The sequence below is a fragment of the Streptomyces violaceus genome (assembly GCF_036014075.1).
GTDB lineage: Bacteria > Actinomycetota > Actinomycetes > Streptomycetales > Streptomycetaceae > Streptomyces > Streptomyces violaceus.
The window spans coordinates 7,845,828-8,761,107 of sequence record NZ_CP107911.1; the positions used below are offsets into that span (position 1 = coordinate 7,845,828).

Annotated in this window: 790 protein-coding genes and 44 pseudogenes (2 of these 834 only partly in view); 434 read left to right on the forward strand and 400 right to left on the reverse strand. The window is 71.1% G+C overall.

Translation table 11 applies throughout. The features are described from left to right. The 3 genes from OG542_RS35415 to OG542_RS35425 all read left to right on the forward strand — a co-directional run. Nucleotides 1-720 carry the 3' portion of a cytochrome P450 gene (locus tag OG542_RS35415; RefSeq protein ID WP_328416242.1) on the forward strand. 681 nt of this gene lie to the left of the window's left edge, so only the last 720 of its 1,401 coding nucleotides appear in the window; its start codon lies beyond the left edge, outside the window; it ends in the stop codon at nt 718-720. 87 nt (nt 721-807) lie between these two features. Next, nucleotides 808-948, forward strand: coding sequence for a hypothetical protein (locus OG542_RS35420; protein WP_311130045.1), 141 nt, complete (start codon nt 808-810; stop codon nt 946-948). A gap of 428 nt (nt 949-1,376) precedes the next feature. Continuing rightward, entirely contained in the window at nt 1,377-2,858 is a 1,482-nt protein-coding gene (locus OG542_RS35425) for an MFS transporter (protein WP_328418236.1), read from the forward strand. Between the two features lie 18 nt (nt 2,859-2,876). Here the strand turns inward: OG542_RS35425 and OG542_RS35430 are convergent, their stop codons facing one another. The 6 genes from OG542_RS35430 to OG542_RS35455 all read right to left on the reverse strand — a co-directional run bounded on the left by OG542_RS35430 (nt 2,877) and on the right by OG542_RS35455 (nt 12,088). After that, nucleotides 2,877-4,865: a GDSL-type esterase/lipase family protein gene (locus OG542_RS35430; RefSeq protein ID WP_328416244.1), complete on the reverse strand. Its 1,989-nt coding sequence runs from the start codon at nt 4,863-4,865 to the stop codon at nt 2,877-2,879. Nucleotides 4,866-5,212: 347 nt separating this feature from the next. Beyond that, entirely contained in the window at nt 5,213-8,122 is a 2,910-nt protein-coding gene (locus tag OG542_RS35435; protein WP_328416246.1) for an ATP-binding protein, read from the reverse strand. 207 nt (nt 8,123-8,329) lie between these two features. Further along, nucleotides 8,330-9,337 carry a (-)-alpha-amorphene synthase gene (locus OG542_RS35440; protein WP_328416248.1) on the reverse strand — a complete coding sequence of 336 codons (1,008 nt, stop codon included), beginning with the start codon at nt 9,335-9,337 and terminating at the stop codon, nt 8,330-8,332. Beyond that, complete coding sequence (locus tag OG542_RS35445) at nt 9,321-10,805, reverse strand: cytochrome P450 (protein ID WP_328416251.1); 1,485 nt, start codon at nt 10,803-10,805, stop codon at nt 9,321-9,323. Before OG542_RS35445 ends, OG542_RS35440 begins: the two co-directional genes overlap by 17 nt. A gap of 386 nt (nt 10,806-11,191) precedes the next feature. Next, nucleotides 11,192-11,665, reverse strand: coding sequence for an SRPBCC domain-containing protein (locus OG542_RS35450; protein WP_328416253.1), 474 nt, complete (start codon nt 11,663-11,665; stop codon nt 11,192-11,194). A 9-nt stretch (nt 11,666-11,674) separates the two neighbouring features. Then, nucleotides 11,675-12,088: a DUF779 domain-containing protein gene (locus tag OG542_RS35455; protein ID WP_328416255.1), complete on the reverse strand. Its 414-nt coding sequence runs from the start codon at nt 12,086-12,088 to the stop codon at nt 11,675-11,677. A gap of 83 nt (nt 12,089-12,171) precedes the next feature. On the opposite strand from OG542_RS35455, the gene OG542_RS35460 reads away from it, so the two are divergent. Then, nucleotides 12,172-12,927, forward strand: a complete 756-nt coding sequence (locus tag OG542_RS35460; protein WP_328416257.1) for a thioesterase II family protein — start codon at nt 12,172-12,174, stop codon at nt 12,925-12,927. Nucleotides 12,928-13,002: 75 nt separating this feature from the next. On the opposite strand, the gene OG542_RS35470 is transcribed toward OG542_RS35460, so the two are convergent. The 6 genes from OG542_RS35470 to OG542_RS35495 all read right to left on the reverse strand — a co-directional run bounded on the left by OG542_RS35470 (nt 13,003) and on the right by OG542_RS35495 (nt 18,590). Then, a complete protein-coding gene (locus OG542_RS35470; protein ID WP_328416259.1) occupies nt 13,003-13,893 on the reverse strand; it encodes an SDR family oxidoreductase in 891 nt (296 codons plus the stop codon). A gap of 57 nt (nt 13,894-13,950) precedes the next feature. Next, nucleotides 13,951-15,138, reverse strand: a complete 1,188-nt coding sequence (locus OG542_RS35475; RefSeq protein WP_328416261.1) for an NAD(P)/FAD-dependent oxidoreductase — start codon at nt 15,136-15,138, stop codon at nt 13,951-13,953. After that, nucleotides 15,135-15,332: a ferredoxin gene (locus OG542_RS35480; RefSeq protein ID WP_328416263.1), complete on the reverse strand. Its 198-nt coding sequence runs from the start codon at nt 15,330-15,332 to the stop codon at nt 15,135-15,137. Before OG542_RS35480 ends, OG542_RS35475 begins: the two co-directional genes overlap by 4 nt. A gap of 37 nt (nt 15,333-15,369) precedes the next feature. Next, nucleotides 15,370-16,611 (reverse strand): cytochrome P450, encoded by a 1,242-nt coding sequence (locus OG542_RS35485; protein WP_328416265.1) that lies wholly within the window; start codon nt 16,609-16,611, stop codon nt 15,370-15,372. Nucleotides 16,612-16,752: 141 nt separating this feature from the next. Continuing rightward, a complete protein-coding gene (locus OG542_RS35490; protein WP_328416267.1) occupies nt 16,753-17,106 on the reverse strand; it encodes a hypothetical protein in 354 nt (117 codons plus the stop codon). Next, nucleotides 17,106-18,590, reverse strand: coding sequence for an MFS transporter (locus tag OG542_RS35495; RefSeq protein WP_328416269.1), 1,485 nt, complete (start codon nt 18,588-18,590; stop codon nt 17,106-17,108). The genes OG542_RS35490 and OG542_RS35495 overlap by 1 nt, the downstream gene beginning before the upstream one ends. Before the next feature lie 94 nt (nt 18,591-18,684). Between OG542_RS35495 and OG542_RS35500 the strand changes: the two genes are divergently transcribed. Next, nucleotides 18,685-19,185 carry a MarR family winged helix-turn-helix transcriptional regulator gene (locus tag OG542_RS35500; protein ID WP_328416272.1) on the forward strand — a complete coding sequence of 167 codons (501 nt, stop codon included), beginning with the start codon at nt 18,685-18,687 and terminating at the stop codon, nt 19,183-19,185. A 10-nt stretch (nt 19,186-19,195) separates the two neighbouring features. On the opposite strand, the gene OG542_RS35505 is transcribed toward OG542_RS35500, so the two are convergent. The 4 genes and pseudogenes from OG542_RS35505 to OG542_RS35520 form a co-directional block, all read right to left on the reverse strand. Continuing rightward, nucleotides 19,196-21,241, reverse strand: a complete 2,046-nt coding sequence (locus tag OG542_RS35505) for a CocE/NonD family hydrolase (RefSeq protein WP_328416274.1) — start codon at nt 21,239-21,241, stop codon at nt 19,196-19,198. Between the two features lie 16 nt (nt 21,242-21,257). Beyond that, nucleotides 21,258-22,553 (reverse strand): ATP-grasp domain-containing protein, encoded by a 1,296-nt coding sequence (locus OG542_RS35510; RefSeq protein WP_328416276.1) that lies wholly within the window; start codon nt 22,551-22,553, stop codon nt 21,258-21,260. Between the two features lie 124 nt (nt 22,554-22,677). Beyond that, a pseudogene (locus OG542_RS35515) lies at nt 22,678-23,705 on the reverse strand (SpoIIE family protein phosphatase); the annotation flags it as partial. Continuing rightward, nucleotides 23,681-23,902, reverse strand: a complete 222-nt coding sequence (locus OG542_RS35520) for a hypothetical protein (protein WP_328418340.1) — start codon at nt 23,900-23,902, stop codon at nt 23,681-23,683. The gene OG542_RS35520 and the pseudogene OG542_RS35515, both read right to left, overlap by 25 nt. On the opposite strand from OG542_RS35520, the pseudogene OG542_RS35525 reads away from it, so the two are divergent. Continuing rightward, nucleotides 23,840-24,025 (forward strand): annotated as a pseudogene (locus OG542_RS35525) (formyltetrahydrofolate deformylase); the annotation flags it as partial. The gene OG542_RS35520 and the pseudogene OG542_RS35525 overlap by 63 nt on opposite strands. 21 nt (nt 24,026-24,046) lie before the next feature. Here the strand turns inward: OG542_RS35525 and OG542_RS35530 are convergent. Continuing rightward, nucleotides 24,047-24,685 (reverse strand): LysE family translocator, encoded by a 639-nt coding sequence (locus OG542_RS35530; RefSeq protein WP_328416278.1) that lies wholly within the window; start codon nt 24,683-24,685, stop codon nt 24,047-24,049. A gap of 111 nt (nt 24,686-24,796) precedes the next feature. On the opposite strand from OG542_RS35530, the gene OG542_RS35535 reads away from it, so the two are divergent. After that, nucleotides 24,797-25,249, forward strand: coding sequence for an Lrp/AsnC family transcriptional regulator (locus OG542_RS35535; RefSeq protein WP_328416280.1), 453 nt, complete (start codon nt 24,797-24,799; stop codon nt 25,247-25,249). An 18-nt stretch (nt 25,250-25,267) separates the two neighbouring features. Here OG542_RS35535 and OG542_RS35540 read toward each other — a convergent pair whose 3' ends face one another. Beyond that, nucleotides 25,268-26,218 (reverse strand): aminoglycoside phosphotransferase family protein, encoded by a 951-nt coding sequence (locus OG542_RS35540; protein WP_328416282.1) that lies wholly within the window; start codon nt 26,216-26,218, stop codon nt 25,268-25,270. Between the two features lie 384 nt (nt 26,219-26,602). Between OG542_RS35540 and OG542_RS35545 the strand changes: the two genes are divergently transcribed. From OG542_RS35545 to OG542_RS35560, 4 genes are all read left to right on the forward strand, one after another. Next, nucleotides 26,603-27,439, forward strand: coding sequence for an alpha/beta fold hydrolase (locus OG542_RS35545; protein ID WP_328416284.1), 837 nt, complete (start codon nt 26,603-26,605; stop codon nt 27,437-27,439). 140 nt (nt 27,440-27,579) lie between these two features. Continuing rightward, nucleotides 27,580-28,548, forward strand: coding sequence for an AraC-like ligand-binding domain-containing protein (locus tag OG542_RS35550; RefSeq protein ID WP_328416286.1), 969 nt, complete (start codon nt 27,580-27,582; stop codon nt 28,546-28,548). 66 nt (nt 28,549-28,614) lie between these two features. Continuing rightward, nucleotides 28,615-29,283: a DUF5701 family protein gene (locus OG542_RS35555; RefSeq protein WP_328416289.1), complete on the forward strand. Its 669-nt coding sequence runs from the start codon at nt 28,615-28,617 to the stop codon at nt 29,281-29,283. A gap of 176 nt (nt 29,284-29,459) precedes the next feature. Then, nucleotides 29,460-30,044: a hypothetical protein gene (locus OG542_RS35560; protein WP_328416291.1), complete on the forward strand. Its 585-nt coding sequence runs from the start codon at nt 29,460-29,462 to the stop codon at nt 30,042-30,044. Here OG542_RS35560 and OG542_RS40790 read toward each other — a convergent pair. The 9 genes and pseudogenes from OG542_RS40790 to OG542_RS35600 form a co-directional block, all read right to left on the reverse strand. After that, a pseudogene (locus OG542_RS40790) lies at nt 29,937-30,158 on the reverse strand (helix-turn-helix domain-containing protein); the annotation flags it as partial. The gene OG542_RS35560 and the pseudogene OG542_RS40790 overlap by 108 nt on opposite strands. Beyond that, nucleotides 30,158-30,827 (reverse strand): annotated as a pseudogene (locus tag OG542_RS35565) (hydrolase). The pseudogenes OG542_RS35565 and OG542_RS40790, both read right to left, overlap by 1 nt. 249 nt (nt 30,828-31,076) lie before the next feature. Then, complete coding sequence (locus OG542_RS35570; RefSeq protein WP_328416293.1) at nt 31,077-32,282, reverse strand: acyl-CoA dehydrogenase family protein; 1,206 nt, start codon at nt 32,280-32,282, stop codon at nt 31,077-31,079. Between the two features lies 1 nt (nt 32,283). After that, nucleotides 32,284-33,234: a 3-hydroxyacyl-CoA dehydrogenase NAD-binding domain-containing protein gene (locus OG542_RS35575; protein WP_328416295.1), complete on the reverse strand. Its 951-nt coding sequence runs from the start codon at nt 33,232-33,234 to the stop codon at nt 32,284-32,286. Continuing rightward, nucleotides 33,231-33,977: an acetoacetate decarboxylase gene (locus OG542_RS35580; RefSeq protein ID WP_328416297.1), complete on the reverse strand. Its 747-nt coding sequence runs from the start codon at nt 33,975-33,977 to the stop codon at nt 33,231-33,233. Before OG542_RS35580 ends, OG542_RS35575 begins: the two co-directional genes overlap by 4 nt. Before the next feature lie 6 nt (nt 33,978-33,983). Beyond that, on the reverse strand, nt 33,984-34,760 hold the full coding sequence (locus tag OG542_RS35585; protein ID WP_328416300.1) for a crotonase/enoyl-CoA hydratase family protein: 777 nt from the start codon (nt 34,758-34,760) through the stop codon (nt 33,984-33,986). Between the two features lie 73 nt (nt 34,761-34,833). Continuing rightward, nucleotides 34,834-36,000, reverse strand: a complete 1,167-nt coding sequence (locus OG542_RS35590) for a CaiB/BaiF CoA transferase family protein (protein ID WP_261682853.1) — start codon at nt 35,998-36,000, stop codon at nt 34,834-34,836. A 141-nt stretch (nt 36,001-36,141) separates the two neighbouring features. After that, nucleotides 36,142-37,053 carry a LysR family transcriptional regulator gene (locus tag OG542_RS35595; RefSeq protein ID WP_328416303.1) on the reverse strand — a complete coding sequence of 304 codons (912 nt, stop codon included), beginning with the start codon at nt 37,051-37,053 and terminating at the stop codon, nt 36,142-36,144. Nucleotides 37,054-37,154: 101 nt separating this feature from the next. After that, nucleotides 37,155-37,367, reverse strand: coding sequence for a hypothetical protein (locus tag OG542_RS35600; RefSeq protein ID WP_328416305.1), 213 nt, complete (start codon nt 37,365-37,367; stop codon nt 37,155-37,157). A 213-nt stretch (nt 37,368-37,580) separates the two neighbouring features. On the opposite strand from OG542_RS35600, the gene OG542_RS35605 reads away from it, so the two are divergent. The 3 genes from OG542_RS35605 (at nt 37,581) to OG542_RS35615 (ending at nt 43,902) form a co-directional block, all read left to right on the forward strand. After that, complete coding sequence (locus tag OG542_RS35605; RefSeq protein WP_311130521.1) at nt 37,581-38,648, forward strand: LacI family DNA-binding transcriptional regulator; 1,068 nt, start codon at nt 37,581-37,583, stop codon at nt 38,646-38,648. Nucleotides 38,649-38,780: 132 nt separating this feature from the next. Further along, complete coding sequence (locus OG542_RS35610) at nt 38,781-40,301, forward strand: glycoside hydrolase family 43 protein (RefSeq protein ID WP_328416307.1); 1,521 nt, start codon at nt 38,781-38,783, stop codon at nt 40,299-40,301. Nucleotides 40,302-40,539: 238 nt separating this feature from the next. Next, nucleotides 40,540-43,902 (forward strand): alpha-L-rhamnosidase-related protein, encoded by a 3,363-nt coding sequence (locus tag OG542_RS35615; RefSeq protein WP_328416309.1) that lies wholly within the window; start codon nt 40,540-40,542, stop codon nt 43,900-43,902. A 38-nt stretch (nt 43,903-43,940) separates the two neighbouring features. Here the strand turns inward: OG542_RS35615 and OG542_RS35620 are convergent, their stop codons facing one another. Beyond that, nucleotides 43,941-44,978 (reverse strand): LacI family DNA-binding transcriptional regulator, encoded by a 1,038-nt coding sequence (locus OG542_RS35620; protein WP_328416311.1) that lies wholly within the window; start codon nt 44,976-44,978, stop codon nt 43,941-43,943. Between the two features lie 216 nt (nt 44,979-45,194). On the opposite strand from OG542_RS35620, the gene OG542_RS35625 reads away from it, so the two are divergent. Together OG542_RS35625 and OG542_RS35630 are read left to right on the forward strand one after the other, a co-directional pair. After that, nucleotides 45,195-48,317 carry a family 78 glycoside hydrolase catalytic domain gene (locus OG542_RS35625; RefSeq protein WP_328416313.1) on the forward strand — a complete coding sequence of 1,041 codons (3,123 nt, stop codon included), beginning with the start codon at nt 45,195-45,197 and terminating at the stop codon, nt 48,315-48,317. A 170-nt stretch (nt 48,318-48,487) separates the two neighbouring features. Continuing rightward, nucleotides 48,488-49,171, forward strand: coding sequence for an SDR family NAD(P)-dependent oxidoreductase (locus OG542_RS35630; RefSeq protein WP_328416315.1), 684 nt, complete (start codon nt 48,488-48,490; stop codon nt 49,169-49,171). On the opposite strand, the gene OG542_RS35635 is transcribed toward OG542_RS35630, so the two are convergent. Then, nucleotides 49,168-49,791, reverse strand: coding sequence for a CGNR zinc finger domain-containing protein (locus OG542_RS35635; RefSeq protein WP_328416317.1), 624 nt, complete (start codon nt 49,789-49,791; stop codon nt 49,168-49,170). The two genes, OG542_RS35630 and OG542_RS35635, sit on opposite strands and share 4 nt — an antisense overlap. Nucleotides 49,792-49,881: 90 nt before the next feature. Here OG542_RS35635 and OG542_RS35640 point away from each other — a divergent pair, with 90 nt between their 5' ends. Together OG542_RS35640 and OG542_RS35645 are read left to right on the forward strand one after the other, a co-directional pair. Beyond that, nucleotides 49,882-50,673, forward strand: a complete 792-nt coding sequence (locus OG542_RS35640; protein WP_311130016.1) for an MBL fold metallo-hydrolase — start codon at nt 49,882-49,884, stop codon at nt 50,671-50,673. Nucleotides 50,674-50,815: 142 nt separating this feature from the next. Then, nucleotides 50,816-51,457, forward strand: a complete 642-nt coding sequence (locus tag OG542_RS35645) for a DNA alkylation repair protein (RefSeq protein WP_328418238.1) — start codon at nt 50,816-50,818, stop codon at nt 51,455-51,457. Nucleotides 51,458-51,486: 29 nt separating this feature from the next. Here OG542_RS35645 and OG542_RS35650 read toward each other — a convergent pair whose 3' ends face one another. Further along, nucleotides 51,487-51,765 (reverse strand): hypothetical protein, encoded by a 279-nt coding sequence (locus OG542_RS35650; protein ID WP_230529768.1) that lies wholly within the window; start codon nt 51,763-51,765, stop codon nt 51,487-51,489. Between the two features lie 505 nt (nt 51,766-52,270). Here OG542_RS35650 and OG542_RS35655 point away from each other — a divergent pair. The 3 genes from OG542_RS35655 to OG542_RS35665 are packed head-to-tail and all read left to right on the forward strand — an operon-like array spanning nt 52,271 to nt 54,388. Further along, nucleotides 52,271-52,501 (forward strand): hypothetical protein, encoded by a 231-nt coding sequence (locus OG542_RS35655; protein WP_184599102.1) that lies wholly within the window; start codon nt 52,271-52,273, stop codon nt 52,499-52,501. After that, the gene (locus OG542_RS35660; protein ID WP_311130014.1) at nt 52,498-53,391 is read left to right on the forward strand and encodes a helix-turn-helix domain-containing protein; all 894 of its coding nucleotides are present in this window, start codon (nt 52,498-52,500) and stop codon (nt 53,389-53,391) included. Before OG542_RS35655 ends, OG542_RS35660 begins: the two co-directional genes overlap by 4 nt. Next, complete coding sequence (locus tag OG542_RS35665; RefSeq protein WP_328416322.1) at nt 53,375-54,388, forward strand: DUF6207 family protein; 1,014 nt, start codon at nt 53,375-53,377, stop codon at nt 54,386-54,388. The genes OG542_RS35660 and OG542_RS35665 overlap by 17 nt, the downstream gene beginning before the upstream one ends. 13 nt (nt 54,389-54,401) lie before the next feature. Here the strand turns inward: OG542_RS35665 and OG542_RS35670 are convergent, their stop codons facing one another. Both OG542_RS35670 and OG542_RS35675 read right to left on the reverse strand, forming a co-directional pair. Further along, nucleotides 54,402-55,088: a DUF4397 domain-containing protein gene (locus OG542_RS35670; protein ID WP_408057815.1), complete on the reverse strand. Its 687-nt coding sequence runs from the start codon at nt 55,086-55,088 to the stop codon at nt 54,402-54,404. 115 nt (nt 55,089-55,203) lie between these two features. After that, complete coding sequence (locus tag OG542_RS35675) at nt 55,204-55,785, reverse strand: RNA polymerase sigma factor (protein ID WP_328416324.1); 582 nt, start codon at nt 55,783-55,785, stop codon at nt 55,204-55,206. Nucleotides 55,786-55,898: 113 nt separating this feature from the next. On the opposite strand from OG542_RS35675, the gene OG542_RS35680 reads away from it, so the two are divergent. Continuing rightward, a complete protein-coding gene (locus tag OG542_RS35680) occupies nt 55,899-56,900 on the forward strand; it encodes a MerR family transcriptional regulator (protein ID WP_328416326.1) in 1,002 nt (333 codons plus the stop codon). A 1-nt stretch (nt 56,901) separates the two neighbouring features. Here OG542_RS35680 and OG542_RS35685 read toward each other — a convergent pair whose 3' ends face one another. From OG542_RS35685 to OG542_RS35700, 4 genes are all read right to left on the reverse strand, one after another. Further along, a complete protein-coding gene (locus OG542_RS35685) occupies nt 56,902-58,395 on the reverse strand; it encodes a cryptochrome/photolyase family protein (RefSeq protein ID WP_328416328.1) in 1,494 nt (497 codons plus the stop codon). A 15-nt stretch (nt 58,396-58,410) separates the two neighbouring features. Then, the gene (locus tag OG542_RS35690) at nt 58,411-59,784 is read right to left on the reverse strand and encodes a cryptochrome/photolyase family protein (protein WP_328416330.1); all 1,374 of its coding nucleotides are present in this window, start codon (nt 59,782-59,784) and stop codon (nt 58,411-58,413) included. A gap of 31 nt (nt 59,785-59,815) precedes the next feature. Further along, nucleotides 59,816-61,387: an SDR family oxidoreductase gene (locus tag OG542_RS35695; protein WP_328416332.1), complete on the reverse strand. Its 1,572-nt coding sequence runs from the start codon at nt 61,385-61,387 to the stop codon at nt 59,816-59,818. 168 nt (nt 61,388-61,555) lie between these two features. Further along, nucleotides 61,556-62,452, reverse strand: a complete 897-nt coding sequence (locus OG542_RS35700) for an SDR family oxidoreductase (RefSeq protein WP_328416334.1) — start codon at nt 62,450-62,452, stop codon at nt 61,556-61,558. 144 nt (nt 62,453-62,596) lie between these two features. On the opposite strand from OG542_RS35700, the gene OG542_RS35705 reads away from it, so the two are divergent. Next, nucleotides 62,597-63,223 (forward strand): glyoxalase, encoded by a 627-nt coding sequence (locus tag OG542_RS35705; protein ID WP_328416336.1) that lies wholly within the window; start codon nt 62,597-62,599, stop codon nt 63,221-63,223. Between the two features lie 104 nt (nt 63,224-63,327). Continuing rightward, nucleotides 63,328-64,329, forward strand: a complete 1,002-nt coding sequence (locus tag OG542_RS35710) for an NAD-dependent epimerase/dehydratase family protein (RefSeq protein WP_328416338.1) — start codon at nt 63,328-63,330, stop codon at nt 64,327-64,329. 31 nt (nt 64,330-64,360) lie between these two features. Here OG542_RS35710 and OG542_RS35715 read toward each other — a convergent pair whose 3' ends face one another. Together OG542_RS35715 and OG542_RS35720 are read right to left on the reverse strand one after the other, a co-directional pair. Further along, the gene (locus OG542_RS35715; protein WP_328416340.1) at nt 64,361-65,473 is read right to left on the reverse strand and encodes a sensor histidine kinase; all 1,113 of its coding nucleotides are present in this window, start codon (nt 65,471-65,473) and stop codon (nt 64,361-64,363) included. Further along, complete coding sequence (locus OG542_RS35720) at nt 65,470-66,201, reverse strand: response regulator transcription factor (RefSeq protein ID WP_328416342.1); 732 nt, start codon at nt 66,199-66,201, stop codon at nt 65,470-65,472. Before OG542_RS35720 ends, OG542_RS35715 begins: the two co-directional genes overlap by 4 nt. A 122-nt stretch (nt 66,202-66,323) precedes the next feature. Between OG542_RS35720 and OG542_RS35725 the strand changes: the two genes are divergently transcribed. From OG542_RS35725 to OG542_RS35735, 3 genes are read left to right on the forward strand one after another with little or no spacing between them, the layout of a single operon-like run. Continuing rightward, entirely contained in the window at nt 66,324-67,028 is a 705-nt protein-coding gene (locus OG542_RS35725; protein WP_328416344.1) for a glycosyltransferase family 2 protein, read from the forward strand. Further along, nucleotides 67,025-67,642, forward strand: a complete 618-nt coding sequence (locus OG542_RS35730) for a TIGR04282 family arsenosugar biosynthesis glycosyltransferase (protein ID WP_328416346.1) — start codon at nt 67,025-67,027, stop codon at nt 67,640-67,642. The genes OG542_RS35725 and OG542_RS35730 overlap by 4 nt, the downstream gene beginning before the upstream one ends. After that, complete coding sequence (locus tag OG542_RS35735) at nt 67,639-68,403, forward strand: class I SAM-dependent methyltransferase (RefSeq protein ID WP_328416348.1); 765 nt, start codon at nt 67,639-67,641, stop codon at nt 68,401-68,403. The genes OG542_RS35730 and OG542_RS35735 overlap by 4 nt, the downstream gene beginning before the upstream one ends. Nucleotides 68,404-68,719: 316 nt before the next feature. On the opposite strand, the gene OG542_RS35740 is transcribed toward OG542_RS35735, so the two are convergent. Beyond that, nucleotides 68,720-69,952, reverse strand: coding sequence for a molybdopterin-dependent oxidoreductase (locus OG542_RS35740; protein ID WP_328416350.1), 1,233 nt, complete (start codon nt 69,950-69,952; stop codon nt 68,720-68,722). An 81-nt stretch (nt 69,953-70,033) separates the two neighbouring features. Here OG542_RS35740 and OG542_RS35745 point away from each other — a divergent pair, with 81 nt between their 5' ends. Beyond that, entirely contained in the window at nt 70,034-71,407 is a 1,374-nt protein-coding gene (locus OG542_RS35745) for a hypothetical protein (RefSeq protein ID WP_328416353.1), read from the forward strand. 37 nt (nt 71,408-71,444) lie between these two features. On the opposite strand, the gene OG542_RS35750 is transcribed toward OG542_RS35745, so the two are convergent. Continuing rightward, nucleotides 71,445-72,047 carry a peroxiredoxin-like family protein gene (locus tag OG542_RS35750; RefSeq protein WP_328416355.1) on the reverse strand — a complete coding sequence of 201 codons (603 nt, stop codon included), beginning with the start codon at nt 72,045-72,047 and terminating at the stop codon, nt 71,445-71,447. 70 nt (nt 72,048-72,117) lie between these two features. On the opposite strand from OG542_RS35750, the gene OG542_RS35755 reads away from it, so the two are divergent. Continuing rightward, entirely contained in the window at nt 72,118-72,732 is a 615-nt protein-coding gene (locus OG542_RS35755; RefSeq protein ID WP_328416356.1) for a TetR/AcrR family transcriptional regulator, read from the forward strand. Nucleotides 72,733-72,754: 22 nt separating this feature from the next. Here OG542_RS35755 and OG542_RS35760 read toward each other — a convergent pair whose 3' ends face one another. The 6 genes from OG542_RS35760 to OG542_RS35785 form a co-directional block, all read right to left on the reverse strand. Then, nucleotides 72,755-73,966 carry an NAD(P)/FAD-dependent oxidoreductase gene (locus tag OG542_RS35760; protein WP_328416357.1) on the reverse strand — a complete coding sequence of 404 codons (1,212 nt, stop codon included), beginning with the start codon at nt 73,964-73,966 and terminating at the stop codon, nt 72,755-72,757. 103 nt (nt 73,967-74,069) lie between these two features. Continuing rightward, nucleotides 74,070-75,014 (reverse strand): RNA polymerase sigma factor SigJ, encoded by a 945-nt coding sequence (gene sigJ, locus OG542_RS35765; RefSeq protein ID WP_328416358.1) that lies wholly within the window; start codon nt 75,012-75,014, stop codon nt 74,070-74,072. 55 nt (nt 75,015-75,069) lie between these two features. Then, nucleotides 75,070-76,074 carry a TAXI family TRAP transporter solute-binding subunit gene (locus OG542_RS35770; protein ID WP_328416360.1) on the reverse strand — a complete coding sequence of 335 codons (1,005 nt, stop codon included), beginning with the start codon at nt 76,072-76,074 and terminating at the stop codon, nt 75,070-75,072. Next, a complete protein-coding gene (locus OG542_RS35775) occupies nt 76,071-77,462 on the reverse strand; it encodes a sensor histidine kinase (RefSeq protein ID WP_328416362.1) in 1,392 nt (463 codons plus the stop codon). The genes OG542_RS35770 and OG542_RS35775 overlap by 4 nt, the downstream gene beginning before the upstream one ends. A 26-nt stretch (nt 77,463-77,488) precedes the next feature. Then, nucleotides 77,489-78,148 carry a response regulator transcription factor gene (locus OG542_RS35780; RefSeq protein WP_193483604.1) on the reverse strand — a complete coding sequence of 220 codons (660 nt, stop codon included), beginning with the start codon at nt 78,146-78,148 and terminating at the stop codon, nt 77,489-77,491. A gap of 22 nt (nt 78,149-78,170) precedes the next feature. Further along, a complete protein-coding gene (locus OG542_RS35785; protein ID WP_328416365.1) occupies nt 78,171-79,520 on the reverse strand; it encodes an MFS transporter in 1,350 nt (449 codons plus the stop codon). 249 nt (nt 79,521-79,769) lie between these two features. Between OG542_RS35785 and OG542_RS35790 the strand changes: the two genes are divergently transcribed. Further along, entirely contained in the window at nt 79,770-82,223 is a 2,454-nt protein-coding gene (locus OG542_RS35790; protein ID WP_328416367.1) for a SpoIIE family protein phosphatase, read from the forward strand. Nucleotides 82,224-82,350: 127 nt separating this feature from the next. Further along, the gene (locus tag OG542_RS35795) at nt 82,351-82,761 is read left to right on the forward strand and encodes an MmpS family transport accessory protein (RefSeq protein WP_328416369.1); all 411 of its coding nucleotides are present in this window, start codon (nt 82,351-82,353) and stop codon (nt 82,759-82,761) included. Nucleotides 82,762-82,858: 97 nt separating this feature from the next. On the opposite strand, the gene OG542_RS35800 is transcribed toward OG542_RS35795, so the two are convergent. Next, nucleotides 82,859-84,502, reverse strand: a complete 1,644-nt coding sequence (locus OG542_RS35800) for an alpha/beta hydrolase (protein WP_328416371.1) — start codon at nt 84,500-84,502, stop codon at nt 82,859-82,861. A 521-nt stretch (nt 84,503-85,023) separates the two neighbouring features. Here OG542_RS35800 and OG542_RS35805 point away from each other — a divergent pair. The 3 genes and pseudogenes from OG542_RS35805 (at nt 85,024) to infA (ending at nt 91,508) form a co-directional block, all read left to right on the forward strand. Next, the gene (locus tag OG542_RS35805; protein WP_328416373.1) at nt 85,024-90,249 is read left to right on the forward strand and encodes a family 43 glycosylhydrolase; all 5,226 of its coding nucleotides are present in this window, start codon (nt 85,024-85,026) and stop codon (nt 90,247-90,249) included. A gap of 245 nt (nt 90,250-90,494) precedes the next feature. Beyond that, nucleotides 90,495-91,287, forward strand: a pseudogene (locus OG542_RS35810) (GNAT family N-acetyltransferase). Beyond that, nucleotides 91,284-91,508 carry a translation initiation factor IF-1 gene (infA, locus tag OG542_RS35815; RefSeq protein WP_328416376.1) on the forward strand — a complete coding sequence of 75 codons (225 nt, stop codon included), beginning with the start codon at nt 91,284-91,286 and terminating at the stop codon, nt 91,506-91,508. The pseudogene OG542_RS35810 and the gene infA overlap by 4 nt, the downstream one beginning before the upstream one ends. Nucleotides 91,509-91,627: 119 nt before the next feature. On the opposite strand, the gene OG542_RS35820 is transcribed toward infA, so the two are convergent. Together OG542_RS35820 and OG542_RS35825 are read right to left on the reverse strand one after the other, a co-directional pair. Next, complete coding sequence (locus OG542_RS35820; RefSeq protein ID WP_328416378.1) at nt 91,628-92,848, reverse strand: metallophosphoesterase; 1,221 nt, start codon at nt 92,846-92,848, stop codon at nt 91,628-91,630. A gap of 450 nt (nt 92,849-93,298) precedes the next feature. Further along, on the reverse strand, nt 93,299-94,777 hold the full coding sequence (locus tag OG542_RS35825; protein WP_328416380.1) for a non-reducing end alpha-L-arabinofuranosidase family hydrolase: 1,479 nt from the start codon (nt 94,775-94,777) through the stop codon (nt 93,299-93,301). 773 nt (nt 94,778-95,550) lie between these two features. Here OG542_RS35825 and OG542_RS35830 point away from each other — a divergent pair. Next, nucleotides 95,551-96,981 (forward strand): endo-1,4-beta-xylanase, encoded by a 1,431-nt coding sequence (locus OG542_RS35830; protein ID WP_328416382.1) that lies wholly within the window; start codon nt 95,551-95,553, stop codon nt 96,979-96,981. A 100-nt stretch (nt 96,982-97,081) separates the two neighbouring features. After that, on the forward strand, nt 97,082-98,389 hold the full coding sequence (locus tag OG542_RS35835; protein WP_311130519.1) for an RICIN domain-containing protein: 1,308 nt from the start codon (nt 97,082-97,084) through the stop codon (nt 98,387-98,389). A 314-nt stretch (nt 98,390-98,703) separates the two neighbouring features. On the opposite strand, the gene OG542_RS35840 is transcribed toward OG542_RS35835, so the two are convergent. Beyond that, the gene (locus OG542_RS35840; RefSeq protein ID WP_324792417.1) at nt 98,704-99,726 is read right to left on the reverse strand and encodes a DNA-directed RNA polymerase subunit alpha; all 1,023 of its coding nucleotides are present in this window, start codon (nt 99,724-99,726) and stop codon (nt 98,704-98,706) included. A gap of 296 nt (nt 99,727-100,022) precedes the next feature. Here OG542_RS35840 and OG542_RS35845 point away from each other — a divergent pair. Continuing rightward, nucleotides 100,023-100,552 (forward strand): annotated as a pseudogene (locus OG542_RS35845) (recombinase RecQ); the annotation flags it as partial. A 132-nt stretch (nt 100,553-100,684) separates the two neighbouring features. Here OG542_RS35845 and adh read toward each other — a convergent pair. From adh to OG542_RS35860, 3 genes are all read right to left on the reverse strand, one after another. Further along, nucleotides 100,685-102,202, reverse strand: a complete 1,518-nt coding sequence (adh, locus tag OG542_RS35850; protein WP_328416389.1) for an aldehyde dehydrogenase — start codon at nt 102,200-102,202, stop codon at nt 100,685-100,687. 136 nt (nt 102,203-102,338) lie between these two features. Next, nucleotides 102,339-103,580, reverse strand: a complete 1,242-nt coding sequence (locus OG542_RS35855; protein ID WP_328416391.1) for a transcriptional regulator — start codon at nt 103,578-103,580, stop codon at nt 102,339-102,341. An 844-nt stretch (nt 103,581-104,424) separates the two neighbouring features. Then, entirely contained in the window at nt 104,425-104,913 is a 489-nt protein-coding gene (locus OG542_RS35860; RefSeq protein WP_328418240.1) for a hypothetical protein, read from the reverse strand. 708 nt (nt 104,914-105,621) lie between these two features. On the opposite strand from OG542_RS35860, the gene OG542_RS35865 reads away from it, so the two are divergent. The 20 genes from OG542_RS35865 to OG542_RS35960 all read left to right on the forward strand — a co-directional run bounded on the left by OG542_RS35865 (nt 105,622) and on the right by OG542_RS35960 (nt 135,865). Next, nucleotides 105,622-107,487 (forward strand): phage tail sheath subtilisin-like domain-containing protein, encoded by a 1,866-nt coding sequence (locus OG542_RS35865; protein ID WP_328416393.1) that lies wholly within the window; start codon nt 105,622-105,624, stop codon nt 107,485-107,487. Between the two features lie 33 nt (nt 107,488-107,520). Continuing rightward, nucleotides 107,521-108,045, forward strand: coding sequence for a phage tail protein (locus OG542_RS35870; protein WP_004003113.1), 525 nt, complete (start codon nt 107,521-107,523; stop codon nt 108,043-108,045). 106 nt (nt 108,046-108,151) lie between these two features. Further along, entirely contained in the window at nt 108,152-108,886 is a 735-nt protein-coding gene (locus OG542_RS35875) for a T4 family baseplate hub assembly chaperone (RefSeq protein ID WP_328416395.1), read from the forward strand. Next, nucleotides 108,879-109,631, forward strand: coding sequence for a hypothetical protein (locus tag OG542_RS35880; protein WP_328416397.1), 753 nt, complete (start codon nt 108,879-108,881; stop codon nt 109,629-109,631). Before OG542_RS35875 ends, OG542_RS35880 begins: the two co-directional genes overlap by 8 nt. Nucleotides 109,632-109,704: 73 nt before the next feature. After that, a complete protein-coding gene (locus tag OG542_RS35885; RefSeq protein WP_328416399.1) occupies nt 109,705-110,613 on the forward strand; it encodes a DUF4255 domain-containing protein in 909 nt (302 codons plus the stop codon). A gap of 32 nt (nt 110,614-110,645) precedes the next feature. Continuing rightward, nucleotides 110,646-112,778 carry an ATP-binding protein gene (locus OG542_RS35890; RefSeq protein ID WP_328416401.1) on the forward strand — a complete coding sequence of 711 codons (2,133 nt, stop codon included), beginning with the start codon at nt 110,646-110,648 and terminating at the stop codon, nt 112,776-112,778. After that, complete coding sequence (locus OG542_RS35895) at nt 112,769-113,095, forward strand: hypothetical protein (RefSeq protein WP_328416403.1); 327 nt, start codon at nt 112,769-112,771, stop codon at nt 113,093-113,095. The genes OG542_RS35890 and OG542_RS35895 overlap by 10 nt, the downstream gene beginning before the upstream one ends. After that, on the forward strand, nt 113,092-119,928 hold the full coding sequence (locus OG542_RS35900) for an eCIS core domain-containing protein (RefSeq protein ID WP_328416405.1): 6,837 nt from the start codon (nt 113,092-113,094) through the stop codon (nt 119,926-119,928). The genes OG542_RS35895 and OG542_RS35900 overlap by 4 nt, the downstream gene beginning before the upstream one ends. Nucleotides 119,929-119,967: 39 nt before the next feature. After that, nucleotides 119,968-120,657 carry a hypothetical protein gene (locus OG542_RS35905; RefSeq protein WP_328416407.1) on the forward strand — a complete coding sequence of 230 codons (690 nt, stop codon included), beginning with the start codon at nt 119,968-119,970 and terminating at the stop codon, nt 120,655-120,657. Beyond that, the gene (locus OG542_RS35910) at nt 120,654-121,355 is read left to right on the forward strand and encodes a hypothetical protein (RefSeq protein WP_328416409.1); all 702 of its coding nucleotides are present in this window, start codon (nt 120,654-120,656) and stop codon (nt 121,353-121,355) included. Before OG542_RS35905 ends, OG542_RS35910 begins: the two co-directional genes overlap by 4 nt. Nucleotides 121,356-121,363: 8 nt before the next feature. After that, nucleotides 121,364-121,738 (forward strand): hypothetical protein, encoded by a 375-nt coding sequence (locus OG542_RS35915; RefSeq protein WP_328416411.1) that lies wholly within the window; start codon nt 121,364-121,366, stop codon nt 121,736-121,738. Continuing rightward, complete coding sequence (locus OG542_RS35920) at nt 121,731-122,870, forward strand: hypothetical protein (RefSeq protein WP_328416413.1); 1,140 nt, start codon at nt 121,731-121,733, stop codon at nt 122,868-122,870. The genes OG542_RS35915 and OG542_RS35920 overlap by 8 nt, the downstream gene beginning before the upstream one ends. Nucleotides 122,871-122,909: 39 nt before the next feature. Further along, the gene (locus OG542_RS35925) at nt 122,910-123,446 is read left to right on the forward strand and encodes a phage baseplate assembly protein V (protein WP_193483451.1); all 537 of its coding nucleotides are present in this window, start codon (nt 122,910-122,912) and stop codon (nt 123,444-123,446) included. A gap of 19 nt (nt 123,447-123,465) precedes the next feature. Beyond that, nucleotides 123,466-123,810 carry a hypothetical protein gene (locus OG542_RS35930; protein WP_184595013.1) on the forward strand — a complete coding sequence of 115 codons (345 nt, stop codon included), beginning with the start codon at nt 123,466-123,468 and terminating at the stop codon, nt 123,808-123,810. A gap of 14 nt (nt 123,811-123,824) precedes the next feature. After that, complete coding sequence (locus OG542_RS35935) at nt 123,825-124,235, forward strand: GPW/gp25 family protein (RefSeq protein WP_311130518.1); 411 nt, start codon at nt 123,825-123,827, stop codon at nt 124,233-124,235. Continuing rightward, nucleotides 124,232-127,327: a putative baseplate assembly protein gene (locus OG542_RS35940; protein ID WP_328416415.1), complete on the forward strand. Its 3,096-nt coding sequence runs from the start codon at nt 124,232-124,234 to the stop codon at nt 127,325-127,327. Before OG542_RS35935 ends, OG542_RS35940 begins: the two co-directional genes overlap by 4 nt. Next, nucleotides 127,324-131,184, forward strand: coding sequence for a putative baseplate assembly protein (locus OG542_RS35945; protein ID WP_328416417.1), 3,861 nt, complete (start codon nt 127,324-127,326; stop codon nt 131,182-131,184). The genes OG542_RS35940 and OG542_RS35945 overlap by 4 nt, the downstream gene beginning before the upstream one ends. Continuing rightward, complete coding sequence (locus OG542_RS35950) at nt 131,184-133,367, forward strand: hypothetical protein (protein WP_328416419.1); 2,184 nt, start codon at nt 131,184-131,186, stop codon at nt 133,365-133,367. The genes OG542_RS35945 and OG542_RS35950 overlap by 1 nt, the downstream gene beginning before the upstream one ends. Before the next feature lie 57 nt (nt 133,368-133,424). Continuing rightward, nucleotides 133,425-134,969 (forward strand): DUF6519 domain-containing protein, encoded by a 1,545-nt coding sequence (locus OG542_RS35955; RefSeq protein ID WP_328416421.1) that lies wholly within the window; start codon nt 133,425-133,427, stop codon nt 134,967-134,969. Continuing rightward, complete coding sequence (locus OG542_RS35960) at nt 134,969-135,865, forward strand: peptidoglycan-binding protein (protein WP_328416423.1); 897 nt, start codon at nt 134,969-134,971, stop codon at nt 135,863-135,865. Before OG542_RS35955 ends, OG542_RS35960 begins: the two co-directional genes overlap by 1 nt. A gap of 37 nt (nt 135,866-135,902) precedes the next feature. On the opposite strand, the gene OG542_RS35965 is transcribed toward OG542_RS35960, so the two are convergent. The 6 genes from OG542_RS35965 to OG542_RS35990 all read right to left on the reverse strand — a co-directional run bounded on the left by OG542_RS35965 (nt 135,903) and on the right by OG542_RS35990 (nt 141,847). Further along, a complete protein-coding gene (locus OG542_RS35965) occupies nt 135,903-137,153 on the reverse strand; it encodes a glucarate dehydratase family protein (RefSeq protein ID WP_328416425.1) in 1,251 nt (416 codons plus the stop codon). After that, nucleotides 137,150-138,058 carry a 5-dehydro-4-deoxyglucarate dehydratase gene (locus tag OG542_RS35970; RefSeq protein WP_328416427.1) on the reverse strand — a complete coding sequence of 303 codons (909 nt, stop codon included), beginning with the start codon at nt 138,056-138,058 and terminating at the stop codon, nt 137,150-137,152. The genes OG542_RS35965 and OG542_RS35970 overlap by 4 nt, the downstream gene beginning before the upstream one ends. A 27-nt stretch (nt 138,059-138,085) precedes the next feature. After that, a complete protein-coding gene (locus OG542_RS35975; protein WP_328416429.1) occupies nt 138,086-139,030 on the reverse strand; it encodes a carbohydrate ABC transporter permease in 945 nt (314 codons plus the stop codon). Then, nucleotides 139,027-139,938 (reverse strand): carbohydrate ABC transporter permease, encoded by a 912-nt coding sequence (locus OG542_RS35980; RefSeq protein WP_311129962.1) that lies wholly within the window; start codon nt 139,936-139,938, stop codon nt 139,027-139,029. The genes OG542_RS35975 and OG542_RS35980 overlap by 4 nt, the downstream gene beginning before the upstream one ends. Then, complete coding sequence (locus OG542_RS35985; protein WP_328416433.1) at nt 139,935-141,260, reverse strand: ABC transporter substrate-binding protein; 1,326 nt, start codon at nt 141,258-141,260, stop codon at nt 139,935-139,937. Before OG542_RS35985 ends, OG542_RS35980 begins: the two co-directional genes overlap by 4 nt. A gap of 194 nt (nt 141,261-141,454) precedes the next feature. Then, complete coding sequence (locus tag OG542_RS35990) at nt 141,455-141,847, reverse strand: DUF5997 family protein (protein WP_193483440.1); 393 nt, start codon at nt 141,845-141,847, stop codon at nt 141,455-141,457. A gap of 234 nt (nt 141,848-142,081) precedes the next feature. Here OG542_RS35990 and OG542_RS35995 point away from each other — a divergent pair, with 234 nt between their 5' ends. Further along, a complete protein-coding gene (locus OG542_RS35995; protein ID WP_328416436.1) occupies nt 142,082-142,855 on the forward strand; it encodes a LysR family substrate-binding domain-containing protein in 774 nt (257 codons plus the stop codon). A gap of 45 nt (nt 142,856-142,900) precedes the next feature. Here OG542_RS35995 and OG542_RS36000 read toward each other — a convergent pair whose 3' ends face one another. The 4 genes from OG542_RS36000 to OG542_RS36015 all read right to left on the reverse strand — a co-directional run bounded on the left by OG542_RS36000 (nt 142,901) and on the right by OG542_RS36015 (nt 147,974). Further along, a complete protein-coding gene (locus OG542_RS36000) occupies nt 142,901-143,665 on the reverse strand; it encodes a DUF4142 domain-containing protein (protein WP_328416438.1) in 765 nt (254 codons plus the stop codon). 151 nt (nt 143,666-143,816) lie between these two features. Beyond that, nucleotides 143,817-146,630: a beta-L-arabinofuranosidase domain-containing protein gene (locus OG542_RS36005; RefSeq protein WP_328416440.1), complete on the reverse strand. Its 2,814-nt coding sequence runs from the start codon at nt 146,628-146,630 to the stop codon at nt 143,817-143,819. Between the two features lie 127 nt (nt 146,631-146,757). Next, on the reverse strand, nt 146,758-147,453 hold the full coding sequence (locus OG542_RS36010; protein ID WP_328416442.1) for an HAD family hydrolase: 696 nt from the start codon (nt 147,451-147,453) through the stop codon (nt 146,758-146,760). Between the two features lie 44 nt (nt 147,454-147,497). Continuing rightward, nucleotides 147,498-147,974, reverse strand: coding sequence for an Lrp/AsnC family transcriptional regulator (locus OG542_RS36015; protein ID WP_328336874.1), 477 nt, complete (start codon nt 147,972-147,974; stop codon nt 147,498-147,500). Nucleotides 147,975-148,164: 190 nt separating this feature from the next. Here OG542_RS36015 and OG542_RS36020 point away from each other — a divergent pair. Further along, nucleotides 148,165-148,518: pseudogene (locus OG542_RS36020) on the forward strand (FUSC family protein); the annotation flags it as partial. Nucleotides 148,519-149,103: 585 nt separating this feature from the next. After that, nucleotides 149,104-149,613 carry an aldehyde dehydrogenase family protein gene (locus tag OG542_RS36025; RefSeq protein WP_328416444.1) on the forward strand — a complete coding sequence of 170 codons (510 nt, stop codon included), beginning with the start codon at nt 149,104-149,106 and terminating at the stop codon, nt 149,611-149,613. Nucleotides 149,614-150,163: 550 nt separating this feature from the next. On the opposite strand, the gene OG542_RS36030 is transcribed toward OG542_RS36025, so the two are convergent. From OG542_RS36030 to OG542_RS36060, 7 genes are all read right to left on the reverse strand, one after another. Next, the gene (locus OG542_RS36030; RefSeq protein ID WP_311129933.1) at nt 150,164-151,645 is read right to left on the reverse strand and encodes a SulP family inorganic anion transporter; all 1,482 of its coding nucleotides are present in this window, start codon (nt 151,643-151,645) and stop codon (nt 150,164-150,166) included. Nucleotides 151,646-151,656: 11 nt separating this feature from the next. Next, nucleotides 151,657-152,007 carry a carbonic anhydrase gene (locus tag OG542_RS36035; RefSeq protein ID WP_328416448.1) on the reverse strand — a complete coding sequence of 117 codons (351 nt, stop codon included), beginning with the start codon at nt 152,005-152,007 and terminating at the stop codon, nt 151,657-151,659. Nucleotides 152,008-152,903: 896 nt separating this feature from the next. Continuing rightward, a complete protein-coding gene (locus OG542_RS36040; protein ID WP_328416450.1) occupies nt 152,904-154,106 on the reverse strand; it encodes an XdhC family protein in 1,203 nt (400 codons plus the stop codon). 166 nt (nt 154,107-154,272) lie between these two features. Next, on the reverse strand, nt 154,273-156,468 hold the full coding sequence (locus OG542_RS36045; protein WP_328416452.1) for a xanthine dehydrogenase family protein molybdopterin-binding subunit: 2,196 nt from the start codon (nt 156,466-156,468) through the stop codon (nt 154,273-154,275). Then, nucleotides 156,465-157,445 carry an FAD binding domain-containing protein gene (locus OG542_RS36050; protein WP_328416454.1) on the reverse strand — a complete coding sequence of 327 codons (981 nt, stop codon included), beginning with the start codon at nt 157,443-157,445 and terminating at the stop codon, nt 156,465-156,467. Before OG542_RS36050 ends, OG542_RS36045 begins: the two co-directional genes overlap by 4 nt. 6 nt (nt 157,446-157,451) lie before the next feature. Then, nucleotides 157,452-158,102 (reverse strand): (2Fe-2S)-binding protein, encoded by a 651-nt coding sequence (locus tag OG542_RS36055; protein ID WP_328418243.1) that lies wholly within the window; start codon nt 158,100-158,102, stop codon nt 157,452-157,454. 294 nt (nt 158,103-158,396) lie between these two features. After that, nucleotides 158,397-158,705 carry an alpha/beta fold hydrolase gene (locus tag OG542_RS36060; RefSeq protein ID WP_328416456.1) on the reverse strand — a complete coding sequence of 103 codons (309 nt, stop codon included), beginning with the start codon at nt 158,703-158,705 and terminating at the stop codon, nt 158,397-158,399. 661 nt (nt 158,706-159,366) lie between these two features. Between OG542_RS36060 and OG542_RS36065 the strand changes: the two genes are divergently transcribed. The 3 genes and pseudogenes from OG542_RS36065 to OG542_RS36075 all read left to right on the forward strand — a co-directional run bounded on the left by OG542_RS36065 (nt 159,367) and on the right by OG542_RS36075 (nt 162,370). After that, entirely contained in the window at nt 159,367-160,851 is a 1,485-nt protein-coding gene (locus OG542_RS36065; RefSeq protein ID WP_328416458.1) for an FUSC family protein, read from the forward strand. A gap of 37 nt (nt 160,852-160,888) precedes the next feature. Then, nucleotides 160,889-161,241 (forward strand): annotated as a pseudogene (locus tag OG542_RS36070) (FUSC family protein); the annotation flags it as partial. Between the two features lie 100 nt (nt 161,242-161,341). Next, a complete protein-coding gene (locus tag OG542_RS36075) occupies nt 161,342-162,370 on the forward strand; it encodes a lactonase family protein (RefSeq protein WP_328416460.1) in 1,029 nt (342 codons plus the stop codon). A 151-nt stretch (nt 162,371-162,521) separates the two neighbouring features. On the opposite strand, the gene OG542_RS36080 is transcribed toward OG542_RS36075, so the two are convergent. Both OG542_RS36080 and OG542_RS36085 read right to left on the reverse strand, forming a co-directional pair. Further along, entirely contained in the window at nt 162,522-163,445 is a 924-nt protein-coding gene (locus OG542_RS36080; protein ID WP_311129924.1) for a sirohydrochlorin chelatase, read from the reverse strand. Between the two features lie 125 nt (nt 163,446-163,570). Continuing rightward, entirely contained in the window at nt 163,571-164,557 is a 987-nt protein-coding gene (locus OG542_RS36085) for an N-acetylglucosamine kinase (protein ID WP_328416463.1), read from the reverse strand. Nucleotides 164,558-164,771: 214 nt separating this feature from the next. Here OG542_RS36085 and OG542_RS36090 point away from each other — a divergent pair, with 214 nt between their 5' ends. Further along, nucleotides 164,772-165,470 carry a uracil-DNA glycosylase gene (locus OG542_RS36090; protein WP_311129922.1) on the forward strand — a complete coding sequence of 233 codons (699 nt, stop codon included), beginning with the start codon at nt 164,772-164,774 and terminating at the stop codon, nt 165,468-165,470. Here the strand turns inward: OG542_RS36090 and OG542_RS36095 are convergent. Both OG542_RS36095 and OG542_RS36100 read right to left on the reverse strand, forming a co-directional pair. Continuing rightward, on the reverse strand, nt 165,467-166,915 hold the full coding sequence (locus tag OG542_RS36095) for an MFS transporter (protein WP_328416465.1): 1,449 nt from the start codon (nt 166,913-166,915) through the stop codon (nt 165,467-165,469). The two genes, OG542_RS36090 and OG542_RS36095, sit on opposite strands and share 4 nt — an antisense overlap. Then, a complete protein-coding gene (locus OG542_RS36100; RefSeq protein WP_328416467.1) occupies nt 166,912-168,081 on the reverse strand; it encodes an FAD-dependent monooxygenase in 1,170 nt (389 codons plus the stop codon). Before OG542_RS36100 ends, OG542_RS36095 begins: the two co-directional genes overlap by 4 nt. A gap of 158 nt (nt 168,082-168,239) precedes the next feature. On the opposite strand from OG542_RS36100, the gene OG542_RS36105 reads away from it, so the two are divergent. Continuing rightward, nucleotides 168,240-168,845 carry a TetR/AcrR family transcriptional regulator gene (locus tag OG542_RS36105; protein ID WP_311129919.1) on the forward strand — a complete coding sequence of 202 codons (606 nt, stop codon included), beginning with the start codon at nt 168,240-168,242 and terminating at the stop codon, nt 168,843-168,845. A 163-nt stretch (nt 168,846-169,008) separates the two neighbouring features. Here OG542_RS36105 and OG542_RS36110 read toward each other — a convergent pair whose 3' ends face one another. Beyond that, nucleotides 169,009-170,166 (reverse strand): WD40/YVTN/BNR-like repeat-containing protein, encoded by a 1,158-nt coding sequence (locus OG542_RS36110; protein ID WP_328416470.1) that lies wholly within the window; start codon nt 170,164-170,166, stop codon nt 169,009-169,011. A 212-nt stretch (nt 170,167-170,378) separates the two neighbouring features. On the opposite strand from OG542_RS36110, the gene OG542_RS36115 reads away from it, so the two are divergent. Continuing rightward, nucleotides 170,379-170,963, forward strand: coding sequence for an Rv1733c family protein (locus OG542_RS36115; RefSeq protein WP_328416472.1), 585 nt, complete (start codon nt 170,379-170,381; stop codon nt 170,961-170,963). A 29-nt stretch (nt 170,964-170,992) separates the two neighbouring features. Here the strand turns inward: OG542_RS36115 and OG542_RS36120 are convergent, their stop codons facing one another. Together OG542_RS36120 and OG542_RS36125 are read right to left on the reverse strand one after the other, a co-directional pair. Further along, nucleotides 170,993-173,020 (reverse strand): HEAT repeat domain-containing protein, encoded by a 2,028-nt coding sequence (locus OG542_RS36120; RefSeq protein WP_328416474.1) that lies wholly within the window; start codon nt 173,018-173,020, stop codon nt 170,993-170,995. A 140-nt stretch (nt 173,021-173,160) separates the two neighbouring features. Continuing rightward, on the reverse strand, nt 173,161-174,837 hold the full coding sequence (locus tag OG542_RS36125; protein WP_328416476.1) for an acyl-CoA dehydrogenase family protein: 1,677 nt from the start codon (nt 174,835-174,837) through the stop codon (nt 173,161-173,163). Between the two features lie 75 nt (nt 174,838-174,912). On the opposite strand from OG542_RS36125, the gene OG542_RS36130 reads away from it, so the two are divergent. Continuing rightward, nucleotides 174,913-175,671, forward strand: coding sequence for a PaaX family transcriptional regulator C-terminal domain-containing protein (locus OG542_RS36130; RefSeq protein ID WP_328416478.1), 759 nt, complete (start codon nt 174,913-174,915; stop codon nt 175,669-175,671). 63 nt (nt 175,672-175,734) lie between these two features. On the opposite strand, the gene OG542_RS36135 is transcribed toward OG542_RS36130, so the two are convergent. Next, the gene (locus OG542_RS36135) at nt 175,735-176,523 is read right to left on the reverse strand and encodes a pectate lyase (RefSeq protein ID WP_311129914.1); all 789 of its coding nucleotides are present in this window, start codon (nt 176,521-176,523) and stop codon (nt 175,735-175,737) included. Nucleotides 176,524-176,577: 54 nt separating this feature from the next. Beyond that, a complete protein-coding gene (locus OG542_RS36140) occupies nt 176,578-177,555 on the reverse strand; it encodes a pectate lyase family protein (RefSeq protein WP_328416480.1) in 978 nt (325 codons plus the stop codon). A gap of 380 nt (nt 177,556-177,935) precedes the next feature. Between OG542_RS36140 and OG542_RS36145 the strand changes: the two genes are divergently transcribed. Continuing rightward, a complete protein-coding gene (locus OG542_RS36145; RefSeq protein WP_328416482.1) occupies nt 177,936-179,018 on the forward strand; it encodes a non-reducing end alpha-L-arabinofuranosidase family hydrolase in 1,083 nt (360 codons plus the stop codon). 97 nt (nt 179,019-179,115) lie between these two features. Beyond that, a complete protein-coding gene (locus OG542_RS36150; RefSeq protein ID WP_408057881.1) occupies nt 179,116-180,423 on the forward strand; it encodes an extracellular catalytic domain type 1 short-chain-length polyhydroxyalkanoate depolymerase in 1,308 nt (435 codons plus the stop codon). A gap of 31 nt (nt 180,424-180,454) precedes the next feature. Here the strand turns inward: OG542_RS36150 and OG542_RS36155 are convergent, their stop codons facing one another. Continuing rightward, nucleotides 180,455-181,534 carry an NADH:flavin oxidoreductase/NADH oxidase gene (locus OG542_RS36155; RefSeq protein WP_328416484.1) on the reverse strand — a complete coding sequence of 360 codons (1,080 nt, stop codon included), beginning with the start codon at nt 181,532-181,534 and terminating at the stop codon, nt 180,455-180,457. A gap of 118 nt (nt 181,535-181,652) precedes the next feature. On the opposite strand from OG542_RS36155, the gene OG542_RS36160 reads away from it, so the two are divergent. Next, nucleotides 181,653-182,003: an ArsR/SmtB family transcription factor gene (locus OG542_RS36160; protein WP_328416486.1), complete on the forward strand. Its 351-nt coding sequence runs from the start codon at nt 181,653-181,655 to the stop codon at nt 182,001-182,003. Nucleotides 182,004-182,085: 82 nt separating this feature from the next. Here OG542_RS36160 and OG542_RS36165 read toward each other — a convergent pair whose 3' ends face one another. Then, nucleotides 182,086-183,429 carry an FAD-dependent oxidoreductase gene (locus OG542_RS36165; protein ID WP_328416488.1) on the reverse strand — a complete coding sequence of 448 codons (1,344 nt, stop codon included), beginning with the start codon at nt 183,427-183,429 and terminating at the stop codon, nt 182,086-182,088. A gap of 210 nt (nt 183,430-183,639) precedes the next feature. On the opposite strand from OG542_RS36165, the gene OG542_RS36170 reads away from it, so the two are divergent. Further along, on the forward strand, nt 183,640-184,104 hold the full coding sequence (locus OG542_RS36170; RefSeq protein ID WP_328416490.1) for a DUF6214 family protein: 465 nt from the start codon (nt 183,640-183,642) through the stop codon (nt 184,102-184,104). A gap of 39 nt (nt 184,105-184,143) precedes the next feature. Here the strand turns inward: OG542_RS36170 and OG542_RS36175 are convergent, their stop codons facing one another. After that, complete coding sequence (locus tag OG542_RS36175; RefSeq protein ID WP_328416492.1) at nt 184,144-184,797, reverse strand: DUF305 domain-containing protein; 654 nt, start codon at nt 184,795-184,797, stop codon at nt 184,144-184,146. 190 nt (nt 184,798-184,987) lie between these two features. Between OG542_RS36175 and OG542_RS36180 the strand changes: the two genes are divergently transcribed. Further along, entirely contained in the window at nt 184,988-186,490 is a 1,503-nt protein-coding gene (locus OG542_RS36180) for an LVIVD repeat-containing protein (protein ID WP_328416494.1), read from the forward strand. Here OG542_RS36180 and OG542_RS36185 read toward each other — a convergent pair. The 5 genes from OG542_RS36185 to OG542_RS36205 all read right to left on the reverse strand — a co-directional run bounded on the left by OG542_RS36185 (nt 186,478) and on the right by OG542_RS36205 (nt 190,447). Further along, on the reverse strand, nt 186,478-187,164 hold the full coding sequence (locus OG542_RS36185) for a TetR/AcrR family transcriptional regulator (protein ID WP_328416496.1): 687 nt from the start codon (nt 187,162-187,164) through the stop codon (nt 186,478-186,480). The two genes, OG542_RS36180 and OG542_RS36185, sit on opposite strands and share 13 nt — an antisense overlap. 175 nt (nt 187,165-187,339) lie before the next feature. Then, nucleotides 187,340-188,029: an HAD family hydrolase gene (locus tag OG542_RS36190; RefSeq protein ID WP_328416498.1), complete on the reverse strand. Its 690-nt coding sequence runs from the start codon at nt 188,027-188,029 to the stop codon at nt 187,340-187,342. Between the two features lie 40 nt (nt 188,030-188,069). Beyond that, nucleotides 188,070-188,738, reverse strand: coding sequence for a phosphatase PAP2 family protein (locus OG542_RS36195; protein WP_311129903.1), 669 nt, complete (start codon nt 188,736-188,738; stop codon nt 188,070-188,072). Between the two features lie 116 nt (nt 188,739-188,854). Continuing rightward, complete coding sequence (locus OG542_RS36200) at nt 188,855-189,790, reverse strand: M56 family metallopeptidase (protein ID WP_328416501.1); 936 nt, start codon at nt 189,788-189,790, stop codon at nt 188,855-188,857. Between the two features lie 123 nt (nt 189,791-189,913). Continuing rightward, a complete protein-coding gene (locus tag OG542_RS36205) occupies nt 189,914-190,447 on the reverse strand; it encodes a DUF5134 domain-containing protein (protein ID WP_328416503.1) in 534 nt (177 codons plus the stop codon). A gap of 161 nt (nt 190,448-190,608) precedes the next feature. Here OG542_RS36205 and OG542_RS36210 point away from each other — a divergent pair, with 161 nt between their 5' ends. From OG542_RS36210 to OG542_RS36220, 3 genes are all read left to right on the forward strand, one after another. Beyond that, a complete protein-coding gene (locus tag OG542_RS36210) occupies nt 190,609-192,273 on the forward strand; it encodes an FUSC family protein (protein WP_328416505.1) in 1,665 nt (554 codons plus the stop codon). A 305-nt stretch (nt 192,274-192,578) separates the two neighbouring features. Beyond that, a complete protein-coding gene (locus OG542_RS36215; RefSeq protein WP_311130514.1) occupies nt 192,579-193,040 on the forward strand; it encodes a MarR family winged helix-turn-helix transcriptional regulator in 462 nt (153 codons plus the stop codon). A 154-nt stretch (nt 193,041-193,194) separates the two neighbouring features. Next, nucleotides 193,195-194,109: a GNAT family N-acetyltransferase gene (locus OG542_RS36220; protein ID WP_328416507.1), complete on the forward strand. Its 915-nt coding sequence runs from the start codon at nt 193,195-193,197 to the stop codon at nt 194,107-194,109. 2 nt (nt 194,110-194,111) lie between these two features. Here OG542_RS36220 and OG542_RS36225 read toward each other — a convergent pair whose 3' ends face one another. Further along, a complete protein-coding gene (locus OG542_RS36225) occupies nt 194,112-194,504 on the reverse strand; it encodes a VOC family protein (protein WP_328416509.1) in 393 nt (130 codons plus the stop codon). A 137-nt stretch (nt 194,505-194,641) separates the two neighbouring features. Between OG542_RS36225 and OG542_RS36230 the strand changes: the two genes are divergently transcribed. Continuing rightward, nucleotides 194,642-195,181 carry a GNAT family N-acetyltransferase gene (locus OG542_RS36230; protein ID WP_328416512.1) on the forward strand — a complete coding sequence of 180 codons (540 nt, stop codon included), beginning with the start codon at nt 194,642-194,644 and terminating at the stop codon, nt 195,179-195,181. Nucleotides 195,182-195,201: 20 nt separating this feature from the next. Here the strand turns inward: OG542_RS36230 and OG542_RS36235 are convergent, their stop codons facing one another. Continuing rightward, nucleotides 195,202-195,885: a glycerophosphodiester phosphodiesterase gene (locus OG542_RS36235; protein WP_311129897.1), complete on the reverse strand. Its 684-nt coding sequence runs from the start codon at nt 195,883-195,885 to the stop codon at nt 195,202-195,204. Nucleotides 195,886-196,135: 250 nt separating this feature from the next. On the opposite strand from OG542_RS36235, the gene OG542_RS36240 reads away from it, so the two are divergent. From OG542_RS36240 to OG542_RS36250, 3 genes are read left to right on the forward strand one after another with little or no spacing between them, the layout of a single operon-like run. Beyond that, a complete protein-coding gene (locus OG542_RS36240) occupies nt 196,136-197,533 on the forward strand; it encodes a DUF6421 family protein (RefSeq protein ID WP_328416515.1) in 1,398 nt (465 codons plus the stop codon). Between the two features lie 41 nt (nt 197,534-197,574). Continuing rightward, nucleotides 197,575-198,324, forward strand: a complete 750-nt coding sequence (locus tag OG542_RS36245; protein ID WP_193479028.1) for an SDR family oxidoreductase — start codon at nt 197,575-197,577, stop codon at nt 198,322-198,324. Then, nucleotides 198,321-199,391: a threonine aldolase family protein gene (locus OG542_RS36250; RefSeq protein WP_193478533.1), complete on the forward strand. Its 1,071-nt coding sequence runs from the start codon at nt 198,321-198,323 to the stop codon at nt 199,389-199,391. The genes OG542_RS36245 and OG542_RS36250 overlap by 4 nt, the downstream gene beginning before the upstream one ends. Before the next feature lie 10 nt (nt 199,392-199,401). On the opposite strand, the gene OG542_RS36255 is transcribed toward OG542_RS36250, so the two are convergent. Beyond that, nucleotides 199,402-200,784 (reverse strand): COG1361 family protein, encoded by a 1,383-nt coding sequence (locus OG542_RS36255; RefSeq protein WP_328416519.1) that lies wholly within the window; start codon nt 200,782-200,784, stop codon nt 199,402-199,404. Nucleotides 200,785-200,972: 188 nt separating this feature from the next. Here OG542_RS36255 and OG542_RS36260 point away from each other — a divergent pair, with 188 nt between their 5' ends. Next, on the forward strand, nt 200,973-201,545 hold the full coding sequence (locus tag OG542_RS36260; RefSeq protein ID WP_328416521.1) for a transglutaminase domain-containing protein: 573 nt from the start codon (nt 200,973-200,975) through the stop codon (nt 201,543-201,545). A gap of 36 nt (nt 201,546-201,581) precedes the next feature. Here the strand turns inward: OG542_RS36260 and OG542_RS36265 are convergent, their stop codons facing one another. Beyond that, entirely contained in the window at nt 201,582-202,310 is a 729-nt protein-coding gene (locus OG542_RS36265) for a lysophospholipid acyltransferase family protein (RefSeq protein ID WP_193478536.1), read from the reverse strand. 187 nt (nt 202,311-202,497) lie between these two features. Next, nucleotides 202,498-202,914, reverse strand: coding sequence for a DUF4395 domain-containing protein (locus OG542_RS36270; RefSeq protein ID WP_328416523.1), 417 nt, complete (start codon nt 202,912-202,914; stop codon nt 202,498-202,500). 78 nt (nt 202,915-202,992) lie between these two features. Between OG542_RS36270 and OG542_RS36275 the strand changes: the two genes are divergently transcribed. The 4 genes from OG542_RS36275 to OG542_RS36290 all read left to right on the forward strand — a co-directional run bounded on the left by OG542_RS36275 (nt 202,993) and on the right by OG542_RS36290 (nt 206,019). Continuing rightward, a complete protein-coding gene (locus OG542_RS36275; RefSeq protein ID WP_328418248.1) occupies nt 202,993-203,406 on the forward strand; it encodes a thioredoxin family protein in 414 nt (137 codons plus the stop codon). Between the two features lie 95 nt (nt 203,407-203,501). Then, complete coding sequence (locus tag OG542_RS36280; RefSeq protein ID WP_328416525.1) at nt 203,502-203,993, forward strand: flavin reductase family protein; 492 nt, start codon at nt 203,502-203,504, stop codon at nt 203,991-203,993. Nucleotides 203,994-204,212: 219 nt separating this feature from the next. After that, entirely contained in the window at nt 204,213-205,001 is a 789-nt protein-coding gene (locus tag OG542_RS36285) for an electron transfer flavoprotein subunit beta/FixA family protein (protein ID WP_261680893.1), read from the forward strand. A gap of 55 nt (nt 205,002-205,056) precedes the next feature. Continuing rightward, nucleotides 205,057-206,019: an electron transfer flavoprotein subunit alpha/FixB family protein gene (locus tag OG542_RS36290; protein WP_328416528.1), complete on the forward strand. Its 963-nt coding sequence runs from the start codon at nt 205,057-205,059 to the stop codon at nt 206,017-206,019. Nucleotides 206,020-206,076: 57 nt separating this feature from the next. Here the strand turns inward: OG542_RS36290 and OG542_RS36295 are convergent, their stop codons facing one another. Next, nucleotides 206,077-206,982 carry an endonuclease/exonuclease/phosphatase family protein gene (locus OG542_RS36295; protein ID WP_328416530.1) on the reverse strand — a complete coding sequence of 302 codons (906 nt, stop codon included), beginning with the start codon at nt 206,980-206,982 and terminating at the stop codon, nt 206,077-206,079. 192 nt (nt 206,983-207,174) lie between these two features. On the opposite strand from OG542_RS36295, the gene OG542_RS36300 reads away from it, so the two are divergent. Together OG542_RS36300 and OG542_RS36305 are read left to right on the forward strand one after the other, a co-directional pair. Beyond that, the gene (locus tag OG542_RS36300; RefSeq protein WP_328416532.1) at nt 207,175-208,476 is read left to right on the forward strand and encodes a DUF6986 family protein; all 1,302 of its coding nucleotides are present in this window, start codon (nt 207,175-207,177) and stop codon (nt 208,474-208,476) included. Between the two features lie 146 nt (nt 208,477-208,622). Continuing rightward, on the forward strand, nt 208,623-210,485 hold the full coding sequence (locus OG542_RS36305) for a serine/threonine protein kinase (RefSeq protein WP_328416534.1): 1,863 nt from the start codon (nt 208,623-208,625) through the stop codon (nt 210,483-210,485). Here OG542_RS36305 and OG542_RS36310 read toward each other — a convergent pair. Both OG542_RS36310 and OG542_RS36315 read right to left on the reverse strand, forming a co-directional pair. Further along, complete coding sequence (locus OG542_RS36310; protein WP_328416536.1) at nt 210,431-211,249, reverse strand: hypothetical protein; 819 nt, start codon at nt 211,247-211,249, stop codon at nt 210,431-210,433. The two genes, OG542_RS36305 and OG542_RS36310, sit on opposite strands and share 55 nt — an antisense overlap. A 7-nt stretch (nt 211,250-211,256) precedes the next feature. Further along, a complete protein-coding gene (locus OG542_RS36315; RefSeq protein WP_328416538.1) occupies nt 211,257-212,321 on the reverse strand; it encodes a LacI family DNA-binding transcriptional regulator in 1,065 nt (354 codons plus the stop codon). A gap of 158 nt (nt 212,322-212,479) precedes the next feature. Here OG542_RS36315 and OG542_RS36320 point away from each other — a divergent pair, with 158 nt between their 5' ends. From OG542_RS36320 to OG542_RS36380, 13 genes are all read left to right on the forward strand, one after another. Continuing rightward, a complete protein-coding gene (locus tag OG542_RS36320) occupies nt 212,480-213,433 on the forward strand; it encodes an ROK family protein (RefSeq protein ID WP_328416540.1) in 954 nt (317 codons plus the stop codon). A gap of 105 nt (nt 213,434-213,538) precedes the next feature. Further along, the gene (locus OG542_RS36325; protein WP_230529340.1) at nt 213,539-214,006 is read left to right on the forward strand and encodes a hypothetical protein; all 468 of its coding nucleotides are present in this window, start codon (nt 213,539-213,541) and stop codon (nt 214,004-214,006) included. Between the two features lie 44 nt (nt 214,007-214,050). Beyond that, on the forward strand, nt 214,051-214,524 hold the full coding sequence (locus tag OG542_RS36330; RefSeq protein WP_385866950.1) for a helix-turn-helix transcriptional regulator: 474 nt from the start codon (nt 214,051-214,053) through the stop codon (nt 214,522-214,524). A gap of 10 nt (nt 214,525-214,534) precedes the next feature. Next, nucleotides 214,535-214,948 carry a VOC family protein gene (locus OG542_RS36335; protein ID WP_328416543.1) on the forward strand — a complete coding sequence of 138 codons (414 nt, stop codon included), beginning with the start codon at nt 214,535-214,537 and terminating at the stop codon, nt 214,946-214,948. A gap of 151 nt (nt 214,949-215,099) precedes the next feature. Then, nucleotides 215,100-217,526, forward strand: a complete 2,427-nt coding sequence (locus tag OG542_RS36340; RefSeq protein ID WP_328416544.1) for an excinuclease ABC subunit UvrA — start codon at nt 215,100-215,102, stop codon at nt 217,524-217,526. A 50-nt stretch (nt 217,527-217,576) separates the two neighbouring features. Continuing rightward, nucleotides 217,577-217,801: a hypothetical protein gene (locus tag OG542_RS36345; protein WP_189724105.1), complete on the forward strand. Its 225-nt coding sequence runs from the start codon at nt 217,577-217,579 to the stop codon at nt 217,799-217,801. Between the two features lie 66 nt (nt 217,802-217,867). Beyond that, nucleotides 217,868-218,098 (forward strand): hypothetical protein, encoded by a 231-nt coding sequence (locus OG542_RS36350; protein ID WP_184595163.1) that lies wholly within the window; start codon nt 217,868-217,870, stop codon nt 218,096-218,098. A gap of 147 nt (nt 218,099-218,245) precedes the next feature. Beyond that, a complete protein-coding gene (locus OG542_RS36355; protein WP_328416547.1) occupies nt 218,246-219,289 on the forward strand; it encodes an NUDIX hydrolase in 1,044 nt (347 codons plus the stop codon). 305 nt (nt 219,290-219,594) lie between these two features. After that, nucleotides 219,595-220,626 (forward strand): ABC transporter permease, encoded by a 1,032-nt coding sequence (locus OG542_RS36360; protein WP_311129883.1) that lies wholly within the window; start codon nt 219,595-219,597, stop codon nt 220,624-220,626. A gap of 76 nt (nt 220,627-220,702) precedes the next feature. Beyond that, nucleotides 220,703-222,379: an ABC transporter substrate-binding protein gene (locus tag OG542_RS36365; protein ID WP_328416550.1), complete on the forward strand. Its 1,677-nt coding sequence runs from the start codon at nt 220,703-220,705 to the stop codon at nt 222,377-222,379. Between the two features lie 74 nt (nt 222,380-222,453). Beyond that, on the forward strand, nt 222,454-223,446 hold the full coding sequence (locus tag OG542_RS36370; RefSeq protein WP_328416552.1) for an ABC transporter permease: 993 nt from the start codon (nt 222,454-222,456) through the stop codon (nt 223,444-223,446). 35 nt (nt 223,447-223,481) lie between these two features. Beyond that, complete coding sequence (locus OG542_RS36375; protein ID WP_328416554.1) at nt 223,482-224,582, forward strand: ABC transporter ATP-binding protein; 1,101 nt, start codon at nt 223,482-223,484, stop codon at nt 224,580-224,582. A 26-nt stretch (nt 224,583-224,608) separates the two neighbouring features. Then, the gene (locus OG542_RS36380) at nt 224,609-225,712 is read left to right on the forward strand and encodes an ABC transporter ATP-binding protein (protein ID WP_328416556.1); all 1,104 of its coding nucleotides are present in this window, start codon (nt 224,609-224,611) and stop codon (nt 225,710-225,712) included. Between the two features lie 4 nt (nt 225,713-225,716). Here OG542_RS36380 and OG542_RS36385 read toward each other — a convergent pair. Together OG542_RS36385 and OG542_RS36390 are read right to left on the reverse strand one after the other, a co-directional pair. After that, a pseudogene (locus OG542_RS36385) lies at nt 225,717-226,025 on the reverse strand (MBL fold metallo-hydrolase); the annotation flags it as partial. A gap of 132 nt (nt 226,026-226,157) precedes the next feature. Next, nucleotides 226,158-227,513 (reverse strand): dipeptidase, encoded by a 1,356-nt coding sequence (locus OG542_RS36390; protein WP_328416558.1) that lies wholly within the window; start codon nt 227,511-227,513, stop codon nt 226,158-226,160. A 133-nt stretch (nt 227,514-227,646) separates the two neighbouring features. Here OG542_RS36390 and OG542_RS36395 point away from each other — a divergent pair, with 133 nt between their 5' ends. After that, nucleotides 227,647-228,888: a geranylgeranyl reductase family protein gene (locus tag OG542_RS36395; protein ID WP_311129877.1), complete on the forward strand. Its 1,242-nt coding sequence runs from the start codon at nt 227,647-227,649 to the stop codon at nt 228,886-228,888. Here OG542_RS36395 and OG542_RS36400 read toward each other — a convergent pair. Continuing rightward, a complete protein-coding gene (locus OG542_RS36400) occupies nt 228,872-229,321 on the reverse strand; it encodes a nitroreductase family deazaflavin-dependent oxidoreductase (RefSeq protein WP_328416562.1) in 450 nt (149 codons plus the stop codon). The two genes, OG542_RS36395 and OG542_RS36400, sit on opposite strands and share 17 nt — an antisense overlap. A gap of 185 nt (nt 229,322-229,506) precedes the next feature. Between OG542_RS36400 and OG542_RS36405 the strand changes: the two genes are divergently transcribed. The 3 genes and pseudogenes from OG542_RS36405 to OG542_RS36415 all read left to right on the forward strand — a co-directional run bounded on the left by OG542_RS36405 (nt 229,507) and on the right by OG542_RS36415 (nt 232,263). Further along, nucleotides 229,507-230,217 (forward strand): TetR/AcrR family transcriptional regulator, encoded by a 711-nt coding sequence (locus OG542_RS36405; protein WP_328416564.1) that lies wholly within the window; start codon nt 229,507-229,509, stop codon nt 230,215-230,217. A 123-nt stretch (nt 230,218-230,340) separates the two neighbouring features. Next, nucleotides 230,341-231,560: pseudogene (locus OG542_RS36410) on the forward strand (sensor histidine kinase). Nucleotides 231,561-231,597: 37 nt separating this feature from the next. Then, nucleotides 231,598-232,263, forward strand: a complete 666-nt coding sequence (locus tag OG542_RS36415; protein ID WP_328416566.1) for a response regulator transcription factor — start codon at nt 231,598-231,600, stop codon at nt 232,261-232,263. On the opposite strand, the gene OG542_RS36420 is transcribed toward OG542_RS36415, so the two are convergent. Further along, nucleotides 232,224-232,508, reverse strand: coding sequence for a DUF6332 family protein (locus OG542_RS36420; protein ID WP_184595197.1), 285 nt, complete (start codon nt 232,506-232,508; stop codon nt 232,224-232,226). The two genes, OG542_RS36415 and OG542_RS36420, sit on opposite strands and share 40 nt — an antisense overlap. A gap of 95 nt (nt 232,509-232,603) precedes the next feature. Further along, nucleotides 232,604-233,521, reverse strand: a complete 918-nt coding sequence (locus OG542_RS36425) for a class I SAM-dependent methyltransferase (protein WP_328416568.1) — start codon at nt 233,519-233,521, stop codon at nt 232,604-232,606. 114 nt (nt 233,522-233,635) lie between these two features. Between OG542_RS36425 and OG542_RS36430 the strand changes: the two genes are divergently transcribed. The 4 genes from OG542_RS36430 to OG542_RS36445 are packed head-to-tail and all read left to right on the forward strand — an operon-like array spanning nt 233,636 to nt 237,257. After that, nucleotides 233,636-234,631, forward strand: coding sequence for a branched-chain amino acid ABC transporter permease (locus OG542_RS36430; protein ID WP_328416569.1), 996 nt, complete (start codon nt 233,636-233,638; stop codon nt 234,629-234,631). A gap of 10 nt (nt 234,632-234,641) precedes the next feature. After that, nucleotides 234,642-235,634 carry a branched-chain amino acid ABC transporter permease gene (locus OG542_RS36435; RefSeq protein WP_184595201.1) on the forward strand — a complete coding sequence of 331 codons (993 nt, stop codon included), beginning with the start codon at nt 234,642-234,644 and terminating at the stop codon, nt 235,632-235,634. Then, nucleotides 235,624-236,514 carry an ABC transporter ATP-binding protein gene (locus OG542_RS36440; protein ID WP_328416571.1) on the forward strand — a complete coding sequence of 297 codons (891 nt, stop codon included), beginning with the start codon at nt 235,624-235,626 and terminating at the stop codon, nt 236,512-236,514. The genes OG542_RS36435 and OG542_RS36440 overlap by 11 nt, the downstream gene beginning before the upstream one ends. Before the next feature lie 2 nt (nt 236,515-236,516). Further along, entirely contained in the window at nt 236,517-237,257 is a 741-nt protein-coding gene (locus tag OG542_RS36445; RefSeq protein WP_311129870.1) for an ABC transporter ATP-binding protein, read from the forward strand. A gap of 22 nt (nt 237,258-237,279) precedes the next feature. On the opposite strand, the gene OG542_RS36450 is transcribed toward OG542_RS36445, so the two are convergent. Further along, nucleotides 237,280-238,527, reverse strand: coding sequence for an ABC transporter substrate-binding protein (locus OG542_RS36450; RefSeq protein WP_328416575.1), 1,248 nt, complete (start codon nt 238,525-238,527; stop codon nt 237,280-237,282). 119 nt (nt 238,528-238,646) lie between these two features. Beyond that, a complete protein-coding gene (locus OG542_RS36455; RefSeq protein WP_328416577.1) occupies nt 238,647-240,128 on the reverse strand; it encodes an MFS transporter in 1,482 nt (493 codons plus the stop codon). Nucleotides 240,129-240,214: 86 nt separating this feature from the next. Between OG542_RS36455 and OG542_RS36460 the strand changes: the two genes are divergently transcribed. Next, complete coding sequence (locus OG542_RS36460; RefSeq protein ID WP_328416579.1) at nt 240,215-240,610, forward strand: MarR family winged helix-turn-helix transcriptional regulator; 396 nt, start codon at nt 240,215-240,217, stop codon at nt 240,608-240,610. Nucleotides 240,611-240,631: 21 nt separating this feature from the next. Here the strand turns inward: OG542_RS36460 and OG542_RS36465 are convergent, their stop codons facing one another. The 3 genes from OG542_RS36465 to OG542_RS36475 all read right to left on the reverse strand — a co-directional run bounded on the left by OG542_RS36465 (nt 240,632) and on the right by OG542_RS36475 (nt 243,639). Continuing rightward, entirely contained in the window at nt 240,632-241,360 is a 729-nt protein-coding gene (locus OG542_RS36465; protein WP_328416581.1) for a maleylpyruvate isomerase family mycothiol-dependent enzyme, read from the reverse strand. A gap of 89 nt (nt 241,361-241,449) precedes the next feature. Further along, a complete protein-coding gene (locus tag OG542_RS36470; protein WP_311129866.1) occupies nt 241,450-242,328 on the reverse strand; it encodes an SDR family oxidoreductase in 879 nt (292 codons plus the stop codon). A gap of 129 nt (nt 242,329-242,457) precedes the next feature. Beyond that, nucleotides 242,458-243,639 carry an MFS transporter gene (locus OG542_RS36475; protein ID WP_328416584.1) on the reverse strand — a complete coding sequence of 394 codons (1,182 nt, stop codon included), beginning with the start codon at nt 243,637-243,639 and terminating at the stop codon, nt 242,458-242,460. Between the two features lie 121 nt (nt 243,640-243,760). On the opposite strand from OG542_RS36475, the gene OG542_RS36480 reads away from it, so the two are divergent. Next, nucleotides 243,761-245,239 carry a glutamate--cysteine ligase gene (locus OG542_RS36480; RefSeq protein WP_311129864.1) on the forward strand — a complete coding sequence of 493 codons (1,479 nt, stop codon included), beginning with the start codon at nt 243,761-243,763 and terminating at the stop codon, nt 245,237-245,239. Between the two features lie 19 nt (nt 245,240-245,258). On the opposite strand, the gene OG542_RS36485 is transcribed toward OG542_RS36480, so the two are convergent. The 3 genes from OG542_RS36485 to OG542_RS36495 are packed head-to-tail and all read right to left on the reverse strand — an operon-like array spanning nt 245,259 to nt 247,972. Further along, entirely contained in the window at nt 245,259-246,380 is a 1,122-nt protein-coding gene (locus tag OG542_RS36485) for a Gfo/Idh/MocA family protein (RefSeq protein WP_328416586.1), read from the reverse strand. Next, the gene (locus OG542_RS36490) at nt 246,350-247,060 is read right to left on the reverse strand and encodes a ThuA domain-containing protein (protein WP_328416588.1); all 711 of its coding nucleotides are present in this window, start codon (nt 247,058-247,060) and stop codon (nt 246,350-246,352) included. The genes OG542_RS36485 and OG542_RS36490 overlap by 31 nt, the downstream gene beginning before the upstream one ends. Nucleotides 247,061-247,111: 51 nt before the next feature. After that, a complete protein-coding gene (locus tag OG542_RS36495) occupies nt 247,112-247,972 on the reverse strand; it encodes a class I SAM-dependent methyltransferase (protein WP_328416589.1) in 861 nt (286 codons plus the stop codon). Between the two features lie 97 nt (nt 247,973-248,069). Between OG542_RS36495 and OG542_RS36500 the strand changes: the two genes are divergently transcribed. Next, nucleotides 248,070-248,498, forward strand: coding sequence for a helix-turn-helix domain-containing protein (locus OG542_RS36500; RefSeq protein WP_328416590.1), 429 nt, complete (start codon nt 248,070-248,072; stop codon nt 248,496-248,498). 21 nt (nt 248,499-248,519) lie between these two features. On the opposite strand, the gene OG542_RS36505 is transcribed toward OG542_RS36500, so the two are convergent. From OG542_RS36505 to OG542_RS36515, 3 genes are all read right to left on the reverse strand, one after another. Next, complete coding sequence (locus tag OG542_RS36505) at nt 248,520-249,329, reverse strand: DeoR/GlpR family DNA-binding transcription regulator (RefSeq protein WP_193478578.1); 810 nt, start codon at nt 249,327-249,329, stop codon at nt 248,520-248,522. 67 nt (nt 249,330-249,396) lie between these two features. Further along, nucleotides 249,397-250,452 carry a 4-hydroxythreonine-4-phosphate dehydrogenase PdxA gene (pdxA, locus tag OG542_RS36510; protein WP_328416593.1) on the reverse strand — a complete coding sequence of 352 codons (1,056 nt, stop codon included), beginning with the start codon at nt 250,450-250,452 and terminating at the stop codon, nt 249,397-249,399. Beyond that, entirely contained in the window at nt 250,449-251,687 is a 1,239-nt protein-coding gene (locus tag OG542_RS36515) for a four-carbon acid sugar kinase family protein (protein ID WP_328416595.1), read from the reverse strand. The genes pdxA and OG542_RS36515 overlap by 4 nt, the downstream gene beginning before the upstream one ends. Before the next feature lie 219 nt (nt 251,688-251,906). Here OG542_RS36515 and OG542_RS36520 point away from each other — a divergent pair, with 219 nt between their 5' ends. From OG542_RS36520 to OG542_RS36565, 10 genes are all read left to right on the forward strand, one after another. Continuing rightward, entirely contained in the window at nt 251,907-253,520 is a 1,614-nt protein-coding gene (locus tag OG542_RS36520) for an ABC transporter substrate-binding protein (protein ID WP_328416597.1), read from the forward strand. A 3-nt stretch (nt 253,521-253,523) separates the two neighbouring features. Further along, nucleotides 253,524-254,453 carry an ABC transporter permease gene (locus tag OG542_RS36525; RefSeq protein ID WP_328416599.1) on the forward strand — a complete coding sequence of 310 codons (930 nt, stop codon included), beginning with the start codon at nt 253,524-253,526 and terminating at the stop codon, nt 254,451-254,453. Between the two features lie 3 nt (nt 254,454-254,456). Further along, nucleotides 254,457-255,371, forward strand: a complete 915-nt coding sequence (locus tag OG542_RS36530; protein ID WP_328416601.1) for an ABC transporter permease — start codon at nt 254,457-254,459, stop codon at nt 255,369-255,371. Then, entirely contained in the window at nt 255,368-256,207 is an 840-nt protein-coding gene (locus OG542_RS36535; RefSeq protein ID WP_328416603.1) for an ABC transporter ATP-binding protein, read from the forward strand. Before OG542_RS36530 ends, OG542_RS36535 begins: the two co-directional genes overlap by 4 nt. Further along, nucleotides 256,204-257,016: an ABC transporter ATP-binding protein gene (locus OG542_RS36540; RefSeq protein WP_328416605.1), complete on the forward strand. Its 813-nt coding sequence runs from the start codon at nt 256,204-256,206 to the stop codon at nt 257,014-257,016. Before OG542_RS36535 ends, OG542_RS36540 begins: the two co-directional genes overlap by 4 nt. After that, a complete protein-coding gene (locus OG542_RS36545) occupies nt 257,013-257,993 on the forward strand; it encodes an aldo/keto reductase (protein ID WP_328416607.1) in 981 nt (326 codons plus the stop codon). Before OG542_RS36540 ends, OG542_RS36545 begins: the two co-directional genes overlap by 4 nt. Before the next feature lie 37 nt (nt 257,994-258,030). Further along, the gene (locus OG542_RS36550) at nt 258,031-258,822 is read left to right on the forward strand and encodes an HpcH/HpaI aldolase family protein (RefSeq protein WP_328416609.1); all 792 of its coding nucleotides are present in this window, start codon (nt 258,031-258,033) and stop codon (nt 258,820-258,822) included. Next, complete coding sequence (locus OG542_RS36555) at nt 258,819-259,997, forward strand: sialidase family protein (RefSeq protein WP_328416611.1); 1,179 nt, start codon at nt 258,819-258,821, stop codon at nt 259,995-259,997. The genes OG542_RS36550 and OG542_RS36555 overlap by 4 nt, the downstream gene beginning before the upstream one ends. 149 nt (nt 259,998-260,146) lie before the next feature. Then, a complete protein-coding gene (locus OG542_RS36560; protein ID WP_328416613.1) occupies nt 260,147-260,920 on the forward strand; it encodes a carbonic anhydrase in 774 nt (257 codons plus the stop codon). Between the two features lie 126 nt (nt 260,921-261,046). Next, nucleotides 261,047-262,066, forward strand: a complete 1,020-nt coding sequence (locus OG542_RS36565) for a LacI family DNA-binding transcriptional regulator (protein WP_311129848.1) — start codon at nt 261,047-261,049, stop codon at nt 262,064-262,066. Here OG542_RS36565 and OG542_RS36570 read toward each other — a convergent pair. Beyond that, complete coding sequence (locus OG542_RS36570) at nt 262,063-266,040, reverse strand: glycosyl hydrolase (RefSeq protein ID WP_328416616.1); 3,978 nt, start codon at nt 266,038-266,040, stop codon at nt 262,063-262,065. The genes OG542_RS36565 and OG542_RS36570 overlap by 4 nt on opposite strands. Before the next feature lie 208 nt (nt 266,041-266,248). Between OG542_RS36570 and OG542_RS36575 the strand changes: the two genes are divergently transcribed. The 3 genes and pseudogenes from OG542_RS36575 to OG542_RS36585 all read left to right on the forward strand — a co-directional run bounded on the left by OG542_RS36575 (nt 266,249) and on the right by OG542_RS36585 (nt 270,526). Further along, nucleotides 266,249-267,508, forward strand: coding sequence for an MFS transporter (locus OG542_RS36575; RefSeq protein ID WP_311129846.1), 1,260 nt, complete (start codon nt 266,249-266,251; stop codon nt 267,506-267,508). Between the two features lie 32 nt (nt 267,509-267,540). Beyond that, entirely contained in the window at nt 267,541-269,022 is a 1,482-nt protein-coding gene (locus tag OG542_RS36580; protein WP_328416618.1) for an L-fucose/L-arabinose isomerase family protein, read from the forward strand. 243 nt (nt 269,023-269,265) lie between these two features. Further along, nucleotides 269,266-270,526 (forward strand): annotated as a pseudogene (locus tag OG542_RS36585) (cation:proton antiporter). A 25-nt stretch (nt 270,527-270,551) separates the two neighbouring features. Here the strand turns inward: OG542_RS36585 and OG542_RS36590 are convergent. Then, nucleotides 270,552-271,211, reverse strand: coding sequence for a response regulator transcription factor (locus OG542_RS36590; protein WP_328416620.1), 660 nt, complete (start codon nt 271,209-271,211; stop codon nt 270,552-270,554). Then, nucleotides 271,208-272,173, reverse strand: coding sequence for a HAMP domain-containing sensor histidine kinase (locus OG542_RS36595; protein ID WP_328416622.1), 966 nt, complete (start codon nt 272,171-272,173; stop codon nt 271,208-271,210). Before OG542_RS36595 ends, OG542_RS36590 begins: the two co-directional genes overlap by 4 nt. A gap of 337 nt (nt 272,174-272,510) precedes the next feature. Here OG542_RS36595 and OG542_RS36600 point away from each other — a divergent pair, with 337 nt between their 5' ends. Further along, on the forward strand, nt 272,511-272,798 hold the full coding sequence (locus tag OG542_RS36600) for a DUF3040 domain-containing protein (RefSeq protein WP_328416624.1): 288 nt from the start codon (nt 272,511-272,513) through the stop codon (nt 272,796-272,798). Nucleotides 272,799-272,957: 159 nt separating this feature from the next. Here OG542_RS36600 and OG542_RS36605 read toward each other — a convergent pair whose 3' ends face one another. Next, nucleotides 272,958-273,206: a hypothetical protein gene (locus OG542_RS36605; protein WP_328416626.1), complete on the reverse strand. Its 249-nt coding sequence runs from the start codon at nt 273,204-273,206 to the stop codon at nt 272,958-272,960. 152 nt (nt 273,207-273,358) lie between these two features. Between OG542_RS36605 and OG542_RS36610 the strand changes: the two genes are divergently transcribed. The 3 genes from OG542_RS36610 to htpG all read left to right on the forward strand — a co-directional run bounded on the left by OG542_RS36610 (nt 273,359) and on the right by htpG (nt 276,743). Next, the gene (locus OG542_RS36610; protein ID WP_328416628.1) at nt 273,359-273,922 is read left to right on the forward strand and encodes a hypothetical protein; all 564 of its coding nucleotides are present in this window, start codon (nt 273,359-273,361) and stop codon (nt 273,920-273,922) included. 134 nt (nt 273,923-274,056) lie between these two features. After that, the gene (locus tag OG542_RS36615) at nt 274,057-274,758 is read left to right on the forward strand and encodes a class F sortase (protein WP_328416630.1); all 702 of its coding nucleotides are present in this window, start codon (nt 274,057-274,059) and stop codon (nt 274,756-274,758) included. Nucleotides 274,759-274,844: 86 nt separating this feature from the next. Beyond that, complete coding sequence (gene htpG / locus OG542_RS36620) at nt 274,845-276,743, forward strand: molecular chaperone HtpG (RefSeq protein ID WP_328416632.1); 1,899 nt, start codon at nt 274,845-274,847, stop codon at nt 276,741-276,743. A 35-nt stretch (nt 276,744-276,778) separates the two neighbouring features. Here htpG and OG542_RS36625 read toward each other — a convergent pair whose 3' ends face one another. From OG542_RS36625 to OG542_RS36635, 3 genes are all read right to left on the reverse strand, one after another. Beyond that, on the reverse strand, nt 276,779-277,030 hold the full coding sequence (locus tag OG542_RS36625; RefSeq protein WP_311129836.1) for a twin-arginine translocase TatA/TatE family subunit: 252 nt from the start codon (nt 277,028-277,030) through the stop codon (nt 276,779-276,781). Beyond that, the gene (locus tag OG542_RS36630) at nt 277,018-277,683 is read right to left on the reverse strand and encodes a hypothetical protein (protein ID WP_328416636.1); all 666 of its coding nucleotides are present in this window, start codon (nt 277,681-277,683) and stop codon (nt 277,018-277,020) included. Before OG542_RS36630 ends, OG542_RS36625 begins: the two co-directional genes overlap by 13 nt. Before the next feature lie 79 nt (nt 277,684-277,762). Further along, nucleotides 277,763-278,338, reverse strand: coding sequence for a TerD family protein (locus tag OG542_RS36635; RefSeq protein ID WP_184595263.1), 576 nt, complete (start codon nt 278,336-278,338; stop codon nt 277,763-277,765). A 148-nt stretch (nt 278,339-278,486) separates the two neighbouring features. Here OG542_RS36635 and OG542_RS36640 point away from each other — a divergent pair, with 148 nt between their 5' ends. Further along, nucleotides 278,487-278,873 (forward strand): BlaI/MecI/CopY family transcriptional regulator, encoded by a 387-nt coding sequence (locus tag OG542_RS36640; protein WP_261684209.1) that lies wholly within the window; start codon nt 278,487-278,489, stop codon nt 278,871-278,873. A 6-nt stretch (nt 278,874-278,879) separates the two neighbouring features. Then, nucleotides 278,880-280,067 carry a M56 family metallopeptidase gene (locus OG542_RS36645; protein ID WP_328416641.1) on the forward strand — a complete coding sequence of 396 codons (1,188 nt, stop codon included), beginning with the start codon at nt 278,880-278,882 and terminating at the stop codon, nt 280,065-280,067. A 212-nt stretch (nt 280,068-280,279) separates the two neighbouring features. Here the strand turns inward: OG542_RS36645 and OG542_RS36650 are convergent, their stop codons facing one another. From OG542_RS36650 to OG542_RS36675, 6 genes are all read right to left on the reverse strand, one after another. Further along, entirely contained in the window at nt 280,280-281,281 is a 1,002-nt protein-coding gene (locus tag OG542_RS36650) for a sporulation protein (protein WP_328416643.1), read from the reverse strand. Nucleotides 281,282-281,448: 167 nt separating this feature from the next. Further along, on the reverse strand, nt 281,449-283,914 hold the full coding sequence (locus OG542_RS36655; RefSeq protein WP_328416645.1) for a carbohydrate-binding protein: 2,466 nt from the start codon (nt 283,912-283,914) through the stop codon (nt 281,449-281,451). 100 nt (nt 283,915-284,014) lie between these two features. After that, nucleotides 284,015-284,839: a carbohydrate ABC transporter permease gene (locus OG542_RS36660; protein WP_328416647.1), complete on the reverse strand. Its 825-nt coding sequence runs from the start codon at nt 284,837-284,839 to the stop codon at nt 284,015-284,017. Continuing rightward, nucleotides 284,836-285,756, reverse strand: a complete 921-nt coding sequence (locus OG542_RS36665) for a carbohydrate ABC transporter permease (RefSeq protein ID WP_311129829.1) — start codon at nt 285,754-285,756, stop codon at nt 284,836-284,838. The genes OG542_RS36660 and OG542_RS36665 overlap by 4 nt, the downstream gene beginning before the upstream one ends. A 2-nt stretch (nt 285,757-285,758) precedes the next feature. Then, nucleotides 285,759-287,090 carry an ABC transporter substrate-binding protein gene (locus tag OG542_RS36670; protein ID WP_328416650.1) on the reverse strand — a complete coding sequence of 444 codons (1,332 nt, stop codon included), beginning with the start codon at nt 287,088-287,090 and terminating at the stop codon, nt 285,759-285,761. Between the two features lie 73 nt (nt 287,091-287,163). Beyond that, nucleotides 287,164-288,201: a LacI family DNA-binding transcriptional regulator gene (locus tag OG542_RS36675; protein ID WP_328416653.1), complete on the reverse strand. Its 1,038-nt coding sequence runs from the start codon at nt 288,199-288,201 to the stop codon at nt 287,164-287,166. A 133-nt stretch (nt 288,202-288,334) separates the two neighbouring features. On the opposite strand from OG542_RS36675, the gene OG542_RS36680 reads away from it, so the two are divergent. Beyond that, nucleotides 288,335-290,446, forward strand: a complete 2,112-nt coding sequence (locus OG542_RS36680; RefSeq protein ID WP_328418250.1) for an alpha-galactosidase — start codon at nt 288,335-288,337, stop codon at nt 290,444-290,446. Nucleotides 290,447-290,563: 117 nt separating this feature from the next. Here the strand turns inward: OG542_RS36680 and OG542_RS36685 are convergent, their stop codons facing one another. The 3 genes from OG542_RS36685 to OG542_RS36695 form a co-directional block, all read right to left on the reverse strand. Beyond that, nucleotides 290,564-291,697 (reverse strand): acyltransferase family protein, encoded by a 1,134-nt coding sequence (locus OG542_RS36685; RefSeq protein WP_408057816.1) that lies wholly within the window; start codon nt 291,695-291,697, stop codon nt 290,564-290,566. Nucleotides 291,698-291,913: 216 nt separating this feature from the next. Further along, a complete protein-coding gene (locus tag OG542_RS36690; RefSeq protein ID WP_328416655.1) occupies nt 291,914-293,545 on the reverse strand; it encodes a cellulase family glycosylhydrolase in 1,632 nt (543 codons plus the stop codon). A 56-nt stretch (nt 293,546-293,601) separates the two neighbouring features. Beyond that, complete coding sequence (locus tag OG542_RS36695) at nt 293,602-294,711, reverse strand: GDSL-type esterase/lipase family protein (protein WP_328416657.1); 1,110 nt, start codon at nt 294,709-294,711, stop codon at nt 293,602-293,604. Between the two features lie 221 nt (nt 294,712-294,932). Here OG542_RS36695 and OG542_RS36700 point away from each other — a divergent pair, with 221 nt between their 5' ends. From OG542_RS36700 to OG542_RS36725, 6 genes are all read left to right on the forward strand, one after another. Next, nucleotides 294,933-295,205, forward strand: a complete 273-nt coding sequence (locus OG542_RS36700) for a hypothetical protein (RefSeq protein WP_328418342.1) — start codon at nt 294,933-294,935, stop codon at nt 295,203-295,205. A 222-nt stretch (nt 295,206-295,427) separates the two neighbouring features. Next, nucleotides 295,428-296,282 carry an ABC transporter permease gene (locus OG542_RS36705; protein WP_261680089.1) on the forward strand — a complete coding sequence of 285 codons (855 nt, stop codon included), beginning with the start codon at nt 295,428-295,430 and terminating at the stop codon, nt 296,280-296,282. Continuing rightward, on the forward strand, nt 296,279-297,166 hold the full coding sequence (locus OG542_RS36710; RefSeq protein WP_311129823.1) for a carbohydrate ABC transporter permease: 888 nt from the start codon (nt 296,279-296,281) through the stop codon (nt 297,164-297,166). The genes OG542_RS36705 and OG542_RS36710 overlap by 4 nt, the downstream gene beginning before the upstream one ends. Before the next feature lie 27 nt (nt 297,167-297,193). After that, entirely contained in the window at nt 297,194-298,843 is a 1,650-nt protein-coding gene (locus tag OG542_RS36715) for an extracellular solute-binding protein (protein WP_328416660.1), read from the forward strand. A 31-nt stretch (nt 298,844-298,874) separates the two neighbouring features. Further along, a complete protein-coding gene (locus tag OG542_RS36720) occupies nt 298,875-299,942 on the forward strand; it encodes a LacI family DNA-binding transcriptional regulator (protein WP_385866993.1) in 1,068 nt (355 codons plus the stop codon). Between the two features lie 22 nt (nt 299,943-299,964). Next, nucleotides 299,965-301,893, forward strand: a complete 1,929-nt coding sequence (locus tag OG542_RS36725) for a DUF2264 domain-containing protein (RefSeq protein ID WP_328416662.1) — start codon at nt 299,965-299,967, stop codon at nt 301,891-301,893. A gap of 55 nt (nt 301,894-301,948) precedes the next feature. On the opposite strand, the gene OG542_RS36730 is transcribed toward OG542_RS36725, so the two are convergent. The 3 genes from OG542_RS36730 to OG542_RS36740 are packed head-to-tail and all read right to left on the reverse strand — an operon-like array spanning nt 301,949 to nt 304,963. Beyond that, nucleotides 301,949-303,442: a tripartite tricarboxylate transporter permease gene (locus OG542_RS36730; protein ID WP_328416664.1), complete on the reverse strand. Its 1,494-nt coding sequence runs from the start codon at nt 303,440-303,442 to the stop codon at nt 301,949-301,951. A 1-nt stretch (nt 303,443) separates the two neighbouring features. Continuing rightward, nucleotides 303,444-303,983, reverse strand: coding sequence for a tripartite tricarboxylate transporter TctB family protein (locus OG542_RS36735; protein ID WP_328416666.1), 540 nt, complete (start codon nt 303,981-303,983; stop codon nt 303,444-303,446). After that, nucleotides 303,980-304,963 (reverse strand): Bug family tripartite tricarboxylate transporter substrate binding protein, encoded by a 984-nt coding sequence (locus tag OG542_RS36740; protein WP_328418255.1) that lies wholly within the window; start codon nt 304,961-304,963, stop codon nt 303,980-303,982. Before OG542_RS36740 ends, OG542_RS36735 begins: the two co-directional genes overlap by 4 nt. 250 nt (nt 304,964-305,213) lie before the next feature. Between OG542_RS36740 and OG542_RS36745 the strand changes: the two genes are divergently transcribed. Continuing rightward, on the forward strand, nt 305,214-305,963 hold the full coding sequence (locus tag OG542_RS36745; RefSeq protein ID WP_328416668.1) for a response regulator: 750 nt from the start codon (nt 305,214-305,216) through the stop codon (nt 305,961-305,963). A 274-nt stretch (nt 305,964-306,237) separates the two neighbouring features. Here the strand turns inward: OG542_RS36745 and OG542_RS36750 are convergent, their stop codons facing one another. Continuing rightward, nucleotides 306,238-307,764, reverse strand: a complete 1,527-nt coding sequence (locus tag OG542_RS36750) for an alpha/beta hydrolase (protein ID WP_328416670.1) — start codon at nt 307,762-307,764, stop codon at nt 306,238-306,240. Between the two features lie 368 nt (nt 307,765-308,132). Here OG542_RS36750 and OG542_RS36755 point away from each other — a divergent pair, with 368 nt between their 5' ends. From OG542_RS36755 to OG542_RS36790, 8 genes are all read left to right on the forward strand, one after another. After that, nucleotides 308,133-309,257 (forward strand): Gfo/Idh/MocA family protein, encoded by a 1,125-nt coding sequence (locus OG542_RS36755; protein WP_328416672.1) that lies wholly within the window; start codon nt 308,133-308,135, stop codon nt 309,255-309,257. Continuing rightward, the gene (locus OG542_RS36760) at nt 309,254-310,180 is read left to right on the forward strand and encodes a DUF6807 domain-containing protein (protein ID WP_328416674.1); all 927 of its coding nucleotides are present in this window, start codon (nt 309,254-309,256) and stop codon (nt 310,178-310,180) included. Before OG542_RS36755 ends, OG542_RS36760 begins: the two co-directional genes overlap by 4 nt. Further along, complete coding sequence (locus tag OG542_RS36765; RefSeq protein ID WP_328416676.1) at nt 310,174-310,935, forward strand: cupin domain-containing protein; 762 nt, start codon at nt 310,174-310,176, stop codon at nt 310,933-310,935. Before OG542_RS36760 ends, OG542_RS36765 begins: the two co-directional genes overlap by 7 nt. 78 nt (nt 310,936-311,013) lie before the next feature. Further along, nucleotides 311,014-312,297 carry an ABC transporter substrate-binding protein gene (locus OG542_RS36770; RefSeq protein WP_328416678.1) on the forward strand — a complete coding sequence of 428 codons (1,284 nt, stop codon included), beginning with the start codon at nt 311,014-311,016 and terminating at the stop codon, nt 312,295-312,297. After that, complete coding sequence (locus tag OG542_RS36775) at nt 312,294-313,232, forward strand: carbohydrate ABC transporter permease (protein ID WP_328416680.1); 939 nt, start codon at nt 312,294-312,296, stop codon at nt 313,230-313,232. Before OG542_RS36770 ends, OG542_RS36775 begins: the two co-directional genes overlap by 4 nt. Beyond that, a complete protein-coding gene (locus tag OG542_RS36780) occupies nt 313,229-314,089 on the forward strand; it encodes a carbohydrate ABC transporter permease (RefSeq protein ID WP_193478622.1) in 861 nt (286 codons plus the stop codon). The genes OG542_RS36775 and OG542_RS36780 overlap by 4 nt, the downstream gene beginning before the upstream one ends. 5 nt (nt 314,090-314,094) lie before the next feature. Continuing rightward, on the forward strand, nt 314,095-314,688 hold the full coding sequence (locus OG542_RS36785) for a hypothetical protein (protein WP_328416682.1): 594 nt from the start codon (nt 314,095-314,097) through the stop codon (nt 314,686-314,688). A gap of 116 nt (nt 314,689-314,804) precedes the next feature. Further along, nucleotides 314,805-315,257 (forward strand): phospholipase, encoded by a 453-nt coding sequence (locus OG542_RS36790; protein WP_328416684.1) that lies wholly within the window; start codon nt 314,805-314,807, stop codon nt 315,255-315,257. A gap of 105 nt (nt 315,258-315,362) precedes the next feature. On the opposite strand, the gene OG542_RS36795 is transcribed toward OG542_RS36790, so the two are convergent. After that, a complete protein-coding gene (locus tag OG542_RS36795; protein ID WP_311129811.1) occupies nt 315,363-316,061 on the reverse strand; it encodes a phosphatase PAP2 family protein in 699 nt (232 codons plus the stop codon). A gap of 132 nt (nt 316,062-316,193) precedes the next feature. Between OG542_RS36795 and OG542_RS36800 the strand changes: the two genes are divergently transcribed. Continuing rightward, nucleotides 316,194-316,850 carry a class I SAM-dependent methyltransferase gene (locus OG542_RS36800; RefSeq protein WP_311129810.1) on the forward strand — a complete coding sequence of 219 codons (657 nt, stop codon included), beginning with the start codon at nt 316,194-316,196 and terminating at the stop codon, nt 316,848-316,850. A gap of 12 nt (nt 316,851-316,862) precedes the next feature. On the opposite strand, the gene OG542_RS36805 is transcribed toward OG542_RS36800, so the two are convergent. Both OG542_RS36805 and OG542_RS36810 read right to left on the reverse strand, forming a co-directional pair. Continuing rightward, the gene (locus OG542_RS36805; protein WP_328416688.1) at nt 316,863-319,115 is read right to left on the reverse strand and encodes a heavy metal translocating P-type ATPase; all 2,253 of its coding nucleotides are present in this window, start codon (nt 319,113-319,115) and stop codon (nt 316,863-316,865) included. A 2-nt stretch (nt 319,116-319,117) separates the two neighbouring features. Continuing rightward, nucleotides 319,118-319,330 (reverse strand): heavy-metal-associated domain-containing protein, encoded by a 213-nt coding sequence (locus OG542_RS36810; RefSeq protein WP_311129808.1) that lies wholly within the window; start codon nt 319,328-319,330, stop codon nt 319,118-319,120. 191 nt (nt 319,331-319,521) lie between these two features. Between OG542_RS36810 and OG542_RS36815 the strand changes: the two genes are divergently transcribed. Beyond that, the gene (locus OG542_RS36815; RefSeq protein ID WP_328416692.1) at nt 319,522-320,484 is read left to right on the forward strand and encodes a hypothetical protein; all 963 of its coding nucleotides are present in this window, start codon (nt 319,522-319,524) and stop codon (nt 320,482-320,484) included. An 83-nt stretch (nt 320,485-320,567) separates the two neighbouring features. Here the strand turns inward: OG542_RS36815 and OG542_RS36820 are convergent, their stop codons facing one another. Both OG542_RS36820 and OG542_RS36825 read right to left on the reverse strand, forming a co-directional pair. Continuing rightward, a complete protein-coding gene (locus OG542_RS36820) occupies nt 320,568-322,385 on the reverse strand; it encodes a glycoside hydrolase family 15 protein (RefSeq protein WP_311129806.1) in 1,818 nt (605 codons plus the stop codon). A gap of 82 nt (nt 322,386-322,467) precedes the next feature. Continuing rightward, a pseudogene (locus tag OG542_RS36825) lies at nt 322,468-322,830 on the reverse strand (DeoR family transcriptional regulator); the annotation flags it as partial. Nucleotides 322,831-322,932: 102 nt separating this feature from the next. Here OG542_RS36825 and OG542_RS36830 point away from each other — a divergent pair. Together OG542_RS36830 and OG542_RS36835 are read left to right on the forward strand one after the other, a co-directional pair. After that, nucleotides 322,933-323,814 (forward strand): SIS domain-containing protein, encoded by an 882-nt coding sequence (locus tag OG542_RS36830; protein ID WP_328416694.1) that lies wholly within the window; start codon nt 322,933-322,935, stop codon nt 323,812-323,814. A 36-nt stretch (nt 323,815-323,850) separates the two neighbouring features. Then, nucleotides 323,851-324,705 carry a class II fructose-bisphosphate aldolase gene (locus OG542_RS36835; RefSeq protein ID WP_328416696.1) on the forward strand — a complete coding sequence of 285 codons (855 nt, stop codon included), beginning with the start codon at nt 323,851-323,853 and terminating at the stop codon, nt 324,703-324,705. A gap of 34 nt (nt 324,706-324,739) precedes the next feature. Here the strand turns inward: OG542_RS36835 and OG542_RS36840 are convergent, their stop codons facing one another. Then, nucleotides 324,740-325,873 (reverse strand): methyltransferase, encoded by a 1,134-nt coding sequence (locus OG542_RS36840; RefSeq protein WP_328418257.1) that lies wholly within the window; start codon nt 325,871-325,873, stop codon nt 324,740-324,742. Between the two features lie 68 nt (nt 325,874-325,941). Between OG542_RS36840 and OG542_RS36845 the strand changes: the two genes are divergently transcribed. The 4 genes from OG542_RS36845 (at nt 325,942) to OG542_RS36860 (ending at nt 329,301) form a co-directional block, all read left to right on the forward strand. Then, nucleotides 325,942-326,586, forward strand: a complete 645-nt coding sequence (locus OG542_RS36845; RefSeq protein WP_328416698.1) for an alpha-ketoglutarate-dependent dioxygenase AlkB family protein — start codon at nt 325,942-325,944, stop codon at nt 326,584-326,586. Between the two features lie 36 nt (nt 326,587-326,622). Beyond that, on the forward strand, nt 326,623-327,861 hold the full coding sequence (locus OG542_RS36850) for an ROK family protein (protein WP_328416700.1): 1,239 nt from the start codon (nt 326,623-326,625) through the stop codon (nt 327,859-327,861). 114 nt (nt 327,862-327,975) lie between these two features. Continuing rightward, entirely contained in the window at nt 327,976-328,866 is an 891-nt protein-coding gene (locus tag OG542_RS36855) for an NAD(P)-dependent oxidoreductase (RefSeq protein ID WP_328416702.1), read from the forward strand. 12 nt (nt 328,867-328,878) lie between these two features. Continuing rightward, complete coding sequence (locus OG542_RS36860; RefSeq protein ID WP_311129800.1) at nt 328,879-329,301, forward strand: PPOX class F420-dependent oxidoreductase; 423 nt, start codon at nt 328,879-328,881, stop codon at nt 329,299-329,301. 18 nt (nt 329,302-329,319) lie between these two features. Here the strand turns inward: OG542_RS36860 and OG542_RS36865 are convergent, their stop codons facing one another. From OG542_RS36865 to OG542_RS36875, 3 genes are read right to left on the reverse strand one after another with little or no spacing between them, the layout of a single operon-like run. Next, a complete protein-coding gene (locus tag OG542_RS36865; protein ID WP_328416704.1) occupies nt 329,320-330,228 on the reverse strand; it encodes a phosphotriesterase family protein in 909 nt (302 codons plus the stop codon). Next, nucleotides 330,225-330,803 (reverse strand): DUF4865 family protein, encoded by a 579-nt coding sequence (locus OG542_RS36870; protein WP_328416708.1) that lies wholly within the window; start codon nt 330,801-330,803, stop codon nt 330,225-330,227. The genes OG542_RS36865 and OG542_RS36870 overlap by 4 nt, the downstream gene beginning before the upstream one ends. A gap of 10 nt (nt 330,804-330,813) precedes the next feature. After that, complete coding sequence (locus tag OG542_RS36875) at nt 330,814-331,377, reverse strand: TetR/AcrR family transcriptional regulator (protein ID WP_328416710.1); 564 nt, start codon at nt 331,375-331,377, stop codon at nt 330,814-330,816. 185 nt (nt 331,378-331,562) lie between these two features. Here OG542_RS36875 and OG542_RS36880 point away from each other — a divergent pair, with 185 nt between their 5' ends. Then, complete coding sequence (locus tag OG542_RS36880) at nt 331,563-331,850, forward strand: SHOCT domain-containing protein (protein ID WP_328418259.1); 288 nt, start codon at nt 331,563-331,565, stop codon at nt 331,848-331,850. Then, nucleotides 331,843-332,139 carry a hypothetical protein gene (locus OG542_RS36885; protein ID WP_328416712.1) on the forward strand — a complete coding sequence of 99 codons (297 nt, stop codon included), beginning with the start codon at nt 331,843-331,845 and terminating at the stop codon, nt 332,137-332,139. The genes OG542_RS36880 and OG542_RS36885 overlap by 8 nt, the downstream gene beginning before the upstream one ends. 281 nt (nt 332,140-332,420) lie before the next feature. On the opposite strand, the gene OG542_RS36890 is transcribed toward OG542_RS36885, so the two are convergent. After that, nucleotides 332,421-332,957: an ATP-binding protein gene (locus OG542_RS36890; protein ID WP_344985267.1), complete on the reverse strand. Its 537-nt coding sequence runs from the start codon at nt 332,955-332,957 to the stop codon at nt 332,421-332,423. Between the two features lie 183 nt (nt 332,958-333,140). Further along, a complete protein-coding gene (locus OG542_RS36895) occupies nt 333,141-333,464 on the reverse strand; it encodes a hypothetical protein (protein ID WP_328416714.1) in 324 nt (107 codons plus the stop codon). 396 nt (nt 333,465-333,860) lie between these two features. Between OG542_RS36895 and OG542_RS36900 the strand changes: the two genes are divergently transcribed. Continuing rightward, nucleotides 333,861-334,985 carry a PLP-dependent cysteine synthase family protein gene (locus tag OG542_RS36900; protein ID WP_311129794.1) on the forward strand — a complete coding sequence of 375 codons (1,125 nt, stop codon included), beginning with the start codon at nt 333,861-333,863 and terminating at the stop codon, nt 334,983-334,985. A gap of 16 nt (nt 334,986-335,001) precedes the next feature. Here OG542_RS36900 and OG542_RS36905 read toward each other — a convergent pair whose 3' ends face one another. Both OG542_RS36905 and OG542_RS36910 read right to left on the reverse strand, forming a co-directional pair. Next, a complete protein-coding gene (locus tag OG542_RS36905; protein WP_328416716.1) occupies nt 335,002-335,469 on the reverse strand; it encodes an SRPBCC family protein in 468 nt (155 codons plus the stop codon). A gap of 62 nt (nt 335,470-335,531) precedes the next feature. Beyond that, a complete protein-coding gene (locus tag OG542_RS36910; protein WP_261682160.1) occupies nt 335,532-336,362 on the reverse strand; it encodes a DeoR/GlpR family DNA-binding transcription regulator in 831 nt (276 codons plus the stop codon). 292 nt (nt 336,363-336,654) lie between these two features. Between OG542_RS36910 and OG542_RS36915 the strand changes: the two genes are divergently transcribed. Continuing rightward, nucleotides 336,655-339,045, forward strand: a complete 2,391-nt coding sequence (locus OG542_RS36915) for a hypothetical protein (protein ID WP_328416718.1) — start codon at nt 336,655-336,657, stop codon at nt 339,043-339,045. On the opposite strand, the gene OG542_RS36920 is transcribed toward OG542_RS36915, so the two are convergent. From OG542_RS36920 to OG542_RS36935, 4 genes are all read right to left on the reverse strand, one after another. Next, nucleotides 339,015-341,450 carry a right-handed parallel beta-helix repeat-containing protein gene (locus OG542_RS36920; protein ID WP_328416720.1) on the reverse strand — a complete coding sequence of 812 codons (2,436 nt, stop codon included), beginning with the start codon at nt 341,448-341,450 and terminating at the stop codon, nt 339,015-339,017. The two genes, OG542_RS36915 and OG542_RS36920, sit on opposite strands and share 31 nt — an antisense overlap. Nucleotides 341,451-341,681: 231 nt before the next feature. Further along, nucleotides 341,682-342,287: an Rv1733c family protein gene (locus tag OG542_RS36925; protein WP_328416722.1), complete on the reverse strand. Its 606-nt coding sequence runs from the start codon at nt 342,285-342,287 to the stop codon at nt 341,682-341,684. A 107-nt stretch (nt 342,288-342,394) separates the two neighbouring features. Further along, nucleotides 342,395-343,288, reverse strand: coding sequence for an MOSC domain-containing protein (locus OG542_RS36930; RefSeq protein WP_328416724.1), 894 nt, complete (start codon nt 343,286-343,288; stop codon nt 342,395-342,397). 42 nt (nt 343,289-343,330) lie between these two features. Further along, nucleotides 343,331-343,762, reverse strand: a complete 432-nt coding sequence (locus OG542_RS36935; protein WP_184595360.1) for a DUF6643 family protein — start codon at nt 343,760-343,762, stop codon at nt 343,331-343,333. A 296-nt stretch (nt 343,763-344,058) separates the two neighbouring features. Here OG542_RS36935 and OG542_RS36940 point away from each other — a divergent pair, with 296 nt between their 5' ends. After that, the gene (locus tag OG542_RS36940) at nt 344,059-345,348 is read left to right on the forward strand and encodes a TerD family protein (RefSeq protein WP_328416727.1); all 1,290 of its coding nucleotides are present in this window, start codon (nt 344,059-344,061) and stop codon (nt 345,346-345,348) included. Nucleotides 345,349-345,370: 22 nt separating this feature from the next. Here the strand turns inward: OG542_RS36940 and OG542_RS36945 are convergent, their stop codons facing one another. Continuing rightward, nucleotides 345,371-346,564 carry a glycosyltransferase gene (locus OG542_RS36945; RefSeq protein ID WP_328416729.1) on the reverse strand — a complete coding sequence of 398 codons (1,194 nt, stop codon included), beginning with the start codon at nt 346,562-346,564 and terminating at the stop codon, nt 345,371-345,373. A gap of 39 nt (nt 346,565-346,603) precedes the next feature. Between OG542_RS36945 and OG542_RS36950 the strand changes: the two genes are divergently transcribed. Both OG542_RS36950 and OG542_RS36955 read left to right on the forward strand, forming a co-directional pair. Continuing rightward, the gene (locus tag OG542_RS36950) at nt 346,604-347,389 is read left to right on the forward strand and encodes a glutamate racemase (RefSeq protein ID WP_328416731.1); all 786 of its coding nucleotides are present in this window, start codon (nt 346,604-346,606) and stop codon (nt 347,387-347,389) included. Nucleotides 347,390-347,497: 108 nt separating this feature from the next. Then, nucleotides 347,498-348,049, forward strand: a complete 552-nt coding sequence (locus OG542_RS36955; protein ID WP_328416733.1) for a hypothetical protein — start codon at nt 347,498-347,500, stop codon at nt 348,047-348,049. Between the two features lie 39 nt (nt 348,050-348,088). Here the strand turns inward: OG542_RS36955 and OG542_RS36960 are convergent, their stop codons facing one another. Beyond that, nucleotides 348,089-349,099, reverse strand: coding sequence for an O-antigen ligase family protein (locus OG542_RS36960; RefSeq protein ID WP_328416735.1), 1,011 nt, complete (start codon nt 349,097-349,099; stop codon nt 348,089-348,091). Nucleotides 349,100-349,432: 333 nt separating this feature from the next. Between OG542_RS36960 and lnt the strand changes: the two genes are divergently transcribed. From lnt to OG542_RS36980, 4 genes are all read left to right on the forward strand, one after another. After that, complete coding sequence (gene lnt, locus OG542_RS36965; protein WP_328416737.1) at nt 349,433-351,040, forward strand: apolipoprotein N-acyltransferase; 1,608 nt, start codon at nt 349,433-349,435, stop codon at nt 351,038-351,040. 67 nt (nt 351,041-351,107) lie between these two features. After that, nucleotides 351,108-351,587 carry an NUDIX hydrolase gene (locus OG542_RS36970; RefSeq protein ID WP_311129782.1) on the forward strand — a complete coding sequence of 160 codons (480 nt, stop codon included), beginning with the start codon at nt 351,108-351,110 and terminating at the stop codon, nt 351,585-351,587. 54 nt (nt 351,588-351,641) lie between these two features. Continuing rightward, nucleotides 351,642-352,442 carry a 3-hydroxybutyrate dehydrogenase gene (locus OG542_RS36975; RefSeq protein WP_328416741.1) on the forward strand — a complete coding sequence of 267 codons (801 nt, stop codon included), beginning with the start codon at nt 351,642-351,644 and terminating at the stop codon, nt 352,440-352,442. 74 nt (nt 352,443-352,516) lie between these two features. Continuing rightward, a complete protein-coding gene (locus tag OG542_RS36980) occupies nt 352,517-354,463 on the forward strand; it encodes a helix-turn-helix domain-containing protein (RefSeq protein ID WP_328416743.1) in 1,947 nt (648 codons plus the stop codon). A gap of 119 nt (nt 354,464-354,582) precedes the next feature. Here the strand turns inward: OG542_RS36980 and OG542_RS36985 are convergent, their stop codons facing one another. Beyond that, nucleotides 354,583-355,971 carry an MFS transporter gene (locus tag OG542_RS36985; RefSeq protein ID WP_328416745.1) on the reverse strand — a complete coding sequence of 463 codons (1,389 nt, stop codon included), beginning with the start codon at nt 355,969-355,971 and terminating at the stop codon, nt 354,583-354,585. Nucleotides 355,972-356,192: 221 nt separating this feature from the next. On the opposite strand from OG542_RS36985, the pseudogene OG542_RS36990 reads away from it, so the two are divergent. The 10 genes and pseudogenes from OG542_RS36990 to OG542_RS37025 form a co-directional block, all read left to right on the forward strand. Further along, nucleotides 356,193-356,559: pseudogene (locus OG542_RS36990) on the forward strand (transposase family protein); the annotation flags it as partial. 389 nt (nt 356,560-356,948) lie between these two features. Further along, entirely contained in the window at nt 356,949-357,575 is a 627-nt protein-coding gene (locus tag OG542_RS36995) for a class I SAM-dependent methyltransferase (RefSeq protein ID WP_328416747.1), read from the forward strand. Between the two features lie 588 nt (nt 357,576-358,163). Then, nucleotides 358,164-358,496 carry a transposase gene (locus OG542_RS40795; protein ID WP_408057882.1) on the forward strand — a complete coding sequence of 111 codons (333 nt, stop codon included), beginning with the start codon at nt 358,164-358,166 and terminating at the stop codon, nt 358,494-358,496. A 945-nt stretch (nt 358,497-359,441) separates the two neighbouring features. Further along, nucleotides 359,442-362,621: an NACHT domain-containing protein gene (locus OG542_RS37000; RefSeq protein ID WP_328416749.1), complete on the forward strand. Its 3,180-nt coding sequence runs from the start codon at nt 359,442-359,444 to the stop codon at nt 362,619-362,621. Between the two features lie 287 nt (nt 362,622-362,908). Continuing rightward, nucleotides 362,909-363,808, forward strand: coding sequence for a NucA/NucB deoxyribonuclease domain-containing protein (locus OG542_RS37005; protein ID WP_328416751.1), 900 nt, complete (start codon nt 362,909-362,911; stop codon nt 363,806-363,808). Nucleotides 363,809-363,869: 61 nt separating this feature from the next. After that, nucleotides 363,870-364,340, forward strand: coding sequence for a hypothetical protein (locus tag OG542_RS37010; RefSeq protein WP_328416753.1), 471 nt, complete (start codon nt 363,870-363,872; stop codon nt 364,338-364,340). Nucleotides 364,341-364,781: 441 nt separating this feature from the next. Beyond that, the gene (locus OG542_RS40800; RefSeq protein ID WP_408057818.1) at nt 364,782-364,967 is read left to right on the forward strand and encodes an HNH endonuclease; all 186 of its coding nucleotides are present in this window, start codon (nt 364,782-364,784) and stop codon (nt 364,965-364,967) included. Nucleotides 364,968-365,213: 246 nt separating this feature from the next. After that, nucleotides 365,214-365,408 (forward strand): hypothetical protein, encoded by a 195-nt coding sequence (locus tag OG542_RS37015; RefSeq protein ID WP_328416755.1) that lies wholly within the window; start codon nt 365,214-365,216, stop codon nt 365,406-365,408. A 16-nt stretch (nt 365,409-365,424) separates the two neighbouring features. Then, a complete protein-coding gene (locus OG542_RS37020; protein WP_328416757.1) occupies nt 365,425-365,673 on the forward strand; it encodes a hypothetical protein in 249 nt (82 codons plus the stop codon). A gap of 1,423 nt (nt 365,674-367,096) precedes the next feature. After that, nucleotides 367,097-369,595 (forward strand): tetratricopeptide repeat protein, encoded by a 2,499-nt coding sequence (locus tag OG542_RS37025; protein WP_408057819.1) that lies wholly within the window; start codon nt 367,097-367,099, stop codon nt 369,593-369,595. A gap of 35 nt (nt 369,596-369,630) precedes the next feature. Here OG542_RS37025 and OG542_RS40805 read toward each other — a convergent pair whose 3' ends face one another. After that, nucleotides 369,631-371,565 carry an HEXXH motif domain-containing protein gene (locus tag OG542_RS40805; RefSeq protein WP_408057820.1) on the reverse strand — a complete coding sequence of 645 codons (1,935 nt, stop codon included), beginning with the start codon at nt 371,563-371,565 and terminating at the stop codon, nt 369,631-369,633. A gap of 895 nt (nt 371,566-372,460) precedes the next feature. Here OG542_RS40805 and OG542_RS37030 point away from each other — a divergent pair. Together OG542_RS37030 and OG542_RS37035 are read left to right on the forward strand one after the other, a co-directional pair. Next, a complete protein-coding gene (locus OG542_RS37030; protein ID WP_328416761.1) occupies nt 372,461-373,555 on the forward strand; it encodes an alanine racemase in 1,095 nt (364 codons plus the stop codon). 74 nt (nt 373,556-373,629) lie between these two features. Further along, entirely contained in the window at nt 373,630-374,769 is a 1,140-nt protein-coding gene (locus OG542_RS37035; protein WP_328416762.1) for a GDSL-type esterase/lipase family protein, read from the forward strand. Between the two features lie 280 nt (nt 374,770-375,049). Here OG542_RS37035 and OG542_RS40810 read toward each other — a convergent pair whose 3' ends face one another. From OG542_RS40810 to OG542_RS37045, 3 genes and pseudogenes are all read right to left on the reverse strand, one after another. Beyond that, entirely contained in the window at nt 375,050-375,496 is a 447-nt protein-coding gene (locus tag OG542_RS40810; protein WP_408057821.1) for a helicase associated domain-containing protein, read from the reverse strand. A gap of 160 nt (nt 375,497-375,656) precedes the next feature. Further along, nucleotides 375,657-376,043, reverse strand: a pseudogene (locus tag OG542_RS40815) (hypothetical protein); the annotation flags it as partial. Nucleotides 376,044-376,289: 246 nt separating this feature from the next. Next, a complete protein-coding gene (locus OG542_RS37045) occupies nt 376,290-377,009 on the reverse strand; it encodes an NAD(P)-dependent oxidoreductase (RefSeq protein ID WP_328416763.1) in 720 nt (239 codons plus the stop codon). 65 nt (nt 377,010-377,074) lie between these two features. Here OG542_RS37045 and OG542_RS37050 point away from each other — a divergent pair, with 65 nt between their 5' ends. Further along, complete coding sequence (locus OG542_RS37050; RefSeq protein ID WP_328416764.1) at nt 377,075-377,698, forward strand: TetR/AcrR family transcriptional regulator; 624 nt, start codon at nt 377,075-377,077, stop codon at nt 377,696-377,698. 83 nt (nt 377,699-377,781) lie between these two features. Beyond that, a complete protein-coding gene (locus OG542_RS37055; protein WP_328416765.1) occupies nt 377,782-378,666 on the forward strand; it encodes a COX15/CtaA family protein in 885 nt (294 codons plus the stop codon). A 218-nt stretch (nt 378,667-378,884) separates the two neighbouring features. Here OG542_RS37055 and OG542_RS37060 read toward each other — a convergent pair whose 3' ends face one another. Continuing rightward, complete coding sequence (locus OG542_RS37060; protein ID WP_328416766.1) at nt 378,885-379,118, reverse strand: hypothetical protein; 234 nt, start codon at nt 379,116-379,118, stop codon at nt 378,885-378,887. 162 nt (nt 379,119-379,280) lie between these two features. Here OG542_RS37060 and OG542_RS37065 point away from each other — a divergent pair, with 162 nt between their 5' ends. Then, complete coding sequence (locus OG542_RS37065) at nt 379,281-379,955, forward strand: HD domain-containing protein (protein ID WP_328416767.1); 675 nt, start codon at nt 379,281-379,283, stop codon at nt 379,953-379,955. Between the two features lie 1,023 nt (nt 379,956-380,978). Here OG542_RS37065 and OG542_RS37070 read toward each other — a convergent pair. After that, a pseudogene (locus OG542_RS37070) lies at nt 380,979-381,502 on the reverse strand (MarR family transcriptional regulator). On the opposite strand from OG542_RS37070, the gene OG542_RS37075 reads away from it, so the two are divergent. Beyond that, nucleotides 381,392-381,649, forward strand: a complete 258-nt coding sequence (locus OG542_RS37075) for a hypothetical protein (protein ID WP_328418344.1) — start codon at nt 381,392-381,394, stop codon at nt 381,647-381,649. The pseudogene OG542_RS37070 and the gene OG542_RS37075 overlap by 111 nt on opposite strands. A gap of 117 nt (nt 381,650-381,766) precedes the next feature. Here the strand turns inward: OG542_RS37075 and OG542_RS37080 are convergent, their stop codons facing one another. The 5 genes and pseudogenes from OG542_RS37080 to OG542_RS37100 all read right to left on the reverse strand — a co-directional run. Then, nucleotides 381,767-382,381: a hypothetical protein gene (locus OG542_RS37080; protein ID WP_328416768.1), complete on the reverse strand. Its 615-nt coding sequence runs from the start codon at nt 382,379-382,381 to the stop codon at nt 381,767-381,769. A gap of 243 nt (nt 382,382-382,624) precedes the next feature. Continuing rightward, nucleotides 382,625-382,996, reverse strand: a complete 372-nt coding sequence (locus OG542_RS37085) for a hypothetical protein (RefSeq protein WP_328416769.1) — start codon at nt 382,994-382,996, stop codon at nt 382,625-382,627. Between the two features lie 553 nt (nt 382,997-383,549). Continuing rightward, the gene (locus OG542_RS37090; protein ID WP_328416770.1) at nt 383,550-383,999 is read right to left on the reverse strand and encodes a VOC family protein; all 450 of its coding nucleotides are present in this window, start codon (nt 383,997-383,999) and stop codon (nt 383,550-383,552) included. Nucleotides 384,000-384,314: 315 nt separating this feature from the next. Then, nucleotides 384,315-384,512, reverse strand: a complete 198-nt coding sequence (locus tag OG542_RS37095) for a CGNR zinc finger domain-containing protein (protein ID WP_328416772.1) — start codon at nt 384,510-384,512, stop codon at nt 384,315-384,317. Nucleotides 384,513-384,720: 208 nt separating this feature from the next. Then, nucleotides 384,721-385,031 (reverse strand): annotated as a pseudogene (locus tag OG542_RS37100) (ATP-binding protein); the annotation flags it as partial. A 43-nt stretch (nt 385,032-385,074) separates the two neighbouring features. Here OG542_RS37100 and OG542_RS37105 point away from each other — a divergent pair. The 3 genes and pseudogenes from OG542_RS37105 to OG542_RS37115 all read left to right on the forward strand — a co-directional run. Then, a pseudogene (locus OG542_RS37105) lies at nt 385,075-385,440 on the forward strand (transposase); the annotation flags it as partial. Between the two features lie 32 nt (nt 385,441-385,472). Beyond that, entirely contained in the window at nt 385,473-385,694 is a 222-nt protein-coding gene (locus OG542_RS37110; RefSeq protein WP_328416774.1) for a molybdopterin cofactor-binding domain-containing protein, read from the forward strand. After that, nucleotides 385,649-385,912: a hypothetical protein gene (locus OG542_RS37115; RefSeq protein ID WP_328416776.1), complete on the forward strand. Its 264-nt coding sequence runs from the start codon at nt 385,649-385,651 to the stop codon at nt 385,910-385,912. The genes OG542_RS37110 and OG542_RS37115 overlap by 46 nt, the downstream gene beginning before the upstream one ends. A gap of 204 nt (nt 385,913-386,116) precedes the next feature. Here OG542_RS37115 and OG542_RS37120 read toward each other — a convergent pair whose 3' ends face one another. The 3 genes from OG542_RS37120 to OG542_RS37130 all read right to left on the reverse strand — a co-directional run bounded on the left by OG542_RS37120 (nt 386,117) and on the right by OG542_RS37130 (nt 390,156). Beyond that, nucleotides 386,117-388,183 (reverse strand): ATP-binding protein, encoded by a 2,067-nt coding sequence (locus tag OG542_RS37120; protein ID WP_328416778.1) that lies wholly within the window; start codon nt 388,181-388,183, stop codon nt 386,117-386,119. Nucleotides 388,184-388,430: 247 nt separating this feature from the next. Next, nucleotides 388,431-388,931 carry a cupin domain-containing protein gene (locus OG542_RS37125; protein WP_328416780.1) on the reverse strand — a complete coding sequence of 167 codons (501 nt, stop codon included), beginning with the start codon at nt 388,929-388,931 and terminating at the stop codon, nt 388,431-388,433. Between the two features lie 721 nt (nt 388,932-389,652). Then, on the reverse strand, nt 389,653-390,156 hold the full coding sequence (locus OG542_RS37130; RefSeq protein ID WP_279542818.1) for a MarR family winged helix-turn-helix transcriptional regulator: 504 nt from the start codon (nt 390,154-390,156) through the stop codon (nt 389,653-389,655). A gap of 218 nt (nt 390,157-390,374) precedes the next feature. Between OG542_RS37130 and OG542_RS37135 the strand changes: the two genes are divergently transcribed. From OG542_RS37135 to OG542_RS37180, 10 genes and pseudogenes are all read left to right on the forward strand, one after another. Beyond that, nucleotides 390,375-390,749 carry a cupin domain-containing protein gene (locus OG542_RS37135; protein WP_328416785.1) on the forward strand — a complete coding sequence of 125 codons (375 nt, stop codon included), beginning with the start codon at nt 390,375-390,377 and terminating at the stop codon, nt 390,747-390,749. Nucleotides 390,750-390,798: 49 nt separating this feature from the next. Then, nucleotides 390,799-391,374 carry an NAD(P)H-dependent oxidoreductase gene (locus OG542_RS37140; RefSeq protein ID WP_328416787.1) on the forward strand — a complete coding sequence of 192 codons (576 nt, stop codon included), beginning with the start codon at nt 390,799-390,801 and terminating at the stop codon, nt 391,372-391,374. Nucleotides 391,375-391,472: 98 nt separating this feature from the next. Then, nucleotides 391,473-392,417: an NADP-dependent oxidoreductase gene (locus tag OG542_RS37145; RefSeq protein WP_328416789.1), complete on the forward strand. Its 945-nt coding sequence runs from the start codon at nt 391,473-391,475 to the stop codon at nt 392,415-392,417. A 32-nt stretch (nt 392,418-392,449) separates the two neighbouring features. Beyond that, a complete protein-coding gene (locus OG542_RS37150) occupies nt 392,450-393,400 on the forward strand; it encodes an alpha/beta hydrolase (protein WP_328416791.1) in 951 nt (316 codons plus the stop codon). Nucleotides 393,401-393,680: 280 nt separating this feature from the next. Further along, nucleotides 393,681-394,556: an aldo/keto reductase family oxidoreductase gene (locus OG542_RS37155; protein WP_328416793.1), complete on the forward strand. Its 876-nt coding sequence runs from the start codon at nt 393,681-393,683 to the stop codon at nt 394,554-394,556. Between the two features lie 157 nt (nt 394,557-394,713). Further along, on the forward strand, nt 394,714-395,358 hold the full coding sequence (locus OG542_RS37160) for an isochorismatase family protein (protein WP_279542824.1): 645 nt from the start codon (nt 394,714-394,716) through the stop codon (nt 395,356-395,358). Nucleotides 395,359-395,682: 324 nt separating this feature from the next. Continuing rightward, nucleotides 395,683-396,561, forward strand: a complete 879-nt coding sequence (locus OG542_RS37165) for an LLM class flavin-dependent oxidoreductase (RefSeq protein WP_328416796.1) — start codon at nt 395,683-395,685, stop codon at nt 396,559-396,561. 314 nt (nt 396,562-396,875) lie between these two features. Then, on the forward strand, nt 396,876-397,775 hold the full coding sequence (locus tag OG542_RS37170; protein ID WP_328416798.1) for an alpha/beta fold hydrolase: 900 nt from the start codon (nt 396,876-396,878) through the stop codon (nt 397,773-397,775). A 212-nt stretch (nt 397,776-397,987) separates the two neighbouring features. After that, nucleotides 397,988-398,125, forward strand: a complete 138-nt coding sequence (locus tag OG542_RS37175) for a hypothetical protein (RefSeq protein ID WP_328416800.1) — start codon at nt 397,988-397,990, stop codon at nt 398,123-398,125. Nucleotides 398,126-398,610: 485 nt separating this feature from the next. Next, a pseudogene (locus OG542_RS37180) lies at nt 398,611-398,810 on the forward strand (IS5/IS1182 family transposase); the annotation flags it as partial. A gap of 346 nt (nt 398,811-399,156) precedes the next feature. Here OG542_RS37180 and OG542_RS37185 read toward each other — a convergent pair. The 6 genes and pseudogenes from OG542_RS37185 to OG542_RS37210 all read right to left on the reverse strand — a co-directional run bounded on the left by OG542_RS37185 (nt 399,157) and on the right by OG542_RS37210 (nt 403,466). Then, nucleotides 399,157-400,125 carry a helix-turn-helix domain-containing protein gene (locus tag OG542_RS37185; RefSeq protein ID WP_328416803.1) on the reverse strand — a complete coding sequence of 323 codons (969 nt, stop codon included), beginning with the start codon at nt 400,123-400,125 and terminating at the stop codon, nt 399,157-399,159. 191 nt (nt 400,126-400,316) lie between these two features. Further along, on the reverse strand, nt 400,317-400,454 hold the full coding sequence (locus tag OG542_RS37190; protein ID WP_328416805.1) for a hypothetical protein: 138 nt from the start codon (nt 400,452-400,454) through the stop codon (nt 400,317-400,319). 103 nt (nt 400,455-400,557) lie between these two features. After that, complete coding sequence (locus OG542_RS37195; protein ID WP_328418346.1) at nt 400,558-400,857, reverse strand: NAD(P)-binding domain-containing protein; 300 nt, start codon at nt 400,855-400,857, stop codon at nt 400,558-400,560. A 236-nt stretch (nt 400,858-401,093) separates the two neighbouring features. Next, nucleotides 401,094-401,240, reverse strand: a pseudogene (locus OG542_RS37200) (hypothetical protein); the annotation flags it as partial. A gap of 491 nt (nt 401,241-401,731) precedes the next feature. Beyond that, nucleotides 401,732-401,983 (reverse strand): annotated as a pseudogene (locus OG542_RS37205) (helix-turn-helix domain-containing protein); the annotation flags it as partial. Beyond that, nucleotides 401,949-403,466: a catalase gene (locus tag OG542_RS37210; protein ID WP_328416807.1), complete on the reverse strand. Its 1,518-nt coding sequence runs from the start codon at nt 403,464-403,466 to the stop codon at nt 401,949-401,951. The gene OG542_RS37210 and the pseudogene OG542_RS37205, both read right to left, overlap by 35 nt. Before the next feature lie 578 nt (nt 403,467-404,044). On the opposite strand from OG542_RS37210, the gene OG542_RS37215 reads away from it, so the two are divergent. Continuing rightward, nucleotides 404,045-405,292, forward strand: coding sequence for an FUSC family protein (locus OG542_RS37215; protein WP_328416809.1), 1,248 nt, complete (start codon nt 404,045-404,047; stop codon nt 405,290-405,292). Between the two features lie 86 nt (nt 405,293-405,378). On the opposite strand, the pseudogene OG542_RS37220 reads toward OG542_RS37215, so the two are convergent. Continuing rightward, nucleotides 405,379-405,474: pseudogene (locus tag OG542_RS37220) on the reverse strand (TauD/TfdA family dioxygenase); the annotation flags it as partial. A gap of 89 nt (nt 405,475-405,563) precedes the next feature. Here OG542_RS37220 and OG542_RS37225 point away from each other — a divergent pair. Further along, nucleotides 405,564-406,523, forward strand: coding sequence for an SDR family NAD(P)-dependent oxidoreductase (locus OG542_RS37225; RefSeq protein WP_328416811.1), 960 nt, complete (start codon nt 405,564-405,566; stop codon nt 406,521-406,523). A gap of 254 nt (nt 406,524-406,777) precedes the next feature. Here the strand turns inward: OG542_RS37225 and OG542_RS37230 are convergent, their stop codons facing one another. The 3 genes from OG542_RS37230 to OG542_RS37240 are packed head-to-tail and all read right to left on the reverse strand — an operon-like array spanning nt 406,778 to nt 410,333. Further along, nucleotides 406,778-409,123: an ABC transporter permease gene (locus OG542_RS37230; RefSeq protein ID WP_328416813.1), complete on the reverse strand. Its 2,346-nt coding sequence runs from the start codon at nt 409,121-409,123 to the stop codon at nt 406,778-406,780. Beyond that, nucleotides 409,120-409,812 (reverse strand): ABC transporter ATP-binding protein, encoded by a 693-nt coding sequence (locus tag OG542_RS37235; protein WP_311129773.1) that lies wholly within the window; start codon nt 409,810-409,812, stop codon nt 409,120-409,122. The genes OG542_RS37230 and OG542_RS37235 overlap by 4 nt, the downstream gene beginning before the upstream one ends. Further along, nucleotides 409,809-410,333 carry a PadR family transcriptional regulator gene (locus tag OG542_RS37240; protein WP_328416816.1) on the reverse strand — a complete coding sequence of 175 codons (525 nt, stop codon included), beginning with the start codon at nt 410,331-410,333 and terminating at the stop codon, nt 409,809-409,811. The genes OG542_RS37235 and OG542_RS37240 overlap by 4 nt, the downstream gene beginning before the upstream one ends. 383 nt (nt 410,334-410,716) lie before the next feature. Here OG542_RS37240 and OG542_RS37245 point away from each other — a divergent pair, with 383 nt between their 5' ends. Beyond that, the gene (locus OG542_RS37245) at nt 410,717-411,421 is read left to right on the forward strand and encodes a GNAT family N-acetyltransferase (protein WP_328418261.1); all 705 of its coding nucleotides are present in this window, start codon (nt 410,717-410,719) and stop codon (nt 411,419-411,421) included. Between the two features lie 49 nt (nt 411,422-411,470). Here OG542_RS37245 and OG542_RS37250 read toward each other — a convergent pair. The 4 genes and pseudogenes from OG542_RS37250 to OG542_RS37265 all read right to left on the reverse strand — a co-directional run. Then, nucleotides 411,471-413,338: pseudogene (locus OG542_RS37250) on the reverse strand (SpoIIE family protein phosphatase); the annotation flags it as partial. 94 nt (nt 413,339-413,432) lie between these two features. Continuing rightward, nucleotides 413,433-413,618 (reverse strand): hypothetical protein, encoded by a 186-nt coding sequence (locus tag OG542_RS37255; protein WP_328416818.1) that lies wholly within the window; start codon nt 413,616-413,618, stop codon nt 413,433-413,435. 143 nt (nt 413,619-413,761) lie between these two features. Continuing rightward, on the reverse strand, nt 413,762-414,520 hold the full coding sequence (locus OG542_RS37260) for an extracellular solute-binding protein (RefSeq protein WP_328416820.1): 759 nt from the start codon (nt 414,518-414,520) through the stop codon (nt 413,762-413,764). A 331-nt stretch (nt 414,521-414,851) separates the two neighbouring features. After that, nucleotides 414,852-415,736: a DUF3626 domain-containing protein gene (locus OG542_RS37265; RefSeq protein WP_328416822.1), complete on the reverse strand. Its 885-nt coding sequence runs from the start codon at nt 415,734-415,736 to the stop codon at nt 414,852-414,854. Nucleotides 415,737-415,943: 207 nt separating this feature from the next. Between OG542_RS37265 and OG542_RS37270 the strand changes: the two genes are divergently transcribed. Further along, a complete protein-coding gene (locus OG542_RS37270) occupies nt 415,944-416,843 on the forward strand; it encodes an endonuclease/exonuclease/phosphatase family protein (RefSeq protein WP_328416824.1) in 900 nt (299 codons plus the stop codon). Between the two features lie 51 nt (nt 416,844-416,894). Here OG542_RS37270 and OG542_RS37275 read toward each other — a convergent pair whose 3' ends face one another. The 5 genes from OG542_RS37275 to OG542_RS37295 all read right to left on the reverse strand — a co-directional run bounded on the left by OG542_RS37275 (nt 416,895) and on the right by OG542_RS37295 (nt 428,938). Further along, the gene (locus tag OG542_RS37275) at nt 416,895-418,007 is read right to left on the reverse strand and encodes an ABC transporter substrate-binding protein (protein WP_328416826.1); all 1,113 of its coding nucleotides are present in this window, start codon (nt 418,005-418,007) and stop codon (nt 416,895-416,897) included. Between the two features lie 115 nt (nt 418,008-418,122). Beyond that, the gene (locus OG542_RS37280; RefSeq protein ID WP_328416828.1) at nt 418,123-419,625 is read right to left on the reverse strand and encodes a tryptophan 7-halogenase; all 1,503 of its coding nucleotides are present in this window, start codon (nt 419,623-419,625) and stop codon (nt 418,123-418,125) included. Next, the gene (locus OG542_RS37285; protein WP_328416830.1) at nt 419,622-427,631 is read right to left on the reverse strand and encodes a type I polyketide synthase; all 8,010 of its coding nucleotides are present in this window, start codon (nt 427,629-427,631) and stop codon (nt 419,622-419,624) included. Before OG542_RS37285 ends, OG542_RS37280 begins: the two co-directional genes overlap by 4 nt. Before the next feature lie 82 nt (nt 427,632-427,713). Beyond that, nucleotides 427,714-428,223 (reverse strand): DinB family protein, encoded by a 510-nt coding sequence (locus OG542_RS37290; RefSeq protein WP_328416832.1) that lies wholly within the window; start codon nt 428,221-428,223, stop codon nt 427,714-427,716. 106 nt (nt 428,224-428,329) lie between these two features. Continuing rightward, on the reverse strand, nt 428,330-428,938 hold the full coding sequence (locus tag OG542_RS37295) for a DJ-1/PfpI family protein (protein ID WP_328416834.1): 609 nt from the start codon (nt 428,936-428,938) through the stop codon (nt 428,330-428,332). A 204-nt stretch (nt 428,939-429,142) separates the two neighbouring features. Here OG542_RS37295 and OG542_RS37300 point away from each other — a divergent pair. Continuing rightward, nucleotides 429,143-429,640: pseudogene (locus tag OG542_RS37300) on the forward strand (glutathione S-transferase C-terminal domain-containing protein); the annotation flags it as partial. A gap of 163 nt (nt 429,641-429,803) precedes the next feature. Continuing rightward, nucleotides 429,804-430,337: an AAA family ATPase gene (locus OG542_RS37305; protein ID WP_311130504.1), complete on the forward strand. Its 534-nt coding sequence runs from the start codon at nt 429,804-429,806 to the stop codon at nt 430,335-430,337. Here the strand turns inward: OG542_RS37305 and OG542_RS37310 are convergent. Beyond that, on the reverse strand, nt 430,291-431,250 hold the full coding sequence (locus OG542_RS37310) for a LysR family transcriptional regulator (RefSeq protein ID WP_328416836.1): 960 nt from the start codon (nt 431,248-431,250) through the stop codon (nt 430,291-430,293). The two genes, OG542_RS37305 and OG542_RS37310, sit on opposite strands and share 47 nt — an antisense overlap. An 86-nt stretch (nt 431,251-431,336) precedes the next feature. Between OG542_RS37310 and OG542_RS37315 the strand changes: the two genes are divergently transcribed. Beyond that, nucleotides 431,337-432,503, forward strand: a complete 1,167-nt coding sequence (locus OG542_RS37315) for a nuclear transport factor 2 family protein (protein ID WP_328416838.1) — start codon at nt 431,337-431,339, stop codon at nt 432,501-432,503. A gap of 73 nt (nt 432,504-432,576) precedes the next feature. After that, entirely contained in the window at nt 432,577-432,990 is a 414-nt protein-coding gene (locus OG542_RS37320; protein WP_311129761.1) for a cytidine/deoxycytidylate deaminase family protein, read from the forward strand. A 30-nt stretch (nt 432,991-433,020) separates the two neighbouring features. On the opposite strand, the gene OG542_RS37325 is transcribed toward OG542_RS37320, so the two are convergent. Continuing rightward, the gene (locus OG542_RS37325; RefSeq protein WP_328416841.1) at nt 433,021-435,207 is read right to left on the reverse strand and encodes an endonuclease; all 2,187 of its coding nucleotides are present in this window, start codon (nt 435,205-435,207) and stop codon (nt 433,021-433,023) included. Between the two features lie 129 nt (nt 435,208-435,336). Next, complete coding sequence (locus tag OG542_RS37330; protein WP_328416843.1) at nt 435,337-436,614, reverse strand: cellulase-like family protein; 1,278 nt, start codon at nt 436,612-436,614, stop codon at nt 435,337-435,339. 114 nt (nt 436,615-436,728) lie between these two features. Between OG542_RS37330 and OG542_RS37335 the strand changes: the two genes are divergently transcribed. Further along, a complete protein-coding gene (locus tag OG542_RS37335) occupies nt 436,729-438,750 on the forward strand; it encodes a glycoside hydrolase family 2 protein (protein ID WP_328416845.1) in 2,022 nt (673 codons plus the stop codon). Nucleotides 438,751-438,812: 62 nt separating this feature from the next. Here OG542_RS37335 and OG542_RS37340 read toward each other — a convergent pair whose 3' ends face one another. The 4 genes from OG542_RS37340 to OG542_RS37355 are packed head-to-tail and all read right to left on the reverse strand — an operon-like array spanning nt 438,813 to nt 444,123. Further along, nucleotides 438,813-439,745 carry a carbohydrate ABC transporter permease gene (locus tag OG542_RS37340; RefSeq protein WP_408057823.1) on the reverse strand — a complete coding sequence of 311 codons (933 nt, stop codon included), beginning with the start codon at nt 439,743-439,745 and terminating at the stop codon, nt 438,813-438,815. Then, nucleotides 439,742-440,686 carry a carbohydrate ABC transporter permease gene (locus tag OG542_RS37345; RefSeq protein WP_328416847.1) on the reverse strand — a complete coding sequence of 315 codons (945 nt, stop codon included), beginning with the start codon at nt 440,684-440,686 and terminating at the stop codon, nt 439,742-439,744. The genes OG542_RS37340 and OG542_RS37345 overlap by 4 nt, the downstream gene beginning before the upstream one ends. Beyond that, nucleotides 440,683-442,035 carry an ABC transporter substrate-binding protein gene (locus tag OG542_RS37350; RefSeq protein ID WP_328416849.1) on the reverse strand — a complete coding sequence of 451 codons (1,353 nt, stop codon included), beginning with the start codon at nt 442,033-442,035 and terminating at the stop codon, nt 440,683-440,685. The genes OG542_RS37345 and OG542_RS37350 overlap by 4 nt, the downstream gene beginning before the upstream one ends. Nucleotides 442,036-442,083: 48 nt before the next feature. Further along, a complete protein-coding gene (locus OG542_RS37355) occupies nt 442,084-444,123 on the reverse strand; it encodes a beta-galactosidase (RefSeq protein WP_328416851.1) in 2,040 nt (679 codons plus the stop codon). 153 nt (nt 444,124-444,276) lie between these two features. On the opposite strand from OG542_RS37355, the gene OG542_RS37360 reads away from it, so the two are divergent. Genes OG542_RS37360 through OG542_RS37385 form a run of 6 tightly spaced genes read left to right on the forward strand, consistent with a single transcriptional unit; the run spans nt 444,277 to nt 449,493 of the window. Further along, the gene (locus tag OG542_RS37360; protein ID WP_328418264.1) at nt 444,277-445,020 is read left to right on the forward strand and encodes an SDR family NAD(P)-dependent oxidoreductase; all 744 of its coding nucleotides are present in this window, start codon (nt 444,277-444,279) and stop codon (nt 445,018-445,020) included. 55 nt (nt 445,021-445,075) lie between these two features. Beyond that, nucleotides 445,076-445,822, forward strand: a complete 747-nt coding sequence (locus tag OG542_RS37365; protein ID WP_193478720.1) for a FadR/GntR family transcriptional regulator — start codon at nt 445,076-445,078, stop codon at nt 445,820-445,822. Next, nucleotides 445,819-446,964 (forward strand): galactonate dehydratase, encoded by a 1,146-nt coding sequence (dgoD, locus tag OG542_RS37370; RefSeq protein WP_328416853.1) that lies wholly within the window; start codon nt 445,819-445,821, stop codon nt 446,962-446,964. Before OG542_RS37365 ends, dgoD begins: the two co-directional genes overlap by 4 nt. Before the next feature lie 46 nt (nt 446,965-447,010). Next, on the forward strand, nt 447,011-447,631 hold the full coding sequence (locus OG542_RS37375; RefSeq protein ID WP_328416854.1) for a bifunctional 4-hydroxy-2-oxoglutarate aldolase/2-dehydro-3-deoxy-phosphogluconate aldolase: 621 nt from the start codon (nt 447,011-447,013) through the stop codon (nt 447,629-447,631). Between the two features lie 41 nt (nt 447,632-447,672). After that, complete coding sequence (locus tag OG542_RS37380; RefSeq protein ID WP_328418267.1) at nt 447,673-448,593, forward strand: sugar kinase; 921 nt, start codon at nt 447,673-447,675, stop codon at nt 448,591-448,593. 15 nt (nt 448,594-448,608) lie between these two features. Next, nucleotides 448,609-449,493, forward strand: a complete 885-nt coding sequence (locus OG542_RS37385; protein ID WP_328416855.1) for an SMP-30/gluconolactonase/LRE family protein — start codon at nt 448,609-448,611, stop codon at nt 449,491-449,493. Nucleotides 449,494-449,511: 18 nt separating this feature from the next. Here the strand turns inward: OG542_RS37385 and OG542_RS37390 are convergent, their stop codons facing one another. Genes OG542_RS37390 through OG542_RS37400 form a run of 3 tightly spaced genes read right to left on the reverse strand, consistent with a single transcriptional unit; the run spans nt 449,512 to nt 452,304 of the window. Then, nucleotides 449,512-450,198 (reverse strand): GntR family transcriptional regulator, encoded by a 687-nt coding sequence (locus OG542_RS37390; RefSeq protein WP_328416856.1) that lies wholly within the window; start codon nt 450,196-450,198, stop codon nt 449,512-449,514. A gap of 55 nt (nt 450,199-450,253) precedes the next feature. Continuing rightward, nucleotides 450,254-450,964, reverse strand: coding sequence for a cysteate racemase (gene cuyB / locus OG542_RS37395; RefSeq protein ID WP_328416857.1), 711 nt, complete (start codon nt 450,962-450,964; stop codon nt 450,254-450,256). Then, nucleotides 450,961-452,304 carry a dicarboxylate/amino acid:cation symporter gene (locus tag OG542_RS37400; RefSeq protein WP_328416859.1) on the reverse strand — a complete coding sequence of 448 codons (1,344 nt, stop codon included), beginning with the start codon at nt 452,302-452,304 and terminating at the stop codon, nt 450,961-450,963. The genes cuyB and OG542_RS37400 overlap by 4 nt, the downstream gene beginning before the upstream one ends. Nucleotides 452,305-452,410: 106 nt before the next feature. Here OG542_RS37400 and OG542_RS37405 point away from each other — a divergent pair, with 106 nt between their 5' ends. The 3 genes from OG542_RS37405 to OG542_RS37415 are packed head-to-tail and all read left to right on the forward strand — an operon-like array spanning nt 452,411 to nt 455,328. Continuing rightward, nucleotides 452,411-453,844: an aspartate ammonia-lyase gene (locus tag OG542_RS37405; RefSeq protein ID WP_328416861.1), complete on the forward strand. Its 1,434-nt coding sequence runs from the start codon at nt 452,411-452,413 to the stop codon at nt 453,842-453,844. Between the two features lie 27 nt (nt 453,845-453,871). Next, a complete protein-coding gene (locus OG542_RS37410; protein WP_328416863.1) occupies nt 453,872-454,570 on the forward strand; it encodes a TetR/AcrR family transcriptional regulator in 699 nt (232 codons plus the stop codon). 44 nt (nt 454,571-454,614) lie between these two features. Then, nucleotides 454,615-455,328, forward strand: a complete 714-nt coding sequence (locus OG542_RS37415) for an SDR family NAD(P)-dependent oxidoreductase (RefSeq protein ID WP_328416865.1) — start codon at nt 454,615-454,617, stop codon at nt 455,326-455,328. 9 nt (nt 455,329-455,337) lie between these two features. Here OG542_RS37415 and OG542_RS37420 read toward each other — a convergent pair whose 3' ends face one another. The 3 genes from OG542_RS37420 to OG542_RS37430 are packed head-to-tail and all read right to left on the reverse strand — an operon-like array spanning nt 455,338 to nt 459,328. Continuing rightward, nucleotides 455,338-456,579, reverse strand: coding sequence for an NAD(P)/FAD-dependent oxidoreductase (locus OG542_RS37420; RefSeq protein WP_261677978.1), 1,242 nt, complete (start codon nt 456,577-456,579; stop codon nt 455,338-455,340). Beyond that, nucleotides 456,576-458,024, reverse strand: coding sequence for an amidase (locus OG542_RS37425; protein ID WP_328416868.1), 1,449 nt, complete (start codon nt 458,022-458,024; stop codon nt 456,576-456,578). The genes OG542_RS37420 and OG542_RS37425 overlap by 4 nt, the downstream gene beginning before the upstream one ends. Then, entirely contained in the window at nt 458,021-459,328 is a 1,308-nt protein-coding gene (locus tag OG542_RS37430; protein WP_328416870.1) for an Nramp family divalent metal transporter, read from the reverse strand. Before OG542_RS37430 ends, OG542_RS37425 begins: the two co-directional genes overlap by 4 nt. Before the next feature lie 108 nt (nt 459,329-459,436). Here OG542_RS37430 and OG542_RS37435 point away from each other — a divergent pair, with 108 nt between their 5' ends. From OG542_RS37435 to OG542_RS37455, 4 genes and pseudogenes are all read left to right on the forward strand, one after another. Then, the gene (locus OG542_RS37435; RefSeq protein ID WP_328416872.1) at nt 459,437-460,435 is read left to right on the forward strand and encodes an Lrp/AsnC family transcriptional regulator; all 999 of its coding nucleotides are present in this window, start codon (nt 459,437-459,439) and stop codon (nt 460,433-460,435) included. Nucleotides 460,436-460,558: 123 nt separating this feature from the next. Then, nucleotides 460,559-462,881: pseudogene (locus OG542_RS37445) on the forward strand (glycosyl hydrolase family 95 catalytic domain-containing protein). A 24-nt stretch (nt 462,882-462,905) separates the two neighbouring features. Then, nucleotides 462,906-464,795, forward strand: coding sequence for a glycoside hydrolase family 97 protein (locus OG542_RS37450; protein WP_328416878.1), 1,890 nt, complete (start codon nt 462,906-462,908; stop codon nt 464,793-464,795). 18 nt (nt 464,796-464,813) lie between these two features. After that, on the forward strand, nt 464,814-466,040 hold the full coding sequence (locus tag OG542_RS37455; RefSeq protein WP_328416880.1) for a glycoside hydrolase family 88 protein: 1,227 nt from the start codon (nt 464,814-464,816) through the stop codon (nt 466,038-466,040). Nucleotides 466,041-466,125: 85 nt separating this feature from the next. Here the strand turns inward: OG542_RS37455 and OG542_RS37460 are convergent, their stop codons facing one another. Together OG542_RS37460 and OG542_RS37465 are read right to left on the reverse strand one after the other, a co-directional pair. Beyond that, a complete protein-coding gene (locus OG542_RS37460) occupies nt 466,126-466,404 on the reverse strand; it encodes a sigma factor (protein WP_408057824.1) in 279 nt (92 codons plus the stop codon). Between the two features lie 70 nt (nt 466,405-466,474). Then, nucleotides 466,475-468,154 (reverse strand): NAD-dependent malic enzyme, encoded by a 1,680-nt coding sequence (locus tag OG542_RS37465; RefSeq protein ID WP_328416882.1) that lies wholly within the window; start codon nt 468,152-468,154, stop codon nt 466,475-466,477. Nucleotides 468,155-468,273: 119 nt separating this feature from the next. Between OG542_RS37465 and OG542_RS37470 the strand changes: the two genes are divergently transcribed. The 8 genes from OG542_RS37470 to hypA all read left to right on the forward strand — a co-directional run bounded on the left by OG542_RS37470 (nt 468,274) and on the right by hypA (nt 474,753). Continuing rightward, nucleotides 468,274-469,806 (forward strand): hypothetical protein, encoded by a 1,533-nt coding sequence (locus OG542_RS37470; RefSeq protein ID WP_328416884.1) that lies wholly within the window; start codon nt 468,274-468,276, stop codon nt 469,804-469,806. A 1-nt stretch (nt 469,807) separates the two neighbouring features. Then, nucleotides 469,808-470,899: an NADH-quinone oxidoreductase subunit B family protein gene (locus OG542_RS37475; protein WP_189725116.1), complete on the forward strand. Its 1,092-nt coding sequence runs from the start codon at nt 469,808-469,810 to the stop codon at nt 470,897-470,899. Nucleotides 470,900-470,972: 73 nt separating this feature from the next. Next, nucleotides 470,973-472,766: a nickel-dependent hydrogenase large subunit gene (locus OG542_RS37480; protein ID WP_261677972.1), complete on the forward strand. Its 1,794-nt coding sequence runs from the start codon at nt 470,973-470,975 to the stop codon at nt 472,764-472,766. After that, entirely contained in the window at nt 472,759-473,316 is a 558-nt protein-coding gene (locus OG542_RS37485; protein WP_328416888.1) for a NifU family protein, read from the forward strand. The genes OG542_RS37480 and OG542_RS37485 overlap by 8 nt, the downstream gene beginning before the upstream one ends. After that, nucleotides 473,313-473,909, forward strand: a complete 597-nt coding sequence (locus OG542_RS37490) for a DUF5947 family protein (RefSeq protein ID WP_328416890.1) — start codon at nt 473,313-473,315, stop codon at nt 473,907-473,909. Before OG542_RS37485 ends, OG542_RS37490 begins: the two co-directional genes overlap by 4 nt. Nucleotides 473,910-473,951: 42 nt before the next feature. Next, nucleotides 473,952-474,158: a hypothetical protein gene (locus OG542_RS37495; RefSeq protein ID WP_311129733.1), complete on the forward strand. Its 207-nt coding sequence runs from the start codon at nt 473,952-473,954 to the stop codon at nt 474,156-474,158. A 34-nt stretch (nt 474,159-474,192) separates the two neighbouring features. Further along, a complete protein-coding gene (locus tag OG542_RS37500) occupies nt 474,193-474,390 on the forward strand; it encodes a hypothetical protein (RefSeq protein ID WP_311129732.1) in 198 nt (65 codons plus the stop codon). 6 nt (nt 474,391-474,396) lie between these two features. Continuing rightward, entirely contained in the window at nt 474,397-474,753 is a 357-nt protein-coding gene (gene hypA / locus OG542_RS37505) for a hydrogenase maturation nickel metallochaperone HypA (RefSeq protein ID WP_311129731.1), read from the forward strand. A gap of 48 nt (nt 474,754-474,801) precedes the next feature. Here the strand turns inward: hypA and hypE are convergent, their stop codons facing one another. The 10 genes from hypE to OG542_RS37555 form a co-directional block, all read right to left on the reverse strand. Then, a complete protein-coding gene (gene hypE, locus OG542_RS37510; RefSeq protein ID WP_308429182.1) occupies nt 474,802-475,872 on the reverse strand; it encodes a hydrogenase expression/formation protein HypE in 1,071 nt (356 codons plus the stop codon). Further along, nucleotides 475,865-476,998 (reverse strand): hydrogenase formation protein HypD, encoded by a 1,134-nt coding sequence (gene hypD / locus OG542_RS37515; protein ID WP_311129729.1) that lies wholly within the window; start codon nt 476,996-476,998, stop codon nt 475,865-475,867. The genes hypE and hypD overlap by 8 nt, the downstream gene beginning before the upstream one ends. Continuing rightward, the gene (locus OG542_RS37520; RefSeq protein ID WP_184595505.1) at nt 476,995-477,276 is read right to left on the reverse strand and encodes a HypC/HybG/HupF family hydrogenase formation chaperone; all 282 of its coding nucleotides are present in this window, start codon (nt 477,274-477,276) and stop codon (nt 476,995-476,997) included. Before OG542_RS37520 ends, hypD begins: the two co-directional genes overlap by 4 nt. A gap of 3 nt (nt 477,277-477,279) precedes the next feature. Continuing rightward, complete coding sequence (hypF, locus tag OG542_RS37525) at nt 477,280-479,604, reverse strand: carbamoyltransferase HypF (protein ID WP_328416893.1); 2,325 nt, start codon at nt 479,602-479,604, stop codon at nt 477,280-477,282. Next, nucleotides 479,601-480,344 (reverse strand): hydrogenase nickel incorporation protein HypB, encoded by a 744-nt coding sequence (gene hypB / locus OG542_RS37530; RefSeq protein WP_328416894.1) that lies wholly within the window; start codon nt 480,342-480,344, stop codon nt 479,601-479,603. Before hypB ends, hypF begins: the two co-directional genes overlap by 4 nt. A 48-nt stretch (nt 480,345-480,392) precedes the next feature. After that, a complete protein-coding gene (locus OG542_RS37535) occupies nt 480,393-480,980 on the reverse strand; it encodes a hydrogenase maturation protease (protein ID WP_328416896.1) in 588 nt (195 codons plus the stop codon). Next, complete coding sequence (locus OG542_RS37540; protein WP_328416898.1) at nt 480,977-482,713, reverse strand: hydrogenase maturation protein; 1,737 nt, start codon at nt 482,711-482,713, stop codon at nt 480,977-480,979. The genes OG542_RS37535 and OG542_RS37540 overlap by 4 nt, the downstream gene beginning before the upstream one ends. 80 nt (nt 482,714-482,793) lie before the next feature. Continuing rightward, the gene (locus OG542_RS37545; protein ID WP_328416900.1) at nt 482,794-484,281 is read right to left on the reverse strand and encodes a family 43 glycosylhydrolase; all 1,488 of its coding nucleotides are present in this window, start codon (nt 484,279-484,281) and stop codon (nt 482,794-482,796) included. Next, nucleotides 484,278-485,324, reverse strand: a complete 1,047-nt coding sequence (locus tag OG542_RS37550; protein ID WP_328416902.1) for a discoidin domain-containing protein — start codon at nt 485,322-485,324, stop codon at nt 484,278-484,280. The genes OG542_RS37545 and OG542_RS37550 overlap by 4 nt, the downstream gene beginning before the upstream one ends. Beyond that, nucleotides 485,321-487,537, reverse strand: a complete 2,217-nt coding sequence (locus OG542_RS37555; RefSeq protein ID WP_328416904.1) for an MGH1-like glycoside hydrolase domain-containing protein — start codon at nt 487,535-487,537, stop codon at nt 485,321-485,323. Before OG542_RS37555 ends, OG542_RS37550 begins: the two co-directional genes overlap by 4 nt. Nucleotides 487,538-487,672: 135 nt before the next feature. On the opposite strand from OG542_RS37555, the gene OG542_RS37560 reads away from it, so the two are divergent. After that, the gene (locus OG542_RS37560; protein ID WP_328416906.1) at nt 487,673-487,831 is read left to right on the forward strand and encodes a beta-xylosidase family glycoside hydrolase; all 159 of its coding nucleotides are present in this window, start codon (nt 487,673-487,675) and stop codon (nt 487,829-487,831) included. A 125-nt stretch (nt 487,832-487,956) separates the two neighbouring features. Continuing rightward, nucleotides 487,957-488,961, forward strand: coding sequence for a LacI family DNA-binding transcriptional regulator (locus OG542_RS37565; protein WP_328418269.1), 1,005 nt, complete (start codon nt 487,957-487,959; stop codon nt 488,959-488,961). On the opposite strand, the gene OG542_RS37570 is transcribed toward OG542_RS37565, so the two are convergent. The 6 genes from OG542_RS37570 to OG542_RS37595 are packed head-to-tail and all read right to left on the reverse strand — an operon-like array spanning nt 488,950 to nt 496,789. Then, nucleotides 488,950-489,648 (reverse strand): TetR/AcrR family transcriptional regulator, encoded by a 699-nt coding sequence (locus OG542_RS37570; protein ID WP_328416909.1) that lies wholly within the window; start codon nt 489,646-489,648, stop codon nt 488,950-488,952. The genes OG542_RS37565 and OG542_RS37570 overlap by 12 nt on opposite strands. After that, nucleotides 489,615-491,621 (reverse strand): CocE/NonD family hydrolase, encoded by a 2,007-nt coding sequence (locus tag OG542_RS37575; protein ID WP_328416911.1) that lies wholly within the window; start codon nt 491,619-491,621, stop codon nt 489,615-489,617. Before OG542_RS37575 ends, OG542_RS37570 begins: the two co-directional genes overlap by 34 nt. Then, nucleotides 491,618-493,366 (reverse strand): ABC transporter ATP-binding protein, encoded by a 1,749-nt coding sequence (locus OG542_RS37580; protein ID WP_328416913.1) that lies wholly within the window; start codon nt 493,364-493,366, stop codon nt 491,618-491,620. Before OG542_RS37580 ends, OG542_RS37575 begins: the two co-directional genes overlap by 4 nt. Beyond that, the gene (locus OG542_RS37585) at nt 493,366-494,250 is read right to left on the reverse strand and encodes an ABC transporter permease (protein WP_328416915.1); all 885 of its coding nucleotides are present in this window, start codon (nt 494,248-494,250) and stop codon (nt 493,366-493,368) included. Before OG542_RS37585 ends, OG542_RS37580 begins: the two co-directional genes overlap by 1 nt. After that, on the reverse strand, nt 494,247-495,203 hold the full coding sequence (locus OG542_RS37590; protein WP_328416917.1) for an ABC transporter permease: 957 nt from the start codon (nt 495,201-495,203) through the stop codon (nt 494,247-494,249). The genes OG542_RS37585 and OG542_RS37590 overlap by 4 nt, the downstream gene beginning before the upstream one ends. 2 nt (nt 495,204-495,205) lie before the next feature. After that, nucleotides 495,206-496,789 carry an ABC transporter substrate-binding protein gene (locus OG542_RS37595; protein WP_328416919.1) on the reverse strand — a complete coding sequence of 528 codons (1,584 nt, stop codon included), beginning with the start codon at nt 496,787-496,789 and terminating at the stop codon, nt 495,206-495,208. Between the two features lie 200 nt (nt 496,790-496,989). On the opposite strand from OG542_RS37595, the gene OG542_RS37600 reads away from it, so the two are divergent. Together OG542_RS37600 and OG542_RS37605 are read left to right on the forward strand one after the other, a co-directional pair. Then, entirely contained in the window at nt 496,990-497,748 is a 759-nt protein-coding gene (locus OG542_RS37600; RefSeq protein ID WP_328416924.1) for an IclR family transcriptional regulator, read from the forward strand. 115 nt (nt 497,749-497,863) lie between these two features. Next, nucleotides 497,864-499,078, forward strand: coding sequence for a PP2C family protein-serine/threonine phosphatase (locus OG542_RS37605; protein ID WP_328416926.1), 1,215 nt, complete (start codon nt 497,864-497,866; stop codon nt 499,076-499,078). Here OG542_RS37605 and OG542_RS37610 read toward each other — a convergent pair. After that, nucleotides 499,045-500,307 (reverse strand): acyltransferase family protein, encoded by a 1,263-nt coding sequence (locus tag OG542_RS37610; RefSeq protein WP_328416928.1) that lies wholly within the window; start codon nt 500,305-500,307, stop codon nt 499,045-499,047. The genes OG542_RS37605 and OG542_RS37610 overlap by 34 nt on opposite strands. A gap of 85 nt (nt 500,308-500,392) precedes the next feature. On the opposite strand from OG542_RS37610, the gene OG542_RS37615 reads away from it, so the two are divergent. Further along, a complete protein-coding gene (locus OG542_RS37615) occupies nt 500,393-504,115 on the forward strand; it encodes an nSTAND1 domain-containing NTPase (protein WP_328416930.1) in 3,723 nt (1,240 codons plus the stop codon). A 4-nt stretch (nt 504,116-504,119) separates the two neighbouring features. On the opposite strand, the gene paaK is transcribed toward OG542_RS37615, so the two are convergent. Together paaK and OG542_RS37625 are read right to left on the reverse strand one after the other, a co-directional pair. Next, the gene (gene paaK, locus OG542_RS37620) at nt 504,120-505,439 is read right to left on the reverse strand and encodes a phenylacetate--CoA ligase PaaK (protein WP_328416932.1); all 1,320 of its coding nucleotides are present in this window, start codon (nt 505,437-505,439) and stop codon (nt 504,120-504,122) included. Then, on the reverse strand, nt 505,436-505,612 hold the full coding sequence (locus OG542_RS37625) for a hypothetical protein (RefSeq protein WP_328416934.1): 177 nt from the start codon (nt 505,610-505,612) through the stop codon (nt 505,436-505,438). The genes paaK and OG542_RS37625 overlap by 4 nt, the downstream gene beginning before the upstream one ends. Nucleotides 505,613-505,771: 159 nt before the next feature. Here OG542_RS37625 and paaA point away from each other — a divergent pair, with 159 nt between their 5' ends. From paaA to paaE, 5 genes are read left to right on the forward strand one after another with little or no spacing between them, the layout of a single operon-like run. Next, nucleotides 505,772-506,758 carry a 1,2-phenylacetyl-CoA epoxidase subunit PaaA gene (gene paaA / locus OG542_RS37630; protein WP_328416936.1) on the forward strand — a complete coding sequence of 329 codons (987 nt, stop codon included), beginning with the start codon at nt 505,772-505,774 and terminating at the stop codon, nt 506,756-506,758. Then, nucleotides 506,755-507,072: a 1,2-phenylacetyl-CoA epoxidase subunit PaaB gene (gene paaB / locus OG542_RS37635; protein WP_328416939.1), complete on the forward strand. Its 318-nt coding sequence runs from the start codon at nt 506,755-506,757 to the stop codon at nt 507,070-507,072. The genes paaA and paaB overlap by 4 nt, the downstream gene beginning before the upstream one ends. A 10-nt stretch (nt 507,073-507,082) precedes the next feature. Beyond that, nucleotides 507,083-507,910, forward strand: a complete 828-nt coding sequence (paaC, locus tag OG542_RS37640; protein WP_328416941.1) for a 1,2-phenylacetyl-CoA epoxidase subunit PaaC — start codon at nt 507,083-507,085, stop codon at nt 507,908-507,910. Beyond that, on the forward strand, nt 507,904-508,419 hold the full coding sequence (gene paaD, locus OG542_RS37645) for a 1,2-phenylacetyl-CoA epoxidase subunit PaaD (protein WP_328416943.1): 516 nt from the start codon (nt 507,904-507,906) through the stop codon (nt 508,417-508,419). Before paaC ends, paaD begins: the two co-directional genes overlap by 7 nt. Then, nucleotides 508,419-509,534, forward strand: a complete 1,116-nt coding sequence (gene paaE / locus OG542_RS37650; protein ID WP_328416945.1) for a 1,2-phenylacetyl-CoA epoxidase subunit PaaE — start codon at nt 508,419-508,421, stop codon at nt 509,532-509,534. The genes paaD and paaE overlap by 1 nt, the downstream gene beginning before the upstream one ends. A 36-nt stretch (nt 509,535-509,570) precedes the next feature. Here paaE and OG542_RS37655 read toward each other — a convergent pair whose 3' ends face one another. Then, entirely contained in the window at nt 509,571-509,894 is a 324-nt protein-coding gene (locus OG542_RS37655; RefSeq protein ID WP_328416947.1) for a hypothetical protein, read from the reverse strand. A 210-nt stretch (nt 509,895-510,104) separates the two neighbouring features. On the opposite strand from OG542_RS37655, the gene OG542_RS37660 reads away from it, so the two are divergent. Next, nucleotides 510,105-511,844, forward strand: coding sequence for an RICIN domain-containing protein (locus tag OG542_RS37660; RefSeq protein ID WP_408057883.1), 1,740 nt, complete (start codon nt 510,105-510,107; stop codon nt 511,842-511,844). 7 nt (nt 511,845-511,851) lie between these two features. On the opposite strand, the gene OG542_RS37665 is transcribed toward OG542_RS37660, so the two are convergent. Next, nucleotides 511,852-513,450 carry a PucR family transcriptional regulator gene (locus OG542_RS37665; RefSeq protein WP_328416951.1) on the reverse strand — a complete coding sequence of 533 codons (1,599 nt, stop codon included), beginning with the start codon at nt 513,448-513,450 and terminating at the stop codon, nt 511,852-511,854. A gap of 237 nt (nt 513,451-513,687) precedes the next feature. Between OG542_RS37665 and OG542_RS37670 the strand changes: the two genes are divergently transcribed. From OG542_RS37670 to OG542_RS37685, 4 genes are all read left to right on the forward strand, one after another. After that, nucleotides 513,688-514,956 (forward strand): aspartate aminotransferase family protein, encoded by a 1,269-nt coding sequence (locus tag OG542_RS37670; protein WP_328416953.1) that lies wholly within the window; start codon nt 513,688-513,690, stop codon nt 514,954-514,956. Continuing rightward, nucleotides 514,953-517,820 carry an FAD-binding and (Fe-S)-binding domain-containing protein gene (locus OG542_RS37675; protein WP_328416955.1) on the forward strand — a complete coding sequence of 956 codons (2,868 nt, stop codon included), beginning with the start codon at nt 514,953-514,955 and terminating at the stop codon, nt 517,818-517,820. The genes OG542_RS37670 and OG542_RS37675 overlap by 4 nt, the downstream gene beginning before the upstream one ends. Next, complete coding sequence (locus OG542_RS37680; RefSeq protein WP_328416956.1) at nt 517,817-519,256, forward strand: NAD-dependent succinate-semialdehyde dehydrogenase; 1,440 nt, start codon at nt 517,817-517,819, stop codon at nt 519,254-519,256. The genes OG542_RS37675 and OG542_RS37680 overlap by 4 nt, the downstream gene beginning before the upstream one ends. A gap of 635 nt (nt 519,257-519,891) precedes the next feature. Then, on the forward strand, nt 519,892-520,170 hold the full coding sequence (locus tag OG542_RS37685; RefSeq protein WP_328416957.1) for an aminotransferase class V-fold PLP-dependent enzyme: 279 nt from the start codon (nt 519,892-519,894) through the stop codon (nt 520,168-520,170). Between the two features lie 67 nt (nt 520,171-520,237). Here the strand turns inward: OG542_RS37685 and OG542_RS37690 are convergent, their stop codons facing one another. Beyond that, complete coding sequence (locus OG542_RS37690; RefSeq protein WP_328418271.1) at nt 520,238-520,984, reverse strand: IclR family transcriptional regulator; 747 nt, start codon at nt 520,982-520,984, stop codon at nt 520,238-520,240. A 296-nt stretch (nt 520,985-521,280) separates the two neighbouring features. Continuing rightward, nucleotides 521,281-522,027, reverse strand: a complete 747-nt coding sequence (locus OG542_RS37695; protein WP_328418273.1) for an IclR family transcriptional regulator — start codon at nt 522,025-522,027, stop codon at nt 521,281-521,283. A gap of 282 nt (nt 522,028-522,309) precedes the next feature. Here OG542_RS37695 and solA (OG542_RS37700) point away from each other — a divergent pair, with 282 nt between their 5' ends. The 14 genes and pseudogenes from solA (OG542_RS37700) (at nt 522,310) to OG542_RS37765 (ending at nt 538,544) form a co-directional block, all read left to right on the forward strand. Then, nucleotides 522,310-523,446, forward strand: coding sequence for an N-methyl-L-tryptophan oxidase (gene solA, locus OG542_RS37700; RefSeq protein WP_328416958.1), 1,137 nt, complete (start codon nt 522,310-522,312; stop codon nt 523,444-523,446). A 61-nt stretch (nt 523,447-523,507) separates the two neighbouring features. Further along, nucleotides 523,508-524,643, forward strand: a pseudogene (gene solA, locus OG542_RS37705) (N-methyl-L-tryptophan oxidase). Nucleotides 524,644-524,655: 12 nt separating this feature from the next. Continuing rightward, nucleotides 524,656-525,627, forward strand: coding sequence for a succinylglutamate desuccinylase/aspartoacylase family protein (locus OG542_RS37710; RefSeq protein ID WP_328416960.1), 972 nt, complete (start codon nt 524,656-524,658; stop codon nt 525,625-525,627). A gap of 84 nt (nt 525,628-525,711) precedes the next feature. Further along, nucleotides 525,712-526,815, forward strand: coding sequence for an ABC transporter substrate-binding protein (locus OG542_RS37715; RefSeq protein WP_328416962.1), 1,104 nt, complete (start codon nt 525,712-525,714; stop codon nt 526,813-526,815). Then, entirely contained in the window at nt 526,808-527,947 is a 1,140-nt protein-coding gene (locus tag OG542_RS37720; protein ID WP_328416963.1) for an ABC transporter ATP-binding protein, read from the forward strand. Before OG542_RS37715 ends, OG542_RS37720 begins: the two co-directional genes overlap by 8 nt. Nucleotides 527,948-527,950: 3 nt before the next feature. Next, nucleotides 527,951-528,841: an ABC transporter permease gene (locus OG542_RS37725; RefSeq protein WP_328416964.1), complete on the forward strand. Its 891-nt coding sequence runs from the start codon at nt 527,951-527,953 to the stop codon at nt 528,839-528,841. Next, nucleotides 528,838-529,704 (forward strand): ABC transporter permease, encoded by an 867-nt coding sequence (locus OG542_RS37730; protein WP_328416965.1) that lies wholly within the window; start codon nt 528,838-528,840, stop codon nt 529,702-529,704. Before OG542_RS37725 ends, OG542_RS37730 begins: the two co-directional genes overlap by 4 nt. After that, entirely contained in the window at nt 529,701-531,056 is a 1,356-nt protein-coding gene (locus OG542_RS37735) for an aminotransferase class III-fold pyridoxal phosphate-dependent enzyme (protein ID WP_328416967.1), read from the forward strand. The genes OG542_RS37730 and OG542_RS37735 overlap by 4 nt, the downstream gene beginning before the upstream one ends. 33 nt (nt 531,057-531,089) lie before the next feature. Next, nucleotides 531,090-532,043: a succinylglutamate desuccinylase/aspartoacylase family protein gene (locus OG542_RS37740; protein WP_328416969.1), complete on the forward strand. Its 954-nt coding sequence runs from the start codon at nt 531,090-531,092 to the stop codon at nt 532,041-532,043. After that, complete coding sequence (locus OG542_RS37745; protein WP_328416971.1) at nt 532,040-533,503, forward strand: aldehyde dehydrogenase family protein; 1,464 nt, start codon at nt 532,040-532,042, stop codon at nt 533,501-533,503. The genes OG542_RS37740 and OG542_RS37745 overlap by 4 nt, the downstream gene beginning before the upstream one ends. Continuing rightward, complete coding sequence (locus OG542_RS37750) at nt 533,500-534,438, forward strand: aldo/keto reductase (RefSeq protein WP_328416973.1); 939 nt, start codon at nt 533,500-533,502, stop codon at nt 534,436-534,438. Before OG542_RS37745 ends, OG542_RS37750 begins: the two co-directional genes overlap by 4 nt. A gap of 45 nt (nt 534,439-534,483) precedes the next feature. Then, nucleotides 534,484-535,149, forward strand: a complete 666-nt coding sequence (locus OG542_RS37755) for a haloacid dehalogenase type II (RefSeq protein ID WP_328416975.1) — start codon at nt 534,484-534,486, stop codon at nt 535,147-535,149. 52 nt (nt 535,150-535,201) lie between these two features. Continuing rightward, the gene (locus tag OG542_RS37760; RefSeq protein ID WP_328416977.1) at nt 535,202-536,485 is read left to right on the forward strand and encodes an NAD(P)/FAD-dependent oxidoreductase; all 1,284 of its coding nucleotides are present in this window, start codon (nt 535,202-535,204) and stop codon (nt 536,483-536,485) included. Nucleotides 536,486-536,576: 91 nt separating this feature from the next. Then, nucleotides 536,577-538,544 carry a heavy metal translocating P-type ATPase gene (locus OG542_RS37765; protein ID WP_328416978.1) on the forward strand — a complete coding sequence of 656 codons (1,968 nt, stop codon included), beginning with the start codon at nt 536,577-536,579 and terminating at the stop codon, nt 538,542-538,544. Between the two features lie 5 nt (nt 538,545-538,549). Here the strand turns inward: OG542_RS37765 and OG542_RS37770 are convergent, their stop codons facing one another. From OG542_RS37770 to OG542_RS37785, 4 genes are all read right to left on the reverse strand, one after another. Then, on the reverse strand, nt 538,550-539,617 hold the full coding sequence (locus tag OG542_RS37770) for a LacI family DNA-binding transcriptional regulator (protein WP_328416979.1): 1,068 nt from the start codon (nt 539,615-539,617) through the stop codon (nt 538,550-538,552). Nucleotides 539,618-539,704: 87 nt separating this feature from the next. Next, nucleotides 539,705-542,092: a beta-galactosidase gene (locus OG542_RS37775; RefSeq protein WP_328418275.1), complete on the reverse strand. Its 2,388-nt coding sequence runs from the start codon at nt 542,090-542,092 to the stop codon at nt 539,705-539,707. A 2-nt stretch (nt 542,093-542,094) separates the two neighbouring features. Further along, complete coding sequence (locus OG542_RS37780; protein WP_328416981.1) at nt 542,095-543,858, reverse strand: beta-galactosidase; 1,764 nt, start codon at nt 543,856-543,858, stop codon at nt 542,095-542,097. A gap of 30 nt (nt 543,859-543,888) precedes the next feature. Beyond that, complete coding sequence (locus OG542_RS37785; protein ID WP_328416983.1) at nt 543,889-545,070, reverse strand: MFS transporter; 1,182 nt, start codon at nt 545,068-545,070, stop codon at nt 543,889-543,891. Nucleotides 545,071-545,224: 154 nt separating this feature from the next. Between OG542_RS37785 and OG542_RS37790 the strand changes: the two genes are divergently transcribed. The 4 genes and pseudogenes from OG542_RS37790 (at nt 545,225) to OG542_RS37805 (ending at nt 547,481) form a co-directional block, all read left to right on the forward strand. Next, complete coding sequence (locus OG542_RS37790; RefSeq protein ID WP_328416985.1) at nt 545,225-545,884, forward strand: maltokinase N-terminal cap-like domain-containing protein; 660 nt, start codon at nt 545,225-545,227, stop codon at nt 545,882-545,884. Nucleotides 545,885-545,946: 62 nt separating this feature from the next. Then, a pseudogene (locus tag OG542_RS40820) lies at nt 545,947-546,123 on the forward strand (transposase); the annotation flags it as partial. Between the two features lie 93 nt (nt 546,124-546,216). Then, nucleotides 546,217-546,609, forward strand: coding sequence for a VOC family protein (locus OG542_RS37800; protein WP_328416987.1), 393 nt, complete (start codon nt 546,217-546,219; stop codon nt 546,607-546,609). After that, nucleotides 546,606-547,481 carry a sigma-70 family RNA polymerase sigma factor gene (locus OG542_RS37805; RefSeq protein WP_328416989.1) on the forward strand — a complete coding sequence of 292 codons (876 nt, stop codon included), beginning with the start codon at nt 546,606-546,608 and terminating at the stop codon, nt 547,479-547,481. The genes OG542_RS37800 and OG542_RS37805 overlap by 4 nt, the downstream gene beginning before the upstream one ends. Nucleotides 547,482-547,597: 116 nt before the next feature. On the opposite strand, the gene OG542_RS37810 is transcribed toward OG542_RS37805, so the two are convergent. Next, nucleotides 547,598-547,720, reverse strand: a complete 123-nt coding sequence (locus OG542_RS37810) for a hypothetical protein (RefSeq protein WP_328416991.1) — start codon at nt 547,718-547,720, stop codon at nt 547,598-547,600. A gap of 494 nt (nt 547,721-548,214) precedes the next feature. On the opposite strand from OG542_RS37810, the gene OG542_RS37815 reads away from it, so the two are divergent. Beyond that, nucleotides 548,215-548,340, forward strand: coding sequence for a hypothetical protein (locus OG542_RS37815; RefSeq protein ID WP_328416993.1), 126 nt, complete (start codon nt 548,215-548,217; stop codon nt 548,338-548,340). A gap of 904 nt (nt 548,341-549,244) precedes the next feature. Here the strand turns inward: OG542_RS37815 and OG542_RS37820 are convergent. Next, the gene (locus OG542_RS37820) at nt 549,245-550,018 is read right to left on the reverse strand and encodes a glycosyltransferase family 2 protein (protein ID WP_311129690.1); all 774 of its coding nucleotides are present in this window, start codon (nt 550,016-550,018) and stop codon (nt 549,245-549,247) included. 66 nt (nt 550,019-550,084) lie between these two features. On the opposite strand from OG542_RS37820, the gene OG542_RS37825 reads away from it, so the two are divergent. The 7 genes and pseudogenes from OG542_RS37825 to OG542_RS37855 all read left to right on the forward strand — a co-directional run bounded on the left by OG542_RS37825 (nt 550,085) and on the right by OG542_RS37855 (nt 554,374). Next, nucleotides 550,085-550,333 (forward strand): hypothetical protein, encoded by a 249-nt coding sequence (locus OG542_RS37825; protein WP_328416996.1) that lies wholly within the window; start codon nt 550,085-550,087, stop codon nt 550,331-550,333. Between the two features lie 269 nt (nt 550,334-550,602). After that, nucleotides 550,603-551,511: a squalene/phytoene synthase family protein gene (locus OG542_RS37830; RefSeq protein WP_328418277.1), complete on the forward strand. Its 909-nt coding sequence runs from the start codon at nt 550,603-550,605 to the stop codon at nt 551,509-551,511. 183 nt (nt 551,512-551,694) lie between these two features. Next, nucleotides 551,695-552,351: a maleylpyruvate isomerase family mycothiol-dependent enzyme gene (locus OG542_RS37835; protein WP_328416998.1), complete on the forward strand. Its 657-nt coding sequence runs from the start codon at nt 551,695-551,697 to the stop codon at nt 552,349-552,351. 24 nt (nt 552,352-552,375) lie between these two features. After that, nucleotides 552,376-552,702, forward strand: coding sequence for an HAD family hydrolase (locus OG542_RS37840; RefSeq protein WP_328417000.1), 327 nt, complete (start codon nt 552,376-552,378; stop codon nt 552,700-552,702). A 182-nt stretch (nt 552,703-552,884) separates the two neighbouring features. Further along, nucleotides 552,885-553,473: pseudogene (locus tag OG542_RS37845) on the forward strand (IS5 family transposase); the annotation flags it as partial. Continuing rightward, nucleotides 553,382-553,825: pseudogene (locus OG542_RS37850) on the forward strand (Type 1 glutamine amidotransferase-like domain-containing protein); the annotation flags it as partial. The pseudogenes OG542_RS37845 and OG542_RS37850, both read left to right, overlap by 92 nt. Before the next feature lie 147 nt (nt 553,826-553,972). Next, a complete protein-coding gene (locus tag OG542_RS37855; protein WP_184595591.1) occupies nt 553,973-554,374 on the forward strand; it encodes an SseB family protein in 402 nt (133 codons plus the stop codon). Nucleotides 554,375-554,404: 30 nt separating this feature from the next. On the opposite strand, the gene OG542_RS37860 is transcribed toward OG542_RS37855, so the two are convergent. The 5 genes from OG542_RS37860 to OG542_RS37880 all read right to left on the reverse strand — a co-directional run bounded on the left by OG542_RS37860 (nt 554,405) and on the right by OG542_RS37880 (nt 559,054). Continuing rightward, nucleotides 554,405-554,794: a MarR family winged helix-turn-helix transcriptional regulator gene (locus tag OG542_RS37860; RefSeq protein WP_184595593.1), complete on the reverse strand. Its 390-nt coding sequence runs from the start codon at nt 554,792-554,794 to the stop codon at nt 554,405-554,407. Nucleotides 554,795-554,878: 84 nt separating this feature from the next. After that, on the reverse strand, nt 554,879-555,910 hold the full coding sequence (locus OG542_RS37865) for a LacI family DNA-binding transcriptional regulator (RefSeq protein ID WP_328417004.1): 1,032 nt from the start codon (nt 555,908-555,910) through the stop codon (nt 554,879-554,881). Then, complete coding sequence (locus tag OG542_RS37870) at nt 555,907-556,815, reverse strand: carbohydrate ABC transporter permease (RefSeq protein WP_328417006.1); 909 nt, start codon at nt 556,813-556,815, stop codon at nt 555,907-555,909. The genes OG542_RS37865 and OG542_RS37870 overlap by 4 nt, the downstream gene beginning before the upstream one ends. Beyond that, nucleotides 556,812-557,738, reverse strand: a complete 927-nt coding sequence (locus tag OG542_RS37875) for a carbohydrate ABC transporter permease (protein ID WP_328417008.1) — start codon at nt 557,736-557,738, stop codon at nt 556,812-556,814. Before OG542_RS37875 ends, OG542_RS37870 begins: the two co-directional genes overlap by 4 nt. Next, nucleotides 557,735-559,054, reverse strand: a complete 1,320-nt coding sequence (locus OG542_RS37880; protein ID WP_328417010.1) for an ABC transporter substrate-binding protein — start codon at nt 559,052-559,054, stop codon at nt 557,735-557,737. The genes OG542_RS37875 and OG542_RS37880 overlap by 4 nt, the downstream gene beginning before the upstream one ends. Nucleotides 559,055-559,238: 184 nt before the next feature. Between OG542_RS37880 and OG542_RS37885 the strand changes: the two genes are divergently transcribed. The 14 genes from OG542_RS37885 to OG542_RS37950 all read left to right on the forward strand — a co-directional run bounded on the left by OG542_RS37885 (nt 559,239) and on the right by OG542_RS37950 (nt 575,126). Beyond that, the gene (locus OG542_RS37885) at nt 559,239-561,260 is read left to right on the forward strand and encodes a beta-galactosidase (RefSeq protein ID WP_328417012.1); all 2,022 of its coding nucleotides are present in this window, start codon (nt 559,239-559,241) and stop codon (nt 561,258-561,260) included. Nucleotides 561,261-561,372: 112 nt separating this feature from the next. Further along, entirely contained in the window at nt 561,373-562,923 is a 1,551-nt protein-coding gene (locus tag OG542_RS37890; RefSeq protein ID WP_328417013.1) for a glycoside hydrolase family 53 protein, read from the forward strand. Between the two features lie 161 nt (nt 562,924-563,084). Next, nucleotides 563,085-563,342 (forward strand): ArsR/SmtB family transcription factor, encoded by a 258-nt coding sequence (locus tag OG542_RS37895; protein ID WP_328417015.1) that lies wholly within the window; start codon nt 563,085-563,087, stop codon nt 563,340-563,342. Between the two features lie 50 nt (nt 563,343-563,392). Beyond that, on the forward strand, nt 563,393-564,352 hold the full coding sequence (locus OG542_RS37900; RefSeq protein WP_328418279.1) for an SMP-30/gluconolactonase/LRE family protein: 960 nt from the start codon (nt 563,393-563,395) through the stop codon (nt 564,350-564,352). Between the two features lie 195 nt (nt 564,353-564,547). Then, nucleotides 564,548-565,021 (forward strand): fluoride efflux transporter CrcB, encoded by a 474-nt coding sequence (gene crcB / locus OG542_RS37905; protein ID WP_328417017.1) that lies wholly within the window; start codon nt 564,548-564,550, stop codon nt 565,019-565,021. Beyond that, entirely contained in the window at nt 565,018-565,365 is a 348-nt protein-coding gene (locus OG542_RS37910; protein WP_328417019.1) for a fluoride efflux transporter FluC, read from the forward strand. The genes crcB and OG542_RS37910 overlap by 4 nt, the downstream gene beginning before the upstream one ends. A 127-nt stretch (nt 565,366-565,492) precedes the next feature. Next, nucleotides 565,493-566,329 (forward strand): undecaprenyl-diphosphate phosphatase, encoded by an 837-nt coding sequence (locus tag OG542_RS37915; RefSeq protein ID WP_261680143.1) that lies wholly within the window; start codon nt 565,493-565,495, stop codon nt 566,327-566,329. 131 nt (nt 566,330-566,460) lie between these two features. Continuing rightward, complete coding sequence (locus OG542_RS37920; protein ID WP_328417022.1) at nt 566,461-567,198, forward strand: FadR/GntR family transcriptional regulator; 738 nt, start codon at nt 566,461-566,463, stop codon at nt 567,196-567,198. Then, a complete protein-coding gene (locus OG542_RS37925; protein WP_193478797.1) occupies nt 567,195-568,637 on the forward strand; it encodes an amino acid permease in 1,443 nt (480 codons plus the stop codon). Before OG542_RS37920 ends, OG542_RS37925 begins: the two co-directional genes overlap by 4 nt. 32 nt (nt 568,638-568,669) lie before the next feature. After that, complete coding sequence (locus OG542_RS37930) at nt 568,670-569,686, forward strand: asparaginase (RefSeq protein ID WP_328418281.1); 1,017 nt, start codon at nt 568,670-568,672, stop codon at nt 569,684-569,686. A 119-nt stretch (nt 569,687-569,805) separates the two neighbouring features. Further along, nucleotides 569,806-571,218: an aspartate ammonia-lyase gene (gene aspA / locus OG542_RS37935; RefSeq protein ID WP_328417025.1), complete on the forward strand. Its 1,413-nt coding sequence runs from the start codon at nt 569,806-569,808 to the stop codon at nt 571,216-571,218. Between the two features lie 35 nt (nt 571,219-571,253). After that, entirely contained in the window at nt 571,254-572,186 is a 933-nt protein-coding gene (locus OG542_RS37940; protein WP_328417027.1) for a glutaminase, read from the forward strand. Nucleotides 572,187-572,370: 184 nt separating this feature from the next. Next, nucleotides 572,371-573,765 carry a polyprenol phosphomannose-dependent alpha 1,6 mannosyltransferase MptB gene (gene mptB / locus OG542_RS37945; protein ID WP_328417029.1) on the forward strand — a complete coding sequence of 465 codons (1,395 nt, stop codon included), beginning with the start codon at nt 572,371-572,373 and terminating at the stop codon, nt 573,763-573,765. Continuing rightward, nucleotides 573,762-575,126: a glycosyltransferase 87 family protein gene (locus tag OG542_RS37950; RefSeq protein ID WP_328417031.1), complete on the forward strand. Its 1,365-nt coding sequence runs from the start codon at nt 573,762-573,764 to the stop codon at nt 575,124-575,126. Before mptB ends, OG542_RS37950 begins: the two co-directional genes overlap by 4 nt. 35 nt (nt 575,127-575,161) lie before the next feature. On the opposite strand, the pseudogene OG542_RS37955 reads toward OG542_RS37950, so the two are convergent. The 4 genes and pseudogenes from OG542_RS37955 to OG542_RS37970 all read right to left on the reverse strand — a co-directional run. Continuing rightward, nucleotides 575,162-576,157, reverse strand: a pseudogene (locus OG542_RS37955) (D-alanyl-D-alanine carboxypeptidase family protein); the annotation flags it as partial. Nucleotides 576,158-576,162: 5 nt separating this feature from the next. Beyond that, nucleotides 576,163-577,323 (reverse strand): transcription termination factor Rho, encoded by a 1,161-nt coding sequence (gene rho / locus OG542_RS37960; protein WP_328417033.1) that lies wholly within the window; start codon nt 577,321-577,323, stop codon nt 576,163-576,165. A gap of 276 nt (nt 577,324-577,599) precedes the next feature. After that, nucleotides 577,600-578,427 (reverse strand): class I SAM-dependent methyltransferase, encoded by an 828-nt coding sequence (locus OG542_RS37965; RefSeq protein ID WP_328417035.1) that lies wholly within the window; start codon nt 578,425-578,427, stop codon nt 577,600-577,602. Nucleotides 578,428-578,452: 25 nt separating this feature from the next. Further along, on the reverse strand, nt 578,453-578,851 hold the full coding sequence (locus tag OG542_RS37970; RefSeq protein ID WP_328417037.1) for a nuclear transport factor 2 family protein: 399 nt from the start codon (nt 578,849-578,851) through the stop codon (nt 578,453-578,455). Between the two features lie 69 nt (nt 578,852-578,920). Here OG542_RS37970 and OG542_RS37975 point away from each other — a divergent pair, with 69 nt between their 5' ends. Continuing rightward, nucleotides 578,921-579,484 (forward strand): PadR family transcriptional regulator, encoded by a 564-nt coding sequence (locus OG542_RS37975; RefSeq protein ID WP_328417039.1) that lies wholly within the window; start codon nt 578,921-578,923, stop codon nt 579,482-579,484. Nucleotides 579,485-579,488: 4 nt separating this feature from the next. Beyond that, nucleotides 579,489-580,214: a class I SAM-dependent methyltransferase gene (locus tag OG542_RS37980; protein ID WP_328417041.1), complete on the forward strand. Its 726-nt coding sequence runs from the start codon at nt 579,489-579,491 to the stop codon at nt 580,212-580,214. Here OG542_RS37980 and OG542_RS37985 read toward each other — a convergent pair. From OG542_RS37985 to OG542_RS38015, 7 genes are all read right to left on the reverse strand, one after another. Then, nucleotides 580,211-580,957, reverse strand: a complete 747-nt coding sequence (locus tag OG542_RS37985) for a GntR family transcriptional regulator (protein WP_328417043.1) — start codon at nt 580,955-580,957, stop codon at nt 580,211-580,213. The two genes, OG542_RS37980 and OG542_RS37985, sit on opposite strands and share 4 nt — an antisense overlap. 130 nt (nt 580,958-581,087) lie before the next feature. Continuing rightward, nucleotides 581,088-582,254, reverse strand: coding sequence for a serine hydrolase domain-containing protein (locus tag OG542_RS37990; RefSeq protein ID WP_328417045.1), 1,167 nt, complete (start codon nt 582,252-582,254; stop codon nt 581,088-581,090). Nucleotides 582,255-582,366: 112 nt separating this feature from the next. Continuing rightward, nucleotides 582,367-583,335, reverse strand: a complete 969-nt coding sequence (locus tag OG542_RS37995; RefSeq protein WP_328417047.1) for an acetylxylan esterase — start codon at nt 583,333-583,335, stop codon at nt 582,367-582,369. Nucleotides 583,336-583,427: 92 nt separating this feature from the next. Beyond that, the gene (locus OG542_RS38000) at nt 583,428-584,012 is read right to left on the reverse strand and encodes an Rv1733c family protein (protein WP_328417049.1); all 585 of its coding nucleotides are present in this window, start codon (nt 584,010-584,012) and stop codon (nt 583,428-583,430) included. A gap of 346 nt (nt 584,013-584,358) precedes the next feature. Further along, nucleotides 584,359-585,114, reverse strand: coding sequence for a ferredoxin reductase (locus tag OG542_RS38005; RefSeq protein WP_328417051.1), 756 nt, complete (start codon nt 585,112-585,114; stop codon nt 584,359-584,361). After that, nucleotides 585,107-585,712: a sulfite oxidase-like oxidoreductase gene (locus tag OG542_RS38010; protein ID WP_328417053.1), complete on the reverse strand. Its 606-nt coding sequence runs from the start codon at nt 585,710-585,712 to the stop codon at nt 585,107-585,109. The genes OG542_RS38005 and OG542_RS38010 overlap by 8 nt, the downstream gene beginning before the upstream one ends. Before the next feature lie 86 nt (nt 585,713-585,798). After that, on the reverse strand, nt 585,799-586,275 hold the full coding sequence (locus OG542_RS38015; protein ID WP_408057825.1) for a MarR family winged helix-turn-helix transcriptional regulator: 477 nt from the start codon (nt 586,273-586,275) through the stop codon (nt 585,799-585,801). 237 nt (nt 586,276-586,512) lie between these two features. Between OG542_RS38015 and OG542_RS38020 the strand changes: the two genes are divergently transcribed. Continuing rightward, a complete protein-coding gene (locus OG542_RS38020) occupies nt 586,513-587,316 on the forward strand; it encodes a putative protein N(5)-glutamine methyltransferase (protein ID WP_328417057.1) in 804 nt (267 codons plus the stop codon). Nucleotides 587,317-587,323: 7 nt separating this feature from the next. On the opposite strand, the gene OG542_RS38025 is transcribed toward OG542_RS38020, so the two are convergent. Further along, on the reverse strand, nt 587,324-589,402 hold the full coding sequence (locus tag OG542_RS38025; RefSeq protein WP_328417059.1) for a SpoIIE family protein phosphatase: 2,079 nt from the start codon (nt 589,400-589,402) through the stop codon (nt 587,324-587,326). A gap of 244 nt (nt 589,403-589,646) precedes the next feature. On the opposite strand from OG542_RS38025, the gene OG542_RS38030 reads away from it, so the two are divergent. The 3 genes from OG542_RS38030 (at nt 589,647) to OG542_RS38040 (ending at nt 592,768) form a co-directional block, all read left to right on the forward strand. Then, nucleotides 589,647-590,015 (forward strand): hypothetical protein, encoded by a 369-nt coding sequence (locus OG542_RS38030; RefSeq protein WP_328417061.1) that lies wholly within the window; start codon nt 589,647-589,649, stop codon nt 590,013-590,015. A gap of 144 nt (nt 590,016-590,159) precedes the next feature. Further along, nucleotides 590,160-592,175 (forward strand): NADPH-dependent 2,4-dienoyl-CoA reductase, encoded by a 2,016-nt coding sequence (locus tag OG542_RS38035; RefSeq protein ID WP_328417063.1) that lies wholly within the window; start codon nt 590,160-590,162, stop codon nt 592,173-592,175. A 32-nt stretch (nt 592,176-592,207) separates the two neighbouring features. Continuing rightward, complete coding sequence (locus OG542_RS38040; RefSeq protein WP_184595654.1) at nt 592,208-592,768, forward strand: PadR family transcriptional regulator; 561 nt, start codon at nt 592,208-592,210, stop codon at nt 592,766-592,768. A gap of 67 nt (nt 592,769-592,835) precedes the next feature. Here the strand turns inward: OG542_RS38040 and OG542_RS38045 are convergent, their stop codons facing one another. Both OG542_RS38045 and OG542_RS38050 read right to left on the reverse strand, forming a co-directional pair. Then, nucleotides 592,836-593,375, reverse strand: a complete 540-nt coding sequence (locus OG542_RS38045) for a hypothetical protein (protein ID WP_328336368.1) — start codon at nt 593,373-593,375, stop codon at nt 592,836-592,838. A gap of 208 nt (nt 593,376-593,583) precedes the next feature. Continuing rightward, entirely contained in the window at nt 593,584-594,582 is a 999-nt protein-coding gene (locus OG542_RS38050; RefSeq protein ID WP_328417066.1) for a fibronectin type III domain-containing protein, read from the reverse strand. 413 nt (nt 594,583-594,995) lie between these two features. Between OG542_RS38050 and OG542_RS38055 the strand changes: the two genes are divergently transcribed. Beyond that, nucleotides 594,996-595,706, forward strand: coding sequence for a glycoside hydrolase family 75 protein (locus OG542_RS38055; RefSeq protein WP_328417068.1), 711 nt, complete (start codon nt 594,996-594,998; stop codon nt 595,704-595,706). A 72-nt stretch (nt 595,707-595,778) separates the two neighbouring features. Here the strand turns inward: OG542_RS38055 and OG542_RS38060 are convergent, their stop codons facing one another. The 3 genes from OG542_RS38060 to dhaK are packed head-to-tail and all read right to left on the reverse strand — an operon-like array spanning nt 595,779 to nt 597,821. Continuing rightward, nucleotides 595,779-596,189: a PTS-dependent dihydroxyacetone kinase phosphotransferase subunit DhaM gene (locus OG542_RS38060; RefSeq protein ID WP_328417070.1), complete on the reverse strand. Its 411-nt coding sequence runs from the start codon at nt 596,187-596,189 to the stop codon at nt 595,779-595,781. Continuing rightward, entirely contained in the window at nt 596,182-596,781 is a 600-nt protein-coding gene (gene dhaL, locus OG542_RS38065; protein ID WP_261679779.1) for a dihydroxyacetone kinase subunit DhaL, read from the reverse strand. Before dhaL ends, OG542_RS38060 begins: the two co-directional genes overlap by 8 nt. Nucleotides 596,782-596,828: 47 nt before the next feature. Further along, nucleotides 596,829-597,821 carry a dihydroxyacetone kinase subunit DhaK gene (gene dhaK, locus OG542_RS38070; protein ID WP_328417073.1) on the reverse strand — a complete coding sequence of 331 codons (993 nt, stop codon included), beginning with the start codon at nt 597,819-597,821 and terminating at the stop codon, nt 596,829-596,831. 510 nt (nt 597,822-598,331) lie between these two features. Between dhaK and OG542_RS38075 the strand changes: the two genes are divergently transcribed. From OG542_RS38075 to OG542_RS38115, 9 genes and pseudogenes are all read left to right on the forward strand, one after another. Further along, nucleotides 598,332-599,567, forward strand: a complete 1,236-nt coding sequence (locus OG542_RS38075) for an ABC transporter substrate-binding protein (protein WP_328417075.1) — start codon at nt 598,332-598,334, stop codon at nt 599,565-599,567. 576 nt (nt 599,568-600,143) lie between these two features. Further along, nucleotides 600,144-601,355 (forward strand): BCCT family transporter, encoded by a 1,212-nt coding sequence (locus tag OG542_RS38080; protein WP_328417077.1) that lies wholly within the window; start codon nt 600,144-600,146, stop codon nt 601,353-601,355. Nucleotides 601,356-601,627: 272 nt separating this feature from the next. Then, nucleotides 601,628-602,713, forward strand: coding sequence for an S-(hydroxymethyl)mycothiol dehydrogenase (locus OG542_RS38085; RefSeq protein ID WP_328417079.1), 1,086 nt, complete (start codon nt 601,628-601,630; stop codon nt 602,711-602,713). Next, on the forward strand, nt 602,713-603,348 hold the full coding sequence (locus OG542_RS38090; protein ID WP_328417081.1) for an MBL fold metallo-hydrolase: 636 nt from the start codon (nt 602,713-602,715) through the stop codon (nt 603,346-603,348). Before OG542_RS38085 ends, OG542_RS38090 begins: the two co-directional genes overlap by 1 nt. Nucleotides 603,349-603,610: 262 nt before the next feature. Then, nucleotides 603,611-603,883 (forward strand): annotated as a pseudogene (locus OG542_RS38095) (chorismate-binding protein); the annotation flags it as partial. A 122-nt stretch (nt 603,884-604,005) separates the two neighbouring features. After that, nucleotides 604,006-604,917 carry a dihydropteroate synthase gene (folP, locus tag OG542_RS38100; protein WP_328417083.1) on the forward strand — a complete coding sequence of 304 codons (912 nt, stop codon included), beginning with the start codon at nt 604,006-604,008 and terminating at the stop codon, nt 604,915-604,917. A gap of 168 nt (nt 604,918-605,085) precedes the next feature. After that, nucleotides 605,086-605,448, forward strand: coding sequence for a bifunctional 3-phenylpropionate/cinnamic acid dioxygenase ferredoxin subunit (locus OG542_RS38105; RefSeq protein ID WP_328417085.1), 363 nt, complete (start codon nt 605,086-605,088; stop codon nt 605,446-605,448). After that, on the forward strand, nt 605,445-606,608 hold the full coding sequence (locus OG542_RS38110; protein ID WP_328417087.1) for an NAD(P)/FAD-dependent oxidoreductase: 1,164 nt from the start codon (nt 605,445-605,447) through the stop codon (nt 606,606-606,608). Before OG542_RS38105 ends, OG542_RS38110 begins: the two co-directional genes overlap by 4 nt. A gap of 132 nt (nt 606,609-606,740) precedes the next feature. Further along, on the forward strand, nt 606,741-607,871 hold the full coding sequence (locus tag OG542_RS38115; protein ID WP_328417089.1) for an aromatic ring-hydroxylating oxygenase subunit alpha: 1,131 nt from the start codon (nt 606,741-606,743) through the stop codon (nt 607,869-607,871). A 64-nt stretch (nt 607,872-607,935) separates the two neighbouring features. Here OG542_RS38115 and OG542_RS38120 read toward each other — a convergent pair whose 3' ends face one another. Continuing rightward, complete coding sequence (locus tag OG542_RS38120) at nt 607,936-608,682, reverse strand: IclR family transcriptional regulator (RefSeq protein WP_328418283.1); 747 nt, start codon at nt 608,680-608,682, stop codon at nt 607,936-607,938. A gap of 209 nt (nt 608,683-608,891) precedes the next feature. On the opposite strand from OG542_RS38120, the gene betA reads away from it, so the two are divergent. The 11 genes from betA to OG542_RS38175 all read left to right on the forward strand — a co-directional run bounded on the left by betA (nt 608,892) and on the right by OG542_RS38175 (nt 626,361). Beyond that, on the forward strand, nt 608,892-610,550 hold the full coding sequence (gene betA, locus OG542_RS38125; RefSeq protein WP_328417091.1) for a choline dehydrogenase: 1,659 nt from the start codon (nt 608,892-608,894) through the stop codon (nt 610,548-610,550). Nucleotides 610,551-610,745: 195 nt separating this feature from the next. Continuing rightward, a complete protein-coding gene (locus tag OG542_RS38130) occupies nt 610,746-612,215 on the forward strand; it encodes an aldehyde dehydrogenase family protein (protein WP_328417093.1) in 1,470 nt (489 codons plus the stop codon). Nucleotides 612,216-612,235: 20 nt separating this feature from the next. Beyond that, nucleotides 612,236-613,324 (forward strand): quaternary amine ABC transporter ATP-binding protein, encoded by a 1,089-nt coding sequence (locus OG542_RS38135; protein WP_328417095.1) that lies wholly within the window; start codon nt 612,236-612,238, stop codon nt 613,322-613,324. After that, a complete protein-coding gene (locus tag OG542_RS38140; protein WP_328417097.1) occupies nt 613,324-615,324 on the forward strand; it encodes an ABC transporter permease in 2,001 nt (666 codons plus the stop codon). Before OG542_RS38135 ends, OG542_RS38140 begins: the two co-directional genes overlap by 1 nt. Before the next feature lie 14 nt (nt 615,325-615,338). Continuing rightward, nucleotides 615,339-616,301: an ABC transporter substrate-binding protein gene (locus tag OG542_RS38145; protein WP_328417099.1), complete on the forward strand. Its 963-nt coding sequence runs from the start codon at nt 615,339-615,341 to the stop codon at nt 616,299-616,301. 227 nt (nt 616,302-616,528) lie between these two features. Then, nucleotides 616,529-618,967, forward strand: a complete 2,439-nt coding sequence (locus OG542_RS38150; RefSeq protein ID WP_328417101.1) for a GcvT family protein — start codon at nt 616,529-616,531, stop codon at nt 618,965-618,967. Nucleotides 618,968-619,061: 94 nt separating this feature from the next. Then, on the forward strand, nt 619,062-619,922 hold the full coding sequence (locus OG542_RS38155; protein ID WP_328417103.1) for a bifunctional methylenetetrahydrofolate dehydrogenase/methenyltetrahydrofolate cyclohydrolase: 861 nt from the start codon (nt 619,062-619,064) through the stop codon (nt 619,920-619,922). After that, the gene (gene glyA, locus OG542_RS38160) at nt 619,919-621,202 is read left to right on the forward strand and encodes a serine hydroxymethyltransferase (protein WP_328417105.1); all 1,284 of its coding nucleotides are present in this window, start codon (nt 619,919-619,921) and stop codon (nt 621,200-621,202) included. Before OG542_RS38155 ends, glyA begins: the two co-directional genes overlap by 4 nt. Then, nucleotides 621,199-622,431: a sarcosine oxidase subunit beta family protein gene (locus tag OG542_RS38165; protein WP_328417107.1), complete on the forward strand. Its 1,233-nt coding sequence runs from the start codon at nt 621,199-621,201 to the stop codon at nt 622,429-622,431. The genes glyA and OG542_RS38165 overlap by 4 nt, the downstream gene beginning before the upstream one ends. Nucleotides 622,432-622,451: 20 nt before the next feature. Beyond that, entirely contained in the window at nt 622,452-625,763 is a 3,312-nt protein-coding gene (locus OG542_RS38170) for a sarcosine oxidase subunit delta family protein (RefSeq protein ID WP_328417109.1), read from the forward strand. Beyond that, nucleotides 625,756-626,361, forward strand: a complete 606-nt coding sequence (locus OG542_RS38175) for a sarcosine oxidase subunit gamma (RefSeq protein ID WP_328417111.1) — start codon at nt 625,756-625,758, stop codon at nt 626,359-626,361. The genes OG542_RS38170 and OG542_RS38175 overlap by 8 nt, the downstream gene beginning before the upstream one ends. Nucleotides 626,362-626,490: 129 nt before the next feature. Here OG542_RS38175 and OG542_RS38180 read toward each other — a convergent pair whose 3' ends face one another. Together OG542_RS38180 and purU are read right to left on the reverse strand one after the other, a co-directional pair. Further along, entirely contained in the window at nt 626,491-627,282 is a 792-nt protein-coding gene (locus OG542_RS38180) for an IclR family transcriptional regulator (protein ID WP_328417113.1), read from the reverse strand. A gap of 55 nt (nt 627,283-627,337) precedes the next feature. Then, entirely contained in the window at nt 627,338-628,210 is an 873-nt protein-coding gene (gene purU / locus OG542_RS38185; protein ID WP_328417115.1) for a formyltetrahydrofolate deformylase, read from the reverse strand. 191 nt (nt 628,211-628,401) lie between these two features. Between purU and OG542_RS38190 the strand changes: the two genes are divergently transcribed. Beyond that, nucleotides 628,402-629,544 carry an aromatic ring-hydroxylating oxygenase subunit alpha gene (locus OG542_RS38190; protein ID WP_328417117.1) on the forward strand — a complete coding sequence of 381 codons (1,143 nt, stop codon included), beginning with the start codon at nt 628,402-628,404 and terminating at the stop codon, nt 629,542-629,544. 163 nt (nt 629,545-629,707) lie between these two features. Here the strand turns inward: OG542_RS38190 and OG542_RS38195 are convergent, their stop codons facing one another. Beyond that, a complete protein-coding gene (locus tag OG542_RS38195; protein WP_328417119.1) occupies nt 629,708-629,947 on the reverse strand; it encodes a hypothetical protein in 240 nt (79 codons plus the stop codon). Between the two features lie 76 nt (nt 629,948-630,023). Between OG542_RS38195 and OG542_RS38200 the strand changes: the two genes are divergently transcribed. From OG542_RS38200 to OG542_RS38215, 4 genes and pseudogenes are all read left to right on the forward strand, one after another. Continuing rightward, nucleotides 630,024-630,347, forward strand: a complete 324-nt coding sequence (locus OG542_RS38200; RefSeq protein ID WP_328418285.1) for an inositol monophosphatase family protein — start codon at nt 630,024-630,026, stop codon at nt 630,345-630,347. A gap of 78 nt (nt 630,348-630,425) precedes the next feature. Further along, nucleotides 630,426-630,989, forward strand: a complete 564-nt coding sequence (locus OG542_RS38205) for a DUF4158 domain-containing protein (RefSeq protein WP_328417121.1) — start codon at nt 630,426-630,428, stop codon at nt 630,987-630,989. Continuing rightward, the gene (locus OG542_RS38210; protein WP_328417123.1) at nt 630,901-631,614 is read left to right on the forward strand and encodes a hypothetical protein; all 714 of its coding nucleotides are present in this window, start codon (nt 630,901-630,903) and stop codon (nt 631,612-631,614) included. Before OG542_RS38205 ends, OG542_RS38210 begins: the two co-directional genes overlap by 89 nt. 44 nt (nt 631,615-631,658) lie before the next feature. After that, nucleotides 631,659-633,478, forward strand: a pseudogene (locus tag OG542_RS38215) (Tn3 family transposase). A gap of 291 nt (nt 633,479-633,769) precedes the next feature. Here the strand turns inward: OG542_RS38215 and leuE are convergent. Beyond that, nucleotides 633,770-634,420: a leucine efflux protein LeuE gene (leuE, locus tag OG542_RS38220; RefSeq protein WP_328417125.1), complete on the reverse strand. Its 651-nt coding sequence runs from the start codon at nt 634,418-634,420 to the stop codon at nt 633,770-633,772. A 50-nt stretch (nt 634,421-634,470) separates the two neighbouring features. After that, nucleotides 634,471-635,964, reverse strand: a complete 1,494-nt coding sequence (locus tag OG542_RS38225) for a B12-binding domain-containing radical SAM protein (protein ID WP_328417127.1) — start codon at nt 635,962-635,964, stop codon at nt 634,471-634,473. 477 nt (nt 635,965-636,441) lie between these two features. On the opposite strand from OG542_RS38225, the gene OG542_RS38230 reads away from it, so the two are divergent. Continuing rightward, nucleotides 636,442-636,693 (forward strand): hypothetical protein, encoded by a 252-nt coding sequence (locus tag OG542_RS38230; RefSeq protein WP_328417129.1) that lies wholly within the window; start codon nt 636,442-636,444, stop codon nt 636,691-636,693. A 175-nt stretch (nt 636,694-636,868) separates the two neighbouring features. On the opposite strand, the gene OG542_RS38235 is transcribed toward OG542_RS38230, so the two are convergent. After that, a complete protein-coding gene (locus OG542_RS38235; protein ID WP_328417131.1) occupies nt 636,869-637,936 on the reverse strand; it encodes a tyrosine-type recombinase/integrase in 1,068 nt (355 codons plus the stop codon). A 312-nt stretch (nt 637,937-638,248) separates the two neighbouring features. On the opposite strand from OG542_RS38235, the gene OG542_RS38240 reads away from it, so the two are divergent. Both OG542_RS38240 and OG542_RS38245 read left to right on the forward strand, forming a co-directional pair. Then, a complete protein-coding gene (locus tag OG542_RS38240; RefSeq protein WP_328417133.1) occupies nt 638,249-638,602 on the forward strand; it encodes an inositol monophosphatase family protein in 354 nt (117 codons plus the stop codon). A gap of 193 nt (nt 638,603-638,795) precedes the next feature. Next, complete coding sequence (locus OG542_RS38245) at nt 638,796-642,005, forward strand: glycosyl hydrolase family 95 catalytic domain-containing protein (RefSeq protein WP_328417135.1); 3,210 nt, start codon at nt 638,796-638,798, stop codon at nt 642,003-642,005. A gap of 128 nt (nt 642,006-642,133) precedes the next feature. Here the strand turns inward: OG542_RS38245 and OG542_RS38250 are convergent, their stop codons facing one another. Beyond that, complete coding sequence (locus OG542_RS38250) at nt 642,134-644,950, reverse strand: alpha/beta hydrolase family protein (RefSeq protein ID WP_328417137.1); 2,817 nt, start codon at nt 644,948-644,950, stop codon at nt 642,134-642,136. A gap of 211 nt (nt 644,951-645,161) precedes the next feature. After that, a complete protein-coding gene (gene rph, locus OG542_RS38255; protein ID WP_328417139.1) occupies nt 645,162-647,768 on the reverse strand; it encodes a rifamycin-inactivating phosphotransferase in 2,607 nt (868 codons plus the stop codon). A 382-nt stretch (nt 647,769-648,150) separates the two neighbouring features. On the opposite strand from rph, the gene OG542_RS38260 reads away from it, so the two are divergent. Continuing rightward, the gene (locus OG542_RS38260) at nt 648,151-648,690 is read left to right on the forward strand and encodes a phosphotransferase (protein ID WP_328417141.1); all 540 of its coding nucleotides are present in this window, start codon (nt 648,151-648,153) and stop codon (nt 648,688-648,690) included. A gap of 158 nt (nt 648,691-648,848) precedes the next feature. Next, a complete protein-coding gene (locus OG542_RS38265; RefSeq protein WP_328417143.1) occupies nt 648,849-649,412 on the forward strand; it encodes a snapalysin family zinc-dependent metalloprotease in 564 nt (187 codons plus the stop codon). Nucleotides 649,413-649,715: 303 nt separating this feature from the next. Here OG542_RS38265 and OG542_RS38270 read toward each other — a convergent pair. Both OG542_RS38270 and OG542_RS38275 read right to left on the reverse strand, forming a co-directional pair. Beyond that, nucleotides 649,716-649,898: pseudogene (locus OG542_RS38270) on the reverse strand (lasso peptide biosynthesis B2 protein); the annotation flags it as partial. Between the two features lie 152 nt (nt 649,899-650,050). After that, nucleotides 650,051-650,218 carry a lasso RiPP family leader peptide-containing protein gene (locus OG542_RS38275; RefSeq protein ID WP_328417147.1) on the reverse strand — a complete coding sequence of 56 codons (168 nt, stop codon included), beginning with the start codon at nt 650,216-650,218 and terminating at the stop codon, nt 650,051-650,053. 339 nt (nt 650,219-650,557) lie between these two features. Here OG542_RS38275 and OG542_RS38280 point away from each other — a divergent pair, with 339 nt between their 5' ends. Next, a complete protein-coding gene (locus tag OG542_RS38280; RefSeq protein ID WP_328417149.1) occupies nt 650,558-652,273 on the forward strand; it encodes an IlvD/Edd family dehydratase in 1,716 nt (571 codons plus the stop codon). 20 nt (nt 652,274-652,293) lie between these two features. Here OG542_RS38280 and OG542_RS38285 read toward each other — a convergent pair whose 3' ends face one another. After that, nucleotides 652,294-653,505 (reverse strand): cytochrome P450, encoded by a 1,212-nt coding sequence (locus tag OG542_RS38285; protein ID WP_328417151.1) that lies wholly within the window; start codon nt 653,503-653,505, stop codon nt 652,294-652,296. A gap of 125 nt (nt 653,506-653,630) precedes the next feature. Between OG542_RS38285 and OG542_RS38290 the strand changes: the two genes are divergently transcribed. Then, on the forward strand, nt 653,631-654,290 hold the full coding sequence (locus tag OG542_RS38290; protein WP_328417153.1) for a TetR/AcrR family transcriptional regulator: 660 nt from the start codon (nt 653,631-653,633) through the stop codon (nt 654,288-654,290). A 9-nt stretch (nt 654,291-654,299) separates the two neighbouring features. Here the strand turns inward: OG542_RS38290 and OG542_RS38295 are convergent, their stop codons facing one another. After that, nucleotides 654,300-654,695: a winged helix-turn-helix transcriptional regulator gene (locus OG542_RS38295; RefSeq protein WP_328417155.1), complete on the reverse strand. Its 396-nt coding sequence runs from the start codon at nt 654,693-654,695 to the stop codon at nt 654,300-654,302. A 122-nt stretch (nt 654,696-654,817) separates the two neighbouring features. On the opposite strand from OG542_RS38295, the gene OG542_RS38300 reads away from it, so the two are divergent. After that, nucleotides 654,818-655,663: an SDR family oxidoreductase gene (locus tag OG542_RS38300; protein WP_328417157.1), complete on the forward strand. Its 846-nt coding sequence runs from the start codon at nt 654,818-654,820 to the stop codon at nt 655,661-655,663. 498 nt (nt 655,664-656,161) lie between these two features. Here the strand turns inward: OG542_RS38300 and OG542_RS38305 are convergent, their stop codons facing one another. Both OG542_RS38305 and OG542_RS38310 read right to left on the reverse strand, forming a co-directional pair. After that, nucleotides 656,162-657,364, reverse strand: a complete 1,203-nt coding sequence (locus OG542_RS38305; RefSeq protein WP_328417159.1) for an acyl-CoA dehydrogenase family protein — start codon at nt 657,362-657,364, stop codon at nt 656,162-656,164. An 82-nt stretch (nt 657,365-657,446) separates the two neighbouring features. Next, nucleotides 657,447-658,164: pseudogene (locus OG542_RS38310) on the reverse strand (amino acid ABC transporter permease); the annotation flags it as partial. On the opposite strand from OG542_RS38310, the pseudogene OG542_RS38315 reads away from it, so the two are divergent. From OG542_RS38315 to OG542_RS38325, 3 genes and pseudogenes are all read left to right on the forward strand, one after another. Continuing rightward, a pseudogene (locus tag OG542_RS38315) lies at nt 658,165-658,374 on the forward strand (LLM class flavin-dependent oxidoreductase); the annotation flags it as partial. It abuts the pseudogene before it with no gap. A gap of 414 nt (nt 658,375-658,788) precedes the next feature. Continuing rightward, nucleotides 658,789-659,889 carry a winged helix DNA-binding domain-containing protein gene (locus tag OG542_RS38320; RefSeq protein ID WP_328417161.1) on the forward strand — a complete coding sequence of 367 codons (1,101 nt, stop codon included), beginning with the start codon at nt 658,789-658,791 and terminating at the stop codon, nt 659,887-659,889. Between the two features lie 76 nt (nt 659,890-659,965). Beyond that, nucleotides 659,966-660,547: an Rv1733c family protein gene (locus tag OG542_RS38325; RefSeq protein ID WP_328417163.1), complete on the forward strand. Its 582-nt coding sequence runs from the start codon at nt 659,966-659,968 to the stop codon at nt 660,545-660,547. Between the two features lie 183 nt (nt 660,548-660,730). On the opposite strand, the gene OG542_RS38330 is transcribed toward OG542_RS38325, so the two are convergent. The 9 genes from OG542_RS38330 to OG542_RS38370 all read right to left on the reverse strand — a co-directional run bounded on the left by OG542_RS38330 (nt 660,731) and on the right by OG542_RS38370 (nt 669,260). Continuing rightward, nucleotides 660,731-661,984 carry a cation:proton antiporter gene (locus OG542_RS38330; protein ID WP_328417165.1) on the reverse strand — a complete coding sequence of 418 codons (1,254 nt, stop codon included), beginning with the start codon at nt 661,982-661,984 and terminating at the stop codon, nt 660,731-660,733. Between the two features lie 6 nt (nt 661,985-661,990). Beyond that, nucleotides 661,991-662,476, reverse strand: a complete 486-nt coding sequence (locus OG542_RS38335; RefSeq protein WP_328417167.1) for a cation:proton antiporter regulatory subunit — start codon at nt 662,474-662,476, stop codon at nt 661,991-661,993. A gap of 131 nt (nt 662,477-662,607) precedes the next feature. After that, entirely contained in the window at nt 662,608-663,063 is a 456-nt protein-coding gene (locus OG542_RS38340; protein ID WP_328417169.1) for a hypothetical protein, read from the reverse strand. A gap of 147 nt (nt 663,064-663,210) precedes the next feature. Further along, complete coding sequence (locus OG542_RS38345) at nt 663,211-664,884, reverse strand: purine-cytosine permease family protein (protein WP_328417171.1); 1,674 nt, start codon at nt 664,882-664,884, stop codon at nt 663,211-663,213. A gap of 125 nt (nt 664,885-665,009) precedes the next feature. Then, complete coding sequence (locus tag OG542_RS38350) at nt 665,010-666,272, reverse strand: glycosyltransferase family 39 protein (protein WP_328417173.1); 1,263 nt, start codon at nt 666,270-666,272, stop codon at nt 665,010-665,012. After that, a complete protein-coding gene (locus OG542_RS38355; RefSeq protein ID WP_328417175.1) occupies nt 666,269-667,537 on the reverse strand; it encodes a glycosyltransferase in 1,269 nt (422 codons plus the stop codon). Before OG542_RS38355 ends, OG542_RS38350 begins: the two co-directional genes overlap by 4 nt. Before the next feature lie 137 nt (nt 667,538-667,674). Then, a complete protein-coding gene (locus OG542_RS38360) occupies nt 667,675-668,196 on the reverse strand; it encodes a cellulase (protein WP_328417177.1) in 522 nt (173 codons plus the stop codon). Between the two features lie 11 nt (nt 668,197-668,207). Further along, complete coding sequence (locus OG542_RS38365; protein WP_328417179.1) at nt 668,208-668,714, reverse strand: SigE family RNA polymerase sigma factor; 507 nt, start codon at nt 668,712-668,714, stop codon at nt 668,208-668,210. 180 nt (nt 668,715-668,894) lie between these two features. After that, complete coding sequence (locus OG542_RS38370; protein WP_184595764.1) at nt 668,895-669,260, reverse strand: DUF6479 family protein; 366 nt, start codon at nt 669,258-669,260, stop codon at nt 668,895-668,897. A gap of 104 nt (nt 669,261-669,364) precedes the next feature. Between OG542_RS38370 and OG542_RS38375 the strand changes: the two genes are divergently transcribed. Both OG542_RS38375 and OG542_RS38380 read left to right on the forward strand, forming a co-directional pair. Then, nucleotides 669,365-669,739 (forward strand): ferredoxin, encoded by a 375-nt coding sequence (locus tag OG542_RS38375; RefSeq protein WP_193478885.1) that lies wholly within the window; start codon nt 669,365-669,367, stop codon nt 669,737-669,739. Between the two features lie 124 nt (nt 669,740-669,863). Then, on the forward strand, nt 669,864-671,042 hold the full coding sequence (locus tag OG542_RS38380; RefSeq protein ID WP_328417182.1) for an acyl-CoA dehydrogenase family protein: 1,179 nt from the start codon (nt 669,864-669,866) through the stop codon (nt 671,040-671,042). Between the two features lie 643 nt (nt 671,043-671,685). On the opposite strand, the gene OG542_RS38385 is transcribed toward OG542_RS38380, so the two are convergent. Further along, nucleotides 671,686-672,162, reverse strand: coding sequence for a MarR family winged helix-turn-helix transcriptional regulator (locus OG542_RS38385; protein WP_328417184.1), 477 nt, complete (start codon nt 672,160-672,162; stop codon nt 671,686-671,688). Nucleotides 672,163-672,349: 187 nt separating this feature from the next. On the opposite strand from OG542_RS38385, the gene OG542_RS38390 reads away from it, so the two are divergent. The 3 genes from OG542_RS38390 (at nt 672,350) to OG542_RS38400 (ending at nt 675,686) form a co-directional block, all read left to right on the forward strand. Then, the gene (locus OG542_RS38390; protein WP_328417186.1) at nt 672,350-673,471 is read left to right on the forward strand and encodes an amidohydrolase family protein; all 1,122 of its coding nucleotides are present in this window, start codon (nt 672,350-672,352) and stop codon (nt 673,469-673,471) included. A gap of 1,338 nt (nt 673,472-674,809) precedes the next feature. Continuing rightward, nucleotides 674,810-675,250 (forward strand): VOC family protein, encoded by a 441-nt coding sequence (locus tag OG542_RS38395; RefSeq protein ID WP_328417187.1) that lies wholly within the window; start codon nt 674,810-674,812, stop codon nt 675,248-675,250. 91 nt (nt 675,251-675,341) lie between these two features. After that, nucleotides 675,342-675,686, forward strand: a complete 345-nt coding sequence (locus OG542_RS38400) for a hypothetical protein (RefSeq protein WP_328417188.1) — start codon at nt 675,342-675,344, stop codon at nt 675,684-675,686. A gap of 178 nt (nt 675,687-675,864) precedes the next feature. Here OG542_RS38400 and OG542_RS38405 read toward each other — a convergent pair whose 3' ends face one another. After that, the gene (locus OG542_RS38405) at nt 675,865-676,659 is read right to left on the reverse strand and encodes an alpha/beta fold hydrolase (protein ID WP_328417190.1); all 795 of its coding nucleotides are present in this window, start codon (nt 676,657-676,659) and stop codon (nt 675,865-675,867) included. 149 nt (nt 676,660-676,808) lie between these two features. Here OG542_RS38405 and OG542_RS38410 point away from each other — a divergent pair, with 149 nt between their 5' ends. The 6 genes from OG542_RS38410 to OG542_RS38435 all read left to right on the forward strand — a co-directional run bounded on the left by OG542_RS38410 (nt 676,809) and on the right by OG542_RS38435 (nt 682,692). Further along, nucleotides 676,809-677,408 carry a TetR/AcrR family transcriptional regulator gene (locus OG542_RS38410; RefSeq protein ID WP_328417192.1) on the forward strand — a complete coding sequence of 200 codons (600 nt, stop codon included), beginning with the start codon at nt 676,809-676,811 and terminating at the stop codon, nt 677,406-677,408. A gap of 563 nt (nt 677,409-677,971) precedes the next feature. Further along, a complete protein-coding gene (locus OG542_RS38415) occupies nt 677,972-679,060 on the forward strand; it encodes an amidohydrolase family protein (protein WP_328417194.1) in 1,089 nt (362 codons plus the stop codon). Between the two features lie 150 nt (nt 679,061-679,210). Then, nucleotides 679,211-679,387: a hypothetical protein gene (locus tag OG542_RS38420; protein ID WP_328417196.1), complete on the forward strand. Its 177-nt coding sequence runs from the start codon at nt 679,211-679,213 to the stop codon at nt 679,385-679,387. Next, the gene (locus tag OG542_RS38425; RefSeq protein WP_328417198.1) at nt 679,384-680,088 is read left to right on the forward strand and encodes a response regulator transcription factor; all 705 of its coding nucleotides are present in this window, start codon (nt 679,384-679,386) and stop codon (nt 680,086-680,088) included. Before OG542_RS38420 ends, OG542_RS38425 begins: the two co-directional genes overlap by 4 nt. Before the next feature lie 24 nt (nt 680,089-680,112). After that, nucleotides 680,113-681,243, forward strand: a complete 1,131-nt coding sequence (locus OG542_RS38430) for a sensor histidine kinase (protein WP_328417200.1) — start codon at nt 680,113-680,115, stop codon at nt 681,241-681,243. Nucleotides 681,244-681,627: 384 nt separating this feature from the next. Beyond that, a complete protein-coding gene (locus OG542_RS38435) occupies nt 681,628-682,692 on the forward strand; it encodes a quinone oxidoreductase family protein (RefSeq protein WP_328417202.1) in 1,065 nt (354 codons plus the stop codon). 108 nt (nt 682,693-682,800) lie between these two features. Here OG542_RS38435 and OG542_RS38440 read toward each other — a convergent pair whose 3' ends face one another. Further along, a complete protein-coding gene (locus OG542_RS38440) occupies nt 682,801-684,420 on the reverse strand; it encodes a PucR family transcriptional regulator (RefSeq protein ID WP_328417204.1) in 1,620 nt (539 codons plus the stop codon). A gap of 279 nt (nt 684,421-684,699) precedes the next feature. Between OG542_RS38440 and solA (OG542_RS38445) the strand changes: the two genes are divergently transcribed. From solA (OG542_RS38445) to OG542_RS38485, 9 genes are all read left to right on the forward strand, one after another. After that, complete coding sequence (solA, locus tag OG542_RS38445) at nt 684,700-685,836, forward strand: N-methyl-L-tryptophan oxidase (protein WP_328417206.1); 1,137 nt, start codon at nt 684,700-684,702, stop codon at nt 685,834-685,836. A gap of 112 nt (nt 685,837-685,948) precedes the next feature. After that, nucleotides 685,949-686,623 (forward strand): haloacid dehalogenase type II, encoded by a 675-nt coding sequence (locus OG542_RS38450; RefSeq protein ID WP_328417208.1) that lies wholly within the window; start codon nt 685,949-685,951, stop codon nt 686,621-686,623. Nucleotides 686,624-686,706: 83 nt separating this feature from the next. Continuing rightward, complete coding sequence (locus tag OG542_RS38455) at nt 686,707-687,804, forward strand: ABC transporter substrate-binding protein (protein ID WP_328417210.1); 1,098 nt, start codon at nt 686,707-686,709, stop codon at nt 687,802-687,804. Further along, on the forward strand, nt 687,797-688,933 hold the full coding sequence (locus OG542_RS38460) for an ABC transporter ATP-binding protein (protein WP_328417212.1): 1,137 nt from the start codon (nt 687,797-687,799) through the stop codon (nt 688,931-688,933). The genes OG542_RS38455 and OG542_RS38460 overlap by 8 nt, the downstream gene beginning before the upstream one ends. Nucleotides 688,934-688,936: 3 nt before the next feature. Next, the gene (locus OG542_RS38465; protein ID WP_328417214.1) at nt 688,937-689,839 is read left to right on the forward strand and encodes an ABC transporter permease; all 903 of its coding nucleotides are present in this window, start codon (nt 688,937-688,939) and stop codon (nt 689,837-689,839) included. Further along, entirely contained in the window at nt 689,836-690,675 is an 840-nt protein-coding gene (locus OG542_RS38470; RefSeq protein ID WP_328417216.1) for an ABC transporter permease, read from the forward strand. Before OG542_RS38465 ends, OG542_RS38470 begins: the two co-directional genes overlap by 4 nt. A 107-nt stretch (nt 690,676-690,782) precedes the next feature. After that, on the forward strand, nt 690,783-692,063 hold the full coding sequence (locus OG542_RS38475) for an NAD(P)/FAD-dependent oxidoreductase (protein WP_328417218.1): 1,281 nt from the start codon (nt 690,783-690,785) through the stop codon (nt 692,061-692,063). Nucleotides 692,064-692,103: 40 nt separating this feature from the next. After that, a complete protein-coding gene (locus OG542_RS38480) occupies nt 692,104-693,594 on the forward strand; it encodes an NAD-dependent succinate-semialdehyde dehydrogenase (protein ID WP_328417220.1) in 1,491 nt (496 codons plus the stop codon). 1 nt (nt 693,595) lies between these two features. Continuing rightward, nucleotides 693,596-694,579 (forward strand): D-2-hydroxyacid dehydrogenase, encoded by a 984-nt coding sequence (locus OG542_RS38485; RefSeq protein ID WP_328417222.1) that lies wholly within the window; start codon nt 693,596-693,598, stop codon nt 694,577-694,579. Nucleotides 694,580-694,632: 53 nt separating this feature from the next. Here the strand turns inward: OG542_RS38485 and OG542_RS38490 are convergent, their stop codons facing one another. Beyond that, entirely contained in the window at nt 694,633-696,387 is a 1,755-nt protein-coding gene (locus OG542_RS38490) for an ABC transporter permease subunit (RefSeq protein ID WP_328417224.1), read from the reverse strand. 5 nt (nt 696,388-696,392) lie between these two features. Beyond that, on the reverse strand, nt 696,393-697,910 hold the full coding sequence (locus OG542_RS38495; protein ID WP_328417226.1) for an ABC transporter substrate-binding protein: 1,518 nt from the start codon (nt 697,908-697,910) through the stop codon (nt 696,393-696,395). 206 nt (nt 697,911-698,116) lie between these two features. Here OG542_RS38495 and OG542_RS38500 point away from each other — a divergent pair, with 206 nt between their 5' ends. The 3 genes from OG542_RS38500 (at nt 698,117) to OG542_RS38510 (ending at nt 703,403) form a co-directional block, all read left to right on the forward strand. Beyond that, nucleotides 698,117-698,965 (forward strand): oxygenase MpaB family protein, encoded by an 849-nt coding sequence (locus OG542_RS38500; RefSeq protein WP_328417228.1) that lies wholly within the window; start codon nt 698,117-698,119, stop codon nt 698,963-698,965. Nucleotides 698,966-699,031: 66 nt separating this feature from the next. Then, a complete protein-coding gene (locus OG542_RS38505; protein ID WP_328417230.1) occupies nt 699,032-701,260 on the forward strand; it encodes a serine/threonine-protein kinase in 2,229 nt (742 codons plus the stop codon). Between the two features lie 565 nt (nt 701,261-701,825). Then, nucleotides 701,826-703,403 carry a phytoene desaturase family protein gene (locus OG542_RS38510; protein WP_328417232.1) on the forward strand — a complete coding sequence of 526 codons (1,578 nt, stop codon included), beginning with the start codon at nt 701,826-701,828 and terminating at the stop codon, nt 703,401-703,403. Nucleotides 703,404-703,407: 4 nt separating this feature from the next. Here the strand turns inward: OG542_RS38510 and OG542_RS38515 are convergent, their stop codons facing one another. After that, a complete protein-coding gene (locus tag OG542_RS38515) occupies nt 703,408-705,198 on the reverse strand; it encodes a serine hydrolase (RefSeq protein WP_328417234.1) in 1,791 nt (596 codons plus the stop codon). 138 nt (nt 705,199-705,336) lie between these two features. On the opposite strand from OG542_RS38515, the gene OG542_RS38520 reads away from it, so the two are divergent. The 3 genes from OG542_RS38520 (at nt 705,337) to OG542_RS38530 (ending at nt 709,367) form a co-directional block, all read left to right on the forward strand. Then, nucleotides 705,337-706,449, forward strand: coding sequence for an NAD(P)H-dependent flavin oxidoreductase (locus OG542_RS38520; RefSeq protein WP_328417236.1), 1,113 nt, complete (start codon nt 705,337-705,339; stop codon nt 706,447-706,449). Continuing rightward, on the forward strand, nt 706,446-707,996 hold the full coding sequence (locus tag OG542_RS38525; protein ID WP_328417238.1) for an acyl-CoA synthetase: 1,551 nt from the start codon (nt 706,446-706,448) through the stop codon (nt 707,994-707,996). The genes OG542_RS38520 and OG542_RS38525 overlap by 4 nt, the downstream gene beginning before the upstream one ends. Nucleotides 707,997-708,107: 111 nt before the next feature. After that, nucleotides 708,108-709,367, forward strand: a complete 1,260-nt coding sequence (locus OG542_RS38530; RefSeq protein WP_328417240.1) for a DUF418 domain-containing protein — start codon at nt 708,108-708,110, stop codon at nt 709,365-709,367. A 42-nt stretch (nt 709,368-709,409) separates the two neighbouring features. Here OG542_RS38530 and OG542_RS38535 read toward each other — a convergent pair whose 3' ends face one another. Further along, nucleotides 709,410-711,836 carry a penicillin acylase family protein gene (locus tag OG542_RS38535; RefSeq protein ID WP_328417242.1) on the reverse strand — a complete coding sequence of 809 codons (2,427 nt, stop codon included), beginning with the start codon at nt 711,834-711,836 and terminating at the stop codon, nt 709,410-709,412. Nucleotides 711,837-711,992: 156 nt separating this feature from the next. Between OG542_RS38535 and OG542_RS38540 the strand changes: the two genes are divergently transcribed. The 3 genes from OG542_RS38540 (at nt 711,993) to OG542_RS38550 (ending at nt 715,448) form a co-directional block, all read left to right on the forward strand. Beyond that, a complete protein-coding gene (locus OG542_RS38540) occupies nt 711,993-713,516 on the forward strand; it encodes an acyl-CoA synthetase (RefSeq protein WP_328417244.1) in 1,524 nt (507 codons plus the stop codon). 313 nt (nt 713,517-713,829) lie between these two features. Then, on the forward strand, nt 713,830-714,672 hold the full coding sequence (locus OG542_RS38545; protein ID WP_328417246.1) for an alpha/beta fold hydrolase: 843 nt from the start codon (nt 713,830-713,832) through the stop codon (nt 714,670-714,672). A 62-nt stretch (nt 714,673-714,734) separates the two neighbouring features. Beyond that, nucleotides 714,735-715,448: an alpha/beta fold hydrolase gene (locus OG542_RS38550; protein WP_328417248.1), complete on the forward strand. Its 714-nt coding sequence runs from the start codon at nt 714,735-714,737 to the stop codon at nt 715,446-715,448. On the opposite strand, the gene OG542_RS38555 is transcribed toward OG542_RS38550, so the two are convergent. Continuing rightward, nucleotides 715,420-716,985, reverse strand: a complete 1,566-nt coding sequence (locus OG542_RS38555) for an alkaline phosphatase family protein (protein WP_408057830.1) — start codon at nt 716,983-716,985, stop codon at nt 715,420-715,422. The two genes, OG542_RS38550 and OG542_RS38555, sit on opposite strands and share 29 nt — an antisense overlap. A 619-nt stretch (nt 716,986-717,604) precedes the next feature. Continuing rightward, nucleotides 717,605-719,224 (reverse strand): acyl-CoA synthetase, encoded by a 1,620-nt coding sequence (locus tag OG542_RS38560; RefSeq protein ID WP_328417252.1) that lies wholly within the window; start codon nt 719,222-719,224, stop codon nt 717,605-717,607. 175 nt (nt 719,225-719,399) lie between these two features. On the opposite strand from OG542_RS38560, the gene OG542_RS38565 reads away from it, so the two are divergent. The 8 genes from OG542_RS38565 (at nt 719,400) to OG542_RS38600 (ending at nt 725,997) form a co-directional block, all read left to right on the forward strand. Next, on the forward strand, nt 719,400-720,200 hold the full coding sequence (locus tag OG542_RS38565; RefSeq protein ID WP_328417254.1) for a crotonase/enoyl-CoA hydratase family protein: 801 nt from the start codon (nt 719,400-719,402) through the stop codon (nt 720,198-720,200). A gap of 18 nt (nt 720,201-720,218) precedes the next feature. Then, nucleotides 720,219-721,160 (forward strand): Zn-ribbon domain-containing OB-fold protein, encoded by a 942-nt coding sequence (locus tag OG542_RS38570; protein ID WP_328417256.1) that lies wholly within the window; start codon nt 720,219-720,221, stop codon nt 721,158-721,160. Then, on the forward strand, nt 721,157-722,221 hold the full coding sequence (locus OG542_RS38575) for a thiolase domain-containing protein (protein ID WP_328417258.1): 1,065 nt from the start codon (nt 721,157-721,159) through the stop codon (nt 722,219-722,221). Before OG542_RS38570 ends, OG542_RS38575 begins: the two co-directional genes overlap by 4 nt. After that, entirely contained in the window at nt 722,218-723,384 is a 1,167-nt protein-coding gene (locus OG542_RS38580) for a thiolase domain-containing protein (protein ID WP_328417260.1), read from the forward strand. The genes OG542_RS38575 and OG542_RS38580 overlap by 4 nt, the downstream gene beginning before the upstream one ends. A gap of 94 nt (nt 723,385-723,478) precedes the next feature. Continuing rightward, nucleotides 723,479-723,721, forward strand: a complete 243-nt coding sequence (locus OG542_RS38585; protein WP_184595880.1) for a DUF397 domain-containing protein — start codon at nt 723,479-723,481, stop codon at nt 723,719-723,721. Nucleotides 723,722-723,884: 163 nt separating this feature from the next. Then, entirely contained in the window at nt 723,885-724,787 is a 903-nt protein-coding gene (locus OG542_RS38590) for a universal stress protein (protein WP_328417262.1), read from the forward strand. Nucleotides 724,788-724,827: 40 nt separating this feature from the next. After that, nucleotides 724,828-725,427, forward strand: a complete 600-nt coding sequence (locus OG542_RS38595; RefSeq protein ID WP_311129704.1) for a CGNR zinc finger domain-containing protein — start codon at nt 724,828-724,830, stop codon at nt 725,425-725,427. 72 nt (nt 725,428-725,499) lie between these two features. After that, complete coding sequence (locus OG542_RS38600; RefSeq protein ID WP_261683344.1) at nt 725,500-725,997, forward strand: glycosyltransferase family protein; 498 nt, start codon at nt 725,500-725,502, stop codon at nt 725,995-725,997. Between the two features lie 74 nt (nt 725,998-726,071). On the opposite strand, the gene OG542_RS38605 is transcribed toward OG542_RS38600, so the two are convergent. Then, the gene (locus OG542_RS38605; protein ID WP_328417265.1) at nt 726,072-727,211 is read right to left on the reverse strand and encodes an aminoglycoside phosphotransferase family protein; all 1,140 of its coding nucleotides are present in this window, start codon (nt 727,209-727,211) and stop codon (nt 726,072-726,074) included. Between the two features lie 233 nt (nt 727,212-727,444). On the opposite strand from OG542_RS38605, the gene OG542_RS38610 reads away from it, so the two are divergent. After that, nucleotides 727,445-728,944, forward strand: a complete 1,500-nt coding sequence (locus OG542_RS38610) for a DNA-binding protein NsdB (protein WP_328417267.1) — start codon at nt 727,445-727,447, stop codon at nt 728,942-728,944. A gap of 5 nt (nt 728,945-728,949) precedes the next feature. Here the strand turns inward: OG542_RS38610 and OG542_RS38615 are convergent, their stop codons facing one another. Next, on the reverse strand, nt 728,950-730,359 hold the full coding sequence (locus OG542_RS38615; protein WP_328417269.1) for a PP2C family protein-serine/threonine phosphatase: 1,410 nt from the start codon (nt 730,357-730,359) through the stop codon (nt 728,950-728,952). A gap of 271 nt (nt 730,360-730,630) precedes the next feature. Next, a complete protein-coding gene (locus tag OG542_RS38620) occupies nt 730,631-731,725 on the reverse strand; it encodes a baeRF3 domain-containing protein (protein ID WP_328417271.1) in 1,095 nt (364 codons plus the stop codon). Between the two features lie 112 nt (nt 731,726-731,837). Here OG542_RS38620 and OG542_RS38625 point away from each other — a divergent pair, with 112 nt between their 5' ends. Continuing rightward, the gene (locus tag OG542_RS38625; protein ID WP_328417273.1) at nt 731,838-732,194 is read left to right on the forward strand and encodes a hypothetical protein; all 357 of its coding nucleotides are present in this window, start codon (nt 731,838-731,840) and stop codon (nt 732,192-732,194) included. A gap of 36 nt (nt 732,195-732,230) precedes the next feature. Here OG542_RS38625 and OG542_RS38630 read toward each other — a convergent pair whose 3' ends face one another. Beyond that, nucleotides 732,231-733,802, reverse strand: a complete 1,572-nt coding sequence (locus OG542_RS38630) for an alpha/beta hydrolase (protein WP_328417275.1) — start codon at nt 733,800-733,802, stop codon at nt 732,231-732,233. A 274-nt stretch (nt 733,803-734,076) separates the two neighbouring features. On the opposite strand from OG542_RS38630, the gene OG542_RS38635 reads away from it, so the two are divergent. After that, the gene (locus tag OG542_RS38635) at nt 734,077-734,748 is read left to right on the forward strand and encodes a chaplin (protein WP_311129709.1); all 672 of its coding nucleotides are present in this window, start codon (nt 734,077-734,079) and stop codon (nt 734,746-734,748) included. A 351-nt stretch (nt 734,749-735,099) separates the two neighbouring features. Here OG542_RS38635 and OG542_RS38640 read toward each other — a convergent pair whose 3' ends face one another. After that, nucleotides 735,100-735,834 (reverse strand): class I SAM-dependent methyltransferase, encoded by a 735-nt coding sequence (locus tag OG542_RS38640; RefSeq protein ID WP_328417278.1) that lies wholly within the window; start codon nt 735,832-735,834, stop codon nt 735,100-735,102. A 344-nt stretch (nt 735,835-736,178) separates the two neighbouring features. Next, on the reverse strand, nt 736,179-736,664 hold the full coding sequence (locus tag OG542_RS38645) for a nucleoside deaminase (protein ID WP_328417280.1): 486 nt from the start codon (nt 736,662-736,664) through the stop codon (nt 736,179-736,181). Nucleotides 736,665-736,839: 175 nt separating this feature from the next. On the opposite strand from OG542_RS38645, the gene OG542_RS38650 reads away from it, so the two are divergent. Beyond that, entirely contained in the window at nt 736,840-737,763 is a 924-nt protein-coding gene (locus OG542_RS38650) for an NAD-dependent epimerase/dehydratase family protein (protein ID WP_328418287.1), read from the forward strand. 123 nt (nt 737,764-737,886) lie between these two features. Here OG542_RS38650 and OG542_RS38655 read toward each other — a convergent pair whose 3' ends face one another. Then, complete coding sequence (locus OG542_RS38655; protein WP_184595905.1) at nt 737,887-738,150, reverse strand: GlsB/YeaQ/YmgE family stress response membrane protein; 264 nt, start codon at nt 738,148-738,150, stop codon at nt 737,887-737,889. Between the two features lie 160 nt (nt 738,151-738,310). Next, nucleotides 738,311-738,751, reverse strand: a complete 441-nt coding sequence (locus OG542_RS38660) for an SPW repeat protein (protein ID WP_193478937.1) — start codon at nt 738,749-738,751, stop codon at nt 738,311-738,313. Between the two features lie 229 nt (nt 738,752-738,980). Here OG542_RS38660 and OG542_RS38665 point away from each other — a divergent pair, with 229 nt between their 5' ends. The 3 genes and pseudogenes from OG542_RS38665 (at nt 738,981) to OG542_RS38675 (ending at nt 740,647) form a co-directional block, all read left to right on the forward strand. Continuing rightward, nucleotides 738,981-739,160, forward strand: coding sequence for a hypothetical protein (locus OG542_RS38665; protein WP_031511607.1), 180 nt, complete (start codon nt 738,981-738,983; stop codon nt 739,158-739,160). 16 nt (nt 739,161-739,176) lie between these two features. Then, a pseudogene (locus OG542_RS38670) lies at nt 739,177-739,350 on the forward strand (NAD(P)H-dependent oxidoreductase); the annotation flags it as partial. 85 nt (nt 739,351-739,435) lie between these two features. Further along, nucleotides 739,436-740,647, forward strand: coding sequence for a serine hydrolase domain-containing protein (locus OG542_RS38675; protein WP_328417284.1), 1,212 nt, complete (start codon nt 739,436-739,438; stop codon nt 740,645-740,647). Here the strand turns inward: OG542_RS38675 and OG542_RS38680 are convergent. Continuing rightward, nucleotides 740,644-741,693: an acyl-CoA dehydrogenase family protein gene (locus OG542_RS38680; RefSeq protein WP_328417286.1), complete on the reverse strand. Its 1,050-nt coding sequence runs from the start codon at nt 741,691-741,693 to the stop codon at nt 740,644-740,646. The two genes, OG542_RS38675 and OG542_RS38680, sit on opposite strands and share 4 nt — an antisense overlap. Before the next feature lie 121 nt (nt 741,694-741,814). Here OG542_RS38680 and OG542_RS38685 point away from each other — a divergent pair, with 121 nt between their 5' ends. Beyond that, nucleotides 741,815-742,165 (forward strand): YciI family protein, encoded by a 351-nt coding sequence (locus OG542_RS38685; RefSeq protein ID WP_311129714.1) that lies wholly within the window; start codon nt 741,815-741,817, stop codon nt 742,163-742,165. Next, nucleotides 742,165-743,355 (forward strand): RNA polymerase sigma factor, encoded by a 1,191-nt coding sequence (locus OG542_RS38690; protein WP_328417288.1) that lies wholly within the window; start codon nt 742,165-742,167, stop codon nt 743,353-743,355. The genes OG542_RS38685 and OG542_RS38690 overlap by 1 nt, the downstream gene beginning before the upstream one ends. 13 nt (nt 743,356-743,368) lie before the next feature. Here the strand turns inward: OG542_RS38690 and OG542_RS38695 are convergent, their stop codons facing one another. Beyond that, nucleotides 743,369-744,481, reverse strand: a complete 1,113-nt coding sequence (locus OG542_RS38695) for a substrate-binding domain-containing protein (RefSeq protein WP_328417290.1) — start codon at nt 744,479-744,481, stop codon at nt 743,369-743,371. Between the two features lie 77 nt (nt 744,482-744,558). Here OG542_RS38695 and OG542_RS38700 point away from each other — a divergent pair, with 77 nt between their 5' ends. The 4 genes and pseudogenes from OG542_RS38700 to OG542_RS38715 form a co-directional block, all read left to right on the forward strand. After that, entirely contained in the window at nt 744,559-744,996 is a 438-nt protein-coding gene (locus tag OG542_RS38700; RefSeq protein WP_328417292.1) for a MarR family winged helix-turn-helix transcriptional regulator, read from the forward strand. A gap of 194 nt (nt 744,997-745,190) precedes the next feature. Then, a complete protein-coding gene (locus OG542_RS38705) occupies nt 745,191-746,081 on the forward strand; it encodes a glycoside hydrolase family 19 protein (RefSeq protein ID WP_328417294.1) in 891 nt (296 codons plus the stop codon). Nucleotides 746,082-746,167: 86 nt separating this feature from the next. Next, nucleotides 746,168-747,532: a phospholipase gene (locus tag OG542_RS38710; protein ID WP_328418289.1), complete on the forward strand. Its 1,365-nt coding sequence runs from the start codon at nt 746,168-746,170 to the stop codon at nt 747,530-747,532. A gap of 24 nt (nt 747,533-747,556) precedes the next feature. Then, nucleotides 747,557-747,736 (forward strand): annotated as a pseudogene (locus OG542_RS38715) (aldo/keto reductase); the annotation flags it as partial. Between the two features lie 82 nt (nt 747,737-747,818). Here OG542_RS38715 and OG542_RS38720 read toward each other — a convergent pair. Together OG542_RS38720 and OG542_RS38725 are read right to left on the reverse strand one after the other, a co-directional pair. Then, nucleotides 747,819-748,277: a pyridoxamine 5'-phosphate oxidase family protein gene (locus tag OG542_RS38720; RefSeq protein ID WP_328417296.1), complete on the reverse strand. Its 459-nt coding sequence runs from the start codon at nt 748,275-748,277 to the stop codon at nt 747,819-747,821. Nucleotides 748,278-748,338: 61 nt separating this feature from the next. Beyond that, complete coding sequence (locus tag OG542_RS38725; RefSeq protein ID WP_328417298.1) at nt 748,339-748,734, reverse strand: tautomerase family protein; 396 nt, start codon at nt 748,732-748,734, stop codon at nt 748,339-748,341. 130 nt (nt 748,735-748,864) lie between these two features. Between OG542_RS38725 and OG542_RS38730 the strand changes: the two genes are divergently transcribed. After that, a complete protein-coding gene (locus OG542_RS38730) occupies nt 748,865-749,257 on the forward strand; it encodes a VOC family protein (protein ID WP_328417300.1) in 393 nt (130 codons plus the stop codon). Between the two features lie 49 nt (nt 749,258-749,306). Next, the gene (locus OG542_RS38735; RefSeq protein ID WP_328417302.1) at nt 749,307-750,386 is read left to right on the forward strand and encodes an adenosine deaminase; all 1,080 of its coding nucleotides are present in this window, start codon (nt 749,307-749,309) and stop codon (nt 750,384-750,386) included. Here the strand turns inward: OG542_RS38735 and OG542_RS38740 are convergent. The 3 genes from OG542_RS38740 to OG542_RS38750 all read right to left on the reverse strand — a co-directional run bounded on the left by OG542_RS38740 (nt 750,368) and on the right by OG542_RS38750 (nt 753,392). Beyond that, entirely contained in the window at nt 750,368-750,883 is a 516-nt protein-coding gene (locus OG542_RS38740) for a mycothiol transferase (RefSeq protein WP_193478950.1), read from the reverse strand. The two genes, OG542_RS38735 and OG542_RS38740, sit on opposite strands and share 19 nt — an antisense overlap. 27 nt (nt 750,884-750,910) lie before the next feature. After that, nucleotides 750,911-752,410, reverse strand: a complete 1,500-nt coding sequence (locus OG542_RS38745; RefSeq protein ID WP_328417306.1) for a carotenoid oxygenase family protein — start codon at nt 752,408-752,410, stop codon at nt 750,911-750,913. A 67-nt stretch (nt 752,411-752,477) separates the two neighbouring features. Further along, the gene (locus OG542_RS38750) at nt 752,478-753,392 is read right to left on the reverse strand and encodes a LysR family transcriptional regulator (RefSeq protein ID WP_184595925.1); all 915 of its coding nucleotides are present in this window, start codon (nt 753,390-753,392) and stop codon (nt 752,478-752,480) included. A 116-nt stretch (nt 753,393-753,508) separates the two neighbouring features. Between OG542_RS38750 and mgrA the strand changes: the two genes are divergently transcribed. Beyond that, nucleotides 753,509-754,501: an L-glyceraldehyde 3-phosphate reductase gene (mgrA, locus tag OG542_RS38755; RefSeq protein WP_328417309.1), complete on the forward strand. Its 993-nt coding sequence runs from the start codon at nt 753,509-753,511 to the stop codon at nt 754,499-754,501. A gap of 46 nt (nt 754,502-754,547) precedes the next feature. Here the strand turns inward: mgrA and OG542_RS38760 are convergent, their stop codons facing one another. Together OG542_RS38760 and OG542_RS38765 are read right to left on the reverse strand one after the other, a co-directional pair. Further along, nucleotides 754,548-754,835, reverse strand: a complete 288-nt coding sequence (locus tag OG542_RS38760; protein WP_328417311.1) for a DUF1905 domain-containing protein — start codon at nt 754,833-754,835, stop codon at nt 754,548-754,550. Between the two features lie 70 nt (nt 754,836-754,905). Continuing rightward, nucleotides 754,906-755,289 carry a nuclear transport factor 2 family protein gene (locus tag OG542_RS38765; protein WP_328417313.1) on the reverse strand — a complete coding sequence of 128 codons (384 nt, stop codon included), beginning with the start codon at nt 755,287-755,289 and terminating at the stop codon, nt 754,906-754,908. 329 nt (nt 755,290-755,618) lie between these two features. Here OG542_RS38765 and OG542_RS38770 point away from each other — a divergent pair, with 329 nt between their 5' ends. Continuing rightward, nucleotides 755,619-756,047, forward strand: a complete 429-nt coding sequence (locus OG542_RS38770; protein WP_328417315.1) for a hypothetical protein — start codon at nt 755,619-755,621, stop codon at nt 756,045-756,047. A gap of 181 nt (nt 756,048-756,228) precedes the next feature. Here the strand turns inward: OG542_RS38770 and OG542_RS38775 are convergent, their stop codons facing one another. Continuing rightward, a complete protein-coding gene (locus OG542_RS38775) occupies nt 756,229-757,527 on the reverse strand; it encodes a streptophobe family protein (protein ID WP_328417317.1) in 1,299 nt (432 codons plus the stop codon). A gap of 397 nt (nt 757,528-757,924) precedes the next feature. Between OG542_RS38775 and OG542_RS40825 the strand changes: the two are divergent. Next, nucleotides 757,925-758,526, forward strand: a pseudogene (locus OG542_RS40825) (DUF6777 domain-containing protein); the annotation flags it as partial. Nucleotides 758,527-758,841: 315 nt separating this feature from the next. Here the strand turns inward: OG542_RS40825 and OG542_RS38785 are convergent. The 3 genes from OG542_RS38785 to OG542_RS38795 are packed head-to-tail and all read right to left on the reverse strand — an operon-like array spanning nt 758,842 to nt 759,976. After that, nucleotides 758,842-759,258 (reverse strand): PRC-barrel domain-containing protein, encoded by a 417-nt coding sequence (locus tag OG542_RS38785; protein ID WP_193478961.1) that lies wholly within the window; start codon nt 759,256-759,258, stop codon nt 758,842-758,844. Then, a complete protein-coding gene (locus OG542_RS38790; protein WP_328417319.1) occupies nt 759,255-759,839 on the reverse strand; it encodes a PRC-barrel domain-containing protein in 585 nt (194 codons plus the stop codon). Before OG542_RS38790 ends, OG542_RS38785 begins: the two co-directional genes overlap by 4 nt. Beyond that, nucleotides 759,836-759,976, reverse strand: coding sequence for a hypothetical protein (locus OG542_RS38795; RefSeq protein ID WP_193478963.1), 141 nt, complete (start codon nt 759,974-759,976; stop codon nt 759,836-759,838). The genes OG542_RS38790 and OG542_RS38795 overlap by 4 nt, the downstream gene beginning before the upstream one ends. Nucleotides 759,977-760,165: 189 nt before the next feature. Between OG542_RS38795 and OG542_RS38800 the strand changes: the two genes are divergently transcribed. Then, complete coding sequence (locus OG542_RS38800; RefSeq protein WP_328417324.1) at nt 760,166-760,630, forward strand: ATP-binding protein; 465 nt, start codon at nt 760,166-760,168, stop codon at nt 760,628-760,630. Nucleotides 760,631-760,794: 164 nt separating this feature from the next. On the opposite strand, the gene OG542_RS38805 is transcribed toward OG542_RS38800, so the two are convergent. Next, entirely contained in the window at nt 760,795-761,679 is an 885-nt protein-coding gene (locus OG542_RS38805) for an RNA polymerase sigma factor SigF (protein ID WP_328336247.1), read from the reverse strand. Nucleotides 761,680-761,942: 263 nt separating this feature from the next. Here OG542_RS38805 and OG542_RS38810 point away from each other — a divergent pair, with 263 nt between their 5' ends. Continuing rightward, nucleotides 761,943-762,335, forward strand: a complete 393-nt coding sequence (locus OG542_RS38810; RefSeq protein WP_184595943.1) for a helix-turn-helix domain-containing protein — start codon at nt 761,943-761,945, stop codon at nt 762,333-762,335. Between the two features lie 25 nt (nt 762,336-762,360). Here OG542_RS38810 and OG542_RS38815 read toward each other — a convergent pair whose 3' ends face one another. The 3 genes from OG542_RS38815 to OG542_RS38825 all read right to left on the reverse strand — a co-directional run bounded on the left by OG542_RS38815 (nt 762,361) and on the right by OG542_RS38825 (nt 764,930). Then, entirely contained in the window at nt 762,361-762,963 is a 603-nt protein-coding gene (locus tag OG542_RS38815) for a ClpP family protease (protein ID WP_184595944.1), read from the reverse strand. Further along, a complete protein-coding gene (locus tag OG542_RS38820) occupies nt 762,963-763,604 on the reverse strand; it encodes an ATP-dependent Clp protease proteolytic subunit (protein ID WP_193478967.1) in 642 nt (213 codons plus the stop codon). The genes OG542_RS38815 and OG542_RS38820 overlap by 1 nt, the downstream gene beginning before the upstream one ends. 120 nt (nt 763,605-763,724) lie before the next feature. After that, nucleotides 763,725-764,930, reverse strand: coding sequence for an epoxide hydrolase family protein (locus OG542_RS38825; protein WP_328417329.1), 1,206 nt, complete (start codon nt 764,928-764,930; stop codon nt 763,725-763,727). 123 nt (nt 764,931-765,053) lie between these two features. Here OG542_RS38825 and OG542_RS38830 point away from each other — a divergent pair, with 123 nt between their 5' ends. Next, nucleotides 765,054-765,536 carry a VOC family protein gene (locus tag OG542_RS38830; RefSeq protein WP_328336243.1) on the forward strand — a complete coding sequence of 161 codons (483 nt, stop codon included), beginning with the start codon at nt 765,054-765,056 and terminating at the stop codon, nt 765,534-765,536. A gap of 39 nt (nt 765,537-765,575) precedes the next feature. On the opposite strand, the gene OG542_RS38835 is transcribed toward OG542_RS38830, so the two are convergent. The 6 genes from OG542_RS38835 to OG542_RS38860 all read right to left on the reverse strand — a co-directional run bounded on the left by OG542_RS38835 (nt 765,576) and on the right by OG542_RS38860 (nt 772,675). Continuing rightward, entirely contained in the window at nt 765,576-766,451 is an 876-nt protein-coding gene (locus tag OG542_RS38835) for an aminoglycoside phosphotransferase family protein (RefSeq protein WP_328417331.1), read from the reverse strand. 32 nt (nt 766,452-766,483) lie between these two features. Then, entirely contained in the window at nt 766,484-767,386 is a 903-nt protein-coding gene (locus tag OG542_RS38840; RefSeq protein ID WP_328417333.1) for an SGNH/GDSL hydrolase family protein, read from the reverse strand. A gap of 114 nt (nt 767,387-767,500) precedes the next feature. After that, the gene (locus OG542_RS38845) at nt 767,501-768,385 is read right to left on the reverse strand and encodes a geranyl diphosphate 2-C-methyltransferase (protein WP_408057832.1); all 885 of its coding nucleotides are present in this window, start codon (nt 768,383-768,385) and stop codon (nt 767,501-767,503) included. Nucleotides 768,386-768,429: 44 nt separating this feature from the next. Continuing rightward, nucleotides 768,430-769,524: a family 2 encapsulin nanocompartment cargo protein terpene cyclase gene (locus tag OG542_RS38850; protein WP_408057884.1), complete on the reverse strand. Its 1,095-nt coding sequence runs from the start codon at nt 769,522-769,524 to the stop codon at nt 768,430-768,432. Between the two features lie 850 nt (nt 769,525-770,374). After that, on the reverse strand, nt 770,375-771,832 hold the full coding sequence (locus OG542_RS38855) for a family 2B encapsulin nanocompartment shell protein (RefSeq protein ID WP_328417335.1): 1,458 nt from the start codon (nt 771,830-771,832) through the stop codon (nt 770,375-770,377). 546 nt (nt 771,833-772,378) lie between these two features. Continuing rightward, nucleotides 772,379-772,675: an alcohol dehydrogenase catalytic domain-containing protein gene (locus OG542_RS38860; RefSeq protein WP_328417337.1), complete on the reverse strand. Its 297-nt coding sequence runs from the start codon at nt 772,673-772,675 to the stop codon at nt 772,379-772,381. A gap of 127 nt (nt 772,676-772,802) precedes the next feature. On the opposite strand from OG542_RS38860, the gene OG542_RS38865 reads away from it, so the two are divergent. Then, nucleotides 772,803-773,603, forward strand: coding sequence for a VOC family protein (locus tag OG542_RS38865; RefSeq protein WP_311129722.1), 801 nt, complete (start codon nt 772,803-772,805; stop codon nt 773,601-773,603). Nucleotides 773,604-773,644: 41 nt separating this feature from the next. Continuing rightward, on the forward strand, nt 773,645-774,358 hold the full coding sequence (locus tag OG542_RS38870) for a ribonuclease H family protein (RefSeq protein ID WP_328417339.1): 714 nt from the start codon (nt 773,645-773,647) through the stop codon (nt 774,356-774,358). On the opposite strand, the gene melC2 is transcribed toward OG542_RS38870, so the two are convergent. The 3 genes from melC2 to OG542_RS38885 all read right to left on the reverse strand — a co-directional run bounded on the left by melC2 (nt 774,359) and on the right by OG542_RS38885 (nt 777,871). After that, nucleotides 774,359-775,180: a tyrosinase MelC2 gene (gene melC2 / locus OG542_RS38875; RefSeq protein WP_193478974.1), complete on the reverse strand. Its 822-nt coding sequence runs from the start codon at nt 775,178-775,180 to the stop codon at nt 774,359-774,361. Nucleotides 775,181-775,211: 31 nt separating this feature from the next. Continuing rightward, the gene (melC1, locus tag OG542_RS38880) at nt 775,212-775,580 is read right to left on the reverse strand and encodes an apotyrosinase chaperone MelC1 (RefSeq protein ID WP_311129719.1); all 369 of its coding nucleotides are present in this window, start codon (nt 775,578-775,580) and stop codon (nt 775,212-775,214) included. A 431-nt stretch (nt 775,581-776,011) separates the two neighbouring features. Next, nucleotides 776,012-777,871: a cholesterol oxidase substrate-binding domain-containing protein gene (locus OG542_RS38885; protein WP_328418296.1), complete on the reverse strand. Its 1,860-nt coding sequence runs from the start codon at nt 777,869-777,871 to the stop codon at nt 776,012-776,014. A gap of 155 nt (nt 777,872-778,026) precedes the next feature. Between OG542_RS38885 and OG542_RS38890 the strand changes: the two genes are divergently transcribed. Next, nucleotides 778,027-779,010, forward strand: a complete 984-nt coding sequence (locus tag OG542_RS38890) for an aldo/keto reductase (protein ID WP_328417341.1) — start codon at nt 778,027-778,029, stop codon at nt 779,008-779,010. A gap of 24 nt (nt 779,011-779,034) precedes the next feature. Here OG542_RS38890 and OG542_RS38895 read toward each other — a convergent pair whose 3' ends face one another. Further along, a complete protein-coding gene (locus OG542_RS38895; protein ID WP_328417343.1) occupies nt 779,035-779,379 on the reverse strand; it encodes a hypothetical protein in 345 nt (114 codons plus the stop codon). 149 nt (nt 779,380-779,528) lie between these two features. Between OG542_RS38895 and OG542_RS38900 the strand changes: the two genes are divergently transcribed. Then, nucleotides 779,529-780,026 carry a DUF6328 family protein gene (locus tag OG542_RS38900; RefSeq protein WP_328417345.1) on the forward strand — a complete coding sequence of 166 codons (498 nt, stop codon included), beginning with the start codon at nt 779,529-779,531 and terminating at the stop codon, nt 780,024-780,026. 39 nt (nt 780,027-780,065) lie between these two features. Here OG542_RS38900 and OG542_RS38905 read toward each other — a convergent pair whose 3' ends face one another. Both OG542_RS38905 and OG542_RS38910 read right to left on the reverse strand, forming a co-directional pair. Then, the gene (locus tag OG542_RS38905) at nt 780,066-780,491 is read right to left on the reverse strand and encodes an SsgA family sporulation/cell division regulator (RefSeq protein ID WP_328417347.1); all 426 of its coding nucleotides are present in this window, start codon (nt 780,489-780,491) and stop codon (nt 780,066-780,068) included. Between the two features lie 62 nt (nt 780,492-780,553). After that, nucleotides 780,554-781,585, reverse strand: a complete 1,032-nt coding sequence (locus OG542_RS38910) for a hypothetical protein (RefSeq protein ID WP_328417349.1) — start codon at nt 781,583-781,585, stop codon at nt 780,554-780,556. A gap of 130 nt (nt 781,586-781,715) precedes the next feature. Here OG542_RS38910 and OG542_RS38915 point away from each other — a divergent pair, with 130 nt between their 5' ends. After that, nucleotides 781,716-782,402, forward strand: coding sequence for a hypothetical protein (locus OG542_RS38915; RefSeq protein ID WP_328417351.1), 687 nt, complete (start codon nt 781,716-781,718; stop codon nt 782,400-782,402). Here the strand turns inward: OG542_RS38915 and OG542_RS38920 are convergent. After that, entirely contained in the window at nt 782,299-783,270 is a 972-nt protein-coding gene (locus OG542_RS38920; RefSeq protein ID WP_328417353.1) for an LLM class F420-dependent oxidoreductase, read from the reverse strand. The two genes, OG542_RS38915 and OG542_RS38920, sit on opposite strands and share 104 nt — an antisense overlap. Nucleotides 783,271-783,343: 73 nt before the next feature. Between OG542_RS38920 and OG542_RS38925 the strand changes: the two genes are divergently transcribed. Then, nucleotides 783,344-784,777 carry a serine hydrolase domain-containing protein gene (locus OG542_RS38925; protein ID WP_328417355.1) on the forward strand — a complete coding sequence of 478 codons (1,434 nt, stop codon included), beginning with the start codon at nt 783,344-783,346 and terminating at the stop codon, nt 784,775-784,777. Here the strand turns inward: OG542_RS38925 and OG542_RS38930 are convergent. The 6 genes from OG542_RS38930 to OG542_RS38955 all read right to left on the reverse strand — a co-directional run bounded on the left by OG542_RS38930 (nt 784,769) and on the right by OG542_RS38955 (nt 792,310). Further along, entirely contained in the window at nt 784,769-786,406 is a 1,638-nt protein-coding gene (locus OG542_RS38930; protein ID WP_328418298.1) for a serine/threonine protein kinase, read from the reverse strand. The two genes, OG542_RS38925 and OG542_RS38930, sit on opposite strands and share 9 nt — an antisense overlap. A 344-nt stretch (nt 786,407-786,750) precedes the next feature. Continuing rightward, nucleotides 786,751-787,710: a threonine/serine dehydratase gene (locus OG542_RS38935; protein WP_328417357.1), complete on the reverse strand. Its 960-nt coding sequence runs from the start codon at nt 787,708-787,710 to the stop codon at nt 786,751-786,753. Between the two features lie 99 nt (nt 787,711-787,809). Continuing rightward, entirely contained in the window at nt 787,810-788,880 is a 1,071-nt protein-coding gene (locus OG542_RS38940) for a polyprenyl synthetase family protein (RefSeq protein WP_408057833.1), read from the reverse strand. Continuing rightward, nucleotides 788,877-789,944 carry a tetratricopeptide repeat protein gene (locus OG542_RS38945; protein ID WP_328418302.1) on the reverse strand — a complete coding sequence of 356 codons (1,068 nt, stop codon included), beginning with the start codon at nt 789,942-789,944 and terminating at the stop codon, nt 788,877-788,879. The genes OG542_RS38940 and OG542_RS38945 overlap by 4 nt, the downstream gene beginning before the upstream one ends. Before the next feature lie 184 nt (nt 789,945-790,128). After that, nucleotides 790,129-790,806: an AIM24 family protein gene (locus OG542_RS38950; RefSeq protein ID WP_328417359.1), complete on the reverse strand. Its 678-nt coding sequence runs from the start codon at nt 790,804-790,806 to the stop codon at nt 790,129-790,131. A gap of 79 nt (nt 790,807-790,885) precedes the next feature. Continuing rightward, nucleotides 790,886-792,310: a CAP domain-containing protein gene (locus OG542_RS38955; protein WP_328418304.1), complete on the reverse strand. Its 1,425-nt coding sequence runs from the start codon at nt 792,308-792,310 to the stop codon at nt 790,886-790,888. Between the two features lie 71 nt (nt 792,311-792,381). Here OG542_RS38955 and OG542_RS38960 point away from each other — a divergent pair. After that, nucleotides 792,382-792,719: pseudogene (locus tag OG542_RS38960) on the forward strand (alpha-galactosidase D); the annotation flags it as partial. A gap of 182 nt (nt 792,720-792,901) precedes the next feature. Then, complete coding sequence (locus tag OG542_RS38965; RefSeq protein ID WP_328417361.1) at nt 792,902-794,146, forward strand: SGNH/GDSL hydrolase family protein; 1,245 nt, start codon at nt 792,902-792,904, stop codon at nt 794,144-794,146. A gap of 70 nt (nt 794,147-794,216) precedes the next feature. On the opposite strand, the gene OG542_RS38970 is transcribed toward OG542_RS38965, so the two are convergent. The 4 genes from OG542_RS38970 to OG542_RS38985 all read right to left on the reverse strand — a co-directional run bounded on the left by OG542_RS38970 (nt 794,217) and on the right by OG542_RS38985 (nt 800,722). Next, entirely contained in the window at nt 794,217-797,153 is a 2,937-nt protein-coding gene (locus OG542_RS38970; RefSeq protein ID WP_328417363.1) for a helix-turn-helix transcriptional regulator, read from the reverse strand. A gap of 91 nt (nt 797,154-797,244) precedes the next feature. Then, the gene (locus tag OG542_RS38975; protein ID WP_193478988.1) at nt 797,245-797,607 is read right to left on the reverse strand and encodes a UBP-type zinc finger domain-containing protein; all 363 of its coding nucleotides are present in this window, start codon (nt 797,605-797,607) and stop codon (nt 797,245-797,247) included. Continuing rightward, on the reverse strand, nt 797,604-799,049 hold the full coding sequence (locus OG542_RS38980; protein WP_328417367.1) for an ATP-binding protein: 1,446 nt from the start codon (nt 799,047-799,049) through the stop codon (nt 797,604-797,606). The genes OG542_RS38975 and OG542_RS38980 overlap by 4 nt, the downstream gene beginning before the upstream one ends. Further along, entirely contained in the window at nt 799,046-800,722 is a 1,677-nt protein-coding gene (locus tag OG542_RS38985) for an NAD(P)/FAD-dependent oxidoreductase (RefSeq protein WP_328417369.1), read from the reverse strand. Before OG542_RS38985 ends, OG542_RS38980 begins: the two co-directional genes overlap by 4 nt. Before the next feature lie 188 nt (nt 800,723-800,910). On the opposite strand from OG542_RS38985, the gene OG542_RS38990 reads away from it, so the two are divergent. Next, nucleotides 800,911-801,792, forward strand: coding sequence for a universal stress protein (locus OG542_RS38990; RefSeq protein WP_328417371.1), 882 nt, complete (start codon nt 800,911-800,913; stop codon nt 801,790-801,792). Between the two features lie 13 nt (nt 801,793-801,805). Here OG542_RS38990 and OG542_RS38995 read toward each other — a convergent pair whose 3' ends face one another. The 3 genes from OG542_RS38995 to OG542_RS39005 all read right to left on the reverse strand — a co-directional run bounded on the left by OG542_RS38995 (nt 801,806) and on the right by OG542_RS39005 (nt 804,566). Next, nucleotides 801,806-803,038, reverse strand: a complete 1,233-nt coding sequence (locus OG542_RS38995) for a DUF4032 domain-containing protein (RefSeq protein ID WP_328336219.1) — start codon at nt 803,036-803,038, stop codon at nt 801,806-801,808. Between the two features lie 41 nt (nt 803,039-803,079). Next, nucleotides 803,080-803,826: an MBL fold metallo-hydrolase gene (locus OG542_RS39000; protein ID WP_328417373.1), complete on the reverse strand. Its 747-nt coding sequence runs from the start codon at nt 803,824-803,826 to the stop codon at nt 803,080-803,082. A gap of 116 nt (nt 803,827-803,942) precedes the next feature. Next, nucleotides 803,943-804,566 carry an alpha-ketoglutarate-dependent dioxygenase AlkB family protein gene (locus OG542_RS39005; RefSeq protein WP_328417375.1) on the reverse strand — a complete coding sequence of 208 codons (624 nt, stop codon included), beginning with the start codon at nt 804,564-804,566 and terminating at the stop codon, nt 803,943-803,945. Between the two features lie 118 nt (nt 804,567-804,684). Between OG542_RS39005 and OG542_RS39010 the strand changes: the two genes are divergently transcribed. Beyond that, entirely contained in the window at nt 804,685-805,317 is a 633-nt protein-coding gene (locus OG542_RS39010) for a TetR/AcrR family transcriptional regulator (RefSeq protein ID WP_328417377.1), read from the forward strand. Nucleotides 805,318-805,334: 17 nt separating this feature from the next. Continuing rightward, nucleotides 805,335-807,008 (forward strand): FAD-binding dehydrogenase, encoded by a 1,674-nt coding sequence (locus tag OG542_RS39015; protein ID WP_328417379.1) that lies wholly within the window; start codon nt 805,335-805,337, stop codon nt 807,006-807,008. Between the two features lie 19 nt (nt 807,009-807,027). Here OG542_RS39015 and OG542_RS39020 read toward each other — a convergent pair whose 3' ends face one another. From OG542_RS39020 to OG542_RS39030, 3 genes are all read right to left on the reverse strand, one after another. Continuing rightward, nucleotides 807,028-807,378, reverse strand: coding sequence for a DUF488 domain-containing protein (locus OG542_RS39020; protein ID WP_328417381.1), 351 nt, complete (start codon nt 807,376-807,378; stop codon nt 807,028-807,030). A gap of 75 nt (nt 807,379-807,453) precedes the next feature. Further along, nucleotides 807,454-807,705 (reverse strand): WhiB family transcriptional regulator, encoded by a 252-nt coding sequence (locus OG542_RS39025; protein WP_193478998.1) that lies wholly within the window; start codon nt 807,703-807,705, stop codon nt 807,454-807,456. A gap of 102 nt (nt 807,706-807,807) precedes the next feature. Continuing rightward, nucleotides 807,808-809,025, reverse strand: a complete 1,218-nt coding sequence (locus OG542_RS39030; RefSeq protein WP_328417383.1) for a saccharopine dehydrogenase family protein — start codon at nt 809,023-809,025, stop codon at nt 807,808-807,810. A 103-nt stretch (nt 809,026-809,128) separates the two neighbouring features. Between OG542_RS39030 and OG542_RS39035 the strand changes: the two genes are divergently transcribed. Continuing rightward, nucleotides 809,129-809,836 carry a TetR/AcrR family transcriptional regulator gene (locus OG542_RS39035; protein ID WP_328417385.1) on the forward strand — a complete coding sequence of 236 codons (708 nt, stop codon included), beginning with the start codon at nt 809,129-809,131 and terminating at the stop codon, nt 809,834-809,836. Between the two features lie 11 nt (nt 809,837-809,847). Here the strand turns inward: OG542_RS39035 and OG542_RS39040 are convergent, their stop codons facing one another. Beyond that, nucleotides 809,848-810,744, reverse strand: a complete 897-nt coding sequence (locus tag OG542_RS39040) for a LysR family transcriptional regulator ArgP (RefSeq protein ID WP_328417387.1) — start codon at nt 810,742-810,744, stop codon at nt 809,848-809,850. An 81-nt stretch (nt 810,745-810,825) separates the two neighbouring features. Here OG542_RS39040 and OG542_RS39045 point away from each other — a divergent pair, with 81 nt between their 5' ends. Then, a complete protein-coding gene (locus tag OG542_RS39045; RefSeq protein ID WP_328417390.1) occupies nt 810,826-811,443 on the forward strand; it encodes a LysE/ArgO family amino acid transporter in 618 nt (205 codons plus the stop codon). A gap of 83 nt (nt 811,444-811,526) precedes the next feature. Continuing rightward, nucleotides 811,527-812,800, forward strand: a pseudogene (locus tag OG542_RS39050) (MFS transporter). Between the two features lie 4 nt (nt 812,801-812,804). Here the strand turns inward: OG542_RS39050 and OG542_RS39055 are convergent. From OG542_RS39055 to OG542_RS39065, 3 genes are all read right to left on the reverse strand, one after another. Next, nucleotides 812,805-813,260 carry a cyclic nucleotide-binding domain-containing protein gene (locus tag OG542_RS39055; protein WP_184586434.1) on the reverse strand — a complete coding sequence of 152 codons (456 nt, stop codon included), beginning with the start codon at nt 813,258-813,260 and terminating at the stop codon, nt 812,805-812,807. A gap of 272 nt (nt 813,261-813,532) precedes the next feature. Beyond that, entirely contained in the window at nt 813,533-815,011 is a 1,479-nt protein-coding gene (locus OG542_RS39060; RefSeq protein WP_328417393.1) for an aminotransferase class I/II-fold pyridoxal phosphate-dependent enzyme, read from the reverse strand. Between the two features lie 69 nt (nt 815,012-815,080). Beyond that, nucleotides 815,081-815,302 carry a hypothetical protein gene (locus OG542_RS39065; RefSeq protein WP_328417395.1) on the reverse strand — a complete coding sequence of 74 codons (222 nt, stop codon included), beginning with the start codon at nt 815,300-815,302 and terminating at the stop codon, nt 815,081-815,083. Nucleotides 815,303-815,574: 272 nt separating this feature from the next. Here OG542_RS39065 and OG542_RS39070 point away from each other — a divergent pair, with 272 nt between their 5' ends. From OG542_RS39070 to OG542_RS39090, 5 genes are all read left to right on the forward strand, one after another. Next, on the forward strand, nt 815,575-816,009 hold the full coding sequence (locus OG542_RS39070) for an ATP-binding protein (protein WP_193479007.1): 435 nt from the start codon (nt 815,575-815,577) through the stop codon (nt 816,007-816,009). Nucleotides 816,010-816,210: 201 nt separating this feature from the next. Next, nucleotides 816,211-817,074, forward strand: a complete 864-nt coding sequence (locus tag OG542_RS39075; protein WP_328417397.1) for a SigB/SigF/SigG family RNA polymerase sigma factor — start codon at nt 816,211-816,213, stop codon at nt 817,072-817,074. 29 nt (nt 817,075-817,103) lie between these two features. After that, entirely contained in the window at nt 817,104-817,340 is a 237-nt protein-coding gene (locus OG542_RS39080; RefSeq protein ID WP_261682946.1) for a DUF5133 domain-containing protein, read from the forward strand. A 166-nt stretch (nt 817,341-817,506) separates the two neighbouring features. Beyond that, on the forward strand, nt 817,507-818,346 hold the full coding sequence (locus OG542_RS39085; protein WP_328417401.1) for a DUF1206 domain-containing protein: 840 nt from the start codon (nt 817,507-817,509) through the stop codon (nt 818,344-818,346). Nucleotides 818,347-818,374: 28 nt separating this feature from the next. Further along, the gene (locus OG542_RS39090) at nt 818,375-818,809 is read left to right on the forward strand and encodes a hypothetical protein (protein WP_184586420.1); all 435 of its coding nucleotides are present in this window, start codon (nt 818,375-818,377) and stop codon (nt 818,807-818,809) included. A gap of 12 nt (nt 818,810-818,821) precedes the next feature. On the opposite strand, the gene OG542_RS39095 is transcribed toward OG542_RS39090, so the two are convergent. The 9 genes and pseudogenes from OG542_RS39095 to OG542_RS39135 all read right to left on the reverse strand — a co-directional run bounded on the left by OG542_RS39095 (nt 818,822) and on the right by OG542_RS39135 (nt 828,310). After that, nucleotides 818,822-821,065 (reverse strand): FUSC family protein, encoded by a 2,244-nt coding sequence (locus OG542_RS39095; RefSeq protein WP_328417403.1) that lies wholly within the window; start codon nt 821,063-821,065, stop codon nt 818,822-818,824. 83 nt (nt 821,066-821,148) lie between these two features. Next, nucleotides 821,149-822,522, reverse strand: coding sequence for an NAD(P)/FAD-dependent oxidoreductase (locus tag OG542_RS39100; RefSeq protein WP_328417405.1), 1,374 nt, complete (start codon nt 822,520-822,522; stop codon nt 821,149-821,151). A 231-nt stretch (nt 822,523-822,753) separates the two neighbouring features. Continuing rightward, complete coding sequence (locus tag OG542_RS39105; protein ID WP_328417407.1) at nt 822,754-824,484, reverse strand: PP2C family protein-serine/threonine phosphatase; 1,731 nt, start codon at nt 824,482-824,484, stop codon at nt 822,754-822,756. After that, a pseudogene (locus tag OG542_RS39110) lies at nt 824,481-825,092 on the reverse strand (SpoIIE family protein phosphatase); the annotation flags it as partial. The gene OG542_RS39105 and the pseudogene OG542_RS39110, both read right to left, overlap by 4 nt. A gap of 336 nt (nt 825,093-825,428) precedes the next feature. Further along, nucleotides 825,429-825,923: pseudogene (locus OG542_RS39115) on the reverse strand (anti-sigma regulatory factor); the annotation flags it as partial. Then, nucleotides 825,923-826,363 carry an anti-sigma regulatory factor gene (locus OG542_RS39120; protein ID WP_328418306.1) on the reverse strand — a complete coding sequence of 147 codons (441 nt, stop codon included), beginning with the start codon at nt 826,361-826,363 and terminating at the stop codon, nt 825,923-825,925. The pseudogene OG542_RS39115 and the gene OG542_RS39120, both read right to left, overlap by 1 nt. Further along, nucleotides 826,363-826,782 (reverse strand): STAS domain-containing protein, encoded by a 420-nt coding sequence (locus OG542_RS39125; RefSeq protein WP_193479014.1) that lies wholly within the window; start codon nt 826,780-826,782, stop codon nt 826,363-826,365. The genes OG542_RS39120 and OG542_RS39125 overlap by 1 nt, the downstream gene beginning before the upstream one ends. Next, entirely contained in the window at nt 826,779-827,666 is an 888-nt protein-coding gene (locus OG542_RS39130) for an STAS domain-containing protein (protein WP_328336200.1), read from the reverse strand. Before OG542_RS39130 ends, OG542_RS39125 begins: the two co-directional genes overlap by 4 nt. Before the next feature lie 242 nt (nt 827,667-827,908). After that, a complete protein-coding gene (locus tag OG542_RS39135) occupies nt 827,909-828,310 on the reverse strand; it encodes an STAS domain-containing protein (protein WP_328417409.1) in 402 nt (133 codons plus the stop codon). 344 nt (nt 828,311-828,654) lie between these two features. Between OG542_RS39135 and OG542_RS39140 the strand changes: the two genes are divergently transcribed. Continuing rightward, nucleotides 828,655-829,026 carry a PRC-barrel domain containing protein gene (locus OG542_RS39140; protein WP_193479017.1) on the forward strand — a complete coding sequence of 124 codons (372 nt, stop codon included), beginning with the start codon at nt 828,655-828,657 and terminating at the stop codon, nt 829,024-829,026. Nucleotides 829,027-829,064: 38 nt separating this feature from the next. Here OG542_RS39140 and OG542_RS39145 read toward each other — a convergent pair whose 3' ends face one another. Next, entirely contained in the window at nt 829,065-829,499 is a 435-nt protein-coding gene (locus OG542_RS39145; RefSeq protein WP_328417413.1) for an ATP-binding protein, read from the reverse strand. Nucleotides 829,500-829,613: 114 nt separating this feature from the next. Further along, complete coding sequence (locus tag OG542_RS39150) at nt 829,614-831,515, reverse strand: AMP-dependent synthetase/ligase (RefSeq protein WP_328417415.1); 1,902 nt, start codon at nt 831,513-831,515, stop codon at nt 829,614-829,616. Nucleotides 831,516-831,668: 153 nt separating this feature from the next. Here OG542_RS39150 and OG542_RS39155 point away from each other — a divergent pair, with 153 nt between their 5' ends. Continuing rightward, nucleotides 831,669-831,902: a DUF6480 family protein gene (locus OG542_RS39155; RefSeq protein ID WP_193479020.1), complete on the forward strand. Its 234-nt coding sequence runs from the start codon at nt 831,669-831,671 to the stop codon at nt 831,900-831,902. Between the two features lie 43 nt (nt 831,903-831,945). On the opposite strand, the gene OG542_RS39160 is transcribed toward OG542_RS39155, so the two are convergent. From OG542_RS39160 to OG542_RS39185, 6 genes are all read right to left on the reverse strand, one after another. Continuing rightward, complete coding sequence (locus OG542_RS39160) at nt 831,946-833,034, reverse strand: glutamate--cysteine ligase 2 (protein WP_328417418.1); 1,089 nt, start codon at nt 833,032-833,034, stop codon at nt 831,946-831,948. 115 nt (nt 833,035-833,149) lie between these two features. Beyond that, complete coding sequence (gene glgB / locus OG542_RS39165; RefSeq protein WP_328417420.1) at nt 833,150-835,357, reverse strand: 1,4-alpha-glucan branching enzyme; 2,208 nt, start codon at nt 835,355-835,357, stop codon at nt 833,150-833,152. A 3-nt stretch (nt 835,358-835,360) separates the two neighbouring features. Then, the gene (locus tag OG542_RS39170; RefSeq protein WP_328417422.1) at nt 835,361-836,731 is read right to left on the reverse strand and encodes a maltokinase N-terminal cap-like domain-containing protein; all 1,371 of its coding nucleotides are present in this window, start codon (nt 836,729-836,731) and stop codon (nt 835,361-835,363) included. A gap of 28 nt (nt 836,732-836,759) precedes the next feature. After that, complete coding sequence (treS, locus tag OG542_RS39175) at nt 836,760-838,478, reverse strand: maltose alpha-D-glucosyltransferase (protein ID WP_328417424.1); 1,719 nt, start codon at nt 838,476-838,478, stop codon at nt 836,760-836,762. After that, nucleotides 838,475-840,472, reverse strand: coding sequence for an alpha-1,4-glucan--maltose-1-phosphate maltosyltransferase (locus OG542_RS39180; RefSeq protein ID WP_328417426.1), 1,998 nt, complete (start codon nt 840,470-840,472; stop codon nt 838,475-838,477). The genes treS and OG542_RS39180 overlap by 4 nt, the downstream gene beginning before the upstream one ends. A gap of 75 nt (nt 840,473-840,547) precedes the next feature. After that, nucleotides 840,548-840,871: a DUF5133 domain-containing protein gene (locus OG542_RS39185; protein ID WP_328417428.1), complete on the reverse strand. Its 324-nt coding sequence runs from the start codon at nt 840,869-840,871 to the stop codon at nt 840,548-840,550. Between the two features lie 361 nt (nt 840,872-841,232). Between OG542_RS39185 and OG542_RS39190 the strand changes: the two genes are divergently transcribed. Further along, nucleotides 841,233-841,745, forward strand: coding sequence for a pep a2 (locus tag OG542_RS39190; RefSeq protein WP_193483720.1), 513 nt, complete (start codon nt 841,233-841,235; stop codon nt 841,743-841,745). Next, entirely contained in the window at nt 841,742-843,886 is a 2,145-nt protein-coding gene (gene glgX, locus OG542_RS39195) for a glycogen debranching protein GlgX (protein WP_328417432.1), read from the forward strand. The genes OG542_RS39190 and glgX overlap by 4 nt, the downstream gene beginning before the upstream one ends. Before the next feature lie 13 nt (nt 843,887-843,899). On the opposite strand, the gene OG542_RS39200 is transcribed toward glgX, so the two are convergent. Continuing rightward, a complete protein-coding gene (locus OG542_RS39200; RefSeq protein ID WP_328417434.1) occupies nt 843,900-844,703 on the reverse strand; it encodes a VOC family protein in 804 nt (267 codons plus the stop codon). Between the two features lie 250 nt (nt 844,704-844,953). Here OG542_RS39200 and OG542_RS39205 point away from each other — a divergent pair, with 250 nt between their 5' ends. Continuing rightward, a complete protein-coding gene (locus OG542_RS39205; RefSeq protein WP_193483717.1) occupies nt 844,954-845,274 on the forward strand; it encodes an ANTAR domain-containing protein in 321 nt (106 codons plus the stop codon). A gap of 20 nt (nt 845,275-845,294) precedes the next feature. Here OG542_RS39205 and OG542_RS39210 read toward each other — a convergent pair whose 3' ends face one another. Then, nucleotides 845,295-846,086, reverse strand: coding sequence for an RNA polymerase sigma factor SigF (locus OG542_RS39210; protein ID WP_328417436.1), 792 nt, complete (start codon nt 846,084-846,086; stop codon nt 845,295-845,297). Between the two features lie 221 nt (nt 846,087-846,307). Here OG542_RS39210 and OG542_RS39215 point away from each other — a divergent pair. Continuing rightward, a pseudogene (locus OG542_RS39215) lies at nt 846,308-846,475 on the forward strand (ABC transporter permease); the annotation flags it as partial. A 191-nt stretch (nt 846,476-846,666) separates the two neighbouring features. Further along, nucleotides 846,667-847,188 carry a hypothetical protein gene (locus OG542_RS39220; protein WP_215123975.1) on the forward strand — a complete coding sequence of 174 codons (522 nt, stop codon included), beginning with the start codon at nt 846,667-846,669 and terminating at the stop codon, nt 847,186-847,188. Between the two features lie 40 nt (nt 847,189-847,228). Here the strand turns inward: OG542_RS39220 and hemC are convergent, their stop codons facing one another. From hemC to ligD (OG542_RS39240), 4 genes are all read right to left on the reverse strand, one after another. Further along, nucleotides 847,229-848,164, reverse strand: coding sequence for a hydroxymethylbilane synthase (gene hemC / locus OG542_RS39225; RefSeq protein WP_328336185.1), 936 nt, complete (start codon nt 848,162-848,164; stop codon nt 847,229-847,231). Nucleotides 848,165-848,232: 68 nt separating this feature from the next. After that, complete coding sequence (locus tag OG542_RS39230; protein WP_328417440.1) at nt 848,233-849,255, reverse strand: questin oxidase family protein; 1,023 nt, start codon at nt 849,253-849,255, stop codon at nt 848,233-848,235. A gap of 98 nt (nt 849,256-849,353) precedes the next feature. Beyond that, entirely contained in the window at nt 849,354-850,127 is a 774-nt protein-coding gene (locus tag OG542_RS39235) for an NPP1 family protein (protein ID WP_328417442.1), read from the reverse strand. 144 nt (nt 850,128-850,271) lie between these two features. Next, nucleotides 850,272-851,252, reverse strand: coding sequence for a non-homologous end-joining DNA ligase (gene ligD / locus OG542_RS39240; RefSeq protein ID WP_328418308.1), 981 nt, complete (start codon nt 851,250-851,252; stop codon nt 850,272-850,274). A 133-nt stretch (nt 851,253-851,385) separates the two neighbouring features. Here ligD (OG542_RS39240) and OG542_RS39245 point away from each other — a divergent pair, with 133 nt between their 5' ends. From OG542_RS39245 to OG542_RS39255, 3 genes and pseudogenes are all read left to right on the forward strand, one after another. Next, a complete protein-coding gene (locus OG542_RS39245) occupies nt 851,386-851,874 on the forward strand; it encodes a response regulator transcription factor (RefSeq protein ID WP_328417444.1) in 489 nt (162 codons plus the stop codon). A gap of 77 nt (nt 851,875-851,951) precedes the next feature. Further along, a pseudogene (locus tag OG542_RS39250) lies at nt 851,952-852,094 on the forward strand (ferredoxin). A 39-nt stretch (nt 852,095-852,133) separates the two neighbouring features. After that, the gene (locus OG542_RS39255; protein WP_261682629.1) at nt 852,134-852,649 is read left to right on the forward strand and encodes a MarR family winged helix-turn-helix transcriptional regulator; all 516 of its coding nucleotides are present in this window, start codon (nt 852,134-852,136) and stop codon (nt 852,647-852,649) included. A gap of 162 nt (nt 852,650-852,811) precedes the next feature. On the opposite strand, the gene OG542_RS39260 is transcribed toward OG542_RS39255, so the two are convergent. Beyond that, on the reverse strand, nt 852,812-853,969 hold the full coding sequence (locus tag OG542_RS39260) for an MFS transporter (protein WP_328418310.1): 1,158 nt from the start codon (nt 853,967-853,969) through the stop codon (nt 852,812-852,814). 90 nt (nt 853,970-854,059) lie between these two features. On the opposite strand from OG542_RS39260, the gene OG542_RS39265 reads away from it, so the two are divergent. The 4 genes from OG542_RS39265 (at nt 854,060) to OG542_RS39280 (ending at nt 858,129) form a co-directional block, all read left to right on the forward strand. Beyond that, a complete protein-coding gene (locus OG542_RS39265) occupies nt 854,060-854,806 on the forward strand; it encodes an AraC family transcriptional regulator (protein WP_328417448.1) in 747 nt (248 codons plus the stop codon). Nucleotides 854,807-854,881: 75 nt separating this feature from the next. Further along, a complete protein-coding gene (locus tag OG542_RS39270; protein ID WP_328417450.1) occupies nt 854,882-855,262 on the forward strand; it encodes a DoxX family protein in 381 nt (126 codons plus the stop codon). After that, a complete protein-coding gene (locus tag OG542_RS39275) occupies nt 855,259-855,726 on the forward strand; it encodes a peroxiredoxin (RefSeq protein ID WP_328417452.1) in 468 nt (155 codons plus the stop codon). The genes OG542_RS39270 and OG542_RS39275 overlap by 4 nt, the downstream gene beginning before the upstream one ends. A gap of 60 nt (nt 855,727-855,786) precedes the next feature. Further along, a complete protein-coding gene (locus OG542_RS39280) occupies nt 855,787-858,129 on the forward strand; it encodes an ATP-binding SpoIIE family protein phosphatase (RefSeq protein ID WP_328417454.1) in 2,343 nt (780 codons plus the stop codon). 9 nt (nt 858,130-858,138) lie between these two features. On the opposite strand, the gene ligD (OG542_RS39285) is transcribed toward OG542_RS39280, so the two are convergent. From ligD (OG542_RS39285) to OG542_RS39295, 3 genes are all read right to left on the reverse strand, one after another. Beyond that, nucleotides 858,139-859,170 (reverse strand): non-homologous end-joining DNA ligase, encoded by a 1,032-nt coding sequence (gene ligD / locus OG542_RS39285; RefSeq protein WP_328417456.1) that lies wholly within the window; start codon nt 859,168-859,170, stop codon nt 858,139-858,141. A gap of 6 nt (nt 859,171-859,176) precedes the next feature. Further along, entirely contained in the window at nt 859,177-859,788 is a 612-nt protein-coding gene (locus OG542_RS39290) for a DNA polymerase ligase N-terminal domain-containing protein (protein ID WP_328417458.1), read from the reverse strand. 79 nt (nt 859,789-859,867) lie between these two features. Then, complete coding sequence (locus OG542_RS39295) at nt 859,868-860,698, reverse strand: aldo/keto reductase (RefSeq protein WP_328417460.1); 831 nt, start codon at nt 860,696-860,698, stop codon at nt 859,868-859,870. A 110-nt stretch (nt 860,699-860,808) separates the two neighbouring features. Between OG542_RS39295 and OG542_RS39300 the strand changes: the two genes are divergently transcribed. Further along, complete coding sequence (locus OG542_RS39300) at nt 860,809-861,873, forward strand: LacI family DNA-binding transcriptional regulator (protein WP_328418312.1); 1,065 nt, start codon at nt 860,809-860,811, stop codon at nt 861,871-861,873. Here the strand turns inward: OG542_RS39300 and OG542_RS39305 are convergent. Genes OG542_RS39305 through OG542_RS39320 form a run of 4 tightly spaced genes read right to left on the reverse strand, consistent with a single transcriptional unit; the run spans nt 861,836 to nt 866,449 of the window. Continuing rightward, nucleotides 861,836-863,218, reverse strand: coding sequence for a glycoside hydrolase family 32 protein (locus OG542_RS39305; protein WP_328417462.1), 1,383 nt, complete (start codon nt 863,216-863,218; stop codon nt 861,836-861,838). The two genes, OG542_RS39300 and OG542_RS39305, sit on opposite strands and share 38 nt — an antisense overlap. After that, nucleotides 863,215-864,069 (reverse strand): carbohydrate ABC transporter permease, encoded by an 855-nt coding sequence (locus OG542_RS39310; protein ID WP_328417464.1) that lies wholly within the window; start codon nt 864,067-864,069, stop codon nt 863,215-863,217. The genes OG542_RS39305 and OG542_RS39310 overlap by 4 nt, the downstream gene beginning before the upstream one ends. Nucleotides 864,070-864,086: 17 nt before the next feature. Continuing rightward, nucleotides 864,087-865,043, reverse strand: coding sequence for a carbohydrate ABC transporter permease (locus tag OG542_RS39315; protein WP_328417466.1), 957 nt, complete (start codon nt 865,041-865,043; stop codon nt 864,087-864,089). Continuing rightward, a complete protein-coding gene (locus tag OG542_RS39320; protein ID WP_328417468.1) occupies nt 865,040-866,449 on the reverse strand; it encodes an extracellular solute-binding protein in 1,410 nt (469 codons plus the stop codon). Before OG542_RS39320 ends, OG542_RS39315 begins: the two co-directional genes overlap by 4 nt. A gap of 158 nt (nt 866,450-866,607) precedes the next feature. Here OG542_RS39320 and OG542_RS39325 point away from each other — a divergent pair, with 158 nt between their 5' ends. Next, complete coding sequence (locus OG542_RS39325; RefSeq protein ID WP_328417470.1) at nt 866,608-868,152, forward strand: glycoside hydrolase family 32 protein; 1,545 nt, start codon at nt 866,608-866,610, stop codon at nt 868,150-868,152. Between the two features lie 88 nt (nt 868,153-868,240). Further along, a complete protein-coding gene (locus OG542_RS39330; RefSeq protein WP_328417472.1) occupies nt 868,241-869,215 on the forward strand; it encodes a TauD/TfdA dioxygenase family protein in 975 nt (324 codons plus the stop codon). A 23-nt stretch (nt 869,216-869,238) separates the two neighbouring features. On the opposite strand, the gene OG542_RS39335 is transcribed toward OG542_RS39330, so the two are convergent. Together OG542_RS39335 and OG542_RS39340 are read right to left on the reverse strand one after the other, a co-directional pair. Continuing rightward, on the reverse strand, nt 869,239-869,856 hold the full coding sequence (locus OG542_RS39335; protein ID WP_328417474.1) for an NUDIX hydrolase: 618 nt from the start codon (nt 869,854-869,856) through the stop codon (nt 869,239-869,241). A gap of 179 nt (nt 869,857-870,035) precedes the next feature. Further along, nucleotides 870,036-870,572, reverse strand: coding sequence for a GNAT family N-acetyltransferase (locus tag OG542_RS39340; protein WP_328417476.1), 537 nt, complete (start codon nt 870,570-870,572; stop codon nt 870,036-870,038). A 503-nt stretch (nt 870,573-871,075) separates the two neighbouring features. On the opposite strand from OG542_RS39340, the gene OG542_RS39345 reads away from it, so the two are divergent. Beyond that, nucleotides 871,076-871,501 carry a peptidoglycan-binding domain-containing protein gene (locus OG542_RS39345; RefSeq protein ID WP_328417478.1) on the forward strand — a complete coding sequence of 142 codons (426 nt, stop codon included), beginning with the start codon at nt 871,076-871,078 and terminating at the stop codon, nt 871,499-871,501. A 15-nt stretch (nt 871,502-871,516) separates the two neighbouring features. Here OG542_RS39345 and OG542_RS39350 read toward each other — a convergent pair whose 3' ends face one another. The 5 genes from OG542_RS39350 to OG542_RS39370 all read right to left on the reverse strand — a co-directional run bounded on the left by OG542_RS39350 (nt 871,517) and on the right by OG542_RS39370 (nt 876,685). Further along, complete coding sequence (locus OG542_RS39350) at nt 871,517-872,548, reverse strand: LLM class flavin-dependent oxidoreductase (protein WP_328417480.1); 1,032 nt, start codon at nt 872,546-872,548, stop codon at nt 871,517-871,519. Between the two features lie 79 nt (nt 872,549-872,627). Continuing rightward, nucleotides 872,628-874,133 (reverse strand): metallophosphoesterase family protein, encoded by a 1,506-nt coding sequence (locus tag OG542_RS39355; protein ID WP_328417482.1) that lies wholly within the window; start codon nt 874,131-874,133, stop codon nt 872,628-872,630. A gap of 46 nt (nt 874,134-874,179) precedes the next feature. Continuing rightward, the gene (locus OG542_RS39360) at nt 874,180-875,025 is read right to left on the reverse strand and encodes an MHYT domain-containing protein (RefSeq protein WP_328417484.1); all 846 of its coding nucleotides are present in this window, start codon (nt 875,023-875,025) and stop codon (nt 874,180-874,182) included. 122 nt (nt 875,026-875,147) lie between these two features. Continuing rightward, complete coding sequence (locus OG542_RS39365; RefSeq protein ID WP_328417486.1) at nt 875,148-875,903, reverse strand: dienelactone hydrolase family protein; 756 nt, start codon at nt 875,901-875,903, stop codon at nt 875,148-875,150. A gap of 161 nt (nt 875,904-876,064) precedes the next feature. Beyond that, nucleotides 876,065-876,685: an L-threonylcarbamoyladenylate synthase gene (locus tag OG542_RS39370; RefSeq protein ID WP_184598807.1), complete on the reverse strand. Its 621-nt coding sequence runs from the start codon at nt 876,683-876,685 to the stop codon at nt 876,065-876,067. Between the two features lie 136 nt (nt 876,686-876,821). Here OG542_RS39370 and OG542_RS39375 point away from each other — a divergent pair, with 136 nt between their 5' ends. Then, nucleotides 876,822-878,315 carry a helix-turn-helix domain-containing protein gene (locus OG542_RS39375; RefSeq protein ID WP_328417491.1) on the forward strand — a complete coding sequence of 498 codons (1,494 nt, stop codon included), beginning with the start codon at nt 876,822-876,824 and terminating at the stop codon, nt 878,313-878,315. Between the two features lie 214 nt (nt 878,316-878,529). On the opposite strand, the gene OG542_RS39380 is transcribed toward OG542_RS39375, so the two are convergent. From OG542_RS39380 to OG542_RS39405, 6 genes are read right to left on the reverse strand one after another with little or no spacing between them, the layout of a single operon-like run. Then, on the reverse strand, nt 878,530-879,750 hold the full coding sequence (locus tag OG542_RS39380; RefSeq protein ID WP_328417493.1) for a cytochrome P450 family protein: 1,221 nt from the start codon (nt 879,748-879,750) through the stop codon (nt 878,530-878,532). Further along, a complete protein-coding gene (locus tag OG542_RS39385; protein WP_328417495.1) occupies nt 879,747-880,985 on the reverse strand; it encodes a cytochrome P450 family protein in 1,239 nt (412 codons plus the stop codon). The genes OG542_RS39380 and OG542_RS39385 overlap by 4 nt, the downstream gene beginning before the upstream one ends. Next, nucleotides 880,982-881,608 (reverse strand): GTP-binding protein, encoded by a 627-nt coding sequence (locus OG542_RS39390; RefSeq protein ID WP_328417497.1) that lies wholly within the window; start codon nt 881,606-881,608, stop codon nt 880,982-880,984. The genes OG542_RS39385 and OG542_RS39390 overlap by 4 nt, the downstream gene beginning before the upstream one ends. Further along, complete coding sequence (locus OG542_RS39395) at nt 881,580-881,942, reverse strand: DUF742 domain-containing protein (RefSeq protein WP_328417500.1); 363 nt, start codon at nt 881,940-881,942, stop codon at nt 881,580-881,582. Before OG542_RS39395 ends, OG542_RS39390 begins: the two co-directional genes overlap by 29 nt. Beyond that, complete coding sequence (locus OG542_RS39400) at nt 881,939-882,361, reverse strand: roadblock/LC7 domain-containing protein (protein WP_328417502.1); 423 nt, start codon at nt 882,359-882,361, stop codon at nt 881,939-881,941. Before OG542_RS39400 ends, OG542_RS39395 begins: the two co-directional genes overlap by 4 nt. After that, entirely contained in the window at nt 882,358-884,058 is a 1,701-nt protein-coding gene (locus OG542_RS39405) for an ATP-binding protein (RefSeq protein WP_328417504.1), read from the reverse strand. The genes OG542_RS39400 and OG542_RS39405 overlap by 4 nt, the downstream gene beginning before the upstream one ends. A 341-nt stretch (nt 884,059-884,399) precedes the next feature. Here OG542_RS39405 and OG542_RS39410 point away from each other — a divergent pair, with 341 nt between their 5' ends. Next, nucleotides 884,400-884,636 carry a hypothetical protein gene (locus tag OG542_RS39410; protein ID WP_261683729.1) on the forward strand — a complete coding sequence of 79 codons (237 nt, stop codon included), beginning with the start codon at nt 884,400-884,402 and terminating at the stop codon, nt 884,634-884,636. 91 nt (nt 884,637-884,727) lie between these two features. Here OG542_RS39410 and OG542_RS39415 read toward each other — a convergent pair whose 3' ends face one another. Continuing rightward, nucleotides 884,728-885,339: a hypothetical protein gene (locus OG542_RS39415; RefSeq protein WP_328417508.1), complete on the reverse strand. Its 612-nt coding sequence runs from the start codon at nt 885,337-885,339 to the stop codon at nt 884,728-884,730. 95 nt (nt 885,340-885,434) lie between these two features. Between OG542_RS39415 and OG542_RS39420 the strand changes: the two genes are divergently transcribed. Next, nucleotides 885,435-886,814, forward strand: coding sequence for a hypothetical protein (locus OG542_RS39420; RefSeq protein ID WP_328417510.1), 1,380 nt, complete (start codon nt 885,435-885,437; stop codon nt 886,812-886,814). Nucleotides 886,815-886,872: 58 nt separating this feature from the next. Here OG542_RS39420 and OG542_RS39425 read toward each other — a convergent pair whose 3' ends face one another. After that, nucleotides 886,873-887,727, reverse strand: coding sequence for a fructosamine kinase family protein (locus tag OG542_RS39425; protein WP_328417512.1), 855 nt, complete (start codon nt 887,725-887,727; stop codon nt 886,873-886,875). A 384-nt stretch (nt 887,728-888,111) separates the two neighbouring features. Between OG542_RS39425 and OG542_RS39430 the strand changes: the two genes are divergently transcribed. Next, complete coding sequence (locus OG542_RS39430; protein WP_328417513.1) at nt 888,112-888,435, forward strand: hypothetical protein; 324 nt, start codon at nt 888,112-888,114, stop codon at nt 888,433-888,435. Nucleotides 888,436-888,465: 30 nt separating this feature from the next. Here OG542_RS39430 and OG542_RS39435 read toward each other — a convergent pair whose 3' ends face one another. After that, nucleotides 888,466-889,002, reverse strand: coding sequence for a hypothetical protein (locus OG542_RS39435; protein WP_328417514.1), 537 nt, complete (start codon nt 889,000-889,002; stop codon nt 888,466-888,468). Further along, nucleotides 888,999-889,631, reverse strand: coding sequence for a hypothetical protein (locus OG542_RS39440; protein WP_328418314.1), 633 nt, complete (start codon nt 889,629-889,631; stop codon nt 888,999-889,001). Before OG542_RS39440 ends, OG542_RS39435 begins: the two co-directional genes overlap by 4 nt. Before the next feature lie 252 nt (nt 889,632-889,883). Between OG542_RS39440 and OG542_RS39445 the strand changes: the two genes are divergently transcribed. Then, nucleotides 889,884-890,414, forward strand: a complete 531-nt coding sequence (locus OG542_RS39445; protein WP_328417516.1) for a hypothetical protein — start codon at nt 889,884-889,886, stop codon at nt 890,412-890,414. 128 nt (nt 890,415-890,542) lie between these two features. Then, complete coding sequence (locus OG542_RS39450; protein ID WP_328417518.1) at nt 890,543-891,508, forward strand: NAD-dependent epimerase/dehydratase family protein; 966 nt, start codon at nt 890,543-890,545, stop codon at nt 891,506-891,508. Nucleotides 891,509-891,520: 12 nt separating this feature from the next. On the opposite strand, the gene OG542_RS39455 is transcribed toward OG542_RS39450, so the two are convergent. Together OG542_RS39455 and OG542_RS39460 are read right to left on the reverse strand one after the other, a co-directional pair. Further along, the gene (locus OG542_RS39455) at nt 891,521-892,084 is read right to left on the reverse strand and encodes a hemerythrin domain-containing protein (RefSeq protein WP_328417520.1); all 564 of its coding nucleotides are present in this window, start codon (nt 892,082-892,084) and stop codon (nt 891,521-891,523) included. Between the two features lie 73 nt (nt 892,085-892,157). After that, nucleotides 892,158-892,691 (reverse strand): DoxX family protein, encoded by a 534-nt coding sequence (locus OG542_RS39460; protein ID WP_328417522.1) that lies wholly within the window; start codon nt 892,689-892,691, stop codon nt 892,158-892,160. 210 nt (nt 892,692-892,901) lie between these two features. On the opposite strand from OG542_RS39460, the gene OG542_RS39465 reads away from it, so the two are divergent. From OG542_RS39465 to OG542_RS39485, 5 genes are read left to right on the forward strand one after another with little or no spacing between them, the layout of a single operon-like run. Beyond that, nucleotides 892,902-893,090, forward strand: a complete 189-nt coding sequence (locus OG542_RS39465; RefSeq protein WP_328417524.1) for a hypothetical protein — start codon at nt 892,902-892,904, stop codon at nt 893,088-893,090. Between the two features lie 20 nt (nt 893,091-893,110). Then, entirely contained in the window at nt 893,111-893,806 is a 696-nt protein-coding gene (locus OG542_RS39470) for a hypothetical protein (protein WP_328417526.1), read from the forward strand. Continuing rightward, nucleotides 893,803-894,765 (forward strand): DUF6895 family protein, encoded by a 963-nt coding sequence (locus OG542_RS39475; protein ID WP_328417528.1) that lies wholly within the window; start codon nt 893,803-893,805, stop codon nt 894,763-894,765. Before OG542_RS39470 ends, OG542_RS39475 begins: the two co-directional genes overlap by 4 nt. Beyond that, nucleotides 894,762-895,679, forward strand: a complete 918-nt coding sequence (locus OG542_RS39480) for a DUF6895 family protein (protein WP_328417530.1) — start codon at nt 894,762-894,764, stop codon at nt 895,677-895,679. The genes OG542_RS39475 and OG542_RS39480 overlap by 4 nt, the downstream gene beginning before the upstream one ends. Further along, on the forward strand, nt 895,676-896,797 hold the full coding sequence (locus OG542_RS39485) for a serine hydrolase domain-containing protein (RefSeq protein ID WP_328417532.1): 1,122 nt from the start codon (nt 895,676-895,678) through the stop codon (nt 896,795-896,797). Before OG542_RS39480 ends, OG542_RS39485 begins: the two co-directional genes overlap by 4 nt. 61 nt (nt 896,798-896,858) lie before the next feature. Here the strand turns inward: OG542_RS39485 and OG542_RS39490 are convergent, their stop codons facing one another. The 6 genes from OG542_RS39490 to OG542_RS39515 all read right to left on the reverse strand — a co-directional run bounded on the left by OG542_RS39490 (nt 896,859) and on the right by OG542_RS39515 (nt 902,665). Beyond that, nucleotides 896,859-898,226, reverse strand: a complete 1,368-nt coding sequence (locus tag OG542_RS39490) for a carbohydrate-binding protein (RefSeq protein WP_328417534.1) — start codon at nt 898,224-898,226, stop codon at nt 896,859-896,861. Between the two features lie 144 nt (nt 898,227-898,370). Further along, complete coding sequence (locus OG542_RS39495) at nt 898,371-900,035, reverse strand: alkaline phosphatase D family protein (protein ID WP_328417536.1); 1,665 nt, start codon at nt 900,033-900,035, stop codon at nt 898,371-898,373. Between the two features lie 231 nt (nt 900,036-900,266). After that, a complete protein-coding gene (locus OG542_RS39500) occupies nt 900,267-901,031 on the reverse strand; it encodes a metallophosphoesterase family protein (protein ID WP_328417538.1) in 765 nt (254 codons plus the stop codon). Beyond that, entirely contained in the window at nt 901,028-901,315 is a 288-nt protein-coding gene (locus tag OG542_RS39505; protein ID WP_328417540.1) for a BON domain-containing protein, read from the reverse strand. Before OG542_RS39505 ends, OG542_RS39500 begins: the two co-directional genes overlap by 4 nt. A gap of 10 nt (nt 901,316-901,325) precedes the next feature. Then, complete coding sequence (locus tag OG542_RS39510; protein ID WP_193482865.1) at nt 901,326-902,003, reverse strand: nucleotidyltransferase family protein; 678 nt, start codon at nt 902,001-902,003, stop codon at nt 901,326-901,328. A gap of 476 nt (nt 902,004-902,479) precedes the next feature. Beyond that, complete coding sequence (locus OG542_RS39515) at nt 902,480-902,665, reverse strand: hypothetical protein (RefSeq protein ID WP_328417543.1); 186 nt, start codon at nt 902,663-902,665, stop codon at nt 902,480-902,482. A 438-nt stretch (nt 902,666-903,103) separates the two neighbouring features. On the opposite strand from OG542_RS39515, the gene OG542_RS39520 reads away from it, so the two are divergent. Continuing rightward, complete coding sequence (locus OG542_RS39520) at nt 903,104-903,688, forward strand: hypothetical protein (RefSeq protein ID WP_328417544.1); 585 nt, start codon at nt 903,104-903,106, stop codon at nt 903,686-903,688. A gap of 16 nt (nt 903,689-903,704) precedes the next feature. Further along, nucleotides 903,705-908,042, forward strand: coding sequence for a cation-translocating P-type ATPase (locus tag OG542_RS39525; RefSeq protein WP_328417546.1), 4,338 nt, complete (start codon nt 903,705-903,707; stop codon nt 908,040-908,042). Between the two features lie 70 nt (nt 908,043-908,112). Here OG542_RS39525 and OG542_RS39530 read toward each other — a convergent pair whose 3' ends face one another. Next, nucleotides 908,113-908,562 carry an SRPBCC family protein gene (locus tag OG542_RS39530; protein WP_328418316.1) on the reverse strand — a complete coding sequence of 150 codons (450 nt, stop codon included), beginning with the start codon at nt 908,560-908,562 and terminating at the stop codon, nt 908,113-908,115. Between the two features lie 95 nt (nt 908,563-908,657). Between OG542_RS39530 and OG542_RS39535 the strand changes: the two genes are divergently transcribed. From OG542_RS39535 to OG542_RS39555, 5 genes are all read left to right on the forward strand, one after another. Then, a complete protein-coding gene (locus OG542_RS39535; protein WP_184598862.1) occupies nt 908,658-909,110 on the forward strand; it encodes a flavodoxin family protein in 453 nt (150 codons plus the stop codon). A gap of 119 nt (nt 909,111-909,229) precedes the next feature. Further along, nucleotides 909,230-909,862, forward strand: a complete 633-nt coding sequence (locus OG542_RS39540) for a GNAT family N-acetyltransferase (protein ID WP_328417548.1) — start codon at nt 909,230-909,232, stop codon at nt 909,860-909,862. Nucleotides 909,863-910,040: 178 nt separating this feature from the next. Then, nucleotides 910,041-910,727, forward strand: coding sequence for a lytic polysaccharide monooxygenase auxiliary activity family 9 protein (locus OG542_RS39545; RefSeq protein ID WP_328417550.1), 687 nt, complete (start codon nt 910,041-910,043; stop codon nt 910,725-910,727). A 263-nt stretch (nt 910,728-910,990) separates the two neighbouring features. After that, nucleotides 910,991-912,955: a DUF1996 domain-containing protein gene (locus OG542_RS39550; RefSeq protein ID WP_328418318.1), complete on the forward strand. Its 1,965-nt coding sequence runs from the start codon at nt 910,991-910,993 to the stop codon at nt 912,953-912,955. Nucleotides 912,956-913,172: 217 nt separating this feature from the next. Further along, nucleotides 913,173-913,937, forward strand: a complete 765-nt coding sequence (locus tag OG542_RS39555; protein WP_328417552.1) for a sulfite exporter TauE/SafE family protein — start codon at nt 913,173-913,175, stop codon at nt 913,935-913,937. A gap of 101 nt (nt 913,938-914,038) precedes the next feature. Here OG542_RS39555 and OG542_RS39560 read toward each other — a convergent pair. Together OG542_RS39560 and OG542_RS39565 are read right to left on the reverse strand one after the other, a co-directional pair. Then, nucleotides 914,039-914,323: pseudogene (locus OG542_RS39560) on the reverse strand (PRC-barrel domain-containing protein); the annotation flags it as partial. A 270-nt stretch (nt 914,324-914,593) separates the two neighbouring features. Next, on the reverse strand, nt 914,594-915,280 hold the 3' portion of the coding sequence (locus tag OG542_RS39565; RefSeq protein ID WP_328417554.1) for an MMPL family transporter. It continues 1,575 nt past the right edge of the window; only the last 687 of its 2,262 coding nucleotides appear in the window; its start codon lies off the right edge, out of view; it ends in the stop codon at nt 914,594-914,596.

Consider the following 915,280-nt stretch of genomic DNA (forward strand, 5'->3'; position numbering starts at 1 on the left):
AAGAAACCCGGCGACGACTTCCCCTCGTACCTGCTGGCCGCGCACCCGGATCTCTCGCTCGACCATCTCGCCCGCGAGCTGTTCATGCTCCTGGGCATGACCTCCGACCACGTCGGCATCCTCATCTCCAACACCGTCGTCGAGGTCATCTCCGGGGAGAGCAGCGTGCGCGCCAGCCTGTCCGCCGGGATGGTCAGGGAGACCATGAACCGGGTGGTCATGCGCAAGCCGCCCCTGGTGAACTTCGTCCCTCGTTTCGCCGCCCAGGACACGCCGCTCGGCAACCACACGATCCGGGCCGGCGACCCGGTGTGGGTCTCCTCGGCCGCCGCACACGCCGACCCGCTCTTCGCCGACCACGTCGCCTCCGGCACCACCATCAGCACCCGGGCGCATCTGTCCTGGGGAGCAGGTCCGCGCCAGTGCCCGGCACGGGAGCTCGCCTCGACGGTCGCGGCGGCCGGTGTGGGGCGCCTGTTCGAGCGGTTCGACCACCTCGATCTCGCGCTGCCCGCCGATCAACTGCCCTGGCGTTCCTCCCCGTTCATGCGGGGCCTGCGCTCGCTGCCCGTGCGCTACGAACTCGCCTCGGCGCCCGCGCGGCCGGCGGCGGACGACCCCGCGCCGGGGGTGGCGGAGGAGGTCCTGCCGGACCCGTCCGCCCGGCAGCGCTCCTCGCTGTGGCGCTATCTGACCGGCCTGATCCGCGGCGGCCGCTGACCGCGGGGCCGGGCGGGCGTCCGGCCGGAACACCCGTCCCGTATCGCCGTTTCCCCCGGCTCGGGGTGACGGTCTCACGCCGCACGCGTGACAAGCGGTGGTGTCGCGCGGCGGCCCGCGGGGGCCGGGCAGGATCACCTCGACGACCTGCCCGGCTCGCACACCCAGTCCGACTCCACCAAGATCCGGATCGCGCCGAGCCATGAAGCCCGCCGGTCGTCCGGGTGATCGCCGTCAGATGGTTGGGCGGCGGGAGCGGCAGGGCGACACCCTCACGGTCACGGCGGCCGTCCCGCCCAACATCACCGCCCTGGTCGAACTGCCCGACGGCAAGCCGCCGTTCGAGGCCGGGTCGGGCAGCCACACCCTCACCGTGGAGGCCTCACGAGGCCGGCGTGGCCGCCGGTGCCGCTCCGGCACCCGTTCTCCTCGCCGGAGGAGGAGCCGGAGACGGGCTGACGGAGCGCGTCCCAGGAACAGCCGGTGTACGGGTGGGTCGGATCGGTGATCTGCCAGGTGGGGCGGCAGACGGTGATCGAGTGGTGAGGTCAGGGAGGCGGGCGTACCGTCGAACGGTGGACACCGCAGGCGGCGGCCCGCAGCCGGCTTCACCACAGGCGACCACCACCAGGGAACCCGGTGGTGGCGGAAACGCGATGGCGCTGTTCGTCATCGCCTCCTGCCAGCTGATGGTGGTCCTCGACATCACCATCGTGAACATCGCGCTGCCGCACATCCAGAGTTCGCTGGACTTCTCCACCACCAGCCTGTCCTGGGTGGTCAACGCCTACACCCTCACCTTCGGGGGCCTGCTGCTGCTCGGCGGCCGGGCCGGCGACATCCTGGGCCGGCGGCGCGTCTTCGTCTTCGGCGTGCTGCTCTTCGTGCTCGCCTCCCTGCTCGGCGGATTCGCCCAGAACTCCGGCCAACTCCTCGGCGCACGCGCCCTCCAGGGCGTCGGCGGCGCCATCGCCTCCCCGACGTCCCTCGCCCTGATCAGCACCACCTTCCGCGAAGGGCCCGAACGCAACCGCGCCTTCGGCGTCTTCGCCGCGGTCTCGGCCGGCGGCGGCGCGATCGGCCTGCTCGCCGGCGGCATGCTCGTGGAGTGGCTGAACTGGCGATGGGTGCTGTTCGTCAACGTGCCCATCGGCCTGCTCATCGTGCTCGCCACGCCCCGTTACATCAGGGAGTCCGAGCGCCACCCCGGACGCTTCGACATCGCCGGCGCGCTCACCTCCACCGCGGGCATGGTGCTGCTCGTCTACGGGTTCATCAGAGCCGCGCAGGAGGGCTGGCGCGACGCGCTCACGCTGGCCTCGTTCGCCGGTGCGGTCGTCGTCCTGGCGGCCTTCGTCCTGATCGAGCGGCGCTCCAGACAACCCATCACGCCGCTGCACATGTTCGCCGACCGCAACCGAGCGGGCACCTACGGCATCATGCTGTGCCTCGCCGCCGCGATCTTCGGCATGTTCTTCTTCCTGACGCTCTTCGTGCAGAACGTACTGGGCTTCAGCCCGCTGGCGGCCGGACTGGCCTTCCTGCCGGTCAGCGCGGTCATCGCCGTCGGCGCCGGACTGGCCTCGCGGTTCCTGCCCGTCTACGGGCCCAAGCCGTTCATGGTGGTGGGCGCGATCCTGGCGGCGGCCGGACTGGCCTGGCTCACCCTGACCGACGTGCACTCCACCTACGCGGGCAGCGTCCTCGGCCCGATGCTCGTCTTCAGCCTGGGCATGGGCATGGAGTTCGTGTCGCTGACCCTCATGGCGCTGTCCAACGTGTCCACCCCGGAGACCGGCGCGGCCTCCGGACTCCTCAACGCCACCCAGCAGGTGGGCGGCTCGCTCGGCCTGTCCATCCTGGTCACGATGTTCGGCACGGCCAGCACCAACGAGGCGGACAAACAGATCCCGGACTTTTTCCGGCAGGCGACCCCAAGCGAGCGCCTGCGGTTCGAACAGACCGGGCAGGTGCCGAAACCCTGGTCCGACGAGATCCTCACCGCCGGCGTCTCGGCCGCCTTCATCATGGCGGCGATCTTCACCGTCGTCGCCGCGCTGATCGCGCTCGTCGTCATCCAGGTCCGCCCCTCCGACCTGGAACGCCTCAAGGGCGGGCCGGGCCCCGGCCCGATGTGAGGCCCGCCCGCACGCCGTCTACGCCCCGATCCTCGCCGCGATGACCGGCGCCAGCCGGTCGGCGATGACCCGGTGCCCCCGGTCGTTGGGATGCACCGAGTCCGTCAGGTCGTCCGACCCCAGCCAGCCGGTCGTGTCGACGAACGAGACCCGGGCGTCACCACCGTCGACGGCGGCCCGCACGGCGGCCTCGGTCTGCGGGACGAACCGCCCGCGGAACGTCTCCAGCGCGAAGATCCACGCCTGCGGATACGCGGCCCGGACCTTGCGGAGCAGACTGCTGTACGCCGACTGGAACTGCGCGGAACTCACCCCGTGCCCGACGTCGTTGGTGCCGAGGTTGATGACGACCGCGTCGGCCCGGTAGCGGGAGAAGTTCCAGTCGGGCGTCGTGGCGTTCGGGTTGAGCTTGGTGAACTGCCGCTCCAGACCCACGCATCCGTCCGCCGCGGCCACCAGGCACGCCCCGCCCTGCGCGATCTGCGTGTGCTCCACGTCCAGCCGCTCCCCGATCAGCCAGCCGTACGCGGTACGGGCGTTCTGCGAGGACGTCGTACCCACGGTGATCGAGTCACCGACGAACTCGACCAGCTTGGCCGGGGCCGGGGGTGCGAAGGTCGTCGCGCCGCTGTCGAGGGCCAGCCCCTGGAAGACGGCGTCACCCCGGTAGGAGCCCGCGACCACCTGGTAGTTGACCTGGAGTGTGTGGTTGCCGGCGGAGAGAGCCGTCGGGGTCAGGTTCACCGTCCCCTTGACGTCGTCGTAGAACCTCACGGGCCCGTTGTCGATCCGTGCCCAGAAGTCGATCGTGCCCCGCTGCTTCAGCTTGACCGTCCTGCCGGTGAAGCCGACCCGGTAGTAGGCGCCGGCCCAGTACGGGGTGTAGGCGGTGGCGGAGCTGGTGGTGTCCCAGCGGCCGACGAACTTGATGTTCGGGTCGCCGGGCTGTCCGGGAGCCGCGGCCTTGGCCGTGGCGCCGCTGCCGAGCCGGGCGCGGACGAGCGGGGCCAGGCGCTCGGCGAACTTGGTGTGCCCCGCCTCGTTCGGATGCCCGCTGCCGTCCTCGTAGTCGGCGCCGTCGGTGAGCCAGCCCGTGGTGTCGACGTAGTGCACCCGGGTGTCACCAGCACTGGTGCGGGCACTGACGGCGGCCCTGGTCTCGGTGACGTAGCGCTTCTTCAGCGTCTGCAGCGCGAAGAGATGCGCCGTGGGGTACTTGGCGCGCACGTCCCGCAGGAACGCCGTGTACGCCGACTGGAAGGCGGCGCCGGACACGCCGTGACCGATGTCGTTGGTGCCGAGGTTGATGACGACCGCGTCGGCCCGGTACCGGGAGAAGTCCCAGTTCGCGCCACCGGTGCTGGCCGTCCTGAAGAACTGCCCGCTCAGACCGGTGCACCCCGACTGCGCGACGAGACAGTAGCCGGACCGGGCGATCTGGGTGTGCCGCATCCCCAGCCTTTCGCCGGTCTTCCAGGCGTACGAGTCCAGCGCCAGCCGGTCGGTCAGGGCCCCCGCGGTGATGGAGTCGCCGACGAACTCCACCAGCCCGGAGGGCGCACCGGCGGCGACGGTCCGCGCGCCGGAGTCCAGGACCAGGCCCTGGAAGACGGTGTCGCCGGAGCGGTAGGACACGCGCAGGGTGTGGGTGCCGGGGGACAGCGGTCTGGGCGTGAGGTTCACCGTGCCGCGCACGCCCGCGTGGAAGACGTCGGGACCGCCGTCGATGCTCGCGTAGAAGTTGACCGCGTTCCTGGCCCGGACCTTCACCGTGGTGCCGGTGAATCCGGTCTGCAGATAGGCGCCGGTCCAGTTCGGTACCGCCGCGGTGCCCGAGGAGGTGTCCCAGCGTCCGACGTACGCGATGTTCGGATCGGACACCGAGCCGTCACCGGGCGCTGCCTGGGCGGGCGAGCCACCCGCCCAGGACAGCAGACAGGCGAGGAGCACGGCCGTGAGGAGAGCGGGCAGGGCCCGTCCGGGGAAGGGGTGGGGGGAGGTCTGCACGGGGTTCCCTTTCACGTGGGTGTATGGGAGCGCTCCCATAAGCAGCCTTTCGAGGGAAGCAGGGGAACGGTGCAGCGTCAAGTGGTCTGTCATGGGTGGAAGTTGAAGAAGCGACGTCTGACTGCGATGGAGACGGCCGTGACGTCGTACGGCCGGGTGGCGGGTGCCCGGGCGCTTCCTCGGGTGAATCTGGGGGCCGCCCGCGCCCGAATCGCCGCCCGCGCGGAACCCGCACAGGGGGAGACCTGGCGGGTCCGCAAGGGCGGCGGGTACGTGACGCCGCTGGTGCCGGCGTTCCTGGGAGCCCTGCTCCTCGGGCGACTGGTGTGCGGCCGGGGCCCGGCCCGCTACCGTGCCGGCCGGGGGCAGTTCTCCAGGGCGTCGGCGAGGCCCGCCGTGTCGGTGCCGAGCTTGCGGTACACGGAGGACAGCAGATGCCGCACACCCTGCTCGGTGATCCGCAGCTCCTGCGCGACCACCGGCGCCGGGTGGCCCTGGGCCGTCTTCTCGGCGGCCCGGCGTTCCGGGCCCGTCAGCATGTCCGTCTGCGCGTAGCGCAGGGGCAGCGGGCGCAGTCCCGCGGCGGAGAGCTCCCGCCTGGCCCGGGCGGCCAGACCCTCGGCACCGCAGTGCACCGCCCCCTCCAGACCCTGGTACAGCCGGTCGGCTGCGTCGTGCAGGCGGCCGCTGCGGACCAGCGCGGCGCCATGGCCCACCAGGGCACGGGACAGTTCGTACGCCGCGGGCGACCGCTCCAGATGATCGACGGCCTGCGTGTGCAGCTCGAGCGCCGCCTGCCCGCCCGTCAGCTCTGCCTGGACACGCAGCGCCTGGCCGATCGCGGACGCCGCACCGAAGTCCCGGGCCCGCTTGGCGGCGTCCTGGGCGTGCAGCACCGCCTGGTCGGGAGCGGTACGGGCGAGTGCCGAGGCCAGCCCCAGCTGCCAGGGGCACCACGCGGGGTTGTGCCAGTCCCGCGACTCCAGCCAGTCCCCGACCCTGGACAACAGGCTCGCCGCCTCAGCGAATCGCCCCTCCGCCAGGAGCAGTTCGGCGTACACCGTGCGGGGATCGGGGAAGATGACGGCGTTGGGGACCACGTCGCCGTAGTGGTAGGTGTCGGCGAGCCGGCGCGCGTCGGTGGTCCGCCCGCGGGCCAGCAGGATCTGGATGAGGATGCCGATGGCGAACCACTGGGCGGGCACCGCTCCTTCGACGCGCTCGGCGGTGTGCAGCCCGGCCCGGACGAGTTCTTCGGCCTCGGGGAGGCAGCCACGGCGGTAGCGGATATAGCCCAGAAGCGTCTGGCCCTGCGCCAGATGGGAGCCGCGCCACCCCCTGTGCTCACACTCGGCCATCCCCGCGGCGAACAGGTCTTCGGCCCGTCGCGGCTGGTCGCAGTACATGAACAGCAGGGCGACCGCGACGGGCACTTCGAAGCCGCGGTTCTCGTCGGTCCAGCTCATACCTCCGCTCAGGGCCTCCTCGGCATACCCGAGGGCGCTCCGCCGCGGCTCGCCGCGCACGAGGGCGTCCCACGCCCGCAGACCGAGGATGTAGCGCTCCTCAAGGCTCCGGCCGGTCAGCTTGCCGGCCAGCCTCGCCAGCCGGCGCGAGCGTGCGGACGAGTCCGGCTCGTCGGCGCGAAAGGCGCTCCATACGAAGTGATCCGCCTGCATGCGCAGTCTGACCCGCGCGTTGGTGGCGCGCCGCGCCTCGTCGGCGGCCACGGTCGCGGCCTCGGTCAGCCGGTCGGTGTGGGCCAGCGCCTGCGTCAGCCGGTAGACGATGGAGGCGCGCAGGTCGGGGTCGATTCCGGGTTCCTTCAACGCCTCCCTGAGATGGCTCACCGTGGCCGTGGGCTCGATCAGGAAGGTCGAGCCGGCCAGCTCGTGGAGCAGGGCGGCGCGGTCCTCGGCAGGGGGTGGTTCCCGCAACGCCCGGGTCAGCACGCGCCGGGCGGCCTCCGGGGCCCCGGCGCGGAGGTACTCACGCGCGGCGGCGCGCAGGCACGCGACCGTCTCGGCCCGGCCGTCGCAAGGCACCTCCAGCAGGTGACGGGCGGCGGCGGTGGGGTCGGACTCGACCGTCTGGGCGGCGTTGGCGGCCGCGTCGTGCATTCCGACGCGCAGGCCCGAAGGGATGTCGCGGTAGACCGTCGTGGCGATCAGCGGATGGACGAACTCCAGGGCGCCCGCGGCCTCGTCGGCGTCCGTGAGGATGCGGCAGGCGCGCAGCTTCTCGGTCGCCTCGACGGCCTCCGCGCTGCCGACCACCGCGAGGTCGGCGGCAGACTCCGGTGAGAAAGGGCCGCCCAGGACGGCGCCGGCCCACGCGAAGCGGACCGTGCTCGGGCCGAGCCGCTTGAGGCGCTCGATCAGGCCGGGGCCCTTGACCGCCGCGGCGAGGTTCCGCATCACGGGCACCTCGTCCTGGGTTCCCCTCACCCGCCGCTCGCGGAGTCTGATGGCCAGTTCGACGGCCTCGAAGGGAATTCCGTTGGTGACCGTCCAGCACTCGCCGCAGAACTCGTCCTCGGCTTCCTCACCCACTTCCTCCCTGATGATCCGCGCCACACCGGCCTCGCCGAGCGGAGACAGGACGTGCGGGCGCTGCTCGTGGCGTTCCACGAGCGTGCGGAAAGAGGTCGCGTCGGAAGGGAGTTCGTCCGGCCGGTAGCCGACGACGATCAGGAGCGGGAGGTCCGCGACCCGGGGCGCGAAGGAGGCGAGCCAGTCGAGGGATTCGGTATCGGCCCAGTGCAGGTCGTCCAGGAGCAGAACTACGGGCGCGTTCAGCATCGTCAGGATCGTCATGACCCAGTCGAGGCCGTCGCGCACTCCGGTCGGGTCCGGCATCCGGGCGGGATCCGTCGCCTCGAGACCGAGCGCGGCGCCGACGATGTCGTACCAACTGCCCAGGAAATCCCGGCGCTCCGTCCCGCTCATTCCCGCCAGGACGGGCTGCATGACCTGGCGGACGACGCGGAACGCCAGCCCCTGCTCGTTCTCGCCGCCCTTGCCCGAGAACACCGTGAACCCCTGTGCGGCGGCGCGGGCCCGCGCCGCCGCGATCAGTGTCGTCTTGCCCAGCCCCGCTTCACCCGTGAAGGCGAGCAGCCCGCCGCGCGGTACCCGGGGCACGCCGTCGGCGGCGTCCCGGAGCCCCGCCAGCGCGCGGTCGATGGCGCGGAGCTCCTCGTCGCGTTCGAGGAGAGGCCGGTGTTCGGTGATCGGTTGCCGCAGCCCATGGGCCATGTGGTCTACCGCTTCCTGTAGTTGCTCCCCGCCGGACGGGGCGAGCGTACGCCTTCAAACAGGCCACTTGGCCGGGGCGTAACAGGAGGTAGACAGGGAGAGTGAATTCCCCGCGGGAGCGCTTTGAGTCCCAACCTTTCAGGATAGCCTGGTCCGTTTCCGCCCTTTTCGGGATCCCCGGGGGGAGGCGACCGGTCGTGCACACGGTCAGAGGCCTGCGGGTGCCGCCATCGTGTCGGCGTACCGCGGCACGGTACGGGACCAGAAGTAGCATCCGCGGATCCAGCCGGCCATGCCCTCCACGTAGCCGACGCCCGACGGGCTCAACTCCGGCCTGATCTCACCGTAGAGTTCCTCGAACTCGCGGATCGTGCGGTTGATGTGCCGCACGGCCAGCGTGACGGCCACCGGCAGGGAGCACCGGTGTGTGCGCTGGTAGGCGAGGGCCAGGTTGATCATGCCGCCCGCGCGCTGTTCCTTCACCGCGGAGAAGAGGTCGGGTATCCACACCGCCGCGTCGGCCGACAACCGGCTCAGGCGTCGCATGACGGGGTGATGGATCTCCTCCGGGGTCAGTTCGCACCGCTGCGCGGCCTCGCACAGCGGATAGAAGGGCTCGACGCCGGCGATGAGGGACCGTATGGACCGGCACAGCCCGCTGCCCACCTGGTCGGAATGGGCCTGGGCCACCGCTTCGTACAGGAGGCCGTGCACGTACTCACGGCTGTTCAAGGCCCATCGTGCGGCCTGATCGGGTGTGCACCGCTCCCGGACCTGTCGATGGAGGTCGGCCAGGGCCGCTCCGAGCGGGGTGGTGGGCGGTTGGCCGTCGCGCAGGATCTCGACGCTCTCGCACAGCATGGGCAGCAGCCGGCCGGGCGAGCGCCGGCCGACGTCCTCCGCCCGGTCGTCGAAGACGAACTGGTAGGCGATCTGGTTGGCCATGATCTGGAGGAGCCCGGAATCCATGGACGGACTGTTGCAGGCCGCGAGTTCGGCGGGACGCGTATAGGAGATCATGGCCGCCACTGCCGGGTCATCGGTCAGCCCCCAGGTACTCAGCCAGGTGTCGACGCCTGCCGACGCTTCGGACGCGTGGGGATTGCGCGCGTACGGGAATGGCATGTAGAGGTTCGCGTCGATCAGTTCCCGCAGATTGACCGCCCGCATTCCGTCCTGCGCGGCGAGCGTGATTTCCTCATGCGTCGTGGACATCGTTGCCACCTGCCGTTCGGGAGTTGTGGACGACGGGTACGACAGCTGTCCGGGGCGCGCGGGAAGCCGCCCCAGGCGGTGTGCCCACCGGCCTTCTGGCTCGCGGTTCGCAGGTCATCACCAGTTCCCTCGGCCCCAACGTCGCCGCGGGGCGCAGCCGTTCCTCGTAGCCGGGCAGATGGCGCAGTCGCCAGTGGCGGGTGATGAACGCGACGGCCACCATGGCCTCCGACATGGCGAGTGTCTCGCCGATGCATTTCCGGCGGCCCGCTCCGAACGGAATCATCGCTCCGGGGCGGACCGCGACGGCCTGCCCGGGCAGCCAGCGGTCGGGGAGGAAGCGGTCGGGGTCGGGGAACAGGGCAGGGTCGTGGTGCAGGAGGTACGGGCTGAACACGACCGTTGCGCCCGGCGGGAGCCGGTGCCCGGCGAGCTCCGTCTCCTTCGTGGCGACGCGGGTGAAGAGCCAGCCGGGCGGGCGGTGGCGAAGTGTCTCGGTGAGGACGCACCGCGTGCGGACGAGGCGCGGCAGTTCGTCGGGGCCGGGCGGCCGCCCTGAAGCGAGCACGGTGTCGACCTCGGAGTGCAGGCGGCGTTCCTCCTCGGGGTGCCGCGCCACGAGGTCCAAGGCCGAGGAGAGGCACAGGGCGGTGCTCTCGGCGCCGGCGAACATCAGCGTGATCACCTGGCCGTGGACTTCCCTGTCGGTGATCGCCGGCTCCACGCCGTCACCCCGCGCCGCCGCCAGCAAGGTCCCCAGCAGATCGTCCCGGTCGTCGCGGGCAGCGCCTCGCCGGCGCTCGGCGACAGCCGCGTCGACGATCGCACGCAGACGATCGGAAGCGTGCCGGTAGCGCCGGTTCGCCGGAATGGGAACCCGGAACAGGGCGTCGACCGGCATCACCGTCCGGACGAACATGCCGCGGACCACGGTGGCCAGACACCTGCGCATCTCGACGGCCGTCGCGGCGTCGAGCGAGTCGGAGAAGAGTACGCGGCTGATCACGCGTGCCGACAGGTCCATCATGGTCGCGCTGATGTCGACCGCCTGCCCGCCCCACCACGCGCGGCACACCGACTCCACTTCCTCGCCCATCAGTTGCACCTGGTCGGCGACGCGGGCCTTGCGGAATCCGGGTTGCAGCAGCCTGCGCTGGCGCCGGTGATCCTGATGGCGGCAGGTGCCGACGCCGTCCCCCAGCAGTGTCCGCAGCCGGTCGTAGAGCGGGCCGCCCTTGTCGAACGTCTCCGGGTCCGCGAGTACCTGATGGACCAGATCCGGGTGGCAGGCCATCCAGGCACGCTGCGGACCCAGGCGTATTTCGACCAGATCTCCGTGCGTGGGAAGAGATTCCAGAAAAGCCAGCGGCCGACGGGCCAAGTCGATACCGTGGCCCAGGAATGGGAATATGCCTGGAGCAGTGCCCACTGTCCAATTTCGGGCTGATCCGGGAACGGAGCCGCTCATCGAAAACCACCTGCCTCAGTCGGCACACGGGATTGCGGTGCGGTTGCACCGATTTGACGCTCGCCTCAGTCCTGCCCAGTGAAATCTGCCGACGGCTCGCCGAATCCTTTCTCCATAGGGGCGCACGGAAGCACGGAGGGGCGTCGAGTGAACCACGATTGCTGCATGCATTCAGGTTGTTAATGCTTTTCTGTGCACGGAGAAATCCGTGTTCCGTCTGTGCTCCTGAAGGCTATGACAGTCGTGTGGTGCGTCTGGCATGAACATGCTCCGGCGGGCCGAGCCGGTGGTGCGTCCGGGCCTCGACGGCGGCGAGCCCGGTGGCGAAGGGGCTGCGCATCATGGCGGGCCTGTTCTGGGACCTCGGCGAACGACGCCCCCGCGCCCTAGACGACGTCCGGTCCGGTTTCGACGAACCGGGCCAGATTCGCCAGGGCCATGCGCGTGCCCGTCTCGTTGTCCGCGGCGGGCACGACGTCGGGGATGCCCTCGTGGACCATGAGGACGTCGGTGCCACCGCCCTCGGCGTCGGTGAGCGTCGTCGTCATGGTCATCGTGCCGCCCAGGGCGGGGTCGGCTGACTCGAAGGCGAGCACCTCGACCACCTGCTCGTCGGGCACGAGCCGCGCGAAGTGGCCGCGGTACGTATCGGTGTGCGCGGCCGACTTCCCGGTGGCGTCCGGTGCGTCGTACGTCAGCGAGACACGGAACCGGCCGCCCTCGCGGGCGTCGAACTCGTGCACCTCGCTGCTCATCCCGGTCGGCGCCCGCCAGCGCGCGATCGCCTCCCCGCTCACCAGCGCCCGGTAGACGGCCGGACGCGGAGCATCGACGTGACCGGAGACGCGCGTCGTGTACATGGGCCAACCCTAGGCGACCTCGTCCGCCCCGGTCGGCAGCGGTGGCTCCGCCTCGATGTGCCGCAGCTCCTCGTCGGTGAACAGCCGGGAGCGGATCAGGAACCGGACGCCCTCCGGGGCCTCCAGGGAGAAGCCGCTGCCGCGGCCGGGGACGACGTCCACGGTGAGATGGGTGTGCGACCAGTACGTGTACTGGTCCGCGCTCATCCAGAACGGCGTGTCCCCGGCCACCTGCCCCAGCAGGACGTCCGAGCCACCGACCCGGAACTCGCCGCGCGGGTAGCACATCGGGGCGCTGCCGTCGCAGCAGCCGCCGGACTGGTGGAACATCACCGGCCCGTGCGCCCCGGTCAGCCGCCGCAGCAGTTCCTCGGCGGCCGGCGTCAGTTCGACACGTTCCGTGCGGGTGGGGTGGCTCGTCATGCGATCCCTCCTGGCCGGTCGGTCCGTCTATCTTGGCAACCGGTACGAGCATGTCGTTCCGAGCAGGAGAACAGGAAGGCCCCATGACCGCCACCGATCCGTGGATACGACGCTTCTTCCCGAGCCCCGAGGCCCCCGTGCAACTGGTCTGTCTGCCCCACGCGGGCGGTTCGGCGTCCTTCTTCCGGCCGGTGGCCCAGGCGTTGAACCCCCGGGTCGAGGTGCTCTCCGTCCAGTACCCGGGCCGCCAGGACCGGCACAACGAGCCCATGATCGACACCATCGACGGTCTCGCGGACCATGTCAGCCGGGCCGTGACGCGCACGGTGGATCGCCCCTTCGCCCTGTTCGGGCACAGCATGGGAGCGACACTGGCCTTCGAGGTCGCCGTACGGCTGGAGCGGGCCGGGCGATTCGCCGAGCGGGTCTTCGTCTCGGGGCGCCGCGCACCGTCGCGCCACCGCGACGAGCGGGTGCACCGGCGTGACGACGCCGGGATCATCGCCGAACTGCGCGGACTCAGCGGCACCGACCAGCGGATCTTCGGAGACGAGGAGCTGATGCGCATGATCCTGCCGGCCCTCCGCAACGACTACCGCGCGGTGGAGACCTACGTGTGGGCGTCGGACCACCTGCTCCGCAGCCCCCTCACCGCTCTGACCGGAGACGACGACCCCAAGGCGAGCCACGACGAGGTACGCGCCTGGAGCTCCCACACCGCGGGTGACTTCGAGATGAAGCGCTACCCCGGTGGGCACTTCTTCCTCATCGACCACGCGCCGGACGTGATCGGCGTCATCAACGAGCGTCTGGCCCGGCCCGCCGCGACACCACGCTGACTCACCGGCCGTTCAGATGCGCCGGCACGGCCGGCACTCTGCGGTGGCCGCTTTCGCTGGGCGGGAGGCCGAGTCTCAGGAACACGTTGCCGATGTGCTTGCTGACGGCGCGTTCGGTGACGACGAGAGTCTGCGCCGCATGTGCCGGCGGATCCAGGCCGCCTGCCCGCCGTCGACGAGCAGATCGGTGCCGGTGATGTACCGCGCCTCGGGGCCGGTGAGGAAGGCTACGGCGTCGGCGATCTCGCCGGGCGTGCCCGGCCGGCCCGCGCCGCACGCGTCGAGCATCTTGAGCATGTGCCCGTCGGCGTCCGAGTCGGCCTCCGCCTTCGCCATGGCGGTGGCGATGACTCCGGGGCTGAGGGTGTTGACGCGGGCGCCGAGCCGGTTCCAGGCGAGGGCGGCGGCCTGCACGCGGACGTGGTTGGCGCGTTTGGCGAGGATGTAGGCGGCCGTCGCGTCCTCGCCGAGGTCTGTGACGGCGTCCAGACCGAGCAACTCCTCGGCTGGAGCTGTCGCCAGCGCGGCCTCGTCCTCGGCACTGATCGAGGCCATGTGCCCGGCCAGACTGGCGACACAGATCAGCGAGGTCCCTCTGACGGCCACCTTCTCGAACGCCTCGATCACATACACCGTGCCGAGCAGGTCCACGTCGAGGATTCCGCGGACCGAGGCCGTCGCGGCGGCGACTCCGGCGGTGTGCACCACCGCGGTGATCCGCCCCTGCTCCGCCGAGAGCCGGGCGAGTTCCTCGATTGAGGCACGGTCGGAGACGTCGGTCGGCACGCCCCGCACCGCGTATCCCTCGGCGCTCAGCTCCGCCACGACCTGATCGAGCCGTTCGCGCGAGTGATCGGCGAGGATCAGCGTCCGCCCGCTGCCCAGGCGGCGCGCGACCGCCGTGCCCATCCCGCCCGCTCCGGTGACGACGACCACGTCGCGCGGGTCGTCCGTACGGTTCTGCATCTGCGCTCTCCTTGCCGAAAAAGGGCGGGAGCGGCATGAGCCCGCTCCCGCCCGGGGTCAGGCCGCCTCGGTGCCGGCGGCGGGTACGGCGTCGCTCCAGGCCGTCCCGCCCGCGATGGCCTGCCGCCAGGTGCGGACGGCCTTGGGCGGCATGCCGACCGCCAGGGCGCCGGTCAGCCGCTCGCCCGTGCGATAGGCGGCCACGAACCTGCGCTCGGCCAAGTCGCCGTCCACGACGATGACTTCGTCGTGCCCGCGCAGGTAGCCGTACGCCTGGATCTTCATGTCGTACTGGTCGGACCAGAAGTACGGCACCGGCGCGAACGGCCTGCGCCCGTCCGGCGCGGCGAGCAGGTTGCGGGCGGCGGCCATGCCCTGCTCGGCGGCGTTGGTACGGTGCTCGATCCGCATCGACATCCCGAACAGCGGGTTGTCCCAGCGGGCCACGTCACCGGCCGCGTACACGCCCGGCGCGGCCGCGCAGTACGCGTCGCAGAGCACCCCGTCGCCGACCGGCAGCCCACTGTCCGCCAGCCACTCGGTGTTGGGCAGCGAGCCGACGGCGACCAGGACCTCGTCGGCCTCGACCAGTTCGCCGTCCGCGAGCCGCACGCCCCCGTCGGTCACCTCGGTCACGGTGACGCCGGTGCGCAGTTCCACGCCGTGGTCGAGGTGGGCCCGGGAGAGCACCTGGCCGACCTCGGTGCCGACGGCGTGCGCCAGCGGCACGGGAGCCGGTTCCAGCAGGGTCACCCGGGCGCCAAGACCCCGGGCCACCGCGGCGGCCTCGGCACCGAGGAACCCGGCGCCCACCACGACCAGCCGGCAGCCCGGCTTCAGCCGCTCGCGCAGCGCGAGGGCGTCGTCCAGGGTGCGCAGCACGTGCGCGCCGCCGTCACCGGGCAGCCGCCGGGGACGCACCCCGGTGGCCACGATCAGTCCGTCGTAAGGCACTTGCTCCCCGTCGGCCAGACACACCGTACGGTCCGTCAGGTCCAGCCCGGTCGCCGCCGACCCCAGCCGCAGGTCGAGGCCGAGGGCGTCGAGGTCGGTCCGCGGGCGCAGCCGCAGGCGCTCGGTGCTCCACTCGCCGGAGAGGATCTGCTTGGACAGCGGGGGACGGTCGTAGGGGGCGCGCGGCTCGTCGCCGACGAGGGTGAGCGTGCCGTCGTAGCCCGCCCGGCGCAGTGTCTCCGCCGTCGCGAGCCCGGCGGCCGAGGCGCCGACGACCACGACGCGCCTCACGACTCCACCAGCCGGATCGCGGCGGCCGGGCAGATCGCCACGGCCTCCTCCACCGCGCCGCGCAGCTCCTCGCCGGGCCGCTCCTCCAGCAGGATCGCGACACCGTCGTCGTCCTGCTGGTCGAAGACGTCAGGAGCGGCCATCACGCACTGCCCCGACGCCACGCACTTCGGTACGTCCAGTTCCACACGCATCGTTGTCACCTCGGTTCTTTCTCAGTGGGGGGGAGGGTCACCAGGCCACGGGCAGGCTGTGCACGCCGTAGGTGGTCCCGGTGTGGTCGAACTCCAGGTCCTCGATCGCCGCGTCCAGCCGCAGGGTCGGGATGCGGCGGTAGAGGGTGCCGTAGACGACCTGGAGTTCCAGGCGGGCCAGGTTCTGGCCCAGGCACTGGTGGGGGCCGTAGCCGAACGCCTGGTGGATACGGGCCGGGCGGGTGATGTCCAGCCGCCCGGCCTCGGGGAAGACCTCCGGGTCCCAGTTCGCGGCGTGCAGGTCGAAGATGATGCCGTCGCCCTTGCGGATGACGACGTCCCCGATCTCGATGTCGTCCTTGGCGACCCTGCGCACGCCGGTCTGGACGATGGACAGGTAGCGCAGCACCTCGTCCACCGCGTTGGCGACGACTTTCGGGTCGTCGGTCTCGCGCAGCAGGGCGAGCTGGTCGGGGTGCTGTAGCAGGGCGAGGGTGCCGAGACTGATCATCGTCGCGGTGGTCTCGTGACCGGCGATCAGCATCGCGACGCCCATGGAGACGGCCTCGGCGTGCGTCATCTCACCGGCCTGGACCCGGCCCGCCATCTCCGACAGCACATCGTCCTCAGGGGCGGCCGTCTTCTGGGTGATCAGGTTGTCCAGATAGGCGGCCAGCTCACCGCTGACCCTCCTGGCCTCCTCCGCCGACACCGAACTGTCCAGCACCAGGCTGCTGCTGCGCTGGAAGAAGTCGTGGTCCGCGTACGGCACTCCGAGCAGTTCGGCGATGACCAGGGACGGCACAGGCAGCGCGAACGCCTCGAGCAGATCGGCCGGGTTGGGGCCGGAGAGCATCTGGTCGATCAGGTCGTCGACGATCTTCTGGACCGGCTCCCGCATCTGCTCGATCCGCTTGACCACGAACGGCCCGTTGACCGTCCGCCGCAGCCGCGTGTGCTCCGGGGCGTCCGTGTTCGTGATCAGCCGCGGTGAGAGCGGCGCGATCGACGCCCGGTGGGCGTTGACGTACGGAAAACCGGGGTCGAGGTCGTCGTCGCTGACGCGGGAATCGGGCAGCAGGGCCCGCTGGTCGGCGTGCCGGGTGACCAGCCAGGGCGTGGCGCCGTTCCAGATGCGCACCTTCGCGATCGGCTTCTCGTCCCGTAGCGCCTGTGCGACCGGGGCGGGAGCCAGCGGGCACTCCGTCGCCCGCGGCAGCGGGTACTCGGGCAAGGGGCCGGTGGCGCCGGTGACGGGGCAGGACAGGGCATCGGACATGACGTCTCCTCAGTGATGTGGGGTGAGGGAGGGGAAGAGTTCGGGCATCGGTATGGAAGCGGAGCGGGCTGACAGCTTCCGGTCAGCTCCCTGACCTCAAGCTGACGTGACTCACGTCACCCGCCGACAGGTCGCGGTGTCTCAGGCGTGGGCCGCAGCGCGGTAGTTGGCGACGATCCCGCCGGCCGCGCCGATCGAGACCAGCCCCATGGCGCCAGCGGCGGCCCTTCCCTTCACGCCGTCCAGGGCGAAGTACATCGCCACGGCCGCAACGCCGTTGAACAGGAACAGGAACCACAGTGTGCCCGGCTTGGACAGGAAGCCCTTGATCTTCGGCTTCTTCGCGAGCCGCATCCCGGTGATGAGCGCGACGGCGGACCCGGCGATGGTGGCCACGTACTTCTGGGTGCCGTCGAGGACGGCACCGGCGCCCAGGGCGGCGCCGAGACCGACGGTGAAGAAGCTCCAGAGCAGCAGGCTGGCGACGAACAGCACTAGGAGCGCGCTCCGGAGATCTCCGCCGGTTCGGCAGGAGCTTCGGCCGGCCCGGCCGGTGCGGCGGCGGCCTGCCGGCGCGGGAGGAACGAGGCGAGGAAGAAGGCCAGGAGGGCCGCGCCGGCACCGAGGGCCATGACCGTCTTGAAGCCGTTCTCGGAGGGCAGGGCGTGGCCGCCGAAGCCGGTGGTCATCTGCGCCAGGATGACGCCGGCGAGGGCACTGGCGAACGACGTGCCCATGGAGCGCATCAGGGTGTTGAGGCTGTTGGCCGCGGCCGTCTCGGAGGTGGGCACCGCGCCCATGATCAGGGCGGGCATGGCCCCGTAGGCGAAGCCGACGCCGCCGCCGATGACGCAGGCGACCAGGACGATGTGCCAGACCTCGGACATCAACGCGATGCTCAGTCCGTACCCGGCGGCCACGACGATCGCGCCGATCATGAGGGTCACCTTGGGGCCCTTCGCCTTGGTCAGGGCGGCGGACACGGCGGACATGGCCATCATCACCAGTCCCTGCGGGGCCAGGATCAGACCGACGGCCAGCATGGACTTGCCCAGCCCGTAGCCGGTCTGCTCGGGCAGCTGGAGGACCTGCGGCAGGACGAGCGACATGGCGAACATCGAGAAGCCGAGCGCGACCGAGGCGAGGTTGGTGAACAGCACCTGACGGCGGCCGGTGGTCCGCAGGTCCACCAGCGGCTGCGCGGTGCGCAGTTCGTACCGTCCCCACAGCAGGAAGACCAGGACCGCGGCGGCGAACAGCCCCAGCGTCGTACCGCTGGTCCAGCCCCAGTCGCCGCCCTTGGAGACGGCCAGCAGCAGGGACACCAGCGCGGCGGACAGGCCGAGGGAGCCGAGCAGGTCGAAGCTGCCGCCGGTGCGGACCTTCGACTCGGGCACGATCAGCACCAGGAGCGCCAGGGCCACGACGCCGAGGGCGGCGGAGATCCAGAACAGCATGTGCCAGTCGTAGTGGTCGGCGATGAAGGCGGCGGCGGGCAGGCCGAGGGCGCCGCCGACGCCCAGGGAGGCGCTCATCAGGGCGGTGGAGCCGGCGAGCCGCTCGGCGGGCAGGACGTCCCGCATGATGCTGATGCCGAGCGGGACGACGGCCGCCGCCAGGCCCTGGAGCGTCCGGCCGACGATCATCGGGACGAGCGAGTCGCTCAGGGCGCAGACGACCGAGCCGGCCACCAGCAGCACGACGCTGACGAGCAGCAGGCGGCGCTTCCCGAACATGTCACCGAGGCGGCCGACCACCGGAGTGGCGACGGCGGCGGCCAGCAGGGTGGCGGTGATCGCCCAGGCGGCGTCCGACGGCGAGGCGTCCAGGTATCTCGGCAGCTCGGGAACGATCGGGATGACCAGGGTCTGCATCAGCGAGACGACGATCCCGGCGAAGGCCAGTACCCCGACCACGGCGTTCGATCTGGGCGGAGCGGGTGATCCGGTCTTCGCGTGGTGGGCGACGGGGCGGGACATGGAAGCCTCCGTGAGTGACGGGGAAGCGCGATTGCTTAACTTAGGCAAGCAGATTCTTCTTGCCTAAGTCAAGCAACTTTTTTACGCTGGGTCCATGCCCACACCACATCCCGTGGCGGAGCCCGCCTCGACGGTCCTGGCCGAGATCGAGCAAGCCCTCACCCGCATCACGTACCTGGCCGGCCGGGCCCGGCAGCACGAGCGTCTGATGGCCGAGTCGGGACTCTCGCTGGACCGGGCCGCCGCGGCGATCCTGCGGCACATCGCCGAGAGCGAGCCGCTGCGGCCCGGGGTACTGGCGGCCCGGCTGTCGGTGGAGGCCTCCCACGTCACCCGGCAGCTGCGGCAACTGGAGCGGACCGGCTACGTCACCCGCGTCCCGGACCCGGACGACCGCCGCGCCCAGCGCGTCCGGCTCACCGAGGCCGGGCTGGGCGCGGTCGATCGCATGCGGCGGGTGCGCCGGCAGGGCATGGAGCTGGCCCTGGCGGCCTGGTCACCCGAGGAACTGCGGCAGCTGGCCGTGCTCTTCCACCGCCTCGTGGACGACTTCGTGACGCACGCCGAGAGCGAACTGCGCGTCCGCCCCTCGTAGCCGACGCGTTCTACAGGAGGTCCCGCGGGACCTTCTCGTTCCAGGTGCGGGAGAAGACGCGGCGGTCGGCCTCGTACGCGTCGAGGGTCGCGTCCACGAAGAAGTCCGTCTCGTCGCACCGGAGCTGGGTGTGCGTCACCACCCGTACGTCCCAGTCGTCCCGCTGGAACCGCATGGTCCACGTGGACTCGCCGGAGGCCGAGGTGAATTCGTCGGCGACCGCCGTGTAGCGCTCGCGGGCGCGGCGGCCGGCCTCGACGCCGATGTCGTCGAAGCGGACCGTGCCCCGGTCCTTCACGATGTCCAGCTCGGCGTGGTAGTCGACCAGGTCACGCTTGACCTCCCAGCGCTCCTCGGGGGGTGTGAGCTGGCTCGTGGTGAGCGGGGGAGTGCCCTCGGGTTCGCCGAAGGGGGACGACGGCACCTCGTCCGGTTCGTCCACCGGCCGCACCGGCAGGGTGAGCGTGCTGGAACGCTCATGGACGCTGAGCAGGGCCGGCTTCGGCGGGGGCCAGGCCAGCGGCCAGTAGGACGTGGAGAGCGACAGCCGGATGCGGTGGCCCGGCGGGAACGCCTGCGCCACACCGTTCAGCGGGATCGTGGCGCGGTACCGCCGCCCCGGTTCCAGCGGCTCCGGGGCCTCCGTGCTGTCGCGGCGGGTGAGATTCAGAATGCCGTACGAGACACGGGTCGCGGCGCCGTCGGGGCTCACGTCGGACAGCCGCGCGGCCACCATGGCGACCGGCTCGCTCACCGACAGGTCGAGTTCCACGCTCGGCGAGCCGAGGACCTCCACCTGCTCGGTCAGGGGCTCGGTGTCGAAGACGAGGGAGCCGCCGTCCTCCTCGCGCTGGTCGTACGGCAGGTCCGGCGGCGCGTTGTAGGAGGCCCACTTGCCTCCGAACTGGCCTACCGACAGCGGGGACTGCACGGTCAGCGCGTCGCCGTCGGGTGCCTTCCCCTCATCCGTCGTCGCCTCCTGCGGACGTCCGATCGTGTGCCGGGTGAGCGGATGAACGGCCGGCCGGATGTGTGGGGACGGCCAGTCCGGCTCGCCGACCCAGCGTCCCGGCCGTTCCTCGTACGAGGTGGAGGGCGGCACGCTGTCCTGCATCCACGCCTGGAGCATGGGGCCGTCCATGACGCCGTTGTCGACGCCCTTCAGCCAGTGATCCCACCACCGGACGAGCTCCTGGAGGTAGCCGATGGCCGGGCCGGGCTCCCCGAGGTGCGGGAACTTGTGCGACCAGGGACCGATCAGTCCCTTGCGGGGCACGTCCAGATTGCCGAGCAGCCGGGTCACCGCGTTGGAGTAGCCGTCCGCCCAGCCGCTGGAGGCCAGGACCGGGCAGCGCACGCTCGCGTAGTCCTCGCACACCGAGGCGTGCCGCCAGTAGTCGTCGCGGCGCTGGTGACGCAGCCATTCAAGAACCCACGGCTCGGTGTGCTCCAGCCGTTCGTGCCACATCTCGCGCCAGCGGTCGCCGACCACGGCAGGGTCGGGCGGACAGGTGGCGTAGGCGAACATGGTGCCCGCCTCGGCCAGGTTGTCCGACAGCAGGGCGCCGCCCATGTAGTGCATGTCGTCGGCGTGCCGGTCGTCGGTGAAGGAGGCGATGGCGATGGCCTTCAGGCCCGGCGGCCGGCGGGCCGCCACCTGGAGCGCCGCGAACGCGCCCCAGGAGATGCCCATCATGCCCGTGCCACCGTCGCACCAGGGCTGTTCCGCCAGCCAGGCCAGGACCTCCTCCGCGTCCGCCTGCTCCCGTTCCAGGTACTCGTCCCGCAGCACGCCTTCCGAGTCACCGGTGCCGCGCAGGTCGACGCGGACGCAGGCGTAGCCGTGTCCGGCGAGGTACGGGTGGTGGATGGAATCGCGTACGGCCGTCAGGTCGCGCTTGCGGTACGGGATGTACTCCAGCACCGCGGGCACCGGCTCATGGTCCGAGGAGGTCGGGCGCCAGATGTGCGCGGAGAGCCGGACCCCGTCGGACATCGGGATCGTGACGTGCTCGTCTTCCTTCGTCGCGTACGGCAGGTTGGTCACATAACGCATGAAACCCACGTGCTCCTTACTCTCGCGGGGCGTCCTCGAGGATGAGGCCCAAGGCGGCCACGCAGTGGTCGTACTTCGCCCGCATCTCCTCCTCGTCCGCCCCGCCGGTGAAGATGTGAGCCAACTCGTAGCTGTAGCTGTCCTGTCCGGGGAGTTCCGAGAGCCTGCTGCCCTCCTCGGGGACCACCTCGATGCGCACGCCCGGGGTCTCCCGCTCGATGCGGGCGATCTCCTCGGGCCCGGGCACCCGGCGCACCACTCCGTCGGTGAACCAGCGGTGGTACCACTTCGCCGCCATCGCGTACTCGCCCTCGCCCTGCGGCATGTGCGGGTCCTCGCCGAGGGCGAGGCTGACCATGCAGTGGTGGTTGGGCACGCCGTCGACGTACTGGAACAGCTCCGCGTGCGACTGGGAGTGCCGGGGGTTGATCTCCAGCAGGCTGATTCCCTGGGTCCGCGGGTCGTAGAAGTACTCGATGCTGAAGGTGGCCGAGTCCATGCCGATCTGCCGCATCACACGTTCGGAGACGTCGTGCAGCTCGGCGATGACCGGCTGGGGCAGTGTCGAGGGGTACTGGTGGCGCAGGAAGCAGGGGGAGTCCGGGTACTGGATGGAGTCCAGGACCCCGTAGACCGTCACCTCGCCCTGGTGGACGTAGCCCTCCACGGCGACCTGTACGCCCGACATCGACTCTTCCGCCAGGCAGACCCGGCCGCCCACGCCGTCCATCTCCGGCGGCAGGTCGATGCGTTCGAGGATGTGCTCGAAGGGGCGGCCGATGCGGGAGATGCCTTCGCGGATCTCGGCGACGGCCTTGCGGAACTCCTCTTCGTCATCGACTCCGAAGGCGAGCTCGGAGGAGTATGAGAGTGCGGGCTTGAGCCACATGGGGAAGGTCACCTTCTCCGGCGGCCGCGGCGGCTCGGCCGACAGGTCGACCCTGTCGAAGCGCGGGTGCCGGTCCGTGGCCTTCTCCTGCTCCAGCCGGCTCCAGTACTTGTGCTCGCATTTGACCACCGACTCCAGGCTCGTGCTGCGGGTGCCGTAGCGTTCGCTCAGCATCGGGACGAGGGTGCTGACCGGGAAGTCCCAGTAGCCCACGATCGCGTCGATGCTGCCGTCGAAGGCGTCGAGCACGCCCTGGGCCTTGTCGAGCAACGTGGGCAGGTGCACCTCCCCGACCTGGAGTTCCTCGACGGTCAGCAGCTGGTGAAAACGCAGCCGTTGAGCTCCCGGCACCTGCTGGAGTGTCGGCAGATTGGCCTCGTCGAGGCCGATCACGAATACGTTCCTCACCGTCTCATCAGACACGGTTCTCCTTCCGACGTCCGGCGCACGGCCGATCTTCCAAGATCGTCGGAGTACCCCTCACGCGTGCCGGCAATCCGTTTCCGACGTGCCCGTCTCCTGCCCCGGGCGCGTTCTGTCGGGAGGCTCAGAGGAACGGCACCGTGGGCAGCGGCGTTTCGGCCCAGATCGTCTTGCCCGTAGGGGTCTGGCGGGTGCCCCAGCGGTCGGAGAGCTGGGCGACGAGGAGCAGCCCGCGTCCGCCCTCGTCGAAGACGCGGGCCCGGCGCAGGTGGGGTGCGGTGTTGCTGCCGTCGGACACCTCGCAGATGAGGGCCGGTCGCGGATCAGCCGTAGCTCGATGGGGACGCCGCCGTGGCGCAGGGCGTTGGTGACCAGTTCGCTGACGATCAGTTCCGTGGTGAACGCCGCCTCCGTCAGTCCCCAGGCGGCCAGTTGTCCGCCCGCCAGCTTGCGGGCCCGGGCCACGGCGGCGGGGCCCGGTGGCAGCCGCCAGGTGTGTACCTGCCCGGCGCCGAGCGCGGCCGTCCGGGCCGGCATCAGCACGATGTCGTCGGCGGAACGGCCCGCAAGCACGGTGCGCAGCACCTGGTCACAGGTCTCCTCCAGCGCGTCGGCGGGGCTGCTCAGCGCCTGGCGCAGCAGGTCGAGCCCGACCTCGATGTCGTGGTCGGCGGCCTCGATCAGCCCGTCGGTGTAGAGGGCGAGCAGGCTGTTCTCCTCCAGCCGCACCTCGACCGCTTCGAACGGCAGGCCGCCCAGACCCAGCGGCGGCCCGGCCGGCAGGTCGAGAAATCGCACGCCGCCGTCGGGCGTGACCAGCGCGGGCTGCGGATGCCCGGCGCGGGCCATGGTGCAGTGGCGGGACACCGGGTCGTACACGGCGTACAGACAGGTCGCTCCGACCTGCCCCGACGCCTCCGCCGACAGTCCGCGCACCTCCGGGCCCTCTTCCCGGTCGAGCCGCAGGACGAGATCGTCCAGCTGGGTGAGCAGCTCGTCGGGGGCGAGGTCGACATCCGCGAGCGTCCGTACGGTGGTCCGCAGCCGGCCCATCGTGGCCGACGCCTGGATGCCGTGGCCCACCACGTCACCCACGACCAGGGCGACCCGGGCGCCGGACAGCGGGATCACGTCGAACCAGTCGCCGGCCCGACCAGCACACTCGCCTCGCCCCCCGGCCTCACGCTCAGCGAACTCGACCCGGACGTCGCCAGCGCCGTGAACGCCGCGCCGCACCGCCAGCAGTCCATCCTCGAGATGATCGCCTCGGAGAACCTCGCCCCGGCACCGCCGACCTCGACGAAGGCCCGATCATCGCCCAGGAGGTCATCGACGTCGACCACAGTCACACGCCCGAGGACCTGGCCGCCATCGGCCGGGACGCGGAGTCGGCGGTTCTGGGCCGGGCGGTCCGCTGGCACTGCGAGGGCCGGGTGTCCGTCCAGGGCAGACGCACGGTGATCCTCCGCTGACGCCCGGGTGCGCCGGGTTCGTCAGGCGGCGAGGCGTTCCAGCAGCAGGAACCCGCCGATGGCGATCATCAGCGCACCGGATGTCCGGGTGACCGCCAGGGCCGCGGACGGCCTGGTGCTCAGGACCGTACGGGCCAGGACGCCGACGGTGAGGTAGACGACGGCACAGACGGTCATGTGCAGCGTGCCGAACAGCCCGGTCTGCGTGGCGACCGGCCAGCCGCCCGCGGGGTCGATGAACTGCGGGAACAGCGAGAAGTACAGCAGCAGCGCCTTCGGGTTGAGGCCGCTGATCCCGGCTCCCTTGAGCACGATCCGCAAGCGGGAGGCGCCCGCCCCCGAGGCGGCGGAACCCACCTCTGCCCCGGCGGCCGTCAGCGCGGCAGGCTGCCGCAGCACGCCCCAGCCGAGCCACACCAGATAGCCGGCCCCGGCCACGGTCAGCGCGGTGAGCAGGGTCGCCGAACTCGCCACGATCACCACCAGACCCGCGACCGCGAGCAGCGTGTACCCCGCGTACCCGGCTATCAGCCCGGCGACCGCCGGCACGACCGACCGGTCCCGAAGACCCGCGGCGATCGCGTAGGCCCAGTCCGCGCCGGGCGTGAACACCAGCAGCAGATCCACGGCCAGAAATGCCGCCAGCGTCGTCGTGTCCATGGATCGGCCCCTCTCACGTGCAGTGTTGCGAGAGGAAGGCTAGGCCGCATCGGGCCGAAGGTGTTCCCTTCTTTACCCCTTGATCGCCCGATCTGGGGCAGAATCTTCTCCATGGATGCCCTGGATCGGAAAATTCTTACCGAGCTGCAGTTTGACGGCCGCCTCACGGTCACCGAGCTGGCCGCGCGGGTGAAGCTGAGCGTCTCTCCCTGCCACCGCCGCCTGCGCGACCTCGAACGCGAGGGTGCGATCCGGGGCTACCGCGCGGTCGTCGACCCGGTCGCCGTGGGCCTCAACTTCGAGGCCCTCGTCTTCGTCACCCTGCGCTGGGAGGACGCCGACACCGTCACCGCCTTCGAGGAGGGGGTGGCCGCCGTCCCTCACGTGCTCCAGGCCCAGCGCCTTTTCGGCGACCCCGACTACCTCCTGCGTGTCGCCACCACCGACCTGGCCGCCTTCCAGCAGCTCTACGACCAGCAGCTCGCCCGCCTCCCCGGCATCCAGCGGCTGACGTCCACCCTCGTCATGAAACACGTGGTCGACGACCGGCCCTTGCCGGAGTGAGCCGGGTCGTCTTGTCAGTCAGTCGGCCAGTCCGCCCGCGAACGGCATCGCCCGCCACTGCTCCACGGCCGGCTTCAGCGCCTCCACGAGCAGGGGCAGCTGCGGGGCGAGCGCGAGGCATGCCACCGCGCGGGACATGCCCACAGCGTTGACTACGCGCAGCACGCCCTCGTCCAGCTGCCGCAGACCCCGGCGTTCGGCGGCCGTGTTGTACGCGGCCTCGCACTCGGGGCCGAGAGCCGCCAGGTCCCACTCGACCGGGCCGAGCGTGGTCAGCTCGAAGTCGGAGTACAGCTCGCCGTCCGTGGCGGAGACGATGTTGGCGGCGGGGGCGTCCCCGTGGATCGGCTGGAACTCGATGCCGGGGAACGCCGCCTCGAATGCCGCGCGTGAGCTGACGACGGGCTCCAGGATCTCCCACTCGCGCCGCGCCCGGTCGAGGTCGGCCGGTTCCAGGAGGTCGGGCCGCCCTTCGAGCACGGCAAGCCCCTCGGAGACGAACCGCGGTTCGGCAGCGGACAGGAACGGCAGCTCGCCGGGGTACTCGCGCAGCGCGGCGTGCAGGTCGGCGACCAGAGCGGAGTTGTGCGCGTAATCCGGCTCGACGCTCTGGTCCAGTTCGACGAACTGCCAGAACGTCATCGAGAAACCGTCGCGCCGAACGGGCTCGCGCGGCACGAGCGGACTCGGCGGAATCACCGGGTGGCCCTGCTCCACGAGCCACGCCACGACGTCGAGCTCCAGTCGCTGCCGCGCGGACTGGAATCCGGGGTCGGAGTACGACGGCAGGACGGTCGGCACCCGCACCACCACCGGCGACGGAGCGAGGTGCACCACGACGGAGAACACGTCGTAGATCACCGTCGCGTCGGTCACCGTGAGCCCCAGGTCACGACCCGCGGCGACGGCGGCGGCGAAAGCGCGGGCCTTACGGGCGTCGATCTGATCAGATGTCAAAAATCCTTCCATGCCGCCGATGGTGCCACGCCCGGGACGGGCGGTGCGATGGAATTCACGATCAGTCAGGCGGGAGCAAGTCCCTTGTCCGAACCGGGAGTCCGGTCTCGAGAGAGCGGTTCGCCGCCAGGCCGGCGTCGAAGTCCTCGGCCGCGTAAGCCGGTACGCGAGGCAGCCCCGGTCGGGCGGGTCCGGGGCCGCGGGCGTCCAGGGCCAGTGCGTTCAGCCACATTTCCTGCGGAGTCGTGACGGCAAACCTTTCCGCCCCTGTTGCAGACTGACGGGAGTGCGCGCCCGGTCAAGGAGTCGTGCGCTGCACGGCAACCGCCCGTACGGCCTCCGGCCTAGCGTGGCCGCACCCCTTCCACCCGCTCTCCCGAAACGAGGAAACAGCGCATGCCGTACATCACCGTGGGCCAGGAGAACTCCACCTCCATCGACCTGTACTACGAGGACCACGGATCCGGGCAGCCGGTCGTCCTCATCCACGGCTTCCCGCTCGACGGGCACTCCTGGGAGCGGCAGAGCGCCGTACTGCTCGACGCCGGGTACCGCGTGATCACGTACGACCGGCGCGGCTTCGGGCAGTCCTCCCAGCCGACGACCGGCTACGACTACGACACCTTCGTGGCCGATCTGAACACCGTGATGGAGACCCTCGACCTGCAAGACGCCGTCCTCGTCGGGTTCTCGATGGGCACCGGCGAGGTCGCCCGCTACGTCTCCGCCCACGGCTCCGGGCGGGTCGCCAAGGTCGCCTTCCTCGCCTCCCTGGAGCCCTGCCTGCTCAAGTCGGACGACAACCCGGGCGGGGTCGCCCCGAAGGAGTTCTTCGACGAGATCGTCGCGGCCGTGAAGGCGGACCGGTACGCGTACTACACGAACTTCTACAACGACTTCTACAACCTCGACGAGAACCTCGGCACCAGGATCAGCGAGGAGGCCGTCCGTAACAGCTGGAACGTCGCCGCCGGCGGCGGCTTCTTCGCGGCGTCGGCCGCGCCCTCCACCTGGTACACCGACTTCCGGGCCGACATCCCGGCGATCGATGTACCGGCCCTGATCCTGCACGGAACCGGCGACCGCATCCTGCCGGTGGACGGGACGGCGAGGCAGTTCCACAAGGCTCTTCCGGCCGCGGACTACGTGGAGATCGAGGGCGCCCCGCACGGTCTGCTCTGGACCCACGCGGAGGAGGTCAACTCGGCGCTGCTCGCCTTCCTGCGGAAGTGATCGAACAGGAGTGATCGAATTCTGCCTCCGATTTCTTCCTCCGATTGTTCCTGGACGGCCCCCGGCCGGGGTGGTGACATCGTCAAGGCCGGCAGCGGATCCGAGCTGCCGGCCCTCGATGATGCCCAGGGGGGAACTGGATGGCCGTCGTCCTTTGCACCGCGTCACTGTCGGCGGCCGACCGGGAGGAGCGCTGGCACCACGCCGTGTCACGCACCTTCATCCCGCTCGATGTGCACCTCCTCGAGAAAGACCCGTCACCCGGAAGGATCGTCAGCAACGAGCTGGGTTCCTTACGCGTCTCCCACGTCCAGGCGGGCCCGCAGGTCGTGACGCGCAGCAGGCAGCTGATCGCCCGGGACGGGAAGGAGTTCCTCATCCTCACCCTTCAGCAGCGAGGCAGCTCCATCAAGGAGCAGGACGGGAGGGAGGCCCTGATAGGGCCGGGTGACTTCTCCCTCTCGGACTCCTCCCGTCTCTTCCGCAAGAAGGTGCAGGACAGGTTCAGTTTCACCTCCTTCCACTTCCCTCGCGAGGATCTGCGCGTGCGGGACGACGATCTGCGGGCGATGACCGCCACGGCGTTCTCCGGCCGGGAGGGCGGTGCCGCACTGGTGGCGACCTATTTCGCACGCCTGGCCCGCGAAGCTGCCGGTTTCGACGCCGTCGCCGGCCGTCAGTTCGCCGCCACCGCGCTCGATCTGCTGGCGCTGCTGATCAACGAGCGAAGCGGCCGCTTCACCTCCCAGGCTCCGGAGACCGCCGCGGCGACCCTCGTGCGCGTGCAGGACCACATCCTGCGCAACCTCTCCGACCCCGGCCTGTCACCACCGGGGATCGCCGCCGCGCACTTCATGTCGGTCCGCTACCTGCACAAGCTGTTCCAGTTGGAGGGCGTCACGGTGGGGGAGTGGATCCGGACGCAGCGCCTCGAGCGGTGCCGCAAGGATCTTCTGCGGCCCCCGGCCCTGGGGCACGGGGTCGCGACCGTCGCCCGGCGCTGGGGTTTCGTGAGCCCCAGTCACTTCAGCCGTGCCTTCCGGGCGGCCTACGGTGTGACGCCCCGCGAGTGGCAGCGAAGCGGCCTGTCCGGCCGATCCCGTGCCTGACCCCGGGAACGTCCCGGCGGTTCACCGCGTTGCCTCAATGTTCAAGCCGCCGACCCAGGGAGCATCGTGCCCGAGACCACGCCCGGTACCTCCGCCGTTCTGTCCGTACTCCCGGCCCTGAGCGCGCAGGCAGAGCGACTGATCGAGTCCGGGGTGCACGAGATCGCCGGGCTGCCGGCCGCCGAGATCCGTACGTACGCGGCGGACGCCGAGGCCCGGGCGGGCAGCGACGGCGCCCTGCTCGCCGTGCACCCGGACCGGGTCCCCGCCTCCGCCCTCGCGCCGCTGCTCCGCCGCGAGGGCAAGCCGGGCTTCGTCGTCGTCGACATGCCCGACGTCGATGAGTTCGCCCCCACCGCCATCGAGCTGCCCGAGGCCCCGCTCTACGTCCTCACCGGCCTCGACCGCGGTGACCACATGAGCAACTGGAGCCCGGACGAGGCATTGCCCGCCCTCACCAAGGAGGACCGCACCCCGCTGCTGCTCACCGAGGGCATCCACTGGGTGCTCCAGCAACCGGCGGCCCTGGAGCGCAACCTGTGCTTCATGACCATCGGCTCCCGGCTGCGCAAGCCGAACGGCACGTTCGACGCCCGCACCCCGGCGATCTGGATCAGCAACGGCACCGGGCGCGACGGCCGCGAGCGCCGCGACGCCCCGAAGGTCGGCTGGTGCTGGTGGAACAACCGCCACACCTGGCTGGGCTTCGCCTCCGCCACGGGCCGCAAGCCCTGAATCGTGTCCGGGGACACCGGCTCGGCTCGACGCGCCGCACCCCTTCCAGACCGGCGAGGGCACGGCGGCTCGTCACCACCACGAGCAGCCGCCCCGCGCGGCAGCAGCGGCCTGACCTGTGCCTCACTGCCCACGTTGTCCAGCACCAGGACCGCGCGGAGCCCGGCGGCGATCTCGTGGTAGTAGGTGAGCCGCTCCTCGGCGCTGAGCCGGGCCAGCTCCGCGTCCCCCACGCCCCACGCGCCCAGCAGTCCCGACAGGGCCTGCTCCGCGGGGAGCGGCCGCTCGTCCAGACCCCGCATGTCCACCAGGAACGCCCCGTCGGGGCAGGACGACGCCAGCTCCTCGGCCAGCCGGCCCGCCAGAGTCTTGCCGCTCCCGGGCGGGCCGGACACCACGGCCGCCGGCGGCACCAGCGGTCCCCGGCCCCGCGCCGGTTCGCTGCCGGCGGCCTCCTGCGCGAGGGCGCGCAGCGCGGCCAGTTCCGCCTGCCGCCCGACGAAGTCACGCACGCCCCTCGGCAGCGAGTGCGGCGAGGCCTTCGTGAACCCGGCGGGCTGGGCGCCGGGACGGGCGGCGCGAGCGGCGCCCAGGAGTTCCGCGTGTGCCGCGTCGTCCAGCTCCAGGCCCTGCGCGAGCGCGGTGACGGTGCCACGGTGCGGACGCCGGCTCTTGCCCCGCTCCATGTCACCGATGGCGCGCCCCGACACCCCGGAGGCCTCGGCCAGCTCCTCGATCGTCAGCCGACGGCTCTGCCGTAACGCGCGCAGCAGCCGTCCGAACGGCGCCGCGATCCCCACCCCGGTGTCCACCGCGCGATGATACGTGCGGCAGCCGGTGCACTCCCTCCGGCCGGGACACCGGCGGGCGGGCATCAGCCGGCGGCGTGGGCGCCGATGACCGCCTGCGCGTAGACGATGCCGAGACCGTAGGCGCCGCAGTGCGCCTTCACCACGTCCGTCACCGCGCCGTACGTCTCGGTACGGGCCCAGTCGCGCTGCAACTCCAGGAGCACCTGCACCCAGGTGACCGGGACGGCCCCGGCCTGGACCATGCGCTGGACCGCGTGCTCGTGGGCCTGCGGGCTGACGCCGCCGGACGCGTCGGTGACGACGTAGACCTCGTAGCCCTGGGCGAGCGCGGAGAGCGCGGGCAGGACGACGCACACCTCGGTCCACAGCCCCGCGATGACGAGCTTGCGCCGCCCGGTGGCCTTGACCGCCTCGACGAAGTCCAGGTCCTCCCAGGCGTTCATCGAGGTGCGGTCGACGGGCTTCTGCCCGGGGAAGACGTCCGCCAGTTGCGGCAGGAGCGGGGCCGGAGAAGGACTCGGCGGCCACGGTGCTCAGCACGACCGGTACGTCGAAGGTCCGGGCGGCTCTGGCCAGACCGACGGTGGCGTTGATGATGGCGGTGCGGTCGCCGCTGCCGGTGCCGGTGCCGAAGAACATCTGCGGCTGGTGGTCCACGAACAGCACCGCGCAGTTGTCCGGGGTGAGCAGGTCCGGGCCGGGGGTGGCGGTGACGTCGGCGATGCTGACCATGAGTGTCCTCCGGGGAGCGTGACTCCGGCTCGGATCCCGGCCGGTTCGCTCGTCACGCTAGGCACGCCGGACGAGCCTCGGAGAGGTCCGGGGAGGCCCGTGCACGGTGGGGACAGCAGGGGTGCGTACCGGGGCAACTTCCGTGCCGCGGCACCGATCCGGGCGGGCTCTCGGACCGTGGCGCCGGGGCGAGTTCGCGGGTAGAGAACCCCAGATCGAAGGACCTGGGGTTCACTGTTCCCGTGTGCGTCAGACGAAGGCACTCTGGCCGGTGATCGACTTGCCGACGATCAGGGTGTTCATCTCGCGGGTCCCCTCGAAGGAGTAGATGGCCTCGGCGTCGGCGAAGAACCGGGCGATGTCGTGCTCCAGGAGGATTCCGTTGCCGCCGAAGATCTCCCGGCTCCAGGCCACGACCTCCCGCATCCGGGAGGTGACGAACGCCTTGGCCAGGGCGGAGTGTTCGTCACGGAAGATCCCCGCGTCCTGCAGCCGGGCGAGCTGCACCAGCATGCCCCAGGACGCCGTGACGTTGCCCAGGCTCTTGACCAGCAGGTCCTGCACCAGCTGGAAGCCGCCGATCGGGCGGCCGAACTGGCGGCGCTCCCGGGCGTAGTCGAGGGCCAGTTCGTAGGCGCCGACCATCACGCCCAGCGCCTGCCAGGCCACCCCGCTGCGCGTGGCGCGCAGGATCTCGGCGACGTCCCGGAACGAGTTGATGTTCTGCAGACGGTTCGCCTCCGGTACGCGGACATCGGTCAGGGTGATCTCGGCGTTCTCCACGATCCGGAAGGCGATCTTGCCCTCGATCTTCACCGGGTCGAAGCCGGGCGTGCCCTTCTCGACGACGAAGCCCTTGACGTGGTTGTCGTCGACGTCCCGGGCCCAGACCACGACGTAGTCGGCGAAGGTCGCGTTGCCGATCCACTTCTTGGCGCCGTTCAGGACCCAGGTGTCGCCCTCGCGCCGGGCTGTGGTGCGCATGCCGCCCGCGACGTCGGAGCCGCCGAGCGGCTCGGTCATGGCGAACGCGCCGATCCTGTCCATCGCGGCCATCTCCGGGAGCCAGCGGTCGCGCTGCTCCTGGTCGCCGCCCGAGTGGATCGAGTACATCGCCAGGCCGTTGTGGACCCCGAAGAAGGTGGACACGGAGGCGTCGGTGCGGGTCATCTCCAGGGCGAGCATGCCGCTGAGGAGGTTGCTGACGGCGGGGCGGTGTTCGCCGTAGCCCTCGTAGGGGAGGCCGGCGAGGCCGCTGTCGCGGAACAGGGAGATGAGTTCCGTGGGGAACTCACCCTTGGCCCAGTTCTCGTTCACCAGCGGCTTGACCTCGTCCCGCATGAGGGCGCGGGCCTTGAGGAGGATCTTGCGCTCCTCGTCCGGCAGCAGGGCCTCGTAGGTGTAGAAGTCGGCGGTCAGCTGGTCCTCGAGCGGTTCGATGGTGGTGGTGGTCATCTCAGTTCTCCTCCTTGTCGGCGCTGTCCAGGGCGGACAGCACGGCGAGTTGCCTGCGGTCGCGCGTCTCGGTGAGTTCCGGGTACGTGGAGGAGCCGTAGGCCTTTTCCACGGCTTCGATGAGCCGTTCCTGTTCTTCCTCGTTCTGCGACGGGGTGCCGAGGCCCGCCCACATCTGCTTCATCGACGCGCCGATGTGCTCGGCCATGTGCCGGTAGCCGCCGGGTCCGCCGCCCAGGTGCGAGCCGAGGAACGGCCCGACCGTGGCCCAGCGCAGGCCCAGCGAGTTCGTCATCACCTTGTCGAGGTCCTCGGGGGTCACGACGCCCTGCTCGACGAGGTACACCGCCTCGCGGCTGAGCGCGTTCTGCAGCCGGTTCCCGACGAAGCCGGGGATCTCCTTGCGCTCGACGACCGGGGTGCGGCCGACCGAGGTGTAGAAGTCCACCGCGTCCTGCACGGCGTCCTCGCCGGTGCGCTCCCCGGGCACGACCTCGACGAGCGGGACCAGGTGCGGCGGGTTGAAGGGGTGGCCGATCAGGACCCGGGCGGCGGCCTCGTCCGGCAGCTCACGCGTGAACGCGCTGGACGGGATCGCCGACGAGGAGCTGAGCAGCAGCGCGTGGTCGGGTGCCTCCCGGACCAGCGTGGCGAACAGGTCCCGCTTGAACTCGACCCGCTCGGGGCCGTTCTCCTGGACGACGTCCGCGTCCCGGACCGCCTCGGCGGCATCGGCCGCGATGTGCACCCGGTCGGCGAGGCCGGTCACGTCCAGGCCCCGGGCGGCCAGCTGCGGGGCGTTCCGGTCCAGGGCCTCGGCGACGGCCTCGGCGAGGTCCGGCCGCGGGTCGGTCACCCGGACGGTCAGGCCGTGCGCGGCGAACAGCGTCGCCCAGGACAGTCCGATGGTCCCGGCGCCGATCACCGCGGCGGTGCGGAAGGCGCGGTTCATGACGCGGCTCCCTTCAGGTAGTCGTGGACCGGCTCGACGCCGGACAGCGTCAGGTCGGTGAGGATGTGGCTCGCGGAGACGACCTCCAGCACCGGCAGGTCGGCCAGCGGGGCGAGCACGTGCTGGAACAGCTGGAGCCGGGCGGGACCGGTCCAGGCACCCTTCACGGTGACGTCGGTGATGCGGGTGCGGACGAGTTCCTGCACGCGCGGCAGACCGTCGTAGCCGGGAACGGTCTTGAGCATGAAGGTCGGCACGGTGATCTGTGCCTCCGCCTCGGCCCGGTCCAGTTCGTGGTGCTTGTAGCCCATGGTCGCGGTGGCGACCCGCAACGTGCCGTGGTCGAGGGTGCCGACGAGCGCGCCGGTGTCGACGTGGAGCGCCGGGGAGCCCATGACCTTGGGGTAGGCGGAGACCTCGCGGCCGGAGGCGGTCGCCGGGAAGTTGTCGAGGTACATCGCGTGCAGGTACTCGCCCCGCTCGCCCTCGAGGCTGACGGGGATCGCCTGGCCGGCCTCCGTGTAGGGGCCGTAGCCGCTGACGTCGCCCATCTTCATGACCTCGAACCGGACCAGCGGCTCATCGATCCGCAGCGGTTCGGGGACCACGGCCCGCAGTGCGTCGGGGTCGGTGCGGTAGACGACGTTGAGGTACTCCCGGTCGGTGAACCGCGGGACGGTGGGCGCGAACGCCGGGCTGGTGAGCGGGGTGGTGACGTGCTGTCGTACGTCCTGTGCCTGCACGGCGCCTCACCGCCCCGTCCACTGCGCGGGGCGGCGCTCGGCGAAGGCGGTCATGCCCTCGCGGACGTCGGCCGAGGCCATCAGGGTCTTCATCTGTTCGCGCTGGAAGGCGAAGGCCTCGGCATCGGGCGCCCCGTCGGCGGCGCGGACGACGCGCTTGACGGTGGCGAGCGCGAGCGGGGCGTTCTCGGCGAGCCGCTCGGCCAGCCGGAGCGCTTCTGTGACGGCCTGGCCGGTGCCGGTGACCCGGTTGGCCAGGCCCAGTTCACCGGCGCGGCGGCCGTCGACGGGCTCGCCGGTCAGCAGGAGTTCCATGGCCAGGTGGTGCGGGATGCGCTTGGGCAGCCGGATCACGCCGCCGCCCGCGGCGATCAGCCCGCGCTTGACCTCGGGCAGACCGAACCGGGCGTCCTCGGCCGCGACGATCAGGTCGCAGGCCAGGGCCAGTTCGAAGCCGCCGCCCATGGCGAAGCCCTCCACGGCGGCGATCAGGGGCTTGGCCGGCTCGGACTCGGTCAGGCCGCCGAAGCCACGGCCCTCGACCTCGGGCGACTCGCCGCGCAGCGCCGCCTTGAGGTCCATGCCGGCGCTGAAGGTGCCGCCCTCACCGGTCAGGACACCGGCCCGCAGCGCCGGATCGGCCTCCAACTCGTCGAGCGCGCCGGCCAGTCCGGTGGCCACCGCCGCGTTCACGGCGTTGCGGGTCTCTGGCCGGTCGAGGGTGATCAGCAGGGCGGATCCGATGCGTTCGGTACGTACGACAGTGGTTTCTGAGGTGCTCATGGTTGTCCTTCTGTGACGGCCGTCGGGGGGCGCGGGCCGCTCCCCGACGGCGTGATGGCGGGAGGGGCGGCGCTCAGCGGGCGGCGTCGAGTTCGGCGAGGACGTCCTCGGTGTCCTGGCCCGCGACCGGCGCCAGCCGGCGGATCGAGCCGGGGGTCGCGGAGAAGCGCACCGGGATGCCGATGGTGCGGACGGTGCCCTCGGTCGGGTGCTCGGCGGTGTCGAGCAGGTGGCCGTCACGGACGTAGGGGTCCTCGTGGGCGTTCTCGAGCTCCAGCACGGGGGCCATCGGGATGCTGTGCTTGGCGCACACCTCCGCCCACTCCTCGGTGGTCAGCGCCGGGGCGCACACGCCGATCAGCTCGGCCAGGCCCTCGTGGTCGGCGCTGTCGATGGCGTCCCCGCCGACCCGCGGGTCCTCGGCGAGGTCCGGGCGTCCGGCGGCCGTGAAGAAGTCACGGTAGTTCTGCGGGTTGTACGGGATCACACAGGCCAGGCCGTCCTTGGTGCGCACCGCCTTGTGGCCCTTGAGCATCGACAGCGGGAAGCCCGTGGGGCTGCTCTCGGGCACGTGGGTGTGTCCCGCCAGGTGCTCGACGAGGTTGAAGGCGATCAGCGTGTCCGTCATCGGGATCTCGACCTGCTGGCCCCGCCCGGTCCTGTCCCGGTGCAGCAGTGCGGCGAGCACGCTGTAGGCGATGGTCAGGGAGGAGACCTTGTCGCCGATGATGGTCGGCAGGTAGACGGGCTCGCCCAGCGCGCGGTCGGCGATGTCGACCAGGCCGGACGCGGCCTGCACGGTCTCGTCGTAGGCGGCGTGGCCGGCGCGGTCCGAGTCGCCGCGGAACCCCTGGGCGTGCGCGTAGACGAGCCGCGGGTTGCGGGCGGCGATGTCGGCGTACGACAGACCCAGGCGGTGCAGCGCGCCGGGCCGCATGTTCGTGATCAGCACGTCCGCGGTGTCGACCAGGTCGAGCGCGCGCTCCCGGTCGGTCTCGTCCTTGAGGTTGAGGGTCACGCTCCGCTTGTTGCGGTTGACGTTGAGATTCAGCGGCGTCATGCCCGGCGTCGTGCGGTAGTGGCCCACGCGCACGGTGTCGGCGGGCGACTCGATCTTGATCACGTCGGCGCCCAGGTCACCGAGGATCTGGGCCGCGTACGGGCCCATCACCACGGTCGAGAGGTCGATCACGCGCACGCCTTCCAGAGGGCCGGCGGTGGTCTCCGTGATTTCCGTCATCGTTACCTTCACTCCTTGCTTCACCGCATGTGTGTATCTGGAAACTAAGTTAGCAAGGGCTGGTCTCGAACGGAATGACCAAATAGCGAAAGGCGGTATGACCGCAGTGGTCATACCGCCTTTTCGAGGCTTCTTCAGAATTCAGGCGTGAAGGGGATCGGCGAATACCTCGCGGGCTGCTGCGACGACTTCCTCCAGGTCACCGCCATCGGCTCGGTCTTTGCGCCAGAACAGACCGGTCACCAGCGTCGGGTGGAAATCGGAGAAGGGGAGGACAGTCACATTGTCAAGGCGGTAATTCTGCACAGGGCTTCTCGAATCCAGCATGGAAATAGAGAATGCCAGTCCGCTGGCCACTATCTCGGAAACTCCGTCGAAAGTCACGCTGCTCAGTTCGATCCGCTTCTTGATGCCGAGATCGGACAGCTGCTGGTCGAGTCCGCGGAAATACGCGTTGGTCACGGCCGTGGGGGAGCCCGCGTAGGCGAGTTCGGCCAGCTCCGCCAGCCCGACCGACTCCCGCCCCGGGAACCGGTCCCTGGGCACGACCGCGCCGAGCCGCTCCGACATCACCGGCAACTGTTCCAGGGCGGGGTCGCCGCCGACCGGCAGCCGGGCCAGCGTCAGCGCGAGCCGGCCGTCGCACACCGCGTCGACCAGCCGGTCAGTGCCCCCCGGCCAGCGTTTGATCTCGAACCGGTCGCCGACCCGCCCGGCGAGGGCGTCCATCCGTTCGCGCAGGTCCGGATGGATACCGCTGGGGACGCCGAGCAACAAGGTGGTCCGCTGCGGCCGGGCCGTCTCCTCCAGCCGCCAGCGGATGGAATCGACCTGCTCCAGAACACCGCGCGCGATTGGCAGCAGCGCGGTGCCGGCCGGGGTGAGCCTCACACGATGCGTGTCACGGTCGAACAGCCGGTGCCCGAGTTCGCTCTCGAGATCCTTGATCCGCCGGCTCAGCGGGGACGCCGCCATGTGCAGTTTGCGGGCCGCGGTGGAGAAGTTCAGTTCTTGGGCGACGGCGACGAAATAACGCAGGTGTAGGAGCTCCACACCACCCACCCTAGCCACCGCGCGCCGTGCTTCCCGCCCCCTGGTGCGGCCAGGTCACACCCGGTTGGCGCGCCGGGTGGTCAGTCCGCCTCCTGCCGGCGTTACAGCGCGCCCGTGGTCTTGCCGGGCTGGGTGGCAGCCCAACTCGCGAGGAGCCTGAGCCGGTCCTCGTCGTCGGTGCCCGGCTCGGCGGTGTAGAGGGGCAGATCGTGCACCGCCCGGTCGGCGACCGCCAGGAGGAGTGCCGCCAGTCTCCGCGGGGGGTGCGACGACCGGCGTCGTCGCCGCAGGAGTCGTGCGAGTCTCCTCGGCATCACGTGCACCTTCCGGTAGGGGACGTCATCAGGACGACCGGAACGCAGATCGGTGAAGGAAACTTTCGCTGTGCGCGGCGGAGAAATTAACAAGAAGAGGTGAGCGAGGCCATAGGTGCGACGGGGCGAGATGCCAGAATGGCCGGACACACCAACACGACGCTGTCCAACCGGCTTTCGGGCCCCGGCCGCGGCCCGGGCGCGAGCGGTTCGATGATCGGGAAGGCGACCTTGGCGGACCACGCAACCGACGGGCCGACGGAGCAGGACGACGAGCGCGAGGGCACGTCCCGGCCGGTCACCATCGCGTACATCGCCGAGTCGGCGGGAGTCTCCGTCCCGACCGTGTCCAAGGTCATCAACGGCAGGTCGGGGGTTTCGGCGGACACACGGGCGCGTGTCGAGGCCCTGGTCAATGAGTACGGCTACCGCAAGCCCACGGGCGCGGGCCGGAACAACGTCGTGGAGCTCGTGTTCCGCGAACTCAAGGACATGTGGGCGGTCGAGATCATCCGGGGCGTGGAACAAGTGGCCCGACAGCATCGCGTCGGTGTCATGGTGTCCGAGTTCGGACTGCACGACTCGGCAGCGCCCACCTGGGACGACACCGTCTCCCGGCGGCCGAACTGCGTGCTGTCCGTGGCCCAGCTCTCCGAGGCCGAGCGCGCGCGGCTGACGGCGAAGGGGATTCCGTTCGTCGTCTTCGACCCGACCACCGAACTGCCGGACGACGTCCCGTTCGTGGGTGCTACGAACTGGTCCGGCGGCCGGACCGCGACCCGCCATCTCACCCGGCTCGGGCACCGCCGCATCGCGATGATCAGCGGCCCAGAGGACGTGCTGTGCTGCTGCGCCCGGCTGGACGGATACCGCTCCGCGATGCAGGCCGCCGGCCTCCAGGCCGATCCCGGACTGGTCGTGCACGCGCCGCTCACCCAGGAGGACGGCTGTGCCGCGGCGCGTTCCCTGCTGGCCCTGCCCGACCGACCCACCGCGATCTTCACCGCCAACGACCTGCAGGCACTCGGCGTCTATCAGGCGGCGCGTGAGGCGGGCCTGCGCATCCCCGACGACCTCAGTGTCGTCGGTTTCGACGACCTGCCGGTCGTGGCCTGGGTGGATCCGCCCCTGACCACCGTCCACCAGCCCCTGACCGAGATGGCCGTGGCCGCTACCGAACTGGCACTCACGCTCGGTCGTGGTGAGGCGGCCCCGCAGGTCGGACTGGAGATCGCGACCACCCTGACGGTCCGGGCCAGCACGGCTCCACCCAAGAACTGACCTGCCGCAGCAGGCCGTTGGGCATTGACCCCGGGGAGAGCCGTCGTTAGCCTCCCACGGAAACAATCCATCAGTGAGAGGGAAAGTTTCGCTTCCGAGCCGGGTGTCTGGTCGAACCAGCGAAAGGACCTGATGAGGCCGCCGAACGCGCCCGCGACGGGCAACACCATCAGTAACCCCGTGATCCCCGGCTTCCACCCGGATCCGTCCGTCTGCCGGGCGGGCGAGGACTACTACCTCGCGTGCTCCAGCTTCGAGTACTTCCCCGGCGTACCGATCTTCCACAGCCGGGACCTGGTGCACTGGACCCAGATCGGCAACGTACTCGACCGCCCGAGCCAACTGCGCCTGCCGCTGGACTCGTTCTCGTCGGGAGGGATCTACGCGCCCACGCTGCGCTACCACGACGGCCGCTTCTGGCTGATCGTCACGAACGTGAGCGGCGACGGCAATCTGCTCTTCACGGCCGCCGACCCGGCGGGCCCCTGGTCCGATCCGCTCCCGCTGCCCGGGGTGCACGGCATCGACCCGGATCTCGCCTGGGACGACGACGGCACCTGCTGGTGCACCACGGCCGGAGTCGGGCAGGTCCGCATCGACCCCGGAACCGGGGAGGCCTTCGGCCCGCGGCGCCGGCTCTGGTCCGGAGCCCCCGGCGCCAAGGCCCCTGAAGCACCGCACCTCTACCGGATCGGCGACTACTGGTACCTGCTCATCGCCGAGGGCGGCACCGAGCGGTGCCACGGCGTCTCGATCGCCCGCGGCCGCACGCCCACGGGCCCGTTCGAGCCGTGCCCGGCCAACCCGATCCTGTCCCACCGGGGCACCGACCACCCCATCCAGAACACCGGGCACGCGGACCTCGTCCAGGCACCCGACGGCTCGTGGTGGATGGTGCTGCTCGGCGTACGGCCGGGTGGTGGCACGCCCGGCTGGCACGTACTCGGGCGGGAGACGTTCCTGGTGCCGGTCGACTGGGCCGACGGCTGGCCGGTCGTCGGCGAACTGGCGCCCGTCCTGCCCGCCCCCTCCTGGCCGCTGCGGCCCCCCACCGCCGAGCCGGACGTCCGGGACGACTTCGACACGAACGAGCTCGCCCCGCACTGGATCTCGCTGCGCCACCGTCCCCCGGAGGTCTGCACGACAGCGGAACGGTCCGGTCAACTGACCCTGCGGGCCCGCGGCGGGTCGCTCGACGAGCCGGACGTGACGTTCGTGGGCCGCAGGCAACAGCATCCGTCCTGCCGGGTGCGCGCCCTGGTCGACATGGCGGAGGGGCGCGGTGGTCTGGCCGTCCGCCTCGACGAGCAGCACCACTACGACATCGAGGCCTCGTCCCAAGAGGTGCGGGTGCGCGCCCGCATCGGTCCGTTGGACACCGTCGTGGCATCCCGGCCGACCGGCCCGGGACCTGTGGTGCTCCGCATCGAGGTGGCCGAAGAGCGGACGGTGAACGACGCACGCACCGGCCCCGACACCATCTCGATCGGCATCGAGGAACCGGACGGCGCCTTCGCCAGACTCGCCTCGCTGGACGGCCGGTATCTGTCCACGGAGGTCGCCGGCGGCTTCACCGGCCGGGTCATCGGAATGTTCGCCGCGGCCGGCTCCGTCCACTTCGACTGGTTCGACTACGAGCCGCTCGAAGACTGAGGCCGCCTCCCCTCAGCCGGCCTGCCTCCTCCTCGGCGTCCTCGACGCTGGAGGTGTCTGTGGAGGAATCGCAGCGTCGGCTACGGACCCCACCGCTTCTGCCCAACCCATTGACAAGCCCTTCCCAGAGGCTGAAGATCGCGCCTGCAGGAACAGGATTGAATCGATTCAAGCACTCGGTTCAGGTGTGTCTCCTCTCTTGCCTCTCCTCGACTGCACTCCCGGGAAGGTCCTCTCCATGCATAACGTTTCCCGTCGGGCTGCCCTGCGCTCGGCCATAGCCGTGGCCCTCGCGCCCACGCTGGGCTCCCTGGTCCTTCCCGGCCTCGCACCGGCGGCCGCCGCCGCGGAGTCCTGGACCGCGAAGTGGATCTGGGCGCCGTCCAGTGCGACGAACCAGTGGGTCGCCTTCCGCAGGACGTTCCGGCTGGCTGCCGCGCCGTCCGAAGCCGTGACACGGATCGCGGCGGACTCCAAGTACTGGCTGTGGGTGAACGGCACCCTGGTCGTCTTCGAGGGCGGCCTCAAACGCGGCCCCAACCGCACCGACACCTACTACGACGAGATCGACCTCGCCCCGTACCTCGACGGCGGCGACAACACGATCGCGCTGCTCGTCTGGCACTTCGGCAAGCAGGGCTTCTCTCATCACAGCAGCGGCAAGGGCGGCCTGCTGTTCCAGTCGGACCTGAGGACCGGCACGACGACCAGCCGCCTGGTCAGTGACACCGACTGGAAGCACACGGTCCACCCGGGCTACTCCCACGACACCAGCGGTCCGCAGGCGAACTTCCGGCTGCCCGAGTCGAACATCCACTACGACGCTCGCGACGCCACCGCCATGACGGGCTGGCGGGCCCCGGGATTCGACGACAGCGGCTGGACAGCGCCCACCGACTCCGGAGCCGCCGGCTCCGCGCCCTGGAACAGCCTCGTCCGGCGGCCCATCCCGCTGTTCCGCCACTCCGGCCTGAAGTCCTACACCAACGCCTCCGCCCTCCCGGGCACCGGCCAGGGGTCCACCCCGATCCCGGCCGGCCTCCCGTCCAACATCCAGGTCACCCCGTACCTCAAGGTGGACGCTCCGGCCGGCGCGGTCATCGGCATGCAGACCGACCACTACGACGACGGCGCCGGCCTGTCCGGGATCGAGCCCGGGACCGCCTACAACGTCCGCTCCACCTACGTCTGCACCGGCGGAGTCCAGGAGTTCGAGTCGCTGGGCTGGATGAGCGGCACCGCGGTCCGGTACACCGTCCCGGCCGGTGTGACCATCCTGGAGCTGAAGTACCGGGAGAGCGGCTACGACACCGACTTCGCGGGCTCCTTCAGCAGCGACGACGCCTTCCTCGACACCCTGTGGTCCAAGGCCGCCCGCACGATGTACGTCAACATGCGCGACAACTACATGGACTGCCCGACCCGTGAGCGCGCCCAGTGGTGGGGTGACGTGGTCAACCAGCTGAAGGAGGGCTTCTACACCTTCGACACCAGATCCCACGCGCTCGGCGCGAAGGCCATCTCCCAGCTGGTTGCGTGGCAGGAGACCGGCGGAGTGCTCTACTCCCCGATGCCGTCGGTGATCTGGACCGCCGAACTGCCCGTCCAGATGCTCGCCTCGGTCTGGTCCTTCTGGACCTACTACCTCCACACCGGCAACGCCGACGCCGTCACCGGGGCCTACCCGGCGGTGAAGCAGTACCTGAACCTGTGGAGCCTGGACGGCGACGGCCTGGTCGTCCACCGCGCGGGGGACTGGGACTGGGAGGACTGGGGCAGCGACATCGACGCCCGCGTCCTCGACAACTGCTGGTACTACCTGGCGCTGGACACCGCCGCCGAGCTGGCCGACCTCAGCGGCAACAGCGGCGATGTGGCCGGGTGGCGGGCCCGGCAAAACAGCATCAAGGCCAGCTTCGACCGCGTGCTGTGGAACGCGTCCGGCAACGAATACCGCTCACCCGGCTACACCCGCGACACCGACGACCGGGCCAACGCCCTGGCCGTCGTCGCGGGTCTGGCCCCCGCCTCCCGCCACCGTGCCGTCACCGAGGTGCTGCGCACCCACCTCAACGCCAGCCCGTACATGGAGTTCTACGTCCTGGAGGCGCTGTATCTGATGGGCGCGGCCACCGTCGCCGAGGAACGGATGCGCAACCGCTTCGCCGCCCAGGTCGCCGACCCCGCCTGCCACACCCTGTGGGAGCTGTGGGACAAGGCGGCGGGCACCGACAACCACGCCTGGAACGGGGGCCCGCTGTACGCGCTGTCCGCATACGCCGCCGGTGTGCGCCCCACCCGGCCCGGCTGGACGACGTACGAGGTGATCCCCCAGACCGGCACGCTCACGAAGATCGACACGGTTACGCCCACGGTCAAGGGAGACATCCGCTTCGGCATCCGGCGCGACGGCACCGAGGTCACCCTGAAGCTCACCTCTCCGAGCGGAACGACCGCTCGTGTGGGCGTCCCCACGTACGGCGGCTCCCGGCCCGTCATCAAGGCGAACGGCACCACCGTCTTCAGCGGCGGTTCCTTCACGGGCGGCGTCAGCGGTCTCGGCCGTGACGGCCAGGACTCCTCGTACGTGTACTTCACCGTCCGGCCCGGCACGTGGACCTTCACGGCGACGGGCACCGGCCGACTCGACAATCTCGCCCTGGGCAGGTCCGTCACCAGCAACAACAGCCTGGAGAACGCTGACTGGGGCAGGAGCCGGCTCACCGACGGCAAGCTCACGAGCGTGAACAGGGCCAAGGGCTTCACCAGCAACGAGTTCGCCTCCGCCGACATCGGCGCGAACCCCGTGTGGGTGGAGATCGACCTCGGCTCGGACACCGACCTCGACGCCGTACGGCTCTTCCCCCGCACCGACACGTCCGCGGCGGACGGTGGCACGGCGGGCTTCCCCGTCGACTTCACCCTCCAGGCCCGGGGCGACGGCTCCGGTACGTACACCACCGTCCGCACGGTCACCGGCCAGCCGAACCCCCGCGGGCTCGTCCAGACGTACGGCTTCAAGACGATCACTGCCCGCTACCTCCGTCTGCGGGCCACCAGACTCGGCGCGCCCGCCGCCGACGAGTCCGCCAAGTACCGTCTCCAGCTCGCCGAACTCACGGTCCCCACCGCCGCGACCACGGTCACCAGCAACTGCACCCTGGAGAACGCCGACTGGGGCAAGACCCGGATCCTGGACGGCGCCACCACCAGCGTGACCGGCGCCAAGGGCTTCACCAGCATCGACTTCGCCTCCGCCGACATCAGTGACACGCCCGTGTGGATCGAGGTCGACCTGGGCGCCGACCGGGCGATCGGCACCGTCACCCTTCACCCGCGCACCGACACGTCCGCGGCGGGCGGTGGCACGGCGGGCTTCCCCGTCGACTTCACCCTCCAGGCCCGGGGCGACGGCTCCGGTACGTACACCACCGTCCGCACCGTCACCGGCCAGAGCAATCCCGAGGGAGCCGCCCAGACCTACACCCTCACCCCCGCCACCGGCCGCTACCTGCGCCTGCGCGCCACCCGGCTGGGCACCCCCGCCGCCGACGAGACGACCAAATACCGCTTGCAGCTCGCCGAGGTACGCGTCGGGTAGCGGACGTCGCAGGCCGACCCCGGCTCGGCCGGGTCGGCCTACGCCGACGGCGGGGCCGTGGTCCGGCGCGGCACGAGCGTGGGGGAGAGCATGACCCGGCTCGACGGCCGGTGACGGTCGGCGATCCGGTCCAGCAGGAGGCGTACGGCGTTCCTGCCCATCTCGTGCCCCGCCTGGTCGACGCTGGTCAGTGAGATCGGGCCGAACGCGGCCAGGGCGGTGTTGTCGTAGCCGGCCACCGAGAGGTCGCCGGGGACGGACAACCCGGCCTCGCCGACCGCTTCCAGGACACCCATCGCGACGACGTCGGCTCCGGCGAAGACGGCCGTGGGCCGGTGCGAGCGGGCCAGCAGTTGCCTGGCGCCCTCGTAGCCGCCTTCCTGGGTGTAGCTGGTGGACACGACGTCGATCGACTCCTGAAGGCCGTGCGCCCGCATGGCCTGCCGGTATCCGTCGGCACGCCGGGCGTTGGGCATCTCCGCGAGGCGTGCGGGATCGGTTTCGCGGTGGTCGATGTGGGCGATGCGTCGATGCCCGAGACCGGCGAGGTGGCCGACCACCAAGGACGCGCCCTCGATGTCGTCGTCGGCCACCGTGTCGTACAGCGGAGACGAGCCGTGCCGGCCGATGACGACGGTCGGCACGGCGGAGGCCACATACTCCAGGCGGGTTCGCGACGACACGGGGGCGACCAGGACGATGCCGTCCATACTGCGGTCGATCATCGCCTCGGTGACGCGGGCCTCGGCCTTCTCGCCGTTGCAGCCCGGTCCGAGAAGCACCTGGTACTCGGTGTCCTCCAGTGAAGCCGTGATGCCGTCGAGGATCTCGGGGAAGAAGGGGTTGCGGATGTCGGGCAGCATCACGCCGATGGTGTAGGTCTGCCCACGCAGGGCCCTGGCGCCCGTGTGCGGACGGTAGCCCAGTTCGTCGATCGAGCGCCGCACCTTGGCACGCATCTCGGGGCTGGCGCCGTAGGCGCCTCGCAGCACCTTGGAGACGGCGGTCGTGGAGACCTGGGCGTGACGCGCGACGTCGACGATGGTGACTCTGCGACGTGCTGCTGGCGGCTCCATCCGGTCCCTTGCCTCTCTGGGAAACGCTGCCGCCGAGTGTATGCCGGGCATCTTGACGTCCCGCAGGGTGCTCTCTAGGGTCGGGCCCACCTTCTATGGGAAACGTTACCCACGACCACGACCGTCCGGAAAGCGGCACCATCCTTCCGTATCCAGGGTCCGACAGGGGCCCTGACAGCGAGATTTTGAATCGATTCAGCACTGGAGGAAGCAGGCGTGAGTCATGATGCAGTGCGTCGCCGGACCGTGCTCGCCGCGACGGCCGGTGTCGTGTCGGTAGGGGCCGGTGCCACGGGAGGCGGCACGAGCGCCGCCGCGGAAGCGTCCGGCATTCCGCAGGGCCACGCGGTGGGGGCGCTGACCGTCGAACACCGCACCGATCCCCTCGGCATGGACGCGAGCAGGCCGCGCTTCGGGTGGCGCATCCAGTCGGCGACCCGCGGCCGGAGCCAGGGGTCGTACCAGATCCTCGTGGCGAGTTCGCCCGACAAGCTCTCCGCCGCCCGCGCGGACGTCTGGAACAGCGGGCGGGTCCGCTCCTCCGATTCCGTGGCCGTCCGCTACGAGGGCGAGCCGCTCAGCGCCTCCACCCGCTACCACTGGACCGTCACCGTCTGGGACACGGAAGGCCGTCCGGTCGGTGTCGCGGTCCCCTCCGCGTTCGAGACCGGCCTGCTGAGCACCGACGGTGTGGCCGGATGGGACGGCGCGCGGTGGATCGGGATGAAGGGGAAGGCGCCCGACTCGGCCGGTGCCCCCATGCTGCGGAGGGAGACACCCCTCAGGACTGACGGCCGGCGGCGGGTGCGCGAGGCGCGGCTGTACGTCTCGGCCCTCGGGGTCTACGACGCCTACGTCAACGGACAGCATGTGACCGTCCCGCAGGACGGCGGCACCACGATCGAACTGCTGCCCCCGGGCTGGACCAACTACGACGCGCGCATCAACTACCTGACGTACGACGTCACGGAACTCGTGGCACGGGAGCACGCGGTCGCCCTCGCCTTCGTCCTGGGCAACGGCTGGTACAACGGCCGGGTCTCCGAGGGCAGTACGTACTACTCCAAGGACGGCAACGCCCTCGCGGTCAAGGCCAAGCTGCTGCTCCGGTACACCGACGGCACAGCGCAGACGGTCGTCACCGGGCCGGACGGCACCTGGAAGGCCACCGACACCGGCCCCTACCGGGCCGACGACGTCTACGACGGCCAGACCTACGACGCCCGCAGGGAGCTGCCGGGCTGGACGGCGCCCGGATTCGACGACAGCGCATGGGCGGACGTGGCACACGTCGCCTTCGAGGAAAAGTACCCGGACGTCCAGCTCCTCGCCTACCCGGCCGAGACGGCACGTCTGATGCCGAAGTGGGACCGCCGGCCGCGGTCGGTCACCGTCGCGACCGGGGTGACCGGCCAGGACGGCAGCCCCAACGGGAAGGGGCGCATCGTCGTGGACCCCACCCGGACCGTGACCGATCCGGAGCGGGCGGCCTCCGCATCCGTCACGATCGGCAGCGGCGAGACCGCCGTCTTCGACCTCGGCCAGAACATGGTCGGCGTCGTCCGCTACCGCCTGCGCGGCCCGGCCGGCGCCCGGGCCGAGTTCAGGTTCGGCGAGATGCTCAACGACGACAGCGCCGGCGCGGACGGCCCCGAGGGCTCCGTCTACCGGGCCAATCTCCGCAGTGCCAAGGCCACCAGCACGTACATCCTCAAGGGCGACCGGCACGGCGAGACCCACCAGGACTCCCTGACCTTCTACGGCTTCCGCTACCTGTCGGTCACCGCGACGGACACCGTCACGATCACCGGTCTGACCGGCAAGGCCGCCACGTCCGCGATCCGCGAGACCGGCAGCCTCACCACGAACGATCCCGACATCAACCGGCTGATGAGCAACATCCGCTGGGGTCAGCGCGGCAACTACCTCTGGGTGCCCACGGACTGTCCCCAGCGCGACGAACGCCTCGGCTGGACCGGCGACACCCAGGTCTTCGCCACGACCGGCCTGTACAACGCCGACGCCGGTGTCTTCCTCGGCCACTTCCAGGACACCGTCGTCGACTCCCAGACCATCTACGGCACGGACCAGGCGCAGTTCACCGGAGTGGCTCCCGGCGGCCGGTACAACTTCCCCGGCGGCGGAAGCGGTTGGGCGGATTGCGGCGTCGTCCTCCCGTGGACCGTGTGGCAGATGACCGGGGACGCGACCGTCGTCGAGGCCAACTGGCCGGCGATGACCCGTTACCTGGACTGGATCCGTGAGCAGACCGGTGACACCTACGCCGGTCAGGGATCCCTCACCGGCGACTGGCTGGCACCGCAGAAGACCAGCGCCCAGCTCATGAGCGACGTCTACTACGGCTACTCCGCCCGGTTGATGGCGCAGATGGCCCGGGCGATCGGCCGGACCGCGGAAGCGGAGTCGTACCAGCGCCTCTTCGGACGGATCAGGAAGGCGTTCATCGCCAAGTACCTGAGCGCCGAGGGCAGCCAGGTCACGGTGAGGTCCAGCCTGGGTGAGGCCTCCCCGATCGAACCGGGCGCCGATCCGAACCAGAAGACGGAGGACAACAGCCAGACCGCGCTGCTGTGGGTCCTCAAGCTCGGGTTCTACGAGACGCAGGCGCAACGCCGCGCGCTCGTCGGCCACTTGGCCGACAACATCGGCAACGACGCGGCCTACAAGGCGGCGCACCCGGACAGCAGCCGGGTCAGGTACGCCGAGAACACGCTGTCCGTCGGTTTCCTGGGCGTCAACGTCCTGGCCCCCGTCCTGTCCGACGAGGGCCGCGCCGACCTGGCGTACGAGCTGCTGCACCAGGACGCACTGCCGTCCTGGCTGTACTCGGTGAAGAACGGCGCCACCACCGTCTGGGAGCGCTGGAACTCCTACTCCGAGGACGCCGGCTTCGGCCCGGTCAGCATGAACTCCTTCAATCACTACGCCTACGGCGCGATCATGGAGTGGATGTACACGCACATGGCCGGCATCGCCCGCGACCCGGACAGCCCCGGCTTCAAGCACTTCCTGCTCCGGCCCCACCTCGATCCCACGGGCAGGATCACGCGGGTGGCGGGCTCGTACGAGTCGCCGTACGGCGAGATCAGAAGTGCGTGGGAGGTCGTCGAGGCGGGGCGGGCCCTGGCGTACGAGGCCGTCGTGCCCGCCAACAGCGAGGCGACCCTGCGCCTTCCGGCGGCATCCGCCGATGCCGTCCGTGAGGGACGCACCCCGCTGGCACGGGTGCCCGGAGTACGTTTCCTCGGATTCGAGGGCGGGGTCTGCGGTTACCGCCTGCCGTCCGGACGGTACCGGCTGACCGCCGCGTTGCGCTGATGTCGCGACCGCCGGCACCAGGAGCCCAGTAAACGGATTGCCCTATCCAGTTTTGGTGTACGGTGGGGCGCAGTGAACCGGAAGGGCCTATCCGGATCAAGAAGTGGATAGCCCTATCCGTTTCCTGTCCGTGTGTCTAGCGCTCTTGACCTGCAATGAAAGGACTCGCCGTGCCCAGCATCGCCATCGTCGGAGCCGGCCCCCAGATGGGTCTGGCCATCGCCCGCACCTTCGGCTCCCAGGGCTTCGACGTCGCCCTGATCTCCCGTAACCGGGACAAGCTCGACGACCTCGTCGGCAAGCTCGACGCCGAGGGCATCGACGCCGCCGCGTTTCCCGCGAACGTGCTCGACCGTGCCGGGCTCACCCGGGCGGTCGAGAGCGCCGCCGCCGAGTTCGGTGGGATCGAGGTCCTGGAGTACTCCCCGGTGGGGACGTTCGGCAGCACCGCCCTGACCGCCCCGACCGGGACCGAACCGTCCCATGTGGAGTTCGAGATGAACTTCCAGCTGTACGGGGCCATCGCCGCCACGCGGGCCGTACTTCCGGCGATGCGCGAGGCCGGCGCGGGCACCCTGCTCTACACCACCGGCGCCGGCTCGATCTGGCCCGACCCGCGGGTCGCCAATGTCAATGCCGCCGCGGCGGCGCTGCGCAACTGGGTGATGAATCTGCACAAGGAGCTGGCCGACGCCGGCACCGGCATCCAGGCCGCCCATGTCGGCATCGACTCGTCGATCGGCGTCTCCGTCATCCCCGGTGTGGAGGCGGCCCGGCCCGAGCAGATCACCCCCCTCTACTGGGACCTGCACACCGCCAAGCGCGACCAGGCCGAACTCGTCTTCAAGCTCTAGTCCGCACCGGCTCCCGCCCGGGTCCGGCGTGCGTAGGCGCGGGCCGCGCGTGCGCGGTCGCCGCAGCGTGTCGAGCACCAGTGGCGGCGGCCGTGCCGCAGCAGGTAGCGGCTGCAGGGCGGGGAGCCGCAAGCGGTGAGGCGCCCGGCGTCGGGCCCGGTGAGCAGGTCGGCCGCGTCGGCGGCGAGGGTCGCGAGGGCGTGGTCGACGATCTCGGTGGTGGGGTGCGGAGGCGCGCGGTAGGGGCCGTGCTTCTCGTCCCACTGAAGCAGTGAGGCGGTGGGCACCTTGGTCATGGCGTCGTTGACGGCGGAGAGGGCGGCGGGCAGGGCCGGCACCGCGTCGACGTGGGAGGCGAGCAGCGACCTGATCTGTTCGCGCAGCGACCGCAGTTGTGCCGTGCACATCTCCCGGAGGCCCGCGTCCACGGGGGCGAGGCCGTGGTCCGCCAGCCACTGATTCGCCTGCGCCGGCGTACCGAGGAAGTCGGTGAACCTTCCGCCGGGCGATGCGATGGCGCTGTTGGCGAAGGCGAGGGCCGGGTACTGCTCCTCGCCGGGCGCAGGGGGCACGGCGGGTTCGACGAATCCGGCGGGCTCGGCGGCGGCGTTCACATCCATGGCTCTCATGGTACGGCTTGCCCGTATCCGTGAGAAGCGTGCTACGGTCTCTCACGGATAAGTCATTCCCATCCGTGAGGTGTTTCTTCTGTGGCTCCTTCAACGACGACCCGTGAGCAGTTCCCCGTCCGCGTCTTCGGCGGCCCGACGGCTCTCTTCGAGTACGGCGGCCTGCGGTTCCTGACCGACCCCACCTTCGACGCTCCCGGCGACTACCCGGAGTCGGGTGACCCGGTCCTGACCAAGACCGCCCCTGCCTCCGGCAGCCCCGCCGGGCTCGGTCCCGTCGACGTGGTCCTGCTGTCCCACGACGAGCACGCCGACAACCTCGACCGTGCCGGCCGGGCCCTGCTGGCCGACATACCGCTGACCCTCACCACCCCCGGTGGCGGCAAGCGCCTCGGCGACAAGGCCAGGGGGCTGGCCGACTGGGAGTCGGTCGAGCTGGACCGCCCCGGCGGCGGCACGGTCACCGTGACCGGCGTCCCCGCCATCCATGGCCCCGGCCCGCGCGAGGAGACCGAGGCGATCACCGGGCAGGTCGTCGGATTCGTCCTGGCCGGAGACGGGCTGCCCACCGTGTACGTAAGCGGTGACAACGCCTCCCTCGACGCGGTCAGGGAGACCGCCGAGCGCCTCGGGCCGGTGGACACCGCCGTCCTCTTCGCGGGCGCTCCCCGCTTCGCCGGTCTCTTCGACGGAGGCACCCTCGTGCTGGACAGCGCCCAGGCCGCCGAAGCCACACGGATCCTCGGCGCCCGCCGGGTGGTCCCCGTCCACTACGACAGCTGGACCCACTTCACCGAGGGCCGCGACGAACTCCAGGCCGCCTTCACCGCCGCGGGGCTGGCCGACCGCCTGGACTGGGGACAGCCGGGCTGATCACGGGGGCGGACGCGAGAACCCGGCCGACGACGAAGGGCGGTCGGAAGCCGGGTTCCGTCGTAGGGTGAATGCCGCTCGTGAGGGACAGGAGGCCGAAGTGGCCGAGACGACGCAGGTCCGGACGACGGTCGCCGAGGTGATGGCCGAGCTGGCCGCGCTCGAGGACCCGAAGGCGCGCGAGGTGAACGAGAGGCACGGTGACGATCACGGTGTGAACCTCGGCAAACTGCGGGCGCTCGCGAAGCGGCTGAAGACGCAGCAGGAACTCGCGCACCAACTCTGGGAGACGGGTGACACGGCGGCGAGACTCCTGGCGCTCCTGATCTGCCGCCCGAAGGCATTCGAGCGTGACGCATTGGACGTCATGCTGCGCGAGGCGCGCACACCCAAGGTGCACGACTGGCTCGTGAACTACGTGGTGAAGAAGAACCCGCACTCCGAAGAGCTGCGCTTGACCTGGTCGGCCGATCCGGATTCCGTGGTCGCGAGTGCCAGCTGGGCGCTGACCACCGAACGCGTGGCGAAGAAGCCCGAGAGCCTCGACCTCGCAGGACTGCTCGACGTCATCGAGGCGGAGATGAAGGACGCCCCGGACCGCTTGCAGTGGGCGATGAACCACTGCCTGGCCCAGATCGGGATCGAGCACCCCGAGCACCGCACCCGTGCCATCGGCATCGGCGAGCGCCTGGAGGTGCTCAAGGACTACCCGACGTCCCCCGGCTGCACGTCCCCGTTCGCGCCCGTCTGGATCGCCGAGATGGTGCGCCGACAGCACGGTTAGCCGGGCGTCGGCGCGATGGTGCCTCGCTGCTACTCCGGTGCCTCTCGCCAATGGAGGCAGCGGCTGTAGTCGAAGTTCCATTTCAAGCAGATCCGTGCCTTGACGCTCGTGTCTCGATCCCGGAACTCGGTAATGATCTTGTTGCCGTCGATCCGGGAGTATCCGACCTGGGTCTCGAAATCGATGTCCATCTCGTTCTCGAGTTCCAGGCTCGCAAGGGCGTATCTGCGCTGCGCCTCGGGGTACTTGAGGAAAACGTCCATGATGGCGTTGCGGAATTCGACATCCCCGTTCGGTGCCTCTGCCACGACTGTCTCCTGACCTGCCGGTTGGTGAGTCGTCTGCCTACGCGCATTCTGTCCGCATATCCAGGGAAGCGCGCGTCTTGCGTCACCCGAACAGGCCTGTACGACAGCGGCTCCCGCCCAGCACGGGGTCTGGGCGGGAGCGGTGCGGTCCCCTCCGGTCGTTCTTCAGCACGAAGGGACCGCTCGTCCTTCCAGACTGGAAGGTCCGACGCCCGGGAAGGCGTCCGCGTTCCATGGTGCGCCTTGCCCCTGGTGTCGCAAGGTGAAGTACGTTTCCGCCTTCAAAAGCGTTCAATCCGCCATGTTTTGCACGCGAGTGTGACCGACGTGGCCCAGTGAGGCACGCTGCGGGCACAGGGGCGCCCGGCGGCATTGTTCCGTAACTCCATGATCACATTGAGTGTCCGGCGGTCGACGCACCATGCTGACGTCCAACTCTTCCGCGGCGCCTCAGCACCGCGGTGGAAGAGCCTTCCAGACGCCTCGAGTTGAGAGACAAGGTGCGATGTCCAGTAAGCAGGTGTTGACCGTCGTCGTGATGGTGGCGGTCTTCGCGTGGAGCACGGTGATGACCGTGCTGGGGCACCTCGCGGCCGTGGCCGCGCTGCTGCCGTCGCTCGGACTGCTGGTACAGCAGATCGTCGCCGCCCTCCACGCCACGCAGTCCCCGCGCCACACCGCGGTGGACGCCGCCCCGACGGCCATAGCGGCCGGGCCCGAGGAGTCGGTGCGATGACCGGGTTCTCCGCGTACGAGCAGCCCGACGGCGAGCCGCCGAGTAGGCGCGGCCGCAAACCGGCGTCGATCGGGGAGCAGGTGGGCCCCTCCCACCGGGCCTGGCTGGAGCCGGTGCGCAGCAGGCTCTTCGCCAGCGGGCTCACGCTCGACGACCTCGTCGGCCGCTCTGGCTACTCCAAGGCCCGCATCAGCGAACTGCTGCGCGGCAAGGGCTACTACCCCGGCTGGGAGATCACCTACAGCGTGGTCCGGGCCCTGGACATCCCCGTCTGGCCACTGCGCCGTCTGTGGACGGCGGCGGCACGCGAAGCGGCCAAGGACACCGCGTGGATCGAGAGCCGCATACACGCCGTCCAGCCGCTGCCGCCCGAACGGCCCCCGCTCGCGCACCAGGGCTTCACCGAGGCCATGCGCCACCCCTACACCGCCTACGCCCGCGCCTTCCTGCAGAGCGACCGGCGCGCCCACTGGGTCGTCTCGGAAGCCTGCGACATCCTCTGGCTGGGCTGGGACGACGCCGTCGCGGGCCCCAACGTCCCCCGCCACGCCTGGCGGCTGCTGCGCTCCCGCGTCCTGTTACGCGCGCACCTCCACCCGGCCGGACATCCCGACCTGCGCCCGGCGGCGTTCCAGACCGTCGACCAGAGCCGGATCGACGATCTCACCGCCCGGTTCGCCCGCATCGGCCGGCTCGCCGACTTCTTCGACGCCGTCGCCCGGCTGCCCCAGAACCAGCTCGACGTCACCGTCCTGCGCTACCTGTGCGGCATCCACCCCGACGCCATCCCCGACGTCGTCGGCCTGTCCACGGCCATCACCCAGTCCATGGACCACCACGCCCGAGGCGCCCTGGAAGGGACCTACCACCGCCATGACAACCGGGAGTGAGCACCCCGCCATGACCGCCATCGACGATCTCCTCTCCCGCTCGCTTCTGATGCACGATCCCCACGTGCCGTCGGACACCGTCCCGTACGAGGACACCGCCTATCCGGCCTTCGCCCCGGACGGCACACCGCTGTGGGACGTCGGCGGCGGCGACCTGGCCGACGACAACGCCGCCCGGAGTCTGCGGGCCCTGTGCGAGGCGGTCGTCGTCCACTCCACGCCGGGCCAGCTCGCCGACTTCGTCACCGAACAGCTGCCCTCCCCGCGCGGCGCCTGGATCCTGGGCTGCGTCCTGCAACTCGCCGACGCGCAGGACGGCGCGCGCTTCTGGTGGCAGTACGCCGCCGGGGCCGGCGAACCCGCCGCCTCCTACTGCCTCTACCTGCATCACCTCGCGCTCGGCGACAGGCAGGCGGCCGCCCTGTGGCACAAGCAGGCCGGCGACGACGCACCGGCCGACAGCGGCCTCGGTGTCGACACCAGCATTCCCACGGTCCTGCGCATCCTCAGCCGCCTGGCCCCGGCCACTCACCGCGACCACACCGAGACGTTCACCGCGGTCAAGGCCTACGTCACCACCGCAGTCGCCGCCGGATACGCCCGCAACCCCGGCTACGAAATCCCGCTCCCCGGCCCTCACTTCGCCGAGCAACTCGAGATCATCCTGGCCGCCACGTCAGCGGTCTCCCGGTCCGTACGACAGGCCCAGCCGCCGGTCACCGACCTGCCCAACCGCACCAGGCCGCGAGCTGACGCCGCGGATCGCACCGGCGAGTCCGTGCACGAGCCGGAACGGGTCCTGGTGGAGACCGCCGCACGCGACGAGTCCGCCTCCAGCTTCTTCCGGGAAGCCATCGCGGCCTGCTGGGAAACGGCCGTCGCCGACCGTACGGCCAGGGGAGCGGACCGTCGCGATGTGCGGCTGCGCTACCTCCTGGACCGCCGGCCCGCCGAACCCCTCCAGCCCTTCGGCAGCGGAGCCGGCCGGCGGTCGTGAGCGTCCAGGAGGTCTACTTCGTGACATCGAGTGTCTGTGTCGCCAGAGCCAGGTTCTTGTCCTCGGCGCTGCCCCAGGCGTAGACGACATTGGCCGTCCCGTCCTTGAGGGGCAGGTCGGCCGGGCCGATGGCCACGGTGTCCGTGCCGGCGAGCACGACATCGGCGTTCACGGTGCCTGCCGCGACCTCAGTGGTGTCCTCCTTGGGGTTCTCCAGGCCGGTGAAGAGCGGCTGCCCGTTCGCGCGGACGTCGACGGCCGGTGCGGCGGCGACATGACGCACCGCGAGGCGTGCCTTGCCGTCATCGACCTGCGAGACGTCGTTGGTGAAGGCCGTCAGCTGAGGCTTGCCGTCGGCGGTGAGGTGGGCGGCGATCGTGGCGTTCCCACCTTCGGGCACCTTGATCTCCTTCTCGAGGGCGGGTGTGCCGTCCGGGTTCTGGCCCGCTTCGAAGATCTGTATCTCGTAGGTCCCCGCGTCGAGGGCCTGCGGGTCGGTCACCGTGCCGGGCTTGAAGTCGCCGAGCAGCTCGTCACCGTTGGCGTATACATCGACGGTCATCCCGGGGATGCCGTGGAAAACGGACACCATGGCCTCGTTCTGCGAGGCGGGTGCGGCCATGGCGGACGTGGTGGCGCCCAGGGCCAGGGCACAGGCGGCCGCCGATGTGGCGACAGCGAGAGAGGTCCGGGAAGTCATGGGGTGATCCCTTCGGAATGTGCCTCCGCACGTTGCGGGGTCTTGTTGTCGTTTCCTGCAGGGCGCCCGCCGTGGATGCGCGGGCAGCACCTTTCGTCGGCCGGTTCGGCACCGCCTAGGCACCCGTCCAGCGGACCTGGCCCTGTTCGATCGCCCCGCGCAGACGCTGCAGGCCACGGCGGGCGTGACTCTTCACCGTGCCGAGGGGCATTCCGGTCCGTTCCGCGATCTGGGCCTGGGTCAGGTCCTCGTAGAAGGCCAGGCACAGCACGTGCCGCTGGTGCCACGGCAGACAGGACAACTCGTTCACCAGCAGGACCCGGTCCAGGACGTCCTCCGCCGCCGAGTCGTCCCGCCCGGGCGTGCCGTTCGTGCGGGCGAGCGAGTCGGCGAGAGCCAGCCGTCTGGTGCGGGCGGCCAGCGCATCGACGATCTTGCGACGGGTGATGCCCACGAGCCAGGCGCCCAGTGGGCCCCGCTCCGGGCGGAAGCCCGCCTGACCACGCCAGGCGCCGATGAACACCTGCTGGGTGACGTCGTCGGCCTCGTACGTGTCGCCGAGCGACCGGGTGGCCATGGTGTGGACCAAGGGTGCCCAGCGCCTGTAGACCGCGGCGAAGGCGTCCTCGTCAGCGGTACGGAAGCCAAGGGCCAGCTCGTCCTCGTGCCTGGTTTCTTCTCGGGTTTCGATGATCATGGCCTGGTTCCTCCTGCCATGCGCGATGTGCGGCCATCCGCACGCGTCCCAGTGTTGTGACGCACAAACGACGCAGGCAACATGCGTCGTTTGTGCGTCGTACAGTGAGACCTGTGAGCAGAGGTGACGGCGACGGTCGGCACGACGAGGACCCGAGGCGCGGCGGGCTCACCACCGGAGAGGTGGCGAGACGCCTCGGGGTGGCGCCCACCACGGTCCGTTCCTGGGACCGCCGCTACGGCATCGGTCCCGACGCGCACACCGGCGGCAGGCACCGGCGCTGGACGGCCGCGGACGTGGCCCGTCTGGAGCGGATGTGCGCCCTGACGGCGACCGGGCTGCCCCCTGCCGAGGCCGCCCGCACGGCGCTCGGCGACGCGCCGCCGGACGCGGCCCCGCACGCACCGGCGGCGCTCCCGCAGCCGAGACCGCTGCCCCGCGGCCGCAGCCGGGCCGGGAGCGGCATGCGACTCGGCGACGTGCGTCAGGAGTCCAGGGGGATCGCCCGTGCCGCCCTGCGTCTCGACGCCGCAGCTCTGGACGAACTGCTGCTGGCGGCGATCGCCGACCACGGACTGGTCACCGCCTGGACCGAGGTGATCATGCCGACCCTGCAGGCGACCGGCCGCAAGTGGGAGAGCTCGGGCGAGAAGTACGTCGAGGTGGAGCACTTCCTGTCCTGGCACGTCTCCGGGGCGCTGCGGCGCAGCTCACCACCCGTGGCCGCCGACGGCCCGGGCACCACCACGGTGCTCGCCTGCGTACCGGGGGAGAACCACACCCTGCCGCTGGAGGTGCTGGCCGCCGCACTGGCCGAACGCGGTCTGCCGGTACGCATGTTCGGTGGCGCGCTGCCCGTCGAATCGGTCGTCGCGGCGGTGCGCCGGACCGGACCGGCCGCGGTGGGCCTGTGGGCGCAGTCCCGCACCACGGCCAGCCGGCCACTGGCTCAGCATGTGGCGGCGATGAAATGGGGGGTGCGCGGTGCCCGCAGGAAGCCGGCCGTCCTGACCCTGGGGCCGGGCTGGGCCGGTCAGACCGTTGCCGGCCTGCCGCATCCCCCCGGCCTGGCCGAGGCCCTCGCGGTGGTGGAGTCGGTCGTGTCAGGGCGGTGAGTCACCGCGGGCCGCGGGCCCGCTCCTGGCGCCGCACCTCGGCGAGATCGGCGAGCCGGTCCAGGCCGCGCACGGCCCGGGTCATGCGGTGGTTGTGCTCCAGTCCGGAGCGGTGCCGGTCGAGGAAGGCCCAGTAGCCCGCGGTGTAGGGGCACGCGTGTGCGCCGGTCCGGTCCGCGGGCCGGTAGACGCACGAGCCGCACAGGTCGCTCATCCGGTTCACGTAGGCACCGCCGGACGTGTACGGCTTGGTGGTCATACGGCCGCCGTCGGCGTACTGGGACATGCCGACGACATTGGGCACCATCACCCAGTCGTAGCCGTCGACGAAGCAGCGCTGGAACCAGTCCGTGACCGCGGCCGGATCCCAGCCCCGCTGGAGCGCGTAGCTTCCGAGGATCATCAGCCGGGGGATGTGGTGAGTCCATCCCGTGTCGCGGACCTGGGACAGCACCGTGTGCAGACAGCGCGCGTCCACGTCGTCCGCGGCCAGGTCGTTCCACCAGTCCGGCAACGGGGCGGTGTGGCGCAGCACGTTGGAGTTGCGGTAGTCCTCGCCGAAGTACCAGTACAGCTGCCACACGTACTCCCGCCAGCCGGCGATCTGCCGGACGAAGCCCTCCACGCTGTTCAACGGCGCCCGCCCCTCGCGCCACGCCACTTCGGCCCGCTCGACGCACTCGGCGGGATCGAGCAGCCCCAGGTTGAGCGAGGACGACAGCAGGCTGTGGCTCATGACCGGGTCGGCGGCGAGCATGGCGTCCTCGTACGGGCCGAAGGCGGCGAGCCGGCGCTCGACGAAGCGCCGCAGCGCCGCCCGGGCCTCGGCGCGGGTCGCGGGGAACAGGCGTGGCCCGTCCCGCCCGACGAAGCACACGTCGCCGTCCTTCTCCCAGCGGTCGAGGTCGTGGCGGACCTGCTCGTCGATGTCGTCCTCGCGCGGCCGGTAGGGACGGTCGACCGGCAGGGTGGTCGCGTCACGGGGCGGCGGCTGCCGGTTGTCGTGATCGAGGTTCCACCGGCCTCCCGCGGGCTGGTCGCCGTCCATCAGGAGGTCGTGTCCGCGCCGGACCCAGCGGTAGAAGTCCTCCTGGCGCACGGTCCTGCCGCCCTGACCGTCCGCCCACGCGGCGAAGGCGTCCATGGGCACCAGGAATCCGCGCGCCGGGCCCGTCGTGACGTGCGGCAGCGAGCGCACCAGCCGCAGCGCGGCGTACGAGGTCGGGTGGTGAACGGTCAGCGGGCGGCCGCCCGCCGCCCGGGCGAGCCCTTCCCGGTAGGTGTCGCTGCGCACGTAGGTGACGCGGTCGCCGAGTTCGGCAGCCCGGTGACGCATGGCGGACAGGACCAGGTGTGCCTTGGCCCGGTGGAAGCGCCGGCGCCGGAACACCGACCGGGCCTCGATCATCAGCAGCGGCGTGTCACGGGCGAGGCCGCTGTCCTCGGACGGCCGCAGGAAGTGCGGACCGAGCTGATCACCGAAAAGCCAGTGCATGAGGCACTCCTGCCGTCAGTCCCGGCCGCGCGCGTGTCTGAACCGTGCCAGGCCCTCACCGAGATCGATCAGCGGCCGCGGGTACTCGACCTGCGCCCGTTCACGCTCGGGCAGCCGCCAGGGCTCGTGGATGCGGGCATCGGCCACGTCCCGCAGTTCCGGCACCCACCGCCGCACGTATCCTCCCGCCGCGTCGAAGCGCTTGCCCTGAACGACCGGGTTGAGGACGCGGTGGGGACGCGTGTCGGTGCCCGTCCCGGCGACCCACTGCCAGTTGAGCTGGTTGTTGACTATGTCACCGTCCACCAGCAGGTCCAGGAAGTGCCGGGCACCGATCCGCCAGTCCACGTACAGGGTCTTGACCAGGAAACTCGCCGCCAGGAGCCGCGCCCGGTTGTGCATCCAGCCCTCGTGGCGCAGCTGGCGCATGGCCGCGTCGACGACCGGGTAGCCGGTGCGGCCGTCCCGCCACGCGGCGATGTCCTCGGCGGCCTCGTCCGCGGTCCGCCACCGGTCGTGCCGGGTGCGGTAGTCCCGGCTGGAGGCGTCGGGGCGCGCCGCCAGCACCTGGTGGTGGAAGTCGCGCCAGCACAGCTGCCGTACGAACGCCTCCGCCCCCGGCCCGCCGCGCTCGCGGGCCCGCTGGACCAGCTCCACCGGCGACAGGGCACCGAAGTGCAGATACGGCGAGAGCCTGGAGGTCGCGTCGCCCGCCAGATCGTCGTGCCGGTCCTCGTACTCGGCGAGGCCGCTCAGCGCCCAGCGGGAGAACCGGTCGCGCCCAGGTGCCTCGCCCCCGTCGGGCAGGCCCGGCGAGAGGCCGGACAACTCCTCCCGGGAGGGCAGCGGCTCGCCCCGCACCGCGTCGGGGACGCGCACGGTGCGCGGCGCCGGACAGACCTCCCTCAGCCGCTCCTGCGACCACCGGCGGAAGTAGGGGGTGAACACGGCGAAGTGGTCGCTGCCGGTGGGCGTCACGGCGCCGGGTGCGACGGCCGTGATCACGCTGTCGTGCACGTGCAGCGCCACGCCTTGTCCGCGCAGCGCGTCCCGCAACTGCTCCTCCCTCCGGTGGGCGTAGCCGGTGACGCCCGCCGCGATGTGCACCTGCGTCGCCGCACACTCCGCGGCCACCGCGCACACCTCCTGTACGACCGGGCCCTCGCGGACGACGAGCCTGCCGCCGCGCCGGCGCAGCGAGGCGTCGAGGTCGGTCAGGCAGTCGGCGAGGAAGGCGCGGCGGTTGGGCACGTCGAAGCCCGCAGCGTGGACACCGGGATCGCGGACGAAGAGCGGCACCACCTCGTCCGCCGCCGCCAGTGCGGCGCGCAGCGGCGGATGGTCGTGCACCCGCAGATCCGAGGTGAACAGGACGACCGCGACGGTCATGGCGATTCTCCTGAGAGTGCGGTGCGGATCGCTAGTGCCTGACTCTTCGGTCGCGGCGCGCGGTCCGGATGCGGCCCGGACGCGGGCCGGCCCGGCGCGCGCTCATGCCCTTGGCGGCGGCCTGCGTGATGTTGCGGGCCATGCCGCCGAAGACGACGGCGTGAAACGGGGAGAGGGACCACCAGTAGGCGTGCCCCAGCAGACCCCGGGGATGGAAGAGGGCGCGCTGCCGGTAGCGCGTGCGGCCCGCGTCGTCCGTCTCCGCGTACATCTCCAGCCACGCCAGGCCGGGCAGACGCATCTCCGCCCGCAGTCGCAGCAGCCGGCCCGGCTCGATCTCCTCGACCCGCCAGAAGTCCAGTGAGTCGCCGGCCCGCAGGCGCTCGGCGTCACGCCGTCCGCGGCGCAGACCGACACCGCCGACGAAACGGTCCAGCCAGCCCCGGACCGTCCACGCGAGCGGGAAGGAGTACCAGCCGTTGTCGCCGCCGATGCCCTCGATCACCTTCCACAGCGACTCCCGGGACGCGTCCACCGAGAGGTGCCGCTCGTCCTCGTAGAGGCTGCCGCCCGCCCAGTCCGGGTCGGTGGGCAGGGGATCGCTGGGCGCCCCGGGCACGGCGGCGGACGACCAGCGGGTGACGACCTGCGCCTCCCGCACCTTGCGCAACGCCAGTGCCAGCGCCGTGTCGAACGGCAGCGGCCGGCCCGGGAGGTCGGGGACGTACCGGGCGATGTCGTGCTCGCGGCACACCACCTCGTGACGCAGCGACTCCGTCAGCGGCCTTGCGAGGGCGGCGGGCACCGGGGTGACCAGGCCGACCCAGTGGCTGGACAGCCTCGGGGTGAGCACCGGCACCGGAACGATGAACCTGCGCCGCAGCCCGGCCACCTCGGCGTACCGGTCCATCATCTCCCGGTACGTGAGGACATCCGGCCCGCCGATGTCGAACGCACGGTCGACGTCATCCGGCATCGAGGCCGAACCGACCAGGTACCGCAGCACGTCCCGCACGCCGATCGGCTGCGTCCGGGTGTGCACCCAACTGGGCGTGACCATGACCGGCAGCCGCTCGGTCAGATAGCGCAGCATCTCGAAGGACGCCGACCCCGAGCCGATGACGACCGCCGCCCGCAACACGGTGGCCGGCACCGGCGCGTCGAGGAAGACGCGTCCCACCTCGGCCCTGGACCGCAGATGCGGGGAGAGGGACTCCTCGGGAACGCCCTGCGGTGTGAGCCCTCCGAGGTAGACGATCCGCCGCACATCCGCGGCTCGCGCCTGCTCGGCGAAGACCCGGGCCGCCCTGCGGTCGGTGTCCTCGAAGCCCGCACCGGTCCCCAGGGCGTGCACCAGGTAGTACGCGACATCGACACCCCGCATCGCGGCGGCGACCGAATCGGCGTCCGTGACATCCCCCCGGACCGTCTCGGCGTGCCCCGCCCAGGGGTGATCGCGGAGCTTGCCGGGGGAGCGGGCCAGACACCGGACCCGGTGGCCGGCCTGGAGCAGTTCCGGCACCAGACGCCCGCCGATGTACCCGGACGCCCCGGTCACCAGACAGTGCAGCCGCTGTGCGTCCCGTTGTCCGCCTGTCTCCACGATCGGCTCCTCCACGTGTGCGCTCCGGCGTTGTGGCCCCGCTCCCTCGATCATGGGCGCTGCGGCAGGGCCGCGCCTGTCGCGGCGGGCGACCGGCCGCATTCGCTCTCACACGAGTACTTCGGACGCGTCGGGGCCGACGGATGCACGGCTCCGCCGAGCGGGCGTTCAGGCGGGCGGAGTGTCGACGCCGGCCGCCTCCTGGTCGGCGCGGCCTCCGGCGCCGAGCAGCCCCGTGGCCGTGAACGGCTCGTCTGCGGCCAGACGCGGCAGTTCACGTCGCGACAGCCGCGTGACGACCGGGGGCATCGCCGCCCGCACCAGCTGGGTGTACCGCAGCCAACGGGGCATGTAGACCGAGGGCCGGCGCCGTTCGACCGCCGTGACCAGCCGGCCGGCGACGTACGGGACGGGATACACCTTGCGCGCCGGCCGCGGCATGTGGCCGCGCAACTCCCGCAGCACCGCGTGCGCGTCGGCGTCGCGGACCATGTCCGTGTCCGTCCAGTTGATGTACGCGATTCCCACGCCCACACGCTGATGGGCGACCTCCGCCTGCAGCGCGTGAGCGAACGACTCGGCCCCGGCCTTCGACGCGCAGTAGGCGCTCATCATCGGCGCGGCCCCGATGGACGCGAGCGACGCGACCTGGAGGAAGTAGCCCCGCGTGTCCAGGAGGTCCGCCAGGAACGTCCGCGCGGTGACGGCACTGCCGATCAGGTTCACCTCGACCACCCGGCGCCAGACCGCGAGATCGGCCTCGGCGAACGGTCCGCCCTCGGCGACTCCCGCGTTGGCGATCACCACCGAGGGCGGCCCGAACCGCGCACGGATCTCGTCGGCGACGCGAGCCATCCGGCGCTCGTCCGTGACATCGGCCTCCCAGCATGCGGACACGCCCTGAAGGCTGTCCCGCACCTGGGCCAGCGTCCGCTCCTCACGGCCGAGCAGCGCCACCCTCGCGCCCCGGCGGCTCAGCTCCCGGGCCATCGCCTCCCCGAGGCCGCGCGCCGCACCGGTCACCACGGCGGTCCGACCGTGCAGGGGGCTCTGAGCGACCGGCATGGCACGTTCCTCTCCGCGGCGGCGCTGGCCCGGCCCACGTTAGGCGCGGACCGGGCCGTCGGCACGCCGGGCGTTTTGGCCTCGTCGCCGTTCCGGTCAGGATTCGAGAAGCGTGGACTGCGGAGCGGACCTAGCGTCGAGGTCATGACTTCCATCGCATCCGTCACCCTCGAAGTGGCCGACCCCACCGCCGCCGAACGCTTCCTCACCACCGCCTTCGGCCTGGGCGGCCAGGTACGCCTGCGGGCCTCGGAGGCACCGAGCACCGGCTTCCGCGGGTTCACGCTGTCGCTCGTGGTGTCCCAGCCGGCCAATGTCGACGCCCTCGTCGACGCCGCCGTGGACGCCGGTGCCGCGACCCTGAAGCCCGCCGCCAAGTCGCTCTGGGGGTACGGGGGCGTCGTGCAGGCCCCGGACGGGACGATCTGGCAGGTGGCCTCGTCGTCGAAGAAGGACACCGGCCCGGCCGCCCGGCAGATCGACGAGATCGTGCTCCTGCTCGGCGTCGAGGACGTGAAGGCCAGCAAGCAGTTCTACGTCGATCACGGCCTCGCCGTGGTGAAGAGCTTCGGCAGCAAGTACGTCGAGTTCGCCACCGGGTCGGGTCCGGTCAAGCTGGCCCTGTACAAGCGCCGGGGCCTGGCCAAGCTCGTCGGCGTCTCACCCGACGGCACCGGATCGCACCGGCTCACGGTCGACAGCGACGCTGGGACCTTCACCGACCCGGACGGGTTCGCCTGGGCGACGGCGTCGGAGAACGCGTCACTGTGAACCGGGTGCCGTCCCGGTTCGACGCACGGCGCGCGACCTTACGGAGTCATGACGTACCGGCGCGGTCCCGTGGCGCCGTGCCGGTGCGGGCCTAGCGTGGCCGTATGCGTGTACTGGTCACCGGCGGTGCCGGGTTCATCGGGTCCCATGTCGTCGCCGTGCTCCGGGAGCGTGGGCACGAGGCGGTCGTGTTCGACATGCGGGAGGCGCCCGGCGACGACGTGCGCGATCCGGCCGCGGTCGGCCGCGCCCTGGCCGGTGTGGACGCCGTGTGCCACCAGGCCGCGATGGTCGGGCTCGGGGACGGGGTCGCCGACGCGGCGGCGTACGTCTCGCACAACGATCTCGGGACGGCCGTGCTGCTCGCCGCCATGGCGGAGGCAGGGGTACGGCGTCTCGTGCTGGCCGGATCGATGGTGGTCTATGGGGAGGGGCGGTACGAGTGCCCCCGGCACGGCGGCGTACGGCCCGGGCCGCGGGCCGCCGCCGACCTCGACGCGGGCCGGTTCGAACCGCCGTGTCCGGTCTGCGGGGCGGCTCTCGCCCCCGGGCTGGTCGGCGAGGACGCTCCGGCCGATCCCCGGAACGTGTACGCGACGACCAAGCTGACCCAGGAACATCTCGCCGCGGCGTGGGCCCGTTGCACGGGCGGGTCGGCGGTGTCCCTGCGCTACCACAACGTGTACGGGCCCGGCATGCCCCGCGACACCCCGTACGCCGGTGTCGCCTCCTTCTTCCGCTCGGCGCTCGCCCGGGGCGAGGCACCGCGCGTGTTCGAAGACGGGCGGCAGCGGCGGGACTTCGTGCACGTCCGCGACGTGGCGGCGGCGGGCGCGGCGGCGCTGGAGGCCCAAGCGCCCCCGGGCGTGCTGACGGCGTACAACACCGGCAGCGGCGACCCGCACACCGTCGGCGATATGGCGCGGGCGCTGGCCTCCGCGTACGGCGGACCCGAACCGGTCGTCACCGGCGAGTACCGGCTCGGGGACGTACGGCACATCACCGCGGATTCCTCACGGCTGCGGGACGAGCTGGGATGGAAGCCGGCGGTCGGATTCGAGGACGGCATGGAGGAGTTCGCGCGGGCCGGGATGCGGGGCGCGTAGGCCCGCCATGGACCGGTGGTGCTGCCCGCAATCAGGAAGCGGCCGCGGGCAGCACCACCTCGAAACGGCAGCCGCCGGGGATGTTGCGTACGGTGGCCCGGCCCTGGTGGGCCTCCACGATCCCCCGGACGATGGCGAGGCCGAGGCCCGCGCCGGCCGGGGGCGTCCGGGCGTGCGTGCCGCGCCAGCCGGTGTCGAAGACGCGCGGCAGATCCTCCTCGGGGATGCCTCCGCAGGCGTCCGTCACCGACAGCAGCACGCCCTCGGGGGAGCGTTCCGCGGCGATGGCGACCGTGCCGTCGGCCGGCGTCCTGCGGATGGCGTTGACCAGCAGATTGCCCAGCACCCGGCTCATCTCCTTGCCGTCCACCTCCACCGGCACCTGCTCGATACGGCCGCCCACCAGCCGCACCCCGTGTTCCCGGGCGAGCGGGTCGGCTCCCGCCAGCGCGTCGCCGACCAGGTCGTACAGCGAGATCCGGCTGGGGGCGAGGGCGAGCGCGCCGGCGTGGATGCGGGAGAGTTCGAAGAGGTCGCCGACCATGTCGTTGAGGCGCTCGACCTCGGTGCGGATCTGCCTCAGATAGCGGCCCGGGTCGGCGGCGACCCCGTCCTCCAGAGCCTCCGACATGGCGCGCAGACCGGCCAGCGGGGTGCGCAGGTCGTGCGAGATCCAGGCGACGAGTTCGCGCCGGGAGGTCTCCAGCGCGCGTTCCCGCTCCCGGGATTCGGCGAGTCTGGCGCTGGTGGCGGCCAGCTCACGGCTCAGGTACTCCAGTTCGGCGGTCGTCGCGCCGTCGGGGGCGGCGAACACTCCGCCGTCGCCGAAGGAGCGTGCGGCCACGGCGAGTTCGCGGCTGCGGGCCACGACCCAGCGGCCCAGCAGCAGCGCGGTGGCGAGCGAGACGACGGCCGCCATGGCGACGACGGTCGTGACGACGCTCAGGTCGTGCGGCGACAGGAACATCGCCCAGGCGACGGCGAGGGTGCCCGCGAGCATCGCGACGACGCCGACCGCCGCGACCACGGCGAGCGAGGCGGTGAGCGAGCGGCGCCGGATCAGGCGCAGTGCGCCGGCTCCGGCCAGGCCGGTGGCCGCGGCACCCGCGAAGGCGTACAGGGCGATGAGGAGGGTGTCGTTCACGATCCGGCGTCCTCTCCCGTAGGTTCGAAGCGGTAGCCCACGCCCCACACGGTCTGGATCAGACGGGGCCGGGCCGGGTCGTCCTCGACCTTGCCGCGCAGACGGCGGACGTGGACCGTGACGGTCGACAGGTCGCCGAAGTCCCACCCCCACACCTCGCGCATCAGGTCCTCGCGGCCGAAGGCCCGCCCCGGGTGGCGCAGGAAGAAGGAGAGCAGGTCGAACTCACGGAGGGTGAGGGCGAGTTCGGTGCCGTTCCGGGTGGCCCGGCGGGCCGCCGGGTCGACGGTCAGACCGGCCGCCCCCAGCCGGCGCCCGGGGGTGGCGGGCCTGCTGCGGCGCAGTACCGACTCCACGCGCAGGACCAGCTCGCGAGGGCTGAAGGGCTTGGTGACGTAGTCGTCGGCGCCGACCTCCAGGCCCAGGATGCGGTCGTCCTCGTCGCCACGGGCGGTGAGCATGATGACCGGCACCGGCCCCTGCCCCCGCATCCGCCGGCACACCTCCAGGCCGTCCATGCCGGGAAGCATCAGGTCGAGCACGACCAGGTCGGGCCAGTGCGCGGCGGCGCGGGTGAGGGCTGTGGGGCCGTCGTCCGCGCGGTCGACGACGTAACCGGCGCGGTCCAGATACCCGGCGACGACCTCGGCGACGGTCGGATCGTCGTCGACGACCAGGACCCGCGGGGGGCCGTCGAGGGTCTCCTTGTGCTGATGGGGCTGCTGCATGCCTCCAGCCTGGCACCGGGCCGCCGGTGATGGTGGGCCTGGAGACCTCCGGGCCGCCGACGTCCGCGTTTCGTAAGGAGCGGCAGCCCGATATGTCTCATTCGCGTTCGTAGGGTGAAACCGTGAAGACGATTCCTTCGGATGTCGACGTGGTGCTGCCCTGCCTGAACGAGGCCGAGGCCCTGCCCTGGGTTCTCGAACGGATTCCGCCGGGCTGGCGCGCACTCGTCGTCGACAACGGTTCCACCGACGGCTCGGCCCAGGTCGCCCGCGCGTTCGGCGCGACCGTCGTGAGCGAGCCGCGCCGGGGCTTCGGCGCGGCCTGCCACGCCGGGCTGACCGCCGCCACCGCCGACGTGGTGTGCTTCTGCGACTGCGACGCCTCCCTCGACCCGGCGCTCCTCGTCCCCTTCGTGCGCCAAGTGCGCGAGGGCGAGGCCGACCTCGTGCTCGGCAGGCGGCGCCCGCAGGGACGGGGCGCCTGGCCCGCGCACGCCCGTGCCGGCAACCTCGCGCTCGCGCGGATGCTGCGCCGCCGCACCGGGCTGCGTCTGCGCGACCTCGGCCCTCTGCGCGCCGCCCGCCGCGAGCCGCTGCTCGCCCTGGGCCTCACCGACCGGCGCAGCGGCTATCCGCTCCAGATGGTGGTCCGCGCGGCCGATGCCGGCTGGCGGATCGCCGAGCACGACGTGCCGTATCTGCCACGCACCGGGGCCTCGAAGGTGACGGGCACGTGGCGCGGCACCTGGCATGCCGTACGGGACATGAGCCGCGTCCTGGCCGAAGCGCCCGGCGAGGCTCCCGCCGTCGAAAGGGACGCCCGGTGACCACACTCCTCGTCATCGCCAAGGAGCCGCGCCCCGGCCGGGTCAAGACCCGGCTCACCCCGCCGTTCACGCCCCGGGAGGCCGCGTCCCTCGCCGAGGCGTCCCTCGCCGACACCCTGGACGCCGTCGCGGCGACCCCGGCCGACCGCCGGGTCCTCGTCCTCGACGGGGAGCCCGGCCCCTGGCTGCCGGCCGGCTTCGAGGTCGTACGGCAGTGCGCCGGCGGACTGGACGAGCGGCTGGCGGACGCCTTCGCGCGGTGTACCGGACCGGCCCTGCTCATCGGTATGGACACGCCCCAGGTGACGCCCGAGCTGCTCACCGTCGACTTCGGCGAGCAAGACGCCTGGTTCGGACCGGCGGAGGACGGCGGTTTCTGGGCCCTGGGGCTGGCCGATCCCGATCCCGCCCTGCTGCGCGGCGTCCCGATGTCCACGCCGGTGACCGGCGCCGTCCAGCGCGAGCGGCTCGCCCTGGCCGGGCTGCGGGTACGGGACCTGCCCCGGCTGCGGGACGTCGACACCGCCGCCGACGCCGAGGCGGTCGCCCTCCTCGCCCCGCACGGCCGGTTCGCCGCGCGGCTGGCCCGGTACGTGCCGGTCACCCCCCGATGAGCACCGCACCCGCCACCGCCCTCGCCTGGGCGGCCGCCGACCCCTACGCCGCCGCTCTGCGCGCCGGCCGTGGGCCCCTGTTCCTGCGCCGCTCCGACGGCTGGCTGCTGCCGCTGGAGGTGGAACGCTGGTGTGCCCGGGCCGACTCCGTCGACCGGGACGTGCTGGACCGGTGCGAGGGGACCGTGCTGGACGTGGGGTGCGGGCCCGGGCGGCTGGTCGCGGAGCTCGCCGCCCGGGGCCGGGTCGTCCTCGGCATCGACGTCAGCGAGGCCGCCGTCGACCACACCGTGCGGCTCGGTGGCCAGGCGCTGCGGCGCTCGGTGTTCGAGCCGCTGCCCGGCGAGGGCCGCTGGGACACCGTCCTGCTCATGGACGGCAACATCGGCATCGGCGGCGACCCGCGCGCCCTGCTGGACCGGGTGGCCGGACTCCTGCGCCCCGGCGGCCTGCTGATCGCCGAGACCGCACCTGTGGACATCGACGAACGCGCCCGGGTACGGGTCGTCGACCTCGCGGACCCACGGGGAGCCGGCGATCCCTTCCCCTGGGCCCGGCTCGGCACGCCCGCCCTGCTCCGGCACGCCCAGGGCTGGACGCGGGCCGGTCAGTGGACGGCCGACGGGCGCCGCTTCGCCGCCCTGCGCCCCCGCAGCAGGCGCACCGTCAGCAGCAGCGCCGAGCCGCCGAAGAGGACGGCGGTGATCAGCAGCCAGCGGGCCAGGAACACGTCCGCGGGCAACCCGGTGCCGGACCGGTAGCGCCGCGCCACCATGCCGCTGATCAGCGGGAACCACACGAGGAGCAGCAGCCCGGAGAGGGCCGCCGGTACGCGCACGTACGGCACCCACTCCCGGCGCCGGACCGCCCCGAGCCCCCGTACGACCGCCCGGTCCAGGGCGGCGTACAGGGGCAGCAGGACGAGGTCGTGCAGCAGCGCCGCGCCCACGAACCACAGCGCCACACCGAACCAGTCGCCGGCGAGGAGCCGTACACCCGCGTAGGCGGCGAGCGCGAACGAGCAGGCGAGCAGGAGCAGGGTGAAGGGGTTCCCGGCAGGGATCCGCAGCGGTCGCATCACAGGTCTCCGAACGTCATCCGGGCCACCCACTTGGTGTTGAGCACACCCGGTGCCGCGGGCACGATGATCCGCGCCGGGTAGCCGTGGTCGGGGGACAGGTCCTCGCCGTTGACGTACAGGGCGAGCAGGGAGCGCGCGTCGGCCACCTGGTTGGCGCGCAGGGCGGCCCTGCGGAAGGCGCCGCGTGCCTGGAGGGACTCGACGAACACGTCCGGCGGGTCGTCGTCGTACCCGACGAGCGCCGCGAGGTCGCGCAGCCGCACCCCGCGCCACCACTGGTCCGACGTCGACCAGCCCTCCACACAGGCGATGGGCAACGCCGAGCTGTGCAGGGAGAGTCCGGCGAGCTGGGCACGGCTGAGACGGACGGTGCCCGTCCGCCCCGTCACGACGAGCCGCCAGGCGTCCTCGCCCGTCTCTGCCGCGTCGATCCCGGCGTACGCGGCGGTCTTGTTGATCTGGAACCCGTTCGGGCCGCTGCCGGGTTCACCGCCGCCGTGCGGTGCGAGGAGGGCGGTGCGCCGCAGCGGTCCGTCGAAGTTCTGCCCGACCGTGGTCGCGAACAGCAGCAGCGAGCCGCCCCCGACGAACCACAGGGCACCCCGCCGCGTGACGGTCGGCTCGGCGGGACGCGGAGTCACGAGGTCGTTCTTCTCTTCCCGGAGGTGCCGCAGATTGCGCAGGGCCGTGGGCATCTTCAGCAGCACATGGGCGACGAAGGCGGCGAAGAACACCCATGCTCCGTAGAAGTGCAGCGGGTAGAAGGAACCGGGGAAGACGTAGTCGAGCTGCACGTTGAGCACACCGGTCACGAACTCGAACAGCGCGCCGCCCACCAGGAGCAGCAGCGAGATCCGCTCCAGTGCGTGCGCGAGCGAGCGGGCCGGCGGCAGCGCGAACAGCCTCGGTACCACGGACCAGAGCTTGGCCAGCAGCACGGGGATCAGGGCGATGCCGAGGGTGACGTGGACGCCCTGGTTCAGCCGGTACAGCCAGTGCGGGTGCGTCGGCCAGGCGAAGAGGTAGAAGCCGAGGATCCCCTTGTCCGGGGTCTGGTCGTTCACCGGCGACAGGTCCGGGTTGTAGGCGGCGTACGAGACCAGTCCCGTCACGAACAGCACGGTGATGCCGACGAGCAGGACGAGGCCCAGCACCGAGGTGAACCAGGGGCCGCGCAGGGGGCTGCGCCAGAAGCCCGGTGAGGAAGGAAGCCGTGGGTCGTCTCGCATGTCCCGACGGTAGGCCCGGACCACCCCCGGAAAGGGTGCGCGACCCATGACGAAACGCTGACGTCCGGCCCGGACAGCGGCATGTTCCCACCCCGTCGACCTAGCGTTCCGACTGTGAACCGCTCCCTCCGCCGTGACCTGTACGCAGCCGGGGCCGCCGCACTGCTCGTGACGGCGGCCGTCCTGATCGGCCGCCACATCCAGGGCACCAGCCGCACGCTGTTCGTCGACTGGCCCCCACTCCTGGCGTCCTGGGGCCCGCATGTGGGCCCCGGCACCCCCGCGGCCCTCGTGGTCGCGATCGCCACCGTGGCCTACGGCCCCAGCCTCGCGGCCCGCCTCCCCTGGCGGACCCTGCTCCCCCTGGCCTGGGGCACGGCCACGGCGTGGATCTGCTCCCTCGCCCTGATCGACGGCTGGGACCGGGGCATCGCGCACAGACTCACCACGCGCTACGAATACCTCCAGGTCATCGACCGCTTCGACGACATCCCGGCGGCCCTGCGGGACTTCACCCACCACATCCTTCTCGATTCCCCCGACAACTGGCCCGCCCACATCGCAGGCCACCCGCCTGCCGCCACGCTCACCTTCGTGCTGCTCGACAGGATCGGGCTGCGGGGCGGAGGCTGGGCGGGCATGTGGTGCGTCATCGTCGGGGCGACGGCCTGCGTCGCCGTACTGGTGACGATCCGTGCCCTGGCCGACGAGGCCCTCGCACGCAGGGCCGCCCCCTTTCTCGTCCTGGCCCCGGCCGCCGTGTGGATGGGCACCTCGGCCGACGCGTACTTCGCGGCGGTGGCGGCGTGGGCGGTGGCGCTGCTGGCACTGGCGGTCACCGGACGGTCGCTCTGGTGGGCGGGCGCGTCGGGGCTGCTGTTCGGACTGACCTGCTACCTGTCGTACGGCCTCACGCTCGTTGCGCTGATCGCAGCGGCGGTACTGGCGCTCGGCCGGCACGGGATCCGGGAGCGCCCCGCCCTGCTGGTGCCGCTGCTCGCCGGACTGGCCGTCGTTCCCACGGCATTCACGCTCGCCGGGTTCGACTGGTGGGAGGCGTACCACCTGCTGGTCACGCGCTATTACCAGGGCGCCGGCGGCACCCGCCCCTACGGCTACTGGGTGTGGGCCAACCTGGCCTGCACGGTGCTCATCACGGGCCTGGCGACGGCGGCGGGCCTGCGCCGGACGGGTGCGGTGCTGCTCCACCGCCGCACCGGCACCACCGGCCGGGCCGCCGAGGCCCGGCTCGCGCTCCTCGTGTCCGCCGCGCTCCTGGCCCTGCTGGCCGCCGACCTGTCCGGGATGAGCAAGGCGGAGACGGAACGCATCTGGCTGCCCTTCGGGGTGTGGCTCCTCCCCGCCTGCGCGCTCCTTCCCCGCCCCCGCGCCTGGCTCACCGCCCAGGCGCTGCTCGCGCTGCTCCTCAACCATCTGCTGTCCACCGGGTGGTGACCGCATACGCCCTCGTGCGCGACGACGCGCCCCTCGGTCAGCGGGCCGCCGGATTCGTACGGGGCGTGCGCGGTGTGCGGGCCGTCAGTTCCAGCAGTTCGTCGACCGACCACTGGTCGTAGACGTGCTCGCCGTACTTGGCGGCGAGGACGCGGCCGTCGGATGCGATGAGGAAGTCGGCGGGCAGGCCGAGCCGGCCGCCGTGCGGGCTGGTCGAGGGCAGGTGCTCCCGCCCGCGGGCGACTTCCCGTACGCCGCTGAGGACCGCCCGGACGATCGGCCCCCAGGCTCGCGGGCTGAGCAGGGCGCGGGGCGACCGCTCCACACCGAACTCCGTGTACAGCCGCCTGCCGGGGTCGGCGACGACGGCGAACGGGAGATCGATCGTGTGGGGCGACAGTTCCTCGGCGGGCGAGTGGAAGACCACGACCTCGCGTACACCGGCGGCCTCGATCTCCCCGTGCCGCCGGATCACCGACCGGAGATGCAGGTTGCAGACCGGGCAGCCGGCGAACCGCCGGAACTGGAGATGGACCAGCCGGCCGGGGTCGGGAACGGCGACCTCGTCGCCGGAGACAGCGGTGAGCGTGCGTGCGTTCACGGTGGACCCGGGCTCCACCGGACTACGGGACAGGCGCATGGACGTTCCCTCCGTTGGCGTACGGCATACGCCTACCAGCGTAGGCGTATGCCGTACGCTGTCAACCGTCATGCCACGTCCCCGTTCCCTCACCCCCGATCAGCTCGCCTCGGCCGCCCTCGCCGTCATCGACCGCGAGGGCCTCGCCGGGCTGTCGATGCGCGCCGTCGCCCAGGAGCTCGGCATGAGCACCATGGGGCTCTACCGATATGTGCACGACCGCGAGGAGCTCGAACGGCTCGTCGTCGAGCTCGTACTGAACGCCGTGGACACCGAGCCCCCGGATCCCGGCGCGTCATGGCGCGAGCGGATCGAGGCCATGGTGCGGCGTCTGCGCGACACCGTGGGCGCCCATCCGGCGGTCGTCCCCCTGACCATCGCCCACCGGCACCACTCCCTCGGAGTGCTGCGCTGGTCGGAGAGCGTGACCGCCGTCCTCACCGAGGCAGGGATCGAGGGAGACCGTCGGGTCGTCGCCCTGCGCGGCCTGCTCAGTTACGTCATCGGAGCGATCCAGCTGGAACACCTCGGGCCCCTGTCCGGGCCGGGGACGACTGCCATCACCGAGCTGCCGCCCGCCGAGTTCCCCCACATGACCGAAACCGCGCGAGACGCCCGGAACATCAACGCGGACGAGGAGTTCCTGGGAGGGCTCGCCATGCTGCTCGACGGCCTCGGGGCATGAGGCCGTCGGGCTGCCGTGCGCGTCAGGCCGCTGTCCTGACCGGTGACTCCGCCCGGGCCGGCTGCCGTACGACGCGGCGGCGGCGGCTCGGCAGGCCGAGCATCGGGTTGGCGACGCCCCAGGCCGCGCCCTTGCAGACCAGCTCCTTGTAGACGGCGGCGAACCGGCCCGTCAGAGCCGCCCGGACGGCGCGGTCGTCGGCGGTGACGTACTGGATCAGGCCTTCCCTGCGGCCCAGCGAGATGCACTGGTTGAAGTAACGGAGCGGCGCCTCGGGGAGCTTCCCGCCGGTCAGACGGGCCGCGATGGCGTCGGCGGCCTGCCAGGCCATGGGGGTGCCGGAGGCGCATGACATCCGCAGCGGCTTGCCGCCGGGGCCCATGGCCAGGGCCGCGTCGCCGATGGCGTACACGTCCGGGTGCGAGACCGAGCGCATGGTCCCGTCGACCAGGATCTGGCCGGTGTCGTCGACGTCCAGGGCGGTGGCCCGCGCGATCGGGTGGACGGCGAAGCCGGTCGTCCACACGGTGGCGGCGGCGGGGATCGTCTCGCCGTCGGCGATGGTGACGCGGTCGGCCTCGACGCCGGTGACGGAGGAGTTCTCGTGGACGGTGATGCCGAGCTTGCCGAAGACCTTCCGCAGGTGCCGGCGGCCCTTGGGGGAGAGCCAGTCGCCGAGTTCGCCGCGGGCGACGAGGGCGACGTCCAGGTCCGGGCGGGCCTCGGCGATCTCGGTCGCGGCCTCCAGGCCGGTGAGCCCGCCGCCGACCACGACCACGGACTCTCCGGCATCCAGGCGGGCCAGGCGCTCGCGCAACCGCAGTGCCCCGGGACGGCCGGCGATCTGGTGGGCGTGCTCGGCGACACCGGGGACGCCCTGGTCGTTCCAGCCGCTGCCGAGGGCGTACACGAGGGTGTCGTACTCCAGCTCCTCGGTCTCCGGCTCCCCGGGGCCGTTCGCGTCGACGACGGCGACGGTCCTGCGGTCGACGTCGACGCCGGTGACCTTCGCGAGCTTCAGTTCGACGCCGGTGCCCGCGAACATCTCGCTGAAGGGCCGGGGCCTGAGATCCTGGCCGGCCGCGAGCTGATGCATCCGGACCCGCTCGACGAAGTCGGGCTCGGCGTTGACGAGGGTGATGGCGACGTCTTCACGGTGCAGCCGCCTGGCGAGGCGGCCGGCGGCGATGGCTCCGGTGTAGCCGGCTCCGAGGACGACGATGCGGTGCTGCATTTCCGGACTCCTGTCTCGAGCGGGATTCGCCCCTTGAACCGGGCGGCCCGCCGTTTCCTGACAGGAAGGCGGTGTGAAGCACGTCACATCGTCGTCGGTGGCGTCAGAAGACCGTGAGCAGGGGATCGCCGTGGTCGGTGGCCGCCCACACCCTGGTCGCGCGTTCGAGCTTGTCGGGGTTGACCTGGTTACGGAACGCCGCGATGCCGCCGGAGGTGACTTCCAGGCACATGATGCCGATGACCCGGCCGTCGAGGACCACCACGAGGGCGGGGTCGCCGTTGGCGGTCGTGGCGTAGACGTCGGGTGAGCCGCCGACCAGGTCGCGCTTGGCCTTGCCGGGCTTGAACAGGCCCCGCATGAACTTCGCGACCGCGAGGGCACCCTCGAACGCCCGGGCGCGGGCCGGGACCTTCCCGCCGCCGTCGCCGACCGCGATGGCGTCCTGGGTGAGCAGCCGCACGAGCGGCTCGGTCCGGCCGCTGGTGGCGGCCGCGAGGAACTCGTCGACGATCCGCCGGGCGGCGGCCTCGTCGACCTCGGTGCGGGCCTTGCCGTCGGCGACGTGCTTCCTGGCGCGGTGGAGGATCTGCTGGGCGGCGGCCTCGGTGATGTCGAGGATCTCGGCGATCTCCCGGTGCGGGTAGGCGAACGCCTCCCGCAGGACGTACACCGCCCGCTCGTTGGGGGAGAGGCGCTCCAGCAGGGCGAGGACCGCGTACGAGACCGACTCGCGCTGTTCGGCGGTGTCGGCCGGGCCGAGCATGGGATCCCCGGCGAGCACCGGCTCGGGGAGCCACTGGCCCACGTAGGTCTCGCGCCGCGCGCGGGCCGAGGTGAGCTGGTTGAGGCACAGGTTGGTGAGCACCTTCGTCAGCCAGGCCGCGGGGACCTCGACGCGCCCGATGTCGGCGGCCTGCCAGCGCAGGAAGGTCTCCTGCACGGCGTCCTCGGCCTCGCTCGCGGAACCCAGGAGACGGTAGGCGATGGCCTCCAGGCGGGGCCTGGCGGCTTCGAACCGGTCCACGTCGTTCATGGTCAGGGCCATGACCGGGATCTTAGCCCGGGCGTGGCTGCTGAGGGACAGAAGCCAAGCGCCGCCGCTACCCGTGCAGTTCGCGATAGGCGGCGACCGCCCCCGGATGCAGGGGGACGGCGCCCGTGGAGATCAGGCTGCGGGCGTCGAGGAACTGTGTGCCGAGGGCCGGGGCGGGGACGAGGCGGGTGGCCCGGCGGACCAGGACGTGAGTGAGGGCGGCGGCGACGGGGGCGGGGAGGTCGGGGCGGCAGAGCAGGAGGTTGGCGACGCCGATGGTGGGGACCTCGGGGGTCTTCCGGTACGCCCCGGCCGGCACCGACACCGCCTCCAGGCCCGATCCTGCCGGGCCGAGGCCGGCACGCAGCCGGGGCAGCAGGCCGGACAGGGGCAGCAGGCGGATGCCGGGGTGCGTGTCGAGCCCGGACAGCACGGGGAGCGGTACGCCCCCGGCGACCAGCAGGGCGTCGATCGTTCCGGCCCGCATCGCACGCGCCGCCTCCGGCATCAGCAGATGCCGGACCTGAACGTCGGTGCCGGGGGTCAGACCCGCGACCCGCAGCAGCCGGTCGCCGAGCACCGCACCGCCGGACGCGGCCGCGCCCAGTGAGACAGTGCGGCCCGCCAGGTCGGTCACCGTGTGGATGGGGGCGTCGGAGCGCACGGCCAGTTGCACGTAGTTCTCGTAGACCCGGCCGATCGCGCGCAGCGGGACGCGGCGGCCGAAAGGCGCGGTGCCGCCGTACGCCGCCCACGCGATGTCCGACAGGGCCGGCGCCACGTCGGCCCGCCGGGCCTGGAGCAGCCGTACGTTGTCCACGCTGCCCTCGCTGGTGACCACCTCGCAGGACAGCCGCGGGTAGACGGTCGTGACCTGGGCGGCGAGCAGTCGGCCGAAGGCCGCGTAGAAGCCGTCGGTCTCGCCCGTCGCGATCCGCAGCTCTCCCTGCGGGCCACTGCCCGTGCGCCGGGTGTCGGCCGCCGCGGAGCCCGCGAGCAGGCCGGTGCCCACCGCGCCCAGTGCGGCGCGCAGGGCGGTGCGGCGGGTCGTGGAGCGGGCGGGGCCGGTCATGCCGGGTGTCCCTTCGGGAGCACGACCCGGACGCACAGGCCGCGCGGTTCGGCCGCCGTGAACTCGACGTGTCCGGCGTGACCGGCCACCAGACGCTCGGCGATCGCCAGACCGAGGCCGCTGCCGCGCACCTCGCGGTGGCGTTCCGAGCGCCAGAAGCGGGTGCCCGCCCGGGGGAGTTCGCCGGTCGCCAGGCCCGGACCGTCGTCCTGTACCTCGAGCACCGCGTCCGGGCCCTCGGTGAGGCAGCGGGTCTCCACGCGGGCGCCGCTCCCCGCGTACTTGATCGCGTTGTCGAAGAGGATGTCGGCCACCTGGGCCAGTTCTCCCTCCGAGCAGGCCACGAGGACGGCGGGGCCGGGGACGAACTCCAGGTGGACTCCGGCCTGTTCGGCCACCGGCTGCCACAGACGGGCCTGGGCCGCGGCGACCGCCGTCGCGTCGCAGCACGACTCCCGGGCGTCCGTGACGGCCAGTTCGCCGGCGCGGTGCTCGGCGTTCGCCAGGGTCAGCAGGTCGTCGAGGAGGTGCTCCATGCGCTCGAGTTCGGCCGTCACGCCGGTGTAGGTACGGGTGGCGGAGGTGCGCAGGTGGGGCTGGAGCGAGTCGATGCGCAGCCGCAGGGCGGCCAGAGGGTTGCGCAGCTGGTGCGAGGTGTCGGCGACGAGCCGGCGCTGCTGTTCCAGTGCGGTGGTGACCCCGTCGGCCATGCGGTTGAAGCCGGTGGCCAGCTGCCGCAGCTCCGGCGGGCCGCCGGCCCGCGCGTGCTCGGGCGGCAGCCCGGCGGCCAGGGTGCCGACCGCGTGGTCGAGGCGGTGCAGCGGCCGTACGACCCACTGCGTGGCCCGGCGGGCGAGCAGCACACAGGCCACGGCGAACAGACCGGCGCCCGCCAGGACGAGCGCCCAGCGCAGGGCGATGTCGTCCGCGGCGACCCGCACCGAGGCCCGCAGCACCACGGCGCCGGACACCCTGGTGCCGGTGCCCACGGGACGGGCGAGCAGCCGGTCGGCCCGGGACCAGGGCCGCAGCGTCCCTCCGGGGGAGACGGGCTGGTTGCGCAGTGCCGCGTCGACGAGCCGGGCGACGGCCGGGTCGGCGGCGCGCAGGCCGCCCGTCTGCACCACCGGGGCGCGGCGGGCATCGACGACCACGACGGCCTCGCCGTACAGCTCGGTGTAGCGCCGCACGTCGGCGGTGAGCGCGCCGGTGTCGTCGCTCTCGGCGGCCTGCTCGGCCAGCCCGGCGAAACGGTCGAGGTCGGCGGTGCGCGCCGCGACGAGCTGCTGGGTGCGCTGTGCCGAGGTGACGGCCAGCAGCGGGACGGCGAAGCCGGCCACGGCGAGGACCGCGAAGGCCAGGACCACGGTGAGGACGCGGGTGCGCATGAACAGGGCCTGCCGTGAGAACCGGCTCAGTCGCCGAAGCGGTAGCCGAAGCCGCGGATGGTGGTCAGCACCTCGGGGCGGCCGAGCTTGGCCCGCACCTGGGTGAGGTGCACGTCGAGCGAGCGGGACACGGCGAGGAAGGCGTCGCCCCACACCTCGTCCATCAGCTGCTGGCGGCTGACCGCCGTGCCGGCCCGGGCCGCCAGCGCGGCGAGGACCTCGAACTCCTTGGTGGTCAGCCGCACCTCCGCCCCGCCGACCAGCACCCGGCGGGCGTCCAGGTCGACCTCGACGTCCCCGGCACGCACCGTGCGCGACGCCGGAGCCGAGGACGCCGCCGCCCGCCGGGTGACCGCGTCGATGCGGGCCAGCAGCTCGGCCAGCCGTACCGGCTTGACCAGGTAGTCGTCGGCGCCCAGCCGCAGGCCGCGCACCACCGACCGTTCGTCGCCCCGCGCGGTGAGCACCACCACCGGCACCGGGCTGACCGCGCGCAGCTTGCGCAGCACCTCCAGGCCGTCCAGGTCGGGCAGGCCGAGGTCGAGCAGCAGCAGGTCGGCCTGCCGATGGCGGGCGAGGACGTCCTCGCCGCGCTTCACCCTGGCCGGCAGGTGGCCGTTGTCGTACAGGGCCTCGGTCAGCGCGCCCGCCACACCGTCGTCGTCCTCGGCCAGCAGCACCCGCACGACTTCCTCCTTTCCCGCCTCGTCAGTCGCGAGACCGGGAAACGTCCTCGTCCAGCGGCGACGCGTCGGAGGTCTCGCGCATCCGAATGTAGACGAGCAGCGAGATCAGGACACAGGCGGTCACGTAGTAGAAGTACCAGTTCTCGTGTCCGGCCTTCTTGAACCAGAGGGCGATGTACTCGGCGGTACCGCCGAACACGGCCACGGTCAGCGCGTACGGCAGGCCGACGCCGAGCGCCCGGATCGAGGTCGGGAACAGCTCGGCCTTCACCACCGCGCTGATCGAGGTGTACAGGGAGCTGACGGCCAGCGGCCCCACCATGAGCAGGAACGCGTACACGGGGTCGCTGGTGTGCGACAGCAGGGTGAGCGAGGGCACCACCACCACGGTGCCCAGCACCCCGAACGCGATCAGCAGCGGACGCCGCCCCACCCGGTCGGAGAGCAGCCCCATCACCGGCTGGAGCAGGACGAACACGAGCAGCGCGAAGAAGTTGATCCAGGCGGCCGTCGGCTTGGCGATGCCGCTGGTGTTGACCATGAACTTCTGCAGGTAGGTCGTGTACGTGTAGAAGAACAGCGTGCCGCCCATGGTCAGCCCCACGACGACCAGGCACTGGCGCGGGTAGGACAGCAGCAGCCGCAGGCTGCCGCGGGCCGGGCCGCCCTGCTCCTTCTCGCCTGCCGACGCGGCGCGCTCGAAGCTCTCGGACTCGTCCATGCCGCGCCGCAGCCACAGCACGATCACCGCACCCGCGGCGCCGACGACGAACGCGATCCGCCAGCCCCAGGAATCCATCTGCGCGGGGCTGAGCACCTGCTGCAGCACGATCTGCAGGCCGAGCGCCGTCAGCTGGCCGGCGATGAGGGTGACGTACTGGAAGCTCGAGTAGTAGCCGCGGCGGCCGGGCGTGGCCACCTCGGACATATAGGTGGCGGAGGTCGAGTACTCACCCCCCACCGACAGCCCCTGCAACAGCCGGGCCATGACCAGGAGGATCGGAGCGGCGACCCCGATCGAGCCGTACGACGGGGTCAGCGCGACGATCAGCGAACCGGCCGCCATCAGCGTCACCGACAACGTCAGCGCCGCGCGGCGGCCACGGCGATCGGCGTAGCGGCCCAGCACCCAGCCGCCGATCGGCCGCATCAGGAAGCCGACGGCGAACACCGCGGCGGTGTTCAGCAACTGGGCGGTCTGGTCGCCGGAGGGGAAGAAGACGGACGCGAAATAGACGCTGAACGCGGTGTACGCGTACCAGTCGTACCACTCGATCAGGTTGCCGATCGATCCGCGCACGATGTTGCTGACGACCCTGCGTTCGTCGCGGCGCGGCTTGCGCGCACGCTCGGCGGTGGTCTGTGTGGCCATCGGAACTCCCTTGTCTGCGGCCCGGAAGCACACAGAGTCGACGGCACGAGCAGGGCCGCTCAATGTCGGGAGCCAAGTCCTTACAGTCCCTTAGGGCGTCCCGGCCGCTGAGGCCGGGACGTCTGCGCTCAGGAGTCGCAGGGTCCCTCACCACATGGTGACCACGGATGAATACTCAATTACCCTGGTTTGCACTCAATACCGTGTATAGCGATCAGGGTCCGGTGCTGCTTTGGGCAGGATGGCGCGATGAGGCAACCGGGAACCACCGGGGACGAGCCGGTGGAGCCGGTGCAGGCCGACGGCGAGGCGGCAACGGCCAGGGCGGTCGTGGACGCACACGGCAGGCTGGCCGGGTGGAGCGAAGGCGCACGACGGCTGCTGGGGTACCAGGAGCCGGAGGTCACGGGCCGTTCCGTGACCGTGTTGCTCGCCGACGAGCGGCCCGGCGACACGCTGCGTTCCATCGCGGGACTGCGCAGGTGGAACGGCACGGTGAACCTCCGCCACAGGGACGGCCGCCTCGTCCGGGTCAGTCTGCTGGCTCACCGCCGTGAGCGGGACCCCTCCGGCGACGGCCATGGCCATGAGTGGCTTCTCGTCTCGCCGGTCGCCCGCTCCCGTACGGAGCTCGACGAGGACAGTCTGCTCGGGTGGTCGCTCACCCAGTCCCCGTGCACCACGGCGCTCTACGACACGGGGCTGCGGCTGCTGCGGGCCAACGCGGACATGGAACGCGTGATGGGTCTGACCGAAGCCGAGATGCGCGGACTGCGGGTGTCGGAGATCGTCCTCGACGCGGAGAGCGAGCGCACCGAGCACCTGATGCGGCGGGTCCTGGAGACCGGCGAACGACAGCACCTGCGGGCCGCCCTGCGACTGTCCGGCGATCGGCGGGAGAGTCTGTGGTCGGTGACGCTGGCGCCCGTGCGCGAACCCGACGGCAGGGTTCAGGGCGTCCTCCTGTCCGCCCACAACATGACCGAGGAGCACCTGGCCCGGCAGCGCCTCGCCCTGGTCGCCGAGGCCGGGGTCCGTATCGGTACCACCCTCGACCTGGCCCAGACCGCTCAGGAACTGGCCGACGTCGCTGTCGGGCGGCTGGCGGACTTCGTCACGGTGGATCTGCTTCCCGACATCGAGGACGACCAGGAACTGCGCGCCACGACCCTGCCCGGTCCGGTCATGCTGCGCCGGGTGGCCAACCAGTCGGTGCTTCCGGGCTGCCCCGAAGCCGTGGTGGCGCTGGGTACGGTCGCCGGCTACCCGAACGTGTCGCCGGCGGCCGAGGTCCTCGCCTCGGGACAACCCCTGATCCATGAGGTGACCCCGGCCGGGGTGGCCCGGTGGGAGGACCAGGCCCCGGATCGGGCGGAACGGGTGCGACGCTTCGGCTTCCACTCGGTCCTGGCGGTGCCGATGCGGGCCCGGGGCATCACGCTCGGCGTGGCCACCTTCACCCGGCACCGCACTCCGGAACCCTTCACGGAGGACGACCTGCTCCTGGGACAGGAGATCACCGCCCGGGCCGCTCTGAGCATCGACAACGCCCGTCGTTACACACGGGAGCGCGCCACCGCGCTGACCCTGCAGAGCAGCCTGCTGCCGCAGGGGCATCCCCGGCAGCCCGCGGTCGAGACCGCCTCGCGCTATCTGCCGGCCAGCGCGCAGGCCGGTGTGGGAGGCGACTGGTTCGACGTCATCCCGCTCTCCGGCGCCCGGGTGGGCCTCGTCGTCGGTGACGTGGTGGGTCACGGGATTCAGGCCTCGGCCGCCATGGGGCGGCTGCGCGCGACGGTGCGCACCCTGGCAGACGTCGACCTCCCGCCCGACGAGCTCATGACGCACCTGGACGATCTGGTGGACCGGCTCTCGGCCGAGAACGAGGACGCACCCGGCAGCGCCGCCGACATCGGCGCCACCTGTCTCTACGCCGTCTACGATCCGGTCAGCCGACGCTGCTGCATGGCACGCGCGGGCCATCCGGCGCCGGCGCTGCTCATCCCCGGCAGCGAACCGTTTCTGCTCGACCTTCCCGCCGGGCCGCCACTGGGGCTGGGCGGTCTGCCGTTCGAGTCGACCGAGATCGAGCTGCCCGAAGGCAGCCTGCTCGCGCTGTACACCGACGGTCTCGTGGAGGCGCGCGGACGCGACATCGACCAGGGGGTCGACGACCTGCTCAAGACGCTGGCCCGAGCGGGACCCTCGTTGGAGAGCACCTGCGACGACGTTGTGCAGGCCCTGCTCCCGGACCGCGCGGCCGACGACGTGGCGCTGCTGCTGGCCCGGACGAAGGCCCTGGATTCGGGCCATGTCGCCACCTGGGACGTACCCCCGGAACCGTCCGAGGTCGCCCGCATCCGGCGCAGCGTCACTCGCCAGTTGCAGGAGTGGAACCTGGAAGAGGACGCGTTCGTCACCGAACTCGTGGTCAGCGAACTGATCACCAACGCCATCCGCCACGCCGAGCCGCCCATCGAACTGCGCCTGATCCTGGACCGCAACCTGATCTGCGAGGTGTCCGACACCAGCAGCACCGCACCGCACCTCCGCCGCGCCCTCACCTACGACGAAGGCGGGCGCGGCCTGCTCCTGGTCGCCCAGCTGAGCCGGAGGTGGGGCACCCGCCACGCGCGCCGCGGGAAGACCATCTGGGCGGAACAGGCCCTGTCCACCGGCGACTCGGGGCCGGCCGCGATGTGAGCGCGCTGCCGCGGGACGCCTGGGCAATCCTTCTGACCTGCGAACCGTTGGGCCGCTCAACGGTTTGACTTTACTTTCCCTTTACGATTGGCTTCGAGCTCGACCTTCACGATCCGGGGGGATCCCAATGCACCGCACCATCCGCGCGGCCGTCTGTTCCGTCGCCGTCGCCGGCCTCGCGCTCGGCCTCAGTTCCTGTTCCGAGGCGGTCGACCAGGTCGACAAGGCCGTGGACGAGACGTACGAGGTCACCTACGAGGTGACGGGGAAGAACGTCGACTCGATCGAGTTCCACGGTGGCGGCGGCAAGGCCACGGAGCCGAAGATCGAGTCGGTGTCGAAGCCCGAGCTGCCCTGGACGAAGACGGTCAAGCTGCGCGGCATCATGCCCGCGGCGGTCATGCCGGTGGCGGCGGACCCCGAAGGCGCCCAGGTGGCCTGCAAGATCACCTACAAGGGCAAGGTCCTTGAGAAGCAGAGTGCCAAGGGCCTGGTGACCACCGGCGGCTGCACCGCGGAGTCCCCGGTCACGGGGTAACCCTGGGGAGGCTTCGGCGGGACCTCGCCAGGAGGTCCCGCCCCCTCTTCAACAGGCCCTGCGGCAATGGGGCATGCGGCAGGTCATGCGACCGGGATCAGAAGCGGTCCGGGGCGCGCTCCGGGAGCGGAGACCCGGGGAGTGCGTCCCGCTTCTGGTTCTTCCGTGCCTCCGCGTTCGAGTCGGCCGTCGCCTCGCAGGTCACGTCCTTCGCGGGGAGCTTGCCCGAGACCAGGTAGCCGGTGACCGTGCCGTCCGTGCACGCGTTGCCGTTCGGGTAGACGCCATGGCCCTCGCCGCCGAGGACGGTGACCATTTTCGAGCCCTTCAGGTCGGCGTGCAGGGCCTGACCGCTGGGCAGCGGGGTCTGCGAGTCCCATTCGTTCTGGACGACCAGGGAGCGGACCTTGTTGTTCACCTTGGTCGCCGGTTCCACGGACCTGTCCCAGAACGCACAGGGCTTGATGCTGGACGCGAAGTCACCGTAGAGCGGGTATCGGCCCTTGTCCTCGATGGCGTCCTGCCGGTAGCTCTCAGGATCGCGGGACCACGCGGCCGAGTTGTCGCCGCACACCACGGCCCAGAAGCTCGCCGTCATGTTGTCGGACGGCACCTCGGCGGCGGCGGAGCCTGCCGTCCCGGCCTTCTCTGCTCCGGTGAACGCCGCGAGCTTCTTCGCGGAGGCGGGCTCGCCGGCCGCGGCCTTCTTCAACTCCACGATCGCCTCGGTGGCTTCCTGCGGGCTGAAGACCGCACCGCGCATACCGCTGCGGATGTCGTCACCGGTGGTCGGCTGCCCCTCCACCTCGATGGGCTTCTCGTCGGCCCGCGCGACCAGGTCCCAGAAGGTCCGGTCGACCTCCTTCGGGGTGTCACCCAGGCCGTACCTCTCCGAACGTTCGGCGGCCCACCCGGTCCACCGGTCGAACGCGGGCTCGGCGCCCTCCGCCCACCACTGGATCATCCCTCGCCAGGCGCGTGCCGGATCGACCGCGCTGTCCAGCACGAACCGGTCGGCCCGGCCCGGGAAGAGCTGGGTGTAGACGGCGCCCAGGTAGGTGCCGTACGAGTACCCCAGGTACGAGATCTTCTTCTCACCGAGGATCGCCCGGAGCAGATCCATGTCGCGCGCGGTGTTGCGCGTGGTGATGTGAGCGAGCGTGTCGCCCGCTTTCTCCTCGCACTTGTTCGCGACGTCGCGTGCCCAGGCGACGTCCTTGTCGAACGTCTCCTCCCTGTACGGCCGCAGCCAGTTCTCCTCTTCCGGCTCCAGATCGCAGGAGACCGGGCTGCTCCGCCCCACACCGCGCGGGTCGAAGCCGATGAGGTCGTACTTCCGCTGTGCGGACTCGGGGAGCCTCTCCTGCAGCCCCAGCGGCATGTAGAGCCCCTGCCCGCCGGGGCCGCCGGGGTTGGAGAACAGGACGCCGTGGCGCTTGCCGGGCGCGGTGCTCCTGATCCGGGATATGGCTAAATCGATCCGCTTGCCCCCGGGAACCCGGTAGTCCAGCGGGACTTTGATCGTGGCGCACTCGAACTCCGCCGGAGCGTCGGCTTCGCAGCGCTTCCACCGCGGCTTCTGCTTCACATACGGGTCCAGCGCGCCCTTGGCGGCGGCGGACGAAGAGGCGGTCGACGGGGTGGCGGCCGGAGCGGCGGTGGCCGTCGAGGTGGCGAGTGCGGGAGCCAGCGTTGCCGTGACACTCACGGCCAACAGGGGCGCGAGACGTCGTCTGCGCACGATATCGATCCTTCCGGTCGCATGTTCGGACGGGAAAGATCTTTCCGGAACCCGCGACGCATGCGGATCACTCGCTGGGGCTGCACTCCCCTCCACCCTGGGAATGATGCAATGGCCGCGTGTGGTCCCCGAGTTGTAGAGGGCCCGGGACAGCAGCGAGAGAGCCGCGGCCAGTCCGCCGCCCACGCCGTGCCCGATGCTGATCCATCACGAGCCCGGGCCAGGAAGGCGTCGACCCTGACCGGTTGTTGCCGGCGATCCTGCTGTCGGGCTGACCAGCCACACGCAGGAGGCCCGGCTCACCCCCGTAGACCACCGCGAGTCGGACGGATTCGTTCGACCTGTCGGACATTGTTCGGAACCTATTGACGCTGGCCTGGGCGTCGACTGAGACTCTCGCAACACACGTCATCTGCGTGTAACGGCAGGCCCATGGCGAGGACTTGCCGTCGCCTCGTCGGCTCCTCGTTTCGCGTTCCGCCTTGTCCGTCATCAGCCATGCCTCAGCAGGGAACCTCGACATGACGCACGTCGCACGATGCGCACGACCTCACAGCCGCGCGAGACGTTGGGCGGGCCATCTCGCCGGACTGACCGCCGCGTCGATGCTGCTCGCCCTCGCCGGACCGACCGCTTCCGCGCAGGCGGCAGAGGCCGCACCGGCGGCCGAAGCCGCGGACATCACCGACGGTCTGGCCCTGTGGTACAAGCTCGACGCCGGTTCCGGCGGCACCGTGACCGACGCCTCCGGCAACGGCCGGAACGGCACGGTCAGCGGTACCGCCGACTGGTCGGCATCCGGTCAGGGGCTCGCCTTCAACGGGTCCGACACCTACATCAAGGCGCCGGACGACGTCATGAAGGGCATGGACTCGATCACCGTCTCCATGGACGTACTGATCGACTCCGCCCAGAGCACGCCCTACTTCCTCTACGGCTTCGGCAACACCAGCGCGGGCAGCGGCAACGGCTACCTGTTCACCACCGGGAACTCCTTCCGCACCTCCGTCGCGACGGGCAACTGGTCGACCGAGCAGACCACCAAGCCGTCCGACTCCCACAACCTGACCCGCGGGGTGTGGAAGCACATCACCTACGCCCAGACCGGCTCCACGGGCGTGCTCTACGAGGACGGCGTCGAGGTCGGCCGCAACACCTCGGTCACCACCACGCCCGGCGCCATCGGCTCCGGCACCACCAAGGCCAACTACATCGGCAAGTCCGTATACGACGGCGACAAGCTCTTCAAGGGCCGGATACGCGACTTCCGTGTATACGACCGGGCACTGGACGGCTCGGAGGTCGAGCAACTCTCCCTCCCCGTCGCCACGCAGGGCGTCGCCGACGACAAGGACGCCCTCAGCCTCGGTGACACCACCGGCATCACCTCCGACCTGGACCTGCCGAAGACCGGCCCGGCGGGCGGCTCCTCCATCAGCTGGGACAGCGACAACCCCTCCGTGGTGTCGGACGCCGGCAAGGTGACCCGCCCCGAGGCCGGCTCACCGGACGGCCGGGCCACGCTCACGGCGACCCTGAAGAAGGGCACCGTGACCGGCACCAAGACCTTCGACGTCACGGTCCGGCCCGCACTCGACGACGACGCCGCCACCCGGCAGGCCGCCGAGGCGCTCACGGTCCACAACCTCGACGACGTACGCGGCAACCTCACCCTGCCCAGGAGCGGCGACTACGGCACGGCCGTCACCTGGTCCTCCGCGAAGCCGGACGTCGTCTCGGCCGGCGGCGAGGTCCACCGTCCCGCGCACGGCGACGGGGCCACCACCGTCGAGCTGACCGCCACCGTCACCAAGGGCGAGGCCCGGGCGACCCGTGTCCTCACGGCCAAGGTGCCCGAACTGCCCGCCAAGGCTGACCTCAAGGGCTACATGTTCAGCTACTTCACCGGCGAGGGCACCTCGGACGGCGAACAGCTCTACGCCGCCCTCAGCAAGGGCAACGACCCGCTGCACTGGCGCGAACTGAACGACGGCAAGCCGGTCCTCACCTCCACGCTCGGCGAGAAGGGGCTGCGCGACCCGTTCATCATCCGCTCCCCGGAGGGCGACAAGTTCTACCAGATCGCCACCGACCTCAGGATCTACGGCAACGGCGACTGGGACGCCTCCCAGCGCACCGGCAGCAAGTCCATCATGGTCTGGGAGTCCACCGACCTGGTGCACTGGACGAACCAGCGCCTGGTCAAGGTCTCACCCGACAGCGCGGGCAACACCTGGGCGCCGGAGGCGTTCTACGACGCCGAGCGCGGCGAGTACGTCGTGTTCTGGGCGTCGAAGCTGTACGACAACGCCGACCACTCCGGCGACACGTACAACCGCATGATGTACGCCACCACCCGTGACTTCCACACCTTCAGCGAGCCCAAGGTCTGGATCGACCGTGGCTACTCGGTCATCGACTCCACGATGATCCGGCACGACGGCACGTACTACCGCCTGTCCAAGGACGAGCGGAACAACACCTCGTCCACCCCCAACAGCAAGTTCATCTTCGAGGAGAAGAGCGACTCGATCCTGAACCCGTCCTGGACCGCGGTCGCCGAGGGCATCGGCAAGGGCGCGATGAACGCCGCCGAGGGACCGCTGGTGTTCAAGTCCAACACCGAGGAGAAGTGGTACGCGTTCCTCGACGAGTTCGGCGGGCGCGGCTACCTCCCGTTCGAGACGACGGACCTCGACTCCGGAGAGTGGACCCTCTCCACCGGTTACGACCTGCCGTCCAAGCCCCGCCACGGCACCGTCCTGCCGGTCACCCAGGCCGAGTACGACCGGCTGCTGCGCGCCTACCAGCCGGACCAGATCGTGAAGAGCGTCGAGGACGTGTCGGTCAAGACGCGGGTCGGCCAGGCACCGGTCCTGCCGGCCACGGTCGTCGCCGAGTACGCCGACGGCGTCAAGCGGCCCGTCGCGGTCACCTGGGAGGACGTACCGGCGTCGAAGTACGCCCAGGCCGGCACCTTCACCGTGACCGGCAGCCTGCCGAACGGCGCCGCGGTTCCGGTCCGGGCCGAAGTCACCGTGTCCGACGAGGGGCCGGACGTCCCGGCCGACCTGCTGTTGCACTACGACTTCGACGAGACCGGCGGCAGCATCGCCCGTGACTCCAGCGGGCGCGGCCACCACGGCGCCTATGTGCGTACGCCCGGGTTCGGCACCGGTGTCGAGGGCGGCTCGTTCAAGATGTCCGGCGACTCCGACTCGCCGTACGTGAAGATCCCGAACGGTGTCCTGAAGAACGCCGACAGCGTGACGGTGTCCGCCTATGCCAAGTGGAAGGGCGGCAGCGGCTTCCAGTGGCTGTTCGGGCTCGGGCCCGACAGCGACAAGTATCTGTTCGCCACTCCGTCCAACGGCGGCTCCAGCCTCTACTCGGCCATCACGAAGGCGAGTTGGTCGGCGGAGTCGAAGCTGACGGCCGGCTCGCAGCTCACGCCCGGCCAGTGGCGGCACGTCACGGTGACGCTGGACGGCGCCACCGGCACGATGATCCTCTACGCCGACGGTGTCGAGGCGGCCCGCACGACGACCACCATCAAGCCGTCCGAGCTGTACGACGCGGCCAAGGACTACAGCGGCTACATCGGCCGGTCCCTGTACGCGGCCGACCCCTACTTCGGCGGCGAGGTCGACGACTTCCGCATCTACGACCGTGCCCTCACGAGCGCCGAGGTCATGGAACTCAGCGGCAACACGGCGGGCATCGCCAAGGCGACGCACCCGGCGCTCAAGGTCGACGCCCTCATCGACAACGCGGGCGGCACGATCACCCTGCCGATGAAGGAGGGCACCGATCTCACCGCGCTGGCACCGGAGTTCGCGCTCGCCGCGGACGCGACGATCAGCCCCGCCTCCGGCAGCGTGCGCGACTTCACCCAGCCGGTGACGTACGAGGTCACCGGTTCGGACGGCAAGAAGCGCACCTGGAAGGTCTCGGCACTGATCATGAAGACCCCGGTCCTGCCGGGGCTGAACGCCGACCCGAACATCGTGCGCTTCGGAGACACCTTCTACCTCTACCCCACGACCGACGGTTTCGAGGGCTGGAGCGGCACGCAGTTCAAGGCCTACTCCTCCACGGACCTGGTCCACTGGAAGGACCACGGCGTCATCCTCGACCTGGGGCCGGACGTCAGCTGGGCGGACAGCCGGGCCTGGGCGCCGGCGATGACGGAGAAGGACGGGAAGTACTACTTCTACTTCTGCGCCGACGCGAACATCGGCGTCGCGGTCTCCGATTCGCCCACCGGACCGTTCAAGGACGCCCTGGGCAAGCCCCTGCTGAAGGCCGGTGACTTCCGAGGCCAGATGATCGACCCGGCGGTCTTCACCGACGACGACGGCAAGCAGTACCTCTACTGGGGCAACGGCCGCGCCTACGTCGTCCCGCTCGGCGAGGACATGACCTCCATCGACACCTCGAAGGTCACGGACATCACCCCGAGCGGCTACAACGAGGGCACCTTCGTCATCAAGCGCAAGGGCGCCTACTACTTCATGTGGTCGGAGAACGACACCCGGGACGAGAACTACCGCGTCGCCTATGCGACCGGTCCCTCACCCACCGGCCCGTGGACCAAGCAGGGCGTGATCCTGGAGAAGGACCTGTCCCTGGGCATCAAGGGCCCGGGCCACCACTCCGTCGTCCACGTCCCGAACACCGACGACTGGTACATCGCCTACCACCGCTTCGCCATCCCCGGCGGTGACGGCACCCACCGCGAAACCACCGTCGACAAGCTGGAGTTCGACTCCGACGGCCTGATCGAGAAGGTCGTCCCGACCCTCGGCGGCATCGAACCGGTCACCGTCGTCCACGCCGGGCCGGACGTCACCGGCGCCGAAGGCGAGGCGATCACGCTCGGCGGCACCGTCTCCGGGGCCGGCACCCCCAAGTGGACCGGCCAGGACGGCGCCCCGTGCACCGTCAAGGACCCCACGGCGGCCCGTACGACCCTCACCTGCACCGACGACGGCACCTTCGAGGTCACCCTGACCGGCGGGCGCGGCACCGACACCGCGACCGTCAAGGTCTCCAACGCCGCCCCGACGATCACATCCGCCAGGGGCCCCGGCTCGCCCGTCCCGGTGGGCAAGGCCGCCGTCGTCACCGTATCCTTCGACGACCCCGGCTCGGCCGACAGCCACACCTGCACGATCGACTGGAAGGACGGCAGCCGGCTGACGACCGGCACCGTCACCGACTCCGGCTGCCGCGCCGCACATGTCTACGACGACGCGGGCATCCACCGCCCGGTCGTCACGGTCACCGACGATGACGAGGGCACGGACACCACCACGCTCGCGGAGCTGATCGTCTACGACCGTGCCGCCGGGCCCGCTGCCGGCGTCGGCACGATCACCTCGCCGGCGGGTGCCTACCCGGCCAAGCCGGGGCTGACCGGCAAGGCGGCGTTCACCCTGGTCGCCCAGTACCGGAAGGGAGCCACTGTCCCCACCGGAAAGGCCACGTTCGTCTTCGGCTCCGCCCGACTCACCTTCCGCTCGACCGGTTCCGACTGGCTCGTGGTGAACGGCTCCCAGGCCGTCTACCAGGGCACCGGCACGGTGGGCGGCAAGAGCGGCTACGCCTTCAGAGTCACCGCCACCGACGGCCCGGACACCTTCCGCATCAGGATCTGGAAGAAGTCCACCGGCGATGTCCTCTACGACAACAGGGCCGGCGCCAGGACGAAGGGCATCGTCACCATCGGAAACCACCGCCGCTGATTCCGTCCTCTATCGCCAGACACCAGCAGCAGGGCTCTGACCAGCGCAAATGTGGTGTAAAAAAGGGTTTGAGCGAGGCGGCGCCCCGCTGCTATTTTCTCGGTGGACCGTGAAATCGTCGTATGGAGGTGAGCCCCGTGAACACAGTTACCCATGGGTGCTCCCTCAACCCGTCACGGTCCGACGGCTGACGTCCGGTGTCGCCAGGAGCGCCTGAGATCAGGCACTCCTCGAAGGAGACTCCGATGAACACGAAGCCATTCACATCTGGCCTGAGCGGGAACGCGGTGATGATCACGCGCGTCGCGGACAGGCAATGGCATGCACTGGATGACGACCTGGTGGTCGGCCGAGGGCATGCGGAGCACCGGCCCGACGGACGCTTGTTCGTCAGCATCGACGCCTGGCGCGACGCCACCTTCGACCGGCTCGCCGAGGCGATGCTGGCGGAACTGCCGGCGCCGCTGTACACGGTGGTCGACGAAGCCGACGTCGAGCTGACGGCCGGCTGGCGGCGGGCCGGTTTCACGATCCGGCGCCGCGAGTGGGAGTACGTCGTGCCGACCGACCCGCGGGTCACAGGGCTCGAAGCAGTCCTGCCGCCTTCGGGCGTCACCATCGTGCCCGCCGGTCAGGCGGACGAGGGCCTGCTGCGGGCGGTGGACCGCGCGATCCGTGGCGAAGTCGAGGCGGCCGTCGGGTGGCAGTCGATGCCCGCGGAGGTGATTCCCCGCGCCGAAGGCGACACCCCTCGTCGACCCGTCGAAGTACGCGGTCGCCGCGGCGCCGGACCGCTATCTGGGTCTGATCCGGGTGGTGACGGTGAACCGGCCGCGCATCGGGCTGGTCGCGGTCCGGGCCGGCGAGCGGCGCCGTGGCATCGCGCGGGCGCTGCTGGCCCACGCGCTGGGGACGATGCACCGCTCCGGGTTCGCCGCGGCCTGGACCGAAGTCCAAGAGCCCAATCAAGCGGCCTCGGCCCTGTTCGAGGGCATCGGCGCCCGGCCGATGAGCAGCAACCTGGAGCTGGTGCGATGACGAAGAACAAGAACGTCGTCGAAGTCGAGGGCAAGGTCGTCGAGTGCCTGCGCAGCGCCATGTTCACCGTGGAGCGCGAGAACGGCCACCAGGTGCTCGCGCACATCAGCGGGAAGATCCGCAAGAACTACATCAAGATCATGCTGGAGGACCGGGTGCTGGTGGAGCTCCCGCCGTACGACCTGACGCGCGGCCGGATCGTGTTCCGGTACCGGAACTAGCGGCGGTCGGCCGGGAATAACCCGGATCTTGTCCTCAGTGAGACGGGCGTGGTCATCCGTCCACGCCGCACCCCTTGTCTCGTCAACTGCTCCAAGCGGATGTGTTGGCCCGCCCGGTGCTACGGCGAGGTGGGCAGGTGCGGGGAGCGGAGCACGAGCAGGGTGATCTCGCTGGGGGCGAAGACGCGGAACGGCGGGCCCCAGAAGCCGGTGCCGCGGCTGGTGTAGAGGAGGGTGCGGGCGCCGTGGTGGCTGAGGCCGGCCAGGGCGGGCTGGTCGAGGCGGACCAGGTGATGGAAGGGCCAGATCTGGCCGCCGTGGGTGTGGCCGGAGAGCTGGAGGTCGATGCCGTCGGCTGCCGCCCGGTCGATGAACTTGGGCTGGTGTGCCAAGAGCAGGACGGGCAGGTCGGGATCGGCGCCGTTCAAGGCTCCGGCGAGGTGGGCGCGGTGGCCTGCCAGGCCGGAGGACTCGGCGGTGACGTCGTCCACGCCGGCGACCACGAGGGTGTCGCCTCCGCGTTCGAGCAGGAGATGGCGGTTGCGCAGCGGCTCCCAGCCCAGTTCGCCCATCAGGTCGACCCAGCCCTGGGCCTCGCTGTAGTACTCGTGGTTGCCGGTGACGTAGACACGGGCCCGGGTGGCCCGCACGGTACCGAGTGGGACGGCCTGGGCGCGGCGGCGTTCGGCCGTGCCGTCCGCGATGTCGCCGGTGTGGCAGACCAGGTCGGCTTCCAGAGTGTTCACCGTCTCGCATACCCGCGCCGACCAGCGCGTGCGATCGAGCGGGCCGTAGTGGGTGTCGGTGATGAGGACGACGCGGGTGCCGTCCAACCCGGCACCCAGCCTTGGGAGCTGCACGTCGAGTCGGCGCACGCGCGGCACGCGACGGGCCTCGGCGTACCCCCAGGCGAGCAGTACGGCGGTTACGCCGAGGACGGCCCAAGTGACGATTCGGGCCCGGCCCTGACCCTCGCCGACGCCGGCCACGGTCAGGGCCAGCCGCAACAGGACGCCGAGCAGAATGGACCAGGTGAACAGAACCCAGCTGGTGCCCAGCAGGGTGTCACCGACGATCGCCGCCCGGTCCTGCTGGCGCCGGCCGTGGCCGCGCACCATCGCGAGCGGCATACCGACGAGGCCGAGGGCGAACAGGACGGTGCCGGCCAGCGTGACGGGCACCGGCCAGTGCTGGCCGGTGTGCAGGAGCACCCAGCAGGGCACGGCCCACAGCAGGACGGGGGCGATCAGGGGGAGGTAGCGCATCAGGCGGTGCAGTCGGCTCTGCCGCGGAGCTTGCGCTTCGCTGTCGGCGGGTCGGGTGTTGCTGGTGTCCGTCACGCTTCCGCTCCCTGCCCAGGCTGCCGTCTCGCGCACTGTATCCGGTCGCCCTCGGGCCGGCCCGACCGGCGTATATCAGCGTGGCCCCTTGGGGCGAAGGGTTCTCTGCGGGATGGCAGGACTCCGCCGCAGACGCCTCCCTCGGCATGAGCCTTGATCAGGGCGCTACCGCTCCGGCTCGGCACTGCCGCCGGCGGAGCGCGCGCCGGCGGGACGATGGATGGTCCAAGCCGATGATGGCGAGTATGGGACCGGTGCGCCTGGACCGTTGGCAAGCGCCACCGGCGGCGGCACCGCGTTACGGGATGGCCCTCGGGTTGGTGAGCGTTGCCCGACCCCGCGCTTCGTCGCCGTATGCGCGCTGACGTGGTCGCGTGACCCTGGCGGGCTCGGCCTCCCGCCGAGCCCGCCAGGCCGGCTCCGTACCGGAGCCGGACTCGTGTCACGCCGTCAGCGCCGGAGTGTCAGCAGACCCGGACGGTAGGGCCAATGACCGTACTCGCCGCCGGAGTTGGGGTTACGGCCCTGGTAGAGGAGCTGCAGGTTGCAGGGATCGACGGTGAAGGTCTGATCGGCGCTGGTGCGGATCAGTTCGCCATGGCTGATGTCGTTGGTCCAGGTGGCGCCGCTGTTGGCTTTGCCGGCGAAGGGGTTGCTCTCGGTCGCGGCCTGGGGTGTCCATGAGCCGTTCAGACTGGTTGCCGTGAACGAGCGGAAGTAGCGGCCCTGCGAGCCGATCGCCTCGACGATCATGAGGTAGCGGTTCTGGCCCTGGAGCTTGTAGACCTGCGGGGCTTCGAACAGGTTGTTCTTCGTGTCGCTCATGATCGTCGTGTAGGTCGAGCCGAAACTGCTCGGGAAGTTCCCCATCGGCATGCTGGCCCGGTAGATCTTGCCGTTGTCACCGGCGAAGAACAGGTACATGTTCTGGCCGTCGGCGATGAGCGTCTGGTCGATGGGGCCGGTGTCGGAGCCGGTGATGCTTCCGGAGAAGAGCACCTGCTGTGCGGACCAGCCATTGGGATTGGAGGGGTCACTGGACGTCCGGTAGGAGAAGGCGCTCCCACCCCCCCACTGGTAGGCCATCACCCAGATGTTCTTCGGCGCGAAGTAGAAGAGCGTGGGTGCCACGACGGAGTTCGACATCTTGTTCTGGCTGGCCGAGGCCATCTCCGGCCAGTTGCCGAACAGGCCGAAGTTCATCGAACCCCAGCCCACTCCCGTTCCCGGGGCGCCGTGTGTCGTCGCATAGACGAGATGCTTGCCGTTGTAGGGGACGACGGTGAAGTCCTTGAGCGAGGCCCACCCGGCCTTGGGCTGCGCCAGCGCGCCCGTCGACGTCCAGCGGTAGGTCGACGGAAGATCGCACGGTCCGGGGTTGTTGCCACCGACCTTGACGAGCTGCCACTGCTGGTTGGTGCCGCCCCAGTCGTCATACTGGACGATGTTCGCGTTGTCGGCGGTGGAGCCGCCTTGTACTTCGAGGGCCTTGTTGCTGTGGCGCGCGATGAACCTCACGTGGCCGTCCGAGCTGTCGGCCAGCCGCCACTGCTGGTTGGTGCTGTTCATGTCGGTCCACTGGACGATCGCGCCACCGTTGGCGGCGGACCCGTTCTGGACGTTCAGCACCTTGCCCGAGTGGCGGGACTTGATGCGGTAGTAGCCGCCCCCGGAGTCGACGAACTGCCACAGCTGCTGGTTCTGGTCGTTCCTGGTCCACTGAGTGATTCGGGCGCCGTCGCTGGTCGCCAGGTTGTAGACGTCCAGGGCCTTGCCGCTGTTGCGGTTGACCAGCACATACGAGGCGTTGGGGTCTACGGTCGCCGCGCCGGCGGGCTGGGCACCGAGGAAGGTGGCCACGAGCAGCAGCGGCGCGAGAACGGCGAGTAAGCGTCTGAGACGGATTGGGGAGGGGTGGCGAAACCACATCAGAGGGCACTCCTTTGGGGGCGGGGGGTGAGGTGACCCCGAGGAACCGTGGAGCGGACTGCCGGGAGCGAGGACGGTCTCGAAACGTTTCGAGGAATTCCCGGAAGCTTTGACGCCACAAGCTAGGAATGCGGGGCCCTCTGGTCAAGGCCTGTCGCCGATCTGTCCACAAACAGCGTCTCGCCCCGGCCTACGGCTCCGTCGACGGCAGCGCCGGGGTTCGTCGTCCGGCCCGCCGGGATTGCCGAATGTTTCGGGGGAGCAATCGAAACTTCTTCTGCGGAGAGTATTGACGATCCATCGTCAAAACCTCAATCATCCCTGTCTGAGAAAGCGGCCATGGTTCGAGATGTCGAACCACGTCGGCCCTGGGCAATCTGTGCCGCACGGCAGATACACGCACAGCTGCACCACAGATCCGCGCACCGAAGCACCTGCGCCACCCCGTTTCGTTCCGGTGAGGTTCGCTCCAGCGCATCCAGGCTGTTCGCGCAGTCGGAGAGGTGCGCGAGTCGCGTGGCGGCCCCCCGGCTGAGCCGCGATGGAGTGCCCCCATGCCTGTGTCGAAACACCGCCGCAGCCCGCCGTACGTCACCCGACGGCCGACCGGGTGCCGTCCGGGCCGGTCGAGATCGTCCCGGTCCCATGACCGCGGTGTCCGGTGATCGTGCTGCCCGGGTTCCGGCCCGCCCCGTCCGTCTGCCGAGTGGGAGCGGACGACGCATTCCCTTGCGCTTCAGTCCTTCCGTGAGTTCTACCTTGGAGGCACAGTCATGGGCTCGTATGCCCTTACCAGACCCGTTATCCGCCGGAAGATCCGCGGCCTGCTGTTGGCGCTGGTCGTCGGCGTCCTCGGTGCGGCCGCCGCACTGGTCGCGCCACCGCCCGCACAGGCCGCCGAGAACACGCTCGGCGCCGCGGCGGCGCAGAGCGGCCGCTACTTCGGCACCGCCATCGCCTCGGGCAGGCTGGGCGACTCGGCGTACACGAGCATCGCGGGCCGTGAGTTCAACTCGGTGACGGCCGAGAACGAGATGAAGATCGACGCCACCGAACCGCAGCGGGGCCAGTTCAACTTCACCGCCGGCGACCGCGTCTACAACTGGGCGGTGCAGAACGGCAAGCAGGTGCGCGGTCACACCCTGGCCTGGCACTCCCAGCAGCCCGGCTGGATGCAGAGCCTCAGCGGCAGCAACCTGCGCCAGGCGATGATCGGCCACATCAACGGCGTGATGGCCCACTACAAGGGCAAGATCGTCCAGTGGGACGTCGTGAACGAGGCCTTCGAGGACGGTAATTCGGGAGCTCGACGCGACTCCAACCTGCAGCGCACCGGCAACGACTGGATCGAGGTCGCCTTCCGCACCGCGCGCGCCGCCGACCCGGCCGCCAAGCTCTGCTACAACGACTACAACGTCGAGAACTGGACCTGGGCCAAGACCCAGGCCATGTACCGCATGGTCCGCGACTTCAAGCAGCGCGGCGTGCCGATCGACTGCGTCGGCTTCCAGTCGCACTTCAACAGCGGCAGCCCCTACAACAGCAACTTCCGCACCACCCTGCAGAACTTCGCCGCCCTCGGCGTCGACGTGGCCATCACCGAACTCGACATCCAGGGCGCCCCGGCCTCGACCTACGCCAACGTGACCAACGACTGCCTGGCCGTCCCGCGCTGCCTCGGCATCACCGTCTGGGGAGTGCGCGACACCGACTCCTGGCGACCGGGGGACACGCCGCTGCTGTTCAACGGCAACGGCAGCAAGAAGCCCGCCTACACCGCCGTCCTCAACGCACTCAACGGCGGCTCCACCACGCCCCCTCCGGACGGCGGACCGATCAAGGGCGTCGGTTCGGGCCGCTGCCTGGACGTGCCCGGCACCAGTACCACCGACGGCACCCAGCTCAACCTGTGGGACTGCAACAGCCGCACCAACCAGCAGTGGGCCTACACCGCCGCGGGCGAGCTCAGGGTCTACGGCAACAAGTGCCTGGACGCCGCCGGCACCGGCAACGGCACCAAAGTCCAGATCTACAGCTGCTGGGGCGGCGACAACCAGAAATGGCGTTTCAACTCCGACGGATCCATCGTCGGCGTCCAGTCCGGCCTCTGTCTCGACGCCGTCGCAAGCGGCACCGCCAACGGCACCCTGATCCAGCTCTACTCCTGCTCGAACGGGAGCAACCAACGCTGGACCCGCACCTGATGGGACCTGCCACAGACGAAAGGGTGGATCGATGAAGACCTACGGTGCGGCTTCTCTCGTCCCTCCACGCAGACATCGCTGGTGGTCCCGGCTCGCCGCCGTGGTGGCGGCGACCCTCGCGATCGGCATGCTCACCGCGGTGAATCCGGCGCCCGCCGAGGCGGCGACGGTGGACACCAATGCCTGGTACGTCCTGGTCAATCGCAACAGCGGCAAGGCGCTGGACGTCTCCGGCACGTCCACCGCCGACGGCGCGCGGGTCGGCCAGTGGACCCGCAACGACGCAGCCAACCAGCAGTGGCAGTTCGTGGACTCCGGCGGCGGCTTCTACCGCCTCAAGGCCCGGCATTCGGGCAAGGTTCTCGACGTGGCCGGCGCCTCGACCGCGGACGGTGCCGCGATCCAGCAGTGGGCCGACCACAACGGGGCCAACCAGCAGTTCCGCCTGGCCGACTCCGACGCGGGCCACGTCCGGCTGATCAACCGCACCAGCAGCAAGGCGGTGGAGGTGCAGGGCGCCTCCACCGCCGACGGCGGCAACGTCGTCCAGTACTCCGACTGGGGCGGCGCCAACCAGCAATGGCAGATGGTCAAGCTGTCGTCCGGTGGCGGTGGCGGCGGCGGATGCGGCAGCGCCCCGGCTCTGACGAGCGGTACGCACACGATTCAAAGCGGCGGCAAGAGCCGCAGCTTCATCCTCAGGGTTCCCGCCAACTACGACAACAGCCACCGCTACCGGCTGATCTTCGCGTTCCACTGGCGGGGCGGAACCGCCGGCGACGTCGCCTCGGGCGGCACGAGCGGGAACGCCTGGTCCTACTACGGCCAACAGGAACAGTCGAACAACGGTGCGATCCTCGTCGCCCCCCAGGGCCTCGGCAACGGCTGGGCCAATTCGGGCGGTGAGGACATCACCTTCGTCGACGACATGATCCGGCGAATCGAGGGCGCCCTCTGTGTCAACCCGGCACAGCGTTTCGCCACGGGATTCAGCTGGGGCGGCGGTATGAGCTACGCACTCGCATGTAGCCGGGCGAACGTCTTCAGGGCCGTCGCGGTCATCTCCGGCGCTCAGATCAGCGGGTGCAGCGGCGGTAACCAGCCCATCGCCTACTTCGGAATCCACGGCATCAGCGACAACGTCCTCAGCATCGGGCAAGGACGGTCCCTGCGCGACAAGTTCGTCGCCAACAACGGCTGCACTGCCCAAAGCCCGCGCGAGCCCGCTCCGGGCAGCCGAACGCACATCACCACCACCTACTCGGGCTGCCGTGCCGGATACCCGGTCCAATGGGCCGCGTTCGACGGAGGCCACATACCCGGCCCGGTCGACGGCTCCTCCGGCGAAAGCGGCGTCACCACCTGGACCAAAGCAGAGATCTGGAGGTTCTTCTCACAGTTCCAGTGACACGCCCGCACCACGGAGTGGAGCCAGGGTCATCCTGGCTCCACTCCGTCTCGCGGAGGGAGGTCTCGCCCGCCCGGTACACGGCCTCGCAGGCCGCCACGTCCGCGGCTCCGCTGAACGAGGGCGACGGTGGCGGTGATCTCGGCGGCCTTGGCCGAGACAGCTGTCATAGCCGTGGCAGGATTGGGCGTTTGCGCGGCGATCGCCGAGCCCATGCGGCACACAGTGGTTTCCCCACACGTGGCGTGGCGGCGGAGGCAGCACCCCTTGGCTTCAGCGTCTGAGTGCCTCTATGACCGGTGCGGCGCAGGCGTTCAGTATTGCTCGGTCTCCACGAAGCCGGCGTCCGTGTCGTTGTTCGCGCCGAAGGCGTCCGCGGCGGCGGTCGGGTCGAATCCGGGCGGGCTGTCCTTCAGGCCCAGGCCCATGCCGGCCAGCTTCGCCTTGACCTCGTCGATCGACTTCGCACCGAAGTTGCGGATGTCGAGCAGGTCCGCCTCGGAGCGAGCCATGAGTTCACCCACGGAGTGGACGCCCTCGCGCTTGAGGCAGTTGTAGGAGCGGACGGTGAGCTCGAGCTCCTCGATCGGCAGCGCCAGATCGGCGGCCAGGGCGGCGTCCGTCGGGGACGGGCCCATGTCGATGCCCTCGGCGTCGATGTTGAGCTCACGGGCCAGACCGAACAGCTCGACCAGGGTCTTGCCGGCCGACGCCATCGCGTCACGCGGACGCATGGCCTGCTTGGTCTCGACGTCGACGATCAGCTTGTCGAAGTCGGTCCGCTGCTCGACACGCGTGGCCTCGACCTTGTACGTGACCTTGAGCACCGGTGAGTAGATCGAGTCGACCGGGATCCGGCCGATCTCCTGGCCGACCTGCTTGTTCTGCACGGCGGAGACATAGCCACGGCCACGCTCGACCGTCAGCTCCATCTCCAGCTTGCCCTTGCCGTTCAGGGTCGCCAGAACCAGGTCGGGGTTGTGCACCTCGACACCGGCCGGAGGCGCGATGTCGGCGGCGGTGACCAGACCCGGGCCCTGCTTGCGCAGGTACATCACGACCGGCTCGTCGTGCTCCGAGGAGACGACCAGCTGCTTGATGTTGAGGATCAGGTCGGTGACGTCCTCCTTGACGCCCGGCACGGTGGTGAACTCGTGCAGGACACCGTCGATACGGATGGACGTGACCGCCGCACCCGGAATCGAGGACAGCAGGGTCCGGCGGAGGGAGTTGCCGAGGGTGTAACCGAAGCCCGGCTCCAGCGGCTCGATCACGAACCGGGAGCGGAACTCGTCGACGACCTCTTCGGTCAGGGATGGACGCTGAGCAATCAGCACGGGGTGTTGCCTCCAGTGATTCTGCGCCCGCTATGTGGCGCCGTAGACACCACGAAGGGTACGGGCGATATGGGGTTTCCGCAGACGCCGAACCGCCCGTCGCCTCCTGGATGGCCGCGGCCCCCCCATGCCGGGCCTACCCTGGCGGTGGCTTCCGCCCCGACCTCCAGCTGATCGCGGCCGGGGGCCGACTGTCCCTGCCATCGGGTTGCATGGAGGTACGGACAACCTGGAGCTATGCATTGACGCCGATGCCATCCTTGCTGAGCTGGCCGGTGCCCGGGGGCTTCGGCGCGTCCGTCTCTCCCGAGGCCCTTGTGGCAGCCACGGGCGAGCTGGACCGGCCGGGAGCCTAAGTCGAGCCCCGCAAGATGTGGCCGACCAACCTTGTTGCGGTCGGCATGAACCTCAAGGGCCGCATTCCCGCGGGTCAGCAGGCGGTCACGGGGCGTGAGCTGGGCAGGTTGTCGGACATCAGTTTGGGCAACCGGCTGCCTATCCTGCCGACGCAGGCGGCGGACGGGCCGGTCCCGGACGACGTGCTGAACGCCGGCGTGACCGTGGTGGCCGACTGGGCCCGCTCGCCGGCCGGCTGGGCCAGCGGCGGTGGCACGGCCTGTGGGGATCGTCGTCGTGCCGTCCCGCACCCCCCCGCAACTGGTTGCCTACCTGGCCGATGGAGTGGCCCGGGCCGGCAGGCTCCCGCTGTTGGGCAGCCTGGCCTACACCCCGCAAGCCGACGAGCACGCCGCAACACCGCAGCAATTCTCCCCAGCGACTGCGTGCCCTGGCCGCCTCCTTCGCCGTGCCCGACGGACTATCCGCCTTGCGTTGGCCGGGTAGGCGGACTCTGTGGGCCCGCACACAGGCCAACCAAGGGTCTACTGCTCGAAGACAGATGTGCGCCGAGGGGGCGCCTGACGGGTACCTGCCCTGGTCAGGCACCCCTTCTCCGGATCTAGAAGAAGCCCAGCTTCTTCGCCGAGTACGACACCAACAGGTTCTTCGTCTGCTGGTAGTGATCCAGCATCATCTTGTGCGTCTCGCGGCCGATCCCGGACTTCTTGTAGCCGCCGAACGCCGCGTGTGCCGGGTACGCGTGGTAGCAGTTGGTCCATACCCGGCCGGCCTTGATCTCGCGGCCCAGGCGGTACGCCGTGTTGCCGTCGCGGGTCCAGACGCCGGCGCCCAGGCCGTACAGCGTGTCGTTGGCCAGTTTCAGGGCCTCGTCGACGGAGTCGTAGGTCATGACCGAGACGACCGGGCCGAAGATCTCCTCCTGGAAGATCCGCATGTCGTTGGTGCCGCGGAAGATCGTCGGCTCGATGTAGTAGCCGCCCCCGAGGCCGGGGACCGCGCGGGGGTTGCCGCCCGTGACGACCTCGGCGCCCTCCTTCCTGCCGATGTCGAGGTAGGAAAGGATCTTCTCGTACTGGTCGTTGCTCGCCTGTGCGCCGATCATGGTGTCCGGGTCCAGCGGGTCGCCGCCGACGATGGCCTGCGTGCGTGCGACGCAACGGGCCATGAAGTCCTCGTAGATGGAGGAGTGGATCAGGGCGCGGGACGGGCAGGTGCACACCTCGCCCTGGTTGAGGGCGAACATCACGAAGCCCTCGACGGCCTTGTCCAGGAAGTCGTCGTCCGCGTCCATGACGTCGGGCAGGAAGATGTTCGGGCTCTTGCCGCCCAGCTCCAGCGTGACCGGGATGATGTTCTCGCTCGCGTACTGCATGATCAGGCGTCCCGTCGTCGTCTCCCCGGTGAACGCCACCTTCGCCACGCGCGGGCTGGAGGCGAGCGGCTTGCCCGCTTCGACGCCGAAGCCGTTGACCACGTTGACCACGCCCGGCGGGAGCAGGTCGGCGATCAGTTCGATGACGTAGAGCAGGCTGACCGGGGTCTGCTCGGCCGGCTTGATGACGACGCAGTTGCCGGCGGCCAGCGCGGGGGCCAGCTTCCAAGTGGCCATCAAGATCGGGAAGTTCCACGGGATGATCTGGCCGACCACGCCCAGCGGCTCGTGGAAGTGGTACGCGACCGTATCGGCGTCGATCTCCGCGATGCTGCCCTCCTGGGCGCGGACGACGCCGGCGAAGTACCGGAAGTGGTCGACGGCCAGCGGGATGTCGGCGGCCAGGGTCTCGCGGACCGGCTTGCCGTTCTCCCAGGTCTCAGCGACCGCGATCTTCTCGAGGTGTTCTTCCAGGCGGTCCGCGATCCTGTTGAGGATGCCGGCGCGATCCGCGGTGGACGTGCGGCCCCACCGGTCGGCCGCCCGGTGCGCGGCGTCCAGGGCGAGTTCGACGTCGGCGGCGGAGGAGCGGGCCACCTCACAGAAGACCTTGCCGGTCACGGGGCTCGGGTTCTCGAAGTAGCGGCCCTCGACCGGGGCGACGAAGTCACCGCCGATGAAGTTGTCGTAGCGCCGGGCGAAGTGGACGATGCTGCCGTCCGTTCCTGGCTGCGCGTACACCATGGCGGCTCTCCTCGGTGAAGGGCGGGGAGGGGTGAGTGATGGTCCACGCCCTCGCGACGCTCCTCACTGTGCTGCCCGGAGGTTGGCGCAAGGTTGGCGCCGGCCAGACCACCGGACCGGCCGTCGCGCGGAGGCGTCAGTCGCGCAGGGCCGTGGTCAGCCGGCCGGCGGCGATGGCGCGGCGGGTGTCGTCCGGGCCGAGCAGACGCAGCGCGTGCTCGTGGATCTCCGCGTCGTACGGGGCCCGTTCGCCGTAGCGCAGGGCGTGGTCCGGGCGGGTGCTCGCCAGAACGGCCTCGCGCACGGCCACCTCGAGGCGGGTCCGCCACTCCTCGATGCCGGGTGCCTCGGAACGGGGGAGCAGCGGACCGCCGTAGTGGCGCAGAGCGGTGTCCGTGTCGCCCTGCTCCAGCGCCCGCAGGACATCGGCGGCGTCGCAGGACACCGGGATCGTCAGGGCGTAGCGGCGGGGGGCGATGCCGCCGTCGAGGGCGCGGCGCAGGTGGGAGATCTCCGCCTTGAAGGTGGACGCGGTGACCGGCCGGTCGCCGTACAGGGCGGCGCGCAGCCGCTCCGGGGAGAAGCCGTCGGGTTCGAGCGAGAGCAGGGTCAGGATCTCCAACTGGCGTGGGCGCAGGGGGAGGTGACGGCCTTCCCGCACTGCCTGATCGGCGCCCAGGCAGGTGAGCCGCAGCCGGGACAGCCGGCTCAGCTGGCCCGGGCGGTCGTATTCCGTCGTGAGGCGGGCCTCGATGGTGGACACCAGCGTCCGCACGGTGGACATGGCCAGGGGGTGCGAGCGGTCCCAGGTGGTGGACAGGTCCAGTACGCCGAGGACCCGGCCGTTTGGGCCGTGCACGGGGGCGCAGTAGCAGACCCAGCCGTGCAGGGCCGACACCAGGTGTTCGGCCGAGAAGACGGAACTGGGACGGCCGGTACGCAGTGCGAGGGACAGGGCGTTGGTGCCCATGGCCTGCTCGTCCCACCGGCCGCCGGGCGCGAAGTTGACCCGCTCGGCCCGGCGGCGCATGGTCGGGCCGCCGCAGGTCCACAGGATGGTGCCGGACTCGTCGGTGACCGCCGTGACGAAACCGGCGTCCTCGGCGATGCAGTGCAGTTCGCCGGCGAGGCCGGAGACCGGCCGGTACAGCGGCGAGGACGTCCAACGATGGTGCACCGGGCCGCCGTCGGTGACCGGGGCGCTGTCCCGGCCGGGGTCCACACTGCCCAGCGAACGCGCCCAGGACTCGGTCACCTCGTGGCGCAACGCCGCGCTGCCGCCCGGCCGCGTGCCGGGGACGCTCAGCCGCGGTACCCAGTGGGACCACTCGTGCTCCAGCACGGCCCTGCGCTGCCGGAGGTCAGGGCGCTGTGACATGGCCTCTCCCTGCCGTCGTACCGGTTCTCGGCGTGAGGTCAGTGTTACCGGATGCGCCGGGCCCCGGTCGAGGAAACCGGCGGACCGGGGTCCGGGGGCCTCGATGACTGGCCGGGAAGCGACGCTGCTCTGAACGGGCGACCGCCTGACTGGATGTTTGTCCGGACCCCGCGTGCCGCCGTACGGGTGACGGGTTCACTCGACCCGACGGACGCGGTCCCGACCGCGTACCACCGGCGCGCGGCGTCGCGTTGCCCTGGCATGGACAGCACTGCGACGGCGCGGCGCCTGCTCGGGAACGACGCCGCGCCCCGGCCGTACGCCGAACTCACCAGCGGATACTCGGGCCATCCGCCGATCTACGCGGCCCTGGTCGCCGAATGGGAGGCGAGGGGCCACACCGTCCCGGAGCACCGTGACGGCCAGTGGGTCTCCTTCGCCGCGCCGACCGAGAGCGAGACCTGGACCGCCGTCCCCGCCTGGAACACCGGCCCGCACCTGGGCCCGGTCGCCCCCTCCTCCGCGCAACCGGCCGCCGGCCGCCACACGGGCCCGGTCGGCTCTGCCGGGGTTCCCCCGACCCCCGGTCGGCGCACAGGCCCGGTCGTGCCTCCCGCTGTACATCCGACCCCGGGGCGGCACACAGGCCCGGTCGTGCCTCCCGCTGTACATCCGACCCCGGGGCGGCGCACAGGCCCGGTCGTGCCTCCCGCTGTACATCCGACCCCGGGACGGCGCACAGGCCCGGTCGCGCCTCCCGCAGTACATCCGACCCCTGGTCGGCCTGCGGGCCCGGTCGCCGAGCGGACCCCGGCAACCCCGGCCGGTCCTGCCGGCGTCCGTCTCACCAGCCGTCAAGTGCCACCGGCTCCGCGCTGACCGGTGCCAGTACCGCGAGGGTGCCCGTCGCCTCGCGCAGGGCCGACTCGAGTGTGCCGGGGGAGTGCAGGGCGCCGGTGCCGTCCGGCGGGACGAGCCACTCCAGACGGCCGGCGGGCCGGTGCGGCGGGGGTACCGCGACCCAGGAACCACGGCCGACGTGCCGGACACCGAACCCGACCCACTCACTGACAGGGTCGGGCGGCAGGAAGAAGCCCACTCTGCGCGCCATGCAGTCCACCAGGGTGGGGCCGGGCACCTTCAGCGGGTCGCGCCACAGGTAGTCCAGGGCGAGCAGGCCGAGCCGGTCGGGAACGCTCAGCACGTCCCAGTACCGCCCGGCCTCCACGAGAACCGTGCCCGTGCCGTAGTCCCACTCCCGCTTGCACTCCTGGGGGTCCGTGGCGGCTGCGGCGAGCCACTCGACGGCTTGCTTCCACATGACGCTCTGCATGGCCACCCCAGGCACAGTCGGCGCGCCCCCGAAGACGCACGCGGGACACGGGCCGGTGGCCCGCGGGGATCCGGGAGATCCGCGGTGCCGGTCCGGCCCCAGCCATGCTCGTAGATATTTCTAGGCGCCGGAAGGGGTGGCGCGGCCTGGCGTTTGGGTCGTGCATGTCCCGGTCGAAAGAGGGCACTCGAAGACGCATCACGTAAGGCCGCAGTCAACTCCGTGCGCGTCCATGCCGCCCATATGAAACCGGCCACTGGCCGATGAACGACTCGGGGAGAACTCGGGGAGCGCGCGGGGCTGATGGACCGCCGTCGCCGGAAATGCGGGGTCTGCCAGGCGTGTTCGCCCTTCGCGTCCACACCCGCTGTGCACGAGGTGTGGACCAGTCCACGAGGGCGCGCGGGCAGGATGTGCGGATCAGGGAAGTTCGCCTTCACAAAACCTTCTACCCTGCTGGCCAGAACCTGTCTTGTTCGGTCAACTTCGAACGCACCAAGGTGGGTTGAGCACTTGAGCATCAGGAGTCACAAGCGCGCTGCTTGACCTGTGCGACCGAATCGCGCGGGTACTGACGGGGGAACTGATGAGGTGCGCGTGCCCACCGCCGACACTCGGGGGGCAGTTCCTCGCGCACGACCGGAACGTCTCTCCCTCACCATCTCTTGGTGCCTTCATCCGGTGCCCGAGACAGGGATAGGAGGGGGAATGCCGATGAGTGCAGTGAGCGCCGCCAAGCCGACGTATCCCGGCGTCTACGTCGAAGAGCTTCCCAGCAGCACCCGCACCATCTCGACCCTGACCACTTCGGTGACCGCCTTCGTGGGCCACACCCGCCGCGGTCCGCTGAACGAGCCGGTGCGCGTCACCAGCTTCACGGAGTTCGAGCGCCGTTTCGGGGGATTGAGCGCGCAGAGCGCCGTCGGCTACGCCGTTCACCAGTTCTTCGGCAACGGCGGCACCGTCGCCGTGATCGTCCGGGTCGCCAAGGCCGGCAGCGGCCAGGCCGCCTGCGCCACGCTGGAGTCCACCGAGGGCCACAGCGAGTGCGACGTCCTCAAGGTGCACGCCAAGGAACCCGGCGTGTGGGGCAACGGCCTGCGCGTCGCCGTCGACTACGACACGCCCTGCCCCGACGAGACCTTCAACCTGCACGTCCACGACGCCAAGGGCGAGGCCCGCGAGAGCTTCACCGGTCTGTCCGCCGACCCGTCCAACGGCCGGTACGTGCAGACCGTCGTCAACGCCGGCTCCCGGCTGATCCGCGTCGAGGTCGTCGGCGAGGGCAGGCCCGACCCGTCCGGCACCGTCTCCAAGCCGTTCGGGCACGAGCTGCCCGACCTGGCCGTGGACCTCACCGTCAAGATCGGCGACGTCGAGCGGGAGTTCACGCTCTACGACCCCGACTGCGACGGCGAGGCCCCGAGCTCCGTCGCCGAGCTGGCGCTGCTGCTGGAGCGCAAGCTGCGCGCCCTGCCCGACGCGCCCGGCAAGCACGCCTTCGCCGGTGCCGAGGTCACCGCCTTCGGCCGGCGCGTCCAGGTCGTCGCGGGCTCCACCGACCCCGAGGACGTCGTCCGCTTCCTCGGCGAGTGCGCCAACGACCTCGGCCTCGAGGCCTCCGTCAACCCGCCCGTCTTCCCGCTGGAGGGCGGCGAGGACGGCGAGGCGCCCGGCCCGCGCGACCTCATCGGCTCCGAGGCCGACAAGTCCGGCATCCAGGCGCTGCGCGGTGTCGCCGACGTCAACCTGCTCGTGCTGCCCGAACTCGCGGCGTACGAGAAGGCGGAGGACGCCGTCACCGTCGTCTCGGCCGCCCAGCGGCTGTGCCAGGAGCGGCGGATCTTCCTGCTGGTCGACGCGCCGAGCACCTGGGTCAGCGTGGACACCGCCCGCGCCGGGCTCGCCGCGTTCGACGCCGTGCGCGGCAACCACGCGGGCCTGTACTTCCCGCACCTCCAGCTCACCGACCCGCTCACGGGCCGGCTGCGTTCCTTCCCGCCGTCCGGCGCGGTCGCGGGCGTCATCGCCCGTACGGACTCCGAGCGCGGCGTGTGGAAGGCCCCGGCCGGCACCGAGGCGCGGCTCGCGGGCGTGCACTCGCTCACGGTCAGCCTCACCGACCGCGAGACCGGCCTGCTCAACCCGCTCGGTGTCAACTGCCTGCGCACCTTCCCGGTCACCGGCCCGGTGGTCTGGGGCGCCCGCACGCTGGAGGGCTCCGACGCCCTCGACAGCGAGTGGAAGTACGTCCCCGTCCGGCGGCTCGCGCTGCACGTCGAGGAGAGCCTCCAGCGGGGCCTGCAGTGGGTGGTGTTCGAGCCCAACGACGAGAACCTGTGGCAGCAGATCCGCCTCAGCGCCTCCTCCTACCTGCACACGCTCTTCCGCCAGGGCGCCTTCAAGGGCGGCACGCCGCGCGAGGCCTACTTCGTCAAGTGCGACGGCGACACCACGACCGACGAGGACATCGAGAACGGCATCGTCAACGTCCTGGTCGGCATCGCGCCGGTCCGCCCGGCCGAGTTCGTGATCGTCAAGATCCAGCAGACGTCCGGCCAGTTCGCGCTCTAAGGAACGCTCCAAGGAATCCCTGAGGACATTTCGATGGCAGAGTTCACGGTCAACGCCCATCGTTTCGACCCGTACAAGAACTTCAAGTTCCTGGTCCTGTGGGACGGTCGGACGGTCGCGGGCATCAGCAAGATCAGTCCGCTCAAGCGGACCACCGAGGTCGTCAAACACCGCCACGGCGGCGACCCCTCGTCCCCGCGCAAGTCGCCGGGCCGCTCCGAGTTCGAGGGCATCACCCTGGAGCGCGGTGTCACGCACGACCCCGAGTTCGACCGCTGGGCCAACAAGGTCTGGCAGGTTGGCGCGGGCCTCGGCTCGGAGGTGTCCCTCGCGGACTTCCGCAAGGACATCGTGATCCAGGTCCTCAACGAGGCCGGCCAGGTCGCCGTCTCGCACAAGCTGTACCGGACCTGGCCCAGCGAGTACCAGGTCCTCGGCGAACTGGACGCCAACGCCAACGCGGTGGCCATCCAGTCGCTGAAGCTCGAGTGCGAGGGCTGGGAGCGGGACTACGAGGTGCCCGAGCCGGAGGAGCCGTCGTTCCTTAATCCGGCGTAGGCGCTCCGCTGGGAAGCGCCGCGGTGGGGTCGTTGTTCGTCTGCGGGTTCGCGGGGGCTGGTCGCGCAGTCCCCCGCGTCCCTATGGGGCACGTGTTGGGGGAGGCATGGCCATCGCACAGGCGGCCGAGTTCCTGGCCACCTGGGAGAGCGGGGTGGCCCAGGCGTCGGCCGGGCGTTCCCTGTTGCTGCACGGGGCCGCCCGGCCCGATCTGGGCGGCGACCGGCAGGCCCTGCTGGCGTTGCCGGTGGGGGAGCGCGAGGCGGACCTGTTCGCCCTGCGCCGGGCCCTGTTCGGCGAGCGCATGCAGGTGCGTCTGGAGTGCGCGGCGTGCGGCGCGGACATGGAGTTCGAGCTGGACGCCGGGGAGTTCGGCCGCACCCTGGCCGACCGCGGCGATCCGCTGGTGCGGGTCGCCGAGGACGGCTGGGAGGTCGAGTTCCGGGTGCCCGGCGTCGCCGACCTGACGGCGGCGGCCCGGGACGCCGACCCGCGGCGGGCCCTGCTGGCCCGCTGCCTCGTCACCGCCGTACGCGACGGGCAGCCCGTGTCCGCGGACACGCTGCCCGTCGCCGTACAGCGGCGGATCGCCGAGGCGGCCCAGGCCGCTGATCCGGGGGCCGACGTCACGCTCACCATCGCCTGCCCCGAATGCGGGGAGCCCACCCGGGCCGAGCTGGACATCGCCTCCTACCTGTGGACCGAACTGGACGCCTGGGCCCGGGACCTTCTGCTCGACGTCCATCTGCTCGCCACCGCGTACGGCTGGAGCGAGCCGGAGATCCTGGCGCTCAGCCCGATGCGGCGCCGTTACTACCTGGAGCTGTGTGCGGATGTCTGACTCCACCTCGGAAGGGCGGCCGGAGCCCGACTTCCTCGACCGGCTGCTCGCCCGGCACGCGGCGCCCGCCGCGCAGCGCTCAGGCGTTGTGCGCGTACGGCCGCGGCTGGCCGGTCCGTTCGAACGCGTCGAGGCGGTACGGGCCGCCGCACCGGACCCGGACGGTACCGGGCCGCTGTGGCCCGTCGCCGCCCCGGCCCCTGTCGCCCGGCCGGACGGGACGCGCCCTGCGGCCCGCGAGGTCGTCCGTACGGAAAGGGAGCGGACCGTCGTACGGACCGAGCCCGTCCCCGCACCCGACGAGCCCGCAGTTCGTCCGGCCCGGCCGGCCGAGTCCGAAGGGCCGCTGCTGCGTCCCGTCACACCCACGGGCCCCGTGCTGCGGCCGGCCCCCGACACCGCGCGCCGCGCGGCGGGCCGGGGCCGTACCGAGCGGGCGGCCCCCACGAACGCGGTGTCCGTGCCGACCCCCCCTGGTGCGGACACCGCTTCCCCCGCCGCCGTGTCCGCCCCGCTGCTCCCCAGCGCGGCGGACACGGCGGCCGCACGGGACGCTGTCCGGCAGGCCGCGGCCCGCCGTGCGGGGCGCCCGGCCGAGCAGGTGGTGCAGGTGCAGATCGGGCGGCTGGAGGTCACCGCGGGCGGGGCGCCGCAGGGCGGTGGCGACAGGCCCCGGCCACGGGACACGGAGCGCCCCCGGGCCACGGTCAGCCTGGCGGACTATCTGGCCAGGGGGCGCGAGTGAGTGAGCCGCGACGGCACGGCAGCCGTACGACGAGAAGGACCAGTACGAGGAGAGGGACCGAGGAACCGACGCCATGAGCAACGCACTTGCCCTCGCCCACGTCACCCAGGCCCTCGCCCTGCTGATCGAGGCCAACCTTCCGCCGGACATCGACATCGCGGTGAAGGTCGAGCCGCGCAAGCCGCCGGCCGACCCGCCTCTCGAGCCGACCATCACCGTGTTCCTGTACCAGGTCACGCCCAACACCTCGCAGCGCAACAACGACCTGCCGGCCCGGGCGTCCGACGGGACGCTGGTCCGGCGGCCGGCCGCCGCGCTCGACCTGCACTACCTGATCAGCGCGTACGGCGAGGAGGCGGAACTGGTCGGGCAGCGACTGATCGGCTCGGTCGTGCGCACCCTGCACGAGATACCCGTACTGCCCCGGGACATCATTGAACTCGCCGGTCAGCGACCGCACTTGAGCGGGAGCGACCTGGCCGAGGCGGTGCAGCGGGTGCGGTTCACGCCGACGGTGATGGACGTCGACGAGACGTCCAAGCTGTGGGGGATGCTCCACCAGACGCCGTACACGCTGTCGGTCGTCTACCAGGCCGTACTGGTCCTCATCGACGGGCGCGAGACACCGGTACCGGCGAAGCCGGTGGAGCGGCCGGAGGTGCGGGTGCTGCCGTTCGGGGCGCAGGGCGCTCCGGAGCCGCCGACCGTGGGGGAGCGGCCCGGTGCTGTTCCGGACACGGGCGGCGGGACGCCCTCGCAGGACGGTGCGGACTCTTCCCCGAAGGGGGCCGCGGAGTCTTCCGGCGTGCCTACGAAGGCCGTCGCCAGGACAGCGGCGAAGGCGCCCGCGAGGGCGGCCCGGGGCCGCAAGCCGGCGCAGCCGGCCAGGGCCGCGAAGAAGACGGCCACCAAGTCGGCCAAGTCCCCGCAGACCCGGCCGGCGACGGAGAACACGGACGGCGACGAGGACACGGAGAACTGAGGCACATGGGAGCGACGGGGGCAGGTGAGGACATGGGAGCGCACGGCACGGCCGAGGCGGGGGCGACGGCTGCCGCCGCGCTGGACGCCGGCACGACGCTGACGGCCGAGATCCGGCGTGTCCTGGCCCGCGTCGACGCTCATGCGGGTCGGGCCGTGGGAGAGGAGCTCGGTGGCACGGCCTCGGGTCGCGGCTCGGGGCAGGACTCCGGCGGTCCGGGTGTGGGTCGCGCCACGGGTACAGGTTCTGGCGGCACAGCAGCGCAGCGCGCCTCGCGGGACCCCGACGGCCCCACCGCGCGGGACCGCGTCGGTACATCGCCCGGCGCCGGGCAGGTCCCTGAGGCCGCCGCCGACGGCCCCGGTATCGTCCCCCTCGACGCCCTGGTCACCTGCTTCGGGCTCACCGTCTTCGAGCGTGACCTCGTGCTGCTCGCCGCCGCGCAGGAGCTGGAGCCGACGACCGGCGCCCGCTGTGCCGCCGCGAGTGGGGATCCGGAGCGGGCGTACCCGACGTTCTCGCTCGCCCTGGCCGCCCTCGACGAACCGCACTGGAGCGCGCTGCCGCCCGTTTCGCCGCTGCGTCGCTGGCGGATCGTGGAGCTGGACGACACGTCGCGGCTGACGACCTCCCGGCTCCGGCTCGACGAACGCATCCTGCACTTCCTGCTCGGCTCGCCCTACCTGGACGACCGGCTGCACGGTCAGCTGCGCCGCACGCCGGTGCCCGACCGGCTGCCGCCGTCGTACGACCTCGCCGCGAGCGGGGTCGCGGCCGGCTGGACGGACGGCGCCCGCCCCGACGCGCCGTTGCTCGTCGAACTGGTCGGCGGCGACCTGCGCAGCCGTGCCGACATCGCCGCAGCGGCCGCGGCGCGTGCCGGGCTCGGGCTGTACGCGCTGAGTGCCGAGGACATCCCCGTCGACCCCGCCGAGCGCGATCGGTTCGCCCGGCTGTGGCAGCGCGAGGCGATCCTGCTGCCCGCCGCGCTGCTCCTGGAGTTCGGCGAGCCGGACCGGGATCAGCAGGCGGCCACGGAGGCGTTCCTGGCGGGAGCCGCCGTACCCGTCGTCGTGTCGAGCGCCGACCCCCGCCGCACGGACCGCCCGCACGGTACCCGGGTGAGCGTGCCGCACCTGGACGACGAGGAGCAACTGGCCCTGTGGACAGACGCGTTCGAAGACGTGGCCGACCTGGAGCAGACCGAACTGCGGTCCCTGATCGCCCAGTTCAAGCTGCCGCCGCACGTCGTACGGTCCGCCGCCGCCACCGTACGCCGTGAACTGCCCCACGAGGACGAGCTCGACGCCGCCGGCCTGGCCTGGCGGGCTGGTATGGACGAGGCCCGGGTCGGCATGGACGAACTCGGCCGCCGTATCGAACCGCAGGCCGGCTGGAGCGACCTCGTGCTGCACGAGCGGCAGACCGGCGTGCTGCGGGAGATCGTCGCGCATGTGCGCCAGCGCGCCATGGTCCACCAGGAGTGGGGCTTCGCGGCGACCCTGCGCCGTGGCCTGGGCGTCACCGCGCTCTTCGCGGGCGGCTCCGGCACCGGTAAGACCCTGGCCGCCGAGGTGATGGCGAAGGAACTCGGCCTCGACCTGTTCGTCATCGACCTCTCGCAGGTCGTCAGCAAGTACATCGGCGAGACCGAGAAGAACCTCCGCCGCGTCTTCGACGCCGCCGAACGCGGGGGCGCGCTCCTTCTCTTCGACGAGGCCGACGCCCTGTTCGGCAAGCGCAGCGAGGTCAAGGACAGCCACGACCGGTACGCCAACCTCGAGGTCAGCTACCTGCTGATGCGGATGGAGGCCTACCGCGGCCTCGCCATCCTCACCACCAACATGAAGAAGGCCCTGGACAACGCCTTCCTGCGGCGCATCCGCTTCGTCGTCGACTTCCCCTTCCCGGCCGAGCACGAACGCGCCGAGATCTGGCGCCGCGTGCTGCCGCCGCAAGCGCCGGTGAAGGACATCGACCCGCAGCTGCTCGCGCAGCTGACCGTGGCGGGCGGCTCGATCCGCAACATCGCCCTGTCCGGGGCGTTCCTCGCAGCCGAGGAGGGCGAGGCGCTCCAGATGCGGCACATGCTCGCGGGAGCGCGAACCGAATACCTCAAGCTGGAACGCTCCTTGACGCCGACGGAGGTCCGCGGATGGGTGTGACACGGACGGGTGTGACCCAGCCGGCGGGTGTGACGCAGACCGGTGCGACGCGGGCGCCGCGCGAGATCCGCGTCGAGATAGGCGAGCTGGTCCTCGACGGCTTCCGCGCGGACCCCGACCGGGTCTCGGCAGCCTTCGAGGACGAGCTGACCCGGCTGGTCCGCGAGCGCGGCGTGCCCGCCGACGGCCCCTGGACGGCCGATGTCCTGTCGGGCCTGCCACCGCTGCCCGCCGGTCTGTCCGCACGCCGCCTCGGGCAGGAACTGGCCCGCGCGGTCCACGAAGGCCTGTGCGGTCGCGGGGAGGTGACGTCATGAGCAACTCCCCGGCCCAGGACAGCCGTTCCGAGCAGTCCGCCGAGCAGCGCCGCCGCAAGCGCAAGGAGCGTGTGGCCAAGTCTCGTGCCCCCGAGCCGAAGGACATCGTCAGCGGCGCCGGTCAGCCCCTCGACCTTGGCGTACGAAGGGAGCTGGAGGAGCGCCTCGGGCACGACCTGAGCCGCGTACGCCTGCACACCGGACGGGACGCCGGTCAGCTGGCGGACCTGCTCGGCGCGGACGCGGTCGCCGTCGGCCAGGACATCTTCTTCGGCGAGGGGGCGTACCGGCCGGGCACGGACGAGGGCCGCCGCCTGCTCGCCCACGAACTCCTGCACACCGTCCAGAACCCGCACGGCCTCGGCACGCTGCGCGCGGGCCGCGACCTGGGCGCGGTGAGCCTGCCGCAGCAGGCGATCGAGCGGGAGGCCGAGTCGGCCGCGCAGGAGCTGGTCCGGGACCCGGAACAAGGCCCGGACGCGGCCTCGGACCTCGACCAGGCACAGGCCACCCCCGGCTGGCTCCGCTACGCCACCGTCGACGCCGATCGCCGCCGCACGGAGCAACTGGACCCCGCGACCCTCGTCGACCGCCTCGCCAACGGCCTCCTGCGTTCCCTGCGCGGCGACCCGGAGGACCGGTCGGGCCGGGTCCGCATCCAACTGGCCCGTATGGCACCCGAGGTGCAGGACAGCGTCCTGGACCGGCTGGAACTGCGGCTGCCCGGGCCCGTCGTCGACCGGCTGCTGGAGGGCGTGGAGGAGACGGAACGGGCAGGGCCGCTGCCGATGGATGCCGCGGCGGCTCCGCTGGCTGTCCCCGGTGCGGCGGAGGAGATCGAGGAGGAGCGCGCCCGCGAGGACTCCGAGGCCGATCCCGCCCCCGGACAGGACCTACGGCCGAACGAGCCCGGCAAGCCCGGCGGGAAACCGCAGGACGGCCGGTCCGGTCCCGGTGGCGAACAGGAAGAGGACGCCGAGAACCAGGACGGAGGATCCGCCTCCGGCGACGCCGACCAGGAGAACGCCCAGGGCGGGGCGGGCTCGGCCGGGCGGCAGCAGGAGGGCTCCGAGGACGAGCGGGAGCGTTCGCAGGACCAGCAGGAGGACAAGGACGCCTCCGGCCGGGATGCCGAGAAAGACGCCGCCGACGAACGCAAGGACGCCTCGGACACCGAACGCGACCAGCAGGACCAGGACAAGCAGGACGAGCGCGAAGCCGAGGAGGACCAGGGCGGACCCGAGGACGAGGCCGCCCAGGAGCCCGAGAAGCAGGCCGGGGAGCAGTCGCGGCGCGAGGACGAGGGCGCGTCCGAGGCGACCCGCCGCCAGGCCCCTGCCCCGGGCACCGTAGACCGCAGCGGCGCCGAGCCCGGCGAGAAGTCCCGGACCGGCGGGGACACCGGAACGGCCCGTGCGGTGGGCGACCCGGAGAACGAACAGGACGCGGACGACGAGCCGTTGGGGCTCGTTCATGAGTCCGAGCAGGACGAAGCTGACGAGGACGCTCGGACGGACGAGGCGCCGGGCGGCGGGGAGGCGCCCCCCTCGGAGGCCGACCTCCTCGGGCTCACCGACGCGGCGAAGAACGCGAGCCTCGTCGAGGAACGGGAGAAGGGCACGGCTCCACGGCCCCCGCTGCCGTCCACGGACGTCGCCTCGGTGTCGGACGGGGCGCAGCAGGACGAGCGGTCCGGGACCGCTCAGGACGCTCCGTCGTCCGCGGAGACGGCGGCGGATGACGACGTCCCGGACACTGTCACCTTCGGGCCGGACTCCGGGCAGCAGACCGATCACTCCGGAATCGGTGGTGGCCTCGGTACGGCGTCTCCCGGTGCGGCCTCGACGGCGGACGCCGCCGGGGCGGACCGGGACCGGGAGCAGTCGGACGAACGCAAGGAGGACGCCGAGGCCGCGCGGCGCGACGAGGAGGCCAGGGCCTCGGACGCCGCTGCGAGCGGGGCGGCCGCGGGGCCGGGGGAGACCGCCGCGCCGGACCAGTTGGCCAAGGCGGGCGAGGACGCCCGTGCGCAGGGCCCCGGTTCGGCCTCGGGCACCGGCGCTGAGAAGGGCGGCGGCGAGAGCCAGGCTCAGAGCGCCAAGAAGCCGGAAGCAGGAGCTCCCGACCGCAGTGGCGGCAAGGAGGCCGACTCCGGGGTCGAGAAGGGCAAGGACAAGCAGGCCGACAAGCCCGAGGCCGGCTCGGCGAACGGTCAGCGTGAGACCGCTGGGGACCAGGGGGAGACGGCTCCCGCACCCGAAACGTCACCCGGCGGCGGCCAGGGGGCTACCGAAGGCAAGGGTCCGGCCACCACTCCCGGCCCGGAGAGCGGCCCGGACAAGGTCTCCACCCCGGGACCCGCGAGCGCGCCCAAACTGGCACCGGGCAACGGGCCTTCGCCCATGGCCGCAGGACCGGAAGCGAAGACCAACACCCCCAAAGCCGCCGAGTCCCCGGGATCCGGCGGAGCATCGGGCGGTTCCACGGGCTCGCGCTCCCGCCCGGCGGGCAGCAAGCGCCAGGCGGCACGAAAGGCCGCGAAGACCGCGTCGCGCCGGGGCGGCGGCGGAGGCGGCGGCCGCAAGTCCCCGGCCTCGGCACCCGTCCGCTCCGGCGGCCGCCCCTCCGCATCCGGCGGCTCCAAGGCGAACCCCAAGGCCAAGAAGCAGGCCCCGCCCCCGGACGTCTCCAACGCCACCCCTGAGTCCGGACTGTCGACGGCCGCGGGGCTCAAGCCGCACCAGGCCCTGGAGACGCTCAAGGGCGTCGACAGCGCGGTCGGCCGCTCGGTCGACAAGGAGCGCACCACCCTGCGCAAGGCGCCGCCTCAGATGCAGCGGCCCTCCGGCTCCCCGCGCACGGTCCCTGGCGGCCCGCGGGCGGCGGCCCCGGGCACGTACACGAACGCCAAGGTCGCGCGCACGGACGCGGCTCAGGGCAAGACACCCGAGATCAGCGGCGAACAGAAACCGGAAGGCGAGGTTCCGGGCGCGAACGTGCCGGAGCCGAGCTGGTGGGACATCGCCGTCACCATCGGCGCCCAGCTGTTCGGCAAGCTGCTGAAGGAGATCCTTCCACTCGACGACCTGATCGACTCCATCCTGGGGCTGCCGACCAAGGACGAGGGGCTGAAGAACGCCCGCGTGGGCGACGCCCCGAGGCTTCCGCTGGAGAACGACTCGGACCCGCAGCGCACTGACGAGCAGGGCCGGAAGCTCGACGAGCGGAAGGACGAACTGCACCAGTCGGGACGTGACGACGCGGCCCGCCCGATGGGCGAGGACCAGATCTATCCCGACGTGCCCAAGGAGACCCTGACCGGCAAGGTGGCCGGGGGGAAGAAGACCGCGAAGGCCGGCGGCGCACGGTCGGTGTCCGGCGGCGGTGTGCCGATCGAGTCGGCCTCCGCGGTCGCCGAGCACGACCGGGGCCCGCAGATCCAGGCGGGCTTCTCCCAGGGCCGCCAGAAGATGGGCGAGGAGCGGCAGACCAAGGACAAGAAGGCCGCCGACGACCGCAAGCAGCACGACCGGGACCTCCAGAAGGAGGTCTCCGCCAGCGGCAAGAAGCAGTCGGACGCCCGCGACAAGGGCCGTTCCGACATCGCCGATTCACGAGACCAGTGGCGCAAGGAACAGGACGACAAGGTCTCGGAGATCGACGACAAGAAGGGCAAGAAGTACGACAAGGTCCGCGACGACATCAAGAAGAAGGAGGAGGACACCGACAAGGACGTCGACAAGCGGACCGAGGACGACAACAAGAAGATCGACGACGAGCAGACCAACGCCGAGAAGGAGGCGGAGAAGAAACAGGAGGACGGCAAGGACGACGCCGACAACTGGCTCGAAGAGGCCATCGAGAAGCTGAAGGAGTTCTTCGAGAAGCTCAAGAACGCCATCAAGAGCGTCTTCGAGAAGGCCCGTCAGGTCGTCACCGACCTCATCGACAAGTTCAAGCAGCAGGTCTTCAAGCTCATCGACGACGCCCGCAACTGGGTCATCGACCAGATCAACACCTTCGCCGACGCGCTGATCGCCCTCGGCGACGACCTTCTCGCCGACTACCCGGCGATGCGCGACAAGTGGCGCAACACCATCGACGGCGCGCGCGACTGGGCCGTGCAGAAGGTCAACGAGGCGGCCGACGCGCTGAAGGAGGTCGCCGGAAAGCTCCTCGACGGCCTGTGCGGCGCGCTCCTGGCGGGCCTCGACGTACTGGAAGGCGGCCTGCTGGCAGCGGTCGACATCGCCGAGACGGCCACCGTCGGCGCGCTGGAGTTCGGTGCCGCCGCGGTCGCCGCGCTCGGCGAGTGGGCGGCCATCTTCAACGACATCGTCTCCGACCCGGGCGACTGGATCAGCAAGGCCGGTGCCGCCGCGGAGACGGGCGCCAAGGAACACCTCTTCGAGGAGACCAAGGCTGCCGTCAAGGCCTGGTTCAACCAGAAGGTCCAGGAAATCATCGGCATCCCGATGGAGGACTTCCAGGAGCTGATCTCCGGCGGAGTCACCGTCGAGCAGATGGCACAGATGGCCTGGGACGAGGCAGTGCCCCAACTGCCCGTCATCATCGGCGTGCTGGTCGTGGAGAAGGTCGTCGCCAAGCTCATCCCCGGCGCGGGCTGGGTCGCGGCCATCATCGACGCCCTCCAGATCGCGTGGGGAGCGCTGAGTGAAATCCTGGCTGCCTTCGGCCTGTTCATGGACTTCCTGAAGTCGGTCAAGAGCGGCAACGGCGCCCTGCCCTTCGCGAAGGCGGTCGCCGCGGGTGTCGTGGCCCTGCTGGAACTGATCTACGAGTTCCTCATCGAGGGCGTCAGCCGCTTCATGGGCAAGGTGGCCGAACGACTCGGCGACATGCTCAAGAACCTCCGCAAGGAGAACAAGCCGGGCCCGTCCGATGCCCCGGCCCCGCCGAGCGCCCCCACCAAGCCCAAGGACGAGAACCCGGCACCGACCGAGGACCGAACCCCGGCTCCGGACCGCCCGGCGGACCGCACGGACGACAGGCCGACTGACCGCCCGTCGGCGCCGCGCAAGCCGTCCCGGGACAAGACCTCCCGCCCACCGTCGAAGCCCCGCCCCGGAAAGCGCTCCACTCCGGAGAAGAAGCCTCGCCCTGCCCACACCACCCGCCCGAAGAAGCGCCGCGACGACGACGAACGTCGCGAGGATGGCCGCGATGTGAACGCGGCCAGGCGCCGAGCACGGGACGCCGAGCGCAGGATGCGTGACGGCGACAGGGACGAGCGCGGCCGCGGGGCCGACCGCCGCGGCCCGGCCCGGGTCACGCTCCGCGACCGGCACCGTCCCGGCGCCGACCGGAGGGACGGCCGTGACCGTGACGCCCGCGACACGCGCCCCGATGACCGCCGTACGGACGACAGGCGACGCCCCGACGAGCGCCGCCGGGACACCGACAGCACGCCCGACCTCCGCTCGCGGGACCGGGACCGTCAGTCCGGTGACCGGCCTCGCCGCAGCCCGCTCCGGCGCGCCCGCCAGACGGTCAAGGCGGCCGTCAACCGCGCCCGCCGGGCGGCGCGCAAGCTCTACGGGAAGGCCCGCCGCCGGCTCGGCAACCGTCTGAACGACCGGCTGCGCCGGCTGCGAGACCAGTGGCGGCGCCGACGCGACCGGGACCGCACGCGTGACAGGGACGGTAACCGGCGCCGTGACAACGACAGGCGGCGGGAGGAGACCAGGCAGCAGCAGGCGCCGCCGCTTCCCCGGGTGCGGTTCCGTATGACCAATGGCGAGGTGCACACCTTGCTGTTCAACGGCCGTACGCAGAGCGCCGACCTCGTGGTGCGCAGTGTGCAGCAGGCGATGAGCGCGTTCTTCGCCGACTGGCAGTCGGACATCGCGACGATGCCCGCAGGTACCGAGAAGAACGCCCAGACGACCGCCGTCAACAAGGCGGACGCGCTGGCTCAGAACGTCGACGGAATGCAGAACAGCATGTCGCCCCGCTACACGACCGCGAACTACGGCAGCCGTCCGATCCCCACCAACATCCGGTCCTGGCAGTACAAGCGGCTCCAGGCGGCGATGGTCAAACTCGCCCGCCTCCTCGAAGAACGCGACACGAACAACAACAACGACATTCCTCCCGTGGTGTTCCCGCCGTTCGTGGACAACGTACGGGCACGGAACTTCAAGGCCTACTACCTGCAACAGGGCATTCCGAAGGGGCAGCCGGCAGGCTTGCACAACAAGAAACCACCCAACCCCGTGGGGTGGAGCCAAGCCCTTTCTCAGAAGCCGAACAATTTCGTCAAGATGCACCTTCTGCCCTTCAAGCTGGGCGGCCTGGCCTCCGGCTCGAATCTCGTACCGGCGCCGGGCGACATCAACACACGATTCCACTTCGGCGTCGAAGACGAAGCGAACACGGCGAGGTCGGCGGCGGGGAAGGCGATCTGGTACACCGTCCGGGTCAAGTTCCGCAGCAATCCGCACGAGTTCTTCCCGGAGAACGTCATGACCAGGTGGAACTACCACTACAAGTCCGGGAACACGTGGAAGGAAAGGCCGCCGATCACGGCGCCGAAGCACCGCTATACCGAGGACATTCCGTTGCCGAAGTTCATCGAAGTGAACCGGCAGAGCGAAGAGGACCGCATGTTCTCGAAATACTTCAAGGCATCCACCAAGATGGCCGCGGAGATCAGGAAGCTGTCCCGCCAGCGGCGGTTCCGAAACGTCGGCGATCTCACCACGCGGCTGGAGAAACACCTGAAGGCGACCAGCAGCCCGTTGCAGAGCGAGTTCAGCACGGTCAAGGCGGAGATCCGCGCACGGCACATTGAAGGACTGATCTCCTACTGACCACGGCACGGCACCACGCCTGACGAACGGAGCTACCCCATGACCGACCTGAACCCCGCCGAACGACGACTGCGGCTGATGATGAGCGAACTGCGAGAGGTGTCCGCATTCGAGGTGGACGACGCCCTGCCCGGAGCCGTCGACCCCGCGTGCGAGGACGTCGGCGCGGCATTCGCCGACATCACGGTGTCCACGGGTATCTCCCTGGACAGCACGCTCAAGGACTGTTTCGTTCGTTTCGACCGGTGCTCGGCCAGTTGGAGCATGGAAGATTCGGAGAACAGCCTCTCCGGAGAGTTCTGCATTACGCACCTGCCCGCCGTGGTCGCCACCGAGGCGCCGCCCACGGCGACGGAGCTCATGACCCAGGACGAACGGCAGCGGTACGCGGAGTTCAGGGTGCTGGACGATCACCCGGTGAGCGGGACGGGCGCCTTCGCGGCGCTGCGCTTGAACCCGGAGACCCCCACCCCGGAGGTCTGGTACCACGACTTCCACTACAACCTGGGCGGCTTCCGGATGGCCCTCGACTACTGCCGTTATCTGGACGCCCTCACGCTCACCAAGGGGACGTTCGGCTGGCAGTTCCTGTTCTGCGACGTCTCCTTCGCGGACGACGACTTCGTGGGTCTGGGGGACGAGCTGGGAGAAATGCTCGACGTCTTCCCGCGCCTCTTCCCCGACCACGACTACACGGACCTGCGGGCCCGCCTCCAGGAGCGACTGTGACCCGCTACGCCGACATCCCCAAACCCATCCGCTCCGGCATCGTCGTCGTCAACCCCGACACCGGCGCCCCGCAGCGCATCATCGTGCTGCAGTTCAACCCGGACACCCTCGAACGCAGCGTGAGCCCCCAGTCGGCCGGTGACAGTGGGGACGCGGGAGGCGGCGGCACCGGGAGTGGGGACCGGAACGAGGCGCTGCGGCTCAAGGGCCCCGCGCAGGAGACCTGGAAGTTCACCGCCGAGATTGACGCGACGGATCAGTTCGAGGTCGCGGCGCCCGACGGGATTCATCCTCAGCTCGCCACGCTGGAGATGCTCGTACAGCCGACCACCGCGCAGCTGCGTGCCGCCAGCCGGCTGTCGCAGAAGGGTGCCATCGAGATCAGCCCGATCGAGATGCCGCTGACGCTGTTCACCTGGGGGAGCAAGCGGGTCATGCCGGTGCGGTTGACGGAGCTGTCCGTGAACGAGTCCGCCTTCGACGTGAACCTCAATCCCATCCGCGCCTCCCTCAGCATCGGCATGAAGATCCTCACCGTCAGCGATCTGCCCGCCGGGCATCGCGGTGCCGATCTCTACCTCGCGCATCTCGCACAGAAGGAGCGGCTGGCCGCCTCCGCCCGGGGCGGCAGCCTCGGCGCGCTGGGGCTCGGCGGCGGCATCGGGGCAGTGGCGAGCGCATCGATCAGGAGGGGCTGAACCACACCATGGCCGACATCGAACCGTACGAGAGCGCCCTTGACGCCATACCCGGGGCTCATCCCTATCCGCGCACCAGCCGGTACCACGACGCCGAGATCGGGGTGCACCGCCGCCCCGACGGGAGCGAAGTCCGGTACACCAAGCGGCGGTTGCTGCCGCCCCTCGAGGACGACGGCCACCAGGAGACCCACCCCCACGTCGTCGGGGCCGGGGAGCGGCCCGACCTGCTCGCCCAGCGGTACTTCGGCGACCCGGGGCAGTGGTGGCAGATCGCCGATGCCAACCCCGTGCTCGATCCACGCGAGTTGACCGACGAGGCCGGGCGGATCATCGGCATACCGATCGCCGGCGGCTTCCCGCAGGGGGACCGGCGTGTTTGACCTGCCCGTGGGGCAGGGCCCCGTGCACATCACCCTCCTCATGGGGCCCAAGCTCGCCCGCCCCGTCCCCGCCGAGGTCACCGAGGCCCTGCTCTCCGCGCAGATCACCGCCACCGCGGGCGAGCGCAGCGGTTTCCAGCTCGCCTTCGACCTCACCAAGAACGGCATCATCAGCCGTCGGCTGCTGCCCGAGGGGTTCTTCGATCCGAAGACCCGGCTGATCGTGACCGTCAACGTGCGGGGCACGGCCGCCGTGCTGTTCGACGGGCTGGTCGTGCGGCAGGAGGTCGGTGCCAGCAACCGGCCCGGCCACTCCACCCTCACCATCACCGGCGAGGACCTCACCCTGCTGATGGACCTGGAGGAGCGCACCGCCCGCTACCCCAACCTGCCGCCCTCCGAGCGGGCCCTGGCCATCCTGCGCCGCTACTCCGACTACGGCATCCGGCCCGACGTCTACACCGAGAAGGTCGCCCAGCCCCCGCACCAGGACCTGCGGGTGCACTACCAGACCGGCACCGACCTCCAGTACGTCACCGAGCTCGCCCGCGCCAACGGCTACACCTTCTACCTGGAGCCTGGCCCCAACCCGGGCCAGTCCTCCGCCCGTTGGGGCCCCGAGGTCCGGCTCGGCATCCGCCAGCACGCCCTCAACGTCAACATGGACGCCCAGTCCACCGTCGACCAGATGACGTTCGCCTACGACGGGACCGCGAGGGAAGAGCCGCAGGCACGCTGGCAGGACCCCGGCACCAGGCAGTCCACCCTGCTGCCGCAACCGCCGATCAGCCCGCTGCGGCCGCCCCTCGGCAGGCGCCCCACCCCGGCCCTGAAGCGCAAGACGCTGTCCGGCACCGCCAAGCAGCAGCGCGAGCAGGCCGAGGCCGAACTGCTCGCCCGCGCGGCCGTCTCCGCCGACGTCGTCTCCGGTTCCGGCTCCCTCGACGTCAACCGGCACGGCTACATCCTCCAGCCGCGCCAGCTCGTCGGCGTACGGGGCGCCGGACGCGCCTACGACGGCGACTACTACGTCAAGTCCGTCACGCACAACCTGCGGCCGGGCTCGTACCAGCAGAACTTCACCCTCTCCCGGGAGGGCCTCGAAGCCCGCAGCGACTACGTCCGGCCGTAACCGCACCACCCACGACCACCAACCAGGAGCACCTCCACCATGGCGGCACCCAGCAATCGCTACCTCGGCAAATTCCGCGGCCGGGTCGTCGACAACAACGACCCGCTGCGCATCGGCCGCGTCACCGTCGAGGTCCCGGACGTGCTCGGCGACGAGCCGTCGACCTGGGCGCTGCCCTGCCTGCCGTTCACCGGACCGGAATCCGGGCAGTTCGTGGTGCCGCCCCCCGGCGCGGGTGTGTGGGTGGAGTTCGAGCAGGGGGATCCCAGCTTCCCGGTGTGGACGGGGTGCTGGTACGGCGCCGCCGAGGAGCTGCCGCCCGACGCGCGCCGTGAGCTCCAGGCGAACTCGCCGAGCAAGCCGGTCGTCGTGCAGACACCCCAGGCGCACAAGCTCGTCATGAACGACACGCCGGGCGCCGAGCAGGGGATCCTCCTGCAGGCCCAGGGCGGCGCCTACATCCGCATCACCAAGGAGGCCGTGGTCATCGCGACCGGCGCGGGTGCCGAGGTCGTGCTGCGCGGACGTGAAGTGACGATCAACGAGGGCCAGTTGACCGTGCTCTCGAAGCGATAGACGACGGGGGATCCAGCAAGTGACAGGAACGACCAGAAGACTTCTCGACGCCGGCACCGTGCTCGGCTGCCCGCACGGCGGGCGCGTCACCGCGGCCACCCCGCCCTCCGGCGGCGTCCGCGTCGCGGGTGCCGCCGTCGCCACGGCCGCGCACTCCTACGTGGTCACCGGCTGCCCGCACACCGTCGACCGGGTGCCCTCGCCGTGCGTCACGGTCCGCTGGACCGCCGACACCACCGGCATCACGGTCGACGGCGCGCCCGTGCTGCTCGACACCTCCGCGGCCCAGTGCTTCAGCGCGGCCTTCGTCCCGCAGGGGCCGCCCGTCGTCCAGGCCGCGCAGCGAAAGGTCACCGTCCGATGAGTTCGACGAGCCCGATGAATCCCGGCAACGCCACCGCTCCCGTGGGTGCCAGGGGCCCGCGCAGCGATGTCGCGTTCCCCTTCCGCGCCGACCGCCGCGGCCGCACCGCGCACGCCACCCACGGCGAGCACGTCCACGACCTGATCGAGCAACTGCTGTTCACCAGCCCCGGCGAGCGCGTGATGCGCCCCGACTTCGGCTGCGGACTCCTCGACCTGGTGTTCGCGCCGAACAGCCCCGAACTCATCAGCACGCTCGAACTGTCGGTGCAGGCCGCGCTGCAGCGCTGGCTCGGCGACCTCATCGAGGTCACGGCCCTCGACATCGTCAGCGAGGACCACTCCGTCCGTGTGTACCTGTCGTACGCCGTCCGGGCCACCGGCACCCGGCGCGACGACGTCTTCGAAGGGAGGGCCGCCGCATGACGACCGGCACCACAGCGTCCCGCCGCGGCAAGGTGAGGGCCGCCCAGCTCAATGGCGTCGACACCGTCGAAACGGGCGACGACGGCCTGCTGCTCACCGTCACCTTCCTCGGCAAGGCCCCGCACGGCCTCTGCCCCGAGAACGTCCGCATCGACGGCGGCCGCCGCGTCACCGGCATCACCGCCGTCGACGTCAGCGTCGAACGCGAGGAGGACCCGGAGCTCGACGACCGGCTCTACGTCACCCTCGACAAGGCCGGAGACACCTCCCGCTACCGGCTCTCCCTCGTCGAGAGCGACCCGTACGGCCGGCCCGGCACCGAGCCGTACCGCGGCTTCGACCAGCGCTACCACAGCGCCACGTTCTCCTTCCTGCCCGACTGTCCCACCCCCTTCGACTGCAAGGACGAGGACCGGCCGGAGACGGACTTCCCCGCCGCGCCCGTCATCGACTACACGGCCCGCGACTACGAGACGATCCGCAAGCTGCTCCTGGACCGGCTCGCGCTCACCACCCCCGACTGGGTCGAGCGCAACCCGGCCGACCTGGGCATGACCCTCGTCGAACTCCTCGCCCACACCGGCGACCAGATCAGCTACCACCAGGACGCGGTCGCCACCGAGGCCTACCTCGACACCGCCCGCCGCCGGGTTTCCGTACGCCGTCACGTGAAGCTCATCGACTACGCGATGCACGACGGCTGCAACGCCCGCGCGTACGTCACCGTCCGGACCGCACAAGACCAGACTCTCGCCCCGGGCACGTTCCGCTTCGCCTCCGTCGACGTACGCAGCCTCGACCCGCACGACCGCCCCGAACCGGGCACGGTGATCGACGAGGCCGACCTCGGCGACCTCGACGAGCGCGGCTCGGTGGAGGTCTTCGAACCGGTCGTCGCCACCGACCCGCTCGAACTGCGGGTCGCGCACAACGCCATCCGGCTGTGGACCTGGGGCGGCGAGGTGTGCACCCTGCCGCGGGGCGCCACCGCCGCCACCCTGCGGGACGCGTGGGTGGACGCGGAGACCTGCCGCGAGCGCCGGCTGGCCCTCAGGCCGGGCGACGTGCTCATCCTCGAAGAGGTGAAGGGCCCGCGCACCGGCACCCCCGGCGACGCCGACCCCGCCCACCGCCAGGCCGTCCGGATCACCTCCGTCACACCCGGCCTCGACCGGATCGAGGACCAGCCGGTCCTGGAGGTCACCTGGGCCGCCGAGGACGCGCTGCGCTTCCCGCTCTGCCTCACCACACGCGGCGGACGTGACTGCCTGCCCGTCGAGGACGTGACGCTGGCCCGCGGCAATGTCGTCCTAGCCGACCACGGCCGGACGCTGACCGGCCTCCCCGAGACGGTCACCGTGCCGCCCGTGCCCGCCGTGACCGCCCCCTGCGACCCTCCCGCCTTCGGCTGCCACGACACCGAGGAGGGCAACGCCCCCGCACGGCTGATCAACGCCCTGACGGACCGGACCGAGTCGGGCCGGGCCCTCGTACCCGGCGACGTCCGCGAACTCTTCGACGTCGTCGGCGAGGCCGCGACCAACCGTGCCGGAATCGGCCTGGAAAGCGCCGGCCAGCGGCACGAACAGGTCGTGCCCGGCACCGCGTACGCGCAGGCCGCCGCTTTGCGCACCCTGCTCGCCCAGTCCGTCTACCCGGGCATCGCGCCCCGCTTCCGTCCGGTCCTCGGCCGTACGCCCGTCACCCAGGCGGTGCCCTTCCCCGACCCCGGCACCGTCGCCGCCGGGCAGGCCGAGCGGATCGCGGCGATCCCGGGCCGGGTGCGGCAGCGGCTCGTCGAGCTGTGGCGCAGCGCCCGCGACCGGGACGGGCTCGGCCAGGAGGAGATCGCCGAACTCGCCGTGATCTACGGCCTGAACGTGCTGGAGCGGTTCGAACTGCACCGCCACCCGGTCCGCGCCCTGCGTGAACTGCTCTACCGAAGCGACCAGTTGCTCGACACCAAACTGCGCCGCGTCGAGGTCCTCGCCGCCCGGGCCCGGGCGGGAACCGTCCTCGACGGGCACATCGCCTGGGAGATCGCCCACGCCTGGGGCCCGGCCTACGCGACCGGACTCCACCCCGAGGAGACGGTACTGCGAGGCTCGGCGACCGCCGCCCTCGCCCAGGACCCGCGCCGGGCGCTGCCCGCCGTACGCCCGCACGACGGGGACGAGACCTGGGTGCCGCGCCGCGACCTGCTCGACAGCGGTCCGCGCGAACGGCACTTCGTGGGCGAACTGGAGGACGACGGACGCCTCGCGCTGCGCTTCGGCGACGGCCGGCACGGCGCGAAGCCCACACCCGGCTCCCGCCTGGCCCTGCGCTACCGGCTCGGCGGCGGCACCGCAGGCAACGTCGGCGCCGAGGCCATCAACCACCTGGTCGTGCAAGGCGACTGCGAGGCGCCGGTCGCCGTGGTGCGCAACCCGCTGCCCGCCACCGGCGGCATTCAGCCCGAACCCGTCGAGCAGGTACGCCAGCTGGCCCCGCTCGACCTGCGCCGCACCCGGCTGCGCGCCGTCACCGCCGAGGACTACGCCGCCCTCGCCGGCGCCCTGCCGGGAGTGCAGCGGGCGGCGGCGGAGATCCGCTGGACCGGCAGCGTCCAGGAGGCACACATCGCGATCGACGCGTACGGCACCGCCGACCCGTCGCCGGGCCTGCTCGACTCGGTCGCCCAGGCCCTGGAGACGTACCGGCGCATCGGCCACGACCTCGTCGTGGGTCCCGCCCGCCTGGTGCCTCTCGACATCGCGCTGACCGTGTGCGCCAGGCCCGGCCACCAGCACGGGCAGATCCTGGCCGAGCTGTACCGCGTGCTGGGCAGCGGACGGCTCGGGTTCTTCCACCCCGACGCGCTCACCTTCGGCGAACCGGTGCGGCTCAGCCGCCTGGTCGCCGTCGCCGCGGCCGTGCCCGGGGTGGAGAGCGTCGAGATCACCCGGCTGCGCCGGCTGTACGGACAAGACCGAGGAGAGAGGGAGGACGGCGTGCTGCGGCTCGGCCCGCTGGAGATCGCCACCTGTGACAACGACCCGGACCGGCCGGAGAACGGCCTGCTGGCGATATCCCTGGGAGGTGCCCGATGACGGACCCGCACCCGGTCCCCGCGACCGACGACTGCGGCTGCGGCGGTGCCTGCCGCGGCGGCCACGACGAGCGCCTCGCTCCGGCGCCGCCGCACAACCCGCCCGGCCGCACCGCGCTGGACTACCGCGTCGGCGAGTACGGCTCCTTCCTGGCCGCCCTGCTCGACCGGCTCGCCTCGCCCGCCTACCCGGCGCTGAACCGCCTCACCGTCCGCACCCCGGACGACCCGGCGATCGGCCTGCTCGACGCCACCGCCGTCCTCGGCGACCTGCTCACCTTCCACTCCGAGCGGATCGCCGACGAGGCCTACATCCGCACCGCCGACGAGCACCGCTCCCTGGTGCTGCTCGGCCGGCTCGTCGGGCACCGCCCGCGTCCCGGCGTCGCCGCCGCCACGCACCTGGCGTACACCCTCGAACGCGACCCGCGCGCCGAGGCGCAGAACGTGCTGATTCCGCGCGGCGCGCGCAGCCACAGCGTCCCCGCGTCCGCCGACGAGGCATCGCTGACCTTCGAGACCGCCCGGGACCTGACGGCCCGCTGGGACTTCAACGAGCTGAAGGTCCGCCGCCGCCGTCCCTCGCTCCTCACCCCGCAGGACCTCGAGAAGCGCTCCGAACTCTTCGTCGAGGGCACCGGGCTCTCCCTCCAGACCGGCGACCAGTTGCTGTTCGTCTTCGGGGAGGGCGCGGGCGGCGCGCGCAAGCTGCTGCCGGTGGCGAGGACGCGGGTCGACCGGGACGACGACATCACGGCGATCTCCCTGCCGAAGTCGGCGCCGGCGACCCTGAAGGAACTCGTCGACGAGGTACGGCGCTGGACGGCTCCGCCCGTGCAGCCGGGAGAGCCGGGGGAGGAGCCGCCCACCCCGGAGGTTCCCAACCCGCGGCCGGTCAGCCGGCTGATCGAGGACTTCGAGGACCAGGTCCTCGAACCGCTCCGTAACGACCTCGACGAGGTCAAGACGCCCGAGCGGCTCGCGGTCCGTATCGCTGAGCCTCTTGCCCGGCTCGGTGAGGCGCAGGTGCTGGCTACTCCGTATGAGGATGTGGCGGCGTGGTTCGAGCAGCTGGAAGCGGTGCTCGCCGAACTCGCTGAGAGGGCGCTGGAGTTGGCGCCCGCGCAGAGGGATGAGGAGGGTGCGTCGATCGGTGGTCGGCCGTCTGCGGGGCCGTTGGGGCTGGTCGCGCAGTTCCCCGCGCCCCTTGAGGGCGACTCGCGCGCCGCCGCTCTAAATGCCCTGGGTGCCGTACTTCCCGCCCTGCGCGCCACGGCCCCTGCCCCCCTGGGCACCACCGGCCGGCAGCTCCCGGGCACCGACACCGCGCGCCTCCTGTCCGCCCTCAACCCCGGCCTCGGCAGTCTCTACCCGGCCTGGCGCACGGCCGGCGCCCCCGGCACCCCGCAGCTCCTGCGCGAGCTGCTCGCCCTGCGCGTCACCGCGGCCCCGTTCGGTGCCACGGCCCCGCTGAAGCCGGTCCAGGACGACCGCGGCCGGGTCATCCGCACCGCCGACTGGCCGCTGACCGGCGCGGTGCTGGCGACCATGCGGGTCGTGTTCGACACGGCTGGCAAGTCCCCGGTGCGGGCCGAGTTCCAGTACGTCGAGGGCAGCAGCTCCGACCAGCGCGCGGAGAACCTGCCCGTCGCCCAGCCGGTCACCTTCACCCTCGGCCCGGGTCAGGTCGAGCTGTCCGTGCGCTCCGGCCAGGATCGCGATCTGAGCTGGCTGAACCTCCCCCACTCTCGAAATCGCTCGAGCGGGGGGACCCCCATGCCCGCCGACTCGCAGGAGCCCGGCGTCACCGCCCGCCTCCACTCGGGCCTGCCCGAGCGCACGCTCTTCGTGTCCCGGCCCGACGACGAGGGCCTGGTCCACGTCGGCGTCCACAACGGCACCTCCGAGCAGATCGCCCTGCGGCCGGGCGCCAGTGAGCAGTTCACGCACGGCGATCACGAGGTCAGCCTCACGTACACGGTGGGCAGCGCCGAGCCCCACGTCGAGGCCGTCATCGCCACCAAGCCGGAGCCCGTCAACCGCCGCACGCTCCAGCTGGACACCGTGCACGAGGGCATCACCGTCGGCAGCTGGGTGGCGATCCAGCGGCCCGCCAAGGGTGCCGAGGGCGGTGTGCCCGGCGACCCGAAGCTGAAGTTCGTCACCACCCAGGTGGTGGCCGCGCGAACGGCCGCGTACACCAACTACGGCATCACCGGCCGCGGCACCGAACTCACCCTCGCCGACCCCTGGCTGGACGAGTTCGACGTCCTGCTGTCGCACATCCGCGACACCACCGTGCACGCGGCCGGGGAACCTCTGCGTCTCGCCGACGAGCCCCTCGGCGAGGACGTGCACGGCAACGAGATCGAACTCGCCGAGCTGTACGAGGGGCTGCGGCCCGGCCGCACGCTCGTCGTGGCTGGGGAGCGCAGTGACATCCCGGGCACGGCAGGGGTGCGCGCCACCGAGGTGGTCTCGATCGCCACGGCCGACCCGGCGGTCGACCCCCGGCTGCCCGGCGACCACGTCCACACCCGGCTCACCCTCACCGCCGACCTCGCCCACCGCTACCGCCGCGAAACGGTCCGCATCCTCGGCAACGTCGTCGAGGCCACCCACGGCGAGAGCCGCGAGGAGGCCATCGGCAGCGGCGACTCGGACCGCGTCAACCAGACCTTCGCGCTCTGGCAGTCCCCGCTGACCTGGCTCGCCGACGACAATCCGCTCGGCGCCACCCCGGTGCTGGAGATCCGGATCGACGGCGTGCTGTGGCACGAGGTCGACAGCCTCGCCGGACGCGGCCCGGCCGAGCGGGTCTACATCACCGGCGCCACGGCCGACGGCCGGACGACCGTGACCTTCGGCGACGGTGTGCACGGCGCCCGGCTGCCCTCCGGCCACGAGAACGTCCGCGCCCGCTACCGCTTCGGCACCGGCAGGGCCGCCAACGTGCCCGCGGACCGTGTCACCCAGCCCCTCACCCGGCCGCTGGGCGTCACCGCGGTCACCAACCCGCGCCCGGCCACCGGCGGCGCCGACGCCGACGGCCCCGGCCTGACCCGCCGTACGGTCCCGCTGGCCGTCTCGGCGCTGGACCGGCTGGTGTCCGAGTCCGACTACGAGGACTTCGCCCGCTCCCGCGCCGGCATCGGCCGGGCCTCGGCACGCGAACTCTTCGACGGGCGGCGGCGCGTGCTGCACGTGACGGTGGCCGGAACGGATGATGTGCCCATCGCCCCCGATTCGGACACCTTGCGCGCCCTGCGCGGCGCCCTCACCGAGTACGGCGACCCCAACCTCCCGGTCCGCGTGGACGGCCGGGAACTGGTCCTGCTGCTGATCGCCGCACAGGTGAAGCTGGCCCCCGACCACGCCTGGCAGAACGTCGAGCCGCGACTGCGCCGGGCCCTGCTGAACCGGCTCGGCTTCGAGGGCCGGGAGCTGGGCCGGCCCGCCCGCCTCTCCGAGGTCCTGGCCACCGCCCACACCGTGCCCGGCGTCGACTACGTGGACGTCGACGTCTTCACCGGCGTGCCCGCCTCCGCGACCCCGGAGGAGCTCACCGAGCTGCTCACCCGGCCGGGACCGCCCAAGGCGTCCGTCCCGGCACATCCGGCGACGTACGACGAGAAGATCCACACGGTCCGCGCCGAGAACGGCCAGACGCTGTCGGAGATCTGCGCCCGGTACGGCGTCCCGCTCGCCGAACTGCTGCGCCTCAACCCCGACATCACCGACACCCGGCGCCTGCCCAAGGGCCGGTCGGTGTACGTCTTCCGCGGCATCCGCCCGGCCCAGCTCGCGCTGCTGTCGCCCCGGGCCGCGGACACCCTGATACTGACGGAGGTCAAGTGATGTCCCCGGATCCCCAGTTGGAGACGCCGACCCCGGTGGTGCCCAGGGAGCCGGACGGGCTCGCCGACCTGCTGCCCCGCTGGCACCGGCTGCGCGACGCCGAGGAGGGCGAGCCACTGCGCGCCCTGCTCGCCGTGATCGCCGAGCAGGTCGACCGCGTCCGCGACGGCGTCCAGCAGGGCTACGAGGACCTGTTCGTGGAGACGGCGGCCCCCTGGGTGCTGCCGTACCTCGGCGACCTCGTCGGCTATCGCACCCTGCCCGGCTATGAACGCGTCCTCACCACCGGCCTGCACGACGGCGGCCGGGCCGCCCTCGCCGAGGCCGTCGCCCCGCGCCGGGACGTGGCCGCCACGGTCGCCGGGCGCCGCCGCAAGGGCACCCTGCACCTGCTGGAGGAACTGTCCGAGCAGGTGGCCGACTGGCCCGCCCGAGCCGTCGAACTGTCCCGGCAGGTGGCCCACACCCAGCCGGTGAAGCTGTACGGCACCGGTACGCACCGGGGCGAGCGCGGCCGGCTGACCGACCTGCGCGACGGCACCGAACTCGCCCTCAGCGGCGGCCCCTTCGCGAACAGTGCCCGTACGGTCGACGTCCGCCGCGCCGAGTCACGGCACCGGCAGGGCGGCTGGACCCCGGCGGGCGTCGCCCTGTTCGTGTGGCGGCTGAAGGCGTACTCGCTGACCCGGACCCCGGCCTACTGCATCGACCGGGCCCGCAACCTCTACACCTTCTCGATCCTCGGCAACGACACCCCGCTGGTCACCAAGCCCTTCCCGGAGCCGTCGCCGACGCTCCCCCACTCTCGACTTCGCTCGAGCGGGGGGACCCCCACCGCCACCGTCGACAACGTGCCGGCGTTCGTCACCCGCCGGCTCCTGCACGACCGGCTGCTCGACTACTACGGCCCCGGCAAGAGCTTCGTCATCCGGCGCGACGGCGAGGACAACCCCGTACCGCCCTCGGACATCGTGGTCGCCGACCTGTCGGACTGGCGCTACCGGCCGAAGCGCGGCCAGGTGGCCGTCGACCCCGAGCTGGGCCGGATCGCGTTCGGTTCGCGGTCCGCGCCCCGGCAGGGCGTGTGGGTGGACTACCACTACGCGTTCGCCGCCGACATGGGCGGCGGCGAGTACGAGCGCGACCGTGAGCCGCGCCCGGACGCGGAGTTCTACCGGGTCGGACCCGGACAGCCGTACCGGCAGATCATGGACGCCTACCGGGCCTGGCAGCACGACCGCCGGGCCGGCCGCACCGGGCCCGAGGGCATCATCGAGATCACGCACAGCGGCGCCTACCAGGAGCAACTGGACTTCGACCTCGACCCGGGCGACCGGCTCGAAGTGCGGGCGGCGGAGGGCACGCGCCCGGTCATCCGCCTGCTCGACTGGTACAGCAACCGCCCCGACGCCCTCAACATCCGCGCGGTGTCCGAAGACTGCGCCCCGCACGAGCGGCCGCGCGTCGTCCTCGACGGGCTGCTGGTCGCCGGACGCGGCATCAACGTGACCGGCGCGATGGGCGCCGTCGTCGTACGGCACAGCACGCTCGTGCCCGGCTGGTCGCTGGAGCCCGAGTGCGACCCGTACTCGCCCGAGGAGCCGAGCATCGTCCTGGACCGCACCACCGGGTGCCTCCAGATCGAGCACAGCATCCTCGGCACCATCGAGGTCATGGGCGACGAGGTGGGCGAGGACCCCCTCGACATCCACATCCGGGACAGCGTCCTCGACGCCACCGCCGACGACCGCGAGGCCCTGTCCGCCCCGGACTGCCGCCACGCCCACGCCGTGCTGCACCTGCACCGCACCACCGTCATCGGCGAGATCCACACGCACGCGGTGCGGATCGCCGAGAACTCGGTCTTCACGGGCCGGCTCCACGTGGCCCGGCGCGGCATCGGCTGCGTGCGCTACTCCTCCGTCCCCACCGGCTCGCGCACCCCGCGCCGGCACCGCTGCGCGGACACCAAGCCGTCGTTCACGTCCCAGCGCTACGGCACGCCCTGGTACGGGCTGCTCGCCGACCGGTGCCCCGAGGAGATCCGGCGCGGCGCGGACGACGGCGCCGAGATGGGCGCCTTCCACGACCTCTACCGGCCGCAGCGCGAGGACGGACTCAGGGCCCGGCTCGCCGAGTACACGCCGGCCGGTACCGACGCGGGGATCTTCTTCGTGACGTGAGCCGCACCGCCACCGACTTCGTGAATACGCACTTCTGAACCTGGGGGGACACCCTTCATGCACGCAGACCTCTCCCGCTCCACGTTCCGCCCGGAGCGGCACTACTCCGCGGTCGTCGCCCAGCAGGGCCGCGTCCAGCTCGACGCCGACCTCAACGAGCAGACCGCGATCCAGCTGCACCAGGCCCGCAGCCTCGCCGCCGACCTGATCGGGCCGCACGGCGGGCCGCGCGACGCCGCCGGGTTCCGCATCGAGTACGTGGGCGGCAAGCACGAGATCGACACCCTCATCGTCCACGGGGGCCGCTACTACGTCGACGGCATCCTGTGCGACGCCGACCGGCCGGCCACCGGGGTGCCCGTTCCCGACGAGGACGCCGAGGAGTCCGCGCAGGAGCCGCCCGCGCACTGGACCTACTGGGACCAGCCCGACGCCTTCCGCGACCCGGAGAAGCCCGGCGACCGGCTGCCCTCGCCCGCCCAGACGCCGTTCCTCGTCTATCTGAACGTGTGGGAGCGCACGGTCAGCGCCGCCGAGGACCCCGCGCTGCGCGAGGTCGCCCTCGGCGCGGCCATGCCCGACACCGCCGCCCGCGTCAAGGTCGTCTGGCAGGTGCTGGCGCTGTCCCTCGCCGAGCTGGAGATCGAGGAGAGCGACCCGTCCAAGGAGGTCGTCCGCGCCGCCTTCACCCGCTGGGCGCAGCGCCGGTCGGCCCCCTCGGCCCGGCTCGCCGCCCGCAGCGAGAGGCCCGACCACGCCGACGAGGACCCCTGCCTGGTCAAGCCGGACGCCCGCTACCGCGGACCGGAGAACCAGCTGTACCGGGTGGAGGTCCACGAGGGCGGCGAGGCCAAGGACGCCACCTTCAAGTGGTCCCGCGAGAACGGCTCCGTCGTCTTCCCCGTCGATGAACTCGACGGCGCCTGGGTGCAGTTGGCGTCCCTCGGTCACGACGACAAGCTGGACCTGGACGTCGGTGACCACGTGGAGTTCGTCGACACCGCCTACGCCTCCCGCCTGGAGCCCCTGCCGCTGCTGCGGGTCGAGGAACTGGACCTGCCGGGCCGCCGCGTCCGCCTGTCCGCCGAACCGGACCCGGGCGTGGGACGGCTCGCGCACCTGAACCCGTACCTGCGCCGCTGGGACCACCACGGCGGCCCGAAGCGCAAGGGCCGCAGCACCGACCTGCGCGGCGGCGCGATCCCCGTCACGGAGGGGGAGTGGCTGCCCCTGGAGGACGGCGTCGAGGTGTACTTCGCCAAGGGCGGCGCCTACCGCACCGGCGACCACTGGATCGTGCCCGCCCGCACCGCCACCGGCAGCGTCGAGTGGCCGGTCGACCCGGCCCGCCGCCCGCTGCTCCGCGGACCGGCCGGCATCGCCCGGCACTTCGCCCCGCTGGCCCTGATCAAGGGCGAGGGCAGCGCGGTCGACCTGCGCCTGGCGTTCGGCCCGCTGGCGAGCAGCATGCCGGCCGCCGACGAGGCGACGCTCGCCGCCGAAGAACAGGCCCGCCGCGAGGAGCTGGCCGCAGAGGACCCCTCACAGGGGAGGTCCCAGACCACAGCGGAGGCGGAAGCCGCCGTGGAAGGAGACAACTGATGGCCAAGCCGCTCAGCGCGTCCAAGCTGGTGGAGATCCTGCGGGCCGAGGGCGTGACCGTCCACGAGGTCCGCAGCTGGCGCACCCACAACCGCAACAGCAAGGGCCCCTGGGGCCCGGTGAACGGCGTGATGATCCACCACACCGTCACCTCGGGCACCGCCTCCTCCGTCGACATCTGCTACGACGGCTACTCGAGCCTGCCCGGCCCGCTGTGCCACGGCGTCATCGACAAGAAGGGCCACGTGCACCTGGTCGGCAACGGCCGGGCCAACCACGCCGGTGTCGGCGACGGCGACGTCCTGCGCGCCGTGATCAACGAGTCGAAGCTGCCGGCCGACAACGAGGCCGACACCGACGGCAACCGGCACTTCTACGGCTTCGAGTGCATCAACCTCGGCAACGGCAAGGACCCTTGGCCCGAGGCGCAGAAGGAGGCCATCGAGAAGGTGGCAGCGGCGATCTGCCGCCACCACGGCTGGTCCGAGCGCTCCGTCATCGGCCACAAGGAGTGGCAGCCGGGCAAGGTGGACCCGCGCGGCTTCACCATGGACGGCATGCGCAAGCGCATCTCCCAGCGGCTGAAGGGCGGCGGGGGCAGCACCAAGCCGGACCCGGGCCCCAAGCCCGCGCCCAAGCCGTCCTACGAGCCGTTCCCGGGAGCCGCGTTCTTCCACGTCGGGCAGCGCTCCCCGATCATCACGGCGATGGGCCGCCGCCTGGTCGCCGAGGGCTGCAGCCGCTATGAGGAGGGGCCCAGCCCCGACTGGTCCGAGGCCGACCGCCGGTCCTACGCGCTCTGGCAGCAGAAGCAGAACTTCTCCGGCAAGGACGCCGACGGCATCCCGGGCAAGCTCACCTGGGACCGGCTGAAGGTCCCCAGGTCCGGGAAGTGAGAGCGTGCGCCCCTCCCCACGGAGGGGCGCACGGGTGTCACCAGCGGGGAAGCAGCCGCTCGTACTCCGGCTGGATCCGCTGCATGTAACCGGTGTCGTCCCGGCCGCGCATGCCTGAGTCGACATAACGACGGTGCAGCAAGTCGAGCTTGTCGTGGTCGAGTTCCACGCCGAGTCCGGGCCCGGTGGGTACCTTGACCTCCCCGTCGCGCAGCTCCAGCACACCCGGCACGATCACGTCGTCCGCCGAGTTCCACGGGTAGTGCGTGTCGCAGGAGTGGTCGAGGTTGGGGATGGCCGCGCCGACATGGGTCATCGCGGCGAGGCTGATGCCCAGGTGCGAGTTGGAGTGCATCGACAGGGCGAGCCCGAACGCCTCGCAGACGGCGGCCAGTTCACGGGTGCGGCGCAGCCCGCCCCAGTAGTGGTGGTCGGTGAGCAGGACCTGGATCGCGTTCTGCTCGACGGCCGGCTTCAGGTGCTCCCAGGCGATCACGCACATGTTGGTCGCGAGCGGCATGGGCGAGTCCTTCGCCACCTCCGCCATGCCCTCGATGCCCTTGGCCGGGTCCTCCAGGTACTCCAGGACGCCGTCGAGTTCGCGGGCGACGTACTTCGACGTCTCCACCGTCCACGCCGTGTTGGGGTCAAGACGCAGCGGCTGCCCGGGGAAGGCCTCCGCGAGGGCCCGGATAGCGGCGATCTCCTCGTCGGGCGGGAAGACGCCGCCCTTGAGCTTGAACGATCGGAAGCCGTACCGCTCCTGCATCAGCCGGGCCTGCTCGACGATCCCCGCCGGGTCGAGGGCCTCGCCCCAGTCGTCGGTGATGGCCGGGCGGCCGTCGAGCGCGGGGTGCTCGGCCCACTTGTAGAAGAGGTACGCGGCGAACGGCACCGCGTCGCGCACCCTGCCGCCGAGCAGGTCGCTGACCGGGCGGTCGAGCAGCTTGCCCTGTGCGTCGAGGCAGGCCACCTCGACGGCCGAGGTGGTCCAGCCGCGCTCGTGGGAGCTGGGCACGGTCGGCAGCAGGGCCGCGTCGATCGCGGCGGCGAGGGCCGTGGTGTCGAAGACGTCCATGCCCACGACCACCTTCGCGGCGGCGTGCAGTCGCTCCAGGCGGGCCGTGCCGCCCGGGGACTCGCCGAGGCCCACCGTGCCGTCCTCCAGCACGAGTTGGAGGATGACCCGCAGGGCGAGCGGCTCGTGCACGCCGTTGGAGTTGAGCAGCGGCGGGTCGCCGAACGCGATCGGGGTGACGATCAGCTCACGGATACGCGTGGAGCTCATGCGCCGGCCACCTCCAGTCCGTGGTCGAGGAGTTTCGCGAGCCGTGCCAGGTGCTCCGGTGCCGGATCGAGCAGCGGCGCCCGTACGCCGCCGACGTCCAGGCCGCGCAGTGTCACCCCGGCCTTGACGAGCGACACGGCGTATCCGGGGACCTCGTCGCGCAGGGCGACCAGTGGGCCGTAGAACTCGTCGAGGAGCCGGGAGAGAAGGGCGTCGTCGTCCTCGGCGAGGGCCCGGTGGAAGGCCAGGGCGATCTCCGGGGCGAAGGCGAACACCGCCGAGGAGTACAGCTCGACGCCGATGCCCTTGTAGGCGGGCGCGGTCATCTCGGCGGTGGGCAGGCCGTTGAAGAACTGGAAGTCCTCCGTGCCCGGCACGGCACGCACCGCGCGGACGATGCGGTGCATCCGCTCGATGTCCCCGAGGCCGTCCTTGAGTCCGACGACCCCGGGCAGGGCGGCGATCTCGGCGGCCGTGTCCGAGGTGAGCCGGGCGGTGCCCCGCTGGTAGAAGATGACGGGCAGGTCAGTGGCGGCCGTGACCTCCTGGACGTACCGCACGAGACCCTGCTGCGGGGCGCTGACCAGATAGGGCGGCAGCAGCAGGATGCCGTCGGCACCCGCCCGCTCGACGCGGGCGGCCTGCTCCCGGGCAACCGGTGTCGGACCGCCGGCCGCCGCCAGGACCGGCACGCGTCCGGCGGTCGTCCTGACGGCGACCTGGGTGGCCCGCTCGATCTCCTCGGTCGACAGCGCGTGGAACTCGCCGGTGCCGCAGGCGACGAACACACCTCCCGCGCCTGCGGCGACCCCTGACTCGATGTGCTGGGCAAGCCGTTCCTCGTCCAGTGAGCCGTCCGCCGTGAACGGCGTGACCGGGAAGAACAGCACTCCGTGGAACTTCATGTCTCCCTCATACGTGGGGGGTGGGGGTCAGCCCTTGGTGGCCCCGGCGGCGATGCCGGTGACCAGCGAGCGCTGAAGGAGCAGATAGACGATCAGGCTGGGGATCAGGGCGATGACCGCACCGGCCAGCACCACACCGGAGCCGACCTCGGGGTCGGTGCGCAGGATGGACAGGGCGACGGTGACCGTGTAGTCGGTGGGGTCCTTGGCGGCGATCAGGGGCAGCAGGTACTGGTCCCAGATCATGATGAAGCCGAGCACCCCGGCCACGCCGAGCGCGGGCTTGCACAGCGGCAGGATGACCTGCCACAGCATCCGCAGCTCGCCCACGCCGTCGATACGGGCGGCCTCCTCGATCTCGGAGGGGATGTCCTTCATGAACTCGGTGAGCACCATCACCGAGAAGCCCCAGGCGCCGAGCGGCAGGATCACGCCCCAGACGGTGCCCTTCAGGTCGATGCCCACCACGGGCACATGCCCGAGGACCAGGGACAGCGGGATGGCGATGACCTCCTCCGGGAGCATCATCGTCAGCATGAACAGGGTCAGGATCAGGGCCTGCCCACGGAAGCGGTGCCGGGCCAGGGCGTACGCGGCGAGCGTGCAGACGGCGAGCTGGAGCAGCAGTCCGCCGCCCGCGATGACCAGGGAGTTGCCGAAGTAGTCCCAGATGCCGCGCTCGCCCGCCACCTCGAAGTTCAGCAGGGTCGGGTGGTGGGGGAGGAACGACAGGGTCGAACCGCTGGCCTTCTCGCTGAAGGAACCGGAGAAGATCGTCAGGAACGGCGCCGCGAAGACGCCCAGGGCGAGCACGCAGAGCAGGAAGCGCAGCACCCAGGCGGGGCCCGGCCGGTCGCTCCAGCCGAGGGCGGTGTCGAAGCGGGCGGGGGTGGTCCGCTGCTTCCCGGCGGACTTCCGCGCGGGAGATGCGGTCACCGGGGTCCGGACGGGGTCGATGGCGGGAGCGCTCATCTCACGTCTCCCCTCTTGCGGAGGTAGTTGACCGTGACGGTGAGCAGCAGCGTCACGCAGAGCAGGACCACGGAGGCGGCCGAGGCGCCGCCGATGTCGTTACGGGTGAAGCCGAGGGTGTAGGCGCGGGTCATCCACACGTCGGTGGATCCGGCCGGGCCGCCGCCTGTGAGGACGTACACCTCGGTGAAGACGCGCAGCCCGCGGATGGCGGCGAGGGTGAGGACGATGCCGAGGGCGGGGCGGATCGCGGGCAGTGTGATGTGGCGCAGCCGCTGCCAGAGCGAGACACCGTCCATCGCGGCGGCCTCGTACAACGAGCGGTCCACGCCCGCCAGTCCGGCGAGGATGATCACCATGTTGTACGGGGCGAGCATCCAGATGCCCATGGCCATGGTCGCCCACAGCGCCGTGCCGGGGTTGTCGAGGTAGGGCACGGGCCCCAGCCCGAAGAGTCCGAGACCGCTGTTGATGAGGCCGTCGGAGGTCGGGTAGTACATCAGCCGCCACATCTCACCGACCACCGCGGTCGCGGTGACGACGGGCAGGAACACGGCGGTACGGATGATCTTCAGCGAGCGGGCCTGACCCTCCAGCAGCAGGGCGAGGAGGGAGCCGACGACGATGCCGCCGAGGGACATCCCGATGCCCAGGAGCAGGGTGTGGCCGATGGCGTCCTGGAAGCGGTGGTCGGTCAGGACCCGGGTGTAGTTGTCGAGGCCGACCCACTTGTCACCGAGGAAGGGCCGCACGTCGTAGAAGCTGAGCCAGACGCCCTTGCCCATGGGCAGGAACTTGAAGACGAGGGCGAGCAGCAGGCCCGGGGCGAGGAACAGCCAGGGCAGTACGGCCTTCTTGCCGAGGATCCGGGCTCTGCGCGGCCCGGGTGTCGTCACGGTCGCGGTCATTTCAACAGGTCCTGGTCCTTGAGGTCACCGGCGAGTGTGTCGTTGAGTTCCTGCAGGCCGGAGCGGACGTCGCTGCCGCAGTACGTGAAGATCGCGTTGAGTGCGTCGGCGGTGTCCTGCTTGATCGGGGCGAAGTCGGGCGCGTTGGGGAACTGCACGGAGGCCGTCTCGTACGCCTTCTGCACGACACTCCAGCGCGGGTCGTCGCGCACCTTCGCCGCGTCCAGCGTGGAGTTGACGGGGATGCGCACGACGGGCTGGTGGTCGCCGGTCATGGCGAGCGTCTGGCCCTCGGGGGAGACCAGGAAGGCGGCGAGTGCCTGCTCCTGCTTCGCCTTGCCGGTCTTGGCGCCGAAGTAGACGTTCTCGCCGTCGGCCAGCACCTCGTTCCCGGCCGGGCCCGCGGGCGCGGGCAGGACCTCGTACTTGTCCTTGCCGAGAGCCTCGTCGAACGTGGAGATGTTGTACGGGCCGGTGAGGTACATCCCGGCGTTGCCGTCCTGGAAGTTGGTGGTGTTCGCGGTGACGGAGGTCAGGGCGCTGGGCTGGATGACACCGCTGTCGCCGCAGAAGAGGTTCTTCTTCATCCAGGTGACGGTGCGCAGGGCCGCCGCCGAGTCCATGGCGGGCCGGTAGCCCGTGCCCTCCTTCTCGAGGATCCGCACGCCGCCCTGCCACAGCCAGCTGGAGCCCCACCAGGCGACATAGCCGTTCTGGGCGCTGCCGGGCACCACCATGCCGTACGTGTTCCTCTTGCCGTCCCCGTCCGGGTCGCGGGTGGCGAAGGCCTTGGCGAGGGCGAGGGTGTCCTGCCAGGTCTTCGGCTGCGGCAGGCCGAGCTTCTCCCGCCAGTCCTTGCGGACGAACAGGGTCATGGCCTGACGGGAGTACGGGATGCCGTAGTGCCTGCCGTCGCGGCCCACGGTGGAGGACCAGGACTTGGCGGTGATCTCGTCGTGTCCGGCGATCGAGTCCGGGGTGATGGGCTTGAGCAGGCCCTGGGCCTGGTAGCTGCCCATCAGGGCCGTGTCGTTGATCATGACGTCCGGCAGGTCCTTGGTGGACGCGCGGCTCTGCAACTGCTGGTCGAAGTTCATGACCGGCTGGTAGTCGATCTTGATACCGGTCTTCTTGGTGAAGGCGGCGAACACCCTCTGGTAGGTCTGGGCGGACTCCGGATCGCTCCGGGTCCACACCTCCAGGGTGTTCGGATCGCCGGCCCGGGCGCTGCCGGAACCGGAGCCGCAGGCGGCCGTTCCGAACAGGAGCCCCGAGACGGCGAGCGCCGCAGCCAGGCGGTGACTTCGTCGGCGATCCCGCATGGGTGGTTCTCCGTTCATGTTCGTGAACGTGTTTCACGAATCTAAATGATCGGCCAAGCTACGGATCGTTTCATCGCCATGTCAATACATGGCTGAAAGATTTCACCGAGGCCATACGGTGCGGGTTGTGCGGCCGGAGAACGACGAAGGCCCCGACCGGATGATCCGGTCGGGGCCTTCGGGGCAAGGGGGCGTCAGGCCTGGCGTTCTGCCCGCTCGGCGTTCTTCTTCTTGATACGGGCCGCTTCCTTGCGGACCTCCGCCTGGGTGGCGCGCTCCCGCTCCAGCCACTCGGGACCTTCCTGCTTCAGTGTCTCGATCTGCTCGGTGGTGAGGGGCTCGGTGACACCGGCGCGGGCGAGCCCCGCGATGGAGACCCCGAGCTTCGCCGCGACCACCGGCCGGGGGTGCGGGCCGTTGTGCCGCAGTTCCTGAAGCCACTGCGGCGGGTTCGCCTGGAGCTCGTTCAGCTCGGCGCGCGTGACGACACCCTCCCGGAACTCGGCGGGTGTGGCCTCGAGGTACACACCCAGCTTCTTCGCCGCGGTGGCGGGCTTCATCGTCTGGGTGCTCTGGTGCGACGTCATGATGCCCAGGGTATCTGGGCCCTGTCGCCAGATTCCCACCTGCTCCGCGGCGCCTGGCACGCACGCTCGCCGCGTTGCCGAACCGCCCACGTGGCTCCGCCACGAGGGCGCCCCGGCGCCTTGCGATCGCACGCACCAGGCGCCGCGGAGCCCACCCTCCGGGCGGACGGCGGGAATCTGGCGACAGGGCCCAGCATGTGCACGACCCCTGACCACGCCCGGTAACCTGGCCCGGTGACAGGCTCGGATGTTTCTCCCTCGTTCCGGCTCGTATACGTCCCCGGGGTGATGCCCGACAAGTGGGTGCGTGTCTGGAACGAGCGGCAGCCCGATGTCCCGCTGGCTCTGACGCAGGTGGCCGCCGGGGCGGTGGCCGAGCGGCTGCTGGGCGGGGACGCCGACGCGGGTCTCGTCCGGCTGCCCGTGGACCGGACGGTCTTCAGCGCGATCCCTCTCTACACCGAGCAGACGGTCGTCGTGGTGCCCAAGGACCACCTGGTCACGGCCGTCGACGAGGTGTCACCGGAGGACCTGGCCGACGACATCGTGCTGCACCCCCTCGACGACGTCCTCGACTGGGACACCCTGCCCGGACAGCCCGCCGTCGAACGCCCCGCCACCACGGCCGACGCCGTCGAACTCGTCGCGGCCGGGATCGGCGTCCTCGTCGTGCCCCTGTCGCTCGCCCGCCTCCACCACCGCAAGGACCTCACGCACCGTCCCCTCAAGGACGCCCCCGCGTCGAGCGTGGCACTGTCCTGGCCCCAGGACGCGACGACGGACCAGGTCGAGGACTTCATCGGCATCGTCCGCGGCCGCACGGTCAACAGCACCCGGGGCCGCAAGCAGCCGGACGAGTCGGTGGCCGCCGACCGGGGCGGCGCCCGGCGCAAGCCGGTGCCCGGGAAGTCGGCGGCCGGGAAGTCCGCGGGTGCGAAGCGCACCGGCAAGGGCGGGCGCGGCGCCCCCAAGGGCGACAGGCGCGGAAAGCCCCGCCGCCGTTCCTAGTCCCAGGGCCCGCGGCGGGAGCGCGACTCCCGTACCGTTCCTGGCTCAGCCGGCCGACGGACTCGGCTGCGGCGCCCCGTACGACGGGTTGGGAGCGACCGTCTGCAGGTCCTTCAGGTTCTCCGGGACCTCCAGCACACGGACCGGCGCACCCTGCTGCGGTGGCGGGGGCGTCGTCTGCTCCTGAGGCAGCTTGGGCGGGGAGGTGATCTGGAAGCTGACCTGCTCGTGGTTGATCAGACCGGTCTTCTCCAGGACCGAGATGTGGTCGAGCACGGTGTCGTTGGTCGTGTCGGCGAGTTCCCGCACCATGCTGTTCCGGGTGGTCGCCCGGATCTTGGCGATCGTCGGGAAGATGCCCCCGTGCGCGATGCGCATGAGGGTCACGGCCGTGGACTCGAACTCCTTGCCGGAGCTGCCCTCCGCCGTCGCCACGAACTGCTGCTGCTGCGGCGATGGCTCGTTCGGCAGGGTGATGCCCAGGTCCGTGGAGACCTTGCGGCAGCCCGCGTCGAGCCGGCCGTGCCCCACGAGCAGATGCTCCGCGACCTCAATCATCGCCGGCGACTTGCTCCGCTCCATGATCATTTGCCCCAGCGGCTGCTCCCACAGCCCGGCCGCGCGCACCTTCACCACGAAGTCGCGATCCGCCTCGGTCAACGGCCCGTACTGGGTGTTGGCGATGATGCGGTCCTGGCCGGAAGCCGCGTTCTCCACACCCAGCATGCTGGGGTAGGCGAGCGCGGTGAGCGTCAGGATCATCGCACCGCCCACGAACGCGGTTCCTGCCGTGCTGCGCGAGATGCGCATCGTGCCTCCTGGGATATGAACGGCCCAACACCGAGAAGTACGGATGCCGGACGCGAAACAATCACCCCTGCCGCAAAAAAGTTCCGGATGTGACGGGGCCCGGTGCCGGATCCGCACAGCACCGGGCCCACACCAACGCCGCTCAGTTCGCTCAGGGTTCGTACGAGGCCGCTCCCGCCGTGCTCACCACCCTGTCCCCGTCGGCCCTGCTCAGCGGCCCGGCCGTCACCCACGCGTCCACCGTGGACCGTACCCGCGCCACCAGCGCCCCCTTGTTCCGGAAGGGCGCCCCGGCCCAGATCTCGTCCAGCAGCGTGGTGCCGTCGGCCTTCGCCGGGTTGGCGACGCCCGAGTCCCGGCCGCCGAAGACGACCTTCGGCTCCGCGCGCCGGAAGTACGCGTGCGTCGGATCCTCCGTCCCCTCGGAGAACGGTGCCCACTCGGTCCCGTCCAGGGTGAAGTGGAGCGGCTTGCCCGGCACCGGCGTGAGGGAGGCGGTCAGGTCGCCGGACAGACCGGCGTCGCGGTACAGCCCGACCTTCAGATACTCCGTCGCGGAGGCGCGGGCGACGAGGTTGACCGGGCCGTGGAACAGGGTCTGCAGGGACGGGTCGTCGAGGGCCTTCTCCACCCGCGTCCGGAACGGCAGGGTGACCCGGACGGTGTCGCCGGCCCGCCAGGTCCGGGACACGGCGAAGTAGCTCCCCGGCGCCGGAGTGCCCGGCACCGCACTCCCGTTGACGGTCACCCGGAACCCGGCGGTCGCCCAGGACGGCACGCGCAGCCGCAGCGTGAAGGAGGCCCGAGCGCCGCCGAAGGTGAGGGTGCTGCCCTGCTCCCTGGGGTAGCCGGTGGATTGCGTGACCGTCACGCCCTTCTCGGCCCAGGTCAGCGTGGACGGGCTGTACAGGTTGACGTACAAGGCGCTGCCGTCGGACTTCGCGAAGTACACCGAGTCCTGGTACTTCGTGGCGCTCTCCATGCCGGTGCCCTCGCAGCACGTCGTGCCCTGCTTGGGTGTGTAGTCCCGGACATGACCGGGCGTCAGCCCGATGAAGTACGTGACGAGCGGCTTCTCCGCGTCCGGCTTGTCCTGCTTGGAACCGAGCACCTGGTTGTACAGGGCGCGCTCGTAGTAGTCCATGTACTTCGGGTCCTGCGCGTGGAAGAACAGGGTCCGGCTCAGCTTGAGCATGTTGTACGCGCAGCAGGTCTCGGCGGTGGTCGCGCTCAGGGTGCCCGCGATCACGTCCCGGGCCTTCCAGAACTCCGCGGTGCTGGTGCCGCCGATGCCGTACATCCGGTGCGGAACGACCATGTCCCAGAAGTTCTTCGCCGAGGTGAGATAGCGCTCCTCGCCCGTCTCGTCGTACAGCCGGACGTACCCCGTGAAGATCGGGATGTGCTGGTTGGCGTGCAGCCCGTCGAGGATGTCGGTGTTCGCGGCGCACGCGTCGATCAGCCGGTCCAGGTCGAACAGCTTGGCCAGCGCGAGGTGTTCGGCCTTGCCGGTGATGCTGTGCAGATCGCAGATCGCCTCGACGATGCCGCCGAACTCGCCACTGGAGAAGATCCCCCACATGCGCTGGAGCGTGGACTCCGGCAGCTTGGACAGCCGGGAGTACATCCAGTCGCACATGCCGGACGCGAGGTCCAGGGCCCGGTCGTCGTCCGTGGCGGTGTACGCGTCGAGCAGACCCCTGAGGATCTTGTGCGCGGTGTAGTACGGCGCCCACACCTTGGTGTAGTCGGGAGAGGTCCTCGACTCCAGGTCGATGAACTGCGTCTCCGGGTACGCCGCGAGGAACCCGGGGTGGCTGGGCCCGCCCCAGGTGCGGCGCAGGGTGGCGGTCAGGCCGCGGCCGGAGGCGTCCGCGAAGGTCCCGCCGGCCGTCTCGTCGAAGGCGTACGACGCCAGGTCGCCCCGGCCCGTCGAGGCGTCGGCGGCCCGGCGGCCCTGCAACTCGGTGATCTCGGCGGCCGTCAGCGCGCGCGAGAAGACGTTGAACTCCTCGAAGGCGCCCGCGAAAACGGGGTCGGCGGAGTAGTTCGAACGGCCGAGCCAGTTGTTCTTCAGCGTGCCCAGAGCCGCCGGGGTGAGGCTCATGGCGGTGTTCCGGGCGACGGCGGCGCCGTTGACGTAGAGGGTGCCGGTGCCGCCCGCGATCGTCACCGCCAGATGGCTCCACTGGTTCCGCGGCAGCGGGGCCGTGCCGTCGAGGCTCTGCTCGCCGCCCGCTCCTGACGTGGTGACGGCGAAGCGCGGTACTCCGGCCTGGTTGCGGGCGGCCAGGTACAGATAGCGCGTGGTGTCGTTGCCGAAGTCGAAGACGCGGGTCCAGTTGGCGTCGTGCGTGGGCCGCACCCAGACGGAGAGAGTGACCGCCGAGGTTCCCCCGAGCGCGGCGGCCGGCAGATCCATGTACTGGTAGGAACCCCGTACCTGGTCCGCGGCGGTCCCGAACTTCCCGGCGACGCTCAGCACCGCCGGCTCTCGCCGCAGCGCCGCCCGCACCTCGGTCAGCGCCCCGACCATGGTGCCGATCCGGTCGGCGAACACCTGCTCCTTCGTACTCCGGTACGCCTGCGCCAGCATGGTCAGGAAGTGGCCGGTGTAGTGCCCGCGCAGGTTGCCGTTGGCCTCGCCGTCCAGGCCCTCCCAGCCGCCCGGGGCGACCGCGCCGCCCGTGGCGAGGCCGGCGTTGGCGCGGAACACCTGGAGCAGCCGGTGCACGTCGTAGCCGCGGGCGTGGTCCAGCATCAGCTTCCGCTTGTCGGCGAAGACGCCCCGGCCGAGGCTCACGTCCTCCAGCCCGAACGGCCGTACGGTCCAGGAGGCCGGGGTGCCGGCGGCGGCCGCGGGAGCCGCGACGGCCCGGCCCGTCGCCGCCTCGGAGAGCGCGGGTACGGCCGCGGCGAGGGTCGCTGCCTGGAGAAGGGTTCGTCTGGAGAGGGGCCGTGCCATGTGTGCTCCTCCACGGGGCCAACGGTTCCACGGACTCGACGTATTCGATATCTCGAACGCTGTACGAGTGATCGACCAGACCATAGGGAGGAGGCGGGGGAGCGTCAACGGGTCGGGAGAGGTGAGTTCAGGACAGGCCTGCCGAGCGGACCAGCCAGTCGAACGCCGTCTGTGCCGTGAACTCCTCCTGACCGCCCCGCAGGAGCAGACCGGCGGTGCCGAACTCCGGGGCGTCCGCCTGCGTCGGGACGTACGGGATCGCGATGCACCGCATCCCCGCCGCGTGCGCGGCCGCGGCGCCGGGGGCGGCGTCCTCCAGCACCACGCAGCCGGCCGGTTCCGCCCCGAGCCGGCGGGCCGCCTCGAGGAAGACATCGGGGGCGGGCTTGCCGTGCGCGACCTCGTCCGCCGAGACGACGGTCCGCAGGTAGGCGTCGAGGCCCGTGCCGCTCAGGACCGCCTCGATGGCCTCGGGTGAGGACCCCGAGGCCACCGCCATGGCCACGTCCTCGGCCGCCAACAGCTCGACGAACCGGCGCATTTCGGGGTAGGCGCGCGTGGAGCCGCGGGCGAGTTCGAGATAGCGGCGGTTCTTGACGGTGAACAGCTCCTCCACGGAAGCCCGCAGACCGTACCGCTCCCTCCAGTCCGCGACCGTCTCCTGCGTGCTGATGCCGACGTACCGTTCGTGGTCCGCCCAGCTGAAGTCGGGGACGCCGTGCTCGGCGAGGGTCTGCCGGCCCGCCTCGTAGTAGTTGGGCTCGCTGTCCACGAGCGTTCCGTCTAGATCGAAGATGACCGATACGCCGCCGAGATTGCTCATGGCGTCAGCATGTCAAAGGCCATGATCCAGGGATCGTGAGGGGGTCAGGACCGGGCCGCGCGGCCGATCGACTCCACCAGCGGCAGCAGCCGGTGGGAGACGCGCTCCCGCAGGGCGATCTCGGTACGGGTGCGGACGACCCCGGGCAGGCTGATCAGCTTCTGCACGACGTCCTCCAGGTGCGCGTTGTCCCGCGCCACGACCCGGGTCAGCAGATCCCCGCCGCCCGTGATGGAGAACGCCTCGACGATCTCCGGCACCGCCGCCAGCGCGTCGCCCACCTCGTCGAGATGGCCCTGGGTGACCTCGATGTGCACGAACGCGAGCACCGGATGGCCGAGCGCGGCGGGGGAGAGGTCCGGCGCCGTTCCGGTGATCACGCCGTCGCGCTCCAGACGGTCGAGCCGGGCCTGGAGCGTGCCCCGGGCGACGCCGAGGATACGGGCGTACTCGCGCACGCTCGTGCGCGGCTGCTCCAGCAGCAGCCGCAGGATGCGGGTGTCGAGCTCGTCCACGGGCATGCCGCGCCCTCCTCAGTCCTCTGCCGCGGCCGCCCTCCGACCGCTGGCGGCTGTACCAATGGCTCAGTCTAGAAGGAGCCGGTTGAGCCAGTGGCGTCCGGGACTCCCGTATGCAGGCGTCGATGGCGCTGCGGACCCCGACGCTTTTTCATGCTTTCCCATGCCGACGAGCGAAGGGGGCGATAAAGCGGTGCTGAAGAGGGTTTTCATGGCTGCGGATCCGGGGCGGACGCGGTTGCGGTTCGCCACGTGTGCCGTGCTCGGCATCGCGGTCGCGGTCGCCATGTGCGGCCTCGCCGGGGCACTCCCGCACGGGGGCCGTCGCCGGCGGTCTCGCGGCCCTGCTCGCCCTGTTCACCGTCACCGACGCCACGGTTCGCGGCCAGGCGGTCACCACCGCGCTGCTGCCCGTCGTCGGACTGCCCGTGCTCACCGCCGCGGCCGGACCGCACGACCACCCGGTGGCCCGCGACCTCACCTTCCTCGCCGTGGTCGGGCGGGCGTGTACGCGCGCCGCTGGGGCCCGCGCGGGCACAGCCTCGGCCGCGCTGCTCCTTCCTGCGCCGGACGCGAGGTGGCTTGTCAGTGCACCTGCTTAGGGTGGCCATTGACATGCGCGGAGATCATGACCTGCGCTCTGAGAAGGGGCATCGGCTGGAGTGACGGTATCCAGTGGTTGATAGGTCGCGATGACTGGACTTACAGCGTCATCTTCGCCCGCGGCGTCACTCCGGAGGAACTCGCGCTGCGCTTGGGGGCGCGCCCGGATCCGTTCCATCACCGATCACCGGCAGGGAGGCATGGGCCGTGGTCATGGATCACAGGACGGACGACGAGGTTCTGATACGCATCGGGGTAAGTGACGGGTGGTCCTTTGCCCTTGAGTACGGAGTCCCCACCGGGACGGAACGGCTGGCTGAGATCTCGCGGGGCGGGGTAGAGGCAGCCCACCTGGACCCTCAGCCGGACCACCCGCCGAAGCAGTTCGCATACGCCAAGGACGGGATGGACATCTGTTCCTTCGGCATCGGCGAAGAAGTCTGGCGATGGGGCCAGCAGCCGGACTTCCTGCTGGCCGAACTGGTACAGGCCGGGGTGCTCCACGCTGACGGCGAGTATGCGCGATCAGATGACGAGCCCTTCGGGGCCGCGGATCGCGCCACGCTGGCGATCTTGGAGACCCGGTTCGGCAATCCTGGTCGGAGTGGCCCCCGGCGCCCTCGCGGCGACGGAGGAGACGTTCGGCCCGACGCTGGCGGTCATCAAGGTCGCCGACACCGAGGAGGCCGTCGCTCACATCAACGCCGGCAGGTACGGACTGGGCAGCGCCGTCTTCAGCCGCGACCGCGGCGAAGCCATCGCCCGTCGCCTCCGCGTGGGAATGACCAGCATCAACCATGCCCTGGTGTTCTCCATGAACCCCGCGGTGCCCTTCGGTGGCCGCGGCGACAGCGGTTACGGGCGCAAGCAGGGGGAGGAAGGACTGCGGGAGTTCGCCTACGCGCACTCCTTCACCGCCAAGACCGGCCCCGCCCGGTTCTCGGCCTCGACCTTCGGCAGGCCCGCCGGGGCCATGGCGGGAGCCCTCGCCGGCGTCCGTAACAGGATCCTGGCCGAGAGCGGCGAGCGGACCGACTGAAGGGTGCCGGCGGATGTCCCGGGCCGAGCTCGGTCCGCCATCCGTCCGTCACGAGGCAGGCCGTCGACCGGCCCGGCGCCCGGGTTCGAGACGTTGTACCACCTCGGACCCGGGCCCCGGACGTCACGCTGATGTCCGGGCGCAGGGGAGAGCTGCTGCTTCTCTCATTGCCTGCTGCTCCGGCGGGCTTGCCGAGCTCGATCCTGATGCCTGGCCGTCGGTGGATCCGTAGGACGCGGGCTGCGGATGATCGTCGCAAGTGCAAAGGTGCTTGATGCAATGGAGCTTGCTTGATAGCAGCACATCGTGGCTTTGGCCGCGTCCCGCTGTGACGGCGTCCAGCGCGCGGGGGCGTACTACTCCGGCCGCTTCGTCTGGCCCGAGCGGCTGCCGGGCGCGTGCGGCAGGCCGGTCTCCACCTCCCGGATGTGCGGCAGCCATGCCAGGGCCCTCTGTCCGGGAGCGCTGGTGTTTCGTTGGGGTGCACCGAGCCGCGCGACCGGAGGCCCGAGGTCGAGTCTCCGGCCGGGCGGCAGAGGCGGCGAGATCCTTACGGCTCCGTGGCCTTCACCGGGACGGCGTTAGTGACCTTCACCGGGTCGGTGTCGGGCGCGCTGTGGCGTTCGGCCCAGTTCTCCAGGGCCGTGCGACAGGCGTGGTCGAGGTGGTACAGCCTGGACAGGTCCACCTCGATCGGCCGGTCTTGCGGAAGGGACTCCAGGCTGTCGAGTATCTTCGGCAGCCGCAGGAACGTCGCGTTGCCCGACAGGTACACCTGGATCGGCCCGGCGCCCTTGTCTATGACCTCTGTCTTCAGGTGCGATGCTTCCCAGGCGGTCTTGATCACCGCCAGGGCCAGACCGATGAGCACCCCTTCGAACATGTTCACCGCGACGATCGAGACGGCTGTGACCACGAGGATCAGCGCCTCGCCCTTGTGGCTCCGCCACAGCGCCGCGATCTGGCGGAACGGGATCAGCTTCCAGCCCGCGTGCACGAGGATGCCGGCGAGCGCGGGCAGCGGGATCAGCGCCAGCGCGGAGGGCAACGCGGCGGCGAACAGCAGCAGCCACACGCCGTGCAGCACCCGTGATGCCTTGGTCTTCGCGCCGGCGTTGACGTTGGCGGAGCTGCGCACGATCACTGCTGTCATCGGCAGCGCGCCGAGCAGACCGCAGACCGTGTTGCCTGCACCCTGGGCGATCATCTCCTTGTCGTACTGAGTGCGCGGACCGTCGTGCAGCCGGTCCACCGCCGCCGCGCTGAACAGTGACTCGGCCGAGGCGATCAGCGCGAACGCGATGATCGTGCCCCAGATGGCCGGGCCGGCGAGCTCCCCGAGGGCGTCGGCGCCCGGCGGCTGGATGACGTCGACCAGCCCCTCCACCTCGACCGTTGCGACGGGCAGGCTGAAGGCGAGCGAGACAACCGTGGCCAGCATCACCGCCGCGAGGGCTCCGGGCACGGCCTGCGCCTTCTTCGGCAACTTCTTCCACAGCACGATGACGGCGATGGTGCCCGCGCCGATCGCGAGTGAGGCGAGTGCCTCGGTGCTGCCGAGGGCGTCGGCGAACGCTCCTGGCAGGCCCGCGATCTTGCCGATGCCGGTCTCCGGGGCCTTCAAGCCCGCAGCCGCGTATACCTGGCCGGCGATGATCACCAGACCGATGCCGCAGAGCATGCCCTCCACGACGGCGACGGATATCGCCCGGAACCAGCGGCCGATCGCGAAGAAGCCCATGGCGAGTTGGAGCAGACCGGCCATCAGCACGATCACGCCGAGCGTGGCCACACCGAACTCGCTCACCGCCTCGAAGACCAGCACGGTCAGGCCCGCCGCCGGGCCGGACACCTGAAGGCTGCTGCCGGGCAGAAAGCCGGTGACCAGGCCGCCGACGATGCCGGTGATCAGGCCCAGCTCCGCGGGGACACCGGAGGCGACCGCCACGCCGACGCACAGTGGCACGGCGACCAGGAAGACAACGATGGAAGCGGCGAAGTCCTGCCTGAGGTGAGGGAACTTCGACAGCACAGTCAGCCCCCTCACAGCGCCTCGAACGTGTCGGTTGCCGCGCGGTGTTCGCGCACGGCCCCCGTGTGCACCTCGTAGTACCAGCCGTGCAGCCGGATGTGGCCCGACTCCAGGCGCTGCTCGGCGTACTCGACGGTGGCTGCCTCACTGGTGGGGTACTCGGAGGCGTACGGCGGGACGATGTTGCCCGCGGTGCGCAGCTCGAAGAGCTCGCCGGGGCGGGCGCCGGTGATCAGTGCCGGTACGACCCGGGAGTCGGCGCAGGCGATGAACAGGACCTCGGGCGACTGGCCTTCGGCGAGGCCGGCGAACTCCTCAGGGCGCTGTCCAAACGCGCGGGCGTTGTCGATGAGGGGTTGCATGGTGTGGGGACTCCTCCTGGCGCGCCGCACTGGCGCGTCGGACTGACAGGACAGGTGGGGGGACTGCTCTGCTGCTCAGCAGCGGAATCTGAAGTGCCGCCGGGGAGTGGGTCGTCGAGGCTCTCGACATGCGGTGGAGCGGTACGGGGTGTGCCCGGCTCGCGCGCCATCGAGGCCCCTGCCTCAGGTGTGGAGGGTCGGGTGCCTCGGGTGCACAGCCGGCGGCGGTGCGGCGCCGGTCGCGGGTGCGCAGGGGACCGGTCGGGTCCCCTTGGTGCGCCGTGTCCCGGCAGGTGACGATCTCATCGCGCAGCGCCCTCCCGCTGGGCTTGATTCCGGGCTGGCCTGTGGCCACGGCGTGACGGGCTGCGTGCGCTGATGCGAAGGATGCGGTGGATGCGAAGACCTGGAGGCCGAGCAGGACGGCGGCGAGGATCGACGCCATGGTCCGGACCGTCGGATCTCGAACATGACCCTCCCTACAGGAAGTTCGCCGTCTCTAGAACATGCCAAATATTGGTCAATGGTCAGGCAAGAAACACAATAACCCTGCAAAATCATTTGCAGGGTTAACTCAACGGTGCGAGACCTGAAGAGAGCCTGAAAGTGTGTCGTGGGTGGCGAGAACCGGGCCCTCGCTGTGCTGGAGTCCGCCGCCCGAAGGTCAGTCGCCAAGCCAACGAACCGCTGGGTGCCCCCGGTCGGCGCCGTGAGGCGAGAGACTGCCCAGATGTTCTTCCTGGGGTAGCCGCCCTTCCGGTCCCAGAAGACGATCAGCCGAAGCAGCGCCGACTGGTCCGGCGCCGTCTGGGCTCCCAACCCGCCCTACCAGCCGCATCGGGGCAGTTCGAGGGGCGCCCCTGACATCCGGGGCTAGCCTGACGGGCGCTGCTCGCTCAATGGTGAGGACAGTAAGTGCCCACTCTGATCTGGCGGGCAGGAGCGGGCGCCTCTTCTCCCGACCGGCCGTGGTCGGACCTCAGTGGGGGATGCGGTCGGTGGATCGGTCCGGTGGCCTGGGACAGGGGTAGCCCCGTCCCCCGGTGGGTGCTGGCGATGATCTCCGCGGTGATGGAGATGGCCGTCTCCTCGGGGGTACGGGCCCCGAGGTCGAGGCCGATCGGGGAGTACAGGCGGGGCAACTGGTCCTCGGTCACGTCGGCTTCGCGCAGGAGGCGCAGGCGTTCGTGGTGGGTGCGGCGGGAGCCCATCGCACCGACGTAGCCGACGGACAGGTCGAGGGCCAGGCGCAGCAGGGGGATGTCGAACTTGGCGTCGTGGGTGAGGACGCAGACCGCGGTGCGCGTGTCCACCTCTGTGCGTTTCAGGTAACGGTGGGGCCAGTCGACGACGACCTCGTCCGCGTGCGGGAAACGTGCGCTCGTGGCGAAGACGGGGCGGGCATCGCACACGGTGACCCGGTAGCCCAGGAAGGCGCCGGCCTGGCTGAGAGCGGCGGCGAAGTCGACGGCGCCGAAGATCAGCATGCGGGGGCGGGACGCGTGGACGTGGACGAGGACGGTCATCGGTTCGGGGCAGCCGTCCCCGTTCCCGCCGACCGTGACCACGGTGGTGCGCCCGGTCCGTAGCAGGCCCCGCGCCTCCTCGGCCACCAGCTTGTCCGCCGGCCCGCCGTCCAGGGTGCCGTGGGTGACGCTGTCGTCGGAGAGGACACTCAGGGTGGAGCCGATGAGGTCGCGCGGGCCGGCCACCATCTGGGCCACGGCGGTGGGCCGGCCCTGGACGACGTCGGTGAGGGCGGCGGCGAGGTGGGGCTGGAGGGCGGGATCGATGCGCTGGACGAGGACGTCGAGTTCGCCGCCGCAGGTCAGTCCTACGGCGAAGGCGTCATCGTCGGAGTACCCGAACCAGGCCCGCTGGGGCGCGCCCCGGTCGCTGAGCACCTGTCGGCACAGGTCGTAGACCGCGCCCTCGACACAGCCACCGGAGATGCTGCCGACCGCGTTGCCGCTCTCGTTCACCGCGACCGACGTACCCACCGGCAGCGGCGCGCTGCCGGTGACGTCGACGACGGTGGCCAGGGCGAAGGGGCGTGCCTCGCGGCACCAGCGGTGCAGTGTGTCCGCGATGTTCAGCATGAACGGGTCCTTCGGGCAAAGAGTGAGGGGGCCGCCACCGCGCTGTGGGGGGAGCGTCATCACGCGGCGGCGGCCCTGGAATGTCCGGCAGCCGGACGCGGGGATCGGCTACCGGACGAGGGAGTGCCCGGGCCGCTGGGCCGCTTCGCAGGGCCCGGGCACTCGGTCAGAGCAACGCCTCGGCGGTGATGGGCAGTTCACGGACCCGTCGGCCCGTGGCGTTGAAGACCGCGTTGCCGATCGCGGCCGCCACACCCACCTGGACGACCTCGCCGAGCCCCTTCACGCCCAAGGCGTTGCCCGCGTTGTCCTCGCCGTCCAGGTAGATCGCCCGGACCTCGGGGACGTCGGCGTTGACGGGGACGAGGTAGTCGGCGAGATTGGCGTTGACGATCCGGCCGTCGCGGTGGTCGGTGACCGTGTGTTCCAGCAGGGCCGTGCCGATGCCGCCCACGATGCCGCCGATCGCCTGGCTCTCGGCGAGCTTGGGGCTGATGATGCGGCCCGCGTCGTACACCCCGAGCATGCGCCGGACTCGCACCAGCCCCAGCGTCGCGTCCACCGCGACCTCGGCGAAGGTGGCGTTGTAGGCGTTGTAGGAGTTCCGTTCGGGAGTGGGCGGCCCGGCATAGTTGCCGCGTGCTTCCATGTGGGAGCGGTTGTGGCGGGCCAAGAGGCTGCGGTACGTCTCTCCGCGCGCCGGGGTGCCACGCACGTGCAGCCGCCCGTTGCGCACGACGACGTCGCCGGCCGGCACTCCGTGCAGAGGCGACTCCTCGTCCCCGACGGCCAGTCTGATTGCCTGCTGTCGCACCTTGTCGCAGGCGTCGACGACGGCGGAGCCGACGCTGGCCATGGTCGACGAGCCGCCGTGCGGGCCGGTCTGCGGATACAGGGAGTCACCGAGCCTGAAGGTCACCGTGCGCATGGTCAGCCCGAGCGCGTCCGCGGCCACCTGGGTCTGGGAGGTGTAGGTGCCCGGCCCCATGTCAGTGGCGGCCGCCTCGACCACAGCGGTGCCGTCGGCATGGAGGCGGGCCCGGGCCTGCGCGGGGAAACGCCCGGGGTCGTAGACGCCGGCCGCCATCCCCAGGCCGACCAGCCAGTCCCCGTCACGGGTCGAACGGGGCCTGGGATTACGGCGATCCCAGCCGAACTCACGGGCGCCGACCGTGTAGCACTCACGCAGCCGCCGGGTGGAGAACGGCAGGTTCTTCGCCTCGTCCTCGGACGGTTCGTTGCGTCGGCGCAGCTCGATCGGGTCGACGCCGAGCTTGTGGGCGAGCTCGTCCATCGCCGACTCGATGACGAACGAGGCCGACGCGAAGCCGGGGCCGCGCATCCAGATCGGCGTGTTCACATCCAGCGGCACCGTCCGGTAGCTCTGGCTGACGTGGGGCATGCTGTAGAGCATCTGCCCGGGCGCCATGACCCCTTCGGTGAACGTCTCGTACGACGAGGTCTCCGCGTCGATGTCGTGGGTCGCGGCGGTCAGCCGGCCGCGCCGGTCGCTCCCCAGTCGCAGCCGGTACTCGTAGGTGGGCCGGAAACCGGTGCCGAAGTACATCTGCCGACGGCTGAGCACCAGCTTGACCGGCCGCTTCGTCTCCCGCGCGGCCACAGCGGCGACGATCGTGTGCGGCCAGCAGCGCAGCCCACTGCCGAAGCCGCCCCCGACAAACGGGTTGATCACCCGCACCGCATCCGCGGGCAGGTCGAACACGGCGGCGATCTCGTCGCGGGTGCCCATCACCCACTGCGTCTTGTCCCACACGGTGACCTTGTTGCCGTCCCAGCGGGCGATGGTGGCGTGCGGCTCCATCGGGTTGTGGTGGTTGCGCGCCAACCGGTACGTCAGGTCCAGGCGCACGGCCGAGGAGGCCAGCCCGGCGTCCGCGTCGCCGCGTGCGTAGTTCGTCGGCTTGTCCGGCTTGGCCTCGTGAAGGTCGGTCGAGGGCTGCTCGGCGTCGTACTCGACCCTGACCAGACTCGCGCCGTGCTGGGCGGCCTCCAGGGTCGTGGCGACGACGACGGCGACGGGCTGGCCGTGGAAGAGCACCCGGTCGTCCTGGAACACCCGCAGCCTGCGCCCGGGCAGATTGTTCGAGCCGGAGTTGTCGCGGTACGGCAGCTTCGGCGCGTTGCGGTGGCTGATCACCCGCAGCACGCCCGGGTGCTTCTCGGCGACACCGGTGTCGAGGGAAGTGATGCGGCCGCGGCCGATGCTCGCGTCGACGATGACCGCGTGCACCACCCCGTCGACGTCGAACTCGGCGGCGTACCGCGCCTTGCCCGTGACCTTCAGTCGCCCATCCACCCGGGACAGCGGCGCACCCACGGCAGCCTGCGGCTGGGGACTCACTTCATACCTCCTACGACGCGCAGCTGGCGTTCCACGGTCCGCTGCAGAAGCTCGACCTTGAACCGGTTGTGCTGAAGGGGGCGGGCCTCGTCGGCCGCGTGCCGGGCGGCCTCGGCCCACAGGCGGTCCGAGGGGCGCTCCCCGATGAGGGCCTGCTCGACGGCGGGCAGCTTCCACGGCACCGTGCCCACCCCTCCGGCGGCGACTTGCGCCTCGCGAACCACCCCGCCGCGCATGTGCAGGGCGACGGCCGCCGAGGTCAGGGCGAACTCGTAGGACTGGCGGTCGCGCACTTTCAGGTAGCCGGACCTGAGTGGGCGCGGCAGCGGCGGAATCTCCACCGTGGTAATCAACTCACCCTGCTTGAGGGCATGTTCGCGGTTCGGGGTGTCGCCGGGCTTGAGAAGGAAGTCCGAGAAGGGGACACGGCGTTCCCCGTCCGGGCCCAGCAGGTGCACGCTCGCCTCCAGCGCCGCGAAGGCCACAGCGACATCGGAGGGATGGGTGGCCACGCAGGCGTCGGAGGCGCCGAGGATGGCGTGCGTGCGATTGTGGCCGTGCAACGCCGCGCACCCCGAGCCGGGCTCGCGCTTGTTGCAATCGGCGGTCACGTCACGGAAGTACGTGCACCGCGTGCGCTGCATGATGTTGCCGCCGATGGTGGCCATGTTCCGCAGCTGGGCGGAAGCGCTCAATTCCAGCGCTTGGGAGATGACGGGGTACAGCGAGCGCACCTTGGGGTGGGCGGCTGCCTCGGCCATCCGCACCAGGGCGCCGACGAGCAAGCCACCGCGCTCGGTGACCCTGATGTCCCGCAGCGGCAGGGCGGCGATGTCGACCAGGGTCCCGGGGCGCTCGACGGTCTCCCGCATCAGGTCGACGAGGGTGGTGCCGCCGGCGATGTAACGCCCGCCGGAGCGGCCCGCGTTGAGGGCTTCGCGGGTGTTCGCGGCCTTCGTGAAGGAGAAGGGGTACATCTGGCCTCACTTCCGGCCGGCGGTCTGCTCGACCGCCCGCACGATTTTCACGTAGCAACCGCAGCGGCAGATGTTGCCGCTCATCCACTCCCGGATCTCCTCCGGCGAGCTGGTGTGCCCCTCCTTGATGCAGCCCGCCCCCGACATGATCTGGCCCGGCGTGCAGTAGCCGCACTGGAAGGCGTCCTGGTCGATGAACGCCTGCTGCAACGGGTGGAGTTGGTCGCCGTCGGCCAAGCCCTCGATGGTGGTGACCTCGGCACCCTCCAGTCGAACCGCCAACGTCAGGCATGAGTTCACCCGCTGCCCGTCGACGAGAACCGTGCACGCCCCGCAGGCACCGGCGTTGCAGCCTTTCTTGGAGCCGGTCAGCTCGAAGTGCTCGCGCAGCAGATCCAGTAGCGAGGTGCGGTTGTCGACCGTCACCGTCCGGCGGCTGCCGTTCACGGTGAGGGACACACGGCTGGAGGGCGACGTGTCGACGGCGGCCGCCTCCTCCGGATCGACAAGGTAGGTTCCCCCGATCACACCGCCGGCGACGACGGCACCGCCGACCGCGCCAGTGGTGGCAATGAAGGTGCGCCGACTGGGGGCCGGCGAGGACTCGCCAGCGCCGGCGGGGGGCGGAACGGCAGACTCGGGGACTTCAGGGGACATGGGTAAGCCTTCGCATCGCGGACGGATCACGCCGCGCACAGCGGCACGGCAGGAGGCGGGACCGTCGTCGCCGCAGGACCTGGACGACCGTGCGGATCACAACCGCGGCCGGTCATGCCGGCAGTCTGGCATCACCAGTGACACCCGTGGCAGGGAGACTTTTCTCCCCCCATGCTTTCCTTCGCCAAGGCCGATCGCCTCCCTCGCCCTCGCCCCACGGACCCTCACCCTGCCCCAGCCCCGAAAGACCGCACCACACAAACACAGAGCCCCCGTCAGCACACCGCCGAGGTCTCATGAACGATCGAGGCTGAAGAACTCATGGACGCGGGAGACGAACCATTCGGGTTGTGCCAGGTGTGGATAGTGCGTGCGCTTCGGTGCCTGCTCGGCCACGGCGGCGGGGATACGGTCGGCGAGCCAGTCGGCGTAGTCACCACCGGGGTCCGTTCCATGCAACGACAGGTACGGGACATCAGGCGGGAGACTCGTCATCCGTCGAGACCACGCTGCCAGGGTGTCAGCGTCCCAATCAAGCAACGGGGTCCAAAAACCGCTGAACCCGTCCTGGTCGAGGGTGCGGCGGCGCTCGATGTCGGCCACGAGCACAGGGTCCAGCTCACCGTACAGCGAGGCGAAAACCGTACGAACGAAGTCCGCGAAGCCCTCTCCCCGCACAGCGATGGCTATCTCCGCAGGCAGCGGGACCGACCCGCAGCTGTCAGCCGACGGCATGGGCAAGATCAATGGGGGGTGGGTAAGCCCGCGTGGTCGGGAGAATCAGACCCTCCTGATGAATATCAGGCCAAGCAGGCGTCTCCTCTCGTGCCCGATACAGGAACCGATGGCACTGTTCGACCTCCTGCCGCAGTGCCGCGCTGCGCAGGGCCATGTCCCGCATCAGCTAGGTCGCCGTGAGATCGCAGAGGGGCATGACGCGTGGCTGACAGAGGCCGGTGGAGTAGGCCGGATGCTCGCCAGGGCTTGGGTGAAGTCTGATCCATTGGCCTCCCATCGGTCGGCATCGAGACTGATTGGCTATGCCATTGGCACAGTGAATGGCGCGACAGTTGAGCCAGTGGGCCCAGAGGTGGTTATCTTTGTCCTATCCATGTACTTGCGGCGCCGTGTAGCGCCGGACGGCGACGAGGCCGGGTCCGGACCGCGGTGCCTTCGTCGTGTCTGCTTGTTGTCCGCCACCCGGGACGACCGTGGGCAGGACGCGTACCACCACAAGGGGGGGCGGCGCACCGCCGTGAAGAGGATGTTCGTGGCTCCGGACCCGGGGCGCTTGAGGCTGCGCAATGCGACCCGCGCTGTCATCGGTGTCGCCGCCGCCGTCGCCGTCTCCGAACTCTGCGGGCTATCGCTCACCGCATCGATCACCGGAGGGCTCGCGGCACTGCTCGCCCTCTTCACGGTCACCGATGCGACCGTCCGTGACCAGCGGATCACCACCGCCCTGCTTCCCATCGCGGGATTCCCGGTGCTGGCGTTTGCCACCACACTGCACGGCATCACCCCGGCCCGTGACGCCGCGTTCCTGGCCGTCGTCTTCTGCGGGGTCTATGCCCGCCGCTGGGGCCCGCGGGGCCACGCGCTCGGGATCTTCGCGTTCATGAACTTCTTCATCACGCAGTTCCTGCATGCGGTTCCCGCTCAGCTGCCCGAGCTGTACACCGCTGTGGGCCTGGCCCTCTTCACGGCCGGTGCCACGCGCTTCGTGCTCTGGCCCATCGAGCGTCACACCCCACCCGCGGCAGCCCCGCCGGCCTTGCCCGGCAGCGGGTTGGCGCGGCCCACCACCCGGCAAGCCTTCCAGGCCACTGCTGCCTCGGCTCTCGCGCTTCTGGCCGGGCAGCTGCTCTCCGAAGAGCGCTGGTACTGGGCCGTCGGTACTGTTTGGTGGATCTTCGTCAACACGGCTTCTCGCGGCGAAACCCTGGTCCGCGGTTTCCGCCGGGTCTTCGGAACTGTGATCGGTATCGTCGTCGGCCTGCTGGTCGCCGTCCCGCTGCATGGCGCGCCCGCGCCGACAGCCGCGCTGGTTGCCCTCTGTGTCTTCGGCATCTTCTACACCGCCGCCGTCTCGTATTCCTGGATGATGCTGGCAGTGACGGTCATGGTCAGCTTGCTCTACGGCCTGCTGGGCGTGCTGGACCCGAGCCTGCTCGGGCTCCGTCTGGCAGAGACCGGTGTGGGCGCGCTGTGTGCCGCGCTGGCCGTGGTCTTCGTCCTGCCGGTCACCACGCACGCCACCAACGACGCCTGGATCCGGCGGGCACTGCAGTGCGTCCACGCGGCCACCGCCGAAGCGACCGCTCGCCTCGCTGGAGACCCTGAGGGCGACCCTGCCCCGCACGCCGCCGAGCTGGAACTGCTGCTCGGCCGGGTACGGATGGCACTGGCTCCATTGATGCACCCCCTGAATCCCTTCCGCGCTCGGAAAGCCCGTGCCCGCCAGGTCATTGAGCTGCTCGACGACTGCGCTCGCGAAGTGCGGGGCCTGGTCTCCGTCGCCGCTGATCCTGTCGCGTCGCACGACGCCCGTCTGGCAGCTGCCTGCTGGCGCGTCGAGGCAGCGGTCAAAGCTCTCACGGCCAGCGACCTGGGGCGCAGGGGCGTGGCCTCCGCCAGCGGCGAGATACCTCAGCAGGACGAGACAGAGTCGGCCCTCGTGCATCTGCGTGGCCTGGAGAAGGCTCTGTCGGACCTGGCGATGCCGCTTGGGTCGGCTCCGCGTCCCTGACCGGGGATCGCGTGCGATGCCTGGCCGCTGTCCTGCGCGGCAGCTGCTCGCCCGGGTACGACTCTCGGCCGCCCCGCTGGTGCACCCGCTGAACCCGATGCCCGGCCGCAAGCGGCGGGCCCGGCATGAGTCGCCCTTCTCGACGACTGTGCCCGGGAAGCCCGCGGCCTGGTCGCCGTCGCCGCCGACCCGGAGGCCTTCCACGACGCCCGCCTGGCCACCGCCTGCCGGCGCGTGGAAGCCGCGGTCCAGGCGCTCACCGAGGGCGGTGACATCCTGGTCCAGGCGGACGGGCCGTCCGCGACGGAACCGGTCCTTGCCCACCTGCACGGCCTGGAACGGGCCCTTGCGGAACTCGCCCGGCCGCTGCGGACGCCGTCGGGCTCGCCGTCGCTGAGCGATGAGCCGCCCCCCTTGACCCTTTGGTCTAGACCGCGAATGATCGACCGCGCGGTCATTCCGGACGGCTCAGGGACGAAAGGGCACAGCGATGGCGGACGGCAGCAGGCGGCGGGCGTTCATCGGGTCGTTCACGGCGGCCGGCGGCCCCGGCGTCGTGACGGCGGTCGTCGACGCCGACAGCGGCGCGCTGACCTTCCTGAGCGGCGTGAACATCGTCCCCGACCCGGCCTACCTTGCCCTCTCGTCCGACGGGGAGACGCTGTACGCGGTCAGTGAGACGGCCGCGGGGGCGGTGGCCGCGTACCGGGTGAGTGGGGACAAGCCCGAGCCGTTCGGGCCGCCCGTGCCGGTCGGCGGCAGCGGGCCGACCCACCTCAGCCTGTTCGCCGGACACGTGCTGACCGCCAACTACGGCTCGGGCAGCGTCAGCGCCGTTCCCGTCCGCCCCGACGGCACCCTCGCGCGGTCCGCCTCCGGCGTGCTCCAGCACACCGGCGGGGGCCCGCACACCCCGCGCCAGCACGGGCCACACGCCCACCAGGTGCAGCCCGACCCGAGCGGGCGCTGGGCCGTCAGCGTCGACCTGGGCACCGACTCGGTGCGGGTGTGCACGCTGACGGACGGCACCCCGGCCCTGCACCGGGAGACCGCCCTGCGGCCCGGCTCGGGGCCGCGCCACCTGGCCTTCCATCCCGACGGATCGTACGCGTACGTCGTCAACGAACTCAGCCCCTCCGTCACCGTCTGCCGCTGGGACGCGGTGGAAGGCGTACTGACACCGCTCACGGAGACCCCGGTCCTGCCGGGCGCACCAGTGCGCGACGCCTACCCCTCGGGGATCGTCACCTCGCCCGACGGCCGCTTCGTATGGACCGCCACCCGCGGCGAGGACGTCCTCTCCGTGCTCGCCGTCGAGGGGGAGGACCTGCACCTGGTCACTACGGTCCCCTGCGGCGGCCACTGGCCACGTGCCCTGACCGCGTCCGGCGGCTTCCTGTACGTGGCCAACGAACGCTCCGGCGACGTGACCTGGTTCGCGGCCGACCCGCGCACGGGCATCCCGAGGCGAGAGGGAGCTATCAGGGTGGCGGCGGCATCATGCGTGGTCATTGGCTGAGCCGTGGGGCGCGGGGCTGTGCTGATATGCGGCTCTGCCGCGTGCGCGCGACAAGCCACAACGCACCCGCAGCCGGACGGACATCCCGCACCCCAACGGCGAAGACCCGCCCCGAACCGGAGCGGGCCTTCTCGGCCATGCACAGGTCGCGTCAGCGAACCGGCGTCTGCTGAACCTGCTGCGGCGTAATGCCCAACGCCGTCGTGTACTTCGCCAGCGCCAGCTTCCCGATCGCCGGGTACGGGCCGAGCGACTCCGCTGCGGAGCACCCCGCCTCCTTGGCCGCCTCCTCGACCAGCCCCGGCTCGATCTCGGGGCCGATCAGATACGGCGCGAGGGCCAGCTGCTGGGAGCCCGAGGAGCGGAGCTGCTCGGCGACGGACGCGATGGAGCCCTCCTGGTCCAGGGCCGCCGCCATCACCGGCACCGCCAGGCGCGCGGCCAGCAGCATGCCGGTGATCCCGGCCGCCTGCACGGCCTCGTCACCGCCCACGGAGGCCAGGATGATGCCGTCGGCGGCGGTCGCCACGGTGAACAGGCGGGCACGGTCCGCGCGGGCCAGACCGGCCTCGGAGAGTCGCACGTGCAGCGCCTCGGCGAGCAGCGGATGCGGGCCGAGGACATCGGTCAGCTCCGCCGCGATGTGGCTCTCCATGACGGCCTGACGGACCCGGCGCAGCAGCGCGCTGTCCGGGCCGGCGAGCAGTGGCACGACGACGGCGACGGGCCCGTCGGGCTCCCTGACGTCCATGCCGGCGGCGCGCGCCTGCTCGAAGCGGGCGGTGCGCTCCTCGGCGGCGTGCGCGAGCACGGCCTGGAGCGTGAAGAACTCCGCGTTGTCCCCGTCGAGGTACCCGATGCGGGCGTCGAGGCCGGGCAGCTCGGAGCGGGCGATGCTCACGACCTCCTCGGCGAGGCTGCGTGTGGCGCTACTGGGCGTGCCCGGCACGGCGAGGACGAGCGCGGGCGCGCCCTCGGGAGCCACCAGCGGCTCGGGACGGCGGTGCCGTCCCGGCTGGCGGGGTCGCGGCATTCGTACTGGCAGGCCGGACTCGGGTCCAGTGGGGGAACTCATGGCGCCGCATGTTACTGGTTTCCTGGGCTCTCCTGTTCGGGGAGGGTGCAGGTGAGCGGTATACGTCCGGTTTTGTCTGATGAGTTACGTACGGATTGAGTTACGTACGGATCATGAGGGTCGGATTATTCACCCGACAGGGTTGTCACGGACAGCATCGTCTCGTCACCCGGCAGTGTGAGGGGGCCGGTGCTCAGCTCGGTCGCCAGGCGCACGGAGCCGTGCAACGGATCGCCCTCGGCCGACACCCGCCGCGCGTGCGGGAGCCGCTGCGCCAGTTCCTCGTCCAGGGGCCCGAGGAGCGGGTCGCCCAGTTTGAACAGGCCGCCGGTGACGGCGACACGGGGCTCGCCGCCGGAGGGGCACACGACTGCCGCGGAGTCGGCCATGTGCCGCGCGGCCAGGCGCAGGATGTCCGCCGCGACGGGGTCCCCCTCCGCGCAGACGGCCACGTGGGGTGCGAAGGAGGCGAGGACGGCGGGCCGGTCCGGCCGCGGATACAACCGGCCGGGCAGCCCGGCCACGGGCCCGAACACCTCCTCGGCGCTCGTCCGCAACCGGGCCGAGCCGCCCTCGCGCCCGTCATGGGCGCGTAGCGCGGCCTCGAGACCGGCCCGTCCGATCCAGGCGCCGCCCCCGCAGTCGCCGAGCAGATGCCCCCAGCCGTCCGCACGGCGCCAGCCGGTCAGGTCGGTGCCGATCGCGATCAGGCCCGTACCGCCGGCGATCACGGCACCGGGACGTGGCCCGAGGGCACCCACGTACGCGGTCACGGCGTCGGCGGCCAGCGCGACCCTCCGTACGCCCAGTTCCCGGGTCAGGGCGCCCGGCAGTTCGGCGCGCAGTGCGTCACCCAGGGAAGCGAGCCCGGCGGCGCCGACGACGACGGCGGTGAACCGCACCGGCCCGGCCTCCGCGGTCATGGCACGCACCAAGGGCATGAGGTGCGCCATGAAGTGTTCGGGGTCGATGCCCCGGTTGCCTGTGGGGACCGGCTCCGCCGACTCCCGCCGGGCCAGCGGCCCGCGCTCGGCGGTGCCCACCACCGCCCGGAGTCCGGACCCGCCGGAGTCCACGGCGAGAAACCCGGAGCCCTCCGACGCCCCGGTCACGGCAGGCGCCGGTCCGCCGGCCGGCCGCCCTGGCGGAGTGGCTCGGTCACTGGACGCAACGGGCTCCCCTCCTTACCGGTGACCGGCTGCGCGAGCTGCGGGACCGGCTCGATGACCTCGACGAGGAGGAAGAGTAGCCCCGAGGGCGGCGTCCGTGCGTGAGGGGTTATGTCTTTGTGCGGGGACCGGTTGTGTGCCAGTAGGGTGACGCGCTGTGGCACCACGACCCTTGCATGAACTTGTTGAAGCAGGCTGGGCGAAGGCTCTGGAACCTGTGGCCGAACGTATCGCCGCGATGGGGGACTTCCTGCGGGCCGAGATAGCGGCCGGCCGGACCTACCTCCCGGCCGGGGCGAATGTCCTGCGGGCCTTCCAGCAGCCGTTCGACGACGTCCGCGTCCTGATCGTCGGTCAGGATCCCTATCCCACGCCGGGGATGGCCATCGGGCTGAGTTTCGCCGTGGCGCCCGAGGTGCGTTCGCTGCCGGGCAGTCTGGAGAACATCTTCCGGGAACTGCACACGGACTTGGGGCTGCCCCGGCCGTCCAACGGTGATCTGACGCCGTGGGCGGAGCAGGGCGTGCTGCTGCTCAACAGGGCGCTCACCACCGCCCCGCGCAAGCCCGGCGCGCACCGGGGCCAGGGCTGGGAAGAGGTCACCGAGCAGGCGATCCGGGCCCTGGCGGGGCGCGGCAAGCCGCTGGTGTCCATTCTGTGGGGCCGTGACGCCCGCAATCTGCGGCCACTGCTGGGAGATCTTCCGGCGATCGAATCGGCCCATCCCTCGCCGATGTCGGCGGACCGCGGTTTCTTCGGTTCGCGCCCGTTCAGCCGGGCCAACGACCTGCTGGTGGGGCAGGGGAGCGAGCCGGTGGAGTGGCGGCTGCGTCATGGCGAGGGCAGGCCCGTCTAGACGGAGGGGCGTTGGGCCGCTACGTGCTTGCGCGCCAGCATGATCGCGGGCACCGCGGCGAGGACGAAGAGCGCTCCCGCCATCGCGACGTACAGGTACACGCCGGTCGCCGTGCTCACCGGGGCGCCGTCGGCAGTGGTCCCGGGAATCAGGGTCGCTTTGAGCACCTCGCCCCCGGCGAAGCTGAAGACGACCGAGCCGAGGGCGAGCATGACCGACACCAGACCGGCGGTCGTGCCCTGCCGCTCGGGTGCTTCGATGCTGGTCGCCAGGTTGTAGCCGGAGGCGCCGATCGCGCCGGCGGCCATGCCGAGCATGGTCCCGCAGGTGATCGCCAGCGGGAGTACGGATACGCCCGCCAGCATCGCGAAGGTCGCCGCTGTCCCGACGGCGATGCCGCCGAGGAGGGGCGGTGCGGGACCGAACCGCCCCGCGATCCATCCGGCGCACGTGCCGCCGATCACGATGCCGAGATTGGGCGCGGCGAGCAGCACGGCGACCGCCTCTCCGTCGCCCAGCCCGTAACCGAGCCCCAGGCCGGGGGGCACCTGGGCGATGATGCCCGTCAGTTGCAGCATGCTCCGGAAGGAGCCTGCCGCCAGTACCAGGGCCAGCAGCGTCAGCAGGATCGGGCGGCTGAGGGCCCGGATGTCGATGATGGGTTCGTCGACCCGCAGTGCGAGGAACGCCCAGCCGGTCAACGCGGCGGCACCGGCCGCCAGCAGCGCGATCATGCCGCCGGAAAGCCATCCGAGGTCGCTCCCCAGGCTGGTGTAGGCGAGCACCGCGCCGAGGCCGCCGCCGAGCAGGAGCGCCCCGGCCATGTCGATCCGGCCGGTGCCGCGGATCGGCGACTCCGGAATGAAGGAACGCACACAGAGCGCGGCCGCCGCGGCGAGCAGCGCCGCCACGATGAACACGCTCCGGTAGCCGAACACATCGATGACCGGCTGCATCAGGAACGGCTCGATGATTCCGACGATCGACGAGCCGGACGTCACGAGTCCGACCAGGGCCATCGCCACCCGCGGGGTGCAGATCTGGCGTGCGAGGGCCACCGTGATGAAGATCGCGGCGAAGGCGGCGCCCTGGAGGAAGCGCCCCACCAGGAAGATCCAGACGTTGGGAGCCGCGAGGCAGACCAGCGCTCCCGTGCAGGCGAGGAGCAGCGTGCCGATGAGTATCCGGCGCTTGCCGAAGATGTCGGAGCTCTTCGCGAGCAGCGGCGACCAGATGGCCCCGGCCAGCATCGCGCTCGCGTTCAGCCATGCGGCCTGGTCGGTGTCGAAATGCTCCAGTAACTGGGGCAGGACCATCATGGGCGAGCCGATGGCCACGTCGGCCAGGACGTTGGCGAGGGTGAGAACGGCCGCCCAGAGGATGAGCCGCTTGCTCCAGCGTTGCTCCTGGGCGGCGGGGGCGGGCTTTTCCAGCGTGTCTTTCACTCTGCGTTCTCTCCAGCGTGTCGGGGGGTGGTCCGCTGAGGGCCGTGGGGCGTTGTCCGCATTGCTTGCAGCGCCTCGTTGCGGGCGGCGATGGCGGCCCAAGTGGAGGGCAGCATGCGGTCGCGACCGCTGTGGACACGGTCCTGGGCGAACGAGACATAGGGGCGCTGCCGGGCCTCGTACCGTGCGAAAGCGGCGGTGTGGTCATTGCCGCACCGTTCGAGTTCTTCGGCGAGAAAGCGGGCGCCGGTGAGCGCGAGTGAGGTGCCCCGGCCGGACAGGAAGGCCGGGCTGTACCCGGCGTCCCCGACGAGGGCGACCCGGCCGCGGTGCCAGGAGGGCAGGTGGATCTGGCTCGCGGAGGTGAAGAAGAAGCCAGGATCGGCGCGGGCCGCGTCGAGCAGCTCCGGGATCCGCCACGACCGGTAGCCCGCGAAGGCGTCGATGAGGATCTTCTTCTGGGCGCCCAGGTCGTGGTGGTCGTAGCCGATCGGTTCCGAGCGGAACTGGAAGACCGCGACGGCCTTGCCGTTGTATCGGAAGATGCCTGCCATCCGGCCAGGGACGTTGTATATCGAGTTGGTGCCCTCGGATCGCGCCTCGCCGGGGAGATCGGCGAGGGCGAAGTAGACACCGAGGTGCCGGAGGTAGTCCTCCTCGGGCCCGAACACCAGCCTGCGTACCGCGGAGTGCTGGCCGTCGGCACCGAGCACCAGGTCGTAACGCCCGGTGCGGCCCGATGCGAAACGTACGTCGACGCCGCCGCCGTTCACGCCGGCGTCGGTCAGTGCCTCCATCGAATCGCCGAAGCGGATCACCACCCTGTCCGGGAGCGTCTCGGCGAGGATACGGACGAGGTCCTCGCGGAGGAGTTCGATGTCGTCGTCGGAGTCGTTGATCTCCGCCAGGGGGATCCGGGCCACCGGCTCGCCCGCGCTGTCGACGAACTGGGTGAGCTCGGACATCCGGACCCGTTGCTTCTGGATCTTCGCGAGTAATCCCATTCTGTCCACGGCCTCGATCGCGTCACCGCGGATGTCGATGGGTGTGCCTGTGAGCCGGAGGTGGCGGGCGTACTCGACAACGGTGACGGCGTGGCCGCGGGTGCCTAGCTCACGTGCGCAGGCGAGCCCGGCGATACCGGCTCCGGAGACAAGGATGTTCACGTGTGCGCTCCAGGTTTCGCTGAGGTGGGGTGTGCGACCCTTGCCTTAAAGAAACAAGCTGTCGCTTTTAGCGAGCTTACTTACCACCGGCTTGCACCGCAATGCCGCACCTGACGACAATCGGCACCCGAGCAGAGAAACAGGAGGTGAGCGCGGCGATGGCCGACGGGACCGCTGACCGGTCGCCCGCACGGCGCCCCGGTGGCCGCAACGCGCGGGTGAGAGCGCAGATCCTCGCCGCGACCGTCGAGTTGGTGGCGCGGGACGGCATCGCGGGGTTCCGTTACGAGGAGGTCGCCGAGTTCGCCGGCGTGCACAAGACAAGCGTCTACCGCAACTGGCCCGACCGTGAGGAGCTGGTGGTCGAAGCCCTGCTGCGCTACGCGGAGGATCTCGCCTCGGTAGCCGACACCGGCGATATCCACCGGGACTTGGCGGACTTCCTCCTGGCCCTCGCCGGTGGCCTGGAAACGCCGTTCGGCCGGACGCTCGAACAGGCCATCCAGCCCGCTCGCCAAAGCGCCACCGTCGAGGCGCTGACCAAGATCCTCGACCAGCGCGTGGCCGCCTTGCGGCGACGGGTGGACACCGCTGTCGACCGGGGCGAACTCCCCCCGGTCGACAGCGCCTTCCTCGGCGAGATGATCTCCGGCCCCGTGCACCTCATCGTCAACCGTGGCATGCGCCCGTTCGCCCGAGCGGACGCGGAACGCATCGTCGGCGTGGTGCTCGCCGGCATCCGTGCCACGGCACCCCACGTCTGAGCGAACGCCCCTGGCCGCACCGTCCAGGCCGAAGGGCGAATGGCTGAGTGCCCGTCATGTTCGCGCTCGATGCGGCACGTCGAAGTGCCGCATCAGTACGGCGTGCGGGGACGCCAACCGCGGGCGGGCTGAGGTGGGCCGGTGCGTGACCCTCCTCCTCGCCTCAGCCGACGATCGCGGCCCGCACGCAGAGCACGTCCGGCAGATGTGAGGCGAGCTGTTGCCACGTGTCGCCGTCGTCCGCGGACGCGAACACCTCGCCGTTGCGGTTGCCGAAGTAGACGCCCGCCGGATCGCCCTCGTCCGTGCACAGCGCGTCGCGCAGCACCGTGCCGTAGTGGTCCTCCTGGGGCAGCCCCGCCGAGAGCGGCTCCCAGCTCTTGCCCGCGTCCGCAGTCCGGTAGACGCGGCACCGGTGGTCGGCCGGGACCCGGTCGGCGTCGGCGTTGATCGGGAACACATACGCCGTGTCACCTCTGTGCGGGTGCGCGGCCGCCGCGAAACCGAACGTGGACGGCAGGCCCTCGCCGACGTCCGTCCAGTGCGCGCCCGCGTCGTCGCTGCGGTACACACCCCAGTGGTTCTGCAGGTACAGCCGGTCCGGGGTCGCCGAGTCCCGCGCGACCTTGTGCACGCACTGGCCGAACTCCGGGTTCGGGTCGGGCAGGAACACCGCCGAGACACCCGAGTTGGAGGGGGCCCAGCTGGCGCCGCCGTCCAGCGTGCGGAACACGCCGGCGGTCGAGACGGCGACCGTCACGGCCTTCGGGTCGCGCGCGTCGGTGAGCACGGTGTGCAGGCCCTCACCGCCGCCGCCCGGCACCCACTTCGACCGTGTGGGGTGCTCCCACAGGGGCCGGACCAGCTCGAACGTCTCCCCGCGGTCCTCCGAGCGGTACAGCGCGGCCGGTTCCGTACCCGCGTACACCACGTCCGGCTCGGCGGCGGCCGGGTGCAGTTGCCACACCCGCTCCAGGGACGCCCCCGTGTCCTTGGGGAACTTGACGGCGGGGTGCGCCGGTTCGGTCCAGGTGCGGCCGAGATCGTCTGAGTGGAACACGGACGGGCCCCAGTGCGCGCTGTCGCCGCCGGCCAGCAGCCGAGGGGTCGCGCCCCGGGTGTCGACGGCGACCGAGTACACGGCCTGCGCGTTGAAGTAGGGACTCTCGTCGAACTCCCAGGCGCCACCACCCCGCCGGCGCCCGATGAACAGGCCTTTGCGCGTGCCCACGGCCAGCAGTACCTCGGCCATGCCGATCACCTCCGCGGCGTCGTCATTGACGCCCTCGTCTTTGACACCGGCCAGTCTGCACCCCACCACTGACAGTCACCTCTGGAACGGACTCCGGTGCAGGTCAGGCGAGTGTCGAGGGCCGCAGCGGGGTTCGGCGCACCGCGTTCCGGAGGGCGCCCGCAGGGGCCCGGCGGCGTGGGGGCCGTCACGTCGGAGTAGGTGCAGTGAGCATCCAGGGGCCGTCTTCCGTATGCAGAGGGCGGCGGGATGGTCATGCGCTCATGAGGAGGGTGCCTTCGATGGCGTTACGAGGTCCGAAGGTGTGGCTGTGGCGCTGGCGGCGCAATCCGCTCAAGCGCCGCGCCGACAGGGTCGAGGCCTGGGTCGTGCTGGGCGTGTGGACGCTCACCGCCTTCGTCGGGATGCTGGCCGGCACGACGGTGAGCCGGTCCGTCGAGGACGGGCTGGCACGGGAACGCGTCGAGTGGCGGCCCCTCGTGGCCCGGCTGGACGAGCGGGCTCCCGGGAGGATCTCGGAGAACGGCGGCGTGTCCCGTACCGAGCAGGTGTGGGCGACGGCGACGTGGACCGCTGTGGACGGCTCCGCGCGCTCCGGGCAGCTCCGGGTCCCGGCGGGCAGCGCCGCCGGGACACCGGTCACGGTGTGGACGGACCCCGAGGGCCGCCAGGTGACCCGCCCCGTCACCGAGTCCCAGGCCCATGTACGGGCCTTCCTGATCGGCAGCGTGGCCGGTATCGGCGCCGCGTCCCTGCCGCTCATCGGCGGCCGTGCCCTGCGCCGCCGACTGGAACGCGGCCGCATGGACCAGTGGGACGCCGAGTGGTCCCGCTTCGGGCCGATGTGGGGACGTACGACAGGGTGAGGCCCTCGGAGGCCGCTGACGGATCCCACCTACCCGTGCCCCACCCCGGCCAGCGCCGCCCGGCACATCCGCAGCAACCCCTCGTCCTCGTGGATGGCGCTGCCGCCGTAGCCGCGGGCGTCGGCCCGGTGCCGTCGCGGGGACGCGAGCTCCGCTCGGAGCAGGTCGTGCAGGGGTGCCCCCGCGGGCCCCAGGGCCGCCACGCACCCGGCGACCGTCGTGCGGGTGCGCGGGTCCTCCGCCCACGCGGAGCGGAGGACGGGAAGGAACTGTTCCGGCTCCCCGGCGATCCGCCACACCGCGCACGCGGCCGTGGCGCGCTCCCGTACGGCGCCGGAGCCGGCCATCCGCCGCAGCCCGGGCAGGGCCGGACGGGCCGCCGGTCCCAGTCGTGCGAGTGCGTCCGCGGCGGCCGCGCGGCGACGCTGTTCGCCGCCGGTGTCCGTCAACTCCTGGTGCAGCACGGGCACCACGGCATCCGGATCGCCCGTGATCGACCACAGTGCTTCCGCTGCCGCGACGGCGCCGTCCGTCTCCAGCAGTCCGCGCAGATCCGGTATCGCCTCGTACGCTGCGGCGCCGAACCCGCCGAGGGCACGGACCGCCGCCCTCGTGACGGCGTCGCGCGGCCGCAGCCCGTCCGGCACGCCGCGCAGCAGACGCAACACCGCCGGTATGGACTCGGCGTCGCCCAGTGCCGTGAGCGCCGACAGCAGGGGAGCGGCCCGCTCGTATGTGCCGGGGCCGTCGAGCGGAACGCGGGCGAGCCGGCGCCGCAGAGCGGGGGCCAGCGGCAAGGCCGCAGTCCCCAGGTGGGGTATCGCGTAGCCCAGGTCGTCCGGCACGACCGGACCGGCCAGCACGTCGGACAGCACCGGCGTGGCCCGGGGGTCCCCCGCCCTGGCCAGGGCCTTGAGCGGACCGCCCAGCGTCGGCGCACCCCGCTCCCCGTGCCGTACGCGAAACTCGGGACGGCAGGTCACCAGCGCGTGGAGGTGGTCCGCCGCCGGCACGGCCAGCTCGAAGAGCTCGACCAGGACAGCGACCGCCGCGTCATGCAACCGGCCTTCCTCGGCGCCCAGTTGGGCACCGATGAGGGCGACCGGCTCCGCGCCGCTCGTACGCCACTCGCGGAACAGCCCGGCCGACATCCACACGGCGTTGCACCGGTCGAGGGGATCCGGGCTGGTCAACTGCCCGCACAGCAGGGCGATCCGGTCGATGACCCGGCTGCCGAGCGCGGAGTGCAGCGTCCGCATCAGCTGGGAGCCCTCCTCGTCCGAGGGGCGCAGGCGCCGCAGCCGGCCGGCGAGCGTGTCCGTGCCGGGACAGCCGCCCGCGTGGCCGGTGCGGGCTTGTTCCCCGGATCTGTCCCTGAGCAACCGGACGACGGCCGGTACGAGATTGGCGGGAAGTAGCTCCGGCGCGCGCCTCGCCAGCTGGCCGAGCGCGGCGAGCCGCAGCCCAGGGCCGTACGGGGGCCCGCTCAACTCCGCCAGCAGGTCCACCGCCTCGGAGGCGTGCCCCGGGTGCCGCTCCACGAACAGGCCCAGGCTCGCGGCCAGGGCGAGCAGAACCCGGTCGTCCCGCTCCACGGTGATCCGCTCCCGCAACAGGGTGAGCACACGGTCCGGTGGGCAGAGGAACCGCACGAGCGCGCCCGGAGCCGCCCGGCGAACCCCGGCGTCCGCGTCTCCCGCGAGCCGGACGAAGACCTCGGCACCCGCGTGCAGGGCGGCAGCGGCTCTCCCGGCGATGTCCTCCGAGACGGTCCTGTCACCTGCGATGTCACCGATGCTGACGAGGAGTTCCACGACCCCCGCCCGGTCCCGCACCTCCTCGCGGACGGCGAGCGCGAGGAGAAACGGAACACAGGCGAGCGTCGCGTCGTACACGCCTCCCTGGTGGTGCACGGCGCCGTACATCCCGTCGAGCGCGCTCTCCCGCTCGGCCGGGTCGGCGGAGGCCAGTCCCCGCAGTAGTCCGGGCACATCCTCCGCGCTGCCGTACCCATGCCGCAGCGAGGCCCAGTCGACCTCGTCGATCCCCCTGAACACGTTGTCCTCCCCAGGCGAAGTACCAACTGACGGGGAGTCTGCACCACGGCACTGACAACGAAGCGGAATCGGGAGATGACGGTGCGCGAACTGTGCGCCCGTTGGCTGACGACAGCTCAGTCCCCGCCAGGGAAGGCGGCTCAGTCCCCCTCGGGCAACGCGCGCTCCAGGATCGCGTCGAGGCCGGCCGTTTCCGGCAGCGTCCCGAAGGCCTGCCCCCAGTCGCCCCCGAGCCGGGTCGCGCAGAACGCGTCGGCGACCGCAGGCGGGGCGTGCCGGACGAGGAGGGAGGCCTGGAGTGTCAGGGCCATCTGCTCCACGAGCCGGCGGGCCGTCGTCTGCGACGCCTCGGGCAGCCGGTCCTTGAGCCGGGTCACGGCCGCGTCCAGCCGGGCGTCCGCGCCCCGGGCGAGGGCCAGCTCGCCGAACAGCGCCTCGGCGGTGCCCGGTTCGCGGCTCAGCGCCCGCAGCACGTCGAGGGCGTTGACGTTCCCCGAACCCTCCCAGATCGACAGCAGGGGAGCCTCGCGGTAGTGCCGGGGCATGCCCGATTCCTCGACGTAGCCGTTGCCGCCGAGGCATTCCAGGGCCTCCGCGGTGAAGGCCGGGCCCCGCTTGGTCACCCAGTACTTGCCGACGGCGGTGGCGATCCGGCGGAACGCGGCCTCCGCCCCGTCCACATCGGCTCCGCGGATCGTCCGGTCGGCCGCCCCGGCCAGCCGCAGGGTGAGCGTGGTGGCGGCCTCGGACTCCAGCGCCAGATCGGCCAGCACATTGCGCATCAGCGGCTGGTCCACCAGCCGGGCGCCGAACGCGCTGCGGTGGCGCGCGTGGTGGCCCGCCTCGACGAGGGACTTGCGCATCAGCGCGGCCGACATCATCACGCAGTCCAGCCGCGTGCAGTTGACCATCTCGATGATGGTCTTGACGCCGTGGCCCTCGGGCCCGACCAGCCAGGCCACGGTCCCGTCGAACTCGGGCTCGGAGGAGGCGTTGGAGCGGTTGCCCAGCTTGTCCTTCAGCCGCTGGATGCGGAAGGTGTTCCGGACGCCGTCGGGCAGCACGCGCGGCACCAGGAAGCAGGACAGGCCGCCCGGGGCCTGCGCCAGCACGAGGAACACGTCGCACATCGGCGCCGAGGTGAACCACTTGTGCCCGCGCAGGGTGTACACCCCGGGCTCGGCCGTGGGCGTGGCCGCCGTGGTGTTCGTCCGGACGTCGGAGCCGCCCTGCTTCTCGGTCATCCCCATGCCCGCCAGCAGGCCCCGCTTCTCCGTGGGCACCCGGAGGCCGGGCTCGTACTCCCGGCTCGTCAGCAGCGGTTCGTAGACCTTCGCCAGCTCCGGCTGCCCGCGCAGCGCGGGGACCGCCGCGTAGGTCATCGACGTCGGACAGCCGTGGCCGGCCTCGGTGTGCCCCCAGACCAGTCCGCCGGCGGACCGGGCGACATGGGCGCCGGGCCTGTCGTCGGCCCAGGGCGAAGCGGCCAGCCCCTCGGTGATCGCGGTGCGCATCAGGTGGTGCCAGCTCGGGTGGAACTCGACCTCGTCCACCCGGTTGCCGTACCGGTCGTGCGTGCGCAGCTCCGGCTCGTGACGGTTGGCCAGATCGGCCCACTCCTGGGCCTGGACGCTGCCGGCCTGCCTGCCGAGGCGGCGCAGTTCCTTCTCGGCCCACCCGGCGCCCTCCCGCCGCAGCCCTTCCAGCAGGGCCGTGTCGTCGGAGGCGTCGTACGGGGTGAGGGGCGGGGCCTGGTTGGTGACGTCGTGCGTGGCGGGTCCGCCGTACGCATGCTGTTCGTCGAGTGTCGAGACCATACGGCGAGTGTTGCACTTTGTCTGCGACCGCAGCAATCCTGTAACACAGGAGGCCGCCGCGTACAGTACGTGACCATGCCGATGAACGTCCCGGCGCGGCCCGGCGCGCTCGACCTGCGCCCCCTGTCCGCGCGGTCGGTCGTACTGAGCCTGCTGCTCGGAACACATCCCCCCGAACTGCCGGGCAAGGAGCTCGGGCGGCTCGTGGAGGGCTTCGACGTCGGCGGCTCCACGCTGCGGGCGGCGCTCAGCCGGATGGTGGCCGCCGGTGACCTGCGGCGCACGGACACCGGCTACCGCCTCAGCGACCGGCTGCTGGAACGCCAGCGCCGCCAGGACGACGCCGTGCACCCCCGTACGCGCGCGTGGGACGGCGACTGGGAGATGGTCGTGATCACCGCGTCGGGGCGCGGACCCGCCGAACGCGCCGACCTGCGGGCCCGGCTGACCGGCCTCCGGCTCGCCGAACTGCGCGAGGGGGTCTGGCTCCGGCCCGCCAACCTGCACCGTGCCCTCCCCGGGGATCTGGGCCAGGTGTCCCAGTGCTACACGGCCCGCCCCGACCGGCCCTCGCGCGATCTGGCCGCGTCCCTGTGGCCGCTGGACACCTGGCCTGCCACGGCCCGCGCGCTGCTCGATCACGTCGCCGACGCACACCGCCCGGCCGATCGCCTGGCCGCCTTCGCCGCCGTCGTACGGCACCTGCTGGCCGATCCCGTTCTGCCGCCCGGACTTCTGCCCGCCGGCTGGCCCGGCGCCGAGCTGCGCGTGGCCTACACCGACTACCAGCGGGAGCTGATCGGGGAGGTCCGCGCGCGCGTGCGGGGCACATGACGCGGACGGCCGTGCGCAGCGCCCGCCGGGACGCCGCGCACGGCCGCCTTCACCGTGGGGGGTCTACCTGTAGGTGACGTCCGAGGTGGAGTACAGGCAGTTCTTGCTGTCGGGTCCCGACCCGACAGCGGTGTTGTTGTTGTACTTCTGGCAGGGGACGACCTTGCGGCCCGAGTCGTTGCGGATCGTGATGCCCCGCAGCGTCGCCACGTCGTTGCGGTTGACGTTGATGCCGACGAGCCGCGCGGTGGAGCCCGTGCCGGTCACGTCGATGGTGTTGAGGTTGACCTTGCGCGTGTACTGCGTGGAGCAGTCGCCGCAGGAGCGGTAGAGCGTCTTGAACTCCTGCACCGCGAAGTTGGAGATGCTCAGCGTGCCGCCGCCGTTGTGCTGGAAGACCTTGTCCGCGGCCTTCTTCGCACCGCCGCCGATCACCTGGTACGTGGCGCCGTTGCCGCCGCGGAAGGTGGCGGCGTCCTCGCCGACGTCCTCCCACCAGACGTTCTGCAGCGTGCAGCTGCCCTCGCAGTGGATGCCGTCGGCCGCCGGGGCGCCGAGGATGACGTTCTTCAGCACCGCGCCGTTCGCGAGCTTGAAGATCGGGTCCTGGCCCTCCTCCTGGCCGTCACCGGCCAGTTCGCCGGTGCCGTAGTACCGCTTCATCCCGTAGTCCTTGGTGCCGGAGACGGAGATGGTGGAGGAGGTGCCCTGGCTGCCGTTGGGGGTCGGCCAGGTGGCGGCGCTCGCCGTGGGTGCGTTGGTGGTCATGATCATGCCAACCGACAGGCCGAGGGTGGCCAGCGCGCCGGTCAGCGCGCGCCTGCGGGTGCGCGGACGTGTCGCAGAAGTCATGTCCCGATTCCTTCTGTCGTCTGAGCGGATGAGGTCTGAGCGGATGGGGGTGTGTCAGAGCTTTCCGGCGCCCGCACCCGACGTCACCGAGGTGACGACGGACGAGGCCGGCTCCGCCGAGTAGCCGTACGGCGGGCTGGTGAAGCTGCCGACGCGCGAGACCTCGGTCGTGGCTCCTCCGAGATCGTTGCCGCGCAGGTTGGCGTATCCGTCGACGTCGCTGCTGCGGTTCGTGGTGACCGCGACCTTCGTCGAGCGGAAGACGTTGTTCTCGACCAGCAGCTGGGCGCCCATGCGCGAGTGGCAGGCGGTGTCGGCGCCCTCGACGTAGTTGTTGTAGAAGTGCCCGGTGCCGAAGCGCAGGCTGGGGATGCGTGAGTACACGTTGGCGAAGTGGTTGTGGTGGTACGTCACCTTCAGGTGGCCGGTGTCCTGGCTCGCGTTGTTGTCGCTGTGGCCGACGAGCGAGCCCTTGAAGTGGTTCTTGAAGGTGTTCCAGGACACCGTGACGTTGTCCGCGCCGTGGTTGACGTCCAGCAGACCGTCGTAGTGGTCCTTGTCGTGATCGCGGTCCGCCGAGAAGGAGTTGTGGTCGATCCAGACCTTGGTGGACGCCTCGACGGTGATGCCGTCGGCGGGCGCGACCGGCTTGCTGATGTTCAGGTTGCGTACGACGACGTTCGAGACCTTCTTCAGTCGCAGTCCGCCGCCGGTGAACCCGGACGCGGAACCCACGCCCAGGACAGTCGTGTTGGACCCGATGTCGACCTGACCGCTCAGCGAGATCAGGCCGTTGACCTTCACCACCTTGGCCGAGTTGCCGGTCACGGCCGACTTGAAGGCGCTCAGCGTGGAGACGGTGACCGCGGAGGCGCTGCCGCCGCCGGTCGTGCCCGCGCCGAACCCGATCGGCGAGGTCTCGGCGGCCCCGGCCGGCTGGGGAACGGCCAGGACCGCCACGGTCGCCAACGCGGACGCGGCGGCGACAGCCAGGGTGGATCTGTGTACGCGTGTGCGTGGGGGAGTACGCATGTGGGGTGCGTCCCTTCGTGGTGCCCTCATGGTTGTCAGGTCGGTCATCTACATGATTGACGTTCGCCATGTTGTTCACCGCGCGCGTTGCAGGTGACCGGTCCGGAGATCCCGCCGTGCTCTGGGGGTGCACTTCCCCAGGCCTGACGGGCCTCGGTGGGCGCCTTGGCGGAGGCGCTTCCGGGTCACACTGCTGAACGGAACGTAGGGGGCAAGCGCTTTCTAGTCAACGCCTCGCGCAGAACACATTCGGCCGGTCCTTGTCAGGGCGGGGGCCGCCCCGGGGCCGTGTGGGAGCGCTTCCATGAAAGCCATGTGCATGCCACCATGCCGACGGACGCTTCCCTTCACGAAAGGGCGGGTCGATGAGGACTCCGCGCATGCGTACGTTCGTCAGTGGACTCGTGTTCATGCTGGTGGCCGTCGGCGCCCCTCTCGTGCCGTCGGTGCCGGCGGCCGCCGGCACCTCGCGGCCCGCCGGCGAGAGCTCGCTGCCGGCTTCGTTCACGTGGTCCTCGAGCGGCCCGCTGATCAGCCCCAAGCCGGACGCGGCCCACCCGATCCTCTCGGTCAAGGACCCGACGGTCTTCCGCTACCGGGACCGCTGGCACGTCTACTTCACGACCGCCGACACCGCCGGGCGGTGGAGCCTGGGACACACGAGCTTCACCGAGTGGTCCGAGGCCGCCTCGGCACCCCAGACGTTCCTGGACGCGAACCCGAACATCGGAAACCGGTACGCCGCCGCGCCCCAGGTGTTCTACTTCGCGCCCCAGCAGACCTGGTACATGGTCTACCAGACCGGGCCACCGTCCTACTCCACGACCAAGGACCCCTCCGATCCGCTCAGTTGGAGTGCGCCGCGCGACTTCTTCGACGGTGAGCCGCCGATCGTCACCGAGAACAAGGGCGACGGTGCCTGGCTGGACTTCTGGACGATCTGTGACCGGACGGACTGCTACCTGTTCTTCTCCGACGGCAACGGCCACCAGTACCGCTCGCGCACCACGCTCGCCGAGTTCCCGAACGGTTTCCGCGACACCACCATCGTGCTGTCCGAACCCAACCGCTTCGACCTCTTCGAGGCGGGCAACGTCTACCGGCTCGGCGACGGCGGCGGCTACCTCATGCTCGTCGAGGCGCTCGCGACCGGATCCGACTGGCGACGCTGGTTCCGGGCCTGGCGGGCCGACAGCCTGGGCGGCGCCTGGACGCCGTTGGCCGACACCGAGGCCAACCCGTTCGCCCGATCCAGCAACGTCACCTTCGAGGCCGGACAGCCGGCCTGGACCAGGGACTTCAGCCACGGCGAGATGATCCGCGCCGGTGTCGACCAGACCCTCACGATCGACCCGTGCCGCCTGCGGTTCCTCTACCAGGGGATGGACCCCGCCGCGAGCGGCGAGTACTACCGGCTGCCCTGGCGTCCGGCCCTGCTGACCCAGACGAACTCCACCTGCTGAACCGCCGTACGACCTCCTGCGAGCCGCGCCTCACAACGGAAGGGACACGGACGTGCCTGCCACCCCCCGCCCCACGGCGAGGAGACCACTGCGGTCGATATTCCTCGCGCTCGTCGCCGCGCTGTTGCCGATGCTCGCGGCCACGGTGCTCACCGCACCCGCGGCCGCCGCCCGCGAGCCGGCCGGCGAGTCCGTCCGCGAGTCCGTCCGCGATGCGGCCGTACCCGCCGCGGCCCTCACCGAGGTCACGAACTTCGGTACGAACCCCAGCAACCTGCGGATGTACCTGTACGTGCCGGAGAGCGTCAAGCCGAACCCGGCGGTCGTGGTCGCCGTGCACTGGTGCACCGGCTCGGGCCCGGACATGTACAACGGCACCGAGTACGACACGCTGGCCGACCAGTACGGGTTCATCGTGCTCTACCCGTCCGTCACCCGCAGCAGCAAGTGCTTCGACGTCTCCTCGCCCCAGGCGCTGCGCCGCGGCGGCGGCAGCGACCCCGTCGGCGTCAAGTCGATGATCGACTGGGTCACCCGCACCTACGACGCCGACACCGGCCGGGTGTTCGCCACGGGCGTCTCCTCCGGCGCGATGATGACGAACGTCCTGCTCGGCGTCTACCCCGACGTCTTCGCGGCCGGCGCCGCCTTCTCCGGCGTGCCGTTCGCCTGCTTCGCCACCACCGACGGCTCCGAATGGAACAGCAACTGCTCGGGCGGCACGCTCACCCGCACCCCGAAGGAGTGGGGCGATCTGGTCCGGGGCGCGTACCCCGGCCACGCCGGTCCCCGCCCGCGGATGCAGATCTGGCACGGTACGGAGGACGACGTCCTGCGCTACCCCAACTTCGGGGAACAGATCAAGCAGTGGACGAACGTGCACGGTGTGAGCCAGACGCCGACCACCACCGACACCCCACAGTCCGGATGGACCCGCACTCGCTACGGCGGCACGGGTGACCGGGCTCCCGTGGAGGCGATCAGCCTCCAGGGCGTCGGCCACAACCTGTACGCCCACGGCATGGCGTCCCGCGTGCTCACCTTCTTCGGCCTCGACAGCTCGGGCCCGGCGCCGCAGCCCCAGCCCGGCGCCTGCAAGGTGACGTCCACGCTCAACGCCTGGACCACCGGCCTGACCGCGTCCGTGACCCTCACCAACACCGGTACGACGACGGTCAACGGCTGGAAACTCGGCTTCACGCTCCCCGCGGGCCAGACCGTCACGGGCGGCTGGGGCGCCACGTACGCGCCGTCGTCCGGGTCGGTCACCGCCACCAACGTGTCGTACAACGGCACGATCGCGCCGGGCGCGAGTGTGAGCATCGGCTACCAGGCGAGCCACGGCGGCAACAGCGCCGCTCCGGCCGCGTTCACGCTCAACGGGACGGCGTGCACGGCCGGTTGACGCATCAGGTGCTCCGAGGCCCGGGTGCCGGTCAGACCGACCGGTGGTACTGGTCCGGCACCCGGACCTCACCGCCGAGTTCCCGCGCCGCGTGCCGGGCCCACGAGGGGTTGCGCAGCAGTTCCCGGCCGAGCAGGACCGCGTCCGCCTCGCCGTTGGCCAGGATCTTCTCGGCCTGCTCGACGTCGGTGATCAGCCCCACCGCGGCGACCGGCAAAGCCGTCTCGGCTTTCACCCGGGCGGCGAAGGGCACCTGGTAGCCGGGTCCGGTGGGGATCCGGGCACCGGAGGCGTTGCCACCGCTGGAGACGTCCAGCAGGTCGACGCCGTGGGCCCGCAGCTCGGCGGCGAAGCGGACGGTGTCGTCGGCGGTCCAGCCGCCGTCCTCGAGCCAGTCGGTTGCCGAGACGCGGAAGAACAGCGGCTTGCCGTCCGGCCACACCTCCCGTACGGCGTCCACCACTTCGAGGGCGAAGCGGACGCGGTTCTCGTACGAGCCGCCGTAGGCGTCGGTCCGGTGGTTGGAGTACGGGGAGAGGAACTCGTTGATCAGGTAGCCGTGGGCGCCGTGGATCTCGGCGATCTCGAAACCGGCGGCGAGGGCGCGGCGGGCCGCGGCCGCGAACTGCCCGACGATGTCCTTGATCTGGTCGGCGGTCAGCTCGGCCGGGGCCGGGTGCTTCTCGTCGAACGCGAGGGGGCTCGGCGCCACGGAGTCCCACCCGTACGCGTCCGGGCCGACCGGGGCGCCGCCCTTCCAGGGGCGGTCCGTCGAGGCCTTGCGGCCGGCGTGGGCGAGCTGGATGGCCGGCACGGTGCCCTGCGCGGCGAGGAAGCGGGTGATGCGGCGGAACGCTTCCACCTGCGTGTCGTTCCAGATGCCGAGGTCGTACGGGGAGATGCGGCCCTCCGGGGACACGGCGGTGGCCTCGACGATGATCAGGCCCGTGCCGCCGGCCGCGCGGGCGGCGTAGTGCGCGAAGTGCCAGTCGGCGGGGGCGCCGGTCTCCGGGCCCTCCGGTGCCGCCGAGTACTGGCACATCGGGGGCATCCACACGCGGTTCGGGATCGTCACATCGCGCAGGGTGAAGGGCTCGAAGAGCGCGGTCACGGCGGACTCCATTCGTCACGGGGCCGGTATCGACTCGTACGATAGGCATCGTAGTACGGTAGATGTCAAACTACGAGGGTTCTCGTACTATGGAGGCCCCCGAGGAAGTGGAGTCGCCGTGACGTCCCCCGCCGTGAGCAGCCGCTCCCTGCCGCATCCCGAGAGCGACGAGATCCGGCTGGAGGATGTGCTGCACGCGCTCGCCGATCCGATGCGGTTGCGGATCGTGCGGGAGCTTGCCGCGGGGAGCGGGGAGTTGTCCTGTTCGCATTTCGACCTGCCGGTGACGAAGTCCACGACCACGCATCACTTCCGGGTGTTGCGGGAGAGCGGGGTGATCCGGCAGGTCTATCGGGGGACGGCGAAGATGAACGGGCTGCGGCGGGATGATCTGGACTCGTTGTTTCCGGGGCTTTTGAGTGCGCTTCTTGACGCGGCGGGTCGGCAGGCCGGGCGTCTTGGTGAATGAGTCTTTCGTGGTTTGCCGCGGGCCGTCCGTGGCTTGTCGCGCCCACGCGGCGGAGCCGCAAATCGACACAGCCCCGCGCCCCTTAGGGGCCGTTGCTGTGCGCGGCCTCCATCAGGGACTGCCAGTCGGGCAGCTTCACCACGCCTCTGCCCAACGACGCTCCCAGCTCCGCCTCCGCCCGTTCGATCGACTGCCAGCCCGTCCATTCGACCGGGTCGGCGCCCTCTGCTCGCAGGGCCGTGAGCGTGTCCTGGGGGACGTCCTTGGCGGCGAGGAGCGGGGCGTCCTCCAGGAGGGACATCGCCGTTTCCTTCGCGCAGGGGCGGTTCGTGCCGATCACACCCGTCGGTCCGCGCTTGATCCAGCCGGCCACGTACTCGCCCGGCGTGACGACGCCCTCGCGCAGGACCCGTCCGGCCAGGTTCGGCACGGTGCCGGTCTTCGCGTCGAACGGCAGACCCTCCATCGGCACTCCGAGATAGCCCACCGAACGCAGCACCAGCTGCGCCTCGATGTCCTCGTACCGGCCCGTGCCCGTCACGCCGCCGTGCCCGTCCGGGGCCGTCCGCTCGAACCGCACCGCGCCCACGTGGCCCTGCTCGGCGAGCAGTTCGACAGGGCGGAGGAAGAAGCGGAGGTGGATCCGGTGCGGGGCGTCCGCCGGCGGTGACTCGGCCCAGCCCCGCAGCACCTCCACGTTGCGCCGCTGCGGGGCGGGCAGCGCGGACGGGTCCGTGTACCCCGGGTCCGGCGCCAGCTCCGCCGGGTCCGCGACGACGTCCGTCCCCGGCAGGGTGCCCAGCTCGCGCAGCTCCTTGGTGGTGAAGCGGGCCCGGGACGGGCCGCGCCGGCCCACCATGTGGATCTCCGTCACCCGGCTCGCCGCCAGCGCGGTCAGGGCCGCCTGCGGCATGTCGGTCGGGCTGAGCTCGGCCAGCCCCCGGGCCAGTATCCGGGTGACGTCCACGGCGACGTTCCCGACGCCGATGACCACGGCCGACCGCGCGTCCCGCAGGAATCCCCCGTCCACCGCGTCCGGATGGGCGCTGTACCAGGACACGAACTGCGTCGCCGACCAGCTCCCCGGCAGGTCCTCCCCGGGAATGCCCAGATGTCGGTCCGTGGCGGCGCCCACGCAGTACACCACCGCGTGGTAGAGCTCCCGCAGCCGGGCGGCCGGCACCCCGCCGGGGCCCACCTGCACACCTCCGAGGAAGCGGACCCGGTCGTGCTCCAGCACCGTGCGCAGATTGTTCTGCAAAGACTTGATCTTCTCATGGTCGGGTGCCACGCCGTAGCGGACCAGGCCGTACGGGCACGGCAGCCGGTCCAGGACGTCGACGCACACCCCGGAGTCCAGCTGGACGAGGCTCTGGGCCGTGTAGCACCCGCTCGGCCCGGAGCCTACGACGGCGACTCGCAGCACGGCGGAACTCCTTACCCGTGGGATCCCGGGGGATCTCCGGAGAGCGCTGATGTCTCCAGCATCGCACCGGCCGGGCTCCGCTGACAGGGTGCTGTGCTCCGACCGGGGCGCGTGTCGGATCTATAGCGAATGTGATCATGCGGTTACGTTCCGTGTGTGCTGGAAGCATCCTTTCTTAATCTTTCTGATCGCTCTCCGGCGGACGGCGCGGTGTCCGTGCGGCCCGCGTGGGAAGTGCGGGAGAACGCGGACGCCACGCGGTGGTTCGACGTCCGGCTCGCCTTCACGGACGGCGCCCACGTCGACGCGCTGGCGGTCGTGGCCGGCGGATACGTCGGTGTCGAGGACGTACGCGCCCAGCCCGCGCTGTCCCTCGACGACCTGGCGGTGCTCGCCGACTGGCTCGAGGAATCGCTGGCCGAGGCGTGCGGCGCCGGGGCGGGCCCGGATCCCGAGGGCTGCGCGGGCCCGGGGCGCCGGTCCCGGCCGGTCTGGCCGCACGGCGCGGAGGGGCGGTGGCTGGTGGCACAGGAGTACCGCGCGGCCCAGCTGGACGGTGCCGACCCGGTCCTCGCCGTGATGTGCGCGACCGGCCACAGCCGACGCAAGTCGCTGAGGCTGATCGGCCAGGCCCGGGACGCGGGCCTGCTCGCGCCCCGCCGCGCACGGCGCTGAACGGGCCGGCCCGGGGCACGACCGTGACCGGGACTCCGCTCAGAGCATGTCCCGCATCCGCGTGATCTCGCTGGTCTGCTGGGCGATCACCTCGTCGGCCATCTCCTCGACGCGGATGTTGTTGCCCTGCCCTTTCACGTCCGTGGCCATGGTGATCGCACCCTGGTGATGGGTCGTCATCAGGGTCAGGAAGAGGTGGTCGAAGGCCTTGCCGCCGGCCGCGCGGAGCTTCTTCAGCTGAGCCTCGGTCGCCATGCCGGGCATCGTGGCGTGCTCGTGCCGCTCGGCCTTCAGCGGCTTGCCGTACGACTTCAGCCAGCCCTTCATGGCCTCGATCTCGGGCTTCTGGCCGGCTGAGACGCGCTCGGCGATGCGCTTCACCTTGCTCGACTCGGCACGCTTCGGGACGAGTTCGGTCATCACCAGGGCCTGGGTGTGGTGCTCGATCATCATGCGGACGTAGGAGACGTCGGCCGAGTTGGGGGAGTCGTTCTCCGAGCGCTGGTCGGCGGCTTCCTCGGCGGACAGGGTGCGGTTCGCCGCGCCGGGCTCACCCGGCGCGATCACGGCGGGCCCGTCGGCGGCGGCCGGCTTCCGGTCCGGACCGGAGTCACAGCCCCCGGCCGCGAGCACGGCAAGGGCGACCAGCCCCGTCGTGACGACGGATGCACGAGACACGCGGCGGAAGAGCACAACAACCTCCTGTGGCGGGCGGGTTGGGACGCACCTCGTGTTGCGGACGGCGCACTGGCACGCTTCCGCGGGTCATTGATCGCAAAACTTCATTGCGATTCTGTTGCCCTCTGTTGGTATGTGCATGACGAAGACGATACTGCGTGGTGCGTGAACCGTTCCGCAGTGAACGGAACCAGGGAGGAAAACAGTGATCCTGTTGAACGACCGCAGAACACGCCGCAGACGCCTGGGCGTCGTCGCGGCCGCCGGTGGACTGCTGGCCGCGCTCCTCACGGCGGCACCGGCAGGAGCCACCCCCGACCCGGGGGACGCGCCGCCCGCATCGAAGAAGGTCTCCGAGAGCGCCCAGGCCGAGGTCCGTGAGGCCATCGAGAACGGCGAGATACCCGGCCAGGACGAGATCGTCCACTCCGACAACATCCAGCACCTGGCCCACGTCCCCAAGGACGTGCTTCGGGGCACGAACTCGGACCTCGCCTTCCAGGGCAGGTACGCGTTCGCGGGCAACTACGACGGCTTCCGCATCTTCGACATCAGCAACCCCAAGGCACCGAGGACCGTCTCCCAGGTGCTGTGCCCCGGCTCGCAGAACGACATCTCCGTCTCCGGCGACCTGCTGTTCCTGTCCACCGACTCCTCGCGCAGCGACAGCAGTTGCACCAGCACCACCCAGCCTGCGACCGAGAAGTCCTCGTGGGAGGGCATGAAGGTCTTCGACATCAGCGACAAGCGCAACCCCAGGTACGTCGCCGCCGTCGAGACCGCCTGCGGCTCGCACACCCACACGCTGGTGCCCGAGCGCCGGAACGTCTACGTGTACGTCTCCTCGTACGCGCCGAACGCCGCCTACCCCGACTGCCGGCCGCCGCACGACGGCATCTCCGTCATCAAGGTGCCGCGCAACGCCCCCGAGAAGGCGAAGGTCATGGGCTTCCCCGTGCTGTTCCCCGGTGAGGGGCCGGACGGCGGCGGCAACCCGGGCGGACCCACCAACCCGGGCGTCTCCAAGACCACCGGCTGCCACGACATCACCGTGCTGCCGTCGAACGACCTGGCCGCGGGCGCCTGCATGGGCGACGGCATCCTGTTCTCCGTCAAGGACCCGGAGCGCCCGAAGGTCATCGACCGCGTCCAGGACAACGTCAACTTCGCGTTCTGGCACTCGGCGACCTTCAACCAGAAGGCCGACAAGGTCGTCTTCACCGATGAGCTGGGCGGCGGCGGCGCGGCCACCTGCAACGCGGAGATCGGACCGAACCGCGGCGCCGACGGCATCTACGACATCGTCGGCAAGGGGGACAAGCGCAAGCTCGTCTTCCGCAGCTACTTCAAGATCCCCCGCCACCAGGCGGACACCGAGAACTGCGTGGCCCACAACGGCTCGCTGATCCCGGTGAAGGGCAAGGACCTGATGGTCCAGGGCTGGTACCAGGGCGGTGTCTCCGTCTGGGACTTCACCGACTCGGCCAAGCCGAAGGAGATCGCCTACTTCGACCGCGGCCCGCTGACCACGGACACGATCAAGTCGGGCGGCTCATGGTCGGCGTACTACTACAACGGCTACATCTGGTCGAACGAGTACGCCAGGGGCTTCGATGTCCTGAAGATCGACGACCGGCGCACGGACCCGGCCCGCCGGGTCCACCTGCGTGAACTCAACGTCCAGACGCAGCCGGACTACTTCGACTGACCCTCCGGGCCGTACTCCGGTGCGGCCCCGGTCGCGAAGAACCGCGACAGACCCCTGTCACCCGTCCCGTCGGAGGCTCCGGTCTCCGGCGGGATGCCCAGCTCCCGGTCGAGCCGGTAGCGCCTGAACAACTCGGCCCGCAGCACCGGGACCGGCATCGGCGCCCCCGGCACCAGCGCCGCGTACATGGCACCCATCAGCAGGGCGCGCAGCATCGGATAGTCGCTGTCGACGTCCCGCGACCCGAGCCGGGCGACGGTGTCCCGCAGCAGTTCGGCCAGCCGTCGCTGCTCCGGGCAGGGCACGAAGCCCTCGGCCTGCAGCAGCCCGGCCATGTGCTGGCGCATCAGCGCGGGCCGCTCCCCGGCCAGGCCCAGGATGGCGTCGATGGCCCGCGCCATCCGCTCCCGGCCGTCCTCGGTGCGCGGCTCGCGCTCCAGCGCCTCCTCCAGCGTGCGATGCATCAGCCGGTGCACGGCGGACTGCACGAGTTGGCGCTTGCCGGGGAAGTAGTACGAGACCAGACCGCGCGCCGAACCCGCCCGGTCGGCGATGTCGCCGAGCGTCGTCGCCTCGAACCCGCGCTCGTCGACCAGCTCGACCGCCGCCCGCAGAAGCCGCTCCTTCGAACGTCTCCGCAACTCTTCATTGACCGAGGCGCTGCGCGGGGACATGCTGTAACTCCTGCGTTGACTGGCTGCCAGCCAACTATACTCGGAGTGTCCGGCCGGGGCCGCGCGGTCCCAGCCGGGGATGCCGTCTGCCTCGGGCGACACGGGGGATCGTCCGAGGCGGGCGAGCAGAGGACCGGCTGGGCGCTCCGGGCTGCTTGATCCGGCGGTGCGGCCCTCAGCTCACCAGATCCAGGACCGGCCGCAGCCCGTCCGGCCGGTCGGCCACCGGCAGATGGTCCACGAAGTGCACCCCGCAGCCCAGGGCCGTGGCGCCGCCGTCCGCCCTGCGGTCGTCGCCGACCATGAGCGTCCGGCGCGGATCGGCGCCCAGCGCCTCGCAGGCGGTGGCGAACAGCCGGGGGTCGGGCTTCTGGATGCCGTGCTCGTACGACAGGACGTACACGTCGATGTAGGGATCCAGGCCGTGCGCGCGGAAGACAGGGCGCAGGTCCCAGCCGATGTTGCTGACCACCCCGACCGGGATACCCCGCTCGCGCAGCGTGCCGAGCACCTCGACGGCGTCCGGGTACGGGGCCCACGCGGCCGGGTTCATGTGGCGCTCGTACAGCGCGTCGTGCAACGTCGGGTCGGGCAGCGTGACTTGGCGGGAGACGCCGGTGTACGCGGCCCGGTGCAGCTCGGCGCTCTGGTCCCGGATCTGCCAGGCGCCGGCCAGTTCCTCCGGCACTCGCGCGGGGCCACCACCGCCCGGCAGCGCCCCCGCGGCCTCCAGCGCCCGCGCCGCGGCGGTCACCTCCGCCTCAGCGAGCCGGACGGCGGAGGCGGCCAGGGTGCCGCGCAGCCAAGAATCAGTGGACTCGACGCGGAAGAGGGTCCCGGAGAAGTCGAACAGCACGGCGGTCATGGGGTGATCCTACGAGGGCGCGTCTCGCTCCCGCGGGTTTTCACGGATGCCGGCGCTGGTGCACCCACACCGCCAGGGCCACCACCATCGCGCCCAGCAGCCAGCCGCCCAGCACATCCGACGGCCAGTGCACGCCCAGCCAGACGCGGGTCAGTCCGACCCCGATCACGGAGACGACGGCCACGATCAGGGCCGTACGCCACACGGCACGGCTCACACCGTGACGGTGCAGGAGCCACAGGAGGAGGCCGCACACGACCGTGGCGCTCATGGCGTGGCCCGACGGATAGGCCGAATAGTGGGCCGAGTCGACGGGGTCGGGCCAGACCGGCCGGGGACGGTCCACAGCCGCCTTGAGAGCCTGCTGCAGCAGCGTGCCCAGCGTGACGGCCAGCGCCAGCCACACCGCCGTCCAGCGTGCCGCCAACCGCACGACGAGCCACACGACGACGACCGCGCACAGCAGACGCATCGTCCACGGATCCCACACCCAGTCCGTGAGGATGCGGAACGTCTGGGTGATGCCGGGTTCGCCGACCGCCCAGCGGTGGGTGGTGCCGGAGATGTCTCCGTCCGTGGTGATCAACGGGCTCCATCTGGCCGCGACGAGGGTCAGCAGCAGAGCCGAGCACAGGGCCAGGACACCGGCGGAACCGGCGGCGGTGCGGTGCTCCGGACGGGGCGGGGAGTCGATGGACGGGGTGTGCATGATGCGATCCTCGCCGAACCGGGGGGTCCGGATCCAGTACGGTGGCGATCTTCGGCCGCGGAGACCACGTGCTTCGGCCACCCCGAGGCCCGCGGCGCCCGTGTCACACGCGCCGGCTATCCCAGCGCCCGCAGCCCCGGTACGAACGCCAGCAGCACCGGCACCACGGGCACCAGCGCGGCCGCCGCCGTCAGCCGCAGGCGCCGTGCCGCGGTCAGTCGGTCCGGGGGAGTGAGCAAGCGGTGCACCCGCGCCGGGACATGGGCCTGCGGCGTCGGGCAGGGACCGAACACACCGCGGTGCTCGTTCAGTTCCACCAGGGCCAGGGCCGTGGTCAGACGGCCGAAACGGCGGGAGGCCGTGTCGTCGGCGGCGAGTTCGACCAGGCGGTGCATCTCGTCGCGGAACGCGGCGAACACCGGCACCTGCGGAAAGCCGCCCGCCAGGGCGGAGGAACAGTTCAGCAGCCAGTCGTGCCGGGCCCGTGCGTGCCCCTGCTCATGGGCGAGTACGGCATCCAGCTGCCGGCCCTTCAGCCGGCGCAACGCCGCGGTGGTGACGACCAGTTGCGGCGGGGCGCCGGGCAGCCACCAGGCGTCGGGCCGCTCGCTTTCCAGGACGACGAGCCGGCCTGACACGGTCACCTCGCCCGGCAGCAGCGGGGCCCGGACCAGAAGGTCGGCACGCCGGCGGCGGCGCCGGGCGCGTGCCCGGCCGACCTCGCGGACCAGCATCGCCGCGCTCCACAGACCCCCGCAGGCCAGCGCGACCGCGGTGGTCGCCGCCCAAGGGCCCGCCGTACCGAGGGCGTAGGCCTCGACGGCGGCACTCGGCGCCGTCGCGAAGACCTGCCCGCCGACCGCGTGCCAGGCCGCCGCCGCGCTGAGCGTCATCGACAGCGCACAGCACACGAGTACGGTCGCCACCGCGCACTGCCACACCCACAGCGCCACCACCGGCTCACGGTCCGGCCAGTCCGCCCGGGCGAGCAGCCGGGGAGCCACCACGGCGGTCAGGGCGCCGAGCAGCAACAGCGCCGCGGGGAGCATCATGGGAGGCAGCCTATGAGCGCGGCGCCGCCCAGGGGTACGGCTTGTGCCGTCAAAGTGACGCAGGCAACGGATCCGTACGGCGATCCATACGGCGATCCGTACGGTGCGACGAGGCGGTCCTGCTCACAGCGTCAGCAGCATGGCCACCATCGCGATCCCCATGGACAGCCGGCACGCCCGCGCCAGCTCCGGCCGGTCGCCCCACCCGGCGGACCCGCCACGCCCGGCCCCGCTCCCGGCCACGGCGGTCACCGGCACCAGCCGGACGCCGGTCAGCAGCACGTATCCGGCGAAGTAGAGCAGCAACGCCCCCGTCAGAAGCGGGACTCCCGATCCGCCCTGACCGTGCGCGTGTGCGGGGGAGCCGGCCATGACGACGGACATGTAGACCATCGCCCCGGCTCCCGCGAGGTGATGGAGATGGTGCGCCCCGGCCCGCGCCGCCCACAGCGCGCGTACCGAGGCCGCCCCGAACACGAACGCGTACGCGAGCCAGGCCCACGAGGGCGGAGTGAACACCGCCGCCGGAACCGCCATCGCGGCCATCCCGAAACCCATCAGCGCCTCGCCGCCGCTGCGCATCCGCACCAGACAGTAGGCGCCGGTCACCGCGCAGAGCGCCACCAGCAGCCAGCCGGACGAAGCCGGTCCGTGCACGCGCACCTCCCCGCTCGACAGTCGGTCATTCGATGCCCCGGCCATGCGGCGCGCACGCGAGCGCAAGGGTGTACACGGGGGGCATTCGACGGAGCACGCCAGGTGAGCGGCTTGTCCCACGCGTAAGTTTTACGAGTAAAACACCTGCTAATGTTGTGGGAATGAGCAGCGCGAACCCCGCACCCGCCTCCCCGCCCGCCCGGCGTCTCCCGCTGGCGGGCGTGCTGCGCGTCGGCCGGCCCTCCGAGATCTGGTTCAAGCCCGCGCTGAGCGTGGTCGCGGCGATCGCACCGCCCAACCTCACCCTCCTGGCGCTCGGCCGGCTCGACCTGGCGATGTACGCGATGGCCGGGTCCCTGTGCGCGCTGTACGCCCACAACCGCCCCTACGCCGCCCGGGCCGGGGCCCTGGTGTGGGTGGTGCTCGGCATGCTCGGCGGGCTCGCCGTCGCCCTGGTCGCCGCCTCGCTCACCGGCAGCGCCGTCGTGCTGGTCACGGTCGGCGCCCTGCTGGCCGCCGCGCAGAAGGTGCTGTGCGACGCCACCCGCGTCGGCCCGCCGGGCAACGTCGTCCTCACGTTCGTCAGCTCCGCCTCGCTGTTCGCGCCGCAGACCCTCGCCCAGGTCCCCGGCCATCTCGCTCTGGCCGCCGCGACGGGTGCCTGGGCCTGGCTGGTCTGCATGGCGCCCGCGCTGGTCCGGCCGCACGGCCCGGAGCGCCGCGCCACCGCCAGCGCGCTGAAGGCCGCGGCCGCGTACGGCGACACGGGTGGCACCGGCGAGGGCCACGCACGGGCCCGTGCCGCGGGCTACGCCGCCGTCCAGGCCGCCTGGCAGTCACTGCTGTCCACGGGCGCACCTTCCCGGACCCGGCGCGCCCTCGAACGGCTCGTCGTGCGGGCCGAGGTCGCTCTCGCGGCGCCGGCCGAGTCGGATGCCGGCCGGCTGCGTGCGTGGGCCCGCGCGCTGCGCGGTACCGGGCCCGTCCCGCAGGCCGGTCTGCCGCGGGCGGCCGCCGACGAACTGCTCGGTGTGGACGCGGCCCGCTCCCTGTGGACCCGGCTCGGCCCGCTGACCCCGCTCGCGGTGCGCACCGCGCTCGGCTGCGCGCTCGCCGGCTACGCCTCCCTCGCCCTCGGCATCGGCCGCCCCTACTGGGCCCTGGTCACCGCGGCCTCGCTCTACCAGGCCAACATCGCCCTGACCTGGAGCCGGGCCGTCCAGCGGGTCGTCGGCAACGTCGTCGGCGTGCTCGTCTTCGCGGCCGTCGCTCCGCTCGCGCATCTGGGCCAGGCGGTTCTGGTGGTGTGCTGCCTCGCGTTCAGCTTCGGCGCCGAGGTGCTGATCAGCCGAAACTACTGGCTCGGCAGTGTCTGCGTGACGCCCATGGCGCTGCTCATCACCGAGTTCGCCGGATTCCAGGAGCCCGGCGAGCTGATGACGGAGCGCGTCGTGGACACCGTCGTCGGCGCCCTGGTCGGCTTCCTCGCCGCCGTGGCCGTCACCAACCGGCGCGCGGGCGACCGGGTCGAACGGGCCCTGACCGCCGCCGACCGGGCCCGCGAGCACGCCGCCCGCCTCCTGGCCGAGCCGGACCCCGGCACCGCCGCCCTGGAGTCGGCCCGCCGCGGCCTCGCCGTCGCCCTGGCCGACCTGCGGGCCACCGCCGACGCCGCGGCCGGCGAATGGTGGCAGCGCGCCCTGCCCCAGGAGCGGGTCGTGCTCGCCGAGCAGTCCGGACACCGTACGCTCGCCGCTACGGCACGACGCCAGGGGCTGCTCCCGGACCGGGGCACGGGCACAGAGACGGAGGACGCACGGCCATGACGGCGACGGAAGGGCCATCGCCCACGGGGGACGACTCGGGACCCGGGCCGCGGCCGACGGGCGGGGCACACCGGGCGGGGGACGACCTCGCCGAGGGGCGTGCGGCTGACCGGGCGCGGAGGGCTGGAGGGGACCCGGCCGGCGGGGCCCGCGCGATCGGGGAGCATTCCTCCGACCGACGGGCAGCCGACGGCATCCGTACGGCCACAGGGGAGTCGGCCGACGAGGCCCCCGCGGTCGAAGGCGCCCCGTCCGGTGGCCGGCGGGGTGACACCGTTGCCGGAGTCGTTCGGCAGTGGCGGGCCGTGCACCCCGGGCTCGACACCGGGCCGATGGAGGTCATCGGCCGGATCAACCGCTGTGCCGCGCTCCTTCAGCAGGCCGAGGACGCGCCGCTGCGCCGGGCGGGTCTGAGCCGCCCGGAGTTCGACCTGCTGGGCGCGCTGCGCCGCACCGGGCACGAACTGACCCCCGGGGAGCTGGCCCGGGAGACCTTCTCCTCGGGTGCCGCCGTCACCAAACGCCTCAAGCAGCTGGCCGAACGCGGCCTGGTGGAACGCCGAAGCGACAGCCGTGACCGTCGCGTCGCCCACCTCCGACTCACCGACGCCGGACGCGCAGTCGTCGACGACGTCCTGCCCGCCCAGCTCGCCTACGAGACAGCTGTCCTGTCCGGCCTGGACGCCCCCGAACAGGGTGAACTCGCAGCTCTGCTCGGAGAGTTGCTCGGCCAGCTGGAGGGCCGCCTGGGCGCGCTGCGGGGATGACGCAGTAGCCGCAAGGCTCCTGACGCGGACCGTCTCGGGCCGTCGGCCGAATGCGTCCCTCCCCACTGGTGTGCCGCACCGGCCCCGACGTACCCTCACCCCGTACCGCACCGCGTGGCGGCCTCCAGCTCCTTCATCTGCCCGGAGGTACCCCATGCCCGCACTCGAGGTGCGCCCCTTCCGCCGAGCCGACCGCGACCAGCTCACCGACCTGGTCAACTTGCACGTGGCGGCCGTCGTCCCCGGCGTCTCCGTCTCCGTGAACACCGTCCTCGGCGACCTGGAGCGGCAGCCCGGCGAGTTCATCACGGACCCGTGGGTGGCCGAGCGGACGACGCTCGTCGCCGAGCAGCGCCGGTGCGTCGTCGCCGCGGCCCATCTGCTGCGCTACCGGGCCGATGCCGAGGTCGGCGAGACCTATCGGGACATCGCCGAGATCAACTGGTTCGTCCACCGCCCGACGGCGTCGCACTGGCCGGACGCCGACCGGGCCGCCGACCTGCTGATGCGGGCGTGCCTGGCGCAGCTCGCCCGCTGGAACGTCCGCGTCCGGTACGCCGACGGCGCACTGCCCGCCCCGCTCGTCTACGGCCTGCCCCGCAACTGGCCCCACATCCGGGCCGTCTACGAACGCGCGGGGTTCCAGCACACCGGGGACACCGAGGTCATCCTGATCGCCCCGGTCAGCGACCTGCCGGCGCAGGAACCCCGGCCGGGCGTCACGGCCGAACGCACGCTGGGGGAGTGCGGCACCCGTTTCACGGCCTGCGCCGACGCGCGGGCCCTCGGCTTCGTCGAGGTGGACACGGCCCTGGCCCGCCCGGAAAGGCACGCCCGTGCCGCGGGCCTGGCCGACATCGGCAACCTCCACATCGACCCCGCGCAGTACGGCACCGGCCTGGAGCACTGGCTGCTGGCCCAGGCCGCCGACTGGCTCCGCCTGTGCGGCGTCGACCGGCTCGTCGCCTACGAGATGGCCGCCGACAGCACCAGGCTCGACCTCCTGGCTGGCGCGGGCTTTCGCGAGCTGACCCGTACCGACCGGGGCTGGGAGCACCGCCCCGGGTGACCTCAGATGCCGGGCCGGTACCGCATCGGGTGGTCCGCCGGGACCTCGACCAGCACGATCGGCGTCCCGTCCGGATCCGCGATCCACATCTCGACCAGGCCCCACGGCTCCTTCACCGGCGGCCGCACGATCTCGACGCCCTTCGACCGCAGCTCCTCCTCCGCCGCGGCCACGTCGTCGACCTGGAACCACAGCCGTACGGCGGGCGACGGGGGAGTCTCGGACCGGCCCGCGACCTCGAGGAAGCCACCGCCCGTGAAGTAGACCGTGCCGCGCTCGGGACCCGTGCCGAACTCCCGGTAGACGGCGAGGCCGAGCTGATCGCCGTAGAAGGCACGGGACCGCTCGGGGTCGGACGGGCGGAGCAGAATCCGGCTGCTGAGTACATGCACCATGCACGAGAGCCTAGGGCCTGCCCGACAAATCCCCGCCTGCTCTGCGGGCGGACGACGGGGATTTATCGGGCAGGCCCTACTGGCGGCGCTACTCTCGTCCATGCCCGAGCCACGCCCCGAAACGGAGACGTACGCCCATGGACACCGCTGCCACCGGACTGACCTTCCGTGATGCCACCGACGCCGACGTGGACGAGCTGGTCGCGCTGATCGAGTCGGCGTACCGGGGCGACGACAGCCGGGCCGGGTGGACCACCGAGGCGGACATTCTCGAAGGACAGCGGACGGACCCGGAGGGCGTGCTGGCCGTCGTCAAGTCGCCCGACAGCCGGTTGCTGACCGTGGAGCGGGAGGGCCGGATCGTCGCGTGCTGCCAGCTCGAGCACCGCGGGGACCACGCCTACTTCGGGATGTTCGCGGTCAGCCCCCGGCTCCAGGGCGAGGGCCTCGGCAAGGTGATCATCGCGGAGGCGGAGGGACTGGCCCGCGCGACGTGGGGCGTGACGGAGATGCACATGACCGTGATATCCGTACGCGACGACCTCATCGCCTGGTACGAGCGGCGCGGCTACCGCCGTACGGGATGGATGACCCCCTTCCCGTACGGCGACGAGCGCTTCGGCGTCCCGCAGCGCGACGACCTGAAGTTCGAGCTGCTGATCAAGGAGCTCGGCTAGCGGTTAGGCCGTTTCACGGCCTAGGCCGTGAAACGGCCCGTGCGCTTGATGTCCGGGTGGTCGGTGGTCGCGCCGTCCAGACCGAACGCCCGGACGAGCCGCAGATGATCCTGCGTGTTCACCACCCAGCCGATGATCTTCAGGTCGGCTTTGCGCGCACGCTCGACGGTCTCCAGGGTGAGCCGGCGGATGTTCAGGCAGACGGTCTCGGCGCCGACCGCTACGGCGCGGTCCACGATGTCGGTCCCGTAGCGGCTGGCGATCAGCGCGGTACGCACGCCTGGCACGAGTGGCTTGATCTCGGCGATCGCCTCGTCGTGGAACGAGGACACCTCCACCCGGCCGGCCAATCCGCGCCGGTTCATCACCTCGGCCAGGGCCCGCGCCGCCTGCGCGTCCTTGATCTCCGCCTGGATCGGCGTCTGGACGGCTTCCAGGACCTCCTCGAAGACCGGTACCCGCTCACCCCGGCCCGCGTCCAGGGCGCGCAGCTCGGCGAGGGTCTTCTCGGCGATGGGCCCGCTGCCGTCGGTCGTGCGGTCCACGTCGGTGTCGTGCATCACGACGAGCGCGCCGTCCTTGCTCAGATGCAGGTCGAGTTCTATGGCGTCGAGACCCGCCTCCTGGGCGGCGACGAAGGATCGGAGGGTGTTCTCGGGTTCCACACCCATGACTCCGCGGTGACCGATGGTGAGGAAGTTCAAGACGCGACTCTCTTCCGTCGACAGGCGGCACTGGGGGCCTTACGGCCCACCTGGACCGTATCGCCTGCACCCGCCCTGTGCAGAGGGCGAGGGCATGGTCGGCGTACATCCGGGCACAAGCATGGCCGACAGGAAAAAATGCGGTAGGGGCCAGGGTGATGCAGGATAATTTCCCGAGCTCGCCCTTGCTGGGAGGAACCTCGTGTGTATACGGTCTGGGTACGCGAGATTCTCCCGTGGAAGGTGGGACATGACGGAAATTCTTGTGCAGGTGGGTTCGGAGGACCTGGTTCCTCCCGTGGCCAGGGTGGTGGAGCACCCGGCATGGCCCGTGCTCAAGGATGCCGTGGAGCGGATCCGGCCATGGCAGTCCAAGGACGGGTCCATCGACTTCGACACCGAGGACGCGCCGGATTTCGCCGACGCCGAGCTGACCGTCCGCCGGGCGGCCGACGCGGTGCTGGAGCTCTCCCCGCTGCTCCCGCACGACGCCGCCTACCATGAGGCCCTGGTCAAGGACCTGCGCCGGTGGGCCGACGGCGGCTTCGAGGTGCCCGACTTCCTCGACTCCCTGCTGGCCTTCCAGCCCGCCGCGAGCCGCGCGGACGGCCTCCAGCACCTGGTCGTCTTCCCGATGTACACACAGAACGGCAACCCGGACCGCAACCTCGAAGCGGTCGTGCTGCGCATGGTCTGGCCCGACTGGCTGGCCGAACTGGAGCGCACCCGCTACGACAACCCGCTGTTCTGCGGCATCAAGTTCGAGGACTTCACGGCCGGCTACGACACCAACTCCGCCGTCCTGTTCCCCGAGACCATCGCCGTGCGCGAGGCACCCGAACGGTTCAGCTGGGGCGGCATCTTCTGCGACCGCGAGGCCGCCCGCTTCCGCCGGGTGACCGACGCCGCGGTCGACATCCTGGGCCTTGAGCTGCCCGAGGACGTCGCCGCGATGGTCCACGACCAGAAGCGCTGCGAGGAGGCGTTCGTCCTGTGGGACATGGTCCACGACCGCACCCACAGCCATGGCGACCTGCCGTTCGACCCGTTCATGATCAAGCAGCGGCAGCCGTTCTGGATGTACGGCCTGGAGGAGCTGCGCTGCGACCTCACCGCCTTCAGGGAGGCCGTGAAGCTGTCCGCCGAGGGCGTCCCGCAGGCCCGTGACGTGCAGGTCGCGGTGCTCTTGGACCGGATGTTCCGCTTCCCGGTCACCGGCGAGCGCGTGCGCAACTACGACGGCCTCGGCGGCCAGCTCCTCTTCGCCTACCTGCACAAACACGACGTCGTCCGCTGGACCGACAACAAGCTCACCATCGACTGGGAGCGTGCCCCGCAGGTCACCAACCAGCTGTGCGCCGAGATCGAGCAGCTGTACCGCGACGGCATCGACCGCCCCAAGCTCGTCCACTGGTTCGCCGGATACGAGCTGGTCTCCACGTACCTCTCCCCGCACCCGGGCTCGAAGTGGGCCAAGGGTCCCGAGGCTCTGGACGTGACGCAGCCGCCGCGCAAACTCGTCGATGACGTGCTTCCGGACGAGTTTCCGCTGAGCATGTTCTATGAGGCACTGTCCAAGAAGCTGAAGAACGTGATCGCCTCCACCAAGGGCATCACGGCGGACAGCGCCGAGCGGATCGCCGCGTGAGCGACCGCGACACCAGGACCACTGCACAGGAGGCGAAGATCATGGCGGGGAACGGGGCGCTCAGCGGTGCGGTGATCGCGGTGGCCGGAGCGGGTGGACCCGCGGGCCGGGCCGCGCTGCTCAAACTGGCCGAGGCGGGTGCGACCGTCATCGGCTCGGACAACGACCCGGAGCGGCTGGCGGAGGCGGTGGACGCGGCGAGCTACGCGACCGGCGGCGCCACCGTCACCGGTGACACGGTCGATCTGCTCGACCTGCGGGCGACTCACGACTGGGCCACCCGCATCGAGAAGGACTTCGGCCGCGTCGACGGCCTGGTCCACCTGGTCGGCGGCTGGCGCGGGAGTGAGACCTTCACCAGGACCAGCCTCGACGACTGGGACTTCCTGGAGATGCTGCTGGTACGCACCGTGCAGCACACGTCCCTCGCCTTCCACGAGGCACTCCAGCGCAGCGACCGCGGCCGGTACGTGCTGATCAGCGCCGCGGGCGCCAGCAAGCCCACCGCGGGCAACGCCGCCTACGCCGCCGGCAAGGCGGCGGCCGAGGCGTGGACGCTGGCCATGGCCGACTACTTCCGCAAGGCCGGGGGCACCGAGGGCCCGACCTCGGCGGCTGCCATCCTGGTGGTGAAGGCGCTGGTGCACGACGCGATGCGCGCCGAGCGACCCAACGCGAAGTTCGCGGGCTTCACCGACGTCAAGGACCTGGCCGAAGCCGTCGTGGGTGTCTGGGACAAGCCCGCCGCCGAAGTGAACGGAAACCGTCTGTGGCTCACCGAGAAGCCGTGAACCCGCCGAAGACCGACGCGCGCCGCCATCACGACCCGGAAGTCCGCGGTTTCGCCAGCGACAACTACGCCGGCGCCCACCCGGAGGTGCTCGCCGCGCTGGCCCTGGCCAACGGCGGGCACCAGGTCTCGTACGGCGAGGACGCGTACACCGAGAACCTCCAGAGCGTCGTCCGCAGCCACTTCGGCCCCACCGCCGAGGCGTTCCCGGTCTTCAACGGCACCGGCGCGAACGTCGTCGCCCTCCAGGCGGTCACCGACCGCTGGGGCGCGGTGATCTGTGCCGAGAGCGCGCACATCAACGTCGACGAGTGCGGGGCTCCCGAACGGGTCGGCGGCCTGAAACTGCTCACCGTGCCCACGCCGGACGGCAAGCTCACGCCCGAGCTGATCGACCGGCAGGCGTACGGCTGGGACGACGAGCACCGTGCGATGCCGCAGGTCGTCTCGATCGCCCAGGCCACCGAGCTGGGCACGGTCTACACGCCCGACGAGATACGCGCCATCTGCGAGCACGCCCACGCGCACGGCATGAAGGTGCACCTGGACGGCTCCCGGCTGGCCAACGCCGCCGCCACCCTGAACGTCCCGATGCGGACGCTCACCAACGCCGCCGGCGTCGACCTCCTCTCGCTGGGCGGCACGAAGAACGGCGCCCTGTTCGGCGAGGCCGTCGTCGTCCTCAACCAGGACGCCGTCAGCCACATGAAGCACCTGCGCAAGCTGTCCATGCAGCTCGCCTCCAAGATGCGCTTCGTGTCGGTGCAGCTGGAGGCTCTGTTCGCCCGGGACCTGTGGCTGCGCAACGCCCGGCACGCCAACGAGATGGGCCGGCGCCTCGCCGAGGGCGTACGCGCCGTGCACGGGGTGGAGATCCTCTACCCCGTGCAGGCCAACGTGGTGTTCGCCCGCCTGCCGCACGAGGTGAGCGAGCGCCTGCAGAAGCGGTTCCGCTTCTACTTCTGGGACGAGGCCGCGGGCGACGTCCGCTGGATGTGCGCCTATGACACGACCGAGGAGGACGTGGAGACGTTCGTGGCGGCGCTGAAGGAGGAGATGGCCCGCTGACCCGTGCTGGTCATCGGTTGACGACGATCTCCGCTTTGTTGTTGCGCAGGTTCGGGTCGAACTTCCTGATGGACAGCTCCGGGTCGTCGTTGAGGGTCTCGACGGTGGTGCGTGCCCCGCGCACCACCCGGTCGATCCGCAAGGGGATCTCGAAGGTGTACGACGCCTTGTCGTGCAGGTGGATCGGCGTCCGGCAGAAGTAGGTCGCGCCGGCTGCCCCTTCCGGCTCCTCCGGCAGTGACCAGCAGCGCTCCTCCGGCAGGTCCACGGCCGTGGTGCCTTCCGGCGCCCGGAACCTCACCGTGGCCACGGACGCGCCCGCGCCCAGCGACGCCACCCAGGCCGGGCCGCGATTGTGCACGGTGACACGAGCGGTCACCGTGTCCCCGGCGTCACCGCTCACCCTGCTGCCGGTGAGCTTCAGGTCGGCGGTGTTCAGGGCGTCGAGGATGACGGTCCCGTAGTTGTCCTGAGGGTCGATGTCGGGATCCGCCACCGTGGCCCCGGCTGCGGCCACCGGACGCGGGTCGAGCTCGGGCCCCGTGCCCCGGGTCCACGTCCACTCGCCGCGCATCTCCGCGAGCGCCTCGTCCGAGTAGGGATGGACGGAGTGGTCGAACCGCTCGTACATCGCCTTGCGCCCGACGCCCAGTCCGGTCGTCAGCGCGTACTGCCGCCCGGGCGCCACCGCCTCGTCCAGCACGCACAGGGCGGACGTGCCGGTTTCGTGGTCCCGGTACTCGCAGTTCGCGTGCCGCTCCGTGAATCGCAGCCCGTACGAGGCGTTGAGCCACAGCAGGGTGCGCTCCGCGGTGCGGTTGCCGCTGTTGGACAGCGTCGCCCGCACGCTCGTCCGCGAGCCCGGCCTGAGGTCTCGTTGGTGGTCGGCCTGGCTGAGCCCGAGGTCCGGCCCGTTGCCCACGCCGACCCGGGTCTCGCCCGGGTGGGACGTCGCCTCTCCGGCGGTGGCCGAGTAGCGCACGTACCCCGATGCGCTGACGTCCGCCCCCGGCAGCGCGCGCAGTTCGAACGTGGCGGCCGGCACGCTGTCCGTCCCCGCCGGCATCTCCGGGACGGCGCAGACCGCCTCGACCTCCGACTCGGGCGCGCAGTTCGCGGGCCACGACACCCGCGCGAACGAGGCGATCTCGCTGACGTCGACGGTCAGTTGCCCGGCCGGCAGGCGGTCGTCGGCGACATCGCGGCTGACCTGGACGGCCAGGGTGCGCGCACGCGCGTCACCGTTCGCGTCCGCGCCGGGCAGCACCGTCTCGTACGGTGCGCTGATCCACAGCTGGTTGTCCATGGCGTACGCGGGCACGGCCCCGACTCCGGTCGCAGCCAGGGCGCAGGAGACGAGCGCGGCGCCGAGCAGGCGGTGTGGGTCTTTCATGTCTTCCCCCTAGTGACAGATCCGCGGAGGCCGAGACCGGTGGCGCGGGGGGGGGGGGGGGGGAGGGAGGGTTGTGGTCGGGCAGGTGGTTGCGGCGGTCTTCAGCCGTTCTGCCGATGCTGCATAGATATACGGTCACTCGAAAATGCATTGACCCGCGGGTGATCTCGTCCCTATGCTCTGTCCGCATGCAGCTGATCCAGGAAGACCCAGATCTCTCTGCCTACTTGGCCGCTGACGAGGTGATCGACCATCACCATCCGCTCGTTCGCGGAACGGCGGCCAAGCTGGCCGAGGGCGTGGCGAACTCGTATGAGTATGCGGGGGCGGCCTTCGCATTCGTGCGCGACACCATTCCGCACTCGCAGGACTCGGGCGATCCCCGCGTCACCTGGCGCGCCTCCGATGTCCTGGAACAGCGCACCGGCATCTGCTACGCCAAGGCCCACGCGCTCGCGGCGCTGCTGCGGGCCGAGGACATCCCGACCGCTCTGTGCTACCAGGAGCTGGAGGTGGTGCACGGTCTGGTCGCCGTGCGGTTCGACGGCGCGTGGCACCGGCAGGACCCGCGGGGTAACAAGCCGGGTGTGGACGCGCGGTTCTCCCTCGATGGCGAACGGCTCGCCTTCACGCCCGATCCGGCGTCCGGTGAAAGGGATTGTCCGGTCCTGTATGCCGCGCCGCACCCGGCCGTGCTCGACACCCTCACATCGGCCCGCGACCGGCCCCACCTGTGGCAGGCACTCCCCACCGCACTCTGAGGCGGGAGCCGAGCCGGGGCCGACCGCCCCGGGGTGTCAGTGCGCCTCAGCCGCCCGCACCTGCTCCGGCGTCGGTGCCGTGCCGCCGAGGTGGGCCGGCATCCACCAGGTGTCCTCCGGGTTCTTCGGACGTACGGGGTAGGCGCGCTGGGCGGCCTCGAGGAGCTCCTGGACGCGCTCGCGCAGCTGACGCGTGATCGCACCCGCGTACTTGTCGCGGGAGGCCTCGATCGCCTCGCCGACCCGGATCGTGATGGGGATGTGGCTGCGCTTGAAGTTGCGGGGATGGCCCTTCGTCCACAGCCGCTGCGTGCCCCACACGGCCATCGGGATGAGCGGGACGCCGGCCTCCTGCGCCATGCGCGCGGCGCCCGACTTGAAGCTCTTCAGCGTGAACGACTGTGAGATGGTGGCTTCCGGGAAGACCCCGACGATCTCGCCCGACCGCAGCGAGTCCAGGGCGTGCGCGTAGGCCGTCTCGCCCTGCTTGCGGTCCACGGGGATGTGCTTCATGCCGCGCATCAGCGGACCGGAGACCCGGTGCCGGAAGACGGACTCCTTCGCCATGAAACGTACGAGACGTTTCTGCGGCAGGGCCGCCAGGCCGTCGAAGACGAAGTCCAGGTAGCTGATGTGATTGCTCACCAGCACGGCGCCGCCCGAGCGCGGGATGTTCTCCGAACCCTGGAGGTCGATCTTGAGGTCCCACACCTTGAACAGCGTGCGGGCGAAACCGACGACGGGACGGTAGACGAGCTCTGCCATGGGCGGGTCGGACCCTTCCTGCTCTGCCTGGGAAGGGATTCCCAGCGGAAAGTTACGCAGCCGTAGGTTTACGGCTTGTCGCAGATCGTGCCCGAAGAACGGCCGGGTAGCCAGTCCTCGTGCCCGCCGGGGAGGAGATTCTCGTCACGTCGCCGCGTGATCCCCACCTCGTGCTTTTACGCCCGTATTACTCCGCGCGCACCGCGACCCGCCGGACGAGCAGGTACAACTCGCAGCCCAGGCAGTACCCGAATGCCGCGTTCAGGAAGGCCGCCGCGAGCGCCGCGCCGGTCGCCGCGAGTCCCAGCCAGTCGGGCCCCAGGGTGTAGCCGACGAGCCCGAGTCCGGCGAAGAGCAGACCCACCGTCTGGGCGAAACGCGGCGGTTCGGGCGCCTCGAAGTCGGTCGGCGGCCCGAGCCGCGGCCGTACGGCCTTCCGGAACAGCAGGCCGTACGGCGACCGGCTCACCCCGCCCGCCGCGCCGAGCAGGAACGCCAGCGTCTGCCAGGCCAGCAGCCACGCGCTCCCCGTGATCAGAACGACCGCCAGGACGACGGCCGTCACGGCCGCGCCGAAACGCGGCCCTCTCGCATCGATGTCCATGGGAACCAAGCATTCCGCATCGCGGCCCCGTTGCGGTGGCGGGAATCTTTGCGGTCTCGTGAACGCTTGAAGCAGGTGATGACCGGACTGGTGGTGTGTGTACTGGTGCTCGCGGCGGCGAGCGCCTACGGAGTGCTGCAACGGCGGCGGAGCGGGAGGGTGCGGGTGCGCGGGCGGGACGACGGCAAGCGGCTCGATGCGGCGGAGCTGGGCGCGGAACTCGGCGAGCGGGCCACGCTCGTGCAGTTCTCCAGCGCGTTCTGCGCGCCCTGCCGGGCGACCCGGCGGGTCCTCGGAGAGGTCGCCGGCGTGGTCCCGGGCGTGACCCACGTCGAGATCGACGCCGAGGCCCATCTGGACCTCGTACGACGGCTGGACATCCTCAAGACCCCGACCGTGCTGGTCCTCGACGCCGACGGCCGGGTGGTGCGGCGGGCCACCGGACAGCCGCGCAAGGCCGATGTGATCGCCGCGCTGGGGGACGCGGTGTGAGGGCCTCGCGCCACCGGTGAGCACGTCCAGTGAGCCATCTCCCACTTCACCGAACGAACTTGACTGTGCGTACCAATTATCGTCAGCCTGACCCCATGCCTTCGGACCTCCTCGCCACGCCCGACCTCCTGCGCTCGGTCTTCCGGCAGCACGCGGCGGGAGTCGCTGTGATCACCGCTCGTGGCGACGCCGGTCCGGTGGGCTTCACCGCCACCTCCCTCACCTCCGTCTCCGCCGAACCGCCCATGCTGTCGTTCGGCGTCGGCACCGGATCCTCCAGCTGGCCCGCGATCGAGGCGACCGATCATGTCGGGGTCCACGTCCTCGGCGAGCACCAGCAGGAGCTGGCCGCCACCTTCGCCCGCAGCGGAGCCGACCGCTTCGCCGCGCCCACCGCCTGGCGGGAGGGGCCCGAGGGTGTCCCCCTGCTCGACGGCGTGCTGGCCTGGCTGGTGGCCCGGGTCATCGCACGCGTGCCCGCCGGAGACCACCGGCTCGTGCTCGCCGAGGTCCTGCACGGCGACCCCACGGGCACCGGCCGCCCGCTCCTCTACCACCAGGGACGTTTCCACAGACTGCGCGACTGATCCGCGTTCCCCCCGGGCTGCGTGACGGTCGGGTTCCGGTTACGCTGCGTTGCGAAGGTCACAGTTCAAAGCGCTTGCTTAGCGGGAACGAACTGAGTGTACTGACGAGTAATGTTTCGCTCGGAGCGTGGGTCGCCCCGACCGGAATCGGCCGCTTGAGGCGCCTATGCTGCCTGCAAGTAGGCAGCCTGAAAATGACGATGCAGTAGGAGAGCCGGCGTGAGCTTGAGGATCGTTGTCACTGTGAAGTACGTGCCCGACGCCACTGGCGACCGGCACTTCGCCGATGACCTGACCGTCGACCGGGACGACGTGGACGGTCTGCTCTCCGAGCTCGACGAGTACGCGGTCGAGCAGGCGCTGCAGATCTCCGAGAACTCCGACGACGACGTGGAGATCACCGTTTTGACGGTGGGCCCCGAGGACGCCAAGGACGCCCTGCGCAAGGCGCTGTCCATGGGCGCCGACAAGGCGATCCACGTCGAGGACGACGACATCCACGGCACCGACGCCATCGGCACCTCCCTGGTCCTGGCCAAGGCCGTCGAGAAGGCCGGCTACGACCTGGTCATCTCCGGTATGGCCTCCACCGACGGCACCATGGGCGTCGTGCCCGCGCTGCTCGCCGAGCGCCTGGGCGTCCCGCAGGTCACCCTGCTGTCCGAGGTGTCGGTCGAGGACGGCACGGTCAAGGGCCGCCGCGACGGCGACGCCGCCACGGAGAGCCTGGAGGCGTCCCTGCCGGCGGTCGTGTCGGTGACCGACCAGTCGGGCGAGGCGCGTTACCCCTCCTTCAAGGGCATCATGGCGGCCAAGAAGAAGCCGGTTCAGTCCTGGGACCTGTCCGACCTGGACCTGGAGGCCGAGGAGGTCGGCCTCGAGGGTGCCTACACCACGGTCGACAACGCGGCCGAGCGCCCGGCCCGTACCGCGGGCACGATCGTCAAGGACGAGGGCGAGGGCGGCAAGCAGCTCGCTGAGTTCCTCGCGGGCCAGAAGTTCATCTGAGCCCGGCATCCGCTGACCGCCCCTCATCTTTCGCAAGCAGGAGAGAAGAAGTCCCATGGCTGAAGTTCTCGTCTACGTCGACCACGTGGACGGCGCCGTCCGCAAGCCCACCCTGGAGCTGCTGACCCTGGCCCGCCGCATCGGCGAGCCGGTCGCCGTCGCGCTGGGCAACGGCGCCGGTGACACCGCCGCCGCGCTCGCCGAGCACGGCGCGGTCAAGGTCCTCACCCACGAGGCCGCCGAGTACGCCGACTACCTGGTCGTACCGAAGGTGGACGCCCTCCAGGCCGCCCACGAGGCCGTGTCCCCGGCCGCCGTGCTGGTGCCGTCCTCCGCCGAGGGCAAGGAGATCGCCGCGCGTCTGGCGCTGCGTCTGGGCTCCGGCATCATCACCGACGCCGTCGACCTGGAGGCCGGCGACGAGGGCCCGGTGGCCACGCAGTCGGTGTTCGCCGCGTCCTTCACCACCAAGTCCCGTGTCTCCAAGGGCACCCCGGTCATCACGGTCAAGCCCAACAGCGCGGCCGTCGAGGCCGCCCCGGCCGCCGGTGCGGTCGAGGCGCTGTCCGTGTCCTTCTCCGCCCAGGCCACCGGCACCAAGGTCACCGGCCGCACCCCGCGTGAGTCGACGGGCCGTCCGGACCTGACCGAGGCCGCGATCGTGGTCTCCGGCGGCCGTGGCGTGAACGGCGCGGAGAACTTCGCGATCATCGAGGCGCTGGCCGACTCGCTCGGCGCGGCCGTCGGTGCCTCCCGTGCCGCGGTGGACGCCGGCTGGTACCCGCACACCAACCAGGTCGGCCAGACCGGCAAGAGCGTCTCGCCGCAGCTGTACATCGCCTCCGGCATCTCCGGCGCGATCCAGCACCGCGCCGGCATGCAGACCTCGAAGACGATCGTCGCGATCAACAAGGACGCCGAGGCCCCGATCTTCGACCTCGTCGACTACGGCATCGTCGGTGACCTCTTCGACGTCGTCCCGGCCCTCACCGAGGAGATCAAGGTCCGCAAGGGCTGATCGAATCCCGCTGCAGAAGGCCCCCGTGACCGCACGATCGGTCACGGGGGCCTCTTCTCATCCCAGGGTCAGCGAGGCCTGCACCGGCAGATGGTCGCTCGGGTACGTCCCGTCCACGGAGAAGGTGTTCATCCCGGCCCAGTGCGTGGTCACCCCGGGCGTGGTGAGGATCCAGTCGATGCGCCGCCCGCCGGGCCTGAGCCTCCGGTAGCCGTGGTGCGTCCCGTACGCCGGACTTCGCGAGGCCGCCGCGTCCCAGGCGTCCACCAGTCCGATGTCCAGCATGAGGTCGTACACCCGGTTGTCGTGGGCGGCCGCGTTGAAATCACCGGTGACGATGACCGGTAACGACCGGTCCCACCCGGCGATCGTCTCGCCGATGAGCCCCGCCGAGCGCTCCCGCGCGTACTGGCTGACGCTGTCCAGGTGGGTGTTGAGGACGTAGAACTCCCGTCCTCCGTCGGCGAGATCCGCGAAACGGACCCAGGTCACCATGCGCAGCCAGTCCGCGTCCCAGGTGTTCGAGGCGATCGAGTACGGGGTGTCGGACAGCCAGAAGTGATCGAACTCGATCGGCTCGAGTCTGCGCGTGTCGTAGAAGACCGCCATGAACTCGTCCTTGCTGCCGCCCCCGCGTCCGGTGCCGATCCAGTCGTAGTGCCCGCCGAGATCCTTCTCGATCGCGCGCACTTGCCGGTAGAGCCCTTCCTGGGTGCCGATGAGGTGCGGTAGCTCGCGGCGCAGCAGTTCTCGCATCACCGGTCGGCGCACGTCCCAGCGCGGTGTCCTGTCGACGACGGTCCCGAAGCGGACGTTGAACGTCATGACGTTCAGGGCGCCGGGGTGCTCGCCGGCGGAAGCGGGCTGTGTGGGGCCCGCGGTGGTGAGCAGCGGTCCCGCGATGGCGGCGGCCGCCGCTGCCTTGAGCCCGTGGCGGCGCGTCACTCCGACCTCGTTCGGCACGTGGTCTCCCTCCCCTTGCACGTCAGGATGAAGCTTGCCTGCTGAATACGGAAGATGAGGGCGGGTCGGCAGTGACCAAGGGTGAAGGATGGGGAATCCCACTTCAAGAGGGTGTTGACCAGGGTGAAGATCGACAGTTAGCTTCGTACTGCGGATTATTGATTCCGCTCTACGGAAAATGGAGGACTTGGAATGGGGCAGGGCCGGCAGGAGAACGTGGCGACGAGCCTCGCGGGCGCCGTCAGCGAGGACATCAGCGCCTCCCTCGCGGCGGTCGACGCCGAACTGGAGCGCCGCTACCCCGGAGACCCCGGCACTCGCCAGCCCGTCCACACCGTCTATGTACCGGGCGATGTCTTCGCCGCCGACACCGTCCGTTCCTGGGGCGACCGTGCCCTGGCGGCCCTCGACGAGCACGCACCGGACGCCGCGTCCTTCGCCGCCGTCCTCGGCCTCGCCGAGGCACTGGCCGAGCCCGTCCACGCGCGCGTGCGCGCCAAGCTCGAGCGCGAGCCGATCGAGGACCTGCGCGTCGACTTCGAGGACGGCTACGGCAACCGCCCCGACGCCGAGGAGGACGAGGCCGCGGCCCGCGCCGCCCGGCTGATCGCCGAGGCGTACGAGGACGGGACCGCGGCCCCGTACATGGGCATCCGGATGAAGTGCATGGAGGCGCCCGTACGCGACCGGGGCATCCGCACCCTCGACATCTTCCTCACCGGCCTGATGGAGGCCGGCGGCCTGCCCGGCGGGCTGGTGCTCACCCTGCCCAAGGTGACGTACGCCGAGCAGGTCACCGCCATGGCGCGGCTGCTGGACGCCTTCGAGAAGACCCACGGACTCGAGCCCGGCCGGATCGGCTTCGAGATCCAGATCGAGACCAGCCAGTCCATCCTCGCCGCCGACGGCACCGCCACCGTCGCCCGCATGATCCAGGCCGCCGAGGGCCGCGCCACAGGCCTGCACTACGGCACCTTCGACTACAGTGCCTGCCTCGACGTCTCCGCAGCCCACCAGGCCAGTGACCACCCCGCCGCCGACCACGCCAAGGCCGTCATGCAGGTCGCGGCGGCCGGCACCGGCGTCCGCGTCTCGGACGGCTCCACCAACGTGCTGCCCGTCGGCCCCACCGAGAAGGTGCACGCCGCCTGGCGCCTGCACTACGGCCTCACCCGCCGCGCCCTGGCCCGCGCCTACTACCAGGGCTGGGACATGCACCCCGGCCACATCCCGACCCGGTACGCGGCCGTCTTCGCCTTCTACCGCGAGGGCTACGAGCAGGCCGCCGCCCGTCTCGCCCGCTACGCCAACCGCACCGGCGGCGACGTCATGGACGAACCCGCCACCGCCAAGGCCCTCAGTGGCTACCTGCTCCGGGGCCTGGACTGCGGTGCCCTCGACATCGGCGAGGTCGCCCGGCTGACCGGCCTGACCCGCGCCGACCTGGAGAGCTACGCGACGCCCAGGCGGGCGGACCTGACGGCGTCCGCCTGACGGTTTCCCTCCCACGGTTGTGGAGGCACGTACCGGCCCTGTCACAGCCGTCACCGCCGGCTGTCGCTGTCATCGCCGCCCCGTACTCTGTACGCCACGTATCGACGTGTCGGTGGATCCAGTGGTGTCACAGGAACGGGGCAGCGGTGTCAACGGGGGAGTACGGGCAGACCGAGGGGGCCGGTCGGCTGCTGGCAGGCCGCTATCGCGTCGCGGCCCAGCTGGGACGCGGCGGCATGGGCATCGTCTGGAAGGCCGTCGACGAGGTCCTCGGCCGCGAGGTCGCCGTCAAGGAGCTGCGGACCTACACCGACGTGGCCGGCCCCGAACTGGCCGCTCTGCGACTGCGGATGCAACGCGAGGCGCGTGCGGCGGCCCGGGTGCGCCACCCCGGCGTCATCGCCGTGCACGACATCGCGGAGGTCGACGGCCGGCCGCTCATCGTCATGGAACTGGTCGACGGGCCGTCCCTGGACGACGTCCTGCGCGAAAGCGGCACGCTGGACCCGCGCGAGGCGGCCGGGATCGGCGCGAAGGTCATGGACGCGCTGTCCGCAGCCCACCGCGCGGGCGTCCTGCACCGTGACGTGAAGCCCGGCAACATCCTGCTCGACCGCTCGGGCCGCGTCGTCCTCACCGACTTCGGCATCGCCACCATGGACGACCCGGGCGACGGTTCGGCCACCCACCTCACCCGCAGCGGCGAACTCGTCGGCTCCCTCGACTACCTGGCCCCCGAGCGTGCCCAGGGCGCCGAACCGGGCCCCGCCTCCGACATCTGGGCCCTGGGCGCCACGCTGTACGCGGCCGTCGAGGGGGCCTCGCCCTTCCGCCGTACGTCCACGTTCTCGACACTCACGGCGATCGTCACCGAGCCGCTGCCGGAGCCGCTGCGGGCCGGCGCGCTCGCCCCCGTCCTCCAGCGGTTGATGGAGAAGCGCCCCGAGGCCCGCCCGGAGGCCGGCCAGGCCCGAGAGCTGCTCCAGTCGGTGGCGGACACGGGCGCTACGGACACGCCGACATCTACGCTGCGAGGCCCTGCGGTGCCGTCCTCGCCCCCGCGCCCGGAGACGGAGCGGAGTGTTCCGGCGGTGCCGCCGGGGTTCGGACCACCGCAGCAGCCGGACACCGCCGGGCCCCACGAGGCCCCGGACACACCGGGCTCCGGGACGCCTGCGGCCTTCGGAGCCGCCGGGACCTCCGGGGCGGCCGGCTCAGGGTCCGGCCCGTACGGCCCGGGAACCTCTCCGCACGGCTTCGGACCGTCCGACCCGGACACCACCGGTCCCGGCGCCTCCGCTCCCACGGGTCCGGTGAACTCCGGCCGCCCGCCCCGCCGTAAGTCCCGCGGCCTGCTCGCCGCCGCGGCCCTCACCGTCGTACTCGCTGCCGCCGGTGCCACGGTCGCCGTGCTCAGCAACTCCGACGGCAAGGAAACGGGCGCCCGGACCGACGCCGCCCGTGCGGATGCCGGGTCCTCCTCCGCGCCCGGTCGCACCGACGACGGCTCGAACGCTCCCCGGCCCACACAGCAGGGCGACGAGAAGGGCAAGGCCCCGTCCAAGAAGCCCGGCGACAAGAAGGCCCCCGAGCCCGCCACCTCGGCCCCGTCCAAGTCCTCCGGCACGACCGGAGGGACGCCGGACGGCACCTCCGACGGCAGCGACACCGGAGGCGGTTCCGGCAACGGCGGGACGGGCGATGCTCCGACGACCCCGGCCCCCGAACCGGCCTGCCACGCCATCGGCGGCGGCAAGTACAACTGCCAGGTCTGGAAGACCGCCGACTCCTACACCGCCTCCGGCACCAAGGTCGGTGTCCTCAACGCGGGCACCAACTACTTCTACTGCCAGCAGAACCTGGGCCGCCGCGAGACGGACGGCCGGTGGACCAACGTCTGGTGGGCGAAGACCGACGACGACAGCGGCAACACGAACGTCTGGGTCAGCGATGTCTACGTCAAGGGCGGGGACAACGACGCGCCGGTCCCGGGGCTCCCGGTCTGCTGAGACCCCGTCGTCGGGGAGCCGACATACCGCTCCAGGCCGGAGGCGGTCACCAGCTTCTCCTCGATGAACAGCCGTGTGCCCCGTTCGCACAGCCGCCGGTCACCGCGGGCCCGCGCGCTGAACTCCTCGGGAACCACGCCGAAGAGCTCCCTGAACCGCGGCAGGCCGGAGAGCAGCTCGGTGAGCAGTGCCCGCTGGCCCGGGTGGATGCGCGGCGCGCCGGTGCCGTCGTGCAGGACCCCGTGCCGGTTGACGTACGCGTACGCGCCGGGCAGACGGGTGCCGTCCGCGAGGTCGATCCGCACATCGGGCGCGGGCAGCCACGCGCGGTTGAAATTGCCGCTCGGCACCGGCGCGCCCTCGCTCGCGTCGATCACCGCGAGCTGCTCGTCGTCGAGCCAGAGGACGAACAGGTCCCGCACGGTGTCCGGGGCGCTGACGGGTGAGGCGGACATGTATCCCATGCGGCTCACATGAGCCGAGACGCCCGCGTCGACACCCCGCACCCGGGTCATCACCATCGGGAGAGGGGACATGATCCCGAACTCGGCCATCTTGTGCCGCAGTTGTCCCGGGCAGGCGTTGGAGCCGATGGCGAGGACCGGCGTGCGGTCCTCGTACACCAGCTGCTCCAGCGGCAGGAAACAGTCCCCGTCGAGGAGCCCGGAGCCGGCCGGCCACGCGCCCGGATACAGCAGTGGATGCTCGCGTGGCGCCTCGGCCAGGCCGAGTGCCCGCAGCGTGCGATCGGTGAGGTGATCCATGGGCCGCTCAGTCCGCCGGGGGCAGCTCGCCCGAGCCGCGGGTGATCAGCCGGGTCGGCAGCTCGATGCGCTCGGGAGTGACCTGGGTGCCGTCCAACTGCCGGAACAGGCGTTCCGCTGCGGTGCGGCCGATGTCCGAGGCGTCCTGGGCGACGACCGTGACGCCCGGCTGGAGCAGGTCGGCCAGCTCGATGTCGTCGAAGCCGACCAGGGCGACGCGGCGGGCGTGCTCGGCGAGCACGCGGATCACGGTGACCGTCACCCGGTTGTTGGCCGCGAAGATCGCGGTGACCGGGTCCGGGCCGGACAGCATCTCCTCGGCCGCCCTGCGCACCCGCTCGGGGCCGGTGACGCCGAGGGACATCCAGGAGCCCGCCACCGGTATGCCCGCGTCCTCCATCGCGGCCCGGTAGCCGCGCAGCCGCTCGGCGGCGGTGTGGATGCGGGGCATGTCGCCGATGAAGCCGATCCGGCGGTGCCCGTGCGCGATGAGGTGGGCGACGCCGCCGCGGGCACCGCCGAAGTTGTCCGACAGGACCACGTCGGCCTCGATGTGCCCGGCCGGCCGGTCCACGAACACCGTGGCGACACCCGCCTTGAGCTCGGGTTCCAGATACCGGTGGTCGTCGCCGGCCGGGATCACCACAAGACCGTCCACCCGCCGCGCGCACAGGGCCAGTACCAGCTCCTGCTCGCGTTCCGGGTCCTCCGCGCTGGAGCCGTTGATCAGCAGGGCGCCGTGCGCGCGGGCCACCTCCTCGACCGACCGGCTCAGCGGCCCGTAGAACGGGTCCGCGAGGTCCTCGAGGACCAGGCCGATGCTGGCCGTACGGCCCTTGCGCAGCACCCGCGCGCTGTCGTTGCGGCGGAAACCGAGGGCGTCGATCGCCTCCTGGACCCGCCGCTCCGTCTCCGGGGTGACCCCCGGCTCCCCGTTCACCACCCGGGAGACCGTCTTGAGCCCGACTCCGGCGCGTGCCGCGACGTCCTTCATGGTCGGCCGGGTGCCGTAGCGCGTTGCGGATCGGAGGGGGGTCTGGGGCACGGTGCGGTGTCCTGTCCTGTCGTCCACGGAGGTGCGGCGATCCTGGGTTCGTATGAGGATGTGGCGTCGAGCATAGAGCCTGGACAACGTTGTCAGGATCGAGGGAGACTGTCCACCGCAATCTCCGGCCCGCGCACCCGCGCGGGACCGGTCCGCTGCTTGCCCCGCGGGGAGATCCGACACTGATGCACACCGACCTCGTGGCCGCGCTCGACATCGGCGGCACCAAGATCGCCGGCGCTCTGGTGGACCGCCACGGCCGGATCCTGGTCCGCGCCCAGCGGCCGACGCCCGCCCGGGAGGACGGCGGCACCGTGATGCGGGCCGTGGAGGAGGTGCTCGGCGAGCTCACCGTGTCGCCGCTGTGGGAGCGCGCCACGGCCGTGGGCATCGGCAGCGCCGGGCCCGTGGACGCCTCGGCGGGCACGGTGAGCCCGGTGAACGTGCCCGGCTGGCGCGGCTACCCGCTCGTCGGACGCGTCCGGGCCGTGGCCGGGGATCTGCCCGTCGAGCTGATCGGCGACGGTGTGGCCATCACGGCGGCCGAACACTGGCAGGGCGCCGCCCGCGGCCACGACAACGCGCTGTGCATGGTCGTCTCCACGGGTGTCGGCGGCGGCCTGGTGCTCGGCGGCCGGCTGCACCCCGGGCCCACCGGCAACGCCGGCCATATCGGCCACATCAGCGTGGACCTCGACGGCGATCTGTGCCCGTGCGGCTCGCACGGCTGCGTGGAGCGCATCGCGAGCGGGCCCAACATTTCCCGGCGCGCTCTCGAGAACGGCTGGCGGCCCGGCCCCGACGGCGACACGTCCGCCGCCGCGGTGGCCGCCGCCGCCCGGTCCGGCGACCCGGTCGCCATCGCCTCCTTCGAGCGTGCGGCCCAGGCCCTGGCCGCCGGGATCGCCGCCACCGCGACCCTCGTGGAGATCGACATCGTCGTGATCGGCGGGGGAGTGGGCAAGGCGGGCGAGGTCCTCCTCGCCCCCCTGCGCAAGGCCCTGAGCGCCTACGCGACCCTGTCCTTCGTCCGGCATCTGACCGTGGCACCGGCCCAGATGGGCACCGACGCCGGCCTGGTGGGCGCCGCGGCGGCAGCACTCGCTAAGCGGACGGACGCGGCCGCGGCGGGCGTGTGAGACCGGGCAGGAACGTTCAGGCGGTGCGGCCGGGGCGCCTCTGGGGCCCCACCCGCCCCTGACGCGGAAGGAACCGCTCCGGCCCGCCGTGGCATCTGGCCCGGCGTGAGTGCCGGGATGCTGTTCTTCGGGCTGGTCTTCATGGGCGGGTGGGCGGCGGCCCTCGGGGCGCTGGTCGCTGCCGTCGTCACGCTGGTGCGTGTCCGGCGGCGGGACTGGACACGCCGCCAAGGGCACCCCGCGGTACGGCTGCTGCTGCCGGCGCCCGCGTTCCTGCGCTTCGACGTGGCGCTCGCCGTGACGGCCCTCCTGGCCGACCTGTGGTTCGTGTCGGCGGTCCTCGTGTTCGGGGCGGACGGCGTCTTCACCGAGGACTGGATGGGCTACCCCGGCATGGTCGATTCCACCGGGCAGGGATACCAGGCCGGAGTCGTGAGCGCCCTGCGCTCCACCGCGTGGTGGACCTTCGGGATCGCGGTGCTCGGCCGCTGCTGGATCACAGCGGGTGTGCAGATGTGCCTCCTGCCGCTCGCGGCATGGTGGATCGGAACGTTCGACACGTACTTCACCTGACAGGCCCGGCCCGGGATACCGGCTTTCCCTCGGAAATCGACCGAATGTCCGAGCGATGTGGCACGATCCCGCATGTGACCAGCAGACCCACCTCGGCGCAGCGCCTGCGTGACCTCGCGCTCCTGCGCCGGGTCAAGGACCGGATCGACCGGGAGTACGCACAGCCGCTGGACGTGGAGGCACTGGCCCGGGGTGTGCACATGTCGGCCGGGCATCTCAGTCGCGAGTTCCGGCAGGCGTACGGCGAGTCGCCGTACAGCTACCTCATGACGCGGCGCATCGAGCGGGCGATGGCGCTGCTGCGCCGTGGCGACCTCAGTGTCACCGAGGTGTGCTTCGAGGTCGGCTGCTCGTCGCTGGGCACCTTCAGCACCCGCTTCACCGAGCTGGTCGGCATGCCGCCGAGCGCCTACCGGCGCGAGGCGGCGCGCGCGACCGCGGGGATCCCGTCGTGCGTGGCGAAGCAGGTGACCAGACCGGTCAGGAATCGAGAAGCGCCCACCCCGAGCCGAAACTAGCGTGGTGGCCATGGACCTCAACATTCACGCCAGTTTCCTGCCGCACGACGACCCGGACGCCGCTCTCGCGTTCTACCGCGACACCCTCGGCTTCGAAGTCCGCAACGACGTCGGGTACGAGGGCATGCGCTGGATCACGGTCGGGCCCGTCGGCCAGCCCGGCACCAGCATCGTCCTGCATCCGCCGGCCGCCGACCCGGGCATCACCGAGGACGAGGGCCGCACCATCGCCGAGATGATGGCCAAGGGCACCTACGCGAGCATCGTCCTGGCCACCACCGATGTCGACGGCACCTTCGACCGGCTGCAGGCGGCCGACGCCGAGGTGGTCCAGGAGCCGGTGGACCAGCCGTACGGCGTCCGCGACTGTGCCTTCCGCGACCCCGCGGGCAACATGATCCGCATCCAGCAGCTGAAGCCGTGACGCCGTAGCGGCGGCCGGCCCCACAGACCCGACGCGTCACACCAGCGGGACCCTCGTACGGCGACGCAGTACCGCCGGCTCCCGCATCCCCCGCTCCGCACCTCCGGTTCGGTGCGGGGGACAGAACGTCCGAGCGACAGATGGAGACACCATGAACAAGGCCACGACGACGGACAGACAGTCGCCCGGGCCGCACGTTGCCGACAGCCATGACGTGATCCGCGTGCACGGTGCGCGCGAGAACAACCTCAAGGACGTCAGCATCGAGATTCCGAAGCGCAGGCTCACGGTGTTCACGGGCGTCTCCGGCTCGGGCAAGAGTTCGCTGGTGTTCGACACGATCGCCGCGGAGTCGCAGCGGCTGATCAACGAGACGTACAGCGCCTTCCTGCAGGGCTTCATGCCGAATCTGGCCCGGCCCGAGGTGGACGTGCTCGACGGGCTGACCACCGCGATCACCGTCGACCAGCAGCGCATGGGATCCGACCCGCGCTCCACCGTCGGCACCGCCACCGACGCCAACGCGATGCTGCGCATCCTGTTCAGCCGGCTCGGTACGCCGCACATCGGCCCGCCCGGCGCGTTCTCCTTCAACGTCGCCTCGGTCTCGGCGAGCGGCGGGATCACGGTCGACCGGGGCACGGACAAGACCAAGACGCAGAAGGTGACCTTCAGCCGAACCGGCGGCATGTGCACGCACTGCGAGGGCCGGGGCAAGGTCTCCGACATCGACCTCACCCAGCTGTTCGACGACTCCAAGTCGCTCTCCGAGGACCCGTTCACCATCCCCACCTACACCGGGGACGGCTGGGTGGTGCGGGTCATCGCCGAGTCGGGCTTCTTCGACAAGGAGAAGCCGATCCGCAAGTACACCAAGAAGGAGCGGCACGACTTCCTGTACCGCGAGCCGACCAAGGTGAAGATCAACGGCGTCAACCTCACCTACGAGGGGCTGATCCCGAAGATCCAGAAGACCTTCCTCGCCAAGGACCGCGAGTCGATGCAGCCGCACATCCGGGCCTTCGTGGACCGGGCGGTCACCTTCACCGAGTGCCCCGAGTGCGATGGCACCCGGCTCAGCGAGCTGGTCCGCTCCTCGAGGATCGGCAAGGTCAACATCGCCGACGCCTGCGCGATGGAGATCCGCGACCTGGCCGAATGGGCCCGCGGGATCGATGATCCCTCGGTGTCGCCGCTGCTCGCCAAGCTCCGGCACACCCTGGACTCGTTCGTGGAGATCGGGCTCGGCTATCTCTCGCTCGACCGGGCCTCGGGCACGCTCTCCGGCGGCGAGGCGCAGCGCACCAAGATGATCCGGCACCTCGGTTCCTCGCTCACCGATGTCACCTACGTCTTCGACGAGCCGACCATCGGACTGCACCCCCATGACATCCAGCGGATGAACAACCTGCTGCTGCGGCTGCGCGACAAGGGCAACACCGTGCTCGTCGTGGAGCACAAGCCGGAGACGATCGCCATCGCCGACCATGTCGTGGACCTCGGCCCCGGCGCCGGCACGGCGGGTGGCACCGTCTGCTTCGAGGGCACCCTGGAAGGGCTGCGCAAGAGCGACACCGTCACCGGCCGTCATCTCGGCGACCGGGCGGCGTTGAAGGAGACGGTCCGCAAGCCCACCGGCACCCTCGCGATCCGCGGCGCGACGGCGAACAACCTCCAGAACGTCGACGTCGACATCCCGCTCGGCGTGCTCACCGTCGTCACCGGTGTCGCCGGCTCCGGCAAGAGTTCGCTCGTGCACGGTTCGATGTCCCGACAAGCAGGGGCCGAAGACGTGGTGTCGATCGACCAGACCGCGATCCGCGGCTCCCGGCTCAGCAACCCTGCGACGTACACCGGGCTGGCCGACCCGATCCGCAAGGCCTTCGCCAAGGCCAACGGGGTGAAGCCGGCGCTCTTCAGCGCCAACTCCGAGGGCGCCTGCCCCACCTGCAACGGCGCCGGTGTCATCTACACCGACCTGGCGATCATGCAGAGCGTCGCCACCCCCTGCGAGGTGTGCGAGGGCAGGCGGTTCGAGGCGTCGGTGCTGGAATACCACTTCGGCGGCCGCGACATCAGCGAGGTGCTGGCGATGTCCGTGAACGAGGCCGAAAAATTCTTCGGCGCCGGTGAGGCGCGCACCCCCGCGGCCCACCGGATCATCGAGCGGATGGCGGACGTCGGACTCGGCTACCTCACCCTCGGCCAGCCGCTCACCACCCTCTCCGGCGGCGAGCGGCAGCGGCTCAAGCTGGCCACGCACATGGGCGACAAGGGCGGGGTGTACGTCCTCGACGAGCCGACCACCGGCCTCCACCTCGCCGACGTGGAGCAGCTGCTCGGCCTGCTGGACCGGCTCGTCGACGCCGGCAAGTCGGTGATCGTCATCGAGCACCACCAGGCGGTCATGGCGCACGCCGACTGGATCATCGACCTCGGCCCGGGCGCCGGACACGACGGCGGCCGGATCGTCTTCGAGGGCACCCCGGCCGAACTCGTCAAGGCCCGCTCCACCCTGACCGGGGAGCATCTCGCGGCCTACGTGGGCGCCTCGGAACAGGCACTCAGGGTCGGCTGAACGGCCCACCCCGGCGAGCGCCCGGCGCCGTCCCCGCGCACCCTGGTGCCATGGCGTCCGTGAAACCCGTCGTGGTCTACCCGCCGGCTGTGGACGGTGGCCGGCGGGTCCGTGTGGACGACCAGTTCCTCGGGATCGCGTACGGACTGCTGGACGTGGCCGAGTTCCTGCGGCGGGCGGGGATCGAGGACGCGGACGAGGCGTACGCGGCGGCGTCGGGGCTGATCGAATGGCGCGGCGGCGGGCCCGGGACCTGGGACACCGGTCCCGAATGACGCCGTCGTGTCGCCCGAACGGCCCAGTGGCGTGACCCCGGAGCGGGTCAGGCAGTTGAGTCGGGCATGAAGAAGCGCAGCATGCTCGCCATCGCCTCCCTGGCCACCGGCTTCGTCGTCGCGGCGGTCACCCCGTCGCACGCTGTCGGAGAGAAGCTCCCCGGGATCAACGTGGACGAGACTCTCAACACGCTCAACCAGGCCGTCGGCAAGGACGGCCTGTCCGTGGCAGGGAAGGACGGCGTCCAGAAGAAGAAGGGTGCCCAGAAGAAGGGCGTCCAGAAGAAGAAGGGCTGACGAGCCGCTCCGGCCTCGGCCCACGGCGCCGGCGCTCCCCCTGCGAGGGGGGCGCCGGCGCCGTCGTCATGCGCCCTCAACTGGGGCTGGTTTCCGTGGCAGGGTGGAGCGGGCAAGCCTCAGGGGGCCAACAGCAGAGGGGGACCTGTGACCGTCGTCTGGATCAACGGCGCGTTCGGTGCGGGGAAGACCACCACCGCACAGGAACTGATCGAACTGATCCCGAACAGCACGCTCTTCGACCCCGAGGTCATCGGCGGAGCGCTGCGGTATCTGCTGCCGCCCAAGCGCCTCGCCGAGGTCGGCGACTTCCAGGACCTGCCGATCTGGCGACGGCTCGTGATCGACACGGCGGCCGCGATGCTCGCCGAGCTCGGCGGAACCCTGGTCGTCCCGATGACGCTGCTGCGGCAGGAGTACCGCGACGAGATCTTCGGCGGCCTGGCCGCGCGCAGGATTCCGGTCAGCCACATCCTGCTCGCTCCGGCCGAAACGATACTGCGGGAGCGCATAGCGGGCCGCGAGGTTCCGCGGGACCTCCCCGACGGCGAGATACGAATACGCCAGTGGTCCTCCGACCACATCGAGCCGTACCGGGCCGCGCTCGCCTCCTGGCTCACCGCGGACGCGCACCCGGTCGACACCAGTGACCTCACGCCGTACGAGACCGCCGCGCGCATCGCCGACGCCGTGCACAGCGGCTCCGTGCCCGTCTGCGACATCGTGCAGACGCCCGAGCCCACCGCCGAGACGCTCGCCGCCGGTGTGCTCCTCTTCGACGAGCAGGACCGGGTGCTGCTCGTCGACCCCACCTACAAGGCCGGCTGGGAGTTCCCCGGCGGGGTCGTCGAGCCCGGTGAGGCGCCCGCGCGCGCCGGTGTGCGGGAGGTCGCCGAGGAGACCGGCATACGCCTCGACGAGGTACCGAGCCTGCTCGTCGTGGACTGGGAGCGTCCCGCGCCCCCCGGGTACGGCGGCCTGAGGCTCCTCTTCGACGGCGGTCTCCTCCACTCCGCGGAGGCCGGCCGGCTGGTGCTGCCCGGGCCGGAGCTGCGCGACTGGCGGTTCGTCACCGAGGAGGAGGCGGCCGATCTGCTGCCACCGGTGCGCTACGAGCGGCTGCGCTGGGCCCTGAGGGCGCGCGAACGCGGAGCGGCGTTCTACCTGGAGGCCGGGGTGCCGGTCGGCTGAGCCGGGGTCCGTGGTCGTGCCCTTTACCCGGCGCGGGGGATTCCGAGGGAAAAGCAAAAGGAAACGTACCCGGAGGCAATGCCAATCACTGCCCAAGGGATCTCCCTCATTCCTTCACGCGGGGGCTAATCACATTCCCCGCTCTCGTCAACACTTTTCCATGACCGCAAACAATCCCTTTTCTGGCCCCTGCGCGGCTTGACCGGCCTCGCACGGCATTGCGAAAGTCCGCAATGTCTCACGGCGGCGCTCACGACCGCCACTCAATTTCCTTGCCCCAGGGGCAGATCCGGGATGTCCGTACGATGACGACGCAACACCAGCCGGTCGACGCCGGCGGCGGCACCGCGCTGCTGACCGAGCCGTCGACGCAGGACAGCAGACCCGGCGGCCCGGTCGTCGCCGGCCGCTCACCGGCCCAAATGGCCTGGCGGCGAATCAGGCGGGACAAGGTCACCACGGCCGCCCTGGTGGCGACCGTCCTGTTCATCGTGATCGCGCTGCTCGCGCCGGTTCTCACCGCGCTGACCAGCTGGGGACCGATCACCCCCGACAACAACGCGATCAACCCGGACACGGGCAACTTCCCCTACGGATCGCTGGGCGGCATCAGCGCCCAGCACCTGCTCGGCGTCGAACCGGGTACGGGCTACGACCTGTTCGCCCGCATCGTCTACGGCCTGCGCACCTCCCTGTACGTGGGCTTCGCCTCGGCCGTCCTGTCCACCGTGGTCGGTGTCGTCGCGGGTCTCGCGGCCGGCTACTTCGGCGGCTGGGTCGACTCCCTGCTGTCCCGGGTCATGGACGTGATGCTGGCGTTCCCGCAGCTGCTCTTCATCATCGCGCTCACTCCGGTGATCCAGAACGCGCTGCAGACCAACACCCACGGCGGCACCGACGAGAACCTCCGTCTCCTCGTCCTGGTCCTCAACATCGCCGTCTTCGCCTGGGCCTACACCGCCCGCCTGGTGCGCGGACAGGTACTGTCCCTGCGCGAAAGGGAGTTCGTCGACGCCGCGCGGCTGATGAGCGCCGGCCGACGGCACATCCTCTTCCGGCAACTGCTGCCCAACCTGTGGGCGCCGATCCTGATCTCCTTCGCGCTGGCCGTCCCGCAGAACATCACCACCGAGGCGGCCCTGTCGTACCTGGGTGTCGGCGTCATCCCGCCCAACCCCGACTGGGGAGCCCTGCTCTCGGACGCCTCCCAGTTCTTCCTCCAGGACCCGATGTACCTCTTCGTGCCGGGCGTCCTGCTCTTCCTCCTGGTCCTGGCGCTCAACCTCCTCGGGGACGGCGTCCGGGACGCCCTGGATCCCCGCGCCCGGCGCGGCTGACCGGGCCACCCCCCGAGTATCGGCCCGGCGGTCCCACGAACGGCCGCCGCGCCCGTAGCAAGAAGGAGTTTCCTCAATGACGCGCAGCACGCGCAGATCGCGCACGGTCGCTCTCACGGCCTCCGCCGTGGTGATCGCCCTGGGGGCCACCGCATGCGGAGGTTCCTCCGGCACGACGGGAAGCGGCGCCCCCGGAAAGGGCGGCACGCTGACCATTCTCGACAAGGCGGACTTCGACCACCTCGACCCCCAGCGCGTCTACACGACCGAGGGTTCGAGCATGGACGAGGAGATCGTCCGGACCCTCACGGGCTGGGACGAGACGGGCTCGACGCCGAAACTGGTCGGCGACCTGGCCACCGGCACCGGAACGCCCAGCAAGGGCGCCACCGTCTGGACCTTCCACCTGCGGCACGGCGTCAAGTACCAGGACGGCACCGAGGTCACCGCACCGGACATCAAGTACGGCGTCGAGCGGTTCTTCTCCTCCGACATCAACGGCGGCCCGCCCTACGCGGGCCAGTGGCTCGTCGGCGGCTCCGCCTACAAGGGCCCGTACCAGGGCAAGGAGCTCGGCTCCATCCAGACGCCGGACAAGTACACCATCGTCTTCCATCTGAACCAGCCGGTGGCCGACTTCAACGAGACCACCGCCATGCCCGGCTGGGCCGCCGTGCCCAAGGCCCATGACACCGGCTCGACCTACGACACCCATGTCTGGTCCGACGGCCCGTACATGATCAAGTCGTACACCAAGAACAAGGAACTCGTCCTCACCCGGAACAAGAACTGGTCCCAGGCGACCGACCCGATCCGGCAGCAGAACGTCGACGAGATGGACGTCAGGTTCGGCCAGGACGAGTCGGCCATCGACCAGCAGATCAAGGCCGACGCCGGCACCGCCCAGACGTCGATCCAGCAGTGGCCGATCGCCGGATCCGACCTGGCTTCTCTGGCAAACGATTCGTCCCTGAAGAGCCGTTACTACAAGATCCCCGCGCCCGGCATCAACTACCTGGCGATCAACACCACCCGCGTCAAGGACCTCAAGGTCCGCCAGGCGATCGAGTACGCCGTCGACAAGACCACGGTCCGCGGCGCCTTCGGCGGCTCCGCGTACGGCGACTACGCCACCACCATGCTGAGCCCCGGCATCGGCGGCTACCAGAAGTTCAGCCTCTACAGCGCCAACCCGGCCGGCAACCTCGCCAAGGCCAAGGCGCTGATGAAGCAGGCCGGCAACCCGAAGCCGGCCATGTCGATCGCCGTGGAGAACACCCCCACCCAGGAGCACTTCGCCGACGCGGTGAAGACCGCGCTGGAGCGCATCGGCATCCACGTCAACATCAGCCCGATCGACGCGGCGAACTACTTCAGCACCGTCAACAACACGAAGAACCAGTACGACCTGACCTGGGGCGACTGGATCGCCGACTGGCCGAACGCCTCCACGGTGCTGCCCACCCTCTTCGACGGCCGGCTGATCAAGAAGAACCCGCAGGCCAACCAGGACCTGTCGTACCTGAACGACCCGAAGGTCAACGCGCTGATCGACAAGGCCGCCACGATGACCGACGTCAAGCAGCGCAACGCCGCCTACGGGCAGATGGACCAGCAGATCCTCAAGGACGCCGCCGTGGTCCCGCTGACGTACATGAACTTCAGCGACATGTCCGGCTCCAAGGTCGGCGGTGTCATCCCCGACACGATCCTGGCCGAGCCGAGCCTGGTCCACGTCTACGTCAAGCACTGACGCCTCTCCTCTGAACCCCGCCGGCGGTTCCGGCCGCCGGCGGGCATCCCACTCACGTCAGGTCCCGGCACCCCATGTTTCGTTACCTCATCAGACGCCTGCTGGCAGCGGCCGTGATCATGCTGGTGATCACCACGATCACCTTCTTCATCTTCTTCGCGCTGCCGTCCGACCCCGCACTCCTGGCCTGCGGAAAGACCTGCTCCCCCTCCCGCCTCGCGGAGATCAAACACTCGCTGGGACTGGACCAGGGCTATCTGACGCAGTACTGGGAGTTCCTCAAGGGGCTGGTCGCCGGCCGTGACTTCGGCGACCAGAGCGTCCGTATCCACTGCGGCGCGCCCTGCCTCGGCGTCTCCTTCCAGACCGACACCCCGGTCCTGACCACGCTGCTCCAGGACTTCCCCGCGGACCTCTCCCTCGGTCTCGGCGCCGCGGTCGCGTTCCTGATCCTGGGCGTCGGCCTCGGCACCGTCGCCGCGGTCCGCAGGGGCAGGGCCGCCGACAAGGCGGCGGTCGGACTGGCCCTGTTCGGCGTGTCGGTGCAGATCTACTTCATCGGCCTGCTCCTGCTGTACCTCTTCGTCGACAAGTTCCAGATCCTGCCGACCTCCGGCTACACGCCGATCACCGAGGACCCGTCCGGCTGGTTCCAGGGGCTGCTCCTGCCGTGGACCACCCTGGTCATCGTCTACCTCGCGATGTACACCCGGCTCAGCCGGTCCTCCATGCTGGAGGTCTTCGCCGAGGACTACATGCGCACCGCCCGCGCCAAGGGCCTGCCGGCCGTCACCGTCGTCCTCAAGCACGGGCTGCGGGCCGCCATCACCCCGATCATCACCATCTTCGGCATGGACGTCGGCTCCCTGATCGGCGGCTCCGCGGTCATCACCGAGTCGGTCTTCGGCATCAACGGCATCGGCAAGCTCGCCGTCGACTCCGTCCAGAACTCCGACCTGCCGGTCATCCTCGGCACCACGCTCTTCGCCGCGACGTTCGTCGTCCTCGCCAACGTCGTCGTCGACCTGGTGTACGGCCTCGTCGACCCGCGCGTACGCCTCGCCTGAGCCCTTCCTCGTCCTTAGCGTCCTTAGGAACACCCGTGTCCGTTCAGACCTCACCGCAGCCCGCGGACGTCACGCCCGCACCCGCACCCTTCCTCGACGTACGCGACCTGAGGGTGCACTTCCCGACCGAGGACGGCCTCGTCAAGTCCGTCGACGGCGTCTCCTTCACCCTGGAGAAGGGCAGGACCCTCGGCATCGTCGGCGAGTCCGGCTCCGGCAAGTCGGTGACCTCGCTGGCCCTGCTCGGACTGCACAAGGGCACCCGCGCCCAGGTCTCCGGAGAGATCCGGCTGGAGGGCAGGGAACTGGTCTCCCTGCCCGAGGCCGAGATGCGCGAACTGCGCGGCCGCACGGTCTCCATGATCTTCCAGGACCCGCTGTCCGCGCTGCACCCCTTCTTCACCGTCGGCGCCCAGATCGCCGAGGCCTACCGCGTGCACCACAAGGTCCCCAAGAGGGAGGCCAAGGAGCGGGCGGTGGAGATGCTGAAGCGGGTCGGCATCCCCCAGCCCGAGCTCCGCGTCAGGGACTATCCGCACCAGTTCTCCGGCGGCATGCGGCAGCGCGCCATGATCGCCATGTCACTGGTCTGCGACCCCGCCCTGCTCATCGCCGACGAACCCACCACCGCCCTGGACGTCACCGTCCAGGCGCAGATCCTCGACCTGATCCGCGACCTGCAGGAGGAGTTCGGCTCCGCCGTCGTCATCATCACGCACGACCTGGGCGTGGTCTCCGACGTCGCCGACGACATCCTGGTGATGTACGGCGGCCGCCGGATCGAGTACGGCACCACCCGTGAGGTGCTCAAGCAGCCTCAGCACCCCTACACCTGGGGCCTGTTGCAATCGATGCCGCACCTCACCGGCGACGTCGGCGAGCGGCTGAACCCCATCCCCGGCACGCCGCCGAGCCTGATCAACCTGCCGGACGGCTGCTCCTTCAACCCCCGCTGCGCCTACAAGGGCTGGGTGCCGGAGGGGCGGTGCACCGTGGAACGGCCCGAACTGCGCCTCGTCCCCGGCAGCGCGGGGCAACTCGCCGCGTGCCATCTCACCGACGAGGCCAAGCAGGAGATCCGCGGCGGAGCCGGCCCGGACGAACGGGGCGCCGCGGCCGCACGGGCCGCGCAGTGACGGCGGCGGACGAAAGGGAGCATGCCGTGAGCACCACCCAGCCCCTCACCGGGCAGACCACCGACCGCCCCACCGGCGAGAACCTCCTCGAAGTGCGCGGTCTGCAGAAGCACTTCCCCCTCCGGCAGGGCATCATCTTCCAGCGGCAGATCGGGGCCGTACGAGCCGTCGACGGCATCGACTTCGCGGTCGGGCCCGCCGAGTCGCTGGGTCTGGTCGGCGAGTCCGGCTGCGGGAAGTCGACCACGGGCCGCCTGATCACCCGGCTGCTCGAACCCACCGGCGGTTCCGTCCTGTTCGACGGCGAGGACATCACCCACCGGCCCGCCGCACGGATGCGGGAAGCCCGCCGCAACCTCCAGATGATCTTCCAGGACCCGTACTCGTCGCTGAATCCCCGGCACACCGTCGGCACCATCATCGAGACGCCGATGCGGCTCAACGGCATCAACCCGTCCCAGGGCCACAAACAGCGCGCCCAGGAACTCCTGGAGACCGTGGGCCTCAACCCCGAGCACTACAACCGCTATCCCAACGAGTTCTCCGGAGGCCAGCGCCAGCGCATCGGCATCGCCCGCGCCCTCGCCCTGCGGCCGAAGCTGATCGTCGCCGACGAGCCCGTCTCCGCGCTGGACGTCTCCATCCAGGCGCAGGTCGTCAACCTGCTCCAGGACCTCCAGCGGGAGTTCGGCATCGCCTTCGTCTTCATCGCCCACGACCTGGCCGTCGTACGGCACTTCTCCGAACGGGTCGCCGTGATGTACCTCGGCAAGATCGTCGAGGTCGCCGACCGGGAGTCGCTCTACACCCGGCCCCGGCACCCCTACACCCACGCGCTGCTGTCCGCCGTGCCCGAGGCCGACCCGGACGCCACAGAGCGGCGCGAACGCATCCGGCTGGCCGGGGATGTGCCCTCACCGATCGATCCGCCCTCCGGCTGCCGCTTCCGCACCCGCTGCTGGAAGGCCCAGGCCAGGTGCGCCTCCGAGGAACCACCGCTGGTGCGCGTCGAGGGCAGCCCCGCGGGCCATCTGACCGCCTGCCACTTCCCCGAGGAACCCACGGTCGCGGCGCGCGCCGAGGATATCGTCCTGGACCCGGCGCTGGCGGAGCTGAAGGAGAGCCTCTGACCGCTCAGGCGTGTGCCATGGCCCGCAGCGCCTCGGCCGCCCGCCGCGTCACCGGATCCCCGTGGCCGAAGCAGGCCACCTCCGCGTCGAGCTCCGCGAGCCGGCGGCAGGCGGCGAGGACGGCCGGACGGTCGAGGTTGAGCACACCCGGCATCACCGTACCGTCGATGGGCGACGCCGCGACCGTGTCCCCCGTGAACAGCACCCCGTGCTCCGGGAGATGGAGCGCGATGCTGCCGTGCGTGTGTCCCGGGACGTGGATGACGTGCGCCCCGCCGCCCGCGTCCAGGACCTCGCCGTCGGACATCGCCGTCGCTCCAGAGGTAGGCCTGGCCGACCGGGAAACGCAGGAGGTGCAGGCGGGGGAGAAGCTCGATGACGTCCATGGGACGACCGTAGAAAGGCCCCCGCCCGCAGGCGAGGGCCTCTGCCGAGGGCAGAGCGGTCAGCTCGCCGCGTAGGTACGCAGGAACAGCGCCTCCGCCACCGACAGCCGCTCCAGCTCCTCGGGGGACACGCTCTCGTTCACCGCGTGGATCTGGGCCTCCGGCTCGCTCAGCCCGATGAGCAGGATCTCCGCACGCGGGTAGAGGGCGGCGAGGGTGTTGCACAGCGGGATGGAGCCGCCCTGGCCCGCGTACTGCATCTCCTGGCCCGGGTACGCCACCGCCATCGCCGCGGCCATGGCCTGGTAGGCCGGGCTGGTCGTGTCCGCGCGGAAGGCCTGGCCCTGGCCGATCTGTTCGGTGCTCACCCGCGCGCCCCACGGCGTGTGCGCCTCCAGGTGCGCCTGGAGCAGCTTGGTCGCCGCGGCCGCGTCCACACCCGGCGGCACCCGCAGGCTGATCAGCGCCCGGGCGCTCGCCTGCACGGACGGGGTGGCGCCGACGACGGGCGGGCAGTCGATGCCGAGGACCGTCACGGCCGGACGCGCCCAGATGCGGTCGGCGACCGTGCCGGACCCGATCAGCTCGACGCCGTCCAGCACCTTGGCGTCCTGCCGGAACTGCTCCTCGTCGTACTGCAAGCCCTCCCAGGCCCTGTCCGCGGCGAGCCCCTCGACGGTCGTCGAACCGTCCTCGGCGCGCAGCGAGTCCAGGACGCGGATCAGGGCGGCGAGCGCGTCGGGCGCGGCACCGCCGAACTGGCCCGAGTGCAGATTGCCCGCGAGCGTGTCGACGCTGACGCGGACGAGGGTCATACCGCGCAGCGTGGAGGTCACCGTCGGCAGGCCGACGCGGAAGTTGCCCGCGTCGCCGATGACGATCGTGTCGGCCTCCAGCAGGCCCGGGTGCTCCTCGGCGTACCGCTCCAGACCGCCGGTGCCCTGTTCCTCCGAGCCTTCGACGATCACCTTGACGTGGACGGGCACGCCGCCGTTCGCCTTCAGCGCCCGCAGCGCCAGCAGGTGCATGATCACACCGCCCTTGCAGTCGGCGGACCCACGCCCGTACCAGCGCCCGTCCCGCTCGGTCAGCTCGAACGGCGGGGTCGTCCAGGCGGCCTCGTCCAGCGGCGGCTGCACGTCGTAGTGGGCGTAGAGCAGGACGGTCTTCGCACCCGCGGGGCCGGGGAGGTAGCCGTAGACCGACTGGGTGCCGTCGGGCGTGTCGAGCAGGGCCACGTCCTGGAAGCCCTCGGCGGCGAGCGCGTCCGCGACCCAGCGGGCGGCGCCCTCGCTCTCACTCCTCGGGAACTGGTCGAAGTCCGCCACCGACCGGAAGGCCACCAGTTCGGTGAGCTCCACCATCGCCTTCGGCATCAGCGAGGCGACGGTCTCGGCGACCGGATTCGACGACATGGGCACGCTCCTTGTGGGTGCGACGTTGAAGCAGTGAGTGCTGTAGATCCTCCCACAGCGGGCTGTGACCAGGTCCGCCGTAGGATGCGGGAGACAGCAGGGCAGGCGGCTTGATCGGGAGCAATAGACCATCGTGAGCAGCGAGAACTCTTCGGCGGACGACGTGCGGCAGGTGTGGGACGTCGTCGTGGTGGGTGCGGGACCCGCGGGAGCTTCGGCCGCGTACGCGGCGGCGGTCGCCGGGAGACGCGTGCTGGTGCTGGAGAAGGCGGAACTGCCGCGGTACAAGACGTGCGGCGGTGGCATCATCGGCCCCTCGCGCGACGCCCTCCCGCCCGGCTTCGAGTTGCCGCTCAAGGACCGGGTGCACGCGGTGACGTTCTCGCACAACGGCCGCTTCACGCGGACCCGCCGGTCCAAGCAGATGCTGTTCGGGCTGATCAACCGGCCCGAGTTCGACCAGCAGCTCGTCGAGCACGCGCAGAAGGCGGGCGCCGAACTGCGTACGGGCGTCACCGTCCAGCGGGTCGAGCAGCACGGCTCGGAGGTGCCGGACCGGCGCACGGTCGCCGTCGTCCTGCAGGGCGGCGAGGTCCTGCTCGCGCGGTCCGTTGTCGGGGCGGACGGCAGCGCCAGCCGCATAGGGGCGCATGTCGGGGTCAAGGTCGACCAGGTCGATCTCGGTCTGGAGGCGGAGATCCCGGTGCCGGAGACCGTCGCCGAGGACTGGAAGGGGCGGGTGCTCATCGACTGGGGTCCGATTCCCGGCAGTTACGGCTGGGTCTTTCCCAAGGGCGACACCCTGACGGTCGGGGTGATCTCGGCCAGGGGCGAAGGTGCCGCGACCAAGCGGTACTTGGAGGAATTCATCGGGCGGCTGGGCCTCGCCGGCTTCGAACCGAGCATCTCCTCCGGGCACTTGACCCGCTGCCGGGCCGACGACTCGCCGCTGTCGCGCGGCCGGGTGCTGGTCTGCGGCGACGCGGCGGGGCTGCTGGAGCCGTGGACCCGTGAAGGCATCTCCTTCGCGCTGCGGTCCGGCCGGCTCGCGGGGGAGTGGGCGGTGCGGATCGCCGAGGCGCACGACGCGGTGGACACCCGCCGGCAGGCCCTCAACTACGCGTTCGCGGTCAAGGCCGGGCTCGGCGTGGAGATGAGCGTCGGCAAGCGGATGCTGACGGCGTTCGAGCGTCGACCCGGTCTGTTCCACGCGGCCCTGATGACATTCCGCCCGGCCTGGAAGGGCTTCAAGGACATCACGCGGGGCGCGACGTCGCTGGGTGAGATCGTCCGCACCCATCCCATGGCCCAGCGGGCGCTGACGGCGGTGGACCGCCGTCCCACGACGAGCGGCGAGGTCAGCTCGTCACCGTGATCTCGAAGACCGGGTGGTCGGGGGCGATGCGGCGCAGCTCGTCGCCCGGGGAGTCCGGCCCCACTCCGTTGAAGAAGACCCCGACCTCCGCCTTCCAGCGCTTGAGGTAGGCGCGCAGGATCGGGGTCTTGTCGTCGTCGGCCACCTCGGTCGCGGTGAACGTCTCCACGCGCTTGCCGAGGTGCAGCTCGCCGCCGCCCGCGGCACGCATGTTGTGCGTCCACTGGACATGGCCGCGGGGCGCCACCAGGTACTGCCGGCCGTCCAGGGTCAGCAGGTTGACCGGGGTGGTGCGCCACTGGCCGCTCTTGCGGCCGCGGACGGCGAGGACACGGGAGCCCCAGACGCTGATGCCGCGGCGGGTCATCCAGGCCACGAAGCGGTTGAGGACGTTGACGGTGACCCAGCCGGGCTTCTGGACGTGTGTGGACATGGGGTCCCCCTGGTCTCTGTTCGATGGAGCGGTGCTCTCGTCGTTGTCGGCGAGTGAGCGCTGCTCTCTTTTGTGAGCGCTGCTCTCTATCGCTGGGTTTCAGTCTGCCCGAGATCGGTGCTCCAAAGCAAGAGCGCTGCTCTCGTTTGTGTGCACTGCTCTGCTTTCATGGCACACTTCCCCGCATGAGCACCGCACACGGCGCCCGTGCCCGGGCCAGGATCGAAGTCACCGCGGCCATCAAGGACGAGGCCCGCAGACAGCTCGCGGCCGAGGGCGCCGCCAGGCTCTCCCTGCGGGCCGTGGCCCGTGAGCTCGGCATGGTCTCCTCCGCGCTGTACCGCTACTTCCCCAGCCGTGACGACCTGCTGACCGCACTCATCATCGACGCCTACGACTCCCTCGGCGAGTCCGCCGAGGCGGCCCGCGACGCGGCCGCCGACGCCGGGCCGCCGCAGCGCTGGCTGGCCGTGTGCGAGGCGGTGCGGGGCTGGGCGCTGGAGCGACCGCACGAGTACGCGCTCATCTACGGATCGCCCGTCCCCGGCTACACCGCCCCCGAGACCACCGTCCCGGCCGCCTCCCGTGTCGGCCTGCTGTTCTTCGGCATCGTGCGCGACGCCTACCGCGGCCCGGGGCTGGCCAAGCCGTCGCTGCCGGCCGACCTGCGCCCGGAGGCCGAGCGGATGGCCGCCGACCTCGCGCCGGATCTCCCGCCGGAGACGGTGACGGCCCTCGTCGCGGCCTGGGCCCAGCTGTTCGGGCTGGTCGGCTTCGAGCTGTTCGGGCAGTTTCACCGGGTGGTGGAGGACCGGGAGGCGTTCTTCCGCCACGCGGCGGGGCAACTCGCCCACGGGGTGGGGCTGGTGTATCCGCAGCGCGGGCCGGCGTCCTAGAGCCCGGCCGGAGCCCGACTGGGGTCCGAGGCACTGAGAGGCCTCCGTACTTCCCCAGGAGTACGCGTGATCACCACGCCTGGGTGACGCCGCTCCGGGCGGGCGGCGTCTAGCGTGACCGGTATGGACGAGCAGCGCGTGCGGGGTGGCCCGCCGCAGTGGTGGCGCCACGGGCCTCCGTGGTGGGGCCGGTGGGGGGAAGGGGACCGTGCGCCCCGGTGGCCCTGGCGGTCCACCGTCGCGGTCACGGTATTCGTGCTGGTCGGTTCGGACTTCGCCGCGCACGGTCAGGAAGGCGAGCGGGCGGCGCTCGACCCGTTGGCGCGTGTGCTGCTGCTGGTGGCCGGAGGGCTGCTGCTGTGGCGGAAGCGGTATCCGGTGGCCGTGGTCTTCGGCACGGCGGGCGCCGTCATGCTCTACCTGGGGGCCGGGTATCCGTACGGGCCGGTGCTCTTCACCGTCGCATTGGCGTGCTTCAGCGCGATCGTCGCCGGGCACCGCTGGGCGGCGTGGGCCGCGATGGGAACGCTCTGGGCCGGGCACGTCCTGGTGGCGCACCGGCTCTATCAGTGGCTGCCGCCGTCGGGGGACTCCGCTGCTTCCTGGAGCAAGGAGATCGTCGTTGCCACCTGGGTGGTGGCGATCGCGGCGGTGTCGGAGTTGTTCCGGGTCCGGCGCGAGCAGTGGGTCCGGGAACGGGCCGAGCGTGCCGAGGCCGAGCGGCGGCGGGCCGACGAGGAGCGGCTGCGGATCGCGCAGGAACTGCACGACGTCCTGGCGCACAGCATCTCCGTGATCAATGTGCAGGCGGGGGTCGGCCTCGCGCTCCTCGACACCGACCCCGAGCAGGCCCGCACGGCGCTCACCACGATCAAGGACCAGAGCAAAGAGGCGCTCGGCGAGGTGCGCCAAGTGCTCGACGCCCTGCGTGCGCCCGGCGCCGCGCCCCGTGCCCCGGCGCCCGGGCTCGACCGGCTGTCCGAGCTGGTGGAGCAGGCGGCGAGCGCGGGTCTCACGGTCGAGGTGGAAGGAGAGCCGCCGCGCCTCGCGCCCGGCACGGACCTCGCCGCCTTCCGGATCGTCCAGGAGGCCCTGACCAACGTCGTACGGCACTCGGGTTCGCGGCATGCGCGTGTGCGCCTCGCGCACGACGCGGACGTGCTGCGGCTGCGGGTCGACGACGACGGGCCCGCGACCGGCGCCGACGCGGGCGGCAGCGGCAACGGGCTCGTCGGTATGCGGGAGCGGGCCGCCGCGCTGGGTGGCACCATCGAGGCGGGGCCCCGCCGGACGGCGGTTTCCGGGTGCTCGCCGTACTGCCGCTGACGGCGTCCGGCAGGTGAGCCGACAGCGGGCCAGAGGACGACGCAAGGAGGACCGGTGATCCGCGTACTGCTCGCCGACGACCAGTCACTGGTCCGGGCAGGGTTCCGGGCGCTGCTCGACGCGCAGCCGGACATCGAGGTGGCCGCGGAGGCCGCCGACGGCGAGGAGGCCGTCCGCCGGATCCGTGAACTGCGGCCCGATGTCGTCCTGATGGACATCCGCATGCCCGCGCTCGACGGCCTGGCCGCGACCCGGCGGGTCACCGAGGACTCCGACCTGAAGGACGTCAAGGTGGTCATGCTCACCACCTTCGAGCTCGACGAGTACGTCTTCGAGGCGATCCGCTCGGGTGCCTCCGGCTTCCTGGTCAAGGACACCGAACCGGACGAACTCCTGCGCGCGGTAAGGGCGGTGGTCGCGGGCGACGCACTGCTCTCGCCGGGGGTGACGCGCCGGCTGATCGCGGAGTTCGCGGCCCGCTCCAAGGAACCCGCGGCGGCCCACGCCCTGGCGGGTCTCACCGAGCGGGAGCGGGAGGTGATGGCCCTGGTCGGCATCGGCCTGTCCAACGAGGAGATCGCCCGCCGTCTGGTCGTCAGCCCGCTCACCGCGAAGACTCACGTCAGCCGCACCATGGTGAAGCTCGGCGCCCGCGACCGGGCCCAACTGGTCGTTCTGGCCTACGAGTCGGGACTGGTGCGGCCGGGCTGGCTGGGCTGAGCCCCCGACCGGAACCGGAACAGCACACTGACGACCCGGGCGACGAAGAGCACGGGCGCGAGCACGAGCCCGGCGCGCAGCAGCAGGGTCTCCAGCGTGTCCGGAAGCTCGAAGAGCAGTGCGGGACCGGCCACGGCCCCGAAGACGACCGCCGCCGCGAAGGCCGCGCTGCACAGCGCGTACCCGATCTCGACGGTGACCGCGTCCCGTTCGGCCTGAGTGCGCCGTCCCCCGTGACTCGTCATACGGCGAGTCAAACAGGAGAGCGCCCGCTGGGCAAGCGCCCCGCCCCGCCGCGCGCACTCGGGAGCGTTCTCTCAGGGGGCGGGGGCGTCGAGCCCTACTCGGGGGCAACGTCGGCGAAGCCGTACGCGGGTTTGTCGAGGACGTACGCCGTGTAGCGAGTGACGCGTCCGATGGCCCGGTGAGCCCGGATGACGGCGATGACCTCGTCCCAGTCCTGTGCGTCGAGTGTTCTGAGGCCGGGCCACCGCAGGCACAGGGCCTGGCGGCCGGCCCGGGTGGACGCGGTGCCGACGAACAGGGCACAGAGTTGGGCTGCCCTGTGGAGCACGGGGGTGGTCCAGTCGAGGATCCGGCGTGTGGTGAAACCGGCGGCGGAAGCCCTCAGCGGGTACCGCTCGTACGGCTCGATGTCGTCGAAGCGCCAGGTCCCGCGTACGAGGCCGTTCGGGTCGAGGGTCTCGATCGGCTGATCCGAACGGGAAGTGACATCCACGAGGACGAGCCGGCCTCCTGGGCGGAGCAGCCGGAAGCTTTCGCTCAGGAATGACCTACGGCCCTCATGGCCGAAGTGGAAGGCGGCCTCCAGGCAGTGCACCCGATCGAAGGAGCCGTCCGTCAGCGGGATCTCCGCTGCCCGGTCCGGCAGAGCCGTGGCGTCGGCGACGGCGAAACGGGCGCTGTCGCCGAAGCGGCGACGTGCCTGGTCGATCTGCGCGGGCTGGATGTCCACCCCCAGCGCCCGGCATCCCGCGGCGCCCAACCGCGCCGTGGTGTCACCGCGACCGCATCCGGCGTCCAGGACGAGCTGTCCGGGCCGGGCGTCCAGCAGAGCCAGCGACCGGCGAGCCAGCCGGCGCTGAAAGGGGGCCGGCCCGGCCAGGACCACGATCGGCAGGGTGGGCAGCGTGAAGTAGCCGATGTCGACCAGGCTGTCCCAGCCGAGGTGCCGCAGTACCCGGAAGAGCACACTGTCGTCGTTGTACGCACTCGCGAGGTCCCCGCTGTCACCCATCCCGCATCCTCCGATGTCCGTGGGGACCCACACCGGGCCCACTGTCCGTGTCACCGTCCCTACCTGCGCTTACACTGAGCACATAAGGGACGTTCGTGACGTACCGGAATCGCCGTGCGCTATCAGCGGATGCTCGTACCGACCCTCGCCCTGGTCCTCGTGATGGTGCCCGCGGTCTCCACGTGGGCACAGGGCGAGGAAGTCCCGCGCGGCCCCACGTTCGCCGCACGCGCCCTGCAGGCGCTGATCGACGGCATCCAGTTCGGGGTGATCATCGCGATCACATCGGTCGGACTCTCACTGATCTTCGGCACCATCCACCTGATCAACTTCGCGCACGGTGAGTTCGTCACGATCGGCGCCACCTTCGCGTTCTTCCTCAACGCCTCCGCGGCCGGTCCGGGCTGGCACCTGATTCCCGCCGCCCTCGCCGCGGTGGTCCTCGGCGCCCTGCTGGGCGGGGCGGTCGACCGCGGCATCTGGCGCCCGCTGCGGGCCCGGGGCACCGGGCTGATCAACATGTTCATCGTCACCATCGGGCTCTCGCTGCTGCTGCGCCACGTCGTCCTCGTGCTGTACGGAACCCGGCCCGCCTCCTACGCCCAGTACGACATCCAGAGCACGATCGGCCTCGGGCCGGCCGGCATCACCCCACGGGACCTCACCGTCACCCTGCTCTCCGTACTGGTGCTGCTCGGCATCGCCGCGCTTCTGCAGAAGACGCGGATCGGCACGGCCGTGCGGGCCGTCTCCGCCAACCGGGACCTCGCGGAGGCGTCGGGCATCGATGTGCAGCGGGTGGTGCTGTTCGTGTGGATGCTCGCCGGCGGACTGGCCGCGCTCGGCGGGGTCTTCTTCGGCCTGGTGGAGATCGTCACCTGGGACATGGGCTTCAAGCTCCTGCTGCTCATGTTCGCGGGAATCATCCTGGGCGGCCTCGGCTCCGCCTACGGTGCGATGGTCGGCAGCCTCGTCATCGGCATCGTCGCCCAGATGTCCACCCTGTGGTTCCCGGTCGACCTGCAGTACGCCTGGGCGCTGCTCGTCCTCATCCTCGTCCTCCTCGTCCGGCCGCAGGGCATCCTCGGCCGGGCCGAACGTGTCGGGTGAGGGGTGCGCCATGGACTTCGAGGCCATCGTCTCCGACGCTCTGCGCTCGGGAATCGGCCCCATCGCCGCCGTCTACGCCCTCGCCGCCATGGGACTGAACCTGCACTTCGGCTACACGGGGCTGCTCAACTTCGGCCAGGTCGGATTCATGCTCGTCGGCGGTTACGGGCTCGCCATCACGGTGTCCACGTACGACGGCCCGATGTGGCTCGGCGTCCTGGGCGGCATCGCCTGCGCGATCGTGCTGGCCCTGCTCCTCGGCCTGCCCACCCTGCGGCTGCGCGCCGACTACCTCGCGATCACCACGATCGCGGCGGGGGAGACGCTTCGGCTGTTCTACCGCTCCAGCTGGGCCGAGCCGGTCACCGGCGGGGTGTTCGGGCTGCAGCGGTTCGCGAACGACTTCTACGCGCTCAGCCCCATCGAGCCCGGCACCTACGGCGTGTGGCTCGTGAGGTACAGCTCCCGCGACCTCTGGGTGATGATCGTCGGATGGGCGCTGGTGCTCGTGGTCGGAAGTCTGCTCGCCCTGCTGATCCACAGCCCGTGGGGCCGTGTCATCCGGTCGATCCGTGATGACGAGGTCGCCGCGCGCAGCCTCGGCAAGAACGTCTACGCGTACAAGATGCAGAGCCTCGTGCTCGGCGGCGTCATCGGGGCGGTCGCGGGCATGATGCAGGCGATCCAGGTGCAGTCCGTGAACCCGGACAACTACGACCCGGCCGTCACGTTCTTCCTGTACACGCTGCTCGTGCTCGGAGGTGCCGGGCGGATCCTCGGGCCGGTCGTCGGCTCGATCCTGTTCTGGTTCGTCCTCAGCTTCCTCGACAGCGCGCTCCGCCAGGCCATCGACGCCGAGTACATCTCGCCGGACCTCATCAGCACGTCGGAGGTCGGCGCGGTGCGCTTCGCCCTGGTCGGGGTCGCCCTGATCCTGCTGGTCGCGTTCCGGCCACAGGGCATCCTCGGCAGCCGGAAGGAGATGCTGCTCAGTGGCCGCTGACCCTGCCGTGTCCCACCCGGGCCGGCTCTCCGCGATCGATCCCGAGCCGGGGGTCCGCAAGCCCGATCCTCTGCTGGTCCTGGACCAGGTGACCCGCACCTTCGGCGGCCTCGTCGCCGTGCGGGTCGAGCACCTGGAGGTGCAGCGCGGGGCCATCACGGCGCTCATCGGGCCCAACGGCGCCGGCAAGACCACGTTGTTCAACGTGGTGAGCGGGTTCGACCGGGCCGACGGCGGCCGTTGGTCGTTCGACGGACAGCCGCTCACCGGCGCCCCGGCGCACCGGGTGGCGCGTCGCGGAATGGTCCGTACGTTCCAGCTCTCCAGGGCGCTCGCCCGGCTCACGGTGCTGGAGAACCTGCTGCTCGCCGCGCCCGGGCAACGCGGCGAGCAGGTGCTGCCCGCGCTGCTGCGACCGCTGTGGCGCGGGCAGGAGCGGGAGTTCGAGCGCCGGGCCGACGAACTGCTGGACCGGTTCCGGCTCGGGCCCCTGCGCGACGACCATGCCGGCACGCTCTCCGGCGGCCAGCGCAAACTGCTGGAACTGGCCCGCGCGCTGATGACCCGGCCGGTCATGCTCCTGCTCGACGAGCCGATGGCCGGGGTGAACCCCGCGCTGACCCAGTCGCTGCTCGGACACATCACGCGGTTGCGCGACGAGGGGCTGACGGTGTGCTTCGTCGAGCACGACATGGACGTGGTGATGGGCATCAGCGACTGGGTGGCCGTCATGGCCGACGGCCGCTTGGTGGCCGAGGGCCCACCGCACACGATCGGCCGGAACGCCGCCGTCGTGGACGCCTACCTGGGCAAGCGGCACGACGAGCCGGATGCGACCGAGGAGCAGGAGAAGGGGAGGGAGAAGAGGAAGGAGGAGTAGCGATGTTTGCCGAGGAGCAGGCACCGGTGCTGGCGGCCGACGACATCGTCGCCGGCTATGTCCCCGGCGTCGACGTGCTGCGCGGATGCAGCGTCGAGGTGCGGCCGGGCGAGGTGGTCGGCGTGATCGGTCCCAACGGCGCCGGCAAGTCGACGCTGGTCAAGGCCGTCTTCGGGCTGCTGCGGGTGCGCGGCGGGACCGTGCGGCTGCGCGGCGAGGACGTGACCGGCCGGCCCGCGCACGAGCTGGTCCGGCGGGGCGTGGGCTACGTGCCGCAGCTGCAGAACGTGTTTCCCCCGCTGACCGTCGAGGAGAACCTGCGGATGGGCGTGTATCTGCGGCCCAAGGACCACGCGCGGCGGGTCGCGGCGGTCGAGGAGCTCTTCCCCGTGCTGGCCGACCGCCGCAAGCAGAAGGCCGGCGCGATGTCCGGCGGCGAGCGCCAGATGCTCGCGATGGCCCGCGCGCTGATGATGGAGCCGCAGCTGCTGCTGCTCGACGAGCCGTCGGCCGGACTGTCACCGCTCCATCAGGACCACGTCTTCGACCGGTGCAGAATGATCAACAGCGCGGGCGTCGCCGTGCTCATGGTCGAGCAGAACGCCCGCAGGTGCCTGCAGTTCTGCGACCGCGGCTACGTCCTCGACCAGGGCCGCAACGCGTACACCGGCACGGGTACGGCCCTGCTGCACGACGAGAAGGTGATCGAGCTCTACCTCGGCACGCTCGCCCGCGTGCGTTGACCCCTGCTGTCGGTCCTCCCGGTCACTCCTCGGCCGTGCTGGTCTCGGTACGCAGGGTCTGCAGCTTCCCCTCGTCGTTGTAGCCGTACACCTCGATCGTCGCCTGGCCGGGTTCGCCCGTGTCGGTGAAGTTGAGCGGCCCGCTCACACCGTCGTAGTCGATGTCCCTGCCGTCGGCGAGGAGCTCCTTGCAGGCGGCGAACGAGTTGCACTTCTCGCCGTCCTTGGTGATCCCGTTCATCTCCTTCACGTACTCGCCCGGGTCGTCGGACTCCGCCTTCTCGGCGGCGAGCGCGATGGTCGTCGTGCAGTCGAACACCTGCGGTGCGAACTGCAGCTCCTTCAGCTTCGGCGCGAACTCCTTCAGCTCCTTCACATACTGCTCGTTCTCCGCCGAGGCCGGCGCGGTCCCCTTCATCCCGGAGAGCCTCTCCGGCTGGCCCGGGGAGACCAGCGAGGGCAGTTCCTCGCTGCGCAGTCCGTCGGCGCCGTAGACGCCGATCCGGTCGGGCCCGAGTCCGTTCTCGATCATGCCCTGCAGGATCTGGGTGCCTTCCTCGAAGGCGATCACCACGGCGGCGTCCGGCCTGGAGTTCTCCACCTGCTGGACGACCTGGTCGAAGTTGGTCGCCTTCGGGTCGTAGGTCTCGGCGAGCGTCACCGTCGCACCGCGCTCCTCCAGCGTCTTGCGGGTGGCCTCCATCAGGCCGCGTCCGTAGTCGTCCGCCCGTGCGACCAGGGCCACCCGGTCGTGGCCGTCGTCACGGACGACATCCGCCAGGATGGGCCCCTGCAACGAGTCGCTCGGGACGGTACGGAAGTAGTAGCCGTCGTCCTCGTAGTCGGTGAAGGTGGGAGCGGTGTTCGACCCCGAGCACTGCACGACGCCCGCTCCGGTCACCCGGTCGATGAACGCCAGCGACATGCCGGAAGCCGCGGCGCCTACGATCGCGTCCACGCCTGCCGCGAGGACCCGGTCCGCCGACTGTGCGGCAACGGCCTCCTGGCCCGCCTCGTCACTGGAGACCACAGTCGGCACGGGCTTGCCCAGGACCCCGCCGGCGTCGTTGATCTTCTGTATCGCGAACTTCAGCGATTCGATCTGGGGCGGGCCGAGGTAGGCAAGCTGTCCCGTTTCCGGCAGGACGTAGCCGAACTGGAGCTCACCATCGCCCGGCTCTGCGCGGGCAGTGCCCGTCGAACCGCAGACGGCAATCACAAGAGCAGCCGCGCTTGCGAAGATCGCGGACCGCCGTATCGACGCTTTCATCTCCGCCTCCGCTCGTTACAGGCGGCGGAGGGTCGACTGGCCGGCCCTCCGCCCGCCATCTGTACACGAGCGTAGAACTCATTCAGAGTCCAGAAAAGCATGAAACGTACCCTTTTTCCCTAGTCGTGCACGGTGACGCGCTCCGCTTCCCGGGGGTTGGACTTGGCGACCACGACGGACGGCCGGTCCCGGCCGGTCCGCAGGCCCGTGAGGGTGATCAGCAGGCCGGCGAGGGCGATGAGGGTCACGACCACGAGGCCGGGCCGGTAGCTGTCGAGAACTTCCTGCGGGGTGGCGGCACCCTTCTCCGGGCTGTTCGCGGTCACCACCGCCGTCACCACCGCGAGGAAGATCGCGCCGCCCACCTGGACCGAGGTGTTGAGCAGCCCGGAGACCATGCCCTGCTCGTGCTCGTCCACGCCGTTGGTGGCCTGGACGTTGAAGGACGGGAAGGTCAGTGCGAAGCCCGAGCCGACCAGCAGCATCGTCGGCAGGATCACCGACGCGTACCCGGGGTTCAGGTCGATGCGCAGGAACAGGACGTAGCCGGCCACCATCAGGGCGAAGCCGAGCACCATCAGCCGGGCCGTGCCGAACCGGTCGATGACGGCGCCCACCTTCGTCGCCGACAGTGCCACCAGCGCGCCCGCCGGCAGGAACGCCAGCGCCGTGTGCAGTGCCGACCAGCCGAGCAGCTGCTGCATGTACAGGGTGACCAGGAACTGGAAGCCGATGTAGCTGCCGACGAACGTCAACGCGCCCAGCTGGGCCCGCACTTGCGGCCCCGAGCGCAGCACTCCGAGCCGGATCAGCGGGCTGGGGCTGCGCCGTTCGACCGCGACGAAGGCCACCAGCAGTACAGCCACGGCGGCGAAGGACAGGATGGTCCGGGCCGCGGCCCAGCCCACCTCGGGCGCCTCGACGACGGTGAAGACGAGCAGCAGCATCGAGGCGGTGCCGAGGACGGCGCCGGGGATGTCGTAGCCGCCCCGGCCGCGCTCGCGCTCACTGCGCGGCAGCAGCTTCAGGCCCGCGAGCAGGGCGATCAGCGCGATGGGGGCGGGCAGGAGCATGGTGAGCCGCCAGCTTGCCTCTGTGAGCAGGCCGGAGAAGACGAGTCCCATCGAGTAGCCGGTGGCGCCGCAGGTGGTGTAAATGGCCAACGCCCGGTTGCGCAGCGGGCCTTCGGGGAACGTCGTGGTGATGATCGACAGGCCGGCGGGGGCCGTGAAGGCCGCGCTCAGGCCCTTGATGAAGCGGCTGGCGATGAGCAGCGGCCCGGAGTCGACGAGACCGCCGAGCAGCGAGGCCAGTGCGAAGACACCCAGTGCCACCAGGAAGACCTGGCGCCGGCCCAGCAGGTCGGCGGCCCGTCCGCCGAGGAGCAGCAGCCCGCCGTAGCCGAGGATGTAGCCGCTGACGATCCACTGCAGTGCCGAGGTCGACAGGCCGAGGTCGGCGCCGATGGACGGCAGCGCGACGCCGACCATGGACACGTCCAGGGCGTCCAGGAACATCGCGGCGCAGAGGACCAGCAGGGTGCCCCAGAGCCGTGGAGTCCAACGTCCGCCGGACGTGGGGGTGGTGAGCGGAGAGATCATGCCCGAGACGCTACATGCGCATGCATGAGATGCAAGTGCATTTAATTCAGGTGCAACAAACTCTGCTCTCTGTTACGGTGCGGCCCATGGCGGCGAAGCAGGCCGAGCAGGCGCTCGTGGAACGGTGGCGGGACATTCTGGCGCTGCATGCGCGAACGCAGTGTGAACTCGACCGTGCTCTGCACGGCCACGGCCTGTGCGCCAGCGACTTCGAGGTGCTCGACGTCCTCGCCGGATGCCGGACGCCGAAGGGCACTCCGTCCTACCGCGTGCAGGAGATCTCCGAGCGGGTCCATCTGAGCCAGAGCGCGCTGTCGCGGCTGATCGCCCGGCTGGAGAAGGAGGGGCTCGTGGAGCGCTGCATGTGCTCCGAGGACCGGCGGGGCGTGCAGGTCGCGCTCACGGCCAAGGGGCGCGCGCTGCACGGCGAGGTGCTGCCGGTGCAGCGCGCGGTGCTGGCGCGGATGCTGCCGGAGGGCTGAGCCGCTCGGGGCGCGGAGCCGTCAGACCCCGGACGCCTCACGCCACAGCGTGGCGAGCGCCCGGTCGCCCGTGACGTTGGGCAGGGGGACCCGGTTCCACAGGGCCAGGTACAACTGCTCGGCCGGGCCGGAGAGTTCGCACTCGGCGTCGCCTGACGCGCCCCGCGTGGTCACGGGCGGCTCCGAGGACAGCCGTACGGTCCACACCGCGTCGGTGTCGTCCGTGCGCACGCGCAGGACACGTGGCTCGGGGGTGCGCACCCTGCTCCTGGAGCGGGCGTGGAAGCCGCGCAGCAGTTCGTCGATGCCGTCGGTCGCGAAGTCCGGGGCGAGCGCGGTGGCGTCGCCCCCGCGTGCGGACTCGGCGTCGATCCGGTGCACGGCCGTCTCGTGCGCCTGCCGACGGGTCCAGAAGGCCAGCGGGGACGGCGCGGGCAGGAAGGCCCAGCACTCCAGGTCGGGCGAGGCGCCGGCCAGTGTGTCGACCAGGTGGCGGTGACTGTCGCGGTACCAGGCCACGAGCTCCGCGCCGTCGAGGTCCGGGACGTCACCCAGCGGGCGGCGCTCGGTGTACCGCTCGGTGACGTACGACGCGGCCCAGCGGTGCACCGCGCCCGTGTGCCGCACCAGGTCGCTCACCTGCCACTCCGGACACGTCGGCACCTTCGCGTCCGTCCCTGCCTCCTCGGCGGCCGCGGCCAGCAGCAGGCCCTCTGACTCCAGCGCGTGCAGGAACTCGGCGGTCTCCATGAAGCCGAGTCTGCCGTATGGAGCGCGCTCCAGGCCCGCGAATTACGGCTGCCGGCTTCCCCCTGCCGACGGCTGCGGTCCCCGGGGGATCACGGCAGCGGCGTCCCGCCCGTCGCGTTGACGATCTCGGCGGTGATGTACGACGCCTCCTGGGAGGCGAGGAAGACGTATGCCGGAGCCATCTCGGCCGGTTGCGCGGGCCGTCCGATCGGCGCCTGCTTGCCGAACGTCTGCGTGTCCGGCAGCGTCGCCGGGATCAGCGGCGTCCACACCGGGCCCGGCGCCACCGCGTTGACGCGGACGCCCCGGTCGATCAGCATCTGCGCCAGCCCCTGCGTGAACGTGACGATCGCGCCCTTCGTCGTCGCGTAGTCCAGCAGATGAGGACTGGGCTTGTAGGCCTGCACCGACGCGGAGTTGATGATGCTGCCGCCCTCCGGGATGTGCGGCAGGGCCAGCTTGCAGAGCCAGAACATGCCGTACAGGTTGGTGCGCAGCACCCGGTCGAACTGCTCGGTGGAGATCGCCTCGATGCCGTCGGGCTGCGACATCTGGTACGCCGCGTTGTTCACCAGGACGTCGATCCGGCCGAATTCGGCGACGGCACGGTCGATCAGCGCCCGGCAGTTCTCCTCCTCTCGTACGTCGCACGAGACGGGCACGGCGCGCCGGCCGGCCTCCTCGACCAGCCGGGCCGTCTCGGCGGCGTCGTCCTTCTCGTCGTCCAGATGGGTGAAGAGCACGTCGGCTCCCTCACGGGCGAACGCCAGGGCGACGGCGCGGCCGATCCCGGAGTCCCCGCCGGTGATCACGGTCTTGCGGTCGGCCAGCCGGCCACTGCCCCGGTAGGACTCCTCGCCGTGGTCAGGGGGCGGGTCCATGGGTCCCGTCCACCCGGGATGCGGCTGGTCCTGGGCGGGAAACTCCGGGGTGGGGTGCAGGTCGCCGGGGTGCTGCTGTTCGGTCACGGGTCTGCCTCCTCGTCGACGACGTACGGCCCGGTGATCGCAACGGGCGTGGCCACGGGTACCCAGGAATACGGCAGTGCCGATCAGCCGGCCGCGGTCGATCGGCGGACCTCGGCGAACGCGCCGCCCTCAGCCCCCGGCCGCCCGCCGCGTCGCCGCCCCCACGAGAGCCCCGACCGCCGCCGCCACCGCCGCGAGCACCGCCACGCTGGTCAGGGCGGCCGGCAGGGTGAACCAGTCCGCCATGAAGCCGATCGCGGGCGGCCCGAGGAGCATGCCGCCGTAGCCGAGGGTGGAGGCCGTGGCGACGCCGCCGGGGCCGGCCAGTGCGCCCGCGCGTTCCACGGCCACCGGGAAGAGGTTCGCCAGGCCGAGGCCCGTGACCGCGTAGCCGAGCAGAGCCGCCCACAGGGAAGGGGCGAGTGAGCCGAGCAGCATTCCGGCCGCCGCGGTGGTGCCGCCCGCGACGACGGTCCGGGTCCGCCCCAGGCGTTCCAGGAGCGTCGTGCCGGTCAGCCGCCCCACCGTCATGGCGAGCGCGAAGCAGGAGTAGCCGACGGCCGCGGCGCCCGGCGAGGCGTCCAGGTCCTGTTCGAGGTGCAGGGCGCCCCAGTCGGCCAGCGCCCCCTCGCCGTACGCGGTGCACCCCGCGATCACGCCGAAGACGATCACCAGCCCCCGGGTACGGCCGTCGAGCCGGCGCGGGGCGAACTTCGCGGGACGTTCCCGCTCCGGCGGCGTCGGCGGCTCGTGCCGCAGGAGCGTCGGTCCGGCCAGCGCCGTCACCAGTAGTCCGACGACGGTGAGCAGCAGCAGATGCCGGGTGGGGGAGAGGGCCCCCGCGACCAGCCCGCCCAGACCCGCGCCGATCATGCCGCCCAGGCTGAACGCGGCGTGGAAGCTCGGCATGATCGGCCGCCGCAGCGCGGCCACCAGCTCGACGGCCGCGCTGTTGAAGGCGACGTTGATCCCGCCGTACGCGGCGCCGAAGAGCAGGAGCACGAGACCGAGTGCGAGGACCGAGTGGGTCAGCGGGGGCAGGGCCACGCTGAGGGAGAGCAGGACGGCGCAGACGACGGTGACCCGGTGGTTGCCGTAGCGGCGGCACAGGCGACCGGTGAGGGTCATGGTGATGACGGCACCGGCCGAGACGCCCAGGAGGGCGAGGCCGAGGGCGCTGGCGGAGGCGTTCGTCTGGTCCTTGATGGCGGGGATGCGCACGACCCAGCCGGCGAAGACGAAGCCGTCGAGGGCGAAGAAGACGGTGATCGCGATACGGAGTCGGGTGAGGGAGCTGCCGTCGCCCGGCACGGCACTGTGCGTTCGGGGTTTGTTTATTTGCGGCACAAAGTCAGGCTAGGTGGGTGCGGGGGCGGCGACAAGGTGCGACGCTGGGACGAGAGGTATCCGCCGAGGGAACTCGGGAGGACGCATGGGACGTGACGTGCCGGCCCTGGTGTTCACGCGGGAGGACCGCCGTCGCTATCGGCAGAAGATGCACACCGACCTCGAGGTGCTGGCGCGGATGCTCCGCGAGTCGGGTTTCGAGAGCGAGCGGCCCCGGGTCGGGCTGGAGATCGAGCTCAACCTGGTGGACGACGAAGGACTGCCCGCGATGCGGAACACCGACGTGCTCCAGGCGATCGCCGAGCCCGCCTGGTCGAGCGAGCTGGGCCGCTTCAACCTGGAGATCAACATCCCGCCCCGGGAGCTCACGACCGGCGGCCCCGGAGACTGGGAGCGGGAGATCCGGGACGCCCTCAACCACGCCGAGGACCGCGCCTCGGCCGTCGGAGCCCACCTGATCATGGTCGGCATTCTGCCGACGCTGGGGGAGACGCACGTCAGCGAGGCCGCCCTGTCCGGCGACCCCCGGTACCGGTTGCTCAACGAGCAGATCTTCGCGGCGCGCGGCGAGGACCTGCGGATCAGGGTCGACGGTGTCGAGCGCCTGGCGACGTACGCCGACACCATCACCCCCGAGGCCGCCTGCACCAGCACCCAGTTCCATCTCCAGGTCGCCCCGAAGGAGTTCCCGCACTACTGGAACGCGGCCCAGGCCATCGCGGGCGTGCAGATCGCCCTCGCGGCGAACTCGCCCTACCTGTTCGGCAAGGAGCTGTGGCGCGAGACCCGTATCCCCCTGTTCGAGCAGGCCACCGACACCCGGCCCGAGGAGATCAAGGCCCAGGGCGTCCGGCCCCGGGTGTGGTTCGGGGAGCGGTGGATCACCAGCGTCTTCGATCTCTTCGAGGAGAACGTGCGCTACTTCCCGGCCCTCCTGCCGCTGTGCGACGACGAGGACCCGCAGGCGACTCTCGACCGGGGAGGCGTGCCGCAACTGGACGAACTGACCCTGCACAACGGCACGATCTACCGCTGGAACCGCCCGATCTACGCGGTCACCGACAGCGGTCCGCATCTGCGCATCGAGAACCGGGTGCTGCCCGCCGGCCCCACCGTCGCCGACATCATCGCCAACGGCGCCTTCTACTACGGACTGACCCGCGCCCTGGTCGACGAGGACCGGCCGGTGTGGACGCGGATGTCCTTCTCGGTCGCCGAGGAGAATCTGCACACCGCGGCCCGCGACGGTATCGACGCCCGCCTGTACTGGCCGGGAGTGGGCGAAGTGCCGGTCACGGAACTGGTGTTGCGGCGCCTGCTGCCGCTCGCCCACCGTGGCCTGGAGCTGGCCGGCATGGACGACGCGTGGCGCGAACCCCTGCTGGGCATCATCGAGCAGCGCTGTGTCACCGCCCGCAACGGCGCCCTCTGGCAGGCCGAGACGGTCCACCATCTGGAGAAGGCGGGCATCTCCGACCGGCGTGAGGCACTGCGGCAGATGACCACGACGTACATGGACTACATGCATATGAACGCGCCCGCACACACGTGGCCCGTGGACTGACCCGCGCGGCATCGCCCGGTCACGCCCGGCCGGGAGCGACCGGGCCCTTCCAGTCCCCGACGGCCGTCCACGGCACCGGATCGGGCGCCTGCGCCGAGGTCGTCAGCTCGATCCGCCGCCCCTCGGCCGACGAACGCAGGAGGGCCGTCATCGTCTCCAGGACGTGCAGGGCGAGTTCGCCGTTCGCACGCGGCGCCCGCTGTCCGTCGGCCGCGAGGAAGTCGAGCAGTCCGACGCCGCGTGCGCCGTCCTCGTAGCCCGCCGACGCCGGCAGGGCGCGCCACCGGGTGTCGCCGAGCGCGTGCAGCCGGACCTCGCCGTCGAAGCGGTTCGGATCGGGGACCGAGAGGGTCCCCGTCTCGCCGTGGACCTCGATCGGCGCGGCCGTGGTGGCCACACCGTCGAAGCTCGTCGTGATCGTCGTCAGTGCCCCGCCCGCGTGTTCCAGCACCCCGGAGACATGACTGTCCACTTCGACCGGGATCCGCTCGCCCGTGCGCGGCCCGGAACCGATCACCCGCTCGGCGCGCAGCCGGCCGGCCGCCCCGATCACGGCACGCACCGGGCCCAGCAGGTGGATCAGGGACGCGAGGTAGTACGGCCCCATGTCCAGCAGGGGGCCGCCGCCCTCGGTGTAGTAGAAGTCGGGGTGGGGATGCCAGCGTTCGTGACCCGGGGTGACCATCACGGCCGAGGCGAACTGGGGACGTCCGATGCTCCCCGCCTCGACGGCCGCCCGTGCCGTCTGGACCCCGGTGCCCAGAACGGTGTCCGGCGCGCACCCCACACCGACGCCCGCATTCGCGGCTGCCTCCACGACGGCACGGGCGTCGGCGAGCGTGGCGGCCAGCGGCTTCTCCCCGTAGACGTGCTTCCCGTGGCCGATGGCGCCGAGGGCGATCCCGGCGTGGGCTGCCGGGGTGGTGAGGTTCAGCACCGTGTCCACGTCCGGGCTGCTCAGCAACTCCTCGACCGTCAGCGCCTCGGCGCCGGGCAGTTCGGCGGCGACCGCGGCCGACCGGGAGGCGTCGAGGTCGGCGACCGCGGTGACGCGCACGGCGGGATGTGCGGCCAGCGTGTCGAGGTACGCGCGGGAGATGACGCCGAGTCCTACGACGCCGATGCGGTGCGCGTCGCCCACAGCATGCCCCTCTCGATGATGGTGCGGACGTCGGGGTGCTCCAGCACGTCGAGGCTGTGCCCCGGTGTCGTCACCAGGACGCGCCCGGCACCCCACCGGCGGGTCCAGACCGCCGGTGAGGTGACCGGCCGGTGCCAGGGCTGCCACGGCCGGGCGGGATGCGTCGTGGTGGCCAGGACGTCGATGAGGTCGTCGTGGAGCACCCAGTACTGCTCGGTGTCCAGCTCGAAGTCCTCGATGCCCGCCGTGACGGGATGGGCGCGGCCGGTCTCGGTGAGGGTGATGGTGTGCGGCAGGAAGTTGTCCTCCGCCCCGCCCCGGCGCTCGCACGGTTCCTTGCCCGGGTGGGTGGCGAACTGGCCGCCGACCAGGTGGAGATAGTCGGCGCAGGCGCGGAACGAGTCGGCGATGCCGCCGTGCCAGCCAGTGAAACCGGTGCCGGCCACGACCGCCGAGCTCAGTCCTGCCACCTGCTCGCGGGTGATCTCCGACATCGTGACGCACTGCACGACGAGGTCGGTGTCCGCCATCTCGGCGGTGTCGGCGTAGACGTCGGTCGACTCCTCGACCCGGACCGCGTATCCGTCGTTCCGGAGGAAGGGCAGGAACAGCTCCGTCGCCTTGACCGGCTCGTGGCCTTCCCATCCGCCTCGGACAACCAGGGCTCTTTTCTGCGTCATCGTGATCTCACTATGCGCGGGGCGCCCGGGCTGCGAAAAGAGGGCCGGGCCTCACGAAAGTTTCGCGGCCGAGGCCCGGGCGCCGACCGTCCAGCAGGCCGCGGTGAAGCGGACCTCCGAGCCCTGCACAAAGGGATCGAAGGCGGCGCGGACCGTCTCGACGACCCGTACGCGCGTCTCCTCGTCCACCTCGGGCAGGGCCATGCCGAGGGGCCCGAGCCGGGTGAAGTAGCGGACCAGCTCCTTCTCGGGGAGGGCACAGACGACGTCGATGGGCTGGATGTCGATATCGGCCCACCCGCTCTCCGCCAGGATGCGGCGGACCTTGTCCGGGTCCGCGAAGGCGAACTGTCCCGGCTCGTCGGGCCGTCGGACGGGCAGGCTCGGGAGCAGCGGTGCGGCGGCGCGCTGGGCGGTTGTCATGAACGGGTTCTCGGCAGGGTCCCGCCACACGATGACCCGCAGGCCGGCCCCGTCCCTGACGGCGCTCCGGAGGTTGCCGAAGGCCCGGACGGGGTCGTCGAAGAACATGACGCCGAAACGCGAGATGACGGTGTCGAAGGTGCCGGGCTCGAACGTGTGCTCCTGCGCGTCGGCGCGGACGAAGGAGGCCGGTACGCCCTCCCGCTCGGCGCGCGCCCGGGCGGTGTCGGTCAACGGCCCGGAGATGTCGACCCCGACGCAGTGACCCGCCGGGCCGAGCCGTCGCGCGACGGCCAGGGTGGTGCCGCCCGTCCCGCAGCCGACGTCGAGCACGTGTTCCGCGCCTTCGGCGGACACGGCGTCGACGAGCATGCCCTCGATGGGCCTGAACATCTCGTCCAGCACATGCTGGAGATCCACCCAGGCGTGACCGGCGCGCCCGTTCCAGCGGGCGGTCTGTTCGTCATCGTTCCTGCGCTCGGCGTCCATGCTCGTCGGCTCTCCTTCTGCTGGCCTTCGTCGTCTGCTTGCCCTGGTCGGGGTGAGATGACAGCGTTCTACTTCAAGTCGACTTGAGGTCAAGGGAATGACAGACCTGGACATCGCCGAAGTGTCCCATCGTGCCGGGGTGCCCGCGTCGACGCTGCGGTTCTACGAGGAGAAGGGGCTGATCGCCCCGACCGGCCGGCGAGGGCTGCGCCGGCAGTACGATCCCGGCGTACTGGAGCGGCTGGCCCTGATCGCGCTGGGGCGGACGGCCGGGTTCTCGCTCGACGAGATCGCGCACATGGTCGCGCCGGACGGGCCGCCACGGATCGACCGGCGCATGCTGGCGGACAAGGCGGAGGAACTGGACCGCAGGATCCGCGAACTGGGCGTGCTCCGCGACTCCCTGAGACACGCCGCCGTGTGCCCCGCGCCGAGCCACATCGAGTGCCCCACCTTCCGCGGCCTTCTCGACGCGGCCGCGTCAGGAGGTGTCCCCACGCCGAGGAGGCGGAGGCCAGGTGGCTAGCTGCCCCGGCTATGCCCGGCTCTACGGGGTGTCGCCGTGCGGGCCGGCCGGTACCCGCTCCGGCGTCGTGGTCACCGTCGCCACCCCGCGCGCCCGCAGCTCCGCGAGTACGGCCGGGTCGGCCGTGTCGTCCGTGACCAGGGTCCAGCCCTCGCACAGGGCCGTCCAGGCGTGGAAGGGGCGGCGGCCGAGCTTGGCCGCGTGGGCGAGGACGTAGACGTGGTCGGCGCGGCGGGCCATCAGCTCCTTGAGGCGGGTCTGGCGCAGGTCCGCCTCGCAGATGCCGAGTTCGGGGGAGATGCCGTCCGTGCCGAGGAAGACCCGGTCGAACGTCATGCGCTCCAGGGCGGCTTCCGTGAGCGGTCCGACGAAGCCCTGGCTGAGCGGGCGCAGGGTGCCGCCGAGGCACTCGACGTGCACCGTCTCTACATCGGACAGCGCCTGCAGGGCGGTGAGTCCGGTGGTCGCCACGGTGAGGTCCTCGGCCGTGCGCAGCTCGTGGGCGAGCGCGCCGACCGTGGAGCCGGCGTCGAGCAGCAACGTCTCGCCGGGCCGCACCTGGGCCGCCGCCCAGCGGGCGATGGCCTGCTTGGCCTCGAAGGCCTCACCCACGCGCTGCCGCAGGGACGCCTCGGGGTGCGCGGCCAGGGCCATGGCCCCGCCGTAGGTGCGGGCCAGACGCCCGTCGGTGGTGAGCTTGGCCAGGTCGCGGCGAATGGTCGAGGCCGTCACGCCGAACAGCTGCGACAGCTCCTCCACGCTCGCCAGGCCGGTGGTGGTGGCGAGGTGGACGATGCGGTCGCGCCGCGCCTTGGATCCGGTCACAGACATAGGTTCTTCATGTCCTCAATAGTCCTGGGCCGTCCTGGGTCGCACACGTGCCTGCCGCGAACCGCGGTCAGCGGGCGGCCGGAGCGGTCGACATCTCGGCGGCCTGGCGCAGGGCCTCGACCATGCTACCGGGCTCTGCCCGGCCGGTTCCGGCGATGTCGAAGGCCGTGCCGTGGTCGACGGAGGTGCGGATCACCGGCAGTCCGACGGTGAGGTTGACCCCGGCCTCGATGCCGAGGACCTTGACGGGGCCGTGCCCCTGGTCGTGGTACATCGCGACGATGAGGTCGTAGTCGCCGCGCGAGGCCAGGTAGAACGCCGTGTCCGCGGGCAGCGGGCCGCGTGCGTCGATGCCGTCGGCGCGCACTGTCTCCAGCGCCGGGACGATCTTCGTCTCCTCCTCGCCGTAGCCGAACAGGCCGTTCTCGCCCGCGTGCGGGTTGATGCCGCAGACACCGATCACCGGGTCGGCGGTCCCGGCGCGCACCATCGCCTCGTGGCCGCGGCGTACCGTGCGCTCCACCAGGCCGGGCTCGATGCGGTTCACGGCGTCGATCAGCCCGATGTGGGTGGTGACGTGGATGACCTTCACCCGGGGAGTCGACAGCATCATCGACACCTCCTCGACGCCCGTGAGATGGGCGAGGAGTTCGGTGTGGCCGGGGTAGAGGTGGCCGGCGGCGTGCAGGGCCCCCTTGTTGAGCGGGGCGGTGCAGATGCCGTCCACCTCGCCGCGCAGCGCGAGTTCGGCGGCGACGCGTACGTAGTGGTAGGCGGCGTCTCCCGCGACGGCGGACAGCTCGCCCCAGGGCAGGTCGGCGGGGAGCAGCCCGAGGTCGATCACGTGGACGCGGCCGGGCGCGAACCTTGCCTGGGCCGGATGCTCGACCGGCACGATCTCGCAAGGGATGCCGAGGATGCCGGCCGCCTGCCGCAGGCGCCCGGCGTCGCCCACGACGACGGGTCGGCAGTCGCGCAGGGTGTCGGGGTGCAGCAGCGCCGGCACGATGACCTCGGGCCCGATGCCTGCGCCGTCGCCCATGGTCACCGCGATGACCGGGAGCGGCCGGGTGGCCGCGGGGGTCTGGCCTGCGGTGGCGGCGGAGGAGGGGGCTGCGTTCACGGGGCTACTCCTGTGGGGTCGGTCGGAACGTGGCGTACGGGTGCGGGGCGCAGGGCACGGACGATGCGCCGCAGGGAGTCGACCTCGCCGTAGCTGCCGGGCCGGGTGACGACCGAGCGGCCGTCGGGCGTGCGGGAGAGGACCGCACCGTGGTGGATCTGGCCGACCGGGCGCAGGTCGGTGACGCGCAGGACGTCCAGGACGCGGCGGGCGGTCTCGCCGCCGGTGAGGACCAGGTCGCAGTCGTGTGCCGCGTCGGCGACGGTGTCGGCGAGCGCGGCGACGAGACGGCGCGCCTGGGAGGGGTCGGCCGCGCCGGTGACGCGGACGACCGTGACGGCGGTGACGGGAGGTGCGAGCCGTCGCGGGGAGCGGAGGAGGTCGAGGGTGCTGAGGGAGACCTGGTGGGCTCCGTCCGCGAGGAGGTGCGCGACCTGTCCGCGGGCGGACGGCTCGGCCGTGCCCACGACGATCAGCAGCGGCCGGACGGCTTCTCCGGGGACGAGGGCGTTCTCCGCGGGTGTGCCCAGGAGCCGCCCCAGGGCGCCCGCGAGTCCGCCGGTGCCCAGCAGCCTGATCCCGGGACCCAGTTCGAGGGCCGCCGCGGCGATCGCGTCGAGGTCGGTCTCGGTCTCCGCGTCGCACACCGGATGCCGTCCCTGCGCGAAACACGCACGCAGCGCTTCCCGTAGCGCGCCGGGTGCCCCGCGTACGTCCGTGAGCGGCACCGGAGCTGACGGCAGGTCACCGAGCGCGGCGGCGACCGAGGGCGGGGCGGGCCGCGCCTCGGCACGCCAGGCGTCCGCCGCGTGCAGCGGCACCCCGTCAAGGCGGACGACCCCGCCCCGGACCGTGCGCCGGGCCGCCGGCAGAGCGGTCGCGATCACCACGCCCCGGCCGCCTCGCGCGTAGGCGGCCGCCTCGGCGGCGAGGTTGCCCCTGAGCAGCGAGTCGACCTTCTTGAAGAGCACCGTTGCCGCGGGTGCCGAGCGCGTGACGTCCCGTACCGCCCGGGCCGCCTCGGCGCCGGGCAGCTGCCGCGAGTCGAGGTCGAGCACGAGCGACTCGCCGGGCGCGGACGTCACCGGCACGGCGACCGGACCCAGCAGGATCCGGGCGGGCGAGCGCAGCGCCACCGCGGTCTCGGCGGCACCGGACAGATCGTCGGCGAGAGCGAGTACGGGCCGGTGGGCGGCCTGGACCTGGCCGCCGGGGCCGGCTGCGGAGAGGGACACGGGTACCTCCTCGGGCGGCCCGGTCGGGCTGCCTCGGGAATCGATGATGACACGGGTTGCGCGAAATGCGCGAGACCCCTTGCGCACTTCGCGCAGTCGTGCCACCTTTTCCGGCGCGACACCTGTTCGTATCCCGCCGGCCGGGCCCCCGACCGGGCCGCAGCGAGAGCCGCACGAACACCACGAGCCGGTCGCCCCCGGAACGCGAGAAGGTCGACGATGACCCCAAGCCCCTATGACGCACCCCCGGACCACCGCCCCCAGTGGGAGCCCCTCCGCCGTCCCGTCCGCCGCCGTACCCTGCTGCGTCTCGGCGCGCTCGGCAGCTCGGGTCTGGCCCTCGGTCCGCTGTCCGCCTGCGCAGGACCCACCGGAGCCCCCGGCCCCGGCACCCTCACCCTCGGCCTGAACCGCTCCCTGGTGAGCCTCGACAACAAGCTGAACCAGTTCGACGCCGCCGTCACTGTGCAGCGCGCGGTCCGTCAGGCCCTCACCGGCATCGGTCCCGGCATGCGCGTCCAGCCGGTCCTCGCCGACCGGTTCGCGATGACCGGGCCGACCACCTGGAGCGTGCGGCTGCGCGAGGGCGTGCGCTACTCCGACGGCAGCCCCGTCACCGTCGAGGACGTCGCCACCGCACTGGAGATGTACGGCAAGGTCAACGGCTCCTTCCTCCTCGGCCTCTTCCCGGAGCTGCCCACCGTCGAGAAGACCGGCGAGCGCACCTTCGAGCTGCACACCAAGCGGCCGGTACCGGTGCTCGACCGCCTCATGGCCAACATCCACATCACCCCGGCCGCCGCCAACCGGCCGGAGGAACTCCAGAGCGGCGTCGGCTCCGGCCCGTACAAGGTGATCGAGGCCAACAGCGGCGCCGGCGAGTACACCCTCGCCCGCAACCCCCGCTACTGGGGCCGCCCGGCCCACGTCGACACCGTCCGGGTGCGCTTCGTGCCCGAGGAGTCCAGCCGGGTCATCGCCCTGCGCAGTGGCGAGCTGGACGTCGTCGACACGCTCACCCCGGACTCGGCCGAGCAGCTCACCGACCTGCCCGGCGTCACCGTCGAGGAGACCGCCGGCGTCCGCATCTCCCAGCTCTTCTACAACTTCCGCAAGCCCGGCGACCACCCCCTGGCCGACGCCCGCGTGCGCCGCGCCCTCACCTACGCCATCGACGGCGAGGCGCTGGTGAAGGACGTCCTCACCGGCTCCGCCGAAGCCGCCGAAGGAGTCGTCCCGCTCGCCCTCGAAGGCGCGGTACGCACCGGCGCCTACACCTACGACCCGGGCAAGGCAAAGGCGCAGCTGAAGCGGCTGGGCGCCGAGGGCCTGCGGATCCGCGTCATCTGGGAGTCGGGCGAGTTCGCCGCCGACAACTCCGTCATGGAAGCCGTCGCCGACATGTTCCGCGACATCGGCGTCCGCGCCTCCCTGCTCCAGTTCGAACCGGGCGGCGACATCCTGAAGTGGCGGCAGGGCCGCGGGGGCGACTGGGACGTGATCGGCAACGGCTTCCCCGGCACCACCGGCCAGGCCCTCACCTCCCTCCAGGGCATGTACGGCGGCACCCCCGAGCGGGAACGCACCCGCGACACCTACATGGGCTACGTCATCCCGGACATCCAGCGCCGCCTGGAGGACGCCGCCACCGAGACCGACGCGGCCACCCGCGACCGCAAGCTGGCCGCCGCGCAGCACGCCGTCTGGAACACCTGGCCCAGCCTGTGGGCCTTCGCCCCCAAGACCCTGCTCGCCCGCCGCGAGCGCGTGCACGACCTGGGCCTGCTCCAGCTCAACTCCTACGACCTGTCCGCCGTACGGCTGGAGGGCTGAGCCGTGGCCACCTACCTCGCCCGCCGCATCGGCCAGAGCCTGCTGGCCGTCTTCCTCACCCTCACCACGGTCTTCCTGCTGCTGCGCCTGGCCCCCGGTGACCCGGCCGCCGCCTACGCCGCGCCCAGCGCCACGGCCGCCGACCTCGCCCGCATCCGCGCCCAGTTCGGCCTCGACGAACCGCTCGTCGTCCAGTACGGGATCTACCTGCGGGACCTGTGCACCGGGAACCTCGGCACCAGCTACTCCTTCCACGCCTCCGCGTTCCAGGTCGTCATGGACCGGCTGCCGTACACCATCACCCTGGCGGTCTCCGCCATCGCGGTCACCACCGTCGTCGCCGTGCCCCTCGGCGTGTGGATGGCCCGGCGCGCCGACACCAAGCGGGAGCTGGGCGCCAACGTCCTGACGATCACCGGGCAGTCGATGCCGGACTTCTGGACCGGCGTGATGCTGCTGACCGTCTTCGCGGTGCTGCTCCCGGTGCTGCCCGCCTCCGGATTCACCTCGTGGAGCGGCCTGATCCTGCCCACCGTGACCGTGGCCGTCCTTCAACTCGCCCTGATCTCACGCCTGGTACGCCGCGAGATGACCACCGCGCTCGCCGCCGCCTACACCACGGTCGCCCGCTCCCGCGGCGTCTCCGAACGCACCCTGACCTGGCAGTACGGCCTGCGCAACTCCGCCGTGCCGCTCGTCACCGCCCTCGGCACCCGCTTCGCGGCCCTGCTCAACGGTGTCGTGGTCGTCGAGGTCGTCTTCGGCTGGCCGGGCGTCGGCTCGCTCGTCGTCCGGGCGCTGGAGACCCGCGACTACCCGCTCATCCAGGCCACCGTCCTCGTGACGGCCACTCTCGCGATCCTCGTCCAGCTCCTCGTCGACCTCGCCTACCCGCTGTTCGATCCGCGCGTACGACTCGGAAAGGCGGCCTGACCCATGGCCGGTGTCATCTCCACCCCGGTCGCCGGCGCCGAGCGGCCCAGCGCCGTCAGCGCCCGCGACCTCGCCCGGGCCACCGCGACCCGGCAGCGGCGCAGCTCGCGCTTCAAGATCTGGGCCGGGTCCGTGTGCACGGCCCTGGTGGTCCTGCCCGTCGCCCTCGCGAACCTGCTGCCCCTGCCGGAGGCCAACGCCCAGGACCTGTCCCAGCGCAGGTTGCCCCCGCTCAGCGCAGGACACCTGCTCGGCACCGACCAGCTCGGCCGCGACCTGCTGTCGCGCCTCCTGCACGGCGGCCAGGTCTCCCTCTCGGTCGGCGTCCTCGCGGTCCTGGTGTCCGGGCTGATCGGCATCGTCGCCGGGTCGGCAGCCGGGTTCTTCGGCGGCTGGGTCGACGCGCTCGTCTCCCGCTTCCTGGAGGCCCAGCTCGCCCTGCCCCTGCTGATGATGCTGCTGCTCGTCGTAGCCCTCTTCGGGCCCTCCGTCACCGTCATCACCTGCGTGATCGCCGTCGCGCAGTGGCCCGAGGTGGCGCGGCTGACCCGCTCCCTCGTCCTGGTCGAGCGCGAGAAACCGTACGTCGCCGCCGCACGTGTGCTGGGCCTGCGCGGCTGGCAGATCCTCACCCGGCACATCGTGCCCAACGTCGTACGGCCGGTGAGCCTCGTCGTGCTGCTCCTGCTCGCCCAGGCCGTGCTGCTGGAGAGCGCGCTGAGCTTCCTCGGCGCCGGTCCGCAGCGGCCCTTCGCCACCTGGGGCCGGATCATCTCCGACGGCCAGGCCTACATCACCACCTCGTGGTGGCTGGTCACCCTGCCCGGCCTGGTCATCGCCCTCCTCGTGGTCGGGGTCAATCTGCTGGGCGACGGACTGCGGGACCGCACCCGCCGCCGGAAGGGAGCGGGAGCATGACCGACGGGACACCCCTGCTGGATGTCCGTGACCTCCAGATCGAACTCGTCACCGCGCACGGCGTCGTCCGGGCCGTCGACGGCGTGACCTTCACCGTCGGCCGCGGCGAGACCGTGACCCTCATCGGCGAGTCCGGCTCCGGCAAGTCGACCACCGCGATGGGCGTACTGGGCCTGCTGCCGGAGGGACTGGCCGTGCTGTCGGGCGCCGTCCGCGTCGGCGGCCGGGACGTCGTCGCCGACCCCGGCGCGGCCCGCGCGGTACGCGGCCGGACGGTGTCCCTGATCCCGCAGGACCCGATGACCGCCCTCAGCCCCGTCCACACCATCGGCCGGCAGCTCGGCGAGGCGATCCGCCTGCGCCACCCCGAACTGTCCAGGGCCCAGGCCCGCGAGAAGGGCATCGAGTTGCTCACCCAGGTGCGCATCACCCGCCCCGAGACCCGCTGGAAGGCCTACCCGCACCAGTTCTCCGGCGGCATGCTGCAACGCATCCTCATCGCCATCGCTCTGGCCGGCGATCCGGAACTGCTGGTCGCCGACGAACCCACCTCCGCCCTCGACGCGACCGTGCAGGCCAGCGTCCTGGACCTGCTGATGGAGCTCCAGGAACGCACCGGCATCGGCATACTGATGATCACGCACGACCTGGGCGTGGCCCGGCTGGTCTCCGACCGCATCCACGTCATGAAGGACGGCCGCTTCGTCGAGTCCGGCCCGGCCGAACGCATCGTCGACAAACCCGCCGAGCCCTACACCCGAGCCCTCCTCGCCGCCGTGCCCCGCCTCGGCGCCTGGGACGAGGACGAGACCTCCGTGCGAGGAGCCACCCCATGACCCTGCTCTCCGTAGAGGACCTGGTCGTCGAATACCCGACGCCGAGCGGCCCCTTCCGTGCCGTCGACCAGGTCGGCTTCCGACTGGACAAGGGCGGCTCGCTCGCAGTCGTCGGCGAGTCCGGCTGCGGCAAGTCGACCCTCGCCCGTGCCCTGGTCCGGCTGCTCACCCCACGGTCCGGCCGTATCGTCCTCGACGGCACGGACATCGCCGCCCTCCCGGAGCGGAGACTGCGACCGCTGCGGCGCCGCGTCCAGATGGTCTTCCAGGACCCGTACGGCTCCCTAGACCCCCATCTGACCGCCCAGCAGATCGTGGCCGAGCCGCTGCGCCTCGGCGGTGTGCCGGACCGTGCCGAACGGGCCCGCCGTGCCGCCGAGCTGCTCGACCAGGTCGGCCTGCCCCCGTCCGCCCTGGAGCGCCGCCCGGCCGACTTCTCCGGCGGCCAGCGGCAGCGCATCGGCATCGCCCGCGCCCTCGCCTCCCGCCCCGACCTGCTGGTGTGCGACGAGGCGACCTCCGCGCTCGACGTCTCCGTGCAGGCCCAGGTGCTGGCCCTGCTCAGGGAATTGCAGGAGGAGACCGGCATCGCCTACCTCGTCATCGCGCACAACCTGGGCGTGGTGCGCGAGATGAGCACGGACGTCGTGGTGATGCGGGCCGGCCGCGTGGTCGAGGCCGGGCGGACCGAGACCGTCCTCGCCGCCCCGGCCGACCCCTACACCCGCGCCCTGCGCCGCGCCGCACTCGACCCGAGCGCCATCCACGGCGTGAAACCCCGCCGCGTACCGGAAGGAAACTCCTCGTGACCACCGGCCTCACCCTGCCGAACACCACCGTCCCGCTCTCGCGGCTGGTGCTCGGCACCATGACCTTCGGTGACACCGTCGACCGCGGGGGAGCTGCGGCCATGCTGGACGCCGCGCTCGACGCCGGCATCACGGGTGTGGACACCGCCAACGGCTACGCGGGCGGCGAGAGCGAGCGACTGCTTGGGGAACTGCTCCCGGGCCGCCGCGACCGGATCGTCCTCGCCACCAAGGCCGGTATCCCGCACCCCGACCAGGGCGATCACGCGCCCCTGTCGCCGGCCGGACTGCGCGCCGCCCTGGACGGCAGCCTCAAGCGGCTCGGCACCGACCATGTCGACCTCTTCTACCTGCACCAGCCGGACCGTGCGACGCCGCTCGCCGAAACCCTGGTGACCGTGGCCGAGTTCGTCGCCGAGGGGAAGATCGGCGCCCTCGGCGTGTCCAACTACGCGGCCTGGCAGATCGCCGAGCTCAGCCGCGTGGCCGACGAGGTCGGCGCACCCCGCCCGGTCGTCGCCCAGCAGTTGCACAACCTCCTCGCGCGCCGTATCGAGGAGGAGTACGCCGAGTACGCGGCCGTCACCGGCCTGCGCACCATGGTCTACAACCCGCTCGGCGGCGGGCTCCTGACCGGCCGGCACCACTTCGGTGAAGAGCCCGGCTCCGGCCGCTTCGGCGACTCGCGGCTCGCCGCCATGTACCGGCAGCGGTACTGGGACGAACGGCTCTTCACCGCCGTCACGGACCTGGCCGCCGTGGCCGGGCAGGCCGGCCTCCCGCTCACCGACCTCGCCCTGCGCTGGCTGCTGGACCGCCCCTCCACCGACGCGCTGCTCCTCGGCGGCTCCAAGGTCGAGCACCTGCTCGCCAACATCGCCGCCGCCGCAGAGGGCCCGCTGCCCGCCGACGTCACCGCGGCCTGCGACGAGGTCGGTGCCCGCCTGCGCGGTCCGATGCCCGCCTACAACCGCTGACCACACCCCCACCCTGACTGTTACGGAGACCTTCCCCATGGCAACCGGCCGCAGCTCAGCCGAGTTCACCGCCGCTCTACGCGCCCGAGAGCAGCTCATCGGCTACTGGTCCCTGCTCGACTCACCCATCGCCGCCGAGCGCCTGGCCCGCCTCGGCTACGACTACCTCGCCTTCGACGCCCAGCACGGACTCTTCGGCTACCAGGGCATGCTGAACAACCTCCTCGCCACCGACACCAAAGGCAGCACCGCCGTCGGCATGGTGCGCGTGGAGGCCAACGACCTCACCTGCATCGGCAAAGCACTCGACGCGGGCGCCACCGCCGTCATCGTCCCGCTGATCGACAACGCGCAAGACGCTGCCGACGCGGTCGCCGCCGTCCGCTACCCTCCGCTCGGCCGCCGCTCCTACGGGCCCATGCGCGCCCAGCTCCGCGTCGGACCCCATCCGGCCGACACCCACGCCCAGACGGCCGTCCTCGCGATGATCGAGACCGCCGACGGCCTCGCCGACGTCGAAGCCATCTGCGCCACCGACGGCCTCGACGGCATCTACGTCGGCCCCTCCGACCTGCGCCTCGCACTCGGCGGAGCCACCTCCACCGACCCCTCCGTACAGCAGGAGTTCGAGCAGGCACTGACCCGCATCAGCAAGGCGGCCGAAGCTGCGGGCATCGCCGCCGGCATCCACAACGCCGACGGCGCGAGCGCCGCCCGCCGCCTCGCCGAGGGCTTCACCTTCGCCACCGTGGCCTGCGATCTCATCCACCTGGAACAGGCGGCCGCAGGCCACCTGACCGCCGCGCGTTGGGCGGGCGAGGCCCGATGACCACCGCCGACGGCACCCTGCGCCCCCACCCCGACCAGCCGGGCCGCGCCGAGACCCACCTGGCCGCCCCCGCCGTGCAGAACCACGCCGCCAACCTCACCGTCCTGCCCAGCGGCGACCTCGGCTGCGTCTGGTTCGGCGGCACCCAGGAGGGCGTCGCCGACATCTCGGTGTGGTTCTCCCGCCTCGCGCAGGACGCCGGCACCTGGTCCCTCCCCGTGCGTCTCTCCGCCGACGACACCCGCTCCGAGCAGAACCCGCTCCTGTTCCCCGCCCCCTCGGGCGAACTCTGGCTCCTGCACACCGCACAGCGCGCAGGCCACCAGGACACGGCCGAGGTCCGGCTGCGCGTCAGCCACGACGAGGGCGCCACCTGGGGCCGGGCCCGCGTCCTGTTCCCGGCCACCGAGCAGGGCGGCGTGTTCGTACGCCAGCCGGTGATCGAAGTACTCTCCGGCGAGCGGCTGTTGCTCCCCGTCTTCCGCTGCGTCGCCACCCCCGGAACCTCCTGGTCGGGCGACCGGGACACCAGCTCCGTCATGATCAGCGACGACGGCGGACGCACCTGGCGCGAACGCCCCGTCCCGGGCAGCACCGGCCTCGTCCACATGAACATCCGGCCGCTGCCCGACGGTTCACTCCTGGCCCTCTTCCGCAGCCGTCGCGCGGACACCGTGCACAGCAGCGTGTCGTCCGACGACGGCGAGACCTGGACCGAGCCGCGCCCCCTGGATCTGCCGAACAACAACTCCTCGATCCAGTACACCGTGCTGGCCGACGGCAGGCTCGCCCTGGTCTACAACCACAGCAGCGCGGCCGACGCCATCGCCCGCAGGGTCTCGCTGTACGACGAGATCGACGACGGGGGAGTGGCAGGGACACCTGCGGAAACCGCCCCCACGGGCGACGCGTTCTGGGGTGCCCCCCGCGCCCCGCTCTCCCTGGCCCTCTCCCCGGACGACGGACACACGTGGCCACTGCGCCACGACCTCGAAACCGGCGACGGACACTGCCTGACCAACAACTCCCGCGACGGCCTCAACCGCGAGCTGTCCTACCCCTCCCTCGCCCAGACACCGGACGGCGCCCTCCACATCGCCTACACCCACCACCGGCGCACCATCAAACACATTCGTCTGGACGGCGACTGGCTGAAGCGGGAGTTCCCGGCCTGATCACCGAGGGTCGGACCTCGCTACCTCCCGCGTTTTGGATCAGTCCTTCCTCCGCGCTGCATCAGCGCTGTACGGGCGCTAACCAGCCTCCCGCGACAGTGGCATCACCGGCTCCCACCAGGGGAGCGGCGATCACAGGGGACGGCTACATGGGTACCGCCGGAACACCACAGCGCAGGGCCATACTCACCGGGGGGCTGGCTGCCACCACCGCGGCTCTGCTCACCGCCTGTTCGTCGAAGACGGACTCCACGACCAAGGGGACGGCTGCGGCCGCGGGCGCGAGCACCTCTCCCTCTCCCGGCGCGGCCGCGCGACCGGACTCGCCCTGGGCGGCCTTCGCGCGGCTGATGGACGGCAACAAGCGCTGGGTGGACGGCAGGCTCCAGCACCCCGACCGCGACCCGAAGCGGCGCGAGTTCGTCGCCGAGGAGCAGAAGCCCTACGGCGTGATCCTGTCGTGCATCGACTCCCGGGTGCCGCCGGAGCTGCTCTTCGACACCGGGCTCGGCGACCTCTTCGTGATGCGCACGGGCGGACAGGTCGTGGGCCCGGTCGTCGTCGGGTCCGTGGAGTACGGCCCGATGACGTCCGGAACCCCGCTCATCGTGGTCCTCGGCCACCAGCGCTGCGGTGCCGTCAAGGCGGCGTACGAGGCGCTGCGCGACGGCAAGGAACTGCCCGGCAACCTGCAGTCCATCGCCGACGCCCTCGAGCCGGCGTACGAGGAGACAGCCAAGGGCAAGCACGCCGACCCGGTCGACGCCATGACCCGCGTTCACGTCAATCAGACCGCCGCCGGCCTGCGTTCCAACAAGGACCTCGCCCCGATGGTGAAGAAGGGCGACCTGGCCGTCGTCAGCGCCTACTACTCGCTCGACACCGGCCGGGTGGAAGTCCTCAGCGGCGCGCCCTCCGCCTGATTCGGAGCCTCATTCGGAGACAACGGAGACCGGGCGGGAAAAACGTTCCACGCCCGGTCACGTTATACTTGCGGCGCTCATGGAGGCCGCCGTCGTGCCTGGTCGCACGGCCGCAACAGCGAGGGGGTGGACGCCGTTCCGGCACGCCCCGCCCGCATCCAGGACGTCGCGGCCGCCGCCGGCGTCTCGGTGTCCACGGTGTCGAACGTGCTCAACCGGCCCGAGCGGGTCACCGAACGGACCGCCGAGCGCGTCCGCGTCGCGGTCGCCGCGCTCGACTACGTCCCTCACCCGGGAGCAGCGGGCCTGCGCACCGGCCACTCCTCCGCCATCGGGCTCGTGCTGCCCGACGTGACCAACTCCTTCTACGCGCGCATCGCACGAGGCGCGGCCGACGCGGCCTACGACCACGGCTACTCCCTCGTCCTCTGCCACAGCGGCGACGCCCCGGAACGGGAGCAGGGCTACTTCAGCATGCTCGTAGAGCAGCGGGCCGTCGGCGTGGTCGTCGTGCCGCTCAGCGCCGACCCGGGACGGCTGGCCCGGCTGCGCGAGCGGGGCATCCCGCTGGTCCTGGCCGACCGCGCGATGCCCGACCGGGAGGGCTGCTCGGCCTCCGTCGACGACATCGCCGGCGGCCGCATCGCCGTACAGCACCTCCTCGACAGCGGGGCGCGCGACATCCTCGTCGTCAACGGCGAACGCGGCATACGCCAGTGCGCCGACCGGTACCAGGGCGCCCGCCAGGCCGTCCGCAGCCGGCGTGAGGCACGGCTGGACCAGGTCGTCGCCGAGCGGATGACCGTCGCGTACGGGACACGGATCGCGCGCGAGCTCGAGCACCTGCCCGACGGCGTCTTCTGCACCAACGACTTCCTCGCGGCCGGCCTCTGCCGGGCACTGACCGAGCGCGGCGTGCGCATCCCCGAGGACGTGCAGGTGGTCGGCTACGGCGACCTCGACGTCGCGAGCTTCGGGGCGACGACCCTGACGACGGTCCGGCAGCCGGTCGAGGACCTCGGCCGGGCGGCCGTGGAGATGCTGCTCGACGAGATCGAGGCCCGCGCGGACCACCTCCACGAGACCCGCGTCTTCGCCCCCGGCCTCGTCCTGCGCGACTCCACCCGGCCGCTCTCCGGCGACTAGAGTCCGCCGCCCCCGCCGGACGGCACCCTCAGCGTCACCGGACCCAGCAGCCCCGACGACAGCTGGCAGTCGAACGCCCAGGCGGTCGGCGTGGCCTCCGCGAGATAGGGCGCCAGCGTGCCCCGGACCGTCACCTCCACCCGGACGGTACGCCCGGCGGCACCGCGCAACGGCAAGCGGTACGGCGCGCAGAACGCCTCACCGGCGAACTCCCCGTCGACCGACACCTCCACACTGCCCCGCACCCGCCCGAGATCCAGCACGGGATCGGGCCCCGACGGCACCTGAACCGCACGGGCATACGTCACGCCCCCGCTCCAACTGCCCAGCCCCAGCGCACGCCAGTCCCCGAGCGACAGCGGCGCTGGTACGGTCCGCACACGCACCGGCCCGCGCCAGGCGGAGCCGCCCCGCAGGACCGCCGTCGGCTCGGTGACCACCTCGACCGGCGTGGGCGCCGGAAGTGGCCGACGAAGTGTCAGCCGCTGTCCGTCCAGGGGCGATTCCGGACCGTCCCCGACACACACCTTCGCGGGAAGTGCCAACGGCAGGTCGAGCGACACCGTGCCCGCCGGCACGGTGAACCGGAAGCGCTGCGGCGCCGCGTGGACGTCGTCGGTGGACCGCGACGGCCATACGGCGCCGGCGAGCACCGGCCGGCCGGTGAGCCACCCGGTGTCCGGCAGGGGGTGCGGCCGTACTGCGGCGTGGCAGTGCCGCAGCTCGCCCCGCCTGCGCTCGTCCTCGACGGTACGCCCCCGCCACCCGCCCGTCCCGGCCTCCCAGCCGGCGCCGCTGACCAGGGCCGTCACCTCGTTGCCGGACCGCACCACCAGGTCGACGAACACCGCGTCGCGGGCGTCGGCACTGTCGGCCACGACCTCCAGGGTGTGCTCGCCCGCCCCGAGCGCCGGTTCGTGGCGGAAGAACTGCGGCACGGCGCCCCAGTCCGCCGCGTAGTACTCCACCTTCTCCTGCCGCGCCACGACGGCCCCGTCGAGCAGCACGGTGACCGCCGAGGCGGCACCCACCACGAGCACCGCCCGCGCACCCTCGCCCGGGACCCGCAGCCGCGCGCGGTACGTCACCCGGCCGTCCGGCCGCACACCGTCCGGCGGGCGCATGAACCGCGGCCGCGGCCCCAGCCCGCCCGGCGCGGACAGGCAGAAGAAGCTGCCCAGCGGTGTGCCGTCCTCGGCCGAGATCGCCGAGGGACGGCTCTGGGCGTCGGACAGTTCGTACTCGAGCACGTTCCGGGCGCGGGCCACCGTGACTCGGGCTGACGCCACGTACCCTTCGCCGTCCGGGCCCAGCATTTCGCCGTTCCACCACACCCGTTTGCGGGCCTCCGCGCCGACATGCAGTTCGGCGGGCCCCCGGTGATCGGTCTCCACGATCGTCCGGACCCGGGCGGCCGTCGCGCCGACCGGCACGGGCACGCGGACGAACTCCTCGTTCACCAGCCCCTTGATGCCCAGCAGCCCGCCCGGGTCCGGGACGCCCCGGCTCGACGAGTACACGGCGACGTCCCAGCCCGCGTCCGGCGGTACGAGGGGCAGCTCGCCCGCCAGGACCAGTTCGGCGCGTTCGGCGTCCAGCGGCTCGGGTACCTCGCCGAGGGGCACCGGGGGCAGGACACGGACCCGGTTGCCGTACGTGGCCCGGGCCCGCTCCCACACCGTGCCCTCGGTCCACTCCATCGTCCAGATCTGCGGCTCGTCCACGGACGTACCCCGGGGCAGTGCCAGATCGCCCCAGGTGTTGTCCAGGGTGGGGATCAGCCGGCCGTGCCAGCCGGCCGAGAGGTCGAGCACCCGGTCGGGCGGCTCCCGTTCCGGCGGCGTCGGTGCCGGGCGGCCTTCACGCCAGACGACCAGGGCCGCGGGGGCGCCGTCCAGCGGCACCTCGACGGTCGAGACGGCGCCGTCGGCGGAATCGGACACGGTGACGCGCACGGGACGGCGGGAGCCGGTCGCCGGGTTCCAGACCTCGGCCTCGGCGACCTCGGCCCGCACGGTGACGGACGACGTGCCGACGGCAAGGCCCGACCGGGAGACGCTGGTCCGCAGCGGATGCGCGCCGATCTCCGGAAAGGCCGCCGTGACCAGTGCCACCGCCTGGTTCCCCTGCCGCCTCACGAGCAGCGGCACCTCACCGGTGGCGTATCCGGCCGCGTCGGCCACCGCCGCCGCACCGGCCTCCGGATCGCGTACCCGCTCCAGCCGCGGATGGGCCAGCAGGGCCGCCACCACCGCGTCGTCACCGGACCGGCCCGCCGCCCTCTCGGGCGGACGCCCCACGACCACGACCCGCCCTCCCGCGTCGAGCAGTTCGGCCAGCCGCCGCGCCGTCTCCTCCTCCAGCACGCTCGCCGAGGGCAGCAGCACCGCCGTGTACGCCAGGTCCCTGATGCGCAGGGCGCCGTCGGTGGCCTTGGCGCGCTGGACCGAGTCGTCGTCGACGATGTCGAAGGAGATCCCGTGCCGGTCCAGGGTGCCGACGTGCGGGGCGAGCCAGTTGTTGGTTCCGCACAGGTCCAGGTAGTGGCGCTGCGTCTCGTCGGCGTCGGCGTGGCCGTCGCCCAGCCGGCCGTCGCCGAAGTGCTGGACCGGCGCGTCCAGCGGGATGAGCGCCTGCATGGTGGCGGTCGGGTGCAGGACCGCCACATCGGCCGCGTAACTGCCCCAGGACATGATCGAGCAGATCCGGGCCACGGCCCGGGAGAAGGCCGGGTACTGCTTCCAGTAGGGCTGGCGCCAGTCGGTGGACGGCGGCGCCCACTCGAACCAGCCGCCCGCCGTGCCGAAGTAACTGGCGTGCGGGTTGTACAGGTTGGCGCCGCTGCGCAGGAACGGCAGCAGCCAGTGGTAGGTGTCCTCCAGCGTGCCGCCCCAGCCGGAGGAGTGGAACGCCTCGATCCACACCCGCTCGTGTCCGTAGAGATGGGCCATGGAGGAGTGCACCTTGGCGTCACCGTGGTGGTCGCTGCCGGCGGCGCTGTACCAGCGGTGGGTCCGGAAGTAGTCGGTGTAGATCTGCGTCGACTGCGCCGGGTAACCCGCGCGGGCCGGGTGGCTCTGGTCGCTGCCGAGCAGCAGGCCGCGCTCGCGGTGCCAGTCGGCGAGCGGCCGGAACAGGGCCTCCTCGGTGAGCTCAGCGCGTACCGCGTAGTAGTCGGCGCGGATCTTCCCCTCCAGCACGGTGGCGTTCGTACCGAACAGGGCCGGCAGGTGGTCGAGCAGGTCGTAGCCCCGCCGGGCGCGGAACTCGTCGGCGAAGCGGTAACTCCACGCGTTCGTGCCCGGCAGTTCGTCCTGGAAGCTGCCCGCGATGACGGTGCCCAGGTATTCGGGCACACGGCGGTCGTACTCGTGGTGGACGGTGTCCATCAACAGGCTCACGGCGTGCGGGTCGAGGTAGTCGAACGCCGTGGGGACGGTGGTGACGAGCCGCACCTCGGTTCCGTCGGCGGCGGCGACACCCACGGTGCCCGTGCCGTCTGTGGCCAGATCGAGGCGCCGGCCCTGCGGGGTGTACGCGGCCAGCGGGGTCTCGGCATCGCTGACGGCGACCGTGCCCCGGGCGACGGTGAGGTCGTGACAGCGCAGCGCGCGGCCGGCCGCCTCGGGATGACGCCGTGTCACACCGCCCTGCACATTGGCGCCGGAAAACCCGATCTGGTCGTAGAACCACAGGCGCGTGCCCAGTTCCGCAGCGATCTCGCAGGCGTCCATGAAGCGCGCCCACCACTCCTCGCCGAACCACGCCGGATCGTCGGCCCGGGCCCCGAACGTCGGGCCGGCCGGGGCCAGGTTGATGACGACGAGGTTGTGGACACCGCCCTGCGCGAACGCCCGCAACTGCCACGCGAGACGCTCGCGGGTGACCTTCGCACCCGACCACCACCACAGGGGAGTGGGGCCGAAGTCGCGGGGCGGGTCGTCGAACAGGCGCTGGAGGGCGGGGGAGATCACGGACACGGTCCTTCCCCTGAAACGTTTTTAGGCCACCTTCACCGTAGGGGGCCTGGGGCGGTCACGCCATATCCCGGAACGGTGCCGCGGAAGCCGACGTCATCTCACCCATGTGCGCGCGACATCTTGTTGCAACGTTTTTCTCGCCCTATATTCGCTGCGACCAGGCCCCCGGAACCGCGATGTCACCAGACGACGGAGTCGCATCATGGCCGGTACCCGCCCCATCCCGAAACAGCTCTGGAAAGCCGCCGCCCTGTCGGGCATGGCCTCCTATCTCGATGCCGGGCTGATCGTCAGCATCTCCGTCAACCTGGCCATCTACCGCGACAGTTATGACATGGGCGTGTGGATGGCCGGTGCGATCAGCGCGATCGTCACCGGCTGCATAGCCGTCGGGTCCCTCGTCGGCGGACGGCTCGCCGACCTCTTCGGCCGCCGCCGCGTCTACAACTGGGACATCTTCTGCTTCGCCCTCGGCGCGATCGTCATCACGCTGGCCCCGGACGACATCACACTGCTGATCGGCGTCCTCGTCGCGGGGCTCGCGGCCGGCGCCGACCTGCCGACGTCCCTGGCCGTCGTGTCGGACGCCGCACCCTCCTGGGCCCGGGGCAGGCTGGTCGCCTTCACCCAGGTCATGTGGATGCTGGGCATCGCCGTCGCCATCTTCCTCGGCTTCGTCCTGTCCACCTCGGGCATGACCGGGGCCCGGCTCATCACCGGACAGCTGGCCGTCGCCGCGCTCGTCACCTGGGCCTTCCGCTCCCGTCTGAAGCTGCCCGACGAGCCATCAGAGACCGAATCTGACGTGGCCGCCCCGAAGGGTGCCTCCCTGAAGAACGTCTGGACGCGCGCCGCCCTGCTGCCGATGACCGCGACCTTCGTCTTCTACGTCACCTGGGGCCTCGGGGCCAACACGTTCGGCCAGTTCGGCACCTATCTGCTCGTCACCGTCAGCGACGCCTCACAGAGCCTGGCCACCGGAATCAACCTGGCCTTCATCCCCATCGGGGTGCTGCTCACCTTCGCGTTCGTCCGCGTCGCCGACAGCCCCTGGCGCGACCGGCTGTTCCACGTGGCAGCGGTGGTGCAGATCCTCGCCTTCGTCATCGCGTCGCTGACCGCGGGCGCGCTCGTCGGCATGCTCGTCTTCTTCGTTCTGTACCAGCTCTCCAACCCCTTCGCCGGGGAGGCGAACTACAAGGTGTGGTCGCAGCTCACGCTGCCCGCGGACACCCGGGGCACCACCCAGGGCCTGACCTACGCCCTGTCGAGGGGAGTCTTCGCGGTCGCCGCGTTCTTCACCCCCGCCCTCGCCGACCACAGCCCGGCCGTCCTGCTCTGGACGATCACCGCCTGTATGACGGTGGCGGCGTTCGCGGGCGTGTTCATCATCCGCGTCCTGGTGCCGCGTTCCTCCGGTGCGGTGCGTGACAGAGCGGACCTGCGCGTCCCCAGCACCTGAGCCGCAGCAGACCCTGACAAGGAGCACCGACCATGGCAACGACCGCGGAGACCGAGCCGGACGGCACCCGCACGGCCGTAGGGACCGCCGCCCTGCACGACCTGCTCCCGCCAATCGCCCGGCGCCGCACCCGGATCGGGCTGGTCGCCGGTGGACTGGGCACCTACTGGCCGCAGTTCCCCGGGCTCCTCCCGCAGCTGAAGGAGTCGGCCGCCTATGTGGCCGAGCGCTTCCGGGGGATGGACGCGGAGGTGACCGACGCCGGATTCGTCTCCGATGCCCAGGAGGGCGCGCGGGCCGCCGAGCTGCTGCGCCGGGCCGACTGCGATCTGATCGTGCTGTTCCTGACGACGTATCTGACGTCGTCGATGGTGCTGCCGATCGCGCAGCGCTCGCACACGCCCGTCCTGGTCATCGACCTCCAGCCGAGCGAGAGGATGGACCACGCGACCTTCGACACCGGTGACTGGCTGGCCTACTGCGCCCAGTGCTCCGTCCCCGAGGTCGGCAACGTCTTCCGGCGCGCCGGCATCCCCTTCCGGTCGGTCTCGGGATGGCTGCGCCAGGAGTCCGCCTGGCGGCGCATCGAGCAGTGGATCCGGGCCGCGCACATCCGCGCCGCGCTCCGGCACGCCCGGCACGGCCTCATGGGGCACGTGTATCCCGGCATGCTCGACGTGCAGACCGATCCGACGCTGCTGGCCACGACGTTCGGCTCGCACGTGGAGGTGCTGGAGTTCGACGACCTGCGGCACCGGGTGGACCGGGTGACCGAGACGGAGACCCGGGAGCGCATGGCACTCGCCCGGCAGGTCTTCACCCTCGACGACAGCGTGGTGGACGAGGACTTCGCCTGGGGTGCGACCGTGTCGGTCGCACTGGACCGCCTCGTCGAGGACTTCGGGCTCGACACCCTCGCCTACTACCACCGCGGTCTCGACGGCGAACTGCACGAGCGGCTGGGCGCCGGCATGATCCTGGGCGCCTCCCTGCTCACCGCCCGGGGCGTGCCCGCGGCCGGCGAGTACGAACTGCGCACCAGCGTCGCCCAGCTCGCCTCCCAGAGCGTCGGCGCCGGCGGCTCCTTCACCGAGATCCAGGCCCTCGACTTCGAGGACGGTGTCGTGGAGATGGGCCATGACGGACCCGCCCACCTCGCGGTCAGCGCCCGCGATCCCCTCTTGCGCGGACTCGGCGTCTACCACGGCAAACGCGGCTGGGGCGTGAGCGTCGAGTTCGACGTCCGGCACGGGCCCGTGACCCTGCTCGGGCTCGGCCAGGACGCCGATGGCAGCCTGTCCTTCGTCACCTCCGAGGGCACCGTCGTCCCCGGACCGCTGCTGGAGATCGGCAACACCACCAGCCGCGTCGACTTCGGCCGCGATCCGGGCGAATGGGTGGACGCGTGGAGCGCCACGGGCGTCGGCCACCATTGGTCCCTGGCAGTCGGCCACCACACGGCCGACTTCCGGGCGGCGGCGAGCCTGCTGGGCATCGAACACCGGGGCGTATGACGGGGAGATGGGTGTCGTCCCCACCCAGGGATGGGTGCGGGCACCGATGGTGACGCAACCGGTGTGCGTGTGAGGCTGGCAGCGTCGCCGAGGCTTTCGTGCCGGTTGTCATGGCCGCGGCCTCGGTATGCGCCGAGAGGCGGACGACGCTGCCCGTTCCAAGCCCCCTCGAAGGAGGAGCCCCTATCCATCCCCGCAAGGTGAAACGATCCGCCTACCGCGCTCCCACGAAGGCGGTGACCCGTGGGACACGCTGACAGCCTCCTCGCCATGGGCGGTGCCTTCCTGGCCGCCGCCTTCCTGGCCCGCCTCGGCGGCAGGATCGGACTCCCGACGATCCCGCTGTTCATGCTCGCGGGAATCCTGCTCGGCCCGCACACCCCGGGCCTGGTCATCGTCGAGGACGCACACGACTTCGAGATGCTCTCCGCGCTCGGACTGGTGCTGCTGCTGTTCTACCTGGGCCTTGAGTTCCACCTGGACGACCTCAAGAGCGGCGGCCGGCGCCTGCTGACCGCGGGCGGGATCTATCTGCTGCTCAACGTCGGCGCGGGTCTGGCCTTCGGGTTCGCCCTGGGCTGGGGCGTCCGGGAGGCGCTGGTGCTCGCCGGCGTCCTCGGGATCTCCTCGTCCGCCATCGTCACCAAGATCCTCATCGACCTGGGCCGCATCGGCCGCCCGGAGACCCGTCTCATCCTGGGCGTCATCGTGGTCGAGGACATCTTCCTCGCGCTCTACCTCGCCGCGCTCCAGCCGGTCATCAGCGGCGGCCCAGGGCGCCGGGGACATGGTCCTCCAGGGCGCCAAGGCCTTCGGGTTCCTGCTGGCCCTGGCCGCCGCGGCCCGCTACGGCACCAAACTGGCCGGGCGCCTGATCGTGACCCGTGACAGCGAACTGCTCGTCATCAGCTTCCTCGGCGCCGCCGTCCTCGTGGCGGGAGTCGCCGAGGTCCTCGGAGTCGCCGACGCCATCGGCGCGTTCATGGTCGGCCTGATCCTGGCCGGCACCTCCTCCGGCCCGCGCATCCGGGAACTGGTGCATCCGCTGCGCGACGCCTTCGCGGCGATCTTCTTCTTCGCCTTCGGTCTCTCCATTGACCCCGGCGACATCCTCTCCGTCGTCGGCCCCGTCGCCGCCGCGGCCGCGCTGACCGTCGTCATGAACATCATCGCCGGACTCCTCGTCGCCCGCGTGTACCACTACGGCACCGAGCCCGCCGCCGAGATCGCCACCACCCTCGTGGCCCGCGGGGAGTTCGCGCTGATCCTGGCCGCGATGGCCGCCAGCGCCGGACTCGACGACCGCCTCGCCCCGTTCATCGCCGGCTACGTCCTCGTCCTCGCGGTCCTCGGCCCCATCGCCGCCGGCCGCTCCGCCCTGCTCGCCCGCGCGCTCCGGTCCGCCCAGGACCTCCTGCCGGGCCGCACGGCCCCGACCTACGACATCGAGCCCCAGGCCGACCCCGCACCACCCGCTCCTCAGCCGGCCGAGGCCGAGCGCTAGCGGTCTCGGCCTCAGGGCTTCTCTCTCAGGGCTCGATCAGCCCGACGCGGATGGCGTAGCGCGTCAGCTCCAGGCGGTCCTTCAGGCCGAGCTTCTGGAGCAGGTTGGCGCGGTGGCGCTCCACCGTCTTGGGACTGATGACCAGCAGCTCGGCGATCTGCTGCGAGGTGTGGCCCTCGGCGACGAGCTTGAGGATCTCCTCCTCACGGTCGGTGATTGCCCGGGAGGGCGGTGCGGCGCCCTCCCGGGCGCGGTCGAGGTAGTCGCGGATGAGTGCGTCGACGGCACCGGGATAGAGGAAGGGCTCACCCCGCATGGTGGCCCGGCACGCCTCGACCAGGTCACGGTCCGCGACGGACTTGAGCACATAGCCCGAGGCACCGGCACCGAGCGCCTCGAAGAAGAACTGCTCGTTGTCGTACATGGTCAGGATGAGGATCCGCGTCCCGGGGCAGGTCCGGGACAGCTCCCGGGCGGCCTGGAGCCCCGTCAGCCGGGGCATGGCGATGTCGAGGACGGCCAGATCGGGCCGGTGCTCGCGGGCCCGGGCCACCGCCTCGGCACCGTCGTCCGCCTCGGCGACCACGGTGAGATCGGGTTCGGCGTCCAGGATCAGCCGGACACCCCGCCGCACCAGGGCGTGGTCGTCGGCGAGCAGGATGCGGGCGGGGGAGGAGTCCGTCATGGTCGGCCGTTCCGGTCGGGATCGCGTACGGGCAGGGGGACGGTCAGGCGTACTTCGGTGCCCTTCTCCGGGCCGGGGCCCAGACTGAGGTCGGCGCCGACGAGCAGGGCACGTTCACGCATGCCGCGGATGCCGGCTCCTTCCGGTGCGTCGCCGGTGCCCCGTCCGTCGTCACGGACGCACAGCCGCACACCCGTGGCGGTCCGCCGCAGGGCGAGCTCGGCGTGCCGCGCCCGCGCGTGCCGGGCGACATTGGTGAGCCCCTCCTGCGCGACCCGGTAGAGGACGAGCTCGGCCTCCCGGCCCAGCGGCGGCAGATCCGCGTCCAGACGGTGCCGTACGGACAGACAGGGCCCGCCGAAGTCGGTGGCGAGGGACTTCAGCGCACTCGCCAGACCGAGTTCGTCCAGCACACCGGGGCGCAGCCGGCGGGCGATACGACGGATCTCGTCCAGACCGGCCCGGGTGGTCTCCTGCACCTGGCGCAGCTCCTCCAGCAGGTCGGGCGGGGCCTGACCGGCCACCCGCTTGAGTTCGAGCAGCACGGCCGTGAGGGTCTGACCGACCTCGTCGTGCAGCTCCCGGGCGATACGGCGCCGCTCGGCCTCCTGGGCGGACAGGACCCGGGCGCTGCTCGTGGCCCGCTCGTCCTCCAGCCGGTCGAGCATGGTGTTGAAGGTCGTGATCAGCTCGGCGACCTCCGCCTGGCCTCCGACCGCCGGACGCCGTCCCGGACGCAGCAGGTCCGTCGTCGTCATGGCGCGCGTCAGGCGCTGGAGCGGGGCCAGCCCGACCCGCAGCAGCAGGGCGTTGGCGACGAGCATCGCGGCCAGCCCCACCGTCAGCACCGCGGCCTCCGTGAGCAGCACCGGCGTGGAGACGGTCACGGGCCCCAGCAGCAGCGCGGTCGCCGTGATCAGCACGAGGGCGTTCAGCAGGAAGATCCGCCAGAACAAGGGCACCGCGTACCGCCTCCACCGACCTGTCAGCCTCCGTCATCCCCCAGCGTGTGCGCTGCCCGGCCCCGCCGCCATCCGTGACACCACCCATCCTCGAGGCGAACACCGGTCTCACGGCACGGCGTTCGTACAGTGCGGCCGCCGGGAAGGATGAGGGTGGGGCCTGATGGCGGAGGCCGCTGGAGGGGGGAGAAGCTGAAGCCCTGGTGAGACTGGGCCGCGCCGCGCATCGGCGGGCCGTCTCCCTCCGCACCGTCACGTGGCCCGACACCCCAGGACTTGCCATGGCCTCGGCCGTGCCCTGCCTCGAAGCGCTGTCGGGTTCCGGGAAGGAGATGCCGTGCCCCAGTCCGGAGACGAACGTCTCGTCGACCTCGAAGCGCGACTCGAGCGGGAGGACCCCAGGTTCGCCCGGGCCCTGCGATCCGGCCGCCCGGCCCGGCCCCGGGAGTACCGGCGTACCGGAGCCTGGTGGGGACTGGCACTCGGCGTGGCAGTTCTGGGGTCCGGCATCGCCCTGGCCCAGGGGCTGCTCATCGCGGCCGGGCTGGTCGTGGTCGGCATGTCGGCCCAGCTGGTCGATCCGGACCCGAGCCGCCTGGGGCGTCAGGGAACGAGGAGGCGGTGACGCCGCGCTGAGCGGTGTGAGGAGGCCGCCGGTCTCGACGCCGCCGTCGGCGAGCCGCTGGAGGAGGGGGTGGAGAGGTCGTACTCGAGGCCAGGTGGATTCCGCCGGTGACGGCCGTGAGCACATCGACCCGGACGGTCTCCTCGGCCGTCGCCACCTTCACGGAGAACGCGGGCGGCAGCTCGCCGCCCCCGTGACGATGACGTACGCGGCGTCGAAGGCCACGGACGTCGGCCTCCGCGCACCCGACCGCACGGGCACGTCGTACAGGGAGTCCTCGCCGATCCAGAACAGGCCGGCCATGGCCATGAGCGCTTCCCATGAGGGTCCGGGAGAGCGGTCCTCACCCCCCGTTTCGCCGTAGGAGACGGGTGCGACGCGGTGCGGGGTTGCGATCTTGCCGGCCATGGTCCGATGCCGCCGTCAGAGTGCGGTCGTAACCCATGTGAACGTCCTGGATGGTGGGACGGCCCGGCATGACTGACGGTGGTTCACGTCGAGGACGGGTCTCCTGAGCTGGCGCGGCGTCAGCTGCCCGGCCCACGACGGAAGGACGACCGATGCGCTCTGCCCGCATTCTGCTCGCGACGGCAACCGCCACGGCGGCCCTCGCGATCGCCGCACCCACGGCCTGTGCCGAGGCCATGGGTGACCGGGACCACGACACCACTTCCTACAGCAAGGAGCACCACAAGGACCGCAAACACCACGAGCCGCGTGGCGGGGTACACACGGGTGGCGGAGCGCTGGCCGTGGTGAACGCCGACGACGACTGGGACAACCCCAAGCACGACCCGGACACCTACAAGGACGGCGAGCGCGGCGGCGACCCCTGGGGCGACAAGCACGACGACCCCTACGGGGACAAGCACGACGAGAACGGCAAGCACGACGAGCACGGCAAGCACGACGAGCACGGCAAGCACGACGAGAACGGCAAGCACGACGAGAACGGCAGGCACGACGAGCACGGCAGGCACGACAAGCCGCGCGGCGGCGTCCACACCGGTGGTGGCGCACTGGCCGGGCCGGGTGTCACCACCGGCGGTCTCGCCGTGCTGGCGGTGGCCGGCACCGGCCTGTACGCGCTGCGACGCCAGAGGGCCTCGCGGGGCGCGGCATGACCGATGCCTGACCACATAGCCGCCGTGGCCGCCGCACGTGTCCCTCGCGTCGCGGCGGCCCGGCTCGTCGTCCCCGCGTGTCGTGCCTGCTGCCCTGCCCGACGCGCTGCCGTGCCCGAATGAGGTGGTCCCCGATGGCAGCCAGCCCCCCTACCCCTGCCGACTCAGGCCCCGAGCCGCAGAAGTCGAAGCGGCGATTCCGCACAGCCGTGACGGCCTTCTGGGCGGTGGCCGCCCTGGTCCTGACCCTGTGCCTGGTCGGTGGCGGCGATGAGTCGTCCGACACCGCAGGCCCGCCGCACGCCCCACCGGCCGTCTCAGCGGCCGCGCCCTCCACGTCCGCAGGGCCCCACCGGTCCGGCTCGTCCAAGGCACGCCCGCATCTGCCCCGGTCCCGGCCGGTCCGCCTCCTCATCCCCAAGATCGCGGTCGACGCTCCCTTCACCGCCCTCGCCATCGACCGTTCGGGTCAGCTCGCACCCCCGCCGCCCGACGAGACCAACCTCGTCGGCTGGTACGCCAAGGGCCACTCGCCCGGAGAGACCGGCACCGCGATCATCGCCGGCCACGTGGACACCGCGACGTCCCTGGCCGTGTTCGCCCGGCTCAACGAGCTGCGCAAGGGGGACCGGTTCCATGTGACGCGAGCCGACGGCCGCCGGGCGACCTTCGTGGTCGACGGAGCGGAGTCCTTCGAGAAGGACGGCTTCCCCAGCGAGCGCGTGTACGGCGACACACCCGATGCCCAGATCCGGCTCATCACCTGCTCGGGTACCTACGACCGTGAGGCCCGGGACTACACCGAGAATCTGGTGGTGTTCGCCCACCTCGTCTGACTTCCGGGTCTGCGGCCTGACTTGGTGTTTTACAGTTGCTGCCACGAGTTCAGGCGACTGTGGGACCTGTGAGGTATACGCGAACCATGACGACCGAAACGTTTGAGTTCCAGGTAGAGGCACGTCAGCTGCTCCAGCTGATGATCCACTCGGTCTACTCGAACAAGGATGTCTTCCTGCGGGAACTCGTCTCCAACGCCTCCGACGCGCTCGACAAGCTGCGTCTGGAGAAGCTGCGGGACGACTCGCTCGACGCCGACGTGTCGGATCTCCACATCCGGATCGATGTCGACAAGGAGGCCCGCACCCTCACGGTGCGGGACAACGGCATCGGGATGTCGTACGACGAGGTCGGGCAGCTCATCGGCACCATCGCCAACTCGGGCACCGCCACGTTCCTGCAGGAGCTGAAGGAGGCCAAGGACGCGGCTGGGGCCGAGGGGCTCATCGGCCAGTTCGGCGTCGGCTTCTACTCCGGCTTCATGGCGGCGGACGAGGTGACGCTGGTGAGCCGGCGGGCCGGGGAGAGCCAGGGGACCCGCTGGACGTCGCGCGGCGAGGCCACGTACACGCTGGAGAAGGTCGACGACGCGCCGCAGGGCACGTCCGTCACGCTCCACCTCAAGCCCGCCGATCCCGAGAACCAGCTCCACGACTACACCTCACCGTGGCAGATCAAGGAGATCGTCAAGCGGTACTCGGACTTCATCACCTGGCCGATCCGGATGGTCCCGGAGGCGGGCGACGGCGAGAGCGCGCCCGAGCCCGAGACGCTGAACTCCATGAAGGCCCTGTGGGCGCGTTCGCGCGACGAGGTGTCCGACGACGAGTACCACGAGCTGTACAAGCACATCAGCCACGACTGGCGCGAGCCGCTGGAGACGATCCGGCTCCAGGCGGAGGGCACGTTCGAGTACCAGGCCCTGCTCTTCGTCCCCGCGCACGCCCCGCACGACCTGTTCACGCGGGACTTCAGGCGCGGCATCCAGCTCTATGTGAAGCGCGTCTTCATCATGGACGACTGTGAGGAGCTGCTGCCGCCGTACCTCCGCTTCGTCAAGGGCGTCGTCGACGCGGCGGACCTCTCGCTCAACGTCTCCCGCGAGATCCTCCAGCAGGACCGGCACATCCGGATGATGCAGCGCCGGCTGACGAAGAAGGTCCTGTCCACGGTCAAGGAGTTCATGACCAAGGACGCCGACCGCTACGCCACGTTCTGGCGCGAGTTCGGCACCGTCCTCAAGGAGGGCTTGGTCACCGACTCCGAGAACCGCGACGCCATCCTCGCCGTCTCGTCGTTCGCGACCACGCACGCCGACGACGAGCCGACCACGCTGGCGCGGTACGTGGAGCGGATGAAGGACGGCCAGGACGACATCTACTACCTCACCGGCGAGTCCCGGCAGAGCATCGAGAACTCCCCGCACATGGAGGCGTTCCGGGACAAGGGCATCGAGGTCCTGCTGCTCACCGACGCCGTCGACGAGGTGTGGGTGGACGCCGTGGGCGAGTACGAGGGCAAGCGGCTGCGGTCCGTGGCCAAGGGCGAGATCGACCTGGACGCCACGGGGGACGAGAAGGCCGACGAGGAGCGGGAGAAGCAGGCCGAGGACTACGCCGGCCTGCTCGGCTGGATGCGTGAGCAGCTCGACGAGGACATCAAGGAGGTGCGCCTGTCGGCGCGGCTCACCGTCTCTCCCGCCTGTGTCGTCTCGGACGCGCACGATCTGACCCCGGCCTTGGAGAACATGTACCGCGCGATGGGCCAGGAGGTGCCGCGCGCCCAGCGGATCCTCGAGCTCAACCCCGGCCACCTGCTGGTGAAGGGCCTGAACCAGGCGTACAAGGAGCGTGAGGACCGCTCGGGCCTCGTCGAGTCCGCCGAGCTGCTGCACACGCTGGCGGTACTCGCCGAGGGCGGCCAGCCCAAGGACCCCGCCCGTTTCGTCAAGCTGGTGGCGGACCGCCTGGAGCGCACGCTGTAGCCACGGGACGGATCAGGGAGAGATCACAGGACGGATCAGGAGTGGTCCGGGGCGCCCGCCGCCCGCGTACCGGGCGGGGGCGTGCCGGTGCCCGGAGGGACGATCTCGCCCTGGAGCACCCGCGGCGCAGTGCCCGACCCGGCCTCCTCGTCCTTCGCGGCGCGTGCCTCGGCTTTGAGGATGCGGGCCGACTTGCCTGCGGAGCGGGCGAGTTCGGGGAGCTTCTTCGCTCCGATCACGGCTATGACGACGATGAGGATGATCGCGAGCTCGCTCAGTCCGAACATGGTGTCCTGTCCTTTCCCGCCCGGGCCGGGCACGGCGCGAGCGTATCGGGCGGGGAGCACGGCGTCATCGCCGCCTCGGGGTGCGTGGCCAGGTCCCGGCGGCGCAGGTGGGGCAGCACGCCGAAGTCGAGCAGGGCCTGCCGCCAGGCCGGCCGGGCGTGCTGCACGCGGCCGGCCGTCGGTGCGCCGCGCCGGCCCAGGGCCGTGCGCAGCTCCGCGGCCAGGACGAGGAGGCCGGTCACGGCCGCCACGAGCGCCAGGGTCCAGCCGGCCGCGAGGAGCGATCCGGGCAACGGGCCCGGGACGTCGGTGACTTGGAGCACACCGCCGAGCAGGAGCAGCACCCCGGCGGACGTGGCCGCCACGAGCGGCGTGAGCACCGCGAGGGCGGGCAGCGGACCGCCGGCGCCGAGCGGGCCCCGCGCCTCGTGCCGGGTAGCCAGCTGTACGGCGAGACAGACGCGGTACGGCTCGCCGGCCGCCGCCGTGATGTCGTCGGCGTGGGCGAGCGCGTGGGCGCGCAGCTGCGTGGCTGCCCGGCCGGTCGGGTCGGCGCCGAGGGCGCCACGGATGTCCGCGGTGCTCAGCGCCGGGTGCGGTACCGCTTCGAAATCCGCACGGTCCTCGGGGCGGAGGCGGGACGGTTCGGCCACACGGTCTCCCGGGCGGTTGCTGATGTGGCCCCCCGGGCCCGCCATGCGCCGGCGGGCCCGGGGGTGCGGTCGGTCCGTGTCAGACGCTGACGCCGAAGTCGGAGGCGATACCGGCCAGCCCGGAGGCGTATCCCTGGCCGACGGCACGGAATTTCCACTCCTCGCCGTGCCGGTAGAGCTCGCCGAAGACCATCGCCGTCTCGGTGGAGGCGTCCTCGGACAGGTCGTAGCGGGCGATCTCCTGACCGCCGGCCTGGTTGACGACCCTGATGAACGCGTTGCGGACCTGTCCGAAGCTCTGGCCGCGGTTCTCGGCGTCGTGGATGGACACCGGGAACACGATCTTGTCGATCTCGGCGGGCACGGCGGCGAGGTTCACCTTGACGCTCTCGTCGTCGCCCTCGCCCTCGCCGGTGAGGTTGTCTCCGGTGTGCTCGACCGAGCCGTCCGGGCTCTTCAGGTTGTTGTAGAAGACGAAGTGCTGGTCGGAGGGGACCTTGCCGGAAGCGTCCAGGAGCAGGGCGGAGGCGTCCAGGTCGTAGTCCGTGCCGGTGGTCGTGCGGACGTCCCAGCCCAGGCCGACCAGGACGGCGGTGAGGCCCGGCGCCTCCTTGCTGAGCGAGACGTTGCCGCCCTTGGACAGGGAAACTCCCACGGGGTACTCCTTCTTGACGTGTGCGTTCCGGGTCCGGGAAGCGAACCCACCTAAAATCTACAACACTGTAGAAGGGGAGGGGTGTGGTCCCGCCGATCTATACGATGTGCCCACGGGCAACGCAGGGCGGTGGAAGGGAGACAGGTCGGTGACGGATCCCCGGCAGCGACCCCGGCGGGGGCAGGGCGAGCTGGAGGCGCTGGTGCTGGAGGCGCTGCGGGAGGCTGACGGTCCGGCCACGGCCGGCTGGGTGCAGGAACGCCTCGGCGGTGACCTCGCGTACACGACGGTGATCACGATCCTGACCCGGCTGCTGGGCAAGGGCGCCGTGACGCGGGAGCGGGTCGGCCGGTCCTTCGCCTGGACGCCCGCCTCGGATCAGGCGGGCCTGGCCGCCCGGAAGATGCGCAAGGTGCTGGACGCCGAGAGCGACCGCGAGGCCGTGCTGGCCAGTTTCCTCACCGGCCTCGGCCCGGACGACGAACGGCTGCTGCGTGACCTGTTGGAACAGGCTCACAGCGAGGGGGAAGACTGAAGCCTCATGGGGGTCTTCGTCTTCATGCCACTGGTCCTGCCGCTCACGGCATGGCCGGTCGCCCGCCTGGCCGAACAGCATCTGCATCCACGCACCGCGACCCGGCTGCTGACCGCGATGGCCGCGGTGCTGGCGCTGTGCAGCACCGTGTGCCTGGGCCTGGTCATGGTGGTCGGCACCGCCCAGCTTCCCGGCAACCCGCTGCCCGACGGCTGGTCGGACCCCGAGGTCCGGGCGGCGGTGCCGTACGACGAGGTCGTCGGCAAGGTCGCCATTCCCGCGCTCTGCGCGGTGGTCGTCGCCTGCGGCCGGACTCTGTGGCGGCACGCCCGGGTACGTCACCGGGCCCACCGCGCACTGGCCGGGCTGCCGGACACGGAGGTGGCCGTACTGCCGGACGCCGTGCCGTACGCGTATGCGCTGCCTGGCCGTCGGGGCGGGTGCGCTCCCCGGGTCGGCGGAGGCCGTCGGGGTAGTGGTGCTCCGCGTGGCGGCGACGGCTGGCGTGATGGTGGTGTCTTGCGTGGCGGGGTCGGCCGTTGGGCTGGTGGTGTGTTGCGCGTCGGCGTGGGCCGTTGGGTCGGTGACGCTCTGCGGACCGGCGCTGGGCGTCGGGCTGGTGGTGCCGTGCGCGGCAGTATCGGCGGTGCTCCGCGTGGTGGTGGCGGTCGCCGTGCCCGTGGCCCGCGTGCGGGGCGTGTCGTGGTGACCACCGGTCTGCTGGACCAGCTGCGGTCGGCCGAGCGCCGGGCCCTGTTCGCCCACGAGCGGGCGCACCTCGCCGCCCGGCACGACCGCTTCCTGCTCGCCGTGCAGCTCGCCGCGCGGGCCAACCCGTTCCTGCGGCCGCTGCGCACGGCCGTGGCCTATACGGCCGAGCGGTGGGCCGACGAGGAGGCGGCCCGGGCGATCGGCAGCCGCCGCACGGTGGCGCGGGCGATCGGGACGGCAGCTCTCGTCTCCCGGGGCACCCCGGTGCCCACGCTCGCGGGACTCGCCGCCCCGGGTCCGGTACCGCGCCGGGTGGCGGCCCTGCTCGGCCCCGCACCCGCCGTCCGCACCTGGCCACCGGTGTTCACCTCGGTCGGACTCGCGGCGTGGGGCGCGGCCGCGGGAACGGCCGTGTCGGCGATGTCGTCCGCGAACTCGGCCGTCACGATGGTGCTCATCCTGCATGCGGCGACGCCCTTGTGAGGCCCGCAGGGGCGGGTCGGCCACGGCCCGGGGCAGTCGGCACCTCCACACCGGCCGCCGCGAGCCCGGTCGCCACGGGCAGCAGTAGCGGCCCGGCCCCGGCCAAGGGGCCTCGCCGCCCGGGCCGCTACCCAAGGCGCCCGCCCTGGGTCTCCGCCCACCCCGGGCCAGCGCCCCGGGCCGCCCCGCCTCGGCCTGGCTTCAGCCCGATGTCAGCCCTCCTCTACCTCCTCGCCCTCGAAGAAGTCCCCGACCTCGTCGACGACTTCACCGGCGACCATGCCGCCGGCGATCCCGGCGGCGAGCCCGGCCGCACCCGCCGCGACGGCGGTCCCCATGCCGGGGCCCGAGCGGTGGCCGTCACGGTGCTGCCCGTCGAGCCCGTGGCTGCCCGGGCCGAACGCGGCGGGGGAGCCGAACCCCACGGGGGAGCCGTACGACGCCCGGTGCTCGACGAGTTGCTGGATCCAGCCGTCGACGATCGCGGGCCAGTCCTGGTGCTCGACACCCTCCTGGGAGACGTTGAAGCGGGTGAGCGCGTCGTGGCCGGACGACAGGAAGCCGCCGCGCTTGTCCGCCTCCAGTACGACCTCCATGCCGCCCCGGTTCGCCAGGAACGTCAGCTCGATCTCGTTGACCTGCTGCGCGTACGGGGGTGACGGGACGAGCTCGATCTCCTGGTAGAACGGCAGTCGCTGCCCGGTGCCGCCGATGCGCCCGTACTCGAGGTCGGCCGACTTGAAACCGAACCCGAGCCCGCCCAGGGCTTCGAGCACCGCCTCCTGCACCGGCAGGGGCGCGACGATCAGCTGGTCGAGATCGCCCTTGTCCTTCGCACCCGCCACCGACAGCTCGGTGCGCACGCCGAGGACGACGCCCAGGCTCTGCCCGTGCAACTGGGTGGCCGGCGTCTCCCACGGCAGGGTCACGCTGAACGGCACGCTGCGCTGCTCGTCCTCGGCGAGGCGGAAGCCGCCGCCTACGGTGAAGCGGTCGAAGGCCACGACGCCCTCGCTCTCACCGTCCTCGTGCTCGGCCTCGACCCGGGCCACCAGCTCCAGGGTGATGTGCTCGATCTCGAAGTCGGATTTCCCGCCCACGAGTTGAACCTGGCCGGTGAGCGTGCCGCCGGGCCGGACGGGAGCCGGGTCGAGGACCGTGTCGACGGTGGGGCCGCCCACGCCGAGCGCGCCGAGCAGTCGTTTGAACACCATGGGGGCGTCCACTCCTTCACATGCGTGTGCTGACTTTCTACAAGCATGTAGAAGCATAGGGGTGTGGCGCGGCGGGTGTGAAAGCCGCCCCGACACGGCGGTGCCGCGGCCCGCCTCCGTGGCGGACCGCGGCACTGCTTCGCGACCGTCTCCCGTCACCGGACGGGTCAGTCCACGACCCGTCCCAGCTCGATCCGGTCGATGTTCGGCGCCCAGGCGCTCGCGTTGCCGAACGTCACCTTGTTGGCACCCTTCTTCAGTTCGACGGGGACTCCGACCGTCCAGTAGTCGTCGAAGCTCCAGGTGTTCTTGAAGGTGGCCTTCACCGGCGCCGCGGTTCCGACCGTGATGTCCGCCGTACGGGACATGATGTCCGTGTTGTAGGCGTGGCCGTTGTCCCGGCGGTCGTTGTGCGCGTAGTGGACGACCAGCACATAGCGGCCGGCCCGGGGCGCGTTCGCCGTGAACTCGGCGGTGCCGGAGGAGCTGTTGCCGAGCCAGCCGATGTACGAGCCGGCGGACGCGTGCGGGGAGTCGACGAGCTTGGCGCCGCCCGCGAGCGTGGCCGAGGCACCCTCGTAGGAGAGGGCGCCGGTGGCCGAGCCGTCGCCGGAGACGTCGAGGCAGCGCACGGCGGCGTGGCTCGACGTCATCGCGATCCGGTTGTTGCCCGCGACCAGGTAGAGCCGCAGCGGGCGGCCGGGCGTGGCCGTGACCGTCTCTCCGTGCAGCGCGAGCTTCACCGCCGCCGAGGCCCGTGGCGCCACCGTGTAGTAGCCGTCGCGCGGGGCGTAGACGTCGAACACCGCCTTGTCACCCGAGCGCAGGACCAAGGCGCCCGTGCCCACCCCCGCCGAGGACGAGTAGTCGTACGACGGCTTGCCGCTGATGTCCGCCAGTGTGGCCTCGTACGACGCGGCGGCCGCGCCCGTCCGGGTAGTCAGGTCGATCCGGTCGAGGGTGACCTCGGCGTCGCCCTTGGACAGGGTCAACTGGTGTGTGCCCGCCTTCAGTTGCACGCCGACGTTCTTCTTGGCGCGGTACGTCCAGTTCTCGGTGGAGGGGTAGGTGACCGTCACCGGGTCGCCGCCGTCGACCGACAGCTTCTGCGTGGCGGGGCCGCCGGACTGGTTGCCGTAGAGGATCGCCAGGTCGTACGTGCCGTCCTTCGGCACCGTCACCGTGAAGGCGGCCTTGCTGCCGGGCTGGTTGAGCGAACCGACGTCCTTGGTGCCGGAGGCCGCGTAGCCGTTGGCGTTCTGCACGGTGCCCTGCGTGTACACCTTGCCGTCGGTGAGGGCCGCGTCCTCGGCCTCGTACGACGCCGACCACGGGACGGACGCGGCGGAGGGGGTGCCCGAGCCGCCGGGGGTGAGGACGATCCGGTAGGCCGACATCTTGTGCAGGCCGCGCAGCGGAACGGTCACCGAACCGTCGTCCGCCACCTTCACCTTGGTGCGCGCGAGGACGCGCGGCGCCGCGTGCTGACCCTCGTAACCGGACCAGGCGGCCTCGGCGACCGTCGCGGTGACCGTACGGCCGAAGACCGACCGCGGGACGTTCCGCACGACCACGTCCGAGTCCGCGGCGGAGCCGCCGAGCAGCACCTGCGCCTGGCGGCGGGAGGCGTCGAGGGAGGCGAGGCCCTGGAGCGTGTCGATGCTGTTGGGCTGCGGCGGCGTCACCTTCACGGTGTTCCCGGTCATGCCCGCGTACCAGCGGAACAGCCACCAGCCGCCGTTGGGGATGTTGGAGCGCACCACATGGCCGCTGAGATTGCCGGCGGCGTCCCAGTAGGCCATGTTGGCGTACACCTTGTTGCGCTCGAACATGGACACCCACTGCACGAGCTGCCCGGGCACGGACAGGTCGCGGCGGTTGGCGTACTCGTCGATGTTGATCTTCAGCGGGGCGATGCCCGCCTCGCGCTCCAGCGCGCGGTAGTTGTCGTAGTGCGCCTGGAAGTCGCGCAGCGAACCGGAGCCGAGCTCGTGCCAGGTCATCACCTGGGGCAGCACGTTCTCCCGCTTGGCGAAGGCGAGGAAGTCCTTCAACAGGCGTGTGTGGTACGCGGCTTCGTTGGGGCCGGCGATCCGTGCGTCCGGGTCGATCGCGCGGATCCGCTGGTACACCGTCTTCCAGTCCTTGAAGAACCGGTCGCGGTTCTTCTCGTACTGGGCCTGGTCCTGGACGTCGAGCTTGTACCAGATCTGGTCGGGCTCGTTGAACGGGATGTAGACGAAGCGTTCGCTGTTCGGATCGGCCGAGACCTCCTTGACGATCTTGTCGACCTTGGGGAGGTAGTCGTCGATGCCGAGGTCCTCGTACGGCCACTTGGCGTAGATGTCCTGCATCATCACGTTGATCTCGCCGCCGCCGTTGCGGAAGAACGACTTGGAGACGGTGAGCGCGTCGCCGTTGGGGTGCTGCGCACCGCCCTCCGGCTTCTGCGAGACGCTGGTGATCTTCAGGGGTGCCATCGCGGCGTCGCTGGGCACCCCGTCGTCGCTGAGCCCGTACAGCGAGCCGTTGGCGCCCAGCATCACCGGGCCCTCGGAGCTCTTGAGGTCGACGGTGAGGCGCTGTGGGTCGGCCGCGGCGGCGGGACCGGCCGCGGGGAGGGTGCCTGCCATGGCGGCTGCTCCAAGTAGTGCTGTTATCAGTGCGGTTCTGGTACGGGATCTCGTACGGGCTCTCGTGCGGGTGGGGGTGATCACGCTGCTGGACCTCCAGTCACTTCACGGCTCCACTGGTGATTCCGGACACGATCTTTCGCTGGCCGACGAGGAATACGGCGACCATGGGCAGGCTCATCACCACGACGTACGCGAAGACGAGATGCCAGTTGTTGAGATAGAGCTGGGCGCTGGCGACCTGGTAGAGATTGAGCGGCAGGGTCGCCCGGTCTCCGCCGCCGAGGACGAAGAACGCGTAGAAGACGTCGCTCCAGGCGTAGAGCATCACCATGATCGTCGCGGTGGCGATCACCGGCCGGAGCAGCGGCAGGACGATCCGCCAGAAGATGCGTGACGGGCTCGCTCCGTCCATCCGGGCCGCCTCCTCCAGCTCCATGGGGATGGCGCGGATGAAGCCGGTCATGAAGAAGATCGACGTCGACAGGTACATGCCGGTGTAGACGGCGATCATGCCGGGGCGGGTGTTGGCCAGCCCCATCTGCCGCAGCTCCATCACGATGGTGATGACGGCGGGCGGCAGCAGCAGTCCGCTGATGCACAGCGCGTACGCCGCAGAGACCAGCCTCGACTTGCGGCGGGCGAACACCCAGGCGGCGCCCGCGCCCAGGATCAGCACCAGGACCACCGAAGGCACCACGACCAGCAGCGAGTTGAGGAAGCCGCGCAGCATCTCGCCCTCGCTGACGGCGTCCGCGTAGTTGCTCGCGGGCTGCCAGCGCCCGGGCAGGTCCAGGTTCGGCTTGATCGCCTCGGCCTGCGGCTTGGCCGAGGTGACGGCGACCAGCCACAGCGGCACACCGACGGCCAGCGCCGCGAGCAGGACGACGAGGGAAGGGCGGCCGTACCGCCACAGCGCGGTCACAGGAGCTGCTCCCTTCGCCGGAGGCCCACGACCAGCGGGATCGCCACGGCGACGACCACCAGGAAGAGGACGAGGCTCATCGCGGAGGCCTGGGCGTACAGGCCCTGTCCGAAGATCCGGAACATGTAGATGTTGAAGACCTCCGTGGAGGCCGCCGGACCGCCGCCGGTCGTGGCCTGCACGATGTCGAAGGTGTTCATCGAACCGATCAGCGCCGTGGTGACGTTGAAGGTGACGGCCGGCGCGAGCATGGGCCAGCGCACCGACCAGAAGGTCCGCCAGGGCCCCGCCCCGTCACACTTCGCGGCCTCCAGCATCTCGCCGGGGATGCCCTTGAGCCCGGCCAGATAGATCAGCATCGACAGGCCCATCCACTTCCACCCGTGGATGAGCGTGACGATCACCAGCGTCCACGTCGTCGAGCCCAGCCACGGAATGTCCGTGCCCAGCAGGGAGTTGACGGCTCCGTCCTGATCGAGCAGCGCCTGGAACACGTAGCCGGTCGCGAGTGCCGAGATCAGCACCGGCAGGAAGAAGACGGCACGGAAGAACCGGTTGAAACGGCTGTCATCCTCCAGCAGCAGCGCCAGCACGAGCCCGAAGCCGTTCTGGAACAGCGCCGCCAGCAGGGCGTACACCAGGGTCGTACGGACCGCGCGCAGCAGCGACCCGTCGTCGGCGATGGTCTTGAAGTTGTCCAGGCCCGTGAAGGCGATGTCCGCGTGGTACGAGGACCAGTTGGTGAACGGGTAGTAGAAGTTGAGCAGGTTCGGCACCAGGAAGAAGCCCGCGAAGACGACGATCGCGGGCAGCGCGAACCACCAGGGGTGGTGCACGGCCGCGCGTGGCAGCCGCCCCACCTTCTTCGGCGCGCCCCTGACCGGCGCGGGCTTGGTACGTACGACCGTGTCCGCCATCGTCAGAAACCTGGTGCGCCCTGGGCCTTGGCCACCTGCGCGAACTGGTCCTGGATCGCCTGCGCGACCTGCTGCGGGCTCTTCTTGTCGAAGATCATGTCGGCCAGGTAGAGGTGGGTGTCCGGGGCGACGATCGCCTTGGCCTGGAAGACGCCGATGGCCTTCGGCAGGGCGGCCACCTGGGCCTTGGACGTCCCGGGCAGTCCGCCGGGGGTGGGCACGGAGGGCTGCACGGACGGGATCTTCATCGCCTTGATGTAGTCCGGGTAGTCCGGCCCGAGCCAGAAGGCGAGGAACTGCCGGGCCGCGTTCTGCCGCTTGTCGTCACCGGTCTTGAAGGCGACGACACCGTTGGTCTGGTCGGGGGAGTACAGGCCGGTGGCCGAGGAGTTGGCGACCGGGAACCAGCCGATCTTCTTGTCGATCTCGGCGGTGGAGTACTTGGCCTGCAACTGGCTCTGGAAGGAGGTGACGTTGAGGACCATGCCGGCCTCGCCCTTCCACAGCGAGTCGGCCTGCCCGGTGAACGTGCCCGTCCGGTAGTTCTTCTGGGCGAGCCCGGCGTCGAGCAGCTTCTCCTTGTACTTCTTGATGGCGCCGACGACGACCGGGTCGGTCCACTTCTTCTTGCCGGCGTTCAGATCGGCCCACCACTGCTGGTCGAGGTCGGTGAGCTGGAGCTGCATCTGCCACTGGAGCGGCCACTTGTCGCCGCCGGCCTCGTAGAAGGCGGCCGCGTCGGTCTTGTCGACGACCTTGTGGCCGAGGGCGAGCAGCTCGTCGTAGGAGGTGGGGAAGTCCTTCTCGCTCAGCCCGGCCTTCTGGAAGACGTCCTTGTTGTAGTAGACGCCGAGCATGGCGGGGCTGGTGACGATCGCCGCGTACCGCTTTCCGTCGATCATGCCGAGCGACTTCTCGGTTCCCCCGAGCTTGGCCTCCCACGGCTCCCCGTCCAGGGTCAGGAGATTCTGCTTCGGCTGGACGAACGGCAGGGTGGAGATCGACGGCTGCCAGAACATCAGGTCGGGGCGGTCGCCGGACGCCAGCTTCGTCGGCACGTTCTGCTCGTAGAGGTCCGGGATCGCCTGGGTGTCGACCTTGGCGCCGGTGGCCTTCTCGAAGGCGTCGATGACCTGCTTGGGCGCGTTGACCGTGTTCTGCGCGGTCCACATGGTCAGCTGCACGCCGTCGAGGCGGGCGGTGGGGTTGACCTCCGCCTTCTTCCCGCCCGAACCGGAGTCGCCGGAGTCCCCGGCGGTCGGGTCACTGCACGCGGTGGCGGCCAGGCCGGCGGCGCATATCAGCGCCAGGGCGGGGAGAGCTCTTCTCTTCATCACGAGCCTTTCCGGAGCAGGCGGTTCAGGTTCAGGAAGCGGGACTCACAACTGCTGGGCGGGTGAGAGGTGTTCAGCGACCGGTGGGCGGTGGCCCCGAGCTCTCCCGCACCACCAGCTCAGGGACGGACACGGGATGCGGGGCGACCTGCGCCGACTCCTCCAGCACTCCGTGCAGCAGGGCGAACGCGGACCGCCCGAGGCCGGTGAAGTCCAGGCGTACGGTCGTCAGGGACGGCGTGAGGAAGGCGGAGTGCGGGGCGTCGTCGAAACCGGCCACGCTGACGTCGCCCGGCACCGAGCGGCCGGTCTCGTGCAGGGCGCGCAGCACGCCGAGTGCGAGGTCGTCGTTGCCGCACAGGATCGCGGTGACGGACGGGTCGCCCGCCAGCTTCAGCCCCGCCGCGTGACCGCCCGCCGGTCCCCAACTGCTTTGTACGGGGCGGGGCTCCGGGGCGCCGGCCTCCTTCAGCGCCTGCCGCCAGCCGCTGGTGCGGGCGCTGGTGCGGCGGGTGCTGGACGGGATGGCGACGTAGTGCACGGTCTCGTGGCCGAGGGAGAGCAGATGCCGGGTCGCCTGGTAGGCGGCTTCACGGTCGTCGGTCCAGACCCACGGGCGGTCGCCGCCGGGCGGGCTCGCCGGGGTCTCGACCACGCCGACGACCGGCAGCGCTGATGGCACGGCTCCCAGCGCCCGTACACCGGCCGGATCGTAGGCGATCACGATGAGCCCGCCGCCCGCGTCCGCAGCGCGCTGCACCTCAGCGGCGACGGCCGCGTCGTCGGCGGACTCCAGGACCCCGATCCCGACCGCGTACGACGCGGCGCGGGCGGCCTCCTCGATGCCCTGGAGGATCGAGGCGTAGCCGTAGTGGGTGGTGTTCGCGGTGAGCACGGTCACGGCCCGGCTGCGGCCGCTGGCCAGGGCGAGGGCGGTCGCGTTGCGGCGGAAGCCCAGTTCGTCGATGGCGGCGAGCACCCGCTCCCGGGTGGACGGCCGGACGCTCGGATGGCCGTTGATCACCCGCGAGACCGTCTGGTACGAGACCCCCGCCGCGGTCGCGACGTCCCTGATGCTCGCCGGGCGCCTTGTGTGACCGGTCACATTCATGCGAGGATTGTGACCGGTCACACTTGGGTCGTCAAGAGACCGTAACGAGTAATTCACGCGGACCTCCGCTCCCCGAGAACGGGGCGGGGCCAGGAGGGGGAGCACCTTGACCGGCACGGCGGATGCGGCGCACATGGCCTCCAACCAGCGGCAGGACGAGTTCACTTGGGGACATGAGGCCCTTCGGGCCCGGTTCGCCGTCGCCTCCGACGGGACCCTGCGGCTGGTCCGGCTCACCCACCCCGACGACGACCGCCCCGCCGCCCCGGACCCGGCGCTCCCGCTCGTGGAACTCACCGCCCTCGGCCACGGCAGCGGCTGGTCCGGCCCCCGCTTCACCGGCACGGCCTTCGGCGCACGGCTCGCCTACCGGGCCCACCGCACGGGCAGACGCGACGGCTGGGACTGGCTGACCGTGGAACTCCACGACCCCGAGAGCGGGTTGACGGCGTTCGCCGAGCTGACGTCACCCACCGGCCTGCCCGTCCTGCGCTCCCGCGTCCGGCTCCGCAACGCCGGCCGGGAGCCCCTGGTCGTCCAGTCCGTCAGCAGCCTGCTGCTCGGCGGCCTGCCCTCCCCTGACGCCCTCGACGTACACCGGGCCCGCAACGACTGGCTCGCCGAGTGCCGTTGGTACGCCGAGCCGCTGCGCGCGGGCATCGCCGACATCAACATGGACGTCCACGAGCACGACAGCCGGGCCGCCCTCGCTCTCACCGGGCGCGGCAGCTGGCCGACCGACGGCCATCTGGCCATGGGGGCGCTGACCGAGCGGGGTGGCGGCCGGGTCTGGGTGTGGCAGGTGGAGTCCCCGGCCGGCTGGCGCTGGGACCTCGGACAACGTGCACACGGCACGTACCTGGCGCTGAACGGCCCCACGGACGCGGAACACCAGTGGCGGGTCCGCCTCGAACAGGGCGAGGAGTTCACCACCGTGCACGGGGCCCTCGCGCTCGGCTCCGACCTCGACGCGGCGATGGGCGCCCTGACCTCCTACCGCCGGGCGATCCGCCGCCCGCACCCGGACCACACCGCCCTCCCCGTCGTCTTCAACGACTACATGAACACCCTCATGGGCGACCCGACCACGGCCAAACTGCTGCCGCTGATCGACGCCGCCGCCGACGCCGGCGCGGAGTACTTCTGCATCGACTCGGGCTGGTACGACGACGACACCCGGGGCTGGTGGGACAGCGTCGGCGCCTGGCAGGCCTCGCCGCGCCGCTTCCCCGACGGCGGCATCCAGGCGGTCCTGGACCGGATCCGGGAGCGCGGCATGGTGCCCGGGCTGTGGCTGGAGCCGGAGGTCGTCGGGGTACGCAGCCCGGTCGCGGCCGAGCTGCCCGCCGAGGCGTTCTTCCAGCGCGACGGCGTGCGTCTGACCGAACAGGGCCGCCACCAGCTCGACCTGCGGCATCCGGCCGCCCGCGCCCACCTGGACAAGACGGTCGACCGCATCGTCGGCGACTGGGGCGTGGGTTACCTCAAGCTGGACTACAACATCGTGGTCGACCCGGGCACGCAGGCCTCCGGCGACCTGGCGCCGGGAGCAGGGCTGCTCGGCCACGCCCACGCCTACCTGGACTGGCTGTCCGCCGTACTGGACCGGCACCCCGGCCTCGTCGTCGAGAACTGCGCCTCGGGCGGCATGCGCATGGACGGGGCCACCCTGGCCGTCGCCCAGCTCCAGTCCACCAGCGACCAGCAGGACCCGCTGCGCTACGCGCCCATCGCCGCCGCCGCCCCGACCGCGGTTCCGCCCGAGCAGGGCGCCGTCTGGGCCTACCCGCAGCCCGGCTTCGACGACGACCTGATCTCCTGGACCCTGGGCGGGGCCCTACTGGGCCGCATCCACCTCTCCGGCCATCTGAACCGCATGCCGGAACCTCAACTGGCCCTCGTACGGGACGCGGTCGCGGTCTACAAGTCGATCCGCGGCGACCTCGCACAGGCCCTGCCCTTCTGGCCGCTCGGCCTGCCCGGCTGGACGGACGAGTGGCTGGCCCTCGGCCTCAAGGTCCCCGGCGACCGCACGGCCTACATCTCGGTCTGGCGCCGCGGCGGACCGGCCGAACTCCGCGTCCCCCTCCGGCACCTGGCGGGCCGGACCGTCCGCGCGGACGTCCTGCACCCGTCCTCCCCGGAGACGGGCCGGGCCACCTGGGACGGGGACGGGGACGGACTGACGGTGTCGGTCCCGCGCACGCCCGGTGTTCTGCTGGTTCGGCTCACGCAGGACGGCTAGGGGGTCGTTGGATCACCCCGGGTCCGCGACGCTGGCACGGCACCTCGCACCGCACCACGCTCCGCGGCCTGATCCGAGCTGATCCGAACGGCACCCCCGTGGGCGAGGCGCCGGGCGTCACTCGCGTACGGCGTTCCGTTCGCGGGCCTGATCGCGGGCGTCCCGGCGGAAGGCCCACGCCATCTCGGGCTCCATCACCCAGCGGAACAGTCGCCGTACCGGCGGGGTGCACAGCGCGGTCACGACGACGGCCGCGACGGCCGTGACGACGAGCTGGCCCAGGGGCCGGTGGACCCACTCCGGCTCGTACCAGCCCCAGAACTTGGACCCCTGGGCGACGAAACCGTGCAGCAGATAGCCGTACAGCGTGCCCGCGCCCAGCACCGTGAACCACGCCCGGCGCCCGGGCACCCAGGAGAGGAAGCAGGCCACCAGGACGAGCGAGCAGCCGAAGATCACCAGCGTCATGACGGGCCCGGACCAGGAGGGCGCGGCAAGCTCCTCCGCGCTGTCGCGGTGGTAGAACCAGGCGCCGGTCATCCGCGGCACCGCCCAGTAGGCCACGGCGACCGCGGCGGCGAAGACCGGCACGGCGAGGATGCGCACCTTGCGCCGGCGCACCAGCCGGAAGTGCTCCGGCTTCAGGCACAGGCCGAGGACGAAGTACGGCAGGAACTGCAGGGTGCGCTGCAGGTCGAGGTCGTTGCCGACGGACGGCGAGAGCGTCGCCAGCATGGCGATGACAAGGGCGACCGGCAGCGGCCACCGCACATGCCGCCACACCGGCGTGGTCAGCCGCCAGATGAACAGCGCCGCCAGGAACCAGGTCAGGTACAGCGGGTCCAGCAGACTGATCGGCCGGTCGGGCTCCTGGTCGGTCCACCGGGTGAACAGGGTGTACGCCGTCTCGAAGACGACATACGGAATGGCGAGCCCGGTGATCAGACGCCTGATGCGGCCCGGGCCGGCGTCGAAGGAGCGCGAGAAGTAGCCGGAGATGATGATGAACGCCGGCATGTGGAAGGCGTACACCACCATGTACAGCGCGCTCGCCGCCCGGCTGCCGTCCCGCAACGGCTCCCAGGAGTGCCCCATGGCCACCAGCACGATCGCCAGGTACTTGGCGTTGTCGAAGAAGGCGTCCCGCTGCCCGGACCGCTGCGCGGGGGCGGCCGCCTCGGACGCGTCCTTCCGCCCCCGCCCGCCGTCGGCCGGCGCGACGGCGCGCATGCGCAGGGTGTCCTCGCTCATCACGCCCCCCGCGCACGGTGGGGGGAACCGGAACGGGTGCGGGCGCGTCTTGCCGGAGTTACGGCAGTGGGGTGCCGATGAGACATCCCCGCCGCCTCACCACTGCGAGGCCGCGTAAACCGCTTTCCGGTGCGATGTCGTATGGATCACAGCCACGGCGACGGTGCCGCCGCGCCGGACGCCGGGAAGCGCGCCGGCACCGTCGCACGCGGCGCGTCAGCTCACCGAGCAGGTCGCGCCGTTCAGCGTGAACGCCGTGGGACTGGGGTTCGCGGCCGACCGGGTGGCCGTGAAGCCGAGGGTGACCGAGCCCGAGGCGGGGACCGTCGCGGTGTACGAGGCGGCCGCGACGCTGACCTCGGAGCCGCTCTGCGTCGCCGTACCGCCCCAGAGGTTGGTGATGCGCTGGCTGTCCGGGAAGGCCCAGCGCAGCGTCCAGCCGTTGATCGCCGAGGTGCCGGTGTTGCGGAGGACGATCTCGCCCTGGAAGCCGCCGGGCCAGCTGCTCGTCACCCGGTAGCCGACGCCGCAGGACGACGGTGAGCCGCCGGGGGAGGTCGTGACCGTCACCGTGGCCGAGCGGGGCGAGCGGTTGCCCGCGGCGTCACGGGCGTAGACGGCGAAGGTGTGGGGCGTGGACGGGGCGAGGCCGGTGACGGTGGCGGAGGTGCCGGTCGTGGTGGTGGCGGCGGTCTCGGTCGCGCCGCTGACCCGGACGACGTCATAGCCCGTGACCCCGGTCGCGTCGGTGGCGGCGGCCCAGGCCAGCTTCACGGATGACGAGGTCACCTCCGAGGCGGTCGGTGTGCCGGGAGCGGTCGGGGGAGTCGTGTCGCCGCCGCCCGAGGAGTAGACGGTGGCTTCCTTCGAGGTGGCGGCGATGCCGTTGGCGCCGTTGAAGACGCGCTGGCCCCAGGAGCTGAGCCGGGTGCGGTCGAACTCGATCGCCAGGTCGAGGACCGGGTCGGTGTTGCCGCTCCAGGACCAGGCCAGGTAGCCGAGCCGTAGCTGTTGGGCGACGGCCATCATGGTGTCCTCGTCCGGGTCGCCGTACTGGTCGGCCGGGCCTCCGAACTCACCGATGAGGATGGGCAGTTTGGCGTTGACGAAGGCGTTCAGATAGTCGGTGATCTCCTGGGCGGTGTCGTAGACGCTGTACATGTGGATCGAGAAGATCAGGTTGCCGGTGGGGTCGGCGTTGTAGACCGACTTGGCGTTGTCGCGCATGACGCCTTGCCAGTCCTGGCCCCAATTGGGCGCGTCCACCATGATCGTGTGCGCGAATCCGGCGCCGCGCAGCTTCTTGACGGCGGCGATGGTGGGATCGGTCCACCCTGCGGGATCGGTGTTGCCCCAGGGCTCGTTGCCGATGTTGATGATGACGTAGTCCTCTTGGCCGGTGAGCACCTCTTTCAGGCCGATCCAGTAGTCGGCCGCGTGGTCGAGGGTCCCGGCCGCGGCTTCCTCTCCGTAGCCGGTGGTGTCGTGCACCTCCAGCACGCAGATGAGCCGGTTGGCCTTGCACTGGGCGATGACGCCGGCCACGTCCTGCGCGCTGTTCTTGGTCCAGCGGTGGCCGTCGGAGAGGACGACGCGGACGGTGTTGGCGCCCAGCGCCTTGACGTCGGCCAGCGACTGCGTCTCGCCCGGGTACCAGGTGTGGGCGTGGTTGACGCCGCGCATCACGAAGTCGTTCCCGGAGGCTTCCAGGAGACGGCCGTTCTCGATGCGGAATCCAGTGGGGGCGGCCTGTGCCGGTGTGCTGAGCGAGAGGAAGGAGAGCAGGAGTCCCAGGAGGGCGGCGGCCACGCCGGCCATGCGGGGGACGGAGGCTGTGCGGGATCTCATGGCGGCTCCAGTAGGGGGGAGGGGAGGGGGAGTCGGGCCTTGGTCCGCGCCGGCTGTCACTCGGCCGGTGTCTTCGCCGTGCAGGTGACAGTCGCCGCCGGGGCGCCGGCCGTTGCCGGGGCGGTGGCGACGAAACCGAACGTGGCGCTCGCGCCGGGGGCCAGCGCGCCGTTCCACGCCGCGTTCGTGACGGTGGCCGTGCCGTCGGCGGCCGTCGTGTGGGTGCCGTTCCAGACCTGGGTGAGACGCGCGCCGCCCGCCGGTACGACGGTCGCGGTCCAGCCCGAGGCTGCGGCGGCGGACGTGTTCGTCACCGTCACCTCGCCCTGGTAGCCGCCCTGCCAGGAGGAGACGGCCCGGAAGCGGGCGGTGCAGGCCGCGGGGTCCTCGCCCGGGTCACCGGGGTCGCCTGGGTCCTGCGGGACGCCCGCGTCGAGGACGGCCGCCAGGGCCGGGTACCAGCGGGCGGCGATCTTGTCGTCGCCGGAGGCGTTGGGGTGCACACCGTCATAGGTGTCGCCGGCCGTGCTGAAGCCCGTCCACTGGTCGACCACGGTGACCGGGGAGCGGTCGGTGCTGGTCGCCCGGGCCCAGGCCGGAATCCGCGCGTTGAAGTCGACGACGCGCTGCGCGCAGGCCGCGCAACTGCTCGGGTTCATCGGGATGAGCTGCGCGACGAGGATCCGCATGTCCGGATCGGAGGCCCTCATCTGCGACACGAGCTTGGTGTAGGCGGCGAGGATGCGGTCGGGGGCGATGCTGCTCCACACGTCGTTCGTGCCGAAGTGCATGACAACGATGTCCGGGCGGGTGGAGGCCAGCCTCCCCGGCAGCAGGTTCTGGTCGGCGACGTTCGTCACCAACTCGCCGCCGTGACCCTCGTTGTCGCCGTCGTGCGCCTGTCCGCACCCCTGCGTGGGGAGGGTGCCGACGAAGTCGATCTCCGTGTATCCGCTGTTCACGAGCCGGTTCCACAACACCGCTCGCCAGCAGCCCGGCGAGCCGGTGATCGAGTCGCCGAGCGGCATGACGCGCACGGGGTCAGCGGCCGGGGCGGCCGTCGCGCGGGGTGCGACGGTCAGGCCGAGGGGGAGGAGCAGGGTGGCCAGGAGGCCGAGAACCGTGACGATCCGTAAGTGAGGGGACGAGCGGCGGGTTCTGCGCATGGTGGTCCCTTCCCTGGGCGAGGTGGGAGCGCTCCCATGACATCAAGCCATTGTTGTCATTGACGCGTCAAGAGGTCGGGCGTGCGGGACACCGCTCGAGGGCGGGCCCGGCACGCCGACCCAGCGGTAGGGGGCGTCGTAGACGAGCCGGTCCAGGGATAGGCCGTCGAGGCCGGAGAGAGCCTGGTCCAGTTCCTCTCGGCCGGGGCGACGACGGCCCGGTGGTCGGGCCCGATGGCCGGGCGAGCACACGGTCGAAGGCCCAGGCCGCCAGCGTGGCGTCGTACGCGGGACCGCTGCCGCCCGCAGCCGGGTCCACGCCGGCCGCCACCGGAGGCTTCGGTCGGTCTTGCCGTGGCCCAGGCTGCGAGGACTTCCACGACGAGGACGAACAGCGTGACTACATCTCCCCGACCGGTGGCGGCTACTTCTTCGTCCTGCCCGCCGTGCGCTCGTCCTCCGACTGGTTCGGCCGGGGGCTGCTCTCAGCGTGAAGGCGTGACGTGGGGCGTGAAGTCCCGGCCGTGTCAGAAGTGTTGACCGCGTTGTGAAAGCGTTTTAACTTTCCTTCACCGGACACGCCGAGGTGAGGGGGAGCCGTGGCAACTGACTTACGGGAACGAGCAGGTGTAGAGGGAGTGAGTCCCTCCCGCCGTGGTTCCGACGGGGTGCAGCGCAAGCGTAAAGGTTTTCAGAGCCGGGCACTGTTCCTGCTCATGTTGCCCGGTGTCGCCTACTTCCTGCTGTTCCACTACGGCGCCCTCGCCGGCAACGTCATCGCGTTCAAGGAGTACGTGCCGTTCGACGGCCTCCTGGGCAGCCCCTGGGTGGGTCTGGGCAACTTCCAGCGCATGTTCGAGGACGCGGCGTTCTGGGACTCGGTCCTCAACACCCTCTGGATCGCCGTCCTCCAGCTGGTCTTCTACTTCCCGGTGCCGCTCGGTCTCGCCCTGCTGCTGCACACCCTCACCTGGAGCTCGGTGCGCCGGTTCGTGCAGTCGGTGGCGTATCTGCCGCACTTCATCTCGTGGGTGATCGTCGTCGCGCTGTTCCAGCAACTGCTCGGGGACACCGGCCTGCTCAACAGCGGCCTGAGCGGGGCCGGTCTGCACACCGTCGACATCATCGGCAACCCGGACGCCTTCCGGCCGCTCGTCGTCGCCCAGGTCATCTGGAAGGACGCCGGCTGGGGCACGATCATCTTCCTCGCCGCGCTCGCCCAGGTCGACGAGCAGCAGTACGAGGCGGCAGCCATCGACGGCGCCGGACCCTGGCGGCGTTTCTGGCACGTCACCCTGCCCGCCATCCGCCCGGTCGTCGTGCTGCTGCTCATCATGCGGCTCGGCGACATCCTCTCCGTCGGCTTCGAGCAGATGCTGCTGCAACGCGACGCGGTCGGACCACAGACCGCCGAGGTCATCGACACCTTCGTCTACTACCAGGGCATCGTCGGCGGCGACTACGGCTTCGCGGCGGCCGCGGGCCTGTTCAAGGGGCTCGTCGGCGCCCTGCTCGTCTACGCGGCCAACAAGGTCGCCCATCGCCTCGGCGAACAGGGGGTCTACAGGTGAGCGCGTCCGCCCGGCCCGGCTGGATGGAGAAACCCCGGCCGCTCACCCAGACCGCGAAGGCGCTCGCCCTGGCCGCGGTTGTGCTGCTGGTGTGCGTGCCGTTCCTGGTGATCGTGTCGACGTCCCTGGCCTCCACCCAGGAGGTCGTCGACAACGGCGGCTGGGTGCTGTGGCCCACCGAGCCCACGCTCGACGCCTACCGCGACATCTTCGACGGCGGCATCGTCACCCACGCCCTCGGCGTCAGCGCGGGCGTGACGATCGCGGGCACCCTGCTCAGCCTCGCCTGCACGGTGACCTTGGCCTACGCGCTGTCCCGCCCGGGGGTCTTCGGCGGCAAACCCGTGCTGCTGCTGGTGCTGTTCACGTTCCTCTTCCCGCCCGGCATGATCCCGAGCTTCCTGCTCGTCAAGGAACTCGGCCTGCTCGACTCGTACGCCTCGCTCGTGCTGCCCGTCCTGGTCAACGTGTTCAACCTGGTCGTGCTGCGCGGCTTCTTCCAGTCGATCCCCGAGGAGCTGTACGAGGCGGCCCGGCTGGACGGGGCGGGGGACTGGCGGGTGCTGGTGTCGGTGGTGCTGCCGCTGTCCAAGGCCGCACTCGCCGTCGTCGGCCTGTTCTACGCCGTCGCCTACTGGAACTCCTGGTTCTACGCCTCGCTGTACCTGGAGAGCGACCACTGGCCGCTCCAGCAGGTCCTGCGCACCTATGTGGTGGCCGGGGCCGGACTCACCGACGCGACCACCGGCGAAGCCACCGTCACCGCTCCGCAGACCGTGCAGATGGCGGTGCTCGTGATCGCCACCGTGCCGATCCTGCTGGTCTACCCGTTCCTGCAGAAGTACTTCACCAAGGGCGTGCTCACCGGCGCCATCAAGAGCTGACCCAAGCCGACACGAGGTGATTCACCCATGCCCAGCATGTCCCGACGCACCCTGCTGCGTACCGTGGCCGCCGGTGGTGCCGCCGTCTCCGTCCCCGGTCTGCTGACCGCCTGCTCCTCGGGATCCGGCGACGGCGACGTCTCCAACGCCGGGAAGAAGCTCGCCCCCTGGCCGGCCCACCGTCCCGCCACCGGCCCGAAGCCCGACCTCGCCCCCACCGAGGAGGGCGTCCAGGCCGGATACACGTCCTACCCCTCCGACCTGGTCAAGTCCGTCTCCCGCACCCCGGGCGACGGCTCCACCGTCCGTGTCATGACCGTCTCGTTCGGTACTCCGCCCAAGCCCGCCTCCGCCAACCGGTTCTGGGCGGCCGTGGAGAAGGCCCTCGGCGTGAAGATCGAGTACACGATCATCTCCCAGGCCGACTACCAGAAGAAGATGGCGACGGTCATGGCGGGCGACGCCGGAGCCCTGCCCGACATCATCAACATGTTCTCCGGCTTCACCCTGCCCCGCGAGGCGCAGTTCGTGCAGCGGCGCGCCCAGGACCTCACGCCCTACCTGTCCGGCGACGCGATCGCCGACTACCCGAACCTCGCCAACATCCCCACCCACGCCTGGCGCGACATGGGCCGCGTCGGCGGCCGCGTCTACGGCATTCCCCTGGAGCGCCCGCTGCCCGGTTCGACCCTGTGGATCAACCAGGACATGTTCGCCGACGCGGGCATGAAGGAGGGCTGGACCGCCGAGGACTTCACCGCCGTGGCGCGGCGGGGCACGCGCGGGAAGACGTACATGCTGGGCGCCGCCGCCCAGTCAGGGTTCGGCAACGGCTACCACTCCGCCGCCCACAACGCGCCCCAGAGCTGGGCCGTCACCGAGAACGGCATCTTCCTCCCGGCGGCGGCCGACGAACGCTACAAGGCGTCGATCGCCTTCCGGGCACAGCTGCGCAAGAACGGCTCCTACCACCCCGACGCCACGTCCATCTCGCAGATCGACCTGACGACCCTCTACTACAACGGCACCGTCGGCTCCATGCAGGACGGGTTCGGCGCCTACCTGCCCAAGTACCGTGAGTCCGAGGGCAAGATGAGCCCGGCGGCCGCCCTCCCGTACAGCGTCGGCGGCGAGCCCGGCGGAATCGTCGCCGCCCGCCGCTCCTTCGGCTACACCATCCTGAAGAAGGCCAAGAAGGAGCGCGTCGAACTGCTGCTGCGCATCCTCGACTACCTCGCCGCGCCCTTCGGCAGCGAGGAGTGGGAACTCGTCCACTACGGCGTCGAAGGCGTCCACTTCACCCGCGCCAAGGACGGCTCGCCCGAGTACACCAAGCTCGGCGAGGTGGAGAACAACACCAACCTGCCGCTGAAGTACCTCGCCGAAGGACCCCAGGTGCTGTTCGTGCCCGGCATGCCCGATGCCGTGCGCGCCCTGCACACCTGGCAGCGGAAGGTCGTACCGCACGCCGTCCGCAACGCCGCGTTCGGGCTTCAGTCCACGACGCACAATGCCCAGGGCGCCACCCTCCAGACCCTTCTCGACGACACCGCCACCGGGATCATCGCCGGGCGGCTGCCGCTGTCCGAGTGGGACGCGACGGTGAAGAAGTGGCGGAGCCGGGGCGGCGACAGAATGGCCGAGGAATACGCGAAGGACTACGCGGCCAACACCTGAACAGCGGTGGGCGGAAGAGGAGACGCGGGGGATGGGGAACGACATGGTGTCCAAGGGGCGGGTCACGATCCGCGAGGTCGCCGAGCGGGCGGGCGTGTCGACGGCCACCGCCTCCCGCGCGCTCAGCGGCAACCACCCGGTGCCCGCCGCGACCCGGGCCCGGGTCCTGCGCGCGGCCCGCGACCTCGACTACGTGGCCAACGCGCACGCCCGCGCCCTGGTGGGCGGCGGCCGCAAGATGGCCGCCGTCGTGGTCCGCCAGGTCACCAGCCCCTTCTACGCCCAGGTCGCCGAGGGCGTGGAGGCGGAGGCCGCCGACCGCGGCTGGCTCTGCGTGGTCGGCGCCACCGGCGGGGACGCCCAGCGTGAGATGGAGTTCGTGCAGCTCATGCGGGAGGAGGGCGCCCGGCTGGTGATCCTGGTCGGCGGAGTCGTCGAGGACGACGCCTACCGCGAGCGCGTCGCCCACTACGCCCATGCCCTGGACTCCTCCGGAGCCCGGCTCGTGCTCTGCGGCCGGCCTGCGCCCGACCCGGAGATCCCGGCGCTCGTCGTCGAGTTCGACAACGAGGCCGGGGCCCGCGCCGTCACCGCCCATCTGCTCTCGGCCGGGCACCGCGGGATCGTCTTCCTCGGCGGACTGCCCGGCAACACCGCCCTCGACGCCCGCGTCGCCGGCTACCGGGCCGCCCTCGCCGAGCACGGGCTGCCGCCCGAGGCCGCCCACGTCGTCGACTGCGGACTCGGCCGCGCCGCCGGACACCGGGCCATGACCGAACTCCTCAAGCGGACACGGGAGTTCACCGCCGTCTTCGCCGGCGACGACATGGTCGCCGCCGGTGCCCTGCGCGCGATCGCCGACAGCGGGCTGAGCGTCCCCCGTGACATCTCCGTCGTCGGCTACAACGACATCCCGCTCGCCGAGGACTTCAACCCGCCCCTCACCACCGTCCGCACCCCCGCGGAGGAACTCGGCCGCGCCGCCGTACGCATCGCGCTGCGCGACCCCGAGCACGCCGCCGGGGCCCACCATCTGCTCGGCACCCACATCGTCGTCCGCGACAGTGTCGGCGCGCCCCCGCCCGGGCGTGCCCTGTGACCAACGGAGGAACCGCACCCGCATGAGCGCGCCGCACGTGTCGCTCCCTGACCCGACGCACCTCCCCCACCTTCCCCAGCTGCCACCCCCCGACCCGCTGGCCTCGCCCGTCACCGGCTGGACCCGCGCCCACTGGGAGGCGATCGCCGACCGCCTCCTGGACGCCCTGCTGCCGTACGCCTCCCCGGGCCTGGCCCAGTACCGGCTCCCCGGACCGCCCAGCCACTCCGGGCCCTGGTCGGACGGTCTCGAGGGCTTCGCCCGCTCCTTTCTGCTGGCGGCCTTCCGTATCGCCGGTTCGGGCGGACAGCAGCCGGGACTCATCGAGCGGTACGCGGCCGGGCTGGCGGCCGGCACCGACCCGCACGGCCCCGACCGCTGGCCGCCCATCACGGACCGGGGCCAGCCCATGGTCGAGGCCGCGTCCCTCGCGATCGCCCTGCACGAGACCCGCCCGTGGATCTGGGACCGGCTCGACGACCGCGTACGGCAACGGATCGCCGACTGGCTGGGCGGCTTCGTCGGAGCGGTGGTGAACGATTCCAACTGGCGGCTGTTCCAGGTCATCACCGAGGAGTTCCTCGCCTCCGTCGGCGCCCCGCACAGCCGCCGCGAGATCGACGCCGGGCTGGCCCGCCTGGAGGACTGGTACCGGGGCGACGGCTGGTACACCGACGGCGACGGCCGCAAGTTCGACTACTACAACGCCTGGGCCCTGCACCTGTATCCGGTGCTCTGGGCCCGTATCGCGGGACCGCGCGCCGACCCGGGGCCGGTGGCGGCCCACCGGGCACGCCTGCGGTCGTTCCTCCACGACCACCAGCACTTCTTCGGCGCCGACGGGGCCCCCGTCCACCAGGGCCGCTCGCTCACCTATCGCTTCGCGACGACCGCGCCCCTGTGGGCGGGTGTTCTCGCCGACGCCACTCCGCTGCCGCCCGGCCGCACCCGCCGCCTCGCCTCCGGCGCGCTGAGGCACTTCGCCGAGCGGGGCGTGCCCGACGAGCACGGGCTGCTCACGCTCGGCTGGTACGGGCCCTTCCTCCCCGTCACCCAGCGGTACTCGGGCCCGGCCTCCCCGTACTGGGCGAGCAAGGCCTTCCTCGGCCTGCTCCTGCCCGCCGACCACCCGGTGTGGACCGCGACCGAGGAACCCGGCCCGGTCGAATCGGCCGACCTACGCCACGCGTTACCCGCCCCGGGCTGGCTGCTGCACTCCACCGCGACCGACGGGATCGTACGGCTCGTCAACCACGGCAGCGACCGCCTGCCGCCCCCACCGGCAACGGCCGAGGACAGTCCGCACTACGCCCGGTTCGCCTACTCCAGCGCCACGGCCCCCGAGACCCCTACGGCTCCGCACCCGGGCCCCGACAACCACATCGCCCTGCTCGCCCCCGACGGCACACCGACCCCGCGCGGTCGTATCCACCCCCTCGGCGTCGAGGGCGGTCATGCCGCCTCCTGGCACCGGGCCCTGCTCCCGGGCAGTGGCGCAGGGCACCGCATCGAGACGGTCAGCGTGGTGCACGGCCCCTGGGAGGTCCGGGTGCACCGCGTCGACGCGCCCCCCGGCACGCCCGTGCGCGAGGGAGGCTGGGCCGTGGCCGACGACACCGCACCGCCGACGGCCCGGACCGGCCCCGGCTGGGCACGCGCCCGGCGCACGGACGGTCTGACCAGCGCGCTCGTCGGCCTGCACGGCTGGAGCGACGACGAGGGCACCGTCGTAGCGGCGGTGGGCGCCAACGCGTACGGGCACCACTCCGCGACACCGCTCCTGACGCTGCCGTCCCACCCCGGCGGCACCCACCTCCTGGTGACGCTGGTCGTGCTCAGCGCCGACCCCGCGAGGCACGCCGTGGTCGAGGGGACCCGGGTACGGGCCGGGGCCGACGGGGGAGTGGAGATCCGGTTCCCGGACGGCACTCGGGAGTCGGTCGCGCCGTGAGAGATGCCGAGAGGGCGTGGCTCGGATGAGCCACGCCCTCAGGCCTTGAAGCGTCTCAGGCCTCCACGCGCCCCCGCGTCACCGCCTTCTTCAGCAGCGGCCAGGCCAGCAGGACCAGGATCACCGCGTACACGGTCACCGCGAACGGCGTGTTGACCAGACCGGACACGCTGCCGTCACTGATCTGCAGGGCGCGCCGCAGCTGCTGCTCGGCGTTCGGGCCGAGGATGACGCCGATGACCGCGGGCAGCACCGGCAGGCCGTAGCGGCGCATGCCGAAGCCGATCAGGCCGATGATCAGCAGGATCACCAGGTCGATCACCTCGCCGCCGACCGCGTACGCGCCGACCGCCGCGAAGAACATGATCCCGGCGTACAGGTACGGCCGCGGAATGCGCAGCAGCTTCGCCCACACCGGCGCCAGCGGGAGGTTGAGCGCGAGCAGCAGCACCATGCCGACGAACAGGGAGGCGATCAGGCCCCACACCAGGTCGGGTTCGCGCTCGAAGAGCAGCGGCCCGGGCTGGATGCCGTACTGCTGGAAGGCGGCCAGCATGACGGCCGCGACCGCCGTGGTCGGCAGGCCCAGGGTCAGCATCGACACCAGGGTGCCCGCCGCCGATGCCGACGCCGCCGACTCCGGCCCCGCGACGCCCTCGATGGCGCCCTTGCCCCACTCGTCCTTGTGCTTGGACAGGCGCTTCTCCGTCACGTACGACAGGAAGGTCGGGATCTCCGCGCCGCCCGCCGGGATCGCGCCGAACGGGAAGCCGATGAACGGCCCGCGCAGCCACGACTTCCAGGTCCGGTTCACATCGCCGCGCCCCAGCCACGGGCGGCCCACCGGGATCGGCTCGGGCGGCCTGCGCCGCAGATGCGCCGCGACCCACAGGGCCTCGCCGATCGCGAAGAGACCGACCGCGACGATCACCACGTCGATGCCGTCGGCCAGTTGGAGCGAGCCGAAGGTCAGGCGCTGCTGGCCGGTCATCTGGTCCAGGCCCACCAGGCCCAGGGTGAGGCCGATGAGCAGGGAGGCGAGGCCACGGATGCGGGACGAGCCCAGCACCGACGTCACCGCGATGAACGCCAGCACCATGATGGCGAAGTAGTCCGGCGCGCCGATGTCCACGGCCAGCTTGGCGACCGTCGGCGCGAGCGCCACGAGAAGGAGCGTGCCGATCAGGCCGCCCGCGAAGTGCCCGACGGCGGCCGCCGCGAGGGCCTGGGCGCCGCGCCCGGACTTGGCCATGGGGTTGCCCTCCATGGCCGCCACCACCGCCGCGCTCTCACCGGGCGTGTTGAGCAGGATGGAGGTGGTCGAACCGCCGAACATCGCGCCGTAGTAGATGCCGGCGAACATGATGAACGCGCCGATCGGGTCGAGCCCGTACGTCACCGGCAGCAGCAGCGCGACCGCCATCGCCGGGCCGATGCCCGGCAGTACGCCGATCGCCGTGCCGAGCAGCACACCGATGACGGCCCAGAGGAGATTGATCGGCGTGAGGGCCGTACCGAAGCCGTCCAGAAGGGAGTTGAAGGCATCCATGTCACAGCACTCCCATCAGCGGACCGCCGGGCAGGGGCACTCCGAGCAGATTGTTGAACACGGTGTAGGTGACGAGGGTCAGCCCGGCCGCGATGAGCGGATCGCGGTCGAGCCTGCGGCTGCCGAGCGCGAACGCGGCGCCCCAGAAGAGCAGCGCGCCCGCTATGGGGAAGCCGAGCGGCTCGATGAGGACGGCCGCGCCGAGGAACACTCCGGCGAGCAGCAGCACCGTGCGCCAGTCGGCGGGCTCGGACAGGTCGACGTCCTCGCCGGTCTCGGCCTGCCCCCGGCCGCCGCGCAGGACGTCCACGGCGAGCAACGCGGCGATCACCAGCAGCCCGGCGCCGACCACGATCGGCACGGTCTTCGGGCCGACGGGACCGCGCTGGGCGATGTCGACGTCCATGGTGAGCGCGTCGGTCAGGACGAGCACGCCCAGTGCCAGCAGCAGCACACACACGCCGAGTTCGGAGTGCTCGCGCAGCCACGAGCGCCGTTCGCCGCCGGTCTCGGCGGGGGGAATGTCGGTCTGCGTCGTCACAGTCCCAGCTCCTTCAGCACCGAAACCACGCGCTTGTCCTCGGCGTCGAGGAACGCGCCGAACTTGTCACCGGTGAGGAAGGCGTCGTCCCAGCCGTTCTGCTTCATGGACTTCCGCCACTCGTCGGAGCCGTGCAGCTCCTCGACGAGCCGCACGAGCTTGTCCCGCTCGCCGTCGGTGAGGCCGGGCGGGGCGACGATGCCGCGCCAGTTGGTGAAGTTCACGTCGTAGCCGGCCTCCTTCAGCGTGGGCCCGTCCAGCCCGTCGACCCGCTTCGGGCCGGTGACCGCGAGGAGGCGCAGCTCGCCCGCCTTGATCTGGTCCAGATACTCGCCGACACCGGAGACACCGAAGGCGACCTTGTTGCCGAGGATGGAGGCGAGCAGTTCGCCGCCGCCGTCGAAGGGGATGTAGTTGACCTGCTTCGGCGGGATACCGGCGGCCCGCGCCATCAGCATCGGCGCGAGATGGTCGGGTCCGCCGGGCGACGAACCGCCGCCGACCGGGAGCTTGCCCGGGTTCTCCTTCCAGGCGCCGATCAGGTCGTCGATCGTCTTGTACGGGGAGTCCTTGGCGACCACGACGACGTCCTGCTCCTCGGTGAGCCGGGCGATCGGTGTGGTGTCGCCGAGCGTCTTCGGCGCGTCGTTGGAACGGACGGCGCCCACGACCCCGAGGCCCATGGACATGGCGAGCTTGCCGTTGCCGTGCTCGCTCACCAGCCGGCTCAGGCCGACGGTGCCGCCCGCGCCGGGCAGGTTGAACACCTCGATGTTGTGGGTCAGTGCGGCGTCCTCGGCGTTCTTCGCGGCCGTACGGGCCGTGATGTCGTAGCCGCCGCCGGGCGTGTTGGGGACCATGAAACGCAGGCCCGGGATCTGTGTGCCGGTCTCGGTGCCGCTGCCGGTGGTCAGCAGCGGCGGTCCGACGAGCACGAGCACGGCGGCCCCGAGCAGGGCCAGGGGAGTGCGCAGGCGCACGAGTGCCACCACCTGTCGGTACGTCGATGCGGGTAGGTAAAGGCCCTGTGGGGGAGGGTGACGTGGGCCACATGCTGCCCCGGGCGCCGACGGCTGTCTCTCTTGCGGAACCAACGGATGTTTTGGTCTTTGCGGTCGCCGGAACAGCCGTGCGCACCCCCGGCCCCGTGGACCGCACCCGTGCACATCTCTTTCCCTCACCGCAGGTGGGCGCCATGATGGGCGGCCCCGGCACGGAAGGAGCGACCCGATGACCAGCGAGCCCCGCACATCCGCCGGCACCGGCACGATCGACGTCCTCGTGGTCGACGACGACTTCATGGTGGCCAAGGTCCACCGCGCCTTCGTCGAGCGCGTCGACTCCTTCCGCGTCGTCGGCGTCGCCGGTTCCGGCGCACAGGCCGTCACCGCCGCCGACGCGCTGCGCCCCGACCTCGTGCTGCTCGACCTGCACCTGCCGGACATCTTCGGCCTCGACGTCATCCCCCGGCTGCGTTCCGCGGGCCACGACTGCGACGTCATGGTCGTCAGCGCCGCCCGGGAGGCCGAGACGGTCCGCGGTGCCGTCCGGCACGGGGTCGTCGACTACCTCCTCAAACCGTTCGAGTCCGAGGAGCTGCGCGCCCGGTTGGAGCGCTACGCCGAACGGCGCGGCCGGCTGCTCGGCACGGTCGTGCGCAGCCAGGCCGACGTCGACCGAGTGCTTGCCGGAGCCGCCGGAGGGGCTACGCCCGTCGCCGCCCTGCCCAAGGGCATGAGCGTGGAGACCGCCGAGCTGGTCGAGCGGGCCCTGCGCGAGACGGACGGCACCCTGTCCGCCAGCGAGTGCGCCGCCCTGACCGGCGTCTCCCGCGTGAGCGCCCGCCGCTACCTGGAGCACTTCCACACCGTCGGCCGCGTGGAGGTCTCCCTGCGCTACGGCGTGGCGGGCCGCCCCGAACGCCGCTACCGCTTCCGCGGCCCCACCGCGCTCCGGCCGGGGGGCGAGGTACGCGCCTAGGTGTGCTGTCCCGGGACGCCTGGCACCTCCCCCCACTCGCCTCACCGGGATCCAATAGGAGGGATTCCGTCCGGCACGCCGAGAGCACGCTCCCCCAGTCTCGGCTGCGCTCGACCGGGAGGTGCCCCCACGACGCCGCGGGCCCCGCCTTCCGGGCGGACGACGGGACCTTGCGGACACGGGCCAGCGTCACAACAGGCCCTTGGACCCACCGCGCCTCGACGAGCCGCAGATTGGCACCCATCGGCCCGAGAACCGCCCGAGCAGCGAGTTCCTACCGTGCGGCGCAGTCGACGTCCTTCGCCGGCAGGCGGCCCGTCGCGAGGTACGCGTTGACCGTGTCGTCGACGCACGGCTCGCCGTAGACGCCGTACACCGCGTGCTGATCGGCCCCGCTCAGCGTGACCAGGCGCGAGGAGGGCCACGTGCCGCGCACCGTCCTGGCGCCCTCGTGGTCGGTGCGCGGGTCCCCGGTGGCGTTGACGAGGAGGGCGGGCAGGTCGTCGCGGATCGTGGTCGGGCGCTCGCGCGGCCGGTCCCAGAACGCGCACGGGTTGATGTTGTGCGTGACGGGCGCGAACAGCGGGTCCTGCGCCCGGCCGCGCTGGACGTCGCGCCAGTAGACCTCCGGGTCACGAGGCGCGGTGCCGTCGCCGCACAGGATCGCCGTCTGCGCGCTGCCGTAGGGGGAGTCGGCGCCCGTGAGCGTGAACTCGAGCACCCCGGCGAGCCAGGGGGACGGTGTGACCCGCTGCCCCTGAGACGCCCGCAGCATGTCCCGCACGCCCTGCGCGAAGTCACCGTAGGCGGCGTCGTTGTGCTGGGAGAGGCCGTTGAAGACGACCATGGGCATCACGTGCTCGTCCAGCCGGTGGTCGCCGAGCCGCAGGGGCGTGCGGGCAGAGGTCTTCCGGACGCGGTCCACGGCGGCCAGTACCTCGCCCCGTGTCCCGCCCAGCCCGTAGGTCGCCTCGCGTGCGGCGGCCCAGGACGCCCACCCCTCCAGCGCGTGCCGGTTGGCCCGCTCGACGCCCCGCAGCAGCCTCGGCCCGTAGCGGTCCGGGTCGATCACACCGTCCAGGACGACCCGGTCCGTGCGGCCGGGGAACATGGTGGTGTACACCTCGCCGAGGTAGCTGCCGTACGAGTAGCCCAGGTAGGAGATCCGCCGCTCGCCCAGCGCGGCCCGGACGACGTCCATGTCGCGCGCGGTGTTGCGGGTCGTGGCGTGGGGCAGGACATCGCCCGCGTTGCCGCGGCAGCGCTCGGCGAGCTCCTTCGCGAACGCGGTCATGCGGTCGAAGCCGGCCCGGTCCGCCCCCGCCCCGCGCCACGCCGAGCCGGTCGGCCAGCGGCAGTCCAGCGGTGTGCTGCGGCCGATGAATCGGGGGTCGACGCCCACCACGTCGTAGCGTGCGGCGACGTCCTTCATCGCCTTGCGCACCCACGGGGGGTCGCCGAGCGACGGCCCGCCGGGGCCGCCGCCGTTGAGCAGCAGCGGCCCGACGCGGCGATCGGTGTCGGTGGCACGGATCCGGGATATCGCGACGGTGATCGTGCGGCCGCCGGGGTCCGAGTAGTCCAGCGGCACCGTCACGTCGGTGCAGCGGGCGCCCGCCTGCCGCAGCTCCTTGCCGGTCGTGTCCTGAGGACCGAGCACGCAGCTCTTCCAGACGAGGCGCTGGTGGTGGTAGCGGGCGAGCGGGTCGGGGGCCGTCCCGGCCGGGCGGGCCGTCGCCGTGGCGGGCAGTGCGGTGAGGGCGAGAGCGGCGGTCGTCAGGGCCAGGGCGGCCCTTCTCACAGATCCCGGGGAGCGGGATAAGCGGAGCACGGGGCTGTCCTCTCTGTCGCGACTGTCCCTCGGCGGTCCGACGTGGACATGCCGAGGGGGATGTGGTGCGACAGAACGGTAGGGGCGGGCCGCTTCCCGATCACTCCGGCTGGCAGCCGGTTCGTGGTGGGGTCAACCCCAGCGGACAGACGGGGGAACGCCGTTTCCGTGAGGCCGACGAAAATCGGAATCCAGGCCCCAAGCTGGGAGAACGCTCGCGCAGACCTTGTGCAGGTCGCCGCAGGGGGGTTGTCCAGACATGGTCCCGCGCCTAGGGTCACCTTCCGAGTGCAAGCGCTTTCCAAGCGCCATTCCACCGGTTGTCCGAGGAGCGCCGCATGTCCGTGTCCCCAGGGTCTCCCACCCGCCGCCGCGTGGCCGTCGTCGGCACCGGAGCCATCGTCAGCGGGAGCCATCTGCCCGCGCTGCGGGCCCACTCCGACCGGGTGGAACTGGTAGCCGCCGTCGACGTGGACCAGGAACGGCTCGACACCTTCCGCGAGCTGGCCGGCGACCAGGTCGCCGGGTACACCTCGGTGGACGCGATGCTGGACGCCGTACGCCCCGACCTGCTCCTGATCGGGACACCGCCCTCCCTGCACCGGGAGCAGACGGTGGCCGCGCTCAAGGCGGGCGCCTGGGTGCTGTGCGAGAAGCCGCTCACCCTGTCGCTCGCCGAGTACGACGAGATCGCCGCCGCCGAGGAGGCCTCCGGGGCGTACGCGGCGGTCGTCTTCCAGCACCGGTACGGCTCCGGCGCCGTGCACGCCCGCGAGCTGATCACCAGCGGCGAGCTGGGCGCCCCGCTGGTCGCGCACTGCCAGACCACCTGGCACCGGGACGCCGCGTACTACGCGGTGCCGTGGCGCGGCAAGTGGGCCAGCGAGGGCGGCGGCCCGACCATGGGCCACGGCATCCACCAGTACGACCTGCTGCTGCACCTGCTCGGCGAGTGGGAGGAGATCCAGGCGATGGCGGCCCGGCTCGTCCACGACACCGAGAGCGAGGACGTCTCCACAGCGCTGGTGCGCTTCCGCGGCGGCGCTCTCGCGACCGTCGTGAACAGCGTGCTGTCCCCGGACGAGGTGAGCCGCATCCGCGTCGACTGCGCGGACGCCACGATCGAGCTCACCCACCTGTACGGCCACAGCAACGACAGCTGGGCCTACACCCCGGCCCCGCACGTCGCCTCCGACCGCGCCACCGCCTGGCGCACCCCCGCGAACGACGTGCCCAGCTCGCACACGGCCCAGCTCGGCGCGCTCCTCGACGCCTACGACACCGGGACCCGACCACCGGGCAGCGGCCAGGACGCCCGTGCCACCCTCGAGTTCGCCGCCGCCCTGTACAAGGCGGCGTTCACCGGCCGCTCCGTGCGGGCGGGGGAGATCGGCCCCGGCGACCCCTTCTACGAGGCGATGCACGGCGAGTACCCCGACTGGGCCCCCAAGGAGCGCGCATGACCATCCGAGTCACCCACACGCACGGCGAGGACATCGCTGTCACGGCGGCCAATGGCACGGAGATCCTCCGCTACGTCTACCGCCCCGACCCGGATCCGTTCGAGGCCCGCAAGCCGTACGCCCATCCCGTGCGCACCCTGTCCGGCCGCACGGTCACCGGCTACCGCCCCAACGACCACCGCTGGCACAAGGGCCTGCAGATGACCGCGAGCCATCTGTCCGGCCAGAACTTCTGGGGCGGCAACTGCTACGTCCACGGCCAGGGGTATCTGCCCCTGCCCGAGCGCGTCGGCTCGATGCGGCACGACGGCTTCTCCGGCTTCACCGTCGAGGACGACCGCCTCGCCTTCACCGAGGAGCTCACCTGGATCGAGAACGGCGGCGAGGAGTGGGCGCGCGAGGTACGCGGCCTGACCGTCCACTCGGTGGACGAGGAGACCGGCGCCTGGGCCCTGGACTGGTCGATCCGCCTCACCAACACGCGTTCCGAGCCGCTGGCCTTCGGCTCCCCGACCACCGCGGGCCGTGAGATGGCCGGCTACACCGGACTCCAGTGGCGCGGCCCGCGGGACTTCACCGGCGGCACGGCATTCGCCCCGGACACCGACGCCGATGCCGGCAAGCTGATGGGCACCCAGGGTCCGTGGCTCGCCTTCACCACCGAGCACGACGACGTCGACGGCCACTCCACCCTCGTCTTCGCGCACGCCCCCGAGAACCTCGACGAGAAGTCCGCGATCCACGAGTCGCACTGGTTCGTCCGCTCCGAGCCCATCCCGACCGTCGCCTTCTCCTGGGCGTTCTTCGAGGAGTTCGAGCTCCCGCCGGGCGAGTCCTTCGCCTACCGCTACCGGCTGGTCGTCGCCGACGGCGCCTGGGACCGCGACCGGGTCGGCACGTACCTGGAGGGCCTGCCGTGGTGAGCGACCCGAAGCCCGCCCTGCCGCACCCGCTGCCCGGCGCGGTCGGCCTGTCCCATCTGAGCGCCTACGACTGGGAGGCCGCCGACGGCGTCTGCGGCGGCAGCCCGCATCTGCACCTGGTGTGCACCGAGGCGTACGTCGTCACCGGCGGCCGGGGCGCGGTCCAGACGCTGAGCCCCGACGGCTACCGGGACATCCCCCTCGCGGCCGGCTCCATCGCCTGGTTCACACCGGGCACCGTGCACCGCATGGTGCAGGGCGGCGACCTGCGCATCACCGTGCTGATGCAGAACAGCGGCCTGCCCGAGGCCGGTGACGCCGTGTTCACCTTCCCGCCCGAGGTGCTCGCCGACCCCGAGAAGTACGCCGCCGCCGCGAAGCTGCCGCCCGGCACGGGACCGGAGACGGCAGCGGCCGCCCGGCGCCGCAGGGACCTCGCCGTCGAGGGCTACCTCGTCCTGCGCGAGGCCCTCGACGCAGGCGACAGCGGCCCGTACCTGGAGTTCCAGCGGGCCGCCGCCCGTCTCGTGCGCGACAAGGTGCCCACCTGGCGCGAGCTGTGGCGGGCGGGTGCGCTGGCCACCGCCGAAGGCACCGGCGCCCAGCTCGACGCGCTGGAGGCGGGTGAGCCCGTCCATCTCGGCGAGGCCACCGCCCACGAGGCCGCGCCCACCCGGCTCGGCGGCTTCGGCATGTGCGGCCGCCGGGACGAGTACAACCTGCCCGGTACGACGCTGCCTTACCAGGGCGAGTAACCGAGCAAGAGGGCCGAGGGGGGCAACAGGCCGAGGGGGGCCAACAGAAAACCCGAGGAGAGGAGAGGTGACCTCGGCATGCCCACACACAGGACAAAGGGGTTCTGCGCGTCGGCCGCCGCACTGGCACTGTGCGCCGTGCTGGCAGGCTGTTCAGGACCCGGGGAAACCGTCGGTGGCGGCAAGGTCGTGCTGCGCTACACGTGGTGGGGCAACCCCGACCGCGCGGAACGCACCGAGCAGGCCGTCGCGCTGTTCGAGAAACAGCACCCGAACATCGACGTGACGACGTCGTTCTCCGGCTACGACGCCTACAAGCAGAAGCTCGCCACCCAGGCCGCCGGCGGTGACGCGCCGGACGTGATGCAGCTGGACTACCGCCAGATCGACCAGTACGCCTCCGGCGGTGTGCTGCTCGACCTGGCGAAGCAGAAGTCCGTACTGCGCACCTCCGAGATCGACCAGGGACTGCTCGGCACCGGCCGCGTGGACGACGTCCAGTACGCGATCCCGCAGGGCCGCGGCACCGAGACCGTCGTCTACGACGTCGCGACCTGGAAGAAGTCGGGCGTCCCGCTCCCCGGCGAGAGCTGGACCTGGAGCCAGTGGGCCGACACCATGCGCGCCTTGGCGAAGAAGACCGGCAAGCCCGGGGCGACCGACCCCGGCTGGAGCGAGGACTCCTTCGAGGTCTGGCTGCGCGGCAGGGGCAAGGCTCTCTACACCGAGGACGGCCGTCTCGGCTTCACCGCCGGCGACCTCACCCGCTGGTGGACCTTCACCGACGGGCTGCGCCGCGAGGGCGCCGTCTCGCCCGCCGAGCAGACCACACAGCTCGACGGTTCCGTCGAGAACACCCCTCTGGGGCGCGGCAAGTCCGTCACCGACGCCAACTGGGACGCCCCGGCGAGCGGTTTCCTCGCCCTCGTCCCGACCGGCGTTGCCCTCGCCCCCATGCCGTCCGGCGAGGACGGCACACCCGGCCAGTACTTCAAGCCGTCCATGTTCCTCGGCGTCTCGGCCAACACCGGTCACCCCAAGGAAGCGGCACAACTGGTCGACTTCATGATCAACGACCGGCAGGCCGCGAAGATCCTCGGCGCGAGCCGCGGCATACCCGTCAACGAGACCATCCGCGACGCGGTCGGCCCGGAGCTGAAGGACTTCGACAAGACCATCGCCGACTTCCAGACGTCCCTCGACGGAAAGCTCAAGGACCCGCCCCAGGCGCCGCCCTCGGGCGACAACGCACTGCAGTCCACCTTCCAGCGCGACTACGACCAGGTGTCCTACGCGCGCATGTCGCCCCGCGAGGCGGCCGAGAACTACGTCACCGAGGCGAAGGCGGAGCTGAGGTCATGACCACCACCGCGATCCCCCCGGAGGCGAAGCCCGCCCCCGCCTCCGCCCCGAAGCGCCGCCCCAAGCGCGAACGCGAGGGCGCCGCCTGGGTGTTCCTGTCCCCGTGGGTGCTCGGCGCGACCGTCCTGACGCTGCTGCCGATGGCCGTGTCGCTGTACCTGTCGTTCACCGACTACGACCTGTTCAACCCGCCGAAGTGGGTCGGTCTGCGCAACTACGTGCAGATGTTCACCGAGGACCCGCGCTACTGGCGCTCGGTCGTGACGACGGTGACGTACGTCGTCATCGCCGTGCCCCTGCAACTGGCCCTCGCCCTCGCCGTGGCGCTGGCCCTGAAGGGCATGAAGCGCGGCAAGGGCTTCTACCGCTCCGCCTTCTACGCGCCCTCTCTGCTCGGCGCGTCGATGTCCATCGCCCTGGTCTGGCGGGCGGTCTTCAACGACGGCGGCACGGTGGACAACCTGTTCGGCACCGGCGGCTGGGTCAACAAGCCCGGCTACGCGCTGCTGGCCGTCGCGCTGCTGACGGTGTGGCAGTTCGGCGCGCCGATGGTCATCTTCCTCGCCGGGCTCCAGCAGATCCCCGCCGAGCTGTACGAGGCGGCGGCGGTGGACGGGGCGAGCAAGTGGCGGCAGTTCCTGTCGGTCACCGTGCCGATGCTGTCCCCGGTGCTGTTCTTCAACCTGGTCCTGCAGACCATCCAGGCATTCCAGGTGTTCACGCCCGCCTTCGCGGTCAGCGCGGGCAAGGGCGGTCCGGCCGACTCGACCCTCGTCTACACCATGTACCTCTACGACCGAGGCTTCGTCGCCTCCCATATGGGCTACGCCTCCGCCATGGCCTGGGTGCTGCTCGTCGTGATCGGCATCGTCACGGCGGTGCTGTTCCGTACCTCGCGATCCTGGGTCTTCTACGCCTCCGAGGGGGACCGATGACCTCTACGACCGTTACACACAGGCCCGTTCGCTGGGGCCGTGTCGCCGTGCACCTCGGCTGCCTGGCCGCGCTGCTGGTCATGCTGTACCCGCTGGCGTGGCTGCTGGCCACCTCGCTCAAGCCCGCCGACGAGGTCATCGCGAGCCTCAACCTGCTGCCCAGCCGCCTGGAGTGGTCGAACTACTCCACCGCCCTGGACGGCGTCAACGACGTCTCCATCTGGCGGCTCCTCGGCAACTCCCTGCTGATCGCGGGCGGCGCGGTCCTCGGCAACGTCATCAGCTGCTCGCTCGCCGCCTACGCCTTCGCCCGCCTCAGGTTCCGCTTCCGCGGGCCGCTGTTCGCCTTCATGATCGCCACGATCATGCTGCCGCACCACGCGGTGCTGATCCCGCAGTACATCATCTTCAACCAGCTCGGTCTGGTGAACACCTACTGGCCGCTGATCCTGCCGAAGTTCCTCGCCACCGAGGCGTTCTTCGTGTTCCTCATCGTGCAGTTCATGCGCGGCCTGCCGCGCGAGCTGGAGGAGGCGGCCCGGATCGACGGCTGCGGTCCCTTCCGCAGCTTCTTCCAGGTCGTGCTGCCGCTCACCCGGCCGGCCCTGATCACCACGGCCATCTTCACCTTCATCTGGACCTGGAACGACTTCTTCACGCAGCTCATCTACCTCTTCGACCCGGACAAGTTCACGATCACCCTCGCGCTGCGCTCCTTCGTGGACGCCTCCAGCACCTCCGCGTTCGGCCCGATGTTCGCGTTGTCGGTGATCGCGCTGCTGCCGATCGTGCTGTTCTTCCTCGCCTTCCAGCGCTTCCTGGTGGAGGGCATGGCCAGCTCCGGAGTCAAGGGGTGAGCGGGATGCCGACACGTGGGGACGGTGAAGTGTTCGGGCCGCGCATGGCCCTGTTCGCCGACGTGCTGAGCGTCGGCCTGGCCACGGCGGCGGCCTGTCTGCCGCTGGTGACCGCACCGGCCGCGCTGTCGACGGCCTGTGCGGTACTGCGCGGCGCGGGACAGGACCGGCCCGTCACGGCGGGGAGGTACTTCGTCCTGCTGCGGCGGCGGCTCCGGGCCGGTGACCTGCTGGCGGGAGGGGCCGCGCTGGCGGGTCTGCTGCTGCTCGCGGCCGACCTAACGCTGGCCGGGGCCGGGCTGCCGGGGGCGCCGATGTTCGCGGTCGCCGCCGCCGCCATCGGCGCCTGCGCGGCGGTCGTCGGCCTGCGGGCCTGCGGACGCCCCGAGTCGCTCACCGACTGGCGCGCGGCGTTGCGCGCGGCCGCCCGGGACGCCGTGGCGGACGTGGGCGGCAGCGCGCTGGTCCTGCTCGCCGTGGCTACGGCCGCGCTGTGCGCCTGGATGCTGCTGCCCCTGGCCTTCCTGGCGCCGGGACCGCTGGCCCTCGCGCTCACGGCCGTCGACGTACGCCGGTCGGCCGCCGTTCTCGTTCAATAGCCAAGAATTAAGGGGCCATTGGGGCACCTCAGGTGTGAGCACCCCGAGGAGGTGGTCATCCTCTTGTCATGGACCTGCGGCTCGATCGGCGGGCCGCGGCCTCATGGAGGTGTGGGATGCACCGAAGACTCGCCACCGGTCTTGCCGCCTCAACCCTGTCCCTCGTCACCGTCGTCGGCACCGCGACCCTCGCGAGTGCCGCCCCCGCCGACAAGCCCCAGGTGCTCGCGAGCTGGACGCAGACCAGTGCGTCGAGTTACAACACCTGGGCAGCCGCCCGCGCGAACCAGGCCGCCTGGGCCGCGTACGCCTTCGACTGGTCGACCGACTACTGCTCCTCGTCGCCGGACAACCCGTTCGGCTTCCCCTTCTCGATGTCCTGCGCCCGCCACGACTTCGGCTACCGCAACTACAAGGCCGCGGGCACCTTCAGTGCCGACAAGTCCCGTCTCGACAGCGCCTTCCACGAGGACCTCAAGCGGATCTGCGCGGCCTACACCGGCGGCACGAAGAACGCCTGCGACAGCACGGCGTGGACGTACTACCAGGCGGTGAAGGCCTTCGGCTGAGGGCCTGCCGGTCGCTCGGAAGCCGGGCGCGGGGCGGCAAGCCTCACGCCCGGCCGACCGCCTCAACGGCCTGCGGAACCGATGCAGATCCGCAGGCCGACGGCCTCAACGGCCTGCGGAACCGATGCTGATCCGCGGCCACGAACGGGCCGCCGTCAGGAGCGCCTGAGTCCGCGCCGACGGAGTGGCCGCTGCCGCGGCCAGGGCCGCTGCGGCGCTCGCGATGCCGAGGACCGCGCCGGCGGCCACGTCGCCCGGATAGTGCACGCCCGTGTGGATGCGGGAGTAGCCGACGGCGCTCGCCAGCGCCCCGAGCGGCACTGCGGCGGGCGGCAGGACCACACCGACGGCGGTGGCGAACGCGACCGCCGACGCCGTGTGCCCGGACGGGAACGAGGCCGACGTGGGCATCCGGACATGCCGGTCCACCGTCACCCGGGCCGCCTCCCGGTCCGGCCGGGCCCGGCGCACCAGGCGCTTGCCGAGCAGGTTGGCGGAGGCCGACGCGACGGCGATCGCCCCGACGCCGACGAGCGCGGCCCGGCGTGGACGCTTCCCGCCCAGCGCCAGGGTGGCGGCGATGCCGAACGAGATCTTGGAGTGGTCGGCCGCGTGCGACAGATGGCGCAGCGTCCGGTCGAGGGTGGGCGTGGGGGTGGCGGCCACCGCCGCGTACAGCGCTCCGTCCACGGCCCTGAGATCGCCGAGTACGGCGGCCAGGAGCCGGCCGGGTCCGCTCGCGGGCTTCCCTCCGCTCGGCAGCGGACGGGGGGCGTCCGCGTCTGTGATCGTCGGATCGGTCATGTGCTTCTCCCCGCAGTGGCCTTTCCCCAGCAAGGTACCGGCTCATGCCGGGCGCACGCTCGGCGCCCCCGCGGGCCGGTACCCGCTGAGTGCCCATGTCGGGCCACTGAACCCGTCTGCTGTACTGAGGGCATGACGTCCCTGTCACGCGGGGTCCTGCGCGCACTCGAACGTTTCCACGCCGCCCATCCCTGGGACCACAACGCCCACTTCCACCGCTGGATCCTGCGGCGGCTCCCCAGGCGTGTCGGGAGCGCCCTGGACGTGGGATGTGGCAGCGGCGATCTCGCCCGGCTGCTGGCCACCCGCGCCGAGCGGGTGCACGGGGTCGATGCCGACCCGGCGATCACGGCCCGGGCACGAGAGCTGACCCCCACGGCGGTCCCGGTGACGTACGCGGTGGCCGACGCGCCGGCCGGGCTTCCCGACGGTCCGTACGACGTCATCACCTGCGTCGCCGTGGTCCACCACCTGCCGTTCACCCGGGCACTCGAAGCCTTCCGCGACCGTCTGGCCCCCGGCGGCACTCTGGTCATCGTCGGTGTGTCCCGGGAGCGGACGCCCGCCGACCACCTGCTCTCGTTCGCGTCCATACCGCTCAACCTCGTCATGGCCCTGCTCAAGAACCGGGGTCGCCCGGCGCCTCACCCGGTCTCGATGACGGCCCGCACACGTCCGGCGGGCATGACCTCCCGGGAGATCGTCCGCGAGGCCCGGACCGTCCTGCCCGGTGCCCGCCTGCGCCGCCGCCTGTTCTGGCGCTACACGCTGGTGTGGCGCAACCGCTGACTCCAGACCGCCTCAGCCCGCGGCGCGGAACGTGCGCAGCCGCAGCGAGTTGCCGACGACGAAGACCGAGGAGAAGGCCATGGCCGCCCCGGCGATCATCGGCGTGAGCAGTCCGGCCGCGGCCAGCGGCAGGGCCGCCACGTTGTAGGCGAAGGCCCAGAACAGATTCGAGCGGATGGTGCCCAGGGTGCGGCGGGAGAGGCGGATGGCGTCCGCCGCGGCCCGCAGGTCGCCCCGCACGAGGGTCAGGTCCCCGGCCTCGATCGCGGCATCCGTCCCGGTGCCCATGGCCAGTCCGAGATCGGCCTGGGCGAGGGCCGCCGCGTCGTTGACACCGTCGCCGACCATCGCCACCGAACGGCCCTCGGCCTGGAGCCGCTTGACGACCTCGACCTTCTCCTGCGGGAGCACCTCGGCGACGACATCCTCCGGAGCGATACCGACCTCGCGGGCGACCGACCGGGCCACCGCCTCGTTGTCGCCGGTCAGCAGGATGGGGGTCAGACCGAGAGCACGCAGCCGGCCGACCGCCTCCGCGCTCGTCTCCTTCACCGCGTCGGCGACCTCCAGCACCGCACGCGCCTCACCGTCCCAGGCGACCGCGATGGCGGTGCGCCCGGCGCCCTCGGCCGCCGCCCTGGCATGGGTCAGGCTCTCCGGCAGCTCCATCGCCCAGTCGGCCAGCAGCCGCTCCCGCCCGACGAGCACGGCGTGGCCCTCGACGACGCCCTGGACGCCGAGCCCGGGCACATTGGCGAAGTCCTCCGGCGTGGGCAGCGCGCCGCCCAGCTTCTCCAGCGCCCCGTCGGCGACGGCACGGGCGATCGGGTGCTCGGAGGAGTGCTCCAGTGCCCCGGCCAGCCGCAGCACCTCGGCCTCGTCGGTGCCCTCGGCGGTGTGCACGGCCAGCAGGGTCATACGGCCGGTGGTGACGGTGCCGGTCTTGTCGAGGACGACGGTGTCGACCCGGCGTGTGGACTCCAGGACCTCCGGGCCCTTGATGAGGATGCCGAGCTGGGCGCCCCGTCCGGTGCCGACCATCAGCGCGGTCGGCGTGGCCAGGCCGAGGGCACACGGGCAGGCGATGACGAGGACGGCGACCGCGGCGGTGAAGGCGGCCGTCAGACCGGAGCCGTTGCCGAGCCAGAAGCCCAGCGTGCCCAGCGCGAGGGCGATCACGACCGGCACGAACACGGCGGAGATCCGGTCCGCGAGCCGCTGCGCGGCGGCCTTGCCGTTCTGCGCGTCCTCCACCAGCCGGGCCATGCGGGCCAGCTGGGTGTCGGCACCGACCCGTGTGGCGCGCACGACGAGCCGCCCACCGACGTTGATCGTGGCGCCCGTGACCGGGACGCCGGTTCCGACCTCCACCGGCACGGACTCGCCGGTGAGCATCGAGGCATCGACGGCGGAGGAGCCCTCGACGACCGTCCCGTCGGTGGCGATCTTTTCGCCGGGCCGGACCAGGAAACGGTCACCGACCCTCAACTCCGTGACAGGCACGGTCTGTTCACTGCCGTCGGCCCGCAGCACGGTGACGTCCTTCGCGCCCAGCTCCAGCAGCGCCCGCAGCGCCGCCCCCGCCTTGCGCTTCGCACGGGCCTCGAAGTGCCGCCCGGCCAGCAGGAAGGCCGTCACGCCCGCGGCGGCCTCCAGGTAGATGTTCCCGGCGCCGTCCGTGCGCTCGATGGTCAGCTCGAAGGGGTGCGTCATGCCCGGCGTGCCCGCGGTGCCGAAGAACAGCGCCCACAGCGACCACAGGAACGCGGCCGAGGTGCCCACCGAGATCAGCGTGTCCATGGTGGCCGCGCCGTGCCGCGCGTTGGTGAAGGCCGCCTTGTGGAAGGGCCACGCCGCGTAGGTCACGACAGGCGCGGCCAGCGTGAGAGACAGCCACTGCCAGTACTCGAACTGCAGCGCCGGGATCATGGCCATGGCCACGACGGGAACCGCCAGCACCACGGCCGTGACCAGCCGCTCGCGCAGCGGACGGAGTTCGTCGGTCTCCTCGGGCTCGGTGTTCCGCTCGGGCGGTGCCGGTTCCTGGGCGGTGTACCCGGTCGCCTCGACGGTGGCGATCAGATCCCCGACCGAGACGTCACCGGAGTAGCTGACCTTCGCCTTCTCCGTCGCGTAGTTGACGGTGGCGGTGACCCCGTCCATGCGGTTGAGCTTCTTCTCGATGCGCGCCGCGCAGGAGGCACAGGTCATGCCTCCGATGGCGAGCTCCACTTCGGCGCCGGTGCCGATCGTCCCGGTGGCCATGGTCAGACCCGCCCGGTCAGCTCGTAGCCGGCCTCGTCGACGGTCTCCGCGATCACGGCGTCGTCGGGCTCGGCGGCACTGGTGACGGTGACGTGTCCGGTGCCGAGATCGACGTCGACGCCGCTGACGCCGTCCAGCTCGCCGATGGCCTTGGTCAGCGTGGCCTTGCAGTGACCGCAGGACATTCCGGCGACGGCGTAGGTGGTGGCGGGCATGGGGTGCCTCCTCTGTGTGCTGCGAAGAATACGGGGCGGGGGTATCCCTTCACCGAGTTCATGTATACCCCTGAGGGGTATAGGATGCAAGCGTGAGAATGACTTGACTTGGTACCCCCCAGGGGTATGGTGAACTGCATGGAGGCCCCGCATCCGAGCGGAAGGCCCGGTATCTGAAGGAGCCGACGGCCATGAACACCGGACTGAGGATCACCGCCTTCGCCGCCGCGCTGGCCGCGACGTTCGGCACGGCCTACGGCGTCGGCCAGGGCATCGACCCCGTCGTCGCCGACACCCCGCCGAAACACGAGGACGAGCACACCCGGCCCGCACCGGAGCCGGAGGAGAGCGGCGGCCACGCCGGACACGAGACACCCCCGGTCGGCGGACTCCAGATCTCCGAGGACGGCTACACCCTCGACCTCGAGACCCCGCGGGTCACCGCCGGGCAGAGGGCCGACCTGCGCTTCACCGTCCGGGACGGCAGCGGCCGTGCCGTCACCGCCTACGAGCGCGAACACGAGAAGGAGCTCCACCTCATCGTGGCCTCACGCGACCTGGTCACCTACCGCCACCTGCACCCGACCCGCGCCGCCGACGGCACCTGGAGCACCCCCGTCGACCTGCCCCGCGCGGGCGGCTACCGCGTCTTCGCCGACTTCACCCCGGCGAAGAAGGACGCCCGGAACCTCACCCTCGGCGCGGACCTCGCCGCTTCCGGCCCGTACCGGCCGAAGGAACTGCCCGCACCGAGCGGCACGGCCAGGACCAGCGGCTACGCGGTCAAGCTGGCCGGCGCCCTGCGCCCGGGCAAGGCGAGTGAACTGAAACTGAAGGTCTCCCAGGCCGGCAAGCCCGTCACCGACCTCCAGCCCTACCTCGGCGCATACGGCCACCTGGTCGCCCTGCGCTCCGGCGATCTCGCCTACCTCCATGTCCACCCGAACGGCGAACCCGGCGACGGCAGCACCAGGCCCGGCCCGGACATCTCGTTCACGGCCACGGCGCCCAGTGCCGGTTCCTACCGCCTGTTCCTCGACTTCAAGCACGAGGGAAAGGTCCACACGGCCGCGTTCACCGTCCGGGCCGGCGGGGCGGCGACTGCCGAATCCGGTACCCCCGCGGGGCATGCGGACAACGGCCACGGGCACTGAGCCCTAGAAGGCTGATGAAGATCTTGGGTTCTGGCCCTGCCGCGTCAGCGGCAGGGCCAGAACCCAAGATCTTCATCAGCCTTCTAGCCGAGCGCCCGGTCCAGGTTGAAGGCCGCGCTGATCAGCGCCAGATGTGTGAACGCCTGCGGGAAGTTGCCCTGCTGTTCTCCGGTGTGGCTGATCTCCTCGGCGTACAGCCCGAGATGGTTGGCGTACGTCAGCATCTTCTCGAAGGCCAGGCGCGCCTCGTCGATCCGGCCGGCGTGCACCATGGCCTCCACGTACCAGAACGAGCAGATGGAGAAGGTGCCCTCGTCACCGCGCACGCCGTCCGGACTGGACTGCGGGTCGTAGCGGTAGACCAGCGAGTCCGACACCAGCTCCTCGGTCAGGACGTCCAGCGTCGAGAGCCACTTGGGATCCGTCGGGGCGATGAACTTCGTCAGCGGCATCATCAGCACGGCCGCGTCCAGCACGTCACCGTCCTCGTGCTGGACGAAGGCCCGACGCTCCTCGGACCAGCCCCGGCTCATGATCCGCCGGTAGATCGTGTCGCGGCACTGCCGCCAGTACGGCAGGTCGGCGGGCAGACCGCGCCGGTTGGCCATCCGGATGGCACGCTCGATCGCCACCCAGCACATCAGCCGCGAGTACAGGAAGTTCTTGCGGCCGCCCCGGGTCTCCCAGACCCCCTCGTCGGGCTGGTCCCAGTGCGCGCACACCCAGTCCACCAGCGCGCACACGTCGTCCCACTGACCGCTGGAGATGGGCTTGGCCCACTTGTCGTAGAGGTAGATGGAGTCGATCAGCGCGCCGTAGATGTCGAGCTGGAGCTGGTCGGCCGCCGCGTTGCCGACCCGTACCGGTGCGGAGCCCTCGTGGCCCTCCAGGTGGTCGAGGGTGCGTTCGGGCAGGTCGGTGCGCCCGTCGATGCCGTACATGATCTGCAGCGGGCCGGAGTGCTTGCCGTCGCCCGGGCTGATGTGCCGGGTCACGAAGTCCATGAACGCCTCGGCCTCGCCGGTGAAGCCCAGCCGCAGCAGGGCGTAGACGCAGAACGCCGCGTCACGTACCCACACGTACCGGTAGTCCCAGTTGCGTTCGCCGCCGAGCCGCTCGGGCAGGCTCGTCGTCGGCGCGGCCACGATCGCCCCGGTCGGCGCGTACGTCAGCAGTTTCAGCGTCAGGGCCGAGCGGTGCACCATCTCCCGCCAGCGGCCCCGGTACCGTGACGCCGCCAGCCAGCGCCGCCAGTACGCCACCGTCGCCGCGAACTGCTCCTCCGCCTCAGTGCGCGCACACCGGCGGGGCGTCACGTCGCCGCCGACCTTGTCCAGCGCGAACACCGCGGACTCGCCCTCGCCGAGCTTGAAGTCGCCCCGTACGTCCGGCCCGTCCACCTCCAACGGCACGGTCGAGGTCAGTGCCAGCGCCAGCGCGTCGGTCTCGAAGACCGCCGTCTCACCGGTCAGCCGGACGGTGTGCGACCGTGCGCCGTAGTCGAACCGGGGAGCCACGCGCGTGCGGAACGGGATGGAGCCGCGCACGCACACCACCCGTCGGATCAGCCGGTGCCGCTCGGCCTCGGCCGACTCGCCGTCCAAGGGCATGAAGTCCTGCACCTCGCCGACGCCGTCCTCGGTGAAGAACCGGGTGATCAGGACGTTGGTGTCGGGGAAGTAGAACTGCTTGGTCCGCGCCGGCACGGTCGCCGCCAGTTCGAAGCAGCCGCCGCGCTCCGCGTCCAGGATCGAGGCGAACACGCTGGGCGCGTCGAAGGCCGGGCAGCAGTACCAGTCGATCGTGCCGTCGGTCCCGACCAGGGCCACGCTGCGCAGGTCGCCGATCAGCCCGTGCTCGGCGATCGGCAGATACCGCCGGCCGTCCGTTGTACCCCGCATGGCAGCCTCCCTGCCCTGGCGAGCGCCTGGGTTTCAGCTTAGGCCCGCGAAAGAAACGGGGCCGGGTGTCACACCGTGACGCCCGCAGCCCGGCCTCCTCGAAGCGCCGCAGTGTCTCCGCCTCGGCCGCCGTGTCCGTGACCAGCGTGTCCACCGCCTCGGCCGCGCAGATCCGGGCGAACCCCCGCTGCCCCGGCTTGCTGGAGTCGGCGGCCACGACCACGTGCTCCGCGCGCTCGCACAGCAGCCGGTTCCGCCACCGCCTTCGCGATGCGCTGCTTCTCGGAGGCGTGCCGGGCCGTCTTGCAGCGCAGCGGCAGCTCGTACGACACGCCGTGCACGACCGCGCCGCCCCGGGGGCGCACCAGCATCTGCTGCTCGGCCAGCGGCCGTCGAAGTCGCGGCGGATCGTAGCGGCCGACACCCCGAGCTCCCCCGCCGCTTCTGGATCTCCGGGCGACCCTAACGCACCCGATCTCGCCTGATGCTTGATGTTGCTTGAAAGGTGGCGATATCTTGCAGGAACAATCAGAGTGAAGGGTGCGGCATGACGCATGTCGAGGATGAGCTGATCAGCCAGCCCGAGTGCTGGACGCGCGCGGCGTCGGATGCGGCGGGGTACGCGGAGGCATTGCCGGCGGCGGGGGAGCGGGTCGCGATCGTCGGCTGCGGCACCTCGTACTTCATGGCGCAGGCCGCCGCGGCCCTGCGCGAGGACGCGGGCCAGGGCGAGACCGACGCGTTCGCCGCCTCGGAATTCCCGTACGGCAGGGGCTACGACCGGGTCGTCGCCCTCACCCGCTCCGGCACCACGACCGAAGTCCTCGGCCTGCTCGGCCGGTTGAAGGGCCGCACCCGCACCACCGCGATCACCGCCGACCCGGACACGCCCGTGATGAAGGCGGCCGACGAGCTCGCGGTGCTCGACTTCGCGGACGAACGCTCCGTCGTACAGACCCGGTTCGCGACCACCGCCCTCACCCTGCTCCGCGCCCATCTGGGACTTCACTCCGACACGGCTGTCACCGACGCGCGCACGGCCCTGGCGGAGCCCCTGCCCGAAGGCCTGGTGGAATGCTCCCAGTTCGCCTTCCTGGGCCGCGGCTGGACCGTCGGCCTGGCCAACGAGGCCGGGCTGAAGATGCGCGAGGCCGCGCTGGCCTGGGCCGAGGCCTACCCGGCGATGGAGTACCGGCACGGGCCGATCAGCGTCACCACCAGCGGCACCGCGACCTGGATGTTCGGGGACGCGCCGGAGGGTCTCGCCGAACAGGTGCGCGGCACGGGCGCGTTGTGGATCGCCGGAGCCCTGGACCCGCTCGCCGAACTCGTCCGCGCCCAGCGGCTCGCCGTGGCGGTCGCCGCCGCACGCGGCCTCGACCCGGACAGCCCACGCCATCTCACCCGCTCGGTGATCCTCGCTCACTGACCTCGGTGATCCTCGTTCACTGACCCTGGAGGCACCGTGCCCCTCACCACCACCGGCGAGCTCGTCACCCGCGCCGCCGCGGCCCGCTCGGCCGTCGCCTCGTTCAACGTCATCACGCTGGAACACGTCGAGGCCGTCATCGCGGGTGCCGAGTCCGTGCATGCCCCCGTCGTGCTCCAGGTCAGCGAGAACGCGGTCAAGTTCCGCGGCGGGCAGCTCCTCCCGCTCGCCCGCGCGGCCGTCGCCGCGGCCGAACGCGCCACCGTACCGGTCGCGTTGCACCTCGACCACGTACAGAGCGACGCCCTGCTGTACCAGGCGGCGGAGGCCGGCTTCAGCTCCGTGATGTACGACGCGGCCCGGCTGCCCTACGCGCAGAACCTCGCCACGACCCGGGCGGCCGTCGACTGGGCACACGCGCAAGGGCTCTGGATCGAGGCCGAGCTGGGGCAGATCGGCGGCAAGAACGGCCGGCCCCCGCTGGACGCGCACGCCCCCGGCGCCCGCACCGACCCCGACGAGGCCCGGGCCTTCGTCGCCGACTCGGGGGTGGACGCCCTGGCCGTCGCCATCGGCAGCGCCCACGCCATGACCACCCGCACCGCGACCCTCGACCACGCCCTCCTCAAACGCCTGTCGGCCGCACTCGACGTCCCGCTCGTCCTGCACGGCTCCTCCGGCGTCCCGGACGACGAACTCACCGCTGCCGTCGCCGGCGGCATCGCCAAGGTCAACATCGGCACGGCCCTGAACATCGCGCTGACCGGCGCCATCCGGGACTTCCTCGCCGAGCGCCCCGAGGCCGTCGACCCGCGCGGTTACCTCACGGTGGCGCGAGAGGCCATGACACGGGCGGTGGCCAGAGCCCTCCGGACCCTAGGGGCCTTCTGATGGATCTCCGCAGGAGAAGGCCCCCTAGGCCCGGCTACCGCTTGACGGCCTTCAGCACCACGAACTTCGGGTCGCCGGCGACCAGTCGGCTGTTGCCGAAGATCCGCCGTAGCGTGACGTGGTAGCCCAGATGCCGGTTCCCGATCACCCACAGCTCGCCGCCCGGCCGCAGCGCGCGCCGCGCCCCGGCGAACATCCGCCGGGCCGTGGCGTCCGTCGTCGCCTGGTGGGAGTGGAACGGCGGGTTGTTGAGGACCAGGTCGACACTGCCCGACGGCACGCCGGCCAGCCCGTCGCCGACCCGGAACTCGGCGTGCCCCGGCACCCCGTTCGCCTTGTACGTCGCCTCCGCCGAGGCCACGGCCTGGAACGACTCGTCCACGAAGAGCACCTCGGCCTCCGGGTCGGCCAGCGCCACCGCCGTACCGACCACGCCGTTGCCGCACCCCAGATCCACCACCCGCCGGCCGCCCCGGCCGCTCGGCAGATGACCGAGGAAGAACCGGGTACCGATGTCGAGCCGGTCGGCGCAGAAGACACCCGCGTGGTTGACGACGGTGCCTCCCGCGGCCGGGCCGATGCCGTCCGGCAGCGTGTAGACGTACGGCCATGGGCTGGCGGGCCGCTCCAGCGCGGGATCCGGCGTGCAGAAGATCAGCCGGGCCTTCTTCTCGGCGAGCGAGGTGCGGGTCGGACCGAGGATCCGCTCGAACAACTGGAGCGTCGAGGTGTGGATCTCCTTCACCATCCCCGTGCCCACGACGACCGTCCCCGCGTGCACGGCCGGCGCCAGCCGCAGCAGCTGGTCCTCCAGCAGCGCAAGGCTCTTCGGTACCCGCACCAGGAGGACGTCGACGCGGTCGGGCGGCGGATCCTGCGTGGTGAGCAGCCGGACCGCGCCGGGCTCGACGCCGTGCCGCGCCAGGTTGGCCCGGGTCGCCTCCTGGGTCAGGTGGGAATCCGTGATCTGCGTCGGCCGGTGCTCCGCGAGTGCCGTCACCAGCGCGCCCCACCGGTCCCCGACGGCCACGACCGTGCCCGACAGCGGGACCCGCTCCCGCGCCAGATGCCTCAGCACGTACTCGTCGGAAGCGTCCCAGGCACGCAGCCTGTCACGCGGATCCTCGGGGAAACGGGTCAGCGCGAACTCGCCCCAGGGCGTCGTCATACGGTCGTTCATCGTGCGTCAAGGCTAGCCGAGCCGCAGCTCAGGCCGTGTCGGGCAGGATGGGAAGCATGGACGGCGAGCTCTTCCCCAGGGCCCGGACGCAGGTGGCGCCCGGCGCGGTGCACATACCGGACTGGCTGGACGCGGAACACCAGCGCACGCTGCTCGACGCCTGCCGCGAGTGGGCCCGCCCACCCGCCGGGCTGCGTACGGTCCGCACACCCGGCGGCGGCACGATGACCGCCCGGCAGGTCTGTCTGGGCTGGCACTGGTACCCGTACGCCTACGCCCGCACGGTGGCCGACGGCGACGGCGCCCCGGTCAAGCCGTTCCCCGAGTGGCTGGGTGAGCTGGGCCGCCGAGCGGTGCGGGACGCGCTGGGCGACCCGGAGACGGTGGAGTACGACATCGCGCTGATCAACTTCTACGACAGTGATGCCCGCATGGGCATGCACCGCGACAGCGACGAGAAGTCGGACGCGCCGGTGGTGTCGCTGAGCCTCGGCGACACCTGCGTCTTCCGTTTCGGCAACACCGGGACCCGCACCCGGCCCTACACCGACGTCGAGCTGCGCAGCGGCGACCTGTTCGTCTTCGGCGGCCCGTCCCGGCTCGCCTACCACGGCGTTCCCCGAGTGCACGGGGGCACGGCACCGCCCGGGCTTGGCCTGTCCGGACGGCTCAACGTCACGCTCCGGGTCAGCGGTCTGTAGGCCGGCGGCCCGGCGGATCATGGGAGACTCGCCCTCATGAGCGGGAAGGCGGACCCCCGGCAGGCGGGGGATGGGAGCACCTCGAGGACGCGGCTGGACCGGGGGCGCGGAGCGCTCGGGCCCGCGCTGGAACTCGTGCACACCGGACGCGCGCCGACCCGGGCCGTCCTCACCGCCGAGCTCGGAGTGACCCGGGCGACGGCCGGCGCGGTCGCCGCCGAGCTCGAGGCGCTCGGACTGATCAGGGTCGACGCCCGGCCCGGTGCGGCGGCCGGATCGCAGGGCAGGCCCTCGCACCGGCTGGCCGTCGCCGAGAACGGCCCCGTCGCGCTCGCCGCGCAGGTGCACGCCGACGGATTCCGGGCGGCACTGGTCGGGCTTGGCGGCCGGATCGTCGCCACCGCGCCCGGCTGCGAGGTCGTCGACGCGGACCCGGCGAAGGTACTCGCCTCCGTGGTCATGGCGGGCGCCGAACTGCTGCGCGAGACGGGACGCCGATGCGTGGGCGCGGGTCTCGCCGTCCCGTCCGCGGTCGCCGAACCCGAGGGACTGGCGCTCAACCCGCTCCACTTGGCCTGGCCCGCGGGCGCGCCCGTCAGGGACATCTTCGCCGAGCAGGTGCGCGCGGCCGGCATCGACGGACCCGCCTTCGCCGCCAACGACGTCAACCTCGCCGCGCTCGCCGAGCACCGGCACGGCGCCGGCCGAGGTGCCCGCGACCTGCTGTGCGTGGCCACCGGCCACCGTGGCGTCGGCGGTGCGCTCGTCCTGGACGGCCGCCTCCACAGGGGCAGTTCAGGCCTCGCACTCGAGGTCGGACACCTCACCGTGCACCCCGAGGGCCGCTCCTGCCACTGCGGCAGCCGCGGCTGCCTGGACGTCGAGACCGATCCGCTGGCCTTCCTCACGGCGGCGGGCCGCGACCCGGGCCCCGAGGTGTCCTTGCTCCAGCAGTCCATCGACCTGGTCCGCCACCACTACGACGACCCCGGCGTACGCACCGCCACCGAGGCCCTCATCGACCGGCTCGGCCTCGGACTCGCCGGCCTGGTCAACATCCTCAACCCGGACCGCATCATCCTCGGCGGCCTCCACCGCACCCTCCTGGCCGCCGACCCCGACCGCCTCCGTGCGGTCGTCGCCGACCGCAGCCTCTGGGGCCAGAGCGGCGGCGTCCCCATCCTCCCGTGCACCCTCGACCACAACAGCCTGGTCGGCGCGGCGGAACTGGCGTGGCAGCCGGTACTGGACGATCCCCTCGGGGCGCTGACCTAGAGGCGCGTTCTGCGGAGGCGTGCCCGCGCCGCTCCCGGGAAGGCGTGACCCGAGCGGGCAGGCTGGCTCGGAGGCAGTACGCCCGCACCGCACCACCGAGGAAGTTGACGCGTAATGACCGACAAGCTCACCGTGAGCGTCCTGGGCACCGGCATCATGGGCGCAGCCATGGCCCGTAACCTCGCCCGCGCCGGACACGCCGTCCGCGCCTGGAACCGCACGCGTGCCAAGGCCGAGCCGCTGGCCGCCGAGGGCGTGCAGATCCTCGACACGCCCGCGCAGGCGGTGCGGGACGCCGACGTCGTCCTGACCATGCTCTATGACGGTCCGGCCGCCCTGGAGACGATGCGCGAGGCCATCCCGGCCCTGCGTCCCGGCATGGTGTGGGTGCAGTCCACCACCGCAGGAATCGAGGGCATCGCCGATCTGGCCGCCTTCGCCCGCGAGCACGGCCTGGTCTTCTACGACGCGCCCGTCCTGGGCACGCGTCAGCCCGCCGAGGCAGGGCAGCTGACCGTGCTCGCCGCCGGCCCCGCCGACGGGCGGGACAGGGTGACGCCGGTCTTCGACGCCGTCGGCGCACGCACCGTTTGGACCGGAGAGGACGGGGCGGCGGGTGGTGCCACCCGGCTGAAGCTGGTCGCCAACAGCTGGGTTCTCGCCGTCACGGCCGCCGCCGGTGAGGCCCTGGCGCTGGCCAAGGCCCTCGATGTCGACCCACACGGTTTCTTCGACCTCGTCGCCGGCGGCCCGCTCGACATGGGCTATCTGCGCGCCAAGTCCGAGCTGGTCCTCGACGGCCGGCTCACGCCGCCCCAGTTCGCGGTGAGCACCGCCGCCAAGGACGCCCGCCTGATCGTCAAGGCCGGTACGGAGAACGGCGTCCGCCTGGACGTCGCCGAGGCGGCCGCCGCCCGTATGGAGCGTGCCGCCGCCCAGGGCCACGGCGACGAGGACATGGTCGCCGCCTACTTCGCCAGCTTCGACGAGAAGCCCAACTCCTAGGAGGTTCCTTTCATGTCCAAGCCGCCGCTGCCGCCCGAGGCCGACGCCCTGCTGAGCCGGCCCAACCCGTGCGTCATGGCCACGCTGCGCTCCGACGGCACTCCCGTCTCCACCGCCACCTGGTACGTGTGGCAGGACGGCCGTGTCCTGATCAACCTCGACGAGGGCCGCGTACGCCTCAAGCACCTGCGCCGCGACCCGCGCGTCACCCTCACCGTCCTCGCTGGCGACGACTGGTACACCCACGTCACCCTCATCGGCCGGGTCACCGAGATGTACGACGACGAGGGCCTGGCCGACATCGACCGCCTCGCCCGGCACTACATCGGAAAGCCCTACCCGGACCGCGCCCGTCCCCGGGTCAGCGCCTGGATCGAGGTCGACCGGTGGCACGGCTGGGGCGAGCTGAAGGACAGTGACCAGGCCGGAGGCTGAGGCCGGCGACCACGCCGGTCAGCGCCACTTCACCGCGAACGCCCGGCCCGGGTTCTCCATGAGGATCCGCCCCACCAGGTCCTCGCCCACGGCGTGGACCAGCCGGGGCCGCACCCGGCGCAGCAGATACGGCATCCCCGGGCCGCCGCCCACCGAGCGGGCGGCGGCCGTGGTGGTGTCCGCGCCCAGCAGCATCCGGTCACCGAACCCGGCATCGGCGAGGGCCCGTACGGCGTCCGGCATCCGCCAGTCCGTGGCGTGATGGGCGTGTGACGGGCCGTCGAAGGCCAGATAGCAGCCGGACTCCGCCACCTGCCGGTGCACCACGAGGTCGGGGGAGCGGTTGAGATGCCCGAGCACCACACGGTGCGGCGGAACCCCCAACTCCCCGCACAGCAGGTCCAGTACGTCGAGCGCGCCCGTGCCCAGCTCCAAGTGCACGGCGATGGCCGCCCCCGTGGCGTGATGCGCCTCGGCCGCCGCCGCCATGGTCCAGCGGGCGTGCGCGTCCAGGGCGTGGAAACCGCCCGCGACCTTGACGAGCCCCGCACGTACCCCCGACGCCCCGATGCCCTCGGTGAGTTCGGAGACGAAGACGTCGGCGAGCCGGCCCCGCAGCCCCGTGAGCGTGTCGTCGTCGTAGTGCACGGCCTGGTGCAGACCCGTCGCGGCGACCACATGCACGCCGGTCTCGCGGGACAGCGGCGGCAGATCGGCGGCCCGCCGCCCGAGCCCGTACGGCGTCCACTGCACCACGGCCCCGCCGCCCTGTTCCCGGAACGCGGCCAGCTCCGCCCGCGCCGCCGTCACGCTGCGCAGCTCCTGGCCGGGCAGCCGGGGACTGCCGAAGAACAGATGGTCGTGGGCGTCGCACACACCCAGGTCTCCAGGGGGCACGTCCCCCAGCACCGTGCGTATCGCGCTCACCACTGGCGCCCCTGGGGCAGCCGGTCCCGGCCGGGCGCCGACAGGTGCAGCACCTCGAACACGTCACCGTCGGCCTTGGGCGTGTCGTGCTCCCAGAGCGAGAAGTGCACCAGCTCCCACCGGCTCGTGTCGACGGCGGTCGCCGCGAGCAGGGCCCCGTCCTCCGCCGCCAGGCGCCGGGCCTCGCCCACCGCGTCCGCCACCACCTCCGCCAACACCCCCTCATCGGGGACCGGTCGGCGGTGCCGCACCGCGCACCGTGCCTGAGACCCGCCTCCTTCCTCGTACGCGAGCCCCGTCCACTGTCGAACGGACGGTCGCCCGAAGTCGTCACCGAGCCGCTGGAACCCACCGCCCCACAGGAAGGAGTTCATGCCTTCCACGGTGTTCCACAGGTAGAAGGGCGCGTACTGATTGACCGGCGAGCCGCGCAGACCGCGCTCGCGCATCAGATAGGCCTTGAGCCCGAGGCCGTCCCAGTCGTCGAGCAGCCGCCCCACACGGGCGACACGGTCGCGGATGACGCCCATGTCGTAGTCGGCCGGCAGGGTGAGTTCGTACTGCATGGCATGCACGGAGACCTCCTCAGGCGGGATGGGGTGCCAGCAGCGAGAGGAGCCCCCGCACCCCCGCGTCGAACGTGGCGGGGGAGCCGGAGGCGCGGGCGAGGACATAACCGCCCTGGACAGTGGCCACGACCGCCGCCGCGATCTCCTGGCCGTCCAGCGAGGGCACGAACTGGCCCTGCTCCTTGCCCTCTTCGACGATTCCCGCGATTTGAGCGCGGATCCAGTCGAGCGTCTCCTCGACCGGCGCCCGAAGCTCGGCGCTGGCGATCACATCCGGGTCCATGGTCAGCCGGCCGATCGGGCAGCCCCGCAGCGCATCCCGCTCGCGCCGCAGATACGCCTCGACGCGCTCGTACGGCGTTCCGGGGCCGTCGAGTACTGCCTCGGCGGTAGCCCGCATCTCCTCGGCGGTCCGCCGGATCGCGGCCAGTGCGAGATCGGGCTTGCCCTTGAAGTGGTGGTACATGCTGCCCTGCCCGGCATCCGCGCGCTCCAGGATCGCCTTGGGGCTGGTGCCCACGTAGCCGCGCTCCCACAGCAGCTCGCGGGTGGACTCGATCAGCCTTTCCGAGGTGCTCATTTCCCTAATGTACATACCAGTAGTTACAGAAGTCGAGGCCGCCGGAAGCCCCCGGGGCGTGCTCGCCTGCTCCCGACGGAGTACGCACAGTGCCGCTGGCTGTACGACGACCGGAGGCCCCTCTCCGGGTGACTCTCGGAAGCGAGACGCATACCTGCGTCGCGGCGACCGAGGAGTTGGACGACATGCAGACCCTGGCGAACTTCGGTGACGGCGGGCCCGGCCCGTGGATCCTGTTCATCCCGTTGATCTGGGCGCTGGTGATCGGCGGCGGCATCATGCTGCTGCGCCGCACCGTGTGGCGCGGACGCCGGGGCGGCCCCTGGCGCCAGCCCGCCGTCGAGAACGGCTCGCCCATCGCCGTGCTCGGCCACCGCTTCGCCTCCGGCGAGATCGACGAGGACGAGTACTGGCGCCGGCTGGCGGTGCTGAATGAGGAGTTCGGGCGCTCGGCCAAGGGCGGTGGTGCCTGAGCGTTCCGACCCCGCACAACCACATCGCCGCAGGGCGGACGTCCTCACCACGGCGGAGGAAGGCGTGACCCTGCCCGGCCTCTTGGTCGCCCGCGTCGGTCTTGAGCGCCGCAACCGGGCGAAGTCTCTGGCCCGTCACATGGCGCCGGAGGACGCGCGGTCGCCGCTCGGCGACCGCACCCCGCCCTGCGGTCTCGCCGCCCTCGCACCGGGACGACGGGCGGACGCAGGACCTCCTCGTGCCCGCCGCCGGCACCGCCGTGGCCGCGCCGCCGAACGCGACTGGTAGGGCATCACGTCGCAGAACGGCCGACCGGTCGTCGACCAGGCGGTCACCCACCGCGTCGAGGGCGCCAACGCCGATGTATCCAGGACTGGGACGCCGCCCCCGGTCAGGGCGCGGGCAGCATCGACGCCTTCGCACCGGCGGCCCGCATCCGCCGCGCGGACAAGGCGGACGCCCGCTGAGCGGGGCCGCGGCCTCGCCACCGAGCGACGTAAGCCCCGGAGCCACGCCCGGCGGCGTACGTCCCGGCGGCAACCGCAGTGCGAAGGCTGGTCACCGCCCGGTCAACCGGCAACGGCGGACCGGGCGGGAGCATGGTCGGGCCGCAGCCCGTCGGCGGAGGGTCCGACCTCCGCGAACCTGCGCGCGGGCTTCTCATGGACCGCGCGGCGCGCCCGGAGCGATGGCGTCGCCACCACGGAGGTCGGCAGGGTGAACCACACGACCTTGCCGGACTCGCCGTCCGGCCGGACGCCCCAGCTCTCGCTCATGGCGGCCACCATCGCCAGCCCGCGCCCGCAGGTCGCCAGCGGCGCGATGTCCTGAGGATCCTCCACCACCGGCATCCGCGGGTCGTGGTCGTGCACCGAGACCATGAGCCGGTCGAGCAGCAGCTCTATCTCCACCGTGCATGTCTTGTCGGGCTGGGCATGCCGGTGGACGTTGGACAACAGCTCCGTCACGCCGAGCGAGGCCCGGTCGATCAGGGCGTCCAGATGCCAGTAGCGCAACTGCGCAGATACGATTCTGCGGACCTGGCCGATCCGCGACGGCAGAGCTTGAAGCTCCACCGTGCAGTGTCTGTTCGGGTAGCTGATCACGGCTGCGACTCCCCGACGTGAGGTCCGGAAGAACACGGAGTTCGGATCCAGCAGGGCGCCTACATGACACTGCCGCCCGCTGTCATGGCCGGCGGGCTGGTTCGCAGCGTTATCGCCGGTAAACCCAGAGTGACGTGAGACCAGAGTGACGCAGGGGGTGAGGTACCGCAACTCGCGGACATCTCAGTCGCCACGCCCCGCCGCTCGGCGCACGGCCTCGATGAATCGCCGTGCCGCGGGCGGCCCCGGCTCGCCCGGGGCGGGGTCGTGATCGCCCAGGGTGAGCAGGTACCGATTGCCGTTGAGATCCGCCGTGGCCCGGCCGTCGGGGCCGAACCAGGGCCTGGAGGCACGCACCGCCTGTACCGGCGCGCTGTCGATCTCACTGCCGTAACTGGTCAGCAGCTCGAGCCGGCCGTCGCTGATCCGGACCTGTCCGGCCCGGGTGAGCGAACGCAGCCGCTTCCCGATCCGCACGCCCGTGGCCCTGAACTCCGGCTCCGCCATGCCACCCGCCCCCTTGTGCGCGTCGGTGTACCGGCCGCGCTCCCCGCGGCGCCCGGTACGGGCTCGTGTCCTGATCCAGTGTGCCTCGGAAGCCTGCTCCGGCGGTGCGTCGTACCCCTGCCGGTACCCCGTGCGGGGCCTCGGTCCCGCGGTGAAGTCTGCCCGCGCCCGGCGTCGAGCACCAGTGCGTGGGACCCTCTCGCCGGGGGGCGCCCGCAGCACACACGCGAATGCGCCCCCGGGACCGCGCGCCCCCTTGCACCGGCCTCTGCCCCTGGGGGCGCTTTGGGGGGCTCAAAGATGCGTTTATGCAGGTGAGAAGCGTGCGGAAGCTGCATATCATCGAGGTGTCGGCCGCGCGACGTGCCGTCGGCGCGCAGCGTTAGGAGCACCCCAGTGAGCACTCCCCAGCAGACCCGGACCGGCGTGACCCTCGACGTCGACCACAGCGACGCCGGCTACCGTGCGTGGCTGAAAGAGGCCGTCCGCAGGGTCCAGGCGGACGCCAACCGCTCGGCCGACACACACCTGCTCCCGTTCCCCCTGCCGGAGCGTTGGGGCATCGACCTGTACCTGAAGGACGAGTCGACCCACCCCACCGGCAGCCTCAAGCACCGGCTCGCCCGCTCCCTCTTCCTCTACGGCCTGTGCAACGGCTGGATCCGGCCGGGCAGACCCGTGATCGAGGCCTCCAGCGGCTCGACGGCGGTCTCCGAGGCGTACTTCGCGAAGCTCATCGGCGTTCCCTTCATCGCCGTCATGCCGCGCACGACGAGCCCCGAGAAGATCCGCCTCATCGAATTCCACTCCGGACGGTGCCACTTCGTGGACGACCCTCGCACGATGTACGAGGAGTCCGCCCGTCTCGCGGCGGAGACCGGCGGCCACTACATGGACCAGTTCACCTACGCCGAACGGGCCACGGACTGGCGCGGGAACAACAACATCGCCGAATCCACCTTCCGTCAGCTGCGCCTGGAGCGGTATCCCGAGCCGGCGTGGATCGTCGCCACCGCGGGCACCGGCGGCACTTCCGCGACCCTCGCGCGCTACATCCACTACATGCAGTACGACACCCGCGTCTGCGTGGCCGACCCGGAGAACTCGTGCTTCTTCGACGGCTGGACCACCGGCGATCCGGATGTCACGTACGACTGCGGCTCCCGTATCGAGGGCATCGGCAGGCCCCGTATGGAACCGAGCTTCGTGACGGGCGCGATCGACCGGATGATGAAGGTGCCCGACGCGGCCAGTGTCGCCGCCGTACGGGCACTGGAGCGCGCCATCGGCCGCAAGGCGGGCGGCTCCACGGGCACGGGACTGTGGAGCGCGCTGAAGATCGTCGCCGAGATGGTGGCCGAGGGCCGGCAGGGGAGTGTCGTGACCTTGCTGTGCGACCCGGGGGACCGGTATCTCGACAAGTACTACTCGGACACCTGGCTGGCCGCCCAAGGGCTGGACATCGCGCCGTACACGGCCGCGATCGACTCGCTGCTGGAGACGGGCGTCTGGGCCGACTGAGACCAGGCCCGCCGCATCAGGCCGCCAGCCGCCGGTCCAGCGCCGAGACGGCATCCCGGAAGGCGCGCGCCTGGGCGGCCCGTATCGGCTTCATGGCGAGCCGGTACGCCGCCGTCCCGTCGGTGGCGAAGGTCCACCGCACCCGGGTGCCGTCGCCGGCCGGCGCGAGCCGCCACTCCTCGACGATCGCGCGCACCCCGGGCACGTTGGTGACGTCGACGCGGTAGGCGTACACCTCGGGTTCCTTCGCCACGATGACGGTCTCGCGGAACCGGACGCCCCCGGTGAGCGTGATGTCGCGGCCCGCACCCCCGTCGACCGGGCGGGCTGCCGTCACCTGGGGAAACCAGTCGACCCAGCCGGGCACGTCCTCGAGCGCACGGTAGACCGCCTCCACCGGAGCCGAGATCACCAGCGCGGAGACATGCCGCACGGGCGCGATCCCGGCGAAGTCGAGCCCGACCGGGCGCAGACGGTGAGCCATGGACGAAGCCCTCCTCGCACGGAACGGGCATGACCGGAAGCGTCACCATAGCTGGCGGCCCGTCAGATGTCTGCCCCTTCCTCGGGCTCCCCGGCCACCACCAGCCGCCGCAGATGCTCCACGACCACACCGCGCGCCTCGTCCGGCAGACCGGCGTCCGTCACCAGCGTGTCGATCCGCTCCAGCGAGGCGAACGAACTCAGGCCCACCTTGCCCCACTTGGTGTGGTCGGCGACCACCACCACCCGCCGGGCCGACTGCACGAGCCGCCGGTTCGTCTCGGCCTCCGCGAGGTTCGGCGTCGACAGACCGGCCTCGACCGATATGCCGTGCACACCGAGGAACAGCAGGTCGAAGTGGAGCGCCGCGATCGCCTGGTCGGCCACCGGCCCCACCAGCGAGTCGGAGGGCGTGCGCACACCGCCGGTCAGCACGACCGTGGCGGCGCCCTGCCGAGGGCCCGAGGTGCGCTGCGCGGCGTGGAAGACGTCCGCCACCCGCACCGAGTTGGTGACCACCGTCAGGTCCGGCACGTCCAGCAGCTGGTGCGCCAGCGCGAACGTCGTCGTTCCGCCCGACAGGGCGATCGCCGCGCCCGGCGCGACCAGCTTGGCCGCGGCCCGCGCGATGTCCTCCTTGGCGGTCAGCTCCAGGCCCGACTTGGCCTCGAAGCCCGGTTCGTGCGTACTCGCCTCGACCACCGGGACCGCACCGCCGTGCACCTTCTCCAGCACGCCCTGGCGGGCCAGCGCGTCGAGATCGCGGCGGACCGTCATGTCCGACACGCCGAGCTTGCGAGTCAGCTCGTTGACCCGGACACCGCCCCGGCGGCGGACCTCGTCGAGGATCAGGGATCGCCGCTGCTCCGCGAGGAGGTTCTGATTCTCGCTCACGTACGCTCCGGTCCTTTCGCCTTCAATGCCGTCCGACTCGCCCAGCACACCCGCCCCGACTAGGACATTCTCCCCGGGCTCCGGTGCGCGGACGTCTCATCCTCGCATGTCGCGGAGCCGCCGGCGCCACCGACCGCTCGTCGCGCACATGTCACTCCCGGCCCTTCTGTCGCTTCCCTGCATCACGGATCGGGGAGATTCCGTGACAGGAGGTGTACGGCGCCGCAGAAGTGGAGATCCTTGTGCCCGCACGGACAGAGCCGACGGCGTGTCACGGGGGAAGTGCGAATCAGTGGAACGTGCGCAGGAACATGTCTCGACCGGCGGGCCGGACCAGCCCGCCCGGCGGCCCGGCGAGACCGGGACCGCCCTGGAACTCCTGGTCCACGGCGTGGGCGGCACCACGCCGCAGGAGATGCTCAACGATCCGCGGACGGTGCGGATCACCGGCGACAACATCGCGGCCGTCTTCCGCCGCGCCGACGACGTCGACGCGGAGACCAGCCCCGACGCCCACCGCCGCGACGGACCGGTGCCCGAGGCCTACGTCTGGTGCAACCTCACCTCCGGCAACGGCACCCGCGCCCTGTGGCTGTTGCTGCTGCCGTTCATGGTCGTCAACCTCGCCCACTGGATGCGCCCCACCGCCCGCGGCCGAAGACGCACGGTGCGCCTCTACGGCCTGCTGGTACGGCTGGCGGGACTGACCCTGACGGTGCTGCTCGTCGCGGCGGCCTGCGAGGTCGCCCTCGACCTCGCGGCCTGGCAGTGCGCGGGCACCCTCGCCTGCGCCGACCGCCACTCCTGGCTGGGCTTCCTCTCGCCCACCGTCTCCGACGGCGGCTGGTGGAGCAGCCCCGGCCGCAGGCTCGCTCTCGCGGCCTTCGTCCCCACCGCCGTGACCGCCCTGCTGTGGTACCTGTCCAAGCGCACCTGGAGCGACTACGAGTCCCAGCAGCCGATCGACCGCGCCCCCGAGCCCGACGAGGACGGCAGCCCGACCGCGCTGGGCCGGCCCGGGTTCTGGTACGGCCGCCGGCTGGTGGCCCGGCTGCGCGCCGCGCACACCGCCGCCGGACTGATCACCGTCGCGGCCGCGGTCGTCAGTGCCGCCGCCGGCCGCGACCGCGAGCCCGGCGGCCCGGCCGTACTGAACATCCTGGGCCTGCTCTTGGAGGCCGCCCTCGCGGCGTGCGCGGTCGCCGTGGTGTGGGTGGTGTGCCGCCGGGGCCGCAGCGAGAACCGCCTCGACCGGGAGCTCGACGAACGTTTTGTACGACGCCTGCCGCTCGCAGCGCTCGTCCTGCTCGGCCTCGCCCTGCTCTACGCCGGGTGGGAGCGCCCCGGCTGGGAGTCGGCCGGGCGGCTGCCGGGCGACATGACCTTCGGCGGTATCGCCCTGGTCCAGGGCCTGCTCGTGGTCGTCCTCGCCGTCGTCGCCCAGACTCTGCACCGCACCGACCCCGACCGGCGGGCCGTGCTGCGCGGCCTCGGCGGACCGGCCGTCGCGATGCTGGCCTGTGCCCTGGGCGGGGTGATGTCCGGCGGCGTGTCCCAGCGCGTGTCCGACTGGCTGGACGGCACCGGCACGTCGATCGACGGCCCGCCGGTCCTGCTGACCTGGCAGGCGTCCGTCATCCCGCCCCTGATCGTGGTGCTCCTGGTGCTCTTCGGCTGGCTGGGCCGGCGCGCCTGGCAGCTCGCCCGCGCCGAGCGCGAGGCCGTGGCACGCGACTACCCGGACGAGGCCCAGGACCGAGCCCGGACCCGCCGTATCGCCTACACCCGCGCGATGGCGGCGCTCACCGACCGAGGACCCCGCGTCGTCGCCGTCACCTCCGGCGTCACCCTGCTGCTCGGCGCCGGTGCACTGGTGGGCGCCCTGACCACCGACGAGACACCGGGGGAGGCCGCGCAGGGCGCCTACCCCGTCGTCCACGGCGCCGCGGAGACCGCCCAGGCCCTCGGCTCCTGGCTGATCGGCCTCGGCTTCATATTGTTCGTCACCTGGGGTCGGCGCGCCTACAAGGACGCGGCGGCCCGCCGCACCATCGGCATCCTCTGGGACGTCGGCACGTTCTGGCCGCGCGCCGCCCACCCCTTCGCCCCGCCCTGCTACGCCGAACGCGCCGTGCCCGACCTGACCTGGCGGATGGCGACCTGGACCCGGACCACCGGCGGACGGCTGGTCATCTCCGGGCACTCGCAGGGCAGCGTGCTCGCCGCCGCAGCGGCCTGGCAACTCGCCCCCTCCGCCCGCAAACGGGTCGCGCTGCTGACCTACGGCTCACCGCTGGAGCGCCTCTACGGCCGCTGGTTCCCGGCGCACTTCGGCCCCGCCGCGCTCAGCTCACTGCACCGGGAGGTCGACTGCTGGCGCAACCTCTACCGGCTCACCGACCCCATCGGCGGACCGATGCGCCTGCCCGGCGACCGCGGCCACCAGGTCGACCACGGCCCTCTGAAGGACCCACTCGCCTACGGCCGCACGGATTCGCTGCCGCTGCCCGCGCCGATCCTCGGCCACTCCGACTACCAGGCAGACCCGGCGTTCGCCGAGGAACGCCGCAAGCTGCTGAACCGGCTGCGGCCGGACCTGCCGGGCCCCCGTCACACCGGCGAGCCGCCCTGCCCGGGCCCGGACGCGGATCCTCAGGGCAGCTCGGGCAGATCCTCGGCATAGAGCAGCGTCAGGTCGTCCGTGCTCGGCTCCGCGACCTGGGCGACCCGGCTCGCGTGCCGCTCCACCATGGCCTCGAACGTCTGCCGCGCGGTACGGCCGTTGCCGAACGCCGGGCCCTTGGGGAGTTCCGTGAAGTACTTCCCCAGGGCCTCGGCCGCGCCCTGCGCCAGCCGGTACTCGTGCTCCTCGGCCTGCTGCTCCACGATCCGCAGCAGGTCCTCCGGGCCGTAGTCGCTGAAGGTGATGGTCCGTGAGAAGCGGGACGCCACACCCGGGTTGACCGACAGGAAGCGCTCCATCTCGGCCGTGTAACCCGCGACGATCACCACGACCGCGTCCCGGTGATCCTCCATCAGCTTCACCAGCGTGTCGATGGCCTCCTTGCCGAAGTCACGGCCGGCGTCCTCGGGGGACAGCGCGTACGCCTCGTCGATGAACAGCACACCGCCGCGCGCCTTCTCGAAGGCCTCCTGCGTGCGGATCGCGGTCGAGCCGATGTGCTCGCCCACCAGATCGACCCGGGACACCTCGACCAGGTGCCCCTTCTCCAGCACACCGAGGGAGGCGAGGATCTCGCCGTACAGCCGCGCGACCGTCGTCTTGCCCGTGCCGGGGGAGCCGGTGAATACCAGGTGCCGCTTGACCGACGCCGCCTTCAGGCCCGCCCGCTGCCGGCGCCGGCCTACCTCGATCATGTCGGTGAGGGCACGCACCTCGCGCTTGACGCTCTCAAGGCCCACCAGCGCGTCCAGTTCACCGAGGACGGCCTTGGAGGTGCGGGACGGCTGCTCGGGCTCCACGGCCGGGGCCGGGGGCGCCGGTTCGGCGCGCTGCTCCGGGAGGGCGCCCAGCAGACCGGGGGAGTGGCTCACCGTCTGCACGGCCGTCGCCGGGGCTGCGGGCGCACCGAGTCCCGCGCTCTCGTCGCTGGTGCAGTCCTCGACCAGGGGGGACGTCCCGGACGCCGCGTCGGCGCCGCTGTCCGCGAACTCGTAGCCGCCGCGCGCACACCGCTCCGTGCGGCACTTCCTGAGTGTCGTACGGCTGCCGTCGATCACATGGAAGCCGTAGCCGCCGCTGCCCGTCACCCGGCAGTTCTGGAAGCTGCCGCGGCCGCCGGCCGAGACATAGACCCCGGCCTCCGCCGGGGAGTCGATCGTGCAGCGCTCCACGGTGGGGTCGGCGCCCTTGGTGACGATGACGCCGGTCTGGGTGCCGTCCAGCGTGCAGTTGCTGAGGGTGCCGCCGCTGCCGTGGTCGCGGAACCAGGCGCCCGTCGCCGCGTCCCGGATCCGGCAGTCGTCGAGCTGGGCGGTCGCGCCGTCGCTCACCGACACGGCCGTGTTGCGCACCTGCGACAGGTCGCTGTCGACGACGTCCGCACGCGAGCCGCGGTCGAGGACGAACAGCGCGTCCGGCACGTCGTGCACCCGGCACGAGTCGAGCACCGCCGTGGCCCCGTCGCTCACCCACACCGCCGGGTAGTCGCCCGTGCTGTCGAAGATCTCGCACTGGTTGGCGTCCACGCGCGTGCCCGGGTCCCACACCGACAGGCCGTTGCGCCCGAACTGCCGCACCGTGGTGCGCGTCAGTGTGAGGACCGAACGCGAGCGCAGGTCGACCGCGTTCTCCGGGATGTCGTGGATACGGCAGTCGGCGAGCGTCAGCACGGCGTCCGTGTCCAGCGTGACGCCGTCGGCCGTCGTCCGGTGCACATCGCAGTCCGTGAGGTGCGCGGTGGCCCGGCCGGTGATCTGCACCCCGCTGCCCCGGACCTCGTAGATCTCGCAGCCCACCGCCTCCAGCGCCGAGTTCTCCCCGGTCGCCGACAGGCCCGAGCCCGAGGTGTGGTGCACCCGGCAGCGCTCCAGACGGGGGTGGGCGCCGCCGCGCACCGCCACGCCCGACTGGCCGGCCGCGACGACCTCGCACTCTTCGAACACCCCGCCCGCGCCGTCGAGTACGGCGATGCCGACGCCCGCCGGATTGTCGACCGCGCACCGCCGGACCGTGGGCCGGGCGTTGCCGCGCACCTCGATCCCCGCCGCCGAGCGCGTGACGACCCGCACGTCCCGCAGCTCCGGTGTGCCCTCCTCCACCAGGACGGCCGGGGCGGCCGAGTCCTGGCCCTCCACATGCAGGTCCTGCACCACCGCCGAGGCACGCACGGTCAGCGGCACCCCGTCCACCGGCGCGATCCGCACCGAGCCGGGGGAGCCCTCCGGGCCTCGCAGGGTCACTGCGCGCTGCACGATGAGGTTCTCCCGGTAGGTGCCGGGGGCGACGGTGAGGACGTCTCCGTCGGCCGCGGCCTCCAGGGCAGCGGCGAGCGATGCGTACTCACCCGTGCGGCGCCGCCACCGCGATGTGCCGGTGTGCGTCACCTGGACCGTGCCCTGTGCCATGGTGTAGCTGTGCCCCCACCTCGGTCGTACTGATGGCTCGTTCGCCTTCGTGGCGCTTCAGCCCGTGTCGTGAGTCGCGGCCGTGCCCGGCCTCTCGGGCCTGCGCGCGCACGCGGCAGCGACACCGGCGCGCCCCTCCTGCTCGCTCGCGCGCGGGTTGTGCCGATCGTCTCGGCCGGACCACCGTAGCGTGCGCGCGGGTGGTGGGTTGACCAGAGTCGGAAGGCCGTCTCAGCTGCCGGTGCCCGTCCTGCCCCAGTCCGGGCCCGCCTTGTCCCATGCCTGGTCCCAACGGGCGTACCTGCGGCGGACCATGCGCCAGACGATCAGCCGCCTGCCGCCCTCGACGAGGCCGCCGGCCGCCAGGGCCGCGCCGATGCCGCCGAGGACCGCGTGCGTCGACGCCGTCGCGGAGTCGAGCGGGCGGGCCACCATCCGGCCGTGCCGGTCGGTCCATATCCGGAACTGGTCGCCCTGCTGCGGGTCCTTGAGGCCCGCCAGGACCGGGCCCTGGTGCGCGGTGCCGTCCGGGGCGGTCCAGTCGGCGAGGACGCGGTTGCGCAGATCCCTGCCCGTCGAGGTCTCCGGGTCGGCGTCGAGCGGGGAGGGGTCCAGCTTGCGGACCACCGTGGCCGTCACCAGACGCCGCGCCTCGTGCTGCGTCCGGACGGACTGCTGCAGTGTGTCCTGGGCGGCACCTCCGACGAGGAATCCGGCCACCGGGGCGACCAGGAGGATCAGCAGCAGGGCGGCCAGAGCCACCCAGGCCTCGGCCAGATCGGTCGCGCGGCACAGCGGATTGCGCCGCCAGCGCCAGAGCCCCTTGATCGCTCGCACCGACTGCACCCCCTTCCCGCTCCGTGATAACCCCCCGCGGAGCCCTCCACGCGCGGACCCGTCGAAGAGAGAGGCACATCACCTCTCACGGGTCTCTCATGAACTTCTCACACAAGCCCAACGCCCGGGTCCGCGACGCGGTTCCCGCCCCGGTCGGAGAGCTTCTGCCCGCGCTGCTCGAGGATCCTGACCGGGTCCCCGACCCGGATCGTGCCCCGGGACAGGGGCACCAGGTTCTGTCCGAAGACCAGCTTGCCGCCGAGCCGCCGGTGCCGCCCCAAGCTGTACAGGGGCTCGCGGCCGCGCTCGCCCGTGCCCTGGTCGGTGGTGGTCACCACGCACCGGCCGCAGGGCTTCGCGACCCGGAAGGACACCTCGCCGATGGCGATGCGCGACCACGCGTCCTCGGCCCAGGCGGCGGTTCCCGCCACGACCACGTTCGGCCGGAAACGGTTCATGGGCAGCGGGCCCTCGTCGGCGTGGTCGCCCTGCCCGATCAGGGTGTTGAGAGCGTCGAGCGAGGCCGTCGTCGCGAGCAGCAGCGGGAAGCCGTCGGCGAAGGAGACGGTCTCGCCGGGCCGCGCGTACTCCGGGTCGACGGGCCGGCGGGTGGCCGGGTCGGGCATGTGCACGAGGCGCACACCGATGCCGAGATAAGCGCTGCACCAGGCGTGCGCGGCTTCGTCCTCGGCCGGGACCGCCTCGACCTTGTCGCGGAAGATCCGCACCGGCACGGTGCCGAGGGCCCGGGGAACGGGCACCGTCAGCTGCTCCATGCCGGGCGCGGACAGCCGGACGCCGCCGTCCGGCAGGAGTTCCGCGGCGGCGGATGCGAGGCGCGGCTGCTGGCGTTGGGTGACGACCTTTCCCCCGTCGTCGATCAGCACCCAGCACCGGTCTCCGGCCAGCCCCCAGGGCTCCACGACGGCCTTCCGGGGCGCCAGGCCCCGGACCGCCTTGACCGGATGGACGTGAATCGAGTGCAGATGTGCGGTCCCCATGGGGTCATCGTGCCAGCCGGCACCGACAACCCCCGGGGGCGCTCAGTAACCGCGGTACTGCTGGTTGTTGTACGGGTCCTGGTAGGGAGCCGGTGCGGGCCGGGGAGCCGCGGGGCGCATCGCCTCGTAGCCCCCACCGGGCGCCGCCGGGCGCGGCTGCTGAGGCTGGGGGCCGGGATAGCCGCGCGGTGCGGAGGCCTGCTGCGGGATGTACGCCGCGGGTGCCTGCTGGAGCGGGGCGGGCTGCTGTGCCTGCGGATAGCCGTAGGCGGGCTGGGAGGGAGCTGCCGGCAGAGCGGGCAGTGCCGACGGGAGGGCGGGCAGGTTGCTGCCGGGCATGTCGTATTGCGCGGGGACCCGGATCGGGGCGATCTGCGGGGTGCCCCGCTCGGCGACGAGCTTGTCGTAGATCGGGGTGTCCGGGAAGGAGGCGGAGTAGTAGCCGCCGCCATAGGTGGAGCGGGGGGAGGTCATGCCACATAAGTTAAGCCAATGATGTGCTGGTTGGGGAGACCGATAAGAGGGTTGTTTTCCGTGTCCGCAGTGACCAGGGATCCCCAAAGCGAGCGAACTCGCCAAAAAGGGGCACCGGACAGGGTTCTGATCGTGTAAAGGCCGAGTTCCGGGCGGGTTACCAGGGGTTGGCCGCCGGTCTCCCGGTGGCGGCGCATGGGAGTTCGCGGCGGGGAGGAATAGGTTGTGCGGACGGAACTCGACGGACGGCCGGGATGTGCCTGGCGCGGTGATACGCGATGGGGGCGGACATGCAAATGCTGAAAGGTTCAAACACTCCTGTGCCGACCGCGGCACTGCGGGTGGAATTGGGCTGGCGGACCGGGCCGGGCGTGCCCGACGCGGACGCCTCCGCTTTGCTGCTGGTAAGCGGGAAGGTGCGTTCCGACGCGGACTTCGTCTTTTACAACCAGCCCGCGCACTCCTCCGGCGCGATCCGTCACGAGGGCAAGCGGAACGCCGACGGCCGGGTGACCGACGCGCTCCTCGTCGACCTCACGGGCGTGGAGCCCGCGATCGAGACGGTCGTCCTCGCCGCCTCCGCCGACGGCGGCACCTTCGGGCAGGTCCCGGACCTGTACATCGAGGTCCAGGACGCCCGGAACACTCCGATGGCCCGCTTCGACAACCCGGGCGCCACGAGTGAAACCGCTTTCGTGCTGGGCGAGTTCTACCGCCGCCAGGGCGCCTGGAAGTTCCGCGCCGTGGGGCAGGGCTACAGCAGCGGGCTCGAAGGGCTGGCCACCGAGTACGGCATCACGGTGGACGAACCGCAGCAGACGGCCCCGGCCGCGGCACCGCCCATGGCCACCCCACCGCCCGCCACGCCCCCGGCGCCCACGCCCCCGCCGGTGACGCGGCCGGCGACCCCGCCCCCGCCCGCATCGCCTCCGGCGGCACCGGCGCCGGTCCGCCTGACCAAGGTGACGCTCACCAAGGCAGCCCCCTCCGTCTCGCTCACCAAGCAGGGCGGCACCTCCGGCGCCCTCCACGTGAACCTCAACTGGGAGGTGCGCAAGCAGTTCTCGGGGTGGAGCAGTAAGTTCGGCCGCCCGGCCGCGATGCACTCCGACCTCGACCTCGACCTGTGCGCGCTGTTCGAACTCACCGACGGCAGCAAGGGCGTCGTACAAGCCCTCGGCAACACCTTCGGAGCGCTGCACCAGCCCCCGTACATCCACCTCGACGGCGACGACCGCACCGGCGCCGTGGCGGCCGGTGAGAACCTCACCGTCAATCTCGACCACAAGAACGCCTTCCGGCGCATCCTCGTCTTCGTCACCATCTACGAAGGCGCCCGCTCCTTCGCCGACCTGAACGCCACCGTCACGCTCCAGCCGCAGTACGGCGCCCCGATCGACTTCTCCCTCGACGAGTGCACGGTCCCCTCGCCCGTGTGCGCGCTCGCGCTGATCACCAACACCGGCGGCGACCTGGTCGTCCAGCGGGAGGCGCGCTACCTGGTGCCCGAGCGCGGGGTCAGCCCGCAGCGCACGGTCGACCACGCCTACGGGTGGGGCATGAACTGGACCCCCGGCAGGAAGTGACCACACTTGTCACCGGCTGCCGTCAGCCCTCGTCGGGCACGGCCTCCGGACGGGCGTAGGTGCGGCCCTTCCAGGCCGCACCGCGTCCCCGGTAGTGCTGCACCGCCGAATCGACCGTCATGAGGAGATAGAGGAACGCGGTGAACGGCAGCAAGGGAGCGAGCCACAGCGGCTGCCGGTAGTAGCGGAGCATCGGGAGGTACGTCCCGGTCATCACGAGCCACGACAGTCCGCCGGTGATCGCCGCCGCCCCGCTCCCCGCGGCCAGGCCGGCCACGACCGCCACCGGCGGCACCAGGTACACCAGCGCCAGCCCCGCCACCGTCCCGGCCAGCAGCAGAGGGCTGTGACGCAGCTGGGCGTACGCACTGCGCGACACCATCCGCCACAGGTCGTGCAGCCGCGGATACGGCCGCACGCTGTCCACCCGGTCGGCGAGCCCCAGCCAGACGCGGCCGCCGCCGCGCTTGACGGCCCGTGCGAGCGCCACGTCGTCGATGACGGCGTGCCGGAACGCGTCCGGGATCCGCACCCGCTCGGCGGTCTCCGCCCGCACCAGGACACAACCACCGGCCGCGGCGGCCGTCCGCGTCCCCACCCCGCCGATCCGGCGGAAGGGGTAGAGCTGCGCGAAGAAGTAGACGAAGGCCGGCACCACGAGCCGTTCCCAGGCGCTCTCCACCCGCAGCCGGGCCATCTGCGAGACCACGTCGAAGTCGCCGGCACGGGCCGCCGCCACCAATTCCCTCAGACTGTCCGGCGCGTGCGCGATGTCGGCGTCCGTCAGGAGCAGATACTCGGGATCACGCGCGCGTGCCAGTCCGATGCCGTGGCGCACCGCCCACAGCTTCCCGGCCCAGCCCGCGGGCGGCTCGCCCGGCGAGCCCACGGTCAGCGGCAGCCCGCCGTGCCGGCGCGCCAGTTCCCGCGCGAGATCACCCGTGCCGTCCGAACTCCCGTCGTCGACGAAGAAGACCTCCGCCCGCCCTGGATAGTCCTGCAGGAGCAGGGACGGCAGCGCGGCGGGCAGCATGGCCACCTCGTCACGGGCCGGGACGACGACGCACACCGACGGCCACGCGTCCGGGTCCCGGCGCGGCGGCAGTCGCACATCCGTGCGCCAGAAGAAGCCCTGACAGAGCAGCAGCCACAGCCAGGCGAGAAGTGATCCAGCGGCAGTCCACACAACGGCGCTCACGCGCGCAGTCTGCCCCACCGGACCCGCCCGAGAAGGCTCATCGTCTATCGTGACCGGGTGAAGATCGCCCTCATGGACTCCGGAATCGGTCTGCTGGCGGCCACCGCCGCGATGCGGCGGCTGCGCCCAGACGCCGATCTCGTACTCTCTCTCGACCCCGACGGCATGCCGTGGGGACCGAGGACCCCGGAGGACCTGACCGGGCGTGCCCTGGCCGTGGCCGAGGCGGCCGCCGCCCGCCGCCCCGACGCCCTGATCGTCGGCTGCAACACCGCGACCGTGCACGCGCTCACCGCCCTGCGCGCCCGCCTCGAACCGGAGCTCCCGGTCGTCGGCACCGTCCCGGCGATCAAGCCCGCCGCGGCCGGCGGCGGACCCATCGCCATCTGGGCCACCCCGGCCACCACAGGCAGCCCGTACCAGCGGAACCTGATCCGGGACTTCGCGGGCGGAGTGCCCGTCGCCGAGGTGCCCTGCTGGGGCCTCGCCGAGGCCGTGGAACACGCGGACGAGGCGGCGATCGACGCCGCCGTGTCCGCGGCCGCCGCGCTGACCCCCGACGAGGTGACGACCGTCGTCCTGGGCTGCACCCACTACGAACTGGTCACCGAGCGCATCCGGGCCGCCGTCCAGCGTCCCGGCCGCCCGCCCCTCGTGCTGCACGGCTCCGCGGGTGCCGTCGCCGCCCAGGCCCTGCGCCGGCTCGGCGAGCAGCCCGCACCGGGAGCCGCGCCCCACGGCACCCTGACCGTGCTGCTGAGCGGGCGCGAGGGCGCGCTGCCCGCGCCGGCCCTGGCGTACGACGAAGGGCGGATGCTCCAGGCGGTCACGCCCGCCCGCTGACCGGCACCGGCCGCCGTCGCCCGGCCTGGAGGGGCCCGCCGCCCGGTCGGCGCAGTCACGCTCCGCCACGAGGTACCGGCGGAGCGAAACCTGAGTAACCTCATATGCATGAGGGACCACCCCCACGGCGAGAACGCCCCCCACTCGCACCCCGATGTCTGGACCGGCCGTGCCACCAACCGGGTCCAGTGGCTGCTGGCGCTCGGCGGCGCCGCCTGTATGGCGCTGGGCATCGAGCTGGCCGTCGACTCGGCGTGGACGTCCGGCGCCCCGCTCGTCATGGCCGTCGTCGGGTGCATCGCCGCCGGGCTGCTGGTCCTCTTCGGAACCCTGGCCTTCGTGCACGTCGCGCTCCGGGTCGACGACGAGCACCTCGAGGTGCGCTGCGGCCACATCGGCCTGCCCCGTCGCCGTATCCCGCTGTCCCATGTGGCGGGCGCCACGTACATCCCGCATGTCACCCCCCGGCACTGGGGCGGCTGGGGCTACCGATGGCGGCCCGAGAAGGGAACCGCGGTGGTCGTGCGACGAGGCGAGGGCGTCGAGCTGGAGATGTGGGACGGACACACCTTCACGGTCACCGTGGACGACGCGGAGGTGGCCGTCCAGGTGATCAAGGCACGGCTGCGACCCAGGAAGCCGGGTGCTCCCGCGCACTGAGGGCTGTGGATCGCCGGCCGTGATCACCGGGGCGGCCGGTCACCAGGCAGGAGTGCGTCCGGCGCCGCGCGGGTGTGTGTCCGGGGCGCGGGTCGACGGTTCGTCGGCCCAGGGGCGTGCCGTGGCCATGCCCGCCAGCAGGCCCGCACCCACCGACACCGCGGTGAAGCTCAGCGCGTTGCCGATCGCGGCGATGGCGGCGAGCGCCGTCAGGGTCGCGCCCGCGGTGAGCACCACCGGCGTCGGGCGCGGGCCGCGCCACAGGGCGTACAGCATCCAGCCGAACGCCGCCGCCAGCAGAGCCACGCCGACGATGCCCTGCTCGGCCGCCTGCTGCAGGGGCGCCGAGTGGGGCTTGCCATCGGACAGCAGTGACTGGGCGGACGTCGTGCTCAGCTCCCCGAAGCGGCCCGGGCCCACTCCCAGGACGGCGTCCTCGCGCAGCAGGTGCCAGGCGTCCTCCCAGAGCCGCACGCGGTGCGGCGTCAGCCGCCCTTCGAGGGCGGTCACGAGCCCGCCCGGTACAGCACGCGCGGCGACCGCCCAGGCCAGGCAGGCCGCCAGGGCGGCGACCGCGGCCAGTACGGCCAGGCCGACGCCGCGGTGACGGGTGCGGCCGGCGGCGAGCGAGCACAACAGCACCGCGACACAGGTGACGCAGCCGGAGGCCGAGCCGAGCACGGCCGCCAGGACCGCGGTCCCGGCGGCCAGCAGGCGCAGGGCGATCCGGGCGGCCGGAGCCGTGGCGGCCCAGGCCGCGCAGCACGCGGCACCGGCCGACAGCGTCAGTACGGCCGCTGTCGCCCCGGCGTGGCCCAGGGGCGCGGTGATCTGCGGGCCCGGAGCAAGGTGCGGAACGGCCACGGTCAGCGCGACACCCGCCAGCGCCCCGGCGCAGGGCGCCCCGACCGGCAGCAGCGCCCCGCCGATCCGCCCCGCGGCGTACCCGGCCGCCACGGCCAGCACCGCGAGGAGCACGCCCTCGGGCCGGCCCTCGTGCACCGCGGCCGTGATCAGGGACCAGCCGGCGCAAGCTCCCAGCACCACCACGCCCGCAGCATCGGAAACGATTCTTCTCTCGCCGTCCGCGTCCAGCCCGGACGCGGACGTCAGCCCACGTGAACCCACCCCGCCACGCCCCCGCACCACGTCGCCCCCGACCTGTGAAGACCCCGGCCGTACGGGCCGCCACGGGCCGCACGACTGAGGCTTCGGCACACCGTAGCCGCTGGTGGGCGGTTTGTGGATGTGTCGTGACGAAATGAGCAGGAACGATGCTGCGGACGCAGGGGCGACGCCGCGTGCGGTCGCCCGCACGGCGTGGTGCCACCGTCTCGTGGACCGCGCTGTCGGCCTCAAGGTCACTCGCCTTAGACTCCGGTAGTGACCGTCACCGCAACCTCCGTCGGCGAGTCGGACCAGTTGGAGCCGCGGAACGCGCCCGGGGCGCGGACCTGGGCCCGGCGTCTCGTTCCGGCCGCCGCAGCCGCGCTCTCCGGCCTGCTCCTTTATGTCAGCTTCCCGCCCCGCACCCTCTGGTGGCTGGCCCTTCCGGCCTTCGCCGTCTTCGGCTGGGTGCTGCGTGGCCGGAGCTGGAAGGCGGGGCTGGGCCTCGGCTATCTCTTCGGCCTCGGCTTTCTGCTGCCGCTGCTGGTGTGGACCGGAGTGGAGGTCGGGCCGGGCCCCTGGCTCGCCCTGGTCGTCATCGAGGCGATCTTCGTCGCACTGGTCGGCGCGGGCGTCGCGGCCGTGTCGAAGCTGCCCGGCTGGCCGGTGTGGGCAGCCGCTGTGTGGATCGCCGGAGAGGCGGCACGCGCGCGCGTGCCGTTCGATGGCTTCCCCTGGGGAAAGATCGCGTTCGGGCAGGCCGACGGGGTGTTCCTCCCGCTCGCGGCGGTGGGCGGTACCCCGGTGCTCGGCTTCGCCGTGGTCCTGTGCGGCTTCGGGCTGTACGAAGTCGTCCGCCTTGCCGTGCAAACCCGGCGGACCGGGACGGTACGACGGACCGCCGCGGCCGTGGGCCTGCTGTGCGTGACCGTCCCGGTCGTGGGCGCCGTGGCGGCCCGGCCGCTGGTCAGCGACAAGGCCGAGGACGGCAGCGTGACCGTCGCCGCCATCCAGGGCAACGTGCCCCGCGCGGGCCTCGACTTCAACTCCCAGCGGCGGGCGGTGCTCGACTACCACGCGCGCGAGACGGAACGCCTGGCCGCGGAGGTCAAGGCCGGCAAGGTCGCCCGTCCCGACTTCGTGCTGTGGCCGGAGAACTCCTCCGACATCGACCCCTTCGCCAACCCCGACGCCCGTGCGGTGATCGACAAGGCGGCCAAGGCCATCGGCGTGCCCGTCTCGGTCGGCGGCGTCGTGGAGCGCGACGGCAAGCTGTACAACGAGCAGATCCTGTGGGACCCGGCGAAGGGGCCCATCGACACCTACGACAAGCGTCAGATCCAGCCGTTCGGCGAGTATCTGCCGCTGCGCTCGTTCATCGGCGCGATCAACAAGAACTGGACGGCGATGGTCCGCCAGGACTTCAGCCGGGGCACCGAGCCGGGCGTGTTCACCATGGACGGCGCCAAGGTCGGTCTCGTCACCTGCTACGAGGCCGCCTTCGACTGGACCGTGCGCTCCGAGGTCACCGACGGCGCCCAGATGATCTCCGTGCCGAGCAACAACGCCACCTTCGACCGCAGCGAGATGACGTACCAGCAGCTCGCCATGTCCCGAGTCCGCGCGGTCGAGCACAGCAGGACCGTGACGGTGCCGGTGACCAGCGGCGTCAGCGCGATGATCATGCCGGACGGGAAGATCACGCAGAAGACCGGCATGTTCGTCGCCGACTCGCTGGTGCAGAAGGTGCCGCTGCGGTCCTCGCAGACCCCCGCCACGCGGCTCGGCGTCCTGCCGGAGATCGCCCTCGTACTGGTCGCGGCCGGCGGACTGGGCTGGGCCGTCGGCACCGGTCTGCGCGGACGACGCGCCGGTGACGTGTAGCCGTACGCCCGTCGCACGCTGCCTGAATCGCGCGGGACACCGCGACCGGCCGATTAGGGTCGTCGCCATGGCTACTCCTGACTTCATCCGGACCCTCCGCGCATCGGCCGGCCATCAGTTGCTCTGGCTTCCCGGAGTCACCGCCATCGTCTTCGACGACGAGGGCAGAGTGCTGCTCAACCGCCGCTCCGACACCGGCAAGTGGTCCGTGATCGGCGGCATCCCGGACCCGGGGGAAGAGCCCGCGGCCTGCGCCGTGCGGGAGGTCCACGAGGAGACGGCCGTGCACTGCGTCGCCGAACGGGTCGTCCTCGTCCAGGCGCTCGACCCCGTCACGTACGAGAACGGCGACACCTGCCAGTACATGGACGTCACCCTCCGCTGCCGGGCCGTCGGGGGCGAGGCGCGGGTCAACGACGACGAGTCGCTGGACGTGGGCTGGTTCGACATCGACGCCCTGCCAGAGCTGGACGAGTTCGGGCTGCTCCGGATCAAGCAGGCTGTGTCGGACGCCCCCACATGGTTCGACCCCACTGCCCCCAGCTGAACTATGGGGCGTGACCACATGGGGCCGGGCAGGGGCGCTTCCTAAGGTCGACGCATGACCGCGCCCCGTGTCTCCCCGGCTCCCCACGCCTCCTCGCTCGACCTCGGCGGCCGCACCGCGCTCGTCACCGGCGCCGCCGGCGGCATCGGCCGTGCCTGCGCGCTGCGGCTGGCGGCCGCCGGGGCCAAGGTGAGAGCCGTCGACCGGGACGCCGCGGGCCTGGAAACGCTCGCCGAACAGGGCCATGACCTCGCGGGCACCGTGGAACCGCACGTCCTCGACCTCACCGACCTGGACGCAGCCGAACTCGCCGCCGCCGGCACCGACGTCCTCGTCAACAACGCCGGGCTCCAGCTGGTGCGCCCCATCGAGGAGTTCCCGCCCGACGCCTTCCACATGGTGCTCTCCGTGATGCTGGAGGCACCGTTCCGGCTCATCCGCGGTGCCCTGCCCCACATGTACGGACAAGGGTGGGGCCGCATCGTGAACGTGTCGTCCGTCCACGGGCTGCGCGCCTCGCCCTACAAGTCGGCCTATGTGGCGGCCAAACACGGCCTGGAGGGACTCTCCAAGACCGCCGCCCTCGAAGGCGCACCCCACGGTGTCACCTCGAACTGTGTGAACCCCGCCTATGTACGCACCCCGCTGGTCGAGCAGCAGCTCGCCGACCAGGCGCAGGCGCACGGCATCCCCGAGGAACGCGTCCTGTCCGAGGTGCTGCTGCAGGACAGCGCCGTCAAGCGGCTCATCGAACCGGAGGAGGTCGCCGAGGCCGTGGCGTATCTGTGCGGTCCGCAGGCGTCCTTCGTGACCGGCACCTCGCTCGTGCTCGACGGCGGCTGGACCGCCCATTGACTTCCGGGCCGCGTCGGTCCCCGAGTTATCCACAGGGCTGACGGGACGGCCCGGTCATGGTGAATCCTGTGAGCATGTCCAGCGATCACGTGCAGTCAGCAGAGCGCTCCGCCGGCGCCGCCGAAGCGCCGCCGGTCGCCGCCGAGACGCCGTTCCTCGAGCTGCTGGCCCGGGGCGCCTCCGCCGACGCCTACGAGCAGCCGGTGCTGCTCGCGCGCGCCGAAGGCCGGTCCGCGGAGTGGATCGCCGCGCTCCAGCGGGCCAAGCCGCTCGCCCTGCGCGTGCGCTCGGAGCTGGAGGGACGGCGTCGGCGCGAGGCCGAGCTGTCCGCACTGTTCGAGACCGCCCACGACCTCGCCGGGCTGCGCGACCTCGACGCCGTACTCCAGGCGATCGTGCAGCGGGCCCGGTCGCTGCTGGGCACGGACGTGGCCTACCTCAGCCTGAACGACCCGGCGAGAGGCGACACCCACATGCGGGTCACCGAGGGCTCGGTCGCGGCCCGGTTCCAGCAGCTGCGGCTCGGCATGGGGGAGGGACTGGGCGGCCTGGTCGCCCAGACCGCGCGCCCGTACGTCACCGACGACTACTTCAAGGACGACCGCTTCCAGCACACCCGCACCATCGACGCGGGCGTGCGGGACGAGGGGCTCGTGGCCATCCTCGGCGTGCCGCTGATGCTCGGGCATCACGTCATCGGCGTGCTGTTCGCCGCGGACCGCCGTGCCCGGGTCTTCGAGCGCGAGCAGATCGCCCTGCTCGGCTCCTTCGCCGCCCTCGCCGCGGCCGCCATCGACACCGCCAACCTGCTCGCCGAGACCCGGTCGGCCCTCGCCGACCTGGAGCTGGCCAACGAGATCATCCGGGACCGCAGCGGCGTCATCGAGCGGGCCTCCGACGTGCACGACCGGCTCGCCGAACTGGTCCTGCGCGGCGGCGGGGTGCACGACGTGGCCGCCGCGGTATCCGAGGTCCTCGACGGCACGGTCGTCTTCGCCGAGGCCGCCGCCACACCGGCCGAGGCCCTGGGATCGTCCCGCGCGGACGGGCACGCCGTGCGGCACGAGGACGACTGGATCGCCGCCGTGGCCGCCGGCGGGGAACTGCTCGGCGCCCTCGTGCTGCGGGGCCACCCGGGGCTCGACCCCGTCGACCAGCGCACCCTGGAGCGTGCCGCCATGGTCACCTCCCTGCTGCTCCTCGCCCGCCGGTCCGCAGCCGAGGCCGAGCAGCGCGTACGCGGCGAACTGCTGGACGACCTGCTGGACGGCCGCGACCGCGACCCGCGCCTGCTGCGGGAGCGCGCGGCCCGCCTGCGCGCCGACCTCGACGCCGTCCACGTGGTGCTTGCCGCGCGTCTCGAAGGCGGCGCGGCCGACGCCGACCAGGAGGCGGACGCCCGCAGACGCCTTGCGGCCGCGGCATCCCACCTCGCCGCGACCCGGCACGGCCTGGCCGCCGCGCGCGACGGCGGCACCGTCCTGCTGCTGCCCCTCGGCCCCGGCGACACCGCCACCGACCTGGCCCGCCGCGCCGCCCGGCATCTGGGCACAGCGGTCCACACGCCGGTCACCGTCGGCGCCTCCGCCCCCGCCGAGGACCTCGCCACTCGCACCGACGCCGTGGCCACGGCCTACGCGGAGGCCCGGCGCTGCCTCGACGCCCTGCGGCTCCTCGGCCGCTCCGGGGACGGGGCCGCCGCCGAGGACTTCGGCTTCCTGGGGCTGCTCCTGGCCGGCGACCGGGACATACCTGGCTTCGTCGACCGCACCATCGGCCAGGTCGTCGCGTACGACCGACGACGCGGCACCGAACTGCTGCGCACCCTCGACGCGTACTTCGCCTGCGGCATGAGCCCCGCCCGCACCAAGGACGAACTGCACGTCCATGTGAACACGGTCGCCCAGCGCCTGGAGCGGGTCGGCCGCCTCCTCGGTGACGACTGGCAGACCCCGGCCCGCGCCCTGGAGATCCAACTCGCCCTGCGTCTGCACCGGTTGTCGGAGCCGGGACAGCACTGACCCCCGTACATGGCCGGCACGTACGGGGGCTGGGCCGGCAGGATCCCTCCTGCTCCCTGACCTGTCGGGACCTGCCGGGGGTCTTTCAGGGCCTTTCGGGGCCTTTCGGATCCGGAGGGTCAGATGGTCCGGGCGTCCGCGGCCGGGGCGGCCGTCGTCCGGTCCGCGTCGGCGGGAAGGGCGACGTCGGCCAGGTCCCGGTGGCGGGTCTCCTTGGCCGCCGCCACCGCGACGACCGTGAGCACGGCGGCGGCGATGACGTACAGGGCGATGGGCGTGGAGCTGCCGTAGTCGGCCAGCAGCGCGGTCGCGATCAGCGGCGCGGGCGCGCCCGCCGCGACCGAGGCGAACTGCGCGCCGATGGACGCTCCGGAGTAGCGCATGCGCGTCGCGAACATCTCGGAGAAGAACGCGGCCTGGGGGGCGTACATCGCCCCGTGCAGCACCAGCCCCACCGTGACGGCGAGGATCAGGTTGCCGAAGCCGCCGGTGTCGATCAGAGAGAAGAACGGGAACATCCACAGCCCGACACCCACGGCACCCATCACATAGACGGGACGGCGACCGATCCGGTCGGAGAGCGCGCCCCACGCCGGGATGACCACGAAGTGCACAGCCGAGGCGATCAACACCGCGTTGAGGGCGGTCTGCTTGGAGACACCGGCCGAGGTGGTGGCGTAGACGAGGATGAACGCGGTGATCACGTAGTAGCTGATGTTCTCCGCCATGCGCGCGCCCATCGCGATCAGGACGTCACGCCAGTGGTGCCGCAGCACAGCGACGAGCGGCAGCTTCTCCGCCTCCGCCGCCCGGTCCGCCTTGCGGGCCTCTGCCTGCGCCAACGCCTGCTTGAAAACCGGCGATTCATCGACAGACAGACGAATCCACAAACCGACGATCACCAGGACCCCGGAGAGCAGGAACGGGATCCGCCAGCCCCAGCTGCCGAACGCGGCGTCCGACAGGACGGCCGTCAGCAGGGACAGCACACCGGTCGCCAGCAACTGCCCCGCCGGCGCGCCGGTCTGCGGCCACGAGGCCCAGAACCCGCGTCGTCGCGCGTCCCCGTGCTCCGACACCAGCAGCACGGCGCCGCCCCACTCGCCGCCGAGCGCGAACCCCTGGACCAGCCGGAGCACGGTGAGCAGGACCGGCGCTGCCGTCCCGATGGTGGCGTGCGTCGGCAGCAGCCCGATCGCGAAGGTCGCCCCGCCCATCATCAGCAGACTCAGCACCAGCAGCTTCTTGCGCCCGATCCGGTCGCCGTAGTGCCCGAACACCAGCGCGCCGAGGGGTCGGGCGGCGAATCCGACCGCGTACGTCAGGAACGACAGCAGCGTGCCGACGAGCGGGTCGGAGCCCGGGAAGAACAGCTTGTTGAACACGAGCGCGGCGGCGGAGCCGTAGAGGAAGAAGTCGTACCACTCGATGGTGGTGCCGATGAGGCTGGCGGTGACGATGCGTTTGAGGCTGGCGGGGGGTGGGGGAGCGGGTGCTGCGGAGGCCATGTGCGCCACTTCCTCATGTGCGGTGGGGACGGGTCGGTGTCGGAACACCGTAGGAACGCGCAGGTCAGGGGCACATGTGGTGGGACTACATAGTTCGCGGGCAGTGTGTGCGTGCCGCCCCTATGTAGGGGTTTCGTGGGCTTGCTCGCTGGCAGATCGGACAGTGTCCGTGTTGCGTCATTCAGGATGATTTAGTGATGGCGTGCTGACTCCCGTGCTGGCAGGTGGTGGCCGATCCCCAGGGCGAGGTTCTGTGGCTCTCGCCCGCTCTCCCGGCCGCGCTCACGACCTGACCGCAGCCGTACTCACGGGGACATCCGGATCTGCGAACGCCAAGGCGTCCCGATCCTGGCCGACCGCGCCTACCTGGGCGCCGGCCCATGGATGACGACACCCCTCCGACGCCCACCAGGCCGTGGCCTCACGCCCACCCAGCAAACCGTCAACCGCGCACTATCCGCGGTGCGGGCACCGTTCGAACGCGGCGTGGCACGGCTCAAAGCCTGGCGGATCTTCCCTCACGCCCGCTGCAGCCCGAACCGCATGACGTCAATCGCCAAAGCCGTCCTCACGCTTGAGCGGCACCGCTGTACCGGCGGGCGACTCAGTCGAGAAGCAAGGCGACTGCTCCGCTGCCCGGTGCGGCGCGGCCTGCTCCGTTCGGTCGGTCGGTGCGGCGGAGAGATGGAGCTCCGGCGGTCCGATCGTGCTGGTGTGGCAGGGCCAACACCCACCCGGCGGTAGGGGATACCTGCGCCGCACCACATGACCGTCACGCTTTCAGGCCACTGCGTGCCTGAGGACGGCAGCCGGGTGGTCAGGTACGGGTGTAGAGATAGCGCATGGTCGGACTCCTGTGCGAGCCTCGCCCTGTGTACCGTCGTAGCAGGCCGCGAGGTCTGGACCGATGAGCGGAATAGGGCGATGGCACTGTCCTCGCTCCTGCTGGGCGAGGCTGACCGGAAGGCACGCTGAACATGACCGGGCAACGCGACCGTTGGGCGGAACTGACCGGCGGACAAGCCGGAGAGGAGTACGCTCAGCGTTTCGCGCGGCTCGCCGAGTCGGGCCAGGACATCCACGGAGAGGCCGCCTTCTGTGCCGCGCTGCTGAAGCCAGCCGCCCGAATACTCGACGCTGGCTGCGGCACTGGCCGGATCGCGATCCGGCTCGCCGAGCTGGGCCACTACTGCACCGGCGTGGATGTTGACCCCTCGATGCTCGCTGTCGCCCGCCGCGACGCGCCCACGCAGGAGTGGCTCCTCGGCGACCTGGCCCGTCTGGATGCCCTCGGCTTGAATCCGGGCTTCGACCTGGCGCTGGCCGCCGGAAACGTCATCCCTCTGCTGGCCCCCGGTACCGAGCCAGCTGTCGTCCGGCAGCTGGCCGCCGCACTGCGCCCCGGCGGTCTGCTGGTCACGGGCATGGGACTGGACGCGGCACACCTGCCACTGCCCGAACCGTCGGTGACCCTTGAAGAGTTCGACCACTGGTGCGCCCAGTCCGGACTGACCCTGCGGCAGCGCTACGCCACCTGGAGCGGCGACCCCTACTACCAAGGCTGCGGTTATGCCGTCAGCGTGCACTCCCGCCCCACCACGTGAGTCCTTGCCTATCGCGACGATGTCGCCTGGTCGGCGATCGCCGACCATCTCGGCGCACGACGGTGTCTGCCCCGGGCACGCGCCCGCGTGGCCCCACACCTCGATCGTCTGCCACGGGACGGGACGCCATCCCAGGCGGCGGAGAAGTGCGCTCTCGACGTGCCCGCGGGCTGAGCAGTGGCCCGCCTTGAGAAGTCCGAGCTGGACGGCCGTGAGCTCATTTGACGCTCGGACCCCTCAAGGCCCGTTCAGCGGGCCGAAAAATGGGGGCCCTGACCTGCAGGTTCTCTCTCGTTCTCCGATCCTGACATGATTCCGATGACTCACCATGTGGAGTGTGTGGCGATCCTCGAACCGGTCGCAAAGGGCTCCTGACCTGCGGTTTCGTGCGTGCGTATTATGTGCGGTGTGGGCGTTACGGGCGATATTTTGACGCTGAAATGACGCTCGTGACGCTCATTTGACGCTCGTCCTGATGGGGTGTCAGCTGCCTTGTCGGCGGGTCAGACACTGTCAAGAGTGGCGAGCATCGATGGGGGTCGAGGGCAGGCGACGCTGAGCGCAGACCTACTGAGTCCTGCTGGTCAGATGTCCCGGAGGAGACCAGCCAGCGCCCGCTCGTGCCCCTTGATCCAGCCGGAAGTCCCAGAAAAGTCCCCGGGGCTCCCAGTGCCGGCCGACGCGCTTTCGGCCTTGGGCGCGCCGTCCTGGTCATTCAAAGATCATCAGGTCGTGGATCACCGTGGGGTGATACGCCGTCATGAAATCACCGACCCGCAGTGGGAGTTGCTGGCTCCGGTGATATCACGGGCGGTTACCGGGCGGCCTAGGGTGGCAGACCGCCAGGTCGTCAACGGGATGGTCTACACGAGCCGTACCGGCATCTCGTGGCGTGATCTGCCGGAACGCTACGGGCCCTGACAGACGGTCTACACCCGCTTCCGCCGCTACGCAATCGGCGGCATGTTCCCCCGGGCCATGCAACAGATACTGCCCGGAGCGGACACCGTCGGTGACATCGACTGGCTGGTCCAGATCTACTCCACCATCGTCCGGGCTCACCAGCACGCTGCCGCGACCGGCTGAAAGGGGGAGACGAACCGATCGGGTCATGCCCTCGGCCGATCCCGGGGAGGACTGACTACCAAGGTCTACCTCGCCTGCGACGGCAGGGGCCGCCCCCTCGCCCTCCTGACCACCACAGGGCCGGCGCCACGACAGCAGCGGTCGACCACACAACGCTGGGGCTCCGAGTGCTGAAGCACCGCCTTCCGAGCACCCCTCGGTGTATCTGTGCCCTCTGTCGGGAACCTGTCCTCTTTCCCGGCAAGTTGCTGGTATGAGTGGAGAGTCCGTTCAGGACAGCCGACGCTATCGGGGGTGCGCGTGTCTCAGGGTGGAAAGGTCGCGGTGCTGGTGGCTGCTGTGGTGGCGATCGCCTCGACCCCGGTGATCTGGCTAATGAATGGCCCAGGTACCGGCCAGTTCGTTGCCGCAACGGTTCAAGGGGCGGCAGGAGTCGTCGCCGTGGTGTGGGCGCTGATCAGCGGGCCGCGAACGCCTGCCCAACCACCGGAGGGGCCCGTGGACGTGGCGGTAGACACCGGGAACGCACGGGCCACCGGCGGGGGTTCCGCGAACACCGGTGTGACCCGCACTGGCGGCGCAGACAGTGGACGGAGCCGGGTAGAACGCACCGGTAACGCGACCGCGGACGGTCCTGGCAGCGACGCCAATTCTGGGATCAAGAGAAGCTGATCTGGCGGAGACTGCTCGGGGCACTCGGGAGGGGCTCGTGCTGTCGTGAGGTGGTGGAAACGCAGCCAAGCGTGCGCTACGCCTGGGACCACCGTGCCTCATGACGCCATGTCCGGTCGGCGGGATCTCGTTGGTGGACAGAAACCATTCCTACCTGGAATTCTCGCGTCGACCGGTGACAGCGGTGCACTCAATGCCGAAGCCCCTCTTCAAGGCGGCGCGCATGCCTCGCATACCGGCGCGGCCACCGCGTCAGAGAACAGCATCGCCATCAGCGGGATCCACATCGGCGATATCCACTACGGCCGTGCGACGCCCTCTTCGGCGGATCCCGACCTTTCCTCCGACAGCCCAGCCAGCGCAGAAATCCCCGCCTACCTGACGGACCCCTCTAACTGGCCGCGCGCGGGTGCGTGGGACCCGCTGACGGCCGGGGTGCACCGCGCACGCCCCGGGGATGGTGGTGCCATACCTGACTACGTACAGCGTGACCGAGACGACCGTCTGCGTGAGCGGCTGCGCGCCGCTGCCGAGGACGGTGGCCTTGTTCTGATCGTCGGGGACTCCACTGCAGGGAAGACACGCAGCGCCTATGAGGCGCTCAGGGACGTCTTACCCGGTCGCCGGGTGCTGGTGCCGCGGGCGGCGACCGATCTGGCCCCGGCGGTCGGGGTGCTCCGCGATGCCGGTGTCTCCGTCGTGGTGTGGCTAGACGATCTGGAGCGCTACCTGCGCACCGGTGGCTTGGAGCCCAGCCTGTTGAACGACTTCAGACAGCTGCGTATACCGATCCTGGCCACGATCCGGACGGCATGGTTTGACGCGGCTGGGGAAGCCAGCGTCCCCGGTAACTGGCCCTCCAGCGCAGACGGTGACCAACGCCTGGATCACGCGGCTGCGCGGGTGCTCGAACTCGCCGAGACCATCGACCTGGACCGCATCTGGTCCGCTGGTGAGGTGGCCGAGGCACTGGACAGTGCAGACGACCGTGTTCGGGACGCTGCCGTGCATCACGGTGTCCACGGGGTCGCCGAGTATCTCGCAGCTGGCCCGCTGCTGTGGGCTGAGTGGCGACGGGCCACACGCGCGGGCGGCCACCCTCGCGGCGCTGCCCTGATCCGAGCGGCCGTTGACCTGGCGCGCACCGGCCTTCCTGCCCCCTATCCCCGGGGCCTGGTCATCGCATTGCATGAGCACTACCTCATCGCAGCGGGAGGGGAGCTCCTGCGGCCCGAGCCGCTTGATGCAGCGATCCTGTGGGCGACTCGAGTGCGTCAAGGCGTCACCAGCATGCTCCTGCCGGTCTCGGCAGATAAGTGGTCCGTCTTTGACTACCTGGTCGACCAGGCCCAGCTCGACACCACACCGGGCTCGGTACCTGCCGTGGTGTGGCATCGAGCCCTGGAGCACGCCGACCGCAAAGACCGTTTTACGATCGGGGTCACGGCATCCCGCATCGGTTTGCTCGACGTCGTCGAGGCCGCGTGGAAGCCACTCGCGGACAGCGACGGCGACGCGGCGTACAACCTCCACATCCTCTTGTCGCGTGCCGGACGGGAGGAGGAAGCGCAGTCGTTTTACCGCAAAGCCGCCAGAGCCGGTCATCCCCATGCCACAGGGACGTTGGAGCGACTGGCCGTCATGGTCATGCGGGCGGAGACACACGCCTATCGGCAGGTGCTGGGTGGCGATCCTGTAGCCGTTGACACGCAGTTCGTCTTCCGGCCAGCCCACACGGGCCCTGTGCCAGAGGGTGAGCTCGTCGGGCAATTCTCAGGCGCCGGGGCTTTCTTCTCCCAGCTGCGACCGCAACGCCTAGTGATCACTGGCGCGCCCGGGTCGGGCAAGACCTTGCTGGCGATCAGGCTGGTCCTCGAACTACTCCGACAGCGCATCGACGAGGGCCCAGTCCCAGTACGGATTTCGCTTGCTTCGTGGAGCGAACTGCGCGATGTCCACAGCTTCTCGGGCGAGGACCCGGCGAAAGTCTTTGAGGCATGGCTGTGCCGGCAGCTGGAGGAGTTGTATTTACTTCCACGTGCAGCGGCCGCTGCCCTCGTGCACGCCAGGATGATCGTGCCCGTCCTTGACGGGCTCGACGAAATGGAGTCTGTCGCGCCCTCCGCGCGCAACTCACGAGCGCGGCATGTCCTACAGGCCCTGAACACCTACCGGGACGGTGTGATGGCACTCCCGATGGTCATCACCTCCAGGAGTGCGGAGTATCAGGAGCTCAGCGCGCTCGGGGCACGGGCTGCGGATGCCGCATTGGTGGAGATGTGCCCTGTCAGTGCACAGCAGACCCGCGCGTTCATTGCAGCCAGGGTCATGGATCCAGAGCGATGGCGCGCAGTCCTAGACCAGCTCGATGCCCACCCATCCGGGCCGCTGGCCCAGGTGTTGTCTAGCCCCTTGTGGTTGACCAGCGCGGTGGCGGCGTACGGACAACGCGACGCCACCGGTAGGTACCCGCTCGACCCCAGGGAACTGCTTGATAACACCAGGTATGGCTCCGAGGAGGATATCCGCGATCATTTGGTCGGCTTGTTGATCGTCGCTAGCTACGGACGATTCGGCGCCCACCGAGCCAACCGGGTGCGGTGGCTGACTGCGCTCGCCGCCTACCTGAACAGCAACGCTGCCACGTCCCGCACTGTTGGGGGTCGAATGCTCTCAGGCACAGACCTGACCCTCCACGAGCTGTGGCCACTTGCTGGCACACGCCTGCCCCGTGTGGTGCACTTCCTCCTGGCGTCGGCGGCGTGGACGGTCCTGACAGCCGTCGGCTTCGCCGCAACCGGCATCGGGCTCCCACCCTGGCATGTCTTGGTCGCAGGCGCTGGCGCCGGTCTTGCCTTGCTCGGTGCGGTGTCAGCCCAGCCCTGGCCGAAGCTCAAACGGACCGGCCGCGGTCGGCCACGCCTTACCGGAGTTTCACGGATGGCAGCCGACGCTCTGAGCAGCGCCATCATCGGGATTCTCGTCGCGTTTCCCGCAGGAGTCCTGTCAGATCCCATGACCGCCGTCTCGGTCGGCCTCGGCACCGCGCTGTGCCTCGGACTTGTGTTCTCCACAGCACAGATGCGATACCTCACCCTACTGCTGTGCACAAGCATCCAAAGGAAACTCCCGTGGAGGCTAGGCCGGTTCCTTCGCCAGGCGGAACAGGCTGGCCTCCTCCGCCGCGCCGGGACCACCTACCAGTTTCGTCACCGCCACTTCCAAGACTGGCTCTCCAGCCCTTGGCGCACCGACCACGTCAAGCGGGGAACCGACGGAATTCGATGACCTTGCCCGGGCATTTCGTTACCCTACGCGCCGGATTTCGTCGGCTCCCCAGAACTCCACCAGCAGGGCGTTGGAGAGCGGCGCGTAGTGCTACGGCAGCGACCCTGACCATCTCTGCCGCCGGCACCATCGCAGCTTCCGCTCCCTCGAGCGGGGCCAGCGGTAGCAACGAGATCACCGTCACTGCGAGCCGGGCGACGTCCGACTTCACTGCCAACAACTTCAAGGCCCAGGCGGTCACGCCGCGTGCGGGCGAGTCGGCCGGGTACTGCAAGCAGCCCAACCCCATGACCACTGCAGTCAACCGCACCATGGACTGCTACCACGCGCCCGTCCAAGTCGACGTGAAGAAAAACGGCCGCAAGGTCGGAACCGTCAAGTTCACCGTGTGGCACGAGATCCATCTCAACCTCAAGAGCGTCAAGTGGTCCGAGAAGATCACCGTCAGCAAGGCCACCATCACCGGGAACGCCAAGGGCATCGTCACCACCTTCACCCCGTCCTGCGGCTCCGGCTGCCAGGTCCGCGTCGGCGGCGGCCTCGCTTCCCCGTTCACGCTGAACGGCTCGGCCCGCACCGGATCGGCCAGCCACACCTTCACGGTCAGCAAGGGCCATCCGCGTTCCAGCCACACCCGCTACGAGTTCGGCTTCAAGAAGCCCGGCTACAGCAGCGGTGAAACCGCCTACGTCGGCTCCACCTACCGCTGCGATGACGAGGACCGCCAGTACGGCGCCGGCTGCGTCTACCCCACCCGTATCTCGGTGGAGAAGGACTGGACGAAGCTGTCCGACATGGCGAACCTGCCTGGGATCGGCGACAACATCCGCAAGGTTCAGCGCGCCGGACTCCACATCGGCCGGCCCGGTTCCACTGTTCCGCTCACCCGGGCCACCAAGGCCAAGGCAGACGAAAACCGCAAGGAGGTCTGCGGCCCCAGCGTCAAGCCCAAGCCGGGCGACATCTGGTGGACCGTCGACCCCAACGACGACGGCACCAAGCCCTCCTGCGACGAGTACCCGTTTGCCGAGACCACGCAGGGCGGCAACACTTACAACCCGCCCAACCGGTCCATCAAGTGGGTGCCGCTGAAGGAGAACCGCCAGCAGGGCGGCATCCTGCGGACCTTCTTCGGCCGCTACCACCTCCTGCCCGGAGACAAGTTCTACGTGCAGGCCGGCCAGTAAGCACCACCGCCCCGGCACCGGCAGGCCCCTCACGCCCCCGCGGCGCGAGGGGCCTGCCCCCGTGACAGAGAAAGCAACGCCCATGCCCCAGATCCCGCCGGTGAACGAATACACCGGAATGGCCACACTGAACCACGCCTTCTACGTCGTGGACATGGGAGAACCCGAGGGCATCGCTCTGCCCTCCATGACCTCCGGCACCCGCATCACTGCCACCGACAGCAACAGCTGCCTGACCATCACCGCAGGGTCCAGCGAGTGGGAGCCGGTCAAGATCAGCTTCCTCGTCTACGACGAGGAGCCCGCGCCGCTGCCGGGACAGTGGAGGCACACCGAGACCTTCACCTGCACCGCCACCGACACCCCGGCCAGTTTCACAACGGGAACCGACCCCGACGACATGTTCCAGGACCCGCCGCCGGATGACCTGTTCAACAGGCCCGACTTCGAGCCTCCCTACCACTGGAAGGGCCGCCTCCTCATCGCTGCCCACAAGGTAGAGGAACACATCCTCCAGTTCTGGCCAGCTTAGGACTCAACTCGTCGGTCGCGATTCTTTCCGACTCCGTTGTGTATGCGGCCGCGGGTTGATGCCGAGCTTGAAGCCTCCGGGCAGCGGCTTGCCGTCCCGGTAGTCGGCCTCCAGGCCGTCCCCGAATAGGCTCATCGTTCGCCTTCTCCTACTCCCCGTTGTCGACGTCGGTGACGGTGCCGTCCTTGATATACCGGGCGAGGTTGAGCTCCGGGGCGTTGGACCGCTCGCGGACCTCTTCGCCCCACAGGACGCTCTGGGTAGGCGGAGACGGGGTCGCTGGCGCTATGGTCGTCCGCGCCGCCACGGCTGCTCCGGTCGCCAGCGACCAAAGGGCTTACGCAGAAGCAGGCAGCCCGCGTGGCTCACCTCCCGGGCGCGGGCTGCGGTGAGCGGCGGTCGCAAAAAACGACAAGACGCCTGTGGACTGGTGCTCAGGAGATGGACCACGTCATCCCCTGGGCGCAGGGCGGAGCTGACCGGTTGACCAACCTGGTACCGGCATGTTCTGCAACGGCAGTTCGGCATAACCGCGCCCAGGCGTTCCGCGACGCACACTCCGCCCGCCTCAGGGCGACACTCGGCCAACCGAGTTGGGAGTCGCCGCAATGCGTGCCGGGCAGCTAATCTCCCCCACCGAATCGGGGCCCGCGCACCCTGCAGCAATGGCTGGCACATCGACGCCCAGCTCAAGGACCACGAGCCAGCACAGCAGCAGTACTGGAGACGGAGCGGCGCCTGCAGAACCTGCTGCGGCAGCAGACCAAGCACCTGCATCTGCAGACCGCGAACTACTGCTGGTTCCGGGATCCTCACAAGGCCCTGTGCCTGAAGGTGGCGGGCACCCCGGACGCTACGAAGCCACTGGGCGGGATGTGCGACTCCGCACGCTGCCCGCAAGCCACCCACCACCCCTGTCACCTGCCTGTTTGGCAGAGTCAGGTCGGCACCGACAAGGTCTTCCTGGCCAACCCGCGCTTCCCCACGGGCGAGAAGAGGCGGCTCGAGCCAGAGGTGGAGCGGGCCCAGCGGGTGGTGGACGAGATCATGACGTCGGCCGGTACGTAGGACGGAGGCGAGTGACATGCCACGGATCAGTGACGCGGACCGTGCCCGCAATGAGGAAGCGATCCGCTCCGGGATGGGCCGGCTGCTGCCGGGTGAACTCCCGGCCGGCGGCAAATGCGGTGTGAAGACCCTGGCCGCCGAAGCGGGGGTGACCAGTACCAGCCCTTACCAGCAGCTGTGCGAGGAGTTCGAGCGTCGCCTGAAGACCCAGCGCGACGAGGGCGAGGCCCCTGACCCCCCGGGCCGCTCAGATCGAACGGCTTAAGGCACAGGTCGCCGAGCTCAAGGAACGAATCGCAAAACGGGACGAGGCGCTGGCCGAGCTCACCGCGTTCAAGACGCTTGCCGTCTCCCGGCTCACGGCCCAGCACGAGGAGATCGAGCGTCTGCGGGAACAAGCCGCCACGGTCGGCAACGTCCGCCGTCTGCCCGCCGCCGGCAGCGGGACGACCCCCAACGGCTCGCGCCGTTGAGGCGACATGAGGGCCACCTCGGTACAGCAAATACGAGTTCAGCGCCACATCCATGCCGCCCGCTGTGAGCAGGTACCGGTGGTCACGCTGGGCCAGCGGGCCAGGGCGACCGCTGCCCTCGCGTCAGCGGCTGACGGGCAAGCCTTCACCGCCAGGACGAACCGTCCCGGACCCCAGGAATCGGGCAGGTGGCCGACAAGGGTGACTTCACCTGTTCGGCAGCCGGCGAGTCCGCATCAGCACGGCATGTGTGCCCACCTCCACAAGATCGGCAATCCCCACGTCGACGAACGTTGCCCGTCCCGCGGCCAAAGCCATCCGCCCGAAGGCGGGCCCCGTTGGCTTCGCTGTCCGCGCCGTGCCAGCAGGGTCCGTCCACGGTCAACAGTTGCAGACCCCGTCAGAGCGCGCCGGGCGTCGCTTCGGTGGCCATCGGCTTGGCGACCCTGGCGAACAGCACCCGCAACGACTCCGATCCCAGCCGGTCGCTCACCCTAAAAAGCGAGGACTTCGCTGGGACATGCGCGTCACCCAGCAGCCCCGCGCCCCGCAGGCCCTCGACCAGGCCGCATCACTACCAGATGGGGGCGCATGGGGCCGCTTGGTGCGGCTCGTCGGCCTGAGGCGTACCAAGCATCGCTGTTAGTGGCAGCGGGTAGTGCATTGTTGGCACCGAAAACTCGCGATGCACGGCATAGTGGGCCTGACTGCCTGCTGGGTGGGGGAGTGACATGTCTAGCGCTTGGAAGATCACGGTTGTCATCGTGGCCACAGTTGCAATTGTGTCAACGCCAGCAGTCTGGCTGCTAGGCAGCGCCGAAACCGGTCAGTTGGTCGGAGCTTCTATCCAGGCTGCTGTTGGCATCGCAGCGTTGATCTGGATGCTGATCCAGCCGACTAACAACCGTATGCGCGATTCGGCAGTCCGAACGGGGCGGGCTGCCGCCAATGGTGGAGCGACAGCCGTTTCGGGTATCAGGCATGGACAGTCACCCGACTGCAGTGGCGCGAAGGTAGAGAGGACCGGAAACGCTACCGCCACTGGGGAGGGAAGCGGCGCTGTAAGCGGCATAGATTTTGGCTAGGTGGCCTTCAAGATTCAGAAGGGACGTGGGCGTGGGCGGGGGAGAGCAGCGCGCAGCGGGGCCTGGGGACATAGCTGAGGCGCGTGTAGTGGTGACCGAAACAGGCACGGCTACAGGCGGTACAGGGGGAATGGCGGTGACCGGCTACCGTGGAGTCTCCCCAGAGCAAAGTGGTGTTGGCGTGCAGGTGTCTGCGACCGGCGATGCAACTGCGGCGGCGGGGGGCCTAGCAATCACTGGCTATCTGCACCAAGTCAGCGCAGAGCAGCTAGTGATCGTACATCAGCAGGGGGCCCGTCTTTCTGCGGCGTGGCCGCACCAGGTTGGTGTCATCCCGCCCAAGGCACAGTCTTATCAGCATCGTGCGGAAATGGACCGTCTGCGAGCTGCCCTAGGAGACGCCGACACCACTGTGCTGCCCCAGGTGCCGGCCGGCCTGGTGTTGTCTGGGATGGGTGGCGTGGGCAAGACTCAGCTTGCCGCCGATTATGCGCGCACTGCCTGGGCTGATGGTGGCTTGGACGTGTTGGTGTGGATCACGGCGAGCAGCCGCTCTGCTGTTGTGACGGGTTACGCTCAAGCTGGAATCGAGCTGTGCCAGGCTAGCTCCGATGCCCCCGAGCAAGCTGCGCGGACGTTCTTGGCTTGGATTTCACCCAAGGCCGAAGCGAAGCCCTGCCGGTGGCTGATTGTCTTGGACGATGTTGGTGATCCTGATGACCTGAAAGGACTATGGCCACCTGCGAGCCCTCTGGGTAGGACACTGATTACCACACGCCGTCGCGATGCAGCGTTGGCCGGGGATGGCCGTCGTTTGGTTGAGGTTGGTCTTTTCACCGAAGCCGAGGCTGTCGCTTACCTCACCTCGTCCCTGGCTGTGGAAGGTCGCAGCGAGCCCCTCCAACATCTCATCGCACTTACCAACGACCTAGATCGTCTCCCACTGGCTCTTGCACAAGCTGCCGCCTACCTCTCTGACTCTGGCGAAAGCGTGGCCGCATACCGAGAGCTGTTTGCCGATCGGACCACCAGGCTGGTTGACACGGCCCCCGACAGGCTTCCCGATGATCAAGATCTTCCGCTAGCTGCTTCCTGGTCGCTTTCCATCGATCGCGCTGATAGCCTTCGCCCGGTCGGCCTGGCCCGCTCCATGCTTTACCTATGTGCACTGCTGGATGCGAATGGAATACCCGAGGCTGTCCTAACGAGTGAGCCCGCGCTTACTCATCTCGCCAAGCTCAGGGGAATGAAACGCAATAGCCATACCGCAAAATCTACGCGCCGGGAAGCTCTCGGCGCACTGCGTGCTCTCCACCGTCTACACCTCGGCAATCACGCACCGCACACGCCACATCTGGCCGTTCGTGTTCACCAGCTAGTCCAGCGTGCGACTCGCGAAACGCTCTCCCCCGATCAGCACGCTTCCTATGCGCGCACTGCAGCCGGTGCCTTGATGGCTGCGTGGCCCGAGGTCGAGCAGGACCCTATCCTGACGCAGACGCTCCAGGCCAACTTCGCAGCTCTTTATCGGGTGGCTGAAAAAGCTCTTTGGTACCCTAATGCACACCCTGTTTTGTTCCATGCTGGGACCAGTCTCGGCACATCGGGTCAGCTCACCGAAGCGCTGGCATATTGGCGACGCATGACTGATGCCGCAGTCTATCACCTCGGTCCTCATCACCCGAACGCACTTTTACCTCGCCAACGGCTAGCACATTGGCAAGGAGTGACAGGAAATCTGGCTACCGCCGTCAGCGCTCTAGAAAATCTATTGCCTATTCAGTGTAGAGTACTGGGAGTCGATGCTCCAGAAACGCTACTCACACGGTATGAACTGGCGCGATGGCGCGGTGCTTCAGGTGACATATCCGGGACCATTCAGGCGTATGAGGAACTCCTCGACGACTCAGTACGTGTGCTCGGAGCAGAACACCGAGATGCGGTTACCATTCGGCAGGACCTCGCCTTTTGGCGAGCAAAGGGCGGAGAACATTTCCGAGCGGTAACCGAGTTGCAAGATATCCTGCGACATTACCGGCAAGCGAGCGGATTCGACCGTGTGCGGAGCCTTAAGATTCGGCACAACATTGCGTTCTTCACGGGGGAAGCCGGCGATGCAGCTGCTGCGGTCGTTTTGTTCGAGGAACTATTGCGGGATTACACCACGCTGTTCGGTCCGCACCACAGCCGCACACTAGGAGACGCAGCGGCGCCGCTCGCCTTATGGCGCGGCAGGGCCGGGGACCCAGCCAGGGCTGTCGCCGATCTCGAACAGCTCATTGCCGACATGCGCCGAGTCCTCGATCCTGCTGATCCCGCCATACCGTACGCCAGCCAGTGGCTCGCCAGTTCCCAGGGGGCAGCCGGGTATCCGGTCGCCGCGGTCGCCACCTTGGAGAGGTCATTGAGCGATCCGCGACGAGGATTTGACTCTGATCACCCTCAGACGCTGACAAGCCGACGCGATCTCGCCCACTGGCGAGGTATGGCGGGAGATCCCTTTGCTGCAGTGAGGGAACTTGAAATGCTTCTATCTGATATGCGCAGAGTCCTGGGTCCTCGTCACCCTGAGACCGGAAAGACTCTAGAGGGCCTTCGCCATTGGCGGCAGAAGGCGGAGCCAATCTAACTCGCAATCGCGTATGGCCGTACAACTGAAAAAAATCATGTCTGCGGAGGCGATACCCCTTCCGCGTCCTCACCTACGTGTCCGCTGTTGATCCAGCCAGCGACGGCTAGCGGATCGACTCGGCGTGAGTGCTCGACCAATTGAAGATAGACGGCCCTCACTAACTCTGGTTGATTCAATAGACCGGCTGCGGAGTTAAGATTTCCACATGCCTTAGCAGCCAGGCCAAGGCCCACCCAAGGGCTTGACGCGTCGGGTCTATGCCGTATCTGTTCCTGGAATTTGCGCAAGGCTGTCCTGGAGTCACCGTCTAACAACGCAAGGTCGCCCGGAGCCGCTCCGAGCGGCTCAGGCTGTCTGCGCAGCCATTCGTATCTCCTTGGGTCCTCCCAGCGTATTCTGACAAGCTCGGACCGTACTGCTCTTTCGCGAGGCAGCACATCGCGGCGTATGGTCGAACTCTTAGTTCCAGGGCGCGTACTTAGGGGGCCCCGCAACCAATGCTCCGACAGCAGTTCGACATCGGGTCTGGCAGGTTCGCTATTCCGCAGTCGCCACATGCTTTGGTGATCTTGGGAGATCAGGGCAGCGTCGGCCTCCTCCTGCAGAGGAATGACCTCTTCGCACCAGCGGTGCAGCGTCTTACGCATGTTTGTTGTAAACCAGATGCCCAGATCGGTCAAGCCGTCAGATGCCAGCAAATCGTCGAGAACGGCGAGAGTGCTACGGCGCCAACGCGCGTAACCAAACCGGGCCCGAAAAACATCATCTGCGTATGCTCTCGGAGAATACTCACGCCAAAAGCTGACTATGCCGAAATAGGCGTATGCACCTTGCAGGAGCCCCGAAATTGGTCGTGGGTCAAGGCGCCATGGGGCATAGTGAAATGCGCCGCTTTCTTCGTGCGTCAAGGAGATCAGGTCGAGGAGCGCTCCTAACTTAACGTGCTGAAACTCGTGAATTAAACTGACAGCCAACGATGTGGCGTCTCTCGGGAGCTCCATCATGGCGCTGCCAAAAGACTCTGGCGATGTCACACTGTAGGGCTCCCCCTCGACACTGGGCACCAGTGGCACGATAGAGAACATTGCTCTGGCTAGGCTGTCGGAAAGATCGGGCTGAATGCGAACGAGTATCTCCCACGCCTGGTCTGCCAAAGACTGCCAATGATTCGTGCTGTGGTCATCCAGAACGACAGGCTCCCGACCTATCTCGAACGATGCGTAGGAGTCGACATCGTCGAGAGCCAGTTCGAGAGTGTGGCTTCCATGCGTGACTCTGATCTGCGGGATCGGGCGCCAATTGGCCATCCCCGAGCTATGCGATATGTGAGGGTCCGGCAGTGACGCCCGAGCCCCCCTCGGAGAAACGATAGCTACTCTGCCGGTGCCTCGCCCCGCCCAGTGTACGGTTGCGGTATACGCTCCTACGTCATCGGCCTCATGCGCAGGTAGAAAAAGTGTTCCCAGTGAAGGAAAATGAAGCCTGCCCCCGTCTGAAACGGGTACGCAGGTAGCAAATCCAATACCTGTACGTATAGCGGCGGCGGTTGCCAGGGTGTGTACATAGCCGACCTCAATCCAAAGTGGAGTACTGCAAGATCTGGTGCCCCGCAAGCGCCCTAAAACGTGCCCTGCCCAAACGCCAGTCGATGGATGCATCAGGACTCTGTCGAAGTCGCTTTCGCTTTTGCGCTGGGCGCGGCTTAGCAGCCGCAATGCGGAGTGGGCTGAAGGTAAGGGCGTCATGCTGCCAGGAGTAGCCGCAATGGCTTCCAGCGTCATACGGATTAGGAGTAGACGTTTGCTCTTTTGTCCCCGCCGGAGCGGTCCGAAACTTTCGCTATCGTCACCCCCTGTTGCCATGGCGATAAGTGAGGTTACTGGAATTTGATGCGTATCGACTGCCTTTCTCTCGGCTTCGGCGAGGTGAGGCAAAAGAGGTAACCTGTTTTTTCTGATCTCTGTCATGCGCAACCTCCGCTATGGTGCAAAAAATCGCTTTTATCGGGATGCTGTCAACTGTCAACAAGCAGTAGCGCAAGCGGATGACGTGCAGGGTGCTGGCATATCGACTTGAAAAAGAATGCGCCGCACGGAGCCATCGAGGTGTTCTGGCGGCCACTGCATCAGTTCCTCTAAAGATAAAGCGGCTACGTTCGCCAACTCTGTCGTGATTACGTGACCGTCGGGTTCCATCTCGCTAACCCCTTGCCCGATGCGACGCCAGTGGAAGTGGGTCTCTCATCATGCCTGTGTGGAGGCAGTGTGAGAAGGCGCCGGCTACCGACCTGACGTACCGTCGTGCTTCCCGATGATTGAAAGTGCCCGTCGGTTGCGTGTCGACCCAGGCAAGGATGCCAGGACCACAGCCCCACCCGCGGACTCCGCACGCCGGTCAGCGCTTCGCAGGGGGCAAACTGGTCCGGCTCCGTCCAACTGTGGGATGTCGCCTTCGGGCGTCGTCTTGGCTCCCCGCTGCCCACATCCGGTCAGCGCGTCAGAAGCGTCGCCTTCTTCGACGGCGCAACACCCTGTGCGTATCCAATGCCAGAGCCCCGTTGAGCGAATCGACCTGAGCCCCACCCATGTCGCCGGCCTCGCCGGACTCGTACGGGGCTGCGCCCACCGTCCGAAGGTGGGGCCGCATGCTCCGGCACCGCCGTCAGCTACCAGCCCGCTTCCTGCGTTCTGTGATCGGGTGGGGCGCTGTCTCGTTGCAGAATCGTGCCGCCCGATCACAGACCGGTCTGACGGCTTAGAGGTCATCTCGATTGGTACATGTGGCTTGAGGTGATGGCCCTGCGGCCCTGGTCCGCCGACCTGCCATGATCATCTGGACGTGTTCCGTGATGGGAGGCAGGAGATGGCGATACCGCTGCCCGATGGGCTGGCTACGCCGGCACTCGTGGTCGATCCGGACGTTCTGGACAGGAACATCTCGCAGATGGCTGAGGCTTCGCGGTCTCAAGGGTTCGCTCTGCGCCCGCACGCCAAGGGCCACAAGTGCGCGCAGATCGCCGACCGCCAGCTTCGAGCCGGCGCGCGCGGGCTCTCGGTGGCCACGATCAGCGAGGCCGAGGCATTCGCTCGGGCCGGCGTGGATGACCTGTTCATCGCTTACCCCGTGTGGCTCGATGCCGACAAGGCGCAGCGGCTGCGCCGGTTGGCGGACGATGTTGCCCTGAGAGTTGGTGTCGAATCGGTCGAAGGCGCGCAGCGGCTGGGCAAGGCCGTGCGCGGCAGCGCCCGGCCGGTCGAGGTGCTCGTCGAGGTCGACAGCGGGAGCCGTCGCACGGGAGTACAGCCTCAGGCTGCCGGTGAGGTCGGGAAGGCTGCCGTCGACGCAGAACTGTATGTTGCCGGCGTGTTCACGTTCCCGGGACACGGCTACGGGCACGACGCACAGGCGCGTGAGCGTGCCGCACGGGACGAGGAGCGCACGCTGGGCCAGGCCGCACAGGCGCTGCGGGACCGTGGGATCGACGTCCGTGTGGTCAGCGGTGGGTCGACTCCGACGGTGGGTCAGTGGCAGCCGGGCGCGGTGAACGAGTTGCGGCCCGGTGTCTACGTCTTCAATGACGCCACCCAGCTGGCCATCGGCACCTGCGGGGTAGGAGACCTCGCGCTGGTCGCCGCCGCGACGGTGATCAGCATTCCCGCCCCGGAGCGCTTTGTGCTCGACGTCGGCAGCAAGGTTCTCGGCTCCGACCGGTCGTCCTGGGTGACGGGCCACGGCTATCTGCCCCAGTTCCCGCAGGGAACCATCACCGGGTTGTGGGAGCACCACGCCGTGGTCCGGCTTCCGGAGGGAGCGCGGGGACCAGGCCTGGGATCGTTGGTCGCTGTCGTCCCCAACCACATATGCACGCCGGTGAATCTCGCCGAGGAGCTGCTGGTCGTCCGAGACCGCGAGGTGATCGACCGCTGGCAGGTAACAGCGCGAGGTGCCAATACCTGAGTGAGCTACGGTGGTGCCGGGTCGATGTCATCTCCGGCCCACATTGACCTGGCACAGGGGCGGTGACGGTGGCGATGCGGGCGGTTCCACTGGTGGGCGGGCCGGTGGAGGTACGGGGCGCGCTGGACCTGGAGGCCACACAGGCAGGGGTGATGCCGCGCCGGTTGCCGGCGTGGACCAAGGAGCAGTACCAGGATCCGTCGGTAGACGGGGTGACCGTGATGCCTTCGGGGGTGCGGCTGGTGTTCCGCACCGATGCGCACACATTGGAGTTCGAGGTACTCACCTCGACCGTCCAGCTCGACTCCGACCCCCACCCTCGCCCGACCGGGATGCTGGAGTTGCTGGTGGACGGCGTCTTGGCCGGGCGTCAGCAGGCGCCGGTGGGCAACGTGCTGCGGATGGCGGACTCCTGGGCCGTACAGCAATTCATCCCGGGCGAGCCAGGGGCCGTACGGTTCGCCGGGCTGCCGGCCGGTATGAAGGACGTCGAGTTGTGGCTGCCACAGCAGACCCCGACGGAACTGGTGGCACTGCGCGCTGACGGCGACGTAGTGGCACCGCTGCCGGACGGGCGGCGCCGCTGGGTGCACCACGGCAGTTCCATCAGCCACTGCATCGAGGCCGACGGCCCGACCGGGACCTGGCCGGTGGTGGCAGCTGCGCTCGGCGGGGTGGAGGTGATCAACCTCAGCCAGGCGGGCAACGCGCTGCTGGATCCCTATGTCGCCCGGACGATCCGCGATACGTCTGCCGACCTGATCAGCCTCAAGGTGGGCATCAACATCGTGAGCCTGTCCGCCTTCCGGCTGCGGACGTTCGGGCCCGCGGTACACGGATTCCTGGACACCATCCGGGACGGGCACCCGGACACCCCACTGCTGTTGATCTCTCCGGTGAGCTGTCCGGCCCTGGAGGAGACCCCCGGCCCGACCGTGACCGGCCCGGACGGCAGGCTCGCTGCCCTGGGCGACCCGGCCGATGCGGCCGGCGGGGCATTGTCGCTGGCGGTGGTCCGTGCCGAGCTGGCCCGTATCGCTGCGGCACGACAGGCGTCCGATCCCCACCTCCACTATCTCGACGGACGCGAACTGCTCGGCCCCAACGAGGCAGACGACCTGGCCGACGGCCTTCACCCCACAGCCGCCGCATACCGTCGCATGGGCAAGCGCTTTGCAGCCCACGCCTTCGCGACCGACGGTCCCTTCCGCTGAGTGAGCTGGGCTCCACCCCCCGCACCAGGTGTGGAGCTTCCACCGACCTCGGGCCGCCCTTGGCCGCATCCAGGGAGGTGCTCGCCCCTCGATCTTGTTGTTGAGCGTCTCCCCATGGCTCGCCCGGCACGACGCCGTTGCGACCGTGATGACCCAGACAGTGAAAGCGCGAGTGCGATCATGACGTTGCCCAGTGGAGTCCGAGGTCGGCGAGCTGCTGGAGCTTGTCGGGGGTGAGCTTGGCGCGGCGCCCTTTCTGGTTCATGATCCACACACCCAGTCAAACCTCTGTGCCGTCCTCGAGCCGTTCTACGTGACCCCTGGGGACGGTCACGGAGCCGGTGCGGGCTATGTACTGCGCCAGGGCCGCGACACCCCGTTCGAAGGCCCCGGAGCCGCTTTTGCGGGCTTTGGCAGGTGTCTCCTGCTCGGGGGGCAGCGGGGTGATGCCGAGCTGTTCCAGGCGCTCGCTCTGCCCGTCCATGAGTCCAGTCCACACCGTGTGCTGGCGGTTCCTGTGGACAAACCGTCCGATGTCCATGCCGTGGACGGTGACGCCGGGTAGGACGTCGGTCTGGTTCTCCTCGCGCAGCAGCTCGCGCACGGTGGCGTAGTGGCGTTGCCAGACGGTCGGCCCGGCCGGGTTCCAGTCCGGGCCGATCTCTGCCAGCGCCGTCTCCCACTCGGGGTGTCCCTCCAGGCCCCCGGGCCGCCGAAGGTTGGACAACCTCGGCCTGTCCAGGGCCACTCGGAGCACAGAGGGTCCAGTGCTGCTCGTAGTACGCCTTGGCGGCTTCCAGGTTCTCCTGGAACCGTTCATCGGCCGGTGACCAGACCATGCCGAGTTTCTCCAGCCGCCGGGCGCGCTGGCCGGTCATCTGTCCGGCCCCGTAGGCCCTTCGCTGTTCGGCGACCCACTGCCCCAGGGGGTAGGCGCCCTCCCGGTGCCGTAGGGCACGCGGGCGTGGCCCTCGCGTTCGGTGAACCGCTTGAGTGCCTGTTTCTGAACCGTCTGGGTGTTGAGGGTCCTTCGGGCTGTCCGATGAGCTGGCGATGTCGGCTCCGGACTGTCTCTGGGGCGCGAACCAGCCTTGTGTCGCCGCCTGATGCAGCGATTGGAGGAAGCGGGACTTTGACCTGGGGTTCGTTGATGAAACGCACGTTGAGCAGCGGAAACTTGGCTCGGAAGTTCTCACGGGGCAACGCCGTTTCCCGGGCTCGTGTGCCCTGGATGTGCTCTCCTGGCGTCTCGCCGGAGGACCCCCTGCTCGCACGATGGGCCGGTAGGGGTGGCTTCGCCACTGCTATCCGGGCACCGTTCGTGCTGGGTGCCTGGAGAGCGGGTAGAGCTTCCTGCCGCGCTCATCGACCACCTCTAGGTGCAACGTGTGCGTGACACCTGCCTGACGCGGCGTGGGCGGGTACTGCTCGCGCAGGAACGTGAACGCGGGCGAGGAAGGAAGGCTGCTGCAATACAGCCCGCTACTCCTGGCGCAGAAGGGTTCGTCGGCGCAGCCGGCTCACTTGCCGATGCGCAGCGCCTCTTTGAGGAACACTTGGGCGTAGTTCGGAGTGCCCTGATTGGTGATCACCTCGATGCAGGCGCCCACGTGCCGGTCCTCCGTGGCCTCGCGCAGCAACACGTCCGCCAGGTCGGTGCGGGAGGTGAACATTCCGGCCAGTCGCTGTGGCGCGACGGCGATGCGGTAGTCCGTGACTGTCGTGGCGTCGAACAGTCCCGATGGGCGCACGATCGTCCAGTCGAGATCGGTGGCCCGCACGATCTCTTCCATGCGGCGTGCGTCCTCGTACAGCGGACGCCCCATCGCCAGCAGGATCGGCCCGACCACCTTACGAAAGAAGAACCTCTCCTCAGGAGCGAGTTCCGGATGCACGCCGATCGAGGTCACGCACACCAGCCGCCGCAGCCCGTGTCTGCTCATGGCCGCCACGATGTTGCGCGCACTCTGGGAAAAGACCGAGACCGGCTCCCGGGTGTACGGGACACCAAGGGTCGAGATGACGCGGTCGTGCCCGGCCACCACATCGTCCACCGCTCCCAGGTCCAGCGCGTCCGCACCCGCCACCCGCAGCCGTAAAGAATCCTTCGGAAAGGTGTCGGGCCGTCGGGTCACTGCCGTCACCGTGTGCCCCTCGGCGAGTGCCTGTCGGGTGACTAGACGTCCGGTGGGGCCGTTCGCCCCGAAAATCACGAGCTTCATGCGCTGCTTCCTCACCATCGTCACTTGATAGAGTCGGGAACGATATTCCATTCACTGGAACAACGTTCTCGTTGGGAGCATACATGTCAGACCTGCCGGGGATCGTCCGGCTCCGCGATCGACGCGAGGCGCTCACGTTGCGCACGATCCTCACCGCCGCGCGCAGGCTGTTCGCCGAACAGGGATACGCCCGCACGCCCGTGCGCGCCATCGCGAAGGAAGCCGGCGTATCGCCCCAGACCATCTACACGCACTTCGGTTCCAAGGCCGGGGTCCTCACTGGACTTGTCGATCTGATGGACGAGGAGGCAGGGCTCCCGGAGGTGATGGCTGAGACGGCGCGGACGTCGGACCCGGTCGAGCTGCTCGGGCTGCTGGCCAGGGCCGGCCGCCAGGTCCGGGAGCGGTGTGGCGACATCGTCACCATGCTGAGTTCCGGCGCCGCGGTCGCCCCGGACATCGAGGCCACTCAGGCAGAAGGAGCGCGACGAAACAGGGCCGGTGTCGACATGGTCATCGAACGCGTCCGCCGCAGCGGCCGCAGCGTTCATCCCCAGGCCGCAGACATCGCCGTCGCGCTGATGAGCGCAGGCGTGCACGACAGCCTCGTCGTGGACTCCGGCTGGTCCCACGACGCCTACGAGGTATGGCTCAAGCACACGCTCGTCACAGCCGTACTTCCCGACGAGGCATCGAGCATCCGGTGAAGCAGGACATGACCGGAGCAGGTCCGGAGATCAGTCGTGGTCGCCCGTCCTCGGCTCGTCCTGGTCGTGCGACGGTGCGACGGTTGGCGGCCACGTCACTGTGGCTCAACCTGGTGCTCCTCGTCTCCGGTGGGGTAGTGCGGCTGACCGACTCCGGGCTCGGCTGCCCGACCTGGCCACGGTGCACCGAGGCCTCCCTGGTCACCACGCCCGCGATGGGCGTCCACGGCTACATCGAGTTCGGCAACCGTCTGCTCGGCGTGGCCTTGATGCTGATAGCCGTCGCGCTGGTCACCGTGACGTTCCGAGCCCGGCCTGCGTTTCCTGCAGCGTGGCGATGTCTGGCCGGGGCGCAAGCGCTGGTGGTACCCGCTCAGGCGTTGATCGGCGGAATTCTGGTCCTTACCGACCTCAACCCCTATGTCAGGAGTCTGCACTTCCTGGTCTCGTTCCCGATCCTGCTCGCCGCCACGGCATTGCTTCGCCGCACACGAGACGGCACCGGCCCACGGGCTGCGACAACTCGCGGTGCATTACGGCTGCTCACCGCCGGCCTGCTGGCCACCGTCAGTGCCGTCCTCGCCGTCGGGGCCCTGGTGACCGGAACCGGACCGCACGCCGGTGACCCGAAGGCAGCCCGGTTGCCCTTCGACCCGGCCGCGCTCACTCGGATACACACCGATTTGGTCTACCTCCTGCTCGGCCTCACACTCGCCACCACCATCACTGCCCGCGCCCTCCGCGCTCCGCAACCGGTGCAGCGCGGCAGCATCGTGCTCGTCGCGCTCATCGCGGCCCAGGGCCTCCTGGGCTATGTCCAGTACCACACCGGGGTGCCCCCGCTGCTGGTCGCACTGCACATGCTGGGCGCGGGACTGATCTTCGTCACAGCAGCCTGGACCCACCTGAGCACCACCGGACCCGTGTCGCCTGTCAGTGTCCTGCCGAGTCAGCCCGAGTCCCGTTGACGAGGCCGCTGATCATCCATGTCAACCATGGGGCATGCTCTGAAAGCGAGTTGGTCGTCGCGTCCCCCGGTATCCTGCGCGGCTCTCGCCCTGGCGGTCGGCTCGACCAGCCTGGCCGCCTCGATGTTCACGCGCTACGCGTTAGGGGCACTTGGCGCCGGCGAACAGGGCATCCGGTCCGCCGGAATCGCTTCGCTGCTGCACCGGAGCTGCCGGTGCTACGCCGTCGCCGGTCTCGCCGTGCCCGTACTCGGAATCGCCACTGGCGCCTGGATGGGCGTCCTCTCCGACACCTGGCTGATCGCGTCACTGGCGTTGACCGTGATTGCCGCGGCATCCCCGCGTTGGCCATCCTGCCCGGCCGGCAACGCCTGCTCGCCCTGGCCCAGAACGTGCCCGCCCAGGAAGAGGCGCGCCCCTGGGCGGACCTGCATGACCATGATCACCGGCATCTTCAATGTCCTCTGGGCGATCGTCGTCGTCTTGATGATCGTCCCCCCGGCTCCACCACGGGCGCGTGACTCCCTTCCGCCCGCTACGGATCACGCCGCAACGCATCCCGAACCGTGCCCGAGTAAGCCAACCCCTCCTCACCGATCCAGGAAGGCTGACTGATGGACGACACCTACGGCGACCTCCCATTCCCCCGTACCGAACTCGCGTTCAAAGCGGTGCGCTACGTGAAAGGCATCGAGGACCCTGCAATTTTCAACCACAGCATGCGCAGTTATCTCTACGGGCGCTTCCTCGGCGAGCAGCAAGGTCTGCAACCCGACCGTGACTATGACGACGAGCTGCTGTTCCTGGGGTGCCTTCTGCATGACTCCGGGCTCAGCGTCGAGGGCAACGGTGATCAACGCTTCGATATCGACGGCGCCGACTTGGCCGCCCGCTTCCTCACCGATCAGGGACTGTCTCCCGAGAAGATCGACGTCGTGTGGGACGCTGTCGCCCTGCACCTGCACTACGAAGTCGCCATCCGTAAGCGTCCGGAAATCGCACTGGTCACTGTCGGAGCCGGATATGACCTCGGCCCCGATGGGACGCACGTCCTCCCGGACGGTTATGTGGACCGCGTCCACGCCGCGTTGCCCCGCCTGCATGGCGCCGCCGTGCTCTACGACGTGATCGTCGGTCAGGCACTCGACAAACCGCACAAGGCCCCGCCCTTCAGCATGCCGGGCGAGCTTGTCCGTCAGAAAACCAAGGAAGAATGGCCCACCTGGGAACAATTGATGACCCAACCGCCCTCCTGGAACGACTACGACGGCTATCAGCCGCGGACATGAGCACGGATCCGGCCCTCGCGGTCAGGCCCGGAGGCGATAACGCCGCCCGAGGGCTACTGGCGGTTGTTCCGCATCGGCGACGGCGGCCCCAGGAATGAGGGGGCTTTTCGGAAGGCAGGGGCCGGCAAGTGACGGCGACGTTGTACACCGTGACGACCGAGACCAGGAGCGGGGCGGTGTGGTTGTTGTCAAGTGCGTGGTACGGCAAGAGCAGGGCGGCTTCCGCGACCAGCATCGGCAGCGGATGGCGCCGCCGCCACACGATCGAGATCTGTCCGGCGAGCAGTAACAGCCAGCCCAGCGCGCCCGATCGCCGGGCCGGGTCGGTGAAGAGGGCGAGGACGACGGCCTGGGCGGTTACAGCGAGGGCGAGCAGGAGGTCGTTGCGGGTGGAGTGCGGGGCGGTGCGCGGGTCGCGGTTGATCACCGCCATGATGCGTTCGCCGATAAGCGGTTCGCGTTCTGCTCCGGGCACGGGCGCATCCTCCGTTCGGTGTGCTCGGGGCACAGGTACACGGCCCGGTCGGCCCGCCCCGGGGCACGAGGGCGCCCCTCCGGTGGGGGAGGGACGCCCAGGGACGTCACGCGGATTGGGAAGGTGTCCTACCTTCACCGGCTCCCGGGCCGGGGTTTGGGAATCCGGCGCCTTCGGCATCGGGTCGGCCACCACACCTTCCCGCCGAGGGCGACGCTGGCACTGGTGACCAGGTAGGTGCGGACGAGGAAGGTGTCGAGGAGCACCCGGACGAGATGACGAAGCCGAGCTGGACCAGCCGGCGTCACTCGCAGCGGCGGTACGGCCCGTACCGCGTCCACGAAGGCAGGCACGACCACCGGCGCAGCGCGCACCTGCGAGGCACGGGCTCACTCGAGGACGTGGCCGCGGAGCGCCTGGCAAGGCAGACGAGCTCGGAGTCACTGGGACGGGACGGTCGCCCCATCCATCGGGGCCCTCGAGTCTCGTCCTCGACGATCTCCACCTACGGTGCGGTGAGGGTCTCGAGGTCTGTCGTCACAGACAGGTCATTGAGACCCTCGCTGCTTTTGAGGCACGGGACTTCGGGTAAGCGAGCTCGAAGGATCTCGTTGTGCGGTAACGGCCTTGTGCACGTTGAGCAGAAAGCGCTGGATCGTTGCCAGCTCCGCGTCGGAGAAGGCCCGCGTCGCAGCGACGATCTCCGTGATCAGGGGTCCGAAGAACGACCGTCCCAGGGCGACTGCCTGTTCATCAACCTCGAGCAGCACACGGCGTCGGTCACGGCTGTCTCGTGTGCGCCGCACGTGGCCGAGCTTCTCGGGTCGACAAGGGCCGTGGTGGCCGCAGAGTTCAGGCCGAGTTGCCGCCCGAGCCAGCCGGGCGTCGCAAGCGTGTGCGCCCGAGCGGCATCCAGCAGGCAGATCAGGGCACGCAGGTCGGTCGGGTGCAGGGTGCTGCGATGGGCGAACTCGGCTGCGGGCAGGTCGAGTGCGACGGTGATGGTACGCAGCTGATGCACAACCCGCAGCCCAGGCTCTCCTTCATGTTCGCCGGGGACAGCAGGGCGCACGACATTCGGCGCGTCGAGGCGGCGGCGCGGCTGCACCTGCCACACGTCGAGACTGCGGTACTCCCCGGCCTGTCGCACCACAGCGTCCCGTTCGCCCGGGCCGTCGCAATCAACAGCATGCTCCTGGACTTCCTTGGCAAGCTTTGAACCGGGATGGGAGGTTACACATCATTCCCGCCACCTGAGGCTAGTGCTGTGACCGGCAAGGTTCGCCGGGGTGGACGGGGGGCGTGAGGGAATGCAGCCTTTGTGGGGGTGAGCCTTTCAGGTGGCGACGGGCCACCGCCGGGCCAGGCCGCGGTAAGGGCGGAAGCGCGCAGTGGTTTCGGCCGGTTCGGCCTCGTGTGCGCTGAGGACGTAGAGGCGCTGCCCGTCCTCGCTGATGTGGAAGTGCTCAGCGATCAGCTCGGATGGTGCGGCGGCGGTGCTCCGAGCGGCCAACTTGTCGGCGAGTTCACGGGCGGTTGCGGAACCTTCGGTGTCGTAGGACGCCGTGGTGAGGTATCGAACGGCGGCCTCGCGCAGGGCGATCGAGCGATGGAGCGTAAAGCGGCCGGGCGGGCCGGCTGTGAACAGGCTCTGGATCGCGTTGCCGAGGGTCTGCTGGTTCTGGGGGTTGGCAGCGAACGCCCGGTGGGCGTCGCTGTTGGTCCACTGGGCGTAGTTGAGGATCGTCCGGCCGTCGGATCCTTCGAGGCAGTAGCGCGAGAGATAGGCGGTGGGAAGCCGGCTGTTCTCCCAGGCGTCCATGACACCGCTCATGACTCTTTCCTGCTCTTCACGGCCCTGGGTGTGCCATTCGGAGATGAGGACGAGACCCGCGTCCGGACGGGTTGGATCGGGCAGAGCAACTGCGGCGAGCTCGAGATCATTGGCCATGGTGACAGTCTTCAACCTCAACTGCGGTAGAGGTCAAGGCCACGGGACTCACTATCGATCTCCCGCACCATGCTGCCGGTCTGCGGGTCGTAGCTGTGGCGTAGCTGACGTGGTTGCTTAATGATCTCGGTTGTGACCTGCTGGCCGGAGCGAGGCGAGGATGCGCGGGTCGCGGTGAGGTAGAGCCGGAAGTCGGCGGGGATGCGGCTGCTGTCGTGGATCGCGGCCCACGGCCGACCAAGATCACCTGACGCTCGGAGGGGGCTGCGCCGCCACCACCTCCGGTAGGCCACGCAGATCGAGGTGCTCCAGCGGCTGGTGGGCGTCCGCGTCCAGCAGCCACCGCCCATGCCGAACACACGCCCGCTCCCACCGGGGCGTGTACCGCACCGCCCGGAGAGCCGTTCCCGTGCGCCGGGCCGTGCACAGCCGGCAGCCGAACGCCACCGGACCGGCCACCGCGCCACCGATCCGCCACAGCCCCACCGGATCGCCGTCCTCGGCACGCAGCTTGGTGCCCTCTTCTTCCCAGGACGGCAACGCCCGTGCCAGCACGTCTTCCTCGACGCCGCACATGCCCGCCAGGAGCTGACGTCCGGCTGCGTTCAGCAGCACCTCGGCTCGGCCCGTGCGTCTCCGCCCTCCTGCCAAGGCTGGTGGTTGCGCCACTTCCAGCACCCCCGCAGCACCTTTGCTTCCATCCCGTAGCGGCTGGCGATGCGGCAGATCAGCGACGAGGTCGTCTCCCTCCGCAGGGGAGCGGTCCGCCGGAGGCCGAGGTTAGGGACCACTCCGCCACGGTCTCGTGTTCACCGCTCCGGGCGGGCGTTTTCGCAACGACTGTGCAGTGGATAAATCAAACCGGATCCGCACGGGGCCGCAGCACGCCCGGTCGGTCAGTCTGGTGGTCGGCGGGCGTGGGGCTGGGTTCCGCCGGGGGGATGGGGCTCGTCGTGTGACCTGGCAGGGCCGCAGTTCGTTACGTCGAGGCGACGCGGCGTGGGCCGGGTGCACGTACGGCGGGCAGGTCGTCTCTGTCTTGGTCGCCGGCGAGAGTGTCGGCTGGCAGGCGACGGTAGTGGTGCAGCAGAGGGGCTAGCTGCTTGGGTTCGACGTCCGCGGCGGCGACTAGGGCGGCCAGGAGTTCTGCGCGGGAGGTGCCCGCGGGCTACTCGTCGCGCTCCGCGACGAAGATGCAGAACGGATGGCCCTCGGGGTCCCGGTAGACACGGAAGCGCTCCTCGTCATCGGGATCCGGCCGGTCCCGGTTGCTGAGCAGGCTGCCGCCGAGGGTGAGCACGCGCTCGTGCTGGTTGTGCAACTCCTCCAGTGAGGCGACACTCAGGTCGAGGTGCATCTGCTGGGGTACCGCGCCGTCGGGCCAGTCCGGCTCGCGCAGGCGCGTCACTTGCTGGAAGGCGAGCTGTGGTGCGCCGTCGGGGGTGCGCAGTACGAGCCAGTCCCTGCCGTGCTCATCCGGCTGACCCACGGGAGGCGGCTCGTCCCCCTCCGCGTAGTCGAGGCCCAGCAGGGACCGGTAGAACTCGGCGAGTTTGCGGGCGTCGGTACTGTCGAGCACGGTCTGCACCAGCCGGATACGGCTTGCGTCGTCGGTCATGGACTCCAGGTGCCCGGCACGACCCCGCCCGAACGACCCACTCGAGGCAACGAGCCGACCCTCTTGGCGACGCCACTGCTTCTCGCCCGCTGGGAGGGAGGCCATGCGGTGTCCGCCACCATGGCTATGTCCAGCTGGCTTTGGAGGTGAGAGCTGACACCGGTTGTCGACGACTTCGGGCAGCACTTGTCGATCACCGGACCGCAAAATGTTGATGAGAACTGACACCACCGCCCTGGGAAGGGGTGTGTTGTCGGTGGGTGAGGCCAGCAGCGTCGTTTGCCGTGGGAAGTGAAATGGCGGCGTCCCGGACGGTCACGTTCGCCGAGCCTTCCGTGCAGTTGACGGCCGGGCGTCACCGTGGAGCCGCTCGCGGTGACGCGCCACGGCGTCGTTGTTGGCGCAGCGCACGGAGCAGTAGACGCGTCGGCCGTTGCGGGAGGTGTCGACGAATGCCAGACCGCAGTCGAGGCGCGCGCAGCGCCCCAGCCGTTCGGCGCCGGCGGAGCACACGACGTAGGCGAGTCCGGCTGCGGTGACAGCTCTGATGTGCGCGGCTGCGTCGGCGCCAGTGGCGCTGTAGTGCAGATGGGGTCGACCGTCGTGCAGGGAGATTCGGGGACTGCTGGAGGCGTCGGCGAGAAGTGTGTTGACTGTCTGGCACCGCTCTTCGAGGTCCTGCCGCCCGAAGCACGCGGCCAGGCGCCGGCTCCATGTCCCGCGACTTGCCGGTGCCCGAGTCGCCGATCAGGCAGAGCGGCATGCCCTTCTTGACCCACTCGCAGGTTGCCAGGGTGTGGATGACCGCCGGGTCGACGCTGGGGTTCGCTTCGAAGTCGAAGGCCCGCAGTGACTTCTCGCGGGAAGGCGGCGGCCTTGATCCGCCGTTGGGAGCGGCGGGCGGGCCCGGTCGTCGCACTCGGCCATCAGCAGTTCGGTGAGGAAGCCGCGATACGACATCTGGTCGCGGGCGGCTGCTTCGGCGAGCTCCGAGAACTGGCCCCGGATGGTGGGCAGCCGCAGCATGCGACATTAAGACCGTGTCCTACATGGCCAGTTAGCGGTTGTGCTGGACATGGGGAGCGGGCGGTGGGGATGGATCGTTCCGGACGGCTTGTGGGAGATCGCGAAGCCGTTGCTGCCGTCGGCGCGGGCGTGGCCGCAAGGGGGCGGGGTCGCGGACATCGATGATGAGGCGGTCTTCGCCGCGATCATCTAAGTGTTGGTCAGCGGCTGCGCCTGGCGGGCACTGCCGCCGTGCTTCGGAGCGTCGAAGTCGACCGTGCACCGCCGCTTCGCCCTCTGGTCTCGTGCGGGAGTCTGGGGACGGCTGCATCAGAAGGTGCTGCAGCTCCTGAACGAGCGGAACCGGACCCCAGCCGCGCCGGGATTCGTTCTCACAACCCGTTCTCACTCAAAAATGGGACGGCCCAGGACGGGCGGTGGCAGCAACGAGGAAATTCCGCGGCGCGAATGTGCCGCACGTCGAGCCCGTCGCCGTTCCGCGAGGTGAAGGTCGATGCCGAGACCGGCGAGACGCGGGTGTCGAGGTGGGTCGGGGTGTTCGACATCGGCAGGCTGATCAAGGCGAAGACGGCGGCCAGCCAGATGCGTGGCCGAATCGTGATGGTCTGGGCCTGGGCCTGGCGATGGCGGAGGAGACGCTCGTCGACCCGCGCAACGGGCGGATCATGAACCCCAGCCTGGCCGAGTACCACGTCCCGGCGCACGCTGACATTCCGCCGATCGACATGTCCTTCCTGGACGACCCGGATCCGAAGATGCCGCTCGGCATTCTCGGCGGCGGCGAGGTGTCCATGACGGGGGTCGGTGCGGCTGTGGCGAACGCCGTGCATCACGCGACCGGCAAGCGAGTGCGGGACCTGCCGATCACCCTGGACAAGCTGCTCTGAGGCAGTGAGGCAACGGCGGTTGCGGGCCGTCGACGCGCACGGCCTGTGGGGCGCCGCGTGCGCGACGACGGCCCGCGCCGTCTCACGGCGGATCGATGGACCTCGGTCTTCACCGACTGTGAGTCCACGACCGCGGCACTCGGCTCAACGAGTGGCGGTACGCGCTTCTCGCGGAGGACGTTGCCCCGCGGTACCGCGCTGGCCTCACTCCTCCGGTATCGAGTGCAGCGCGGTCGGTGTGGATCTCGTGGCCGGTTGTCGCAGCAGTTGTTCGATGAGGCGTTCCTTGGCCAGGGCGAGGTGGCGACGGTAGGTGCCGTAGGGAACCCCCAGTCGCCGGGCGGCGGCCTTGTGGGTGCGGGAGGCAGTGATGTAGGTGGCGGTGAGAGCCTCGTGCGCTTTGACGCCCGCGGGATCGATCTGCAGCGCGTCGAGGGCGGTGATGATGGCGCCGCGCAGATCCGTGGCCGGGTCGGGTGAGCCCGGCGGCACGAGATGGGAGTACAGCAGGACGCTGGTGGCGAATTCGCGGGGGGTCTGCCATGTGCGCAGTGCCTCGAGCACGCCTTCCGCGAATGCGGCGCGCGCCGGCTGGTTGCCCGGGTCACTCGCGGTGGCAGTCGCGGGCCATGTTGCTACGGGCATGACCGCGGTGCGAGCCCGGTGTTGCACCCACTGTTCCACTGTTTGCCGTCGCCAGTCCCGGCCGAAGACGTGCTGTTGCCTCCCGTCGACGTCCACGGCCGCGACCTCCGGCATCCCGGCCTCGGCGAGGTAGTGCCCCCACCGGTCGGCGTCTTCGAAGACGGTGAAGGTCACCGCGCGTTTGTGGGTCCGCATCTCCTCGCCGATGGCGCGCCGGCTGGTGAGCTCCATCAGGGGCGAGGGCCTTTGGTGCCCGCAGGGTTGCACCGCGAAGCGGCGGATGCCCAAGTGCTCGCCCGGCCGCAGGGGAGCGGCCGCCTCCACAAGGTTCCAGACTGCCGCGATCACCGGGTCCTCAGCGCGGTCCTCGGGCAGCGGTGAGTCCAGCCGCAGAATGGCCATGAACGACGCGGGTGCGGAGGAGCCCGCATAGCGATGGACGCGGAAGGCCTCCGGTTGGCGGCGCACCCAGTGCGCGACCGCTGCCGCTGATGCCGGGCCCTCCGCTTCCTCGGCCATGCGCAGCACACCGGGGACGTCTTCGGCCCGGAGCGGAGTGTCTTCGATGTGCGGGTGTGTTCGGTAGTTGTACAGATCATCCGGTGCGCCCCGGTTGCGGAAGAGGAACATCCACTCCGCGACCCGCAGCAGCACGTCCTCCTCGGCGGCGCCGCGCACGGCCTGCAGGCCCGCGAGCGATATGCGGGCGCGGACGTCGTCGTAGCGCTCGGGGTCCCGCCAGCGCAGGTCGGCCTCAAGGGTCGCCCGCACCGCGTCGTGCGGGTGCAGCCCTTCGGGTGTGGCCTCGATGTAGGGCAGCTGGCGCAGCCAGGAGAACACCTTGTCGGGTTCCTCGTCACCCAGCAGTGCGCGCAGCAGGGGCTCGCGGGTGACGTAGGCCTGCGCGACCACCTCGAGGGCGCGCCGGTGGACGGCGCTGGGCAGGTCGCCCACCAGTCGCTCGACGAGGGTCCTCAGGACGTCGCCGGTCGGCTCCCACGGTGCGCCGGGTGCGGCCGGGACGGAGGCGGCCAGCGAGAGGGCGAGCGGGCTGCCTCCGGCGAAGGCGACGAAGGCGCCGCGCTGCTCTGCGGGGACACCCCGGGCAGCGAGCAGGGCGTGGGACTGAGCGGCCTCGAGCGGCCGCACGGCCAGTGCGGTGAACAACTGCGCCCATCCAGGGTCCAGCGACCATTCGGCGTCGGGGGCGACCCTGCTGGCTACCACCACGATCGCGTGGTCGGCGAGCCGCAGTAGAAAGGTCTCGCGCAGCCATGCTTCGAGTGACTGACACTGCTCGAAGGTGTCGATGAGCAGCACCGCACCTGGTTCGGCACACGCCGGGGCCGCAGTCTCCTCGAGCCGGCGCGGATCAGCGTCGAGGAACCGTCCGTCCACGTGCACCACGGGGCGGCCGGTGAGCTCGGCCTGCCGGGCGGCGTAGCGCACCAGCGAGGACTTGCCAATGCCGCCGGGACCGTGCATGTACGCCACGAGCGGAGCGTCCGCCGCGCCCGACAGCATCCGGTCGAGCACCGCCCGCTCCGGCTCCCTGCCCACCAGCGCACCGGCTCGAGCTTCCGCCAACCGGCCCGCCAGGCCCACCGCTTCCAATCCGCGCTCCATTGGTCTTGTCCCGCCTCCACGGTCGGCAGGAGATGGATGGTCAGGGGGAAGCACTTTTCGTGGAGATAGCCAGTCCCGTACCAGGAGAGGGCAATCGCCGCTCTTGGCGCGCTCAGGGGCATGGCGACCACAGAACTCGGCGCGGCCCCGGCGTCACTGGCGCGATCACACCTCGCCAAGGCTGTCGGCGAGGCCGCCCAGGCTCGCTGAGCTTCGGCCGACGGCCGGGCCTGTCGGCCCCTGCGGGCTACAGGAACTCGCTTCGGTAGGTCAAGGCCAGCTCGGCCGCGCGGCGGCGGCGTTCCGCGAGCTCGTCCTCCGACAGCTGCGGCGGCGGTGCGTCCCTGCCCGCGACGACATCGCCGATGCACAGGAAGTACTCGTCCTGGCCGGCGGGGGTGCACATGCACAGCATGCGGGCCGGCGCACCCGAGGCGTTGCGGAAATTGTGCGGCGCGTTGGCCGGGATGTTGATCGTGGACCCGGCCCTTACGGTGTGCTTCTCGCCGCGGAAGGTGAACTCGATCTCGCCTTCGAGGATCGTGAACATCTCCTCGAAGTCATGCCGGTGCGGCGGTGGGCCGCCGCCGTCGGGGATGCGCATGTCGATCAGGCAGTATTGGCCGTTGGTCTGCTCGCCGGTGACCAGCATGGCGTACGTGTTGCCCACCAGCGAGATGTACGTCGTGCCGGGGGCGTCGGGGTTCGCGACGGTCAGCGACCGGGACGGATCGTCGTCGGGGATCATCGTGGTCGTCTCCTCAGATGTCGGTCAGGTGGGAGTCGGTCGCCTGGCGCGACGACGACCTTGCCGCTGGGCAGAGCGCCCGCGGCGTCGGCGTGCAGGGGCGACGGCTCAGCCGGGCGCACCCACGGGCGATTGATTGTTGACGGTTGAAGTGCAGCCAAGAGGAAGTGAAGCCAAGAGTAGGAACGGCTGTGCGTAGTAGGCGTGTACGTGTGCGACACCGGATGGGATTGCGGCGACATCTTCGGCGGCGCGGAGGACACATGAGCAGCAGGGCCCGTTTCCTCGGCCCGGGCGACAGGATGGGTACGTTCACTGTCGACGCCGACTCCACCGGCACCGGCCGGGGGAGGGGGGAGCCGTTCATCGACGCATGGAACACCGCTTGGGGGACCTGTACCCTCGGCCGGAATTCAGCGCTTCCACGAACGACGGCTTCCAGGGAACGATGCGCTGGGTGACCCCGCAGCACACCGCTGTCAACGAGCTCTGGGCTCTTCGCCCTTGGCTGTCTCCGAAGCCGCCGCGCGCCGGCACTTCACCGACAGCAGCCACTTCATCCGCGCATTCAAGAAACACCCGCCCCGTTCACCCGCCGACCAACCTGACGCCTCGGCTTCCCCCGTCCCGGTCGGTTGACCGGCGACTGCCGCGGCCGGCCCGGCGTCTCGCCGCGTCCTGTTCCGCTGCGGTCTGCGGGGCTCCGACGCCTGCCGAGTCCTTATGCTCCGCCTTTGCGGCGGCGAGGCGTGGCCGAGCGGGGCGGTGTGGAGCGCATGTGGTCGCGTACCGGCGCCAGCAGGCTCGCGAGAGCCTTGACGTCGTCGCGCGAAAGCGGCTCGAACAACAGGCCGCTGACCACCTCGACATGCCCCGGCAGCACCTTCGCAAGCAGCTCACGCCCGGCATCGGTGATGGTGACGGTGATGCTCCGCTCGTCGTCCAGCGAGGGAGCGCGGACGACCAGGCCCTCCTTTTCGAGTAGACCTACCTGGTACGTCAGGCCGCTGCGGCTGTAGACGACGCCGTCGGCGAGGTCGGTCATGCGGTGGCTGCCCGTCGGCGAGTCTCCGAGGCGGGCCAGCAGCTGGAACTGCACATAGCTGAGATCACCGGTCTCGCGCAGCTGCTGCTCGACCGCATGCCGGAGCAGGCTGCTCACCTCGACGAGGTCGAAGTAGGCGCCGAGCTGCACACGGTCGAGCGACGGCGGTGAATCAGGCATGTCTGGAGTCTACTGCTTCGAATTCGAAGAGTGTGGAGTGCCGCCGTTCCAGCCACCTTGGCGGTCTCACCGGTCCGATGCGGTGGCCTGGTGAGCGCACGGTGTGGGCAGTGTTGGGCCCGAGTGAGCACCGCGGAAGGTGGAGATCGGGCAGTGGTGCGGTGCAGGGTTGCGGAAGGGAGGACGGCGCCGCCGCCCACGGATCCCGAGGACCGGCCATGAGTATCTCCTATCTCGCGCAACGTGAGGCCCAGCAGCAGCTCGAGTGGATCGGCGGGAGTGTCTTCAGCTTCCTGCTTGACGCCGAGGCGACCGGTGGGCAGCTGACCGTCGGCGGCTTCGACGTCAGCAAGGGCGAGGCGCCGCCGTTCCACGTGCACGACAACGAGGATGAGGTCTTCCTGCTGTCCGGTTCGGCGCTGGTGGGGGCCGGCGAGGAGGAGCACGAGTTGCGGGAGGGCGGCATCGTCTTCCTGCCCCGGCGCATTCCGCACGGCTGCCGCATCGCTTCAGAGGGCTTCGAGATCCCCGCTCAGCTGCTTGCCGAAGCCGCGGAACTGTCCGGCAACGTCGTCCTCGGCCCTCCCCGGTGACGGCACCACAGCCCGGCCGCGGGGAAGCAGCCGAGAACACGATGCCGAGATGAGCACCGCCGCGTGGAGTCCGGTGTCCTTGGCCGTGGTGAGCGCCGGTGCCGGCTGTCCGCGTCCGACTCGCCGGCTCGCGGACTGGGTGGCGGAGGCTGTGTGCCGGTCACTGGCGGCCGGAGGTGCGCGCGCCGATGTGGAGGTGCTGGAGCTGCACTGGCTGGCGCCCGACCTCGCTCGGCACTTTGCCCAGCGCCGCGCCAGCCTCGACCTGCGGGAGGCGATCGCGGCGGTCGTGGCGGCCGACGGGCTCGTGGTGGCGACCCCGGTGCTCGCCGCATCCCCGAGCGAGGTATTCGACTCGTTCTTCGCCGTCCTCGGGGACGGAATCCTCTCCGGCATGCCGGTGCTGCTGGCGCTCAACAGCGGCTCCCGCCGGCAGCCGCCCGACCTCACGCAGGTGATGCGCAGACGCCTGACCGACGTGCACGCCGAACCCGTGCCCACGATCGTCGTCGCCGACCCCGCCGACTGGCAGGCCACGGCGCGCAGCGACGCGGCGCGGCTGCGCGCGTGCATCGACCAGGCCGCCGCCGAACTCGCCGTGGCGATGAGCTCGCACCGGCAGTGACCGACAAACACTTGCTTCGAATTCGAAGCAGAGGTACCGTCATCAACAGTTGCTTCGAATTCGAAGCAACCTCGATCGCAGTGAAGGCGAGAACCGAAATGAAGGCAGTACGTTTCCACGAGTACGGCGACCCCGACGTCCTGAGCTACGAGGACGTGGAGCAGCCCGTCCCCGGTGTCGGTGAGGTCCGGATCCGCGTCGCCGCGACGTCGTTCAACTCCGTCGACGGCAACATCCGCGGCGGCTTCATGCAAGGCCCCATCCCGGTGGTGCTGCCGCACACTCCCGGCCTCGACGTCGCCGGCACGGTCGACGCGCTGGGCGAGGGTGTCGACGGCATCGCGGTCGGCGACCAGGTTGTCGGCTTCCTGCCGATGGACAAGCCCGGCGCCGCAGCGCAGTACGTCATCGCCCCGGCCGAGGCCCTCGCGGCGGCGCCGAAGAGCGTCCCGCTGGCCGACGCCGCGGCGCTGCCGCTGGTGGGCCTGACCGCGTACCAGGCGCTGTTCGACCACGCCAAGCTAACGGGGGGTCAGCGCGTGCTGATCAACGGCGCGGGCGGAGCCGTCGGCGGCTACGCCGTGCAGCTGGCCAAGAACGCCGGCGCGTACGTCATGGCCACCGCCGGCCCGCGCAGCAGCCAGCAGGTCAAGACGGCGGGCGCCGACGAGATCATCGATCACACCACCACCGAGGTGACCGAGGCCGTGACCGAGCCGGTCGACGTCGTGCTCAACCTCGCGCCGATCGACCCGTCGCAGCTGGCCGCGCTGCCCGCCCTGATTCGTCCCGGTGGAGTGCTGGTGAACACCACGGTGTGGATGCCCGCACCCAGCGATGAACAGCGCGGCGTGCGCGGCATCGACCTGTTCGTCCGCAGCGACGCCGACCAGCTGTCGCGGCTGGTGGCACTGATCGACTCCGGCGAGCTGCGCGTCGACGTCGCGCAGCGAGTGCCGCTGGCGGAGCTGCCGGCAGTCCACGCCCAGGCCGCCACGGGCGAGCTGCACGGCAAGGCCGTCATCGTCGCGCCCGCCGCCTGACACCGGCCGACCAGCCTCGAAAGGAAACGACCATGACACTGTCCCTGGATCCCGAGATCGCCGAGGCGCTGGCCCCGATGGCCGGCGCGATGGCCGAGGCCAAGCCGCCGGCTGTGGGCGACATCGCGGGCCGCCGCGCCATGTGGGAACCGATCATCGGGGCCGCGGGAGCCGCGCAGCCGATCCCGGCCGACGTGACGACTCAGGAGCACTACGCGACCGCAGACGACGGCGCACACATCAAAATGCGCTGGTACGTCAAGGACGGCGCCAAGCCCGGCCCGGCCGTGATGTTCTTCCACGGCGGCGGATACGTCTTCGGCCACATCGACCTGTTCGACGGCCCGGTCTCCCGCTACGTGTCCTCCAGCGGCGTGCCGATGCTGTCGGTCGAGTACCGCCGCGCCCCCGAGCACCCCTTCCCGACACCGCTCGAAGACGCCTACGCCGCACTGCGCTGGTTGCACGAACACGCCGCCGAGCTGGATGTCGACGCCAACCGCATCGGCGTGATGGGCGACAGCGCCGGAGGCGGCATGGCAGCGGCCCTGACGATCCTCGCCCGCGAGCGCGGCGGCCCGCGGATCGCCCGGCAGATCCTGCTCATGCCGATGCTCGACGACCGCACCACCACGCCCGACCCGCACATCGAGCCCTACCTGCTGTGGTCCTACGACGACAGCCGCACCGCATGGCCGGCACTGCTCGGCGGGGCCGCCGGCGGCCCCGATGTCCCGCCCACGGCAGCTCCCGCCCGTCTCGAGGATGCGACCGGCCTGCCGCCGGCCTACATCGAGGTCGGCCAACTCGACGTGTTCCGCGACGAGGACACCGCCTACGCGACCAAGCTCAGCCGCGCCGGCGTGCCGGTGGAGTTCCACCTCCACCCCGGCGTCCCGCACGAGTTCGACTCCATCGCCTTCGGCGCCGACGTCGCGCGACGTGCCATCGCCGATCGGGTCCGGGTGCTCAAGTCGATCTGAGCCGTGAACAGCGGCCTGCTGTCACTCACCAACCCACATCTCCAGCCACATATCGCTGCACTTCCTCGACGACTCTCAGTAAAAACGATCGCTGCTGCACCACCGCACGCCGGTTACACAGGGGTGATGAGGAGACGCCTCCGTTTCAGGTGGCGGCGACAAGGCGCGCAATACGGAACTTGAACCGGTCGCCCCTGAAGCGCCTCGGCCTCCGATGCAGCCCGATTTCCTTGACGAACCGCATAGGGGCACCCCCACGTGCACGACGAAAGGCAGCGGCATGAGCACACCCTCCCTCTCTCTTCCCGGCGGCACCTGGACTCTGGGTGACCTGACCGTCACCCGGTTCGGCTACGGCGCCATGCAACTGGCCGGCCCGTGGGTCATGGGGCCGCCCACCGATCGCGAGGGCGCCCTGGCCGTTCTGCGCGAAGCGGTGGTCGACCTCGGTATCACCCACATCGACACCAGCGACGCCTACGGGCCGCGCGTCACCAACGAGTTGATCCGCGAGGCACTGCACCCCTATCCCGAGTCGCTGCACATCGTGACCAAGGTGGGCGCAACCCGCGACGAACGGGGTGGCTGGCCCACGGCCCGGCGACCCGAAGATCTGCGCCGCCAGGTCCACGACAACCTCACGTCCCTCCGGCTCGACGTACTCGACCTGGTCAACCTCCGACTCGGCAACGCCGGAGGTCCCCAGCCAGGCTCGCTCGCCGAGGCGTTCGAGACGCTCGTGGAACTCCAGCAGCAGGGCCTGATCCGCCACCTCGGGGTCAGCAACGCCACCGAGGAGCAGGTCACCGAGGCACAGAGCATCGCGCCGGTCGTGTGCGTGCAGAACATGTACAACCTCGCCCACCGCCACGACGACAAGCTCATCGACCGGCTCGCCACCGAAGGCGTCGCGTACGTGCCCTTCTTCCCCCTCGGGGGCTTCACCCCGCTCCAGTCCTCGGCGCTCTCGGCGGTCGCCGCTCGATTGAAGGCGACACCGATGTCCGTCGCACTGGCCTGGCTGCTGCAGCGATCAGCGAACATCCTGCTCATCCCCGGCACGTCATCGACAGCGCACCTGCGCGAGAACATCACCGGCGCGGGACTGTCCCTCTCGCATGAGGACTTGACCGAGCTGGACGACATCGGCCGCTGAATGCCCCGTAGCTGAACGGCCCACAAGCCACAAGGAGTCGTTGCCGCCGCTGAGGGTCATGTGTCGGACGTATGACCGGGCGCCGCGCGTCGGCAACGACTTGGAGTCGCCGGCAACGCGCCGCTGTCCTCCTCTTTGATCAGAAAGAAGTCATGTCATGACTCCTGAGCCCCTCACCCCCGCCAACACCACCGTCGTTCTCGTCGACTACGCAGTCGGTTTCGCAAACCTTCTGCGCTCCCACAACCTCGCTGAACACATCAACAACGTCGTGGGCCTGGCGAAGACGGCGAAGTGGTACGAAAGCGGTCTGGTCGTGACCAACGGCCAGTCGAGCAAGCCGTCCGGCCCGCTGTACCCGGAGCTGTTGGAGGCCATCGGTGACCAGCCGGTCATCGAGCGTGCCGTCGACTTCAACTCCTTTTTGGACGAGTCGTTCGCCCAGGCGGTCCGGCAGGAAGGCCGGGAGAACCTGGTGGTCGGCGGCATCGCCACGGACGGATGCGTGCTGCAGACGGTGCTGGGCGGCCTGCGCGAGGGCTACCGCGTGCACGTGGCCGTCGACGCCTCCGCCAGCCCCTCGCTCGAGGCACACAACGCGGCGGTGCAGCGAATGGTCCAAGCCGGCGCCGTACCGGTCACCTGGTTCTCCCTGGCCGCCGAGTTCCAGCTCGACCCCAAGTTTCACGACGCCCCGCACCGTATGCGGCTGATGCAGGAGAACGTGCCGTCCATGGGCATGAGTGCCCGGACCTTCTTTCACGCCCTCGAACTGGGCAAGCGCGCCGCCACGGCCGTCTGAGCCCCTGGGGGCGGGCTCCGGGCCCGCCCCACCCTGCGGGGCCCGCCCCCCGGCCTTCAGGAACCAGTTTCCCAGCCGACCTCCAAGAACGGACATCCCACATCCCTCGTGGCGGAAGCATCCGAACTCTACGGCGGTGCCATCCTCGGCCCGCCGCGCTGAAGCGCTCACGGACCCGAGTGCCCGTGCCGGAACAGCCGCCATTCCTGACTGCCGCCCGGTCTCGAAGGCACTGCCTCCGAGCCGACGGCGAGCCCGTTCCCTTTCCCGCTCCCGACCACCGCGGCCGACATCGAGCAAGCGCCGGTCGATCAGGAGACTTTCATGCCCCTCCCTGTCCTGTTCGGCGCGAACGTAGAGCCGAAGGCCCTCCCCGTCGGCCGCTCCAGTGAGCAGGCACTACTCATCGACAGTCTCGGCCTCGACCTTCTCACCGTCCAGGACCACCCGTACCAAGCGGCGTTCGACGACACCTGGACACTGCTCACCTTCCTGGCCGCGCGGACGCGACATGTCACGCTCGTCCCGACCGTCAGTTCCCTGCCGTTGCGTCCGCCGGCGGTGCTGGCGAAGGCTGTGGCGACCTTGGACAGACTGACCGGCTCCCGGGTCCAGCTCGGCCTGGGTGCCGGCGCCTTCTGGGAAGCCATCGAGGCCATGGGCGGCTCCCGTCGCACGCCGAAGGAGGCCGTCGACGCAGTTGACGAGGCGATCACCGTCATCCGGGCCATGTGGAGTGGCGAGCGCAGTGTGCGGACGCACGGCGCGCACTACTCGCTCGCCGGCGTCCACCCCGGCCCGGCGCCGGGCCCCGGTCTGGGGCTGTGGCTGGGCTCGTACGGACCCCGCATGCTGGCCCTGACCGGTGCAAAAGCGGACGGCTGGCTTCCCTCGCATGCCTACCTCGGACTCGACGCACTGCCCACGGCTGTCCGCCGCATCGACGACGCAGCTCTGGCCGCGGGCCGCGATCCGGGCACGATCCGCCGGGTCTACAACATCGCCGGTGTCATCCAACCGGAGTCGGCCGGCCCGTTCCAGGGGCCCGCCGTCCAGTGGACCGAGCACCTTGTCACACTCGTGCGCACCGTCGGAATGAACGGTTTCGTCATCTGGCCCGAACGAGACCACGGCCAGCAGATCCGCGCGTTCGCCGCCGAAGTCGTACCCGCAGTCCGCAAAGCCCTCGCACGGAAGATTTGACCACTCCGTGTCCTCGGGCCGGGCAGCACTCCTGGCACAACGGCACCGGCTGTACCCGTCAGGGTCCTTCCTTCCCCCAGAGCAGCGTCTTGCTTCTCACCGGCCACAAGGGCGGCACGGTGAACTGCCCCCGTCCACCCCGCCCTCAACAACGCCGACCACCCGACGATGCCCGCATCCGCTGCGCCGTCGAGCGCACCGGAGCCCGCGTCACCTCCACCGACCAGGTACTGACCAAGCTCGCCGCTGGCTCGGCCGGCCCTGACGGACAGAAGTTCCTGGTCTTCCTCTTCGCCCCAGCCCCAGGTGATCCCATGAGTGACGAAACACCCCTCCCCGACGGATTCGAGAGCATCACCGTCAGGGCGAACGGCACCCGGCTGCATGCCGTGGTCGGCGGGTCCGGTGCACCCGTACTCCTTCTGCACGGCTGGCCCCAGACATGGCGGGCCTGGCGACACCTCATGCCGGTCCTCGCCGCGCACGGTGACCGCGTCGTCGTACCCGAACTGCGCGGCATGGGTGCCTCTGACCGTCCTCCGAACGGATACGACAAGGACACACAAGCAGAGGACATGCGCGAACTCCTCGCCCAGCTCGGCATCCACGGCGGCGTGCGCATCGTCGGGCACGACATCGGTGGCATGGTGGCCTTCGCCTACGCCCGCCGTCACCCCGAGGAAGTCGAACACCTCGTCCTCGTCGAACTCGCCCTCCCCGGCTTCGGCTTGGAGCAGGCGATGGACGTGGCCTCCGGCGGTCTGTTCCACTTCGGCCTCTTCATGACCGAAGAACTGCCCGAGCTGCTCCTCGAAGGCCGGGAGAGCGACTTCCTCACCTGGTGGTTCGACTGGTTGTCCGCGGTACCCGGAACCTTCCCGCCGGAAGAGGTCGACACCATCGCCTCCTCCTACCGCGGATACGAGGCACTGCGCGCCGGCTTCGCGCACTACCGCACCCTCCTTGACGACGGCCGCGTCAACCGGGCCTGGCACGAAACCGGAGGAACCCTTCCCATGCCCGTACTCGCCGTCGGCGGCGAGCACAGCACCGGTGCCCGACTCGCCGACAGCCTGAACAGGGCCGCGCCGCACCTGACCGGCGCGGTGATCCCGGGCAGTGGCCACTTCGTGCCCGAGGAACGCCCCGATGCCTTTGCCCGCGAGCTGCTCCCCTTCCTGTCTGCCCCGCCCCGGCCCGCCGGGCGCATCTGACCTGACTGGAAAACCGCGACCTGTTTGAGGAAAGCGGCGTTGGGTGTGAGGGGACTGGCGGACAGGCTGGCGGCAGACACGAGCCGATGCGCCGGTGGCCCGGTAACCGGAGCGAGCCATGTTCGACCGGATGCTGTCGGCAGCGGCAGACGCTCCCCTTGTTGCGTACCTGTACACCCGGGGAGGTATCGGTGAGTCCACGTTGCTGCGTCATGCCGCCCGGTCAGGCGGAACTCGCCGGCCGCAACGTGGTGCATCTCGACGTCCGCTTCCTCGGCGCGGAGCCGCGCTGCGTCGAGGAGGCCCGCCGCTCCGGCGTGCGTGCAATCCGGCACTGTCCTGCTCCTTGACTCCTTCGAGCACTGTCAGCAGCTCGAACCGTGGCTGCGCAACACCTTCATGCTGCAGCTCGCGCAGGTGCACTCGTTGTCATCGCAGGCAGGATTGCCCCGATGCCGCATGGTCACTGGATCCCTGTTGAGCGCCGCTCGTCGCCGAAATCGTCGTGCGGCCGTTTGACGCTGCCCAGTCTGACGCCCTGCTCGCAGCGCGAGGCGTCGCCTCGGAGCACCGCAGCGCTGTGGATGACATGGAACGAACATCCGGTGCTGTATGACGAAGGTCATCTCTCCTGCATCGCACGGTTGCCACGGACAACTTGTCCGTGGATAAGTACGGCCTTCATCCGGTTCCTGGTTCACGCGATGCTTGATCAGTCGAGCACAGAAGGGGTACGTGGAAACAGCCATCCACCCGCGCGTGTCCAGTCAGCCGAGAACGTCGGCGTTATCGGTGTGGGCCGTGCTGAGCCCGAGTGAACACTGCACACCGGCTACAGGCCGCCCGGAACCGTCCTCTGACACGTGGTCAGAAGCTGTCCAGCACGGCGCTGGCCGCGGTCCGGGCGCCGGTCGAGCACGGCTTCGCGCACCTGAAGAACCGGCGGGTCCTCCGGAAGGTCCGCACCGACCCGAAGTGGGCGACCGCCTGGTGAGGGCCATGCTGGTCCTGACGAACCGCGAAGTCTCCAACTGACCGGCGATCTTCCCCGAAGTCATCCGCCCGCGACAGCATCCCGAGCCCGGCGCACGCCAGCCCGTGACCTGCAACTTCACGATGCACAGTGCTCATTGGGCTGGGACGCGTCGCGGACGCCAAGTGCCAAACTGGCGTAGCGGCGAACAGCTTTGAGTCCGGGCTCGATTTCATCGTCGCTGAAGTTGTGTTGCACAGCCAGGGGGCGGGAGCGGTCTCGTTGACCCATGGTGACCATGATGGCAAAGCCGCTCCGTAGTACTTTGACTGTCCGAAGAAGCGGGCGGGGTTTTCGTCCATGATCGTCTTCGGTCAGTTCATGTGTCAGGCCCTGCTTCAGGTCGGTTCAGCGTGCGGCCGATCCGGTCGAGCGGGCATATTCAGTGGGCGTTTGGCCGTAGTGTTTCTTGAAGGCGCGGATGAAGTGGCTGCTGTCGACGAAGTGCCAGTGGGCGGCGAGCTCCGAGACGCTCCACCGGCCGGATGGCGATGTGAGGGCGAGCCGGGCTTCTTCCAGCCGCCGGTGGCGGATGTAGGCGGTCACCGACTCTCCTACCGCGGCGAATGCCCGCTGCAGGGTGCGTACGGAGACGTTGAGCTCGCGTGCCAGCATCGTCGGGGACAGCTCGGGATGAGTGAGATGGCTGTTGGTGAGGTCCTTCGCGGCCCGGGTGAGTGCGGGAGCCAACTGTGGTTCCACGTCGTCGAAGCGGCGCACCGCCACGGCCTTGGCCAGTTCGATCAGGGTGCTGTGGGCGGCGTGCACACCGGCCGGGCCGAGGTCGGTGGCCGTCTTCTGGATCATGCTCGTGTGGGCCGTCAGCAGGCGCATCTCGGCCGAGTCCGCCGGCCCGATGACAGTCCGGCTCCCGAGCAGGGATCTGAGCGTCGCGGAGGGCAGGAAAAGGAACTGCGCCGTGGTGTGCGGCGCCGTCTCGAAGGGCATCTGCCGCCCAAAGTGCCGGAAAAGGAACTGCCCGGTCGATATGGTGTGCTCGTCGCGATCGGGCAGGCCGCCCAACGTCCATGCGCCGCGCCGCAATACGTGGATCTCCACGAGGTCCCGATCGCCGCCCGCGGGGTCCGCGATCCGGGTGGCCGAAGCCATGTGGAGATCAGCGATCACCACATCGCGCACCCGGGCGACGGATCCCTTGAGCCGGAAGTCGGCGATCGTGGCCGGGCTGAAGGCCGGCAGGGGGAAGACATCGCCGATCTGCGTCTGCCATCCACGACGGAAGGCATCGAATCCTCGCGGTGCGTCACCCGGGACCCTGGAATCCACGGCGAACGCCCCGGGCGCCAGGTCGGTCACGGATCCAGTGCTGTTCATCTCCGGTGACCCACCTCGTGTTCGATGTTCCGACGCCTTCTTGTGGCGTACATGTTCTGTCCCGGCGCCGCTGTGGTTCAAGTGCCTGCCGTGCCGAGTTCCTCATGCCGTGACCGCGAACGTTCACGGTGTCGGCGGCCATGCCGTCGGCCTGCCGGTGTGGCGGTGGGAGTTCAGCCGACCTCGTTGCGGACGGCGGAGCCGAGGTCGGTGGCGGTCAGGCGGAAGGTGTCGGCTGTCTCCTTCGCGTCCATGGGGAACGGCGCGTACCACTGGTAGTCCATCTCGACCATCTCGCGGGCGATCGGCACGATCAGCCCGGCCGAACCGCTCTCGTCGCGGCGATCACCACGGCTGCCGTGGTGATCGCCGCAGCGCCTGGTCTGTCATCCATCCAGGGATGGGCCCTGGGGCTCAGCCCCAGAACGGGAGGGCGGCGAAGGTGCCGCCCACGGGGCCTCGGACGGCTGCGTCGATGAGCTTCTTGACCCGGTCGGTGGGCACCGGCTCGCCCGGGCCTTCCCGGAACCACCTCTGCGTCTCCTCCTTGGTGGTCCCCTCAGGGCGTTCTCCGAGGTAGGGCCAGACGTAGACGGGTGTTCCGGGCTCGCAGCGCCAGGAGTCGGCGAGTGTGCCGATGTCCACGGCGTCGTAGCCCAGGACGTCCAGAAGCCGGATGATCTCGGTCTTGGCGGCCGGGTCGTCACCGGCCACGGGCAGGGCGCTGCGGTCCGCAGTGCCGGCGGGCTGGCCCGGCTGTACAGGCGGACCCGGTCCATGTTGTGGAGCGTCTTGACGACAGGTGAGTCGGCCAGGTGTCGCTGGAGCAGTTCGCTTGAGGTGATGTCGCCGCTGTCGAGTTCGGCGATGCGGCCGTCGCGCTCCGGGTAGTAGTTCATGGTGTCGATCACGATCTTCCCGGCGAGAGCGCCGGCGGGGAGCTTGTGGTAGGCGCTCATGGGGACGGTCGCCACCACCACATCGCCTGCCTTCGCTGCCTCCTGCGGGGTGGCCGCGCGGGCGTGGTCGCCGAGTTCGGCGACCAGGTCGGCGAGGGTCTCCAGTGAGTAATCACGTGCGGATGCCGTCGGGGGCAATGGAGCGCGTTGCGACGCAGGTCGGCCAGCACCGAATCAGCACGCCACGAACCCCGTGCTGGCTCCGTGCTGACTTCGAGGGCCGGAATCATAGAAAACCGCAGGTCCTAGCCCTGACCGAATGAGTTGTCGTACCACTCGATGGTGGTGCCGATGAGGCTGGCCGTGACGATGCGTTTGAGGTTGGCGGGGGGTGGGGGAGCGGTCGCGGGGGAGGTCATCGGCACCACTTCCAGGCGGTTGGCGGGGACGGTTGTGTGTCGCCATACCGTAGGAATCCGCAGGTCAGTGGCGTATGTGGTGGGACACCATAGTTCTGGGGGCGGGAGTGCGTGGGGGCACCATGACGGAGCGGGCGGAGCGTCTGTGAGGGACTCAGGTGTGTCCCGTCGAACCACAGCTCGGCGTCCTCGGTCTCGGCATGGGCGAAGAGATCCTCCAGGGATCCTCAGCCGCAGGCCCGGCCGGTCGGGCATGGCTGAACCACGTGCCGTCAGCAGCGGGCGGACCTGGCGCATCGCTTCGGAGACGGTGGAACGGTCCACCGCGAACAGCTCGGCGAGCACCGCGTGCGGCAGGGGATGGCGCAGATGGAGCAGGGTGACAAGCAGCCGGTCGAAGAAGACCAGCTGATCGGCTGCGCATGGGTCGGTGGGCTTCCGCTCGGCAGTGTCGGGAGGCGGAAGCCCACCCTGGGGACCCGATCCCTCAGGCCTTGTCCTGCATGTCGCGCCGTGCGGGATTGCCCTGCTCGGCGGCCTTCGGGTCCTTCTCGCCCGCCTTGGCGCGCACCCCCTGGGCGATGCGGTCGCCGATGGTCTTGTCGATGTTCGACCAGTACTCGAAGGCCCGCTTGAGGACGGGTTCCGAGACGCCGTTGAGGAGATGACCGACGACGTTGTCGACCAGACGGTCGCGCGCGGCGTCGTCCAAGACCTCGCGCACCATTGTGCGGGGCTGGCTCCAGTCGTCATCCTCGGGGTGACTGACGTACGCCGCACGGGTGATGGCGCCGTCGGCTTCCCAGCTGGGCGGGGAATGACGTGCGGTGTCGGCCGCGGGACCGCCCTTGGAGTTGGGGGCGTACACCGGGTCGGCGGTCTTCCGGTACGCCATCGCCCCGTCTTTGGAATAGGTATGGACGTCCACGATGGGGGCGTTCACCGGAAGCTGCTGGTAGTTGCCGCCGATCCGGTGTCGGTGCGCGTCCGCGTAGGAGAACAGCCGGGCCAGCAGCATGCGGTCCGGGCTGGGGCCGATGCCGGGGACGAGATTGTTGGGCTGGAAGGCCGCCTGCTCGATCTCTGCGTGGTTGTCGGTCGGGTTGCGGTCGAGTGTCATACGGCCGACCGGGATCAGCGGGTAGTCGCCGTGCGGCCACACCTTGGTGAGGTCGAAGGGGTTGAAGCGGTAGCTTGCTGCCTCCTCGTACGGCATCACCTGCACGTACAGCGTCCAGCTGGGGAAATCACCGTCGCGGATGTGCTCGAACAGGTCACGCGTGTGGTAGTCCGTGTCGGCTGCCGCCATCTGGTCGGCCTCGTGCTGGGTGAAGCACTCGATGCCCTGGTCGGTCTTGAAGTGGTACTTCACCCAGAAACGCTCGCCGGCGGCGTTGATCCACATGTAGGTGTGGGAGGTGTAGCCGTTCATGTGGCGCCAGGTCCGCGGGATGCCGCGGTCGCCCATCAGCCAGGTGACCTGGTGGGCGGACTCGGGGGAGAGTGTCCAGAAGTCCCACTGCATGTCGTGGTCGCGCAGGTTGTTGTCGGCGCGGCGCTTCTGGGAGCGGATGAAGTGCTGGAACTTCATCGGGTCCTTCACGAAGAACACCGGCGTGTTGTTGCCGACCATGTCGTAGTTGCCTTCGCTGGTGTAGAACTTCACCGCGAAGCCGCGCGGGTCGCGCCAGGTGTCCGGGCTGCCGCGCTCACCCGCGACGGTCGAGAAGCGCGCGACCAGATCGGTGCGTGTTGCCGGCTGGAAGACGGCCGCCTTGGTGTAGGCGCTGACATCGTGGGTCACTTCGAAGTGACCGAAAGCGCCGCTCCCTTTGGCGTGCGGCTGGCGCTCGGGGATCCGCTCCCGGTTGAACTGCGCCATCTGCTCGATCAGATAGGCGTCCTGCAACAGAATCGGACCGGCAGGTCCCACGGTGAGTGAATGCTCGTCGCTCTCGACCGGGGCGCCGGAATCGGTCGTGGTGGCAGGTGGGGTCTCTGTCATGAGTCTGCCTTTCGTCGTACGGTGCAGCGGCGTACCGGGCACGTTGCCCCCGCCCAGAGCCTGTCCCGTCCCATCCAGGGCAGGTGACCGTCTTCGGCCGCTACAAACATTGCTTTTGCGACCGATGTGCGGACAATCCGAGAACTACGTCCGTCTCGCTGCCGATCCCACCCCGCAGACCACCGGCACCCGGCGATCAGGCGGGGCGGCGTGCCGAGCCCGTGGGCGGCTGCACGCCCCTCGACGAACCGGGGCCGCGGCGTGCTGACACATCGGTACCAGCATGCGGTGCAGGTACTGATCGGCTTACCTGACGAGGCCGAAGAAGTGCTCTCCCGCGGACATCCTTTCGCTCAGATGGGTGCGGAGCCCGACCATCCGTCGTTGTCCCGACCCAGATGATCCGCGAGTTCCTTCACCGTCGCGGGCGGTTCAGGCTGGTGGCAAGCGTCTCCCTGCTCTTGGCGAGGGAGACGCGTAGTTCCACGCGCTGGTATGACCTCTTCCACAGTCTGCGGTGACCTGCACGGGGTACCCCGTCGCCCGGCAGCCGTGGCGGAACGAGAACGGGAGAGAAGATGGCCGAAGCCGTTGCAGGAGCGCAGCGCATTCGGGCGGCACCCCAGGGCCGGCTGGCCCGGGTGAGGCAGTGGTTCGGCCGGGCGGGTTCGGACGGGCACGAGCGGCACACCCTGGCCCTCATCGGCAAGAGCACCCTCGCGGCCGCCGTCTCCTGGGTGATCGCACAGGATGTCATGGCCGCGCAGTCGCCGGCGTTCGCGCCGTTCTCCGCGGTGCTGATCATGCAGGTCACCGTCTACCAGTCGGTGGTGCAGGCTGTGCGCTACGTCGGCGCGGTCGCCGTGGGCGTGGGGCTGCAGGGGGTGCTGGGCCTGCTGGCCGGACCCCACCTGCTCACGTTCGTGCTGGTGACGCTGGCGGCCCTGGCCATCGGACGCTGGCGGCCACTGGGCTCCCAGGGCACCCAGGTCGCCACGGCGGCGTTCTTCGCCTTCTCCACCTACGTCTCGGCCACCAGCGAGGCACAGCGCTGGTCCCAGCTCGGGCAGATCATCGTGCTCGTGCTGATCGGCTGCGGCATCGGTGTCGTGGTGAACACGCTGGTGCTGCCTCCCCTGCGCTACCGCAGCGCCGAATACGGCATCCACACCCTCGCCCACTCGCTGTACGACCTGATCGGCGACATGTACCCGGCGCTGCGCGAAGGGAAGCTGGAAGAAGAACGCACCCGGCACTGGCGCCAGCGCGCCTCCCACCTGGCACCGATCGTGCAGCAGGCCCAGTCCTCGGTCCGCACCGCCTGGGAGAGCACCCTCTACAACCCCCGACGCCTACGGCCCCGTCATCGCCACCACACGTCCTTCGACGGCTACCAGGCCGTCGTCGACGCCCTGGAACGCGTCTCCCACCAGGTGGCCTCCATGACCCGCAGCCTCGACCAATGGCACGATGCCGACGACAGCCGGGACTACGCCGACTTCGCCCGCGGCTACGGCGACTTCCTGGCCTCCCTCGCCCACATCGCCGAGCTGCTCAGCCAGGTCGACGAAGACCGTCTGCAAGACCAGTCCCGCCAGTTGTGTGAAGCCGCCGCGCAGGCTCAGCAGTGCCGCGACCGGCTGGAGGACGAAGCACGCGCCGGTTCCCTCCCGCTCAGCGACCCCGCCCAGCCGTACGGCATCCTGATGGCCGAGGCCACCCGGCTGACGGACGAGTTCCAGCACACCTGCGATGTGCTCCAGCACGGCGTCGACGAAGCCCGGGCCGCATCCACCGCCCCCGCGACAGGAAGCGAGCACGGCTAGGACCGGCGCGTCCTTCGCATCGGCCTGCTCGCCGGGTGGCTATGTCTCTCACGTGCGAGCGGCAGAGATGCCTCCTGAACTCACGGCTGGAAGAAGCGCAGCAGATCGCGTGAGTCGGAGGGGCCGAGGCGGACGATGCTCTGGGCGAATCCGCCGATGAACAGGCCGCGTTGCCCGGTCTCGACCCAGCACAGACGCAACGGCTGGACCCGGATGTTCGCCGTCACCGGCCCTTGCCCTAGAGCGCGGTCCAGCATCTAGCGTCTCCGCCATGACGACACCTCAGCACAAGATCGGATCGGGCTTCGGCGCCCGGAGCACCGTGGACGAAGTCCTGAGCGGGATCGACCTGTCCGGCAGCACCGCGATCGTCACCGGTGGCTACTCGGGACTCGGTCTGGAGACAACCCGCGCCCTGGCGGGTGCCGGAGCCCGAGTCGTGGTCCCCGCCCGGCGACGGGCGGCCGCTCAGGAGGCGGTCGAGGGCATCGACGGTGTCGAGACCGACGACCTCGACCTGTCCGACCTCGAAAGCGTCCGAGGTTTCGCCGAGCGGTTCCTGGCCTCGGGCCGCAAGGTCGACATCGTGATCAACAACGCTGGGGTCATGGCCTGCCCCGAGACGCGGGTCGGCCCGGGGTGGGAGGCGCAGTTCGCCACCAACCACCTCGGTCACTACGCGCTGATCAACCATCTCTGGCCGGCGATCGCCCGCGGTGGCGCGCGTGTGGTCGCCGTGTCCTCCGGCGCCCACGGCTTCGGCGTGCGCTGGGACGACGTGCAGTTCGAGCGTGGCTACGACAGATGGCAGGCGTACGGGCAGGCCAAGGCGGCGAACGTGCTGTTCGCCGTGCAGCTCGACGCGCTCGGCCGCGACGCCGGAGTCAGGGCGTTCGCCGTGCATCCGGGCAGCATTCTCACCCCGCTGCAGCGCCACCTTGCGAAGGCGGAGATGGTCGACGCGGGCTGGATCGACGAGGACGGCAACCCGACCGATCCCACCTTCAAGACGCCCGGGCAGGGCGCGGCGACGCAGGTATGGGCGGCGACCTCCCCGCAGTTGGCGGGCATGGGCGGCGTGTACTGCGAGGACTGCGACATTGCCGAGCCGGCCGGCGACGGCTCGGAAGGCGGCGTGCACCCACACGCGACCGACCCCGAGCAAGCAGCGCGCCTGTGGGCGCTGTCGGCCGACCTCACGGGCGTCGACGTTTTCGCGGCGGCAACCTAGACCCGGACGTCGCGGGTCACCGGGCCGGTCCGGACGCCCAGGCCCATCGGCCTCCGGGCCGATCAGAGAGAAGCGGGGGAAGGCGTGCCCGTCGACCCGACCCTGCCGCGCCCGCCGGGCAAGTCCTGCGACGAGTACCCCTTCGCCAGCACGTGGCAACGGTGACTGTGCTGACGCCGACCGGGCTTGCCTGTGTGCAGGGGTGGGCTCCTCCTGGTAGTAGGAGGAGCCCACTTCACAGGATGTGTGAGGGGTTATTCCGTGCGCAGGCCCGCTGGGCGCATCATGCGCAGTAGCGGCGGCAGGCTGAGCAGCGTGACCATGCCGACCACGGCCGCGCCCACGCCGGTCATGGTGAGTACGCTCGTCCAGTCCATGGTCACCGGTGTGCGGGTCATCTTCAGCAGTACCGCGCCGAGGGTGACGCCCACCGTCGTGGCCAGTACGAGGCCGAGTCCGACCGGGAGGGCCGTCTGCCACAGGACGGACAGGCTGAGTGTGTGGCGCCGGGTGCCGAAGGCGACCAGTGCGGAGAGCAGCTTCCTGCGTTCGCGCAGCTGTTCCAGCTGGGATACCAGCAGGCTCGCTCCGATCAGTGCCAGCACGAAGGCGGAGCCGACGAACAGGCCGGTGCGGATGGAGGTGTACTTGGCGTCCTCCTGGGTGGCCGACCAGGCGAAGGTCTGTGCCAGGGGGTCGATGCGGGCGGCGACGTTGCGTATGTACTCCCGTGAGTCCGGCACCGAGGGGTCCAGACGCAGGTAGACACCGTCCGAGATCACCGCGGGCGCGGCCTTGTCGGGCAGGGCGGCGGGGGTGACCAGCAGACTGGTGTAGGCCTGCAGTGAGTCCTTGCGCGCGTTCACCTCCCGAATGTTCGCCGGAACGGTCCAGGGCACCTCGAGGCCGCGTTCGGGGCCGTCGTACGACGGTTCGATGTAGAGCTGCCGGCCGGGCTTCACCAGGGCGATTTCGGATGCGTTGCTGGGGTCCGCATAGCCGCTCCGCGTTCGCGTGATGAACACGTCACCGTCCTTGCAGGAGGGCAATGTGGCGAGTTCACGCAGGGCGGCGCAGTTACCCACGGTCAGGCCTTCGCTGTTCTCCGGGTTGCGAGGCGAATCCCCGTACTGGGAGCGGGCCAGGGCCACCGCGGCCCGGACGCCCTTGGTGCCGGTGAATTCGCGCTCGATGCCGGACAACGGCTCGGGGCCGCTGAAGGCGACCTGCATCTGGACCCGGCTGGGGTCCTGGCCGGTGTTCTCGGTGTACTGGCTCTGTGTTCCAGTGAAGAGCATCTGCAGCGCGATGGCCCCGGCCACCGCCACCGCGATGCCGTTGACCATGCGGGCGGCAGTGCCGCTGCTCAGCTGCAGCCGTCGCACGGCCAGTTGCCAGGACAGCGGGCCCTTGCCGAGCCGGACGACCACAGCCTCCACGACCCAGGGCAGCAGGGCGGTGATGCCGATCAGCAACATCAGGACGCCGCCGATGACGAGGTACTGGTTGAAGTCTCCGTTCTTACGGCCTTGGCCGATCATCGGGTAGAGCATCGCGAGGCCGGCCAGAGTCGGCAGCAGCCGCCACCACAGCCGGCGGCGGCGCTGCTTGGCCGCGCGTACGACACCAAGGGGTTCGACGACGACGCCGCGCATCGCGAGCAGCGTGACCAGCACCGCGGCGACCGGCACCGCCACCGCGACCAGCGCGGCAAGCGCGGGAGCGGGGTCGAGGTAGCTGGGCCAGACGCTCACGCCCAGCAACTCGCCGGTACCCAGCTTCTGGCGGCCGAGCAAGAAGAAGCCGCTGCCCACGGCCAGGCCGAGCAGGGATCCGGCCAGCGCCTCGCCTGCCGCGATCCGCCGGGTCATTCCCCGGTCGGAGCCGACCAGGCGCAGCGCGGCGAGGCGGCGGTCGCGGCGTTCGCCGCCGAAGCGGACGGCGGCGGCGATGAACACGGCGACCGGCGTCAGCAGCACCACGAACACGACCAGGACCATGAGCAGCAGCACCGGGTCGGTCTTCTCGGGCGTCGCGTCCGGGTCGCCGAACTTGGCCAGCCGCGTCACCAGGGAGGAGTCCGTGAGCTTCAGCCCCGAGGCGCCCGCGTAGTAAGCCAGTTCGTGCGAGCCGATCAGCCCGCTCTCGCCGATCGTGCCGGTGATCTCGTACGGCAGGCGCTCCCGCAGCAGTTTCGCGCCGCCCGAGTCCAGCAGGTCCTTGAGCGCGGGGGAGACCACCATCTCGCCCTTGCCCGGGAAGCGTTCGAGCCCCGGGGGCAGCGGCGCCCGCCCGCCCTCGGGTTCGACGAGCCGGCCCCGGATGTCGTCGTCGTGCCAGGTGGTGTCGGCGGCGGCGATCAGGAGAGTGCTGTCGGACTTGGGCGGGACCGTCCGGGAGTACATGTTGGCGTAGCGGGCGTCCTCCACCTCGCTGCGGGAGGCGAACACGTTGGGCATCGCGGTGCACAGCAGGAGCAGGGCCACGCCGAGGCCGACGCCGACCGCTGTCAGCGTCATGCGGACCCAGCCCTCGCGGCCGCCGGTGACGGCGAACCGGGCTCCCAGAGCCAGGTCTCTGGACCACTGTTGCGGACTCATATGGCGCGCTCCATGTCCCGGGACTTGCCGTCGCGTACGACGATCTCGCGGTCGGAGTAGGCGGCCACCCGCGTCTCGTGGGTGACCAGGACGACGGCGGCGTTGGTGGAGCGGGCCGCGTCGGTGAGCAGTTCCATCACGCGCTCGCCGTTGAAGGAGTCGAGCGCGCCGGTCGGTTCGTCGGCGAACAGCACCCGGGGGCCGGTGACCAGCGCGCGTGCCACGGCGACACGCTGCCCCTGGCCGCCGGAGACCTCGCCGGGCCGCTTGCCCTTCAGGTCGTCGACCTCCAGGCGTTCCATCCAGCCGAGCGCCGCCCGCTCGGCTTCCTTGCGGGAGGCGCCGTTCAGCCTGAGCGGCAGGGCGACGTTCTCCACGCAGGTCAGTTCCGGCACGAGCTGCCCGAACTGGAACACGAAGCCGAACTCGGAGCGGCGCAACGCGCTGCGCTGGGCGTCGCTCATCGTCGTCACCTCGCGCCCGTTGTAGGTGATCGACCCGGAGTCGGGCGGCAGGATACCCGCGAGGCAGTGCAGCAGCGTCGACTTGCCGGAGCCAGAGGGACCCATGACGGCGACGACCTCGCCGGGGTGGATGGAGAACTCGGCGCCGTCGAGGGCGTGGGTGTGCCCGTAGGTCTTGCGCAGGTCCTGCGCGGTGAGCAGGGAACCAGGGGGAGAAGTCGTCATCGGGCTACAGCCTCACGGAGTCTGTCGAGTCGGGCGGCGGTCAGCTCCAGCCAGCGCAGGTCCGCCTCCAGGTGGAAGAGGGCGTGGTCGCAGATCAGCTGGTCCGCCAGATCGCCCTTGCGCTTGCGGTCGGTCAGGATGCGCATGCTGCGCAGGTGCTCGGAGCGTTGGGTGTCCAGGATGTCGGCGGCGTCCCGGTGGGTGAGCAGCGCGAGGACGACTTTGGTGTAGAGGGCCGACTGGAGGTACTCCTCCGGCTTCTGCGGGGTCGCGAGCCACCGCTCTACGTCGGTGATGCCGGCGTCGGTGATCGCGTAGCGCTTGCGTTCAGGGCCGCCGCCGGCCTCGATCCCGTCGACCTTGACGAGGCCGTTCCTCAGCAGCCGGGACATCGTCGAGTAGACCTGGCCGTAGTGCAGCGGCCGATCGTGACCGAACGTCTCGTCGAAGGCCCGCTTCAGGTCGTAGCCGTGTCGCGGGCCGGACTCCAGGAGCCCTAAAAGGGTGTGACCGATGGACATGAGCACACTCTACACATCGTGTATACACCGCATGTATACGCCGAGTGTGTAGCTCATGGCGGGGCGTACTGCCGTGCAGGTGAGGAAGAGGAAGCCGCCACTCGTCACGATTCCGAAACGGGCCGACCCCGAACCGCCCGGCCATGACAGGGCGCAGTAGACGAGCGGCTACGCCCCGCCAGGCGGGGGGCTGTCGTAGCCCTTGTCCCCCAGCAGGCCTCGGGGCGCCTGCGGGGACGGCCGGGGTTTCCGGTGACGGGCAGGACGCCGTTCCCCCGGACCGGGGCTGACTACGATGGTCCGCCGGTATCCGATGGCACCGTGTCGGTCATGGAGTGACCGACTTCGGCAAAGAAAAAGAAGAGGAGTGGCGCAGCACGATGATGGGTCTTGGCGACGGCGTCGCACTCGACGACCCGGTGGGGGAGTCGCTCCGCGGCCACCACGGGCATCTGGCTCGCCGCCTCGGCGGGGCTGTCACCTACCTACCGGGAGTCGCGACCTTCTCCGCGATATCCGCAGAGGCGGACTCGGCGGGGTGGGGCGACCTCGCCAGGCTGCTGGGGCGAGGCGAGTTCGCTGACATGTTCAGCTGCCCGGCGACGCCGCCGTCGGACTGGGAGCCGGTCTTCGTCCTGGAGGGCCGTCAGATGATCTGGGCCGGCGACAATCGTCCGGATGACTCTCGGGTCGAGCTCGACCCCGCCGTGGTCCAGCTGGGCGCTGGGAGTGTGCCCGGGATGCTCGGCCTCGTCGAGCGGACCCGACCGGGGCCGTTCTGGCCACGTACCCATGAACTCGGCACCTATCTCGGCATCCGCGACGGCGGCTCGTTGGTGGCGATGGTGGGCGAGCGGCTCCGGCCTCCTGGATGGACCGAGATCAGCGCTGTCTGCACCGCTCCAGAGGCACGCGGACGTGGCCACGCCGCCCGTCTGGTGCGCGCGCTCATCGCGCGCATCGTGGGTCGGGGTGAACGTCCCTTCCTGCATGTGGCCGAGGCGAACACCGGCGCGATCGCGCTCTACGAGCGGCTCGGGTTCGAGACCCGGAAGCACGTGACGTTTCGCGGGTTCCGCACTCCGTGAGGTAGGCGCCCGGTGAGTTGCCTGACGCCATGCCCCCGGCGCCGTCAGCTCACCAGGCCGCGTCCTCCCATTGGTCCAGCAGGGCGTCGGCCGACACTCCGTCGGGATCGCTCGGCGGGCTCTGGGTGGACTGTTCCGTCCAGATCACCTTGCCCCGGGCCGTGTAGCGCGTGCCCCACCGCTGTGCGAACTGGGCGACCAGAAACAGCCCTCGTCCGCCTTCGTCGGTTGTCGCGGCCCGGCGCAGGTGTGGCGAGGTGCTGCTGCCGTCGGAGACCTCGCAGATCAAGCTGTCGCGGTCCTGTACCAGCCGTAGCCGGATCGGCCCTATGCCGTAGCGGATGGCGTTGGTGACCAACTCGCTGATGATCAGCTCGGTCGTGAATGCCATCTCCTCCAGACCCCAGGTCTCCAACCGGCGAGTGACATCCGACCGGATGCCGGCGACGACCGCCGGATCGCTGGGCACGTCCCATTCGCCCATGTGGGAGGGGTCCAGCAGGCGGGTGCGGGCCACGAGCAGGGCGATGTCGTCGCTCGACCGAGCGGGTAGCACCGCGTCGAGGACGTCCTGGCAGGTCTCCTCCGGTGTCCGGTCCGGGTGCGCCAGGGCGTGACGCAGTTTCTCGAGACCGGTGTCGAGGCCCCGTTCCCGGTCCTCGACCAGGCGATCTGTGTAAAGCACCAGCCGGGAGCCCTCGGGGAGGGTGAGTTCGGCGGTCTCGAAGGGTTCACCGCCGCCCAGGCCGAGCGGCGGTGAACCGGGCACCCGCAGGTACTCCACGGTGCCGTCGGGGTGCACCAGGGCCGGCTCGGGATGCCCGGACCGTGCCAGTGCGCACTTCCCGGATGCCGGGTCGTAGATCGCGTAGAGACACGTGGCTCCCGAGACGCTCTCGTTGTCCCGCTCGACGTTCTCGTCGCTGTCGATCCGGGCGACCAGTTCGTCCAGATGCCCGAGGAGTTCGTCCGGGGGCAGGTCCAGGGCGGAGAAATTGTGCACCGCGGTGCGCAGTTGGCCCATCGGGCCGCGGCGTGGAGGCCGTGCCCCACCACGTCGCCGACCACCAGGGCGACCCGGGCGCCGGGCAGAGGGATGACGTCGAACCAGTCGCCCCCCACGCCCTCCAGGGCGGGCAGATAGCGGTGGGCGACTTCCACGGCCGAGTGGTCGGGCAGGGAGCTGGGCAGCAGGCTCCGCTGGAGCGTCTCGGCCAGAGTGTGCTCACGGGTGTAGCGGCGGGCGTTGTCGACGGCGACCGCGGCCCGGGCGGCCAGTTCTTCGGCGAAGGCCAGATCCTCTCCGCCGAAGTGAACCGCGTCCGAGCGCCAGAAACTCGCCATGCCCAGCACCACACCGCGGGCCTGGAGCGGCACAGTGATCAGGGAGTGGAAGCCGAGGTCCAGCAGGTGCCGGGCGCGTTCGGGGTCCTGGGCGGTCATCCACTCACTGGATGCGGTCAGGTCGGCGTCCAGGACCGCACGGCCGCGCTCGGCGCCGACGGCCACGGGCGAGGTGGGGACGAAGCGGATCAGCTCCCCCACCGGGGAGAGGAACCGGGCACCGTCGGCGCCGTGTACCGCCAACCGGCGCATCTCGGGGCTGGGGCCGGCCGACACCGCACCCCGCAGGATCGGATCCAGCAGATCGACCGTCGCGGCGTCGGCGAACCGGGGGACCGCCACCTCGGCCAGTTCCTGCGCGGTGCGCACCACGTCCAGCGTGGTGCCGATCCGTATCCCCGCTTCGTACAGCAGCCCCAGCCGCTCCCGGGCCACTTCCGCCCGGCCCGCCAGTACACGCAGCTCTGTCGTGTCGCGCAACGTGACGACACTGCCCGCGGGGCGGCTGCCGGGATCGACCGGCCGTATGTTGACCGCCAGCAGCCGGTCGCCTGCCAGGTGCACCACGCGCGTGGGGCCGGAAGGCCGAGAATCGACCAAGGTGCCTGGCCATACCGACTCTTTACCATGCGTAATCATTTACGGCCATATGGCTGGGGTCGGTCGGTCAGTTGCGCACCCACTCCTGCCAGCGTCTGGTCACGGAGTCCTGGTTCTCCAGCCACCACGCGATGTCCAGATCGAAGCCCGACAACAGGTGACCAGGCGTGCTCGCCAGGTTCAGGGCTGTGGATTCGGTGAGAAATCCGTAGGCGGCGGGCACCACAGGCCCTTCGGGGTATATCCGGGCCATATAGGCCTGCACCTCGGGCCGCAAGGCGAAGTCGATGAGCCGATAGGCGGCGTCGGAATTGGCGGCGCCCTTGGGAATTCCGTAGCCGTTGCTCTGCCTGCGGGCGCCGTTCCACTCGTACGCGAGCAGAGACCCGCCCTTGATCAGGTTCTGGACGCGGCCGGCCAGGTGCTGGAGGCCACGACCCGGTTGCGAGCCAGCAGCTCACCCGGTTCGGCGCCGTACTCCCAGAACGTCCGCACCGAGTCCCTGATCTCGTCGAATACCTTGAAAGCACGGTTCACGTCGAGCGGGTAGAGCCCGTCGAGCGGCACCCCGTCGGCGAGCAGGGCGAACTCCAGTTCCGGCCAGTCCACCGTGCCCTGAAGCGCCCTTCTGCCCCGGAAGGTGCCGAGGTTCCAGAAGTCCGCCCACGAGGTGGGCTTCCTCCCGTCGAAGGCGTCCGCGCCGTAGGCGAGGACACTGGCCCAGTAGCTCTTGCCCACACCGTTGAGGGTGAGCAGGGACTCGGCGATTCCCGCGTTCCTGGTGTTCTTCAATCGGCCGTAGTCCAGTTCCTCGGAGGCGCCCGCGTGCTCGAAGCGCACCAGATTGGACATGTCGATGTCCATGACGTCGAACCGCGGACGCCCTTCCTTGATCTGGGCGAGAATCTGGGTGTCCGAGAAGTTCACCACGTTGATCCGGACGCCGGTTTCCTTGGTGAACGGGTCGTAGATCGCTTTGCGGTTCGCCTCGCCATAAGAGCCGCCGAAGTCACGGACCACGAGCAACTTGCTGCTCTTGGTGGAACTCCGGCCGGTGTGGCTGTCGCACGCGGTGAGCGATGCGGCAGCCGCACCGGCCGCGATGCCGCCGACCCCACTCAGGAAGGCCCTGCGGTCGATCCCGACGTCTCCCACGGGCTGCCTCCACAGTGTCTTCTGGGTGATCCGTGACGGAGGGCGATTCCCGGCCGGTCCTGCTCCGTGCTTTAGTCAGTTCCTATCAGGAAAAGTACTGTCTTCACAGACACAGTTTCGCGCGCCGTGTGGGGCGAGACGATGACGCCTGGCATGTCCCGCAATGGCGATTCCGCAGACAGCGGCTCCTGGACCGCGTCGGTGACGAGCGGCCCGGGGTGGTGCCCCCGTTCCCCTGCCTCTGCTGTGCCCGGCGCGAACCTGCCAGCGCGCGTCAGCGCCTCCATGCAGCCGCCGGTGGCATGTGTGATGTTCCAACGAGGGCCATCGACTACAGCCTCTGTGTCAGTGCCGGACTCATCAAATCGTCAGAGGCATTCCCAGGCGCCCCGAAACGCGCCAGGTAGTGCCACACTTTCTTGATCGCCTGGGGGTCATGGTGGCCGGCACGCGCTGCATCCCCGACGATGCACGGATCGAGTACGCCGTCGACGGCGATCTGTGCACCCAAGTCGACGTACTCCTGACCGCGATAGCCGGGATGACACAGGAGTTCCTCGACCTTGAGCCGGAAGCCGGAGTGCCACTCCACGGGGCAGCCCAGGCGCAGGGCCGCAACCTCGACAGCCGTACCTCGATAGCAGGGGTCCAGGACCAGCGCCTCCACGTGGCGGTTCGGTCGTACAGGCCCGTGGACCTGCGCCTCGATGTAGTCATCAAGGTCGTCCTGACGATCGGCGAGGGCAAGCTCGATGAGCCCCATGCGGGCCGCGACACCGAAATCTGAGGGTTCAAGGAAACTGTCGGGGTAGCAGAACGTGGTCCGCTCCAGCGTCTCGGCTGTCAGCCGGAAGTGGGCAGAGCCGAACCGCGGTGCCCCGCCGACGGGCTTGCGACGGAAGTTCAAGGCCCCGTAGACGGGCCGCTCAGCAGCGGGCGCTTCGTCGTACGCCCCGTCGAAGATCCGGCTCTCCCAGCGCCACCGGTCGCCGCCGGAATAGGCGGTCAGTCCGCCGTTGCTGGTCCCCGTGACGAACTGCGAGCGGTAGACACCGTCCTCGGCCATGGCATCCAGGATCGGCTTGCCGTGCAGCGGGCGGTCTGGGTGGAAGTTGAGGGTCACGCGCAGCGTCGGGTTCAGCGAAGGGCCCGACGCCAGTTCCGCGACATGGCCAAGGGCCCGTTCCTGCGCTGTCTTGGGGGCTGCGGAGCTCATCCGCACAGTGTTCCTCAAGCCGATCAACCGCTGCACGCGGATTGTCTACCGACAGTCCGGCCGTGCGGAAGACGGGACTTGAGCGCCGAAAAGGGATGCCCCTTGCTCGCTTGCCGAGTGGGGCACAGCGCGAGGGGGGAGGGGAGATGCGCCTGCTGAAGGATCAGAATCGTGTGTCGCTGACAGTCCCGTCCCATAACCTCGTCCATGGAGACGTCGGATGCCACATGGATCCGTACAGAGGAGGCCATGGTGCTCGTAAGGGGTACGCGGTTGCTCGCGGGCGCCGTGGTCGTGGCCTGCATGGTGCTGGTCGGACCCAGCGCACCGAGCGGTGCCCTCTTCGGCAGGTCGGTACCCGTCGACGCCGTCAGGGATGTCGTACCGAACCGGGTCATGACGTGGAACATCTGCAACCCCTGTGACGCGAGCAACGTCGGCCGGGCGGCGGAGATCGCCACCTATGCGCCTCAGGTCATCGGCCTGCAGGAAGCGTGCGTGCGTGACGTCGAGAGGATCCGGGACTATCTGAAGAGCCTTCACGGGCTTGAGTATCAGGTCGAGTACGGGACGGTTCTTCGGGACTGGGGCCGCTGCGGGGGAGTGCCGTGGAGTCCGGGAGCCTTCGGTCAGGCGGTCCTCTCCGCGGCACCGATGAAAGACTCCGTCAAGGCGGAATACCCCGACGGAGGATCCGAAGACCGTGGGTACATGGCCGTCACCACCATGGTGGGCGGCCAGCCCGTCCGGGTCTTCAACACCCACCTCGCCCAACGACGTCAAGAAGCAGTCCGAGCGGACCAGGCCCGGGTGCTCGCCGTGGACGTCGCCAGATACGACCGCGCGATCGTTCTCGGCGACTTCAACGCCGTGCCGGAAGCTCCCGAACTCACCCCGATCTGGGCTCTGGCCGCGGATACGGACGCCGAGTGTCGTCCTGCGTCCCCCGGCGCCGCCTGCAAGCCGACCACCGACTGGCACAGCAAGTTCGACTACGTCTTCCTGCGAGGCATCGCCCCGCTCGAGCACCGTGTGCGACCCACCCCGTACTCAGACCACGACCTGCTGCACACCGACGTCGATCCAAGCTTCAGCGCGGGCCCCTGACCAGCCGAGGCCCGACGGGTCGCCGAAGCCGCCGTCGATCGCGTCCGTGACTCAGACGGTGCGAAGGATCCGGAAGCGGTCGGGTTCCGCCGGATCTCGATCAACGACTTGGACGGGTGGCCCAGCCCATTGCCAGACGCTGATGCCTGGCGTGCGGGTGAACTGGATCTGTCCGCGGGTGCCTTCGACTGCGACACACGCCCAGGATTCGGCCATGCGCCGCCGGTCCGGGCCGTGCGAGCGCAGCACGTCGGCCAGGACGGCGACCGCGTCGTAGCCCTCGAAGGCGACGAAGGAGGGCGCTTCGGCCAGCTGATCGCGGAGGGCCGCCCCGACTCGTGCACCGAGGGGGCTGAAGCGCTCGGGCAGGTAGCGCAGGAACGGGATCCCGGCGCCGTCGTCGCCCAGCAGCGTCGCCCATTCGGCGAACTCCGGTTGCCCGGCCGGAGCACCGATCATGATCTCGGCGAGGCGCTGGTCGCGTCGGACGGATCGGACGATCGGCACGGCCGGCTCAGGGTGGCCCACCAGCAGCAGGAGCGCTGTCGCGCGATGGCGGACGAGTGCGTCGCACACGGACGTGGGGGTGAGCGCGCTCATGTCGAGTTCGATGACGGTGCCGCCGCGTGGGGCGAGGTGGTCCCGCAGTATGCGGGTCCCGGATGCCCAGTAGACACTCGGCTGGGTCGCCACGGCGATACGGGTGTGGCCCGCGCCCAGGAGGAAGTCCGCGTAGACCTGCCAGCCGCGGGACTGCGGCGGGGAGAGGCGCGCGACCCAGTCCGTCGGCTGATCGGTGAGCGTGTCGAGAACCGCCGACGAGCAGAGAAACGGCAGGCCGACGGCGTCGGCCCTGGCGGCAGCGGCGCGAGCGACGACGCTGTGATATTCCCCTGCCACGGCCGCCACGCCCAGGCCGGCCAATTCGTCCACGGCCGCCGCGGCCCTCTGCGGATCAGCCGCGGTGTCCCGGACCACCAGCTCGAGCGGTCTCCCGACGATCCCGCCGGCGTCATTGACTTCGGATACGGCCAACTCGAGTCCCGCGAGCAGGTGGTGGCCCGCCTGGGCCCAGCCGGGCCGAGTCAGCGGAGCGAGCGCGCCGATCCGGACAGGTGATCCGTCAGCTCGATCCGCTGCGGGTGGCGATGCCGGCCTGTTCACGTTGACCTCTCCTTTGTGTCGATGCGGTTGCGGCTTGCTGTTGGGCCCGAGCAGCGCGACGACATCGCCGGCGGCGGCGGTGAGATCCGCTGAGCTTCCAGGCCGCGAGAAACCCTCATTCGCCCCTCCTCTGAGGTTCGACCCAGGACAGTCCGTCCTCCGATGGCACCAGGCCGCCCGGCCGCAGCGGCGCCTCGTCCTCCAGCGGGCCGCCGAACAGCCCGCGTTCCTGCAGGACGGTCCCTTCCTGGAACACCTGCCGGAAGGTCGTGGACTCGTAGAGCGGATTGCGCAGGTCGTCGGCGTCGGGAAGGCGGCGCACGGCTCGCTCGAAGTCGTCGGCGACCGCGGTCAGCCGTTCGCCGGCCGGCCCGGCTCCGGTGAGTGACGTGTCGCCGGACGCCAGACCGCCCACCAGCTCGACGAACGCCTCCAGTTCCGTCGTGCCGATACGGGTGACCTTGCGCGCCTTCCAGAAGTACGACCGTTCGTCCTGGTGCATGTCGTAGAAGGAGACCAGGAACTCGTGGAACAGGCTGTACTCGTGCCGGTAGCGGGCCTCGAACTCGGTGAACAGACGGTTCTCGTCCAGGGTTCCGGCGAGGCAGCCGTTGAGGGACCGGGCGGCGAGCAGCCCGCCGTAGGTCGCGAGATGGACTCCGCTGGACAGCACCGGGTCGACGAAGCACGCCGCGTCCCCGACGAGCGCCATGCCGGGCCGCCACAGTTGCGACTTCCAGTACGACCAGTCCTTGCGGACGCGGACCTGGTCGTAGGGCGCCTCCGTGGCCTGCGGGACGCCGTCGAGGAGGTCGCGTATCTCCGGGCAGGCGTCGATCAGCCGGCGCCAGGCGGTCGCCGGGTCCCCCTGGACGGCGTCGGCGTTCTCGCGGGCGACCACGGCTCCGACGCTGGTGAGGTCGTCCCGGAGCGGGATGTACCAGATCCAGCCCTCGTCGAAGGCGGCGCAGAAGATGTTGCCGTCGTTCGGTGCCGGGAGCCGAGCGCCGCCGGCGAAGTAGCCGAACACGGCGATGTTGCGGAAGAAGTCGGAGTAGATCCGCTTTCCGCCGACATGCGCGTGGATCCTGCTGCCGTTGCCGGAGGCGTCCACGACATACCGGGCGCCGGCCTCGCGGATCTCGCCGTCGGGCCCGGTCCAGCGCACCCCGCGGACCCGCTCCTCGTCGGCGAGTACACCGGTCACACGGCAGCCCTCCCGTACGTCCACCCCGACCCGGTGGGCGTTGTCCAGGAGGATCGCGTCGAACCGGGACCGCTCGACCTGGTAGGCGAACGAGGTCGGGTCGGCCAGCCGGGGCGACAGCGCGAAGGAGAACTGCCAGGGATCCCGGTTGCGGCCCCAGCGGAAGGTGCCGCCGCGCTTCGGCTTGAAGCCCGCCCGCGCCATCTCGTCCTCGACGCCGAGGATCCGGCACACGCCGTGCACGGTGGAGGGGAGCAGGGACTCGCCGATCTGGTACCGCGGGAAGGTCTCCTTCTCGACGAGGAGGACGCGATGGCCGTGCAGGGCGACGGCCGCCGAGACGGTGGACCCGGCCGGGCCGCCACCGACCACGATGACGTCGAAATCCTGCGGGGGACGGGCCGGACTCACTGGTCTCCCTTCGTCGTTCGCGCGTCGATCCAGGTGCGGATCGCCGACGCGGTGGTCTCCGCGTGTTCCAGCATCATCGTCAGATGGTCGCCGGGGACGTCCGCGACCTCGTGTGCCGCGGGCCAGGACGTCCGCCAGTGGTCCGTGTCGGCGGAAGCCTCCATGGCGGGCGTGGGCCGCAGCGCGCGTACCAGGAGCGTGGGCGTGGCGATCGGCTCGGGGTCCCAGCCGAGGAAGATCCGGTTGTAGGCGCCGATCGCCGCCAGAGCACTGTCGTCGTCCCCGGTGAAGAGGGGCCGTCCGGTGTCCTGCGGCGGTGGGGCGGCCAGGGACAGCAGCCAGTCCTTGGCGCTGTTCTCCGGCGTGATGTGGTAGGTGTCCAGCAGCACCAGACCGTTCGGTGCCCGGCCCATGTTCTCCAACTGGTGGGCGATCAGGTGCGCCACATTGCCGCCCGCCGACCGCCCTACGACCACCAGGGGCCCGTCCCCGACGTGCCGCAGCACGTTCTCGGCCTGTGTGCGCGCCAGCGCGGCACGGTCCTCCGGTACGGCGGCACCGGCGCCGATCCCGGGATGCGGGAACTCCAGGACGGCCAGGTCGTCTTGGAACGCGCCGTGGAAGCGAGGGAAGTCTCCGCCGTCCGACCCGAGCGAGGGATGGTAGGCCGGGAAGTAGACGACCGTCGGCCTGACGGAGCCGGAGCGGCCGTGGGAGCGGCGGATCGGGGGCAGCGCGTGCTCGCGACCCTGTGCGGCCGGGAACGTGGGCAGTGCCCAGGACGCCGTGACGAGCAGGTGCATCGCCGCCACCGGCTGGCCGGCGGCGCTGACCGTCCGGAACAGCGAGGAGAGGGTGTACGCCTGTTGCTTGGCCCCCGCCGCCCCGGCCACCTCGGTGGCTTCGGGAGCCGCGGTTGCGGCCGGTTCGCCGTCCAGCAGGCCGAGCAGATGGCGGGCCAGCTCCTCGGCCGTACGGTGCTCGAACACCACCGCGGCCGACAGCCGGAGCTTCAGCGCGATGCTGAGCCGGTTGCGGATCTGAACGGCGGTGAGGGAGTCGAACCCCAGGTCGGCGAGGCTCTTGCCGGTCGGGAGCGCGTCGGCGTGCGGGTAGCCGAGCACCGCGGCCACGTCGGCCCGCAGCAGCGCCACGAGCGCCGCCTCCCGCTCACCGGGGGGTAGCGGGGCCAGCCGCTTCCGCCAGGCTCCCGGCTCCAGCATCTGCCCGGAAGACCCGGCGGAACCGGAGGACGTCCCCGCGACGGTCGGCCGGTGCTGACGGACGAGCCCGCGCAACGGCGGTGGCACGTGCCCCGCACCGGACCGAAGCGCTGCCCGGTCCAGCAGGATCGGCGCCAGGACCGGTGCCGTCGAGCGCAGCGCGGCGTCGAACAGGGCCAAGCCCTGCTGTGTCGACAGCGGCACGAGCACGTCACTTCCCTGTGGGTGCTGTGGGTGCTGTGGGTGCTGTGAGGGCAGCCCCGCCGCCATGCCGTCGGCGTGCTCCCACGGGCCCCACGCCAGCGACACCGCCGGGAGCCCCTCGGCGGCGCGGCGCTGGACGAGGGCATCGAGGAACGCGTTCGCTGCCGCGTAGTTGGCCTGGCCCGCCCGGCCCAGCAGACCGGAGACGGAGGAGAACACCACGAACCCCGAAAGATCCATGCCCCGGGTCAGTTCGTGCAGATGCCAGGCCGCGTCGGCCTTCGGCCGCAGCACGGCCGCCATCCGCTCGGGGGTCAGCGAGTCCAGCACGCCGTCGTCGAGGACCCCGGCGGCGTGCACCACTGCGCTCAGCGGTGGCTCACAGCGCTTGACCACCTCGGCCAGCGCGGCACGGTCGGCCGCGTCGCAGGCGACGATGGCGACCCGCGCTCCCGACGTCTCCAGCGAGCTGCGCAGCTCCCCGGCTCCGGGTGCCTGCGGCCCACGGCGTCCGGTCAGCAGCAGATGCCGCACGCCGTGTTCGGCGACCAGGTGACGCGCCAGCTCCGCGCCCAGCGCGCCGGTGCCTCCGGTGATCAGCACCGTGCCGTTCGCGTCGAAGGGAGCCGCGTCGCTCGAGGCATCACCGGCCGCGGCCAGACGCGGGACCGTCACCTGCCCCTCTCGCACGCGCAGCTGCGCCTCACCGGTGGCGATCGCCGACGGCAGCATCCGCAGCGACTCGGGCCGCCCGTCCACATCCACCAGGACCACGCGACCCGGCAGCTCCGACTGCGCCGCACGCACCAGACCCCAGACCGCCGCACCGGCCAGGTCCGGCACCGGCCCGGTGGCATCCCGCGTGACCACCACCAGCCGTGAGCCCGCCGTGCCCGGATCGCCCTGCCAGTCCTGGAGCCCCTTGAGGACGCGGCCGGTCAGCTCGTGTACGGCGCAGAGCGGATCGGTGCCGGTCGCAGGGGCGACGGCAGTCACGGCGACGACTTCGGGGTTCACGGCGCCGGGCAGGAACTCGGCGAGGTTCAGCTCGTCGGGCCCGCGTACCGCCCAGGCGCGCTCATCGGCGTCGCCGGAGACGTCGAGGGCGGCCCACTCGGGGCGGAGCAGAGTCCTTCGTACGATGTCGTCCGTCATGTCAGCCCGCTCGACCGGGAGTTCCCTGGTCGCCAGCGAGTCCACGCGTGCCACGAGCCGGCCGGACGGGTCGGCCAGGGTCAGGGAGACCGTGTCCGGACTCGTCGGCGTCACCCTGACCCGCAACTCCGTCGCTCCCGAGGCGTGCAGACTCACGCCGCTCCAGGCGAACGGCACCCGGACCGTGCCCGTGCCGGTGGACGCGGCCAGCAACGGAGCGTGCAGCGCGGCGTCGAACAGCGCCGGGTGGAGTCCGAAGCGGCCCGCTTGCGAGGTGTGCGAGGCGGGCAGTCCGACCTCCGCGAAGACATCGTCACCGCGCCGCCAGAGCGCGCCGACCCCCTGGAAGGCAGGCCCGTAGGCGAGCCCGGCGTCGGCGAGGGCGGCGTACGCGCCGGTGAGGTCCACCGCCTCGGCTCCCTGGGGCGGCCACTGGGTCAACTCGTCCTGCGTACCGCGGCCCCGGCCCAGCTGTCCCGTGACATTCCTTGTCCATGAGACGTCCTCGGAGGACTCCTCCGGCCGGGAGTAGATGTCGACCGTCCGCCGGCCCGAGTCGTCCCGCGCACCCACCACGACCTGCACCCGCACCCCCGCGTGACCGGGCAGGGTGAGGGGCGCCGACAGCACGAGGTCGTCGACCGTGCCGCAGCCCACCTCGTCGCCCGCCCGCACGGCCATCTCGACGAACACCGTCGCCGGCACGATGACCCTCCCGGCGACGACATGATCCGCGAGCCACGGGTGGGTCGCGAGGGACAACAGCCCGGTCAGCACCGTCCGCCCGGTGTCCGGTACCGGGAACGCCGGGCTCAGCAGGGCCCCGACGTCGGCCGCTGCCGGCGGCGTCGCGTCCAGCCAGTACCGCTGTCGCTGGAAGGCATACGTCGGCAGTTCCACCCGGCGCGCGCCGGAACCCGCGTACACCGCCGCCCAGTCGACAGCGGCCCCGGCCACATGAAGCCGCGCCACGGCCGACAGCAGTGTCTCCGGTTCGTACGCGCCGCTTCGCGTCACCACGGCGAGAACGGAGCCGGTCGTGAGCGCGTCGGGCAGACAGTCGGTGGCCGCCGCGGTGAGGACGGGACCCGGACCGAGTTCCAGGTAGGCGGAGACCCCGTCGCCCGCGAGCCGGCGCACGGCGTCGGCGAAGCGCACGGGCAGCCGGGCGTGCCGCGCCCAGTACTCGGGCGAGCACAGGTCCGCGGGCTCGGCGGGTCGGCCCGTCACGGTGGAGACGATCGGGATGCGAGGAGGCCGGAAGGTCAACTCGCGTGCCACATCGAGGAATTTGTCGAGCATCGGCTCGACCAAGGGCGAGTGGAAGGCGTGACTCACCCGCAACCGTACGGCCCTGCGGCCACGCGCCTCGAAGCCGGCCGCGACGGCGAGCACCGCGTCCCGCGCGCCCGAGATCACCACGGAACGGGGCCCGTTGACGGATGCGACGGCCGCCTGCGCCCCGAACTCCGCGAGCGCTGCCACGACTTCCTCCTCGGTCCCGTCCAGCGCCACCATCGCGCCGCCGTCGGGCAGTGACTGCATCAGGCGGCCGCGAGCGGCGACGAGCCTCGCGGCATCGGGCAGATCGAGTACGCCGGAGACATGCGCGGCCGCCAGCTCGCCGACCGAGTGGCCCAACAGGCGGTCGGCTCGCACGCCCCACGACTCGAGAAGCCGGAACAGCGCCACCTCGAAGGCGAACAGTCCGGCCTGGGTGAAGTCCGTACGGTCCACGAGAGCCGCCTCCGCCGAGCCGGGCTCGGCGGACAGCACAGTGCTGAGCGGCTGGGGGAGCAGATCGTCCAGGTACCGGCAGACCTCGTCGAAGGCGTCGGCGAAGACGGGGAAGGCGGCACGCAGTTCGGCACCCATCCGGGGGCGCTGGGCGCCTTGTCCGGTGAACAGGAAGGCCGTCCGGATCTCCGGGTCCGCCAGTCCTCGTACGACTCCTGGTGCGTCCCGGCCCTGCGCGAACGCGCTCAGCGCGTCCAGCATCCGGGTCCGGTCACCGGTCGGCACGATCGCGCGATGGGAGAGGGCGGTGCGCGACACGGCCAGCGAGTAGGCGACGTCGGCGGGCGACAGACCGGGCCGGTCCGCCACTTCGGCCGCGAGCCGGAGGGCCTGGGTACGCAGGGCGGGTTCGTCGGCGGCGGAGAGCAACCAGGGAACGGCGGCGGAGAGCAGCCACGGGGCGGGCTGCGCCGCCACCGTATCCGGGGAGACCGGCGCCTCCCTTTCCGGCGCCTCCTCCAGAATCACATGTGCGTTGGTCCCGCCGATCCCGAACGCCGACACCCCCGCACGCCGCGACCGGTCCGAGGCGGGCCAGGGCCGGGCATCGGTCAGCAGTTCCACACGGCCCGAGGACCAGTCGACGTGCGGTGAGGGCGAGTCGGCGTGCAGAGTCCGGGGCAGTTCGCCGTGTCGCAGGGCCTGCACCATCTTGATGACACCGGCGACTCCGGCCGCCGCCTGCGTGTGCCCGAGGTTGGACTTGACCGACCCGAGCCACAGCGGATGCTCGCGGTCCTGTCCGTACGCGGCCAGCAGGGCCTGCGCCTCGATGGGGTCGCCCAGCCTGGTGCCGGTGCCGTGGGCCTCCACCGCGTCCACGTCGCCGGCGCGCAGCCCAGCGTCCGCCAGCGCCCCTGTGATCAGCCGCCGCTGTGCCGGCCCGTGGGGCGCGGCGAGCCCGTTGGACGCGCCGTCGGAGTTCACGGCGGAGCCGCGGAGCACGGCCAGGACCGGATGGCCGTTGCGCCGCGCGTCGGACAACCGCTCCAGCAGGACGAGGCCCACGCCCTCGCCCCAGGCCGTGCCGTCGGCCGCCGCCGAGAAGGACTTGCAGCGCCCGTCCGGCGACAGCCCGCGCTGCCGGCTGAACGCGAGGAACGGCTTGGGCGTCGCCATCACCGTGACCCCGCCGGCCAGCGCCAGCGAGCACTCGCCCGAGCGCAGCGCCCGCGCCGCCCAGTGCAGCGCCACCAGCGAGGACGAGCACGCGGTGTCGACCGTGATCGCGGGACCGCGCAGACCGTAGACGTACGAGATCCGCCCGGAGGCCACGCTGCCAGCCGAGCCCAGCCCCAGATGCGCCTCCAAGTCGTGGGAGCGGCTGAAGCGGGCGGAGTAGTCGCCGTACATCACGCCCACGAACACGCCGGTGTCGCTCTCACGCACCGAAGCCGGATCGATTCCGGCCCGCTCCCACACCTCCCAGGACGTCTCCAGGAGCAGCCGCTGCTGCGGATCCATCGCGAGCGCCTCGCGCGGCGAGATCCCGAACAGCCCGGCGTCGAACTCCGCCGCCCGGTGCAGGAATCCCCCGTGTCGTGTGTACGACGTGCCGATCCGGTCGGGATCGGGGTCGTACAGGGCGTCCAGGTCCCAGCCGCGGTCCGTCGGGAACTCCGAGATGGCGTCCCGCCCCTGCGTCACCAACTCCCACAGATCCTCGGGGGAGTTGACGTCACCGGGGTACCGGCACCCCATGGCGACGATCGCGACGGGATCGTCGTCGGGGGAGCGGTCCTGTGCACGGGGCGCACGTGGGTGGTCGTCAGGCTCGCCCTCGAAGAGCGCCACGCGCAGGTACCGGGCGACCTCGGCCGGCGTCGGGTGGTCGAAGACCAGCGTCGACGGCAGGCTTCGGCCGGTCAGCTCGCCGAGCCGGTCCACCAGTTCGACGACGCCGACGGACGTCATACCGAGATCGGCGAAGGGGCTGTCCGCGTCGGGCAGATCGCCGGGCGTGTGCCGGCACACCTCGGCCGTTTCGGCGAGCACCGCTTCGCGCAGCGCACGCTCCTGGTCGTCGGGCGAGAGGGACAGCAGCCGCTCGCGCAGAGCGGTTTGAGCGGTGTCGGCCGTGGCCGGAGCCGGGACGGCCAGCGCGTGCCGGGCGATCTTGCCGGACGCGGTGCGCGGGACGGCGGCGATCTCGTGGATCTCGGTCGGCACCTTGTAGTCGGCCAGCCGGGTCCGGCACTCGGCGAGCACCTGCCGGGCGTCGATCCCCTCAGGACCCGGTACGACGAAGGCGACCGGCACCTCGCCCAGCACGTCGTGCGGCACCCCCACGACGACGGCCTCGGACACGCCCGGACACTGGGCCAGGGCCTGCTCGATCTCCGTGGGGTGGATGTTCTCGCCGCCGCGGATGATCAACTCGCTGACCCGGCCGGTGAGCCGGAGATGGCCGTGCTCGACGCGGCGGCCGAGGTCGCCGGTGCGGTACCAGCCGTCCCGCAGCGCGGCGGCCGTCGCCTCGGGCTGTCCGTGGTACCCGGTCATCAGACTCGGCCCCCGCACCCAGACCTCGCCCTCGGCCCCGTCCGGGACGTCCTCGCCACCGCGCGGGTCGACGAGGCGCACGTCCATGCCGGGGACGGGCGCCCCGCAGGAACCGTCGACTCCGGGCCCGTCGGGGCGGTTCACCGCGATCATGCCGCAGGTCTCGGTACTGCCGTACGCGTCGAGCAGCGGCGAGCCGAGGGTCTCCTCCACGGCCGCGCGCAGAGCGGGACCGCTCGGCGCACCGGCCACGACGCAGATTCGCAGCGCCTGTGGGAGCTCGCCCGCCGAGTCGACCAGTCGGTGATATGTCGTCGGCACACCGGCCAGCATGGTGAAGGGCCCGCCGAGCCCCTCGTGCGCCGTGAGCAGTTCCTGCCGCAGACCTCCCGGCGGGAGCAGCTCACCGGCGATCCGGGCGCTCGCGCCCACAGCGGTCACGCCCAGGATCGCCAGCGAATGGCTGAAGCTGTGGAACAGCGGAAGCGGCCAGAGCAGCCGGTCGTCGGGCGAAAGGCCGAAGATCGGGGCGTAGCAGGCGGCCACGGACCACAACGCGGCCCGCTGCGTGGACAGCACGCCCTTGGGCCGGTGCGTGGTGCCCGAGGTGTAGAGCATCCAGGCCGGATCGTCGAGCCCGAGCAGGTCGATCTCCGCGGACACGTCGCTCTCGACCGCGCTCAGGAACAGCTCGGCGCCGTCCGGGGCCGGGCCGGTCCCCGTGACCAGGACGCCCAGGCGGTCGTACGGCGGTCCCAGGCGGCGCAGTTGTGCGAGATGCGCGGCGTCGGTGATGACGAACCCGGCACCGCTGTCCTGGAGGAAGTGCGCCAGCTCGGCGTCGGAGGACCGCGGATTCAGGGGGACGCCGACCATCCCCGCGCGCAGCACGGCGAGGCAACTCTCCACCGTCTCCACCCGGTTGCCGAGGCAGATCGCGACGCGGTCGCCGCAGCCCAGCGCTGTCCGGGATTTCAGGTACGAGGCCAGCGAGCGTGTGCGGCGCTCCAGCTCTGCGTAGGTGACGCTGCGCGAGGAGTCGGAGTAGGCGACCCGCTGCGGGGCCACCTCGGCGTGCTGCCGCAACAGCTCCGGCACGGGCCGGATCAGCTCGTCACGCCTCATGTCTCCGCCTTCCAAGTCCCTCGCGGTACAACGATGTTGACCCTACGGGACCCGGGAGCGGCGCCCAGGCCGGCGCCCCGGATCAGCCGTGGCGCATCGTGTCGCCGATGATCTGCTCGCGAAGGATCTCGGCGTGGCCGCAGTGCTGGGCCAGCTCGCGCAGCGTGTGGAGGTAGACCCAGCGCAGGGGAAGTGGGCCCCGGCGGTTGCCTCGTACGAGGTCGTCCAGCGTCAGCTTCTCCGTGGCCCGGCGGGACGCCGCGCACGCCTGCTGATGGGCACCCTGGACCGAGGCGACCGTGTCGTCCTCGTGGAGGTCGAACGACTCATCGGGCGAGTCGGGAATGCCGATCTCGCTACGGGGCCGGCAGGTGATCGCCTCATCGAACCAGACCTTCTCGACGAACGTGGCGTGCTTGACCAGGCCGAGCAGCGTGGTCTTGGACGGGACCAGCGACCGGCGCGCCTGCTCTTCGGTCAGCCCGTTGAGACTGTCGTGCAGCGCGGATCGATGCTCATCGAGGAAGATCTCGAACTGATCGCGGAACGCCGCGTGGAAGACGGAGGGTTCCGTCGTCGAGTTGAAGACCATGACCGCAACGATAGGTTGCTCGGCTTCTCGACGTGCGGGGACCTGAACAGGGCGTGCAGTTCGCGCCGGTTTCCCGGCCGGCGCCGGCGATCGCGTGGTTGAACGGTCAGCGCAGTGCGGCCTCGCCCGCGTGGACGGCATGCAGTGCGCGCTCGACCGTTTCCTGGTTCTCGCCGACCGGAGCCACGTAGTCGAGGACGCCGCGTGCGGCGTCCTCCCCGAGCGTGCGGGTGATCACCCACGTCGCGAGGTACTGGGACGCCAGGCATCCGCCCGCCGTGGCGATGTTCCCCTCGGCGTGGAACGGACCGTCCAGCACAGTGACGCCGGAGGCTTCGACGAAGGGCCGGCTCTTGAGGTCCGTGCACGCCGGCCTGCCCTCCAGCAACCCGAGCCGGGCCAGCACCAGGGCGCCGGAGCACTGCGCGCCGATCAGCTGTCGCGAAGGATCGAGCCGCAGCCGGGAGACCAGCCGGTCGTCGGCGACGACCTCTCGGGCCTTCACCCCGCTGCCGATCAGCACGACATCGGCTTCGGTCACGAACTCCATCGGGCGCTGCCCGGTCACCTCGACGTCGTTCATCGATGTGACCACCGGCGTCGGCGTCGTGATGAACGCCTCCAAGCCGTCCTTGCGGCAGCGGTTGATCAGCGCGGAAGCGATGAAACTGTCGAGCTCGTTGAACCCGTCGAAGGTGACCACGGCGACCTGCATCACAACCCCTTCAAGCACGGCATCGCGGATCCGCATTCTTCCCGGCGTGCCGTTCCGGGTCGAGAGCCAATCAGCGGCCGGTGGCTTGTCGCGCGGGTGTAAGACGCCAGCCCCGTTACGAGCGGTTTCCGTCCTACCAGCGGGTCATCGGACTGTCCGGTGGCACCCGGGCCGTCGACCAGGCCGTGATCGGGGACGAGGAGGCGTCTCTGTGACTACCGCGTCAACGAGGCCGCACAGCACGCCGGGCAGGCCGACACCGACGCCGCGGCGCGCCACACCGCCCTCGGCTCCCTCCTCCGGGTCCTGGGCTCACTGGAGTGGCGCCTCGCCGCCCAGGAATTCGTCCTGGGCGATGAACTGACCGCCGCCGACGTGCGGTTGTGGGTGGCCCTGGTCCAGCTCGACACCGTGCACCGACTGCACCTCGACGCCGCCGCGGTCCACCGCATCGCCGACCACCCGCACCTGTGGACCTACGCCCGACGGCTCGCCGCCCACCCCGCCTTCGGCCGCCATCTCGACCTGGACGGCATCGCCCGCAGGCACCACGCGCATTGCCAAGGGCTGGAGGCCGCGGGGGCGGCGGTACAGATCCTCGACTGGGCGGTTCACATCGCGGAGGGGCCCGCTAGACAGGGCCCGAACGGTTTCATGGAACCGCAGTACGCCCTCCACCTCCGTCCGCCCAACTCCGCCTGACCTGTGACGACATGGGGCCTGTCACATACGGCCGACCTGGAGGGGCACCCCTTTCGTGTCCGCACCTCCGCGGTCGGGAGAGCCGTGTCGAGATCAACGTGCGGAGTGAAGTCGCCCGTGACCCGGTCGGTGGACAGGCACCGTCGGTAACGTGACCGCCGTGATGGTGGGCACCGAAGAAACCCGGCTGGTCGTCCTGCGCGGCAACAGCGCCTCGGGCAAGTCGTCCGTCGCAGTCGGCCTCCGCGAGAAGTTCGGCCGCGGCCTGGCCCTGGTCGGCCAGGACAACCTCCGCCGCGTCGTCCTGCGCGAGCGCGACCGGCCCGGTGCCGCGAACATCGGCCTGATCGACCTGACGGCCCGCTACGCGCTGGACGCCGGATTCCACGTCGTGGTCGAAGGCATCCTCTACGCCGACCGCTACGGCGACATGCTCGCCCGGCTGCGCGCCGACCACCGGGGCCCGACCCACGGCTACTACCTGGACGTGCCGTTCGCCGAAACCCTCGCCCGGCACGCCACCAAACCGATCGCCGACGAGGTCGGCGAGGCACAGCTGCGCGACTGGCACCGGCCGCTCGATCTGCTGCCGGGCGGGACCGAGACCGTCATCGGCGCCGGCAGTGCCCTGCACGAGACCGTCGACCGCATCATGCTCGAGACCGGTCTGGACCGGCTGCCCGCACTGGACCGCTGAGCGGCGCGGCTTGGGCCGCCGCCGGACGGATCGAGGCGAACGCCGTGGCGAGGTGGTCGAGCAGGGGCCCCGCGCAGGGGTGCGGGTCGCGGCGTGGGGTGATCGTGTAGATGCCTCGGGCCGGGGGGTCGACGAGGTCCACCGTGGTGACGTCGGTCCGCAGGGCGCGCGTCAGCACGCCGGGTATGAGCGCGATGGCGTGACCGGTCGCGACCAGGGCCAGCTTGCCGGGCAGATCGGCCGCGACGAGGTCGATGCGGGCGCTGACTCCGGCGCGGGCGGCGTGCTGGCGCAGAAGCGCCGCCGAGCCGTCATTGTCCTCGGCCCAGGTCTGGTCGGCCAGGGCGTGGATGTGCACCGGACCGCGCCCGGCCAGCGGATGGTCGACGGGCAGTGCCACGACCATGTCGTCCAGCCCGAGGAACCGTCGTTCGACCCGTGGGTCCTGGGGCAGCCCCGGTGGTGCGTCGGTGACGACGGCGATGTCGAGATCGCCGTCGAGCACGCGGTGGTGCAGTTCCGGGCTCAGGGCGGGGAGCAGGCTCCACCGGACGGATCCGGTCTCCCGCAGCAACGCCCGGACGGCTTCGGGCACGATCCCCGTGGCCAGAGAAGGCGTCGCACCGACGGCCAGCGGCCGGTTGAAGGCCCCGTCATGAGCGTCTCGCGCGGCGCGAACGGCACGGTCGGCCTCGTTGAGCGTGGTCAGGGCGTGGCGCCGGAACACCTCGCCGGCGGGCGTCGGACGGACGCCACGCGCATGGCGTTCCATCAGGGGCACGCCGAGTTGCCGTTCAAGTCCGGCGATCTGCCGGGAGACGGCCGACTGCGTGTGATTGAGCTCGGCGGCCGCCGCCGACAGCGACCCGAGTCGGCACACGGTCACGAAGGTTCGCCACACCGTCAACTCCATGGCGCCAGTATGACCAGCAGGTATGCGAGCTCCGCAGGGCAGGGCTGCGAAATCTGCGCTTGTCGCAGTCGACGCGGTGCACGATTGTGGCGCGCATGACCACACCACACACGATCGCCGTCCTGGGCCTGGGGCGCATGGGCGACGCGATGGCGACGCGCCTGACGGCCGAGGGCCGGCACGTCGTCGGCTGGACCCGCTCAGGGCGCACGGCAGGCGCTGTCGAGACGACCGCCGATCCGAACGAGGCCGTGGCGAAGGCGGGCCTCGTGCTCCTGGCGTTGTTCGACGGCCCGGCCTGCCGGCAGGTCCTCGACGAGGTCCGTGACGCGCTGCGCACGGACACGATCGTGCTGAACACCAGCACCGTCGCCCCCGCCGAAGCGGCGAAGCTGGCCCGGCGACTCGGCCCCTCCTACGTCCACGCGCCCGTGCTCGGATCCGTGCCGGCCGCCGCCGCGGGCGCGCTGCGGATTCTCGCCGCCGGTGACCCGGACGCGCTCGACCGCGCCCGGCCGGTTCTAAAAACGCTGGGCACCGTGCGACGCGTGGACGACGCCTCCACTGCCGCCGCGCTCAAGCTGATCGCCAACCACAGCCTCGCCGGGGCCGTCCTCGCGCTGCGCGACTCGCTGCGGCAGGCCGACGCCCTCGGCCTGCCCCGCGCCCAGGTGCTGGACGTCCTCGAACTCGGCCGGCTCGGCGGACTCGTGACCGCCAAGAGGCCCTTCCTCGTCGGCGAATCGGCCGCTGTCACGGCCGAATTCACGATCGGTGCGCTGGCCAAGGACATGGCTCTGCTGGCCGCCGCGTCGAACACCCCGCTGCGCGGCGCAGCCGGACTGGCCGACACTCCCGCCGACCCCGAGGCCGACATCGCCGTCGCCGCCACGGCCCCCGCCGTGGCGGACGCCGTGCTCGAACCGCTGCGCGGCTACATGCGCGGGCACGCCACCGGCGACCCCACCCAGTTTCGCGAGGCGTTCCTGCCGACCGCGCACATCGAGGGAATCCGGGACGGGGTGTTCGTCTCCTGGCGCCTGGACGAGTACTGCGCTCTCTTCCCGGGCCGCCCGGCCCCGGACGAACCGGCCCGCTCCCGTCGTATCGATGCCGTGGACGTCCACGGCACGGTCGCGACCGCCACCATGACACTGCGACACGGAGCTGACACCTTCACCGACATCTTCCTGCTGGTCCGCGCCGGCGACAGCTGGCGCATCGCCAACAAGGCCTATCACCGACACTCGTGAGGATCCTTTCGGTACCGACGAGGCAGCCCTCGGCGTCGCCGTCGCGGAACAGGACCTGACGAAAGCGGAGAAGATGACCACGCAGACGCACCACGTCGACCACGAACTCATCGAGGCGGCGGCTCATGTCGCCCGCACTCGTTGCCGGGGCGACCAGCACACCATGGCGGCCGCGGCCCGCGCTCGGGACGGGCGGATCGTCACGGCGGTGAACGTCTACCACTTCACCGGAGGCCCCTGCGCCGAGCTGGCTCTCATCGGCGCGGCAGCCGCCCAGGGGGTCCACGAGCTGGACACGATCGTCGCCGTGGGAGATCGCGACCGGGGGGTCGTCCCTCCGTGCGGCCGGTGCCGTCAGGTCCTTCTCGACTACTTTCCCGCCCTCGAGGTCATCGTGGGCGGGGACGACCGCGTCCGAACCGTCCGTATCACCGACCTGCTCCCCGAAAGCTATGTCTGGGCCGACCACCAGGGCGACGCCGAGTAGAGAGCTGTCCGGCGCGAGTTGACGCAGGTCTCAGGGCCAGACCCCGGAGAAGTCGATCGCGCGGGCCCACTCGGGATGGTCTATCAGCGGATTCCGGTTGCCCTGCAGCTCCGCGATGGCCGCGTTGCGGTGCAGTTCGTACTCGGTGACTGCCTCGCCCTCGTGCCACCGCAGCAGGACGGGCAGCCGGTCTTCGGGGAACTCTTGCGCGACGTCGCCGATCTGCCCCGGATAGCGCAACAGGAAGTACAGGGTGGCGCGGGCGACCACACCCCTGCACTTCTCAGGCTCGAATCCCACGCTCTCGCGCTTTCCGCACGCGTCCCGGACGGTTTCCTCGTAGTCGGGGAAGTCGAAGTACGGGAAGTTGCTGCGGTAGCTGTTGCAGCCGGACTCGCACGTGAACAGATGATGCAGGTCGCCCCGCATGGGCTCCTTCTCGTGGAACCACGACTGCGGCACCACGTGCTCGCAGTTGAACGGCAGGGAGGCTTCCAGCGCGCGGAACTCGGCCTCGAATTCCGCCGGTCCCGCCGTGCGCTCCCGCAACAGCAGTTCCTGCTCGCGGGCCAGCCGGGCCTCCTCCACGGCCGCGTCGGCCCGTATGAGCTCCTCGGCGGAGAACTCCTGGCCGGAGTAGATGCTACGCAGCCGTCCGTCCTTGTGCAGATCGACCCACGGGTAGACCAGCCGCATCGGCTTGTACCTGGGCTTGGGCGCATGGGTCTCGGTCAGCAGCGTCGTCAGCGCGCGGCGCAGTGCGTCGCCGTCGTCGGTGCGGACGTTCGCGTAGTACGCGGCGCGTGCGGCGGCGTCCGCGGACCGGTTGTAGTAGGGACGTTCCCGGGCGAACCGGTGGTTGACCAGGGCCGCGTCGACGTCCTTCCCGACCGCTGTGACGATGTCCGGCCGTCCGGCCGAGGGCGGCTGCGGGGTCGGCGCGAGTGCGGGCAGGGGAGCCGAGAGGGTGGCCGAAGGGAGCGAGGAGGTGTCGAAGTCGAGGGTGATCCGCAGCGGGAGGACGAGCTGAGCGGAACCGTCGGCCGCGTGAGACTGAACCCCGGCCTGTGAACCGTTGGTACTCGCCAGGGTGGGCCTGCCGGTGAAGGACGGCATCGGCGGCGTGTTCTTCTCGGGAGACGGGTCGAGCCCCGTGGTGAACACCTCGTCCCGCAGCACTGCCGCCTCACCGGTCAGCGGCGCCTCGTGCAGGGACCGCAGCACACGGCTGATCCGCACCCCTTCGTTGGCCCGCCAGGCGAGTTGCTGCTCGCCCATCTCCGGCCGCCACACCGTGCCGTCGACGCTCAGCGGCCGGCCCTCGGCATCGGTCTTCGGAACGGCGGAGTGATGCAGCGCGACGACTTCCCACTGGTCGTTGAAGACCGGAGAACCCGAGGACCCCTCACGGGTGTCGGACTCGTAGTGCAGGAACCGCTCCAGTACGTCGACGATCTGGTTCTCGCGCAGCGCGATCTGCTTGGGCTCGCCTCTCGGGTGCTGGATGATGTTGACGAACTCCCCTATGACGGCCTTGCCTTGTGCCTCACTGAGGATCAGCCGGCCGTACGACGACAGCGCCTCTCCCTGCGCACCGCGTGGGGCCACCGCGACGAGGGTGTAGTCCAGCGCCCGGTCGGTGACGAAGCACCGGAGCGGCTCCAGCTGGAAGACAGCCGGTACGAGCGGGTTGCCGTCGGCGCCGTCCTGGAAGGCGAACGCGACCTTGCTGCGGCCGGCCTCCTGAGTGTCGCCCAGGACGTGGTTGTTGGTGAGGAGCAGGGAGGGGGAGACCATGAAACCGGTGCCGTGTCCGCCCCCCGGCCCGCTGATGGTGATCCGGCCGACCGAGCGCGAGACCTGGACCCCCTCCTCCAGGAACGCGACCGGGGTGAGGTTGTTGCGCCCGATGAGGCGCTCCAGCCCCAGCGCCTCACTGGTGAAGCCCTCCGGGGGCAGGCCCAGGGTGCTCCCCGCACCGCTGGCGGGTTCGGTCGGTGTCCGCTCGATCGCCCGTGCCATGGCCCAGTCGGCGCCGAGACGTGCCAGCCGCTTCTCGACCCGCTCGGGGGTGTCCGCGTACAGCACGCCACGCGTCTCGAGGACGGACTGGTTTCTTGCACGCTGTTCGGCGCGGTTCGCATAGCGTGCCGCGGCCATCGTCAGTTGCGACAGATAGTCCGACTCTCGTTCGGAAGCGAGTTCCGCCGTGGCCATGATCCGCCTCCTGGCCTGACTTGATCGGGGCGGTGGTGTCCGAGACGCGCTGCTTCTCGGCAAGCCTTACTGCTACCGATGGTTTCAGACGTGAGATACATGCGCAAAAGGGGCAAAAGGTGCGCGCGTTCAGCCCGCGGTGATACGGCTGTTCACCCGCCGCATCCACTCCTGGTCGGTCTGCCACATGGGGTGGTGAGGGGCCGCGTTGGACGTCAGGACGACGCCTCGGAAGCCCGCCGCGAGGCAGCGGTCCACGACGAACTCCGCGATGTCCTTGCCGACGGCGTCCTCCTCGAAGCGCGTCAGAAGAGGGGTGTACCCCACCACGCCCTCGCCGAGGACGGCGGGGATGCCGCGGCGACGGGCGAAGCCGGCGACGGAGTCGACCCACTGGGCGAGCGTCTCGCGCATGGCGTCCCGGTGGGCCGAATAGTTCTCGTAGAGCCACAGGTCCCAGCGGTCAGGGTCCACCCAGTCGTGCGCGTAGAAGAGTTCGCGCGGGATTCCGGTCGCCGTCAGTCGCCAGGGCTCGTCCGGCTGGTGGTCGGCGAAGGCGGGGGCGTCAGGGCGCAGCATGGCGGCCAGTGCGGGAGTGGGCCAGGAGGCCGTCGGGGGCGCCGGTTCGGTGCCGTGGCCGAGCCCCGCCTCCCGGTACAGCGCGCCGAGCACGCCGTAGACGTAGAAGTGGAAGTGCGCGATCTGTGCCTGCTCCGGCAGGTCGTCGAGTTCGTCCGGCCAGGGCTCGCCGAGCGAGTACGTGACGGGGATGCCGGGGTGGCGAGCCCGCAGCAGCTTCACGGCGCGTTCGAGGGGGCCGCGCAGCCGGGCGTAGTGGGCGGAGGTGCCGTCGCCCGGTACCAGGGAGCAGTTGTCGACCTCGTTGTGCACCTCGACGTAGGCGACGCGGTCGGCAAGGCCGCGCTCGGCGAGGAAGTCCAGCAGCCCGGCGAGCGCTTCGGCCACCGCCTCGGCCCGGTCCGGGCCGGGCACCTCCGCCAGGGCGCGGTGCCAGGCGTCGGTGTCGGCGAAGCTGGGGGACTGCTGGTACTCCCACGACGACACGATCACCTGGCAGTCGTGCCGGGCGGCCGCCTCGAACAGCTCGACGAGCCGCCGCCGGCCGTCCAGCGGATAGCCGCCGCGCACGTTGTACCAGCGGGTGCGCTGTCCGAACCGCTCGCCCAGGCCGCGGACCTGCGGTGACTCAGGGGCGTCGACGCGCCCGGAGAACAGCAGGAAGGGCATGGCGCAGACGCGCACGGTGTTGAAGCCCCGCTCCACGGCCTCGGCGAAGGCGCGGTCGAGGTCGGCGAAGGGCTCTCCGGGGCCCGCCTGCGTGTACCAGCTGAAGTCCCACAGGGTGATGGCGAGTCGGTCCGTTTGGGCCTGTCGGTGTGAGGTCATGGGAGCCACGCTAACCCACAATTCATTAATTATGAATAATCCTTGACAGGGGTGGTGGGGCTGTCCAGGCTCAGGGGGCGAACGAACGCCTGCGCCCTCTGAGGAGCCCTGCCAATGACCCCACCCACCCACCCGTCCCGGCGAACCGTCGTCACGGCACTCGGCGCGGCAGGCTTCGTCGCCCTGCCGGCCTGGCCGGGCACGGCGCACGCCGCCGACGGCCCGGTCCTCGACACCCACCCCGCCACCGAGCCCTCCGGCACCCATGTGCGCGATGTCGGCGGCACCAACGTCGTCTTCCGGTACGGCGTCGTGCTCCCCGCCTTCGACGGCTGGCGCACCCATGAGCCGACCCGGGAGTACCTGTCCCTGGACCGGCGATGGCGCTTCCGCTTCGACCCCCGCGACCAAGGGCTCGACGAAAGCTGGCAGTACCCGGACCTCGACGACCGGGCGTGGGGCCTCATCGACGTGCCGTCGGCCTGGGACCTGCTGGACACGCCCGGATTCGGCTCCCAGACCGGCCCGTTCGGCAAGGGCACGGCGTTCGCCGACGGCTATGCCTGGTACCGCACCGTCGTCGACGTTCCCGCGTCCTGGCGTGCCCGGCACGTGCGCATCGCCTTCCTGGCCGCCGGCTACAGCGCCGAGGTCTGGCTCGACGGCGTGCACCTCGGCAAGCACGAGGGCGCCAACTCGCCCTTCGCCCTTCCGGTGGGCGGGGCGCTCCGGCCCGGCACGCGCCAGACGCTCGCGGTGCGGGTCTTCCGCCGGGCGAGCTACACCGACTACACGGCGACGACTTTCCGGCCGGTCACCGACGACCACGAGATCCCGTACAAGCCCGTCGACTACTGGCCCTACGCGGGCCTGACCCGCTCGGCCTGGATCGAGGCGGTTCCGCGGGTCACCGTCGCCAAGCTGCTCGTGGCCGGAGCGAACGGGCGCCTCGAGGCCCGCGCGATCGTCGAGAACCACGGTGACTCCGACTTCGACGGATGGCTCACCCTGGATCCCGGCCGGGAGAGCGGTGCCCGGCCGGCCGTGGTCCCGGCCCGGATCGCGGCCCGCTCCGCCGGCGTCGTACGCGTCTCGGTCGGCGTGCCCCGCGCCCCGCGATGGAGCCCGGCCGCGCCGCACACCCTCACCGCCCGCGCCACTCTGACCGCCAGGAGGCCCTCGGGCCCCCGGGTGGACACGCTCTCCACCCGCTACGGCATACGCGAACTGACCACCGAAGATGCGCAGTTGCGGCTGAACGGCAAGCCCCTCTTCCTCAAGGGCCTCAACTGGCATGAGGAGACCGCCGCGCACGGCAGGGCGATGACGCCCGCCGAGTACGACCGGGAACTGGCCCACATCACGGCAGTGGGCGCCAACTACATCCGCAACTGCGTCTACAACCGTCACCCGTACGTCTACGACTGGGCGGACGAGCACGGGGTGCTGGTGATGGACGACATCGACACCATGTGGCTCAACACCGCCCAGGAGAAGCTCCAGACCGAGCGCTACGGCCTCGCCCGTGCCCTGGCCCTGACCATGGCGTGGAACCAGCACAACCACCCGTCGGTGATCCTCTGGTGCCTGCAGAACGAGTCGGAGATCGACCCCGAGGGCGCGCCGGTCTACCGCGCCTGGCTCGCCGACATGAAGGCGGCGGTGAAGGCGGTCGACCTCACCGCCCGGCCCGTGACCTGGGCCTCCAGCACGAGCAACGACCCCGCCTTCGACCTCGCCGACGTGATCGGGTTCAACGAGTACTTCGGCTACTTCTACGGCAAGGACGCCGACCTCGGCCCGACGCTGGACGCGGTGCACGCGAAGTATCCCGGCAAGCCGATCCTGATCACCGAGAACGGCACCTGGTCGGTGGCCGGCACCCACGGCCCCGACACCACCGAGGGCACGGAGGAGTGGCAGGCGGCCCGCTTCACCGCCCACTGGACCCAGGTGGCCGAGCGCAGCGAGTTCGTCGCCGGTTTCACCTACTGGGTCCTCAAGGACTACAAGCAGCGGGCCGGTTACAACCAGTCCTACAACGGCATCTCCGTCATGGGCCTGCTCACCTTCGCCGAGGAGCGGCCCAAGCTCGTCCACGAAGCGTTCCGCAAGGCGGTCAATCCCAGGTCGTAGGCGCCTGGCAAGACCGTGGCCCGTGTCCGGCGTTCCCCGCCGGACACGGGCCACGGTGTGTGTCAGCCCTTGACGCTGCCCTGGGTCAGACCCGACCGCCAGTAACGCTGCAGGACGAGCATCGCCGCGGCCAGCGGAAGGATCGAGAGGAACGCCCCGCCCACCGTGAGCTGGTTGAGCTCGGGAATGCGGTTGGCCGCGGCCTGCCAGGTCGTCAGGCCCAGGGTGATCGGGTACTTGCGGTCGTCCGAGAGCATGACCAGCGGCAGGAAGTAGTTGTTCCAGATGCCGACGAACTGGAAGAGGAAGACGGTCACGAGCGCGGGCGTCATGGTGCGCAGCACGAGGGTGCCGAAGATCCGCCACTCGCCGGCGCCGTCGACGCGGGCCGCCTCCAGCATCTCGGCCGGCACCGCGGCCTCCGCGTAGATCCGGCACAGATACACCCCGAACGGGCTGACGATGCTGGGAATCAGCACCGCCCAGTAGGTGTTGGCCAGGCCCACCTTGCTGAACAGGAGGTACAGCGGCAGGGCGAGCGCGGTACTGGGGAGCAGCACACCGGCGAGTACGACTTTGAAGACCGCCTCCCGGCCGCGGAACCGGTACACGGCGAGGGCGTAGCCGGCGGCGCCCGCGAGCAGGGTGGCGAGCGCACCGCCCACCCCCGCGTACAGGACGCTGTTGAAGGTCCAGCTCCAGAAGATGCCGTCGCCGTAGGAGAAGACCTTCGACAGGTTGTCCAGCCACCGCGGATCGGAGAACCAGAGTCCGAAGCTGCCGAAGAGGTCGGCACTGCTCTTGGTGGAGGCCACCACCAGCCAGTAGACGGGCAGCAGGAAGTAGAGCGCCGCGACGGTCAGCAGGGCGACCAGCAGGATCCGCGTGGGCTTCAGGCCACGGCGCGGACCGCTGTCACGGCCTCGCCCGGCCGGCTGTGGAACGTGGGCGGAGGCGGCTGCCGGCTCCTTGGTACGGGGTGTGGACACGCTCACCGTGCATCCCTTCCTTCCCTGCGGTTCACCAGGCTGAGGAAGCCGAAGGACAGCACGCTCGCCACCAGCGCGAGGATCACCGACTCGGCAGCGGCGAGGTAGATGTTGTTGTTGGCGAACGCCTCGTTGTACGCGCTCAGGTTCGGTGTGTACGAGTTGGTGACTGCCGGGGTCAGCGGTTTGATGACCAGCGGTTCGGCGAACAGCTGGAGCGTTCCGATGATGGAGAACACGCCGGTCAGCACCAGGGCCGGCCGGGCGAGCGGCAGCTTGATCCGCATCGCCGTCTGCCACGCACCGGCCCCGTCGATGCGGGCGGCCTCGTAGAGCTCCTGGGGGATCGCCTTGAGCTGGGCGACGATCACCAGCATGTTGTAGCCGGCGAACTCCCAGATCACGATGTTGGCGATGGACCACAGCGCGGTGTCGTAGCCGAGGAAGTCGGGCGCGAGCCCGACCCTGCCGAGCAGGTCGGTGATCGGGCTCACGCCGGGCACGTACAGGAAGCCCCACAGAATCGAGGCGATGACGCCGGGCACGCCGTACGGCAGGAAGTAGGCGGCACGCAGGATGCCCGCCCAGCGGTGGGAGAGCGTGTCCAGGGCCAGTGCCAGCGCGGTGGCCAGCAGCAGCATCACCGGGATCTGCACCACGCCGAAGAGCAGCACCCGCGCGAAGCTCTCCAGGAAGGCCGACTGCTGAAGGGCGAGGGCGTAGTTGTCCAGTCCGGCGAAGCCGAGGGTGGCCGGGCCCAGGCCCAGAGCGCCGGAGCGGACCGGTGTGAGCAGGCTCTGGTAGACCGCGTAGCCGAGGGGAAGGACGAAGGTGAACAGGAAGAGGGCGACGAAGGGGAGCAGGAACCCCCATGCCGCCCGGTCGGGGCGGGCGGAGCGCCGGCTGCCCGGCACGGACTTCTTCGTGCGGTCGATCGTGGTGCTCATCGCGCGCTCCTCGCCTTCAGGCCCTTCGCCCGCAGGTTGTCCACGGTGCTTCTCTGGGCGTCGGCCAGAGCACCGGTGAGGCTGCCCTCTCCGTCGATGGCGGCGCCGAAGGCGTCCTGGACCTGGGCGAAGTCGGCATCCGTGGTGGGGGACCACTTCCAGGAGGTGTCGATCGCCCGGTCGGACACCGTGAACACGTCGTTGTACCGCTGCCCGCCGAAGAACGGGTCGGGCTTGTCGAGCGCCGATCCGCGGAAGATTCCGGCTGCCGCGGGCCAGCCGTAGCCGACGGAGACGTTCAGGTCGACGGCCCGGCGGTCGGTGTTGATCCAGTGCGCGAACTCCAGCGCCTCACGCGGGTGCTGGCTGCCCTGGAGGATGGCGGTGGACGACCCGCCCCAGTTGGCGGAGGCCTTCTGTCCCGCCTTCCACTGGGGCAGCAGGGCGACCCGCCACTTTCCGGCGGTGCCCGGCGCGTTGCCGCGCAGCAGAGCGTCGCCCCACTGCGGACCGATCCAGGCGGAGATCTGTCCGGTCTGGACGTGCTTGTACCAGGCGTTGGACATGTCGGGTTCGACAAAGACCAGGCCGTCGCGGACCATCCTCTCCCAGTACTCCGCGACCTCATGGGAGAGATCGTCGTCCATGTCGACGACCCAGGTGTCGCCCTCGGTACGCACCCACCGGGCGCCGCGCTGCCAGCACATCGCGGCGAACCAGGTGGGCTGGTTGGGCGCGAAAGCGCACAGCCTGGCCCCGTTGCCGCGGGCCTTGACCACGCGGGCGGCCTGTTCGAACTCGGCCCAGGTGGCGGGCGTTTCGATGCCCCACTTCGCGAAGAGGTCCCGGCGGTAGAAGAGTCCCATCGGTCCGGACGCCTGAGGAACGGTGTACACCTTGCCGTCGAAGACGCCCTGCTGCCACTGCCACGGGACATAGTTGTCGCGCAGTTCGTCGGCACCGTACTCGCTCAGGTTCGTCAGGCCGTTGACCAGCATGAAGCTGGGAAGCTCGTGGTACTCGACCTGCGCCAGGTCGGGAGGGTTCCCGGCCGTCAGCGAGGCGTGCATCTTCTGGTAGCCGCCCGTCACGTTCTGGGGGATGGTCTGCATCTCGACCTGGATGCCGGGGTGCGTGCGGTTCCACAGGTCGACGGTCTTCTGCATCGGCACCCAGGTCCAGAAGACGAGCTTGACCTTCTGGCCGCGGCGCGTGGGTGCCTGTTGGGTGGTGCGGGCGGCTCCGACGGTCTGGCCGCAGGCGGTCAGCGCGGGGGCTGCGGTGAGCGCCGCGGCCGTCCCGGCGCCCCACCGGAGAACGGCTCTCCTTGATGGTGTTGAGGTGTCCATGTGTGTCCCTTTGGTTCTACGGTGTGCCCAGTGCGGCTCGGCAGGTGTTCATGGCTTGTTCAGTACGGCCACTCCGGCTGCCGGCAGCGTGAGGCGGTCGGCGGGGGGCGCCCCCGGAGCCAGGGCGTCGGTCATCGGCTCGGGCAGCTGGATCTCGGCTTCTTCCTGGCCGTGGTTGAGCAGGAAGACGAACCGTCCGCCGTCGCCCTCGCGCACGGCCGCCTGGACGTGCTCGGGAAGTCCGGGGAGCAGGGGGCCGACGGACGCCGTACGGCACACGTCGTCGGTCAGTGCGCGCATGGCCTCCGGTGCGAGGCGCGTCGCGACGTACCACGCCTGTCCCTCGCCGAAGGAGTGGCGCGTGACGGCCGGCCGCCCAGCCAGCGGGCCGGAGCCGAACTCGGCCACCGCCCGCGCCCCTTCGGGCACGACGGCCTCCGACCACAGGTCGGCGCGGCTGACCGTGCCGTCCGGGTGCCGGACGTCCACCGTGTCCTGCTCCGCCAGCGGCCAGAACTCCTCGACGCGCAGGCCCAGCACCTCGCGCAGGGGCGCGGGGTATCCTCCCGAGTGCACCCGGTCGCAGTCGTCGACGATGCCGGAGAAGAACGACACCAGCAGATGGCCGCCGCCGCGTACGAAATCGGTGAGGCGTGCGGCGTCCCGCTCCTTGAGCAGGTAGAGGTTGGGTGCGATGACCAGGCGGTAGCCGGACAGGTCGCGGTCGGGTGGTACGACGTCGCAGTTGACGCCGGCTTCGAACAGCGGCCGGTAATGGGCGAGCGCGATCTCCATCTGGTTCAGTGCGGTGGACGGGTGCGAGTCCAGTTCCAGCGCCCACCAGCTGTTCCAGTCCAGCACCAGGGCGACGTCCGCGGTGGACCGGGTGCCGGCGATCCGCGGCACGGATGCCAACTCGTGGCCCAGCTCGCTCACTTCACGGAAGACGCGGGTGTCGGTGCCGCCGTGCGGGACCATCGCCGAGTGGTACTTCTCGGCGCCGCCCCGGGACTGGCGCCACTGGAAGTACAGCACCGCGTCGGCGCCCTGGGCGACCGCCTGCCAGCTCCACAGCCGCATCCGCCCCGGCGGCTTGGGACCGTTGCGGTTCCGCCAGTTGACCGCGCCGGGGGCCTGCTCCAGCAGCAGCCACGGCTGACCGCCGCGGGCGGACCGCGTGACGTCGAAGATGAAACCCGCCGAGACATGCGTGTTGTCGTCGTGCGGGTCCTGGTAGACGTCGACCGAGACGGCGTCCTCCTCGGCCGCCCAGCGGAAGGCGTCGACGGGCTTGTGCACACCGATGAAGTTCGTCGTGACGGGAACGTCCGGGGTGATCCGCCGCAGAACCTCCTTCTCCGCCAGGAAGCACCGCAGCAGCGCGTCGTCGCAGAACCGGGCGAAGTCCAGCTGCTGGGCGGGGTTGGGGAAGGTCGGCGCGAGCCGGGGCGGCAGCACCTCGTCGAAGCTGTCGTAGCGCTGTGCCCAGAAGGCCGTGGACCAGGCGTCGTTGAGGGCGTCGACGCCGCCGTACCGCTCGGACAGCCAGCGCCGGAAGTCGGCCGCCGACTCGTCGCACCAGCACATCGGGGTGTGGCAGCCGTACTCGTTGCCGATGTGCCACATCTCCAGCGCGGGGTGGTCGGCATACCGGGCGGCCAGTCGCTCGACCAGGCGCACGGCGTGCTCGCGGTAGACGCGGCTGGAAGGGCAGTAGTGCTGGCGTCCGCCGGGCCACATCCGGCGCCCGTCGGCGGTCTCGGGGAGGATCTCGGGGTGCAGCCGGGACAGCCACGGCGGCGGGGACGCCGTCATCGTGGCCAGGCACACGGCCACGCCCGCGCCGGCGAGGTTGTCCATCACCCGGTCGAACCAGTCGAAGTCGTATTCACCGGGCCTCGGTTCCACCCTGGCCCAGGAGAAGATCCCGGCCGTCACCAGGGAGACGCCCGCCTCCTTCATCAGCGCGACGTCCTCCGCCCACACCTCCTCGGGCCACTGCTCGGGGTTGTAGTCGCCGCCGAAGGCGATGCCGGCCGGGCGCAGGCGCCGTCGGGCGTCGATCGCCACTGAGTCTGTCTGTCGCATGGCGGTCAGTCTCGGAGCGCCATCACCGCCCCGTCAAGATATATCCATTATTAATTGAAACAGCTATGATGGTGTGAGTACCGGGACCGGTGCAGGCAGCAGACGGGTGCAGGCGAGCAAGGGGAGAGGCGCACGATGGCGGAATGCCACAGGATGGCGGGGTGCGTGGCGGTGATCACCGGCGCGGCGCACGGGATCGGCGCGGCCACGGCGCGCAGACTCGCGGCCGAGGGGGCGACGGTCGTGGTCACCGACGTGGACGACACCGCCGGCAAGACGGTGGTGTCGGACATCGAGGCCGGCGGGGGATGCGCGGAGTACCTGCGCTGCGACGTCACCTCGGCCGCCGACTGGGAGCGTCTGGGCCGCCATGTCGAGGAGCGCCACGGACGGCTGGACGTCCTGCACAGCAACGCCTTCGCCCAGCTGAACAAGCCCGCCCACGAACTGAGCGAGGCCGAGTGGGACGGCCAGATGGCCGTGCTGCTCAAACCGGCCTGGCGGGCGATGAAGACCTTCGCGGCGCTGCTGCGGGAGTCGTCGGGGTCGGTCGTCCTCACCTCCTCGGTGCACGCGGTCATCGGGCTGCCGGGCCACGCCGCCTACGCCGCGGCGAAGGGCGCCCTGTGCTCGCTGGGGCGTCAACTGGCCGTCGAGTACGGGCCGGACATCCGGGTCAACACCGTGCTGCCCGGACCCATCCTCACCGCCGCCTGGGAGGGGATACCGGAGTCCGACCGGGCGCGCAGCGTGGCGGCCACGGCGGCCAAGCGGTTCGGGCAGCCGGAGGAGGTGGCCGCCGCGGTCGCCTTCCTGGCGTCGGCGGACGCCTCCTTCGTGACCGGGGCCGCTCTGGTGGTCGATGGAGGATGGAGCGTCATGAAGGAGTCCTCGTGAGCGGCGCGTACGGTGCGCGGTATCAGCGACAAGGACCGGAGCGGAAACGGAGAACGTGGTGACCCATCCCGGTAAGGGGCTGCACGGCCAGGCCGTGGAGGAGCTGGGCCGGCGCATCATCCGCGGCGACTACCCTCCGGGCTCCGTGGTGGACCCGGTCAGGTTCGAGACGGAGCTCGGGGTCAGCAAGACCGTGGTCCGCGAGGCGATGCGCGTGCTGGCGTCCAAGGGCCTGCTCGAGTCGAAGCAGAAGCGCGGCACGACCATCCGGCCCCGGTCCGACTGGAACCTCCTCGACAGCGACCTGCTGCGCTGGCAGGGCAGCAGCGCTCCGACCGACGGCTTCCTGGAGGACCTCGCCGAGGTGCGCGCGATAGTCGAGCCCGCCGGAGCCCGGCTCGCCGCGGCCCGCCGCACGCCGTCGGACCTGGACGCCATGCGGCAGGCGCTCGAGGCGATGGCGGCGGCGGGGACGGACGCGGACGCCATGGTCGAGGCGGACCTGGCCTTCCACCGCGCCCTGCTGGACGCCGCCCACAACGAACTGCTGAGCCGCATGGAGGTCGTCATCGAGGCCGGGCTGCGGGTCCGCGACCGGATCGTGCACGGCGCCCGGCACTTCTCCGACTCCATACCCGTACACCAGGAACTGCTGGAGGCGGTCGAAGCGGGCGACCCGGACGCCGCCGTGGCCGCCGTCGCGTCGCTCCTGGCCCAGGCCTCCGACGACCTGGCGGCCGTGCGGGCGGGGGAAGACCACGACGACGCGGCGACCGACACGCTGCCGAAGGAAACTCCTTGAAGATAACCGGACTTGAGACGTTCCTGGTGGCTCCGCGCTGGCTGTTCCTGCGCATCGCCACCGACGAGGGCATCACCGGCTGGGGCGAGCCCGTGGTCGAGGGACGCGCCGACACCGTGCGCGCCGCCGTCCACGAACTGGCCGACTACCTCGTCGGCCGCGACCCGCTGCGCATCGAGGACCACTGGCAGGTCCTCACCAAGGGCGGCTTCTACCGCGGCGGCCCCATCCTCTCCAGCGCCGTCGCCGGAATCGACCAGGCACTGTGGGACATCGCAGGCAAGACCTACGGCGCCCCCGTGCACCGCCTCCTCGGCGGCCCGGTGCGGGACCGCGTCCGGATGTACGCCTGGATCGGCGGCGACCGGCCGAGCGACGTGGCGGAGCTCGCCGAGGAACAGATGAAGGCCGGCTTCACCGCCGTGAAGATGAACGCCTCGGCCGAACTCGCCCCCATCGACACCCCGGCACGCACCGCCGAGGTCGTCGAACGCGTCGCGGCCGTCCGGGAGGTGCTCGGCGACGAGCGGGACATCGCGGTCGACTTCCACGGCCGCGTCTCCACCGCCATGTCGCGTCGCCTGCTGCCCCTCCTCGAACCACTGCACCCGCTGTTCGTCGAGGAACCCGTCCTGCCGGAACACTCGGGCCACCTGCGCAGCCTGGTCGAGTCCACGAACATCCCGATCGCGACCGGCGAACGCCTCTACTCCCGCTGGGACTTCCGCGAGGTACTGGCCAGCGGCATCGCCGTCGCCCAGCCCGACCTGTCGCACGCCGGCGGCATCTCCGAGGTCCGCCGCATCGCGGCCCTGGCAGAGACGCACGACGTCGCCATGGCCCCCCACTGCCCCCTCGGCCCGATCGCCCTGGCCGCCAGCCTGCAGATCGCCTTCTCCGTGCCGAACTTCCTCATCCAGGAACAGAGCATGGGCATCCACTACAACCAGCAGTGCGACCTGCTGGAGTACGTGATGGACCCCGAACCCTTCCGTTTCGAGGGCGGTTACGCCGCCCTCGGGTCCCGTCCCGGCCTGGGCGTCGAGATCGACGAGAAGGCCGTACGCCGCGCCGCCGAGACCGGACACCGCTGGCGCAACCCCGTATGGCGCGGCCCCGACGGGGCGTTCACCGAGTGGTGACCACCGTCAGGCCCCCGCATCCCACGCACAAGGAGAGCCCGCTCCCATGAACCTGGTGGAATCGCTCCGCGCCCACCGCCTGCTGGCGATCGTCCGCGGCAAGGATTGCGCCGCGGCCCTGCGCACCGTACGCACCCTTGCCGAGGAAGGCGTCGCCGCCATCGAGGTCTCACTGACCACCGCCGACGCCCTGACGGTGATCAGGCAGGCGCGCACCGACCTGGGCCCCGACGCCCTGCTGGGCGCCGGCACCGTGCGCTCGGCAGCGGACGCCGCCCGCGCGGTCGACTCCGGTGCCTCCTACCTCGTCACTCCGGCGCTGGTCGACGGGCTCGAGGCATACGGCGTGCCCGTGCTGATGGGTGCCCTGACCCCGAGCGAGATCGAAGTGGCCCTGGCACGGGGAGCCGACGCGATCAAACTCTTCCCCGGCTCCCTCGGCGGACCGGACTATCTGCGGGCCCTGCGCGACCCGTTCCCCGACGTGCCCTTCGTCCCTGTGGGGGGAGTGGACGCACCGGCCGCCCGTGCGTACCTGGACCGGGGCGCCATCGCCGTCGGCGTCGGCTCACCGCTCGTCGGGGACGCGGCCGACGGCGGCGACGCAGGGCAACTCCGTGTCCGCGCGGCCGAGTTCCGCAAGGTGGTCGCGGGGGAGAGGCCGTGACGGCATCGGCCGCACCGGAAGTGGTGACCTTCGGCGAGACGATGGCGGCCCTCCGGGCCCAGGGCGCGCTGCGGCTGGGCGGCAGTCTCGGACTGTCCGTGGCGGGAGCCGAGTCCAACGTCGCCATCGGCCTCGCCCGGCTCGGGCACCGGGTGCGCTGGGCCGGCCGGGTCGGTGCGGACGAACTCGGCGCACTGGTGCTGCGCACGCTGCGCGCCGAGGGCGTCGACACCGAGCACGCGGCCGTCGACGACACCGGCCGGCCCACGGGACTGCTGCTGACCGAACCCCGCCTGGGCACACTCACACGTGTCAGTTACTACCGCGCCGGTTCGGCGGGTTCGGCCGTCTCACCGGCCGACGTCCTGCCCGCACTGGCCCCCGGAACCCGCGTCCTGCATCTGACCGGCATCACCCCCGCCCTCGGCCCGTCGGCGGCCGAGGCGGTCCAGGCCGCCGCCGAGGCGGCTCACGACGCCGGCACGACCGTCTGCCTCGACGTCAACTACCGCTCCCGGCTGTGGTCCCATGACCGTGCCCGCACCGCCCTCAGGCCGCTGCTGGCTCACACCGACCTGCTCATAGCCTCCGAGGACGAGCTGCCGCTGGTGCTGGAACGGCCCGATACGGGCGAGTCGGAGGCCGTGCACAGCCTCCTGTCCGCAGGTGTCGACGAGGTGGTCGTCAAACGCGGCGCACACGGCGCGACCAGCTTCACCGCCCAAGGGGCGACCGACCGTGCGGCTCGCCGGGTCGACGCCGTCGATCTGGTCGGCGCGGGCGACGCCTTCGTGGCCGGATATCTGTCCGGACTCCTCGACGGCGCGGACATCTCCGCCCGGCTGCACCGGGCCGTCACCACCGCGGCCTTCGCCGTCGCCACCCGGGGCGACTGGGAAGGCCTGCCGACACAGGACGAACTCGGTCTGTTCGACCAGCCCGACGGCACGACCATCCGCTGAACCAGGAGGCCGGACATGACATCCACAGCAGCGCCCACGGTGGTCGTGGTGGACGGGGGATACGAACTCGCCGAGGGCGGCCGCTGGGTCGACGGCCGGTACGTGTACGTCGACATCCTCAGCGGCCGGCTCTTCGAGTTGCGCGACGACGACGGGCCGGCCGTGCGCCAACTGGCCGCCCTCGAGGTGCCGTTGGGTGCCGTCGCGCCCGTGGCCGACCGGCCGGGTACCTGGATCGCCGCCGCGGGCACCGGCATCGCGCTGCTCACCCCCGACGGCGCGCTGGAGTGGCTGGACCGCCCCGAGGACCGCACTCCTCTCCCCAGCCGGATGAACGACGGAGTCGCGGACCCCGCCGGACGCTTCTGGGCCGGCAGCATGGCCTACGACGGCACCCATGGCGCGGGCTCGCTCTACCGAACGGACCCCGACGGCACGGTGGCACGCGTCCTCGACGGCCTGACCATCGCCAACGGTCCGGCCTTCACCGCCGACGGCACGACCCTGTACCTCGCCGACACGGCCGCGGGAACGATCCTCCGCTGCCGGATCGACCTGGTCTCGGGCGACCTTTCGGGCGGCCCGGAGGCCTTTGCCCGTCTGAGTGAGGCCGAGGGCAGCCCCGACGGAATGACCGTCGACGACGAGGGCTGCCTGTGGGTCGCGATGTGGGGCGCCGGCACGGTCCGCCGGTACCGCCCGGACGGCCGTCTGCTCCAGACCCTGACGGTGCCCGCCCCGCACCCCACCTCGGTCTGCCTGCACCCCGGCGGCAACCGCCTCTTCGTCACCACGGCCCGGTACGGGGTCACGAGACCGACCCCGGCCTCCGGTGCGGTGCTCAGTGTCCCCGTACCGGCGAGGGCGACCGCGGCCTGCTTCTGGCGGGGCCGGAGCTGAAGGCGGCGGCCGCCCTGTTCAGGCGGGCGCGGCTTCCGTGAACTGGTTGGTGTCGAAGAGCTGGTTGATGTGGCCGCCGAGCTCCGACCAGTGCTGTCCGGAGAGTTCGGCGGCGGCTCGCGCGTCGCCGCCGGCGCAGACGTCGATGAGCTGGTCGTGGTGCTCGATGGTGTTGCGGCCGCCGAGGAGCGTGGAGAACTTGCGGTAGAGGATGCGGTGGATCTGCGGGTGGAGCTGCTCGACGATCCGGCTGAGGACGGGGTTGTCCGCCGCCGCGATGGGGACGGCGTGGAAGCGGTCGTCGGCGGCGAGGGCGGCGTCGGTGTCGTTGGCGGCGACGGCCCGTTCGAAGTCCCGGTTGGCCTGGCGCATGCGCTGCCGGTCCTGCTCGGTCATGACCGGCACGGCCGTCTCGATGGCGAGCTGGTCGAGGGAGCGCAGGACGGCGAGGGTCTTCTCGACGTCGCGGCGGTTGAGGGTGGTGATCCGGGTGTAGACGCCGGGCTTGGCCTCGACCAGACCGATGTCGGCGAGCCGGGCGAGTGCCTCGCGCACCGGGGTGCGGCTGAGACCGAGACGCTCGGCGAGTTCGCCGTCCTTGACCTTTTCCCCGGGAGCGAGTTCTCCGCGCACGATGGAGTCGCGCAGACGGTGGAAGACCTCGTCGCTGAGGAGACGGCGGGAGACAGGACTGTCGAGTGACATATTGCGTACAGTACATCGCTCGCTCCTCGGCATTCCCGCCCACCCGCCTTCGTCCTCATACGGCGCGCATCCGGCGGACCAGGGCCTGAGCCAGGACGACGGCCGGATCGATGAGGGGGACCTCGACCGTCGCGGTGGACAGCCCGAGAGGGATCTCCGTGCAGCCCGCGATGATCACCTGCGCCCCCTGGGCCGTGAGTCCGCGCGCGGCACGCGCCAGCGGCTCGCCGGCCGTGGCGTCCCGCCGGCCGGCCTTCACCGCGTGGATGGCGGCCATGACCTCCTCCCGCTGGCTGTCGGGTCCGGGCAGCACGAGGCTGATCCCGAAGCGGTCCAGCCACTCCTGATAGAGGCCCGCACGGACGGTTCCGGTGGTGGCGAGCAGCCCGGCGGTGTGCACATGGGGCCGCAGGGCGGACAGGTGACGTGCGACCTCGCCGATCATGTGGACGATGGGCAGGCCCACATGGCCGGCGATGCGGGGGACGAACGCGTGGGCGGTGTTGCAGGGGATGGCGATGACGGTGGCGCCCGCCTCGCGCAGGACGCGCCCGCCGTGGAGGAGCCAGGGGGTCGGGTCGGGGCCGTCGCCGATCAGGGCCGCGGTGCGGTCGGGGATGGTGGGGTCGGACCAGATGACCGTCCTGAGGTGGTCCTGGTCGCTGCTGCCCGGCGTCATCGACACCAGTTTGGCGTAGAAGTCGGCGGTGGCGGCCGGGCCCATGCCGCCGAGGATGCCGATGATCTCCGAGGGGGAGGCGGTCACTGGACGGGTTCCTTCTGGAAGGCCGTGGCCTCGGTCTCGGCCGGTGTGCGGGGGAGGTCGTCGGCGCCGCGCTTGGCCTCGCGCCGTTTCTCGGAGCTGTCGACGACGGCGGCGGCGAGCGAGTTGCCGATGACGTTCACGCCGGTGCGGGCCATGTCGACGATGAAGTCGACGCCGAGGAGCAGGGCGATGCCTTCGGCGGGCAGGCCGATGGAGTTGCCGGCGGCGATGAGTACGACGATGGAGGCGGAAGCGACACCGGCCATGCCCTTGGAGAGGATCACCAGCACGCCGACCATGAGGAGCAGGGCGGGCAACGAGGTGTCGGCCCCGTAGGCGTTGGCGAGGAAGACCAGGGCGGCGGCCTGGTAGAGGACCGAGCCGTCGGTGTTGAAGGAGTACCCCAGAGGGACGACGAACGAGGTCGTCGACCGGCTGAGACCGAACGCCTCGAGCCTGCCCATCAGCGGGGCCAGCACCGATTCGGAGCTGCGGGTGACGAAGGCGATCCCGGCCAGCCCGGCGATCGACTTCATCAACTCGACGTAGCGGATGCGGTAGACCGCGGCGATGAGAGGGAAGAGCACGCCGACGACGATGGCCAGGCCCGCGTAGACCACGGCGATGAAGCCCAGCAGGCTGCGCAGGTTGCCGAAGCCGTAGTGGGCGACGTCGTAGGAGATGAAGCCGAGGACACCCAGGGGCGCGATGCGGATGACGTAGCCGACGACCTTGAACATCACCGAGGCGACGGACTCCAGGACGGCGGCGAAGGGCTCGGACTTCTCCCCGATCGCGGCCATGGCGACGCCCACCAGCAGGGCGAAGGTGATGGCGCCGAGCAGATTGCCCTCGCCGAACGCGGCGAAGATGTTCTTCGGGAAGGCGTGCAGGACCAGTTCGTGGAAGTCGATGCCCTGGCTCATGCCGTCCAGGTCCTTGGCGTCTGCCCCCTGGACGGGGGCGCCCTTGCCGATGCCCGTGAACTTGGCCAGGCCCACCGCGATCAGCAGGATGACCGTGGTGACGATCTCGAAGTAGAGGATGGCCTTGCCGGCGATCCGGCCGACCTTCTTGACCGACTCCATGCGGGCGATGCCCAGCACGATGAGCGGGAAGACCAGCGGCAGGACCACGACCTGCACCAGGTTCAGGAACAGCTCCCCGAGGATCTTCATCTGCTCGCCGGCCGACGGCGCGAGAGATCCGATGAGGGCTCCGAGGCCGACGGCGATGATCGACTGGACGCCGATCGGCATCTTCCGAAGACGCCGCCAGAACCCTGTGCGCCGGGCCGGTGGGGTGTCTGTGCTGGTGGGACGGGGGTGTTCGGTGCCCATGAGACCTCCTGCCATATGCAATATATTGCGTTCTGCGTGTTGGCGGGTAACACTGGGGCCGGAAGAGGGGGCCTGTCAAGGGGCCCGCACGGACGAGGAGCATCAGATGGCGCGGACCACACGCATCGAGCACGACCTGGTGGGAGACAAGGAGGTCCCCGCCGACGCCTACTACGGCGTGCACACCGTGCGGGCCGTGGAGAACTTCGCGATCACCGGCTCGACCATCGCCCGGTTCCCCGACCTGATCGCCGCACTGGCCGCCGTAAAACAGGCCGCCGCGCAGGCCAACCGTGATCTCGGCCTGCTGCCCCTGGACATCGCCGGAGCGATCATCGGCGCGTGCGAGGAGATCCGCGCCGGACGGCTGCACGAGCAGTTCGTCGTCGACCCCGTCCAGGGCGGGGCCGGCACGTCGACGAACATGAACGCCAACGAGGTCATCGCCAACCGGGCCCTGGAGATCCTCGGCCATCCGCGCGGCCTCTACGACGTGATCCACCCGCTCGACCACGTCAACGTCGGACAGAGCACCAACGACGTCTATCCCACCGCCGTACGTCTGGCCCTGGTCACCTCACTGCGCCGGCTCGGCGCCTCCCTGGGCGCGCTGGCCACCGCCTTCACCGACAAGGCGACGGACTTCGGCGACGTACTGAAGATGGGCCGGACCCAGCTCCAGGACGCGGTCCCCATGACGCTGGGTCAGGAGTTCACCACCTACGCCGTCATGATCGAAGAGGACCGCCAGCGGCTCACCGAGGCCGCCGCACTGCTGCTGGAGTCCCACCTCGGCGGCACCGCGATCGGCACTGGCATCAACGGCCACCCCCGCTACGCCGAACTCGCCTGCGCGTATCTCGCGGAGATCAGCGGTGAACCCGTCCGGCCCGCGGGCGACTTCATCGAAGCCACCCAGGACTGCGGTGCCTTCGTCCAGCTCTCCGGGGTCCTCAAGCGCGTCGCGGTGAAGCTCTCCAAGACGTGCAACGACCTGCGCCTGATGTCCTCCGGCCCCACCGCCGGGCTCGGCGAGATCAACCTGCCGCCGGTGCAGGCCGGTTCGTCCATCATGCCCGGCAAGGTCAACCCGGTGGTCCCCGAGGTCGTCAACCAGGTCGCCTTCGAGGTCATCGGCAACGACCTGACCGTCACCATGGCCGCCGAAGCCGGACAGCTCCAGCTCAACGCGTTCGAACCCGTCATCGCCTACAGCCTGCTGCGCTCCCTGACCCATCTGCACGCCGCCTGCGACACGCTCGCCGTCCGCTGCGTCCCCGGCATCACCGCCAACCGCGAACACCTCCGCGACACGGTCCACCGCTCCATCGGTCTCGTGACCGCCCTCGCCCCGCACATCGGCTACGCTGCCGCCACCACGCTGGCCCGCCAGGCCCTCGTCACGGGCCGTGGCGTCAAGGACCTGGCCGCGGAAGCGGGTCTGCTCACCGCCGAGCAACTGGAAACGATCCTGCGCCCCGAGAACCTCACCGGGCAGGCGCCCACGCTCCGGCCGTGCTGCGTGCCTAGAAATGGATAGGTCATACCGGTAGCTAGACTGGCCCGTATGACCCGCCGCGCCCAGCAATCCGATGGCCCCGCCGCACAGCCCCTGCGCAGCGACGCCGAGCGCAACCGGGAGCGGATCATCGCCGCCGCGCGCCTGGTGTTCGCGCGGGACGGCCTGAACGCCTCCATGGCGTCCGTGGCCCGTGAGGCGGGGGTGGGGATCGCCACCATGTTCCGGCGCTTTCCGACGAAGGAGGAGCTGGTCGCCGCCGTCTTCTCCGACCGCATGGACGCCTACGCCGAGGCGGTCGCGGTCGCCCTGGAGGACCCGGACCCCTGGCACGGTTTCGTCGGCTACATCGAGACGGCCTGCGCCATGCAGGCCGCCGACTACGGCTTCGCCGACGTCCTGACCATGACCTTCCCCACCGCCAAGGCGCTGGAGCGGCGCCGCGACGAGGCGTACGCGTCCATGGTCGAGCTCATCGGCCGTGCCAAGGCCACCGGCCGGCTGCGCGAGGACTTCGACCCCTCGGACCTGGTGCTGATTCACATGGCCAACGCCGGTGTCGTCAACGCCACCGGCGAGGCCGCCCCGGACTCCTGGCGTCGCGTCGTCGCCCTGCTGATCCAGTCTCTTGAGGCCCCGGCCCGCGGCCCGCTGCCCGACTCGCCCGAGCATGACGCCCTCTACAAGGCCATGCTCCGCGCCGGCCCCGGGACTCCTCCCGCTGCGGTCCCGGACGAGAGCGGCTGACCTCCGGACCGGATCGGCCCACAGACACAAAGGAGTTGACCGACATGGCATTGGTCCTGGTGACCGGCGCGGCCGGCGGACTCGGGCGCGACACGGCGAACGCGCTGTCCGACGACGGGCACGACGTGGTCGTCCACGCCCGTGACCCGGCCCGTCTCACCGAGGTGGGTGACACGGCCCGGTGGAGGGGCGTCGTCACCGGGGACCTCGCCGAGCCGGACGAGATCCGCGGTGTCGTCCGGCAGGCCTCCGGGTTCGGCCGTTTCGACGCAGTCATCCACAACGCCGGCGTCATGAACCGCCCGGAGGATGTCACCGTCAACACCGTCGCGCCCTACCTGCTGACGGCCCTGATGGAGAAGCCGGCCAGGCTCGTCTACCTCAGCAGCTCCATGCACCGGACCGGCTCCACCGACCTGCGAAAGCTGACCTCCGGCACCGCCTCCTACGACGACACCAAGCTGTGGGTCACCGCACTCGCGCTCGCCTTCGCGTCCCGCTGGGAAGGAACGTCCAGCCATGCGGTCGACCCGGGGTGGGTCCCCACCCGCATGGGCGGTCGCGGTGCCCCGGACGACCTGACCGCCGGGCATCAGACCCAGGTCCGGCTCGCCACGCATCCCGACGTGACGCCGAGCACCGGCGGCTACTGGTACCACCAGCAGGTACAGACACCACACCCCGCCGCGCAGGACGAAGAGTTCCAGGCTCGCCTCATCCAAGCCCTGGAGCACCACACGGGCGTCCCGCTCGACTGACCGCGTCCCTCACCGCAGCGGATGCAGCGCCGTCAATTCGGGCGCCCGGCGGCCCGTGACGATCGACTCGGCCAGCAGCTTGCCGCTGAGGGGCCCGAGGGCGATGCCCCACATGCCGTGGCCGCCGCAGACGTGGACGCGGGGCGACCGGGTGGGGCCGACCAGGGGCAGGCCGTCGGGTGTGCACGGGCGCGGGCCGGCCCATACGTCGGTGCGGCGGGTGAGGTCGGCCGAAGGGAGCAGGGTCCGGGCCGCGTTCACGATGGCCTGGACGCGGCGGGGATCCGCGGGGCGGTCGGGTGCCGTGAACTCCATCATGCCCGCCACCCGCACCCGGTCGCCTAGGGGAGTGCAGACCACGCGCTGCTCGGCGAAGTAGGTGGGCCGGGTGGGCAGTCCGTCCGGGGGCAGGCTGAAGCTGTACCCGCGCCCGGACTGCACCGGAGTGCGCACCCCGAAGGGCGCGGCCAGCCCCCCGAGCCACGCCCCGGAAGCGAGGACGGCCGCGTCGGCCCGCACGGACGCGCCGTCCGAGGCGAGAGCGACGACACCGGCGCCCACGTCCCGGATCCGGGTGACCTCCAGGCCGGTGACGATCTTCCCGCCCCGGTCACGGACCGCGTCGGCCAGCGCCGTGACATACGCCCCAGGGTTCAGCTGACGCTGGCCGTGCAGTCGCACGGCCGCGTCCACCCGAACCGAGAGCGTCGGCTCCGACTCGCGTGCCTCGGCGCCGGTGAGCAGGTCGTAGTCGACCTCCTGGCCCGCCGCGCGCACCGCGTCCAGCTCCGCCACGAGCGGGGCACGTCCGGCCTCGGAGGTGAAGGCGAGCAGACATGCCTCGCCCGTGCGCGTGGGCTCGGCGACCCCGCCCCGGGCCAGGTCGTCGTAGGCCGAGAGCGCGCCGCGGTTCAGCGCGGCGAGAGCGGCCATGGCCACCTGCCAGCTCCGGCGGGTGCAGTTCCGGGTGAACGCCAGCAGAAAGCGGGCCAGCCGTGGATCCGGGCGCGGAGGTATGTAGAGCGGGGAGGCGGGGGAGAGGAGCGTGCGCAACCCCAGCTTCAGGGCGGCCGGTTCGGGCAGCGGGACGGTCAGCGCGGGGGAGAGCCAGCCCGCGTTGCCCCACGAAGCGCCGGCCGCCACGCCCCGGCGGTCGACCACGGTGACCTCGGCACCGGCCTCCTGGAGGAACCAGGCGGTGGCCAGCCCCGCCATGCCCGCGCCCACGACCACGACACTGCGGGGGCTCATGGCCGACCGCCTTCCGCCGTGCCCGCGGCAACGACCTCGGGCCGCCGTTCCCCCACCCGCGTCGCCTGCTCGAAGGCGTGCCCCGCCCTCAGCACGGCCGCGTCCCCCCGGTGCGGCCCCACCACCTGGAGCCCGACCGGCAGCCCGGCCGGGGTGAAGCCGGCCGGGACCGACAGAGCCGGGCAGCCGGTCATCGTGATCAGGTAGGCCGAGCGCATCCAGTCCAGATACGTCTCCATGCCGGTGCCGTCCACAGAGGCCGGGTAGGAGAGACCGACGTCGAAGGGCGCGACCTGGCTGACCGGCAGCAGCAGGACGTCGTACGACTCGAAGAACTCACGCACCCGGTGGAAGAGCGCGGCCTGCAGCACCTGGGCCCGGCCGAGGTCGGGGCCCGTGAGCTTGCGGCCCTCCTCGATGTTCCACACGACGTCCGGGGCCAAGCGGTGCCGGTGCTCGTCCAGCAGGGGCCCGTGGGCGAGCTCCATCTGCCACGCGCGCTGGATGAGGAAGGCCTCGTCGGCGCCGGACAGGTCGGGGCAGACCTCCTCGACCTCGCAGCCCAGCGTGCCGAACACCTCCACCGCGCTCCGCACCACGTCCCGGACCTCCGGGTCGACGGGCACGCTCCCGCCGAGGTCGGGCGACCAGGCGACCCGCCATCCGCGGATGTCGCCGTCGAGCGGGCCGGCGAATGCGGAACCCGGAGTGTCGAGGGCGAGCGGGCTGCGCGGATCAGGCCCGGCCAGGACGGACAGCATCAGCGCGACGTCCCGCACGGTCCGTGCCATGGGGCCCTTCACCGACAACTGGCCCCAGGGCGCCTTGTCGGGCCAGGAGGGGACCCGGCCGGGGGAGGGCCGCAGTCCGACCACGTTGTTGAAGGACGCCGGGTTGCGCAGGGAGCCGCCCGTGTCGCTGCCGTCGGCGAGCGGCTGCATGCCGCAGGCGAGGGCGGCTCCCGCGCCGCCGCTGCTGCCGCCCGCGCTGCGCGAGAGGTCGTAGGGATTGCGGGTCGCGCCGAAGACGGGGTTGACGGTGTGGGAACCCATGCCGAGTTCGGGCACGTTGGTCTTGCCGAGCGTGATGGCCCCGGCACCCTTGAGGCGTTCGACGACCAGATGGTCCCGGGCGGGGACGTGGTCGGCGAAGACGGGTGAGCCGTACGTCGTGCGGATGCCCGCCGTGTCGTGGAGGTCCTTGTGCGCGACGGGCAGCCCGTGCAGGGGGCCGGCCTCGGCGCCCGAGGCGAGCCGCTCGTCCGCCGCGGCAGCCTGCTCCAGGGCCCGGTCGGCGACGAGCGTGACGATCGCGTTCACCGACGGATTGACCCGGTCGACGCGTTCGAGGTGGGCGGTGACGACCTCACGCGCGGACACCTCACGCCGGCGCAGGGCGGCGGCGAGCTCGGTCGCGGTGCTGAAGCACAGGTCGGCGGGGTTCACAGTCCTCCCAGGGTTTCCTTGATCTGGACTGCGGCGAGCACTCCGAACAGGACGAAGGAGCTCGACAGCAGCACGTTCGAGACGGCCTTGTTGCGGTACGGCGGCATCAGGTCGCGCCGGTTGAGGAGCACCAGCAGCGCCCCGGACAACAGCGGCAGGACGAGGGAGCCCACGGCGGCGTAGGTGAGCACCAGGGGGACCGGCTGTCCCACGAAGGTCACGGCCACGGACGTGACCGCGCAGTACAGCACGAACAGGCGGAACGGACGGCTGCGCTGGCCCATGTGCCGCTCGGCCTCGGTGTCCGGCACCCCGCGCAGGGTGCGCAGCGAGTCGGCCAGCAGATAGCACAGGGCGTTGAAGCCGCCGACCAGGGCGCTCAGGGTCACCAGGAAGAAGGTGCCCAGGAACAGCACCCGTGCCACCGACCCGAGGTCCGCGCCGAGCGGTTCGGCCAGCGCGGCCAGCCCGTCGTTGCCGGTGATCGTCCGGCCGCTGCCGTACAGCAGGCCGGTGCCCACGATCGACGTGCAGACCACGAACAGGAAGGTGACTCCGTAGCTCACCGCCGAGTCGGCCCGCATGACGGGCAGCCAGCTCCGGTGCTGCCAGCCCTTCTCCCGCAGCCAGTAGCTGTACGAGGCCACCCCGGCCGTGCCGCCCACTCCGCCGACCAGTGCCAGCACGGTGACCACATCGCCCTCCGGCAGCCGCGGCCGCAGCGAGGACACCAGAGCGGAAGGGTCGTCCAAGGTGACGAGCGTGACCACGGCCAGTACGACCATGCCGACGAACTTGGCCAGCATGAACCCGCTCATCACCCGCTCGAACAGCGCGTACCGGCCCACGTACACGAGTCCGGCCGACGCCAGCGCGATCACCACGGCCAGCGGCCTCAGCGGCAGCGCGGGGAACAGCGTCGTCAGCGCGAGCGAGGCCACCGAGCTCAGGGCCGCCCCGTACAGCAGCCCGATGACCAGCACGAACGCGAAGAAGGCGGACGGCAGCCAGCGGGCGGCCGCGCGCAGGCTCGCGATCACGGTCAGACCGCTCCCGAGATACAGACGACCCACCGCCTCGGTCAGCGCGTACTTGAGGACGACACCGACGAGGATCGCCCACAGCAGGGCCATGCCGTAGCCGGCGGCGCCCGCCAGTGAGGTCACCATGTCGCCGGCGCCCACGCTGGTGGCGGCGAGGACGAGGCCCGGGCCGAGGACGGCCAGCCGCCCGCGCCGGGAGCCGGGGGCGAGCAAGGGCGCAGTCGTCTCGTGTCGAGGGGGACTTCCAGGAGTCGCGGTCACGTCGGCCACCTCCGTATGCGATCCGGCTTCCCGGCAGAGTGGGGCAGGCTGACGGAAGGGAACAACGATCCCTGTGAAATCGACGGAATCGGCCATACGCTCAGGCCGATGGACGCACCGCACTCCGGCTTCGTGGCCGATTCGCTGGACCGGCGCATCATCAGCGCACTGCAGATCGACGGCCGTGCCACCTGGCACCGCATCGCGACGGCCCTCGGCGAACCGGAACGCACCGTCGTCCGCCGGGGCACCCGCCTGCTGGACTCCGGGCTCGTCCGGATCGGTGCCATGGTGGTGCGCGGCCGCAGCACCGTGATCGGCGTGCGCTGCGCACCCGGCCAGGCCCGCGTCGTCGCCACCGCGCTGGCGCGGCGCCCCGACTGCGCCTTCGCCCATGTCCTGACCGGGTCCTGGGACTGCGTCGCGGAAGTGCAGTGCCCCCGCGACCGGCTCGCGGGACTCGTGATGGATGAGCTCCCGGGCCTGCCGGGGGTCGTACGGACGCTGACGCTGCCAGTGCTGCGCCATGTGCGGACGATTCGCGAGTGGCACGCCGGCCTGCTCACCGAGACCGAGATCGCCGCACTGGCCGGGGAGACGCCCGCGAGCACCGCCGCCGCGTCGGCAGATCTGTTGCCCGCGTTCGACGGCGCCGAACTCGCCCGCTCCGACCGCCTGCTGGTGAACACCCTGGCCGAGGACGGGCGGTGCACCTACGACGAACTGGCCCGGGTTTCCGGGGTGTCCGAGGCCACCGCCCGACGCCGGCTGGGCGTCCTGCGCCGGGAGGGGCGTGTCCGCGTCCGGGCCGTCATCGAACCGGTGCTGCTCGGACTGCCGGTGGAGGCCGTGCTGTGGGTGCGAGCCGTCCCGGCGGCGGTCGACAGGGTGGCCGCGGCGCTAGCCGAGTCCCCGCACGTCCGGTACGTCAGCTTCGTCACCGGAGAACGTCAACTGCTCACCCTGACCGCCTTCCCGGACGAGGCGGCCCTCCACGACTTCGTGACGCGCTCCCCGTGGCTGGACGAGGCGGCGTCCGTGGAGGTGTCGATGGTCCTCGGATCTCTGAAGCGGGGCGGGATGCTCGCGCCGTGGCTGCGCGGCTGACGTCCCACTCCGGGGAGATACATCGGATGAGTCGTGCCACTGGAGTCATTGACAGGTGCACGAGTGCTGCTAGGTTCCGCGATACACCCGATGTATTGATGATCCGTCAGCTCTGGAGGACGCATGACCTCACAGCCGGAGCACCATTCGCAGGTGGCCCGCAGAGCCGTACTGGGCACCGCCCTCTCGGGCGCGGCAGCAGCCGCCCTGCCCGGAAACAGCGCACGCGGAAGAGCCCGGACGGACGGTGCCGTCCGCCGCTGACGAGGGCGGCAGACGCCCCTGGAGACTGCGCGACACCATGACCACCGACGGTGCCTGGGAGACGTTCCTGCGCGGACAGGACCTGCTGTGGACCAGGCTGCCCACCCGCTGGTACGAGGGCCCCTTCCTCGGCGACGGGCTGCTCGGCAGCATGATCTACCGGGAGCCCGAGGCCAACCGCATCCGCTTCACCGTCCAGCACGGCCGGGTCCAGGACCACCGCCCCGAGTTCGGCAGCGGCTGGGGCACCTGCCGCCTGCCGGTCGGGCACTTGACGCTCGACCCGGTCGGCACCATCACCGCCGTCGACTGGCGGCTGAGCCTGTGGAACGCCGAACTCACCGGCTCCGTCACCACCACCGCCGGCACGCTCACCCTCTCCGCCATCGTCCACGACGAGGTACTCGCCGTCCGGGTACGGGCCTCCGGCGGCGAACGCGCCGTCTGGTCCTTCCACCCCGAGGAGGCCATCAGCCCCCGGAAGATCCAGGAGGCCCCGCCCGCCGGCTACACCCCCAGCCCGCCCTGGACCAGGCGGACCGCCGCCGACGGCACGGAGCAGGTGCTCCAGCCCCTCACCGGCGGCCAGACCGCCACCGCCTACCGGCACGACGGCGAAGAACTGCTGCTCAGCGTCGGGCACAGCGCCCCCTCCACCACCGCCGCCGAGTCCGACTCGCTCCGCACCCTGCGGCGAGCGACCTCGTACGGCGATCTCAGACGACGGCACACCCGCTGGTGGCACGCCTTCTACAAGAAGAGCTTCGTCTCGTTCCCCGACCAGCGGCTGCAGAGCTTCCACTGGATCCAGCTCTACAAGGTCGCCTCCGCCAGCCGCGCGGACGGCCCCGTCATGGCCACCTGCGGGCCGTGGCTGGAGCCCACGCCCTGGCCCGCGGTCTGGTGGAACCTCAACATCCAGCTGGAGTACTGGCTCATCCACGGCTCCAACCACCTGGAACTCGACGCGCTCGCCACCACCCTGCGCCGCAACCAGGAACAGCTCATCGCCAACGTGCCCGCCGCCTACCGCGCCGACAGCTCCGGCGTCGGACGCAGCTCCGACATGTTCGCCAACCGGGAGGTCGGCAGGCCCGGCTCCGGCTCCGAGGTCGGCAACCTCACCTGGGCGCTGCACAACGTGTGGCTGTCCTACCGGCACTCCATGGACAAGGCCCTCCTGCGCGACACGGTCTTCCCGCTGCTCCGCCGGGCCGTCGCCTACTACCTGCACTTCCTCACCCCGGGCAGCGACGGCAAGCTCCACCTGCCGAGCACGCTCTCGCCCGAGTACCCCGTCGTACCACCGCAGGACACCACCTACGACCTGGCCCTGATCCGCTGGGCCTGCCAAACCCTCATCGAGTCCGCCGAACTCCTCGGCATCGACGACGAGTCGGCTCCGCGCTGGCACGAGGTGCTCGCCAAGCTCACGCCCTACCCGGTCGACGGCAACGGCTACATGATCGGCGCCGGCACCCCGTACGCCCAGTCCCACCGCCACTACTCGCACCTGCTGATGGTGTACCCGCTGTACCTCGTCAACTGGGACCAGCCCGAGAGCCGCGGCCTGATCACCAAGTCGATCCGGCACTGGCACGCGCTGACCGGCGCCCACCGCGGCTACAGCTACACCGGCGCCGCCTCGATGTACGCGATGACCGGCGACGGCGACACCGCGATCACGTATCTGCGGGAGTTCTTCGACACCTCCACCCGCTACCCCTGCCAGGCCAACACCCACTACACCGAGGCCGGTCCGGTCATCGAGACGCCGCTGTCCGCCTCGCAGTCCCTGCACGACATGTTCTGCCAGAGCTGGGGCGGGGTGATCCGCGTCTTCCCGGCCGTCCCCAGCGCGTGGGCGGACCTCACCCTGCACGACTTCCGCACTCAGGGCGCCTTCCTGGTCAGCGCCGTCCGCACGGCCGGGAAGACCCGGTTCATCCGGATCAGGAGCCTGGCGGGCGAGCCGCTCAAGCTGAAGCACGGCCTCGGCGGCCGGCTCACCGTGCTCCTCGACGACGGCCGCCCGGCCCGCGCCCGCGACCTCGGCGACGGGGTGCTCTCCATCGACCTGCCCAAGGGCCGCGAGGTGCTCGTCCACTCCGGCTCCCGCCCCGACCTCGTCATCGCGCCCGTCACCGTCAGCGAACCGGGCCCCGCCTGGGGGCTGCCCTAAAGCCCACACTCCTCGGAGGGTTCCATGGCTGTTCCGATCAGAACCGCGGTCGCCGCGCTGTGCACCGGCCTCGCGGCCACACTCCTCATGACCGCGCCCGCCCGGGCCGAGAAGCAGGAGCACACCTGGGCGGTGTCCGCCTCCGCACACGCGCCCCGCGCACGGATATCCCTGGACGACGGCACCGGCACGCTGAGCCTGTCCGTGACCCGCGCCGGCCGTACGGTCATCGAGCCGTCGCCCGTCGGCATCGTCACCGAACAGGCCGATCTATCCCAGGACTTGCGCTTCCTGCGCCAGAAGAACCGGACGGTCGACGAGCGGTACCGCACGAAGTCCGGCAAACGACTGGACCGCAGGGTCCGGATGAACGAGACCCGTCTGTCGTTCGCCACTCCGACGGGCGCCCGGCTCGACCTCGTCGTCCGCGCCTCCGCCGACGGCGTCGCCTACCGGTACGTCCTGCCCGCCGCGTCCGGCGACGTACTCGGCGAGACCTCCGCCTTCCACCTGCCGCCAGACGCGAGCGCGTGGCTGGGCACCTACCGGGCCGACAACGAGGGACAGTTCGTCCAGTACACGGCCGCCACGGCACCCACCGGCGAGTACGCGGACCAGGCGCTGTTCGCGACCGACGGCGGCTACACCCTGCTCGCCGAGTCCGACCTCACCGGCACCTACTCCGGCGCCCGGCTCGCCCACGACCAGGGCACCGGCACCTACCGCGTCAAGCTCGCCGACGACCGGGTCCGCACCGACGGCCCTCTCGCCACGCCCTGGCGGGCCATGGTCACCGGTGACCTCGCCACCGTCACCCGCTCCACCTTCACCGACGACCTCGCCCCCGCCTCCAGGGCCGGCGACACCTCCTGGATCAAGCCCGGCACCGCACTGTGGACCTGGCTCGCCGGCGGCCGCCGGGCCGGGCAGAGCCTCGCCGTGCAGAAGGCCTACGTCGACTACGCCGCCGAACGCGGCTGGCCCTACGAGGCCGTCGACGCGGGCTGGTACTTCAAGGCCGACGCCTGGGACACCACCGACCCGGACTGGCAGACCAACAGCTGGATGCCCGAACTCGTCGAGTACGCGCGCGCCAAGGGCGTCGGCATCATCGTCTGGATCCACCAGCGCGACCTCGACACGGCCGAGGAACGCGCCCGCTGGCTGCCCACCCTGGAGCGCTGGGGCGTGCAGGGCGTCAAGATCGACTTCATGGACTCCGAGGAACAGGCCACACTGAAGTGGTACGACGCGATCCTCCCGGAGACCGCCGCCCACCACCTCCTGGTCAACTTCCACGGCTCCACGATCCCCAAGGGCATCCAGCGCACCTGGCCGCACGTCATGACCCTGGAGGGCGTCGCCGGCGAGGAGAAGCGCACCAACACCGCCGCCCACCTCACCACCCTGCCCTTCACCCGCAACGTCATCGGCTCCATGGACTTCACCCCCGGCGCCTTCCAGCGCGTCGGCCTGCGCCCCAACTCCGACGCTGCCGAGGCCGGGCTCGCCGTCGCCTACGAGTCGGGCCTGCAGATGTTCGCCGGCACTCCCGAGTCGTACGACGCCCGGCCGCCGGCCCGGGACTTCTTCGACCAGGTCCCCGCGGCCTGGGACGATACCCGGCTGCTCGCCGGCCGTCCGGGCCAGGAAGCCGTGCTCGCCCGCCGCAGCGGTGACCGCTGGTTCCTGGGCGGGGTGTACGCCGGCGCCGCCCGCAGGGCCGAGGTGCCGCTGACCATAGGCCCGGGGCGGTGGCTGGTCGAGACGATCGAGGACGGTACCGGCGGTCTCGTCCAGAGGCGTCAGGTACTGCGCGGCGGCGACACGCTCGCCGTGGATGTCGTGGCCAACGGAGGCTTCGCCGGCATCGCCTGCGCGTGGCGCCCGGGCCTGACCAGCTGTCACCGCTGAGCTTTCTGGAGGATCAGCATGACTGTTTCCCGACGTACGGTGCTGGCCACGGCGTCCGGTGCCGTGGCGACAGGCGCATCCTCGGCACCGGCCGCGGCAACGGCCGCCGACAAGACCCCGGCACCGACCCTGCGGAAGCTCCGCGCGGCCGCCGACTACGCCATCGAGAAGCTCCACGCCGTCGCACCGAGCGTGACCGCCTTCCCCGTCGGCACGAAGTTCGAGAAGTGGGTCTACTCGCAGAACGGCGACTGGGTCGGCGGGTTCTGGCCGGGCACGCTGTGGATGGCATGGCTCTACAGCGAGGACGAGGCCTTCCGCACGCTGGCATCGGCCTCGGCGCGGAAGCTGGCCCCGCGCCAGTACGACACCGGCACCCACGACCTCGGTTTCCTCTTCTACCCGTCCTGGGTCACCGCCTGGCGGCTGACGGGCGACGAAGCCTGGCGGGCGGGCGCATTGCGGGCGGCCGACTCCCTGATCCAGCGGTACAACCCGCGCGGGCGCTTCATCAGAGCGTGGGGCGCGCTGAATGACGAGAAGAACGCCGGCCGGGTCATCATCGACACGATGATGAACCTCGACCTGCTGGCGTTCGCGAGTCGCCAGACCGGCGATGTGAAGTACCTGGACATCGCCGTGGAGCATGCGAAGACGACCCGGCGGGTCTTCCCCCGCCCGGACGGATCGCCCCCGCACGTCTACGACTTCGACCCGGACAGCGGCACGCCGGTCGGCCCGAACACCGTGCAGGGGTACAGCCCCACGTCGTGCTGGTCGCGCGGGCAGGCGTGGGGACTGTACGGATTCACCACGATGTACCGGAGGACCGGGAACCGGGACTTCCTGGCGACCGCCCGCAAGCTCGCGGACTTCGCGGTCGGAGCACTGACCCCGGACCACGTCCCGGTCTGGGACTACCGGGCGCCGCAGCAGCCGCACGACATCAAGGACGCGTCGGCCGGAGCGATCACGGCCTGCGGCCTCCTCGACCTGTCCGCCGCCACCGGCGGACAGGCCTATCGCGAGGTGGCGTTACGGCTGCTCACCGCACTGTCGGAAACCTGCCTGACGCGGAACTCGGCCCGAGCGGAGGCGGTGGTGGCCCGCTGCACCCGCCACCGCCCGAACGAGGACGGCATCGAGATCTCGCTCCCGTACGCCGACTACTACCTGCTGGAGGGCATCCTTCGGGTCTTGCGGCCGCAGGACGTCGACCGAGCGATCGACCTCTCCTCGGTCTGACCGGCAGGCGGGCCGGTCAGCCCGCGATGGAGTCCAGCTGTTCCGCTGCCGGGCGCAGGGCCCACAGGCCGCCATCGGGCGGCTCCTACAGCAGCGGAACGGCCCGGTGCTGCGCCGTGCCGACCGGGCCACGTTGATCGCCGGACGGGTGGTGATCTTCGCCAGGAACGCCCTGTGATCCAGCACCGCGCTCCGGTCGGCGTGTCGGGGGCCGCCGGCGCACCCACACGTCCTGCACCACGCCCTCGGCCTCGGCCACGCTGCCCAGGACGCGGTAGGCGATACCGAACAGCCGCGGACGCAAGCGCTCGAAGACGTCCGCCGTCGCGTCCAGCGCGTCGTCGAGGGGCTGCGGCCGGTCCACGCTGCCGATGCCTCCGGGGCCGACCGTCGTGTCTCCGACAGTACGGCGCCCGGAGTGCTCGGATACGTTCCTAGTCCTCGTAACGGGGTGTCCACTGCGCCTGCGCGACCGCCTTGCGCAGCTCCTCCTCCGTCGCCCGCGGGGCCACCCCGTCCTCGACGGCGGCGAGGGCCGCGGCCAGGGCGATCTCGCGGGCGGAATCCCGCATCCCGGTCAGGGGCGGCAGCAGCGGCACGGGCCCGTCGTCGCCGTCCGCCGCCCGTACCGCGCACTCGGCGACGGCACGGGCGGCGGCCACCAGCATGTGGTCGGTGACGCGCGTGGCGCGGCTCGCGGTCACCGCGAGCCCCATGGCCGGGAAGACGTACACGTTGTTCGACTGCGCCACCGGCACCTCGCGCCCGTCCACCGTCAGCGGCGGGAAAGGCGAGCCGGTGGCGATCAGCGCCCGGCCGTCGGTCCAGCGGGTGAGGTCCGCCGGGTCGGCCTCGGAGTGGGAGGTGGGGTTGGACAACGGGAAGACGACGGGCCGTTCGCAGGTCGAGGCCATCTGCCGCACGATCTCCTCGGTGAACGCGCCATGAGCCGTCGACAGCCCGATGAGCGCCGTCGGCTCGACGCGGCGCACCACCTCGGCGAGCCCGGTACCGTCCCAGCCGGCCACCTCGCTGTTGTCGCGGGCGAACCTCCGCTGCTGCGGCGTCAGTTCGCCGCGGGAGCGCACCAGCAGGCCGTCGACGTCGAGGATCCAGAACCGTGCCGTCGCCTCGTCCTCCGGCAGCCCCTCGTCGACCATGGCCGTGCGGATCATGTCGGCGACGCCGATGGCCGCCGACCCCGCGCCCAGGATCACCAGCCGCTGATCGGGCAGCGGGGTGCCCGCCACGTTCGCCGCGGTGGACAGGGCGCCGAGCGTGACGGCCGCGGTGCCCTGGATGTCGTCGTTGAACGTGAGCAGCCGGTCGCGGTAGCGGGCCAGGATCGGATGGGCGTGGGCGGTGGCGAAGTCCTCCCACTGGAGCAGCGTCCCGGGCAGCTCCGCCTCGACCGCCGACACGAAGGCCTCGATCATCTCGTCGTACTCGGCGCCCGTCAGCCTGCGGTCACGCCGGCCCAGGTAGCGCGGGTTGTCCAGCAGGGCCTCGTTGTCCGTGCCGACGTCCAGCAGGATCGGCAGCGTACGGGCGGGGTGGATGCCGCCGATCGCCGTGTAGAGGCTGAGCTTGCCGATCGGGATGCCCATGCCGCCGACGCCCTGGTCGCCCAGTCCCAGGATGCGCTGTCCGTCGGTGACCACGATGACGTCCACGTCGTGGTCCGGGTACGGGCGGTTGCGCAGGATGTCCCGGAAGCGGTGCCGGTCCTCCCAGCTCAGGAACAGCCCGCGCGGCCGTCGGTAGATCTCGCTGAAACGCTGACAGGCCTCACCCACCGTCGGCGTGTAGACGACGGGCAGCAGCTCCTCCAGGTACTCGGTGACCAGACGGTAGAAGAGCACCTCGTTGGTGTCCTGCAACTGCCGCAGGTAGATGTGCCGGTTGAGGGGCTTGTCGTAGCCGTGGAACGCCTCGTAGGCGCGGGCGACCTGCTCGTCGAGGGTCTCCACAGCGGGCGGCAGCAGCCCGTCTAGCCCGAGCTTCGCGCGCTCTTGCCGGCTGAAGGCGGTGCCCTTGTTGACCAGCGGGTCGGCCAGGGTCGTGACGGCGGGGCTCGTGGTCGTGCGGGGGTGGTGATTCATGGGCTGGTCCATGAGGTGACGACTTCCCCACCCCGAACGGCCCAACCGAATGGGCCGGAGGAGGCGGGGGTGAGTGAGCGATGTGACCGTGGTGGAAGGGATGCGTGTGCACACACGGACGAGGAGGCGCGATGGCGGAGGGACTGGTCGAGGGCGGCAGCGAGTGCGCTGCCACGACGGGCTCGGCGGAACAGCCGCCGGAACGGTCCCCGGGCGCCTTCGAGCAGCTGAGCGCCGTCGCCGACGCCGTCCTCTACGAGGGCTACCTCCTCTACCCCTACCGCCGGTCCTCGGCCAAGAACCGCGTCCGATGGCAGTTCGGGGTGCTGTTCCCCCAGGACTGGGTGGAGTCGGACGGCCCCGTCGTCCCCGGCGTGTCGGGCTCCGCCGACTCCTGGTACCAGCAGACCGAGTGCCTCCTGCGGATCCGGCGGCCCGGCGACGCCTCCGTCCGCGTGCGGGTCCGCTACCTGCAGATGCAGCGCAAGCAGGTGGAGGACACCGGTCACCGTCCCGTCGCGTCGCTGCGCACCGACGACGGCACGGTGCATCTGACCTTCGACGAGGCGGTACCGCGTGCCTGCGAGGTCGTGGTCCCCCTCGACGAACTCCTCGACACGGGACGCACCGTTCCCGTGGGAGCGGCGGCCGGCGTGGACGTCGAACCGCTGCCCGCGGGCGGGCGGGTGGTACGGAACCGCGACGAGGTACGGGCCGAGACCACCGTCACCGCCGAGCGCCTCACCGACGACCTCTGCCGGCTTCGCGTCCGGACGGCCAACACCGGGCCAGCACCGGCATCAGGGACCGCGCGTGACGAGGCCCTGCGCCGCGCCCTCATCGCCACCCACACCCTCATCGGCGGCGACGGGGTGGAGTTCGTCTCGCTGACCGACCCGCCGACGGACCTGGCAGCACCCGCGCGCTCGTGCCGCAACGAGTTCACCTTCCCCGTCCTCGGCGGCGCGGCCGAGGACGCCGGGCACCTCCTGCTGTCCGCGCCGATCATCCTGCCCGACCACCCTCAAGTCGCCCCCGAAAGCCCGGGCGACCTGCACGACGCCGGGGAGATCGACGAGATCCTCACGCTGCGCACGATGCTGCTGACCGACGAGGAGAAGCGCGAGGCGCGGGCCACCGACCCGAGGGCGGCCGCGATCCTCGACCGGGTCGACACCATGCCGCAGGAGGTCTTCGAACGGCTGCACGGCGCCATCCGCTCCCTGGCACCGGTCACCCCGGCGACCGCTCCGGCAACCGCCGAACGCCCCGCCTGGTGGCAGGAGGGCGCCGACGGCGGTCTCTCGCCGACCACCGACACCGTGCTCGTCGACGGCGTGCCCCTCGGCGGCGGCAGCCGCGTCCGGCTCCGCCCCCGCGGACGGGGCGCCGACGCCCAGGACATGTTCCTGGCCGGCCGGACCGCCGAGGTCGCCGCCGTCTTCCACGACGTGGACGGCAGCGTGCACCTGGCCGTCACCCTCGACGACGACCCCGCGTCCGAACTGCACACCTGGTACGGGCGCTTCCACTACTTCCGGCCCGACGAGCTCGAACCACTCGAGCCCGCCGGAACCCCGGACGAGCCGTCGGCACCGGCTCCCGTCGCGGCGAAGGCGCCGCTGACGACCGACTCCGAGACCCCCGCAGCGGAGGCCGAGTGACATGACAACGAACAGCAGTACAGCCGAGGTCAGCAAGGAACCCGATCGCGCCGAGGACCGTCAGGGCTTCGACGAGATCACCATCCTCTGGATCTCCGAGGGCATGAGCTGCGACGGCGACACCGTCTCGCTGACCGCCGCCGACCAGCCCTCCATCGAGGACCTGGTGCTCGGTCTGATCCCGGGCCTGCCGAAGGTGAACCTGGTCAACAAGGTGCTCTCCCCGAGCCTGGGCGGCGAGGACTTCCTCGCTCCCTACCGGGCCGCCGTACGCGGCGAACTGGCCCCGTTCATCCTCGTCATCGAGGGCTCGGTCCCCAACCAGAACATCATCGAGGGCGACGGCTACTGGACGTCCTTCGGCAACGACCCGGAGACCGGCGAACCGCAGCCCCTGAACTGGTGGATCGACCAGCTGGCCCCCAAGGCCTGGGCGGTGGTGGCCGCCGGCACCTGTGCCACCTTCGGCGGCATCCACGCCATGTCCGGCAACCCCACCGGCTGCATGGGGCTCGCCGACTACCTGGGCTGGGACTACACCTCGCAGGGCGGGCTGCCCATCGTCAACGTGCCCGGCTGTCCCATCCAGCCCGAGAACTTCATGGAGACCCTGGTCTGGGTCCTCTACCACGCGGCCGGTTCCGCACCCCCGCCTCCGCTGGACCACATGCTGCGCCCGCAGTGGCTGTTCGGGAAGACGGTCCACGAGGGCTGCGACCGCGGCTCGTACTACGAGCAGGCCAGCTTCGCCAAGGACTACAACTCGCCCAAGTGCCTGGTCAAAACAGGCTGTTGGGGTCCGGTCGTGAACTGTAACGTGCCCAAGCGCGGCTGGATGGCCGGCATCGGCGGCTGCCCGAACGTCGGCGGCATCTGCATCGGATGCACGATGCCCGGCTTCCCCGACGCGTTCATGCCGTTCATGGACGAGCCCCCGGGCGGAACCCTGTCGTCCCTGGCCATCAAGCCCTACGGGGCCGTCATCCGCCGGCTGCGCGGCGTGACGAACGAACTGGTCAACCACGAGCCCAGGTGGCGCCACAACAAGCGCAAGCTGACCAGCGGCTACGACCCGCGCTGGCGGCCCTCGTGACGCGCGCCGCGCGCCCGGGCGCGCACCCCACCACCACTCATCGGAACACCTACAGCGAGGGGCAGTACCGCAGATGACCACCACCGAGGCCCGGCCCACGGAGCGCAAGCCGCCACAACTCGTGGACATGTCCTGGGATCCGATCACCCGGATCATCGGGAACCTGGGCATCTACACGAAGATCGACTTCGCCAACCGGGAAGTCGTCGAATGCCACAGCACCTCGTCGCTGTTCCGCGGCTACTCGGTGTTCATGAAGGGCAAGGACCCGCGCGACGCGGGCTTCATCACGTCCCGGATCTGCGGCATCTGCGGCGACAACCACACCACCTGCTCCGACTACGCCCAGCAGATGGCCTACGGCGTCAAGCCGCCCCCGCTGGCCGAGCACATCGTCAACCTCGGCGAAGCGGCCGAGTACATGTTCGACCACACGATCTTCCAGGACAACCTGGTCTTCGTGGACTTCTGCGAGGCGATGGTCAAGGCCACCAACCCCGGCCTGCTGGCCCGCGCCGAACGCACCGACGCGCCCCGCGGCGAGATCCACGGCTACCGCACCATCGCCGACATCATGAAGGCCTTCAACCCCTTCGAGGGCGAGGTCTACAAGGAGGCCCTGAAGGTCAGCCGGGTCACCCGCGAGATGTTCTGCCTGATGGAGGGGCGGCACGTCCACCCGTCCACGCTGTACCCGGGCGGTGTCGGCACGATGCCGCAGCCGACCGTCTTCACCGACTACCTCAGCCGGCTCATGCGGGTCATCGACTTCGTGAAGAAGGCCGTCGCCATGAACGACGACGTCTTCGACTTCTTCTACGAGGCGCTGCCCGGCTACGAGGAGGTCGGCCGCCGCCGCGTCCTGCTGGGCTGCTGGGGCGCCTTCCAGAACCCCCAGACCGTCGACTACCGCTACGAGACGATGAACTCCTGGGGCAAGGACATGTACGTCACCCCCGGCATCATCGTCGACGGCGAGCTGGTCACCAACAACCTCGTCGACATCAACCTCGGCCTGCGCATCATGCTGGGCAGCTCGTACTACGAGGACTGGGTGAACGAATCGCCCTTCGTCACGCACGACCCGCTCGGCAACCCCGTCGACATGCGCCACCCGTGGAACCAGACCACGGTCCCGGTACCGCAGAAGCGCGACTTCGACGACAAGTACAGCTGGGTGATGAGCCCGCGCTGGTTCGACAAGCGAACCGACCAGCACCTCGCCCTCGACACCGGCGGCGGCCCGCTCGCCCGGCTGTGGTCGACCGCGCTGAGCGGCATCGTCGACACCCCGTACGTCAAGGCCACCGGCCACAGCGTGCGCATCTCGCTGCCCAAGGGCGAGTCGCTGCCGGAGACCACCCTGGAGTGGCGCATCCCGCAGTGGAGCAACACCATCGAACGCGACCGCGCCCGGCCGTACTTCGTCGCCTACGCGGCCGCCATGGCCCTGCAGTTCATCGAAGAGGCCATGGGGATGGTGCGCGCGGGCGAGACCAAGGTGTTCGAGAACTACGAGGTGCCCGACGAGGCGATCGGCTGCGGCTTCCACGAGGCGGTGCGCGGCGTCCTCTCCCACCACCTGGTGATCAAGGACAAGAAGATCGCCAACTACCACCCGTACCCGCCCACTCCGTGGAACGCCAGCCCTCGCGACATCTACGGCACCCCCGGCCCGTACGAGGACGCCGTCCAGGGCCAGCCCATCTTCGAGGAGAACGGGCCGGACGACTTCAAGGGCGTCGACATCATGCGCACGGTCCGCAGCTTCGACCCCTGTCTGCCCTGCGGTGTGCACATGTACGTCGGCAAGGGCAAGACGCTCACCACCCTGCACTCGCCGACCTACGGGGCGAACCGTGGCTGAGGCCGCCGGCGCACGACTGGCCGACCCGGACGTCGAGGCCCGGCTCGCCCGGCTCGACGGCCTGCTGGAAGGCCTGGAGTCCGCGCCCGGCCCCACCACCCGCTCCGCCACCGAGGCGGTCGCCATCCTGACCGAGGTCTACGGCGAGGCGCTGGCCCGCGTCATGGACCACGCGGACGGGCCGCTGGCCGAGAACCTGGCCGGCGACGAGCTGCTGGGCCATCTGCTGGTCCTGCACGACATCCATCCCGAGCCCGCCGAGCGCCGGGCGGCCCGCGCGGTCGAGCGGCTGCGGCCCGCCGTCCAGGAGCGCGGCGGGGACGTGGAGTGGGCCGGCGTGGAGGGGCAGGTCGCCCGGGTGCGCCTGACGGCGGGCGGCGGCTGCGGCTCCGGCTGCGGTGGCGGTGGCGGCACATCCGAGGTCACCGACGCGGTCAGTGCGGCGGTCCTCGCCGTGGCTCCCGAGCTGACGGCGGTGGAACCACTGCCGAGCACGCCGGCCCCCGCGTTCGTACCGCTGACGACCCTGAGACACCGGGACGCACGGTGACCACCGACGGGGCACTGGCACGCCTCATCCGCTCCTCGGCCGACCGTACGGCGGCGGCCGAGAGGGAGGTGTGCGACCTGTGCGCCGCGCCTCTCGCCGAGGAGCACGCCCATCTCCACGACAGCGGGCAGGACGAGGTGCGCTGCGCCTGCCGCCCCTGCTCGGTGCTGTTCGCCGAGGCCGGGGCGGGGGACGGCCAGTACCGGCTCGTGCCCCGGCGCCGGGTCCGGCTGCCGCATGTCGACACGGCGGTGCTGGGCGTACCGGTCGGCCTGGTCTTCTTCGTGCCCCGGGCGGACGGCACCGTCACCGCGCAGGGCCCGAGCCCGGCGGGGGCCATGCGGTGGGAGGTGGAGGCGGCGGCCTGGCAGGAACTAACCGGCACGGTTCCGCAGCTCGCCACCGTGGAACCCGAGGTGGAGGCCCTGCTGGTGAACACCGTCCACGGTCTCGATCACCACTGGATCGTGCCGGTCGACGACTGCTACCGGATGGTCGCCGTCGTACGCCGGGAGTGGCGCGGCCTGTCCGGCGGCGGACGGGTCTGGCCTGCCGTCGAACGGTTCTTCGAGGACCTCACCGAGCGGCCATGAGCACGCACTCCGCAGGTCGGAGGCGAGGAAGGAGAGCACACCATGGGCAGCATCAGAGTGGGCCGGCCCCAGGCCAGGCCCGACACCCCCGGGCACGTCGCCGGCCTGCACCAGGGCAACAAGGGACGGTACGCGCAGCAGAAGGGGCACCACGCGGACGGCACCGCCGACGCGCGCCGCTCCACGGGGATCCACTGGAAGCGGCATGACGCCCTCGTGGAGAGCATGCCGAACATCTCGCCGGGATGAGAGCCGTTCTCGGACAGAGCAGGGAGTCGCCGCAATGAAGGTCAAACGAGTACGCAGACCCGTCGCCCGCAGGCGCGGCGGGATGAGCGGACAGCGGGTGCTGAAGGCCGAGGCCGTCCTGGTGGGCGGCGTGGCGCTGGCCATGCTGTGCTGGGAGTGGCCCAGCCTGAGGCGGGAGATGCGGATCTGGCGGATGTCCGGCGGTTTCCGCGCGGGCAACCGCTATCCGTGATCGGACGTGCACGAGCTGTCGATCGCGACCGCGATCATCGAGCGGGCCGACGAGCTGGCCCGGGCGGACGGGACGGACGCCGTCTCGACGGTGACCGTCCGGGTTGGCGAGCTGGCGGGCGTCGTCCCCGACGCCCTCGGTTTCGCCTTCGAGGTGGCCCGCGACGGCACCGCCCTCGCCGGGGCCAGGCTCGTGGTCGAGCAGGTCCCCGCGCAGGCCTGGTGCGGCCCGTGCGCCGAGGAGTTCCCGGTGGGCATGCCGCCGTTCTTCTGGTGCCCGCGCTGTGACCAGCCCTCCAACGACCTGCGCTGCGGCCGGGAGCTGGAGATCACGGGCATCGAGCCGTTACCGGCCTCCGCATAGCGCGAGGGGCCCCGCCGACACCTTCGGCGGGGCCCCTCGCATGCCCGGTCAGCAGATGCGTGGCAACTGCTCGCCGAGCGGCAGATCCACTACCCGGGTTCCGCCGAGGCCGGTGGCGACCACGACCATCCCCGGGTGATCGGCGACGCACTCGCCGATCAGGGTGGCCCCGGCGCCCTGCGGATGGGCACGCATCGCCGCGAGCACCTCGTCCGCCGCCGACGGGGGCACGAAGGCGACCAGCCGGCCCTCGTTGGCGACGTACAGAGGATCGAGGCCGAGGAAGCCGCAGGCGTTCACCACGGCGTCCGGCACCGGAACGGCCCGCTCCTGAAGCCGGACCCCGGTCCCGGAAGCGCGGGCGATCTCGTTGAGGGACGCCGCCAGACCACCCCGGGTGGGGTCGCGCAGCACATGGATGTCCGGGGTGACGGCCAGCATCGCCGCCACCAGATCCGCCAGCGGCGCGGTGTCGCTGGCGACCTCGACCCCGAACTCCAACCCCTCCCGCACACTCATGATCGCCACCCCGTGCAGACCGATCGGCCCGCTGACGATCACGGCGTCACCCGGCCGCGCACGCTGAGGCCGGATGTCCACGCCGTCGGGCACGAGCCCCACCCCGGCGGTGGTGACGTACACCCCGTCGCCGTGTCCGGACTCGACGACCTTGGTGTCACCGGTGGCGATCGTGACGCCGGCCGCTTCGGCCGCGGCTCCCATGGCGCGCGCGATCCGTCCGACGACGGTCAGCTCCACGCCCTCCTCCAGTACGAAGGCGGCGGAGAGGTAGGCCGGCCTGGCACCGCTCATCGCGAGGTCGTTGACCGTGCCGTTGACCGCGAGGTCACCCAGGCTGCCGCCGGGGAAGAACAGCGGCCTGACCACATAGGAGTCGGTGGAGAACGCCAGCCGCGCGCCGCCCAGTTCGAGGACGGCGGAGTCGGCGAGACCCGCCAGGGTGGCGTTGCCGTAGGCGGGGACGAAGACCTGCTCCATCAGCTCCGCCGACAGCGCGCCTCCGCCGCCGTGCCCCATCACCACGACCGGCTGGTCGCGCAGGGGAGCGGGGCAGGTCCAGTTCGCCGGGTCGACGGTGTCGGCGAGTTGTTCAGGCAACGGGGTTCATCTCCTCTCGCTCGGCCCGCGGTGTCGCGGCGTTCATCCGGCGGTACAGGTAGTAGGCCGCGCAGGCGCCCTCGCTGGAGACCATGGTGGCGCCGAGCGGGTTGCGCGGGGTGCAGGTGGTACCGAACGCCTCGCACTCGGTCGGCTTGATCAGCCCCTGGAGCACCTCGCCGCTGCGGCACTCGGCGGGCTCCTCGGTGCGGATGCCCGTGACGTCGAAGCGGTGCTCGGCGTCGTACGAGCGGAAGGCGTCGGTCAGCCGCCAGCCGCTCAGCGGGATCGGCCCGATGCCGCGCCAGTTCCGGTCGGTGACCTCGAACACCTCCTCGATCATGCGCACCGCGGCCGGATTGCCCTCCTCGCGCACGGCACGCGGATACGCGTTCTCCACGCGGTGCTCACCGCGCTCCAGCTGCCGGACCGCCAGGCGGATGCCCTCCAGGATGTCCAGCGGCTCGAAGCCGGTCACCACCATCGGCACGCGGAACCGCTCGGCCAGCTCCGGGTACTCCGCCATTCCCATCACGCTGCACACGTGCCCGGCTGCCAGAAAACCCTGCACCCGGCAGGCGGGCGCCGTCATGATCGCCTCGACGGCCGGGGGCACCCGCACATGCGAGACCAGAAGGCTGAAGTTGGTCAGGCCGAGGCGCCTCGCCTGGTGCACGGCCATCGCGTTGGCGGGGGCCGTGGTCTCGAAGCCGATCGCGAAGAACACCACCTCCCGGTCCGGGTGGCGGCGGGCCAGTTCCAGGGCGTCGAGCGGCGAGTAGACCACCCGTACGTCGCCGCCTTCGCCCTTGACCCGGAACAGGTCGCGGTCGGTGCCCGGCACGCGGAGCATGTCGCCGAAGGAGCAGAAGATCACTCCGGGCCGCGAGGCGATCTCCAGTGCCTTGTCGATGACCTCCAGCGGAGTGACACAGACGGGGCAGCCGGGGCCGTGGATCAACTCCACCTGCTCGGGCAACAGTTGGTCGATCCCGTGCCGGATGATCGAGTGGGTCTGCCCGCCGCACACCTCCATCAGGGCCCACGGCCGGGTGGCGGTGGAGCGGATCTCGTCCAGCAGCCGCCGGGCCAGATCGGGGTCGTTGAACTCGTCGATGTACTTCACGCTGTTCCCGCCTCCTTCGCCGCCTGCTCCCAGGCGTCCCCGAACTCCTCTTCCAGCAGCCCCAGTTCCTCGAAGAGCTTCAGCGAGGCCAGGGCCGACTCCTCGTCCAGGCGCTGGAGCGCGAAACCGACGTGCACGATGACGTACTCACCCACCCGCACATCGGACACGTACTCCAGGCACGCCTGCTTCTGCACTCCGCCGAAATCGATCAGCCCGGTGAGCGGATCCGCGCTGTCGTCGATGGCCACGACCTTGCCGGGCACTGCCAAACACATGGGTCACTCCTCCTGTCGTAGGTGCGCCGCGACCACCAGCTGGCCGAGGGCCAACCCGCCGTCGTTCGGCGGGACTTCGCCGTGGCGGAGCACCGCGAAGCTGTCTTCGGACAGCAGCCGCGCGCACTCCTCCTCCAGCAGCGCGTTGGCGAAGACCCCGCCGCTGAGGGCGACGGCGGCCAGGCCGGTGTCCTGACGCGCACGCCGGCAGATCTCCGCGACGGCCCTCGCCACCGCACGGTGGAAGCGAGCGGCGAGCAGGGGGACCGGGGTGCCGCGCCGCAGATCGGCGACGAGTGCGTTCAGCACGGGTGCCGGGTCGTACGTACCGGCGGTGAAGCCGAAGTCGTAGGCCGAGGTGCCCTCGCCCCAGGCCGAAGCGGCGGCGGCCTCCAGCTCCAGGGCGGCCTGGGCCTCGTACCCCGCGCGATGGCACACGCCCACCAGGGACGACACGGCGTCGAAGAGCCGGCCCATGCTGGAGGTCGCCACACAGGCCACCCCTCGCGTCAACTGCTGTTTGACAACGGCCAGTTCGCCGGCCGCGCAGGCAGTCACACTGGGCAGATCCGCGTCCCACGCCAGACCCGCCGCCCACAGCCGGGCCAGGGCCAGGCGGCACGGGTTGGCCACGCCCGCGTCCCCGCCGGGCAGCGGGGCGGGGGCCAGATGGGCGAAGCGCCGGTAGCCGGTGTAGTCGGCGAGCAGGATCTCGCCGCCCCAGACGGTCCCGTCGTCGCCGTAGCCGGTGCCGTCGAAGGCGACGCCGATCACGGGTGCGGTGCCGTCGAGACCGTGCTGGGCCATCGCCGAGGCGATGTGCGCGTGGTGGTGCTGGACGAAGACGGGTGCGAGCCGGTGGGCCCGTCGACGAGCCCACCGCGCGGAGTGGTATCCCGGGTGCCGGTCGGCGGCGACGAGCTCGGGATCGACGCCGGTCAGGGACCGCATGTGCGCCTCGGCCCGCCGGGCCGCCTCCAGGGTGGCCAGATCGCCCATGTCGCCGATGTGCGGGCCGAACCAGGCATGGTCGCCCTCGCCCAGGCACAGGGCGTTCTTCAGGTCCCCGCCCACGGCGAGCGTCGGCCGCACCGGGACCGGCAGCCGCAGCGGGCGGGGCACGTACCCCCGGGACCGGCGCAGCACCTGCTCGGTGCCGTCGGGGCGGACCCGCAGCAGCGAGTCGTCACACGGCGAGGAGACGGGCCGGTCGTGGGCGAGCCAGGCATCGGCCAGACCGGCCAGCCGGGTCAGTGCCTCGTCGTCGTCCGTGACGATCGGTTCGCCGGAGCGGTTGCCGCTCGTCATGACCAGTACGCGCGAGCCCGGCGGATCGCCGGGCAGGCCGAACAGCAGGGTGTGCACGGGTGTGTAGGGCAGCATGACGCCGAGGTGCGGGCTGCCGGGACAGACGCCGGGCGCGAGGCCTGCCTGCTCCGCTCGCCGCCGCAGCAGGACGATGGGGCGCCGGGCACTGGTGAGGGCGGCCAGTTCAGCCGCGGAGGGGTCGGCGATCCGCCGTACGGCGCCGAGGTCCGCGCACATCACCGCGAACGGTTTACCGCCGCGCGCCTTGCGGGTGCGCAGCGTCTCGACGGCCCGTGCGTCGGTGGCGTCGCACGCCAGGTGGTAGCCGCCGAGGCCCTTGACGGCGACGATCCGCCCGGCGGTCAGCAGCGCCCGCGCCGCGGCCAGGGCGTCGGCGTCCCGCGCCGGGCGGACACCGCTCCCGTCGGCGGGCACCAGGCGCAGCCGGGGGCCGCAGTCGGGGCAGGCCACGGGCTGGGCGTGGAAGCGCCGGTCGCCGGGATCGCCGTACTCCCGGCCGCAGTCGGCACACATCGGGAAACCGGCCATGGTCGTGACCGCCCGGTCGTACGGCATGTCCGTGGCGATGGTGAAGCGGGGCCCGCAATGGGTGCACGTGACGAACGGGTGCCGGTGCCGGCGGTCGGCCGGATCGGCCAGTTCCCGCAGGCAGTCGGGGCAGGTCGCGGTGTCGGGCGGGAGGAGGGTGCGGCCGGGGGAGCGGTCGGTGGAACGGATGCTGAAGGTGTCGTCGGCGCCGCTGACGGGCAGGTCCTCGAACCCGACGCCGGTGACCGTGGCCAACGGCGGCGGCTCCTGGGCCAGCCGGTCGCAGAAGTCGGCGATACCCTGCGGCGGTCCCTCCACCTCGATGAGGACGCCGCTCGCCGTGTTGCTCACGAACCCGGCGAGCGCGAGATCGGTGGCCAGGCGGTGCACGAAGGGGCGGAACCCCACGCCCTGCACCGTGCCGCGCACGGTGACGCGGCGGCGCACCGCCTGAGTGGCGGGCGCCGTCACGAGACGAGGCCGGCTTCGGTGCCCTCGTGGGAGTGGGTGTGGGTGTGCGGGCGGGGCGCCAGGGGAGGCCGGTGGACAGGGGCGCCGTCCCGAACGGCGAGCACCCGCTCCAGGAGGGTGTCGACACCGTCGTCGGTCCGGGCGCAGGAGAACTGGAGCTCCACCCCGGGGTTGACCCGCTGGACGTTGGCGGCGAAGGCGGCCTGGTCGAACCCGGCGGGCCCGGCCAGATCGACCTTGGTGAGCACCACCAGATGGGCGGACCCGAAGGCGGTGGGGTACTTGAGCGGCTTGTCCTCGCCCTCCGTCACCGCCATGAGCACGATCCGCAGGCTCTCGCCGAGGTCGTAGGAGGCCGGGCAGACGAGGTTGCCGACGTTCTCGACGAACAGCAGCGAGGTGCCCTCGGGCAGCCAGCTCTCCACATGGCCGCGCAGCTGCCGCGCCTCCAGGTGGCACAGCCCGTCCGTCAGCAACTGCTTCACCGGGGCTCCCGACCGGGCGAGCCGGTGGGCGTCGTTCTCGGTGGCCAGATCGGCGGTGAGCGCGGCCACCGGAAGACCCCGCTCCACCGCCCTGGCCAGCACCCGCCCGAGCAGTTCCGTCTTTCCGCTGCCCGGGCTGGACAGCAGGTTGACCACGCTCACGCCACGCCGGGCCAGCTCCTCGCGCAGGCCCGCGGCCAGGGAGTCGTTCTTCGCCAGGACGGCCTGGGTGACCTCGTCCACGGAATCGCACATGGGCCGCTCCTCGCGGTCGGTAAGGACATCGGTAGGGAAATCGGTCCGCTACCGATCCTCCGCGCCGCCGCTCACCGTGCCCGGCAGCCCGGCCGACGACAGGGCGGCGGATTCGTCCGGGCGGCTCAACGCAGGCGTGGCAGCCGGGTCGGCGAGCAGCACCGGAACCATGGTGTGCAGTGCCGCGACGGCCCGCCCGACCGCCTCGCGCACCGTCGCGCTGATGCCCGGCGCGATGTCCTCGTCGGCGGGTGCCCGCAGCTCGGGCTCGCAGGCGAGGACGAGGACACGCGGCAGTGGCTCGTCGCCCAGGTGGGCGGCCAGGGCGAGGACCTTCGCCGGGTCCATGCCGTGCGCCTCGGGCGGCGCGCCCCCCTGAGCCTCGTCGGGCAGGTCCGGCTCGACCAGCGACAGGGTGCCCGGCTCGTGTCCCCGTACCGCCGCGTCGACCAGGACGGCCGTGTCGTAGCCGTCGAGCAGTTCGTACGCCAGATCCATCCCGCGGATGCCGAAGTCCCGCACCCGCACCTCGGGCGGCAGCGGGTTCCGCTCCAGGGCACGGATCACCTCGGGGCCGAAGGCGTCGTCCGCGAGGAAGATGTTGCCGACACCGGCGACGAGCAGCCGCGCACTCATCGCGCACCCCCCAGGGGCCTCGGGGAGCCGGTCGGGAGCTTGCGGACGAAGGCGGACCGCAGCGCGTGGTACGGGGCCTGCCGGTCGAAGAAGATGGCGCGCATGCGGGCGAGTTCGGTCCGCCGGTATTCGGCGAGGGGGCGCTGGAGCTCGTCCGCGTGACGCGCCGTGGTCTTGGTGGTGATCCTGCGTGGGAGGTCCGGGTCGTCGGCGAGTGCGGCAGCCAGTCGCCCGACCTCGGTCGTGAACTCCCCTGCCTGCGCGGGCACCAGACGATCCACCAGCCCGATCCGCGCAGCCGTCGCCGCGCTCACCGGCAACGCCTCGCTCGTCAGCCGCTCGGCCGTCTCGGCGCCCACCCGGCGCGGCAGCGAGTACGTCCAGTACTCCGAGCCGTACAGGCCCATGTTGCGGTAGTGCGGGTTGAGGACGCTGCCCGTGCGGCACCAGACCTCGTCCGCGGCCAGTGCGAGCATGACGCCGCCGGCCGCCGCGTTGCCGCCGAGCGCCGCGACCACCAGTCGGTCGGTGGTGCGCAGCACGGCCTCGACCACGTCGTTCATGGCGTTGAGGTTGGACCAGGACTCGCCGGCCGGGTCGCTCGACGCCTCGATGACATTGAGGTGGATGCCGTTGGAGAAGAAGTCGCGGGCGCCGCCGAGCACCAGCACCGATGTGGGGCGGCTGAGCGCGTACCGGTAGGCGGCCAGCAGCCTGCGGCAGTGGTTGGTGCTCATCGCCCCGCCGGGGAACGAGAAGGTCACGAAGCCGACCGGACCCTGCTGCCGGTAGCGGATGTCGGCCCAGGTGGTGCGGTCCGGGGGCAGTTCGAGCGGGGCGGCGATCTCGGGCAGCCAGTGCGGGCGTTCGCTCGAGCTCGGCATGCCATGGGATCCGGGCGGGGCCGGAAAGCCGGCGAGGACCGAGGCAGCCGGGCGGCGGAACGGCGCCGGGTCGCCGGAGCTCTTGCGGGGGCGCAGCTCCGGGATCCACACCGCGCCGTCCCGGGTGGCCCGGCAGACCGCGCCGGACCGGGTCGCGAGCAGCTCCCCGGGCTCCCCCCGCAGCCGGTCCTCGGGGTGCCCGCCGTGCAGGAACACCTCCCGGCCGCAGATCTCGTCCCGGACGCCGGGCTGCGAGTCGGCCCCGCGCAGCTTGCGCAGCACCGTCTCCGTGCTGTCCCGCTCCCAGTCGATCCGCCGCTGCTCCTGGCGGAAGAAGTCCCGCCACACCACGTTCATCCCGGGCTCGCTCTGCGGGCGCGGTTTGTACGAGCCGTCCGCGTATCGCCGCACGGCCTGGAGGACCGCGGCTGTCGCGGCGTCGGCGACCTCGTTGCGGTACACGCTGCTCTTGCCCGCCGGCGGCACGGGGAAGGACCCGTCCGCCCACACGTCGCCCGCGTCCATCGCCGCCTCGGCCTGAAGCACCGTCACGCCCCACTCGGGCGCCTCCTGGGCGATCGCCCAGTCCAGGGAGGACGGCCCCCGGTCGCCGGGTGGTCCGGGGTGCACGATCAGGCAGGTGTGCTGCTGCCACACGTCCTCCGGCAGGGCCGTCTTCAGCATCGGGGCCACGACCAGGTCCGGGCGCACCTCCTGTACGGCGACCCGGACCGCGTCGGCGCCGTGCGAGGCGAGGACGACGTCGACCCGGTGCCCCTCGTCGGACAGTTCCGCGTACACACGCTGGGACAGGCTGTTGAACGCGCTGGCGACAAGCAAGATGTCCATGACATGGCATGCTCGCCGTTCCGACGAGGGCCGAGAAGGACCACCGCGGCGTTTCGCGGCCCTCGTCCGCTTCCGGGCTATTATCCCGACGGTGCGGTCAGCGGGACGCCCAGGCCCACCGGCGTGCCGAAGTTCGGCGTCCCGTCGGCGTTCCAGGTGAACTTCTGTGCTCTGGTGGAGCGGTTCATGTCGCAGCCGCCGCTCGCGGAGCTGTTGGCGTGGTACACCATCCAGTCCTCCGTGCCGTCGGGCGACTTGAAGAAGCCGTTGTGGCCGGGGCCGTACACCCCGTTGGCGTTGGACCGCTGGAACACCGGGTTCGGTGACTTGGTCCAGGAGGAGGAGCTGAGCGGGTCGCCGCCGTTGTACGTGAGCATGCCCAGCTTGTAGTCGGGGGTGGAGCAGTGGCTGGCCGAGTAGACGATGAAGGTCTTCCCGTTCCGCTGCAGGACCTCGGCGCCCTCGTTGACCGCGCCGCCCACCGTCTCCCAGCCGTAGGTGGGAGTGGAGAGGATCCGGCGCGTGCCGCTCGCGGTCCACGGGTCGGACAGCGGCCGGATGAACATCGGCTGCGAGCCGTTGTAGAAGGTGCCGAGCAGATACAGCTTGCCGTTCAGCTGGAGGATGCCCGGGTCCAGCTCCCAGGTGTTGTCCTGGGACGGGTCGAGCAGATCGGCCTTGAAGCTGTAGGGGCCCATGGGGTCCTGGCCGGCGCTCTCCAGGACATGGATCCGCTGGGTGTCCAGGTCGAACGGCTCCCGCCCGGCCGTGTAGTAGAAGTACCACCGCTTGCCGTTCGGGCCGTCGAGCAGATGGAACTCCGGGGCCCACATCGTGCCGGCGCCATTGGGCCTGGTCAGATTGAAGATCACCTGTTCGGAGGCAGTGGCGAGGCCTCCCAGTGTGCGGGACTTGCGCATGGTGACCGTCGAGTTCCAGGTCGTGGTGGCGAGATAGTAGTAACCGTCGTGGTAGGTCAGCCAGGGGTCGGGGCCGCGCTGGGCGATCGGGTTGGCGAAGGTGTTCGGGCTCGTGCCGCCGCCGGTGAAGCCGGACAGCCGCCACACCCTGCCGTTCGCGGCGGAGCACGGCAGCTGCACCAGGCCGGTGTTCGACGCCGACGAACCTCCGCTCGGCGTCACGCACTTGCCGGAGCTCGTGGAGACCAGGTTGAAGGTCTTGTCGGCGTCGCCCACCGGCACCAGCCGCCACTGCTGGTTGGTGCCACCGTGGCAGGGCCACTGGATGACCGTGGCGTTGTCCGCGGTGGACGCACCGGAGACGTCGACGCACTGGCCGGACTGGGTGGTGATCGTGTACGTGTCACCCGAACCGGAAACCGGCGCGAAGCGGAAACTCTGGCCGGCGCCGGAGCCGCACGAGAAGGCACGCAACTGCGTCCCGTTCGTCGGTGAACCACCCGGCAGGTCCAGGCAGTTGCCACCGTTCTGGTTCACCCCCGTCGACGTGAACGCGACGGCGGCGGCAGCGGGCCGCGGCGCGGCCAGGAAGGCGACCACCATGGTGAGGACGCCGATGAGCGCGGACAGACATCTGAAACGGATCACGGTCCGTACACCTTCGCTTCGAGGAGGCCGACGGAGTTGCTGCCGTTGCTGGTGAGCTGCACACGCAGTCGTGTGGTGTTCGTCGCGGTGAACGTGACCGCGTTGTACTGGTTCTTCGCCACCGGGTAGCCGCCCGCGCCGGGCACGTCGACGTAGGCGCTGCCGTTCCAGTACTGGAGCTTCCACGAGGCGGGCATGTCGATGCCCTGGTCGTCGTCGAAGAAGTACACCTCGGCCCGGCTGACGCTCTTCGCCGACGGCCAGGTCAGCTCGGCCCACTGCTTCCCGGTCTCCGGCCAGGTGCCCCAGCGCGGGTTGACGGTGTCGTTGGACGAGGGCGGGTCGACCCCGTCGTTGACCGCGGTGACGCTCTCCCAGGAGGAGGTGTACGAGGCGGACGCCGTGGCCGACGGCGCCAGGTTGGCGGGTGGCTGGACGCCGCCCCGGTGGTGGACCTTGATCTCGGTGAGGCCCGTCTTGGCCCCGGAGGCGTGGGTGGCCAGGACCCGAATGCGCTGGGCGCTGATCGCCGGGAACCGCACCAGGTTGTAGTTGGCGCGGGGCGCGGCCGGGCTCTTGGTCTGGCCCTCGGCGTTCACCCAGGACGTGCCGTTGTGGTACTGGACCGAGTACGAGGACGGCGCCCGGTACGTCGTACTCGCGGGGCGGCTGTCCTTGAAGTACAGGCGCACCTCGTTGAGCGTCCGGGTGGTACCGAAGTTCAGCTCGTACCAGTCCTGGCTGTTCGGGGAGCCGCCCGCGCCCCAGAACGGCTCGTTGGTGGGAAGCCCGTCCACCGCGCCGGCGACGCTCCCGCCCGACCCGGTGTGGGAGGCGGACGCGGTCGCCCCGGAGGCGAGGTTGGCCGGGTCGCCGGTCAGGTCGACACCGGCCTTGGCGAGCATGTCGACCATGCGCGGGCTGTCCTGCACGACCTGGTTGGGGGCCTTGAGCCCGGGGACGGCCGTGCGGTGGGTGACCGTGCCCTTCGTGGTGACCTCGCCGGTGGCCGGGTCCCAGGTGAAGGGCACCAGGGAGCTCACGGTGGCGGCCCGGGTGCGTTGACGTAGATCGAGTAGCCCTCCGGGATGCCGGGGTAGCGCACCACGCCGTCGGCCGGGTCGTCCCAGACGACGGACAGGTCGGCGCCCCGGTAGCGCAGGTTGTTGACCGTGAAGTGGGACCAGCCGATGTCGATGGGGGAGAGCTCCACCTTCGCGTCGTTGCGCGCCCGCAGCCCGGCCACGTCCTCGATCACCGTCCAGTTGCTGCTGCCCAGGATGTTGTGGTGGATCCAGGAGCGGTAGTCGATGGAGCTGCCGTCCCAGTCGGCCCAGAACTCGTTCGCGTCCGGCCACTGGGTGTTGCCGCCGACGTACTGCGCCCAGGTGTTCCAGTACAGGAGCTTCTTGTAGTCGGTGGCCTTCGTCCAGGAGTTGGGGTAGTTGCGCAGCACCGAGGAGTACAGCCGGAACTGGACGGTGGAGTTGATGGTGGAGAAGTTGTTGGAGCCCGGCTCCCCGGCCTCGGCCGCCGCCTTCTTGTCGACCTGGTTGGCCGTGTAGAAGGGGAAGACCGGGTACTGCGCCGGGTCGTCGAACAGCCGCAGGGCCTGCTTGTACGTCGCCGTGTCGGGGACGGCGCCGACCGAGAACGGGTAGTAGTTGTTGATCTCCTTCCAGGGCACCCACTCGTCGGTCGACTTCAGCCGGTGCTCGAAGAGCTGCCGGTCGGGGTTCCACAGGACGTTGACGATGGCGTCCTTGATCTGGTTCGCCAGCGTGCGCATCTCGCTCGCCTTGGCGGTGTTGCCGGTCGCCTCGTAGGCCTGGGCGGCGGCGAGGGCGCCGCTGTACTGGTAGGCGGACTCGGCGCGGTCCATGTTTCCGGGCTTCCAGTGGAAGGAGACGGCGTCGGCGTCGTTGCCCGTCAGAGCGCCCCAGTCGTACTCGATGAGCTTGTTGTTGTCGCGGTCGTAGTGGGCGAGCTGGCCCTTGACATCGCCCTCCGCGTAGTGGGCGAGGCTGGCGGCGATGCCCGGCTGGCCGCCGTGGATCTGGTAGCTCTTCCACGCCGCCTCGGCGATGTACTGGGTGTAGCTGTTGGACCAGTTCTCCGGGTCGCCCGGGTTGTCCAGGAAGCGGCCGCCCTTGGAGGTCTGGCCGACGCTCAGCCAGTCGCCGTAGGCGTAGGACGGGTCGCGCAGGTACTTCAGGTCGTCGATGTGCATCGGCTGGGTGAGCGCGATGGCGTTGTTGTAGCCGAGGACGCCCTCGGTCGAGGTCGGGAACTGGAAGGTCTGCCCGGGGATGTCGGCGTCGAGGTGGTTGAAGCGCATCAGCCACCAGCGGTAGTAGATGTTCTTCTTGATCGCGGGCTCGGGCACGTCGATGTACGGCACGTTCTGCGCCCACCACCGGTTGTAGGCCCTGACGTGGGTGGCGAACGCGGTGGTGGGCGAGTAACCCGCGTAAGCGTCGTACTCGATCCGCGACTCGGGGATCTCGTCGGTGACGAAACCCATCACGACCTTCGCGGTCACCGTGGCACCGGCCGCGACCGTCACGGACCGGTTGAGGCCACCGTTCGAGACGGCGAATCCGTCCCCCGTGAGCCGGGGGCGGAGGGTCGTGAGGTTGTTGTAGGCGTTGACCTGCCCGGTCAGCTCGCTGCCGGTGCCCGAGGTGGCGTAGGGCGAGGTCGCCCGTAACTGGAGCGTGGTGGAGGACGAGCCGTTGTTCTTGATCGACAGATTGGTCACGGCCACGTTGTTGTCCGTGATGAACTTCGTCTGGTCGACCGTGACCGAGCCGCCGGTGTGCACGCTCTTCCAGTGGCTGGGCGTCTGCCGGCGCTGTGCGACCTGCTCGGTGAAGGTCCCCGGGGTGACCGCGACGGTGTAGGCGTTGTTGCCGTTGATGTTCTCCCAGTAGGCGACCTTGCCGCCGAAACCGAACCGGGCCGGGTCGTGCTCCTTCATGAACAGAGCGCGTCCCCGGCTCATCAGCCAGGGACCGGCCGGATCGTTGCCCGAGCGGGCCAGCAGGCGGTCCATCCAGAAGTCGGTCCCCGAACTCTCCGCGTCGTAGATCGCCCGCATCATGTCGCCCGGTGTGTGGGCGACGGGCGGGGCGGGGATCGCGGGGCCGCCGAAGCTGGGGAACCCTATGGTCTGCGCCGCCGCGGCCGGGGTGGCGGGGACGACGCAACAGACGGCGAGTACCAGTGCGGCCAGGAGGATCTGCGGTCTTCTCATCGGAGCTCCCTGTCCGGACCTGCAGAAACGGAAACGACCTAAAAGGTTTTCGCAAGGTAAGAGCGAGCTGATGAGGTGTCAATAGAGCTGTGTGATAACGGAGTTGATCGCCCGGATGAGAGATGCGTCCGGAGAGTGAGTGAACGGCGCGGTGAGAGCCCCGGAAAACCTTTCAGGTCCGCGTTGCTCGCGAACGTATTCGACATCCGGACTCTCGGCTTCACCGGCGCCTTCGCCGGTCTGTGGGCCTGGGACGTCACCGGGGGCGGGCATCACGCGGACTTCGACGGGTGAGGTACCGGGCGGGTCTTGACCTGGCCCGCTCGGCTGCGAACCTATGACTGCGCAGTCGTATCCGGACCGGGGGAGACACCTTGACTCGAGTGGGAGCACGGACCGGTGGTTCCGCGCCGCGCAGTGTGGACGTGGCCCGGCTGGCCGGCGTCTCGCAGAAGACGGTGTCGAGGGTCCTCAACGGGGAGCGGTACGTCTCCGACGAGGTGCGCCGGCGGGTGCTCGAAGCGGCCGACCAGCTCGGCTACCGGCTGAACAGCGCGGCCCGTGCGCTGGCCTCCGGGCGGACCCGCTCCATCGGCGTGGTCACGCTCGGAACCGCGCTCTACGGGCCCGCGTCACTCCTGATCGGCATCGAGCGGGCCGCTCGGGACGCGGGATACGCCCTCCGGGTGGTCAACACGCTGGAAGGCGACGTGGGAGGTGCCGCCGGCGCCGTGGAGTCCCTCCTGGAACAGGGCGTGGACGGCATCGTCGTCTCGGAGCCGATCGACGAGGGAGCGGTCTCCCTCAGCGTCGACGTTCCGGTCCTGGTCCTCGGCGCCCCCGCTGTCTTCGGCGGCACCCGGACCGTGTCCGCGGGGGTAGGGGCCGAACTCCTCGCCCGGACGGCCACCGAGTATCTGCTGGACCTCGGCCACACGACGGTCCACCACGTCGCCGGCCCCGGCCGGTGGTTCGCCGCTCGGGACCGCCTGGAGGGCTGGCGAACCGCCCTCGCCGCGCGGGGCAGGGAACAGCCGCCCGTGCTCACCGGCGACTGGTCGGCCGCGTCGGGCTACGAGGCGGGACGGGAGCTCGCCGCCGCCGATGACGTCACCGCCGTGTTCGCCGCCAACGACGACATGGCCATCGGCGTGATCCGCGCCCTGACGGAAGCCGGGCGGCACGTGCCGGACGACGTCAGCGTGGCCGGCTTCGACGACATCCCCGTCGCCGCCTACGTGACCCCACCGCTGACCACGATGCGCCAGCCCTTCGACGCGGTGGCGCGGGAGGGGCTCCGGCTCCTGGTGCGGGCGATCGAGACACCCGGCACGGACCTGCCACCGCCGGACGACCCACCGGTCGAACTCGTCGTCCGCGCCTCGACCGCACCGCCACGGCTGCGAGCTCCATCACGTGGGTGATCGCGGAACGAGTTCCCGTTCGATGAACCGGTTGAGGTGGTGCCGTGCCTCTTGAGTGGTCAGAGGAGGTGCCTGGCGCAGTCGTTGCAGGGCCAGGCCGTCGGCGAGGGCGGCGAAACGGGCCGTGAAGCCGTCGAGGTCGTCACTGCTGAACTCGCCGTCGGCGACGCCCCGTTCGGCCAGGGCGCGGATCTGCCGGTGCCAGGCCGCGTACCGGTCGGCCTGCCCCCGTGCGAAGGTCTCGTCCGTGCTCTGCTCGCCCGCGTGCCAGAAGTCGAACCACATCCGCCAGTGCCGGTCGGTGTCCTCGGTGAACAGCGCGTCGACGAGCAGCCTGAGCGCCTCGGCCCCGCTGGTCGCGTGCTCGGCGGCCTCGCTGAGCGCCGCGTAGTACTGCTCGATGTGCAGCACCATGGCCTCGGAGAGGACCTCCTGCACGCTGTCGAAGTGGTAGGTGACCGTGCCGACGGACACCCCGGCCGCGGCTGCCACGTCGCGCACGCCGACCGACTTGTAGCCGCGCTCCGCGATCAGCGGGACGGCCGCGTCGACGATGAGACGCCGTCGCACCTCGGTGGGCTGCCGGGTCCGGTCGCGGGCGGCGACGGCCCGGCGCGGGCCCTTCCCGCCCTGCCGCGGCTGCTCGGCGCCCGTCATCCCGACGTCCTCGGGGTGGTGCGGTGCCATGCGCGCTCGGCCACTGTCTCTCCGTTCCCCCGTGCCTCGATACGGCTGTCCATGATGAACTCCGCGGCCGTGGCGCGCAGCTCGGTCCGGGCCATGATCTCAGCGTCCCAGTCGTCCCCGCGCCGCAGCCGGATGCGCCACTCGGAGACGGCGCGCGCCGACAGCGGGTCGTCGGTGCGGATGGTGTACGTCTCGCGGGCGCTCTCCTCGTAGCGCAGCCCGTCCGGGTACGTCCGGGACCCCCCGTATCCGGGGTCGACCTCCAGGGTCCACTCGCCCTTGGCGACGTCGTGCGTGACCAGCCGCTCGGGGCGGGGGTCCGGGGGAGTGTCGTAGGTGACCGGCAGCGGCACCGCCTGCTCCGGTTCCTCGAAGCGGACGGAGACCTCGTCGGCGGCTTCGCGCACGGGCAGCAGGACCGCGCTGTCGGCGGGAACGACGTGCAGCGCCCCGCGTTCGCCGTGCGGCCACACCCAGGGCCAGTACGCGTCGGAGACGGCGACACGGACGCGGTGGCCGGGCGGGAAGGCGTAGCCGATGCCGTTGAGCTCGAACTCGACGTCCTCGTACGTCCCCGGAGTCCATTCGACGGCGTGTTCACGGCCCTCCCTGCTGAGCAGGTTGAGCACGCCCCGGGTGACGAGCGTGGACGAGCCGTCGGGAGCGACGTCGCACACGCGGGCGATGACATGGGCCCGCGGGGTGTCGCTGTCGAGGCGGAGCCGGACACGAGGCCGGCCGAGGATCTCCACGCGCCGGTCCAGGGGCGCGGAGTCGAAGCAGACGGACCGCCCGTCCTCCTCGCGTTGGTCGGGCGGCAGGTCGGCGGCGTTGCCGAACGGGAAGAAACGGCCGGCGTCGAGGCCGGTGTGCTGCGGAGAGCGCACGAGGACCGGGTCGCGGCTCTCTCCGAGCGGACGGGTGTCCCAGGTGACGTCGGGGCTGGGCCACTCGGCGTCGCTCACCCAGCGGCCGGGCATCTCCTCGTGCGACGGGGCGGGCGGTACGGGGTCGCCCAGCCAGGCGCGCAGCAGGGGCTCCGCCATGACGCCCGTGTCGACGCCCTTGAGGTGCTGGTCCCACCAGCGCAGGGTCTCCTGGAGGAACCCGATGGCCGGGCCTGGTGGCAGTCCGCGGTCGGGGTACTGGTGCGACCAGGGGCCTATGATGCCCCGCACCTGGTCGCCGGGGAGGTGCTCCACGAGCCGCAGCACGGTGTCCCGGTACGGGTCGTTCCAGCCGCCGACCGCGAGGACGGCCGCGTCGATCGCCGTGTAGTCCTCGCAGACGCTGCCGTGCCGCCAGTAGTCGTCCCGCTGCTGATGCTCCAGCCAGGTGTGCAGGAAGGGTTCGAGCGCCTCGAGGCGCTCGCGCCACAGGGGCAGCCAGCGGTCCGCACCCACGTTCGCGGGGTCCGGCGTGCGTGCGGTGAAGGCGAGCATGGTGCCGGCCCACGCGAGCATGTCGATGCCGAGGACGGCACCGCCCGTGTAGTGCACGTCGTTGTCGTAGCGGTCGTCGGTGGAGCAGACCGTCACGATCGCCTTGAGCGGTTCGGGGGCGAGGGCGGCGATCTGGAGGGAGTTGAAGCCGCCCCAGGAGATGCCGAACATGCCGACCTTGCCGGTGCACCAGGGTTGTGCGGCGAGCCAGTTGACGACGTCCACGCCGTCCGCGAGTTCCTGGGCGTCGTACTCGTCGCCGGGCGTGCCCTCACTGTCGCCGTGACCGCGGACGTCGACCCGGACGGAGGCGTAGCCGTGACCGGCGTACCAGGGGTGGCGCTGGGCGTCGCGCGGGGCGGTCCAGTCGCTCTTGCGGTACGGCAGGTACTCGAGCAGCGCGGGGACGGGATCCGACTCGGCGTCGGCCGGGCGCCAGACGCGGGCGTGCAGGCGGGTCGTGCCGTCCCGGGTGGGGATCCACACGTCCTCGCGGACGACCTGGCGTTCGAACCGGTCGCGGTACTTCACGAAACTCCTTCTGCGACGGGAGCGGTCGGGTTGTCGTCGGGGGCGCCGGCGGGCCGCCAGCGGCGCACGCGGTGGCCGTCGCCGTGATCGGTCCACGCCTCGCCCTCCTGGGCGGCGTCGGTCCAGTCGGGGGCCGCCTCGACCGGCGGCTGCGCGTCGGGGTCGGGTTCGAGGGCGGCCGCCATCAACTGGCACGTGTAGGGGTGCCGAGGAGCCGAGAAGACGGCTTCCGTCGGGCCCTCCTCGACGACGACACCGCCGCGCAGGACGACGACGCGGTCCGCGATGCCGCGCACGACGGCCAGGTCATGGCTGATGAACAGACAGGCCAGGTCGCGTTCCCGGCGCAGGTCGTCGACCAGGTGCAGCACGTCGGCCTGGACGGAGACGTCCAGCGCGGTGGTGATCTCGTCGGCGATGAGGACGTCCGGCTCGCCCGCCAGCGCCCGTGCGATGCCGATGCGCTGCCGCTGGCCGCCGGAGAGCTGGGCGGGCAGCCGGTCGGCGAAAGCCGGGTCCAGGCGTACGTCGGCGATGAGCCGCCGGGCGCGCTCGGCCGACTCCGCCCGGCCGCCGGCCGTGCCGAAGAACCGCAGCGGACGCCGGATGGCGTCGCCCACCGAGCGCCGGGGGTTGAGCGAGGTGTCCGCGTTCTGGAAGACCAGTTGCACCCGTCGCCGCAGGGACATCGGCCGCCGCTGCGCGGGCCGGGCCAGATCGCCCGACTCGTGGGTCATGGCGCCGCCGGACGGGGTGCGCAGCCCCGCGAGGGTCCAGGCCAGCGTGGACTTGCCGCTGCCCGATTCGCCGACGAGGGCCAGGACCTCACCGCGCCGGACCTCGAAGGAGACCCCGTCCACGGCACGGGAGCTGCCGTAGTCGACCGTGACGTCGCGGGCCGAGACGGCGACCGGCGCGTCCTCGGGCACGACGGCCCTCGGGCGGATCTCGCGCTCGCCCGTCTCGCGCACGAGGGCGAGACCGGTGTCGTCCAGCCGCGGCACGCTCGCCAGCAGCCGCTTCGTGTACGGCTCCTGGGGCGTCTCGAACAACCGCCGGGTGGGCGCCGACTCCACCACGCGGCCCGACTTCAGCACACACACCTCGTCGGCCAGGTGCGCGACGACGCCGAGGTCGTGACTCACCAGCACGGCCGCCAGGCCCAGTTCGTCGCGCAGGGCGGCGATCAGGTCCAGCACGCCCCGCTGGGTGACGACGTCCAGGCCGGTCGTCGGCTCGTCGAGGACCAGCACCTTGGGGCGGGCGGCGATGGCCATGGCGAGGGCGACGCGCTGCTGCTGGCCGCCGGACAGCTCGTGCGGATAGCGGCGGGCCAACTCGGCGGGGCGCGGCAGCCGGACCTGGTCGAGCAGATCGGTGACGGGGATGTCGCCGCCCGCCTCCGCGATCTGCCGGCCGACGCGCATGGAGGGGGTCAGCGCCTGGCCCGCGTTCTGGGCGACCATGGCGACCGTCCGGCCGCGCAGCCGCCGCAGCTCGGGCGCGGACAGGGCGAAGACGTCCCGGCCGTCCACCGTCACCGAACCGCCGGTGACGTGGGAGCCGTGCCGCAGATGCCCGAGCAGGGCCGCGGCGAGGGTCGACTTGCCGCTGCCGGACTCGCCGACCAGCGCGAGCGTCCGGCCCGCGGCGGCCTCGACCGACACCTCGTGCACCACGGATATCCGACGACCGCCGGAGCGGTACGCCACGGACAGGGAGTCGACGGAGACGAGCGGGGTCATCACAGGCCCTCCCTGATCCGGTCGACGCCCCAGGCCTTGGAGAGGCCGTCGGCCGCGAGGTTGAGTCCGATCACGAGCGTGGCCAGGGCGACGATCGGCGCGACGCTCGCCATCGGCACGACGGTGATGGCGGTGCGGTTCTCGGCGACCATCAGGCCCCAGTCCGGCGTCGGCGGGTCGGCGCCGAAGCCGAGGAAGGACAGCGAGGAGATCAGCAGCACGACCCAGGAGGCGCGCATCGCGAACTCGACGCACACCACGTCGACGATGTTCGGCAGGACCTCCCGCCGCAGGATCGGCCAGGTGCCCTCCCCGCGGGCCCGGGCGGCGGTCACATAGTCGGCCGGCACCACCGCCAGGGCGGCGCCGCGCACCACCCGCACCACCTGGGGGACGAAGACCACCGCGACGGCGAGGACGATGACGGCCGGTCCGGTGCCGAGCGCGGTCACGACCACGAGCAGCGCCAGCACCGCCGGAATGGCCAGCACGGCGTCCAGCACCCGCCCGATCAGGTCGTCGAACCAGCCGCCGCGCAGGGCCGTAGCGCAGCCGATGACCGTGCCGAGGGCGACGCTCACGACGGTGGCGGCGACGGACACCCCGAGCGCGTACCGGCCGCCGTACAGGACACGCGCGAGGACGTCACGGCCGTACTGGTCGGTGCCCGCCCAGTGTTCCCCGCCCGGACCGAGCAGGGCCTGCGAGGCGTTGCCCGCGATCGGGTCGTACGAGGTGAGCAGGGGGGCCAGCAGCGCGATCACGACATGGGCGGCGACGATCGCGAGCCCCACGACGGCCGCGCGCGAGGAGCGCAGGGTGCGCCACGCACGGGCGGCGCGCGGGGCCGGTGCGTCGGCCCGGACGGTGTCGACCGTGGTCATCGGGTCCTCCTTCGGGTGCGGAGCCTGGGATTGAGGGCCATGGCGCCGAGGTCGGCGGCGAGGTTGCACGCGACGTAGACGACGGCGCTGATCAGGGCGATGGCCTGGATGACGGGCAGGTCCCGGTTCTGCACCGAGGAGAGCATCAGCTTGCCGATGCCCGGGTAGTTGAAGACGTTCTCGACGACGGCGACACCGCCCAGCAGCCAGGCCACGTTGAGCGCGATCACGTGCAGGACGGGCAGCAGGGCGCTGGGCAGGGCGTGCCGGGTGACGACCCGCCAGGTGGACAGGCCCTTGAGCCGGGCGGTGGTGACGTACTCGCTCGCCATCACGTCGATCACCGAGGTGCGGGCCATGCGGACGATGTAGGCGGCCATCACCACCGCGAGGGCGAGCGCCGGGAGCCAGACGGCGGGCAGGAGCTGGCCCACGGTGGCGTCGGGGCCGTAGAGGACGACCGCGGGGAACCACGGCAGCGCGACCGAGAAGCACAGCACGAGGACGGTGGCCACGACGAACTCGGGGACACTCATGCCGACGAGGCTGACCGTCGAGATGAGGTGGTCGGGCCAGCGCTCGCGGTAGAGCCCGGCGAGGATGCCCAGCAGCAGCGAACCGGTCACCGCGAACAGGATCGTGATGGCGGCGATCAGCGCGGAGTTGCCCAGGTACTGGGCGACGTCACCGCCGACCGCCTGCCCGGAGACCAGGGACGTGCCGAAGTCGCCGTGCAGGGCGCCCCACATCCAGTCGCCGTAGCGTTCGAAGGCGGGCCGGTCCAGTCCGAGGCTGCCGCGCAGCTCGGCCACGGCCTGCGGGGTCGCGTCCTTGCCGAGGACCTGGGTGGCGACGTCCCCGGGCAGGGCCTGGACGGCGAGGAAGACCAGCAGCGAGGAGAGCAGCAGCGTGCCGAGCGCTGCCGCGATCCGGCGGGCGACGAAGGAGAGCATGGTCAGGCCCCCTTCAGGCCGATGCCGAGGTAGTCGAACTCGAAGCCGTGCTCGGCGTAGCCGCGCACCTTGCGCGAGATGCCCACGAGCCGGTCGGCGAACATCGGTGTCATCGCGCCGCCCTTGTCGATCACCCAGCTCTGCGCCTCGCCGTAGAGGTCCCGGCGCCTGGCGTAGTCGGTCTCGGCACGCGCCCGGTCGAGCAGGGCGTCGAAGCCCTTGTCGGACCAGGCGGTCTCGTTGTACGAGGAGCCGCTGCGGAAGACCTGGTTGAAGAGCTGGTCCACGGGCCGGCCGGTGTACCAGTAAGTGGCCATCAACGGCTGCTTCATCCAGATCTGTGTGTAGTACGAGTCCGCCGACGCCGTCTTGACGCGGATCCGGACGCCCGCCCGCTTCGCCGACTCCTGGTAGGCGAGCGCCATGGGTGTGAAGAGGGGGTCGTACGCGGAGGTGTACAGATCGACGGCCAAGTCCTCGTGACCGGCCTTCTTCAGCAGGAACCGCGCCTGCTCCGGATCGTGCTCGGGGTGCGCGGAGATGTGCGCCGGGTCGTCCGGGGGCACCGGGTTGTCCCAGCCGGCCTTGCCCGCGCCCTGCAGCGCGGCTTTCACGATGTGCTCGGGGTCGTAGGCGAGCTTCATGGCCCGGCGGACGCGGACGTCGGTGAAGGGCTTGTCGGTGGTGAGCATCGGCAGCACGTACCACTGGGCGTTCTTCACCCGGGCGATGGTGGCGCGGTCGGAGGCGGCCACGACGCGGGCGGTGGCGAAGTCCAGGTTGGTCTGGGACAGCAGGTCGACCTGCCCGGCGAGCAGGGCGTTCGAGCGGGCGGACATGTCCGCGACCGAGTAGAAGGCGATCGCGTCGAGCACGGGGCGGCCCGCCCAGTGGTCCTTGTACGCGGTGACGCGGCCGGGGCCGGCCGGTGCGAAGGACTCCAGCCGGAACGGGCCGGTGCCGATGCCGGTGCGGCCGATGGACTTCCCGCTGCCCTCGGGGACGACGTAGCAGTTGTAGTGCGTGAGCAGGCTCGGGAACTCGGCGTTCGGGGCCTTCAGCGGCACGACGAGGGTGTGGGTGTCGGGTGTGCGCAGCCGCCCGGGGTCGACGAGCGGGGCGAGGACGCCGGCCTGCGGGGACGCCGTCGCCTTGTCCAGGATGTGCCGCAGCGTGTAGGCGGCGTCGGCGGAGGTGAAGGCCCGGCCGTTGTGGAAGGTGACGCCCTTGCGGAGCCGGAAGGTCCAGGTGCGCGCCGCGCTGTCCGGCTCCCAGGACTCGGCGAGGTCGGGCGCCACCTGGCCGTCGGCGCCGATGCGGACCAGCCGGTTGTACAGGGCGCCCAGGTACTCGTAGGCGGACAGGGAGCTCGCCGGGTCGAGGGTCTCGGCGTCGGAGGCGGGCGGACGGGCGATCCGCAGGGTGCCGCCGCGGTCGGGCGTGCCCTGCCGGGCGGCGTCCGGCAGTACGGGAGCGGCGGTGGCGCCCGAACAGCCGGACAGCAGCCAGGACGCGCCGAGCGAGGCCGCACCGGCGGCGCCCATGGCGAGCACCGAGCGGCGCCCCGGGTGGTGGATGTCGGACATGAACCGACCTTCCCTGTCGCTATTCGTTCGCTGAACGATTGAGTGAAGTCCGTGAACGATAGCGAGCAGGCGGTTTCAAGCCAACCCTTCGGCTGTGAAGAAGTCGTTACAAACGCAATGACGGCTCGGGGCCGAGGGTGGGTCGAGGCGGGACGGCCGGCCGCCTTGCCCCCTCCGTACGGCTGACGCACGCTGGTCCTATGGCTGAGCAAGCCGGCCCTACGCTGATCACGTCCGTCCAGCGGGCCATGCGCCTGCTGGAGGCGGTCAGCGCGCACGAGAACGGCGCGCCGGCGAAGCAGCTGGCACGGGAGACGGGCCTGCCCCTGGCCACCGCCTATCACCTGCTGCGGACACTCGTCCACGACGGGTACGTGCGGAAGCTGGACGACGGCGGGTTCGTCCTGGGCGACAAGCTGCAGACGCTGCGGACCACCGGCCGGGCGCAGGCGCTGCTCAGCCGTGTCCGGCCCACGCTCGGCGCGCTGCGGGACGAGCTCGCGTCCGCCGCCTACCTCACCTTCTACGAGGAGGGCGAGATCCGGGTCGCCGAGATCGTCGACGGCCCCGGGACGCCCCGCGTCGATCTCTGGGTGGGCTTCGAGGACGCGGGACACGCGACCGCCTTGGGCAAGACCGTGCTGCGGGAACTGGACGACGAGGCCCGTAATGACTACCTCTCCCGTCACCAGCTCGCCGACCTCACCCCGCGGACGATCACCAGCCTGCCGGAACTGCTCCGGCGGCTGGACACCGCGCCCATGGCTCCGGCCGTCACGGACCTCGAGGAGTACGCCCTCGGCACGGTCTGTGTCGCCGTCCCGGTCTACAGCGGGGACATGCTCGGTTCCCTCGGCGTCTCCCTGCCGGTGAACCGGCTCTCCCGGCTCCAGGATGTCCGGGAGCGGCTGCTCCCGACCGCGAGCCGGGTGACCCGGAGCCTCTCGCTCACTATCTGAAAATCCGCTCCTTGCCGGTGCCCCAGGTCACCCCTTTTTCTGGATTAATCAGACATTTCAGGGGTGTGCTCCCAGACTCGCACCCCGCACACAGGTGAGGGACACGGATAAGAACATGAGCCATGCGCGTGACCTTGGTGCCGACCACCGGCCCGCGGGGCCGTCCACGAGCCGAGTGGCCGGTGCCGGGGATTCGGCCCGCAGACGCGCCCTTGCGCAGCTGGCCGCCGGTGTGCCCGTCCTGCCCGTCCTGGTCGTCACAGCCGTTCTGCTGGCCGACCTCGCCGACGGCGCGGGGATGATCTGGCTGCCGCTGCTCGCCGCCGGGCCCGCCCTCGCGGCCACGACCAACGGGCCGCGAGGCGTCGTCTGCGTGGGCCTCCTCGCGGCGGTGCTCGGCGCGCTGCTCGGGGTCCGGGACGGCGTTCCGGGCCGTGAACTGGCCGCCGTGCTGTCGGCCCTGATGGCCGTCACGCTCGCGAGCGGCCTGGCCAGTGTGCTGCGCGGGCGCCGCGAACGGGTGCTCGCGGCCGTCCGCTCGGTCGCGGAGACCGCCCAGCACGCGCTGCTCAGGCCCGTACCGGCGAACGTCGGTCCCTTCCAGGTGGCCGTCCGCTACAGCGCCGCGGCGGCCGAGGCCCGCATCGGCGGGGATCTCTACGCGCTGATACCCACCCGGCACGGGGTGCGGCTGATCGTCGGTGATGTGCGTGGCAAGGGCCTGCCCGCCGTGGGGACGGCCGCGCTGGTGCTGGGTGTCTTCCGCGAGGCCGCCCATGACGAGCCCGACCTGCTCGCCGTGGTCGAAAGGATCGAGCGCAGCCTGACGCGCAATCTCGGCCACGACGACTTCGTCACCGCCGTGGTCGCCGGATATCCGCCGGGCGGCCATCTGGAGGTGGTGAACTGCGGGCACACGCCTCCGCTCCTGGTGAGCGCCTCGGGCAGCGTCACACCGGTCGAGCCCGATCTGCCGTCCCCGCCCCTCGGACTGCGCGCCCTGGCCGGCCACGCGCCCGGCCTCCAGGCGCTCCCGTTCGCCGACGGCGACCAGCTGCTGCTCTACACCGACGGTGTCACCGAGGCCCGCGACCACGGCCGCGCCTTCTACCCGCTCGCCGAAGGACTGGAGCGCCATACCTCCCACGAGCCGGCACGCACCCTCGGCGCACTCCACGACGAGCTGCTGGCCCACGTCGGCGGCCGACTGCACGACGACGCGGCCCTGCTCCTGATCCGCAAGCCGGCCGCATCCGAAGCAGCCGTTGCCGCAGCGATCGATCCCGGCGCCGCGGCTCACGCTCCGGCCTGCGAGGCGGGGTGCCGCTGACGCTCGTCGCGTGGCCGCACGCGGCGAGCCCACCTGCGGCCCCAGGTCTGGCCGGGCACTTCGACGCCACGGTAGGTCAGCAGGCACAGGGGCAGCAGCACGGCGAAGAACACCACTTCCAGCACGAGACTGTCCTGCCGCCGTCGGCCCATCGTGCTGTCGATCACCGCCAGCAGCACCGGATGCACCAGATAGACCGAGTAACTGATCGTTCCCAGTCCGGCCGGCACCCGGGGTATGCGCAGGCGGCGCGACCACAGTCCGGCGCCGAAGGTGAGCACAGCCAGCACGAACGCGGCGATCCAGCCGCGTCGCGTGAAATGGTCACCGTCGCCGTACCAGTACGCACTCCCCACGGCACAGGCGACCACCAAGACGGCGGTGCCGGCCGCGTCGCGCCATGCGATCTGACCGTTCTCGGCACGGTAGACGGCCGTGCCGAGGAACATCACGGCGAGAATCACCAGGCCCTCCCACAGCGGGACCGTCCCGTTGAACGGGACCAGGATGAGCGCCAGCACCCCGCCCAGCACACCCCCGAACACCCGCAGCACGGGTGACCCGGCGCTCGCGCAACAGATGGCCGCCACCATGGCGATCGACGCGAACGCGATCAGCGGGCGGGTGCCGACCAGGCCGGACAGAGCGGAGACCGGCAGCACCACCCCTGCCGTCACGCTCACGGCGGCGAGCCCGGCCAGGACGACCGAGACCGCCGCGGACCGCTGGTGCAGGCGGACCGTGAACAGAGCGACGACCAGCAGGTAGAAGGACATCTCGTACGACAGCGTCCACAGGACGAGCAGGAGATTGGGCGTCCCCAGTAACTCCTGGAGCATCGTCCCGTGGGCGACCGCCACGGCGACGGCGCCCTGCCCACCGAAGTCACGCAGCTCCGCGACGCCTGCGAAGTCGAGGACGAGAAGCACGGTGACCACAGCCGCCCACAGCGGATACACGCGGAAGATCCGTCCGGCCCAGAACGTCCGGACGCAGCCCCGGCGCTCCAGCGAGGCGGGGATGATGTAGCCGCTCACCAGGAAGAACACCATGATGCCGTAGCGGCTGGTGTTGAACTCCGGCATCAGCTCACGCCGGAACTCCGGCATGAAGGTGTACGACGAGTGGTCGAACACCACGACGAGTGCGGCGATGCCGCGCAACGCGTCAAGCCAGGCCAGCCGCGAGGGATGCGTCGGGAAGGCGGGGACGGGGGGTGGGGATTCCATGCGGCCGAGTTCAGCGGCTGGATCATTGTCCGGCAGTACCGTTCTGGCGGCCTGACAATGAAGGCGGGCCGGAGGGGGGGAAGGCATGGCGGGGCGTCATGAGGTGCCGGTGGATCCGGCGGCGGGACCGGTGCAGCGGTTCGCGTTCGAGTTGCGCAAGCTGAGGGCGGAGGCGGACGGGATCACCTACCGGGCGCTGGCCCGGAGGGCGGGCTACTCGGTGACCACGCTGGCGCAGGCGGCGGGAGGCGAGCGGCTGCCGACGCTGCCGGTGGCCCTCGCCTATGCGGAGGCGTGCGGCGGAGACCCGGCCGCATGGGAGGCCCGGTGGAGGGAGGCGGTGGAGGAGTCCGCCGCCGACGACTCCCGGGACGACGGTGAATCCCTCCCGCCGTACCGGGGCCTGGCACGGTTCGAGACCGGGGACAGCGGCCTGTTCTTCGGCCGGGACCAGCTCACCGCCGACCTGGTCGACCTGTTGCGCCGACGGCGGTTCGCCGCGGTCTTCGGCCCCTCAGGCAGCGGCAAGTCCTCCCTGTTACGGGCCGGCCTGATACCCGTCCTCCAGCACGCTCAGGAACCGGACCTGCGCCCGGCCGCGATCCGGATCCTGACACCGGGCGAACGCCCCGCCCGCAACCACGCACCCCTCCTCACCCCGGCAACGCCCCACGACGGCAGCGCCGGAGCGGACACGTTCGTGATCGTCGACCAGTTCGAGGAGGTCTTCACGCTCTGCCACGACGCGGCCGAACGCGCCCGCTTCATCGACCTGTTGCTGACAGCCCGCCAGCCGGAGAGCCACCTGCGGGTGCTGCTGGCGGTGCGCGGCGACTTCTACGGCCGCTGCGCCGAGCACCGCGAGCTGGCCGACGCACTGCGCGATGCCAACCTCCTGGCCGGAGCGATGAGCCAGGCCGAACTGCGGGCCGCAGTCGTCAAACCGGCCAAGGCCGCCGGACTGACCGTGGAACGCGCCCTCACCGCCCGGCTGGTCAAGGAGGTCGCCGACGCGCCGGGCGGACTGCCGCTGCTGTCCCACGCGCTGCTGGAGACCTGGCGCCGTCGCCGCGGCAAGACACTGACCCTGGCGGGCTACGAGGCGGCCGGATGCCTGCACGGCGCGATCGCCAGGACCGCCGAGGAGGTCTACGGCCGGTTCACCGACGGCCAGGCGGCTGCCGCCCGCCGGGTGTTGCTGCGTCTGGTCGCCCCCGGTGACGGCACCCCCGACACGCGTCGTCCCGTCGAGCGTGCGGAACTGCCCGGCACCGGCCGGGACGACACCGCCCGGGTGGTCGACGCACTCGCCGCGGCGCGGCTGCTCACCCTCGACGGCGACACGGTCGACATGGCCCACGAGGCCCTGATCACGGCCTGGCCCCGGCTGCGCGGGTGGATCGAGGACGATCGCGAACGCCTTCGTGTGCACCGGGACCTGACCGAAGCGGCCCACGCCTGGCAGGAACTGGGTCGCGAAGAGGGCGCGTTGTGCCGGGGGAGCCGGCTCGCCGCCGCCCGGGAACACTTCGGCGGCGCACCGCGCGAGGAGCTGACCGACCTGGAGCACGCCTTCCTCGACGCCAGCCGTGCCCATGAGCAGAAGGGCCGTCGCCGGTACCGCCTGGTGCTCACCGCGGTCACCGCCGCGCTGTGCCTCGCGCTCGTCGCCGCGGGTCTTGCCGTGGGGCAGTGGGAGAGCGCGGTGAGTGCCCAGCACGTGGCTCAGTCACGGCAGTTGGCCGCGCAGTCCGGTGTACTGCTGGATTCTGAACCCGATCTCGCCTCGCTGCTCGCTGTTCATGCCTACCGCACCAGTCCGACGCGGGAAGCCGCCGCCGCTCTGTATGACGCTGCGGCGTTACCGCTGCGAAAGCGTCTGGTCGGCGGAAAGAAACCCGTGCAATCCCTTGCCGTCAGCCCGGACGGACGTACCGTCGCCACCCACGGCAAAGACGGCAAGGTGCGGATCTGGGAACTGCCCGGGGGACGGCTCCGGCATACGTTCACTGGCCCTGGAACCAGTGAAGTCGTGGCGCTCAACGCCGACGGACGCACCTTCGCAGCCGTGACCTCCGGTGACGCCGGCGCGGTGATCGGCCTGTGGGATCCGGCCACCGGCAGGAGAAGCGGTACCTTCACCGTCCCCGACGGTGCGGTAAGGGGAATGGCCTTCAGCCCTGACGGGCGTACCGTGGCGGCCGCATCCGGGTCGGCTGTACGGATGTGGGACGTGGCCACCGGCCGCACGCGGCGCAGCTTCACCAGCGACGCCCCACGGGCGGTCGCCTTCGGCCCCGACGGGCACACCGTCGTCGCGGCAGGCTACAACGGACAGGTGCGGGTGTGGGACGTGGTCACCGGCCGCACCCGGACCTCCCACGAGAGCCCGATCGATGGCTATGCCGTTGCTATCAGCCCTGACGGCCGGACCTACGCTGTGGTCCGCCCCGACAGGTCGTCGGTGCAGTTGCGGGAGGTAGCCACCGGCAAAGTCCGGCGCACCATCAGTGACCGTCCCATCGGCGTGAATGACGTGACTTTCGCGCCGGACGGGCGCACCCTCGCCATCCGGGGCGGTGCGGACACCGTGCGACTGTGGGACACCGTGTCCGGCGCGGCGCGAGGCACCGTGATCGTTGGTCATCGTGTTCGAGGGCTGACGAACGTGGCCCTCGGTATGGACGGCCGCACCCTGGTGACCAGCAGCAGTCGGGACCCCGCCATCCGTGTCTACCGCCTGTCTGCCGATCGCCCGCAACTCACGCTGCCAGGCGATGCCGCCACGTTCATCTCTGACATCGCATTCAGCCCGGACGGACATACGGCGGCGACGGTTCGCCAAGCACCACCCGGCCGTGGGGCGGTAGAGCTGTGGGATGCCAGGACCGGCGATCGCGACGACACACTGAGACTCGACACCGAACCGGCACCGCCGAGAGAGCAACTGCCGTTCATGGTTCACCGCTTCGGAGCTGTGGGGTTCAGCCCGACCGGACGCGCCCTGGCTGCCCGGGCCACCAAGAACGAGGTGAACGAAGTCCGGGAGGTCACCACGGGCCGCCTTCTTCAAAGGCGTGCCCTGCGCAACATCGACACGGCGGTTTTCAGTCCCGACGGGACACGGCTCGCCCTTGTCGGCCACGACGGATCGGTTCGGATCTGGCACCTGTCGACCGGCGCACTACACGCCGCCTACCCGGGCCACGGCGAACCCGTCAGGACGCTGGTGTTCTCCCCGGACGGCCGCACACTAGCCGTCGTGCATGTCAGGGCCGGTGACGAACAGATCAGACTGCTCGACGTCACGACCGGCCGGACCCAGCGCACTATCAAACCGAGCGCCCGAATGGTGCTGTCCCTCGCCTTCAGCCCGAACGGCCACACCCTGGCCAGCGCGAGCAGCGCCAAGGGAGCCGTGAAGACGTGGAACGCACGCACCGGTCAGCTCCAGGACAGCTTCAGTCTCAGCGGTGAGGTGGCGGCGCTGGCCTTCAGCCCCGATAGCCGCACCCTGGCCGCGAGCAACGAACGAGGAGTCCACCTCTGGGACCTCGCCACCAGCCAGATCAGACGCACCCTGCCGACCCGTTCCCGCGCAGCAGCCGTGACGTTCGGCCCGGACGGGCACACCCTAGCCATCAGCGCGGGCACCTCCGTCGAGCTGTGGAACATCGACCTGCCCGACCCGGCCCGCGCGATACGCGACATCTGCGGGGCCATCGACACCACGCTCACCTCACTGGAACAGTCCCGCTATCTGCCTGACCAGTCCACTGAAACCGGCTGCCCGGCGACCGAGCGATAGGGCCTCAACTCGCGCGCAGATCCTTCACGCGACGAAGCTTGCCGACGGACCGCTCCAGCGTCTCCGGCTCGACGATCGCCACGTCGACGGTGACGCCGACGCCGTCCTTGACGTCCTGCGCGATCGCGCGGGCGGCGGCCTCGTGCCGGTCGGCGGGCGTGCCCGGGCGGCTTTCGACGTGGACGGTCATATGGTCCATGCGGCCACGCCGGGTCAGCTGGATCTGGAAGTGCGGGGCGACGCCGGGCGTGCGCAGGACGATCTCCTCGATCTGGCTGGGGAAGACGTTCACCCCGCGCAGGATGATCATGTCGTCGCAGCGGCCGGTGATCTTCTGGATGCGGCGGAAGGCGGGCCGGGCCGTGCCGGGCAGCAGCCGGGTCAGGTCCCGGGTGCGGTAGCGGACGACCGGCAACGCCTCCTTGGTCAGGGATGTGAAGACCAGCTCACCCTCCTCGCCTTCGGGTAGCACCTCACCCGTGATCGGGTCGACGACCTCGGGAAGGAAATGGTCCTCCCACACGTGCAGCCCGTCCTTGGTCTCCACGCACTCCTGCGCGACCCCCGGGCCGATCACCTCGGACAGGCCGTATATGTCGACCGCGTGGATGTCCATGCGGTCCTCGATCTCGCGGCGCATCTCCTCCGTCCACGGTTCGGCGCCAAAGATGCCCACCCGCAGGGAGGTGGAGCGAGGGTCGACGCCCTGACGCTCGAACTCGTCGAGGAGCGTCAGCATGTAGGACGGTGTGACCATGATGATCTCGGGCTCGAAGTCCTGGATGATCTGCACCTGGCGTGCGGTCATGCCCCCGGAGGCCGGGATCACCAGACACCCGGCGCGCTCTGCCCCGTAGTGCGCGCCGAGACCTCCGGTGAACAGCCCGTAGCCGTAGGAGATGTGCACCTTGTGCCCCGGTCGCCCGCCGGCGGCCCGGATCGAGCGGGCCACCAGGTCCGCCCACATCGACACGTCGTTCTCCGTGTAGCCGACGACCGTGGGGCGGCCGGTGGTGCCGCTGGAGGCGTGGACGCGGCGTACTTGGTCCATGGGGACGGCGAACATGCCGAACGGGTAGGTGTCGCGCAGATCGGCCTTGGTCGTGAAGGGGAACCGGGACAGGTCCTCCAGCGAGCGGCAGTCCTCCGGCGTGACCCCGGCGGCGTCGAACTTCTTGCGGTACGTCTCCACGTTGTCGTAGACCTGCCGCAGACTTCGGCGCAGCCGGTCGAGCTGGAGCTCGCGCAGCTGCTCGCGGGTGAGGCGCTCGACGTCGTCCAGCAGATCGTGGGGGAGGGGCTCACCTCGCCGCTGCCCGGTCATCGCGACTCCTTCGACGTCATACTCGCGCTCGTGCTCCCGATGGTGCGGCTGCGGCCTCGGAATTCCGCGATCACCCCGTCGCCCCGCGGCACGCTCACGTCGTAGCAGCCGGAGGCCTTGTCCGCGGCGAACATCGCCTCCGCGGCCGGCGTCGCGTCAGCGGTATGGGTCACCTCTCGCACCACCTTGTCTACCGACCGAACATTCGGTTAGCTTCGACGCTGCCAAGTAATCCCACCGACTCCGTGCATGTCAAGGGTCGAGGGCTTACCAAGGCGCCCGGGCCTGTCATATCATGTACCGAACGAATGGTCGGTTGGGAAGTGAGACGGATGGATACGACACGCTCCAGCCCCGCGGGGGCGGACGGCGCCGAGCCGGTTCTCCAGCAGCACTTCGACGCGACGATCGCGCGGGACCAGCGGATCGAGCCGCGCGACTGGATGCCGGAGGGCTACCGGAAGACACTGATCCGTCAGATCGCGCAGCACGCGCACTCGGAGATCATCGGCATGCAGCCGGAGGGCGAGTGGATCACACGCGCCCCGTCGCTGCGCCGCAAGGCCATTCTGTTCGCGAAGGTCCAGGACGAGGCCGGTCACGGCCTGTACCTGTACTCGGCGGCGGAGACGCTGGGCGCGGACCGTGCGGATCTCACGGACCGGCTGATCGAGGGCCGCCAGAAGTACTCGTCGATCTTCAATTACCCCACGCTGAGCTTCGCGGACGTCGGGGTGATCGGCTGGTTCGTGGACGGTGCCGCGATCTGCAACCAGGTGCCGCTGTGCAGGTCGTCGTACGGGCCGTACGCGCGCGCGATGGTGCGGATCTGCAAGGAGGAGTCGTTCCACCAGCGGCAGGGCTACGAGCTGCTGATGACGATGATGCGCGGCACCGCGGCGCAGCGGGAGATGGTGCAGGACGCGGTGGACCGCTGGTGGTGGCCGTCGCTGATGATGTTCGGCCCGCCCGACGACGCCTCGCCCAACTCCGCGCAGTCGATGGCCTGGAAGATCAAGCGGCACAGCAACGACGAACTGCGTCAGCGCTTCGTCGACATGACCGTCCCGCAGGCCGAGAAGCTCGGCGTGACGCTCCCGGACCCGGAGCTGCACTGGAACGAGGAGCGGGGGCACCACGACTTCGGCACCCCCGACTGGGACGAGCTGATGCGGGTCATCAAGGGCGACGGCCCGTGCAACGCCCAGCGGACGGAGCGACGCCGCACGGCCCACGAGGAGGGCACCTGGGTGCGCGAGGCGGCCACCGCCCACGCCGCCAAGCAGGCGGCCCGCGCACAGAAGGGAGCGGTGGCATGACCCCCGAGAAGCCGTCCGAGAAGCCGTCCGAGAAGCAGGACTGGCCGCTGTACGAGGTGTTCGTGCGCGGCAAGCGCGGCCTGAACCACGTCCACGTGGGCTCGCTGCACGCCGCCGACGACCGCATGGCGCTCACCCACGCCCGCGACCTGTACACACGGCGCAACGAGGGCGTGAGCATCTGGGTGGTGCGCTCGGAGCACATCGCCGCCTCCACCCGCGACGAGAAGGACCCGTTCTTCGCACCCAGCGCCGACAAGGTCTACCGGCACCCGACCTTCTACGACATCCCCGCCGACGTCCCACACATCTGAAGGAGAGGGCATGAGTGACGACCACGTCTACATGACCCTCGCCGAGGGACACGAGGACGACACCCGCTGGGCCTACGGCACCGGCTTCGAGGACCCCCTGCACGGCGTGGACACGGCCGTGCCCGACGGTGTCGACGCAGGTGAACTGGCCGCCCTCTGCGTCACCCTGGCCGACGACGCCCTGGTCTCGGCCCAACGCCTCGCCGAGTGGACCACCCGGGCCCCCGAGCTGGAGGAGGAGGTGGCGCTGGCCAACATCGGACTCGATCTGCTCGGCCAGGCCCGCCTGCTCTACGCCCGCGCGGGCCAGATCGACGGCACCGGCCGCGGCGAGGACGCCTACGCCTACTTCCGGGACGCCGGCGACTTCCGCAACGTACGCCTGGCCGAACTGCCCAACGGCGACTTCGCGTTCTCGACCGTACGGCTGCTGGTGTTCGCGAGCTGGCGCCTCGCGTACTTCGAGCGCCTCAACGCCCACCGGGACCCGGTGCTCGCCGCGATCGCCGCCAAGGGTGTGAAGGAGCTGGCGTACCACCGGCAGTACGCGGCGGAGTGGGTGGTGCGTCTCGGTGACGGCACCGAGGAGTCGCACCGCCGGACGCGCAGGGCGCTGGAACAGGTGTCGCCCTATCTGGGCGAGCTGTTCACGGCGTACGACGTACGGGACGAGGTCGTCGCCGTCCTGCGCCAGGTCACCGAGGCGGCCGGACTGCCCATGCCCGTCTACCGGCCGCTGCCCGGCTCGGGCCGCACCGGGGAACACACCGAGCATCTCGCCCCGCTGCTGGCCGAGTTGCAGGGCATCGCCCGCGCCCACCCGGAGGCGACATGGTGACGACGCTCCTGGACGCGCGGCGGGCCCGGCGCATCGCCGAGCAGGTGCCCGACCCCGAGCTGCCCATGCTCACCCTGGCCGACCTCGGAGTGCTGCGCGACGTGTCCCTGACCCCGGACGGGACGGTGGTCGCGAGCCTGACCCCGACCTACTCGGGCTGCCCGGCGATGGCGGAGATGCGCGCCGGAGTGGCCGTCCGGCTCAGGGACGCGGGCTACGCGCGCGTGGAGATCCGCACCGTCCTCGACCCGCCGTGGACCAGCGACTGGATCACGGCGGACGGCCGGCGCAAGCTCGCCGAGCACGGCATCGCCCCGCCCGGGGCCGCACCCGTGCGCGCCTCGGGCCCGGTCCCGCTCGTGCTGTCGCCGACCCGCCGCTCGGTGCCCTGTCCCCGCTGCGGTTTCCACGACACCGAGGAGACCTCCCGCTTCGCCGCCACGTCCTGCAAGTCCCTGTGGCGCTGCCTCGCCTGCCGCGAGCCGTTCGAGTACGTCAAGGAGATCTGATGGACGACCTGATGGAGCCGGCCCCCGCCCCGGCGGCACGCGCGCGTGCCCGCCGACGTCCGGTCTTCCACCCCCTGCGGCTCGCCGCCGTGCAGCCGCTGTGCGAGGACGCGGCAGCCGTCAGCTTCGACATCCCGGCCGAGCTGGCCGAGGAGTTCGCCTTCGAGCCCGGCCAGTCGCTCACCCTGCGGCGCGAGATCGACGGCCGGGACGAGCGCCGCTCGTACTCGATCTGCTCACCCGCCGGCACCGCCCCGCGCATCGGCGTACGCGTCGTACCGGGCGGCCTGTTCTCCTCCTGGCTGGTGCGCGACGTACGCCCCGGCGACACCGTCGAGGTGATGGCACCCACCGGCGCCTTCACGCCCGACCTCAGCGCCCCCGGCCACCACGTCCTGATCGCGGCCGGCTCCGGCATCACGCCCATGGTCTCCATCGCCGAGTCCGTCCTGGCCGCCGACTCCCGCTCGACGGTCACCCTCCTCTACGGCAACCGCCGCACCGGCACCGTGATGTTCGCCGACGAGCTCGCCGACCTGAAGGACCTTTACCCGACGCGGTTCCAGCTCGCCCACGTCCTCTCCCGCGAGCCCCGCGAGGCCGAGGTGCTCTCCGGCCGTCTCGACGCCGACCGGCTGTCGGCCCTCATCGACGCGTTGGTGGACGCGCCCTCCGCCGACCACTGGTGGCTGTGCGGCCCGCACGGCATGGTCCGCGCCGCCCAGCAGGTCCTGGCCGGACTCGGCGTGCCCGCCGACCGCGTCCACCAGGAGCTGTTCTACGCCGACGACGAGCCCGTGCGCGAGGTCCATCACGCCGAGACCGGCCCGACCGGCCCGGTCAGCCAGGTCACCGTCACCCTCGACGGCCGCTCCACCACCTCCGCCCTCCCCCGGGAACGGAGCATCCTCGAAGGCGCCCAGCAGACCCGCCCGGACCTGCCGTTCGCCTGCAAGGGCGGCGTCTGCGGCACCTGCCGCGCCCTGGTCACCGACGGCAAGGCCGACATGCGGCGCAACTTCGCCCTCGAACCGGCCGAGGTCGACGCGGGCTACGTCCTCACCTGCCAGTCATTCCCGGTCTCCGACGCCCTGACGGTGGATTACGACACCTGAGTTCCGCGACGGCGATCTGCTCCTCGGCGCCCGCGCTCAGGGTGTTTCCCCACCGAGATCCTCGAGTTCGTCCGCGCACTCCTCCGGCACGGCCACGTCCCCGACGATGACCGACTGGTACGCCGCGGTCGGCGACGAGTCGACCGCGTCCCGCCGCTCGCGACCGGCCTCGGCACGGGCCTCTTCGATGAAGGCGGCGATCTCCTGGCAGTCGAAGGCCTGTGTGCCGGTCGGCATCGGCTCGCCGGCGGGGGACTCCGACTCGTCCGTGGACGCAGGGCCATTGAGGGCGAGGGTGGCACCGAGACCGGCCAGGCACAGCCCCGCCCATACGGCGACGATCCGCCCACGGGCGTTCAAGAGCCGCCCCCTTCACCGCACACGACCGTCATCGGAGCCCTCCCTCACCAGATGTCGCCGGAGTCTTGACTGCGGCGTCACGCCCCCACAGACTCCCCTCTGACTGCGCAGTCATACGACAACGCCGAAGGTGGAGGGGCCATGTACGGAGGAAGACCGGCCAAGGTGCTCGGCAGCATCACAGCGGCCGCCGCGCTGCTGGCGATACCCATGGCCACCGCCCAGGCCTACAACCCGACGGGCGGCATCCTGTACCAGCTCGGGGACGAGCCGTGCCTGAAGGGCCGGGGCAACTGCGCGGTCTATCCGAAGTCGGCGCAACTGCCGAGCGGACGTCTCGTCGCCTCGTTCGAGAAGGCCACGGTCGTACCGGAGACGGGCAGCGCCGACGGCGAGACGCTCCCGGTCCACAGGAGCGACGACCACGGCACGTCCTGGCAGCCGCTGTCGGAGGTCAAGGCCCCGGCATACCTCTCCAGCGACCCCAAGTACGCCAAGTACACGAGCAATTGGACCAACCCGTACCTCTACGTGCTGCCGCAGGCCGTCGGGAAGCTGAAGAAGGGCACGCTGCTCCTCGCGAGCGTCGTGTCGGGCGACGACCACTACTACAAGGAGCACAAGGCAGCCGACCCGAACTGGACGCCGTCCAACGACGGGGACCGCAAGGACCTGGCGATCGCCCTGTACTCCAGCACGGACGAGGGCCGCACGTGGAAGGTCGTCAACGTCATCGCGACCGGCGGCTGGCAGGGCGGCAGCGCCGGCGCGGTCGGCCGGAACGTCGCCGCCGCGAACACGCACCGGCAGGTGGACCCCCTCTGGGAGCCGTACCTGATGGTCCACAAGGGCCGGCTCGTCTGCTACTACTCCGACGAGAACGACTACCTCGGCTTTGATCCCGTCACCGGTGTGCCGACACCGGACCCGGCGAACGGCACGGCCCCGGATTCGCACGGTCAGATCCTCGTCCACAAGACCTGGGACGGCCGCGACGCCAAGTGGAGCGATCCCGTCGTCGACATCGCCGGACTCACCCAGGACATGGGCGGCGGCAAGACGGAGATCGGGGGCGGGCGGCCGGGCATGACGAACGTCGTCCGGACCTCGGACGGCAAGTGGCTGCTCACCTTCGAGTACTGGGGCGGCGGAACCAACACCAGGTACGTGCTCGCCGACGACCCGCTGAAGTTCTACCGGGGCTCGCCCAGTGGGGAAGGCGTGACCTCCCTGCCGGTCGACACCGGTTCCCGCCCGCTCGGCACGAACGGCAGCCCCGTGGTCATCCGGCTACCCGACGGGCGCCTGGTCTACAACGCGGCGGGCAGCGGCAACGTGTGGGTCAACGAGAGCGGACGCGGTGACGGCGTGTGGAAGGAGTACCAGACGACCTCGCGGGCCGGATACAGCCGCAACCTGCAGTACGTCGAGGGCACCGGCCGCATCGTGATCCTCAACAACCAGGACACGTCGGTGATCGCCCACGCCGAGGTCGACCTCGGCCGCTCGGAGGGCGCCTACCACCGGCTCGTGAACCGCAGGACCGGGCAGGTGATCGGCACCGGGGGCAGGACCAACGACGCGAACATCGGCAACGGCGACGTCCCCGACGTCCGTCTGGAGGACGCCGGTTCGGCCGCGAACAAGGACACCCAGTACTGGCACGTGGTGAGCGAACCGCGGGGCGGTACGACCCTGCTGAACAAGTCGGGCGGCCGGGCGGCGGCGATCTGGACCGGTACCGCTTCCGCCGGGCAGCGGATCGGCCAGTGGGTCGACGACAGCGCCGCGGGCAGCTGGAATCTCATCAGAACCACCGGTGGGTACTACAGGCTCCAAGCGGTGAAGAACAAGGACCTGTATCTGACGGGAGCTTCCCGGGGGGCGCCGCTGACCCTGCAGAACGAGGTCGCGGACGGCTCACAGGAGTGGCGGCTGGTCCGCGGCTGAGGCCCCGTCACCCCTCGCGCAGGACACGCAACGCCGTGAGTGCCACGTGGAGCTCGGTGCGTCGTTCGCCGGACTCGAGGTCGGAGTCCAGGAGGCGTTCGATGGTGCGCAGGCGCTGGTACATGGTCTCCCTGGACAGACCGCCGCGACGGGCCGCGGTGGTCTTGTTGCCGGCGGCGTCGAGGTAGTGGCCCAGGGTCGTGAGCAGGTCGGTGCCATGCCGGGTGTCGTGGTCGATGAGCCGGCCCAGCCGGCGCTCGGTGTAGTCCTGGATGCGCGTGTCCTCGCGCAGGGCGTACAGCAGGCGGCGAAGATCGATGTCCGGCAGCTCGTGAAAGGAGCGGTCCGGGGGAAGGGGCTGGGCGGGTGGGGTGGCCTCTATGACACGGGCCGCCTCCCGGAAGGAGCGTGCCGTGTCGGCGAGGTCCGCCACCTCCGAGCCGACGCCGACGATCGCCCCCGGGACCAGCCCCAGCGCGATGCGGCACAGCCGTTCCGCCACGGGGCGCCAGGGCCGGTCAGGACGCAGGGCCGGCAGGATGCCGAGGCGGCCGGGGGAGAGCTCGCCGACGAGGGCCGGGACCCCCGCCGATCGGAGTTCGCCGTGCAGCCGGGTCTCCAGCTCGCCTCCCTCGGCACCCGGGCCCAGGTCGACGAGGATCGCCAGGTAGCGGCTGCCCTCCGTGGGCAGGCCCAGCGCGGCGCAGCGGGCACGGGCGTCCTCGGGGGAGTGGTGGCGCTGCTCGGCCAGCTCTCGCAGGGCGGTGCGGTGGGCCGTGTGTTCCCAGGGCGTGGAGTGGATGAGCCGGGCGACGGTCAGGGCCATCGCGGTCCGCTCAAGGACGGTGATGTGCTCCGGCCCGAAGGCCGGGCCGTCGGCGGGGGCCCGGAGCATGGCCAGGCGGCCCCAGCGTTCGCCCTGGTAGGAGACGGGCGCCGTGAGCCAGCCCTCCGGGCCGCCCGCCTCGGTGTGGTCACCGGGCTCGGTGGCCCGGGAGCGCTGCTCCCAGTCGCCGAGCGCCTCCTCCACCGTGCTCCCCGACGGTTCGCAGGTCAGCGCCTGGTGCCCCAGGTTCTCCAGGACGACCGTGCGGCCGCTCATCTCCGCCGCCGCGCGCACCACGTCCTCGGGTCCCGCGCCGCGCAGCGTCAACGCGGTGAACGCCTCGTGGATCCGCTGGGTCCGGCGCATCGCGTCGGCCTGGCTGCCGAGGATGAGGGCGTGGACGACCTGCGTGACCTCCAGGAAGTTGACGTCCCGGGCAAGAGTGACCAGGGGCAGACCCCGGGCGCGGCAGGCCTGGACGAGGGCGTCGGGCGGCCGGTGGTAGCGCCGTACCAGCTCGATGACCAGGGCGGCAGCGCCCACCTCGGTGAGTTCGTCGACGTACCGGCGGACACCCGCGGCGTCGTCGGGCAGGGGCATGCCCGTGGTCAGGACCAGTTCGCCGCCCTTGAGGAAGGACGCCGGGTCCGTCAGCTCGGTGATGTGCACCCAGCGCACCGGCCGGTCCAGCTCGGCCAGCCCGGTGACGACCTGGGGCTGCCCGGCGGCCAGGACCGGCAGGGCCAGGACGTCGGCGACGCTCGGCGGGTGTGGGTTCATGGTGGCTCCCTGCATGCCTGGTCACTCTGACAAGCGGCACTGACCTGCGCAAGAGCTGTCCACGGGAGGGGCGGGCGGTACCAGGGGGGTCCGGTGGTTGACACAACGTCCGAACAACGCGTTCCGGCTGGACAGATCACGCGTTGTCGCGTGGCGCGGCGGCCCGGATGCTCGGGGTGTCGGACCAGCACCGCAGATCACCGCAAGCAGAACTCGACGTACGGCCGGGAGACGAACATGACCGCACTGTCGCCGCACCTTCGCCAGGCCACGCCCGTGGTGGCTGCCCGGGGCGAGGGCGTCCATCTCTACGGTGAGGACGGCCGCCGCTACCTCGACTTCACCGCCGGTATCGGCGTCACCAGCACCGGGCACTGCCACCCCAAGGTCGTGGCGGCGGCGCAGGAACAGGTGGGCACGCTGATCCACGGCCAGTACACCACCGTCATGCACCAGCCGCTGCGCCGCCTCGTCGACAAGCTCGGCGAGGTGCTGCCGGCCGGCCTGGACAGCCTGTTCTTCTCGAACTCCGGCAGCGAGGCCGTCGAGTCGGCGCTGCGGCTGGCCCGCCAGGCCACCGGCCGGCCCAACGTCCTGGTCTGCCACGGCGGTTTCCACGGCCGTACGGTCGCCGCCGCCTCCATGACGACCTCCGGGATCCGCTTCCGGTCCGGTTTCTCCCCGCTGATGAGCGGTGTGGTCGTCACGCCGTTCCCGACGGCCTACCGGTACGGCTGGGACGAGGAGACCGCCACCCGCTTCGCGCTGAAGGAACTCGACTACACCCTCCAGACGATCTCGTCGCCCGCCGACACGGCCGCGATCATCGTCGAGCCGGTGCTCGGCGAGGGCGGCTACGTGCCCGCGAACCGCGCCTTCCTGGAAGGGCTGCGCGAGCGGGCGGACCGGCACGGCTTCCTGCTGATCTTCGACGAGGTGCAGACCGGCGTCGGCCGCACCGGACGCTTCTGGGGCCACGACCACTTCGGCGTCACCCCGGACATCCTCGTCACCGCCAAGGGCCTGGCCAGCGGCTTCCCGATCTCCGGCATCGCCGCCTCCGAGGAACTGATGGCCAAGGCGTGGCCCGGCTCGCAGGGCGGCACCTACGGCGCCAACGCCGTCGCCTGCGCCGCTGCCTGCGCCACCCTCGACGTCGTACGCGACGAGAAGCTCGTCGAGAACGCCGAGGCGATGGGCAAGCGGCTGCGCCAGGGCCTGGAGGCGGTGGCCGACCGGACCCCGGGCATCGGCGACGTCCGCGGTCTCGGCCTCATGCTCGCCACCGAGTTCGTCACCGAGGACGGCAGCCCCGACCCCGAGACCGCCGCACGGGTGCAGCGCGCCGCCGTCGACGAGGGGCTGCTCCTGCTGCTGTGCGGCGCCTGGAACCAGGTGGTCCGTATGATCCCGGCGCTCGTCATCGACGAGGCGGGCGTGGACGAGGGTCTCCAGGCCTGGGCGAACGCGGTTGAGGCCGGTACGTCGGGGGCCGGAGACCGATGAGCACCGCCACCCGCGACCTGGCGGGTCTGACGGCCCGGATGGCCGAGATCGCGCCCGGCCTGCGGGTGGAGACCGGCCCGGGGGCGACGGGCCCGTACGCCTACGACGCCTCCAACTACCGGGTGCTGCCGTGGGCCGTGGCCTTCCCGCGCACCGCCGACGACGTGGTCGCGGTGCTGCGGGCCTGCCGCGAGGCGGGTGTCCCGGTCACGGCCCGGGGCGGCGGCACCAGCATGGCGGGCAACGCCGTCGGACTCGGTGTCGTCCTGGACTTCTCCCGGCACATGAACCGGATCCTGGACATCGACCCCGAGGCCCGCACCGCGCGGGTCGAGACCGGTGTCGTCCTCGACGCGCTGCGCGGCGCGACCGCGTTGCACGGGCTCGACTTCGGCCCTGACCCGTCCTCGCACAGCCGCTGCACCCTCGGCGGCATGATCGGCAACGACGCGTGCGGCAACCGGTCGGTGCGCGACGGGCGGACCAGCGGCCACGTCGAGGCCCTGGAGATCGTGACGGCCGACGGCGTGCGGGCCGTCGCCGACCGCTCCGGACTGCATCCGGTCGATCCTCAGGACGCCGGACTCGTCGCCCGCCTGGAGGCGGACGTACGCCGTCTGATCGCGGACAACCTGGAGCCGATCCGTACCGAACTGGGCCGGATCCCGCGCCAGGTCTCCGGTTACCAGCTGCATCGCCTGCTGCCGGAGAACGGCTTCGACATGGCCCGCGCGCTCGTGGGCACCGAAGGCACCTGTGCGGTCGTCACCGCCGCGACGGTCCGCCTGGTGGCGACCGCACAGGCATCCGCGCTGCTGACCCTCGGCTACGACGACGTCGTCGACGCGGCCGAGGACGTGCCCGAGATCCTGCGCTTCTCGCCCAGCGCCGTGGAGGGCATGGACGAGGCGATCGTCGCCACCATGCGCGCCCGCCGCGGCCCCGACTCCGTCACCGGCCTGCCCGAGGGCCGTGCCTGGCTCTACGTCGAACTCGAGGGCGAGGACCAGGCCGCGGTCGACGGCCGTGCCGCCGAACTGCTCGACGTGCTGAAGGCACAGGGCCGGCTGACCGGCGGGCGGGTCGTCGAGAGCCCGGCCGAGCGGCGCTCGCTGTGGCGGGTCCGCGAGGACGGGGCCGGGCTCGCCGCCCGTCTCGTCGACGGCGGGGAGTCCTGGCCCGGCTGGGAGGACGCGGCCGTCGCCCCCGAGAACCTCGCCGCCTACCTGCGCGACTTCCGCAAGCTGCTGGCCTCGCACGGGCTGACCGGTGTGCTGTACGGGCACTTCGGCGCGGGCTGCGTCCACGTACGGGTCGACTTCGACCCGGCCACGGACACCGGCCGGGCCGTCATGCGGCGGTTCCTGTCCGAGGCGGCCACGCTCGTCGTCTCGCACGGCGGCACCCTGTCGGGCGAGCACGGTGACGGGCGCGCCCGCAGCGAACTGCTGGAGGTCATGTACAGCCACCGCATGATCCGGACGTTCGCCGCCTTCAAGCGGATCTTCGATCCGGACGGGCTGCTCAACCCCGGGGTCATCGTCGACCCGGCCCCGCTGGACGCCGACCTCGCGCTGCGTGAACTCCCGCTCCTCGACACGTCGTTCACCTTCCCGCACGACACGGACGGTTTCACGGGCGCGGTGCGCCGCTGTGTCGGCATCGGCCGCTGCCGCAGTGACTCCGGCGGCGTGATGTGCCCGAGCTACCGGGCCACGGGGGAGGAGAACGACTCCACCCGCGGCCGGGCCCGCATGCTCCAGGAGATGGTGCGCGGCGAGGCCGTCCAGGACGGCTGGCGCTCGACCGAGGTCAAGGACGCCCTCGATCTGTGCCTGTCCTGCAAGGCGTGCTCCAGCGACTGCCCGGTCGGCGTCGACATGGCGACGTACAAGGCGGAGTTCCTGCACCAGCACTACAAGGGCAGGCTCAGGCCCCGTTCCCACTACTCGCTCGGCTGGCTGCCCAGGACCTCCGCCCTCGCCGGATACGCGGCCCGACCGGTCAATCTGTTGCTGCGCGGGCCGCTCGGCAGGCTCCTCGCCCGCCTCGGCGGCGTGACGACGAAGCGCAGGATCCCCGCCTTCGCCTCCCGGCGTGCCCTGCGGAAGACCCTGCGTGCGGCGAAGACCCCGGGGCCGGCGAAGGCCCTGCTCTTCGTCGACAGCTTCACCCGCGCCTTCCGCCCCCAGGTCGCGGGAGCGGCGAGCCGGGTGCTCGCCGACGCCGGCATCCCCTGCACACCACGGGACGGCCTGTGCTGCGGACTGACCTGGGTCAGCACCGGGCAGCTGTCCGTGGCCCGCAGGATCATGGCCCGTACGGTCGCCCACCTCGACGACGGCGACGACCGGCCGATCATCGTCGCCGAGCCCAGCTGCGCCGCCGCCCTCAAACGCGACGTGCCCGAACTGCTCGGCACCGAAGCCGCACAGCGCGTCGCGGACCGCGTCCACACCTTCACCGGCGCCCTCACCGACCTCGCGGAGCAGGGCTGGACCCCGCCACCGCTGCCCGAGGACGTCGTCCTGCAGACCCACTGCCACGAGTACGCCACCTTCAAGGGTCGCCGCCCCGCCGACCTGCTGCGCCGCCTCGGCGTACGCACGGTCGACGAGGCCGAGGGCTGCTGCGGACTCGCCGGGAACTTCGGCTTCGAGGCGGAGCACTACGACACCTCGATGGCCGTCGCGGACCTGGCCCTCAAGCCCCGCCTCGACGCCCTCGACGGACGACCCGTCGTGGCCGACGGCTTCAGCTGCGCCACCCAGATCGACCACCTCGCCGGTGACCGGAGCATCCGCGCCCTGCACCTCGCGGAGCTCCTCGACCCCGCCGCCGATCAACCAGGAGAGACATCATGACCGAGGTACTGAACCAGTTGTTCATCGGCGGTGCCTGGGTGGACGCCGCGGACGGCGCCACCATGCCTGTCGACGACCCCGCGACCGGCGAGATCCTCTGCCACGTCGCCGACGCCGGTCCGAAGGACGCCAAGCTCGCGGAGGAAGCGGCCGTCCAGGCCCAGCGGGAGTGGGCCCGTACCGCGCCCAGGGCCCGCAGCGAGATCCTGCGCCGCGCCTACGAGATCATCATCGAGCGCACCGACGAGCTCGCCCACCTGATGACGTCCGAGATGGGCAAGCCGCTCGCCGAGGCCAAGGGAGAGGTGGCCTACGCCGCCGAGTTCTTCCGCTGGTTCTCCGAGGAGGCCGTCCGCATCGACGGCGGCTGTGCCACCCTGCCCGACGGGCGCAACCGCATGCTGCTCTCCCGCCGCCCGGTGGGCCCCTGTCTGCTGATCACACCGTGGAACTTCCCGCTGGCCATGGGCACCCGCAAGATCGGCCCGGCGATCGCGGCAGGCTGCACGATGATCCTCAAGCCGGCCCCGCAGACCCCGCTCTCCAGCCTCGCCCTGGCCGGGATCCTCAAGGAGGCCGGGCTCCCGGACGGTGTGCTGAATATCGTGACCACCTCCCGCGCCGGCGAGGTCTGCGAACCTCTCCTGCGCGGCGGCCGGATCCGCAAGCTGTCCTTCACCGGCTCGACGGGCGTCGGCCGCATCCTGCTCGCCCAGTGCGCCGACACCGTCGTACGGACGTCGATGGAGCTGGGCGGCAACGCGCCGTTCATCGTCTTCGACGACGCCGATCTGGACGTGGCCGTGGACGGGGCGATGGTCGCCAAGATGCGCAACATGGGCGAGGCGTGCACCGCCGCGAACCGTTTCTTCGTGCACCGGTCGGTCGCGGAGGAGTTCGGCCGGCGGCTCGCCGAGCGGATGGGCGCGCTCGTCGTGGGTCCCGGTACCCGTGACGGAGTCGATGTCGGCCCGCTGATCGACAGGACCGGACGCGGCAAGGTCGAGGAACTCGTCGCCGACGCAGTGGAGCGCGGCGCCCGGGTCCTCGTCGGGGGCCGCACGCCCGAAGGACCGGGCTGCTTCTACCCGCCGACCGTGCTCACGGATGTCTCCGCCGAGAGCCGCCTGATGGACACGGAGATCTTTGGCCCCGTCGCGGCGATCCTCACCTTCGACGACGAGGACGAGGTCCTGAGCCGGGCCAACGACACGCAGTGGGGTCTGGTCGGCTACGTCTTCACCCAGGGTCTGGACCGCGGGCTGCGCGTCAGCGAGGGTCTGGAGGTGGGCATGGTGGGCCTGAACACCGGCCTCGTCTCCAACCCGGCCGCACCCTTCGGCGGGGTCAAACAGTCCGGTCTCGGCCGCGAGGGCGGCCGCGTCGGGATCGACGAGTTCCTGGAGTACCAGTACGTCGCGGTGCCCGTGCGATGACGGGGTTTCCGTCCTGACACACGCCCCATCGCGCACCGCGCGGGAAGCCCCCGCGTACTCGGCCGGCCCCCCGGGGGCCACCCGCGGGTCGCCCCGTGCCCGGCCTCCCCCCCCGGCCCGGGCACGGGGCACACTTCCGAGGCGCCCGGCGCACCGGCGACCCCATGACATCGGAGAAGAGCACCATGGCGAGCCCCACCCCCGGCCAGGACGACTTCTGGGAGCACGTCCGCGCGGCATACCCGGAGCAGCAGCCCCTGCTCAACCGGAATCCCGACCGCACCATGTGGAGCAATGGGACGCTCACCGTGGTGGACGGCGCCCAGACCTTCGCGCAGATGCCGGTGAGCTTCCCTTACCTGGACTGCGACTTCTTCATTACAGTCTGCACAAGGGGATGGGCGCGCCGGTCGGCAACGGCATGCTGGTCGTCAGGGAGTGAGCCATCGATCGTACGTGGCCCCTGCCGGCCCCCTTCGATCCGCCTCCGCTGCGCGTCGACAAGTTCGACCACTGGAACCTCGGCACCTACAACTCGGCCCTGCAGGCCGGCATCCTGCCGGCGGCGCGCTTCCACCGGGAGATCGGGGCCCGGGCCGTCCACGCGCGCGTACGGGAGCTGACCCGGTACCGGGGTGGAGCGCGCCGCCGCGATCCCCGGGTTCAGGCTGCATACGCCGCTGGACACGGAGACCCTGGGCGCTGTGAACCTGTTCTCCGTCGACGGCCTGGACGCCAGAGCCGTGGAACAGGAGCTCCGGGACGCGCACCAGGTGCAGGTGAAGCACCGGGAGGTACGGCACCTGAGCAGCATGCGCGTGTCGCCCCACATCTACATGCGCGAGAGCGAGCTCGACCGTTTCGTGGACGCTCTCGCGGAAGTGGTCGACAATCAGAGCGCCGGCCGCTCCTGACCCGAAAACGCGTCACGCCCCCTGCCGGCCGTCGGCAGCAGGGGGCGCAGTCATGCGCGCCGGGCTGTCACGCGCCCAGTCGGCGGTCGCTGATGCCGGACGCCGTGTCGGCGACCAGGCGGCCCCACTCGGGCAGCCGGTCGGCGTCGTAGCGGGAGTCGGGCATGGAGACGGCCACGGAGGCGAGCGGTGTGCCGTCCTCGTCGAGGACGGGTGCGGCGATCGCGCAGACATCGGGGCGGTACTGGTTGCGGTTGACGGCGTAGCCGTCCGTGCGCACCCGCTTCAGCTCGGCGCGCAGCTCGGCCGGGTCGACCGTCGTCGCGTCGCTGTAGCGCTCCAGCCTCTGGGTGGCCAGTTCGTCCACGTCGGCGGGCGGCAGATGGGCCAGGATCGCGCGCCCGGTGGCGGTGGCGTGCAGGGGAGAGGTGTCGCCGATCGCGTAGTACGTCCGTACCGCGTGAGCGCAGTCCACGCGGTCGACGACGACCATGCACTGCAAGGCGTCCGGCACCGACAGGTGGATCGTCTCGTTCAGCGCGTCCCGCAGCCGGATCATGGGCTCCCTCGCCGCCGCGAACAGGCTGGAGCCCTGAAGGGCCGCCGGACGTACGGCGAGCACCCGGGCGCCGATCTCCCAGCGGGTGGTGTCCTGGCGGTTGGCCCGCAGCCATCCCGCCTCGTTCAGGCTGACCAGCGTGCGCTGCACCGTCGACTTGGGCAGACCGAAGAGCTTCGTCAACTCGCCCACTGTCACGGGCTGGTGGTGGGCGACCGCCTCCAGGATGCGCAGCGACCTGGTCACGCTCTTCATTTCCATCGGGGCCCCGTCAGTTTTCGTTCGTCGGTCTCGGCCTCTTGACTCCCTCCCGGAGTCGAAGGGGTGATCGTGTCGGATTCTAGCATGGCGTTCCACGATACGGCACGCATGCTGACCCCCCGCGGTGATGGACGGTGGTAGCGCCCTGGCCGCGCTTGCCCCCGCGGGGCAGCCCCCTGCGCCCGGCCATTTCCCCGGCCGGGCGCAGGGCGGCGACTGTTGCCCGATGTGAGAAAAGGGCCGGCCCCACGCTGATGCGTGAGGGCCGGCCCATCATCGGAGGTGCTCGTTCAGGCGCCCATGCGACGCCCCGTGATCTCCGCGGCGGTGTCGGCGACCAGGCGGCCCCACTCGGGCAGCCGGTCCGCGTCGTAGCGCGAGTCGGGCATGGAGATGGCCACGGTGGCCAGTGGCGTGCCCTCCTCGTCGCGGACGGGCGCGGCGATCGCGCAGACGTCCGGCCGGTACTGGTTGCGGTTGACCGCGTATCCGTCGATGCGGATCCGGTCCAGCTCGGCGCGCAGTTCGTCCGGGTCGGTGGGCGTCGTGTCGCTGTAGCGCTCCAGCCCCTGCGCGATGAACTCCTCGACGTCCTGCTTCGGCAGATGGGCCAGGACGGCGCGTCCGGTCGCGGTGGCGTGCAGGGGTGAGGTGTCGCCGACGGTGTGGAACGTCCGTACGGCGTGAGCGCAGTCCACGCGGTCGACGACGACCATGCACTGCAGGGCGTCCGGGACCGACAGGTGGATCGTCTCGTTCACCGTGTCCCTCAGGCGGACCATGGGCTCGCGCGCCGCGGCGAACAGGCTGGACCCCTGGAGCGCGGCGGGCCGTACGGCCAGGACGCGGGCGCCGATCTCCCAGCGGGTGGTGTCCTTGCGGTTGGCCCGCAGCCAGCCGGCCTCGGCCAGCGTGACCAGGGTGCGCTGCACCGTCGACTTCGGCAGGCCGAAGAGCTTCGTCAGTTCCCCCACGGTGACCGGCTGATGCTGGGCGACCGCCTCCAGGATGCGCAGCGACCTGGTGACGCTCTTCATTTCCATCCGGTTTCCCCCTGTTAATCCTCAGAATCTCTCGCGGACACCTCTTGACTCCCCTGGGAGCCACTGTCATTCTCTGTGCCAGATACTAGCACAGCATTCCACAATGTGGCACGGCTCGCCGGAAGATCCCGAGAACGCAGCCGGCATTCCGAGACACGGCGCCCGTGAGCCGAGGTCCCTCGAAGGACCCGCCCCCTCCGCCCGCAAGCCACCTCGAATCGAACAGCCTCACGCAGGGGCTCAGCATGCGCCCCGGCGATACGAAAGGAAAGCCCCGTGTCAGCTGCCAGGAAGCGAGTCGCCGTCGTCGGCGTGGGAACCATGGGCAGCCAGGCCGCCTGGCGCCTCGCCGCCCGTGGTGCGGAGGTCGTCGCCTATGACCGCTTCGCCCCCGGCCACGACCGCAGCGCCGCCGGCGGCGAGACCCGTATCTTCCGCAGCGCACACTTCGAGGACTCCCGGTACGTCCCGCTCCTCAAGCACGCCGACACCCTGTGGGGGCAGCTCCAGCAGGAGACCGGCCGCGAGCTGCGCCGCCTGACCGGCTGCCTGCTGATGGGTTCCACCGAGCACCAGCAGATGGCCACGGTCCTGGAGTCCATCGCCGAACACGGCCTCGACCACGAGGTGCTCGACGCCGAGGCCATGGCCAAGCGCTTCCCGCAGTACCGGCTGGAGGACGGCGACGCGGCCGTGCTCGACCGCCGTGCCGGCTTCATCCGGCCCGAGCTGACCGTCCAGACCGCAGCCCGGCGCGCCGGGCAGTTGGGTGCCCGTATCGAGCGCTACACGCCGGTGCGCGAGATCACCGAGGCCGGCGGCGGGGTGGAGGTACGTACCGACGCCGGCAGCGAGCGCTTCGACGCGGTCGTCGTCACCGTCGGCCCCTGGGTGAACGACCTGCTTCCCGACCTGCCGTGGGAGGTGGACATCCGCCGCCTGATCAGCGCCTGGTACGTCCCCACGACCGACGCCTGGTTCGGTGAGGAGCGCCCCGCGTTCATCCGCACGACCCCCACGCACTGCTACGGACTGCCCTCCCCGGACGGCGTCTCCGTCAAGCTCGGCCTGTCCCGCGCGCTGCACAGGCCCGCCGGCGACCCCAACGCGCTGGACCGCACCGTCCAGCCGGAGGAGCTGGACATCTTCACCGAGCAGATCCGCCGCCACCTGCCGGACCTGCACCCGGACCCGACCCGCCTGGCCGTCTACATGGAGGGCTACACCGAGAGCAGCCGCCCGCTGATCGGCCCGCTGCCCGGCGCCGGCAACGTCGTACTGCTCGCGGGCTTCTCCGGTCACGGCTTCAAACTCTCGCCCGCCTTCGGGGACATCGCAGCCGACCTGGCGCTGGACGGCACCTCCTCCCAGCCCATCGACTTCCTGTCGACCGTCGGCCGCACCACGTCCTGAACCGGCCCCGACCACCATCCGGCTACACCGGCACGTCCGGCCATCCGGCAAGGAGAACCACATGGCGAGGAAACGCGTCGCGGTCGTCGGCACCGGCACGGTCGGCAGCCAGGCCGCCTGGCGGCTGGCGGCCCGCGGAGCCGAGGTCGTCGCCTACGACCGCTTCGCCCCCGGTCGCGACCGCGGCGCCGCCGGCGGTGAGACCCGGGTCTTCCGCAGCGTGCAGACCGACGACGGCCGGTACGTGCCGTTCGTGCGGCACGCCGACGCCCTCTGGAAGCAGCTCCAGACGGAGACCGGTCGCGAACTGCGGCGGCTCACCGGGTGCCTGTTCATGGGACCGGCCGACGACCCCGAGACGCGTACCGTCCTGGACGTCGTCGCCGAACACGGCCTCGACCACCAGGTCATCGACGCCGAGTCCGTGGCGAAACGTTTCCCTCAATTCCGTGTCGACGACGGAGACCTGGCGGTCCTCGACCCGCATGCGGGGTTCGTCCGCCCGGAGCTGACGGTCCAGACCGCGGCCCGCCGTGCCGAGGAGCTGGGTGCGCGGATCCGCCGCTACACCCCCGTGCGCGTGTTCGTCCCGCCGCAGGGGGAGGCGTGGAGATCCGTACGGACAGCGACATCGAGCGCTTCGACGCCGCGGTGGTCACACCGGGGCCCTGGGTGGGCGACCTGCTGCCCGATCTGCCGTGGGAAGTGCGCGTCCACCGTGCGATCAGCGCCTGGTTCCTGCCCCACGAGGACCATCAGGCCGGTGAGGAGCGCCCCGCCTTCATCCGCCGAGGAGGCCCTGTCCCCTTCTACGGGATCCCGTCCCCGGACGGCCTCTCCGTCAAGCTCGGCGTGTCCCAGGCCCACCACCGGCCCGTGGACGACCCGAACCGGCTGGAGAGGACCGTCGTGCCCGAGGAACTGGAGATGTTCAGCGAGATCGCGCGGCGCCACCTGCCCGGTCTGAACCCCGACCCGGTCCGCGTCTCCGCCTGCATGGAGGGCTACACCGGCAGCACCCGTCCGCTGGTCGGCCCCCTGCCGGGATCGGAAGTCATCATCCTGCTGGCCGGCTTCTCCGGGCAGGGCTTCAAACTCTCGCCCGCCATGGGCGACATCGCCGCGGACCTCGCCTTGGAGGACCGCACCGCCCAGCCGATCGACTTCATCAGCACGCTCGGCCGCACCACCGCCTGAATGAGGAACGACATGACACTCACCGTAGGCCCGCTGCGGGCCGAGCCGGGCCGCAAGACCCGCGGGGTGATCCCCGTGGACCTCGGACTCACGACCGTCGAGATCCCCCTCGTCCTCGTCAACGGCTCCCGCCCCGGACCCCGGGTCGTCATCACCGGCGGCGTCCACGGCGGCGAGTTCGTCGGCATCGACGCGGCCACCCGCCTGGCCGGGTTCCTGGAGCCGGATGACGTCACCGGCCAGGTGGTGATCTGTCCCGTGGCCAACCCGCCGGCCGTGTACGACGGCCGCCTGGGCAAGTCCCCGCTGGACGACGTCAACATCAACCGCGTCTTTCCCGGCGACCCCGCCGGTGGGCCCACCGAGCGGCTGGCGGCCTGGCTGTTCGAGCACGTCATCTCCGGTGCCGACGCCTACGCGGACCTGCACAGCGGCGGCATCGACGAGACCCTGCTCGACTTCGTCGGCTACCGTCTGACCTCCGACGCGGAACTGGACGCCAGAACGCGGGCCATGGCCCACGCCGTCGGCTACGAACGCGTACTGTTCGGCCGCAACGCCGAAGGCGGCAACAGCCACGCCGCGGCCGCCCGGCAGGGCATCCCCGCCATCCTGATCGAGACCGGGCAGCTCGGCGAACGCGACCCCGCCCAGGCACGGGCTCTGCTCGACGGCCTGTACCGGCTGCTGCACCACCTCGGTGTCATCGACGCGCCGCAGCACGTCGCACCGGTGACCGTGCCGCCGCGCGACTGGGTCTGGACCGGCTCCGTCGTCTCACCGGCCACCGGCCTGTGGTACCCGGACGCCGCGACCGGTGACGAGGTGACCGCGGGGCAGCCCGTCGGCCGCGTCATCGACCCGGCCGACGGCAGCGAACACAAGGTCACCGCCACAGCCACCGGACAGATCCTCTACGGCATGAACGGGCTCACCGTCGCCCCCGGCGCGGAACTCGCCGCCATCGCGGTGCCGCACGACTGACCGGCACCGCCCACAGATCCGCCCCCCCGTACCACCACTCCCCTCGAACAGCTGGTCCCCACGCGCCATTTCAGGAGATTTGTCATGAGTGATCCCATTATCGGCCGCAGAGCGCTCCTGCGCGGAGCAGGCGGCCTCGCCGCCCTCGCCGCCGTGCCCTCCCTCGCCGCCTGCGGCACCGGCACCAGCCGGGCCTCGTCCGGCAGCGCCAAGGGCGGCGGCAAGTCGGTGGTCGTCCGCGACAGCGGCGGCACCTTCGGGGAGGCTCTCCAGAAGGCGGTCTACACACCGTTCACCCAGGAGACCGGCATCAGCGTCCAGGTCGTCAACCTCCAGGGCACCCAGATGCTGGCCCAGATCAAGCAGGGCCGCCCCCAGTTCGACCTCATCAACAACTCGATGATGGACCACCTCAAATTCGCCGCCCAGGACGCCCTGGAGACGCTGGACCCCGACCGGATCAAGAGCCTCAAGAGCGCCAAGATCCCGCAGAACCAGATCACCGACCATGCCGTCGGCAACAGCTTCTACGGCCAGTGCATGGCGTACCGCACCGATGCCTTCGGCGGCCGCAAGCCGGAGTCGTGGGCGGACTTCTGGGACGTCAAGGCGTTCAAGGGCAGCCGCTCGATGTGCAACCCGGACGCCGACCTGCCCGAGCTGGAGTTCGCGCTGCTGGCCGACGGCGTCCCGATGGACAAGCTGTACCCGCTCGACCTGGACCGCGCCTTCAAGTCGCTGACCCGGCTCCGGCCCGACATCAAGAAGTTCTGGGACAGCGGCCCGCTCCCCGGTGTGCTGCTCAGCCGCCAGGAGGTGACGATGTCCACCGTCTGGGACGGCCGGATCGCCGACCTGCAGAAGCAGGGCGTCCCCGTCGTGCGGCAGCTGGGCGGCATGCGCCGCCAGTTCCAGGGCTACGGCATCGCCAAGGGCGCCGCCCATGTGGACGCCGCCTACCAGCTCATGGACTACTCGCTGCAGCCCGAGGTCCAGGCCCGCCTGGCGAAGACCTTCCCGTCGAACCCGTCTTCTCCGGTGGCCTACGAGAAGCTCACCAAGGAGGAGCGCAACGCTCTCGCGGGTGCGCCGCAGTACTACGACAAGGGCTTCGACGCGGACATCAACTGGTGGATCAAGAACGAAGCGACCGTCACCAAGCGTTGGTTGGAGTGGGCTCGTGGCTGAATTCGGTGTAGTCGCACCGTCCTTCGAGGTGGCCGGTGGCAAGCTGCCCACCGCGACCGGCAAAGCGCTGTCGGTCGTGGCCCTGCGCAAGACGTACGGGGACGTCGTCGCTGTCGACGAGGCGTCCATGGAGATCGCCGCCGGGGAGTTCGTCACCTTCCTCGGCGCCTCCGGGTCGGGCAAGACCACGACCCTGATGATGATCGCGGGCTTCTGCGAACCCGACTCCGGCACCATCACCGTCGGGGACCGCGACGTCACCCGGCTCGCTCCGCAGAAGCGCAACCTCGGCTTCGTCTTCCAGCAGTACCTGCTCTTCCCGCACCTGACGGTCAGCGAGAACGTCGCCTTCCCCCTCACCCTGCGCGGGGTGCCGAAGGGCGAGATCCGCAAGCGCGTCGGGGAGACGCTGGAGATCGCGGGCCTGTCCGGCTTCGGCGGCCGCAAGCCGCGTGAGCTGTCCGGCGGGCAGCAGCAGCGCGTGGCCCTGTGCCGGGCGCTGGTCTACCGGCCACCGGTGATCCTCATGGACGAGCCGCTCGGTGCTCTGGACAAGAAGCTCCGCGACCAGCTCCAGATCGAGATCAAGGCCATCCAGCAGGAACTCGGCCTGACCGTCATCTATGTGACGCACGATCAGGAAGAGGCGCTGGTGCTGTCGGACCGGATCGCGGTGATGCGCAACGGCCTGATAGAGCAGTTCGACACGCCCCGCGAGTTGTTCGAGCGGCCCAGGACACCGTTCGTGGCGGACTTCCTCGGCGCGGCGAACTTCCTGCCCGGCCGCGTGCTGCAGAACACTGATGAACACACCGTGGTCCGCCTCGACCAGTCCGGCGGTCTGCTGAAGGCGCGGCGCCACGAGCTGGCCTCCGGCACGCCGGTCAAGGTCGCCGTCCAGCCGGGCCGTCTGCGGGCCTGCGCCCCGGACGACGGTTTCTGTACCGGCACGGTGGAGACCGCCACCTACGTCGGCACCCTGGTCCGCGCCGGCGTACGCATCGACGGCGGTGACGCACCGCTGCTGCGCCTCGAAGTACCGGCCGGCCGCGGACCCGTGACCGGCGAGCGGATCGGCATCACCGTCGACCCGGACGACGTCAACCTCTTCCCCGTCGAACAGGGCGGGTGAGCCATGACCGCCACACTGACCGCCAACGCCCCGGCTCGTCCGCGCAAGCTGCTGACCTCCCGCCGGACAAGGGTCGGGATCCTCTACGCTCTGCCCGTCGTCGTCTATCTGCTGGTGCTGTTCGTCTACCCGATCCTCAGCACGCTGTTCCTCAGCCTCAAGAACGCCGACGGCTCCCTCACCCTGCACTGGTACGCCGAAGCGCTGACGGGCGTCAACCTCTCCGTCCTGTTCACCACGCTGCGGATCTCCGCCGAGACGGCGCTGTTCAGTCTCCTCTTCGGGTTCATCCTGGCCAACGCGATCTCCCGGCTGAAGCCCTTGTGGGCGGGTGTGGCGATGCTGATCGTGATCGTGCCGCACTTCATCAGCGCCCTGGTGCGCACCTACGGCTGGATCATCCTGCTCGGTGACAAGGGCCTGGTCAACGAGACCCTGGTGTGGGTGCCCGGAGCGCCTTTCCAGCTGTTGTACAACGAGATCGGCGTGGTCATCGGCACCACCTCGGTGATGCTTCCGTACACCGTGCTGCTGCTCTACGGGGTGATGCGCGGCGTGGACCGCCGCCTGCTCGCGGCGGCGGCCAGCATGGGCGCGGGTCGTGTGACCATCTTCCGCCGGGTCTACCTGCCGCTGGTCGCCCCTGGTCTTGCCAGTGCCGGACTGCTCAGCTTCATCCTGTCGCTGGGCTACTACATCACCCCGGCCCTGATGGGCGGCCCGCAGCAGACGATGATCGCCTCGCTCATCAACCAGCAAGTGATGAAACAGAACCAGTGGAACGGCGCGGCCGCCGAGGGCGTCATCCTGCTGCTGCTCACCTTCGCCGGACTGCTGCTCGTCAAGCTCATCACCTCCCTCGGCGCCAGCCGTAAGAAGAGGAGCGCGTCATGATGGAGCTGCGCAGAACCCTCGCCGGACGGATCACCCTGACAGCGGTCGCCACCGTCATCCTGCTGTTCCTGGCGCTGCCGATCATCGTCATCATCGTCACCTCCTTCAGCGACAACGCCTTCGCCGCGTTCCCGCCCAAAGCGTGGACGCTGGGCTGGTACAAGGCGCTGTTCGCCGACGGCAGCAAATGGCCAGCCGCCCTGTCACTGAGCGCGCTCGTTGCCTGCCTGAGCACCGTGTTCTCGCTGATCATCGGCGTGACCGCGGCGACCGCACTGACCCGCAGCGAACTGCCGCTGCGCTCCGCGGTCTACGCCCTGGTGCTCGGACCGCTGCTCATTCCGCAGATCGTCACCGCGCTGGGCCTGTTCCTGCTCTTCGAGCCGGCCGCGATGCTGGGCAGCCCGCTCGCCATCGCCCTCGGGCACACCGTGCTGGCCTCACCGATCGCGGTGCTGATCCTGATCGCGACCCTGCGCGGGATCGACGAACGCCTCGAGGACGCCGCCGCCAGCATGGGCGCCGGACGCCTGACCATCGCCCGGCGGATCACCTTCCCCCTCGCCGCCCCCGGCATGATCGCCGCCGCGATCTTCTCCTTCATCACCAGCTTCGACGAGTTCTACATCTCCCAGTTCCTGTCCTCGGTCGGCACCGTCACCCTGCCGGTGCAGATCTACAACTCCCTGACCTTCGACATCGATCCCAGCGTGACCGCGATCAGCGCGATCCTGATCGCCTTCGCGATCCTCGCCCTCGCCCTGGTGGCCCTGGTGCGCTGGCTCGGCTCAGGACGGCAGGACTCCCTGCTGTCGGTCGAGAACACGGCAGGGATCGCCGCGCCCGGAGGTGAGGCCGTATGACCGCCACCGCTCAGCGGCACCTGCTGCTGAACATGACCGCCAACGGATCGCTCGCTAAACCCGGCAAGGACCTCTTCGTCGTGCGCCACGGCGAGGGCCCCTACGTCGACGACGCGGCCGGCAACCGCTTCATCGACGGCCTGTCCGGGCTGTACTGCTGCCAGATCGGCTACTCCTACGCCGACGAGATCGCCGAAGCGGCCCAGAAGCAGCTGCGCGAACTGTGCTACAGCCCTCTGTGGTCGGATTCCGCGCACCCCACCGGCCTGGCTCTCGCGGAGCGCCTCGCCGACCTGGCCCCCCACGGCATCGAGCACGTGTTCTTCAGCGGCGGCGGTGCCGAGGCGGTGGAGACCGCGTGGAAGATCGCCCGCAGGTACCACACCCTGCGCGGCGAGACGGGCCGGATCAAGGCGATCGCCCGGCGCGGTGCCTACCACGGGCTCACCCTCGGGGCGCTGTCCTTCACCGACGACCCCGGCCTCACCGAGCCGTACGGGCCGCCCGCAGTGGAGACCCACTTCGTCGCCAACACCAACCACGCGGCCCTGCAACAGCCGCTCGACGAGGCGGCCTTCACCGATTACCTGCTCGCGGACGTCGAGGCCACGGTCCTCGCGGCGGGACCGGAGTCGGTCGGGATACTCATCGCGGAACCGGTGCAGAACCGGGGCGGTTGCATCACCCCGCCCGCCGGCTACTGGGAGGGCCTGCGCCGACTGGCCGACCGGTACGGCTTCCTGCTGGTCGCCGACGAGGTGATCACCGCGTTCGGCCGACTGGGGGAGTGGTTCGGCGGCGAGTGCTACGGCGCCCGGCCGGACATCGTCACCGTCGCCAAGGGCATCACCGCCGGCTACGCCCCCATGGGCGCGACCCTGGTCTCGGACCGCGTCGCCGAGGTGATCAACCAGCCCGGCGAGGTCCTCAACCACGGCTACACCTTCAGCGGCCACCCGCTGAGCGCGGCCATCGCCCTGCGCAGCCTGGAGATCATGGAACGGGACCGCATCCTGGAGAACGTCCGCGGCCACCAGGACCACTTGGCCCAGCGCATGACCTCTCTCGGGGACCTGCCGATCGTGGGTGACGTCCGCGGCGCCGGATACTTCTACGCCCTCGAACTCGTCGGCGACCTCGACGACGGCGGCTTCAGCGACACCGCGCGCGCCGCGCTCGTCGCCGACCTGATCCCGCGCCGGCTGCGCGAGGCCGGGCTGCTCGCCCGCGTCTACAACCGTGCCGCCCCGCTGGTGCAGATCGCGCCCCCGCTGATCAGCGACCGCGCACTTCTGGACCGTATCGCCGACATCATCGCGGACACCCTCGACGAGGCCTCCGCCCGCCTCTGACCCCCTTCCGACAGCGTTTCTGAAAGGAACGACATGTACTCCATAGGTCCCCTGACCGTCGCCCCCGGCGAGCGCGCCCAGGGTCTGATCCCGGTCGGCACCAGCTCCTACGGCGTGGAGCTCGGCATCCCGCTGATCGTCGTCAACGGCACCGAGGACGGCCCGGTGCTGTGCGTGGACGCCGGTGTCCACGGTGACGAGTACGACGGCCAGGAGGCCATCCGCCGCGTCCTCGCCGCGATCGACCCGGCCGGCCTGCGCGGCACCCTCGTCGGCATCCCGTGCATGAACACCCCCGCCTTCGAGGCGGCGGCCCGCACCAGCGGCCTGGACTACCTGAACCTCAACCGGATCTTCCCGGGTGACGCGGACGGCTCGTACTCGCTGCGCCTGGCCGCCACCTTCGTCGAGCAGGTCGTCCCCGCCATCGACGCCCTGGTCGACCTGCACACCGGCGGCACCTTCGGCGAGATCGCCCCGCTCGTCATCCTTCAGGGCGGCTACGAGGACCTGGCGACCGACCTCGCCCTCGCGGCCGGTCACGAGCTGGTCTGGAAGGGTGGCAAGTGGGGCGGCACGGTCCGCCACCCCACCCTCGCGGCCGGCAAGCCCGCCGTCACCATCGAGGCGGGCGGCGGCACCTACCGCGAGCAGAACGTCGCCCTGCACGTCCACTCGATCCGCAACATCATGCGCCGACTCGGCATGATCGACGGCGAGGCGGACCTGCGCGACAGCTACACGACCGTCTCCGGCACCTTCGCCCGGTCCGCCGCCGGCGGCTTCTTCCTCGGCCACGCCGAGCCGGGTGAGACCTGCAAGGAAGGCGACCTGATCGCCCAGATCGTCGACCACTACGGCAACACGCTGGAGGAGGTCCGCGCCCCGCAGGACGGCATCGTGCTCTGGGTGCGCCGGATCCGCACCGTGCGTCCGGGCGACGAGGTGGTCATCTTCGGTGAGGTGCAGGGAGAGATCCAGCCATGAGCGGCGAACTCCCGCTGACCGAACTGCTGCTGATCGAGGGCAAGCAGGTCTCCGCCGCCGACGGCCGGAGCTTCACGGTCCTCGACCCGTCGGACGGCACGGCCCTCGCCGAGGTCGCCCACGCCGGCCCGGCCGACGTCGACCAGGCGGTGGCGGCGGCGCGCGCGGCGTTCACCTCGTCCGAGTGGGCCCGGATGCGCGCCGCGGACCGGGGCAGGCTCCTCGTCCGCATCGCGGAGGCGATCCGGCGCGAGGGCGAGTGGCTGGCGCGCCTGGAGTGCCAGGACGTCGGCAAGCCGCTCAGCCAGGCGAAGGCCGATGTCGAGTCCGCCGCCCGCTACTTCGAGTTCTACGCGGGCATCGCCGACAAGCTCGGCGGCTCCACGATCCCCCTCGGACCCGGCCTGATCGACTACACCGTCCGCGAGCCGATCGGGGTCTCCGGCCAGATCATCCCGTTCAACTACCCGCTCCAGAACACCGCTCGGGGGTCCGCCCCCGCCCTGGCCGCAGGCTGCACGGTGGTGCTCAAACCCTCCCCGGAGGCGCCGCTCACCCCGCTGGAGATCGGCCGTATCGCACTGGAGTGCGGGCTGCCGCCGGGCGTGCTGAACGTCGTACCCGGTGACGGCGAGACCGGCGCGGCCCTCGCCGGGCACCCCGGTATCGACCAGGTCACCTTCACCGGCTCGGTGCCGACCGGGATCAAGGTCGCCCAGGCGGCCGCCGCCAATGTGGTGCCCTCCGTGACCGAGCTGGGCGGCAAGTCGCCGTTCGTCGTCTTCGCGGACGCCGACTTCGACCTGGCGCTGAAGGCCATCCTGGGCGCGTCGTTCAGCAACGCCGGGCAGATGTGCTCGGCGGGCACCCGGCTGCTGCTCCAGCGCGGCGCCGAGGAGTTCCTGGACCGGCTGGCCGAGAAGATCGCGGGCCTGCGCGTCGGGCCGGGTCTCACCGACCCGGACATCGGCCCGCTGGTCGCCGCCCGGCAGCGCGACCGGGTCCTCGGATACCTGGAACTGGCCCGTCAGGAAGGCGCCGTGGCGCGGGTCGGGGGAGGCGCACCCGCCGCCCCCGAACTCGCCGACGGCTACTACGTCGAGCCGACCGTCCTGACCGGTCTTACCAACCAGGCCCGGTGCGCCCGCGAGGAGATCTTCGGCCCCGTCGTCACCGTCATCGACTTCGACGACGCCGACGACGCCCTCGCGATCGCCAACGACAGCCCGTACGGCCTGTCCTCCTACGTCTGGACGCGCGACATCGACAAGGCGATGCGCCTGGCCGAAGGCATCCGGGCCGGACAGGTCTACGTCAACGCCACCGGTGTCGGCACCGGCGTCGAGTTGCCCTTCGGCGGCTACAAGCACAGCGGCTGGGGCCGCGAGAAGGGCCTCGAAGCGCTGGCGAGCTACACGCAGACGAAGAACGTCTGCATCGGATTCGGGAGCCGGTCATGAGATACCGCACCCTGGGCGAACGCGGCCCGGCCGTCTCCGTCGTCGGCGTCGGCGGCAACAACTTCGGCTCCCGCCTCGACGAGGACGGCACGAAGGCCGTCGTCCACGCGGCCCTCGACGCGGGGATCACCCTGTTCGACACCGCCGACATGTACGGCGGGTTCGGCGAGAGCGGCGGTGCCCGCGGCGACGGTGAACGCCTCCTCGGCGTCGCCCTCAAGGGCCGTCGTGACGACGTCGTCCTCGCCACCAAGTTCGGCATGGAGATGGGGCCGGAGGCCGACCAGTACGGTCGGCGCGGCGCCCGCGCGTACATCCGGTACGCCGTCGAGTCCTCCCTGCGCCGGCTCGGCACCGACCGGATCGACCTGTACCAGTACCACGAGCCGGACGGCGTCACCCCGCTGGAGGAGACGGTCGCCGCCCTGCGGGAACTCGTGGACGAGGGCAAGATCGGGTACATCGGCTGCTCCAACCTCCAGGCCGAGCAGCTCACGGACGCCTTCGTCAGCACCCAGGCCCGCTACCACCTGCTCGACCGCAGCGTGGAGAACGACCTGATCCCGGCCTGCCTGCGCCACGGCATGGGTCTCCTGCCGTACTACCCGCTGGCCAACGGCCTGCTCAGCGGCAAGTACCGCCGGGGTCAGCAGCCCCCGCCCGGCAGCCGGCTCTCCTGGCGTGAGGGCTGGCTCACCGACGCGGCCCTCGACCGCGTCGAGGCGCTCACCGCGTACGCCGCCGAGCGCGGCCTGACCCTCCTCCAGGTCGCCGTGGGCGGACTGGCCGCACTGCCCGCGGTCGGCTCTGTCATCTGCGGCGCCATGAACCCAGCCCAGGTCACCGCCAACGCGGCGGCGGCCGACTGGATCCCCGACACGGCCGACCTGGCCGCCCTCGACGCGATCGTCACGCCCGCCGAACGCGTCGTCTGAAGCCACCGCATCCCCGTCCGAATCCGCGAAATGAGGCTAGACATCATGCGAGAGATCGTCACCTTCGACGCCTATGGCACCCTTGTCGACTTCCAGCTCGGCCCCACCACCCTGAAGGTCCTTGAGGACCGGCTGGATCTGGACAACCTCGACGTCGACGAGTTCCTCGACGACTTCCGCGTCATGCGCTTCCAGGCCGTCCTGGAGGCCTACCGCCCGTACCACGAGATCCTGCACTCCAGCCTGCGCAACGCCATGCGCCTGCACGGCCTGGAGTACCGCGAGTCCGACGGCGACGCCCTGGTCGAGGCCGTCCCCACCTTCGGCCCGTTCCCGGAGGTCCCGGACGCCCTGCGGCAGCTGAAGACCAAGTACGAGATCGCCATCATCTCCAACACCGACGACAACCTGATCGCGCGCAACGTCGAGAACATCGGCGTGGAGTTCGACCACGTCATCACCGCCCAGCAGGCCGGCGCCTACAAGCCGGACCGGCAGACCTTCGAGCACGCCTTCAAGACCATGGGTGTCGAGCCGTCCCAGGTCATCCACACCGCCCAGGGCTGGGAGTACGACCACATCCCGACCCGCGACCTCGGCCTGAAGCGCCGCGTGTGGATCAACCGCTTCGGCCGCCCCGGCAGCGCCCACTACCAGCCGTACGACGAACTGCCCGACATGACGGGCCTGCCGAAGCTGCTCGGCTGCTGACGGGCCCGGAGACACGGCGACACAGGACCCAGAACACGACAGGACGCACGCCATGAAGCAGATCCCCTACTGGCTCGACACCGCTCCCGCCCTGCCCGACCGTTCCGGGAAGGACCTGCCCGACGAGGCGGACGTGGTGGTCATCGGCGGCGGCCTCACCGGCCTGTCCACCGCCTACCACACCGCCCGCAAGGGAGCCCGGGTCGTCCTCGTCGAGAAGGACAAGGTCGGCTCGGGCGCCTCCGGCCGCAACGGCAGTATGTGCACCCAGGGCCTCACCATCGGCGTCGGAGAGGCCCGCAAACGCTACGGCCAGGAGCGCGCCCGCGAGCTGTACGACTCCTTCCGCGACGCGGTCGACGTCGTCGAGGACATCACCCGCACCGAGAAGATCGACTGCGACTTCAACCGTGCGGGACGCCTCGGAGTCGCCTTCAAGGCCCAGCACTTCGAGTCGATGAAGGCCACCCAGCGCGACCTGGCCGACAACTTCGGCCACGAGACGCAGTTGCTGACCCGCGGCGACCTGAAGGCCGAGCTGGGCTCGGACTACTACCACGGCGCCCTGCTCGACCCGCTCAGCGCCGCCCTGCACGTCGGCAAGTACGTCCATGGCATGGCTGAGGCCGCCGAGCGCGCCGGCGCGGAGATCCACGAACGGAACGCCGCCACCGGCCTCACCCGTCTGCACGGCGGCGGGTTCGTGGTCGAGACCCTCAACGGCAGCATCCGTGCCAAGCAGGTCATGGCCGCGACCGACGCCTACACCGACAAGGCGCTGCCGTGGTTCCGCAAGCGGCTCATCAACGTCGGCAGCTTCATCATCGTCACCGAGCCCCTCGGTGAGGAGCGCGCCAAGCAACTGATCCCCAGCGGCCGCCTGGTCGTCGACTCCAAGAACATCGGCCACTACATCCGCCTCACCCCCGACAACCGTCTCGCCTTCGGCGGCCGGGCCCGTTTCGCCCCCTCGGACCCGGCCTCCGACGTCAAGAGCGGCGACATCCTGAAGCGGGAGATGACGGAGATCTTCCCGCAGCTCGCCGGGGTGCGCATCGACTACGTGTGGGGCGGCATGGTCGGCTTCTCCTGGGACCGGCTCCCGCACGCGGGCGAAGCGAACGGCCTGTACTACTCGATGGGCTACTGCGGCCACGGGGTCCAGATGGCCACCTACATGGGCCGTGCGGTCGCCGAGATGATGGACGGCAAGCCGGAGGCCAACCCGCTGCGCGGCCTCGGCTTCCCCAAGGTCCCGGTCCCCTTCTACAACGGAACGCCCTGGTTCCTGCCGTTCGGCGGCGCCTACTACAAGGCCAAGGACAAGCTGCGCTGACGCTCGTCCCCGGCTACATGAAGGTATGAATGAGTCTTCATGTGTTCCTGTAAGGTGAGGAGTCTACGCGTTCCTGCCAGAAGGACCACTGATGACTTCCACCCTCACGCCGCGGCCGGTCGAACGGGCGGAGCACGCACGCCCCGGGACCGTGCCGCGGCGGCGCACCCGTGTCCTCGCGCTCCCCGAGGCGCGCTGGGCCGCGGCGGCCACCGCCTTCTTCCTGCTCGCGCTGCCGCTCCAGCTGACCGGCGCCCCCGCCTGGGCCTGGGGCCCGCTGTACGCGGTGTCGTACGCCACGGGCGGCTGGGAGCCGGGCTGGGAGGGGCTGAAGGCGCTCAAGGACCGCACCCTCGACGTCGACCTGCTGATGGTGGTCGCCGCACTGGGTGCGGCCGCGATCGGGCAGGTCATGGATGGCGCCCTGCTCATCGTCATCTTCGCCACCTCCGGCGCCCTGGAGGCGCTGGCCACGGCCCGCACCGCCGACTCCGTCCGCGGCCTGCTCGACCTGGCCCCCGCCACGGCCACCCGGCTCTCTCCCGACGGCGGCGAACAGGTCGTCCCCGTCGAGGAGCTGACAGTCGGCGACATCGTCCTCGTCCGTCCGGGAGAGCGCGTCGGCGCCGACGGCCGGGTGCTGGACGGGGCGAGCGAGGTGGACCAGGCGACCATCACCGGCGAGCCGCTCCCCGTGCCGAAGGAGCCGGGCGACAAGGTCTTCGCGGGCACCCTCAACGGCACCGGAGCCCTGCGGGTCCGCGTCGAGCGCGACGCGTCCGACTCGGTGATCGCCCGGATCGTCCGGATGGTGCAGGAGGCGTCCGAGACGAAGGCGCCCACGCAGCTCTTCATCGAGAAGGTCGAACAGCGCTATTCGCTCGGCATGGTGGCCGCGACCCTGGCTGTCTTCCTGGTGCCGCTCGGCTTCGGCGAGCGGCTCACCGACGCACTGCTGCGCGCCATGACGTTCATGATCGTGGCCTCGCCGTGCGCGGTCGTGCTGGCCACCATGCCGCCCCTGCTCTCGGCCATCGCCAACGCCGGACGGCACGGTGTGCTGGTGAAGTCGGCCGTGGTGATGGAGCGGCTCGGCCAGGTGGACGCGGTCGCACTGGACAAGACCGGCACACTGACCGAAGGCAGCCCGCGCGTCACCGACGTCCGGCCGCTGCCGGAATCCGGCTTGGACGAGGGCGAGTTGCTGACCCTTGCGGCAGCCGCCGAGCGGCCCAGCGAGCATCCGCTGGCCCGGGCGGTCGTCGAAGCGGCCCGTGAGCGCGGCCTCGACCTGCCCGATGCGGAGGACTTCGCCTCCGCGCCGGGCGTGGGAGTGACCGCCGTCGTCGACGGCCACGCGGTCGCGGTGGGTGCCCCGGCCCGGCTGACGGACGACGCCCTCGAAAGGGTCGCGGAACTGGAGGAGTCAGGCCGCACCGCCGTCCTGGTCGTCGTCGACGGCGCCTCGGCCGGACTGCTCGGCATCGCCGACCGACTGCGCCCGGACGCCGCCGCCACGGTCGCCGCCCTCGCCACGCTCACCGGCACCGCCCCGGCACTCCTCACCGGCGACAACCCCCGGGCCGCCGCACACCTCGCCGCCGAGGCCGGCATCCACGACGTGCGCGCCGGGCTGCTGCCGCAGGACAAGCTGGCCGCCGTCCAGGAGATGGAGCGCGCGGGCCGCAAGGTGCTGGTCGTCGGGGACGGTGTCAACGACGCACCCGCCCTTGCCGCCGCCCACACCGGGGTCGCCATGGGCCGGGCGGGCTCCGACCTCGCCCTGGAGACCGCCGACGCCGTGATCGTGCGCGACGAACTCGCCGCCGTCCCCGCCACCATCGCCCTCTCCCGCCGCGCCCGCGGGCTGGTCGTCCAGAACCTCGTGATCGCCGGGGTGTTCATCGCCGGCCTCGTCGTCTGGGACCTGGCAGGCGACCTGCCGCTGCCCCTGGGCGTCGCCGGCCACGAGGGCTCCACGGTCCTCGTCGGACTGAACGGCCTGCGGCTGCTGAGGAAGACGGCCTGGCAGAAGGCCGCCGCCGAGGGGAGCGCCTGAGCCCGTCAGCCCACCGGTGGCGGACCGCTGCTCGCGCGCACGACGAGGTCCACGGGGACGAGGGTGTCCACGCGGGGCCCCTCGCCCGGGCCGTCGATGCGGTCCAGGAGAAGACGCAGGGAACGCGTGCCGATCTCGGCGAAGTCGGTGCGGACGGTGGTCAGCGGGGGCAGCAGATGCGCGGCCTCGGGGATGTCGTCGTAGCCGACGACACTGACCTCCCCGGGGACGGACCGCCCGGACTCGTGCAGGGCGTGCAGCAGGCCCAGCGCCATCTGGTCGTTGGAGGCGAACACGGCCGTCACCTCCGGGCGCCGGGCCAGCCGACGGCCCAGTTCGTAACCGGAGTCGGCACCCCAGTCCCCGACGAGGGGTGCCGGGACGTCGGCACCGGCCGCCTGGAGCGTCGCCTGCCAGCTCGCCAGCCGGTGGTCGGCGGAGGTCCAGCCGGTCGGGCCCGCGATGTGCCAGACGGTGGCGTGCCCCAGGCCGAGGAGATGCTCGATGGCCTTGCGGGCGCCGGTGCGGGAATCACCCGTGACCAGGGGAGTGCTGGCGTCGAGGGCACTCTCCAGCACGACCAGCGGAGTGCCGAGGTCGGTCTCCGCCAGTGCCTGGCCCACCCACTGCTGCGGGGCGATCGCGATGACGCCGTCCGCGCCCTCGGCCGACAGCCGGTTCACGGCCTCGACGACGGTGCTCTGGTCGGCCGTGTCCAGGGCGATGGAGCTGACGAGGTAACCGGCCTCCTGGGCCGCCGTGTTGATCGCGGTCAGGATGGAGGCGGGCCCGTACCGTGCGGCGTCGAAGGAGATCACCCCGAGCATCCGGGTCCTGCCGCTGGCCAGGGACCGCGCGCTGCGGCTGGGCCGGTAGCCGAGCGTGCGCATGGCGTCCAGGACCGCCTCGCGCGTCTCGGGGCGGACGGCCGGGTGGTCGTTGAGCACGCGGGAGACGGTCTGCTTGGAGACGCCCGACAGCCGGGCCACGTCGGCCATCACCGGCCGCGTCCCCGCGAAATTGCGCCTGCTGCGGCCCTTGGGAACCGGGCCGTCGGTGGCGCTCGGTGTCATGGCGGGTGATTCCTCGACGTCGGATACGGCGGTCCTGAACCCGCCCGGCAGGAGCACAGCATAGGCCGCGCGGTGCCCACAACGGCCTCAGCCGGTCCGGACCGGCCACACGCGCGTGACCACCCACTCGGCATGGCCCACCCCGGCCGCCCGCCAGGCATCGCCCACCTGCCCCGGCACATGCACCGGCGCCTCCGCCGCCAGCGGCAGCACCCTCAGCCGCAGCCTGCGGGCACGCAACTCCCCGGCGGGCAGCCGGTCCAGGCCGATGTGCCAGACCCGCCCGGAGTAGAACTGGTCGGCGACCAGGACATCCCCCACGTAGGCCCGTGCCAGATCACCGGTCCAGCGCAGCCGCAGCAGCACACCGGCGGGCGCCCGCAGCAGTTCCTCCGGTACGTCGACCCGGTACTCGGCGGCCACGGTGTCCACGGACTTGTCGGCGGGCACGCTCGCCCGGCCCTGTATCCCGGTCACGGGCTCGGGGGCCGGGCCGGCGGGCCTGACCAGGGTGACGCGGGCGGCGGTGTCGCCGAGGTCCCCGGCCCCGACGGTGTAGCGCGTGCACACCCCGTCCGCCTCCTCCCGCACCCGTTCCCCCTCCACCACCAGGGCGGAACCGGGCGCGGGCAGCACCGCGAACGACGGCTCGGCGCCCGGGCTGTGCAGCCGTACCTCGTCACCGTCGAAGACCACCCCGTCCGCGCAGAGCACCAGCCGCTCGGCTCCCCACGCGACACCCCGGTAGGCGGTACGGGCCGTCGCCGCGTCCAGGACCAGCAGGCCGACGCGGGAACCGTCGGCCGCGTCCACCTCGACCAGGGCGTCGGTGCCCGGCCGCAGACCGGTGACCAGGACCCGGCCGTTGACGGGGGTGAAGTCCCCGTTCCCGGACGGCACGACGACGGCCGCCACGGTGTCCGCGTCCAGGGCGAGTTCGGGCGCGATGCCGTCGGTCGCGGCCAGCACCAGGACCGTACGGCCGTCCGCCTCGACCGTGCACACCGGCTGCGCGGTGGCCCACTCCAGCCGCAGCCCGGCCACGTCCAGCCGCAGCGGCCAGCAGAAAAAGGCGCCGGAGGGCACCGTGACGGGAGCGCTCGGCAGAGTGAGCGCGGGCGTGCTCGGGAAGTCGACCCTGAACGTCGTGTCCGGGTGGTCCGGCAGCGGCTCGTGCGGCTGGTGGTTGGTCACGAACAGGAAGCCCGAGGTGCCGTCGGTGCGGACGGCCCAGCGCAGGGTGTCACGGTCGTGCTGCCCGGCCGGCAGCCGTTCGGGCAGCACGGACTCCATGGGCGCGATCCGGTGCCCGAATTCGGCCAGCAGCAGGTGCTGGAGCCGCAGTTCGTGGTACGAGGGCCGCACCTGGCCGTACTCGCCGAGCGGGGCCTGGAAGTCGTAGCTCAGGACCGGCAGGTCGTTGGGGTAGCCGGTGACGTGGGACTCCTGAAGGGTGGTCAGCTCTCCCGGCGGGTTCGTGCCGCCGTGGAACATGTAGTAGCCCTGCCACACCGAACCGCAGCCGATCTTGGTCAGCCCGAGCGCGCCCACGTCGGCGGCCTCCACCCGAGGCCGCCGGTGATAGGCCACCGCCATACCCCCTCCCAACTCGCAGGTGGCCCAGGGGAACCGGTCCGTCGGGGCCGGATCGGCGCCGCGCTCGGTCGTGGGCCGCAGATCGGCGCCGATGCCCTCGTCATCGCGTTCGTGCGTGAAGAAGAAGTGCTTGCGGCAGGTGTCGGGCCAGCCTCCGTCCGCCTCCGTCCAGAACGCCTCGGGATAGCCGCCGTACAGCGGAAGCAGTTCCTGGTCCGGGAGTCGCACCCCGCCCCATGCGGTCGACGTCCACAGCGGTGCGCTCAGCCCGGCCTCCTGGGCCAGGCGCTTGAGCGTGCGCAGGTGGCCGGGCCGGTCGTAGAGCTCGTTCTCGATCTGGATCGCGACGATCGGACCGCCGTGTGCCCGGTCCAGGCCGCGCAGTTGCTCCGCGACGGCCGTGAACCAGGTGCGTACGGGCTCCAGATAGGCCGGATCGTCGGTACGCGGCGTGCAGGCGCGGGCGAGCAGCCAGTCGGGGAGGCCGCCGTTGCGCACCTCCGCGTGTGACCAGGGGCCGATGCGCGGGACGAAGTCCAGGCCGTGGCGGGCGCACAGCCCGGCGAAACGCCTGAGGTCGCGGTCGCCGTCGAAGCGGACCCGGCCCTCGACCTCCTCGTGGTGGATCCAGATGACGTAGGAGGCGACGGCGGTCACCCCGCCCGCCTTCATCTTCAGCAGCTCCTCCTCCCACTCCCCGTTCGGGTAGCGGGAGTAGTGGAACTCGCCGGAGACCGGGAACCAGGGCCGGCCGCCACGGGTGAGCCAGCGGCTGGTCACGTCGATCCGGTCGGGCACGCCCGGCGCGTCGGCCAGGGGCAGATGGCCGGTGAGCGGGGGAGCGGGGGGTGCGGGAACGCGCAGTCGGTGCGGGGTCAGGGTCACCAGGTGTTCTCCGGGCCGAGGTCGGGGCTGTCGGTGAGCTGGGCGCGGGTGGTGGTGGTGCCGTGCAGCTCCAGCAGGACCAGCTCGTTGGTGCCCCGCCGCAGCACCGGGGCGGGGAGGTACAGGGTGTGCTGCGGGCCCCGGTTCCAGTAGCGGCCCAGATGGAAGCCGTTGACCCACGCCTGGCCCTTCGTCCAGCCGGGCAGGGAGAGGAAGGCGTCGGCGGGCGTGTCCACCTCGAAGGTGCCGCGGTGGAAGGCCGGCGTGACGGCCGCCTCGCCGGCCGGTGCGAACGGCAGCGTCCCCAGGTCGTCCAGCGGCAGCGGGCGGCAGTCCCAGCCTCGCAGGACGGTGCCGCTGAAAGTGACGGGTCCGAGCAGGCCCTTGGGCGCGCCGATACGAGGCCCGTAGTTGACGCCGCCCATGTTCTCGACGAGGACCTCCAGCGTCGCGCCGGAGCGTGGGACGCGCACGGGCAGTGTCTCGTCGTGGCGTTCGCGCTCCAGCACACCGACCGGGGCGCCGTCGACGAAGACCTGGGCCCGGTCTCCGACACCGCCGGAGAAGTGCAGCAGGCCGTCACCGGCAGCGGGAAGGGTGGTGCGGTAGAGCGCGTAGCCGGTGCGCTGCCCGAGTTCGTCCATGGTCACCGGGTCGTCGGCGTGCACGGGTGCGCCGAGCGTTCCGGCCAGGGGAAGCAGAGCCGCACGCCCGTCCAACTCGACGCAGGTGGGCGGAAGTTTGGGCCCCGCCCCGGGGACGGGCTCGTCGGGCACGCCGGCATGGCGGGCGATGACCTCGCGGAAGGCGTGATACTTCGGCCCCGGGTCGCCGCACTCGGTGAGCGCGGCGTCGTAGTCGTAGGACGTGACGGTCGGTGTGTAGGCGTGCTTGTGGTTGGCGCCGTTGGTGAAGCCGAAGTTGGTGCCGCCGTGGAACATGTAGATGTTGACGGACGCCCCGGCGGACAGCAGCCGGTCCAGGTCCGCCGCGGCGTCGGCCGCGTCCCGCACATGGTGCGGACCGCCCCAGTGGTCGAACCAGCCGATCCAGAACTCCGCGCAGAACAGCGGCCCTTCGCTCTGGTGCTCGTGCAGCCGCCCGAGGCACTGCTCGACGCGGCTGCCGAAGGTGCTGGCCGCCAGGACGCCCGGCACACTTCCGGCGGCCAGATGTTCCGGGTCGGCCTGGTCGCAGGTGAACAGCAGCTCCTCGACCCCCCGGGAACGGAACGCGTCGGCCAGGTGCTTCAGATACGCGCTGTCGTCGCCGTAGGCCCCGTACTCGTTCTCCACCTGCACCGCAATGACGGGTCCGCCCGCCGCGGCCATGTGCGGGCGGAGGGCGGGCAGCAGCAGGTCGAGGTAGCGGTCGACAGCCCCGGTGAAGCGCGGATCGCTGGTCCGCAGCCGGATGTCGGTGTCCGAGGTCAGCCAGTCGGGCAGGCCGCCTCCGTCCCACTCGGCGCAGATGAACGGACCCGGACGCAGCAGCACGCGCAGCCCCTCGTCCTGGGCCAGCCGGAGAAACCGGGGCAGGTCGAGGAAACCGTCGAGCACGAGGGGCCCGTCGGGATCCGGCTGGTGGTGGTTCCACGGAAGGTACGTCTCCACCGTGTTGAGGCCCATCAGACGGGCCTTGCGCAACCGGTCGGCCCACAGGTCGGGGTGGACACGGAAGTAGTGCAGCGCGCCGGAGAGGATGCGGAACGGATCGCCGTGCAGCAGGAATCCGTCGGACGTCGTCGTCAGAGCGGGCATGCGGAGGCTTCCCTTCGAGGTAGGGGGGAGTCAGTGGGATCGGGTGGCGCGGATCAGCCAGAGCGTGGCGGCCAGGCACAGCGCCGAGACACCGCACAGCAGGAGCGGCACCGCGCGGATCCCGGACCACTCGATGGCCTTGCCCAGCGCCGGCCCGGCGGCGACACCGCCGACCATGGAGGCCGCGATGACCACGGCACCGGCCCGCCGGGCGCGCGGCGCGGCCCGGTTCAGCCAGGGCAGTCCGGTGGGGAAGACCGGCGCGATGAACAGACCGACACCGGCGTACGCGTAGGGAGCCAGCGCAGGCACGGACGCGGCCAGCAGACACACCGTCATGCCCGCGCACGAGACGGTGATGATGGCCTGGGCGGAGAACCGCAGCGCGAGCGGGGCGACCAGGAAACGCCCGACGGTCATCATCAGCCAGTACACCGAGGTGGCGGTGGCCGCGACGCCCGCGCCGTAGCCGACGGTCTCCAGATGCGTGGGCTCCCAGCCGCCGACACCGGCCTCGACGGCGACGTGCAGGACGTACAGCGCGACGAAGACGGCGAGCACGGAGCCGAGGCTGCGGCCCAGAACCTGCCCACGACTGTCCTCGGTCCCGCCCGGCAGGGGCACGTCGTTCCGAACTCCCCTCAGGCACAGCAGCAAGGGCAGATTGGCGAGGGCGAAGCAGAGGAAGACGGCCGGGTAGTGCTCCGAGCCGACCACACCGATCAGGGCGGGGCCGAGGATGGCGCCGATGCCGAAGTGGGCGTTCAGAATGTTCAGCATCGCGGTCGAACGGTGGCCGAAGCCCACGGCGAACAGCTGGTTGAGGCCGTAGTCGATGCCACCGAAGCCGAGCCCCGCGAGCAGGGCCGCCGCGAGGGCGGTGGGCCAGTCGGGCGCCAGCGCGAAGCCCGCCGCGCCGACGGCCATCAGCAGATAGGAGCTGCCGAGGATGTGCCGGTTGCCGACCCGGCCGTAGAGCCGGTCGAACAGCAGCACACCGGCCACACCGCCGACGAAGTGGGCGCTCAGCCCCAGCCCCGCGGCGGAGGGCGACAGCCCGAACTCCTCACGGAAGGCGGGGATCGCGGGCCCGTACAGGGCCTGCAACGCACCGATGAGCACGAAGCCGACGCAGGACGCCACCACGGCGGCCCTTCTGAAGACCGGGGCGGGGGAGGTGACGGAAGGGTGAGGGGCGAGCTGCTCGGTCACGCGGACTCCGGAGGACGGCCCACCGGGGTGGGGTGGGTGGAGGACAGTCGCGTACGGCTGAACCAGAGGCGATGTTACCGGTAACATCACGCGCGTCAACACGTATGCTGCGTGTTCTCACGGCTCGCATCGACCCAAGGGGGAGGGGATCGGCATGGCCGTCATCCACCACACCACGCTGACACCGACCAAGCTGGAACTGCTCACCTCCTGGCTGCCCTCCCGCCCCTGGTACCGCGGTGACGCGGCCGAACCGAAGCTGGTCAAGGCCGGCGGGTTCCGGCTGGACGACCCGCGAGGCGAGGTCGGGGTCGAGTTCCTCGTCGTCACCGACACCTCCGGCCCCCGCCCGACCAGCTACCTGGTGCCGTTCGCCTATCGAGGCGCCCCGCTCGACGGTGCGGAGCACGCCCTCGTCGGCACCATGGAGCACGGCGTGCTCGGGCGGCGCTGGGCCTACGACGGCTGCCACGACCCCGTCTCGCTCGCCCAGTTGTCGGCCTTGATCGAGGGGCGGGTGCAGGCCCAGGACCAGAACATCAGCGACGTCCCCGACCGTGAAGTCACCGCCTCCTGCACCGGCGAAGGGCCCCTGCCCACGAACTTCACCGCCACCGACGACCGGGACGGCACCCGGCTGACCACGCCCCAGGGCACGACCCTCCACCTGCACCGGGTCCTCCAGCCCGCCCCGGCCGGCCCGTTGACTCCCGCGCGGGGAGCGACCGGCCACGTCACCGGTTCCTGGCAACTGCCGGACGGCACCCGCGCCCGGGGGATGCTGGCCGTTCTGCATGGTGGTCCCAGAACCTAGAGAGTGTCTCCTTGACCTGCTCATCAGTTGATGAGTCTGTCCGGTTGGTGATCACCGATGCGATGTGGGCCCGGATCGCGCCGTTCATGCCGGCTAACCCGGTCCGCGGCCGGCGGTGGGCCGACCATCGCCGCGCCCTTGAGGCCATCGCGTGGAAGTACCGCACCGGCTCGTGTGCAGCGTGCCGGGCTGTACGCGTGTTCCGAGCCATACCGCATGGGCCCGGATCCGCTCGGACGACCGGTCTTGTTACCTTCTCCCGTCGGCATTCGTCATGGGTGTGACGACCGGATGCGAACGGGCGTCGCACCAACGAGTGAATCGAGAACCGGATGCTGACCGACCTCATGTACGTGACGATCTACGTCACCGATCAGGACCGCGCACTGGGCTTCTACGCCGAGGGACTCGGCCTGGAAAAGCGGATCGACTTCCCGGGTCCTGACGGGCGTTTCCTCACCGTCGGCGTTCCCGACAGCCCGGTGCAGATCATCTTGTGGCCGCAGGCGGCGGGCGCGGGACAGCCGGCCGACGCAGGCAGGCATGCCGCGCCCGGTCCGCTGATCCTCGAATCCGACGATTTGCGGAAGGACTTCGAGATCATGCGCCGGCGCGGCGTCACCTTCGAAGAGTCCGAACCCCAGGACTATCCGTTCGGGCTCCGCATCGAGGCGGTGGACCCGGACGGCAACCGGGTCTCGCTCCGGCAGCCGCGAAAGCCGTGACCGCCCACCCGTCCGGACTCGTGACCGTAGCGTTCGAAGCCCAGCGCGATCGGTTGCGCGCCGTCGCGTACCGCGTGCTGGGCTCGCACGCCGATGCCGAGGACGTGGTCCAGGAAGCCTGGATGCGCCTGGTCCGCCAGGATGAGGCGACCATCGGCAATCTGGCAGGCTGGCTGACCACCGTGGTCGGCCGGATCAGCCTGGACCTCTTGAGGTCCCGCCGAGCCCACCCCGAAACCGCCTACGAGCACGAGTTCGCGAACCTCGCGGTGACGCCCGACGATGACCCCGCGCCGGACGAGCAGGTGGTGCTGGCCGATTCGGTCGGCCTCGCCCTGCTCGTCGTGCTCGACTCGCTCACCCCGAGCGAACGCCTGGCGTTCGTCCTGCACGACATGTTCGCGGTCCCGTTCCAAGAGATCGGCCAGATCCTGGGCAAATCCGCCGACGCCACCAAGATGGTCGCCAGCCGCGCCCGCCGCAAGGTCCAAGCCACGGACCGGTCGGCGGGCTCCGGCCGTGAGCACCGAGAGGTCGTCCAGGCCTTCGGTGCCGCCGCTCTCAGGGGCGACTTCGAAGCGCTCCTGCGTATCCTCGATCCGAACGTGAAGCTGACCGTCGACACCCCTGACGGCGTGGTCGTCACTCTCGGCGCCACCAAGGTCGCCGCCGGCGCCCGCATGTTCTCCGGTGAGGTCGCCCGCCAACGACCCGTACTGGTCAACGGCATCCCCGGCCACATGTCCTGGAGTACCGACGGAAGCCCGCTCTCCATCATCGCCTTCACCGTCACCGAAGGCCGGATCACCGGCATCCACATCGTCGTCGACCCGGCCAAACTCGCCTCGATCCATCTACCCACCCCGGACTGAGCCGGTGTCGTCAGGGGCTGCCCGTGTGTGCGAGTCGTCCCGGGCCGACCGAGCACGACGAGCAGGCGGCTCGGATTCGGGTCGGTCCTCGGCGGACCCAGCTCACCTCGTCGAGGTCATCGGATGGAGGTGATCAGACTCCGAACGTCACGGGCTTGGGCGGAGAAGGCGACCACGATGCGCAGGTCCGCGATCGCCTCGTCGTAGCGGCCCGGCGCGGAGTGCGCGGTGCTTGGCACATCCAGCGCCGCAGCCTCTCCGGACGGACGAACTGGAGCAGATGCAGCGGCAACTGAGCCAGCTGGACACGAAGGTGGTCGTGTCACAGTGGTGCCAGGCCCCCAGCGGCCCGACGGGGCGCGGCACCATCTTCCACACAGCGGCGGACGAGCGCTGTCGGCCGACGAACAAGCCGGACGAAGTCACCCTGTACGAAGCCTTGCGGGCGGGGCTGGTCCCGTGCGGCAGGTGCCGGCCGACGAGCGCTTAGCGGGGCAACGCGCTCGCTGGCTCCAGTCAATGTTCCTAGACCGCAGCTGGGGAACAGCGCGGGAACGATCGTGGGACGGTTGGGACCATGACCGCTCCCGCCGGCGCTCCGTTCCCTCCTTGTGGGCTGGAACGCCGAACTCAAGCAGCACCACCCGGCGGCCCGCATCGGCGAGCTTCAGGGATCCCGGGTGCAGGAGGTTCGCGATGTCTTGGACCAGTGGGTGCCTGAGGAGGCACCCCGATGTACGAGCTGTGGCTTCAGGTGAAGCGCGCGACCGAGAAGTACGAGGACGAGATCAACGCGATCCGCGAGGAGAGCTACCGGGCGATCCCCGGCGTCGTCGACCCGGATCACCGGACCGACTGACGACGATTTCCTGCACGACGACCAGGGCCCAAGCATCGAGGTCGGCTTCAGGCTCGAGTTCACTCCGGAAGAAGGGAGCCGGTGAGCACTGGTCACCCAGCTGGCCAGAACTGCGGTACCGCCGGTGAGCGCGGCGATCAAGAACGTATTGTCAGCCACGCTCAGCAGTGTCGAGGGACCGGCCTTACTGCGGCCAGAGCGCGTCAAGGCACTCGTAAGTGGTCTGTCCAGCGACCATCACCCCAGTGAGATCGCGCCGTCGGGCTTTCAGCGGTGGTCGATCTGCGAACCTGCCAGGAACAGAGATCTGCGACGTTCCGCACGAGATCTATGCACGCCTGCTGCATCAATGTCTCCCGCCCCGGTCGGGCCACAGGAGGGAACGAAGCCGCCCGCCCCTACTTGGCACAGTGGACCCTGCCAGAGTGGCGAGGACGGTAGGCCATGGACGAGGAACCGGAGCGCTACCGGGTCGAGTTCGAGAGTGGTACTGCCGACTCGGTGGCGAAGCGGCGCTCGTTTCGCGACCACGAGCGCAACGACATTGAGCCCGACTTGCCCGGATGGCCTTCTGGACAGGCCTTCGCGGTGCGCGGGTTCTTCGGCAAGCTCGGCCAGCACGTCCAGACTGTCGTTACCGGGCTCCTGATGTTGCCGCTGCGAAGATTTCGATCATTCGCCTGCCGGGAGAGTGAAGGCACGCCGAGACCTTCACCTGCACCGCCACCGATACCCCTTTCAGTTTCACCACGGGGACCGACTCCGACGACAAGACGGTCCCGGTCGCCGACAGGCGGCTGCTCCTTCAGCTTTTCCTGCGTGCCCCGACGGGCGCCGGCCCGGCCGCGTAGTTGGCCGAGGGCCCGGTGCCCTACCGAGTCCCGCCCCGGGCCCGTGCAGGGTGTTAGATGCGCGAGTTGCGCAGCGACTGCCACGCAGCGCCGGCCAGCGCCCGCGTCGCCCGCAGGACCGACAGTTGCTCGTGCTCGCGGTACAAGGTCCAGTTGTAAGGGATGAGCGACAGCTTGTTGGAGGACAGCGATCCCGCCTGGTGGGCCCTGTACACCGCAAGCGGCTCAGCCAGGCCCCGGGCGTCAGCGCCGTTCCTCATGATCGACAGCCAGAGGGCGTAGTCCTGGCGCTTGCGCATCTCGGGCATCAGCCTCGTGCCGAGGACCGTGCGGTCGTACATGGCTGTGAGAGCACCGATGTGGTCCTGAACCAGCATTGCGCGGTAGTCCACATGCTCCCGCGCACGGATCACCCGCCCGTTCGGAACCCAGTCGGTGCTCTCGCCGTCGTGGTCGGCGTCCATCTTGAAGTACGAGGTGAACGTCAGCGGCGCATCACCTTCTGCGGCGAAGGCGAGCTGCTTCTCGGTCTTCTCCGGAAGCCACATGTCGTCGCTGTCGAGAAAGGCGATGTAGTCCCCGCGGGCCCGCTCGATCGCGAGGTTGCGGGCCCGGCCCGCACCACCCCGTTCGGGTGCCGACTCCGGCAGGACGCGTTCGTCCTGCTCGGCGAACTCGCGGAGCAGGTCCATGGAACCATCGGAGGACTGGTCGTCGGTGACCAGTAGCTCCAGGTCGCTGTGGGTCTGTGTGAGCACCGACCGGACGGCTGTGCCGAGGGTGGCAGCCGAGTTGTACACGGGCATCACGACGGACACCAGGGGCACAGCGCTTCTCCTTGCCAGACCAGGAACGACGGTCCATTCAAGCACCGCGCTCGAGTAGGAGTTGCCATGCGATTAGTTGTCGCTGGTCAGGGCCATGTAGGTCTTCCCCTGGCCGTACGCGCCGCACAGGTGGGTCACCGTGTCGTCGGCTATGACGTGCATCCGCACCGCGTCCAGCAGCTCACCGCCGGCCAGTCATACGTGAGGGACGTGGCATCCGAACGGCTGCGCGCTGTGCTGGACGCCGGGGTCTACTCCCGACCGCCGACGCTGCCGCCCTGGCCGGCTAGGACATCGCGGTCATCACCGTGCTGACCCCGCTGCGGGACGGCGTGCCCGACCTGACCTACATCGAGTCCTGTGCCCGAACGCTGGGCGAGCACCTTCGCCCCGGAGCGACGGTGGTCCTGGAGTCCACGACCTCTGGCCCGCAAGTACGACCTGCACCGCCGGACGGTGCGGGAGACGGGAGACGTTCGGACGCCGTCGCTGGATCCACTACATGCCGCACGCCGGCGCGATCAAGGTCCGTGACATCGGCTGGGCTGGCAGACCGGCAGGTTCGCCCTGCCTACGATCGGCGCATGAGTGCGTGGAATCAAAGCTTGGATGCTGCGGGGATAAGGGAGCCGGAGCTCCGGCGGGATTACAGCGCCCAGCGGGAGTCAGTCGCGCGTTTTAGACGTGCCTCATACCTCGCGGCCCGTCTGCTGCTGCCGAGAGCGATGCTGCCCCATGTGGTGGCGGCAACGGCAGTGATGCATCACGGGGACAACCTGCTGGACACCGGTCCGAAGCCACAGCGCGTCGCGGCGTGGGCGTCGTGGGAGCAGGAGATGCGTAAGGCGCTGGACAGCGGGGTGAGCGACGATCCGCTGATCCGTACCCTGCTGCACACCACGGCGGCGTACCCGCGGCTCCGGGAGGTGGTGGAGGAATACTTGGCCACCGCCACCGCCGAGCTGGAGTTCGCCGGCTTCGCCACCGAGGCCGACTACCAGGCGTATGTGGACGCCTACTCACTGCCCGCGTTCATGCTGGTCGCGTCTCTGCTGAGGCCAGAGCACGAAGACGGGGACTTCCGGGCCGGGTGCCGGATGCTCATCGACGGCAGTCAGCGGCTGGACTTCATCAACGACCTCGCCGAGGACCTGGCAGAAGGGCGGCTGGGCATCCCGACGGAAACGCTGGCACGCTTCTCGGTGACGGAGAAGGACCTCGCAGAGGGGCGCGAATCACCAGGCGTACGGGAATTGCTGGAGCACCAGATCGAAGCGGCGCGCACCTCCCTGCTGACGGCCAAGGAACTGCCCGACCTGACCGCGAACCGCAACGGCGTGTTGTTGGAGGCAGTCGTCGAGATCGAGCTGCTCACTGCGGACGCGGCGCTCGCGCATGGCGCCCGGCTGCTGCGCGGGTCCGTATCGCCGCCGATGGTGGGCTCGCTACGAGTGATGCTGGGCGCTCGTCGAAGGGTTCGCAGGCAGGGCTGAACAGCCCTGTTTCCTTAGGACTTCGGATTGGACGTCAGCAGGAGAATGCCCAGGTGAGCGGCTTAGTTCGAGAACCGTTTCGACACTGGAAGGTCGCGTTGGCTCGCTACGCGGGTGCCAGTCGATGAGTTTGGGCTGCGATAGGAGTCTGACGGAGGACACCCGATCTCTGGAGGTTGCCCTATGGCTGAACCACACGTTCTGGAAACCCGAGAAGCTCTGGAAAGGGCGATCCACGTAGAGCGGTCCGCGCTCGCTCAAGACATCACCGGGCTCAGCGAGGCCCAGTGGGCGAAAGCATCACTGTGCAAACGTTGGACCGTGGAGGAGGTCGTAGCCCATCTGACGGCAGGTGCCAGCACGAGGATGTGGCGCTGGCTGCTGAGCATGCTGGCCGCTCGATTCGACTCCGACCTGCACAACGACCGACGACTCGCAAAGCACCGTGGTGCTACACCTGAAGAGACCTTGCGGCGATTTCGCGATGTTGTCGCCGGTCCTGCCGGACCGACAGGACATACTGCGGCCTGGCTGGGCGAAATAGTCGTCCACAGCGAGGACATCCGTCGGCCATTGGGTCTTGTGCGGACACCCCCGGTGGCCACGACGACCGCCGTGGCCCGGTTCTTCGCCAGCCGCGATTTCACCGTCGCGAGCAACACTGCAATCGCGGGCTTGCGGGTCGAGGCCACTGACGGACCGTTCAGCACCGGCTCGGGGGATCTGCTCCGGGGGCCGACCCTCTCGCTGGTGATGGGGATGGCAGGCCGCGTAGCGGCCTGCGAGGACCTGGAGGGGGACGGTGCGGCAGTCCTTCGCGCCCGACTGAGCTCAGGTTAAAGAACAAGCTGAGGGGCGTTGCTGGTGATCCTCTCCAACGCCGACGACTCCTTCCTCGCGGAGAGCGTGCCCCGTCTCGGCGCGGACTTCCACGCGGTCTTCACCGCGCAGCAGGCCGGCTTCTACAAGCCCCGCTACGCGGCGTTCGAGTACATGCTCGACCAGCTCGACGCGTCCCCCGAGGACTTCGTGCACGTCGCCTCGCACACCCGCTACGACCACCGGTCGATGCACGACATGGGCTTCCGCAACCTGATCCTGCTGGACCGCGGCTGCGACCCGGTGACCCACGGCTACGACTACGTGACGGTGAGGTCCCTGGACGAGCTCAACAAGATGCTCGGTATCTGACGCGCGACGCACACCGTCCCGCACGGGCGGGCCCGAAAGACCCCCTATGAGGTCGCGGTCGGCGGCCAGGAGGGCATCGGTGGATGCCGCAGAAGAAGCTGGTTCGACAACTAAGGCACTGACGCCGCACAGCTCGCCCGAACTAGCGCGTGCCCCTTTGATGGGTGGTCAGTTGATCGGATGTGTCCGTCCGATCAGTGATCACTGATGCGATGTGGGACCGGATCGAGCCGGTGATGCCGGCCGATCCGGTCCGCGGGCGACGATGGGCCGGCCAGCGCCGCACTCTTGAAGCCATCGCGTGGAAGTACCGCACCAACTCGCCCTGGCGGGACCTGCCCGCTGAACTGGGCTCATTTCAGATCGCCCACAAACGCCTGATCCGATGGGCCGCCGTCGGCACCTGGGAGAAGATCCTCGCTGCCGTCCTGGCGGCGGCGGACGGCGACGACGACGTTGACTGGACCGTGTCGGTGGACCCCACCGTCGTGCGGGCGCACCAGCACGCTGCCGGAGCACTCAAGAGGGGCCGTCCCGCTCCGGCGAGCCCGTCGATCACGCGCTCGGACGTTCCCGCGGCGGGTTGAGCACCAAGGTCCACCTGCCGCAGACGGCCGCGCACGGCCCCTCGCCTTTCGTCACCGTCGGCCAGGCGACTCTGACCAAAGAGACAGAACCCAGCCTCCTCGCGGTCTGGCGCACCCACGGCCTGGACCGGCTGCTGCGGGAGGCTTACGACCTCGGCACGCTGCTGTGCGGCATCAGCGCCGGTGCCAACTGCTGGGCCGAGGGCTCGCGCACCGACTCCTTCGGGCCGCTGACCTGCCTCCCCGACGGCCTGGGGCCGCTGCCCGGCTCCGTCTGCCCGCACTACGACAGTGAACCGGGCCGGCAGCCCTCATACCGTGCGGCCGTGATGGCGGGGCGGCTGCCGGCGGGCTGGGCGGTGGAGGACGGGGCCGGAGCGCTCTTCGAAAAGGGCGTACTCACGGAGGCCGTCACCCGGGCGCCCGGAGCAGGGCTGTACCGCGTGGAACCGGACGGAAGCGGCGGGGTGCGCGAGCAGGGGCTGCCCTGCCGGGCCCTCACACCTTCCCGTTCCCTTGAACGCCCCGAGCAGTGATCGGCCCGGCCGCATCCCACTGATCCCCTGAACCTCAGTGATCCACCAGGATTGCCCCGGGCACGATCGGGTACGCGAGCAGGACCGTGCCCGGGGCGGATCATGTCCCGGGTGGGCCGCAAGACCGCCGCTACCAGGGAATCTGCCATGGAGACACCCGCGAACAACCCCACGCCCACGCCCGCCCAGCGGGCTCTGGACGTCCTCGCCGAGAACACCGAGGACGCGGCGGCTCTGAACGCGCTCGCCGACAGCGACGTGCTCATCCCCGTGCCCGACGACGCGAACGATGCCGACGCCGCCAACCCCTCGGCGGTGGCGCTGCCGGTGCTGGAGCAGCCGGGCGGCGAACCGGTGGTGCCCGTGTTCACCTCCGAGGTGGAGATGGCCGGGCTGCTGCCGTTCGTCTCCCGCTACCGCATGGTGCCGCTCGGCGCCCTCGCCGCGCAGTGGCCCGCCGACGACCTGTCGCTCACCATCGACGGCAGCTCCGAGCACCGCCTGACGCTCACCTCGGAGGGAGTCCGCACCCTGCTGGCACGTCCGTAGGGCGACCGGCCCGGTCCGGGCCTGGGCCGCTTACGCGCCCAGCGTCCGGGCCAGCGCCGCCCGCTGCAACGGCAGCACCTCGGCGTGCAGGTCACGGCCCCTGGAGGTCAGAGCGACCCACACGCCGCGCCGGTCCTCCACGCACACGGAGCGCGTCACAAGACCGTCCTTCTCCAGCCGGGCGATCAGCCGCGACAGCGCGCTCTGGCTGAGGTGGACCCGCCCGACCAGGTTCTGCACCCGGCACTGCTCGCCCTCCTCGGGCGCCGCGGTCGCGAGCATGTCCAGGACCTCGAAATCGGATGCTCCGAGACCGTGCGGATGCAGCGCCCGGTCGATCTCGCACATCGTGCGCGCGTGCGCCGACAGGATGTCCCGCCACCGTTCCTCGAGCCGCGCACCAGCCGTTTTCGCTGCCATAACCGAACGGTACACCGGTCCGAGGTTCAATGACTGTGCATGGAGTGGTGGCTTGGAGTGGTGGCTTTTACGGGGAGCCGGCTCCTACGTCGACTCCCGCTTCACCAACTCCGTCGGAAGGATCACCGCTGCCGGATCCTCGCCCCCGATCTGCGCGAGCAGCACCCGCACCATCTCGCTGCTGATGCGGTCCCACGGCTGCCGGATGGTCGTCAGCTCGGGGCTGGACGCCAGCGCGGCCGGTGAGTCGTCGAAGCCGCCGACCGCGACGTCCCGCGGCACGCTCCGCCCCGCCCGCTGCAGGGCCGCCAGCACGCCCTGCGCCATCAGGTCCGAGGCGACGAACACCGCGTCCATGTCCGGGGCCCGCTCCAGCAGCCGCTCGGCGCCCGCCTCGCCGCTGGCCCGGCTGTAGTCGCCGGAGACGACGAGCCGCTCGTCGAACTCCAGGTCCGCGTCCGCGAGCACCTCCTTGTAGCCGGCGAGACGCTCGACACCGCCCGGTGTGTCCAGCGGACCGGTCACCATGCCCACCCGGTGCCGCCCGAGCGACAGCAGGTGGCGCACCATGTCGCGGGCGCCGTCGCGGTCGTCGGCGGCCACGTAGCTCACCTTCGAGCCCAGCCCGATCGGCTTCCCGCACGCGACCAGGGGCACACCTGCCCCGCGCAGCTGCTCGGCGACCGGATCGCCGGAGTGGCTGGAGACCAGCAGCACCCCGTCGACGTGCCCGGCGGTGATGTACCGCGCGATGCGGCGCCGTTCGTCCTCGGTGCCCGCCAGCATCAGCAGCAGCGGGATGTCGTGCGCGGCGAGCGCCTGGGTGCAGCCGCGCAGCAGGACATTGAAGTTGGGGTCCTCGAAGAACCGCTCCTGCGGCTCCGTGAGCAGGAAGCCGATCGAGTCGGACCGCCCGGTGATCAGGGAGCGGGCGTGCCGGTTGACGACGTAACCCGTCCTGCGGATGGCCGCGTTGACCGCTTCCTGGGCGGCCGGGCTGACGTAGTGGCCGCCGTTGAGCACGCGCGAGACGGTGCCGCGCGAGACCCCCGCCTCGCGCGCCACGTCGTGGATCGTGGGCGGCCTGCGCCTGCCTCCCGCAGCGTTCATGGTCATGACTTTACGGCTCCGGAGAGCAGATCCAGACTCCAGAAGCGCTGGATGACCAGGAAGAGCGCGACCAGCGGGAGCACCGCGAGAAACGCGCCCGTGATCACCAGTGTGTACAGCGCCGGGGTGTTGGCGCCCTGCTCCAGCAACGTGAACAGACCGAGTGTGATCGGGAACTTCTCGTCGTCGCTGAGCATGATGTACGGCAGCAGGAAGTTGTTCCAGATCGCCACGAACTGGAACAGGAACACCGTCACCATGCCGGGGATCATCATCGGCAGCGCGACCCGCGTGAAGATCCGCCACTCGCTCGCCCCGTCCATGCGCCCGGCCTCGACCACGTCAGCGGGCACAGCGGCGGCGGCGTAGATCCGCGCGAGGTAGACACCGTACGGGAAGAGGATCTGCGGCAGCAGTACGGACAGGTAGGAGTCGGTGAGGTCGACCTTGGCCAGCAGCAGGTACTGGGGGACGGCCAGGATCACCGGCGGCATCAGCACGCCCGCGAGCAGCACGTTGAAGATCGTCTCGCGGCCCCGGAAGCGGTAGGTCGCCAAGGCGTAGCCGCTGATCGCGGACACGCAGGTCGACAGCAGGGCACCCAGCCCGGCGTACAGGGCGGAGTTGCCCATCCACGCCCAGTACACGCCGTCGCGGTAGGCGCTCAGGTCCCGGACGTTGTCGGCGAATCCCGAGCCCGGCAGGAACGTGAATGTGGAGAACAGCTCACGTCCGGACTTGGTGGCCGCGATGACCACCCAGGCCACCGGCAGCAGGCAGTAGATCGCCCCCAGGAGCAGGGTGACCGTCGGGATCAGGGCGATCCGCCGGCGCAGTGGCGGGCGGCCCTGGTCGGTGGCGGGCGTGCTGCCCGCCACCGGATCGGCCTTCGGGACGGTAAGGGAACTCATCGAGCTGCCTCCTGCTTCTGACGACGGTTCGCGGCTCGCAGGAAGCCGAAGGACAGCAGGAGCGTGGCGAAGGCGATGATCACGGCCTGCGCCGCGGCGCCGTAGATGTCACCCTCGCCGAACGCGTCCCGGTACACCTTCATCAGCGGACTCCACGTCGTGGACACGGAGTTGGTGAGCGGCTTGAGAGTGGTCGGCTCGTTGAACATCTGGAGCGTGGCGATGATCGAGAAGAAGAAGGTCAGCACCAGTGAGGGAGCCACCATCGGGATCTTGATCCGCAGCGCGATCTGCGACGGAGTCGCCCCGTCCAGTTTCGCCGCCTCGTACACCTCCGCCGGGATCGCCTGGAGCGAGGTGTAGATGACGATCATGTTGAAGCCGGTGCCGCCCCACACCGCGATGTTGGAGAGAGCGAGATACAGCGGCCCACCGTCCAGCAGGTCCGGCTGCGGCATGCCCAGCTTGTCGAGCACGAAGTAGAAGGGGCTCACGTCCGGCAGGTACAGGAAGCCCCACAGCAGCGCCGCCACCACACCGGGGATGGCGTACGGCAGGAAGATCGCGAGCCGGGTGAAGGGCGCGAGCCGCACCTTCTCGGAGTCGAGCATCAGCGCGAACAGCAGGGCGAGGCCGAGCATGACCGGTACGACGATGCAGCCGTAGCCCAGCACGCGCAGCGCCCCGCGCAGCAGCTCGCTGTCGGTCAGGGCGTCGGTGTAGTTCTCCAGACCGGCCCAGACCTCCTTGCGGGCACCGGAGCCGAGGCCGAGGCCCGACACCTTCACCTTGCGGAAGCTGAGCCAGACCGCGTAGCCGATGGGCAGTGCGAAGAACAGGGTGAAGAGGAGTGCCGCAGGGAGGAGGAAGGCGTACGGGGCGCCCTTGACCCCGTACGACTGCCGGCGTGCCGTGCTTTTCACCGAGCGACCCCGAAGCCCTGCTTCTTCATGTCGGCGACGGTGTCGTCCTGCATCTTCTTCAGGGCGGCGCCGAAGTCGGACTTGTTCTTCGCGGCGGCGCCGAAGGCGTCCTTGAAGGTGGTGTAGGCGACGTTGACGTTCGGACCCCAGGTGGACGGTGCCGTGGTCTCCGCGATGTCGGCGGCCTTGGTGTAGAAGTCGGCCTGGTTCGAGAAGTAGGCCGGCGGCTTGAGGAAGGCGCCGCTGGTCTGGGCGTTCTTGGCGGCCGGGTAGATGCCGCTCTCCGTCGCCAGCGCGTTGAGGGCGTCGCTGTCGGTGTTCAGCCAGGCGGCGAATTTGGCCGCGGCCGCCTGGTGCTCGGAGTCCGTGGTGACGCCGGTGGAGGAGCCGCCCCAGCTGCCGGTGCGGTTCTCGCTCGCGGACCACTGGGGGAGCGGGGCCATGGCCCACTTGCCCTTGGTGTCGGGAGCCGCCGTGGTCAGCGTGCCGGGAGCCCACACGGCGCTGACCCAGGCGATCTGCTTGCCGGTGTTGAGCGCCTTGTTCCAGGCCGGGGTGTACATCGGCTGATTGTCGATCGCGCCCTCCTCGACCAGGCCGCCCCAGAACTTCGCGACCTTCTGCGTGGCCGCGTCGTCGATGGAGACCTTCCACTGGTCGCCCGAGGTCGTCCACCACTTGGCGCCCGCCTGCTGGGCGAGGCCCGCGAAGAGGCCGGAGTCGTTGGCGGAGAAGGTGGTGAGGTCCTTGCCGGGGGCCGCCTTCTTGAGCTTGCGGGCGGTCTCGGCGAACTCGTCCCAGGTCGTCGGCACCGTCAGGCCGTACTCCTTGAACAGGTCCTCGCGGTAGTAGAACATCATCGGCCCGATGTCCTGCGGGACCGCGTAGACCGCGTCCGTGCCCAGCGTCGTCTGCTGCCAGACGCCGTCGGCGAAGCGGCCCTTCGCGTCGCTCACGTTCTTCGATATGTCAGCGAGCGCGTCATTGCTGACCAGGGTGGGCAGCGCCTGGTACTCCGCCTGCACCAGGTCGGGGGCCTTGCCCGCCTTGTGCGCGGTGAGGATCTTGGTGACCAGTGTGTCGCCGGACGCCTGCTTCTTCACCGTGACCGTGATCTGGTCCTTCTTGCCCGGCCCCTTGTTCCACAGGTCCACGACCTTGTCCATGCCGGGCGTCCAGGTCCAGTACGTCAGCGATGCCGGCCCCGACTCGGTCTCGCTGTCCCCGGACTCCGTGCCGCAGGCGGCGAGGGTGGTGGCGCCGAGCGCTAGGGCGACGGCGGTTCTCACGAGGCGGCGGCGCTTCGTGTACGGCATGGATCTCTCCCCTGACCTGGGGTCCTCGCCTGCTGCGAGGACCTGCCATGCTTCTGTGAGCGTTCACAGTAGAGAAACATCCCGGACACTTGTCAATGGTTGTTGCTGTGCGGTTATGTTGGCCTCCGCACGGCGTCATTGTGTGTGCACGTTCCCATTTGATCGAGCGACCGGGAGACCATCCATGCCGGAGACCACCCCCAGGGGCCTCACCAGGCTCGCCTTCGGCGGGGACTACAACCCGGAACAGTGGCCAGAGAGCGTCTGGCAGGAGGACGTCCGGCTGATGCGGGAGGCCGGCGTCACGATGGTGAGCGTCGGGATCTTCTCCTGGGCTCTGCTGGAGCCGTCGCCGGGCGTGTACGACTTCGGCTGGCTCGACCGCGTGGTCGACCTGCTGCACGAGCACGGCATCCGCGTCGACCTCGGTACGCCCACCGTCTGCCCGCCGGTCTGGTTCTACCGCGCCCACCCCGAGGCCCTGCCCGTGACGCCGGAGGGCGTGCGCCACGAGTTCGGCTCCCGCGCCGCGATCTGCCACAGCAACGCCGACTACCGCTCGGCCGCGGCGGCCATCACCACCAAGCTCGCCGAGCGCTACGGCGACCACCCGGCCCTGGCGATGTGGCACGTGCACAACGAGTACGGCGTCCCCGTCTCGGCCTGCTACTGCGACGCGTGCGCCGCGCACTTCCGCCGCTGGCTCGCGACGACGTACGGCACGGTCGACGCCGTCAACGAGGTCTGGGGCACGGCCTTCTGGGGTCAGCGCTACGCGGACCTCGAGCAGATCAACCCGCCCCGGCTCACCCCGACGTCCGTCAACCCGGGCCAGGCGCTGGACTACAAGCGGTTCGCCGACGCCACCATGCGCGAGAACTTCGTGACGGAGAGGGATATCCTGCACCGCCTCTCACCGGGCGTCCCGGTCACCACCAACTTCATGACGGCCCTGAGCCAGTGCGACTCCGTCGACTACTGGGCCTGGGGCCGCGAGGTCGACATCGTCACCAACGACCACTATCTGATCACCGACGGCCGCCGCACCCACGTCAACCTCGCGATGGCCGCCGACCTCACCCGCTCCGTGGCGGGCGGTGCCCCCTGGCTGCTCCTGGAGCACTCCACCTCGGGCGTCAACTGGCAGCCCCGCAACCCCGCCAAGGCCCCCGGCCAGATGGCCCGCAACTCCCTCGCCCATGTGGCGCGCGGCTCCGACGGCGCCATGTTCTTCCAGTGGCGCCAGTCCCGGCGCGGCGCCGAGAAGTTCCACTCGGCGATGCTCCCGCACGGCGGCACCGACACCCGCGTCTGGCGCGAGGTCACCGAACTTGGCGCGGCCGTCGAGACGTTGAGCGAGATCCGCGGCACCCGCACCGAGGCCGACGTGGCCGTGCTGTGGGACTGGCACTCCTGGTGGGCGCAGAACCTCGACTGGCGCCCCAGTGGGGACCACGACGCCCGCGAACGCGCCGACGCCTTCTACGAGGCCCTCTACGACCGCCACCTCACCGTCGACTTCGCCCACCCGGAAGCCGACTTGTCGAGGTATCCCCTTGTCGTCGTACCGGCCCTGTACCTGATGACGGAGGCGGCCGGGAACAACCTCAAGGCCTACGTCGAGAACGGCGGCACGCTGGTCGTCTCGTACTTCTCCGGCATCGTCGACGAGCACGACGCCGTCCACGAGGGCGCCTACCCGGGCCCGCTCCGGGACGTCCTCGGCCTCACGGTCGAGGAGTTCTCGCCGCTGCTGCCCGGCGAACGGGTCCGCGTCACAGGACCCGACGGATCCGAACTGGGCGCCGACGTGTGGACCGAGTTCGTGGTGCCGCGCGGCGCCGAGACCGTCTGGACCTACGGCGACGGTCTCACCGCGGGCCACCCGGCCGTCACCCGGCACCGCCTCGGCGAGGGGACCGCCTGGTACGTCTCCACCCGGCTCGGCGTCGACGGCCTCGACGCGCTGCTCGGATGGGCGATCGAGGACGCGCGGCTCGCCCCGCGCGCCGACCTGCCCCGGGACGTCGAAGTGGTGCGCCGCACCGGCGAGACGGGCACCTACCTGTTCGCCGTCAACCACACCGGCTCGGACACCAAGGTGCCGCTGGAGACCCCGGGCACCGAGCTGCTGACCGGTGAACGCGCGGCGGGCCGCCTGGCGGTCCCGGCCGGAGCGGTCCGGGTCGTCCGGCTCGACGGCTGAACCGACTCCCTCCGCCCGTGCGAGCCGCACGAGCCGCGGGCGGAGGGGCCCCTCACCGGCCTCCCGGCGAGGGGCACCCCCATCCCCGACGTCGAAGGGACGACGGACGACGATGTTCCATCCCAGACGCACCCTCAGGGCCCTGCTGCTCCCGCTCGCCGCGGGGCTCGCCCTCACCGCCCTGCCCGCCCAGGCCGCGAGCACTCTCACCAACGGAGGCTTCGAGACCGACGGTTCGGGCGCGGCCACGCCGGGCGGCTGGTCCGAGTACGGCGACACCGGCGCCTCGTTCGTCGAGTCCGGCGGCCACGGCGGGAGCTACCGCCTGAGCCACTGGGCCTCCACCGCCTACAAGGCGGAGACCTGGCAGTACCTGTCCGGGCTCACCAACGGCAATTACAAGCTCACCGCCTGGGTGCGCTCCGGCGGTGGGCAGAAGTCCGCGTACATAGCGCTGAAGAACTGCGGCGGCGCCGAGCAGCGCACTGATCTGCCGGTCTCGGCCAGTGGGTGGATCCGGATCGTCGTGCCGGTCAAGGTGACCGGCAATCAGTGCACCATCAGCATCAACAGTGACGCGAACGCGGGCAACTGGATCAATGTTGACGACCTGACCTTCACATCGGGCACGTCCGGTACGTCGATCAAGGGTGCCGACATCTCGTCCCTGGCCAAGAGCGAGGCCAAGGGGGGTGTCTACCGCAACAGCTCCGGGACGGCCGGCGACGCCCTGGCCGTCCTCAAGTCGTCCGGCATGAACTACGCGCGCCTCAAGGTGTGGGTCAACCCGGCCGACGGCTACAACAACAAGGCACGAGTCCTGGCCACGGCCAAGCGCGTCAAGGCACAGGGCATGAAGCTGCTGGTCGACTTCCACTACTCGGACTTCTGGGCCGACCCCGGCCGCCAGGACAAGCCCGCCGCCTGGGCCGGACACTCGTACAGCCAACTCAGGACGGACGTGTACAACCACACGTACGACGTGCTGAACGCCTTGAAGGCGCAGGGCACCACCGCCGACATGGTCCAGGTGGGCAATGAGATCAACGGCGGCATGCTGTGGAACGAGGGATCGACCTCCAACTGGACGCAGCTGGCCGGACTGCTCAACTCCGGCTACGACGCCGTCAAGGCGGTCAACTCGTCCACCACCGTCGCCCTGCACCTCGCGGAGGGCGGTGACCTGTCCGGCACCCGCTGGTGGTTCGACAGCGCGCGGTCCAACGGCGTGAAGTTCGACGCGATCGGCCTGTCGTACTACGGCTACTGGCACGGCACACTGGCCGACTTCCAGACGACCCTCGACGACGCGGCCTCCCGCTACGGCAAGCCGGTGTACGTCGCCGAGACCGCCTACCCGTTCCGCCTGGACAGCGAGGACGCGCACGAGAACATCATCGACACCGGTGCCGAGCTGGTCTCCGGCTATCCGGCGAGCGTGGCCGGTCAGACCCGGTGGATGAACGACGTGGCGAGCATCGTGGAGGCCGTCCCGAACGGCCGCGGTCTCGGCATCTTCTACTGGGAGGCCACCTGGACCGCGGTGGGAGGCAACGGCTGGGATCCGACCGACGCCTCCTCCGGCAACGGCTGGGAGAACCAGGCGCTCTTCGGCTACGACGACCGGGCACTCTCGTCGATGTCCTGGTTCCGCCACCGCTGATCTCACCGGGGCAGAGCGACGGGCCGGCCCCGAACTTCGCCAGAGCGTACGGCAGTTCGGTATCGGTCAACGATACCGACTGCCGGACGCGGCGGCTTGAGCCGCGGGACAGTGGGAAGAAACGCGGTAAGAGGGCGAGAGCCGCGAGGCGGGGGCACGACATGCTGAGGACTCCCACGGACGAGACGCGGTTGCGCATCCTGGCCTGGCTGAAGGAACCCGGCCCCGCCGGGAGTGGGGCCACCGCGGACGCTGTCGCCGAGAAGTTCTCGCTGCCCCGTCCAGTCGCCGTCACCCACCTCCGGCTGCTCGAAGCCACCGGCATGCTGCGCACCAGCCGGTCCGCGGGCCGTGTTCACTATCACCGCGACGAGGTGCGGATCGCCGAGGTCGCCCGCATGTTTGAAAAGGGCTGGTAGGCCACTCGGTAGAGCGGTATCTCCCCCTGAGGACGAAGGGCATGCGCATCATGGACCATCCCTCGGCACTTGTCCCACGCCACTACATCGCGATGGGCCACGGCCCCGAGGACGTGGCCGCCGACCCGCGCGGCCGTGTGCTGGCCGGCGTGGCGGACGGCCGCATCCTGCGTCTGGACGGTCCGGCGGACCCGGTCACGGCCCGTACTGAGGTGATCGCCGAGACCGGCGGCAGGCCGCTGGGGCTCGAACTCCTCCCGGACGGCGACCTGTTGGTGTGCGACGCCGAACGCGGCCTGCTGCGCGTCGGCACCGGCGACGGCACGGTCCGCATCCTCGCCGACTCGGTGGCGGGGGAGCCGCTGCGGTTCTGCAGCAACGTCGTGTCCCTCTCCGACGGCACCGTCTACTTCACCGTCTCCAGTCGCCGCCACCCCCTGGAGCACTGGATCGGCGACATCGTCGAGCACATCGGAACGGGTCGGCTGCTGCGCCTGTCTCCGGGCGACGACACTCCCGAGGTGGTGCTGGACGGCCTGCAGTTCGCCAACGGGCTCGCCGTCGGCGCCGACGAGTCCTTCCTCGTCGTCGCCGAGACCGGCGCCTGCCGGCTCATCCGCTACTGGCTCACCGGGCCCGAGGCCGGACGGAGCGAGCCCTTCGCCGAGGACCTCCCGGGCATGCCCGACAACCTCTGGCGCGGCGCCCCGGACGGACCGGTCTGGGTCGCCCTGGCCGGACCCCGCGTCCCGCCCCTCGACCTCCTCCACCGCAGCGCACCCTCGGTCCGCCGTGCGGCCGCCCGCGTGGCCGTACACGCCCCGTTCCGCCCCACCGGCACGATCGCCGTGCTGGCCCTCGACGACGAGGGGAGTGTCCTCCACCACCTCGCCCGCCGCCGCTCCGGCTACCGCATGGTCACCAGCGTGTGCGAAGCGGACGGGCACCTGGTGCTGGGCAGCCTCTGGGAGCCCGGCGTGGCCGTCTGCGAGCCGCCCGCACCGAAGTGACCCGAGCCACCCCCTCGGAACCGACACCGGCACACCGCCCGGGGTTAACCTGAACCCCGGCCGCGATCCCCTCTCGCGGCGCGGCGGTGGGGCCCGCCGTACCCGAACCGCGGCGAGGACGCCGCCAACGGTCCCTACTTGCGACGGCACACGCCCGCATGATCCCGGGCTCCGGCGAGTAGGAGACGTACCCCCATGACAGCCCCCGAGAGCCTCCGCGTTCAGGCCTCCCCGCCACGTCCGCCTTCCTGGCGTGTCCAGGCGCCCGTCGTCACCGTGGTGTCGGTCGGCGGGGGAGCGGGGGCGGCCGCCCGGTACGCGGCCTCCCTGTGGTGGCCCGCCGCCGCGGGCGGTTTCCCCTGGACGACCCTCTGGGTCAACGTCGCCGGCTGTGCCGTGATCGGCGTGTTCATGGTGATCATCACCGAGATCCGGGCCGTTCACCCCCTTGTCCGGCCCTTGATCGGCACGGGCTTCCTCGGCGGTTTCACGACCTTCTCGACGTACGCCGTCGACATCCAGAAGATGATCGACCGCGGCCACGCCGGCACCGGCCTGGCCTACCTCGCCGCGACGCCGCTCGCGGCACTCACTGCGGTGTGGCTCGCGGCCCGGGCGACCCGCAGGGTCCTGGGCACGACGGACACGAAGGGTAAGAAGTCGTCGTGAACTGGCTGCTGGTCATCGGCGGCGCGATGGTCGGCGCACCGCTCCGCTACCTCACCGACCGGGCGGTCCAGGCCCGGCACGGCTCGGGCTTCCCCTGGGGTACCTTCACGGTGAACGTCACCGGCTGCCTGGTCCTCGGCCTGCTCACCGGTGTCGCCTCGCACCTCCAGCTGCTGCTCGGCACCGGTCTGTGCGGGGCCCTGACGACGTACTCGACGTTCTCCTACGAGACGCTGCGGCTGGCGGAGACGGGGGTCCGCCTCCAGGCGGCCGTCAATGTGGCGGCGAGTGTGGCGGCCGGCCTCGGGGCGGCGTTCGCGGGGGCCGCGCTCGCACGCATGTGAGCCGCGCGTATGTGAACAGCGCGCAGGTGAACAGGACGCAGGTGAGCCGCGTGGATGAGACCCGTTCTCGCCCGCGTGTAGTAAGACGGTCCTCTCCGCTCCCGCCCCCCGAGCAGAACTGGATCCCATGAGCGTCATCAGCGTCGGTCAGGCCGTCGTCCTCGGAGCCGTCGAGGGGGTGACCGAGTTCCTGCCCGTCTCCTCCACCGGCCATCTGAAGATCGTCGAGGGGCTCATGGGCATCCCCGTCGACGACCACGCCGTGGTCGGGTTCTCGGCCGTCATCCAGGTCGGCGCGATCGCCGCGGTGCTCGTGTACTTCTTCAAGGACATCGTGCGGATCGTCTCCGCCTGGGGACGGGGCCTGCGCGACCGCGAGGAGCGGTACCACCACGACTACAAGTTCGCCTGGTGGGTCATCTACGCCACCATCCCGATCGTCGCCGTCGGACTCGCCGCCAAGCCACTCATCCAGGGACCGCTCGCCTCGCTGTGGGTGGTGGCCGGCTCGCTGATCGCCGGCAGCGGGGTGATGTGGGCGGCGGACCAGCTGGGCCGGCACAAGCGTGGCGAGGACGACACCTCCTTCAAGGACGCCATGCTGGTCGGCAGCTCCCAGATCCTCGCCCTGCTCTTCCCCGGCTTCTCCCGCTCCGGCGCCACCATGTCCACCGCGCTGCTCCTCGACCTGGACCGCCTCGCCGCCACCCGGCTCTCGTTCTTCCTGGGCATCCCCGCCCTGACCGGCGCCGGCCTCTACGAGCTCAAGGACGCCCTGGGCACCGGGGTGGGCGCGGCCCCGCTCGCGGCCGGCACGCTCGTGTCCTTCGTCGTGGCGTACGCCTCCATCGCCTGGCTGCTGAAGTTCGTCGCCAAGCACTCCTTCAACGCCTTCGTGATCTACCGGATCGTCGTGGGAGTGCTGCTGTTCGGCCTGCTCGGAACGGGTGTGCTCAGCAGCTGACCGCCCGCGCGAGCACAGCCGACCGTCCGCACGGACGAGGGGCCGGGAGCCTGAACGCAGGCTTCCGGCCCTCTGAACGTTTCTTTTCGGCCTCTTGACAGGTACCTCCCCCGCCCCGCAGGATCGCCACCGTGAACCTGTCAGACAGCCGGACAGCCGGACAGCCCGTTCGTCGCGTCAGTGCCATGGAAGCGGTGCTGGCGTACCTGCGCGGCGCCATCGAACGAGGCGAGTACGCCATCGGCGACAAGCTCCCCTCCGAGGCGGAGCTGTGCCGCACCCTGGAGGTCTCCCGGCCCGTGCTGCGCGAGGCCCTGCGGGCCCTGCAGACCATGGGCCTGACCGTGTCCAGGACCGGCAAGGGCACCTTCGTCGTCGCCAGCACCGTCGAGGACCCCACCTTCGGCGACTACGCGGCGAGCGACCTGCTGGAGGTGCGCCGCCACGTCGAGATCCCGGTCGCGGGGTACGCGGCCCGGCGCCGCACCCCGGAGAACCTCGACCACCTGGCCCACCTTCTGGACCGGATGGAACGGGAGACGGACACCACCGCGTGGGTCGCCATGGACACGCTGTTCCACCTCGCCGTGGCCGAGGCAGCCCAGAACCCGGTCTTCCGCCGGGTCATCGAGGAGATCCGGGACGCACTGGCGCGCCAGTCGGCCTTCCTCAACGAGCTGGGCGGCCGTCGCGAGCAGTCCAACCGCGAGCACCGCGCGATCGTCGAGGCGCTGATCGACGGTTCCGAGAACGACGCGGTGGAGGCCATGTCCCACCACCTCGACCGCGTCGAGACCACCCTCACCGACATCGTGCGTTCCCCGCGCACGGACTCGGACCTCCCCACGGAAGGCGACCCCCAGGCGTGAGTGAGCAGTCCCTGCACGACGATGTGCAGAAACGTTCCAGCCATGTCGATGCCGGAGACGAGGGCTACAGCAAGTCCCTGAAGTCCCGGCACGTCAACATGATCGCCATCGGCGGTGCCATCGGCACCGGCCTCTTCCTCGGTGCCGGCGGCCGCCTCGCCGACGCCGGCCCGTCCCTCTTCATCGCCTACGCGGTCTGCGGCCTCTTCGCCTTCCTCGTCGTGCGCGCCCTCGGCGAACTCGTGCTGTACCGGCCCTCCTCCGGCGCCTTCGTGTCGTACGCCCGTGAGTTCATGGGGGAGAAGGGCGCCTACACCGCGGGCTGGATGTACTTCCTCAACTGGGCGACCACCGGCATCGCCGACATCACGGCCGTGGCCACCTACACCCACTACTGGGGCATGTTCTCCGACATCCCGCAGTGGGTGATCGCGCTCATCGCGCTGGCCGTGGTGCTCACCGTGAACCTGATCTCGGTGAAGATCTTCGGTGAGCTGGAGTTCTGGTTCGCGATCATCAAGGTCGGCGCGCTCGTCCTCTTCATGTGCATCGGCATCTTCCTGCTGGTCACCCAGCACCCCGTCGACGGCCACAGCCCCGGCCCCTCCCTCATCAGCGACAGCGGCGGCGTTTTCCCGCACGGCCTGCTGCCCATGCTGCTGATCATCCAGGGCGTCGTCTTCGCCTACGCCTCCGTCGAGCTGGTCGGCGTCGCCGCAGGTGAGACCGAGAACCCCGAGAAGATCATGCCGAAGGCGATCAACTCGATCATGTGGCGCGTCGGCCTGTTCTATGTCGGCTCGGTCGTCCTGCTGTCGATGCTGCTGCCCTGGAACAAGTACACCGCCGGCGAGAGCCCCTTCGTGACCGTGCTGGGCAACATCGGCATCCCGGCGGCCGGTGACGTGATGAACCTCGTCGTCCTCACCGCGGCGATGTCCTCCCTCAACTCCGGCCTCTACTCCACCGGCCGCATCCTGCGCTCCATGGCCATGGCCGGATCCGCGCCCAAGTTCACCTCCGTGATGAGCCGCAGCCAGGTCCCCTACGGCGGCATCCTGCTCACCAGCGGCATCTGTGTCCTGGGCGTCGGCCTCAACTTCGTCGTGCCCGCCGAGGCGTTCGAGATCGTGCTGAACTTCGCCGCGATCGGCATCCTCGCCACCTGGGGCCTGATCATGATCTGTCACCTCCTCTTCTGGCAGAAGACCCAGAAGGGCGAGCTGACCCGCCCGGACTACCGGCTCCCGGGTTCCCCCTGGACCGAGATCGTGACGCTGGCGTTCCTCGCCTCCGTCCTGGTCCTCATGTACGCCGACGGCGGCGCGGGACGCACCACCGTGCTGTGCCTGCCGCTGATCGTCGGGGCACTGGTCGCCGGATGGTTCGCCGTCCGAGGCCGTGTCGCGCGCAAGTCCACCACCGGAGCCGACGCGTGACCCACGCGCCGCTCCCCGAGAAGCAGGCAGTGATGTACAGCAGTTCCCCAGCGGACGCACCCCTTGTCCGTGAACCCGTCCACGCCCCCGTCGCCCACCTCATCCGCGGTGGAATCGTCGAAGGCATCCACTACGGCTCCGTCGTCGTCCTCGGCGCCGACGGAGAGGTACAGCTCCAGCTCGGCGACATCGAGGTCGCTTTCTACCCGCGCTCCGCGCTCAAGCCCCTCCAGGCCGTGGCCATGGCGCGCGCCGGGCTGCCGCTCGACGGCGAGCTGCTGTCGCTGACCGCGGCCAGCCACTCCGGCGAGGAACGCCACCTCGCCGGCTCCCGGCGCATCCTCGAACTCGCCGGGCTCACCGAGGGCCAGCTGCGCAACGTCCCGGACCTGCCGTACGACCCGGTCGTCCGGGACGCCTGGGTGCGTGAGGGCCGGATGCCCTCACGGCTCGCGCAGAACTGCTCCGGCAAGCACGCGGCCATGCTCTACACCTGCCTGCTCAACGGCTGGTCCCTGGAGGACTACCTCGACCCGGGCCACCCGCTCCAGCAGGCCATCGCCGAGATCGTCGAGGACCTCACCGGGCAGCGCATCGCCCGGGTGACCGTCGACGGCTGCGGCGCACCCCTGTTCTCCGTCTCCCTGCATGGCCTCGCCCGCGCGACCGCCCGCATCACCACCGCGGCGCCGGGCACGCCCGAGGCCCGGGTGGCCGACGCGATGCGCGAGCACGCCGAGATGGCCTCCGGCTCCGGCCGGGACGTCGCCGCGCTGATGCGGGCCGTGCCCGGGCTGCTCACCAAGGACGGCTTCGAGGGCGTGCAGGTCGCCGCGCTGCCTGACGGGCGGGCCGTTGCGGTGAAGATCGCCGATGGTGCGAACCGGGCGCGGGTGCCGGTCGCCGCGGCGGCGCTCGCGTGGGCCGGTGTCGATCCCGAACTGCTCACCGAGTTCCAGGGAGAGGCACTTCTCGGAGGCGGTCGGGAGGTCGGGCGGGTGCGGCCCGTTCGCTCCTTGGAGCCGGTCGCCGCATCGGCCCGCGCCTGAGGACGTACCGGAGCTCTCCATCGGCGACCGCGGATCCGATGTGGCTGGTCGCGCAGTCCCCCCCGCCCCTTTGAGGGGCGTTTCCCCCCCGTACCTCAGAGAAGAGGACCCGCACGCTCATGACCGCCGCCACCCGCTCCGAGCACGACCTGCTCGGTGACCGTGACGTCCCCGCCGACGCCTACTGGGGTGTCCACACCCTGCGCGCCACGGAGAACTTCCCCATCACGGGTACGCCCATCTCCGCCTACCCGCATCTGATCGACGCCCTCGCCGCTGTCAAGGAGGCCGCCGCCCTCGCCAACGAGAAACTCGGCCTGCTGGACCCGAAGAAGGCCGCCGCCATCGTCGCCGCCTGCCGCGAGATCCGTGACGGCGAGCTGCACGACCAGTTCGTGGTCGATGTCGTCCAGGGCGGCGCCGGCACGTCCACCAACATGAACGCCAACGAGGTCGTGGCGAACCGGGCGCTGGAACTGCTGGGCCACGCCAAGGGCGAGTACCAGTACCTGCACCCGAACGAGGACGTCAACCTCGGCCAGTCCACCAATGACGTCTACCCGACCGCCGTCAAGATCGCCACGGTGTTCGCGGTGCGCGGGCTGCTCACGGCGATGTCCGTCCTGCAGGACACGTTCGCCCGCAAGGCCGTCGAGTTCCACGACGTGCTCAAGATGGGCCGCACACAGTTGCAGGACGCGGTCCCGATGACGCTCGGCCAGGAGTTCTCCGCGTACGCCGTCATGATCGACGAGGACCGGTCCCGTCTTGCCGAGGCCGTCGAGCTGATCCATGAGATCAACCTCGGCGCCACGGCGATCGGCACCGGCCTCAACGCCCCCGCCGGATACGCGGAGTCGGCCCGCCGCCACCTCGCGGCCCTCACCGGCCTGCCCCTGGTGACCGCGGCCAACCTGGTCGAGGCGACCCAGGACTGCGGCGCCTTCGTCCAGATGTCCGGCGTGCTCAAGCGCATCGCGGTCAAGCTCTCCAAGAGCTGCAACGACCTGCGGCTGCTGTCCTCCGGCCCGCGCGCCGGGCTCGGCGAGATCAACCTGCCGCCGGTGCAGGCCGGTTCGTCCATCATGCCCGGCAAGGTCAACCCGGTGGTCCCCGAGGTCGTCAACCAGGTCGCCTTCGAGGTCATCGGCAACGACGTCACCATCACCATGGCCGCCGAAGCCGGACAGCTCCAGCTCAACGCCTTCGAGCCGATCATCCTGCACTCCCTGTCGGAGTCCATCACCCATCTGCGCGCGGCCTGCCTCACCCTCGCCGACCGCTGCGTGGCCGGCATCACCGCCAACACCGAGGCGCTGCGCGCCACCGTCGAGAACTCCATCGGCCTGGTCACAGCCCTCAACCCGCACATCGGCTACACGGCGGCCACCGACATCGCCAAGGAGGCCCTCGTCTCCGGCCGGGGCGTGGCCGAACTCGTCCTGGAGAAGGGCCTGCTGCCCGCCGAGACACTCGCCGGGCTGCTGCGCCCGGAGGTCCTGGCGGGCAGCGGCCCGGCTCCGACGGCCTGACGCGAACCGCGCACCGGGACCGGCACGGAGGGACAATGGTGATCATGACAGCGTCGACGACCTTCCAGCCGGTCCTGGAACGCATCGCCGAGGAGATCGAGCGGACCCCAGGCCGCGGCCGGCCCGCCGACTACATCCCGGCGCTCGCGGCCCGCGACCCGCGCCGGTTCGGCATGGCCGTCGCCGAACCCGACGGCACCGTGTACGGCGTGGGGGACTGGCGGGAGCCGTTCTCCGCGCAGTCCCTCACCAAGGTCTTCACCCTCGCCCTCGATCTGGCCCGCGAGGGCGACGCCCTGTGGGAGCACGTGGGCCGCGAGCCCTCCGGCAACCCCTTCAACTCCCTCGTCCAGCTGGAGTACGAGAACGGCATCCCGCGCAACCCGTTCATCAACGCGGGCGCCCTGGTCGTCACCGACCGGCTGCACACCCGTACCGGCGACGCGTCGGGCGAACTGCTGGCGTTCCTGCGGGCGGAGAGCGGCAACCCCGACCTGGGCTTCGACGAGGAGGTCGCCGCCTCCGAGACGGCGCACGGCGACCGCAACGCCGCCCTCGGCCATTTCATGGCCTCCTACGGCAACATCGACAACCCGGTGCCGGTCCTGCTCGACGAGTACTTCCGGCAGTGCTCGATCACGGCGTCCTGCGCCGACCTCGCCCTCGCCACGACCTTCCTGGCCCGCCACGGCGTCCGCGCCGACGGCACCCGACTGCTCACCCGCAGTCAGGCCAAGCAGATCAACGCGATCATGCTGACCTGCGGCACGTACGACGCGGCGGGCGACTTCGCCTACCGCGTCGGGCTGCCCGGCAAGAGCGGTGTGGGCGGCGGCATCATCGCTGTCGTTCCGGGCCGTTGCGCGCTGTGCGTGTGGAGCCCGGGCCTGGACGAGCGCGGCAATTCGGTGGCGGGCATGGCGGCCCTCGACCGATTCACGACGCTGACAGGCCTCTCTGTCTTCTGAAGGCGGTTGTCCCGCGCCCCTCAGGGGCGCGGGGCTGTGTCGATGTGCGGCTCCGCCGCGTGGGCGCGACAAGCCCCCACCGGCCCGCGCCTGATCACCGACCGGTCACACCGCCGCTTCCTCCTGGAACAGACCCCGTCAGCTTCCGGCCATCCGACGTCGACACCCTGACTGAGTGTTGGCCATGGCTTTCCCCGTCGATCTCCGCCGCTGCCAGATGCTCGGTCTGGCCGGTACCGCCTTCCTCGCGGCGGGCGGTGAGACGGCCGGAGCCCTGCCCGTACGGGACCTCCTGCACCCGGCCTCCGCCGGCGCGGCCCTCGGTCTGGTCGGTGCGTACTTCGGCGTCGTCCTGCTGATCGCGGCCTGGGCGCTGCTGGGCCGGCTGGTGCGCGGACCTCGGCCGCCCACCCCCCGTGCCCTGCTGCTCGTCCTCGCCGTCTGGGCGGCACCGTTGCTGCTCGCCCCGCCGCTGTTCAGCCGGGACGTCTACAGCTACCTCGCCCAGGGGGCGATGGTCGACGCGCACATGGACGTGTACGCGCACGGGCCGTCCCAGCTCGGCGGCCCGCTCGCCGACGAGGTCGCCCCGCTCTGGCGGCACACCGGAGCCCCGTACGGCCCGGTGTTCCTCGCCGTCGCGGCGGCTCTGTCCGGTCTGACGCGGGGTGAACTGCCCGCCGGTCTGTTCGGGATGCGGCTCGTCGCGCTCGCCGGCGTGGCCCTGATGGCGGCCGCACTGCCCCGGCTCGCCCGCCACAGCGGCGCCGACCCGTCCGCCGCGCTGTGGCTGGGCGCCCTCAACCCACTTGTCCTGCTGCACTTGGTCGCGGGCGCCCACAACGACGCCGTCATGCTCGGCCTGCTCGGCGTCGGCCTGGTGGCGGCGCTCGGCCGGTGGCCGGTCCTCGGCGCCGTCCTCGTCACGCTCGCCGCCCTGGTCAAGGCGCCCGCCGTGCTCGGTCTCGCCGCCGTCGTCGTCCTCCAGATCCGCGCGGGCCGCAGTCCGGCGAAGGCCCTCGTGACCACCACCGTCGCCGCCGCGGGGACGACCGTCGCCGCCACGGCAGCGGCCGGCACCGGCTACGGCTGGATCGGCGCCCTGAACACCCCCGTCTCACCCCAGAACTGGGCCCTGACCACCCTGCTCGGCCGCGCCACCCGGGCCCTGCTGGAACACCTGGGAAGCGACCTCGCGCCCCTGGCGATCCCCGCCTGGCACGCGCTCGGCATCGCGGCTGCCGTGGTCGCGATCGTGCTGATATGGCTCCGGCTGCGCCCACGACCGGTCTACGCGCTGGGCCTGAGCCTCGCGGCGGTGGCCGCGCTCGGCCCCGCGATCCGCCCCTGGTACGCCCTGTGGGGCCTGTTCCTCATCGCCGCCGCCACGCCCAGCACGTCCGTACGTCACCGGCTGGCGGCCGTGACCGGTGTGCTCGCGCTCAGCGTCCTGCCCAGCGGTGGAGCGGCGGACACGGGGCAACTCGTCCTCGCCGTCTCCGGCGGCGCACTCGCGGTCGTCGTGCTGTGGCAGGCCCGCCAGGCCGAACTCGCCCCGGCGCTCGGACGTGCGGCATGACCCCGGCCCTGCCGTGCACGGCCCGCGGACGGCTGCTGCTCCTGCTCGCCCTCGCCACCGTGGTGACCGTCTTCACCGCCACCGTGCCCCTGCTGCGCGACTGGTTCGACCTGCGCGTCTACTACGGCAGCATCGACACCTGGGTCCATCACGGCGGCCGCATCTACGACTACCGGGTGCCCGGCACGACGTACGGCTTCACCTACCCGCCGTTCGCCGCGGTCGCCATGCTGCCGATGGCGCTGCTGGACCTGCGCACCGCGATCGCCGCCGCCCTGCTGCTCAACCTGGCGGCCCTGGCCGTGATCCTGCGCCTGCTCACCGGCCCCGAATGGCGACGTCACGGATGGTACGGCTGGGCCCTGATCGCCTGCCTGCTCGCACTGTTCGAACCGCTCCGCGACACCTTCAGCTTCGGTCAGGTCAACCTGCTTCTGCTGGCTCTCGTGCTCACCGACGCGGCGCTGCTCGCCACCGGACGCGGACGCCTGGCCGGCATCGGCATCGGGCTCGCGGCCGCGATCAAGCTCACGCCGGCGCTGTTCATCGGGCTGCTGCTGGTGGCCCGGCGGTGGCGCGCGGCGGCTCTCGCCACGGCCGTCGCCCTCGGGGCCACGGCCCTCGCGGCCTGGGTCGACGCGGACGCCTCGCGCTTCTACTGGACCGACGCGCTGTGGGACACCAGCCGAATCGGGCGCCTCGGCTATGTCTCGAACCAGTCGGTGCAGGGCATCCTGGCCCGGCTGGGCGAACCGGACCGGGCGGTGTGGGCGGCGGCGGTTCTGCTGATCCTCGGCGTGTGGGCGGTGCGGGTGCGGCGGGCGGTCGCCGCGGGGGACTGGACGGCCGCGTTCGCCCTGACCGGCCTCGCCGCCTGTCTCGTCAGCCCGATCACCTGGGTGCACCATCTGGTGTGGCTGCTGCCGTCCTTCGCTGTGCTGATCCGTACGGGGCACCCACGGATCGCGGGCGCCCTGTACGCCGTGCTGTGCACCAGCGTGGTGTGGCTGTGGTTCGACGACGCGTCCGGCGTCGACGGGTTCCTGGGCAGCAACACCTACGCCTGGATCACCCTGGGCCTGTTGCTGTGGCTGCCGGTCGGTCACCTCCCTTCGGACCGGCGGACCGGCAGCCGCAGCACCAGCACCACGACCGCCGCGCCCAGCCCGACGGCACCCACGATCAGCCCCGCCTCGGTCCATGCGGAGCCGGGTTCTTCCGGGACGGCCGCAGCGGCGGCCGCGGGCAGTGTCGTCGAACCCGGCCGCGCGGGGGCCCGCGAGGGCTCGAGCGAGCCCACCGGTTCAACCCTCGCGGCTGACCGGAACCCCCAGTCGAGCAGTGAGCGTGCCTCCTCGTAGACGGCGGCCCCGCCGCCCTGCTGAGGGTTCATCACCGTCACGACGAGGGTGCGCCCGTCCCGGCGCGCCGCGGCGACGAGCGTGCTGCCCGCCTTGCTGGTGTAGCCGTTCTTGATGCCGATCAGACCCCGGTACGGCTTCACGCCGCGGGTGCCGCTCAGCAGCCGGTTGGTGTTGCGGATCGCGTACGACCAGCCGCCGCCGCCCGGGAATCTGGCCTCGACCGTGGCGCAGTACCGAGCGAAGTCCGGGTTGCGCAGCCCCACCCGGCCGAAGATCGCCAGGTCGAACGCCGACGACACCTGGCCCGGTGTGTCGTAGCCGTCCGGCGACAGCACGCGCGTGTCGTGGGCGCCCAGGGAGCGGGCCTCGGCCTGCATCCGCCGGGCCGTGGCCCGCCAGCCGCCGTTCAGTTCGGCCAGGACGTGCACGGCGTCGTTGCCGGAGTTGAGGAAGACACCGCGCCAGAGGTCGGCGATCCGGTAGGTACGGCCCTCCGCGACCCCGACCAGGCTGCTGCCGGCACCGATGCCCCGGAGTTCCTCCGCACGGACCGTGTGCCGGATGCTCGCCGGCAGCGCGGGCAGCACCGTGAGGGCGAACAGGGTCTTCAGGGTGCTCGCCGGGGGCAGCCTGCGGTGCGCGTTGTGGGCGGCGAGCACCTCGCCGCTGCGGGCGTCGGCCACCAGCCACGACAGGGCGGAGACCTCCGGGAGACGGAGCGCCCCGGCACGGGGGCGGACATGGGTACCGGGGCGGTGCAGCAGCGAGGGGTGCGGGACCGACGCCCTCGGCCCCGCGGGCGCACTGGGCTCCGCCCTGCCGGAGACGTCCGCCGCGGCGGGCACCACCGCCAGGAGCCCCACCGCACAGAGCACACCGGCCGAGACGGCCATCCGGAAAGAGAATCCGAGGATCATATGATTAACGTAGAAACGGATGTGCTCCGCACGGCGACGACCGGGCCGAACAGCGTCCGCGAGCACCCGGATGCCACACCGGCGGCGTCCCGGCACGGGTGGTCGAGGCATGTCCGTCAGCCCGCGGGCAGGGTCGGCTGGATGCGCCGCAGGAACGTCGCGTTGTCCGGTGTCTCGCGCATCCGCTCCAGGAGGGTCTCCAGACCGCCCTGGCCGTCCCGGTTCTGCAGCACGCGCCGCAGGCCGTACATGGCCGCCAACTCGGCCGGGGGCAGCAGGAGTTCCTCACGGCGGGTGCCGGAGGGGGTGATGTCGACGGCTGGGAACACGCGACGGGACGCCGGGTCGCGGCTCAGACGCAGCTCCATGTTGCCGGTGCTCTTCAGCTCCTCGAAGTAGAAGTCGTCGGCCCGGGAACCGGTCTCCACCAGGGCGGTGGCGAGGATCGTGAGGGAGCCGCCCTCCTCGGCGGCCCGGGCGGCGCCGAAGAACCGCTTGGGGCCGGTCAGCGCGGACGCGTCGACGCCCCCGGTGAGGATGCGGCCACCGGATGCGGCCGCGTTGTTGTGCGCCCGGCACAGCCGGGTCAGCGAGTCGAGAAGGATGACGACGTCCTCGCCGGCCTCGACGAGCCGCTTGGCCCGTTCGATCACGAGATCGGCGAGCGCGATGTGCTGCTTGGCACTGCGGTCGAAGGTCGAGGCGTACACCTCGCCCCGCACACTGCGCCGCATGTCGGTGACCTCCTCGGGCCGCTCGTCGAGCAGCAGCACCATCAGTCGGCTCTCGGGATGGTTGCCGGCGACGGCGGCCGCGAGCTGCTGGAGGATGACGGTCTTGCCGGTCTTGGGCGGGGCCACGAGGAGCCCGCGCTGGCCCTTGCCGACGGGCGCGATCAGGTCGACGACCCGTCCGGCCAGTCCGGCGGCCGGGTGTTCCAGACGCAGCCGCTCGTGCGGATGCAGCGGTGTCAGGTCGCGGAAGTGACGCCGGCCGCGCGGTTCCCCGGGCTCGCGGCCGTCGACCCGTACGACGTCGGTCAGGCCTCGCCGGTCGCCGCGCACGCCCTCGACGAGGTCGCCCTTGCGCAGGCCGTACCGGCGGATCAGCGCGGGGGAGACCGGAGGGTCGGCGGGTGTGGGCAGGTAGTCCTCGGCGCGCAGATGCCCCTTCCCGGCCGTGTCGATGTCGAGGACGCCGGTTGCCGTCTGGGCGGTCTCGGCGCTCCGGGCCTGGGGCTGCCGCTGTACGGGTGGGTTTTCGAGAGTGGTGGTCATGGTGGTGTGTCCTTTCAAGGACGGAAGGCATGGGGCATGCGAAGGAAGGGGGAGAGAGCCGCGATGGGAGGGCCTTGGGCACGCCTCCGGGCGGCGAGAACAGCACAGCACCTTGGCTACGACGAAGAACGTCCTGCTCAGCGAGGTGATGCTGGAATCAGAGAGAAAGAGAAGAAATGAACTGGCACCGGCGCCCGAAACCCGGGCGTGCACGAGTGCTGATCAGACTGTACCACGGGACGCGATGCCGGGGGAGTGGCGGGTCCCTCAGTCGCCTCAGCGGCCGGCCAACAGCCCGTACAGCAGCGGGATCCGCGGCTCGGGCAGCCGCCACCAGCCGGACTCCGTACGGACCATCTGCGGCCAGCGAGGCCAGGGAAGTTCGTCGCCTTCCCGCAGCCGCCGCACGGTGAGTCCCGCTCCGGTCAACGCGTTGACGACCTCACCCATTCCGTGCATCCACTCGTAACTGTCCGTGGCGCCCTCGACGGCCGGGCCGTCCGTGTAGGTGCGGGTGGCGTCCCGGCGCACCGGACCGCCGCCGCCCAGGTAGTCATGGCGCAGAAGCAGCTCGGGGCCTTCGCCCGGAGCGGGCTTCGGGCCGAGGGAGTTGAGCAATGGATGGAACTCGACGACGTACAACCGCCCGCCCGGCCGCAGGAGCCGGCCGACAACCTCCGCCCAACGGTCCAGGTCGGGTAGATAGCACAGGGCGCCCTTGCCGGTGTAGACGACGTCGAACAGCCGCCCGTCCAAGGCCTCGACGGCGTCGTACACGTTCGCCTGAACGTACGTCACGTCCGCCCCGGCCTTCGCGGCGATGCCGGTCGCGGCCGCCACCGACGCCTCGGAGAAGTCGAGGCCGACGGCACGGGCTCCGCGCCGGGCCAAGGCGATGGTCTCCGTGCCGAGGTGACACTGCAGGTGCAGCACGTCACGCCCGGCCAGCTCGCCGAGGTCCTCCCACTCGAAGGGGGCGAACCAGCGCTCGGGGTCGAGGTCCTGGTCGAGGCCGTAGAACCGGCTGGCGAGATGGACGGGCGTGCGGGCGTCCCAGTTGGCCTGGTTGGCCCGCATCAGCGCGTCGTGCTCGGCGGACGTCATGGGGCCATCCAACCAGACGAGTTGCTCACACCGAGCGTGCTTGTGCCTCCTCGGCGATCCGCGCGAACTGCGCGCCCATGGCCGCCGCGAGCGCCTGCGCCCCCGACAACGGGCGCACCATCACGGTCAGTTCGTCGATGAGCCCGTTGTCGTCGACATGGATGAAGTCGCAGCCGTTGATCTCCCGGTCGCCCACCCGCGCGGTGAAGACGAGGGCGTGGTCGCGGCCGTCCGCGTCGTTGATCTCGCGCACGTAGCGGAAGTCCTCGAAGACGCCGGAGACGGCGCGCAGGATCGCCGCCGTGATCGCCTTCCCGGCGTACGGCTTGAACACGACCGGGCTGGTGAACACGACGTCCGGCGCCAGGAGCGCCTCGGCGGCGTCGAGGTCCAGCGCCTCGACGGCCTCACGGAATGCACGCATCGAACCTGCCTTAATCAACTAGTTGAGTAGGTGCGGATGAGATTAGTCAACTGCTGTTACCGTGTCCATATGTCGCTGAAGTACGCCGTTCTGGCCGCCCTCCTGGAAGGAGAGGCCTCGGGTTACGAGCTCTCCAAGGTGTTCGACGTGTCGCTCGCGAATTTCTGGGCCTCGACGCCGCAGCAGCTCTACCGGGAACTGGAGCGCCTTGCACAGGACGGGCTGATCGAGGCCAGGGTCGTCCGCCAGGAGCGGCGGCCCGACAAGCGGATGTTCACGCTCACCGAGGCGGGCCGTGAGGATCTGTGCACGTTCGCCGCCGCACCGCCCCGGCGGCCCGCCGCCATCAGGGACGAACTCCTCATCAAGATCCAGGCCATGGACGGCGCGGACCCCGAGGCCACCCGCGCACTGGTCGAGGAGCGCGAGGCGTGGGCCCGCGGCAAGCTCGCCCGCTACCGGCGCGTCCGCGAGCGCCTGCTGGCCGGCCGCGGCGAGGAGGAGTACCTGCGGGAGGCCGATCGCGTCGGCCCGTACCTCACCCTGATGGGAGGCATCGGCTTCGAGGAGGAGAACCTCCGCTGGTGCGAGCGCGTACTCACGGTCCTCGAACAGCGAGCTCCCCTAGGCTGAGCCGATGTTCAGCCCCGAAGGTCCCACGCTGCGCGAGCTCGCCGTCCAGGCGCTGTCGTCCGTCGAGCACGGCTACGACCTCCTCGCGCCGAAGTTCGACCGCACCCCCTTCCGGACGCCCGACGCGGTCCTCGACGCCGTCGGGTCGGCTTTGCGGCGCATGGGGCCCTTCGGCGCGGGCCTCGACCTGTGCTGCGGTACCGGCGCGGGCGTCGGCGTGCTGGCGGGGGTGTGCCGGGAGCGGGTCACCGGCGTCGACTTCAGCGCGGGCATGCTCGATATCGCGCGGGCGCAGGTCAGATCCGCGGGGCCGCCGGTCTCCTGGGTCAGGGCGGACGCCCGCGCCCTGCCCTTCGCGCCCGACTTCGACCTGGTGGTCAGCTTCGGGGCCTTCGGGCACTTCCTCCCCCGTGAGCTGCCCGCCCTGTTCGCGCAGGTCCGATCGGTCCTGCGGCCGGGTGGCTGCTTCGCGTTTCCGCTGGTCGCCCCGCCCCGCCCGGGCTCGCTCGGCTACTGGATGCTGCTCGGCTTCGACACGGTGATGCGGGTGCGCAACGCGCTGTGGCGGCCTCCGTTCGTCATGTACTACCGCGCGTTCCGCTTCGGGGACGTAGGGCGCGAGCTGGCACGCGCCGGTTTCCGGGTGGACCTCCACGCCCTGCCGGAGTTCGGACCGCGACGGGACGGCAGTCCGCGGGTACGGCTCGTAGTGGCCCGGCTGCCGGTTTAGTCGGCCCGGCCCGGCAGGGTGAACTCGTAGACCAGCGCGTCCTGTTGGGCGTCGACCACGAGGTCGGTGATCTCCAGCGGGCGCGCGTACTGGTCGTGCACCTGCCGGGTGACCCGCACCGATCGCGTGCTCGCGAGGCGGGTGATGGCGTCGCGGTGGTGCAGGGTCAGACCGGCCCGGCGCATCCAGTCGTAGGCCCGCCGCAGATGGGCGGTCGCCGTTCCGTCGGCACGGTCGCGGTAGCGGCCCAGCTCCTCCACCTCCGCGAGTGCCACTGCGGAGAAGGACGTCACGGCGGTCCGTAGTCCGCGTCCGTCGGTGGTCGCGTACCGGTAGTTGTGGACGAGGGTGGGCCGGCCCGGGGCCAGCCCCAGAGCCTCGGCGTGGTCCGGCGGGGGCGGCTCCCAGGTGACGGTGGCGCGGGCGACCGTGCCCGGAGTGGCGGCCGTCGCGCCGACCGGGAAGGCGAGCGAAGCCGGGGTTTCCACCGACAGGCCGGGCAGGGTGGCGTGGCTGCCGCGCCGGTCGGTGGCGACCAGACCGTCACGGCGCAGCAACTCCAGCGCCTGCCGTACGGTCTCCCGGCTGACCCCGAAGTGCTCGGCCAGCCGCCGTTCGCCCGGCAGCCGTTCACCGGGCGGGATGCGGCCGTCGCGCAGTTCGCCGATCAACCGCGTCGCGATCCGCCGGTACAGAGGCTCTTCCTCGGCCGGCGGGTGGTCGTGCGGGGTGGTGCGGGCCATGCCGCGCCTCCTGGTGGTGACGTGCGGTAGTGGTACGGGCTCGGTGCGCCACCAGATCTAGCATTGGTCTAAACCAGACGGGAAGGGTGGCCGGGCGGTTCGGCCGAAACCGCCCCGCCCGGGCCCGCCGTCACAGCGAGCTGTACAGGGCGTCGACGAGGGCCATCTTCCGTGGGTCGTCCGCGATATGAGGCCCCATACGGTTCATCACATACCCAAGGGACACCTCCGCCTCCGGGTCGGCGAGCCCGCAGGAGCCGCCGAAGCCGTCGTGACCGAAAGCGCGCGGGTTGGGTCCGTAGGAACCGTTGGATCCGCTGAGCCACAGCCCGAGCCCCACCTCCGTCTCGTTCTCGAACCCGGCGCCGAGCACCAGGTCCCGGCAGCTGCCCTGCCCCTCGCGCACCCGCTCGGCCGCCTCGGGGGACAGGACGCGGTGGTCACCGTACGACCCGCGCCCCGCGAAGACGCCGTAGAGGGCGGCGACCGCGAGCGCGGTGCCGTGCCCGTTCGCCGCGGGAATCTCGGCGGCCCGCCACCCGGGGGTGTTGGCCCCGGCGGCGGCCACCGGCGGGTTCGTCAGCGCCGCGATCGCCGCCGGGGCCAACTGGGCGAAGACAGCGGCCTGTTCACTGCTCGCCGCCACCGGCGGCTGGACCAGCTCGGCCACCCGGCCGGAGTCCTTCTCCGGCAGTCCGATACGGAAGTCGATCCCGAGCGGTGTGGTCACCTCCCGCTCAAGGAAGGCCCCGGGGCGCAGCCCCGAGACCCGCCGTACGACCTCGCCGACCAGATGGCCGTAGGTCAGCGCGTGATAGCCGGACCGGCTTCCCGGTTCCCACCAGGGCTGCGTCGCCGCGAGCCGCTGCGTGGTCAGCTCCCAGTCGCAAAGCTGCTCCAGCGAGTGCGGTTCGCGCAGCCCGGCCAGACCGGCGCGGTGGGACAGCAGGTGCCGTACGAGGACCTTCTCCTTGCCCGCCGAGCCGAACTCGGGCCAGTACTCGGCGACCGGCGCGTCGAAGTCCAGCAGCCCCCGGTCGGCGAGGATGTGCGCGCACAGCGCCACCGGGCCCTTGGTCGTGGACCACACGTTGACCAGCGTGTCCCGCTCCCATGGCCGGGAGCGCTCCGCGTCGGCCCAGCCGCCCCACAGATCCACCACCGTCGCGCCGCCGACGGTGACGGCCACCGCGGCGCCCAGCTCGCCCCGCTCCCGGAAGTTCTCCTCGAACGCCCTGCGCACCGCCGTGAATCGCGCGTCGCAGTGCCCGCGCACCTGTGTCTCGTTCTCGGACATGAGCCCCTCCGCCGACCGTCCTGGGGCCGGGCCGCCGTGGAGCGGCCCGGCCGCGAAGAACGTACCGACTGGTCGGGACCGTGCGGAAGCCCGCCGGCGGTGAACGGCCGGATCAGATGTACGAGCGCACCCAGCGCAGCTTGGCCGCCTCCTGGAACGGGCCGCCGCCCTCGTGGTCGTTGAAGTCGTAGACCTCGATCTCCTTGTCCTCGTGACTCCAGGCGTTGAAGGCCGCGAAAACGGTGGAGGGCGGGCAGGTCTGGTCCTCCAGGGCGGCCGAGAAGAGTGCCGGGGCCCGGCCGCGGGAGGCGAAGTGGACGGAGTCGAAGTAGGAGAGCGTGCGCAGGGCGTCCGCGGCGCGACCGCGGTGCGTCTTGAGGTACAGGCCGATCTCCCGGTACGGGTGCCGGTCCGTGAGCGTGGCCGCGCGCGGGTAGTCGCACAGGAACGGCACGTCCGGCGCGACGGCCGCCAGGTCAGGGACCAGTCCGCCCACCGCGATCGTGATGCCGCCGCCCTGGCTCGCGCCGATGGCCACCGTGCGCGTGGCGTCGGTCAGGGGGTGCGAACGGGCCGCCTCCACGGCCCGCACGGCGTCCGTGAACACCCGGCGGTAGTAGTAGTTCTCCGGCGCGTCGATACCGCGTGTCATGAAGCCCGGGAACGCCGGCGCGCCGCCCACCGGGTCCGCCGTGCCGCCGCCCGCGCCCCAGGCGCTGCCCTGCCCGCGGGTGTCCATCACGAAGTGCGCCCGGCCCGAGGACGCCCACAGCAGGTGCTCGTGCGGCAGTCCGCGGCCTCCGCCGTAGCCGATGAACTCCACGACGAGCGGCAGCGGTCCGTCCGCCCCGGCCGGCAGCGTCAGCCAGCCCTTGACCGGATGACCACCGAAGCCGGCGAACGTCACGTCGAACACCTGCACGGTGGACAGGCCTGTGTCGACCGGTTCGTAACGGGCGTCCAGATCGTGCTGACGTGCCTCCTGGAGCGTCTTGGACCAGAACGCGTCGAAGTCCTCCGGCTCGATGGACGCGCTGCGGTACTCGCGGAGTTCGTCGAGAGGAAGGTCGAACAGGGCCATGCAGGACCGCCTTGGGTGAGGAACAGCTGCGGAGACAGAGCGGATGATCACACTACGTGGGCGGTCGGAGGACTCGCCAGGCATTTTGTCCGTCACGCGCGGCGGTGCGTCCACTCCGGCTCCGTACGGGCCCACGCCCGGTCCCACTCGGCCAGCCTGCGGCGCAGCGCCACCCGGCGCACGACGACGTGGCCGAGAAGCACCACGAGCACCGCACCGCCCGCGGCGCACATGCCGATGGTGAGGGTGTGCTGCCAGACCGCGGTGCCGTCCACCGGCGGGGGCACGTTCCGCCCCCGGGAGTCGAACCAGACGTCCACGACCTCGCCCTGCCGGGTGCCCGCGGCGACCGGTGCCGTCGTGGTGCGCGTCCCCTCGCCCGGCTCCGTCCAGCGCACGGTCGCGCGGAACGCGTGCTGCCCGCCGGCCTCCACCGACGGCAGCGAGTCGCCTTTCCTGCCGACCACCTCGGCACGGACACGATGCCGCTCGGCGCGCTGCTCCACCGAGACCGAGGTCGCCTCGTCATGGGCCCACCAGGCTGCCGCCGCCCCGGCCAGCGGCGCGCCCACGAGCAGCAGGACGGCGACCGCCAGCGCCGTCCACGCCTCGACGACATCGGACCGGCGCCGCAGCGGACTGCGCCGCCAACGCCAGCCGCGCACCCGGGTTCGCATGTCGACCTCCTCGCCGTCACCGCGGCCGGAGGGCCGGGCCGGCCGTGCGGTGGCGGTGCCGCTCCCTCCGCGTCATGCCACGTCTGCGAGTGCCCACACGGACCGGGTACCCCCTCCGACGCGTATCGATCGCTCGTCGTGGCTCCGGTACGGGGCGCCGGCACGGCAAGCCGCACGGGAGAACCGCACCGTACGGAGAGCCGGGCCGTCGGTCCCCTCCCCGGCAAGGTCGTCGCGGGCGCGGGGGGAGCGGTCGCGTGCCGAAGCCCTCCGGCTGGGTGCCCGGGCCGACCGGGGCGAAACACCGGGGGGAGGGGGCGTCGTCGAGGTCAGCGCGCCGGCGAGATCAGCCGAAACGCTCGATCCGAATGCGGTCCACGGGCTGACCGGCCGTCACGAGCAGCCGGGAGGCGTGCTCGGCGAAGGAGTTGGAGCCGCACACATAGGCTTCCCACCCACCGGACGGCTGCTCGGCCAGGAGAGGCGCCACATGTGCTGCGGCCATACGTCCCACGGGCACACCCTCCGGTGCGCCGCGGGTGAAGACGGGCGTCGCCTCCGCGCCGAACTCCCGGGCGTAGATGAGCTCCTCGGGGCTGCGCGCGGACACCACCAGCCGCAGCGGCACGGTCAGGTTCCGCGCCCGGTGGTGCCGGACCATCGACATCAGCGGTACGAAGCCGGAGCCGGCGCCGATCAGCAGCGCGGGCCGGTCGCCGGGCCAGGCGAAGAAACCGCTCACCGGGCCCCGCACCTCGACCCGGTCGCCGGGCCGGGCGACGGTGTGGAACCAGCCCGAGACCTCGCCGCCGTCGACGTGATCCAGGGTCAGCTCGATGTGCCCGGAGTCGTCCGGGGCGGACGCGATCGAGTAGTGGCGCTGGGCCGCATAGCCGTCCTCGGCGGTCAGCCGCACCATCAGGTGCTGGCCGGGCAGGTGACCCGGCCAGCCGGGCACGGCGAACCGGAAGGTGGCGGCACGCGCGGTCTCGCGGCGGATCTCGGTCAGCGTGGCGGTCTGCCACACGGAGGCGGCCTGCTCGCTCACGGCGATGCGCCCCGGCACGGCGAACCGCGTGGGAGGCACGAAGGTCTCAGTCACCGGAGTACCTCTGCTCCTCCCAGGGGTTGCCCCGCTCGTGGTAACCGTTCCGCTCCCAGAAGCCGGGCTCCTCGTGGTCGAGGATCCGCAGGCCCGCGATCCACTTGGCGCTCTTCCAGAAGTACAGGTGCGGCACCAGCAGTCGCGCCGGGCCGCCGTGCTCGGGGGCGAGCGCGCCGCCGTCGTACTCCCAGGCGATCCAGGCACGCCCGCCCGTCAGGTCGGCGAGCGGAAGGTTCGTGGTGTAGCCGGTGTGCGAGTAGGCCACGGCATGGGTCGCCGACCCATGGGGCCGGACCACATCGAGGAAGGCGTCCAGGGACACGCCCGAGAACCGCACCCCGAACTTCGACCAGCTCGTCACGCAGTGGATGGCGCCCTCGTACGCCGACGGCGGCAGCCGGTGCGCCTGCTCCCAGTCCCAGGTGCGGGGCTCGGCCACCAGGCCGTCGACGCGGAAGGTCCAGTCGGCGGGTGCCAGGTCGGGAGTGACCTCGGCGGACAGGACGGGCCAGTCGTCGCCGGCGTCGTACTGGCCGGGCGGCAGACCGGGGTCGGCGCCGCGCGGGCGCCCGGTGAAGCCTCTGGTGATGTGCATGGGGTGCTGCCTCCGGGCCGGGCCGACGGTGCCCCGCCGGGCCGGGATGATCAGTGATTGCGTATTCCACGGTACGTGCGGTGCGCTCAGTCGTGCCGACCGGGCCCGGAGCCCGCGTTGTAGCGCACGAGACAGTCGGCGAACAGCGACAGATCCTCGGCCGGCCAGTCCGCCAGCCGCTCCCGGAAGGCGGCACGACGGCTATCGGTGACCTGGGCCAGGATGCGCCGGCCCGCCTCCGTCAGCTGCAGCACCAGAACGCGCTGGTCCTCCGCGGCGGGGCGGCGTTCGATGAGACCGGCACGTTCCAGGGCGGCCACCTGGCGGCTGACGGTGGACTTGTCCAGGGCGTAGTGGGCGGCCAGATCGGTGGCACGGCAGCCGCCGCTCTCCTCCAGATGCCCGAGCAGCGTGTACGACACCAGCGACAGCTCGGGGTGCATCCGCCCCGCCGCGGCACGGGCACGGCGGGCGAAGACCGTCATCTCCCGCTGGATGGTCTCCACGGCGTCGGCTTCGTTCACCTGACCTCCCGCACGGCGCTTGCTGCCTGGCCTTTCCATGGTTGCATAGCCCAACCACTTGGCGACCGGGATGCCGATCGCTGTGCCGTACAGGGTGGCCGGTCCGTCAGGTAATGTTGCCGTCCGGCTGCGGACCACCCCAGCCATCGGAAGCCGAGGAGGTGAGACCCATTACCGCTGTGTCAGCTCGGGTGCTCACTCCTCGATGTCGCGCGGATCGCCGCCCGTAGGCGACCGCTGGAGCGCCCTTCGGCTCTCGAAAGGCTCTTGGCTTCCATGCCGTCTCTGTCTTCTGTCCCGCCCTCCATGCCGTTGTCCCGTGTCTCCGTGGCCGACGCCCTGCGCACCGCGGGGTGCGTCTTCGCCGAGGACGAGGCCGAGTTGATCCTCTCCACCGCGCGCACCCCGGCCGAAGCGGCCGCCATGGTCGAGCGCCGCGTCGAGGGTCTGCCCCTTGAACTCGTCGTCGGCTGGGCCGAGTTCAGGGGCCTGCGCATCACCGTCGCCCCCGGCGTCTTCGTGCCGCGCCGCCGCACGGAGTTCCTGGTGGAGCAGGCCCTCGCCCAGGCGCCCGGCTCCACCGTCGTCGTGGACCTGTGCTGCGGCTCGGGTGCCGTAGGCGCGGCGCTGGCCGCAGGGCTGAGCCGCGTCGAACTGCACGCCGCCGACATCGATCCCGTCGCCGTGGGCTGCGCCCGCGGCAACGTCGCCGCCGCCGGTGGTCACGTCCACCAGGGCGACCTGTTCGAGGCGCTGCCAGGTGAGCTGCTCGGCCGCGTCGACATCCTCGCGGCCAACGTTCCGTACGTACCCAGCGACGAGATAGGCCTGCTGCCCCTCGAGGCCCGCGACCACGAGCCACTGGTCGCCCTCGACGGCGGCACGGACGGCCTCGACGTCCTGCGCCGGGTCGCGACCGAGGCCCCCCGCTGGCTCGCCCCCGGCGGCTGCGTCCTGGTGGAGACCAGCCGACACCAGGCGCCGACCGCCGTCGCCGCTTTCGAACGCAACGGCCTGACGTCCCGCCTGGCCGTCTCGGAGGAGCTGTACGCGCATGTGGTGATCGGGGTGAGGCAGTAGGTGCCGCTCAGTCCGGAGCCGTCGCCCGTGCGATGAGCAAGGCCACGTCGTCGAAGTTTTCCGGCTCGTGGAGTGTGCGCAGGAGCAGGTCGCAGACCTCCTCCAAGGGGCGGTCGGGGCCGTCGAGGAGGGACAGGAGGGTGTCGAGGCGTTCGTCCAGCGGGTCCCGGCGGGTCTCGACGAGGCCGTCGGTGTAGAAGACCAGGCGGTCGCCCGGTTCGAGGTCGACGGTGGTCGTGGAGAAGGGGACGCCGCCCACGCCGAGCGGCACCCCGGTCGGCAGGTCGAGCAGCTCCGGGGGGTGGCCGGTCCGGACGCGTACCGGTGGCAGATGCCCGGCGTTGGCGATCCGGCACTGTCGCAGATGCGGGTCGTGGACGGCGTAGACGCAGGTGGCGATGGCCTGCTCCAGCCCTTCGGTGATCTTGTCGAGATGCTCCAGGAGCCGGGCCGGGTCGAGGTCGAGGGAGGCCAGCGTGGTGGTCGCCGTACGCAGCCGGCCCATGGTCGCCGCCGCGGGGATGCCGCTGCCCATCACGTCGCCCACGACGAGCGCGGTCGTGCCGCCGTCCAGCGGGATGACGTCGAACCAGTCGCCGCCGACCTCGCTCGTGGCCCCGGCCGGCTGGTAGCGGGAGGCGACCTCGAGACCGCCCGTCACCGGCGGATGGCTGGGCAGCAGGCTGCGCTGGAGGGTGAGCGCGGTGTCCCGGGCGCTCTGGTACCAGCGGGCGTTGTCGATCTGCACGGCCGCCCGGGCGGCCAGCTCGCGCGCCAGCAGCAGGTCGTCCTCGGTGAACGGAAGCGGATTGCGGGTGCGCTTGAGATCCAGGGCACCCAGCACCTCACCCCGCGCGATCAGCGGTACCGCCAGATAGGAGTGCACCCCGGCCCGGCCCAGCAGCTTCGCCGCCTCCGCGGAGCGGGCGATGCGGGGCAGGTCCTCGTCCTTGACCTGCGGCAGCATCACGGGGCGGGCCGTACGTACGCACTGGGTGACGAGCCGGTCGGGCGCGTACCGGGCCACCTGCCCCGGAGAGTCGGCCGCCTCCAGCGCCTCGGCCGAGTCGTACCCCTGGACCGCCAGCGCGCGGATCACGGCCGACTCGGCGGGGCCGAGGCTGGTGCGCCGCCCCTGCACCACCGCGTCCAGCAGGTCGACGGCCGCGATGTCGGCGAGTTCCGGCACGGCCACGTCGGCGAGCTCGCGGGCCGTGCGGTCCAGGTCCAGCGAGGTGCCGATCCGGCCGGAGGCGTCCGCGATCAGGGCCAGACGCCGGCGCGCGGCCTCGGCCTCGATGCCCGCCCGGTACTGCTCGGTGACGTCGACGATCGAGACGGCCACGCCCAGCACGGTCTCGAACGCGTTCTCCAGCCGGTACAGCGAGATCGACCAGGCGTGGTCCTGGTCCGGGTCGGCCGGGGTGCGGCCGATCGTGGACTGGTCGACGACCGGCGTGCCGGTGTCCAGGACCCCGCGCGCCGCTGCCTCCAGGGCCTCGACGTCCATCTGCGGCACCACTTCGTGGACCGCGCGGCCCAGGTGCTGCTCGGCCGGCACGCCGTTGATCTCCTCCAGTGCCGCGTTGACCGAGACGTACCGCAGTTCGGTGTCCAGCACGGCCAGCCCGATCGGGGACTGCGCGATCATCCGCGTCGACAGCGCCACCTCCCGCTCCAGCCGGTGCACGGTCGACTGGTCGGCGCACAGCCCCAGTGCGTAGACATCCCCCTGATCGTCCAGCAGCCGCATGTTCCGGAACTCCACGAGCCGTGTGCTGCCGTCCTTGCGGCGGATGGGGAAAGCCCCCGCCCAGCTCTGCCCGGTGCCCATGACGTCCGCGAACAGTTTGACCACGAGGTCGACATGCTGCTCGTGGACCATGATCCGGGCGGCGTACTCCCCGAGCGCCTCCCGCGCCTCGTACCCGAACAGCTCCTCGGCCTGAGGGCTCCACAGCACGATGCGGCCCTCGGCGTCGAGGACCACCGAGGCCACGCGCAGGACGTCGAGCAGCCCGCTCGGTCGCGCCGACCCGCGCGCCGGCTCGTCGCCCTCGGCCACGGGAGACCCGGCTGCACTCATCCCATGCCCCGCCTTCGCCGATCCTCGCGGCATGCCGTCATGGTGCCGACACCCCATGTTCTACCGCGCGGAGCCGTTCCCTCGAGGCCCCTCACGTCACCTTCCACCATCTCCCAACACGGCGCGTACCGCCCCGCAAAACCGGTCAGCACAGCAGAGGCTCTGCCAGTAGTGCTCGTCGGAAGGTGGTGCTTTGCTGGGGTAGGGGCGGATATGGCAGCGTGGCCAGAAGAGGAGCGTCACGATGGACCTTGAGCGACCGCACCCCCACTCCGTCTCGGTGGAGATCAGCGGATGCAGCAAGCACGACGCCCGGATCGTGTTCGACACGTTGTGCGCCTGCTTCGAGTCGGACCGGTGCGCCGAGGACGTGCCCGAGGAACTGCACGAGACCCGTCCGACCGTGTGGCTCGGCACCTTCGATGTCGCCGACACGCACGAGGGCGCGCGGCCGGCCCGGCTGTCGTCCTCCGTCGACGCGGACCTGCACGGCGGGTACTGGGCGATCGAACAGTTCCGCATGAGGCTGGACTCCCTGTTCGCCGTGCAGGACCTGACCACGGTCCCCGGCGACCAGGAGGAGGAACTGCACGTGCGCCTCGAGAGCCGCTGACCGCCACTCACGCCCCCAGCAGACCGAAGGCCAAGGCCCCTGGTCATGGCCCTGCTGTGCCCTCCATCACCTTGTGCAACTAGTTGCATAAACCGTCGGTAGTCGTCTACAACTACAGGCACGACACCGCGCACGGAGGGCCCGATGAGCCGTTACCCGCACCTGCTGACCCCCCTCGACCTGGGCTTCACGACCCTGCCCAACCGGGTCCTCATGGGCTCCATGCATGTCGGTCTGGAGGAGGCCGAGGGCGGTTTCGAGCGCATGGCCGCCTTCTACGCCGCCCGCGCCCGCGGGGGAGTGGGCCTGATCGTCACCGGTGGCATCGCCCCCAACGACGAGGGGCGTCCCTACGAGGGCGGCGCGAAGCTCACCACCGAGACGGAGGCCGAGCAGCACCGGGTCATCACCGACGCCGTGCACCAGGCGGGCGGGCGGATCGCGATGCAGATCCTGCACTTCGGCCGGTACGCCTACCACCAGGACCTGGTCGCGCCCAGCCCGATCCAGGCGCCGATCAGCCCCTTCCCGCCCCGCGAGCTGAGCGACGCCGACGTCGAGCGGACCATCGACGACTACGTCCGCGCCGCCCGCCTGGCCCGTCAGGCCGGCTACGACGGCGTCGAGATCATGGGCTCCGAGGGCTACCTCATCAACGAGTTCATCGCCCGGCACACCAACCAGCGCACCGACCGCTGGGGCGGCTCGTACGAGAACCGCACGCGTTTCCCGCTCGAGATCGTGCGGCGGGTGCGCGAGGCGGTCGGCGAGGACTTCATCGTCGTCTACCGGCTGTCCATGCTCGACCTCGTCCCGGGCGGCTCGACGCTCGACGAGGTGATCACCCTCGCCAAGGCCGTCGAGGCCGCCGGGGCGACGATCATCAACACCGGCATCGGCTGGCACGAGGCCCGCATCCCCACCATCGCGACCTCCGTGCCGCGCGGCGCGTACACCTGGGTGACCAAGCGGCTCATGGGCGAGGTGTCCGTCCCGCTCGTCACCACCAACCGCATCAACACCCCCGAGCTCGCCGAGGAGCTGCTCGCCGAGGGCGCGGCCGACATGGTGTCGATGGCCCGCCCGATGCTCGCCGACCCGGACTTCGTCACCAAGGCCGCCGCAGGCCGGCCCGAGGCGATCAACACCTGCATCGGCTGCAACCAGGCCTGCCTCGACCACACCTTCAGCGGCCTGATCACCTCCTGCCTGGTCAACCCGCGCGCCTGCCACGAGACGGAACTCGTGCTCTCCCCGACCCGGCTGCGCAAACGCGTCGCGGTCGTCGGAGCCGGACCGGCCGGCCTCGCCTGCGCGGTCTCCGCAGCCGAGCGCGGCCACGACGTCACCCTCTTCGACGCCGCGAGCGAGATCGGCGGGCAGCTCAACGTCGCCCGCAAGGTCCCCGGCAAGCAGGAGTTCGACGAGACGCTCCGCTACTTCCGCACCCAGCTCGACTGGCACGGCGTCGACGTACGGCTGAACACGCCCGTCACGGTCGCGGACGTCGACGGCTACGACGAGGTCGTCGTCGCCACCGGCGTCAGCCCGCGCACCCCCGACATCCCCGGCGTCGACCACCCGAGCGTCCTCGGCTACCTCGACGTCCTGCGCGACGGCGCCCCCGTCGGCGACCGCGTCGCGATCCTCGGCGCGGGCGGCATCGGCTTCGACGTCGCCGAGTACCTCACGGACGGCGGCGACAAGGCCCACGAGGACCCGGCGACGTACTTCCGCCAGTGGGGCGTCGACCTCGACTACCGCGGCCCCGGCGGCCTCGCCGCGCCCGAGCGGCCCGCCCCGCCGCGCACCGTCCATCTGCTCCAGCGCAAGACGTCCAAGGTCGGCGCCGGCCTCGGCAAGACCACGGGCTGGATCCACCGCGCCGAACTCAAGCACCGCGGCGTCACCATGGTCCCGGGGGTGCGGTACGACCGGATCGACGACGCGGGACTGCACGTCACGGTCGACGGCGCGAGCACGGTGCTGGAGGTCGACACGGTCGTGCTGTGCACGGGCCAGGAGGCGCGCCGCGGTCTGTACGAGGAGCTGGTCGCCGCCGGGCGCAGCACGCACCTCATCGGCGGCGCCGACGTGGCCGCGGAACTGGACGCCAAGCGCGCCATCAAGCAGGGCACCGAGCTGGCGGCGGCGCTGTAGGGGGTCTGCCGCCCGTCCCTAGGATGACTGGTATGTCACTCCCGCACGCGATCCTCACCGCCCTGCTCGAGAAGCCGTCGTCGGGCCTGGAGCTGACCCGCCGGTTCGACCGGTCGATCGGCTACTTCTGGTCCGCGACGCACCAGCAGATCTATCGCGAGCTGGGAAAACTGGAGGCCGACGGCCTGATCCGGGCCCTGCCGTCCGAGCAGCCGGCGCGCGGGCAGAAGAAGAGCTACGAGGTCCTGCACGCGGGCCGCGCCGAACTGGCCCGCTGGACCGCCGCCTCCCAGGACCCCAAGCCGCACCGCGACACGCTGCTGCTGCGGCTGAGGGCGGCGGCCGTGGTCGGCACGGCGGGCCTGGAGGCCGATCTGCGACGCCATCTGCAGCTCCACGAGCGGCAGTTGGCGGAGTACCAGGAGATCGAGCAGCGCGACTTCCCGCCCGGCCGGGACGGCACCGAGGACCGGCTGCGGCATCTGGTGCTGCGGGCCGGCATCGACCTGGAGACCTTCTGGACCCAGTGGCTCAGCCGCGCCCTGGCGGAATTCGACGGGCTTCCGGACGGCGAGCCGACCCGCCCGGCCTGATTCGGGGTGTGACGGTGGCCCGCCCGACCGGAGCGCTTCGGGAGGGCGGGCCGCCGTCCGTACCGGGTCAGAACCGGTACGGCTTGTTGCGGCGGCGCAGGTACCAGGCCGTCCCGAGCAGGCCGGCCCCGACCAGCGTGCCGCCAGCCACCAGCGTGACGGTCCCGTAGTCCGTAGCGCTTCCGCCGGTACCGCCCATGACGCCGCGGGACGGCGAGGCCGACGGGGACGGGGATCTCGTGGGGGAGGGGGTCGGGGAGACGACGACGGACTGGGTGCCCGCGGTCGTGCCGTCCGAGCAGATGACGATGACGGTGTACGTCCCCGCGCTGACGCTCGACCAGGCGGCGGACTGACTGGTGGACGTCCCCGACAGGGTCACCTGGCGCCCCTGGGCGAAGCTGCCCTGGCTGCTGGTGAGCAGTGAGGCGGTGCCCCAGCTGCCGCTGATCTGGGTGCACGCGCTGGTAGTGACCGACACCGTGGAACCCGTGGTGCTCACGGAGATGCCCGGGCCGGCGGCAGCGGGCACCGCGGCCAGGGCGAGGGGCAGAGCGGCGGCTGCCACGGTCAGGCCGGTGCGGAGAACTGGCGATGAGTTACGCATGTGGACTGCCCTCCGGCGGCACGGTTGGCGGTACATCCCTAGCGCCGCCGAGGGTCGGGAAACGCCCGTGCTGCCTCAGGGGTCAGCCAAAGCTCCCCAGGCCCCGGGCGCACGCCGGGTTCCCCCGTGCAGGTGACGCCGTCCAGTGGCCGGCCGACGCGGGCACGACATCGCCGTGGCCCGGCGTCGCCGCGTCATGGCCTCCGTGTCACCGCCGCGCGCCCGTCGTCACCGTCCGCTCCGCCGAGAAGCCGCCCCAGGTGCCGTCCGGCAGCATCGCCCGGATCCGGACGCGGTGCGTGACACCGGCGACCTGCCCCACGTAGAAACGGTGCGTCGCCCGGTCGCGCGGGGCGCTCCCGCCGTACACGAGGGACGTGGCCGGGCGGCCGTCCAGCTGGATCTGGTACTCGGTGATCTCGCCGTCCAGGCGGGGCGGCACCCAGCTCAGGTCCACGTGGTACGCCCCGTCCTCGCGGTGGCTCGTCGCCCGGAAGGCGGTGGGGGCCGTGGCGCGGCCGTCGTCCGTGCCCGGGGTGGTGAGCCGGACGGCGGGACCGGCGGGAGAGACGTTGCCTGCCGCGTCCCTGGCCCGGACGGTGAACGCGTAGGACGTGCCGGGACGCAGCCCCGTGACCACGGCGGCCGTCTGGCCTCCGCTCACGCTGTGGATCTTCGTGGCTCCCTGGTGGATGTCGTACGACACCACGTCCCGGTCGTCCGTCGAGGCGGACCAGGACAGCTGGACCACCCGGCTTCCGGCCGCCCGTCCGCTGGGCGCCGAGGGGCGGGTCGGCGCCGAGTGGTCGTCCGCCACGGCCGCGGGTGTCCGCGCCCGGACCTGACGGCTGGGCGGCCCGAGCCGCCCGTCGGCGTCCCGCGCCCGTACGGTGAAGACGTACAGCGTGGACGGCCGGAGCCTGGTGACGTCCACCATGTGCTTCGAACCCGGTACTTCCCTGACCTTCGTGGTGCCCCGATACACCTCGTAGACATCGGCCCGCGCGGTCACATTCCACATGACGTGCACGCTCGTCGCGCTGCCCGCCGCCGCGGTGACGCCCGTCGGCGCCCCGGGCACACCGCCGACGTCCTTTTCCTCCGCTCCGGCCCAGCCGCAGGCGGTGACCAGCGCGAGGACCCCGCAGAGCGCGACGCGCCGGAGGAGAAGGGCGGGAGCGGAAAACGAGACGAGAACGCGTCGCACGACACTGCCTCCCGGGACGGCACTCGGGAATGGTCCGGACCAATATGGCGCGGCTGACGCGATCACATCAAGAGGGCGGTGGTGGAGGGTGACAAGGTGAGCCGAGGTGGTCGTGCGTCACCCCCGCCGTTCGTGGCCACTCGGGAGGGTTACGTATGCTGAAGTTCCTCACGGCCGAACTCCTGGCGGACACCCGGGAGTTCGGGCCTGTCGCGCGGACCGCTGTCGTCGCAGATCCCGCGCCGGCGCGGGTGGCCGGGCGGCCCGAGTCCCCCACGGACTCAGGTCCCCGGCCCCTGCCGGTGGTTCGGAGTGTGGGCCGTCCGGCCCTTTGACGGTGACCGGATCAACAGCCCGGGGGAACAGATTGGCCTGAGTGCCCGTCAGGTTTCCTCAGGAGAGGCTCACCCATCGTGCGTGTCCAGTCGCTCACACTGGCCGCGGCCAGCGCCGCCCTGCTCGTCCCGACGACACCGCCCGCCACGCCGGCGCAGCCGCGCACACAGCCGGTGGTGTGGCGCCCGGTGGTGTGGCGCGAGGCCCCCGTCAGCGCCGCCGACCTGCTGGCCAGAGCACGGGACTGCACTCCCGTCTCCCGCGGCCGGTACCGCAGCGACAACGGCGCCTCCGCGAAGATCCCGGTCTGCGGCACCCGCGACGCCGTCTTCTGGAAGGCCGACATGGACATCGACTGCGACGGCCGCCCCGGACTCCGCTGCAACCGCCGCAGCGACCCGTATTTCGCCGCCGCCACGGCCTACTCCCAGTCCGACGGCCGCCCCTTGAGCGCCGAACGTCTCCCTTTCATCGTCGTGCCCGCCCCGAGCCGCATCTGGGACTACCGGGACCACGGCGTGGGCGGCGGTTCGGTCGTGGCCGTGGTGTACCGCGACCAGGTGCAGTACGCGGTCGTCGGCGACACGGGCCCGCGGGGCGTCATCGGAGAGGCCTCCTACGCGACGGCCGAGGCCCTCGGTATCCGCCCCCACCCGCTCCGGGGCGGCGCGGCCTCGGGCGTCACCTACATCGTCTTCAAGAACACCCGGGTGTCGCCCATCGAGGACCGCGCGGCGGCCGTGACGACGGGGCAGCGGGTGGCGAGGCGGTTCGCCGACGGGAGCTGAGTGAGTGACGGGACGTCGGCTGTCGCTCGCGGTGGCCGGGCACGCCGCCGTCCGGCGTGCCCGGGCCCGGTCTCACACCTTCCGGTACGTGTACGCCTCCGCGGCGGCGGACTCCACCGCCGCCAGATCGGCCCCGGTGCCCGCCGTGACGACAGCGGCCACGGCTCCCTCCACGAACGGGGCGTCCACCAGCCGCGTCCGCTCCGGCAGTTCGTCGCCCTCCGCGAGCAGCGCCTTCACGGTGAGCACCGCGCTGCCCAGGTCGGTGAGGACGGCGACGCCCGCACCGCGATCGACGGACGCGGCCGCCGCGGCGATCAATTCGGCGCTGGTGCCGAGCCCACCTGCCTCGTTGCCGCCCGCCGGAGCGACGGGCACCACCGGGCCACCGCCGGCGAGCCCCTTCGCCAGCGCGGCGACCGAGGCGGCCACCTCCGCGCTGTGCGACACCAGCACGATTCCCACAAGCCGCTTGTCACTCATCGGCGGCCTCCGCGAGCGCGGCGACGAGCAGCGCCGACGACGTGGCGCCCGGGTCCTGGTGCCCGATGCTGCGCTCACCCAGATAGCTCGCCCGGCCCTTGCGCGCCTGGAGGGGCGTCGTCGCCACGGCGCCCTCATCCGCCGCGGCCCGCGCCGCCGCGAACGAGTCACCGAGCGCGTCGACCGCGGGCACCAGCGCGTCGATCATGGTCTTGTCGCCCGGGGCGGCACCGCCGAGCGTCATGACCGCGTCCACCCCGGTCCGCAGCGCCTCGGCCAGCTGCTCCGCACTGACCTCGGCGGCATCCCCGAGCGCCTTGCCGGTACGGCGCAGCAGCGTGCCGTACAGCGGCCCCGAGGCGCCGCCGACCGTCGAGATGAGCTGGCGCCCGGCCAGCGTCAGGACCCCGCCCGGCGTGCCGGGGGCCTCCTTCTCCAGGGCGGCCGCCACGGCCTTGAACCCGCGCTGGAGGTTGCTGCCGTGGTCGGCGTCCCCGATGGGGGAGTCGAGGGCGGTGAGCCGTTCCGCCTCACGGTCGACGGACGCGGCGGTCGCCGTCATCCAACGGCGGAAGAAATCGGCGTCGAGCACTGGATCTCCTTGCCTGGTAGGTACGGGGTGATCCTTTCCCCCGCGCGTCACATGCCCCAGCGCAGACCCGCCGTCTTCACCGGCGCGTCCCACAGCCGCAGCATCTCCTCGTCGACCTGGCACAGGGTGAGCGAGGCCCCCGCCATGTCGAGGGAGGTGACGTAGTTGCCCACGAGGACACGGGCCACGGGTACGCCGCGCTGGGCCAGCACCCGGTGCACCTCGGCGTTGAAGCCGTACAGCTCGAGCAGGGGCGTCGCACCCATGCCATTGACGAGGACCAGCACGGGATTGCGCGGCTGAAGGTCCTCCACCACCGCCTCGACGGCGACCTCGGCGATCTCGCCGGAGGTCATCATCGCCCGCCGCTCCCGGCCGGGCTCGCCATGGATGCCGATGCCCAACTCCAGCTCACCGGACGGCAGATCGAAGGTGGGGCTGCCCTTGGCCGGCGTGCTGCAGGCGCTCAGCGCGATACCGAAACTGCGGGAGTTCTCGTTGACCTGCCGGGCGATGGCCTCCACCCGCTCCAGCGGCATGCCCTCGTCAGCGGCGGCACCCGCGATCTTCTCCACGAACAGAGTCGCGCCGGTGCCACGCCGGCCGGCCGTGTAAAGACTGTCGGTCACCGCCACGTCATCGTTGACCAGCACTTTCGCGACCTGGATGCCCTCGTCCTCGGCCAGCTCGGCGGCCATGTCGAAGTTGAGCACGTCGCCGGTGTAGTTCTTCACGATGAACAGCACCCCGGCCCCGCTGTCCACGGCGGCGGCCGCACGCAGCATCTGGTCGGGCACCGGGGAGGTGAACACCTCGCCCGGACAGGCCGCCGACAGCATGCCGGGACCCACGAAACCCCCGTGCAACGGCTCGTGCCCCGAGCCTCCGCCCGAGACCAGCCCCACTTTTCCGGCCACGGGAGCGTCCCGCCGCACGATCACCCGGTTCTCCACGTCCACGGTCAGCTCCGGGTGGGCAGCCGCCAGACCGCGCAGCGCGTCCGCGACCACGGTCTCCGGGACGTTGATCAGCATCTTCACGGGTACCTCCTAGGGAGACTAGTAGATGAGCCCTTGACTTCCAGCTTCGCAGGCCAGGTTACGTTTGACCAGTTGCCGATCTTGGCGGTCGGCGGCGGTCGGAAGCGGGTTCTCGCGGTGCTGATGCTGACTCAATGCTGACTTTCATGACCATGTGTCAGGTAGGTGGCTGCGGGTCGGATACGCGTCGGCGAGAGCCTCATGTCTGCAGTATCGACCTTGCGGATGCGAAGGTCACGTGGGGCTGTGCTCGGACGTGCTGGGGCGGGTCGATCTTGGTGCGAGATCCAAGCCGTGGTGCTCAAGGGCACGCTGATGGTCCGGAGCGGTGGTGCGCGGCGGAGCAGGCCACTGCCGAGCCCGGCGGCGGGCAGCTTGCGGTGGTGATGCCCCCTCAGGGCGGTGCTGTTTAGCGCGGTGCTGTGCGTCGGCTCGCGTAAGGGAGCTTCTCAATGCGCCCTATGTCATAATGCGTGCATACTGCCACTAAAAGGGACATGCGGACGTGCCATGACAGGGCTGCGCATCGCGGTGAGGGCAGCCGTCGCCTTGGCGCTGGCCGGGACGCTGGTTATGGCGTGTGGTGCCGACGGTGGCGGTTCGAGGACGTTGACCTGGTCGATGTGGGCCGACGGCGGTGAGGAACAGCAGGTCTGGCATGAACTCGCGGACCGTGTGTCCCGCGAAGATCCGCGGATCACGATCAAGCTCGAGACCTCGTCCTTCAATGACTACTTCGCCAAGCTCGGCACCCGTTTCCAAAGCGGCAACGCGCCCTGCATCGTCTCGATGCAGGCGCTCCGCACCACGGGCTACACCCAGGGCATGCTGCCGCTCGACGATCTGATCGACAAGAACAAGTTCGATGTGACGGACTTCGACAAGTCCATCATGGAGGGGCTGAGTGCCGACGGGAAGCAGTACGCGCTGCCGTACGACGTCGGCCCGGTGATCCTCACGTACAACAAGGACATGTTCCGGAACGCGGGGGTGTCGGAGCCCAAGCCGGGGTGGACTCTGGCCGAGTTCGAGTCGGTCGCCCGCAAGCTGACCGGGGGCCGGACCTACGGGTTCGCGGCGGGGCCTCAGGATGTGTGGATGTTTCCCATGGTGCTGACCAAGACCGGGGCGCAGCCCACCGACGGGGCGGGCAATCTGCGACTCACCACCCCTGCCATGACCAAGGGCGTGCAGTGGTACGCCGACCTGGCGGCCAGGAAGAAGGTTGCCCCCCGCCTGCCCGGAGTTGATCCCGCCTTCGTCGAGAAGCAGTTCCTCAGCGGCCACGTGGCCATGGGCACCAGCGGGCCGTGGGCGTTGCTGAATCTGAAGAACCAGGCCGGCTTCTCGGTGGGCCTGGCCACGATTCCCGCTGGCCCGGACGGCAGCAGGACGTACTCGTCCGGTTCCGGGTTCGGCATCTCCAAGTCCTGCCCGGACCCGGAGCGGGCGTTCAAGGCGATCACGCTGATGACCGCCAAGAACCAACTGGAGTGGCTCGGCGAGGTGGGACGTGCCTATCCGTCACGTGAGTCGGCGCAGCACGCGTGGTACGAGAACGCGCGCCTTGCCGGTGCCCGACAGGTTCTTGAAGCCGCCAACGCCACGGCGATTCCGCTGCGTACGACGAAAAACTGGGAGCGGGTCAACGAACTGTTCAACCGGTACGGAGTCAACCTCTTCAGCGGAGCGAGCTCCGCGAAACAGGTCCTGGAGCAGGTGCAAAGAGAGGCCGGGCAGGATTGATCGGGCGTGGCCCCCCTCGGCGGTGGAACAGTCGGGCCGGTCGGCTGGGGCAGCGGTCACCGTGGCTCCGACGGCCGCAGTCGCCAGGAACCCGCAGCCGATGACACTCAGGAGCCTGGGCGATGCGGGGTTGTGGTCGAGATCCAGCCGTGTACTTGCGCAGGTAGGCGGTGAGTTTGTGGATCGACCAGCGGCCTCAGGACCGGCCGAGCTCGACCGGGCGGGTGGAGGCCCGTCTTCACGAGGAAGTCCTCCTCGTCATCGCTGAGTTGGCAGGGGTGGTCTCTCGGCCCCTGAGAGTCCGGGCAGGCCAGGTCGAGCTCGTTGAGCTGGTGGATCGCGTCCCGGCCGGTGTTCTCGTCGTGCCTGCACTGGCTGGGCAAAGCACCACGACCGCCTACCCCGAACCTTCGCGATCACAGCTCTGGAGGTCGGTGTACAGGGGGTTGACGCACCGGGACGCGACAGGAACTGTGTTGCACATCGAGCTCTAAGTTGCGTGTTGCGCACCGCTGTGTGCGGTGCTCTCGCAGGGATGCAGACCGGCCACCCCTGTCCCCCGTCGGAAGGCTGCGGATGAGTACCGCGACGACGAAGAAGACGACATCGGCCCGCGCACGAGTGGATCCGGCTGTCCTCCATATATCTGTCACGCTGTCCGCCCTGTTCGTCGGTTGGGGGGTGTTCTTCACCGACAATCTCGCCACGGTCGCCGAAACGACGCTGGGCCGGATCATCGACAACTTCGGCTGGCTGTTCGTCCTGACGAGCTCCGGGTTCGTGGTGCTGGCAGCGGTGCTCGCGTTCAGCCGGTTCGGCTCCGTCCGGCTCGGCAGAGACGGCGAGCGTCCGGAGTTCAGCACCGCGTCCTGGGTGGCGATGATGTTCAGCGCCGGCATGGGGATCGGCCTCATGTTCTACGGGGCGAGCGAGCCGATCATGCATATGTCCAGCCCGCCGCCCGGCTCCGCGAAGGCGGGCAGCGAGGACGCCGCCCGCCTGGCGTTGGAGTACTCGTACTTCCACTGGGCGACCCATCCCTGGGCGATGTATGCCGTCGCCGGGCTGGCGCTCGCCTATTTCGGTTTCCGCAAGAGCGGCAACAGTCTGGTCAGCTCCGCCTTCCGCCCGCTGCTGGGCGACCGGGGGGACGGGCCGCTCGGAAAGTCCATCGACATTCTGGCGATCTTCGCCACCCTCTTCGGTTCCGCCGTCTCCCTTGGCTTGGGCGCACTGCAGGTCAACCGGGGTCTGAAAGAGGTCTGGGGCATCCCTGACTCCACCGCGCTGGCCGTATCGATCATCGCGGTCCTCACCGTCCTGTTCGTGCTCTCCGCCCTATCCGGCGTGCACCGCGGCATCCAGTGGCTGAGCAACGGCAACATGATTCTCGCCGCCGTCCTGCTGCTCTTCGTCTTCGTGGTGGGCCCCACGGTGTTCATCCTGGAGAGCCAGACCGAGGCGCTGGGCGGCTATCTGGCCTCTCTGCCGAAGATGAGTTTCACGACGGGTGCCTTCGGCGGCGGCGAGTGGCTCTCCAGTTGGACGGTCTTCTACTGGGCGTGGTGGATCTCCTGGACGCCGTTCGTCGGGACCTTCATAGCCCGGATCTCCCGCGGGCGCACGATTCGGGAGTTCATCGTCGGTGTGATCATCGCGCCGAGTCTGGTGAGTGTCGCGTGGTTCGCGATCCTCGGCGGGACCGCAGGTGGCCATCATCGCCGCGTTCCCGTTCCTCTTCGTGATGCTCGGCCTGTGCGTCTCACTCGTGAAGGCCCTGCGCGCTGAGCCGATCCTCGCCCCGTCGGCGGAACAGGAAGCCGTCGCCGACGCCGCCGGAGAGCCGGGACCTGACGACGGTGCGCTGCCGTCCGACGTCATGGCGGATTCACAGCCCACGGGCTGAGCTGCCCAACCGGATGAACCGGAGGAGCGCGACTCGGCCGGAACCAAGCCCTTGACCCTCGGCCTGCTCCTCCGCGATGCTCGGTTGCGTATAGCGGTGCGTGTATCGAATGAGGCAACGCATTCGCGAGGCTTTCCCGCTTGAGGAGCAGCTCATGGCCCACGAGGTTCGTGCCGTCGTCGCCCGGAAGAAGGGCGCACCGGTCTCCGTCGAAACGATCGTCGTCCCCGACCCCGGCCCGGGTGAGGCGCTGGTCAAGGTCGAGGCGTGCGGCGTCTGTCATACCGATCTCCACTACCGCGAGGGCGGGATCAACGACGATTTCCCCTTCCTTCTGGGGCATGAGGCGGCTGGCCGCGTCGAGGCGGTCGGAGAGGGAGTCACCGGCGTCGAGCCCGGCGACTTCGTCATCCTCAACTGGCGTGCGGTGTGCGGCCAGTGCCGGGCTTGCAGCAAGGGCAGGCCCTGGTACTGCTTCGCCACCCACAACGCGACACAGCCGATGACGCTGCTCGACGGCACCCCGCTCTCGCCGGCGCTCGGCATCGGAGCGTTCGCGGAGAAGACGCTGGTTGCCGCCGGGCAGTGCACCAAGGTGGATCCGGCGGCCCCGGCGGCGGCAGCCGGGCTGCTCGGGTGCGGCGTCATGGCGGGCTTCGGCGCGGCCGTGAACACCGGTGCCGTCGGCCGGGGCGACTCTGTCGCCGTCATCGGCTGCGGCGGCGTCGGCATGGCCGCCGTGGCCGGGGCGCGGCTGGCCGGAGCGAGCAAGGTCATCGCCGTCGACATCGACCCGCGCAAGCTGGACCGGGCCATGACCATGGGAGCCACGCACACGGTCGACGGGTCGAAGGGCGACGTCGTGGAAGCGGTGCGCGAGCTGACGGGCGGCTTCGGCGCAGACGTCGTCGTGGAAGCGGTCGGCCGCCCCGAGACGTACCGGCAGGCCTTCTACGCCCGCGACCTGGCCGGCACGGTCGTGCTGGTCGGCGTGCCCACCCCGGAGATGAAGGTGGAGCTGCCCCTGCTCGACGTCTTCGGGCGGGGCGGCTCCCTGAAGTCCAGCTGGTACGGCGACTGCCTGCCCTCGCGCGACTTCCCGGCCCTCATCGACCTGTATCTGGGAGGTCGTTTCGACCTGGACGCGTTCGTCTCCGAGACCATCGGCCTCGGTGAGGTGGAGGAGGCCTTCGAGAAAATGCACCGCGGCGACGTGCTGCGCTCGGTGGTGGTGCTGTGATGGCCGGCGCACCGCGTATCGAACACCTCGTCACCAGCGGGACCTTCAGTCTCGACGGCGGGACCTGGGACGTCGACAACAACGTCTGGATCATCGGTGACGACGACGAAGTGGTCGTCATCGACGCGGCACACGACTCCGACGCCGTCGTGGCGGCCGTCGGTGACCGTCGTCTGTCGGCCATCGTGTGCACTCATGCCCACGACGACCATGTGCGTGCTGCGCCGGACGTGGCTCTCGCCACGGGCGCGCCCATGCTCCTGCACCCTGATGACCAGGTGCTGTGGAAGATGGTGCACCCCAGCCGACGGCCCGACGGCCCGCTCGCCGACGGTGACGAACTCGTGGTGGCGGGCATCGGCCTGCGTGTCCTCCATACGCCCGGGCACGCTCCGGGAGCCGTGTGCCTGTACGCCCCCGATCTGGGTGCTCTGTTCAGCGGCGACACGCTGTTCGCGGGAGGCCCCGGCGCGACCGGGCGCTCGTACAGCGACTTCGGCACGATCATCGGCTCCATCGGTGACCGGCTGCTGACCCTCCCGGGGGAGACGGTCGTCCACACCGGACACGGTGAGGCGACGTCCGTCGAGGCGGAAGCACCGCATCTGGAGGAGTGGGCCGCCCGCGGCTGGTGACAGGTGAGCCGCCACGCCGGCCGGGGCGATCGAGTGCCCGCCCCGGCCGGTCAAGGACCATCCGCCCCGTCGGCCCTGGACGAACCGCCGTGTACGACCCCGCCCCGATGGCACACTTCGGCGGCCTGGTCGCCGCTGATCTGCGTGATGTCACCAGCGATCCCGCCGCCCTGGACTCCGCCGGTTTCTGGGCGGTCGTCGCGGACTTCGAAGGCGGGGCCGATCAAGGGCACGGGCCGTACGGCGGACGACCTGCTGGAGCGCCCTGGAGACCGCGCCCCGCGGCCCGTACTGCGGCGCCATCGGCTGGGTCGACGCCGACCGGGGGACCGGTGAACTGGCCGTGGGCATCCGCACCTTCTGGATCGACCGTGTCGCCCCGTCGGAGCCGGTGCTGCGTTTCGGTACGGGCGCCGGCATCACCTGGGGGTCGGATCCCGGGCGGGAGTGGGAGGAGACCGAATTGAAGGCCTCTCGGCTGGTCACTCTGGCGTCGAGGCCGCGTGGGGCGGCCAAGGCCTTCCACCTGCCTTGACAGTGCCGTGAGGCCGTCCTCAGACTCGTTGCCCAGATCGCACAAGGTTCCTCTGTGCGCAACGAGGTAACAGGTTCCATGATGCTTACCGCACGCCCCCTCGCCGACCCGCCCCGAGTCGCATGAGCACCGCCGCCCGGCCCGAGCGAGCCGCTCCCGCACTCCATCCGCGAGGTCTTCCCCGGCCCGACCGGACCCTGGTGATGGGCATCGTGAACGTCACGCCCGACTCGTTCTCCGACGGCGGGCGGTGGTTCGACCCGGAACGGGCCGTCGCGCACGGCCTCGCGCTGCTCGACGAGGGGGCGGACATTCTGGACGTGGGTGGCGAGTCGACCCGCCCCGGCGCCGCGCGCCCGGCCGTCGAGGAGGAGTTGCGGAGGGTGCTGCCGGTCGTCCGCGAACTTGCCGGTGCAGGCGCGACGGTCAGCGTCGACACCATGCGCGCCGAGGTCGCCGCCCACGCCATCGAGGCCGGCGCCGCTCTGGTCAACGACGTCTCCGGCGGGCTCGCCGACCCGGCGATGCTGCCGCTGATGGCGCGGTCCGGCACCCCCTACGTGCTCATGCACTGGCGTGGGCATTCCACGGGGATGCAGGCGAACGCCGTGTACGACGACGTCGTCACCGACGTGGTCCACGAGTTGCGGGCGCGAGTCGACGCGGCCCTGCACGCCGGGGTTCCGGCGGACTGTCTCATCGTCGACCCGGGGCTCGGGTTCGCCAAGCGCGTCGAGCACAACTGGCGGCTGCTCGGCCGTCTCCGGGAGGTCGTCGCGCTGGGCCGGCCGGTCCTCGTCGGTGCGGCGCGGAAATCCTTTCTGGGTCACTTGCTGGCGGACCCGGAGACGGGGCGGCCCCGGCCGGCGCACCTGCGGGACGCGGCCACTTCCGCGGTGTCGGTCCTGGCAGCCGCGCAGGGTGCCTGGTGCGTGCGCGTCCACGACGTCGCCTCGACGGCCGACGTGGTGCGCGTGACCGCTCGGTGGGGCCTCGAATCCGCGGCGACGCCGCTGCCGGTACCCCGGTTCTGAGAGGCGCACCGCTCTGACCTGCGTTTCCTATGGCGCAGGACGTTGCGTATCAAGCAACAAAAATAGTGGCGTCGACCGTCCCGCGAACTTCTTGACAAGGATTCGCGGGCGCCTTCAAACTGGCGTTGCGTTCACCGCAATCCGTTTCGCTATACGCACCGAGGTGTCATGATGATTGCCGCGTGCCGTCTCGTGGATCTGCCCCGAGGCGAGGCCCACAGGCTCGAAACCGACCCGCCGGTCTCGGTGTTCCACACCGATGACGGCGAACTCTTCGCCATCGACGACACATGCACCCACCAGGACGCCTCGCTCGCCGACGGCTGGCTGGAGGGCTGCGAGGTCGAATGCCCGCTGCACGCCTCGAAGTTCAACCTCAAGACCGGAGCCGTCGACTCCCCGCCGGCCAGGCTCCCGGTGCGCACGCACGAGGTCTTCGTCGAGGACGGCATGATCTACGTCCGGCTGTCCACGGCAGCCCCGAACCTGCCTCCCTGCATCGCCGCCCGGCTCGCCGGGGGCGTCGCGTGAGGACCGTGGCCGTGGTGGGCGCGTCGCTGGCCGGTCTGTCGGCGGCGCGCTCGTTGCGCAAACAGGGGTACGACGGACGGCTGGTCGTCATCGGCGACGAAGCCCATCGCCCGTACGACAGGCCGCCCCTGTCCAAGGAGTTCCTGGCCGGCGGCATCGGCGAGGCCGAACTCGCGCTGGAGCCGGACGGCGAGGACCTGCAAGCGGAGTGGCTGCTCGGAGCCCGCGCCGCCGGACTCGACGCCACGCCCCGGGTCGTGCGGCTCACCGACGGCCGGGAGGTGCGGGCCGACGGCATCGTCATCGCCACCGGCGCCGCCGCCCGGACCTTGCCCGGCATGGACGGACTGGCCGGTGTGCACACCCTGCGCACCCTGGACGACGCCCGCGCCCTGCGGGACGAACTGGCCCGGGGCGGACGCCTGGTCGTGATCGGCGGCGGCTTCATCGGTGCCGAGGTCGCTTCCACCGCCCGCGCCCTCGGCCTGGACGTGACCATCGTCGAGGCGGCGCCCACACCACTGGCCGGACCGCTCGGCCCGGCCATGGGGCGCATCGTCTCCGCCCTCCACGTGGACCACGGTGTACGCCTGTTGTGCGGCGTGGGCGTCAAGGGGCTGAGCGGCGAGAGGCGCGTCGACGCGGTCCTGATGGAGGACGGCCGGAGCATCCCCGCCGACATCGTGGTCGTGGGTGTCGGGGCCCGTCCCTGTGTCGAGTGGCTGGCCGGATCCGGCGTCGAACTCGACGACGGTGTCAAGTGCGGTGCGGACGGCCGTACCAGTCTGGCCGGGGTGGTCTCGGTCGGCGACTGTGCCTCCTGGTACGACCCGCGCGCGGGCATCCACCGCCGCGTCGAGCACTGGACCGGCGCCCGGGAACGACCGGACGCGGCGGTCGCCGCCCTGCTGTCCTGGGGCGAGTCCGAACCCGGGCTGCCCCGGCCGCCGTACTTCTGGTCCGACCAGTACGGCGTGAAGATCCAGTTCGTCGGCAACGCGGCCCGCGCCGACAGCGTGACGATCGAGGAGGGCAGCGCGGACGATCGCAACGTCCTGGCCGTCTACCGGCGTGCCGGACACCCGGTCGCCGTCCTCGGGATGAACCAGCCGAAGCTGTTCATGCGCTGGCGCAAGCACCTCGCGGCCACGACGCCCTGACAGGGCCGCAGACCTCGCTCTCACAGCCGCTGCTGCGCACAAAGGCGGCGCTGCTCCTTACCCGACGACGTCCGGTGTCACTCGTCCCGGCGCGTGCATGCCCGATCCACGACGTTCCCCGAGGAGTGCACTGTGACCTCGACCGGCCTGCCGGAAAGCCTCATCGCCACCCTCCCCGGCTCCTCCTACACGGATCCCGAGACCTTCGCCCAGGAGCAGGAACACATCTTCGAGACGATGTGGTTCTGCGCCGTGCGCTCCGCCGACCTGGTCAGGCCCGGTGCCTTCCGGACCGTCGAGGTGGGCCGCGAGAGCATCCTGATCACCCGCGCACGGGACAACTCCATACGCGCCTTCCTCAACGTCTGCCGGCACCGCGGAGCCAAGCTCTGCACGGCGGAGAGCGGCGAGGTCAAACGAGCCTTCCAATGCCCCTATCACGCCTGGACGTATGACTTGACGGGCAAACTCGTCGCGGCACCCAACCTCACCAAGATGCCCGACATCGGCCGCACCGAATACGGCCTGGCCGCAGTGGCCGCGCGGGAATGGCTCGGCTACGTGTGGGTGTGCCTCGCGGAGAACCCGCCCCCCTTCGACGAGGTCGTGAGGGATGTGGTCGCGCGCCTGGGCGACACGGAGTCGATCGAGCACTACGACATCGACAACCTCGAAGTCGGTCGACGGATCGTCTACGACGTGAAGGCGAACTGGAAACTCATCGTCGAGAACTTCATGGAGTGCTACCACTGCGCGACGATCCACCCCGAGCTGACCGAGGTGCTCCCTGAGTTCGCCGACGGGTACGCCGCCCAGTACTACGTGGGACACGGCGCGGAGTTCGGCTCCGAGGTCAAGGGTTTCACCGTCGACGGCTCCGAAGGCCTCGACCGCATTCCGGGTATCGCCGAGGACCAGGATCGCCGCTACTACGCGATCACCGTCCGGCCGCAGGTCTTCATCAACCTCGTGCCCGACCATGTGATCTTCCATCGGATGTATCCGGTCGCCGTGGATCGCACCATCGTCGAATGCGACTGGCTCTACCTCAAGCACGTCGTCGAGGGCGGCAAGGACGTCAGCCGGTCGGTGGAGCTCTTCGACCGCGTCAACCGGCAGGACTTCGACGCGTGTGAGCGCTGTCAGCCCGCGATGAACTCCCGGCTGTACGCCAAGGGCGGGGTCCTCGTGCCCAGCGAGCATCACATCGGTGAGTTCCACGCCTTCGTCCAGGAGCGGCTGGGCGTGGGGCAGCCACAGTAGCGGCGGGTTCACGGGCGGGCCGCACCTGGAGTGCGGGGCGCCCGTCGAAGGCGGCGCGGCGGGGTCAGCCCAGATAGCCCATGCGACGGCTGATCTCGTCCGCGCCCTTGACCAGCACCGGAGCGAGGTCGTGCATACGGTCCTCGGTGAGCCGGTACGCCGGTCCGGAGGCGCTGAGCGCCGCGATGACCTCTCCGTCCCTGTTGCGGACCGGGGCGGCCATGGCGTGCAGTCCGATCTCGAACTCCTCCAGGGTCCAGGAGTAACCACGCTCGAGCGCCTCGACAAGGTTCTTCTCGAGCTTGGTCTTCGCCGTCAGGGTGCGGGCGGTCACCTTCTTCAGACCGCCCGCCGACAGCAGCGCGGCACGCTCCTTCGCCGGCATGTGGGCCAGCAGGATCTTGCCGCTGGAGGTGGCGTGCAGCGGCGTCAGCTGGCCGACCCAGTTGAACGCCGTGACAGCACCGGGACCGCGCACCTGGTACAGGTTGATCGCGTACTGCTCCTGCATCACGGCGAGGTTCACAGTCTCGCCGATCTCCTCGGCGAGACGCTCGCAGACCGGGCGGCTCTGCTGGGTGATGTCGATGCGGCCGGTGACCGCGCCGGCAAGGCGGACGAGGCCGAAACCGAGGCGGTACTTGCCGCGCTCGCCTGCCTGTTCCACCAAGCCGCGCACCTCCAGGGCGCCGAGCAGCCGGAACGCGGTGGACTTGTGGACATCGATCTCGGCGGCCACCTCGCTGACCCCGGCCTCGCCGCGCCGGGCCAGGATCTCCAGCACGGTGATGGCGCGGTCGACGGACTGCACCCCACCGGTCGGCGCAGTTGTCGTTTCGGTATCTGCATGGTAGTTGCTCACAACGCAACTATACGGGCGTTAAACATAGCCGACAGCGGTGCAGGTCACGGGCCTGGTGCCAACGTTGGGCAAGTTGCGCTGTTCGCAACCTGGTGCGTATGGCGATACGAGCACTAGCATGCCGCGCATTCTCAACGGCACGAGCGAGACGAGGCCTCATGGCTCACTTGCAGTACGACTTCGTCATCGTAGGTGGTGGATCGGCCGGCAGTGCACTGGCCAACCGGCTCTCCACGGACCCCGGCAACCGGGTGCTGGTCCTGGAGGCGGGCAGGCCCGACCACCCCTGGGATGTCTTCATCCACATGCCCGCGGCACTGACCTACCCGATCGGCAGCCGCTTCTACGACTGGAAGTACGAGTCCGAACCGGAGCCCCACATGGGCGGTCGGCGCGTCTACCACGCGCGAGGCAAGGTGCTGGGCGGTTCCAGCAGCATCAACGGCATGATCTTCCAGCGCGGCAACCCCATGGACTACGAGCGCTGGGCGGCCGAGCCGGGCATGAAGACCTGGGACTACGCGCACTGCCTGCCGTACTTCCGGCGGATGGAGAACTGCCTAGCCGCCGACCCGGACGACGAGTTCCGCGGTCACGACGGCCCCCTCGTCCTGGAGCGTGGCCCGGGGACCAGCCCGCTCTTCGAGGCCTTCCTGAAGGCCACCGAGGAGGCGGGCCACGCCCCCACCGACGACGTGAACGGCTATCGGCAGGAAGGTTTCGCCAGGTTCGACCGCAATGTCCACCGCGGCCGCCGCCTGTCGGCGTCCAAGGCCTACCTCAAGCCCGTACGAAAGCGCCCCAACCTCACGGTCAGGACGCGCACTCTGGTCACCCGCGTCCTCTTCGAAGGCAAGCGGGCCGTCGGCGTCGAGTACCGGCGTGGCCGCGGCAGACCCCAGCGGGTGCGTGCCCGCGAAATCATTCTCTGCTCAGGCGCGATCAACTCCCCGCAGCTGCTCCAGCTCTCGGGAGTCGGCAACGCCGCGGAACTGCGCGCGCTCGGCATCGACGTCGTACACGATCTGCCGGGTGTCGGCGAGAACCTCCAGGACCACCTGGAGGTGTACATCCAGTACGCCTGCAAGCGGCCCGTCTCCATGCAGCCGTACCTGGCGAAGTGGCGCGCCCCCTTCATCGGCCTGCAGTGGCTCTTCCGCACGGGCCCCGCCGCGACCAATCACTTCGAAGCGGGTGGCTTCGTCCGCGGCAACGAGGACGTGCCCTACCCCAACCTGATGTTCCACTTCCTGCCCGTCGCGGTCCGCTACGACGGTTCCGTGCCCGCCGGCGGACACGGCTACCAGGTGCACGTCGGGCCCATGTACTCCGACGCCATCGGCTCGGTGAAGATCAAGAGCAGGGACCCGGCCGAGCACCCCGCGCTGCGCTTCAACTACCTGTCCACCGAACAGGACCGCCGCGAGTGGGTCGAGGCCGTCAGGGTCGCCCGCGAGCTGCTCAACCAGCCCGCCATGGCGCCGTACAACGCGGGGGAGGTCTCACCGGGACCGTCCGTCGGGACCGACGAGGAGATCCTCGCCTGGGTCGCCAAGGACGGCGAGACCGCGCTGCATCCGTCATGCACCTGCAAGATGGGCACGGACGAGATGGCCGTCGTGGACCCGGCCAGCATGCGGGTGCACGGGGTGGAGGGGCTGCGTGTCGTCGACGCGTCGGTGATGCCGTACATTACCAACGGCAACATCTACGCACCGGTGATGATGATCGCGGAAAAGGCGGCCGACCTCATCCTCGGGAAGGATCCGCTGCCGCCGTCCACCGCCGCCTATTACCGGCACCGCCCCCTGCCGTAACCAGCAGTTTTCAGACAGCCGACCGGCTCGGAGGCGAGGGGTTCCGGGCTTGTCGGCGCTGCACCCTCGTGGCTGTCCCCGTGGCGAAACCGTCACCGGTCAAACCCTTGACGTGGGTTGCCGCCTTCTCCAGAGTGTTCCACCACAAGCAATTCGATGCACGATGCGCAACGCCATTCGCTCGAAGGGCTCGACGTGGCAGACCTGTACGTGGACGGAAAATGGCGGGATCCCGTGGCCGGCGGCCACCGGGACATCCGCTGCCCCGCCGACGGCACGCACTCCGTGACCGTGTCGGAAGGCACACGTCCCGACGCCGAGGCGGCCATCGCCGCAGCCCGCCGGGCCTTCGACGAAGGGCCCTGGCCGCGCACCTCCGAGCGCGAGCGCGGCGCGTTCCTCCTGCGCACCGCCGACCTCCTCGAACGCGACGCCGACGCGTTCGCCCGCGCCGAATCGCTGGACACCGGCAAACGGCTGGTGGAGAGCCAGTACGACATCGCCGACGTCGTCTCCTGCCTCCGCTACTACGGCGGGCTCGGCGGCACCCACGCGGGCCGGGTGATCGACACCGGCCGCGACGACGCCGTCAGTCGCGTCGAGTACGAGCCGATCGGCGTGTGCGGACTGATCACCCCCTGGAACTACCCGCTGCTCCAGGCGAGCTGGAAGCTCGCGCCGGCTCTCCTCGCGGGCAACACCATCGTCCTCAAGCCCAGTGAGCTCACCCCCTCGACGTCCATCCTGCTGATGAGGGCGTTCGAGGAGGCCGGGCTTCCGGCCGGTGCCGCCAACCTCGTCCTGGGGACCGGGCCAGAGGTGGGCGCACCCCTCGCCGAGGGCCCCGCCGTCGACATGGTCTCCTTCACCGGCGGTCTGGACACCGGCAGACGCATCATGGCCGCCGCCGCCGCGACCGTGAAGAAGGTAGCGCTGGAACTGGGCGGCAAGAACCCCAATGTCGTCTTCGACGACGCCGACTTCGAGACGGCCGTGGACTTCGCTCTCACGGCCGTCTTCCTGCATTCCGGCCAGGTCTGCTCGGCCGGTGCCCGGCTGATCGTCCAGGACTCGCTGCACGAGCGGTTCGTCGACGAGGTGGTCCGCCGCGCCCGGCGGATCCGGCTCGGCGGCCCCTTCGACCCGCAGGCCGAGACCGGCCCGCTGATCTCCGCGCAGCACCTGGCGAAGGTCGAGGCGTATGTCGCGGCGGGCCTCGCCGAAGGCGCCGTTCTGCGCTGCGGTGGCGAACGCCCCGATGACCCGGACCTGGCCGACGGTCACTACTACCCGCCCACCGTGCTCGACGAGTGCGGTCAGGACATGCGGGTGGTGCACGAGGAGTCCTTCGGACCCGTGCTCACCGTGGAGCGCTTCACCGACGAGGACGACGCCGTACGCATCGCCAACGACACCGAGTACGGACTCGCCGGCGCCGTCTGGACGCAGGACGCCGGGAAGGCCCAGCGGGTCGCCCGACGGCTGCGCCACGGCACGGTGTGGATCAACGACTACCACCCCTATGTGCCGCAGGCGGAATGGGGTGGGTTCGGGCGCTCCGGGGTGGGCCGGGAACTGGGCCCCACCGGCCTGGACGAGTACCGGGAGCCCAAACACATCTGGCAGAACATCCAACCCCGGCCGCAGCACTGGTTCCGCGGCTGAACGCCGAAAAGAGGTCGAACATGACCCCAGCAACGACCGAGGTGCCGCAGCGGCGCGGCATGCCCCAGGACTCGGCACCCGACCCGGTCATATCCGTACGCGAGCTGTGGAAGGTGTTCGGGCCGAAGGCGGACCAGGTACCGGGTTCCGAGGAGCTTCGCGGGCTCACCCGCCGCGAACTGATGGACCGCACCGGATGCACAGCCGCCGTGCGCGACGTTGACTTCGAGGTCTCGCCCGGCGAGGTGTTCGTCGTCATGGGCCTGTCAGGCTCCGGCAAGTCCACCCTGGTGCGCTGTCTGACCCGGCTCATCGAACCCACCGCCGGCGAGATCCTCTTCGAGGGCGAGAACATCCGCGACGCGGACGCGGGCCGCCTGCGCGAACTGCGCCGCAGCAAGTTCTCCATGGTCTTCCAGCACTTCGGGCTGCTGCCGCACCGCCGGGTCGTCGAAAACGTGGCGTTCGGTCTGGAGATCCGCGGCATGAGCCGGGCCGACCGCACGAGACGGGCGCTGGAGGTCGTCGAACTCGTCGGGCTCTCCGGGTACGAGAGCTCCTACCCGGACCAGCTCTCCGGCGGTATGCAGCAACGCGTGGGTCTCGCCCGCGCACTGGCCGGCGACCCGGACATACTCCTCTTCGACGAGCCGTTCTCCGCGCTCGACCCGCTGATCCGCCGTGACATGCAGAACGAGGTCGTCCGGCTGCATCACGAGGTCGGCAAGACGATGGTGTTCATCACCCACGATCTGTCGGAGGCGCTGCGGCTGGGCGACCGCATCCTCATCATGCGCGACGGCAAAATGGTCCAGTGCGGCACCGGCGACGAACTGGTCGGGGCCCCCGCCGACGACTACGTACGCGACTTCGTCAGGGACGTGCCCCGCGGTGACGTACTGACCCTGCGGTGGATCATGCGCCCGGCGGAGCCCGACGACCCCCTGGACGGCCCCGAGCTCGGCCCGGACGTCGTGGTGAAGGAGGCCACGCGGGCGGTGCTCGCGGCCGAGAAGCCGGTCAAGGTCGTGGAGGACGGCAAGCTGCTCGGCATCGTCGGCGACGAGGAGATCCTCGCGGTGGTCGCCGGGCAGGAAGGCGACGTGTGATGACCGTCGTGATGGAGAAACCGGAGAAGACCGGGACGGTGGAGCCGCCCGCTCTCGCCCGGCGCGTGCGCACGGTCAACCGCGGCGTGGTGGTGGGCGGGATCCTGCTGGTCTGGCTGGTGCTCTTCGCCGTGCTGCGTGGCAAGCAGACACTGTCCCTCGCGGCGGCCGACCTGACCGATCTGCACCGGTGGTTCAACGACGTCAACGACTCGATCGGCGCGAACCGCAATTCCAACCCGCTCTTCCTCTACTTCTTCAACGAGATCCGCCTGGTCATCGACTCCCTGGTGACCTTCGTGCAGGATCTGATCTCGCAGCCGACCCCGGGCCGCCCGGTTCCGCAAGTCGGCTGGCTCGGTGTCGTCGGCGTCGTCGGCTACGTCTCCTGGGCCATGGGCAACTGGCGGGTCGCGCTGCTGGCCGTGGCCGGCTTCACCTTCCTCGGCCTGCAAGGGCTCTGGCAGGAGAGCATGGACACTCTGGCGCTGACCCTCTCAGCGGTCTTCGTGGCGCTGCTGTTCGCCATCCCGCTGGGTGTGTGGGCCGGGTTGTCGGACCGGGTCAACCGGATCGTGACACCGTTCCTGGACTTTATGCAGACGATGCCGACCTTCGTCTACCTGGCGCCGCTGACCCTGTTCTTCCTGATCGGTCCCGCCTCCGCCACGATCGCCACCACGATCTACGCGGCACCGCCGGCGATCCGCATCACCGCGCACGCCATCCGCTCCGTACCACAGGCCACGGTCGAGGCGGCGGACTCGATGGGCGCGACACGGCGGCAGGCGCTGCTGAAGGTCCTGCTGCCGATGTCCAAGCGGACCGTGGTGATGGGCATCAACCAGACCATCATGGCCGCCCTGGCCATGGTGACCATCGCGGCCCTGATCAACGCGCCCGGCCTTGGCGCGACCGTCATCCAGGCCCTGCAGTCGCTGGACGTCGGCACGGCCTTCAACGCCGGTCTGGCCATCGTCGTCCTGGCCATCGTGCTGGACCGGGTCACCACCGCGGCGAGCGCTCGGGCGGAGACGGCCCGGGGCTCGGACAGCCCGTTCCTCAAGTGGCGGCGGCAGCTGCTCGCGGCAGGCGCGGTGGTGGCGGCGGTGCTGGTGTATCTGTCGCACACCTATATATGGGCGGCCGAGTTCCCCGGCGAGGGCGGCATCGGCAGCGGCATCGCCAGGACGGCGGACGATGTGACCACCTGGGCCCAGGACAATCTGTCGGGCCTGACCAACGCCTTTCGTGACGTCCTCACCAACGGCCTGCTCAATCCGTTCCAGGCCCTGCTGACCGACTCCCCGTGGTGGCTCGTCGGCGCCGCCCTCGTCGCGGTCGGCGCGGTGCTCGGCGGCTGGCTCGCCGGGGCCACCACCGTCGTCTGCGTGGGCCTGCTGGTCGCTACCGGTCTCTGGTCGGACGCCATGACCACACTGGCGTCCACCGCGGTGGCCACGGTGCTGGTGATGCTGCTCGGCGTGGCCCTCGGCGTGTGGATGGGACGCAGCGCGCTCGTGGACCGGCTGCTGAGGCCCACCCTGGACGCGGCCCAGGTCATGCCGCCGTTCGTCTATCTCGTGCCGTTCCTCGCGCTGTTCGGCGCGACACGGTTCACGGCCATCGTGGCCGCCGTCGTCTACGCGGCGCCGGTCGCCATCAAGATCATCGCCGACGGGGTGCGGGCCGTGCCCGAGGCCACCGTCGAGGCGGCGACGTCCACCGGGTGCAACACCTGGCAGATCATCACCAAGGTTCAACTGCCCATGTCGAAGGGCGCCCTGACCCTCGCGACCAACCAGGGCCTGATCTACGTGCTGTCCATGGTCGTCGTGGGCGGCCTGGTGGGCGCGGGTGCCCTCGGCTACGACGTCGTGGCCGGGTTCTCGCAGGGACAGCTGTACGGCAAGGGACTCGCGGCCGGGCTGGCCATCGTCCTGCTCGGAGTCATGTTCGACCGGATCACTCAGGCAGCGGCTCGCCGCGCCGGCGCATAAGGAGCAACCACACCATGGCACGACACTGGAGAGCCGGCGCGGCCGGCCTGGCCGTCCTCGGCCTCACCCTCACGGCCTGCGGCGGCGCGAAGGTCGGCGACGACAGCGCGGGCGGATCGGGCAGCTCGGGCAAGTGCAGCACCTTCAACCTCGCGATCAACCCCTGGGTGGGCTACGAGGCGAACGCGGCGGTCCTCGCGTACGTCGCCGAGCATGACCTCGGCTGCAAGGTCGAGAAGAAGAACCTGAAGGAGGAGATCGCCTGGCAGGGCTTCGGGACGGGCGAGGTCGACGCCGTCGTCGAGAACTGGGGTCACGACGATCTGAAGAAGAAGTACATCACCGACCAGAAGACCGCCATCAACGCGGGCCCGACCGGTAACAAGGGTCTCATCGGCTGGTACGTGCCGCCGTGGCTGGCGAAGGCGCACCCGGACATCACCGACTGGAAGAACCTGAACAAGTACGCGTCGAAGTTCAAGACCTCGGAGTCGGGCGGCAAGGGGCAGCTCCTCGACGGCGATCCGTCGTTCGTCACCAACGACGAGGCGCTGGTGAAGAACCTCAAGCTGGACTTCAAGGTGGTGTACGCGGGCAGCGAGACCGCGCTCATCCAGGCGTACCGCAACGCCGAGAAGAACAAGGAATGGGTGATCGGCTACTTCTACGAGCCGCAGTGGTTCATGTCCGAGGTGCCGTTGAAGAAGGTCAGCCTGCCCGAGTACAAGACGGGCTGCGACGCCGATACCGAGAAGGTCGCCTGCGACTACCCGGTATACGAACTCGACAAGATCGTCAGCGCCAAGTTCGCCAAGTCGGGCAGCCCGGCCTATGACCTGGTGAAGAACTTCACCTGGACGAACGACGACCAGAACACCGTCGCCAAGTACATCGCGGTGGACAAGATGTCGCCCGACGCGGCGGCGAAGAAGTGGGTCGAGGCCAACCGCGACAAGGTCGACGCCTGGATCAAGTAGGGCCCACGACCGCCCTGGTGAACCCCGCCGGAAAGGCCCGGCAGGCTGTGTCCTCAGCCTGCCGGGCCTCGTCGTTTTCCGGTGATTCCTCCCTGCCGCTCCCGGGGGCTTTTCGGGCGTCGCGGACCCCTTGACACGTCTGTCCTCGGCGGGCACATTGAGTTGCGCAACCTGAACCTTGTTGCGCAGACAGCAACTGGATCGTCTTCAACGTCGGAGGTGCGGCGATGGCGGGACCCCGGGTGGTCATCATCGGAGCGGGCGTCGTGGGAGCAGCGCTCGCCGATGAGATCTCCGCGCGAGGCTGGACCGAAGTGACCGTGGTCGACCAGGGCCCACTGCCCGCCACCGGGGGATCGTCGTCGCACGCCCCGGGCCTGGTTTTCCAGACCAACCCCTCCAAGACCATGACGGAGATGGCCCGTTACACCGTCGAGAAATTCTGCTCGCTCGACGTGGACGGTCAGCCCTGCTTCCTCCAGGTCGGCGGCCTGGAGGTGGCGACCAGCCCGGAGCGCGTCACGGAGCTGCAGCGGCGCCACGGCTGGCTCGCCTCCTGGGGCATCGAGTCCCGGCTGCTGAGCACCGAGGAGTGCGTCGCGCAGCACCCGCTGGTCAACCCGGACAAGGTCCTCGCCGGCCTCCTCGTGCCCACGGACGGCCTCGCGAAGGCGGTCCTCGCCGTCGAGGCGCAGATCCGCCGGGCCACCGAGCGCGGCGTGCGCTTCCTCGCCCGTCACGAAGTCCTCGACGTCCAGCGATCCGACGGCGCGGTGACCGGCGTCCTCACCGACCAGGGCGAGATCCCCGCCGACATCGTCGTGTGCTGCGCCGGCATCTGGGGCCCGAAGATCGCCCGCATGGCCGGCATGAACCTCCCCCTCACGCCGCTCGGCCACCAACTCGCCTGGACGGGCCCGGTACCGGCCCTGGCGGGCCAGACGCAGGAGGCGGTCCGCCCGATCCTGCGCCACCAGGACGCCGACCTCTACTACCGCGACCGCTTCGACGGCCTGGGCATCGGCTACTACGGCCACCGCCCGATGCCGATCTCGGCCGACGACATCCTCTCGGTGGACGAGGCCGAGGAGATGCCGTCCGTCCTGAAGTTCACCGAGGAGGACTTCGAGGCGGCCTGGAGCGAGACCCAGTCGCTGCTCCCCGCGACGAAGGACGCCAAGGTCGAAGAGGGCATCAACGGCCTGTTCTCCTTCACCACCGACGGCCTGCCACTGCTCGGCCAATCCCCGGACGTCAAGGGCTTCTGGGTCGCCGAGGCCGTCTGGGTAACCCACTCCGCGGGCGTCGGACGGGCCCTGGCCGAATGGCTGGTCGACGGCTACTGCTCCTCGTTCGACCTGCACGAGTGCGACGTCAACCGCTTTGAACCGCACCAGCTCTCGCCGGAGTACGTGCTGGCCCGCGACTGCCAGAACTTCGTCGAGGTCTACGACATCCTCCACCCCCTCCAGCCGTCGGGGGACCCGCGCCCGATCCGCACGAGCCCGTTCCACGCCCGCCAGCAGGAGCTGGGTGCCTTCTTCCTGGAGGCGAACGGCTGGGAGCGCCCCCAGTGGTACGAGGCCAACGCGGGCCTGGTGGAAGGCCGTTCCATCGTCACCCCCAACGACTGGGCCGCGCGGTACTGGTCTCCCATCGTCGCCGCCGAGGCCCAGACCACCCGCGAGACCGTCGCGATGTACGACATGACGGCCCTCAAGCGGCTCGAGGTCAGCGGACGCGGTGCCGGAGAGTTCCTGGAGCGGCTGTGCACCGGCAAGGTCGCCAAGTCCGTCGGCTCGGTGACGTACACGCTGCTCCTCGACCACGACGGCGGCATCCGCAGCGACGTCACCGTCGCCCGGCTCGCCCCCGACCTCTTCCAGATCGGCGCCAACGGCAACCTGGACCTCGACTGGTTCACCCGCCACCTCCCCGCCGACGGCACGGTCCAGGTCCGCGACATCACCCCCGGCACCTGCTGCATCGGCCTGTGGGGGCCGCTCGCCCGCGACGTCCTCCAGCCGCTCACCGACGCCGACTTCTCGGCGACCGGGCTGAAGTACTTCCGAGCCAAGCGCGCGCACATCGGCTCCGTGCCCGTCACCGCGATGCGCCTGTCGTACGTCGGTGAACTCGGCTGGGAGCTGTACACCACCGCGGACCTGGGCCAGAAGCTGTGGGACACGCTCTGGCGCTCGGCCGAGCCGCTGGGTGGGATCGTGGCCGGGCGGGGCGCGTTCAACAGCCTCCGTCTGGAGAAGGGATACCGGTCCTTCGGTACGGACATGACGTACGAGCACGACCCGTACGAGGCCGGTGTCGGCTTCGCCGTGAAGCTCGACAAGGACGACTTCGTCGGGAAGGCGGCGTTGGAGCGGCGCAAGGCCGATGTCCGGCGGAAGCTGACCTGTCTCACGATCGACGACCCTGAAGCCGTCGTCATGGGCAAGGAGCCGGTGTACGACGGTGACTGTGCGGTCGGGTACGTCACGAGTGCCGCGTATGGATACACGATCGGCAAGGGCATCGCCTATGCGTGGTTGCCGGTGGAGTTGGCCGCTCCGGGGACCGTTGTGCACATCGGGTACTTCGATCAGTCCGTCGAGGCGGTAGTGGCTGAGGAGCCTTTGTTCGATCCGACGATGTCCCGGCTTCGTGGCTGAGTCTTCGTCTGCGGGCGCGTCGTGGCTTGTCGCGCAGTTCCCCGCGCCCCTAGAGGGCGTTCAAGCTCGGCCTCGTTGGAAGGAACTCACCAGGTTGACCGCACAACTGCTCGACGGTAAGGCCACCGCCGCTGTCATTCGCCGCGAACTCTCCGAGCGCGTCGCCAAGCTGACCGCGACCACCGGCCGTGCACCGGGCCTCGGCACCGTCCTGGTCGGCGACGACCCCGGCAGCCACGCCTACGTCGGCGGCAAGCACCGTGACTGCGCCCAGGTGGGCATCGCCTCCATCCGCCGGGAGCTGCCCGCCGGCGCCTCGCAGCAGCAGGTCGAGGAGACGGTCGACGAACTCAACGCCGACCCCGCCTGCACCGGCTACATCGTCCAGCTGCCGCTGCCGCGCCAACTCGACGCCAACGCCGTACTGGAGCGCATGGACCCGGCCAAGGACGCCGACGGACTGCACCCCGTCAACCTCGGCCGGCTCGTCCTCGGCGTCGAGGCCCCGCTGCCGTGCACCCCGCGCGGCATCGTCGAACTGCTCCGTCGGCACGATGTGCCGCTCGCCGGAGCGCGGGTGTGTGTGATCGGGCGGGGCATCACGGTCGGACGGCCGATCGGGCTCCTGCTCACCCGCCGCTCCGAGAACGCCACCGTCACCCTCTGCCACACCGGCACCAAGGGCATGGCCTGGCACGTACGCGAGGCGGACATCGTCGTCGCGGCCGCCGGCTCACCCGGGCTGATCACCAAGGACATGCTGCGCCCCGGCGCGGCCGTCCTGGACGTCGGCATCACCCGCACCGACCAGGGCCTGGTCGGAGACATCCACCCGGACGCCGCCCAGGTCGCCGGATGGCTGGCGCCGATGCCCGGGGGCGTGGGTCCCATGACCCGGGCCATGCTGCTCGCCAATGTCGTCGAGTCCGCCGAGAGGAACGCGAACGCCGTATGAACGCGCTGAACACCCCCCTGGCGGAGCTGGACCCCGAGGTCCACGCCGCGCTCCGCGCCGAACTGCACCGCCAGCAGTCCACCCTGGAGATGATCGCCTCCGAGAACTTCGCGCCCTCCGCCGTGATGGAGGCCCAGGGCTCGGTCGCGACCAACAAGTACGCCGAGGGTTACCCTGGCCGCCGGTACTACGGCGGCTGCGAACACGTCGACGTCACCGAGCGGCTGGCCATCGAGCGGGTCAAGTCCCTCTTCGCCGCCGACTTCGCCAACGTGCAGCCGCACTCGGGCGCCCAGGCCAACACCGCCGTCTACTTCGCCCTGCTCCAGCCCGGCGACACCGTCCTCGGACTCGACCTCGCGCACGGCGGGCACCTCACGCACGGCATGCGCATCAACTACAGCGGCAAGATGCTGAACATCGTGCCGTACCACGTGTCCGAGGCGGACAACCTCGTCGACATGGACGAGGTCGAACGCCTCGCCAAGGAACACCGCCCCAAGATGATCATCGCGGGCTGGTCGGCGTATCCGAGGCAGCTGGACTTCGCGGAATTCCGCAGGATCGCCGACGAGGTGGACGCCCTGCTGATGGTCGACATGGCGCACTTCGCCGGGCTCGTGGCGGCGGGGCTGCACCCCAACCCCGTACCGCACGCCCACGTCACGACCACGACGACGCACAAGACACTCGGCGGCCCGCGGGGCGGAGTCATCCTCACCAACGAGGCCGCTCTCGCCAAGAAGATCAACTCGGCGGTGTTCCCCGGCATGCAGGGCGGCCCTCTGGAGCACGTCATCGCGGCGAAGGCGGTGTCGTTCAAGGTCGCCGCGTCACCGGAGTTCGCCGAACGCCAGGCCCGCACGCTCGCCGGCTCCCGCATCCTCGCCGAACGCCTGACCCGGGCGGACGCGGCTTCAGCAGGGGTGAAGGTGCTGACCGGAGGCACGGACGTGCACCTGGTTCTGGTCGACCTGCGCGACTCGGAGCTGGACGGCCGACAGGCCGAGGACCTGCTCCACGAGATCGGCATCACCGTCAACCGCAACGCCGTGCCCTTCGACCCACGCCCGCCCATGGTCACCTCGGGCCTGCGCATCGGCACCCCGGCCCTGGCCACCCGCGGCCTCACCGAGGCGGACTTCGCCGAGGTCGCGGACGTGATCGCCCTCGCCCTCCAGCCGGAGCCGGACGTGCCCGCCCTGCGCGCCCGCACGGAGGCCCTGGCCGCCAAGCACCCGCTCTACCCGCACCTGTCCGAAAACGGAGACGTCCGATGAGCCCCCGCACCCCAGGCGCCGAGCTCCCCGAACACCCCGACTGGCTGTGGCGCAACCCCGAGCCGAAGCGCTCGTACGACGTCGTCATCGTGGGCGGCGGTGGCCACGGTCTGGCCACCGCCCACTACCTGGCGAAGAACCACGGCATCACCAACGTCGCCGTGCTGGAGAAGGGCTGGCTGGCGGGCGGCAACATGGCCCGCAACACCACGATCATCCGCTCCAACTACCTGTGGGACGAGAGCGCCGGCATCTACGAGCACGCGCTCAAGCTGTGGGAGGGACTGGCGGACGAGCTCGACTACCCGATCCTGTTCTCCCAGCGTGGCGTACTGAACCTCGCCCACAGCCTCCAGGATGTCCGCGACAGCGTGCGCCGCGTCGAGGCCAACCGGCTCAACGGCGTGGACGCCGAGTGGCTCGACGCGGACGGCGTCAAGGAAGTCTGCCCGATCGTCAACATCTCCCCGGACGTGCGCTATCCGGTTTTGGGCGCGACCTACCAACCGCGCGCGGGCATCGCCAAGCACGACCACGTCGCATGGGGCCTCGCCCGCTCCGCCGACGCCGCCGGGATCGACATCATCCAGAACTGCGAGGTCACCGGCCTCGACGTCGTCGGCAACCGGGTGGTGGGAGTCCAGACCACCCGAGGCCCGATCGCGGCGGGCAAGGTCGCGCTCTGCTCGGCGGGCCACACCTCGGTACTGGCGGCGATGGCGGGCATCGACCTCCCCGTCCAGAGCCACCCCCTGCAGGCCCTGGTGTCGGAGCTGCTGGAGCCGGTGCACCCGACGGTCGTCATGTCCAACGCGGTCCACGTGTACGTCAGTCAGGCGCACAAGGGCGAGCTGGTGATGGGCGCGGGCATCGACGCGTACAACTCCTACACCCAGCGCGGCGCCTTCCACATCATCGAAGAGCAGATGTCGGCGGCGCTGGAGCTCTTCCCGGTCTTCGCCCGCGCCCACGTCCTGCGCACCTGGGGCGGCATCGTCGACGTCAGCCCCGACGCCTCACCGATCATCGGCCTCAGCCCGGTCGACAACCTCTACCTCAACTGCGGCTGGGGGACCGGCGGTTTCAAGGCAACTCCCGGTGTCGGCTGGGTCTACGCCCACACCATCGCGCACGACACACCGCATCCGCTGAACGCCCCCTTCTCACTCGACCGTTTCACCACCGGCGCGCTCGTCGACGAGCACGGCGCGGCCGCGGTGGCCCACTAGGACCACTAGGGAGCCGACCCATGCTGCTGATCCCCTGCCCGTGGTGCGGGCCCCGCGACGAGGCCGAGTTCCACTACGGCGGCCAGGCCCACGTGCCCTACCCGGAGGACCAGGCGTCCCTCACCGACGAGGTATGGGCCCGGTACCTCTTCTTCCGCGACAACCCCAGGGGCCCCTTCGCCGAGCGCTGGAGCCACGCGGCGGGCTGCCGCCGCTGGTTCAACGCGGTGCGGGACACCTCCACGAACGAGATCCTGACGGTTTACCGGGCGGGGGAGGAACGCCCGGGAACGGTTGAACCGCGCGCGGGCGCTCTCGAGCCGCGTCCGGCTCCACCAGCCCGTCCGGCGATTGAGGACGAGGCCGTCCGGGCCGAAGCGGGGCCCGGGGCCGCAGCCCCGGTGGGGGTGCAGGGGGCGATGCCCTCGCGGGGGCCTGGGGGTGCGGCCCCCAGCGGGGTCGAAGGGGCGGAGCCTGTGGAGGACGGGAAGGGTAGGGGCGGCTGGGGCGAGGAAACCCAGCCGTTCCGCCACCCCACCCGCGGCCGAATCCACCGCGACACCCCGATCACCTTCACCTTCGACGGCACCGCATATCAGGGCTACAAGGGCGACACCCTGGCCTCCGCCCTCCTCGCCAACGGCGTCATCCAGACCGGCACCAGCATCAAACTGGGCCGCCCGCGGGGCATCTTCTCGGCCGGCGTCGAGGAACCCAACGCGGTCATCCAGATCGAGGCCCCGTTCCCCGAGCCCATGCTCCCCGCCACCACCGTCGAGCTCTACGAAGGCCTCGTCGCGACCAGCCTCCCCGGCCAGGGCCGCCTCGCCACCGACCCTGATCCGGCCCGCTACGACGCTGTACACGCCCACTGCGACCTCCTGGTCGTCGGCGCGGGCCCGGCCGGCCTCGCCGCAGCAGCCGCCGCCGCCCACTCAGGTGCCCGCGTCATCCTCGCCGACGACCGGCCGGATCCCGGCGGCAGCCTCCTCGGCACGGGCGAACTGCTCGACTGGGTGGATGAAACGACCGCACGGCTGGACGCTGCCCCCGACGTACGCGTCCTGCGTCGCACCACCGTCTTCGGCTACTACGACGACAACCACCTCCTCGCCGTGGAGCGCCGCACCAACCACCTCGGGGCAGCGGCCCCCGACCGTGTCTCCCGTGAACGCGTCTGGCGCATCCGCGCTCGTCGCGTCGTCCTCGCCACCGGCGCGCACGAACGCTCGCTGGCCTTCGCGGACAACGACCGCCCCGGTGTGATGCTGGCCGCCTCGGCCCGCGCCTACGCCAACCGCCACGGCGTCCTGCCCGGCCGCCACGCGCTCGTCTTCACCACCAACGACAGCGCCTACGCGGCAGCGCTGGACCTCGCCGCGGCGGGCGTGGCGGTCGACGCCGTCGTCGACACCCGCACCGAGCCGGGGGAGTGGGCGGAGCGTGCCCGGCAGGCCGGTATCGAGGTGCTGGCGGGCCACGCCGTCACGGGAACGGAAGGCGCCCCCCGGCTCACCTCCGTGACCGTCGCCCCGTACGGACAGTCCGCGGGACAGCGGGAGTTCGCCGCCGACCTGCTCCTGGTCTCCGGTGGCTGGAACCCGGTCGCGCACCTGTTCAGCCAGGCCGGAGGCAAGCTGCGCTACGACGAGGTACTCGGCACCTTCGTCCCCGACACCTGTCGCCAGGCGGTCGAGGTCGCGGGCGGCGCGAGCGGGGTCTTCGACCTGGCCCGGGTTCTCGCGCAGGGAGCGGCCGCCGGAGCCCGCGCGCTCGAGGCCGAGGGCTACACCTGCGAAGCCCCGCCCTTGCCACAGGTGGCCACACCGCCGCGGACGCCGCCCATGCGGGTCTTCACCGTCCCGGGCCGGGAAGGCGCCCCGCACTTCGTCGACCTGCAACGCGACGTCACCGTCGACGACCTGGCCCGGGCGACCGGTGCCGGCATGCGCTCCGTCGAGCACACCAAGCGTTACACCACGGCCGGCACCGCCAACGACCAGGGCAAGACCTCAGGCGTCCTGGCCGGCGGCGTCGTCGCGGAACTGCTCGGCGTGGACATCTCCGCGCTCGGCACGACCACGTTCCGTCCGCCGTACACTCCCGTCTCCTTCGCTGCCCTCGCCGGCCGCGACCGTGGTGCCCTGCACGACCCGATCCGCACCACCGGGCTCCACGAGTGGCACGTCGCGCATGGCGCCCTGTTCGAGAACGTCGGCCAGTGGAAGCGCCCCTGGTACTACCCGCAGGACGGCGAGGACATGGAGGCGGCGGTGCTGCGCGAGTGCGCCGCCGCCCGCGAGGGCGTCGCTTTCATGGACGCCTCCACCCTCGGCAAGATCGACGTTCAGGGCCTTGACGCCGCCGCCTTCCTCGACCTGCTCTACACCAACATGATGAGCACCCTGAAGGTCGGCATGATCCGCTACGGCGTGATGTGCCGCCCGGACGGGATGATCTTCGACGACGGTACCGTCATCCGGCTCGCCCAGGACCGCTTCCTTGTCACCACCACCACGGGCAACGCCGCCGCCGTCCTGGACTGGATGGAGGAGTGGCAGCAGACGGAATGGCCCGAACTGCGCGTGCACTGCACGTCAGTGACCGAACAGTGGGCCACCGTCGCCCTGGTCGGGCCGCGTTCCCGCGAGGTCCTCGGTTCGCTCGCACCTCAACTGGCCGTGAGCAACGACGACTTCCCGTTCATGGCGTGGCGCGAGACGACGGTCGCCGGTGTCGACGCGCGGGTGTGCCGGATCAGCTTCTCCGGCGAACTCGCCTATGAGATCAACGTGTCACCGTGGGAGGCCCTCGCCCTGTGGAAGGCGCTGTACGAGGCCGGCGCCCCGTATGGCATCACCCCGTACGGCACGGAGACGATGCACGTCCTGCGAGCGGAGAAGGGCTATCCGATCGTCGGCCAGGACACCGACGGCACGGTCACACCCCAGGATCTGGGCATGAGCTGGGTGGTGTCGAAGAAGAAGGCGGACTTCGTGGGCAAGCGTTCCCACGCCCGCGCCGACACCGCCCGCCCCGACCGCAAGCACCTGGTCGGTCTGCTCCCGGAGGACCCGGGCACGTTCCTCCCCGAGGGCACGCACCTGGTCGCCTGCAGTGTGCTGCCCGCGCCGCCCGTCCCGATGCTCGGCCACGTCACGTCCAGCTACCGCAGCGCGGCCCTCGGCCGGACCTTCGCCCTCGCCCTGGTCAAGGGCGGCCGGGACCGCATCGGTGAGCGACTCTATGCCCCCGTGGGCGACCGGCTGGTCCCGGTGACCGTCGCGAGCCCCGTCCTCTACGACCCCGAGGGAGCCCGCCGCGATGGCTGACACCGCCGTTACCACCCCGCTCCGCAGCCCCCTGTCGCATGCCGCCGACCGGCTGGCCGCCGCGACCCGCACCTCCGGGGGCGCGATCCGGCTGGCGGAACTCCCCTTCCTGACCCAGATCAACGTACGTCTCGACCCCAAGGGAGCAGCGGCGGACGCCGTCGGGCTCACGCTCGGCCTCCAACTGCCCGTCGAACCCGACACCGTCGTGCGCGCCGGAAAGCTGACCGCTCTGTGGCTCGGCCCCGACGAGTGGCTCGTGGTGGGCCCGCCGGGCGGTCAGCAGGACCTGGAGAGCCGGATCCGTGAGGCCGCCGGCGACGAGCCCGTCTCCGTCATCGATGTCTCGGCTCAGCGCACCACGCTCCTCGTCGCGGGTTCCCGGGCCCGCGACGTGCTGGCCCACGGCTGTTCGCTGGATCTTCACCCGCGGGTCTTCGGCCCGGGACGCTGCGCCCAGACGAACATGGGCCGCACCCAGGTCGTCCTGGTCGCCCGTGACGATCCCAGGGCCGGATTCTGGGTGCTGGTCCGTTCGTCCTTCGCCCAATACCTGACGGACTGGCTGCTGGACGCGGCTGTGGAGTGGACGGGCTGACGCGGGCAGCATGCAAGCGGCGGTCGGTGATCCGGTGTCCGGGATCACCGACCGCCGCTTGTCATGAGGGTCTTGCCCTGGTCAGCAGGGTCTTGTCCTGGTCAGCGACCGAGTCGGGCCTTGCGGGTCTCAGCCCGTGTAACCGAGACGGCGGCTGAGCTCCTCCGCTGCCGCGACCATCAGCGGCGCGAGTTCACGCAACCGCTCGTCGGTCATCCGGAAGGCCGGCCCCGAAGCGCTGAGGGCGGCGACCACCTCGCCGTCATCCGAACGCACGGGAGCTGACAGGGCGTTGAGCCCCTCCTCGTATTCCTCCACCGTGATGGCATAGCCCTGCTCACGGGCTACGGACAGGTCCGCCTCGAGCTTCTTCCTGGACGTCACCGTGCGTGGTGTCAGACGGGGGAGGCCGGCTTCGGCGAGGAGCTCGTCGCGGTCCTCGCGGTCGAGGTGGGCCAGGAGGATCTTGCCGCTCGACGTGCAGTGCAGCGGCGTCAGCCGTCCCACCCAGTTCTGCGCGGCGATGGCCGACGAGCCGCGCACCTGATAGAGGTTGATCGCGTGGTGGGACTCGAGCACGGCGATGTTCAGCGTCTCACCCACGTCGTCGACGAGACGCTCGCAGATCCCGCGTCCGTGTCTGGTGACCGCTATGCGTCCGGTGACCGCACCGGCCAGACGTACGACTCCGAAGCCGAGGCGGTACTTGCCGCGCTCGCTCTCCTGCTCGACCATCCCGTGCGCCTCCAGCGCGCCGAGCAGGCGAAAGGCGGTGGACTTGTGGACATCGATCGCCGCCGCCACCTCGCTCACCCCTGCCTCGCCGTGCTGGGCGAGAATCTCCAGCACGGCAACGGCGCGGTCGACGGACTGCACTCCGCCACTGGGAGGCCCTGCGGACTCAGTGCCGTGGTTGCTCATGGCGAAACCCTAGGCGAAATGGTCAACAGACGTGAGGGGCCGGAGGTCATTTTCCTCAACGGAAGACGACCGTACGGTTGCCGTTGACCATGATGCGGCTCTGGCTGTGCCATTCCACCGCCCGGGCCAGGACCTGCGCTTCCACGTCGCGCCCCAGGGCGACCAGGCTGTCGGGGCCCTGCGAGTGGTTCACACGGACGACGTCCTGCTCGATGATGGGCCCCTCGTCGAGGTCCGGGGTGACGTAGTGCGCCGTCGCTCCGACGAGTTTGACGCCGCGCTCGTGCGCCTGGACGTACGGCCGGGCGCCCTTGAAGCTCGGCAGGAACGAGTGGTGGATGTTGATCGCACGGCCTTCGAGCTGCTTGCACAGGTCGTTGGAGAGGATCTGCATGTAGCGGGCGAGGATCACGAGGTCCACGTCCAGCTCGTCGACGAGTCGGAGCAGCCGTGCCTCCGCTTCGGGCTTCGTCTCCGGGGTCACGGGCACGTGGTGGAACGGGATCCCGTAGCTCTCGGCGAGCGGCTCGAAGTCCCGGTGGTTGGAGACGATCGCCGCTACCTCGATGTTCAGCGCGCCGGCACGCCACCGGAAGAGCAGATCGTTCAGGCAGTGCCCGAATTTGGACACCATGATCAGGGCGCGGGTCGGAGTCGACGCGTCGTACAGCTGCCAGGAGATCCGGTAGGCCTCCGCCACCGGGGCGAAGCCGGACTTCAGGTCCTCCAGTGACGTGCCGGGATCCGAGACGTCGAAGTGGACCCGCATGAAGAAGCGGTCCTGCAGCCGGTCGTCGAACTGCTGGCTCTCCTGGATGTTCCCGGAGTGCCGGACCAGGAAGCCGGTGACGGCGTGGACGAGGCCGGAGCGGTCGGGGCACGACAGGGTGAGGACGAATTCGCGGTCGGATTTCGGCCCAAGAGACACTGAGCCCTCCCTGGGGGATGCGCATTACGCAACAGTCGGACTGATACGCAACATGCTCCTGTCTGTGACCCTCTGCGGTCAAGGGCTTGACAGTGCTCCGGGTGGATTGCACTGTGTGTTGCGTAGCAAGAAGTGCGTTGCGCATGAGGCAACCCATCGCCCGCTCAAGACGCTTCTCTTCGAGGTGAACCATGACTACGACCGGCCTGCCGGAGAGCCTGATCGCGACCCTCCCCGGTGACCACTACACGGACCCGGAGATATTCCGCCTGGAGCAGGAGCACATCTTTGAGTCCATGTGGTTCTGCGCGGCACGCTCCTCGGAGCTGGCCAAGCCGGGAGCCTTCAGGACCCTCGACGTCGGGCGGGAGAGCGTCCTGCTGACCCGGTCTCGGGACAACTCCCTCCGGGCGTTCTTCAACGTGTGTCGGCACCGGGGCGCGAAGCTGTGCACGCAGGAGTCCGGCGAGGTGAAGAGAACGTTCCAGTGCCCGTACCACGCCTGGACCTACGACCTCAACGGCAAGCTCGTGGCGGCCCCGAACCTGACGAAGATGCCGGACATCGGCCGGAGCGAGTACGGCCTGGCGAGCGTGGCGGTACGCGAGTGGCTGGGCTATGTGTGGGTGTGCCTGGCCGAGAACCCGCCCCCGTTCGAGGATTCGGTGATCGCGGACGTCGTGGCGCGCCTGGGGGACGTGGAGTTCATCGACCGTTACGACGTCGAGAGCCTGGAGGTCGGCAGGCGGATCGTCTACGACGTCAAGGCGAACTGGAAGCTGATCATCGAGAACTTCATGGAGTGCTACCACTGCGCGACGATCCACCCGGAACTGACCGAGGTGCTTCCGGAGTTCGCCGACGGCTACGCGGCGCAGTTCTACGTGGGGCACGGCGCCGAGTTCGGCTCGGACGTCAGGGGCTTCACCGTCGACGGCTCGGAGGGCCTGGACCGGATCCCCACGGTCTCCGAGGAGCAGGACCGCCGGTACTACGCGATCACGGTGAGGCCGCAGGTGTTCATCAACCTGGTCCCCGACCACGTGGTCTTTCACCGGATGTTCCCGGTGGCGGTCGACCGGACGATCGTGGAGTGCGACTGGCTGTATCTGAAGGGCGTGATCGAGAGCGACCGGGACGTCAGCCGCTCGGTGGAGCTGTTCGACCGGGTCAACCGGCAGGACTTCGGCGCCTGTGAGCGCTGCCAGCCGGCGATGAGCTCCCGCCTCTACGCCAAGGGCGGCGTCCTGGTGCCCAGCGAGCACCACATCGGAGAGTTCCACACCTGGGTCCAGGATCGCCTCGGCACCCACTCGACCGTCGCGGAGCGCTAGCCGATGACCCGCGAGGCACCTACGCCGAACCCGCCACCCCGGAGCACGACGCCGCGGCCCTGCTGGACCTGCTCGGCCAGGAGCCCGCCGCTGAGCCAGCCGGGCCTCCCCTCCGCGGTTCGAACGAGAGGTCCGGCACGGCAGGTTCCTGATACCGAGCGAATCACCGGTATTCGGCAACGGCATCATCTGGCGTGACAGGATTCTTGCGGCGCCGAACATATCGTGAGAACTCCACCGCACCGGTTACCGCGAACGCGAGACCGACGCCGACGGCGATAGCAAGGAGCGGGTTCTCCTGGAAGAAGACGCCACCGAGGTATCCCGACAGGGCGGTATAGATGCTCCAGGTGGAGGTGGAAATCGCAACGTACAGCATGAATGTGCGCAGCGGGTATCTCACCACCCCGCCGTTACTGTGGCGAGATAGCGTCCGACCGGAATGAATCGCGTGGATACGAGTACAAAACCGCCGCGTGATGCAAGCTCGCGCTCGAACCAGTCATACGCCCTCCGGCGCTTGGTGCCAACCGGCAGGCGTTTGGCCGCTGGCCACGGGCGAGTGGTGGCTCATCGACCCGGTCGGTGGCAACGTCAACGCCGTGCACGGCATGCCCGACTGGAACATCGGCGTGAGCCTCGTCCGTGACGGCCGCCCGGTGCTGGCGGTGGTCTACTTCCCGGTCCTCGACGAGATGTTCACCGCGACAGAGGGCGGCGGGGCGTTCCTCAACGGTGTACGGCCGCGGGTTTCGGCCCTGTACTCCCGAAGCTGCCGCGAAGTGACAAGTAGCCCTCTGTAGCGGATCAGGGGTGGGCTTGTCCGGGTTTTCGATCTCCTCGTCTTCGTCCGCGTACTGCTCGGTCACGGTGGTCGGGTCATGACGACCGGAGGGAGACCCGGGGTGCGGCAGGAGTGGGAGCCGGAGGACCTGATCGAGATTTGGACGCTGCTGGAGGAGGACCAGGAGCGGCTGCGGAACAAGTCGGGGGCGAACCGGTTGGGGTTCGCGCTGTTGCTGAAGTTCTTCGAGGTGGAGGCCCGGTTTCCGGAGGACGCCGGGGAGATCCCGGCGCCGCCGGTGTCGTACGTTGCCCACCAGGTGAAGGTGCCCACGGAGCAATGGGCCGCGTACGACTGGTCGGGACGAGCGATCAAGCGGCACCGGATGGAAATCCGGCGCGCGTTCGGGTTCCGTGAGTGCACAGAGGAGGACCAGGCCCAGCTTGCCGAGTGGCTGGCGGTCGAGCTGTGTGGGGTGGAGCTGTCCCGCGACCGAACTCGCGGAGGCGGTGGTGGCCCGCTGCCGCAAGGACCGGCGGGAGCCGCCGACGCCGGGGCGTATCGCCCGGCTGGTGGGCTCGGCGGTCAGCACCTTCGAGGAGCGGTTCTGCGCGTCCACGGTGGGCCGGCTGTCGGCGGCGACTCGGTCCCGGCTGGATGACCTGATCGCCGAGGACGCTGGCGTCGGTGAGGACAGCGCGGGTGGCGGGGGCACGTTCTTCACCGAGCTGAAGGCGGACCCGGGGGCGCTGGGGCTGGACAGCCTGTTGGCGGAGGTGAACAAGCTCCAGCGAGTGCGCGGGCTTCAGCTTCCGCCGGAGCTGTTCGGGGACGTGTCGGAGAAGCTGGTGGCGGCCTGGCGGGCGCGGGCGGCGAAGGAGTACCTCTCGGACCTGCGGGCGGCAGCCGGGCTGGTGCGGTACACGCTGCTGTCGACGCTGTGCCACGTGCGGGAGACGGAGATCACCGACTCGCTGGTTGAGCTGTTCATCCAGCTCGTGCAGAAGATCAACACGCGGGCGGAGAAGAAGGTCGAGGGCGAGTTCAACAAGGAGCTCAAGCGGGTCCGCGGCAAGGAGGGCATCCTGCTGCGGCTGGCGGAGGCGGCCGTCGCGGAGCCGGGCGGCACGGTGCGCAAGGTGATCTATCCGGTAGCCGGGGAGACCACGCTGAAGGCGCTGGCGGCGGAGGCCGCTGCGAACGAGGCCCGCTACCGGGCACGGGTGCGCACGTGCTGCGCTCGTCGTACTCGAACCACTGGAGGCGGATGCTCTCCCCGTTGCTGAACGCGCTGGAGCTGAAGTGCAACAACACTGCCTACCGGCCGGTGATGGACGCCATCGACCTGCTCAAGCGGTATCTGGACCAGCCCATCGCCAAGGAGGGTGCGTTCTTCGACGAGGCGGAGAAGATCCCGCTGGGCGGGGTGGTGCGTGAGGAGTGGCGCAAGGCGGTCGTGGACGAGCGCGGCAGGGTCGAGCGCATCCCGTACGAGCTGTGCGTGCTGGTCAGCCTGCGGGACGCGCTGCGGCGGCGGGAGATCTGGGTGCCGGGGGCGAACCGGTGGCGGAATCCGGAGGACGATCTGCCGCCGGACTTCGAGGACAACCGCGATGTGCACTACGACGCGATCCGCCAGCCGCAGGACCCGGAGAAGTTCATCGGGGCCCTTCAGAAGCGGCTGCGGGAGGCCCTGACCCGCTTCGACACCGCGCTGGAGCTGGGCACCACGGGTGGGGTGGACATCGTCAAGAAGCACGGCGAGCCGTGGATCAAGGTCTCACCGCTGGGCAAGCAGGAGGAGCCGGAGAACCTGGTCGCGCTGAAGGCGGAGATCGAGCGCCGCTGGGGCACTATCGACCTGATCGACATCCTCAAGGAGGCCGAGTTCGCCACCGGCTTCACCAGTGAGTTCACCTCGGTCGCCACCCGGGAGGCGGTACCGAAGGCCGTGTTGCGGCGCCGACTGCTGCTGGTGCTGTTCGCGCTCGGGACGAACATGGGCATCAAGCGGGTCGCGGTCACCGGCAAGCACGGTGAGACGGAAGCCGTCCTGCGCCGGGTGCGGCACCTGTTCGTCAACCGGACCAACCTGCGCTCAGCGCTGGTGCGGCTGGTCAACGCCACCTTCGCCTCGCGCGATGCGGCATGGTGGGGCGAGGGCACCGCGTGCGCCTCGGACAGCAAGAAGTTCGGCTCCTGGTCGAGCAACTTCATGACCGAGTGGCACCAGCGGTACCGCGGCCCCGGAGTGATGATCTACTGGCACGTCGAGAAGAAGTCGCTGTGCGTCTACAGCCAGCTCAAGTCCTGCTCGGCCTCCGAGGTCGCCGCGATGATCGAGGGCGTGCTGCGGCACTGCACGGACGTGGAGATCGACCGCCAGTACACCGACACGCACGGCGCCTCCATCGTGGGGTTCGCCTTCGCCCACATGCTCGGCTTCAACCTGCTCCCCAGGCTGAAGAACGTCGGGGCGGCGCGGCTGTACCGGCCGGCGGCCGGGGAGGACGACACCTGGCCCCGCCTGGCACCGGTGCTGTCGACCAAGACGATCGACTGGGACCTGATCCGCCAGCAGTACGACCAGATCGTCAAGTACACCACCGCCCTGCGCCTGGGCACCGCCGAGGCCGAGCAGGTCCTGCGCCGCTTAACCCGCGGCGCCCGAAGCACCCGACCTACCGGGCGATCGAGGAACTTGGGCGGGCGGTGCGTACGGCGTTCATCTGCGACTACCTCGCCGATGCCGACCTGCGCCGTGAGATCAACGACGGCCTCCAGGTCGTGGAGAACTGGAACTCCGCCAACCACGATTTGTTCTACGGCAAGGACGGCGACCTGACCGGGCAGGACAAGGAGAGCCAGGAGGTCTCCATGCTCGCCCTGCATCTGCTCCAGTCCGCGCTGGTTCACGTCAACACTCTGCTCCTCCAAGACATCCTGAGCGAGGAGAAGTGGCAGAAGAGGCTCACCGACGCTGACCGGAGGGCCCTGTCCCCATTGTTCTGGACGCACGTGAACCCCTACGGCCGGTTCGAGTTGGACATGAACTCCCACCTCGATCCCGCCCTCGCCGCCAAGGCCACGGTGCCCGGCCCCCGCGCCGCGCCCGAGGCAGCGGACCGTACGGCCGAGACGGCGCCCTGAGACCTGGCGAGCCGGCGGCGCTCCCAGTCTGCCGGGAGCCGGTGAACAATGCGCAGGTCACAGGCTCGACGGTTCCGGCGGATCGGCAGGAACCCGTAGATCGGGGAGCGATCAGCCTGAGAAGGTAGTCCACTGTCCTCTCACGGGGCCCGGACCTGCCGAAACGATGAGCGACCGGGCATGAAGCCCGGCTCCCGTTTTCGACCACGTCTCGAGCTGGTCAACCGTTATTGCATCCGCATCAGCACACGTTGGCTCTCTCCCGCGCTGCGCGGTCGCTCCCCCGGCACGTTAGTTGCCCGTGGTGGCGAGCTTTGCCGCGAACCCGAGGAAGAGGGCGCCGGCTCCGCTGGTCAGCCCGGCCGACAGTCGCCGCCGACGGCGGAACTGGGCCGAGAGGTACGTGCCGCCGAGGATCAGCAGGGTCACGTAGCTGATGCTGATCACCTGGTAGATCAGCGCGAGCAGCCCGAAGGACAGCACCGGGTGCGGATAGGACGGGTCGACGAACTGCACGAAGAAGGAGATGAAGAACAGGATGGCCTTCGGGTTGAGCAGAGTGATCAGCAGCGACCGACGAAACGGCCGCTCGCCGTCCTGGGCGCCCTCCGGCCCCTCCGCCGGTGCTTCCACCTTGCGGGTGCGCCACATCTCCCATGCCCCGCGGATCATTCCGAACGCGATCCAGGCCAGATAACCGGCCCCCGCGTACTTGATGACGGAGAAAACGAGTTCGTTGGCACGCAGCAGCGAAGAGAGCCCCGCGGCGGTGAGCAGCATCAGCAGGGCCTCGCCGATGAACACCCCCGCCGCGGCCTGGTACCCGGTCCGCACACCGCGCCGCGCCGCCACCGACAGCGTGTAGAGGGAACTGGGCCCCGGCAGCAGAATAATGAGGAGCGTCCCCAGGGCGTAGGTGGAAAGGTTGGACACTCCCAGCATCTGCTTCTCCCTCCGTGGCGGCTACGGCTGCCCGGCGTCGTCGCCAGTAACTAGCCGACGTTGTTGCCGGTGCGTACGTTGTGTGACATGACCAACTGATCGACATCTGCGACCCGTTGAAGAGCGTAGTCCTCGGTGATGTGGGTGAAGTTCTCGGCCCATGCGGCCGCGAGTTCGTCGATGTCGAGCAGATCCTGCTCGCCGAACCTCTTGTAGAGCTCCGCTCGCTTCTCGGGGGTGATGGCGATGTCGAGCTCGGCCAGGTACGCGTCGATCTCCGCGCTGCTCTTGAAGAACGACGGCTGCTCGTAGTCGACGAGCAGGTCCCACGCCGGACTGTTGGGCAGTGGGATGAACCGGGAGAACTCGACGGACGACAGCTCGACCTCGCCCAACATTTGCCGAATGCCCTCGATCGTCCGGTCCAGCGTCCGCGGGCGTTCGCCCGGTGCCCCCGCGATGTACGAGGCGTGTACGGAGATCCCTGCCTTGTTGAGCAGACGGATCGCCTCAAGGTTCGTCGCGTCGGTGGTCTTGTTCTTCCGCTGTGCCTCCAGCATCTCGGGGTCGGCGGCGTCGAGCCCGATGTTCGCCCGGGTCACGCCGAGGCGGCGGCACTTGTCTACGTTGTTGCGTTTGGTCAGACCCAGCGCTCGCGCGTACACCATGATCTCCAGCTCACCGTTGTCGATGCGGCGACGGAGGTGCGGGGGTGTGGCGTCGATGAGAGCGTCGACATAGCGTGGGCTGGCGGTGAAGCTGTCGTACACCTCGAAGAAGAGGTTGATGCCGAATTCTCGGTTGTAGATGTCCACCGCCTTCCAGAATCCGCTCGGTTCGCCCGTGTTGACGGTGAGATCAGCAATGCTGCAATAAGTGCAGCGCTTGTATCCATTCTCACAGCCGCGGGCGTTGTTCACGGTGATGGGTATGACCGTGTGGTCATGCAGATGTCCGAACTGCTCTCGGTAGTTCCGGGCGTACATGTCGAGTTCGTCGCGTATGAATGCCAGATCCGGAATCGTGTTGCGCTCGGCGAGCGCGTATCGGGGCGCGGGGTTGGAGACGACCGTTTCACCCTGACGGTGGACGAGCGAGGAGACGTCCATCAAGGGGGTGCCGGACAGCAGTGCGCCCACCAGCTCCACGAATGGCGTCTCGCCCACGTCGTTGGCGACTATGTAGTCGATGGCGGGCCGGTTGGCGAGGATGAGCCCGGGGAAGAAGCCGGCGTGGTCGTCGCCGAGAACCACCTTGGCGCCAGCCTGCTTCGCAGTGTCAGCGATCTTGAGGGCCTCGCTGTAGGTGGGGGTCAGGGCGCTCACTCCGACGAGGTCCGGCCCGAATTCCTGCACCTTCTTCTGCACTTCGACGGTGTTGCTGATGCCTCCGTCGACGACACACACCTCCACCTGGTCGCGGAAGGCGTCGCGTATCGCCGTGGCCAGCTGGATGATGCCGATATGTGGATAGCAGGCGTAGTTGGACGCGTTTCCGTTCGCGGTGGGGTTCGGGGCGTTCGCGAGCAGCACCTTGAGCGGCATTCGTTTCCCTTCACCATGAAGATCGGCCCTCGATCGTGACGGTGAAGATGACTCGTGTCAGCTCCATTTGGTGTTTTTCGGCCATCCGCCAGGCCGATCCCCTTCGGACATATTCCGGAATCTTGAAGGGCGCCGACGCGTGGCCGTTACAGGCACTCCCCAGTTGCCCCAACAGGGCGAGCGGATGCACTCCGATGGGGACCGTGTGAAATCGGCCAGTCACACACCGCTCCCTAGTGGGTCAACCTTCAACCAAGACGACTGAAAGGCGTCGAGGATCAAGCCCAACTTGTCCGAGCTTGCGCGAGAGTCGTGAACGTCATGCCCCCTTGATGCCGAAGCTTTCAAGAGTGCAGGCATGTCATGGCAGGACTTGGTTGCGGCCGCTACCGCCACCGAAAGGGCTTCATAAGCGTACAAATATGGCCGGAATCCGGTGCTAGGTGACAGTCCTGTCGCTGTCGCGGAGCCGTGTCAATGACCAAGCTGGGAACCATGAACAACACATTCGACACCGCCGTCCAGACGGTCATCTCTCTGGCCGTGCTGACCATCGTGGTACTCCCCGCGATCATCGGGACCATCCGTGACCGCCGTATCGATGTCCATTTACGGGACATGAAGGAGGGCCGGGACCGCCGCACCGGCGTCCTGGTCGTGTTCGACCTCGCTTACGGCAGGCATGAGGACAGGGTCTTCCGCGCGAATGCGAGCCGAAGCACCAAGTGAGCCTGTTTCAACCTGAAGTTGTTGGTCGTGCGAGGTTCGTGAGGTGGCTCAATGGTGTCGGCCAGCGTGCGGCGGCCGTGGCTTGGGCGTAGTCGATTCGGGCAAGACCTGCAGCGTGCCCGTGGCTGACGGCGGTGTTGGTAAGAACGCTGTGACCAGCCGCAAACGAAGGGTGTCATGTCCGGCGACGTGCGGCGGGGGCGCGCTCAGCAACGTGTCGGGCGACCGCGTCGACGCCGGGGCGGGCGTACCGCTCCAGGGAGCGGACGGATGCGTGGCGGGAGCGGGCCAGCAGCATCGGGGTGGAGGTGCCGCCCTCGGCGTCGTGCGTGAGTGCGGTGTGCCGCAGCCGGTGCAGGGTCCAGCCGTCCAGGTCCTCGATGTCCTCGGGCGAGGCCAGCGGGTTGGCCAGCAGCCGGGTGTTCTCCTCGAAGATCTCCTCTGCCCGGCGGTAGGAGAGGCGGGCCCGGCCGGTCTCCTCGCACACGTCCAGCGTCGCGGTCCCGGCCGGGGCCCTGCGGCCGGTGAGGAACAGCGGGCCGCAGGTGCGGCGGGCGATGAGGCGGGGCAGCAGCTGGGCGGTGCCGGACTGCCAGTGGATCCACTCGGTCGCCCCGCCCTTGGCGGTGATCTTGCCGCGCTTGTCCGCCGGGTAGAGGTCCTCCACGTTCAGGCACAGCACCTCCTCCGCCCGGGCGGCGGACTCGTAGAGCATCTTCCACAGCGTCTTCTCCCGCAGGGCGACGTCCAGGCGCCACAGGGCGGCGATCTGGTTCTCGGCCAGGGCCTTGGTGCGGTCCGGCGGTGCCGGCCGCCGCTCGATCCCGATCGTCGGATCGACGGCGATCCAGCCCTGCCGCTGCCACCAGCCGATCGCCTTGCGCGCGATGGACAGTTCCCGGTTGACGGTGTCGGCGTCCATCTCGTCCGCCCGCGCCGCCGCCAGTTCCGCCAGCACCTCCGGCAGCGCCGGGTCGTCGATCGCGGCGACGGGGAAGACGGGCGGCTTCGCGCTCCGCCGAGCCGGTCCGGTCGGCGCGGGCTCGCCGGCGAACATCCATCCCCACGTCGTCAGCGAGATCCGGTAGATCCGCGCGGAGGACTTCGCGATGCCCGCGCCGGTGAGGTACCGCTCGACCGCCGCGGTGTACGACGCGGGCGGGGCGGACAGGGGCACCACCCGGGCGCGCGGCAGCCGGAGCGCGCCCCCGGCCCCGAGTTCAGTCACTGGTTCGATCGTCATGCCCGCCCCACCCTTCCGGCCCTGACGCAGTAAATGCGTACACCTCGCCCCGGCGGCCGGAATGCCCCGCCGCAGGTAGCGATGATCACGGTAGGCGGTCCGTCGCAGTAAATCCGGCATTTACTGCGGCACCACCCGGATGAGCCATCAGGCAACAGAAGTCCGATAAACCGACCTGAATCGGACTCGCTACTACCGCTATCCACTATCCCGTCGGCCCTCACCCCTGACTCAAGGCCAGAACATCACACTGAGTTACTTGTCACTTCGCGGCAGCTTCGGGAGTACAGGGCCGTTTCGGTCAAGACGTCGTTGGACGGCGCACTGGCCGGGACCGGCCAGGCCCAGCCGGGCCACGACCCCGAGCTCGCGAAGCGAATGGGCTCCGCCTTCGCCGCGATGACGAACTCCACCCTGTATGTGCGGGTCTCCGTACCGGTGACCCACCAGCTCGCCCAGGTCGCCGCGGGCCGCATGGACCTGCACTGGCAGTTCGACAACGTCCGCTCCCACGCGGCAGGTGTGCTGCTGGTCCAGGAGGCCGGAGGCGTCGTGACCGACATCGAGGGCAAACCGTGGGAACTGGCCGGCGAGAGCTACCTCGCCGCCGCGCCGGGTGTGCACGCCGCCGCGCTGGAAGTCCTTTCCGCCTGGGCGGTGGGCTGACGGCTGAGGAGCGGACGCGGCGTCGGTGGGTGGTAGTTGGGCATCTTGATCCCGTCCTTGCCCGCGTTGGATGGTGCACACCTATAGACATCCGATCTATTCCCTGGCGACGATGTTCGCGCCCTCGACTGGTGTCGATGCGGCTTTCAGTGCCTCCGCGAAAGAGCCGATGAATGGGCCGGGAGATCTCACCGTGGTCAATGAATCCCAACCGCAGCGACGGAGCGTTCTCAAGGTCGGCGGCGGCCTCGCCTTCGCACCTCTGCTCGCTCAGCTGACCGGCGGAACTCCCGTGGGGCAGGCCGTTGCCGCCGGGGCCGACGCACCGGCGGCCGTCAAGTCGCCGGCCCTGTCGCGCGAGGCACTGACGTACTCCGTACCCGCCCTGGACTGGCAGTCGCAGGCCCTGCCGATCGGCAACGGCCGGCTCGGCGCCATGCTCTTCGCCGATCCCTGCGAGGAGCGCATCCAGTTCAACGAACAGAGCCTGTGGGGCGGCGTCAACAACTACGACAACGCCCTCGCGGGCAAGCCGGACAGCGAGTTCGACACCGGCATGACCGGCTTCGGCTCGTACCGGAACTTCGGTGACGTCGTCGTCACCTTCGCTCCCCGTACGAGTCCGAAGGTCACGGCTCCGGGGGGACCGTACAGCAGCTCGTCCTCGGAGGGTGTCGACAAGACGTACGACGGCGACTCGGGCACCAAGTGGTGCATCGAGGGGCCCGGTTCGAAGGTGCGGTGGCAGGTAGAGCTTCCCGAACCCGTCGCGGTCGCGTCCTACCGTCTGACGAGTGCCGAGGACGTGCCGCAGCGCGACCCGCGGGAGTGGGCGTTCGCCGGTTCCGCCGACGGCGCCACCTGGACCACGCTCGACAGACGCACTCTGGAAGCGCCCTTCGAAAGCCGCTTCCAGACGAAGGAATTCACCTGTGCCGACCCCGCGGCCTACCGCTTCTACCGGTTCGACTTCGTCCCCAAGGCCGGTGTCAGCCACTTTCAGGTGAGCGAGATCGGTCTGTCCGGCGTCGACCTCGGCGCGGGCGGCGCGCTGTACCTGTCGTCGCCGAGCGGGCATTCCAAGGGCTCCGGCGTCGGGACCGGGTCCCGGGCCACGGACATCTCGAGTTCGGTGGACGGGAATCCGGCCACGGTCTGGCGGGTCGACGCCCCCGCACCAGCGGTCGTCTGGCAGGCCGAGCTGCCCCGCGCGGTCGTCGTCACCTCGTACGCGCTGACGGCGGCAGCGGGACGTCCCAAGGACGACCCCCGGCGATGGCGGCTCGAGGCATCGCGGGACGGGACTGCCTGGACGCCCCTCGACACGCAGAACCCCTCAGCGCCCTTCGCCGGCCGCGGCGAGACCCGGACGTTCCGGATCACCAACAGCACGGCATACCGCGTCTACCGGCTCACCCTGACCCCCGGCGCGTCGTCCACCGGCTTCCAGATCGCGGGGATCGCGCTGGAAGGCAAGGGCTTCGACACGCGCACCCAGCGGACGGTCGTCGACTACCGGCGCACCCTCGACTTCGTCGAGGGAGTGCACGTCACCCGCTTCGGCGCGCCGGGACGACGCGTCCTGCGGGAGGCTTTCGCGAGCCGTTCCGCGGACGTCATGGTCTTCCGCTACACGTCGGACCGCGCCCATGGACTCTCCGGAGCGATATCGCTGACGTCCGGACAGGACAACACTCCGACGACCGTCGACGCCGGTGCCCGCCGGATCGCCTTCAGCGGTGTCATGGGCAACGGCCTCAAGCACGCGTGCATCGTCCAGGCCCTACACACCGACGGCGACGTCCGGGCCGACGGATCGATGCTCCGCTTCAGCGGCTGCACCACCCTGACCCTGCTCCTGGACGCCCGCACCGACTACAAGCTCGACGCCGCCGCCGGGTGGCGCGGACCCGATCCGGAAACGGTCATCGCCAGGGCGCTCGGCAAGGCTGCCTCCCGGTCCTACGACAAGCTGCGCGAGAAGCACATCGCCGAGACGCGCGCCCTCATGAACCGCGTCTCGGTGGACTGGGGCACCTCCGACGCCGCCGTCGTCGCTCTGCCGACCGACGCCCGGCTGGCGCGCTACGCGGCGGGCGGGGCGGACCCGACGCTCGAGCAGGGGATGTTCGACTACGGCCGCTATCTGCTGGTCAGTTCCTCGCGCCCGAACGGTCTGCCCGCCAACCTCCAGGGCCTCTGGAACGACAGCAACCAGCCGGCGTGGGCCTCCGACTACCACACCAACATCAATGTCCAGATGAACTACTGGGGAGCCGAGACGACGAACCTGCCGGAGTGCCATGAGGCACTCGTCCGGTTCATCGAGCAGGTGGCGGTGCCCAGCCGCGTGGCGACCCGCAACGCCTTCGGCGAGGACACGCGCGGCTGGACCGCCCGCACCAGCCAGAGCGTCTTCGGCGGCAACGCGTGGGAGTGGAACACCGTCGCGAGCGCCTGGTACGCCCAACACCTCTACGAACACTGGGCGTTCAGCCAGGACCTGGGCTACCTCCGCACCCTCGCCTACCCGATGATCAAGGAGATCTGCGAGTTCTGGGAGGACCATCTCAAGGAGCGCGAGGACGGACTCCTCGTCGCACCGAACGGCTGGTCACCCGAGCACGGGCCGCGCGAAGACGGCGTCATGTACGACCAGCAGATCATCTGGGACTTGTTCCAGAACTACCTCGACTGCGAGGCGGTGCTCGAGGCGGACCCCGTCTACCGGGCCAAGGTCGCGGACCTGCAGGCGCGCCTCGCGCCGAACAAGATAGGCAAGTGGGGTCAGCTGCAGGAGTGGCAGGAGGACATCGACAGCCCCACCGACATCCACCGCCACACCTCGCACCTCTTCGCGGTCTACCCGGGGCGCCAGATCACCCCGACAAATCCCGAGTTCACGGCCGCCGCCCTCGTCTCCCTCAAGGCGCGGTGCGGTGAGAAGAAGGGCGTGCCCTTCACGGCCGCGACGGTGTCGGGCGACAGCCGCCGCTCGTGGACCTGGCCCTGGCGGGCGGCTCTGTTCGCCCGACTGGGGGATGGGCATCGCGCCCAGATCATGCTGCGCGGACTGTTGACCTACAACACGCTGCCCAACCTGTTCTGCAACCACCCGCCCTTCCAGATGGACGGCAACTTCGGTATCTCGGGCGCTGTCGCCGAGATGCTCCTGCAGAGCCACGACGGCGTTATCCACCTGCTGCCCGCCCTGCCGGACGACTGGAAGCCCAAGGGCTCCTTCAGCGGACTCCGTGCCCGTGGCGGCTACGAGGTCAGCTGCGAGTGGCGGGACGGGAAGGTCACGTCGTACCGCATCACGGCCGACCGGGCGCGGAACCGGAGGAAGGTCACCCTGCGGGTGAACGGCATCGACAAGAAGGTGAAGCCGAGCAGGCCCTGACGACGGCACCGGCTCACTGCCGCAGCAGCCGGGCCGGCGGTCGGTCACACGAGACGAGGGACGCGGGGGTCGTGAAGCCCGACCCCCGCGTCCGGTTCTGCCCGGTCAGAGAGCGTGAGGCGCTTCGCCTACGGCCCGTCCACCACCGTGCCGTCGAGCACCGGGCCCTCCACCTGGCCGCGGTCCTCCGTCCAGACGGACATCCGGATCCGCAGTGACTCCTCCGGCTCACTCGCCCCGTCCACGGCGGTGGGTACGGTCACCTCGGTGCTCAGCTCCCCCGCGGGTATGGCGAGGCCCAGGTAGAACCCTTCCACCTCGGACAGCGGCCGGGCGGGGCTCGGCGACTCGCCGGTGTTCTCCTCGAACCATCGCGGGTCGACGTCGGTGCTGGACAGTTCGGCGCGGCCGTCGACCGGTGCGAACGCGGCCTCGAGCCAGATCTCCGTGTCGGCGGCCGCGGACTGGTCGATCCGCCACTGCAGGCTCTGGCCCTCGGTGACCCGGCCCGCGACCGGTGTCGCGCTGAACGTGGGCATCGGGTCGTCGTCCTTCACGGACAGGCCGCCGAGGTGGTTGCCGACCACGGCACCCCGGACGGCCTTCGCGAACACGTGGTGCGACGTGCCGTAGCTGAAGCGGGTGTTGCCGCGCACGTCGACAGGCACGTCCACGCTGCCGCTGCCGGGGCGCACCGTCACCAACCGGGATGTGACCTCACTGGTCTCGGGGTCCGCGACGAAGAGCCTGATCTGACCACCGCCCTGCCCGGAGAGCCGCACCGGCACCTTGTGGGTCCGGACTCCGGAGTCGCCCTCGTCGGCCGTCAACAGGCCGATGTCGACGCGGGGCAGCGCGACCGGCCGTACCGCCGCCATACCGGGACGCCAGCCCCAGGCGTCCATCAGCCACGCCTGTCCCGAACCGCTGCGCGGGGTCAGTGCCAGGGACTTCACCCGCTTCAGGTCCAGCCCGGCCGCCGTCGCCGCGGTCAGCGGTACGCGCACCTCCTGCCCCCAGTACGAGGCCGTCCGTTCGGAGCCGGGCAGCCCGTCGAGACGGATGGCACCGAGCGTCGCGTGCCGGCCCGCGGTGTCCGTGAGAGACACGTCCATGCGGGTGCCGGTGGTGTTCGGCGGCACGATGACCCGCAGGGCCAGCGACTTGGCTCCGCTCAAGGAGACCGGCCGCCCGGGACGCACCCGTACCGCGGAACCCGGCGTCGACCAGTCGAGCGCCACGGCGTTGCGGCCCGGTTCCCGCTCCGTCTCCCACCCGGCGAAGTGCGGTGACCCGCCGGGGTTCTGGGGGCTCAGGCAGGCGGTGGCGGGGTCGGGGTCCACCTGCGCGCACAGCCGGCCGCCGTCCACCGTGACCGGGGCGTCCGGCAGGAACGCGGCGGTGCGACGGGCACCGACGGCGTGGGTCAGGATCCGCGCGGGACCCGCGGACGCCGCGCGGACGCCCGAGCCGTCGAGCAGCGGCCGGACCCGGTCGTCGCCCGCGACGAACAGCCGGGCCGCGGCGGCTATGTACGTCGAACCGGCGGCCTGCTGCCGCTCGGCCGTCAGCCGGGTCGCGGTGCCCGGCGCGCACACCGGGTCCGGCTCCTCCCCGTCGTTCCAGAAGTCGTCCCAGGCCGGGGCCTCGGCCTGTCCCGGCGTCCACTCGGTGTTGAAGTAGTTGTGGTTGGCGCCGACCATATAGACCGCGCTGTGCAGGGCGGCACCACGGCTCACGCCGCGTGTCCCGTCCACGTAGATCTCGCCCTGCAGGTCGGACACGTCACCGTCGCAACCCGGCAGGATCGTCATGGACGGCACATCGGGAGCCGGGTTCTGCCCGAAGACGGTGGGGCCGATGAGGACGGTCCCCCGGATCTTCCAGCGCACCGGACCTCGGTAGCCGTCCTTGTCCGCGGGCGGCTTGGAGAGGCTGTCCATCGCGGCCCGGTTCACGCCCTCGCCGCCGCGCGAGTGACCGACGAGGAGGACGCGCGACAGGTCGGCCCGGGCCGCCTTCCGTACGATCGCCGGTGCCTTGGTCCGTCCGGCGCCCGACCAGTCGGCCCAGCGGGCGAGGTGCTGCCGTACCAGGGAGGAGCGGGCCTGGGTTCCGGCGTCCTGCGCCGCGTAGTCCTGCCCGTTGACGCCGTTGGCGGATATGGACACCGTCACATACCCCTGGGACGCCAGGAGTTTCTGGTCGTGCAGATAGCCGCGATGGCTGGGTATCGGCTTCGAGCCGGTAGGGCAGGGCCACTCGCCGAGTGCCTCACCGTCCGCGCCTCCGGTGAAGCAGGTGGAGTGGCGGCCGTGCAGGAAGAGGGCCAGCGGCCGTTTGCCCTTGGCACCGGCGGGTGCGGTGACGGTCGCGCGCATCTCCACCGGGGCGGGAAAATCGGGCAGTTGCACCGACTTCAGCGCGTACTCGCCGCTGACCGTGCGGTAGGGTCCCGGGACACCGGGGTCCACGGGGTTGGCCGGCGGCAGGGCCGACGGCTCCACCGGCTTCACGGGCTTCACCGGCTTCTTGGCGGACCGGCGCTTCGAGTCGGCCTTGACGCCGGCCTCGTCGAGGCGGCGCCCCGCGGCCCGCACCTGCAGATCCTTCGCAGCCCCGAGCGTAACGCCTTCGAGGCCGAGGCGGAACGTGTGCCCGTCCTTGCCGGCCATGGGCCGGCCCAGGAGCCGGTCTCCCGAGTAGAACTCGACGGCGGCGTCGCCCATGGGTACGGGTCTGTTCGAGCGCCAGGTCAGCTGCTGACCGGCTCTCTTGCCGGTGATCTGCCAGCCGGCCGGCAGGCCCCGGTCGGGGCCGGGACCTGCGGATGGGGCGGACGGCGTGGAATCGGCGGCCGGTTGGGCGTGCGCCAGGCCTGGCGACCCCACCACCACCGCGAACAAGGCCGCGGCGGCGACCAATGTGCGCCGAGCATGGATCAACGTGCTTCTCCTCCGGATCGGCTCCTGACGCCCGGACATCACAGGTGTCCCAGGTGCCCCGAGCGCCTCTTTCGTTCCTGAGGAGAAGATGAGAAAAGAGGTTGCAGGGTTGCTCGGAATTGATCTGTTGCGCAGTCAAATGCAGTCAGCCACAAGGGAGTTGTCCGGGCAGCGACGCAGGTCGGCGGCCCTCTGCACAACGTGAGGTCGGTCAGGGCAGGATCTCGATGTACCCGTCGGTTCCGTGCACTCGGATTCGCTGCCCGTCCCGGATCAGCCGGGTGGCCTGCTCCACGCCCACGACGGCCGGCAAGCCGTACTCCCGGGCGATCACCGCGCCATGGGTCATCAAGCCGCCCACCTCCGTCACCAGGCCCGCGATTCCGACGAACAGCGGCGACCAGCTGGGGTCCGTGAAGGCCGTGACCAGGATGTCGCCCGCTTCGAGATCGGCCTCCGCCATGTCGAGGATGACGCGGGCCCTCCCCTCGATGGTCCCGGCGGAAACCGGGAGGCCGATCAGTGCACCGGTCGGCACGTCATCGCGCCGGTACGCCCCGGTGAGGGCCTCACCGTCCGATGTGAGCACCCGGGGCGGTGTGAGCGCGTGGTACGACCGGAACGCATCCTTGCGCTGCTGGATGAGCCGGCCATCCACCTGGTTCGAGCGCACGGCGTCATGGAACTCCTGAAACGTGAGGTAGAAGACGTCCTCCCGCTCAGGAAGCACGTTGGCCCGCACGAGGCGCTCGGCTTCCTCCAGCAAGGCCCGCTTGTAGACGAAGTAGCGGCTGACGATTCCGTACTTCGGGTACTCCCGATACCCGATGAAGGTTCTGACCCGGTCGATCATCCGCTTGGTCTCGTCGGCTTTCCGCTCCCCGCCCGGCAGGGCCCGCAAGCGTGACAGCACCTCCTGTTCCTTCTTGCGCGCCTTCTGCCTGCCTTCCTCGAAACGCCGCTCGGCGGCGCCCGGCTCGAAGTTCCTGACGTTGTCGAGGATCACGGGCACGAGCGTGGTGGGGCGCTCTCGCCAGCGCGGCCTCGTGATGTCGATCTCGCCGACGCAGCGCATGCCGTACCGCTCGAGGTAGGCCTCGATGGCGTCGCGTGCTTCGGTTCCGCCCGCGAGCTTCGCCAGCTCGTCCAGGAAGGCGTAGTCCTCGACGTACTCGACGCCCCGCAGGAACGCCACCAGCTCCGGATGCGGGCGGATCACGTCCGCGACGTCGAGCAGCGCCAGTCCCATCTCCGACGTGACGTTGTCGGGGGCGGACAGCGTGAGCGTGTCAGCCGCGTTCTTCTCGCCCAGCCACTCCTGCAGCTTGTCGTTGAGCCACCACGTGGCCTCCATCCCCGCCATGATCGCCTGCATGCTCAGCGGATCACTGAGGACTCGCTTGTGTTCCTCGAAGGCCTCCAGCAGGAAGTCGAAGAGCGCCGGTCCGGTCTTCGTCCGGATGTCCCGCTCCAGGGCGGCGATGGACGCCTGGCTGCGCTCGATCAGCTCGGTGACTACGGCCGGATCGGTCTCGATCGGGGCGGACGCGCCGCCGCCCGGCGGCCCGCCGGGCCCCGCGTCCGGGAGCGACGGGACGAAGCCGTCGCGGTCGAGGACGGTCTCCAGAGCGTCCCTGGTCAGCGGATCGCCCTTCCCGATGACGTCCAGGAGGCCGGCGCGGCTCGCGGGCGAGGCCAGGCGCCGGGTGACGTCGACGAACAGCCTCCCGGCGGCCTCATGCATCGGCACCATCGCCGTCAGCTGCCACATGGAGAGCCCCAGGGGCTTCATGGGGTCGGTCATCATCTGCTGATGTCCGACGGACACGTAGACGTGATTCTCCTTATCGCCGGTCTCGGGGATGGGGAACAGCGTCGTGATCGGCCGGCTCTGCACGATCTGGAAGTCATCGTCGACCAGGCACCATTCGATGTCCTGCGGGCGGCCGAAGTGCGCTTCGATCCGCCGCCCGAGCCGCACGAGCCGCACCACCTGCGCATCCGTCAGCGCCGGCTGCTTCTGCCGCTGTCCGTCGACCGCCACTTCCTGCGTACCGCCGGCCGACAGGGCCTGAACGGCACGCTCTTTGGCGGCGGTCTCCTTGGCGACGACTTCGCCGTCCCGCACCTTGAAGACGTCCGGGTTCACCAGGCCGGAGACGAGAGCCTCGCCGAGGCCGAAGCCGGCGTCCACGGTGGCGACCTGCCGGTTGCCCGTGACGGGGTCGGCCGTGAACAGGATGCCGGCCGCATGCGGGAAGACCATGCGCTGCACGACCACGGCCATGTGGACCGTACGGTGGTCGATGCCGTTCCGCTGGCGGTAGGTCACGGCCCGCTCGGTGAACAGCGAGGCCCAGCACCGGCTGACGTGCTGGAGGATCGCCGTCGGCCCCACGACGTTCAAATACGTGTCCTGCTGGCCGGCGAAGGAGGCCGTAGGCAGGTCCTCTGCCGTCGCGCTGGATCGGACGGCGTAGGCGGCCTGCTCGCCGTGCTGGGCGAGTGCGCGGGTGATCGCCGCCGCGAGATCGCCCGGGATGGCGATCCCTTCGACGGTCCGACGAATCTCCGCGCTGAGTGTGCGGGTCGCCTCCCGGTCGTCCGGGTTCAGGCGCGACAGCTGATCGAGCCGATCGGCGAGCGACGGTGATCCCGCCACGATCCGCCTGAAGGCGTCCGTCGTCACGCAGAAGCCGGCCGGCACGCGGATGCCTTCGATCCGCGACAGCCCGCCCAGGTGCGCGCCCTTGCCGCCGACCACCGCGACCTGCGCCCCGTCAACCTCTTGAAGGTCTCGCACGTACTGCTCGATCATCGCGATACCTCCAGCTCTGCCGAACCTCTTGGCCGCCGGTCCCGCCAATGGTTCGCCGTCACCGCGTCCCCCATACATCGACAACACACGCACACCGTGCTCTCCATATCCGCAGGTTGTGGCCTCGGCCGACGATTCTGTGCCACCACCCGGGTCTTGCCGCAAGCCCCCCGGTGCGCTATACGTTGAGAGTGGCAAGGAGAGAGATCTCCTTGCCTTTTCTGTGTGGCCGGTGCGGCTGCTGGTCCGATGCGAGGGTGGAGATCATTCCGAACGAGGAAGCCCCACGCGCCGACCCGTGGCCCGCACGCTTCCGTGACCGTGGGCACACGGATGTCCGCCGAATCGGCGCTGGTGTCGAGGGCGTCGTCTACCCGACGCCATGCGTCAGTTGACCGTCCAAGGCGACGACCGTCCACTGTGGCGGGATCACGACCGCTTCCAGAACGCGCTCGTGGCCCTGGTCGGCCGGGCCGTGGCCAGGCACGGTGCCGCCCTGGCTGTCCATGTGCCGGACTTCGACGGGGGAGTCGAACGCACGCAAGAGGCGCTGCGGTCGCTCCCCGACGCCCCGGTGAGCGCGATCCACGGCGACCTCGTCCCGCCCAACATCCACATCGACGCGGTCGGCCGGCCCGTCGCCGTACTCGACTTCGGCTTCTACACGACCGCGGGCGACCCGGCCTTCGAAGCCGCTGTCACCGCTGCCATCTGGGACATGTACGGGCCGTACGCCGAGGAGCACACCGCGGAACTCACCCGGCTCTTCGCACACGAGCTCGGGTACACGTCGGCGGCCCTCACCACCTATCAGGCCGCATACGTCCTCACCACCTACGACCTCTTCGGCCTGGACGACAGCGACGGGCACTTCCGGTGGTGCCTCGAACAGCTTTGCCGCAACGCCGTGTTCAGCGCCTAGAGCGGGGCCTCTGCCCCGGTTGTGGGAGGGGGGCGTCATGGCCCGTCCCCCCATTGGCCGGGACCGGATCAGATTGACGGATTCATCTTCCTCCCCACTGGGCAGTGGGCCAGGGAATGTCATGAGCACGACTGCCTTCCCCCACAAGGAGGTCGATCATGCACGTCCGTACGCTGACCGGTGGCCTGGCCGCTGCCTTGGTGGTGTCCTTCTCCCTGGCCGGTGGCCAGGCCGTGGCCGCTCCCCCCGACGCGGAGGGTGCTTCCCTCGCCGCCCGTGTCCTCATCTACGACGCCAGTGGCTCCGCGGAGTTCAGGAGCGCGGTCGACCGGGGCGCGGCGATCTGGAACGAGAGTGTCGACGCCGTCGAGCTGCGGCCGGCCGGCGCCGGGCAACGCGCGAACATACGGGTCCTCGCGGACAACGGCTGGCCGCGCGCCCTGCCCACCACCCTGGGCAACGGCACCGTCTACATCGGACGGCAGGCCGTGGACCAGGGCTACGACACGATCCGTATCTCCGCCCACGAACTCGGACACATCCTGGGCCTGCCCGATCGCAAGCCCGGACCGTGCTCGAGCCTGATGTCCGGCTCCACCGCGGGCACCGCGTGCACGAACCCGTATCCGAACGCGGCGGAGAAGACAGAGGTCGAGGGGAACTTCGGCGGTGCGCTCGCAGGTCCGGCCCCGGCGGCACGTGCCGAGGTGATCGTGGACTGACGCGTGCCGCACCACACGTGAGGATGCCCGTACGGCCCGTGTCCCGCTCCCGCCGGGCAGGTTCGGCCCGGGCGGGCTCACGGCCGAACGCCCGCCTGCCCGCCCGGGGCGGGCGTTCGCGCGTCGAGCCTCCTCCTTCAGCCGAGCTTCTCGGCCGGTCGGCGATGGGGCCACGGTCCACCGGGCGTGCGAGACCTACGGCACCAGCCCATGCGAATGGCGACGGCACTCCCGAGACGACCTGTCCCGCCGTGTGGCGCCTCCACTTTGATCAGTGGCCGGTAGGTGGCCGTGTCCGGGGGTTCACCGACGGGGCCGATCACCCGCCTCTACCCAGGCGGGGGCGGCGAAGGGCGATGTGCGTACCCCGGAGCACCAGGTGGGCCAGGGGCCGTGCATCCGGCACGGCAGGGGTGTGGCCAGGGAGCGTTGGAGGCAGTAGCGGCCCGCGCACAGGGTGCTGACGGCAGTCACGTCCTCCGGGCGCGGAGCGCTTCGTCGTAGCGGGCGGGTCGGGCGCCGCGGCGGCTCACCGGCGGCCGGATGCCGCCGGTGTCCAGGACCTGGTTCACGAGGCGGTCACCAGCGCTTCCTCGCGAAGGTGGTCGAGGAGGGCGGTGGCGTCGGCGGCGGCGCGCTCACGGGTCACCGGGCGGGTCGCGGCGAGGCGGTCGGCCACCTGGTCCGGCGCCCTCGGGCTCCCCGCCTCCCTCGCCCTGGGTGAGGTCGGCGTAGGCGCCGGCCTCGGCCAGCAGCGGCGGCTCGTAGAAGTCCACGGTCTCCACGGTCATGAGCCCTTCGTTCACAGCGGTCACCTTCGGTCGCGGAGGCGGAACTCCCGCCCCCGATCAAGCAGTTACGCATCCCGGAACCGGACGAGGCCAGGGGAACCCGGACAAACCCATCGTGTGAGGGATGAGAGACCGACACCCGCGCGCGCCGGGGAGGTGCACCGGCGGCGTTCGTGCCGGACTCCCGAACGAGTCCCGAACGAGCTGCCGGAGGCGTCAGGAAAGTCCGTGACGGGCGACGTGGGTGCCGGAGCCGCGCCGTGCTCGGCGGGGTCTGTCGATCCGTCGACCGGCTGCTTATGCTTCATGACGTTCCGGAACTCAGACCTCCGTACCGTCTATCGGAAGGGCTCCATGGAGAGGCTCCGCAGCGCGCAGTGGTACGAGGGACAGGACCGTAACGCCTACATACACCGGGCGTGGATGCGACGCGGAGTGCCGGGCGACGCCTTCACAGGCCGGCCTCAGATCGCGATCGCCAACACCGCTTCGGACCTGACTCCCTGTAACGCGCACCTGAACGAGGTCGCGGCCTCGGTCCGCAACGGCGTGTACGAGGCGGGTGGCATCCCGCTGGACCTGCCCGTGGTGTCGCTGGGGGAGACGCAGGTGCGGCCCACCGCCATGCTGTGGCGGAACATGGCCGCGATGGCCACGGAGGAGATGCTCAGGGCCAACCCCGTCGACGGTGTGGTCCTGCTCGGCGGCTGTGACAAGACGATCCCGTCGCTGCTCATGGCCGCGGCCTCGGTGGATCTGCCCGCCGTCGTTCTTCCCGGCGGTCCGATGCTCAACGGCACCTTCCGCGGCGGCCTGCTGGGCTGCGGCACCGGTGTGTGGAAGCTGTCGGAGGAGGTCCGGGCGGGCACGCTCTCCCAGGAACAGTTCATCCGCTCCGAGTCGGCGATGATCCGTAGCCGCGGCCACTGCAACACGATGGGCACGGCCTCGACGATGGCGCTGGTGGCGGAGGCGTTGGGCACGGTCGTGCCGGGTACCGCGGGCACCCCCGCCCCCGACAGCCGTCTGCTGGAGGCCGCGCACCACACCGGTCGACTGGCGGTGGACATGGTGGGCGCCGATCGGCGTCCCGGGACGTTCCTGACCGAGGCGTCCTTCCGGAACGCGATCGTGGCGCTGGCCGCGATCGGCGGCTCGACCAACGCCGTCGTCCATCTCCTGGCCATCGCGGGCCGGTTGGGCATCGACCTGTCGCTGGACGACTTCGACCGCGTCGGCTCGCGGGTACCGGTCCTGGTGGACCTCCAGCCGGCCGGGCGTTTCCTCATGGAGGACTTCCACCGCGCCGGCGGTCTGCTCGCCGTCCTGCGCGAGGTACGCGACCTGCTGGATCCCGACGCGCTGACCGTCACCGGCAGGCCGTTGGCCGACTTCCTCGACGACGCCGAGATCTGGGACGGCGAGGTCATCCGTACCCGTGCCGCACCACTGGTCGAAGAGGGCGGCATCGCCGTCCTGCGCGGCAACCTCGCCCCCGACGGCGCGCTCGTCAAACCGGCCGCCGCCTCCCCGCACCTGCTCCGTCACCGGGGCCGGGCCGTCGTCTTCGACTCCATCGAGGACTTCCACGCTCGTATCGACGACCCCGAACTCGACGTCGACGCCGACTCCGTCCTCGTCCTGCGCGGCTGCGGTCCCAAGGGCTACCCGGGCATGCCCGAGGTGTCGAACATGCCCCTGCCGAAGAAGCTGCTGGAAAAGGGAGTTCGTGACATGGTCCGCGTCTGCGACGGCCGGATGAGCGGCACGGCGTACGGCACGGTCGTCCTGCACGTGGCACCCGAGGCCGCGGCCGGCGGCCCGCTCGCCGTCGTACGGACCGGCGACTTCATCACCCTCGACGTCGAGGCCCGCCGTATCGACGTCGACGTACCCGCCGACGAACTCGCCCGCAGAAGCCCCGGCAAGGCCACCGTCACGGGCTTCGCCAATCCCCGGCGCGGCTGGGAACGCCTCTACGTCGACCATGTCCTGCAGGCCGACACCGGCGCCGATCTCGACTTCCTCGTGGGCTCCAGCGGCTCCGAGGTGACCCGTGAGTCGCACTGACACCGGGTCACCTCAGGGGATCACCAGGTCACGGGCAACTCGGTGACACCGCCGGTGAGGGTGGTACGGACCTCCAGCTCGTCCAGCTCCTTGGCGAGCCGCAGACCGGGCAGCCGGCGCGCCAGGGTGGCGAACACGATGCGCAGTTCGACACGGGCCAGGCTCGCGCCGATGCAGAAGTGCACGCCGTGGCCGAAACCGAGGTGGTTGCGTTCGGGGCGGTCGGGATCGAAGGTCTCGGCGTCGGAGTAGACGGCGGAGTCGCGGTTGGCGGCGTTGATCGACAGGATGACGGCGTCGCCGCGCTGGATGGTGACACCGGCGACGTCGACATCGGTGTGGGCGTAGCGCAGCAGGCCGAGGTCGCCGGGGGCGCCCAGGCGCATGATCTCCTCGACGGTGGCGTTGACCCGGCCGTCGGGGTCGGCGGTCAGCGTCTGCCACTGGTCGGGACGCGTGAGCAGGAAGAGCGTGCCCAGGCCGATGCGGTTGACCGTGGTCTCGTGCCCGGCGAACAGCAGCCCGACGCAGAGCTGGATCATGTCGGCGTAGTCGTAGTCCGCGTCGGTGCTCTGCGCATGGACCAGGTCGGAGATCACGTCCTCGCCCGGCTGCGCGCGTTTCGTCTCGGCGAGTCCCGTCATGTACTCGTTGAACTCGTCCCGCGCCTGGTGGGCCGCGTCGCCGATGGCGTAGTTGGACATGCGCTCCGACAGTGAGGCGAAGCGCTCGCGGTCGGTCTCGGGCACCCCGAGCAGCCGGCAGATGACCGCGACCGGCAGCGGGAAGGCCAGCCCGGCCTGCAGGTCGACGACCCCGGCGGGGGCGGCGGCATGCTGGGTGATCAGCTGGTCGACGCACGAGTCGACCAGGTGCTGGACATGGTCGGTGAGCATCCGCATCCGCTTGGCCGAGAACGCCGGGGTCAGCAGCCGGCGCATCCGCGTGTGGTCGGCCTCCTCGGTGTCGTAGTTGCCCGTGGGCCCGTCCAGTACGGCGGCGGACGTCAGGCGTGAGGCACGTTCCGGTTCGGGATGGGAGCGGCCCAGTCGTTTGTCGCTGAGCAGGTCGCGGACCTCCTCGAAGCGGGTGACCAGCCAGGCGGGGTCCCCGGCCGGGGTGGTGACCGGGGTGACGGGCGCCTCCCGGCGCAGCACGTCGTACAGAGGTGCGAGGTCGAGCACGTTCGGCCTCGGGAAGGGCAGTTGCTGACGCTCGGCGGTAACGCTCATGGCGCTCCTCCTGTGATCTCCGCATGCGATCTTCGAGCCGCCCCGACCGTAGCAGTTTGTTGGCAGTAACTGTCATTAAAGTTTCGGACAGTCCTCCCATGTCGCGGGCATGTTTAGATCGCCTGATGGAGGACTTTGTGGCGGACAGCGGGCGCGTGCCCCGCCGGGGACGGCCGCCGGTGAGCGACGAGCAGCGCGGGCGGCAACGCCTGGACATCTCCCGCCACGCCGTCCGGCTGTTCGCCGAGCAAGGTGTCGCCGCCACGTCAGGCGAGCAGATCGCGAAAGCCGCCGGGGTCTCCGAACGCACGCTGTGGCGCTGCTTCCCCACCAAGGAGAGCTGTGTCGAGCCGCTGCTCACCCAGATGATCGACGCCTTCCGGACGGTGCTGCACGCGTGGCCGCCCGAACTCGGCCTGATCGAGCACCTGCGTGAGGCCTACCAGCCCGTCATCGACTCGCCGTCCGGCGCGGACGTCGAGACGGTACTCGCGGTGGTCCGGCTGACCCACGACGAACCCGCGCTGCGCGCCGCTTATCTGGTGCTCCGGGAGCGTGCGGAGGGGACGTTCACCGAGGTGCTCGCCGAACGCATGGGCATGCGCCCCGATACGTTCGACGTCCGCGTACAGGCCGCCGTGATGAGCGCCGTGCTCAAGGTCGCGGCCGACGATCTCGCCCGTGAAACAGCCGGCCGAGGCATCACCCCGGAAGCGCTGGAGGGACATCGCGACCGCCTCGCCGACGCACTCGGGTTGGTCACCCGGGGGCTCTCGGGGCGGTAGGGCCACGCACTAGCGAGCCGGGTCGCCGTCGTACTCGCGGCGGGCCCGGTCGACCTTGTCCAGGTTGCCGGTCGCCCACTCGGAGAGATGCGCGAAGAGCGGGGCGAGGCTACGGCCGAGTTCGCTGATCTCGTACTCGACGCGAGGGGGCACCTCCGGGTGGTACGTGCGCACGACCAGCCCGTCGCGTTCCAACTGCCGCAGCCGCTGGGTCAGCACCTTCGGAGTGATGCGGGAGACGCGCCGTTGCAGCTCCACGAAGCGCTGCCGGCCGTGTGCGTGCAGGGTCCACAGGACCGGCGTGGTCCACCGGCTGAAGACGATGTCGACGACCGGCGAGATCGGGCAGGCGGCTTCCGGGTCGGTCCTCGTATCGGATGCCGTCCGCGTGGCGTTGTCGCCCATGCGCTTCCCTTCTCGAAAGCCACTTTCCTGTAGGTACCTACTTTACCTCCGGTGTTAGCGTCCCCCTGTCTCGCCCGACCTTCGGGCGGCGTCAACCACCGTGCAAAAAAGGGGAGTTACTCATGATCGTAGTGACGGGGGCGACGGGTAACGTCGGCAGTCGGCTCGTCCGGACGCTCGCGGCGGCCGGTGAACGGGTGACCGCGACGTCTCGGAGCATCACCGACGCGGATGTTCCGGAGGGTGTCCGGCATCGCGGGGCGGACCTGACCGACGCCGAGAGTCTTCGCCCGCTTCTCGACGGCGCCGACGCGCTGTTCCTGCAGAACGGCGGGCCCAGCGCCCACCTGCTGAACCCCCGGCACATCCTGGACGTCGCCAAGGCCGGCGGAGTCGAGCGCGTCGTGCTGCTGTCCTCGCAAGGAGTCGCCACGCGGCCGGAGTCGGCCTCGCACGGTGGAACGGCACGCGCCATCGAGGACGCCGTGCGGCAGTCGGGCCTGGACTGGACCGTCCTGCGCCCCGGCGGTTTCCACTCCAACATGTTCGCCTGGGCCGAGTCGGTACGCACCCGGAGGTCCGTCGCCGCACCGTTCGCCGATGTCGGCCTGCCCACGGTCGATCCGGGCGACATCGCCGAGTTGGCCGCCGTGACGCTGCGCGAGAGCGGGCACGCCCGCCAGATGTACGAGTTGACCGGGCCCGCGCTCAGCACGCCGAGGCAACGAGCCGAATCGATCGCGGACGCGCTCGGCGAACCGGTCCGCTTCATCGAGCAGACCCGTGACGAGGCCCGGGCTCAGATGCTCCGGTTCATGCCCGAGGAGGTGATCGAGACGACGCTGGCCATCCTCGGCGAGCCCACACCCGCCGAGCAGCGGATCAGCACCGCCATCGAACGGATCCTCGGCCGCGCCCCCAGCACCTTCGCGGCGTGGGCTCGACAGCACGTCGCCGCCTTTCGCTGAAGCTGACGGGCCCCTGCCGGCCCGCTGCGTCCGCCGCTGCCGCCCCTGGTTCGCGTCAGGCGTCGGTCCGTTCGTAGGCGCTGATGATGTAGCGGGCCTCGTCGTCAATCGCCTTCCGCCCGGGGAACGTTCGGCTGTGCCGACAGCACGCGGCGCGCCAGCCGGGCAGCCCCTAGGAGAGGGTCGTGACGACCACGGCGGCGCCGGCGGCGGAGAACGACGCGGCGATCTGCGTCCCGCGCTGTTCACCGCCGCGGCTCCCCAGTTGCCCTGCTCGAGTTCCTTCGCGCGGGTCGCGACTGTAGCCGTCGTGGCCATGGAAAGGTCCTGTTCGAAAGCGAGGGAGAGGGCCTGAATGCCTTCTGGGGTACCTGGGCAGGAAATGCAGGCGAGGAATCAGTCGACGACGAGGACGGCGAAACGGCCGTGGTGGTCGACTGTCAGAGGGAGCGGGGACAGCGCGCTGTCACAATCGCCGTCGAGCCGGCCCGGTGATGGTTACACGGGGAGGACGAACGGGGGGTGCGCGCCGTTGAGGAAGTAGTCCCCGACATCACGGAGCCGGTGGGCGACCGGCTCGTACAGGGTGTGGGTCCGGGCATTGCGCCAGAAGCGGTCGAAGCCCAGCCGCGCGGACGCGGAGCGGACACCGATGATGTCGAGAGCGCGAGCGGTGGACTCCTGCACGGCCCTGGACGCGGCGGCTTCGGCCATGGCCACGAGCACGGAGATCTCCGCGTACTCCTCGTAGTCGAGGTCCTCGCCGCGTGCCAGCCCGCCGTGCACGGCATCCCGCGCCTGGTCGGCGAGTGCGGACGCGGAGCGGGTGAGCACGGTGAGCTCCCCGTACGCGGTCAGCACCTGCGGGTCCTGGGGCGAGCCGACCGGCCAGTCCGGGTGCCAGTGGGAGTGGCCGGTCCTGCTGTACTCACGGGCTTCGGCGAGCACGCCCTCGGCCATGCCGAGCCGGAGCTGCACCGAAAGGAGTCGCCCGACCGGTGACACCAGAGCGGTCAGGGGCGACAGGACGTCCTCGTCCGCGGCCAGGGAGCCCAGCACATCGTCGGCGGAGACCGGTACGGCGTCGAACTCCACGCTTCCGCCCGCCGCTAGCCGCTGTCCGAAAGGGTCGGCGTCGCCGTCGATCACCACGCCTTGGAGGTCGGGATCGACCACGACGGCGAGCGGCTCGCCGCTGTCGGCCCGTACGGCCCGCACGGCGAGGCGGTCGGCGACCAGGACACCGGCGGCGTAGCTCTGCCGGCCGTTGAGCACATACCCCCGCGCGTTCCTGGCGAGTGACAGAACCGGTTCCTGACGCGCCAGACCACCGCCCCAACACCACTGCTCCGACGCGGAGCGCTGCTCCAGCCGGGCGGCGAGGGCGGGGTCGGTGAAGAACCGGGCGCTCCATGACATGAAGTAGTGACAGCCGAGCAGTTGGGCGATGGCGCCGTCGGCCGCCGCGATCTCCCGTACCACGGCGTACGCCGTGGGCCAGTCCTCGCCGCCGCCTCCGAGCCCGGCCGGTATGAGGAGCGTCAGCAGGCCCGACTCGCGCAGCCGGGACACCTCGTCGAAGGGGGGCTTGCCGGCCTGGTCCCTGGCCACCGCGTCCGTGGCCAGATCGTCCGCCGTCTCACGGGCCACGTGCAGCCAGTGCGTACGTCCGGGCCCGGTCGGCGCAGCGGCTGGGCCCATGGCAGAGGTCTCCTCAACGTGTGTGGGGCATGCGTCATCCTGCGCAGTGGCCCGAGGCGCCGTCAATACTTTCCTAGTAATTCTATAGGGAACGTAGGGAACGCAGGGAACGGCGGTATGCGGCCAGCCGGGCCCTCAGCCTCTGCACGGGTGTGGGCGGCAGGGCCCGCGCCGCGCCCCGCGCGTAGTGGCGCTCGACATGGAACTGGCCCACGCTGAGCACGGTGGTGACGGCGATGTACCAGAGCGTGGCGACCATCAGCAGCGGGATGACCTGGTAGGTCTGGTTGTGGACCAGTTGCGCCGAGTACAGCAGGTCGTGCACGGTCAGCACGCTGACGATGCTCGTGCCCTTCAGGGTGCCGATCAGCATATTGCCGGCGGTCGGCACGATGGAGCGCATCGCCTGCGGCACCACGATCCGGCGCAGGGTACGAGCCCTGCCGATGCCCAGTGCCTGGGCCGCCTCCGTCTGGCCGGCGTCCACCGAGAGGATGCCGCCACGCACCACCTCCGCGGCATAGGCGGCCTCGTGCAGCGTCAGGCCGATGACGGCGGTGAGGGCAGGGCCCAGCAGGTTCACCGTCTTGACGGTGACGAACTGCGGGCCGAACGGAACGCCGACTTCCGAGCGTCGGATAGAGGGCGCCGATGTTGAACCAGAACAGCAGCTGCACCAGCAGCGGAGTGGACCGGAAGATCCACACGAAGCCCCAACTCAACGTGGCCGGCACGGGGTTGCAGGACAACCGCATCACGGCCAGCGGAATGCCGAGCAGGAAGCCGAGCACCATCACCACGCCCACGCCTGGACGGAGCAGGACCGCGCCCTGGTCGCCGACCGCGTCGACACCCAGTTCGCCGGCTCGCCGGGGCGCGTCGCCGACCAGCTCGAACAACTCCAGGAGGCCACCGGCGCCGACGAGCTGATCATCACCACCATCACACACGACCACGCCGACCGCGTGCGCTCCTACCGACTCCTCGCGGAGGAATGGCAACGCCGGTGAGCCGGTCGCGACCCGGCCCCGTCCGGCGAACGGGGCCGGGCGCGAACCCCTGTTACAGCGCGGCCGCCGCGCCGTGCAGGATCTTCGCGGCCAGGGCCGGGCCCTCGGTCTGCGAGTAGGCGGCGTCCTCGTGCTCGATGTTCACCGCCAAGTGCGGGTCGACTTCGGCGAGAGCGCGCAGGAACTTGGTCCACCCGGGAGGAGATCACCGACCTCATGGCCGGCGGTGAGGCCAAGGCCGACCTCCAAGCCGAGCCGGCCCTGCTGCAGTCCGGGTCCTGAGGGCCGCGACACCTCGGCACGACGCCGGATGCGGTCAGGACCTGACCGCATCTCGTGCGACGGTGACCGGGCAAGCCGCCCGGACCTCTCGAACCACGGGTCGGCACACGACTCGAAGGCCGAGGTGTTCCCTTGACCGTTCTCGACGCCCGGGCGCTCAACCGTGCCACCCTCGCGCGGCAGTTGCTCCTCGACCGGGCCGACATGCCGGTGCTCGACGCCGTCGCGCATCTGTGCGGTCTCCAGGCGCAGGAGCCGCAGGAGCCGTTCATCGGGCTCTGGTCCCGGTTGCGGGGCTTCGCGCCGACCGTGCTGTCGGACCTGCTGACCGGGCGGCGCGTGGTGCGGACCCACCTCATGCGCCGCACCGTCCACCTCGTCACCGCCGACGACCTGGTGGCCTGGCGGGCGCGCCACGACGGCATGCTGCGCCAGCGGGTTCTCGGCACCTACCGTCGCGAGCTGGAAGGGGTGGATCTCGGCGAACTCGCGGCGGCCGGGCGGTCCGTCATGGCCGACGGCGAACCCCGCGCGATGGGCGACCTCGCGCGGGCAGTCGTCGACCGCTGGCCGGCGGCGGGGCCCCGGCCCCTGGGCGAAATGCTGATCGCCGGCCTGCTCCCGACGGTGCAGCTGCCGCCGCGCGGGCTGTGGCGCACGACGGGGGGAGCGCGCTACGAGCTGGTCTCCTCCTGGCTGGGGCGCGAGATCGACCCACCGGACCCCGACGGCTCCGACCCCGGGGGGCAGACACTGGTACGGCGCTACCTGGCCGCGTTCGGCCCTGCCGCCTCGGCCGACCTGCGCGCCTGGTGCGGCCTGGCCGGACTCCCCGCCGCCGTCTCCGCCCTGCGCGAGGAACTGGTCGCCTTCCGCGACGAGCGCGGCCGGGAACTGCTGGACCTCCCTGACGCGCCGCGCCCCGACCCCGACACCCCCGCCCCGGTGCGGTTCCTGCCGGCCTTCGACAACGCGGTCCTCGGCTACCACGACCGAGGGCGGATCATCGACGACGCCCACCGCGGCCTGTCGGTCGCCGGCGCCCGTGTCGTCCTGGTCGACGGCCGGGTCGCCGCGACCTGGAGCGTCGAGGCGGACACCGTCCTGATCACCCCGCTGGACCGCTTCACCCGGGCCGACCGGACCTTTGTCGCCGAGGAGGGACGGGCGCTGGCGTCCTTCCTCTCCGACGGAGACAGCGACCGCGTACGGATCGCCGCGTCCCCCGGCTGAGCGCCACGCCGACAGGGGCACCGATCAGGCGCACACTGGAAGGGTCCTGCCGGTGCTCACGAGGGGGTGTCGGCCGATGGAAGCATCAGAGCGTACGGCCATGCGGTGGTGGCGGTGGCGACGCAACGCGCTCAAGCGGCGCGTCGACGTCGTCGAAGCCTGGGTCGTGCTCGCCGGCTGGGTGTTCGCCCTGCTGGGCGGGCTGGCCGGGGGGCTGATGGCGGCGGGTGCGGTCGAGCAGGCCGTCGAACGGCAGCGGGCCGGGAGCCACCAGGTCTCGGCGGTCGTCGTCAAGGACGCGCCGGGCCCGTCGCCGGCCCGAGCGGCGAGTGACCACCGGGTGTGGGGCGAGGTGCGGTGGACCGCGCCGGACGGTTCGACGCACAAGGACGAGGCGCGGGTGCCGCCCCGGGCTCCAGCCGGGAGCACGGTCCCCGTGTGGGTGAACAAGAGCGGTGACATCACAACCCCACCGGTGTCCGAAGGAGAGGCCTGGCTCCACACGACCATGGGCGGCGCACTGGCCGGGGCCCTGGCGGGCGGGGCGGTGCTGGGAGCAGCCTGGCTGATACGGCTGTCCCTGGACCGGCGGCGTATGGCGCAGTGGGACGCGGAGTGGGAGCGGATCGACGCGCGGCGGGGGTGGAAGACCGGCTGACCTGGCCGTGGCTCGCCGCGGCTCGCCGGGAGCCGCTGCCGACAGGGCAGTGGGGCTGACGGTGTGCCGCGGCTGTACGGGGTGTGCTGCGAGTAGGGGACCGGCTGGGCGATGTCGTGCTCAGGGGAGGTGCCGCGGCTTTCTCGCGGCAGCTCCCCTGATGCCCGCTGCCCGGGCCGCGCGTCAGGTGCGGCCGACCGGGTCCTGACCCTCGATGCTCTCGTGAGCGCCGGGAGCAACCGGCGCCGTCTCGCCGGGCGCCTCGGCCCTCCTCCGGCGCACCCGTCCCGCCAGCCGCGTGGCCACGGGCTCGGTCCAGCGGGCGGTCAGCGGGCCGAGGAGGACCAGGATGAGGACGTACGCCGTGGCCAGAGGGCCCAGGGACGGCTCGATGCCGGCCGTGACGGCGAGCCCCGCGATGACGATGGAGAACTCGCCGCGGGCCACGAGCGTGCCGCCCGCCCGCCAGCGGCCCTTGGGCCCGATCCCGGCCCGGCGCGCGGCCCAGTAGCCGGTGGCGATCTTCGTCGCGGTGGTGACGGCCGCCAGGGCGAGGGCGGGCAGCAGGACGGGCGGGATGCTGGCGGGGTCGGTGTGCAGGCCGAAGAAGACGAAGAACACCGCGGCGAACAGGTCCCGCAGCGGCGCGAGCAGGCTCGTCGCGCCCTCGGCGACCTCGCCGGACAGCGCGATGCCGACCAGGAAGGCGCCCACGGCGGCGGACACCTGGAGCTGCTGGGCGAGCCCGGCGACCACGAGGGTGACGCCGAGCACCACCAGCAGCAGCTTCTCGGGGTCGTCGCTGGAGACGAAGCGGGAGACATGGCGGCCGTAACGCACCGCGAGGACGAGGACGACCGTGGCCACGCCCAGGGCGATGGCCAGTGTGACGGCGCCCGCGGCCAGGCCCACCCCTGCCAGCAGGGCCGTGACGATGGGCAGGTAGACCGCCATGGAGAGGTCCTCGAGGACCAGGATGCTCAGGATGGCGGGGGTCTCCCGGTTGCCGAGCCGCCCCAGATCACCGAGCACCTTGGCGATGACGCCGGAGGAGGACACCCAGGTAACGCCGGCCAGCACGACGGCGGCGACCGGGCCCCAGCCCAGCAACAGGGCCAGTACGGCCCCGGGCAGGGCGTTGAGGACGGCGTCGACGAGCCCCGCGGCATAGTGGGTTCTGAGGTTGGAGACCAGGTCGGCGGCCGTGTACTCAAGGCCCAGCATGAGCAGCAGCAGGATGACGCCGATCTCGGCGCCGATGGCGACGAAGTCCTCGCTGGCGCCCAGTGGCAGCAGCCCTCCCTTGCCGAAGGCGAGCCCGGCCAGCAGGTAGAGGGGGATCGGCGAGAAGCGGAAACGCCCGGCGAGCCGGCCGAGCAGCCCCAGCCCGAGGATGAGACAGCCGAACTCGATCAGGAAGACAGCGGAGGAGTGCATGGCGGGTCACTCCCGCCCGAGTATCGCGGCGGCCGCCTCCACGCCCTCGCGGGTCCCGATGACGATGAGGGTGTCCCCGCCTGCGAGCCGGAAGGACGGAGTGGGGGAGGGTATCGCCTCGGCCCGGCGCAGCACCGCCACGACGGACGCTCCGGCGTCGGTGCGGATCCGGGACTCGCCCAGCAGCCGGCCGTTCCAGTGCGAGGAGCCGGGCAGTTCGATCCGCTCGGCGACGAGCCCCAGGTCGGTGGTGGACAGCAGGTTCGGCGTGTGGTGCGCGGGCATCAGCGCGTCGATGAGCGTGGCGGCCTCCTCCGTCGTCAGGCGCACCGAGAGGTCGCAGGCGTCCGGGTCGTCCCTGCGGTAGGCGCTGATCGTCCGGTGCCCGTCGCGGTGGGCGACCACCGAGAGACGGCGGCTTTCCCGTGTCGTCAGGTCGTAGCGGACCCCGATGCCCGGCAACGGCGTACTGCTGAGGCGTGGCGCGCTCATCCCTGTCCCCCTTCGGTCGGCGTGCGCGTTGTGATGACTCGCCTGCGGGGGCCGCGCCCGGACGAGCGCCCAGAACCGGCCTGTGGGCTCATCCTAGGCGGCCGGGAGGGACGGCACCCGTCCTGCCTGTGCTACCTGGGCGGCTCCGGGAAGGGCGATCCGGAAGGGAAAGGAGTGGCCGAGGGCAGCCTCGCGGTCGCCCCCTCCACCTGCCGCACGGTGCCCGTTCCCGGCTGGTTGCCCGTGCCCGCGCCGGTGGACAGCTGGGACCAGGCCCCGAGGGCCACGGCCACGGCGGCCGCGGTGGCGACGACACGTCCCACGCGCCGGGCCTTGGCACGGCGGTCCAGGTCCCGCCAGGCCACACGGACCCACAGTGCTTCCGGCTGCCACAGGTCGCCGACGGTGTGCGGGGGCTGGAGCTGCCGCCCCGCCGCGCGCTCCCTCGCGGAAGGCTCCCTGAGGGCGGAGGCCCGTATGGCGTCCTCGGTGTCCGAGAGGAACTGCCGCCACACTTCTTCCGCGATCGAGGGAACGCCGTCCGGCTCGTCGGGCGTTCCCCGCTCGCCCGGTCCTTCGGTGGTCATGTCCGTCATCCCCTCTCCGACCCTTGGCCCGATCACTGCACAGCGCAAGATCAGTATGCCGCCCAACGATGCGGAAGGCCTCGTCGGAGAGGGAGAAAACGACGGGCGGGCCGAATTCCCTCTCGGCCCGCTTTCGGCACAGGGGCGTCACGCCCCGGCGGGCGCCGCCGGCAGGACGTGGTCGCCGACCTTGTCGGTGCTCAGGCAGAGCGAGCAGACCACGGCGTCGTGCGTCTGGCAGGCGGCCACGTCCGGCCGCTCGAACTGCTGCCGGCACACATGGCACTCGTACGTGACGGCGCTGGGGTTGCCGTCCTCGTCCAGGAGCGGCTCGGTGATGCCGTCGTCCGTGCGGCGCAGGTAGTACTTGCCCTTGGTGACGACGGCCATCAGCGGGGTGAGAACGAAGGCGATCAGGGCCGCGGCGACGGGGGAGTACGGCTGCAGTGTGCCGCCCAGCGCGTGGAAGTACATGGCGATGGACAGCCCGGAGGCGGCCACGAAGGCCACGACACCGACCGGGTTGACGGCGTAGAGCATGCCGCGGCGGAACTCGGGGGCGTGCGGGGACAGTTTCAGCACGTACTTGTTGATGCCGATGTCGGTGGCCACGGTGACCACCCAGGCGATCGCGCAGTTCGAGTAGAAGCCCAGGATGCTGTTGAGGAAGCTGAACATGTCGGCCTCCATCAGGGCCAGCGCGAAGCCCAGGTTGACCAGGACGAAGACCATCCGGCCCGGGTAGCGCTTCGTGACCCGGGTGAAGGAGTTGGTCCAGGCGAGGGAGCCGGAGTACGCGTTCGTCACGTTGATCTTGATCTGGCTGATCACGACGAGGACCACGGCCAGCGGGAGCACGATCCAGGACGGCATCATCGCGTCGAAGGCGTGCTTGAACTGCTGGATCGGCTCGGGTGCGGCGATGGGGCCGACCTCGGCGATGATGTAGACCGCGAGGAACACACCGATGGCCTGCTTCAGCGCGCCGAGCACCACCCAGCCCGGGCCGGCCATCACCACGGCCGTCCACCAACTCCGCTTGTTCGCCTCGGTCTTGGGCGGCATGAAGCGCAGGTAGTCGATCTGCTCGCCGATCTGCGCGATCAGTGACAGGCATACGCCCGCCCCCAGCAGCACGGAGGCGGTGTTGACTCCGCCGTCCCCGTCGGTGCCCGCGTAGGCGATGAAGCGGTCGACGGACCCCGGGTCGGTGGCGACCAGGTAGACCAGCGGGCCGACCATCAGCAGCAGCCAGATCGGGGTGGTCCACACCTGGAGCTTGCTCAGCGCCGTCATGCCGTAGATCACCAGCGGGATCACCATGACGGTGGAGACGAGATAGCCCAGCCACAACGGCAGTCCGAGGCCCAGCTTCAGGCCCTGGGCCATGATCGAGCCTTCGAGGGCGAAGAAGATGAAGGTGAAGCTGGCGAAGATGACGCTGGTGAGGACCGAGCCGAAGTAGCCGAACCCGGAGCCGCGCGTGATCAGGTCCAGGTCGATGTTGTAGCGGGCCCCGTAGTAGGCGAGCGGGAAGCCGGTCACGAAGATGACGACGGCGGCGACGGCGATCGCCAGGAGCGCGTTGCCGGTGCCGTGGGCCAGGCCGATGCCGGCGCCGATGGAGAAGTCGGCCATGTAGGCGATGCCGCCGAGCGCGGTCGTCGCCACCACCATCGGAGTCCAGCGCCGGTAACTGCGCGGCGCGAAGCGGAGGGTGTAGTCCTCCAGGGTCTCCTTGACGGCCTGGTCGGAACCCGGCGCCGCCTGCTGCGCCGGGTCCGGATCGGTGACTTCTGCCAGTCGTGGCTCGGTACTCATGCCACGCCTCCTCGCTGCGGGTTGGGGACGACAAGGCAGGCACGGTAGGCAGCGGGCGTTACCCCTAAATACTTCCTGCGTGAAGGGAATGTTTCGGAGGTGTCTGACGCGTCGACAGCGGCGGTCTACGGCACTCCGAGTTCGAAGAGCACGTACCCCGCGTACGACCCGGAGGCCAGCGCCGCCGTGCCGAGGACCGAGGCCAGGGACGGCCATCCGAGCCGGCGCATCGCGAGGGCGAGGGGGACGAACAGCGGGAAGAGGGGCAGCAGATAGCGCGAGACGTTGCCGAAGATCTGCTGGGTGGTCATCACCATGAGATACGACAGCACCGTGTAGACGACGAGTACCGCCGGCGGGCGCAGACGCAGCAGCAGCACCGTCAGCACCGGCACCGCCAGCACGACGCAGACGCCGATGACGTCCTCGAACGCCCTGGCGAAGAGATAGTCGAAGTGCCCGACGGGGATGGACGTCAGCACCTTGAACGTGTGGACTCCCCAGTCGAACTTGTGGGCCCACGCGCCGTCCTGGAGCTTGGAGTAGCCGTTGATGTCGCCCATGCGGTAGTTGACCCAGGCGAGATAGCCGAACAGCCCCAGCGGTGCGATCGCCACGGCGGCCAGCGGACGCAGGACACCGTCCGCACGCCGGCGCAGGGACAGCAGCGCGGCGACAGCGAGGGCGGCGATCAGCGCGGCGGCGGTGGGCCGGCAGAGCCCGGCCGCACAGGTCAGCAGGCCGGCGGTCAGCCAGCGGCGGGACATGACGGCATGGCAGGCCCACGTGGCGAGAGCCGTGTAGAGGGATTCCGAGTAGCCCGACCACTCCGTGCCCGAACCGGGCCAGACCGCCCACAGCCCGGCCGCGACCAGACCGGCCCGGTGGCCGCCCAGCCGCCGCGTCACGGCGTAGATGCCGAGCGCCGCGACGAACGAGGCGATCACGGACACCGTCAGGCCGGCGCCGAACAGCCCGAGCCCGGTGCACTCCGAGACCAGGCGCATCAGCGCCGGGTACAGCGGGAAGAACGCCGCCGAGTTGCCCTCGAGGGTGATCAGACCGGTCGCGCCCGGGACCGGTTCCAGGGCCGGGTCGTATCCGTGCTCGGCTATCTGCTGGTACCACCAGCCGTCCCAGCTCGCCAGGACGTCCCAGGGGTGCTCGCCGCCGCCGAAGCGGGGGTTCTTCTTCCGGAAGTCGCCGGCGGAATCCAGCAGGTACATGAAGACGGCGAAGCCGGCCAGCTTCAGCACGCCGTACGTCAGCAACACGGGACCGTAGCGCACGGCGGCCCAGCGCAGCCGCCGGCGGAACTCCCGCGATCCGCGGGGGACTTCAGGAGGCTCGTGGCCGGACAACGGTCGGCCCAGCTCGACGGTGCTCATGACGATCCTGTCGTACGGCCGGCGGGAAACACCCAGGCCCGGAAGAGGAGGAAGCGCAGCAGCGTCGCGGCCAAGTTGGCGGCGACGAGGGTCACGAGTTCGACCTCGCGGTCGGCCCCGGGCGCGGTGTGGTGCAGGGCGGCCAGAGAACCGCTGGTCAGGGCCAGCCCGACCAGGAACGCCGCCAGGCCCTTGAGATGATGACGCACCACACCGCCGCGGCCCCGCACCCCGAAGGTGAGCCGCCGGTTGGCCGCGGTGTTGGCGACCGCGCTGGCGAGCAGGGCGAGCGCGTTGGCGGCCTGCGCCCCCGTCGCCGGTCTGAGCCCGAGGTAGAGCAGCAGGTAGCAGAGGGTGCTGGCGACACCGACCGCGGCGAAGCGCACCACCTGCCGGGCCAGGCCCGCCGGCAGTTCCCCGGAGAGGCCGCCGTCGCTGCGGCGCAGCGCGCTCAGCGGCAGCCTCCCGCAGGCCAGAGCACGCCCCAGCCTCGCCATGCCCCGCAGATCGGCCAGCGCCGTGGAGACGATGCGCACCCGGCTGTCGGGGTCGTCCACCCAGTCCACCGGCACCTCGTGGATCCGCAGCCCCGCGCGCTCGGCGATGACCAGTAACTCGGTGTCGAAGAACCACCCGCGGTCCTCCACCAGCGGCAGCAGCCGCTCGGCGACGTCGCGCCGCACCGCCTTGAACCCGCACTGCGCGTCGGAGAAACCCACGGCGAGCGTGGAGCGCAACAGGCCGTTGTAGCAACGGGAGACGATCTCCCGCTTCGGCCCGCGCACCACCCGCGAACCACGCGCCAGCCGGGTGCCGATGGCGATGTCCGAGTGCCCCGAGATCAACGGTGCGACCAGCGGCAGCAGCGCCGCGAGGTCGGTGGACAGATCCACGTCCAGATACGCCAGCACCGGTGCACGCGACCGCGACCAGGCGGCGTGCAGCGCACGGCCCCGGCCCTTCTCGGCCAGCCGGATCCAGTCCGTGCCGGGCAGTTCGGCGGCCAGCCGCGCGGCGATCCGCGGGGTCCGGTCGGTGCTGGCGTTGTCGGCGATGGTGATCCGGAACGAATAGGGGAACGTCTCGCCGAGGTGCGCGTGCAGGCGCCGGACGCACGGCTCCAGATCGTTCTCCTCGTTGTACACGGGCACGACCACGTCGAGGACGGGGTCCGGGTGGTGCGCGGGCAGGGGCGCCCGGCGCGGCAACGCGGCGAGCTCTGAGGTCGGGCGGTCGATCAGGGCCGGCCGCCGTTCGGTTCTCATGGCTGCTTACCGGTCTCTTTCTGGCGCGCGGCATACGCGAGCGCCGGTTCAGGGCAGGCCGAAGGCGCCCGTGTCGGTGGTGCGGTGACGGGAGTCCGGGGCGATGACGCCCCTGGCGGGAATCGCCTCTCAGGCGGCTACTCGGTACTGACCGATGCGGAGGGCTCCTGTGTCGTCTCCAGGGCGGACGGCGGCGCCGTCGTACGGGTCGGGGAAGGGGGCGGCGAGGGGAAAGCCGTCGTGGTCCGGCTCTCGGAGGGCGTGGTGGTCGGTGCGGGGCCGGTGGGCGTGCTGGTGGCCCCGGTCGGCGTGCTGCTGCCGGGCGAGGTCGCGGGCACCGACGCCGCCGACCGGGTCGGAGTCGGGCTCGGATCCGAGGTGTCGGTCGTGGGCCCGTTGTCGTGCGTCGGAGTCGGGCTCGTCGCGGGCCGCGGCCGGGGATCGGCGGGCTGGGCCTTGGTGAACATGCTGGGCAGCAGGGCGAGCCCGACGCTGAGCCCGGCCACCGCCACGGCGGAGCCGCCCGCCTTCCACAGCATCCGCGACCGGCGGCGGGCCCGGATGCCCTGGTGCAGCCGCTGCCGCTGCGCCGGCTCGTAGGGAGTGTGCTGTTGGGTGTCGCGCATCAGGCGCGACAGGTCCCGCTCGAAGTCGTCCATCGTTTCTCCCTTCACCCCACGGGCCTGACGGCGTCGGACAGGATCTGGCGGAGCCGTGCGACTCCACGTGACGCGTGGGACCGTGCGGTGCCCACGGGGCAGCCCAGCGCCTGGGCGACCTGGGCCTCGGGCAGGTCCTCGTAGTAGCGCAGCACCACCGCCGCCCGTTGCTTCGGCGACAGCAGCGCCAACGCGGCCTCCAGTCGCGAGCGTTCCGCCACGGTGGACGACACATCGCCCGGGTCGGCCCGGTCCGGCAGCTGCTCCACCGGGCGCTCACCCCGCCAGCGCCGTCGCGCCGAGCGTGCCGCCATCCGCACCAGCACCGTGCGGACGTACGCCTCCGGGGCCTGCTCCGCGACCTTCGGCCAGGCGAACCACAGCTTCACCAGGGCCTCCTGCACCAGGTCCTCGGCCCGTTGCCGGTCGCCCCCCGTGAGCAGCCGCGCGACATGGAGCAGCGCCGACCAACGGGCGGCCACGAACTCGTCGAAGCTGTCCGCCCGAACCTGCTCCATCCTCACCGTCCCGCGTCTCAGTGGCCTCCTACACCTCTGAAAAGACGCTGGACCCCGCCCCACGCTGCACCCGGAACCTGTGATCCACCTCACTCCGTCCGGACCCGGGCATGGAAAAGGGCCCGTGCGCAGGCACGAGCCCTTCCGTTGTACGCCCGGGGACGGCGATGCCGCGCGGGATCACCCGCCGCCCGGGCCGCCGCTGCCGAACGAACCGCTGCTGCCCTCGTTCCACCGGGGGCGCTCCTGCGACGCGCTCCTCCGGTCGCTCACGTTGCCGTGGCCCTTCAGCCGGTGCGGCGTCAGGCGATCCTGGCTTCTCGGCACCTCCTCGGGCTCCCGGCGCTCACTGACCTCGCGGACCGGGCCGCCGTCGGGCAGCCGCGGCTGCTCCTCGGGGCGCGGCGTGGGCAGCTCCCTGCGTTTGATGCGAACGCCGAGGACGAAGGCCCCCAGCAGCAGGGCCACGACCACCACACCTGCTACGACCAGCCCGATGCCGAGGGCGCCACGGCCCGCGGCCATCTCCATCCATGCGGTATGCATGGCACGCGAGTACCCCTGGTCCTCACCATGAACCCGGTCGCCTCGAAACGCACCCCTTGGGAACACCGGGTTTGACGGGCATCGACCGGGGCTACCCGCGCGGTGTGACTCCGACGACATCCCAGCAGGAGCTGTTCCGGTTCTTGGAGGACCGCTTCGCCTGCGCGCAGGCGTGTACAGAGTGCGCGCGGGCGTGCGCGCTGCGCGCGAGCCTTGTGGATCCGGACGGCACCGAGAACCAGGAACTCGTACGACGCAAGGGCATCATGTGCGCGGAGGTCTGCGACGCGACCTGCCGTGTGCTGTCTGAGCAGAACCAGGTGGACGAGGGCAGCATCCGCACCCAGGTGGAGTGGTGCCGGACCGTGTGTCTGGAGGCCGCCCACGCCTTCGACCGGCAGCCGGGGGCGGAGGACTCGGCGGCGGCATGCCGCGCCTGCGCACGCGCCTGCACGGACTTCCTCGCCACGCTGAACTGAGCCCGCACTGAGACCACGCTGAACCGAGCCGACCGACACCGAGGTGACATGGCCATTCCCAATTTCTGAAACACGTTCTACGGTGTGCGCCGACAGGACCGGCCTTGGGGAGCCTGGAGGCGCCGTGCACCTCGAATACACGCCCGAGCAGCAGCGGCTGCGCACCGAACTGCGCGCCTACTTCGCCGAACTGGTCCCGGACCACATGTACGCCCGGCACGGCGACCCCGCCGACCAGAAGCGGTTCTACCGCGAGACCATCCGGCGGCTCGGCGCGGACGGCTGGCTCGGCGTGGGCTGGCCCGAGGAGTACGGCGGGCGGGGCCTGACGGCCATGGAACAGTTCATCTTCTTCGACGAGGCCGCCCAGGCCGGCGTCCCGCTGCCCCTGATGGCGCTGAACACCGTCGGTCCGACGATCATGCGCTACGGCACCGACGAGCAGAAGGCCTGCTTCCTGCCGAAGATCCTCTCCGGCGAGATCGACTTCGCCATCGGCTACAGCGAGCCCGGCGCGGGCACGGACCTCGCGTCACTGCGGACCCGTGCGATACGGGAGGGCGACGAATACGTCGTCGACGGGCAGAAGATCTGGACCACCAACGGCGACACCGCCGACTGGGTGTGGCTGGCCGTGCGCACCGACCCCGACGCCCCGCCGCACAAGGGCATCACGATGCTGCTGGTGCCGACCACCGACCCCGGCTACTCCTGCACCCTGATCAACACCCTCGCCTCGCACGACACCACGGCCAGCTACTACGAGAACGTCCGCGTCCCCGTCTCCCGCCGGGTCGGCGCCGAGAACCAGGGCTGGCGGCTGATCACCAACCAGCTCAACCATGAGCGCGTGACCCTGGCCGCCCACGGCACCATGGCGATCCGTGCCCTGCACGACGTGCAGCGCTGGTCGACGGAGACCAAGCTCGCCGACGGCCGCCGGGTCGCGGACCTGCCCTGGGTACGCCGCCTCCTGGCCCGCACCCACACCCGGCTGGACGCCCTCAAGCTGCTCAATTGGCAGATGGTCAACTCCGTCCATGAGGGCACCCTCACCCCGCAGGACGCCTCCGCCGTCAAGGTCTACGGCTCCGAGGCCCGGCGCGACGCCTACGCCTGGCTCATGGAGATCGTCGCCGCCCCCGGCACCCTGAAGGAGGGCTCGGCGGGCGCGGTCCTGCGCGGCGAACTGGAACGCGGCTACCGCTCGGCGGTCATCTTCACCTTCGGCGGCGGCAACAACGAGATCCAGCGGGAGATCATCTCGTGGATCGGACTGGGGATGCCGCGGGTGCGGCGCTGACGGGCTGTGGCGAGGATTTTCAGTTGGCGCAAAAGAGGGCTAGTTGGCACCACGATCAACTGAGCCCTCCGGTGTGTTCCGGGCCCCGGTCAGGTCTCGATGGCTTCGTCCACCTTGATCTGCAAGTGAGTCGCGCCGATTTCGCGCAGCAGTCGGTGGTGGTGCTCCACCAGGTGCTTGGAGCCGTGATGCGGAGTGGGTCCAGTTCCACGCTCAGGGCTTCGCGGCCAGTCACGATAGCGTCTCGCCGAGTGGTGTAGCCGATCAAAGCAGCGGGATCCGCAGGTCGGTGACGGTGGCTCCGCCGCGGCCGGGTGGTCACTGGCCTCCGCAGGGCGCCTCGTGGACTGCCGCGTCTGCGGAGATCGTCAGCGGCCTCGTACTGGAACCCGCAAGGCTGGTCGCCTACACCACGACGCAGGACGATCCGATCATCTCTAGCAGACCGCTCGGCTCTGGTTCCAGACGGTGTTCGTATCTATCAGCGGTAGGCCAACCACGTTGATGGGGTGCGGGATGTCTGGTGGAGCGCGGCCTGGCTGTCGTGCAGGTTCGTGCCGGACCAGTCATGCGGTCCGCGTGTGGTGACCTTGGGCCTGTTGTCCGGGGAGGGACTGGCCACTGCGCCCGGGAGCCAACAGCGTTACGGGGTGGAAGGGTCGGGGAGTTCCGCTACCGTCGATTCCGGAGATCCCCATGGTTCCTCCAGGGCGGCCCGCAGCGCGATAACAGCATCCGCACCGACGCGCCCGGCGAGCGCGGCTTCGAGCCCGGCCAGTATCTGCATCGTCTCCTCGCGGCGCCGGACACCGGCCGCCGAGAGCAGCACGAGTTTCGACCGGGCGGACCGCGGATCGCTCTCCACGGTCACCACGCCCAGGGCGACAAGTTCGTGGACCCACTGATGCGCTGTCGGGGCGCTGACGCCCAGACGCCGGGCCAGCTCGGCGATGCTCGCCCCCTCTGGCGGGAGCTGACTGAGCAGGGTCACGTGTGCCGCACTGATGCCGGCCCCGTCTTCCTGGGCCTCGAACGCAGTGGTCAGAGCGGCTCGGAACCAGTTGTGTGCGCGCCACAGGAGCCGGATGAGCGGCTCGGATTCAGACGGGGAGGAGGACATGTGGTTCTGCCTTCACGGTGGGGCGGTCGGTTTGGCGCGGTCTGCCGATCGTAAGCCGGTCAGACCTGGTGCCCAACATCACCCGAGCTTCCGAGATCATCCTTCATTAGGTAGCCTACGATTAGGTTACCTAATGGTGGGGCGGATCGGTTCCCAGCCCGATCCCATGTCCCAGAAAGGCGTGACGATGACGACAAGATCGTCTGTATCCCCCCTCGCCGCGGGCGCCTCGCGGCGGCGTCTGCTGGCCGCCGCGGCCGGCGCCACCGCCGGCACGGCAGCCCTCGCGGCCCCGCCCGCCGCCGCCCAGACCGCCACCTCCACGCCGGCTGAGACCGCTGGCCGCCCGGGGCGCGGCATGAAGGTGATCGCAGTCGAAGAGGCGTTCTCCGTTCCGGAGCTGATCCCGTGGCCGGGCGCGGCCCGTATGCCTCCCGGCTGGGGGCAGGAGTGGGGGCGCCGGCTCGCCGACTTCACGGAGTTGCGGCTGGCGGACATGGACGAGCACGGAGTGGACATGCAGGTCCTGTCGCTCACCTCACCCGGCGTGGAGGCCATCGAGGACCCCTCCGAGGCCGTGGCCACGGCCCGCCGGGTCAACGACCACCTGGCCGAAGTGGTCGCCGCCCACCCGACACGGTTCGTCGGCTTCGCCACCCTGCCGTTGCAGGACCCGAAGGCCTCCGTGGCCGAGCTGCGCCGGGCGGTGGAGCAACTGGGCCTCAAGGGGGTCCTGCACAACGACCACGTTCAGGGCCACTACCTCGACGAGCCGCAGTTCCGGCCGGTGTGGGCCGAGCTTGAACGGCTCGGCGTGACGCTCTACCTCCATCCCGCGCTCTTCCCCGCCGATCAGTGGCGGGTGTTCCAGGGACATCCCGTGCTGAGCGGACCGTCCTGGGGATGGACAGCGCAGGTCGGCGCCCACGCCCTTCGCCTGATCTACGGGGGAGTGTTCGACGAGTTCCCCGGGGCCTCGGTGACGCTGGGGCACATGGGAGAACTGCTTCCCTTTCAGCTGGCTCGGCTCGACAGCCGCTACCACCAGGCCGACCCCAAAAGCAGGCCACGACACCTGCCCTCCCACTACCTGCGGCACAACCTCTACGCGACCACCAGCGGCGTCTTCTCCCACGCGGCTCTTCTCGGAGCCGTCCAGGCCATCGGCGCCGACCGGCTGCTGTTCGCCGTCGACTACCCCTACGAATCAACGGCCGAAGCAGTCGAGTTCCTCAGCTCAGCGCCGTTCTCCCGCGCCGACCTCACACGCATCGCACACCGCAACGCGGCACACCTGCTGAACCTCTGATCAAGACAGCAGCAGGTGAGGAGCTCGGGCTGGGCCGACGGCACATATATGTGCCGTCGGCCCAGCCCGAGCACCGGCACCGGATGCTCGGTCCTGATCCGACGGGATCCGCCCGCACGTCGATGGCCGTTGGTACGTCTCTTGAGGCAGACCTTCAAACGGCGATCCTCGTCCGGCTGGGCGCGACTTCCGTCAGGCAGGGCCTGGCCCACCACGCCGACAGCAGGAACGAATCCTCCGCACCTTGGGAAGACGGGCTCACGCCATGGCAGACGCACTTCCGAGGAGCAGAGCACCATGTCCTACGCCTTCGATCCCCAGCTGGCCCACTGGGTCCCGATGATCAACGATCTGCCGTTCGCCCACATCGCCGCCGCTCGCGCGGCCGGGGGAGGGGGGATTGGTGGATGCAGCACCGTAGGGGTCATCAACAAGGGAGCTTTATCGGGATCTGAAGTTTGTCGGCCACAGAGCAGCCGTTCCTGCTGCGACGCCCCTCGTGACCTGCGCTGTACCAAAGTGCCAACTGTCTCTCTGATTCCGTGTCTCCAACGCTGAAGTTACTTGGCATCAGTGCAGGTGAGGAACGTTGCCTTGTGTCAACTATCGATCCCGGTCACACGGGCTGTGACGAGGATTCTCAGTCGGCACGAAAGAGCGCGCTTGCTTCCTGAGTCTTCATTGGTCAACGTGGGAAGGGCGGCAGCCGTCAGCCCGAATTCCCTGGCCAGGTGATCCGGTTCAGCCATCCCTTGATCCCCTCCTGGGTCAGTGCGAGCCGCGAGACACAGGTGGCGAGGCGGGGCAAGGTAGCTCAGCATCTCGCGCACGCGGGCTCGGCTGTCGAACCTCTTGGGGCGGCGCCGTCTGCGGCTGGAACTCAAGTGTCCCAGGTAGGGCACTGGGTTGCCGGTGCCGGCCGCGGTCTACCGCTGTGTCAGCGCGTACCTCGGCGACGAGGTTCGGCTGGACGGTGACGTACCGGAGCTTGTTCCCAGAGCCCCATCCAGCGCTGATCTGCGTTCCCGTCCACGGATGCTCGGCCCGCCGGGGGCAGCGCGGCCCCAGCTCGCGCCGGCGCCGCGCGGCGGGGCCCGTCGAGGAAGCATGGAACAGCGGGGACGGCAGGCTGAGGCTGATCGTCTTCATGGGAGCGGCCGCCTGCGCCACACTCACCCTCGGTGGTGGCCTGGCTCGCGGGTCTGCCGTAGCGGTGCTGAGGCGCGATCCAGATTTTTCGGGTTCGGCGGTCTGCGGATGTCGAGAAGGTGCCACCGGCTCCGTCCCAGGGACGTCAGCGGCCACCGCCGGCCGCACGAGGAAGAAGGAGAAACCAGCATGGCGATTCAGCGGATGGACAACGTCGGCATCGTCGTCGAGGACATGGATGCCGCCATCGCGTTCTTCGTGGAACTCGGTATGGAGCTGGAGGGCAGGGCGGAGGTCGAGGGCCTCGTCGCCGACCAGTGCACCGGACTCGACGGCGTCCGCTGTGACATCGCGATGGTCAAGACCCCGGACGGTCACAGCCGGCTCGAGCTGGCGAAGTACCGCAGCCCCGCGGCGATCAGCGCCGGGCCGCGCAACCGGCCGCACAACATTCTGGGCACGCACCGCGTCATGTTCGCCGTCGACGACCTCGAGGACACCGTCGCCCGCCTGCGCCCTCACGGCGCCGAACTCGTCGGCGAGATCGCCCGGTTCGAGGACAGCCATCTGCTCTGCTACCTCCGCGGCCCGGAGGACATCATCGTCGGACTGGCCGAGCAACTGCGCTGAGTTTGACTCTGTCGGGGACCTTGGATGGTCGGGCTCAGCGGTGCTACTTCCGAGACCGAGCGACTGCCTGTGCAGATGAGGTGACGCCGAGGTGCCGGGCGAAGAAGCCGGCGATGTCATCGAAACCGAACCTGGCTGGTGTGCCATCGTCGTCGGCACCGGCAAACCGGCGCGCGGTAGCGGCACCCTCGGCGGCCGGCCGACCATTGTCGAGGAGATCCTCGAACTGCAGGTTGCCTTGTCGGGCGGCGTTGATGAATCCGTGTCGGTAGCCGTCGAGCAGGAACAGCTCACTCTTCGCGCCCATCGTCACGAGCGCCTCGTGCAGATTCCAGCTGTGCCGCCACGATCATCAGCTGTGCCGGTGTCAGGGGAGCTTCTTCGCCTTCTCCTTCTGCTGGTCGCGGAAGGCGGTGGACTCGTCGAGGTTGCCTAACTTGAGCATGATTCCTCCATGAACTCGAGGGGGGAAGCGGGTCTACCAACCCACAGGGATTCAAGTGATCCGGGACCGGGAGGCGGCCCGTTTGCGTGTTGGTGAGTCGTGATGAATGGGTGGTCCGGGTGAGGGGCTACGCCGCCGTTCGCCGCGTGGCCCCACTCGTGGTGTGCGTTCAGGCGTGGTGCTTGCCGAGGAAGTCGGTGATGAGCCGCAGCCACTCGTCGGTCCGCTCCAGCATCGGCAGGTGGCCGGTGGCGATTTCCGCGAGCTGGGCGCCGGGGATGGTCTCGGCGAGGTGGCGGTGCAGGGCGGTGGAGGTGAGCCGGTCGTCGGTGGTCGAAACGACCAGGGTGGGGACCTTGATGCCGGCGAGGTCGTCCCGGACGTCGACCTGGCCGACGAGGTCGGTCTGCTCGGAGCTGCCGTCGGCCGCGCCGGCGGCGACGTAGCCGAGGGTCTGCCGCAGCTGCTCGGCCGGCATCGACTCCAGCGCCTGGGTGCCGAGGGCCATCAGGAGCTGGAATTCGGCGAGCAGCTCGCGGTCGCCGGACGCGGCTATCTTGCTCCAGACCGAGGACGCGAGAGCGAGCCGGTTGTCGCGGTGCGGGAAGGCGGCGGTCAGGACGAGTGCGGTGACGCGCTCTGGGTGGCGGGCGGCGGCTCGGATGGCGACCGGGCCGCCGAGGGAGAAGCCGGACACGGCGAAGCGGTCGAGGCCCTCTGCGTCGGCGGCGGCGATGAGCTGGTCGGCGAGGTCGTCGACGGACAGCGGGGCGGTGGAGCGGGGGGTGTCGCCGCTGCCGGGGTAGTCGATGCCGACGACGGTGTGGCGGGCGGCGAGAGCTTCCAGGACTGGGCCGTAGGTGCCGGCCAGGCTGCTGCCGGCGCCGTGGGCGAGGAGCAGGCCGGGGCCGGAACCGAGGCGCGTGCGGGAGAACGTGGGTGCGAGCAGGTTGCGAGGTGACATGGTCATCCGCCCTTCGAACGTGCACGGTCACGCAAGAATCATCCAATGCGTGTGATTACTCTCCAAGGTCTATCACACGCTATGTATGATTCGGATCGACCTGTGACCTCAATCACACTCGACGTATGATTTGTGGGTAGGGTGGCGGCATGAAGCAGCCCCTCCATCGCCGTCAGCCGACCCCGGGCAACCCGCGCGTGCAGCGCACCCGCAACCGTGTGCTGGCCGTCGCGCGAGAACTGCTGCCTCAGGTAGGACCGGCCGGACTGACCTATGCCCTGCTGGCCGAGCGGGCGGACGTCACCCGCCAGACCCTCTACCGGCACTGGCCCACCCGAGCCGCACTGCTCTTCGACCTCGTCCTCGAAGGCCCCGACCTCGGCACCTATCCCGAACCGGGCAGCGACGTGGGCGCCGTGGCCACCGCCTGGCTGAAGAGCCTGCGCGCCGGGGTCAGTGTGCCGTCCGTGCGAACCGCGGCTCTGGCCGTCACCGCCCAGGCTGACCACGATCCCGACAGTGCCCGGGCACTCGTCCGCATCGGCGAGGACCGCTACGCCGGTTTCAACAGGCTGCTGGAGCCTTCGGGTGTCCAGATCAGCGAAGACGAGTTCACCCTGCTGTACGGGCCCGTCCTCGCCCGGCTCTTCCTCGACCGCGGCCAGGTCTCCGACGCCTTCATCGACGCCGTCGTGGCCCAGTGGCTCACCGTGCTGCAGCGCGCCGACGCACCGCGGGACGCCCAGTAGCAGTCGCCGAGGGCTCTGGACAGAGGCCAGCGGGTGGCAGCGCCTGCCCTTCCGAAAGGGCGCCAGTCCGGCGATCGGCTTCATGGAAGCTTCATGAGCTCAGTGGCATGTGCTTTATGAGGCGGCTGTTGTCTGGCGGTCATGCACAAACTCCTCGTCCCGCCGGTGGACAGCGTTGCACCTGTGTGGAGCCGCCTGCCGACCGGCGCGGCAACGTGGCGCCATGGGGTTCCCACACGTGAGCGCCGGATCGATCTGCTGACGGCGACTGGCCCGGCAGAGGAGCGACTTACCCGCTCGCGCCCCCCGATTGGCCTGCACCGCGCGCCCGCCCGCGCGTGGTGGCAGCGGTCTGCGACACGGCGGGGACCATCGCCGTCCTGCGCAGACTGCCCGGCCTGGCGACGGCGCCGTGGCGTACACACATACGACCTGACTCGCACACAGAATGAAGTGGGGGACCGGATATGAACCTGCGACGGAACATCTCGCGTCGAAGGATGATCGAAGGGGCATCGGCTGCGGCGCTTGTCACGGCGGCGGCGGTCACGGTGCCGGCTGCCATGGCTACTCCGGAGGCGGCACCGTCCGGCCCGGGGCTGCCGAAGGGCAACTGGCGTATCGACACCCACGCGCACTACAGCCCCGACGTGTACAACGACTACCTGAAGCGCTATGGCCTGCTCGGCGCCATTAACGGGGCGTACGGTCCGTGGTCGGTCGATCGGCACCTGGCCTTCATGGACCAGTACCGGATCCAGGCCAGCGTCCTGTCGTTCGGCGACCTCCAGGTCACCGTCGGCCCGGTCGACGACCGGCGCGCCACCGCCCGCGCGGTCAACGACTGGGCCCGCGACCTCGTGCAGACCCGTGGTGACCGGTTCGGAATCTTCGCGGTCACTCCGATGCCCGACATCGAGGGCTCGGTGGCCGAGGTGGACCGCGCGCTCGGCGAACTGGATCTCGACGGCATCTGCCTGCTCACCAACTACAAGGGCACCTACCTGGGTGATCCTTCATTGGCGCCTCTGTACGAGATCCTCAATGAACGCGGTGCCTACGTCTATGTCCACCCGACGGGTCCGGAGAACAACCCGGCTCCCAAGCTCTGCTTCGGCCCCGACATCCCGGCCGGCAACAACGTCTTCGAGTACAACTTCGACGCGACCCGTGCGATGACGAGCCTGATCTACAACGGTGTGCTGCGGGACTACCCGAACATCCGCTGGCACTTCACGCACTGCGGCGGGGCACTGCCGTTCCTGGCCTTCCGGCTCGCGACTCGGCACTCGGCCTTCCCGCCGTTCAACGAGGTGCTGCCGGAAGGACCGCTCAAGTACATCAAGCGGATGTTCTTCGACAACGCACAGGCGTTCACCGCCGCGCAGTTGGAGCCGCTGTCGTCGCTGGTGCCCGACGACCACATCATGTTCGGCAGCGACTGGCCGGCGACCCGCCACCTCTACGCGGCCGACAACGTCGAGACGATGCCCTTCCTCAAGGGCAGCCTGCCGAATCTCAAGGCGGGCGACCCCGAACCGACCGTCGACGAGATGTACAGCCGACGCCAGCGGATCGCTCTCGAGCGGAACAACGCCCTCGAGCAGTTCCCGAAGCTGCGGGCGCGTATACGCCGCGCCGGCTCGCGCTGAGCCGCGACCGCACGCCGAGCCCGCCGCCCGATGCCCCGCCGACGGGGCGCGGGCGGCGCTCGGTGCAAAGATCAGCGCCGGCCGGCGGAAGGGCCACCGACGGAATCGACGTCGCCCGGCCGGGCGAACGCGGCTGCCGCGGCCGACGCGATGGCACTGCCGCACCTGGTCCACCCCGGCCGCAACGGCTACCTCTTCCCGCCCGGTGACGTGCGCGCCCTTACGCTGGCCACGTTCAAGGCCCTCGACCTCCACACCGCCGGTCACCCCACGGCCCTGACGGTCCTCCCCCCTTCCCACCTCGACGATGGAAAGCGAGCACGATGAGTACGCAGCGCGTTCTGGTCGTCGATGACGAACCCAAGATCCGCATGACCGTGCGCGGCTACCTGGAGGCGGACGGGATCCACGTCACCGAAGCCGCGGACGGGCCGTCCGCCCTGCAGTCCGTCACCCGCGACCGGCCGGACCTCGTGGTGCTCGATGTGATGCTCCCCGGGCTGGACGGATTCCAGGTCCTGCGCCGCATCCGGGAGGCGAGCCAGATCCCGGTGATCATGCTCACCGCCCGGGACGAGGAGGTCGACCGGTTGATCGGCTTCACCACCGGCAGCGACGACTACGTCACCAAGCCGTTCAGCCCCCGCGAACTGGCACTACGGGTGCGCGCCATCCTGCGGCGCACCGACAGCCGCCCCGAGGCGGTTCACGAGGACGACATGCTGCGCTTCGACGGACTGACTGTCGATCCCGAGACACGGACCGTCCTTGTCGGCACCGACCGGACGGTGGAGCTCTCCGCTCTCGACTTCGATCTGCTGTTCGCGATGGCCCGGTCCCCTGGGCGGGTCTTCACGCGGCGCGGACTGCTGACCCACGTGTGGGGCGAGGACTTCTTCGGCGATGAGCGCGTCGTGGACGTGCACATCCGCACTCTGCGCCGCGCGCTGGGCGACGACGCGAACGCACCCCGGTTCGTGGGCACCGTCCGCACCATCGGTTACCGGTTCGTCGGGCGCCCCGCCTGAGCGGTCAGGAAGGACACCCCGCCCATGCCTCCCTCCGGCTTCCCGGCCTATTACAGGTCCCGTGCGCGGCTGCGCCGAATCCAGGAGCGGCTTTCGCTCCGCAACCGGCTGGTCCTCTCGCACGTCATGGTGCTCCTCCTGGCGCTGCTTGCCATGGCGGCGATCAGCGCGCTGATCGAGGTGTGGCTCGGGTTTGCCGACGTCGAAGGCGACGTGGTCCTGCAGATCGGCCTCTTGTTCGGAGTGGCCGCGGCCTTCCCGGCGTCCGTCGCCCTGTCCCGGTTTCTGCTGCGTCCGCTCGACAGAGTGCGCGCCGCCACGCGCCGGCTCGCCGAGGGACACTACGACGACATCCTCGAACTCCCCAGCGAGCCGGGCCTGGCAGCGCTGGTCGAAGACGTCAACACACTGGCGGCAGCCCTCGCCGACACCCAACGTCGCCGCGCCCGCCTGATCTCCGAGGTCGCCCACGAGATGCGCACCCCGATCACCCTCCTGCGCGGCCAGATCGAGGGCGTGGCCGACGGCATCTTCACCCCCGATGAGGCGATGTTCGCCTCCCTCGCCGACGACCTTCACCGGCTGCAGCGCCTGGCGGGCGACCTCTCCAGCCTGTCCCGGTCGGAGGAGGCCGCCTTCGATCTTCAGCGCAAGCCCACCGACGTGGCCACGCTGGCACGGGCCACGGCCGAGCGACTGCGCCCCCAGTACGACGACCAGATGGTGACCCTCACCCTGGACGCGGGCACACCCGCCGGCGCATTCTGCGACCCGGACCGGATCACCCAGGTCCTGGTGAACCTGCTCGGCAACGCACTGGCCGCGTGCGATCGGCATGGGCGGGTGGCGCTGTCCGTGCACACCGAACCGTCTCCCGTGCACCACGTGATCGTCCGCGTCATGGACGACGGCATCGGCATCGCCGAGCACGACCTCGAACGCATCTTCCACCGCTTCGAACGCCTTGATCATCCCGGCCGACCCGCTGCCGCCGGCGGCAGCGGCATCGGTCTGACCATTGCCCGGGGCATCGCCCGAGCCCACGGCGGAGACATCACCGCGCAATCCGCCGGGCTGGGCAAGGGAGCGACGTTCACCTTGCGCCTACCGCAGGAACCCGCCCCTGAGGGCAGCACGCCTCAGGTTTCCCGCTGACTCCATCGACCCCGGAGCGGATCATCCCGGCCGACGGCGCCGGGGTGGAGAGCCGGCTTCATGGAAGCTTCATACGCCGAGCGGTACGTGTTTTATGAGGCGGCTGTTGCCTGACGGTCATGCAGGCTTTCCTCCCGCCATCGACCGCCGTTGATCACCATGCTTCGCGGCACCTGACAACGGCCGCGCACACCGCGCGGGTGCGCCGGACTCCTGCTCAGTCGTAGACCTGCTCGCGAAGTCGTCGGGCCGTTCAGTCGCTGATCCATCCCTGGTGAGCCGTCTGTCCGAGGTCCGCTAGCCCACGGTCTCGCCGGGGCGGGCAAGGCGCAGGCGGCTCCATGAAGCCCTAGATGTACCGCGTAACGATCTGAAGGAACGTGAGTGGAACAGACCATGATGGCGGTTCGCCTGTTCGAACATGGCGGGCCCGAGGTGCTCAAGTACATAGAAGCGCCGATTCCCGAGGTCGGCCCCGACGACATCTTGATGCGTGTCCACGCCACGGCCGTCAACAGCTGGGATCTGCGGTACCGCGCGGGCAACTTGCCGCAGCCTCTGCCGGGACGGCCGCCGTGGCATCTGCCGTTCCAGCTCGGCCGGGACGCGGCCGGTGAAATCGTCGCCACCGGCGAGAACGTCACCAGGTGGCACCCCGGCGACAGGGCGGTGCAGCTTCCGCACTCGCCGTGCCGTAACTGCGCCCTGTGCGTACGCGGGCTCGAATACCTGTGTGTCGACACCGCCTACCCCGGACACCAGGTCTTCGGCGGATACGCCCAGTACGTCGTGCGTCGCCAGGACGCGATCCTGCCCATCCCCGACGGCGTCGACTTCGAGACAGCCGCAGCCACCATGTGGACCTACACCATCCCGCTCAACTGCGCGCGGCAAGCACCCGTCGGTCCCGGCGACACCGTGGTCATCACCGGCGCCAGCGGCGGAATGGCGATCGCTTGCGCACAACTGGCGAAGCTGAGCGGAGCCACCGTCATCGGCACCACCACCAAGCCGGACCGCGACGAAGCGCTCGGCAGGCTCGGCTACCACCACATCCTGCACTCCACCGATCTCCGACTGCCGGCACAAGTCAGGGAGCTCACGCACGGCCTGGGCGCCGACGCCGTCTGGGACTGTGTCGGCGGCAACGACTTCTTCAGGCTCTCCCTTTCCTGCACACGGCTCGGCGGCACGGTCATCGTCCTGGGCACACCGACCGACCAGGGCTCCCGGCTCGAGATGGACGCACTCGCCCTCATCGGCCGGCAGGTGAGGATCGCCAGCGTGCGCGGCGCGACCCTGCGGGACCAGCAGCTGTGCCTGGAGCTGCTGGCAGACGGAAAAATCACCCCGATCATAGACCGGGCCTTTCCGCTGGCAGAGGCGGCCGAGGCCCACGCATACCTGGAGAGCCAACGACAGACCGGCAAGGTCCTCCTCCTGCCCTGACATCCCGGCGATCACTGACCCCCAGGCAGTCACGGACGGCTGACAGTTCACCGAGGGAGATCCACAGAGCCCTGTGCGAGGACTGACCGGCACCTCCCGGCACGCCCGTCACGTGCTGGGCGCAGCCGCCTCTCCCGCGTCCAGGACCAGCACCGCGACGTGCAGGGACGTCCGCTGCAGGCCTGACTCCAGGTCGCAGCCGAGGAGCCGTTCGATGGTGTGGAGGCGCTGGTAGTACGCCTGCCGGGACATGCCGGCCCGCTTCGCGGCGACCGACTTGTTCCCCGCCGCCGTCAGATAGGCGCGCAGTGCGGGGAGCAGGTCGCCGCTGTTGCGGTCGTCGTGCTCGATGAGGCGGATCAGCTGCCGTTCCGCGTACCGCTGGAGGCGGGTGTCCTCCCTCAGCACGCCCAGGAGTTCGGGGAGTTCGACGTCGGCGGGGACATAGAACCAGCGCTCGGGTGAGGCGGGCGTGATGGCCTCGGCCGTCTGCTCGGCCTCCTGCCACGACCGGGCGATTCCGGAGAGGTCGGTCACGCCGGGGCCGACGGCGACCACGGCCTCCGGGCCGAGTTCCTCGCGCGCGAGGCGGCCGATCCGCTCGGCGACCGGCTGCCAGGCGCTGGCCTGCGCCAGCGCGAGGAGCACGCCGATCCGGCCCGGGGCCGTCTCACCGGTCAGGGCGCGGATGCCGGTCTGCGCCAGCGCCTTCGCGATCCGTTCGTCGAGGTGCTCGTCGTGGCCGGTGTGCGTGTGGCGGATGACCACGGCGAAGAGGCGGTGTCCGAAGGCCGGCAGTCCCAGGGCCTCGGCGCGGGCGCGGGCGTCGGCGGGGGAGCGGAAGCGCCTTTCGTACAGGTCCCGCAGCACGGAGCGGTGGGCCCGGCGCTCCCACCAGGCCGGCCCGGCCAGGCGCGCCATGGTCAGTGCGACCGCCGCGCGCTCCAGGACCAGGACGTGTTCCGGGTCGGGTTCCGCGTTCAGCCGGCCCTCCAGCAGGACCAGCCGTCCCCACGGCCCGTGGGGGTCTTGCACGGGCGCGATCAGCCACCCCTCCGGGCCGCTCGGCGTGATCTTCTCCAGGGTCGGCGCGGCCCGGGAACGCCGGGACCAGGCCGACACCACGGGCTCGTACGGCCGGCCGAGCAGTTCGCACATGAGGACCCGGTGGGTGAGGTCTTCCAGCACCACGGGGGCGCCGGTGAGCTCCGCGGTGGTGTGCACCAGTTCCTCGGGGCCCGCGCCCCGCAGGGTCAGGGCGGTGAAGATGTCCTGGATGTCCCTCCCGCGACGCAGCAGGGCCCCCTGGCCGTCGAGGATGAGCGCGTGCACCGTCTGCGTGACGTCGATGAACCGGACGCCACGGGCCAGCTCGACCAGCGGCACCTCACGGGCATGGCAGGCCGCCACCAGCTCCTCGGGCACCTTTCGGTACCGGTGACCGAGCTCCACGATCAGGCCGGCCGCGCCGACATCAGCGAGCTGGTCGACGTAGTCACGCAGCTCGGAAGCGTCCTCGGGATACGGCATGCCGGTCGTCAGCACCAGTTCACCGCCCTCGAGGAAGTCGGCGGGATTGAGCAGTTCGGTGACATGTACCCAGCGCACCGCACGGTTGAGGTGTGATTCACCGGCCAGGACGCGCGGCATCCCTTCGACGAGTACAGGCAGTCGCAGAACCTCCTCGATGGTGAGGAAATGCCCGGTTGCGGGACGTCTGGGCGGCATAGGGGGTGCTTTCTCACGGGGCGTCGGGGGTCACCTTCGCACCGGCCACTCACGGTGACAAGAGGGGGAGAGCTCTTTCCGAAGCTTGTCCGTCGCCGTGACAGACCGTCTCAAGAAGGCCCCAAGGTGGAACAGAGTGTGGGTTGACCTGCGTGTTCACCCGGGTCGAGAGTGAACGCCATCCCCAGCGGGACACGGACGGGAAGCGTCCGCTCAGTGTCCGCACGGTGCTGGGACACGACTGCCACCCAGGCCGCACCCGGCGAAAGGAACGACCTCATGCGCATCTCGAAGCGCGTCGCCGTGATCGGTGCCGGCAGCATGGGCAGCCAGGTCATGTGGCGACTGGCCGCCCGGGGAGCCGAGGTCATCGGCTACGACCGGTATGCGCCGGGGCACGACCGCGGCGCGGCCGGGGGCGAGACCCGCATCTTCCGCGCCGTGCACCTCGGTGACCCCGGGTACATTCCGCTGCTGGGGCTCGCCGACCGCATGTGGGACCGGCTCCAGCGCGAAACCGGCTTCTCGCTGCGACGCCGCAGCGGATGCCTGGTGATGGGCGAAACCGCGTCGACGTCCATGCGCCTCCTCCTCTCCGCCAGCTCCACCCACAGGCTGGATCACGAGGTACTGGACCGGGAGGAACTCGCCCGCCGCTACCCGCAGCACCGCCTCCCGGACGGGCACACCGCCGTGCTCGACCGGATGGGCGCCATCATCAGGCCTGAGGCGTCGGTCCAGGCCGCCGCCACCCGCGCCGAGCAACTGGGCGCCCGGCTGCACCGCTACACCCCGGTGCGAGAGGTCGTGCCCGCGGCGGGCGGCGGGGTTCACATCGTCACCGACCAGGGCACGGACCACGTGGACACCGCTGTGGTGACCGCGGGGCCCTGGATCAACACCCTGCTCCCCGACCTTCCGCGGACGGTCGACGTCCGCCGGCTGATCAGCTCCTGGCACCTCCCCACCCGCCACGACTGGTTCGCCGGCGGCGCCCCGGCCTTCGTACGCAGCACACCTCACGACTGCTACGGACTTCCGTCGCCTGACGGCATCTCCGTCAAGCTGGGCCTCTCTCTCGCACGCTATCTGCCCGTACCCGACCCCGAACTTCTCGACCGCACGGTCCGTCCGGAGGAACTCGCCACCGTCCGCGAGCTCATCAGCGAGCTGATGCCCGACTTGAATCCCGACCCCATCAGGCTGTCGGTCTACATGGAGGGCTACACCGCGTCCGGAAACCCGCTCGTCGGTCATCTCCCCGGCGAGGACGACATCATCGTCATGGCCGGATTCTCGGGCAGCGGCTTCAAGCTCTCGCCCGCCATGGGCGAGATCGCCGCCGACCTGGCCCTCGACGGCACCACGGACCATCCCGTCGGCTTCCTGGCACCGGCCGAAGCCGGCGCCGTCTGACCTGACGTCACCTCGCCCACGCCATGGGGGAGTCCGTCACAGCGGTGCCGGAAAAGTAATGACAAATACTGAACCACGCCCTGTTCCTGCAGCACAGAATTGGAGCTCTTCCATGAGCGAACCCTCGTTCCGTCCGAAGTACGTCTCGTTCGACTGCTACGGCACGTTGATCGAGTACCCGATCACCCCCATCACGCGGGAGCTCGTCGGCGACCAGATTCCCGCCGGGCAGTGGGACCAGTTCGTACGGGAGTTCCGCGGCTACCGCTACGACCAGGTCCGCGGCGAGTACTACGCCTACGAGCAGGTGCTGCAGGACGCCTTCGAGCGGGTCTGCCGCAAGTGGGGTGTGACGGCGGCCCCGGACGCGGGCAAGCGGTTCGCCGACGGCGTCCGCAGCTGGGGACCCCACGCCGACGTGCCGGAGCCGCTGAAGAAGATGAGCGAGCACTACAAGCTGGTGATCTTCTCCAACGCCGAAGACGCCTTCCTCGAGGAGAGCGTGCCCCGGCTCGGCGCGGACTTCCACGCGGTCTACACCGCCGAGCAGGCCGGCTACTACAAGCCCCGCTACGCCGCCTTCGAGTACATGCTCGACCAGCTCGACGCGTCCCCCGAGGACTTCGTGCACGTCTCCTCGCACACCCGCTACGACCTGATGCCGATGCACGACATGGGCTTCCGCAACCTGATCCTCCTGGACCGGGGCTACGACCCGGTGACCCACGGCTACGACTACGTGCCGGTGAAGTCACTGGACGAGCTCAACACCATGCTCGGCATCTGACCTCCCACCCCCTCCGTCCGGGACCCGTGCGTCCCCGCAGCACGGATTCCCCGTACCCCCAGCGATCTCCAGGAGGCTCCGCCATGGAAGACAACCGGATAGGACGCAGAACCGTACTCCGCACCGCAGGCGCTCTGGCCGCTGCCACGGCAGTGACCGGATGCGGCACTCTCATGGGTTCCGGCGGAAGCCGAAGCTCGTCGAGTGGCGGCGGCAAGAACAAGATCGTCGTCAGCAACAGCGGTGGCGCCTACAACGACGCTCTCACCAAGGCGATCTACGAGCCGTTCGCCAAGGAGACCGGCATCACGGTCACCACGGTCAACTACCAGTCCGCGCAGATCATCGCCCAGGTCAGGCAGGGCCGGCCGCAGGTCGACCTGATGGACAACACCCTGCTGATCTTCCAGAAGATGGCCCGCCTGGACTGTCTGGACGCGGTGGACCACGACCGGCTGAAGAGCGTCAAGGGCGCCGGGATCGCGGAGCACCAGCTGCCGGAACACGCGGTCGGCAAGAACGTCTGGGCGAGCCTGATGGCCTACCGCACGGACAGCCTCAAGCGCGCACCGAAGAGCTGGGCCGACTTCTGGAACACCCACTCCTTCGCCGGTCCGCGGTCCTTGCAGAGCGCTGAAGCGGACTACCCGGAGCTGGAGTTCGCGCTGCTGGCCGACGGGGTGCCGCTGGACAAGCTGTACCCGCTCGACCTGGACCGGGCGTTCGCCTCGATGTCACGGATCCGCGGCGAGGTGAAGAAGTTCTGGAACACCGGCGCCCTCCCGGCGGTGCTGCTGGGCCGCAAGGAAGTCGTCGCGACCAGCCTGTGGAGCGGCCGCGCGGACGAACTGATCAAGCAGGGCCAGCCGGTCGCCTACCAGTGGAACGGCGCCCGGCGGCTCACCAACGGCTGGGGCATCCCCAAGGGCGCGGACAACACGGACGCGGCCTACAAGCTGATCGACTTCTCCCTGCGTCCCGAGGTGCAGGCGGCGTTCGCCAAGGTCTTCCCGCAGGGCCCGGTCGTCCCGGCCGCCACCAAGCTGCTTGCGGACGATGTCCTGGCCACCCTGCCCACCTCGCCGCAGAACCTGAAGACCGGGTTCGACACCGATGTGGCCTGGTGGGACAAGAACCTGGAGGCTGTCACCAAGCGCTGGCGGGAGTGGGCCGATGCCTGAGCGGACCAAACTTCTCGCCTCGGTCCTGGCCCCGGGGTCCACCTCGCTGACCGGTAAGTCGTTGTCGGTGACGGGCCTGCGGAAGTCCTACAGCGGGACGACGGTGGTCGACGATGTGGACATGGAGATCGCGGCGGGTGAGTTCGTCACCTTCCTCGGCTCCTCCGGTTCCGGGAAGACCACCACGCTGATGATGCTGGCCGGGTTCACCGAACCCGACTCCGGCAGCATCACCGTCGACGGCCGGGACATCACCAAACTCAACCCCGGAAAGCGTGACTTCGGTTTCGTCTTCCAGCAGTACCTGCTCTTCCCGCACATGACGGTCGCGGAGAACGTCGCCTTCCCGCTCCAGCTGCGCGGAGTACCCAAGGCGGAGATCCGCCGCCGCGTGGGCGAAACCCTGGAGGCGGCGGGCCTGTCGAAGTTCGCCGGCCGCAAGCCGCGGGAGCTCTCCGGTGGCCAGCAGCAACGCGTCGCGCTGTGCCGGGTGCTGGTCTACCGCCCGCCGATCGTGCTGATGGACGAACCGCTGGGCGCTCTGGACAAGAAGCTGCGCGACCAGATGCAGACCGAGATCAAGTCAATTCAGCGTGAACTGGGCCTTACCGTCGTCTACGTGACGCACGATCAGGAGGAGGCGCTGGTCCTGTCGGACCGGATCGCCATTATGAAGGACGGCCGTATCGAGCAGTTCGACACCCCTCGCGGCCTGTTCGAACGCCCCTGCACGCCGTTCGTGGCCGACTTCCTGGGCGCCGCCAACTTCCTCACCGGCAAGGTCGAGGACGGCGGAGCAGACGACTGCACCCGGGTGCGGCTGGACACCGGCGGTGTGCTCACGGCCCGTGCCCACCCGTGTGTGCCCGGGCAGAGCGTGCGCGCCGCGGTGCGCCCGGGCAGGCTGCGCCTGGTCAGCGCCGAGGAGGGCTGTTGTACCGGCACGGTCGAGACGGCCGTCTACGTCGGCTCGCTCACCCGGATCACCGTCCGCCTGGACGGCGCCGCTCCGGCGACGCCGCCACTGCGGATCGAGACCGCCGGCGTCCCGCCGCGCACGGGCGAACGGGTCTGTGTCACCGCCGATCGTGACGATGTCAGTGTCTTCGACGCCACGGACGGGGGGTGAGCCGTGGCCGGCACCGCTGTCGCACCTGCCAAGGTGCGTGTGAAGACGTCCGAGAAGCGCGGGCACCGCTCCCGCATCGCGCTGGTCAACGCCGTTCCCGTCACGGTGTTCCTGCTGGTGCTGTTCGTCTACCCGATCATCGGGGTGCTCTCGCTGAGCCTGGAGGGCGACAGTGGCGGCTTCACGATGCACTGGTACACCGACGCGCTCAGCGGCGTGAACCTGTCCGTGCTGGTCTCCACCCTGCGGATCTCCGCGGAGACCGCCCTGCTGAGTCTGCTGGTGGGTTTCGGCCTGGCGCATGCCATCGCCCGGATGCGGCCCGTTTTCGCCGCGCTGGCCATGCTGATCGTGGTCGTGCCGCACTTCATCAGCGCCCTGGTGCGCACCTACGGCTGGATCATCATGCTCGGTGAGCACGGCCTCATCAACAGCCTGGCCACCTCCGTGCACGCCCCGGGCGCGCCGTATTCGCTGCTGTACAACGAGACCGGTGTGGTCATCGGTACCACCTCCGTCATGCTCCCCTACACCGTCCTGGTGCTGCAGGGCGCGATGCGGGGCGTCGACGGGCGGCTCCTGGCCGCGGCGGCAGGCTTCGGCGCGAGCCGGTTGACGATCTTCCGCCGTATCTACCTGCCGCTGGTGGCGCCCGGTATCGGCACCGCGGGGCTGCTCAGTTTCATCCTGTGCCTGGGCTACTACATCACCCCGGCACTGATGGGCGGCGACAAGCAGACCGTGGTCGCGGCGCTGATCGATCAGCAGGTGATGAAGCAGGACCAGTGGAACTCCGCCGCCGCCTTCGGGGTGATCCTGCTGCTGCTCACCTTCGCCGGCCTGGGCGTGCTCGGCCTGGCCAAGCTCCGCCGCAAGAAGGCGCATGCACGAAGGAGCGGCTCATGATGGAACTGCCTCCCACCCGGGCCGGACACCTCGGCCGCGCCCTGAGCGCCACCGTCATCCTGCTTTTCCTGGCGATGCCCATCGTCATCATCCTGGTCACCTCCTTCGGCGCGGACGGTATCGGCACCTTCCCGCCCGAGCAGTACAGCACCCGCTGGTACGAGCAGATGGCCGCGCCCGGCGGCAACTGGGCCACCTCCATCGCCCTGTCCAGCCTGGTCGCCGCCCTGACGACGGTGTTCTCCCTGATCCTGGGCGTCACCGCCGCCACCGCCCTGGCCCGTGGCCGGCTCCCGCTGCACGCGGCGGTCTACGGACTGGTCCTGGCCCCGATGCTCATCCCCCAGGTGGTCATCGCACTCGGCCTGTTCCTGTTCTTCGAACCGGCCGGCATGCTCGGCAGCCCCCTGGCCATCGCCCTCGGCCACACCGTGCTCGCCGCGCCGATCGCGATCCTCATCATGATCTCCACCATCAAGGGCATCGACGAACGACTCGAAGACGCCGCCGCCAGCATGGGCGCCAGCCGGATGACCATCGCCCGGCGCATCACCTTCCCCCTGGCCACCCCCGGCCTCATCGCCGCAGCGGTGTTCTCCTTCATCACCAGCTTCGACGAGTTCTTCATCGCCCAGTTCCTGTCCACCCCCGACACCCGCACCCTGCCGGTCCTGGTCTTCAACGCCCTGCAGTTCGACGTCGACCCCACCGTCACCGCCGTCAGCGCCGTCCTCATCGCCCTGGCCATCCTGGCCCTGGCCCTGGTCGCCCTCGTCCGCAAACTCGGCGGCCACCGCAACGGCCAGAACGTCCTGCCCGTCGAACCCCTCACCTGAGCATCGCGCCGGCACGGACCGCGCCACCGCTGACAGCGCCGCCGCCCAGGCCCCTGGTGGTGCCCGGCCGCGCCCCACTTCGAACACCTTCCCGCAGGAGACCCGCAATGAAGACGATCCCGTACTGGATAGAAACCGCCGGGGCGTTTCCCGACCGGTCCGGCAAGCCTTTGACCGAGGACACCGACCTGGTGGTCGTCGGCGCCGGCCTGACGGGTCTGTCCACCGCCCTCCACTCCGCCCGCAAGGGCGCCCGTGTCACCCTTGTCGAGAAGAGCCAGATCGGTTCCGGGGCCTCCGCGCGCAACGGCGGCATGGCCAACCTGGGCTTCACCATCGGCGTGAGCCAGGCCATCCGCCGCTACGGTCTGGAGCGGGCCCGCGAGATCTACAACTCCTACGGCGCGGCCGTGGACACCGTCGAGCGGCTCGTGGACGAGGAGTCCATCGACTGCCAGTTCCGTCGCGTCGGACGCCTGGGCGTCGCGTCCCGCCCCGCGCACTTCGAGAGCAAGAAGGCCCAGCAGCGCGACCTGGCCAAGTACTTCGGACACGAGACCACACTGATCGGCAAGTCCGAGCTGCGTTCCGAGATCGGCTCCGACCTGTATCACGGCGGCCTGCTCGACCCGTTCAGCGCGGCACTGCACGTCGGCCGCTTCGTGCGCGGCATGGCCGAGGCGTGCGAGCGCACCGGCGTCGAGATCCACGAGCGCAACGCCGCCATCGGCGTACGACGTACCGCAGCGGGCCGGTTCGAGGTCAGCACCGAGCGCGGTGTGATCCGCGCCGGGCAGGTCATGATGGCCACCGACGCCTACACCGACAAGAACTTCCCATGGCTGCGCCGCCAGCAGGTCTGCCTGGGCAGCTTCATCATCGTGACCGAGCCGCTCGGCGAGGAGCTCGCCCGGGACATCATCCCGAAGGCCCGCCTCATCGTCGACTCCAACCAGGTCTGCCACTACTTCCGGCTCACCCCGGACAACCGGCTGCTGTTCGGCGGCCGCGCCCGCTTCGCACCGTCCGACCCCACGTCGGACAAGAAGAGCGGACAGGTCCTGTTCCGTGAGATGTGCGAGATCTTCCCCCAACTCTCCCGGACCAAGGTCGAGTACGTGTGGGGCGGCTCCGTCGGCTTCGCGATGGACCGCATCGTGCACGCCGGGCAGACCGACGACGGCGTCTACTACTCCATGGGATACGCCGGCCACGGCGTGCAGATGGCCACGCACATGGGGCAGGTCATGGCCGAGGTGATGGACGGCCGGCCCGAGGTCAGCCCCGTCCGTGACCTGGCCCCGCCCCGCATCCCCCTCTACAACGGCACCGCCTGGTTCCTGCCCTTCGCGGGCGCCTACTACAAGACGCTGGACCGCATCCGCTGACCGGTCGGCAGCACCTCTACTCATAAAGGGAGACCCCAAGATGACTGTCGTCCGTGATGTTCCCAAACAGCTCTTCATCGGCGGTGGCTGGCAGGATGCCGAGTCCGGCCGAACCCTGTCCGTCGACAACCCGGCCACCGGCGAAGAACTGTGCCAGGTCGCCGACGCCTCACCCGCGGACGGCAGACGGGCAGTCGAGGCGGCGGTCGCCGCGCAGGCCGGCTGGGCCGCGACCCCGCCCCGGGTGCGCAGCGAGATTCTGCGCCGTGCCTACGACATCATCATCGCGCGTACCGAGGACCTCGCCCTGCTGATGACCCTGGAGATGGGCAAGCCCCTGACCGAGGCGCGTGCCGAAGTCGCCTACGCGGCCGAGTTCTTCCGCTGGTTCTCCGAGGAAGCCGTCCGCATCGACGGCGGCATGACCACCGCCCCCGACGGCAGGAACCGCCTGCTGGTCACCCGCCAGCCCGTCGGCCCCTGCCTGCTCATCACCCCCTGGAACTTCCCCCTGGCCATGGGCACCCGCAAGATCGGCCCCGCCATCGCCGCCGGCTGCACCATCGTCCTCAAACCCGCCCCACAGACCCCCCTCTCCTCCCTGGCCCTGGCGGAGATCCTCACCGAGGCCGGCCTGCCCGAGGGCGTGCTGAACGTCGTCGTCACCTCGGACGCGGCCGGCGTCGTCGAACCCCTGCTGCGCGGGGAGCGGAGCGAGATGGGGGTCCCCCCGGCCGGAGGCTGGGGGAAAATCCGCAAACTCTCCTTTACCGGCTCCACCCAGGTCGGCCGCATCCTCCTGGCCCAGTGCGCCGACACCGTCATCCGCACCTCCATGGAACTGGGCGGCAACGCCCCCCTCATCGTCTTCGACGACGCCGACCTCGACGTGGCCGTCGAAGGCACCATGGTCGCCAAGATGCGCAACATGGGCGAGTCCTGCTGCGCAGCCAACCGCATCTACGTGCACACCTCCATCGCCGACGAATTCGCCACCCGCCTCGCCGCCCGCATGGCCGCCCTGAAGGTCGGACCCGGCACCGAACCCGGCACCGACGTGGGCCCCCTCATCGACACTGTCGGCCGCAGCAAGGCCCACGACTTGGTCCTTGACGCCGTCAAGCGCGGAGCCAACGTGCTCACCGGCGGCGAACTCCCCGAAGGGCCGGGCTGCTTCTACCCGCCCACCGTCCTCACCGACGTCACCACCGACGCCGCCATCAACGACACCGAGATCTTCGGACCCGTCGCCGCCATCCTCACCTTCGACGACGAGGACGAGGCCGTCACCGCCGCCAACGACACCGAGTTCGGTCTGGCCGCCTACCTGTTCACCCAGAACCTCGACCGCGCCCTGCGGGTCGGCGAACGCCTCGAAAGCGGCATGATCGGCCTCAACACCGGCCTCGTCTCCAACCCCGCCGCCCCCTTCGGCGGCGTCAAGCAGTCCGGACTGGGCCGCGAAGGCGGACGCGTCGGCATCGACGAGTTCCTCGAGTACAAGTACATCGCCGTCCCCGTCGGAGCCTGACATGCCCGACCGACTCGTCGTCCTCTACCGGGGCAACCGACCCCCCGCCACCGGACTCATCGAACGGCTCACGGACACGGTCTACGCCACCGAGGAGGAACTGCCCTACCTCCTCCCCGGCGCCGACGCCCTCCTGGCCTGGGTCACCATCACCCCCGCCATCCGCGAAGCCTGGCCGGACAACCCCGAGAAGGCACCCCGCTGGGTCCACGCGGCCTCCGCAGGCGTCGACTCCTTTCTCTTCCCCGCCCTCGTCGACGATCCCGGCGTCATCCTCACCAACGCCCGCGGCGTCTACGACCAGCCGACCGCCGAGTACGTCCTCGGCCTGATCCTCGCCCTCGCCAAGGACTTCCCCGGCACCTGGGAGCACCAGCGCCGCCGCGAGTGGCGTCCGCGCCCGAGTGATGGCATCACCGGACGCACCGTGCTGGTCTGGGGCACGGGACCCATCGGACGCGCCACCGCCCGGCTGTTGCGCGCCGTCGGGATGCGGGTCGCGGGCGCCGGCCGCAAGGCCCGCACGGACGACCCCGACTTCGGCACGGTCCACGGTGCGACCACTCTGCCCTCAGCCCTGGCCGAGGCGGACTGTGTCGTCCTGGCCGCCCCCCTCACCAAGGACACCCGGGGCATGGTCGACGCGTCCGTGCTCGCCGGCATGAAGCCGGGGGCGCGACTGATCAATGTCGGCCGGGGCGGACTCGTCGACGAGCAGGCGCTCGTCGACCACCTCGCCGCCGGACGGCTCGCCGGCGCAGCCCTGGACGTCTTCGGCCAGGAGCCCCTGCCTGCCGAATCACCCCTGTGGGACATGCCCGGCGTGATGATCTCCCCGCACACGGCGGGCGAGACCACCAGCGAGCGGGAGGCTCTCGTCGAGGTGTTCCTCGACAACCTCACTCGCCACATCGAGGGTCGGCCCCTGCGCAACGTCGTCGACAAGCGGCGAGGGTACGTGGTCGACGAGACACACCTGGCCTGAAAGGCGAGGAGCAAGCGCCCTGGCCGGGGGACTCCACGTGCCGGGGCGCCGTGCTACTCGCCTTTCTCGCGTCCCAGCACGCTGCCGGTCACGGCCAGCACGGACAGCACCACCAGAGCGGCGGCCGGGCCGAGCACGGTCCAGGGGGCCAGTTCGGCGTACGGCTGGTTCTCCGACAGGAGCCGGCCCCACTCGGGGGTGGGCGGCTGTTCGCCGAGGCCGAGGAAGCCGAGCGAGGCGAGGACCAGGACGGTGGTGGGCAGCCGGAGCAGGGCATTGCGCAGGAGAGCCGGCACCACCGCGGGGAGCAGGTGGCGGCGCAGCAGGTGCGGCCGCCCCGCCCCGAGCGCGACGGACGCGGCGATGTGACCGCTCGCGCGTTCCTGTTCGAGCAGCGCGGCGGTCTGGGCGGCGTAGGGGCTCCAGCCGACCGCGCAGACCGCGCAGGCAGCGCCCCACACCGACGGTCCGGTCACGCCCGCGATCAGCAGCCCCGCGAGGACGGCGGGCAGCGTCGACACGACCTCCGTCGGACCGGCGCTCGACCGCGGTGCCATGCCCAGCAGGAGTCCGATGACGGCGCTGAGCGTGGTCACGGCGAGCGCGACCCCCGCCGTGCGCACCGCCCCGTGGCCCAGCCGGGCCAGCAGATCCCGCCCCAAAGCGTCGGTGCCCAGGGGGTGTTCGAGGGACGGGGACAGCAGCCGCGCCATCGTGTCGACCTGCAAGGGGTCGCGCAGGAGGCCCGCGGTGACCAGGGCCACCAGGGTCAGCGCACAGGCCGCGGTGATCCAGCGCAGGGAGCGCGGCTTGGTGAGCGGGGGCCGGTGCAGCGCCGGCAGGGCGCCGTCGCGCAGGGGACGGCCGAGGAGCGCGTGGCGCAGGGCGTTGATCAGGACGCCGGCGCTCACGCCGAGCAGGATCAGGGCCAGGGTCGCGGTCTGCAGCACCGGGAGGTCCTGCGCGATGGCGGCCTCCAGGGCGAGTCGGCCGAGCCCGGGGATGTTGAAGATCTTCTCCACGGCGACCGCGCCGCCGACCAGGGCGACGACGGTCGGCAGCAGTTGCGGCAGCATGCCGGGCAGGGTGCGGCGCAGCGCGTTGCGGGCGATGTGGCCGGGCGGGAGGCCGACGGCGTACGCCGTGCGCGCCCACGGTTCGTGGAAGGCGGCGGGCAGTGCCTGGTCGAGCAGTCCGCCCAGCATCGCGCCCGACGGGATGCCGAGGGCGAGCGAGGGCAGCACCATCGACTGCGGCCCCTCCCAGCCGCTGGACGGGAACCACCCCCACCACACCCCGCACGCCGTGGCCAGTACCGAGGCGAGCAGGAACTTCGGCAGCGCGGCCAGCACGGCGGCCGTCGTACCCGCACGGTCCTGCCGCAGCCGGCGCCGGGAGCCGAGGAACACCGTGCGGGCGCACACCAGCGCGGCCACCACGGCGGTGACCAGGAACGCGCCCAGCATGAGCGTCAGGGAGACCGACAAAGCGGTCCCCACCTGCGGCATGACGGCTTCTCCGGACACCCACGAGACGCCCGCGTCCCCGCGCGGCAGACCCCCCAGCCAGTGCGCGAGATGGACGAGCGGCCCCTCGTCCAGACCCAACTGCTCCCGTACGACGGCCAGTTCGGCCGGGGTCGGGTTCTGGTCGGCGGAGCGGGCCCGCAGTACCGTGCGAGCCGGGTCCGCGCCCGACAGCCACGGCAGCAGGGCCACCGCCCCGAGCAGCGCGACTGTGGCGAGCAGACGGCCCGTCGCCGCCCGCCAGAGGGACAGGCGGGCGGCCGGGGCGTGGGCGACGCTCATGCGGGCTACTTGACGCGCGTGTCGACGTCGACGAGAGAGCGCTCGCGCGGGTCGAGGATCACGCCCTCGACATCGGGCGCGATGCCCTGCACGGCCTGCTCGTGGACCAGCGGCAGCACGGCGTCGGTGCGCAGGATCTCCGCCTCCGCCTTCATGATCTTGTCCTGGCGGCGCTCCGTGTCGCGCTCGGCGGCTGCGGCCCGGATGGCCTTGTCCACCGCGGCGTCCTTGAGGCCGGGGATGTTGTAGACGCCCTCGCTGGTGAAGTCGCTGGCGAGGTAGTCGACCGCGTCACCGGTGTCGAGGAGCGTCACCCGGGAGAAGACCAGGGCGTCGTACTTGCCCGCGAGGAGGTCGGCCTCCATCTGCGTGTACTCGCGCACGTCCTGCTTCACCGTGAACCCGGCCTTCTCCAGCTGCTGCTGGAGCACGGTCGCGGCCTCCGGAAGCTCGGCCCGGTTGGTGTAGGTGGCCAGCCGCAGGGTCCTGCCCTCGGCCTTTGCCTTCACCCGCGCGCTGGTCGCGGCCTCGGCGCGGCCGGTCACCTTCTCACGCCGGTCGGCGGCCCAGGGGACGGCGGGCCCGAACAGGCCCTCGGCGGGGTCGGCGTAGCCGCCGAAGACGGAGTCGACCAGCGCGGAGCCGTCGACGGCCGTGCGGGCGGAGGCGCGCAGGGAGGCGTCGGTGAACAGGCCGCTGCCGGTGTTGAGGATCAGGCTGTCGGTGCGCACGGACGGCACTTCGTGCCGGGTGCCCTCGGTGAGCAGCTTCGCCTGGGCGGTGGGGATCCACTCGGCGATGTCGGCCTCGCCGCCGCGCAGGGCGTTGGCCCGGGCCGTGCCGTCCGCGATCCAGCTGACGTCGATGCCCGGCGCCTTCGCCTTGCCGCCCCAGTGGTCGTCGAAGCGGGTGAGCGTCGCCTTGGCCTTGCCGCTGAGCCGGGTGATCTCGAACGGCCCGGTGCCGGTGCCGACCGGGCTGACGGCGCCGTCCTTCGCGTACGCCTTCGCCGACAGGATCGCCAGCGCGGGGCTGGCCAGCCGCAGCGGCAGCACCGGGTCGGGCGACTTGGTGGTGAGGGTGACGGTGTCGGCGTCCTCGGCCTTCGCGGTGAGGGCCACATCGCTCAGGACGCGGGGCTTGGGCTTGGCGCTGCCCGCGTGGTCGAGCGCGTCGACGACGGACTGGGCGGTGAGTTCGGTGCCGTCCTGGAAGGTGGCCTTGCGCAGTTCGAAGGTCCAGCTCGTCTCGCCGTCCTGCTTCCATGACTTCGCCAGCGCGGGCTTGGCCGTGCCGTTCCTGTCGAGGGCGGTGAGGCCCTCGGCGACGGACAGCTTGCTCAGCACGGTGGCGTCGTTGCTGTACGGGGACAGCGCCTGCACCGGTGGTACGGCCAGGGCGACCCGCAGCCGACCGCCCGATCCCGCTCCGGCGCCGTCGCCGCTGTCGCTCGGTGCGAAGCAGCCGGCCAGTAGAGGCGTGAGAGCGAGTACCGCTATGAGGCCGCGGGAGGTGGTGCTCATGTCGAGTCCTGTCGTGCGGGAGGCCGGGCATGCCGCTGCGGCCCGGTGCGGGCTTGATCGGCGCCGTCAGCATATAAGGGGAGCCTTACCAAACCTTTAGCCGGGTGGGTGAAATCTCAACGACTGGACGGTGTTGCGGGTGTTCCCATGGTGTCGACCTGTTGTTCGAGCTGTGTCATCGTGGGCGCCGGGCGGAGGTGAGGCGCATGACCGGCGCGGACCCGGGGCTGTTCACTCCTGATTCGGTGACCTGGCAGATGCACGGCGACCCGATGATGTGGATCGCCGGCATCCGGGCGCTCTACCTCCAGGCCCTGCACCCGCGCGCCGTACGCGGAGTCATGCAGAACTCCGACTTCCGCCGTGACGCCTGGGGCCGGCTGATGCGCACCGCGGACTTCGTCGGCACGACGACGTACGGGACCACCGAGGCGGCCGAGCGGGCGGGCGCCCGCGTCCGGAAGATCCACCGCATGCTGACGGCGACCGACCCGGACACCGGAGAGCGTTACGGGGTCGACGAACCCGACCTGCTCCTGTGGGTCCACTGCGCCGAGATCGACTCCTATCTGCACGTGTTGCGCGGATCCGGATTCCGGCTCACCGACGCCGAGGCCGACCGCTACATCGGCGAACACCGGGAGAGCGCACGCCTGGTGGGACTCGACCCGGGCACCGTACCGGCCGACCGGGCCGAGCTGGCCGCCTACTTCGAGAAGGTGCGCCCGGACCTGGCCGCCGGAGCCGAGGCACGCGAAGTGGACGACTTCCTCCTCCACCCGCCGACGCACCCGCTCCTGGTACCGGTGCGCGAGGTGCTGTGGCGGCGCGTGGCGCAACTGGCGTACGCCTCTCTGCCGCCGTACGCCCACGAGTTGTACGGCAGACCGGCCCCCGCACCCGCCACCGCCGCCCGGCAACTGCGCCTCACCGGTCTCCTGTTGCGCCGGGTTCCCGCACGTCTGCGGTGGCAACTCCCGCCCAAACACATCCTGCGCGCCATGGCGAGGCTCGGCCCCGGCGCGCGCCCGGCACCGTACAAACTCGGACGATAGGCCGCCATACTGGGTGGGCCAGTGGGAGGAGCGAGCGAACAGCTACCGGGGGGAGCGTCGCGCGACATGGGGGAGACCAGGCTCATCCACGGCCGATACCGGCTGCTCGATCTGATCGGGCGCGGCGGCATGGGGGAGGTGTGGCGGGCACGGGACGAGTCCCTGGGCCGGCACGTCGCCGTCAAGTGCCTCAAACCGCTGGGCCCCAACCACGACCACGCCTTCACCCGCGTGCTGCGGGAGCGGTTCCGGCGTGAGGCCCGGGTGGCCGCCGCGCTCCAGCACCGGGGCATCACCGTCGTGCACGACTTCGGCGAGTCCGACGGCGTCCTCTACCTCGTCATGGAGCTGCTGGACGGCCGCAATCTCAGCCAGCTCCTGGAGGACAACAAGCAGCACCCGCTGCCGGTCGCCGATGTCGTGGAGATCGCCGAGCAGGTCGCCGCGGCCCTCGCGTACTGCCACGAACAGAACATCGTCCACCGCGACCTGAAACCCGCCAACATCGTGCGGCTCGGCGACGGCACCGTGAAGATCTGCGACTTCGGCATCGCCCGCCTCGGCCACGACATCGGCTTCACCTCCCGGCTGACCGGCACCGGCATCGCCATGGGCACCCCGCACTACATGTCCCCGGAGCAGATCAGCGGCACCGAGGTCGACCAGCGCAGCGACCTGTACTCGTTCGGGTGCGTGCTCTACGAGATCGCCACCGGCGTACCGCCGTTCGACCTCGACGACCCCTGGGCGATCCTCGTCGGCCACCGCGACACCCCGCCCCGGCCGCTGCGCGAACACCGCCGCGAAGTGCCCGAGTACCTGGAACGCGTCGTCCTGGACCTGCTGGCCAAGGAACCCGGGCACAGACCCGACGACGCCCGCGAGCTGGCCCGCCGGATCAGCATGCACCGGGCCGCGCCGGCGTACGTCCCGACCGTGCTGGCGGCCCGTCCCGCGCCTGACGCGCTGGCGGGAGCGGGCCGGCTGCCGTCCTGGACACAGGGCATGACCACCGGCCACAAGGCGGCCGGGGCCGGGCTGCGCACCACACCGCCGGACCCGGCTGCCGGACTGTCCGGCGAATGGATCGCCCGGCCCGCCGCCGGCCCTGTCGAGGAGCCCGTCCCCGAGGAACGGCCCACCCCGTCCCCGGACGCCCTGACCGCCCTGGCCGGCCGGCACAACGCGGGCCTGAGCCTCGGCCGGCTCGGCCGCTGGGCGGAAGCGGGGGAGGTGCACCGGGCGGTCGCCGCCGAACGCGAGCATCTCCTCGGCCCCGACCACCCCGACACCCTCGCCAGCCGCTACGAGGTCGCCTTCACGCTCAGCCGCACCGGCCGCGCCCCGGACGCCCTGCGCGAGTACAAGCACGTCACCGAGGCCAGGATCCGCACCTTCGGCGCCGACCACCCCGACACGCTCGCGGCCCGCCAGGAAATGGCCTACGTGCTCGGCCAGTTGGGGCGTCCCTTCGACGCCCACCGGGTGTACACCTCGGTGCTCACCGCCCGGGAGCGCACCATGGGGCCCGACCACCCGGACACCCTGCGCTGCCGGCACAACCTCGCCTTCAACCTCAGCCGCCTGGGCCGCCTGGAGGACTCCTACCGCATGGCCCGCGAGGTGGCCGCCGCCCGCGCCCGGGTGCTCGGCCCGGACCACCCCGACACCCTCGTCACGCGTTACGAAGTCGCGTACGCCCTCGGTCAGTTGGGCCGCTGGGCCGAAGCCCTGGAGACCTACCGTGAGGTCGCCGAGGCCCGCGCCCGGGCCCTTGGCCCCGACCACCCCGACACGCTCGCCGCCCGGCATGAGATCGGCATCAGCCTGGGCCGCCTCGGCCGCAGCGCGGAGGCCCTGGACCTCTACCGCGACCTGGCCGAGGACCGCACCCGCGTCCAGGGCCCCACCCACCCCGAGACCCTGCGCGCCCGCCACGGCCGCTGCGTCAACCTCGGACGGCTGGGCCGCTGGGAGGAGGCCCTCGCCGAGTCCCGGGACGTCGGCGCCGTCCGCGAGCGGGTCCTCGGCCCAGACCATCCGGACACCCTGGTCAGCCTCCGCGAGGTCGCCGTCGGCCTGGGCTGGCTGGCCCGCTGGGCCGACGCGCTCACCGAGTACCGGCGCGTGGCCTCCGCCCGCGAACGCGTCCTCGGCGCGGACCACCCCGACACCCTCGCCAGCCGCAACGACGAGGCGCACTGCCTGCAGCAGCTGGGCCGCGGTGCCGAAGCCGTGGCGCTCTACCGCCGGGTGGCGGCCCTGCGGGAGCAGCGGGCGTCGGCAGGCCGGTGACCGGCGGGGGAACCAGGCCGGGCAGCCCGGGAAGGCGGTCGGGCGGAGGCGGGGAGCCGGCCTGTGCGCGGCGACCGCGCACGACTGGAGACGGCGCCTGGGCACCGGCCCCTGCCGTGCGGACCGGCCGCTTGCCTCGACACCTGCACCGCAGAGCCCGCTGCCCGGCCCGCCGACGACGGCTGATGAGCCCGTCGCCTGCCGTCGACAACCGTTGAGCCTGCCGCCCGCTTCGACATCGGCGGCCGTTGAGCCCGCCGCGCGGATTGGCGTCGGCGAGGCCGGAAGGGCCTGCTGCCGGGCCCGCGGGGCGGCGGTGGCCGGCGGACGAGGGCCGTTGAGCCTGCGGCCCGCTTCGACGTCGGCGGCCGTTGAGCCCGCCGCCCGCCTCGATGCCGGCGGCCGTTGAGCCCGCCGCGCGGATCGCCGCCGTCGCCGGCCGATGAGCCCGCCGCCCGGCCCGACGCCGACGGCTGCAGAGCGCCTCCTCCCGGACCGACGCCTCCACCCGAGGCCCGGCCGCCGTCATCTGGCCGACCCGGATCACCCCGTGTTACGAAGAACCATGACCGCACCCGAGGGACCCCGCGCACACCGGACGTACGACGCCGTCATCGTCGGCGGTGGCCACAACGGCCTGGTCGCCGCCGCCTACCTGGCCCGGGCCGGCCGCTCCGTGCTGGTCCTGGAGCAGCTGGACCACACCGGAGGCGCGGCGGTGTCCACCCGGCCGTTCGCCGGGGTCGACGCTCGACTGTCCCGCTACTCGTATCTGGTCAGCCTGCTGCCCAAGAAGATCGTTCGTGACCTCGGACTGGACTTCCGCGTCCGCACCCGCACCGTCTCCTCCTACACGCCCGCCGAGCGCGACGGCCGGCCCACCGGGCTGCTCGTCGGCGGTGGCGAACGGCGGACCAGGGAGGCCTTCGCCCGGCTCACCGGCTCGGACCGCGAGTACCGGGCCTGGCAGGAGTTCTACGGAATGGCCGGCCGCGTCGCCCAGCGGGTCTTCCCGACCCTCACCGAACCGCTGCCCACACGGGAGGAACTCCGCGACCGACTCGACGACGAGCAGGCCTGGCGGACGCTGTTCGAGGAGCCGATCGGTGTCGCCGTCGAAGAGCGTTTCGCGGACGACCTGGTGCGCGGAGTGGTCCTCACCGACGCGCTCATCGGCACGTTCGCCGACGCCCACGACCCCTCGCTGAAGCAGAACCGCTGCTTCCTCTACCACGTGATCGGCGGCGGCACCGGCGACTGGGACGTGCCGGTCGGCGGCATGGGCGCCCTCACCGACGCACTGGCCGACACGGCACGCGCCGCGGGCGCCGTCCTCGCCACCGGCCACGAGGCCCTGCGCATCGCCACGGACGGCCGAACGGCCGAGGTCACCTACCGGACGGCCGAGAGCGAGGGCACCGTCACCGCCCGCCACGTCCTGGTGAACGCTTCCCCGCAGGCCCTGGCGGAACTGACCGGCGACACACCCCCGGCTCCCGCCGAGGGAGCCCAGCTGAAGGTGAACATGCTGCTCAAGCGGCTGCCGACGCTGCGGGACAGCGCCGTCGACCCGCGCGAGGCGTTCGCCGGCACCTTCCACATCGCCGAGGGCTACGGCCAACTGGCCACCGCCCACGCCCAGGCCGCCGCCGGTGATCTGCCCGCCGCGCCGCCCTCCGAGATCTACTGCCACTCGCTGACCGACCCGACCATCCTCGGGCCCGACCTGGCCGAGCAGGGCTACCAGACGCTCACCCTCTTCGGGCTGCACACCCCGGCCCGCCTGTTCGAGCGGGACAACGACGCCGTACGCGAGGAGCTGCTGAAGTCGACCCTCGCCCAGCTCGACGCGCATCTGGCCGAACCGCTCGCAGACTGTCTGGCCACCGACGCGGACGGGCGGCCCTGCATCGAGGCCAGGACCCCGCTCGACCTGGAGCGGGACCTCGGCCTGCCCGGCGGCAACATCTTCCACCGCGAGCTGAGCTGGCCCTACGCCCAGGACGGCACCGGCCGCTGGGGTGTGGAGACCGGCCACGCGAACGTGCTGCTGTGCGGTGCCGGAGCGGTGCGCGGCGGCGGAGTGAGCGGGGTGCCCGGGCACAACGCGGCCATGGCGGTGCTGGAAGAAGCCCTCCAGTGACTCCTCAGTCCGCCGACGGCGTCCATCCCACCGCCTGAAGGCGCGACGCGTCCGCCGGGCGCGTCTCGTCGAACAGCACGCCGCCCGCCGTCTCGACCCGCAGCGCGTCCACGTAGCACCCGCGCCCGGCATAGAGCCGGTCCGTCGCGTACCGCCAGCGCAGGGCGAGCCCGCGCGCGGCGGGGACATCGGCGGTGAGCCGGTGCCAGACGCGGCCGGACCAGCCGGTGACCGAGCCCGACGGATGCCGCCGGGGATCCTCGCCCCGGCGGGACGTCGTGAAGGGCACCGGCTGCCAGGTCGTGCCGCCGTCGGCCGTGGCCTCCAGGACCAGGACGTCGGCCTTCGGCTCGGTGTCCCACCACAGCGCGCAGCGCAGCCGTGCCCCGCCGGTGGACGTGTCCAGCGCGGGGAGAGTGAGCGTCGCCGTCGCGGAGACCGCCATCCCGGAGAACCAGGCACCGCGACCCCGCACCGGCCGGACCGGCACGGCCCGTGCCAGGTTGTTCGCGGCGGCGACCCGAGGAGCGGACCCGGAACGCCAACTGCGTACCGGATGTACGGAGTTGCCGAGCACGACGAGGAAGGAGTCGGTGGTCGGGTCGAGCACCAGCGACGTGCCCGTGAAGCCGGTGTGCCCGGCGGTGCGCGGCGTGGCCATCGCGCCCATGTACCAGTGCTGGTAGAGCTCGAAGCCGAGGCCGTGCTCATCGCCGGGGAAGGCGGTGTTGAAGTCGGTGAACATCAGCTCCACCGACTCGGGCCGCAGGATCCGCGCCCGCCCGTAGACACCGCCGTTGAGCAGCGTACGGCCGAGGACCGCGAGGTCCCACGCGTCGGAGAAGACGCCCGCGTGGCCCGCGACCCCGCCGAGGCTGAAGGCGTTCTCGTCGTGCACCTCGCCCCACACCAGGCCCCGGTCCAGGCCGGACCACGGAGGGCGTGCGTCCTCCGTGGCCGCGATCCTCGGCCGCCAGGAGGCTGGCGGGTTGTAGCGGGTGCGGCGCATGCCGAGCGGCGCGGTGATCTCCTCCCGCAGGAGGGTGTCCAGGGAGCGGCCCGTGATCCCTTCCAGCACGAGCTGGAGCGAGACGAGGTTCAGGTCCGAGTACAGATACGCCGTGCCCGGAGCGCTCACCGGCTTCTCGTTCCAGATGAGCTCGAGCTTCTCCTCGTACGTCGGCGCGCTGTACAGCGGGATCCAGGCGCGGAAACCCGAGGTGTGCGTGAGGAGCTGACGGATCGTGATGTCCTGCTTGCCCGCGCGTGCGAAGTCCGGCAGGTACGAGGCGACCTTCGCCTCCAGCGCCAGCCTGCCCCGCTCGATCTGCTGCACGGCGAGGATCGAGGTGAACAGTTTCGACACCGACGCCAGGTCGAAGACGGTGTCCTCGGCCATGGGGATCTGCTCGTCCGGCGGGAACTCCACACCGGCGTCGGTCTTCTCGTCGTAGGCCCGGTAGCGCACCGCCATCCCGAGGGGCCGGTGCAATGCGACGGTGCCGCCGCGCCCGGCGAGCAGGACGGCGCCCGCGTACCAGGGGTGCGCGGGGGAGGGGCCGAGGAACGCCTCGGCGTCGCTGACGAGCCGGCGAAGGTGCGAGGGGAGCAGGCCGGCGCGTGCGGCCGAGCCGTGCCGCAGGGTGGGGTGGTGACGTGTCGCCGGGGCGGCCGCCGCGGGCCCGGCGGGCAAGGAGGCGAGGGCGAGCGCACCGCCCAAGGCCAGGGCCTGCCCGCCCAGTTGCCGCCGGGTCGGTTCAGCGGTCGCCGCTCTGTCTGCTGCTCCCTCGGTCACCGCACGCCCCTTCGCCTCAACCGTCTCGCATGTCCCCGGAAGTATGTCCGCCGCACGCCTCCACGAATCTGACCGAGAATCTGACGGGGTATCAGGAAACCCCTTCCGTCCTCCGGAGGACTCCGGCATCCTGCGCCCATGCAGACGGAGCTGAGCCAGAAACTGGGAATCGAGCACGCCGTCTTCGGCTTCACGCCGTTCCCCGCTGTCGCCGCGGCCATCAGCCGGGCCGGCGGCTTCGGCGTGCTCGGCGCGGTCCGCTACACCGCCCCCGACGAGCTCAAACGCGACCTGGACTGGATCGAGGCGCACGTCGACGGCCGGCCGTACGGCTTGGACGTGGTGATGCCGGCGAAGAAGGTCGAGGGCGTGACCGAAGCCGATGTCGAGGCGATGATCCCCGAGGGGCACCGGCAGTTCGTCCTGGACACCCTCGCCAAGCACGGCGTGCCCGAACTCGCCGAGGGCGAGGCGTCCGGATGGCGTATCACCGGCTGGATGGAGCAGGTCGCCCGCAGCCAGCTCGACGTCGCGTTCGACTATCCGATCAGGCTCCTCGCCAACGCCCTCGGCTCCCCGCCCGCCGACGTCGTCGCACGCGCCCACGACCAGGACGTGCTCGTCGCCGCGCTCGCGGGCAGTGCCCGGCACGCCCGCAAGCACAAGGACGCCGGGATCGACATCGTCGTGGCGCAGGGCTACGAGGCCGGCGGCCACACCGGCGAGATCGCCTCCATGGTGCTCACCCCCGAGGTCGTCGACGCCGTGGCCCCGCTGCCCGTGCTGGCCGCCGGCGGCATCGGCAGCGGACAGCAGGTGGCCGCCGCACTCAGCCTCGGCGCTCAAGGTGTGTGGCTGGGATCCCTGTGGCTGACCACCACAGAAGCGGACCTCCACTCGCCCGCCCTGACCCGCAAGCTGCTCGCGGCCGGCTCCGGCGACACCGTCCGCTCCCGCGCCCTGACCGGCAAGCCCGCGCGCCAGCTGCGCACCGAGTGGACCAACGCCTGGGACGACCCGGCCGGGCCCGGCACCCTGCCCATGCCGCTGCAGGGCCTGCTCGTCGCCGAGGCCGTCTCACGCATCCAGAAGCACGAGGTCGAACCGCTGCTCGGCACCCCGGTCGGGCAGATCGTCGGCCGGATGAACAGCGAACGCAGCGTCCAGGCCGTCTTCGACGACCTCACCCGCGGCTTCGAACAGGCCGTGGACCGCATCAACCGCATCGCCGGAAGGAGCGGCCAGTCGTGAGCACACCCGCAGTGGGCTTCTGGGCCCAGGCCACACAGGACCCCGGCCGCACCGTGCTCGTCGCGCCCGACGGCGAGGAGTGGACCGCCGGGCGCCTGCACGCCGCCGCCAACCGGCTCGTGCACGGCCTGCGCGCGGCCGGGCTGGAACGCGGCGACACGTTCGCCGTGGTCCTGCCCAACAGCGTCGAGTTCCTCACCGCGTATCTGGCCGCCAGCCAGGCCGGGTTCTACCTCGTCCCGGTCAACCACCACCTCGTCGGAGCGGAGATCGCGTGGATCGTCTCCGACTCCGGCGCCCGGGTCCTCCTCGCCCATGAGCGCTTCGCCCACGCGGCACGCCACGCCGCCGACGAGGCCGGCCTCCCGGCCACCCACCGGTACGCCGTCGGCACGGTCCAGGGATTCCGGCCCTACGCGGAACTCCTCGACGGGCAGTTCGAGTCGGCGCCCGCCGACCGCACCCTCGGCTGGGTCATGAACTACACCTCGGGCACCACCGGCCGCCCGCGCGGCATCCGCCGTCCACTCCCCGGCAAACCGCCGGAGGAGGCCTACCTCGGCGGCTTCCTCGGCATCTTCGGCATCCGGCCCTTCGACGACAACGTGCACCTGGTGTGCTCGCCGCTCTACCACACGGCCGTCCTCCAGTTCGCCGGCGCGTCCCTGCACATCGGCCACCGGCTGGTCCTGATGGACAAGTGGACGCCCCAGGAGATGCTCCGCCTCATCGACCGCCACCGCTGCACCCACACCCATATGGTCCCCACCCAGTTCCACCGCCTGCTGGCCTTGCCCGACGAGGAGAAGGACCGCTACGACGTCTCCTCCATGCGGCACGCCATCCACGGCGCCGCGCCCTGCCCCGACCACGTGAAACGGGCCATGCTCGACTGGTGGGGCCCCTGCGTGGAGGAGTACTACGCGGCCAGCGAGGGCGGCGGCGCCTTCGCCACCGCCGAGGACTGGCTGAAGAAACCCGGCACCGTCGGCAAGGCCTGGCCCATCAGCGAACTCGCGATCTTCGACGACGACGGCAACCCGCTGCCGCCGGGCGAACTCGGCACCGTCTACATGAAGATGAACACCGGCGGCTTCTCGTACCACAAGGACGAGGCCAAGACCCGCAAGAACCGCATCGGCGACTTCTTCACCGTCGGCGACCTCGGCCACCTCGACGAGGACGGCTACCTCTTCCTGCGCGACCGCAAGATCGATCTGATCATCTCCGGCGGCGTCAACATCTACCCGGCCGAGATCGAGTCGGCCCTGCTCGCCCACCCGGCCGTCGCGGACGCCGCCGTCTTCGGCATCCCGCACGACGACTGGGGCGAGGAGGTCAAGGCGGTCGTCGAACCGGCCCCCGGACACCGGGCCGGACCCGCCCTCGCGGCCGACCTCCTCGACCACTGCACACACCTGCTCGCCGGGTACAAGCGGCCCAGGAGCGTCGACTTCATCTCCGAGATGCCCCGCGACCCCAACGGCAAGCTGTACAAGCGGCGGCTGCGGGAGCCGTACTGGGAGGGCCGGAACCGACCGGTGTAGGCGGCGGTGCGGCTTTGGTCGCGCGGCCGGGCACGGGCGTCATCCTTTGGTCGGCGCCCGCTCGCCCTCCGGCCGATGTCCGGCCGTGCCCCGCTTTCCTAGCTTGACCTCATGACGATCGCGACCGAAGAGGGACCGCTGCGGCGAGGGGCGGTCCGGCCCGGCGAGCGGGCACTCGCCCCCGATCTCGCCCGCGGGATCATGCTGCTGGGCATCGTGCTGTCCAACACCGCCTTCCACCTCTGGGCGGCCCGGCGCGGGCCCTCCGGATGGCAGCCCGTGGACGGCTCCTGGCTCGACCACGCCGTGCAGTTCACCATGATCATCGTGCTCGACCTGCGGGTCTATCCGCTCTTCGCCTTCCTCTTCGGCTACGGCATGACGCAGCTCTACCTCCGCCAGACCTCCGCCGGCACCGACCCGCGCGACGCCGCGAGAATCCCGCGCAGGCGCAGCCTCTGGCTGATCGTCATCGGCCTGACGCACGCCGTCCTGCTGATGGCGGGGGACATCATCGGCTTCTACGGAGTCCTGAGCCTCGTCCTCGGCCTGGCCTTCCTGCGGCGCGGCGAACGCGCCCTGAAGTGGTGGATCTGGATCGGGGTCGCCCTGATCGTGCTCGTCTCGGCCGGGCCCGCCCTCTCGGCCCTGCTCCGGGGCGAACTGGGCACGTTCGGGGACGCCGAGGCCGACCCGGGCTTCACGGCGTACGCATCGCAGGAGGGGAACTGGCTCACCGCCGCGGGCACCCGGCTGCGGACCGGACTGTTCGTCACCTTCGTCGCCGCCCCGCTGACCCTCGTCGGCGGCGGGTACATCCTCTTCCTGCTCGGCTTCTGGGCCGCGCGCCGCCGCATCCTGGAGGAACCGGGCCGCCACCGCACACCGCTGCGCCTGACGGCCGTGCTCGGCATCGCGGTCGGCTGGCTCGGCGCGCTGCCCGCCGCACTCGCCCACATCGGCGTCCTGCACGTGCCGGACGACATGCAGAGCGAGTCCGGAGCGCTCATGGTGCTCCGCGACATCACCGGCAACGCCGCGGGCCTCGGCTATGTCGCGGCCGTCGCCCTCTTCGCGCACTGGTGGACCACCCGCCGGCCCCGGCGCGGTGCGACAGCCATCGCCGCGGTGACCTCCGTCGGGAAGCGGTCCCTGTCCTGCTACCTCGCCCACTCGCTGCTCTTCGCCCCGGTGCTGGCCGCCTGGGGACTGGGCCTCGGCAAGCATCTGGGCAGCGCCACCATGGCGCTCTTCGCGTTCGCCGTCTGGCTGGTCACGGTGGCCGGAGCGTACGCGCTCGAACGCGCCGGCCGCCGGGGTCCCGCCGAAACGGTGCTGCGCCGGCTGATGTACGGACGCCGGGCGGGATGAGCGGGGTGCCGCCCCACCGGGAGCGGCACCCCACCGGCACGGTCAGCGCCGTTCGTGCACCCGGACGACCTTCAGCTTCGGCGAGGACAGGATGTCCTTCTCGCAGAAGCGCGACGTCACCCACTTCTCACCCGAGAACAGCCGCGTCTGATCGGAGAAGTGCGGCGACTCGGGGTTCGAGGACTGGGAGTAGGTCAGCAGGGTGCGGGCCACCGGGCAGCGACTGCCGTCCCAGCCCACCGCCTGGAGGTGACTGGAGCCGAACGGCACTTCCGTGTAGCCACCGCCGGCCGCGTCCCACGTCGGCTGGATCACGTTCCACACACCGAGCTGCCCCGCACCGCCCGGCACCGGAAGGCGCTTGCCGTCGCGGACGACGAACTGGTGCGCGCCGAGCGGCGCGTCGAGCGCGATGCCCGCCGCCCGCAGTTCCTCCACCGTGTCGGCGAGCGCGGTGGCGAGGCCGGGAGCTTCCGTGTTCAGCGTGTTCGGGGTACGTACCGGATCGGCCGCCGAGAACGGCACCTTCCACAACTGGCCCGGTGGCACCGCCTGTTCCAGCCTCCGCCAGAACCGGTCGAAGAGCAGCGCCCCCCGGCTCCCGGTGTCCATGGTGCGGTCCCAGGCCTTCAGCACCCCGCAGGCCTCCGACACGTCGACGGGTTTGCCGTCGCTGCCCGTCGCCGTACCGCCGGGCAGCGCGGCGCACGCCCGTGCCACGTCCTCGGCGGCGAGATCCCCCGCGGGCACCCGGTTGGCGAACTGCTGGCGTTGCAGGTCGCGTACGGTCAGCCGGCCCTTGTCCGCCATCGCCGCCACGTCCTCGATCCCGCCGCGCGTGCGCAGGCCGAGCTGGGTGCCCACCGTGCCGAAGACCCGCTCGTAGCGGGTGATCGGCCGGTCGGCGTTGGTCATCCACGCGGTGCCGTTCGAGTTCTCCACGTACGGCGCGTTCTTCAGCGTCGGCATCCTCGCCGGCCCGAAGATGCCCGGCCCCACGGCGTCGGGGTCGCTGCCGAGGGCGCAGTCGCCGCGCGAGCCGTCGAGGATCGCGATGCCGGACGCCGGATACGTGGTCCTGCCGAGCTCCGTCGAGCAGCGCTCCGCCAGCCCGTCGGTTATTCGGGGGAGTACCTGGGACTGGGTGTAGAGGGAGTGTCCCGCCCGGTCGGCGGCGATCGTGTTCACCCACGGAATGCCCTGGTGCCGCGCGAGGGACGCGAGGACCTCGTCCGTGCTCCGTGCCTTGCTGAAGCCGAGCGAGGTGTCGGAGAAGCGGAGGTTCGACGCGTTCGGGTCGTACAGGGCGTACGCCGTGGTGCTGGTCCACGGCAGCGGGACCTGAGAGTTGAGCGAGGTGACGACCGGGCCGAAGCGGGTCCACCACTGGGTGCGGGTCACCGGCGCGCCGTCCTTCACCGCGACCGTCACGGTCCGCTTCCTCATCCGCTCCGGCTTGCCGTCCACGAGGTACGTCCTGGGATCGGCCGGATCCAGGTTCATCCGGTGGAAGCTGGCCGGAATACCGGTCGAGACGGTGTGGCTCCACGCCACCTGTGCGTTGAACCCGACGGAGATCGCCGGGGTGCCGAGCAGGGAGCCACCGGACACGTTCAGCTCGCCGGGGATCGTCTGCTGCGACTGCCAGAACCGGCGCCCGCCCTCCCAGGGGTAGTGGGGGTTGCCCAGCAGCAGACCGCTGCCGTTCGCCGTCGTGTCGCCGCGGAACGCGACCGCGTTGGAGCCCATGCCGGAATCGCCCCACAGCTCGTCCGCCGCCTTCGCCACGGCCTTGGCGTCCGGCTGGCGAGAGGAGGGGCCGCTCCCGGCGCTCGTGGCTCCGGTCGGGGGCTTCGCGGTCGTGATCGTGTCCACGAAGCGCCCCTCGCCGGAGATCGAGGCGAGGGCGAGACCACGGGCGGCCACGTCGAGCTCGGTGACCGGCCGGACCCAGGAGGCGCCCGCACAGGCGGGATCCGTGGTCTTGTTCTTCTTCAGCCAGGCGTTGTACCCGGCCGCCCAGCCGCGCATCATGCCCCGGACCTCGCGGCTCGGCCCCACGGGAGCGGGCTCGGCGAGCACCTTTTCCACGGTGCGGCTCTCACGGACCCCGCGGAAGTACAGATCACTGGCGAGGTTCGTCCTGGCACCGGAGAGGGCGCCGTCGGCTGCCGTGTCGGCGCCGAAGTGCCGGGAGCGCTCGCCCCGCAGGGTCACGAACCCGTCGGCGAGCGTGCAGACCTCGTCAGCGGCCTGCGCCCAGCCCGTGCCGAAGCCCAGGTCGGTGTAGTTCTTCGCGAGGATGTGCGGAATGCCGTACTCGGTGTAGCGGACGACGGCGGACAGGCCGTCGCGGGAAGGGTGCTGCTCCGCTCGCCCCTGGCTCGGGGCGGCGGCCGCGGGTAACGCGGACGCGGCCGTGAACAGGGCCGTGGCCCCGAGAACGAGGTGTCTCAGGCGGCTGCGCATGGTGCCCTCCAACATCGCTGAGGGAAAGGAGACTTGACCGTACAAATGTTCTTGGTTCATACGTCAGTACCATCACGCTGGACGCCGCCGGCGGCGGCAGGGTTGAGCCGGTCGGTCCTTGACCTCCCCCGGGCGGTCGACCGAGGATCACTTGTCATGACGACGCCCGGACACGGCAGCACGGTCGACGGAGTCCTACGGCGCAGCGCCCGGCGCACACCGGCGCGCGTCGCGGTGGAGTACGGCGACCGCACCTGGACCTACGACGAACTGGACACCGCCGTCTCCCGCGCGGCGAGCGTCCTCCTCGACCAGGGCCTGTCCCCCGGGGACCGGGTCGGCGCCTACGGCCACAACTCCGACGTCTACCTGATCGCCTTCCTGGCCTGCGCCCGAGCGGGCCTGGTGCACGTACCCGTCAACCAGAACCTCACCGGCGACGACCTCGCCTACATCGTCGGCCAGTCCGGCAGCTCCCTGGTCCTCGCCGACCCGGACCTCGCCGCCCGGCTCCCCGAGGGCGCACGCACGTTGCCCCTGCGCCAAGCCGACGACTCGCTTCTCGCGCGGCTGGCGAAGGCGCCCGCGTACGACGGCCCAGAGCCGCGCACCGAGGACCTCGTGCAACTGCTGTACACGTCCGGGACGACCGCGCTGCCCAAGGGCGCGATGATGACCCACCGGGCCCTGGTGCACGAGTACCTGAGCGCCATCTCGGCTCTCGACCTCAGTGCGGGGGACCGCCCCGCGCACTCGCTGCCCCTGTACCACTCGGCGCAGATGCACGTCTTCCTGCTGCCCTACCTCGCGGTAGGCGCGACGAACATCATCCTCGACGCACCCGACGGCGACCGGCTCCTCGACCTGGTCGAAGCGGGCCGCGTGGACAGCCTGTTCGCCCCGCCAACCGTCTGGATCGCCCTGTCCAACCGCCCCGACTTCGCCACCCGCGACCTGAGCGGCCTGCGCAAGGCCTACTACGGGGCGTCGATCATGCCGGTCCCGGTACTGGAACGGCTGAAGGAACGCCTCCCGAAGCTGGCCTTCTACAACTGCTTCGGCCAGAGCGAGATCGGCCCCCTCGCCACGGTCCTCGCCCCCGAGGAGCACAAGGGCCGCATGGACTCCTGCGGCCGTCCCGTGCTGTTCGTCGAGGCGCGTGTGGTCGACGAGGACGGGGAGGCCGTACCCGACGGCACCCCCGGCGAGATCGTCTACCGCTCCCCACAACTGTGCGAGGGCTACTGGGACAAACCCGAGGAGACCGCCGAGGCCTTCCGTGACGGCTGGTTCCGCTCCGGCGACCTCGCGGTCCGCGACGCGCACGGCTACTTCACGATCGTCGACCGGGTGAAGGACGTCATCAACTCCGGCGGTGTCCTGGTCGCCTCACGTCAGGTCGAAGACGCCCTGTACACCCACCCCCAGGTCGCCGAGGCCGCGGTCGTCGGCCTGCCCGACGAGCGCTGGATCGAGGCCGTCACGGCCGTCGTCGTCCCACGCGGCGAGGTCACGGAGGCGGAACTGATCGACCATGTCCGCGAGAATCTGCCTCACTTCAAAGCGCCGAAGAGAGTGCTCTTCGTGGACGAACTCCCGCGCAACGCCAGCGGGAAGATTCTCAAGCGTGAGCTCAGGAAGGACCTCGGAGGCGGGACGGGGTCGGTGGCATCCGGGTAGCGGCACGAGGGGCACAGGAGGCCCGGGAACCCGCCGAACACCTCGGGGCCTGCCTCTCGCCGGCTCCAGTCGGGCACGGGCACGGGAAGACCCCCTGGCCGCTGTCGTCGACACCCGAGACGTTCGTCGAGTACCGGGCTTCGATGCCCGGCTGTCCGACATGGCGTCGGACCCGGACACGGATCCGGGGCCCGACCAGCGCGGCCGCCGGGCGATCGTCAGCACCTTGGAACTCTCCCCCGACCTGCGGTCCATGCACTCGCTCTGACAACTCTGTTGCGACCGGTCGCGCTTGCGTCCGATCATCGACGGCATGCCGATCTTCAGCGCCCCGGACGGGACTCGACTCACCTGCCACATACGCGGTGAGGGTGAGCCGCTGGTGGTGTTGCCCGGCGGCCCGATGCGGGCCTGCGCGTACCTCGGGAACCTGGGCGGGCTGGACGTGCACCGGCAGTTGGTCCTTCTCGATCTGCGCGGCACGGGGCGGTCCGACGTGCCGACCGATCCCGCGACGTACCGCTGCGACCGGCTGGTGGATGACGTCGAGGCGCTGCGGCGACACCTGGGTCTGGAGCGGATGGACGTGCTCGCGCACTCGGCGGGCGGCAGCCTCGCCATGCGCTACGCTGCCCGGCACCCGGACCGGCTGGGACGGTTGGCGCTGATCACCGCCATCCCATGGGCACTCGGCGTGCCCGCGACGCCCGAGGACCGGCTGGCTGCGGCCCGGCAGCGCGCGTCGGAACCCTGGTTCGCGGACGCGTTCCCGGCGTTCGAGGCCTGGCTCTCCGGCACCGGCGACTTCGACCCCGTCTTCGTCCCGTTCTTCTACGGGCGGTGGGACGACACCGCCCGGGCCCACGCCGACCGGGAGGGGGACGAGACCAACGACGACGCGGCGGAGGTGTACGGAGCGGACGGCGCATACGACCCGGACGGAACACGGAGCGGGCTCGCCCGGGTCACGGCACCGGTACTCGTCCTGGCCGGAGAGATGGACGGTGGTCCGAGCCCCGCCCTCGCCCGGCGCACCGCCGACGCCTTCCCGGCGGCCGAGTTCGCGGTGCAGCCCGGCGCCGGTCACTACCCGTGGCTGGACGACCCGGAGTGGTTCGCGCGGCGCGTGACGGCCTTTCTCTCCGGACGGGAGTGAGCGTCCTTCTGCTGTCGGCAGAGCAAGCCCGGCCGACCGCGACCCCTCGCTAGCGTGCCCGCATGGACACCGATCAGCGCACCGTACAAGCGAACGGCATCACTCTGGCCTACCGCGTCTGGGGACCGCAGGACGCGCCGCCCGTCCTGCTCCTGCACGCCCGCGGGGCCGATGGTGCCGACTGGTCGCAGATCGCCCCCGCACTGGCCGCCGGGCCCCGCCGGATCTACGCCCCGGACCTTCGTGGGCACGGCCGCAGTGACTGGCCCGGCGACTACGCCTACGAGACCATGCGCGACGATGTCCACGCCTTCCTCGGCGCCCTCGGCATCGCCCGCGCCGACGTCGTGGGCCACTCCCTCGGCGCCGCCGTCGCCTACCTGCTCGCCCAGCACAGCCCGCAACTGGTACAGCGCCTTGTGCTGGAGGACGTGCCCGCGCCCTTCCCGCTGGATCCGCCGCGCCCGCCCGCCGAACGTCCCGACGGGGAGCTGCCGTACGACTGGGCGATGATCGTCGCCACCGACCGACAGCGCAACGCCCCGAAGCCTGTGTGGTGGGACCATATGGGGCGGATCACCATGCCCACGCTGTTGATCGGTGGCGGGCCGAGCAGTCTGATTCCCCAGGAACAGATCGCCGCCCTCGCCGACACGCTTCCCGACGCCCGGCGCCTCACCATCGACGCCGGGCATCTTGTGCACGAGGTTCGGCCCGAGGAGTTCCTCGCGGCCGTGGAGGAGTTCCTCAGCTCTGCGGACCGTACGCCGTCATGAAACGGTCGCGGAACTTGTCCATGCCCCACCGGGGAGCGTTCTCGGCGGGCTTGAGGCCGTCGGTCCAGCCCCAGTCGGCGACCCGGTCCAGGACCTTCTCGTCCTTGGCGACGATGGTGATCGGCACGTCCTTGCCGGTGTCCCCGGCGGTGACGGTCGGCACCGGCTGGTGGTCGCCGAGGAAGACGAGGACCGTGTCCTCGTCGCCGTAGCGCTCGAGCCACTCGGTCAGGCTCCGGATCGAGTACTCGATGGCCTTCCGGTACTCGGTGCGCACCTTCTCCGGGTCCTTCCAGACCTCCGTGGGGTTGGTGCCCTCCTTCTTGATCTGGTGGAACACCGAGCCGTCGCCGAGGTCCTCCCAGTCGATCATCCGCGCGATGGGCGACCACGGGTTGTGGCTGGAGGCGAGGATGATCTCCGCCATGATCGGCTCACGGTCCTTCTTGCCGTGCTCCAGACGCTGGAAGGCCTCCATGCTGAACTGGTCGGGCACGGGCGTCCAGCTGAAATACGGGCCGTGATAGCCGAGGTGTTCGGAGTCGTAGATGTGGTCCAGGCCGAAGTACTTCCCCTCCGGCCAGGCCCGGCGCACCCCGGGCACGACGCCGACGGTCCGCCAGGCGTTCGTCTTGCCGAAGTAGTTGGTCAGCGTCATACGGTCACTGGTGGTCAGGCTGCGGTACCGCTGCTGGTTCTTGATCCACAGCCCGGACAGGAACGTCGAGTGGGCGAGCCAGCTGCCCGCGCCGGTCACCGGCGACTGCAGCCAGCCGCTGCGCGACTCGAACCCGGCCGCCTTCAGTGAGCTGGTGCCCTCCTTGAGCACCGAGTCGATCTGGGGCGCCATCGCCGGGTCGTCGATCGCGACGCGGCCGTAGCTCTCGATGAAGGTGAACAGCACGTCCTTGCCGCGCAGCCCCGTGAGCAACTGGTCGGGCGGCGTCTTCGCGAAGGCGTCCACGGCGGCCTGCTTCTGGAAGACCCGCGCGTCCTTCAGGCCCGCGCGCACCTGGTCGACACGGTTGCCGAGGAACTCGGCGTTGCCCTTGGTGGCGAAAGGCACGCTGCCGACCTGCACGCCCAGAGTCATGGCGGTGATCCACGCCGTGCCGAGGACCAGTGTCGTACGGGCGGCGATGTGACGATGGCTGACCATCAGGTTCGTCAGCCGCACCATGGCGAGCGTCGTGAGGACCAGCACCGCGATGAACAGGACGATCACGCCGACCACGGCCAGTACCTGGCCGGTACGGCCGAACGTCTCCCTCAGGAAGTCCGTCGCGTTCTCGATCAGTATCCAGTCCAGGACCAGGTCGAAGGGCCGGGCCAGCACCTGGTAGAAGCCCATGTCGACGAACTTCAGGATGGTGACCAGCCCGAGGAACGCACCCGAGACGACCGCCGTGATCCGCCGGGGCCGCGGCGGCAGCGCGAGCAGCAGGCCCGCGAGCAGCACGCCCTCGGCGGGAATGCGGACGAACGAGGCGAACTCGATCTTCTCCATCTGGTTGGGCACGAGGAGCGCGAAGAACACGAGCGCACCGGCGAGGACGGTAGTCCCGACGCTGACGCCGCGTGCCGTACGGGGGCAGCGCCGCCGCCAGCCGAACCACCCGGCCCTCGCCGTGTCCGGTGCCTCATCGGGGGCGGCTTGCTGCGCGTCGGTGCCATCGCCCTCGTTCCGCGCGGGGGTGACGACGCCGGGGTGTGCGGCCGCGGCCCCACCGCCCGCTTCCGCTTCGACCGCACGGGAGTGCGACTCCGCTTCGACCGCACGGGGGTCCGCTTCCGCTTCAGCGGCACCGGAGTCCGACTCCGCCCCGCAGGCATCACCGTCTGGTTCTGTCGCGCCGGTGTCTTTGTCCAGACCGGCCCCTGCCTCACTACCGTCTGCTTCGGCTTCGGCTTCGTCTGTGCCACTGTCCGGTTCTGCCGTGCCGGTATCGCCGTCCGTTGCCGTCCCGCCGGCGTCGTCATCCGGTTTCGCCCCGTCCCCGGTCGAGTCCGACTGCTGACGGGAGCGAGTGAATTGCGACACCCGGAGGTCCTTCCGTGCGGTCTTGCTAGGCATGGCAAACAGAGCCCGGTGAGCCGAGCCTGCCACCACCAGTACGTCCGCACGTCACCTTAGGTTCAATCGACAGGCCGAAGAATCACCCGTCCGCAGCCAACGCCACCTCGCGCGCCCACCGGTAGTCCGCCTTGCCGCTCGGCGACCGCTGGACCGACTCCGTGATCACCAGCTGGCGCGGGATCTTGTAGCCGGCGAGCCGGTCACGGCAGTGTGCCCGGATGTCCTCCAGCGACGGCCGCGCCGCCCCCTCGCGCAGCTGCACGACGGCTGCCACATGGTGGCCCCACTGGGGGTCCGGCACCCCGGCCACCAGCGCGTCGTAGACGTCCGGGTGGGACTTGAGGGCCTGCTCGACCTCCTCCGGGTACACTTTCTCGCCGCCGGTGTTGATGCACTGCGAGCCGCGCCCGAGGACGGTGACCACCCCCTCCGCGTCGACCGTGGCCATGTCGCCGAGCAGTACCCACCGCTCGCCGTCCCTCTCGAAGAAGGTCCCGGCGGTCTTGGCGGGGTCGTTGTAGTAGCCGAGCGGCACATGTCCGCACTGGGCGATCCGGCCCACCTCGCCGGTCGCCACCGGCTCGTAGGTGGCCGGGTCGACGACCTGCGTACGGGCGTTGACGCGGACCCGGAAGCCCCGCTCGGGACCCGAGTCCTCGGTCGCCGTGCCGTTGAAACCGGACTCGGACGAGCCGAAGTTGTTCAGCAGCATGGCGTTCGGCACCAGCTCCTGGAACTGCCGGCGCACCGTGTCCGACATGATCGCGCCGGACGACGACACGCTGAACAGCGACGAGCGGTCGATGTGCCGCAGCGGACCGACCAGCGCGTCGATCAGGGGCCGCAGCATCGCGTCGCCCACCAGCGAGATGCTGCTGACCCTCTCCTTCTCCACGGCCCGCAGCACCTCCTCGGGCACGAACTTGCGGTGGATCACGACCCGCTGCCCGAAGTTGAAGCCGATGAACGCCGTGAGGGTGGAGGTGCCGTGCATCAGCGGGGCCGTGGGGAAGAAGGTGATCCCCGCGCCACCGGCCGCGACCCGCTCGGCGAGCTCCTCCGGTTTCTTCACCGGCTCGCCGGTCGGGGCGCCCCCGCCGAGACCCGCGAAGAACAGATCCTCCTGCCGCCACATCACGCCCTTGGGCATACCGGTCGTACCGCCGGTGTAGATGATGAACTGGTCGTCCGCCGAGCGCGCCGGAAACTCACGCGCCGGTGACCCTTCGGCCTCGGCGTCCGTGAACTCCACACAGGGCACGGCGGCGGCCTCCGGCGCAGGAGTACCCACCCGGATCAGATGCCGCAGCTTCTCCGCACGCGGCCGGGCCGCCGCCACCCGGTCGGTGAACTCGGCGTCGAAGACCAACGCCACCAGATCCGCGTCCCGGTAGAGGTACACCAACTCCTCTTCGACATACCGATAGTTGACGTTGACCGGGACGATGCGCGCCTTCAGGCAGCCCAGCACCGTCTGCAGGTACTCCACCCCGTTGTAGAGGTGGAGACCGAGGTGCTCACCGGGCCGTATCCCGCTGTCGAGCAGATGATGGCCGACGCGGTTGGCCGCCGCGTCCAGCTCCGCGTACGTCAGACGGCGCTCCGCGCCCGTACCGGGATGGTCGGCGTACACCAGCGCCTCACGGCCGGGGACGACGTCGACGACCGACTCGAACAGGTCGGCAAGGTTGTACTCCACCGCTCCTCCTGACCCGGGACGTGCCTGGCATCGGACGGTTCGCCGGTCATCAGAGCAAAGGGCGGTCCAACTGTGAAGGGTCCGCGCGAAGAAAACTGACTACCTGTCAGAAAACCCTTGAAGTGCCTCACGCCCTACTGCAACCTGTTCTCGTTCTTCGAGAGGGGAGTTGGCCATGGGTGGGACGGAACACCTCACCGTGCAGCGCGAAGGCGCCACACTGGTGCTCACGCTCAACAGGCCTCAGGCCAGGAACGCGCTCTCGCTGCCGATGCTCGTCGGCCTCTACGACGGCTGGCTCGAGGCCGACGCGGACGACTCGGTCCGCTCGGTCGTGTTCACCGGCGCGGGCGGTTCGTTCTGCTCGGGCATGGACCTCAAGGCCCTCGCCGGGAACGGCATGGCCGGCGAGGAGTACCGCGACCGGCTCAAAGCCGACCCCGACCTGCACTGGAAGGCGATGCTGCGCCACCACCGCCCCCGCAAACCGGTGATCGCAGCCGTCGAGGGGTACTGCGTCGCCGGCGGCACCGAGATGCTCCAGGGCACCGACATCCGCGTCGCAGGCGAATCGGCGACCTTCGGCCTGTTCGAGGTGAAACGGGGCCTGTTCCCCATCGGCGGCTCCACGGTCCGGCTGCAACGCCAGATACCGCGCACCCACGCTCTGGAGATGCTCCTCACCGGCCGCCCCTACAGCGCCCACGAGGCCGCCGCCATCGGCCTGGTCGGCCACGTCGTACCCGACGGCACCGCGCTCGCGAAGGCACTGGAGATCGCCGAACAGATCAACTCCTGCGGCCCGCTGGCCGTCGAGGCCGTCAAAGCCTCCGTCTACGAGACCGCGGAGATGACCGAGTCCGACGGCCTCGCGGCCGAACTCACCCGTGGCTGGCCCGTCTTCGACACCGCCGACGCCAAGGAGGGCGCCCGCGCCTTCGCGGAGAAACGACCGGCCGTCTACAAGCGCGCCTGACCGAAGGAGCCCCGTGGCATGCCCGAAGTCCTCAAAGCCCCACTCGTCGTCGAGTTCCCCTTCACCCGCTCCCTCGGCCCCGTCCAGAGCGCCTTCCTGACCGGCCTGCGCGAACGCGTCGTCCTGGGTGTGCGGGCGAGCGACGGCCGCGTTCTCGTCCCGCCCGCCGAGTACGACCCCGTCACCGCCGAGGAGATCCGCGACCTCGTCGAGGTCGCCCCCACCGGCACGGTCACCACCTGGGCCTGGAACCACGCCCCCCGCCGGGGCCAGCCCCTCACCACCCCCTTCGCCTGGGCCCTGGTCCGCCTCGACGGCGCCGACACGGCCCTTCTGCACGCCCTCGACGCCCCGGTCCCCGACGCCGTGCATACCGGTATGCGCGTCCGCATCCGCTGGGCGGAGGAACGCACCGGAGCCATCACGGACATCGCCTGCTTCGAGCCGTACGACGGCGAACCCCCGCAACTCACCGGCTCCACCGGCGAGTTCGAGGACCCGGTCACCGGCATCGTCGCCGCCGCCCGCCTCGACTACACCTACTCACCCGGCCGCGCCCAGACCGCCTACATCAACGCCCTCGGCGGCCGGCGGACCGTCGGCGAGCGCTGCCCGTCCTGCCGGAAGGTCTACGTCCCGCCGAGGGGTGCGTGCCCCACCTGCGGGGTCGCCACGGACGAACAGGTCGAGGTCGGGCCGCGCGGCACGGTGACCACGTTCTGCATCGTCAACATCAAGGCGAAGAACCTGGACATCGAGGTGCCGTACGTCTACGCCCACATCGCCCTCGACGGCGCCGGCCTGGCGCTGCACGGCCGTATCGGCGGCATCCCGTACGACGAGGTCCGCATGGGGCTGCGGGTCGAACCCGTGTGGACGGAGGGCGCCCGCTATCCCGACCACTACCGGCCGACGGGTGAGCCCGACGCGGACTACGACACCTACAGGGAGCTGCTGTGACGAGCGCACCGCGGGACCGCGAGATCGCCGTCGTCGCCTTCGCCCAGACCGTCCACCGGCGCACCAGCGAGGAGCACTCCGAGGTGGAGATGCTCATGCCGGTGCTGCACGAGGTCCTCGACCGGACCGGCCTGAAGACCGCCGACATCGACTTCACCTGCTCCGGCTCCAGCGACTACCTCGCCGGACGCGCCTTCTCCTTCACCCTCGCCCTCGACGGCGTCGGCGCCTGGCCGCCGATCTCCGAGTCGCATGTCGAGATGGACGGCGCGTGGGCCCTGTACGAGGCCTGGACCAAACTCCTCACCGGCGACGCCGAAACCGCCCTGGTCTACGCGTACGGCAAGTCCTCGCCCGGCTCTGTCCGTGACGTCCTGACCCGCCAGCTCGACCCGTACTACGTGGCACCGCTGTGGCCCGACTCCGTGGCGCTCGCCGCCCTCCAGGCGCAGGCCCTCATCGACGCCGGCGACACCGACGAGCCCGCACTCGCGGCCGTCGCCGCCCGCAACCGGGAGGCGGCCTCCGCCAACCCGCACGCGCAGCTCAAGGGGCCCGTGCCGCAGGGGGACTACCTCGTACAGCCCCTGCGCACCGGCGACTGCCCGCCCATCGGCGACGGCGCCGCCGCCGTGATCCTCGCGGCCGGAGACCGGGCCCGTGAACTGTGCGCACGCCCCGCCTGGATCCGTGGCATCGACCATCGCATCGAGGCACACGGCCTCGGCGTGCGCGACCTGACCGACTCGCCGTCCACCCGCCTGGCCGCCGAGCGGGCCGGCGCGTTCGAACGGCCCGTCGACACCGCCGAGCTGCACGCGCCGTTCACCGCGCAGGAGATCGTCCTGCGCAAGGCCCTCCGGCTCGACGACGGCGCAGACATCAACCCGTCCGGCGGAGCCCTCGCCGCCCACCCGATCATGGCCGCCGGCCTCATCCGCCTCGGAGAGGCCGCCGCCCGTATCCACCGCGGCGAGTCCGACCGCGCCCTCGCCCACGCCACGTCCGGCCCCTGCCTGCAGCAGAACCTGGTCGCCGTACTCGAAGGGGAGCCCCGATGAGCAAGGAGCCCGTGGCCGTCGTCGGCATCGGCCAGACCAAGCACGTCGCGGCACGCCGGGACGTGTCGATCGCCGGGCTGGTCCGCGAGGCGGCACAACGCGCGCTCGACGACGCCGAGCTGGCCTGGGCCGACATCGACGCCGTCGTGATCGGCAAGGCGCCCGACTTCTTCGAGGGCGTCATGATGCCGGAGCTCTACCTCGCCGACGCGCTCGGAGCCGTCGGAAAGCCCATGCTCCGCGTGCACACCGCGGGCTCGGTCGGCGGCTCCACCGCACTCGTCGCCGCGAACCTCGTCGCCGCCCGCGTCCACGGCACCGTCCTCACCCTCGCCTTCGAAAAACAGTCCGAGTCGAACGCCATGTGGGGCCTGTCCCTGCCGATCCCCTTCCAGCAGCCCCTGCTGGCCGGGGCCGGCGGTTTCTTCGCCCCGCACATACGCGCCTACATGCGACGCAGCGGCGCACCTGAGTCGATCGGCGCCCTGGTCGCCTACAAGGACCGGCGCAACGCGCTGAAGAACCCCTACGCCCACCTGCACGAACACGACATCACCCTGGAAAAGGTGATGGCCTCGCCCATGCTGTGGGACCCGATCCGCTACTCGGAGACCTGCCCCTCCTCCGACGGCGCCTGCGCCATGATCCTCACCGACCGCGCGGGAGCCGCCCGGGCACCGCGACCGCCCGCCTGGATGCTCGGCGGCGCGATGCGCAGCGAACCGACCCTGTTCGCCGGCAAGGACTTCGTCTCCCCGCAGGCCGGCCAGGACTGCGCGGCCGACGTCTACCGGCAGGCCGGGATCACCGACCCCCGCCGCGAGATCGACGGCGCCGAGATCTACGTGCCCTTCTCCTGGTACGAGCCGATGTGGCTGGAGAACCTCGGCTTCGCCGGCGAGGGCGAGGGCTGGAAACTCACCGAGGCGGGCGTGACCGAACTGGACGGGGACCTGCCCGTCAACATGTCGGGCGGCGTCCTGTCCGCCAACCCCATCGGCGCCTCCGGCATGATCCGCTTCGCGGAGGCGGCGCTCCAGGTGCGCGGACAGGCCGGGGAACACCAGGTGGACGGCGCCCGCAGGGTCCTCGGCCACGCCTACGGCGGCGGATCGCAGTTCTTCTCGATGTGGCTCGTGGGAGCACGGCCCCCCGGCTCCTGAAACGGCTCCTGAAAGGTCCCCCTCACGTGCCCTGTTGGCCATGGGGCACGATCGCTAGGCTGGCCGCGTTCGACGAATCGGGAGGAGCACGGACGTGGCCGAGACCACCACCCAGCAGCGCCCGCTCATGGGCTGGGACAAGCCGGAGCTGGACCTCACCAACGCCCAGTGGCAGTCCAGCAGCCGTGGCGTGGGGGATGTCCAGATCGCCTTCGTGGAGGGCTTCATCGCCATGCGGAACAGTGGCCGCCCGGAAAGCCCTTCCCTGATCTTCACGCCCGACGAGTGGGGCGCGTTCGTGTCGGGAGCGCGGGAAGGGGAGTTCGACCTCACGTGACGCCGGCCGGGTGAGCCGTCCCGGACGGCCGTGACCCGACGGCCGATCCGGGGGTGTCGCGCCCGCATTTCCGGACACGCGACCCGAGACGTCCTCCCGGGGCCGGCGCCTGAGCCAGGCTGGCCCCCGGAAGGAACGGCCGTATCCCGGAGGTGAGGAATCCGTGAGCACCCTGCCGGTCATCGCGGCGGTCGACGGTTCGGACGACAGTCTGCGCGCCCTGGAGTGGGCCCTCGACGCCGCCCGCAGGCGGTCGGCGCCGCTGCGCGTGGTCCATGTACGCCAGTACGCCCACTGGGCACAGCCCGAGGTCCTCGCCGCCGGGCCGGCGGACCCACGGGACGACCCCGTCCTCGACTCGGCCCGCACCCACCTGGAAGGCCGCACCGGCCAGCCGCACACGAAGTACGTCGGCCTGGAGGGTGCGCCCAGTGCCGTCCTGCCCGAACTGGGCGCGTCTGCCCAGTTGCTGGTGCTGGGCTCCCGGGGTCGCGGCGGCTTCGCCAGCCTGCTGCTCGGCTCCAACGGCATGGCCGCCGCCCGCGACGCCGAGTGCCCCGTCGTCGTGGTGCGCCGAGGTGGACCTGAGGTCCACGGGGGGCCTTCCGGCGGCCCCGGATCGCGCGTCGTCGTCGGCCTGAAAGTGGACGGCCCCGACGAGGCCACGCTCGAGTTCGCCTTCGCCGAGGCCGCCCGGCGCGGGGCGCGGCTCCAGGCGGTGGCCGCCTACCCGTGGCCCGCGCAGCCCTGGATGATGCCCGGGGAGATGCCCCCGCCGGTGGTCGACCAGGATGTCATCGAGGACGAGGCCAGGGTCCTCGCCGAGGGCTTCCTCGCCCCGTACCGCGAACGGCACCCCGACGTCCCGGCCGAGCCGCTCGCCGCGGCGGGCGACGCGGCCGGACACCTCGTCGCGGCCTCCCGGGACGCCGACCTCGTCGTGGTGGGCCGGCACCGGCGCCACCTGCTGGCACCCGCCCGCATGATGGGCTCGGTCACCCACGCCGTCCTGCTGCACGCCGCGAGCCCCGTCGCGGTGGTCCCGCCGGCGCCGCCGAAGGACTGACCCCGCTGTAATGGATACCAGAAGGCCTATCATTAGCCCCATGCGGGAACCGATCAGCAGGGACGCCCGGCTCGCCCTGGACCTGGCCCTCACCGTCCGGCACGACGGCGACGGCGGCCTAGCCGACGATCTGACCGACCCGGCCGGCCTGACCGCCTGGGTCCGGGCACACCCCGAGGTCCTGCCCGACACCGAGGGGTTCACCGCCGACGCCGCGCGGCTCGCCGCCGTCCGCGAGCTGCGTGCCGCCGCCCGCGCGCTCTTCGCCCGCGCCGTGCGCCCCGGCGAGCCCAGCCCCGCGGACGCGGGCCGCCTCCTGCCCGAGGCCGAGGCCGTGCGGCGCCTCAACGAGGCAGCCGCCCGCACCCCCACCGTGCCGGTCCTGCACTGGCCCCGGGAGGCCGGACCCGTCGTCCAACAGCGGCCGGTACACGGCGCCGACGACCTGACGGCAACCCTCGCGCGCGCCGTGATCGCGTTCCTCGCGAGCCCCGACCGCGACCGGCTGCGGGCCTGCCACGCACCGCGCTGCGTGCGGTACTTCCTCAAGGAGCACCCACGCCAGGAGTGGTGCAAACCGTCCTGCGGCAACCGCGCCCGGGTGGCCCGCCACCACCAACGGCACCGGGCGACGACTTGAGGCCCTGTCGTAGGCCGACAGGGCCGCCGCCCGCCCGACACTTCGCAGGCCGGGACACGTACCATTGGCGACATGTCGTTCCTCCGCCGCCGCAGCGCCACTCCCGCCGGGCCTGACTTCGACGTACTGGCCATGGACCCGGGCGACTGGCCCGGCAACCTCGGTGCGGGACTGCTGCCCGCGCCCGACGGCACCTGCCAGGGCGTCTTTCTGCGCTACGACCTGTTCGGTGGCCGCGGCCCCGCGATGATCATCGGCAATCTGCCGGAGGGCTCCCCGGCGCGCGACGTCCCCGAGGGGCAGGTCCCCTTCGAGGTGGCCCAGCTGCTGCTCGCGCTGGAGAACGACGAGGAGGTCACCGTCGTCAGCACCGAGGACGTGCCGGTGATGCAGGGCGACAACCTCCTGATCGTGCGCCGCGTCAAGCTCTCCGAGGGCCGGATCTCCTGCGTGCAGTTCGACCGCAGCGACAACGTCCTGGTGACCATCGCCGCCTGGGACCGCCCCATCACGGACGACCTGTACGCCCTCCTCAAGCCGCTGCCCGCGGAGCTGTTCCAGCAGGGCTGAACCGGCGGCGGCACGCCACACACGAAAGGGCCGCTGGGCGCCTGTCCAGGCGCACAGCGGCCGCTTCGTCCCCGTCAGCGAGTGCCGACCGCCGCGCGCACGGCCCGCCGGGCCAGCTGGCAGTCGTCGTGCAGCCGCCGCAGCAGCAGCCGCTGCTCCTCGCCGGACGGCGCAGCACCAGGGTGGGCTGGGCCCGGTGCCGCCGGGGCCGGTTCGTGCATCGAACGCTGCACGGCCGTCTCGTACGTACGGATCTCACGGGTCAGCACCAGCATCAGGTTCACCAGGAAGGCATCCCTGGACGCCGGGCCCGCCGACTGGGCGATCTGGCTGATCTGGCGACGGGCCACCGGTGCGTCCCCGAGCACCGACCACAGCGTCGCCAGGTCGTAGCCCGGCAGGTACCAGCCCGCGTGCTCCCAGTCCACCAGCACTGGACCGGCTGGTGACAGGAGGATGTTCGACAGCAGTGCGTCGCCGTGGCAGAACTGGCCCATTCCCTGCCGCCCGGCCGCCTGCGCGATGCCGTGCAGCAGCTTCTGCAGGTCGCCCAGGTCCCGGTCGGTGAGCAGGCCGAGCTCGTGGTACCGCGAGATCCGCGCCGCGTAGTCGAGCGGGGCGTCGAAGGTGCCCGCCGGTGGCCGCCAGGCGTTCAGCCGGCAGATCGCGCCCAGCGCGGCTCTGATGTCCGCGCGCGGCGGTGCCTCGGCGGGGTGCCGCTGGAGCGCCGCCACCCGCCCGGGCATCCGCTCGATCACCAGTGTGCAGTTGTCCGGGTCCGCCGCGATCAGCCTCGGTACCCGCGCGGGAGGGCGGTGCCGGACGAACGAGCGGTACGCCGCTATCTCGTGATGGATCCGCTCGGACCAGGCGGGGGAGTGGTCCAGTAAACACTTGGCGACGGCCGTGTTGCGACCGGTCGTACCGACCAGGAGTACGGACCGGCCGTTGCGGCGCAGTACCTGCACCGGGGCGAACTCCGGGCAGATGCGGTGCACCGACGCGATGGCGGTGCGCAGCTGCGCGCCCTGGGGGCCGGACAAGTCGAGTCTTCCGCTGAGCGGTTGGGCTCCGAGAACCGCGCCGCGCCGTGCCCTGCCCGCACCGAGGACGGGGGCCGCCGGCCGCGCGGGGGCGAGGTAGGGGCCACTGTCCGTGGGACGCGGGTGCAGCGACCGGGGCGGTGCGGACACGGAGGATGATGCTGCGTACATGGGCGAGACAGATCCCTTCGTGTGCCTGCGACGACAGCGCACACCCGGCCCGGACTCCCTGGAGCATCCTGGGGAATGTCCCTGCGGCGACCGGGTCGGGGTGGCGCTTTCCTACCTGACACCGGATGTCCGGTGGCACACCATCTGGCGAACCCTGGCGAACCCTGGCGAATAGTCGCCCGGCATGTCTCCCCGGGCTACTGTCAACTCAGCCGAGTACCTGGGGGCTTGATGTGAGCGGACAACCCAACACCCGTCTCTCGGACCTGTTCGGCCTGGCCGGCTGGTCGAAGGGCGAACTCGCGAGGCTGGTCAACCGGCAGGCGGCGGCCATGGGCCACCCCCAGCTCTCGACCGACACCTCCCGGGTGCGGCGTTGGATCGACACGGGAGAGATCCCGCGCGATCCGGTGCCGCGGGTGCTGGCGGTTCTGTTCACCGAGCGTCTCGGCCGTGTCGTGACCATCGAGGACCTCGGTCTGGTCCGGCACGGGCGTGCGGGGAAACGGCAGGGCGGCGGGAGTGCGGAGCCTCCCGACGGAGTGCCGTGGGCGCCCGAGCGGACCGCCGCGGTCCTCACCGAATTCACGGGAATGGACCTCATGCTCAACCGACGCGGCTTGGTGGGCGCGGGCGCCGCGCTCGCCGCGGGATCCGCACTCAGCAGCGCCATGTACGACTGGCTGCACACCGACCCTGCCCTGGCTGTCGACGCTCCCGGCCCCGACCATCCCCTGCACGCCGACCCCGCTGGGTTCGACCGTTACGAGGCCGCCCCCATCGGGTCGCAGGAGATCGAGGAACTCGAGCGCTCGGTCGAGGTGTTCCGCGCCTGGGACGCGGCCCGCGGCGGCGGGCTCCAGCGCAAGGCCGTGGTGGGCCAGCTCAACGAGGTGGGCGGCATGCTCGCCTACCGTCACCCACCCCATCTCCAGCGGCGCCTGTGGGGCGTCGCCGCCAACCTGGCCGTCCTCGCGGGCTGGATGTCGCACGACGTCGGCCTGGAACCCACGGCCCAGAAGTACTTCGTCATCGCCGCGCACGCGGCCCGTGAGGGAGGGGACCGGCCCCGCGCGGGCGAGGCGCTCTCCCGTGCGGCCCGTCAGATGGTCCATCTGGGCAAGCCGGACGAGGCCCTGGACCTGATGAGGCTCGCCACGTCCGGTTCGGGCGACGACGTGCTGCCCCGCACCCGGGCGATGCTCTGCACCATCGAGGCCTGGGCGCAGGCCGCCATGGGCAAGGGCCAGGCGATGCGCCGCACGCTCGGGAAGGCGGAGGACCTGTTCGTCTCCGACAAGGCCGATGTACCGCCGCCGGACTGGATGCAGACTTTCAAGGAGGAGGACCTCTACGGCATGCAGGCCCTGGCCTACCGCACGCTCGCCGAGTTCGAGCCGGGTGCGTCCGCGCATGCCCAGCACTACGCGGAGAAGGCGCTGGCCCTGCGGGTGGACGGCCGGCAGCGGTCGAAGATCTTCGACTATCTGTCGATGGCGTCGGCCTGCTTCATCGCGGACGACCCCGAACAGGCGGACCGGTACGCGCGGTTGGCCCTGGTGTCGATGGGATCCAACTCCTCCCACCGCACCTGGGACCGGCTGCGTGAGATGTACCGGCTCACCGCCGAGTACGCCGGCTACCCGAAAATCCAGGAGTTGCGGGAGGAGATCAAGCTCGCCCTGCCGAAGACGAAGGGCAGGGGCGGGGACAGCGCACGGGCACGGGCCTGAGTTTTTCAGGACGTGACCTTGGCGACGAGCAGACAGGCGTTGTCCTCGCGCGCACCCTCGCCGAACTCCTGGACGACCGTCCGTACGCAGTCCTCCGCGGTGCGGTTCCCGGCCAGGCGCGGGGCCAGGTCGAGGAGGAGGTTCACCGCCGCCGCTCCGGTGTGCCCGGGTACCAGCCCGTCGGTGTGCAGGAGCAGCAGGTCGCCCACCTCGAGGGCCTCTTCGGCCTGTCCGTAGACCGCGCCCGAGGTGGCGCCGAGCAGGACGCCGTCCGGTGCGGCGAGCGCGCGCCCCGTCCCGTCGCGGAACAGCAGCGGGGCGGGGTGCCCGGCCTGCGCCCACACCAGGGTGCGGGTCCCGGGTCGGTAGCGGCAGCAGACGGCGCTGCCGAGGGCGGGTTGCACGGTGGCGTCGAGTAACTGGTTCAGCCAGGCCATCAGCTGTCCCGGCGGGGCACCGGCCATCGCCATGCCGCGTACGGCGCCGAGCAGCATGGTCATGTTCGACGTGACGCCGACTCCGTGTCCGGTGAGGTCGCCGACACTGAGGAGCGTTTCGCCGTCGGTCAGTTCGAGCGCGTCGTACCAGTGGCCGCCGATCAGCGTGTTCGTGGACGCCGGCAGGTGGTGGGCCGCGAGGTCGAGGGTCCTGGGGCCCCGGTGCGGGAGCCGCAGGGAGCCGCGCCACGGCGGCAGCACGGCCTCCTGCAACTCGACCGCGATCCGGTGTTCGGTCTGCGCGGCCTGCCCCTGGTGGTGGAGCGAGTCACGGGTCTCGCTGACCACCCGCTGGCTGCGGCGCAGTTCGCTGACGTCCCGCAGCACGGCCCACATCGAGGCGGTGCTGCCGTCAGTGTCGAGCACCGGTTCGCCCATCATGTGCACGGTCCGGACGTCGCCGTCCCGGCGTGCGATGCGGAACTCGCCGTCGATGGGCCGGGCGTCGACGAGGCAGTTCGTGACCATCGCCGTCAGCTTCGGCCGGTCCTCGTCGAGGACCAGGGACGGCATCTCGTCGAGGGTGAGCGGCGGAGCGGCGGGGTCGCGGCCCAGGATCTGGTAGAGCTCCCCGGACCAACTGGCCTCGTCCGTCAGCAGGTTCCACTCGGCGCTGCCGACCCGGCTGAGCAGCGAGCTCGGCGGGGGCGCGGCCGGTTCCAGGGGGGCCGCCGCGGGCGGCGGGCCGTCCCGCAGCTGAGCCAGATGCTCGTCGAGGTCGTTGAGCTGGTGCAGGGCCAGGTCGTACAGGGCGCGCTGCCAGCGACCCCGCGGGTGGTCCGATCCGTCCCCCTCGGCGTCGCGCCGCACCGCGTCCATGTCGCCCTTGAGCCGCCGCGTCTGCGATATGAGCGCGTCGACCGAGCCGCGTCCGGGCGGCTGGGCGGCTGGGCGGTCCGCGGAGAGGTGGGACGGCATGACGCACTCCGATGCGGGGACGATACGACCAAGGCGGACGGAGGGACCGTTACGACTGTCGCACAGCCCGCGACGCCCTGTAAGGGATTTGGCAACACACCATACGGTGGTGCTTCTGGCATATGCCATAGTCTCACGGAGTTACTCCGAGGTAGGCGCGAGGCGCGCCGATCGAATGCCCAAGTCGTAGGTTACACAGGGCATTTGACGACTCGTGGGTAACGTCGCGTCCCGGTGCCGCGTACGTTCGACGGTCCTGTGTTCGAGGTCTTCAGTACCGCAGGACCCCGGCGATCCCGTCCGCCTCGCCCAGTGCGCCGTCCGGTACGAAGCGGACGTCGGCGCCCGTCTCCAGGCACTGCTCGACGATCTCGTCCACGATGTCCTCGCGGGAGTCGAGATCGCCGGACTCGGCGAGGATCAGATGGTCCCCGGCGTCGCGGACCGTCACGCGGTAGTTCTCCTCGACGGCCAGCAGCCGGACACGGCCGACCCGGGCGCTCTGCCACAACTCGTCGACACCGGCGGCGAACTCCCGACGCCCGCGGGCCGTTTCGAGGGCGCGGCTCACGGCGTCCGTGTTCCTGAGGGCCGCCGCCTCGATCACCGGCCGCATGGCCTGCCAGACCCCCTCGGGCGTCCCGTGGGCGAGCCCGCCGTGCGGGACGTGCACCGCGCCCTTGGCGGCGCTGCCGACCTCGTCCAGCAGCGAGAGGGCGGCCGGCTCGCCGGTGACGTACAGCCGTCGCGGGTGGTCGCGCAGGACGCTGCTCAGCGCGGTGTCGGTCTCGCGCAGGAACTGGCGGGTGCGTTCTTCCCGGAAGGCGCTCGGCAGGTCCCCGATCCGCTGCTGCCGTTCCGGGTCGAAGTTCTCCACGCGTCTGGTCAGCGGGAAGCCGCCGACGCGTGCCTCGGTCACGCGGTCGACTCCGCCGTTCCACAGCGTGACGCGGTCCGCGGCGAGCGACAGCACCCAGAACGGCCGCCCGGCCGTCTGGGCGGAGACGAGATTGCGGGTGAGGAAGGTGTCCGAGAGCACCACGCGCTCGGGCACGGACCTGGCGAGCGACCACACCTGGTGCTCACCGGGAGCCGCGAAGATGACCAGGCCGTCCTCGGTGTGCGCCAGGTCGATCTCGGACAGGGCCCGGTCGAGGTGCCGGGCGACCTCGGTACGCCGATCCCGGCTGACCGCCGGATCGGCCTCCAGCTGCCTCTTGGCCTCGGCCACCACGTTGCGCAGCCGGACCTGGTCCTGGGCGTTGTAGGGCTCGCGCCGGTGGGTCGGCGTCAGCACGGAGACCGCGGGGTAGGGGCGCGGGCGCCGCAGCTCGGCAAGGGTCGCGGGACTCAGAACGTGCTCCATGACAGAACGATAGAGCCGAATCGCGATTGGGGCATTTGGGGCAATCGGTTACCCGGTTCGAGTGCTCGTGTGCGCGTGCGCGGGGACACGCTGGGGGAGGAGGTGGCTGCCGATGGCACGCCTGATGGTGGACGGTGCGGAGGTTGTGGTGCGGCTCGCGCTGCGGGAAGGGCTGTCGGCCCGGCGACGCGAGGTGCGGGTGCCGCTGGAGGCTGTGCGGGCCGTGCGCGTCGAGGGTGACTGGTGGCGCGGTCTGCGCGGCACGCCGCTCGTCGGGCGCTGCCGTCCCGGCCGGTGGTGCGTGGGGGAGCGGCTCCACCCTCTCGGCCGGGACTTCGTGGCGGTGCGGGCGGGGCTTCCCGTCGTGATCGTGGATCTGCGGCGGCCGGTGCCGTTCACACGTCTCGCCGTTTCCGTCGCGGACGCGGAGCAGGCCGCCGAGGCGCTTCGGCGACGTTCACGCGGGTGAGGACCGGGTGCGCCGTCCCGGAGCGGATCCGTGCTCTCACTCGGTGTCGTGGTCGGAGCCGCAGGAGCTGCCGTCCGGCGGGAGGGTGCCGTACAGCAGGAAGGCGTCGACCTTGCCGTGCACGCATTTGGAGGACCCGTAGCCGGTGTGCCCCTCGCCCCGGTTGTCGAGCACCACGGCCGACGAGCCGAGCCGCTCGGCCGTCTCCACCGTCCAGCGGTACGGCGTGGCAGGGTCGCCACGGGTGCCGACGAGCAGCATCCGCGCCGTGTCGACGTCCTTGACCTCGTCACGGATGAAGTCGGTGCCCTTGGGGCGGCCGTAGCACAGCAGCACCTGGGTGAGCCGGTACCGGCCGAAGACCGGGGACGCCTGTTCGTACCGGGCGCGCAGCCGGCCGAGGTCCTTGGTGACCTGCGCGGCGGCGGGGCGGTCGGGGTCGTCCGCGCAATTGACCGCCATCAACGCCGCCGGCAGGTTGTCCAGGGGTACTTCCTCAGGGTCGACGAGTCCGCGGTGCTTGCCCCGCAGCGGCGGGAGCGTGACACCTCCGGACGCGAAGGCCTCCAGGCCGCGCGTGTCGCCCTCCTCGAGCAGCTGGGCGACCGCCCGCTGCAGCGAGGGCCACAGCTCCCTGCTGTAGAGGCCCTGCCCGAGCGCGCCCGCGAAGTCCTGGCCGGAGAACGCCTCGCCGAAGTCCGTCGGCACCGGGTCCTCGTCGAGCGACTCGACCACCTGTACGACGTGTTCCCTGGCCTCGCGCGGATCCTGCCCGAAGGGGCAGGCGATGTCCTCCGTGCACCAGGTCAGGAAGTTCTCCAGCGCGGTCTGCTGTCCCCGGGCGCTCACCATGCCCTGCTCGGACAGCGGCTCGGTCAGCGTGTCCACCCCGTCCAGAGCCACTCTGCCGACCTTCTCGGGGAACCGGGCCGAGTACACCGCCCCGAGCCGGCTTCCGTACGAGAAGCCCAGGTAGTTGAGCTTGTCGTCGCCGAGCGAGTCGCGCATGACGTCCAGGTCGCGGGCGGCGTTCACCGTGCCCATGTGGCGCAGGACGGGGCCCGAGTGCTCGGCGCATTCGGCCGCTGCCGCGCGCAGCTTCTCGAGCACGGCCCGCGGATCGGCGGCCTCGGCGTTCCCGTCCGTAGCGTCCAGTGCGTCGGTGGAGGCGTTTCCGCAGCTCACCGGCGAGGAGCGGCCGACTCCGCGGGGGTCGAAGCCGACGACGTCGTAGCCGTTCGTCAGGCCCATGAAGTGTTTGCCGCCGACGGCGAGTTGGGTCACGCCCGGGACGCCCGGGCCGCCGAAGTTCAGCAGCACCGAGCCCCGGGACTTGCCCGTGGCCCGGTAGCGGGCCAGGGCGAGATCGAGAGTCCCCTTCTCGGGTCTGGCGTAATCGAGCGGGACGGTGACCTTGCCGCACTGCAGGTCCTTCGGCATGTCCATGCCCTCGCACGTCGACCACTTGACCTTCTGGTCGTAGAAACGCGTGAGGCCGGGCGGGGGGTCGTCGGCCGCCGGAAGGCCCGCGCCCAGCAGGGCCATCCCGGCCGCGCCGGTGACCGCGCAGCGCCGGATCGAGAGGTGCATGGACAGCTTGGCCAGCATCTATGCCTCCAGGGGCGCCCCACAGCGGACCGGGAACCGGCGCCCTCGCCCACCATAAGCGGGCCCCGGAACCGGCGCCTCCGGGCGGGTGGGGCCGCTCGAAGTGCCTCGGGGCGCGCGGCTTCGTCCCGCATACGAAGGGCTTTACCGCTAGTTCGACAACCGGGCCGCTCGATGGAGTGAAAGGCCGATAAGCCATAACTCGGATCGTGCGCCCCGCGTTCTATCCCGTGCGGGTGAGTGCCCGCGACGATGTCTGGAAGGCAGGGAACCTATGAGACGGGTTACCCGAAACGGTGTGATCGCCGTCGCCGCCGCCTCGGGCGCGATGGCCATGGCGGTCCCCGCGTACGCGGATTCGGCGGCGGACGGATCGGCGGCCGGTTCGCCCGGGGTGGTCTCCGGCAACACCGTTCAGCTGCCGGTGCATGTCCCGGTGAACGTGTGCGGGAACACGGTGAACGTGGTGGGGGTCCTGAACCCCGCCGCGGGCAACAGCTGCGCGAACAAGGGCGACGGGCGGGCCGGCCGGCCGGGCAAGCCCGGCGGTGCGGTCGCCGAAGGCAGCGGAAAGGATTCACCGGGTGTGGCCTCCGGTAACGGCGTACAGCTGCCGGTCGACCTCCCGGTCAACGTCACCGGCAACAGCGTGAACGTGGTCGGCATCGGCAACGCGGCGACCGGCAACGAGTCCTCGAACACCCCCGGCGGCCGGCCGGTCCGCCCCCATCACCCACCGAAGCCGGCGGCCCCCAAGCCGTCCGTCCCGCCCCGGGCGCACCCGGCCCCCGACCCCGCCCCTGCCCCGCACTCCGCGCCGCAGGCCACGGGCGCTCTCGCCCACACGGGCTCGGACCACACCCTGCCGGTCGTCGCGGCGAGCGCGGCGCTGGTACTCGGGGGAGTGGTGCTGCGCCGGCGGGTCCGCCCGGCCGCGGACGACTGACCGGACGGCTCACAGTGGTGCGGCCGGGCTCATCGTGGTGAGTGGCCCCGCCCCGGGCTCGGAAACGGCGACGCCCTCGCGGCCCCGCCGATCGGTGGCAGGCGACACCGAACTGTCCGGGCCCGGGAGCGGCGGCGACGTCCGAGCCCCGCCTGACCCGTACCCGGGCGGGGCCGCTGTCCGGAGGAACGGGGTCCGGCGGGCGGCCTCGGCCGCCTCGGTGGCGTCAGGGCGCCGTCGGCGGCGCGTCGGGGCGCCCGACAGGCGGACGTCGCAGGCGGCGGAGCCGGGTGCGCCCAGGGCGTGGGTATCGCCGACGGGAACCCCCGGCCGCTCGGCGGACCGGTGTCGTCAGACCGGCTCTGCCACCCCCGTGAGCAGCACCATCCCGGAGTCGCCGTAGTCCGGCAGGGTGCGATCGGCGTCGATGTGGGTCACATCCAGGTCGCGGGTCAGAGGGGTGAAGACCTCGGTGACCGTCGTCGGGTTCACCGGGCAGCCCGGCCAGCGGGACGCCGGGCCGATGCGGTGGGTCGGCAGATTCTCCATGAAGGCGGCGACCAGGTGGCCGCCCGGCGTGAGCGTGCGGACGAAGGTGCGGCAGAAGTCGGCGAACTCGGCGAAGTCCTCCGTGGCGCCCTCGGCGACGAAGTGCATGGAGGCGAGTTCGTAGAAGCCGGGCGGCAGGGTCCGGACGTCGGCGTGGACGACGTTCACCGGCGCCAGCGCCCCGGCCAGGGTCGCCGGCACGTCGGGGTTGAGCTCTCGGCACAGCGCGTGGAAGGGAAACCAGCTCGCGTCGAGGCGATGACAGATCTGTTCCTGGAGATAGGCGACGCTGCTCGCCCCCGCCTCCACGGCGTCGATCCTGCGGCACGCGGCGGACGCGAGGATCAGCGGGTAGAGGTTGGGGCCCGCCCCGAACTCCACGGAGCGGTCGATGCCACCGGGCGGGAAGCGCCGGTAGAAGGCGCTGTGGTGCGCGATGATCGCCGCATCCGAGGGACGCACCTCGCGGTAGTTCTCCGCGAGGTAGTCCGCGACCGGCCAGCGGTCCCAGTCCACGTCGTCGTTGTGCGTCGTCATGGCCGTTCAGCCCTTCAGCCGCAGCGGGAAACGCTAGGAAAGCCGGGTCAGGGTCGCCCGCGACGCAGGTGGGCAGCCCGCCGGCCAGGACCCACCAGGGCCGGCGATGGGCGGGGCGGTGGACGCGCCTGCCGACCAGCACGGCGGTGACGCCGGCGAGCCCGATGACGGCCCACAGAGCAGGACGCGCCGCCGGGACGGTCAGGTACACGAGGGTGACCACCGTGACCAGGGCGATGCAGCGAAGACATGCGCCTCCCCCCGTTGGGGAGACCGGGGCGGGACGCCTGGTCCAGTTGAATTCGATCCTAGATTCGCCCATGCGGCCCTGCATCTCGGGCGGCTCAGCCGCGCCCGCGATGGAACCGCACGTGCAGATCCCGGATCCGTTCCGTCAGCTCGGGTACCGGACCGTCCACGATCATACCGGGTGCGACCTCGTGGACGGGGAGTGTCCGCACCGGTGGCGCGGGAACGCCCAACTCGCTGAGCCATACGACGAGTTGCTCGGACGAGGCGACGTAGGCGATGCGTCCCAGGCCGACCCAGGCGTGCGCTGCCGCGCACATCGGGCAGTGCTCGCCCGAGGTGTAGACCGTGGCCGCCGCCCGCTCCCCGGGCGTGAGATGGGCGGCCGACCAGCGCGCCAGCTCGAACTCGGGGTGCCGGGTGCGGTCGCCCGAGGCCACGCGGTTGCGGTCCTCGGCGAGGACCGTGCCGTCCTTTCCCACGAGAACCGAACCGAACGGTTCGTCCCCGTCGTCCAGTGCCTCGGCCGCGAGCTCCACGCAGCGGCGCAGGTGAGGCAGTTCCGTGTCCTTCACGACCATGGTGCCGGGCCCTTCCTAGCGACGAAGTGATCAACAGGACTGTACGGCGGCATCAACGCTTCGCACCGCTGACCACGACGTCGCTGTACGTGTGCACGCCGCAGCAGGCCCCCCGTGGCCGGCCGGATGTCCCGTCGGATGTCACATCCACGCCCGTCCGATCCGTCGCATGGTCATGACGACGAACCAGCGGAACCAGAGCATCCTCCTCGCCGGCGCGAGCGGTGTCCTCGGCCGGCACATCACCCACGCGCTCACCGAGGCGGGCCACAAGGTCACCGGACTCGGCCGGAGCCGGGACAACGGCATCCGCGCCGACCTCATGGACCGCGACGCGCTGCTGCGCGCCGTCGACGGACACCACTTCGACACCGTGATCCACGCCGCGACCGCCCTGCGCAAGCCCCCCATGCGCGACCGCGACATGGACGCCACCGACGCGCTGCGCACCCAGGGCACGGCCCACCTCGTCGAGGCCGCCCGCGTCATCGGTGCCCGCCGCTTCGTCGCGGAGTCGATGGTCTTCGGCTACGGCTACGGGGATCACGGCGACCACCCGCTCAGCGAGGACGACCCCTTCGGCCCGCTCGGCAGGACTCCGCAGCTGGAGCGGCACATCGCCGGCATGCGGACCAAGGAGCGGCTCACCTTCGAGTCGGAGGCGCTGGAGGGCATCGCGCTCCGTTTCGGCCTCTTCTACGGCCCCGGCGGCACCGACGCCCTGCTGCCGCTGCTGCGCCGACGGCAGTTGCCCATGCCCGGCGACCGCGACCGGGTACTGCCGTGGGTGGAGCTCACCGATGCCGCCCGCGCAGTGGCCGCCGCCGTGGAACGCGGCCGGCCGGGGCAGGCGTACAACATCGCGGACCGCACCCCGACAGGCTTCCGCGCGCACATCGAGAGCGTGGCCGGCACGTTCGGGCTGCCGAAGCCGATGACCGTGCCACTGTGGCTGATGAAGCCCATGTCGTACGCGCACACCGTGATGACGTCGCGGCTGCGGGTGTCCTGCGCCAAGGCGGAACGAGAACTGGGCTGGACTCCGCGCTACCCCTCCAGCGGCGAGGGGCTCGCCGCGATGCGGTCGGCGGGCCGCTGACGCCGGGGGAGCACCGGCCGGTGCGGCTCCGGTGTGCCGGGCCGCCGGGCCGCGGCACACCGGGTGCCAGGTGATTCCTGATGTCGCACACGTACTGTCGAAACGCCGTCGCTGGCCAAGCCGTCAGCGGCCTGCCTTCGAGCGGTCCAGGGCGGCGACGCCGAGCGCGGCGAGGCCGATCTGGATGAGCCATTCGACCCAGTCGACACCCTTGGTGTCGGCCACGCCGAACGCGCCGGCGAGTGCGGAGCCGATCAGCGCGGCGATGATGCCGACGACGATCGTCCACAAGATTCCGATTCGCTGACGGCCCGGGACCACGAGCCGGCCCAGGACGCCGATGACGATGCCGATCACGATGGCACTGATGATGCCGTCGACTTCCATCTCCGCCCCTCCTCCTCAGGACCCCCGCTGCAGTGCGTGTGCCCCCTGGCGGCCGGGACACTCCGGGTCCCGCGCCTCGTGGCCGCTCGCGGCGCGGGTACGGACGCGGACGGGCCGGCCCGCCAGCGCGGACCGGCCTTCGTTTTCCCTCCGGCGAGGGCTACGGCTTCGGAGAGGCCTTCGCCGCCGTGCCGGCGCACACCAGACCCAAGAGCACGGCCAGTGCGCCGATGATGATGTTGTTCCACACGACCCCGGCGTCCGGGCTCTCGCCGACGATCCACGGCGAGATGATCATCCACACCCCGAGGGCGCACATGGCCCAGCTCAGCCCGTACATACGCTCCGGAGCGCGAGTGAACCCGAGCGCCAGCAGACCGATCGCGATCCCCATGATCAGGTTGTGGGTCACGAGCGGCGGCTGGCTGGTCGTGTAGTGGACTATCCACGGGGAGGCCGCGCAGTACAGACCCAGCAGGAACACCGGTCCGTCCACGAGCGCCACATCGCGACCACCGAGCACGCGGGCGTACCGATCCCGCATCTCGGAGGCATCAGGGTGGCTGGTTATATCACCTCTGGTGGGCGAGACGTTGGCCATGACTCGTCTCCTTCGTCTTGAAAGGGCGACCGCGTCTGGTGGGGTATGCGGTAAACGCCGCGTAAGCACATTCTGCTCTTATTTTTCCTTTATGTGTAGGGGTTGTGCGGGGGTGCGGACTCCTACCGGGCGGTACATGTCCGGGCGGATCGCGGGCAACCGGATGGGTACGGCAGTGACCGATCGACGTCGCCCGGCGGGCGGCACAGGACAGCGGAGGGCAGCGGACATGTCTACGGCGATCAGCGCGAAGGTGTTGGAGCGGTTCCCGGCGGGAGCCCCGCGCGGATCGTGGCCGGCGGAGGAGTACGCGGCACGCTGCCGCGCCGAGGGCGAGCCCGCCACCGTCGTGATGGACCTGGAGTCGGACGCTTTCCTCGTGGTGGTTCCGTCGGGCGACGACGCCTGAATCCGGCCGAAACCCGGGGTCCGGGATACGGCACCCCGCGATCGTCGAGGCCACCGACCTGTTAGCGCGTGCCGACGGCGTAGGCGTCGGCCCGCCCGTCTACAAGGCCTCCTGTTCCGGTGTGCTCAAGGTCCTGCTGGATCTGCTCCCGCACCCCGCTGCCGGCCGTGGCGGGCTGACGCCTGCGACTCCAAAGGTCAACCCCGCAGCGTGAGTTCGGCGTCCTCCGCACCGAGGGGCAGCCCTGCCCCTCGGTGACCAGGAGGCACACACGCATGAAGCAGCGGGCCGCACGCACCGTCTCATTAGCCTTGGCCGTGGCGTTGTCCGCCGGGACCGCGGCACTCGCTCCCTCCGCACACGCGGCTCAGCCGGAGCGCGGCCACGAGGCGACCCGCACGGCGCTGCGGGATCTGGTCGAGAAAGGCGGGCTTCCCGGAGTGGCGGCCAAGGTCCTTGACCGCCGGGAGAGTTGGTCCGCGGTGTCCGGTCACTCGGACACCGGCACCGGCCGCAAGCGTTCCCCCGCCGATCACTTCCGCGGCGCCAGCATCACCAAGACGTTCGTCGCGACCGTCCTGCTCCAGTTGGAGGCCGAGGGCAGACTCGGCCTGGACGACACGGTCGAGTCATGGCTGCCCGGCCTGGTGCGGGGCAACGGCTACGACGGCAGCAAGATCACCCTGCGCCGGCTCCTCAACCACACCAGCGGCATCGCCAACTACACCGACGATCCCGCGTTCATCCACGACGCCGCCGGTCCCGGCTTCCCGGAGCACCGGTATGACACCCACACGCCCGAGGAACTCGTGGCGATCGCGCTGAAGTACCCGCCGCTGCCCGATCCGGAGACGGCGCCGGTGTACTCGAACACCAACTTCGTCATCGCCGGGATGGTCATCGAGAAGGCGACGGGCCGCTCGTACGCGCAGGAGATCACCCGCCGTGTCATCCGGCCGCTGAAGCTGCGCGGGACGTCCTTCCCCGGGACATCTCCGAAGATGCCGGCCCCGCACCCCGTCGGCTACTCCCGGCTCCACGATGAGGCCCCGGACGCCGAGATCCATGACGCCACCGAACAGAACATGACCTGGCTGGGCGCGGCCGGCGATGTCATCTCCACCAGCGGTGACCTCAACCGGTTCCAACGGGCCCTGCTCAAAGGCAAGTTGCTGCCACCGGCCCAGATGAGGGAAATGCTCGACGAGGTCCCGTCGGGGGAGGGGCTGGGGTTCGGGCTCGGGGTCGAGTTCGCGGAGCTGTCCTGCGGCGTGAAGGTGGTGGGCAAGACCGGCCGTACCAACGGCTCCCTGTCCGCGATGGTGGGCACACCGGACGGCACGCACCAGCTGACGTTCAACATCAACGGTGACTGGCTCCAGGACGGATCGCTGTACGTCAATGTGATCGAAGCGGAGTTCTGCGGCAAGGCCCCGTCCCCGACCGGAAGTCCGACCGGCAAGCCGCTCCTGCCTCAGCTCGGCTAGCCGGACGCCAGCGACCCGAGGTGCGTCCGGCGTGCCTCGGCCGTCTGGCCCTGCACCAGCAGGAACATTCCCTCGCGGGCCAGCCGCTGCGCCCGGTTGTCCAAGGCCATGGACCGGCCGCCCCCGGCCACGACCGCCGCGGTCGTGGCCGCGCGCATGAGGTCGTACGCGCGTGTCTTCACAGCCAGGCGTTCCGGGACGCACTCGTGCGGGACCGGGTGGTCGGCCAGCGCATAGGCCTCCCGCCGGACCTCGTCGAGCCGGGCCCGCAGCGAGCGGGCCGCCTCCTGGCCGTCGGGGGAGTCCGCCACCAGGTCCAGCGCCGCGTACGCCACCCCGAAGACGGCCGGACTGGCGTTGGCCGCCCTCGGCAGGTCGACCAGGGCGAACTCCTGCCGCGGCACGCGCAGCACGACGGCCTCGTCCGGCAGCCACAGGCCGTCCAGTTCCAGAGAGACCGTACAGGCGGCGGTGAGGGCCGCGAGCCGCATGGGCGCCGACGGAGACAGCCCCGGCTGCTCGCGGGCCTCGGCGAGGACGAACACCACCTCAGCCGCATCCGTCACACCGGCCAGCAGCATCACGTCGTTCAGACCCCAGCCCGTGAACCAGGGCACCGTTCCCTCGAACCGCCAGCCGCCCCGCTCGGGCACCGCCCGCACGGGGACGCGGGGAAAGGCACGGACATGGGCGTACGCGATACCGGCCATCACCTCGCCGGTCGCCAGCGGACGCAGGAACTTCTCGCGGACGGGCGAGTCATATGTGGCGATCAGCTTCACAGGAGTGTGGTGCTGTGTCTGCACGAACCATGTGGAGCAGCACGCCCCGGCCAGGATCTCCGCGGTCTCCCGCGCCACCTCGACGGGCGCGTCCGCCCCGCCGTACTCCTTGGGCGCGCCCATCCCGAGCAGCCCGGCCCGCTTCACCGCCTCGATATGGCTTGCCGGCACACCCTCCTGGTCGACGCGCCCGGCCTGCGGGACGAGGAGATCGTGCGCCAGTCGCTGTGCGCGGGTGACGAGGGGATGGGGTGTGGTGGTCATGGAAGAAATTCTCCCGGTCGCGCGGCGCGGGCTGTCGATCCGGGGGTGTGTCGTTCGTGTAGGAGGTGCGAGGACACCCCGACTCGCTCATACCCGACATCCGGACGCCATGGAGGCCGTCATGAAGTACTACCTGCTCAGCGTGATGCAGCCGGTCGGCGATCCGCCAGCCCCCGAGGTCCTCGCGGAGATCGGCAAGAACCTCGACGCCTTCCACCAGGAGCTGCGCGAGGCGGGTGCCTGGGTCTTCGCCGGAGGGCTGCACGGCCCGGAGTCCTCCACCGTGCTCCGCCCGGGCGACGCCGATGTCCTGATCACCGACGGCCCGTACGCCGAGGGCAAGGAGATGCTCGGCGGCATCTGCCTCGTCAGGGCACCCGACCTGGACGCCGCCCTGGAGTGGGGGCGCAAGGCCGCCCTGGCCACCACGCTGCCGATCGAGGTGCGCCCCTTCATGGGGGACGCCGGCTGATGGGCGTGGACGTCGAGGCGGTCTTCCGCGCGGAGTACGGCCGCGCGGTCGCCGTCCTGGTCCGCTTCCTCGGCGACATCGACCTCGCCGAGGAAGCGGTCCAGGACGCCTTCACCACGGCCGTATGGCGCTGGCCGGAGACCGGCGTCCCGCCCAGCCCGGCCGGGTGGATCATCACCACCGCCCGGAACCGGGCCATCGACCGGCTGCGTCGCGAGTCGTCCAGACAGGCCCGGCACGCCGAGGCCGCCCTGCTGCACACTTCCGACGCACCGCCCGAGGAGGGCCCCGTGCGCGACGACCGGCTCCGCCTGATCTTCACCTGCTGCCACCCCGCGCTCGCCCTCCCGGCCCGGGTCGCCCTGACCCTGCGCCTGCTCGGCGGGCTCACCACCGCGCAGATCGCCCGCGCCTTCCTCGTGCCGGAGCCGACGATGGCCCAGCGCCTGGTCCGGGCCAAGGCGAAGATCCGCGACGCCGGGATCCCGTACCGGATGCCCCGCGACGCCGACCTGCCCGACCGGCTCGGCGGGGTCCTGGCCGTCGTGTACCTGATCTTCAACCAGGGATACGAGGGCTCGCGCGACCTGTGCGCCGAAGCCGTACGGCTCGGCCGCCTGCTGGCCGGGCTCATGCCGGACGAAGCCGAGGTGACCGGCCTGCTCGCGCTGATGCTCCTGGCCGAGGCACGCCGGGGCGCCCGCGAGAACGAGCAGGGCGAGCTGGTGCCGCTGCCCGAGCAGGACCGGGCCAACTGGGACCGCGACCTGATCAGCGAGGGGCAGGCACTCGTCCGCCGCTGCCTGCGCCGCGACCGGCCCGGCCCCTACCAGATCCAGGCCGCCATCCAGGCCGTGCACAGTGACGCGCCGACCGCGGGCGCCACCGACTGGGCCCAGATCCGGCAGCTTTACGACCAGCTCATGACCGTCGCCCCCAGCCCGGTCGTGGCCCTGAACCGGGCCGTCGCCGTGGCCGAGACAGACGGCCCCGGGCCGGCGCTCGCCCTCGTGGACGCCCTCGAACTCGACGGCTACCACGTCCTGCACGCCGTCCGGGCCGACCTGCTGCGCCGCCTGGGCCGCGACACCGAGGCCGTACGGGCGTACGACGCGGCCATCGCGCTCGCGGAGAACCCGGCGGAACGCGCGTTCCTCGACCGCCGCAGGACAGCGCTCACCCGGCGCTGACCGGACGACCCGGTCAGGGACGCGAGCCGCGCGGATCCAGCTCCGTGAGCACATCGAAGTCGAGACCTTCGGCACGAGCCAGGTAGATGCGCTGGCGCACATGACTGTCCCTCAGGTGCAGCAGCCCGCGCGGGCCTTCGTACGACACCGCGCCCGCCGCCGCGCCGATCGCCGACACGTCCAGCGTCCCGGCCCTCCTCAGCAGCGCGGCCAGCAGCAGCACGCCCTCGTAACAGGACTCGCCGAGACTGCCGAGTGCGGGTGCCTCGAGGCCGTAGCGGGCCGCGTACCGCCCGTGGAAGTCGAGGGTGTCCTGGTTGGCCAGCGACGAGAAGAAACCGGCCGTGCTGTAGAGGTCCTCGGTGGCCGCCGGGCCGCTCGCCATCAGCATGTTCTCGTCCATCAGCGTGCTCAGCCGCAGACAGCGCGCCTGCAGGCCGAACGCCGCGAACGCCCGGTTGAAGCGCACCGCGTCGCTGCCGACGAGCAGCATCAGCACCCCGTCGGCGTCCGAGCGCTCGACGCGGCGCAGTACCGGCTCGAAGTCGTGGGTGCCGAGCGGGAGATAGGCCTCATCGGCGACACATCCGCCGGACGCTCGGGCATACGCCTGGGCCGCCAGTGCCGTACGCCGTGGCCACACATAGTCGTTGCCGACGACGAACCACCGTCGCACCCCGCGCTCGTGCGTCAGCAGGTCCATCGCGGGCCGCAGCTGATCGCGCGGGGTCTCGCTCGTCAGGAACACGCCCGCGGTGTCCTCCCCGCCCTCGTACAGTGCCGTGTACACATACGGGACGTGGTGCGCGATCCTCGGCGCCAGCGCCCGGCGCACCGAGGAGATGTGCCAGCCCGTGACGCCCTGTACGACGCCCAGGTCCACCAGCGCCTCGACCTGGCCGGCGACCTCGTGGGGCGGGCCCGAGCCGTCGACCGGCACCAGCCGGAGCTCCCTGCCGAGCACGCCGCCGTCCCTGTTGACCTCCTCGGCGGCCAGCCGCGCGCACAGCTCGCACGTCGGCCCGAAGATCCCGGCCGGCCCCTGCAGGGGAAACACGAGAGCCACGCCGAGTACGGAGTCGTCGGCCGTGAGCCACTCGGGCGCGGGGAGGTCGTGCCGGAACATGGCGTCATGATTCCGGCTCCATCATGCGAACTCCAGTGCGTCTCTTACCATGGACGCACCTCTGAGCTAGGAGCGGCATGCCCACCCCACCCCCGCGTCGGCCCGATGACCTGGTGCAGCTGCTGACGCGGGCCGAGCGGCTCGCGGCGCGGCGGCTGCAGGCCGTGCTGGAGGAGGAGGGCTGCTCGCTCGACGCGTGGCGGGTGCTGGCTTTGCTGTCCGACGGCGAGGGGCACCACATGACGGCGATCGCGGTGGCCGCCTTCCTGCCGCCTCCGACGCTGACGAAGCTCGTCGACCAGCTCGTAGACCAGAACCTGCTGCACCGCCGGGTCGACCCGTTCGACCGGCGCCGCATCCTCGCCCACCTCACCCCGCGAGGCCGGGAGTACTGGCAGCGCGTCGAGCAGGCGGTCCGCACCGGCCAGCCCACGCTCGGTGACGGCGACGACGAGCTGCTGCGGTCCCTGCTGGACCGACTCGCGGCGACGCTGGCGGAGTCGGCGCACGTGTGAGCCCCCGACAGCTCCGAACGCGGATGACTGGTCTACACCCTTGACTGGTACAGACCAACGCGGTTGAGTGTGCCTCCACCACCCCCCGCCACGGCCGCCCCCACGCCGTGACCGGTCCGGCCGGCACGTGCGCCAAGGCTCTGCTTCGCCCTGCCTTGCCGGGTGCGGCCGTGCTCCGCAAAGGAGTTGAGCCCGTGTCGAGACGCCGTCTGTCCGCCGTCCTGGTCACCCTCGCCCTCGCGGGCACCGCCCCGGTGCTGCTGCCCGCCTCGAACGCCTCAGCCGCCGCGTGCTCCAGTTATCCGAACTGGGTGGCGGGCAGGTCGTACGCGGTCGGCGACATCGTCCGCTACACCGACGGCAAGGCGTACATCGCCGAGCACGCCAACCCGGGCTACGACCCGGTCATCAGCACCTGGTACTGGGAGCCCTACGCGTGCGACAGCGGTCCGGGCACGCCCAACGCGCGCTTCGTCGTCACCGAGGCGCAGTTCAATCAGATGTTCCCGAACCGGAACCCCTTCTACACGTACAGCGGTCTCACCGCGGCCCTGAGCGCCTACCCCGGCTTCGCCAGCACCGGCAGCGACACGGTGAAGAAGCAGGAGGCCGCCGCCTTCCTCGCCAACGTCAGCCACGAGACCGGCGGCCTGGTGCACGTGGTCGAGCAGAACACCGCCAACTACCCGCACTACTGCGACTGGAGCCGGCCCTACGGCTGTCCGGCCGGCCAGGCCGCCTACTACGGGCGCGGCCCGATCCAGCTGAGCTGGAACTTCAACTACAAGGCCGCGGGTGACGCGCTCGGCATCGATCTGCTGAACAATCCCTGGCTGGTGCAGAACGACTCGGCCGTCGCCTGGAAGACGGCCCTGTGGTACTGGAACACCCAGACCGGACCCGGCACCATGACCCCGCACAACGCCATGGTGAACAGTGCCGGCTTCGGCCAGACCATCCGCAGCATCAACGGCTCCCTGGAGTGCGACGGCAAGAACCCGGCGCAGGTGCAGAGCCGCGTCAACAACTACCAGCGGTTCACGCAGATCCTGGGGACGGCGCCCGGCGGCAACCTCTACTGCTGACGCCGGACCCCGGGGCGTGGTGTCATGCAGGGTGTCATGTACCTGATCAACCTTGATCAGTCCGACGAAGGGCATCCCTCATGCGTCTGCGCACCCCCCACGCCCTGCTCGCCACGACCGCCGCGCTGGCCGCAGCGGTCGTGGCCCCTCCGCCCGCCGCTGCCGCCGCCGTTCCGGCCCCGGGCACGTACTACGTCCAGAGCGCCACCACCGGGCTCAACGCGGCCGACAGTGGCGGAGCGGTCGAGCAGCACAGACCTCGCGGCAACGAGGACCGCCAGCAGTGGCGGCTGAAGGCGAACGGGCCGACCTACCTTCTGGAGAACACCGACACATCGGACAACTGCCTCGGCCGCAACGGCGATCAGGCCGCGACCGTCGCCTGTACGAGCGCCGACGCCGCCTGGGAGATCGCCCCGGCAGGCACTGACCGGTACACCCTCAAGGCTCCGGGCACCGCGCGCCACCTCACGGTGGCTCCCAAGCCGTCCGGCGTCACCTACCCCGCCCGGCTCGCTGTCGGCGGGGCGGGCGACCTAGCCGCCTGGTACCTCACCCCCGTCGACCCCGCCACCGGCCCCATGCCGCCGCCGGACCAGCGCACCCTGGACCAGGTCACGTTCCTCACCTCGCACAACGCGTACGCCAATGGCGTCGATGGCGGCTTCGCCCCGCCCTTCGTCAATCTCGTGCCCAACCAGACCCGCGGTATCGAGCGACAACTCGCCGACGGGGTCCGCGGATTCATGCTCGACATCCACCAGACCCCCGACGGCGCGATCCTCTGCCACAACAGCTGCACCCTCGTCAGCAGGCCGGTCGCCCTGTGGGTCGACCTCCAGCGCATGGTGGACTTCCTCGAGGCCCACCCCGACCAGTTCGTCACCGTCTTCCTGGAGGACTACGTCGACCCGGACGTCCTGCGCGCGGAACTCGCCCGCGTCAACGGCCTGTCGGACGTGCTGTACCGGCCCGACCGCACCGGCGTCCGGCAGAACGGCTGGCCGAGGATGGCGGACCTGACCGCCGCCGGCGACCGGCTGCTGATCTTCACCGACCACAGCCGTTCCGCCGACCAGGCCGCGGGCCTGACCAGGGACAGCTTCGGCGTCATGTACCAGCGCGAATGGACCGTCGAGAACTACTGGTCCATGGGCTCGGGCGTCGGCTCCTCCGACTGGTCCTGCTACAGCCGCTGGTACGACGCCGGCACGAACATCCCGCTGACCCGCACCGAACCCGGTTTCCGCCCGCTGTTCGTCATGAACCACTTCCGCGACGCCGGGCTCACCGCCACGGCCACGACGGACAACACCAAACTCGCCGACCGCGCCCGGCGGTTCTGTCAGCCGGCCGCCCGCAAGAAGCCCAACTTCCTCGCCGTGGACCACTACGACCGCGGCAACCCGGCCTCCGCCGTCGCCGCGCTCAACTCGTACACGTATCCGTAAAGCGGCTCCACCGGCCCGCGCGGCGTGTGTGAGACTCCGCCGATCAGCTCACAGACGATCACCGCGGACGCCGCGGGCATCTGGAAACTCAGAGACCTGCCCGTCCACCGCCTCGGCTGCGGCGCCATGCGGCTGACGGGCAGTGCCGCCTTCCATCACGGCGCACCGAGCGACCGCGAGCGGTCGCTCGTCCTGCGCAAGGCGACGTGGCCGCGGGCGCGATCCGCCTCACCGACGAGGAACTGGACCGGCTGGGCGCTCCGCGGCAGAGGGCCGGGGCGACCGGCTAGACCGCCCAGCTCCCGTCCCGCATGAGATGCCTGCGGGGCAACTCGTGCGCCTCGCACCACGCCTGCACCGCCCGCGGCCGCACCTGGAAGAACGCGTACGACGCGTGGTCCCCGCGGGGATCCCAGCCGGTCTTCGCGCGGAACGCCTCGGCCGCGGCGGGCGGCACCTCGACGGAGGTGAAGGTCTCCACGTCGCCGTCGAGGAGCACGACGTCCCGGGTATCCCCGAAGGCCAGCCGGGCCCGCCGGCCGTCCCGCAGATTGCGGCCGGTGGGGTTGGTCAGCCGGGTGCACAGCCACACGGCCTCCTCGTGCCACACGAACCACAGCGGAACCAGACACGGCACCCCTTCGGCGTCGGCCGTGGCGACCCAGATGTCGATTTCCCGCTCCAGACGGACCAGCAGGTCCGCCTTGCGCTGCTCGGGGGTGCGAGGTGGCTCGGTGATCTTCATGGAGGGACGCTAGCGGTCGGGCCGGGGCTCCCGCCTCGGGCTGCGGGCGTAGGCCGAGGGCCTAGGTCCCAGGGGCATCGAGGTACTGCGCCAGCCCCTCGCCCAGTGACCAGTCGGCCGACTCGTTCTCGGTCAGGACGACGAACACGTTCCGCGGCTCGGTGTCCGCGTACTCCTGGGCGAGTTCGGCGATTCTCCGGAACAGCGCCTGCTTCTGCGCGGGCGTGCGACCGGAGCGGAGTGTGATCGCGATGTAGGCGATGCCGTCGTCGCGGTGCACGCCGAGGTAGTCGTCGTACCGGAGAGTGCCGCTCGTGCCGTCGTGGTCCCTCAGGATCTGGAACCGGTCGTCGGCCGGAATGCCGATCGTCTCCCGCAGGGCGTCGTGGACGGCACGGCCGATCGCGGCGAGGCGCTCGGGGCCGGCGCGGAGCGTGTCGATGCGGACCAAGGGCATGGGGGGGCCTCCGGGGGATCGTGGATCGGCGTGTGTACATACTAGTAGTTACAGAGGTGAGCGGGTAGTTGGCGTCCTGTGCGTTTTACGTATAACCTCTCCCGTCAACCGCACGCTCCGAGAGGTCCGGATGAGACGTATCGCCCTGGTCACCCTCGTTGTCGACGACTACGACGAGGCGATCCGCTTCTACACCGAGGCCCTCGGATTCCGGCTGGCCGAGGACGCGCCCCGGCCCGACGGATCCCGCTGGGTCGTCGTCGAACCCGGCGCCCCGGGGACCGGCGGTGGCCTGCTGCTCGCCCGCGCCAAGGGGGAGACCCAGGCCGCCCGGGTCGGGGACCAGGCCGGAGGGCGGGTGGGGTTCTTCCTGTACACCGACGACTTCGCCCGCGACCATGCCCGGATGGCCGCCGCGGGCGTCATCTTCCTGGAGGAACCGCGGCGCGAGCCGTACGGCATCGTCGCCGTCTTCCAGGACCTGTACGGCAACCGCTGGGATCTCCTCCAGCCCGCCGGCTGACCTTCCCCCCGCTTCGAACTGCCCGCTCAAGGAAAGACCAGACTCCGCCATGACTGCTACGCGCGTAGACGCCGAACTGATCCGCCGGCTCCCCAAGGCCGTGCTGCACGACCACCTCGACGGCGGCCTGCGCCCCGCCACCGTCGTGGAGCTCGCGGACGCGGTCGGCCACACCCTGCCCACCAACGACCCCGGCGAGCTCGCGGCCTGGTACTACGCGGCCGCCAACTCCGGCGACCTGGTGCGCTACATAGCCACTTTCGAGCACACCCTCGCGGTCATGCAGACCCGCGAGGGCCTGCTGCGCACCGCCGAGGAGTACGTACTCGACCTCGCCGCCGACGGCGTCGTCTACGGCGAGGTGCGCTACGCCCCCGAGCTGATGCTGAACGGCGGGCTGACCCTGCCCGAGGTCGTGGAGACGGTGCAGGAGGGTCTCGCGGCGGGCATGGCGAAGGCGGCTGCCGCGGGCACGCCGGTGCGGGTGGGCACCCTGCTGTGCGGGATGCGGATGTTCGACCGGGTGCGCGAGGCCGCCGACCTGGCCGTGGCGTTCCGGGACGCCGGGGTCGTCGGCTTCGACATCGCCGGTGCCGAGGACGGGTTCGCGCCCGCCGACCACCTCGAGGCCTTCGAGCACCTGCGCCGCGAGAACGTGCCGTTCACCATCCACGCCGGGGAGGCGCACGGCCTGCCCAGCATCCACCAAGCCCTCCAGGTGTGCGGAGCCCAGCGCATCGGCCACGGCGTGCGCATCACCGACGACATCCCCGACCTCGCGGCGGGCAAGCTCGGCCGTCTCGCCGGCTGGGTGCGCGACCGGCGCATCGCCCTGGAGATGTGCCCGACCTCCAACCTCCAGACCGGCGCCGCGACCTCCATCGCCGAGCACCCGATCACCGCGCTGAAGGACCTCGGCTTCCGCGTCACCCTCAACACCGACAACCGGCTGGTGTCGGGCACGACGATGACTCGCGAGATGTCCCTGCTCGTCGAGCAGGCGGGCTGGAGCGTCGAGGACCTGCGCACGGTCACCGTGAACGCTCTGAAGAGCGCGTTCCTCCCCTTCGACGAGCGGAACGCGCTCATCCGGGACGTCGTGCTGCCCGGCTACGAAGCCGCGCTCTGAAGGAGTCCCCGCAGGTAGGCGGCCTGTCCGATGTGCTGGAGATCGTCGGACAGGACGCTGACCAGCCGCACCCCCAGGGTGACCGGCGGGTCCCAGCGCTCGTCGACGACGCGTTCCAGGTCCTTGGCGGCCAGGCCGCGCAGGGCGTCCAGGCTCTGGTCGTGCACGGCGTCGTAGTAGCCGGTCAGCATCTCGCCCGAGTCGACCCGGACCTTGGCGACCTTGGCGGGGCTGTGGCCGTAGCCCGTGTCGTGGCGGGGCAGGCCCAGCCCGAAGCGCTTCTCCCAGTCCTGGGAGAGCCACACCTGCTCGAGGCCGAAGGCGTCGGCGATGTGGTCGTCCTGGACCCGGGTGAGGTGCCAGACCAGCCAGGCGACGGAGTTGGCGTCGGGCGCGGGCCTGGCGGTGAGGTCATCGGGTCCCAGGCCCTCGACGGCGGCGTGGACCTCTTCCCTGATGCGGCTGTAAGCCTCGATGAGGACGTCCTTTGCATGCATACGTCCACCATCGCTCATCCCGTCATCTCACGCGTCGGGGACCCAGCTCCCGTGGAAGCCCAAGGGCACCCGCCCCGGCAGATGGATCCGGGCGACCGGTTCGCCGGTGAAGTCCTGGGCCGAGAGGAACACCAGGTCCGACGCATCGCGGTCGGGGTTGTGCACATACGCGATCGCGTAGCCGTCGTCCTCGGCCGCCCCCGGGTCGGCCGGGTCGCACGGCACGAACACGGCCTCGCTCGCCGCCGAGCCCCGCGGCAGCCGGTGCACCTGCGCCGTGCCGCGCAGCAGGTCGTGCTTGAACAGGGCGTTGCCGAACGCCCGGTCGGGCGGGTTGCCGTCGACCGTCAGGTACGCCAGCGTCATCTCCGCGGACGCCGCCGAGTAGCCGTAGCGGTGCCGGCGGGACACCAGCGCCTCGTTCACCCGCGGGAATTCCTGCGGACGGTCGTCGAGGGTCTTCGTGCGCACCCGGCCGTGGCGCAGGTCGATCGTCCAGCGGTCGAGCCGCGCGGTGCCCGCTCCGTACGGCCCGCCCGACCCACGGCCGGCCACGAAGAAGGGCGCGTCGAAGTTCGTCATGTCGATCACGATGTCCGTGCCCTCCTCGTAGGCGTTGAGGGTGTGCGAGTAGTACACCGGGTCCACCTCGAACCAGCGCACCGCACCACCTGCTCGCGGCAGGACGCCGACCCGCGCCGGGTGTTTCCTGTTCCAGACGTACGGCACGATGTCGCCACGCTCGGCGCCCGCCGGGTCGAACGTGACGGGCATGTCGAGGATGACCACGTGGTGCTCGGTGAGCGCGAAGTCGTGGATCATCGGCGCGTCCGCCACCGGGATCGTCGTGGTGCGCGAGACCCGGCCCGTCGGGTCCACGACGAGGTGGCGCACATGGTCCCAGGTCGGGTAATAGGCGATCGCGTGCAGCTCACCGGCGTGCGTGTCGAACTTGGTGTGCGCCGTCAACGGCCCCTTCAGGGTGCCCCGGAAGTCGTACGTGCCGACGGTGCCCAGCTCGTCGTCGAGTTCGTACGGCAGCGGGCCGCTCTCCTGGAGCGCGAGGATCCGACCCCGGTAGGGGATCACATGGGTGTTGCAGGGGAAGTCGTCCGGCGGCACGGGGCCCGGATAGGGCTCGCCGAGCTTCTTCGCCACCTGGGACGAGCGCACCCACCGGTTGCGGTACCACCCGGCGCGGCCGTCGCGCAGCCGGACGCCGTGCACCATGCCGTCGCCGAGCATCCAGTGGTGGGCCCGCGGGTCCTCCAGGCCCAAGGCGTTGGGGCCGTTGCGCAGGTAGCGACCGTTCAGCTCGCGCGGGATGCGGCCGGTGACCGGCAGATCGAAGGCCGTCAGTTCCTCGGTGACGGGCTTGAACGCGCCCTCCAGAAAGGGTAAGTGGCGCTTCGCCGGGCCGGACGCCGCAGCGGCGGGCAGAGAGCCCGCTCCCGCGCCGGCGAGTCCGCCGGCCGCCGTGATCGCGGCCGCGCCGCGCAGTACGTTCCGTCGCGTGTGGCTCGTCATCTTCCGTACCCCTGACCGCAGTTGTCTTCGGCTGCGGTCACGAGTCTGCGGCGTGAGACGGCCCGGGTCAGGAGGGGCAGACACCCTCCTGGGGTGGTGCCAGACCCCCTGTTTCCAGCAGGGTCATCAGCGCCCGCGCGGCCGGACTGGTCGCCTGCGCGGGCGGCAGCAGGGCGACGGTCTCGTACGGAGTCCCGCCGGTGCCCTCCACCGGCAGGGCGGTCAGCGAGGCGCGCTTGTGCCGGAAGTGCCGAGGCACGACGGCGATGCCCAGGCCCTCGTCCACCAGGTCGAGGAGACTGTGCACGTCGTTCACCTCCAGGGCGACGGTCCGCCGCACGCCCGCCGCGGCGAACGCGGCGTCGGTGGTGCGGCGCGGCCCCCAGTCCGGATGGAAGTCGACGAACACCTCGCCACCCAGATCCGCCGGCGTGACGGACGCACCGGCGGCCGCGAGCCGGTGACTGGGATGGCACAGGACCGTCATCGGTTCACTCGTCAGCGGCACGGACCTCAGCTGGTCGGTGTCCTCCTGGGTCCGCACCACGAAGGCAAGGTCGAGCCGCCCGGCCGCGACCTCCTCCGCCAGTGCCCCCGAGCCCGCCTGCCGCAGGCAGATCTCGACATCCGGGTGCTGCCTCCGGAACGTGGCCAGCAGCCCCGCCACATTCACCCCGGCGACGCACTGCTCGCTGCCGAGCGCGAGCATGCCGCGCAGCACACCCTGCACCGCCGCCACCGCCTCGTGGGCCGTCCGCACCTGCGCCAGGATCCGCTCCGCCTCACCGAGAAGCGCCCGCCCGGCCGGGGTGAGCGTCACCCGGCGGGTCGTCCGCACGAACAGCGGCGTCTGCAGCTCCCGCTCCAGTGCCCGGATCGAGGCCGACAGGCCCGACTGGGAGACCAGGAGGCGTTCCGCCGCCCGGGTGAAGTGCTGGTCCTCGGCGACCGCGACGAAGTGCTGCAAGTGGCGCAGTTCCATGACTGAGAAGCGTAGCCGCTGAATTCCATCGGATTCTTCTGTTGGACGCATGGGAGCAGGTCACGCCAGAGTGGACACCGGTTTCCTCCCGACCGTGCCAACCCTCTGGAGTCGCGTTGTACACCGCACACCCCGACCGCTACGCGGACATGCCCTACCGGCGCACCGGACGCAGCGGTCTGAAGCTCCCCGCGCTCTCGCTCGGCCTGTGGCACAACTTCGGCCCGGACCGGCCCGTCGAGACCCAGCGCGCCATCCTGCGCCGCGCCTTCGACCTCGGCGTCACCCACTTCGACCTCGCCAACAACTACGGTCCGCCGCCCGGCGCCGCCGAGTCCGCGCTGGGCGAGTTCCTGAAGTCGGACTTCGCGGCGTACCGCGACGAGCTGGTCATCTCCACCAAGGCCGGCTACCTGATGTGGCCCGGCCCGTACGGCGAGTGGGGCTCGCGCAAGTACGTGCTGTCCTCGCTGGACCAGAGCCTGAAGCGGATGGGCCTGGACTACGTCGATGTCTTCTACTCGCACCGCCCCGACCCGGACACTCCGCTGGAGGAGACGATGGGGGCCCTGCACTCGGCGGTGCAGCAGGGCAAGGCGCTGTACGTCGGTGTCTCCAACTACTCCGCCGAGCAGACCCGTGAGGCCGCCCGCATCCTGGGCGAGCTGGGCACCCCGCTCCTCATCCACCAGCCGCGCTACTCGATGCTGGACCGCCGCCCCGAGGAGGAGGGCCTGCTGGACGCCCTCGACGAGCTCCAGGTCGGCTCCATCGTCTTCTCCCCGCTGGAGCAGGGCGTGCTCTCCGCCCGCTACCTCGACGGCATCCCCGAGGGTTCCCGGGCCGCGAGTGACAGCCCCTTCCTGAACTCGGACGCGCTCACCGAGGAGCTGGTGGGCCGGCTGCGCGACCTGAACGACATCGCCAAGTCGCGCGGCCAGACCCTGGCCCAGCTGGCGCTGGCCTGGGTGCTGCGCGGCGGACGGGTCACCTCCGCGCTGGTCGGCGCGAGCAGTGCGCAGCAGCTCGAGGACAGCGTCGGCGCCATCCGCAACCTGGACTTCGACGCGGACGAGCTGGCCCGGATCGACGCGATCGTCAAGCAGTAGCGTTCTCCTCGGCCGGGGGCCGGTGGGCCGCCTCCGGCCGAGCCGCCTAGGAACTGATCCGCTCCTCCAGGCGCACGGTCACCATGTCGCCCTCCTCTTTGCCGATGGCCTTGCGGAGGTCGGCCTTCACGGGCAGCTTGTGCGTGCCGTCGCCCAGGGCCATGAACGAGCTGCGGAACGGGTGCCCGTCGATCGTCCCGCGGACCTTGACCAGGCCGCGGGTGCCGAAGAACTCGACGGACCTGGGCCAGACCAGGTAGGTCCAGCCGCCCTCGGCGGGGCTTCTGCGCAGGACCGCGGTGAACTCCGCGTCCAGATCTCCGGTCGTGGGCATGACGTCCTCCGGTGCTCGGCGGCCTCTCACTCATCAGACCGCCGCGCGCCGGAAAACTCATCGCCGGCCCTCACGCCCCGGCGGGCACCCGGTCCAGAAAACCGAGCACGGCCCTGATCCGGCCCTGCGCGTCCAGCGTGATCACATCCGACCCGGCCACGGGCGCCGTGCCGTCGGCCTCGCTCACCAGCTCCCACGAGAAGCGCGCGGTGTCGTGGTGCCCGTCGACGGCGCCGGCGAGTCGGAACACGAACCCCGGGAACTGCTCCCGGGCCGCCGTGATCAACCCGGCGATCTCCTCGTGGCCCCCGACGTCGGCCAGAGGGTCGGTGTAGCCGCCGTCCTCGGTCCAGGCGGCAGCGACCGCTTTCGCCCGGGCCGTCGGATTCTCGGCGTTCCAGGCCTCGAAGTAGCGGGCGACGGCGTCCTCGTAACGGGGGGTGGGTGCGGACATGGGCGATCAGCCTCCAGAAAGGTCGTACGTGCTGGTCAGGGCAGGATCACCGTTCGCGGCGAACCCGGCATGGACCACCCTGCCCGCACCCGGCGGGAGCGTCGATTACCTCCGGAGTCATGTGCCCGGGGGCTGCCTGCCGGGTTTCGGCCAACTCGGGTTGTGAATATGCCAGGAGAGTGGCCGGAAAGTCATGGTGACAGTGTTTCAGCAGTGAACATACTGACCTGCGAGAGCGTTTTCACATCGAGCGACGGCGCCCTCACGCACAGCACGCGAGCCGCGGAAGGACGAGTCCGGCAGGCGGGCAGGGCAACGGGGGAGGTCACGTGCACGACGAGTTCCTGTGTCACGTCACTGCGTACGGAGTCTGCGAAGGCCGCCGCATCGGAGTGCCCCTGGGGACCTACCGGGCGCCCACCCTCGCCCTCGCCCTGTGGTGGCTGCGCGACCGCGCCTCCTGGATCGCCCAGCGCCTCGACCCGCAGCCCGACGCCGAGCACTTACCGCCGGGCGCGCTCGTGCCGGTCGCCGACACCGTGCCCGACGTGCCCACACAGCTGCGCGCCTGGTGTGCCGACCCCGGCCACCAGGAGCGCGTCGCCGAGGAGTTGGCGGCCGGACGGCTGGTGCGCATCGCCACCAGCGACGACACCACCGAGTACGAACTGCTCGCGGAGTCCGTGGACGCCCTGCGGATGCAGCGGACGGCCCCCGGCCTGGGAATCCCGTGGCCTGACCTGCTCACAGAGGTGTAGAACAGGCAAATCGGCAGAATCTTGGTCATGGCGCAGTCTTCGGTAGCACCAGAACTTGTTGTGGAGACCCGCCGTCGGCCACACCCCCACCCGGGCGGGCCGAGAGCCGGGGAGGAGCGGCCGAAGCCGCCGCCGCGCTGGGCAGAACCGGTCTTCACGCAGCGGACGTAGAGCCCCGGCGTCAGCTCTCGCTGTCGGAGCGGACCTCACCCCGCCGCCGTACGTGCCGCGCCAGCAGCGCCCCGCCGAATCCGGTCACGAGACCCCAGGGGACGGCCAGGCCTACGGCACCCCACAGCCGGGGTCTGAGGAAGAGTTCGCCCTCGAGGCCCCCGCCCAGGTCGCCGATGCCGAGCACGGACAGGCCGTAGTGCGCGGAGATGCGTCCGACGAGGCAGATCATGAACACCGTGAGCATGAGGGCGACCGCCATGTGTACGGCGTGCTGCCAGGCCCGGACCCGGGCCGGTGACCGGGCCGCCATCACGAACGCGGCGGCCAGCAACAGCACCACGTCGATGACCAGCAGCCACCACACCCGGCCGTCGTGCTCGGAGAGCGTCCGCAGGTTCAGCTCCGAGATGTCCGGAGTGCGCAGCACCTCGTCGAGCACCTGGGGCATGGGCAGCCCGAACGGCCCCTCCACCCGGCCGGTCCAGGTCGCGCCGAGGCCGATCGTCAGCGCCAGCCACACCAGGTTGGGCATGCCGAGCAGAATCACGGCGAACGTCTCCGTCGCGTGGCCCCGCGTCGCCGCGACGACCAGCGCGATGACCACACCGATGACGACGTACGCGAGCAGCAGCGCGACCATCGCGTACGCGGCCGGCCGCACCGACGCCTGGAAGCGCAGCAGCCCGGCCGGCAGCGGGGCGCCGCGCGACACCAGCAGGGCCAGGACCATCACACCGGCCAGCCAGACCAGGCCGACGAACACGGACAGCGGAACATCGGTGGTGAAACCGATCTTCGGCGAGGCACCGAACAGGTCGCCGAGTTCCCCCAGCTCCTCGTCGCCGAGGGAGATGTCGAAGGTGTGGCGGGCGGCGAGCGTCAGGCCGATCAGCGCGAGCAGCCACAGGACCGCGATCCTGGCGGCCCAGCCGGCCAGTTCCGCGGCGCCGGCGACCGCGCGGTGGCGCAGCGGCCGCAGGAAGCCCCAGGCGATCACCAGCGCCCCGGTGAGTGTGACGGACAGCGGGATCACGGTCAGTCCCGCTTGTGTGTCGGCGAAGTCGCCGGCACTGCCGGAGAGTTTCACCGTGCCCCCGACGGCGGTGACCACGGTCGCCATGACCACCGGGGCGAACGCGCCGTCCGGAAGGTCCGCGGCCCCGGCGGCCCACAGGCCGAGCGTGGCCACCACCATCATGGCGAGCAGCCCGCCGAGCACTGTGCCGAGGGCGTGCACCCAGCCGTGGCGGGCGACCGCCCGCGCGCCGGAGGTGCGTGCCTGGCCGGAGGAGGTGCGCGAACTCACGCTGCCACGCTAAGCAGCGCCCGGGGCGGGCGCCCGTCGGGAGGTCCGTCCGCGTCGGCTTGCGGGCCTGACGGGACCGGGGCACACAATGAACTCCTGGTGGAAGAAGCCGTATATATGAGGACTGATCGCCTCGGGTGTGCGAAGGCCGTACAGAACCCACGTGGGAAGAAGAGCTCGTGAGCGTCGAACCGCCGTCGTTCGGTCGCCCCACAGGACCTCCCTCGGGCTCGCTGTCGGGCCCCTCCCAGCCGCCCTCGGGAGGCGTCGGCCCGCCCTCCGAACCTCCGGGCGGGGGTGGTGGTGAGCCGCCGGAGCCCTCCGCCCGTGGTGGGGCTCCGCACCCCGTGTCGCGCTGATCGCCGGCGCGGTCGTGGCCGCCGCGGTCCTGGCCGTGGTGTTCACCCGCCCCGACGGCGGCACCGGCGCGTCCGACGGCGGAACCAGAACCTCAAAGGGCGAGGTCTTGCTGCAGCCCGCGGCCGACACCGGCCCGGACCCGTTCACCGACTCGACGGCCAAGGAGAGTTCCGCCCCGTCGGTCAGGCCGACGTCCGCCGGATCGGCGTCGCCGAACGCTGTCCGGGCCGTTCGGGGCGGGGCGCCCGGCCTGTACGGCGGCACCCGCAACGTCGCCAGCTGCGACGTGGAGAAGCAGATCACGTACCTCGAGGAGGCCCCGGACAAGCAGCGCGCGTTCGCGCCGGTCCAGCGCATCGACCCGCCAGAGGTCCCGGCCTGTCTGCGCTCGCTCACCCCCGTGCGGCTGCGTAGGGACACCTGGGTCACCAGCCACGGCTACAAGAACGGCCGCCCCACGCAGACCAGGCCGTCCTCCAGGCCGGCACGGCCGTGCTCGTCGACGAGCGAGGCGTGCCCCGGGTGCGCTGCGCGTGCGGCAACCCGCTGAGCCCGCCGGCCTCCCCGCAGGGGACGACCGGAGACAAGTGGGCGGGGTACAAGGCGTCGGACGTCGTCACGGTCAGGCCCGCTCGGGAGCCGGTCGACGTCTTCGTCATGTGCGAGCCCGAGGGCGAGTGGTTCGAGCGCGACAAGGGCGATACGGGCAAGAACGATCGCAGGACCGCTCCACCGGACAAGCCCACCCCGTCGGTGACCGTCACCACGCCGACCGGCCCGCTCTCGTCGCAGCCGACCACGAGCGAACCGACGGCCACGGAGACGCCTTCGGAACCGTCGACGGGCGAATCGCCGCCCGCGGACGACTCGCCGCCCCCGCCGGGGACGACACGGGCGAGGACACCGGGGGCGAGACCGGGGGTGACACGACGGACCAGGCGCCGGCTTCCTGAGTCACCCGGCGCGGACCACCAGGGCGTAGTCCCCGAGCCCGAGCAGCCGATCGGCCGGCACATCGCCCTGAGCGGTGACGACCGCCTCGATGCGGCCGGTGTCCGGTTCGAACGCGACGTCCTGGACCGTGCCGAGCCAGTCGCCCGTCTCGGTGAGGATCCTGAGGCCCGGCAGCTCGTGGTGCGGCGGCACCTCGGCCGGGGCGGTCGCGGAGCGGACGAGCACGGCGTCCGGTCCGAGGGCGTGCAGGGCGCCCCAGGCCAGCACGCTCTCCTTGCGGGAGTGCCGGCCCCGCACCCGGACATGGGTGACCACACCGGCCGCTGCGTCGACCGTCAGCGACCTCAGGACGCCGAGCTCGTCCGCCTCGGTCAGGGTCAGCACCGGCAGGCCCCGCGCCTGCGAGAACAGCATCATGACGGCGCCCCCTCGTGCCCCTCGTGGAAGGCGCTGACCCGGGCGACGAAGGCCGGCAGGTCGTCGGCGACGTAGCGGGTGGCGTCCGCCGGGATGACCAGGGCGCGGCCGGAGACCGCGAGCGTCTCGCCACGCGGTACGTACACCCGGTGCCTGTGCCGCCGGGAGCCCCGGACCAGCGACTTGACCGCGGCGATCCGGAATCCCACGACCCGGCCGCTTCTACCGCCCTCGACGACCACGTCGAGCACCGTGCCGACCTCGGCGCCCTCGTCCGTCAGCACCTTGGCGTGCAGTACCCGGCCCTGCTGGGCCTCACGGCGTGCCACCACGACGGGCGTGTCCGCCAGGGCACCGGCGTCGACGATCATGACCGCGTGCGGGCCCAGCGCGTGCACCGCCGGCCAGGGCAGGCTCTGTTTCATCGGACCCGACAGCAGACCCCGGCCGCTGAGCGTGAACCCGGTGATACGCCCGGCCGCGGCGTCGAAGACGGTGTCCTTGATCTGCGCGACGGCGTCGCCGCCCAGGGTGACCACCGGCAGGGTCGTCAGGCTCCGTGCCGCCATCAGCTGGTTCATCGCCCACCCTTCCCGCCGGGCCGGCGCCGGACCGCGATGACCGTCCCCGACCGTCGGCCGGCCTGCACGGCGAGGGTCACCACGGCGACGCCGGCGAGCGCCACGACCACCACGACCAGCCACATCCACCAGGCCACCGCACACCTCCGGCGATCCGGCCCGGCCGCCCTCGGCCGGTCCCGATTACCTCCGAGTGCCCCGCGCGCGGGGGACAATGCCCAGGGCACGGGACGGGCGAAAACGTGTCAGGACTGCGAAGCCCGGCTCGGGGTACGAGCACTGGTGCAGAGCGTCCGGCCAGTCCGGCTTCTCCCAGAAAGAAACGAATGATCGACCACCTGGACGGGGCAGTGATACCGACTGGTTTCGACGTGCCCGTGGAACCGCTGAGGCGGGCGGCACACTACTCAGGCGAGCAGGGATGCATCGCCGAGGCGCGGTCCTTCGCCGCGCTCTTCCTCGACCAGCTCCGGACCGAGTGGTGCGCGAGCATCGACGACCGGGCCGACGGCGCGGTGCAGCTCGTGGTCAGTGAGCTGGTCACCAACGCCGACCGGCACAGCAACGGGCCGTACATCCTGGAGCTCGTGGGCACGGACACCGCCGTGACCGTGTCGGTCTACGACAGCAGCTCCGCCCTGCCCCGTATCTTCCCGCGCAACCCGGAGCGCGTCGGCCGGCACGGCCTGGAGATCGTCCACGCGCTCGCGGAGCAGGTCAGCGTGGAGCGGGTGCCGGTGGGCAAGCGGGTGCGCGCACTGCTGCCGCTAGCAGGTGCGACCGGGGGCTGAGCCGTCCGGGTGAGGCGTCTCCCGAGGGCGCTCGCGCGCCATCATGCGCGCCATGGAAGCCGACACGGTCGCGGGTGGCCCGACACGGTCGCGGGTGCCGTCCCCTCCCGCATGGAGGACAGCACCCGCTGGTCGCCGTAGGCCCGATCGGCCCGCCTTCTGCGTCAGGCGCAGCCGAGCTCGCCCAGCATGCCCTCGCGCAGCCGGGTGATGATCCGCTTGATCAGACGCGAGACGTGCATCTGCGAGCAGCCGAGCTCCTCGCCGATCTCCGCCTGGGTGGCCTCCTCCACGAACCGCATGTGAATGATCTGCCGGTCGCGCTCGCTGAGCTCCGCCATGAGCGGGGCGAGCGAGTGGAAGTCCTCGACGAGCCGCAGCCCGTCCTCCTCGACGCCGATGAAGTCGGCCAGGACCGCCTCGCCGCCCTCCGGCCCGTCGCCGGTGAGCGCGGCGTCCAGCGACGACGAGTTGTACCCGTTCGCGGCGATCTGTCCCTCGACGACCTCGTTCTCGGAGATGTTCATCAGCGTGGCCAGCTCGGCGACGGTCGGCTCGCGGTCCAGCCGGCTGGCGAGTTCCTCGCGGGCCTTGGCCAGCTCCACGCGCAGCTCCTGCAGCCGCCGCGGCACGTGCACCGCCCACGTCGTGTCCCGGAAGAACCGCTTGATCTCACCGACGATGTACGGCAGCGCGAAGGAGGTGAACTCGACCTCGCGCGACAGCTCGAACCGGTCGATGGCCTTGATCAGGCCGATCATGCCGGTCTGGACGATGTCCTCCATGTCGTCGCCGCGGCCCCGGAACCGGCCGGCCGCGAACCGCACGAGCGACATGTTCATCTCGATCAGGGTGTTGCGCGCGTACTGGTACTCGTGCGTGCCTTCTTCGAGTTCCGTCAGGCGCTGGAAGAACTGGCGGGACAGCGCCCTGGCGTCCCGCGGGGCCACGGACCGCGGGTCCACGACCGGCAGTGCTCCGTCACCCGTTCCGGCCTCGGCGTTCTCCCCGGCGACTTCTGCCTCTGACCGGATCACGGCGGTCTCCATTACCTCTCCCCACGAAGTCACGGCCACATCTGCCTAGGTCCTTCCGGGTTGCGGGTACCCGGGTGGGCGGAACACATGCCCCCGAATGCCGTGCGGCGGGAAATCGGTGGAGCATGGCATTCCGGCCTGCCCATGCTCACCCATACGGCCGACGGAGAGCAAGAGTTCCCAACGCCGTGGCCCGGCCTTCGCGTTCCGCTGATTCCACCCAGGGCGGAACGCCGACCCCTTCCCCTGGCGGCCGGCGCTCCTAACCTGGACGGGTGAGCAACCACGTGCCGAACGAAGCCCGCGTCATCCCGCTGCGCCCGCAAGGTGCGCGCCCCCCGGCCCCCGCCGTGAAGGAGCCGCTGTGGCGCGACCTGGTCGGTGACGTCCTGCGCCGTGAACGCCTCGCGCAGGAGCGCACGTTGAAGGACGTCGCCGACCAGGCACGGATCTCCATGCCGTACCTGTCGGAGGTCGAGCGCGGCCGCAAGGAGGCCTCCTCGGAGGTCCTCGCGGCCGCCGCACACGCCCTCGGACTGAGTCTCGGCGACCTGCTGTCGAGGACGCGGGGCGAACTGACCCGCGTCACCTCGCGGTACAACGGCAGCGGTAGCCGCCGCGGGGCGGCGTCCCCGTCGTCGCACGACGGACTGTGCCTGGTCGCCTGAGTCTGCTTGCCTCTCTGCCGGCGCCTCAGACCTGCACGAGGCGCCGGCTGAGCACCTCATCGGCCAGCCCGTAGCCCACCGCCTCCTGCGCGGTGAACACCTTGTCGCGGTCCATGTCGGCCCGCAGGGTCGCCACCTCGTGGTGGGTGTGCCGCGCCAGCACCTCCTCGACCTGGGAGCGGATCCTCACCATCTCCCTGGCCTGGAGCGCCAGGTCGGAGACCATGCCGCGCTGCCCTCCGGTCGCCGGCTGGCCGAGCAGCACGCGGGCGTGCTCCAGCACGAACCGCCGTCCGGGGTCCCCGCCCGCCAGCAGCACGGCCGCCGTGGAGGCCGCCTGCCCGACACAGAACGTCGAGATCGGCGCCCGCACGTACGACATCGTGTCGTAGATGGCCATGAGCGAAGTGAACGAGCCCCCGGGCGAGTTGATGTAGATCGCGATCTCGCTCTCCGGGGACGAGGACTCCAGATGGAGAAGCTGCGCGATGACGACGTTGGCGACACCGTCGTCGATCTCCGTGCCGAGGAAGATGATCCGCTCGGACAGCAGCCGGCTGAACACGTCGTAGGACCGCTCGCCCTGCGGGGTGCGCTCGACGACGTTCGGAATCGTGTAGGTACCCATCACTGCAGCCCCATCCTGCGACGGCCGGCCGTCGGGCGGACGTCCACGAGGGACTCCACGACCCGGTCGACCATGCCGTACTCCCTGGCCTCCTCGGCCGTGAACCAGCGGTCCCGGTCGCCGTCCCGGGAGATCGTCTCCTCACTCTGGCCGGTGTGCTCTGCGGTGATCCGCTCGATGGTCCGCTTGGTGTGCTCCAGGTTCTCCGCCTGGATCTCGATGTCGGCGGTGGTGCCGCCGATCCCCGCCGACGGCTGGTGCATCATGATCCGCGCGTTGGGCAGGGCGTAGCGCTTGCCGGGCGCGCCGACGCTGAGCAGGAACTGGCCCATGCTCGCGGCGAAGCCCATGGCCAGCGTGGAGACGTCGTTCGGGACGAGCCGCATCGTGTCGTAGATGGCGAGGCCCGCGTGCACCGCCCCGCCGGGGCTGTTGATGTACAGGCTGATGTCGGTGCGGGGATCTTCGGCGGAAAGGATCAGCAGCTGGGCGCAGACCCGGTTCGCGGAGACCTCGTCGACCTGGGTGCCCAGCAGCACGATGCGCTGCGCGAGCAACTGGGCGGCCAGCTGGTCGTCGAACCGGGTCGGAGGGGTGTCGCCCTCCTCGGCCCGTGGGGCGAGTGTCGTGAGTGGAGTCATCGGTTCTCCTCGTCGTAGCGGAAATACCGCGGAAGTGCCGTCGACTCCACTCTTGACCTCGGACGATGCGGGAATGCGGATTCTCTGCCCGCGGCAGATTCGCTACGGGCAGAGCGGGCGTCAGCCCTTCTCGCGCACCTGCCGGAAGAACGCCCGCACGTCGTCCACCAACGAGCCCGGTTGCTCCATGGCCGCGAAGTGCCCGCCCCGGTCGAACTCCGTCCAGCGGACGATGTTCTCCGTCCGCTCCGCCTTGTGGCGCAGCGGGATCTGCGGGTCGCCGAAGAAGGACGCCACCGCGGTCGGCGCGGTGGAGGGCTCGTGCGGGGCGGCGGTCCGCTCGCCCCGGGCGTGGGCGCGCTCGTAGTAGACCCGGGCGGACGAACCCGCCGTGCCCGTCAGCCAGTACAGCATGACGTTCGTGAGCATCAGATCCCGGTCGACGGCCTCCTCGGGCAGCTCCTCGGAGTCCGTCCATTCCTGGAACTTCTCGACGATCCAGGCGAGTTGGCCCACCGGTGAGTCCGTGAGCGCGTACGACAGGGTCTGCGGCCGGGTGGACTGCACGTGGAAGTAGCCCGTGCTGTCGCGGGACCACTCCTCCCACCTGCGCCACGAGGTGAGCGTGCGCTCCCGCTCCGCGGGACTCAGCGCCTGAAGCTCCTCGGCGGTCGGCTCGGTGGCCTGCTGTCCACCGGGCAGCAGGTTGAGGTGGATGCCGAGGACCCGGCCGGGGTGGACGCGGCCCAGTTCGCGGGAGATGCCAGCGCCCCAGTCGCCGCCCTGGGCGCCGAACCTCCCATAGCCGAGGCGCGTCATCAGCTCGGCCCACGCGTCGGCGATCCGGCGCGCCTCCCAGCCGGTCTCCCGGGTGGGCCCGGAGAACCCGAAGCCGGGGATGCTCGGCAGCACGACGTGGAAGGCGTCGGCCGGATCGCCGCCGTGGGCGGCCGGGTCCGTCAACGGCCCGACGATGTCGAGGAATTCGACGATCGACCCCGGCCACCCGTGCGTGACGATCAGCGGGGTGGCGTCGGGCTCGGGGGAGCGGATGTGCGCGAAGTGCACCCGCGCGCCGTCGATCTCGGTCGTGAACTGCGGCCACGCGTTCAGCCGCGCCTCCGCCGCCCGCCAGTCGTACGCGTGCCGCCAGTACCGCACCAGCTCGCGCAGGTAGCCCGACGGAACGCCGTACGTCCAGCCCACCCCGGGCAGCTCGTCGGGCCACCTGGTCCGGTCGAGACGGTCGTGAAGGTCGTCGAGGTCGCTCTGCGGTATGTCGATGCGGTAGGGGCGGATGCCGCTGTCAGCGGGCGGAGACGTCATGACCGCGATGCTAGTTTCGAACGGTGTAGTGGCCACCTGAATTTGCCGGCCACCCGACCGATGAGTTCCGGGGCCAGGGCCGGTCGACAGTGGTGACAGCGTTCCACGCGCCCAGGAGGACTCATGACCACCGACGGTTTCACCACGTGCCTCTGGTTCGACGGCCAGGCCGAGGAGGCCGCCCACCTCTACGTCTCGATCTTCAAGAACTCCAGCATCGGCGAGGTCGCCCGCTACCCCGAGGGAGCGCTCCAGCCCGCCGGCAGCGTCATGACCGTCGAGTTCACGGCCAACGGCCACAAGTTCCTCGCGCTCAACGGCGGCCCCCAGTTCAAGTTCACCGAGGCGGTCTCCTTCATGATCTTCTGCGCGGACCAGGAGGAGATCGACTACTACTGGACCAAGCTCACCGAGAACGGCGGCGAGCCCGGCCCGTGCGGCTGGCTCAAGGACAAGTACGGCCTGTCCTGGCAGGTCGTCCCGGACCGGCTCCAAGAGATGATCACCGACCCGGACCCGGCGAAGGCGGCCCGCGTGACCACGGCGTTCATGGCGATGAGCAAGTTCGACATCGCGACCCTGGACAAGGCCTACGCGGGCGAGTGACACGCCCCCGGTCAGGGGCAGGACCGGCCATGCCTGCCCCTACGCCGTCTCGGCCAGGATCTCCCTGATCGCATGCCGGGAGTTCTCCGCGACCGGCGGGTTCGTGTCCCAGTAGTACGGCAGTGCGATGACCGCGATCGACAGGGCCCAGCCCCGGCCCCGTGCCCACTCGGCCTCGCCGGCTCCCACGGCATCGCGGAAGATGCCGCGGACCCCGGCGGGCAGCACGCACCAGGCGCTGATGAGGTCGACGGCCGGATCTCCCACCCCCACCGTGCCGAAGTCGATCACGGCGCTCAGTCGCCCGCCCGTGACCAGCAGGTTCCCGGCCATCAGATCGCCGTGCGCCCAAAGCGGCGGCCCGGCGTGCTCCGGGGCGCGCAGGGCCTCCTCCCACACCTCCGTCACCGGCGCGGTGTCGATCCGCCCCGAGAGCTGGGCGAGCGCCTCGCGTACGAAGCGGTCCCGGGCCGCCAGCGGCACTCCCCGGTAACCGGTCGGGCCCTCCGCCGGGTCGATCCGCCGCAGGGCCGCGACATAGGCGCCCAGGTCCTTGGCGAGCAGTCCCGGCTCATCGAGGGCGCCGGGCACCGGGTTACGGCCGTCCAGCCAGCCGTACACCGACCAGGGCCACGGGAAGCCCTCGCCGGGTTCGCCCCGCCCGAGGGGTTCGGGGGAGGCGACGGGCAGGCCCGGGCTCAGTCGGGGCAGCCAGCGCAGTTCGTGCGTGATGGTTTCGACGGCGCGGGGATGCCGGGGGAGCCGCACGACCTTGTCCGCGCCGAGGCGGAACATGGCGTTCTCACTCCCGGAGGACTCCACGCGCCGCAGGGGCAGCCCGGCCCACTGCGGGAACTGTCCCGCGATCAGCCGGCCGACGAGCGCGACGTCGACGTCCCGCTCGTCCTCATGCATTCGCACAGCGCACATGACGCCCATTCGAGCGGTCAACCCGCCGACTGTCGAATGGTTTTGGTGATCTCCCGGGCGATGCGCAGGATGCCGGGGGAGCGCACCGGGCAGGGCTTCGGCGTGGACGTCGTGGGAGCCAGGCAGAAGTGCAGATAGTCGTCGTCGCGGTGCAGGGCCGTCCGGTCGCGGCCGGGCTGGGTGCAGTAGTCGGGGTGGGCCCGCTCGTAGGCCGTGCAGGGGAGGTGCTGCGTCCACGTGTAGCGGTCCGAGCCGGGGCTCACCGTCCCCCCGGCGTCGGCGACGATGTCGTCCGAGTCGGCGGCCAGCCGCTGGTACAGCCCGTTCACGCGCCGTACCCGGTCGGGCGTGATCGGGTCCGGCCCCTGGAGCACCCACACGATCCGCGGCCGGCGGGCCCCGCCGGCCGTCGTGATCTGCTCGACGAGCCTGCGCGCGTCGGCCTCGTACCGCTTGAAGTACCGCTCCCGCGAGCCGTCGTACGTGATCTTGTCCATGCACCAGGTGAAGTCCCAGGCGTTGCCCCAGAACTGCAGCACCACGAAGTCCGGCCGCAGCGACCGCACCAGGGCGGCCGCCTTGTCCCGTGCCGGTACGAGCGACCGCTCCGCCGTGCCCTCCAGGTAGTCGCACAGGGTGGTGCCCGAGTAGGGGGCACTCGTGTACTTCGCGCGCAGGTCCCGGCGCAGCTCCTGGCCGAGGACCTTCTGGTTCTCCATGGCGAGCGAATCGCCGAGATACAGCACGCGGGGCGCCTTGGCGGGGGCGCGGGGGCTGGGCGAGGCCGGGGCCCGCTGGTGCGTGGTCGTGGACACCTCCGGCGCGGACGGCGGGGACGTGCCAGGTCCGGACGACGGATCCCCGCACGCCCCGAGCAGCAGCCCGGCCAGCAGGACACCCACGATCCACGGTCCGCGCATACGGCAACTCCCGCCCCGGCCGGTGAAACGGCTCCCCAGGCAAGCACAGCCGGGCCCGGGGCGGAAGATGCGCGTCGGCCACGAGACGCCCGTGGCCGACGATGTGACGGCCGGTCAGACGCGGTCGGCCACGATCAGCAGGTACTGGAAGCTGCCGTTCTTGTACGCGGTCAGGAACGTGTCCTCGATGCCCGTGACGAGATGGTCGGCCCGCTTGCGCAGCTCCCAGTAGGGGATGGTCACGTCGGTGAGGTCCTGCACATGGACGGGGACCAGCCGGTTGCGGGCCATCGCCCGGAAGTACTCCGACCGCGGATGGATGTCGCAGATGTAGTGGGCGTTGATCAGGGAGACCTCGCGGGAGGCCCGCCCGTAGGTGTCGTTGTAGCAGCCGGTGATCACCACGTAGCGCCCGCCGCGGCGCAGCAGCCGGGCGTGCTCGGCGAACAGCAGGTCCAGCTCCACGTACATGGTCGACTCGTTGTTCCACGACGCCGCGAACGCGTCCGACGGGAAGCCCGTGTCGAGCATGTTCCGGCAGTGGTAGCGGACCTTGCCGTCGATGCCGCGCTGCCGGGCCTGCTCGTTGGCGAAGTCCGCCTGCTTGGCCGAGAGGGTCACGCCGTCGGCGCGGCAGCCGTACCGCAGGTTCGCCACGACGCTGCCGCCGCCGCGTCCGCAGCCGGCGTCGAAGACCCGGTCGGCGGGGGAGAGAGGGCCGAGGTGGGTGGCGAGCAGTTCCGCCTGGGTGTGCTCCAGGCGGTGCAGTTCGGTGGTGATCCGCTCGCGGCGCAGCCCCGGGTCGGACTCGTCGAGCACGGACCAGTCGGCGTCTCCGACGCCGTAGTGATGGTGGTACAGGTCGTCGATCTTCCCCAGCTCGAGGTTGACCGGGTTCTCCTCCGCGTTCCAGTAGTCGGCCACACGGGTCTGGTACGTCGAGTCGGCGGCGGACGGCGGCTGCAGTGATGCGGTCGTGGCGTCGGCGGTGGTGGTCAAGGACGACTCCTCGTGCTTGGGGCGTGACGTCAAGGGACTGTGCTCTACCAGTAGTCGGGCAGGTGGTAGCGGTGGGTGTTGGTGGCGTGCCACTCGTGGTTGCCGGACACCCAGGCGGCCAGGCTCCGGGCGTAGCGCTCGACGAGCGGCGAGCCGGCGGACAGGACCGCGGACTCCTCCTCGAAGGCGTCCATGATCTGGTTGTGGATCTCGACGGCCATCAGATAGGCGGCCTTGAGTCCGCACCGTTCGTTGGCGGCGATGACCAGCGGCAGGTTGAGATGGTCCGGTTCGGCCGCGAGCTCCTTCGTGAAGGAGTACAGGTCGTTGACGATCGTGGTGGCGTTGCACGCGAGCGCCGTGATCCGCTGGACCTCCGGTCGGGCGTAGACCGCCTCGGGCAGTTCGTAGCCGTCCACGGCGTCGACGATCGACAGGCAGGGGCGGAAATTGTTGAACTGCCGCATCACCAGGTACTCCCAGACGCGCGGCACGTACCGCGTCTCCGCCCAGGCGGCCTCGGCTACGTACCCGAGGTGCAGCCGGGCGATGTCGTGCACGAACCGGTCGGTCTGGCTGGGAGTGGCGAACCCGGCGTAGTCCAGCAGCGCGCGGTGGTACGAGCGCAGCGGCCCGTCGGCCGTCAGTCCCTGGCGCCACTCCCGCTCCGCCTCGGGAGGCCCGTGGAAGGGGTCGAGTGCCGACTGGGCGATGATCAGCCTTCCGCCGAGACCGCGGGAGGATCCGCCCCGGTCCTCGTCCTCCGAGCAGTAGCAGCTGTCGACGAGGTTCTCGGCCAGCAGCAGCTCGCCCGCGACGGTGAGGAGGTCCAGATCGGCGGCGCCCGGATGCTGGAGCACCACGGCCCGGCCGAACTGGAACCCCGCGAAGTCCCCCGTCCACGCCGGCGGAAACAGATCGAGCCCGTGCGCCCAGGCCTCCAGCCTCCGGTCGATCTCCTTGACCTTCTCGGGATCGGCGGGCACGGCGGGCCGATAGCGAAGCCCGGGCACGGGCCCACCGCGCCGGGCCCGTCCGGTACGGGCGAGGCTCGGGGGGCCGGGTGGGGTGTGCCGGGGGGTGGCGGCGGACGGGGAGTCGGAGGCTGGTCGGGCCGGTGAGCTCGGGGGCGGCGGGATCGCGGAGTCCGGGGGCAGCGGGACCAGGGGCCCGGGGGCAGGTGGGGCCGGGGAGATCGCTGCGCCCGAGGTGCTTGGGGCCCAGAACCTGAGGGTTGGTGGGGCGGGCGGGTGAAAGGCCGGGCGGGGCGCGGAGCCGGGAGATGGTGGGGCCGGGGAGTTGGTGATCGGTGGGATCGGGAGGCCGGGAGGTGTTGGGGTCGGAGGGTGGAGGTCTGCACGGGGCTGGGAGCTCGAGGGCAGGGGTTCCGGAGGCGTGAGGGCCGGTGGGGCTGAGTGGCCGAGGGTTGGTGGGGTCGCGGAGTTCGGGAGTGGTGGGACCGGGGAGTTGGCGGTCGGGGGGATGGGGAGGCCGAGGGGTGTTGGGGCCGGAGGACTGGTGGCTGGACGAGGCACCGAGCTCGAGGGGATCGCGGAGCCCGAGGACATTGGTGCCGGAGACCTGAGGCCCGGTGGGCCTGAGAAGCCGAAGGCTGGTGGGGCCGGAGGTCGGAAGGCCGCCCGGTGCGCGGAGCTCGGCGGGGTCGCGGAGCCCGGGGAGAGTGAGGCCGGGGATTCGGCAGCCGGTGGCATCGGCAAGCCGGGGGGCGGTGGGGTCGGAGCCCCCGGGGCCGGTGGACCGGGTTGGGGCGTGGAGCCCGAGGGCAGTGGAGCCGGGGACCCGGGAGCCTGCGGAGCCGGGAAGCCGAGGGGTGGCAGGGCCGGTGGGGTCGGGGCTCCGGTGGCGGGTGGGGCCGGGAGGCCGGGCGTCGGGCAGGTCTCGGCGTCGGAGGTCTGCCGGGTCTCGGAGCCGGGGAGCTGGGGCCCGGAGGGCGGGGGAGTGTTCATGGACGTACTCGACTCCACCCCGTCAGCCGGCCGTCCGGCCGATCTGGACGTTCTCCAGGATGCCCGCTGCGTCGGGCACCAGGATGGCCATCGAGTAGTACGCGGTGACCAGGTAGCGGATGATCGCGGTCTCGTCGACGCCCATGAACCGTACGTTCAGGCCGGGCTGGTACTCCTCCGGGATACCGGTCTGGAACAGTCCGACGACCCCCTGGTCGGCCTCGCCGGTGCGCAGCGCGATGATGCTGCTGGTGTGGTGATCGTTGACCGGGATCTTGCCGCATGGGAAGAACGGCACACCGCGCCAGGCGGGCACCTCATGCCCGTCGACGTTCGCCGTGCCGGGCACCAGCCCGCGCTTGTTGCACTGCCGGAAGAACGCCGCGATCGCCTTGGGATGGGCGAGGAACAGCCGCGTCTTACGCCGCATCGACAACAGTTCGTCCAGGTCGTCCGGGGTCGGCGGGCCCGAGAACGTGCTGATGCGCTGGCTGTAGTCGATGTTGTGCAGCAGCCCGAACTCGCGGTTGTTGACCAGCTCCCACTCCTGCCGCTCACGGATCTCCTCGATGGTCAGCCGGAGCTGCTGCTCGGTCTGGTCCATCGGGTCGTTGTAGAGGTCGGCGACCCGGGAGTGGACGCGCAGCACGGTCTGGGTGAGCGACAACTCGTACTCACGTGGGGCGAGTTCGTAGTCGACGAAGCCGCCGGACAGCACCGGCTCGCCCACGTGCCCGGCCTGCACCGGCACATCCGCCTCGCCCTTGCGGTTCATTGGCTTGCTCTGCCGCTCCGCGTAGGCCTCCAGATGGGCCGCGAGGGACGGGACGCGGTCCGTGTACTCCCGCAGGGCGTCCCAGGACAGCACCAGCACGACGCCCGAGGTCTCCGCCCGTACGGACGTGAGCCACAGCGGGTCGGCCCGCCCCACGGCCTCGTCACCGAGCCCCTCGCCGTCCGTGACGACCCCGATGACCTCCTCCTCGCTGTACTTGCCGGCGGCATACCGGGTGAAACGGCCGTGCACGATCAGGTAGGCCTCGGTGACGGGCTGGCCGGCCTCGAAGAGCACCTCGCCGACGCGCACCTCACGGACCTCGAACCGCGACGCGAGCTGCTGCAGCACCTCGGCGTCGGAGTAGCCGCGCAGCACGGGCAGTTCGGTGAGCGTCTGGGGGATGACCCTGATGTCGTCGGCACCGTTCTGCTCGAACTGCACCCGGCCCCGGCCGAGACGCAACGTCAGACGCCGGTTGACCCGGTAGGCGCCGCCCCTGATGTCGACCCACGGCAGCATCTTGAGCAGCCAGCGCGAGGTGATGGCCTGCATCTGCGGCACGGACTTGGTGGTGGTGGCGAGCTGGCGCGCCGCCTGCGTGCTGAGACTGGTGAGCCGAGCCTCGGCCGCGCCGGTGCCGGCAGCGGGCTCGGGAGCGGGGTCGTCGGTGGCGGGGCCGGTGGTGCTTTCGGGGGCGGACACATTCCCTCCCTGGGATCGAACGGAGTGTTCGCTGAGTGAGCGGGGCGAAGCCTTTGCCGCGCAGGGGTGGCCTGGGACAGAGATGAGCCCTGCCCCGCCCCGCAGGCGGGCGTGAGCCTGAAGGGGCAACCGGCGGCAACCGGCGGTCCTGAGGTCAGTGGTCGGCGGGTTGCGCGAAGTGGCCCTGCGGGCCTGAGTGGAGTGGTCGGCTGGGACGGGTGGAGTGGTGGCAGGGACGGTGGGGTGGCCGGCGAAGGCGGCGACCTCGTGGCGCCGGTGAGCCGGACGCGCCGCGAGGCATAGCCAAACAGTGGAAGAGGTGACCGGATAACCGCGTGAAGGGGGCGGCTTCTCGCGCCGGAGGAGGTAAACCCACGATGGGAGTGACGGACGAGCGGGCGTGTGCCCACACGCCGGTCGCCGACCCGGCGCCGCCCGCGCACAGGTCGCACGGACGCCGCGTATCGCCGGAGTCACCACCCGTACCTCCCCGGCGCACACCCCGCCGCGACTCACACCCCGTCGCGACTCACACGCCGTCGCCACTCACGGCTGCCCCCTCCGCAGCGTGCCGCCAGTTCGTCGTCCGGCATTCGAGAGCCGATGGGCGAACGCGGCATGTACGGTCGTGTACTCCGCGTAGCCGCCGTCGGTGTACCAGCCCGTGTGCTCGGACCCGGGACAGAGGTTCTCCGCGCCGCGTGCGCAGTACGCGCGGTCGCCGTCCGTGCGGCGCAGCCAGGCCACACCGACCGGCACCGGTTTCTCTACCAGTCGGAGAGACCCCTCCTCGACCGGACCCGGCTGTTCCCCGACCACGCGCGCATCGGCCCCGTCCGTCATACCGCTCCCCGTCCTGCCGAGGGCCCCCGCCCGTCTGCGGCGGACCGCCCGTTCGGCGCGCGGGCCGACCCGAGGGTGACTAGCGTGAGGAAACGGACCATCCACCCATCCGGAGAGGGCCGCAGCCATGGCCGTGCAACCTGAAGGAGCCCCTTGCTGGGCCGACGCGACGTTCAGTGACCTCGAAGGGGCCAAGAACTTCTACGGAGACGTCCTCGGCTGGACCTTCGCCCAGGCGTCGGCGGAGTACGGCGACTACACCCAGGCCTATGCGGACGGCAAGGCGGTCGCCGCCGTCGTCCCGCCCATGCCCGGCCAGCCGGAGGCCCCGTCGCAGTGGTGCCTGTATTTCGCCGCCCGGGACACCGACGCCACGGCCGCCCGGATCCGCGACAACGGCGGCGAGGTGCTGATGGAGCCGATGCAGGTCGGTGACTTCGGCACCATGTGCCTGGCCCGCGACCCGAGCGGTGTCGTCTTCGGCGTCTGGCAGGCGGGGACCCACGAGGGCTTCGAGGTGATGGCCGAACCGGGCGCCTACACCTGGGCCGAGGTCTTCACCCGCGAGCCCGAGAAGTCCGACGCGTTCTTCCCCGCCGTCTTCTCCTACCGGCAGCGGGACATGGAGGACCACGAGATGGACTTCCGCATCTACGACCTCGGCGAACGCAGTGTGCTGGGCCGGATGAAGATGACGGAGGAATTCCCGCCCGAGGTGCCGCCGTACATCAACGTCTACTTCACCGTCGAGGACTGCGACGACGCCGTGGCGAAGGCGGCCAAGCTCGGCGGCGTCCTGCGCTTCGGCCCGATGACCACGCCGTTCGGCCGGTTCGCGGCCATCAGCGATCCGCAGGGCGCGAACTTCTCGGTGATCGACATCACGACGACCGAGGGAGACATGCCGAAGCTGACCGACGTGTCGTAGCCGCCCGGCCCTCCCGGCCGGGCGGACCGTGCGGCCATGGCATGATCGAGCCCATGCGTGAACGTGTTGTGGCCGCGTGCGACGGGGCTTCGAAGGGAAACCCGGGGCCCGCGGGCTGGGCCTGGGTCGTAGCCGACGCTTCCGAGAGCCCGGTGAGCTGGGAGGCGGGGCCGCTCGGCAAGGCCACCAACAACGTCGCGGAACTGACCGCGTTGGAGCGCCTGCTGACGGCGACCGACCCGGGCGTGCCGCTCGAGGTCCGGATGGACTCGCAGTACGCGATGAAGGCCGTCACCACGTGGCTGCCCGGCTGGAAGCGCAACGGCTGGAAGACGTCCGCCGGCAAGCCGGTCGCCAACCAGGACCTCGTCGTGCGCATCGACGAGCTCCTGGACGGCCGCTCGGTCGAGTTCCGCTATGTGCCCGCCCACCAGGTCGACGGCGACCGGCTCAACGATTTCGCCGACCGCGCCGCCAGCCAGGCCGCCACCGTCCAGGAGCCCGCGGGCAGCGAACTCGGTTCCCCAGAGCCGCCGCCCGCCCCGGACACCCCGGCCAAGGCCCCGCGCTCCCGGCCCCGCGGCGGTGCGGCGCGCACCGCGAAGGGTTCCGCGGCGAAGGGCTCCTCGCGCACCATCAAGGCGAAGTTCCCCGGCCGCTGCCAGTGCGGCCGCTCCTACGCGGCGGGCGAGCCCATCACCAAGAACGACAGCGGTTGGGGACACCCGGAGTGCCGCACGGCCGCGACCGCCTGATCAGGCGTCGAACGTGTAGTGCGCCGTGTGGTCCAGCAGATCCGCCGGGCTCGTGTCGTGCCACGGCCTCATCGTCTCGTTGAGGTCGATCACGTTCGGCGTGCCCGCGGCCGGCAGATAGCCGGAGCCGGGGTGCCGCCGCTGCCACTCGGCCCACAGCTTGTCGATGTACGCGTGGTGCAGCCAGAACACCGGGTCGTTGGGCGAGGCGCCGGTGGCCATGTGCCCGCCCACCCAGACGTGGACGCGGTTGTGCAGATTGACTCCGCGCCAGCCTTCGAGGTGGTTGCGGAAACCGTCCGAGGCGCTGTTCCAGGGCGCCATGTCATACGTCGGCATGGACAGCACCGACTCGACCTCGGCCGCCGTGGGCAGTTGGCGGCCCCCGGCACCGAGAGAGCGCCGCAGGAACGTACGGCCGTCTACCCGCACGTTGATCTGCCAGTTCCCGCCGGCCGCGGCGAACGGCCCGTCGGACACGCGGCCGTCCCGGTCGCGCCCGGTGCCGCCGAGGAAGTCGGGCGCCCACAGCGAGGCACGCGGCGAACGGTCGACGGTCCAGTCCCAGTACGGCAGGGCCACCGACGCGTCCACCGACTGGAGCGCTCGCTCGAACTCCAGGAGGAATCTTCGGTGCCAGGGCAGGAAGGACGGTGAGCGGTGGCCCGTCCGCTCGCCGTCGTCGGTGTCGGAGACGATGAAGGCGTTGTGCGTCGTGACGAATTCGTCGTAGCGGCCGTTGCGCTTCAGTTCCACGAGGGCGGCGACGAAACGTCGCTTCTCGTCGGTGGTCAGGGCGGACTGGTTCTTGCGGACGGTCATGTGCGGGTGCTCCAGAGCCTTTCGGTGCGGGTCAGTTGGCGGGGAAGGGCAGCAGCGGCGCGCCCTGCAGCTCGTCCACCGCGGCGCGCGCGGCGGCGCGCGGTGTGGCCACCGGGTCGTAGTGGCTGACGACGCTGATCCAGCTGCCGTCGGCGTTGCGCATCACGTGCAGCTCCACACCGTCGACGAACACCGCGTATCCGGCGCCGTGGTGGTGATGACCGGTCCCGGTGGCCGGCCGGCCCTGTATCCGACGGCCCTTGTAGACCTCGTCGAAGGTCCTGTGGGAGTCGTGGTGCCCTGCGGCGGCCGTGGCGGGTGCGATGGCGGGCAGGACACCGGCCGTCCCGGCGAGTACGGCCGCGGCGGTGAGCGCGCGGCGACGGCTGAGTTCCGGCATGCGGACCTCCTGGGTCGGTTCGGGGTTGACCCGGGCATGCCTACCGGTCCGTCCGGTACCGGGAGAAATCCGCGCAGGCCGGTTGGCTGCGATCCGGGCAATTCCCCTTATGTCGTGCAAGGTTGAACGAAGATGATCTTGCCGTGAGGGGTGGAAGCGCGGGTACGGAAGGGGAAATTCCGCTCGCTAGGGGTGTCGGGGCGGTTGTTCCTCCCCGCGTGGCCCGCTGCCCGTGGTGCACGTCACGCCGCGAAACTGGCGCGATTCGGCGGTTCGGTTTCCCGGCGGGGACCCGGTGACGGCCCTGGCTCCCGACTTGGGTGAATGGCAATTCACCGACCGAGGTGAATTTGCCATTCACCCGCCGCCTCGCCCAGGCGCTGCCCGCTGGAGTGCCGCCGGCGCCTCGCCGGGCGCGCTCTCCTGGATGGTCACGGACACCTGCACGGGTATCTGCTGGCCTTCGCGATGGCCGGTGCGGTCGCCCTCATGGCCGTCGCGGCGGCGCTGTGCGGGCGAGTACGGTCGACGCCCTGGTGGACCGCTGCGCCCCCGCGGTGCAGGCGCACCTCACCCGTAGCGCCCTGGCCGAACAGCCGGTCCAGGAAGGTGTTGCCGTAGACGCGGTGCGGGTCGAGCCGGTTCAGCGCCGCGTCCGCCTCGGCCCACTCGGCCGGACCGACCGCGGCCGGCACCACCGAGCCCAGCACCTCCTGATCGCTCCACACTCCGTCGTCCGTGTACGCCCACCCCTTGGACCACTCCACCCGGGTGAGTGCGAACCCGCCGTCGAAGGTACGCAGCAGGAACCGCTCGATCTCGCGCAGGAACGCCTCCGCGTCCGGCGTGCCCGGCAGTGTCAGGACGTCCAGCCACACGGCCGTGTCCCACTCGGGGTGGTCCGCGCGCGGCCGGAGCGCGGACAGCAGCGGTGGGCGGGCCCCGGCCACCCCGGCGTCGCCCGGCTCGTCCAGACCTGTCACCCGGATCTCCACCGAGCCGTTGACCGGGAAGCTGCCCCGGGCCGCGTACGCCGCCAGCCGCTCCCGGTAGAAGGCGGCGAACTCGGAGAGCACCCGCTGCACCTGCTCCCGTGAGGTGAGTACCGCGTAGCCGTCGGCGTGCACTCGCAGGGTGCTCGGCTTCAGATACAGCAGTGTGTTCTTGGACGGCCCCCAGAGGTCGGCGGACAGCGTCGTCACCAGACCGAGCGCGGCCGCGTCGTACTGCGCGGTGCCCAGCACCGGCGCCAGATACCAGGCCGCCTCCGACGTCATACGGCCCACCAGTTGCGCCACCGGCGTCGGGATGTTGTCGGAGAACGGGTAGTTGTACGGCCGCGTCACGCGCCGCGAGGTCAGCGGCCGGGTGGGGGAGACGCTCCACACCTTCAGCCAGGGGTGCTCGGTGAAGGCGAACCAGATCGCCTCGACCCGCCCGGCCTGGTCCAGGAAGCGCGAGAAGGTACGCCCGTCGGAGCCGGGCGCGGCGAACAGCTCGCCCGCCGGGATGTCCGTACGGCTCACGCACCGCAGGTCGGTGTTCGAGCCCACCCGCAGCACCACCTCGGTCACCAGGGACCGGCCGAGATGGGTCAGCAGCGCGGCGCAGTCCGCCTCGTCGCGGCGGAACGTGCGCACCACGTACGCGCCGGCCCCCGAGTCCCAGACGACCGCCGTCAGGGACAGGATCAGATTGCTGAGCGAGCCGTACGTGTGCCCGGGCCGCCGGCGTTCGCCCCGCGCGGGGACGGCCGTGCCGTGCGCGTCGATCGCCAGGGCGCCGCCCAGGGTGAGGACGCCGGGAGCGGGAGCGGCCGTGACGCCGAGGCCGTGTTCCTCCAGGAAGGTCAGCAGCGCCTCCATGGTCACGCCGGTTCCGGCACGTGCGGCCGTCGGCGAGTCCAGCGTGAGGCCGGTCAGATGGGGCGTGGTGTCGACGAGGAGCACGGGCGCGCCGGACGGCGTCCCCTCCGTCACGGTCAGGGGCGACCAGCCGTGCGAGGCGCCCCGGGCGCGCACCCGCCACCCGTGCCGCCACGCCCAGTTGACGACGTCGGCCACCTGTCGCGGGCCCTCCGGTGCGCAGGCCCACAGACCGTCGGCGGTGATCTCGCCGACCCAGTTCCGGTACGCCGAGCGGTACAGTGCGACGTCCGCCGGGAAGTCCGGCAACTCCGCCGCCGCGGCCGCCGGATCCGCCGGCAGACCCGGTACGGCGGCGAGGGCGGCCGCCGTGAGGAGGAAGCCCCGGCGCGTCCAATGCGGTTGCTGCGAAGGGCCGTTGCTCATTGAACCGGTAGTCACGTGGCGTCACGCTAGGGGCCCCGTTGACACGTGACGCGTTCCTGTCGCCTCTATTCACTCGTGTGAGTGAATCGGGCGGGGTCTGCGGGCCGGAGCGATACGTTCCGCGCGGAGCCGTGACGGGTGACAGACTGACGCCCATGGACGAGCGCACATTCGACAGGTCGGGTCAGCACGCTTCCGTCGTAGGCCTGGGCACATGGCAGCTGGGTGCCGACTGGGGGGACGTCGACGACAAGGAGGCCCTCGCGGTTCTGGAGACGGCGGCCGAGTCCGGGGTGACCTTCTTCGACACCGCCGACGTGTACGGCGACGGCCGCAGCGAGCAGACCATCGCCACGTTCCTCAGCGGCCGGCCGGACCTGCACGTCATGGTCGCCACGAAGATGGGCCGCCGGGTCGACCAGATCCCCGAGAACTTCGTGCTGGACAACTTCCGGGTCTGGAACGACCGGTCCCGGCGCAACCTCGGCGTCGACCGGATCGACCTGGTGCAGCTGCACTGCCCGCCGACGCCCGTGTACTCCACGGACGAGGTGTTCGACGCGCTCGACACCCTGGTCGAGGAGGAGCGCGTCGCCGCGTACGGCGTCAGCGTCGAGACCTGCGAGGAGGCGCTGACCGCGATCGCCCGGCCGAACGTGGCGAGCGTGCAGATCATCCTCAACCCGTTCCGCATGAAGCCCCTGCGCGAGGTGCTCCCGGCCGCCCGCGAGGCGGGGGTCGGCATCATCGCCCGCGTCCCACTGGCCTCCGGCCTGCTGACGGGCAAGTACACACGGGACACGGTCTTCCCCGAGAACGACCACCGCACCTACAACCGGCACGGCGACTCCTTCGACGTGGGCGAGACCTTCTCCGGCGTCGACTACGTCACCGGTGTCGAGGCGGCCGCCGAGTTCGCGGCGCTCGCCCCCGAGGGATACACCCCGGCCCAGCTGGCCCTGCGCTGGATCATCGAGCAGCCCGGCGTCACGACCGTGATCCCCGGCGCCCGCTCACCCGAGCAGGCCCGTGCCAACGCGAACGCCGCCCGCCTGCCGGAGCTGTCCGGCCAGACGCTGGCGGCGGTCCGCGACCTCTACGAGCAGCGGATCAAGGACCAGGTCGAATCCCGCTGGTAGACACGACCTGGCTCACGGCACCCTTCACGGCACCAGGAGCAGCTGCCTCTCCTGCTCCTGGTCGCCGGAGGCGACACCGTCGTCGCGGGCAGTGAAGGCCCGGGTGAGCGTGTCGCTCGCCCGCCGTACCGCCTCCGGGGCGCCCTGCACGGTGACGGTCACCGGCGCGGACAAGCGCTCGCCGCTCGCCGCGGCGCTGCCGGCGAAACCGGCCTCCGAATCGCCGAAGGTCGCCATGTGCACCGTCGCGTTCTCGTCGGCGGGAAGCTCGTCCGGTGCTCCGAACGTGCCTTCCAGGACCCGGACGACCGTTCGTGCGTCGTCCGTGCCACCGCCGCTGAGCGTCACGGTGAGCTGCGTTCCGGACATGCGTCCACGACCTCCTCGGGTTCTGCGTCATTCGCGTCGTCCGTGTAACCGTCGCCTGATCGCTCAAACCGCCGCGCGGCGCGGGAGGACGGCCCGTTCCGGGGAACTCGCGGGAGAGAAGGTCGCGAGGTCTCACTCCGGGAGGAACAGTGGCGGACGCGGTAGAAGGCGGGGCCCGGCGCAGGGGGCGCAACGAGACGGAGGAGGAGAGAGCGGACCGGATGTGGCAGGAGCTCATCCAGGAGGTCCGCGTGGCCCAGATGGGCGTGCAGATCCTGTTCGGGTTTCTGCTCACCGTGGTGTTCACCGAGAAGTACGACGCCCTGACAGACACGGACCAGACGATCTACCTCGTCACGGTCGTCCTCGGCGCATGCGCGACCGGCGCGCTCATAGGGCCGGTGTCCCTGCACCGCCTCGTCTCCGGGCGGCGCGTCAAGCCGCAGGCGGTGCGGCTGGCCTCCCGGCTGACGCTGCTCGGCCTCGTACTGCTGCTGGCCACGACGACCGCTTCCCTGCTGCTGATCCTGCGCGTGGCCACGCACGACGGCTTCGTGCCCTACCTGGTCGCCGGGGTGGTCTGCTGGTACCTGCTGTGCTGGTTCGTCCTGCCCCTGTGGACCAGGTACCGCCATACGTCGGAGTGACGGTGGTACCGCCGCCGGGCCGGCCCGTGGACCCGGGGATCAGCCCCCGGCGATGACGTCCGCCAGGAAATCGTCCACGTGGACCTCCTCGCGGCCCGGCGGCACCACCTCGTGGGTCTCCCGCAGGAACGCCGCGAACCCCGGGGCCCACGCGAACACCAGGGCGTGGTGACGGCCGCCGTCGGGGCGGGCGTCACCGAGGAACTCCAGGCGCAGCTCCTGCCACATGCCCCGCGACACCGGGCGGATCCGCACGTCGCCCAACCCGACCGGACGCCGCAGACCGTCCGCGAGCATCTCGCGGTCCAGCTGCCACCGGGCGAGGATCCGGCCGTCGTGGCTGAACACGACTGTGACGGCGAACGGGTCCGCGGCGTCGTAGCTCAGGTGGGCGAGTACCGAGAAACGGTCCGTGTCACCGGCCTGGAGCTGCACCACCAGGGTCTTGTGCACGAAGGAGTTCACGAAAGGGCCTCCGGGAAGAACCGACGTAGAGCCCTCTAGTACCCCTCACACGCGCAAGATGCTCAGCCCTCCGGGTGATTCCCGCGGGCACCGCGCAGGGACTCGATGCACACGGCCACGGCCCGCTGCAGTTCCTCCAGGCGCTCCACCATGTCGTCCTCGTAGAACTCCGGGGTGTCGTCGAAGGTCAGCTCCTCGAACACCTTGGTCGCCTTCTGCAGGCTGCTGTAGAACTTCGTGCGCCGCTCCTGCACCCGCAGCCCCGGGTCGGCCTCCACGGTCTCGACGACCAGGGACTTCATGGTGTCGTACGCCTCGGTGGCCCACTCGCCGGAGTCCTCGTCCTCGTCCAGCTCGTCGATGAGCGACAGATGCCGTTCGGCCTCCTGACGAAGATCGGCGGGCGCGTCGAGGGTCTGCCCGGCGGGCGTCTTGATCTGCCCGGACTCGGCGATCTGGCGCACGTACCCGATCCGGTCGGCCGCCCTGCTCTCGCCGGCGACGGCCTTCTTCAGCTCGTCGGTGCGCACGACGTCACGGGCCAGCTCGGCCTGCAGGTCGGGGTCCTCCCGGACCCGGTCCAGCAGGGCCTGACGGGCCGCGCGGGCGGTGGAGGGGTCGGCGAGGATCGCGGCACGCAGGGCGGTGGGATTCTCCGCGACCTCCAGCGCCTTCGTGGGCCGGATGCCCTCCGCCGCTGCGGCCTCGGCGATGGCGGTGCCGCGCTCGGAGCAGGCGCCGGAGCGCGAGACGTAGTAGCTCAGCCACACGTCCGCGTCCGGCAGTTCCACGTCCTGGCCCGGCACCAGCGCCTCGAAGTGCGGGACCAGACCGTCGTCCGCCGCCCGGTCCCACGCCTTGTAGTAGCGCATGACCCGCTCCGGCGAGCACCCGGCGAGCTCCGCGAACTCCTTCGCCGACACCTTCGGCGTCTCGTCCGCGCCCTGCCCGCCGGGCCGCACGCTGCGCGCCACCTTCAGCCCGAAGGCCCACCCTCCGGTCCGGGCGTACGCCCCGAACTCCCGCGCGTCCAGCGCGACCAGGTCGGAGACGGGCGCCGCGGAGGTATCGAGCGGGGTGATGGTTACGGTCACGGACGACTCTCCTGAACGGGGTTGGGCTGGATGGAGTACGTGCAGGCCAGCAGCCTATACGCGCCCGTGGCCCGGGCCGGCCGGCGTAAACCGTTTCTCCTCGCCCCGCACGGTGCGGGAGACTCGGGCCATGGTGCGACCTGAGGTCGGGGCGGCGCTGCGCCGCTGCGCGGAATGCGGTGGATACGCGTACGGAGGTGCCCCCGCCTGTGCCGTCTGCCGTGACCTCGTGGACGGCATCGTCGAGGAGGAGTGGTCCGCGTTCCTGCGGCACTGGGACGTGACCGGGTGCGAGCAGGAGACCGCTCTCGCCGAACTGGTCGTCGCCGAACCCGACCGTCACGACTGGCGGGTGGTGGACGCCGCGCTCGACCGCCTGGCCTGTACCGACTGCGGCGATCGGCTCGGCCGCGGACCCGCCGGTTGCCACGCCTGCGACCTGGCGCACGGCTTCCGCTACGCGGCGATCGAGACGGACCGGCCCGGTGTGCCGCCGGGCAACGAACACGCCGTCCGGGTCAACGTCTCGGTCGTGCGCCGGCCCCAGGTCACCTCGGAGAGCGAAGTCCTCGTCCGTCGGCTGCTGTTGCCCCTCCTCCTCGTGGGATTCCTGCCGACCACCGAGGAGGCCCAGCGGATGAGCGCTCTCGTGAAGGCAAGCTCCCCGACGAGGCGGGTGCTCGTCGTCGAGCAGTTCGTCGCGAACGCGGACCTCAGCCGAACGCGTCGCGCAGGGCGGGCAGCAGGGTCTTCTCCGACCAGTCCAGGTACGCCGGCTGCGAGTCGCCACCGATCTGGACCAGGGCCACTTCGGTGAAACCGGCCTCGGCGTACGGGCGGACGGCCTCGACGAAGGCGTCCGGGTCGTCACCGCACGGGATGGCGTCGGCCACGTCGTCGGGCGTGACGAACTGGGTCGCCGCCTCGAAGGAATCCGGATGCGGCAGCTCCGAGTTGACCTTCCAGCCGCTGCCGAACCAGCGGAACTGGGAGTGGGCGCGCTTGACGGCCGTGTCCCGGTCGGGGTCGTAGCAGACCGGCAGCTGGCCGATGCGGGGCTTGTCCTCGCCGCCGTGCCGGTCGAACGCCTCCAGGAGCCCCGCCTTGGGTTCCGTGGCGATCACCAGGTCGGCGAGCCGGCCCGCGAGCTCGCACGACCGCTCCCCGGAGACGGCGATGCCGATGGGCGGCGCCTCGTCCGGCAGGTCCCACAGCCGGGCCGACTCCACATCGAAGTGCGTGCCGCGATGGTTGACGTGGCCGCCCTTGAAGAGGGCCCGGATGATCTCCACGGCCTCCTCGAACATCTCGTGCCGTACGTCGACGGACGGCCAGCCGCCACCCACCACGTGCTCGTTCAGGTTCTCGCCGGAGCCGAGGCCCAGCCGGAACCGGCCCTCGGACAGCAACTGCAGCGTCGCCGCCTTCTGCGCCACCACCGCCGGGTGGTAGCGGAACGTCGGGCACGTCACGTACGTCATCAGCGGGATACGTGACGTGGCCTGGGCGGCCGCGCCGAGCACGGCCCACGCGTAGGGCGAGTGTCCCTGCGAGCGCAGCCACGGAAAGTAGTGGTCGGAGGTCACCGAGAAGTCGAAGCCCGCCTCCTCGGCCCGCACCACATGGTCGACGAGCTCTCGGGGGCCGGTCTGCTCGGTCATCATCGTGTATCCGATTTGCACCATGCCCGGCGAGTCCCCGGACAGCGGGCGTGAAAACGGCTCGATCAAGGTCTGTCGGCAGGGGGAGGATGCCTCCATGAGTGCCTCCGCCCTGCCGACCGGCAGCCCCGCCTCCCAGGGCGTCGACGCCTCCGGCGTCCACGCCTTCCTCGATGCCCTCGAAGCGGCCCCGGAGATCGAGCCGCACAGCCTGATGATCATGCGGCACGGACACCTCGTCGCCTCTGGCTGGTGGGCGCCCTACACCCCCGACCGCCCCCACCTGCTGTACTCGCTCAGCAAGAGCTTCACCGGGACCGCGGCCGCCCTGGCCGAGGCCGAGGGACTGCTCGACTTCGACGCGCCCGTGATCTCGTACTTCCCGGAGTTCGAGGCCGACATCACCGACCCCCGCAGCCGCGCCATGCTCGTACGGCACGTGGCGTCCATGTCGAGCGGCCACGAGCGGGAGACCGTCGAGGAGACCTACGGGCTGGACCGGATGGAGCCCGTGCGCGGGTTCCTGCTGCTGCCGCCGGACCGCGACCCCGGCACCGTCTTCGCCTACAACCAGCCCACCACCTACACACTCGCCGCGATCGTCCAGCGGGTGACGGGGCAGTCGCTCACCGAGTATCTCCGCCCGCGGCTGTTGGACCCCCTGGGTATCGGCGAGGTGTTCTGGCAGCGGGACCGCGCCGGCCGCGAGATCGGCTACAGCGGTCTGCACGCCACCACCGACGCGGTCGCCCGGCTCGGCGAGCTGTATCTGCGTGACGGGGTCTGGGAGGGCGAGCGGCTGCTGCCCGAAGGGTGGGCGGACCGGGCAACCCGGCCGCACATCCCGACCACCGGTGCCATGGGAGACAGGGACCGGCAGGACTGGGACCGCGGCTACGGCTACCAGTTCTGGATCTCCCGGCACGGCTACCGGGGCGACGGCGCGTACGGTCAGTTCTGTCTGGTACTGCCCGAGCACGACGCGGTGATCGCCACGACCGCGGCGACCGAGGGGATGCAGGAGTTCCTGAACCTCGTCTGGAAGCATCTGCTGCCCGCTTTCGGCCCCGAGCCGCTGCCCGGCCGGGAGACCGCCGACGCGGCCCTGCGGGAGCGCCTCGCCGGGCTCGCGCTGCCGCCCGCCCCGGGCAGTCCCGCACCGCCCGCACGGGCCGAGGACTGGGCCGCCGCCGAGTTCAGGTCCTCCGCGGGGGACAGTCCGGCCCGGTCGGCCGGGCTCGTACAGGACGCGGACGGCTGGACGCTCAGGCTCACCGAGGGCGAGAGCCGGCTGGACCTGCGGATCGGGAAGGCGGACTGGACGGTGGCGGAGGAGCCGCTCCCGATCGCGGTGAGCGGTGGCTGGACCGGTTCCGGCACCTTGGCCGTGGAGGTGGCGTTCCTGGAGACCCCGCACCTCCTGGCGCTGACCTGCTCCCTCGCGGACCGTACGCTCACCGCGCGCTGGTGCACACAGCCGCTCCAGAGCGGCCGGCTCGCCTCCCAGCGTGCACCGCGCGGCTCAGTCTGAGTCAGGCCGGAAGGTCTTGAGGACGGTGCGCAACGTCTGCTCGTTCGCGCTGTCCTCCCAGTCGGCGGCCGGGGTCGTCCAGCGCAGCGAGAAACTCCGGCTGTCGCCCAGCAGGAAGCCCCGGCCGAAGGTGCGCACGCGGGTGCCGTCGACGTCTGCCGTCCACTCCATGTCGGCGGCCTCGCGTCCCTGGTAGGTCGTCGCGCGGATCCCGCCGATCCGCTCGTAGTCACCGGACTGCTTCAGGTTCGGTTCGACGTCGTCCCGCCACACGGCCACGGGGTCCGGGCCCACCCGTGCGCTGTAGGTGACGGCCAGCGTGCGGTCGTCGGCGCCGAAGACGACCCGGTACGCCAGATCGCCCTGGCGGTCGGTGTCCAGCCGCTTCCAGCCCTCGGGGAGCGCGACGGAGAAGCCCTCCGGTGCCTGGTAGCGGTGGAAGCCGGGCGGCAGGCCGGTGGCCGGGGCGGACGGTGTGGGTTCGGGGGACGACGGGGTGGGCGTGGGAGAGGAGGAGGGTGTCTCGGTCGGGCTGGGCGTACCTGACGGCTCGGGAGCGTCGCCGCCGGTGCTCTCGCCGGGCGAGGCGGCGGAGGCCGGCGGCCTGGTCGGCGAGTCGGCCGCCTCGCTGCCGGTGTCACTGCCGGGCAGCCCCTGGGTCGCGGCGAGCACGGCGACCGCGACGGTGACGACGGCCAGGGCCGTCCCGGCCACCATGGTCCGTCTGCTCCAGGCCGGGTTGCCCGGCAGCATGGCCGCGTACGTGCCGCGCAGCCGCGGGGCCTGCACCGACCCCAGGGCCGCTTCCGGGTCCTCGCTGAGCGCACGGGTCAGCGCCTCACGGACCACCGGGCGGGTCAGCCGCTCCCGTGAGTCCTTGCGGAGCAGCCCCTGCACGACCTGGGTGAGCGGCCCGGAGCGCACCGGCGAGCGCAGCGGCAGCCGGTCCACGGCCTTGAGGGTGTTCTCCGGGCGCCCCCGGTCACGGAAGGGCGGGCGTCCCTCGACCATCGTGTAGAGGATCGCGCCCAGCGCCCACAGGTCGGCTGCTGGGCCGATGCGCTCGTCCCGGGCCTGTTCCGGAGAGGCGTACGCGGGGGCCGTGAGCCGGGGCGCGAGGGTGGCGCCGGCCAGGCCGTAGCCGGTGACGACGACCGAGTGGTCCTCGCGTACGAACACCTGGCCGGGGCTGAGTTCGCCGTGGGTGATGCCCTCGGCGTGGGCCGCGTCCAGGACATCGAGCAGTTCCAGGCCGATGCGCGCGGCCCGTACGTAGTTGAACGTGCCCTGCTCCGAGAGGAGTTCGCCCAGCGGCGTGCCGTCGATCCACTCGTTGACGGTCCACAGGGCGCCGGCCTCCTCGGCGCTGTCGACGACCGTGGCGATCCGGCCCGGGCACAGCAGCGCCATGTTCTCGGACGTGCGCAGCAGCCGGGCGGCGGCCCGGCGCCCGGGCTCGAGCGGGTCGTCCGGAAGCCCGATCTGGGTGACGAGACACGGCCGCGAGACCTGGCCGGCGCCGGTGTCCTCGGCATACCAGCAGATGCGGTTGGTCTCGCGCTGGATGATCTCGAGCAGCCGGTACCGGCCGGCGACGAACTGGTGTGTGGAGACGTGCGCCCTGCCCATGGCCATCCCTCGACTGGAAATCTGGCTCTCAACCTTTTCCAGAGGTACGGGGAGTGAGGCGCACTCTGTTCAATCTGATCGCAACTCCGTGTTCATTCTTGTCTTTTGTTCAAGAGATGGGAGCAAGTGCGTGAGGAGAAACGGTCTTTCACGGACTCAGGCATGGCTCACCTCGGCCGCCCGGGCCTCCGTGGGCTCGGAGAATTGGCCCGCCGCCGCCCGCGGATTCGCAAAATTCCGGGCTGGCCTGGTGGTAACCGCCGGTAAATGCGGCGGTGTACAACATCTGAACTCGGAGCCCTCCGATGAATTCCGCGACGGATTCCCCGAGGGCGGCCGGACCTTCAGCGCAGACCGAAGCGATGCGACCAGTCGATCATGTCCACCGTGGTCGCGTTGCCCCCGCACACCACCAGGCCGAGCCGGGCTCCGCCGCCGACCCGTTCCAGGACCTGCCGGGCGGCGGGCAGCAGGCAGCCGGCGGCCGGTTCGGCCCACACCTTGGCGTGGTCGGCGAGTTCCAGCGAGCCCTGCACGGCTTCCCGGTCCGGAACCACGAGCACCTCGGTGACCAGGGCCGAGGCATGGTCGTACGTCAACTGCGACACGGACGGGGCGCTGAGCGTGGAGACGATCGACGACAGGGTGACCGGCAGCGGACCGCCCGCCGCCAGCGCCTCGGACATGGCCTGCGCGCCCTCGGTCTCCACGCCCCAGACCCGCACCCCGGGCCGGCGCGCCCGCAGTGCCGCCGCGACACCGGCGATCAGCCCGCCGCCCCCGATGCTGACGAGCACGTCGGTGAGCTCACCGGCGTCGGCGGCGAACTCCAGGCCGACTGTGCCCTGCCCGGCGATCACCACGGGGTCGTCGAAGGGGTGGACCAGGGTCAGTCCCTCCTGCTGAAACCGCGTCATGAGCGCGAACGCGGCGTCCATGTCGTCGGTCAGCCGCACCGACGCGCCCGACGCCTCCGCGGTCTCCACGGCACGGGCGGGCGCCGAGCCGGGCAGCACCACCGTGGCCTTCACATCGAGGGCGGCGGCCATGACCGCCACGGCGATCCCGTGGTTGCCGCCGCTGACCGCCACCACCCCGGCGGCCCGTTCGGCATCGCCCAGCGACAGCAGCTTCGCCGTCGCCCCGCGCGCCTTGAACGAGCCGGTGCGCTGCAGCAGTTCCAGCTTCGCGGTGACCGGGGCGCCGAGCAGCGCCGACAGCCCCGGGCTCGGCACGGTCGGGGTGCGCACGACGTACCCGGCGATCCGCTCGGCCGCCGCTTCGATCTCCGAGATGCCGATCACGGCTGCCGTCCTTCCGGCGCGGGGTCGCTGAACGCGCCTGGTCGCACCCTGGCCCGCCGACCCCGCCGAGGTCAATCAAGCCGGGCGGCAGGCACCGGATCAGACGTCGCGCCGCACCAGGAAGTCGAGCAGCGACCGCAGTTCGCCGGCGGCCCCCGCCGCCAACGGCACCCCGGCGAGCGCCGTCTCGACGGCGGCGATGTGACGCCGGGCCTCGGCCAGGGCCGTCGAACGGCCGCCCGCGTCCTCGATCAGCGCCGCCGCCGCGTCGGGCTCCTCGCCGCTCTCCAGGAGCGCGGCGAGCCTGTTGCCGCTCGGCGAGCCGAGCGCGACCAGCACCGGGAACGTCTTCTTGCGCTCCCGCAGGTCGCCGTGGACCGGCTTGCCGGTGACCCGGGGGTCACCCCAGATGCCCAGCACGTCGTCGACGATCTGGAAGGCGATCCCGAGGTGCCGGCCCGCCCGGTCGAGCGCGGTGACCGTCTCCGGGGCGGCGCCCCCGAGCACGGCCCCCAGCGCGGCCGCGCAGCCCAGCAGAGCGCCCGTCTTGTGCTCCGCCATCGTCCGGTACTCGCCGGGCCGCACCCGCCGCGGTCCCGTCCAGGGCCGCTCGGCGAACAGCAGGTCGTCCGCCTGCCCGCGCACCAGGTCACCCAGCGCCCCGGACAGCGTCCGCACGGCACCGGCACCGCCCGGCTGCGCGGCGAGCGTCTCGACGGCCAGCGCGAACAGGGCGTCGCCCGCGAGAACCGCGGGTCCCGTGCCGTAGGCCTTCCACACGGTCGGGCGGCGGCGCCGGTCCGCGTCGCCGTCCATGATGTCGTCGTGTAGCAGGGAGAAGGTGTGCACCAGCTCCACCGCCACAGCCGCGGCCACCCCGGACCGGCCGGGCGCACCGGCCGCCTCGGCGCCGAGCACCGCGAGTGCCTGCCGTACGCCCTTGCCGCCGGAGGCGACGGCCGGGGCACCGCCCACCTCGCACCAGCCGAAGGAGTACGCGGCCATCTCGCCGACCCAGGGGTGCAGCCGCCCGACGGCCTCGGCCAGGGCGGGGCGCACGAGGGCACGGCAGCGTTCGAGGACCTGGTGAGCGTCCGCAGGGCGCGTGGCGGGGGCCGGCGTCGCGGTGTCCTGCCGTGTCGCCCGTACCGCCATGGGGAGCGCCGTCATCGTGTCGCCTCCGTCGCCCCCGCGAGAGCGAGCCCCGTGTCCGGTATGCCGAGCTCCTCATGGGCCCGGGCCACCATCTTGCGGGCGTGCTGGAGGCCGATCCGCTCCAGCGTGCCGGCGAGGTCGGCCAGTTCGGCCGCGGTCTCGCCGCGGTCGCGGCCCAGCCGGGCCAGGGACTTGGCCAGTCCGAGGCGCGAGAGCGCCTCCCCGCGCGGCTCGCTCATCTCGCGGAACTCCGCGAGCGCCTGTTCGTACAGGGCGCGTGCCTCGGTGTAACGCCCGGACCGGTACAGCACGTTGCCGCGCATCTTGTGGTTGTAGGCCAGCGCGCTGGAGAGCCGCATCGCGCGGCATGTCGTCTCCGCCTCGCTCAGCAGCTCCAGGGCCCTCTCGGTGTCCCCGTCGCGCACCGACACGACGTCGGCCAGACCGCGTAGGGCCCAGGCGTGTCCGCGCCGGTCGTCGGCGCGCTCCGCGATCTCGGCTGACTCCTCGAACAGGGCGTACGCCGTGTCGTAGTCCCCGGTGTTGCGGTGCATCTGCGCGATGCCCTCCAGCGCCCACACCGTGTGCCGAGCCTCCCCGCGCCGCCGGGCCTCGGCGAGCAACTGCTCGTGCAGCCGGCCGACGGCCTCGTAGTCGCCCTGGATGCGGCCGGTCTCGGCCAGGCCCGCCAGCGAGTAGCCGCGTACGACGACGTCCCCGCCGCGTTCGCCCAGGTCGGCCGCGAGCTGGAGGAGGCGGCGGGCCAGCGGGAGCGCGCCGCGCTGCCGGGCCAGCGTGCCGCCGCTCCACAGGGCCCAGGCCATCGCCCCGACGTCCTCGGCCTCGCGGGCGGCACGGTAACTCGCCTTCCAGGCCCGGTCCGCGTCCGCGACCCGGCCCAGCCGGCGCTGCGCCTCGGCCACCGCGAGTCCGGAACGCGCCACCTCCCCGGGCTTGCCGGCGCGCTCCGCCGCCCTCAACTGCTCGGTGCCGGCGTCCAGTACGTCGGTCAGTGAGGAGTTGACGGACAGGGTGGTGAGCGCGCCCTGGTACTCCGGGGCGAATGCCTTGCCGTACATCGATGCCTTTCGGTCCATATACTCACCATGTATACACGCTGCGTATACATGGCATGTATAGAAGGGGGGAAACCGGCCCTGGCCACAAGGGCCAGGGCATCACCTGTTGCCGATCAAGACGTCGGGGGAACGGGCCGGGTTGCCTGTGAGGCGCAGATCACCCGAGGGGACTTCAGTGCCGGAGTCAGTGCTGCCCGGGCTTCTGCGGGGTCGCCTCGCTCGGCCGTACGACGACGTATCCCTCGCCCTGGAGCAGCAGTTGCACGGCCTCGCCGGAGCCGCCGCGCAGCATCGACCCGATGGACTGGGAGCGGTGCAAGGAGGTCTGCAGGCCCGCGGTCCAGCCGACGATCGCGTCGGTGTCGACGTACACCGGGTACTGCGAGGAGACCGGGATGACGAGCGGAGTGCCCTCACAGACCAGGCCCAGTTTGCCGTGCCCGGTGAAGACGCTGTTGAACAGACCGCCGCCGGTGATGCCGGCGCCCTTCACGGTCGCGATGCGATACGACAACGTGGCGTCGAAGCACAGGACGTTGCGGCCGTTGACGGTGAACTCGTCGCCGGGTTCGACATCGACGATGAAACAGTTCTGCGCTTCGTGGGCGAACCAGGCCTCGCCCTGCCCGCGCACCGCCATCAGCGGCAGTCCCTCCCCGGTGACCGCGCGCTTGAGCATGCCGCCCACGCCCTGGCCCTTGCGCTCGAACTGGAGGTTGCCGCGGTAGGCGATCATCGCGCCCTGCCGGGAGAGCATCTCGCCGTTCACCGTGTACCGGACGCACTTGGCGTTCTCGATCGTCATGCCCGCCGTGACGGCAGGCTGTGCCATGTGCTCGCTGGAAAAGAGGTCACCCTTCATGCGGGCATCCTCGCCCGGAGCGTCTCCTTCCGCCAAGATCACGGGCGGGGTTGACGGTCCGGAGCGTGGTGGTGCGGTGTCAGGCGCCGAAGAGCTGGGTCCAGTACGTGCCCGCCCGGCCGCCGCCCGCGAAGCCGATGCCGATGTGGGTGAAGCCGGGCTTGAGGATGTTGGCCCGGTGGCCCGGGCTGTTCATCCAGCCCTCCACGACGTCGGCGGGGGAGCGCTGGCCGCAGGCGATGTTCTCGCCGATGGAACGCCGGGTGGATCCTGCCGCGGCGGCCCGGTCCCAGGGCCGGCTGCCGTCGGGCGCGGTGTGCGAGTAGAAGGCGCGGGCCACCATGTCGGTGCTGTGCGCCTGCGCGGCGCCGGTGAGCAGAGGGTCGACGGCCAGGGGCCGGAGTCCGGCCCGTGCCCGCTCCCGGTTGGTGAGGTCGGTGACGGCCGCTGCCGTGCCCGCCAGCCCGTCCGGTGTGAACGGCCGGGCCCACAGCGCGGTCCAGTAGGTGTCACCGGAGGGGCCGTCGTGGACGTGGGCCAGTCCGGTGTGGGTGAACGCCGGGTCGAGCAGGGTGCGCCGCGGAATGTCGGCGCGCAGACAGTACGCGACGAACTCGGCGGGTGTGCGCGGCCCGGACACGAGGTGCTCGCCGACGGTGAGATACGCGTACCCGGCGCCGGTGACGCGCTGGTAGACGGAGACGCCGTCCCGGCTCTCGACGCCGAGGCGTCCCGTCATCGCCATGGCGGCGGCGTGCTCCCGGGCCGCGGACGCCAAACGGGCGTCGAGAGTGGCCGGTGGCGAACCGGCGTCGGCCCGCGCGGAGTTGACCAGCGCGAGGAATCCGTCGGGGCCGGGTGGGGAGGGCGTGAAGGCGGTAGGTCCGGGGGAACGGGCGGAACGGTCGGCCGGTTCGGTCGCGGCCCGGTGCCGCGGTGCCGAGACCCGCGCACGCCCGGCCGCGGGCGCGAGGCCCGCTCGGCGCACCCCTCTGTCGAGCGCGCCCGGCTCCGACGCCGACGTGTCGTCCGTGACATCGACGCCGAAGTCCCGGGCGACTCCCGCAAGTCCGTCGGCGTACCCCTGGCCCAGGGCCCGCAGCTTCCAGCGGTCGCCGCGCCGGTAGAACTCCGCGAGCAGCAGCACCGTCTCCTGCCGGGGGTGTGGCGGGGCGAACCGGGTGAGCGAACGGCCGGCGGCGTCGGTGACATGGAGCGTGGGGGAGGGCAGGCGGCCGAGGGTGGTTCCGGGCTCGGCGGGGCTGACGGCGACGGTGACCCGGGTGGCACCGGCACGCAATGCCGCCGGGTCCACGGTGAGCGTGTCGCCCCGCAGCACGGCTCCCGGCGCGGCCGGCTGGTTGTAGAAGACGAAGTCGCCGTCGCCCCCGACCTTTCCGCTGTCGTCCGAGATCAGCGCGGACACGTCGAACGGCCCGGGTACCCGGACGGTCACCGCACCGCCCGGCAACGCCAGATTGCCACCGGGGACCAACTCGCTGATCACGCCCGAACAACGGCCTGGGGGGCACGAGGGTTCCCACCCGAGCTCGTGCCCCGGGCCACGAGAGCGACAACGCCACGCCCGCCGACTGCCCGTCCTGCTCCGGCGACCGCAAGGCCGGCGACCTCTGCCTCTGCGCAAGCTCACCCTAAACAAGGTCGTCGTCGACCGCCCCGGCGCACCTACCAGGCCAAGGTCGCCTAAGCCAACGGCGACGTCCGCCCGGTCGAGGTCTCCGCGAACGGCGGCGATGCGACCCGCCACAAGTTCCCCTCCACCGGCGACCGGCACCGCCGAGACGGTCAGCGTCCCGGTGACCCTCAAGGCCGGCGCCGACACGCTCCCCTTCGAAAGCGGATCGGGCTACACCCCGGACATCGACCGGATCGACGTGCCGAAGTCGTCCTGACGGCCATGATCGAGATGCTTGTCCCCTCGCGGTCGGGGCACAGGAAAGCGTCGGAGGCGGCACCACTACCGTGTCGTACGCCGGGACCACCCGGACGAGCCGCCGCGCACCCGGCGGCTCGCTGACCCTACGAGACCTCGCGCCGTGAGAACGCCCGCCGACCGGCCGAAGGAGCGCCGACGATGCCCCGCACCGCACGCCCCCGCCGTCGTACCGCCCTGGCGGCCCTCTCCACCTGCCTCGTGCTGGGCTGCGGAGCCGGCGCGACACCCCAGGGGGCCGCGCCGGCCAGGCCTCCCGGTGCCCCGGCGGAGCCCGGGGACGGCGTGGTGACCTGGGCCTCCTCGGCCGACCGCGTGGGCGAGGCGGACGACGGCCGCGGCTACCGGCTGGTGGTGCACACCAGCGTCGGTGGCAGCGGCCTGCGGGTGCGGCTGTCCAACGCCTTCGGCGACCAGCCGGTGACCTTCGGCAACGTCCACGCCGGCCTGCAACGGGACGGAGCCGCGCTCGTACCCGGCAGCAACAGACGCCTGACCTTCGACGGCGCGCGCTCCGTCACCGTCCCCGCCGGCGGCATCGTCCACAGCGACCCGCTGCCCGGCCATGTCCCCGCCGCGAGCTCGCTCGTCGTCAGCCTGTACGTCGCCCGGGCCGGAGGCGCGCTCACCGGGCACTGGATGGCGATGCAGACGTCGTACACCGCCGCGGGCGACCACACCGCCGAGGAGAGCGCCGCCCACTGGAAACAGCGGACCGGCTCCTGGTTCTACCTCGACGCCGTCACCGTGCGGCCACGGTCCGCGGCGGGAGCCGTGGCCGCCCTGGGCGACTCCGTCACCGACGGCTGGCAGTCCACCACCGACCTCAACCGGCGCTGGCCCGACTACCTCGCCCGCCGGCTGGCCAAGTCGCCCACGACGACGATCGAAGGGGTGGCCAACGCGGGGATCGCCGGCAACAGGGTCCTGACCGACGCGCCCGGGCAGAGCGCCCTGAACCGCCTCTCGCGGGACGCGCTCTCGCTGCCGGGCGTGCGCACGGTGTTCCTCTTCCAGGGCGTCAACGACATCAAGGTCGAGCCGGGGGCCACGGCCGCCGAGCTGATCGCCGGATACCGCACCCTGATCGAGCGGGTGCACGCGGCCGGCAAGTGCGTCGTCGCCTCCACGATCGCCCCCTTCAAGGGCTGGCAGGAGTGGGACCCCGCCGGGGAGGCCGTGCGACAGAAGGTCAACGCCTTCATCCGCGACAGTGGCGAGTTCGATGCGGTCGCCGACTTCGACCGCGTCCTGCGCAGCCCCTACGACCCCGAGCGCATCCTCCCCGTCTTCGACGGCGGCGACCATCTGCACCCCAACGACAAGGGAATGCAGGCGATGGCCGACGCCGTCGATCTCGAGAGCCTCGACTGCGGGAGCCGATAGCCCGGGTCTCGGACACCGTCTCAAGCGAGTGAATGCGGAGGCCCGCCGCCCAGGCCCGCCCGGCAGCCGGTCAGCCGGACGCCGACGGCTCCGGGGCGATCAGACCCTCCCGGTAGGCGATCGCCACCGCCTCGCCGCGGCTCGACGCGCCCAGCTTGGCGAGGATGTTGGAGACATGGACGCTCGCCGTCTTGCCGCTGATGAACAGTTCGTCGCCGATCTGCCGGTTGCTGCGGCCTAGGGCGAGCAGCCGCAGCACCTCCTGCTCGCGTGCGGTGAGCACGCCGACCCGGTGGTCGGTGCCCGGTGTGTCTGACAGCCGGCCGCGGCGGACCAGGGCGTCGACCTGCTCCCGCAGCGGCGTGGCGCCGAGGTCGTCGGCGGTCTCCTGGACGGCTCGAGCCTCCGCCGTCGCCTCCTCGCGACGCCCGGCGGCCGCCAGGGCCTCGGCGTACCGCAACCGGCAGCGCGCCCGTTCGTAGACGTCGCCGTAGCCGAACGCCGTCACCGCCTTCGACCAGGCCGCCGCGTCCGGGCCCGACACGGCCCGGATCCACTCAGCCTCTGCCCGGGCCAGCCATGCCTGCCCCTCGGGACCCTGGGGAGCGCCGTCCTCGCCGTGGGTGGCGATGGCCCGTGCCAGTTCCACCAGTTCGGTCGCGGTGTCCGTCCAGCGGCGGGCCTCCGGCTCGTCGCCGGTCAGCCGCAGCCCGGCGGCCGCGTCGGCCACCGCGGACAACGCCAGGGCGGCGAGCCGGACCGTGGCACCCGGGCGGGGGACCGCTTCGTCGCTGAGGGCCGTGACCGTGGACCGCATCCACCGCACCGCGTCCTCGGGATCGCGGCGCAGCGCCGCGGCATCGGTGAGCACGATGCCCGCGACCAGGGTGGCCATCCAGTCGAAGGGCCCCTCCAGCAGGGCACGCGCCCGGTCGGCGGCCGCGAGATCGCCGCGCGCCAGTGCCACGTACAGCGCGGGACCGACCGTGTAGCCACCGGCCGTCGGCAGCACCTCGGCGTCGGTCGCCGCCGCGCGCACGCACTCGTCCCAGCGGCCCAGCACATGCAGCACCAGCAGCCGCAGGTACCGCATCTCCAGCGGGTACGGCGAGGACAGCAGCCCGGCACGCCGGGCCCGGTCCAGGCCCTCCGTCAGCCAGGGCACGCACTCAGCCAGGGCACCTGACTCGTAGTAGCCCATCGCCAGGTTGAACAGGGCGCGCAGCTCCACGGGCGCGTTGCCCGAACTCCGGGCCAGGTCCCGCGCCTTCAGCAGCCGCTCACGGCCCTGTGGGCCGCGCCGCCCGACCCCGTCGAAGACGGCCAGCGAGATCAGCAGGTCCGCCTGGGCGTCGGTCGCCCGCAGCCGCTCCGCCACACCCAGGGCCCGGCGGGCGACCCGCAGCGCGGTCTCGTTCTCCCCGACGTGGCGTGCGGCCAGGACGTGGGTGGCCGCCGCCCACACCCAGGTACGCGACGGAGGATCCTCGGGAATCATCCCCAGGGCCTCGCTGCTGTAGGCGAACGCCGCCGTCAGACTGTCCACGCTCAGCAGGTTCCCGGCGAGGGTGTAGCGGACCCGGGCGGCGAGCTCGGAGCCGGTGTCCTGGTCGAGTTCGGCCAGCGCCGACCGGCTGAGGGCGACCGCGCGGTGCAGCTCTCCGGCGTGCGCGGCAGCCGCCGAGGCGCGCAGCGTCAGCGTCACCCGGTCGACGCCCCTTCCCGAGGGCCGGGCCTCGGGAGTCACCGCCGGCCACAGGTCGAGGGCCGCTTCGAGGTGCCGCTGCTCCTCGGCGGGCGCACCGACCCGCTGGGCGTGGTCCGCGGCCTCCAGGGAGGCGGCCAGCGCCTCTGCGAGGTCGTGGCTCTCCCGGTAGTGGTGGGCGCGCTCGGCGGCGCTCTCGGCGGTCCGGCCGCGCCCGGCGAGCAGCCGCGCGAACGTGCCGTGCAGCCTCGCCCGCTCCCCGGGGAGCAGATCGGCGTAGACGGCCTCACGGGCGAGGGCGTGCCGGAACGAGTACGTGTCGTCGTCCCCGGCCACGAGAAGCTGCCGCCCCACCGCCTCGCGCAGCGCCGACTCCAGTTCCTCCTCGGGCAGACCGACCGCCTCCCGCAGCACATCGTGCTCCACCCGGCGTCCGGCGACGGCGGCGGTCCGCAGCACCTGCTGCGCGGTGTCGGAGAGCTGCTCGAGGCGGATCAGCAGCACATCGGCGAGTCCGCCGGGCACCCCACCGGACTCCGTGTCGGTGGCCGCGAGCAGTTCCTCCGCGTAGAAGGCGTTCCCCTCGGCCCGCTCCACGATCCGCCTCACCGTGGCGTCGGGCAGCGGCCGGTGCTCCAGGGCACGCACCAGCCGCACCACGTCGGAGTCGCCCAGCGGGCGCAGCTCCAGCCGCTCCACGGTGGGCAGCCGTATCAACTCCGCGAGCAGCGGCCGCAGGGGATGCCGGCGGTGCAGGTCGTCGGCCCGGTACGAGGCGAGAACGGCCAGCCGGTGCCGGAGGACACCCCGGCCGAGCAGGAACCGAAGCAGGTCCCGCGACGACTGGTCGGCCCAGTGCAGATCCTCCAGCACGAGCAGCAACGGGGCTACATCCGCCACATCGGCCAGCAGCCCCGCCACCCCCTCGAACAGCCGCAACCGCCCGTCCACGTCCCGCACGCCACCGGTGCCGGCCCCCAGCAACCGCTCCACCACGGGGTGCGCGGCCAGAGCGGCGGCGAACCGCTCATCGCCCGCGAGCACACCCAGCACCTCGGTGAACGGCAGATACGGCAGCCCGACGTCCCCGAGATCCACGCAATGCCCGGTGACGACGGTCATTCCGGTTTCGCGGGCCTGTCCGGAAACCTCCTCCAGGACCCGCGTCTTACCGACTCCGGCGTCTCCGGCGACCAGTACCGCACGCGCTTCCCCACCGCGGGCACGCTCCAGCACACCACTCAGCCGGGCAAGTTCGGACTCCCGCCCCACAACCGGCGAGACGAATGAACCCTGGGGCACTGAACCAACCTTCTTTTGTCAGGGGCGCGGGGAACTGCGCGAACAACCACGAACAACCCGCAGCCGCCGTGTCTCGGAGAGTCCCGGGCTCCTAGGCCCGCAAACCCTTCGCCCAATCCACCGGCACCCGCCCCGCAGGCCCCGGCGTCGGCTGATCCGCAGGATGACTCACAGGCGGAGCCAGTTCAGGCCCGGCCTCGTACAACTCATTCGCCGAGTAGTCCCAGTACCAGTTCTCACCGGGTTCGAAGCTCTGCACCAGGGGATGCCCGGTCTCCCGGAAATGCCCCGTCGCATGCTTCGCGGGCGAACTGTCACAGCACCCCACATGCCCGCACCGCGCACACCGCCGCAGATGGAACCACCATCCCCCGGCCGCATCGCACTCGACGCACCCGTTGCCGCTCGGCGGCACGCCCGGGTCGATTCCGTTGTCACCACTGTCGCCACTCATGCGGGTTCCTCCTCGGCCGATGTAAGCGGAAGCAGCACCTGGAACCGTGTGTCCCCCGGCTCCGACTCCACCTGAATGCTCCCGTGGTGCTTGTTGACCACGATCCGCCAGGAGATGTCGAGCCCGAGCCCGGTGCCCTCACCCACGGGCTTCGTCGTGAAGAAGGGATCGAAGATCCGCCCCCGGTCCGCCGCCGGGATACCGACGCCCGTGTCCCGGAACTCCACCAGCAGCCGGTCGTGGTCCGGAGCCGTCCGCACGGTCAACGTCCCTTCGCCGCCCGCGCTGTTGATGGCCGACACCGCGTTGTCGATCAGATTCGTCCACACCTGGTTGAGCTCCGCCGGGTAGGCCGGGATCCTCGGCAGCGCACGGTCGTACTCCTTGACGACCTTGATCCGCTTGCCGATCTTGCCCGACAGCATCAGCAGGGTGGAGTCGAGGAGTTCGTGCACATCGGCGTTCTGGAAGGGCGCACGGTCGAGCTGCGAGTACTGCTTCGCCGCGTCGACGAGATGCGAGATGCGCGTGGTCGAGTCGTTGATCTCGTCCATCAGCAGCTCGGTCTCGACGGTGTAGTTCAGCCATCCGATCGCGCTCGGCAGGATCTCCTCGTCCACGGCCGCCGCGACCTGGTCGAGCCAGTCGACGTCGAGGCCGGCCTGGACGAAGGTGGGCGCGATCCGCCAGCCGTCGGGGATGCCCTGGTCGTCGAGCCAGTCGCTGAGCGTGTCCTCCCGGTCGGAGGCCTCCAGCGGACTCAGCGCGGGGGCCTTGGCGACTCGCTCGGCGGTGCGTTCCTGGATGTCGATGAGCTTCGCCATGACCTCGGGGGAGTACGAGCCCTGCGCGATGATCGCCAGCTTGTGCCGCATCTTGCCGACCCGCTCCCGCAGCGTCGCGGTCGCCCGTACGGCCGCCGCGGCGGGGTTGTTGAGCTCGTGCGTGAGCCCCGCGGACAACGAGCCCAGCGCCAGCAGCCGTTCGCGCTGCCCGATGGCCCGCTGGGTGCTCTTCGAACCGAAGAACAGCCCCTCCAGCAGATGCACCGCCATCGGGAACCACTCCTGCATGATGTCCGCGAACGTGTCGGCGGGCAGCACGAAGAACCGCGTCGGCTCGGTGACGCGCATGGAGTTGTTGTAGACCTGCCGCACCCGGTCGCCCAGATACGCCTGCATGGACCCCGCGTACACCCCGCGCTGGGAGGTCCGGGTCACCTCCACGTCGTCCCCGCCGACCCGGCGGTACAGCACCACCGTGCCCTCGAGCATCACGTAGAAGCAGGTGGCGGGTTCGCCCTCGGTGTACACCGGTCCGGGCTCGAACCGCTCCACCCGCCCCTCGCCGCACAGCCTGCCGAGCTGCTCGGGCGTGAGCTTCTCGAACAGGAACAGCGTCCCGATCTCCTGAGGGCTGCACGGCATCGACTGCCCGCTCATGACTGCTCCAGATACCGGTGGACGAGCATCACGGCCATGGCTCCCTCTCCGACGGCGGACGCCACGCGCTTGGCGGACTCGGCACGGGCGTCGCCCGCCACGAACACGCCGGGCACATTCGTCTCCAGGTGGTACGGCGGCCGGTCCAGCTCCCAGTCCTGCGGCGGGCGGCCGTCGGAGGTCAGGTCGGGCCCGGCGAGGATGAAACCACGTTCGTCCCGCAGCACCGTGCCGTCCAGCCAGTCGGTCAGCGGGGCCGCGCCGATGAACACGAACACCCACTGCGCGTCGACCTGTTCGGTGTGCCCGCTGTCCACGTCCCGCAGGGTCAGCCGTTCCAGGTGGCCGTCGCCGTGCGCGGCCTCGACGACCGTGCGGGAGCGCACCTGGATGTTGGGCGCCTCGTCTATCTGCTGGATGAGGTAGTGCGACATCGAGGCCGACAGCGACGGGCCGCGCACCAGCAGTGTCACCGACTTGGCGCCCCGGGACAGGTACATCGCCGCCTGCCCGGCGGAGTTGGCGCCGCCCACGATGTACACGTCCTGCCCCTGGCAGGAGGGCGCCTCCGTCAGAGCCGACCCGTAGAAGACCCCGCACCCGGTCAGGTCGTCGCAGCCGGGCGCGGCCAGCTGCCGGTAGGACACGCCGGTCGCCAGGATCACGCTGTGCGCGGCGACCGCCGAGCCGTCGGAGAACCGTACGATCCGGGCGGCGCCGTTGACCTCCAGCGCCGTCACCTCGCGCGCGGTGAGGATCTCGGCTCCGAACTTCGCCGCCTGCCGCCGTGCCCGGTCGGTGAGCTGAGCCCCCGACACACCGTCGGGGAAGCCCAGGTAGTTCTCGATGCGCGAGCTCTGGCCCGCCTGGCCGCCGGTCGCCGACCGCTCCACCAGCACGGTGCGCAGCCCCTCGGAGGCACCGTAGACGGCGGCGCCGAGCCCTGCCGGGCCGCCACCGATCACGACCAGGTCGTAGAAGTCGGCCGTCGGGGTCGTCGCCAGACCGACCCGGGCGGCGAGGTCGACGGCCTCCGGTTCGACCAGGGGCGTCCCGTCCGGCGTGATGACCACCGGCAGTCGCATCCCGTCCGCGCCGGCCGCGGCCAGCAGCCGCCGGCCCTCCGGTTCTTCGGCGGAGTACCAGCGGTACGGCACCTGGTTGCGGGCCAGGAACTCCCGTACGTCCGAGGAGCGTGACGACCAGCGGTGCCCGACGACCTTGGTGCTGGGCACCGGCCGGAAGTCGCTGGTCCGCCACGCCTGGAGCAGGTCGTCGAGCACCGGGTAGAGCTTCTCCTCGGGCGGGTCCCACGGCTTGAGGAGGTAGTGGTCGAGGTCGACGACGTTGATCGCGTCGATCGCCGCGTTGGTGTCCGCGTACGCCGTCAGCAGCACCCGCCGCGCGCCCGGGTACACGTCCAGGGCCTGTTCGAGGAACTCGATGCCGTTCATCTGCGGCATCCGGTAGTCGGCCAGGATCACGGCCACGAGATCGCCGCGCAGCTTCAGCTCCCGCAGCGCGTCGAGCGCGGACTCGCCGGACTCCGCGCGCACGATCCGGTACGACGCGCCGTACCGCCGCCGCAGATCCCGGGCCACGGCCCGGGAGACCCCCGGGTCGTCGTCCACGGTCATGATGACGGTCCGTGCCGCGTCGGCGGCCTGTGCCATACGTCCCCCACACCGGGCGGTCGACTACCGGTACGGCGCCCCGGGCACCGCACCGACCTTCGCCCATCGTATGTTCGATCGCCGTGCCGCGCTCCGATACGGAGATCGGCTCCGGCTGCCTCGGCTCGCTATCGGGGGGTAGTGAAGACTGAGCAGCACGCAGTGACTTTCCACAGGGAGGCAGCCGGATGACAGGCCCGATCACCGCAGGAGTCGACGGATCGCAGGAGAGTCTCGCCGCCCTGGCGTGGGCGGCGCGGGAGGCGGCGCGGCGTGGGCTGGCGATCAGGGTGGTGCACGCCTGGCGGGTCCAGTCGCCGGAAGTGATCGAGTCGGCGATCACCGGGGACGCCGACAGCCAGGCGGAGCGGGTGCACAGCGCGGTGACCGAGGCCGTGCGGACCGTCACCGAACGGCACCCGGACCTCGACGTGACCGCCGACGTCGTGGAGGGGCCGGCCGTCGACACCCTGGTCGCCGCGGCGGCCGACGCCGAGCTGCTGGTGCTGGGCTCGCGCGGGCACGGGCCGATCGTCGGATTCCTGCTCGGTTCGGTCGGCCAGCAGGTGATCGCCGGGACCGCCCGGCCCGTGGTGCTCGTCCGGGCCGGCGACGAGCCTTCGGCCGAGGCCGCCGGGCGCGAGATCGTCGTGGGCCAGCAGGGCGACCCGGAGGACAGCGCCGACGCGCTGCGGTTCGCCTTCGAGACGGCGGCCGCGCGCGGGGCGACCGTGCGGGTCGTACGGGCCTGGACCCTGCCGCCCGTGTTCGCCTACAGCCCGGGCTCGCTGAAGCTCCTCGACGAGGCCGGGGGACTGGAGCCGTACGAGAAGAAGGCTCTGGCCGCGGCGGTCCGGCCGTGGCGGGAACGCTTCCCCGACGTGCCGGTGACGGAGCACGTGGAGATGGGCAGCGCCGGCCAGGTGCTGCTGTCGGTGGCCGGGACGGCCCAGCTGATGGTCGTCGGACGCCGGGCGCACCGTACGGCCGTCGGCGCCCGGATCGGCTCGGTGGCACACGGGGTGCTGCACCACGCGGACTGCCCGGTCGCCGTGGTGCCGCACGCCTGACGGCCGTGGCTGCTCAGTCCGCGGTCGGCTGCAGGGTCTTGCGGGCCTTGGGCAGGATGTTCCGGATGTAGTCCTCGACCGCGGTGTCGATGCCGATGTCGTGCTGGGCCCGCTCGGACAGGTACCAGCGGTGTTCGAGGAGCTGGTGGTAGATCTCCGCCGGGTCCACGGAGCCGCGCAGCTCGGGCGGAACGGCCCGCACGGTCGGCCGGAAGACCTCCCGTACCCAGCGGTGGGCGAGTACCTCCGGGCGGGCGCCCAGGGGGTCGCCCGGCGCGTAGTCGTCCTGGGTCGCCATCCAGCTCTCCAGGTCGTTCAGCAGCCGCCGGGCCTGGTTCTCCTCGGTGTCGAGGCCGGTCAGGCGCAGCAGCTGCCGCTGGTGGTGGCCCGCGTCGACGACCTTGGGCACGAAGCTGACCGTGTCGCCGTTCGAGGCGTGCTCGATCTGCATCTCGGCGACGTCGAAGCCGAGTTCGTTCAAGCGGCGGATGCGGCGCTCGATGTACTGGTACTTGCCGGCCGGGTAGACGGAGGTGCGGGTCAGCTCGTCCCACAGACCGCGGTAGCGGGCGCAGATCTCCATGCCGAACTCGATGGGGTCCACGGACGGGTGCAGCGCCCCGGACGCCTCCAGGTCCAGCAGCTCCCCGCTGATGTTCACCCGGGCGAGGTCCAGGTCGTACTCGCGCTGTCCGACGCTGAGCTGCGGATGCAGGTCACCGGTCTCGGCGTCCACCAGGTAGGCGGCGTAGGCGCCCGCGTCACGCCGGAAGAGGGTGTTGGACAGCGAGCAGTCGCCCCAGGCGAATCCGGCCAGGTGCAGCCGCACCAGCAGCACGGCGAGCGCGTCCATCAGCCGGTGCATGGTGGCCGGGCGCATGGTCGTCTCGAACATCGAGCGATACGGCATCGAGCCGCCCAGATGCCGGGTGATCAGGACGCTCTCCAGCGGGGCGCCGTCCGCGGTGGTGCGGCCGGTCACCACGGCGAGGGGGTCCACCGACGGGATGCCGAGCCGGTCCAGGTCGCGCAGCATGTCGTACTCGCGCTGGGCGGGCCTTGCGGCCAGTTCCTTGACGGCGATCACCTCGTCGCCGGCCCGGGAGTAGCGCACCACGTGCCGCGAGATACCGCGCGGCAGCGGCACGAGGTACTCCTCCGGCCACTCCTCCAGGGGCACGTCCCACGGCAGTTCCAGCAAGAGCGCGGGATGCTCGGGGTTGGTCGCGCTGATCTGCAGTGCCATGGGCCGGGTGTCCTTGTCTCGCCGCCGATCGTCACCTCAGATTAGAGGGCGCGCTCGCGGGCCCGGTGCGCGGCGTCCCGCACCGGACCGCGGTGGACCGGCCCGTGTCCGGGCAGCAGCAGCTCGCCCTCCAGTTCCGCGAGCAGATCCAGGGAGGCCACGGCACGCGGGCGCTCGTGGTGGAACATGTCCGGCAGCAGTTGCGGCCCTTCGATCCGCGCGGTGGGGTGCCCGCTGACCAGGGCGTCGCCGGAGATCAGCACACCGGTGCCCGGCACGTGGTAGGCGCAGTGCCCGTCGGTGTGGCCCGGCGTGTGCACCGGCACGGGCCGGCCCGGCAGGTCCAGGGCGCCCGCCGTCGGGAACGGCTCGGGGGCCGTGACCGGGTTGTGCGTCGTGCCGCCGGAGCGCAGCGCGTGCACCACCCACGGCAGCACACCGGGCCGCCAGGCGTTCCTCAGCACTGTCCCGACGGACACCTGGTGCAGGAACTCCCGGCGCGCGTGCGGCACTTCGGCCTCGTGCAGGTAGACGGGCGTGCCGTACACGGCGCGCAGGTACTCGGCGGAACCCAGGTGGTCGTTGTGCGCGTGCGTGATCAGCACGGCCGCGACCGCCTCCGGGGAGCTGCCCACCTCCGCGAGCGAGGCGAGGACCTGCTCCCGGTCGCCGGGGTAGCCGGTGTCGACCAGCGTGACGGAGTCCCCCTCCGTGAGGATCACCCAGTTGGTGTTGGAGCCGTGCACCAGGTAGGTGCCGTCCGCGACTTGATGTACGTCTGCCCGCATGATCGCCCCGCGTTGTGTGGTCCCAGCCCGACGAGAGAAGGAAAGCAGACCGCGCGGCAGGCGGAATCGCCGGGTCCGCCGCAAGGGACCCGGGGGGCACGGCCGTTCGGGCCGCCTCAGTTCACGCCGTGCGGGCGGAACTGGATGCTGATGCGCGGCCCCGTCGCCCGCGTGCTCTTGGGGATGGAGTGTTCCCAGGTGCGCTGGCAGGAGCCGCCCATCACGACGAGGTCGCCGTGGCCCAGTGATCGGCGCACGGTGTCGCGACCGCCCCGCATCGGGCGCAGCAGCAGATCCCGGGGTGCTCCCACCGACAGGATGGCGACCATCGTGTCCTCGCGGGCCCCGCGTCCGATCCGGTCGCCGTGCCAGGCCACGCTGTCCCGGCCGTCGCGGTAGTAGCACAGCCCGGCCGTGGTGAACGGTTCGCCGAGTTCGCCGGCGTAGCGGGCGGTCAGGGCGTCCCGCGCCTCGTCCAGCACCGGGTGCGGCAGCGGGTCGTCCGCGCCGTAGAACGCGAGCAGCCGGGGGACGTCGACGACGTGGTCGTACATCGTGCGCCGCTCCGCACGCCACGGCACCTCGGCGGCCAGCTGTTCGAACAGGTCGTCGGCGCCGCTGAGCCATGCGGGCAGGACGTCGAGCCAGGCACCGAAACCGAGGTCGGTACGGCTGATCCCGTCGAGAGGACCGAGGCGCAGCTCGTCGGTCTGGTCGAAGAGGGAGCCCTGGAGGTGCATGCGCCCAGCCTACTCCTTAATCGAATGCATGTTCCATAAAAACGGAAGGGCTTCTTCGCGCGAGGCTTTCGATACACCGGTGTATCGAATACAGTCATGTATCGAAAGGAGGCCGGACATGGCCGTGGAGGGAACGACCGGGCGTGTGACCAGGCGCCGGGTGCGCACACGGGCCAACCTCCTGGACGCGGCGTTCTCCGTGTTCGCGGCCAAGGGCTTCGGGCATGTCTCCATCGAGGAGGTCTGCGAGGCCGCCGGCTACAGCCGAGGCGCCTTCTACTCCAACTTCTCCAGCCTCGACGAGCTGTTCTTCGCCCTCTACCGCGAGCGGGCCGACCTGATCGCCGAGCAGGTGTCGGGGGTCCTCGCCCTCGACGGACCCGGCCTCGATGTGCCGGCCGCCGTGGACCGCGTCACCGACGTGCTGCTCCTCGACCGGGACTGGCTCCTGGTGAAGACGGACTTCCTCGTGCACGCGGCCCGCGACCCGGACGTGGCTCGCAGCCTGCTGGAACACCGCGCGCGGCTGCGGCAGGCGATCGCCGACCGGCTCGGCCGGGCCCGCGGGCACACCGCACTGCCCACCGTACTGGGCGACACGGACGGCGCCGCCCGTGCCGTGGTCGCGGCGTACGACGGCGTCACCACGCAACTGCTGCTGGACCGGGACGTCGAACACGCCCGCGCCTGGCTGAAGCAACTGCTCACGGCCCTGCTGACCGACGGCAGCGGCACCCCCGATCAGCACTGAGGAAGGGAACGGTCGCCATGGATGCCGACGTCATCGTCGTAGGAGCGGGCCTCGCCGGCCTGGTCGCGGCACACGAGCTGACCAGCAAGGGCCGCAGGGTCGCCCTCGTCGACCAGGAGAACGCCGCCAACCTCGGGGGGCAGGCCTTCTGGTCCTTCGGCGGGCTGTTCCTCGTCGACTCGCCGCAGCAGCGGCGGCTGGGCATCAAGGACTCCTTCGACCTCGCCTGGAGCGACTGGCGGGGCAGCGCCGGCTTCGACCGGCTGGAGGACGAGGACTCCTGGGCCGTGCGCTGGGCGCGCGCCTACGTCGAGTTCGCCGCGGGGGAGAAGCGGTCCTGGCTGGACGGGCACGGCATCACGTTCCTGCCCACCGTCGGCTGGGCCGAGCGCGGCGACCTCACGGCGCACGGGCACGGCAACACCGTGCCCCGCTTCCACATCGCCTGGGGCACCGGCACCGGCGTGGTCGAACCGTTCGTCCGCTACGCCAAGCAGGCCGCCCGCGACGGCCTGCTCACCTTCCACCACCGTCACCGCGTCGACGAACTGGTCGTCGAGAACGGCACCGCCCGGGGCGTACGCGGCACGGTCCTGGCCGACGACTCCTCACCCCGCGGCGTCGCCTCCAACCGCGACCCGCTCGGCGAGTTCGAACTCACCGCCCAGGCCGTCATCGTCACCAGCGGCGGCATCGGCGCGAACCACGACATCGTCCGCCGCTACTGGCCCGAGCGCCTCGGCACCCCGCCGCAGGAGATGGTCACCGGCGTCCCCGCCTACGTCGACGGGCGGATGCTCGACATCAGTGCCGAGGCGGGCGTACGGCTGGTCAACCGCGACCGCATGTGGCACTACACCGAGGGTTTGCAGAACTGGGACCCGATCTGGCCCGGCCACGGCATCCGCATCCTGCCCGGGCCGTCCTCGATGTGGTTCGACGCCCTCGGCCGCCGTCTGCCCGGGCCCTGCCTGCCCGGCTATGACACCCTCGGCACCCTGAAGCACCTGCGCACCACCGAGGACATCGCCGGGTACGACCACTCCTGGTTCATCCTCACCCAGAAGATCATCGAGAAGGAGTTCGCCCTGTCGGGGTCCGAGCAGAACCCCGACATCACCGCCAAGGACCGCGCCGGGTTCCTCAAGGAACGCATCCTCGGCAAGGGCGCGCCCGGACCGGTCGACGCGTTCCTGCGCAAGGGCGCCGACTTCGTGACCGCGCCCAGCGTCGAACAGCTCGTCACTAAGATGAACGACCTCACCGACAAGCCGCTCCTCGACGCGGCCGGGATCAAGCGCCAGATCGAGGCCCGCGACCTGCAGATCGCCAACCCCTACGCCAAGGACGCCCAAGTGCAAGGCATCCGTAACGCCCGCCGCTACATCGGCGACCGCCTCGGCCGGGTCGCCACCCCGCACCGCATCCTCGACCCGGCGGCCGGCCCCCTGATCGGCGTCAAGCTGCACATCCTCACCCGAAAGACCCTCGGCGGCATCCAGACCGACCTCGACTCCCGCGCCCTGGGGGCCGACGGCAAGCCGGTGGAGGGGCTGTACGCGGCCGGTGAGGTCGCCGGCTTCGGCGGCGGCGGTGTCCACGGCTACAACGCCCTGGAGGGAACCTTCCTCGGCGGCTGCCTCTTCTCGGGGCGGGCGGCGGGCCGGGCGGCGGCGAAGCAGACCGCCTGACGGGCTCGGGCCCGTCTCCTCAGCCTTCGAGGAGACGGGCCAGTACCGTCGCGTGGCTCTGCTCCGGCGTCTTGGACGCGGTCAGCAGCGTCACGTCGCCCTCGCGGACCAGGTCCCGTACCCGGCCGAGGAGTTCGGTGGCCTCGTCGCCGGTGAGTTCCGCCTCGTACCGCTCGGCGAACTCCTCGTAGGAGGCCTCGCCCGCGTGGTACCAGCGGCGCAGTTCCGTCGACGGGGTGATCGCCTTCGGCCACTCGTCCACCCGGGCCGCGTCCTTCGGCAGTCCGCGCGGCCACAGCCGGTCGACCAGGACGCGCCTTCCGTCGTCCGGCTCGGGCGGATCGTAGACACGGCGGACGCGCACGCTCATGGCCGGCCCCTTCTGTGACGGACGGGTCTGCCGCGAGCGTAACCCCGGCCGCACCGAACGGCCGGTGGACGGACCTCAGCCGGAGCGTCGCCGGGCTGCCGCGCGCCGCTTCAGCGCACGCCGTTCCGTCTCGCTCGTGCCGCCCCACACACCGATGGACTGCCCCGTGTCCATGGCCCATTGCAGGCACTCATCCTGGACGGGGCAGCGCCGGCACACCGACTTGGCCTGCTCCGTCTGCAGCAGGGCCGGGCCCGTGGTGCCGATCGGGAAGAAGAGCTCGGGGTCCTCGTGCCGGCAGGCAGCGTGGTCTCGCCAGTTGTCCATCGAAGTCACCTGCATCACAGTAGAAACGTGCCCGTTCGGATGCTTACTCCTTTTCGGGTCACCTGTCGATGCCTCGTGAAACAAATGCCGCCCGGACACCGATCACTGCTCGCGCATGCCCCAGGGCGAGCCGTAGGCCGTCAGCAGGTCCAGGAACGGACCGGCCGGGAAGGCCTCCGGGCCTAGCACGCCCGTGCCGGACCAGGCGCCGGTGGCGAGGAGTTCGAGCGCGACGACCGGGTTGACGGCGGTCTGCCACACCACGGCCTGGCTGCCGTACTCCTTCATGGACCACTGGTTGTCGACCACGTGGTACAGGTACACCTCGCGCGGCTTCCCGTCCTTGACGCCCCGCACCCATGTGCCCGCACACGTCTTGCCGTGCATCCGCTCGCCCAGGGTCGCCGGGTCGGGCAGACACGCGGCGACCACGTCCCGGGGCGATACCGCCACCGGGCCGTCCGGCCCCGGCACGGTCACCGGGTCGGTGCGGTCCAGACCCAGCAGGTGCAGTGTCTTCAGCGTCGCGACGAACTCCCGGCCCAGGCCGTACTTGAAGGTGACCCGGCGTGCGTCGACCCAGCGTGGGACGAGCAGCACCTCCTCGTGCTCCACGTTGACGCACTCGACCGGGCCGATGCCCTCGGGGAAGTCGAAGACCTCGGGCTCGCTGAACGGCTCGGTGGCGAACCAGCCGCGGTCGCTCTCGTAGACGACCGGTGGGTTGAGGCATTCCTCGATGGTGGTCCAGATGCTGAACGAGGGCGCGAAGTCGTAGCCGTCGACGGTCAGGTTCGCGCCATCGCGGATGCCGATCTCCTCGATCCGGTCGAAGAGTTCGTCGGCGGCATAGCGGGCGAAGACGTCCGACAGCCCCGGCTCCACCCCCATGCCGACGAGGGCCAGCACCCCCTCCTTCTCCCAGTCGGCCGCCTGTGCGAACTGCTCGTCGCCGAGCTTCACCCCGCACTCCGCGTACGGCCGGTCCTCGTGCGGGTGGGACAGCGACATCGCCATGTCGAGGTAGGTGGCGCCCGCGGCGCGGGCCGCGCGGAAGAGGGGCATCACGAAGCGGGGGTCGGTGGCGTTGAGCAGGACGCCGCAGCGGTGTTGTGCCAGCAGGCGGGCCACCGCCGCCTCGTCGCCGGCGTCCACCTGTTCGGCGGTGAACCGTGCGTCGCCGTCGAGCGCCGCGACCGCCGCCTCGGCCCGAGCCGGGGCGTAGTCGGCCACCACCATCGCCTCGAAGAACGGTCGCCGGGCCGCGATCCGGGTGATCGCGCCGCCCACACCGCCGGCGCCCACGAGCAGTACACGCATGACAGAAACTCCCTTTTTGCGAAGAACGTGGCGGGCCCTTGAGGAGATAGAACGCCGCCCTGTGTCTTAAGGTCAATGGCGTTGGCATAAGGAGGGAGCGGTCGTGGCGAAGCCAGTGGTGCCCGAGGAGAAACGCCGCCGGCGCAGGCCCACCAAGAGCGGCACCGTGCTGTCCGAAGAGCTGATCGTCGAGACGGCGCTGCGCATGCTGCACGAACACGGCAGCGCGGGACTGACCGCCCGCAGGCTCGGCCTGGCCCTGGACGCCGACCCGAGCACCCTCTACCGGTACTTCCGGGGCATGGACGACCTGACGCTCGCCATCGGCGACGCGCTGATCGGGCAGGCGCTCGGCGGCTGGGCGCCCACGGGGGAGTGGCGGGCGGACCTGCGGGCCGTCGGGCTGCGCATCCACGCCGCTTACGTGGCGCATCCGCAGGCGGCCGTGCTCACCGCCAGTCGCGTCTCGGGCCGGGCCCACGAACTCGCCGCCGACGAGGCGGTCCTGGACGTCCTGCGCACGGCGGGCTTCCCGCTGCCGGAGGCGGTGCGGGTCTACCACGCCTTCGTCGACACCACACTGGCCTTCGCCGCGCTCGACGCCGCCTCGCTGGCGCTGCCCCGTGCCTCACTGCACGCGGACGAGGAGATGTGGCGCTCGACGTACGCCCGCCTGCCGGCCACCACCCATCCCCGCATCGCGGAAGCGGCACCCTTGCTCGCCACCCGCATGCTGACCAGTGCCTATCCGACGGCCCTGGACATGTTGCTGCACAGCGCGGCGGCGCAGTTGGACAGTATCGGGGAGTAGGGCGCCACGCCTCAGCCGCGCAGCGCCTCCGCGGCGGTCGCCGTCACCGTCTCCGCGACCTGCGCCAGCGCCGGGGAGTCGAGCTTCCACTGCTGCCAGTACAGGGGAACGTCGACCGTCCGGCCCGGGGCGATTCCGACGAGCCTGCCGGTGCGCAGAAGGGGGTCCGCCTGGGCCTCGGGCACCAGGCCCCAGCCCAGTCCGGCGGCCACGGCGTCGACGAATCCCTCCGAGGTCGGTACGTAGTGCCGCAGCGCGCTCGCGCCGCTCCGCCCCCGGGTGAGCCGGCGCACGAAGCCGTCCTGGAAGTCGTCCCTGCGGTCGAAGGTCACGACGGGCACGTCGAGGAGCACCTGCTCCAGGGGGCCGCCGAGGTGGCGTGCGGCGAAGTCCGGCGCGGCCACCGGGACGTAGCGCATCCGCCCGAGGGATCGCACCGAGCAGCCCGGCACGGCGTCCGGCGACGAGGTCACCGCGGCCATCACCACCCCCTCCCGCAGCAGCGCCGCCGTGTGGTCCTCGTCCTCGCGGCGCAGTTCGAAATAGAGCCTCAGTTCCTCCGGCACGCGCGTGAGCACCCCCAGGAACCAGGTGGCCAGCGAGTCCGCGTTCACCGCCACCGAGACCCGGGTCGGCTCGCCCGTACCGCTCAGGCCCAGCTCCGCGTACGCGTCGCGCTCCAGCCGCGCCACCTGTCGGGCCAGCCGCACCAGCACCTCGCCCGACTCGGTGGGCCGCACCGGCTTGGTCCGCAGCAGCAGGACCCGCCCCGTGCGCTGCTCCAGCGCCTTCACGCGCTGGCTGATCGCCGACGGCGTCACATGCAGCGCGGCCGCCGCCGCGTCGAAGGTGCCCTCGTCCACGACCGCGAGCAGGGTCCGCACCTGATCCAGAGGCAGGTCCGGCATCACCGAGTTCATCACGTGCGCTAACGATACGTAAGAATCTTTAGCTGTACCCGAGGCGGGGCCGTCCGTAGCGTCAAGGTCATGACCAGCACCTTCACCGCCGCAGCCGCGGGATTCGGCACCGGACTGTCCCTCATCGTCGCCATCGGCGCGCAGAACGCCTTCGTCCTGCGCCAGGGGATCCGCCGCGACGCCGTCCTCGCCGTCGTCGGCATCTGCGCCCTCTCCGACGCCGCCCTCATCACGCTCGGGGTCGGCGGGGTCGGCGCGGTGGTGGTGACGTGGCCGGGCGCGCTGACGGCGGTCGGCTGGATCGGCGGCGCGTTCCTGCTCTGCTACGGCGCCCTGGCCGCCCGCCGGGTGTTCCGGCCGGACGGCGGCGCGCTGCGGGCGGACGGGGAGGCGGCCGGTTCGCGCCGCCGGGCCGTGCTCACCTGCCTGGCGATGACCTGGCTCAACCCGCACGTCTACCTCGACACCGTGTTCCTGCTGGGCTCCGTCGCCGCCGACCACGGCCCGCTGCGCTGGACGTTCGGCCTCGGTGCCGTGCTGGCCAGCCTGAGCTGGTTCACCGCCCTCGGCTTCGGCGCCCGGCTGCTCGGCCGCTACCTCGCCAAGCCCGCCGCCTGGCGCGTCATGGACGGTTTGGTCGCCGCCACCATGATCGTGCTCGGTGCCGCGCTCATCGCCGGAAGCTGACACCTCGGCTCCGGGGCGCTCGGCGGCTGGTGGGACAGTGATCCCCGGCCGGGTAGATGGAGCGAGCATCCGGGAAGCGGCGAGTGGACACGAGCGAGAGCAGGGCGGAAGAGCGGGATCCGGCGCCGGAGACACCCAGGCGCCGCGGCTGGCGGCGCTGGGCCATGGACACCCGCCCGCTGCGTCGCCCCGCCTACCGGCGGCTGTGGGGCTCGACCATCGTCACGGCCGTCGGCAGCCAGCTCACCGCCGTCGCCGTGCCCAAGCAGATCTACGACATCACCGGCTCCTCGGCCTGGGTGGGCGCGGCGAGCCTGGCGGGCCTCGTGTGGGGCGGGGCGATCGCCGACAGCATGGACCGGCGCAAGCTGCTGCTGATCACCAACAGCGCATCGCAGTGACCTCGCTGCTGTTCTGGCTGCAGGCCTTCGCCGGTCTGGAGTCGGTGGCCGCGCTCACGGTGCTGCTGCTCGCGATGCAGCAGGCATTCTGGGGCCTGAACGCACCGGCCCGCACCGCCTCCATCGCCCGCCTCGTCCCCGAGGACGAACTGCCCGCGGCGGGCGCCCTCGGCTCGACCGTGATGCAGACCGGCCAGGTGGCCGGCCCTCTCCTCGTCGGCGCCCTCATCCCCGTGATCGGCCTGCCCGAGCTCTATCTGATCGACGCCCTGGCCCTGTGCGTCACGGTGTGGGCGGTGTACCGGCTGCCGTCGCTGCCGCCCCCTGGCCGGCACGGGGAAACGTCGCGCGGGCGTACGGGAGATCGTCGCCGGATTCCGCTACATCTCCGGGCACACCGTGCTGTTGCTGTCGTTCCTCGCCGACATCATCGCCATGGTCCTCGGCATGCCGCGCGCCCTGTTCCCGCAGCTCGCCGCCCAGACCTACGCGCCGTACGGGGAAGGGCTCGCGCTGGTCCTGCTGTTCGCGGCGATCCCCATCGGCGCCGTGCTCGGCGGCCTGTTCTCCGGCACCTTCTCCCGGGCGCGCCGGCACGGCTGGATGGTCATCGGGGCCGTGGTCGCGTGGGGTGTGGCCATCGCGGGTTTCGGACTGAGCGGCAGTCTGTGGGTCGGGGTGGCGTTCCTCGCCGTGGCCGGTGTGGCCGACATGGTCTCGATGGTCTTCCGGGAGCGATCCTGCTGTCCGCCGCCACCGACGAGATGCGCGGTCGCATGCAGGGCGTCTTCACCGTCGTCGTGGCGGGCGGCCCGCGCCTCGCCGACGTGCTGCACGGCACGGCGGGCTCCGCCTTCGGCCCCCGCACCGCCGTCACGGGCGGCGGCCTGCTGGTCGTCGCCGTGATGCTGGCCCTGGCCGCAGGGGTACCGGCACTGCGCCGCTACCGCGTCTGATGTCTCACAGGGCCCCCCGCCGGTGCAGTGTGTACTGCTCCATCAGCTTGCCCCGGGTCATCTCCAGCCGGTGCGCGAGCACCTCGGCGACCGACCGCACCAGCAGCAGCCCCAGCTGGGAATCCTCCTCGCACAGCTCCAGCACGGCCGCCGCGTCGAACTCGTAGGCCCGTACGGGACTGAACGCCACAGCACCGAAGTCCCAGGTGTGCGGCGGGAACAGCCAGGACCAGCCGAGCAGGTCACCCGCGCCGAGGCTGGCCACGGTCACCCGTTGCAGGGAGTTGACCTCCTGATCCAGGGAGACCGCACCGGAGCGGATGACCCAGAAGCGGTCGGCCGCGCCGCCCGCCTCGAAGATCCGGGTGTCCTCAGCGAAGGACACCTCCCGCGCGAGCGTCATCAGACGCTGCCGGTGGGGCGGAGGCAGGGCGGTCAGGAGTTTGATCGCTTTGGTCATGACGCGGAGCTCCTCGCCGGGCGGTCGACTTCCGGGGCTTTCTCCCTATGCCCATTTCAGCCGCTGGCGGGGCCTCGGGCACCTCGGCGTGCACAACTTTCTCCGGGCATGAAAAAGCCCTGGCTGGACGGGGGAGACCAGCCAGGGCCGTTTGCGGTGATGGACGGAGGACCACGGGTTCGACTCCGCCACCACGTATGAATGAACGATAAACCATCTATGGGCTGTGCGCGCACCCGAGACAGGGCCGCGTGACCCGTTTCACGTCGGAGTCACCGCGCGCCCTCGGCGACGACCCGGACCGTGTTCAGCTCCGGGTCCGTGGGATCGGGGAGGTGCATACCCGCCGCCAGCCCGGTGCGCAGATACGCCAGCACCGGCTCGGTGAGGCGCTCACCCGGGAGCACGGCCGGGATACCGGGCGGATACGGCGTGATCATCTCCGCCGCGATCCGTCCGGCCGCCCCGGCCACCGGCGCGTCCTCGGCCGGGCCGAAGAACGCGTCGCGGGGCAGCACCTCCTGTTCCATCCGCAGCTCGGCGGGCGACGGCACCTCCACCCGCGGCGCCCGGGGCAGATCCCGCGCGGCCGGCGCGAGGTCGCGCAGCGCCTCCAGAAGCTCCCCGGTCGTCTCCCGGTCGTCGCCGTGAGTGATCTGCGCGCCGATGCGGCGGTGGTCCACCAGATGCGCGTCGATGTGCCGGTGTTCGCGCAGCCAGTCCGCCGCCTGGAAGCCCGTGATCCCGAGCCCGGCGAGATCGATGACGCCGGGCAGCGGGTCGAAGTCGTCGGAGAGCCCCGGGCCGCAGAAGTCCCCCCGGTCGTTGACGTGCAGCCCATCGATCTCCTCGATGGCGGACCGGACCTCGGCCGCGAGATCCAGCGCGCCGCCCATCAGCTCCTCGCCGTGCAGCGCCATCTGCCGCCGCCAGCCGTCCAGCCCCGCGAAGATCAGCACCGACGGACTGGTGGTGCCCAGCAGATCCGCGCGCATCCCCAGCAGCCCGGGCGGGACCAGGTCGCCCTGCAGGTGGAAGACGGAACCCTGTTCCAGGCCGCTGCCCATCTTGTGGATGCTCGTCACGCAGATGTCCGCGCCCGCGTCCATCGCCCAGGACGGGAGAGCGGCGTGGAACGGCAGATGCGCGCCCCACGCCTCGTCCACGATCAGCGGTCGCGTACGCCGGTGGCACACCTCGGCGATCGCTCGGAGGTCCGCGCAACCGCCGTACGGCGTGGGGCTCGTGACCAGCGCGCCCCGCGCGTCCGGGTGGGACTCGAAGGCCCGCTCGAAGTCCTCGGCGGACGGCGGATGGGCCAGTTTCCGGTCGGCGTCCCAGCGGGGCTCGACCCAGACGGGTTCGATACCGGACAGGATCAGCCCCGACACCACCGACTTGTGCGCGTCACGCCCGATCAGCAGCTTCTCGTGCGGCCCCGCGACCGACAGCATGGCCGCCTTCACCGACAGAGAACTGCCGCACGTACTGAAGAACGTGTGCTCGGCGTGCACCGCGTCGGCCATCAGCTCCTGCGCCCGCCGCAGCACCTTTCCCCGGGTCAGCCGGTCGTCCAGACCGCCCGAGGCCAGCACGTCACCGTGGAACACCGCGTCTCCGAGGACCTCCCGGACCATCGGATCGGCGCCGCGCGCATGTTTGTGCCCCGGCGGCGTGAACGACAGGTGCCCCTTGCGGCGGTATTCGTCCAGGGCTTCCAGAACCGGTGCTCGGGTGTGGTCGACTGTCATCCGCACCGGGTTCCCGGCACGTCCTCTCGCAATCGGCCCCGGTCCGGCACCGGGTACGGGCCCTCCCCGTCAGCTCTCCGGACTGTGTTTGCCCGGCGTCAGGATCTCGTCCAGCACCCTGACCACCGCCTCGTAGGACATCCCTCGCACGGTCGCGTCCCTGGCCCCCTTCGGGTCGGTCGCACCCAGTTCCTCACTCCTGGCACGCCACGTCCGCTCCTCCCGCATCGCGCAGGTCCTCGCGCGCCGGATGCGCCGCAGCAGTTCGTCCGAGTCCACCACATCGGTCATGCACCCCGCCTACCCACGCAACGCGCTGAGATGGCACCGACCGGCGGCCGTTCGGGCCCTTTTCCACAGGAGGAGGCGAACCGGAGGTTTGCAGGTGCGGGGAGAGGTCAGCCGAAGAGAAGAGACCCGCGGCGCTCGCGAGGTGCGCGCCCCGAACGCCGCGGCAGGTTGAAGGAAGCAGCGGGCACCGCGAGCCCCAGGCGTGCCCGTGCGGGCGGCCACGGAACGCGGCCGGACCCGGCTTCCGTCTTCACCGACCAGGGAGCTGCAGGATGTGCGATGAGCACATGATCGAATCCGTATTCGGGCCGCTCGGCGCGGACCGGGCCCGGCCGTACAAACCCGCCGAGGCGCGCCGGGCCGTGGAACGAGCCGTGGCCGAACGCTGCCGCGCCACTCACACACCGTGCGACGCGGACGCCCTGTCCGACGCGCTGCTCGTCGTCTCGGAGCTGACGACCAACGCGATCCTGCACGGAGGCGGTGTCACCGACTTCCAGGTCGACGTCGACGGCCCCGGCGTGCGAGTGTCGGTGAGCGACCGCAGTGACGAACTGCCCGTGACCGCGCCGCCCACCGATCCGCACGGACGGCTGCGGCACGGGGGCCACGGCTGGCCCATCGTGTGCCGGCTCTCCCGCGACGTCCGCGTCTCGGACCTGCCCGCCGGCGGCAAGTGCATCACCGCCGTCGTATCCCTCGCCTGAAGACCCGGGTGCCGGCTCCCGGGCAGATTGCACAGCAAAGTGGAGTTTGTTCCACCGGGGGCAGGGCAGTCGCAATCTCGTGCTTCGGACCGGAGGCGCGCCAGCGGGAGCGGTATGACTGCCCCGGAGGCCCTCCAGGCGATCCGGGCGGCCCCCTCCCGCGGTAGACCCTGAAATCACCGTTGTCAGGAGCGAATCCGCATGCTCATCGACACGCCCACGAACGGAACCGGCACGGCCGGAACGACGACCACCGCCGCCCGGCGGCGGCACGACGACGCACCGGACACCGCGGACCTCTTCACCCGGATGGCGGAACTGGAGGAGGGCCCCGAGCGGGAGGCCGTCCGCGACGAGCTCGTCGCGCTCTGGCTGCCCATGGCCCACCGCATCGCCGGCCGCTTCCGCGACCGCGGAGAGTCGCTGGAGGATCTGAAGCAGGTCGCGGCTCTCGGGCTGGTCAAGGCCGTCGACCGGTTCGACCCGAGCCGGGGAGCCTTCGAGAGCTACGCCGTCCCCACCATCACCGGCGAGGTCAAGCGGCATTTCCGGGATCGGATGTGGGCTCTGCGGGTCCCCCGCCGGGTGCAGGAACTGCGCAACAAGGTGCGGGTGGCACGCCGTGAACTCACCCAGAACCCGGGCAGCCCCGAGCCCTCCGTGACGGACCTGGCCGCCCATACCGGCCTGACCGAGGAAGAGGTCGGTGCCGGGCTCGAAGCGCTGGAGAGCTTCAGCACCCTGTCGCTGGACGCCGAACTCTCGGCCGACGACGACGGCTACAGCCTCGCGGACACCCTCGGCGCGGCGGACGCCTCCTACGACGTCGTGGTCGACCGCGAGTCCGCAAAGGAAGGCCTGCGCCGCCTGCCGGAACGCGAACGGGCCATCCTCTACATGCGCTTCTTCGAGGACATGACGCAAAGCCGCATCGCCGACCACCTCGGCATCTCCCAGATGCACGTCTCCCGCCTCATCAGCCGCAGTTGCGCCCGCGTGCGCGACGAGGCCATGGGGCAGGGGACGGGCGCCCGGGACGGCGGCAGCACCTCCACGACGGCCTGACCACCCGACCCACGAGGAGCGAGAACCACATGCTGAGACCCCATCCCGCCGTGCTGCGCGGCCTCGTCGACGAGTACGAGGCACTGGTGTCGGCCGCCGAGGCCGGACGTGCACCGGCAGAGGCCGGTCCGCGGGCACGCGACCTGGCGTACACGCTGTGCGTGTCCACCGGCACCCGTGACATCGGCCGGGCCCTGGAAGTCGCTCACCAGTGGCTCACGACCGCACCCGTACCGGCCCGCGAGACCACCGCCCTGGCCACCTGACCACGGGCGGAACAGGGGCCCGGACGACGGCATCAGCCGCGGCCGGGCCCCTTCGCGTACCCGCTGTGGCCGGGCCCCGGGGCAGCCAGGCCGGAATGCGCTGGTCCGGCGGCCGGCCGGGTGTGTGGCCGCCGAGCCGGGGCATCCGGAACGCCGGGAGGTCGACATGAACACGAGTGCGCTGGCACAGACCGGACGCTTCCGGGCCCGACGGGCGGCACGGGGTTCGGTGACCGAGGGGGCGGCACGGGCGGGACTCGCCGCCCGGGGCGTGATCTATCTGCTCGTCGGCGCCTTGGCGCTGCAGATCGCCTTCGGCGACACGAAGGAGCAGGCCGACCGCGGGGGAGCCCTGGCGGCGATCTCGCAGAAGCCGTACGGAGCGGTGCTGCTCTGGGCCCTGGGCATCGGGCTCGTCGGCATGGCCCTGTGGCGGCTGTCCGAGGTGTGCTTCGGCTCCGTCGGACAGGACGGCCGCAGCGCCCGCAAGCGCCTGCTGGCAGCGGTCCGCTGCGCGTTCTACGTCTTCGTCGCCTACTCCGTGCTGTCGTTCGCGGCCAGCCGTGACCAGAGCGGCGGCGGCTCCAGCGACCAGCAGTCCCGGGACGCCACCGCCAGGGCACTCGAGATACCCGCCGGGCAGTGGCTGGTCGCCGCGGCCGGGATCGCGATCGTCGCCGCGGGCGGGTGGATCGGCGTACGGGCGGTCCTGCGCAAGTACCACGACAAGCTCCGGCTCGGGCAGATGGGCCCCCGTACCCGGCGGCTGGTGGACGTCAACGGCGTGGCCGGCGGCGCCGCCCGCGGGCTGGTGTTCGCCGTGGCCGGTGTCTTCGCCGTCCGCGCCGCGATCGACTACGAACCCGACAAGGCCAAGGGCCTGGACGACACCCTGCGCACCTTCGCCGACACCCCCGTCGGCCCCTGGCTCCTGGTCTGCGTCGCGGCCGGGCTCGTGCTGTTCGGGGTGTTCTCCTTCGCCATGGCCCGCTGGCGACGCGTCTGAGTCGCGTCGTGCGGGGAACACGGAGCCAATGAGCGATTCCGAGATTCCGCATGGCGACGACCGGCCCGTGGACATGTACCTGGACCTCCTGCGCATCCGGATGGACACCGAGGACTACCGCCTCCTGATGCGCGTGGTGGAACCGGTCCTCGAGGCGATCGACGAGGAGCGCCTGTCCAGCCTCGACTTCGCGCTCGACTCAGGGGCCGGCGACGAACTGCCCCAAGAGGTGCGTGACGAGGTGGCCCTCGTCATCGCCACCGCTGTCACCGGCCGCCTGGACAACGAAGTGGTCGAACTCGACGTCGACGACACCGGTCCGGTCAGGATCGTCACGGACGCGACCACCGCGTCCGACCCGGACCGCCTCGGCGAGATAGCCGACTACATCAAGGAACGGCACCGGCAGACCGAAGAGCTCCGGGGCATCGCCGAGGTGAGCGGCCTGCCCACGGACTTCTGAGCGGTACCGGCCTCAGCCCCGGGGTTCCGCCACCGGCACGCCCAGCGGCCGGGCCAGGCCCACCACGGCCTCGTCCAGCCGCTCCAGGTGCCGCAGCACGCGGTCGGTGATCCGGCCGTAGCGCGGTGTGCCGACGTCGGACCCCAGCAGCGAGGCGATGCTCGGGCCGGTCTCCACCCGCGCCCCGGCGTGCTCGTCCTCGACCCGGGCCGCGATGGTCCCGATGTTGCGCACGGTACGCGCCGCGGCCCCGCGCAGCCGCGGGTCCGCCGCGATCGAGGGATGCGTGGGCAGCAACTCGGCGGTCGCCGCCAGCGTCCGCGCGTGGTACGCGCACGTCTCCAGCAGCGCCACCACGTACCGGGCCGTGTGGCGCCGGGCCCGCAGCGGCGTGACCGGGTGGGTCAGCGGCTGTGTGGCGGCCCGCAGGTCGGCCAGCGCCTGGTCCAGGTCACGCGCCTTGTCCAGCAGCTCGTCCGCGGGCCCGCCACTGAGCTGCCCGACCGCGGCCTCGGTGACATCGGCCAGCCGGTCGAGCACGGTGCCGAGCAACTCGTTCGTACGGCGGTCCGTCCGCACCGGCAGGACCAGCGCCGCCGCGACCACGCCGCAGACCGCACCGAGGGCGGTCTCCTCCACCCGCAGCACGAGCACGTCGAGGCTGTAGGTGTGCAGCAGCGTGTACAGGAGCCCCAGCATCGCCGTGACGAAGAACGACATCAGCGTGTACGACAACGGTGCCGAGTAGAACATCGCGAAGATCAGCACCAGCACCAGCGCGAACGCCGTCCAGGTGTGCTGCCCCACCAGACCCGCCAGCACGATTCCGGCCACGACGCCGAACACCGTGCCGAGCAGCCGCCGGTAGCCCTTGACGAGGATCTCGCCCGTGGAGGCGGTGTTCAGAAAAACGATCCAGCAGGTCAGCACCGCCCAGTACCAGCGTTGCGTGGACAGCATCTCGCCGCCCACGATGGCCAGCGTCGAGCCGACGGCGACCTGCACGGCGGCGCGGGTGGTGGGCCGCCGCAGCCCCGTCTCCTCCTCGGCGGCCGGCTCATCGCCGCCGCCGTCGATCGCGGCGTCCTCGGCGTCCAGCTCCTCGCGGGAGCGGGCCGTGGCAGGGGTGTCGTCCGACTCGTCCTGCGGGCCGTCCAGCGCGATCCGCAGACCCATGACCGCGCGGGCCGCCTCGCCGATGCCCCGGAAGACGTCCTGGACGGCGGCGGGCGCGGGCGGCAGGTTCTCCTCGTCCCGGTAGCCGAGCAGCCGGTTGCGTACGTGCGCCAGCGCGGTGCCCGTATCGCCGCTCCCGGCCCGCAGCACGAGGGTCTGCAGCGCCTGGAGATCCCGGCGGAGCGTGGCGGTGGCCTCGTCGGGCACCGCCGGCGCGCCCAGCGACGGCGCGGGCGCGCCCGGCAGGTGCAGGGTGAGCGTGTCGGCACGCTCGGCGCTGCGGGCGGTCAGCAACAGCAGACCGAGCCGCTCGGCGGCGATCTCCGCGTCCGCTACCCGGCGCTGCACGAGCCGCGCCACCGACTCGTCCGGGGTGCCCTCGTCCAGCTGTGCCTGGATCATCATCGCCGTCTCGTGCAGCCGCGCGGTGCCCTCCCGCACCGCGTCCAGGGCCTTGTCCATCTCGTCTCCGTCGGCGTCGAGGAGGTCGAGCTGCGCGGACACGAGCTGGGCCAGCCGGGCGCGGAAGGCCAGACGCAGCCGCATCAGGACGCCCGTGGGCGTCGCGGGCACCACCGCGAAGCGCAGCACGGCACTGGAGCAGAACGCCACGGCCATGACGCCGCAGAGCGCGGGCAGCGAGGAGACGGTGACGCCGACGAACAGGGACAGGAAGTAGATCTGGAAGCCGATCAGCCCCAGCGCGGTGCCGCGGTCGCCGAACCGGCGGCCGTAGACCGCACAGAAGATCAGGACGACGAAGAAGATGTCACCGGCGTAGAGACGCGCGTTCAGAACGGCGCCCAGGGACACGGAGGCCAGCGCCACCGGCAGGCCCAGCGCCAGCGTCACCGCCTGGGGGCCGAGCTGCTTCTCCCGGATGGCGAAGGTGGCGACCATCGCCGCCATGGCCCCCGCCACCAGCAGGTGCACATCGGCCCCGAACAGGCTGAGCACGGCCAGGGTGAGTGTGATGGCGCCGACCGTGCGCAACCCGGCCGTCAGGCGCAGCAGTCCGGGGTCGGACGCCGCGATACGGTCCCGCAGTCCTGTCCACACCGACCGTCCTGCTGCCCTCACGCCGCCGCACTCTCTCCCGACTCACACCAAGATCCGCATCTCAGCATGTCATGCCGGAATCGGAAGCTCCCCTTCGCCCCTGTCTAGTCCCGCCGGCCGGTCCCCTCGATGTGCTCCCGCACCTGTTCCGGCGTCAGGTAGGCGTCGGTGTACTCGAAGTCCTTCAGCCGGGCGGCCTTGCGGGTCTGGAAGCCGGTCCGTACGAAGTCGTCGCCCGCTACCGCGTTGAGCAGCCAGTTCGTCATCACCCGCGTCTTGGCGACGTTGGTGCGCAGGGCCGACCAGTGGTAGCCGCGGGCGACGGCCTGGGCGGGCAGGCCGCGCAGCTCGATGCCCAGCGGCTTGGAGACCGCGTCGGTGCCGCCGAGGTCGACGACGAGCCCGAGGTCCTTGTGGACGTAACGCTGCATCGACTGTCCCCGCAGCGCCGCGATGACGTTGTCGGCGACATGCTTGCCCTGCCGCAGGGCGTGCTGCGCGGTGGGCGGGCACATGGAGCCGTCGTCGCCCTTGGCCAGATCGGGCACGGCGGCCGAGTCGCCGAGCGCGAACACCCCGTCGTTGCCCGGCAGGTTCATCTCGGGGGCGACCGCGAGCCGTCCCTTGACCGTCTCGGCGCCGAGCGTGGCGATGAGGGGACTGGCGACGACCCCGGCAGTCCAGATGAGCGTGCGGGTCGGGATCACCCGCCCGTCGGTGAAGGTGACCTCCTCGGGGCCCGCCTTCGCGATGGAGACGCCCAGGGAGATCTCGATGCCCCGCCGCCGCAGGATCTCCTGCGCGCTGCTGCCGAGCTTCTCGCCGAGTTCCGGCATCAGCTTCGGCGCGATGTCGATCAGATGCCACTTGATCAGCCCCGGGTCCAGCCGCGGGTAGCGCTTCACGGCGGCGTGCGTCAGGCGCTGCAGGCACGCCGCGGTCTCGGTGCCCGCGTAGCCGCCGCCGACCACCACGAACTGCAGCCGCGAGGCCCGCTCGTCCGGGTCCTGGCTCGCGTCGGCCAGATCCAGCTGCGAGATGACGTGGTCACGGATGTACGCCGCCTCGGCGAGCGTCTTCATCCCGAACGCGTGGTCCGTCAGACCGGGGATGTCGAAGGTGCGGGTGATGCTGCCGGGGGCCAGCACGATGTAGTCGTACCGCTCGTTGACGATCTGGTCGGTGATGGTGCGGATGACGCAGACCTTGGACTTCAGGTCGACGCCGATGGCCCCGCCCGGAATGATCCGCGTGCGGTACTTCTTGCTGCGGCGCAGGGAGACGGCGATCGACTGCGGCGTCAGCACGCCGGAGGCGACCTGGGGAAGCAGCGGCAGGTAGAGCTGGTAGGCGAACGGCGTCACCAGCGTGACGTCGGCCTCGTCCGGGGAGAGTTTCCGTTCCAGACGGCGGACGCACTCCACGCCGGCGAAGCCTGCGCCAACCACCAGGATCCTGGGTCGTGTCACGGTGTTCATCCCTTTCTGCGGCTCCAGGCGGTCTGCCTCGAACGCCTTTCGACTGCCCCTGGATCGCTGGTTCGCACCCCTTCGATCCCACCGCGTGTCCGACCGGTACGCCAGTCGGACACGGCAGGCAGACGAACGCGTCGATCACCACCATGCCCGCCCGGTGGCCGAAAAGCACCAGGCGGGAGTGAAGAACGCGTGCAAGGCACGGCCGGCCGGACCCGCGGTCGGACCACGCCGTCAGGAGGCGGCGTCCCCTTGGAGATGACACAGCAACAGACATACGTCGTCGTCGCGCTCCGAATCGCTCAGCAGCGGATGCAGGATCCGGTCCGCCGAGCCCTCCAGATCCGCGTCCAGCTCCGCGGAACGGAACCCGCCGAGCGCCGTGGCCAGCCGGGCGATACCCGGGTCTATGCCCTGCGCGCGCCGCTCGACCAGCCCGTCCGTGTACAGCGCGAGCGTCGAGCCGGGCTCCACATGCTCCGTGTGGTCGGTGATCTCCTGGGTGAGCGGAATGCCGAGCATGGCGCCGGGTTTGGCGTCGAGCGTGCGCACGGTCCCGTCGGGCAGCCGCAGCACCGGCGGTGGATGCCCTGCGGCGGCCCAGGTCAGGGTGGGCTCGTCCGGGTGGAAGCGCGCGATGACGGCGGTGGCGTACAGGTCCGGCTGAAGGTGGTGCAGGAACCGGTGCAGCCGGGTCAGCAGCCGGCCGGGGCTGTCGCCGTCGACGGCGTACGCCCGCAGTGCGGTGCGCAGCTGGCTCATCATGACGGCGGCGTGCAGCCCGTGCCCGGTCACATCGCCGATGACGGTGATGAGACCGCCGTCCCGCTGGCGGAACGCGTCGTACCAGTCACCGCCGATGTTCATCCCGTGCGTGGCGGGCAGATACCGTGCGGCCAGGCTCAGGCCCGGCGTCGTCGGCAGCTCCGTGAGCAGAGCGCGCTGCAGCGTCTCGGCGATGTCGCGGTTGTGCTCGAAGCGCCGGGCGTTGTCGATCGCGATGCTGGCCCGCCGGGTCAGCTCGATCAGCATCACCGCGTCGTCCGGGTCCCAGCGCGCACCGGGCGGCGACAGGGTCAGGACCCCCAGCGGCGCCCGCCGCGTCGGCAGCGGGACACACAGCAGCGGCCGCCCGGGATCCAGCGCCGACGGCGGCTGGTCCTCGACGCCGGGCAGGCCACCGGGATGGTCGGCGGCGTACTGGGGCCGACCGGTCCGGGCCGCGACCACGGCGGCGGCCGGATGCGGCGCCGACCCGTGCCGGTCGTCCTCGTGGTCGAACAGCCAGATGTCGACGCTGCGCGCGTACTCCGGCACCAGCAGGTCCGGCAGCCGGCGCACGATCTCCTCGTGGTTGAGCGAAGCCGTCAGCACGGCACTGGCGTCCGCGAGGAACGTCAGCCTGCGGCGGGCGCTCTCCGCCTCGTTGCGGGCGCTGCGCTCGGCGGCGAAGGCCTCGCGCTGAGCCCGCCCGGCCGCGTCCAGTTCCGCGTGCAGCGCCAGGACGCCCTGGTTCGTCTGGTGCAGCTCCTCGCGGTGGAAGGAGACCAGGTCCTCCTGCTCGGTGAGCTTGTCCAGCACCTCGGCCGTGTCCTCGTCGGCACCGAGCAGCGCCTCCGCGAGGGCGGCCGGGTCGTCCGCGACGGTGCCGCTCTCCCCGGCCCGGGCCGCCTCGGGGCAGGGGACCGTGACCTCCCACGGCGGCTCCCCGGCGGCGGCGGACGCGTCCGGCGACGGGGTCACCACGGCGTGCAGCAGCCCCTCCTCGGCCGGAGAGCCGGCCACGTCCGTCGTGAGCAGCCAGGTGCCGCCCTTGGTGAGGCACTGGCGCAGGTGGGCGCTGAGGGCGGCGGCCAGCCTCGTCCGTTCGACGGTGGGCACGCCGTACGCGGCGGCCAGGCGCGCGAGAGCGATGCGGGCGCGTGCCGCATCGGTGACGGTGGTGATCTGCCAAGTGCGCATCATGGGCGTTCCGGCGGGGTCGGAGTCAGCACGGCCACGGCGGTGTCGTCCCGCACCGGCCGGGCGGGACTGCTCGCGTCACGTATCGTCACGGCGGCCGTCACGGCCGGGTCGGCCGCGGGCAGACCGGCATCCGACGGCGGCGTCCAGCGGCTGGGCAGGCCGTCGGTGTGCAGGATCAGCAGCCGGTCGTCCGCCCAGTCCGCCTCCTCCTCGCGGAGGGTGCCGGGCCGGTGGACGCCGACGATGCCGGGCCGCGACAGCAGGTGACGCCAGGTGCCGTCCGTGCGCAGCCGCGCCCCCACGTTGCCGATACCGGCGAAGCGCAGACGCCCGGCCCGCAGGTCGAGCTGGGCGAGGGCGACGGCCGCGCCCCGGGTGCCCTTCAGGGCGTCGTGCAGTTGCCGCAGCGCCTCGGCGGGGGAGAGGTGGGCCCAGCGGTGCAGCGCCGTGACCGCGGCGGACGAGGCATGAGCCGCCTCCGGACCGTGCCCCAGACCGTCCGCCAGCATCAGCGTCACCCGCTCCCCGGCCCGCACCCACGCCCAGGCGTCGCCCGAGTACTCGGCCCCGGCGTAGGGGACGTTCACGCCTCCGGCCCGCACAGCGGCGACGGATGGGCTGTCGTCCGACGGGCCAGGCCGTCCTTCACGCCCCGGCACACCGGAGACCGGCTCGGACCAGGGTTCGTTCCTGAGTTCCTTCTTGAGTTCGTTCTTGAGGACACCGCCGTCCCCGGGCCCGCCGCCAGGCTGCCCGGCGAAGCCCGGCCCGCCACCGGCCACCGCCGCGTGCCCCGTCAGGCCGCCGCACGCCATGGCTCCGACCGGCGGCCGGCCATCCTCCGAGGCACCTCCCGGCACGCCTGACGGCCATAGCCCGCCGCCGGGACTCCCGCCACCGGACCACCCCGGGACGGCACCACCCGGCGTGTCGGGCCCGGGCATGCCGCTCCAGCTCCCCGAGACCCCGTCGGCCCACACACGCACGGCCGGGCCGGCGGGCGTGCCGTCACCGCGAGGCGTGGCGCCCACGCGGGCCACCGCGACCGTGCCGCGGCCGGGCATGCTGTGCAGGCCGAAGTCGTCGGCGAGACGCAGACACGTGCCGAGGCCCGCGCCGAGCGAGCGGGTCGAGGAGAAACCGTCGCGCAGCGCCGCGGGCACATCGGGAATGCCCGGGCCGTGGTCGATCGCGGCGATCTGCACGACCCGGGACTCCGCACGTCCCTCCCGCAGCACCGGCGGCGCCACGATGTCGATGAGGACCTGGCCACCCTCGGCATGCTTGAGCAGATTCGTGGCGAGCTCGGTCGCGACCAGCGCGGCGGCCGCGGTGCGCCGCTCGTCGAGACCGGCCAGCGCGGCCGCGCCCTCCGCGGCGACCCGTGCGTCGCGCACCCGCGTCGAGTCGCGCACCGGGACGTCCCACACGCGTGGCATCAGGCCTCCTCGCGCGGACGCGGCGGCTGGGCCACCCAGCAGGTCACCCGCACGGTGGTGCCGTCGCCCGGCGTGCTGTCGATGTGGAAGTCGTGCACCAGGCGCCGCGCGCCGCTCAGCCCCATCCCCAGCCCGCCGCCGGAGGTGTAGCCGTCGCTGAGCGCCCGGTCCAGGTCGGCGATGCCCGGCCCCTCGTCGGTGAAGGCCAGCCGCAGGCCCTGCGCACGCGCGCTGCTGACGTGCGTCACCTCCATCTGCCCGCCACCGCCGTGCACGAGGGTGTTGCGGGCCAGCTCACTGGCCGCGGTGACCAGCTTGGTCTGCGCCACCAGGCCGAAGCCGAGCCGGGCCGCGGCCTGCCGTACGTGCTGTCGCACCCATACCAGGTCCAGGTCCGACCGGATGGGCAGGCAGGCCTCCACGCCCGCGGCAGTGTGCATCACGGACTCTCCTGACGCGGGCCGCCGGGACGGGTCACCGGGGGTTGCTGCGCGAGGAGCTCCATGCCCGCCTCGGTGCTGAGCGCGGTGCGCAGCCCCGGCAGCGTCAGCCCCAGTTCCACCAGAGTGATGGCGACCGCCGGGCGCATGCCGGCCACCACGGTCCGCGCGGCCAGCAGCTTGGCCTGCGCGGCGATCTCGGCCAGCACCCGTCCGAGGAAGGAGTCGACGATCTCCACGCCGGAGATGTCGATGAGGACACCGTGTACCCCGGTACGGACGATGGTCTCCGCGAGGTCCTGCTGGAGCTGCTGCGCCGTGCTGTCGTGCAGATCCCCCTGGAGCGTGACCAGGAGGACGTCGCCGAGCCGCAGGACCGGCACATGGCCCGTGACGGGACGGAGGTAGGCGTCGCTCACCGCTGTCCCGCACCCGCGTTCACGATGTCCGCGCCGAGCTGGTGCAGCGCGTATCCCAGCGCGTCGGCGAGGTTCGCGCGGGTGATCACGTCCAGGTCCAGCCCGAGGTGGACGATGGTCTGCGCGATGGCGGGACGGATGCCGGAGACGATGCACTGGGCGCCCATCAGCCGCGCGGCGGCGACCGTCTTCATCAGATGCTGCGCCACCAGCGAGTCGACCGTGGGCACGCCGGTGATGTCCAGGATCGCGAACCGGGCGTGCTGGTCGACGACGGCGTCCAGCAGCGTCTCCATGACCACCTGGCTGCGAGCGCTGTCGAGCGTCCCGATCAGCGGCACGGCCACGATGCCGTCCCACAGCCGGATGACGGGCGTGGCCACCTCCATCAGCTGCAGCCGCTGCCGGTCGCTGAGCGCCTGCCACTCGCTCAGCGCCGTCTGCATGGCCACCAGGCGAAGGGTGCCCATCAGTACGGTCAGCGTGGTCGAACACGCCCGCAGGTGCTCCGGCGGCGCCTGCTCGAGATCGGCGGCCAGCAGGTTCTCGACGGGCGGCCGCAGGGCCGCCAGCTCGCTGGACACCTGGGTGTTGGACAGGCCGGCACGGGAGCGGGCCACGCCCATCCGGGCCAGCTGCTCGCGCACCCCGCTGAAGCCCGCGGAATCCGGGTCCTCCACCTGGTCCGAGTCGGCCACCTGGGCCAGCGCGTCCACGACGACCTTGCCCGCCTCCACCGCCTCGTCGCGCGAGACGGTGAACACGGTGCGGAACAGGGGCTCGTCCGCCCACCGCTGGGCGATCTGTTCCCGCCGGCGGTGCAGGAAGTCCCTGACCTCGTGCGTGGGCGTGGCGAGCTGTCCGTCCGCTTCGTGCTCCGGCACCTGGGTTCTCTCCTCTTCCGCGTTGCGTCGACCGAGCCCGCTTCGGGAAACGAGAACGGCATGGTCACACTTGCCGGGCGACAACTCTAACCATGCCCCGACCTCGTACGACACCGGATCCGGCGCAAGCGATCCGGTTCAGGGAAACGGCGGTTGGCCACCGCCGGCTGCCGGCGCGCAGGGCGAAGCGAGGGCACGGCCGCCGGTCCCCCCGGCACCGTGCCCGAAGGGGCACCTGGTCGTCAGGCGCCCGCTTCCCCCGGCTCCACGGGGGTGTCAGGCGCTTCGTCGGCACGGGCCAGAGCCTCGTCCACGCTCTCCGATATCGGCACCGTGATGCTGACGCCCGTCAGGTCGAGGATGCGTCGTACGGCGGACGTCGGGCTGATGACGTGCACGCTGCCTGCGGTCTTACGGGTCTCCTGGTACACGCGGAGGATGATGTTCATCCCCGACGAGTCCATGAAGGGGACGGACGACAGGTCGAGCAGGAAGTGCCGTCGGCCGTGGTGGAGTTGATTGGCCAGATGGGCCTGGAACTCGGTCGCGGTGTCGACGTCCAGGTAGCCGTCGACCGTGATCAGGGCCACGTCCTCCCGGGGCAGCTCGACTTCCACGGACAGCGGGTTCTGGGCGAGGGGCACGGATACCTCCAACAAGTACTACGGCCTGGGCTGGTCACCTCTCAGGGGTGACCGCGGTACGGGGCGATGCCGGTCGTGGGGCGGGCTCGAATGCCGTGTCTCATGTGCCTCCCTTCGTCACCGGGCTCCGTTTTCACCGCGCCCCCGCGATTACCCCGGAAAACGCCCTCCATTCCCCCTGACCCGAACCTCTCCGAGACCCGCCGCTCCGCGTCGTATGGTGGCAGGGGTGTGCGCCGAATGCGCTTGCGGCAGGAGGGTAATTGCTGCTGTGGAGCCGGGTGGGCGGGAACCGTCCGCCCGGGGATCCGCGATCCGCACACCGCGAGGGAGGATGGAGCAGCGTGGCCATCGACAGAATCTGGTCGTACGCGCCGGACAGCGGTCACGTCGAGGGGCAGGACCTGACCGGGTTCACCGTCGCCGCGACCGACGGCACGATCGGGCACCTGGACCGCGAGGCCGCCCCACACGGCATGCGGCACCTGGTCGTCGACACCGGAGTCTGGGTGTTCGGCCGCAGCGTGCTGGTGCCGGCCGGAGTCGTCATCGGCATCGACACACAGGCCCGGAAGATCACACTGGCCTGCACCAGGGGAGACGCGAAGGAGGCCCCCCGCTTCCAGACGGACAGCGAGACCAGGGACCGGGAGTACCTGACGGCCGTGGGCGACTACTACGACCGGCTGCCGCCACGCGAGACGGCCTCGGTCTGAGCGAGTCACGGGCGCGCGGCGCCCGTGACGCTCCCGGCTCACCAGGGCAGGAACACGTGCACGTCCTTGCCGCGCTCGTCGGCCACCACGCTGACCTGGTCGCACAAGGTGTGGATCAGGTGCCAGCCGATGCCGCCGCCACCGCTGCGCGGATCGAAGGGCCGCGGGGCGGGCTCCGTGCTGCTGGTGTCATGCATCACGACGTGCACCCCGTCGAAGGTCCGGCGCATTCCCAGCGCGAACGGACCCGGGGCGTACTGGATCGCGTTGGCGGCCAGTTCCGTCACCACCAACAGGATGTCGTCCCAGTACTCGGGGGCAGAGGGCGGCGAGAATCGTGCCAGATCACGCAAGAACCCCTCCGCGGCCAGCCGCGCACCGGTCACGTCGTGCGGCTCGCCCACGAAGCTGTTCGTGCGGCTCGGGATGTCCTCGGAGGTCAGTGCGTCGTCCCCACGCGGCTCGGTTGACATATCGCCTTTCCGGCCCGGTCGTCAGCGAGGGCTGTCGTCAGGGCTGTCGTCCTCTCTCTTGCGTCGCCACTGTCGTGTTCCCGTGCGAGCGCGGACTACGCGTCCGGTCCGCGTTCAACGGAACACGTTGTCCGAGTCCTCCCAATGCGACGGATCCTCCGGGGTGCTCGGCCGCCCAGGACGCCTGCGCGACTCGTACATCGCCTCGATCTCGGCCGCGTAGTGCCGCACGATCTGATCCCGGCGCAGCTTCATCGACGGCGTCAGCAGCCCGTTGGTCACGTCGAACGGCTCCGGCAGCACCCGGAACACCCGGATCGACTCCGACCGCGACACGGCACTGTTGGCGGCGGCCACGGCACGCGCGACCTCCTCCCGCAGCGCGTTCTCCTCCCGGGCCTCCCGCATCTCGCCCTGCAGCGCCAGCGCCGCCCGCCAGTGCGCCAGGAACTCCGGATCCAGCGTGATCAGGGCGCCGACGCAGGGCCGGTTGTCGCCCACCACCACCGCCTGGTGGATCAGCGGATGCATCCGCAGCCGCTGCTCCAGGGAGGCCGGGGCGACGCTCTTGCCGCTGCTCGTGACGATGATGTCCTTCTTGCGGCCGGTGATCGTCAGATAGCCCTCCGAGTCCAGTTGCCCGAGGTCACCGGTGGCCAGCCAGCCGCCGCGCAGCGCGGCCCGGGTGCCGGCGTCGTCACCCACATACCCCTGGAACACCGACGGGCCGCGCACCAGGATCTCCCCGTCGTCGGCGACCTGGATCTCCGTACCCGGCAGCGCCTGCCCGACGGTCCCGGACTTCTCCCGGCCCAGCGGCTGCATCGTCACCCCGCCGCTGGTCTCCGTCAGGCCGTACCCGTCGTTCACATAGATGCCGATGCCCTCGTAGAAGAGGGACAGATCGCGGCTGAGGGGAGAGCCGCCGGATGTCGCCCGCCGCACCCGGCCGCCCAGCGCGGCCCGCAGCCTGCGGTACACCGTGCGGTCGTAGAGGGCGTGCTGGAGCCGCAGATCGAAACCGGGTCCGCGGCCCCGGCCCAGCCGCTGGCGTTCGAGGGCCGCGGCGAAGTCCCGCGCCGTCTCGGCGGCCCGCTCGAACAGCCCGCCGTGGCCTCCCTGCTGCGCCGTGCGCAGGAAGTTCTTGTAGATCTTCTCGAAGACCGACGGGACCGCGTAGAAGTACGTGGGCCGGAAGGAGCGCAGCGCCGAGAACAGCGCCTCCCCGCCGAGATCGGCCTGGTGCCCCATCAGCAGGCCGCCGCGCATGCACAGGCCCTGGATCATGAGCCCGTACACGTGGGAGAAAGGTAAAAACGCCAGCACGGAGCCCTGCTCCCCGCGTGGTGCCGCCGCCGTCCGACCCCATCCGGCCACCAGCGTGTCGCAGGGCCCGGCCAGATTGCGATGGCTGAGGGCGCAGCCCAGGGCGTGGCCGGTCGTGCCGGAGGTGTAGGCGATGACGGCCGTGGAGTCCGGCAGCACGATGCGGCGCATCGAGTCGACCGTGGCGAGCGGCACGGACTCCCCGCGCACCGTCAGCTCCTCCAGCGCTCCCGCGTCCAGCTGCCAGACATGGCTCAGCAGCGGCAGCGCCGCGCACACCGAGCCCACGGTCATGACGCCCTGCTCGTCCTCCACCACCACGGCCACACAGCCGGAGTCCCGCAGGATCCACTCCACCTGATCGCGCGAGGACGACGGGTAGACCGGGACGACCTCGGCACCCACGGCCCACAGCGCGTAGCACAGGACTGTCCACTCGTACCGGGTGCGCGCCATGATCGCCACGCGGTGGCCCGGCGCGATCCCGGACGCGATCAAACCCTTGGCCACATCCACCACCTCGTCGCGCAGCTCGATCGCCGTCACCTCCTCCCAGACGGCGGAGGCGGGGTCGGTGCGGCGGGCGAGCACCGGCCGGGTGGGTTCGCGGTCCGCCGTCTCGAAGACACTGTCGGCGAGCCCGCCGGTCAGGGGCGAGAAGGCCGGTGGAGCGAGGGCCGTGTCGCGCATGCACTGCTCTCCTGACGTGTACGGGGTGTGACATTGCCGACGGGTACCGTCATCGGCGGTGCTCGAATGTAGTCGAGTCGAGACCCTTCGGGGTCGGGAAATACGGAAGTGACATCGCTGATGATCTCGGCGTGATCGGGGGACACGGGAGGCATGAGTCACACCAATCCCGATCCCGAACCCGAACGCACCTCCGGCCTGGAACCGGGCGGCGGCGTACCGCCCGGGGAGACCCCGCCCGCGGAGAGCAGCATGCCCGAGGCCGGGCCCCGGGAGACGCACAACCCGCCCAAGGGGTGGGCCAAGGCGCCGCTGACCCTGATCATCGTCCTCGTGGTGCTGATCGCGGCATTCTTCCTGGCCTACGCCATCGTCCTGATGGTCTGAACACCTGACACTCCGCGCCCGTATCCGAGAAAGGCGGGACGCCTCACGCCTGGGTGTGGCGCACGCACTCGGTGACGACGCCCCGCAGGCTGCCCGTGCGCTCCATCAGCTCGCGCTGCACCTGTGCGCCGTTGCCCTCCCGCAGCAGTTCCTCGCAGGCGGCCCGGGCCCGCTCGAGGTCACCGGTGTCCGCGAGGGCCTGACCGACATGGTCCAGCAGGGCACGGACGACTGCCTCGGCGGGCATGCGCCGCATGGTCGCGGGGTGCAGCAGCTCGCCCGTCAGACCGGACCGGGCGGCCTGCCAGTGGGCCAGTCGCAGCAGGCTGACGCTGTGGTCGAGGGGCTCCTGGCCCGCCCGCCACTCGCGTGCGGCGGTCTCGACGAGCCCGCGGACGAGGGTGGCGACCAGCGCGGCCGTGCCGGAGTGCAGGCAGACGTCCGAGACCCGGACCTCCACTGTCGGATACTGCCGGGACAGCCGCGCGTCGAAGTAGATCATCGCGTCGTCGAGGATGGACCCGGTGGCCACCATCTCCGCGACCAGCCGGTGGTAGCGCTCGGCCGAGCCGAAGATCTCGGTCGGACCGGCCGACGGCCAGCGCTGCCACACCCGGCTGCGGTAGCTGTCGTACCCCGAGTCCTTGCCCTGCCAGAACGGCGAGTTCGCGCTGAGCGCCAGCAGGACCTGAAGCCAGGGCCGCACCCGGTCGACGACCGCGACGCCCTCCTCGTCGGACTCCACGGACACGTGCACATGGCAGCCCAGGACGAGCTGCTCACGGGTGGCGATGCCGTACTGCTCCGCCATCCACTGGTACCGCCGGTTGATGCTGATGGCGGGGCTGACCGGCAGGGGGGAGGTGGCGAGCGCCGCCACGGTGCAGCCGATCTCCCCGGCGTGCCGGGCTGCCTCCTTGCGGCAGCGGACGATCTCCGCGCGCAGGCTCTCCATGGACGACTGCGGGTGGGTGGCGAACTCCAGCATCTGCTCGTGGAGTTCCTTCTCGAAAACGTCCTGATCCGCTTCGTTCTGCGCGGCCCGGGCGAGCACCGCCGCGGACAGCGCCCGCGGCTCGCCGGTCTCCGGATCGACGAGGAGGAGCTCCTCCTCCACTCCGACGGTGCGCACCTGATGCCCGCCCTTCTGCGACGACCCTGCCGCGTCGTACCACCGGGCCCTCCCGGTGGTACGACCCCCAGTGCCCCTCACAGGCGGGTCAAACACCTGGTGCGGCGGCAGGTCTTCATGGAGCGAACGGCCTCAGCCATACCGTCGCCAGCGGCGGCAGCGTGATTTGGACACGGCCGTCCTCCGGTTTGGCCGGATCCGGGTTGGTGACACCGCTTCCGCCGTAGCGGGTGTCGTCGGTGTTGAGGGTCTCCTGCCAGGCGTCGACGCCCTCCGGGACCCAGAGGCCGTAGTCGTGCCGGACGACGGGGGAGAAGTTCGACACCGCCAGCAGCGGCCTGCCCTCGGCGTCGTAGCGCAGGAACGCGAAGACGTTGTCGTCGGCCGAGTCCACCGCCACCCACCGGAAGCCCTCCGGGCGGGTGTCGCACTGCCACAGCGCCGGAGTCGCCCGGTACGCCGAGTTCAGGTCGCGCACCAGATCGCGCACGCCCCGGTGGTCGCCCGCCGAGTGATAGCCGTCGTCGAGCAGCCACCACTCCGGGCCGTGCTCCACCGACCACTCGGCGCCCTGCGCGAACTCCTGCCCCATGAACAGCAGCTGCTTGCCGGGGTGGCCCCACATGAAGCCGAGATAGGCGCGGGTGGTGGCGCGCCGCTGCCACCAGTCGCCCGGCGCCTTCGACACCAGGGCCTGCTTGCCGTGCACGACCTCGTCGTGGGAGATCGGCAGGACGTAGTTCTCGCTGTAGGCGTACACCATCGAGAAGGTCATCTCGTGGTGGTGGTACTTGCGGTGCACCGGCTCGTGGGAGAGGTACTCCAGCGAGTCGTGCATCCAGCCCATGTTCCACTTCAGCCCGAAACCGAGCCCGCCGGCGTCGGTCGGCTGGGTCACGCCGCCCCAGGCGGTGGACTCCTCCGCGATGGTGACCACGCCCGGAGCACGCCGGTACACGGTCGCGTTCATCTCCTGCAGGAACGTCATGGCCGCCAGGTCCTCCCGGCCGCCGTAGGCGTTGGGCTCCCACTGGCCGTCCTCGCGTGAGTAGTCCAGGTAGAGCATCGAGGCGACCGCGTCCACCCGCAGCCCGTCGATGTGGAACTCCTCGCACCAGTACACCGCGTTCGCCACGAGGAAGTTGCGCACCTCGGTGCGGCCGAAGTCGAACTCGTACGTGCCCCAGTCCGGGTGCTCGGCACGCCGCTCGTCCCCGGGCTCGTACAACGGGTCCCCGTCGAACCGGGCCAGCGCCCAGTCGTCCTTCGGGAAGTGAGCCGGCACCCAGTCCATGATCACGCCGATGCCCGCCCGGTGGCAGGCGTCGACGAAGAACCGGAAGTCGTCCGGTGAGCCCAGCCGCGCGGTCGGCGCGTAGAAGCCGGTGACCTGGTAGCCCCACGAGCCGTGGAAGGGGTGCTCGGCAACAGGCATCAGCTCGAGGTGCGTGAAACCGAGGTCCTTGACGTACGCGGGGAGTTCCTCGGCGAGCTGCCGGTAGGTCAGCCCCGGGCGCCAGGACGGCAGGTGCACCTCGTACACCGACATGGGCGCCTCGTGCACCGGCGTGTCGGCGCGGTGTGTCATCCACTCGGCGTCGGCCCACTCGTAGTGGGAGGCCGTCACGATCGACGCCGTGTTCGGCGGCTCCTCGGCACGGCGGGCCATCGGGTCCGCCTTGAGGAAGCGGTGCCCGTACCGGGAGTGGATCTCGAACTTGTACGCGGTGCCCTCGCCGACGCCCGGCAGGAACAGCTCCCACACCCCGGACGCGCCCAGGGACCGCATCGGGAACTGCGTCCCGTCCCAGTGGGTGAAGTCCGCGGCGACCCGCACGCCCTGCGCGTTCGGCGCCCACACCGTGAACCGGGTGCCGGCCACGCCCTCGTGGGTCATGGGCTGTGCGCCGAGCGCCTGCCACAGCTGCTCGTGCCGGCCCTCGCGGATCAGGTGCAGATCGAGCTCGCCGAGCGCGGGCAGGAAGCGGTACGGGTCGTGCACGTCCTGCTCGCTGCCCTCGTACGCCACGTGCAGCGTGTACTCGGGGATCGCCTCCAGCGGCAGCACGCCCGAGAAGAGGCCGTCGCCCTCCGAGACGAGGGCCGTGCGCCTGCCGCCGATCACGACGCTCACGGAGCGGGCGAAGGGGCGCAGCGCCCGGAACGCGATCCCGCCGGGGGCCGGGTGGGCGCCGAGCAGTGCGTGAGGATCGTGGTGGGCGCCCGCCAGCAGGCGCCCGCGGTCCTCCGGGCTCAGGGCGGGCGCGGTCGCGCTCGGGACCGGGCCTGACGGCTCCGGGATTGAGGTGTCTCGCAGGGCCACGGCTCAGTCTCCTCTCACAGCGAGGCGCTCGATCGCCGCCATCGGTACAGGCAGCCAGTCGGGGCGGTGCCGTGCCTCGTACAGCACCTCGTACACGGCCCGGTCCGTCTCGTAGGCACGGAGCAGTCCGTGTTTCTTGCGCGGGTCCCAGCCGGCGCGGGCGGCATAGCCCGCGCAGTAGGCCTCGCGACAGCGCCGCGCCCACTCCGGGCGCCAGGGGCGGCGCTGCCGGGCGGCGTAGTCGAAGGAGCGCAGCATCCCGGCGATGTCCCGCACGGGGGAGTGGGCGCTGCGTCGTTCGGAGAGCGGCCGGGACGGCTCGCCCTCGAAGTCGATGACGAACCACTCACGCCCGGCCCGCAGCACCTGACCCAGGTGCAGGTCTCCGTGGATGCGCTGGGCGGGCGGCCCGGGGTCGCAGGTGGTGAGGGCGGCGAACGCGGTCCGCAGGCCTGGCACGAACGGCTGGAGCGCGGGCACGCAGTGCGCGGCGGCGTCGAGTCGCTCGGTCATCGCCGTCGCGGTACGCCCGTTCTCCCCGGGCGCGCCGACCGGGAAGGCCGAGGCCAGCGCGAGGTGCACATCCGCCGTGGCCGCGCCGAGCGCCCGGGCCTGGACCGTGAAGTCGTCCCCGGCGGCCAGGGCGTGCAACGCCAGCGTCCAGCCGTCGGAGGCGTCCCGCAGATACGGCTGCAGCACACCGAGCGTGGCCTTGAAGGGGTGCTTCGTCTGGAACCAGGCCACGGGCGCGGGGACGCGGTGGCAGCCCTGGCGGGCAAGCGCCCCCGGCACCTCCAGGTCCGGGTTCACGCCCGGCTGGATGCGCCGGAAGATCTTCAGGATGTACTCGTCGCCGTACACCAGCGAGGAGTTGGACTGCTCGGCGTCGAGCAGCCGCGGCACCAGTCCGCCGGGCACCGGCTGGTCCGGGTCGCAGTCGAAGCGCAGTGGGCCCGCGGTGCCGGGGTGGCGCAGCCGGTCCAGGAGCAGCTGGGCCGAACGAGGGTCGTGGAGCGCGTCGTAGACCGTCAGACCGGCCAGCGGCCCGTCCTGCACCCTTCCGATGAGTGCCCGGCCGAGGCGCGGCGACGGGTGCTCCCGTACGCCGAGCAGGAGCTGGTAGCAGTCGCCGGCCGGGGGAGCACCGCCCGGCGAGGGCACACCCGTGTGCCCGGCGTGCCCGGCGTGGACCAGCAGGTGCAGACAGCCCGGGAACAGCTCGGTCATCGACAACAGGCCGAGCTCCGTGACGGGCCGGTCCTTGCCCGCGAACCAGCGCTGGCGGGGCAGCCAGTCGCGCAGCAGAGCGCCGAGCGACTCCATGGGCTCGGCCGGGCGCGTGAGGCTCGGGCCGAGGGATGCGGTCTTCGGCATGGTCACGCCTCCTTGTCCCGGCGCGTGCTCACAGTCGCCGGCCGATGCGGGATGCGACTCGGGTGAGCCGGAACCAGTAGAAGCCGTGACCCCCGAGGGTCAGCAGGTACGGCAGCTCGCCGATGGCCGGGAAACGGACCCCGCCGAACAGCTCCACCGGATGGCGCCCGGCGAACTCGCGCAGATCGAGTTCGGTGGGCTGCGCGAACCGCGCGAAGTTGTTCACGCACAGCACCAGGTCGTCCTCGTACTCCCTGAGGAACGCCAGCACCGCCGGGTTGGAGGAGGGCAGTTCGGTGTATGTGCCGAGTCCGAAGGCGGGATTCTGCTTGCGGATCTCGATCATGCGGTGGGTCCAGTGCAGCAGCGAGGACGGCGAGGACATGGAGGCCTCGACGTTGGTCACCTGGTGGCCGTAGACCGGGTCCATGATGGCCGGCAGGAAGAGGCGGCCCGGGTCGCAGGTGGAGAAGCCGGCGTTGCGGTCCGGGGTCCACTGCATGGGGGTCCGGACGGCGTCGCGGTCGCCGAGCCAGATGTTGTCGCCCATACCGATCTCGTCGCCGTAGTAGAGGATCGGCGAGCCCGGCAGGGCCAGCAGCAGGGCCGTGAACAGCTCGATCGAGTGACGGTCGTTGTCCAGCAGCGGGGCGAGGCGCCTGCGGATGCCGATGTTGGCGCGCATGCGGGGGTCCTTGGCGTACTCGGCCCACATGTAGTCGCGCTCTTCGTCGGTGACCATCTCCAGGGTCAGCTCGTCGTGGTTGCGCAGGAAGATGCCCCACTGGCAGTTCGAGGGGATGGCCGGGGTCTTGGCCAGGATTTCCGAGACCGGGTAGCGCGACTCGCGGCGTACGGCCATGAAGATGCGCGGCATGACCGGGAAGTGGAAGGCCATGTGGCACTCGTCGCCGCCCTTCGCGAAGTCGCCGAAGTAGTCGACGACGTCCTCGGGCCACTGGTTGGCCTCGGCGAGCAGCACGGTGTCCGGGTACTGGGCGTCGATCTCGTGGCGGAGGCGCTTGAGGAACGCGTGGGTGGCGGGCAGGTTCTCGCAGTTGGTGTCCTCGGCCGCATACAGGTACGGCACCGCGTCCAGCCGGAAACCGTCGATGCCCAGGTCCAGCCAGAACTTCAGCGCGGCCAGGATCTCCTCCTGGACGCGCGGGTTCTCGTAGTTGAGGTCCGGCTGGTGCGAGAAGAAGCGGTGGAAGAAGTACTGGCCGCGCACGGGGTCGAACGTCCAGTTCGACGTCTCCGTGTCGACGAAGATGATCCGGGCGTCCGGATAGCCCTTGTCGTCGTCGGCCCACACGTAGTAGTCGCCGTAGGGCCCGTCGGGGTCCTTGCGCGACTCCTGGAACCACGCGTGCTCGTCGCTGGTGTGGTTCATGACGAAGTCGATGATCACGCGCATGCCGCGCTGGTGGGCGGCGTCGACGAACTCCACGAAGTCGGCGAGGTCCCCGAACTCCGGCAGCACGGCCGTGTAGTCGGAGACGTCGTAGCCGCCGTCGCGCAGGGGCGACTTGAAGAAGGGCGGCAGCCACAGGCAGTCGACGCCGAGCCACTGGAGGTAGTCGAGCTTGGCGGTCAGGCCCTTCAGGTCACCGACACCGTCGCCGTTGCTGTCCTGGAACGAGCGGACGAGCACCTCGTAGAAGACGGCGCGCTTGAACCACTCCGGGTCGCGGTCCCTGACGGGAGTGTCCTCGAAGGTGTCCAGCACGGGCTCGTTCACGGTCATGACGTTCCTGCCCCTCCGATCGCTTGCGCGGCGGGCGGTGACAGGACGTGGAAGACGTGCGCGGGAGCCCGCCCCGGCTCGAGACGCACGTAGTTGTTCCTGCTCCAGCGGTACGTCTCGCCGGTGAGCTCGTCGCGCACCGGCACCGACTCGTGCCAGTCCAGGCCGAGTTGCGGCATGTCCAACGAGACCGTCGCCTCCTGGGCGTGGTGGGGGTCGAGGTTGGCGACCACCAGGACGACGTCGTTTCCCGTGCGCTTGCTGTACGCGATGAGGGCGTCGTTGTCGGTGTGGTGGAAGCGGAGATTCCTGAGCCGGCGCAGTGCCGGGTGTTCCCGCCGGATGGTGTTGAGCCTGGTCAGCAGCCGGGTGAGGGTGCGGCCCTCGCGTTCGGCGGCGTCCCAGTCGCGGCGGGTGAGCTGGTACTTCTCCGAGTTCAGGTACTCCTCGCTGCCCTCTCTGAGGGGGGTGTTCTCGCACAGTTCGTAGCCGGAGTAGATGCCCCAGGTCGGTGAGAGGGTCGCGGCGAGGACGGCCCTCACCTCGAAGGCGGGGCGGCCGCCCTGCTGGAGGTAGGCGTGCAGAATGTCGGGGGTGTTGGCGAAGAAGTTCGGCCGCATATAGCTGGCCGACTCGCCGGAGAGTTCGGTGAGGTAGTCGGTCAGTTCCTGCTTGGTGTTGCGCCAGGTGAAGTAGGTGTAGGACTGCTGGAAGCCGATCTGGGCCAGGGTGGCCATCATCGCCGGGCGGGTGAAGGCCTCGGCCAGGAAGATCACGTCGGGGTCGGTGCGGTTGATGTCCGCGATGACCCGCTCCCAGAAGACCACCGGCTTGGTGTGCGGGTTGTCCACGCGGAAGATCCGCACGCCGCTGTCCATCCAGTGCCGCAGCACCCGCACGGTCTCGGCGATGAGGCCGTCCATGTCGGCGTCGAAGGCGATGGGGTAGATGTCCTGGTACTTCTTCGGCGGGTTCTCGGCGTAGGCGATGGTGCCGTCGGGGCGGTGGTGGAACCACTCGGGGTGTTTTTGCACCCAGGGGTGGTCCGGGGAGCACTGCAGGGCGAAGTCCAGCGCGACCTCCAGGCCCAGCTCGCGGGCCTGGCCGACGAACCAGGTGAAGTCCTCCAGGGTGCCCAGATCGGGGTGGACGGCGTCGTGGCCGCCCTCGGGTGAGCCGATCGCCCAGGGCACGCCGACGTCGTCGGGGCCGGGGGAGAGGGTGTTGTTCCTGCCCTTGCGGAAGGTCGTGCCGATCGGGTGGATCGGGGGCAGGTAGACGACGTCGAAGCCCATGGCGGCGATCGCCGGAAGGCGGCGCGCTGCGGTGCGGAACGTGCCGTGCGGCTGCTCGGAGGTGCCCTCGGAGCGGGGGAAGAACTCGTACCAGGAGCCGTACAGGGCCCGCTCCCGCTCCACCAGCAGCGGCAAGGGCTCGGAGGTGGTGACCAGGTCCCGCAGCGGATGCCGGGCCAGCACCTCCTCCACCTCCGGCGCCAACGCCGCCGCGAGCCGAGCCGGAGGGGGCAGTGAGTCGTCGCGCAGCGTCTCCGCCGCGCCAAGGAGCACGCCGCGGCCGTCGTTCTTCGGCACGCCCGCCGCTGCCCGCTCGTAGAGGTCGGCGCCCTCCTCCAGGACCAGGCCCGGGTCGATGTCGGCCGGCACCTTGATGCCCGCCGCACGACGCCAGGTGGCCACCGGATCGCTCCAGGCCTGTACCCGGTACGACCAGCGGCCGACCGCGTCGGCGGTGACCTCGGCGCCCCACCGGTCGCTGCCCGGAGCCAGCTCCCGCATCGGCGTCCACGGCCCGGGGCGGCCCTCGGGATCCTTGAGCACGACATTGGCGGCCACCGCGTCGTGCCCCTCCCGGAACACGGTGGCGGTGACCTCGAACGTCTCTCCCACGACCGCCTTCGCCGGCCGGTTGCCGCTCTCCACGGCCGGGCGGACATCCCGTACCGGGATACGGCCGATGGCTCGGGTCCTACTCATGGTCCTCACCTCCACCGTGCTCGGAACCGGGCCCCCGGGGCCCGGTTCATGGGGACAAGATGTGCGGGAAGGCCGTTACCTTCCCGCTGGGTACCGCCGCTCCGCCGTCGGCGGTCTTCGTCGCACCGCGGTGGCCGGACGGGGTCGTTCGGTCTTTTCCTGCAGACAGGTGACCTGCTGTTCCTGCAGATAGGTGATCTGGTTCGTGCGCAGGTACCGCTCGGCCGCGTCCGCCGCCTCCCGCGCGCAGCGCTTGCCCATCAGCACGCAGAGCGTGTAGCCGGAGTCCTCGAACGTGGTCCGCACCGTGCGGTCGTTGGGTGCCGCGAGCATCACGCGTTCCCAGGCCCGGTATCGCCGCAACTGCCGGGCGACTTCGGCTTTGGCGGGTAGCAGCATGGCGCCGATCACCTTTCGGGCTCGAGGGGCACGGTCTCCCCGACGGTCGGACGGCGCCGCGCACAGCGACACGGACCCGTCACGGCGATCGAGTTCTGTCACACATGGTGCACGTATGACAACGCAACGTCTTGTTGGACCTTCAACCAGTGGCGCGTCCGGGTGAGTCGTTCAGGCCATCGAGGTGCGCGGGTTGTGTGCCCGACCGGCTCGGTCGTGTGCTCGTGTTGCACGAACGGGCTAGCCCCCTCACTCTGAGGGTGACTCAGAAGCGATACACGCTCACGTTCCGTGCTCGGGGCTCGTCCCGCAGGACTGCGGGAGCGAGGAGGAGCTGAGCCTCGCGGTGAGGAGCCGACCGATGAAGACCGCAGTGCCCTGCTACTACCACCTCGACGTGGAAGTCAGCCCGGAACGGGTGGGACAGGTCAGCCGCATTCTGGCCGCTCACCTGAAGTTCTGGGACCTGGACAACCTGATCCAGCCCGTCTGCGGCGGTGCCGAGATGCTGCTCGAGGCCATCGACGAACACGCCACGGACAAGAACACCTCGATCGAGATGTGGTGGAACGGGCAGCACCTGATCACCGCCATCGGGGACAACGACCGCGCCCTGCGCCCCGACCAGGAACTGCGAGGCTGCCTGGAGCACCTCGCGGCGATGAGCGACGGCTGGGGCTGCTGCGCCACCGAGACCGGCAGCAAGGTCATCTGGTTCTCGCAGCGCGCCCGCGCCGGCGAACGCGTCCCGCTGGTACCGACCGCGCCCGCCCCACGAGTGAGCGAGGGCCTCGACGTGCCCCGCGAGGTGCGCGTCGCGCAGCTGGCCGGCCCGGCCGGCATGCCGGACGAGGTCCTGGAGGAGGCCCGGTGACCCGTCGGCAGAACCGGAAAGGGGCGTCCGCCTGGAGCGGGCGCCCCTACCCGCTGGGCGCGTCCTACGACGGGGAGGGCACCAACTTCGCCCTCTTCAGCGAGGTCGCCGAACGCGTCGAGCTGGTTCTCGTCGACGACGACGGCACCCACACCCAGGTGCCGCTGGCCGAGGTCGACGGCTTCGTGTGGCACGGCTACCTCCCCGGCGTCGGCCCGGGCACGCGGTACGGCTACCGCGTGCACGGCCCGTGGGCCCCGGCCGCCGGCCACCGCTGCAACCCGGCGAAGCTGCTCCTCGACCCGTACGCCCGCGCGGTGGACGGGCAGATCGACAACCACCCCTCGCTCCACGAGCGCAACCCGGACGGCCCCGACCCGGCCGACAGCGCCGGGCACACCATGCTCGGCGTGGTGACCGACCCGGCCTTCGACTGGGGCGACGACCGCCCGCCCAGCCGTGCCTACGCCGACACGGTGATCTACGAGACCCACGTCAAGGGCTTCACGCGCACCCACCCCGGGGTGCCCGCCGAACTCCGCGGCACCTACGGCGGACTGGCACACCCCGCGGCCGTCGAGCACCTCACCTCGCTGGGCGTCACGGCCGTGGAGCTGATGCCGGTCCACCAGTTCGTCCAGGACGGCGTGCTCCAGGGCCGCGGCCTGGCCAACTACTGGGGCTACAACACCATCGGCTTCTTCGCCCCGCACAACGCCTACGCCGCGCACGGCACCCGCGGCCAGCAGGTCGCCGAGTTCAAGTCGATGGTGAAGACCCTGCACGCGGCCGGGCTCGAAGTGATCCTCGACGTCGTCTACAACCACACCGCCGAGGGCAACGAGAAGGGCCCCACCCTGTCCTTCCGGGGCATCGACAACTGCTCGTACTACCGCCTGGTCGACGGCGACTGGGAGCACTACTACGACACCACCGGCACCGGCAACAGCCTGCTGATGCGCCACCCCTACGTGCTCCAGCTGATCATGGACTCGCTGCGGTACTGGGTCACCGAGATGCACGTCGACGGCTTCCGCTTCGACCTCGCGGCCACGCTGGCCCGGCAGTTCCACGAGGTGGACCGGCTGTCGGCGTTCTTCGACCTCATCCAGCAGGACCCGGTGATCAGCCGCGTCAAGCTGATCGCCGAGCCGTGGGACGTCGGCGAGGGCGGCTACCAGGTGGGCAACTTCCCGCCGCTGTGGTCGGAATGGAACGGCATGTACCGCGACGCCGTCCGCGACTACTGGCGCGGCGAGGACCACACGCTCGGCGAGTTCGCCTCGCGGCTGACCGGCTCCTCCGACCTGTACGCGCACAGCAGGCGCCGGCCCCGCGCCAGCGTCAACTTCGTCACCGCGCACGACGGTTTCACCCTGCGCGACCTCGTGTCCTACAACGACAAGCACAACGAGGCCAACGGCGAGGACAACCAGGACGGCGAGAGCGCCAACCGGTCCTGGAACTGCGGCGCCGAGGGTGCCACCCGTGACCCGGCCGTCCGGGAACTGCGCACCCGCCTGCAGCGCAACTTCCTCGCCACGCTGCTGCTGTCCCAGGGCATCCCGATGCTCTCCCACGGTGACGAACTGGGGCGCACCCAGCGCGGCAACAACAACGCCTACTGCCAGGACAACGAGATCTCCTGGATCGACTGGCGGCTCACCGAGGAACAGCGCGACCTGCTGGAGTTCACCCGGTACGTCATCCGGCTGCGCACCGGGCACCCCGTGCTGCGCCGGCGCCGTTTCTTCCTGGGCGAGACCCTGACCCGCGCGGACCAGCCGCTGCCCGACCTGGTGTGGCTGGCGCCCGACGCCCGGGAGCTGACCGACGACGACTGGCAGCGCGGCGACGCGCACTGCGTCGGCGTCTTCCTCAACGGCGACGCCATCGCCGAACCCGACCCCCGTGGCCGACCCGTCGTCGACGACTCGTTCCTGCTGCTGACCAACAGCCACTGGGAGCCGGTGGACTTCCGGCTGCCGGACGCCGCCTACGGCGAACGCTGGTCGGCGCTGATCGACACAGCCGACCCGGAGGGCATCCCGGACGAGGCGGAGCACAAGGCGGGCACGGGCCTCACCGTCGGAGCACGCAGCCTGGTCCTGCTGTCCCGGCCGTCCCGGAAGACGGGCTGAGGGCTGAACAGGGTCAGCGGCCGCGGCGCGACGTCACCGTGAACTGGGCGCCGTCATGGTCGCGCAGCACGGCCTCGTCGCCGCCCTTGGACAGCACGCTGCCGCCGTGCAGCTCCGCGGTCCGGGCACAGGCCTCCACGTCGTCGACGGTGAAGTGGACCTGCCAGTGCGGCCGGATCGTGGGGTCGGGGGCCGCCTCCAGCGCCCCCGACTCGATCCGTGCCACCACGTCACCGCGGCTGCGCAGCACGACCTCCCCGCCCTCGTAGTGGACCTCGCAGCAGCCGGGACGCTGCGTGGCCCAGTCGAGGATCTCGCCGTAGAAGATGGCCGCGTCGAAGGCGTCGCGCGTGTGGAGCGTGATGAAGACCGGCTGCGCGTTGCGCCAGGTCTCCCAGTCGGTGAACAGGTCGCCCTCCCAGATCCCGAAGGTCGCCCCGTCCCGGTCCGCCAGCAGCGCCGCCCGCCCCGGCGGCAGGGAGATCGGCCCGACCGCGACCGTGCCCATGCGTTCCTGCACCCGTGCCACAGCCTCGTCCGCGCTGCGCACGGCGAAGTACGGCGTCCAGGCCACCGCCATCTGCCACATGGTCGCCACCCCCGCGATCCCGGCCACCGGCGAACCGTCCGCCAGTGCGATCCGGTGCCGGTCGCCCAGCTTGGCCGGCCGCCACTGCCAGCCCAGCACGGCACTGTAGAAGTCCTCCGTCGCCTTGACGTCCCGGCTGGTCAGGCTCACCCAGCAGGGTGCGCCGACCACGGAGTGTGATGAGACGACGTCCTTCGTACCGGACGGGGCGGGCATGTCGTGGTTCATGGTGTCGCGTCCTGATCTCGTCGGCCTGGCAGCCACCGGAGGATTGCATCCAGTGTCCGGCCGGAACCGCTGTGGGCGCCTGCCGAGTACCCCGGCGACGACGCGCAAACGGTGCCGTGAACCGGCTGGTCCGCCCCGGTGGCACCGGGCGGGCCGAGTGACGACGATGGATGGGTCGGACACTGTGTCAAGGCACTCAAGCACTCTGTGAGGCCACACGGACAGCGGCGCACCGGACCCGGAGGTGACCATGCCCACGGACGGGGGCTCGGAACGGATCTTCGAGCTGCAGGAGGAGATCCAGCAGCTGAAGGAGGCGGTCGTCTCCCACGCCGTTGTGGACCAGGCGATCGGGATGGTCGTGGCGCTCGGCCGGGTCTCGCCCGACCAGGGGTGGGCGGTCCTGAAGGAGGTCTCCCAGCACACCAACATCAAGCTGCGCAACGTCGCGGAACTGATCCTCGTCTGGGGGCGCACCGGCATGATGCCCCAGGAGATCCGGGCCGCTCTGGAGGACGCCCTCGACCGCGCCGGACCGGCGCAGATCCCGGGAACACCGCCGGAGGCGTGACCCCCGGCGGCTCGAGTCGCTCACCCGGTCTCCGTCAGCAGTTCCTCGCGCAGATGGGCGAAGCAGCTGCTGAGCAGCCGGGAGACGTGCATCTGCGAAATGCCGAGCTGCTCGGCGATGCGGCTCTGCGTCATGCCCTTGAAGAACCGCAGGTAGAGGATGATCCGCTCGCGCTCCGGCAGCGCTTCGAGGCAGGGCCTGACGGCCACCCGGTTGACGATGGTGTCGAAGGCCGGGTCCGGCCCGCCGATCGCGTCCCCGAGGGCGTAGCCGTCCGTCCCCGGCATCTCCGCCTCCAGCGACAGCGCGGAGAAGCACTCCAGGGCCTCCATGCCGGTGCGCACCTCGCCCTCGGTGAGGTGGGCGTACTCGGCGATCTCGGCGACCGTGGGGGAGCGGCCGGGGATGGTCTGCGACAGCTCCTTGGCGGCGTGCCGCACCCGGTTGCGCAGGTCCTGGACCCGGCGGGGCACGTGCAGCGTCCACATGTGGTCACGGAAGTGGCGCTTGATCTCGCCGGTGACCGTCGGTACGGCGTAGGCCTCGAAGGCGTTGCCGCGCGCCGGGTCGTAGTGGTCGACGGCCTTGACGAGACCGAGGGCGGCCACCTGGTACAGGTCCTCCAGGGCCTCGCCCCGGCCGCGGAAACGGACGGCGATCCGCTCGGCCATGGGCAGCCAGGCCTCGACCAGCTCGTCGCGCAGGACCTTGCGCTCGGGCCCCTCGGACAGCCGCGCGAGACGTTCGAACGCCGCGGCGGTGTCGGGGGCGTCGTCGTGGGGGTGCGTTCTGGTGCTGCCGGCGATACGCATGATGCGCACCTCCCTGAGCAGGTGCCGAATGGACAGACACCGTGGGGAGCGCGGACTCGGACCTCGCGGCGGGCACCGGGGGCCCGGGTGGCTCCCACGGACGTGCCTCCTGTCCGAAGCACTTCACGGCCCATTCCCGGGCGGGAAGATTACGAAACAATTCAGACAATACGCCCATTCGGTGTCCCGGGCGTTTCCGGGCCACTGCCGTTCCGTGTTGACTCCAGGCCGCCAGCAAGGTCAACCCGCTCAGCTATGAGGTGGACGCCCTGCGCGGACTCCTCCTCGGCGCGCCTCATCATCTGGCGGCCTATTTCGCGGTGCTGCTCGTGTCCGCCGCGCTCGGCGTCACCGCGGCCTCGCCCCTGCTCGGTCGGCCGACCCGTTGATCTTCACCCGGGAAAGTGATGTGCGGCACGCCTGGGCAACCGCTTTCTCCGACTGTTTCCGGATAACCGCTGGGCACGGCTTGATCGCCGATCAAATGGGGTGAACTGCCTGGCCACAGCGCATTCTGCTCATTTGACAGTGCGCTGAGACCACAGATAGGAAGCAGCTTCCAGAGGTCGAGAGGGGCACCGTGTACGAGCCGAACGTGGTCGGGGACTGGCAGGAGTACGACGAGCATGCCGGTCTGCGGGTCCGCGTCCACCGTCTGGAACCGGCCGAGCCGCCCCGCGGCCGTGACGACGCCGCCGACGGGCTGACGTACTTCTGCCTCCGCGTGACGGTCGAGAACCGCGGCCGCCGGCACCTCGGCGTCCACCTCGAGGACGGCCAGATCGACGTGCGGATCGGCCCGGACGGGGAAAGTGCCTTCCTCGACTGGCGCAACTCGCAGTTCATCGAGGGCTTCGACGTCTATCCGCTGCGCCGGGCCACCGCCGTGCTGTACGCGGCCGGCACCGAGGCGTCCCTGAGTCTCGTGGACGTCCAGGTCCAGCTGCGCGTCGAGGAGGAGTGGACCGAACGCCGGCTGTGGTCGGGCGGCATCGGTGTGCACGAGGGACCTGCGGGGACCCAGCAGGGCGCGGTGCGGGACAGCCTGGCGCACCAGGTGAGCGTCTTCCTGCGGGATCAGGCAGAGGAAGGCACCGCCTGATCCGGCGTCAGGGCATCCCGCCGGGCAGGCATCCCGCCGGTCAGTGCGGGATGCCGTCGATGATCTCGCGGGCGCCCTGACGCAGCAGGGCCACGGCGACCGAGGTGCCGAGCGTGGCCGGGTCGAGCCTGCCCGCCCACTCGTGGGCGTTCAGCCGCGTCTTGCCGTCCGGGGTGAACACACAGGCCCGCAGGGACAGTTCACCACTGCGGTCCACCCGCGCGAACCCGGCGATCGGGCTGTTGCAGTGCCCCTGGAGCACGTGCAGGAACATGCGCTCGGCGGTGGTCTCCCGGTAGGTGTCCGGGTCGCCGAGGCCGCTCACCGCGTCGATGAGGCCGGCGTCGCCCTCGCGGCACTGGAGCGCCAGCACGCCAGCGCCGATGGGCGGCATCATCGCCTCGGTGGACAGGATCTCGCTGATCACGTCCTCGCGGCCGATGCGCTCCAGGCCGGACACCGCGAGCAGCAGCGCGTCGGCCTCTCCCGCGGCGAGCTTCGCCAGGCGACGGTTGGCGTTGCCGCGGAACGGCACGCACTCCAGGTGCGGATGCGTGGCGGCCAGTTGCGCGACCCGGCGCACCGAGGAGGTGCCGATCCGGGTGCCGGCCGGCAGCTCGTCCAGGGTGAGCCCGCCGGGATGGATCAGGGCGTCCCGGATGTCGTCCCGCTTGAGGAACGCGGCGAACACGGTGCCCGCGGGGAGCGGCCGGTCGGCGGGCACGTCCTTCATGCAGTGCACGGCGAGATCGGCTTCCCCGGCCAGCAGCGCCGCGTCGACCTCCTTGGTGAACGCGCCCTTGCCCTCGACCTGGGACAGATCACCCATCCACTTGTCACCGGTGGTCTTCACCGGCACGACCTCGGTGCGCACTCCGGGGTGGGCGGCGGCCAACTCGGCCCGGACACGCTCCACTTGGGCGAGCGCCATGGGCGAGTCGCGGGAGACGATACGGATCAGTTCGGGGACGGACATGCGGACACGATAGACCCTCCCACGGGTGCGTCCGTGCCGTACCTCCCCCGACCGCTCGGCACCGTGCGTCAGTTCGGGGCGAGCGGCTCGCTCAGTTCGACCGCGCGCAGGGCCGCGGCGAGGGCCCGCTCGTCGCCGACGTCGAGGGCGGTGTCGGTGAGCTTGATGACATGTTCGTCGCCATGGGCGAGGGCCGTTTCCAGCACCTCCTCCGCCGAGCGGTCCGGCGCGGGGACGGCGGCGAGGGGCTCGGCGGGGGCGTACATGGCGGTGACCGCCGCCGACGCCGTCCACGCCGCGTGCAGGCTCGGCGCCCACAGCTCACGCGGGAGGGAGGCGAGGGTGCGCAGTACGGCGTTGGGCGCCGTCGCCGCGTGCACCAGCATGGTCGCCTCGCCGTGCCCATGGGTGGCGTACCGGTGGGTCGCGGCCCGGACCAGCTCGGTGAGGCGGGCCCGGGCCGTGTCCGGATCGGTCACGTCGCCCGCCCACAGCGGCAGTCGGCGTACGGCCGTCAGCCGGTCGGTGAACCCGCCCCGGGGGTCGTCGATCGGAGGCACGGCGTCCAGGGAGCGCGCGGCATCCGGTGCGGCCTGCAGCGATGTGATGCCGGAGACGGGGCGGTGCCGGGCCGCCCAGTAGCCCAGGCCGTGCGCGAGTTCGGCGAGCCGCGGCTCGTTCTCGCCGGCCTCCAGGGCGCGTACGGCATGTCCGACGCGGATCACGGGATGAGTGGAACCGCCGTACATCCCGGGCAGCAGCCGCGGCCACCACACGGCGAGGACGTCACGCCACGGCTGCTCGGTGAGCGCCCGGGTGAAGTGGGCGATCCAGTCGGCGGCCCGGCGCGGATCACCCAGGGCCTCCCGCCAGTCGGCGGCGGTCACGGGAGCGAGGGGCGCGGGGAAGTCCTCCAGCTTGTGCCGGTACAGATCGAGCCAGCGGTGTACGGCCTGCGGCCGGCCGTGCGCGGTGAGCGCCTCCACGACCATGGGGGCGTGGTTGGTGAGCCTGCCGAGCCGCTCCGGGCCCGAGGCGTGGAGGCGTTGGAGGGCTTCTTCGAGTGTTCCGGTCGTGTCGTGCGTGTCCATGACGGGACGTTATGCGGCCGCCCCGCGCCGACGGATCGGACGCGGGGCGGAAGCCGGACCCGGCCCGGGGCCTAGGTCCCAGGGCGGACCGGGTGGGATCAGGCGTAGGGGTCGAACGCGATGCCGGAGGGCTTGGCCGAGGCGAGGTGGTTGGCGAAGTTGGCGTCCTTCAGACCGAAATTGGCGCTGCCGAAGTTGTAGGACGTGAGCTTGTCGCGCACCCCGGCCGGGTAGCCGTTCCAGCCGACCAGCGATGGATACTGCCAGGTGCCCTTGTGGTTCTCCGGCGGCTCGTCATTGGAGTTGGCCACGCGGAAGCAATGCGTGCTCGCGCCGTCCTTGTGGTACACGATCTTCGCGTGCGTGCCGTCGAAGCGGACCGCCGACGCCGCGTGCACGTCGAACGAGCCGTGGGCGGACGTCGACACGTACTTGACCTGGTTGTCCTGCACGAACACCGCGACGTGCTCGAAGTCGTGCCGGTGGCCGCCGATGCCGCTGCCGGCGACGGCCTGGTCCTTCTCGAAGTAGAGGGCGTACAGGATCGCGCACCAGCCGTTGTTGCACTTGGAGCGCGAGTAGCCGTTGGAGTTGTCCAGGTCCGAGGCGTCGCGGCAGTCGCCGTTGAGGGCACCGGTCGGGTTGAGTCCGCCGTTGACCGTGCCGTCCGAGCCGATCGCGGGGGTGGAGTAACAGCCGTCGGTGTCGTAGTCGTAGGCGGGCTGGTACGTCTGCTCCAGCGACTCCGCGTTCGCGGGCAGCGCCCGCGGCGGCGCGGCGAAGGCCGTGGCGGGGAAGGCGAGGACGAGGGCGGCCGCACCGGCCAGACCGGTGAACCATCTCCTGCGGTGTGCGAACGGGCGTGACGACACTGCGTCCTCCTCGTGTTCCGGGCGCAGCCCAACGGCTGTGGGGGAAAGGGAGGTTCAGCTTCCACGGTGAACGCGTTCATGCCAAGAGGCGTGGGGGATTCCAGGAGTGAATCACTGCCCAACAGCCGGCGTCCGGGTGCCGCTTCAGACCAAGTCGTCCGGGATGTCGGCCGCCGCCTCCCCGGGTGCGAGGTCCGGCCGGAGTCGCAGCCAGGACGGCTGCCGCAACAGGCCCTCCCGGGTGCGGGTGCTGTAGCGGACCTCGCCGACCAGCCGGGGGACGACCCAGTGTGCGCCCGGAGCGCGCGGGGCCGGGTCGAAGGGGCAGATGTCACTCGCGGCGGCCCGCAGCAGCCCGGCGAGTTCCGTGCGTTCGGCCTCGCTCCAGCCGGTGCCCACGCTCCCGACGTAACGCAGCCGCCCCCCGGCGCGCTGCCCGACCAGCACCGCCCCTGGCAGTCCGGTGAGCCGTCCCTTGCCGGGCTGCCAGCCGCCGACCAGGACGTCCTCGGTGCGCATGTTGCGGATCTTGATCCAGGCCCGGGAGCGCATCCCCGGTTCGTACACCGAGTCCAGCCGTTTGCAGACCAGGCCCTCCAGGCCGTGCGCGCGGGTGGCGGCCAGGGCCTCGGCGCCGTGGCCGACCAGCGCGGCCGGGGTCGACCACGAGGGACCGGCGAGCCCGAGGTCCTCCAGTGCCGAGCGGCGTCGCGCGTAGGGGAGCCGGATCAGCGCGTGGCTCTCCAGGTGCATCAGGTCGAAGAGCACGAGGTGGACCGGGACCTCCGCCGCCCGCCGCGCCGCCCTGGCGGGCGCGTGGGCCAGGCCCATCCGGGACTGGAGCAACTGGAAGTTCGCGCGGCCCTGTTCGTCCAGCGCCAGGATCTCCCCGTCCAGCACGGCGGGCGTGGGCCCGAGCGCGGTGCCCAGCGGCCGCAGTTCGGGATACGCGGCCGTGATGTCCTCCCCGGACCGGGCCCGCAGCAGCACGCTGCCGTCCCCGGGGAGATAGGCCACCACGCGCTGGCCGTCCTGCTTGGTCTCATAGGCCCAGCGCGCGTCCTGCGCGGCGGGCGGCAGGGTGCCGGGCGTGGCGAGCATGGGCGGGATCAGCGGCAGGTCCACGGGTGAGGTGTGGACGCACCGGGGTGCGGTCACGCGCGTTCTCCGTGTCTTTCGCCTGAACGGCGTCGGTGCCCCGAGTCCGGCGGCGGTTGGCATTGCTTGAGTCAGGCAAGTAGGGCGGTAGGGTGGGCCTATGGCTACCTCGTCGCCGTACGGCACTCTCCGTGAGACGTCGACGCTCGCGCGCGGGGACGGGCAGCACGTGCTGGTCGTCACGCGGGAGCCGGAGCTCGCGGAACTGCTGTCCACCACCCCGGAGTTGGCGGGATACCGGATCAGCCTGGCCGACTCCGGGGTGGAGGCGCTCGCGCGGGTCGAACGGCAGCGGTTCGATCTGGTCGTCCTCGACGGGGAGATGCCCGACTTGGCGGAGCTGGGCCGGCGGCGCCCCGTCACGCTCGTGCACCGTCCGCCGGCCCTGCTGCTGACGGTGTGCGACTCCCTTCCCGGTCTGCTGCCCGAACTCGGCCCGGGGGAGACGGATTACGTCACCAAGCCCTTCCGCGTGGCCGAAGTCCTGGCCACCGACGACCCCAAGCGGGTCGCCGCCGCGGTGGAGAGCCTGCCGTTCAAGCGCGACGGATCGGTCTACGGCGTCTACGAACTGCCCGTCACCTGGTGACGCGCCAACTGGAGGAGAGAACAACCATGCGTGTGGAACTGGACGAGCCGAAATGCGTCGCCTCGGGGCAGTGAGTGATGACTGCCCCCGAGGTCTTCGATCAGCGCGAGGAGGACGGCGTCGCCTTCGCGCTGGACGAGCGGCCCTCGCGGACTCCCTGGAGGAGGTGCGTGAGGCGGTGGCGATCTGCCCGGCCGCCGCGATCCGGCTGGTGGAATGATTTACTTGAGTTACGCAACGAGATGGTAAAGTGGCCCCCATGTCCACACCACCGCTCCCCGACGTCCCCTCCCCGGAAGTGATCGAGATCGAGCGTGCGCTCACCCGTATCACGTACCTGAGCACGCGCGCCCGCCAGCACGAGCGACTGATGGCCCTGGCGGGCGTGCCGCTCGACCGGGCAGCCGTGGCACTGCTGCGGCAGGTCGCCGACTCCGAGCCGCTGCGGCCGGGGGAACTCGCCGCGCGGCTCGGTGTGGAGGCCTCGCACGTCACGCGCACGGTGCAGCAGTTGCAGAAGTCCGGCTACGTCACCCGCGTCCCCGACCCCGACGACCGCCGCGCCCAGCGCATCGAGCTCACCGACGCCGGCCGGCAGGCGATCGCCAAGGTCCGCGAGGCCGGCGTCCGCGGCATGCAGATGGCCTTGTCCGCCTGGTCGCCCGAGGAGCTGCGGCAGCTCGCCGGCCTCTTCCACCGCATGGTCGACGACTTCCTCGCCCACGCCGTGGAGGAGGAGCCCGAGCCCCAGACCGCCCCGGCGGGCAGCGCCTGATCCCCCGGCGCCGTGTGCTCCGGTCGGCGGCGCCTGATTCCAGGTCGCCGTGTGCCCTGCCGGGCGGTCGGCCTGTGCTCCCCGGGGCGCACAGGCGCCGAGCGGCGGCACCTGCCCCCGGTGCCCGTCCGTCCCGGCGGGCGAGCAGGGCCTGATTCCCGGTCAAGCTGCGGCCGGGTTCCGTGGATCCGCCCGCTCGGCGACCGCGGGGCCCGGCGGTGCGGGCTCGGGCAGTCGGCACAGCAGCAGCCGGCCCAGAGCGGGCAGCGCGATGAGCGGCAGCAGCGCTGTCCGAAGGGACGTCGCGTCGGCCAGCGCTCCGATCACAGGGGCGGCGAGGCCGCCGACGCTCACGGTCAGGCCCAGCGTGACACCGCTCGCCGTGCCCACGCGCCGGGGCAGAAAGTCCTGGGCCAGGGTGATGTGCAGCGAGAACGGCACGTACAGGCCCGCCGACGTCAGCGCGACGAACAGATACACCGGCGGCCCGGGCGCCAGGACCAGACCGGCCACGGCCAGGACGGTCAGGGCGTACGACCGGCGCACCACCGCCATCCGCCCGTACCGCTCGGCCAGCCTGCCCCCGGCCAGCGTGCCCACCGCACCGCCGGCGTAGAGCACGAACAGCGCCGCCGTACCGGCCGCCTCCCCACCGCCGGTGCGCTCCCGCACATACAGCGAGGCGAACGCGCCCAGGCCGACGAACACGACCGAGCGGCACACCACCGCACCGGACAGGCGCAGGAAGGACCCCCAGTCGTCGCGGCCCGCGACGACGGACGCACCGTCACCCCCGGCGCGTGACCCGGCCGAACGCACCGCCGCCGCACACAGAGCCGCCCCCGCCAGGGCCGGGACGGCCAGGAGAGGAGAGGCGCGCAGCCCTCCCGTGGCCACCACGGCGAAGACCAGCAGGGGTGCCAGGGCGAAACCGGCGTTGCCGCCGAAGGAGAACCAGCTCATCCCCGTATGCCGGCCGCCTGCCACGGCCCGCGCCACCCGGGCGGCCTCCGGATGGTACGCGGCCACGCCGACCCCCGACACGGCGACCACCGCCAGAGTCAGCGCGTAGGAGCCGGTCACCCCGCTCAGAGCGACGCCGGCCCCGGCCGTCAGCGCGCTGAGCGGCAGCAGCCACGGCATCGCCCACCGGTCGGTGAGCACTCCGAACAGCGGCTGCACCAGCGACGACAGCAGGGAGGCCGCCAGGACGACACCCGACGCGGCGGCATAGGAGTAGGCACGCTCGGCGACGAAGTACGGCACCAGAGCGGCCACGGCCCCCTGGTACACGTCCACGCAGGCGTGCCCCAGGGACATCAACAGGACGGGTCGGTCGCGTCTCGAAGCGGTCACCCGGCGATCGTCGTCGGCGCCGCGCATGGCCCGCTTCCGATAATCTGCCGGACTGTGCCGAGCATCCGCCACACCCCCGAGGCGCCGACCCGTGCCCAGCGGCTGACCGCCGGGGACCGCATCGACGCGCACCGCCACGACGACCACCAGATCGTCTACGCGGGCTCCGGCGTCGTCGCCGTCACCACCGACGCCGGCACCTGGTTCGCCCCCGGCACACGCGCCATCTGGGTACCCGCCGGCACCGTGCACGCCCACCGCGCCCACGGCCGGCTCGACCTGCACCTGGTCGGCCTGCCCGCGGACGACAATCCCCTCGGCCTGGACCACCCCGCCGTCCTCGCCGTCAGCCCCCTGCTGCGCGAGCTGATCCTCGCCTACACCCGAGACCCGGGCGACGACAGTCCCGAGCGCCGCCGGCTGCGCGCCGTCCTGCGCGACCAGCTGCGCCTCTCGCCGCAGCAGCCGCTGCGCCTGCCCACGCCCGCCGATCAGCGGCTGGCCGCCGTCTGCGCGCTCGTGCACGCCGACCCCGCCGACGTGCGCACCCTCGCCGCCCTCGGCGCCGCGACCGGGGCGGGGGAGCGCACCCTCAGCCGGCTCTTCCGCGCCGAGTTCGGCATGACGTTCCCGCAGTGGCGCACGCAGTCGCGGCTCTACCACGCCCTGCGGATGCTGGCCGACGGCCTGCCCGTCACGACCGTCGCCCACCGCTGCGGCTGGTCCTCCGCCAGCGCGTTCATCGATGTCTTCCGCCGCTCGTTCGGCTACACCCCGGGCACGCACAACCGCCGCGCCTGACCTGGTGAACCCCCCGGTCCGCCCGCCCCTTTACCGCCCGGTAATATCGCGCGGCAGGCCATCAGAGGAGGAACCGTGTCCCGGTCCGAACGCTCGCCCCTGCTGCTCGCCGGCCTGCTGGCCGCCGCGGGGGTCGCCCACTTCGCCGCCCCACGCTCGTTCGACGCGACCATCCCGCGCGGCCTGCCGGGCACGCCCAGGACCTGGACCTACGCCAGCGGTGCCGCCGAGCTGGCGCTGGCCGCGGGGCTGGCGGCCCCGCGTACCCGCAAGGCGGCCGCGCTGGCCTCGGCGGCCTTCTTCGTCGGGGTGTTCCCCGCCAACGTGAAGATGGCCGCCGACTGGCGCCACCGCCCCACGCCGCAGAAGGCCGCCGCCTTCGGGCGCCTGCCCCTGCAGGTGCCCCTCGTGCTCTGGGCCCGCGGCGTCGCACGGAACGCGAAGGGCCGGTCATGAGCGCACGCGTGGAGACCGGGGACAAGGTCGAGGACTTCGAGCTGCCCGACGAGACCGGCACCGTCCGCACCCTGTCCGGGCTGCTCGCCGAGGGCCCGGTCGTGCTCTTCTTCTACCCGGCCGCCCTGACCCCCGGCTGCACCGCACAAGCCTGCCACTTCCGCGACCTCGCCGCCGAGTTCGCCGCCGCCGGCGCACGCCCCGTCGGCATCAGCGGGGACACCGTCGAGCGGCAGCAGGAGTTCGCCGGACAGCACTCCCTCGGCATGCCCCTGCTGTCCGACGCCGACGGCACGGTCCGCGAGCGGTTCGGCGTGAAGCGCGGCTTCTCCCTGGCGCCCACCAAACGGACCACGTTCGTCATCGCGCAGGACCACACCGTCCTCGACGTCGTCCGCAGCGAACTGCGCATGAACGCCCACGCCGACCGGGCGCTCGCCGCCCTGCGCGCTCATCGGAGCTGACACCGTCACGAATGCGTCGCAGCGGTTGATAGCGGGCGTCAAAGGGATGATCCTGGACGAATGGAGGACGCCTCCGCTGCTGCGATCATCGACGCCCGCGGCATTGTGACGGGGTGGAGCGAGGGTGCCCGCCGGCTGACCGGATATCCGGCCGAGGAGGCCGTGGGCCGGGCCGTACGGGAGCTGCTCGCCGAGAAGGTGCCGCCCGAGGCGGTGTCCGCGCTGTCGGGCACCGTCATGGTGCGGCACCGCGACGGCTATCTGATCGGGCTCCGCGTCAGCGGGTGCGCGGTGGCGGGCCCGGACGGGGAGGCGGGCGGATTCGTCGTCACCGCCGAGCCCCCCGGCAACGCCGAGACGTCGCTGGCCGGCCAGGCCTTCCAGCAGGCCTCGATGTCGATGTCCGTGTTCGACACCAGCCAGCGCTATCTGCGGCTCAATGACGCGGCCTGCCATGTGATGGGCGTACCCGAGGAGACGCTGCTCGGCCGGCCCTTCCCGGAGACCGTCGAGGAGGCCGAGCACAGCAAGGGCTTCAACTGGCATCTGCGGCATGTCTCCGATACCGGCAGGCCGGTGCGCTATGAGAGCTTCACGGGCGCACCGTCCCTGAACCGGGAGCACGCCTGGAGCATCGAGATGTGGCCCGTCCGGGACGACTCCGGTGAGGTCCTGGGCACCGCCCTCGCGGCGTTCGACAGCACCGAGCAGTACTGGGCCCGGCAGCGGCTGGCCCTGCTGAACCAGGCCGCCGCCACCATCGGCACCACCCTGGACGTGGTCCGCACGGCCGAGGAACTGATCGAGGTCGTGGTGCCCCGGTTCGCCGACTTCGCCAGCGTGGACCTGTTCGACTGGGTCCTCGGCGCGGAGGAGTCGCCGACCGTACCCACCGAGGAGATCGTGCTGCGCCGAGTCGCTCACGGCTCCCACACCGAAGGCACCCCGGAAGCCGCCGTCCGCCTGGGAGAAGTGGACCTCTACCCCGGCTTCTCACCCATCGCCCGGGCGATGCGGGAGGGTCGCGCGATCCTCAGCCAGGCGGGGGAGCCGTCCTTCATGCGGTGGGTCGCCGAGCGCAACACGCGCGCCCCGCAAGGACGCCCCTACCGCAAGGGCGTCCATTCGATGATGGCGGTGCCGCTGCGGGCCCGCGGCACCACTCTCGGCGTCGCCGTGGCCGTGCGCATCAAGCAGGTGGACGACTACGCCGCCGACGACGCCGTCTTCGCCGAGGAACTCGCCAGCCGGGCCGCGGTCTGCGTCGACAACGCTCGCCGCTTCGCCCGGGAACGCACCACCGCGCTGGCCCTCCAGCACAGCCTGCTGCCGAGGGGGCTGCCCGGCCAGGCCGCCGTCCAGGTGGCCCACCGCTATCTGCCCTCCGGCTCGGCGGCCGGCATCGGCGGCGACTGGTTCGACGTGATCCCGCTGTCCGGCAGCCGGGTCGCGCTGGTCGTCGGGGACGTCGTGGGTCACGGCATCCCCTCCTCGGCGACCATGGGCCGGCTGGTCACGGCCGTACGCACCCTCGCCGACGTGGACCTGCCGCCCGACGAACTCCTCACGCACCTGGACGACCTGGTCACCCATCTCGCGTCGGACGACGAGGGCGACGAGGTCGCCGAACTCGGCGCGACCTGCCTCTACGCCGTCTACGACCCCGTCACGCGTCGGCTGAGCCTGGCCGCAGCCGGGCATCCCGCCCCCGCCCTGGTGCTGCCCGACGGATCCGCCCGGCTGATCCCCATGAGCGCCGGGCCCCCGCTGGGCGTGGGAGGACTGCCGTTCGAGGCCACGGAGCTCCAACTGCCCGAGGGCTCCGTCGTCGCCCTCTACACCGACGGACTCATCGAGGACCGCGACCGCGACGTCGACCACGCCACCGACGAGCTGTGCCGCGCCCTGACCGTGCCCGCCGACTCGCTCGACGCCCTCTGCGACACCGTGCTGAAGGCCGTCCTGCCCGAGGAGCCCAGCGACGACGTGGCGCTGCTGCTGGCCCGCACCCGGGCGCTGGGTGCGGACCAGGTCGCCACCTGGGACGTCACCTCGGACCCCGCGGAGGTGGCCGTCACCCGGCAGGCCGCCACCGACCAGCTCACCGCGTGGGGACTGGACGAGACGGCCTTCGTCACCGAACTGGTCGTCAGCGAACTGGTCACCAACGCCATCCGGTACGGCGCCGCGCCCATCCAGCTCCGCCTGATCCGTGACCAGACCCTCATCTGCGAGGTGTCCGACGGCAGTTCGACCTCCCCGCACCTGCGGCGGGCCCACCAGGACGACGAGGGCGGCCGCGGACTGCTGCTGGTCGCCCAGCTCACCCAGCGCTGGGGCAGCCGGCAGACCACCAGGGGCAAGACCATCTGGTGCGAGCAGCCGCTCACGTCGCTGTTCTGACCGGGCCGCTCAAGCGGCCACGCGCCCCGACGGGCGTTCCCGCACCACGTCCCGCGGCTTCTTGTCGTCCCGCAGGCCGAGATACCGCGGGTGGCGCAGCATGCCGTCACGGGTCCACTCGGTGAACGCGATCTGCGCCACCAGCTCCGGCCTCACCCACCGCGCACCCGCCTCCCGCACCGGCCCGTCGAACGGCGAAGCGGACTCCCGCAGCGCGTCTAGCCGCTCGCGCAGGTCGAGCAGCGTACGCCGGCCGAAACCCGTGCCGACCTTGCCCGCGTACCGCAGCCGCTCGCCCTCGTAATAGCCGAGGAGCAGCGCGCCGAGCCCCACCCGGCTCGCGGCCGGTTCGGTGAAACCGCCGACGACGAACTCCTGCCCCTGGGAACACTTCAGCTTCAGCCAATCCGCCGACCGCCGCGGCTCGTAGACACCGTCGGCGCGCTTGGCAATCAGACCTTCCCAGCCCCGGGCGCAGACCTCCGCCAGCAGCTCGGCGCCGCCCGCGTTGCGATGAGGCGTCAGCCGCAGCGGGGACCGGTACCTCAGCGCCCGGCGCAGCACCGACTTACGGGCCCGCAACGGCAGGTCCCGGATGTCGGAGCCGTCCAGCCGCAACAGGTCGAACACGTAGTACGTCACGGCCACCCCGCTCGCCGCCACGTCCTGACGCCGGGTCAGCCCCATGCGCTGCTGGAGCCGCGCGAAGTCGGTGCGCCCGCCCGAGAACGCGACGATCTCCCCGTCGAGGACGAAGTCCGTGCCCGACTGGGCCGCCAGCGCGTCCACGATCTCCGGATAAGTGTCGTTGAGCCGGCGGCCTGACCGGGACAGCAGGGTCACCCGCTCGCCCTCCCGGACCGCCAGCACCCGGATACCGTCCAGCTTCCGCTCGAACACCCACTCCTCACCCGGGGCCGAGAAATCCCGCCGGTCGCTCAGCGTGGCGAGCATCGGGCGGGCAGCCAGTTCCGCCCCGGATTGCGCAGGGCCCACAAGCCGCCGCTGCTCGGCAGGCAGCGTCTGAAGAAGCCCGGCCATCGCCGCTCACTCCCCGGCCGCGTCCGAGGCGACCTGGGCGAGGGTACGGCCGGACCTGGCCGACCGCGCCCGGCGCGGATCGGGAGCTCCGTGCGTCCGGGCACGTCCCCCGGCCCGCTTCACGAGCAGCCAGGCCTCCTCGCCCCCGTCCGCCCCGTCGCGGAACCGGGTGAGGGCGTATTCGCCGTGCAGCTTCGACCCGCTCAGCCGGAACGTGGCATGCCCGTGCTCCAGCGACTCCGCGAAGTCCACGGGCCGGCCCTCGCGGTCGTGGCTCAGCGGCTCGTACGTGCCGTGGTCCCAGACGATCACGGTGCCGCCGCCATACTCGCCGCGGGGGATCACGCCCTCGAATTCCTCGTACTCCAGCGGATGGTCCTCCGTGGGCACCGCCAGCCGCTTGTCCTTCGGGTCCGCCGAGGGGCCCTTGGGGATCGACCAGGACTTCAGTACGTCGTCCACCTGCAACCGGAAGTCGAAGTGCATCGTGCTCGCGTCATGGATCTGCACCACGAACCGGGGCATGTCCCCGGCGGGCGTCCCGCGTCCCCGGGGCTCGCCGGTCCGGTCGAAGTCACGCTTGCCGCGGTAGTCCCGCAGCCGGTCCCGCTCAGCCACCTGCGGCTCCTTCCTGCCTCGCGGGCGCGAGCCGTCCGCGCCGGCCCGGACACAGCTCGCGCTGGGCCCCGGGTACCCGTCAGAACTCCTCGTGCACCTCGGGGTCCCCGCCGACCCGCCGCTGCGCCCGGTCGGCGACGGCCCGCATCTCGTCCTCGCTCAGCTCGAAGCCGAAGACGTCGAGGTTGGCGCGCTGCCGCTCGGGGTTCGCCGACTTCGGGATGGGCACCGCGCCCAGCTGCGTGTGCCAGCGCAGGACCACCTGCCCGGCCGACACCCCGTGCGCCTCGGCGATCCGCGTCACCTCCGGGTCGTCCAGCAGGGGCGTGCCCCGGCCCAGCGGACTCCAGCTCTCGGTGACGATGTTCTTGCCCGTGTGGAAGGCCCGCAGGTCGTCCTGCGGCAGGAACGGGTGCAGCTCGATCTGGTTGACCGAGGGCAGTACACCGGTCTCCTTCTCCAGCCGCTCGATGTGCCCGGCCGTGAAGTTCGAGACGCCGATCGACCGGACGAGCCCGTCCTCGCGCAGCTTGATCATGGCCTTCCAGGCGTCGACGTACCGGTCCACGCGCGGCAGCGGCCAGTGGATCAGGTACAGGTCGACGTATTCCACGCCCAGGCGGGCCCGGGACTCCTCGAACGAGGCGAGGGTCTCCTCGTAGCCGTGGTGCCGGCCGGGGAGCTTCGTCGTCACGACGATCTCCTCGCGCGGCACCACACCGGAGGCCACTCCACGGCCCACCCCCGTCTCGTTGCGGTAGTTCGTCGCCGTGTCGATCAGGCGGTAGCCCGCCTCCAGGGCCGAGAGCACCGCCTGCTGCGCCTCGTCGTCGCCGAGCGGCCAGGTGCCCAGGCCCAGGGCGGGGAGCGTCGTTCCGTCGTTGAGCGTGTGTGCCGGGATGCTGATCACTGTCGGACCTTCCCCTTGACTGTGCGTGCGACTGTGTCGTCCCTCCAGCGTCACGGATAGGGTGAGCAATGATCAACCGGACGGGTGGGGGGATGAGGGCGGCGGACGGCATGGGCAGCGCCGAAAGGAAGCCGGCGTCGGGATCGGGGCGTCCCACCTCGCGGGACGTCGCCCGGCTCGCCGGCGTGTCGCACACCGCGGTGTCCTTCGTGTTCAACGGCCGGGCCGACGGCAACCTCTCGCCCGCCACCCAGGAACGCATCCGGCAGGCCGCCACCCAGCTCGGCTACCGGCCCGACCCCGTCGCCCGCGGCCTGCGCCGCAGCCGTACGGCCGTGATCGGCCTGGTCACCGACGAGATCGCCTCCTCGCCGTTCGCCGGGCGGCTGCTGCGCGGCGCCATGGACACCGCCTGGACGGGCGAGCACCTGGTCCTCACCGTCGACTCCGGCGGCGACCCGGCCAAGGAGGACGCGGCGGTCGCCGAACTCCTCGACAGGCGCGTCGACGGCATCATCTACGCGGCCATGTCCCTGCGCCGCGTCCGCGTCCCCGAGGGCTTGCACCGCACCCACTCCGTGCTGGCCAACTGCCTGCCCGAGGACGACTCGCTGCCCGCCGTCGTCCCCGCCGAGCGAGCGGGAGGCCGGACGGCGGCTCGGCTGCTGCTGGAGCAGGGGCACCGGCGGGTCGCGCTCGTCGGCGGGCAGGACGACATCGCCTCGGCGGAGCGGCTGCGCGGCTTCCGCGACGCACTGCGCGCCGAGGGCATCACCGTGCCCAGGGACTGGGTCGTGCGGACCGGCGGCGAGATCTCCAGCGGGTACGAGGGCGCCGTCCGCCTCCTCGAGGGGGCCCCGGCCGACCGGCGCCCGACCGGGATCTTCACGTACAACGACCGGGTCGCGGCCGGCGTCCTGCACGCCGCGACCCGGTGCGGCCTCTCCGTACCCGGCGAATTGTCGGTGGTGGGCTACGACGACCAGGAGCACATGGCCGCGTACCTCGCGCCGCCCCTCACCACCATCGCGCTGCCCCACCGGGCGATGGGGGAGGCCGCGACTCGGCTCCTCCTCGACGCCATCGCCACCGGACGGACACCGCCCGCCACCGTGCGGCGCCTGGCCTGCCCGGTGATCAGCCGTGTGTCGGTGGGACCAGCGCCCATCCGGTGACGGCCGCACCGGGAGTGACGCTCAACTCCCTTGTGTCATCGGCTCGTTGGTAGATGCGCTCAGTGACTGTGGCCCGGTCGCCGACGAACAGTTCGTACAGCGAACCGTCGACCAGGACGCGCACCGTGAGCTCCTCGTGCGGCGGAACATGGACGACGACCGGCGTGGGCGCCTCGGCCTCCTTGCGGGGCCAGTGGCTCCGGTCGAGTGTCACGGTGCCCTCTTCAGGGTCCAGACAGACCGTGATCTCGGCTCCCGAGGCCGACCGCAGCACAGTCACGCGGGTGTGGCTGCGGGCGCTGACGGTCAGGTCGTAGGCCTCCGGGAGCGCGGCCCGGCCCGGGGCGGTGACGAACGGCTCTGCGGCGTGCAGCCCGTGCAGCTCCGGGGCCGGGGCCACCCGCAGGGACCCGTCCGGATGGACGTCGACGACCCGGGGAGCGGTCAGGACACCGGCCCAGTCGGTCTCGCCCTGCTCGCGGGCCTCCCAGGACCAGCCCCACATCAGGGCACGGTCCGGCTCCTGGAGCACGGCGGGCGCGTAGAAGTCACGGCCGTGGTCGAGCCGGCCGCCCGTTCGTGCCGTGAGGCGATGATCCGCGTCCAGACGGCCCGTCACATAACCGGTGGTCCAGGGGTGGCCGTCCCACAGCGACACGACCAGCACCCACTCGCCGCCCCGCGTGGCGTAGAGCTGCGGGCACTCCCAGCCGGTCGCCCGGTCCCCGAACGCCGCCGCGGCGGCCGGGTCCCGGCCGTCCAGGAGCACACCGGCGAACCGCCAGTCGGTCAGGTCGTCGCAGTCGTACAGCAGGACCGACGGCGTACCGTCGGCGTGCCCCGCGCCGACCAAGGCCCGGCGCCGTCCGTCGTGCCGGAAGACGAACGGGTCGCGGAACATCACCACGTCCAGCCCCTCGGGCGGGCCCGTGACCACCGGGGTGGGCAGGGGAGTCCACTCGGCCAGCGTGGCGTCGTCCGGGTCCGCCGCCCGTGCCAGGCAGATCGTGCCGAGCCCGGCGTGGTCACGGTCGACCCCGGTGTAGACGGCCGTCGGCACGCCGGAGTCGTCGACGACGCACCCCGACCAGCAGCCCGCCTCGTCCGGGCCGCCCGGTGTCGGGGTGAGCGCGATCGGGTGGTGCTCCCAGTGGACGAGGTCGGGGCTGGAGGCGTGTCCCCAGTGGACGTTCGCGTGCACCGGGGCGTCCGGGTTGTGCTGGTAGAAGAGGTGGTGGCGGCCACGCCAGCGGAAGGGCCCGTTCGGGTCGTTCATCCAGTTGGCGGGCGGGCGGACCCGGAAGCGCGGGGCGTGCGGGTCCAGCGGGGGAGCGGTGAGGCTCAACGGTTGACTCCTGCGGAGGTGATGCCCTCGCGCAGAGGGCGCTGGCCGACGACGAACACGGCGACGGCGGGAATCATGGAGAGGACGACACCGGCGAGCACGACGGAGATCGAGCCGGTGCCGAGGTTGCCCTGGAGGGAGACCAGACCCAGCGGCAACGTGTAGTTCTGCCCCGATGTCTCGAGGATCAGCGGCCGGAAGAACTCGTTCCAGTGGTAGTTGAAGGCCAGGACGCCGACGATCGCGAGGCCCGGTGCGGCCAGCGGGGCGTACACGGACCGGAAGGTCCGCCAGGGCCCGGCACCGTCCAGCATCGCCGCCTCGCCCAGATCCCTGGGCATGCCCAGGAAGTACTGCCGCATCAGGAACGTGCCGAAGGCGGTCGGAAAGGCCGGGATGATCAGTCCCAGCAGGGTGTCGGTCAGGCTCATCGACTTCAGCACCAGGAACACCGGGACGATGGTGACCTGCAACGGCACCATCATCGTCGCCAGGACCAGGCCGAACAGCGGCTTCTTGAAGCGGAACTCCAGCCGGGCGAAGGCGTATCCGGCAAGACCCGCCGTGATCATCTGGCCGACGGCGATCAGCCCGGTCACCAGTGTGGAGTTCAGCGCCAGCAGCCAGACGTCGATCTGGTCGAACACCCCGCGGTACGCCTCGGTGGACGGGTTCGACGGGACGAGCTGCGGCGGCAGATCGAACGCCTCGGCGGGCGTGCGCAGCGAGGTGGAGACCGTCCACACCACGGGGCCGAGGGTGAGCAGGGCGCATACGGCCAGCCCGGCGATCCGCGCCCAGGGCGCCAGCCGGTACCGGACACGGCCTGAGGACAGGGTTGCTTGGCTCATGGGAAGACTCACCCGGCTCACTGGTAGTGGACGAAACGCCGGCTGAGCCGGAACTGGAGTGCCGTGACCGCCATGATCAGCACGAACAGCAGCACACCCACCGCGGACGCCTCACCGAAGCGCAACTGCTCGAACGCCGTCTCGTAGATCACCATCACGACCGTGCGGGTGGAGTCGCCGGGACCGCCGTTGGTGAGGACGTACGGCTGCTCGAAGACCTGGAGCGCGTTGATGATGCCGACGACCGAGGCGACCAGCAGCGTCGGTGACAGCAGCGGCAGGGTGACGGTGAGGTGCTTGCGCAGGCCGGTCGCACCGTCCAGGGCGGCGGCCTCGTGGATCTCCTTCGGGATGTTGTTCAGGCCGCCGATGAACAGCAGGAACGAGAAGCCGAACTGCTGCCAGACATAGACCAGGACCACGGTCGTCATCGCCGCGTTCTCCGACGTCAGCCAGGGGACCGGCGCGATCCCGACGAAGCCGAGCAGCCAGTTGATCACTCCGAAGTCCTGGTTGAACAGGTACTTCATCACCACCGAGATCGACGCGGCGGACAGCACGAGCGGGAAGAAGAACGCCGAGCGGAACACCGACCGCAGCCACACCGGCATCCGCCCGTTGAGGGTCAGCGCGAGCGCCAGCGCGATCAGCAGTTGCAGCGCCACCGCGAACACCATGAACACCAGCGTGTTGCGGAAGGACACCAGGACGGTCGAGTCGCCGAACACCTCCCCGTAGTTGGAGAGCCCGGCGTAACTCGGCGAGTCGATCACGTTCCAGTGGAAGAGGCTGAGCACCACCGAGCCGACGATGGGGACGACGGTGAACAGGACGATGCCGACGATCGTCGGGGCCAGGAACAGCGTGGCCAGCAGCCGGGTGCCCCGGTCGCGGGCCGAGGGACGCGGTGCCGCCTGGGCGGGTGCGGACTTGGGGCGTGCGGCCCGGGCGGGTGGTATCTGGGTGTTCGTCATGCGTCACGCTCCATGGCCTTCTCCAGGTCGCCCTGCATCCGGCGCAGCGCGGGACGCACCGAGCGCGGGGAGGCCAGGGCCGTACCGGTGTGCTTCAGCAGCACCTGCTCGACCTCCGCGACCTGCGGCGGCGCCGGGATCGGGCCCGTGTCGGGGAACCGGTCGAGGGTGTCGTAGAAGACCGGCCAGTGCGCCGGACCCGACTTCTCGTAGCGGGCGGCGGTCAGCAGCGAGCGGCGGGCCGGGGTTGTCTGGTTCGTCGTGAACAGCCGCGTCAGGGTGTCCTTGCGGGCCGCGTACTTGATGAACTCCCACGCCTCGTCCTGCATCTTCGAGGTGCGCAGCAGCGCGTAGCCCGCCGCGCCGTACTGCATGCGCTGGGTGCGCCAGCGCGGGAAGTACTGCACGTCGAACCCGTCCCGCTTCATACCCGCCAGATGCAGGCCGCCCGCCCAGAAGCCGCCCGCCGGTGTGACACCGACCCGGCCGGTGGAGAACACGCCGATGAGGTTCTGGCCGTTGCCGCCCTCGGGCCGGGTGCACAGACCGTCCTGGATGAGGGAGGCGAGATAGTCGTAGACCTCCTCCACGCGGTCGTGGGTGGCCTGCGGCGTCGTCCAGCGGAAGCCGCCCCCGCGGCCGCTGCGCTGGGCCGCCGGATAGAAGCCGTCCCACAGCCACTGCCCGCCGGGTGCCTTGGACTCGGCGAGCAGGTTGGTCTCGTTCGCGAACAGCCAGGGCACCACACCGCCCCAGAGCCGGTTGGTCCAGAAGTACGGCGTGAAGCGGGAGCCGCCGGACTTCTTCATGTCCCGCAGCAGCGCGGTGAAGTCGTCGCGGGTCCAGTCGGCCGGCGGGAATTCCGCTCCGGCCCGGCGCAGCACCTGCCGGTTGAAGTAGATGTCGGCCGCGTTGAACTCCACCGGCAGCTGGTACAGGCTGCCCTCGTACATCATCGACTCCACCAGCGACGGGTGGACGTCGGCGAAGTACTCCTTCAGCTCGGCCGCGTCCCGACGCACCCACTTGTCCAGGGCCACGCCGAGTCGCTGCGCGAACAGCTGCACGCCCTCGGTGGCGACGTAGACGAGGTCGGGGGCGGTGCCCGCCGCGACCTGGGTGAGGATCTTCGCGAAGAAGTCCGACCAGTCGACGGCCTGCACCGCGTTGATCCGGAGCTTGATGTCGGGGTGCAGCTCGCGGAAGCCCTCCCGGAGCATGCGGATGGCCTCCGGCCCGTAGGCGGGGCCCAGCGTGGCGACGACGAGGGAGCCGTCGTCCCGGCCGGGGATGTCGGCTCCGGTGAGCCGGTCCCAGCTCGCGGCGGTGCCGGCCAGGGCGGCGGCCCCCGCGCCATAGGCGCCGTACCGCATGAGGGCGCGGCGGGTGAGGTGCGAGTCGGTCATCGTTATGGGCCTAACTCGTGTTAGACGAGGGGTGATGCCCCAGATGATGTGAGCGCCGCGCAGACCTGTCAAGGCGTGCGACCGCTTGACCTTTAACGAGTTAGGTCCGAGAGTCCTGGTCTCATGAGCCGCCGTTTCCGACGAGAGGAACGAGTGTGATGAGCGGGATCAGCAGGAGAGCGCTGTTCGCCGGTTCGGCCGTGGGCGCGGCCGGCGCGATACTGCCCGCCGCGGCGGGCCCGGCCGCGGCCAGGCCCCGGACGGCACGCGCGAGTTACCGCGCCGCCTATCACTTCACCGTCCCCGAACAGTGGAAGAACGACCCGCAGCGCCCTGTCTGGATCGACGGCGCGTACCACTACTACTACCTCCACAACGCCGACTACCTCTCCGGCGAGGTCGGCACCGCCTGGCGCCTGGCCACCAGCACCGACCTGGTCTCCTTCACGGACCGGGGGATCGCCGTACCCAAGGACACCACCCCCAACGGCGACGTCTGGTCGGGCTCGGCGGTTCTCGACACGGACGACACGGCGGGCTTCGGGGCGGGCGCGGTCATCGTCCTGGCCACGATGTCGCCGCACGATGGCCCGAGCGACCAGGCGCAGTACCTGTACTACTCCACCGACGGCGGCCGTTCGTTCACCCCGCACGGGACCGACCCGGTACTGCCCAACCCCGGAGTGCGCGACTTCCGCGACCCCAAGGTGATCCGCGACGAGGAACGCGGCCGGTGGGTGATGACCCTCGCCGAGAACGACAAGGTGGGCTTCTACCACTCCGCCGACCTCAAGTCCTGGACGTACGTGAGCGGTTTCGTCAAGGGCGGCATCGGCGTGCTGGAGTGCCCCGACCTGTTCCGGATCCGCGCCGGGGACGGCACGGTGAAGTGGGTGCTCGGCGTGAGTGCCAACGGCAAGGCCGCGGGGCTGCCGAACACGTACGCGTACTGGACGGGCTCCTTCGACGGCAGCGCCTTCACCGCCGACGCCGCCGAGCCGCAGTGGCTCGACCACGGCTGGGACTGGTACGGAGCCGTCACCTTCGACAAACGCGGCGCCGACGGCACGCTCGACGAGGAGACCCGCTACGCGATCGGCTGGCTGAACAACTGGGACTACGCCCACATCACGCCCACCATCGACAGCGACGGCTTCAACGGCACCGACTCGATCGTCCGCGAGATCACGCTGAAGCGCGCGGCCGACGGGACCTACCACCTGGTGTCCCGGCCGGTCGCCGCGCTCGACCGGTACGTCTCGCGCACGGTACGGCTCGGCGACCTGGCGGTCGACGGCACCCGCGTCCTCGACTACCGGGGCACCGCCTACGAGCTGACCTGCGAGATCGCCTGGGACCAGCTCACCGGTGCGGGAGTGCAACTGCGGCGCTCCCCGGACGGCGTCCGGCACATCGACGCCGGAGTCCACCGCGACTACGCCTACCTCAACCGCCGCCCCACCGTGTCCCCGGACATGTCGGGCAGATGGCAGGAGAGCCACAGCCCCTTCGACCCGGCCCGGCGCACGGTGACACTCCGCGTCCTGGTCGACCGCACATCGGTGGAACTGTTCCTGGACGACGGCCGGTACGTGCACTCGACGGCGGCCTTCCCGTACCTGGTCGACACCGGGCTGGCGCTGTTCACGATCGACGGGAGGGCGGTGTTCCGGAACACCACGATCCGGGAGTTCGAGGTGTGAGGGGCGCGGGTGCGGTGTCGCCTCGGGCGGAGATCGCTGTCACGATCTTCGGGAAGGCAGGTACACGCCCACGACCAGCGGAGCGCTCATGACGACGGACAGCCCGATCACGGACGAGGCGGCGCGGGACACCGGGGTGGAGGTGAAGCCGGTCGCCGGGCGCATCGGCGCCGAGATCAGCGGCGTCGACCTGGCCGCGGACCTCGACGACGCCGTGGTCGCCGCGATCAGGGCGGCGGTGCTGCGGTGGAAGGTGGTGTTCTTCCGGGGGCAGCGGCTGGACCACACCGGGCATGTGGCGTTCGCGCGCCGGTTCGGCGAGACCGTGGTGCTGCCCCGGCGCGGCAAGGCCTCGCCGCCGGACTTCCCCGAGATCGAGACGACCGCGGACCGCCTCGAACTGGGCGGGCGGTTCGGCATGGAGCACGACGAGTGGCTGCGGCGCCGCCGCCACACCCTGCTGCGCGGCTGGCACTGTGACCACGGCGCCCGCATCGACCCGCCCGCCGCGACGATCCTGCGCGCCGAGACCGTACCGCCCTACGGCGGCGACACCACCTGGTCGAACCTGGCGGCGGCATACGCGGGACTCTCCGCGCCGCTGCGGGAGTTCGTCGACGGGCTGCGGGCCGAGCACCGGCTCGGCGTCGGCTACCAGCCCCGGCCCGGCGACGACGCGTACGTCCGGCACCTGCTGGACCGCCAGGTCGCCTCGCTGCACCCGCTGGTGCGCGTCCACCCGGAGACGGGGGAGCGGATCCTCTACGTCAACGGCTACTACGTCGAGCAGATCGCCGGCCTCTCCCGGCCCGAGAGCAGCGCGATCCTGGACATGCTGCTCGAGCAGGCGGTCCGGCCGGAGTACACCGTCCGGTTCCGCTGGGAGCCGGGCAGCGTGGCGTTCTGGGACAACCGCGCCACCATGCACCTGGCTCCCGGCGACACCGCGCACCTCGACCACCCGCGGATCATGCACCGGGTGATGCTCGCCGGGGACGTGCCCGCCGGGGTGGACGGCAAGCCGTCGGAAGCGATCACCGGGACCGCACCGGGCCGTTGGTGACCCGCGCCGGTTCGGCGGGCAGGCTACGTGCGATGCCTCCTGGTCCGGGTGTGCTGCAGCTTGCGGGTGAAGCGATGCATGTGGGGGTCGAGCAGTTCCTCCGGCTCCTCGAGCACCTGCTCGTCGGTCAGCCACCGGATCGCGTCGAACTCTCCGTGGTCGTAGGAGGTGACGGCGTCGGCGCCGGCGTCGAGGAGGTACCAGAGCGAGACGTCGGTGTGCGCGCCCTGCCCCCGGGTCCGGGTGACGGTGAGGAAGAGGGGACGCTCGCCGGTGAGCGGCGACGCCACGGCCGCGATGCCGAGCTCCTCACGGCACTCGCGGACCACCGTGGCCCACGGGTCCTCACCCGGCTCGACGTGTCCTCCGGCCGGCAGCCACAGGCCCGCCTTGCGGTGCGCGACGAGCAGCAGTTGCCCGCGCGTGTCGTCAAGGACGACGAAATAGCTCACCAAGTGCATCGCCGGAACATCCGGCTTGCGCACCCGGTAGAGCGGAGCTGCGCCGGCGATCCACTGCGTGGCCGCCCCCAGATGAGTGCGCTCCAGGTGGTCCCACGGTTCGATGGCACCGATCAGCTCCAGAAGGTGGGCGCGGGACTGATCGTCAGGGGTGCTGAGCAGGCTGTCAGTTGAGGCCATCTGCGCATACTGGCAGGAGGCACTGACAACGTTGCTCCCCGGATGTAGGTCAGAGGCTGCCACCGGTCTTCCTGCGCGGGGCCGAGCCCGCTGCCCACACCCACGCCCCATCGACCAGTCCCGCGTGGCCAGTGCACCGATCAAAGGGGCGCTGCGCACGTGAGGCTGGGCGGGGCCCGTCACATCGGGAGGGAGTACAGACGCACCGGCCCTGAAGGCCAGTTCACGTTGTCGCGCAGGGGCGTCACCATGGTTCGCAACGGCATGGCCACCAGGCGGCTTTCTGGTTGCTCGACGACTACCTGCTCGTCGAGCGGGTGCCATCCGAGGCGATGGTACAGCGGCACGAGGGGAGGTCTGCAGAACAGGAGCGCGTGCCGGGGGCCCATCGTGCGAGCATGGTCCAGTGCTGTTGTGACCACGAGACGAGCCAACCCCCGGCCTTGCATGTCGGGTGCGACGGCCACTCCACCGACGCCCACCACCTCTGTCTCGGTGTCGCCAATGGCAACCGGCAGCCGTAGCAGGCCGGCGTGTGCCACAAGCCGGTCGCCGTGCCTGATCCCGAAGTGTTCCTTCTTGGGCAGCCAGACCAAACGGGCCGCGGCAACACCGAAGGGATCATCGCCCTCGCCGAGGATCTCGTCCTGATCCGTCTTGGTGTACCGAGTGAGCCGCACTACCGTCTGCGCTACAGAGGATGAGTTCTCAGACATTCCCACATGATGATCTCTCCTATGCGGACGAGCCAGGCGATTGCTCAGCCGATCGCCGAGTGAGGGTCCGGCTCGCGAAGGCCCGTCGACGACGGTCTGTCTATGAGGCCCCGGCATGCGGTCGAGGCGGAATCGACCGCCTCAAGCGGCACCGGACTGTCGCGACCCGGTATGAAGAGCTTGCCTGCCCCCCCACGAGGCCACGGTTCACATCGCCGCGAACCATCAGTTGTTGCAGACGATCGCGGGCAAGTCCCGGTCATTGCTCGCCAAGCGATGGTTCGTCAATTCCTTTGACACGAGCATCAGTTGAGCGATATCCGATGGGCATCTATGAGACGGGGCCACGGCGATAGTTCGCGGCATCGGTTTCGACGGACACGAGTGGAGCCGCATCGGAACTCGGTGAACCTGCGCGGCAGTGCCGACAGCACTCCCCGAGATGCAGCGCACGTGAGGGAAGCGCACGATGAGAAATGGGATGCTACCTGGAGGTGATCAGGATGCGACGTGTGCTCACCGCCGCGGCGGCCGCGGCTCTTTCGATTTCCCTCGCAGGACCACCGACTTTCGCGGCATCGCCCGGCACTTCTGCGACCGCCGCGGCGACCAGCGCTCAGGCCGAACATAAGTTGAAGCGTCCAGCAATCCTCGTGGCGCAGGGGCCGGACGACGTATGCAACTACACCAACAGACGACCCAGCCTTAGCCGGGGGTCATCCGGTGCGGTAGTCCAACAAGCCCAGTGTTACTTGAATCAGGCCATTGGCGCCGGCCTGGACGAGGACGGGGACTTTGGCCCGGTTACGCAATCCGCGACAGAGGACTTCCAGCGATGTGCCCGCATCGTCGTCGACGGGCGCATCGGAGCCCAGACTTGGTCGTTCCTGTCCTTCTGGGCCAACGCGCCGGACGCTCCCTTCTGTTGAGGGCCTGGACACGGCCTAGAGGGTGCCCGCTCGCCACTCCAGCGCCGGCCCGAGCTTCGTCGCCATGTCGGTGAGGATCTGTACATAGTCCTCGTACTCGAACGCGAACGGCAGCGCGAACGCCACCTCGTCCACCTCCCGGAACGCGGCGTGCGCGTGCAGCCGCTCAGCGATCTCCGCGGAGGTGCCCACCAGGTCCGGCGCGAACAGCAGCCGCGCCGGGCCCTGCGGTTCGGTCGTACGAGGGGTGCGCCGGTCGGCGTACTCCTCGTACCGGGCGCGCTGTTCGGGCGTGGCCGAGTCCGTGGGGATGACGACGAGGCCCTGCGAGACCCGGGCGGCCTCGCCGTCGGGGTGGGCGGCGCGGAAGGCGCGGATGTGGGAGAGCTGGATCTCCGCGAAGTCGTAGGGTCCGTCGGGGCCTTCGGCCTTCACGACGCTGCTGGTAAGGAGGTTCATGCCGTGCTCGCCCGCCCACCGGGCCGAGCGCAGGCTGCCACCGCCGTACCACATACGGCGGCCCAGGCCGGGGGAGTGGGGTTGCACCCGGTCCGAGAAGACCTCGAAGCCCTCGACCCCGCTGAAGTCCGTGGCCGGCTTGCCCCGCACAAAGTCCAGCAGCCGCTCCACCCGCCCGTGGCCGAAGTCCTCGGCGTCGGCCGTGTCCGGGTAGAGCGCGCCCTTGACCTGGTCGAAGTGCATCGGCGGGCCCACGCTGACGCCCGGGTTGAGCCGGCCGCCGGACAGCAGGTCGACGGTGGCCAGGTCCTCGGCCAGCCGCAGCGGATTCTCCCAGCCGAGCGGGATGACCGCCGTGCCGAGCTCGATGCGGCGGGTGCGCTGGGAGGCCGCGGACAGGACCGCGACGGGGGAGGAGATGCCGTACTGCAGATGGCGGTGGCGTACCCAAGCGCTGTCGAAGCCGAGCCGCTCGCCCAGCTCGATGATCTCCAGCGTCGACTCGTGGCCGCGGCGTGGGTCCGCCCCGTCGAACAGCCCGATGGTCAGGAAACCCAGCTTGCGCAGCGGTCGTGAGGTCAGAGGCACGGACCCTCCATCATTGAACGTTCAATGGCTACGGCTGTGCCAACCCCGCGGCTGCCCGCGCTGTTCCCGCCGCCCCGGGTCAGCGCAGCGGGATCGTCACCTCGTCCTCGATCGGTGGGGAGAGTTCCTGGGCGCGGTCGCCGGTGGCCGCGTAGCAGCGCAGGCGGACCGAGTCCGGGGAGACGTCCAGGCGCAGGAAGCACTTGAAGAAGGGCGGGCTGTAGGTCGCCGAGCTCGGCGAGAACAGCGACGTGTAGATCTTCCGTACGGGCAGCCGGAACCGCTTGGCCTTGTCGGGCCGGCGGCCGGTGCCGAGCAGTCCGGCGACCAGGCGGACGCGCCGGGTGACACGGGCCGAGGCGCCCGGGGCACGGGCCGGCCGGATGCCGAGGCGCTCGGCGATCACGGCCGTCGCCTCGGCCTCGGTGAGCGTGAAGAAGCGGCGCATACGCAGCCGGCGGCCGTAGAGCCGGCTGTAGAACGCGAGGGAGTCACCGCGCAGCGGATAGCAGCGGAAGTCCTGCTCGGTGACGTCCGCGACGGAGACGCGGGGGATGGTGTGGGTGGCGTGCATGAACGCCCCGCCGCCGCCCGCCACCACGTACTGGAGAGTGCGTCCGTCGTCCAGGCGGACGGGGTAACGCTGGTAGTTGTGGATGTCGCCGCCGATCGCCGCCACATAGTGGTGCGCCGGGTCGCGGACGATGTCGTCGACCGTGCCGCCCCCTTCGATGGCGCACGGCTCGTGTCTGCCGTCCACGTACAGGGGCGAGCCGGTGACCAGGATCTTCGGGCGAGGGCCCTGGGAGACCTCGCGCAGCCAGGTGCCCTGCTCTGCGTCGAGGGTGCCCAGCAGGCCCGTGTCGATGCCGATGATCCGTACCGGTCCGGCGTCGATCGCCCAGTACGGGCCCGGCTGGACGGCCTGCTGGGCGGGGTCGGAGCGCAACTTGCGGGCCTCGGCCAGGTGTTGCCCGTCGTCCGGACGCGGCCGGTGCCACAGCAGGGACCGCAGCCAGGCCCGGCTGAGGGGACGCGGCCGGGGTTCGGGCGGCAGCGGCGGGGCGTCGTCGCAGAAGACGCGCATGAAGCCGCCGAGGTCCTCGTACCAGTCGTGGTTGCCGGGTATCGCGTAGATGGGAGCCTGGTAGTCCTGGTACGGGCGGAAGAACTTGGTGTCGTAGTCGTCCGCGCTGCCCACCGGGTAGATCACGTCGCTGGCCAGTACGGCGAAGCTGGTGTCCTGACCGGTCTTCAGAAAGCCGGGCACGACGGCGTACTGGGGGTCGTCGCCCTCGCCGGTGTCGCCGATGACGAGGAAGGAGAACCGGTCCGGCTCCTCGCGCCGGATCACCTTGTCGGCCGGTGCGCCGGTGGCCGCACGCTGTGCCACCCACCGGCCGCGTATCCCGACGGTGGGGTCACCCAACCAGGAGGCCAGCACGCCGTTACGGGCGTCCCACAGCGTCTTCGGGTTCAGCCAGGAGATCTTCTCGACCCGCTGCGGCATCAACTGCTGGTACGCGCCGCGCTCGGTGCTGTTCCAGCCTGCGCCTTCGGCGGTATCGCGTGAGGAGTCAGACACCGATGCACCGTAACAATCGAACCAGGAGCCGTCCGCGGCGGGTTCGTCACCGCCTGCGGGTGGGCCGCGCCGTTTCGTGCCGCGAACTGCCCGGCGACGCGGCGGAGTTCGCGACCGAGCCCCGGGCGGAGGTGTCCGGACGCGACGCGGAGGGCCGTTCGCCCAGCACCAGCAGCGGATCGAACATCACCACGACCCCGGCCAGCAGCAGGAAGACGACCGGTCCCAGCAGCATCGGCAGCAGCAGCGACATGGGCGAGTCGCCGGCCCACGTCCCGTTGGCCGTGTCGTGCACATGGACGCTGACGGCGGCCATGCCGGTGTAGTGCATCCCGGACACCGCCACACCCATCACCAGGCTCGCCCCGAGGCTCATCAGCAGGTTGCGGATCGTGACGGCGGACCACAGCGCGGCGGTCGCGGCGGCGATGGCGATCAGCACGGACAGTGCGACACCGAGCGGGTCGTATCCGACGTCGCCGTTCAGCCGCATCGCCGCCATGCCCAGGTAGTGCATGGTCGCGACGCCCAGTCCTGTGACGGTACCCGCGACCGCCAGGACCGTGCGGCCCGTGCCGCGGTAGCCGACGATGAACACGCCGATGCCGACGACGACAACGGCCACGACGAGACTGAGCACCGTCGTGGCCGCGTCGTAGCGGATCCGGGTCTCCTCCACGTGGAAGCCGATCATGGCGATGAAGTGCATCGTCCAGATGCCGCACCCGATGGAGGCGGCGCCTAACGCCAGCCAGCCGGGCTTCCAGGATCGCGTATTGAGCAGCGTGCGCACGATGCACCGCAGCCCCAGTGCACCTCCCAGGCAAGCCATCAGATAGGCCGCAACAGGGGTCACCGCACCGTAGCGGAACCCGTCGACCGTGCCGTCCATAAGCCAACTCCCCCCAGAGTCTTGGCTGGTGTGGAGGCAAGGTCTACGGGCAATGGACACGTGAAAGCAAGCCCTTACCGTCGGTAGATCGACAACTTCCGTTCATCGAGAGTCGACTTCGGTCAGAATGTGCGCTTCAGGAGGTCGAGCAGAGCCGCCCAGTGCCGCTCGTCGCCCTCCTGCTGGTACGACGCCGTGTCGGCCTGCGTGAAACCGTGGGGAGCGCCCGGGTACACCTCGCAGCGGTGCCGGACACCCGCCGCCGTCAGGGCCTCCTCCAGGCGCTCGATCTGCTCCGGCGGCAGCGAGGGGTCCTGGTCGGCGTGGCCGAAGTACAGCTCGGCGGTGATCTCGCCGGCCGCCAGGTGCGGGCTGTCCGGCGTGTCCGTCGCCAGCCGCCCGCCGTGGAAGCCGGCCGCGGCCGCGACCCGCTCCGGGTAGGTGCCGGCGGTGAGCAGTGAGAGCCGGGCACCCATGCAGTAGCCGGTCAGCGCGACCGGGCCGTCGGCCACCGCGGGAGACTCGGCCAGCCAGCCCAGATAGGCGGCGGCGTCCCGCATCGCGACGTCCGGCGTCAGGGTCCGCATCACCGGCATGATGCGCTCGAATATCTCCGGACGCGCCCCCGGGTCGATGAACTCGGGCAGATCGAAAAGCGGGGCGCGACCGTGCCGGTAGAACACGTTCGGCACCAGCACCGTGTAGCCCTCACCGGCCAGCCGGTCGGCCATGGACCGCAGGCGCGGACGCAGACCGAAGGCGTCCATGTAGAGCAGGACCGCCGGATGGGCGGCCCCGTCGTCGGGACGAGTCAGATACGCGTCGGCGGTGCCGTCCTCGGTAGGGATGTCGACAGCGGTTCCCTGTACGGCGGTCATGGCTGGGCTGCCTCTCTGCGGGGTGTCGGACCTGCGGGGTCTCGGCCAGGAACCCGTCCGGCTGACCGGACGGATCACGGGCATCGTGACACGCCGCTTCCCGGGGCATTTCGCCCTCCCCCCGCACACGGTTCAACCGTGAACGGCCCTTGGCGTACCCTTTACTCGAACCGTGAGGTGTCGCCCGCGCCGTGCCGCACGATCTCCGCCTCCCCGCCGGAGAAGTCGATGACCGTCGTCGGCTCGGTGCCGCAGTCGCCGGAGTCGACCACCCCGTCCAGGACGTGGTCGAGCTCGTCCTTGATCTCCCAGCCCTGTGTCATCGGCTCCTCCTCGCCGGGCAGCAGCAGCGTGCTGGACAGCAGCGGCTCACCGAGCTCGGCGAGCAGGGCCTGGGTGACGACATGGTCCGGGATCCGGACGCCGACCGTCTTCTTCTTGGGGTGCTGCAGCATGCGCGGCACCTCCTTCGTCGCGGGCAGGATGAAGGTGTAGCTGCCGGGTGTCGACGCCTTGATCGCGCGGAACACGTCCTTGTCGACTCGCACGAACTGGCCGAGCTGCGCGAAGTCCTGGCACACGAGGGTGAAGTGGTGCCGGTCGTCCAGCTTGCGGATCGCCCGGATCCGGTCGATGCCGTCACGGCTGCCCAGGCGGCAGCCCAGTGCGTAACAGGAGTCCGTGGGGTAGGCGACAAGAGCGTCCGCGCGGATGCTGTCGGCGATCTGGCCGATGGTGCGCGGCTGGGGGTTGTCGGGGTGCACGTCGTAGTACTTCGCCATCTGCCGAGCTTATGCCGCCCGCGTGGATCGGTGGCGCAGGGTGGGGTTTCGGCCAGGGATGAGTGCGTGGCACACGTGAGGTAACGTCCCCGACCGGTGCGCCGGAGGCGGTGCGAGGAGCGAGGGGAAGGCCGAGGTGGCTGGCCGAGAGGACGGGAACCGGCAGCAGGAGACGCCGGCCGGCGCGGGTCCGGCGTGGGCGGAGGAACTGCTCGAGCATCTGCGCCCGGCGGGACGCGACGTCCGCAGAGTCGTCGCCTGGCTCTCCGGCGCCGTGCGCGGATCGGTGGCCCTGCAGGACGCCGCCGGGAATCTCATCGCCGGAAACCGGCTGCCGCTGGACGAGGACCTCGTCACGGACATCACCGCCGGCCGGATCGCCTCCGCCGCCTGGGAGAGCCGGGAGCGCCACCTGCGCCTGGTCCGGGTGGAACACCCCTCCCACGCGTGCGTGCTGGCCGTCTCCCGCGAGACCCCCTTCGACCGGCGGTCCTCCGACGTGGTCACCCACACCGCTCAGGTGATCGAGCTCCTGCTGGCGGCGCGCGAGTCGACCGCGGCAGGGCACCGGCTCCGGCGGGCCACCTCCGACCTGCGCCTGGCCATCCTGCAGCTGCTCATGGTCGAGGACACCGTCGCCGCCCGCCGCGTCGCCGCCGGGCTCTGGCCCGGACTGCTCGACGCCGACACGGCGTGCGTGTACGTGGTCGAGTCCGGCCCCGCCGTACGCGACCGCATCGCCGAGGAGTGCCTGGACAGCACCGGGGAGGAAGCCCTGGTCGTGCGCTGCCCGGCCATGGACGGGCACGTGATCGTCGTCAGCCCCCGTGACGCCACGCGCGAGGCCTTGCGGTCACTGGTGGGACGGCACCCCGACCTCTTCCTCGGCGGCAGCGTCCGGCAGAGCCTGGCCCGGACCGCCACCGCGTACGGACAGGCCGTCAGCGCCCTCGCCGTCGCCCACTTCCGGCCCGACAAGACGGCCGTGTACGCCGAGCGCACCCACCCGGAACGCCTGATGGACCCGGTGGCGCTGCGCGGCTGGACGTCCCGCGTGCTGCGCCCGCTCGACACCCTGCCCCACCACACCCGCGCCGAACTGCTCGCCACCAACCGTCTCGGCCTGGAGTTCACCGCCGTCAACGCCGCCAAGGTCCTCGGCGTCAGCCGCAACACCGTCCGCGCCCGCATGGAACGCGTCGAGGGGCTGCTCGGCACGGACTTCGCCGACCTCACGGTCCGGGCCGTCGTCCACCTGGCGCTCAACACCCAGATCGGCCTGCCCGACGCGCATCTGGCGAGCGACACCGGCAACCCCGGACTCCGGCTCTCCGACCTGCTGTCCGGCCCCGCCGTGCGCACCTGGGCACAGGACCTGCTGGGCCGGCTGGACGCGGACGCCAGGAACCCGCGCCGGACCCTGCGCACCTGGATCGCCGCCGGCGGCAACGCCGAACGGGCCGCGCAGACCCTGGGCGTGCACGCGCAGACCGTGCGCGAGCACGTCCGCAGCGCCGAACCCGTCCTGGAACGCCAGCTGCTGGCAGCGGGTACCGACCTGTACGAGGTCGTGCTCGCGCACCTGGCCGTCGGTGATCTCGACGTGCCGGATTTCCACCGCCACGACTGACCGGTTTGCCTCAGGGGCAACCGGTTGGCCAGCCCCAGGCGGGACGAAACAGGGTCAACCGGACTCGGCTGTGCACGGGTGAGCCTTGTTGAGCGTGCAACGGGCATCGACGCGGTTCACAAGGCCTCTGCCATGGACGTAAGTTCAACGCACCGCGGGGGCACGACCGGAACGGGGGACCGGTCGCGCTCCCGCGAGCTGCCCGTCGGCGGGCTCAGCCCCGCAGCCGCACCGGGATCTCCTGCCAGCCGAAGGCGATGAAGGACGGCACCTGCCGCAGATCCTCGTCACCGGTGGCCAGGCTTAGGTCGGGGAAGCGGTCGAACAGGGCCGGCAGCGCGGTGAGCGCCTCCAGGCGGGCCAGTGGTGCGCCGATGCACCGGTGGACCCCGATCCCGAACGCCAGATGGTCGTCGGCGGCGCGCGTGGCGTCGAAGACGCCCACGTCCGCACCGTAGTGCTCGGGGTCGAGCCCCGCGGCGGCGTACGTCGTGAGGATGGCGTCTCCGGCCGGGACCGTGACGTCACCGACGGTGAGGTCGGTGACGGCGAACCGGAGCGGCAGCGACGCGATCGACGGGTGCGCCCGCAGCGTCTCGTCGACGACGGCGTCCCAGCCGATCTCCCCCGACCGCACGGCCGCCAGCTGCTCGGGGCTGCGGAGCAGGGCGACGGCCGCGTTGCCTATCAGATTGACGGTGGTCTCGAAGCCGGCCCCGATGACCAGCAGCAGCGTGTACAGCAGCTCCTCGTCGCTGAGCCGGCCGCCGTCCTCGTCCCGGACCTTGATCAGCTCCGTGGTCATGTCGTCACCGGGGTGCGCGGCCTTGTGCGCGATCAGCGCGGGCAGCACGGTGCCGATCTGCCGCTGGACGGACGCCGCGTGCTCCGGGCTCGGATCGGTGGTGTCCATGAGGGCCGCGATCATCCGGGCGGTGTCCCCGTGCAACTCGTCGGGCACACCGAACAGTTCGCAGATGATCCGCATCGGCAGCGGATGGGCGAACCCTTCCTTGATGTCCACGACCTCGCCGCCGGCCGCGTCGAGCGCGTCCAGCAGCTCCGCGGTGATCGCCTCCACCCGGGGCCGCAGCGCCTCGGTGCGCCGGTGCGTGAAGCTGGGTGCCACCAGCTTGCGCAGCCGCGTGTGGTCCGGGCCGTAGGCGGTGAGCATGTTGACCACGCCCACCCAGCTCACGATCCAGCCCCAGGACGGATGCTCGCCGATCTCGGGCCACAGCCGCCAGTGCAGCCGCGGGTCCTTGCTGACCCGCGAGTCGAGGATGAGCTCCTTCAGCGTGTCGTAGCGCGTGGGCGCCCAGGCGGGGATGCCGCCGGGCAGCTCCACGGGCACGATCGGGCCGAGGGTGCGCAGCCGGGCGATCTCGCCCGCGATGTCCGCGCCGGATGGGTCGAGTGCGATGCGGTCGGTCACGGTCGTCCTCCTGGCTGATCGGGGGAGCGGGGACTGAAACGGACGGGCAGCGCCGTCAGCGAGCGGTGGAACGGGCCGGGCCGCCAGGTGAGACTCTCGCGGGGCAGCACGGGTTCCAGGTCGGGCAGCCACTGGGTGAGCCGTTCGATCGCCTCGGTGGCGATGAGCAGCGTGTGCTGCTTCACCGGGCAGGCGTGCGGGCCCGCCGACCAGGACAGATGGGAGGCGTCCCCCGGGTGGCGGTCCGCGCCGCGCTCCTGCTCGGCGGCCTGCGCCAGCGCCCCGTAGGAGATCACCACCGGCACCGCCGCCCTGATCCACACGCCGTGGAAGGTCACGGGCGTACGGGCGTAGTGGATGCCGTAGTTGGCGAGCGGCGTCTCGTGGTGCAGCACCTCCAGCACCGCGTCCGTCACGGGACGGGCGCCGCTGGTGAGCGTCGAGTAGTAGGCCGGGTTGCCGAGGATCCTGGACAGCGCGTTCGACACCAGGTTGGCCGTCGGCTCGTGCCCCGCGCCGAGCGTGAGGAACACCTGCCAGGTGACCTCCTCGGGGGTCAGCCCCGCCGGATGGTCCAGCAGCCAGCTCGGCAGGTCGTCGCCGCGCCGCTGGGTCTTGGCGGCGATCAGCTCCAGCACGTACCCGCCGAACTCGGCCTCGCCCTCCGCCGCCTGCGCGCCGCCCTCGATCAGCTTGCCGAGCGCGGAGTCGAGCCGGTCGCTCGCGCTGTCCGGCAGCCCGAACAGGCTGTTGAACACCAGCGCCATCAGCGGCCTGGTGAACTCGCCGACCAGGTCGGCCTCGCCCCGCGGCCCGAACCGGCTCACCAGCAGGTGCACCGCCCGGTGGATCCGGGCCCGAAGGTCGTGCGGCTCCACCAGGTCGAAGGCGTCGATCAGCGTGGTGCGGTAGCGGATGTGGGCGGCGCCGTCGGCGAACAGGGTGTTGGGCCGCCAGCGCATCATCCCGAGCACCGGGGAGTCGTCGGGGACGGTCGCCTCCCACGGCCGGGGATCGTGCGAGAACGTCTTCGTGTCGTGCAGCAGGTCCAGCGCCGCCCGCCGGTCCGTGACGACGTACGCGGCCACCCCGGGCGCGAGTTCCGCCCAGCCGACCGGGCCGTGGGCGCGCAGGGCCGCGTAGTAGGGGGACGGGTCGCGGGCGAAGCCGTCCTCCCACAGGCGTACGGGCGACGCGAGGGAGAAGGCCTGCTCGGCGGGGGACAAACGATTCACCGGTGCTCCGCGGGTCGGTGGTCGATCAGGTGCTGGACCAGGGCGAGCAGGGAGTCGATCGAGGAGTCCGCCTCCCGCGCGTCGCAGGTCACCATCGGGGTCGTCGGCTCCAGGTCCAGGGCGGCACGCAACTGCTCGGGCGTGTGGTGGCGGGGCGCGTCCGGGAAGGTGTTGAAGGCGACCGCGTACGGCAGTCCGGTCTCCTCCACCAGCCCGAGCACGTCGAACGAGGCGTCGATCCGGCGCGCGTCGACCAGGACGAGCGCGCCGAGCGCCCCGTAGGCGATGTCGTCCCACAGCGGCCGGAACCGCTCCTGGCCGGGCGTGCCGAACAGGTACAGCACGATCCCGCCCGGCAGGCTGATCCGGCCGAAGTCGATGGCGACCGTGGTGGTCGACTTGTCCCGCACTCCGGCGAGATCGTCCACCTGCGCGGACGCCTCGGTGAGCTGTTCCTCCGTGTGCAGCGGGCGGATCTCGGAGACGGAGCGGATCAGGGTGGTCTTGCCCACCCCGAAGGGCCCTGTGACCAGGATCTTCACCAGGTCGCGCGCGGTGTCGGGGAGGTGGATGTCCGTGCCGCCGGGCCGGGCGTCAACGGTGCTTGAGGTCGCGGAGGCCATCGGCCACTCTCTTCAGCAGGTCGGGGTCGAAGCGACGGGCGGGCGGGATCGGCGCGCGGGCCAGTGCCAGGTCGCGGTCGACGAGGCCGGCGGCCAGCACCAGCACGGCGGAGACCGGAAGCCGCAGCAGGGCAGCGGCCTCCACGACCGTCAGCGACCCGTACTCCAGCTCTTCCAGCAGGGCCGCCTGGGCGGCGGGCAGATCGGGGGGAGCCGGCTCACCGCTGGCGGTGAGCACGGACAGCCGCTCCAGATGGGCACGGCTGGGCCGCGCCACCCCGCCGGTCGACAGGTACGCGGGAACCAGGGGACGGCCGCCTCTGCGGCCGGTCATGCCGGCGTGCCGCCGTCGGCACCTCGGGGGCCGGCGGTCATCGCCTTCTCGCCCAGCCGGGCGACCTGCGAGTGCACCCGGTGGGCGAGCAGGTCCAGGCGCACCTCGGGATCGCCGTACGCGGCCACGCAGGTGCCGTGGTCCGTCGGCACGATGAGCACATAGCCGTGGTCCGACTCGATGACGACCTGCCGTATCTCGGCCTGGTCGGTGTCGGCGAACGCCGCCGCCGCGGTACGGCAGGCGCCCTGCACGGTGCTGGTGATGGCGGCGACCCGCTCGGCGGACGGCTGCGACAGCGCGTCGGTGTAGCCCGTCACGAGTCCGTCCCGGGTGAGCAGGGCGGCGGCCACGACGTGCGGCACCTCCAGGACCGGTTCGAGCACCCATGCCGTGTCCCCCGCTGCGCGGCTGGTCATCGAGCCGTTCCCCCTTCGTGGTCGTTCAGGTCGTGGTCGGTGTCGTCGGATGCCGCGTCGGCCGTGGTCGTGGCCGGGGCACCCTCAGGTACGGCTGGGAAGGCGCCGGCGTTCGGCCTGGCGGCCGAGGAACGTCCGGCCGCCGTGCCGGACTGGAGCGCGCCGAGGGCGGCGGCGGACTCCTCGGGGCGCCGGGGCCCGCGCTGTGGAGCGGGAGCCGGCGCGGATCCGGAGCCCTGGGTGTCCGACGGCGGCGCGGCTCGGCTGCGGCGACGGCGCTGGGGGAGGCCGCCGCTGTCACCGGGGCTGTGGTGGCCCGGGGCCGGGGCGCCGGCCCGGTCCTCCTGGTCCGTGCCGTAGCCGTGCTCGTGGTCCGGGGCGGTGGCGGCCGGCTCGGGCCTGTCGGGCCCGGCGGTCGGCGCGGGCCCGTGGGACCCGTGGGACCCGGCGGTCGGCGCGGGCTCGTCGGGCTCCTGGGACCCGTCGGACACGGCGGCCGGGGCGGGTTGGGCTCCGTGGGACGGGGCGGCCCGGGCGGGTTCGGTTCCAGGGGACGGGGAGGGCGCGCCCGGCTCCGCGCCACGGGGCGAGGCGGAGCCGCCCGCCGTGTCCCGCACGGCCTCCCTGCGGGTGGAGCGCGGGGCGCTGGCCGCCGGGGGCAGTTCCTCGGGGTCGATCCGCGTCAGCAGATGACGGTCGATCCGCAGCACCGCCCGCACACCGCCGTACGGGGACGGGGAGGACAGGTCGACGCTCAGATCGAACTGCCGGGTGAGCTGGCCGATCGCGGCGAGTCCCATGCGCGGCGGGTCGCCGAGCTCGGTCAGCAGGATCGGTTCGCAACTGCCCACCATGCGCTGGGCCCGGGCCCGTTCGTCCTGCGTCATGCCCAGCCCGGCGTCGTCCACGGTGACACAGGCACCGTGGTGGACGGCCTCGAGATTGACCACGATGCCGGTGTCGGGCGCGGAGTGCCGCAGCGCGTTGTCGAGCAGTTCGGCGACGATGATGGCCACCGGCTCGACGGCGTGGGACACCAGGGCGGTGCCGGCCGCCAGGTGGTTGTGGATCCGCACGCGCTGGTAGCCCGCGAGCCGGGCCTGACCGCCCGTCACCGCGTCCACCAGGTGCGACTCCTCCCGGGCGAGCCCGACCCAGGCCCCGCACACCACCGCGGCGATCTGCGCGCGGCGCAGCGACTGCTCGTTCTCGTGGTCCAGCTCGAACAGGGTCTGCGCCAGCTCGGGGTCGTCATAGCGCTGTTGCAGACCGCGCAGGGCGTCCTGCAACCGGTACAGCGCCGCCTGGATCTCCCGGGTGGCCCCGCGCATCCCGGCCTGCGCGGCGGCGTCGATCCGGGTGCGCTGCGCGGCGAGTTCGGCGTGCAGCCCCTTCAGCACCTGCTCCAGCGCGAATCCCAAGGGCGAACCGGCGAGCTGCGGGCTCAGCGGGCCGGGCACGGTGACGTGGGGATGCGCTGCCTGCCGGGCGGCGGAGGGCAGGCGCCGTGCCGCCAGATGCTCGACCTCGGCCGTGAACGCCCGTGAGGTGCCGTCGAGTTGTGCCCGCAGTGCGGCCGTCTTCGCGCGCTGGGCCTCCAGTTGCCGCCGGGAGCGCAGCAGCCCGCCGCCGAGGGCGAACGCGGACAGTGCGCCGAGGGCGAGACCACCGACGGCCAGGTCCGGTAGTTCGATCATCGAAGCGATTCCAGGGAGAGTCGGGCAGGGCGGAGTCCGAGGTGCTCTGGCGAGCTACCCGCAGCACAGTACACACCGTCATCGACTGATCTCGCACGGTGGAACGCCACTTCGTTCCGAAAGTGATCGCCGTCTGTTCGTATCTGGGGTAACTGTCGGGATTGCCGTGCAGGGGAGGGGAGTTGGCGGTGCGTGCGGGTCTGACCGGCGAGGGGGAGAGTCCGCCCGGTGGTCGTAACCGAGAAGTCACTGAACGTGATACCCGCGAGCTGTGTGCCCGATCGGCGGACGGGTACCCGTCAGGCGCCTGAAGACGTCCGCTCCGCGAGAAGGAGATCCGAATGACCAGTCAGACGGAGACCGGCGGCGTGACCGGTACGCAGGACAAGGACTACAACCTGATCTGGTACGTCGAGGCGTGCCTGAACAACGCGCTGCGCCTGGAGAGCTACATCCAGGACGCGGAGCGCGCCAAGGACACCGAGGTCGCGGACCTGTTCCGCAAGGCCCAGGCGGACAGCCGCAAGGGTGCCGAACTGGGCAAGCGGCTCCTGCGCGCACGCCTCGACGGCGGCTGAGGCCCGACGGGCCGCAGGGCGCGCACACTGCCGACGGGCGGTGTCCGCGCCCTCTTGTCGAGCCGTCGACGTCGCCGAGGGCCGGCGGCGGTCAGAGCCCGAAGAGCTCGCTCACCCGCTCGGCGAGTTCGTCCTCCGACATCGTGAGGTCGACGGTGATGGTGGGCAGCCGGAGGCGTGCGGTCTCCTCGCGGAGGCGTCTCGTGAACAGGTCGTCGCGCACGGCGATGTTGCGGTCGGCCCGCTCCGGGTCGCTGGTCCTGGCCGTGAATCCGCCGCCTGGAGTGGCCCGGCTCCGGAACGCGGCATCGCGGAAATCCGGTGTGGGCAGGAGCCAGACGGCGTGCCCGGGTGCGGTGAGGGGCTGCACGAGGTGCGGCAGCAGGCGGAACCCCTCGACCACGACACCCGTCTCCCGCGGCATGCGCAGCAGGTCCTCGACGATCAGGCCGAAGGCCTCGCCGCGAAACCAGTGGAACGTCTCGAGCATGGTGTCGGGAGACCGGTTCACCCACCGCTCGTCCATGTCCATGGCCATGAACTCGTGCAGGAGCGGCGCTTCCTCGGCGGTGGTCCGTCGAGCGTGGTCCCGCATCACATCGTCCGTCGGGTAGAGACGCCAGCCGTGTCGATCGGCGAGCCGGCGGGCGATCGTGGACTTGCCCGCACCGCTGCCGCCCCCGATCCAGTAGACGTGCCGCATCTTTCCGCTCTCCCATGATCGCGCTCTGATTGTCAGTGGCGGATGCCACGATGCCGACTGCTCACCCTTCCACCCCTTGCGAGGAGGAGCTGATCGTGCGCAGGCCGGTCGAGGGAGAGGTGCATGTGCACTATGGCCAGATCTACGTCGAGAGCGACCCGGACGGCTACGGGCCGGGCCTCGATGAGGCGTTCGCCGGGCAGTGCGCGGGGCTGTGCGGGGCGGCGTCACCGGGCTCCCTCTGGCTGAGCACCGGCCTGCACACCGGCGGCGTCGGCTTCACGGTCGAGGTGTGTGAGGAGGCCCCGCCGCTGGACCCGGTCTGGGAAGACGTGGTGGAGGTGTCCTTCCGTCCGGTGTCGCCGGACAGCGCGCTCGTGCAGTGGGCGGGCGAGGCCTCCTGGCCGCTCGGCCTGGAGGAGACCGACTACCGGGTGCGGTACTGCGCCCAGGGCATGGACCGGGCGGGCGAGGAGGACACCCGGCTGGACGACGAGCCCCAACTGGACTGCTATCTCCTGCAGTTCTGGCCAGCCCCGCCCGAGCCGGACCGCGTCCTGAAACAGACCTCGCTGAGCGCCGCCAACTGGCACCGCTACGCCCGCGAACTGCCGCCGCCCCCCACCCCGGCCGAACGCGCCGAAGCCGAACGCCTGGCCCGCCTCGCCGAGGAGACGGCGCGACGGGAGCGTCTGCTCGCCCGCGAACGCTGGGAGTGGGGCGGACAGTCGCCGAGCCAGGCCCTGCGCGACGTCGGCGGCAACGTCCGCGGCCTCCTCCTGTTCGACCCCGCCCTGGTCCACGCCCTCGACGCCTCCGGTCCCGCCACCCAGCGCGCGGTGGCCCTGCTCGCCGCCCGCCGGGCCTGTGATGCGGCCGGTCTCACCACCCTCGACTGGGTCGCCGACGCGCTCACGGCCCTGGCCGAAGGCCGCCCGCTGCCACCGCCCTTCGATGACGACGCCCGTATGTGGCAGACCTTGGCCACCGACCCACGCGTCCCGGACCGCACCGTCGGCCGTGCCGTCCCGCCCGAGCGGCCCCCCTTCCGGCCGCCCCTGTCCCCGGGTGACCACGGCCTGCACGCCGAGGAGGCGGCACAGGTTGTGGTCGGCCCGGCAGCGGCCGTGGCGAGAACGGTGGTCGCGCAGGCCCAACCGCTGCCGGCCGTGGCCGAACCGCCGGCCGCCGAGGCGGAACGGTCGATCGCCGAGACGGAATCGCCGACCACCATGGCGAATCCGCCGGCCTCCGGCTCCACCCCGCCCACCGTGATGATCAGCATCGGTCGGCCGGACCCGTCCCTGCGCATCTCCCAGCCCCACGCGGCCCTCCCCGCGATCACCGGTGCCGCCGAATCCGACCCGCTCCAGGCGGCGTTCGACGCGATGTACGCGGCCGTGGTCACGTACGGCGAGGACTATCCGGCCCTCCTCAGGGAGGTCTGGTCCGTGGTCGAGGGGCGGCGTTCGTAGCCCGACCTCCGACCGCGCCCCGGTTCACGCACTGACCATCCTCCCCGGCCGCCGCCAGTCACCCCGACAGGGCGCCACGGGCCACCGAGAGGGCCTGTTCCGCGTACCCCCGGCCGAACAGCACGGCGTGCACCAACAGCGGGAACAGCTGGTGCACGCCGGTGCGGTCCGCCCATCCGGGGGCGAGCGGCGCCTGCTCCTGATAGCCCTCCAGCACGGCCTCCAGGTGGGGGCATCCGAAGAGACGCAGCATCGCCAGGTCGGTCTCGCGGTGCCCGCCGTGCGCGGCCGGATCGATCAGCCACACCTGCCCGTCGGACCCCCACAGCACGTTGCCGTTCCACAGATCGCCGTGCAGCCGGGCAGGCGGCTCGGCCGGCCCGGCCAGCCCGGGCAGTCGCTCGCACAGCCGCTCCACGACGGTCGCCTCACCAGGGCGGACGGTGCCCTGATCGACGGCGCGCCGCAGATACGGCAGGACACGATGCCCGGCGTACCAGCGCGGCCAGTCGGCGCCCGGCTCATTGCGCATCGGGGCGAGCCCGATGTACGCGTCGGCGGGCCCGTCCGGTGGCGGCGCGCCGAACGCGGGCGCCCCGGCGGCGTGCAGGGCCGCCAGGTCACGACCGAAACGGACCGCCGCCTCCCGGCTCGCCCGCCCCTGCGGAACCCGGTCGATGACCAGCCAGCTGCCGTCGTGGCCGTGCACGCCCGGTACCCGCACCGCCCCGGCACCGGCCAGCCAGCGCAGCCCGGCCGCCTCGGCCCGCGTCGCCCCCGGATCGTCGGCACGCTTGACGACCACCACCCGCCCGTCGTCGAGGGTGACCTGCGCGAGGGCCCCGGACAGGGGCCGTTCGCCGGTGACCACCCGTCCGGTGAGCCGGGCGACGGCGTCCGTACGGGCGGTCATACGTGGTCCTCCTCGACTCCGCGGCTGAGCTGCGACCAGCGTACGGACGTGGCGGAGTCGTGCAGCTCCCGGAACAGCAGTCGACGTCGAGCAGCTGGATCGGCCGCGTCGCGTCCAGGCCGGCGTACGCCGTGAAGTCGGCCTTGCCGGACCCGCCGTTCCAGTACGTGCTCACGATCGCCCAGGCGACCGGAGCGGAGCGGGCCGTGGTGACCGGGCCGATGTCGATGGACGCCTGGATGTTCTGGGCGTACAGCGAAACGTCGAACTCCGGGTTGCCGGCGACCTTCTCCTCCGGGACATTCGCCACGCGCCGGTCACGCGGGACGGTGAAATCCCGCCGCCCACCGACAGAACCGGCGGCCGCCGGGGGAGCAGTCGGGCATGACGACTTCACCGTTCCAGCGCACCATCGCCCTGCCCGCCCCCGTGTGCGAACAGGCCGCACAGCACCTGGAGCAGGCCGCGCAACGGGCCATCGACGGAGCCGCGATCCCCCTGAAGGCGTTTCGCGCGGCCGCCGACAGCGACTTCACCCTCCCCGTCTCGGTCGTCGAGCAGGCGGCGGCCTGCCTGCTGGTCCTGGCCACCGAGACCGCCCAGACCGTACGCCCCTCGGCCCTGCGCGCCGTCATCAGCGTCGCGCTGCGGTTGCGGGACGCCGTGGATCTGACGCATCAGCCCGCCCTCAGCAGCAGGTTCTGGTGACGTCGGGCCGATTCTCCGGAGCGCTGCGCGTCAGCTGGTTGCGCGGAAGGCGACGTCGACCTGTCTGCGGCGCAGTTCCTCCAGCGAGGTGTGTTGCCGCCGGGCCCGTTCGACGAGGTCGTCGAGCTGCCGCGCGTCGAGGCGTTGGTCCGTGCCGGCCAGGGCGCGGAGTGCCTGCCAGACCGCGGTCTTGCCGTCCACTCCCAGCCGCAGCGCCTCCAGCTCCCACAGCGTGCTCAGCGGGGAGCGCCGTACCAGGCTGCCGTTGCTCTTCAGACGCCCCATCTGCTCGGCCGCCCGGCCCGCGTAGACCTTGTAGCGCCGTACCGGGACGTCCAGCCGCCGCATGATGTGGAGCAGGCTCGCCCGGTCCTCGGCGATCTCGTCGGCGATCGGAGCCAGGGCGTCGGCGAGCGACGGATCACCGCACGAGCGCAGCAGATAGCGGACCCGAGCGGTCCCGGCGGTGGCACCGGCGAGATGGTCGTTGAGGTAGATGCCCAGCAGGGACATGTCCGTGGCCGGAGCACCCGGTGCGCCCGGCGGGTCCGTTCGCTGTTCCGTCATGGCACTGCTCCTGTTCTGCTCCGGCCCTGTGCCACGGCCACCCGCGTGGTGACGCGTACGACGCAGGGACTTCGGGGCGTCGAGCCGGGCCCGAACCGCACGGGAGGCTCGACCGGGGCGAGAGCGCCGAGGCTCTCGCCCCCGTAGGTGACGGTGGCCGAGGTGACGGGGTGCAGGTCCCGGACGCCGTACCACTGGTGCCGGTCGGCCCGGGCGCTGCCGTGGGTGCGGGCGCCCAGCAGCAGCCGGGCGGGCCGGTCCCACAGCGCGATCCAGCCCGGGCGGGTGGCGAGCCGGCCCGGCACCGCCCGCAGCGCGAGGCCCGGCAGGCCCCTGCGGCCGGTGCTGAAGCGCAGGTCGAGCGACGGCGCCGAGACCGCCCAGTGCCGGCGGTCGGTGACCCGCACCGCGACCGGCACGACCCGTACCTCGTCGAAGACATACGTACCGGCCACAAAGGCCGCCGTCTCCCGCGAGGGCGCCAGCAGCAGCCGCAGGCCGCCGGGCTCCTCGAACATCACGTCGCTGAACGGCCCGAACGGCGACCTCGCCCAGTGCCCGAGCACCACGCGAGCGCCGGACGCCGTTCCGATCCCCGCGATCCAGCCGTCGAAGCGCAGTGTGCGCAGCGGCGACCGGGTTCGGGTACACCGGGCCGGACCACTGGGTTCGCCGGACTCGCCGGGCCCATGGAAGAGCACGGGGGCCGGGTGCCCGGCCCCTTCGCTGCGAAACGGCACCGGGGCTGCTCCCTCCGGGCTCTGGCGATGTGGCCGAGGCCACGTCACGGACGAGGTCCCCGTCACGCCCGGGCGAGCACGACGGGGGCTACCGTCTACGAGCAGATCCCCACTACCCCCACCCTTTCGGACGGCCCGGCAGTGCAAACAGATCTCTCCCCTGTCATCGCGGCGACCGCCCAGTGGCTGACCCGCGCCTTCCCCGCCTCCGGCGGCGCGCTGGCCTCCGCCCTGTGCGAGGTGCAGGCCCGGCAGGCCGTGACGGTCGCGGCGTGGCTCAGGTACCCGACGGAGATGGACGCCGGCCTGCTGGGCATGGCGGGCCCCGGCGGCTCCGGGCGGCTCGACTGGGTCACGGGCGCCGACGCGGCCCCGGGCGACGACGGGGACGACGCGCACGCCTGGCGCACCTGGGTGGACGAGGTCGTCGCGAGCTGGGCGGCCTGTCTGCTCACCGCCCCGGAGCTGGCCGACCGGGCGGTGGCCGCGCTCGCCGAGGGCAGCCACAGCACCGGCACGCCGGCCGAGTTCCGCCGGCTCGTCGCCCCCGACGACGGCGACCGGCGCGCAGCCGTCCTGCTGCGCCACCCCGACCTGCTCGCCCCGGTGGCCGGCCTGCACCACTCCCAGCTCCTGGACCGCCTCCACCCGGGCCGCACACTGATCGCCTGACCCGGCGCCCCTGCCGGGCGCCATCCTCACCCTCCGTCACTCACCTCTTTGCCGTACGCGACCGTGCCCTGCTCACACGGGCGGCGGACGCTGAGCGTGGGAACGCCGCTGACGGAGGAGAGACCGACATGACCACCGCCCTCACACGGAGCTGGGAACACGCCGTCGTCACGGGTGGTGCCGGATTCGTCGGATCCCATCTGTGCGCGGCCCTGCTGGACGCGGGCGCCGCCGTCACCTGCGTGGACGACTTCAGCACCGGCAGGGCCGAGAACCTGTCCCCGCTGCTCGAACGGCCCGGCTTCACGCTGGTGCAGGCCGACGTCACGGAGGGACTGCCGGTCAAGCAGCGGCCCGACCTCGTCCTGCACCTCGCCTCGCCGGCGTCCCCGGCGGACTACCTGCGGCTGCCGCTGCACACCCTGGAGACGGGCAGCCTCGGCACCCGCAACGCCCTGGAACTCGCACACTCCTCCCGGGCACGCTTCGTCCTGGCCTCGTCCTCCGAGGTCTACGGCGACCCACGGCAGCACCCCCAGGACGAGCGCTACTGGGGCAACGTCAACCCAGTCGGCCCGCGCAGCGTCTACGGCGAGGCCAAACGCTTCGGCGAGGCGCTGACCACCGCCCACGCCGAGACCCGCGGCACCGACACCTGCATCGTGCGGCTGTTCAACACCTACGGCCCCCGGATGCACGGCCAGGACGCACGCGTGGTGCCGGCCTTCGTACGGCAGGCCCTGGCGGGCGAGCCCCTCACCGTGACCGGCGACGGCCGGCAGACCCGGTCGCTGTGCTACGTCGACGACACCGTGCGCGGCGTCCTCGCGGCGGCCGCCCACGGCATGCGCGGCCCCGTCAACATCGGCAGCCCGACCGAGATCAGCATGCTCGACCTGGCGCGACTGATCGTCGAACTCGCCGGGTCCGCCTCGGAGATCCGCCCCGTCGCACGGCCGGTGGACGACCCGGCCGTGCGCTGCCCGGACATCACACTGGCCCGCGACAAACTCGGCTGGGAGCCGCAGGTACGCGCCGAGGAAGGGCTGCGGCGCGCGATCGCCTGGTTCCGCGAGGACGCGACGGCCGCTTGACCCACCCGCTGCCTAGTCGAACTTGCCGCGGCCGGTCAGCGCGTCGCGCAGCCGGTCGACCATCCCCGTGCCCGGAGCCAGGAGCTTGTTCGCCGGGGGCTTGTCGGGGGCGGCCGGGTGCGGCCGGGTCGGGGCGGTCTTCTTAGCCTTGCGGACCTTGTCGCCCAGCTCGTTGAGCGTGTCCATCGGACAGGCCTGCCGCAGGGCCGGGAAGAGGTTCCCCTCCTCGTCCGCGATGTGCGAGCGGATCTCGCTCATCAGCATGCCCATCAGCCGGTCGAAGTCGGCGTCGCCCGCGTCGCAGTCCTCCAGATCCTTCATGAGGCGCTCGGCCGTGGCGTGGTCCTCGAGCTCCCGGTCGGCAAGGGTGTCCCCGTTGGCCACGTGCTCGCGTACGGCCGGGTACAGATAGGCCTCCTCGGCCACCGAGTGCCGTACCAGCTCGATCGTGACCTGGTCCGCGTACACCTTGCGGTCCTGGTGACCGGACGGCAGTGCCTCGATCCTGCCGAACATCTCCTCGACTTCGCGGTGATCGGTCACCAGCTCGTCGATGACGTTTCCTCCGTGTCCCATGTCCTTCACCTCCAGCCCCCGGGTCCCCCCGGCCCCAATGGGCTAACGCGCCGTCCCGAACAGCCCCGACGACTCAGACGGGAAGCTTGGCCCGGACCCGGCCGGCCGCGGCGGCCGGCCGTGCGGTGGCACGGACGGAGCGGCGCACCAGTCCCGCGTCGTGCCGCAGGCCGTGCGCGGCGTGGGTGCCACGCCACATCAGCGAAGGGCGGGCGCCGGTGTCGTCGGCGGCGATCAGCAGCCCCCCGAGCATGGACAGGTTCTTGAAGAAGTGGATGCGCTGCTGGGCCCGTTCCGAGGGGTCCTCCGCCTCCCAGAAGCGGTGCGCCGCCAGCGTGGTGGGCACCAGCGTGGCCGCGATGGCCAGCGCGGCCGGGCGTGGCATGCGCCCCGTGGCCAGCATCAGGCCGGCCACGACCTGTACGGCGCCGTTGAGCCGTACGACCTGCTCGGTGCGGTCGGGCAGCGCCGAGACGCGTTCGGTGACCGGTTGTACGACCGGCTCGGCGACCGGGGCGACGTCCTCCGGGGCACGGACGGAACTCAGGCCGCCCGTCAGGAACATCGAGGCCAGCATGGGGCGGCCGAGCACGCGCAACAGACTCATGGCCCTCTCCAAGGGTGTCGGTGGGTACAGCGCTCGCCGGGTTCCCCGCCAGGGGCGAAAGCACGCACGAGGTTCGCGCCGCAGGGCTGATACGCGTGCGCTGGATGTTGAACAAGTGATGTAAATAAACTCATGGGTAAGTTGGCATGATTTGTCCCCATCAGGTGCACTAGAGGAGAAAGCATCCGCTTCCCTCAAGGAGATGGTGCAATGTCCCCCACCGACAAGGTCGCCAAGGAACTGACGGGCATCCAGAGTGCCGACATCGAGGCGGCACTCGACCCCGCAGAGACCGACGGTGTCTACCGCGACAGCCGTGAGTGCGCCGCACTCGCGCTGTTCAAGGGCGGATTCGGTCTCCTCCTGTCGCCGCCCACCCCGCGCCCCAAGAAGGGTTGAGTGGATCGACAGGAGCAATCATGAAGCAGTCAGGCACTTCGTCTCTCTTGCAGGACGCGGTGCAGGACCTCGCTTCCGGCGTGGTCTCCGCTCTTCGGAGCGGAGACCACGCTCGTGCGGTCGCCCCCGCGGCGGTCGACCCGGAAGCGGAGGGCCTCGCCCTCGCGGCCGTACGTGTGCTGGGAGCCGACGCGTTGCTGCCGAGCACCCTTCTGCACACCCCGCCCCCGCCCGACGAACTCGCCGTGTTCCAAAAGGCCGTGGATACCTATCCGCCCGGCGCCCACGCCGCCCCCACCGTCGTGTGGAGCCACTGGGCCATGCGACGCACAATGCGGCGGCTCGACCCGGGCCACGCCGACGGCCCGGACGAAGAGCCGGACGCCTCCTGGCTCGAGGGCGCGACCTGGCAACTCCTGACGCACCAGCTCGCGGTGCTGGCCGCCCTCGCCCTGCCCGGCGAGGACAGCGCGGTGGCACGCGCCGCCGTGCACCGGCCGGTCGACGTCGCCCGCGGCTTCGTGCGCGCCGTACGCCGCAGAGACTGGCGGCAGGCGGCCGGCGCCGGACGCTGGCTGACCCTGCTGGACGGCGTACCGCGGACGCTGGGCCTCGAGAACGGCCTGGACTTCGTGGAGCTGATGGGCGGACAGGACCCACTCGTGGCGCTGCAGGTGAGGGCGGCACGGCTGACACGGACGGGAGCGTTCGTGTGAGGGATGTACGGGCGCCACGGCAGGTGGCCGAGGACGCGCTGGCGTGGGTGTCCGCGCATCGCGAGCAGTTCGCGCTGGGCGAGGACGCGCTGGCCGTCGACGGACAGGTGAACCGCAGCTGGAAACCGCTCGGGGAACTGGCCCAGGTGTGCGCGACCGTGTCCCGGCACACCGCCCCCCCGGATCCGCTCCACGCGTGCGCGGCCGACCTCATGACCTTCGCCTGGCAACAGACCGGCCGGGGAGAGCTGTTCGTGCGCCTGCAACGGCTGGAGCCCTTCGCCACCTACCCGTTGGAGGTGTACGCCGCCATGGCCGCGGCGGGCCTGCGGCACCCCGGCTACGAGGCGGCCACCGCCACGGTGGCCCGCACCCGCGGCTGGCGGCTCACCGAGCAGGAGCCCACCCGGCGGCTCGGCGTCCTGAACGCCGAGACACGCAGCGGCATCCGGGCCTCCGACGCGATGCCGCAGGCGCTGCGGCACACCTGGCTGGCCGGGCTGCCCGAGCCCTGGACCTTCGAGCAGTCCTCCGGCTACTCCCTCACCCACGTGGTCTTCCACCTCACCGACTGGGGGCGCGCCGGGCCCGGGGGCGTCCCACCGGACCTGGCCGGCTACCTGGCCGACTGGCTGCCGCCCTGGCTCGACACCTGTCTGGACGCCGGGATGTGGGACCTCGGCTGCGAGCTTCTGGCCGTGGCGGCGAGTCTGCCGCTGCTGCCGGAACCAGCCGTCCTCGACGACGCCTGGGCACGGGTCGCGGCGGTACAGCACCCCTCCGGCGCGATCCCGGAGCAAGGGGGCGGAGCGGACCACGACGGCGGCCCCGACTTCCTCTCCCACTACCACCCCACCCTCATGGCCGCCTTCGCGGCAACCCTGACCACAGGGCGTCTCGAGGACGGAGCCCGGGCAGACACGCACCACCGGCCCGGCGGACAAGGAGTGCTGGGATGACCGAAACCCGCCTGATCCACAACGTCGGAGCGGGCGCCCTGGAATGGCTGTGGGCCCACCGCGACGGATTTCAGCTGGAACCCGACGTCGACCCCGAGGTCGGGTTCCTGGAGCGCTTCAAACCCATCGGCGAACTCGCCATGATCTGCAAGGTGCTGTTCCGCGAGGGAGTCGCCGGATCGCGCCAGGCACAGCTCGCCCGGCAACTCCTCGACCACGCCTGGCGCGAGACGCTGGACGGCGGCCGCATGCTGGTGCGCGGGCAGCTCACGGAGCCGATCTCCCCCATCCCGTTCGAGGTGTACCTGCCCTTCAAGGAACTCGGCTACAGCCAGCCGGAAGTGGAGCGGGCCGCCGCCCTGAACCACCGGCTGGACAGCTGGGTGTCGTTCGAGGCGACCCCCACCCGGAGGCTCGGGCTGTCGGCGTTCCAGCGCCGGTTCGGCCTCCCGCCGCGTCCTCCGGAGGCCGAACTGCGGGACACGACCTGGCTGGCCCGCACCCCCGAGCCCTGGACCGTGGAAGGCCACATCGCCTACGACGTCACACACAACGTGTTCCACCTGACCGACTGGGGGGAGAACCCGGACGGTCTGCCGCCCGCCACCGCCGACTACCTCGCCACCTGGCTGCCCGTCTGGATCGACGACTGGCTGGACCTCGAGCGCTGGGACCTGCTCGGCGAACTGCTGGTGGTCGACGCCTGCCTGCCCCGCCCCACTTTGGACGAACGGGCCTGGGAGGGCTTCGCCGCCGCACAGCAGCCCGACGGGGCCATGCCCGCCCTGCGGTCGATGCCCCAGGGCGCCCCCGACGAGGTGTTCGACATCGTCTATCACCCGACCCTGGTCGCCGCCTACGCCTCCGTACTGGCCACCTCCCGCTCCCTGTCCCGCCTGGCACACGCCTCGTGACACCCCGTCGGCACGCCTCGTGGCAGGGCGAACAGTTCGACGCCCCTCGTGCCACGCCCGCGGCCGCTCGCCCTGCCCCGCGCGTCCAGTCACCGGACCTCGCCCTGGACGACGGACCACTCGACGCCCGGCTCGCGGACGCCGTCAGCGCGGCCGACGCGCCGGACGTCGTCTTCGCCCTCTCGCGGCACGGGCGCCGCACCGTCCTGAGCGGCGGTACCGCCCCGGCTCCGCCGCTTTCACGGGAGGACCTGCGGTACGAAATCGGTTCGGCCGCCAAGACGTTCACCGGCCTGTTGCTGGCCCGGCTGATCCACAGCAAACTGCTGTCCGGCGGTGAACCGGCCACCGCCTTCCTGGACAAGAGGCGGCCGACCGGTGCGAACCCGGTGACGCTCGCCCATCTGATCACCCATACCTCCGGACTGCCCGCCCTGCCGTCCGGCTTCTTCCTCCGGGCTCTGCCCGCCTGGCACACCAACCCCTACGGTCGCTTCCAGGCCGCCCGGGTCGTCGACGCCTTCCTGCGTCACCGGCCGCGCCACCGCCCCGGCACCCGATGGCGCTACTCCAACTACGGCGTCGCCGTACTCGGACACGCACTCGCCGCCGCGACCGGCACACCGTGGGAGGACCTGCTCACCGACCAGGTCCTGCGCCCGCTCGGCCTGAACGGCACGACCCTGCGCGCGGACGACTCCGGGTTCGACGCACTCGGGCACGGCAAGGACGGCCGCTCACCCGTGCCCGCCTTCGACGCCGGAGGCTTCCAGGCGGCGGGTGCCGTACGGGCCACGCCGCACGACCTGCTCACCTTCCTCGAGGCCCATCTGGACCCCACCGGCCCATCACCACAACTCGCCGCGGCCCTGCGCGAGGTGCGCCGCCCCGTGCTCCGCCGGGGCATCGGGCACCGGCACGTCCACACCACCGCCTGGTTCTGTCACCCGACCGACGGCGGACCGATGTACTTCCACAGCGGAGCGACCCTGGGCCAGCAGGCGCTCCTGGGCTTCCGCCCCGACACCGGGACGGCCCTGGCCGCGGTGTGCACCCGCCGCTTCCGCGCCCACGACCCGTTCCTGGCCGGCGCGTACGCGTTGCTGACGGAGGAGTAGCGGGCCCCGCCCGGCGCCCGCGGCACGTGCCGCACCGGCGCCGGACGGCCCTGACCCGTCGTCACACCCGCTGCCACAGGGCCGGAGTGCGGGTGGGCGCCCACACGCCCTGCGCCTGGTGGGTCTGCAGGCATCGGTAGCGCACCCCCGCGTGGATCACCGTGACACCGGCCTCGTAGACACGGCCGACGGCCCACGTCTGCGCGACGCTGCCCTGCGGTGCCGCGGCTTCGGCGGCGGCGGTCTTCAGGGTGAGGCCGAAGTCGCTGAGCAGCGGATTGACGGGCTGATAGAGCGTGGTGCCCCCGCTCTTGCAGTCGCCCGTACCGCCGGAGGTGACGCCCTGCGCCTGGACTCCCGCGACGTAGGGCCCGCCGGAGTCGCCCGGCTCGGCGCACACCGTCGTCCGGGTCAGTCCGTCCACCCTGCCCTCGGCGTAGCTGACACTGGCGTCATGCTGCTCGATCTTGCCGCAGTGCCACCCGCTGGTGGAGCCGGAGCGGCAGACAGCGGCCCCGACGAGCGCCTGGACCGAGCCGGTGACCTGTACCTTCTGCTCGCCCTCGACCTTCACGTTCGGCGTGGTCGTCCACTGGTCGTTGACGGCCACCCACGACATGTCCTTGCCGGGGAACGTGGAGGCCTGGAACGTGCCCTGCTCCGCCTGGTTGAACCCGGTCGTGGTGGCGCCCTTCTTGCCGCAGTGGCCCGCCGACGCGAAGCCCTGCTGCGCGCCCTTGGTGACGGAGAAGCCGATCGAACAGCGGGCGCTGCCGTTGATGTAGTAGGCGTCGCCGCCGGTGACGTCCGCCATGAGGCGCGGCCGGTCCGCCGTCACCGTGACGCCCACGCTCTTGGCGTCGAGGCCCGCGGCCTTGACGAACGCGGCGGCCGCGGCCTTGCTCCGGGCCTCCACCGCGACCCGGTTCGCCGGGATGTCGACGTACCACAGGGGCGTGTCACGGGTGTCGGCACGGGCCGCTGCCCCGTCCAGCTTCTTCTTCGCCACCTGGAGGTCCCGGAGCGTCTTCTTCACGACGGCGGCCTTGGCGCCCTGGGCCTTGATGGCGGGCACGTCCGCGGCGTTCGTGGTCGCCACCACGAGCTCCTGCGCTGTCGTGCCGCGCAGCCAGGCCCCCGCGAAGCGGTTGCCCAGGGCGTTGCGCAGCCGCCCCGCCCGGGTGCCCGCCTCCGCCTCGTTGACCAGCCGCAGGGACGCCTGCGCCGGTGTCAGCCCGAGGTCGCGCTCCAGGGCGCGCAGCACCGGAGCCGACGGCCGGTCGGCGCCGAGGGTCTGGGCGGCCGAGGGCAGCGGTCCCGCCGGGGGCGCCGGCTCGGCCGCCACGGCGGAGGGGAGCCCGGTGGCGACGAGTGCGCCGAACGCGGTCAGGGCCGCCCGGCGACCGGTCACGGCGTGTCTGTGGACCATTCGATGTGTCTCCTTCGATCACGGTGGAACTGCCGCAAGCCATAGGCCTTGCCTGAACGGGCCGGAGTGATGTCCCGGGCCGCCCCGTTTCGCGCTTGGGCGCGGGGAAGGGCGCCAAGTGCAGTACTGCGGACGCCGGGCGTGTCACGCGGACTTCAGGCCGGGCGAACCCACCTCCGTGACGAAGGACGCGGTCGTCGAGACGGAGCCCCCGGGCTGCGTGATGGACGGGACGGTCCGGAAGTCGACCTGGGCGTTCTCGCGGCCCAGCTCGACCCGGACGTAGCCGCGCCGGCCGTCGTAGTACTTCATGTGGGGGTTGGCCCGCAGGTAGGTGTCCCAGTTGTCGGGCTTCTCGGTTCCGTTGCCGCCGCTGGAGATGGAGGTGCAGGTGAACTCCGTGCCCAGCGTCCTGGACTGCGGGTCGTCGAAGTCGTCCTTGATGTCGAAGGCGTATCCGACGTGGACGTCGCCGGTGAGGACCATCCAGTTGTCGATGCCGGCGGCCTTCGCGCCCGCCGTGACCCGGTCGCGGGAGGCGCGGTAGCCGTCCCAGGCGTCCATGGAGACCCGGGCCGGCCCGCTCGCGTCGAACTTGCGCTGTGAGAAGCACACCTGCTGGGGCATCACGTGCCACAGCGCGCCGGAGTCCCGCCAGCCGTCCAGCAGCCAGCGTTCCTGCGCGGCGCCGGTCAGGGTGCGGGCCGGGTCGTCCGACTCGGTGCCCGGCGCGTGCGGCCGGTCGCCGTAGGCCTGGTCGGAGCGGTACTGGCGGGTGTCGAGGAGGTCGAACTGGACGAGTGACCCCCAGGCCAGCCGACGGTACAGCCGGGCGTCGGGGCCCTGCGGCAGCTGCTCGGCGCGCAGCGGCTGGTTCTCCCAGTAGGCCCGGTAGGCGGCGGCACGTCGCGCCAGGAACTGCTCCGGGGAGGTGCCGTTCTCGTCGAAGGCGCCCGCGTAGTTGTTCTCCGTCTCGTGGTCGTCCCAGGTGACGAGGAACGGGTGCCGGGCATGAGCGGCGCGCAGGTCCGGGTCGTTCTTGTAGAGCGCGTAGCGCAGCCGGTAGTCCGCGAGGGTGGTCGTCTCGCGGTTGAACACGTCGGGCAGCTTGCGGTCGCTGTAGCGGCGGGCCCCGCCGGCGGAGTCCACCGGGTACTCGTACAGGTAGTCGCCGAGGTGGAACACCACGTCGACGTCCTCCTCCGCCAGATGCCGGTGGGCGGTGTAGTAGCCGTCCTGGTAGGCCTGGCAGGCCACGGCGGCCAGCCGCATGCCGTCGGTGGCGCTGCCCGCGGCCGGTGCCGTACGGGTCCGGCCCGTGGGGCTGATCCAGCTGCCCACCCGGAAGCGGTAGTAGTAGTGGCTGTTCGGCCTCAGGCCCTTGATGTCGACGTGCACGCTGTGGGCGTACTCGGGATGCGCCGTGGCGACGCCCCGCTGCTCGACGAGCGCGAACCACTCGTCCGTGGCCAGTTCCCAGGAGACGGCGACCCGCTCCTGGCCCAGGCCGCCGTCCGCGGTGAACGGCTCGGGGGCCAGCCGTGTCCAGATCAGCACCGAGTCGGGCAGCGGATCGCCGGAGGCCACGCCGAGGGTGAAGGGGTCGTCGGAGACCCGGGCGGCGTCCAGTTCCGGAGCGGCGGTGGCGCCGCGGGCCGGCCGGTTGGTGGTGAAGGCGAGCATCGCCGCCGCCGCGGTGACGGTCAGGAAGCGGCGGCGGGCGACGTGCGGCGCCGCGGTGCGCAGTACCGCGTCGTGCGGGCTGAAGGCATGCTCGGACGGTGCTTTTCGACGGCCCGTCAGCGTCATCTGGTGTCCTCTCGTACAGGGCAGTCGCGCCCCCGGGCGGACGCGTGGGGCAGCGCCGACGTGCGGAGCGCGGAGCATGCATGCTAAGCAGACAAAATGCCTAAAACGGGCACGACCTGCGGGGCGTTCACACCAGAGGCCGTACGGGAACAGCCCCTCGCCGCACCTGTCGCGGAACACGGAAAACGCCGCCGGCGTCGGCCGGCGGCGGAGGGGGGAGCGGGGGTCGGGCTACCGGGCGGCTCGGGCGGCGGCCCCGGTGGTCGCGTGGTCACGGACCGGCAGGTGGTAGACGTGGAACGCCCGCCCGATGACCGGCTGGGCGACATTGCGCACCCGTACGCCGCCGCTCGTCATGCCGTGCTCCGTGCCGGCGTGGGCGTGCCCGTGCACCGCGAGGTCGGCGCCTGCCGTGTCGATCGCCTCGGCCAGCAGATAGCTGCCAAGGAACGGATGGATCTCCAGGGGTTCGCCGGCCAGCGTGTCCGGGACGGGGGAGTAGTGGGTCAGGGCGATCCGCGCGTCACAGCCCTGCTCGCCGAGCCGCTCCAGCGACGCCCGCAGGCCGTCGGCGCAGCGGCGTGAGTGCCTGACGAACTCCTTCATGACCGGCTCGCCGAACTCCCCGGCGCAGCGGCCGACGAAGCCGCCGCCGAACCCCTTGGTGCCGGCCACGCCGATACGCGCCCCGCCGCACGGCACGACCGTCCCCTGGCCCTCGAGGACATGGGCGCCGGCGTCCCTGAGCACGGCCGTGACCTCGTCGGGCTTGTCGTCGTGATGGTCATGGTTGCCCAGGACGGCGACCACCGGGACCGCGAGGCCCTGGATTTCCCGCGCCACCACCCGGGCCTCCTCGAGGGTGCCGTGCCGGGTGAGGTCCCCGGCCAGCAACAGAAGGTCGGCGCACTCGGGCAGGGTCTCGAACGCGGGGCGGAGCAGGCCCTGGCTGTCGGGCCCCATGTGGATGTCTCCGACGGCTGCGATGCGGATCATGTGAGTTCCTCCGCGTGGTCGGGGGAGGACGCCTCGGTGACCACGAGGTCGCTGTGCACCGGTATCCCGGCGAGCTCCTCGATGGCGGTGCGCAGAATCTCGTCGCGGCAGGGGGCCGAGGGCACGGTGCCGGTGAGCAGCACCGTCCGGCCGCGGGCCTCGACCCGTACGCCCAGTTCACCGAGTTCGCCGGAGGCGAGGCGGTCCTGGAGGTGGGCGATGCGGTAGTCCAGGTTCTGCGCCGGCGGCGCGCCGCCCGTGTCCTGGGAACCGTGGGTGCTCATAGGTGCTCCTTCAGATGACGTTCAGACGCTCCAGGAGGAAGAAGAAGGCGGCGGGCATGGGCGCGTCCCCGCACTCGCGCCGCACCCGCTCCCAGTCGACCTTCTCGCGCAGGGCACGTGCGATGGGCAGGGCCGCGCCGAAGTCGCAGTGGTGCTCGGAGAAGGCGGCGACCAGGCTCCACAGCAGGTCGGTCGGGGCCAGCACGGGCATGCGCACCGAGTCGACCGAGACTTCCTCCGCCCGCTCCAGCATGTCCGCGCCGACCGGCCGGTCCGCAAGCTCGAAGATGATGTCGACCGGCTGGCCGAAACAGGTGGCCTTGATCAGCCAGTCCTCCGGCGGGGTGTAGACGGTCAGCCCCGCGTCCCGGAGTGTGACCGCCACGGCCTCCGCGTCCTCGGGGCGGATGGCGAAGTCGACGTCGTGCTGGAGGTTCTTCTCACCGCCGTGTGCGTAGACGGCCACGCTCCCGGCCAGCGCGAAGAGGTGCCCCTCCCGCTTCAGCAGGGCACCGACCTGTTTGGCCGCCTCCAGAATCGCCTGGTTGCGGTCCAGGGGCAGTTCCTGCGGCGGCTCGCCGGCCTGCGGGTCCTGGGGTGGCGCGGGCTCGGGCCGGTCCGGGGCCAGTCGGAGGTCGGGTATCCCCGGCCGCCGGACGAGCGTCGCGTCATCACCGTTCTCCGTCATGACCACTCCATTCGCCGAACCGGACACTCCGCTGCCACGCGCCCCCGGACCCGATGCGGCCCGCGTGCCTGCTCTGAGTACCCGACGCACCCACACCGACACGGACGGCTTCCGAAGAGGCCCGGACCGGGGACTGCTTTGCGGCGATGCCGCGACGGGCTACGGAGGCTGCTCGACCGGCGCGTTGCGAGCCGGAACGGCAGGCGTCCGCTCGACGCCCGGCGCGTGGGATACGTCGCCGGGGCGCCTTGCCGAGGCGACCGGTGGCCGGCGCGCCGCTCTCGCATGGCCTGGTCCCGGGCCGGGGCCCGCGGCGTACCGGCCTAGTGGCCGGGGGCGCCGTCCCCGCCTCCCGCTGCCCGCCGGGCGGCGTCACCGGCGGCAATACCCCAGGGCCCACCGCCGAGGGCCTCGGGTGCCCTGTTACCCGCCTCCCGGCGCGTCCCGTGAGACGACGGGCGCCCCGCCCGCCCAGGTCACAGGCGGGCGCCCCCGCTCGGCCGGTCACCGGCCGCCCGGGTGTCGGCCGCGTCATGGCAGGCCGCCAGCCGCTCGTCCACGGCCGGATCGACACGGTCCAGATCGCCGGGGCGCATCCGGCAGCGCCGCGCGTCGTCGTCGAGGTTCGCGAGGAAGACAGCGCCACGCCCCGGCCGCCACACCTCCTCGCCCGCCTCGTCGGACGGCCCCCGGCGTCCACGCGGCCGTCCTGGTTCACATCGGCGCGCAGGTCCGCGGCGGGCGGCGGTTTCCGCGCGGCCGCCGTCGTCCCGATGGTGGTGGCCGGCAGGGCCACGGCGGCCACCACGGCACGGCGCGACACGCGCGTCCTCGGCATTTCGGGCATGACGAGTCTCCTCGGGCAGATGAGGGGCCGGTACGGGAGGACGTCCGCAGACCATGCTCCCGCGTGCCGGCGAGCCGTACATCGTGCTGTGCGCCGAGGTGCCGGGCAGCCGTGCCCTCCTCCTCCTCGAGCGCTCGAGCCTCGGCCGAACAAGACAAGCGCCAACCATGCCGAAGGCGGAATATGGGGCAAAGAGCTGGGAAACCGGTTGAAGTCGCTGAAGTCGCTGGACAACGCGCCTGTGGAGGTCGACATGACCCAGGAGACATCACGTTCGTCTGATCTTCCGCAGCCGTTGCGGGCCGTCGCCTCGGGCCTCCGGCATCTGCCGGGTGCGGAGCAGGTGGGCAAGGTGGCAGGAGGAGCCCTGGACAAGGTCGGCGCGGTGTCGCCGCGCGGCCGCCGGATGGCCGTCTACGCCGGTGCCGGTGTGCTCGGTGTGGCCGGTGTGGTGGAGTGGCCGGTGGCGCTGACCGGCGCCGCCGTCGCCTGGCTGACGCGGCCCCGGCCCGGACAGGAGCCCGACGGCGCGTCACCGAACGGCGGCACGCGGACCGCCCGGACCGGTGAACGCCCCAAGGGCACCGGCGCCCAGGACACGCCGGACGATCAGGACACCTCCGCGTACGGCCCCGGCGGCAGACTGGCCGCGTCCCACTACCGGCACGACCCACCCGAACAGCACGTCCACGAACAGCCCGCCAAGGTGGGTGACACCGCCACCGCCTCGGCGCTGAAGCAGGTCGCCGAGGCCACCGCGCACCACGACGCACACGCCGAGGAGCCGGACCGGGAACAGGCCGACCGGCAAGGACACGACAGCCGGCCCACCGGCTGAGTCGGGACAGCAGGAGATGCTCACACGCTTCGACGTCGCCCCGCTCGTCGGGGCCGTGGCCGGGGCGGCCGCAGGAGCCGCCCGCGGCACCGCCCAGGGCGTGACGTCCGTCTACGACACCACACGGCGCGTGCGCAACGTCGCGCGCAACGCCCTGACCGGCGGACAGCACTGGAAGGCCGGGCCCCGCGTCCACCTCGCCCTGCGGCGCGCCGAGGGCGACGCAGGCGCGCTCGCCCGCACGATGTCCGAGGAACTCCTCGACCACCCGGACGTGCTCACGGCCTACTGGGACGAGGGACTGTCCCGCCTGGTGATCACCGTGGCCGAGGACGCCGTCACCGACCGAGTCACCGAGCGGGCCACCGCACTCGCCGCCCGCCTCGGCCTGGACGAGGGCGCCGACCCGAACGCCCGGGACACCAGTCACCCCGGAGACCCCGCCGAGGTGCGCGTCACCGCGGCGGCGATCCTGCTGGACGCCGCCGGCGCGGTCGGCGCCTTCGCCGGCCGGTCCCTGCGCCTGCCGCCCACCTCCCGCATCATCACCGCGACCGTCACCCTGCTGCGCGAGAACCCCCGCTTCAGGGCCCTGCTGAAGGAGCGATTCGGCACGTCCGGCATGGAACTCGTCCTCGCCGCCGCCAACGCCGCCGCACACAGCGTCGGCCAGACCCCGCTGGCGCTCGTGCTCGACGGCGTCCTGCGCGGCACCCAGCTGACCGAGGCCGTGGCCAGGGCCGCGGCCTTCGAGGCACTGCACGACGACATCTGCCACGGCCACCGCACCAGCCTGCCCTGCCCACCGGACACCCGGCCGCCGCTCAAGGTGACGCCCGCCGCGGAGTACGCCTCCCACGCCAGCACCGGCAGCCTCGCCGGCGCCGCCGCCACCCTCCTCGTCACGCACAGCGCGAGCGACGCGGCCGAAGCGGTCCTCGCAGGATCCCCGAAGGCGGCCCGGTACGGACCGGCCGCCTTCGGTGCGACCCTCGGCACGTTCCTCGCCCACGCCGGGATCCTCCTGCGCAACGGGGAGCGCCTGCGGCAGCTGGAGATCGCCGACGCCCTCGTTCTGCACGCCGACGCCCTGCGCAGCCAGGGGGAGGACACCGAAGGCGACTCCGACGGGCTGCCCGACGACCCGGTGCACCCCTTCGCCGAGGCCGTCCTCGACGCCGCCCGCAGGGCCGGACTCCACGTCGTGATCGCGGGCGGCTCCGACCTGAAGGACATCACCCGCCTCGCCGACGAGGTCGCCCCGAGCGCCAAACCGTTCGGAGACGTCGTACGGGCCCTGCAGAAGGACGGGCACGTCGTGGTGACCGTGGCCCGCCTGACCGAGTCCGGAGACGGCCATGTCGCGGCCGGGCTGCCCGCCGGAGACGTGGCCATCGCCCTCACCGACGGACGGGCCGCCGTCTCCTGGGGCGTCGACGCGCTGGCCCCGGGCGGCCTCGCCGACGTCTGGCGGCTGCTGACGGCGATCCCCGCGGCCCGGCGCGTCGGACGCCGGTCGCAGACACTGGCCCGCGCGGGCGCCGCCCTGTCGGGGCTCCTGGTCGCCCGCGGCGGACAGCGCCTGGGCCGACTCGGTATGTGGCCCCTCACCCGGCACGCCCCCGTCAACATCGCCGCCGCCAGCGCCCTGCTCACCGGCTGGTTCGCCGCCGCCCAAGTGGCCCGGGCCACCCCGCCCCCGCCACGCCTGCACATCCCCTGGCACGCCCTGGAACCCCACGAGGCCCGCGACCGGCTGCGACGCGCCGGGCGCGACGACGAGCCCCGCGGACTCGCCCTGCTCGCCGACCGCTCGAGACAGCAGGCCGGTCGCCTGATCCGCCACCCGGCCGTGACGCCCGCCCGCTGGACATGGCAGGCGGCCGGTGCCGTTCGCCGCGAACTCGACGATCCGCTCACTCCGGTCCTGGCCACGGGCGCCGTCGCCTCCGCGCTGCTCGGCTCGCTCGTCGATGCCATGCTCGTCGTGGGCGCCATGGACCTCAACGCCGTGACGGGCGGCCTCCAGCGGCTGCGCGCCGAACAGGCACTGGCCCGGCTCGCCGCCCGGCAGCAGCCCAAGGCCCGCAAGCAGGACAGCCACCGGCGCACCGTCACCGTCGACGCCGCCCGGCTGCGGCCCGGCGACGAGATCAGCCTCGGCGCCGGCGACGTCGTACCCGCCGACGCGCGGCTGCTGGAGGTCGACGGTCTCGAGGTCGACGAGTCGGCACTCACCGGCGAGTCCCTGCCGGTGGCCAAGGCCGTCGAGGCCACGCCCGGACTGCCGGTGGCCCAGCGCACCTGCATGGTGTTCGAGGGCACGACCGTCGTGGCCGGACGCGCCACCGCGCTCGTCGTGGACACCGGCGACCAGACCGAGGCGGGCCGCGCCGTCACCCTCGCCGCCCGTACCCCGCCGCCCGCCGGCGTCCAGGCCCGGCTGCAGGAACTCACCCGCAAGGCACTGCCGGTGACCTTCACGGGTGGCGCCGCCGTGACCGGACTGTCCCTGCTGCGCGGCAGCCCCGTACGACGCGCCGTCAGCGGCGGTGTCGCGGTCGCCGTCGCCGCCGTCCCGGAGGGCCTCCCGCTCGTCGCCACGGTCGCGCAGATGGCGGCCGCCCGCAGGCTCTCCCGGCGCGGTGTCCTGGTCCGCACCCCGCGCACCCTGGAAGCCCTCGGCCGGGTCGACACCGTCTGCTTCGACAAGACCGGCACCCTCACCGAGAACAGACTGCGCCTGGTCCGCGTCGCCACCGCCGACGGCACCGTCCACGAGACCGGCACCGAACAAGCCCTGCCGGTCGTACGCCTGGCCGCACGCGCCTGCCCGCCGGAGGAGACGGGACAGGGACGCCGTGTCGCGCACGCCACCGACGAGGCAGTCCTCGACGTCGCCCCGCCCGACGAGGGCTGGAACCCGACCGGCGAGCTGCCCTTCGAGGCGCGGCGGGGCTACGCCGCTGCGGTCGGCCGCGACGGCGACCCGGACTTCGGTGAACTCCTCGTCGTCAAGGGCGCCCCGGAGACGATCCTGCCCGCCTGCCGCGACCTCCCCGGCCACGCGACCGACACCGCCCACGAGCTGGCGGGACAGGGTCTGCGCGTCCTCGCCGTCGCCCGGCGCGCCTGCCGGGCCGCCGACGCCGACGCCGAACTCGAAGCGCCGCTCGCGGACCTGGAGTTCAGCGGCTTCGTCGCCCTCGCCGACGTCCCGCGCGACACCTCGCACGCCCTGCTCGCGGAACTGCGCCGCTCCGGCATCCTGCCCGTCATGCTCACCGGCGACCACCCCGAGACCGCACGTGCCATCGCCCTGCAACTGGGCTGGCCTGAGGAGACCGAGGCGGTCACAGGCGACGAACTCGTCGCCATGGAACGCCGCGAACGCGTCCGGGTCCTGCGCGGCGCGGGCGTCATCGCCCGGGTCGCACCCGAGCAGAAGCTGCACGTCGTCGAGGCCCTCCAACAGGCCGGTCGCGTCGTGGCGATGGCCGGCGACGGCGCCAACGACGCCGCCGCCATCCGCGCCGCCGACGTCGGGGTCGGCGTCGAGTCCCGCGGCTCCGCGGCCGCCCGCAACGCCGCCGACCTCGTGCTCACCACCGGCGACCTGTCCGTCCTCGTCGACGCGGTCGCCGAAGGCCGAGCCCTGTGGCGCAGCGTCGCCGACGCGGTGAGCATCCTCATCGGCGGCAACGCCGGCGAGGTCGGCTTCAGCGTCCTCGGCACCCTGCTGGCCGGCGCCTCACCCCTGTCGACACGTCAGCTGCTGCTGGTCAACCTGCTCACCGACATGTTCCCGGCCATGGCGGTGGCGGTCACGCCGAGCGACGACCCCTCGACGGCGGAGCACGCCGCGGCCGGCCCGATGAGCCTCAACGTGCTCGGCGCCCCGCTTCTGCGCTCCATCCGGCGCCGGGGCATCACCACCTGCCTCGGCGCGGTCACGGCGTACCTCATCGGCCGCCTCACCCCGGGCACCGAACGCCGGTCCACCACCATGGCCCTGTGCGGCGTGGTCGGCGCCCAGCTCGTGCAGACCCTCTCCGGCCGCCGCCACAGCCCGCTGGTGTGGGTGACGGCGCTCGGCTCGGCCGCCGTACTCGCCGCACTCGTTCAGACCCCCGGCGTCAGCCACTTCTTCGGCTGCACCCCGCTCGGCCCGGCGGCCTGGGCGGGCGTGGCGGCGGCGATCGCCCTCTCGGCCCTGGCCCCGCGCCTGGAACACCTCCGGGCCGTCCACCTCCTCTACGAGGCCATGACACGCCTCGCCCTGCGCCTGGGCGACCTGACCCAGCAGGCCCGGGAACTGCTGCGGAGCGGGATCGCCCGGCCGGTGGTGGCGTAGCGGGCGGCCACGCACGAGGGATGGCGGCCACCACCACGTGCAGTGGTGGTGGCCGCCATCCCTCGCCGGCTCAGACCGCGCCGCGCCAGGCGCCCGTCTCCGACCCACGGGCCTCCATGAACTGCTTGAACCGCCGCAGGTCACCGGAGACCTGCCGCTTGACGAACCCGAGCTTGTCGCCCACGGTCTCGGCCACGCCACTGGGGTCGAACTCCATCTGCAGCATGACCTTGGTCGTGTCGTCCTGGATCCGGTGGAAGGTCACCACACCGGCCTGCCTGGCCTCGCCGCTCACGGTCGTCCAGGCGACGCGCTCGTCGGGAACCTGCTCGGTGATCTCCGCATCGAACACCCGCTCCTCGCCGCCGACCTTCGTGACCCAGTGCGTCAGCCTGTCGGTGCGCTGCTCGATGCGCTCGACGCCGTCCATGAACTGGGGAAAGTCCTCGAACTGGGTCCACTGGTTGTAGGCCGTGTGCACCGGGACGCGGACCTCGATGGATTCCTCTACCTGTGACAAGGCGGTACCTCCCTTTCTCGTACGGAGAGCGACGGACGGGTACCAGATCTCGCGCAGGACACTCATGCTCGTCACGACTTGTAAGGTCGGATGCCGTGGCCACCTTGCTGATCGTCCATCACACGCCCTCGCCCAACTGCCAGGCGATGTTCGAAGCCGTCGTCTCCGGAGCGACGGACCCCGAGATCGAGAACGTCACGGTCGTGCGCCTGCCCGCGCTGTCCGCCACCGCCTCCGACGTCCTCGCGGCCGACGGCTGCCTCCTCGGCACCCCCGCGAACCTCGGCTACATGTCCGGCGCCCTCAAACACTTCTTCGACCAGGTCTACTACCCGTGCCTGGACGCGACGCGCGGCCGCCCCTTCGGCTATTACGTGCACGGCGGGAACGACGTGACCGGAGCGGTGCGGGGCATCGAGTCCATCACCACGGGCCTCGGCTGGCGCCGCACCGCCGAGGCCGTGACCGTGACCGGCGAGCCGGACAAGGGCGACATCGAGAGGTGCTGGGAACTGGGCGCGACGGTGGCCGCCGGACTCATGGGCTGAACAGCTCAGGTGACTTCCACCCGGCGCCGGTCCTCCTCGTCCCACGCCCGGGTGCCGCGCTTCCGGGAGTACGGCACAGCGGGTTGAGGGAGCGCTCCCACACGGTGCACGATGCCGCCATGACCACGTCCCCCGCCATCCGCCCCTACCGCCCCGAGGACCGCCCGGCCCTCGACGACATCTGCATCCGCACCGCGCACGCCGGCCAGGACAGCCGCCCCCACTACGCGGACCCGGGCATCTTCCCCGTGACCTTCGCGGCTCCCTACGTCCGTCTGGAGCCGGAACTGGCCTTCGTGCTGGACGACGGCCAGGGGCGCGCGGTCGGCTACATCCTCGGCGCCGCCGACACCCCGCGCTTCGCCGAGGAGTTCCGCACCACGTGGCTGCCGCTGGTCGCCGGCCGCTACCCGGAACCGCCCGAGCCGCCGCGCACCGCGGACGAGGCGATGGCCCGCCTGCTGCACCACCCGGAACGGATGGTGCTGCCCGAACTGGCCGCGTATCCCGCGCATCTGCACATCGACCTGCTGCCCGACTGGCAGGGCCGGGGCCACGGACGCCGTCTGATGCGGACGCTCCTAGGGGCCCTCCAGGACAGGGGAGTCCCGGCCGTCCACCTGGCCATGGCGACCGCCAACACCGAGGCCAGAGCCTTCTACGACCGTATGGGGTTCCACGAGATCGACGTTCCGGAACCCGGCTCGGCCACCTACCTCGGACGCACCACGAGGGAACTCGACCGGCTCTGACAGCCGTCCGTCGACCGCATCGAACGCGCCACGAGACACGGAAGTGGCGCAATGGTGCGTTGCCGACCCGTGCCATCGGGCGCAGCGTGGAGGGTGCGGGAGCGCTCCCACGCCTTCCTCGCTCCCCACGCAAGGCACACCGCAAGCACCGCAACCCCCACACCGAAAGAAGGAGATCATGGATTGTCATGGTCATGTCCATAGGGGCAGCTCTCGTTCGGTCAGGTCCCGTCTGACGCTCGCCCTGAGCGTGCTGGTCGCCGCGCTGCTCAGCCTGATCCCGTGGAGCGGCACCGCCGTCGCCCACGGCTCGGTCGTCGACCCGGCGTCCCGCAACTACGGCTGCTGGCTGCGCTGGGGGAACGACCACCTCAACCCCGCCATGGCCCAGCAGGACCCCATGTGCTGGCAGGCGTGGCAGAACAACGCGAACGCCATGTGGAACTGGAACGGCCTGTACCGCAACGGCTCCGGCGGCAACTTCCAGGCCGTGGTGCCCAACGGCCAGCTGTGCAGCGGCGGCCGTACCGAGGGCGGCCGGTACAACTCCCTTGACACGGTCGGTGCCTGGAAGACGACAGACATCGGCAACAACTTCACCGTGAAGCTGTACGACCAGGCCAGCCACGGCGCCGACTACTTCCTGGTGTATGTCACGCGGCAGGGCTTCGACCCCACCACCCAGCCGCTGACCTGGAACGACCTCCGGCTCGTCACCCGCACCGGCAAGTACGGGCCCAGCCAGAACTACGAGATCCCGGTGAGCACTTCGGGGCTGAGCGGCCGGCACGTCGTCTACACGATCTGGCAGGCGTCGCACATGGACCAGACCTACTTCCTGTGCAGCGACGTGAACTTCCGCTGACCTGCCGCTTCGGCTGCCGTACCCCGCCGGACGGGCGAGTCCGGCGGGGTACGGCTGTGCAGACTCTCTGAGAGTTCTCGAAGAATTTCCGGGGCGGCTGAACGCTCCGGTGCTCCCGCACGTATGGGGCGAGGGGATTTTCATGCCCGGCACGCCTCAAGCGCAGGAGAGCACCCTTGGCACGCAACACGCGAAGACGCCCTACAGGCCCACGGCGCGCGACCTTCGCCGCAGTCGCGCTGATGCTGGGCGGAGGCGGCCTGATGGCGGCGAACGTCTACGCCTCGGCCACGGACGGCGGGTCGGGTGGTGAGCCCGCCCAGACGCGGTCCGGTACGGGGGTGCGGACCGCGGGCGCCACGATCGACTGCCCGGACGTCGGCAGCCGGCTGACCTCGGTCCCCGAGCAGGCGCGGGCGGAGGTCGACAAGGAACTCGCCCTCCTGGACGAGCAGATCGCCAAGGCCTACCAGCGGCTGAGCGAATCGGCACAACAGATACAGCAGGATTCCGGCTTCGCCGACAACGCGATCATGAACCCGCTGAAGGAGAAGCGGGGCGCGACCCTCGAGCGCATCGCCATCGCCATCGACCGGGTGGGCGACCGCCCCGAGGGACTGGACGCCCTCGCGGCCTGCACCGTCCGGGATTCCGGCAACCAGGCTCCCGAGCAGGGCGAGGGCCAGGACGGCGGCGGCGAAGAGCAGCCCGGTCAGGAGCAGGACCAGGGCGGCCAGGAGCAAGGGAACGGCCAGGGTCAGGGCCAGGGCAACAACGGCGGACAGGCGGGCAACGGACCGGTCGCCGCCGACTTCGCGGACATCACCAGCGTCCAGCCCAACGTGAACAGCCCCCGCCAGCAGGGCAACGCCTCCCGCGGCACCTTCGCCACCAGTTGCGGCGTGAACGAGAACGGCCTGTTCAACTCCGACAACATCATCGCCGCCCCGGGTGTCACCAACGGCGCCCACCACTTCCACGACTACGTCGGCAACCAGGCCAACAACGCCTTCGCCAGCGACCAGGACCTCGCGAACGCCGGTACCAGCTGCGACGACCAGGGCGACAAGTCCTCCTACTACTGGCCCGTCCTGCGCGTGCAGAACGGCACCCAGGAGCAGGACGCCAACTCGCCCGGCGGCGGCATCGAGGGCAACGCCGGCGCGATCGTCACGCCGAAGCAGGTCACGCTCGACTTCGTGGGGAACCCGCGCGACAAGGTCACCGCCATGCCGCGGCTGTTGCGCATCATCACCGGCGACGCCAAGGCGTTCGTCAACGGCACGGCCAATGCCAACGCCTCCTGGAGCTGCACCGGCTTCGAGGACCGGCAGCTGAAGGACAAGTACCCGCTGTGCCCGAAGGGCAGCGACGTCGTGCGCTCCTTCAAGTTCCAGAGCTGCTGGGACGGCCGCAACATCGACAGCGCCAACCACCGCACCCACGTGGCGTTCGCCGACGCCTCCGGCGCGTGCCCGTCCGGCTTCCGGCCGATTCCGCAGCTGGTCCAGCGCATCGTCTACGACGTCGACGCGCCGAGCCTGAAGGACGGCGGCCGTACGACACCGCTGTTCGCGGTGGACTCCTTCCCCGAGCAGCTCCACAAGCCGGTCACGGACCACGGCGACTTCATCAACGTCTTCGACGAGGACCTGATGGGGGAGATGGTCGACTGCATCAACGACGGCCGGAAGTGCGGGGCCGGAGCGGAAGCCGAGCCGGGCGAGAAGCCGAGTCAGGAGCCAGGGGCGGGCGAGGAGCCGAGTCAGGAGCCGACGAAGACCCCCGGAGCTCCGCAGGAGCAGCCCACCCGCACGCCGGACGCCCCGAAGGACGGCAATGCGGGCGGCAAGCCCGGCGACACCGGTAATGACGGTAAGGACGAGGCCTCCAACCCGCCGGCGACGGACAAGCCGGCCCCCGAACCGGAGCCGAGCGACTCGCCCGCCGACGAAGCCGAGGTGTACGCGACGCCCTCGGCGAAGTCCGGTGACCAGGGCGGCTCGAGGGACGGCACCGGCGAGGACTCGGACGGCCTCGGCCAGTCCCAGGCCGTCGGCACGGCGACCAGCGCCGCGGCAACCCCGGCGGCCCCGCCCCGGACCGAGCCCCAGGCGGTCGGCAGCGGCAACCTGGCCGACACCGGCGCCCAGCTCTGGCCGGCCGCGGCGGGCGCCGTACTCGTCCTCGCGGGCTTCGTGGTCCTCCGCCGCGCCAGGCGCAGCTGACACGGCAACGCCCTGACGTGCCCCGAAAACGGCGGCGGGATGCCTCCTCGGATCCCGCCGCCGTTCTCTCGCGTCCGTGCCAGGGCGATACGTATCCGACCGGCCCGGCCTCCGGCGCTTGGCACCCTTCGGCGAACCCCGAAGCGCTCACCCTCTAGCGTGACCCCATGAACATCACCTGGAACGCTGCACGCGGTACCGGCGGCGGAGTCGCGGCGTGACCCCCTGGGAGATGGCGGCCGTGTTCGCCGCAGGCACCGGTGCCGGTGCGGTCAACGCCGTCGTCGGCTCCGGAACGCTGATCACCTTCCCGGTGCTGCTCGCCACCGGCCTGCCTCCGGTCACGGCGACCGTGTCCAACGGGCTCGGGCTGGTTCCCGGCTCGATCAGCGCGGTCATCGGCTATCGCGAGGAACTCCGAGGCCAGGGACGGCGCGTCCTCCTGCTCGGCATCGGTGCCGTGCTGGGCGGCCTCGCGGGCGCCGTGCTGCTGCTGACCCTGCCCGCCGCGGCCTTCGAGCGGATCGTGCCGGCCCTGGTGGGCCTCGCCCTCGTCCTGGTCGCCTGCCAGCCCCTCATCGCCAAGCGAGTGCGCCGCCGGCGCCGTACGGGCGGCCCCGCCCGTCCCGACGGCGGTCCGTTGCTGTTCACGGGGCTGACGCTCGCCAGCGTCTACGGCGGCTACTTCTCCGCCGCGCAGGGCATCATCTACGTCTCCCTGATGGGCATGCTGCTCGACGAGACGCTCCAGCGGCTCAACGCCGTGAAGAACGTGCTCGCGGCCGTCGTCAACACCGTCGCCGCCGTGCTGTTCCTGTTCTTCGCCCACTTCGACTGGACGGCCGTGGTGCTCATCGCCGCCGGATCAGCGCTCGGCGGCCTCATCGGAGCCAGAACGGGCCGCCGCTTCAGCCCGGCCGTGCTGCGGACGCTGATCGTGTCGGTCGGCACGGTCGCCCTCGTCCACCTGGTGCTCCACTGACCCCGGCAACTCCACACCGACGGAGGGCCTGTTCGTCCTGGCGGGTACGCAGGGCGCCCGGGGAGGGAGGACCGCCGGTCCTCCCTCCCCGGGCGCATCGTCTCCTCCTGCTCGGACAGGTGGCCGCCGGCGTCTATGTCGACGTTGGGCGCGTCCTTGACCTTGTCCTTGGCGTACGGCACCTCGAGATGGTCCTCGACGAGGGCCGCGTCGTGGATGGGCACGAAGGACTCGCTGGTGCCGAACAGGCCGGTCCGTACGCTGACCCACTCGGGCTCGCCGGTGACGTCGTCGAAGAAGACGTGCCTGGCGTCGCCGATCTTGTCGCCCCTGGCGTCATGGACCGGGTGGTCCAGCACAGTGGGAATCTGCTCTCGGGTGATCATTCTGTAACTCCCAAAAATGTTGATAAGGAACCGGACCGCCCGCGGCGACGGCATACGCCGTCCCCCACCGCGCTTCGGCGCGGCCGGCCGGGTGCCGGGGGCTCGCCGCCGACACCTCGTGCTCCGGCGTCCGGCCCATTCGCACCCTCCTCGATCAACCACACCGACTAGGCCAAAATAGTAAGAATGGGATTTTTCGGACTAAGGGGCTCGGGTCGAGGTGCGGAGCCGCCGCAAGCGGCCGGTGCCGCAAGGGAGTTGGAGCAAAGTTCAGGAAGACGCCGAACGCGCCCCCGCCTGTGGTCCCTCGGCGTCGATGTGCGGCACCACCCGGTCCAGCCACCGCGGCATCCACCAGGCGTGCCGCCCGAGCAGCGTCATCACGGCCGGCACCATGAGCAGCCGTACGACGGTCGCGTCGATGAGCACGCTGACAGCCAGCCCCAGCCCGAGCATCTTGACCACGATGTTGTCGCTGATGATGAACGCCGCGAACACGCTCACCATGATCAGCGCGGCACAGGTGATGACCCGGGCCGTGATCTCCAGGGCGTGCGCCACCGAGGCCTTGGCGTCCCCGGTGCGCAGCCACGCCTCGTGGACGCGGGACAGCAGGAAGATCTCGTAGTCCATGCTGAGGCCGAAGATGATGGCGAACATCATCATCGGCACGTAGCTCTCGATGGGCACCGTGCCGTTGACGCCGAGCGCGGGGCCGCCCCAGCCCCACTGGAACACCGCGACGACCACGCCGTACGACGCGGTGATCGACAGGACGTTCAGGACGGCGGCCTTGACGGCGACGAGCAGGCCCCGGAACACGGCCAGGATGATCAGGAACGCCACGCCCACCACGACGGCGATGATCACGGGCAGCCGGGCGGCGACGATGTCGCGGAAGTCGACCTGTGCCGCCGTCGTGCCGGTGACATAACCCTTGGCGTCCGTGCCCTGGAC

Excerpts from the sequence above, each read along its gene's own strand:
- OG542_RS35425 (WP_328418236.1), top strand. The coding sequence starts at position 1,377 with ATGGCGCTGTTCGTCATCGCCTCCTGCCAGCTGATGGTGGTCCTCGAC.
- OG542_RS35435 (WP_328416246.1), bottom strand. The coding sequence starts at position 8,122 with ATGGCCCATGGGCTGCGGCAACCGATCACCGAACACCGGCCTCTCCTC.
- OG542_RS35440 (WP_328416248.1), bottom strand. The coding sequence starts at position 9,337 with ATGTCCACGACGCATGAGGAAATCACGCTCGCCGCGCAGGACGGAATG.
- OG542_RS35445 (WP_328416251.1), bottom strand. The coding sequence starts at position 10,805 with ATGAGCGGCTCCGTTCCCGGATCAGCCCGAAATTGGACAGTGGGCACT.
- OG542_RS35450 (WP_328416253.1), bottom strand. The coding sequence starts at position 11,665 with ATGTACACGACGCGCGTCTCCGGTCACGTCGATGCTCCGCGTCCGGCC.
- OG542_RS35455 (WP_328416255.1), bottom strand. The coding sequence starts at position 12,088 with ATGACGAGCCACCCCACCCGCACGGAACGTGTCGAACTGACGCCGGCC.
- OG542_RS35460 (WP_328416257.1), top strand. The coding sequence starts at position 12,172 with ATGACCGCCACCGATCCGTGGATACGACGCTTCTTCCCGAGCCCCGAG.
- OG542_RS35470 (WP_328416259.1), bottom strand. The coding sequence starts at position 13,893 with ATGCAGAACCGTACGGACGACCCGCGCGACGTGGTCGTCGTCACCGGA.
- OG542_RS35480 (WP_328416263.1), bottom strand. The coding sequence starts at position 15,332 with ATGCGTGTGGAACTGGACGTACCGAAGTGCGTGGCGTCGGGGCAGTGC.
- OG542_RS35485 (WP_328416265.1), bottom strand. The coding sequence starts at position 16,611 with ATGTCCGATGCCCTGTCCTGCCCCGTCACCGGCGCCACCGGCCCCTTG.
- OG542_RS35495 (WP_328416269.1), bottom strand. The coding sequence starts at position 18,590 with ATGTCCCGCCCCGTCGCCCACCACGCGAAGACCGGATCACCCGCTCCG.
- OG542_RS35500 (WP_328416272.1), top strand. The coding sequence starts at position 18,685 with ATGCCCACACCACATCCCGTGGCGGAGCCCGCCTCGACGGTCCTGGCC.
- OG542_RS35505 (WP_328416274.1), bottom strand. The coding sequence starts at position 21,241 with ATGCGTTATGTGACCAACCTGCCGTACGCGACGAAGGAAGACGAGCAC.
- OG542_RS35530 (WP_328416278.1), bottom strand. The coding sequence starts at position 24,685 with ATGGACACGACGACGCTGGCGGCATTTCTGGCCGTGGATCTGCTGCTG.
- OG542_RS35535 (WP_328416280.1), top strand. The coding sequence starts at position 24,797 with ATGGATGCCCTGGATCGGAAAATTCTTACCGAGCTGCAGTTTGACGGC.
- OG542_RS35540 (WP_328416282.1), bottom strand. The coding sequence starts at position 26,218 with ATGGAAGGATTTTTGACATCTGATCAGATCGACGCCCGTAAGGCCCGC.
- OG542_RS35545 (WP_328416284.1), top strand. The coding sequence starts at position 26,603 with ATGCCGTACATCACCGTGGGCCAGGAGAACTCCACCTCCATCGACCTG.
- OG542_RS35550 (WP_328416286.1), top strand. The coding sequence starts at position 27,580 with ATGGCCGTCGTCCTTTGCACCGCGTCACTGTCGGCGGCCGACCGGGAG.
- OG542_RS35570 (WP_328416293.1), bottom strand. The coding sequence starts at position 32,282 with ATGACCACCACCACCATCGAACCGCTCGAGGACCAGCTGACCGCCGAC.
- OG542_RS35575 (WP_328416295.1), bottom strand. The coding sequence starts at position 33,234 with ATGAACCGCGCCTTCCGCACCGCCGCGGTGATCGGCGCCGGGACCATC.
- OG542_RS35585 (WP_328416300.1), bottom strand. The coding sequence starts at position 34,760 with ATGAGCACCTCAGAAACCACTGTCGTACGTACCGAACGCATCGGATCC.
- OG542_RS35590 (WP_261682853.1), bottom strand. The coding sequence starts at position 36,000 with ATGACGGAAATCACGGAGACCACCGCCGGCCCTCTGGAAGGCGTGCGC.
- OG542_RS35600 (WP_328416305.1), bottom strand. The coding sequence starts at position 37,367 with ATGCCGAGGAGACTCGCACGACTCCTGCGGCGACGACGCCGGTCGTCG.
- OG542_RS35605 (WP_311130521.1), top strand. The coding sequence starts at position 37,581 with ATGATCGGGAAGGCGACCTTGGCGGACCACGCAACCGACGGGCCGACG.
- OG542_RS35610 (WP_328416307.1), top strand. The coding sequence starts at position 38,781 with ATGAGGCCGCCGAACGCGCCCGCGACGGGCAACACCATCAGTAACCCC.
- OG542_RS35615 (WP_328416309.1), top strand. The coding sequence starts at position 40,540 with ATGCATAACGTTTCCCGTCGGGCTGCCCTGCGCTCGGCCATAGCCGTG.
- OG542_RS35620 (WP_328416311.1), bottom strand. The coding sequence starts at position 44,978 with ATGGAGCCGCCAGCAGCACGTCGCAGAGTCACCATCGTCGACGTCGCG.
- OG542_RS35635 (WP_328416317.1), bottom strand. The coding sequence starts at position 49,791 with ATGGATGTGAACGCCGCCGCCGAGCCCGCCGGATTCGTCGAACCCGCC.
- OG542_RS35645 (WP_328418238.1), top strand. The coding sequence starts at position 50,816 with ATGGCCGAGCTGGCCGCGCTCGAGGACCCGAAGGCGCGCGAGGTGAAC.
- OG542_RS35655 (WP_184599102.1), top strand. The coding sequence starts at position 52,271 with ATGTCCAGTAAGCAGGTGTTGACCGTCGTCGTGATGGTGGCGGTCTTC.
- OG542_RS35660 (WP_311130014.1), top strand. The coding sequence starts at position 52,498 with ATGACCGGGTTCTCCGCGTACGAGCAGCCCGACGGCGAGCCGCCGAGT.
- OG542_RS35665 (WP_328416322.1), top strand. The coding sequence starts at position 53,375 with ATGACAACCGGGAGTGAGCACCCCGCCATGACCGCCATCGACGATCTC.
- OG542_RS35670 (WP_408057815.1), bottom strand. The coding sequence starts at position 55,088 with ATGACTTCCCGGACCTCTCTCGCTGTCGCCACATCGGCGGCCGCCTGT.
- OG542_RS35675 (WP_328416324.1), bottom strand. The coding sequence starts at position 55,785 with ATGATCATCGAAACCCGAGAAGAAACCAGGCACGAGGACGAGCTGGCC.
- OG542_RS35685 (WP_328416328.1), bottom strand. The coding sequence starts at position 58,395 with ATGCACTGGCTTTTCGGTGATCAGCTCGGTCCGCACTTCCTGCGGCCG.
- OG542_RS35690 (WP_328416330.1), bottom strand. The coding sequence starts at position 59,784 with ATGACCGTCGCGGTCGTCCTGTTCACCTCGGATCTGCGGGTGCACGAC.
- OG542_RS35700 (WP_328416334.1), bottom strand. The coding sequence starts at position 62,452 with ATGCCGGTCGCTCAGAGCCCCCTGCACGGTCGGACCGCCGTGGTGACC.
- OG542_RS35705 (WP_328416336.1), top strand. The coding sequence starts at position 62,597 with ATGACTTCCATCGCATCCGTCACCCTCGAAGTGGCCGACCCCACCGCC.
- OG542_RS35710 (WP_328416338.1), top strand. The coding sequence starts at position 63,328 with ATGCGTGTACTGGTCACCGGCGGTGCCGGGTTCATCGGGTCCCATGTC.
- OG542_RS35720 (WP_328416342.1), bottom strand. The coding sequence starts at position 66,201 with ATGCAGCAGCCCCATCAGCACAAGGAGACCCTCGACGGCCCCCCGCGG.
- OG542_RS35735 (WP_328416348.1), top strand. The coding sequence starts at position 67,639 with ATGAGCACCGCACCCGCCACCGCCCTCGCCTGGGCGGCCGCCGACCCC.
- OG542_RS35740 (WP_328416350.1), bottom strand. The coding sequence starts at position 69,952 with ATGCGAGACGACCCACGGCTTCCTTCCTCACCGGGCTTCTGGCGCAGC.
- OG542_RS35745 (WP_328416353.1), top strand. The coding sequence starts at position 70,034 with ATGTTCCCACCCCGTCGACCTAGCGTTCCGACTGTGAACCGCTCCCTC.
- OG542_RS35750 (WP_328416355.1), bottom strand. The coding sequence starts at position 72,047 with ATGCGCCTGTCCCGTAGTCCGGTGGAGCCCGGGTCCACCGTGAACGCA.
- OG542_RS35755 (WP_328416356.1), top strand. The coding sequence starts at position 72,118 with ATGCCACGTCCCCGTTCCCTCACCCCCGATCAGCTCGCCTCGGCCGCC.
- OG542_RS35760 (WP_328416357.1), bottom strand. The coding sequence starts at position 73,966 with ATGCAGCACCGCATCGTCGTCCTCGGAGCCGGCTACACCGGAGCCATC.
- sigJ (WP_328416358.1), bottom strand. The coding sequence starts at position 75,014 with ATGGCCCTGACCATGAACGACGTGGACCGGTTCGAAGCCGCCAGGCCC.
- OG542_RS35770 (WP_328416360.1), bottom strand. The coding sequence starts at position 76,074 with ATGACCGGCCCCGCCCGCTCCACGACCCGCCGCACCGCCCTGCGCGCC.
- OG542_RS35775 (WP_328416362.1), bottom strand. The coding sequence starts at position 77,462 with ATGCGCACCCGCGTCCTCACCGTGGTCCTGGCCTTCGCGGTCCTCGCC.
- OG542_RS35785 (WP_328416365.1), bottom strand. The coding sequence starts at position 79,520 with ATGGCCACACAGACCACCGCCGAGCGTGCGCGCAAGCCGCGCCGCGAC.
- OG542_RS35790 (WP_328416367.1), top strand. The coding sequence starts at position 79,770 with ATGAGGCAACCGGGAACCACCGGGGACGAGCCGGTGGAGCCGGTGCAG.
- OG542_RS35795 (WP_328416369.1), top strand. The coding sequence starts at position 82,351 with ATGCACCGCACCATCCGCGCGGCCGTCTGTTCCGTCGCCGTCGCCGGC.
- OG542_RS35805 (WP_328416373.1), top strand. The coding sequence starts at position 85,024 with ATGACGCACGTCGCACGATGCGCACGACCTCACAGCCGCGCGAGACGT.
- infA (WP_328416376.1), top strand. The coding sequence starts at position 91,284 with ATGACGAAGAACAAGAACGTCGTCGAAGTCGAGGGCAAGGTCGTCGAG.
- OG542_RS35825 (WP_328416380.1), bottom strand. The coding sequence starts at position 94,777 with ATGTGGTTTCGCCACCCCTCCCCAATCCGTCTCAGACGCTTACTCGCC.
- OG542_RS35830 (WP_328416382.1), top strand. The coding sequence starts at position 95,551 with ATGGGCTCGTATGCCCTTACCAGACCCGTTATCCGCCGGAAGATCCGC.
- adh (WP_328416389.1), bottom strand. The coding sequence starts at position 102,202 with ATGGTGTACGCGCAGCCAGGAACGGACGGCAGCATCGTCCACTTCGCC.
- OG542_RS35855 (WP_328416391.1), bottom strand. The coding sequence starts at position 103,580 with ATGTCACAGCGCCCTGACCTCCGGCAGCGCAGGGCCGTGCTGGAGCAC.
- OG542_RS35860 (WP_328418240.1), bottom strand. The coding sequence starts at position 104,913 with ATGCAGAGCGTCATGTGGAAGCAAGCCGTCGAGTGGCTCGCCGCAGCC.
- OG542_RS35865 (WP_328416393.1), top strand. The coding sequence starts at position 105,622 with ATGCCGATGAGTGCAGTGAGCGCCGCCAAGCCGACGTATCCCGGCGTC.
- OG542_RS35870 (WP_004003113.1), top strand. The coding sequence starts at position 107,521 with ATGGCAGAGTTCACGGTCAACGCCCATCGTTTCGACCCGTACAAGAAC.
- OG542_RS35875 (WP_328416395.1), top strand. The coding sequence starts at position 108,152 with ATGGCCATCGCACAGGCGGCCGAGTTCCTGGCCACCTGGGAGAGCGGG.
- OG542_RS35880 (WP_328416397.1), top strand. The coding sequence starts at position 108,879 with ATGTCTGACTCCACCTCGGAAGGGCGGCCGGAGCCCGACTTCCTCGAC.
- OG542_RS35885 (WP_328416399.1), top strand. The coding sequence starts at position 109,705 with ATGAGCAACGCACTTGCCCTCGCCCACGTCACCCAGGCCCTCGCCCTG.
- OG542_RS35890 (WP_328416401.1), top strand. The coding sequence starts at position 110,646 with ATGGGAGCGCACGGCACGGCCGAGGCGGGGGCGACGGCTGCCGCCGCG.
- OG542_RS35895 (WP_328416403.1), top strand. The coding sequence starts at position 112,769 with ATGGGTGTGACACGGACGGGTGTGACCCAGCCGGCGGGTGTGACGCAG.
- OG542_RS35900 (WP_328416405.1), top strand. The coding sequence starts at position 113,092 with ATGAGCAACTCCCCGGCCCAGGACAGCCGTTCCGAGCAGTCCGCCGAG.
- OG542_RS35905 (WP_328416407.1), top strand. The coding sequence starts at position 119,968 with ATGACCGACCTGAACCCCGCCGAACGACGACTGCGGCTGATGATGAGC.
- OG542_RS35915 (WP_328416411.1), top strand. The coding sequence starts at position 121,364 with ATGGCCGACATCGAACCGTACGAGAGCGCCCTTGACGCCATACCCGGG.
- OG542_RS35925 (WP_193483451.1), top strand. The coding sequence starts at position 122,910 with ATGGCGGCACCCAGCAATCGCTACCTCGGCAAATTCCGCGGCCGGGTC.
- OG542_RS35935 (WP_311130518.1), top strand. The coding sequence starts at position 123,825 with ATGAATCCCGGCAACGCCACCGCTCCCGTGGGTGCCAGGGGCCCGCGC.
- OG542_RS35940 (WP_328416415.1), top strand. The coding sequence starts at position 124,232 with ATGACGACCGGCACCACAGCGTCCCGCCGCGGCAAGGTGAGGGCCGCC.
- OG542_RS35945 (WP_328416417.1), top strand. The coding sequence starts at position 127,324 with ATGACGGACCCGCACCCGGTCCCCGCGACCGACGACTGCGGCTGCGGC.
- OG542_RS35950 (WP_328416419.1), top strand. The coding sequence starts at position 131,184 with ATGTCCCCGGATCCCCAGTTGGAGACGCCGACCCCGGTGGTGCCCAGG.
- OG542_RS35955 (WP_328416421.1), top strand. The coding sequence starts at position 133,425 with ATGCACGCAGACCTCTCCCGCTCCACGTTCCGCCCGGAGCGGCACTAC.
- OG542_RS35960 (WP_328416423.1), top strand. The coding sequence starts at position 134,969 with ATGGCCAAGCCGCTCAGCGCGTCCAAGCTGGTGGAGATCCTGCGGGCC.
- OG542_RS35965 (WP_328416425.1), bottom strand. The coding sequence starts at position 137,153 with ATGAGCTCCACGCGTATCCGTGAGCTGATCGTCACCCCGATCGCGTTC.
- OG542_RS35970 (WP_328416427.1), bottom strand. The coding sequence starts at position 138,058 with ATGAAGTTCCACGGAGTGCTGTTCTTCCCGGTCACGCCGTTCACGGCG.
- OG542_RS35975 (WP_328416429.1), bottom strand. The coding sequence starts at position 139,030 with ATGAGCGCTCCCGCCATCGACCCCGTCCGGACCCCGGTGACCGCATCT.
- OG542_RS35980 (WP_311129962.1), bottom strand. The coding sequence starts at position 139,938 with ATGACCGCGACCGTGACGACACCCGGGCCGCGCAGAGCCCGGATCCTC.
- OG542_RS35985 (WP_328416433.1), bottom strand. The coding sequence starts at position 141,260 with ATGCGGGATCGCCGACGAAGTCACCGCCTGGCTGCGGCGCTCGCCGTC.
- OG542_RS35990 (WP_193483440.1), bottom strand. The coding sequence starts at position 141,847 with ATGACGTCGCACCAGAGCACCCAGACGATGAAGCCCGCCACCGCGGCG.
- OG542_RS36000 (WP_328416438.1), bottom strand. The coding sequence starts at position 143,665 with ATGCGCATCTCGCGCAGCACGGCAGGAACCGCGTTCGTGGGCGGTGCG.
- OG542_RS36005 (WP_328416440.1), bottom strand. The coding sequence starts at position 146,630 with ATGGCACGGCCCCTCTCCAGACGAACCCTTCTCCAGGCAGCGACCCTC.
- OG542_RS36010 (WP_328416442.1), bottom strand. The coding sequence starts at position 147,453 with ATGAGCAATCTCGGCGGCGTATCGGTCATCTTCGATCTAGACGGAACG.
- OG542_RS36015 (WP_328336874.1), bottom strand. The coding sequence starts at position 147,974 with ATGCCCGTGGACGAGCTCGACACCCGCATCCTGCGGCTGCTGCTGGAG.
- OG542_RS36025 (WP_328416444.1), top strand. The coding sequence starts at position 149,104 with ATGACGAGCCCTTCGGGGCCGCGGATCGCGCCACGCTGGCGATCTTGG.
- OG542_RS36035 (WP_328416448.1), bottom strand. The coding sequence starts at position 152,007 with ATGCAACCCCTCATCGACAACGCCCGCGCGTTTGGACAGCGCCCTGAG.
- OG542_RS36040 (WP_328416450.1), bottom strand. The coding sequence starts at position 154,106 with ATGCTGAACATCGCGGACACACTGCACCGCTGGTGCCGCGAGGCACGC.
- OG542_RS36050 (WP_328416454.1), bottom strand. The coding sequence starts at position 157,445 with ATGTACCCCTTCTCCTTCACGAAGGCCGCGAACACCCGCGAAGCCCTC.
- OG542_RS36055 (WP_328418243.1), bottom strand. The coding sequence starts at position 158,102 with ATGTCCCCTGAAGTCCCCGAGTCTGCCGTTCCGCCCCCCGCCGGCGCT.
- OG542_RS36065 (WP_328416458.1), top strand. The coding sequence starts at position 159,367 with ATGTTCGTGGCTCCGGACCCGGGGCGCTTGAGGCTGCGCAATGCGACC.
- OG542_RS36075 (WP_328416460.1), top strand. The coding sequence starts at position 161,342 with ATGGCGGACGGCAGCAGGCGGCGGGCGTTCATCGGGTCGTTCACGGCG.
- OG542_RS36080 (WP_311129924.1), bottom strand. The coding sequence starts at position 163,445 with ATGAGTTCCCCCACTGGACCCGAGTCCGGCCTGCCAGTACGAATGCCG.
- OG542_RS36105 (WP_311129919.1), top strand. The coding sequence starts at position 168,240 with ATGGCCGACGGGACCGCTGACCGGTCGCCCGCACGGCGCCCCGGTGGC.
- OG542_RS36115 (WP_328416472.1), top strand. The coding sequence starts at position 170,379 with ATGGCGTTACGAGGTCCGAAGGTGTGGCTGTGGCGCTGGCGGCGCAAT.
- OG542_RS36125 (WP_328416476.1), bottom strand. The coding sequence starts at position 174,837 with ATGGTCTCGACACTCGACGAACAGCATGCGTACGGCGGACCCGCCACG.
- OG542_RS36130 (WP_328416478.1), top strand. The coding sequence starts at position 174,913 with ATGCCGATGAACGTCCCGGCGCGGCCCGGCGCGCTCGACCTGCGCCCC.
- OG542_RS36135 (WP_311129914.1), bottom strand. The coding sequence starts at position 176,523 with ATGACTTCTGCGACACGTCCGCGCACCCGCAGGCGCGCGCTGACCGGC.
- OG542_RS36140 (WP_328416480.1), bottom strand. The coding sequence starts at position 177,555 with ATGCGTACTCCCCCACGCACACGCGTACACAGATCCACCCTGGCTGTC.
- OG542_RS36145 (WP_328416482.1), top strand. The coding sequence starts at position 177,936 with ATGCGTACGTTCGTCAGTGGACTCGTGTTCATGCTGGTGGCCGTCGGC.
- OG542_RS36185 (WP_328416496.1), bottom strand. The coding sequence starts at position 187,164 with ATGTCCCCGCGCAGCGCCTCGGTCAATGAAGAGTTGCGGAGACGTTCG.
- OG542_RS36190 (WP_328416498.1), bottom strand. The coding sequence starts at position 188,029 with ATGACCGCCGTGCTGTTCGACTTCTCCGGGACCCTCTTCCGCGTCGAG.
- OG542_RS36195 (WP_311129903.1), bottom strand. The coding sequence starts at position 188,738 with ATGCACACCCCGTCCATCGACTCCCCGCCCCGTCCGGAGCACCGCACC.
- OG542_RS36200 (WP_328416501.1), bottom strand. The coding sequence starts at position 189,790 with ATGATGCTCCCCGCGGCGCTGTTGCTGCTCGGCGCCCTGACCGCCGTG.
- OG542_RS36210 (WP_328416505.1), top strand. The coding sequence starts at position 190,609 with ATGAGCAGCGCGAACCCCGCACCCGCCTCCCCGCCCGCCCGGCGTCTC.
- OG542_RS36220 (WP_328416507.1), top strand. The coding sequence starts at position 193,195 with ATGCCCGCACTCGAGGTGCGCCCCTTCCGCCGAGCCGACCGCGACCAG.
- OG542_RS36225 (WP_328416509.1), bottom strand. The coding sequence starts at position 194,504 with ATGGTGCATGTACTCAGCAGCCGGATTCTGCTCCGCCCGTCCGACCCC.
- OG542_RS36230 (WP_328416512.1), top strand. The coding sequence starts at position 194,642 with ATGGACACCGCTGCCACCGGACTGACCTTCCGTGATGCCACCGACGCC.
- OG542_RS36240 (WP_328416515.1), top strand. The coding sequence starts at position 196,136 with ATGACGGAAATTCTTGTGCAGGTGGGTTCGGAGGACCTGGTTCCTCCC.
- OG542_RS36245 (WP_193479028.1), top strand. The coding sequence starts at position 197,575 with ATGGCGGGGAACGGGGCGCTCAGCGGTGCGGTGATCGCGGTGGCCGGA.
- OG542_RS36255 (WP_328416519.1), bottom strand. The coding sequence starts at position 200,784 with ATGAAAGACCCACACCGCCTGCTCGGCGCCGCGCTCGTCTCCTGCGCC.
- OG542_RS36260 (WP_328416521.1), top strand. The coding sequence starts at position 200,973 with ATGCAGCTGATCCAGGAAGACCCAGATCTCTCTGCCTACTTGGCCGCT.
- OG542_RS36265 (WP_193478536.1), bottom strand. The coding sequence starts at position 202,310 with ATGGCAGAGCTCGTCTACCGTCCCGTCGTCGGTTTCGCCCGCACGCTG.
- OG542_RS36270 (WP_328416523.1), bottom strand. The coding sequence starts at position 202,914 with ATGGACATCGATGCGAGAGGGCCGCGTTTCGGCGCGGCCGTGACGGCC.
- OG542_RS36275 (WP_328418248.1), top strand. The coding sequence starts at position 202,993 with ATGACCGGACTGGTGGTGTGTGTACTGGTGCTCGCGGCGGCGAGCGCC.
- OG542_RS36280 (WP_328416525.1), top strand. The coding sequence starts at position 203,502 with ATGCCTTCGGACCTCCTCGCCACGCCCGACCTCCTGCGCTCGGTCTTC.
- OG542_RS36290 (WP_328416528.1), top strand. The coding sequence starts at position 205,057 with ATGGCTGAAGTTCTCGTCTACGTCGACCACGTGGACGGCGCCGTCCGC.
- OG542_RS36300 (WP_328416532.1), top strand. The coding sequence starts at position 207,175 with ATGGGGCAGGGCCGGCAGGAGAACGTGGCGACGAGCCTCGCGGGCGCC.
- OG542_RS36310 (WP_328416536.1), bottom strand. The coding sequence starts at position 211,249 with ATGGATCACCTCACCGATCGCACGCTGCGGGCACTCGGCCTGGCCGAG.
- OG542_RS36320 (WP_328416540.1), top strand. The coding sequence starts at position 212,480 with ATGCACACCGACCTCGTGGCCGCGCTCGACATCGGCGGCACCAAGATC.
- OG542_RS36330 (WP_385866950.1), top strand. The coding sequence starts at position 214,051 with ATGTCCGAGCGATGTGGCACGATCCCGCATGTGACCAGCAGACCCACC.
- OG542_RS36335 (WP_328416543.1), top strand. The coding sequence starts at position 214,535 with ATGGACCTCAACATTCACGCCAGTTTCCTGCCGCACGACGACCCGGAC.
- OG542_RS36340 (WP_328416544.1), top strand. The coding sequence starts at position 215,100 with ATGAACAAGGCCACGACGACGGACAGACAGTCGCCCGGGCCGCACGTT.
- OG542_RS36345 (WP_189724105.1), top strand. The coding sequence starts at position 217,577 with ATGGCGTCCGTGAAACCCGTCGTGGTCTACCCGCCGGCTGTGGACGGT.
- OG542_RS36350 (WP_184595163.1), top strand. The coding sequence starts at position 217,868 with ATGAAGAAGCGCAGCATGCTCGCCATCGCCTCCCTGGCCACCGGCTTC.
- OG542_RS36360 (WP_311129883.1), top strand. The coding sequence starts at position 219,595 with ATGACGACGCAACACCAGCCGGTCGACGCCGGCGGCGGCACCGCGCTG.
- OG542_RS36365 (WP_328416550.1), top strand. The coding sequence starts at position 220,703 with ATGACGCGCAGCACGCGCAGATCGCGCACGGTCGCTCTCACGGCCTCC.
- OG542_RS36370 (WP_328416552.1), top strand. The coding sequence starts at position 222,454 with ATGTTTCGTTACCTCATCAGACGCCTGCTGGCAGCGGCCGTGATCATG.
- OG542_RS36390 (WP_328416558.1), bottom strand. The coding sequence starts at position 227,513 with ATGTCGTCGAATCCGGTCGCCGAGACCGTCGCCTCGCTGATGCCGAAG.
- OG542_RS36400 (WP_328416562.1), bottom strand. The coding sequence starts at position 229,321 with ATGTCCACACACGTCCAGAAGCCCGGCTGGGTCACCGTCAACGTCCTC.
- OG542_RS36405 (WP_328416564.1), top strand. The coding sequence starts at position 229,507 with ATGAGCACCGCACACGGCGCCCGTGCCCGGGCCAGGATCGAAGTCACC.
- OG542_RS36420 (WP_184595197.1), bottom strand. The coding sequence starts at position 232,508 with ATGACGAGTCACGGGGGACGGCGCACTCAGGCCGAACGGGACGCGGTC.
- OG542_RS36425 (WP_328416568.1), bottom strand. The coding sequence starts at position 233,521 with ATGGGTGACAGCGGGGACCTCGCGAGTGCGTACAACGACGACAGTGTG.
- OG542_RS36435 (WP_184595201.1), top strand. The coding sequence starts at position 234,642 with ATGGACTTCGAGGCCATCGTCTCCGACGCTCTGCGCTCGGGAATCGGC.
- OG542_RS36445 (WP_311129870.1), top strand. The coding sequence starts at position 236,517 with ATGTTTGCCGAGGAGCAGGCACCGGTGCTGGCGGCCGACGACATCGTC.
- OG542_RS36450 (WP_328416575.1), bottom strand. The coding sequence starts at position 238,527 with ATGAAAGCGTCGATACGGCGGTCCGCGATCTTCGCAAGCGCGGCTGCT.
- OG542_RS36455 (WP_328416577.1), bottom strand. The coding sequence starts at position 240,128 with ATGATCTCTCCGCTCACCACCCCCACGTCCGGCGGACGTTGGACTCCA.
- OG542_RS36460 (WP_328416579.1), top strand. The coding sequence starts at position 240,215 with ATGGCGGCGAAGCAGGCCGAGCAGGCGCTCGTGGAACGGTGGCGGGAC.
- OG542_RS36465 (WP_328416581.1), bottom strand. The coding sequence starts at position 241,360 with ATGGAGACCGCCGAGTTCCTGCACGCGCTGGAGTCAGAGGGCCTGCTG.
- OG542_RS36480 (WP_311129864.1), top strand. The coding sequence starts at position 243,761 with ATGGGACGTGACGTGCCGGCCCTGGTGTTCACGCGGGAGGACCGCCGT.
- OG542_RS36490 (WP_328416588.1), bottom strand. The coding sequence starts at position 247,060 with ATGACGCAGAAAAGAGCCCTGGTTGTCCGAGGCGGATGGGAAGGCCAC.
- OG542_RS36495 (WP_328416589.1), bottom strand. The coding sequence starts at position 247,972 with ATGGACGCCGAGCGCAGGAACGATGACGAACAGACCGCCCGCTGGAAC.
- OG542_RS36500 (WP_328416590.1), top strand. The coding sequence starts at position 248,070 with ATGACAGACCTGGACATCGCCGAAGTGTCCCATCGTGCCGGGGTGCCC.
- OG542_RS36505 (WP_193478578.1), bottom strand. The coding sequence starts at position 249,329 with ATGTCTGTGACCGGATCCAAGGCGCGGCGCGACCGCATCGTCCACCTC.
- OG542_RS36520 (WP_328416597.1), top strand. The coding sequence starts at position 251,907 with ATGACCCCAAGCCCCTATGACGCACCCCCGGACCACCGCCCCCAGTGG.
- OG542_RS36530 (WP_328416601.1), top strand. The coding sequence starts at position 254,457 with ATGGCCGGTGTCATCTCCACCCCGGTCGCCGGCGCCGAGCGGCCCAGC.
- OG542_RS36535 (WP_328416603.1), top strand. The coding sequence starts at position 255,368 with ATGACCGACGGGACACCCCTGCTGGATGTCCGTGACCTCCAGATCGAA.
- OG542_RS36540 (WP_328416605.1), top strand. The coding sequence starts at position 256,204 with ATGACCCTGCTCTCCGTAGAGGACCTGGTCGTCGAATACCCGACGCCG.
- OG542_RS36550 (WP_328416609.1), top strand. The coding sequence starts at position 258,031 with ATGGCAACCGGCCGCAGCTCAGCCGAGTTCACCGCCGCTCTACGCGCC.
- OG542_RS36555 (WP_328416611.1), top strand. The coding sequence starts at position 258,819 with ATGACCACCGCCGACGGCACCCTGCGCCCCCACCCCGACCAGCCGGGC.
- OG542_RS36560 (WP_328416613.1), top strand. The coding sequence starts at position 260,147 with ATGGGTACCGCCGGAACACCACAGCGCAGGGCCATACTCACCGGGGGG.
- OG542_RS36575 (WP_311129846.1), top strand. The coding sequence starts at position 266,249 with ATGGCCGGTACCCGCCCCATCCCGAAACAGCTCTGGAAAGCCGCCGCC.
- OG542_RS36580 (WP_328416618.1), top strand. The coding sequence starts at position 267,541 with ATGGCAACGACCGCGGAGACCGAGCCGGACGGCACCCGCACGGCCGTA.
- OG542_RS36590 (WP_328416620.1), bottom strand. The coding sequence starts at position 271,211 with ATGACGGACTCCTCCCCCGCCCGCATCCTGCTCGCCGACGACCACGCC.
- OG542_RS36605 (WP_328416626.1), bottom strand. The coding sequence starts at position 273,206 with ATGGCCGGCAAGATCGCAACCCCGCACCGCGTCGCACCCGTCTCCTAC.
- OG542_RS36610 (WP_328416628.1), top strand. The coding sequence starts at position 273,359 with ATGCGCTCTGCCCGCATTCTGCTCGCGACGGCAACCGCCACGGCGGCC.
- OG542_RS36615 (WP_328416630.1), top strand. The coding sequence starts at position 274,057 with ATGGCAGCCAGCCCCCCTACCCCTGCCGACTCAGGCCCCGAGCCGCAG.
- htpG (WP_328416632.1), top strand. The coding sequence starts at position 274,845 with ATGACGACCGAAACGTTTGAGTTCCAGGTAGAGGCACGTCAGCTGCTC.
- OG542_RS36625 (WP_311129836.1), bottom strand. The coding sequence starts at position 277,030 with ATGTTCGGACTGAGCGAGCTCGCGATCATCCTCATCGTCGTCATAGCC.
- OG542_RS36645 (WP_328416641.1), top strand. The coding sequence starts at position 278,880 with ATGGGGGTCTTCGTCTTCATGCCACTGGTCCTGCCGCTCACGGCATGG.
- OG542_RS36650 (WP_328416643.1), bottom strand. The coding sequence starts at position 281,281 with ATGGTGTTCAAACGACTGCTCGGCGCGCTCGGCGTGGGCGGCCCCACC.
- OG542_RS36655 (WP_328416645.1), bottom strand. The coding sequence starts at position 283,914 with ATGGCAGGCACCCTCCCCGCGGCCGGTCCCGCCGCCGCGGCCGACCCA.
- OG542_RS36665 (WP_311129829.1), bottom strand. The coding sequence starts at position 285,756 with ATGGCGGACACGGTCGTACGTACCAAGCCCGCGCCGGTCAGGGGCGCG.
- OG542_RS36670 (WP_328416650.1), bottom strand. The coding sequence starts at position 287,090 with ATGAAGAGAAGAGCTCTCCCCGCCCTGGCGCTGATATGCGCCGCCGGC.
- OG542_RS36675 (WP_328416653.1), bottom strand. The coding sequence starts at position 288,201 with ATGAATGTGACCGGTCACACAAGGCGCCCGGCGAGCATCAGGGACGTC.
- OG542_RS36680 (WP_328418250.1), top strand. The coding sequence starts at position 288,335 with ATGGCCTCCAACCAGCGGCAGGACGAGTTCACTTGGGGACATGAGGCC.
- OG542_RS36685 (WP_408057816.1), bottom strand. The coding sequence starts at position 291,697 with ATGAGCGAGGACACCCTGCGCATGCGCGCCGTCGCGCCGGCCGACGGC.
- OG542_RS36690 (WP_328416655.1), bottom strand. The coding sequence starts at position 293,545 with ATGAGATCCCGCACAGCCTCCGTCCCCCGCATGGCCGGCGTGGCCGCC.
- OG542_RS36695 (WP_328416657.1), bottom strand. The coding sequence starts at position 294,711 with ATGCGCAGAACCCGCCGCTCGTCCCCTCACTTACGGATCGTCACGGTT.
- OG542_RS36705 (WP_261680089.1), top strand. The coding sequence starts at position 295,428 with ATGTTGCCCGGTGTCGCCTACTTCCTGCTGTTCCACTACGGCGCCCTC.
- OG542_RS36715 (WP_328416660.1), top strand. The coding sequence starts at position 297,194 with ATGCCCAGCATGTCCCGACGCACCCTGCTGCGTACCGTGGCCGCCGGT.
- OG542_RS36720 (WP_385866993.1), top strand. The coding sequence starts at position 298,875 with ATGGGGAACGACATGGTGTCCAAGGGGCGGGTCACGATCCGCGAGGTC.
- OG542_RS36725 (WP_328416662.1), top strand. The coding sequence starts at position 299,965 with ATGAGCGCGCCGCACGTGTCGCTCCCTGACCCGACGCACCTCCCCCAC.
- OG542_RS36730 (WP_328416664.1), bottom strand. The coding sequence starts at position 303,442 with ATGGATGCCTTCAACTCCCTTCTGGACGGCTTCGGTACGGCCCTCACG.
- OG542_RS36745 (WP_328416668.1), top strand. The coding sequence starts at position 305,214 with ATGACCAGCGAGCCCCGCACATCCGCCGGCACCGGCACGATCGACGTC.
- OG542_RS36755 (WP_328416672.1), top strand. The coding sequence starts at position 308,133 with ATGTCCGTGTCCCCAGGGTCTCCCACCCGCCGCCGCGTGGCCGTCGTC.
- OG542_RS36760 (WP_328416674.1), top strand. The coding sequence starts at position 309,254 with ATGACCATCCGAGTCACCCACACGCACGGCGAGGACATCGCTGTCACG.
- OG542_RS36770 (WP_328416678.1), top strand. The coding sequence starts at position 311,014 with ATGCCCACACACAGGACAAAGGGGTTCTGCGCGTCGGCCGCCGCACTG.
- OG542_RS36775 (WP_328416680.1), top strand. The coding sequence starts at position 312,294 with ATGACCACCACCGCGATCCCCCCGGAGGCGAAGCCCGCCCCCGCCTCC.
- OG542_RS36780 (WP_193478622.1), top strand. The coding sequence starts at position 313,229 with ATGACCTCTACGACCGTTACACACAGGCCCGTTCGCTGGGGCCGTGTC.
- OG542_RS36785 (WP_328416682.1), top strand. The coding sequence starts at position 314,095 with ATGCCGACACGTGGGGACGGTGAAGTGTTCGGGCCGCGCATGGCCCTG.
- OG542_RS36790 (WP_328416684.1), top strand. The coding sequence starts at position 314,805 with ATGCACCGAAGACTCGCCACCGGTCTTGCCGCCTCAACCCTGTCCCTC.
- OG542_RS36795 (WP_311129811.1), bottom strand. The coding sequence starts at position 316,061 with ATGACCGATCCGACGATCACAGACGCGGACGCCCCCCGTCCGCTGCCG.
- OG542_RS36800 (WP_311129810.1), top strand. The coding sequence starts at position 316,194 with ATGACGTCCCTGTCACGCGGGGTCCTGCGCGCACTCGAACGTTTCCAC.
- OG542_RS36805 (WP_328416688.1), bottom strand. The coding sequence starts at position 319,115 with ATGGCCACCGGGACGATCGGCACCGGCGCCGAAGTGGAGCTCGCCATC.
- OG542_RS36810 (WP_311129808.1), bottom strand. The coding sequence starts at position 319,330 with ATGCCCGCCACCACCTACGCCGTCGCCGGAATGTCCTGCGGTCACTGC.
- OG542_RS36815 (WP_328416692.1), top strand. The coding sequence starts at position 319,522 with ATGAACACCGGACTGAGGATCACCGCCTTCGCCGCCGCGCTGGCCGCG.
- OG542_RS36820 (WP_311129806.1), bottom strand. The coding sequence starts at position 322,385 with ATGCGGGGTACAACGGACGGCCGGCGGTATCTGCCGATCGCCGAGCAC.
- OG542_RS36830 (WP_328416694.1), top strand. The coding sequence starts at position 322,933 with ATGACGCATGTCGAGGATGAGCTGATCAGCCAGCCCGAGTGCTGGACG.
- OG542_RS36840 (WP_328418257.1), bottom strand. The coding sequence starts at position 325,873 with ATGACGACGCCCTGGGGCGAGTTCGCGCTGACCCGTTTCCCCGAGGAT.
- OG542_RS36845 (WP_328416698.1), top strand. The coding sequence starts at position 325,942 with ATGGACGGCGAGCTCTTCCCCAGGGCCCGGACGCAGGTGGCGCCCGGC.
- OG542_RS36850 (WP_328416700.1), top strand. The coding sequence starts at position 326,623 with ATGAGCGGGAAGGCGGACCCCCGGCAGGCGGGGGATGGGAGCACCTCG.
- OG542_RS36855 (WP_328416702.1), top strand. The coding sequence starts at position 327,976 with ATGACCGACAAGCTCACCGTGAGCGTCCTGGGCACCGGCATCATGGGC.
- OG542_RS36860 (WP_311129800.1), top strand. The coding sequence starts at position 328,879 with ATGTCCAAGCCGCCGCTGCCGCCCGAGGCCGACGCCCTGCTGAGCCGG.
- OG542_RS36875 (WP_328416710.1), bottom strand. The coding sequence starts at position 331,377 with ATGAGCACCTCGGAAAGGCTGATCGAGTCCACCCGCGAGCTGCTGTGG.
- OG542_RS36880 (WP_328418259.1), top strand. The coding sequence starts at position 331,563 with ATGCAGACCCTGGCGAACTTCGGTGACGGCGGGCCCGGCCCGTGGATC.
- OG542_RS36895 (WP_328416714.1), bottom strand. The coding sequence starts at position 333,464 with ATGGCGGAGCCGGAGTTCAGGGCCACGGGCGTGCGGATCGGGAAGCGG.
- OG542_RS36905 (WP_328416716.1), bottom strand. The coding sequence starts at position 335,469 with ATGGCTCACCGTCTGCGCCCGGTCGGGCTCGACTTCGCCGGGATCGCG.
- OG542_RS36920 (WP_328416720.1), bottom strand. The coding sequence starts at position 341,450 with ATGGCACAGGGCACGGTCCAGGTGACGCACACCGGCACATCGCGGTGG.
- OG542_RS36930 (WP_328416724.1), bottom strand. The coding sequence starts at position 343,288 with ATGGGGACCGCACATCTGCACTCGATTCACGTCCATCCGGTCAAGGCG.
- OG542_RS36935 (WP_184595360.1), bottom strand. The coding sequence starts at position 343,762 with ATGACCTCCCCCCGCTCCACCTATGGCGGCGGCTACTACTCCGCCTCC.
- OG542_RS36940 (WP_328416727.1), top strand. The coding sequence starts at position 344,059 with ATGCTGAAAGGTTCAAACACTCCTGTGCCGACCGCGGCACTGCGGGTG.
- OG542_RS36955 (WP_328416733.1), top strand. The coding sequence starts at position 347,498 with ATGAGGGACCACCCCCACGGCGAGAACGCCCCCCACTCGCACCCCGAT.
- OG542_RS36970 (WP_311129782.1), top strand. The coding sequence starts at position 351,108 with ATGGCTACTCCTGACTTCATCCGGACCCTCCGCGCATCGGCCGGCCAT.
- OG542_RS36975 (WP_328416741.1), top strand. The coding sequence starts at position 351,642 with ATGACCGCGCCCCGTGTCTCCCCGGCTCCCCACGCCTCCTCGCTCGAC.
- OG542_RS36980 (WP_328416743.1), top strand. The coding sequence starts at position 352,517 with ATGTCCAGCGATCACGTGCAGTCAGCAGAGCGCTCCGCCGGCGCCGCC.
- OG542_RS36985 (WP_328416745.1), bottom strand. The coding sequence starts at position 355,971 with ATGGCCTCCGCAGCACCCGCTCCCCCACCCCCCGCCAGCCTCAAACGC.
- OG542_RS36995 (WP_328416747.1), top strand. The coding sequence starts at position 356,949 with ATGACCGGGCAACGCGACCGTTGGGCGGAACTGACCGGCGGACAAGCC.
- OG542_RS40795 (WP_408057882.1), top strand. The coding sequence starts at position 358,164 with ATGTCCCGGAGGAGACCAGCCAGCGCCCGCTCGTGCCCCTTGATCCAG.
- OG542_RS37000 (WP_328416749.1), top strand. The coding sequence starts at position 359,442 with ATGTCCGGTCGGCGGGATCTCGTTGGTGGACAGAAACCATTCCTACCT.
- OG542_RS37005 (WP_328416751.1), top strand. The coding sequence starts at position 362,909 with ATGACCACTGCAGTCAACCGCACCATGGACTGCTACCACGCGCCCGTC.
- OG542_RS40800 (WP_408057818.1), top strand. The coding sequence starts at position 364,782 with ATGGACCACGTCATCCCCTGGGCGCAGGGCGGAGCTGACCGGTTGACC.
- OG542_RS37015 (WP_328416755.1), top strand. The coding sequence starts at position 365,214 with ATGTGCGACTCCGCACGCTGCCCGCAAGCCACCCACCACCCCTGTCAC.
- OG542_RS37020 (WP_328416757.1), top strand. The coding sequence starts at position 365,425 with ATGCCACGGATCAGTGACGCGGACCGTGCCCGCAATGAGGAAGCGATC.
- OG542_RS37025 (WP_408057819.1), top strand. The coding sequence starts at position 367,097 with ATGGCGGTGACCGGCTACCGTGGAGTCTCCCCAGAGCAAAGTGGTGTT.
- OG542_RS40805 (WP_408057820.1), bottom strand. The coding sequence starts at position 371,565 with ATGACAGAGATCAGAAAAAACAGGTTACCTCTTTTGCCTCACCTCGCC.
- OG542_RS37030 (WP_328416761.1), top strand. The coding sequence starts at position 372,461 with ATGGCGATACCGCTGCCCGATGGGCTGGCTACGCCGGCACTCGTGGTC.
- OG542_RS37035 (WP_328416762.1), top strand. The coding sequence starts at position 373,630 with ATGCGGGCGGTTCCACTGGTGGGCGGGCCGGTGGAGGTACGGGGCGCG.
- OG542_RS37045 (WP_328416763.1), bottom strand. The coding sequence starts at position 377,009 with ATGGTGAGGAAGCAGCGCATGAAGCTCGTGATTTTCGGGGCGAACGGC.
- OG542_RS37050 (WP_328416764.1), top strand. The coding sequence starts at position 377,075 with ATGTCAGACCTGCCGGGGATCGTCCGGCTCCGCGATCGACGCGAGGCG.
- OG542_RS37060 (WP_328416766.1), bottom strand. The coding sequence starts at position 379,118 with ATGCCGGTGATCATGGTCATGCAGGTCCGCCCAGGGGCGCGCCTCTTC.
- OG542_RS37065 (WP_328416767.1), top strand. The coding sequence starts at position 379,281 with ATGGACGACACCTACGGCGACCTCCCATTCCCCCGTACCGAACTCGCG.
- OG542_RS37075 (WP_328418344.1), top strand. The coding sequence starts at position 381,392 with ATGGGCGAACTCGGCTGCGGGCAGGTCGAGTGCGACGGTGATGGTACG.
- OG542_RS37080 (WP_328416768.1), bottom strand. The coding sequence starts at position 382,381 with ATGGCCAATGATCTCGAGCTCGCCGCAGTTGCTCTGCCCGATCCAACC.
- OG542_RS37090 (WP_328416770.1), bottom strand. The coding sequence starts at position 383,999 with ATGACCGACGACGCAAGCCGTATCCGGCTGGTGCAGACCGTGCTCGAC.
- OG542_RS37110 (WP_328416774.1), top strand. The coding sequence starts at position 385,473 with ATGTGCCGCACGTCGAGCCCGTCGCCGTTCCGCGAGGTGAAGGTCGAT.
- OG542_RS37115 (WP_328416776.1), top strand. The coding sequence starts at position 385,649 with ATGGCGGAGGAGACGCTCGTCGACCCGCGCAACGGGCGGATCATGAAC.
- OG542_RS37120 (WP_328416778.1), bottom strand. The coding sequence starts at position 388,183 with ATGGAGCGCGGATTGGAAGCGGTGGGCCTGGCGGGCCGGTTGGCGGAA.
- OG542_RS37125 (WP_328416780.1), bottom strand. The coding sequence starts at position 388,931 with ATGATCCCCGACGACGATCCGTCCCGGTCGCTGACCGTCGCGAACCCC.
- OG542_RS37130 (WP_279542818.1), bottom strand. The coding sequence starts at position 390,156 with ATGCCTGATTCACCGCCGTCGCTCGACCGTGTGCAGCTCGGCGCCTAC.
- OG542_RS37135 (WP_328416785.1), top strand. The coding sequence starts at position 390,375 with ATGAGTATCTCCTATCTCGCGCAACGTGAGGCCCAGCAGCAGCTCGAG.
- OG542_RS37140 (WP_328416787.1), top strand. The coding sequence starts at position 390,799 with ATGAGCACCGCCGCGTGGAGTCCGGTGTCCTTGGCCGTGGTGAGCGCC.
- OG542_RS37145 (WP_328416789.1), top strand. The coding sequence starts at position 391,473 with ATGAAGGCAGTACGTTTCCACGAGTACGGCGACCCCGACGTCCTGAGC.
- OG542_RS37150 (WP_328416791.1), top strand. The coding sequence starts at position 392,450 with ATGACACTGTCCCTGGATCCCGAGATCGCCGAGGCGCTGGCCCCGATG.
- OG542_RS37155 (WP_328416793.1), top strand. The coding sequence starts at position 393,681 with ATGAGCACACCCTCCCTCTCTCTTCCCGGCGGCACCTGGACTCTGGGT.
- OG542_RS37160 (WP_279542824.1), top strand. The coding sequence starts at position 394,714 with ATGACTCCTGAGCCCCTCACCCCCGCCAACACCACCGTCGTTCTCGTC.
- OG542_RS37165 (WP_328416796.1), top strand. The coding sequence starts at position 395,683 with ATGCCCCTCCCTGTCCTGTTCGGCGCGAACGTAGAGCCGAAGGCCCTC.
- OG542_RS37170 (WP_328416798.1), top strand. The coding sequence starts at position 396,876 with ATGAGTGACGAAACACCCCTCCCCGACGGATTCGAGAGCATCACCGTC.
- OG542_RS37175 (WP_328416800.1), top strand. The coding sequence starts at position 397,988 with ATGCCGCCCGGTCAGGCGGAACTCGCCGGCCGCAACGTGGTGCATCTC.
- OG542_RS37210 (WP_328416807.1), bottom strand. The coding sequence starts at position 403,466 with ATGACAGAGACCCCACCTGCCACCACGACCGATTCCGGCGCCCCGGTC.
- OG542_RS37215 (WP_328416809.1), top strand. The coding sequence starts at position 404,045 with ATGGCCGAAGCCGTTGCAGGAGCGCAGCGCATTCGGGCGGCACCCCAG.
- OG542_RS37225 (WP_328416811.1), top strand. The coding sequence starts at position 405,564 with ATGACGACACCTCAGCACAAGATCGGATCGGGCTTCGGCGCCCGGAGC.
- OG542_RS37230 (WP_328416813.1), bottom strand. The coding sequence starts at position 409,123 with ATGAGTCCGCAACAGTGGTCCAGAGACCTGGCTCTGGGAGCCCGGTTC.
- OG542_RS37235 (WP_311129773.1), bottom strand. The coding sequence starts at position 409,812 with ATGACGACTTCTCCCCCTGGTTCCCTGCTCACCGCGCAGGACCTGCGC.
- OG542_RS37240 (WP_328416816.1), bottom strand. The coding sequence starts at position 410,333 with ATGTCCATCGGTCACACCCTTTTAGGGCTCCTGGAGTCCGGCCCGCGA.
- OG542_RS37245 (WP_328418261.1), top strand. The coding sequence starts at position 410,717 with ATGGGTCTTGGCGACGGCGTCGCACTCGACGACCCGGTGGGGGAGTCG.
- OG542_RS37255 (WP_328416818.1), bottom strand. The coding sequence starts at position 413,618 with ATGGCCCGGATATACCCCGAAGGGCCTGTGGTGCCCGCCGCCTACGGA.
- OG542_RS37265 (WP_328416822.1), bottom strand. The coding sequence starts at position 415,736 with ATGAGCTCCGCAGCCCCCAAGACAGCGCAGGAACGGGCCCTTGGCCAT.
- OG542_RS37270 (WP_328416824.1), top strand. The coding sequence starts at position 415,944 with ATGGAGACGTCGGATGCCACATGGATCCGTACAGAGGAGGCCATGGTG.
- OG542_RS37285 (WP_328416830.1), bottom strand. The coding sequence starts at position 427,631 with ATGAGGCGTGACGAGCTGATCCGGCCCGTGCCGGAGCTGTTGCGGCAG.
- OG542_RS37290 (WP_328416832.1), bottom strand. The coding sequence starts at position 428,223 with ATGGTCTTCAACTCGACGACGGAACCCTCCGTCTTCCACGCGGCGTTC.
- OG542_RS37295 (WP_328416834.1), bottom strand. The coding sequence starts at position 428,938 with ATGCAGGTCGCCGTGGTCACCTTCGACGGGTTCAACGAGCTCGACAGT.
- OG542_RS37305 (WP_311130504.1), top strand. The coding sequence starts at position 429,804 with ATGGTGGGCACCGAAGAAACCCGGCTGGTCGTCCTGCGCGGCAACAGC.
- OG542_RS37310 (WP_328416836.1), bottom strand. The coding sequence starts at position 431,250 with ATGGAGTTGACGGTGTGGCGAACCTTCGTGACCGTGTGCCGACTCGGG.
- OG542_RS37320 (WP_311129761.1), top strand. The coding sequence starts at position 432,577 with ATGACCACGCAGACGCACCACGTCGACCACGAACTCATCGAGGCGGCG.
- OG542_RS37325 (WP_328416841.1), bottom strand. The coding sequence starts at position 435,207 with ATGGCCACGGCGGAACTCGCTTCCGAACGAGAGTCGGACTATCTGTCG.
- OG542_RS37330 (WP_328416843.1), bottom strand. The coding sequence starts at position 436,614 with ATGACCTCACACCGACAGGCCCAAACGGACCGACTCGCCATCACCCTG.
- OG542_RS37335 (WP_328416845.1), top strand. The coding sequence starts at position 436,729 with ATGACCCCACCCACCCACCCGTCCCGGCGAACCGTCGTCACGGCACTC.
- OG542_RS37345 (WP_328416847.1), bottom strand. The coding sequence starts at position 440,686 with ATGAGCACCACGATCGACCGCACGAAGAAGTCCGTGCCGGGCAGCCGG.
- OG542_RS37350 (WP_328416849.1), bottom strand. The coding sequence starts at position 442,035 with ATGGACACCTCAACACCATCAAGGAGAGCCGTTCTCCGGTGGGGCGCC.
- OG542_RS37355 (WP_328416851.1), bottom strand. The coding sequence starts at position 444,123 with ATGCGACAGACAGACTCAGTGGCGATCGACGCCCGACGGCGCCTGCGC.
- OG542_RS37360 (WP_328418264.1), top strand. The coding sequence starts at position 444,277 with ATGGCGGGGTGCGTGGCGGTGATCACCGGCGCGGCGCACGGGATCGGC.
- OG542_RS37375 (WP_328416854.1), top strand. The coding sequence starts at position 447,011 with ATGAACCTGGTGGAATCGCTCCGCGCCCACCGCCTGCTGGCGATCGTC.
- OG542_RS37380 (WP_328418267.1), top strand. The coding sequence starts at position 447,673 with ATGGCGGCCCTCCGGGCCCAGGGCGCGCTGCGGCTGGGCGGCAGTCTC.
- OG542_RS37385 (WP_328416855.1), top strand. The coding sequence starts at position 448,609 with ATGACATCCACAGCAGCGCCCACGGTGGTCGTGGTGGACGGGGGATAC.
- OG542_RS37390 (WP_328416856.1), bottom strand. The coding sequence starts at position 450,198 with ATGTCACTCGACAGTCCTGTCTCCCGCCGTCTCCTCAGCGACGAGGTC.
- OG542_RS37400 (WP_328416859.1), bottom strand. The coding sequence starts at position 452,304 with ATGGGCACCGAACACCCCCGTCCCACCAGCACAGACACCCCACCGGCC.
- OG542_RS37405 (WP_328416861.1), top strand. The coding sequence starts at position 452,411 with ATGGCGCGGACCACACGCATCGAGCACGACCTGGTGGGAGACAAGGAG.
- OG542_RS37410 (WP_328416863.1), top strand. The coding sequence starts at position 453,872 with ATGACCCGCCGCGCCCAGCAATCCGATGGCCCCGCCGCACAGCCCCTG.
- OG542_RS37415 (WP_328416865.1), top strand. The coding sequence starts at position 454,615 with ATGGCATTGGTCCTGGTGACCGGCGCGGCCGGCGGACTCGGGCGCGAC.
- OG542_RS37420 (WP_261677978.1), bottom strand. The coding sequence starts at position 456,579 with ATGAGCCCCCGCAGTGTCGTGGTCGTGGGCGCGGGCATGGCGGGGCTG.
- OG542_RS37435 (WP_328416872.1), top strand. The coding sequence starts at position 459,437 with ATGGACGCACCGCACTCCGGCTTCGTGGCCGATTCGCTGGACCGGCGC.
- OG542_RS37450 (WP_328416878.1), top strand. The coding sequence starts at position 462,906 with ATGGCTGTTCCGATCAGAACCGCGGTCGCCGCGCTGTGCACCGGCCTC.
- OG542_RS37455 (WP_328416880.1), top strand. The coding sequence starts at position 464,814 with ATGACTGTTTCCCGACGTACGGTGCTGGCCACGGCGTCCGGTGCCGTG.
- OG542_RS37465 (WP_328416882.1), bottom strand. The coding sequence starts at position 468,154 with ATGGACCAGCCCATGAATCACCACCCCCGCACGACCACGAGCCCCGCC.
- OG542_RS37470 (WP_328416884.1), top strand. The coding sequence starts at position 468,274 with ATGGCGGAGGGACTGGTCGAGGGCGGCAGCGAGTGCGCTGCCACGACG.
- OG542_RS37475 (WP_189725116.1), top strand. The coding sequence starts at position 469,808 with ATGACAACGAACAGCAGTACAGCCGAGGTCAGCAAGGAACCCGATCGC.
- OG542_RS37480 (WP_261677972.1), top strand. The coding sequence starts at position 470,973 with ATGACCACCACCGAGGCCCGGCCCACGGAGCGCAAGCCGCCACAACTC.
- OG542_RS37495 (WP_311129733.1), top strand. The coding sequence starts at position 473,952 with ATGGGCAGCATCAGAGTGGGCCGGCCCCAGGCCAGGCCCGACACCCCC.
- OG542_RS37500 (WP_311129732.1), top strand. The coding sequence starts at position 474,193 with ATGAAGGTCAAACGAGTACGCAGACCCGTCGCCCGCAGGCGCGGCGGG.
- OG542_RS37520 (WP_184595505.1), bottom strand. The coding sequence starts at position 477,276 with ATGTGTTTGGCAGTGCCCGGCAAGGTCGTGGCCATCGACGACAGCGCG.
- hypB (WP_328416894.1), bottom strand. The coding sequence starts at position 480,344 with ATGTGCGATTCCGTGGACGAGGTCACCCAGGCCGTCCTGGCGAAGAAC.
- OG542_RS37535 (WP_328416896.1), bottom strand. The coding sequence starts at position 480,980 with ATGAGTGCGCGGCTGCTCGTCGCCGGTGTCGGCAACATCTTCCTCGCG.
- OG542_RS37540 (WP_328416898.1), bottom strand. The coding sequence starts at position 482,713 with ATGGACATCTTGCTTGTCGCCAGCGCGTTCAACAGCCTGTCCCAGCGT.
- OG542_RS37555 (WP_328416904.1), bottom strand. The coding sequence starts at position 487,537 with ATGAGAAGACCGCAGATCCTCCTGGCCGCACTGGTACTCGCCGTCTGT.
- OG542_RS37570 (WP_328416909.1), bottom strand. The coding sequence starts at position 489,648 with ATGGCACCGCACCACCCCGAGGACGTCGGGATGACGGGCGCCGAGCAG.
- OG542_RS37580 (WP_328416913.1), bottom strand. The coding sequence starts at position 493,366 with ATGACCCCGCTCGTCTCCGTCGACTCCCTGTCCGTGGCGTACCGCTCC.
- OG542_RS37585 (WP_328416915.1), bottom strand. The coding sequence starts at position 494,250 with ATGACCACGGTCGACACCGTCCGGGCCGACGCACCGGCCCCGCGCGCC.
- OG542_RS37590 (WP_328416917.1), bottom strand. The coding sequence starts at position 495,203 with ATGCTCTCCTTCGTCGCCCGCCGGATCGCGGCAGCGCTCGGCACGCTG.
- OG542_RS37595 (WP_328416919.1), bottom strand. The coding sequence starts at position 496,789 with ATGTCCGACATCCACCACCCGGGGCGCCGCTCGGTGCTCGCCATGGGC.
- OG542_RS37600 (WP_328416924.1), top strand. The coding sequence starts at position 496,990 with ATGGCTGAGCAAGCCGGCCCTACGCTGATCACGTCCGTCCAGCGGGCC.
- OG542_RS37605 (WP_328416926.1), top strand. The coding sequence starts at position 497,864 with ATGAGCCATGCGCGTGACCTTGGTGCCGACCACCGGCCCGCGGGGCCG.
- OG542_RS37610 (WP_328416928.1), bottom strand. The coding sequence starts at position 500,307 with ATGGAATCCCCACCCCCCGTCCCCGCCTTCCCGACGCATCCCTCGCGG.
- OG542_RS37615 (WP_328416930.1), top strand. The coding sequence starts at position 500,393 with ATGGCGGGGCGTCATGAGGTGCCGGTGGATCCGGCGGCGGGACCGGTG.
- paaK (WP_328416932.1), bottom strand. The coding sequence starts at position 505,439 with ATGACCGGGCAGCGGCGAGGTGAGCCCCTCCCCCACGATCTGCTGGAC.
- paaA (WP_328416936.1), top strand. The coding sequence starts at position 505,772 with ATGGATACGACACGCTCCAGCCCCGCGGGGGCGGACGGCGCCGAGCCG.
- paaB (WP_328416939.1), top strand. The coding sequence starts at position 506,755 with ATGACCCCCGAGAAGCCGTCCGAGAAGCCGTCCGAGAAGCAGGACTGG.
- paaC (WP_328416941.1), top strand. The coding sequence starts at position 507,083 with ATGAGTGACGACCACGTCTACATGACCCTCGCCGAGGGACACGAGGAC.
- paaD (WP_328416943.1), top strand. The coding sequence starts at position 507,904 with ATGGTGACGACGCTCCTGGACGCGCGGCGGGCCCGGCGCATCGCCGAG.
- paaE (WP_328416945.1), top strand. The coding sequence starts at position 508,419 with ATGGACGACCTGATGGAGCCGGCCCCCGCCCCGGCGGCACGCGCGCGT.
- OG542_RS37660 (WP_408057883.1), top strand. The coding sequence starts at position 510,105 with ATGGCCACCGCCCAGGCCTACAACCCGACGGGCGGCATCCTGTACCAG.
- OG542_RS37665 (WP_328416951.1), bottom strand. The coding sequence starts at position 513,450 with ATGAACCCACACCCGCCGAGCGTCGCCGACGTCCTGGCCCTGCCGGTC.
- OG542_RS37670 (WP_328416953.1), top strand. The coding sequence starts at position 513,688 with ATGACCGCACTGTCGCCGCACCTTCGCCAGGCCACGCCCGTGGTGGCT.
- OG542_RS37675 (WP_328416955.1), top strand. The coding sequence starts at position 514,953 with ATGAGCACCGCCACCCGCGACCTGGCGGGTCTGACGGCCCGGATGGCC.
- OG542_RS37680 (WP_328416956.1), top strand. The coding sequence starts at position 517,817 with ATGACCGAGGTACTGAACCAGTTGTTCATCGGCGGTGCCTGGGTGGAC.
- OG542_RS37690 (WP_328418271.1), bottom strand. The coding sequence starts at position 520,984 with ATGAAGAGCGTGACCAGGTCGCTGCGCATCCTGGAGGCGGTCGCCCAC.
- OG542_RS37695 (WP_328418273.1), bottom strand. The coding sequence starts at position 522,027 with ATGAAGAGCGTCACCAGGTCGCTGCGCATCCTGGAGGCGGTCGCCCAG.
- OG542_RS37710 (WP_328416960.1), top strand. The coding sequence starts at position 524,656 with ATGACACTCACCGTAGGCCCGCTGCGGGCCGAGCCGGGCCGCAAGACC.
- OG542_RS37715 (WP_328416962.1), top strand. The coding sequence starts at position 525,712 with ATGAGTGATCCCATTATCGGCCGCAGAGCGCTCCTGCGCGGAGCAGGC.
- OG542_RS37725 (WP_328416964.1), top strand. The coding sequence starts at position 527,951 with ATGACCGCCACACTGACCGCCAACGCCCCGGCTCGTCCGCGCAAGCTG.
- OG542_RS37730 (WP_328416965.1), top strand. The coding sequence starts at position 528,838 with ATGATGGAGCTGCGCAGAACCCTCGCCGGACGGATCACCCTGACAGCG.
- OG542_RS37735 (WP_328416967.1), top strand. The coding sequence starts at position 529,701 with ATGACCGCCACCGCTCAGCGGCACCTGCTGCTGAACATGACCGCCAAC.
- OG542_RS37740 (WP_328416969.1), top strand. The coding sequence starts at position 531,090 with ATGTACTCCATAGGTCCCCTGACCGTCGCCCCCGGCGAGCGCGCCCAG.
- OG542_RS37745 (WP_328416971.1), top strand. The coding sequence starts at position 532,040 with ATGAGCGGCGAACTCCCGCTGACCGAACTGCTGCTGATCGAGGGCAAG.
- OG542_RS37750 (WP_328416973.1), top strand. The coding sequence starts at position 533,500 with ATGAGATACCGCACCCTGGGCGAACGCGGCCCGGCCGTCTCCGTCGTC.
- OG542_RS37755 (WP_328416975.1), top strand. The coding sequence starts at position 534,484 with ATGCGAGAGATCGTCACCTTCGACGCCTATGGCACCCTTGTCGACTTC.
- OG542_RS37760 (WP_328416977.1), top strand. The coding sequence starts at position 535,202 with ATGAAGCAGATCCCCTACTGGCTCGACACCGCTCCCGCCCTGCCCGAC.
- OG542_RS37765 (WP_328416978.1), top strand. The coding sequence starts at position 536,577 with ATGACTTCCACCCTCACGCCGCGGCCGGTCGAACGGGCGGAGCACGCA.
- OG542_RS37770 (WP_328416979.1), bottom strand. The coding sequence starts at position 539,617 with ATGACACCGAGCGCCACCGACGGCCCGGTTCCCAAGGGCCGCAGCAGG.
- OG542_RS37780 (WP_328416981.1), bottom strand. The coding sequence starts at position 543,858 with ATGCCCGCTCTGACGACGACGTCCGACGGATTCCTGCTGCACGGCGAT.
- OG542_RS37790 (WP_328416985.1), top strand. The coding sequence starts at position 545,225 with ATGGCCGTCATCCACCACACCACGCTGACACCGACCAAGCTGGAACTG.
- OG542_RS37800 (WP_328416987.1), top strand. The coding sequence starts at position 546,217 with ATGCTGACCGACCTCATGTACGTGACGATCTACGTCACCGATCAGGAC.
- OG542_RS37815 (WP_328416993.1), top strand. The coding sequence starts at position 548,215 with ATGTACGAGCTGTGGCTTCAGGTGAAGCGCGCGACCGAGAAGTACGAG.
- OG542_RS37825 (WP_328416996.1), top strand. The coding sequence starts at position 550,085 with ATGCGATTAGTTGTCGCTGGTCAGGGCCATGTAGGTCTTCCCCTGGCC.
- OG542_RS37830 (WP_328418277.1), top strand. The coding sequence starts at position 550,603 with ATGAGTGCGTGGAATCAAAGCTTGGATGCTGCGGGGATAAGGGAGCCG.
- OG542_RS37835 (WP_328416998.1), top strand. The coding sequence starts at position 551,695 with ATGGCTGAACCACACGTTCTGGAAACCCGAGAAGCTCTGGAAAGGGCG.
- OG542_RS37855 (WP_184595591.1), top strand. The coding sequence starts at position 553,973 with ATGGAGACACCCGCGAACAACCCCACGCCCACGCCCGCCCAGCGGGCT.
- OG542_RS37860 (WP_184595593.1), bottom strand. The coding sequence starts at position 554,794 with ATGGCAGCGAAAACGGCTGGTGCGCGGCTCGAGGAACGGTGGCGGGAC.
- OG542_RS37865 (WP_328417004.1), bottom strand. The coding sequence starts at position 555,910 with ATGACCATGAACGCTGCGGGAGGCAGGCGCAGGCCGCCCACGATCCAC.
- OG542_RS37870 (WP_328417006.1), bottom strand. The coding sequence starts at position 556,815 with ATGAGTTCCCTTACCGTCCCGAAGGCCGATCCGGTGGCGGGCAGCACG.
- OG542_RS37880 (WP_328417010.1), bottom strand. The coding sequence starts at position 559,054 with ATGCCGTACACGAAGCGCCGCCGCCTCGTGAGAACCGCCGTCGCCCTA.
- OG542_RS37885 (WP_328417012.1), top strand. The coding sequence starts at position 559,239 with ATGCCGGAGACCACCCCCAGGGGCCTCACCAGGCTCGCCTTCGGCGGG.
- OG542_RS37890 (WP_328417013.1), top strand. The coding sequence starts at position 561,373 with ATGTTCCATCCCAGACGCACCCTCAGGGCCCTGCTGCTCCCGCTCGCC.
- OG542_RS37895 (WP_328417015.1), top strand. The coding sequence starts at position 563,085 with ATGCTGAGGACTCCCACGGACGAGACGCGGTTGCGCATCCTGGCCTGG.
- OG542_RS37900 (WP_328418279.1), top strand. The coding sequence starts at position 563,393 with ATGGACCATCCCTCGGCACTTGTCCCACGCCACTACATCGCGATGGGC.
- crcB (WP_328417017.1), top strand. The coding sequence starts at position 564,548 with ATGACAGCCCCCGAGAGCCTCCGCGTTCAGGCCTCCCCGCCACGTCCG.
- OG542_RS37915 (WP_261680143.1), top strand. The coding sequence starts at position 565,493 with ATGAGCGTCATCAGCGTCGGTCAGGCCGTCGTCCTCGGAGCCGTCGAG.
- OG542_RS37930 (WP_328418281.1), top strand. The coding sequence starts at position 568,670 with ATGTACAGCAGTTCCCCAGCGGACGCACCCCTTGTCCGTGAACCCGTC.
- aspA (WP_328417025.1), top strand. The coding sequence starts at position 569,806 with ATGACCGCCGCCACCCGCTCCGAGCACGACCTGCTCGGTGACCGTGAC.
- OG542_RS37940 (WP_328417027.1), top strand. The coding sequence starts at position 571,254 with ATGGTGATCATGACAGCGTCGACGACCTTCCAGCCGGTCCTGGAACGC.
- mptB (WP_328417029.1), top strand. The coding sequence starts at position 572,371 with ATGGCTTTCCCCGTCGATCTCCGCCGCTGCCAGATGCTCGGTCTGGCC.
- OG542_RS37950 (WP_328417031.1), top strand. The coding sequence starts at position 573,762 with ATGACCCCGGCCCTGCCGTGCACGGCCCGCGGACGGCTGCTGCTCCTG.
- rho (WP_328417033.1), bottom strand. The coding sequence starts at position 577,323 with ATGACCACCACTCTCGAAAACCCACCCGTACAGCGGCAGCCCCAGGCC.
- OG542_RS37965 (WP_328417035.1), bottom strand. The coding sequence starts at position 578,427 with ATGACGTCCGCCGAGCACGACGCGCTGATGCGGGCCAACCAGGCCAAC.
- OG542_RS37970 (WP_328417037.1), bottom strand. The coding sequence starts at position 578,851 with ATGCGTGCATTCCGTGAGGCCGTCGAGGCGCTGGACCTCGACGCCGCC.
- OG542_RS37975 (WP_328417039.1), top strand. The coding sequence starts at position 578,921 with ATGTCGCTGAAGTACGCCGTTCTGGCCGCCCTCCTGGAAGGAGAGGCC.
- OG542_RS37980 (WP_328417041.1), top strand. The coding sequence starts at position 579,489 with ATGTTCAGCCCCGAAGGTCCCACGCTGCGCGAGCTCGCCGTCCAGGCG.
- OG542_RS37985 (WP_328417043.1), bottom strand. The coding sequence starts at position 580,957 with ATGGCCCGCACCACCCCGCACGACCACCCGCCGGCCGAGGAAGAGCCT.
- OG542_RS37990 (WP_328417045.1), bottom strand. The coding sequence starts at position 582,254 with ATGTCCGAGAACGAGACACAGGTGCGCGGGCACTGCGACGCGCGATTC.
- OG542_RS37995 (WP_328417047.1), bottom strand. The coding sequence starts at position 583,335 with ATGGCCCTGTTCGACCTTCCTCTCGACGAACTCCGCGAGTACCGCAGC.
- OG542_RS38000 (WP_328417049.1), bottom strand. The coding sequence starts at position 584,012 with ATGCGAACCCGGGTGCGCGGCTGGCGTTGGCGGCGCAGTCCGCTGCGG.
- OG542_RS38010 (WP_328417053.1), bottom strand. The coding sequence starts at position 585,712 with ATGCACATCACCAGAGGCTTCACCGGGCGCCCGCGCGGCGCCGACCCC.
- OG542_RS38015 (WP_408057825.1), bottom strand. The coding sequence starts at position 586,275 with ATGGAAAGGCCAGGCAGCAAGCGCCGTGCGGGAGGTCAGGTGAACGAA.
- OG542_RS38020 (WP_328417057.1), top strand. The coding sequence starts at position 586,513 with ATGCCGTCTCTGTCTTCTGTCCCGCCCTCCATGCCGTTGTCCCGTGTC.
- OG542_RS38025 (WP_328417059.1), bottom strand. The coding sequence starts at position 589,402 with ATGAGTGCAGCCGGGTCTCCCGTGGCCGAGGGCGACGAGCCGGCGCGC.
- OG542_RS38030 (WP_328417061.1), top strand. The coding sequence starts at position 589,647 with ATGGACCTTGAGCGACCGCACCCCCACTCCGTCTCGGTGGAGATCAGC.
- OG542_RS38035 (WP_328417063.1), top strand. The coding sequence starts at position 590,160 with ATGAGCCGTTACCCGCACCTGCTGACCCCCCTCGACCTGGGCTTCACG.
- OG542_RS38040 (WP_184595654.1), top strand. The coding sequence starts at position 592,208 with ATGTCACTCCCGCACGCGATCCTCACCGCCCTGCTCGAGAAGCCGTCG.
- OG542_RS38045 (WP_328336368.1), bottom strand. The coding sequence starts at position 593,375 with ATGCGTAACTCATCGCCAGTTCTCCGCACCGGCCTGACCGTGGCAGCC.
- OG542_RS38060 (WP_328417070.1), bottom strand. The coding sequence starts at position 596,189 with ATGAGTGACAAGCGGCTTGTGGGAATCGTGCTGGTGTCGCACAGCGCG.
- OG542_RS38075 (WP_328417075.1), top strand. The coding sequence starts at position 598,332 with ATGACAGGGCTGCGCATCGCGGTGAGGGCAGCCGTCGCCTTGGCGCTG.
- OG542_RS38080 (WP_328417077.1), top strand. The coding sequence starts at position 600,144 with ATGAGTACCGCGACGACGAAGAAGACGACATCGGCCCGCGCACGAGTG.
- OG542_RS38085 (WP_328417079.1), top strand. The coding sequence starts at position 601,628 with ATGGCCCACGAGGTTCGTGCCGTCGTCGCCCGGAAGAAGGGCGCACCG.
- OG542_RS38090 (WP_328417081.1), top strand. The coding sequence starts at position 602,713 with ATGGCCGGCGCACCGCGTATCGAACACCTCGTCACCAGCGGGACCTTC.
- folP (WP_328417083.1), top strand. The coding sequence starts at position 604,006 with ATGAGCACCGCCGCCCGGCCCGAGCGAGCCGCTCCCGCACTCCATCCG.
- OG542_RS38105 (WP_328417085.1), top strand. The coding sequence starts at position 605,086 with ATGATGATTGCCGCGTGCCGTCTCGTGGATCTGCCCCGAGGCGAGGCC.
- betA (WP_328417091.1), top strand. The coding sequence starts at position 608,892 with ATGGCTCACTTGCAGTACGACTTCGTCATCGTAGGTGGTGGATCGGCC.
- OG542_RS38135 (WP_328417095.1), top strand. The coding sequence starts at position 612,236 with ATGACCCCAGCAACGACCGAGGTGCCGCAGCGGCGCGGCATGCCCCAG.
- OG542_RS38140 (WP_328417097.1), top strand. The coding sequence starts at position 613,324 with ATGACCGTCGTGATGGAGAAACCGGAGAAGACCGGGACGGTGGAGCCG.
- OG542_RS38145 (WP_328417099.1), top strand. The coding sequence starts at position 615,339 with ATGGCACGACACTGGAGAGCCGGCGCGGCCGGCCTGGCCGTCCTCGGC.
- OG542_RS38150 (WP_328417101.1), top strand. The coding sequence starts at position 616,529 with ATGGCGGGACCCCGGGTGGTCATCATCGGAGCGGGCGTCGTGGGAGCA.
- glyA (WP_328417105.1), top strand. The coding sequence starts at position 619,919 with ATGAACGCGCTGAACACCCCCCTGGCGGAGCTGGACCCCGAGGTCCAC.
- OG542_RS38165 (WP_328417107.1), top strand. The coding sequence starts at position 621,199 with ATGAGCCCCCGCACCCCAGGCGCCGAGCTCCCCGAACACCCCGACTGG.
- OG542_RS38170 (WP_328417109.1), top strand. The coding sequence starts at position 622,452 with ATGCTGCTGATCCCCTGCCCGTGGTGCGGGCCCCGCGACGAGGCCGAG.
- OG542_RS38175 (WP_328417111.1), top strand. The coding sequence starts at position 625,756 with ATGGCTGACACCGCCGTTACCACCCCGCTCCGCAGCCCCCTGTCGCAT.
- OG542_RS38180 (WP_328417113.1), bottom strand. The coding sequence starts at position 627,282 with ATGAGCAACCACGGCACTGAGTCCGCAGGGCCTCCCAGTGGCGGAGTG.
- OG542_RS38190 (WP_328417117.1), top strand. The coding sequence starts at position 628,402 with ATGACTACGACCGGCCTGCCGGAGAGCCTGATCGCGACCCTCCCCGGT.
- OG542_RS38200 (WP_328418285.1), top strand. The coding sequence starts at position 630,024 with ATGCAAGCTCGCGCTCGAACCAGTCATACGCCCTCCGGCGCTTGGTGC.
- OG542_RS38205 (WP_328417121.1), top strand. The coding sequence starts at position 630,426 with ATGACGACCGGAGGGAGACCCGGGGTGCGGCAGGAGTGGGAGCCGGAG.
- leuE (WP_328417125.1), bottom strand. The coding sequence starts at position 634,420 with ATGCTGGGAGTGTCCAACCTTTCCACCTACGCCCTGGGGACGCTCCTC.
- OG542_RS38225 (WP_328417127.1), bottom strand. The coding sequence starts at position 635,964 with ATGCCGCTCAAGGTGCTGCTCGCGAACGCCCCGAACCCCACCGCGAAC.
- OG542_RS38230 (WP_328417129.1), top strand. The coding sequence starts at position 636,442 with ATGACCAAGCTGGGAACCATGAACAACACATTCGACACCGCCGTCCAG.
- OG542_RS38235 (WP_328417131.1), bottom strand. The coding sequence starts at position 637,936 with ATGACGATCGAACCAGTGACTGAACTCGGGGCCGGGGGCGCGCTCCGG.
- rph (WP_328417139.1), bottom strand. The coding sequence starts at position 647,768 with ATGATCGAGCAGTACGTGCGAGACCTTCAAGAGGTTGACGGGGCGCAG.
- OG542_RS38260 (WP_328417141.1), top strand. The coding sequence starts at position 648,151 with ATGCGTCAGTTGACCGTCCAAGGCGACGACCGTCCACTGTGGCGGGAT.
- OG542_RS38265 (WP_328417143.1), top strand. The coding sequence starts at position 648,849 with ATGCACGTCCGTACGCTGACCGGTGGCCTGGCCGCTGCCTTGGTGGTG.
- OG542_RS38280 (WP_328417149.1), top strand. The coding sequence starts at position 650,558 with ATGGAGAGGCTCCGCAGCGCGCAGTGGTACGAGGGACAGGACCGTAAC.
- OG542_RS38285 (WP_328417151.1), bottom strand. The coding sequence starts at position 653,505 with ATGAGCGTTACCGCCGAGCGTCAGCAACTGCCCTTCCCGAGGCCGAAC.
- OG542_RS38290 (WP_328417153.1), top strand. The coding sequence starts at position 653,631 with ATGGAGGACTTTGTGGCGGACAGCGGGCGCGTGCCCCGCCGGGGACGG.
- OG542_RS38295 (WP_328417155.1), bottom strand. The coding sequence starts at position 654,695 with ATGGGCGACAACGCCACGCGGACGGCATCCGATACGAGGACCGACCCG.
- OG542_RS38300 (WP_328417157.1), top strand. The coding sequence starts at position 654,818 with ATGATCGTAGTGACGGGGGCGACGGGTAACGTCGGCAGTCGGCTCGTC.
- OG542_RS38305 (WP_328417159.1), bottom strand. The coding sequence starts at position 657,364 with ATGGGCCCAGCCGCTGCGCCGACCGGGCCCGGACGTACGCACTGGCTG.
- OG542_RS38325 (WP_328417163.1), top strand. The coding sequence starts at position 659,966 with ATGGAAGCATCAGAGCGTACGGCCATGCGGTGGTGGCGGTGGCGACGC.
- OG542_RS38330 (WP_328417165.1), bottom strand. The coding sequence starts at position 661,984 with ATGCACTCCTCCGCTGTCTTCCTGATCGAGTTCGGCTGTCTCATCCTC.
- OG542_RS38335 (WP_328417167.1), bottom strand. The coding sequence starts at position 662,476 with ATGAGCGCGCCACGCCTCAGCAGTACGCCGTTGCCGGGCATCGGGGTC.
- OG542_RS38340 (WP_328417169.1), bottom strand. The coding sequence starts at position 663,063 with ATGACCACCGAAGGACCGGGCGAGCGGGGAACGCCCGACGAGCCGGAC.
- OG542_RS38345 (WP_328417171.1), bottom strand. The coding sequence starts at position 664,884 with ATGAGTACCGAGCCACGACTGGCAGAAGTCACCGATCCGGACCCGGCG.
- OG542_RS38350 (WP_328417173.1), bottom strand. The coding sequence starts at position 666,272 with ATGAGCACCGTCGAGCTGGGCCGACCGTTGTCCGGCCACGAGCCTCCT.
- OG542_RS38355 (WP_328417175.1), bottom strand. The coding sequence starts at position 667,537 with ATGAGAACCGAACGGCGGCCGGCCCTGATCGACCGCCCGACCTCAGAG.
- OG542_RS38360 (WP_328417177.1), bottom strand. The coding sequence starts at position 668,196 with ATGGACGACTTCGAGCGGGACCTGTCGCGCCTGATGCGCGACACCCAA.
- OG542_RS38365 (WP_328417179.1), bottom strand. The coding sequence starts at position 668,714 with ATGGAGCAGGTTCGGGCGGACAGCTTCGACGAGTTCGTGGCCGCCCGT.
- OG542_RS38370 (WP_184595764.1), bottom strand. The coding sequence starts at position 669,260 with ATGCATACCGCATGGATGGAGATGGCCGCGGGCCGTGGCGCCCTCGGC.
- OG542_RS38385 (WP_328417184.1), bottom strand. The coding sequence starts at position 672,162 with ATGTCCTCCTCCCCGTCTGAATCCGAGCCGCTCATCCGGCTCCTGTGG.
- OG542_RS38390 (WP_328417186.1), top strand. The coding sequence starts at position 672,350 with ATGACGACAAGATCGTCTGTATCCCCCCTCGCCGCGGGCGCCTCGCGG.
- OG542_RS38395 (WP_328417187.1), top strand. The coding sequence starts at position 674,810 with ATGGCGATTCAGCGGATGGACAACGTCGGCATCGTCGTCGAGGACATG.
- OG542_RS38405 (WP_328417190.1), bottom strand. The coding sequence starts at position 676,659 with ATGTCACCTCGCAACCTGCTCGCACCCACGTTCTCCCGCACGCGCCTC.
- OG542_RS38410 (WP_328417192.1), top strand. The coding sequence starts at position 676,809 with ATGAAGCAGCCCCTCCATCGCCGTCAGCCGACCCCGGGCAACCCGCGC.
- OG542_RS38415 (WP_328417194.1), top strand. The coding sequence starts at position 677,972 with ATGGCTACTCCGGAGGCGGCACCGTCCGGCCCGGGGCTGCCGAAGGGC.
- OG542_RS38420 (WP_328417196.1), top strand. The coding sequence starts at position 679,211 with ATGGCACTGCCGCACCTGGTCCACCCCGGCCGCAACGGCTACCTCTTC.
- OG542_RS38425 (WP_328417198.1), top strand. The coding sequence starts at position 679,384 with ATGAGTACGCAGCGCGTTCTGGTCGTCGATGACGAACCCAAGATCCGC.
- OG542_RS38430 (WP_328417200.1), top strand. The coding sequence starts at position 680,113 with ATGCCTCCCTCCGGCTTCCCGGCCTATTACAGGTCCCGTGCGCGGCTG.
- OG542_RS38440 (WP_328417204.1), bottom strand. The coding sequence starts at position 684,420 with ATGCCGCCCAGACGTCCCGCAACCGGGCATTTCCTCACCATCGAGGAG.
- solA (WP_328417206.1), top strand. The coding sequence starts at position 684,700 with ATGCGCATCTCGAAGCGCGTCGCCGTGATCGGTGCCGGCAGCATGGGC.
- OG542_RS38450 (WP_328417208.1), top strand. The coding sequence starts at position 685,949 with ATGAGCGAACCCTCGTTCCGTCCGAAGTACGTCTCGTTCGACTGCTAC.
- OG542_RS38455 (WP_328417210.1), top strand. The coding sequence starts at position 686,707 with ATGGAAGACAACCGGATAGGACGCAGAACCGTACTCCGCACCGCAGGC.
- OG542_RS38460 (WP_328417212.1), top strand. The coding sequence starts at position 687,797 with ATGCCTGAGCGGACCAAACTTCTCGCCTCGGTCCTGGCCCCGGGGTCC.
- OG542_RS38470 (WP_328417216.1), top strand. The coding sequence starts at position 689,836 with ATGATGGAACTGCCTCCCACCCGGGCCGGACACCTCGGCCGCGCCCTG.
- OG542_RS38475 (WP_328417218.1), top strand. The coding sequence starts at position 690,783 with ATGAAGACGATCCCGTACTGGATAGAAACCGCCGGGGCGTTTCCCGAC.
- OG542_RS38480 (WP_328417220.1), top strand. The coding sequence starts at position 692,104 with ATGACTGTCGTCCGTGATGTTCCCAAACAGCTCTTCATCGGCGGTGGC.
- OG542_RS38485 (WP_328417222.1), top strand. The coding sequence starts at position 693,596 with ATGCCCGACCGACTCGTCGTCCTCTACCGGGGCAACCGACCCCCCGCC.
- OG542_RS38490 (WP_328417224.1), bottom strand. The coding sequence starts at position 696,387 with ATGAGCGTCGCCCACGCCCCGGCCGCCCGCCTGTCCCTCTGGCGGGCG.
- OG542_RS38495 (WP_328417226.1), bottom strand. The coding sequence starts at position 697,910 with ATGAGCACCACCTCCCGCGGCCTCATAGCGGTACTCGCTCTCACGCCT.
- OG542_RS38500 (WP_328417228.1), top strand. The coding sequence starts at position 698,117 with ATGACCGGCGCGGACCCGGGGCTGTTCACTCCTGATTCGGTGACCTGG.
- OG542_RS38505 (WP_328417230.1), top strand. The coding sequence starts at position 699,032 with ATGGGGGAGACCAGGCTCATCCACGGCCGATACCGGCTGCTCGATCTG.
- OG542_RS38510 (WP_328417232.1), top strand. The coding sequence starts at position 701,826 with ATGACCGCACCCGAGGGACCCCGCGCACACCGGACGTACGACGCCGTC.
- OG542_RS38520 (WP_328417236.1), top strand. The coding sequence starts at position 705,337 with ATGCAGACGGAGCTGAGCCAGAAACTGGGAATCGAGCACGCCGTCTTC.
- OG542_RS38530 (WP_328417240.1), top strand. The coding sequence starts at position 708,108 with ATGACGATCGCGACCGAAGAGGGACCGCTGCGGCGAGGGGCGGTCCGG.
- OG542_RS38535 (WP_328417242.1), bottom strand. The coding sequence starts at position 711,836 with ATGCGCAGCCGCCTGAGACACCTCGTTCTCGGGGCCACGGCCCTGTTC.
- OG542_RS38540 (WP_328417244.1), top strand. The coding sequence starts at position 711,993 with ATGACGACGCCCGGACACGGCAGCACGGTCGACGGAGTCCTACGGCGC.
- OG542_RS38545 (WP_328417246.1), top strand. The coding sequence starts at position 713,830 with ATGCCGATCTTCAGCGCCCCGGACGGGACTCGACTCACCTGCCACATA.
- OG542_RS38550 (WP_328417248.1), top strand. The coding sequence starts at position 714,735 with ATGGACACCGATCAGCGCACCGTACAAGCGAACGGCATCACTCTGGCC.
- OG542_RS38565 (WP_328417254.1), top strand. The coding sequence starts at position 719,400 with ATGGGTGGGACGGAACACCTCACCGTGCAGCGCGAAGGCGCCACACTG.
- OG542_RS38570 (WP_328417256.1), top strand. The coding sequence starts at position 720,219 with ATGCCCGAAGTCCTCAAAGCCCCACTCGTCGTCGAGTTCCCCTTCACC.
- OG542_RS38580 (WP_328417260.1), top strand. The coding sequence starts at position 722,218 with ATGAGCAAGGAGCCCGTGGCCGTCGTCGGCATCGGCCAGACCAAGCAC.
- OG542_RS38595 (WP_311129704.1), top strand. The coding sequence starts at position 724,828 with ATGCGGGAACCGATCAGCAGGGACGCCCGGCTCGCCCTGGACCTGGCC.
- OG542_RS38600 (WP_261683344.1), top strand. The coding sequence starts at position 725,500 with ATGTCGTTCCTCCGCCGCCGCAGCGCCACTCCCGCCGGGCCTGACTTC.
- OG542_RS38605 (WP_328417265.1), bottom strand. The coding sequence starts at position 727,211 with ATGTACGCAGCATCATCCTCCGTGTCCGCACCGCCCCGGTCGCTGCAC.
- OG542_RS38615 (WP_328417269.1), bottom strand. The coding sequence starts at position 730,359 with ATGCCGTCCCACCTCTCCGCGGACCGCCCAGCCGCCCAGCCGCCCGGA.
- OG542_RS38620 (WP_328417271.1), bottom strand. The coding sequence starts at position 731,725 with ATGGAGCACGTTCTGAGTCCCGCGACCCTTGCCGAGCTGCGGCGCCCG.
- OG542_RS38625 (WP_328417273.1), top strand. The coding sequence starts at position 731,838 with ATGGCACGCCTGATGGTGGACGGTGCGGAGGTTGTGGTGCGGCTCGCG.
- OG542_RS38630 (WP_328417275.1), bottom strand. The coding sequence starts at position 733,802 with ATGCTGGCCAAGCTGTCCATGCACCTCTCGATCCGGCGCTGCGCGGTC.
- OG542_RS38635 (WP_311129709.1), top strand. The coding sequence starts at position 734,077 with ATGAGACGGGTTACCCGAAACGGTGTGATCGCCGTCGCCGCCGCCTCG.
- OG542_RS38640 (WP_328417278.1), bottom strand. The coding sequence starts at position 735,834 with ATGACGACGCACAACGACGACGTGGACTGGGACCGCTGGCCGGTCGCG.
- OG542_RS38645 (WP_328417280.1), bottom strand. The coding sequence starts at position 736,664 with ATGGTCGTGAAGGACACGGAACTGCCTCACCTGCGCCGCTGCGTGGAG.
- OG542_RS38650 (WP_328418287.1), top strand. The coding sequence starts at position 736,840 with ATGACGACGAACCAGCGGAACCAGAGCATCCTCCTCGCCGGCGCGAGC.
- OG542_RS38655 (WP_184595905.1), bottom strand. The coding sequence starts at position 738,150 with ATGGAAGTCGACGGCATCATCAGTGCCATCGTGATCGGCATCGTCATC.
- OG542_RS38660 (WP_193478937.1), bottom strand. The coding sequence starts at position 738,751 with ATGGCCAACGTCTCGCCCACCAGAGGTGATATAACCAGCCACCCTGAT.
- OG542_RS38665 (WP_031511607.1), top strand. The coding sequence starts at position 738,981 with ATGTCTACGGCGATCAGCGCGAAGGTGTTGGAGCGGTTCCCGGCGGGA.
- OG542_RS38675 (WP_328417284.1), top strand. The coding sequence starts at position 739,436 with ATGAAGCAGCGGGCCGCACGCACCGTCTCATTAGCCTTGGCCGTGGCG.
- OG542_RS38680 (WP_328417286.1), bottom strand. The coding sequence starts at position 741,693 with ATGACCACCACACCCCATCCCCTCGTCACCCGCGCACAGCGACTGGCG.
- OG542_RS38685 (WP_311129714.1), top strand. The coding sequence starts at position 741,815 with ATGAAGTACTACCTGCTCAGCGTGATGCAGCCGGTCGGCGATCCGCCA.
- OG542_RS38690 (WP_328417288.1), top strand. The coding sequence starts at position 742,165 with ATGGGCGTGGACGTCGAGGCGGTCTTCCGCGCGGAGTACGGCCGCGCG.
- OG542_RS38695 (WP_328417290.1), bottom strand. The coding sequence starts at position 744,481 with ATGTTCCGGCACGACCTCCCCGCGCCCGAGTGGCTCACGGCCGACGAC.
- OG542_RS38700 (WP_328417292.1), top strand. The coding sequence starts at position 744,559 with ATGCCCACCCCACCCCCGCGTCGGCCCGATGACCTGGTGCAGCTGCTG.
- OG542_RS38720 (WP_328417296.1), bottom strand. The coding sequence starts at position 748,277 with ATGAAGATCACCGAGCCACCTCGCACCCCCGAGCAGCGCAAGGCGGAC.
- OG542_RS38725 (WP_328417298.1), bottom strand. The coding sequence starts at position 748,734 with ATGCCCTTGGTCCGCATCGACACGCTCCGCGCCGGCCCCGAGCGCCTC.
- OG542_RS38730 (WP_328417300.1), top strand. The coding sequence starts at position 748,865 with ATGAGACGTATCGCCCTGGTCACCCTCGTTGTCGACGACTACGACGAG.
- OG542_RS38735 (WP_328417302.1), top strand. The coding sequence starts at position 749,307 with ATGACTGCTACGCGCGTAGACGCCGAACTGATCCGCCGGCTCCCCAAG.
- OG542_RS38740 (WP_193478950.1), bottom strand. The coding sequence starts at position 750,883 with ATGCATGCAAAGGACGTCCTCATCGAGGCTTACAGCCGCATCAGGGAA.
- OG542_RS38745 (WP_328417306.1), bottom strand. The coding sequence starts at position 752,410 with ATGACGAGCCACACGCGACGGAACGTACTGCGCGGCGCGGCCGCGATC.
- OG542_RS38750 (WP_184595925.1), bottom strand. The coding sequence starts at position 753,392 with ATGGAACTGCGCCACTTGCAGCACTTCGTCGCGGTCGCCGAGGACCAG.
- OG542_RS38760 (WP_328417311.1), bottom strand. The coding sequence starts at position 754,835 with ATGCCCACGACCGGAGATCTGGACGCGGAGTTCACCGCGGTCCTGCGC.
- OG542_RS38765 (WP_328417313.1), bottom strand. The coding sequence starts at position 755,289 with ATGTCCGCACCCACCCCCCGTTACGAGGACGCCGTCGCCCGCTACTTC.
- OG542_RS38785 (WP_193478961.1), bottom strand. The coding sequence starts at position 759,258 with ATGATGCTGTTCTCGCAGGCGCGGGGCCTGCCGGTGCTGACCCTGACC.
- OG542_RS38790 (WP_328417319.1), bottom strand. The coding sequence starts at position 759,839 with ATGAACCAGCTGATGGCGGCACGGAGCCTGACGACCCTGCCGGTGGTC.
- OG542_RS38800 (WP_328417324.1), top strand. The coding sequence starts at position 760,166 with ATGATCGACCACCTGGACGGGGCAGTGATACCGACTGGTTTCGACGTG.
- OG542_RS38805 (WP_328336247.1), bottom strand. The coding sequence starts at position 761,679 with ATGGAGACCGCCGTGATCCGGTCAGAGGCAGAAGTCGCCGGGGAGAAC.
- OG542_RS38815 (WP_184595944.1), bottom strand. The coding sequence starts at position 762,963 with ATGGGTACCTACACGATTCCGAACGTCGTCGAGCGCACCCCGCAGGGC.
- OG542_RS38820 (WP_193478967.1), bottom strand. The coding sequence starts at position 763,604 with ATGACTCCACTCACGACACTCGCCCCACGGGCCGAGGAGGGCGACACC.
- OG542_RS38825 (WP_328417329.1), bottom strand. The coding sequence starts at position 764,930 with ATGACGTCTCCGCCCGCTGACAGCGGCATCCGCCCCTACCGCATCGAC.
- OG542_RS38830 (WP_328336243.1), top strand. The coding sequence starts at position 765,054 with ATGACCACCGACGGTTTCACCACGTGCCTCTGGTTCGACGGCCAGGCC.
- OG542_RS38835 (WP_328417331.1), bottom strand. The coding sequence starts at position 766,451 with ATGCATGAGGACGAGCGGGACGTCGACGTCGCGCTCGTCGGCCGGCTG.
- OG542_RS38840 (WP_328417333.1), bottom strand. The coding sequence starts at position 767,386 with ATGCGCGGACCGTGGATCGTGGGTGTCCTGCTGGCCGGGCTGCTGCTC.
- OG542_RS38860 (WP_328417337.1), bottom strand. The coding sequence starts at position 772,675 with ATGACGGACGGGGCCGATGCGCGCGTGGTCGGGGAACAGCCGGGTCCG.
- OG542_RS38865 (WP_311129722.1), top strand. The coding sequence starts at position 772,803 with ATGGCCGTGCAACCTGAAGGAGCCCCTTGCTGGGCCGACGCGACGTTC.
- OG542_RS38870 (WP_328417339.1), top strand. The coding sequence starts at position 773,645 with ATGATCGAGCCCATGCGTGAACGTGTTGTGGCCGCGTGCGACGGGGCT.
- melC2 (WP_193478974.1), bottom strand. The coding sequence starts at position 775,180 with ATGACCGTCCGCAAGAACCAGTCCGCCCTGACCACCGACGAGAAGCGA.
- melC1 (WP_311129719.1), bottom strand. The coding sequence starts at position 775,580 with ATGCCGGAACTCAGCCGTCGCCGCGCGCTCACCGCCGCGGCCGTACTC.
- OG542_RS38885 (WP_328418296.1), bottom strand. The coding sequence starts at position 777,871 with ATGAGCAACGGCCCTTCGCAGCAACCGCATTGGACGCGCCGGGGCTTC.
- OG542_RS38890 (WP_328417341.1), top strand. The coding sequence starts at position 778,027 with ATGGACGAGCGCACATTCGACAGGTCGGGTCAGCACGCTTCCGTCGTA.
- OG542_RS38895 (WP_328417343.1), bottom strand. The coding sequence starts at position 779,379 with ATGTCCGGAACGCAGCTCACCGTGACGCTCAGCGGCGGTGGCACGGAC.
- OG542_RS38915 (WP_328417351.1), top strand. The coding sequence starts at position 781,716 with ATGGTGCGACCTGAGGTCGGGGCGGCGCTGCGCCGCTGCGCGGAATGC.
- OG542_RS38920 (WP_328417353.1), bottom strand. The coding sequence starts at position 783,270 with ATGGTGCAAATCGGATACACGATGATGACCGAGCAGACCGGCCCCCGA.
- OG542_RS38925 (WP_328417355.1), top strand. The coding sequence starts at position 783,344 with ATGAGTGCCTCCGCCCTGCCGACCGGCAGCCCCGCCTCCCAGGGCGTC.
- OG542_RS38930 (WP_328418298.1), bottom strand. The coding sequence starts at position 786,406 with ATGGGCAGGGCGCACGTCTCCACACACCAGTTCGTCGCCGGCCGGTAC.
- OG542_RS38940 (WP_408057833.1), bottom strand. The coding sequence starts at position 788,880 with ATGACGGCGCTCCCCATGGCGGTACGGGCGACACGGCAGGACACCGCG.
- OG542_RS38945 (WP_328418302.1), bottom strand. The coding sequence starts at position 789,944 with ATGTACGGCAAGGCATTCGCCCCGGAGTACCAGGGCGCGCTCACCACC.
- OG542_RS38950 (WP_328417359.1), bottom strand. The coding sequence starts at position 790,806 with ATGAAGGGTGACCTCTTTTCCAGCGAGCACATGGCACAGCCTGCCGTC.
- OG542_RS38965 (WP_328417361.1), top strand. The coding sequence starts at position 792,902 with ATGCCCCGCACCGCACGCCCCCGCCGTCGTACCGCCCTGGCGGCCCTC.
- OG542_RS38975 (WP_193478988.1), bottom strand. The coding sequence starts at position 797,607 with ATGAGTGGCGACAGTGGTGACAACGGAATCGACCCGGGCGTGCCGCCG.
- OG542_RS38980 (WP_328417367.1), bottom strand. The coding sequence starts at position 799,049 with ATGAGCGGGCAGTCGATGCCGTGCAGCCCTCAGGAGATCGGGACGCTG.
- OG542_RS38985 (WP_328417369.1), bottom strand. The coding sequence starts at position 800,722 with ATGGCACAGGCCGCCGACGCGGCACGGACCGTCATCATGACCGTGGAC.
- OG542_RS38990 (WP_328417371.1), top strand. The coding sequence starts at position 800,911 with ATGACAGGCCCGATCACCGCAGGAGTCGACGGATCGCAGGAGAGTCTC.
- OG542_RS38995 (WP_328336219.1), bottom strand. The coding sequence starts at position 803,038 with ATGGCACTGCAGATCAGCGCGACCAACCCCGAGCATCCCGCGCTCTTG.
- OG542_RS39000 (WP_328417373.1), bottom strand. The coding sequence starts at position 803,826 with ATGCGGGCAGACGTACATCAAGTCGCGGACGGCACCTACCTGGTGCAC.
- OG542_RS39005 (WP_328417375.1), bottom strand. The coding sequence starts at position 804,566 with ATGCACCTCCAGGGCTCCCTCTTCGACCAGACCGACGAGCTGCGCCTC.
- OG542_RS39010 (WP_328417377.1), top strand. The coding sequence starts at position 804,685 with ATGGCCGTGGAGGGAACGACCGGGCGTGTGACCAGGCGCCGGGTGCGC.
- OG542_RS39015 (WP_328417379.1), top strand. The coding sequence starts at position 805,335 with ATGGATGCCGACGTCATCGTCGTAGGAGCGGGCCTCGCCGGCCTGGTC.
- OG542_RS39020 (WP_328417381.1), bottom strand. The coding sequence starts at position 807,378 with ATGAGCGTGCGCGTCCGCCGTGTCTACGATCCGCCCGAGCCGGACGAC.
- OG542_RS39025 (WP_193478998.1), bottom strand. The coding sequence starts at position 807,705 with ATGGACAACTGGCGAGACCACGCTGCCTGCCGGCACGAGGACCCCGAG.
- OG542_RS39030 (WP_328417383.1), bottom strand. The coding sequence starts at position 809,025 with ATGCGTGTACTGCTCGTGGGCGCCGGCGGTGTGGGCGGCGCGATCACC.
- OG542_RS39040 (WP_328417387.1), bottom strand. The coding sequence starts at position 810,744 with ATGCCGGACCTGCCTCTGGATCAGGTGCGGACCCTGCTCGCGGTCGTG.
- OG542_RS39045 (WP_328417390.1), top strand. The coding sequence starts at position 810,826 with ATGACCAGCACCTTCACCGCCGCAGCCGCGGGATTCGGCACCGGACTG.
- OG542_RS39055 (WP_184586434.1), bottom strand. The coding sequence starts at position 813,260 with ATGACCAAAGCGATCAAACTCCTGACCGCCCTGCCTCCGCCCCACCGG.
- OG542_RS39060 (WP_328417393.1), bottom strand. The coding sequence starts at position 815,011 with ATGACAGTCGACCACACCCGAGCACCGGTTCTGGAAGCCCTGGACGAA.
- OG542_RS39065 (WP_328417395.1), bottom strand. The coding sequence starts at position 815,302 with ATGACCGATGTGGTGGACTCGGACGAACTGCTGCGGCGCATCCGGCGC.
- OG542_RS39070 (WP_193479007.1), top strand. The coding sequence starts at position 815,575 with ATGTGCGATGAGCACATGATCGAATCCGTATTCGGGCCGCTCGGCGCG.
- OG542_RS39075 (WP_328417397.1), top strand. The coding sequence starts at position 816,211 with ATGCTCATCGACACGCCCACGAACGGAACCGGCACGGCCGGAACGACG.
- OG542_RS39080 (WP_261682946.1), top strand. The coding sequence starts at position 817,104 with ATGCTGAGACCCCATCCCGCCGTGCTGCGCGGCCTCGTCGACGAGTAC.
- OG542_RS39085 (WP_328417401.1), top strand. The coding sequence starts at position 817,507 with ATGAACACGAGTGCGCTGGCACAGACCGGACGCTTCCGGGCCCGACGG.
- OG542_RS39090 (WP_184586420.1), top strand. The coding sequence starts at position 818,375 with ATGAGCGATTCCGAGATTCCGCATGGCGACGACCGGCCCGTGGACATG.
- OG542_RS39100 (WP_328417405.1), bottom strand. The coding sequence starts at position 822,522 with ATGAACACCGTGACACGACCCAGGATCCTGGTGGTTGGCGCAGGCTTC.
- OG542_RS39105 (WP_328417407.1), bottom strand. The coding sequence starts at position 824,484 with ATGATGCGCACTTGGCAGATCACCACCGTCACCGATGCGGCACGCGCC.
- OG542_RS39120 (WP_328418306.1), bottom strand. The coding sequence starts at position 826,363 with ATGCACACTGCCGCGGGCGTGGAGGCCTGCCTGCCCATCCGGTCGGAC.
- OG542_RS39145 (WP_328417413.1), bottom strand. The coding sequence starts at position 829,499 with ATGTCAACCGAGCCGCGTGGGGACGACGCACTGACCTCCGAGGACATC.
- OG542_RS39150 (WP_328417415.1), bottom strand. The coding sequence starts at position 831,515 with ATGCGCGACACGGCCCTCGCTCCACCGGCCTTCTCGCCCCTGACCGGC.
- OG542_RS39155 (WP_193479020.1), top strand. The coding sequence starts at position 831,669 with ATGAGTCACACCAATCCCGATCCCGAACCCGAACGCACCTCCGGCCTG.
- OG542_RS39170 (WP_328417422.1), bottom strand. The coding sequence starts at position 836,731 with ATGCCGAAGACCGCATCCCTCGGCCCGAGCCTCACGCGCCCGGCCGAG.
- treS (WP_328417424.1), bottom strand. The coding sequence starts at position 838,478 with ATGACCGTGAACGAGCCCGTGCTGGACACCTTCGAGGACACTCCCGTC.
- OG542_RS39180 (WP_328417426.1), bottom strand. The coding sequence starts at position 840,472 with ATGAGTAGGACCCGAGCCATCGGCCGTATCCCGGTACGGGATGTCCGC.
- OG542_RS39185 (WP_328417428.1), bottom strand. The coding sequence starts at position 840,871 with ATGCTGCTACCCGCCAAAGCCGAAGTCGCCCGGCAGTTGCGGCGATAC.
- OG542_RS39190 (WP_193483720.1), top strand. The coding sequence starts at position 841,233 with ATGAAGACCGCAGTGCCCTGCTACTACCACCTCGACGTGGAAGTCAGC.
- OG542_RS39200 (WP_328417434.1), bottom strand. The coding sequence starts at position 844,703 with ATGAACCACGACATGCCCGCCCCGTCCGGTACGAAGGACGTCGTCTCA.
- OG542_RS39205 (WP_193483717.1), top strand. The coding sequence starts at position 844,954 with ATGCCCACGGACGGGGGCTCGGAACGGATCTTCGAGCTGCAGGAGGAG.
- OG542_RS39210 (WP_328417436.1), bottom strand. The coding sequence starts at position 846,086 with ATGCGTATCGCCGGCAGCACCAGAACGCACCCCCACGACGACGCCCCC.
- hemC (WP_328336185.1), bottom strand. The coding sequence starts at position 848,164 with ATGTCCGTCCCCGAACTGATCCGTATCGTCTCCCGCGACTCGCCCATG.
- OG542_RS39230 (WP_328417440.1), bottom strand. The coding sequence starts at position 849,255 with ATGGACACGCACGACACGACCGGAACACTCGAAGAAGCCCTCCAACGC.
- OG542_RS39245 (WP_328417444.1), top strand. The coding sequence starts at position 851,386 with ATGGCTACCTCGTCGCCGTACGGCACTCTCCGTGAGACGTCGACGCTC.
- OG542_RS39255 (WP_261682629.1), top strand. The coding sequence starts at position 852,134 with ATGTCCACACCACCGCTCCCCGACGTCCCCTCCCCGGAAGTGATCGAG.
- OG542_RS39260 (WP_328418310.1), bottom strand. The coding sequence starts at position 853,969 with ATGTCCCTGGGGCACGCCTGCGTGGACGTGTACCAGGGGGCCGTGGCC.
- OG542_RS39275 (WP_328417452.1), top strand. The coding sequence starts at position 855,259 with ATGAGCGCACGCGTGGAGACCGGGGACAAGGTCGAGGACTTCGAGCTG.
- OG542_RS39280 (WP_328417454.1), top strand. The coding sequence starts at position 855,787 with ATGGAGGACGCCTCCGCTGCTGCGATCATCGACGCCCGCGGCATTGTG.
- ligD (WP_328417456.1), bottom strand. The coding sequence starts at position 859,170 with ATGGCCGGGCTTCTTCAGACGCTGCCTGCCGAGCAGCGGCGGCTTGTG.
- OG542_RS39300 (WP_328418312.1), top strand. The coding sequence starts at position 860,809 with ATGGGCAGCGCCGAAAGGAAGCCGGCGTCGGGATCGGGGCGTCCCACC.
- OG542_RS39310 (WP_328417464.1), bottom strand. The coding sequence starts at position 864,069 with ATGAGCCAAGCAACCCTGTCCTCAGGCCGTGTCCGGTACCGGCTGGCG.
- OG542_RS39315 (WP_328417466.1), bottom strand. The coding sequence starts at position 865,043 with ATGACGAACACCCAGATACCACCCGCCCGGGCCGCACGCCCCAAGTCC.
- OG542_RS39320 (WP_328417468.1), bottom strand. The coding sequence starts at position 866,449 with ATGACCGACTCGCACCTCACCCGCCGCGCCCTCATGCGGTACGGCGCC.
- OG542_RS39325 (WP_328417470.1), top strand. The coding sequence starts at position 866,608 with ATGAGCGGGATCAGCAGGAGAGCGCTGTTCGCCGGTTCGGCCGTGGGC.
- OG542_RS39330 (WP_328417472.1), top strand. The coding sequence starts at position 868,241 with ATGACGACGGACAGCCCGATCACGGACGAGGCGGCGCGGGACACCGGG.
- OG542_RS39335 (WP_328417474.1), bottom strand. The coding sequence starts at position 869,856 with ATGGCCTCAACTGACAGCCTGCTCAGCACCCCTGACGATCAGTCCCGC.
- OG542_RS39340 (WP_328417476.1), bottom strand. The coding sequence starts at position 870,572 with ATGTCTGAGAACTCATCCTCTGTAGCGCAGACGGTAGTGCGGCTCACT.
- OG542_RS39345 (WP_328417478.1), top strand. The coding sequence starts at position 871,076 with ATGCGACGTGTGCTCACCGCCGCGGCGGCCGCGGCTCTTTCGATTTCC.
- OG542_RS39360 (WP_328417484.1), bottom strand. The coding sequence starts at position 875,025 with ATGGACGGCACGGTCGACGGGTTCCGCTACGGTGCGGTGACCCCTGTT.
- OG542_RS39365 (WP_328417486.1), bottom strand. The coding sequence starts at position 875,903 with ATGACCGCCGTACAGGGAACCGCTGTCGACATCCCTACCGAGGACGGC.
- OG542_RS39370 (WP_184598807.1), bottom strand. The coding sequence starts at position 876,685 with ATGGCGAAGTACTACGACGTGCACCCCGACAACCCCCAGCCGCGCACC.
- OG542_RS39390 (WP_328417497.1), bottom strand. The coding sequence starts at position 881,608 with ATGGCCTCCGCGACCTCAAGCACCGTTGACGCCCGGCCCGGCGGCACG.
- OG542_RS39395 (WP_328417500.1), bottom strand. The coding sequence starts at position 881,942 with ATGACCGGCCGCAGAGGCGGCCGTCCCCTGGTTCCCGCGTACCTGTCG.
- OG542_RS39400 (WP_328417502.1), bottom strand. The coding sequence starts at position 882,361 with ATGACCAGCCGCGCAGCGGGGGACACGGCATGGGTGCTCGAACCGGTC.
- OG542_RS39405 (WP_328417504.1), bottom strand. The coding sequence starts at position 884,058 with ATGATCGAACTACCGGACCTGGCCGTCGGTGGTCTCGCCCTCGGCGCA.
- OG542_RS39410 (WP_261683729.1), top strand. The coding sequence starts at position 884,400 with ATGACCAGTCAGACGGAGACCGGCGGCGTGACCGGTACGCAGGACAAG.
- OG542_RS39415 (WP_328417508.1), bottom strand. The coding sequence starts at position 885,339 with ATGCGGCACGTCTACTGGATCGGGGGCGGCAGCGGTGCGGGCAAGTCC.
- OG542_RS39425 (WP_328417512.1), bottom strand. The coding sequence starts at position 887,727 with ATGACCGCCCGTACGGACGCCGTCGCCCGGCTCACCGGACGGGTGGTC.
- OG542_RS39430 (WP_328417513.1), top strand. The coding sequence starts at position 888,112 with ATGACGACTTCACCGTTCCAGCGCACCATCGCCCTGCCCGCCCCCGTG.
- OG542_RS39435 (WP_328417514.1), bottom strand. The coding sequence starts at position 889,002 with ATGACGGAACAGCGAACGGACCCGCCGGGCGCACCGGGTGCTCCGGCC.
- OG542_RS39450 (WP_328417518.1), top strand. The coding sequence starts at position 890,543 with ATGACCACCGCCCTCACACGGAGCTGGGAACACGCCGTCGTCACGGGT.
- OG542_RS39455 (WP_328417520.1), bottom strand. The coding sequence starts at position 892,084 with ATGGGACACGGAGGAAACGTCATCGACGAGCTGGTGACCGATCACCGC.
- OG542_RS39460 (WP_328417522.1), bottom strand. The coding sequence starts at position 892,691 with ATGAGTCTGTTGCGCGTGCTCGGCCGCCCCATGCTGGCCTCGATGTTC.
- OG542_RS39465 (WP_328417524.1), top strand. The coding sequence starts at position 892,902 with ATGTCCCCCACCGACAAGGTCGCCAAGGAACTGACGGGCATCCAGAGT.
- OG542_RS39470 (WP_328417526.1), top strand. The coding sequence starts at position 893,111 with ATGAAGCAGTCAGGCACTTCGTCTCTCTTGCAGGACGCGGTGCAGGAC.
- OG542_RS39480 (WP_328417530.1), top strand. The coding sequence starts at position 894,762 with ATGACCGAAACCCGCCTGATCCACAACGTCGGAGCGGGCGCCCTGGAA.
- OG542_RS39490 (WP_328417534.1), bottom strand. The coding sequence starts at position 898,226 with ATGGTCCACAGACACGCCGTGACCGGTCGCCGGGCGGCCCTGACCGCG.
- OG542_RS39495 (WP_328417536.1), bottom strand. The coding sequence starts at position 900,035 with ATGACGCTGACGGGCCGTCGAAAAGCACCGTCCGAGCATGCCTTCAGC.
- OG542_RS39500 (WP_328417538.1), bottom strand. The coding sequence starts at position 901,031 with ATGATCCGCATCGCAGCCGTCGGAGACATCCACATGGGGCCCGACAGC.
- OG542_RS39505 (WP_328417540.1), bottom strand. The coding sequence starts at position 901,315 with ATGAGCACCCACGGTTCCCAGGACACGGGCGGCGCGCCGCCGGCGCAG.
- OG542_RS39510 (WP_193482865.1), bottom strand. The coding sequence starts at position 902,003 with ATGACGGAGAACGGTGATGACGCGACGCTCGTCCGGCGGCCGGGGATA.
- OG542_RS39520 (WP_328417544.1), top strand. The coding sequence starts at position 903,104 with ATGACCCAGGAGACATCACGTTCGTCTGATCTTCCGCAGCCGTTGCGG.
- OG542_RS39525 (WP_328417546.1), top strand. The coding sequence starts at position 903,705 with ATGCTCACACGCTTCGACGTCGCCCCGCTCGTCGGGGCCGTGGCCGGG.
- OG542_RS39540 (WP_328417548.1), top strand. The coding sequence starts at position 909,230 with ATGACCACGTCCCCCGCCATCCGCCCCTACCGCCCCGAGGACCGCCCG.
- OG542_RS39545 (WP_328417550.1), top strand. The coding sequence starts at position 910,041 with ATGGATTGTCATGGTCATGTCCATAGGGGCAGCTCTCGTTCGGTCAGG.
- OG542_RS39550 (WP_328418318.1), top strand. The coding sequence starts at position 910,991 with ATGGCGGCGAACGTCTACGCCTCGGCCACGGACGGCGGGTCGGGTGGT.